Source organism: Promicromonospora aerolata, assembly GCF_042682255.1.
In the GTDB taxonomy this organism is placed as follows: Bacteria; Actinomycetota; Actinomycetes; order Actinomycetales; family Cellulomonadaceae; genus Promicromonospora; species Promicromonospora aerolata.
The window spans coordinates 2,565,195-3,485,474 of sequence record NZ_JBHUHF010000001.1 but is presented as its reverse complement, the minus strand read 5'-3'; the positions used below and the strand labels follow the sequence as shown (position 1 = coordinate 3,485,474).

Annotated in this window: 779 protein-coding genes, 7 tRNA genes, 5 pseudogenes and 3 riboswitches (2 of these 794 running past the window's edge); of the genes and pseudogenes, 525 read left to right on the top strand and 266 right to left on the bottom strand. The window is 71.3% G+C overall.

Annotation, left to right across the window (positions count from 1 at the left end; translation table 11 throughout):
* Both ACFSL2_RS15510 and ACFSL2_RS15505 read left to right on the top strand, forming a co-directional pair.
* A protein-coding gene (locus tag ACFSL2_RS15510; RefSeq protein ID WP_377198726.1) for an ABC transporter permease crosses the window boundary here: on the top strand, window positions 1–402 show its end. It extends 465 nt beyond the left edge of the window; 402 of the gene's 867 nt are visible here — the last part of the coding sequence; its start codon lies off the left edge, out of view; its stop codon occupies window positions 400–402.
* A 4-nt stretch (window positions 403–406) separates the two neighbouring features.
* A complete protein-coding gene (locus ACFSL2_RS15505; RefSeq protein ID WP_377198725.1) occupies window positions 407–640 on the top strand; it encodes a helix-turn-helix transcriptional regulator in 234 nt (77 codons plus the stop codon).
* Between the two features lie 41 nt (window positions 641–681).
* On the opposite strand, the gene ACFSL2_RS15500 is transcribed toward ACFSL2_RS15505, so the two are convergent.
* The 6 genes from ACFSL2_RS15500 to ACFSL2_RS15475 all read right to left on the bottom strand — a co-directional run bounded on the left by ACFSL2_RS15500 (window position 682) and on the right by ACFSL2_RS15475 (window position 9,729).
* Window positions 682–2,712: a CocE/NonD family hydrolase gene (locus tag ACFSL2_RS15500; protein WP_377198724.1), complete on the bottom strand. Its 2,031-nt coding sequence runs from the start codon at window positions 2,710–2,712 to the stop codon at window positions 682–684.
* A 154-nt stretch (window positions 2,713–2,866) separates the two neighbouring features.
* On the bottom strand, window positions 2,867–5,404 hold the full coding sequence (locus tag ACFSL2_RS15495) for a DEAD/DEAH box helicase (RefSeq protein WP_377198723.1): 2,538 nt from the start codon (window positions 5,402–5,404) through the stop codon (window positions 2,867–2,869).
* Between the two features lie 74 nt (window positions 5,405–5,478).
* The gene (locus tag ACFSL2_RS15490; protein WP_377198722.1) at window positions 5,479–7,041 is read right to left on the bottom strand and encodes a UDP-N-acetylglucosamine 1-carboxyvinyltransferase; all 1,563 of its coding nucleotides are present in this window, start codon (window positions 7,039–7,041) and stop codon (window positions 5,479–5,481) included.
* A 96-nt stretch (window positions 7,042–7,137) separates the two neighbouring features.
* Window positions 7,138–7,686: a methylated-DNA--[protein]-cysteine S-methyltransferase gene (locus tag ACFSL2_RS15485; protein WP_377198721.1), complete on the bottom strand. Its 549-nt coding sequence runs from the start codon at window positions 7,684–7,686 to the stop codon at window positions 7,138–7,140.
* A 50-nt stretch (window positions 7,687–7,736) separates the two neighbouring features.
* Window positions 7,737–8,600 carry an ATP-binding protein gene (locus ACFSL2_RS15480; RefSeq protein ID WP_377198720.1) on the bottom strand — a complete coding sequence of 288 codons (864 nt, stop codon included), beginning with the start codon at window positions 8,598–8,600 and terminating at the stop codon, window positions 7,737–7,739.
* A 319-nt stretch (window positions 8,601–8,919) separates the two neighbouring features.
* Window positions 8,920–9,729, bottom strand: coding sequence for a helix-turn-helix domain-containing protein (locus tag ACFSL2_RS15475; protein ID WP_377198719.1), 810 nt, complete (start codon window positions 9,727–9,729; stop codon window positions 8,920–8,922).
* Between the two features lie 145 nt (window positions 9,730–9,874).
* Between ACFSL2_RS15475 and ACFSL2_RS15470 the strand changes: the two genes are divergently transcribed.
* A complete protein-coding gene (locus ACFSL2_RS15470) occupies window positions 9,875–11,257 on the top strand; it encodes an MFS transporter (protein WP_377198718.1) in 1,383 nt (460 codons plus the stop codon).
* Here ACFSL2_RS15470 and ACFSL2_RS15465 read toward each other — a convergent pair.
* Genes ACFSL2_RS15465 through ACFSL2_RS15455 form a run of 3 tightly spaced genes read right to left on the bottom strand, consistent with a single transcriptional unit; the run spans window position 11,247 to window position 13,479 of the window.
* Window positions 11,247–11,507 (bottom strand): DUF6457 domain-containing protein, encoded by a 261-nt coding sequence (locus ACFSL2_RS15465; protein WP_377198717.1) that lies wholly within the window; start codon window positions 11,505–11,507, stop codon window positions 11,247–11,249. The two genes, ACFSL2_RS15470 and ACFSL2_RS15465, sit on opposite strands and share 11 nt — an antisense overlap.
* Entirely contained in the window at window positions 11,504–12,190 is a 687-nt protein-coding gene (mobA, locus tag ACFSL2_RS15460) for a molybdenum cofactor guanylyltransferase (protein WP_377198716.1), read from the bottom strand. The genes ACFSL2_RS15465 and mobA overlap by 4 nt, the downstream gene beginning before the upstream one ends.
* Entirely contained in the window at window positions 12,187–13,479 is a 1,293-nt protein-coding gene (locus ACFSL2_RS15455) for a molybdopterin molybdotransferase MoeA (protein WP_377198715.1), read from the bottom strand. The genes mobA and ACFSL2_RS15455 overlap by 4 nt, the downstream gene beginning before the upstream one ends.
* 89 nt (window positions 13,480–13,568) lie before the next feature.
* On the opposite strand from ACFSL2_RS15455, the gene ACFSL2_RS15450 reads away from it, so the two are divergent.
* From ACFSL2_RS15450 to ACFSL2_RS15420, 7 genes are all read left to right on the top strand, one after another.
* On the top strand, window positions 13,569–13,958 hold the full coding sequence (locus ACFSL2_RS15450) for a VOC family protein (RefSeq protein WP_377198714.1): 390 nt from the start codon (window positions 13,569–13,571) through the stop codon (window positions 13,956–13,958).
* 327 nt (window positions 13,959–14,285) lie between these two features.
* Window positions 14,286–15,620: an MFS transporter gene (locus tag ACFSL2_RS15445; protein WP_377198713.1), complete on the top strand. Its 1,335-nt coding sequence runs from the start codon at window positions 14,286–14,288 to the stop codon at window positions 15,618–15,620.
* 2 nt (window positions 15,621–15,622) lie between these two features.
* Window positions 15,623–17,944, top strand: a complete 2,322-nt coding sequence (locus ACFSL2_RS15440) for a molybdopterin oxidoreductase family protein (RefSeq protein WP_377198712.1) — start codon at window positions 15,623–15,625, stop codon at window positions 17,942–17,944.
* Complete coding sequence (locus tag ACFSL2_RS15435; protein ID WP_377198711.1) at window positions 17,941–19,596, top strand: FAD-dependent oxidoreductase; 1,656 nt, start codon at window positions 17,941–17,943, stop codon at window positions 19,594–19,596. The genes ACFSL2_RS15440 and ACFSL2_RS15435 overlap by 4 nt, the downstream gene beginning before the upstream one ends.
* Before the next feature lie 250 nt (window positions 19,597–19,846).
* A complete protein-coding gene (locus ACFSL2_RS15430) occupies window positions 19,847–20,926 on the top strand; it encodes a tyrosine-type recombinase/integrase (protein WP_377198710.1) in 1,080 nt (359 codons plus the stop codon).
* 3 nt (window positions 20,927–20,929) lie between these two features.
* Entirely contained in the window at window positions 20,930–21,256 is a 327-nt protein-coding gene (locus ACFSL2_RS15425; protein WP_377198709.1) for a helix-turn-helix domain-containing protein, read from the top strand.
* A gap of 397 nt (window positions 21,257–21,653) precedes the next feature.
* Window positions 21,654–23,009, top strand: a complete 1,356-nt coding sequence (locus ACFSL2_RS15420; RefSeq protein WP_377198708.1) for a hypothetical protein — start codon at window positions 21,654–21,656, stop codon at window positions 23,007–23,009.
* Window positions 23,010–23,244: 235 nt separating this feature from the next.
* On the opposite strand, the gene ACFSL2_RS15415 is transcribed toward ACFSL2_RS15420, so the two are convergent.
* The 4 genes from ACFSL2_RS15415 to ACFSL2_RS15400 all read right to left on the bottom strand — a co-directional run bounded on the left by ACFSL2_RS15415 (window position 23,245) and on the right by ACFSL2_RS15400 (window position 28,680).
* Window positions 23,245–24,900, bottom strand: coding sequence for a cation:proton antiporter (locus ACFSL2_RS15415; protein WP_377198707.1), 1,656 nt, complete (start codon window positions 24,898–24,900; stop codon window positions 23,245–23,247).
* Between the two features lie 52 nt (window positions 24,901–24,952).
* Window positions 24,953–25,600 carry a response regulator gene (locus tag ACFSL2_RS15410; RefSeq protein ID WP_377198706.1) on the bottom strand — a complete coding sequence of 216 codons (648 nt, stop codon included), beginning with the start codon at window positions 25,598–25,600 and terminating at the stop codon, window positions 24,953–24,955.
* Window positions 25,597–26,583, bottom strand: coding sequence for a HAMP domain-containing sensor histidine kinase (locus ACFSL2_RS15405; protein ID WP_377198705.1), 987 nt, complete (start codon window positions 26,581–26,583; stop codon window positions 25,597–25,599). Before ACFSL2_RS15405 ends, ACFSL2_RS15410 begins: the two co-directional genes overlap by 4 nt.
* A gap of 615 nt (window positions 26,584–27,198) precedes the next feature.
* The gene (locus ACFSL2_RS15400; protein ID WP_377198704.1) at window positions 27,199–28,680 is read right to left on the bottom strand and encodes a potassium/proton antiporter; all 1,482 of its coding nucleotides are present in this window, start codon (window positions 28,678–28,680) and stop codon (window positions 27,199–27,201) included.
* A 93-nt stretch (window positions 28,681–28,773) separates the two neighbouring features.
* Here ACFSL2_RS15400 and ACFSL2_RS15395 point away from each other — a divergent pair, with 93 nt between their 5' ends.
* From ACFSL2_RS15395 to ACFSL2_RS15355, 9 genes and pseudogenes are all read left to right on the top strand, one after another.
* On the top strand, window positions 28,774–29,565 hold the full coding sequence (locus tag ACFSL2_RS15395; protein ID WP_377198703.1) for a universal stress protein: 792 nt from the start codon (window positions 28,774–28,776) through the stop codon (window positions 29,563–29,565).
* A gap of 313 nt (window positions 29,566–29,878) precedes the next feature.
* Window positions 29,879–30,415 (top strand): annotated as a pseudogene (locus ACFSL2_RS15390) (SDR family oxidoreductase); the annotation flags it as partial.
* Complete coding sequence (locus tag ACFSL2_RS15385) at window positions 30,416–30,847, top strand: SDR family oxidoreductase (RefSeq protein WP_377200831.1); 432 nt, start codon at window positions 30,416–30,418, stop codon at window positions 30,845–30,847. It abuts the pseudogene before it with no gap.
* 39 nt (window positions 30,848–30,886) lie between these two features.
* Window positions 30,887–32,317 (top strand): ATP-binding protein, encoded by a 1,431-nt coding sequence (locus tag ACFSL2_RS15380; protein WP_377198702.1) that lies wholly within the window; start codon window positions 30,887–30,889, stop codon window positions 32,315–32,317.
* A gap of 302 nt (window positions 32,318–32,619) precedes the next feature.
* Window positions 32,620–34,005 (top strand): MFS transporter, encoded by a 1,386-nt coding sequence (locus ACFSL2_RS15375; RefSeq protein WP_377198701.1) that lies wholly within the window; start codon window positions 32,620–32,622, stop codon window positions 34,003–34,005.
* A 115-nt stretch (window positions 34,006–34,120) separates the two neighbouring features.
* On the top strand, window positions 34,121–36,715 hold the full coding sequence (nirB, locus tag ACFSL2_RS15370) for a nitrite reductase large subunit NirB (protein WP_377198700.1): 2,595 nt from the start codon (window positions 34,121–34,123) through the stop codon (window positions 36,713–36,715).
* Window positions 36,712–37,179, top strand: a complete 468-nt coding sequence (locus ACFSL2_RS15365) for a nitrite reductase (NAD(P)H) small subunit family protein (RefSeq protein WP_377198699.1) — start codon at window positions 36,712–36,714, stop codon at window positions 37,177–37,179. Before nirB ends, ACFSL2_RS15365 begins: the two co-directional genes overlap by 4 nt.
* A 26-nt stretch (window positions 37,180–37,205) precedes the next feature.
* On the top strand, window positions 37,206–38,039 hold the full coding sequence (gene cobA, locus ACFSL2_RS15360; protein ID WP_377198698.1) for a uroporphyrinogen-III C-methyltransferase: 834 nt from the start codon (window positions 37,206–37,208) through the stop codon (window positions 38,037–38,039).
* A 52-nt stretch (window positions 38,040–38,091) separates the two neighbouring features.
* A complete protein-coding gene (locus ACFSL2_RS15355; protein WP_377200830.1) occupies window positions 38,092–39,192 on the top strand; it encodes a uroporphyrinogen-III synthase in 1,101 nt (366 codons plus the stop codon).
* Here the strand turns inward: ACFSL2_RS15355 and ACFSL2_RS15350 are convergent.
* Window positions 39,176–39,319, bottom strand: a complete 144-nt coding sequence (locus ACFSL2_RS15350; RefSeq protein WP_377198697.1) for a hypothetical protein — start codon at window positions 39,317–39,319, stop codon at window positions 39,176–39,178. The two genes, ACFSL2_RS15355 and ACFSL2_RS15350, sit on opposite strands and share 17 nt — an antisense overlap.
* Window positions 39,320–39,342: 23 nt before the next feature.
* Here ACFSL2_RS15350 and ACFSL2_RS15345 point away from each other — a divergent pair, with 23 nt between their 5' ends.
* The 3 genes from ACFSL2_RS15345 (at window position 39,343) to ACFSL2_RS15335 (ending at window position 43,496) form a co-directional block, all read left to right on the top strand.
* Window positions 39,343–41,112, top strand: a complete 1,770-nt coding sequence (locus ACFSL2_RS15345) for an RNA polymerase sigma factor (RefSeq protein WP_377198696.1) — start codon at window positions 39,343–39,345, stop codon at window positions 41,110–41,112.
* Window positions 41,113–41,187: 75 nt separating this feature from the next.
* Entirely contained in the window at window positions 41,188–41,766 is a 579-nt protein-coding gene (locus ACFSL2_RS15340) for an RNA polymerase sigma factor (RefSeq protein ID WP_377198695.1), read from the top strand.
* Complete coding sequence (locus ACFSL2_RS15335; RefSeq protein ID WP_377198694.1) at window positions 41,763–43,496, top strand: hypothetical protein; 1,734 nt, start codon at window positions 41,763–41,765, stop codon at window positions 43,494–43,496. The genes ACFSL2_RS15340 and ACFSL2_RS15335 overlap by 4 nt, the downstream gene beginning before the upstream one ends.
* A gap of 46 nt (window positions 43,497–43,542) precedes the next feature.
* Here ACFSL2_RS15335 and ACFSL2_RS15330 read toward each other — a convergent pair whose 3' ends face one another.
* The gene (locus ACFSL2_RS15330) at window positions 43,543–45,180 is read right to left on the bottom strand and encodes an oxygenase MpaB family protein (RefSeq protein WP_377198693.1); all 1,638 of its coding nucleotides are present in this window, start codon (window positions 45,178–45,180) and stop codon (window positions 43,543–43,545) included.
* Between the two features lie 266 nt (window positions 45,181–45,446).
* On the opposite strand from ACFSL2_RS15330, the gene ACFSL2_RS15325 reads away from it, so the two are divergent.
* The 7 genes from ACFSL2_RS15325 to ACFSL2_RS15295 all read left to right on the top strand — a co-directional run bounded on the left by ACFSL2_RS15325 (window position 45,447) and on the right by ACFSL2_RS15295 (window position 55,643).
* Window positions 45,447–46,049 (top strand): sigma-70 family RNA polymerase sigma factor, encoded by a 603-nt coding sequence (locus tag ACFSL2_RS15325; protein ID WP_377198692.1) that lies wholly within the window; start codon window positions 45,447–45,449, stop codon window positions 46,047–46,049.
* Window positions 46,046–47,731, top strand: a complete 1,686-nt coding sequence (locus ACFSL2_RS15320) for a hypothetical protein (RefSeq protein ID WP_377198691.1) — start codon at window positions 46,046–46,048, stop codon at window positions 47,729–47,731. The genes ACFSL2_RS15325 and ACFSL2_RS15320 overlap by 4 nt, the downstream gene beginning before the upstream one ends.
* A gap of 199 nt (window positions 47,732–47,930) precedes the next feature.
* Window positions 47,931–49,052, top strand: a complete 1,122-nt coding sequence (locus ACFSL2_RS15315; protein WP_377198690.1) for a hypothetical protein — start codon at window positions 47,931–47,933, stop codon at window positions 49,050–49,052.
* A 67-nt stretch (window positions 49,053–49,119) separates the two neighbouring features.
* A complete protein-coding gene (locus ACFSL2_RS15310) occupies window positions 49,120–50,466 on the top strand; it encodes a M18 family aminopeptidase (protein WP_377198689.1) in 1,347 nt (448 codons plus the stop codon).
* A gap of 419 nt (window positions 50,467–50,885) precedes the next feature.
* Window positions 50,886–52,379, top strand: a complete 1,494-nt coding sequence (locus tag ACFSL2_RS15305) for a helix-turn-helix domain-containing protein (protein WP_377198688.1) — start codon at window positions 50,886–50,888, stop codon at window positions 52,377–52,379.
* On the top strand, window positions 52,376–53,128 hold the full coding sequence (locus ACFSL2_RS15300) for an HAD family hydrolase (RefSeq protein ID WP_377198687.1): 753 nt from the start codon (window positions 52,376–52,378) through the stop codon (window positions 53,126–53,128). Before ACFSL2_RS15305 ends, ACFSL2_RS15300 begins: the two co-directional genes overlap by 4 nt.
* 211 nt (window positions 53,129–53,339) lie before the next feature.
* The gene (locus ACFSL2_RS15295) at window positions 53,340–55,643 is read left to right on the top strand and encodes a sodium-translocating pyrophosphatase (RefSeq protein WP_377198686.1); all 2,304 of its coding nucleotides are present in this window, start codon (window positions 53,340–53,342) and stop codon (window positions 55,641–55,643) included.
* Window positions 55,644–55,716: 73 nt separating this feature from the next.
* Here the strand turns inward: ACFSL2_RS15295 and ACFSL2_RS15290 are convergent, their stop codons facing one another.
* Window positions 55,717–56,295 (bottom strand): DinB family protein, encoded by a 579-nt coding sequence (locus tag ACFSL2_RS15290; protein WP_377198685.1) that lies wholly within the window; start codon window positions 56,293–56,295, stop codon window positions 55,717–55,719.
* Between the two features lie 130 nt (window positions 56,296–56,425).
* On the opposite strand from ACFSL2_RS15290, the gene ACFSL2_RS15285 reads away from it, so the two are divergent.
* The 8 genes from ACFSL2_RS15285 to ACFSL2_RS15250 all read left to right on the top strand — a co-directional run bounded on the left by ACFSL2_RS15285 (window position 56,426) and on the right by ACFSL2_RS15250 (window position 68,252).
* The gene (locus ACFSL2_RS15285) at window positions 56,426–59,110 is read left to right on the top strand and encodes a M14 family zinc carboxypeptidase (protein WP_377198684.1); all 2,685 of its coding nucleotides are present in this window, start codon (window positions 56,426–56,428) and stop codon (window positions 59,108–59,110) included.
* A gap of 178 nt (window positions 59,111–59,288) precedes the next feature.
* Window positions 59,289–60,890: a M20/M25/M40 family metallo-hydrolase gene (locus ACFSL2_RS15280; RefSeq protein ID WP_377198683.1), complete on the top strand. Its 1,602-nt coding sequence runs from the start codon at window positions 59,289–59,291 to the stop codon at window positions 60,888–60,890.
* Between the two features lie 67 nt (window positions 60,891–60,957).
* The gene (locus tag ACFSL2_RS15275; protein WP_377198682.1) at window positions 60,958–61,290 is read left to right on the top strand and encodes a CD225/dispanin family protein; all 333 of its coding nucleotides are present in this window, start codon (window positions 60,958–60,960) and stop codon (window positions 61,288–61,290) included.
* A 79-nt stretch (window positions 61,291–61,369) separates the two neighbouring features.
* Complete coding sequence (locus tag ACFSL2_RS15270; protein WP_377198681.1) at window positions 61,370–62,593, top strand: hypothetical protein; 1,224 nt, start codon at window positions 61,370–61,372, stop codon at window positions 62,591–62,593.
* Between the two features lie 51 nt (window positions 62,594–62,644).
* Window positions 62,645–64,228, top strand: coding sequence for a DUF7059 domain-containing protein (locus ACFSL2_RS15265; RefSeq protein WP_377198680.1), 1,584 nt, complete (start codon window positions 62,645–62,647; stop codon window positions 64,226–64,228).
* Window positions 64,229–64,357: 129 nt separating this feature from the next.
* The gene (locus tag ACFSL2_RS15260; RefSeq protein WP_377198679.1) at window positions 64,358–65,299 is read left to right on the top strand and encodes a LysR family transcriptional regulator; all 942 of its coding nucleotides are present in this window, start codon (window positions 64,358–64,360) and stop codon (window positions 65,297–65,299) included.
* 200 nt (window positions 65,300–65,499) lie between these two features.
* Entirely contained in the window at window positions 65,500–66,624 is a 1,125-nt protein-coding gene (locus tag ACFSL2_RS15255) for a S1 family peptidase (RefSeq protein ID WP_377198678.1), read from the top strand.
* 173 nt (window positions 66,625–66,797) lie between these two features.
* Window positions 66,798–68,252 carry a S1 family peptidase gene (locus tag ACFSL2_RS15250; protein ID WP_377198677.1) on the top strand — a complete coding sequence of 485 codons (1,455 nt, stop codon included), beginning with the start codon at window positions 66,798–66,800 and terminating at the stop codon, window positions 68,250–68,252.
* Window positions 68,253–68,348: 96 nt separating this feature from the next.
* Here the strand turns inward: ACFSL2_RS15250 and ACFSL2_RS15245 are convergent, their stop codons facing one another.
* The gene (locus tag ACFSL2_RS15245) at window positions 68,349–69,281 is read right to left on the bottom strand and encodes a phosphatase PAP2 family protein (RefSeq protein ID WP_377198676.1); all 933 of its coding nucleotides are present in this window, start codon (window positions 69,279–69,281) and stop codon (window positions 68,349–68,351) included.
* A 220-nt stretch (window positions 69,282–69,501) separates the two neighbouring features.
* On the opposite strand from ACFSL2_RS15245, the gene topA reads away from it, so the two are divergent.
* Window positions 69,502–72,306, top strand: a complete 2,805-nt coding sequence (gene topA, locus ACFSL2_RS15240) for a type I DNA topoisomerase (protein WP_377198675.1) — start codon at window positions 69,502–69,504, stop codon at window positions 72,304–72,306.
* 64 nt (window positions 72,307–72,370) lie between these two features.
* On the opposite strand, the gene ACFSL2_RS15235 is transcribed toward topA, so the two are convergent.
* Window positions 72,371–72,772 (bottom strand): pyridoxamine 5'-phosphate oxidase family protein, encoded by a 402-nt coding sequence (locus ACFSL2_RS15235; protein ID WP_377198674.1) that lies wholly within the window; start codon window positions 72,770–72,772, stop codon window positions 72,371–72,373.
* Window positions 72,773–72,845: 73 nt separating this feature from the next.
* Here ACFSL2_RS15235 and tmk point away from each other — a divergent pair, with 73 nt between their 5' ends.
* The 6 genes from tmk (at window position 72,846) to ACFSL2_RS15205 (ending at window position 79,214) form a co-directional block, all read left to right on the top strand.
* On the top strand, window positions 72,846–73,556 hold the full coding sequence (tmk, locus tag ACFSL2_RS15230; protein ID WP_377198673.1) for a dTMP kinase: 711 nt from the start codon (window positions 72,846–72,848) through the stop codon (window positions 73,554–73,556).
* Window positions 73,553–74,689, top strand: a complete 1,137-nt coding sequence (locus ACFSL2_RS15225) for a DNA polymerase III subunit delta' (protein WP_377198672.1) — start codon at window positions 73,553–73,555, stop codon at window positions 74,687–74,689. Before tmk ends, ACFSL2_RS15225 begins: the two co-directional genes overlap by 4 nt.
* Window positions 74,690–74,853: 164 nt before the next feature.
* Window positions 74,854–76,524 (top strand): enoyl-CoA hydratase-related protein, encoded by a 1,671-nt coding sequence (locus ACFSL2_RS15220; protein WP_377198671.1) that lies wholly within the window; start codon window positions 74,854–74,856, stop codon window positions 76,522–76,524.
* Window positions 76,525–76,740: 216 nt separating this feature from the next.
* Window positions 76,741–77,412, top strand: a complete 672-nt coding sequence (locus ACFSL2_RS15215; protein WP_377198670.1) for a hypothetical protein — start codon at window positions 76,741–76,743, stop codon at window positions 77,410–77,412.
* Window positions 77,413–77,475: 63 nt separating this feature from the next.
* On the top strand, window positions 77,476–79,017 hold the full coding sequence (locus ACFSL2_RS15210; RefSeq protein WP_377198669.1) for an alpha/beta hydrolase: 1,542 nt from the start codon (window positions 77,476–77,478) through the stop codon (window positions 79,015–79,017).
* A gap of 124 nt (window positions 79,018–79,141) precedes the next feature.
* Window positions 79,142–79,214 (top strand) — tRNA-Thr (locus tag ACFSL2_RS15205).
* A 91-nt stretch (window positions 79,215–79,305) separates the two neighbouring features.
* Here the strand turns inward: ACFSL2_RS15205 and ACFSL2_RS15200 are convergent.
* Together ACFSL2_RS15200 and ACFSL2_RS15195 are read right to left on the bottom strand one after the other, a co-directional pair.
* Window positions 79,306–79,692, bottom strand: coding sequence for a DoxX family protein (locus ACFSL2_RS15200; protein ID WP_377198668.1), 387 nt, complete (start codon window positions 79,690–79,692; stop codon window positions 79,306–79,308).
* Between the two features lie 110 nt (window positions 79,693–79,802).
* Entirely contained in the window at window positions 79,803–80,648 is an 846-nt protein-coding gene (locus tag ACFSL2_RS15195; protein ID WP_377198667.1) for an SDR family NAD(P)-dependent oxidoreductase, read from the bottom strand.
* 112 nt (window positions 80,649–80,760) lie between these two features.
* On the opposite strand from ACFSL2_RS15195, the gene ACFSL2_RS15190 reads away from it, so the two are divergent.
* Entirely contained in the window at window positions 80,761–81,366 is a 606-nt protein-coding gene (locus ACFSL2_RS15190) for a TetR/AcrR family transcriptional regulator (protein WP_377198666.1), read from the top strand.
* Here the strand turns inward: ACFSL2_RS15190 and ACFSL2_RS15185 are convergent.
* Both ACFSL2_RS15185 and zapE read right to left on the bottom strand, forming a co-directional pair.
* Entirely contained in the window at window positions 81,363–81,797 is a 435-nt protein-coding gene (locus tag ACFSL2_RS15185) for a ribosomal maturation YjgA family protein (protein WP_377198665.1), read from the bottom strand. The two genes, ACFSL2_RS15190 and ACFSL2_RS15185, sit on opposite strands and share 4 nt — an antisense overlap.
* Window positions 81,787–82,854, bottom strand: coding sequence for a cell division protein ZapE (gene zapE / locus ACFSL2_RS15180; RefSeq protein ID WP_377198664.1), 1,068 nt, complete (start codon window positions 82,852–82,854; stop codon window positions 81,787–81,789). The genes ACFSL2_RS15185 and zapE overlap by 11 nt, the downstream gene beginning before the upstream one ends.
* 24 nt (window positions 82,855–82,878) lie before the next feature.
* Between zapE and def the strand changes: the two genes are divergently transcribed.
* Entirely contained in the window at window positions 82,879–83,568 is a 690-nt protein-coding gene (def, locus tag ACFSL2_RS15175) for a peptide deformylase (protein ID WP_377198663.1), read from the top strand.
* A 20-nt stretch (window positions 83,569–83,588) separates the two neighbouring features.
* Here def and ACFSL2_RS15170 read toward each other — a convergent pair whose 3' ends face one another.
* Genes ACFSL2_RS15170 through ACFSL2_RS15160 form a run of 3 tightly spaced genes read right to left on the bottom strand, consistent with a single transcriptional unit; the run spans window position 83,589 to window position 85,738 of the window.
* The gene (locus ACFSL2_RS15170) at window positions 83,589–84,167 is read right to left on the bottom strand and encodes an alpha/beta hydrolase family protein (RefSeq protein WP_377198662.1); all 579 of its coding nucleotides are present in this window, start codon (window positions 84,165–84,167) and stop codon (window positions 83,589–83,591) included.
* 56 nt (window positions 84,168–84,223) lie between these two features.
* The gene (locus ACFSL2_RS15165; RefSeq protein WP_377198661.1) at window positions 84,224–85,084 is read right to left on the bottom strand and encodes a hypothetical protein; all 861 of its coding nucleotides are present in this window, start codon (window positions 85,082–85,084) and stop codon (window positions 84,224–84,226) included.
* A gap of 33 nt (window positions 85,085–85,117) precedes the next feature.
* Complete coding sequence (locus ACFSL2_RS15160; protein WP_377198660.1) at window positions 85,118–85,738, bottom strand: hypothetical protein; 621 nt, start codon at window positions 85,736–85,738, stop codon at window positions 85,118–85,120.
* A 297-nt stretch (window positions 85,739–86,035) separates the two neighbouring features.
* On the opposite strand from ACFSL2_RS15160, the gene ACFSL2_RS15155 reads away from it, so the two are divergent.
* The 10 genes from ACFSL2_RS15155 to ACFSL2_RS15110 all read left to right on the top strand — a co-directional run bounded on the left by ACFSL2_RS15155 (window position 86,036) and on the right by ACFSL2_RS15110 (window position 97,143).
* Window positions 86,036–88,597, top strand: a complete 2,562-nt coding sequence (locus ACFSL2_RS15155) for an ATP-dependent Clp protease ATP-binding subunit (RefSeq protein ID WP_377198659.1) — start codon at window positions 86,036–86,038, stop codon at window positions 88,595–88,597.
* A gap of 306 nt (window positions 88,598–88,903) precedes the next feature.
* Window positions 88,904–89,950, top strand: coding sequence for a TRAP transporter substrate-binding protein (locus tag ACFSL2_RS15150; protein ID WP_377198658.1), 1,047 nt, complete (start codon window positions 88,904–88,906; stop codon window positions 89,948–89,950).
* 23 nt (window positions 89,951–89,973) lie between these two features.
* Window positions 89,974–90,477 carry a TRAP transporter small permease gene (locus tag ACFSL2_RS15145; RefSeq protein ID WP_377198657.1) on the top strand — a complete coding sequence of 168 codons (504 nt, stop codon included), beginning with the start codon at window positions 89,974–89,976 and terminating at the stop codon, window positions 90,475–90,477.
* 13 nt (window positions 90,478–90,490) lie between these two features.
* Window positions 90,491–91,795 (top strand): TRAP transporter large permease, encoded by a 1,305-nt coding sequence (locus ACFSL2_RS15140; RefSeq protein ID WP_377198656.1) that lies wholly within the window; start codon window positions 90,491–90,493, stop codon window positions 91,793–91,795.
* Between the two features lie 30 nt (window positions 91,796–91,825).
* Window positions 91,826–92,665: a 5-dehydro-4-deoxy-D-glucuronate isomerase gene (gene kduI, locus ACFSL2_RS15135; protein ID WP_377198655.1), complete on the top strand. Its 840-nt coding sequence runs from the start codon at window positions 91,826–91,828 to the stop codon at window positions 92,663–92,665.
* A gap of 16 nt (window positions 92,666–92,681) precedes the next feature.
* A complete protein-coding gene (locus tag ACFSL2_RS15130) occupies window positions 92,682–93,431 on the top strand; it encodes an IclR family transcriptional regulator (RefSeq protein ID WP_377198654.1) in 750 nt (249 codons plus the stop codon).
* A 104-nt stretch (window positions 93,432–93,535) separates the two neighbouring features.
* The gene (locus ACFSL2_RS15125; RefSeq protein WP_377200829.1) at window positions 93,536–94,285 is read left to right on the top strand and encodes an SDR family oxidoreductase; all 750 of its coding nucleotides are present in this window, start codon (window positions 93,536–93,538) and stop codon (window positions 94,283–94,285) included.
* Window positions 94,282–95,319 (top strand): C-terminal binding protein, encoded by a 1,038-nt coding sequence (locus tag ACFSL2_RS15120; RefSeq protein WP_377198653.1) that lies wholly within the window; start codon window positions 94,282–94,284, stop codon window positions 95,317–95,319. The genes ACFSL2_RS15125 and ACFSL2_RS15120 overlap by 4 nt, the downstream gene beginning before the upstream one ends.
* 1 nt (window position 95,320) lies before the next feature.
* Complete coding sequence (locus ACFSL2_RS15115) at window positions 95,321–96,361, top strand: zinc-dependent alcohol dehydrogenase (protein ID WP_377198652.1); 1,041 nt, start codon at window positions 95,321–95,323, stop codon at window positions 96,359–96,361.
* Entirely contained in the window at window positions 96,358–97,143 is a 786-nt protein-coding gene (locus ACFSL2_RS15110) for an SDR family oxidoreductase (RefSeq protein WP_377198651.1), read from the top strand. The genes ACFSL2_RS15115 and ACFSL2_RS15110 overlap by 4 nt, the downstream gene beginning before the upstream one ends.
* Before the next feature lie 142 nt (window positions 97,144–97,285).
* On the opposite strand, the gene ACFSL2_RS15105 is transcribed toward ACFSL2_RS15110, so the two are convergent.
* Entirely contained in the window at window positions 97,286–98,032 is a 747-nt protein-coding gene (locus ACFSL2_RS15105; RefSeq protein WP_377198650.1) for an IclR family transcriptional regulator, read from the bottom strand.
* A gap of 69 nt (window positions 98,033–98,101) precedes the next feature.
* On the opposite strand from ACFSL2_RS15105, the gene eda reads away from it, so the two are divergent.
* From eda to ACFSL2_RS15090, 3 genes are all read left to right on the top strand, one after another.
* Entirely contained in the window at window positions 98,102–98,815 is a 714-nt protein-coding gene (gene eda / locus ACFSL2_RS15100; protein WP_377198649.1) for a bifunctional 4-hydroxy-2-oxoglutarate aldolase/2-dehydro-3-deoxy-phosphogluconate aldolase, read from the top strand.
* Window positions 98,815–99,915, top strand: a complete 1,101-nt coding sequence (locus tag ACFSL2_RS15095; RefSeq protein WP_377198648.1) for a sugar kinase — start codon at window positions 98,815–98,817, stop codon at window positions 99,913–99,915. Before eda ends, ACFSL2_RS15095 begins: the two co-directional genes overlap by 1 nt.
* A 613-nt stretch (window positions 99,916–100,528) precedes the next feature.
* The gene (locus ACFSL2_RS15090) at window positions 100,529–101,524 is read left to right on the top strand and encodes an NAD-dependent epimerase/dehydratase family protein (protein WP_377198647.1); all 996 of its coding nucleotides are present in this window, start codon (window positions 100,529–100,531) and stop codon (window positions 101,522–101,524) included.
* A gap of 23 nt (window positions 101,525–101,547) precedes the next feature.
* Here ACFSL2_RS15090 and ACFSL2_RS15085 read toward each other — a convergent pair whose 3' ends face one another.
* Window positions 101,548–102,564: a LacI family DNA-binding transcriptional regulator gene (locus ACFSL2_RS15085; RefSeq protein ID WP_377198646.1), complete on the bottom strand. Its 1,017-nt coding sequence runs from the start codon at window positions 102,562–102,564 to the stop codon at window positions 101,548–101,550.
* 184 nt (window positions 102,565–102,748) lie between these two features.
* On the opposite strand from ACFSL2_RS15085, the gene ACFSL2_RS15080 reads away from it, so the two are divergent.
* The 12 genes from ACFSL2_RS15080 to ACFSL2_RS15025 all read left to right on the top strand — a co-directional run bounded on the left by ACFSL2_RS15080 (window position 102,749) and on the right by ACFSL2_RS15025 (window position 115,853).
* Complete coding sequence (locus ACFSL2_RS15080) at window positions 102,749–103,672, top strand: ABC transporter permease (RefSeq protein ID WP_377198645.1); 924 nt, start codon at window positions 102,749–102,751, stop codon at window positions 103,670–103,672.
* Window positions 103,666–104,619, top strand: coding sequence for a carbohydrate ABC transporter permease (locus ACFSL2_RS15075; RefSeq protein ID WP_377198644.1), 954 nt, complete (start codon window positions 103,666–103,668; stop codon window positions 104,617–104,619). Before ACFSL2_RS15080 ends, ACFSL2_RS15075 begins: the two co-directional genes overlap by 7 nt.
* Window positions 104,620–104,688: 69 nt before the next feature.
* Complete coding sequence (locus ACFSL2_RS15070) at window positions 104,689–106,338, top strand: ABC transporter substrate-binding protein (RefSeq protein ID WP_377198643.1); 1,650 nt, start codon at window positions 104,689–104,691, stop codon at window positions 106,336–106,338.
* Between the two features lie 89 nt (window positions 106,339–106,427).
* Window positions 106,428–108,014, top strand: coding sequence for a GH39 family glycosyl hydrolase (locus tag ACFSL2_RS15065; RefSeq protein ID WP_377198642.1), 1,587 nt, complete (start codon window positions 106,428–106,430; stop codon window positions 108,012–108,014).
* A gap of 70 nt (window positions 108,015–108,084) precedes the next feature.
* A complete protein-coding gene (locus ACFSL2_RS15060; RefSeq protein ID WP_377198641.1) occupies window positions 108,085–110,160 on the top strand; it encodes a beta-galactosidase in 2,076 nt (691 codons plus the stop codon).
* The gene (locus tag ACFSL2_RS15055; RefSeq protein WP_377198640.1) at window positions 110,157–110,876 is read left to right on the top strand and encodes a DUF624 domain-containing protein; all 720 of its coding nucleotides are present in this window, start codon (window positions 110,157–110,159) and stop codon (window positions 110,874–110,876) included. The genes ACFSL2_RS15060 and ACFSL2_RS15055 overlap by 4 nt, the downstream gene beginning before the upstream one ends.
* Window positions 110,877–110,980: 104 nt before the next feature.
* Window positions 110,981–112,657, top strand: a complete 1,677-nt coding sequence (locus tag ACFSL2_RS15050) for a metallophosphoesterase family protein (RefSeq protein WP_377198639.1) — start codon at window positions 110,981–110,983, stop codon at window positions 112,655–112,657.
* Window positions 112,658–112,712: 55 nt separating this feature from the next.
* Window positions 112,713–113,633, top strand: coding sequence for a hypothetical protein (locus ACFSL2_RS15045; protein WP_377198638.1), 921 nt, complete (start codon window positions 112,713–112,715; stop codon window positions 113,631–113,633).
* 132 nt (window positions 113,634–113,765) lie between these two features.
* Window positions 113,766–113,987 (top strand): hypothetical protein, encoded by a 222-nt coding sequence (locus ACFSL2_RS15040; RefSeq protein WP_377198637.1) that lies wholly within the window; start codon window positions 113,766–113,768, stop codon window positions 113,985–113,987.
* Between the two features lie 48 nt (window positions 113,988–114,035).
* Complete coding sequence (locus ACFSL2_RS15035; protein WP_377198636.1) at window positions 114,036–114,809, top strand: MerR family transcriptional regulator; 774 nt, start codon at window positions 114,036–114,038, stop codon at window positions 114,807–114,809.
* Complete coding sequence (locus ACFSL2_RS15030; RefSeq protein ID WP_377198635.1) at window positions 114,806–115,147, top strand: YnfA family protein; 342 nt, start codon at window positions 114,806–114,808, stop codon at window positions 115,145–115,147. Before ACFSL2_RS15035 ends, ACFSL2_RS15030 begins: the two co-directional genes overlap by 4 nt.
* Window positions 115,148–115,319: 172 nt before the next feature.
* Window positions 115,320–115,853 carry a pyridoxamine 5'-phosphate oxidase family protein gene (locus ACFSL2_RS15025; protein WP_377198634.1) on the top strand — a complete coding sequence of 178 codons (534 nt, stop codon included), beginning with the start codon at window positions 115,320–115,322 and terminating at the stop codon, window positions 115,851–115,853.
* Window positions 115,854–115,927: 74 nt separating this feature from the next.
* Here the strand turns inward: ACFSL2_RS15025 and ACFSL2_RS15020 are convergent, their stop codons facing one another.
* The gene (locus ACFSL2_RS15020) at window positions 115,928–118,054 is read right to left on the bottom strand and encodes an alpha-glucuronidase (RefSeq protein ID WP_377198633.1); all 2,127 of its coding nucleotides are present in this window, start codon (window positions 118,052–118,054) and stop codon (window positions 115,928–115,930) included.
* 164 nt (window positions 118,055–118,218) lie between these two features.
* Between ACFSL2_RS15020 and ACFSL2_RS15015 the strand changes: the two genes are divergently transcribed.
* The gene (locus ACFSL2_RS15015; RefSeq protein WP_377198632.1) at window positions 118,219–119,400 is read left to right on the top strand and encodes an SGNH/GDSL hydrolase family protein; all 1,182 of its coding nucleotides are present in this window, start codon (window positions 118,219–118,221) and stop codon (window positions 119,398–119,400) included.
* A 74-nt stretch (window positions 119,401–119,474) separates the two neighbouring features.
* Here the strand turns inward: ACFSL2_RS15015 and uxaC are convergent, their stop codons facing one another.
* Window positions 119,475–120,902, bottom strand: coding sequence for a glucuronate isomerase (uxaC, locus tag ACFSL2_RS15010; RefSeq protein ID WP_377198631.1), 1,428 nt, complete (start codon window positions 120,900–120,902; stop codon window positions 119,475–119,477).
* Window positions 120,903–121,036: 134 nt separating this feature from the next.
* Between uxaC and ACFSL2_RS15005 the strand changes: the two genes are divergently transcribed.
* The 13 genes from ACFSL2_RS15005 (at window position 121,037) to ACFSL2_RS14945 (ending at window position 136,103) form a co-directional block, all read left to right on the top strand.
* Window positions 121,037–122,047, top strand: a complete 1,011-nt coding sequence (locus ACFSL2_RS15005) for a LacI family DNA-binding transcriptional regulator (protein ID WP_377198630.1) — start codon at window positions 121,037–121,039, stop codon at window positions 122,045–122,047.
* 55 nt (window positions 122,048–122,102) lie between these two features.
* Window positions 122,103–123,329, top strand: a complete 1,227-nt coding sequence (locus ACFSL2_RS15000) for an extracellular solute-binding protein (protein WP_377198629.1) — start codon at window positions 122,103–122,105, stop codon at window positions 123,327–123,329.
* On the top strand, window positions 123,326–124,510 hold the full coding sequence (locus tag ACFSL2_RS14995; protein WP_377198628.1) for an ABC transporter ATP-binding protein: 1,185 nt from the start codon (window positions 123,326–123,328) through the stop codon (window positions 124,508–124,510). The genes ACFSL2_RS15000 and ACFSL2_RS14995 overlap by 4 nt, the downstream gene beginning before the upstream one ends.
* A gap of 37 nt (window positions 124,511–124,547) precedes the next feature.
* Window positions 124,548–125,474: an ABC transporter permease gene (locus tag ACFSL2_RS14990; RefSeq protein ID WP_377198627.1), complete on the top strand. Its 927-nt coding sequence runs from the start codon at window positions 124,548–124,550 to the stop codon at window positions 125,472–125,474.
* Window positions 125,474–126,328, top strand: a complete 855-nt coding sequence (locus ACFSL2_RS14985) for an ABC transporter permease (protein ID WP_377198626.1) — start codon at window positions 125,474–125,476, stop codon at window positions 126,326–126,328. The genes ACFSL2_RS14990 and ACFSL2_RS14985 overlap by 1 nt, the downstream gene beginning before the upstream one ends.
* On the top strand, window positions 126,321–127,811 hold the full coding sequence (locus ACFSL2_RS14980; protein ID WP_377198625.1) for a mannitol dehydrogenase family protein: 1,491 nt from the start codon (window positions 126,321–126,323) through the stop codon (window positions 127,809–127,811). Before ACFSL2_RS14985 ends, ACFSL2_RS14980 begins: the two co-directional genes overlap by 8 nt.
* A gap of 143 nt (window positions 127,812–127,954) precedes the next feature.
* Window positions 127,955–129,043, top strand: coding sequence for a Gfo/Idh/MocA family protein (locus ACFSL2_RS14975; protein WP_377198624.1), 1,089 nt, complete (start codon window positions 127,955–127,957; stop codon window positions 129,041–129,043).
* A 180-nt stretch (window positions 129,044–129,223) separates the two neighbouring features.
* The gene (locus ACFSL2_RS14970) at window positions 129,224–130,555 is read left to right on the top strand and encodes an ABC transporter substrate-binding protein (protein ID WP_377198623.1); all 1,332 of its coding nucleotides are present in this window, start codon (window positions 129,224–129,226) and stop codon (window positions 130,553–130,555) included.
* The gene (locus ACFSL2_RS14965) at window positions 130,552–131,547 is read left to right on the top strand and encodes a carbohydrate ABC transporter permease (RefSeq protein ID WP_377198622.1); all 996 of its coding nucleotides are present in this window, start codon (window positions 130,552–130,554) and stop codon (window positions 131,545–131,547) included. The genes ACFSL2_RS14970 and ACFSL2_RS14965 overlap by 4 nt, the downstream gene beginning before the upstream one ends.
* Window positions 131,544–132,473 carry a carbohydrate ABC transporter permease gene (locus ACFSL2_RS14960; protein ID WP_377198621.1) on the top strand — a complete coding sequence of 310 codons (930 nt, stop codon included), beginning with the start codon at window positions 131,544–131,546 and terminating at the stop codon, window positions 132,471–132,473. The genes ACFSL2_RS14965 and ACFSL2_RS14960 overlap by 4 nt, the downstream gene beginning before the upstream one ends.
* Before the next feature lie 5 nt (window positions 132,474–132,478).
* A complete protein-coding gene (locus ACFSL2_RS14955) occupies window positions 132,479–133,207 on the top strand; it encodes a Poxvirus protein I5 (RefSeq protein ID WP_377198620.1) in 729 nt (242 codons plus the stop codon).
* A gap of 127 nt (window positions 133,208–133,334) precedes the next feature.
* A complete protein-coding gene (locus tag ACFSL2_RS14950; protein ID WP_377198619.1) occupies window positions 133,335–135,701 on the top strand; it encodes a rhamnogalacturonan lyase in 2,367 nt (788 codons plus the stop codon).
* A 168-nt stretch (window positions 135,702–135,869) separates the two neighbouring features.
* Window positions 135,870–136,103 carry a hypothetical protein gene (locus tag ACFSL2_RS14945; RefSeq protein WP_377198618.1) on the top strand — a complete coding sequence of 78 codons (234 nt, stop codon included), beginning with the start codon at window positions 135,870–135,872 and terminating at the stop codon, window positions 136,101–136,103.
* 104 nt (window positions 136,104–136,207) lie between these two features.
* Here the strand turns inward: ACFSL2_RS14945 and ACFSL2_RS14940 are convergent, their stop codons facing one another.
* Complete coding sequence (locus ACFSL2_RS14940) at window positions 136,208–137,233, bottom strand: LacI family DNA-binding transcriptional regulator (RefSeq protein WP_377198617.1); 1,026 nt, start codon at window positions 137,231–137,233, stop codon at window positions 136,208–136,210.
* An 89-nt stretch (window positions 137,234–137,322) separates the two neighbouring features.
* Between ACFSL2_RS14940 and ACFSL2_RS14935 the strand changes: the two genes are divergently transcribed.
* Entirely contained in the window at window positions 137,323–137,685 is a 363-nt protein-coding gene (locus ACFSL2_RS14935; protein WP_377198616.1) for an L-rhamnose mutarotase, read from the top strand.
* Between the two features lie 186 nt (window positions 137,686–137,871).
* On the opposite strand, the gene ACFSL2_RS14930 is transcribed toward ACFSL2_RS14935, so the two are convergent.
* Window positions 137,872–139,311 (bottom strand): APC family permease, encoded by a 1,440-nt coding sequence (locus tag ACFSL2_RS14930; RefSeq protein WP_377198615.1) that lies wholly within the window; start codon window positions 139,309–139,311, stop codon window positions 137,872–137,874.
* A gap of 203 nt (window positions 139,312–139,514) precedes the next feature.
* On the opposite strand from ACFSL2_RS14930, the gene ACFSL2_RS14925 reads away from it, so the two are divergent.
* From ACFSL2_RS14925 to ACFSL2_RS14885, 9 genes are all read left to right on the top strand, one after another.
* The gene (locus ACFSL2_RS14925; protein ID WP_377198614.1) at window positions 139,515–141,182 is read left to right on the top strand and encodes a sugar ABC transporter ATP-binding protein; all 1,668 of its coding nucleotides are present in this window, start codon (window positions 139,515–139,517) and stop codon (window positions 141,180–141,182) included.
* Window positions 141,179–142,252, top strand: a complete 1,074-nt coding sequence (locus tag ACFSL2_RS14920) for an ABC transporter permease (protein WP_377198613.1) — start codon at window positions 141,179–141,181, stop codon at window positions 142,250–142,252. Before ACFSL2_RS14925 ends, ACFSL2_RS14920 begins: the two co-directional genes overlap by 4 nt.
* Window positions 142,249–143,310 carry an ABC transporter permease gene (locus ACFSL2_RS14915; RefSeq protein WP_377198612.1) on the top strand — a complete coding sequence of 354 codons (1,062 nt, stop codon included), beginning with the start codon at window positions 142,249–142,251 and terminating at the stop codon, window positions 143,308–143,310. The genes ACFSL2_RS14920 and ACFSL2_RS14915 overlap by 4 nt, the downstream gene beginning before the upstream one ends.
* A gap of 11 nt (window positions 143,311–143,321) precedes the next feature.
* Window positions 143,322–144,332 carry a rhamnose ABC transporter substrate-binding protein gene (rhaS, locus tag ACFSL2_RS14910; protein WP_377198611.1) on the top strand — a complete coding sequence of 337 codons (1,011 nt, stop codon included), beginning with the start codon at window positions 143,322–143,324 and terminating at the stop codon, window positions 144,330–144,332.
* Between the two features lie 223 nt (window positions 144,333–144,555).
* Entirely contained in the window at window positions 144,556–146,595 is a 2,040-nt protein-coding gene (locus ACFSL2_RS14905) for an N-acetylmuramoyl-L-alanine amidase (protein WP_377198610.1), read from the top strand.
* A 199-nt stretch (window positions 146,596–146,794) separates the two neighbouring features.
* On the top strand, window positions 146,795–147,970 hold the full coding sequence (gene rhaI / locus ACFSL2_RS14900) for an L-rhamnose isomerase (protein WP_377198609.1): 1,176 nt from the start codon (window positions 146,795–146,797) through the stop codon (window positions 147,968–147,970).
* Complete coding sequence (locus ACFSL2_RS14895; RefSeq protein WP_377198608.1) at window positions 147,958–148,833, top strand: alpha/beta hydrolase; 876 nt, start codon at window positions 147,958–147,960, stop codon at window positions 148,831–148,833. The genes rhaI and ACFSL2_RS14895 overlap by 13 nt, the downstream gene beginning before the upstream one ends.
* Window positions 148,830–150,926 carry a bifunctional aldolase/short-chain dehydrogenase gene (locus ACFSL2_RS14890; protein ID WP_377198607.1) on the top strand — a complete coding sequence of 699 codons (2,097 nt, stop codon included), beginning with the start codon at window positions 148,830–148,832 and terminating at the stop codon, window positions 150,924–150,926. The genes ACFSL2_RS14895 and ACFSL2_RS14890 overlap by 4 nt, the downstream gene beginning before the upstream one ends.
* Window positions 150,923–152,407: a rhamnulokinase gene (locus ACFSL2_RS14885; RefSeq protein WP_377198606.1), complete on the top strand. Its 1,485-nt coding sequence runs from the start codon at window positions 150,923–150,925 to the stop codon at window positions 152,405–152,407. Before ACFSL2_RS14890 ends, ACFSL2_RS14885 begins: the two co-directional genes overlap by 4 nt.
* A gap of 41 nt (window positions 152,408–152,448) precedes the next feature.
* Here the strand turns inward: ACFSL2_RS14885 and ACFSL2_RS14880 are convergent, their stop codons facing one another.
* Window positions 152,449–153,627, bottom strand: coding sequence for a substrate-binding domain-containing protein (locus ACFSL2_RS14880; RefSeq protein ID WP_377198605.1), 1,179 nt, complete (start codon window positions 153,625–153,627; stop codon window positions 152,449–152,451).
* Complete coding sequence (locus ACFSL2_RS14875) at window positions 153,624–155,540, bottom strand: heparinase II/III family protein (RefSeq protein WP_377198604.1); 1,917 nt, start codon at window positions 155,538–155,540, stop codon at window positions 153,624–153,626. The genes ACFSL2_RS14880 and ACFSL2_RS14875 overlap by 4 nt, the downstream gene beginning before the upstream one ends.
* A 187-nt stretch (window positions 155,541–155,727) precedes the next feature.
* Here ACFSL2_RS14875 and ACFSL2_RS14870 point away from each other — a divergent pair, with 187 nt between their 5' ends.
* The 6 genes from ACFSL2_RS14870 to ACFSL2_RS14845 all read left to right on the top strand — a co-directional run bounded on the left by ACFSL2_RS14870 (window position 155,728) and on the right by ACFSL2_RS14845 (window position 162,613).
* On the top strand, window positions 155,728–156,750 hold the full coding sequence (locus ACFSL2_RS14870) for a hydroxyacid dehydrogenase (RefSeq protein ID WP_377198603.1): 1,023 nt from the start codon (window positions 155,728–155,730) through the stop codon (window positions 156,748–156,750).
* The gene (locus tag ACFSL2_RS14865) at window positions 156,747–158,672 is read left to right on the top strand and encodes a DUF2264 domain-containing protein (RefSeq protein WP_377198602.1); all 1,926 of its coding nucleotides are present in this window, start codon (window positions 156,747–156,749) and stop codon (window positions 158,670–158,672) included. The genes ACFSL2_RS14870 and ACFSL2_RS14865 overlap by 4 nt, the downstream gene beginning before the upstream one ends.
* 69 nt (window positions 158,673–158,741) lie before the next feature.
* The gene (locus ACFSL2_RS14860; RefSeq protein ID WP_377198601.1) at window positions 158,742–160,037 is read left to right on the top strand and encodes an ABC transporter substrate-binding protein; all 1,296 of its coding nucleotides are present in this window, start codon (window positions 158,742–158,744) and stop codon (window positions 160,035–160,037) included.
* A gap of 97 nt (window positions 160,038–160,134) precedes the next feature.
* Window positions 160,135–161,088 carry a carbohydrate ABC transporter permease gene (locus ACFSL2_RS14855; protein ID WP_377198600.1) on the top strand — a complete coding sequence of 318 codons (954 nt, stop codon included), beginning with the start codon at window positions 160,135–160,137 and terminating at the stop codon, window positions 161,086–161,088.
* Window positions 161,088–161,927: a carbohydrate ABC transporter permease gene (locus ACFSL2_RS14850; RefSeq protein ID WP_377198599.1), complete on the top strand. Its 840-nt coding sequence runs from the start codon at window positions 161,088–161,090 to the stop codon at window positions 161,925–161,927. Before ACFSL2_RS14855 ends, ACFSL2_RS14850 begins: the two co-directional genes overlap by 1 nt.
* Window positions 161,924–162,613 (top strand): DUF624 domain-containing protein, encoded by a 690-nt coding sequence (locus tag ACFSL2_RS14845; protein WP_377198598.1) that lies wholly within the window; start codon window positions 161,924–161,926, stop codon window positions 162,611–162,613. Before ACFSL2_RS14850 ends, ACFSL2_RS14845 begins: the two co-directional genes overlap by 4 nt.
* A gap of 106 nt (window positions 162,614–162,719) precedes the next feature.
* On the opposite strand, the gene ACFSL2_RS14840 is transcribed toward ACFSL2_RS14845, so the two are convergent.
* The 7 genes from ACFSL2_RS14840 to ACFSL2_RS14810 form a co-directional block, all read right to left on the bottom strand.
* A complete protein-coding gene (locus ACFSL2_RS14840) occupies window positions 162,720–163,631 on the bottom strand; it encodes a sugar phosphate isomerase/epimerase family protein (RefSeq protein WP_377198597.1) in 912 nt (303 codons plus the stop codon).
* Window positions 163,628–164,857 carry a dihydrodipicolinate synthase family protein gene (locus ACFSL2_RS14835; RefSeq protein WP_377198596.1) on the bottom strand — a complete coding sequence of 410 codons (1,230 nt, stop codon included), beginning with the start codon at window positions 164,855–164,857 and terminating at the stop codon, window positions 163,628–163,630. Before ACFSL2_RS14835 ends, ACFSL2_RS14840 begins: the two co-directional genes overlap by 4 nt.
* Window positions 164,858–165,031: 174 nt before the next feature.
* Window positions 165,032–166,162 (bottom strand): Gfo/Idh/MocA family protein, encoded by a 1,131-nt coding sequence (locus tag ACFSL2_RS14830; RefSeq protein ID WP_377200828.1) that lies wholly within the window; start codon window positions 166,160–166,162, stop codon window positions 165,032–165,034.
* Window positions 166,163–166,981: 819 nt separating this feature from the next.
* On the bottom strand, window positions 166,982–168,271 hold the full coding sequence (locus tag ACFSL2_RS14825) for a LacI family DNA-binding transcriptional regulator (protein WP_377198595.1): 1,290 nt from the start codon (window positions 168,269–168,271) through the stop codon (window positions 166,982–166,984).
* Window positions 168,272–168,404: 133 nt separating this feature from the next.
* Window positions 168,405–169,643, bottom strand: a complete 1,239-nt coding sequence (locus ACFSL2_RS14820; protein WP_377198594.1) for a glycosyltransferase — start codon at window positions 169,641–169,643, stop codon at window positions 168,405–168,407.
* 36 nt (window positions 169,644–169,679) lie between these two features.
* The gene (locus ACFSL2_RS14815; RefSeq protein ID WP_377198593.1) at window positions 169,680–170,336 is read right to left on the bottom strand and encodes a uridine kinase family protein; all 657 of its coding nucleotides are present in this window, start codon (window positions 170,334–170,336) and stop codon (window positions 169,680–169,682) included.
* Window positions 170,337–170,546: 210 nt separating this feature from the next.
* Window positions 170,547–171,359 carry an AraC family transcriptional regulator gene (locus ACFSL2_RS14810; RefSeq protein ID WP_377198592.1) on the bottom strand — a complete coding sequence of 271 codons (813 nt, stop codon included), beginning with the start codon at window positions 171,357–171,359 and terminating at the stop codon, window positions 170,547–170,549.
* Between the two features lie 50 nt (window positions 171,360–171,409).
* Here ACFSL2_RS14810 and ACFSL2_RS14805 point away from each other — a divergent pair, with 50 nt between their 5' ends.
* On the top strand, window positions 171,410–171,823 hold the full coding sequence (locus tag ACFSL2_RS14805; protein ID WP_377198591.1) for a DUF2000 family protein: 414 nt from the start codon (window positions 171,410–171,412) through the stop codon (window positions 171,821–171,823).
* Between the two features lie 86 nt (window positions 171,824–171,909).
* On the opposite strand, the gene ACFSL2_RS14800 is transcribed toward ACFSL2_RS14805, so the two are convergent.
* The 3 genes from ACFSL2_RS14800 to ACFSL2_RS14790 are packed head-to-tail and all read right to left on the bottom strand — an operon-like array spanning window position 171,910 to window position 174,961.
* On the bottom strand, window positions 171,910–172,653 hold the full coding sequence (locus ACFSL2_RS14800; RefSeq protein ID WP_377198590.1) for a LutC/YkgG family protein: 744 nt from the start codon (window positions 172,651–172,653) through the stop codon (window positions 171,910–171,912).
* On the bottom strand, window positions 172,650–174,161 hold the full coding sequence (locus tag ACFSL2_RS14795) for a LutB/LldF family L-lactate oxidation iron-sulfur protein (protein WP_377198589.1): 1,512 nt from the start codon (window positions 174,159–174,161) through the stop codon (window positions 172,650–172,652). The genes ACFSL2_RS14800 and ACFSL2_RS14795 overlap by 4 nt, the downstream gene beginning before the upstream one ends.
* A complete protein-coding gene (locus ACFSL2_RS14790) occupies window positions 174,158–174,961 on the bottom strand; it encodes a (Fe-S)-binding protein (RefSeq protein ID WP_377198588.1) in 804 nt (267 codons plus the stop codon). The genes ACFSL2_RS14795 and ACFSL2_RS14790 overlap by 4 nt, the downstream gene beginning before the upstream one ends.
* Window positions 174,962–175,032: 71 nt before the next feature.
* Between ACFSL2_RS14790 and ACFSL2_RS14785 the strand changes: the two genes are divergently transcribed.
* Window positions 175,033–175,755, top strand: coding sequence for a FadR/GntR family transcriptional regulator (locus ACFSL2_RS14785; protein ID WP_377198587.1), 723 nt, complete (start codon window positions 175,033–175,035; stop codon window positions 175,753–175,755).
* Here the strand turns inward: ACFSL2_RS14785 and ACFSL2_RS14780 are convergent.
* Window positions 175,739–176,233: a MarR family winged helix-turn-helix transcriptional regulator gene (locus ACFSL2_RS14780; RefSeq protein WP_377198586.1), complete on the bottom strand. Its 495-nt coding sequence runs from the start codon at window positions 176,231–176,233 to the stop codon at window positions 175,739–175,741. The two genes, ACFSL2_RS14785 and ACFSL2_RS14780, sit on opposite strands and share 17 nt — an antisense overlap.
* 103 nt (window positions 176,234–176,336) lie before the next feature.
* On the opposite strand from ACFSL2_RS14780, the gene ACFSL2_RS14775 reads away from it, so the two are divergent.
* Window positions 176,337–178,628 (top strand): LLM class flavin-dependent oxidoreductase, encoded by a 2,292-nt coding sequence (locus ACFSL2_RS14775; RefSeq protein ID WP_377198585.1) that lies wholly within the window; start codon window positions 176,337–176,339, stop codon window positions 178,626–178,628.
* Between the two features lie 54 nt (window positions 178,629–178,682).
* On the opposite strand, the gene ACFSL2_RS14770 is transcribed toward ACFSL2_RS14775, so the two are convergent.
* On the bottom strand, window positions 178,683–179,555 hold the full coding sequence (locus ACFSL2_RS14770; RefSeq protein ID WP_377198584.1) for a DUF1963 domain-containing protein: 873 nt from the start codon (window positions 179,553–179,555) through the stop codon (window positions 178,683–178,685).
* A gap of 210 nt (window positions 179,556–179,765) precedes the next feature.
* Between ACFSL2_RS14770 and ACFSL2_RS14765 the strand changes: the two genes are divergently transcribed.
* From ACFSL2_RS14765 to ACFSL2_RS14755, 3 genes are all read left to right on the top strand, one after another.
* Complete coding sequence (locus ACFSL2_RS14765; RefSeq protein ID WP_377198583.1) at window positions 179,766–180,380, top strand: SprT-like domain-containing protein; 615 nt, start codon at window positions 179,766–179,768, stop codon at window positions 180,378–180,380.
* Between the two features lie 4 nt (window positions 180,381–180,384).
* Window positions 180,385–181,425, top strand: a complete 1,041-nt coding sequence (locus ACFSL2_RS14760) for a 3-oxoacyl-[acyl-carrier-protein] synthase III C-terminal domain-containing protein (protein ID WP_377198582.1) — start codon at window positions 180,385–180,387, stop codon at window positions 181,423–181,425.
* 144 nt (window positions 181,426–181,569) lie between these two features.
* Window positions 181,570–182,982: a Gfo/Idh/MocA family protein gene (locus ACFSL2_RS14755; RefSeq protein WP_377198581.1), complete on the top strand. Its 1,413-nt coding sequence runs from the start codon at window positions 181,570–181,572 to the stop codon at window positions 182,980–182,982.
* A gap of 120 nt (window positions 182,983–183,102) precedes the next feature.
* On the opposite strand, the gene ACFSL2_RS14750 is transcribed toward ACFSL2_RS14755, so the two are convergent.
* The 3 genes from ACFSL2_RS14750 to ACFSL2_RS14740 are packed head-to-tail and all read right to left on the bottom strand — an operon-like array spanning window position 183,103 to window position 187,430.
* Complete coding sequence (locus ACFSL2_RS14750; protein WP_377198580.1) at window positions 183,103–184,215, bottom strand: AEC family transporter; 1,113 nt, start codon at window positions 184,213–184,215, stop codon at window positions 183,103–183,105.
* A 27-nt stretch (window positions 184,216–184,242) separates the two neighbouring features.
* Window positions 184,243–185,424 carry a Gfo/Idh/MocA family protein gene (locus tag ACFSL2_RS14745; RefSeq protein WP_377198579.1) on the bottom strand — a complete coding sequence of 394 codons (1,182 nt, stop codon included), beginning with the start codon at window positions 185,422–185,424 and terminating at the stop codon, window positions 184,243–184,245.
* A complete protein-coding gene (locus ACFSL2_RS14740; RefSeq protein WP_377198578.1) occupies window positions 185,421–187,430 on the bottom strand; it encodes a DUF6807 family protein in 2,010 nt (669 codons plus the stop codon). Before ACFSL2_RS14740 ends, ACFSL2_RS14745 begins: the two co-directional genes overlap by 4 nt.
* Window positions 187,431–187,752: 322 nt before the next feature.
* Between ACFSL2_RS14740 and ACFSL2_RS14735 the strand changes: the two genes are divergently transcribed.
* From ACFSL2_RS14735 to ACFSL2_RS14715, 5 genes are all read left to right on the top strand, one after another.
* Window positions 187,753–188,676 (top strand): carbohydrate ABC transporter permease, encoded by a 924-nt coding sequence (locus ACFSL2_RS14735; protein ID WP_377198577.1) that lies wholly within the window; start codon window positions 187,753–187,755, stop codon window positions 188,674–188,676.
* Window positions 188,669–189,622 carry a carbohydrate ABC transporter permease gene (locus ACFSL2_RS14730; RefSeq protein WP_377198576.1) on the top strand — a complete coding sequence of 318 codons (954 nt, stop codon included), beginning with the start codon at window positions 188,669–188,671 and terminating at the stop codon, window positions 189,620–189,622. The genes ACFSL2_RS14735 and ACFSL2_RS14730 overlap by 8 nt, the downstream gene beginning before the upstream one ends.
* 48 nt (window positions 189,623–189,670) lie before the next feature.
* Complete coding sequence (locus tag ACFSL2_RS14725; protein WP_377198575.1) at window positions 189,671–191,020, top strand: ABC transporter substrate-binding protein; 1,350 nt, start codon at window positions 189,671–189,673, stop codon at window positions 191,018–191,020.
* Between the two features lie 147 nt (window positions 191,021–191,167).
* A complete protein-coding gene (locus ACFSL2_RS14720) occupies window positions 191,168–192,775 on the top strand; it encodes a UxaA family hydrolase (RefSeq protein ID WP_377198574.1) in 1,608 nt (535 codons plus the stop codon).
* Between the two features lie 47 nt (window positions 192,776–192,822).
* Complete coding sequence (locus tag ACFSL2_RS14715; RefSeq protein WP_377198573.1) at window positions 192,823–193,113, top strand: hypothetical protein; 291 nt, start codon at window positions 192,823–192,825, stop codon at window positions 193,111–193,113.
* A gap of 92 nt (window positions 193,114–193,205) precedes the next feature.
* On the opposite strand, the gene ACFSL2_RS14710 is transcribed toward ACFSL2_RS14715, so the two are convergent.
* From ACFSL2_RS14710 to ACFSL2_RS14700, 3 genes are read right to left on the bottom strand one after another with little or no spacing between them, the layout of a single operon-like run.
* Entirely contained in the window at window positions 193,206–195,464 is a 2,259-nt protein-coding gene (locus ACFSL2_RS14710) for a discoidin domain-containing protein (protein WP_377198572.1), read from the bottom strand.
* Window positions 195,461–196,846 (bottom strand): DUF1996 domain-containing protein, encoded by a 1,386-nt coding sequence (locus tag ACFSL2_RS14705; protein WP_377198571.1) that lies wholly within the window; start codon window positions 196,844–196,846, stop codon window positions 195,461–195,463. The genes ACFSL2_RS14710 and ACFSL2_RS14705 overlap by 4 nt, the downstream gene beginning before the upstream one ends.
* A gap of 37 nt (window positions 196,847–196,883) precedes the next feature.
* The gene (locus tag ACFSL2_RS14700; RefSeq protein WP_377198570.1) at window positions 196,884–199,136 is read right to left on the bottom strand and encodes a discoidin domain-containing protein; all 2,253 of its coding nucleotides are present in this window, start codon (window positions 199,134–199,136) and stop codon (window positions 196,884–196,886) included.
* A 308-nt stretch (window positions 199,137–199,444) separates the two neighbouring features.
* Here ACFSL2_RS14700 and ACFSL2_RS14695 point away from each other — a divergent pair, with 308 nt between their 5' ends.
* From ACFSL2_RS14695 to ACFSL2_RS14675, 5 genes and pseudogenes are all read left to right on the top strand, one after another.
* The gene (locus tag ACFSL2_RS14695; RefSeq protein WP_377198569.1) at window positions 199,445–200,491 is read left to right on the top strand and encodes a LacI family DNA-binding transcriptional regulator; all 1,047 of its coding nucleotides are present in this window, start codon (window positions 199,445–199,447) and stop codon (window positions 200,489–200,491) included.
* A 416-nt stretch (window positions 200,492–200,907) separates the two neighbouring features.
* Window positions 200,908–201,093, top strand: a pseudogene (locus ACFSL2_RS14690) (glycoside hydrolase family 18); the annotation flags it as partial.
* Window positions 201,094–201,332: 239 nt separating this feature from the next.
* Window positions 201,333–201,824, top strand: a complete 492-nt coding sequence (locus tag ACFSL2_RS14685) for a chitinase (protein WP_377198568.1) — start codon at window positions 201,333–201,335, stop codon at window positions 201,822–201,824.
* A gap of 173 nt (window positions 201,825–201,997) precedes the next feature.
* The gene (locus ACFSL2_RS14680; protein ID WP_377198567.1) at window positions 201,998–203,053 is read left to right on the top strand and encodes an aldo/keto reductase; all 1,056 of its coding nucleotides are present in this window, start codon (window positions 201,998–202,000) and stop codon (window positions 203,051–203,053) included.
* A gap of 176 nt (window positions 203,054–203,229) precedes the next feature.
* A complete protein-coding gene (locus tag ACFSL2_RS14675; RefSeq protein WP_377198566.1) occupies window positions 203,230–204,465 on the top strand; it encodes an NAD(P)/FAD-dependent oxidoreductase in 1,236 nt (411 codons plus the stop codon).
* A 7-nt stretch (window positions 204,466–204,472) separates the two neighbouring features.
* Here ACFSL2_RS14675 and ACFSL2_RS14670 read toward each other — a convergent pair whose 3' ends face one another.
* Window positions 204,473–205,225 (bottom strand): TetR/AcrR family transcriptional regulator, encoded by a 753-nt coding sequence (locus tag ACFSL2_RS14670; RefSeq protein ID WP_377198565.1) that lies wholly within the window; start codon window positions 205,223–205,225, stop codon window positions 204,473–204,475.
* A 104-nt stretch (window positions 205,226–205,329) separates the two neighbouring features.
* On the opposite strand from ACFSL2_RS14670, the gene ACFSL2_RS14665 reads away from it, so the two are divergent.
* The 6 genes from ACFSL2_RS14665 (at window position 205,330) to ACFSL2_RS14640 (ending at window position 208,674) form a co-directional block, all read left to right on the top strand.
* Window positions 205,330–205,827 (top strand): nitroreductase family deazaflavin-dependent oxidoreductase, encoded by a 498-nt coding sequence (locus ACFSL2_RS14665; protein WP_377198564.1) that lies wholly within the window; start codon window positions 205,330–205,332, stop codon window positions 205,825–205,827.
* A complete protein-coding gene (locus ACFSL2_RS14660) occupies window positions 205,824–206,795 on the top strand; it encodes an NAD(P)-dependent alcohol dehydrogenase (RefSeq protein WP_377198563.1) in 972 nt (323 codons plus the stop codon). Before ACFSL2_RS14665 ends, ACFSL2_RS14660 begins: the two co-directional genes overlap by 4 nt.
* 28 nt (window positions 206,796–206,823) lie before the next feature.
* The gene (locus ACFSL2_RS14655; RefSeq protein WP_377198562.1) at window positions 206,824–207,492 is read left to right on the top strand and encodes a ThuA domain-containing protein; all 669 of its coding nucleotides are present in this window, start codon (window positions 206,824–206,826) and stop codon (window positions 207,490–207,492) included.
* 101 nt (window positions 207,493–207,593) lie between these two features.
* On the top strand, window positions 207,594–207,827 hold the full coding sequence (locus ACFSL2_RS14650) for an antitoxin (RefSeq protein ID WP_377198561.1): 234 nt from the start codon (window positions 207,594–207,596) through the stop codon (window positions 207,825–207,827).
* Window positions 207,814–208,164, top strand: a complete 351-nt coding sequence (locus tag ACFSL2_RS14645; RefSeq protein ID WP_377198560.1) for a type II toxin-antitoxin system PemK/MazF family toxin — start codon at window positions 207,814–207,816, stop codon at window positions 208,162–208,164. Before ACFSL2_RS14650 ends, ACFSL2_RS14645 begins: the two co-directional genes overlap by 14 nt.
* A 51-nt stretch (window positions 208,165–208,215) precedes the next feature.
* The gene (locus ACFSL2_RS14640) at window positions 208,216–208,674 is read left to right on the top strand and encodes a VOC family protein (RefSeq protein ID WP_377198559.1); all 459 of its coding nucleotides are present in this window, start codon (window positions 208,216–208,218) and stop codon (window positions 208,672–208,674) included.
* A gap of 70 nt (window positions 208,675–208,744) precedes the next feature.
* Here the strand turns inward: ACFSL2_RS14640 and ACFSL2_RS14635 are convergent, their stop codons facing one another.
* A complete protein-coding gene (locus ACFSL2_RS14635) occupies window positions 208,745–208,918 on the bottom strand; it encodes a hypothetical protein (RefSeq protein ID WP_377198558.1) in 174 nt (57 codons plus the stop codon).
* A gap of 44 nt (window positions 208,919–208,962) precedes the next feature.
* Window positions 208,963–209,469 (bottom strand): tRNA (cytidine(34)-2'-O)-methyltransferase, encoded by a 507-nt coding sequence (locus tag ACFSL2_RS14630; protein ID WP_377198557.1) that lies wholly within the window; start codon window positions 209,467–209,469, stop codon window positions 208,963–208,965.
* Window positions 209,470–209,745: 276 nt separating this feature from the next.
* Between ACFSL2_RS14630 and trpS the strand changes: the two genes are divergently transcribed.
* Window positions 209,746–210,897, top strand: coding sequence for a tryptophan--tRNA ligase (trpS, locus tag ACFSL2_RS14625; protein WP_377198556.1), 1,152 nt, complete (start codon window positions 209,746–209,748; stop codon window positions 210,895–210,897).
* Window positions 210,898–211,103: 206 nt separating this feature from the next.
* Here the strand turns inward: trpS and ACFSL2_RS14620 are convergent, their stop codons facing one another.
* The gene (locus ACFSL2_RS14620) at window positions 211,104–213,017 is read right to left on the bottom strand and encodes a phosphoenolpyruvate carboxykinase (GTP) (protein WP_377198555.1); all 1,914 of its coding nucleotides are present in this window, start codon (window positions 213,015–213,017) and stop codon (window positions 211,104–211,106) included.
* A gap of 177 nt (window positions 213,018–213,194) precedes the next feature.
* Between ACFSL2_RS14620 and ACFSL2_RS14615 the strand changes: the two genes are divergently transcribed.
* Complete coding sequence (locus ACFSL2_RS14615; RefSeq protein ID WP_377198554.1) at window positions 213,195–214,664, top strand: helix-turn-helix domain-containing protein; 1,470 nt, start codon at window positions 213,195–213,197, stop codon at window positions 214,662–214,664.
* A gap of 54 nt (window positions 214,665–214,718) precedes the next feature.
* A complete protein-coding gene (locus tag ACFSL2_RS14610) occupies window positions 214,719–215,396 on the top strand; it encodes a hypothetical protein (protein WP_377198553.1) in 678 nt (225 codons plus the stop codon).
* 110 nt (window positions 215,397–215,506) lie between these two features.
* Here the strand turns inward: ACFSL2_RS14610 and ACFSL2_RS14605 are convergent, their stop codons facing one another.
* Window positions 215,507–216,805: an alpha/beta fold hydrolase gene (locus tag ACFSL2_RS14605; RefSeq protein WP_377198552.1), complete on the bottom strand. Its 1,299-nt coding sequence runs from the start codon at window positions 216,803–216,805 to the stop codon at window positions 215,507–215,509.
* A gap of 199 nt (window positions 216,806–217,004) precedes the next feature.
* Here ACFSL2_RS14605 and ACFSL2_RS14600 point away from each other — a divergent pair, with 199 nt between their 5' ends.
* From ACFSL2_RS14600 to ACFSL2_RS14590, 3 genes are read left to right on the top strand one after another with little or no spacing between them, the layout of a single operon-like run.
* Window positions 217,005–217,334 (top strand): HepT-like ribonuclease domain-containing protein, encoded by a 330-nt coding sequence (locus ACFSL2_RS14600; protein WP_377198551.1) that lies wholly within the window; start codon window positions 217,005–217,007, stop codon window positions 217,332–217,334.
* Window positions 217,335–217,361: 27 nt separating this feature from the next.
* Window positions 217,362–218,072 carry a YqeB family protein gene (locus ACFSL2_RS14595; RefSeq protein ID WP_377198550.1) on the top strand — a complete coding sequence of 237 codons (711 nt, stop codon included), beginning with the start codon at window positions 217,362–217,364 and terminating at the stop codon, window positions 218,070–218,072.
* Complete coding sequence (locus ACFSL2_RS14590) at window positions 218,056–218,649, top strand: TetR/AcrR family transcriptional regulator (RefSeq protein ID WP_377198549.1); 594 nt, start codon at window positions 218,056–218,058, stop codon at window positions 218,647–218,649. The genes ACFSL2_RS14595 and ACFSL2_RS14590 overlap by 17 nt, the downstream gene beginning before the upstream one ends.
* Window positions 218,650–218,712: 63 nt before the next feature.
* Here the strand turns inward: ACFSL2_RS14590 and glpK are convergent, their stop codons facing one another.
* The 3 genes from glpK to ACFSL2_RS14575 form a co-directional block, all read right to left on the bottom strand.
* Window positions 218,713–220,227 (bottom strand): glycerol kinase GlpK, encoded by a 1,515-nt coding sequence (gene glpK / locus ACFSL2_RS14585; protein ID WP_377198548.1) that lies wholly within the window; start codon window positions 220,225–220,227, stop codon window positions 218,713–218,715.
* A 98-nt stretch (window positions 220,228–220,325) separates the two neighbouring features.
* Entirely contained in the window at window positions 220,326–221,036 is a 711-nt protein-coding gene (locus ACFSL2_RS14580) for an MIP/aquaporin family protein (RefSeq protein ID WP_377200827.1), read from the bottom strand.
* 145 nt (window positions 221,037–221,181) lie between these two features.
* Window positions 221,182–222,927, bottom strand: a complete 1,746-nt coding sequence (locus ACFSL2_RS14575; RefSeq protein WP_377198547.1) for a glycerol-3-phosphate dehydrogenase/oxidase — start codon at window positions 222,925–222,927, stop codon at window positions 221,182–221,184.
* A 183-nt stretch (window positions 222,928–223,110) separates the two neighbouring features.
* On the opposite strand from ACFSL2_RS14575, the gene ACFSL2_RS14570 reads away from it, so the two are divergent.
* Window positions 223,111–223,644 carry an amino-acid N-acetyltransferase gene (locus tag ACFSL2_RS14570; RefSeq protein ID WP_377198546.1) on the top strand — a complete coding sequence of 178 codons (534 nt, stop codon included), beginning with the start codon at window positions 223,111–223,113 and terminating at the stop codon, window positions 223,642–223,644.
* 18 nt (window positions 223,645–223,662) lie between these two features.
* Here ACFSL2_RS14570 and ACFSL2_RS14565 read toward each other — a convergent pair whose 3' ends face one another.
* Window positions 223,663–224,559, bottom strand: a complete 897-nt coding sequence (locus tag ACFSL2_RS14565; RefSeq protein WP_377198545.1) for an HhH-GPD family protein — start codon at window positions 224,557–224,559, stop codon at window positions 223,663–223,665.
* Between the two features lie 251 nt (window positions 224,560–224,810).
* Here ACFSL2_RS14565 and ACFSL2_RS14560 point away from each other — a divergent pair, with 251 nt between their 5' ends.
* Complete coding sequence (locus ACFSL2_RS14560) at window positions 224,811–225,734, top strand: hypothetical protein (RefSeq protein ID WP_377198544.1); 924 nt, start codon at window positions 224,811–224,813, stop codon at window positions 225,732–225,734.
* 272 nt (window positions 225,735–226,006) lie between these two features.
* Here ACFSL2_RS14560 and disA read toward each other — a convergent pair whose 3' ends face one another.
* Together disA and radA are read right to left on the bottom strand one after the other, a co-directional pair.
* Window positions 226,007–227,089: a DNA integrity scanning diadenylate cyclase DisA gene (disA, locus tag ACFSL2_RS14555; RefSeq protein WP_377198543.1), complete on the bottom strand. Its 1,083-nt coding sequence runs from the start codon at window positions 227,087–227,089 to the stop codon at window positions 226,007–226,009.
* A 53-nt stretch (window positions 227,090–227,142) separates the two neighbouring features.
* A complete protein-coding gene (gene radA / locus ACFSL2_RS14550) occupies window positions 227,143–228,576 on the bottom strand; it encodes a DNA repair protein RadA (RefSeq protein ID WP_377198542.1) in 1,434 nt (477 codons plus the stop codon).
* A gap of 50 nt (window positions 228,577–228,626) precedes the next feature.
* Between radA and ACFSL2_RS14545 the strand changes: the two genes are divergently transcribed.
* The 18 genes from ACFSL2_RS14545 to ACFSL2_RS14460 all read left to right on the top strand — a co-directional run bounded on the left by ACFSL2_RS14545 (window position 228,627) and on the right by ACFSL2_RS14460 (window position 251,430).
* A complete protein-coding gene (locus ACFSL2_RS14545) occupies window positions 228,627–229,664 on the top strand; it encodes a phosphatase PAP2 family protein (RefSeq protein ID WP_377198541.1) in 1,038 nt (345 codons plus the stop codon).
* A 34-nt stretch (window positions 229,665–229,698) separates the two neighbouring features.
* Window positions 229,699–230,364 carry a hypothetical protein gene (locus ACFSL2_RS14540; protein ID WP_377198540.1) on the top strand — a complete coding sequence of 222 codons (666 nt, stop codon included), beginning with the start codon at window positions 229,699–229,701 and terminating at the stop codon, window positions 230,362–230,364.
* Between the two features lie 54 nt (window positions 230,365–230,418).
* On the top strand, window positions 230,419–231,222 hold the full coding sequence (proC, locus tag ACFSL2_RS14535; protein WP_377198539.1) for a pyrroline-5-carboxylate reductase: 804 nt from the start codon (window positions 230,419–230,421) through the stop codon (window positions 231,220–231,222).
* Window positions 231,223–231,269: 47 nt separating this feature from the next.
* Window positions 231,270–232,271, top strand: a complete 1,002-nt coding sequence (locus ACFSL2_RS14530; protein ID WP_377200826.1) for a LacI family DNA-binding transcriptional regulator — start codon at window positions 231,270–231,272, stop codon at window positions 232,269–232,271.
* Between the two features lie 356 nt (window positions 232,272–232,627).
* Complete coding sequence (locus tag ACFSL2_RS14525) at window positions 232,628–233,449, top strand: carbohydrate ABC transporter permease (RefSeq protein ID WP_377198538.1); 822 nt, start codon at window positions 232,628–232,630, stop codon at window positions 233,447–233,449.
* A complete protein-coding gene (locus tag ACFSL2_RS14520) occupies window positions 233,449–234,309 on the top strand; it encodes a carbohydrate ABC transporter permease (protein ID WP_377198537.1) in 861 nt (286 codons plus the stop codon). The genes ACFSL2_RS14525 and ACFSL2_RS14520 overlap by 1 nt, the downstream gene beginning before the upstream one ends.
* 38 nt (window positions 234,310–234,347) lie before the next feature.
* Window positions 234,348–235,694 carry an ABC transporter substrate-binding protein gene (locus ACFSL2_RS14515; protein WP_377198536.1) on the top strand — a complete coding sequence of 449 codons (1,347 nt, stop codon included), beginning with the start codon at window positions 234,348–234,350 and terminating at the stop codon, window positions 235,692–235,694.
* 165 nt (window positions 235,695–235,859) lie between these two features.
* Window positions 235,860–237,296 carry an RICIN domain-containing protein gene (locus tag ACFSL2_RS14510; RefSeq protein WP_377198535.1) on the top strand — a complete coding sequence of 479 codons (1,437 nt, stop codon included), beginning with the start codon at window positions 235,860–235,862 and terminating at the stop codon, window positions 237,294–237,296.
* 208 nt (window positions 237,297–237,504) lie between these two features.
* Window positions 237,505–239,172: a xylulokinase gene (locus tag ACFSL2_RS14505; RefSeq protein WP_377200825.1), complete on the top strand. Its 1,668-nt coding sequence runs from the start codon at window positions 237,505–237,507 to the stop codon at window positions 239,170–239,172.
* On the top strand, window positions 239,169–239,948 hold the full coding sequence (locus ACFSL2_RS14500) for an L-ribulose-5-phosphate 4-epimerase (protein WP_377198534.1): 780 nt from the start codon (window positions 239,169–239,171) through the stop codon (window positions 239,946–239,948). The genes ACFSL2_RS14505 and ACFSL2_RS14500 overlap by 4 nt, the downstream gene beginning before the upstream one ends.
* A complete protein-coding gene (gene araA / locus ACFSL2_RS14495) occupies window positions 239,945–241,459 on the top strand; it encodes an L-arabinose isomerase (RefSeq protein ID WP_377198533.1) in 1,515 nt (504 codons plus the stop codon). Before ACFSL2_RS14500 ends, araA begins: the two co-directional genes overlap by 4 nt.
* Window positions 241,460–241,598: 139 nt before the next feature.
* The gene (locus ACFSL2_RS14490; RefSeq protein WP_377198532.1) at window positions 241,599–241,874 is read left to right on the top strand and encodes an acylphosphatase; all 276 of its coding nucleotides are present in this window, start codon (window positions 241,599–241,601) and stop codon (window positions 241,872–241,874) included.
* Window positions 241,875–242,104: 230 nt separating this feature from the next.
* Window positions 242,105–243,112 carry an ABC transporter substrate-binding protein gene (locus tag ACFSL2_RS14485; protein WP_377198531.1) on the top strand — a complete coding sequence of 336 codons (1,008 nt, stop codon included), beginning with the start codon at window positions 242,105–242,107 and terminating at the stop codon, window positions 243,110–243,112.
* Window positions 243,113–243,228: 116 nt separating this feature from the next.
* Complete coding sequence (locus ACFSL2_RS14480) at window positions 243,229–244,755, top strand: sugar ABC transporter ATP-binding protein (RefSeq protein ID WP_377198530.1); 1,527 nt, start codon at window positions 243,229–243,231, stop codon at window positions 244,753–244,755.
* Entirely contained in the window at window positions 244,752–245,822 is a 1,071-nt protein-coding gene (locus tag ACFSL2_RS14475) for an ABC transporter permease (RefSeq protein WP_377198529.1), read from the top strand. Before ACFSL2_RS14480 ends, ACFSL2_RS14475 begins: the two co-directional genes overlap by 4 nt.
* Window positions 245,819–246,817, top strand: a complete 999-nt coding sequence (gene yjfF / locus ACFSL2_RS14470) for a galactofuranose ABC transporter, permease protein YjfF (protein WP_377198528.1) — start codon at window positions 245,819–245,821, stop codon at window positions 246,815–246,817. The genes ACFSL2_RS14475 and yjfF overlap by 4 nt, the downstream gene beginning before the upstream one ends.
* A gap of 106 nt (window positions 246,818–246,923) precedes the next feature.
* Window positions 246,924–250,541, top strand: coding sequence for an alpha-L-arabinofuranosidase C-terminal domain-containing protein (locus ACFSL2_RS14465; protein ID WP_377198527.1), 3,618 nt, complete (start codon window positions 246,924–246,926; stop codon window positions 250,539–250,541).
* A gap of 106 nt (window positions 250,542–250,647) precedes the next feature.
* Entirely contained in the window at window positions 250,648–251,430 is a 783-nt protein-coding gene (locus ACFSL2_RS14460; RefSeq protein WP_377198526.1) for a GTP pyrophosphokinase, read from the top strand.
* A 57-nt stretch (window positions 251,431–251,487) separates the two neighbouring features.
* Here the strand turns inward: ACFSL2_RS14460 and arfA are convergent, their stop codons facing one another.
* Complete coding sequence (arfA, locus tag ACFSL2_RS14455) at window positions 251,488–253,023, bottom strand: arabinosylfuranosidase ArfA (RefSeq protein ID WP_377198525.1); 1,536 nt, start codon at window positions 253,021–253,023, stop codon at window positions 251,488–251,490.
* Between the two features lie 116 nt (window positions 253,024–253,139).
* Here arfA and ACFSL2_RS14450 point away from each other — a divergent pair, with 116 nt between their 5' ends.
* The 10 genes from ACFSL2_RS14450 to ACFSL2_RS14405 all read left to right on the top strand — a co-directional run bounded on the left by ACFSL2_RS14450 (window position 253,140) and on the right by ACFSL2_RS14405 (window position 264,218).
* Window positions 253,140–254,228, top strand: a complete 1,089-nt coding sequence (locus ACFSL2_RS14450; RefSeq protein ID WP_377198524.1) for a LacI family DNA-binding transcriptional regulator — start codon at window positions 253,140–253,142, stop codon at window positions 254,226–254,228.
* Between the two features lie 250 nt (window positions 254,229–254,478).
* On the top strand, window positions 254,479–255,786 hold the full coding sequence (locus ACFSL2_RS14445) for an ABC transporter substrate-binding protein (RefSeq protein ID WP_377198523.1): 1,308 nt from the start codon (window positions 254,479–254,481) through the stop codon (window positions 255,784–255,786).
* Window positions 255,783–256,718, top strand: a complete 936-nt coding sequence (locus ACFSL2_RS14440) for a carbohydrate ABC transporter permease (protein ID WP_377198522.1) — start codon at window positions 255,783–255,785, stop codon at window positions 256,716–256,718. Before ACFSL2_RS14445 ends, ACFSL2_RS14440 begins: the two co-directional genes overlap by 4 nt.
* Window positions 256,718–257,635: a carbohydrate ABC transporter permease gene (locus ACFSL2_RS14435; protein ID WP_377198521.1), complete on the top strand. Its 918-nt coding sequence runs from the start codon at window positions 256,718–256,720 to the stop codon at window positions 257,633–257,635. Before ACFSL2_RS14440 ends, ACFSL2_RS14435 begins: the two co-directional genes overlap by 1 nt.
* A gap of 251 nt (window positions 257,636–257,886) precedes the next feature.
* Window positions 257,887–259,053, top strand: coding sequence for a multiple monosaccharide ABC transporter substrate-binding protein (chvE, locus tag ACFSL2_RS14430; RefSeq protein WP_377198520.1), 1,167 nt, complete (start codon window positions 257,887–257,889; stop codon window positions 259,051–259,053).
* Window positions 259,054–259,214: 161 nt separating this feature from the next.
* Entirely contained in the window at window positions 259,215–260,786 is a 1,572-nt protein-coding gene (gene mmsA, locus ACFSL2_RS14425) for a multiple monosaccharide ABC transporter ATP-binding protein (protein ID WP_377198519.1), read from the top strand.
* Window positions 260,783–261,964 (top strand): multiple monosaccharide ABC transporter permease, encoded by a 1,182-nt coding sequence (mmsB, locus tag ACFSL2_RS14420; RefSeq protein ID WP_377198518.1) that lies wholly within the window; start codon window positions 260,783–260,785, stop codon window positions 261,962–261,964. The genes mmsA and mmsB overlap by 4 nt, the downstream gene beginning before the upstream one ends.
* A 120-nt stretch (window positions 261,965–262,084) precedes the next feature.
* Entirely contained in the window at window positions 262,085–262,711 is a 627-nt protein-coding gene (locus tag ACFSL2_RS14415; protein WP_377198517.1) for a TetR/AcrR family transcriptional regulator, read from the top strand.
* Window positions 262,712–262,719: 8 nt separating this feature from the next.
* Complete coding sequence (locus ACFSL2_RS14410; RefSeq protein WP_377198516.1) at window positions 262,720–263,496, top strand: ABC transporter ATP-binding protein; 777 nt, start codon at window positions 262,720–262,722, stop codon at window positions 263,494–263,496.
* A complete protein-coding gene (locus tag ACFSL2_RS14405; protein WP_377198515.1) occupies window positions 263,493–264,218 on the top strand; it encodes an ABC transporter permease in 726 nt (241 codons plus the stop codon). Before ACFSL2_RS14410 ends, ACFSL2_RS14405 begins: the two co-directional genes overlap by 4 nt.
* A 115-nt stretch (window positions 264,219–264,333) precedes the next feature.
* Here ACFSL2_RS14405 and ACFSL2_RS14400 read toward each other — a convergent pair whose 3' ends face one another.
* Complete coding sequence (locus ACFSL2_RS14400; RefSeq protein ID WP_377198514.1) at window positions 264,334–265,638, bottom strand: phytase; 1,305 nt, start codon at window positions 265,636–265,638, stop codon at window positions 264,334–264,336.
* Window positions 265,639–265,788: 150 nt separating this feature from the next.
* Window positions 265,789–266,961 (bottom strand): acetoin utilization protein AcuC, encoded by a 1,173-nt coding sequence (locus ACFSL2_RS14395; RefSeq protein ID WP_377198513.1) that lies wholly within the window; start codon window positions 266,959–266,961, stop codon window positions 265,789–265,791.
* 111 nt (window positions 266,962–267,072) lie between these two features.
* Between ACFSL2_RS14395 and ACFSL2_RS14390 the strand changes: the two genes are divergently transcribed.
* From ACFSL2_RS14390 to ACFSL2_RS14380, 3 genes are all read left to right on the top strand, one after another.
* Complete coding sequence (locus ACFSL2_RS14390; RefSeq protein WP_377198512.1) at window positions 267,073–268,473, top strand: TrkH family potassium uptake protein; 1,401 nt, start codon at window positions 267,073–267,075, stop codon at window positions 268,471–268,473.
* Window positions 268,474–268,720: 247 nt separating this feature from the next.
* Window positions 268,721–269,389 carry a potassium channel family protein gene (locus ACFSL2_RS14385; protein ID WP_377198511.1) on the top strand — a complete coding sequence of 223 codons (669 nt, stop codon included), beginning with the start codon at window positions 268,721–268,723 and terminating at the stop codon, window positions 269,387–269,389.
* Between the two features lie 208 nt (window positions 269,390–269,597).
* Window positions 269,598–269,696, top strand: a complete 99-nt coding sequence (locus tag ACFSL2_RS14380) for a 30S ribosomal protein bS22 (protein WP_003792170.1) — start codon at window positions 269,598–269,600, stop codon at window positions 269,694–269,696.
* Between the two features lie 75 nt (window positions 269,697–269,771).
* On the opposite strand, the gene ACFSL2_RS14375 is transcribed toward ACFSL2_RS14380, so the two are convergent.
* A complete protein-coding gene (locus tag ACFSL2_RS14375) occupies window positions 269,772–270,566 on the bottom strand; it encodes an HAD family hydrolase (RefSeq protein WP_377198510.1) in 795 nt (264 codons plus the stop codon).
* A 77-nt stretch (window positions 270,567–270,643) separates the two neighbouring features.
* On the opposite strand from ACFSL2_RS14375, the gene ACFSL2_RS14370 reads away from it, so the two are divergent.
* The 3 genes from ACFSL2_RS14370 to ACFSL2_RS14360 are packed head-to-tail and all read left to right on the top strand — an operon-like array spanning window position 270,644 to window position 272,286.
* A complete protein-coding gene (locus ACFSL2_RS14370) occupies window positions 270,644–271,315 on the top strand; it encodes a Pr6Pr family membrane protein (protein WP_377198509.1) in 672 nt (223 codons plus the stop codon).
* Between the two features lie 14 nt (window positions 271,316–271,329).
* Entirely contained in the window at window positions 271,330–271,578 is a 249-nt protein-coding gene (locus ACFSL2_RS14365; protein ID WP_377198508.1) for a glutaredoxin family protein, read from the top strand.
* Window positions 271,579–271,638: 60 nt separating this feature from the next.
* Window positions 271,639–272,286: a redox-sensing transcriptional repressor Rex gene (locus tag ACFSL2_RS14360; protein WP_377198507.1), complete on the top strand. Its 648-nt coding sequence runs from the start codon at window positions 271,639–271,641 to the stop codon at window positions 272,284–272,286.
* Window positions 272,287–272,414: 128 nt separating this feature from the next.
* Here the strand turns inward: ACFSL2_RS14360 and ACFSL2_RS14355 are convergent, their stop codons facing one another.
* The gene (locus ACFSL2_RS14355) at window positions 272,415–272,966 is read right to left on the bottom strand and encodes a YceI family protein (protein ID WP_377198506.1); all 552 of its coding nucleotides are present in this window, start codon (window positions 272,964–272,966) and stop codon (window positions 272,415–272,417) included.
* Window positions 272,967–273,189: 223 nt separating this feature from the next.
* Here ACFSL2_RS14355 and ACFSL2_RS14350 point away from each other — a divergent pair, with 223 nt between their 5' ends.
* Window positions 273,190–273,702, top strand: coding sequence for a MarR family winged helix-turn-helix transcriptional regulator (locus ACFSL2_RS14350; protein ID WP_377198505.1), 513 nt, complete (start codon window positions 273,190–273,192; stop codon window positions 273,700–273,702).
* 72 nt (window positions 273,703–273,774) lie between these two features.
* Here ACFSL2_RS14350 and ACFSL2_RS14345 read toward each other — a convergent pair whose 3' ends face one another.
* Window positions 273,775–278,445, bottom strand: coding sequence for a family 78 glycoside hydrolase catalytic domain (locus ACFSL2_RS14345; protein WP_377198504.1), 4,671 nt, complete (start codon window positions 278,443–278,445; stop codon window positions 273,775–273,777).
* Between the two features lie 239 nt (window positions 278,446–278,684).
* Here ACFSL2_RS14345 and ACFSL2_RS14340 point away from each other — a divergent pair, with 239 nt between their 5' ends.
* From ACFSL2_RS14340 to ccsB, 5 genes are read left to right on the top strand one after another with little or no spacing between them, the layout of a single operon-like run.
* The gene (locus ACFSL2_RS14340; protein ID WP_377198503.1) at window positions 278,685–279,329 is read left to right on the top strand and encodes a histidine phosphatase family protein; all 645 of its coding nucleotides are present in this window, start codon (window positions 278,685–278,687) and stop codon (window positions 279,327–279,329) included.
* Window positions 279,329–279,925 carry a TlpA family protein disulfide reductase gene (locus ACFSL2_RS14335; protein ID WP_377198502.1) on the top strand — a complete coding sequence of 199 codons (597 nt, stop codon included), beginning with the start codon at window positions 279,329–279,331 and terminating at the stop codon, window positions 279,923–279,925. The genes ACFSL2_RS14340 and ACFSL2_RS14335 overlap by 1 nt, the downstream gene beginning before the upstream one ends.
* On the top strand, window positions 279,925–280,740 hold the full coding sequence (locus ACFSL2_RS14330) for a cytochrome c biogenesis CcdA family protein (protein ID WP_377198501.1): 816 nt from the start codon (window positions 279,925–279,927) through the stop codon (window positions 280,738–280,740). The genes ACFSL2_RS14335 and ACFSL2_RS14330 overlap by 1 nt, the downstream gene beginning before the upstream one ends.
* Window positions 280,740–282,581, top strand: a complete 1,842-nt coding sequence (resB, locus tag ACFSL2_RS14325; protein WP_377198500.1) for a cytochrome c biogenesis protein ResB — start codon at window positions 280,740–280,742, stop codon at window positions 282,579–282,581. Before ACFSL2_RS14330 ends, resB begins: the two co-directional genes overlap by 1 nt.
* 2 nt (window positions 282,582–282,583) lie before the next feature.
* Window positions 282,584–283,570 carry a c-type cytochrome biogenesis protein CcsB gene (gene ccsB, locus ACFSL2_RS14320; RefSeq protein ID WP_377198499.1) on the top strand — a complete coding sequence of 329 codons (987 nt, stop codon included), beginning with the start codon at window positions 282,584–282,586 and terminating at the stop codon, window positions 283,568–283,570.
* Window positions 283,571–283,630: 60 nt separating this feature from the next.
* Here the strand turns inward: ccsB and ACFSL2_RS14315 are convergent, their stop codons facing one another.
* The gene (locus tag ACFSL2_RS14315) at window positions 283,631–284,026 is read right to left on the bottom strand and encodes a PLDc N-terminal domain-containing protein (protein ID WP_377198498.1); all 396 of its coding nucleotides are present in this window, start codon (window positions 284,024–284,026) and stop codon (window positions 283,631–283,633) included.
* A gap of 33 nt (window positions 284,027–284,059) precedes the next feature.
* A complete protein-coding gene (locus tag ACFSL2_RS14310) occupies window positions 284,060–284,500 on the bottom strand; it encodes a PLD nuclease N-terminal domain-containing protein (protein WP_377198497.1) in 441 nt (146 codons plus the stop codon).
* A 94-nt stretch (window positions 284,501–284,594) separates the two neighbouring features.
* Here ACFSL2_RS14310 and ACFSL2_RS14305 point away from each other — a divergent pair, with 94 nt between their 5' ends.
* The gene (locus tag ACFSL2_RS14305; RefSeq protein ID WP_377198496.1) at window positions 284,595–284,879 is read left to right on the top strand and encodes a DUF4229 domain-containing protein; all 285 of its coding nucleotides are present in this window, start codon (window positions 284,595–284,597) and stop codon (window positions 284,877–284,879) included.
* Window positions 284,880–284,956: 77 nt separating this feature from the next.
* Here ACFSL2_RS14305 and ACFSL2_RS14300 read toward each other — a convergent pair whose 3' ends face one another.
* A complete protein-coding gene (locus tag ACFSL2_RS14300) occupies window positions 284,957–285,826 on the bottom strand; it encodes a 1,4-dihydroxy-2-naphthoate polyprenyltransferase (protein WP_377198495.1) in 870 nt (289 codons plus the stop codon).
* Window positions 285,827–285,911: 85 nt separating this feature from the next.
* A complete protein-coding gene (locus tag ACFSL2_RS14295; RefSeq protein ID WP_377198494.1) occupies window positions 285,912–287,168 on the bottom strand; it encodes an AMP-binding protein in 1,257 nt (418 codons plus the stop codon).
* Window positions 287,169–287,281: 113 nt separating this feature from the next.
* Between ACFSL2_RS14295 and ACFSL2_RS14290 the strand changes: the two genes are divergently transcribed.
* The 3 genes from ACFSL2_RS14290 to ACFSL2_RS14280 all read left to right on the top strand — a co-directional run bounded on the left by ACFSL2_RS14290 (window position 287,282) and on the right by ACFSL2_RS14280 (window position 291,465).
* Entirely contained in the window at window positions 287,282–288,361 is a 1,080-nt protein-coding gene (locus ACFSL2_RS14290; RefSeq protein ID WP_377198493.1) for a DUF3048 domain-containing protein, read from the top strand.
* Between the two features lie 109 nt (window positions 288,362–288,470).
* Entirely contained in the window at window positions 288,471–289,688 is a 1,218-nt protein-coding gene (locus tag ACFSL2_RS14285; RefSeq protein ID WP_377198492.1) for an ATP-binding protein, read from the top strand.
* Window positions 289,675–291,465, top strand: coding sequence for an ABC transporter ATP-binding protein (locus ACFSL2_RS14280; protein WP_377198491.1), 1,791 nt, complete (start codon window positions 289,675–289,677; stop codon window positions 291,463–291,465). Before ACFSL2_RS14285 ends, ACFSL2_RS14280 begins: the two co-directional genes overlap by 14 nt.
* A gap of 376 nt (window positions 291,466–291,841) precedes the next feature.
* Here ACFSL2_RS14280 and ACFSL2_RS14275 read toward each other — a convergent pair whose 3' ends face one another.
* Complete coding sequence (locus ACFSL2_RS14275) at window positions 291,842–292,795, bottom strand: 1,4-dihydroxy-2-naphthoyl-CoA synthase (protein ID WP_377198490.1); 954 nt, start codon at window positions 292,793–292,795, stop codon at window positions 291,842–291,844.
* A 230-nt stretch (window positions 292,796–293,025) separates the two neighbouring features.
* Here ACFSL2_RS14275 and ACFSL2_RS14270 point away from each other — a divergent pair, with 230 nt between their 5' ends.
* From ACFSL2_RS14270 to ACFSL2_RS14255, 4 genes are all read left to right on the top strand, one after another.
* Window positions 293,026–294,006, top strand: coding sequence for an o-succinylbenzoate synthase (locus tag ACFSL2_RS14270; RefSeq protein WP_377198489.1), 981 nt, complete (start codon window positions 293,026–293,028; stop codon window positions 294,004–294,006).
* Complete coding sequence (gene menD, locus ACFSL2_RS14265; protein WP_377198488.1) at window positions 294,003–295,865, top strand: 2-succinyl-5-enolpyruvyl-6-hydroxy-3-cyclohexene-1-carboxylate synthase; 1,863 nt, start codon at window positions 294,003–294,005, stop codon at window positions 295,863–295,865. Before ACFSL2_RS14270 ends, menD begins: the two co-directional genes overlap by 4 nt.
* A 99-nt stretch (window positions 295,866–295,964) precedes the next feature.
* A complete protein-coding gene (locus ACFSL2_RS14260) occupies window positions 295,965–297,575 on the top strand; it encodes a S1C family serine protease (protein ID WP_377198487.1) in 1,611 nt (536 codons plus the stop codon).
* A gap of 107 nt (window positions 297,576–297,682) precedes the next feature.
* Complete coding sequence (locus ACFSL2_RS14255) at window positions 297,683–298,222, top strand: GNAT family N-acetyltransferase (protein ID WP_377198486.1); 540 nt, start codon at window positions 297,683–297,685, stop codon at window positions 298,220–298,222.
* A 54-nt stretch (window positions 298,223–298,276) separates the two neighbouring features.
* On the opposite strand, the gene ACFSL2_RS14250 is transcribed toward ACFSL2_RS14255, so the two are convergent.
* Window positions 298,277–298,906 (bottom strand): TetR/AcrR family transcriptional regulator, encoded by a 630-nt coding sequence (locus tag ACFSL2_RS14250; protein ID WP_377198485.1) that lies wholly within the window; start codon window positions 298,904–298,906, stop codon window positions 298,277–298,279.
* A 129-nt stretch (window positions 298,907–299,035) separates the two neighbouring features.
* Here ACFSL2_RS14250 and ACFSL2_RS14245 point away from each other — a divergent pair, with 129 nt between their 5' ends.
* Together ACFSL2_RS14245 and ACFSL2_RS14240 are read left to right on the top strand one after the other, a co-directional pair.
* A complete protein-coding gene (locus ACFSL2_RS14245) occupies window positions 299,036–299,629 on the top strand; it encodes a DUF6230 family protein (RefSeq protein ID WP_377198484.1) in 594 nt (197 codons plus the stop codon).
* Window positions 299,620–301,368 (top strand): DUF6114 domain-containing protein, encoded by a 1,749-nt coding sequence (locus ACFSL2_RS14240; RefSeq protein ID WP_377198483.1) that lies wholly within the window; start codon window positions 299,620–299,622, stop codon window positions 301,366–301,368. Before ACFSL2_RS14245 ends, ACFSL2_RS14240 begins: the two co-directional genes overlap by 10 nt.
* A 79-nt stretch (window positions 301,369–301,447) precedes the next feature.
* On the opposite strand, the gene ACFSL2_RS14235 is transcribed toward ACFSL2_RS14240, so the two are convergent.
* Complete coding sequence (locus ACFSL2_RS14235; protein WP_377198482.1) at window positions 301,448–302,989, bottom strand: isochorismate synthase; 1,542 nt, start codon at window positions 302,987–302,989, stop codon at window positions 301,448–301,450.
* Window positions 302,990–303,230: 241 nt separating this feature from the next.
* On the opposite strand from ACFSL2_RS14235, the gene ACFSL2_RS14230 reads away from it, so the two are divergent.
* Entirely contained in the window at window positions 303,231–303,926 is a 696-nt protein-coding gene (locus ACFSL2_RS14230; protein ID WP_377198481.1) for a demethylmenaquinone methyltransferase, read from the top strand.
* A gap of 65 nt (window positions 303,927–303,991) precedes the next feature.
* Here ACFSL2_RS14230 and ACFSL2_RS14225 read toward each other — a convergent pair whose 3' ends face one another.
* Entirely contained in the window at window positions 303,992–305,692 is a 1,701-nt protein-coding gene (locus ACFSL2_RS14225) for a hypothetical protein (protein ID WP_377198480.1), read from the bottom strand.
* Window positions 305,677–306,486 carry an ABC transporter ATP-binding protein gene (locus ACFSL2_RS14220; RefSeq protein ID WP_377198479.1) on the bottom strand — a complete coding sequence of 270 codons (810 nt, stop codon included), beginning with the start codon at window positions 306,484–306,486 and terminating at the stop codon, window positions 305,677–305,679. The genes ACFSL2_RS14225 and ACFSL2_RS14220 overlap by 16 nt, the downstream gene beginning before the upstream one ends.
* A 132-nt stretch (window positions 306,487–306,618) precedes the next feature.
* Here ACFSL2_RS14220 and ACFSL2_RS14215 point away from each other — a divergent pair, with 132 nt between their 5' ends.
* The 35 genes and pseudogenes from ACFSL2_RS14215 to ACFSL2_RS14045 all read left to right on the top strand — a co-directional run bounded on the left by ACFSL2_RS14215 (window position 306,619) and on the right by ACFSL2_RS14045 (window position 366,160).
* Window positions 306,619–307,869 (top strand): sensor histidine kinase, encoded by a 1,251-nt coding sequence (locus tag ACFSL2_RS14215; protein ID WP_377198478.1) that lies wholly within the window; start codon window positions 306,619–306,621, stop codon window positions 307,867–307,869.
* Entirely contained in the window at window positions 307,866–308,663 is a 798-nt protein-coding gene (locus ACFSL2_RS14210; RefSeq protein ID WP_377198477.1) for a response regulator, read from the top strand. Before ACFSL2_RS14215 ends, ACFSL2_RS14210 begins: the two co-directional genes overlap by 4 nt.
* 146 nt (window positions 308,664–308,809) lie before the next feature.
* Window positions 308,810–310,114 (top strand): geranylgeranyl reductase family protein, encoded by a 1,305-nt coding sequence (locus ACFSL2_RS14205; protein WP_377198476.1) that lies wholly within the window; start codon window positions 308,810–308,812, stop codon window positions 310,112–310,114.
* Window positions 310,115–310,187: 73 nt separating this feature from the next.
* Window positions 310,188–310,547: an NADH-quinone oxidoreductase subunit A gene (locus tag ACFSL2_RS14200; RefSeq protein WP_253876038.1), complete on the top strand. Its 360-nt coding sequence runs from the start codon at window positions 310,188–310,190 to the stop codon at window positions 310,545–310,547.
* Between the two features lie 74 nt (window positions 310,548–310,621).
* Window positions 310,622–311,173 carry a NuoB/complex I 20 kDa subunit family protein gene (locus tag ACFSL2_RS14195; protein WP_357464969.1) on the top strand — a complete coding sequence of 184 codons (552 nt, stop codon included), beginning with the start codon at window positions 310,622–310,624 and terminating at the stop codon, window positions 311,171–311,173.
* Entirely contained in the window at window positions 311,170–311,931 is a 762-nt protein-coding gene (locus ACFSL2_RS14190) for an NADH-quinone oxidoreductase subunit C (RefSeq protein WP_377198475.1), read from the top strand. Before ACFSL2_RS14195 ends, ACFSL2_RS14190 begins: the two co-directional genes overlap by 4 nt.
* Entirely contained in the window at window positions 311,928–313,295 is a 1,368-nt protein-coding gene (locus ACFSL2_RS14185) for an NADH-quinone oxidoreductase subunit D (protein WP_377198474.1), read from the top strand. Before ACFSL2_RS14190 ends, ACFSL2_RS14185 begins: the two co-directional genes overlap by 4 nt.
* Window positions 313,292–314,104: an NADH-quinone oxidoreductase subunit NuoE gene (gene nuoE, locus ACFSL2_RS14180; protein WP_377198473.1), complete on the top strand. Its 813-nt coding sequence runs from the start codon at window positions 313,292–313,294 to the stop codon at window positions 314,102–314,104. The genes ACFSL2_RS14185 and nuoE overlap by 4 nt, the downstream gene beginning before the upstream one ends.
* Window positions 314,101–315,459, top strand: coding sequence for an NADH-quinone oxidoreductase subunit NuoF (gene nuoF, locus ACFSL2_RS14175; protein ID WP_377198472.1), 1,359 nt, complete (start codon window positions 314,101–314,103; stop codon window positions 315,457–315,459). The genes nuoE and nuoF overlap by 4 nt, the downstream gene beginning before the upstream one ends.
* Window positions 315,456–318,056, top strand: coding sequence for an NADH-quinone oxidoreductase subunit G (locus ACFSL2_RS14170; protein WP_377198471.1), 2,601 nt, complete (start codon window positions 315,456–315,458; stop codon window positions 318,054–318,056). Before nuoF ends, ACFSL2_RS14170 begins: the two co-directional genes overlap by 4 nt.
* Window positions 318,053–319,354 (top strand): NADH-quinone oxidoreductase subunit NuoH, encoded by a 1,302-nt coding sequence (gene nuoH, locus ACFSL2_RS14165; protein WP_377198470.1) that lies wholly within the window; start codon window positions 318,053–318,055, stop codon window positions 319,352–319,354. Before ACFSL2_RS14170 ends, nuoH begins: the two co-directional genes overlap by 4 nt.
* Window positions 319,355–319,403: 49 nt before the next feature.
* A complete protein-coding gene (nuoI, locus tag ACFSL2_RS14160) occupies window positions 319,404–320,267 on the top strand; it encodes an NADH-quinone oxidoreductase subunit NuoI (RefSeq protein WP_377200824.1) in 864 nt (287 codons plus the stop codon).
* Entirely contained in the window at window positions 320,264–321,085 is an 822-nt protein-coding gene (locus ACFSL2_RS14155; protein WP_377198469.1) for an NADH-quinone oxidoreductase subunit J, read from the top strand. Before nuoI ends, ACFSL2_RS14155 begins: the two co-directional genes overlap by 4 nt.
* Entirely contained in the window at window positions 321,085–321,384 is a 300-nt protein-coding gene (gene nuoK / locus ACFSL2_RS14150; RefSeq protein WP_129786640.1) for an NADH-quinone oxidoreductase subunit NuoK, read from the top strand. The genes ACFSL2_RS14155 and nuoK overlap by 1 nt, the downstream gene beginning before the upstream one ends.
* A gap of 19 nt (window positions 321,385–321,403) precedes the next feature.
* Window positions 321,404–323,371 (top strand): NADH-quinone oxidoreductase subunit L, encoded by a 1,968-nt coding sequence (nuoL, locus tag ACFSL2_RS14145; protein ID WP_377200823.1) that lies wholly within the window; start codon window positions 321,404–321,406, stop codon window positions 323,369–323,371.
* Window positions 323,372–323,382: 11 nt separating this feature from the next.
* Window positions 323,383–324,962, top strand: a pseudogene (locus ACFSL2_RS14140) (NADH-quinone oxidoreductase subunit M).
* Entirely contained in the window at window positions 324,959–326,746 is a 1,788-nt protein-coding gene (gene nuoN, locus ACFSL2_RS14135) for an NADH-quinone oxidoreductase subunit NuoN (protein WP_377198468.1), read from the top strand. Before ACFSL2_RS14140 ends, nuoN begins: the two are co-directional and overlap by 4 nt.
* Window positions 326,743–327,831 (top strand): polyprenyl synthetase family protein, encoded by a 1,089-nt coding sequence (locus ACFSL2_RS14130; RefSeq protein ID WP_377198467.1) that lies wholly within the window; start codon window positions 326,743–326,745, stop codon window positions 327,829–327,831. The genes nuoN and ACFSL2_RS14130 overlap by 4 nt, the downstream gene beginning before the upstream one ends.
* A gap of 129 nt (window positions 327,832–327,960) precedes the next feature.
* Complete coding sequence (locus tag ACFSL2_RS14125) at window positions 327,961–333,957, top strand: Ig-like domain-containing protein (RefSeq protein WP_377198466.1); 5,997 nt, start codon at window positions 327,961–327,963, stop codon at window positions 333,955–333,957.
* A 282-nt stretch (window positions 333,958–334,239) separates the two neighbouring features.
* Window positions 334,240–340,371 carry an Ig-like domain-containing protein gene (locus ACFSL2_RS14120; protein WP_377198465.1) on the top strand — a complete coding sequence of 2,044 codons (6,132 nt, stop codon included), beginning with the start codon at window positions 334,240–334,242 and terminating at the stop codon, window positions 340,369–340,371.
* Between the two features lie 206 nt (window positions 340,372–340,577).
* Window positions 340,578–346,661 (top strand): Ig-like domain-containing protein, encoded by a 6,084-nt coding sequence (locus ACFSL2_RS14115; RefSeq protein ID WP_377198464.1) that lies wholly within the window; start codon window positions 340,578–340,580, stop codon window positions 346,659–346,661.
* 103 nt (window positions 346,662–346,764) lie between these two features.
* Entirely contained in the window at window positions 346,765–347,739 is a 975-nt protein-coding gene (locus tag ACFSL2_RS14110) for an AAA family ATPase (RefSeq protein ID WP_377198463.1), read from the top strand.
* Window positions 347,736–349,079 (top strand): DUF58 domain-containing protein, encoded by a 1,344-nt coding sequence (locus ACFSL2_RS14105; RefSeq protein WP_377198462.1) that lies wholly within the window; start codon window positions 347,736–347,738, stop codon window positions 349,077–349,079. Before ACFSL2_RS14110 ends, ACFSL2_RS14105 begins: the two co-directional genes overlap by 4 nt.
* Window positions 349,076–351,550: a transglutaminase TgpA family protein gene (locus ACFSL2_RS14100; protein ID WP_377198461.1), complete on the top strand. Its 2,475-nt coding sequence runs from the start codon at window positions 349,076–349,078 to the stop codon at window positions 351,548–351,550. Before ACFSL2_RS14105 ends, ACFSL2_RS14100 begins: the two co-directional genes overlap by 4 nt.
* Entirely contained in the window at window positions 351,547–353,070 is a 1,524-nt protein-coding gene (locus tag ACFSL2_RS14095; RefSeq protein ID WP_377198460.1) for an RDD family protein, read from the top strand. Before ACFSL2_RS14100 ends, ACFSL2_RS14095 begins: the two co-directional genes overlap by 4 nt.
* Entirely contained in the window at window positions 353,067–353,873 is an 807-nt protein-coding gene (locus ACFSL2_RS14090; protein WP_377198459.1) for a PP2C family protein-serine/threonine phosphatase, read from the top strand. The genes ACFSL2_RS14095 and ACFSL2_RS14090 overlap by 4 nt, the downstream gene beginning before the upstream one ends.
* A 94-nt stretch (window positions 353,874–353,967) precedes the next feature.
* Window positions 353,968–355,791 carry an FHA domain-containing protein gene (locus ACFSL2_RS14085; protein ID WP_377198458.1) on the top strand — a complete coding sequence of 608 codons (1,824 nt, stop codon included), beginning with the start codon at window positions 353,968–353,970 and terminating at the stop codon, window positions 355,789–355,791.
* A 76-nt stretch (window positions 355,792–355,867) separates the two neighbouring features.
* Window positions 355,868–357,490 carry a serine/threonine protein kinase gene (locus tag ACFSL2_RS14080; protein WP_377198457.1) on the top strand — a complete coding sequence of 541 codons (1,623 nt, stop codon included), beginning with the start codon at window positions 355,868–355,870 and terminating at the stop codon, window positions 357,488–357,490.
* 65 nt (window positions 357,491–357,555) lie between these two features.
* On the top strand, window positions 357,556–358,272 hold the full coding sequence (locus ACFSL2_RS14075; protein WP_377198456.1) for a hypothetical protein: 717 nt from the start codon (window positions 357,556–357,558) through the stop codon (window positions 358,270–358,272).
* Window positions 358,269–358,523: a hypothetical protein gene (locus tag ACFSL2_RS14070; protein WP_377198455.1), complete on the top strand. Its 255-nt coding sequence runs from the start codon at window positions 358,269–358,271 to the stop codon at window positions 358,521–358,523. Before ACFSL2_RS14075 ends, ACFSL2_RS14070 begins: the two co-directional genes overlap by 4 nt.
* 12 nt (window positions 358,524–358,535) lie before the next feature.
* Window positions 358,536–363,014 (top strand): FtsK/SpoIIIE domain-containing protein, encoded by a 4,479-nt coding sequence (locus ACFSL2_RS14065; protein WP_377198454.1) that lies wholly within the window; start codon window positions 358,536–358,538, stop codon window positions 363,012–363,014.
* A gap of 158 nt (window positions 363,015–363,172) precedes the next feature.
* Entirely contained in the window at window positions 363,173–363,445 is a 273-nt protein-coding gene (locus ACFSL2_RS14060; protein WP_377198453.1) for a hypothetical protein, read from the top strand.
* Window positions 363,446–363,454: 9 nt separating this feature from the next.
* Entirely contained in the window at window positions 363,455–364,870 is a 1,416-nt protein-coding gene (locus tag ACFSL2_RS14055; protein WP_377198452.1) for a hypothetical protein, read from the top strand.
* 1 nt (window position 364,871) lies between these two features.
* A complete protein-coding gene (locus ACFSL2_RS14050) occupies window positions 364,872–365,483 on the top strand; it encodes a hypothetical protein (RefSeq protein ID WP_377198451.1) in 612 nt (203 codons plus the stop codon).
* On the top strand, window positions 365,480–366,160 hold the full coding sequence (locus tag ACFSL2_RS14045; protein ID WP_377198450.1) for a hypothetical protein: 681 nt from the start codon (window positions 365,480–365,482) through the stop codon (window positions 366,158–366,160). The genes ACFSL2_RS14050 and ACFSL2_RS14045 overlap by 4 nt, the downstream gene beginning before the upstream one ends.
* Window positions 366,161–366,164: 4 nt before the next feature.
* Here the strand turns inward: ACFSL2_RS14045 and ACFSL2_RS14040 are convergent, their stop codons facing one another.
* Complete coding sequence (locus ACFSL2_RS14040; RefSeq protein WP_377198449.1) at window positions 366,165–366,770, bottom strand: hypothetical protein; 606 nt, start codon at window positions 366,768–366,770, stop codon at window positions 366,165–366,167.
* A gap of 261 nt (window positions 366,771–367,031) precedes the next feature.
* On the opposite strand from ACFSL2_RS14040, the gene ACFSL2_RS14035 reads away from it, so the two are divergent.
* The 3 genes from ACFSL2_RS14035 to ACFSL2_RS14025 all read left to right on the top strand — a co-directional run bounded on the left by ACFSL2_RS14035 (window position 367,032) and on the right by ACFSL2_RS14025 (window position 368,938).
* Entirely contained in the window at window positions 367,032–367,682 is a 651-nt protein-coding gene (locus ACFSL2_RS14035; RefSeq protein WP_377198448.1) for a hypothetical protein, read from the top strand.
* 21 nt (window positions 367,683–367,703) lie between these two features.
* Window positions 367,704–368,513, top strand: coding sequence for a hypothetical protein (locus ACFSL2_RS14030; RefSeq protein ID WP_377198447.1), 810 nt, complete (start codon window positions 367,704–367,706; stop codon window positions 368,511–368,513).
* 134 nt (window positions 368,514–368,647) lie between these two features.
* Window positions 368,648–368,938, top strand: a complete 291-nt coding sequence (locus tag ACFSL2_RS14025; protein WP_357465031.1) for a WXG100 family type VII secretion target — start codon at window positions 368,648–368,650, stop codon at window positions 368,936–368,938.
* 143 nt (window positions 368,939–369,081) lie between these two features.
* Here the strand turns inward: ACFSL2_RS14025 and ACFSL2_RS14020 are convergent, their stop codons facing one another.
* Window positions 369,082–369,657, bottom strand: a complete 576-nt coding sequence (locus ACFSL2_RS14020; RefSeq protein WP_377198446.1) for a hypothetical protein — start codon at window positions 369,655–369,657, stop codon at window positions 369,082–369,084.
* Window positions 369,658–369,978: 321 nt separating this feature from the next.
* Here ACFSL2_RS14020 and ACFSL2_RS14015 point away from each other — a divergent pair, with 321 nt between their 5' ends.
* From ACFSL2_RS14015 to htpX, 9 genes are all read left to right on the top strand, one after another.
* A complete protein-coding gene (locus tag ACFSL2_RS14015) occupies window positions 369,979–370,269 on the top strand; it encodes a WXG100 family type VII secretion target (protein WP_357465031.1) in 291 nt (96 codons plus the stop codon).
* A 97-nt stretch (window positions 370,270–370,366) separates the two neighbouring features.
* Window positions 370,367–370,654, top strand: a complete 288-nt coding sequence (locus ACFSL2_RS14010; protein WP_377198445.1) for a hypothetical protein — start codon at window positions 370,367–370,369, stop codon at window positions 370,652–370,654.
* Window positions 370,655–370,658: 4 nt separating this feature from the next.
* On the top strand, window positions 370,659–371,972 hold the full coding sequence (locus ACFSL2_RS14005) for a hypothetical protein (RefSeq protein ID WP_377198444.1): 1,314 nt from the start codon (window positions 370,659–370,661) through the stop codon (window positions 371,970–371,972).
* A gap of 20 nt (window positions 371,973–371,992) precedes the next feature.
* Window positions 371,993–372,634, top strand: coding sequence for a hypothetical protein (locus tag ACFSL2_RS14000; RefSeq protein ID WP_377198443.1), 642 nt, complete (start codon window positions 371,993–371,995; stop codon window positions 372,632–372,634).
* On the top strand, window positions 372,631–373,308 hold the full coding sequence (locus ACFSL2_RS13995) for a hypothetical protein (RefSeq protein WP_377198442.1): 678 nt from the start codon (window positions 372,631–372,633) through the stop codon (window positions 373,306–373,308). Before ACFSL2_RS14000 ends, ACFSL2_RS13995 begins: the two co-directional genes overlap by 4 nt.
* A gap of 38 nt (window positions 373,309–373,346) precedes the next feature.
* Window positions 373,347–373,661: a hypothetical protein gene (locus ACFSL2_RS13990; protein WP_377198441.1), complete on the top strand. Its 315-nt coding sequence runs from the start codon at window positions 373,347–373,349 to the stop codon at window positions 373,659–373,661.
* Window positions 373,658–374,248, top strand: a complete 591-nt coding sequence (locus tag ACFSL2_RS13985; RefSeq protein ID WP_377198440.1) for a hypothetical protein — start codon at window positions 373,658–373,660, stop codon at window positions 374,246–374,248. The genes ACFSL2_RS13990 and ACFSL2_RS13985 overlap by 4 nt, the downstream gene beginning before the upstream one ends.
* 119 nt (window positions 374,249–374,367) lie before the next feature.
* Complete coding sequence (locus tag ACFSL2_RS13980; protein WP_377198439.1) at window positions 374,368–375,768, top strand: FAD-dependent oxidoreductase; 1,401 nt, start codon at window positions 374,368–374,370, stop codon at window positions 375,766–375,768.
* A 139-nt stretch (window positions 375,769–375,907) separates the two neighbouring features.
* Entirely contained in the window at window positions 375,908–376,846 is a 939-nt protein-coding gene (htpX, locus tag ACFSL2_RS13975) for a zinc metalloprotease HtpX (protein ID WP_377198438.1), read from the top strand.
* 7 nt (window positions 376,847–376,853) lie between these two features.
* On the opposite strand, the gene ACFSL2_RS13970 is transcribed toward htpX, so the two are convergent.
* Window positions 376,854–377,603 (bottom strand): potassium channel family protein, encoded by a 750-nt coding sequence (locus ACFSL2_RS13970; protein WP_377198437.1) that lies wholly within the window; start codon window positions 377,601–377,603, stop codon window positions 376,854–376,856.
* Window positions 377,604–377,732: 129 nt separating this feature from the next.
* Between ACFSL2_RS13970 and ACFSL2_RS13965 the strand changes: the two genes are divergently transcribed.
* Window positions 377,733–378,227: a YajQ family cyclic di-GMP-binding protein gene (locus ACFSL2_RS13965; protein WP_377198436.1), complete on the top strand. Its 495-nt coding sequence runs from the start codon at window positions 377,733–377,735 to the stop codon at window positions 378,225–378,227.
* A 115-nt stretch (window positions 378,228–378,342) separates the two neighbouring features.
* Here the strand turns inward: ACFSL2_RS13965 and ACFSL2_RS13960 are convergent, their stop codons facing one another.
* The gene (locus ACFSL2_RS13960; protein WP_377198435.1) at window positions 378,343–379,149 is read right to left on the bottom strand and encodes a tyrosine-type recombinase/integrase; all 807 of its coding nucleotides are present in this window, start codon (window positions 379,147–379,149) and stop codon (window positions 378,343–378,345) included.
* 305 nt (window positions 379,150–379,454) lie between these two features.
* A protein-coding gene (locus ACFSL2_RS13955; RefSeq protein WP_377198434.1) for an IS3 family transposase occupies window positions 379,455–380,629 on the bottom strand; the annotation gives its coding sequence in 2 pieces (ribosomal slippage) (window positions 379,455–380,356 and window positions 380,356–380,629; 1,176 coding nt in all).
* Window positions 380,630–380,753: 124 nt separating this feature from the next.
* Here ACFSL2_RS13955 and ACFSL2_RS13950 point away from each other — a divergent pair.
* The 5 genes from ACFSL2_RS13950 to ACFSL2_RS13930 all read left to right on the top strand — a co-directional run bounded on the left by ACFSL2_RS13950 (window position 380,754) and on the right by ACFSL2_RS13930 (window position 385,228).
* Window positions 380,754–381,356, top strand: coding sequence for an RHS repeat-associated core domain-containing protein (locus ACFSL2_RS13950; RefSeq protein ID WP_377198433.1), 603 nt, complete (start codon window positions 380,754–380,756; stop codon window positions 381,354–381,356).
* 1,282 nt (window positions 381,357–382,638) lie between these two features.
* Complete coding sequence (locus ACFSL2_RS13945) at window positions 382,639–383,061, top strand: hypothetical protein (protein ID WP_377198432.1); 423 nt, start codon at window positions 382,639–382,641, stop codon at window positions 383,059–383,061.
* Window positions 383,062–383,126: 65 nt separating this feature from the next.
* Window positions 383,127–384,092, top strand: coding sequence for an RHS repeat-associated core domain-containing protein (locus tag ACFSL2_RS13940; protein WP_377198431.1), 966 nt, complete (start codon window positions 383,127–383,129; stop codon window positions 384,090–384,092).
* Complete coding sequence (locus tag ACFSL2_RS13935; protein ID WP_377198430.1) at window positions 384,092–384,574, top strand: hypothetical protein; 483 nt, start codon at window positions 384,092–384,094, stop codon at window positions 384,572–384,574. The genes ACFSL2_RS13940 and ACFSL2_RS13935 overlap by 1 nt, the downstream gene beginning before the upstream one ends.
* 261 nt (window positions 384,575–384,835) lie before the next feature.
* A complete protein-coding gene (locus ACFSL2_RS13930) occupies window positions 384,836–385,228 on the top strand; it encodes an RHS repeat-associated core domain-containing protein (protein WP_377198429.1) in 393 nt (130 codons plus the stop codon).
* A 52-nt stretch (window positions 385,229–385,280) separates the two neighbouring features.
* On the opposite strand, the pseudogene ACFSL2_RS13925 reads toward ACFSL2_RS13930, so the two are convergent.
* From ACFSL2_RS13925 to ACFSL2_RS13915, 3 genes and pseudogenes are all read right to left on the bottom strand, one after another.
* Window positions 385,281–386,433: pseudogene (locus ACFSL2_RS13925) on the bottom strand (IS3 family transposase).
* A gap of 725 nt (window positions 386,434–387,158) precedes the next feature.
* Complete coding sequence (locus tag ACFSL2_RS13920; RefSeq protein ID WP_377198428.1) at window positions 387,159–388,136, bottom strand: MerR family transcriptional regulator; 978 nt, start codon at window positions 388,134–388,136, stop codon at window positions 387,159–387,161.
* Window positions 388,137–388,259: 123 nt separating this feature from the next.
* A complete protein-coding gene (locus ACFSL2_RS13915; RefSeq protein ID WP_377198427.1) occupies window positions 388,260–388,721 on the bottom strand; it encodes an Lrp/AsnC family transcriptional regulator in 462 nt (153 codons plus the stop codon).
* Window positions 388,722–388,814: 93 nt separating this feature from the next.
* On the opposite strand from ACFSL2_RS13915, the gene ACFSL2_RS13910 reads away from it, so the two are divergent.
* Together ACFSL2_RS13910 and ACFSL2_RS13905 are read left to right on the top strand one after the other, a co-directional pair.
* Window positions 388,815–389,306 carry an LLM class flavin-dependent oxidoreductase gene (locus ACFSL2_RS13910; RefSeq protein ID WP_377198426.1) on the top strand — a complete coding sequence of 164 codons (492 nt, stop codon included), beginning with the start codon at window positions 388,815–388,817 and terminating at the stop codon, window positions 389,304–389,306.
* On the top strand, window positions 389,303–389,761 hold the full coding sequence (locus ACFSL2_RS13905) for a nucleoside deaminase (RefSeq protein ID WP_377198425.1): 459 nt from the start codon (window positions 389,303–389,305) through the stop codon (window positions 389,759–389,761). Before ACFSL2_RS13910 ends, ACFSL2_RS13905 begins: the two co-directional genes overlap by 4 nt.
* An 8-nt stretch (window positions 389,762–389,769) precedes the next feature.
* Here ACFSL2_RS13905 and ACFSL2_RS13900 read toward each other — a convergent pair whose 3' ends face one another.
* Window positions 389,770–391,269 (bottom strand): MFS transporter, encoded by a 1,500-nt coding sequence (locus ACFSL2_RS13900; RefSeq protein ID WP_377198424.1) that lies wholly within the window; start codon window positions 391,267–391,269, stop codon window positions 389,770–389,772.
* Window positions 391,270–391,370: 101 nt separating this feature from the next.
* Here ACFSL2_RS13900 and ACFSL2_RS13895 point away from each other — a divergent pair, with 101 nt between their 5' ends.
* From ACFSL2_RS13895 to ACFSL2_RS13880, 4 genes are all read left to right on the top strand, one after another.
* Window positions 391,371–392,009 (top strand): TetR/AcrR family transcriptional regulator, encoded by a 639-nt coding sequence (locus ACFSL2_RS13895; RefSeq protein WP_377198423.1) that lies wholly within the window; start codon window positions 391,371–391,373, stop codon window positions 392,007–392,009.
* Window positions 392,010–392,013: 4 nt separating this feature from the next.
* Entirely contained in the window at window positions 392,014–392,757 is a 744-nt protein-coding gene (locus ACFSL2_RS13890) for a sulfite exporter TauE/SafE family protein (RefSeq protein WP_377198422.1), read from the top strand.
* A gap of 75 nt (window positions 392,758–392,832) precedes the next feature.
* The gene (locus ACFSL2_RS13885) at window positions 392,833–393,429 is read left to right on the top strand and encodes a TetR/AcrR family transcriptional regulator (RefSeq protein ID WP_377198421.1); all 597 of its coding nucleotides are present in this window, start codon (window positions 392,833–392,835) and stop codon (window positions 393,427–393,429) included.
* On the top strand, window positions 393,426–394,589 hold the full coding sequence (locus ACFSL2_RS13880) for an FAD-dependent monooxygenase (protein ID WP_377198420.1): 1,164 nt from the start codon (window positions 393,426–393,428) through the stop codon (window positions 394,587–394,589). Before ACFSL2_RS13885 ends, ACFSL2_RS13880 begins: the two co-directional genes overlap by 4 nt.
* An 18-nt stretch (window positions 394,590–394,607) precedes the next feature.
* On the opposite strand, the gene ACFSL2_RS13875 is transcribed toward ACFSL2_RS13880, so the two are convergent.
* Complete coding sequence (locus tag ACFSL2_RS13875; RefSeq protein WP_377198419.1) at window positions 394,608–395,789, bottom strand: DUF418 domain-containing protein; 1,182 nt, start codon at window positions 395,787–395,789, stop codon at window positions 394,608–394,610.
* A 4-nt stretch (window positions 395,790–395,793) separates the two neighbouring features.
* Window positions 395,794–396,078, bottom strand: a complete 285-nt coding sequence (locus ACFSL2_RS13870) for an AbrB/MazE/SpoVT family DNA-binding domain-containing protein (RefSeq protein ID WP_377198418.1) — start codon at window positions 396,076–396,078, stop codon at window positions 395,794–395,796.
* 138 nt (window positions 396,079–396,216) lie between these two features.
* On the opposite strand from ACFSL2_RS13870, the gene ACFSL2_RS13865 reads away from it, so the two are divergent.
* A complete protein-coding gene (locus ACFSL2_RS13865) occupies window positions 396,217–397,185 on the top strand; it encodes an HAD family hydrolase (protein ID WP_377198417.1) in 969 nt (322 codons plus the stop codon).
* Window positions 397,186–397,224: 39 nt separating this feature from the next.
* Here the strand turns inward: ACFSL2_RS13865 and ACFSL2_RS13860 are convergent, their stop codons facing one another.
* The gene (locus ACFSL2_RS13860; protein WP_377198416.1) at window positions 397,225–398,160 is read right to left on the bottom strand and encodes a sigma-70 family RNA polymerase sigma factor; all 936 of its coding nucleotides are present in this window, start codon (window positions 398,158–398,160) and stop codon (window positions 397,225–397,227) included.
* A 98-nt stretch (window positions 398,161–398,258) separates the two neighbouring features.
* On the opposite strand from ACFSL2_RS13860, the gene ACFSL2_RS13855 reads away from it, so the two are divergent.
* Window positions 398,259–398,777, top strand: coding sequence for a carboxymuconolactone decarboxylase family protein (locus ACFSL2_RS13855; RefSeq protein WP_377198415.1), 519 nt, complete (start codon window positions 398,259–398,261; stop codon window positions 398,775–398,777).
* 29 nt (window positions 398,778–398,806) lie between these two features.
* Here the strand turns inward: ACFSL2_RS13855 and ACFSL2_RS13850 are convergent, their stop codons facing one another.
* Genes ACFSL2_RS13850 through ACFSL2_RS13840 form a run of 3 tightly spaced genes read right to left on the bottom strand, consistent with a single transcriptional unit; the run spans window position 398,807 to window position 401,462 of the window.
* Complete coding sequence (locus ACFSL2_RS13850; RefSeq protein ID WP_377198414.1) at window positions 398,807–399,295, bottom strand: hypothetical protein; 489 nt, start codon at window positions 399,293–399,295, stop codon at window positions 398,807–398,809.
* Entirely contained in the window at window positions 399,292–400,773 is a 1,482-nt protein-coding gene (locus ACFSL2_RS13845; RefSeq protein WP_377198413.1) for an ATP-binding protein, read from the bottom strand. Before ACFSL2_RS13845 ends, ACFSL2_RS13850 begins: the two co-directional genes overlap by 4 nt.
* An 8-nt stretch (window positions 400,774–400,781) precedes the next feature.
* The gene (locus ACFSL2_RS13840; protein WP_377198412.1) at window positions 400,782–401,462 is read right to left on the bottom strand and encodes a response regulator; all 681 of its coding nucleotides are present in this window, start codon (window positions 401,460–401,462) and stop codon (window positions 400,782–400,784) included.
* 112 nt (window positions 401,463–401,574) lie between these two features.
* On the opposite strand from ACFSL2_RS13840, the gene ACFSL2_RS13835 reads away from it, so the two are divergent.
* Window positions 401,575–402,246: a polysaccharide deacetylase family protein gene (locus ACFSL2_RS13835; RefSeq protein ID WP_377198411.1), complete on the top strand. Its 672-nt coding sequence runs from the start codon at window positions 401,575–401,577 to the stop codon at window positions 402,244–402,246.
* An 85-nt stretch (window positions 402,247–402,331) separates the two neighbouring features.
* On the opposite strand, the gene rarD is transcribed toward ACFSL2_RS13835, so the two are convergent.
* The gene (rarD, locus tag ACFSL2_RS13830) at window positions 402,332–403,249 is read right to left on the bottom strand and encodes an EamA family transporter RarD (protein ID WP_377198410.1); all 918 of its coding nucleotides are present in this window, start codon (window positions 403,247–403,249) and stop codon (window positions 402,332–402,334) included.
* Window positions 403,250–403,375: 126 nt separating this feature from the next.
* Here rarD and ACFSL2_RS13825 point away from each other — a divergent pair.
* From ACFSL2_RS13825 to ACFSL2_RS13795, 7 genes are all read left to right on the top strand, one after another.
* Window positions 403,376–403,457 (top strand) — tRNA-Tyr (locus ACFSL2_RS13825).
* 548 nt (window positions 403,458–404,005) lie between these two features.
* Window positions 404,006–404,078, top strand: a tRNA-Thr gene (locus ACFSL2_RS13820).
* An 86-nt stretch (window positions 404,079–404,164) separates the two neighbouring features.
* Window positions 404,165–404,241 (top strand) — tRNA-Met (locus ACFSL2_RS13815).
* A gap of 85 nt (window positions 404,242–404,326) precedes the next feature.
* Window positions 404,327–404,497, top strand: a complete 171-nt coding sequence (gene rpmG / locus ACFSL2_RS13810) for a 50S ribosomal protein L33 (protein WP_013837798.1) — start codon at window positions 404,327–404,329, stop codon at window positions 404,495–404,497.
* 25 nt (window positions 404,498–404,522) lie between these two features.
* Window positions 404,523–405,008: an FAS1-like dehydratase domain-containing protein gene (locus ACFSL2_RS13805; RefSeq protein ID WP_377198409.1), complete on the top strand. Its 486-nt coding sequence runs from the start codon at window positions 404,523–404,525 to the stop codon at window positions 405,006–405,008.
* Window positions 405,005–405,427 carry a MaoC family dehydratase gene (locus ACFSL2_RS13800; protein ID WP_377198408.1) on the top strand — a complete coding sequence of 141 codons (423 nt, stop codon included), beginning with the start codon at window positions 405,005–405,007 and terminating at the stop codon, window positions 405,425–405,427. The genes ACFSL2_RS13805 and ACFSL2_RS13800 overlap by 4 nt, the downstream gene beginning before the upstream one ends.
* 106 nt (window positions 405,428–405,533) lie before the next feature.
* Window positions 405,534–407,786, top strand: a complete 2,253-nt coding sequence (locus ACFSL2_RS13795) for an N-acetylmuramoyl-L-alanine amidase (protein ID WP_377198407.1) — start codon at window positions 405,534–405,536, stop codon at window positions 407,784–407,786.
* An 85-nt stretch (window positions 407,787–407,871) separates the two neighbouring features.
* Here the strand turns inward: ACFSL2_RS13795 and ACFSL2_RS13790 are convergent, their stop codons facing one another.
* The 6 genes from ACFSL2_RS13790 to ACFSL2_RS13765 all read right to left on the bottom strand — a co-directional run bounded on the left by ACFSL2_RS13790 (window position 407,872) and on the right by ACFSL2_RS13765 (window position 413,677).
* Window positions 407,872–408,543, bottom strand: coding sequence for a response regulator transcription factor (locus tag ACFSL2_RS13790; RefSeq protein WP_377198406.1), 672 nt, complete (start codon window positions 408,541–408,543; stop codon window positions 407,872–407,874).
* A complete protein-coding gene (locus ACFSL2_RS13785) occupies window positions 408,536–409,774 on the bottom strand; it encodes a sensor histidine kinase (protein ID WP_377198405.1) in 1,239 nt (412 codons plus the stop codon). The genes ACFSL2_RS13790 and ACFSL2_RS13785 overlap by 8 nt, the downstream gene beginning before the upstream one ends.
* A gap of 63 nt (window positions 409,775–409,837) precedes the next feature.
* Complete coding sequence (locus ACFSL2_RS13780; protein ID WP_377198404.1) at window positions 409,838–410,632, bottom strand: hypothetical protein; 795 nt, start codon at window positions 410,630–410,632, stop codon at window positions 409,838–409,840.
* 28 nt (window positions 410,633–410,660) lie between these two features.
* On the bottom strand, window positions 410,661–411,404 hold the full coding sequence (locus ACFSL2_RS13775) for a hypothetical protein (protein WP_377198403.1): 744 nt from the start codon (window positions 411,402–411,404) through the stop codon (window positions 410,661–410,663).
* Window positions 411,401–412,156: an ABC transporter ATP-binding protein gene (locus tag ACFSL2_RS13770; protein ID WP_377198402.1), complete on the bottom strand. Its 756-nt coding sequence runs from the start codon at window positions 412,154–412,156 to the stop codon at window positions 411,401–411,403. Before ACFSL2_RS13770 ends, ACFSL2_RS13775 begins: the two co-directional genes overlap by 4 nt.
* 174 nt (window positions 412,157–412,330) lie before the next feature.
* The gene (locus tag ACFSL2_RS13765) at window positions 412,331–413,677 is read right to left on the bottom strand and encodes a C39 family peptidase (protein WP_377198401.1); all 1,347 of its coding nucleotides are present in this window, start codon (window positions 413,675–413,677) and stop codon (window positions 412,331–412,333) included.
* A 127-nt stretch (window positions 413,678–413,804) separates the two neighbouring features.
* A riboswitch (TPP riboswitch) is annotated at window positions 413,805–413,910 on the top strand.
* Here ACFSL2_RS13765 and thiC point away from each other — a divergent pair.
* Entirely contained in the window at window positions 413,905–415,704 is a 1,800-nt protein-coding gene (thiC, locus tag ACFSL2_RS13760; RefSeq protein WP_377198400.1) for a phosphomethylpyrimidine synthase ThiC, read from the top strand. It overlaps the preceding riboswitch by 6 nt.
* Before the next feature lie 77 nt (window positions 415,705–415,781).
* Here thiC and ACFSL2_RS13755 read toward each other — a convergent pair whose 3' ends face one another.
* Complete coding sequence (locus ACFSL2_RS13755; RefSeq protein ID WP_377198399.1) at window positions 415,782–416,924, bottom strand: LacI family DNA-binding transcriptional regulator; 1,143 nt, start codon at window positions 416,922–416,924, stop codon at window positions 415,782–415,784.
* Between the two features lie 111 nt (window positions 416,925–417,035).
* Here ACFSL2_RS13755 and ACFSL2_RS13750 point away from each other — a divergent pair, with 111 nt between their 5' ends.
* Both ACFSL2_RS13750 and ACFSL2_RS13745 read left to right on the top strand, forming a co-directional pair.
* The gene (locus tag ACFSL2_RS13750) at window positions 417,036–418,286 is read left to right on the top strand and encodes an MFS transporter (protein WP_377198398.1); all 1,251 of its coding nucleotides are present in this window, start codon (window positions 417,036–417,038) and stop codon (window positions 418,284–418,286) included.
* A gap of 178 nt (window positions 418,287–418,464) precedes the next feature.
* Window positions 418,465–419,658 carry a UDP-N-acetylmuramate dehydrogenase gene (locus tag ACFSL2_RS13745; protein WP_377198397.1) on the top strand — a complete coding sequence of 398 codons (1,194 nt, stop codon included), beginning with the start codon at window positions 418,465–418,467 and terminating at the stop codon, window positions 419,656–419,658.
* Between the two features lie 62 nt (window positions 419,659–419,720).
* On the opposite strand, the gene ACFSL2_RS13740 is transcribed toward ACFSL2_RS13745, so the two are convergent.
* Both ACFSL2_RS13740 and ACFSL2_RS13735 read right to left on the bottom strand, forming a co-directional pair.
* Window positions 419,721–420,764 carry a L,D-transpeptidase family protein gene (locus ACFSL2_RS13740; RefSeq protein WP_377198396.1) on the bottom strand — a complete coding sequence of 348 codons (1,044 nt, stop codon included), beginning with the start codon at window positions 420,762–420,764 and terminating at the stop codon, window positions 419,721–419,723.
* Window positions 420,765–420,904: 140 nt separating this feature from the next.
* Window positions 420,905–421,978, bottom strand: a complete 1,074-nt coding sequence (locus tag ACFSL2_RS13735; protein WP_377198395.1) for an adenosine deaminase — start codon at window positions 421,976–421,978, stop codon at window positions 420,905–420,907.
* 185 nt (window positions 421,979–422,163) lie between these two features.
* Here ACFSL2_RS13735 and ACFSL2_RS13730 point away from each other — a divergent pair, with 185 nt between their 5' ends.
* Complete coding sequence (locus ACFSL2_RS13730; RefSeq protein ID WP_377198394.1) at window positions 422,164–424,110, top strand: serine/threonine-protein kinase; 1,947 nt, start codon at window positions 422,164–422,166, stop codon at window positions 424,108–424,110.
* A 10-nt stretch (window positions 424,111–424,120) separates the two neighbouring features.
* Here ACFSL2_RS13730 and ACFSL2_RS13725 read toward each other — a convergent pair whose 3' ends face one another.
* From ACFSL2_RS13725 to ACFSL2_RS13710, 4 genes are read right to left on the bottom strand one after another with little or no spacing between them, the layout of a single operon-like run.
* Window positions 424,121–424,732: a response regulator gene (locus ACFSL2_RS13725; protein ID WP_377198393.1), complete on the bottom strand. Its 612-nt coding sequence runs from the start codon at window positions 424,730–424,732 to the stop codon at window positions 424,121–424,123.
* Window positions 424,729–426,045, bottom strand: coding sequence for a sensor histidine kinase (locus ACFSL2_RS13720; RefSeq protein WP_377198392.1), 1,317 nt, complete (start codon window positions 426,043–426,045; stop codon window positions 424,729–424,731). The genes ACFSL2_RS13725 and ACFSL2_RS13720 overlap by 4 nt, the downstream gene beginning before the upstream one ends.
* Complete coding sequence (locus tag ACFSL2_RS13715) at window positions 426,035–426,904, bottom strand: ABC transporter permease (RefSeq protein WP_377198391.1); 870 nt, start codon at window positions 426,902–426,904, stop codon at window positions 426,035–426,037. Before ACFSL2_RS13715 ends, ACFSL2_RS13720 begins: the two co-directional genes overlap by 11 nt.
* Window positions 426,904–427,836 (bottom strand): ABC transporter ATP-binding protein, encoded by a 933-nt coding sequence (locus ACFSL2_RS13710; RefSeq protein ID WP_377198390.1) that lies wholly within the window; start codon window positions 427,834–427,836, stop codon window positions 426,904–426,906. The genes ACFSL2_RS13715 and ACFSL2_RS13710 overlap by 1 nt, the downstream gene beginning before the upstream one ends.
* Window positions 427,837–428,087: 251 nt before the next feature.
* On the opposite strand from ACFSL2_RS13710, the gene ACFSL2_RS13705 reads away from it, so the two are divergent.
* From ACFSL2_RS13705 to rplQ, 50 genes are all read left to right on the top strand, one after another.
* Window positions 428,088–428,163: transfer RNA gene (locus ACFSL2_RS13705), tRNA-Trp, on the top strand.
* Window positions 428,164–428,265: 102 nt separating this feature from the next.
* The gene (secE, locus tag ACFSL2_RS13700) at window positions 428,266–428,511 is read left to right on the top strand and encodes a preprotein translocase subunit SecE (RefSeq protein WP_377198389.1); all 246 of its coding nucleotides are present in this window, start codon (window positions 428,266–428,268) and stop codon (window positions 428,509–428,511) included.
* Window positions 428,512–428,758: 247 nt separating this feature from the next.
* Window positions 428,759–429,580 carry a transcription termination/antitermination protein NusG gene (gene nusG / locus ACFSL2_RS13695; protein WP_377198388.1) on the top strand — a complete coding sequence of 274 codons (822 nt, stop codon included), beginning with the start codon at window positions 428,759–428,761 and terminating at the stop codon, window positions 429,578–429,580.
* Window positions 429,581–429,651: 71 nt separating this feature from the next.
* Window positions 429,652–430,083, top strand: a complete 432-nt coding sequence (gene rplK / locus ACFSL2_RS13690) for a 50S ribosomal protein L11 (protein WP_377198387.1) — start codon at window positions 429,652–429,654, stop codon at window positions 430,081–430,083.
* Window positions 430,084–430,189: 106 nt separating this feature from the next.
* Window positions 430,190–430,906 (top strand): 50S ribosomal protein L1, encoded by a 717-nt coding sequence (gene rplA / locus ACFSL2_RS13685; RefSeq protein WP_377198386.1) that lies wholly within the window; start codon window positions 430,190–430,192, stop codon window positions 430,904–430,906.
* A 272-nt stretch (window positions 430,907–431,178) separates the two neighbouring features.
* Window positions 431,179–431,811 (top strand): RNA polymerase sigma factor, encoded by a 633-nt coding sequence (locus ACFSL2_RS13680; RefSeq protein WP_377198385.1) that lies wholly within the window; start codon window positions 431,179–431,181, stop codon window positions 431,809–431,811.
* A complete protein-coding gene (locus tag ACFSL2_RS13675; protein ID WP_377198384.1) occupies window positions 431,802–432,362 on the top strand; it encodes a hypothetical protein in 561 nt (186 codons plus the stop codon). Before ACFSL2_RS13680 ends, ACFSL2_RS13675 begins: the two co-directional genes overlap by 10 nt.
* Before the next feature lie 96 nt (window positions 432,363–432,458).
* Window positions 432,459–433,916 (top strand): S8 family peptidase, encoded by a 1,458-nt coding sequence (locus tag ACFSL2_RS13670; RefSeq protein ID WP_377198383.1) that lies wholly within the window; start codon window positions 432,459–432,461, stop codon window positions 433,914–433,916.
* A gap of 16 nt (window positions 433,917–433,932) precedes the next feature.
* Complete coding sequence (locus ACFSL2_RS13665) at window positions 433,933–436,545, top strand: CHAT domain-containing protein (protein WP_377198382.1); 2,613 nt, start codon at window positions 433,933–433,935, stop codon at window positions 436,543–436,545.
* Between the two features lie 158 nt (window positions 436,546–436,703).
* Window positions 436,704–439,301, top strand: coding sequence for a CHAT domain-containing protein (locus tag ACFSL2_RS13660; RefSeq protein ID WP_377198381.1), 2,598 nt, complete (start codon window positions 436,704–436,706; stop codon window positions 439,299–439,301).
* 443 nt (window positions 439,302–439,744) lie between these two features.
* Complete coding sequence (rplJ, locus tag ACFSL2_RS13655) at window positions 439,745–440,275, top strand: 50S ribosomal protein L10 (RefSeq protein ID WP_377198380.1); 531 nt, start codon at window positions 439,745–439,747, stop codon at window positions 440,273–440,275.
* Between the two features lie 81 nt (window positions 440,276–440,356).
* Complete coding sequence (gene rplL, locus ACFSL2_RS13650) at window positions 440,357–440,743, top strand: 50S ribosomal protein L7/L12 (RefSeq protein WP_357465130.1); 387 nt, start codon at window positions 440,357–440,359, stop codon at window positions 440,741–440,743.
* 296 nt (window positions 440,744–441,039) lie between these two features.
* Window positions 441,040–442,887 (top strand): hypothetical protein, encoded by a 1,848-nt coding sequence (locus tag ACFSL2_RS13645; protein ID WP_377198379.1) that lies wholly within the window; start codon window positions 441,040–441,042, stop codon window positions 442,885–442,887.
* Entirely contained in the window at window positions 442,842–444,647 is a 1,806-nt protein-coding gene (gene rpoB / locus ACFSL2_RS13640; RefSeq protein WP_377198378.1) for a DNA-directed RNA polymerase subunit beta, read from the top strand. The genes ACFSL2_RS13645 and rpoB overlap by 46 nt, the downstream gene beginning before the upstream one ends.
* A gap of 77 nt (window positions 444,648–444,724) precedes the next feature.
* Entirely contained in the window at window positions 444,725–448,609 is a 3,885-nt protein-coding gene (locus ACFSL2_RS13635; RefSeq protein ID WP_377198377.1) for a DNA-directed RNA polymerase subunit beta', read from the top strand.
* A gap of 436 nt (window positions 448,610–449,045) precedes the next feature.
* The gene (rpsL, locus tag ACFSL2_RS13630) at window positions 449,046–449,420 is read left to right on the top strand and encodes a 30S ribosomal protein S12 (RefSeq protein ID WP_108492305.1); all 375 of its coding nucleotides are present in this window, start codon (window positions 449,046–449,048) and stop codon (window positions 449,418–449,420) included.
* The gene (gene rpsG, locus ACFSL2_RS13625; RefSeq protein ID WP_182620558.1) at window positions 449,420–449,890 is read left to right on the top strand and encodes a 30S ribosomal protein S7; all 471 of its coding nucleotides are present in this window, start codon (window positions 449,420–449,422) and stop codon (window positions 449,888–449,890) included. Before rpsL ends, rpsG begins: the two co-directional genes overlap by 1 nt.
* Before the next feature lie 93 nt (window positions 449,891–449,983).
* Window positions 449,984–452,086 carry an elongation factor G gene (gene fusA, locus ACFSL2_RS13620; RefSeq protein WP_377198376.1) on the top strand — a complete coding sequence of 701 codons (2,103 nt, stop codon included), beginning with the start codon at window positions 449,984–449,986 and terminating at the stop codon, window positions 452,084–452,086.
* Between the two features lie 122 nt (window positions 452,087–452,208).
* A complete protein-coding gene (gene tuf, locus ACFSL2_RS13615; protein ID WP_377198375.1) occupies window positions 452,209–453,405 on the top strand; it encodes an elongation factor Tu in 1,197 nt (398 codons plus the stop codon).
* 523 nt (window positions 453,406–453,928) lie between these two features.
* Window positions 453,929–454,237 carry a 30S ribosomal protein S10 gene (gene rpsJ, locus ACFSL2_RS13610; protein ID WP_019146773.1) on the top strand — a complete coding sequence of 103 codons (309 nt, stop codon included), beginning with the start codon at window positions 453,929–453,931 and terminating at the stop codon, window positions 454,235–454,237.
* 14 nt (window positions 454,238–454,251) lie between these two features.
* Window positions 454,252–454,905 (top strand): 50S ribosomal protein L3, encoded by a 654-nt coding sequence (rplC, locus tag ACFSL2_RS13605; protein WP_377198374.1) that lies wholly within the window; start codon window positions 454,252–454,254, stop codon window positions 454,903–454,905.
* Window positions 454,906–454,910: 5 nt separating this feature from the next.
* Complete coding sequence (gene rplD, locus ACFSL2_RS13600; RefSeq protein WP_377198373.1) at window positions 454,911–455,615, top strand: 50S ribosomal protein L4; 705 nt, start codon at window positions 454,911–454,913, stop codon at window positions 455,613–455,615.
* Window positions 455,612–455,914 (top strand): 50S ribosomal protein L23, encoded by a 303-nt coding sequence (gene rplW / locus ACFSL2_RS13595; protein ID WP_129788480.1) that lies wholly within the window; start codon window positions 455,612–455,614, stop codon window positions 455,912–455,914. Before rplD ends, rplW begins: the two co-directional genes overlap by 4 nt.
* Before the next feature lie 31 nt (window positions 455,915–455,945).
* On the top strand, window positions 455,946–456,782 hold the full coding sequence (rplB, locus tag ACFSL2_RS13590) for a 50S ribosomal protein L2 (protein WP_377198372.1): 837 nt from the start codon (window positions 455,946–455,948) through the stop codon (window positions 456,780–456,782).
* A gap of 14 nt (window positions 456,783–456,796) precedes the next feature.
* Window positions 456,797–457,078, top strand: a complete 282-nt coding sequence (gene rpsS, locus ACFSL2_RS13585) for a 30S ribosomal protein S19 (protein WP_357473565.1) — start codon at window positions 456,797–456,799, stop codon at window positions 457,076–457,078.
* A gap of 67 nt (window positions 457,079–457,145) precedes the next feature.
* Window positions 457,146–457,505: a 50S ribosomal protein L22 gene (rplV, locus tag ACFSL2_RS13580; protein ID WP_253869174.1), complete on the top strand. Its 360-nt coding sequence runs from the start codon at window positions 457,146–457,148 to the stop codon at window positions 457,503–457,505.
* Entirely contained in the window at window positions 457,505–458,353 is an 849-nt protein-coding gene (gene rpsC, locus ACFSL2_RS13575; RefSeq protein WP_377198371.1) for a 30S ribosomal protein S3, read from the top strand. Before rplV ends, rpsC begins: the two co-directional genes overlap by 1 nt.
* A gap of 2 nt (window positions 458,354–458,355) precedes the next feature.
* The gene (rplP, locus tag ACFSL2_RS13570; RefSeq protein WP_020016120.1) at window positions 458,356–458,772 is read left to right on the top strand and encodes a 50S ribosomal protein L16; all 417 of its coding nucleotides are present in this window, start codon (window positions 458,356–458,358) and stop codon (window positions 458,770–458,772) included.
* Window positions 458,772–459,011, top strand: coding sequence for a 50S ribosomal protein L29 (rpmC, locus tag ACFSL2_RS13565; protein WP_116673593.1), 240 nt, complete (start codon window positions 458,772–458,774; stop codon window positions 459,009–459,011). The genes rplP and rpmC overlap by 1 nt, the downstream gene beginning before the upstream one ends.
* 4 nt (window positions 459,012–459,015) lie before the next feature.
* Window positions 459,016–459,303: a 30S ribosomal protein S17 gene (gene rpsQ, locus ACFSL2_RS13560; protein WP_377198370.1), complete on the top strand. Its 288-nt coding sequence runs from the start codon at window positions 459,016–459,018 to the stop codon at window positions 459,301–459,303.
* A gap of 134 nt (window positions 459,304–459,437) precedes the next feature.
* Entirely contained in the window at window positions 459,438–459,806 is a 369-nt protein-coding gene (gene rplN, locus ACFSL2_RS13555) for a 50S ribosomal protein L14 (RefSeq protein ID WP_253869171.1), read from the top strand.
* 3 nt (window positions 459,807–459,809) lie between these two features.
* Entirely contained in the window at window positions 459,810–460,151 is a 342-nt protein-coding gene (rplX, locus tag ACFSL2_RS13550; RefSeq protein ID WP_253869170.1) for a 50S ribosomal protein L24, read from the top strand.
* Complete coding sequence (gene rplE, locus ACFSL2_RS13545) at window positions 460,151–460,723, top strand: 50S ribosomal protein L5 (RefSeq protein WP_377198369.1); 573 nt, start codon at window positions 460,151–460,153, stop codon at window positions 460,721–460,723. The genes rplX and rplE overlap by 1 nt, the downstream gene beginning before the upstream one ends.
* Before the next feature lies 1 nt (window position 460,724).
* Complete coding sequence (locus ACFSL2_RS13540; RefSeq protein ID WP_021480434.1) at window positions 460,725–460,910, top strand: type Z 30S ribosomal protein S14; 186 nt, start codon at window positions 460,725–460,727, stop codon at window positions 460,908–460,910.
* Between the two features lie 73 nt (window positions 460,911–460,983).
* Complete coding sequence (gene rpsH / locus ACFSL2_RS13535; RefSeq protein WP_377198368.1) at window positions 460,984–461,382, top strand: 30S ribosomal protein S8; 399 nt, start codon at window positions 460,984–460,986, stop codon at window positions 461,380–461,382.
* Between the two features lie 21 nt (window positions 461,383–461,403).
* Window positions 461,404–461,940, top strand: coding sequence for a 50S ribosomal protein L6 (gene rplF / locus ACFSL2_RS13530; protein ID WP_377198367.1), 537 nt, complete (start codon window positions 461,404–461,406; stop codon window positions 461,938–461,940).
* A 2-nt stretch (window positions 461,941–461,942) separates the two neighbouring features.
* The gene (rplR, locus tag ACFSL2_RS13525; protein WP_377198366.1) at window positions 461,943–462,314 is read left to right on the top strand and encodes a 50S ribosomal protein L18; all 372 of its coding nucleotides are present in this window, start codon (window positions 461,943–461,945) and stop codon (window positions 462,312–462,314) included.
* A 31-nt stretch (window positions 462,315–462,345) separates the two neighbouring features.
* Entirely contained in the window at window positions 462,346–462,999 is a 654-nt protein-coding gene (gene rpsE / locus ACFSL2_RS13520; protein ID WP_377198365.1) for a 30S ribosomal protein S5, read from the top strand.
* Complete coding sequence (gene rpmD / locus ACFSL2_RS13515; protein WP_020016131.1) at window positions 462,999–463,181, top strand: 50S ribosomal protein L30; 183 nt, start codon at window positions 462,999–463,001, stop codon at window positions 463,179–463,181. Before rpsE ends, rpmD begins: the two co-directional genes overlap by 1 nt.
* A 2-nt stretch (window positions 463,182–463,183) precedes the next feature.
* Window positions 463,184–463,636 (top strand): 50S ribosomal protein L15, encoded by a 453-nt coding sequence (rplO, locus tag ACFSL2_RS13510; RefSeq protein WP_377198364.1) that lies wholly within the window; start codon window positions 463,184–463,186, stop codon window positions 463,634–463,636.
* 213 nt (window positions 463,637–463,849) lie between these two features.
* Window positions 463,850–465,145, top strand: coding sequence for a preprotein translocase subunit SecY (gene secY / locus ACFSL2_RS13505; RefSeq protein ID WP_377198363.1), 1,296 nt, complete (start codon window positions 463,850–463,852; stop codon window positions 465,143–465,145).
* Between the two features lie 80 nt (window positions 465,146–465,225).
* Entirely contained in the window at window positions 465,226–465,783 is a 558-nt protein-coding gene (locus tag ACFSL2_RS13500; RefSeq protein ID WP_377200822.1) for an adenylate kinase, read from the top strand.
* A 3-nt stretch (window positions 465,784–465,786) separates the two neighbouring features.
* Window positions 465,787–466,674 (top strand): type I methionyl aminopeptidase, encoded by an 888-nt coding sequence (gene map, locus ACFSL2_RS13495; protein WP_377198362.1) that lies wholly within the window; start codon window positions 465,787–465,789, stop codon window positions 466,672–466,674.
* 69 nt (window positions 466,675–466,743) lie between these two features.
* Complete coding sequence (locus tag ACFSL2_RS13490) at window positions 466,744–467,091, top strand: hypothetical protein (RefSeq protein ID WP_377198361.1); 348 nt, start codon at window positions 466,744–466,746, stop codon at window positions 467,089–467,091.
* A 295-nt stretch (window positions 467,092–467,386) separates the two neighbouring features.
* Window positions 467,387–467,608 carry a translation initiation factor IF-1 gene (gene infA / locus ACFSL2_RS13485; RefSeq protein WP_020016137.1) on the top strand — a complete coding sequence of 74 codons (222 nt, stop codon included), beginning with the start codon at window positions 467,387–467,389 and terminating at the stop codon, window positions 467,606–467,608.
* Window positions 467,609–467,736: 128 nt separating this feature from the next.
* Window positions 467,737–467,850, top strand: a complete 114-nt coding sequence (rpmJ, locus tag ACFSL2_RS13480; protein ID WP_003956441.1) for a 50S ribosomal protein L36 — start codon at window positions 467,737–467,739, stop codon at window positions 467,848–467,850.
* A 184-nt stretch (window positions 467,851–468,034) separates the two neighbouring features.
* Window positions 468,035–468,409, top strand: coding sequence for a 30S ribosomal protein S13 (gene rpsM, locus ACFSL2_RS13475; RefSeq protein ID WP_253869160.1), 375 nt, complete (start codon window positions 468,035–468,037; stop codon window positions 468,407–468,409).
* Between the two features lie 75 nt (window positions 468,410–468,484).
* Window positions 468,485–468,889: a 30S ribosomal protein S11 gene (gene rpsK / locus ACFSL2_RS13470; protein WP_377198360.1), complete on the top strand. Its 405-nt coding sequence runs from the start codon at window positions 468,485–468,487 to the stop codon at window positions 468,887–468,889.
* Window positions 468,890–469,074: 185 nt separating this feature from the next.
* A complete protein-coding gene (locus ACFSL2_RS13465) occupies window positions 469,075–470,091 on the top strand; it encodes a DNA-directed RNA polymerase subunit alpha (RefSeq protein WP_129788496.1) in 1,017 nt (338 codons plus the stop codon).
* 55 nt (window positions 470,092–470,146) lie between these two features.
* Window positions 470,147–470,653, top strand: a complete 507-nt coding sequence (rplQ, locus tag ACFSL2_RS13460) for a 50S ribosomal protein L17 (RefSeq protein WP_377198359.1) — start codon at window positions 470,147–470,149, stop codon at window positions 470,651–470,653.
* Between the two features lie 149 nt (window positions 470,654–470,802).
* On the opposite strand, the gene ACFSL2_RS13455 is transcribed toward rplQ, so the two are convergent.
* Window positions 470,803–471,561, bottom strand: a complete 759-nt coding sequence (locus ACFSL2_RS13455; RefSeq protein ID WP_377198358.1) for an ROK family protein — start codon at window positions 471,559–471,561, stop codon at window positions 470,803–470,805.
* 39 nt (window positions 471,562–471,600) lie between these two features.
* Between ACFSL2_RS13455 and ACFSL2_RS13450 the strand changes: the two genes are divergently transcribed.
* Window positions 471,601–472,518, top strand: a complete 918-nt coding sequence (locus ACFSL2_RS13450) for a tRNA pseudouridine synthase A (protein WP_377198357.1) — start codon at window positions 471,601–471,603, stop codon at window positions 472,516–472,518.
* Between the two features lie 80 nt (window positions 472,519–472,598).
* Here ACFSL2_RS13450 and ACFSL2_RS13445 read toward each other — a convergent pair whose 3' ends face one another.
* The gene (locus tag ACFSL2_RS13445; protein ID WP_377198356.1) at window positions 472,599–473,024 is read right to left on the bottom strand and encodes a DUF5709 domain-containing protein; all 426 of its coding nucleotides are present in this window, start codon (window positions 473,022–473,024) and stop codon (window positions 472,599–472,601) included.
* A gap of 281 nt (window positions 473,025–473,305) precedes the next feature.
* On the opposite strand from ACFSL2_RS13445, the gene rplM reads away from it, so the two are divergent.
* The 4 genes from rplM (at window position 473,306) to ACFSL2_RS13425 (ending at window position 476,748) form a co-directional block, all read left to right on the top strand.
* On the top strand, window positions 473,306–473,755 hold the full coding sequence (rplM, locus tag ACFSL2_RS13440; protein WP_377198355.1) for a 50S ribosomal protein L13: 450 nt from the start codon (window positions 473,306–473,308) through the stop codon (window positions 473,753–473,755).
* 43 nt (window positions 473,756–473,798) lie between these two features.
* Window positions 473,799–474,284 carry a 30S ribosomal protein S9 gene (rpsI, locus tag ACFSL2_RS13435; RefSeq protein ID WP_377198354.1) on the top strand — a complete coding sequence of 162 codons (486 nt, stop codon included), beginning with the start codon at window positions 473,799–473,801 and terminating at the stop codon, window positions 474,282–474,284.
* Between the two features lie 215 nt (window positions 474,285–474,499).
* Window positions 474,500–475,864 (top strand): phosphoglucosamine mutase, encoded by a 1,365-nt coding sequence (glmM, locus tag ACFSL2_RS13430; RefSeq protein WP_377198353.1) that lies wholly within the window; start codon window positions 474,500–474,502, stop codon window positions 475,862–475,864.
* Window positions 475,865–476,058: 194 nt separating this feature from the next.
* The gene (locus ACFSL2_RS13425) at window positions 476,059–476,748 is read left to right on the top strand and encodes a DedA family protein (protein ID WP_377198352.1); all 690 of its coding nucleotides are present in this window, start codon (window positions 476,059–476,061) and stop codon (window positions 476,746–476,748) included.
* A 24-nt stretch (window positions 476,749–476,772) separates the two neighbouring features.
* On the opposite strand, the gene coaA is transcribed toward ACFSL2_RS13425, so the two are convergent.
* Window positions 476,773–477,768, bottom strand: a complete 996-nt coding sequence (gene coaA / locus ACFSL2_RS13420; RefSeq protein WP_377198351.1) for a type I pantothenate kinase — start codon at window positions 477,766–477,768, stop codon at window positions 476,773–476,775.
* A gap of 123 nt (window positions 477,769–477,891) precedes the next feature.
* On the opposite strand from coaA, the gene glmS reads away from it, so the two are divergent.
* The 4 genes from glmS (at window position 477,892) to ACFSL2_RS13400 (ending at window position 482,042) form a co-directional block, all read left to right on the top strand.
* Window positions 477,892–479,793, top strand: a complete 1,902-nt coding sequence (gene glmS, locus ACFSL2_RS13415) for a glutamine--fructose-6-phosphate transaminase (isomerizing) (protein ID WP_377198350.1) — start codon at window positions 477,892–477,894, stop codon at window positions 479,791–479,793.
* A gap of 356 nt (window positions 479,794–480,149) precedes the next feature.
* Complete coding sequence (locus ACFSL2_RS13410; protein WP_377198349.1) at window positions 480,150–480,518, top strand: nucleoside triphosphate pyrophosphohydrolase family protein; 369 nt, start codon at window positions 480,150–480,152, stop codon at window positions 480,516–480,518.
* A 14-nt stretch (window positions 480,519–480,532) separates the two neighbouring features.
* Window positions 480,533–481,375 (top strand): alpha/beta fold hydrolase, encoded by an 843-nt coding sequence (locus tag ACFSL2_RS13405; RefSeq protein ID WP_377198348.1) that lies wholly within the window; start codon window positions 480,533–480,535, stop codon window positions 481,373–481,375.
* Between the two features lie 316 nt (window positions 481,376–481,691).
* Window positions 481,692–482,042, top strand: a complete 351-nt coding sequence (locus tag ACFSL2_RS13400; protein WP_377190291.1) for a holo-ACP synthase — start codon at window positions 481,692–481,694, stop codon at window positions 482,040–482,042.
* 17 nt (window positions 482,043–482,059) lie between these two features.
* On the opposite strand, the gene ACFSL2_RS13395 is transcribed toward ACFSL2_RS13400, so the two are convergent.
* Complete coding sequence (locus ACFSL2_RS13395; protein ID WP_377198347.1) at window positions 482,060–483,109, bottom strand: TIGR03560 family F420-dependent LLM class oxidoreductase; 1,050 nt, start codon at window positions 483,107–483,109, stop codon at window positions 482,060–482,062.
* Between the two features lie 98 nt (window positions 483,110–483,207).
* Between ACFSL2_RS13395 and ACFSL2_RS13390 the strand changes: the two genes are divergently transcribed.
* The 5 genes from ACFSL2_RS13390 to ACFSL2_RS13370 all read left to right on the top strand — a co-directional run bounded on the left by ACFSL2_RS13390 (window position 483,208) and on the right by ACFSL2_RS13370 (window position 492,657).
* Window positions 483,208–484,956 (top strand): bifunctional ADP-dependent NAD(P)H-hydrate dehydratase/NAD(P)H-hydrate epimerase, encoded by a 1,749-nt coding sequence (locus ACFSL2_RS13390; RefSeq protein ID WP_377198346.1) that lies wholly within the window; start codon window positions 483,208–483,210, stop codon window positions 484,954–484,956.
* 48 nt (window positions 484,957–485,004) lie between these two features.
* Complete coding sequence (locus ACFSL2_RS13385) at window positions 485,005–485,469, top strand: hemerythrin domain-containing protein (protein WP_377198345.1); 465 nt, start codon at window positions 485,005–485,007, stop codon at window positions 485,467–485,469.
* Between the two features lie 281 nt (window positions 485,470–485,750).
* Window positions 485,751–488,090 (top strand): helix-turn-helix transcriptional regulator, encoded by a 2,340-nt coding sequence (locus ACFSL2_RS13380; protein WP_377198344.1) that lies wholly within the window; start codon window positions 485,751–485,753, stop codon window positions 488,088–488,090.
* 403 nt (window positions 488,091–488,493) lie between these two features.
* A complete protein-coding gene (locus ACFSL2_RS13375; RefSeq protein ID WP_377198343.1) occupies window positions 488,494–491,148 on the top strand; it encodes a choice-of-anchor G family protein in 2,655 nt (884 codons plus the stop codon).
* Between the two features lie 132 nt (window positions 491,149–491,280).
* The gene (locus tag ACFSL2_RS13370) at window positions 491,281–492,657 is read left to right on the top strand and encodes a copper amine oxidase (RefSeq protein ID WP_377198342.1); all 1,377 of its coding nucleotides are present in this window, start codon (window positions 491,281–491,283) and stop codon (window positions 492,655–492,657) included.
* Window positions 492,658–492,673: 16 nt separating this feature from the next.
* Here ACFSL2_RS13370 and ACFSL2_RS13365 read toward each other — a convergent pair whose 3' ends face one another.
* A complete protein-coding gene (locus ACFSL2_RS13365; protein ID WP_377198341.1) occupies window positions 492,674–493,435 on the bottom strand; it encodes a class I SAM-dependent methyltransferase in 762 nt (253 codons plus the stop codon).
* 125 nt (window positions 493,436–493,560) lie between these two features.
* Here ACFSL2_RS13365 and ACFSL2_RS13360 point away from each other — a divergent pair, with 125 nt between their 5' ends.
* The 3 genes from ACFSL2_RS13360 (at window position 493,561) to ACFSL2_RS13350 (ending at window position 496,660) form a co-directional block, all read left to right on the top strand.
* Window positions 493,561–494,676 carry a hypothetical protein gene (locus ACFSL2_RS13360; RefSeq protein WP_377198340.1) on the top strand — a complete coding sequence of 372 codons (1,116 nt, stop codon included), beginning with the start codon at window positions 493,561–493,563 and terminating at the stop codon, window positions 494,674–494,676.
* Window positions 494,677–494,739: 63 nt separating this feature from the next.
* Window positions 494,740–496,026 carry a sensor histidine kinase gene (locus tag ACFSL2_RS13355; protein ID WP_377198339.1) on the top strand — a complete coding sequence of 429 codons (1,287 nt, stop codon included), beginning with the start codon at window positions 494,740–494,742 and terminating at the stop codon, window positions 496,024–496,026.
* On the top strand, window positions 496,019–496,660 hold the full coding sequence (locus ACFSL2_RS13350) for a response regulator (RefSeq protein ID WP_377198338.1): 642 nt from the start codon (window positions 496,019–496,021) through the stop codon (window positions 496,658–496,660). The genes ACFSL2_RS13355 and ACFSL2_RS13350 overlap by 8 nt, the downstream gene beginning before the upstream one ends.
* On the opposite strand, the gene ACFSL2_RS13345 is transcribed toward ACFSL2_RS13350, so the two are convergent.
* Complete coding sequence (locus ACFSL2_RS13345) at window positions 496,661–497,146, bottom strand: GNAT family N-acetyltransferase (protein WP_377198337.1); 486 nt, start codon at window positions 497,144–497,146, stop codon at window positions 496,661–496,663.
* A gap of 166 nt (window positions 497,147–497,312) precedes the next feature.
* Here ACFSL2_RS13345 and ACFSL2_RS13340 point away from each other — a divergent pair, with 166 nt between their 5' ends.
* Window positions 497,313–497,588, top strand: coding sequence for a hypothetical protein (locus ACFSL2_RS13340; protein ID WP_377198336.1), 276 nt, complete (start codon window positions 497,313–497,315; stop codon window positions 497,586–497,588).
* Window positions 497,589–497,630: 42 nt separating this feature from the next.
* On the opposite strand, the gene ACFSL2_RS13335 is transcribed toward ACFSL2_RS13340, so the two are convergent.
* On the bottom strand, window positions 497,631–498,113 hold the full coding sequence (locus tag ACFSL2_RS13335; protein ID WP_377198335.1) for a glutathione peroxidase: 483 nt from the start codon (window positions 498,111–498,113) through the stop codon (window positions 497,631–497,633).
* 94 nt (window positions 498,114–498,207) lie between these two features.
* Here ACFSL2_RS13335 and ACFSL2_RS13330 point away from each other — a divergent pair, with 94 nt between their 5' ends.
* The 6 genes from ACFSL2_RS13330 to ACFSL2_RS13305 all read left to right on the top strand — a co-directional run bounded on the left by ACFSL2_RS13330 (window position 498,208) and on the right by ACFSL2_RS13305 (window position 503,439).
* A complete protein-coding gene (locus ACFSL2_RS13330; RefSeq protein WP_377198334.1) occupies window positions 498,208–499,221 on the top strand; it encodes a pseudouridine synthase in 1,014 nt (337 codons plus the stop codon).
* Between the two features lie 56 nt (window positions 499,222–499,277).
* Complete coding sequence (alr, locus tag ACFSL2_RS13325) at window positions 499,278–500,513, top strand: alanine racemase (protein ID WP_377198333.1); 1,236 nt, start codon at window positions 499,278–499,280, stop codon at window positions 500,511–500,513.
* Window positions 500,514–500,545: 32 nt separating this feature from the next.
* Window positions 500,546–501,082: a tRNA (adenosine(37)-N6)-threonylcarbamoyltransferase complex ATPase subunit type 1 TsaE gene (gene tsaE / locus ACFSL2_RS13320; RefSeq protein ID WP_377200821.1), complete on the top strand. Its 537-nt coding sequence runs from the start codon at window positions 500,546–500,548 to the stop codon at window positions 501,080–501,082.
* Window positions 501,083–501,107: 25 nt separating this feature from the next.
* On the top strand, window positions 501,108–501,878 hold the full coding sequence (gene tsaB, locus ACFSL2_RS13315) for a tRNA (adenosine(37)-N6)-threonylcarbamoyltransferase complex dimerization subunit type 1 TsaB (protein WP_377198332.1): 771 nt from the start codon (window positions 501,108–501,110) through the stop codon (window positions 501,876–501,878).
* Complete coding sequence (rimI, locus tag ACFSL2_RS13310; RefSeq protein ID WP_377198331.1) at window positions 501,875–502,432, top strand: ribosomal protein S18-alanine N-acetyltransferase; 558 nt, start codon at window positions 501,875–501,877, stop codon at window positions 502,430–502,432. The genes tsaB and rimI overlap by 4 nt, the downstream gene beginning before the upstream one ends.
* A 125-nt stretch (window positions 502,433–502,557) precedes the next feature.
* Window positions 502,558–503,439 carry a sulfurtransferase gene (locus ACFSL2_RS13305; RefSeq protein ID WP_377198330.1) on the top strand — a complete coding sequence of 294 codons (882 nt, stop codon included), beginning with the start codon at window positions 502,558–502,560 and terminating at the stop codon, window positions 503,437–503,439.
* A gap of 27 nt (window positions 503,440–503,466) precedes the next feature.
* Here ACFSL2_RS13305 and ACFSL2_RS13300 read toward each other — a convergent pair whose 3' ends face one another.
* Both ACFSL2_RS13300 and tsaD read right to left on the bottom strand, forming a co-directional pair.
* Window positions 503,467–504,177 carry a hypothetical protein gene (locus ACFSL2_RS13300; RefSeq protein WP_377198329.1) on the bottom strand — a complete coding sequence of 237 codons (711 nt, stop codon included), beginning with the start codon at window positions 504,175–504,177 and terminating at the stop codon, window positions 503,467–503,469.
* Between the two features lie 42 nt (window positions 504,178–504,219).
* Window positions 504,220–505,263, bottom strand: a complete 1,044-nt coding sequence (gene tsaD / locus ACFSL2_RS13295; protein ID WP_377198328.1) for a tRNA (adenosine(37)-N6)-threonylcarbamoyltransferase complex transferase subunit TsaD — start codon at window positions 505,261–505,263, stop codon at window positions 504,220–504,222.
* Window positions 505,264–505,372: 109 nt separating this feature from the next.
* Here tsaD and ACFSL2_RS13290 point away from each other — a divergent pair, with 109 nt between their 5' ends.
* On the top strand, window positions 505,373–505,987 hold the full coding sequence (locus ACFSL2_RS13290) for a malonic semialdehyde reductase (protein WP_377198327.1): 615 nt from the start codon (window positions 505,373–505,375) through the stop codon (window positions 505,985–505,987).
* A 5-nt stretch (window positions 505,988–505,992) separates the two neighbouring features.
* On the opposite strand, the gene ACFSL2_RS13285 is transcribed toward ACFSL2_RS13290, so the two are convergent.
* Together ACFSL2_RS13285 and ACFSL2_RS13280 are read right to left on the bottom strand one after the other, a co-directional pair.
* Window positions 505,993–507,171 (bottom strand): glutamate--cysteine ligase, encoded by a 1,179-nt coding sequence (locus ACFSL2_RS13285; protein WP_377198326.1) that lies wholly within the window; start codon window positions 507,169–507,171, stop codon window positions 505,993–505,995.
* Entirely contained in the window at window positions 507,168–508,436 is a 1,269-nt protein-coding gene (locus ACFSL2_RS13280; protein ID WP_377198325.1) for a class I SAM-dependent methyltransferase, read from the bottom strand. Before ACFSL2_RS13280 ends, ACFSL2_RS13285 begins: the two co-directional genes overlap by 4 nt.
* Window positions 508,437–508,768: 332 nt before the next feature.
* Between ACFSL2_RS13280 and groES the strand changes: the two genes are divergently transcribed.
* A complete protein-coding gene (gene groES, locus ACFSL2_RS13275; protein WP_253869104.1) occupies window positions 508,769–509,065 on the top strand; it encodes a co-chaperone GroES in 297 nt (98 codons plus the stop codon).
* Window positions 509,066–509,290: 225 nt separating this feature from the next.
* On the opposite strand, the gene ACFSL2_RS13270 is transcribed toward groES, so the two are convergent.
* Entirely contained in the window at window positions 509,291–509,578 is a 288-nt protein-coding gene (locus ACFSL2_RS13270) for a WhiB family transcriptional regulator (protein WP_274993201.1), read from the bottom strand.
* 189 nt (window positions 509,579–509,767) lie between these two features.
* Here ACFSL2_RS13270 and ACFSL2_RS13265 point away from each other — a divergent pair, with 189 nt between their 5' ends.
* Complete coding sequence (locus ACFSL2_RS13265) at window positions 509,768–510,994, top strand: MerR family transcriptional regulator (RefSeq protein WP_377198324.1); 1,227 nt, start codon at window positions 509,768–509,770, stop codon at window positions 510,992–510,994.
* A gap of 67 nt (window positions 510,995–511,061) precedes the next feature.
* Window positions 511,062–512,576 (top strand): IMP dehydrogenase, encoded by a 1,515-nt coding sequence (guaB, locus tag ACFSL2_RS13260; protein ID WP_377198323.1) that lies wholly within the window; start codon window positions 511,062–511,064, stop codon window positions 512,574–512,576.
* Between the two features lie 101 nt (window positions 512,577–512,677).
* Here guaB and ACFSL2_RS13255 read toward each other — a convergent pair whose 3' ends face one another.
* Window positions 512,678–513,400, bottom strand: coding sequence for an exonuclease domain-containing protein (locus tag ACFSL2_RS13255; protein WP_377198322.1), 723 nt, complete (start codon window positions 513,398–513,400; stop codon window positions 512,678–512,680).
* 173 nt (window positions 513,401–513,573) lie between these two features.
* On the opposite strand from ACFSL2_RS13255, the gene ACFSL2_RS13250 reads away from it, so the two are divergent.
* The 4 genes from ACFSL2_RS13250 to ACFSL2_RS13235 all read left to right on the top strand — a co-directional run bounded on the left by ACFSL2_RS13250 (window position 513,574) and on the right by ACFSL2_RS13235 (window position 517,501).
* Entirely contained in the window at window positions 513,574–514,698 is a 1,125-nt protein-coding gene (locus ACFSL2_RS13250; protein ID WP_377198321.1) for a GuaB3 family IMP dehydrogenase-related protein, read from the top strand.
* Complete coding sequence (locus ACFSL2_RS13245; protein ID WP_377198320.1) at window positions 514,695–515,174, top strand: GNAT family acetyltransferase; 480 nt, start codon at window positions 514,695–514,697, stop codon at window positions 515,172–515,174. Before ACFSL2_RS13250 ends, ACFSL2_RS13245 begins: the two co-directional genes overlap by 4 nt.
* Window positions 515,175–515,279: 105 nt before the next feature.
* The gene (locus ACFSL2_RS13240) at window positions 515,280–516,914 is read left to right on the top strand and encodes a succinic semialdehyde dehydrogenase (protein WP_377198319.1); all 1,635 of its coding nucleotides are present in this window, start codon (window positions 515,280–515,282) and stop codon (window positions 516,912–516,914) included.
* Between the two features lie 104 nt (window positions 516,915–517,018).
* Window positions 517,019–517,501, top strand: a complete 483-nt coding sequence (locus ACFSL2_RS13235; protein ID WP_377198318.1) for a hotdog fold domain-containing protein — start codon at window positions 517,019–517,021, stop codon at window positions 517,499–517,501.
* A gap of 4 nt (window positions 517,502–517,505) precedes the next feature.
* Here the strand turns inward: ACFSL2_RS13235 and ACFSL2_RS13230 are convergent, their stop codons facing one another.
* From ACFSL2_RS13230 to ACFSL2_RS13205, 6 genes are all read right to left on the bottom strand, one after another.
* Window positions 517,506–518,129 carry a SanA/YdcF family protein gene (locus ACFSL2_RS13230; protein ID WP_377198317.1) on the bottom strand — a complete coding sequence of 208 codons (624 nt, stop codon included), beginning with the start codon at window positions 518,127–518,129 and terminating at the stop codon, window positions 517,506–517,508.
* Between the two features lie 131 nt (window positions 518,130–518,260).
* Window positions 518,261–519,172 carry a DUF4031 domain-containing protein gene (locus ACFSL2_RS13225; RefSeq protein WP_377198316.1) on the bottom strand — a complete coding sequence of 304 codons (912 nt, stop codon included), beginning with the start codon at window positions 519,170–519,172 and terminating at the stop codon, window positions 518,261–518,263.
* Window positions 519,173–519,278: 106 nt separating this feature from the next.
* Complete coding sequence (locus ACFSL2_RS13220) at window positions 519,279–522,596, bottom strand: RICIN domain-containing protein (RefSeq protein ID WP_377198315.1); 3,318 nt, start codon at window positions 522,594–522,596, stop codon at window positions 519,279–519,281.
* A gap of 501 nt (window positions 522,597–523,097) precedes the next feature.
* Window positions 523,098–524,348: an acetate/propionate family kinase gene (locus ACFSL2_RS13215; RefSeq protein WP_377198314.1), complete on the bottom strand. Its 1,251-nt coding sequence runs from the start codon at window positions 524,346–524,348 to the stop codon at window positions 523,098–523,100.
* Window positions 524,349–524,440: 92 nt separating this feature from the next.
* Window positions 524,441–526,540: a phosphate acetyltransferase gene (gene pta, locus ACFSL2_RS13210; RefSeq protein ID WP_377198313.1), complete on the bottom strand. Its 2,100-nt coding sequence runs from the start codon at window positions 526,538–526,540 to the stop codon at window positions 524,441–524,443.
* A 34-nt stretch (window positions 526,541–526,574) separates the two neighbouring features.
* Window positions 526,575–529,067, bottom strand: coding sequence for a phosphoketolase family protein (locus tag ACFSL2_RS13205; protein WP_377198312.1), 2,493 nt, complete (start codon window positions 529,065–529,067; stop codon window positions 526,575–526,577).
* 160 nt (window positions 529,068–529,227) lie between these two features.
* Here ACFSL2_RS13205 and ACFSL2_RS13200 point away from each other — a divergent pair, with 160 nt between their 5' ends.
* The gene (locus ACFSL2_RS13200; RefSeq protein WP_377198311.1) at window positions 529,228–530,130 is read left to right on the top strand and encodes an SURF1 family protein; all 903 of its coding nucleotides are present in this window, start codon (window positions 529,228–529,230) and stop codon (window positions 530,128–530,130) included.
* 90 nt (window positions 530,131–530,220) lie between these two features.
* On the opposite strand, the gene ACFSL2_RS13195 is transcribed toward ACFSL2_RS13200, so the two are convergent.
* Entirely contained in the window at window positions 530,221–531,387 is a 1,167-nt protein-coding gene (locus ACFSL2_RS13195; RefSeq protein WP_377198310.1) for a MalY/PatB family protein, read from the bottom strand.
* A 126-nt stretch (window positions 531,388–531,513) separates the two neighbouring features.
* Between ACFSL2_RS13195 and ACFSL2_RS13190 the strand changes: the two genes are divergently transcribed.
* The gene (locus ACFSL2_RS13190) at window positions 531,514–532,332 is read left to right on the top strand and encodes a hypothetical protein (RefSeq protein ID WP_377198309.1); all 819 of its coding nucleotides are present in this window, start codon (window positions 531,514–531,516) and stop codon (window positions 532,330–532,332) included.
* Here ACFSL2_RS13190 and ACFSL2_RS13185 read toward each other — a convergent pair.
* Window positions 532,320–532,733, bottom strand: a complete 414-nt coding sequence (locus ACFSL2_RS13185) for a DUF3817 domain-containing protein (RefSeq protein ID WP_377198308.1) — start codon at window positions 532,731–532,733, stop codon at window positions 532,320–532,322. The genes ACFSL2_RS13190 and ACFSL2_RS13185 overlap by 13 nt on opposite strands.
* 74 nt (window positions 532,734–532,807) lie before the next feature.
* Here ACFSL2_RS13185 and ACFSL2_RS13180 point away from each other — a divergent pair, with 74 nt between their 5' ends.
* On the top strand, window positions 532,808–534,649 hold the full coding sequence (locus ACFSL2_RS13180) for an ABC transporter ATP-binding protein (RefSeq protein ID WP_377198307.1): 1,842 nt from the start codon (window positions 532,808–532,810) through the stop codon (window positions 534,647–534,649).
* Window positions 534,646–536,391, top strand: coding sequence for an ABC transporter ATP-binding protein (locus ACFSL2_RS13175; protein ID WP_377198306.1), 1,746 nt, complete (start codon window positions 534,646–534,648; stop codon window positions 536,389–536,391). Before ACFSL2_RS13180 ends, ACFSL2_RS13175 begins: the two co-directional genes overlap by 4 nt.
* Before the next feature lie 91 nt (window positions 536,392–536,482).
* Here the strand turns inward: ACFSL2_RS13175 and ACFSL2_RS13170 are convergent, their stop codons facing one another.
* Window positions 536,483–537,322 (bottom strand): IclR family transcriptional regulator, encoded by an 840-nt coding sequence (locus tag ACFSL2_RS13170; protein ID WP_377198305.1) that lies wholly within the window; start codon window positions 537,320–537,322, stop codon window positions 536,483–536,485.
* Window positions 537,323–537,392: 70 nt separating this feature from the next.
* On the opposite strand from ACFSL2_RS13170, the gene ACFSL2_RS13165 reads away from it, so the two are divergent.
* From ACFSL2_RS13165 to guaA, 4 genes are all read left to right on the top strand, one after another.
* A complete protein-coding gene (locus ACFSL2_RS13165) occupies window positions 537,393–538,427 on the top strand; it encodes a 2-dehydro-3-deoxygalactonokinase (protein ID WP_377198304.1) in 1,035 nt (344 codons plus the stop codon).
* Window positions 538,424–539,038, top strand: a complete 615-nt coding sequence (locus ACFSL2_RS13160) for a 2-dehydro-3-deoxy-6-phosphogalactonate aldolase (RefSeq protein ID WP_377198303.1) — start codon at window positions 538,424–538,426, stop codon at window positions 539,036–539,038. The genes ACFSL2_RS13165 and ACFSL2_RS13160 overlap by 4 nt, the downstream gene beginning before the upstream one ends.
* Window positions 539,039–539,115: 77 nt before the next feature.
* Window positions 539,116–540,249 carry a galactonate dehydratase gene (gene dgoD / locus ACFSL2_RS13155; RefSeq protein WP_465264537.1) on the top strand — a complete coding sequence of 378 codons (1,134 nt, stop codon included), beginning with the start codon at window positions 539,116–539,118 and terminating at the stop codon, window positions 540,247–540,249.
* Window positions 540,250–540,336: 87 nt separating this feature from the next.
* Window positions 540,337–541,929, top strand: coding sequence for a glutamine-hydrolyzing GMP synthase (guaA, locus tag ACFSL2_RS13150; RefSeq protein ID WP_377198301.1), 1,593 nt, complete (start codon window positions 540,337–540,339; stop codon window positions 541,927–541,929).
* Between the two features lie 71 nt (window positions 541,930–542,000).
* On the opposite strand, the gene ACFSL2_RS13145 is transcribed toward guaA, so the two are convergent.
* From ACFSL2_RS13145 to ACFSL2_RS13130, 4 genes are all read right to left on the bottom strand, one after another.
* Window positions 542,001–542,627 carry a prepilin peptidase gene (locus ACFSL2_RS13145; protein WP_377198300.1) on the bottom strand — a complete coding sequence of 209 codons (627 nt, stop codon included), beginning with the start codon at window positions 542,625–542,627 and terminating at the stop codon, window positions 542,001–542,003.
* Window positions 542,628–542,789: 162 nt separating this feature from the next.
* Window positions 542,790–543,992 (bottom strand): glycosyltransferase family 4 protein, encoded by a 1,203-nt coding sequence (locus tag ACFSL2_RS13140; protein ID WP_377198299.1) that lies wholly within the window; start codon window positions 543,990–543,992, stop codon window positions 542,790–542,792.
* Window positions 543,993–544,056: 64 nt separating this feature from the next.
* The gene (locus ACFSL2_RS13135) at window positions 544,057–544,740 is read right to left on the bottom strand and encodes a hypothetical protein (protein WP_377198298.1); all 684 of its coding nucleotides are present in this window, start codon (window positions 544,738–544,740) and stop codon (window positions 544,057–544,059) included.
* Window positions 544,737–546,455: a PspC domain-containing protein gene (locus ACFSL2_RS13130; protein ID WP_377198297.1), complete on the bottom strand. Its 1,719-nt coding sequence runs from the start codon at window positions 546,453–546,455 to the stop codon at window positions 544,737–544,739. Before ACFSL2_RS13130 ends, ACFSL2_RS13135 begins: the two co-directional genes overlap by 4 nt.
* Window positions 546,456–546,591: 136 nt before the next feature.
* On the opposite strand from ACFSL2_RS13130, the gene ACFSL2_RS13125 reads away from it, so the two are divergent.
* The 3 genes from ACFSL2_RS13125 to ACFSL2_RS13115 all read left to right on the top strand — a co-directional run bounded on the left by ACFSL2_RS13125 (window position 546,592) and on the right by ACFSL2_RS13115 (window position 549,499).
* The gene (locus tag ACFSL2_RS13125; RefSeq protein WP_377198296.1) at window positions 546,592–548,001 is read left to right on the top strand and encodes a PspC domain-containing protein; all 1,410 of its coding nucleotides are present in this window, start codon (window positions 546,592–546,594) and stop codon (window positions 547,999–548,001) included.
* On the top strand, window positions 547,998–548,696 hold the full coding sequence (locus tag ACFSL2_RS13120) for a LuxR C-terminal-related transcriptional regulator (protein WP_377198295.1): 699 nt from the start codon (window positions 547,998–548,000) through the stop codon (window positions 548,694–548,696). The genes ACFSL2_RS13125 and ACFSL2_RS13120 overlap by 4 nt, the downstream gene beginning before the upstream one ends.
* A gap of 206 nt (window positions 548,697–548,902) precedes the next feature.
* Window positions 548,903–549,499 carry a hypothetical protein gene (locus ACFSL2_RS13115; RefSeq protein ID WP_377198294.1) on the top strand — a complete coding sequence of 199 codons (597 nt, stop codon included), beginning with the start codon at window positions 548,903–548,905 and terminating at the stop codon, window positions 549,497–549,499.
* Window positions 549,500–549,606: 107 nt separating this feature from the next.
* Here ACFSL2_RS13115 and ACFSL2_RS13110 read toward each other — a convergent pair whose 3' ends face one another.
* From ACFSL2_RS13110 to ACFSL2_RS13095, 4 genes are all read right to left on the bottom strand, one after another.
* Complete coding sequence (locus ACFSL2_RS13110) at window positions 549,607–552,408, bottom strand: immune inhibitor A domain-containing protein (RefSeq protein WP_377198293.1); 2,802 nt, start codon at window positions 552,406–552,408, stop codon at window positions 549,607–549,609.
* Window positions 552,409–552,690: 282 nt separating this feature from the next.
* Window positions 552,691–553,956, bottom strand: coding sequence for a uroporphyrinogen-III C-methyltransferase (cobA, locus tag ACFSL2_RS13105; RefSeq protein WP_377198292.1), 1,266 nt, complete (start codon window positions 553,954–553,956; stop codon window positions 552,691–552,693).
* Window positions 553,949–554,809 (bottom strand): phosphoadenylyl-sulfate reductase, encoded by an 861-nt coding sequence (locus ACFSL2_RS13100; protein WP_377198291.1) that lies wholly within the window; start codon window positions 554,807–554,809, stop codon window positions 553,949–553,951. The genes cobA (ACFSL2_RS13105) and ACFSL2_RS13100 overlap by 8 nt, the downstream gene beginning before the upstream one ends.
* Window positions 554,806–556,521 (bottom strand): nitrite/sulfite reductase, encoded by a 1,716-nt coding sequence (locus ACFSL2_RS13095; RefSeq protein ID WP_377198290.1) that lies wholly within the window; start codon window positions 556,519–556,521, stop codon window positions 554,806–554,808. Before ACFSL2_RS13095 ends, ACFSL2_RS13100 begins: the two co-directional genes overlap by 4 nt.
* Window positions 556,522–557,246: 725 nt before the next feature.
* On the opposite strand from ACFSL2_RS13095, the gene ACFSL2_RS13090 reads away from it, so the two are divergent.
* The 5 genes from ACFSL2_RS13090 (at window position 557,247) to ACFSL2_RS13070 (ending at window position 568,986) form a co-directional block, all read left to right on the top strand.
* On the top strand, window positions 557,247–560,492 hold the full coding sequence (locus tag ACFSL2_RS13090; RefSeq protein ID WP_377198289.1) for a hypothetical protein: 3,246 nt from the start codon (window positions 557,247–557,249) through the stop codon (window positions 560,490–560,492).
* A gap of 175 nt (window positions 560,493–560,667) precedes the next feature.
* Window positions 560,668–567,300, top strand: coding sequence for an RHS repeat domain-containing protein (locus ACFSL2_RS13085; RefSeq protein ID WP_377198288.1), 6,633 nt, complete (start codon window positions 560,668–560,670; stop codon window positions 567,298–567,300).
* A gap of 137 nt (window positions 567,301–567,437) precedes the next feature.
* Window positions 567,438–567,797 carry a hypothetical protein gene (locus tag ACFSL2_RS13080; RefSeq protein ID WP_377198287.1) on the top strand — a complete coding sequence of 120 codons (360 nt, stop codon included), beginning with the start codon at window positions 567,438–567,440 and terminating at the stop codon, window positions 567,795–567,797.
* Between the two features lie 328 nt (window positions 567,798–568,125).
* A complete protein-coding gene (locus tag ACFSL2_RS13075) occupies window positions 568,126–568,479 on the top strand; it encodes a hypothetical protein (protein ID WP_377198286.1) in 354 nt (117 codons plus the stop codon).
* Window positions 568,480–568,503: 24 nt separating this feature from the next.
* The gene (locus ACFSL2_RS13070) at window positions 568,504–568,986 is read left to right on the top strand and encodes a DUF456 domain-containing protein (protein ID WP_377198285.1); all 483 of its coding nucleotides are present in this window, start codon (window positions 568,504–568,506) and stop codon (window positions 568,984–568,986) included.
* 103 nt (window positions 568,987–569,089) lie between these two features.
* Here the strand turns inward: ACFSL2_RS13070 and ACFSL2_RS13065 are convergent, their stop codons facing one another.
* On the bottom strand, window positions 569,090–569,638 hold the full coding sequence (locus ACFSL2_RS13065) for a PaaI family thioesterase (RefSeq protein WP_377198284.1): 549 nt from the start codon (window positions 569,636–569,638) through the stop codon (window positions 569,090–569,092).
* A gap of 24 nt (window positions 569,639–569,662) precedes the next feature.
* On the opposite strand from ACFSL2_RS13065, the gene ACFSL2_RS13060 reads away from it, so the two are divergent.
* The 3 genes from ACFSL2_RS13060 to ACFSL2_RS13050 all read left to right on the top strand — a co-directional run bounded on the left by ACFSL2_RS13060 (window position 569,663) and on the right by ACFSL2_RS13050 (window position 573,548).
* A complete protein-coding gene (locus ACFSL2_RS13060; RefSeq protein ID WP_377198283.1) occupies window positions 569,663–571,711 on the top strand; it encodes a S9 family peptidase in 2,049 nt (682 codons plus the stop codon).
* Between the two features lie 13 nt (window positions 571,712–571,724).
* Complete coding sequence (locus ACFSL2_RS13055; RefSeq protein WP_377198282.1) at window positions 571,725–572,198, top strand: GNAT family N-acetyltransferase; 474 nt, start codon at window positions 571,725–571,727, stop codon at window positions 572,196–572,198.
* Window positions 572,199–572,303: 105 nt separating this feature from the next.
* The gene (locus ACFSL2_RS13050) at window positions 572,304–573,548 is read left to right on the top strand and encodes an ATP-binding protein (RefSeq protein ID WP_377198281.1); all 1,245 of its coding nucleotides are present in this window, start codon (window positions 572,304–572,306) and stop codon (window positions 573,546–573,548) included.
* 32 nt (window positions 573,549–573,580) lie between these two features.
* On the opposite strand, the gene ACFSL2_RS13045 is transcribed toward ACFSL2_RS13050, so the two are convergent.
* Window positions 573,581–575,140 carry a sugar transferase gene (locus ACFSL2_RS13045; RefSeq protein WP_377198280.1) on the bottom strand — a complete coding sequence of 520 codons (1,560 nt, stop codon included), beginning with the start codon at window positions 575,138–575,140 and terminating at the stop codon, window positions 573,581–573,583.
* Between the two features lie 316 nt (window positions 575,141–575,456).
* On the opposite strand from ACFSL2_RS13045, the gene ACFSL2_RS13040 reads away from it, so the two are divergent.
* The 3 genes from ACFSL2_RS13040 to ACFSL2_RS13030 all read left to right on the top strand — a co-directional run bounded on the left by ACFSL2_RS13040 (window position 575,457) and on the right by ACFSL2_RS13030 (window position 578,911).
* Window positions 575,457–576,641, top strand: coding sequence for a glycosyltransferase family 4 protein (locus ACFSL2_RS13040; protein ID WP_377198279.1), 1,185 nt, complete (start codon window positions 575,457–575,459; stop codon window positions 576,639–576,641).
* 120 nt (window positions 576,642–576,761) lie between these two features.
* Window positions 576,762–577,964: a DUF1972 domain-containing protein gene (locus ACFSL2_RS13035; RefSeq protein ID WP_377198278.1), complete on the top strand. Its 1,203-nt coding sequence runs from the start codon at window positions 576,762–576,764 to the stop codon at window positions 577,962–577,964.
* Between the two features lie 5 nt (window positions 577,965–577,969).
* Complete coding sequence (locus ACFSL2_RS13030) at window positions 577,970–578,911, top strand: phosphotransferase (RefSeq protein WP_377198277.1); 942 nt, start codon at window positions 577,970–577,972, stop codon at window positions 578,909–578,911.
* Here ACFSL2_RS13030 and ACFSL2_RS13025 read toward each other — a convergent pair.
* Window positions 578,889–579,743, bottom strand: coding sequence for a sulfotransferase domain-containing protein (locus ACFSL2_RS13025; RefSeq protein ID WP_377198276.1), 855 nt, complete (start codon window positions 579,741–579,743; stop codon window positions 578,889–578,891). The two genes, ACFSL2_RS13030 and ACFSL2_RS13025, sit on opposite strands and share 23 nt — an antisense overlap.
* 134 nt (window positions 579,744–579,877) lie before the next feature.
* On the opposite strand from ACFSL2_RS13025, the gene ACFSL2_RS13020 reads away from it, so the two are divergent.
* Window positions 579,878–580,816 (top strand): glycosyltransferase, encoded by a 939-nt coding sequence (locus ACFSL2_RS13020; protein ID WP_377198275.1) that lies wholly within the window; start codon window positions 579,878–579,880, stop codon window positions 580,814–580,816.
* A 7-nt stretch (window positions 580,817–580,823) separates the two neighbouring features.
* Here ACFSL2_RS13020 and ACFSL2_RS13015 read toward each other — a convergent pair whose 3' ends face one another.
* Genes ACFSL2_RS13015 through ACFSL2_RS13005 form a run of 3 tightly spaced genes read right to left on the bottom strand, consistent with a single transcriptional unit; the run spans window position 580,824 to window position 584,240 of the window.
* On the bottom strand, window positions 580,824–581,843 hold the full coding sequence (locus ACFSL2_RS13015) for a glycosyltransferase family 4 protein (RefSeq protein WP_377198274.1): 1,020 nt from the start codon (window positions 581,841–581,843) through the stop codon (window positions 580,824–580,826).
* 55 nt (window positions 581,844–581,898) lie between these two features.
* Window positions 581,899–583,209 (bottom strand): lipopolysaccharide biosynthesis protein, encoded by a 1,311-nt coding sequence (locus ACFSL2_RS13010; protein WP_377198273.1) that lies wholly within the window; start codon window positions 583,207–583,209, stop codon window positions 581,899–581,901.
* Window positions 583,206–584,240 (bottom strand): glycosyltransferase, encoded by a 1,035-nt coding sequence (locus tag ACFSL2_RS13005; RefSeq protein WP_377198272.1) that lies wholly within the window; start codon window positions 584,238–584,240, stop codon window positions 583,206–583,208. Before ACFSL2_RS13005 ends, ACFSL2_RS13010 begins: the two co-directional genes overlap by 4 nt.
* 90 nt (window positions 584,241–584,330) lie before the next feature.
* Between ACFSL2_RS13005 and ACFSL2_RS13000 the strand changes: the two genes are divergently transcribed.
* From ACFSL2_RS13000 to ACFSL2_RS12985, 4 genes are all read left to right on the top strand, one after another.
* Window positions 584,331–585,275 carry a glycosyltransferase family 2 protein gene (locus ACFSL2_RS13000; protein ID WP_377198271.1) on the top strand — a complete coding sequence of 315 codons (945 nt, stop codon included), beginning with the start codon at window positions 584,331–584,333 and terminating at the stop codon, window positions 585,273–585,275.
* 59 nt (window positions 585,276–585,334) lie between these two features.
* Window positions 585,335–586,021, top strand: a complete 687-nt coding sequence (locus ACFSL2_RS12995; protein ID WP_377198270.1) for a hypothetical protein — start codon at window positions 585,335–585,337, stop codon at window positions 586,019–586,021.
* 142 nt (window positions 586,022–586,163) lie between these two features.
* Window positions 586,164–589,448, top strand: coding sequence for a PKD domain-containing protein (locus ACFSL2_RS12990; protein WP_377198269.1), 3,285 nt, complete (start codon window positions 586,164–586,166; stop codon window positions 589,446–589,448).
* A complete protein-coding gene (locus ACFSL2_RS12985; RefSeq protein WP_377198268.1) occupies window positions 589,445–590,710 on the top strand; it encodes a hypothetical protein in 1,266 nt (421 codons plus the stop codon). The genes ACFSL2_RS12990 and ACFSL2_RS12985 overlap by 4 nt, the downstream gene beginning before the upstream one ends.
* Here ACFSL2_RS12985 and ACFSL2_RS12980 read toward each other — a convergent pair.
* The 4 genes from ACFSL2_RS12980 to ACFSL2_RS12965 are packed head-to-tail and all read right to left on the bottom strand — an operon-like array spanning window position 590,707 to window position 594,933.
* The gene (locus tag ACFSL2_RS12980; protein WP_377198267.1) at window positions 590,707–591,354 is read right to left on the bottom strand and encodes a LysE family translocator; all 648 of its coding nucleotides are present in this window, start codon (window positions 591,352–591,354) and stop codon (window positions 590,707–590,709) included. The two genes, ACFSL2_RS12985 and ACFSL2_RS12980, sit on opposite strands and share 4 nt — an antisense overlap.
* Before the next feature lie 48 nt (window positions 591,355–591,402).
* The gene (locus ACFSL2_RS12975; RefSeq protein ID WP_377198266.1) at window positions 591,403–592,521 is read right to left on the bottom strand and encodes a glycosyltransferase family 4 protein; all 1,119 of its coding nucleotides are present in this window, start codon (window positions 592,519–592,521) and stop codon (window positions 591,403–591,405) included.
* Complete coding sequence (locus ACFSL2_RS12970) at window positions 592,505–594,238, bottom strand: tyrosine-protein kinase domain-containing protein (RefSeq protein WP_377198265.1); 1,734 nt, start codon at window positions 594,236–594,238, stop codon at window positions 592,505–592,507. The genes ACFSL2_RS12975 and ACFSL2_RS12970 overlap by 17 nt, the downstream gene beginning before the upstream one ends.
* A 56-nt stretch (window positions 594,239–594,294) precedes the next feature.
* Window positions 594,295–594,933: an arsenate reductase/protein-tyrosine-phosphatase family protein gene (locus ACFSL2_RS12965; protein ID WP_377198264.1), complete on the bottom strand. Its 639-nt coding sequence runs from the start codon at window positions 594,931–594,933 to the stop codon at window positions 594,295–594,297.
* Window positions 594,934–595,076: 143 nt separating this feature from the next.
* Between ACFSL2_RS12965 and ACFSL2_RS12960 the strand changes: the two genes are divergently transcribed.
* Window positions 595,077–595,862, top strand: a complete 786-nt coding sequence (locus ACFSL2_RS12960; protein WP_377198263.1) for a class I SAM-dependent DNA methyltransferase — start codon at window positions 595,077–595,079, stop codon at window positions 595,860–595,862.
* An 18-nt stretch (window positions 595,863–595,880) separates the two neighbouring features.
* On the opposite strand, the gene ACFSL2_RS12955 is transcribed toward ACFSL2_RS12960, so the two are convergent.
* From ACFSL2_RS12955 to ACFSL2_RS12940, 4 genes are read right to left on the bottom strand one after another with little or no spacing between them, the layout of a single operon-like run.
* Window positions 595,881–596,807 carry a hypothetical protein gene (locus tag ACFSL2_RS12955; RefSeq protein ID WP_377198262.1) on the bottom strand — a complete coding sequence of 309 codons (927 nt, stop codon included), beginning with the start codon at window positions 596,805–596,807 and terminating at the stop codon, window positions 595,881–595,883.
* Window positions 596,804–597,307, bottom strand: coding sequence for a hypothetical protein (locus ACFSL2_RS12950; RefSeq protein ID WP_377198261.1), 504 nt, complete (start codon window positions 597,305–597,307; stop codon window positions 596,804–596,806). Before ACFSL2_RS12950 ends, ACFSL2_RS12955 begins: the two co-directional genes overlap by 4 nt.
* Before the next feature lie 3 nt (window positions 597,308–597,310).
* A complete protein-coding gene (locus ACFSL2_RS12945; protein WP_377198260.1) occupies window positions 597,311–598,567 on the bottom strand; it encodes a macrolide family glycosyltransferase in 1,257 nt (418 codons plus the stop codon).
* Window positions 598,564–598,719 carry a hypothetical protein gene (locus tag ACFSL2_RS12940; protein ID WP_377198259.1) on the bottom strand — a complete coding sequence of 52 codons (156 nt, stop codon included), beginning with the start codon at window positions 598,717–598,719 and terminating at the stop codon, window positions 598,564–598,566. The genes ACFSL2_RS12945 and ACFSL2_RS12940 overlap by 4 nt, the downstream gene beginning before the upstream one ends.
* Before the next feature lie 135 nt (window positions 598,720–598,854).
* Between ACFSL2_RS12940 and ACFSL2_RS12935 the strand changes: the two genes are divergently transcribed.
* Window positions 598,855–601,572, top strand: coding sequence for a UvrD-helicase domain-containing protein (locus tag ACFSL2_RS12935; RefSeq protein ID WP_377198258.1), 2,718 nt, complete (start codon window positions 598,855–598,857; stop codon window positions 601,570–601,572).
* A gap of 86 nt (window positions 601,573–601,658) precedes the next feature.
* Complete coding sequence (locus ACFSL2_RS12930; protein WP_377198257.1) at window positions 601,659–603,029, top strand: hypothetical protein; 1,371 nt, start codon at window positions 601,659–601,661, stop codon at window positions 603,027–603,029.
* Here the strand turns inward: ACFSL2_RS12930 and ACFSL2_RS12925 are convergent.
* The 5 genes from ACFSL2_RS12925 to ACFSL2_RS12905 form a co-directional block, all read right to left on the bottom strand.
* Window positions 602,971–603,690 carry a hypothetical protein gene (locus tag ACFSL2_RS12925; protein ID WP_377198256.1) on the bottom strand — a complete coding sequence of 240 codons (720 nt, stop codon included), beginning with the start codon at window positions 603,688–603,690 and terminating at the stop codon, window positions 602,971–602,973. The genes ACFSL2_RS12930 and ACFSL2_RS12925 overlap by 59 nt on opposite strands.
* Complete coding sequence (locus tag ACFSL2_RS12920; protein ID WP_377198255.1) at window positions 603,687–604,307, bottom strand: hypothetical protein; 621 nt, start codon at window positions 604,305–604,307, stop codon at window positions 603,687–603,689. Before ACFSL2_RS12920 ends, ACFSL2_RS12925 begins: the two co-directional genes overlap by 4 nt.
* Window positions 604,304–605,110: a hypothetical protein gene (locus tag ACFSL2_RS12915; protein WP_377198254.1), complete on the bottom strand. Its 807-nt coding sequence runs from the start codon at window positions 605,108–605,110 to the stop codon at window positions 604,304–604,306. Before ACFSL2_RS12915 ends, ACFSL2_RS12920 begins: the two co-directional genes overlap by 4 nt.
* Before the next feature lie 206 nt (window positions 605,111–605,316).
* Window positions 605,317–605,859 carry a Clp protease N-terminal domain-containing protein gene (locus ACFSL2_RS12910; RefSeq protein WP_377198253.1) on the bottom strand — a complete coding sequence of 181 codons (543 nt, stop codon included), beginning with the start codon at window positions 605,857–605,859 and terminating at the stop codon, window positions 605,317–605,319.
* Complete coding sequence (locus tag ACFSL2_RS12905; protein WP_377198252.1) at window positions 605,859–606,068, bottom strand: helix-turn-helix domain-containing protein; 210 nt, start codon at window positions 606,066–606,068, stop codon at window positions 605,859–605,861. Before ACFSL2_RS12905 ends, ACFSL2_RS12910 begins: the two co-directional genes overlap by 1 nt.
* Window positions 606,069–606,376: 308 nt before the next feature.
* On the opposite strand from ACFSL2_RS12905, the gene sucC reads away from it, so the two are divergent.
* From sucC to ACFSL2_RS12880, 5 genes are all read left to right on the top strand, one after another.
* The gene (gene sucC, locus ACFSL2_RS12900; RefSeq protein ID WP_377198251.1) at window positions 606,377–607,543 is read left to right on the top strand and encodes an ADP-forming succinate--CoA ligase subunit beta; all 1,167 of its coding nucleotides are present in this window, start codon (window positions 606,377–606,379) and stop codon (window positions 607,541–607,543) included.
* Between the two features lie 39 nt (window positions 607,544–607,582).
* Complete coding sequence (gene sucD, locus ACFSL2_RS12895; protein WP_377198250.1) at window positions 607,583–608,479, top strand: succinate--CoA ligase subunit alpha; 897 nt, start codon at window positions 607,583–607,585, stop codon at window positions 608,477–608,479.
* A 200-nt stretch (window positions 608,480–608,679) separates the two neighbouring features.
* A complete protein-coding gene (locus tag ACFSL2_RS12890) occupies window positions 608,680–610,281 on the top strand; it encodes a cell division protein PerM (protein WP_377198249.1) in 1,602 nt (533 codons plus the stop codon).
* A 10-nt stretch (window positions 610,282–610,291) separates the two neighbouring features.
* The gene (gene purN / locus ACFSL2_RS12885; RefSeq protein ID WP_377198248.1) at window positions 610,292–610,936 is read left to right on the top strand and encodes a phosphoribosylglycinamide formyltransferase; all 645 of its coding nucleotides are present in this window, start codon (window positions 610,292–610,294) and stop codon (window positions 610,934–610,936) included.
* A gap of 148 nt (window positions 610,937–611,084) precedes the next feature.
* Window positions 611,085–612,746 (top strand): BCCT family transporter, encoded by a 1,662-nt coding sequence (locus ACFSL2_RS12880; RefSeq protein ID WP_377198247.1) that lies wholly within the window; start codon window positions 611,085–611,087, stop codon window positions 612,744–612,746.
* Here the strand turns inward: ACFSL2_RS12880 and ACFSL2_RS12875 are convergent.
* Complete coding sequence (locus ACFSL2_RS12875; RefSeq protein ID WP_377198246.1) at window positions 612,743–613,330, bottom strand: helix-turn-helix domain-containing protein; 588 nt, start codon at window positions 613,328–613,330, stop codon at window positions 612,743–612,745. The genes ACFSL2_RS12880 and ACFSL2_RS12875 overlap by 4 nt on opposite strands.
* Window positions 613,331–613,411: 81 nt before the next feature.
* Here ACFSL2_RS12875 and ACFSL2_RS12870 point away from each other — a divergent pair, with 81 nt between their 5' ends.
* Entirely contained in the window at window positions 613,412–614,797 is a 1,386-nt protein-coding gene (locus tag ACFSL2_RS12870) for an MFS transporter (RefSeq protein WP_377198245.1), read from the top strand.
* Window positions 614,798–614,881: 84 nt separating this feature from the next.
* Here ACFSL2_RS12870 and ACFSL2_RS12865 read toward each other — a convergent pair whose 3' ends face one another.
* The gene (locus tag ACFSL2_RS12865) at window positions 614,882–615,472 is read right to left on the bottom strand and encodes a TetR/AcrR family transcriptional regulator (protein WP_377198244.1); all 591 of its coding nucleotides are present in this window, start codon (window positions 615,470–615,472) and stop codon (window positions 614,882–614,884) included.
* A gap of 91 nt (window positions 615,473–615,563) precedes the next feature.
* On the opposite strand from ACFSL2_RS12865, the gene ACFSL2_RS12860 reads away from it, so the two are divergent.
* The 3 genes from ACFSL2_RS12860 (at window position 615,564) to purH (ending at window position 619,601) form a co-directional block, all read left to right on the top strand.
* Window positions 615,564–616,616: an NAD(P)-dependent alcohol dehydrogenase gene (locus tag ACFSL2_RS12860; RefSeq protein WP_377198243.1), complete on the top strand. Its 1,053-nt coding sequence runs from the start codon at window positions 615,564–615,566 to the stop codon at window positions 616,614–616,616.
* A 250-nt stretch (window positions 616,617–616,866) separates the two neighbouring features.
* A complete protein-coding gene (locus ACFSL2_RS12855; protein ID WP_377198242.1) occupies window positions 616,867–617,292 on the top strand; it encodes a pyridoxamine 5'-phosphate oxidase family protein in 426 nt (141 codons plus the stop codon).
* Between the two features lie 548 nt (window positions 617,293–617,840).
* Window positions 617,841–617,927: riboswitch (ZMP/ZTP riboswitch) on the top strand.
* A gap of 33 nt (window positions 617,928–617,960) precedes the next feature.
* On the top strand, window positions 617,961–619,601 hold the full coding sequence (purH, locus tag ACFSL2_RS12850; protein WP_377198241.1) for a bifunctional phosphoribosylaminoimidazolecarboxamide formyltransferase/IMP cyclohydrolase: 1,641 nt from the start codon (window positions 617,961–617,963) through the stop codon (window positions 619,599–619,601).
* A 72-nt stretch (window positions 619,602–619,673) separates the two neighbouring features.
* On the opposite strand, the gene ACFSL2_RS12845 is transcribed toward purH, so the two are convergent.
* Window positions 619,674–620,702 (bottom strand): hypothetical protein, encoded by a 1,029-nt coding sequence (locus tag ACFSL2_RS12845; protein WP_377198240.1) that lies wholly within the window; start codon window positions 620,700–620,702, stop codon window positions 619,674–619,676.
* Between the two features lie 172 nt (window positions 620,703–620,874).
* Window positions 620,875–622,269, bottom strand: coding sequence for an NAD(P)/FAD-dependent oxidoreductase (locus tag ACFSL2_RS12840; RefSeq protein ID WP_377198239.1), 1,395 nt, complete (start codon window positions 622,267–622,269; stop codon window positions 620,875–620,877).
* 109 nt (window positions 622,270–622,378) lie between these two features.
* On the opposite strand from ACFSL2_RS12840, the gene ACFSL2_RS12835 reads away from it, so the two are divergent.
* The gene (locus ACFSL2_RS12835) at window positions 622,379–622,825 is read left to right on the top strand and encodes a DUF3017 domain-containing protein (RefSeq protein ID WP_377198238.1); all 447 of its coding nucleotides are present in this window, start codon (window positions 622,379–622,381) and stop codon (window positions 622,823–622,825) included.
* 13 nt (window positions 622,826–622,838) lie between these two features.
* On the opposite strand, the gene ACFSL2_RS12830 is transcribed toward ACFSL2_RS12835, so the two are convergent.
* A complete protein-coding gene (locus tag ACFSL2_RS12830) occupies window positions 622,839–624,062 on the bottom strand; it encodes a septum formation family protein (protein ID WP_377198237.1) in 1,224 nt (407 codons plus the stop codon).
* A 179-nt stretch (window positions 624,063–624,241) separates the two neighbouring features.
* A complete protein-coding gene (locus ACFSL2_RS12825; protein ID WP_377198236.1) occupies window positions 624,242–625,213 on the bottom strand; it encodes an MIP/aquaporin family protein in 972 nt (323 codons plus the stop codon).
* A 244-nt stretch (window positions 625,214–625,457) separates the two neighbouring features.
* On the opposite strand from ACFSL2_RS12825, the gene ACFSL2_RS12820 reads away from it, so the two are divergent.
* The 3 genes from ACFSL2_RS12820 (at window position 625,458) to ACFSL2_RS12810 (ending at window position 632,684) form a co-directional block, all read left to right on the top strand.
* Complete coding sequence (locus ACFSL2_RS12820; RefSeq protein WP_377198235.1) at window positions 625,458–626,447, top strand: malate dehydrogenase; 990 nt, start codon at window positions 625,458–625,460, stop codon at window positions 626,445–626,447.
* A gap of 165 nt (window positions 626,448–626,612) precedes the next feature.
* Window positions 626,613–628,823, top strand: coding sequence for an NADP-dependent isocitrate dehydrogenase (locus ACFSL2_RS12815; RefSeq protein WP_377198234.1), 2,211 nt, complete (start codon window positions 626,613–626,615; stop codon window positions 628,821–628,823).
* A 195-nt stretch (window positions 628,824–629,018) separates the two neighbouring features.
* Entirely contained in the window at window positions 629,019–632,684 is a 3,666-nt protein-coding gene (locus ACFSL2_RS12810; RefSeq protein WP_377198233.1) for an ATP-binding cassette domain-containing protein, read from the top strand.
* 42 nt (window positions 632,685–632,726) lie between these two features.
* Here the strand turns inward: ACFSL2_RS12810 and ACFSL2_RS12805 are convergent, their stop codons facing one another.
* A complete protein-coding gene (locus ACFSL2_RS12805) occupies window positions 632,727–634,271 on the bottom strand; it encodes a glycosyltransferase family 39 protein (RefSeq protein ID WP_377198232.1) in 1,545 nt (514 codons plus the stop codon).
* Between the two features lie 78 nt (window positions 634,272–634,349).
* Window positions 634,350–635,825: an MFS transporter gene (locus ACFSL2_RS12800; protein WP_377198231.1), complete on the bottom strand. Its 1,476-nt coding sequence runs from the start codon at window positions 635,823–635,825 to the stop codon at window positions 634,350–634,352.
* Between the two features lie 116 nt (window positions 635,826–635,941).
* On the opposite strand from ACFSL2_RS12800, the gene ACFSL2_RS12795 reads away from it, so the two are divergent.
* The 5 genes from ACFSL2_RS12795 (at window position 635,942) to ACFSL2_RS12775 (ending at window position 645,376) form a co-directional block, all read left to right on the top strand.
* Window positions 635,942–636,388, top strand: coding sequence for a GNAT family N-acetyltransferase (locus tag ACFSL2_RS12795; protein ID WP_377198230.1), 447 nt, complete (start codon window positions 635,942–635,944; stop codon window positions 636,386–636,388).
* Between the two features lie 96 nt (window positions 636,389–636,484).
* Window positions 636,485–641,959, top strand: coding sequence for a pullulanase-type alpha-1,6-glucosidase (pulA, locus tag ACFSL2_RS12790; RefSeq protein WP_377198229.1), 5,475 nt, complete (start codon window positions 636,485–636,487; stop codon window positions 641,957–641,959).
* 298 nt (window positions 641,960–642,257) lie between these two features.
* Window positions 642,258–643,607 (top strand): extracellular solute-binding protein, encoded by a 1,350-nt coding sequence (locus ACFSL2_RS12785; protein WP_377198228.1) that lies wholly within the window; start codon window positions 642,258–642,260, stop codon window positions 643,605–643,607.
* 3 nt (window positions 643,608–643,610) lie between these two features.
* Window positions 643,611–644,486, top strand: a complete 876-nt coding sequence (locus ACFSL2_RS12780) for a carbohydrate ABC transporter permease (RefSeq protein ID WP_377198227.1) — start codon at window positions 643,611–643,613, stop codon at window positions 644,484–644,486.
* Window positions 644,486–645,376, top strand: coding sequence for a carbohydrate ABC transporter permease (locus ACFSL2_RS12775; protein WP_377198226.1), 891 nt, complete (start codon window positions 644,486–644,488; stop codon window positions 645,374–645,376). The genes ACFSL2_RS12780 and ACFSL2_RS12775 overlap by 1 nt, the downstream gene beginning before the upstream one ends.
* Before the next feature lie 94 nt (window positions 645,377–645,470).
* Here the strand turns inward: ACFSL2_RS12775 and purU are convergent, their stop codons facing one another.
* Window positions 645,471–646,331 (bottom strand): formyltetrahydrofolate deformylase, encoded by an 861-nt coding sequence (gene purU, locus ACFSL2_RS12770; RefSeq protein WP_377198225.1) that lies wholly within the window; start codon window positions 646,329–646,331, stop codon window positions 645,471–645,473.
* 9 nt (window positions 646,332–646,340) lie between these two features.
* Window positions 646,341–646,973: a GNAT family N-acetyltransferase gene (locus ACFSL2_RS12765; RefSeq protein ID WP_377198224.1), complete on the bottom strand. Its 633-nt coding sequence runs from the start codon at window positions 646,971–646,973 to the stop codon at window positions 646,341–646,343.
* Between the two features lie 88 nt (window positions 646,974–647,061).
* Here ACFSL2_RS12765 and ACFSL2_RS12760 point away from each other — a divergent pair, with 88 nt between their 5' ends.
* Entirely contained in the window at window positions 647,062–647,580 is a 519-nt protein-coding gene (locus tag ACFSL2_RS12760) for a GNAT family N-acetyltransferase (protein WP_377198223.1), read from the top strand.
* Window positions 647,581–647,582: 2 nt separating this feature from the next.
* On the opposite strand, the gene ACFSL2_RS12755 is transcribed toward ACFSL2_RS12760, so the two are convergent.
* The 3 genes from ACFSL2_RS12755 to ACFSL2_RS12745 form a co-directional block, all read right to left on the bottom strand.
* Window positions 647,583–647,975 carry a PPOX class F420-dependent oxidoreductase gene (locus ACFSL2_RS12755; protein ID WP_377198222.1) on the bottom strand — a complete coding sequence of 131 codons (393 nt, stop codon included), beginning with the start codon at window positions 647,973–647,975 and terminating at the stop codon, window positions 647,583–647,585.
* Between the two features lie 38 nt (window positions 647,976–648,013).
* Window positions 648,014–649,489 (bottom strand): NAD(P)/FAD-dependent oxidoreductase, encoded by a 1,476-nt coding sequence (locus ACFSL2_RS12750; protein WP_377198221.1) that lies wholly within the window; start codon window positions 649,487–649,489, stop codon window positions 648,014–648,016.
* Window positions 649,490–649,563: 74 nt separating this feature from the next.
* The gene (locus ACFSL2_RS12745; RefSeq protein WP_377198220.1) at window positions 649,564–650,391 is read right to left on the bottom strand and encodes a hypothetical protein; all 828 of its coding nucleotides are present in this window, start codon (window positions 650,389–650,391) and stop codon (window positions 649,564–649,566) included.
* A 134-nt stretch (window positions 650,392–650,525) separates the two neighbouring features.
* A riboswitch (ZMP/ZTP riboswitch) is annotated at window positions 650,526–650,612 on the top strand.
* A 97-nt stretch (window positions 650,613–650,709) separates the two neighbouring features.
* Here ACFSL2_RS12745 and glyA point away from each other — a divergent pair.
* From glyA to ACFSL2_RS12720, 5 genes are all read left to right on the top strand, one after another.
* A complete protein-coding gene (gene glyA, locus ACFSL2_RS12740) occupies window positions 650,710–651,990 on the top strand; it encodes a serine hydroxymethyltransferase (protein WP_377198219.1) in 1,281 nt (426 codons plus the stop codon).
* A gap of 81 nt (window positions 651,991–652,071) precedes the next feature.
* Window positions 652,072–652,956, top strand: a complete 885-nt coding sequence (locus ACFSL2_RS12735; RefSeq protein WP_377198218.1) for a bifunctional methylenetetrahydrofolate dehydrogenase/methenyltetrahydrofolate cyclohydrolase — start codon at window positions 652,072–652,074, stop codon at window positions 652,954–652,956.
* A 152-nt stretch (window positions 652,957–653,108) separates the two neighbouring features.
* On the top strand, window positions 653,109–653,744 hold the full coding sequence (locus ACFSL2_RS12730) for a flavin reductase family protein (RefSeq protein ID WP_377198217.1): 636 nt from the start codon (window positions 653,109–653,111) through the stop codon (window positions 653,742–653,744).
* Window positions 653,745–653,904: 160 nt separating this feature from the next.
* Window positions 653,905–654,387 (top strand): VOC family protein, encoded by a 483-nt coding sequence (locus ACFSL2_RS12725; RefSeq protein ID WP_377198216.1) that lies wholly within the window; start codon window positions 653,905–653,907, stop codon window positions 654,385–654,387.
* Between the two features lie 45 nt (window positions 654,388–654,432).
* Entirely contained in the window at window positions 654,433–655,251 is an 819-nt protein-coding gene (locus ACFSL2_RS12720) for an exodeoxyribonuclease III (protein WP_377200820.1), read from the top strand.
* Between the two features lie 167 nt (window positions 655,252–655,418).
* Here the strand turns inward: ACFSL2_RS12720 and ACFSL2_RS12715 are convergent, their stop codons facing one another.
* The 5 genes from ACFSL2_RS12715 to ACFSL2_RS12695 form a co-directional block, all read right to left on the bottom strand.
* A complete protein-coding gene (locus ACFSL2_RS12715; RefSeq protein WP_377198215.1) occupies window positions 655,419–656,609 on the bottom strand; it encodes an ABC transporter permease in 1,191 nt (396 codons plus the stop codon).
* Window positions 656,606–657,376 (bottom strand): ABC transporter ATP-binding protein, encoded by a 771-nt coding sequence (locus ACFSL2_RS12710; RefSeq protein ID WP_377198214.1) that lies wholly within the window; start codon window positions 657,374–657,376, stop codon window positions 656,606–656,608. Before ACFSL2_RS12710 ends, ACFSL2_RS12715 begins: the two co-directional genes overlap by 4 nt.
* A complete protein-coding gene (locus ACFSL2_RS12705) occupies window positions 657,373–658,452 on the bottom strand; it encodes a permuted SH3 domain-containing protein (RefSeq protein WP_377198213.1) in 1,080 nt (359 codons plus the stop codon). Before ACFSL2_RS12705 ends, ACFSL2_RS12710 begins: the two co-directional genes overlap by 4 nt.
* Window positions 658,453–658,720: 268 nt before the next feature.
* The gene (gene galK, locus ACFSL2_RS12700) at window positions 658,721–659,953 is read right to left on the bottom strand and encodes a galactokinase (protein WP_377198212.1); all 1,233 of its coding nucleotides are present in this window, start codon (window positions 659,951–659,953) and stop codon (window positions 658,721–658,723) included.
* 21 nt (window positions 659,954–659,974) lie between these two features.
* Window positions 659,975–662,053: a beta-galactosidase gene (locus tag ACFSL2_RS12695; protein ID WP_377198211.1), complete on the bottom strand. Its 2,079-nt coding sequence runs from the start codon at window positions 662,051–662,053 to the stop codon at window positions 659,975–659,977.
* A gap of 280 nt (window positions 662,054–662,333) precedes the next feature.
* Between ACFSL2_RS12695 and ACFSL2_RS12690 the strand changes: the two genes are divergently transcribed.
* Window positions 662,334–663,323: an NAD-dependent epimerase/dehydratase family protein gene (locus ACFSL2_RS12690; RefSeq protein ID WP_377198210.1), complete on the top strand. Its 990-nt coding sequence runs from the start codon at window positions 662,334–662,336 to the stop codon at window positions 663,321–663,323.
* Between the two features lie 116 nt (window positions 663,324–663,439).
* On the opposite strand, the gene ACFSL2_RS12685 is transcribed toward ACFSL2_RS12690, so the two are convergent.
* The 4 genes from ACFSL2_RS12685 to ACFSL2_RS12670 all read right to left on the bottom strand — a co-directional run bounded on the left by ACFSL2_RS12685 (window position 663,440) and on the right by ACFSL2_RS12670 (window position 669,982).
* A complete protein-coding gene (locus ACFSL2_RS12685; protein WP_377198209.1) occupies window positions 663,440–665,044 on the bottom strand; it encodes a GMC family oxidoreductase in 1,605 nt (534 codons plus the stop codon).
* Window positions 665,037–666,521, bottom strand: coding sequence for an aldehyde dehydrogenase family protein (locus ACFSL2_RS12680; protein ID WP_377198208.1), 1,485 nt, complete (start codon window positions 666,519–666,521; stop codon window positions 665,037–665,039). Before ACFSL2_RS12680 ends, ACFSL2_RS12685 begins: the two co-directional genes overlap by 8 nt.
* 38 nt (window positions 666,522–666,559) lie before the next feature.
* A complete protein-coding gene (betT, locus tag ACFSL2_RS12675; RefSeq protein WP_377198207.1) occupies window positions 666,560–668,653 on the bottom strand; it encodes a choline BCCT transporter BetT in 2,094 nt (697 codons plus the stop codon).
* Window positions 668,654–668,842: 189 nt separating this feature from the next.
* A complete protein-coding gene (locus ACFSL2_RS12670) occupies window positions 668,843–669,982 on the bottom strand; it encodes an Mrp/NBP35 family ATP-binding protein (protein WP_377198206.1) in 1,140 nt (379 codons plus the stop codon).
* A 118-nt stretch (window positions 669,983–670,100) separates the two neighbouring features.
* On the opposite strand from ACFSL2_RS12670, the gene ACFSL2_RS12665 reads away from it, so the two are divergent.
* Window positions 670,101–672,104, top strand: coding sequence for a hypothetical protein (locus tag ACFSL2_RS12665; RefSeq protein ID WP_377198205.1), 2,004 nt, complete (start codon window positions 670,101–670,103; stop codon window positions 672,102–672,104).
* Here the strand turns inward: ACFSL2_RS12665 and ACFSL2_RS12660 are convergent.
* Window positions 672,083–672,583: a DUF1003 domain-containing protein gene (locus ACFSL2_RS12660; RefSeq protein WP_377198204.1), complete on the bottom strand. Its 501-nt coding sequence runs from the start codon at window positions 672,581–672,583 to the stop codon at window positions 672,083–672,085. The genes ACFSL2_RS12665 and ACFSL2_RS12660 overlap by 22 nt on opposite strands.
* On the bottom strand, window positions 672,576–673,910 hold the full coding sequence (locus ACFSL2_RS12655; RefSeq protein ID WP_377198203.1) for a magnesium transporter MgtE N-terminal domain-containing protein: 1,335 nt from the start codon (window positions 673,908–673,910) through the stop codon (window positions 672,576–672,578). Before ACFSL2_RS12655 ends, ACFSL2_RS12660 begins: the two co-directional genes overlap by 8 nt.
* Before the next feature lie 72 nt (window positions 673,911–673,982).
* On the opposite strand from ACFSL2_RS12655, the gene ACFSL2_RS12650 reads away from it, so the two are divergent.
* Together ACFSL2_RS12650 and ACFSL2_RS12645 are read left to right on the top strand one after the other, a co-directional pair.
* A complete protein-coding gene (locus ACFSL2_RS12650) occupies window positions 673,983–675,011 on the top strand; it encodes a YflT domain-containing protein (protein ID WP_377198202.1) in 1,029 nt (342 codons plus the stop codon).
* Window positions 675,012–675,512: 501 nt separating this feature from the next.
* Complete coding sequence (locus ACFSL2_RS12645) at window positions 675,513–676,484, top strand: hypothetical protein (RefSeq protein WP_377198201.1); 972 nt, start codon at window positions 675,513–675,515, stop codon at window positions 676,482–676,484.
* Window positions 676,485–676,595: 111 nt separating this feature from the next.
* On the opposite strand, the gene ACFSL2_RS12640 is transcribed toward ACFSL2_RS12645, so the two are convergent.
* Both ACFSL2_RS12640 and ACFSL2_RS12635 read right to left on the bottom strand, forming a co-directional pair.
* Window positions 676,596–678,146: an aminopeptidase P family protein gene (locus tag ACFSL2_RS12640; RefSeq protein WP_377198200.1), complete on the bottom strand. Its 1,551-nt coding sequence runs from the start codon at window positions 678,144–678,146 to the stop codon at window positions 676,596–676,598.
* Window positions 678,147–678,158: 12 nt separating this feature from the next.
* Window positions 678,159–678,986 carry an alpha/beta fold hydrolase gene (locus ACFSL2_RS12635; RefSeq protein ID WP_377198199.1) on the bottom strand — a complete coding sequence of 276 codons (828 nt, stop codon included), beginning with the start codon at window positions 678,984–678,986 and terminating at the stop codon, window positions 678,159–678,161.
* 163 nt (window positions 678,987–679,149) lie between these two features.
* Between ACFSL2_RS12635 and ACFSL2_RS12630 the strand changes: the two genes are divergently transcribed.
* A complete protein-coding gene (locus ACFSL2_RS12630) occupies window positions 679,150–679,998 on the top strand; it encodes a PHP domain-containing protein (RefSeq protein WP_377198198.1) in 849 nt (282 codons plus the stop codon).
* 8 nt (window positions 679,999–680,006) lie between these two features.
* Here the strand turns inward: ACFSL2_RS12630 and ACFSL2_RS12625 are convergent, their stop codons facing one another.
* The 3 genes from ACFSL2_RS12625 to ACFSL2_RS12615 form a co-directional block, all read right to left on the bottom strand.
* Complete coding sequence (locus tag ACFSL2_RS12625) at window positions 680,007–680,303, bottom strand: DUF1905 domain-containing protein (protein ID WP_377198197.1); 297 nt, start codon at window positions 680,301–680,303, stop codon at window positions 680,007–680,009.
* Between the two features lie 168 nt (window positions 680,304–680,471).
* Window positions 680,472–682,121 (bottom strand): DEAD/DEAH box helicase, encoded by a 1,650-nt coding sequence (locus ACFSL2_RS12620; RefSeq protein ID WP_377198196.1) that lies wholly within the window; start codon window positions 682,119–682,121, stop codon window positions 680,472–680,474.
* Window positions 682,122–682,444: 323 nt separating this feature from the next.
* A complete protein-coding gene (locus ACFSL2_RS12615; protein WP_377198195.1) occupies window positions 682,445–682,666 on the bottom strand; it encodes a DUF3107 domain-containing protein in 222 nt (73 codons plus the stop codon).
* A 221-nt stretch (window positions 682,667–682,887) separates the two neighbouring features.
* Between ACFSL2_RS12615 and ACFSL2_RS12610 the strand changes: the two genes are divergently transcribed.
* The 3 genes from ACFSL2_RS12610 (at window position 682,888) to ACFSL2_RS12600 (ending at window position 690,972) form a co-directional block, all read left to right on the top strand.
* Complete coding sequence (locus ACFSL2_RS12610) at window positions 682,888–684,021, top strand: DUF3152 domain-containing protein (protein ID WP_377198194.1); 1,134 nt, start codon at window positions 682,888–682,890, stop codon at window positions 684,019–684,021.
* Window positions 684,022–684,178: 157 nt separating this feature from the next.
* Window positions 684,179–687,517: an ATP-dependent helicase gene (locus ACFSL2_RS12605; RefSeq protein WP_465264545.1), complete on the top strand. Its 3,339-nt coding sequence runs from the start codon at window positions 684,179–684,181 to the stop codon at window positions 687,515–687,517.
* Complete coding sequence (locus ACFSL2_RS12600; protein WP_377198192.1) at window positions 687,514–690,972, top strand: UvrD-helicase domain-containing protein; 3,459 nt, start codon at window positions 687,514–687,516, stop codon at window positions 690,970–690,972. The genes ACFSL2_RS12605 and ACFSL2_RS12600 overlap by 4 nt, the downstream gene beginning before the upstream one ends.
* A 30-nt stretch (window positions 690,973–691,002) precedes the next feature.
* Here ACFSL2_RS12600 and ACFSL2_RS12595 read toward each other — a convergent pair whose 3' ends face one another.
* Window positions 691,003–691,923 carry a macrolide 2'-phosphotransferase gene (locus ACFSL2_RS12595; protein WP_377198191.1) on the bottom strand — a complete coding sequence of 307 codons (921 nt, stop codon included), beginning with the start codon at window positions 691,921–691,923 and terminating at the stop codon, window positions 691,003–691,005.
* Window positions 691,924–692,038: 115 nt separating this feature from the next.
* Between ACFSL2_RS12595 and nudC the strand changes: the two genes are divergently transcribed.
* Window positions 692,039–692,932 carry an NAD(+) diphosphatase gene (gene nudC, locus ACFSL2_RS12590; protein WP_377198190.1) on the top strand — a complete coding sequence of 298 codons (894 nt, stop codon included), beginning with the start codon at window positions 692,039–692,041 and terminating at the stop codon, window positions 692,930–692,932.
* A 12-nt stretch (window positions 692,933–692,944) separates the two neighbouring features.
* Here the strand turns inward: nudC and ACFSL2_RS12585 are convergent, their stop codons facing one another.
* Window positions 692,945–693,214: a mycoredoxin gene (locus tag ACFSL2_RS12585; protein WP_377198189.1), complete on the bottom strand. Its 270-nt coding sequence runs from the start codon at window positions 693,212–693,214 to the stop codon at window positions 692,945–692,947.
* An 88-nt stretch (window positions 693,215–693,302) separates the two neighbouring features.
* Here ACFSL2_RS12585 and ACFSL2_RS12580 point away from each other — a divergent pair, with 88 nt between their 5' ends.
* A complete protein-coding gene (locus ACFSL2_RS12580) occupies window positions 693,303–695,336 on the top strand; it encodes an ATP-dependent helicase (RefSeq protein ID WP_377198188.1) in 2,034 nt (677 codons plus the stop codon).
* Between the two features lie 564 nt (window positions 695,337–695,900).
* A complete protein-coding gene (locus ACFSL2_RS12575) occupies window positions 695,901–696,266 on the top strand; it encodes a WhiB family transcriptional regulator (protein ID WP_377198187.1) in 366 nt (121 codons plus the stop codon).
* Between the two features lie 93 nt (window positions 696,267–696,359).
* Here the strand turns inward: ACFSL2_RS12575 and ACFSL2_RS12570 are convergent, their stop codons facing one another.
* Window positions 696,360–697,415, bottom strand: a complete 1,056-nt coding sequence (locus ACFSL2_RS12570; RefSeq protein WP_377198186.1) for a ThiF family adenylyltransferase — start codon at window positions 697,413–697,415, stop codon at window positions 696,360–696,362.
* A gap of 152 nt (window positions 697,416–697,567) precedes the next feature.
* On the opposite strand from ACFSL2_RS12570, the gene ACFSL2_RS12565 reads away from it, so the two are divergent.
* The gene (locus ACFSL2_RS12565) at window positions 697,568–699,031 is read left to right on the top strand and encodes a zinc-dependent metalloprotease (protein WP_377198185.1); all 1,464 of its coding nucleotides are present in this window, start codon (window positions 697,568–697,570) and stop codon (window positions 699,029–699,031) included.
* Window positions 699,032–699,056: 25 nt separating this feature from the next.
* Here ACFSL2_RS12565 and ACFSL2_RS12560 read toward each other — a convergent pair whose 3' ends face one another.
* Window positions 699,057–699,611, bottom strand: coding sequence for a SprT-like domain-containing protein (locus ACFSL2_RS12560; RefSeq protein WP_377198184.1), 555 nt, complete (start codon window positions 699,609–699,611; stop codon window positions 699,057–699,059).
* Between the two features lie 173 nt (window positions 699,612–699,784).
* Here ACFSL2_RS12560 and ACFSL2_RS12555 point away from each other — a divergent pair, with 173 nt between their 5' ends.
* Both ACFSL2_RS12555 and ACFSL2_RS12550 read left to right on the top strand, forming a co-directional pair.
* Window positions 699,785–700,885, top strand: a complete 1,101-nt coding sequence (locus tag ACFSL2_RS12555) for a YlbL family protein (protein WP_377200819.1) — start codon at window positions 699,785–699,787, stop codon at window positions 700,883–700,885.
* A gap of 133 nt (window positions 700,886–701,018) precedes the next feature.
* Entirely contained in the window at window positions 701,019–704,045 is a 3,027-nt protein-coding gene (locus tag ACFSL2_RS12550; protein ID WP_377198183.1) for a UPF0182 family membrane protein, read from the top strand.
* A gap of 109 nt (window positions 704,046–704,154) precedes the next feature.
* On the opposite strand, the gene ACFSL2_RS12545 is transcribed toward ACFSL2_RS12550, so the two are convergent.
* Window positions 704,155–704,970: a nicotianamine synthase family protein gene (locus tag ACFSL2_RS12545; RefSeq protein WP_377198182.1), complete on the bottom strand. Its 816-nt coding sequence runs from the start codon at window positions 704,968–704,970 to the stop codon at window positions 704,155–704,157.
* Between the two features lie 111 nt (window positions 704,971–705,081).
* On the opposite strand from ACFSL2_RS12545, the gene ACFSL2_RS12540 reads away from it, so the two are divergent.
* Window positions 705,082–705,155 (top strand) — tRNA-Met (locus tag ACFSL2_RS12540).
* Window positions 705,156–705,218: 63 nt separating this feature from the next.
* Here ACFSL2_RS12540 and ACFSL2_RS12535 read toward each other — a convergent pair.
* Window positions 705,219–706,418 carry an IS481 family transposase gene (locus ACFSL2_RS12535; RefSeq protein WP_377198181.1) on the bottom strand — a complete coding sequence of 400 codons (1,200 nt, stop codon included), beginning with the start codon at window positions 706,416–706,418 and terminating at the stop codon, window positions 705,219–705,221.
* 243 nt (window positions 706,419–706,661) lie between these two features.
* On the opposite strand from ACFSL2_RS12535, the gene ACFSL2_RS12530 reads away from it, so the two are divergent.
* Window positions 706,662–707,843: an oxygenase MpaB family protein gene (locus ACFSL2_RS12530; RefSeq protein ID WP_377198180.1), complete on the top strand. Its 1,182-nt coding sequence runs from the start codon at window positions 706,662–706,664 to the stop codon at window positions 707,841–707,843.
* A gap of 5 nt (window positions 707,844–707,848) precedes the next feature.
* Here ACFSL2_RS12530 and ACFSL2_RS12525 read toward each other — a convergent pair whose 3' ends face one another.
* Window positions 707,849–708,763, bottom strand: a complete 915-nt coding sequence (locus tag ACFSL2_RS12525) for an alpha/beta hydrolase (protein WP_377198179.1) — start codon at window positions 708,761–708,763, stop codon at window positions 707,849–707,851.
* A 109-nt stretch (window positions 708,764–708,872) separates the two neighbouring features.
* Between ACFSL2_RS12525 and ACFSL2_RS12520 the strand changes: the two genes are divergently transcribed.
* Window positions 708,873–709,301, top strand: a complete 429-nt coding sequence (locus ACFSL2_RS12520) for a MarR family winged helix-turn-helix transcriptional regulator (protein ID WP_377198178.1) — start codon at window positions 708,873–708,875, stop codon at window positions 709,299–709,301.
* 24 nt (window positions 709,302–709,325) lie between these two features.
* Here the strand turns inward: ACFSL2_RS12520 and ACFSL2_RS12515 are convergent, their stop codons facing one another.
* The 5 genes from ACFSL2_RS12515 to ACFSL2_RS12495 form a co-directional block, all read right to left on the bottom strand.
* Window positions 709,326–711,593, bottom strand: coding sequence for a xanthine dehydrogenase family protein molybdopterin-binding subunit (locus tag ACFSL2_RS12515; protein WP_377198177.1), 2,268 nt, complete (start codon window positions 711,591–711,593; stop codon window positions 709,326–709,328).
* A 28-nt stretch (window positions 711,594–711,621) separates the two neighbouring features.
* Entirely contained in the window at window positions 711,622–712,794 is a 1,173-nt protein-coding gene (locus ACFSL2_RS12510; protein ID WP_377198176.1) for an XdhC family protein, read from the bottom strand.
* Between the two features lie 54 nt (window positions 712,795–712,848).
* Window positions 712,849–713,826, bottom strand: coding sequence for an FAD binding domain-containing protein (locus tag ACFSL2_RS12505; protein ID WP_377198175.1), 978 nt, complete (start codon window positions 713,824–713,826; stop codon window positions 712,849–712,851).
* Entirely contained in the window at window positions 713,826–714,449 is a 624-nt protein-coding gene (locus ACFSL2_RS12500) for a (2Fe-2S)-binding protein (RefSeq protein ID WP_377198174.1), read from the bottom strand. Before ACFSL2_RS12500 ends, ACFSL2_RS12505 begins: the two co-directional genes overlap by 1 nt.
* 170 nt (window positions 714,450–714,619) lie before the next feature.
* Complete coding sequence (locus ACFSL2_RS12495; RefSeq protein WP_377198173.1) at window positions 714,620–715,552, bottom strand: carotenoid biosynthesis protein; 933 nt, start codon at window positions 715,550–715,552, stop codon at window positions 714,620–714,622.
* 568 nt (window positions 715,553–716,120) lie between these two features.
* On the opposite strand from ACFSL2_RS12495, the gene ACFSL2_RS12490 reads away from it, so the two are divergent.
* Together ACFSL2_RS12490 and ACFSL2_RS12485 are read left to right on the top strand one after the other, a co-directional pair.
* Window positions 716,121–716,555, top strand: a complete 435-nt coding sequence (locus ACFSL2_RS12490) for an MmyB family transcriptional regulator (RefSeq protein ID WP_377198172.1) — start codon at window positions 716,121–716,123, stop codon at window positions 716,553–716,555.
* Window positions 716,556–716,713: 158 nt separating this feature from the next.
* Entirely contained in the window at window positions 716,714–717,574 is an 861-nt protein-coding gene (locus ACFSL2_RS12485; protein ID WP_377198171.1) for an aldo/keto reductase, read from the top strand.
* A 66-nt stretch (window positions 717,575–717,640) separates the two neighbouring features.
* On the opposite strand, the gene ACFSL2_RS12480 is transcribed toward ACFSL2_RS12485, so the two are convergent.
* From ACFSL2_RS12480 to ACFSL2_RS12470, 3 genes are all read right to left on the bottom strand, one after another.
* Complete coding sequence (locus ACFSL2_RS12480; RefSeq protein WP_377198170.1) at window positions 717,641–718,468, bottom strand: helix-turn-helix transcriptional regulator; 828 nt, start codon at window positions 718,466–718,468, stop codon at window positions 717,641–717,643.
* Window positions 718,469–718,512: 44 nt separating this feature from the next.
* The gene (locus ACFSL2_RS12475) at window positions 718,513–718,971 is read right to left on the bottom strand and encodes a YybH family protein (protein WP_377198169.1); all 459 of its coding nucleotides are present in this window, start codon (window positions 718,969–718,971) and stop codon (window positions 718,513–718,515) included.
* 102 nt (window positions 718,972–719,073) lie between these two features.
* Window positions 719,074–719,913 (bottom strand): helix-turn-helix transcriptional regulator, encoded by an 840-nt coding sequence (locus ACFSL2_RS12470; protein ID WP_377198168.1) that lies wholly within the window; start codon window positions 719,911–719,913, stop codon window positions 719,074–719,076.
* Between the two features lie 59 nt (window positions 719,914–719,972).
* Here ACFSL2_RS12470 and ACFSL2_RS12465 point away from each other — a divergent pair, with 59 nt between their 5' ends.
* On the top strand, window positions 719,973–720,674 hold the full coding sequence (locus ACFSL2_RS12465) for a TetR/AcrR family transcriptional regulator (protein ID WP_377198167.1): 702 nt from the start codon (window positions 719,973–719,975) through the stop codon (window positions 720,672–720,674).
* A 42-nt stretch (window positions 720,675–720,716) separates the two neighbouring features.
* Here ACFSL2_RS12465 and ACFSL2_RS12460 read toward each other — a convergent pair whose 3' ends face one another.
* From ACFSL2_RS12460 to ACFSL2_RS12440, 5 genes are all read right to left on the bottom strand, one after another.
* On the bottom strand, window positions 720,717–721,799 hold the full coding sequence (locus tag ACFSL2_RS12460) for a Kelch repeat-containing protein (RefSeq protein ID WP_377198166.1): 1,083 nt from the start codon (window positions 721,797–721,799) through the stop codon (window positions 720,717–720,719).
* Between the two features lie 173 nt (window positions 721,800–721,972).
* On the bottom strand, window positions 721,973–722,914 hold the full coding sequence (locus ACFSL2_RS12455) for an SDR family oxidoreductase (RefSeq protein ID WP_377198165.1): 942 nt from the start codon (window positions 722,912–722,914) through the stop codon (window positions 721,973–721,975).
* Between the two features lie 102 nt (window positions 722,915–723,016).
* Window positions 723,017–724,528, bottom strand: coding sequence for an aldehyde dehydrogenase family protein (locus ACFSL2_RS12450; RefSeq protein WP_377198164.1), 1,512 nt, complete (start codon window positions 724,526–724,528; stop codon window positions 723,017–723,019).
* Window positions 724,528–725,874: an MFS transporter gene (locus ACFSL2_RS12445; RefSeq protein ID WP_377198163.1), complete on the bottom strand. Its 1,347-nt coding sequence runs from the start codon at window positions 725,872–725,874 to the stop codon at window positions 724,528–724,530. Before ACFSL2_RS12445 ends, ACFSL2_RS12450 begins: the two co-directional genes overlap by 1 nt.
* A 52-nt stretch (window positions 725,875–725,926) precedes the next feature.
* Complete coding sequence (locus ACFSL2_RS12440) at window positions 725,927–726,871, bottom strand: SDR family oxidoreductase (RefSeq protein ID WP_377198162.1); 945 nt, start codon at window positions 726,869–726,871, stop codon at window positions 725,927–725,929.
* A 214-nt stretch (window positions 726,872–727,085) separates the two neighbouring features.
* On the opposite strand from ACFSL2_RS12440, the gene ACFSL2_RS12435 reads away from it, so the two are divergent.
* The 3 genes from ACFSL2_RS12435 to ACFSL2_RS12425 are packed head-to-tail and all read left to right on the top strand — an operon-like array spanning window position 727,086 to window position 729,298.
* Window positions 727,086–727,925 carry a helix-turn-helix transcriptional regulator gene (locus ACFSL2_RS12435; protein WP_377198161.1) on the top strand — a complete coding sequence of 280 codons (840 nt, stop codon included), beginning with the start codon at window positions 727,086–727,088 and terminating at the stop codon, window positions 727,923–727,925.
* A 7-nt stretch (window positions 727,926–727,932) separates the two neighbouring features.
* Window positions 727,933–728,595 carry a nucleotidyltransferase family protein gene (locus ACFSL2_RS12430; RefSeq protein WP_377198160.1) on the top strand — a complete coding sequence of 221 codons (663 nt, stop codon included), beginning with the start codon at window positions 727,933–727,935 and terminating at the stop codon, window positions 728,593–728,595.
* Entirely contained in the window at window positions 728,543–729,298 is a 756-nt protein-coding gene (locus ACFSL2_RS12425) for an SDR family NAD(P)-dependent oxidoreductase (RefSeq protein WP_377198159.1), read from the top strand. The genes ACFSL2_RS12430 and ACFSL2_RS12425 overlap by 53 nt, the downstream gene beginning before the upstream one ends.
* Before the next feature lie 59 nt (window positions 729,299–729,357).
* Here the strand turns inward: ACFSL2_RS12425 and ACFSL2_RS12420 are convergent, their stop codons facing one another.
* Together ACFSL2_RS12420 and ACFSL2_RS12415 are read right to left on the bottom strand one after the other, a co-directional pair.
* A complete protein-coding gene (locus ACFSL2_RS12420) occupies window positions 729,358–729,981 on the bottom strand; it encodes a TetR/AcrR family transcriptional regulator (protein WP_377198158.1) in 624 nt (207 codons plus the stop codon).
* Between the two features lie 75 nt (window positions 729,982–730,056).
* Window positions 730,057–731,217 carry a PQQ-dependent sugar dehydrogenase gene (locus tag ACFSL2_RS12415; protein WP_377198157.1) on the bottom strand — a complete coding sequence of 387 codons (1,161 nt, stop codon included), beginning with the start codon at window positions 731,215–731,217 and terminating at the stop codon, window positions 730,057–730,059.
* 158 nt (window positions 731,218–731,375) lie between these two features.
* On the opposite strand from ACFSL2_RS12415, the gene ACFSL2_RS12410 reads away from it, so the two are divergent.
* The 8 genes from ACFSL2_RS12410 to ACFSL2_RS12375 all read left to right on the top strand — a co-directional run bounded on the left by ACFSL2_RS12410 (window position 731,376) and on the right by ACFSL2_RS12375 (window position 747,698).
* A complete protein-coding gene (locus ACFSL2_RS12410) occupies window positions 731,376–732,023 on the top strand; it encodes a (2Fe-2S)-binding protein (RefSeq protein ID WP_377198156.1) in 648 nt (215 codons plus the stop codon).
* 4 nt (window positions 732,024–732,027) lie between these two features.
* Window positions 732,028–733,008 (top strand): FAD binding domain-containing protein, encoded by a 981-nt coding sequence (locus ACFSL2_RS12405; RefSeq protein WP_377198155.1) that lies wholly within the window; start codon window positions 732,028–732,030, stop codon window positions 733,006–733,008.
* Window positions 733,005–735,251: a xanthine dehydrogenase family protein molybdopterin-binding subunit gene (locus tag ACFSL2_RS12400; RefSeq protein ID WP_377198154.1), complete on the top strand. Its 2,247-nt coding sequence runs from the start codon at window positions 733,005–733,007 to the stop codon at window positions 735,249–735,251. The genes ACFSL2_RS12405 and ACFSL2_RS12400 overlap by 4 nt, the downstream gene beginning before the upstream one ends.
* A gap of 145 nt (window positions 735,252–735,396) precedes the next feature.
* A complete protein-coding gene (locus tag ACFSL2_RS12395) occupies window positions 735,397–738,315 on the top strand; it encodes a helix-turn-helix transcriptional regulator (RefSeq protein ID WP_377198153.1) in 2,919 nt (972 codons plus the stop codon).
* A gap of 95 nt (window positions 738,316–738,410) precedes the next feature.
* The gene (locus ACFSL2_RS12390; protein WP_377198152.1) at window positions 738,411–744,611 is read left to right on the top strand and encodes a S8 family serine peptidase; all 6,201 of its coding nucleotides are present in this window, start codon (window positions 738,411–738,413) and stop codon (window positions 744,609–744,611) included.
* A 783-nt stretch (window positions 744,612–745,394) separates the two neighbouring features.
* Window positions 745,395–746,993 carry a peptidase inhibitor family I36 protein gene (locus ACFSL2_RS12385; protein ID WP_377198151.1) on the top strand — a complete coding sequence of 533 codons (1,599 nt, stop codon included), beginning with the start codon at window positions 745,395–745,397 and terminating at the stop codon, window positions 746,991–746,993.
* Between the two features lie 258 nt (window positions 746,994–747,251).
* A complete protein-coding gene (locus ACFSL2_RS12380) occupies window positions 747,252–747,404 on the top strand; it encodes a hypothetical protein (protein WP_377198150.1) in 153 nt (50 codons plus the stop codon).
* A gap of 6 nt (window positions 747,405–747,410) precedes the next feature.
* The gene (locus tag ACFSL2_RS12375) at window positions 747,411–747,698 is read left to right on the top strand and encodes a hypothetical protein (RefSeq protein WP_377198149.1); all 288 of its coding nucleotides are present in this window, start codon (window positions 747,411–747,413) and stop codon (window positions 747,696–747,698) included.
* On the opposite strand, the gene ACFSL2_RS12370 is transcribed toward ACFSL2_RS12375, so the two are convergent.
* From ACFSL2_RS12370 to ACFSL2_RS12360, 3 genes are all read right to left on the bottom strand, one after another.
* Complete coding sequence (locus tag ACFSL2_RS12370) at window positions 747,691–748,665, bottom strand: LuxR C-terminal-related transcriptional regulator (protein ID WP_377198148.1); 975 nt, start codon at window positions 748,663–748,665, stop codon at window positions 747,691–747,693. The genes ACFSL2_RS12375 and ACFSL2_RS12370 overlap by 8 nt on opposite strands.
* A 204-nt stretch (window positions 748,666–748,869) precedes the next feature.
* Entirely contained in the window at window positions 748,870–749,526 is a 657-nt protein-coding gene (locus ACFSL2_RS12365; RefSeq protein WP_377198147.1) for a response regulator, read from the bottom strand.
* Window positions 749,523–751,040: a sensor histidine kinase gene (locus ACFSL2_RS12360; RefSeq protein WP_377198146.1), complete on the bottom strand. Its 1,518-nt coding sequence runs from the start codon at window positions 751,038–751,040 to the stop codon at window positions 749,523–749,525. Before ACFSL2_RS12360 ends, ACFSL2_RS12365 begins: the two co-directional genes overlap by 4 nt.
* 174 nt (window positions 751,041–751,214) lie before the next feature.
* Between ACFSL2_RS12360 and pstC the strand changes: the two genes are divergently transcribed.
* The 19 genes from pstC (at window position 751,215) to ACFSL2_RS12265 (ending at window position 776,792) form a co-directional block, all read left to right on the top strand.
* The gene (pstC, locus tag ACFSL2_RS12355; protein WP_377198145.1) at window positions 751,215–752,336 is read left to right on the top strand and encodes a phosphate ABC transporter permease subunit PstC; all 1,122 of its coding nucleotides are present in this window, start codon (window positions 751,215–751,217) and stop codon (window positions 752,334–752,336) included.
* Between the two features lie 7 nt (window positions 752,337–752,343).
* The gene (gene pstA / locus ACFSL2_RS12350) at window positions 752,344–753,672 is read left to right on the top strand and encodes a phosphate ABC transporter permease PstA (protein WP_377198144.1); all 1,329 of its coding nucleotides are present in this window, start codon (window positions 752,344–752,346) and stop codon (window positions 753,670–753,672) included.
* Window positions 753,669–755,507, top strand: a complete 1,839-nt coding sequence (locus ACFSL2_RS12345; RefSeq protein WP_377198143.1) for a phosphate ABC transporter substrate-binding protein PstS — start codon at window positions 753,669–753,671, stop codon at window positions 755,505–755,507. Before pstA ends, ACFSL2_RS12345 begins: the two co-directional genes overlap by 4 nt.
* A gap of 436 nt (window positions 755,508–755,943) precedes the next feature.
* Window positions 755,944–758,676, top strand: a complete 2,733-nt coding sequence (locus ACFSL2_RS12340; RefSeq protein ID WP_377198142.1) for a hypothetical protein — start codon at window positions 755,944–755,946, stop codon at window positions 758,674–758,676.
* A 177-nt stretch (window positions 758,677–758,853) separates the two neighbouring features.
* On the top strand, window positions 758,854–760,044 hold the full coding sequence (locus ACFSL2_RS12335) for a substrate-binding domain-containing protein (RefSeq protein WP_377198141.1): 1,191 nt from the start codon (window positions 758,854–758,856) through the stop codon (window positions 760,042–760,044).
* 159 nt (window positions 760,045–760,203) lie between these two features.
* On the top strand, window positions 760,204–761,580 hold the full coding sequence (locus ACFSL2_RS12330) for an Ig-like domain-containing protein (RefSeq protein WP_377198140.1): 1,377 nt from the start codon (window positions 760,204–760,206) through the stop codon (window positions 761,578–761,580).
* A 223-nt stretch (window positions 761,581–761,803) separates the two neighbouring features.
* On the top strand, window positions 761,804–762,667 hold the full coding sequence (locus ACFSL2_RS12325; RefSeq protein WP_377198139.1) for an Ig-like domain-containing protein: 864 nt from the start codon (window positions 761,804–761,806) through the stop codon (window positions 762,665–762,667).
* Window positions 762,668–762,896: 229 nt separating this feature from the next.
* Window positions 762,897–763,121: a hypothetical protein gene (locus ACFSL2_RS12320; RefSeq protein ID WP_377198138.1), complete on the top strand. Its 225-nt coding sequence runs from the start codon at window positions 762,897–762,899 to the stop codon at window positions 763,119–763,121.
* Window positions 763,122–763,263: 142 nt separating this feature from the next.
* Window positions 763,264–763,533, top strand: a complete 270-nt coding sequence (locus ACFSL2_RS12315; RefSeq protein WP_377198137.1) for a DUF7660 family protein — start codon at window positions 763,264–763,266, stop codon at window positions 763,531–763,533.
* Between the two features lie 770 nt (window positions 763,534–764,303).
* Window positions 764,304–765,497, top strand: coding sequence for a hypothetical protein (locus ACFSL2_RS12310; RefSeq protein ID WP_377198136.1), 1,194 nt, complete (start codon window positions 764,304–764,306; stop codon window positions 765,495–765,497).
* Window positions 765,494–766,393, top strand: a complete 900-nt coding sequence (locus ACFSL2_RS12305) for a hypothetical protein (RefSeq protein ID WP_377198135.1) — start codon at window positions 765,494–765,496, stop codon at window positions 766,391–766,393. The genes ACFSL2_RS12310 and ACFSL2_RS12305 overlap by 4 nt, the downstream gene beginning before the upstream one ends.
* On the top strand, window positions 766,393–767,418 hold the full coding sequence (locus ACFSL2_RS12300) for a sortase (protein WP_377198134.1): 1,026 nt from the start codon (window positions 766,393–766,395) through the stop codon (window positions 767,416–767,418). The genes ACFSL2_RS12305 and ACFSL2_RS12300 overlap by 1 nt, the downstream gene beginning before the upstream one ends.
* Before the next feature lie 11 nt (window positions 767,419–767,429).
* Complete coding sequence (gene pstB / locus ACFSL2_RS12295; protein ID WP_377198133.1) at window positions 767,430–768,317, top strand: phosphate ABC transporter ATP-binding protein PstB; 888 nt, start codon at window positions 767,430–767,432, stop codon at window positions 768,315–768,317.
* Between the two features lie 16 nt (window positions 768,318–768,333).
* A complete protein-coding gene (locus tag ACFSL2_RS12290) occupies window positions 768,334–770,334 on the top strand; it encodes a serine/threonine protein kinase (protein ID WP_377198132.1) in 2,001 nt (666 codons plus the stop codon).
* A gap of 152 nt (window positions 770,335–770,486) precedes the next feature.
* The gene (locus tag ACFSL2_RS12285) at window positions 770,487–771,335 is read left to right on the top strand and encodes a phosphatidylinositol-specific phospholipase C/glycerophosphodiester phosphodiesterase family protein (RefSeq protein ID WP_377198131.1); all 849 of its coding nucleotides are present in this window, start codon (window positions 770,487–770,489) and stop codon (window positions 771,333–771,335) included.
* Window positions 771,336–771,390: 55 nt separating this feature from the next.
* Window positions 771,391–772,341, top strand: coding sequence for an RNA polymerase sigma factor SigJ (gene sigJ, locus ACFSL2_RS12280; RefSeq protein ID WP_377198130.1), 951 nt, complete (start codon window positions 771,391–771,393; stop codon window positions 772,339–772,341).
* Window positions 772,342–772,445: 104 nt separating this feature from the next.
* Entirely contained in the window at window positions 772,446–773,648 is a 1,203-nt protein-coding gene (locus ACFSL2_RS12275; protein ID WP_377198129.1) for an NAD(P)/FAD-dependent oxidoreductase, read from the top strand.
* 94 nt (window positions 773,649–773,742) lie between these two features.
* Window positions 773,743–774,540, top strand: a complete 798-nt coding sequence (locus tag ACFSL2_RS12270) for an ABC transporter ATP-binding protein (protein WP_377198128.1) — start codon at window positions 773,743–773,745, stop codon at window positions 774,538–774,540.
* Window positions 774,540–776,792, top strand: coding sequence for an ABC transporter permease (locus ACFSL2_RS12265; protein WP_377198127.1), 2,253 nt, complete (start codon window positions 774,540–774,542; stop codon window positions 776,790–776,792). The genes ACFSL2_RS12270 and ACFSL2_RS12265 overlap by 1 nt, the downstream gene beginning before the upstream one ends.
* Before the next feature lie 75 nt (window positions 776,793–776,867).
* Here ACFSL2_RS12265 and ACFSL2_RS12260 read toward each other — a convergent pair whose 3' ends face one another.
* Window positions 776,868–777,620 carry a FadR/GntR family transcriptional regulator gene (locus ACFSL2_RS12260; protein WP_377198126.1) on the bottom strand — a complete coding sequence of 251 codons (753 nt, stop codon included), beginning with the start codon at window positions 777,618–777,620 and terminating at the stop codon, window positions 776,868–776,870.
* Window positions 777,621–777,773: 153 nt separating this feature from the next.
* Here ACFSL2_RS12260 and ACFSL2_RS12255 point away from each other — a divergent pair, with 153 nt between their 5' ends.
* From ACFSL2_RS12255 to ACFSL2_RS12190, 14 genes are all read left to right on the top strand, one after another.
* The gene (locus ACFSL2_RS12255) at window positions 777,774–778,916 is read left to right on the top strand and encodes a mandelate racemase/muconate lactonizing enzyme family protein (protein ID WP_377198125.1); all 1,143 of its coding nucleotides are present in this window, start codon (window positions 777,774–777,776) and stop codon (window positions 778,914–778,916) included.
* 50 nt (window positions 778,917–778,966) lie between these two features.
* Window positions 778,967–780,013: a hydroxyacid dehydrogenase gene (locus ACFSL2_RS12250; protein ID WP_377198124.1), complete on the top strand. Its 1,047-nt coding sequence runs from the start codon at window positions 778,967–778,969 to the stop codon at window positions 780,011–780,013.
* Complete coding sequence (locus ACFSL2_RS12245; protein WP_377198123.1) at window positions 780,006–780,995, top strand: aldo/keto reductase; 990 nt, start codon at window positions 780,006–780,008, stop codon at window positions 780,993–780,995. Before ACFSL2_RS12250 ends, ACFSL2_RS12245 begins: the two co-directional genes overlap by 8 nt.
* A complete protein-coding gene (locus ACFSL2_RS12240; RefSeq protein ID WP_377198122.1) occupies window positions 780,992–782,443 on the top strand; it encodes a hypothetical protein in 1,452 nt (483 codons plus the stop codon). Before ACFSL2_RS12245 ends, ACFSL2_RS12240 begins: the two co-directional genes overlap by 4 nt.
* A 102-nt stretch (window positions 782,444–782,545) precedes the next feature.
* The gene (locus tag ACFSL2_RS12235; RefSeq protein ID WP_377198121.1) at window positions 782,546–783,820 is read left to right on the top strand and encodes an ABC transporter substrate-binding protein; all 1,275 of its coding nucleotides are present in this window, start codon (window positions 782,546–782,548) and stop codon (window positions 783,818–783,820) included.
* A gap of 1 nt (window position 783,821) precedes the next feature.
* Entirely contained in the window at window positions 783,822–784,766 is a 945-nt protein-coding gene (locus ACFSL2_RS12230) for a carbohydrate ABC transporter permease (protein ID WP_377198120.1), read from the top strand.
* A complete protein-coding gene (locus tag ACFSL2_RS12225) occupies window positions 784,763–785,602 on the top strand; it encodes a carbohydrate ABC transporter permease (RefSeq protein WP_377198119.1) in 840 nt (279 codons plus the stop codon). The genes ACFSL2_RS12230 and ACFSL2_RS12225 overlap by 4 nt, the downstream gene beginning before the upstream one ends.
* A gap of 58 nt (window positions 785,603–785,660) precedes the next feature.
* Window positions 785,661–786,365 (top strand): deoxyribose-phosphate aldolase, encoded by a 705-nt coding sequence (gene deoC, locus ACFSL2_RS12220; protein ID WP_377198118.1) that lies wholly within the window; start codon window positions 785,661–785,663, stop codon window positions 786,363–786,365.
* Window positions 786,355–787,332, top strand: a complete 978-nt coding sequence (locus ACFSL2_RS12215) for a ribokinase (protein ID WP_377198117.1) — start codon at window positions 786,355–786,357, stop codon at window positions 787,330–787,332. The genes deoC and ACFSL2_RS12215 overlap by 11 nt, the downstream gene beginning before the upstream one ends.
* Window positions 787,329–787,838: an RbsD/FucU domain-containing protein gene (locus ACFSL2_RS12210; RefSeq protein ID WP_377198116.1), complete on the top strand. Its 510-nt coding sequence runs from the start codon at window positions 787,329–787,331 to the stop codon at window positions 787,836–787,838. The genes ACFSL2_RS12215 and ACFSL2_RS12210 overlap by 4 nt, the downstream gene beginning before the upstream one ends.
* On the top strand, window positions 787,835–788,728 hold the full coding sequence (locus ACFSL2_RS12205) for a fumarylacetoacetate hydrolase family protein (RefSeq protein ID WP_377198115.1): 894 nt from the start codon (window positions 787,835–787,837) through the stop codon (window positions 788,726–788,728). Before ACFSL2_RS12210 ends, ACFSL2_RS12205 begins: the two co-directional genes overlap by 4 nt.
* Window positions 788,725–789,471, top strand: coding sequence for an SDR family NAD(P)-dependent oxidoreductase (locus ACFSL2_RS12200; RefSeq protein WP_377198114.1), 747 nt, complete (start codon window positions 788,725–788,727; stop codon window positions 789,469–789,471). Before ACFSL2_RS12205 ends, ACFSL2_RS12200 begins: the two co-directional genes overlap by 4 nt.
* Window positions 789,472–789,677: 206 nt before the next feature.
* A complete protein-coding gene (locus ACFSL2_RS12195; RefSeq protein ID WP_377198113.1) occupies window positions 789,678–790,172 on the top strand; it encodes a hypothetical protein in 495 nt (164 codons plus the stop codon).
* A 141-nt stretch (window positions 790,173–790,313) separates the two neighbouring features.
* On the top strand, window positions 790,314–790,964 hold the full coding sequence (locus tag ACFSL2_RS12190; RefSeq protein WP_377198112.1) for a hypothetical protein: 651 nt from the start codon (window positions 790,314–790,316) through the stop codon (window positions 790,962–790,964).
* 50 nt (window positions 790,965–791,014) lie between these two features.
* Here the strand turns inward: ACFSL2_RS12190 and map (ACFSL2_RS12185) are convergent, their stop codons facing one another.
* Window positions 791,015–791,791 (bottom strand): type I methionyl aminopeptidase, encoded by a 777-nt coding sequence (gene map, locus ACFSL2_RS12185; RefSeq protein WP_377198111.1) that lies wholly within the window; start codon window positions 791,789–791,791, stop codon window positions 791,015–791,017.
* Window positions 791,792–791,856: 65 nt separating this feature from the next.
* On the opposite strand from map (ACFSL2_RS12185), the gene ACFSL2_RS12180 reads away from it, so the two are divergent.
* A complete protein-coding gene (locus ACFSL2_RS12180; RefSeq protein WP_377198110.1) occupies window positions 791,857–792,150 on the top strand; it encodes a helix-turn-helix domain-containing protein in 294 nt (97 codons plus the stop codon).
* A 97-nt stretch (window positions 792,151–792,247) separates the two neighbouring features.
* Here the strand turns inward: ACFSL2_RS12180 and ACFSL2_RS12175 are convergent, their stop codons facing one another.
* Entirely contained in the window at window positions 792,248–792,958 is a 711-nt protein-coding gene (locus ACFSL2_RS12175) for a TetR/AcrR family transcriptional regulator (RefSeq protein WP_377198109.1), read from the bottom strand.
* Window positions 792,959–793,053: 95 nt separating this feature from the next.
* Between ACFSL2_RS12175 and ACFSL2_RS12170 the strand changes: the two genes are divergently transcribed.
* Window positions 793,054–794,214, top strand: coding sequence for a PQQ-dependent sugar dehydrogenase (locus ACFSL2_RS12170; protein WP_377198108.1), 1,161 nt, complete (start codon window positions 793,054–793,056; stop codon window positions 794,212–794,214).
* 40 nt (window positions 794,215–794,254) lie between these two features.
* A complete protein-coding gene (locus tag ACFSL2_RS12165; RefSeq protein WP_377198107.1) occupies window positions 794,255–794,998 on the top strand; it encodes an SDR family oxidoreductase in 744 nt (247 codons plus the stop codon).
* Between the two features lie 36 nt (window positions 794,999–795,034).
* Here the strand turns inward: ACFSL2_RS12165 and ACFSL2_RS12160 are convergent, their stop codons facing one another.
* Complete coding sequence (locus ACFSL2_RS12160) at window positions 795,035–795,787, bottom strand: SDR family oxidoreductase (protein WP_377198106.1); 753 nt, start codon at window positions 795,785–795,787, stop codon at window positions 795,035–795,037.
* Between the two features lie 100 nt (window positions 795,788–795,887).
* Between ACFSL2_RS12160 and ACFSL2_RS12155 the strand changes: the two genes are divergently transcribed.
* Both ACFSL2_RS12155 and nhaA (ACFSL2_RS12150) read left to right on the top strand, forming a co-directional pair.
* On the top strand, window positions 795,888–796,715 hold the full coding sequence (locus ACFSL2_RS12155) for a helix-turn-helix transcriptional regulator (protein ID WP_377198105.1): 828 nt from the start codon (window positions 795,888–795,890) through the stop codon (window positions 796,713–796,715).
* A gap of 28 nt (window positions 796,716–796,743) precedes the next feature.
* Entirely contained in the window at window positions 796,744–798,144 is a 1,401-nt protein-coding gene (gene nhaA, locus ACFSL2_RS12150; RefSeq protein WP_377198104.1) for a Na+/H+ antiporter NhaA, read from the top strand.
* 113 nt (window positions 798,145–798,257) lie between these two features.
* Here the strand turns inward: nhaA (ACFSL2_RS12150) and ACFSL2_RS12145 are convergent, their stop codons facing one another.
* On the bottom strand, window positions 798,258–800,279 hold the full coding sequence (locus ACFSL2_RS12145) for a BTAD domain-containing putative transcriptional regulator (protein WP_377198103.1): 2,022 nt from the start codon (window positions 800,277–800,279) through the stop codon (window positions 798,258–798,260).
* Between the two features lie 33 nt (window positions 800,280–800,312).
* On the opposite strand from ACFSL2_RS12145, the gene ACFSL2_RS12140 reads away from it, so the two are divergent.
* A complete protein-coding gene (locus ACFSL2_RS12140; RefSeq protein ID WP_377198102.1) occupies window positions 800,313–801,188 on the top strand; it encodes an alpha/beta fold hydrolase in 876 nt (291 codons plus the stop codon).
* A gap of 12 nt (window positions 801,189–801,200) precedes the next feature.
* Here ACFSL2_RS12140 and ACFSL2_RS12135 read toward each other — a convergent pair whose 3' ends face one another.
* Window positions 801,201–801,797, bottom strand: a complete 597-nt coding sequence (locus ACFSL2_RS12135) for a DsbA family protein (RefSeq protein WP_377198101.1) — start codon at window positions 801,795–801,797, stop codon at window positions 801,201–801,203.
* 120 nt (window positions 801,798–801,917) lie between these two features.
* Window positions 801,918–802,484: a TetR/AcrR family transcriptional regulator gene (locus ACFSL2_RS12130; protein WP_377198100.1), complete on the bottom strand. Its 567-nt coding sequence runs from the start codon at window positions 802,482–802,484 to the stop codon at window positions 801,918–801,920.
* A 124-nt stretch (window positions 802,485–802,608) separates the two neighbouring features.
* Between ACFSL2_RS12130 and ACFSL2_RS12125 the strand changes: the two genes are divergently transcribed.
* Window positions 802,609–803,451: an alpha/beta fold hydrolase gene (locus tag ACFSL2_RS12125; protein WP_377198099.1), complete on the top strand. Its 843-nt coding sequence runs from the start codon at window positions 802,609–802,611 to the stop codon at window positions 803,449–803,451.
* A 113-nt stretch (window positions 803,452–803,564) separates the two neighbouring features.
* Here the strand turns inward: ACFSL2_RS12125 and ACFSL2_RS12120 are convergent, their stop codons facing one another.
* Window positions 803,565–803,954: a winged helix-turn-helix transcriptional regulator gene (locus ACFSL2_RS12120; protein ID WP_377198098.1), complete on the bottom strand. Its 390-nt coding sequence runs from the start codon at window positions 803,952–803,954 to the stop codon at window positions 803,565–803,567.
* Window positions 803,955–804,073: 119 nt separating this feature from the next.
* On the opposite strand from ACFSL2_RS12120, the gene ACFSL2_RS12115 reads away from it, so the two are divergent.
* The 4 genes from ACFSL2_RS12115 to ACFSL2_RS12100 all read left to right on the top strand — a co-directional run bounded on the left by ACFSL2_RS12115 (window position 804,074) and on the right by ACFSL2_RS12100 (window position 807,936).
* Entirely contained in the window at window positions 804,074–804,916 is an 843-nt protein-coding gene (locus ACFSL2_RS12115; protein ID WP_377198097.1) for an NAD(P)H-binding protein, read from the top strand.
* Window positions 804,917–805,029: 113 nt separating this feature from the next.
* Window positions 805,030–805,599 (top strand): isochorismatase family protein, encoded by a 570-nt coding sequence (locus ACFSL2_RS12110; RefSeq protein WP_377198096.1) that lies wholly within the window; start codon window positions 805,030–805,032, stop codon window positions 805,597–805,599.
* Entirely contained in the window at window positions 805,596–806,540 is a 945-nt protein-coding gene (locus ACFSL2_RS12105) for a GlxA family transcriptional regulator (protein WP_377198095.1), read from the top strand. The genes ACFSL2_RS12110 and ACFSL2_RS12105 overlap by 4 nt, the downstream gene beginning before the upstream one ends.
* Before the next feature lie 403 nt (window positions 806,541–806,943).
* The gene (locus ACFSL2_RS12100) at window positions 806,944–807,936 is read left to right on the top strand and encodes a helix-turn-helix transcriptional regulator (protein ID WP_377198094.1); all 993 of its coding nucleotides are present in this window, start codon (window positions 806,944–806,946) and stop codon (window positions 807,934–807,936) included.
* Here ACFSL2_RS12100 and ACFSL2_RS12095 read toward each other — a convergent pair.
* The 3 genes from ACFSL2_RS12095 to ACFSL2_RS12085 all read right to left on the bottom strand — a co-directional run bounded on the left by ACFSL2_RS12095 (window position 807,835) and on the right by ACFSL2_RS12085 (window position 810,262).
* The gene (locus ACFSL2_RS12095) at window positions 807,835–809,040 is read right to left on the bottom strand and encodes an MFS transporter (RefSeq protein ID WP_377198093.1); all 1,206 of its coding nucleotides are present in this window, start codon (window positions 809,038–809,040) and stop codon (window positions 807,835–807,837) included. The genes ACFSL2_RS12100 and ACFSL2_RS12095 overlap by 102 nt on opposite strands.
* A gap of 75 nt (window positions 809,041–809,115) precedes the next feature.
* Window positions 809,116–809,751: a DedA family protein gene (locus ACFSL2_RS12090; protein WP_377198092.1), complete on the bottom strand. Its 636-nt coding sequence runs from the start codon at window positions 809,749–809,751 to the stop codon at window positions 809,116–809,118.
* A 73-nt stretch (window positions 809,752–809,824) separates the two neighbouring features.
* A complete protein-coding gene (locus ACFSL2_RS12085) occupies window positions 809,825–810,262 on the bottom strand; it encodes an Lrp/AsnC family transcriptional regulator (protein ID WP_116673850.1) in 438 nt (145 codons plus the stop codon).
* 102 nt (window positions 810,263–810,364) lie between these two features.
* Here ACFSL2_RS12085 and ddaH point away from each other — a divergent pair, with 102 nt between their 5' ends.
* Both ddaH and ACFSL2_RS12075 read left to right on the top strand, forming a co-directional pair.
* A complete protein-coding gene (gene ddaH, locus ACFSL2_RS12080) occupies window positions 810,365–811,285 on the top strand; it encodes a dimethylargininase (RefSeq protein WP_377198091.1) in 921 nt (306 codons plus the stop codon).
* Window positions 811,282–812,310, top strand: a complete 1,029-nt coding sequence (locus ACFSL2_RS12075) for an ornithine cyclodeaminase (protein ID WP_377198090.1) — start codon at window positions 811,282–811,284, stop codon at window positions 812,308–812,310. Before ddaH ends, ACFSL2_RS12075 begins: the two co-directional genes overlap by 4 nt.
* A 160-nt stretch (window positions 812,311–812,470) precedes the next feature.
* Here the strand turns inward: ACFSL2_RS12075 and ACFSL2_RS12070 are convergent, their stop codons facing one another.
* The 3 genes from ACFSL2_RS12070 to ACFSL2_RS12060 all read right to left on the bottom strand — a co-directional run bounded on the left by ACFSL2_RS12070 (window position 812,471) and on the right by ACFSL2_RS12060 (window position 815,530).
* Window positions 812,471–813,742 carry a family 16 glycosylhydrolase gene (locus tag ACFSL2_RS12070; protein WP_377198089.1) on the bottom strand — a complete coding sequence of 424 codons (1,272 nt, stop codon included), beginning with the start codon at window positions 813,740–813,742 and terminating at the stop codon, window positions 812,471–812,473.
* Between the two features lie 272 nt (window positions 813,743–814,014).
* The gene (locus ACFSL2_RS12065; RefSeq protein ID WP_377198088.1) at window positions 814,015–814,434 is read right to left on the bottom strand and encodes an Hsp20/alpha crystallin family protein; all 420 of its coding nucleotides are present in this window, start codon (window positions 814,432–814,434) and stop codon (window positions 814,015–814,017) included.
* A gap of 91 nt (window positions 814,435–814,525) precedes the next feature.
* Window positions 814,526–815,530 (bottom strand): S66 family peptidase, encoded by a 1,005-nt coding sequence (locus ACFSL2_RS12060; RefSeq protein ID WP_377198087.1) that lies wholly within the window; start codon window positions 815,528–815,530, stop codon window positions 814,526–814,528.
* A gap of 123 nt (window positions 815,531–815,653) precedes the next feature.
* On the opposite strand from ACFSL2_RS12060, the gene ACFSL2_RS12055 reads away from it, so the two are divergent.
* Window positions 815,654–816,160: a dsRBD fold-containing protein gene (locus tag ACFSL2_RS12055; RefSeq protein ID WP_377198086.1), complete on the top strand. Its 507-nt coding sequence runs from the start codon at window positions 815,654–815,656 to the stop codon at window positions 816,158–816,160.
* Between the two features lie 22 nt (window positions 816,161–816,182).
* On the opposite strand, the gene ACFSL2_RS12050 is transcribed toward ACFSL2_RS12055, so the two are convergent.
* On the bottom strand, window positions 816,183–816,821 hold the full coding sequence (locus ACFSL2_RS12050; protein WP_377198085.1) for a hypothetical protein: 639 nt from the start codon (window positions 816,819–816,821) through the stop codon (window positions 816,183–816,185).
* 96 nt (window positions 816,822–816,917) lie between these two features.
* Here ACFSL2_RS12050 and ACFSL2_RS12045 point away from each other — a divergent pair, with 96 nt between their 5' ends.
* Complete coding sequence (locus ACFSL2_RS12045) at window positions 816,918–818,150, top strand: molybdopterin molybdotransferase MoeA (protein WP_377198084.1); 1,233 nt, start codon at window positions 816,918–816,920, stop codon at window positions 818,148–818,150.
* Between the two features lie 77 nt (window positions 818,151–818,227).
* The gene (locus ACFSL2_RS12040; protein ID WP_377200818.1) at window positions 818,228–818,635 is read left to right on the top strand and encodes a molybdenum cofactor biosynthesis protein MoaE; all 408 of its coding nucleotides are present in this window, start codon (window positions 818,228–818,230) and stop codon (window positions 818,633–818,635) included.
* Window positions 818,636–818,653: 18 nt separating this feature from the next.
* On the opposite strand, the gene ACFSL2_RS12035 is transcribed toward ACFSL2_RS12040, so the two are convergent.
* Window positions 818,654–819,226, bottom strand: a complete 573-nt coding sequence (locus ACFSL2_RS12035) for a hypothetical protein (RefSeq protein WP_377198083.1) — start codon at window positions 819,224–819,226, stop codon at window positions 818,654–818,656.
* An 89-nt stretch (window positions 819,227–819,315) separates the two neighbouring features.
* Here ACFSL2_RS12035 and ACFSL2_RS12030 point away from each other — a divergent pair, with 89 nt between their 5' ends.
* Window positions 819,316–819,966, top strand: a complete 651-nt coding sequence (locus ACFSL2_RS12030; RefSeq protein ID WP_377198082.1) for a TetR/AcrR family transcriptional regulator — start codon at window positions 819,316–819,318, stop codon at window positions 819,964–819,966.
* 13 nt (window positions 819,967–819,979) lie between these two features.
* On the opposite strand, the gene moaA is transcribed toward ACFSL2_RS12030, so the two are convergent.
* Window positions 819,980–821,134 (bottom strand): GTP 3',8-cyclase MoaA, encoded by a 1,155-nt coding sequence (moaA, locus tag ACFSL2_RS12025; RefSeq protein ID WP_377198081.1) that lies wholly within the window; start codon window positions 821,132–821,134, stop codon window positions 819,980–819,982.
* Window positions 821,135–821,809: 675 nt separating this feature from the next.
* Here moaA and ACFSL2_RS12020 point away from each other — a divergent pair.
* Entirely contained in the window at window positions 821,810–822,718 is a 909-nt protein-coding gene (locus tag ACFSL2_RS12020; protein ID WP_377198080.1) for a ketopantoate reductase family protein, read from the top strand.
* Window positions 822,719–822,774: 56 nt separating this feature from the next.
* On the opposite strand, the gene ACFSL2_RS12015 is transcribed toward ACFSL2_RS12020, so the two are convergent.
* Entirely contained in the window at window positions 822,775–823,158 is a 384-nt protein-coding gene (locus ACFSL2_RS12015) for a universal stress protein (protein ID WP_377198079.1), read from the bottom strand.
* Window positions 823,159–823,368: 210 nt separating this feature from the next.
* Between ACFSL2_RS12015 and ACFSL2_RS12010 the strand changes: the two genes are divergently transcribed.
* The 11 genes from ACFSL2_RS12010 (at window position 823,369) to ACFSL2_RS11960 (ending at window position 834,894) form a co-directional block, all read left to right on the top strand.
* A complete protein-coding gene (locus ACFSL2_RS12010) occupies window positions 823,369–824,478 on the top strand; it encodes an SPFH domain-containing protein (RefSeq protein ID WP_377198078.1) in 1,110 nt (369 codons plus the stop codon).
* Window positions 824,479–824,480: 2 nt separating this feature from the next.
* Entirely contained in the window at window positions 824,481–825,674 is a 1,194-nt protein-coding gene (locus tag ACFSL2_RS12005; RefSeq protein ID WP_377198077.1) for a TFIIB-type zinc ribbon-containing protein, read from the top strand.
* Window positions 825,675–825,751: 77 nt separating this feature from the next.
* Window positions 825,752–826,159 carry a TFIIB-type zinc ribbon-containing protein gene (locus ACFSL2_RS12000; RefSeq protein WP_377198076.1) on the top strand — a complete coding sequence of 136 codons (408 nt, stop codon included), beginning with the start codon at window positions 825,752–825,754 and terminating at the stop codon, window positions 826,157–826,159.
* Between the two features lie 356 nt (window positions 826,160–826,515).
* The gene (locus tag ACFSL2_RS11995) at window positions 826,516–826,683 is read left to right on the top strand and encodes a hypothetical protein (protein ID WP_377198075.1); all 168 of its coding nucleotides are present in this window, start codon (window positions 826,516–826,518) and stop codon (window positions 826,681–826,683) included.
* Window positions 826,684–826,895: 212 nt separating this feature from the next.
* Window positions 826,896–827,033, top strand: a complete 138-nt coding sequence (locus tag ACFSL2_RS11990) for a hypothetical protein (RefSeq protein ID WP_377198074.1) — start codon at window positions 826,896–826,898, stop codon at window positions 827,031–827,033.
* Complete coding sequence (locus ACFSL2_RS11985; RefSeq protein ID WP_377198073.1) at window positions 827,030–827,122, top strand: potassium-transporting ATPase subunit F; 93 nt, start codon at window positions 827,030–827,032, stop codon at window positions 827,120–827,122. The genes ACFSL2_RS11990 and ACFSL2_RS11985 overlap by 4 nt, the downstream gene beginning before the upstream one ends.
* 5 nt (window positions 827,123–827,127) lie before the next feature.
* Window positions 827,128–828,792 carry a potassium-transporting ATPase subunit KdpA gene (gene kdpA / locus ACFSL2_RS11980; RefSeq protein WP_377198072.1) on the top strand — a complete coding sequence of 555 codons (1,665 nt, stop codon included), beginning with the start codon at window positions 827,128–827,130 and terminating at the stop codon, window positions 828,790–828,792.
* Window positions 828,789–830,978 carry a potassium-transporting ATPase subunit KdpB gene (gene kdpB / locus ACFSL2_RS11975; RefSeq protein WP_377198071.1) on the top strand — a complete coding sequence of 730 codons (2,190 nt, stop codon included), beginning with the start codon at window positions 828,789–828,791 and terminating at the stop codon, window positions 830,976–830,978. Before kdpA ends, kdpB begins: the two co-directional genes overlap by 4 nt.
* A gap of 22 nt (window positions 830,979–831,000) precedes the next feature.
* Window positions 831,001–831,621: a potassium-transporting ATPase subunit KdpC gene (gene kdpC / locus ACFSL2_RS11970; RefSeq protein WP_377198070.1), complete on the top strand. Its 621-nt coding sequence runs from the start codon at window positions 831,001–831,003 to the stop codon at window positions 831,619–831,621.
* A gap of 4 nt (window positions 831,622–831,625) precedes the next feature.
* Window positions 831,626–834,151 (top strand): DUF4118 domain-containing protein, encoded by a 2,526-nt coding sequence (locus ACFSL2_RS11965; RefSeq protein ID WP_377198069.1) that lies wholly within the window; start codon window positions 831,626–831,628, stop codon window positions 834,149–834,151.
* The gene (locus ACFSL2_RS11960) at window positions 834,148–834,894 is read left to right on the top strand and encodes a response regulator (protein WP_377198068.1); all 747 of its coding nucleotides are present in this window, start codon (window positions 834,148–834,150) and stop codon (window positions 834,892–834,894) included. The genes ACFSL2_RS11965 and ACFSL2_RS11960 overlap by 4 nt, the downstream gene beginning before the upstream one ends.
* On the opposite strand, the gene ACFSL2_RS11955 is transcribed toward ACFSL2_RS11960, so the two are convergent.
* The gene (locus tag ACFSL2_RS11955) at window positions 834,836–835,834 is read right to left on the bottom strand and encodes a DMT family transporter (RefSeq protein ID WP_377198067.1); all 999 of its coding nucleotides are present in this window, start codon (window positions 835,832–835,834) and stop codon (window positions 834,836–834,838) included. The genes ACFSL2_RS11960 and ACFSL2_RS11955 overlap by 59 nt on opposite strands.
* Before the next feature lie 68 nt (window positions 835,835–835,902).
* On the opposite strand from ACFSL2_RS11955, the gene pdxR reads away from it, so the two are divergent.
* On the top strand, window positions 835,903–837,339 hold the full coding sequence (gene pdxR / locus ACFSL2_RS11950; RefSeq protein WP_377198066.1) for a MocR-like pyridoxine biosynthesis transcription factor PdxR: 1,437 nt from the start codon (window positions 835,903–835,905) through the stop codon (window positions 837,337–837,339).
* A gap of 197 nt (window positions 837,340–837,536) precedes the next feature.
* Here the strand turns inward: pdxR and ACFSL2_RS11945 are convergent, their stop codons facing one another.
* The gene (locus ACFSL2_RS11945; protein ID WP_377198065.1) at window positions 837,537–838,196 is read right to left on the bottom strand and encodes a hypothetical protein; all 660 of its coding nucleotides are present in this window, start codon (window positions 838,194–838,196) and stop codon (window positions 837,537–837,539) included.
* 260 nt (window positions 838,197–838,456) lie between these two features.
* Window positions 838,457–839,614 (bottom strand): methyltransferase, encoded by a 1,158-nt coding sequence (locus ACFSL2_RS11940; protein ID WP_377198064.1) that lies wholly within the window; start codon window positions 839,612–839,614, stop codon window positions 838,457–838,459.
* A 159-nt stretch (window positions 839,615–839,773) separates the two neighbouring features.
* Here ACFSL2_RS11940 and ACFSL2_RS11935 point away from each other — a divergent pair, with 159 nt between their 5' ends.
* On the top strand, window positions 839,774–840,739 hold the full coding sequence (locus ACFSL2_RS11935) for a phosphotransferase family protein (RefSeq protein WP_377198063.1): 966 nt from the start codon (window positions 839,774–839,776) through the stop codon (window positions 840,737–840,739).
* On the opposite strand, the gene ACFSL2_RS11930 is transcribed toward ACFSL2_RS11935, so the two are convergent.
* Window positions 840,736–841,191, bottom strand: a complete 456-nt coding sequence (locus ACFSL2_RS11930) for a SufE family protein (RefSeq protein WP_377198062.1) — start codon at window positions 841,189–841,191, stop codon at window positions 840,736–840,738. The genes ACFSL2_RS11935 and ACFSL2_RS11930 overlap by 4 nt on opposite strands.
* A gap of 65 nt (window positions 841,192–841,256) precedes the next feature.
* On the opposite strand from ACFSL2_RS11930, the gene ACFSL2_RS11925 reads away from it, so the two are divergent.
* Window positions 841,257–841,556: a DUF3175 domain-containing protein gene (locus ACFSL2_RS11925; protein WP_377198061.1), complete on the top strand. Its 300-nt coding sequence runs from the start codon at window positions 841,257–841,259 to the stop codon at window positions 841,554–841,556.
* 18 nt (window positions 841,557–841,574) lie between these two features.
* Here ACFSL2_RS11925 and ACFSL2_RS11920 read toward each other — a convergent pair whose 3' ends face one another.
* Window positions 841,575–842,468 carry a sulfurtransferase gene (locus ACFSL2_RS11920; protein WP_377198060.1) on the bottom strand — a complete coding sequence of 298 codons (894 nt, stop codon included), beginning with the start codon at window positions 842,466–842,468 and terminating at the stop codon, window positions 841,575–841,577.
* Between the two features lie 78 nt (window positions 842,469–842,546).
* Window positions 842,547–843,845 carry a sigma-54-dependent transcriptional regulator family protein gene (locus tag ACFSL2_RS11915; protein WP_377198059.1) on the bottom strand — a complete coding sequence of 433 codons (1,299 nt, stop codon included), beginning with the start codon at window positions 843,843–843,845 and terminating at the stop codon, window positions 842,547–842,549.
* Between the two features lie 252 nt (window positions 843,846–844,097).
* On the opposite strand from ACFSL2_RS11915, the gene ACFSL2_RS11910 reads away from it, so the two are divergent.
* On the top strand, window positions 844,098–844,748 hold the full coding sequence (locus ACFSL2_RS11910; RefSeq protein WP_377198058.1) for a hypothetical protein: 651 nt from the start codon (window positions 844,098–844,100) through the stop codon (window positions 844,746–844,748).
* Between the two features lie 181 nt (window positions 844,749–844,929).
* Here ACFSL2_RS11910 and ACFSL2_RS11905 read toward each other — a convergent pair whose 3' ends face one another.
* A complete protein-coding gene (locus ACFSL2_RS11905) occupies window positions 844,930–846,558 on the bottom strand; it encodes a vWA domain-containing protein (RefSeq protein WP_377198057.1) in 1,629 nt (542 codons plus the stop codon).
* A 233-nt stretch (window positions 846,559–846,791) separates the two neighbouring features.
* On the opposite strand from ACFSL2_RS11905, the gene exaC reads away from it, so the two are divergent.
* Entirely contained in the window at window positions 846,792–848,315 is a 1,524-nt protein-coding gene (gene exaC, locus ACFSL2_RS11900; protein WP_377198056.1) for an acetaldehyde dehydrogenase ExaC, read from the top strand.
* An 84-nt stretch (window positions 848,316–848,399) separates the two neighbouring features.
* The gene (locus ACFSL2_RS11895) at window positions 848,400–848,819 is read left to right on the top strand and encodes a DUF779 domain-containing protein (RefSeq protein WP_377198055.1); all 420 of its coding nucleotides are present in this window, start codon (window positions 848,400–848,402) and stop codon (window positions 848,817–848,819) included.
* A 39-nt stretch (window positions 848,820–848,858) separates the two neighbouring features.
* Here the strand turns inward: ACFSL2_RS11895 and ACFSL2_RS11890 are convergent, their stop codons facing one another.
* The gene (locus ACFSL2_RS11890; protein WP_377198054.1) at window positions 848,859–849,272 is read right to left on the bottom strand and encodes a hypothetical protein; all 414 of its coding nucleotides are present in this window, start codon (window positions 849,270–849,272) and stop codon (window positions 848,859–848,861) included.
* Window positions 849,273–849,399: 127 nt separating this feature from the next.
* Here ACFSL2_RS11890 and ACFSL2_RS11885 point away from each other — a divergent pair, with 127 nt between their 5' ends.
* Window positions 849,400–850,185 carry a MerR family transcriptional regulator gene (locus ACFSL2_RS11885; protein ID WP_377198053.1) on the top strand — a complete coding sequence of 262 codons (786 nt, stop codon included), beginning with the start codon at window positions 849,400–849,402 and terminating at the stop codon, window positions 850,183–850,185.
* Here the strand turns inward: ACFSL2_RS11885 and ACFSL2_RS11880 are convergent.
* Window positions 850,164–850,766: a DinB family protein gene (locus ACFSL2_RS11880; RefSeq protein ID WP_377198052.1), complete on the bottom strand. Its 603-nt coding sequence runs from the start codon at window positions 850,764–850,766 to the stop codon at window positions 850,164–850,166. The two genes, ACFSL2_RS11885 and ACFSL2_RS11880, sit on opposite strands and share 22 nt — an antisense overlap.
* 55 nt (window positions 850,767–850,821) lie before the next feature.
* Between ACFSL2_RS11880 and ACFSL2_RS11875 the strand changes: the two genes are divergently transcribed.
* Together ACFSL2_RS11875 and ACFSL2_RS11870 are read left to right on the top strand one after the other, a co-directional pair.
* A complete protein-coding gene (locus ACFSL2_RS11875) occupies window positions 850,822–851,706 on the top strand; it encodes a PfkB family carbohydrate kinase (protein ID WP_377198051.1) in 885 nt (294 codons plus the stop codon).
* Window positions 851,697–852,335: a nucleoside/nucleotide kinase family protein gene (locus ACFSL2_RS11870; RefSeq protein ID WP_377198050.1), complete on the top strand. Its 639-nt coding sequence runs from the start codon at window positions 851,697–851,699 to the stop codon at window positions 852,333–852,335. Before ACFSL2_RS11875 ends, ACFSL2_RS11870 begins: the two co-directional genes overlap by 10 nt.
* 78 nt (window positions 852,336–852,413) lie before the next feature.
* Here the strand turns inward: ACFSL2_RS11870 and ACFSL2_RS11865 are convergent, their stop codons facing one another.
* Window positions 852,414–852,884 carry an Rv3235 family protein gene (locus ACFSL2_RS11865; RefSeq protein ID WP_377198049.1) on the bottom strand — a complete coding sequence of 157 codons (471 nt, stop codon included), beginning with the start codon at window positions 852,882–852,884 and terminating at the stop codon, window positions 852,414–852,416.
* Between the two features lie 384 nt (window positions 852,885–853,268).
* Window positions 853,269–854,159: a LysM peptidoglycan-binding domain-containing protein gene (locus ACFSL2_RS11860; protein ID WP_377198048.1), complete on the bottom strand. Its 891-nt coding sequence runs from the start codon at window positions 854,157–854,159 to the stop codon at window positions 853,269–853,271.
* Between the two features lie 153 nt (window positions 854,160–854,312).
* On the opposite strand from ACFSL2_RS11860, the gene ACFSL2_RS11855 reads away from it, so the two are divergent.
* Window positions 854,313–854,867 (top strand): hypothetical protein, encoded by a 555-nt coding sequence (locus tag ACFSL2_RS11855; protein WP_377198047.1) that lies wholly within the window; start codon window positions 854,313–854,315, stop codon window positions 854,865–854,867.
* A gap of 87 nt (window positions 854,868–854,954) precedes the next feature.
* Here the strand turns inward: ACFSL2_RS11855 and ACFSL2_RS11850 are convergent, their stop codons facing one another.
* A complete protein-coding gene (locus tag ACFSL2_RS11850) occupies window positions 854,955–855,173 on the bottom strand; it encodes a helix-turn-helix transcriptional regulator (protein WP_253868520.1) in 219 nt (72 codons plus the stop codon).
* A 206-nt stretch (window positions 855,174–855,379) separates the two neighbouring features.
* Between ACFSL2_RS11850 and ACFSL2_RS11845 the strand changes: the two genes are divergently transcribed.
* The 3 genes from ACFSL2_RS11845 to hisN all read left to right on the top strand — a co-directional run bounded on the left by ACFSL2_RS11845 (window position 855,380) and on the right by hisN (window position 858,230).
* The gene (locus ACFSL2_RS11845; protein ID WP_377198046.1) at window positions 855,380–856,078 is read left to right on the top strand and encodes a CpaB family protein; all 699 of its coding nucleotides are present in this window, start codon (window positions 855,380–855,382) and stop codon (window positions 856,076–856,078) included.
* A complete protein-coding gene (locus tag ACFSL2_RS11840) occupies window positions 856,075–857,373 on the top strand; it encodes an AAA family ATPase (protein ID WP_377198045.1) in 1,299 nt (432 codons plus the stop codon). Before ACFSL2_RS11845 ends, ACFSL2_RS11840 begins: the two co-directional genes overlap by 4 nt.
* A gap of 71 nt (window positions 857,374–857,444) precedes the next feature.
* Window positions 857,445–858,230 (top strand): histidinol-phosphatase, encoded by a 786-nt coding sequence (hisN, locus tag ACFSL2_RS11835; RefSeq protein WP_377200817.1) that lies wholly within the window; start codon window positions 857,445–857,447, stop codon window positions 858,228–858,230.
* 74 nt (window positions 858,231–858,304) lie between these two features.
* Here hisN and ACFSL2_RS11830 read toward each other — a convergent pair whose 3' ends face one another.
* A complete protein-coding gene (locus ACFSL2_RS11830; protein ID WP_377198044.1) occupies window positions 858,305–858,853 on the bottom strand; it encodes a DUF6912 family protein in 549 nt (182 codons plus the stop codon).
* 150 nt (window positions 858,854–859,003) lie between these two features.
* Here ACFSL2_RS11830 and ACFSL2_RS11825 point away from each other — a divergent pair, with 150 nt between their 5' ends.
* On the top strand, window positions 859,004–859,639 hold the full coding sequence (locus ACFSL2_RS11825; RefSeq protein ID WP_377198043.1) for a DUF6928 family protein: 636 nt from the start codon (window positions 859,004–859,006) through the stop codon (window positions 859,637–859,639).
* Between the two features lie 62 nt (window positions 859,640–859,701).
* Window positions 859,702–860,130 (top strand): VOC family protein, encoded by a 429-nt coding sequence (locus ACFSL2_RS11820; protein ID WP_377198042.1) that lies wholly within the window; start codon window positions 859,702–859,704, stop codon window positions 860,128–860,130.
* A gap of 27 nt (window positions 860,131–860,157) precedes the next feature.
* On the opposite strand, the gene ACFSL2_RS11815 is transcribed toward ACFSL2_RS11820, so the two are convergent.
* The 4 genes from ACFSL2_RS11815 to ACFSL2_RS11800 all read right to left on the bottom strand — a co-directional run bounded on the left by ACFSL2_RS11815 (window position 860,158) and on the right by ACFSL2_RS11800 (window position 864,514).
* Window positions 860,158–860,739: an endonuclease V gene (locus ACFSL2_RS11815; RefSeq protein WP_377198041.1), complete on the bottom strand. Its 582-nt coding sequence runs from the start codon at window positions 860,737–860,739 to the stop codon at window positions 860,158–860,160.
* Window positions 860,740–861,435: 696 nt separating this feature from the next.
* Window positions 861,436–862,626: a ribosome small subunit-dependent GTPase A gene (gene rsgA, locus ACFSL2_RS11810; RefSeq protein ID WP_377198040.1), complete on the bottom strand. Its 1,191-nt coding sequence runs from the start codon at window positions 862,624–862,626 to the stop codon at window positions 861,436–861,438.
* Window positions 862,627–862,653: 27 nt separating this feature from the next.
* Window positions 862,654–863,976: a 3-phosphoshikimate 1-carboxyvinyltransferase gene (gene aroA / locus ACFSL2_RS11805; RefSeq protein WP_377198039.1), complete on the bottom strand. Its 1,323-nt coding sequence runs from the start codon at window positions 863,974–863,976 to the stop codon at window positions 862,654–862,656.
* Between the two features lie 67 nt (window positions 863,977–864,043).
* A complete protein-coding gene (locus ACFSL2_RS11800; protein WP_377198038.1) occupies window positions 864,044–864,514 on the bottom strand; it encodes a DoxX family membrane protein in 471 nt (156 codons plus the stop codon).
* A 425-nt stretch (window positions 864,515–864,939) separates the two neighbouring features.
* Here ACFSL2_RS11800 and ACFSL2_RS11795 point away from each other — a divergent pair, with 425 nt between their 5' ends.
* Together ACFSL2_RS11795 and rsrA are read left to right on the top strand one after the other, a co-directional pair.
* Window positions 864,940–865,716, top strand: coding sequence for a sigma-70 family RNA polymerase sigma factor (locus tag ACFSL2_RS11795; RefSeq protein WP_377200816.1), 777 nt, complete (start codon window positions 864,940–864,942; stop codon window positions 865,714–865,716).
* The gene (gene rsrA / locus ACFSL2_RS11790) at window positions 865,713–865,988 is read left to right on the top strand and encodes a mycothiol system anti-sigma-R factor (protein ID WP_377198037.1); all 276 of its coding nucleotides are present in this window, start codon (window positions 865,713–865,715) and stop codon (window positions 865,986–865,988) included. Before ACFSL2_RS11795 ends, rsrA begins: the two co-directional genes overlap by 4 nt.
* Before the next feature lie 114 nt (window positions 865,989–866,102).
* Here rsrA and ACFSL2_RS11785 read toward each other — a convergent pair whose 3' ends face one another.
* The gene (locus tag ACFSL2_RS11785) at window positions 866,103–866,177 is read right to left on the bottom strand and encodes a 50S ribosomal protein bL37 (protein WP_369939587.1); all 75 of its coding nucleotides are present in this window, start codon (window positions 866,175–866,177) and stop codon (window positions 866,103–866,105) included.
* 191 nt (window positions 866,178–866,368) lie between these two features.
* Here ACFSL2_RS11785 and ACFSL2_RS11780 point away from each other — a divergent pair, with 191 nt between their 5' ends.
* From ACFSL2_RS11780 to ACFSL2_RS11770, 3 genes are all read left to right on the top strand, one after another.
* A complete protein-coding gene (locus ACFSL2_RS11780) occupies window positions 866,369–867,226 on the top strand; it encodes a DUF4097 family beta strand repeat-containing protein (RefSeq protein WP_377198036.1) in 858 nt (285 codons plus the stop codon).
* Window positions 867,226–867,924, top strand: a complete 699-nt coding sequence (locus ACFSL2_RS11775; RefSeq protein WP_377198035.1) for a PadR family transcriptional regulator — start codon at window positions 867,226–867,228, stop codon at window positions 867,922–867,924. Before ACFSL2_RS11780 ends, ACFSL2_RS11775 begins: the two co-directional genes overlap by 1 nt.
* 77 nt (window positions 867,925–868,001) lie before the next feature.
* A complete protein-coding gene (locus ACFSL2_RS11770) occupies window positions 868,002–868,799 on the top strand; it encodes a DUF4097 family beta strand repeat-containing protein (RefSeq protein ID WP_377198034.1) in 798 nt (265 codons plus the stop codon).
* A 205-nt stretch (window positions 868,800–869,004) separates the two neighbouring features.
* Here the strand turns inward: ACFSL2_RS11770 and ACFSL2_RS11765 are convergent, their stop codons facing one another.
* The gene (locus ACFSL2_RS11765) at window positions 869,005–869,598 is read right to left on the bottom strand and encodes a GDSL-type esterase/lipase family protein (RefSeq protein ID WP_377200815.1); all 594 of its coding nucleotides are present in this window, start codon (window positions 869,596–869,598) and stop codon (window positions 869,005–869,007) included.
* A 152-nt stretch (window positions 869,599–869,750) separates the two neighbouring features.
* Complete coding sequence (locus tag ACFSL2_RS11760; protein ID WP_377198033.1) at window positions 869,751–870,668, bottom strand: aldose 1-epimerase family protein; 918 nt, start codon at window positions 870,666–870,668, stop codon at window positions 869,751–869,753.
* A gap of 181 nt (window positions 870,669–870,849) precedes the next feature.
* Between ACFSL2_RS11760 and ACFSL2_RS11755 the strand changes: the two genes are divergently transcribed.
* Window positions 870,850–871,845: an aldo/keto reductase gene (locus ACFSL2_RS11755; RefSeq protein WP_377198032.1), complete on the top strand. Its 996-nt coding sequence runs from the start codon at window positions 870,850–870,852 to the stop codon at window positions 871,843–871,845.
* Window positions 871,846–871,975: 130 nt separating this feature from the next.
* On the opposite strand, the gene ACFSL2_RS11750 is transcribed toward ACFSL2_RS11755, so the two are convergent.
* The 3 genes from ACFSL2_RS11750 to ACFSL2_RS11740 all read right to left on the bottom strand — a co-directional run bounded on the left by ACFSL2_RS11750 (window position 871,976) and on the right by ACFSL2_RS11740 (window position 878,069).
* Entirely contained in the window at window positions 871,976–875,830 is a 3,855-nt protein-coding gene (locus tag ACFSL2_RS11750) for a multifunctional oxoglutarate decarboxylase/oxoglutarate dehydrogenase thiamine pyrophosphate-binding subunit/dihydrolipoyllysine-residue succinyltransferase subunit (protein ID WP_377198031.1), read from the bottom strand.
* 375 nt (window positions 875,831–876,205) lie between these two features.
* Complete coding sequence (locus tag ACFSL2_RS11745; protein ID WP_377198030.1) at window positions 876,206–877,372, bottom strand: sensor histidine kinase; 1,167 nt, start codon at window positions 877,370–877,372, stop codon at window positions 876,206–876,208.
* Between the two features lie 13 nt (window positions 877,373–877,385).
* On the bottom strand, window positions 877,386–878,069 hold the full coding sequence (locus tag ACFSL2_RS11740) for a response regulator transcription factor (protein WP_116673914.1): 684 nt from the start codon (window positions 878,067–878,069) through the stop codon (window positions 877,386–877,388).
* 308 nt (window positions 878,070–878,377) lie between these two features.
* On the opposite strand from ACFSL2_RS11740, the gene ACFSL2_RS11735 reads away from it, so the two are divergent.
* The 3 genes from ACFSL2_RS11735 (at window position 878,378) to ACFSL2_RS11725 (ending at window position 881,914) form a co-directional block, all read left to right on the top strand.
* Window positions 878,378–879,844 (top strand): hemolysin family protein, encoded by a 1,467-nt coding sequence (locus ACFSL2_RS11735; protein ID WP_377198029.1) that lies wholly within the window; start codon window positions 878,378–878,380, stop codon window positions 879,842–879,844.
* Window positions 879,841–880,887, top strand: coding sequence for a hemolysin family protein (locus ACFSL2_RS11730; RefSeq protein ID WP_377198028.1), 1,047 nt, complete (start codon window positions 879,841–879,843; stop codon window positions 880,885–880,887). The genes ACFSL2_RS11735 and ACFSL2_RS11730 overlap by 4 nt, the downstream gene beginning before the upstream one ends.
* A gap of 184 nt (window positions 880,888–881,071) precedes the next feature.
* Entirely contained in the window at window positions 881,072–881,914 is an 843-nt protein-coding gene (locus tag ACFSL2_RS11725; RefSeq protein ID WP_377198027.1) for a M15 family metallopeptidase, read from the top strand.
* 36 nt (window positions 881,915–881,950) lie between these two features.
* On the opposite strand, the gene ACFSL2_RS11720 is transcribed toward ACFSL2_RS11725, so the two are convergent.
* From ACFSL2_RS11720 to ACFSL2_RS11710, 3 genes are all read right to left on the bottom strand, one after another.
* Window positions 881,951–882,616 carry a CYTH domain-containing protein gene (locus ACFSL2_RS11720; RefSeq protein WP_377198026.1) on the bottom strand — a complete coding sequence of 222 codons (666 nt, stop codon included), beginning with the start codon at window positions 882,614–882,616 and terminating at the stop codon, window positions 881,951–881,953.
* Window positions 882,617–882,713: 97 nt separating this feature from the next.
* Window positions 882,714–883,700 (bottom strand): GNAT family N-acetyltransferase, encoded by a 987-nt coding sequence (locus tag ACFSL2_RS11715; RefSeq protein ID WP_377198025.1) that lies wholly within the window; start codon window positions 883,698–883,700, stop codon window positions 882,714–882,716.
* 42 nt (window positions 883,701–883,742) lie between these two features.
* Complete coding sequence (locus tag ACFSL2_RS11710; protein WP_377198024.1) at window positions 883,743–884,300, bottom strand: STM3941 family protein; 558 nt, start codon at window positions 884,298–884,300, stop codon at window positions 883,743–883,745.
* Between the two features lie 80 nt (window positions 884,301–884,380).
* Here ACFSL2_RS11710 and ACFSL2_RS11705 point away from each other — a divergent pair, with 80 nt between their 5' ends.
* Window positions 884,381–885,052: a TetR/AcrR family transcriptional regulator gene (locus tag ACFSL2_RS11705; RefSeq protein ID WP_377198023.1), complete on the top strand. Its 672-nt coding sequence runs from the start codon at window positions 884,381–884,383 to the stop codon at window positions 885,050–885,052.
* 4 nt (window positions 885,053–885,056) lie between these two features.
* The gene (locus ACFSL2_RS11700; protein WP_377198022.1) at window positions 885,057–887,381 is read left to right on the top strand and encodes an arylsulfatase; all 2,325 of its coding nucleotides are present in this window, start codon (window positions 885,057–885,059) and stop codon (window positions 887,379–887,381) included.
* A gap of 162 nt (window positions 887,382–887,543) precedes the next feature.
* Here the strand turns inward: ACFSL2_RS11700 and ACFSL2_RS11695 are convergent, their stop codons facing one another.
* Together ACFSL2_RS11695 and ACFSL2_RS11690 are read right to left on the bottom strand one after the other, a co-directional pair.
* Window positions 887,544–888,278, bottom strand: a complete 735-nt coding sequence (locus ACFSL2_RS11695; RefSeq protein ID WP_377198021.1) for a hypothetical protein — start codon at window positions 888,276–888,278, stop codon at window positions 887,544–887,546.
* A 233-nt stretch (window positions 888,279–888,511) separates the two neighbouring features.
* Window positions 888,512–888,584: transfer RNA gene (locus tag ACFSL2_RS11690), tRNA-Arg, on the bottom strand.
* A gap of 178 nt (window positions 888,585–888,762) precedes the next feature.
* On the opposite strand from ACFSL2_RS11690, the gene argS reads away from it, so the two are divergent.
* Window positions 888,763–890,424, top strand: coding sequence for an arginine--tRNA ligase (gene argS, locus ACFSL2_RS11685; protein WP_377198020.1), 1,662 nt, complete (start codon window positions 888,763–888,765; stop codon window positions 890,422–890,424).
* A complete protein-coding gene (gene lysA / locus ACFSL2_RS11680) occupies window positions 890,421–891,782 on the top strand; it encodes a diaminopimelate decarboxylase (RefSeq protein ID WP_377198019.1) in 1,362 nt (453 codons plus the stop codon). Before argS ends, lysA begins: the two co-directional genes overlap by 4 nt.
* A gap of 10 nt (window positions 891,783–891,792) precedes the next feature.
* Here the strand turns inward: lysA and ACFSL2_RS11675 are convergent, their stop codons facing one another.
* The gene (locus ACFSL2_RS11675) at window positions 891,793–893,454 is read right to left on the bottom strand and encodes a PHP domain-containing protein (protein ID WP_377198018.1); all 1,662 of its coding nucleotides are present in this window, start codon (window positions 893,452–893,454) and stop codon (window positions 891,793–891,795) included.
* A gap of 405 nt (window positions 893,455–893,859) precedes the next feature.
* Here ACFSL2_RS11675 and ACFSL2_RS11670 point away from each other — a divergent pair, with 405 nt between their 5' ends.
* Both ACFSL2_RS11670 and ACFSL2_RS11665 read left to right on the top strand, forming a co-directional pair.
* Window positions 893,860–895,341, top strand: a complete 1,482-nt coding sequence (locus tag ACFSL2_RS11670; protein ID WP_377198017.1) for an HNH endonuclease — start codon at window positions 893,860–893,862, stop codon at window positions 895,339–895,341.
* Between the two features lie 109 nt (window positions 895,342–895,450).
* Window positions 895,451–896,032 carry a GNAT family N-acetyltransferase gene (locus ACFSL2_RS11665; RefSeq protein WP_377198016.1) on the top strand — a complete coding sequence of 194 codons (582 nt, stop codon included), beginning with the start codon at window positions 895,451–895,453 and terminating at the stop codon, window positions 896,030–896,032.
* Between the two features lie 110 nt (window positions 896,033–896,142).
* Here the strand turns inward: ACFSL2_RS11665 and aceB are convergent, their stop codons facing one another.
* Both aceB and aceA read right to left on the bottom strand, forming a co-directional pair.
* Window positions 896,143–897,963: a malate synthase A gene (gene aceB, locus ACFSL2_RS11660; RefSeq protein ID WP_377198015.1), complete on the bottom strand. Its 1,821-nt coding sequence runs from the start codon at window positions 897,961–897,963 to the stop codon at window positions 896,143–896,145.
* On the bottom strand, window positions 897,963–899,309 hold the full coding sequence (aceA, locus tag ACFSL2_RS11655) for an isocitrate lyase (protein ID WP_377198014.1): 1,347 nt from the start codon (window positions 899,307–899,309) through the stop codon (window positions 897,963–897,965). The genes aceB and aceA overlap by 1 nt, the downstream gene beginning before the upstream one ends.
* A gap of 283 nt (window positions 899,310–899,592) precedes the next feature.
* Between aceA and ACFSL2_RS11650 the strand changes: the two genes are divergently transcribed.
* The gene (locus ACFSL2_RS11650) at window positions 899,593–901,068 is read left to right on the top strand and encodes a helix-turn-helix domain-containing protein (RefSeq protein ID WP_377198013.1); all 1,476 of its coding nucleotides are present in this window, start codon (window positions 899,593–899,595) and stop codon (window positions 901,066–901,068) included.
* 19 nt (window positions 901,069–901,087) lie between these two features.
* Here the strand turns inward: ACFSL2_RS11650 and ACFSL2_RS11645 are convergent, their stop codons facing one another.
* Window positions 901,088–902,017 (bottom strand): LysR family transcriptional regulator, encoded by a 930-nt coding sequence (locus ACFSL2_RS11645; RefSeq protein WP_377198012.1) that lies wholly within the window; start codon window positions 902,015–902,017, stop codon window positions 901,088–901,090.
* A gap of 163 nt (window positions 902,018–902,180) precedes the next feature.
* On the opposite strand from ACFSL2_RS11645, the gene ACFSL2_RS11640 reads away from it, so the two are divergent.
* From ACFSL2_RS11640 to ACFSL2_RS11615, 6 genes are read left to right on the top strand one after another with little or no spacing between them, the layout of a single operon-like run.
* Window positions 902,181–903,545, top strand: coding sequence for an MFS transporter (locus ACFSL2_RS11640; RefSeq protein WP_377198011.1), 1,365 nt, complete (start codon window positions 902,181–902,183; stop codon window positions 903,543–903,545).
* A gap of 56 nt (window positions 903,546–903,601) precedes the next feature.
* Entirely contained in the window at window positions 903,602–904,366 is a 765-nt protein-coding gene (locus tag ACFSL2_RS11635; RefSeq protein ID WP_377198010.1) for an SDR family NAD(P)-dependent oxidoreductase, read from the top strand.
* Complete coding sequence (locus ACFSL2_RS11630; protein ID WP_377198009.1) at window positions 904,363–905,766, top strand: short-chain fatty acid transporter; 1,404 nt, start codon at window positions 904,363–904,365, stop codon at window positions 905,764–905,766. Before ACFSL2_RS11635 ends, ACFSL2_RS11630 begins: the two co-directional genes overlap by 4 nt.
* A gap of 28 nt (window positions 905,767–905,794) precedes the next feature.
* Window positions 905,795–906,616 (top strand): CoA transferase subunit A, encoded by an 822-nt coding sequence (locus tag ACFSL2_RS11625; protein ID WP_377198008.1) that lies wholly within the window; start codon window positions 905,795–905,797, stop codon window positions 906,614–906,616.
* Between the two features lie 3 nt (window positions 906,617–906,619).
* Window positions 906,620–907,270, top strand: coding sequence for a CoA transferase subunit B (locus tag ACFSL2_RS11620; protein WP_377198007.1), 651 nt, complete (start codon window positions 906,620–906,622; stop codon window positions 907,268–907,270).
* Window positions 907,271–907,328: 58 nt separating this feature from the next.
* Entirely contained in the window at window positions 907,329–908,588 is a 1,260-nt protein-coding gene (locus ACFSL2_RS11615) for an acetyl-CoA C-acyltransferase (RefSeq protein ID WP_377198006.1), read from the top strand.
* Window positions 908,589–908,717: 129 nt separating this feature from the next.
* Here the strand turns inward: ACFSL2_RS11615 and nhaA (ACFSL2_RS11610) are convergent, their stop codons facing one another.
* Together nhaA (ACFSL2_RS11610) and ACFSL2_RS11605 are read right to left on the bottom strand one after the other, a co-directional pair.
* Entirely contained in the window at window positions 908,718–910,010 is a 1,293-nt protein-coding gene (nhaA, locus tag ACFSL2_RS11610) for a Na+/H+ antiporter NhaA (RefSeq protein WP_377198005.1), read from the bottom strand.
* 183 nt (window positions 910,011–910,193) lie between these two features.
* Complete coding sequence (locus ACFSL2_RS11605) at window positions 910,194–910,757, bottom strand: DUF1697 domain-containing protein (RefSeq protein WP_377198004.1); 564 nt, start codon at window positions 910,755–910,757, stop codon at window positions 910,194–910,196.
* 505 nt (window positions 910,758–911,262) lie between these two features.
* Here ACFSL2_RS11605 and ACFSL2_RS11600 point away from each other — a divergent pair.
* Together ACFSL2_RS11600 and ACFSL2_RS11595 are read left to right on the top strand one after the other, a co-directional pair.
* Window positions 911,263–912,522, top strand: a complete 1,260-nt coding sequence (locus ACFSL2_RS11600) for a PhoH family protein (protein ID WP_377200814.1) — start codon at window positions 911,263–911,265, stop codon at window positions 912,520–912,522.
* 259 nt (window positions 912,523–912,781) lie between these two features.
* Window positions 912,782–913,528 (top strand): GOLPH3/VPS74 family protein, encoded by a 747-nt coding sequence (locus ACFSL2_RS11595; RefSeq protein WP_377198003.1) that lies wholly within the window; start codon window positions 912,782–912,784, stop codon window positions 913,526–913,528.
* A 113-nt stretch (window positions 913,529–913,641) separates the two neighbouring features.
* On the opposite strand, the pseudogene ACFSL2_RS11590 reads toward ACFSL2_RS11595, so the two are convergent.
* From ACFSL2_RS11590 to ACFSL2_RS11575, 4 genes and pseudogenes are all read right to left on the bottom strand, one after another.
* Window positions 913,642–915,065, bottom strand: a pseudogene (locus tag ACFSL2_RS11590) (class II fumarate hydratase).
* 101 nt (window positions 915,066–915,166) lie between these two features.
* The gene (locus ACFSL2_RS11585; protein ID WP_377198002.1) at window positions 915,167–915,844 is read right to left on the bottom strand and encodes a carbonic anhydrase; all 678 of its coding nucleotides are present in this window, start codon (window positions 915,842–915,844) and stop codon (window positions 915,167–915,169) included.
* Window positions 915,841–916,797 (bottom strand): carbohydrate kinase family protein, encoded by a 957-nt coding sequence (locus ACFSL2_RS11580; RefSeq protein WP_377198001.1) that lies wholly within the window; start codon window positions 916,795–916,797, stop codon window positions 915,841–915,843. The genes ACFSL2_RS11585 and ACFSL2_RS11580 overlap by 4 nt, the downstream gene beginning before the upstream one ends.
* Window positions 916,794–917,063 (bottom strand): exodeoxyribonuclease VII small subunit, encoded by a 270-nt coding sequence (locus ACFSL2_RS11575; protein WP_377198000.1) that lies wholly within the window; start codon window positions 917,061–917,063, stop codon window positions 916,794–916,796. The genes ACFSL2_RS11580 and ACFSL2_RS11575 overlap by 4 nt, the downstream gene beginning before the upstream one ends.
* Before the next feature lie 141 nt (window positions 917,064–917,204).
* Between ACFSL2_RS11575 and ACFSL2_RS11570 the strand changes: the two genes are divergently transcribed.
* Window positions 917,205–918,824: an ABC-F family ATP-binding cassette domain-containing protein gene (locus ACFSL2_RS11570; protein WP_377197999.1), complete on the top strand. Its 1,620-nt coding sequence runs from the start codon at window positions 917,205–917,207 to the stop codon at window positions 918,822–918,824.
* Between the two features lie 132 nt (window positions 918,825–918,956).
* Window positions 918,957–919,700 (top strand): SDR family oxidoreductase, encoded by a 744-nt coding sequence (locus tag ACFSL2_RS11565; protein WP_377197998.1) that lies wholly within the window; start codon window positions 918,957–918,959, stop codon window positions 919,698–919,700.
* Between the two features lie 9 nt (window positions 919,701–919,709).
* On the opposite strand, the gene sigJ (ACFSL2_RS11560) is transcribed toward ACFSL2_RS11565, so the two are convergent.
* Window positions 919,710–920,280, bottom strand: the 3' portion of a protein-coding gene (sigJ, locus tag ACFSL2_RS11560; RefSeq protein ID WP_377197997.1) for an RNA polymerase sigma factor SigJ. Its footprint extends 344 nt past the window's final position; only the last 571 of its 915 coding nucleotides appear in the window; its start codon lies beyond the right edge, outside the window; its stop codon occupies window positions 919,710–919,712.

The window sequence follows — 920,280 nt, the reverse complement described above, 5'->3', positions numbered from 1 at the left end:
CTGGTGGGCATGGTCGCCACCGTGCCGATCAGTGTCGCGCTCGGCTCCCTGCTGAAGCGGGCCTCGCAGACCGGCCTGCTGTTCCTGGGGTCGATGCTGCTCATCGTGCCGTCGGGGATCTTCTACCCGATCACCGCGCTGCCCGAGTGGCTGCAGTGGGTGGGGCAGGTGTTCCCGTACTACTGGCTCGGGCTGGGTGCCCGGTCCGCGATGCTTCCCGACGCCATGGCCGCGGTGGAGATCGGCGAGTCGTGGCGCACGCTCGAGATGTTCGCGGTCCTCGGTGCCTGGGCGGTACTGGGTATGGTGCTCGCGCCGATCGTGCTCCGCAGGATGGCCAGGCGAGAGTCCGGTTCCACGGTGGCGGCGGCACGGGAGCGCTACATGAGCCAGGGGTACTGAGTTGGTGGCTGAGCAGTCGGACGTCGTCCACAACCGCATAGCGATGCTGCGTGCGGAGCGCGGTGTGTCGCGGCGCGAGCTCGCCGAGGCGCTCGGGGTGCACTACCAGACCGTGGGGTATCTCGAGCGTGGCGAGTACAGCCCGTCGTTGCACCTCGCGCTGCGCATCGCGGAGTACTTCGGCGTCGCCGTCGAGGTGGTGTTCTCGACGAGCCCGTTCAAGCGGCTGGGCGAGTAGCCCGCGGTTGTGGGTGCGATCGCACCCACAACCGCGGTGCGTCAGCGCGGGACGATCACCGACTGCTTCGGGAGCAGGGACTCCGGGCTCACCTCGTCCGCGGCGGGAACCAGGCTGCGGCCCGGCGCGAAGCCGGCCATCGGCCCGGCGACCGGGAGGTTCAGTGTGGTGCCGCCGAGATCGATCGAGTACTGCGTCGCATCCCGGTCCACGGTCACGGTGGCGCCCCGGTCCGTGCCCATGATCACGAGCCCCAGCTGGTGGCCTGCCGGCACCACCACGTCGTTGGTCTGCATCTCGACGGTCAGGGTGTGCGTCCCGGCACCGTCGAGCCGTGCCCAGCCGCGCCCCAGGACCTGCAGCTCGGTGGACCCGATGTTCCGGACGACGTCGCGGTAGCAGCCGTCGTCGATCCCGGCCGACTCGCCGTAGCACGACTCGGTGCCGAGCGTGACGGCCCCGTTGCCCGCGCCGAGCACCCGGTCCAGCACGCCGTAGTCGACGAGCCCCACGGTGATCTGCCCGGTCGGCGCCCCGTGCGTGACGGTGGTCGTCACCGACGCCGCACCCGACAGGCGCAGGTCCGACGTCAGCGTTCCGGTGCGGAACAGCAGCCGGTTCGGGTTGGCGTCCGCGGCCAGGGCGGCATTGAAGTTCTGCCGGGGGTCGTTCACCCAGCCGACGTCGGCCGCCCGGCCCCGCGCGCCGAGCGCGAGGCTGCCGTCACCGCCCGGCCGCAGGCGTGCGGTGCGGTCGATGACCGGCCAGGTGTCCGAGGTGACCACCTCGTTCGGCGCCACCTCGACGCGCACGGCGGGCTCGTCCGTGATCCCGTTGTCCACACCGAGCAGCTCATGGTCGAACCAGCGGTGCAGCGTGCCCACCCACTCGGCACGATCCGAGTCGAACGGGTCGACGTGCCCGAGCCGCGTGAGCCAGAGCTTGCGCTCCACGCCCTGCTCGCCCAGCGCCGTCCACCAGCGGGAGAAGTTCGGTGTGTCCACGTTGGTGTCCTGCGCGCCGTGCACGATGAACACGCTGGCCGTCACCTGCGACGTGCCGAAGACCGAGCCGGAGCGGTAGTCGCGCTCGTCCCAGAAGGCGTTGTGCGCGCCGGACGCGTCGTCGGCTGCTGCGTTCATCGCTTCGGTGACCGCCGCGCAGTCCGTGGGGACGTGCCGGTCCCGGGCCACGTAGCTCATCAGGAAGCGCGGGTAGTTGGTCGAGAACGGCAGTCCCTGGGCACGGTCGTAGTCGTACCAGGAGCTGATCGCGCCGATCGGCACGATCGTCTCCAGTCCCTCGGCCCCGGTAGCGGCCACGCCGTTGGCGAGGGTCCCGTCGTAGGACTTGCCGATCATGCCCGTCCTGCCGGTCGACCAGTCCGCGACCACCGGCTCACCGGTATCCGGGTCGACGGCGCTCGCGTTGCCGTTGAGCCAGTCCACCACCGCCTTCACCGACAGGACGTCGGAGCGTCCCCCGTGGTCGGTGCAACCCGTCGACCACCCGGTTCCCGCCATGTCGACCGCCACGTACGCGTACCCGCGGGGGACGAAGTAGTTGTCGTAGAACAGCGGGAAGAGCGTGGGGCTGCCCGACTCGTCGTACTGCTTGAGCTCGCTCTCGTTGCCGCGACCACAGCAGGCGTAGTACGGGCTGGCGTCCATCACGACGGGCACCTCGGCGACGCCGTCGAGCTCGGCCGGCCGGATGATGTCGGCTCGGATCCGTTCGAGGTCACCGTCGCCGTCGAGGTCCGGCGCGATCACGTTCACCGACTCCCGGATCGCGTCGGCGTAGTCGTAGACGGCCTCCGTGGTGCCGTCGTCGCCGAGCGTGTAGGCGGTGTCGGAGGTCTCAGCCGCCGAACGGTCCTCAGCCGCCGACTCGTCCACCGCGAGCGGTACCGAGCTCGCAGGGAGGTTCGCGGCTGCAGGGAGGCCCACGGTCGCGGCCGCACCGGCCGGGAGCGTGCCCGCCGCCAGCGTGAGCCCGGTGAGTGCCGAGACGGTGAGTGTCGAGACGGCGAGTGCGGCGATCCGCTTCGCCCGGACGTGGTGGACTCGCATGGGCGTGCTCCTTCGCGACGGGCGGCCTGGTCAGCCGCACCGTATCGGCTGAACGTCGCCAGGGGAATACTGTCCCGTTACCTCCCGGTAAGAACTTCTTGCCCGAGTGGTCGTGCAGCGGACGCGCCTCCGCGCCGTGTCGGCCTCGCGGCGGTCAGCGAGCGTCGGTGAGCGTGGCGGCCTGCGGGTCGTGCGAGAGCACGGCGTCGAGCAGTCGCACGGCTGCCGCCTTGTCGAGCGGCGCGTTGTACGAACCGCACTTCGGCGACTGCACGCACGCCGGGCAGCCGTCCGCGCAGGGGCACGCCGCTATCGCATCGCGCGTGGCCCGGAGCCACGTGGCGCCCAGGTCGTAGGCCCGCTCAGCGAAGCCCGCGCCGCCCGGATAGGCGTCGTAGACGAACACGGTGGCCTCGCCGGTGTCCGGGTGCAGCTCGGTCGACACCCCGCCGAGGTCCCAGCGGTCGCACGTCGCGAGCAGCGGTAGCAGGCCGATCGACGCGTGCTCCGCGGCGTGCAGAGCGCCCGGGGCCTGATCGGGGGAGATGTCGGCGGCCCGCAGCACGAACTCGGGCACGGACCACCAGACGGCGACGGTGCCGAGGGTGTGCTCGGGCAGCTCCAGCTGCTCGGTCCCCAGTACCTGCATGTCCGGGATCCGACGCCGCTGGAAGCTCACCACCTGCGACGTCACCTCGACCGGGCCGAGACCCCAGGTGATCGGCCCCCACTCGCGCGTGACCAGGTCATGGCCCGGGCCGTCCTCGTCCTGCGCGCCGGAGTCGGTCTCGGCGTCCTCGCCCCAGCCCTCGATGGCCACCGACATGACCGAGCGGGACCAGGTGCCGTAGTCGAGGCGGCGCCGCTGCACGACGGCGGTGTGGTCGGCCAGGTCCAGGTGTGCCACCACGTAGGTGGTGCCCTGGTGCACGTAGACGGCGCCGTCGTGCACCTGGCCGTCGGCCGATGCCGCGTCGACCGTGCCCAGCATGCGGCCGGTGCTCTGCTCCACCACACGGACCGGTGTTCCGCCGGCCCCGCGCAGGTCGGTGAGTGCGGCCGCGGCCTGATGGTGCGTCCAGTACCAGCCGGAGGCGCGCCGCCGGAGGGCGCCCCGGGCGACCAGCACCTGCAGGATCCCCCGGACGTGGTCGGGGTCGCCGAACGCCGCGAGATCCTCCGACCGGAGCGGTATCTCCTGGGCCGCCGCACAGAGGTGCGGCGCGAGCACGTGCGGGTTCGCGGGGTCGAACACCGTGGCTTCCAGCGGTGCGTCGAACACCGCCTCGGGGTGCGTCACGAGATAGGTGTCCAGCGGGTCCTCCCGTGCGACGAACGCGACCAGCCCGTCCGCACCCGCTCGCCCGGCGCGTCCCGCCTGCTGCCACAGCGACATCCGCGTGCCGGGCCACCCGGCGATGAGCACGGCGTCCAGTCCGGAGATGTCCACCCCGAGCTCGAGCGCGTTGGTCGTGGCCAGGCCGAGCAGGTCGCCGGTCCGGAGGGCCTGCTCCAGCTCGCGCCGTTCCTCCGGGAGATAGCCGCCGCGGTACGCCGCGATCCGGCGGCCGGCGTCGGGGGCGGCGTGCCGCAGGTGGTCGCGTGCCTGCTGCGCGACGGACTCCGCACCGCGCCGGGACCGGGTGAACGCGAGGCTCCGGGCGCCGGCCGCGGCGAGGTCGGCCAGCAGGTCGGCGACCTCTGCGGTAGCGGACCTGCGCGGGTGCTCCGGCGGGTCCTCGGACGCCACCGGTGCGGCCTCCGGGTCGGGCTCGGCCGGGGGCAGTGCCCACGGGTCCGGCTCGCCGTCGGTGGGCGGACGCCAGCCCATGATCTCCGGCGGCTGCCACAGCACCACGGTGCGGCGCCCCGAGGGCGAGGCGTCCTGGGTGACCGCGGTGACGTCGTCGGGCGGCACGCCGATGAGCCGCGCCGCGCTGACCGCCGGCTCCGCCGTCGTCGCCGAGGCGACGACGAAGGTGGGCGAGCCCTCCCCGTACCGCGCAGCGAGGCGCGCGAGCCGCCGCAGCACCAGGGAGACGTGTGCGCCGAAGACGCCGCGGTAGGCGTGCCCCTCGTCGACCACGACGTACCGCAGCCCTTTCAGGAGCCGGGACCAGCGGCGATGGTTCGGCAACAGGGAGTAGTGCAGGAAGTCGGGGTTGGTGAGCACGACGTCGGCGTGGTCCCGCACCCAGGAACGCTCCTCGCGCGAGGTGTCGCCGTCGCAGGTCGCGACGCGGACGTCACGGGTGCCCGCCGCGTCGAGGATGCGCTCGAGCGCGCTCAGCTGGTCGGCGGCCAGCGCCTTGGTGGGGCTGAGGTAGATCGTCGTGGGGCGGACGTGCGCCGACTCGATGTTGCCCGGGTCCAGCGTGGCCGCGGCCGCGGCGGTCCGGACGGCGGACAGGGCCGGCAGCCAGAACGCCAGGGACTTGCCCGAACCCGTCGACGTCGCGAGGGCGGTGTGCCGGCCCCGGTGGACGAGGTCGGCGGCTGCCGCCTGGTGCGTCCAGGGCCGGTCGACGCCCAGCCGCCGGTACCCCTGCACCACCGTCGCGTCCGCCCAGCGTGGCCAGTCCGCGTGCTCGGCGGTGCGCTCCGGGAACGTGCGCGACGCCGTCAGCCGCTCGGCGCGCGTGCCTCCGGCGAGGAGCACGTCGAGCAGGGGGTGGGTGGGGACGTCGGGCACGCTGGACAGTCTCCCACCCGCCGCCCCGGGACCGGAGCGACCGCACGGGTCGCTCCGGTCACCGGTCGGTGTCGTCAGTCGCGGAAGGTTTCGATCCGCGCGCCGAGCTCGATCAGCCGCTCGGCCAGCTGCTCGTAGCCGCGGGCGATGATGTCGACGTCGCGCAGCACCGACGTCCCCGTGGACGCCAGCATCCCGAGCAGGATCACCACCGCCGGGCGCAGGGCCGGCGGGCAGCTCACCTCGGCCCCGCGCCAGCGGGTGGGGCCCGTGACCTGGAGGCGGTGGGCGTCCATGAGCTGCACGTCCGCGCCGAGGCGGGTGAGGTCGGTGAGGTGGATCGCCCGGTTCTCGTAGACCCAGTCGTGGATCAGCGTGCTGCCGGTGGCCCGCGCCGCGATGACGGCGAAGAACGGCAGGTTGTCGATGTTGAGGCCCGGGAACGGCATCGAGTGGATCTTGTCGATCGGAGCGCGCAGCTCGCTCGGGTGGACCGTGACGTCGACCAGGCGGGTGCGGCCGTTGTACGCCACGTACTCCGGGCTGAGCGTGTACTGCTGGCCCATCTCGGCGAGGGTGGCGAGCTCGATCTCCATGAACTCGATCGGCACCCGGGACACGGTGATCTCGGACCCGGTCACGATCCCCGCGGTCAGCAGGCTCATCGCCTCCACAGGGTCCTCGGAGACGGTGTACTCGACGTCGGACTCGAACCGGGTGCGCCCGTGCACGCGCAGGGTGGTGGTGCCGATGCCCTCGATCCGCACCCCCAGGAGCTCCAGGTAGAAGCACAGGTCCTGGACCATGTAGTTGGGGCTCGCGTTGCGGATCGTGGTCACGCCGTCGCGGCCGGCGGCCGCCATCAGTGCGTTCTCGGTGACGGTGTCACCGCGCTCGGTGAGCACTATCGACAGGTCGCCCGTGCCGGGCGTGGCCGTCGCCTGGTAGTGGCCGGTGGTGGCGACGACGTCGAGCCCGAACGGGCGCAGCGCGATCATGTGCGGCTCGACGGTGCGCGTACCGAGATCGCAGCCACCGGCATAGGGCAGCTGGAAGTTCGGCTCGAGCCCGAGGAGCGGGCCGAAGAACATGATGATCGAGCGGGTCCGCACGGCGGCGTCGACGTCGATGGCCGCCAGGTCCAGCGACTCGGGGCGGATGATCTCCAGGTCGCGGCCGTTCGGCGCCCACGTGGCACGCACGCCGATCGAGCGCAGCACGTCGAGGATGCGGTCCACCTCGACGATCCGCGCGACGTTGCGCAGCACGGTGCGGCCGTGGTTGAGGAGCGACGCGCACAGCAGCGCCACGGCGCCGTTCTTGGAGGAGTTCACCTCGATGGTTCCCGAGAGCTGGTGGCCACCCTCGATGCGCAGGTGGGTTCGCCTGGCGGCTCCGGCTGTGATGAGCTCGGAGTCGAGGGCGGCACTGATCCGCCCGATCATCTCAAGGCTGAGATTCTGCGCACCCTGCTCGATTCGGTGCACGGCGCTCTGGCTCGTGCTCAGCCGTTCAGCGAGCTGTGCCTGGGTAAGACCACGGTGCTGGCGGGCACCGCGGACCAGGGAGCCTACCTGTGCGGCATCCACCACGGGGATCGATCCGGTGAGTGGGCGGTCGGGGCTAGCGATAGTCACGAGGACGACAGTAACTCATCTATGAGATATGGCCAGCCATGGTTGGGGACGTCACAGTGGCGGGCGCCGTCAACGTGCGGCGGCTCACAGGTCGACTCACAGGTCGAAGAGCGTGGGTTGCTCCAGGTGGACACCCTCCGTCGCCAGCATGCGCACCTTGGTACGCGGACCGCCGCGGGCCGAGAACCCGCCCACCTTGCGGCCCGCGGCCAGCACGCGGTGGCACGGCACGATGGGCGGGAACGGGTTGCGACCCATCGCCTGTCCGACGGCCTGGGCCGCTCCTGGCGCGCCGAGCTCGGTCGCGACCTCGCCGTACGTGCGGGTCTCGCCCGGCGGGATGGCGCGCACCACCTCGTACACCCGGCGGTCGAACTCCGGGACGGCGCTCATGTTCAGGGAGATCTCGGCGAGGTCCCCGACGCCGTCGCCGAGCAGTCGGGTCAGCGCCGCTACCGCCGTGGCCACCGGTGCGGGTGACGCCTCGACGGCGCCCGGGTACCAGCCGCGCACGGCGCTCCGGACCTGGTCGGCGCCGCCGTGGGGCAGTGCCGAGCCCACGATCGCGGCGTGCTCGTCCCAGACGAGCGCGCACTCACCGATCGCCGTCGGGATCACCGCGAACTCAAGGGCGTTCCGGTCCATGCGCCACACCCTAGGCGGCGCCTCCGACAACGGGCCCGTGCGGGTCTCGCTCAGTGCCAGATCGAGGCGATCGGCATGGCCCAGATGCGCTCTCCCAGCGGATAGGTCGAGTCGCCCGTGTGGAAGACGACCCCTCGCTTGAAGGTGCTGCCGAGGGAGTCTCTCAGCCATTCGAGATGGCGCGCTGCCGGGGGTTTCACTGCGTTCGCGGCCTTGATCTCGATGCCGACGACCGAGCCGCCCGGGCCCTCGAGGAGAAGGTCGACCTCGTGAGATCCGTTCGAGTCCCGGAGATGGAAGGCATCGACCCGAGGGTGGCTCAGTGCCACGAGCGGGAGAATCTGTGCGGCGACGAACGTGTCGATGATTCGGCCGAGAAGATCGCCGCTCGACAGAATCGCGTTCCTGTCGGCGCGGAGAAGGCTTGTCGCGAGACCGGTGTCGGCGACGTAGAGCTTCTGGCTTCTGACGAGTCGCTTGAGACGGTTGGAGCTCCATGCTGGGACTCGTTCGATGATGCGAAGGTCGTCGAGCAGGTCCAGGTAGGTGTGGGCGGTCCGGCCGTCGAGACCAGCCGCCTCCGTCAAGGTCTTGGCTTGTGGAACGCCGCCTGATGACAGCGCGACGGCGTGGAGTAACGCCGCGAGACGATCGGGCGAGCGCACCTCGGCGAGGGCTGAGACGTCCCGGTGTACGAGCTGGTCGACGTATCCGGGATACCAGGCGCCCCGCGCGCGTTCCGTGAGGTGGAGGGCTTCGGGGAAGCCGCCCTGGATCGCGTACTCGACGTAGTCGACAATGGTCGGCGCCGTCCGGAGGGTTGCTGGAACGGGGTCGTCGTCGGAGAAGAGTTGCCGCAGGAAGTCTGCTGCGTTCGCCGAGGCTTCGATCTCGCCGCGAGCGAGGCTGTGCATTCGGAACGGGACGACTCGTCCTGTCCCGGGCCAGACTGCTTCCGTCCGGCGTGCACGGACGCTGCCGGTGATGAGGAAGCTCCCACCTTCGGAGCCGGAGTCGATGGCACGTTTGATCGCGGCGAGCGACGTGGGGACTTCCTGCCACTCGTCGACCAGTGTCGGCAGGTCCTGTGCTGCAAGTAGCGCGTCGGGGGCAGCCGCGAAGGCTTGTGCGCGCTGCTCGTCATCCAGGCGCAGGATCTAGCAACGAGCCGATGGGCCCGACAAGAGATGCCGAGGCCACCCGACCGGGCCATGGTCCTCCATCGGCGGGTGGTCAGGCGGCGTGTGCGAACGCGCGGCGAACCCGGCCCGGCGTCGTGTCGAGCGTTGCCCGGACGGTCCGGGTGAGGTGCGCCTGGTCGGCGAAGCCCAGATCCCCGGCGAGCGCGGCCAGGTCGGCGTCCCCCGCCTCGAGCCGGTCGAGGGCCCGGCTCACGCGCACCCGGTTGCGGAACTGCGTGAGGCTGGTGCCGGTCTCGGCCTGGAACACCCGGCTGAGGTGGGCCGGCGACGCACCCAGCGCACGGGCCAGGCTCACCAGGTCGCCGGACATGGGCGCGGCGTCGAGGACGGCGGCCCGCGCCCGCGCGACCAGGCGGGCCCGGGAGGTGCGGGCGGCCGGTGTGCGGGCCGAGGCGGGGGCGCCGTCCGACGCCGCGGTGCGAGCCGCGGCGGCCACCGTCCGGACGAGGCGTTCTGCGGGGTCTGCCGCATCGTGCGCCGTGCGGAGCAGCAGCCGGTGGGCGAGCTCGGTGGCACCGTCGACCCGCACGACGGTGGGCGCGGGCCGGTCGCCGGCGATCTCCTGCCAGAGCGTCGGGCCGACCGAGACGAACGTGCACACGTCGCCACCCGACGGGTGTGCGAACCGCTGCTCCCGCCCCGGTACCTGGGCGTAGCCCCGCGTGACGTCCACCGACTGCTCGACGCCCGCGCTCGCCAGCCGGAAGTGTCCGCGCCGGGGCAGGACCAGCCCGAACGTGTCGGCCGGCTCGGCCGCGGACCACCCGGCGTGCTCGTCGGAGCACTCCACGACCCGCACCGAGTACTCGGGTGCGGTGAGGACCGGTGTGGAGCGGCGCACGAGCCCACCGTAGGCGTACCCACCGACACTCCCGCCGCGACGACGAAGACGGCCACGGCCACGGCAGTGCGCGGTCGCGCCGTCGCCGTCGCCGTCGGGCAAGGATGTTCAAGACCCGAGAGACCCGCCGCCGGACGCTGGGACCATGCGCAAGCCCCTGCTCCTCGTGGTGCTCCTCACCGCACAGACCATGGCCTCGATGGACGCTTCCATCGCCAACGTCGCCCTGCCGGCCATCCGACGGGACCTGGACGCGACGGGAGCGATGCAGCAGCTCGTGCTGTCGGGGTACCTGCTCGCCCTCGCGAGCCTCATCGTCACCGGGGCGCGGCTCGGCGACCTGTTCGGCCACCGCAGGCTGTTCCGATGGGGGTTGGCGGTCTTCACCGTGGCGTCGCTGGCCTGCGGCCTGGCTCCCACGCCCGGCGTCCTGGTCGCGGCGCGCGTCGTACAGGGGGCCGGGGCGGCGCTGCTGGTGCCTCAGGTCTTCTCCCTCATCCAGCACCACTTCGAGGGCGCTGCCCGTCGGCGCGCCGTCGGCGTCTACTCCATGGTGCTCGCGCTCGGGGTCGCGCTGGGCCAGGTGCTCGGCGGGCTCCTGGTGTCGGCGGACCTGGCCGGGCTGTCGTGGCGACCCGTGTTCCTGGTGAACGTGCCCGTGGGCGTGGTGCTGCTCGTCGCGGTCGGACGGGTGCTGACGTCGGCTGGCGGCGTCCGCCGGGCCGGGCCGGTGCGGGCGCGCGATCTCGACGTGCCGGGCGTCGTGGTCCTCGCCCTCGGTATGGGAGCGTTCACGGGATCGCTCACGCTGGGGCGCGAGGCGGGATGGCCGGGGTGGGCGGTGGGCGCGCTCGCTGGCTCGACGGTGCTGCTCGCGTGGTTCGTGCGGCACCAGGTACGGACGGCGCGGCCCCTGCTCGACCTTGCCGTGCTGCGTCCGCGCGGCATGCGACCCGGCCTGCTCGCGTGCGCCGTCGTGATGGGCTGCTACGCGGCCTTCCTGTTCGTCTTCACGCTGCACGTGCAGACCGGGCTGGGCTGGACGGCGCTCGCGGCCGGCCTCGCGTTCCTCCCGTATACGGTCGGGTTCGCGGGCCTGAGCCTGACCTGGGCGCGGATGCCGGAACGTGTGGTCCGCCGGCTGCCGACGGCCGGGCCGATCGTGCTCGCGGCCGTTGTCGCCGTCGTCGCGACCGGGGCCTCGCCGTGGCACCTCGCGCCGCTCCTGGTGCTGGCCGGCGCCGGCCACGCGGCCGGGTACAGCCCACTGATCGCCGGGCTGTCCGACCTGGTCCCGCCCGGCAGGGCGTCCGCGCTCTCGGCGCTCAACACCACCGGCCCGCTGGTGGCGCAGACCGTGGCGATCGCCGTGATCGGCGGGGTCTACCTGTCCTCGACCATGTCCTGGGCGCTGGTCACGACAGCGGCGGTACTCCTGACCGGGTCGGCCTGCGCGGCGGTCGCCGGCCGCGCGGACCGTCCGGCAGACGCCGGGACGGGCACCGGCGCCGAGTCCGTCAGTCGGTGACCCAGCGGGCCGCGAGCCTGCTGGCCTTCTCGGTCGCGTCGGGTCCGCTGCTCGCGGACGCCGCGATGCCGCCGGCCGCCGCCAGGCCCGCCGCGAAACCCACGGCGTAGGTGGTGACCGGTGCGGCGGGCCGGGCGACGGCGTGGGCGGCGTCGCGGGCCAGGTCGAGCACCGCCGGCACGTCGATGGTGCCCGGGGGAAGATCGAGCTCGGCCTCCAGGGCTTCCACCCAGCTGTCCAGATCTGTCATCTCGGGTCCTTCCGGTCGTCGTCGGTTCCCCGCGCAGGCCCGTCTGCCGTGGCGTCGAAGCGGGTCGCTTCCGCCGCGGCGCCGAGCCGGGCAGCATCCGCAGGGGTGTCGATGTCGTCGCTCCAGCCTGCCGGGTCCGGCACCTCCGTGCAGCGCAGCCCACCGACCAGCCGCCGCATGGCGGCGCCGTCCACCCGGATCCCGCCCAGGACGAGGTCGAGCGCCGCACGGCGGTACAGCCCGACCAGCCACTGGGGGCGGCCGTCGCGGACCACGTAGGCGCCGTCGACGGGTTCACGTGAAACGGCCCGCTCGAGGAACCCGATGGCCTCCGCGGCGTGCGGCACGTCGACCGCCAGCAGCAGCACCCACGGTGCGCTCGAGGCACGGACAGCGCGCAGCCCTGCCGCCACACCCGCGACCGGACCGCCGAACGGGGGGTCCTCCTGGGTGAGCACGAGACCCCGACCGGGCGCACCGGCAGCCGGGCCCGGCAGCGACTCCGCGAGCTCCGGCGGGCCCACCACCACGACGGCACGCGCCCGCGCGCTGGCCTCGAGCGCCCGGTCGAGCAGGCGTGCGCCGTCGACGACGAGGCCCGCCTTGGACGCACCGCCGAGCCGCGCGGCCCGGCCACCGGCCAGGACCACCGCGTCGTACGCGACACCGGCGACGTCCGTCATCGGAGCATCAGCACCTGGACGGGGTCGCCGGCGCACACCTTCTCCACGTCGGGCGGCACGAGCGCCAGGCCGTCGGCGGCGGCGAGCGCCGACAGCGCGTGATGGGACCCCGTCGGCACGACGCCGACGGCGCTCGCGGTGGTGCCGGCCCCCGCGCCGCCGTCGGGCAGCGGGACCAGACGGACCGGGACGACGCGCAACCGCCCGGGCGCGCCGGCCCAGCCGGCGGCGGCGGCAAGGGCCACCGGCCGCGGTCCCCCGGGAGCCTTCTCGCCGCGGAGCCGGTCGATCGCGGGGTGTGCGAACAGCTCGAACGAGGCGTACGCCCCTACCGGGTTGCCCGGCAGCGCCAGCCACGGCACGCCACGCCAGCGGGCCAGGGCCTGGGGCTTGCCGGGGGAGATCGCGACGGTGGCGACGTCGGCGTCGGTAACCCCGCGGTCGCCGTCCGGGCCAGGAGCCGGCGCGGCCAGGACCTCACGCACCACGTCCGCGGCGCCCGCGGAGACGCCACCCGCGGTCACGATCAGGTCGGCTCTCGAGTGCACGGCCTCGTCGAGCGCGGCGCGGAGGGCCATCAGGTCGTCGGGCACCGGCCCGAGCCGGACGACGTCGGCGCCGGCCGCCCGGGCCGCAGCCGCGAGCATCGGCCCGTTGGAGTCGGTGATCTGCCCCGGCCCGAGCGGTTCGTCGGCTGGTAGCAGCTCGGATCCGGTGGAGAGGACGGCGAGCAGCGGCCGGCGTCGGACCGCAACACGCACCGTCCCCGACGCCGTCAGGGCACCCACGAGCGCGGCCGTCACCTCCGTTCCTGCGTACGCGAGACGCTCGCCCTGCCGCACGTCCTCGCCCGCGCGCCGGACGTGCGGCCGGGGCCGCCGGGCGAGCGTGACCGACGACTCCGCCCGGGGCGCACCCGCGAGGAACCGGCCGGTGGAGGTGTGCTCGACGGGCACCACGGCGTCGGTGCCGGACGGGAGCGGGGCGCCGGTCATGATCCGCAGGGCCTGTCCGGGGCCGACCTCGGCCAGGTCGCTCTCGCCTGCCGCGACGTCGCCCGTCACCTGGAGCGCTACCGGGCTGCCGTCGGGCGGCAGGTCTGCCAGCCGCACGGCGTACCCGTCCATCGCCGCGCCGTCGAAGGGCGGAACGGAGGCCGCGGCGTACTGGTCCTCCGCGAGCACCGAGCCGAGCGCGTCCTCAGGCGTCCGTTCCACGGATCGCAGCGGCGTGACCAGGGCGAGCACGCGCTCGACATGCTCGGTCACGCTGCGCGCCTGTGGCTCCATGGACCGACCATAGGACAGCGGGGCGCGGCGGACGTTTCCGAGCGTGCACAGCCCACCGACGCGCACGGTGAGCAGCGATAATCTCGCGCATGCGCCTCCATCACATCCAGGTGACCTGCCCGCGCGACGGCGAGGACCTCGCCCGCCGCTTCTACAGGGACGGCCTCGGCCTGACCGAGGTCCCCAAGCCCGAGGCGCTCACCGGTCGTGGTGGCTGCTGGTTCCGGGACTTCGACGCGGAGGGCCGGACGACCGCCGAGATCCACGTCGGCGTCGAGGACCCGTTCACGCCCGCGCGCAACGCGCACCCGGCACTCGTGGCCGACGACGTCGCGCACCTCGAGTCGGTCGGCGCACGTCTGGTGCGCCTCGGGTTCGAGACCACGTGGAAGGACCGCCACACCTTCGACGGCTACGAGCGCTTCCACGCGTTCGACGGCGCGGGCAACCGCGTGGAGGTGCTGACGCCGGCCGGGTGAGGCTCAGGGCAGCCTCCCCGCAGATTCACTGACTTCGGTCTGTTGGTATGAGATCGGTCCATCAACCGACCGATCTCATACCAACCGACCGATCTCACTGGTCTGATCGTGGAAGGGACCGAACTCAGGGAGGCAACCCCTCACACGAGCAGCCGGCACCCTGTGCGTTCTTCCTTACGGTCGATTAACTGCTCTTTGTCGGGCGATGAAACACCGCCTCCCTAGGTTCATGGCGTCGGTCCGACGTCGGGCCGGTCCCGGATCCGGCACCCGTCGGTCCGAGCGCGCCCGGCGTCGTCGGGCATACGCCCATGCAGGGAGGACGACGTGTCCACTCCGACAACACGCGATGACACACGCGACGACCGGGCCTCGGCCACGAGCGCCCAGCACCGCACGGGACGCTGGATCGAGCACTGGGACCCCGAGGACAAGACCCTGTGGGAGGACGGCGGACGCCGTACCGCCCGCCGCAACCTCGTGCTCTCGATCTTCGCGGAGTTCCTCGGTTTCGGTGCCTGGGCCCTGTGGTCGATCGTCGTGCCGCAGCTGCCCGCTGCGGGCTTCGACCTGACGGTCGACCAGATGTTCTGGCTCATCTCGGTGCCCGCCCTCGTCGGCGCCACGCTTCGCATCCCTTACACGTTCGCGGTCCCCGTGTTCGGCGGCCGCAACTGGACGATCGTCTCGGTGCTGCTCCTCCTGCTGCCGATCGGCGCGCTGATCCTCACGGTCGGTGACCCGACCACGCCGTTCCCCGTGCTGCTCGGTGCGGCGGCGCTCGCGGGCCTGGGCGGCGGCAACTTCGCGTCCTCGATGGCGAACATCTCGTTCTTCTTCCCCGAGAAGGAGAAGGGCGCGGCCCTGGGCTGGAACGCCGCCGGCGGCAACATCGGCACGGCGGCCGTCCAGCTCGCGGTACCGCTCGTCGTCGTGACCGGAGCGGGCGTCGCGCTCGACCGGGCCGGGCTCGTCTTCATCCCGTTCGTCCTGCTCGCCGCGTTCCTCGCCTGGCGCTGGATGGACAACCTCAGCACAGCCAAGGCGGACCCACGCTCGTTCGGTGTGGCGGTCCACGACAAGCACACGTGGATCATCAGCTGCATCTATATCGGTACGTTCGGTTCGTTCATCGGGTACGCGGGAGCCTTCCCGACGCTGCTCAAGGGCGAGTTCCCGGACGTCGCGCTGCCGCTCGCCTTCCTGGGCGCCCTCGTCGGGTCGGTCGCCCGCCCGCTCGGCGGCATCCTCGCCGACCGGGTCGGCGGCATGATCATCACGATCGCCTCGTTCGGCGTGATGGCGCTCGGCGCGATGGGCGCGATCTGGGCCCTCGGGTCCGGCAGCTTCCCCGGGTTCTTCGGCTCCTTCCTCGTCCTGTTCGTGGCCACGGGCGTCGGCAACGGCTCGGTCTACCGGATGATCCCCGCGGTCTTCCGGGTGAGCGGCGGGACGGCGAAGGCGGCGGCCGGGTGCATCGGCATCGCCGGCGCGATCGGCGCGTTCGGCGGGTTCCTCATCCCCCGCGGGTTCGCGCTGTCCACCACCGTGGCCGGGTCGCTCGTCCCCGCGCTGTGGCTGTTCATCGGGGTGTACGCCGTGCTGGCCCTCGTGTGCTGGCTCGTCTACGGACGCGGTGCCATGGCAGAGGCGCGGGTCTGAACATGCTCGCCTCCCCGGGAACTGCCGTCGACTCGCACTGCCCCTATTGCGCACTGCAGTGCGGGATGTCGCTGACGCGGACCCGTGCGGACGGGGCGCCGCCGCTCGAGGTGCGGCCCCGCGACTTCCCCACCAACCGGGGCGGGCTGTGCCAGAAGGGGTGGACGTCGGCGGCGGTGCTCGGGGTCTCGGACCGGCTCGTCACCCCGCTGGTCCGGGGCACGTCCGGGGAACTGGAGCCGACGAGCTGGGACGTTGCGCTCGACCTGGTCGCGTCCCGGCTCGCGGCGCTGGCCGCCGAGCACGGACCGGAAGCGGTCGCCGTATTCGGCGGCGGCGGGCTGACCAACGAGAAGGCGTACGCGCTCGGCAAGTTCGCCCGCACCGTCCTGCGCACGCCCAACATCGACTACAACGGTCGGTTCTGCATGGCGTCCGCGGCGGCCGGGATGAACCGGTCCTTCGGGATCGACCGCGGCCTGCCCTTCCCGCTGTCCGACGTCGGCGGCGCCCAGGCCGTGCTGCTGCTCGGGTCGAACGTCGCGGAGACCATGCCACCGGCCGTGCAGCACCTCGCCGGGGCACGGGCGGCGGGCGGGCTCGTCGTCGTCGACCCCCGCCGGTCCGCGACGGCCCGCCTCGTCGGGGATCCTTCGACAGGCGCGGCAGAGCGCCCCGCCTCGGCCCAGCCCGGCGAGGGCGTGCACCTCGCGCCCGTACCCGGAACGGACCTCGCGGTGCTGCTCGGCCTGCTGCACGTGGTGCTCGCCGAAGGACTCGCCGACCGGACCTACCTCGACGAGCGCACCAGCGGCTTCGACGACGTCGCCCGGTCCGTCGCGGGCTGGTGGCCCGAGCGGGTCGAGGCCGTGTCCGGGGTGCCCATCGGTGAGCTGCGGCGGGTGGCCCGGCTGCTGGCCGCAGCCGCCCCGGTCCACGGCGGGGCCGGCGCCTACGTGCTGACCGGTCGCGGCGTCGAGCAGTCGACACAGGGCACGGCGACGGTCACGGCGGCGATCAACCTGGCGCTCGCCCTGGGCCTGCCGGGCCGCGTCGGGTCCGGGTACGGCGCCATCACGGGGCAGGGCAACGGGCAGGGCGGCCGCGAGCACGGGCAGAAGGCAGACCAGCTCCCCGGCTACCGCAAGATCGACGACCCGGCGGCGCGCGAGCACGTCGCCGGCGTCTGGGGCGTCGACCCGGAGACGCTCCCCGGACCAGGGATGCCTGCGGTGCAGCTCCTGAGGTCCCTCGGCGCCCCGACCGGTGAGCAGGCGCGTGCGGGTGGCCCCGTCCGGCCGCGGGCGCTCCTGGTGCACGGCTCCAACCTGGTGGTCAGTGCGCCCGACGCGAGCAAGGTGATCGGCCGGCTGAAGAGCCTCGACCTGCTGGTCGTGTGCGACTTCGTCCCCAGCGAGACGGCGCTCCTCGCCGACGTCGTGCTGCCCGTGACGCAGTGGGCAGAGGAGGAGGGCACCATGACGTCGCTCGAAGGGCGGGTCATCCGCCGTCGGGCCGTCGTGGCGCCGCCGGGCGAGGCGCGCTCCGAGCTGTGGGTCCTCGCCGAGCTGGCACGCCGGCTCGGTGCGCCCCAGTCCCTGGCCTTCCCGACCGACCCCGCCGCGGTGTTCGACGAGCTGGCCCGTGCCTCCGCCGGCGGTCCCGCCGACTACTCCGGTCTCTCCCACGCCCGGCTCGACGCCGACGAAGCGTCCAGCGGTCCTGGCCTGTTCTGGCCGGTCCCGGCAACCCCAGCTGACGGGTCAGGCACACAGGTCACCGGAGTGACCCGTACGTCTGACACGGCAGGGCATCCCGGGACGCCCCGGCTGTTCCTCGAACGGTTCGCCACGCCGGACGGGCGAGCCCGGATGGTCGCCGTCGACCACGTGGGGCCCAGCGACGACGTGCGTCCCGGCGCCCCGATCTACCTGGTCACGGGCCGGGTGCTGCAGCACTACCAGTCGGGAGCACAGACGCACCGCGTGGCGGAGCTGGAGCGTCTGGTGGCCGAGCCGTACATCGAGCTGCACCCGGTGCTGGGCTCCCGCATCGGTGTGGCCGACGGTGCCCGAGTACGCCTGACCAGCTCGCGCGGCCGGGTCGAGGCGACGGCCCGCTGGACCGACGCCGTGCGGCCCGACACCGTCTTCATGCCGTTCCACTGGAGCGGCATCGGATCCGTCAACCAGGCGACCACGGACGCCACCGACCCGATCTCCGGGATGCCGGAGTTCAAGGTCTGCGCCGTGGATCTCACGCCCGTCCCGGACAGCCCTGCAGTCCGGGGCGACGCCCGCCGAACGAAGGAGCTCTCGCCATGAACCTGCGTGTCCCCGTGAAGGTCGTCGTGGTGGGCTTCGGGATGGTCGGCTCACGGCTGGTCGACGAGCTGCTGCGCCGTGAGCCCGAGGCGTTCGACATCACCGTGCTCGGCGCGGAGCCGTACGAGCCGTACAACCGGGTGCTGCTGAGCGATGTCGTGGCCGGCCGCACCGACGTCGCCGCGATCACGATGCCGCTGCCCGACGGGGCCCGGGTCACCGTGCGCCGGGGCGTCACCGCGACGTCGATCGACCGGGAGTCCCGCGTGGTGACCGCCGACGACGGCACGGTGCACCCGTACGACCACGTCGTACTGGCGACCGGTGCGGCGGCCCGGGTCCCACCGATCTCCGGCCTGCGCACCGCCGACGGCGGGCTGCCGGCCGGCGTGCACGCGCTGCGCAGCCTCGACGACGCCCGTGAGATCGTCGCCGCCACCGTGAACTCGCCGCGGGCCGTGGTGGTCGGCGGCGGCGTGCTGGGGCTGGAGGCCGCCGTCGGCCTCGCGGACCGCGGCCTGAACGTGACGCTGATCCACAACGCGCGGTCCCTCATGGACCGACAACTCGATCCGGAGGCCGCCGACGTCGTCCGGGCCGGCCTCGAGGAGCAGGGCGTCACGGTGCTGGCGGGCTGTCGGTCCAGGGAGGTGCTGGTGGCGGGCGGTCGCGCGGTGGGCATCCGGGTCGAGCACGACACGGATCAGGCAGCCCCGGCGACCGGACGGCGGTCCTCGGGCACCTCCGGGCAGCGCGACGAGGTGGTCGCCGCCCGGCTGATCGTCTTCTCCGTGGGCACCATCCCGGAGACCGGGCTCGCCGTGGCATCGGGCCTGCCAACCGATCGTGGCGTCGTCGTCGGATACGACCTGGCCAGCCCCGACGACCCGCGCGTCCACGCGATCGGCGACTGCGCACAGCCGCCGGACGGCTCGCGCGGGCTCGTCGCCGAGGGCTGGGACCAGGCGCGTCGCCTGGCCGAGCAGCTGGTCTCGCTGGTCGAACCGGTCGCCCCGCCGGCCGCGTCCCACCTCCGCATACCGCGCGACGGTACCCGGCCCAGCATGGCCGTCCGCCTGGGCGCCCTGCTGGCCGGCGGTGCCACGACCCGCGCGCAGTCGGACCGGGGGATCGAGACGCGGGGGACCGACGTCGTGAAGGTCAAGGGCGGGCCGCTCAGCATCATCACGATGGGGGTCTGTGGCCCGTCGCGCCCGGACGGCGCCACCCAGCGCGCGGTGCGCCTGGCCGATCCAGCCGCCGGCCGGTACGTCGAGGTGGTGGTGGCGGACGGCCTGCTCGTCGGCGCGACGTGCGTGGGAGATCCGCGGGTCGCCGCCGACCTCACGGCCGCCTACACCCGCCGCACGCCCGTCCCGCCGGACCCCGCGTTCCTGCTGCTGACACCGGTGATGTCCGCGGCGGCTCCGGCGTCGTCCCCCGAGCACATGCCGGAGGACGCGGTGGTGTGCCGCTGCAACGGCGTGACCAAGGGCGACATCGCGCAGTCGTGCGGGTCGGGCGCACACACCGTCGAGGACGTCGCACGCGACACCCGGGCGACGACGGGCTGCGGCTCGTGCAAGGACGCGGTGTGCGGGTTGGTCGACTGGCTCCAGGAGAGCGAGGAGCCGGTCCCCGAGCCGGCGTGAACGTGCGCCTCCCCAGCGATCGGGCCCGAAACTCGCCCCCACAGTTTCGGGCCCGATCGCTGGGTAGCCGCGTAGTTGGGTAAATCTCCAGGCACTCAGGTTCGGTGGAGGCCACGGAGTGCTGATCGGCTGCGAACGGTTAGTTCCCGCTGCTGTATGCGTGGCGCTACGGATTCGATCGTTGGTCAGCGGGAGTGACGGTTTGCTCGTACAGTCGACGGATGGTCGACCTGGTTGAACCGAGCAGTCCGTGACGCTTGTCGCGCTGCGTGGTGGCAGCGGCGAGGACGAGGCGCTGCGCTATCCCCAGGATGTCGAGGACTTCGAGCAGGAGATCGTGGATCAGCATGCGCTGGCGATGAGCGCGGCGGGACTGAGTGATGATCACGTGGCGTCGTCACGGTCGGTCGTGGTGGAGTTCGCCCGGTCGTTGACCGTCCCCTTGTGGGCGGCCTCGTGCCAGGACGCTGACCGGTTCCTGGCCGAGCAGCGACGGCGGGGGCTGAGCGTGACTACGCGCGCGGGAAAAGCCGGGGTCCTGGCACGGTTCTACGAATTCGTCATTGGGCGCTATCAGGGGCAGATTCACCGGCTGACCGGGGCCTTGGTCGAGCAGCCGGTGGACGAGTTCAACCGGCAGTCCGGGGCTTCGCTGGCCAAGGTGCGGGTCCCGCCGTCGGAGGTCGAGGTCGACAAGCTGTTCGCTGGGTGGCGCACGTCGGTCGGCGAGGCACGGAAGTATCTGCCGGCGGCGAGGGACTACTTCGCAGCGTCGTTGTGGCGCAGGCTGGGGCTGCGGATCAACGAGACGGTGATGCTCGACATCCGTGACTGGCGTCCGGATCTTGGCGGGATGGGCAAGGTCCACGTCCGGTTCGGGAAGGGGTCGCGCGGCCGGGGACCGAAGCAGCGGCTGGTCCCGGCGATCAACGGCGCCGACGAGCTGATCGACTGGTGGCTGGCCGAGGTGCGCCACCAGTTCGGCGACGACTGGTCGAACCCGGACGCGCCGATGCTGCCGTCCGAGCGATTCGATGACGAGCTGGGCAGGTGCGGGCGGGTCGGGTCCAACGCGTTGCGTCGCGCGCTCGGCATCCAGACCGGGCTGTGGCTGCCGTCCTGGTCGGGCCGGTTGACCCCGCACGTGCTGCGGCACTACTGCGCATCGTCCCTGTACGGCGCTGGGATGGACCTCAAGGCCTTGCAGGAGCTGCTGGGCCACCAGTGGCTCGCGACGACGTCGGGCTACATCCACGTGCGCAGCGAGCACGTCGAGCAGGCGTGGAAGAACGCCAACCAGCGGGTCGCGGCCCGCTTCGGGGAGGTCTGAGGAATGAAGTGGAACCTGCGGCTGACCGCCGCCGAGCGCGGGATCTGGAAGTCCGCGCAGATGCGGCGCATGCTCGCCGAGGCCGGGCTGGAGATCAGCGCCGGGAAGATGTCCTCGTGGTGGGCGACCAGCCCGCCGGTGATCCGGCTGGAGGAGCTCGACGTGCTGTGCGCGGTGCTGGAGTGCGTGCCCGGTGACCTGCTCATCCCGGAGCCGGAGAAGGTCGCCGCACGGCGCCCGGCGCAGGCCGAGGCAGTCGGCGAGCAGCATCCGGGAGCCACGGTGGTGACCCCGCGGTTCGGCAAACCACGGTCAGAACCGCCGCTGTGAGGAGGACCCGGTGAGGCCAGGGCCGAACGCGCCGCTGCGCCCACCACCCAAGTGCAACGGGTGCCAGACGGCGAAGGTCGCCTGGTCCAAACCACGAGTCGACTACTGCTACGCGTGCCTGCCCGGGGGCCCGTTCAACCCGCCACCGTGCCGGACCTGCGGGTCAACGGCCTACTTCAGCCAGGGCCTGTGCGAGGCGTGCCATCCCGGCGGGCCACGGTTTCTGTCCTCTTGCACCAGCTGCCTGGCCTGGGGCGTTTTCCGGCAGCACAACTGGATGTGCTGGACCTGCCGATGGTGGGCCACCCACTTCCCGACCAGCGCGTGCGACTACTGCGGGCGCACGGCGCCAGTCGGGGACGCCGGCGCCTGCCGGCTGTGCCTGGAGCAGGCCCGCATGCTCCACGAACCCGGCCACGGCATCGACCTGGCCGGAGCGAACAAGCACGGCCAGCAGATGTTCCTCGCGAACATGCCCACACCCACGCGGGTGCTGCGCCCACCGCCGCCACCACGGCGACCCAAGCGCCGCCCCAGCGCCCCCACCAGGCCATTCACCCCGGTCGACGGCATCCAGGGTGCGCTGCTGACCATGACGCCCGACCCGCAGATCGTGACCGAGCGCGCCCGGTGGGAAGACGGGGAGCTGACCCGGCACTGCCACCAGGTCGTGCGCGAGCACGCGGACCAGCACGGCTGGTCGACCCGGCAGCGCAACGACGTGGTCCGCTCGCTGAGGCTGCTGCAGACCTACCGCAGCCGAGCCGAGGAGCGCATCCGCGTCACCGACGTGCTGACCCTGCCCACCTACGCCGGCAACATCGTCTCCACCATGGACGTCCTGGATGCGGCCGGTCTCCTGGTCGAGGACCGCATCCCACGCATCGAGACCTACTTCACGGCCAAGACGCGGCACCTGCCCCAGCCCATGCGAGGACAGCTCGAGACCTGGTTGGCCGTCATGATCGACGGGTCGGCTACCGCTCCCCGCCGCCGTCGGCGAGCACCGGTCAACATCCGCCAGCAGATCCACGCCCTCACGCCGATCCTGACCGACTGGGCCACCCAGGACACCACCTCCCTGGCCGCCGTCACTCCCGGGATGGTCACCGATGCCCTGCCACCCTCGGGACACCAACGCGCCACGACCGTGACCGGTATGCGGTCGCTCTTCTCCATCCTCAAATCCCGCAAGGTCACGTTCCAGAACCCCGCCCGCGCACTGGCCAACCCCGGCACCGGAGGCAGCACACCATTGCCTCTGGACACAGCGGCGGTCCGCGCCGCGCTGGCCTCGCCCGACCCTGCCGTGGCACTGGCGGTGGCCCTGGTGGCCTTCCACGCCCTGACCAACCTCCAGGTCCGACGCGTCCAGCTGACCGACATCACCGATGGCCGCCTCCAGGTCGGCGACCGCATCATCCCCCTGGCCGACCCGATCCGACCCCGACTACGCGCCTGGCTCGACCACCGGGCGAAGACGTGGCCGAATACGATCAACCCGTACCTGTTCGTCACCCAACGCAGCGCACCACGCCTGGTCCACCCCGGCACGCAGTTCCCCTGGAACAAGACCACCCTGCGCCCTCAAGCCCTGCGGGAGGACCGCATCCTGGCCGAGGCGCACGCCAGCGGCGGGGACGTGCGCCGCCTGTGCGACCTGTTCGGGATGAGCGTCGAGGGCGCCAGCCGATATATCACCACTCCAGGTCTGTCGGCTGGTTCCCCGACCCCAGCCACCGCACCGGTGTGAGACCGAGGCTTGGCCTTCGAACAGGCGCGAAGTCCTGCGCCACCCGGGCGGACAACGGGTCTCGCTTGTACAGGCAGCAGGCCCCAGGGCGGACTCAACGTCGGTGCCGAAGTCCCGCCGTAATTCACCAGCGGCTCCCACAGGCCGGCAACCTGGATGCGGTGGCTGGCTCACCATCACTGCCAGCGACTGGGGTCCGGGCAGCCAGTGCCGGTCGTCTCCCGACCGGTAGATCTCAGGCCTGGTCCCGGCCTCCGGTGCCGCCTTCGCCGACGTGGTCGGCGATGTGATCGAGCACCGCCTGGGTCGCCGTAGAGTACGGTTCGACCACGATGTCGGCATCGGTGCTCCGCAGACGCTGCGCGTCGCGGGCCGAGAGCGCGGTCAGGGCGATGCGCCCCTGGTAGTCGTGGTGGCGCAGGGCGTGCAGGAGGGCGAGGCTGACCTCGGCCGACGGGATCGTGCTGACCACCCAGCGTGCCTGGGCAAGCGGGAGCGACTCCAGGAAGTCGATGTCCTCGGCGCTGCCGAAGAACGCCGTGATCCCGTTGCGGTTCCAGCGATTGACGATGTCGGGGTCGAAGTCGACCGCGACGACGGACCGGCCGGCCGCGGTGAGGCGGTTCACGACCTGGCTGCCGAGGCGGCCCAGGCCGTAGATCAGCACGTCGGCCTCAAGTCCGTTGCGGGGAGCCTCCCGCTGGTGGGCGTTGCGGCGTTGGAAGACTCCCAGGAGCGGTCTGAGCTTCTCGAACAGTGGTTGGGAGTACAGGATCATGTAGGTGGAGGCGCCGATGGTGATCAGCCCGACGACGGTGATGAGGCTGACGGTGCCGGAGGTGATGTGGCCGAGGCTGAGCCCGAGGGCGGCGAGGATGAGGGAGAACTCGCTGATCTGGGCGACGGTGAGTCCGGCCTTGAACGACACGCGCACCGGGTAGCCCATCAGTCCCATGATGACCAGCACGATCAGCGGGTTGCCGAGGAGCACGAAAGCGGAGAACACCGCGGCTTCGCTCAGCTGACGGGTGGCGTCGGTGAATTCCAGCTGGGCACCGAGGGCGAGGAAGAAGAACAGCAGCAGGAAGTCGCGGAGGCTCACGAGCCGTGCGCCGATCGCTTCGCGGAACGGTGTCGAGGCCAGTGACATGCCCGCGAGGAACGCGCCGACCTCGGTGCTGAACCCGAGCCAGGCGCTGATCGCGGCGATCGAGACCGCCCAGGCGACGGCGAAGAGCACGAGCAGCTCCTGGGAGCGAGCCGCCAGGGGCAGCAGCCGGGGGATCAGGTAGCGCATGGCCAGGGCGACCCCGGCCAGCAGTGCGATGCCTTTGCCGATCACGAAGGCGATGTCGAGTCCGACATGGTCGCTGGTTTCCTGGCCGAAGGCGGTCAGGGCGATCATGACGACGACCACGGCGAGGTCCTGCACGATGAGGAAGCCGACGGCGATGCGCCCGTGCAGCTCGTCGATCTCTCGCTTGTCGGACAGCAGCTTGACGATGATGATCGTCGAGGAGAATGTCAAGGCTACGGCGACGTAGATGGCGGTGACATGGTCCATGCCCAGTGCCAGGCCGATGCCGTAGCCGATCGCGGCGGTGAACGCGATCTGCCCGAGGCCGGTGGCGAGTGCGACCGGTCCGGTCGTGCGGATCAGGTGGAGGTCGAGCCGCAGCCCGACCAGGAACAGCAGGATGGTGATGCCCAGGTGCGCCAGGAGCTCGATCTCTCCGATACCGCTGGCCCATCCGGTGCCGACCGGCCCGACCAGGATCCCCACCCCGATGAAGGCGACGATCAAGGGTTGACGCAGCCGGTTGGCGACCAACCCGGTGATGGCCGCGACCGCGAGGATCGCCGCGAGCATCCCGAAATCCTGTCCGCTCATCGGATGATCACGCCCCTTTCAGGCTCTCAGGTGCTGCCCGCCGGCGGCGATGTCACGGCTCGACGAGTCCCGCTCGGATCGCGTACCGGGTCATCTCGGTCCGGTCCCGCATCCCGAGCTTGGCCAGGATGTTGGAGCGATGGCGTTCCACGGTCTTGTGGCTGATCACGAGCTCGGCCGCGATCTGCAGGGAGGTGTGGCCCTCCGCGATGAGCTTGATCACCTCCTCCTCGCGCGGGGTGAGCACGCCGCGGGGCATGCGATCCCCCCGGCGCGTCCGCTCGAGGAAATCTCGCACGAGGGTCCTGGCGACTCCGGCGTACAGGAACGGCTCGCCGCGCATCGCGGCGTGGCAGGCCGCGACCAGATCCTCGTCCGCGGCAGACTTCAGCACGTACCCGCTGGCGCCCGCCTTGAGCGCGGCGAAGAAGTACTGCTCGTTGTCGTGCATGGACAGGATCAGCGTGCGCACCTCGGGAGCCCGCTGCGAGATCTCCCGCGCCGCCTGCAGCCCCGTCAGCCGAGGCATCGACACATCGAGCACGGCAAGGTCGGGACGGATCGAGCGCGAGAGCTCGACCGCCTCGGCGCCGTCGGCGGCCTCCGCGACGACTTCGAGGTCGGGTTCGGACTCCAGGATCCTGCGCACACCACTGCGCACGAGAGTGTGGTCGTCGGCCAACAGGACACGCACCGTCACGATCCGGCCCTCCCCAGGACGGGCGCAGGGACGGGCAACCTGAGCCGCACCTCGGTGCCGCCACCACCGCCGTGGGAGCGCACCGACAGGTCGCCGCCGACCATCCGTGCGCGCTCCAGCATCCCCTGGATCCCGGCACCCATCGCACCGGCACGGATGCCGACACCGTTGTCCGCGACCCGCAGGACGAGGGCGTCGTCCGACAGGCTGAGGTCGAGATCGACGGTCGTGGCCCGCGCGTGACGCACCACGTTCGTCAGGGCCTCCTGCACGACGCGGTAGATCACGAGCTCGGTCTCGGGCGGCAGGTCCGGCACCGATGAAGGCAGCCGACGTCGGACGTGCGGTCCGTTACGCGCAGAGGTGTCGCGGGCCAGGCCGGCCAGGGCGCTGACCAGCCCCAGGTCCGTCAGATCACCCGGCCGCAGGCGCTGGGAGATCCTGCGCACCTCCTCCAGGCTCGTGCGGGTCGTGTCCCGCAACGCGTCGAGCTCGGCGCGCACCGGCTCGGGTGCGGTGTCCATGAAGTACCGGAGCCCGAGCAGGACCGCCGTCAGGCTCTGCCCCACCTCATCGTGCAGCTCCTGGGCGATGCGCTGCCGTTCCGCCTCCTGCGCCTGCAGGGCCCGAGTGGTACTCGTCGAGCGTTCGACCTCCAGCCGCTCCAGCATCGCGTTGAACCCGCGCACCAGCTCACGCGCCGGGCCGGAGCCTGCCTCGTCCAGGCGCAGGCCTGGATACCGCAGGTCGATCCGTGCCATCACAGTCGTCAACCGGTCCAGCGGACGCAACACCGCCCGCAGCAGTGCGCCATTGACCAATACGATCACCGTTAGCCCGAGCAGCAGTACAACGAGCTCGGACAACAACGGCTGTGCCGACACCGTCGCCGGTGACAGGGCAAGGGCAAGCGTCCCGAGCAGGAACACCGCACCGTTGATCAGGCAGACACGCCAGAACAACGGCATCGACAGGTGGAACATGCCAACCACCCTCTCAGGTCACCGCGCGCAAAAGATGGGGGACAGAACCCATTGTTCGCCACCGCGCGGAAGAGAGACCGTGGGGAATGGACTGGGTAGGGCTGACGGTCACCGGGGTGCTCATCGTTCTGGCGGTGACCACGAGACATCTCGTGGACCGCATCGGACCGGGGAACGAGACTCGGCCGTATACGGTGCGCTCGCAGGGCTGGGCGAAGTCCACTCGGGTTGGCCACGTCTCAACTGCGGCAACCGATCAGAAACTGGACCGGTGCCGGTACCCCACCCAGATGCGCGGATCACCGCAGTCTGCAGCCATCAGGTACCGCGAACGGCGGGGTTATGCGGCCCGCCCAGCAGACTGCGGGAAGAGTCGTCATCACGAAACAGGTGACCTGTTCGTACCTCAGATGTCCCGCTCGAGCAGCGTGGTGGTCACCTCGCACTGGTGGCCCTGCTTGGTCGTGACGTTCACCGACACCGCCCACCGTCCGTCGGAACCTCAATAGCGGCACGGCCGTGGCGGTGCCGCTGATCTTGGCCGGGCTCATTGCCTGGGTCGAGCCCGACACGTTGGCATCGCGTAGACGAGTGTGGTCGCCTGGGGGCGGACCCCTATTCGGACGCGATGCCGCTTTCTCCCTTGGCCCATGCCGTGACGAGTCTGCTGGTGTCGGTGCGGCGAGGCATGGCGAGGATGATGAGATCGCCCTCGCGGATGGTGGTGCGTGGGGTGGGAATGAGGACGCGTGATCCTCGCACGATTGTGGTCACCAGACCGTGTGGGGGGTCCAGGTCGTCCAGGCGCTTGCCGACGATGTACAGCCCGCGCGTCGCCCGTACCTCGATGAGCTCGGTGTTGACGTCGCTGAGCGGCACGTCCGTCGCCACAGGGCTCAGGGTGGAGGCTTCGCTCTCCCGTGACAGCCCGAGCCAGCGCGCGGCCGTGCTGATGCTGACGCCCTGCACCGTGGCGGAGACCAGGACCACGAAGAAGACCACGTTGAAGATGAGCGCGCCGTCGGGGTAGCCGGCGACGAAGGGGAAGGTCGCCAGGACGATCGGTACCGCCCCTCGTAGTCCGACCCAGCTGATGAAGACGATCTCGCGCCAGCTGTAGCCGAACCAGACAAGACACGCCGTGACGGCCACCGGACGGGCCACCAGGACGAGGATCACCGTGATGGCCAGCCCGGGAACCACCACAGCGGGCAGTTCGGAGGGGAAGACCAGCATCCCCAGCATGAGGAAGAGCCCGACCTCGGCGGTGTTGGACAGTCCTTCGTGGAAGCTGCGGATGCCCCGGCGATGCAGGGGTGCGCGTGCGCCGACGAGCAGGCCGGTGATGTAGACGGCCAGGAACCCCGATGCGCCCAGCAGGGCCGCGCCACCATAGGACAGTCCCGCGATTCCCAGTGCCAGCACGGGATAGACCCCTGCAGGACCCAGGCTGACCCGGGTCAGCAGCCAGCTGCCTGCCAGACCGATCAGCGCGCCGACCACGATGCCTCCGCCGAGTTGCAGGATCGCGAACGTGATCCACTCACCAGTGGTGGGCGTGCCCTGCCAGGTGGCGATGAGCCCGATCGTGAGCATGATTGCGATGGGGTCGTTGGCTCCGGACTCCACCTCCAGCAGGGACGCGAGCTTGCGTGGCAGAGGTGCCCTGCGCAGCATCGCGAAGACGGCGGCCGCGTCGGTGGAGGCAACGACCGCGCCGATCAGCAGGGCCGTGAGCAGGTCGACGTCCAACAACAGGTAGGTCCCGACGCCCACCAGTGCAGCGGTGATGCCGACGGCCACCGTCGCGAGCACGATGCCCGGAGCTGCCGCTCGGCGGATGTCGCCGGGTTTGGTCGTCAGACCACCCTCGAAGAGGATGAGGAGCAGCGCGATGGAACCGCCGATCTGCGCGATGCGGGGGTCATCGAGAGTGATCAGCGCCAGGCCGTCGTCGGCGATGATCATGCCCAGTGCGAGGAAGAGCAGCAGGCCCGGCATACGGATCCGGTTCGCGAACCCGGCGGCTAGGATGGCCGCGATCAGCAGGAGTCCGCTCCCCAGAATCCATCCATCGGCAGGCAGTTGAACTGTCATTGCGTCCTGTCATCGGTGAATCGGTGAGTCGTGAGGAGTTTATTGGTGGTGGCTAGACCGAGCTGGTGGACACGGGGCGGGCGTGGTGCGGCCGTGCAGCCGACGACCATCACCCGGCTGCTGGTTCCGCTGGACGGTTCCGCGGAGGCTGCGGCGGCGATCGACCCCGCACTGCGGATCGCCCGGTCGCTGCAGATCCCGCTGGAGCTGCTGACTGTGCACGATCCGATCCATGGCAAGTGGGCCAAGGACATCGACGACATCGCGGACCGCCTGGCCTACGACCGCGTCGAGGTCGCTCTGGTGGGCGCCGGCTGGGCCGGTGATGTCATCTCCAGCGCCGTCAGCGAGCAGCCCGGCACCGTGGTTTGCATGGCCACCCACAACCGAGACCGGTTCTCCCGCCTGGTGGTGGGGAGCGTCACGGAGCACGTGCTGCACCACGTACCAGCCCCTGTAGTGATGATCGGCCCGCATTACCAGCCCGGCGAAACCGATGGTGGCTTTCAGCGGGCGCTGGTCTGCCAGGACGGCACACCACGCGACGCGAGCAGCCTCGCCACAGCCGAGAGCTGGGCTCGCCAGCTCAACCTGGAATTGGAACTGGTCCATGTCGCAGCCCCAGGCGAGGAGGCGCGAGCGGAACCACGGCTTCACGGCGCCGCTGAACACCTCCGGAAAGGAGGGTTGACGACAACGACCACCATCCTGACGAGTTCCGAGCCCGCCACCCGGATCACGGAAATCCTGACACAGCGACCAGGCGCGTTGGCTATCCTCAACGGTCACGCGCGCGTGGGCCTGACCAAGTTCGTCCTGGGCAGCATCAGTTCCAAGCTGCTGGAACACAGCCCAATCCCTCTTCTCATCACACGGTCCCCGTAGCTGTCGACACGTATTCATCCGCAACGTCGAAGATCGCGGTGAGCATCCCGAATGCTGCCCGTCATCGGATGACCACCTGCCTCGCAGGTATTGAGGTGCTGTTCGACGGCGGGAGGCAGTTGCTCTCACCGACAGAGCGGGCCGCCAAGGCACGCGATGCTGCCGAAACGGTGCGCCCTTGCTGGGTTCGCCAAACCTGAGTATGCGATCCGGTAGTCAGCGGGCTGAGTCCTCAAGTTCCCGGTGCAATGGTCAATAATCGCGGGAACTTCTAACTGTTGCCGCGCAGTCGCAGAGGGGTACCGCGCAGAAGACCCTCGGCGGAGTGGACATCCTGGTGCACAACGCGGGCGGAGCCCAGGCCAACGCTGACGCCAGCGCGCTCTCCATCACCAACGGGGACTGGCTCGACGCGCTGGACCTGAACCTGCGGGCGTCGGTGCGGCTGGACAAGATGCTGGTCCCGGCGATGCGGGAACAGGGCTCCGGGGCGATCGTGCACATCTCGACGGGGGCGCTCCTCCCGCCAGTGCCGGCCTTCGCGCACTACCAGGCGGCGAAGGCGGGCCTGGAGACGTACAGCCGGGCGCTCGCCGCAGAGCTGGCCCCGTCGGGAGTCCGGGTCAACGCGCTGGCCCCGGGCAGGACCGCCACGCCGGGTGGCGAGGCGACGCGGAAGCGGTGGGCGAGCGACGACGCCGGGTCGGGCGCGGCCGACACACCGCCGCTGGGGCGGGACGGCCGGCCCGACGACATCGCGAATGCGGTGCTGTTCCTGGTGTCCGACCGGGCGAGCTGGATCACCGGGACCCATTTCAACGTGGACGGCGGGGAATACCCGAGGAACTGAATCGGCAGCATTCCGGAACGCCCTCGTCCGAAACAAGGAACCACCACCAATCCCATGCGGCGCTTCGGCACGCCCGAGGAGATCGCCACGGCCGCCGCGTTCCTCGCTTTCGACGCCACGTACACCGCGGGCACCGAGCTCGCGGTCGATGGCGGCGCCACGCCCTCCTCGGCGACGGCCAGGGCGTACTCGTACTGGCGAAGGCTCATCGGTTCTCGTCCCGTTGGTGCGGCGGACGGCGTCCACCGAGTGGTCATCGTTGCGATAGCAACCGCTACAACACGGAAGGAGGCGTGCGTACTCCGTGGTATGCCTGCGGACGCACCAGCGTCGTCCCCGGGTACACGCCGGGGCCTGCGTGACCCGACCGACAGGGTGGACCACGTTCCCTCGCGCGTGGATTGCCGAAGACGGTACCCTGACTGTCAGTAACTTCAATGTTACTAACATCGATGTGAGTGAGGTGGGCGGATGTCGGGGTACGTCGAGCGGCAGCGGCAGACCGCTGAACTGCAGCACCTGTTCGCCCAGGTGACCGGAACGACCGATCGCCCGGGTCGGGCAGTCCTGATCAGAGGGCGGCGCCGCGTCGGCAAGTCGCGCCTCGTCGAGGAGTTCGTCGAATCGGCCGGGGTGCCCAGCGTGTTCTTCACGGCGTCCGGCCGGTCGATCAGGGACGATCTCTCGGCGTTCGCTGAGGACGTCGCGACATCGACGTTGCCTGGTGCGGACCTGTTCGCGGGGGACCCGCCATCGAGCTGGGACAACGCCCTTCGTCTGCTCATAGCGGCGCTACCGGCGGACGGACCATCGATCGTGGTTCTGGACGAGCTGCCCTACGTGACGTCCGCAGACGATGGCTTTGAGGGGGTGCTGCAACGGCACTTCGACCGTGAGCTCAGCAGGCGACCTGTGCTCTTGATCGGGATCGGCTCCGACCTGGCAATGATGGAGGCGCTCAACGACTACGACCGGCCCTTCCACCAGAGGGCGACCGAGATGGTGGTGCCGCCGCTGTCACCCTCCGAGGTCGGGCGGATGCTCTCTCTCGAAGCCGGTGATGCTCTGGACGCCTATCTCGTGACTGGTGGATTCCCCTTGATCTGTCGTGACTGGGGGAAGGGCAATGACCTGTGGTCATTTCTCGAGTCAGCCCTCACGCACGCGACGTCGTCGCTCCTGGTCAGTGCCGAGCGTTCGCTGGCTGCCGAGTTTCCGGGTGATGTTCAGGCCCGTCGTGTGCTGGAAGCGATCGGACAGGGTCAGAGACGCTTCGGCGAGATCGGCTCGAAGGCCGGGGAGATCAAGGGCACGCCGCTCACCAGATCATTGGGGCTGCTGAGGGCAAAACGTGTAGTCACGGCAGAACGCCCGCTCGCGCTCAAGATGTCGGCCGACACGAGATATCGGATCGACGACCCCTATCTGCTGTTCTGGCTGCGCTTCCTCGGGCCGCATCTCGCGGAGATCGAACGCGGACGCGGCGACAGGGTCCTCCAGCGGATCCGTGACGAGTGGACACGATGGCGCGGTCGTGCGATCGAGCCGGTCATCCGGGAGTCGATCGCGCGGATGTCTCACGAGGACTTGCAGGTACCTGTTGACGTATCGATGGCGGTCGGAGGTTTCTGGAATCGCACCAACACCGTCGAGGTCGACCTCGTTCTGGCGGACAAGGAACCGGTTGCGAAGAGCATCTTCGGCGTCGGCTCGGTCAAGTGGACCACCAAGCCGTTCGGTGCCAAGGAACTCGGGGAGTTGATAACTCACCGGAGCCAGGTTCCCGGCGTGTTTGACGATGGCACGCTAGTAGTGGTCAGCCGGAGCGGCGTCGATGATCGGGTCCGTGCTTCCGGGGCTGTTGTGCTCGGCCCTGATGAGCTGCTTGCCCAGTGGAAATGAGCTGTCGTGACGTGAACCCGCCGATTAAAAGTTCGCTGCCTGAGCGCGGCCGTCAGACAGGAGCTCGCGCGGACAGGGGCCACAGGCCTAGCATCTGCAGCATGTCAGCCGCTTCGTGCTCGGCCGCATGCGCGGCAGTGACCAGGACGTCCCGCTAGCGGCGGGACGTCCGGCTCACAGCAACACCTCACCTGGAACGTCCAGTCGCTTCGTGACTCATCCGGAGCGGCCCTTCGTGCTGCTCGCAACTCTTCAGAGCGACGGAGCAACAGATGCGTCCAGGCATTTCCTCTTCTACCCGCGTGCACGGTGCCACCCCTGTACGCGCATGGCTCGTGCTGTGCGCGATGTCCATGCTGCAGTTCTTCATCGCGGTCGACGTGACCGTGGTCAACATCGCGTTGCCCTCGATCGGCGCGGACTTCGGCGTCGAGGGCCACTCCCTGACCTGGGTCGTGGTCGGTTACACGATCGCCGGCGGCGGGCTGCTGATGCTCGGCGGTCGGCTCAGTGACCTTCTTGGCCGCCGCCGCACCCTTCTGGCCGGTACGACTCTCTTCGGCGCGGCTTCCCTGCTGGCGGGCCTGGCCCCGTCCTTCCCGGTCCTGGTCGCCGCGCGCCTGCTCCAGGGAGCTGGCGAGGCCGTCGCCCTGCCCGGGGCGATGGCGACCATCGTGCTGCTCTTCCCTGAGGGTCCACGCCGGTCGCGCGCCCTGAGCGTGTGGGCCGCCGTGGCCAGCTGCGGCCTGGTTCTCGGGTTCGCCGTGTCGGGGATCATCACCGCCCACCTGGGCTGGCGCTGGATCTTCCTGATCTCGGTGCCGTTCATCCTGGTCGTTGTCGTGGCCGCGCTCGTCCTGGTCCCGGCAGACCGGTCCGCGTCTCGGGAGCGGGTCCGACTGGACGTTCCGGGCTCGCTCCTGCTGACCGCGTGCCCGTTGTTGTTCGTCTACGCCGCGGTCGAGGCGGGTGAGCCCGCGACCAGTCCGTGGGTGAGCGTGGCCGTGCTGGTCGGCGCGGTGCTGGCCGCTGTCGGGTTCGTGCGGGTCGAGTCGAGGTCGCCGAACCCGCTGGTCCCGCTGACGTTCTTCGCGGACCGCGCACGGCTGCGGGCGAACCTGACGACGATGCTGCTCAGCGGTGCGTTGTCGACCTCGTTCCTGCTGTTCACCTTCTACCTGCAGGACAGGCTCGGTATCGGGCCTCTGGGGGCAGGCCTCACGATGCTGCCCCTGGCCGTGGCGCTGATCGCGGCATCCGTGCTCGTGCCCCGGCTGCTGGGGCGCTGGGGCGCACGCGCGTGCGTGCTGGTCGGGCTCGCGGCTGCTGCCGGCGCGATGGCTGTGGTCGCGCTCGTGGCCGTCCTGGGTGGCGGGGCGGCATGGCTGCTCCCGGCGATGCTGCTGATCGCAGCGGGCATGTGCTTCGGAATCGTGGGTCTGCAGTACATCGCGGTCAGCGGGACCACCGACGAGGACGCCGGGATCGCCTCCGGTGTCCAGCGAGCAGCGGACCAGCTCGGCGGAGCAGCCGGTGTGGCTGTCTACGTAGGTCTCGGGTTCGCCCCCGCCCTGCACGCCGGAGATCCGTTCGTGATCGCCGCGGTACTCGCCGTCATCGGGCTGATCGTCGGTGCCCTGGTCATCTCCCGCTCGCCGGCCACGATGCGTACTTCGCCCAGAGCCTGATCCGCGACTGACCCGAGCGCGCTCACCGGTCCTCGCGCAGGCCTGTGAGGAAGATGTTCGGCCCGGGTAACGACCGGCGCACCAGCGCGAAAAACCCGCGCCCTACGGTCAAGACATGGTCAATTCCGGCACATCTCAGCACCTTGTCGTGGTCGGCGGTGGCATGGTCGCGCAGCGGCTCGTCGAGGCGCTGCGCGCCCGGGACACCGCCGGCCGCTACCACGTCACCGTCTTCGCGGAAGAGCCCCGCGCGCCCTATGACCGGGTGGGGCTGACCCGCTGGTTCGAGGACGGCGCCGAGGGCATCACCCTGGGCGACCCCGCCCTCTGGGCCGACACGCACGTCACCCTGCACACCGACCGCAAGATCGAGTCCATCGACCGCGAGGCCAGGACGGTCACGGACCGGCTGGGCCAGGTCCACGCCTACGACGAGCTGGTGCTCGCCACCGGCTCCAGCGCCGCGATGCCGCCCATCCCGGGCAACGACCTGCCGGGCGTCTTCGTGTACCGCACTCTCGATGATGTTGCGGCGCTGCGCGGCTGGGTGGAGCAGAAGCGCAGGAGCTATCCGGAGGGCAAGCCGGTCCGCGGTGCCGTGATCGGCGGCGGCCTGCTCGGCCTCGAGGCAGCCGGTGCGCTCACCGCCCTGGACGCGCAGGCCACCGTCATCGAGTTCGGCACCCACCTCATGGGCGTGCAGGTCGACCTCGGCGGTGGCCAGGCGCTCAAACGCCTCATCAACGCCAAGGGCATCGGCGTGCGGGCCGAGACCGCGACCAGCCAGATGAAGCCGCACCGTCGCACCGGCCACGTGGGCCGGCTGGACTTCGCCGACGGCGGCCGGCTCGACGTCGACGTGGTCGTGGTGGCCACCGGCGTGCGGCCCCGGGACGAGCTCGCCCGTGCGGCCGGTCTGCCGGTCGGGGAGCGTGGCGGCGCCGTCGTCGACCTGTCCTGCCGTACCGAGGACCCGCACATCTGGGCGGTCGGTGAGGTGGCCTGCATCGAGGGCCGCTGCATCGGCCTGGTCGCGCCCGGCAACACCATGGCCGAGGTGGTCGTGGACCGGCTGCTGGGTGGCCTCGCGGAGTTTCCCGGTGCGGACACCGCGACCAAGCTCAAGCTCTCGGGCGTCGACGTCGCGTCGTTCGGCGACGCGCACGCCCGCACCGAGGACGCCGTCGAGGTGGTCTGGGCCGACCCCGTGGCCGGCGTCTACAAGAAGCTCGTCCTGTCCGACGACGCCCGCACGCTCCTCGGCGGCGTCTTCGTCGGCGACGCCGGACCGTACGCCAGCCTGCGCCCGATGCTCGGAGCGGAGCTGCCGGGCGACGACCCGAGCGCGTTCCTGCTCCCCGAGGGCGGTGGCGCTCCGGGGCTGGAGCTGCCCGACGACGCCAACGTCTGCTCCTGCAACAGCGTCTCGGCCGGGACCATCCGGGGCGCCGTCACCGAGCACGAGTGCACCGACGTGCCGGGGGTGAAGGCCTGCACCCGGGCCGGCACCACCTGCGGCGCGTGCCTGCCGCTGGTCAAGAAGCTCGTGGACACCGAGCTGGAGCGCGCGGGCATCGAGGTCAGCACCGCACTGTGCGAGCACTTCGACCTGTCCCGTGCCCAGTTGTTCGACGCCGTCCGGGTCGCCGACCTGCACTCCTTCAGCGACATCGCGGCCCGGTTCGGGACCCACACCGGCAGCCGCGGCTGCGACATCTGCAAGCCCGTCGTCGCGTCGATCCTGGCGTCGCTGGGCAACGGCCACATCCTGTCCGGCGAGCAGTCCACCCTGCAGGACACCAACGACCACATGCTCGCCAACCTGCAGAAGGACGGCACGTACTCGGTGGTGCCGCGGATGCCCGGCGGGGAGGTCACGCCGGAGGGGCTGATCGTCGTCGGACAGGTCGCCAAGGACTTCGGGCTGTACACGAAGATCACGGGCGGCCAGCGCATCGACATGTTCGGCGCCCGGGTGGAGCAGCTCCCGGACATCTGGCGCCGCCTGGTCGACGCCGGCTTCGAGTCGGGTCACGCGTACGGCAAGTCGCTGCGCACGGTGAAGTCGTGCGTCGGGTCCACATGGTGCCGCTACGGCGTACAGGACTCGGTGGGCATGGCCGTCGAGCTGGAGCTGCGGTACCGCGGCCTGCGCTCGCCGCACAAGCTCAAGATGGGCGTCTCCGGCTGCGCACGCGAGTGCGCCGAGGCGCGCGGCAAGGACGTGGGCGTCATCGCCACGGACAAGGGCTGGAACCTGTACGTGGGCGGGAACGGCGGGCAGACGCCGCGGCACGCGAAGCTGCTCGCCGAGGACCTCACGTCCGAGGAGCTCCTGCGCACCATCGACCGCTTCTTCATGTACTACGTCCGCACCGCCGACCGGCTGCAGCGCACCGCGCCGTGGGTCGAGGAGGTCGACGGCGGCCTGGACGGTGTCCGCGACGTGATCCTGGCGGACTCGCTGGGTATCTGCGCCGACCTGGACGCCGCCATGGCCCGCCACGTCGAGAACTACGAGGACGAGTGGAAGGCAGTGCTGGAGGACCCGGAGAAGCTGCGCCGGTTCTCGTCGTTCGTCAACGCCCCGAAGGACGCCGACCCGTCCCTCGCCTACGTGGAGGAGCGCGGCCAGCGCCGTCCCGCCACGTCGGAGGAGCGGGCCACCGCTGTCGTCATCGCGGGCCCGAAGCTGGAGGTACGAGCATGAGCGTCAACCACGTGTCAGAAGCACAGGTCACCTCAGAAGCACAGGCCACCGGAGTGACCTGGGAGTCCGACAGCCCCGGGGCGGCTCGGTGGGAGCGAGCCTGTCTGCTCGGCGACCTGTTTCCCGAGCGAGGGGCCGCTGCGCTGTTCGGGGACGTCCAGGTGGCGCTGTTCCGGCTGCCCGACAGTTCGGCGGGGAAAGGAGACGGCGCCCTCGGCGGGCCGGTGTACGCCGTCCAGAACCTCGACCCGTTCTCCGGGGTGCACGTCATGTCCCGGGGGATCGTCGGCACACGGGGCGGGGCGCCCACGGTGGCGGCACCGGTCTACAAGCAGGTGTTCTCCCTGGTCACGGGCGAATGTCTCGTGGTGGCCGACAAGAGCCCCCAGGGGGACCTGTCACCCGACCTCACGACCTATCCCGTCGTGATCCGGGACGGTGTGGTCCACGTGGGGCTGCCGTGACCGTGTCAGAAGCTCGGACCACTCCCGTGACCCGTGTGTCTGGCACGTCGGGTCGGGTGACGCTCGTAGGTGGCGGTCCCGGGGCCGTCGACCTGCTGACCGTGCGGGCCTGGCGCACGCTGCAGTCCGCCGACGTCGTGGTGGCCGACCGGCTGGGACCCGTCGAGGTCCTCGCCGAGCTCCCGCCGCACGTCCGCGTGGTCGACGTCGGCAAGGAGCCCGGACGGCACCCCGTACCCCAGGAGCGCATCAACGAGCTGCTCGTCGAGCACGCGCGAGCGGGGTCCCACGTGGTGCGGCTCAAGGGCGGCGACCCGTTCGTGCTCGGCAGGGGCGGCGAGGAGGTCGCCGCGTGCGTGGCGGCCGGCGTCCCCGTCGAGGTGGTGCCGGGGGTGACCTCCGCCGTCGCCGTACCGGGCCTGGCCGGGATCCCGCTCACCCACCGGGGCGTCACCACGGGTTTCCACGTGGTCTCCGGCCACTGCGCTCCCGACGTGTCGGACCCTCAGGCCACCGGGGTGACCCGGGCGTCGGACAGTGCGGGGCCGCTCGATGACGTGGCCCTCTCCTGCGTGCGCGACGGCGCGGCTACCCTTGTCGTACTGATGGGGGTGCGGTCCCTCGGCGCGATCGTGGCGCAGTCCCTGGCCGCCGGTGCCGATCCCGGAACCCCCGTGGCGATCGTGGAGAACGGGTCCACGGCGGAGCAGCGCGTCACCCGGGCGCGTCTCGAAGAGGCCGCCGACGTGGCAGCGGCCCGCGGTGTGCGGTCACCCGCGGTCGTCGTCATCGGCCGTGTAGCAGCGGCAGGACTCCTGGAGGGTACGAGTGAGCGACGACTGGCGGGTGCCGGTGTCTGATGTCGCTGCGCCCGCGCACGCCCGGGCGGCCCACCCGACGCTGGGCCAGGTCATGGCCGGCGCCACCGTGCTCGTCACGGCCGAGCGCCGGGCCGCGGAGCTCGCCGCCGCGCTGGAGCGGCGCGGTGCGGCGATCCGGCACTCACCCGCGCTGAGCATGATCCCGCACGTCGACGACGAGACGCTGATCGCGGCGACCCGAGCGATCGTCTCCGCCCCGCCCGACGTCGTCGTGGTCACCACCGGCATCGGCTTCCGGGCCTGGATCGAGGCCGCCGACGCGCACGGGCTGGCGGGGCCGCTCCTCGACCTGCTGGCCGAGACCCGGATCGTCGCTCGGGGCCCCAAGGCCCGGGGTGCGATCCAGGCCGTCGGCCTGCACGCCGACTGGGTCGCGGAGTCGGAGACCTCCGCCGAGGTGGCGGAAGTGCTGCTCAGCGAGGGCGTGCAGGGCCTGCGCATCGCCATCCAGCACCATGGCGCCGGTGCCGACGGGCTGGACGAGGTGTTCGAGAAGGCCGGCGCGCAGGTCGCGAGCCTCGTCGTCTACCGGTGGGGTCCGGCGCCCGACCCGGCGGCAGTCCGCGCCTCGGCGCACGCCGTGGCCGACGGCGAGATCGACGCCGTGGTCTTCACCTCCGCACCCGGCGCCGAGGCGTGGTTGCGAGCCGTCGAGGAGGAACGGCTGCTCGACCGCGTGCGCGCCCGGTTCGTCGACGGCGGCACGGTCGCCGCCGCCGTGGGGCCGGTGACCGCCAAGCCCTTGGAGCAGCGGGGGATCGTGCCCCTGCAGCCTGAGCGGGGCCGGCTCGGGGCGCTCGTCCGTGCCCTGGTGGGCCACTACGAGCACATCGACTCCGTGGCGCTGAGCACGGTGGCCGGGTCGCTGGTGATCCGGGCCCGTGTCGCGGTGCTGGACGGGCAGGTGCTGCCCCTGTCACCGACCGGCGTCGCGGTGCTCCGGCTGCTCGCCGCCGCCGAGGGCGACGTCGTGTCCCGGGAAGAGGTGCTGGCCGTGCTGCCGGGCGACTCGCAGGACACCCACGCCGCCGAGGTCGCGATCGCGCGGCTGCGCGAGGCGGCGGGCCGCCGGGACCTCATCCGCACCGTGGTCAAGCGGGGGTATCGCGTGGAGCTCAGTCCGCCAGCTTGAAGGCGAGCTCCGTGTCCCACCGGGACCGGTCGGGCTGGTCGTCCGGATTCGTGAGGAAGAACTCGAACCGGCCGGCCCACGCCTCGCCGGCGTCATCGTTTTGCCCTCCCCGCCCGTCAGGGAGCATGAGAGGGAGAGGGGGCGTCTGACATGGCGCACTGGGAATCGGAGCTCGAGGAGCTCATGGCGCGGCGCAGCCGCGCGCTGGTCGGATACGCGTACTCGTTGTGCAGGGACCGGGCACGTGCGGAGGACCTGGTGCAGGACGCGCTGGTCAAGGTGTTCTCGCGCCTGCGACATCCGCGGGACCTGGCCGACGGCGGCGGGCAGTCCGTGGACCTGCACCAGGACACGCCCAGGCTGACCAACGCCGAGGCCTATGTGCGTCGGGCGATCCTGACGATCTATCTGGACGCCTACCGGCGGCAGAACAGCTGGACGGGCATCAAGCACCTGCTGGCCGACGAGGACCGCGCACCGGCGGCGGAGCGTGTCGCGACGGCCAAGGTCGACGTCGGTGTGGCGCTCGCCCGCCTGTCGCCGCGACAGCGCGAGTCGGTGGTGCTGCGCTTCTTCGAGGACATGACCGTGCCGCAGATCGCACAGGTTCTCGGCACGAGCCCCGGCACGATCAAGCGTCACCTGTCGAACGCGATGGAGCTGCTCCGCGTATCGCTCGCGGAGATCACGGTGCCGGAGATGGACACCACGCTGGACGAGCGGGTCGGTGCCGTCTCGGGCGCGGTGCGCCGCCGGCGCGCGGTGAAGGTCGGTGCTGTCGGCGGCGCCTCGTTGGTGCTCGCGGGCGTGCTGGCCCTGGCGGCGCTGTGGGGGTCGGCGCGGCTGCGGTCGGAGCCGGTTCCTCCGGCCGACCCGAGCCCCACGACCTCGAACGTCGCGGCCGGTGCCGGCTGGACGCCCAGCGCCTGGCGCGAACAGGGCCCCCAGTTCCAGTGCGGCATGGAGGTGACGGAGCTGGCCTCGACCTCCGATGTCGTGCGGCTGGAGCTGACCGGCGACCTCGAGGCCAGGGAGCACGGGCTGACCGTGCCCGTGCGGATCACCCGCACCGACGCGTCGGGCCCCGCGCTCGACGGTGGATATCCCCGGCTCGTCTTCGCGCGGAACGGCCAGGTGGTCGACCTCGGCCGCGGCTGGCACGAGGGCGGGTACGTGCTGCCCGACGCCGGCGCGTCCACCACCGAGCTCGCGGAGGCGGATGCGGCCACCGCGTGCGGGAACTGGACCACCGGCATGATCGCCGAGACCTACCTCGACGCACGCCCGGCGGGCACCTACGACGTGTACGCCCTGCTGCCCTGGACCGATTTCTCGGCTGACGAGGGCGGGCACCACATGGCCGTCAGCGAGCCCGTCACCATGGTCGTCCCCGAGGTCGAGGTGCCCGAGGAGGTGCCCCTGACGGTCGACATCCGGGACGGCTTCCAGCCCGAGTGGCTCGCCGGGACGAGCCTGGCCTGCGGCGCCCACGCGTCGGACATCCCGGCGGGTCCGCGGACGCCCTGGGTGCGGTCGGGCCTGGAGCTCTCCGCCGCGTCCACCAGCGGCGGCGGAGACCCGGACGAGGAGGTGACCGTCACGTTCACCGAGACCGACGGGGAGGCCGTCGACACGACGCGTACGCCCTTCGCGACGGTGTGGCTGAGCGACGGCCGGGTCGTCGGCGTGGGCCGGGACGTCTGGTCCGAGCCGGTGGAACGGCTGCGGGTCGATGCGAACGGCACAGCCTCCGTCGTCGTGCCGATCGAGCCCGACACGACCTGCCTCGCCGACCCGGACGCGGGACTCCCGGACGGAACCTACGACGTGTACGCCGTCACCGAGCTCGACCCGGGAGCCGACGGCGAGCGCCAGTTCGTGGCCGTGGAGGCCTTGCTCGGCCACCTGCTCGGCGGCTGACCAACGAAACGCTCCCGGTGCGCGTCATGGTGGTTGTGGAGACGATGACAGCACACACGCATCCGGGAGGTGGCCATGGCGGGATGGGAGAACGAGCTCGATGAGCTCATGCGGGTGCGCGGCAGCGCGCTCGTCCGCTATGCCTACATGCTCTCGGGGGACCGCGCGCTCGCCGAGGACCTGGTCCAGGACGCCCTGGTGAAGGTCTACTCGCGGCTGCGCGGTCGCCCCGGTCGGTCCGGATCGGTGGGTGTGGCCGACGGAAGCACCGCCCACGACCTCGACTCCCCGTTCACGAACGCCGAGGGCTACGTGCGGCGCGCGGTCCTGACCATCTACCTGGACGGCTACCGGAAGCGGCAGCGCTGGTCCGGGATCAAGCACCTCCTGGCCGACGACGCCAGTACCCGGGGCGCCGACCAGGCCGCCTCCGCGCGCGTCGACGTGATGGCGGCGCTGGCGCAGCTCGGTGCCCGCGAGCGCGCCTGCGTGGTGCTCCGCTACTTCGAGGACATGACGGTGCCGCAGATCGCGGAGTCCCTGGGCACCGCCCAGGGCACGGTCAAGCGCTACCTGTCCGACGCCACCAAGCACATGCAGGAGTTCCTGCGCCCCGACGACTTCCGTCCTGCCGAAGGGAGGGCCGCCCGATGAGCAGCATCGATCGGAACGACAGCTGGAACAACGACAACGACTTCCTGAGCGGCGCACTCCATGGCGCAGCCGACCAGATGCCCGGTGGGGAGGTGGACGACCTGAACGTCTCGTTCGGAGTGGTCAGGGACCGCGTACGGCGCCGTCGGGCCGCCAAGATCGGTGGCCTCGCCGGTGCGAGCCTCGCCCTGGTGGGCGTGCTGGCCTTCGGCGTGACGCAAGGGCCGCTGCTGGACCGTGCCGGGCCGGTGCCCCCGGGACAGTCCGAGAGTGCTACTCCCTCCCCGAGCGGGTCGCCGAGCCAGGCCCCGGAGCCGGGTCCGACCGGGCCGCCCGCCACGAGCGTCATCCGGGACGGGCATGTGCCGTCCTGGCTCGACGGGATGGGCCTGACGTGCGGCATGCCCGCGGACGACCTGGGGACGACGGCGAGCGGCTGGTCGATCGCATCGTCCGGGGACATCTATGGCCGGACGTTCGACCAGGGTGAACCGTCGTGGGGCATGGCGGCGACCGTGGAGCCGGGAGACGGGTCGCTCGACGTGCCGCCGGTCCTGGTGTGGAGCCAGGACGGCGTGGTGGTGGACCTCGGGACGAACACCTTCGAGAGTCCGGAGCAGCGAGAGCCGCTCATCGGCGGCGGTCAAGAGGCCATCGAGGCTCAGGGCGGCGCGATGACGACGTGCGCGCCCACCGACGGTGAGGCCGGCGACCGCTACGAGACGCCGCTTCCCGAGGGGGAGTACCAGGTACGGGTCGTCGCCTTCCCGGAGACGCCCTCGGGCCAGTGGGACACGACGGTGGTCAGCCAGCCGGTGGCGGTTCGTCTCGACGCGGAGGGCGCACACACCGTGACGGGGACGCGGGGTGGCGAGGCCACCATCGAGCCCCCGGCGCCGGCCGACGGCGAGCTGACGCGAATGGTCCTCGACCGGACCACGGAGTGGGTCACCGCGGAGATGACGCAGCGGGACTACGACCTGGGGGGTGGTGCGCTGTCGGTCACCGCCCGGTGCGAGAGCGCGGACCCCGCGGACACCGTTCCGTTCGAGGTGGTGCTGCCCACCACCAGCGAGGTGCTCGACAGCGGCGAGATCACCTGCGACGGTGCCGAGACGGAGGTCTCCCTGGGCGACCTCGGCGGTAGCGAGGCGGCCCTGGACCTCCGGCTCGGAAGCGTGCCCGACGGTGTCGCCCGGCTCTGGGCGGTTCTCGCCCCGGGCGGTGGCGACGCTGGTGAGGCCGCGGGCGAGTGCTCCGCGAGCAGCCTCGACCTGGAGTACGACCCGGCGAGCACGCCGAGCGCGGCTGCCGGCGAGACGGCCCAGACCCTCGTGGCGGCGGCGAAGGCGTGCGACTCCGAACAGCTGATCGAGCTGGCGACCGAGCACGGCACGCAGCTCATGTTCACCACGGAGACGCCGGAGCAGGTCTTCGGCCTGCCAGAGGTCGACACGTTGCCGTACGAGAGGGTGGTCCGGCTCCTGGCCGGCACCGGCGGCGTCGTGAGCGGCGGGGATGCAGGGAACGGGACGATCGTCTGGCCACGGGTCTCGACCCCGGAGTTCCGCGACTCGGACGAGGCCTGGGCGGAGGTCGTGTCCGCGGGCCTGCTCACGCAGGCGGAGGCTGACACGCAGCGGGCGGACGAGATGTTCGGGTACACGGGGATGGTGATCGGCATCGACGGCTCCGGCATCTGGCGGTACTACGAACCCAGCGACGCCTGACGTGTCAGACGCTCGGGTCACCCTGGTGACCTGAGCGCCTGACACGTCAGCGGGGGTCTGACCGGTAGGTCGCGAGGATCGCGTCGCTCCGGCGTCGGCCCCACCGGTCGAGGCGCTCGCGGCCTCGCCGGCCGCGGCCGAGCACGTGGTACCGCCACACGTTGAGCGGCAGCAGGTACGCGTGCGCCCACGGCGGGCGCAGCGGCAGGCCGAGCTCGCGCATGCTCCGCACCCCGAGGAACGCGGTCAGCATCGACAGCAGCCGCTCCCGCTCGAACCGGGCCCGCCAGGGCTGCCACCAGGACGGTCCGCGGTAGGTCCGGTCGGCCTGCGCCGCGACCAGTGCCTGGGCGAGGCGCGGCCCTGCCTCCGAGATGCCGTCCTGCGCGAGCAGCACGTGGTAGTTGAGCCGGTGCCGTGCCCACTCGTCGTCGACCAGGAAGTCGGGGTGCACCCCCAGCAGGTGCCCCACCCACTTCCACAGGTGCATCAGGGCCCGGCTGTCCGACGGCGGGATGGGCACCCCGAGCGCCCGACAACCCAGGATCAGGGTGCCGTCGAACAGCCCGAGCGTCGCGGCCTGGTCCGCCTGGTTGATCGGCAGTCCCCAGTGCGCGATGTCCCAGCCGTCGGGAGGTGTGCGGTCGGGGCCGGTGCCGACAGGTTCCGTGGAGGCAGGATCTGCGCCGTCGGGTTTCGTGGAGCCACGTTTCGTGGAGCGAGGATCCGTGTCGTCAGCTTCCGTGCCGTCAGGTTCCCGACGGCCGAGGAGCGACGCGTTGACGAGGGCGTGCATCGCCCGGACGTGCGCGGTGGCCCGCCAGGCGGTGCCGTAGGGCCGGAGCGCTCCGGGCTCGGACAGCGCGATCGTCCACTCCTGGGTCTCCGCGAGCCGCCGCAGTGTGCTGCCGGTCAGTGCACCGGTCGCCGCGAGCACGTCCGTCGGGCCGCCGAACCGGTACCCGCCGACCAGTGAGAGCTGCAGCAGCACGTCGGCCTCGTTCTGACCCAGGCGGCGCTGCACGGCGGCGCCGGCCTCGACGAGGTCCCAGTCCACCCAGGCGGGCACGGTGGTGACCTCGTCGAGGAAGCGGCGCAGCGCGTCGGGGGCGCGCGGCCGCTCGGTCACGTGCTGGGGCTCCGCGCTGAGTTCGGTCGGTTGCTGAGGCTGCGCGCTGAGTTCGGTCGGTTGGTATGAGATCGGTCGGTTAATGGACCGATCTCGTCCCATCCGACCGAACTCATGCTCAGCCCCGTGCATCCGACCGAACTCATCCTCAGCATCGTGCAACTGGCCGAACTCACCCTCAGCACCGAACTCACTGTGCATCCGGCCGAACTCGCGCTCGGCGGGCCGCCCTCGCTCCCGCGTCCGCGTAGCCTCCCTGGCCGGACTCGCCAGCGCTTCCCGGAGCTGCCGGTGCGTCACCCGCCCCGGCGTCCCGGCCGGCAGCCGCATGGCAGCGGCGAGTGCGGCCCCGGCGTCGTCCTCCTCGAGGAAGGCGCGGCCGATCCGGTCCAGCAGCGCCTCGTCGATCTCCCGCTCCGTCCGCCCGAGCAGGCGCAGCGGCCGGCCGATCCGGACCCCGCGCGCCTCGGCGGCGCGGAACCGGCGGGGGTATGCCGCGGCGGGTCGCCCGATGTCGTCCGCCGCATCCGCGTCCCTGCCCACGATGCTTGCCATGTCCCCCTCCTGCCCCACCAAGATGCCGCCAAGTCCCCTAACCGCAGGCTCCCCGGGTGGGCTGACTTGTGTTCAGCAGGCTCTGCCGAGCCATAACCCACCCGATAACGGTCGCATGGCGCCTGCTGAACGGGGGTCAGCCCACGGCCACCGACACAGCCGTCCGGGCAAGGCCGCACTCCCGGAGACATTCAGTGCTGGTCGGCCCCCAACCTGGCGGCGGGTTGGTTCGTCGGTACGTTCAAGACAGCAGGAAGGAGCCGGCAATGGGCTGGCACGAAGACCTGGAGACGCTCGTCGCGCGGCGTGGCGGCGTGCTCGTCGGATACGCGTACACGCTGTGCGGCGACATCCGGCAGGCCGAGGACCTGGTGCAGGAGGCGTTGGTCAAGTACTGCTCCCGTCTGGTGCGGCCGGAGGGACGGCGGGACCGGGCGACGCCGGGCATGCGCGCCGTGCCGCTGGACGGCCCGGAGCGTCGGACCGACCGCTGGGTCGACGGCCGGGCCGTCGAGTTCGCGGAGGCCTACGTCCGGCGCACGGTGCTGAACCTGTACCTGGACGGTTGGCGCCGCAAGAAGAAGTGGGCCGTCATCGAGCCACGGGTCGCCACGGACGACCGGGTGCGCTTTCCCGACTCGGGCGTCACGGCCCGCGCGGACGTCGTCCAGGCTCTGGCCCGGCTCTCGCCCCGGCAGCGGGCGTGCGTGGTGCTGCGCTACTTCGAGGACATGACCATCGAGCAGGTGGCGGAGACGCTCGGGAACGCCCCGGGCACCGTCAAGCGCCACCTGCATGACGCGCTGCGGGTCCTGCGGGACGTGCTGGAACCGGCCGGAACGGCCACGGCAGAGGGAGTATTGCGATGAACCGGCACGACGACGGCACGGGTCAGGATCACGGCTGGGTGGATCCGGCGGAGGCCGGGCTCCTGAAGCAGACGTTCGGCGCGATGGCCGGCGGGATCGACCCCGCATCGCCCACCGGTCCGGCCGCGACCCTGACGGCGATGAGCAGGCGGGTGCGGCGGCGTCGGACGGCGAAGCTGGGCGGGATCGGCGGTGGCGCGTTCGCGCTGGCGGGCGCGCTGGTGCTCGGGGCGGGGCAGCTCGCGCCCCCGGAACAGGAAGTGCTGCTGCCGGGCGCGCCGGCGTCCACAGCGGAGTTCGAGCTGCGGGACGGCTACCAGCCGCCGTGGCTGGACTGGAGCGACCTGACGTGCGGCATGCCGGTGGCCGACCTGGAGTCGACGGCGCCCGGCTGGTCGGTGGAGGCGGCAGGCGACCTCTACGCCCGGACGGCCGACCTGGGGGGCGAACCGACGACGTCGTGGGGTATGGCGTCGACGCTCCACGAGGGTCAGGGCGCGCTCGACGCGGCCCCGGTGCTGGTGTGGAGCCGGGACGGCGTGGTGCTGGACCTGGGGCCCGACGTCTTCGAGGCGCCAGGCCGACTGTCCGCTCCGCTCCTGGGCGGTGGCCCCGACGCCGTCGCTGCCGCGGGGAGCTCGGGGTCGACGTGCGCGCCGACATCGAGCGGCGCCGAGGCGACCTACCGGGCACCGCTGCCCGAGGGGGACTACGAGGTGCGGGTGGTCGCGTTCCCGCAGGCAGCCTCGGGGGACCTGTCCACGGTGGTGAGCGAGCCGGTGCCGGTGCGGATCGACGCCGAGGGCGCGCACGGCCGGGGCGATCCGCGCGACGGCGGATCGGCCGTCGAGTTCCCTGAGCCGGTCAAGGGTGAGGTCTCGCGGTTCGAGCTGGACCGCGGCACGGAGTGGACTGCTGCGGAGCTGACCCAGCGCGGGTACTTGTCGGACACCCGGATGCTGATCACCGGCCAGTGTGCGGGCGGGGATCCGGAGGCCGCCTTCGAGGCGGAGCTGGTCCTGCCTTCCACGGGCGAGAAGATCGGGGGCACCACGATCAGCTGTGACGGGTTCGAGGCAGGGTCGGCCGTCGAAGTCCCGCAGAGTGGTGGTGAGGCCATCGACATCCGCCTGTCCGAGGTGCCCGACGGCGTCTCTCGGCTCTGGGTGTCCCTCCAGCCGGAAGCACCGGTCGGCGGGGAAGCCGCTGGCGAGTGCTCGGCGAGCGGCTTCGAGCCGGAGTTCGTCCCCGGCAGCTCGCTGACCGGGAGCACTGCGGCCACCGCCGGGTCCATCGTGCTCGCGGCGACGGACTGCGACACCGATGCCCTCGTCGCGTTCGCGGAGGACTACGGGACGGAGCTGATGTCCGGCGCCGAGACCCCGGAGCAGACCTTCGCCCTGCCCGAGGAGCCCGGCACGGAGCACTACCGGACGCTCGCCGCGCTGCTGACCGGCACCGCGGCAGCGATCGTCGACGAGGGCACCGCCGACGCGACCGTGGTCTGGCCCCGCGTCGCGACCGAGGAGTTCCGCGACTCGGACGAGGCCTGGGCCGAGGTGGTCGCCGCCGGACTGCTCTCGGCTGAGGAGGCCGACGCCCAGCGGGCGGACGGCTACCAGGGTCCGCAGGTCGGCATGAACCTGGCGGGTGACTGGCTGTACTACTCCGCCGGCGACTGATCCACGATGCCCGCGAGGTGGCGCGTCGCTCTGCAGCGGGAACGCAGCGTCGGCGCGCCACCTCGCGGACTTGTCGGGGAAGCGCGCCGGATCCGAGACGTTACCCAACGGTCCGGAGGCATCGGGCGTCCTAGGGGGTGAAAGCCAGGGCAACACTGGCGGACGCGATCGGCGGTGCCGGTCACACCAAGGAGGCCACATGAGCTACGACGACAACCACGGTCAGCACGACGGCAGGATGGGTCCGGCAGGTTCGACGACGACGGCGCCCGCTGCGGCACGCCGACTCCGGACGGTGCGGACAGCCGCCGTCGGCGGCGGTGTGCTGGCCGTGATCGTCGGATCCGTCCTGGGCACGACGCAGTTCGCGGCGGCCGGTCTGCCCGCGGCACTGCCTGCCTGGTCGGAGCAGCCGACGGCGGAGCGCCCGGCGTCCGGCGCGGACCAGCCGGAGCTGCTGGCCGGTACCGGTCTGGAGTGCGGGGCGAACATTGCCGACCTCGGCTTCGCCGAGGAGGTGCGACTGGCTGCAACCGGCGACCTGAGCACCGAGTCCGTGCACTACGAGGGCGCGTGGTCCACCTACTCCGCCCTGCCGTTGCGGGCGGCCGACGCCGCGGGCGCCGACGCGCCGGAAGACGACCTGAACTCGCCCACGTTCGTCTGGGTCGACCAGGACGGCACGGTCGTCGACCTCGGCGGCTGGGACGAGTACCCCATGGACCTCGCACACGAGGACAGCGGGCCGCAGGCCCATGAGGACAGGACGTCGTCCTGTGCGCCCGAAGGAGCCGAGCAGTGGCTCGCCGACGGCGCCTACGACGTCTACCCGATGACCGTCGAGTACTCGTCGGGCACGCTCGTGGCGGGCGACCCGCTGCCGGCGACGATCGTGGACGGCGAGCCGCGGTGGGCACCGGGCGGCCAGGAGGCGCCCGTGCCGTTCGACCTGCCGGGGAACCCCGACCAGACGCTGCTCTCCGAGCACGCGCTCGGCAGCGTGGTGGTCGACCGCACCGGCCAGTGGGAGCGGCGCGACACCTATCGGGTCGTCCGGCCCGCGGCCGACCTGGTGGAGGGTGAGCGGTACGAGCTCCAGGCGCGCTGCACGTCGTCCGACCCGGACGACAAGGTCGCGTACCGGCTGGTCGGCGCGTGGGGCGAGGTCACCGGCGAGATCCCGTGCGACGGGCACGACAGCACGGACGGGCCGTGGGGCTACACGCACCCGGCGGTCCTGGGCAGCCCCACCGGTGTCGAGCTCACGGACGTGCCCGGCGGCGTCGCGCTCGCCTACGTCCGCCTGGCTCTCGCCGGCTGAGCCTCCTGACCGGCTGAGCCTCTCGACCGGCTGAGGGGCTCAGCCGGCGGGGCGACATAATGGCTCGGTGACTGCCCAGACATCTCCCGCCCGGCCCGTCGACCCCGTCCAGCCCACTGTCGTCCCGGAGGCGGCCCGCGAGCACGCCGCTGACCTCGGCGCCTTCGTTGCGGCATCGCCGTCGTCCTACCATGCGGCAGAGGAGGCAGCCCGGCGCGCCGAAGCGGCAGGTTTCACCCGCCTCGCCGAGGACGCCGCCTGGCCCGTGACCCAGGGCGGGCGCTACGTGGTGGTCCGGGACGGCTCGGTCATCGCGTTCGTCGTGCCCGACGCAGCCGGCCCGACCACCGCGTTCACCATCGTGGGCGCCCACACCGACTCCACGGGCTTCAAGCTCAAGCCGAAGCCGACCACCCACGGCGCGGGGGGCTGGTGGCAGGCCGGCGTCGAGGTGTACGGCGGGCCGCTGCTCAACTCCTGGCTCGACCGCGAGCTGGAGCTGGCCGGGCGGATCGTCACGCACGACGGCACCGAGCACCTCGTCCGTACCGGCCCGATGCTGCGCATCCCGCAGCTCGCGATCCACCTGGACCGCGGCGTCAACGACAACGGGCTGACCCTGGACAAGCAGCGCCACACCCAGCCCGTCTGGGGGCTCGGGGACGCGGAGAGCGCCGACGTCCTCGCGGCGCTCGCGGCGGACGCCGGCGTCGACCCGGCCACGATCGGCGGGTACGACGTGGTGCTGGCCGACACGCAGCCCGCCCGCGCCTTCGGCGCCGGTCAGGCGCTGCTCGCGTCGGCGCGGCTGGACAACCTGCTCTCCACCCACGCGGGGCTGACGGCCCTCCTGCGGGCGCAGACGGCCCCGGCGGCGGGGACGGCGTCGATCCAGATGTTCGCGGCCTTCGACCACGAGGAGATCGGCAGCGCGTCCCGCTCGGGCGCGGCCGGCCCGTTCCTCGAGGAGGTGCTGGTGCGCGTCTCGACCGCCCTGGGGGCCACGGCGGACGAGCGGGCGCGCGCGTACGCCGCGTCGCTGCACGTGTCGTCCGACGTCGGGCACGCCGTGCACCCGAACTACGCCGAGCGGCACGACCCCGCCAACCACCCGGTGGCCGGCGGCGGCCCCATCCTCAAGATCAACGCGAACCAGCGCTATGCCACCGACGCGCACGGCGCGGCCGCGTGGAGCGTCGCCTGCGCGACGGCGGGGGTGCCGACCCAGGAGTTCGTCTCCAACAACGTGCTGCCCTGCGGTTCGACGATCGGACCGATCTCCGCGACCCGTCTGGGCATCCGCACCGTGGACGTCGGGGTGCCAATTTTGTCGATGCACTCGGCCCGCGAGCTCACCGCCGTCGTCGACCCGTGGTTCCTCGCCCGTGCCATGGCGGCCGTTCTCGCTCGCTGAATCGTCGAATCCTCCCGGAACCGGGTGGATGCGCCGCTAATCGGAGTGACCTGCGCTTATGCATGTTTCGTTGGTTGTGTCCTGGTCTAATATAGGTGCAATTCGGGCGCTAGTTGGACGTTTGTCCAAAAAAGATCAGGGCTGACCTGCGAAAACGTACGATCTAGGTTGTCCATCGGTCTGGAAGAAAATACCTAGTACCGTCCGGATGCATGGACCTCAGGGGGGTGATACCACTGTGGTCATCCGAGCCGTGAACTCGGCAAAAGAGAAATGCCGGACCTCAGGAGCCCCCGTTGCCTCGTGCCACCGTTCGCACTTGTGCCCGATGCGGTTGTGTACTCAGCCGTTACAACTCCGAAGCGCGGTGCGCCGCATGTCGGCGCACCGAGTCAGTTCCAGTTGTCTCCCTCCCCAGCGTGCCGACGCGGGTCTGGCAGGACGAAGCGGTCCGGTCTGCGCTCGCCGACTGGGACTTCGGTCAGGTCAGCCGCATGGTGCGCCAGCTCGTCCCCCTGCGTCAGGAGGACGTGGCGGCCCTGACCGGGCTCAGCCAGTCGTACCTGTCGATGCTCGAGTGCGGTGACCGCCGTCTGACCGACGTCTCCCGCGTGGTCCAGTTCCTCACCGGGCTGGGCACGCCACCGGACCTGGTCCGTCTCCCGCTCCCGGGCATCAGCCCGCTGCCCGACGCCGCTCCGGCGCGCGCCGCCACGTCCGGCCAGCAGGCGGCACCGGAGCCGGTGACGCCCACGGCCCCGGACCCCACGCTGCCGTGGACGGCGGACCGCATGCTGACCGCGCTCCGTCTGGCGCACGTCGCCGACAACACGGCCGACTGGCTGCCCACGGACGCCAACGGCCCCGTGTCGGCGACGGCGATGAGCGACGCGGCAGGGACCGACACCCCCCGTCCGGCATCCGGCATCGCGCTGAACTCGATGATCCAGCGCTGGGACGCCGAGCAGGCCGAGCCGTTGCGCCGCGCCACCGCGGGCACCCGCGTCTCGCACGAGCTCTGCGGGCACCTGCAGGGCACGCTGGACGAGCTGCGGGTCATGGACAAGGGATCGGGCAGCGGTGCGGTGGCGGATCTGGCCCGCGCCCACCTCGCCCTGGTGGTCCGGGTCCTGGAGCGCAGCACGTACGACGAGGTGACGGGCCGCCGACTGACCGCGGTCGCCGCCGACACCGCCACGCAGGCCGGCTGGTTCGCGTTCGACGCGGGCCGCGCGGACGCGGCCCGCGCCTACATGCTCGCCGGCCTGCGCGCCGCGCACGCGGCGGCGGACGACCGGCTCGGCGCCGGTGCGCTCTCGTACCTCGCCATCCACGGGTACTCCAGCGGCGACCCGCGGGATGCGGTCCGTGCCGCCGAGGCCGGTCGCCGTCGGATCGCGCGTCTCGACGCGCCGCACCTGTCGGCGACGCTGCTCACCCGCCAGGCGCGCGGCCACGCCGCCGCCGGCGAGGGCGAGGCGGCGCGCCGGGCCCTCGGCGAGGCCTCGGAGCTGTGTGCCCGGGGCCGGGGCGAGGACGACCCGCACTGGCTGTACTGGATGAACGAGGGCGAGATCCACGGGCAGTCCGGATCGGCGCACCTCGCGCTCGGCAACACGGCGCGAGCCGTCGAGAGCTTCGCGCACGCGATCCAGGCGGAGCGCGCGGGGGAGCGCCGGACGCACGGGCTGTTCCTGAGCCGGGCGGCGCAGGCGCACGCCAGGGCGGGAGACCTCGACGCGGCCTGCGCCACGGGCGACGAGGCCGTGAGCATCGCGGAGACCGTGCAGTCCGCACGGCTGCGGGAGCACCTGCGAGACCTGTCGGCCGATCTCCGGCGGGGCGGGTCGTCGCGACGGTCCGGGGTGGGCGCCCGGGTGCTGACCGAGCGGATCGCGGCACTGGCGTCGTGACCGCACCGGTCACCTCCCGCGGTGCCGCCAGGGCCCTCGTGCTCTGGGACATCGACCGGACGCTCGTCTACGTCGGGGAGGTGGACCGGACGGCATACCGGGAGGCGTTCGCCGAGGTCGTGGGTCGACCCGCCGAACGCCTCCCGGCGAAGGGCACCGGTGTGACCATGCCGCTGGCCATCCGGGGGCTGCTGGAGGACAACGGGGTGGGCGAGCGCGAGGCGGCCGAGCTGCTGCCGCGCATGCTCGAGGCGGTGCCGCTGCGCTTCGCGGCGCACGCCGAGAACGTACGGCGCCTCGGCTCCGTGCTTCCCGGCGCCATGCAGGCGCTCAAGGCCGTCGCGGCCGAGCCGGACCTGGTGCCGACCGTCGTGACGGGCAACCTCGAGGCGAACGCCCTGATCAAGCTCCGTGCCTTCGGCATGGACCGCTACGTGCACGCCGCGCTGGGCGGGTACTCGTCCGACGACGCGCACCGGCCGGCCCTCGTGGCGATCGCCCAGCGCCGGGCGGGCGACCGGTACGACAGCACGTTCGACGCGAGCAACACGGTCATCGTCGGCGACTCGCTGGAGGACGTGCGCACCGGGCTCCAGGGCGGTGCGCACGTGATCGCGGTCGCCTCGGGCACGACGCCCGCGGACCGGCTCGCCGCGGCGGGTGCGGACGTGGTGCTGCCCGACCTCACGGACGCCGCGCGGCTGCTCCAGGAGATCCGGGACCTCACGGACAGCGCCGGGCCGCAATAGATGCATTCGAATCGGTTTCTCTAGGCGCGACCAGATCCAAAGAGTGCGCGACCGGATCCAGATAGTGACTGTCGTCACATGTGGGTAGACTCTGGTCTCTTCCCGCCATCGACGTTGCCGGCGGGGTGCATAGGCCTTGCCCGGGTCAACCCCGTGCAGGGCAAGACACTTTCTGGGGGGGACCTTCCCCGGAGCTCGTCGAGGAGGACGAATGCTCGAAGACGGCATTGTTTTCGGCGCAGGCAGCTACACCACCGTGGCGGTGATCGCCGTCATCGCGGTTGCCGCACTCGGGTGTGCGTTCGTGCTGCGTCGCCAGGTGCTCGCGGCACCTGATGGAACCGCCAAGATGCAGGACATCGGCCAGGCAGTGCAGGAGGGCGCATCCGCCTACCTGAAACGACAGTTCCGCACGCTGGTGCTCTTCGCCCTCGTCGTGTTCGGACTGCTCTTCCTGCTGCCGGGCGAGAGCGGCGTGCGGATCGGACGCTCCATCGCGTTCGTGTTCGGTGCCGGCTTCTCCGCCGCGATCGGCTACCTGGGCATGTGGCTCGCGGTGCGGGCGAACGTCCGCGTCGCCGCGGCCGCCACCCGTCCCGGCGGGCGGGCCGAAGGCGCCCGGATCGCCTTCCGCACCGGCGGTGTCGTCGGCATGTCCGTGGTGGGTCTCGGTCTGCTCGGCGCCGCGCTCGTGGTTCTCGTGTACGACGTCGACGCGCCGGCCGTGCTCGAGGGCTTCGGCTTCGGCGCCGCGCTGCTCGCCATGTTCATGCGGGTCGGCGGCGGAATCTTCACCAAGGCCGCCGACGTCGGCGCCGACCTGGTCGGCAAGGTCGAGCAGGGCATCCCGGAGGACGACCCCCGCAACGCGGCCACCATCGCGGACAACGTGGGCGACAACGTGGGCGACTGCGCCGGTATGGCCGCCGACCTCTTCGAGTCCTACGCCGTGACCCTCGTGGCCGCCCTGATCCTCGGCAAGGCCGCGATGGGCGAGCAGGGTCTCGTCTTCCCGCTCATCGTCACGGCGGTCGGCGCGTTCGTCGCGCTGCTCGGGGTGTTCATCACCCGGGTCCGCGGGTCCGAGAGCGGCCTCACCGCGATCAACCGCGGGTTCTACGTCTCCGCCATCGTCGGCGCCGTGCTGGCCGGCATCGCGGCCTTCGCCTACCTGCCGTCGTCGTTCGACCAGCTGACGGGCACCGCGGACCTCTCCACCGTGACCGCCGACCCACGTGTCGTGTCCGCGCTCGCCGTCCTCATCGGCGTGGTGCTCGCCGGCGTGATCCTCTGGGTGACCGGCTACTTCACCGGCACGGACAAGAAGCCGACGCTGCACGTGGCCGCGACCTCCCGGACGGGGGCGGCGACCGTCGTCCTCTCCGGTATCGGCGTGGGCTTCGAGTCGGCCGTGTACACGGCGGGCATCATCGCCGCCGCGATCTGCGGCGTGTTCCTGCTGGCCGGCGGTTCCGTGCCCCTCGCACTGTTCCTCGTCGCCCTCGCGGGCTGCGGCCTTCTCACGACGGTCGGCGTCATCGTCGCGATGGACACGTTCGGTCCGGTCAGCGACAACGCCCAGGGGATCGCCGAGATGTCCGGCGACGTCGACGAGGAGGGCGCGCAGATCCTCACCGACCTGGACGCCGTCGGCAACACGACCAAGGCCATCACCAAGGGCATCGCGATCGCGACGGCCGTGCTCGCCGCCACGGCGCTGTTCGGCTCGTACGCCGACGCCGTCTCGCACGCCCTCGCCCAGGTCGGCGACGCCGGCACCGGGCTCGTGACCTCGATGCTCAGCTACGAGATCATCTCGCCGGTCACCCTGGTGGGCGTCATCCTCGGTGGTGCGACCGTGTTCCTGTTCTCCGGGCTCGCGATCGACGCCGTGACGCGCGCCGCGGGCGCCATCGTGTTCGAGGTGCGTCGCCAGTTCCGCGAGCACCCCGGCATCATGACGTACGACGAGCGCCCCGAGTACGGCAAGGTCGTCGACATCTGCACGAGGGACTCGCTGCGCGAGCTCATCACGCCGGGTCTGCTGGCGGCGTTCGCGCCCATCGCGGTCGGTTTCGGGCTCGGCGTCGGGCCGCTGGCCGGCTTCCTGGCCGGTGCCATCGGGGCCGGCGTGCTCATGGCGATCTTCCTGGCCAACTCGGGCGGGGCCTGGGACAACGCGAAGAAGATCGTCGAGGACGGGAAGTACGGCGGCAAGGGGTCTGACGCCCACGCCGCCACGGTCATCGGCGACACCGTCGGTGACCCGTTCAAGGACACGGCCGGTCCGGCGATCAACCCGCTCATCAAGGTCATGAACCTCGTGGCCCTGCTCATCGCACCCGCGGTGGTGGCGATGAGCGTGCCGGCCGACGCCAACCACGCGCTGCGCATCGGCATCGCCCTCCTGGCGGCGGCCGTGGCGTTCGGTGCCGTGATCTGGTCCCGCATGCGCGCCTCGCGCGTCGACGCGGAGCAGCAGGCGGAGCAGGACCGCGCGGAAGCGATCGTCTGACACCGAGGTAGCACCGTGGCGGGACGAAACGGGACCTCCCGTTCCGTCTCGCCACGGTGCTGTCGCGGCGGGTCTACTGGCCCACCCGCCCGTCCAGGCACTCGCGCAGCAGGTCGGCGTGCCCGACATGGCGGGCGTACTCCTCGATCAGGTGGACCAGGATGTCGCGGATCGGGATCTCGTCCGTGCCGCGCAGGACCGTCCGGCCCAGGTCCGCCTCGGGCAGCGCGGCCAACCACTGGTCGGCCGCCGCCACCTCGCGGCGCCAGGTCGCCCAGGCCTCCTCGACGACGGCGGGGTCGGCGACGACACCGTCGAAGTCGGCGTCCGGGTGCTCCTTCGACTTGCCGAACAGCCGGGGCGTGTCCGCCTGGCCCTGGAGGATGCGGCGGAACCAGCTCTGCTCGACGTGCGCGAGGTGTCGCACCAGCCCGAGCAGCGACATGGTCGACGGCGGGACGGACCGCCGGGCGAGCTGCTCGGCGTCGAGCCCTTCGCACTTCATCTCCAGCGTGATCCGGTACTGCTTGAGGTAGTTCCAGTACGTCTCCTTCTCCCCGACCGGCTTCGCCAGCGCCTGGCGCGGGTCGTCGTCCGGGTCCGTCCACATGTCGGGGTAGACGGTGGCGGAGGTCCAGCGTTCTGTCGTCATACGCTCAGTGCACCGCCGGGCGTCCGCCCGGTCAACGGTATTGCCGTCCGCCGGTGAGGTCGCCGTCCGGCGTTCCCCTCGGCCCGGATCGTGCGCCAGAATTGGCCGACTTGCCGCTGGGGAGAGACCTTTGCTCGTTCGTACTCGTTCGCTCGCCGCGCTGACCGGTGCGGCGCTGACCGGCGTCGCGCTCGCCGCGGCCTCGCTGACCGCGCCCGCCGCCGCGCAGCCCTCCGGCGCGCCCGTGGACGGGCGAACCGTCGCGGGGGTGGCGACGGCCGGCCTGGGCCGTGGTGTCGAGGCGGACGTGCTCGCCGACCCGGCGGCGGGCGAGCAGGACCAGCTCGTCGAGCCGCCGGGGCCCCTGACGCCGCGCGGGGGTGCCGACGTGCGCATGCCGGCGTCATACCCGCACCAGCCGAACCTGCGCGTCTTCCCCCGGAACGACGCGGACGCCACCGAGCGGAACGGGACGGTCGGCCACGCCGACCTCGCACCACGCCTGACGCGGCTGATGGAGCGGAGCGACCGCGTGTCGACACAGGTGGTGGGCCGGTCGACGGAGGGCCGCGATCTGTACCTGGTCACGGTGACCGCGCCGGAGCGACGGTCCGAGACCGCCCAGCAGGCGGCGTGGCGGGCGGAGATCAAGGAGCGGCCGCAGCGCGCCGCGCGCGACCGCGACCTCCGGTCGGGGTACAAGACGCCGATCTGGATGAGTGCGAACATCCACGGCGACGAGTGGGAGGGTACGGACGCCGCGCTGCGGGTCATCGAGCGCCTGGCCACCACGGACGACGACGTCACGAAGCACCTGCTGGAACGGCACCGGATCGCCTTCAGCCTGACGCTCAATCCTGACGGCCGCACCCACGCGACCCGCTCGACGTCCCTGGGCCTGGACGCGAACCGCGACATGGTCACGCTCGCCACGCCGGAGGCGCGCTCGTACGTGCGCACCTTGCGGGCGGTGCAGCCGCTGTTCACCGCTGACTTCCACGGCTACACGGACGTGCTGCAGATCGAGCCGGCCGGCCCGCCCCACGGCGAGAACTACGAGTACGACCTGTTCCTCCCGCACGCCTACGCGATCGCGCGCCAGGCGGAGGAGGACGTTGTCGCCGCCGAGATCGACGGGAACACCTATTACGACCGCGACACCGGCGCCGTGGTCGCGAGGAACACGCGGTCCGTCAAGATCCCGTACCGGGACACGCCGTCGGGCTGGGACGACTACCCGCCCGTCTTCACCGCGCAGTACGCGTCGCTCCACGGTGCCGTGGCCAGCACGGTCGAGCTGCCGCTCGGACCGACGGGCCGGACCACCACGCGGGCGGACGCCGGCGTGAACACCGAGGTGGCGGTCACGACGATGACGTCGATGATCGACTACGTCCACACCCACTCGGACGCGATGCTCGCCGACCAGGTCGAGCTGTTCCGCCGCGGCCTGGCCGGCGCCCCCAAGGTGCCGCTGACGACCGAGAACGTCGGAGAGGTCCCCGGCCCCGACGAGTGGAAGCCGCTCTGGGACGCGGCTCACGACCAGGGCGCAGTGCGTCTGCCGCGCGCGTACGTGGTCCCGGCCGGCTCACGCCAGCGGTCGTCGAGCGACGCCGAGGACCTGGTGGACGCGCTGATGTTCCACGGCATCGAGGTGGAGCGGCTGGTGGCGCCGGCCCGGGTCGACGGCGCGACGTACCCGGCGGGGTCGTACGTGGTGGACCTGCACCAGCCGTTGCGCGGGCTGGCGAGCTCGCTGCTCGCCCTCGGCGCGGACATCTCGGCCGAGGTGCCCGCCATGTACGACATCTCGGCGTGGTCGCCCGGCTACCTCTGGGGCGCGACGGTGGAGCGGGTGGGCTCCACCACGGACCGCGCGATCGGCCGCACGGCCCCGGTGGGCCGTGCCCCGCGCGGGAGCGTCCCGCCCGGAGCCCGCTACGCCGCCTTCGACGTGGCCGGACTCCGGGACCACCGCGCTCTGAACGACCTCCTGGGGCAGGACGTGCCGGTGCGGCTGACGGAGGACGGCCGCGGTGTCGTCGGGCCACGCGGACTGCGGGCGGCCCGGGAGGCCGCCGCCACGTACCGCATCGGCTTCACGACCGCCTCGCGTGCGGAGTACCGGCTCGCGGAGCCGGCCAAGGACCTGACCATCGCGTATGCGGGTAACCAGGACGACCGGTTGTCGCTGCTGGCGCTCGGGTTCGACGACCTGGTGCCGGTCTCCGCGCGGGGCATCGCTGCGGATGCCGCCGCCGGTAATGCCACGGGACTGGAGGGCGCCGACGTGCTGTGGGTGGGTTCGTCCCTCGACCTGCCACCGGGCTCGGCGGGCGACGCCCGCGTCCGCTCCTGGGTGCGCGACGGCGGCGCCATCGTCGGGCGGGGGGCCGGCGCGTTCGCGGCCGCGGAGGCGTACGGGCTGGTCAGCGGTACCGCGGTGACGGGCGATCCGGCGGGCAACGGCATCATCGCCACCGGGACCCCCGGCGACGTGCTGGACGACCACCCGCAGCGCCAGGGCTTCGTCTACCCGGCGGTCTGGTTCACGGACCTGGGGACGGGCACGGCGGCGGAGCTGACCTACGGCGCCTTCCTGGCCGGTCACTGGCCCCGGACGGGCTCCGAGCGCGGGGGTGCCCCGGTCACGGGTCCCGGGCGCCGCGCCGCCATCGGGCAGGCTGCTGCCGTATCCGGCAAAATGGGACAGGCGCGGGCGTTCGTGTTCGGCACGTCGGTCTTCTTCCGTACCCACCCTCGAGGTGGCCTGAGCCAGGCGGCGACGGCCATCCACTGGGCTGCTCGGTGACCTCCCCGGAGGGCTCCGCGCGGCGGTGACCAGCATGACCCGGGGTATGTGGAAATCCACGTGCGAGCGCTATCGTCTGCGGTGTTGTGCTCCCGAACGCTCCGCGGTCCGCGGGTGCCGACGAGAGCCCCGACGCAGGAGCCCCCCTCGTGGGAGACCCGGAGCAGGAGAAGGTCCCGTGAGTGCCGACACCGACCCGACCGAGGCCATCCCTCAGGTCACGGCCGAGATGATCGCGAAGGCCGCAGTCCAGCCCGCCGCGTCACCGACCGCCGAGCCAACACCCGCGCCGATTCCCGTGGCGGGAGCGGAGCGGAACAAGGACCGGCCGGTCTCCGAGCAGCCGGGTGCACCGGACGCCGTGCTCCGTGACCAACCGGACGGGTCCGCCTTCGCCCCCGCGGAACCGTACGGCGAGCGGCACGCCTCGGCGGGACACATCGCGGCCGGGCACCTGTCCTCGCTCGTGCAGATCCCCACGGTGTCGTCCTGGGATCCGCAGGGCCTCGACCACGAGGCGTTCGCCCGCCACCGGGCCGCGCTCGCTGCCTTCTACCCCCGCGTGCACGCCCTGCAGAGCGAGCCGGCGGGCGACCACGGGCTGCTCTACCGGTGGCCGGGCCGGGGGCGGCAGGACGTGCTGCACCCGTTCCCGGTCGTCCTCGTCGCGCACCAGGACGTGGCGCCCGTCCAGGTCGCCGCCTGGCCCGACGACCCGTTCTCGGGCGAGATCCGGAACGGGGCGGTGCACGGTCGGGGCACGCTCGACGACAAGGGCGGGCTCGTCGCGGTGCTCGACGCCGTCGAGACCCTGCTCGGTGACGGCTTCGTGCCGGAGCGCGACGTCTGGCTGTTCTTCGGCGCGGACGAGGAGACGGCGGGCGGGTCGGCCGAGATCGCCGTCCGGCGGTTGTACGAGCTGGGGGTGCGGCCCTGGCTGGTGCTCGACGAGGGCGGTGGTGTGGTGACCGACGCCTTCCCCGGAGTGGACCGGCAGGCCGCCATGGTCGGCGTCGCGGAGAAGGGCCTGCTCGGGGTGAACCTGTGCACCACCGGCGTGGGTGGCCACGCCACGACGCCGGGCGGGCGGTCCGCCACGGCTCGGCTCGCCCGCGCGGTGACCCGGGTGAGCCGGAGCCGCTCCGCGGCGAGGATCAACCCGCCCACGGTCGAGATGCTGGAGCGGATCGCGCCGAGCGCCGCCGGTGGCAAGGGCCTGGGCCTCCGGCTGGCGACGAGGCTCGCCTCCGGCCCGTTCCGCAAGCTCGCCGCCTGGATGCTGGCCAACGGTGGCCCGGAGGCCTCGGCGCTGGTCCGCACCACCGTCGCGGTCACCGAGCTCGAGGGCAGCGCCGGGGCGAACTCGGCGGCGTCGTCGGCCCGAGCCCGCCTGGACGTCCGGGTGGCGCTCGGGGAGACGGTGGACCGGACCGTGGCACGGCTGCGCCGCGACGTGCGCGACAAGAGGGTGGAGCTCGAGGTCGTGGAGCGCAGCGAGCCCAGCGAGGTATCGCCCACGGACAGCCAGCAGTTCGCGCTGATCGGCGAGGCGATCGGTGCGTCGTACCCCGATGCGGTGGTGGTCCCCTGCGTGCTGCCCGCGGCGACCGACGCACGGACCTTCACCCCCATCACCGACCACGTCTACCGGTTCAGCCCGTTTGCTTTGTCGCGCGCGCAACGGCAGTCGATCCATGGTGTCGGCGAGCATCTGAGCGTCGATTCCCTGGGCCGCGGAGTGCATTTCTACCGCGAGGTGCTCCGCAAGATCCCTGGCTGACCTGCGCATTCAACAAATTGCCGAAATTGGACTAAGTTCTCCCTTTACGTAGGTGAGGGAGACGTCCATGAGCAGCTCCGCCGTGCCGCCCGGCGTGCCGGGCGGCTCACGCTCGCCCGTCAGCGTGAACGTCCACACCTATCCGGCGCAGCTGCAGTACCCACCGCGGTCGTATCTCGGGTTCGCCGTTCTGGTGACCATCTTCTGCTTCTGGCCCACCGGAATCGTCGCCCTGGTGAACGCGCTGCGGGTCAATTACCTGTGGAAGGCGCAGGAGCACGACAAGGCGCGCAAAGCGTCACGGCGCGCGCGCAACTGGGGCCTGGCGTCGCTCGCCATCGGAATCGTCGCCGTCGTGCTCGTGGTGTTCTGGGCGAGCATCACCTACCTGAGCGGGTAGCAACTTCACCCGCAGTTCGCCACCTATCACACGATCGCCCCTCCTGTCCTCGTGGGATTTGCGGGTAAAGTTCGCGGCTATGAGTGCGACACGGCGCAAGGGCTCGCGGGGCGGTCGTGCTGCGTCTCGCGCTGGTGGTCCCCCCGCAACCAATGCGCTCACCTGGGCGGAGAGTCTCGCGGCCGGGGAGCAGGCGCCCAGCGCCAGCGCTCTCGAGTGGGCCGAGGGCCTGACGGAGAAGGAGCCGGCGCCCAGTCCCTGGGGCAGCGGCGCGACCGGCGCCTCCCCCGACCCGGCCCCGGCCGACGAGGCGGGCAGCTCCCCCTGGGGGCCGGTGCCGACGCCCGCCGTGGCGGACGGCGACGGCGACGCCAACCCGTGGGGTTCCGTGACGGGTGCGGAGCCGACCGTGCCCCGTGGCCGCGGCAAGAACACCGGCGGGAAGGGCGGCAGGTCCGGCAAGTCTGGCAGGTCCAGGTCGAAGGGCAGGGCAGCCAAGGCCGCCGCGTCGGCTGCGCCCAAGAGCGAGACCGCGCCGACTCCGGCAGGTGGATTCCCGCTGAACATCGGTCCGGTGGCCGACGCTGCCCCGTCCGCGCCGCTGCCCGCCGTCGTCCCGTCCGATCCGCTGCCGGACGGCACGCCGCCCGCGCTGCCCGACCTGACCGGCGAGCCCGAGCCGCCGGATCAGCCCGGCCCGGCCGGAGCCGACCTGCCGAGCGAGCCCGACGCGCCGAGCCGCCCCGAGTCCCGGACGGCCGGCCAGAAGCGCACCAGAAGCCGCATCTCCGCCCCCAGTACCGCACAGCAGAAGCGCATCAGGAAGACGCTCCGCCGCGGGCTGCCCAAGGTGCTCGACCGGCCCCTCGTGCTCGCGCTGGCCGGCGTGACCGCTGCGGTGCTGGGCCTCGGCACCGGCTGGGGGATGACCTTCTTCCAGGAGGACGGCGTGATCTCGGCGGCGGACGCGGCGTCGTGCGCACAGACGCAGATGGCGTGGACCCAGGCCGCCAACGCGCAGTCGGCGATGGTCGCGGACCAGCCCGAGACGCTGCGCCGGGGGTTCATCAACGCCCGCAACGCGATGGAGGGCGTGACTCCGCCGGAGCCCATCGCGAAGGACTGGGCGGTCGCCTTCACCTACTACTCGACGGTGGCCAACAACATCGAGAAGGTGAAGCCGAACGACGGGCCGGCCGTGAGCTCGGCCGTCGGCGGTGCGCAGGAAGGGCTCGATACCGAGGCGATGGTCGAGGCGTTCGAACGGGTGCAGGACTACGTGGCGTCCAACTGCCGCAGCTAGCCCGCCCGGCACGCGTGGTGAGGGTGCCGGTTCTGCGGGCAGGATAGGCCCGTGCAGCCTCCTGTGACCGACCCCGCCCTCGTCGACTCGCTCCGCGCCGACCTGGTCTCCGCCGCCTACGACGTCGACGGCGTCGAGGATCTGCTGGGCCCGCTCGCGGCGGCCGCGCTGCACCGGGAACAGTCGCTGCCGGCCCGCCGGGCGGTCGCCGCGGCAGGGTCCGGCCGGCCGCCGGCGAACCGGCACCCGGTGGCCACCCTCGTGAACCTGTTCCTCCTCGGCTCGACCGCGCCCCGTGCCGCGGTCGACCGCGCCCTGCCGGGGCTGGGGACGGACGGCGCCGCGCGGCTCGGCCTGGTGACGGCCCAGGGCACGGGGGCCGACGACGCGGTGCGTGCCGTCGTGGACCTGCGCCCCTATTCCTCCGTCGACGCGGTCGGCGACGCGCACTGGTGGCTCGCCTCCGACCTCGGCGAGCTGGCGACCGGCGGGCGGCTGGCCACCGACCACGTGCTCGGTGCGGGCGGTGCGTCGCTCACGCTGGCGCAGGTGACCGTGCGGCACCCGACCGGCCGGGTGCTCGACCTGGGCACTGGCTGCGGCATTCAGGCCCTGCACGCGGCGCGCCACGCGCAGCACGTGGTGGCGACGGACATCTCGCGGCGAGCCTTGTCGTTCGCCCGCTTCAACGCCGCGCTGAACACCGAGGCGGGGACGGAGCCGGAGCTGCGGCACGGATCCATGCTGGACCCGGTCGCGGGGGAGCAGTTCGACCTCGTGGTCTCCAACCCGCCGTTCGTGATCACCCCGCACGCCGGGGCTGCGGGGCGCGCGGTCGCCGACGCGCTGGGCGACTACGAGTACCGCGACGGTGGCCGCGCGGGCGATGACCTGGTGCGGGACCTGGTCCTCGGCGTCCGCGACGTGCTCGCGCCCGGCGGGACGGCCCAGCTCCTCGGCAACTGGGAGCACCGCAGGGGCGAACCATGGACCGAGCGGGTCGGCGCGTGGCTCGACGAGGCGGGCCTGGACGGCTGGATCATCCAGCGCGAGGTGCTCGATCCCGCCGAGTACGCCGAGACGTGGATCCGGGACGGTGGGACCACCCCCGACCGTGAGCCGGACGCCTGGGCCGCCGCCTACGGCGCGTGGCTCGACGACTTCGAGTCCCGGGACGTCGAGGGGGTCGGCCTCGGGCTCGTGACCCTCCGGCGTCCGGTGTCCGGCGCGCCCACGCTGCGGCGCCTCGAGGAGCACACCGGCTCGGTCCGTCAGCCGCTCGGTGCGCACATCGCCCGCAGCCTCGCGGGGCACGACTGGCTCGCGGCACGGGACGACGCGGCACTTGCCGCGGCGCACCTCGTCACGGCGGCGGACGTCACGGAGGAGCGCTACCTGACGCCGGGTGCCGCGGACCCGAACATCGTGATCCTGCGGCAGGGCGACGGGCTGGGGCGCGGCGTCCAGGCGTCGAGCCCTCTCGCGGCACTGGTGGGGGCGTGCGACGGCGAGCTGACGGTGGGACAGATCGTCGGGGCGCTCGCCGCGCTGTTCGACGTCGGGGCGGCCGATCTCGCGGCCGAGCTGCTCCCGGCGGTGCGCGGCCTGGTCCGGGACGGTTTTCTGGCGGAGTGAGCCGGCCCGGGCAGTGGGCTCGTACGGCATTTCGCGGACGTAACGGTCGTACCCCCGCACCGATAAATATTGTTCAGAACAGAGACATCTGCGGCTATGACAGATATTTTCCACCGTGTGGAACTCGACATGCGGCACTTGAGGATGGTTGTCGCCGTTGCCGAGTCGGGCAGCGTCACGAAGGCGGCCGCTGCCCTCGGCATCGCGCAGCCGGCGTTGACCGCGCAGCTGAACCGCATCGACCGGTCGCTGGGCGGGAACGTGTTCGTCCGCGACCGGTTCGGCGCACGCCCGACCGAGCTCGGTGACCTGATACTCCGGCACGCCCGCGTGCTGCTGCCGGCGATGGCGGCCCTGGCCGACGACGCCGAACGGCTGGTGAACGGCGACGTCGCCCACGGCGAGACGGTCCGCGTCGGTATCGCGGGCACGGCGCTGGGCGGTCTGTTCGTCAACCAACTGCACCTGGCCATCCCCGGTGCGCAGGTCACCACCGCCATGCCCCACCTGGCCGACGACGTCGCCACCCGGCTGGCCCGGGGCACCATCGACGTCGGCCTGGTCGGCATGTGCTCCGAGGTCTCACCGCCGGCGGCCGTGGAGGTCGCCTGGACCCGGGTCTGCGCCGACCCGATGTTCGTGCTCATCGACGAGCACCATCCCTATGCGGGCAAGCCGGAGGTCTCGCTCGCCGAGCTGGCCGAGGAGCAGTGGCTCTGCGTGCCGTCGTACGGCTGCCTCGAGGAGTGCTTCGTGTCGGCGTGCGTGCGCGCGGGCTTCGCGCCACGCGGTATGGGCGAGGCGGAGTGGACCACCGCCGTCGACCAGGTGCGGGCGGGGCGAGCGGTCGCGCTCGTGGAACCGGGGCAGCTGGACCCGCCGGGCGTCGTGACCGTTCCGCTCACGGGTGCGCCGCTCCGGCGTACCCACTACCTGGGCTGGCGGCACGACGCCGACCTCCGGGTCGACCTCGAGGCCGTCGAGGGTGCCGCCCACCGGGCGCACCGCGAGGCCGTCCGGCGCAGCCCTCAGTACGAGCAGTGGCTGGCGATGCACGGCATGCTCGGCTGATCACGGGGCCGTACCGCGCGCCCGCAGGCCGGCCGCACATCGCGGCGAAGGTCCGGTGCGGTTTGCCCCCCATACGAAATATGTATGACCTCAGTGTGATCTGGGCGAGAGGTCCAGCTCCTCCTAGCCTGTGCGGCGCGGGTGAAAAGTCGCCCGTGGGTGGAACTTCACCCGCTCTACGACACAAGGAGTCGCTGGAGATGAGACGCACTTCCCTCCGGGGCGTCGCCGTGGCAACCGCCACCGTGGGCCTCTTTGCCGGCACCATCAATGCCGTCGCCGCTGCCGGTCAGTCCGACGCCGAGACCGCAGCAGCGGACTACCCGCCCGGGCTGGTCGCCGCGATGGAGCGCGACCTGAACCTGAGCACCACCGAAGCCGTTGCGCGGCTCGAGGTCCAGGAAGGCCTGGCCGGTACGCAGCGCAGCCTGGAGAAGGCGCTCGGTGCCTCGTACGCGGGCGCCTGGGTCGAGGGCGCGGACGCGCTGCACGTCGCCGTGACGGACGCCGCCGAGGCCGCCGACGTCCGCGCGGCAGGAGCCACCCCCGTCACCGTCGACAACTCGCTCGAGGCGCTCGACGCCTGGACCGCCGACCTGGACGGTGCCCTGTCCGGGTCGGACGTGACGTCGTACCACGTGGACGTGGAGACCAACGAGATCGTCATCGACGTGGTCGAGGGTGCGAAGGCCGACGTCGAGGCCGCCGTGGCCGAGGCGGGCGTGCCCGCGGACGCCGTCGTCCTGGCCGAGGCGGCGGAGCGCCCCCGGACGTTCGCCGACGTGATCGGTGGTGAGGCCTACTTCATCGACGGCAGCTCGCGCTGCTCGGTCGGCTTCGCCGTCACGGGTGGCTTCGTCTCGGCGGGGCACTGCGGCTCGGTGGGCTCCTCCGCGAGCGAGCCGTCCGGCACGTTCGCGGTCTCGGAGTTCCCGGGCAGCGACTACAGCTACGTCTCGGTCGACTCGGACACGCCGGTCGGCGTGGTGGACGACTACGCGGGCGGCACCGTCGCGGTCGAGGGCTCCACGCCCGCCGCGGTCGGCGCGTCGGTCTGCCGGTCGGGCTCCACGACCGGGTGGCACTGCGGCACCATCGAGGCGCTCGACGCCACGGTGCACTACGCGGAGGGCAGCGTCTCCGGCCTCATCCAGACCGATGTCTGCGCGGAGCCGGGCGACTCGGGCGGCTCGCTCCTCGCCGGCTCGCAGGCCCAGGGCATGACCTCCGGTGGCTCGGGCAACTGCTCGTCCGGTGGCCAGACCTTCTTCCAGCCGGTCGGTGAGGCGCTGAGCGCCGCCGGGGTGTCCCTGCTGACCCGCTGATCGGTCCGCACGGCTCGTGCCGGGGGCGGGTAGGGGCATTCCCTACCCGCCTTCGGCATGCCCGCATATTGCTCCAATATGTCCTAATCGGTATCTGGGAGTTTCCTGGAAGCGACCCTACGCTTTGCCGCACTGGGTGAATTCATTGCCCCGACGACAAGGAGTCGCAGGACATGAGACGCACATCCTTCAGAGCGATCACGGTGGCCACAGCCGCTGCGACGCTCCTCGCCGCCAGCATCACCGCCGCTACCGCAGGCACTGCCGCCGGTTCCGACAGGCCGGACGTGACCGGCTACGCCCCCGGCATGGTCGCCGCAATGGAGCGCGACCTGGGCCTGACCACCTCCGAGGCGGTCGCCCGCCTCAAGACCGACGAAGCGCTGTCGGAGAAGCAGGTAGTCCTCGCCAAGACCCTGGACAAGGGCTACGCGGGCGCCTGGGTCGACGGCACCGAGCTGTTCGTCGCCGTCACCGACAAGGCGCACGCCGCCGAGGTCCGTGCCGCCGGTGCCACCGCCGTCACCGTCGACAGGTCGCTGAGCCAGCTGGACCGGCTCGCCACCAAGGCCCACCGGGCAGCGCCCGACGCCAAGATCGCCGCCACCTACGTGGACGTCGAGTCCAACTCGGTGGTCATGGAGGTCGCCAAGGGCGCGAAGGGTGCGGTCACGTCCGCCGTCAAGCGGGCCGGGATCGCGGCGGGCTCCGTCTCCGTCGTCGAGGTGGCAGAGATGCCGCGCACGTTCATCAACGTGATCGGCGGCAACGCCTACTACATCGGCGGGTCCCGCTGCTCGGTCGGCTTCTCGGCCACCGGTGGCTTCGTCACCGCCGGACACTGCGGTTCGCGTGGCGCCACCACGAGCCAGCCGAGCGGCACCTTCCAGGTGTCCTCGTTCCCGGGCAACGACTACGCCTACGTGAACGTCGGTTCGGACGACAACCCGGTGGGCGCGGTCAACAACTACAACGGTGGCACGGTCAACGTCACCGGTTCGTCCGCCGCCGCCGTCGGCTCGACCGTCTGCCGATCGGGCTCCACGACCGGCTGGCACTGCGGCACCATCCGGGCCTACAACGCGTCGGTCACCTATCCCCAGGGCACCGTCTCCGGCCTGATCCGTACCAACGTGTGCGCGGAGCCGGGCGACTCCGGCGGCTCGCTGCTCGCCGGCACGCAGGCCCAGGGTCTGACCTCCGGAGGCTCCGGCAACTGCTCCTCGGGCGGCACCACGTACTTCCAGCCGGTCAACGAGGCCCTCGGTGCCGCGAACGTCTCGCTGATCACCGATGGTGGCGGCACCACGCCGCCCACCGGCTGCACGAGCGAGCGGACTGCGTTCAGTGGCTCGCTGTGGTCCGGCGGTCAGGCCGCGGAGCCCGGAACCACCGGGTTCTCGGTGCTGTCCGGAACCATCACGGGCTGCCTCGACGGGCCCAGCGGGACCGACTTCGACCTCTACCTGCAGAAGGCGAGCGGCGGTTCCTGGACCACGGTGGCACGCGGGATCACCGCGGCACCCGACGAGAGCGTGCGCTACACCGGCACCTCCGGCACCTACCGCTGGGTCGTGCACGCGTACTCCGGCTCGGGTTCCTACACGGGCGGCTACACGACCCCGTGATCTCCCCGCCCGAGCAACCGCTCTGAGCTGTCAGACGCGGTTGTCAGACGCTCAGGTCACCCAGGTGGCCTGAGCGTCTGACACGGGGAGGGCAGGTCAGGGGGCGGGGCGCGCCGTGGACTGACGCACGAGCAGCAGCAGCGCGAACGAGCCGAGGGTCACCGCGACGACTCCGAGCATGCCGCCCATGTACGCGGTGAGATCGCCGCCCAGCGGCAGCCCCCAGCCGTCACCACGCACGCCGCCGAGCGCCCCCAGGGCGACGGCTCCGGTGCCGACCGCGCCGAGCAGCAGCAGGCCCGCCGCGCCGGACGTCCCGGGCTCCAGTCCGTCGCGCGGGCCGTCCAGTGACGACGGTGAGCTCAGCGCGCAGACTCCGGCACCCCAGGCGAGCACCACCAGGACGGCGGCGACGACGTCGGACGGCCGGTGCCACTGCCCGATCAGGGTCGAAACGCCGGTGGCCGCCGTGTACCCGGCGCCGGCCACCGCGACGACCGGCCGCCAGCGCCGCGGCACGGCGATGAGGAGGCCCGCCGCTACCGAGGCCGCGACCGTCGTGTGCCCGCTGGGCAAGGTGTTGATGTCGGCGCGTGCGACGTCGAGCAGGGCCGGCCGGTCGAGGACCAGGTGCTTGAGCACCTGCGTGGTGAGGTTCGAGCCGGCCACCAGGATCGCGACCTGTGCCGCGAGCCACCACCGCCCACGGGCCAGCGCGAGCACGACGGCGACCGCCAGGCCCAGGCCGACGAACGAGTTGGACACCACACCGAGCACCGGCTCGGCGAGCTCCCAGAGCAGACCCTGGCCCCGTGCGGCGCCGTCGAGCGCGAGCTGGTCGGCCCGCTGGCCGCCGGGCGACCGGACGAAGGTGTCCCAGGTGGCCCACACGCCCCACAGCGCGAGCACCGCGACGACGACGGCGGCGATGCGCGGCCGCAGGCGAGGCTGGGACCTCGGCGTTCGTGCCGGGGCGGGGTTACCGGCCGCGTTCCCGAGGGCGGGCAGCGGGAGGGTGCGGTCCGTCATGGGCACCACCGTAAGGGAGCAGCCTGAAGAGACCGTGTCGCTGGTGTGAGGCTCCACTGTCCATCCCGCCACGGGTGAAGTTCGCCACGGTCGGGTGAGACCACCGGGCGACCGGCTGTCGGCCCGGATAGGGTGCGATCCGTCGCGCCTGGCGTACCGTGAACTCTCCAGCGCCGCTCGGCGCCCACCCCCAGACCCCGCAGGAAGCAGGCAGGACCGGATGTCCCAGGCACGCAAGCTCGTGATCGTGGAGTCGCCCACGAAGGCTCGGAAGATCCAGAGCTACCTCGGCGACGATTACGAGGTCGAAGCCAGCGTCGGGCATATTCGCGACCTCCCGCAGCCCAAAGATCTGCCGGTGGAGATGAAGAAGGGCCCCTACGGCAAGTTCTCGGTCGACGTCGACAACGGGTTCGACCCGTACTACGTGGTCCACGCGGACAAGAAGAAGAAGGTCAGCGAGCTCAAGAAGGCGCTGAAGGATGCCGACGAGCTCTTCCTCGCGACCGATGAGGACCGCGAGGGCGAGGCCATCGCCTGGCACCTGATCCAGGAGCTCAAGCCCAAGGTCCCGGTCAAGCGCATGGTGTTCCACGAGATCACCCGCGAGGCGATCTTCCGGGCCCTCGAGAACACGCGCGAGCTGGACCAGGACCTCGTGGACGCGCAGGAGACCCGGCGCATCCTCGACCGCCTGTACGGTTACGAGGTCTCGCCCGTGCTGTGGCGCAAGGTGCGACAGGGGCTGTCCGCCGGCCGTGTGCAGTCGGTGGCGACGCGTCTCGTCGTCGAGCGGGAGCGCGAACGGATGGCGTTCGTCTCGGCGGACTACTGGGACGTCGCGGGCACCTTCGCGGTCTCGGACGACGGCGGGGCCGCCTCCGGCCAGCCCTCCTTCCGCGCCCGGCTCACCCAGCTGGCCGGCGACAAGGTCGCCTCGGGCCGCGACTTCGACGACCGGGGGCGGCTCAAGGTCCGCACCGGTGTGGTGCAGCTCGACGAGGCCACGGCGAACGCCGTCGTCTCCGGGCTGGCCGAGGCCGACTTCGCCGTCCGCAGCCTGGAGACCAAGCCGTACACGCGCCGGCCCGCCGCGCCGTTCACCACCTCCACGATGCAGCAGGAGGCGGGGCGCAAGCTGCGGATGTCGTCGCGCCAGGCGATGCGTACCGCGCAGGGCCTGTACGAGAACGGCTACATCACCTACATGCGTACCGACAGCCCGTCGCTGTCGGCCGAGGCCACCAACGCCGCGCGCGGCCAGGCCGCCGAGCTGTACGGCCCCGAGTACGTGCCGGGCGCCCCCCGGCTGTACCAGTCCAAGTCGAAGGGCGCGCAGGAGGCGCACGAGGCGATCCGTCCGGCGGGCGACTCCTTCCGTACCCCCGCGCAGGTCGCCGGCGAGCTGAGCGGCGACCAGTTCCGGCTGTACGAGCTGATCTGGAAGCGCACGGTGGCCTCCCAGATGGCCGACGCGAAGGGCTCGACGGCGTCCGTCCGGCTCGGCGCGGTCGTCGTGGGCGGTGACCAGGACGGCAACGAGGCGGTGTTCTCGGCGTCGGGCACGGTGATCTCGTTCCGTGGCTTCCTGGCGGCCTACGAGGAGAGTGCGGACGCGGACGCCGAGGCGGCGGAGAGCGCCGCGGCGGCGAAGGAGACGCGTCTGCCGACGATGGCCGAGGGCGACGCGCTGGTCGGTACCGATCTCGCGGCCGACGGCCACTCCACGTCCCCGCCGGCGCGGTACACCGAGGCGTCCCTGGTCAAGGCGCTGGAGGAGCGCGGCATCGGCCGCCCGTCCACCTACGCAGCGACCATCTCGACGGTCCAGGACCGCGGCTACGTGATCACGCGCGGCCAGGCGCTGGTGCCGACGTGGCTCGCGTTCGCGGTGATCCGCCTGCTGGAGGAGCACTTCGACCGGTTGGTCGACTACGACTTCACGGCGACGATGGAGGCGGACCTCGACCAGATCGCGGCCGGCTCACGGGAACGGGTCGCGTGGCTCCGGGAGTTCTACTTCGGCGAGACTCCGGGAAACCTCGGCACGTCCGACCCGCTCGGCGTGGACAGCGACGGTGGCGGTCTGCGCGCGCTCGTCGAGAACCTCGGCGAGATCGACGCCGCGGCCATCAACTCCGTCGAGATCGGCGAGGGCATCCGGGTGCGGGTGGGCCGGTACGGCCCGTACCTCGAGGACCTCGCGGCCGAGGTCGAGGAGGGCAAGAACCCGCCGCGTGCCTCGGTGCCCGACGACGTGGCGCCGGACGAGCTGACCGTCATCAAGGCCCGGGAGCTCCTCGCCGCCGGGGCCGACGACGGTCGCGTGCTCGGTGAGCACCCCGAGACCGGCAACCCGATCGTGGCGAAGAACGGCCGCTACGGTCCGTACGTCACGGAGCAGCTGCCCGAGCCGGACCTCGACCCCGGTCTGTCGGCCGCGGCCAAGAAGCGCGCGCTGGCCGCGCTGCCCAAGCCCAAGACCGCCTCGCTGCTCAAGACCCAAGCCCTCGACTCGGTGACGCTGGAGGACGCGCTGCAGCTCATGTCGCTGCCGCGGGTCGTGGGTGTGGACCCGGAGTCGGGCGACGAGATCACCGCCCAGAACGGCCGGTACGGCCCGTACCTGAAGAAGGGCACGGACTCGCGCACCCTGCCGTCCGAGGAGGCCCTGTTCACGGTCACCCTCGAGGAAGCGCTCGAGATCTACAAGCAGCCCAAGCGGGGCCGTGGGCGGACTGCGGCGCCGCCGCTGCGTGAGCTCGGCGACGACCCCAACAGCGGCAAGCCGATCCACGTCAAGGACGGCCGGTTCGGTCCGTACGTGACCGACGGTGAGACCAACCGCACGCTGCCGCGCGACGTCACCCCGGAGTCGGTCACCGCCGAGCGGGCCATCGAGCTGCTCGCGGACAAGCGCGCCCAGGGCCCTGCCAAGAAGCGCACGCCGGCCAAGAAGGCTCCGGCCAAGAAGGCGCCCGCGAAGAAGGCTCCGGCGAAGAAGAGCTCGTCCACGAAGAAGTAGTGCCGGCCGGACGTGGGGGTCGCCCTGGGTGACTCCCACGTCCGGCGGCCGGTCGGCACGGCGGTCAGCGCCGGAGGCGCCGGCCCGTCACCGCGTCGGGCGTGATCCGTACCCAGGTGTCCCGGGTGTCGTCCAGGTAGCTCACCAGGTCGGTGGACTCGGCGGCGGCGATATCGGCCTCGGTCTCCAGGATCTCCGCCGTGCCCTTCACGAGGACGCTGTAGGCGATCTCGGGGCCCCACTGGTCCACCTCGAACGCGACCCTCGCGTTCACCGCCACCTCCGCGACCTTGGTGCCGGGGATCGTGTGGAAGTAGATGGCCCGGTCCGCGACCGCGAAGTTCAGCGGGAAGATCTCGGGCTCTCCGGCGACGGCGGTGCCGAGCCGCCCGATGGGCTGCATCGACAGGAACTCCCAGCACTCGTCCTCGGTCATCGGCGTGATGCTCTGCGAGTTGTCGTCCATAGGCCCATCGTGCGCCGTGCGGGCGGGCAGCGCACGGCCGGTCGATGTCGGTGGGCGCGGTTAGGGTTGCGGCGTGAACGCACCGGGCTACTTCATCTCTTTCGAGGGCGGCGAGGGCGTCGGCAAGTCGACGCAGTCGCGCCTCCTCGGCGACTGGCTGGCCGGCCTGACCGGCCGCGAGGTCGTGCTCACGTTCGAGCCCGGCGGCACCGCCCTCGGCAAGGAACTGCGGGCGGCGGTCATGCACGGCCAGGACATGGGCCCGCGGGCCGAGGCCCTGATTTATGCGGCCGACCGCGCCCACCATGTCGAGACGGTGGTCCGGCCCGCGCTGGAGCGCGGCGCCGTGGTCATCACCGACCGCTATCTCGACTCGTCCGTCGCCTATCAGTCGGGCGGCCGCGACCTGCCCGGTCACGAGGTGGAGCACCTCTCCCTGTGGGCGACCAAGGGCCTGCGGCCGGACATCACGGTGCTGCTCGACCTCGAACCGCGCGTCGCCGCGGCCCGCCGCGCCGCGGCCGAGGACAAGGGGGCGCTGGACCGTCTGGAGCGTGCCGGCCTCGACTTCCACACCCGCGTCCGGGACACGTTCCTCCAGCGGGCCGCCGCGGAGCCCGGACGGTGGGTGGTCATCGACGCGGCCGCGCCGGTCGCCGACATCCAGGCGCAGATCCGGGTGGACCTCTCGGCCCGGCTGGGCCTCACGCCGGTCGTCGCCGAGGCGAGCAGCGCCGCCGAGCCTGCCGGCGGCACCCGGACCGCCGACGAGGACCCCGCATGACGGTGTGGGACGACGTCGTCGGGCAGGAGTCGGCGGTCGCCGCCCTCCAGAGCGCGGTGGCGAACCCCACGGCGATGACGCACGCGTGGCTGATCACCGGCCCGCCGGGCTCCGGCAGGTCGGTCGCCGCTCGCGCCTTCGCGGCGGCGCTGCAGTGCCCGCAGGGCGGCTGCGGCGTGTGCCAGGCCTGCACCACCACCATGGCGGGCACCCACCCGGACGTGACGCTGCTGGCCACGGAGAAGGTGGTCATCACGATCGACGAGGTGCGGGACCTGATCATGACGGCGTCCCGGTCGCCGTCGGGCGGCCGGTGGCGCGTGATCGTGATCGAGGACGCTGACCGCATGGCGGAACGCACCACGAACGTGCTGCTCAAGACCATCGAGGAGCCGCCGCCGCACACGGTGTGGGTGCTCTGCGCGCCGTCGGTCCAGGACGTGCTGCCCACCATCCGGTCGCGCTGCCGGGCCGTGGTGCTGCGGGTGCCGCCACCGCAGGCGGTCGCCGACCTGCTGGTGCGGCGCGACGGAGCCGACCCGGCGGTGGCGCTGAACGCCGCCCGTGCGGCGCAGAGCCACGTCGGTCTCGCGAAGCGGCTGGCGCGTGACGCAGGGGCCCGCGAGCGACGCAGCGCCGTGCTGAGCGTCGCCCGGCGCATCCGCGGGGTGGGAGACGCGGTGCTCGCCGCGGGCGAGCTCGTGGACGTGGCCAAGGCGGAGGCGGTGTCGGCCACGCAGGAGCGGGACGCCGCCGAGAAGGCCGAGCTGTTGCGGGGCCTGGGGGTGGCCGACGGCGAGACCCTGCCGCCCCGCCTGCGCTCCCAGCTCAAACAGCTGGAGGACGACCAGAAGCGGCGCGCCACGCGGCACCAGCGTGACGTGCTCGACCGCGCCATGGTGGACCTGCTCTCCCTGTACCGGGACGTGCTCGTGGTGCAGCTCGGGGCAGAGGTGGACCTGGTGAACGCGGAGCTCGCCGAGACGGTGCGCTCCCTGGCCGCCGACTCCACCCCGGAGCAGACGGTGCGGCGGATGGACTCGATCGGGGTGGCCCGCACCCGTCTGGGCGGCAACGTGGCACCGCTGCTGGCGCTCGAAGCGATGACCATCGCCCTGCGTCCGCAAGGGTGACCGTGCTCCGGCTGCGCGCCGGTCAGCACCCCGTACGGTCGGCTCCTGTGAAGATTTAGCACGGGTGCTGCCGAACCACTGAGGCACATTGTCCCGATTGCCGTCCCTGGCTAGGCTGCGGGACGCCCCCGAGCTTTTCCGTACGACAAGGAGTCCACCGCGCGATGAGGATCCTCCTGCTGGTTTCCGCCTTCAACGGTCTCACCCAGCGGGTCTGGTGTTCCCTGAGGGAACAGGGGCACGATGTCGGTATCGAGCTTGCCCCGACGTTCGAGTCGGGTGCCGCCATGACGCGGGCCGTCGAGCGCGTGGACCCCGACCTGATCCTGTGCCCGTTCCTCAAGCACCGGGTACCCGACACGATCTACGGCCGCTGGCCCACCGTCATCGTCCACCCGGGCCCCGTCGGCGACCGCGGTCCCTCCTCGCTCGACCACGCGATCCGCGACGGTCGGGAGCGGTGGGGTGTCACCGCCCTCTCCGCCGTCGAGGAGCTCGACGCGGGCCCGGTCTGGGCCACGGCCGTGTTCGACATGCCAGACCAGCCGATCGCCAAGAGCGCGCTCTACAACAGCCGCGTCGCGGACGCTGCGATGGCCTGCGTCGGCGAGGTGGTGCGCAAGGTGGCCGACGGCGAGCGGCCGATCCCGGCGGAGGCCTGCCTGCGGATCGTGCCCGTCGACGGTGAGCTGCCGCTGCTGCGGCGCGAGGACTTCCGCATCGACTGGAGCCGCCCCGCGAGCGAGCTGGAGCGGCTCGTCGCGGCGGCCGACGGCGCGCCCGGCGCCCCGGCCGGCGTGAACGGCCGGTCGGTCTGCGTGTTCGACGCCGTGGCGTCGCCGGAGCACACGGGGGCGGCGCCCGGCACCGTGGTGGGCCGCAACCTCGACGCGGTGGCGATCGCCTGCGGCGTCGGCACGCTCTGGGTCGGCTACGCCGCTGAGCTGAGCGGTCGCCGGGGCGCCAAGCTCCCCGCCGCTCAGGTGATCGACGCGAGCGGCGCACCGTTCCGCCGCGTCCCGGACGCCCTCGCGGAGACCACGTACGTGCGGGACGGTGCGGTCGGGTACCTGACGATCCGCTCCTACAGCGGCGCGATGTACACCGAGCAGTGCCGTCGCCTGACCAGTGCCGTCGAGAAGGCCCTCACCGAGGACACCCGCGTGCTCGTCATCAAGGGCACGGAGCACGCGTTCTCCAACGGGATCCACCTGGGCACCATCGACGCGTCGCCGGACCCGGCGGCGGAGGCCTGGGACAACATCTGCGCCATCGACGAGCTGTGCCTCGCGATCGCCACCGCCGACCAGCTCACCGTCGCGGCGTTCACCGCGAACGCCGGCGCGGGCGGCGTGATGGCCGGGCTGTGCGCCGACGTGACGCTCGCCCGTGAGGGCGTCGTCCTGAACCCGTACTACGACATGGGCATCTACGGGTCCGAGCTGCACTCCTGGAGCGTCCCGGCGCGCGTGGGCGAGCACCGGGCGTCGCTGCTCCTGAACCGCAAGCTGCCGATCTCGGTGGCCGAGGCGGCCCGCATCGGGCTCATCAGCGCCGTCGGGCCGCGGGAGTGGGGCGAGTTCACCACCTGGCTGTCGTCGGCCGCCCAGGGATACGAGGAGCCCGCCACGCTCGGCTGGATGCTCGCCGCCCGCGCGGAGCGCCGGGCGACGGACCGGCCGCTGTCGTACTACCAGACCATCGAGCTGGCCGAGATGGCGCGCGACTTCTTCGACGACCGCAACGCCTTCTCGGTGCACCGCCGGGCCTTCCTGCGCAAGACCCCCGCGGACGCCACCCCGGAGAAGCTGCGCTTCTCCACGGTGCGCGTCTGACGCGCGTCCGCCACCGCCGACGCGCGTGATCCGCCGGAAGCGCGGATGATCGGCAAGAGGTCAGGTGACCGGTAGCTCGGACTATCGGTCACCTTGCCTTTGACCGGTGTGCGGGGAGCGTGCAAGGCCGGCGGCGCCCGCCACATGACAAGGGTGGAGGCGTCGCAGACCTGCGACAACCACCCGGTGGTGTCAGGCGAGTGGAAGGATCTGGGTATGAAGATCAGGCGGATGAACCGACCCGGTGCGTCGGCGCGGCCGCTGGCCCGTGCCGGTGCGGCGGCCCTGGGCCTCGGCGTGACGGCGGCGCTCGCGCTGTCGGGGTGCGCGCAGTCCGACGTCGGCGGGTCCGAGGCGGGGGAGCCGACCGCCACCACGTCCACGCCACCGGAGGAGAGCGACATGGCCAGTCCCAGCCCTTCTGACAGCCCTGGCGCGGCGGACGGCGGCAAGGACGGCAAGCTGCCGCAGGCCGCCGAGATGGAGATCGAGGCCGGCAACTCAGGGCGGGGTCTGCCGCCCGGCCTGGAGGGCAGTACGAGCTCGACGGTCGGGGTCGCGTGGGCGCCCGTGGCGGGTCTGCTGTACGTGGTGACCAACGGGTCCAGCTCGTGTCCCATGTTCGCGGAGCCGGAGGCGACCATCGGTTCCGGGGGCAAGGCCTCGGGCGTCGACGCAGCGGACGGCGTGCTCACCGTGCAGCTCGTGCCGCCGAGCGACGGCATCTGCACCATGGACTTCGTGCCCACGACCACGGTGGTCGAGGTGCCGGCCGAGGCGGACACCGGCCAGCCGGTACCGGTCATGCTGGGTGACAAGGGCAAGGTCGAGCTCCAGCCCCGCGCCGCCGAGGGCGAGCCGGGACCGATGGCCTGGCTCGACTCGTGAGGGTCGCGTGTCGGTTCGCCAACGGGTAAGAAGTCTTCCCAGCACAACCGATAGGTTGTGCGGGTGATTCGCCCCGCCCGCCGTCGTCAGCCTGCGGCCGCCGTCGCCACGCTGCTCACCACCGTCCTCCTCCTCGCCGCCTGCGGTGCGCCGCCCAAGGTGCAGACGGCATTGGAGGACGTGGGCAAGTCGGACGGCTCGGCGACGGAGGGCGCGCCCAAGGGGTTCGAGGACTTCTACGGCCAGTCACTCGAATGGACCGACTGCGGCGAGGGCTTCCAGTGCGCCACGGCCTCCGCACCGCTCTCCTGGCACGATGCCGGGGCCGGCAGCATCGAGATCGCGCTCAAGCGCATCCCCGCCTCGGGGCAGAAGACGGGATCGCTGCTCGTCAACCCTGGTGGGCCTGGCGGGTCCGGTGTCGACTTCGTCGGTGACCCGGCACGGTTCGGGCAGTCGCTGCGCTCGTCGTTCGACATCGTGGGCTTCGACCCCCGCGGCGTGGGGCAGTCGACACCCGTCAAGTGTTTCGACGACGCAGGCAAGGACGAGTTCCTCAGCACCGACTACCCGTACACGCCGGTGGGTCTGGCGAACCGGCAGGACGCGGTTCGGGCCTGGGGGCAGGCCTGCGCCGAGAACACGGGGCCGCTCCTGGAGCACGTGGACACCCAGTCCGCCGCGCGAGACATGGACATGCTGCGGGGCGTGCTCGGCGACGACGAGCTGAACTTCCTCGGCTTCTCCTACGGAACCCAGCTCGGCGCCACCTATGCGGGCCTGTTCCCGGACCGGACCGGGCGGCTGGTGCTCGACGGTGCGCTCGATATCACGCTCGGCTCGGACGAGGTGGCGCTGCAGCAGGCGGAAGGCTTCGAGAGCGCGCTGCGCGCCTACGTGACGGACTGCCAGGCGAGCAGCTCCTGCCCGCTGACCGGTGACGTCACCAGCGGCCTGCAGCAGATCCAGTCGATGGTCGAGAACGCGGAGCCCAACCCGATCCCGACGTCCACCGAGCGGTCCGTGACCAAGAAGCTCGCGTTCTACGGCGTGGCCGTGACGATGTACGACGAAGGCTCCTGGCCGTTCCTCACGCAGGCTCTGCAGGAGGTCTTCGGGGAGGGCACGGGCGATGACCTGCTCTACCTGGCCGACGTCTACAACGACCGCAACCCGGACGGCACCTTCAAGTCCAACAGCGAGGAGGCGTTCCGCGCGATCAACTGCGCCGACGGCCGCGCCGAGGAGGACATGGCGAAGATGCGAGAGCTGGCTGCCGAGATCGAGGAGGCGGCGCCGACCCTCGGCGAGTCGTTCGGCTACTCCGGCATCGAGTGCACGGACTGGCCGTACCCGCCGGCGGAGCAGGAGTTCGACCCGGCTGCGAAGGGGGCACCGCCGATCGTCGTCATCGGTACCACCAACGACCCGGCCACGCCGTACCGCTGGGCCGAGTCGCTCGCGAACACGCTCTCCTCGGGCACCCTGGTGACGTACGAGGGTGAGGGGCACACGGCGTACGGACGGTCCAACACCTGCATCAGCACGGCCGTGGAGGACTACCTGGTCGAGGGCAAGGTCCCGGAGGAGGGCCTCACCTGCTGACCTGGGCGGGCCCGGTTCCAGCGGGTCGAGGACGTCACACGGTTTCGCTTTGAAACCTGGGCCTCTCATTGGGTACAGTGAGGGCCGCTCACCGATCCGGTTCGTACCGGCTCGCGGTGCGCACGCCGCCTTAGCTCAGTCGGTAGAGCGATTCACTCGTAATGAATAGGTCATCGGTTCGATTCCGATAGGCGGCTCGTCGCGCGAAGGGCCCGGAACCACAACGGTTCCGGGCCCTTTAGCATGCGTGCGGTGTGCGGCGCGCCGTCTCTTCGCGTCCACACGAGGTCAGGCGACGAACGCCTCCGGTCCGAAGCGGCCCCACGCCACGAAGGCGATCAGCACCAGGTAGGCCAGGTCCGCCAGCATGAACTTGTACTCGCGCCGGCTGATCCGCGTGATTGCCGCGCCGACCATGATCATCGCGAGGCCCAGGGCAGCCAAGGGCACCAGGTCGGGCGCGATGCCGAGCAGCGCCGGCAGCACGAGCCCGAGGCCACCCAGCAGCTCCAGCACTCCGATGGTCTTGATGGTGCGGGGCTTGAAGTCCTCGACCCAGCCCGCAGCGGCGCCCGTCGCGGCGATCCGCTCCTTGCTCGCGATGATCTTGAGCCCGCCGCTACCCACATAGACGATGGCGAGCAGGCCGGCGACTGTCCACAGCGCGATGTTCATACGGTTCTCCTCAAGCAGATGTGACTGTCTGTACCGCCGACGACAGGCGAGTCCCGTATGTGACACGGCCGGCCGCACCACGAGCGGTCGGAGCCGGCCGGCCGGTGTTCCTAGTGCTGCGGCGCGGGAACGGCCTCCTCCGCCGCGCGGCTCACGGATTCCCACTCCTGCCAGATCCGCCGCCGCTCGTCCGTGACCTGGAACGCGATGTCGTAGGCCGTGCCGCCGAGCAGCAGCCGCCGCGGCGGGCGAGGGCTGGCGGCCAGCTTCAGGATCGCCTCGGCGGCACGCCTCGGGTCGCTGTCCACGCTGTTCTCCGCGAACTGGGCCGCCAGCCGGTCCCGCAGCGGGTCGTAGTCCGGAAGCGGCGCGGCCAGGTCCATGGCGGTGTACAGGTCGGTCCAATAGCCGCCCGGCTGCACGATCGTGACGTCGACACCGAAGTCGGCGAGCTCGTGCGCCACCGCCTCGCTCAGGCCCTCCAGTGCGAACTTGCTCGCGCTGTAGAGGCCGGTGCCCGCGAACCCGGCGAGGCCGCCGATGCTGGAGATCTGGATGAGGTGGCCGGACCGTTGCCGGCGGAGCACCGGCGCCACGGCCTGGGTCACCCACACGGCTCCGAAGAAGTTGGTCTCCAGCTGGGCGCGTACCTGGGCCTCGCTGAACTCCTCCACGAACCCGTACGACATGGTTCCGGCGTTGTTTATCACGATGTCGAGCTGACCGAAGGCGTCGACGGCGCGCTCCACGGCGGCGCCCACCGACGCCGGATCCCGGACGTCCGTGACGATCTGGAGGAGCCCGTCGCGGGTGTCGTCCTCCCGGGTCGTCCTGGACACCGCCGCGACCTGGTCGCCCGCGGCCAGAGCCGCATCGGTGAAGGCGCGGCCGAGGCCGCGGCTCGCTCCCGTGATGAACCAGGTGCGCGGCTGTGCGGAGGTGGTCGGTTCGGTCATGGCGATATCCCCTCGAATATTGTCGAGACGGAGCGTCTCGCCAAGAACGATGACAAGGCTCGCTCGTTTTGTCAATACGGAACGTCTCGTCTCTGTGCGGTACCGTTCCCGCATGCCGAACGCACTGCAGCCGTCCACGGGGCGGCGCCGCAACCCCGCCACCCGCGCGGCGATCCTCGCCACGACCTTCGAGGTCGTCGCCGAGCTCGGCTACGCGCGGCTGACCATCGAGAAGGTGGCGGCACGCGCCGGCGTCGGCAAGCAGACGATCTACCGGTGGTGGCCGAACAAGGGCGCCCTGGTGCTGGACGCCGTGCTCGAGCGCTCGCTCGGACCGGGCGAGCCTGCGGACCTGCCTGACACCGGCGACCTCGAGGCCGATCTGACCGCCGTGCTGGTCGCCACGGTCGAGGAGTTCGCCGACCCCGCGTTCGACCGTGCGCTGCGCGGCCTCACGGCGGCAATCATCGAGGACCCGGCGCTCAGCCAGGATTATCGGGAGCGGCTGGACGAACCGATGCGGGAGCTCAAGCGGCGGCGGCTGCGCCGGGCGCAGATGATCGGTGATCTCGACCCGGACGTCGACCTCGATCTGGCCGTCGACCTGATCTTCGCGCCGGTCACCCGACGCTGGACGGAGCGGTCCGGCGATCTCACCCCGGACGGCGTGCGGGCGATCGTGCGGCACGCGTTGCGCGGGCTGTCGGGTCCCGCTTAGCGGGACCGTGGGGCGGGATGGCGCCGCTGCGCCGCCCGGATGCCTCGGGCGGTCCGGTACAGGGCCCACCCGGCCACCGCACCTACGGCGTAGAACGGAAGGTCCGGCGCGTTGAACGTGGTGCCGAGCACCAGCCGGGCGAGCGTGCTCCGCGCGCCGAGCCCCGCGGGGACCCCGGTGAGCTGGAAGAGCTCGACCGCCACGCTCACCCCGAACGCCACGGCAGCGGCCACCCAGGCCCGGCTGCGCGGCGCCACGACGAGCACGAGCCAGAAGATCAGCAGCGCGTAGAGCGCGTCGCCCGCGTACTTCGCGAGGTCGCCGCCCAGCACCGACCGTACGGACAGCCCGGCCGCGACGGTCACCACTGCGGCGGCAGCGGGTGCGGCCCGACGCCGGAGGCGGTCCCGGAGCGCCGCGTCACCCGTCACGCGCGCCACTCAGGTGCGCGGCCTGCCGCAGCTGCCGCAGACGGCTGGCCGCACGGACGAGGTCGGGCGGCGCGGGGCGGCCGGCCGGCACCGCGAGCACCTCGTCGAGCGGGTCCGGGGCCGTGAGCACCAGTGGTACGTCACGGTCGTACAGCACGTCCACGAGGCTCACGAACCGCTGCTGGGTGTTCACGTGGCAGTCGGCGAACGGCACGACGTCGGACACCACCCACCGCCCGAACCGTTCGGCGAGCGACAGCATGTCCAGCGCCGAAACCGGCGCGGCGCACAGGCCGGCGAAGTCGAACCACACCGCACCGGCCGAGGCCCGGAGCGCGCGCACGCTCCGGCCGCCACCGAGCGCGACGTCCACCGCCTCGCGAGGGCCGGGCGGGACCAGGCCGGCGTCGGCGAGCTGTCGGGCGGAGCCCGGGACCAGGGCGGTTCCGCCACGCCAGCCCGGTACGGCCGGGACGACGTCGGGCACGCGGAGCTCGCGGTAGTCCACCGGACCGTCGACGGGCAGGACGTCCAGCTGCGCCTCCAGGAGGTCGATGAGGGGTACGGCGAGCTCATGGAACAGCGGGTCCGGCAGCAGCCCCTGGGTCGGGTAGTTCGACGTCGCGACGAGCGTCACCCCGCGGTCCAGCAGCTTGCGCAGGGCCCGGGAGAGCAGCATGGCGTCGCCGGCGTCGTGCAGGTGGAGCTCGTCGAAGCAGAGCACGCGCGCGTCCCCGAGCAGCGCGTCCAGGGCTCGGTCCATCGCGTCCGCCCGCCCGGTGCGCGCCCATACCTCGGCGTGCAGTGCCCGGTAGAACTCGTGGAAGTGGAACCGCGGGCCACCTGCGAGGCCGTGGAAGCGGTCGAGGAGCCACGTCTTGCCGCGGCCCACCGGGCCCCAGAGGTAGACACCCCGCCGGTCGTCGCGGCCCCGGCGTCCGCGCCGGTCGGCCAAGCCGCTCAGCAGGTCGTCGAGGTGCTCCGCCGCGGCCAGCTGCGCCCCGTCGAGGACGTATCCCGCAGCACGCGCGGCGTCGCGGATCGGCGTGGACGGCATGGGTCGAAGGTACCCTCTGTGCCTATGGCATGGACCCGCGCCCGACGGCGCAAGCCCGTCACCTATCTGCTCGGCGAGCCGGTCGAGGAGTACCCGGCAACGGCCCCCGAGGTGGACCGCGGCCGGGTGCTGCGCATCACCGAGATCGGCGAGCCGGTGCTGCACGCCCCGGCCCGGACCGTCGAGAAGTTCTCGACCCCGGAGCTCGCCCGGCTGATCGACGACCTGTTCGCCACCATGGAGTCGGCGCAGGGTGTCGGCCTCGCCGCTCCGCAGGTGGGTGTGGACCTCCGGGTGTTCGTGTACGACCTCACGGACTCGTCGGGGGACCGGCACGTAGGGCACGTGGTGAACCCGGTGCTCGAGACGGACCTCGAGGTGGAGCCCGAGACCGAGGAGGAGGGCTGCCTCTCCGTGCCCGGCGCCTACGAGCCGCTCGAGCGCCCGGGCGGGGCCACCGTGCGGGGCGTGGACCAGCACGGTGGGCCGGTGCAGCTGTCGGGCACCGGGTACCTGGCCCGCTGCTTCATCCACGAGTCGCAGCACCTGGACGGCATCCTCTACTGGGACCATCTGGATGCGGACCTGCAGGCGGACGCCCTGGAGCAGCGCGACGAGGAGCGACCGCACATCGTCGCGGAGCGGCGCGGGATCGCCATCGAGCTGGACAAGGTCCCGCCGTCCTACCCGGAGAAGCCCGCGGGCGGTCGCTGAGCACTGGTCCCCCGCACCTGTCAGAGGCTCGCCACCCAGTCCGCCACCGCCTGCGCCACGGCCGCCTGCCGCGCGACGCCGCGCATGTCGTGGGCCCCGGACAGCGTCACGGTCGTGACCGGTCCGGGGATCGCCGCGACGTGCTCGGCGAGCTCGTCGGGGGTGCCGAACTGGTCCTTGTCCCCGGACACGAACAGCGTGGGCACCCCGATCTGCCCGAAGTGCTCCACGCGGAGCTTCTCCGGGCGGCCCGGCGGGTGCAACGGATAGCTGAGCAGCACCAGGCCGGCGGCGGGCAGGCCCTCCGCCACGGCCATCGAGCACATCCGCCCGCCGTACGACCGGCCGCCCAGGAGCAGCCGGTCGGTCGGGACGTCGAGCTCGTCCGCCCAGGTGCCGGCCTCGGCCCGCAGGTACGCGACGGCGACCGGCGCCCGGTCCGGCATACGCCGCCCCTCGAGGCGGTACGGGAAGTCTGCCCGGCGTACGGGGAGCGGTGGCGCGGCGTCGGCCAGGGCCTGCTCCACCGCGACGAGTGCAGGGCTGTCGCGGTTCGCGCCCGCGCCGGGGGTGAGGAGGAGGCCTGCGGGTGTGGTCACGCACCCAGTCTGCCTCGCCCGCTCGTCCGGGCACCGGACGGTGCGCTGCGGACCGGTCAGGTGAGGCGGCGCCAGAGCAGCAGCAGACCGCCGGTCGTCAGGAGCGCACCGCTGCCGAGCACGGCGACCCAGCCGAGCGGGGAGATGACCTCGCCCTCCTCCGCCGAGACCGCCCGCGCCTGCACGCCCTGCCGTTCGACCATGCCCTGGTCGAGCTCCTCCTCGGACGGCGTGGGCGAGGGGCTCGGTGAGCTCGACAGGGACGGGGAGGGCGTCGCGCTGGGCGTGGGGGACGGCGTCGGCGTCGCGGCCGGGGTGGGGACCGGCGCGGCAGAGGGCGTCGGCGGGACTGCCGTGGCCGTCGGCCGTGCGGGTTCCGGCCTGGGCCTCGGCTTCGGCGTCGCGACGGGCGCAGATGCCGGCTTGTCGGCCTTCGTGGCGGTGTGGGTCGGGGCGGGGGTCGGTGTGGGGGTCGACGCCGCGGTCGGCTGGTCCGCCGTGCACGCGCTGTTGCCTTGCGACTCGTGCCAGCTGCTCGCGTCCTCGACCTCCACCCACACCACGCAGTAGCCGTCCGGATACGCCTGCCGGGCCTCCCAGAACATGGTCCAGCCGTGGTTCTGCTCGTCCCGGGTGAGGTCGCGGGAGTACGCCTGCCCGCCTCGGCGCTCGCCGACGGGTCGGACGACGTAGGCGACCTCGTCGCTCTCGCTGCCCCGCTGGAACGCGACGCCGTCCGCGTTGACCCAGATGTCGTCGTGGGAGCGTTCGCCGGCCGCCGCAGGCTGCCCGAGGGTGCCGACGCCCACCAGGGCGAGTGCCGCCAGCAGGGGCGCGAGCCGCCGGGTCCGGCGCCGTGCCGGGACGTCTCGCACCGTCGGCCGCGGCGTTGCGGCGGAGCCAGTGACTGGTATCACGGCGGCGATCCTACCGCCGCACGTGCGAGCACGTCAGAAGCGGGGGCCTTCCTCGCCGTGCAGCAGGTTGCGGATCGGACGCGTGATGACGTCCACCCGGTCCACCAGGTCCACGGGGCCGGTCACCACCACGGCACGGTCGGCGGCCGGGGAATAGACGGCCGTCACGTCGCGCACGGTGACGCGCATGCAGCGCGTGCTCGCGCCGTCGATCTGGAACTGCCGGGTCTCGCACGGCACGTCGTCGACCTCGGCGACGATCGCCCGCATCGCGCTGCGGTAGTCCTGGTACGACTCGGCCAGCTCGGTCACGTCGGCGATCTCCGGTGGTGCGGACGGGTCCACGTCGGCGTGCAGGGGCGCGACGAGCGCGCCGCTGCAGGCGGCGCGGACGATGTCCTCGATCTGCGCCGGCGTCGCGGGTACGCGGAGGGTCTCGACCTCGACGGTCTCGCCGGAGAACGTGCGGTAGGAGCGCAGGAAGCGTTCCTCGGTGGGGTCCGTGCTGTCGGAAGCGCCGGTGACCTCTTCCTCGACGAGGTCGAGTCCCCAGGTCAGCGGGTCGTCCACCTCGCCGACGACGCCCGAGAACCGGGCGAAGCGCGCGACGATCTGTTCCCAGGACTCGGGGGTCGGGCTCGGTTCGTCCGCCATGTGGCCTCCCCGGGGTGGGTGCGGGTCTGACAACGAGACTGCCGGGTGCGAGGGGACCCGTCAACGACCTCCGCCAGAATCGGTTCGGAATCAGCCCGGACTCGCCAGCAAGAGGCGGTGCCCGGGCGTGTCGTCCCGGGTTGGGATGCTCCGCACCCCTCCGGTGCCCGACATCGTCACGCCCCTGGCGAACATGGGCATCAACCGGCCCATGGGCGCGTTGGGACCGCATAGAGTCGTTGCGGTCAGGCCTGGTACCGCCGGTGCAGGTGTACGCCGCTCGTGAGGGAGCAGCACATGTTCGAGAGATTTACGGATCGCGCCCGTCGGGTCGTCGTCCTCGCCCAAGAAGAGGCGCGGATGCTGAACCACAACTACATCGGCACGGAGCACATTCTGCTCGGCCTCATTCACGAGGGTGAGGGTGTAGCGGCCAAGGCGCTCGAGTCGCTGGGGATCTCGCTCGACGGCGTCCGCACCCAGGTCACCGAGATCATCGGTGAGGGTCAGCAGGCGCCGAGCGGGCACATCCCGTTCACGCCGCGTGCCAAGAAGGTGCTTGAGCTGTCGCTCCGCGAGGCGCTGCAGCTCGGCCACAACTACATCGGTACCGAGCACATCCTGCTCGGTCTCATCCGCGAGGGTGAGGGCGTCGCAGCACAGGTGCTCACCAAGATGGGTGCCGACCTGAACAAGGTGCGCCAGCAGGTCATCCAGCTGCTGAGCGGCTACCAGGGTAAGGAGCCCGTCTCCGCAGGCGGTCCCCAGGAGGGTCAGCCCGCGGGCTCGGCCGTGCTCGACCAGTTCGGCCGTAACCTCACCCAGGCCGCGCGCGAGGGCAAGCTGGACCCGGTCATCGGTCGTACGCAGGAGATCGAGCGGGTCATGCAGGTCCTGTCCCGTCGCACCAAGAACAACCCGGTGCTGATCGGCGAGCCCGGCGTCGGCAAGACGGCCGTCGTCGAGGGCCTGGCACAGGACATCGTCAAGGGCGATGTCCCGGAGACGCTCAAGGACAAGCAGCTGTACACGCTGGACCTCGGCGCGCTGGTCGCCGGTTCGCGCTACCGCGGTGACTTCGAGGAGCGCCTCAAGAAGGTGCTCAAGGAGATCCGCACGCGCGGCGACATCATCCTGTTCATCGACGAGATCCACACCCTGGTGGGTGCGGGTGCCGCCGAGGGTGCCATCGACGCCGCCTCCATCCTGAAGCCCATGCTGGCTCGGGGCGAGCTGCAGACCATCGGCGCCACCACGCTCGACGAGTACCGCAAGTACGTCGAGAAGGACCCGGCCCTGGAGCGTCGTTTCCAGCCGATCCAGGTCTCCGAGCCGTCGCTCGAGCACGCCATCGAGATCCTCAAGGGTCTGCGCGACCGCTACGAGGCACACCACCGCGTGTCCATCACGGACTCGGCGCTGGTCTCCGCGGCGACGCTCGCCGACCGGTACATCAACGACCGGTTCCTCCCGGACAAGGCGATCGACCTGATCGACGAGGCCGGTGCCCGCCTGCGCATCCGTCGCATGACGGCGCCGCCGGAGCTCAAGGAGCTCGACGAGAACATCGCCGAGGCGCGCCGCGAGAAGGAGTCGGCGATCGACGAGCAGGACTTCGAGAAGGCCGCCGGGCTGCGTGACAAGGAGAAGCAGCTCACGCAGGTCCGCGCGGACAAGGAGAAGGCCTGGAAGTCGGGCGACCTCGACACGGTCGCAGAGGTCGACGACGAGCTGATCGCCGAGGTGCTGGCGATGTCCACGGGCATCCCGGTCGTCAAGCTCACCGAGGAGGAGTCCAGCCGGCTGCTCCACATGGAGCAGGAGATCCACAAGCGGGTCGTCGGCCAGGAGGCGGCGATCAAGGCGCTGTCGCAGGCCATCCGCCGTACGCGCGCCGGGCTCAAGGACCCGAAGCGTCCCGGTGGCTCGTTCATCTTCGCCGGCCCCACGGGTGTCGGTAAGACCGAGCTCGCCAAGGCGCTCGCCGAGTTCCTGTTCGGTGACGACGACGCGCTCATCCAGCTCGACATGTCCGAGTTCTCGGAGAAGCACACGGTCTCGCGACTGTTCGGCTCCCCGCCCGGATACGTCGGCTACGACGAGGGTGGCCAGCTCACCGAGAAGGTGCGTCGCAAGCCGTTCTCCGTGGTCCTGTTCGACGAGGTGGAGAAGGCGCACGCCGACATCTTCAACTCGCTGCTGCAGGTGCTCGAGGACGGTCGACTCACCGACTCGCAGGGTCGAGTGGTGGACTTCAAGAACACCGTCATCATCATGACGACCAACCTGGGCACGCGGGACATCGCCAAGGGCGTCCAGACCGGCTTCAACGCCGGCGGCGACCTGGTGACCTCCTACGAGCGCATGAAGGCGAAGGTCAACGAGGAGCTCAAGCAGCACTTCCGGCCGGAGTTCCTCAACCGCGTCGACGACACGATCGTGTTCCCGCAGCTCTCGCAGGACGAGATCATCGAGATCGTCGACCTGGAGATCGCGAAGCTCGACCGTCGTATGCGTGACCGCGACATGGGCCTCGAGCTCACCCCGGCCGCCAAGCACCTGCTGGCGGAGAAGGGCTACGACCCGGTCCTCGGTGCCCGTCCGCTCAAGCGGGCGATCCAGCGGGAGATCGAGGACGCGCTGTCCGAGAAGATCCTGTTCGGTGAGCTCAGCTCCGGTCAGGTGGTCATCATCGACGGCGAGGGCGAGGGCATCCTCGGCGAGTTCACGTTCCGCGGTGTGGAGCGCGACGAGCGTCGTCGTCCGACCCCGGCCGAGCCGCAGTCGGTGCCCGCGGGCGCCGGACTGGTGCCGCGGGACCTGCCGCCGTCGGGCCAGATGGCGGCCGGCGGGGCGTGATCGTCCGGTAGTCAGACCGACCGCGAAGGCCCGGTCACCCCACCAGGGGTGGCCGGGCCTTCGCGCGTGGTCGCAGTACGTCGAAGCGTTCGGCAATACGTCAGGTGGTCGGCAGCCCGGGCTGCCGACCACCTGACGTATTGCCGAACGCGTGGGCGGCCGTGGGCGGGCGGCAGGCCGGGCGGCCGTGGGGGGCCGGTTTGACATGTTCACCGCGCGGATGGTTCCGTACGACAGAACTCAGTTCCGCTAGGCGGATCTTGCACCGATAGAACGTCCGCTCGATGTTGAGCAGAAGGAGAAGCGATGAGGCTCAAGAAGATGGCGGCCGCCGGCACGGCGGCGCTCGTGGCCGTGGCGCTCACGGCCTGTGGCGGCGGCTTCGAGGCCCCGGCCGAGGGAAGCGCCGAGAACACCGGTGGCGCCGGTGCGCCGGAGGCGGAGACGGTCTTCAAGGTCGCCTTCAACCAGAACGCGGACCAGCCCGAGGCCGTCGCCATGACGAACCTCGGCGAGCACCTCGCGGAGCGGACCGACGGACGCTACACGCTCGAGGTGTTCCCGAACGAGACGCTGGGTGCCCAGAAGGACACGGTGGAGCTGGTCCAGGCCGGCACCGTGGACTTCGCGCTCGTGGCCGGGTCGCTGCTGGAGAACTTCAACCCCGACTTCGTCGCGCTGAACCTGCCGTACGTGTACGACTCGCAGGAGCACCAGGAAGCGGTGCTCAACGACCCCGAGATCACCGGTGACCTGTACACCTCGATCGAGGACCAGAACATTCGCGTGCTCGGTGGCTTCTCCGCCGGTACCCGTAGCGTCTACAACTCCTCGCACCCGATCGAGAAGCCCGAGGACCTCTCCGGTCTCAAGATCCGGGTCATGGAGTCGGACACCAACACGCGGATGCTCGAGCTCATGGGCGGCACCGGTACGCCGATGGGGCAGGGCGAGGTCTACACCGCCATCCAGTCCGGTGTGCTCGACGGCGGCGAGAACAACGAGTCGATCTACTCGAACCTCAAGCACGACGAGGTGGCGCCGTACTACTCGTACACGAAGCACCTCATGATCCCGGACCTTCTGATCACGAGCCCCGAGATCTTCGACTCGATGTCCGAGGAGGACCGCGCGGTGTTCCTCGAGGAGCTGCAGGCGGCGTTCGAAGAGTCGAGCGAGCTCACGGCCACGGTCATGACCGAGAGCCAGGCGGCTGCCGAGGAAGCCGGCGCCGAGTTCAACGAGCCCGACATCGCGCCGTTCCGGGAGGCCGTCAAGCCGCTCCTGGACGAGAAGCTGACCACCGACACCGCCAAGGACCTGTACGACAAGGTCCGCGCGGCCGCCGAGTGACCCGGCGCTGAGGATCTCGAGCGATGACATACGTCAAGCAAGCTCTTGATGTCGCGCTGCGGTGGTTGTGCGTCGGGCTGTTCGCGGCCCTGGTGCTCGTCGTGGTGTGGCAGGTCTTCTCCCGGCAGGTGCTGAACTCGCCGAGCACCTGGTCCGAGGAGCTCGCCAAGTACGTCTTCATCTGGCTCGGGCTCTTCGGTGCCGCACTCGTCTTCGGCGAGCGGGGGCACATCGCGGTCGACGCGCTGGTTCGCAAGATGCCCGAGCGTTGGCAGCGGTGGAACGCCGTACTCGGCCAGATCGTGATCGCGGCCTTCGCCGTGCTCGTGCTGGTCTACGGCGGATGGCAGGTCTCCGAGCTCGCCTGGAACCAGAGCATGCCCGGGCTGCCGCTGAAGGTCGGCTGGCTGTACCTGGCGCTCCCGCTGTCGGGAGTCCTGGTGCTCTTCTACACCGTCTACCACCTGGTGGCCGTCGTGCGGGGCGTGGAGAACGCCACCGCCGACGGCGAGCCGGAAGCCATCTGAGGAGGTCGAACACATGGAGGTGGCCGCTCTTGCCGGGCTTGTCCTGGTGGTAGGTATCGTCGTGCTCCTGGTGCTGGGGGTCCCGGTCTCCGTGGCGGTGGGTATGTCTGCCGCTGCCGCGGCGATCACGGCCCTGGGCTTCGAGAACGGGCTGCTGACGTCCGCGCAGCAGATGTTCCGCGGGATCAACAACTTCTCTCTGCTGGCGATCCCGTTCTTCGTCCTGGCCGGCGTGATCATGAACAACGGCGGGATCGCGCTACGGCTCGTCAACTTCGCCAAGATGCTGGTCGGGCGTGCCCCCGGGTCGCTCGCCCAGACGAACGTCGCGGCGAACGCGATGTTCGGCGCGGTCTCCGGCTCCGCCGTGGCCTCGGTGGCCGCGGTGGGGTCGACGATGGGTCCGCTGCAGGCCCGCGACGGGTACCCGCGGGACTTCGCGGCTGCGACGAACATCGCGTCGGCGCCGTCCGGGATGATCATCCCGCCGAGCAATCTGATGATCGTCTACTCGCTCGTGTCGAGCACGTCGATCGCAGCGCTCTTCATGGCCGGCTACGTGCCGGGCATCCTCTGGGCCGTGATCTGCATGGTGATCGTGCACCTGTACGCCCGGAAGCGGCCCGAGCTGCGCGTCACGGAGCGGCTGTCGCTCTCCGCCGGCCTGCGCGTCGCGGTCGAGGCGCTCCCGGCGCTGATGCTCATCGTCGTCGTGATCGGCGGCATCCTGGCGGGCTTCTTCACCCCGACCGAGGCGTCCTGCATCGCGGTGGTCTACTCGCTCGTGCTCGCGTTCGTGTACCGGGCGATCAAGGTGCGTGACCTCGCCGGCATCCTGCTCGAGTCCGCTCGCACCACGTCGATCGTGATGTTCCTGGTGGGCGTCTCGGCCGCCATGTCGTGGGTGATGTCGTTCGCACAGATCCCGCAGCTCGTCACCGACGCGCTGCTGTCCGTGACCAGCAACCCGTACGCGCTGATCGTCCTGATCGTGGTGCTGCTGCTGTTCATCGGGTGCTTCATGGACCCGACCCCGGCCGTCCTGATCTTCGCGCCGATCTTTCTGCCCGTCGTCACGGCATTCGGGATGGACCCCGTCCACTTCGGCATCTTCATGGTGATGGCGCTGTCGATCGGCACGATCACGCCACCCGTCGGTCCGGTCCTGTTCGTCGGCGCACGAGTCGCGGACATGTCGATCGAGAGCATCGTGCGCCGCATGGTGCCGTTCTTCGTCGCGCTCGTGCTCCTGCTCCTCGTCGTCGCGATGACGCCCGCGCTGTCGATGTGGCTCCCCACTGTCCTCGGGCTCCTCTAGCCCTCTCTACTCTGCCCAGGAGGCATCCAGTTGGAACAGCGATACGCCACCGCCCCCGATCAGGTCCCCGGGATGAACACCGATGACCTGCGTCGTCGGTACCTCGTCCCCGAGCTCTTCGTCGACGACGAGATCCGCACGGTGTACACCCACCACGACCGGGTGGTCCTCGGCGGCATCAGCCCGGTCTCGGCCCCGCTGACCCTGCCGGGCTACCCCGAGATCCGCTCGGAGCAGTTCTTCGAGCACCGGGAGGCGGGCATCGTCAACGTGGGCGGCCCCGGCACCATCACGGTGGACGGGACCGAGCACCGGCTGGACCACGGTGCCTGCCTGTACGTGGGCCGGGGTGCCGCCGACGTGGTGCTCGCCTCGGACGAGCCGACGGCGGAGGCCGGACCCGCACGGTTCTACCTGTTCTCGGCGCCGGCGCACACCGCCTACCCGACCACTCTCGTGCCGCCCGGGCAGGGCACGGTGCGTGAGCTGGGCGACCCGCTCACCTCGAACCGCCGCACGCTCAACCAGTACATCCACGAGAACGGCGTGCAGTCGTGCCAGGTGGTCATGGGTGTCACCACCCTGCACCCCGGTTCCATGTGGAACACGATGCCCGCGCACACCCATGACCGGCGCACCGAGTGCTACCTCTACTTCGACCTGCCAGCCGAGGCCCGGGTCATCCACATCATGGGTGAGCCCACCGAGACCCGGCACCTCGTCATCGGCGACCGCGAAGCCGTGATCTCACCCAGCTGGTCCGTGCACTCCGGGGTGGGTACCGCCGCATACTCCTTCGTGTGGGCCATGGCCGGCGAGAACCAGGCGTTCGACGACATGGACGGCTTCGACGTGTCCACGATGCGGTGACGACGAGGAGGCAGTGATGAGCGAGGCGACGACGGCGAGCGAGAAGACGCTGATGGTGCTCGAGGCGGCGATGACGCACGAGCGGTTCAGCGAGATCGTGACCGCGGTGCACCTACCCAAGGCGACGGTCCACCGGATCCTCACCACGCTCGTCGACCGGGACTTCATCCGCGTCGCCGACGGCGGCACGCACGTGCCCGGTCCCAAGATCCTGTCGCTCGCCGGACTCGCCTACGACCGGGTGGACATCTCGCTGATCGTCCAGCCGTACGTCGACGACCTGGTGCGCCGCGTGCAGTGCACCGTGCACGTCGGCGTACGCAGCGGCGACGAGATCATCTACGTGGTCCGCACGGACTCCGACAAGCCCTACCGGATGCCGTCCCGCGTCGGCGCCGCGATCCCGCTGCACACCTCGGCGATCGGCAAGGCGATCCTGGCCCGGCTCGACGACGACGCGCTCGAACGCTTCGTCAACCGGGCCGGGCTCCCCCGGCGGACCGCCCGGAGCCTGACCACCCTGGACGACCTCCGTGCCGAGCTCGCCGACATCCGCGAGGACGGCTATGCGTTCGACCGCGAGGAGAACGTCCCGGGCGTCGTCTGCATCGGCACCGCCGTCCGCGACCACACGGGGCACTCCAACTACGGGCTGTCCATCTCCTCGCTCGCCCTCGAGCACACGGAGGGACAGCTCGCCGCGATGGCCGGCGACCTGCGCAAGACGGCCGCCGACATCACCCACGCACTCGGGGGCGACCGGTAGGGCACCCCGTGCCCGGCCGGGACCGACCCGGACCCTGACGAAAGAAACCACACGTGAGCACTACGAGCACCACCGCACCCGACACCGACCCGGTCCTGGCCCGCATGTTCAGCCTGACCGGCCGCACCGCCGCCGTGACGGGGGCGAGCAAGGGCATCGGGCTCGGCATCGCGACCCTCCTGGCGCAGGCGGGAGCCGATGTCGTCGGCATCAGCACGACCATGGCGGACGGCGACACCGACGCCCGCCGGGCCGTCGAGGCGGCCGGCCGCCGGTTCACACCGATCGCCACCGACCTCTCGGACCGGGCGGCCGTAGCCGACCTGGGTGAGCGGCTCGCCGGGCTGGAGGTGGACGTGCTCGTCAACAACGGCGGCACCATCCGCAGGGCACCGGCCGCCGAGCACCCCGACGCCGACTTCGACCACGTGGTCGAGGTGAACCTGCGGTCCGCCTGGACGCTCTCGCGTGAGGTCGGTCGCTCCATGCTCGCGCGGGGCTACGGCAAGATCATCAACACCGCCTCGATGCTGAGCTTCCAGGGCGGCGTCAACGTGCCCGGCTACACCTCGTCGAAGTCGGCGCTCGCCGGCCTCACCAAGGCGCTCGCGAACGAGTGGGCCGGCCGGGGCGTGAACGTCAACGCGGTGGCTCCGGGGTACGTCGCCACCGCCAACACCGACGCCCTGCGTGCGGACGCGCACCGCAACGCCGAGATCCTCGGGCGCATCCCGGCGGGCCGCTGGGCCACCCCGGAGGACATCGCCGGCGCGGTGCTCTACCTCGCCGCCCCCGCGTCGGACTACGTGCACGGCGCGATCCTCCCCGTCGACGGCGGATGGCTGGCCCGATGACCGCCTCGACGGCGCCAGCCACGGGTTCGGCCCCGACGCTGGTGGTCACCGAGTGCGACCACGACGCGTTCCTCCAGGAGGAGGAGGTCGCCCGCACGGCCGGGGCGACGTTCCGCGTGGAACAGGCCACCGACCGTGCGGCGCTGGAGAGCGCCTGCGCCGACGCCGACGGGATCCTCGTGCAGTACGCGACGATCGACGGCGCGCTCATGGACGCCCTCCCGCGCCTCCGCGTCATCGGCCGCTACGGCGTCGGCGTGGACTCGGTGGACGTCCAGGCGGCGACCGAGCGGGGCATCGCGGTCTGCAACGTGCCCGACTACGGCACCGAGGCGGTCTCGGACCACGCCATCGGCATGGCGCTCGCGGTGGTGCGTGGCATCCCGCTGCTCGACCGCGGGGTGCGCGCCGGCCGGGTCGACCTGCCCAGGGTGCGCCCGCTGCACCAGATCGCCGGTCGCACCTTCGGCGTCGTCGGGCTGGGCCGGATCGGGCGCGCCACGGCGCGCAAGGCGGCCGGGCTGGGCTACGACGTCGTGGGCTTCGACGTGCTCGCGACACCCGGGACCGACTACCGCGGCGTGCGGGCCGTCACGCTCGAGGAGCTGTGCGCGGCCTCCGACGTCGTGTCCGTGCACGTGCCACTGCACGAGGGCACGCGCGGCATGATCGGGCCGGAGCAGATCGCGCTGATGCGGCCCACGACCGTGATCGTGAACACCGCACGCGGCGGTGTCGTGGACACCGACGCGCTGGTCGCGGCGCTCGACCAGGACGTGATCGGCGGGGCCGCGATCGATACGCACGACGCCGAGCCGCTGCCGACGGACCACCCGCTGACCCGGTTCGACAACGTGGTGCTCACGCCGCACCTCGCCTGGTACACGGAGGAGTCCTACCGCGAGCTGAAGCGGCGCACGGCGCAGAACGTCGTCGACGTGCTGGCGGGCAGCCCGCCGCGCGAGGTGGTGAACCCCGAGGCCTGGGGGCGCGGACGCACCGCGCACCTGGCCACCCAGTCGATCGGAGCCTGAGATGCCGACCATCCCGACCACGATGACCGCCGCCGTGTGGGAGGCGGCAGACACGATGAGCGTGCGCGACCTCCCGGTCCCGCAGGTGCCGGAGGGCTGGGCGCTGGTGCGCGTGCTGTACAACGGCATCTGCGGCACCGACCTGGCGATCGTGCACGGCGCCCACCCGCGGGCCGAGGCCGGGCTCGTGCCCGGGCACGAGATCGTCGGGACCGTGGTCACTCCGGGTGACGGCGGGCCGGACGCCGGTGCGACGGTCGTCGTCGAACCGCTGATCTCCTGCGGGGAGTGTCGCGCCTGCCGGTCGGGTGCCACTCATGTGTGCCGCGACCTGCAGCTCTACGGTATCGACGCGCCGGGTGGTCTGGCGCAGTACGTGGCGCTGCCGCCGGCGGTGCTGCACCGGCTGCCCGACGGCGTGGACCCGCGCGTGGGTGCCCTCGTCGAGCCGCTCGCGGTCGCGGTGCACGCGGTCAGCACCGCGCGAGTCCGCCCCGGCGACGTCGTCGCGGTGGCCGGTGGCGGGCCGATCGGCGTGCTCACGGCGCTGGTCGCCCGGCACGCGGGTGCGGACCGGGTCATCGTGAGCGAGCCGTCGGCCTGGCGGCGCGGTGTCCTCGCCGATCTCGGGCTCACGGTCGTCCCCGCGGACCGGACCCTCACGGACGTGGTGCTCGAGCACACCGGCGCGGAAGGCGCCGACATCACGTTCGATGCGGCAGGGCATCCGGCGGTGACGCCGGAGCTGACCGCCGCGACGCGCGTGCTGGGTTCGGTCGTGGTGGTGGGCGTGCACAAGAAGCCCGCACCCGTCGACCTCCAGGCGGTCTGCTTCAAGGAGCTGTCCGTGCGCGGGGTGCGCGTCTACACACGGGCCGACGTCGTGCGCGCGATCGAGCTGGTCGCCGACGAGGCGCTCGGCCTGGACCGCGTGCCGGTCCAGGTCTTCCCGCTCGCGGAGGTGTCGGCGGCCGTGGCCGCGGCGGCCGACGGGGGAGCGGCGCTCAAGGTGCTGGTCGCCCCGGCGGGAGAGTCGGTATGACGGGCGGCGGGCGCGGTGCGACGTCGGCCGCCGGACCGTTCTCCATGGAGGGTGCGACAGCGGTCGTCACCGGCGGCGCGCGCGGGCTCGGTGAGGGCATCACGCGCTCCCTGCTCGACGCGGGCGCCGACGTGGTGGTCCTGGCGCGGTCCGGCCCGGGCGGGGAGCTGACCGAATACGCGGCCGCACGCGGGCGCGCCCTGCGGTTCGTGCCGGTGGACCTGGCCGATCTGGCGTCCGTCGAGGCGGCAGCGGCCCAGGTGCTGGCGGAGAGCGAGGTGGACATCCTCGTCAACAACGCGGGCACGCAGGACCGGTACCCGGCGGTGGACTTCCCGATCGACGCCTGGGACGCCGTGCTGCAGGTCAACCTGCGCGCGGTGTTCCGGCTGTGCCAGCTCTTCGGCCGGCCGATGCTCGAGCGCGGGCGCGGCAAGGTCGTCAACGTGGCGTCGCTGCTGAGCTTCCAGGGCGGGATCACCGTGCCCGCCTATGCGGCGAGCAAGGGTGCGGTGGCGCAGCTCACGAAGGCGCTCTGCAACGAGTGGGCCGGACAGGGCGTGAACGTGAACGCCGTCGCCCCGGGGTACATGGACACGGAGATGAACGAGGCCCTCCTGCGGGACCCCGTGCGGTCCGAGCAGATCTCCGCCCGGATCCCGGCCGGGCGCTGGGGCACGGCACAGGACATCGGTGGTGCCGTCGTGTTCCTGGCGTCCACCGCCGCCGACTACGTGCACGGCCAGGTCCTGGCGGTGGACGGCGGCTGGCTGGCCCGCTGAGTCGGCCAGCCGCGCCCGCTGGACCCGGCGGCTGACGTGGCGTACCGGGGAAACCCCCGGGTCGGTGGGGTTGCGTGGACCAGGGTACTGACTCGTCGTACCCGGTACGACGGGTCAGGACCCTGGTCCGTCCGCGAGGCCGTCAGGTCGCCGTCGGCACCGCGAGGCCGGCCGGGAGGAGGGCCGGGAGGACGTCGCGGAGCGCCGCCACCCGCTCGGCACGGGCGTCGCCCGTGAGCCGCTCGACCGGAGCGGTGATGCTGACGGCGGCGACGGCCCGCCCGGCCCGCAGCAGCGGCACGGCGATACAGGCGATACCCGCCTCGTTCTCCTCGGTCTCGTCGGCGATCCCGCTCGTGCGGGCGCCGTCGAGCGCGCCGCGGAGCTGCTGGGTGCTCGTGTCTGTGCCGGCGAACCGGACGAGCGCCGCCTCGTCGAGGTCCTGGACCGACAGCAGCGCACGGCCCAGTGCCGTCGTCGCGGCAGCTCGCCTCCGTCCGACGGCGGACCACACACGGACCGCACGCTGCGGCTCGACCTTGTCGAGATACACCACCTCACGCCCGGCGAGCACACCGAGGTGCACCAGCTCGTCGGTCTTCTCGCTGAGCGCGGTCAGGGCCGGGTGCAGCAGCGCGGGCAGGTTCTCCTCCGCCAGGTAGGTGCTCCCGAGGGCGACCGCGGCGGGACCGAGGCGGTAGGCCCCCTCCGGCGTCTGCTCGGCGTACCCGCGGTGCCGGAGCGCGGAGAGCGTGCGGTGCAGCGTGGGCTTGCTGACGCCGACCGTCTGGGCCAGGACCGCGAGCGGGGCGCCGGCGGCGCCGAAGCCGGCGAGCGTGTCGAGCGCCAGCAGCGCCTTGTCGACGCTCCCGAGCGGGCTGGCATCCATGGGGCTCCCTCACGTAGCATGCGTTTCGCAGTGAACAACAGACGTTCACCATAGCGAAACGGAGATCCGATGTCATCCCCGGACAGCACAGTCCTCGAGACCCTCGCCGCTCACCGGCTCGTGCCGGTCGTCGTGGTCGACGGCGCGGACGAGGGCGCCCGCCTGGCCGACGCCCTCGTCGCGGGCGGCCTGCCCGTCGCCGAGATCACGCTGCGCCTCGCGGGCGGCGTCGACGCGATCCGCGCGGTCGCGAAGAACCAGCCCGACGTCATCGTGGGTGCGGGCACCGTCACCACCGCGCAGCAGGTGGACGACGTCGTGGCCGCCGGCGCCCGCTACATCGTGTCCCCCGGGCTGTCGACCGCCGTCGTGCGGCGCGCCCAGGAGCACGGCATCCCCGTGCTGCCCGGTGTGGCCACCCCGTCGGAGATCATGACGGCGCTCGACCTGGGCATCGACGTCGTCAAGCTGTTCCCCGCGTCCGTCGTCGGCGGACCTGCCGCCATCAAGGCGTTCTCCGCGCCCTTCCCCGGCCTGCGGTTCGTGCCGACGGGCGGCGTCAGCGCCGCGAACCTCGCCGACTACCTGACGCTGAAGCCGGTGCTCGCCGTCGGCGGCTCGTGGATGGTCGACCGCAAGCTCGTCACCGCCGGCGACTGGGACGAGATCGTCCGCCGCACGCGTGACGCGGTGGCGCTCGCCGCCGAGATCGACGGGGGAGCGACCGGCTCCACCACCGCAGCCTCTACCACCGCAGGTTCGACCACCGAGGAGAAGAACTGATGACCTCGCTCAACGTCCGCCCCGCCGCAGACAGCGCCTACGACGTCGTCGCCCTCGGTGAGGTGATGCTCCGGCTCGATCCCGGCAACCGCCGGGTGCGCACCGCCCGCAACTTCGACGTGTGGGAGGGCGGCGGCGAGTACAACGTGGCGCGCGGCCTGCGCCGCTGCTTCGGCCTGCGCGGCGCGATCGTGACGGCACTCGCCGACAACGAGATCGGCCGCCTCGTCGAGGACTTCATGCTGACCGGCGGCCTCGACACCCAGTACGTGCAGTGGGTGCCGTACGACGGCATCGGCCGCGAGGTGCGCAACGGCCTCAACTTCACGGAGCGTGGCTTCGGCGCGCGCGGCGCCGTCGGCGTGAGCGACCGCGGCAACACCGCGATCTCGCAGCTGAAGCCGGACGACGTCGACTGGGACGCGCTGTTCTCCCGTGGCGTGCGCTGGCTCCACACCGGTGGCATCTTCGCGGCCCTGTCGGAGTCGTCGGCCGACGTGGCCGAGGCCGCGATGGCCGCCGCCCGCCGGCACGGGACCATCGTCTCCTACGACCTGAACTACCGGCCGTCGCTGTGGAAGGGCATCGGCGGCGAGGAGCGTGCGCGCGAGGTCAACCGGCGGCTCGCCCAGCACGTGGACGTGATGATCGGCAACGAGGAGGACTTCACCGCCTCGCTCGGGTTCGAGGTCGAGGGCGTCGACGAGAACCTCACCGACCTGGACACCGGCGCGTTCCGGGCCATGATCAAGACGGCGTCGGAGGCGTACCCGAACTTCCAGGTGATCGCGACCACGCTGCGCGGTGTGCGGTCGGCGTCGCGCAACGACTGGGGCGCCATCGCGTGGTCCCGCACGGAGGGCTTCGCCGAGGCCACCCACCGCGCGGACCTCGAGATCTTCGACCGCGTCGGCGGCGGGGACTCGTTCGCCTCCGGCCTGGCGTACGGGCTCATGGAGCTCGGCTCGCTGCAGGAGGCCGTCGAGTACGGCGCCGCGCACGGCGCCCTGGCGATGACGACCCCCGGGGACACGACCATGGTGACGCGCGCCGAGGTCGCCAAGCTGGCCGGCGGCGGGAGCGCGCGGGTCCAGCGCTGACGGGTGCTGGGCTGACGGGTGCTGGGCTGGCGGGTGTTGGGCTGGCGGGGACTGGGCTGGGCTGGCGGGTGTTGGGCTGGCGGGGACTGGGCTGGGCTGGCGGGTGTTGGGGGCCGAGCCGCACGCTGGTTGTCTTTGCGAGGACTGCTGGGGGCCGAGCCGCACGCTGGTTGTTGTTCTGGGTGCCCAACCGCACGTTGGTGGTCGCACGGAGCGCCGCTGGGCGTCGAGCCGCAGCGAACGCGTCGATCGAGGGCCTGGAGGACGTGCAGCATGCGGCTCGACCCATGGGTGGGTGGCTAACCTGCGGTTCGGCGTCTGCCGTGGTGGTTAACGTGCGGTTCGGCGCCGGCCTGGGCGGCTAGCTTGCGGTTCGATGCCCGCCACGGGGCCAACTTGGGGCTCGACGTCCAGAACAACGACCAACCTGCGGTTCGGCACTGCTCGATCGACAACTAACGTGCGGTTCGGCGCTGGCAGCGTTCCGCAGAGCCCTGCCGCCCGCCGGTCCCCGCCCCCGGTCCCCGCCGCCCGCACCACCCACCTCACCCCTTCCGCCGTTGATCACCGCCCGTTCGCCCCGGCGGGCGGCCCGGGTGCAAGGATTGGCGCCATGTCGTCCAAGAGCATCCTGTTCATCGGTGGAAGCGGAATCATCAGCCATGCCTCGGTAGCTCGGGCCGCACGGCTCGGGCACCGGGTGACGGTGCTCAACCGGGGGCTGTCCTCGACTCGTCGGTTGCCCGCGGACGTGGAGAACCTCGTCGCGGACGCGAGCGACGCCGGGGCGGTCGCCGAGGCACTGGGCGGCCGGGAGTTCGACGTCGTGGCGCAGTTCCGTGCGTTCGGCCCGGAGCACGTGGCCCGCGACGTCGCGCAGTTCGCGGGCCGCACGGGGCAGTACGTGTTCATCTCGTCGGCGTCGGCGTATCAGACACCGCCGTCGCGGCTGCCGGTCCGGGAGTCGACGCCGCTGCGCAACCCGTTCTGGCAGTACTCGCGCGACAAGATCGCGTGCGAGGACCTCCTGGTCCGGGAGTACCGGGACAACGGGTTCCCCGCGACGATCGTGCGGCCGTCGCACACGTACGACCGCACGCTGCTGCCGACGTCGGGCGGGTGGACCGACGTCGCGCGCATGCGCACGGGCAAGCCCGTCGTGGTGCACGGTGACGGCACGTCGCTGTGGACGCTGACGCACACCGAGGACTTCGCCGTCGGGTTCGTCGGGCTGCTCGGGCATCCGCTCGCCGTGGGGGACACGTTCCACATCACCGGTACGCACGCGCCGACGTGGGACCAGATCTACACCTGGCTGGCCGAGGCGGCGGGCGTGCCCAGCCCTGACCTGGTGCACGTCGCGTCCGAGACGATCGCGCGCGTGCTCCCCGAGATCGGCCCCGGCCTGGTGGGCGACAAGGCGCACTCGCTCGTCTTCGACATCTCGAAGGTACGTACCCTCGTGCCGGAGTTCGGCACCACCATCACCTACGACATCGGGGCGGCCGAGCAGATGTCCTGGTTCGACGCGCACCCGGAGGCGCAGGTGGTCGACGCCGGGCTGGACGCGGCCTTCGACCGGCTGGCAGGGCACGCCCGCGCGCTCTGAGCAGCCGGACCGCGGCCCGGAGATCAGCGGGGTCGGGCCGTCGACTCCCGGACGACCAGCTCGGTCGCGAGGTTCAGGCGCCGCACCTTCGGGGACCGGCCGCGGGCGGTGTCGATCAGGATCTGGGTGGCGGCCGCTCCCATCTCGGCGAGCGGCTGCCGCACGGTGGTGAGCGGCGGCCCGACCCACGACGCGAGCGGCAGGTCGTCGTAGCCCACGACCGACAGGTCCTCCGGTACGCGCAGGCCGAGCTGGTGCGCGGCGCGGAGCAGCCCGAGCGCCTGCATGTCGGAACCGGCGAACACCGCGGTCGGACGGTCCGGCAGGGACAGCAGCTCCATGCCCTGGTCGAACCCGGCCTCGACGTAGAAGTTGCCCTCCCGCACCAGCGCGGGGTCGACGGTGGCGCCGCGCTCCTCGTGCGCCGAGCGGAAACCGTCGACCCGCGCGCGGCTGCACAGCATGTCCCAGGGACCGGTGATCATCGCGATACGGCGGTGACCCAGTGCGAGCAGGTGCCGTGTGGCCTGCAGCCCGCCGTTCCAGTTGTCCGAGCCCACGGAGGCGACGTCGGCCGGCGGCTCGCCGTCGGTGTCGATGACCACGTAGGGGATGCCGCGCCGGTCGAGCTGCTGGTGCTGCGCCTCCGAGAGGTTCGCGGCCACGAGCAGCACGCCGAGGGGCGGCCGCGCGATGGTCGTGTCGAGCCACCTGGCGGGCGGGCGGTGCTCTCCGCCCAGCTCGGACAGGATCACGCTGGTCCGGGACTCGGCGGCCGCCGTCTCGACGCCGCGGATGATCTCCATGGACCAGCCCGACCCGAGCCGGTGGAAGACGAGATCGATCAGCCCGGTGCCCGCCGGGGCCGTGGCCGGCCGCCGTCGGCGGTACTGGTGCTTCTCCAGCGCCGCTTCGACGCGGTCCCGGGTGGCGGGCGCGACGTCGGCCCGGCCGTTGAGCACCTTCGAGACGGTGGGCACCGACAGGCCGAGCTCGGTCGCGATCGACGCGATGGTGGGGCCCGGGCGCACGCCGGTCATCGCAGCCGCCTTTCGGTAATGTTCGCGGAACTTTCGAACCGAAGGTACACCGTATCTAGATCGTGACCCACCAGGGTTTGGGACCGCCTTGACGATGTGACGCCTGCCACTCTACTGTCCCAGACGACAAGCACTATCGGTGACGACGCCGATAGTTTCGAAAACGTTCCACAACGAGGTGGGGATGGCAACTGAGCTGCGTGGCACCGAGACGTGGGGCCTTGCCCTGCGCAAGCACTGGCGCCTTTACACCTTCGCGATCCTGCCGATCCTGTGGTTCCTGGTGTTCCGCTACCTGCCGATGGCCGGCAACGTCATCGCGTTCCGCCGGTTCCGTCCCGGCGGCTCGATCTTCGGCGAGGAGTGGGTAGGGCTCTACTACATCGAGCGGTTCATCCAGGACCAGGCGTTCTGGCAGGCGTTCCAGAACACGGTGATCATCGGTGGGCTGACGCTCCTGATCGTGTTCCCGCTGCCGATCATCCTGGCCCTCCTGCTCAACGAGCTCCGTTCGCGGCTGTTCAAGCGGTTCGTGCAGACGGTCAGCTACCTGCCGCACTTCATGTCCATCGTGATCGTCGCGGGCTTCGTGTTCGAGCTCACGGCGCTGGACGGCACGGTGAACCGGCTCGTCCAGCTGTTCGGCGGGGACCCGATCTCGTTCATGCAGCAGGCGGACTGGTTCCGCACCATCTACATCTCGTCGGAGGTCTGGCAGACGGTCGGCTGGGGCACCATCCTCTACCTGGCCACGCTGACCACCATCGACGCGCAGCTCTACGAGGCAGCCCGCATCGACGGCGCCAATCGCTGGAAGCAGACGTGGCACGTCACGCTGCCCGGGATCCGGCCCACGATGGTGGTGCTGCTCATCCTGAACATCGGCCAGTTCATGCAGGTCGGGTTCGAGAAGATCTTCCTTCTCTACAACACGCTGACCCAGCCGACGGCGGACGTGCTCTCCACGTACATCTACCGCGTCGGCCTCACCTCCGGGCAGCTGAGCTACGCCACGGCGATCGGCCTGTTCGAGGCAGTGATCGGCCTGGTCCTCGTCTTCTCCGCCAACGCGATCTCACGCCGAGTCACCGGGAGCTCCCTGTGGTGAACACCGCCCCCGTCGTCGACCCCACCGTCAACCCGACGCCGAAGACGCCCGACCTGACCCGCCCGCGCCCGCAGACGACCACCATCAAGGACACGCCGGGCTACACGGTGTTCCGCTGGGTCAACGGGGTCGTGCTGGTGCTGGTCGCCGCCGTCACGCTGTACCCGTTCCTCAACCTGGCGGCGCGGGCGTTCAGCACCGAGGCCGCGATCAGCAGCGGCAACGTCACCGTGTGGCCCATCGGCTTCAACACGACGACGCTCATGTCGGTGCTCAGCCAGGACCTGTTCTGGCGCAACTACCTGAACACCGTGGTGTACACGGTGCTCGGTACCGCGATCGCCATGGCGCTGACCACCACGTTCGCGTACGTGCTGTCGAAGAAGTACCTGAAGGGCCGCATGCTGCTGATCGGCTTCGCGGTCTTCACCATGTTCTTCACCGGCGGCCTCATCCCGAACTACATCCTGATCAGCGAGCTCGGTTTCAAGAACACGCTCTGGGCCATCGTGATCCCGCAGGCGATCAACGTCTTCAACCTGCTCGTCATGAAGTCGTTCTTCGAGAACTTCCCGACCGAGCTCGAGGAGGCCGCCGCCATCGACGGCCTCACCACCTACGGGATCTTCTTCCGGGTGGTGCTACCGCTGAGCAAGGCGGTGCTCGCCACGATGGTCCTGTTCTACGCGGTCTGGTTCTGGAACTCCTGGTTCCCCGCGTTCCTGTACATGGACGACCCGCACCTGTACCCCGTGACGGTGTTCCTGCGGAACATCATCGCCGGCGCCACCGGCACCGGCGAGGGCCTGAGCGATATCGCGGTGCAGGTGGGCGCCAACGTCAAGGCAGTGACGATGCTGCTCACCGCGCTGCCCATCGTGTGTCTCTACCCGTTCGTGCAGAAGTACTTCGTGTCCGGCGTGATGCTCGGCTCCGTGAAGGGCTGAGCGCGCCGTACACCCGTCGAGACCCGTCCGCCGTCGAACGACGACGTTCACACCCCGGAGGAAACAACCATGAGGACCACGCGCAGAAAGGCTGTCGCGGCGACCGCGGTGGCCGCCCTCGGACTCACGCTCACCGCGTGCTCGTCCGGCAGCGGTGATGACGACGGCGGAGCCGTCGACATGGCCGACAAGATGGTCGGCGCCATGGAGGACTACGGCGTCGGTACCAGCTTCAAGGCGACCGAGCCGATCGAGCTCGGTCTGATGTACCGCGACCACCCGAACTACCCGCTCCAGGACGACTGGTCGATCCTCGAGCACCTCGAGCAGGACCGGAACGTCACCTTCGACATCCAGTCGGTGCCGCTCTCCGACTGGCAGCAGAAGCGCTCGCTCCTGATCAGCTCCGGCGACGCCGCCGACCTCATCCCGTCGACCTACGCGGCCGACGTCGAGACGCTCACCTCCGGTGGTGCGGTGCTGCCGGTGTCCGACTACCTCGACTACCTGCCGAACTTCATGGACAAGGTCGAGAAGTGGGGCCTGCAGGAGGAGCTGGACCGCCTGCGCCAGGCCGACGGGAAGTTCTACGTGCTGCCCGGGCTGCACGAGAACCCGAAGCCCTCCTACTCCGTCGCCATCCGCGGGGACTGGTGGGACGACGCGGGTCTGGAGAACCCCACGACCTGGGCGGAGTTCGCCGACCAGCTCGAGGTGATCAAGGAGGAGCACCCGGAGATCGACTACCCGTACACCGAGCGCTGGTCCATCAACGGACCGATGGAGGCCACCCTGCAGGCCGCCGCCGGCGGGTTCGGCACCGAGGCGGGCTGGGGCTTCGGCGACGGCGTGACCTGGAACGGCTCCGAGTACGAGTACACGGGGGCCTCAGAGGGCTACAAGGAGCTGATCGCCTACTTCGCCGACCTCGTCGACCGCGGCCTGCTGGACCCCGAGGGGATCACGCAGGACGACGACTCGGCCAAGGCGAAGTTCACCACCGGCAAGGCGGCCGCTCTCGGGTCGAACGACCAGGAGGCCGTCGTCTACCGCACGGGCTTCGAGGAGGCGGGCAACAAGGACGCCGAGGTGCGGCACATCGTGGTCCCGGCCGGTCCGGCGGGCAACCTCATGGACGCCACCACCGGAGGCCAGTTCGAGTCCGGGATCGCCCTCTCGTCGAGCGCCGCCGAGCGGGACGACTTCGTCGCGCTGCTGCAGTTCGTCGACTGGCTCTACTACTCCGACGAGGGCCTCGAGTTCGCCAAGTGGGGCGTCGAGGGCGAGACCTACACCAAGGACGCCGACGGTGCCCGCACCCTGGCGGAGGACGTCGACTGGGGCGGCCTGAACCCCGACGGTACCAAGCAGCTGAACACCGACTTCGGCTACTACAACGGTGTCTTCTCGCTGGCCCACGGGTCCACCGAGGACCTGGTGAAGTCGACCCTCTCGCCCGAGGTGCAGGAGTTCCTCGACGAGATGAACCAGAAGGACGTCGCCGAGAACGGCCCCGCCATCGCCATGGACGAGATGCAGCGCGAGGAGGCCTCGCTGCTGCAGACCAACCTGCAGGACATCGTCATGACGGCCAGCTCGCAGTTCATCCTGGGCGACCGGTCGATGGACGAGTGGGACGCCTACGTCGCCGAGCTCGAGGCGGCGGGCATGCCCACGTACGTGACCACGGTCAACGAAGCAGCAGGCGTCACCGAATAACCCCTCGTCGAGTGCGGGGTACTTGTTGGCTCAGCGCGGCTGAGCCGACAAATACCCCGCACTCAACGACGTGGCAGGAGAGGAGAGGCGTGGCTCGCACCATCGTTCCCGCACGGTCGGCCGGGGTGCTGGGGGAGGCCTGGCGTACGTGCGTCGGCACGGGGCGGTTCAGCCTCGCGCTGCGCCAGGACTACCAGGACGCCCTGGCCCTGGTGCAGCGCGAGATCGGCTTCCGGTACATCCGGGGCCACGGCCTGCTGCACGACGACGTCGGCGTCCACCGCCCGTACGACGTCGGCGGCCACCGCGGCACCGCCTACGTGTTCACCTACGTGGACCAGGTGGTGGACACGTACCTGAGGCTCGGGATCAAGCCCTTCCTCGAGCTCGGGTTCATGCCGAAGGGGCTCGCCTCCGGCGACCAGACGGTGTTCTGGTGGCTGGGCAACGTCACCCCGCCCCGCGACCACGCCGAGTGGGCGAAGCTGGTGCGGGCCCTGCTCCGCCACCTCATCGACCGGTACGGCCTCGACGAGGTGCGGACCTGGCCCGTCGAGGTGTGGAACGAGCCCAACCTCACCCACTTCTGGCAGGACGCCGACCAGGCGGCGTACTTCCGCCTCTACGAGGCGTCGGTCCGGGCCGTGAAGGACGTCGACGCCGGGCTCCAGGTCGGCGGCCCTGCCATCTCCCCGGGAGCCGACGACTGGTGGGAACCCTTCGCGGACTTCGTCACGGCGCGCGACCTGCCCGCCGACTTCCTGTCCGTGCACGCCTACAGCTCCGGCCCGGCACAGCACGTGCCCTTCGGTGTCTACCAGACGTTCCGCCGCCCCCAGGACCTGCTCGACCAGTTCGCCAGACCCCACAAGCTCCTCGCGGGGACGGCGCTCGCAGGCCGGCCCCTGCACGTCACCGAGTTCAACACGAGCTACCGCCCCGACAACCCCGTGCACGACACGGCGTACAACGCCGCCTACCTTGCACCGGTACTCGCCGGGGGCGGCGAGCACGCGGACTCCTTCGCGTACTGGACGTTCAGCGACGTGTTCGAGGAGGAGGGCGTGCCGGCGGCGTTCTTCCACGGCGGGTTCGGCATGGTGGCCCACCGGCAGGTGCGCAAGCCGACCTTCCACCTGTACGGGTTCCTGGCCCGGATGGGGCAGGACGTGCTGGCTCGCGGCGCCGACCACCTGGTCACCCGGCACGCCGCGACCGGTCAGGTGACGGTGCTCGCCTGGCAGCCGGTCGGCGGCACGGAGGACCCGGCCGAGGCGGACCGCCACGAGCTGCGGCTGAGCATCCCGGTCACCCCCCACGTGTCAGACCCACAGGTCACCGGAGCGACCCCTGCTTCCGACCCGTCGCGGGTGTTCGTCCTGCGGTACGACGTCGACGAGTCCGCCGGCAACGCGTGGGCCGCCTGGGGCGAGATGGGCCGGCCCGCGTCGCCGTCGGGCAGACAGCTGGACGCGCTGCACGAGGCGAGCGAGCCCGCCCGACGCGCGTACTCGCTGCCCGTGAGGCCGCCCGGACCGGCCGGCGAGGCGAGGGTCGACCTCGACCTGACGCTGGCCCGGCACGGCGTCACGCTGGTCACCCTGGACCCGGTCCGCGACGAGACCCCCGCGTGGCTGGACGACGCCCGCATCCTGGGCCGCCCGGAACCCCGTTGAGTGCTGGCTGTTTGTCGGCTCACAACGATTCGATCCCACAGATACCCAGCACTCAGCGGATGGAGCAGGCGTGACGAAGATCCTGTACGGCGGCGACTACAACCCGGAGCAGTGGCCGCGCGACGTCTGGGAGGAGGACTACGCGGCCTTCGACCTGGCCTCGATCGACACGCTCACGCTCAACGTCTTCTCCTGGGCCACCCTGCAGCCGGACGAGGACACCTACGACTTCGCGCAGCTCGACGAGATCGTGGCGCGCGCTGCGGCCGGTGACCGCAGCATCGTGCTGGCCACGTCGACCGGCGCGCTGCCGCCGTGGCTCGCCCACCGGTACCCGGAGGTCGAGCGCACCGACTTCCAGGGGCGGCGACACGTGTACGGGCAGCGGCACAACGCCTGCCCGAGCTCGCCCGTCTACCGGCGCCTGAGCGCCGAGCTCGCCGGGCGGATCGCCGAACGCTACGCCGGCACGCCCGGCCTCGTCGCCTGGCACGTCGGCAACGAGTACGGGGGTTTCGACGGCGGCTGCTGGTGCGACCTGTGCGCGGCGGGCTTCCGGGACTGGCTGCGCGGACGGTACGGCTCCCTCGAACGGCTCAACGAGGCCTGGAACGCGACGTTCTGGTCGCACACGTTCACCGACTGGGCACAGATCGTCCCGCCGAACATGCTCAGCGAGCACTGGCGTGGGCCCGACCACACGGCGTTCCAGGGCATCACCCTCGACTACCGGCGGTTCATGTCGGACGCGATGCTGCAGAACTACCGCGACGAGAAGGCCCGGATCCGGGAGCACGACGCGACGACCCCGGTGACGACCAACTTCATGGGCATGTTCCGGCCCATCGACTACCACCGCTGGGCCGACGACCTCGACCTCGCGTCCTGGGACAACTACCCGCCCGGACAGCGCGAGCAGACCCGGATGGCCCTGACCCACGACCTGATGCGCGGTCTCAAGGGCGGCGCGCCGTTCTGGGTCATGGAGCAGACCCCGACGATCACCGCCTCCCGCGACGTGAACCCCGTGAAACGGCCGGGCGTGCTGCGGCTCTGGTCCTGGCAGGCGGTCGCGCACGGCGCGGACGCCGTCCTCTACTTCCAGATGCGGCAGTCCAAGGGGGCCTGCGAGAAGTACCACGGCGCCGTCCTGGACCATGCCGGGCGCACGGACACCCGCTCCTTCCGGGAGATCGCGGCCCTGGGCGAGGAGCTCGCCGGGCTGGGCGACGCCGTGCTCGGCGCGCGGACGCCGGCCCGCGTGGCGCTGCTGTTCGACTGGGACAGCTGGTGGGCGGCCGAGATGACGGACGGCTTCAACCGGCACGTGAAGTATCCGGCCGTGGTGCTGGCCTACTACCGGGCGCTGTGGTCGGCGGGCGCGCAGGTCGACGTCGTCCCCGGCACGGCGGACCTGTCGTCGTACGACGTCGTCGTGGCGCCGCTGCTGCACGTGCTCAAGGGCGACGTCGCGGAGCGGCTGGAGACAGTGGTGGAGCGCGGCGGCTCGCTCCTGACGACGTTCTGGTCGGGCCGCGCGGACGAGGACGTCAACGCCTACCTCATGGACGCGCCCGGGCCGCTGGGCCGGGTGCTCGGTGTGCGCGTGGAGGAGACCGACTCGGCGGAGCCCGGGGTCGCCAACCCGGTGACGCTGCGCGATGGTCTCGACCAGCTCGACCAGCGGGGTGCGGACGACCTCGTCTCGCAGGCCGAGCTGGTCTTCGAGGTGCTGGTGCCCGAGGGCGCCGAGGTCGTCGGCACCTACGGCGCCGAGTTCTACGCGGGTACCCCTGCGGTGACACGGCACCGGCCCCACGGCGCCGACGGCGGCGGGGAGGCCTGGTACGTCGCGACGGGGCTGGACGACGCGGGCGTGGACTGGGTGGTCCGGCGCGTGCTCGACCGGCACGGGCTCGTGGGGCCGTACGCCGACGTGCCCGACGTGGAGCTCGCGGTACGGTCCAAGGACGGGGTGCGGTTCGCGTTCGTGCTGTCGCACGCCACCGAGCGGGTCGAGGTGGCGGCGCACGCCTCCGGCGTCGACCTGCTGACCGGCCGGACCGTACGACGAGGAGAGACCCTGGTGCTCGACCCGACCGACGTGCTGCTGCTGCGTGAGGACTCCCCGGAAGCCCCGGCGTGAGCTCCGGTGACGGGCTCCGCGAGGGCGAGCGCGGAGAGGGTGAACGCAGAGAGTTCGGGGAGGGAGTCCTCGGGCGCGCGACCGCCGTCGTCTACTGGTACCTGATCGTCGAGGCGCTGCTCGTGGTCGCCGTCCTGCCCGGGGCCCTCGGGTCGCTCCTGCTGGAGCGCACGACCGGCAACGCGCCACTGTTCGCGCTGTGCCTGGTGCCCCTGGGGCCCGCGGTGTCGGCGGCGCTCTTCGCGCTCCGCGACCGGACCAGGGCCGAGGGGCTCACCCCCGCGGCGTCGTTCTGGCGGGGGTACCGCCTGAACTGGGCGGACGCGCTGAAGGTCTGGGTGCCCGGGCTCCTGGTGGGCGTCGTGATCCTGCTGGGTCTCGCGAACGTCGGCGCGGGCGGCGTGCCCGGCTGGTACGCGGGCGTACTCGTGGTCGTCGGGGCGGGTCTCGTCCTGTGGTTGCTGAACGCCCTGGTGATCGTGTCGTTCTTCGGCTTCCGGACCCGGGACGTCATGCGGCTCGCCGCGCACTTCCTCGGCGCGCGGCCGCTCGTCACGCTGGGCTCGCTCTCGCTCCTGGTCCTCGCCGCCGGCGTGGTGGCCCTGACCACCGAGGCCCTGTTCGGCCTGGTGGGGGCGGTCTGGCTGGCGCTCGTGCTGCGCAACGCGCGCCCCCTGCTGGCCGACGTCGAGGAGCGGTTCACCGGCGGCTCGTGACGCGGCACCGTTCACCTGGGCGTCGACCGCGGGCCCGGCGTCGGACACCTCGCGACCGTAGCCTCGGCGCCGGAACGAACCAGGTCGACGAGAGGGCCCCGGACATGACCCCCACCCGCAGAGCCAGCGCACGGCGCACGGCAGCCCTGCTGCTGACCACGAGCCTGCTCGCCGCCGGCACCGTCGGCGCCGCCGCGGCAGGACCCGGCCGGTCCGGGCAGCCCGACACCCGCGGCACCGACGACGTGCTCCACCGGGAGGGCTTCGACTCCCTCGCGGACGACCTGCTGCCCCGCTCCGAGGACCCGGGCATCGAGCCCGGCGTGTCCGGCTGGACCCACGAGGCGCCCCAGGGCTGGTCCGTCGAGAACGGCCCCGGCATGGCGGACGGCGGTGTGGAGGAGTGGCGCGGCTGGTCGTTCACCACCCGTGACTTCTGGACCGACGCCGAGGACCAGATGCGCTACCGGTTCGCCCGCGCGCAGGACGTGATCGCCGTGGCCGACTCGGACGAGTTCGCCGACGGCCCCGGCACGCCGGACGCCTACGCGACGACGCTGGCGTCCACGCCGATCAAGGTCAAGGGCCGGGACGCGGTGGAGCTCACCTTCGACTCGCACTACCGCGGCTGGGCCGGCCAGACCGGCCGGGTCACCGTCGCGTTCGACGGCGGTGCGGAGACGGAGCTCGTCCGGTACGACAGCGACACCGTGACCGACGACTACGACGGCGCGCTGCTGAACGCGACCGAGACCGTGCCGGTCGACGTGCCGCACGGCGCGAAGCGGGCGGTCTTCCGCTGGCACTTCACGGCCGACGCGAACTCCTGGTACTGGGCCGTCGACTCGGTATCGGTCCGGACGCCCCTGGCTCCGGCCGACGGCGACCCGACGACGGCGTGGGTGCTCAGCGACATCCAGGGCGACCCCGACGACCTCGGCCACGCGCTGCGCGACCTCGACGCCGTCCGCCCGGACGCGGACGGGCTGCTCATGGTGGGCGACATCGTCGCCTCCGGCTCGCCGGACCAGTGGCAGGAGGTCGACGACGTCATGACCGGTGCCACCGACCTCCTTCCGGAGCAGGTCGTGGCGGCGATCGGTAACCACGAGAGCTACACCGGCGAGCCGTGGGAGACCCTGCGCGACCGGTTCCTCGACTTCGCCCAGCGGGACCGGGTGTGGGACGAGTACCTCCTGGAGGGCTCCGGCGGCGAGGTGCCGGTCCTGGTCCTCGGCCAGGAGGAGGCCCGCCCGCCGGAGGTGCCGATGTCCCGCGAGCAGGTCGAATGGCTGCGTGAGCGGCTCGCGTACTGGTCCGACCGCGACAAGCAGGTGCTGGTGATCTCGCACTTCCCGCTCGGTGACACCGTCTCGGCGTCGTGGATCCCCTGGTACAGCGACAGCTACCAGTACAACGACGAGCTGACCGAGCTGCTCGGCGCCCACCCCAACGCGATCCTGTTCAGCGGGCACACGCACTACCCGTTCGAGCTCGGCGACTGGGCGGTGCAGCGTCGCACGGCGGGCGGCCACCCGGACGGCTTCTGGACGGTGAACACCGGCGCGGTGCAGGTCGAGTGGGACGCGCGCGGCGAGAGCACCTCCGGCATCCGGGAGATCGTGACGCGGGACATCAACCGCGGGCTCACGGTGGACGTGTTCGACGACCGCGTCGTCGTGGAGGCGCGGGACTTCGGCACGGTGGACGCCCCGGCGTCCGACAACGACGTCAACGAGGTGGTCCGGTCGGTGACCATCCCCAACCCGCTGGCGGAGTAGCGGGCGGTATGGCGCAGCATTGTCCGATCTGCCGCAGTTGCGCCAGGGTGAGCGCATGGTGATCAAGCAGGGGGACCCGGTACGGCTGACGTACCGCTATCTACGGGTCGCGATCGTGGCGGTCGTGCTGGTGCTGTTCGTGTCGTTGACGATGCAGATCGTCGCCGACCACGGGAGGCTCGGCACCGGTGCGGAGTGGTGGCACGCGTCGATCAGCGCGTACTTCTACTCGCCGGTGCAGAGCATCTTCGTGGGCACGCTGGTGGGCATCGGGACGTGCCTCATCGCGATCAAGGGGCGGCACGGCGCCGAGGAGGTGCTGCTCAACTTCGCGGGGATGTTCGCGTTCGTCGTGGCGCTGGTGCCGACGCCGCTGGACGCCGCACTGTGCACCGACGAGCCGTACTGCCTCGACGTGCCCGAGCGGGTCGGCAACAACGTCGGGACGCTGCTGCTCGTCGGTGGCCTGGTCCTGCTGCTGGCGACCTGGCCGCGGCGGCGCGACCTGGGCGGACGCGTGGGCCTCGACCTGTGGCTCACCTGGGTGACCTGGTTGGCGACCGCCACGTGGCTGCTGGCGTGGCCCGAGAGCTTCCTGGCGGTCGCCCACTACGCCGCGGCGATCCTGCTGTTCGCCTGTCTCGTGGCCGTCGCCTGGATCAACGGCTCGGACCACGCCGTCACCGCGCAGGCCCTCGACCGGCTGCGTGGCATGTCGGCGGCCGCGTACCGGGTCTGGTACCGGTGGATCGCGGTGGTGATGGCGGTGGTGCTCGTGGTGGGCCTGACCGCCATGGTCGTCCTGGACCGGTTCCTGCCCGACCTGTTCCCCCAGACCCTGTTCGTGGTCGAGACCCTGATGATGCTGATCTTCGCGCTGTTCTGGCTGCTGCAGACCATCCAGTTCTGGGACGTCGGTCTGCCGGCGCGCGCTCTCGTCGCGGAAAGAAAGGCCTCGGGCGACACCCCGCTGTAAGCGGGTTCCGGGGCTTCGCCGATGCCTGGGGACTGGGTGCGAGCGGGGCGTGGCCGCCGTACGGTCGAGGGGCAGCGGCGTGGACGTCTCCACGGGCGCGCCGCCGCACCACCCGATCGGAGGGAGCTCAGCATGAGCGAGAGCGAGAACGAGAGGAACGAGGCGGTCCCGGGCCACGTGCCCAGCCCAGGGCCACCGATTCCCGGTGGTGACCGCGCGGACCCCGACGCCGAGGGCACGCCGACGGAGAACCCGGGACCGGCGGAGGAGGACGAGCGGTCGCAGGGGATCCCCGGCGAGGACCCGGAGGACAACCCGGACCTCGAGGGCGAGGAGCGGTTCGACGCCGGCTGAGCGCCGGGGCTTGACCTTCGAGGCGGCTCGAAGGTCTACCGTCGGGACATGGACGGGATGAAGATCTCCGAGCTGTCGGACCGTAGCGGCGTACCGACGTCGACCCTGCGGTACTACGAGGCGGAAGGCCTGCTGCCGGCGGGGCGCGCGCGGAACGGCTACCGCGTCTACGGCCCCGCCGCGGTGGACCGGCTGGCCTTCATCGCGCAGGCGAAGCACCTGGACCTGCCGCTGTCGTCGGTGCGCGAGCTCGTCGACGCGTGGGAGTCCGAGCCGTGCCAGAGCGTGCGGACGAAGTACCGGCCGCTGCTCGTCGAACGGGCGGCGCAGGTCGACGAGCGGAGGGTCGCGCTCGACGCGCTCCGTGCCACGCTGGCCACCGCCGTCGAGCGGCTCGACTCGCTGCCCGAGCGGGACGAACCGTGCGACGACGACTGCACCGGCCTGGCCACGGTGAGCTCGTCCCCGTCGGCGGCGGGGCCGAGGGGAACGCTTGTGCCGCCGACGGCGGTGACCGCCGAGCCGGCGCCGATCGCCTGCTCACTGGGGTCGGGCGACTACACGGCGCGCGTCACGGAGTGGCATGACCTGCTCGCCGACGCCCCGCGGGTCGACGTCGACGGGGGTGTGCGCGTGACCCTGCCGCTCTCCGCCCTCGAACGCACGGCGGCGCTCGCCGCGGCGGAGCAGGAGTGCTGTGCCTTCTACGCCCTGCGCATCGACCTGCACGGCCCGACGTTCGACCTGACGCTCACCGCGCCGCCCGAGGCCGCGGACCTGCTCGGCGACCTGCTGCCCGCGACGGGGAGCACCACCCGATGAACGTGACCCGGTCGATCGTGCTGTTCGTCGCCGCGGCCGTGTTCGAGATCGGCGGCGCCTGGCTCGTGTGGCAGGGCGTCCGCGAGCACCGGGGCTGGCTGTGGATCGGCGCCGGGGTGATCGCGCTCGGCCTGTACGGATTCTTCGCGACCCTTCAGCCCGACGCCCACTTCGGCCGCATCCTCGCGGCCTACGGGGGTGTCTTCGTGGCCGGGTCGCTCGTCTGGGGCATGGTCGTGGACGGGTTCCGTCCGGACCGCTGGGACGTCATCGGGGCGCTGATCTGCCTGGTCGGCGTGGCCGTGATCATGTACGCGCCGCGGGCGACGGCAGGCTAGACGCTGTTACCCGGTGTCCCGGCTACCCGGGGCTGACGTCGGTGAGCAGGAGACCGATGACTTTCCGGCCTGCTTCCCGTCGGCCTTGCACGGCGAAGAGCGCCGCGGGCACCCGCCGAGACCGACCGCCTCGTCGCCGAACCATGTCCGGACAATCCCGAGGGGCACGAACATGAACGACCCTGTCACCACGATCGACAGCCGGTTCAGCGACCCGGGCGCCGAGCCGACCAGCTGGCTGGCAGCCCAGGAGGTGCTCGAGAACGCCCAGATCACCTGGCTGAGCACGGTCCGTGCGGACGGCCGCCCGCACGTCACCCCGCTCGTCGCCGTCTGGCTGGACGGGGCGCTGCACTTCACGGTCGGCCCGGAGGAGCAGAAGGCCGTCAACCTCGCGGCCAACCCGAACGTCGTGCTGACCACGGGCCGCGCGGCCTGGGACGAGGGCCTGGACGTCATGGTCGAGGGCGCGGTGCGCCGGGTCACGGACCGGGAGTCGCTGGAGCGGCTCGCCGCAGCCTGGCGCACCAAGTGGGACGGCCAGTGGCAGTTCGAGGTGGGTGACGGAGTCTTCCGCAACGACGTCGGCGGGCCCGCGCTCGTGTTCGCCGTGGAACCGGCCAAGGTGCTGGCCTTCGGGCGAGGCACGAACACCCACACCCGCCACGTGCCCCGGCGGCCCTCGCCGTTCCCGAGTGATCGGTAGAACGTCAGGTGATCGGCAACTCGGGTTACCGATCACCTGACGTTCTACCGACTACTCGGCCCGGGCCCGGCTCGTTAGTAGATGCGGCGACCCTGCTGGTCCGGGATGCCCGACTTGCGGAAGAAGTAGGTGTTGATCTGGTCGCGCCACTCGGCGGCGCTGCGGAGCTGCTCCGCGAACCGCTCCGCCACCCGCTCGGAGAGCCGCGGGTCCACGAGCGTCGATGCGGCGGACCACGCGTCGATCATCGCCTCGACCCGCTCGACACCTTCGAAGTGGGTGTCGTAGATGTGCTGGATCACCGTCTTCCCGCTGTGCAGCACGTGCGTGTAGGGCACGTGGTGGAAGAACAGCAGCAGCTCGTCGGGGCAGGTCGACAGGGACTCGTAGGTGGCCGACCAGGGCGCCGGGTACTGCCCCGCGTACCCCGTACCGGTGCGGACCGTGCGGTCCACGCCGATCCCGTCCCGGTCCGCGAAGTGGTAGGTGCCCCAGGGCGTGTACTCGTAGCCGTCGACGTCCGGCCCGTAGTGGTGGCCCGGCCGCACCATGAAGCCGACGCCGAGGGGCGCCGTGTACTGCTCGTACGTCTCCCAGGACCGGTCCAGCACCGCGTGCGCCGCCTGCCGGACGGCGTCCGGCGTGCCCGGGAACGTGAGGCCCACCCACTCGTCGAGCACGGCGGTCGGGTCGAGCGTCGGGTCCCAGCACAGGCGCCCGTACGCGTAGAGGTTGGCCTGGGCGAACGGGTGCCCGGTCCAGAACTCGTCGTCGCCCACGTTGGAGACGGCGGCGAACCCGCCGGCGGGCTTGTGCCACGTGCCGGTGCCGGGGTCCGCGGCGGCCTTGCCGCGACCGGTCGCGAGGTCTGCCACGGTGGGCGAGCCGCCGTCGCGGTCGGCGGGCTCCCAGAAGCGGAACCCGAGGATCTGGCTCCATTGCGGGCCGAGGTAGACCGCGTGCCGCTGCTGGCCCGTGTACTCCTGGGTGACCTGCAGCTCCAGGGCGATCCGGGTGCGCGGCATCGCCGCCACGACCGGCGAGATCGGCTCACGGACCTGGAAGTCGAGCGGGCCGTACTTGACCTGGACGATGACGTTGTCGGAGAACGTGCCGTCCAGGGGCTGGAAGTGGTCGAAGGCGGCGCGGGCGCGGTCGGTCGACCGGTCGCGCCAGTCCTGCCGGTGGTCGTAGACGAAGGCACGCCAGTGGATGAGGCCGTCGTACGGTTCGACGGCCGCGGCGAGCATGTTCGCGCCGTCGGCGTGGGAGCGACCGTAGGCGAACGGCCCGGGCTGGCCCTCCGAGTCGGCCTTGACGACGAACCCGCCGAAGTCGGGGATCGCCTCCCACACCCGCGCCGCCGCGCGGACCCACCAGTGCGCGACGTCCTGGTCGAGGGGGTCGGAGGTGCTCAGCCCGCCGAGCGTGATCGGGGAGGCGAACGACACCGAGAGGTGTACCCGGATGCCCCACCGCCGGAAGACGGCGGCGATCCGGACGACGTCGCCCAGGTCGTCGGTCAGCAATTGCGCCTCGTGCTCGTGCACGTTGACGTTGTTGATGGCCACCCGGTTGATCCCGACCGCTGCCAGCAGCCGCGCGTACCGCTCGACGCGGGACAGGTCGGCACGGACGAAACCGTTGTCGTAAAAGATGGAGCCGCCCGAGTATCCCCGTTCGACCTGGCCCATCGTGGGGTGTGCGTCCACGTTGTCCCAGTGGTCGAGCATCCGCAGGTCCGTCGCCGGGGCGTGCGTCTCGTCGGTGTCGGGTCCCGCGAAGGCGGCCTCGCCCAGACGCACCACGTGGAACAGGCCGTGCAGCAGCCCGGCATCCGCACGCGCCTGCACGACGACGGCGCCCGACTCCCGGGTGAACCGGAAGCTCTCGTCGGCGTCGGCGTCGTCGGGAGGGGTGCCGGCCCCGGCGGGCGCGGCCGGAGCGGCCCCGGCGGGCGCGGCCTCGGCCGGCGCCAGCGTCAGCACCAGCTCGGCGTCGGCCACGCCGTCGCCCACCTCGAGGCGGGAGAAGGCCCCGCCGAACCGTGCGGTCGCGGCAGCCACCTCTTCCGCGACGGTTCCCGTGAGGGCGCCGTCGCCGGCGACCACCACGCGGCGGCTGCCGATCGCGGCGAACGCGTCATCGGGCAGCCAGGCCGCATGGGGAACGGAGGTAGAGCGCGGAGCATCACCGGTCATGATTGGTTGTCCCGTCCGTCTTGCGGTTGATAAGTAGGTTTGTGGGGGTGTGTTCGAACTGTGCCGCAGCGAATGGGTTCAGGTCCACTCCCGGTCGGGTACCACGTCCAGGATGCAACACCGGCAGCCGCCGGTCGCGTGCCGTCGCGTCTACGCTGGTCGGCATGACCGCCGGGCCGCAGCAGATCACCACACCCGTCACCGCCGAGCTGCTCCGGGGTGCGCCGGAGCTCGAGCGGACGTCCACCGGCGTGCGCGTGCACCGGTTGCCGGCCTGGGCCCGGACCCAGGCCGCGGACCCGCAGCTCGCCATGGCCGAGTCGCAGCCGTCGGGGGTGCGCCTGGCGTTCACCACCACCGCCACGAGCGTCGAGCTGCGGGCGCTGGCCGTCCGGTTCGGTTTTCGTGGCGCTCCTGCCCGCCCGCTCGGCGTCTTCGACCTGGTGGTCGACGGACGCCCGGCCGGACAGGCAAGCCTCGCCGAGGCCACCGTCGTGACCATCGACATGACCACCGGAACGCGCGAGACCGAGGAAGGGACGGCCGGCGCGGTCCGGTTCGACGGCCTGCCCGGCGGCGACAAGTCCGTGGAGCTCTGGCTGCCGCACAACGAGACCGTCGAGCTCGTGGAGCTGCGCACCGACGCGCCCGTGCACGCGGCGCCGGACGGGCGCCCCGTATGGCTGCACCACGGCAGCTCGATCAGCCAGGGATCCAACGCGCTGCGGCCCACGGGCATCTGGCCGGCGATCGCCGCGGCCCGCGGGGGCGTGGACCTCGTCAACCTGGGGTTCGGCGGCAGTGCCCTGCTGGACCCGTTCACCGCGCGAGCGATGCGCGACCTTCCCGCCGACCTGATCAGCCTGAAGCTCGGCATCAACATCGTCAACGCCGACCTGATGCGCCTGCGCGCCTTCGGCCCCGCCGTCCACGGTTTCCTCGACACGCTCCGCGACGGCCACCCGGACACGCCGCTGCTGGTGGTCTCACCCATCCTCTGCCCGATCCACGAGGACACGCCCGGACCGGGCACCTTCGACCAGGACGCGCTGGCCGAGGGACAGCTGCGGTTCCGGGCGACCGGCGACCCGGCCGAGCGTGCGGCCGGCAAGCTCACGCTGACGGTCATCCGCGACGAGCTCGCCCGCATCGTGCTGGAGCGCGCGGCCGACGACCCGAACCTGCACTACCTCGACGGGCTCGAGCTCTACGGCCATGCCGACGCCACCGAGCTGCCCCTGCCCGACCGGCTCCATCCCGACGCCGCCACGCACCACCGCATCGCGGAGCGGTTCGCGGCCCTGGCGTTCGGCCCGGGCGGACCGCTGGAGCCCCCGCGCGACTGAGCGCCGCTCGACCACCGGTGGGCGGGCTCGGCAAGCAGGGTCTCGGACACGCTCGACCACCGGTGGGCTCGGCGTCAGCGCGCCGCGTACGCCAGCTTCGGCAGGTGATAGGCGAGGTCGGCAGCGGTGTCCACGGCCTCGTCCAGGTCGAGCCGGTGCTCGGCGACCAGCCGGGCGAGGTAGCCGGCGTCGACACGCCGGGCCAGGTCGTGGCGGGCCGGGATCGAGCAGAACGCCCGGGTGTCGTCGACGAAGCCGGACATGTTCGAGAAGCCCGCCGTCTCCGTGGCGGACTCCCGGAACCGGCGCATCGCGTCCGGCGCGTCGAGGAACCACCACGGCGCCCCGAGCCGCAGCGCCGGGTACACGCCCGCCAGCGGCGCCAGCTCGCGTGAGTACACGTCCTCGTCCACGGTGAAGGCGATCATCCGGAAGCTCTCCGAGTTGCCGAACGCCTCCAGCACCGGCCGCAGCCCGTGCGCGAACTCGGTCACCACGGGGATGTCGTAGCCCTTGTCGGGACCGAACGTGGTGGCGACCGCCGGGTCGTGGTCGCGCAGCACGCCGGGGTGGAACTGCATCACCAGGCCGTCGTCGGCCGCCATCGCCGCCATCTGGAACAGCATGTGCGCGGAGAACGCCGCCTCCTCCGCCGCGGTGATCCCCGGACCGTCCGGCCCACCGGTCAGTGCCTTCTCGAAGAGGGCTCGCGCGACGTCGTCGGGCAGCGGGGTGGTGTCCGCGCTGAAGTGGCCGTGGTCGGTGGCCAGGCCGCCCGCCGCGACGAACGCGGCGCGGCGCTCGCGGAGCGCCTCCAGGAAGCCCGCGTACGTGGTGGTGGCGATGCCCGACGCAGTGGCGAGGCGCTCCAGGTCGCCCAGCCACGTCGGCCGGGCGGGGTGCAGCAGCGGGTCCGGGCGGAACGTCGGGAGCACGCGGCCCGGCAGGTCGGCGGCGAGTCGGGCGTGCTCCGCCAGGGTGCTCCAGGCGGGATCGGTGGTGCCGATGGTCTCGATGCCGAACCGGTCCAGCAGGGCACGGGGCCGGAACGACGGGTCGGCGATGCACTCGGCGACCTGGTCGTACACCTGGTCCGCGGTCTCGGCGGACGGCCGCACGGTCACGCCGAAGATCTCGACGAGCTCGTGCTCCATCCAGTACCGGGTGGGTGTGCCGCGGAAGTGCTTCCAGCCCGCGCAGAAGCGGCGGAAGATCTCCCGCGGGTCGGACTCGAAGCCGGGTCCGTCGGCCGGGCCGACACCCAGCTCCGGAAGCTGCGCCCCCTGCGACACGAGCATGCGGGTGAGGTAGTGGTCGGGGACCACGAGCAGCTGGGCGGGGTCGGGGAACGGCTCGTCGTCCGCGAAGGCGGTGACGTCGACGTGGCCGTGCATCGACACGATCGGGAGGTCCCGTACCGCCTGGTAGATCTCACGGGCGATCGGCCGCGTCACGGGATCGGCAGGAAGGGCTCGGTCCGGGTGCAGGGTCCATGCGGTCATTCGTGTGTGCTCCTGGCGTCATTGCCGGGCCGGTGCGTAGGCGGCCGGACGGAGGATGGATGCGAACGTTTGCACTCTAACCTAGTGTATGGTGCAAACGTTTGCAGTGCTGCAACCGGTCACGAGGAGGTGCCATGGTCACGGTGCATGATGTCGCTCGCGCCGCCGGAGTCTCGATCTCCACGGTGTCGCGTGCCCTCGCCGCGCCGGAACGGGTGGCGGCCGAGACCCGCGACCGCGTGACGCGCGTGGCCGCTGAGCTGGGCTACCGCCCCAACCACGCGGCGAGCGGCCTCCGGATGGGCCGTACCCAGGCCGTCGGCCTGCTGGTGCCCGATCTGGAGAATCCCTACTTCGCGACGGTGACCAAGGCGGTCCAGGCCCGGGCCCGCGCGGAGGGTTACGAGGTGTTCGTCGCCGACTCCGACGAGGACGCCGACGTCGAGGCCGAGCTGATCGGCGCGCTCGCCGCCCGGACGGACGGGGTGCTCGTGGCCTCGCCGCGGTCCGCCGACGCGGAGCTCCGCGCAGGGCTGGTGGGCGTCACCGCCGTGCTGGTCAGCCGCGAGCTGTCCACTCAGGACGACTCCGAGGCGTTGGAGATCCCCAGCGTCTCCGTGGACGACGCCGACGGCGTCGCCCAGGCGCTCGGGCACCTGTCGGCGCTCGGGCACCGCGCCGTGGGGATCGCGGCGGGCCCGCTCACGTCCTGGTCGGGCGAACGGCGCGTGGCCGGGCTGATCGCCGCAGCGGAGCACCGCGACGTCGAGCTGGTCGAGCTCGGCACCTTCCAGCCGTACTTCGCCGGCGGCGTCCAGGCCGCCGACCACGCGCTGGCGAGCGGCGTCACCGCCGTCGTCGCGTTCAACGACCTCATGGCGCTCGGCATCCTGGACCGGCTGCGGCACCGCGGCGTCGACGTACCGGGCGAGATGTCGGTGGTCGGGTTCGACGACGTCCAGCTCGCCACCCTCGTGTCGCCGGCCCTCACGACGGTGCACGCACCGCTCGCCCGCCTGGGCCGACGCGCCGTCGACCTGCTCATCGCCCGCCTGCGCGGCGGGACGCCGACCACCACCCAGCTCCCCGTGGAGCTCACGATTCGCGGGTCCACAGGACCCGTCCCCGCCGGGCCGGTCAGCTGACGCCCGACCCGGCAACACCCCCTGGGCGAAGAAGCCCGAGAGAGAGGAAGGCACCATGCGAACCTCCAAGAAGGCCGTGGCGCTCGTCGGCGTCGCGGCGCTGACCCTGCTGACCGCGTGCGCGCCGCCGGCATCCCAGGGCGGTGCGGGCGGCAGCGCCGTCACCGACCCCGCCGACGTCCCCGACACGCCCGCGGAGCCCGTCACCCTGAACATCCTCGACGTCGCGGGCAACCAGCGGCTCACCGAGGGCATGGTCGACGCGTTCGTGGAGAACAACCCGGACGTCATCGAGTCCGTCACCTGGGAGACGGGCGGTGCGCCCGACGTGACCGGCCTCGTCAAGCCGCAGGTCGACAGCGGCAACCTGTCCATCGACGTGGTGTTCACGGGCAACGACGGTCTCGCCGCCGGCATCAGCCAGGACCTGTGGCTCCCGGTGGTGGACGACTACGGCGACCGCGTGTCCAACCAGGAGAACTACCTGGAGCCCGCCGCCAAGATGCAGGAGCTCGCCCAGGGCTACGGCGTGGTGACGACGTACTACCCGTCCGGCCCGCTGCTGCAGTACAACCCCGACGTCGTCGACACGCCGCCGGGCTCGCCGGAGGAGCTGCTGGAGTGGGCGAAGGCGAACCCGGGCAAGTTCGGGTACGCCCGTCCCGCCAACTCGGGTCCGGGCCGTACGTTCCTCATGGGCCTGCCCTACGTGCTGGGCGACGAGGACCCGTCGGACCCCGAGAACGGCTGGGACAAGACCTGGGCGTACCTCCAGGAGCTCGGCCAGTACGTCGACACCTACCCCACGGGCACGGGCCAGGTGGTCTCCAACATGGCTGACGGCACCTGGGGCATGGTGCCCACCACGACCGGCTGGGAGATCGCGCCGCGCGCCGAGGGCCAGCTGCCGAACACGCTGGAGGCCGCCGCGTTCGACGACTTCACGTGGGTGACCGACGCGCACTACGCGGCCATCCCGAAGGGGCAGAGCGCGGACAAGATCAGCGCGATCATGCTGCTGCTGCAGGACATGCTCACCCCGGAGCAGAACGCCAAGGCGTACGACGCCGGCTACTTCTACCCCGGTCCTGCCGTCGAGGGCGCCACGCTCGACCTCGCACCGCAGGAGTCGCAGGACGTGATCGACGAGTTCGGTCGCCCCCTGTTCGACGAGCTCATCGAGTCCCAGGAATCGGTGGTGCCGCTCGACGCCGAGTCGATGGTCACCGCGTTCGACATCTGGGACCGCGAGGTCGGCGGCGGGAAGGTGGAGGAAGAGTGAGTGACTTCGAGTCGTTGGAGCTGCGGGGTGTCGGCCGCCGGTTCGGCGGCGTGGACGCGCTGGCCGATCTGGACCTGACGATCAAGGCGGGCGAGTTCGTCGCGCTGCTGGGCCCGTCGGGCTGCGGCAAGTCGACCGCGCTGAACTGCCTGGCCGGACTGCTTCCGCTGACCCACGGTGAGATCCGGCTGGACGGGAAGCGGATCGACACCCTGCCACCGGAGCGGCGCGGGTTCGGGATGGTGTTCCAGTCCTACGCGCTGTTCCCCCACCTGTCCGTCGAGAAGAACGTCGCGTTCGGCCTCCAGATGCAGGGCCGCCCGCGGGCCGAGATCGACTCTCGGGTCCGCGAGGCGATCTCGCTCGTCAAGCTCGACGACCACGCCAAGAAGCTGCCCGGTCAGCTCTCGGGCGGTCAGCAGCAGCGGGTCGCCATCGCGCGTGCGGTCGTGCTCGAACCGTCGCTCGTGCTCATGGACGAGCCCCTGTCGAACCTGGACGCGAAGCTGCGCCTCGACATGCGTACCGAGATCCGGCGGCTGCACCAGTCCCTCGGCCTCACCACCATCTATGTCACGCACGACCAGGAGGAGGCGCTCTCCCTGGCCGACCGCCTGGTGGTGCTGCGCGCCGGTCGCGTGCAGCAGGTCGGCACGCCCGACGAGCTCTACGAGAGCCCGACGAGCTGGTACGTCGCGGACTTCATGGGGTACCGCAACATCCTGCCGGCCACCGTGGTCTCGGCCTCCGGGGACGAGGCGGTCGTGGAGCTGCCGGGTACCGCGGACGGCGGCGTCCGGCTCACCGGGCGCGCCGTCGGCGCCCTGGCCGCGGGCGACCGGGTGCGCGTAGCGATCCGCCCCGACGACTTCTCGGTCACGACGACCTCGGACGGGGCCGGCTCGTCGAACGGGGCGAGCGCGACCAACGGCATGAGCTCGACCGGCGTCGGCTCGGTCGACGGCCTGCGCTCCGGGGGCATCCCGGGCGCCGTGTCGGTGGTGGAGTACCAGGGCCGCGAGCACGCGGTCGGGGTGCAGACCGGCGACACGATGCTGCACGCGCGCACGCCGACGGCGCCCCCGGTCGGCGGTGCGGTGTGGCTGACGGCACCGGTCGAGCGGGTGCTGGTGTTCCCCGAGTCGCTGGACGCCGCCGTTCCCGTCGAGGTGGCGGCGTGAGGCGGGCCATGAGCCGTCCCCTCCGGGGAGGTGCGTCGTGAGCGGCGTCCGGCAGCAGCCGCAGCGGTCGACGGCGAGCCTGCGGCACCGTCTCGCCGAGCGCGGTGTCGACCCCGCGCTGTTGCTGCTCGTGCCCGGTCTGGTCATGGCGGTCGCGCTGTTCGTCTACCCGTTCTCCTACGGCATCGGGCTGACGGTGCAGCCGACGGCCGCGATGCGGGAGCAGTGGGGCGGCGGGATCTTCGCCAACTACGTGGCGTTCTTCCGCGACCCGTTCGTGTTCGACTCGATCTGGCTCACCATGCGGCTCGCGCTGCCCGCGGCGCTGTTCAACGTGCTCGCGTCGATCCCGGTGGCGATGGTGCTGCGACACAAGTTCCGTGGGAAGCGGCTGCTCACCTCGCTGCTGGTGCTCCCGATCACGCTCGGTACGGTGCTCACCGCGCAGGGGCTGCTGATCTTCGCCGGACGGCAGGGCTGGATCAACCGGGCGCTGCTCGAGATCGGGCTGATCGACGAGCCGCTCCGCCTGGTGAACAACTACCTGGGCGTGATGTTCTCCCTGGTCATCACGGGCTTCCCGTTCGCCTTCCTGCTCATCTCCTCGTACCTGTCGGGCATCGACCCGTCCCTGGAGCGGGCGGCCAAGACGCTCGGCGCCGGCTGGTGGCAGCGGTTCCGGCGAATCGTCCTGCCCCTGCTGGCGCCGGGCCTCGCCACGACGTTCATCCTGACGTTCGTGCTCGCGTTCTCGGTGTTCCCGTCCGCGCGGCTCGTGGGTGACGCCATGGGCTCCACGCGGGTCATGTCGCTCATGGCGTTCCGGGCGTTCGGCGAACAGAACGACTACGCGATGGCATCCACGATCGCCCTGATGATGGGCGTGGTCGAGCTGCTCGTCGTGGCTGCCGTGCTGGGGCTGCGCTCGCTGTTGTACCGAGGTACCACCGGAGGGAAGGGCTGATGGCCGCATCAACGCTGGAGCGGCCGCTCGCCGCCCGGCCGTCCACGTGGTTCGTGTGGGCGGGCATGACCGCGTTCGGGGTGTTCCTGCTCGGGATCATCATCGCGGTGGTCGTCGACTCGTTCGGCCGCCAGTGGTTCGACACCTGGCTGCCCGACGGTCTGACCACCGGCCGCTACACCGAGGCCTGGGACCGGTTCGCGCTGGGCGAGGTGGTCGGCGTCACCGTCGGCGTGGCCTTGCTCGTCGTGATCATCTCCGTGCTGGTCGGAGTGCCTGCCGCCTATGTGCTGGCCCGGCGCGACTTCCCGGGCAAGCGCGCGATCATGCTGCTCTTCCTGCTGCCGGTGCTCATGCCGCCCATCACCTACGGCATCCCGCTCGCGACCGTCATGTACTCGTTCGGGCTGGGGCGCACGCTGACCGCCGTCGTGCTGGTCAACCTCGTCCCGTCCGTGCCGTTCGTGATCCTGACGATGACGCCGTTCATCGAGCAGATCAACCCGGCCATCGAGTCCGCCGCCCGGATGTGCGGGGCGCGGACCCGGCAGGTCTTCACGCGCGTCCTCGCGCCCCTGCTCGTGCCGGGTATCCTCGCGGCGGCGATCCTGGTTCTGGTCCGGACCGTCGGGCTGTTCGAGCTGACCTTCCTCGTGTCCGGTCCCGGATCGGACACACTGGTCGTGGCGATCTACCGTGGCATGACGTCCGCAGGTGGAGGCGAGGCGAGACAGCTCATCTCGGCCATGTCGGTGATCTACACCGCGACCATGCTGGTCATGCTCGTGGTGGCGCTGCGGTTCGTGAACCCGACGCAGCTCGTGGCACAGGTGAAGGAGACACGCGATGACTGAGGACCGCCTGCACCGGGACGACGTCCCCGTGGGCATCGACGCGCCCGTGGCGCCGACGGCGGTGGGCATCGTCCACCTGGGTATCGGGGCGTTCCACCGGGCTCATCAGGCCGTCTACACGGAACGGGCGGCGATCGCCACCGGCGACACCGCGTGGGGGATCCTCGGCGTGACGCAGCGGTCCGCGACGGTCCGGGACCAGCTCCGTCCCCAGGGCGGCGTGTACGCGGTGCTGACGGCGGGGGAGGAGGAGTCGTCGATCGAGCTGATCGGCTCGGTCGTCGACGTCGCCTATCCCGCCGAGGAGACCGAGCGGGTGCTGGCGGCCCTCGCGGCGCCGTCGACCCACGTGGTCACGCTGACGATCACGGAGAAGGGGTACGCCCGGAACCCGGACGGATCGCTCGACCTGGATGCGGTGGCGGGGGACCTCGAGGTGCTCCGGGCCGACACCCGCGGGGAGACCCCCGCGGGCCCGGCGAGCTCGGCGATCGGGCTCCTGGTGCGCGGGCTCGCCGCCCGTGCCGCCTCTGCGGCCCCGATCACGGTGCTGACCTGCGACAACATGGTGGACAACGGGCGGGTGCTGGAGCGCCTGGTGCGGCAGGCCGCCGACGCCGCCCTGCCCGGGGCCGAGGGCGACGCGCTGCGCGGGTTCCTCGACGCGCGGGTCACGTTCCCCTGCTCCATGGTGGACCGGATCGTGCCCGCGACGACGCCGGAGCAGCGCGACCACGTCAGCCGGGCGCTCGGCGCCCGGGACGAGGGTCTCGTGGTCGGCGAGCCGTTCGCCCAGTGGGTCATCGAGGACCGGTTCGCCGGGCCGCGGCCCGCATGGGAGGCCGCCGGTGCCACGCTGACCAAGGACGTGGCGCCGTTCGAGCAGGCCAAGCTGCGCCTGCTGAACGGGACGCACTCGCTCGTCGCGTACTCCGGGTGGCTCGCCGGGCACACGACGATCGCCGAGGCGGTGGCCGACCCGGTGATCGCCGAGCGCGCCCGGCAGTACCTGTTCGAGGACGCGCTGCCGACGCTCACGCCGCCGGACGGACTGGACCTGCGCCAGTACGGCGAGCAGATCCTCGCCCGGTTCGCCAACCCGCACACCGGCCACACCACCGCCCAGGTGGCGATGGACGGTACGCAGAAGATCCCGTTCCGGTGGGGCGGTGTCCTGGCGGACTCGCTGGCCGCCGGGCGGGAGCCGCTGGGGGTGGCGTTCGGCCTGGCGGCGTGGGCCGAGTTCGTCCGACGCCGGACACGCTCCGGCGAGGGCGTGGACGATCCGCGCTCCGAGGAGCTGGCGGCCGTGGTGAGCGCGTTCGAGGTACCCGGCGGGGCGGACGGCCTCGGCGACGTCGAGGGGTTCGCCGGCGCCGAGGAGGACGTCCGGGCCCTGCTCGGGCTGCCGGGGCTGCTGCCGGAGACCACGCCGGAGAGCTTCCTGGACGCGGTGGCCGCGGAGATCAGGGTTGACGGGTGAGTTCGGTCGGTTGGGATGAGATCGGTCAGTTGTTGGACCGATCTCATCCCAACCGACCGAACTCACCGCGGCGGGCGGTTGTGGGCTGGTACCTTCGAGATCATTTATGAATCGATTCATGCGTCAATGAGGACGGAGAAAGTGTGAGAGTCACGATCCTGGGTACCGGTGCCATCGCCGGGGCCCACGCGGCAGCGATCACCGGGCTGTCGGCCCACGGGGTGGACGCCGTCCTGGCGCACGCCGTCGACATCGATCCGGCCCGGGCGGAGGAGTTCGCCCGGAAGCACGGCGTCGCCGCGCACGGGACCGAGCTGGCCGACGTGCTCGCCGACACGGACGTGCTCCACGTGTGCACGCCGCCGGGCGCCCACGTGGACGCGGCGGTGGCGGCGCTCAAGGCCGGTGTGCACGTGGTGGTGGAGAAACCGGCCACCCTCTCCCTCGCGGAGATCGATCGCATCGCGGAGGCCGAGGCGGCCTCCACCGCGACGTTCACGCAGGTGGTGCAGCACCGGTTCGGGCACGGGCTGCAACAGCTCCGGCGTCTGCTCGACGACGGAGCGCTGGGCCGCCCCCTCGTCGCGACCTGCGACACCCTGTGGTTCCGTGCCCCCGAATACTTCGAGGTGCCCTGGCGCGGCCGGTGGGACACCGAGGGTGGCGGGCCCACGATGGGTCACGGCATCCACCAGTTCGACCTGCTGCTGGCGGTCCTCGGCCCGTGGTGGGAGGTGACGGCGATGGCGGGACGCCTCGCGCGGCACGTGGACACCGAGGACGTGTCGATGGCGATCGTCCGGTTCGCGAACGGGGCGATGGCCACGGTCACGAACTCGCTGCTGTCCCCGCGGGAGACCTCTGACCTGCGGTTCGACACGGAGGCGGCGACCATCGAGCTGTCGCACCTCTACGGCTACACCGATGCCGACTGGACGTTCACGCCCGCGAAGGGCCGGGACGACGTCGCGCAGCTGTGGCAGCCGGACCCGGCGGCCCTGCCCTCCGGACACCTCGCCCAGCTCGTGCCGACGTACCGGGCGCTCGCCGCGGGCGAGGTGCCGCCGGTCACGGTGGGCGACACGCGCAGCACGCTCGAGCTGGTGGCGGCGATCTACCGGTCGGCGTTCACCGGCGCCGTGGTCCGGGCGGGCGAGATCGGGCCGGGTGACCCCTTCCACGAGTCCATGCGCGGGACCGGGCCCGGCTGGGCGCCGGTCAAGGACCTTTGAGCCTGACCTGACCGGGACTGACCGGGACTGACCGGGCCCCGACCTCTATCGATGTACTTCGTTACTGATTCCTGACCACCTGACTCTGGACAACGCTTCCCGGACGGGTATTGTATCGATTCAGTCGGCCGTCGAGGATGCAGCCGGCGTGCCAACAGCAGTACGAGCAAGGAGGCTCACGTGGTTCGCACACGCACCACCACCAGGAAGGCCGCCGTCCACGCCACGGCGATCGCGGCGGCATCGGCCCTCACCCTCTCGGCGTGCGGAGGAGGCGGCACCGCCGCCTCGGCCGACGCCGCACCGGTGGCCACCGACCGGGACATCGAGATCTCGCTCGTCTGGTGGGGGGACGACGACCGTGCCTCCCGCTACGAGGAGGCGGTGACGCTGTTCGAGGAGAAGCACCCGAACATCGACGTCCAGACGCAGTTCCAGGCCTGGGACGACTACTGGACCGCCCGCAGCACCGAGGCGGCGGGCCAGACCCTGCCCGACGTCTTCCAGATGGATCTGGCCTACATCCACCAGTACGCGTCGAACAACCAGCTGCTGGACCTCTCGACCCAGCTGGGCGTCAACCTGGAGACCGACGGCTACGAGGAGTCGCTGCTGAGCTCCGGCACGGTCGACGGCGGGCAGTACGGCATCCCGACCAGCACCAACACGCTCGGCATGATCCGGCACGACGACCTGCTCGACGACCTCGGCATGGAGCCGCCGGAGCCGGGCCTGACCTGGGACGAGTACGACGCCTGGATCCGCGAGGTCACCGAGGCAGGTGCCGACCAGGACCCGCAGGTCTACGGCGGTACCGACTACACGGGCACGCTCTGGCTGTTCATCCAGTGGCTGCTCCAGCAGGGCAAGGTCCCGTTCGCGGAGGACGGCTCGCTGGCCTTCGAGAAGGCGGACCTCGTCGCCTGGGTCGAGCGCACCCAGCCGATGCGCGACGACGCCATGTTCTACCCGGTCGAGCGTGCCAAGCAGGTGGAGCCCCTCACGGGTCTGCAGGTGAACGAGGCAGCCACCGAGCTGACGTGGGACAACATGATGGCCGGGTACGCGGCCAGCGCCGGCACCGACAACGTCGACCTGATGCCGCTGCCCACGGGCGCCGAAGGCTCGGCGCAGTTCTGGAAGCCGTCGATGCTGCTCTCGTCGTCCGCGACCACGGAGGAGCCCGATGCGGCGGCCGCGCTCATCGACTTCCTCGTGAACGACCCGGAGGTGGGCGCGATCTTCGGTACCTCCAAGGGCGTGCCGGCCGTGGCGGCCCAGCGTGACGCGATGGAGGTGGCCGACGGCTCGGTCGACGACAAGATCGTCACGTACGAGGACGAGGTCGCCGAGCGTGTCACGTCGGACACGCCGCTCCCGGTCGACGGGTACGGCGTCGTCGAGGCCGAGTTCAAGCGGCTCGGCGAGGAACTCTCGTACGGCAACGTCACTGCCGAGGAGTTCGCCGACCGGTGGTTCAAGTACGCCGAATCGAACCTCGGCAGGGAATGACCATGTCAGCTACGACCACCGAGCGCGGCCGCCAGGCCGGGCGCGGCAGCGTGCGAGGGGCGGCGGCAGCGCCGCCCCCCGCACGGGGTGGCGCCGGCAAGCCGTCGCGCAGCCGGGCCGACACGCGCGCCGGCTACGCGTTCCTGTCCCCGTGGCTGCTGGGCTTCGTGCTGCTGACGGCCGGCCCCATGCTGATGTCGCTGTACCTCGCGTTCACGGACTACAACCTGTTCCGGGCGCCCCAGTTCGTGGGCATCGACAACTTCACCGCGCTGTTCGAGGACCCGCGGTTCCTCAAGTCGGCCCAGGTCACCGCCATCTACGTGTTCGTGGGAGTGCCGGTCAAGCTGGCCGCGGCACTGGCCGTGGCGATGCTGCTCAACGCCAAGCATCGCGGCCAGGGCGCGTACCGTTCGATGTTCTACGCGCCGTCCCTCATCGGGGCCAGCGTCTCCGTGGCGATCGTGTGGCGCGCCATGTTCATCGACGAGGGCATCGCCGACCAGGTGCAGCAGTTCTTCGGCCTGCCGGGTGGCGGCTGGGTGGGTAATCCCAGCATGACCATGCCGATGATGATCCTGCTGGCGGTGTGGCAGTTCGGCGCCCCGATGGTGATCTTCCTGGCCGGGCTCAAGCAGATCCCCGCCGAGCTTCACGAGGCGGCTTCGGTCGACGGCGCCGGCCCGATCCGGCGATTCGTGTCGGTGACGATCCCGATGCTGTCCCCGGTGCTGTTCTTCAACCTGCTGCTCGAGACCATCGGCGCGTTCCAGGTGTTCAGCTCGGCCTTCATCATCTCGGGCGGCACCGGCGGCCCGGCCGACTCGACGCTGTTCTACACGTTCTACCTCTACATCAAGGGCTTCACGGAGTTCCGTATGGGGTACGCCTCGGCCATGGCCTGGGTGCTCGTGCTCGTCGTCGGGATCATCACCGCCGTCCTGTTCCGCACCTCGCGTGCGTGGGTCCACTACACGGGAGACGTGCGATGAGCGAGACCAGCTACCCGAACCACACCGCGCTGGAAGCCGGGGCCACCCTGCTCGCCGAGCGGGGCGAGTCGCCGTCGAGCAAGGCCCGGCAGCGCCGACGCACCAACTCCGTCGTGTTCCACGTGCTCGTGCTCGCCGTCGCCGTGGTGATCCTGTACCCCGGCGTGTGGATGGTGATGAGCTCGTTCAAGCCGAGCGGCGACATCGTCGGCAACGTGAACCTGTGGCCGGAGACGTGGACGCTCGACAACTACGTCTCCGCGCTCGGCGGGATCGGCGGGGTCTCGTTCTGGACCTTCGTGCTCAACTCGCTGATCCTGGCCGTCGGATCGGTGGTCGGCATCGTCCTGTCCGCCACCGTGTCGGCCTACGCGTTCGCACGCATCAACTTTCCGGGCCGCGGGGTGTACTTCGCGGTCATGATCGGCACGATGCTGCTGCCGTTCCACGTGGTGATCATCCCGCAGTACATCCTGTTCAACTCCATGGGCATGGTGAACACCTTCCTGCCGCTGCTGGCGCCCAAGTTCCTGGCCACCGAGGCGTTCTTCGTGTTCCTCATGGTGCAGTTCCTGCGCGGGCTCCCACGTGAGCTCGACGAGGCGGCGCGCATCGACGGGTGCGGGCACTGGGGCATCTTCCGGCTCGTGCTGCTCCCCCTGATGCGGCCGGCGGTGATCACCAGCTCGATCTTCGCCTTCATCTGGTCGTGGAACGACTTCCTCGGGCCGCTGCTCTACCTCAAGCAGCCCGACACGTACCCGCTGCCGATCGCCCTGCGGCTGTACGTGGACCAGACGTCGGTGTCCGACTACGGCGCGCAGATGGCCATGGCCGTGCTCGCGCTGGTGCCCGTGCTGCTGTTCTTCGTGCTGTTCCAGCGCTACCTCGTCGACGGGGTCGCGACGCAGGGTCTGAAGGGCTGAGCGGCGTGAGCACCGAGGAGCCGACCGACGAGCCCGAGACCCCGCGCGCCCGTGGGCGCCGGGCCCGCGGTGAAGGGTTCGCCCTGCTCGGCGAGACGCTCCTGACCGGGGTGCTCGTCCTGGCCGGGAGCATCCCGGTGGTGACCCTCCCGGCGGCGCTCGCCGCCGGGGCGGCGCACCTGCGCCGGCACGTCGGCGGGTACGACACGTCCGTCCGCGGCTACGTGCACGACTGGCTCGCGGCGGTCCGGAGCCTCTGGGCCCTGGGCATGCTGCAGCTGGGCGTGGTGGCCGTGGTCGTCGTGAACACGGGGCTGACGGCGTCGGGCACCCTCCCGGGCGCTTCGGCGGTCCGGTGGGTGACCTGGCTGGCCGCGGCCTGCGCCGCCGTGGTGCTCGTGCGGGCCGCGACGGCGTGGTCCGACGACGAGGCGGGCGGCGTCGGGTCGGCACCGGGTTCCGGGCAGGCACCAGGTTCCGGGTCGTCGCCGAACTCCGGGTCGGCACCGGGCTCCGGGGCAGCGGCGCGCGATGCCGCCGGGCTGCGGCAGGTGCTGTCGCGCGGGGCCGCGCGGTCCCGCGACGACCTGACCGGTTCGGCGCTGCTGCTCGCCGCCCTCGTGATGTGCGCGGTGCTCGTCTGGATGCTCGTGCCGCTGGTGCTGGTGACCGGCGGCCTGCTGAGCCTGGCGGCGGTCGCCGTCGAGACCCGGCGTCTGGAGCGCAGCGTCTGACCGAACTCGTCGACTTCGGTCGGTTGGGATGAGATCGGTCGATCAACCGACCGATCTCATCCCATCTGACCGATCTCGGCTGTATCCGAGCAACCGTCCAGAGCAGAATTCAGAGAGGAATTCGACCATGATCTTGAGGAGAATCCGGGCGGGTGCTGTCCTGGCGACAGCGTTCTGCCTCGGTCTGAGCGGCGTCGGCGTCGGCGTCGCCTCGGCCGCGGCCCCGGCCCAGACCTTCGCGCCGGCTCTCGCGCCGACGTCCGCCCCCACCGCCGCCCAGGGTGGCCCGAGCGTCCCGGGCGGGCAGCCGGCGTCGGGCACCGAGCGGTTCGACCGCGCGCTCGTGGCCGCGGCGACCAGCGAGGGAGTGTTCCTGAGCTGGCGGCTGCTGGCCGCCGAGGTCACCGGTCATACCGACGCGGGTCTCGAGGGGCCCGGCTTCGCCGTCTACCGCGACGGGGAGCGGATCGCGCGGGTGACGGACTCGACCAGCTACCTCGACGCCGAGGGGTCGGCGGACGCGCGGTACCGCGTGGTGCCGCTCGGTGGACCGCACAAGGGCCGGTCGGCGTCGGCCGCCGTCTGGGGCGACGGGCATCTCGACATCCCGCTGAACAAGCCTGCCGACGGCGTCACGCCCGTGGGCGAGTCGTACACGTACCGGGCGAACGACGCGTCCGTCGCCGACCTCGACGGCGACGGAGACCACGAGATCGTCGTCAAGTGGGACCCGTCCAACTCCAAGGACGTCTCCCAGGTGGGGTACACGGGCAACGCGTACCTCGACGCCTACGAGCTCGACGGCACGCAGCTCTGGCGGATCGACCTGGGCGTCAACATCCGCGCGGGTGCGCACTACACGCAGTTCTCCGTCTTCGACTACGACGGCGACGGCCGCGCCGAGCTGATGGTCAAGACCGCACCCGGCACGCACGCGACCGCGTACCGCGACGGGCGGCCCACCGGGGAGCGTTACGTCAAGATCCCGCGCGACGACCGGACGGGGGGCGTGACCCACGCCGACGACTACCGGATGTCGGCCGACGACTACTACGAGCACCTGGTGGACATGTTCCGCGGCTGGTCGTCGCGGTCGGAGGTGACCAGCGGACAGTGGCCCGCCACGCTCGAAGAGGCGTGGGGCATCGACGCCCGGTGGTCGTACCCCCTGTCCGACGCCGACGCCCGTGCCGCCGCCGACCACTTCGTCGACGTCTACGCGCCGTCCCGCTCGAGCCGGAACCAGCTGCGTCGGTTCGAGGGCTTCGTGCTGACCGGTCCCGAGTACCTCACCGTCTTCGACGGGCGCTCGGGGCGCCCCATGGAGACCGTCGACTACGAGCCAGGACGCACGGACGACGGGCTGCTCTGGGGCGACTACGCGATGTCGCGCATCGAGCCCGGCAACCGGGTGGACCGGTTCCTTTCGGGTGTGGCGTACCTGTCCGAGGGCGGCCGGGCCAGTGCGATCTTCGCGCGCGGCTACTACACGCGCTCCACGGTCGCCGCCTACGACTGGGACGGGCGCGACCTGACCAAGCGCTGGCTCGCGGACTCGGGCTGGACCCCGATGTCCAACCCGTTCAACGACGGCCCGCACGGCGTGCCGGGTACGTCGCCCGAGTGGGGCAGCCTCACGACGCAGGGCTTCCACTCCCTGTCCGCCGCCGACGTCGACGCGGACGGCAAGCAGGAGATCGTCTACGGCTCGGCGACGCTCGACGACGACGGGTCGCTGCTGTACTCGTCCTTCGACACCCTGCCCGAGGGATCCGCGAACCCCGGGGCGAACGCGGGGCTGGGGCACGGGGATGCCATGCACGTGACGGACATCGACCCGGCGCGGCCGGGGCTCGAGATCTGGACCGCGCACGAGGGTGGCGCCTGGGCGCCGTACGGTTCCGCGCTGCGTTCGGCCGAGGACGGGGCAGTGCTGTTCGGGCAGTACTCCGGACGGGACACCGGCCGCTCCATGATCGGCGACGTCCTGCCGGACGTGCCGGGTGTGGAGGTGTGGGCGTCCATGCCGGACGGCACGCTCGGTTCGGGCACGCTGAGCGCCGCAGGGGAGCAGGTGGCGCCCGCGACGATGGGGACCAACCAGTCGGTGCGCTGGGCGGGGGACGGAACCACGCAGGTGATCGAAGGCTCGGGCGACGCCGTGCCGACCATCCGGGACTGGTCACGCGGCGTGGTCGCGACCCTCGACGGGACGTTGACGAACAACGGCACCAAGGGCAACCCGTCGCTCGTGGCCGACGTGCTCGGCGACTGGCGTGAGGAGGTGCTGGTGCGGACCACGGACTCGAGCGCGCTGCGGCTGTTCCTGTCGACGGAGCCGACCGACATCGCGATGTACACGCTCATGCAGGACCCGCAGTACCGGGTCGAGGTGGCACGCCAGCAGACGGCGTACAACCAGCCGTCGTACCCGGGCTTCTACCTGGCCTCGGACACCGACTGGTCCACGGTCCCGGTTCCGGGCCGCCCTTGATCTCCCGCCGAGGTAGAACTGCAGCGAGGTAGGGCCGGGCGACCCTGGTTCTGTCTCGCTGCAGTCCGTCCTCGCCCTGGTCCTACCTCGGTGGGGCGGGGTGCACAGGAGCGACCGAGAGCTGTGTACTAGCGTCGGCCAGGACCCGCTCGAACCCGAGGAGATGCGATGTTCGCGCTTTCGCCGTACGACCTGATCTGGTCGGTCGTCGCGCTGACGGTCCTCGTCCTGACGTTCGCCGCGCTCGTGGTCTGGTTCCGGACACGCTGGGACCGGCCGTGGGAAGCCGGCCTCACCCTGCTCGCGATCGTCGTCGTACCGATCCTCGGGCCTGCGGCTTTCCTGGTGTCCCGCGGCAGGCGCCCGGTGGACGCGCGCCCCGCCCCTGACGCCAGGTCGTAGGGGTCCGCGAGGCTGACCATGTAGTTGCTGCCAAGATCGGCGCGTAACTGGCAGCAGGTGCATGGTCAGTTTTGGCGTCCGGGCCGCCAAGTCGGCCCGGACGGCTACGTCGCCGAGGACGAGCTCGAGCCGCGGACCACCAGAGTCGGCTGGAACATGACGTGCTCCGCCTCCGCATCGGTCCCGCTGAGCAGGAGGTCCGCGGCTCGCACGCCGAGCTCGTGCGTCGGCTGGCGCACCGACGTCAGGGGCGTGGCCAGCTCGGCGGCGAACGCGACGTCGTCGTACCCCACCACTGCCACATCGGTGGGGACGGCGATGTTCTCCGTACGGAGCGTGCGCAGCACGCCCAACGCCACCAGGTCGTTCACGCAGAAGACGGCCGTGGGCCGGTCGCCCGATTCCAGCAGCCCGCGGATCGCCGCCTCGCCGCCCTCGGCGTTGAGGCTGGTCACCGTGACCTCCAGGAGCGCGGACGCCGGGTCCAGCCCCGCCGCGACGAGCGCCGTGACCACGCCCTCGTGCCGGTCGGCGCACTGCCTGATCGTGTGCGGCCCGTTGAGGAACACGATGCGCGTGTGGCCCTCCTCCAGCAGGTGGCTGGCGGCGAGCTCCCCGCCGCGGACGTCGTCGACGGCCACCGACGAGATGCTCGGGTCGGACGACGGGCGGTCCAGCAGCACGACGCCGGTGCCCCGCCGGCGGACGGCGAGCAGGTGCTCGATGTCGTTCGTGGCCGGGACGACCATGACGCCCTGCACGCCGTGCTCCTCGAACAGGCGGAGATAGCGCTGCTCACGGCCGGGATCGTCGTCGGACGACGCCACCATGAGCGTGAAGTCGTCCCGGTCCAGGCGCTCCTCGATCCCTCGCGCGACATCGGTGAAGAACGGGTTGGCGATGTCCAGGACGATCGCGCCGATGGTCGTGATGGTCCCGGCGCGGAGCTGCCGCGCGGACCCGTTGCGGACGAAGCTCAGGTCCTCGATGGCAGCCTCGACCCGTTCGCGGGTTCCGGGCAGCACGCGTTCGGGTCGGTTGAGCACGTTGGAGACCGTGCCGACGGAGACGCCGGCGGCACGGGCGACGTCGGCGATGGATGCTCGTCGGTGAGCGGCCGGCTGGGTCATGGAGCGCCTCCTTGCTTCGGGCTACATTATGAACCGATTCATGACACCGCGGTCGCCCTTCGGCGGGCGCGAGGACCGGAGGACCGGAGATGTCGAGCAATTCTGCGGGCGCACGCGTCTGTTTCACGTCCCGGGTGCGGGCCGACCGTATCCCGGAGTACCGGGCGGCACACACCGCCGTCTGGCCCGAGATGCTGGAGGCGCTGCGGGACACGGGGTGGCGGGACTACCACCTGTTCCTGCGCGACGATGGCCTGCTGGTCGGGGTCCTGGAGACCGACGACTACGCCGCGGCGCAGCGCGGGATGGCCGCGACCGAGGTCAACGCCCGGTGGCAGGCGGCGATGTCCGGATTCTTCGTGGACGAGGGCAACCCGGACGACGGGTTCGTGCTGCTGGACGAGGTGTTCCACCTGGAGGCCCAGCTGGCGGCCCTGGAGGACGCGGGCTGACCTGCCCCGATCGCCCGGTCCTCGTCCGCCCCTCGTCCGCTCCCCGTCCGCTCTCCTGGACGCGACGCGAGTCCTTTCGAGGCCAAGGTTGATTCGCTTTGGACGGTCTCAAAGCGAATCAACCTTGACCTCGAAGGTGGGGCTAGGGGGTGGGGTTAGGTGGGGTGGGGGAGGTGGGTGGGCGGGCTAGTTGACGCCGCCCTCGCGTTCGCTGAGTGCGTTCGGGTCCGTGATCTTCGTCGGGTCCGGGCGGTTGAACGCCCAGGTGACGAACCACAGCACGACACCGATGAGCAGCAGCCAGCCGGCGATCTGGTACTGGAGCGGGTCGCGCCCGGTCCACGGCCCGACGAAGAACGCGCAGAGCAGCGCACCGAGGATCGGCAGCACCGTCGGGGCCACGAAATGCCTCCGGTCGACGATGTTGCTCCGCAGCTTGAGCACCGCGACGTTGACGATGGTGAACACCGCGAGCAGCAAGAGCGACGTGGTGCCGCCGAGTGCGGCGATGACGCCCGACTCCTCCTGCAGCGTCACGAGCACGATGAGGCCGAGCGCGATGAACGTGGTGAACACGATCGCCGCGGTGGGCGTCCGCCGCTGCGGGGAGACCCGCCCGAGGAACGGCGGCAGCACCTTCTGCTTGGCCATGCCGTACAGGAGGCGTGACGCCATGAGCATGTTGATCAGGGCCGAGTTGGCGACGGCGAAGATCGTGATGAACGGGAAGATGGAGCCGATGGGGAAGCCGGGCAGGGCCCGCTCGACCACCAGCGTGAGCGGGGTGTCGCTCGCGCCGAGCTCGCCCACCGGCACGATCGCCACGGTGAAGATCGCGACCAGCACGTAGATGACGCCGGTGATGCCGATGCCGGTGATCATCATGCGCGGAAAGTTCTTCACCGGATCGTGCGTCTCCTCGGCCATGTTGACGGCGTCCTCGAAGCCGACCATCGCGAAGAACGCCAGCGCCGTCGCGGCGGTCACGGCGAGGAAGGCGTTCTTGTCGCCGGGGCTCTCGAACACCATCACGCGGCTGAAGTCCGCATTTCCGCCGAAGGCCGCGAAGATGCCGACCAGGATGATGAACAGCAGGCCGGAGAGCTCGACGATCGTGAGCACGATGTTGGCCTTCACGGACTCGCCGACACCGCGCAGGTTCACCGCCGCGACCAGGGCCATGAAGACCAGGGCGACGGCGACCACGGTCCAGGTGCTGGGTTCGTCGACGCCGAAACCGACGAGCAGGTTGGACCCGACGGCGCGGGCGGCGGTGGAGGCGGACGTGATGCCCGAGCACATCACGGCGAAGCACACGATGAACGTGAGGAAGTGGATGCCGAAGGCCTTGTGCGTGTACAGGGCGGCGCCGGCCGCCTGCGGGTACTTGGTCACCAGCTCCAGGTAGGAGAACGCGGTGATGAGCGCGATGGCGAAGGCGACGATGAACGGGGCCCATGCCGCACCGCCGACCTCGGCGGCCACCTGGCCGGTGAGTGCGTACACGCCGGTGCCGAGAATGTCGCCGACGATGAAGAGCAGGAGCAGCTTGGGCCCCATTACCCGCTTGAGCTCGGTGGGTTCCTCGCCGAGCTCGTCGAGCTTCTCCGCTGCTGGTTGGGTCATCTCCGGTCACCTCCAGGAAGCGCCTCGGGCAGAATTCGCCCCTGATCGACCAAGAGTTGCGTAAGCGGCAGGGCCCGGCAATGGACGCGCCGTAGGTTCTTGACGCTCTGACCTGGTGGGTCTATCTTCCGAGTAGTGGTTTGAACGATTCAAACCCGCCCTCGTGGTCACTGCCGACCACCCGCAGAGCTCGACGGAGAGATATGCCGAACGCCGCACCGACGCTGCGCCTCGAGAGGGTCGCCAAGTCCTTCGGGCCTGTTGCCGCGCTCCGTTCCGGCACCCTCGTGGTCCGGCCCGGCAGCATCCATGCGCTCGTCGGCGAGAACGGGGCGGGCAAGTCCACCCTGGTCAAGATCGTGGGCGGCGTGCACCGTCGCGACGCCGGCGTCGTCGAGCTCGACGGCCGACCCGTCGACTTCGCCGGACCCGCCGACGCCAAGGCCGCCGGTGTCGCAGTCATCCACCAGGAGCCCGCGAGCTTTCCGGACCTGACCGTCACCGAGAACATCTTTCTCGGCCGCGAGCCGGTCGGCCGCTTCCGCCGGATCGACCGGCGCGCCATGCGCGAGCGAGCCCGTGGTCTGTTCCGGGATCTCGGCGTGGACCTGGACCCGGACCGCCCCGCCGAGGGGCTGTCCATCGCGGACCAGCAGATCGTGGAGATCGCCAAGGCGATCTCCCTGGACGCGCGCCTCCTGGTCATGGACGAGCCGACGGCGGCGCTGAGTGCCGTCGAGGTACGCCGCCTGTTCGCCGTCGCCCGGGGGCTGCGCGACGCCGGCCGCGCCGTCGTCTTCATCTCGCACCGCCTCGACGAGGTGGCCGACCTCTGCGACACCGTCACCGTCATGCGCGACGGCGCGCACGTCTCGACGGATGCCGTCGCCGACGTCACGCCCGACGCGCTGGTGCGCCGCATGGTCGGCCGGGACGTGGCCGAGCTCTATCCCAAGGTGCAGAGCACTCCCGGCGAGGTGGTGCTGCGGGTCGAGGGACTGGAGTCGACCGGGACCTTCCACGGCGTGTCCTTCGAGGTCCGGGCGGGCGAGATCGTCGGCCTGGCCGGGCTCGTCGGTGCCGGACGCAGCGAGATCGCCCGCGCGGTGTTCGGCGTCGACCGGTACGACGCCGGGCGGGTCACCGTCGGTGGGCAGCCCCTGCGACCGGGCGACCCGGCGGCCGCCATTGCGGCGGGCCTCGCCCTCGTCCCGGAGGACCGGCGGCTGCAGGGTCTGGTCACCGAGTCGTCGGTGGTCCGCAACGTGAGCGCCGTCGCGCTTCGACGACGACGCGGCCCGAGGGACGAGGGCGGCGTACGAGGAGAAGCGCGCGAAGGCCCTGCCCGAAAGAGGCTCGCCCGCCTCGGCATCCTCCTGCCGGACGCCGAGGCGCGCCTCGCGCGCGACTGGTCCGCCCGCCTCGCGGTGAAGGCCGGTGCGCTGGACGCGCTGGCCACCACCATGAGCGGCGGCAACCAGCAGAAGGTGGTGCTGGCGAAGTGGCTGGCCACCGGGCCGAAGGTGCTCATCGTGGACGAGCCGACCCGCGGCATCGACGTCGGCACCAAGGCAGAGGTGCACCGGCTGCTGTCCACCCTGGCGGCCGACGGGCTGGCCGTTCTCATGATCTCGTCCGAGCTGCCGGAGGTACTGGGCATGGCCGACCGCGTACTCGTGGTGCGCGAGGGGCGCATCGCCACCGAGCTGAGCCGCGCGGAAGCGACGCCGGAGGCCGTGATGCGGGCGGCGACGCCCGGCGCCTCGGCGGACAGCACGGGCGCGGACCACCCGGGCGCGGACCACCCGGGCGCGGACCGCCCGGACGCCGACCGCACCGACACCCTGGCCGAGAACGGAGGCGTGGCATGAGAAGCCTGCTCCGCCGCCGCGAGGCGGGTATCGCGCTCGCCCTCCTGGCCGTGATCGGCGTGACGACCGTCGTGCAGCCCGGCTTCCTGCTCAGCGCCGTCGGCTGGCGCGACCTGCTGCTCACCCCCGCGATCCTCGTGGTGCTCGCCGTGGGGCAGGCGGTGGTGGTCATCACCCGCAACGTGGACCTGTCCGTCGGCTCGGTGCTGGGGCTCACCGCGTACCTGACGGGCCGGCTGTTCCTGGCCGCACCCGACCTGCCGATCATCGTGGTGACCCTCGTCGCCGTCGCGACCGGGGCCCTGCTCGGCCTGGTCAACGGCTCCATCGTGGCGTTCGCCCGTGTTCCGGCCCTCGTCATCACGCTCGGCACCCTGTACGTCTACCGCGGGGTGACCCTCACCTGGGCGGGCAGCGACCGGATCGACGCCGCCGACATGCCCGGGGCCTTCCTCGGGCTGGGCACGCAGCAGGTGCTGGGCGTGCCCGTGCTGACCATCGTGGCCGCGGTCGTGCTGGCGGCGGTCGCCTACTACCTGCACACCTCGCGGGGCGGCCGGCAGCTGTACGCCATCGGCTCCGACCCCGACGCCGCCGCCCTGCAGGGCCTGCCCGTCCGCCGTCGGCTGCTGGGGGCGTTCGCCCTGGGCGGCGCCCTCGCCGGGCTCGCCGGCGTCATGTTCGCGGCGCGGTACGGGACGGTGTCGTCAGGTGCCGGCACCGGCATGGAGCTGCAGGTGGTCGGCGCCGTCGTGGTGGGCGGCGTCGCGATCTTCGGAGGCAGCGGCACCGTGGTGGGCGCCGCGCTCGGCGCGATGCTCCTGCTGACCATCAACCGCGCGCTGCCCGTCGTGGGCATCCCCGACTTCTGGCAGCGGGCCGTGGTGGGCGCCCTCATCATCGGCGCCATAGCGCTCGACCGCGTGCTCGCCAACCGCCGGTCGCGCCGCCTGGCCGCCGCACGCGACGCCGACCCGCCGTCCGACGCCGACCCGCCGTCCGGCCCGGCCCCGCAGCCCGACGCCGACCCGCCGTCCGGCCCGAACGATCGTGCGGAGGCGACCACATGAGGACCCATGCCCGCCCGTGGTGGCAGCGCGCGCTGCTCACCCGCGAGATGCTGACCATCCTGATCCTGGTCGTCGCCTGGGTCGTCGCCGTCTCGGTGGTGCAGGGCTTCGACGGCCCGCTCACCATCACCTACCTGGTGCTCGACGTCGCACCCGTGCTGCTCATCGCCCTGCCCATGACGCTGATCATCGCCACGGGCGAGATCGACCTGTCGGTCGCGTCGGTGGTGGGCCTGTCCAGCGTGACCTTCGGGCTGCTCTACCAGGCAGGGCTGGGCCTCTGGCCGGCTCTGCTCGTGTCCGTGCTGGTCGGCGCGGTGTGCGGCGCGGTCAACGGGGCGCTCGTCGCCTACGGCGGCCTGCCGTCCCTGGCGGTCACCATCGGTTCGCTCGCGCTGTACCGCGGCCTCGCCGTGGGCCTGCTCGGCACGACGGCGGTCACCGGCTTTCCCGAGACCTGGACCGACGGTGCCACCGAGAACCTCGGGGAGACGCCCTACCCGGCGATCACCCTCGGGCTCCTCGCACTGGTCGCCGTGTTCGCGGTGCTGCTGCACGCGACACCGTTCGGCAGGAACGTGCTCGACATCGGCCGCAGCAAGGAGGCCGCACGGTTCTCCGGCGTCGACGTCCGGCGGACCCTGCTGATCCTCTTCGTGCTCTCGGGTGCCGTGTCGGCGCTCGCAGGCGTCTACTACACGCTCCGCTACGGCAGCGCGCGCGGCGACAACGCGACCGGCATGGAGCTCCAGGTGGTCGCCGCCGTGCTGCTGGGCGGGGTCTCCATCTTCGGCGGGCGTGGCGCCATCCACGGTGTGGTCGCGGGCGTCCTGCTCATCGGCGTGCTCGGCAGCGCGCTCCGTCTGGAGGGGGTCACCGTCAACGTCATCAACATCGTGATCGGCACCGCCCTGGTTGTTTCCGTGGTCGCCCCGCGCATCGCGGGCGGCCTGAGAGTACGGCGGCGGAACGCCGTCACCCCCGACGAGCCGCCCCGCCTCGCCGCGGGGCCTCCCGGGGACCCCGACGGCAGCCCCGCCGCCGGGCAACGAACGTAGGGAGACGGACGATGAAGTTCACAGCTGCGCTCGCGGCCGGCACGGCCGCCGTACTGGCTCTTGGTCTGACCGCATGCGGCTCGGGCGGGGACGACGGCGGTGGCGACGGTGACGTCACGATCACCATGCTGCCCAAGAACCTGGGCAACCCGTACTTCGAGGCCTCCACGGCGGGCGCCGAGGAGGCCGGTGAGGAGATGGGCGCCACCGTGGAGGAGGTCGGTCCGGACACCGCGTCGCCCGACGCCCAGGTGCCCTTCATCAATACCGCCGCCCAGCAGGGCGTCGGCGCGCTGGTGGTGTCGGCGAACGACCCGACGGCGATCGGCGACGCGCTGGAGGAAGCGCGGTCGGCGGGCACCAAGGTGGTCACCTTCGACTCGGACACCGAGCCGCAGTTCCGCGACCTGTTCGTCAACCAGGCGTCGCCTGAGGGCATCGCGGACAAGCAGCTCGAGCTGGTGGCGGACCAGATCGGGGGCGAGGGTGAGATCGCGATCCTGTCGGCGTCGGCGAACGCCACCAACCAGAACGCGTGGATCGCGCTCATGGAGGAGAAGCTCGCCGCCGACTATCCGGACATCGAGCTGGTCGAGATCGTCTACGGCGACGACGACGACCAGACCTCGTTCGACAAGACGGCCGCGCTGCTGCAGTCGCACCCGGACCTCAAGGGCATCGTCTCGCCCACCACGGTCGGCATCGCGGCGGCGGCGCGCTACGTGTCGACGTCGGAATACCAGGGCAAGGTGGCGGTCACGGGTCTCGGCACGCCCAACCAGATGCGCGAGTACGTCGAGGACGGCACCGTCGAGGCGTTCGCGCTCTGGAACCCGACCGACCTGGGCTACCTGGCGGCGCAGGCGGCCGCGGCCCTGGCGGCGGGCGACATCACGGGCGAGGAGGGGGACACCTTCGAGGCCGGCCGGCTGGGCGAGTTCACCGTCGGAGCCGACGGCGAGGTCCTGCTGGGCGAGCCGTACGTGTTCGACGAGAGCAACATCGCGGACTTCGACTTCTGACCGGCTTACTGTCCGGCATGGGAGCTTTGGTCTCACCGTTCTGTGGTGAAACAGGCTCCTATGTCGGACATGCGCGGGATGACGCCCTCGTCGGATACGCGTCTTCCGAAAATTCACCCCCGCGGGCGAGTGAAAGCCGCACCCATGCCTCGCTAGGGTCGGGTGACATGTGCGCCGGCCGCCTGAGGGCAGGCCAGGCGCGTCCCCGACGTGGAGGTCATCTGTGGCACGGCACGCAGCAGCGCCGAGATCAAGGTCCAAGAACGGTGCACGAGGTGGTGGCGGCGCGACGCCGGCGCGCGGCATGGTGGGACGGGCCCTCGTCCTCGGTGTGGCTCCAGCACTCATGCTCGGTGGCGCACTCGCCCCGGCGGCGACGGCGACGACGCTGGAGCCGTCCCTCGAGCCCGAGGGACTGTCCGGGCCGGTAGCGCCGGAGGACTCCGCGCTGCCGGACACGCGGACGACCCCGGCCAAGGTCGAGACCATCGCCGTCGCCGCGGCTCCCGCCGCCGCGACCGAGCGGGTCAAGGACGTCACCAAGGGGGCGCCCGCGGCGAACCCCCAGGGCCGCACCGTCGCCGACGGGGAGGTCGTGCTCGACACCGCCGACAACGCCGGGCGTATCGCCGGCGAGGTCGCAGCACCTGCCGGGTTCCAGACCGTCGGCGTGAAGTGGCCCGCGACGATCGACGCCGAGGTGCCCGAGCTGCAGGTCCGGGCGCAGGCCGAGGACGGTTCCTGGGGCGAGTGGACGCACCTGGAGAAGTCCAGCGACGTGCCCGACGGCGAGCAGGCCGAGTTCATGTCCGCACCGGTGCACGTGGGCGAGGCAGTGGCGGTCCAGGTCGCCACCGTCGACAAGGCAGCCTCGGTCCCGGACGGTGTCGAGCTGACGCTTGTGACGTCGGAGCAGGTCAATACTGTTGCCGCGACGACGTCGGGTGCGGTGGAAGCGTCGGCGGCCACCAACGGGCCCACGATCATCACGCGCGCCGAGTGGGGTGCTGCCCCGCCGCGGGCGATCCCCGAGTGCCCGCCGGACGGCGGAGAGGGCACGCCCGGCACGACGTGGGGAGCGGCGGACCGGCTCGACGGCGCCGTCGTGCACCACACGGTGAACCCGAACGACTACGCGACGGTCGCCGAGGCCATGCAGCTGATCCGGAACGATCAGGCGTACCACCAGAACGGGCACGGCTGGTGCGACATCGGCTACAACTTCTTGGTCGACAAGTGGGGCAACGTCTACGAGGGCGCCCAAGGGAGCATCGAGGACCCGATCATCGGCGCGCATGCGGGCGGCTTCAACACCCGCACCGTGGGCATCTCCATGGTCGGCACCTACACGAACGTGGCGCCGTCCTCGGCGCAGCAGGACGGCGTCGCCCAGATAGCGGGCTACCGGCTGTCGGAGTACGGCGTGGACCCGGCCGAGTCGGCCACGTTCACCTCCGCGGGGCTCACGTCCGGCGGCCGGTACGGCGCCGGTGAGCAGGTTGTGCTGCCGCGCGTCTTCGGCCACCGCGACACGCACCGGACGGAGTGCCCGGGGGACCTGGGCTACCCGCAGCTCGCGAGCATCCGGAACGCGGCAGCCGGCTACGCGGAGCAGTACACCGAGGTCGCGGAGAAGTACACGAACTTCGTCCAGGCGGTCTACATGGACAGCCTCGGCCGCGAGGCCACCGTCGCCGACATCGACAGCTGGGCGTACCGGGTATCGGTGGACGGCCAGAGTGTGCTGGCCGAAGGCATGGCGAGGTCGGACAACTACCGGGCCGCGCGGATCGTCTCCGCGTTCGAGGCCATCCTCGGCTACACCCCGTCGTCCAGCCAGGTGTCCTACCATGTGGCCCGCGTCAAGGACGGGACGCGGACCATCGACGAGTTCGAGCCCTACCTGCTGGCGAACCCGCAGTTCTACAACCGTGTGGGTGGCACCGACACCGCGTACGTCAAGGCCCTGTACCAGCACATCCTGCACCGCGCGCCGACCGCGAGCCAGCTGGACCACTGGGTGCCGCGGGTGTCCACCCTCGGCCGGGCCGGCGTGGCGGATGCCCTCTGGGGCAGCGGCGCGGGGGTGCGGGTGCGGGTGCTCGCTACGTACGACCACTACCTCGACGAGGTCCCGAGTGACAGCACCACCGCGTACTGGGTGGACCAGCTGAGGAACAACGCGGCCAAGGACGAGGCGACGCTCCGCCGCGCCATCCTGGTCACCTCGAGGTATCTGGCATACGCCGACTCGCGGTACTGAACACCCGGCCCGTCCTGGCCGCATGACCGGTGAGAAGTCAGGTGACCGGCAGCTCGAGCTGCCGGTCACCTGACTTCTTTTCTGCCGGTGGGCGCCGGACTGCTGCCGGGACGCCTTGACCGTCCGCCGTCCTCGGAATAGGCTGCGACTGAATCGTTTCAAGGTGCGCACGAGGACGTGCGCGGAGAGGGAGGACGCCATGGCGGCATCCGCACGGACCGAGGCGGCCAAGATCGCGCTCCGGCAGCAGACGATCGAGCTGCCGTCCTGGGCGTTCGGAAACTCGGGCACCAGGTTCAAGGTGTTCGGGCAGCCGGGTGTGCCGCGCGACCCGTTCGAGAAGCTGTCCGACGCTGCGCAGGTGCACCAGTACACCGGCGTCGCCCCGCGGGTGAGCCTGCACATCCCCTGGGACCTCGTCGACGACTTCGGCGCGCTCGCCCGGCACGCCGAGGACCTGGGCGTGCGGATCGGCATGATCAACTCGAACGTCTTCCAGGACGACGACTTCATGCTGGGCTCGCTCGCCCATCCCGACCCCCGGGTCCGCGCCAAGGCGGTGGACCACCACAAGCAGTGCATCGACGTGATGCGGACCACCGGTTCCAAGGACCTCAAGGTCTGGCTCTCCGACGGGCTCAACTACCCCGGCCAGGACTCGATCAGGGCCCGCCAGGACCGGATCGCCGAGTCCCTGGCCCAGATCTACGCGGCACTCGACGACGACCAGCACATGGTGCTCGAGTACAAGTTCTTCGAGCCCGCGTTCTACATCACGGACGTCCCGGACTGGGGCACGTCCCTGCTGCACGTCATGGCCCTCGGTGACCGGGCGAAGGTGGTGCTCGACACGGGCCACCACGCCCCCGGCACCAACATCGAGTTCATCGTGGCGCAGCTGCTGCGCCAGGGCCGCCTGGGCGCGTTCGACTTCAACAGCCGCTTCTACGCCGACGACGACCTCATGGTCGGTGCGGCGGACCCGTTCCAGCTGTTCCGGATCATGCACGAGATCGTCTCCGCCGGCGCCCACGCCCCGGACAGCGGGGTCAACTTCATGCTCGACCAGTGCCACAACATCGAGCCCAAGATCCCCGCGCAGATCCGGTCGGTCATGAACGTCCAGGAGGCGACGGCGAAGGCCCTGCTCGTCGACGTCGAGGCCCTCACGGCGGCCCAGCTGGCCGGTGACGTGCTCGGTGCGCACGCTGTTCTCATGGACGCGTACGACACCGACGTGCGCCCGCTCGTCGCACAGGTGCGCGAGGAGATGGGTCTCGACCCGAACCCGACCGCCGCGTTCGCCGCGTCCGGGTACGCCGAGAAGATCGCCGCCGAGCGGGTCGGAGGCGCCCAGGCCGGATGGGGCGCGTGAGCGTCGTCGGTGACCGCGTGCTGAGGGGCCCGCACGGCGACCTGCCGGTGCGGGTCTACGAACCGGCGGCGGGCGTGGAGCGTGTGGCCGGCCTGGTGTGGGCGCACGGGGGTGCCTTCATGCACGGTGACCTCGACATGCCCGAGTCCGACTGGGTGGCACGGAGCCTCGCCGCCGACGGAGTCGTGGTCGTGAGCGTCGACTACCAGCTCGCACCCGAGCTGGACTACCGCGAACCGGCCGCGCCGCAGGCGGCCGGCGGGGCGCGGTTCCCCGTCGCGTCCGAAGAGGTCACGTTCGCCTACGGGTGGGCGCGGGACGCCGGCCTCGGCGTCGGCCCGGAGCGCTGGTCGCTGGGCGGCGCGAGCGCCGGCGGCAACCTGGCGGCCGGCGCGTCGCTCCGCCTGCGGGACGCCGGCGGGCCGCGGCCGCGCTCGGTGGTGCTCGCCTACCCGGTGGCGCACTACGAGCTCCCGGCCGCCGGCCCGGAGCTCGCCGCCAAGATCGCGGCGTTGCCGCCCGAGCGCGACTTCCCGCCCGAGGCGATGCGCGCGATGGGCGCCAACTACCTCGGCCGGAGCGACCTCCCGATCTCCCCGTACGCGCACCCTGGAGGACAGGACCTGCGCGGGCTGCCGCCCACGTTCGTCGTCACGTCCGACCACGACGCCCTGCGGTCCTCCGGTGAGGCGTACTGCGCCGAGCTCGCCGCGGCCGGCGTCGACGTCGTGCTCGTCCGCGAGGACGGCACCTATCACGGCCACCTCAACGAACCCGAGACCGCCGGCGCGGCCCGCAGCATCGCGCGCATCGCCGACTGGCTCACCACCGACCGAACCGAGACGGAAGCAGCAGCCCGATGACGAACCAGACTGCCGACGCGACAGAGAACCCGACGGTCACCGCGCTCGTCGCCCGCTCGAACGGGCTGGGCGCCGACCCCAGGAACACCAACTACGCGGGCGGCAACACGTCCGCGAAGGGCAACGCCACCGACCCCGTGACGGGTGAGCCCGTCGAGCTGCTGTGGGTCAAGGGCTCCGGCGGCGACCTCGGCACGCTCCGGCCCCAGGGCCTGGCCGTGCTGCGGCTGGACCGGATGCGGGCGCTCGTCGACGTGTACCCGGGCCTGGACCGCGAGGACGAGATGGTCGCCGCGTTCGACTACTGCCTGCACGGCAAGGGCGGGGCGGCGCCGTCGATCGACACGGCCATGCACGGGCTGGTCGACGCCGCCCACGTGGACCACCTGCACCCCGACTCCGGCATCGCGGTGGCCGCCGCGGCCGACGGTGAGGCGCTGACCCGCGAGATCTTCGGCTCCGACGTGGTGTGGGTGCCGTGGCGCCGTCCCGGCTTCCAGCTCGGGCTGGACATCGCCGCCATCAAGGCCGAGAACCCACAGGCCATCGGGTGCATCCTGGGCGGCCACGGCATCACCGCCTGGGGCGACACGAGCGAGGAGTGCGAGGCCCGCTCGCTCGACATCATCCGCCGGGCCGAGGCGTTCATCGAGTCGCGGACGGCGGCCCTGGCCGCCGACGGCGCGCACCCGTTCGGTGCCGTGCGCCCCGGCTACGAGCCCTTGCCCGACGCCGAACGGCGGGCCCGTGCGGCAGCGCTCGCTCCGACGATCCGCGGCATCGCGTCCGCGGACGCGCCGCAGGTGGGCCACTTCACCGACTCCGACGTCGTGCTGGACCTCCTGGCGCGGGAGCGCCTGCTGCCGCTCGCGGAGCTCGGCACCTCGTGCCCCGACCACTTCCTGCGCACCAAGGTGAAGCCGCTGGTGGTCGACGTCCCGACGTCGGCGACGGTGGAGGAGACGGTCGCCGCCCTGCGTGAGGCGCACACCGCCTACCGTGCGGACTACGCCGCGTACTACGAGCGCGGTGCGGCGGCGGCGCGGGCGCGCGGTGAGGAGCCGCCGGCGATGCGCGGTGCGGACCCGGCGATCGTGCTGGTGCCCGGCGTGGGCATGTTCTCGTACGGGCGCAACAAGCAGACGGCGCGGGTGGCCGGCGAGTTCTACGTCAACGCGATCAACGTGATGCGCGGCGCGGAGACCATCTCCACCTACGCACCCATCGCCGAGGACGAGAAGTTCCGCATCGAGTACTGGGCGCTCGAGGAGGCGAAGCTGCAGCGCATGCCCGCACCGAAGCCCCTGGCGACGCGGGTCGCCCTGGTGACCGGGGCCGCGTCGGGTATCGGAAAGGCGATCGCCCAGCGGCTCGCCGCGGAGGGCGCGTGCGTGGTGGTCGCGGACCTGGACACCGCGAAGGCCACCGCGGCGGCGGCCGAGCTGGGCTCGGCGGACGTCGCCATCGGCATCGCCATGGACGTCTCGTCCGAGGTGGCCGTGCAGGCCGGGATCCGCGAGGCGGTGCTGGCGTTCGGCGGTGTCGACCTCGTGGTCAACAACGCGGGCCTGTCCCTGTCGCGGTCGCTGCTCGAGACCACCGAGGCCGACTGGGACCTGCAGCACAACGTCATGGCCAAGGGCTCGTTCCTGGTCTCCCGGGAGGCGGCACGGGTGCTGGTGGACCAGGGCCTGGGCGGCGACATCGTCTACATCTCCTCGAAGAACTCCGTGTTCGCGGGGCCGAACAACATCGCCTACTCCGCGACCAAGGCCGACCAGGCGCACCAGGTGCGCCTGCTCGCCGCAGAGCTGGGCGAGCACGGGGTCCGGGTGAACGGCGTGAACCCGGACGGCGTGGTGCGTGGGTCGGGCATCTTCGCGTCGGGCTGGGGTGCCAACCGGGCCGCCGTGTACGGGGTGCCGGAGGAGAAGCTCGGCGAGTTCTACGCCCAGCGCACCCTGCTCAAGCGGGAGGTGCTGCCCGAGAACGTGGCGTCCGCCGTGTTCGCGCTGTGCACCTCGGACTTCTCCCACACGACCGGTCTCCACGTGCCCGTCGACGCGGGCGTGGCGGCGGCGTTCCTGCGGTGAGCGCCTCGGGGTTCGTCGCGATCGACCTGGGGGCGTCCAGCGGCCGGGTCATGCTCGGCATGCTCGACGGCGGGCGGGTCGAGCTGGTCGAGTGCGGCCGGTTCTCCAACGGCCCGGTGGACTCCGGCGACGGCCTGCGCTGGGACGTCGAGGCCCTGTGGGCGGGGATCCTCGACGGGTTGCGCGCCGCGGGCACCCTGGCGGAGCGGACCGGGGTAGCGGTCCGTGGGATCGGGGTGGACTCGTGGGCGATCGACCACGGCCTCCTCGGTCCCGACGGCGGGCTGGTGGGGGATCCGTGGTGCTACCGGGACGACCGGACGGAGGGGGTGGCGGACGGGGTCTACGAGCGGATCTCCTTCGCCGGGCACTACGCCGTCAACGGCCTGCAGCACCTGCCGTTCACCACGGAGTTCCAGCTCGTCGCGGGAGCTGACGGCGGGCCGGGCTCGGCCGAGCTGGCCCGCGCCGCCCGGCTGCTGCTCGTGCCCGACCTGATCACGTACCGGCTGACGGGGCGGCAGGTCGCGGAGGTGACGAATGCCTCCACCACGGGGCTGTTGGACGCGAGGTCGCGGACCTGGGCAACCGGCCTGCTGGACCGGCTGGCCGCCGAGTACCCCGGGCTCGCCGGGCTGGGCGAGCTGCTTCCGGACCTCGTGGAACCGGGGACGGTGGTCGGTACCCTGACGGACGCCGTGCGCGAGACGACGGGCCTCGGCGCGGTACCGGTGTTCGCGGTGGCCTCCCACGACACCGCGTCAGCGGTGGTGGGGACGCCGCTGCCGGAGGACGGGGCCGCCGCCTACATCTCCTCCGGGACCTGGTCCCTGGTCGGGGTGGAGCTGCCGGCGCCCGTGCTCACCGACGCGAGCCGGGCGGCGAACTTCACCAACGAGCTCGGCGTCGACGGCACCGTCAGGTACCTGCGCAACGTCATGGGCCTGTGGGTCCTCGACGAGTGCGTCCGGGAGTGGTCGGTGGACGCTTCGCGGGGCGATGGCGCTCCGGTCGACCTCGGTGTGCTGCTGGCCGAGGCCGCGGCCGAGCCGGGCGGCCGGTGCCTCCTCGCCATGGACGGCGACGAGTTCCTGGCCCCCGGCGACATGTCGGCCCGGGTACGCGCAGCGATCCGGCGCGCCGGCGCCGAGGTGCCGGCGACCCGGGCGGCACTGGCCCGGGTGGTGCTGGACAGCCTCGCGGACGCGTATGCCCGGGTGGTCCGGCAGGCCGGCGAGCTGGCCAAGATCGAGATCCGGGCCGTGCACGTGGTGGGTGGCGGCTCGCAGAACGAGCTGCTCAACCGGCTCACGGCGGAGGCGACCGGCCTCCCCGTCGTCGCCGGACCGGCCGAGGCAACGGCACTCGGCAACATCCTGGTCCAGGCGCGTGCGTCCGGTGTCGGGCCGCGCACGCTCGCGGGCCTGCGGACCATGGTCCGCGACAGCACGGACCTGCAGCTGGCCGGACCGCGGCCCTGACTCGTCGTACCGAGTACACCGAGTCAGGGCCGCAGTCCTGCCTACCCTCCGGGGACGCGCGGAGCTGTCGACGCCCGGACGATGAGGTGCGGGCTCAGCTCGACGCGGTGCACCGGGCGGTCCGCGCCGCTCGCCGGGTCGCTCCCGCCACCGTTGCCGTTGCCGTCGCGCCCACCGTCGCCGTCCGCTCCTGTGATGCCCAGCCGCCGCGTGAGCAGCTCGACCGCGCTCGCCCCGATCGCCGCCCTGGGCGGCCGTACCGCGGTGAGCGGGGGGTCGGCCAGCGCCGCGACCTCGTCGTCGTAGGCGATCACCGCCAGGTCGGCGGGCACCCGTAGGCCGCGTTCCTGAGCCTGTTCCACCAGCGAGATCGCCTCCCGGTCGGAGTGCACCAGGAGCGCCGTCGCACCACCGGCCGTGCACCGGTCGAGCACGGAGGCGGCCTCGTCGGCCCAGCCGGTGTCCGAGAGCGGCACGGTCTGCAGGTCCAGCACGACGTCGAGACCCAGCTCCTCCGCCACCGCGAGGAACCCGCGCCGGACGGCGGCCGTGTGCGGGCTGGTGCGCGACGTCACGAGCCCCACCTGCCGGTGCCCGCGCTCCGCGAGGTGCCGCGCCGCCGTTCCCGAGCCGAGCGCGTGGTCGGTGGCCACCGACTCGAGCGGCTCGCGATACGGTCCCGCCGCCAGGCGCCGTTCCATCAGGACCACGGGCAGGTTGAGGCCGGCGAGCCATTCGCCGAGCTCGGTGGCCGCCGGCCCTTCGACGGGCGGTGCGACCAGCAGGCCGTCGACCCCTGGGCCGCCGTCCTCCCCGACGAGGGCCGTGACCTGGCGCCGTACCTGGTCCACGTCGTAGGACGCGCCGCGCAGGATCAGCCGCGCCGCCCCCTGGGCGGCATCCCGGGCGCCCCGGATCACCTCGGGCCAGTAGTAGTCGAGGGACGGCACGACCATGCCGATCGTCGGCCGGCCGGCGTCGCCCGTGTCCCCAGCCTCCGCGGCGCCCGTCGCGCGTGCCGTGCGGGCCGGGATCCGGGCACCGCCGTGCACCTTCTCCAGCGTGCCGTCCGCGACGAGCAGGGCGAGGTCGCGCCGCACGGTCACGGGAGTCACGCCCAGCACCCGGGACAGGTCGCTCACGCGTGCCGAGCCCGTCTCGCGTACCCGGGCGATGAGGCGCGCCCGGCGCTCGCTCGGTAGCGGCGCTTCCTCCGTCATACAACCTCCAGCGATCCGGACCCGGTGGGTCTCATGGTTACCAGGAATGTGCCCGACGGTGCCGTTGTGCGCGCCGTCAGCCGCAACCGGGTCAGGTGTTCACCCCAGACGGCGGTCAGCTCGGGGTCGTCCAGCTCCCGCACGTCGAGCTCGGCGTCGGCGGCCGCCGGGTCCCAGGTGATGGTCAGCTCGCGGGGCGACGTCGGGCCGCCCTGCGGGGCGAACCGGACCACCGCGCTGCCGGGCGTGAGCGTGACGTCACCGGCGAGGAGCCAGTGCCAGGCGGTGCGGCCGTCGGGCGGCGACGCGGCTGCGTCCCGCGCGTCCGACTCGCCCGAAGCGTGCGTGTCCGGCGCGTCCGCGAAGGACCACGTGTCCGCGACGGTGACCGCCGGGGCGGCCCGGTCCAGGACGACCTCGCGCCACCAGTGCTCGAGCCCGCCCACCGGATAGGCCCCCGCCAGGTCCAGCCGGACCCGCCAGGGACGGGAGTCCGCCGCCGGCGGCGCCTCGAAGGCGCGGGCACCGAACTGCCCGCCCGGCGCCTGCTCCACCCCGCGTACCCGCGGGACGTTGTGCCAGTCGCCGCGGACCACCCACAGCTCGTACCGGTCCGGTCCGAAGGTCCCGGCGCGGTAGGTGGGTTTGCCGGCGTCGACCACCACGGGCACCCCGTCGAGCGCCACGATGACGGAGCCGACGTCGACGTGGTTGTGGTTCTCGCCGTTGTGCCCGCCCTTCACCGAGACGGCGAGACCGCGCGTCTCGCCGGCGCCGGACCGCGCCACGGCCACGCCCGTCGACGGGAACACCGCGCTCGGCACGAGCGGCGGCGCGCCGTCCGAGGCGTCGGCCCAGGCCGGGTCCGACAGCATCCGGACCGCACGCGGGAGCGAGGCGCGCTCGTCGAACAACCCGCCCGGGAGCCCGCGGTACGACGCCGCGTGCTGTGCCGCGGCGGCGTCGCCCGTGCGCACCGCCCACGCGTGCACGACGTTCCAGGGCCAGGTCGCGAGCGGTCGCGCGGCGCCGTCGGCGACGTTGACGTACCAGTCGCCGCCGAGGTGCATCGAGTGCGGGAAGGCGACCGTCGCGCGGATGCGGTCCAGGCTCGCGGGATCCGGCTCGATCCCGGCGAACCCGAGCAGGTCCTGGGCCTCGAGCGCGCGGGCGGCGCCCTGCCACCAGTAGTGGTAGCCCTCGTCGACCCCGCCGTCGGCGGGCAGCGAGGTCCAGTAGGCGGCGATCCCCTCCGCGACGAGCGCGGAGACGGCCCGACGCCGGTCCGGGTCGTCCTCCAGCGCGAGGTTGGCGGCGAGCACGTTGCCCTGGATCCAGGGGCTCCAGTTCATGATGGGATGGTCGACGCCGAGCCACCACCAGTCGCGCCGCTCGGTGAACGGGCGCAGCACCCGGGTCCGCGTCTCCTGCCGGATGCGCCGGCGCACGCCGGGCGCACGCTCGTCGAGGGCAGGACCCAGCAGATGGTCGATCCAGGCGAGCTGCGCGGCGACCTCGCCGGCCCCGAGGTCGAGGTAGGGCTCGGTGATGGTGGGGGTGACCCGGCCGAAGCGGTCGAACGTGTCGTCGTGCGCCGCCCAGCACCAGGTCGACTGCTCGCACAGCAGCAGCACGCCGTCGACCACCTCGTCGACCCGGTCGGTGCGGGGGTCCAGCAGGGCGGCCAGGGTGGCGCGGGTGAGCCGGGCGTGCCGAGCGGCGACCCGCGACTCATAGGCGGTGCGGTCGCCGTCCCGGAAGAACCGGGCGTAGTGCGAGGCCAGGGGTTGCGGCCACGGCGTGCCACGTTCGGCGTCGGCCGTCGCGAGCGCGGACCGGCAGTCGGCGGCCACCCGGTCGGCGGTCCAGAAGTCCCGGTCGGCGACGTCCGGCGCAGGCAGCCGTGCCCACATGTGCTCTCCCGCGGTACTCGAAATGGAGTGATCGAAAATGATCGTATAGGAACTCTTCCAGAAGGGCCAGGGGGTTGCCAAGCGCCTACTACGTGGGATTCAATGGGCCCTCGTTCGATCGTAGTTGATCGGAACTGTTCGTCTAGGTGTCAAGCGAACGGGAAACTCGATGGAGAGGAGAGCGGTGGTGCGGCGACCTGAGGTCCTGCTCGTCATGGACGACCGAGCCCGGCGTATGCAGTTCGGTCCCGAGGAGGACACCCGGCTGCGCGAGCTCGCGCGGCTCGGCGAGCCGGTGCGCGTCACCGCCTACGACACGCCCGAGGCGAAGGAACGGCTGGCCGACGTCGAGGTGCTCCTCACGTCGTGGGGCGCTCCGCGGGTCACCTCCGACGTGCTCGACCTCGCACCGAACCTGCAGGCGGTGCTGCACTGCGCGGGAACGGTCCGCCCGCTCGTGTCCGACGCGGTCTGGGACCGTGGGCTGCTGGTCACCAACGCCGTGGCGGAGAACGCCCTGCCGGTCGCGGAGTTCACCGTGGCCGCGATCGTCATGGCCGGCAAGAAGGCACCGTTCCTCGCGAACATCGCCCGCACCCGGCGCGACGACTGGTCCTACCTGGGGGACCACGGTGTGCTCTCCAACCGCGACCGGGTCGTCGGGATCATCGGCTTCTCCCGGACCGGGCGGCAGGTGGTGGCTCGCCTCACCGTGCCCGGCTCCGGCCCGGAGACCCGCGAGATCCTCGTCGCCGACCCGTTCGCCGACCCTGCCGCCGTGGCCGCTGCCGGTGCGCGGCTGGTAGCGCTCGACGAGCTGCTGGCGACGTCGGACATCGTCTCCCTGCACGCCCCCGAGCTGCCCTCGACGCGCAAGCTGATCGGTGCCCGCGAGCTGGCCCTCATGCCCGACGGCGCCACCCTGATCAACACCGCCCGCGGCGCCGTCGTGGACACCACCGCACTGGAGCGCGAGTGCGCGGGCGGGCGCATCTTCGCGATGCTCGACGTCACCGAGCCGGAGCCGCTGCCGGCGTCGTCCGTCCTGTACGACCTGCCGAACGTCATGATCACGCCGCACATCGCGGGTTCGCTCGGTACCGAGACGCGGCGCATGACCGCCGCCGCGCTCGACGAGCTGGAGCGGTTCGCGCGGGGCAACGCCCCCCGGAGCGCCGTGACCCGCGCCGACATGGAGTTCGTCGCATGAGCCACCACCTCCCCCCGCACGGGTCAGCAGCACAGGTCGCTCCGGTGACCTCGGCGTCGGACAGGTCGGGTGCCACCGGGCCCGAGGCTCGCGCCTGGCTCGCCGGCTACGCCGACCGGCTCCTGGCCGGTGTGCGGCCGTACGCCTCGCCGAGCGGCTCGCTCATCACGCTGCCGGGCACGCCCGGCGGGTACGGCACCGCCGTCGACGGCCTCGAGGGCTTCGCGCGCACGTTCCTGCTGGCCGGCTTCCGGCTCGCGGGGGAGGACGGCGCGGACCCGACCGGCGTCGCCGAGCGGTACGCGGCCGGGCTGGCCGCCGGTACCGACTCCGCCCACCCCGAGCGCTGGACCCGGCCGGAGGAGCACGGCCAGGCCAAGGTCGAGGCCGCCTCGCTCGCGCTGATCCTCGACATGACACGGCCCTGGATCTGGGACCGGCTGACGTCCGACGTGCAGGAACGCACTGTCGAGTACCTCGGCTCCGTGGTGGGCGACCCGGACTACCCGGACAACAACTGGGTGTGGTTCCGGATCGTGGTGGAGACCTTCCTGCGGTCGGTCGGCGGCCCGTTCTCGGCCGACGACGTGGCGCGCGACCTCGCCGCCCACGACCGGTTCCGCCGCGCGGACGGCTGGTTCGCCGACGGGCCCGAGCGGAGCTTCGACCACTACGCGGGCTGGGCGCTGCACCTGTATCCGGCACTGTGGGAGCGGATGTCGGGCGCCGCGGAGGTCGCGCAGGCGGCGGGTGAGGACCTGGCCGCCCGGTCCGCGAGCGACCGCAGGCACCTGGAGCGCTACCTCGACGACGCGCTGGCCCTCGTCGGCTCCGACGGCGCCCCGCTGATCCAGGGCCGCAGCCTCACCTACCGGTTCGCGGCCGCCGCCCCCTTCTGGGCGGGTGCCTTCGCGGGCGTCGGCCGGCCCGGTCAGCTCCGCGAGGCGGCGACGCGCATCGTGCGGCACTTCGCCGACCACGAGGTGCCCGGCGCGGACGGCCTGCTCACCCTCGGCTGGCACCACCCGTGGCGCCCGATCGCGCAGCGGTACAGCGGACCCGGCTCGCCCTACTGGGCGAGCAAGGGCCTGCTCGGCCTCGCGCTCCCGGCAGCGCACGACGTGTGGACCGCCGCCCCCGAGCCGCTCCCGGTGGACGACGGCGACGTGCTCACCGCCGTCGCTGCGCCCGGTTGGGCCATCAGCGCCACGCGCGACGACGGTCTGGTGCGCGTGATCAACCACGGGACCGACCACGCCCTGCCCGGGTCCGACGGCGGCGACTCGCCCCTGTACGCCCGTTTCGGCTACTCGACGGCGACCTCGCCGCTGCTCGACGCGGAAGCGTGGACCTCGCCCCTGGACCAGTCGGTGGTGCTGCTCGACGCCGCCGGCCGGGCGACGCACCGGACGGGTTTCGCACCGCCGGTCGTCACCACCGGCTCCGCCGTCGTGCTCACCTCGACGGCGGACGCCCACTGGATCGACGCCGACCTCAGCGCCCCGGACCACGGCTCCGGCCGACCCGGTGAGTCGACGCCGGCGGGGCGGATCACCACCGTGTCGCTGGTGCGCGGCGCCTGGGAGGTACGTCTGGTGCGCGTGACCGCGAGCGCGGCCGACGCCGTCGCGCTCCGGATCGGTGGCTGGGCCGCCGGCCCCGGACTCGTCTCGACGCTGGTGCCGCTCCTGGGCGACATCGCCCCCGTGTGCGGCGAGACGACGTCCGACGATGCCACCCCGCTGGCCGGCCCGACGACCACCCCGTGGTCGCGGTACGCGCCGGTCCCCGACGGCTGGACCGCCGTCGGCGTCCACCTGGCGCGCACGCCCGCAACCGGGCACCCGCGTCTCGAGATCACCGCCGGACAGGCCGCCGTGACCTGGCCGGACGGGGAACGGACCACGGCAACCCTGCCCTGACCACCTGCGCGCACCCGATGGTCGCCATCGGAGCGTCGGAGGAACGCAGTCACTCGAAGGAGAGTAGAGATGAACCGCAAGATCATGAGCGTGGTCGGCGTAGCCGCCACCGCGTCGCTGGCCCTGACGGGGTGCGGCGGAGAGGCCGAGCCGGAGGCCGCCGAGGGCCCCGTCACCATCAGCCTGGCCGGCTGGGACTTCGCGTCCACGCCGGAGTTCGAGACCCTCGCCGAGGCCTACAGCGAGGCGAACCCGGACGTCACCGTGGAGCTCAAGGAGTACCCGGCGGGCGACGACTACGACACGGCCCTCACCGCGGACCTGTCCGCCGGCGCGGCACCGGACGTCTTCATCGTCAAGAACCTGAAGAACTACGTCACGTTCACGGAGGGCGGCACGCTGCTCGACATCTCGGACGTGGCGGCCGAGCTCGACCCGGCGACCGGCGGCCTGGAGCCCATGGCCGTCGACGGCGTCACCTACGCGGTGCCCTACCGCCAGGACTCCTGGCTGCTGTACTACAACAAGGAGCTGTTCGAGAAGGCCGGCGTCGACCTGCCGGACGGTTCCTGGACCTGGGACGACTACGCGGCCGCCGCGGAGGAGCTGACCCAGGGCATCGACGAGAAGCAGGTCACGGGTACCTACCTGCACAGCTGGCAGTCCACCGTGCAGGGCTTCGCGCTCGCACAGACGGAGGGTGCCGCGCTGGACGCCGGGGACTTCTCGTTCCTCGCGCCGTACTACGAGCGTGAGCTCGCCCTGCAGGAGAACGGCTCGCAGCCGTCCTACGCCACGGTCACCACGAACGAGCTGACCTACCAGGCGCAGTTCGGCACCCAGAAGGCGGCGATGATGCCCATGGGTTCCTGGTACATCGGCACGCTGGTCGCGGAGCAGGAGTCGGGCGCCGCGGAGAAGTTCGAGTGGGGCATCGCACCGATCCCGCAGCTCGACGCGTCGACGACCGGCACCGAGAGCACGCCGGTCACCTTCGGCGACCCGACGACGATGGGCATCAACGCCGGCATCGACGAGTCGAAGATCGAGACCGCCAAGGACTTCCTGCGGTTCGCCGCCGGCCCGGAGGGTGCAGCCGCGCTCGCCGAGATCGGCATCACGCCGGCCCTGATCGACGACGCCGTGGCCGACGCGATCTTCTCGCTGGAGGGTGTGCCGCAGGACGACGTCTCCCGGTTCGCCTACACCACGCACGAGACGCTGCCGGAGAACCCGGTGGGTCAGAACACGGCGTCCATCCAGACCATCCTGGGTGAGATGCACTCGGCGGTCATGTCGGAGTCCACCCCGGTGGACGAGGCGATCACCGAGGCCGAGGAACGCGTCGCCAACGAGGTCGGCTGACCGCTCTCCCGGTCGTGGGCGCGACGATCGCGCCCACGACCGAGGAGCCGGCCCGCGCGGGCCCGGACCCACACGCACTCAAGAGGAGAAACACCCCATGACGACACCGGTCGTCGGCAACCAGCGGACCCTCGGGTTCTCGCAGCCCGCGCCCCCGCCGCCGCTCAAGACCCCACGCACGTCGCTCAAGATGCGCAACGCGCTGATCGGCTGGACCTTCATCCTGCCGAACTTCCTCGGCTTCGCGGTACTCACCCTGACGCCGGTGTTCACGCTGTTCTACATGTCCCTGACGGACTGGAACATCTTCGGGACCGCCAAGTGGGTCGGCCTGGACAACTTCGCCAGGCTGGTGGGCGACAAGAGCTTCCACATAGCGCTCGGCAACACCTTCTACTACGCGGCGCTGCACATCCCGATCACCATCGCGGTGTCCCTCAGCCTCGCGCTGCTGCTCAACCAGAAGCTGCGCGGCGCCGCGTTCTTCCGCACCGTGGCGTTCTTCCCGTACATCACGTCGATCGTCGCGGTCGCCGTGGTGTGGAACATGCTGTTCAGCCCCGAGTTCGGGCCGATCAACCAGTTCCTGGGCCTGTTCACCAACGGCGAGGTGCCCGGCTGGACGGTCTCCAAGGACTGGGCCATGCCCGCCGTGATCATCGTGGGCACCTGGAAGGACATGGGCTACTACATGCTCCTGTTCCTGGCCGGGCTGCAGACCGTGCCGACCGAGCTGCACGAGGCCGCCCGGATCGACGGCGCCGGCGCGTGGCAGCGGTTCTGGAACGTCACCCTGCCCTGCCTGCGACCCACGATGTTCTTCGTGACCGTCATGGTCACGATCCAGAGCCTGAAGGTCTTCGACCTGATCCTCGTCATGACCGACGGCGGTCCGGGGCAGGCGACCCTCGTGCTCAGCCAGTACATCTTCCAGAAGGGCTTCGAGCAGTTCCAGTTCGGGTACGCCTCCGCGATCGCCGTCGTCCTGTTCCTCATCTGCATCCTCGTGACCGTGGTGCAGTTCCTGTACAACAAGCGGAGGGATGCGTGATGGCCGCCCGTACGTCCGCGCTCCGGAAGTCCGGCCGGGTCCTGCTCTACGCGACGATGATCGTCGCGGCGGCGGGCATCATGCTGCCGTTCGCCTGGATGGTGATCTCGTCACTGAAGCTCAACAACCAGGTGTTCACGGCACCGGTGCAGTGGATCCCGGATCCGGTGCAGTGGCGCAACTACATCGACATCTGGATCAAGGCCGACATGGTCACCTGGGTGCGCAACACCCTCGTCGTGTCCGTGGCCGTGACCTTTCTGCAGGTGCTGACCGGCAGCTTCGCCGCCTACGGCTTCGCCAAGATGCGGTTCCCCGGCCGGGACGTGCTGTTCCTGCTGTACATCGGGACCATCGCGGTGCCGTGGCAGTCCTACATGATCCCGCAGTTCCAGATGCTCTCGAGCTGGGGGCTCAACAACACCCTGTGGGCAATCATGCTGCTGCAGGCGTTCGGCGCTTTCGGTGTGTTCCTCATGAAGCAGTACTACGAGTCCATCCCGGACTCGCTGTCGGAGGCGGCGCGCATCGACGGGCTCTCCGAGTACGGGATCTGGTGGCGCATCATCATGCCGCTGTCGGTGCCGGCCCTGGCGTCCCTGACGATCATCACGTTCGTCCAGACCTGGAACGACTACCTCGGCCCCCTCATCTACCTGCGTGAGCGGCCGCTGTGGACCATCCAGCTCGGTCTGCAGTCGTTCATCGGGGAGTACAACGCCGAGCACGCGCTCATCATGACGGGATCCGTGCTGTCGGTGCTGCCCATCGCGCTGATCTTCCTCTTCGGCCAGCGCTACTTCATCCAGGGCATCGCGACGACGGGCGTCAAGGGATGACCACCGCGGACACCGCGGGGGCAGCCCCGCGCCGCCGGCCGCTGATCGGGCCGGAGACCTACGAGATGGTGTTCGGCACCGTCTACACCGGGCTGATGACGAACCTGCTCCTGGCAGTCGCGTGCCTGCCGCTCGTCGTGCTGCTCGCGGCGACGGACCCCGGGGCGACGTGGCCGTACCTCGCCGTGGCGGCGCCCCTGCTCGGGCCGGCCCTGGCGGCTGCGTTCGCGGTGTTCGCCGCCTTCAGCTCCGACGGGTCGACGGCGGTCGTGCGCACCTTCGTGCACGCATGGCGCAAGCACCTGCGTCGGGGCCTGGCGATCGGGGCGCTCGCGACGGGCGCCGTGGTCGTCGCAGCCGTCGACGTGGCGTTCTTCTGGGGCCGCACCGCGGGCGCGGTGGCCATCCCGGTGCTCGTGTCCCTCGCGGTCGGCGCGGTGCTGACGGCGGTGCTCGCGCTCGCGGCCGTGCCCGAGATGCCGGGGGCGCGCCTGCGTGCGGTGCTGCTCGCCGCGGTCGTGCTCGGGGCGCGGCGCTGGTACCTCTCGGCGGGGGCGGCGCTGGTGCTGGCGCTGCTGGTGTCGGTGCTGGCGGCCCGCCCGGTGGTGGGTCTCGGCTTCGCCGCCGCCCCGCTCCTGTACGCGATCTGGGGCATCTGCCGCTTCACCCTCCGCGTGCCCCGGTAGCCGGGTAGCCCGGGTAAGCCGCGCAGGGTGGTCGGTAGAACGTCAGGTGGTCGGTACCCCGGGGTACCGACCACCTGACGTTCTACCGACCACCCTGCGCGACGACCTACAGGTGCGGGGCCACGTGCTTCTCGTAGCGGGACAGCACCGTCGCGGCCGTCTCCGCCGTCGGGCGGGCCCAGATCTCCTCGTTGAAGATCTCCGTCTCGATATCGCCCACGTAGCCGGCGTCCCGCACCCAGCCGGTGATGGTGGCGAAGTCGATGTATCCGTCGCCCACGTGCCCGCGTGAGTTCAGGGGCTCGGCCGCGAGCGGCAGCACCCAGTCGCACACCTGGTACGACGCGATACGGTCCTCGCGCCCGGCCCGCGCGATCGACTTGCGCAGCGCCGGGTCCCACCACACGTGGTAGGTGTCGACCACCACGCCCACCTCGGACGCCGCGAACGGCGCCGCCAGGTCCAGCGCCTGCGCGAGCGTCGAGATCACCGCCCGGTCGGCGGCGAAGATGGGGTGCAACGGCTCGAGCACGATCCGCACGCCGTGCTCGGCGGCGAACGGCACGAGGTCGGCGATCCGGTCGGCCACGCGGCCTCGCGTCCCGACGAGGTCCCGGTCCACGTCCGACGCCGGTGCGCCGCCCGGCGTCGAACCCGGCAGCCCGCCGACGACGAAGACGAGCTCCGTGGTGCCGATCGTCGCGGCCTCCTCGATGGCCAGCTTGTTGTCGTCGAGCGCGGAGCGGATCCCGGCGTCGTCGGCCGCGGTGAGGAACCCGCCGCGGCACAGCGACGACGCGCGGAGTCCGGCGTCGGCGATGATGCGGGCGGCCCGCTCTGCCCCGACGTCCTGCACCACGTTGCGCCACGGCCCCACGGCGCCGAAGCCCGCGGTGGCCGCGGCCTCGCACGCCTCGGCGAGCGAGGCGTGCTTGACGGTGGCGGTGTTCAGCGCCGCGCGCCCGGACCTGTCAGACGTGTGGGTCACTCGGGTGGCCTGAGGCTCTGACACGTTCATGCGGTGACCCCGTTCGTCGTGAGGAAGGAGCGGAGGCGGGCGGCGGCCAGCGGCGGGTCGAGCAGCATGCCGCAGCCGTCGGCCAGGCGGGCCAGCTCGACCAGGTGCCGCAGCGACCGGCCCGAGTGCAGCCCGCCCACCAGCGAGAACCCCGGCTGGAAGCCGTTGAGCCAGGACAGGAACGCGATGCCGGTCTTGTAGTAGTAGGTCGGCGCCGCGAAGATGTGCCGTCCCAGGGCCTCGGTGGAGGCAAGGATCTTGTGCCCGCCCTCGGCGTCCCCGGCGTCGAACGCCTGGAGCGCCGTCGAGGCGGCCGGGTAGACCGCCGCGAAGATGCCGAGCAGCGCATCCGAGTGGCCCTGGTCGTCGCCGGCGATGAGCTCGGGGTAGTTGAAGTCGTCACCGGTGTAGAGCCGGGGCCTCGTCCCCGCGTCCGACGGCGGCAGCGAAGCGAGCGACCGGCGCAGGCCCACCTCGTGGGTGGCGTCGAGCAGCGACACCTTGACGCCGTCGATGCGGGGCTGGTGCGCGCGGATCAGGTCGAGGAACGTCGCCGTGGCGTCGTCCACCGAGTCCGATCCCCAGTATCCGGCCAGCGCCGGATCGAACATGGTGCCCAGCCAGTGCAGGATCACGGGCTGCTCGGCATCGGCCAGGACGGCGTCGTACACCCGGGCGTAGTCCTCGGGTCCGCGGGCCACCTTCGCCAGCGCGCGCGAGGCCATGACGATGACCTGCGCCCCGGCGTCCTGCACCAGGTGCACCTGCTCGCGGTACGCGTCGGCCACCGTGGCGAGGCCCGCGTCGCCGGGCTCCAGCGCGGCGACCACGTCGGGGGAGAGCTGGTCGGTGCCGGCGCCGCACGCGACGCGCGCGCCCACGGAGGCGGCCTCGGCCGCGGACCGGCGCACGAGCTCCTGGGTCGCAGCCCAGTCCAGCCCCATGCCGCGCTGCGCGGTGTCCATCGCGTCGGCGACGCCGAGCCCGTGCTCCCAGATGCGGTGACGGTAGGCGAGAGTGGCGTCCCAGTCGACGACGGCGGGCGCGCCCGGCACGTTCTCCGCACCGATCTGCGGCACCACGTGGGCCGCCGCGAAGGCGACGCGCGAGGTGATCGGCGCCGACGGCGTCGTCCAAGGGCCGGGGGCGCTCAGCTCGACGGTCTCGGACCCGGTGACCCGGCCGTCGCCGTCGAACACGGGAAACGTGACTGCTGCGGTGCTCACAGGTGCTCCTTTCCGTGCTGTTCCTTGTGTTCCGTTTCCGGCGTGTGCCTCGTTCCTCGGCCCGCACCGTCCACTGCACCCTTCGTCACAGCTGTTCCTTTCCGTGCTGTTCCTTGTGTTCCGTTTCCGGCGTGTGCCTCGTTCCTCGGCCCACACCGTCCACTGCACCCTTCGTCACAGCACGATCTCCGGGATGTCGAGACGGCGGCCCTCCGCCGACGACTGCAGCCCCAGCTCGGCGAGCTGCACGCCGCGGGCGGCCGACAGCAGGTCGTAGCGGTGCGGACGCCCGGCGACCGCGTCGGCCAGGAACTCCTCCCACTGCAGCTTGAAGCCGTTGTCGAGGTCGCCGTTCGCGGGGACGTCGAGCCACTGGTCGCGGAACGGCTCGGTGACGGGCAGGTCCGGGTTCCACACGGGCTTGGGGGTGTGCGACCGGTGCTGGGCGCGGCACTCACGCAGGCCGGCCACCGCCGACCCGTGGGTGCCGTCCACCTGGAACTCGACCAGCTCGTCGCGGAACACGCGCACGGCCCAGGACGAGTTGATCTGCGCGACGACGTCGTCCCCGCCCGGGGTGGTGACGTCGAAGATGCCGTACGCGGCGTCGTCGGCCGTGGCGGCGTACTCGGTGCCGCGCTCGTCCCACCGGGTCGGGATGTGGGTGACCGTCTTGGCCGTCACGGTCTTGACCTGCCCGAGGATGCCCTCCAGCACGTAGTTCCAGTGGCAGAACATGTCGGTGGTCATGCCACCGCCGTCCTCCTTGCGGTAGTTCCACGAGGGGCGCTGCGCGGGCTGCGAGTCGCCCTCGAACACCCAGTAGCCGAACTCGCCGCGCAGCGACAGGATGCGGCCGAAGAAGCCCTCGTCCACGAGCCGGCGCAGCTTCACCAGGCCGGGCAGGTACAGCTTGTCGTGCACCACGCCGACCGTCACGCCCGTCTCGGCCTGGAGCTGCGCGAGCTCGATCGCCTCGGTGAGCGTCTCTGCCGTCGGCTTCTCGGTGTAGACGTGCTTGCCCTGGCGCATCGCCTTGGCGAGCGTCGCGGGGCGCAGGTTGGTCATGGCGGCGTCGAACACGATGTCGGCGTCCGCGATGGCGGTGTCGAGGTCGGTGGTCCAGTGCTCGACGTCGTGCAGCGTGGCGAGCTCCTTGAGCTTGTCCGCGTTGCGGCCCACCAGCACGGGCTCGACCTGGACCCGGGAACCGTCGGGGAGCGTGACGCCGCCCTGGTCGCGGATCGGCAGGATCGAGCGCACGAGGTGCTGGCGGTAACCCATGCGGCCGGTGACGCCGTTCATGGCGATGCGAAGTGTGGTCACGGGCGGGACTCCATCGTCGTAACTTGGGAATGCGCTTTCCCGAAGAGCCTAGCGCACCGGACGGGCGAACGTACATGGGGGAGGCCCGGCGGCCCGGGACTGCGGTCCGGAGTGGGGTTGGGCGTCGTCGATCCGCGGGGGTTCTGGCCTCGGGTGTCGAGCCGCAAGTTGCCGGTGGTGGGTTGGGTGTCGAGCCGCAAGTTGCCGGTGATCCTCGTGGCCGAGCCGCAAGTCTGTGGTGCACCCGGCCGCCGAGCCGCACGGTGTTGGTGCACCCGGCCGCCGAGCCGCAACTTGTTGGTTCACCCGGACGCCGAGCCGCAGGTTGTTGGTGAATCGGACCGCTGAACCGCAACGACACGCCGATGTTTCGGATTGCACCAGCGTGTCGTTGCGGTTCGAGCACGACGAATACGGCCAAGTTGCGGTTCGAGCACGACGAATACGGCCAAGTTGCGGTTCGAGCAAGAGGACGACGGCCAAGTTGCGGTTCGGCGCGGGAACCGCAAAATCGGCAGGGTTGCCCGCACGACCCCGGGGATCCCCGGTCTGCTTCGAACCGTGTGGCACGTCTGCCCTGGACGGCCGACGGACCGACCGACTGGCCGAGGTTCTGACCGGCGGAGCGACCGACCGACGCCGTGGTCGAGGCCGCCGACCGACCGACCGATTTTCTGATCGATGTCCCTGTAGCTCCGACTGGCGTCCCGGAGCTCCGAAGTCCCGACGCCCCGGACGTCCCGACCGAAGTCCCGACCGAAGTCCCGACGCCCCCGACGTCCCGGAGCTCCGGCCGTCCTACCGGCTGCGCTCCGGCGTCGACTCTCGGAGCACCACCTCGCCGCGCACCTGCGCGCCCGCCTGGTTCGAACGCCCGAGCGCCAGGTCGGTGGCCAGCGCCCCGACCTCCGCGAGCGGGATCCGCACCGTCGTGAGCCCCGGTGAGACGTCGCGGAGCGTGTGGATGTCGTCGAAACCGGCCACGGCGACGTCGTCGGGCACGCTCAGACCCGCGTCGCGGACGGCGGCCATCGCGCCGACCGCCATGACGTCGTTGACGGCGAACACCAGCTCGGGCAGGTGCCCCGGGCTGCCCGACGGCGTCCCCGTGCCCGACCGCTCGATCAGGGTCGTCATGGCGGAGTACCCGCCGTCACGGGTGAAGGCGCAGGTGAGGACGTCTTCGGGCGGGGGAGCGCTACCGAGCTCGGACAGTGCTCCGGTGAAACCGTCGGTACGGTCGGCCGCGGTGCGGTGGCCTGTCGGGCCGGCCAGCACGGCGAACCGGCGATAGCCCAGGCCGTGCAGGGCGCGGGCGAGGTCGGCGGCGCCGTCGGCGTTCGCGACCTTGACGACCGGGAGGTCGTCCACCGGCTGGCCGATCAGCGCCACTCCGCCGCCCGCGTCCCGGAACGCCTTCAGCGCCGCCTCGAGCGCGTCCGAGGTCGGTGCGCCGCTCCCTGGCCGGTCCGCCGTCGAACCGGTCTCGATGTCGAGTGCCGACATCTCCGGGTCGGCCCCTTCGGAGCCACCGGCCCCTCCGGAGCCACCGGCCCCTCCGGCACTGCCTGCGCCGGCACCACCAGCACCACCAGCACCACCAGCACCACCAGCACCACCAGCACCACCAGCACCACCAGCACCACCAGCACCACCAGCACCACCAGCACCAGCGCCCCCATCGTCCGGCGCGAGCCGACCACCCGCGAGGATGATCGCGCGCGAACGCTGCCGCCGCGCGAGCTCGACGAAGGCGAGCTCCCGCTCGGGGCTGTGCTCCGTCGAGGCGAGGGTGACGATGAGGCCTGCGCGCTCGGCGGCGCGGGCCACACCGGCGGCGATCGTCGAGAAGTACGGGTCGGCGATGTCGTGCACCACGAGGCCGAGGGCCGACGTCCGGCCACGGGCCATCGCCTGGGCGCTCGGGTCCGGTGAGTAGTCGAGGCGGCGCGCCGTCTCCAGGACGCGTTCGCGCAGGTCCTCGCGGACGCTGCGCGTGGCGCTCCCGTTGATGGCGCGCGACGCCGTGGCGAGCGACACGCCTGCCTCGCGGGCGACCTGGCTCAGGGTGACGGGGGCGTCGGACATGAGGTCATCTTGCCGTGTCCGCGTGTCCGACGGGGGCCACACCGGGTGATCGGCAGAACGTCAGGTCATCGGCAGCTCGGAATGCCGACCTTCTGACGTTCTGCCGACCGCACGCGTCCGGCGGAGCCTGTTCTCACACCCGGGCCGGACGGAGGGCCGCCTCGCGGTGCGTGCGCTCGATGATGCTCGAGTAGCCGGCGATCATCCGGACGTGGCTGAACCGAGGCCGGACGGCGGTCCGCGCGGACTCCAGCTCCGCCCGCCGCGCCGCCGCCTCGATCCAGGTGGCCGCGATCTCGGCGGGCTCGAACGAGGTGACGAACCCGATCCGTTCCACGATCGACGGCGCGTCGCCCACCGGGGTGGTGACCGGTACGGCCCCGCACATCGAGCCCTCGATGAGGCACAGCGGCGCGGCCTCGCCGAACGTCGACGTGAGCGCTACGACGTCGGCCGTCGCGTAGACCAGCTCCATGTCGTGCCGCACACCCAGCAGGTCCAGGCGCTGCAACAGGTCCGGCCGGTCGCCGAAGATGCGGGCGAGGTCGTCCCGCAGCGCCGGGTTGGCGGCACTCATGCCCGCGCCGCACATCAGCACGTGCCCCTTCGGCTCCAGCGAGAGGAACGTGCGGGCCGACCGGAGCAAGAGCTCCGGGTTCTTCATCTCGTCGTAGCGCGCGGCGTAGACGACCACCGTCGCGTCGCTCGGCACGCCGGCCGCGCCCCGCAGCGCGAGCCGGCGCGCACCCTGGACCGGTCGGAAACGGGCGAGGTTGATGCCGTTCGGCACCACCCGCAGCAGGTCGGCGGGAACGCCCGCGGCGCGGTAGGCGTCCCGCGTGGACTCGGCGCAGCAGACGACGGCGGCGAGCCGGCCGCGGTCCGCCGCGGTCAGCAGGTCACCGAGGGCGTCACCCTGGTGCTCGGGGTCGGACCGGTGCAGGCACGCGATCACCGGGCGTCCGGGGAACGCGTCCTGGTTCACGAGCCGGAGCGGCTGCTCCTTGAGCGAGAGCACCACGTGCGTGCCGTCGGCCTGGCGCACCGCGGCCCGGAGCTCTGCCTCGGTGAAGGTGCGCGGGTCCTGCCCTGCCTCGGTACTCCGGCCGAGCGAGCCGATCCGGACGCCCGCGGCGCGCAGGGCGCGGTACCGGGGGTCGTCCTCCATGCGCTGGAGGGTGGCCTCACGCCGTACCTCGTGGTGCAGGCTCAGCACGGAATGCTGCTGACGGCCGCCCTGATGCAGACCGGCGACCACTGTCGAGTGCAGGACTCGAGCTCCGCCGCTGAAAAAGCCCTCGTACAGCGAGAGCACACGCAAGCCGTTGCGCTGGATCACAGACACCACCTCCGTGCCCAGGGTGAGCCCCACGCGTGTGGGCTACGTGGCAATCCGGTTACACGCGGATTACGTGTTCGAGGACTCTTGAACGAGCAGACCGCGGATGTCCTTCTCCGCCTGAGCGGGTGAGGTCTCGCGGCAGCCCAGCGCAACCCACCGCTCGATCATCGCAGGCTCCGCGCGCAGGAGCGAGGTGCCGCGGCGCAGCAGCGTGACGATCGGCTTGCGTGCCTCCGCGACGTCCCGGAGGAACCGGAACCAGAAGGTGACCAGCCGCGGACGGGACAGGCAGATCGCGTCGGCGAGCAGGCCCTCGGCGCGGCAGTCGTCGACCAGGTACGCCGCGAAGATGCCCTCGGCCAGGATGAGGGGCGAGTCCCCGATGTCGAGCCGACGCATCCCCGTCCGGCGCGACGTCGGGATGTCGTAGACGGGCACGTCGGCGCGGCCGTCCGTGGCCAGGTCGTGCAGTGCGGCGAGCGCGCCCTTGGCGTCCCAGGTGGCAGGGCTGTCCCAGTCCACGCTGCCGTAACGCTGCGGCAGGCCCGGGTGGTCGATGTCCAGGTAGAAGTCGTCGAGCTGCACCACCGGCAGACCGAGCCGCCGCGTGAGCGAGGTCTTGCCGGAGCCCGACGGGCCGGTCAGCAGCACGACCCGCGCCCGGGGACGCCGGGTACCCGGCGGGAGATCGAAGAGGGTGGGCTCGGGTTCGGCGTCGGTCACGAGAGGCCATTCTTCCGGAGCCGACGGCAGCACGCGTCCGGTCGACGGCCCGGGAGCGTGTGAGATCTGCCTTTCGAGGTCTACGCTTCTCGCTCTTGAATCGGTTCAGAGAGGAGAAAGTTGGGCCTCGAAGGAGCGGACGGCGGGCGGCCGGACGGCGGGCGTCGGACGGCGGGCGGCCGGTGGCGCGTGGCAGGCGGCCGGATCGCCTCAGTCCGCGCGAGCGCCGCGCTGGTACCGGCTCGGCGTCGTGCGCAGGAGCCTGCGGAAGTGCCGGGTCAGGTGCGCCTGGTCATGGAACCCGGTGGCGACCGCGACGTCGGCCGCTGGCTCGCCGGCCAGCAGCCGACGCCGCGCCAGGTCGAGCCGGCGCCCCACGAGGTACTTGTGGGGTGGGAGGCCGAGCTCGCCGGTGAAGGCGCGCACCAGGTGCGGCACGGTGACACCGAGCTCGCCGGCGACCTGGGCCAGCCGGATCGGCTGCGCGGGGTCGGTGTCGAGCAGGTCGCGGGCGCGCCGTGCGGTGGTGGCGGCGGCGGGCTCGCGCGGCGGCGTCGTGCGGCCGGAGAGATGCCAGGCCAGGCCTTCGGTGACCAGGGCGAGCAGGCTCTCGGCCGCGACGTCCTCGCGGACGGTGAGCGCCCGGTCGAGGCCGACGAAGCGGGCGCGGAGCGCGTCGTCGAGCACGAGCGGTGCGTCGACGGCGCGGCCGACCAGGCCGTCGTCGAGCACCGTGGGCTCCAGGTAGACGACGCGCTTGCGGAAGCCGGTGGCGGTCACCGACCGCCCGTCGTGCACCACGCCCGGTGGCAGCACGGTCACGCCGGAGTGCTGTGCGGCGTGCTCCTGGCCGTCCAGGCCGTACCCGATCAGGCCGTGGTCGACGACCAGCACCGTCCACGTGTCGTGCGTGTGGGCCGGGTAGGCGTGCTCGTGCCAGGCGGCGTGCAGCACCTCGGCGACACCGGGCACACCGGGCCGCCAGGCGCGCACGACGTCCGGGTTCGCAGCGAGCGGGGGCATGTCAAGAACGTACAAGAATTCCGCCCGCCGGCGGCCGCAGTGTGAGCGGTATGACTTTCGAACAAGCCAAGATCGTGATCGTGCTGCGCGACGACCTGCTGGGCTGGCAGGAGAACAATGTGACGGCCTTCCTGGCCAGCGCCGTGACCGCCGCCTACCCGGAGCTCGTCGGCGACACCTACCGCGACGCCGACGACCACGAGTACCTCCCGATGCTCGGCACCCCGGTGATGGTCATGGTGGCCGACGGCGACCGGCTCGCCACGATCCGTGAGCGCGCCGCCACCCGGGGCCTGCGCATCGGCGTCTACACGGCCGACCTGTTCGCCACCGGGAACGACGTCGACAACCGGGCGGCCGTCGCGAGCGTCGCCACCGAGAAGCTCGACCTGGTGGGCGTCGCGGTCGCCGGCGAGCGCCGAGTGGTGGACAAGGTGGTCAAGGGCGCAACTCTGCACCTCTGACGGGGGCCATGAACCGGCGAACGCCGTGCTGGTTGCGCTCTGGGCGCCCAATGCGCAACCAGCACGGCGTTCGACGGTTCGGGACGCTAAGCGAGCAGCACCACGTGGAGGGTGCGGGGGCCGTGGACGCCCTCTACTCGTTCGAGCTCGATGTCGCTCGTGGCGCTCGGGCCGCTGATCCAGGTGAGGGGACGTCCCGGGTCGGCGCCGAGCAGGCGGACCGCCTCCGGGACCGTCTGCACCACCTGGTCGGTGCGGACCACGCACACGTGCACGTCGGGCACCAGGGACACGGCGCGGCGGCCCTGGTCGGGCTCGCCGTCCAGCACGATCGTGCCCGTCTCGGCGACGGCCACCCGGGCGGCGGTCACGACGGCGTCGGTCTCGTCCAGCTCGGCCGCCGAGAGGGGCGAGTCGCGGGCGTCGGTCCGCACGTCGACGTCGGCGAGCCCGGTCAGCCACGCGGGCTCCAGCCCGGCAGGGACGACGACGGCGCCGCGCGACCTCGCCGGCGGTGTGGTCGGCAGGATGTCAGGTGATCGGTCGCCCGGGCTGCCGACCTCGTGACGTTCTGCCGACTGCTCCGCGATGAGGCGCGCGAGCAGGGCCGGGAGTTCGGCCGGGGTGGACCGGTGCACGTGCGCCTTGTAGTCCTCGAGCCGGTCGACCAGCAGGTCCAGCGCCGCGTCCGACCCCGGTGCATGCTCGCCCGCGGACCGGTACTCCCGGGGCACGGCGCCGGGCGCGGAGCCCGTCGCGTCCGCGGGATCGGCGTCGGTGCCCAGCGCGGTCCGGATGCGGGACAGGATCTCCGTCTTGGCGTCGCTCATCGTTGCCCCTCTCGCCCGGACCACCAGTCGCGGAACGTCTGCTTCGGTGGCTCCATCAGGTCCCGGGACCGGGTCCACAGCGATCCGGGGAACGGCAGCCTGCGGATCACGCCGTTGCGGGAGATCGCCCGCAGCAGCCGCGGTACCCGGGCGGCCCGGCGGAATCGCGCGCCGTCGGCCATCGCGAAGGACGCCGCCTTCATGGCTGCGCTCCAGACCCGGTCGGCGGTGTCCCCCGACGAGCCGGTGGTCAGGGACACCTCGCGCGCCCGCAGCTCCACCAGGATCGACGGGATGTCGATCTTGACGGGGCACACCTCGTAGCACGCGCCGCACAGTGTCGAGGCGTACGGCAGGTCCGACTGCTCGCCCGTGAGCTGCGGCGTAAGGATCGCGCCGATCGGCCCCGGGTAGACCGAGCCGTACGCGTGGCCGCCCACCCGCTCGTACACGGGGCAGACGTTGAGGCACGCGGAGCAGCGGATGCAGTGCAGCGCCGAGCGGCCCGCCTCGTCGGCGAGCACCTTGGTACGGCCGTTGTCCAGCAGCACGAGGTGGAACTCGGACGGCCCGTCACCGGGTGTCACGCCCGTCCACATCGAGGTGTACGGGTTCATCCGCTCGCCCGTCGAGGACCGCGGCAGCAGCTGCAGGAACACCTCGAGGTCGTCGAACGTGGGGACCAGCTTCTCGATCCCCATCACGGTGATCAGCGTCTCGGGCATCGTCAGGCACATGCGGCCGTTGCCCTCGGACTCCACCACCGCGAGGGTCCCGGTGTCCGCGACGGCGAAGTTCGCGCCGCTGATCGCGACCTTCGCCGAGAGGAACTTGCGCCGCAGGTGTGCGCGGGCCGCCATCGCGAGCTCGCGCGGCACGTCGGCCAGGTCGGGCGGGGCGTCGGCCATCCGCTCCAGGAAGATGTCGCGGATCTCCGTGCGGTTGCGGTGGATGGCAGGCACCAGGATGTGCGAGGGCATGTCGTCGGCGAGCTGCACGATGAGCTCGGCCAGGTCCGTCTCGACCGCCGCGATGCCCTCCTCGGCGAGCGCCTCGTTGAGCCCGATCTCCTGGGTTGCCATGGATTTGACCTTGACCACCTCGTCGGTGTCCTTGGCGCGCACGAGGTCGGCCACGATCCGGTTGGCCTCCGCGGCGTCGCGTGCCCAGTGCACCACGCCGCCGCGCGCCGTGACGTTGCGCTCCAGGGCTTCCAGCAGCTCGGGCAGGCGGGCCAGTACGTCCGTCTTCACGGCGGACCCGGCGTCGCGCAAGGCCTCCCAGTCCGGCACCTCGCCCACGACGTTCGCACGCTTGGTCCGGATGGTCGACGTCGCCCGGCCCAGGTTCTGGCGCAGCTGGTCGTTCTCGAGCGCCACCCGCGCGGCATCGGGGAACGACGCGCCCCAGTGCAGCGGGTCCTCCGGGCGGCCGATGCCGGCCAGGGTGTCGGGCGCGGCGGAGGGGCTCGGTCCGCGCGTGCCGGGCATGCCGAGGAACGTGCTCATCGGGCCACCTCCTGTCCGGCGCCGCCGTGCGCGCCGGCACCGGGCACCACGGGGGACTCGCGCGTCGAGGCGAGGATCTCGGCCAGGTGCATGGGCCGCACGCCGGTACCGCCGCGCGAGAGGCCGCCGCCGATGTGCATCAGGCACGACCAGTCGCCGGCGGTGAGGACCTCGGCCCCCGTGTCGACCACGGTGGCGACCTTGTCCTCGAGCATGGCCGCGGAGGTGTCCGCGTTCTTGAGGGAGAACGTGCCGCCGAACCCGCAGCAGCCCTCGGCCTCGGCGAGCGGTGCGAGCTCCAGCCCCTCGACCGCGCGCAGGAGCCGCTCCGGTTTGTCGCCCACCCCCAGCATCCGCAGCGAGTGGCACGTGGGGTGGTAGGTGACGCGGTGCGGGAACCAGGCGCCGACGTCGGTCATACCCAGCACGTCGACCAGCAGCTCGGAGAGCTCGTAGGTGCGCTCGGCGACGGCGGACGCGGCCCGGGCCTCGGAGTGCAGGCCGGCACGTTCGAGGACCATCGCCTGCTGGTGCCGGATGGATCCCGTGCACGATCCGGACGGCACCACGACGGCGTCCCACTCGCCGTCGGCCACCGGCGCGAACGTGCGCACATGGTTCTGGACCACGGGGACGGCGTCGGCGAGGTAGCCGGTGTTGACGTGCATCTGGCCGCAGCACGCCTGTCCGGCGGGGAAGATCACCTCGTGGCCGAGTCGCTCCAGCAGGACGACGACCGATCTCGGGGCCTGGGGGAACATGGCGTCGGCGATGCAGGTGGCAGCCAGGGCGATGCGCATGGGCACTCTCCTTCGAGGTCTCGCCACACCATAACCCACTGTGGTCAGACCACTGAAGTAGCATGGCGACGGTGAGAACCCACGAGCGCGTCCTGGCGCAGATCGAGGCCGGCCTGACCGCGGGCAAGTGGCCGATCGGGCAGCGGCTCCCCCCGGAGCGGGCGCTCGCGGAGGAGCTGGGCGTGTCCCGCCCGTCCGTGCGCGAGGCCATCCGCATCCTCGAGGCGATGGGCATCGTGCGCACCGCCGTCGGCTCCGGCCCCGGTGCGGGGGCCACCGTGGTCGACCGGCCGGCCGCCGGCCTGGGGGTCGCGGTCCGGCTGCACGTAGCGTCGGGCGCGCTCCCCGTGTCCGACGTCGTGGGCACGCGCGTGCTGCTGGAGACCGGCGCCGTGCGCGACGCCGCCGGCCGGCCGACCGATGATGCCGGGCTCGCCCGGGCGCGCGCCCACATCGAGGCGATGTCGGAGCCTGGCCTGGATGTCGCCGCGTTCGTGGCCCACGACCAGGACTTCCACCTGGAGCTGGTCCGGTGGGGTGGCAACCAGCTGGTCGAGGCGATCCTCAGCGGGCTGCGGTCCGCCGTCGCGTCCTACGTCATGACCGGGGCCGCCGCGCTCCCGGCGTGGCCGCGGACGGCGGCACGGCTGTGTGCCGAGCACCGTGCGATCGTCGACGCCGTCGCGGGGCACGACGGCGCGGCGGCCGAGCGGCTGATGCGCGAGCACATCGAGGGGTTCTACCGCGAGGCGGGACTGGGCGAGCGACGCGAGGTCGTCAACCCCGCCCCGTAGCCTCCACCACCGTGCGGCACCGGTCCTCGTCCGGGCCCGTGCCGGTCGCGGCCCGTTCCAGCAGCTCCCGCAGCACCGCTCGCTGTTCCGGGTGGAGGCTCGAGAGCAGCTCGTCCTCCGCCGCGGCGACCCGCGCCTCCATCGCGGCGAGCACCTCGAGTCCCCGGTCGGTCGCCACGATGCGCCGGGTCCGCCGGTCGGCCGGGTCCTGCTGCCGCTCGACGAGCCCGCAGCTCTCGAACGCGTCGAGCAGGTAGGTCATGACCGTGCGGTCGATGCCGAGGGTCGCGGCCAGAGCCGCCTGGCTCGGTGGGTTGCCGTGCACCACCGCCGTGAGCAGCTGGTAGCCACGTGTGCCCTGCGGCAGGTCGTCGGCGGCCGCGTCGACCCGGGCGCTCCACTCGCGCAGGAGTGCGGCGAGCGACCAGCCGAACAGGGAGTGCTGGCCGATGCGGGTCTCGGCGGGGGCGGTGCTCATGTGGTTCATCCTACGGGAATGCGCGGTAATCCAGAAGAGTTGTGGGTAATATCATCTGACCGACAGACGATTATCGGCGACTCCGGAACAGGACAGAAGGCACATGACTGACTACGGGCACGACCTGCTCTTCGGCACGTTCATCACCCCGACCAATGCCGATCCGCAGGGCCCGGTCCGGCTGGCCCAGCTCTCGGAGCAGCTGGGCCTCGACCTGGTCACGTTCCAGGACCACCCGTACCAGTCGTCGTTCCTCGACACCTGGACGCTCATGTCCTGGGTGGCCGCCCAGACCGAGCGCATCCACATCTCCGGGAACGTGGTCAACCTGGGCATGCGCCAGCCCGCAGTCGTGGCGCGCTCGGCCGCGAGCCTCGACCTCCTGAGCGGCGGCCGGTTCGAGATGGGCCTGGGTGCCGGCGGGTTCTGGGACGCGATCTCCGCCATGGGTGGCCCGCGCCGCACTCCCGGGGAGGCCGTCGGCGCCCTCGAGGAGGGCATCGAGATCATGCGCGGGATCTGGGACGCGGACAACCGGACGCCGCTGCGCGTGGCCGGAAAGTTCCACCAGGTCAACGGCGCCAAGCGTGGTCCGGCCCCGGCGCACGACATCCCGATCTGGCTCGGTGCGCTCAAGCCGCGCATGCTCCGCCTCATCGGTACGAAGGCTGACGGCTGGCTGCCTTCGCTGCCCTACCTGAAGGACGGCGACCTGGCCCGCGGCAACGCCACGATCGACGAGGCGGCACTGGCCGCCGGACGCTCGCCGAGCGAGATCCGTCGCCTGCTGAACGTGGGCGGGGCCATCACCGACCGCTCGTCGGGTCCGCTGCAGGGGCCCGCCGACCAGTGGGTCGAGGAGATCACGCGGATGGCGCTCGAGGACGGCGTCAGCACGTTCATCGCGATGGGTGACGACCCGGACCAGATCCAAGCGTTCGCGCAGGAGGTCGTCCCGGCCGTCCGAGAAGCGGTCGCCGCCGAACGGCGCAGCGCCGGCACGGCGCCGGCGTCGGCCCGCCGTGGTGCGACGGCGCTGGCCGCCCGGCGGCAAGGGATCGACTACGACTCGCTCCCGCCCGAGCTGGCCGCCCGGGCCGTGGAGCCCGGCGACCGCGAGTACGGGTCCGTGCGGCACAACTACCTGCGGTCAGGGGCTCCGGGCCTGGTGCTGCGGCCGCAGGGCGCCGACGAGGTCGCGTCCGGGCTGGCCTGGGTACAGAAGCAGGACGTGGAGTTCGCCGTCCGCTCGGCCGGGCACGGTATCTCCGGCCGGTCCACGAACGACGGCGGGGTGGTGCTCAGCATGAGCGGCATGCGGTCGGTCGAGGTGGTCGACGAGGCCACGCGGCGTGTGCGGATCGGCGCCGGGGCCACCTGGGGCGAGGTGGCGGAGATCCTCGCGCCGCGCGGCTGGGCCATCACGTCGGGCGACCACGGCGGCGTGGGTGTCGGCGGGCTCGGGACCACCGGCGGCATCGGGTTCCTGGGCCGGCTGCAGGGCCTGACGATCGACCATGTGGTGGCCGCCGAGGTGGTCACCGCCGACGGACGCGTGCTGCACGCCTCCCGCGACGAGCACCCGGACCTGTTCTGGGCGCTGCGCGGCGCCGGCGGGAACATGGGCGTGGTGACCTGGCTGGAGATCGAGGCCGCCGCGGTCGGCGACGTGGTCTTCTCCCAGATGACGCTCGACGCGACCGACATGGTGGGACTCCTGGAGAAATGGGGCGCCACCGTCGAGGCGGCGCCGCGCGGGCTCACGTCGTTCCTGATCCTGGGCCGCGGACGCGGCGGGCAGGGACCGATGGCGCAGCTCATGACGGTGATCGCGGCGGAGGGCGCTGACGCAGATCCGGATGAGGCCATCGCCCAGCTGGAGCTGCTGGCCGACGCCGGGCCGCTGCTCGGTCACCAGGCACAGCTGCTGCCCTACTCGGGTGTGGTGCGCAAGGAGGCACCTCACCACTCGGGTGGTGGCGACCCGTCCGCGCGGGGTGGGCTGCTGACCCACCTGGACCAGGGCACCAGCCGCGCGATCGAGCGGCTGCTGGGATCAGGCGAGTCCTACTTCACGCAGATCCGTGCGACGGGTGGCGCCGGGAACGACGTCGCGCCCGACGCGACCGCCTACGCGCACCGGCACCAGAACTTCGCGCTCACGGCGCTGGGGAGCGACCAGGACCGGATCAACCAGGCGTGGGACGCGGAGATCGGGCCCGTGATGGACGGCTCCTACCTCTCGTTCGACACCGACGACCGGCCCGAGCGCCTGCTGGAGGCGTTCCCGGAGCCGACGCTCGGCCGGCTGCGGACGGTCAAGGCGGCCTACGACCCGTCGAACGTGTTCCGGACGAACTTCCCGATCCCGCCGGCCGGGTCGCCCCTCGGGTGACGCAGCGGTGCTGGCAGCTCCCGGCGGGGGCGAGGCGGCGCTCCGTGAACTCTTCTACTCGGTGAAGTGGGTCATGGAGAGCATCCTGTCCAGACGGCCGGCGGCCAGGTCGTCGCGGTGGATCGACATACGACCGTAGTAGAACTCGGCAAACGGGAGAAAGCTGGCGAGCGACATCCACTCGTTCATCAGCTGGCGCTGTTCGTCCGCCATGCGGTCAAACCATTCCTCCTGCGGGATGGTGGTCCCCTCGGTCTTCTCGCGTTCCCGGAGGATCTGCTCCGCCAGCGTCTCGAGCAGCTCGTCGTCGGGGTACCCGCCGAGAAAGCCGCTTGAAAGCCCGTCGCTCGAAGGCCAGAGCTCGTCGGCCAGGGCCTCGAGCTCGTCCAGGTGCGGCATCGAGCTCCTGAGCTCACGTGCCAGCTGCTCGTGGAAGGGCAGCATCTCGCGCTCGTCCATGTCGAGACAGTCGGGCAGCCACGCGACGACCGCGGCGTCGACGTCGTACTGCTCGTCGGCGACCAGTTCGGGGTGCGGAGGTTCTGCTACCGCGGTCTCAACGCCTGCCGGTATGTGCATGACCCGCGCGTATCCCCGGTGCTCGGCGTGGCACTCCTCATGGTCGTACTGGTGGTCCAGGAAGAACAGGAGTGAGCCGTCCCGGGGCAGGTCGAATCCGTCGACCCGCGGCAGTGCCGCACAGTCGACGGAGAAGACGAACGGCAGGTCCCCTTGCCCGTTGTCCGGCCAGCTCGTCCCCACCGGCAGCCGGGGCGGCCCGCCGAACCGTCCGACGGGAATTCCGTCGGGGTCGGCGAGTCCGTCCAGTCTGATCGCCCACCGGAGGTGCCCGATGAACCTGCTGACCTCGTCCTCCGGAACGTCCAGGGCGAGCGCTGCACGACGAAACTGCTCCTGATGACCCATGGGCCGAAATGGTGCCACGATTTATGGCGACGCAGGTCAGACGCTCGGACGGCCCGCCGGCTCGCCGGCACGGGCCATGCCGTATGGAGGCGCCCCGGGCCTGCGGTACGGGCCTGTGGATAACCTTGCGCGGGTGTCAGTGGAGCCCCGTAGGTTCGACAGCGTCCGGAACGGCCGGACGCACTCACCACGATCACCGCAGGGGTACGCATGAACCTTGTCGCCGCCTCGCGCCTGGCGCGCGAGCTGATGGACCAGCACGGCCTGAAGGCCTGGACGTTCGAGTTCGACGACGCCGTGCGGCGCGCCGGGATGTGCAGCTACGGCAAGAGCCGGATCAGCCTGTCCGCGCCGCTCACCCGGATCCACGAGGAGCGCGAGGTGCGGGACACGATCCTGCACGAGGTGGCGCACGCGCTCGCGGGGCCGCGGGCCAAGCACGGTCCGGCCTGGCGCGAGGTGGCGGTACGGATCGGGTGCTCGGGCCGGCGGTGCGTAGACCCGTCGGCACCGTCGATCGACGGGCCATGGGTCGGGACGTGCTCGGCGGGTCACCGGACCACGCGGTTCCGGCGGCCGTCGGGCATCCTGTCCTGCCGCTCGTGCGGCCCGCGGTTCGCCCTGGCCAATCTCATCGCGTGGACGTACAAGGGTCGCAACGCGGCGATGGGGGAGCGGTACGACGCGCAGCTGCGCGGGGCGCTCCGGGAGGTGGGCGAGGTGCCGACCACCGGGCCGGGCGCGGAGGAGCGCATCGCGCGGGCGGCCAGGGAGCGGGTTCCCGGCCTCACCGTCGAGCCGTTCGACCTCGGCGCGCTACGTTGACCTCATGGCTACGACGCCCGCACTCGCACTCCCGTCCGGCGCTGCCGGGTCCCGCATCATCGGCCTGGGGCATCACCAGCCGCCGAGAACGCTCACCAACGAGGACATCGCCGACCTCGTCGAGACCAACGACGAGTGGATCCGGTCCCGCACCGGCATCGTCACCCGCCACGTAGCGGCCGACGACGTCACGGTGGCCGACATGGCGACCGCCGCGGCCCAGCACGCGCTCGCCGACGCCCGTGTCACAGAGGACGCCGTCGACCTGGTGATCGTCGCGACGGCCACCAACGACGACCGCTCGCCCAACACGGCGGGCCGGGTCGCGTACGCGCTGCGGACCGGTGTCCAGCCGGGTGCCTCGACGCCCGAGGGCGAGGAGGCACCCGACCTGCGCGACGTCGTGGGTCCCGCCGCGATGGACCTCAACGTGGCGTGCTCGGGATTCGCGCATGCGGTCGGGCTCGCCGACCAGGCGATCCGGACGGGTTCTGCGCGCACGGCCCTGGTGATCGGCGCGGAGAAGCTCACCGCGTACACGGACTGGACCGACCGCTCGACCTGTATCCTCACGGCCGACGGCGCGGGTGCGGCGGTGCTGCAGGCGGCGGACGCCCCCGCCGTCGGGCCCGTGGTGTGGGGCACGGAACCGGAGCTCACGCCGGCGGTGCGGATCGAGGTGCCCGAGGTGAAGTTCCAGCAGGACGGCCGGGCCGTGTTCAAGTGGGCCATCACGCGGGCCGCCGAGCGGGCGCGGGACGTCGTGGCGCGGGCCGGGCTGAGTGTGGACGACATCGAGGTGCTCGTCGCGCACCAGGCGAACCTGCGGATCATCGAGCCGCTCGCGAAGGCGCTCGGGCTCGAGGGCAAGGTGGTGGTCACGGACATCACGGAGTCGGGCAACACGTCGGCCGCGTCGATCCCCATGGGACTGTCCAAGTGGTGGCACGCCGGCAAGATCCCGGCGGGCGTGCCGGCGCTCCTGTTCGGGTTCGGTGGCGGGTTCGCCTGGGCCGGACAGGTGGTCATCACCCCCGAGCGGTGAACCGAGGGCGGCGCTCCCGGACCGGCACTCCCGGACCGGGACACCGCCCTCTTCCCCACTGACCATGGACAGCGCTTTCCGAGCGTCGTATCGTTTCAATCCCATCCACCCGACGTCGACGACGACCGAAGGAGCTCTCCACCGATGCCCGAGCCGACCAGCGAGCCCACCACCGAGCCGATCACCGGTCCGACACAGGAGCCCGCGCCGCCGTCGGGCCCGCTGCCCGAGGGGCGCCGCCGCTACGCGGTGGTCGGCACGGGCCACCGTGCCTCCATGTACATCAACGCCCTGATCGGCACGCACGCGCCGGACGGCGAGATCGTCGCCTGGGTGGAGCCCAACCCGGTGCGCGCGGCGGCGTACGAGGCGCGGGTCGCGGCCGCGCTCGGCGGCATCCGCCCCGTCTACGAGCCGGATGATCTGGAGAAGGCGATCGCGGAGCAGTCCGTGGACCGCGTGATCGTCACCTCGGTCGACCGCACGCACGGCGACCTGGTCGCTCGGGCGCTGCGCGCCGGCGCCGACGTCGTCGTGGAGAAGCCCATCGCCGCGCACGCCGACCAGGCCCGGGAGATCGTCGACGCCGTCGCGGAGACGGGGCGGGACCTGGTCACGACGTTCAACTACCGGTACTCGCCGCGCAACAGCGCGCTGCGCGAGGTGATCGCGAGCGGTGAGATCGGCCGCGTGCTCTCGGTCCATTTCGACTGGGCCCTCGACACGGTGCACGGCGCCGACTACTTCCGCAGGTGGCACCGCGAGAAGATCAACAACGGCGGCCTCCTGGTGCACAAGTCGAGCCACCACTTCGACCTGGTCAACTGGTGGATCGACGGCGTGCCGCGGCGCGTCTTCGCCACGGGCGGCCGGCGCTTCTACGGCGACGACGGTGCGCACGAGACCGGCTACGAGGCCACCGAGGCCGAGCGGGCGCTGAACGAGCGCGGCGTGGACCCGTGGCAGCTCTCCGTGGAGAAGAACGAGTGGCTGTCGACCCTGTACGGGCCCGAGGCCCAGGCGGTGGACGGGTACGTGCGCAACCGGTCGGTGTTCGACGCGGGCATCACCACCGAGGACACGCTCGGGCTCGTCGTCGAGTACGAGGGCGGCGCGCTGCTGACCTACTCGCTCACCGCGCACGCGCCGTGGGAGGGCTACCGGGTGGTGGTGAACGGCACGCGCGGCCGCGCGGAGCTGGAGGTCACCGAGCGTGGTTCCGTCGAGTTCGGCGAGAACGGCGCGGCGATCCTCGACCCGAGCGCCACCGAGGTCTACGAGCAGGACCCGGTGCGGCCCATCGGGGAACGGCTCGTGGTGCAGCGCCACTGGGAGCGCGCAGAGGAGCGGCCAATCGTGCGTGGTGGCGGCGGACACGGCGGTGGCGACGCGCTCTTGCTGGCCAGCGTCTTCGCACCGACGGGCGAGCAGGACCCGCTCGGCCGCGCGGCCGGCTACGTCGATGGTGTGCGCGCCTCCTCGGTCGGCTACGCGGGCAACCGCTCGCTGGAGACAGGGGATCCGGTCCGGATCGAGGACCTCGCCCTCGGTATCTGACCGAACTCATCGACTTCGGTCGGATGTCATGAGACCGGTCAATTAACTGACCGATCTCATGACATCCGACCGATCTCGCCTGCGGGCTGGGGGGCAGGGCAGAGGCAGGGGCGGGGGCGGTCAGCTCAGAAGCGCGCCGACCGCCACCAGGACGGGGACGCAGAGCGCGGTCGTCCAGACGGTGGCGCGCGCCGCGACGCCGTCGAACACGCCGTACCGGGTCGCGTACGTGGTCACGTTCACCGCGGTGGGCAGCGCCGCCATCGTGACGACAACGGCGAGCGCCGGCGCGTCGAGCCCCACGGCGGCCCCGACGCCCCATGCCGCCAGTGGGTGCAGCACGTTGCGCACCAGGACGGCGAGCGCGACCACCGCCCGCACGAGCAGCCGGTCGCGGCCCGCCCACCACGGCGTCGTCGCCCGTGCCGAGTCGCCGGACAGCCGGGTCCCGGGAGCCGGTGCGGAGACCGCGGGCATCGGCACCGCGAGGGTCATCCCGAACGTCAGCAGACCGAGCGGCGGGGCGGCGGCGCCGATCAGGTCGAAGGGCAGCAGGGCGACGTCGGGCAGCCGCAACCCCGTCAGCTCACCCAGCACCGCGACCAGCAGACCGGCCAGGGTGCCGACCGTGATCGGGTTCCGGACGGCCGCGAGCAGCACACGGACCACCGACGTCCAGCCCGACCGGGCGGCGGTCCGGGGAGCCCCGGACCCTGACGCCCCGGACACCCCCGCCCCGGACCGGTCGAGCACTGCGAGCGTCACCGGAGCCAGCACGAGCAGCTGGAAGAGCAGGGTCGGCACCACGGCGAGGGCGTCGTCGAACAGGTAGACGGCGAGCGGGATGCCGATGTTGCCGCCGTTGACGTAGACGGCGGCGAGGGTCGTCACGGCGACCGGGCCGGCCGGGAGCCGCAGCACCCACCGCGCCACCGCGGCGCTGACCAGGGCGAGCGCCGCGGTGGTGACCCAGGTGACCGCGGCGCCCCGCGAGACCACGTGCGCGAGGTCGGTCGACGCCAGTGTGCTGAACATCAGCGCGGGCGCACAGATCGTGAACGAGAGCGTGGCGAGGACCTGGCGGGCTCCGCCGCCGTCGGCACCGGACCCCGAGCCGCCCGGGGCGCCGCCGCGCGGGAGGGCGCGGCCGGTGAGCAGGCCGCGCCGCTGGACCACCCAGCCGAGAGCCACGATGCACGCCATCGACCCGATGGCAGTCAGTACGGACAGCACCGGAGCACCTTCCCACGGTCGGTCGGGCTACTTCTGGACCGTCCAGGGGGCGCCGAGCTCGGTGAACGTGCGCTGCTCGCGTGCGGCCCGCTCGCACCACTCGGTGACGTCGCGCACCACCGGGTGCCGGGCGTCGCCGTCCGGATTGCCCTGGGAGCCGCCGATCGTGCGCGGACCGCTGGCGGAGCTCGCGGCGACACCGTCCTGCCAGTCCACGAACGCGTCCCCGATCGGCGTCGGGTCGGCGGCCGTGCGCACGGCCTCGAGCACCTGCATGAACGCGCCGGTGTCCCGGACGTCGCACAGCAGCCGTTCTCCGGTGCGGGCCCGGAGCAGGTTCTCCAGGAGTCCCGTGCGTCCGTACTGCTTCTCCGCGACGACGCGCCCGGTGCGCAGCCGGACCAGGTCGTGCTCGTACTCGAGCTCGATCTCCCCGGAGGTGCCCTGCACGACGACCCGCGCCGGCGTGCGTTCCGCCGCGCACAGCGTGAGGCCGAACCCGTACCGCGTCCCGTCCGTGCCGACGGCCCGCAAGGACGAGGTGTCGTCGGCCTCGATCGGGTTGGCCCGCCACAGGTCGGTGTTCACGTACGCGAGGTCGGTGCCGGCCCGGGCCCCGCCGACCCACAGGGCGGTCGCCACCGCGTGCGCGAGCGGGTTGGTCACCACGCCGTCCACGACCGCGCGGTCGCCCATGCGCCGCCGCCCCGCCCAGGGCGAGCGAGCCCAGTACGCGGCGGTCCGGACCCAGGTCCCGACGGCCCCGATGCCGGTCACCTGTCCCACCTCGCCGCGGGCGATCGTGTCGACGACGGCGGGCAGCGCGTGCGACCCGAACGTCTGGAAGCCGACCTGGCACAGCCGCCCCGTCCGTTCGGCGACGGCGACGAGCTCGGCGTGCTCCGCGAGGGAAGCCGTGGTCGGCTTCTCGAGCAGCACGTCGATACCCGCCTCCATCGCGGCACGCGCGAGCGGCAGGTGCGTATGGATGGGCGTGGAGAGCACCACGACGTCGGGCAGCATGCCGGCGTCCGCCGACAGCAGGTCACCCAGGCTCGCGAACCACGCCGCGGGAGCGTCGTCGGGTTTCTGGGGGTCGACGACGGCGCTCAGCCGCGCGAGCCCCCTGGACTCGAGCTCGGCGACCGCCCGCAGGTGCGAGCCCCCGTGGCCGTGGATGCCCACCACCGCGATCTTCGGCGGCCTCACCGGTGGCCGCCGTCGGTGAGGTCCGCGGCGAGTGCGGCCGCGGTCGAGCTCGTGAGCGCGGTGTCGAGCAGCACGGCCACCAGGTCGAGCTGCACGGAGCCGCCCTCAGGCACGAGCAGCGGCGAGTCCCAGGCGAGCGCCGGGCAGGCACCCGGGTACTCGGCAGAACGCAGGAACCAGGGCCGGACCTGGCCGGGCTGCACCAGCAGCAGCGTCGTGGACCGACCGCCCTGCTGCTGCACGAACGCCACCCACGGCGACGAGCTGCCGTGCGCGCGGTTCTCGCCGGCGCCCGCCGCAGACAGCACCGACGTGCTCTCGGCGATCGGCAGGCGCCAGAACAGTCCGCCGTAGCCGGCACCCGGCCGACCGTTCGTGGCCGGTGACCGGATCTCCAGCGGACCGTGGTCGGCATGCAGCGTGGAACGCCAGTCGAGCACCCAGCCCGGCGCGGCGGCGGACCCGGGGGACTGGGGGAGCAGGCGCGCCGTCACGCGGCGCTCCTCACGGAGCTGCGGGTCACCGTGCTCGTCCGCCCACAGCACGTCCTCGACCAGCACCTCACCTGCCTGCGCACCGGCTCCGGCCGCGCGGGCCGTGGGCGCGGCCTCGACGCGGACGCCCTGCGACATCTGCCGGCCGTGGTTCTTCAGCAGCGTCGGGCCCACGTCCTCGATGAAGGTACGTCCGCCCCAGTGGCTGGTGCCGTTCACGTCGGGAACGGCGATGCCGACGCCGTAATGGTGCCGGTGGTCCACGGGGCTCACGTCCGTGAGCGGCACGCCCGCCAGGGTGTGCACCGGGTGCAGGTAGGGGCGCCGGGCGTGCACCTTCGGCATGCGGTCGCCCGCGTCGCGGCGCACCAGCTCCAGCCCGTCGCAGGTCAGCACGACGGCGTCCGAGTCGGGATCCACGGGTACGGACCAGGTGGGGGGCACGGTGGGCGGCACGGCCGGGACCTCCTCGCGCTGCACGGCCACGACGACGCCGTCGTCGTCCGTGACGTGCACGCGCTCCGTGCCCTGCGGTACCGGCCCGGTACTGCCGCGCACCTCCAGGCTCGGTGTGAATCGAGCAGAGCGTGCGGGGTGGGCGTCGTCGTCGATCACGGAGTGCAGCTCCCTCCAGGCATGGCGGCCGAGCTCGGCCTGCGGCACCGCGACCGTCGTCAGCGCGGGTGTGGCGTATCGGGACAGCTCGATGTCGTCGAAACCGGCCACCGAGATGTCGGCGGGCACGGCCACCCCGGCCTCGTTCAGGCCGGCGAGCAGACCGAAGGCGACCAGGTCGTTGAACGCCACCGCGGCGGTGGCGCGGGTCGCGAGGACGGCGGGCGCGGCGCTGTGCCCCGCCTGGATGTCCGGTCCCGCGGGCAGGTCGATGATCTCGAGGTCCGTATGCCGTTTCCGGGCGCGGTCGAGGCCGGCACGGCGCAGCTCGTCGGACGCGCTGCGCACCGGACCGCCGAGATACACCATGCGGCGGTGGCCGAGCGAGACGAGGTGCTCGACCACCTGGTGCGCGGCGTCCTCGTAGTCCACGACCAGGCTGGGCGCCGCGCCGCCGGTCTCCCGGTTCACCAGGACCACCGGCTCGACGTCGGCGATCAGCGCGCTCAGCTCGGCGTCCCCGATGCGTGGTGACACCAGCACCAGGGCGTCGCAGCGCATCCGCGCCTCGAGCGCGATGGCACCCTCCTGCTGGTCGTCCTCGACCGTGTCCGCCACGAGCACGCGGTAGCCGTCCTCCGCGGCGCCGTCCATGACGCCCCGCAGGATCTGCTGGAACACGGGATTGCCCAGGTCGGGGACCACGAGGGCCACGGTCTGGGTACGGCCGAGCGCCAGGCTCCGTGCGGCGTTGCTGGGCCGGTAGCTCAGCCCCGCCGCGGCCTCGCGCACCCGTTCCGCGATGGTCGCGTCGACGGTGCTCCGCCCGTTCATGACGCGGGAGACCGTCGCCCGCGACACGCCGGCCGCGGCCGCGACATCCCCGATCGTGGCCATGACACGGCGCTGACCTGTGCGCTGTCCTGCGCCCCGTGCGCTGCCGCTGACCATCTGCTCTCCGTCCGTCACCCTCGTCCGACCGGCGTACGGGGGCTCCGAGCCATCTTTGGCGCGGCCCCCTCGCTGCCGGTTTCCCGATGTGACGGTACACCATGGGAAACCGGTTGCTCATGTGGTACGTTCCTCCACCAGAGACCGGTTTCTCACCGATGCGACCGGGGATCGACGACGATCCGGAGGACAACGCGATGCGCCACCCGAACCGCGAGCCCGGACCTTGGCGGTCCGAGCCCCCGCCCGCCAGTGCGGGGGTGAACCCATGTCAGTGATCCAGGAGCTCTCCCGCAGCAAACGGAGCGCCAGCCCACGAAGAAAGGGCGACGGCCTCTGGGCGCTGTTCTTCCTCGCGCCCTGGTTCGTCGGGCTCGTGCTCATCACGGCCGGGCCCATGGGCGCCTCGCTGTACCTGTCCTTCACCGACTACGACCTGCTCTCGCCGCCGCAGTGGGTGGGCCTCGAGAACTTCACGCGGATGTTCGAGGACCCGCGGTTCCTCAACTCCCTGGGCGTCACGTTCCTGTACGTGTTCGTGTCGGTGCCGCTGCAGCTCGCCGCGGCCCTGGGCCTCGCGCTGCTGCTCGACCGGGGCATGCGCGGGCTCGCCCTGTACCGCTCCGTGTACTACCTGCCCTCGCTGCTCGGCGGGTCGGTGGCCATCGCCATCCTGTGGCGCCAGATCTTCGGCGCGGACGGTTTGGTCAACCAGGTGCTCGCACTCTTCGGGGTGCAGGGCCAGGGCTGGGTCTCGCACCCGGACTACGCCCTCGGCACGCTCATGGCGCTCAACGTCTGGACGTTCGGCGCTCCCATGGTGATCTTCCTGGCCGGCCTGCGGCAGATCCCGCAGATGTACTACGAGGCCGCCGCCATCGACGGCGCGAGCAAGTTCCGCCAGTTCCGGTCGGTCACGCTGCCGCTGCTGACGCCGATCATCTTCTTCAACCTCGTGCTGCAGCTCATCGAGGCCTTCCAGTCCTTCACCAGGGCGTTCGTCGTGAGCGGCGGCAACGGCGGTCCGTCCGACTCGACGCTGCTCTACACGCTGTACCTCTACCTCAAGGGATTCGGTTCCCTCGACATGGGCTACGCCTCGGCGATGGCCTGGTTCCTGCTGCTGATCATCGGCGGCATGACGGCAGTCAACTTCCTCGCCTCCAAGTACTGGGTCTTCTACGATGACTGACGCCTCCACGCCCACACAGACCGCTCCGGCGACGGCCGTGCTGCCGCCGTCCGACGGCGACCGGCCACCCGGTACCGAGGACCACCGTCCTACCGCACGGCCCCGCGGCCGGCAGCTGCGCGCCAAGGTGGGCAGCCTGCTCAAGCACGCCGGCCTGATCACCTTCGGCTTCGTGATGCTGTACCCGCTGCTCTGGATGCTGGCCAGCTCGTTCAAGCCGAACGCGCTCATCTTCCGCGAGCCGGGACTCATCCCCACCGACATCGACCTGTCCAACTACACGGACGGGTGGAACGCGCTGCTGCACCCGTTCAGCCACTACCTGATCAACTCGGCGATCGTCGTGCTCGGGTCGCTGCTCGGGAACCTGCTCTCCTGCTCGCTCGCGGCCTACGCGTTCGCGCGGCTCGAGTTCAAGGGAAAGCGGCTCTGGTTCGCGATCATGCTGATGTCGATCATGCTGCCGATCCACGTGGTGATCGTGCCCCAGTACGTGCTGTTCTCCCAGCTCGAATGGGTCAACACGTTCCTGCCCCTGATCGTGCCCAAGCTGCTTGCCACCGACGCGTTCTTCATCTTCCTCATGGTCCAGTTCTTCCGCGGGATCCCGCGGGAGCTGGACGAGGCCGCGACCCTCGACGGCGCCAACCACCTGCGCATCTACCTGCAGATCATGCTGCCGCTGTCGATGCCGGCCCTCGCGACCACCGCCATCTTCACGTTCATCTGGACGTGGAACGACTTCTTCAGCCAGCTCATCTTCCTCACCCGGCCGGAGATGTACACCGTGCCGATCGCGCTGCGCACGTTCGTCGACTCCACGGGCGAGAGCTCGTGGGGATCACTGTTCGCCATGTCGATCGTGTCCCTGATCCCCGTCTTCATCGCCTTCCTGTTCGGGCAGAAGTACCTCGTCAAGGGGATCGCGACCACCGGAATCAAATAGCTCCACCGCCCCGCGACAAAGACGTCAACGTCACCGAAGGAGAAACACATGAGCACCACCGGGAACGGACTACGAACCAGGCGCGGCAAGCGCCTCGCCGCCTCCGCCGCGAGCATCGCGGCAGTGGCGCTGACCCTCGCGGCCTGCGGAGGCGGCGACTCGGGCATCGGCGGGAGCGGCGGCGACGAGCCGGCCGGGCCTGAGGAGTGCCCCTGCGAGATCCGGTTCGCGTGGTGGGGCTCGGACACCCGCCACGAGTCCACGCAGCAGATCATCGAGGCGTTCGAGGCCGAGAACCCCGACATCACCGTGGTTCCGGACTTCACCGACTGGGACGGCTACTGGGACAAGCTCGCCACCTCGGTGGCCGCCGGCGACACCCCGGACGTCATCACCCAGGAGGAGCGGTACATCTCCGACTACGCCACCAAGAACGTGCTCGCCGACCTGAGCCAGCTCGAGATCGACACGTCGAAGGTGGACGACAGCGTCCTGGCCGGTGGTCAGATCGACGGTGCGCAGTACGGGCTCCCGACCGGCATCAACGCGTACGCGTTCGTCGCCGACCCGGAGCTCTTCGTCGAGGCGGGCGTGGAGATGCCCGACGACACCACCTGGACGTGGGAGGACTACGTCACCACGGCGAACGCCGTCTCGGAGGGCGCCGGTGAGGGCGTGTGGGGCACGCAGGACTACGGCTTCAACGAGGCCGGCCTCAACGTGCTGGCGCGCCAGCGCGGCGAGACCCTGTTCACGCAGGAGGGCGAGCTCGGGGTCTCCGAGCAGACCGTCGCGGACTTCTTCCAGGTCTCGCTCGACCTGATGGAGGGCGGTGGGCAGCCCGACGCCGCCCGCACCGTCGAGTACCAGGCGGCCGGCCCGGAGGGTGGTCTGCTCGGCACCAACCAGGGCGCCATGGGCGTCTGGTGGACCAACCAGCTGGGTGCGCTGACGGACTCGTCCGGTCATGAGCTCGAGCTGCTCCGCCTCCCCGGCGAGACCGAGGGCGAGCGCACCGGCATGTACTACAAGCCGGCGATGTTCTACTCGGTCTCCGCGGACACCGAGTACCCGGAGTCCTCCGCGAAGTTCGTCGACTTCCTGCTGAACTCGCAGGAGGCGGCGGACATCATGCTGACCGACCGCGGTCTGCCCGCCAACACCGAGGTCCGCGAGGGCATCCTCGGCGACCTGTCGCCCACCGACCAGAAGGTGGCCGACTTCATGGCGGACATCGAGGACGAGATCGTCGATACCCCGCCGGTTCCGCCGCACGGTTCCGCCGAGCTCGCCGACATCATGGAGCGGATCAACACCGAGGTGCTGTTCGATCGGATCACCCCGGAGGAGGCGGCCACCCAGTTCATCGAAGAGGTGAACGCGGCCATAGCCGACTGACAGGGGCAGCCAGAGCTCGGTCGGTAGAACGTCAGGTGATCGGTAGCCCGAGGAACCGATCACCTGACGTTCTGCCGACCAGGGCTCGAACAGCGGTGGAACGGCCCGCCGGTAGGATGAAACGGTTCACACAGAGGGGTGTCACAGGTGTCAGAGGTCGATCTGCTTGTCCTGCGCGAGGGTGACGACGTCGCCGTCGCGACTCGCGACCTGAGCCCGGGCGACGATGTCTCCGCGTCGGGGGCCGGCAGGGCCGGCCCGCTCGCCGTCGGGCAGCCGGTGCCGCGAGGGCACAAGATCGCGCTCCGGGCCGTGTCTGCAGGCGCCGAGGTACACAAGTACGGGCAGGTCATCGGGGTCGCGACCACCGACATCGCTGCCGGGGACCACGTGCACGCGCACAACCTCGGGTTCGAGGAGGGGGACCGCGAGGCACCGCTGGGCGGCACCCACACCGAGCTCCCCGTGCCCGACGGCGCCCGCCCGACCTTCCGCGGTTTCCGACGGTCCGACGGCCGGGTCGGGACCCGCAACTTCGTGGCGATCCTGACGAGCGTGAACTGCTCCGCGTCGACGGCGAAGATGATCGCGGACCAGTTCACCGGCGCGGCGCTGGACGAGTTCGAGAACGTCGACGGCGTCATCGCCCTCACGCACACGTCGGGCTGCGGCCTGGTGCCGGACTCGGAGGGCGGCCAGATCCTGCTGCGCACCCTGCGCGGGTACGCCGCCCACCCGAACGTCGCGGGCCTGCTGGTGCTGGGGCTGGGCTGCGAGATGGTGCCGGGCGCCGCGCTGTCCGCCCGGTCGGGCCAGGTCGCCGACCTGGGGATGCCGACGGTCGGGCCACCCGACGACGCGAAGCAGGGCCTGCTGGCCTCGATCCCCGACGACACCGTGGTGCGGTCGCTGACCATCCAGGAGGCCGGCGGCGTGCGGGCCTCGGTGCGGGCGGGCGTCGCCGCCGTCCGCGAGATGCTGCCGCTGGTCGACGCGCGCGAGCGCGTCGAGTGCGACGTCTCCGAGCTCGTGCTCGCGCTGAACTGCGGTGGATCGGACGGCTACTCCGGGATCACGGCCAATCCCGCGCTGGGCTGGGCCTCGGACCGCCTGGTCGCCTACGGAGCGACGTCGGTGCTCGCCGAGACCCCCGAGGTGTACGGCGCCGAGCACCTGCTGACCGCGCGGGCGGTGAAGCCCGAGGTGGCGCAGCGCCTGCTGGACCGCATCGACTGGTGGCGGGGCTACGTCGCGGCGGGCGGCGGCACGCTGGACAACAACCCGTCACCGGGCAACAAGGCCGGCGGTCTCACCACGATCCTGGAGAAGTCGCTCGGCGCGGTCGCCAAGGGCGGCCAGGCCGACCTCGGCGCGGTCTACGAGTACGCCGAACCGATCACCGAGCGCGGCTTCGCCTTCATGGACACGCCCGGCTACGACCCCGTGTCGGTCACGGGTCTGGTGGCGGGCGGCGCCAATGTCGTCGTGTTCACCACCGGCAGGGGGTCGGTCTTCGGCTGCCGTCCCACGCCGTCCATCAAGGTGGCGACCAACACGCCCATGTACTCGGTGATGTCGGAGGACATGGACCTCAACGCGGGCGTCGTCGTGGACGGCACCGCCACGGTCGCGGAGGTGGGGCGGCAGATCTTCGACCGGATCCTCGCCGTCGCGTCCGGCGAGCAGACGGTCAGCGAGGACCTCGGGATCGGCGCCGAGGAGTTCATCCCCTGGCACATGGGCGCCGTCACCTGACCCCTTGACACGGCGGCTGACACGTCGGCACCGCTAGGGTCGTGGCCATGGAGATATTGGTGATGCTGCTGGTCGTCATGCTGGTCCTGAACTGGATCTCCGCGAGCGGGCACCGAAGGTCGCAGCAGCGCGCGCTGGACAAGCTCCAGACCAAGCTCGACCTCGTCATGGCGCAGCTGGGCGTCGTCGTGCCGGAGCCGGAGGGAATCGCCGACGTCGACGCGCTGATCCGCGCCGACCGCAAGGTCGAGGCGGTCAAGCGCTACCGCGAGATCACGGGCGACGACCTGGTCGAGGCCAAGGCAGCCGTCGACCGTCGCGCCGCCACGCTCACCTGACGCCACGCCCTGACGCCACCGCTGGTCGAGCGGTCGGGACGCGCGTCCCGACAGCTCGACCAGCGAAGGGCAGGCCTGCCCCGCGAAAGGGCTCAGGGGTAGCTCACCACCGTGGCCGGGATGGTCTCCGTCCCGCTCGCGGACGGGCCGACGCCGTTGATGACGTGCTCGTACGTGCCCACTCCGCCGAGTGACACGGTGAGCAGCGAGTGCATCCGCACCCCCGGCGTCCGCGGCACCTCGAAGCCGTTGTCCGAGACGATCGACGCGTCCGAGGTGAACACACAGTACGACCCGAGCCCCCAGGCCTCGTGCTGCGTCACGTGGTCCGCGACCTTGTACGCGGCCCAGCCCCGGACGCCGTCGTGGTTCCAGGCCGCCTGGTCCGGCGGGTCGTACGGCAGCTCGTTCTGGTAGAAGATCGTGCGGCCGCGCTCCCCGTTCCACAGGGTGTTGTACTCCTGGTAGTGCTCCACGAAGAGCCCGTACGCGTCGACGTCGTCGCCGTTCACCACCAGGCCGTTGCGCGCGGTGTTCACGTCCCAGCCGATCCCCGCGCCGTGGTCGCCACGCCAGGACCAGACGTGGTCGACGATGGTGTCGTCGGCGTTCACGACGATCGCCTGGTCCACCCGGCCGGCGTGCGCCCCGCCGACCCGGACGAACACGTCGTGCAGCGAGATCGGGTCGTCCGCGTGATCGGCGGTCGACCCCTCCGTGCCGACGGTGAGCATCGACGGCGACTCCGTGGCGCCGGCGTCGAAGAGCACGCCGGCGACGCGCACGCCGTCGACGTCGGCCACCCGCATCGCCGTCTGCCCGGCCGTCGGCACGATCGTGACGTACCCGAGCCCGAGCACGACGGTGTCGGCGCGGTTCACCTCGACCGTCCCGTCGAGCTCGTAGATGCCGGGCGTGAGCAGCAGGTGCAGGCCTTGGTCCAGCGCCTGGTTGATCCGCGCCGCGGAGTCGCCCGGACGGGCCACGTAGAACTCGTCCAGCGGCACCGACGTGCCCGCCGTCGTTCCGCCGTCCCACGTCGCACCCCGCGTACCCGACCGGGCCGACGGCACGAACACCGCGTAGTCCTGGCCGTCGAGGTAGAGGTACGGCTTCTCACGGATGATCCCGGTGGTGTCCAGGGTGGTCACGGCCGGCTCGGGGAACGACGTCGGCGGGGCGTTCTCCACACCGGAGAACACCATGTTCCACAGCGTGCCCGCCCAGCCTCCCGTGAGGGTCGAGTCACGGGTGTACCACTGCTGCTGCGTCCAGGCGCGGACCTCGCCGTCGACCACGGAGTCGGCGATGTAGCCGCCCGACGCCCAGCCGTACCGTGACGAGTGCAGCATCAGGTTGCCGTTGACGTGGACGCGGCGCATGGGCGCAGCCTGCGAGACCGCCCAGCGCATGTCCCCACCGGTCGGCGTGACCGCGAGGTTCTCGACGGAACGCCAGAAGTTCTGCGTCGCGTTCCCCTCGAACCACTCGGCGTCGGCCCAGACGCCGCCCGTGATGTTCACGTCGTCGGGTTCGGCACCCAGGCCGGCGATCGACGTGTGGAACCCGGCGTTGACGTGCACCGGGTAGGTGCCTGGCTCGAAGAGGAACTGGTGGCGCCCGTCGCCGAACTGGTCCGCCTCCTGCTGGTCGTAGACCGCGTCCACCGCGGCCTGCACCTGGTCCGTCGGCGTGTCCGGGCCGAACACGTGCACGTTCGGTCCGAGGTCTCCGCCACCCGGGAGCGGGTCGCCGGGGGCGCCGCCGCCGTCTCCTGTGGACACCTTGAGCTCCCAGAGGGAGTAGCCGTAGCCGGTACCGCGCTCCGTGCCGGTGACTCGCACGTACCGGCCGGAACCGGCGACGTCGAGGACCTGGGTGCCGCCGCTCCCGTTCGTGACCGTCTTCAGGGTGCGCCAGGTGGTCCCGTCGTCGGACGCCTCGATCTCGAAGTCCTTGCCGTACGCGGTCTCCCAGACGAGCTCGACCCGGCACAGGTCCTGGACGGTGCCCAGGTCGACCCGGATCCACTGCGGGTCGGTGGGTTCGCTGCTCCAGCGGGTGCCGGGGTCGCCGTCGACGGCCAGGGCCGGGCCGAACGGCCCTTCCGTGGACGACGCCGTGGCGGGCCGGTCGAGCGCGGCGTTCCCCGTGCACGCGACCGCCGCGGCGTCGGACCGGGCCGGCTCGTTCGCGGGAGCCGACGCCGGCCGTGCGGTCGCCGTCAGTGATGTGGTCGCCGTCAGCGGCGCGGCGACACATGCTGCCGCGACGGCGACGGCGAGCCAGGCCCGCCGTGCGTGCCGTGGTGGGTGCTGCCGTGCGCCGTGCCGTGCGCTCAGTGCCGTCATGATGCTTCCGTCTCGCGCGCGGGTTCCGGGACCAGCTCGTAGTTCTCGTCGAGCACGGTGCCGCGGTGCGGCTTGTACTGGTCGTAGCCGCGGGGGTTGCACTGGAGCCCGCCGTTGATGCACTGCTCCACGAGGCGGCGGAGCACCTCGGGGTCCCAGGCGTTGACGAAGTCGTAGTGCCAGGACTGGTCGGAGCCGCTGACGAGCGCGACGTCGGACATGTCGCCGCTCACCGGCCAGGCGATCTTGAACTCCAGCATCGGGACGGCGACGGGGTGGCTCAGCGGGCACTGCCCGGCGACCGGGTAGGCCATGTGCGCGGACTCCTCGGGCGTCAGGTGGATCCCGTCCCAGCAGCTCGGGGCCTGGTACCGGATGTTCAGCTGTGTCCCTTCGGCGCAGTACGCCGGGATCTCCCAGCTCTTGGAGATGTCGCCGCACTCCCAGCCCTCGACGGCGCCCGGTGCGGTCCGGAAGTCGTCGACCGTCGCCATCATGTCGCCGGCCACGAACTGGATCCCGGCGGGGAACGGCACCACGTCGGTGTAGTCGTCGATGCCCGACTTGTAGTAGACGGTGAGGGGGATGTTCGGCTCGACCGCCACACCGCCCTTCGTCAGGGTGGGGAACCAGTAGGCCGACTGGTCCTGCGGCACCGTGCACGTCCCCGCCGGGTTCTCGAGCAAGCTGGCGGGGGTGGTGAAGGCGTCCGTCGACCGGTTGCCGATGAAGGTGTGCAGGTGCGATGCCCCGGGCTGGCCAGGGAAGACGATCGGGTCGTCGGGGAGGAAGTGCGAGAACGTGCAGTTCGCCTGGAACTCGTGGTGCGTCACCTCGTCACCGGGGAACGGTGGCGGGTCCTCCGGCGCGTCGGGCTCACCGTCGCCGAACACCTGGAACTCGAAGAGCGAGTAGCCGTACTGCGTGCCCCGGGCGGAGCCGACGAGCTGGACGTAGCGGCCGGTCGCCGCGACGTCGTACACCGCGGTCCCGCCGGTGCCGGCGGACTCGGTCACGACCGTGGTCCAGGTCTCGCCGTCGGGGGAGACCTGGAGCGTGAACGCCGCGGCGTACGCGGCCTCCCACTCCAGGGCGACGTGGTCGAGGTCGTAGGACCGGCCGAGGTCGATCCGGATCCACTCGTCGTCGGTCGGGGCACTGGCCCAGCGGGTCGCGCGGTCGCCGTCGACGGCGAAGCGCGGCCCGAGCCCTCCCGACTCCGAGCTCGAGGCCGCGGTGAGCGCGCCCTGCGAGAGCAGGGTGTTCGGTGCGGCGGCGGCCGGGCCGGCGCCGATGGCCGCGGCCGCGCTCAGGGTCGAGGCGAGCAGGGCCGTGGCGAGCGCACCCGCGAGGACGCGGGGCGTGCGGAGTGCTGTGCGCATGGTTCCTCCTTCTGTGGTGGTGCGGGCTGGTGACCTGTCACTGCTGGTAGATGCCGACCTCGTAGAGCGAGTAGCCCCACTCGGTGCCGCGCTCGGTGAGGTTCAGGCGCACGTAGCGGCCGGACCCCGAGACGTCGATGCTGTCGACGCCGCCGTCGCCGCCGGTGACCGACCGGACGGTGGTCCAGCTGCTGCCGTCGTTCGAGGTCTGCACCTCGTAGGACTTGCCGTAGGCCGTCTCCCAGACGAGCTGCAGGTGGTCGAACGACTGCACCGACCCGAGGTCCACCTGGTACCAGCCGGTCGGGCCCCACTCGCTCGCCCAGCGGGTCGTGGCGTCGCCGTCGACGGCCCGGCCCGGGGTCCAGTCGCCGTTCCACGGATCGAAGCTCGAGGCCGTCGCCGTCCTGCCGAGCGCGATGTTGGTCCCCTCGACCTCGGGCGCGACCACCCGGAACGACCGCGTCTCCACGCCCACGTTGCCGTTGCCGTCCTCGGCGAACACGTACACCTTCCAGACGCCGAGCATCTCCGGCGCCGTGACCTGGAAGGTGCCCGGTGCGGTCTGCGTGAACTCGGCCTGGGCTATGCCGCCGGCGTTGTTGATGTACTTGCTGTTCAGCATGACGTTGGACGTGATCGGGTCGCCGTCCGGGTCCGTCACGTCCAGGGAGACCGTGAACCGTTCGCCGGCCTCCACCGCCGTCGAGCCGGGAACGGTCATGGCGGAGATGCGCGGCGGTGTGTTCATGGCCGACGTGTCGACGCCCCAGGCCCGCGCGATCGAGTAGTAGCCGAGACGCTTGTTGTCACCGGGCAGGATGTTGAACCACACACCGCCGAAGTCGCCCTCGATGCCGTAGTGGAAGAACGTGGCGCCCAGTGCGACGCCGTCGTGCTCGCGCAGGCAGCGCCACGAGTCGACGTACGCCCGCTCCTTCTCCAGGTCGGTCGGCTCCTCGGGCACGCCGTTGGCGTCGTCGGGCACCTCCCACTCGCCGGCCGCACCACCCTCGGTCAGCAGGTAAGGGCGGTCGTAGCCGCCGGTCTCCCACGCCTCCCGGATGTTGCACACGTCGCCGTAGGCGTTGATCGACAGCAGGTCGAGGTCCGGGGCGCTCGCCTCGATGTAGGGCCAGGCGCCCGCCCAGGCGTCGGTGCTCGTGGTCGGGTGGTTCGGGTCGGCCTGGTGCACGGCGACGCTCACCTCGTTGACGAAGGCCGCGTAGGCGTGCCGGATCTCTTCCAGCTCGGTGCCCGAGTAGCAGTTCTGCAGACCCAGGATCGCCTCGTTGCCGATGTTCCACATGAGCACGCCGGGGTGGTTCTTGTACGTCTCTACCCAGTTGAGGATGTCGGCCTTGGTCTCGGCCTTGTAGCCCGCGTCGGTGCGGTAGTCGATGCAGCCGCCCGATCCCGGTCCGCCGCCCGGCAGGAGCCAGAACCCCATCACCACGCGGACGTCGTGCGCCGCCGCTGAGTCGAGGAGCTGCTCGGTGTCCGCCCCCGTGCCCCAGGTCCGGATCGTGTTGGCGCCCATCTCGACGAGTGGGGGCATGTAGTGGTCGGCGGCGCTGAACGCCGGACCCCAGGTGAAGCCGCGGACCGTGTACGGCTGCCCGTCGACCCGCAGGTCCCAGGATCCGTTGCCGCCCACGACCTCGACGGTGCTCGGGCCCGAGTCCGGAACCGGGACGGCGGGGTGGCCGGGATCGACGTAGCCCGGGTCGCCGGGGTCGCCGGGGCCGCCCGGGTCCGTGCTGCCGGCCTCGCCGAACACGCGCAGCTCCCACAGCGAGTTGCCGTAGCCGCCCGACCGGGCGGTGGACAGCAGCCGCACGTAGCGGGCCGTCCCCTCGACGGCGAAGGCGTCGGTGCCGCCGTCGCCCGCGCTGGTCGAGTACACGGTGGACCACGAGGACGCGTCCGCCGACACCTGGAACTGGTACGTGGTCGAGTAGGCCGACTCCCAGACGAGCTCGACCCGGTCGAGGTCGGCGGCCTGGCCCAGATCGACCTGGATCCACTGCGGGTCGCTGAACTCACTGGCCCAGCGCGTGCCCAGATCGCCGTCGACGGCGGCGCTCGCGGGTGTGTAGTCGGGGTTCTCCTCGGAGGATGCGGTGGCGGGCCGGTCCTGGGACAGCAGGACCGGTTCGGCCTGTGCCGGGGCGGCCGGCACGACGAGCGCCGTCGCGGCCAGCAGGCCGGTCGCCAGGGCCGCGGCTCCGGCGCGGACCCCGCGCTGGAGCCGGGCCGTATGGGCGTCGGGTGATCCGGTGGTGATCATGGTCTTCCTCTCCGTCCGCTCGCCGGCTCGTGCGGTGGCCGGTGGCGCGGTTCGTCGTTGAGCCTGCCTGCGCGTCGCTCCGGTGCGTCGCGATGTGGGAGAGCGCTCTTACGTCGCCAATCTTTGACCCGCTCTTGGTGAGGCGTCAAGGGTTCGGAGGTGCAACTTCTGATGCGCTTTTGAATGTTTATGGGATATTTGGTCCCTGATCGCTTCGACTGGTGTCTTGGTGTAGCGGCCCGAACCGGGTGTCATGTCGGCCGCAGCGGATCCGTGGGAGAGCGCTCTTACTCTGTTAACGTCAGCGTGTGAGCAAGGATCTGCGGCGTCCGGCGCCGACACTCGAAGACGTGGCGAAGGTCGCCGGCGTCTCCCGCGCGACCGTGTCCCGCGTCATCAACGGCAAGCGCAAGGTCGCGCCCGCGGTCCAGGAGGTGGTCCTCGAGGCCGTCGCAGAGACCGGTTACGTGCCCAACCGGGCCGCGCGGTCCCTGGTCACCCGCCGCACCGGCACCGTCGCCGTGGTGATCTCGGGCGCCGACGCCGACCCCGACATCGAGCTGGACCTCTCGGGCGTCTTCTCAGACCCGTTCTTCGGCCGGGTGGTCGGGTCCCTCGTACGAACGCTCCGGCCGCACGACGTGCACCCGGTGCTGATGTTCGCCGACAACGACCAGACGCGGGACCAGGTGGTCTCCTACCTGCGGTTCGGCAACGCCGACGGGGCCCTGCTCGTCTCGACGTACGCGGACGACCCGCTGCCGGAGGGCCTGCTGGGCACCGGCCGCCCCATCGTCCTGTTCGCCCGGCCGAGCCACGCGATCCCGGCGAGCTACGTCGACCTCGCCAACGCCGACGGCGCCCGCCTCGCGGCGAACCACCTGCTCGACCGGGGCTGCCGCCGGCTCGGCGTGATCTCCGGACCGGTGGACGTGCCGGCCGCGCGCGACCGCCTCGACGGCTTCCGGGACGCGGCGGCCCGGCGGGGGCATGCCTTTGTCCCGAGCGTCGAGGGATCCTTCACGTTCGAGAGCGGGGAGGCCGCGATGGCGGAGCTCCTCGCGGGCGCGCCGGACCTCGACGGGGTCTTCGTCTCGAACGACCTCATGGCCCAGGGTGCGGTCCACGTGCTGCAGACGAGCGGGCGGCGGGTGCCCGACGACGTCGCGATCGTCGGGTTCGACGACAGCCCGGTCGCGGCGCAGAGCCGCCCCCGGCTCACGACGGTGCGCCAGCCCGTGGAGAAGATGGCGGAGGAGATGGCGCGCATGCTGCTGGAGCAGATCGACGCCGACGAGCCGGCTGTGCGGTCGGCGATCTTCGAGCCGGTTCTGGTGGTGCGGGACTCGGCGTGACTTCGGTCGGTTGTCTGGCTGGGCGTTGTCGAGTTCGGTCGGTTGTCTGGCTGGCGCCGTCGACTTCGGTCACTTGGGATGAGATCGGTCAATCAACCGACCGATCTCATCCCAACCGACCGAACTGAGCCGAGCCGGCGGGGGATTGACCGAACTCGACGGTGCCCAGCCAGACAACCGACCGAACTGAGCCGAGCCGCCGGGGGATTGACCGAACTCAGCTTGGCTCCGGGGGATTGACCGAAGTCATCTGAACTCCCCGGGGAATGACCGATCTCAGCAGCGTCCCCTGGGCGCACGACCCGCGTCATCGTGTGGGAATCCCTCACTCCTGCCCACCACTCACCTTGCTAGGTTCCTGAACAAATCAGGTCGTCGACGGCGACGGCCCCGAACCGGAAGCGAGGTGGTTCCCCGTGAGTTCTCGTCGCGCACCGCTACTGATCGCGGCTCTCGTCGCTGCGCTCCTGACGACAGGTGCAGGCGCGGTCGCCGTACCGGCGGCCCAGGCTGCCGTGGCCGACTGCAGCGCGCCCGCCTGGAGCAGCAGTGCGGTCTATGTTGGCGGCAACCACGTCACCCACGCCGGTGCCGCGTGGCGGGCCAAGTGGTGGACCCAGGGCGAGACCCCTGGCACCACCGGAGAGTGGGGAGTCTGGGAACGCGTCGGCGCCTGCGGCGGCAGCGAGGACCCGACCGATCCGCCCGGCACCGAGGACTTCCCGGTCAGCCAGGCGCAGTTCGACCAGTTCTTCCCGAACCGGAACTCGTTCTACACCTACGCCGGGCTCGTCGACGCTCTCGGCGCGTACCCGGGTTCGCCAACACCGGCAGCGAGACCGTGCAGAAGCGCGAGGCCGCCGCGTTCCTCGCCAACGTCTCCCACGAGACCGGCGGCCTGGTCCACATCGTGGAGCAGAACACGGCGAACTACCCGCACTACTGCGACACGACGCAGCCCTTCGGCTGCCCGGCGGGCACCGACCAGTACTACGGGCGCGGCCCGGTGCAGCTGAGCTGGAACTACAACTACAAGGCAGCGGGCGACGCTCTCGGCATCGACCTCCTCAACAACCCGAGCCTGGTCCAGACGAACTCGGCCATCGCCTGGAAGACCGGGCTCTGGTACTGGAACACGCAGAACGGGCCGGGCACCATGACGGCGCACGCGGCGATGGTGAACGGCGCAGGGTTCGGTGAGACCATCCGCAGCATCAACGGCCGCATCGAGTGCGACGGCGGCAACCCGGCGCAGGTGCAGAGCCGCGTCGAAACCTATCTCCGCTTCACGAGTGCGCTGGGCGTGGACCCGGGCGGCAACCTCTACTGCTGATACTGCTGACCAAGCGCCCCCGCACCTGTCGGACGCTCAGGTCACCCACGTGACCTGAGCGTCTGACACCCACCCAGGGACCCGCCGCGGGCACCCAAGGGACCCGCCCGGGACCCGCCCGGACCCGCCCGGGCGCGTGTCGACCACAAGGCCACTCATGCCACGATGGCCGCATGCCACTCGCATCTCCGTATCTCGCCGGCGACGACCGGTACGACACCATGTCCTACCGCCGCACCGGCCGTTCCGGTCTGGACCTCCCCGCGCTCTCGCTGGGCCTCTGGCACAACTTCGGCGACACCAGCCCGTTCGACACCCAGCGCGCCATCCTGCGCCGCGCGCTCGACCTGGGCGTGACCCACTTCGACCTGGCGAACAACTACGGCCCGCCCTACGGCTCGGCGGAGCAGAACTTCGGGCGGCATTTCGCGGCCGACCTGAAGCCGTACCGCGACGAGCTGATCCTCTCGACCAAGGCCGGCTACGACATGTGGCCCGGCCCGTACGGGGACCACGGATCGCGCAAGTACCTGCTCGCCTCGCTGAACCAGTCGCTCACCCGGATGGGCGTCGACTACGTCGACGTCTTCTACCACCACCGGCCGGACCCCTCGACCCCGCTCGAGGAGACCATGGGGGCGCTCGCCTCGGCGGTGCAGCAGGGCAAGGCGCTGTACGTGGGCATCTCCAACTACTCGCCCGAGCGCACGCGCGAGGCGGCGCGCATCCTCGGCGACCTGGGCGTCCCGCTGCTCATCCACCAGCCGTCCTACTCGATGCTGAACCGGCACATCGAGGACCCGGCTCACGAGGACGCGTACGACGGCAGGCAGAGCGAGTCCCTGCTCGACGTCGTCGGCGAGCTCGGGGTCGGCACCATCGTGTTCTCCCCGCTGCAGCAGGGCCTGCTCACCGGCAAGTACCTCACCGGCGCCGCACCGGAGGGGTCCCGGGCGGCCCGCTCCGACTCCCCGTTCCTCTCGTCCGGCGCCCTCACCGACGACTACCTGCGCCGCGCCACGGCGCTCAACGAGATCGCCGCCGGACGCGGCCAGACCCTGGCACAGCTCGCGCTCGCCTGGGTGCTGCGCGACTCCCGGGTGACCTCGGCGCTGATCGGTGCGTCGTCGGTGGCGCAGCTCGAGGACAACGTGGCGGCGCTCGCGGCCGGGCCGCTGACCGCGGACGAGATCGCGGCGATCGAACCACTGGCGCAGCCACTGGGCTGAGCCCGAGACCGACCCCTCCCCGGTCCGGAGCCGGGCGGCGAATCCACACCACGCGTTCCACCGCACTTCACTGCGTCGTCGCGCTGAATCGATCCGGGGGGCGGACGATGGAGGTATCCGCCGCTCGACGGGGAGGGGTACTGCAAGGTTCTGCCCTGATCAGAAGGAGCACGAGCGTGCCCGAAACGAAGACCGCTACCGTCGTGGGTGCCGGCATGGTCGGCCTCGCCACCGCCTGGCACCTGCAAGAGCGTGGCGTGGAGGTGACAGTCCTCGACCGGCGCAGCGTGGCGTCCGGAGCATCGTGGGGCAATGCCGGCTGGCTCACGCCGGGCATGGCGATGCCGCTGGCTGACCCGTCGCTCTGGGCCTACGGCCCGAAGGCGATGCTCGACCCCGATGCCGCGCTCAGCGTCCCCTTCCGGTTCGACCGCGCCCTCTGGGGGTTCCTCGCCCGGTTCATGTCGCACGCGACTCCTGGCCAGTGGCGCCGTGCCATGGCTGCCCTCACACCGATCGACCGGATGGCGCTCGAGGCGTACGACGAGCTCGAGGCCGGCGGCGTGCACGCGACGTCGTACCCGAGCCGGTGGGTGGTCGGGTTCGAGCGGGAGCCGGAGTCCCGCCCGTTCGTGCACGAGCTGCGCGGTGTGGCGAAGGCGGGCCAGGAGATCCGGCTCGCCAGGGTGCCCGACGGCGTCCGCGTGCCGCACCTCTCCCGGGCCGTCCGGTCGACGTGGACGCTGGAGGGGCAGCGGTACATCGAGCCGGGCCCGTACACCCAGGCGCTCGCGACGTCGGTCAGTGCGCGAGGTGCGAAGGTGCTGACGGGTGCCGCCGTGGAGGACATCCGCCCGGTGCCCGGTGGCGTCGAGCTGGCCGTCTCCGGCCACGGCCGGATGCGGTCCGACACCGTCGTGATCGCCACGGGTGCGTGGCTCCCGGGGCTCGCCGAGCAGTTCGGCGTGCGTACCAAGGTCCAGGCCGGGCGCGGCTACTCGTTCAGCGTGCCGGTGGAGGGGCCGCCGATCGACCACCCGATCTACTTCCCGGCCCGGCGGGTGGCCTGCACCCCGTACCAGGGGCGGCTGCGCGTGGCCGGGACCATGGAGTTCCGGGGGCCGGACGAGCCCTTCCAGGAGGGTCGGGTGCGGGCGATGGTGAACTCGGTCCGCGCGCTCTTCGAGGGGGTCGACCTCGACTCCCGGGAGGACGAGTGGGTCGGTTCCCGGCCGGTGACCCCCGACGGGCTGCCGCTCGTGGGCCGAACCACCGCGCCCGGCGTCTACGTGGCCGGTGGGCACGGCATGTGGGGCATCGTGCTCGGTCCGGCGACGGGCCGGGCTCTGGCGACGATGATCACCACCGGGGGTACGCCCGAGGAGATCCGGCCGTTCGACCCGCTGCGGTAGCGGAGGGTCAGTGCTGCTCGCGCTCGGCCAGCCGGTCGAGCCCGTCGAGGATGAGGTCCAGGCCGAACTCGAACTCGGACTGGCCGTCGCACCAGCCCAGTGCGGAGCCGGCGTCCTCGTGCCCGACCTCGGCCAGCATCTCGACCATGTGGGGCACCTGGTCGGCCATCTGCACCAGCATCGCGGTGGCGGCGTCGTCGGCTCCCGCCGTGGCGCTGCCACCGGCCGCCGAGCCCGCCGCGGCGCCGTCCGGCTCGAAGAGCTCCTGCGAGAACCCGAGCGCCCGGCTGCCCAGGGCGTGCATGGCGTGGTGGATCAGGTCGTACGAGAAGCCGCCGCGCCGCATCAGCCCGAGCAGCGATTCGTAGTACCGCACGATGTGCAGGCTGAAGGAGGTGCGCGTCTCCAGCACCGTCGACGCCCAGGGATGGCGGAGCAGCACCGCCCGTGCCGTCAGGATCTGCCGACGCATCGCGGGCTTCCACGCGGACCCGGGCGCCTCGTCCGGCAGGGCGGCCAGCCCGCCGACGGCGTCCTGGATCTCCGCGGCGACGACGTCGACCACGCCGTCGAGCAGGTCCTCCTTGTTGGCGACGTGGTGGTAGAGCGACATCGCCTCGATCCCGAGCTCACGGGCCAGGCTGCGCATCGTGAGCGCTCCGAGGCCCTCGCGGTCGGCCAGGGCGACCGCCGACTCGAGCACCCGGGCACGGGTCAGAGCGTTTCGTGGTGCTGTGCCTGCCGTCCGGGGTGAAGTCATGATCCCGCGATCCTACGTCCGCGAAGTCTTGACGGGCAGCAGCCCACGGTCGTAACTTACGCCGTAAGGCTTACACCGTAAGTCTCCTCGGGAAGGTGGACGTCATGTGGGTCTGGATCCTCTGGGTGGTTGCCGGGCTGGTGGTGGTAGGGCTCTGCGGGTTCCTCGCGCTCGTGGTGACCATGCGGACCAAGAACCGGCGCGGGCTCCTGCTCGTCCGGCGCTTCGGCCGGCGGTTCGCCCGGCCCATGGAGATGCGGACCGCCGGTGAGCCCGGCGCGTCGGCCGCCGTCATCCGGCACGTCGGGCGGCGGTCCGGGGCGCAGTACGCGACACCGATCGGGGTGTACCCGATGGACGGGGACTTTCTCGTCTACCTCCCGTACGGGCTCGAGGTGGACTGGCTGCGCAACGCCCGCGCTGCCGGCGCCGCCGAGCTGCGGGTCGAGGGGCGCACCCACCAGGTGGTGCCGCGGATCATCGAGCCGGCCGAGGCGCTGCCGTACCTGTCCGCGGCGGACCGGCGGGTCGCGCGGCTCTTCGGTGTCACCGACTTCCTCATGCTGGAGCGGGCTCCGGTCGGCTCGAGCGGTACGCCATGAGGGCCGTGGTCCGGGACGCGTACGGCCCGGTCGACGTGCTGCGGCTCGCCACGGCCGAGGACCTGGCGCCGGAGCCGGACGAGGTCGTGGTCCGCGTCGCGGCCGCCTCGCTGAACATGGCGGACCTGGACCACCTGCTGGGCCGCCCGCGGCTCGCCCGTCTCGGCACCGGCCTGGTCCGGCCGTCGAGCCGCCGCGTGGGGGTCGACGTCGCCGGGACCGTCGCGGAGGTGGGGCAGGCGGTTCCGGGCCTCCGCGCCGGCGACCGCGTCTGGGCCGACCTGTTCTCGGTCGGGCACGGTGCGCTCGCCGACCGGGTCCGCGTCCCGGCGTCGGCCGTGTCGCCCCTGCCCGACGGCGTGACGTTCGACGACGCGGCCACCGTGCCGCACTCGGGGTCGCTGGCCCTGCAGGGGCTGCGCGCGGCCGGCCCGATCCGGCCGGGCGAACGCGTGCTGGTCAACGGAGCCGGCGGCTGTGTGGGGCCGTTCGCCGTGCAGATCGCGAAGGCTCGGGGTGCCGTGGTCACCGCCGTCGACCACGGCGACAAGCTCGACTTTCTCCGGGAGCTCGGCGCGGACGAGGTGATCGACCACACCCGCGAGGACTTCACCCGGGGGGACGGGCGGTTCGACGTCGTCCTCGACATCGCGGACACCCGGTCCGTTGCAGCGCTCCGCCGGGCGCTCGCGCCCGGCGGGCGATACGTGCTGATCGCCCGGCGGATCGGCTCCTTCGCGGAGAAGGCGTTGCTGGGCCCGGTCGTGGGCCGGCTGACCGGCACCCGGATCGGCGTCTTCGCCTGGCGCCCGAACCAGCGCGCCGACCTGGCCGAGCTGGCCGAACTTTTGGCCGCCGGCGACGTGGTGCCGCGGATCGACCGCCGGTACGGTCTCGACGAGCCGGTCGAGGCGTTCCGCCGGCTCGGATCCGGTCAGGCACGGGGCAAGGTGCTGGTGGTGCCGTAGCCCGGGCCCCTCGTGGCAGGATCGCACCGTGACGACGAAGCGCATCCTCATCCTGGCCGGCCGCGGACGTTACGAGGACCCCTGGCACGACCACGCGGCGACGTCGCACGTGGTCGCCGGCATCCTCGGTGACCTGGGCGCCGTCGAGGTGCGCGGGCTCTTCCGGGACGCGCTGGACGACCTCGACTCCGTGGACCTGCTGGTCGTGAACGGCGGCTCGGGCCGCCGCGACGCGGACTTCGACGGGTCCGACGACGACTGGCTCGGCTTCCACTCCCGGCTGGCGGGCTGGGCACGGGCCGGAGGCGCGGTGTTCGGGCTGCACCAGGCGGCCAACACGTTCTACGACGCGACCGACTGGGCGGCGGTACTCGGCGGTCGCTGGGTGCCCGGCGAGTCGATGCACCCCCCGATCGGCTCGGCCCGGTTCGAGCTGGCGCAGGGGCACCCCGTCACGGACGGCCTGGGTGCCGTCGAGGCGTTCGACGAGCGGTACTGCCACCTCCGCGTTGCCCCGGGCACGCGGGTCCTCGGCACGACCCTGGACGACGACGGTGCCGCGCAGCCCGTCCTCTGGGTCAACGAGACTCACGGTGGCCGCAGCGTGTACTCGGCGCTGGGTCACGACCCTCGCTCGTTCGCCTCGGCAGGTCACCAGGAGCTGCTGCGCCGGTCGGCGTCCTGGTTGCTGCCGTAGCACCGTGCCTGGACGAGTTCGGCGGTAGGTGTCACCGCGTTCGACGTCACGGTCTTGCTACCCCTGGTTCAGAAAAGGCCACTTCGGGTAGGATGGTGGGTATGAAGGTCAGTGTGAGCATCCCGGAACAGGACCTGCGGTTCCTGGACGAGTACGTGGAGGACAAGGGTCTCGGTTCACGGTCGGCCGCCGTCCACGAGGCGATCGTCGCGCTTCGACAGATGGTCCTCACGCTGGAGGCCGAGCAGGCGATCGCAGAATGGTACGAATCGGGCGAGGCTGAGGTCTGGGACGTGACGGTGGCCGACGGTCTGGAGTCCGATGTACCGCGGTGAGATCTGGTACGCGGACCTCGACCCGGTTCGGGGCTCCGAGGCGAACAAGGTTCGCCCGGTCGTGATCGTGTCGAACGATGCGTACAACGCGGCAGCTCGTCGGCTCGGGCGTGGCGTACTGACAGTCGTGCCTCTGACAAGCAACGTCAAGCGGATCCACTCGTTCCAGACGCTCGTCTCGAAGCCGGGCTCGGGGCTGCCCGTCGACTCCAAGGCGCAAGCGGAGCAGGTACGTGGCGTGGACATGGATCGCCTGGTCAACCGCGTCGGGAAGTTGTCCGCGGAAGAGGTGGCGGACCTCGACGACGCCTTGCTGGTGCACCTCGGCATCTCGTGATTCGCCGAGGCGCTTGACCTCTACCTAGGTTGAGGTTGTTGGCTGGGTCGCATGGAGATCATGAGCGTCGACACGGTGACCCGGTCGACGGCGGAGACCGCCGCGTACTACGAGGCCGTCCTCGGGCTCCCGGTGCGGAAAGAGATCGGTGCGGTGGAGGTCGCCGTCGGGCGCTCGGTCCTCCGGTTCCGGGAGGACCCGGACGCCCTGGGGGACCAGCACTACGCGTTCCTTATCGACGACGCCCGGTTCGACGCGGCCCGGTCCTTCCTCCGGGCAGCCCCGGCCTGCTGGGCGACGGTGACCACACCGAGTTCGAGGCACAGCCGGCCTGGAACGCGCGGTCGCTCTACTTCCCGGGCCCCGACCGGTCGGTGCTGGAAGTCATCGCGCGCCGTGATCTCCCCACAACGCTGGGTGCCGGGCCCGCGCCGGGTGCGAAGGCCTCGAGCCTGCCCGGGCCTGGCGCCCAGCCCGTCCCCTTCGGGCCCGGCGACCTGCTCTGCGTGAGCGAGGTGGGCATCGCCGTGCCCGATGTCGTCGGTACGGCCGACCGCCTCACCGAGGCCGGGGTCGGTCGCTATCCGGACGGGTCGGACACGTTCTCGCCGGCCGGGCACATCGACGGCATGCTCATCCTGGTTCGGCCGGGCCGCACCTGGTTCCCGACGTCGGACCGCGTGGTGGGCGAACCGCCCGCCACGGTGATCGCGCAGGCCGGGGTGGCGAGCTCCGGCGTCGTGCCCGGGAGCAACGACGTGCGAGGATCCCAATATCACTTCTGCGATCGATCGCCCCTCACGCGCCCTCCGCGAACCCCGCCTGGCGCCACACCTCGTACACCGCGATCGACGCCGCGTTCGTCAGGTTGAGCGACCGCCGCCCGGGCAGCATCGGGATCCGCAGCTCGTCGGTGACGCGGGAGTGGGAAAGCGCCTCGGGCGGCAGACCGGTGGGCTCCGGACCGAACAGCAGCACGTCACCCTGCCGGTACTCGACGTCGGTATAGCGGGTGGTCGCCCGGGTGGTGAACGCGAAGACGCGGGCCTCCGGCAGCGCGTCCAGCGTCGCGTCGAGCGACGGGTGCACGTCCATGACGGCCAGGTCGTGGTAATCGAGGCCCGCACGCTTCAGCTTGGCCTCCGACAGGTCGAAGCCCAGTGGCTCCACCAGGTGCAGCCGGGCGCCGGTGACGGCGGCGAGCCGGATCGCGGAGCCGGTGTTACCGGGGATGCGAGGCTCGAAGTAGACGACGTGGGCGAGCGGGGACTCGGGCAGCGCGGAGGCGTCAGGCTGGTGCGGCACGGGTCCATTCTCGCTGCCCGACGGCGGGTGGGTGACGGCGGACCGGTCTCGGCCACACTGACGGCCCGCTCCGCGGCGCCGGACCCTCGTTGCTCGGCACCGCGCCCGCGCCTACGCTGAGGCCATGACGCACGGGCTCAACTGGTGGCGGCTGCACTTGCAGCCGTGACCTGACGCGCCCACCCGCACAGAAGTCCCGAGCTGCTCACCCGCAGCCCGGGACTTTTCTGTGCCCGACGCCGTCCGTGGGCAGCTCCCTGACCGAGGAGAACCCCCATGCCCGTCAGCACCATGCCCGAGGCGACCATGCCGACGTCGGCCACCCCGCACGAACCGAGCAGCCCGACCACCCCGGGCAGCACTACCCGCTCCGCCGCTGCCGCGCGCGAGCGCACCGCCGTCCTGGAGAGCCAGATCGTCCAGAGGCCGGGGGACTACCGCGTCCTGACCGGGGACCGCCCGACCGGCGCGCTGCACCTCGGACACCTGCTCGGCACCGTCGCCAACCGGGTGCGCCTGCAGGACCTGGGTGTCGAGGTGTTCCTGATCGTCGCCGACTACCAGGTCATCACCGACCGGGACGACGCCGGAGACCTGCCGGCCACCGTCCGCGAGGTGCTGCTCGACTATCTCGCGGCCGGGCTCGACCCCGAGCGCAGCACGGTGTTCACGCACTCGGCGGTGCCCGCGCTGAACCAGCTGCTGCTCCCGTTCCTGTCCCTGGTCACCGTGGCCGAGCTTGAGCGCAACCCCACGGTCAAGGCAGAGGCGGCGGCCGCGGCGGAGCGGGGCGGTCGGGGGATGAGCGGCCTGCTGTTCACCTACCCGGTGCACCAGGCTGCCGACATCCTGTTCTGCCACGGCAACCTCGTGCCCGTCGGCGTGGACCAGCTGCCGCACCTCGAGATCACCCGCACCGTCGCCCGCCGCTTCAACCAGCGGTACGCGGCAGCGCAGCCGTACTTCCCTGAGCCGGACGCGCTCATCGCGCCGTCGACGACCATCCTCGGCGCCGACGGGCGGCGGATGTCCAAGTCCCGCGGCAACGCGCTGGAACTGCGGGCCTCCGACGACGAGACGGTGGCGTACTTCAAACGGGCCAGGACGGACTCCGACCGCGCGATCACCTACGAGCCGGAACGCCGTCCCGAGATCGCCAACCTGCTGCAGATCGGCGCGTACTTCACCGGCACGACGCCGCAGGCGCTCGCCGACGAGGTGGGGTCGGCAGGCGCGGGGCGGCTCAAGGCGGTGGTCACCGAGGCGGTGGTGGAGGGCCTACGTCCCCTCCGTGCCCGACGCGCGGAGCTCGCCTCCGCAGGCCCGCGCCACCTTGCCGAGGCGCTGGCCCGGGGCAATGCCCGAGCGAACGCCATAGCGGACCGCACCCTGGACGACGTCCGCGACCTGATGGGCATGCGCTACTGATGAGCCGCCGGCATCCAGCATCTTCGAGACCTATGCTGCTCCGCTTTGGACCGGCTCAAAGCGGAGCTGCTTAGGTCTCGAAGGAGGGGAGGCAAGAGAGATCCCCGGCCGGGATGCCTCAATAACCCGGCCGGGGAGCATTGCTCGGACGGCCGACGGTGCGACGGGTAGCCACCCGTGGGTGCCGCGTCGTCGGCCGTCCGAAGTCAGCGGGCCAGGCGCTCCTTGAGAGCGTCCAGCTGGGCGTGCAGCTCGGCCGGCGTGTGGTCGCCGAACCGTGCGAAGAACTCCGCGGTGAGCTCGGCCTCGGCCAGCCACGGCTGCGTGGGGACGTCGAAGAGGGCAGCCAGGTCGGCGTCGGACACGTCGATGCCGTCGAGGTTCAGCGTGCCCGGCGCGGGCAGGTTGCCCACCGGGGAGGCGACCGAGGTATCGGAGCGCAGGCCGCGGCCGGCCTCGACCTGACCGACGATCCACTCGATGACCCGCGAGTTCTCGCCGAAGCCCGGCCACAGGAAGCTGCCGTCGTCGCCCTTGCGGAACCAGTTGACCTGGAAGATCCGCGGGCGCTTCGACTCCTCGATGCTCGCACCGACCTCGAGCCAGTGCGACCAGTGGTCGGCCATGTTGTAGCCGCAGAACGGGAGCATCGCGAAGGGGTCCCTGCGGAGCTCGCCAAGCGCGCCCTCGGCCGCGGCCGTGCGCTCCGACGAGATCGTCGCGCCCATGAAGACGCCGTGCTCCCAGCCGAACGACTGCGCCACGAGCGGCACGTTCGTGGCACGGCGGCCGCCGAACACGATGGCGTCGACCGGAACGCCGGCCGGGTCCTCCCAGGTGTCCGCGATCGTGGGGCACTGGGCGGCGGACACGGTGAAGCGCGAGTTGGGGTGGGCCGCCGGCTTGTCGGAGGCCGGCGTCCAGTCGTTGCCCTGCCAGTCGATCAGGTGCTCCGGCGCCTCGGGCGTCAGACCTTCCCACCAGACGTCGCCGTCGTCCGTCAGGGCGACGTTCGTGAAGATGGTGTCGTGGTCGAACGTCGCCACTGCCGTGGGGTTGGTGTCGACGCCGGTGCCCGGCGCCACGCCGAAGAAGCCGGCCTCGGGGTTGATCGCGCGCAGGGTCCCGTCGGTGCCGGGCCGCATCCACACGATGTCGTCGCCGAGGGTCTCGACCTTCCAGCCCGGGATGGTGGGCTGCAGCATCGCGAGGTTCGTCTTGCCGCAGGCGCTGGGGAAGGCGGCGGCCAGGTGGTACTGGCGCTGCTCGGGAGACGTGATGCGGATCAGCAGCATGTGCTCGGCCAGCCAGCCCTCGTCGCGGGCCATCGCCGAGGCGATCCGCAGCGCGAAGCACTTCTTGCCGAGCAGGGCGTTGCCGCCGTAGCCGGAGCCGTACGACCAGATCTCGCGGGTCTCCGGGAAGTGCACGATGTACTTGGTGTCGTTGCAGGGCCAGGCGACGTCCTGCTGGCCCTCGTCCAGCGGAGCGCCCACGGAGTGCACGGCCGGCACCCACTGCTGCCCGGCGTCGATCAGCCGGAGGATCTCGTCCGAGACGCGCGTCATGACGTGCATCGAGACGACGACGTACGGCGAGTCGGTGATCTCGACACCCACCTGGGAGATCGGGCCGCCGACCGGTCCCATCGAGAACGGCACCACGTACATGGTGCGGCCCTTCATCGATCCCTCGAACACGCCGTCCAGCTCGGCGCGCATCTCGTCCGGAGCGGCCCAGTTGTTGGTGGGGCCGGCGTCCTCCTCGGCCTCCGAACAGATGAACGTGCGCGACTCGACGCGGGCGACGTCGGCGGGGTTCGAGCGGGCCAGGTAGGACCCCGGCCGCTTCTCCTGGTTCAGCTCCACGAGCGTGCCAGCTGCCAGCATCTGGTCGATGAGGCGCTGCTTCTCGTCGGCGGAACCGTCGCACCAGACGATCTCGTCCGGCTGTGTCAGCTCGGCGACACCGGCCACCCAGGCGCGCACGTCATGCTCTCCGGCGGACGGCGCGGCCTGTGCCGCCGTCGCGGGGGACGTGCTGGAGCCCTGGCCGCTCGTCAGGTCGGAGACGAGCTCGGCGACGAGCCGGGTACGGCGGGGGTTCGCGAGGACGGACATGTGCGCTCCGATCGTCATGCGGCGGGCCACGGTGGCGGGCTTGTTTCCACTCTGGGGGGTGGATCTGCCCGATTTCCAGCCCCCGGGCTGTCAAGAAACGCCGATCTTCACGTAGTGTGAAGTAGCGGGTTCCTGCTGCCCCGTCCCGGGCAGCGCCGTGACACGAGGGAGGGTGCCATGGGGATCGACGGGGAGACCGACCTGATCACCCTGGGCCGCCGCATCCGCCACCTGCGCACCGCGCAGGGGCTCACCCTCGACGCGCTCGGCGAGAAGGTGGGCTCGGCCCCGAGCCTCCTGTCCCTCGTGGAGAACGGGCGGCGGGAACCGCGCCTCGGCCTCCTGCGGTCGATCGCGGAGGCCCTCGGCGTGCCGATGAGCGAGCTGCTCAGCGCGGAGCCGCCGTCGCGTCGCGCCGCGCTGGAGATCGCGCTCGACCGGGCGCAGCGCGGGCCTCTCTTCACCACCCTGGGCGTGCCGGCCGTCAAACCCAGCCAGAAGCTGCCGATGCCCGTGCTCGAGCAGCTGGTCGGCCTGCACGAGGAGCTCGCACGCCGTGAGCAGCTGGCCATCGCCACGCCCGAGGAGGCGCGGCGCGCCAATACCGAGCTGCGCCTGGAGCGGGAGGCGCGCGACAACCACTACCCCCAGTTCGAGGCGGTGGCCGAGCAGCTGGTCCGGGCCGCCGGGTATACGGGCGGTGCCCTGACCCACCGCACCGTGGCGCGGATGGCCGAGCAGATGGGCTTCACACTGCTGCACGTGGACGACCTGCCCCGGTCCGCCCGGTCCGTGACAGATCTGCACAACGGCCGCATCTACCTGCCTCCGGCGTCCACCCCGGGTGGTCACGGACTGCGGTCGCTCGCGCTGCAGGCGCTGGCGCACCGGGTGCTCGAGCACGACCGGCCACGCTCCTACGGCGAGTTCCTGCGCCAGCGGGTGGAGATCACGTACTTCGCCGCCGCATGCCTCGCGCCGCAGTTCGTGGCCGTGCCGTTCCTGGAGGCGCGCAAGCGGGACCGCGACCTCGCGGTCGAGGACTTCCGCGACGCGTTCGGCATCACGCACGAGGCCGCCGCGATGCGGCTCACCAACCTCGCCACGCACCACCTCGGCATTCCCCTGCACTTCCTGCGGGTGGGGGCCGACGGCGCACTCTTCCGCGGCTACGCGAACGACGGCCTCCCGTTCCCGCAGGACGTCACGGGCGCCATCGAGGGGCAGCTGATCTGCCGGCGCTGGGCGGCACGCGAGGCGTTCGAGCGGCGCGACCGTGCCACGGAGTTCTACCAGTACACCGACACCCCGGCCGGGACCTTCTGGTGCTCCACCCAGACAGGGTCCATGTCGCCGTCGGGCGGGCCGGACGGCGGCTCGGGCGCGTTCTCCATCACCGTCGGTGTGCCCTACGCCCATGCCAAGTGGTTCCGGGGGCGGGACACCCAGGTGCGGCGGAGCTCCGGGTGCCCGGACCCGGCCTGCTGCCAGCGCCCGGCGCCGGAGCTCACGGAGCGTTGGTCGGGTGAGGCATGGCCGTCCGGGCGCATGCACCAGCAGATCCTCGCGGCCCTGCCGCGCGGCGCCTTTCCTGGTGTGGACGATGCCGAGGTGTACGCCTTCCTGGACAAGCACGCGCCGGAATGAGGGTTTACGCCGTATCGCGCGTTCCTGGCGGGTGCCGGGTTAGCGTAGGCAACCGTGGCATCGAATCTGGCATGTATCGGACTGGACGTCTGGCGACGTAGCGACTTTCGCGACATGGTGGCGGCGGCGCGCTCCGAGGCGGAGACGATCGCCAAGGACGGCGAGGTCGGCGTCCATATCTGGACCGACGTGTCCGGCGCGCGGCTCATCCTCACCACCGAGGGCGACCTGGTCCGAGTGGTCACGCCCACGTTCTACGCGGCGCCCGGTGCCGTCATCTCCGAGCCGCAGGCGGTCGACGGCGGGCTCGTGCTCGCCGAGCTCGTGAACGACGAGGACGAGGTCATCACCGAGATCGCCTGCCAGCTCGAGGAGCTCGCCTTGCTCGGTTCGGCGGCGCCGCCGGTCGAGGGCCCGGTGTCCATCGTGGTGCTGGGCAACTCCACCGAGGTGATCGGCCGGGCCGACGCCGCCGTGCCCGGCCTGGTCTTCGAGCCCACCGGGGCCTATGCCCTGTCGACCGACGCCGTGGCGCACCTGACCGGCGTCGTGCTCGCGATCGAGGAGCGCGCCGTCGGCCGCACGGGCCAGGCCTTCACCGCCGCTCGCCTGCAGACCGACGGCTTCCAGGTCACCCTCTGCGTCCCGGCCGGCAAGCCGGTGCTGGCCACCGGTGACGTGGTCGAGGTGGACGGCTATGTGGTGGCGTCCATCCCGGCCCTGCGTAACTAACCGCCGTCCGGCCGCCCGGCCGCCCGTCACCGCCCGTCGAACGTACGGGTGGTCGCTCCATGGGTGCTCGGAGTGCGACGACTCCTACGCTCGGGGGCGGCGACCGGGGTTTAGTCCCGCAGCGGGCCACCCCGGGCGTCCAGACGGTCCAACAGCTTGGGCAGGACGTCCCCGAGCCGCAGGCCGTCGTGCTCGAACTCGTTGGTGACCCACGGCGCGACGTTGCCCACGTGCGTCGCCGTCTCCAGCGAGAGCGAGGAGTCCACGAACATGTCGTCGAAGTACACCGCCGCCTCGACCGGCACCTCGTTCTCCGCGAGGCGGTGCAGGTCGTACAGGTCGCGCCAGTCCTGTCGCGCCGCGAGGGCATCGGCGGCGGCCTGGAACGGCCGCAGCGCGCCGATCTCGGCGAACATCCAGGGGTAGATCATCTCGCCGGTCAGCAGCAGCGGACGGGCGTCCTCGGCGAAGGCCGGGTCGGCATCCCGTACGGACTGAGCGGCCCACGCCGTCGGCCCCGTGTGGGACTGGGCGTAGATCGACTCGTGCAGCAGTGCGTAGAGCGGGTTGGTCGCGAAGGACGTCTCGGCCGCGACCGTGGCCAGGAACGTGTCGCTCAGCGGGCCGCCGTGCGGCGAGTCGAACGCCTCGTCGACGATCCAGTGCACCCGGTCGAAGCCGGGCTGCATGCCGAAGTCCTGGCCGAGCGTCTGGAACCGGCGGGTGGTCAGCGTGTCGCCACCCGGCTCGGTCACCCCGCCGGCGGAGAGCCTGTCCGCGATGCGCCCGAGCGTCTTCACCGCGTGCGGGTAGCGCGCGCGGAACTGCGCGTTCTTGGCGACCACGCGCGGCTGGGTGCGCTCGTACACCTCACGGGCCGACGCCGTCAGGCTGGGCAGGCCGCCGGTCACGAGGCTCGCGTTCAGCCCTTCCGGCGCGAACGACAGGTAGGTCATCGTGATGAACCCGCCGTACGACTGGCCCAGCGACGTCCAGCGCCGGCCGTCGAACAGCGTCTTCCGCACGTGTTCCGCGTCGCGAACGATGTTGTCCGCGCGGAAGTGGCTGAGGTACTCCGCCTGCTCCTCGGGCGTGCCGACCGCGTTGAGCGCGCCGGCCCGGATGGCGCTGGATCGCCCGGTGCCGCGCTGGTCCAGCAGCACCACCCGGAAGCGCTTCAGCGCGGTGCCGACCCAGCCGTCCGGGCCGGTCGGCCGCGGGCCCTTGCCGCCGGGGCCGCCCTGCAGGAACACGAGGAGCGGCAGGTCCTCGGTGCGCCGCGCTGGATCGACGAGCTCGCGGGCGAACACCGAGATGGTGGGTGAACCGTCCGGCTGGGTCCAGTCCAGCGGGACGTCGACGGAGTGGTCGGTGACGTGGACCCCGGGAAGGGTGTAGCTGATGGGCACGGGGCTCACGCTATCGGTGTGCGCGGATCCTTCAACAGCGCCGATCCTTCAACGAGGAGCGCTCTCCTTGAAGGATGGATCGTGCGCACGGACCTGCCGCCGCGCGTGCGTCGGCCGAGGCGGTGCCGTTATGACGGGCGAGGTCACACCGTCGGCCCCGGAGGGTGGTGCGGCCGATCGCGAGAAGGTGGCTCGGTACTTGACGGACCTGGCTCGCTTCGGGGAGCAGGCGCGTCAGCTGGTCGCGGAAGGGCGCGAGGCCTATCTGGCCCAGACGTTCGACGGTCAGCGGAGCAGGGGCTTCGGTGAGCACATCATCCTGAACATCGCGACGGTTGCCGAACGTCTCCCGGAGCAGTTCAAGGAACAGCATCCCGATGTCGGCTGGCCGGCTCTCAAGGGGATGCGCAACCTGATCGCGCACGTCCACGACGGCGTGGACGACAAGCTCGTGTGGCGCGCCCTGGAGCATCGCGTGCCCCGGATGCTCCAGCAGCTGGTCGGCGGCGACGACCCACCGTTGCATTAATAGAGTGGATGCTCTAATAATTGAACCATGACGACCACCGAGGTGCGCCAGCCGCCCGCGCTCCCTGCCCTGCTGGGTCTCGGCACCCTCGCCCTCGGCATCGTGCTGGGCTGGTTCGCGCCCGCGCTGGCCCGCGGCCTGGTCGGCCTGATCGAGGCGACGCCGCTGCCGTCGCCCGGCGTGGTCCGGCTGCTCGGGACGTTGCCGCCGGAGTGGTCGCTCGGGATCCTCGGCGGGCTCGGCCTGGTAGGCGGCACTTTCATCGCGTTCATGACGGTCGGTGAGGCGCCCGCCCTGACCGTCCTCGACGACCACCTGGAGTACCGGCAGGAGGAACGCGAGGCATGGATCGAGCGGTCCGACGTCGGCGCAGCGTTCCGGGACAAGAACGATCTCGTGCTCCTGCGGCCCGACGGCGGTCTCCGCGCCCGGCTCGACATCGACACCCTGCCCCAGGCCAAGATCCAGGGCGCACTGGACCGGCATCACTGGCCGTGGCGGGACGCGGACCCGTACGAGCAGGAGTTCGAACGCTGGGTCGACGGCCGGCCCGGCTTCACCGCCGACGAGCACGTGGCGCTCCGACGTCGGCTGGAGAAGCGCAAGGATGCCGCCGCGCGCCGCACGGCGGACGAGGACCTGGCCGCGCTGGGGCTGGTCGCGCGCATCCGGGACGACCGGGTCCAGGTGCGGCGCGCGGCGGCGGACGGCGAGCGAGCCCGTGGCACGAACGATTGACCCGGCGCGCCACGAGGCGCGCCGGCTCGTCATCATCGACGCGGCCCTGACGGTCTTCGCCGAGCGCGGGTATGACGGCGCCACCACCGCCGAGATCTGCCGGCGGGCGGGCATCGGTTCGGGCACGTTCTTCCACTACTTCCCGACCAAGCTCGCGGTGCTGCTCGCGATCCTGGAGCTCGGGACGCGGGAGATGGGCGAGCAGGCCGAGGCCTATGCGGGGCGCACCGACCCGCTCGGGGTCCTGCTCGACATCGTGGAGCGCGGAGCCGACGACGCGGCGGAGCCCCGGATGCCCGGCTTCGTGCGTGCGGTGGCGGGCGTGATGCACGTTCCCGAGGTCGCCACCGCCCTCGACGAGGACACGCGGGCACAGCGCGACATGATCCTGCCCTGGGTGGAGCAGGCGCAGCGGGCGGGGGAGATCCGGACCGACCTCACGCCTGGCCGGGTCACCTCGTGGCTCTACCTGCTGACCGACGGCTTCCTGGGTCGCATCGCGGCCGAGGAGAACTTCACGGCCCGGGGCGAGAAGGCGACGCTCGTGGAGACGGCGCGCCGCTTCCTGGCCCCCTGACGCACCTCGGTGTCAGACGTACAGGCCACCCGGGTGACCTGTACGTCTGACACGTGGCGGGGGTCAGCCGATGTCCGCGTCGACCCAGTCGAAGGTCTTGGTCACGGCCTTCTTCCAGCTCCGGTAGAGGCGCTCCCGCTCGTCCTGCTCCATGGACGGCTCCCACCGCCGGTCCTCCGCCCAGTTCGCGGTGACGTCGGACTCGCCCTTCCAGAAGCCCACGGCGATGCCCGCCGCGTAGGCGGCCCCGAGCGCCGTGGTCTCCGCGACGACCGGCCGGACGACGGGCACACCGAGCTGGTCGGCCTGGAACTGCATCAGCAGCTCGTTGGTGATCATGCCGCCGTCGACCTTGAGCTCGGTCAGCTCGACACCCGAGTCTGCCCGCATGGCGTCCATGACCTCGCGGGTCTGGTACGCCGTGGCCTCCAGCGCGGCCCGCGCGATGTGGTTCCGGTTGACGTACCGCGTCAGGCCGACGAGCGCGCCGCGGGCGTCGGGCCGCCAGTACGGGGCGAACAGACCGGAGAACGCGGGCACGAAGTAGGCCCCGCCGTTGTCCTCGACCTTGCGGGCGAGCCACTCGACGTCGGGCGCGTCGGTGAACAGGCCCAGGTTGTCCCGGAGCCACTGGACCAGGGACCCGGTGACCGCGATGGAGCCCTCGAGCGCGTAGATCGGTGCCGCGTCGCCGATCTTGTAGCAGACCGTCGTCAGCAGCCCGTTCTCGGACGGCACCTTCTCCGTGCCGGTGTTGAGCAGCATGAAGTTGCCGGTGCCGTACGTGTTCTTCGCGGTGCCGACCTCGAAGCACGCCTGTCCGAACGTGGCGGCCTGCTGGTCCCCGAGGATGCCCGCGATGGGCACGCCGGGCACCATGCCGCGGGGGCGGCCCTTGCCGTACACCTCGGAGGAGGAGCGGATCTCGGGCAGCATCGACAGCGGGATGCCCATGTCCGCGGCGATGTCCTCGCGCCAGGACAGCGTGTCGAGGTCCATCAGCATGGTGCGCGAGGCGTTCGTGACGTCGGTGACGTGGACGCCGCCGTCGACCCCGCCGGTCATGTTCCACAGCAGCCAGGCGTCCGTGTTGCCGAACAGCAGGTCGCCCCGGTCGGCCGCCTCACGCGCGCCCTCGACGTTGTCCAGGATCCACTTCACCTTCGGGCCGGAGAAGTAGGTGGCGAGCGGGAGACCCACGATCGCCTTGTACTTGTCCGGGCCCTCGGACCCGCCGAGCTCCTCGACGATGGCCTGGGTGCGCGTGTCCTGCCACACGATCGCGTTGTAGACCGGCTTACCGGTCGTCTTGTCCCACACCACGGTGGTCTCACGCTGGTTGGTGATGCCGACGGCGGCGAGGTCGCTGTGGTTGATGTTGGCCCGGGTCAGCGCAAGGCCCACCACCTGGCGGGTGTTGTCCCAGATCTGGTCCGGCTTGTGCTCCACCCATCCGGCCTTCGGGAAGATCTGGTCGTGCTCGATCTGGCCGCTGGACACGATGGTCCCGGCGTGGTTGAAGACGATCGACCGGGTGCTCGTCGTGCCCTGGTCGATCGCGAGTACGTAGTCAGCCATCGGTCTTGACTCCCTTGTCTGTGTCGAGGTCGGAGTTGAGGTGCGGGTCGGGCTCTGACGCCACCTGCCGGCGCCGGAGCCCGCGCCGCACCTCCGTCTCAGGCGACGGCGGCCGCCACCAGGCCGCCGATCGCACCGCCCACCAGCGGCCCGAGCACCGGCACCCACGAGTACGCCCAGTCGCTGGAGCCCTTGCCCGGGATGGGCAGGACGAAGTGTGCGACGCGCGGGCCGAAGTCACGAGCCGGGTTGATGGCGTACCCCGTGGGGCCACCGAGGCTCGCGCCGATACCGAGCACCAGGAGGGCGGCGGCGAGCGGGCCGATGTCGCCGGGCCAGTTGCCGAACGACAGGATCACGAAGACCAGCATGAACGTGGCGATGACCTCGGTGATGAAGTTCCACGTGTACGAGCGGATCTCGGGGCCCGTGGAGAAGACGCCGAGCTTGACGGCCGGTTCGGCGTCCTGGTCGAAGTGCCTCTTGTACGCGAGGTAGGTGACGATCGCGCCCACGAAGGCGCCTGCTACCTGGGCCACCCAGTACAGGAGCATGTTGCCGAAGTTGGCGGAGACGCCCGGGGCGAACTCCTGGGCCCCGCTGGAGAGGATGCCGAGCGTCACGGCGGGGTTGATGTGCCCGCCGGACTTGAACGCGACGTACACGCCGGCGAAGACGGCAAGACCCCAGCCGAAGTTGATCAGCAACCAACCACCGTTGAAGCCCTTGGTCTTCGGGAGGATGGCGTTGGCCACCACACCGGCACCACCGAGGATGAGGATCATGGTGCCCAGGAACTCCGGCACCATGATGTCCGTGAATGCGTTCACCGCTGACTCACTTTCTGCCGACCACACTGTCGGCGTACGGGGGTGTGCCCGGCGGCCCCTGGGCGGGGGCCCGTCGGCAGTTCAGTAGCTAGGTCCGTCGGCTTCGTCGGCTTCGTTGGCTTCCTTAGGTTCGGAGCGGTTGCATGGCCGCTACGTCTGGGGTGGTCAGGCGCGCCCGTTCGGCGGCCTCGTCGTCAGGCGCTTCCTCGGCCTGCCGCTCGGTCTCGATCCGCGACTGCCACGCGCGCACCTCGCGCTCCCGGTCGGACGCGTCCCAGCCGAGCAGGGGGCCGACGACCGACGCGACCTCCTCGGCCGCCTCGGTGCCGCGGTCCGCGACCTCGTAGACGAGCCGCGTGCGGTGCGCGAGCACGTCTTCGAGGTGGAGCGCGCCCTCGTGGCTCACGGCGTAGTACACCTCGGCGCGGAGGTAGGCGGGCGCATGCTCCAGCGGCCGGGCGAGCGAGGGGTCGGCGTCGCACAGCTCGACGATCTCGGCGAGGTTCGCGCCGTACCGGTGCAGCAGGTGGTCCAGCAGGGGCGGCGTCCAGCCGAACCGCTTGCCCCATGTGCGGGCCTGGCGTTGGACCGCGCGCAGCCCGACGGCGCCCGTGAGCGGGATCTGGTGGGTGATCGAGGGCAGTGCGGCGGACCGCTGCCCGATCGCGAAGTCGACGGCGTCCTTGGCCATGATCCGGTAGGTGGTCAGCTTGCCGCCCGCGATCACGGTGAGACCCGGCGTCGGCGAGGCGACGGTGTGCTCGCGGCTGACCTTCGCGCTGCTCGTGCCCGCCTTGGTGCCCGGCTGGAGCAGGGGGCGCAGGCCTGCGTAGGTGCCGATGATGTCCTCGCGGGTCAGGGGATGCGCCAGGACGGCGTTGGCGTGGTCCAGCACGTAGTCGATGTCGGCGCTCGTGGCGACCGGGTGCGTCGGGTCGAGGTCCCACGGGGTGTCGGTGGTCCCGATGATCCAGTACCGGCTCCACGGGATCACGAACAGCACCGACTTCTCCGTCTGGAGGATCAGCCCCGCATGACCACGGATGCGTTCCCGCGGGACAACGAGGTGCACGCCCTTGCTGGCGAGCACGTGGAGCCCGCCCTCCGAGCCGGCGAGTGCCTCGGTGTCCTCGGTCCACACGCCGGTGGCGTTGATGACCGAGCGGGCCCGGACGGTGATCTCCTTGCCGGTCTCCAGGTCCACGACCACCGCGCCGTTCACGGCACCCGTCGCGCCCTGCGTCAGGTCCACCACCTGGGTGCGGCTCGCGGCGTGCGCGCCGTAGCTCGCGGCGGTGCGGATGACGGTGGCGACCAGCCGTGCGTCGTCGACCGACGCGTCCCAGTACTGGACGGCGCCGACGGCGGCGTCGTGCGCCAGATCGGGGAACTTCGCCTCCATCTGGTTCTTGCTCAGGTGCCGGTGGAACGGCATCGGCCGGCGGCCCGGCGTGAGCGTCGCGAGCACGTCGTACATGGCGATGCCCGCACCCACGTAGGCGCGCTCCCACACCCGGTGCTCCAGCGGATACAAGAACGGGACCGGTCGCACCAGGTGCGGTGCGAGGTCCCGGAGCAGGAGGTCACGCTCGGTGAGCGCCTCGTGGACCAGCTCGAAGTCGAGCATCTGCAGGTAGCGCAGGCCACCGTGGACCAGCTTGCTGCTGCGGCTGGAGGTGCCTTGTGCCCAGTCCTGTGCCTCGACGACGGCGGTCGACAATCCTCGCGTCACCGCGTCCAGCGCTATGCCGGCGCCGGTGATGCCACCCCCTATCACCAGTACATCGAGCTCTGCCGAGGGGCTGACACTGGCCTCGAGTGCGGCCAGCGCTTGCGTCCTCGCGTCTGCGGTCAGGCGTGTGGATGCCATGCGCCAAACTCACCACGCATTCCTTGACTTGGCAAGACCTTTGCCCTGTGGGTCAGGGTGTGTTGGGAGGTTCTCTTGCTCACTTTCCGATTCACCATACGTTTCGTCTGGTGTTCCCGCCGGAGATGCCCGTCAGGTGTGGCGGCCGGGCGCCGCGCGGGGCGCCGGTCGTAGTGTGTCGCCGTGACGACACCCGAGGCGCCGATCGCGCCTGTGATCCGCCCAGCGCTCCCGGCCGACGTGCGCACGATCCGTGACCTCGTCGAGCCGCTCAGCCAGGAGCGGATCCTCCGGCCGTACGAGATGGTCGGCTACTTCGAGGCGGTCCAGGAGTTCCTGGTGGCGACCGACCCGGCTGGTGCGGCGGGCGACACCGCCGTCGGGTGCGGGGCGCTCCACGTGATGTGGGACGACCTCGCCGAGGTCCGCACGCTCGCCGTGCACCGCGACTGGCGTGGCCGCCGGGTGGGCCACGCGCTCCTCGAGGCGCTCGTCGAGCGGGCTCGCGCCCTCGGGCTGCGCCGGGTGTTCTGCCTGACCTTCGAGGTCGACTTCTTCGCCGCGCACGGGTTCCGGGAGATCGACGGCACGCCCGTGACCCACGAGGTGTACGCCGAGCTGCTGCGCTCCTACGACGAGGGTGTGGCCGAGTTCCTCGACCTGGCACGCGTGAAGCCCAACACCCTGGGCAACTCGCGGATGCTGCTCGAGCTCTGATCCCGCGGCCCCACGACGCTAGCGGGGGAGCCGGAGGCGGCCGGCGTCGTCCTGCTCGGCCAGGCCGTCCTCGACCAGTCCGGCGATCGCCCGGTCGAGCTGCCGGGAGTCGTGCCACAGGGACGTGAGCAGGGCACGGTCCACCGGATCGGTCGCCTGCCGCAGCTCGGCCATGACCCGGCCACGCGCCTGCCGGTCGGTGCCGGCCCAGGCCTGCGTGCGACGTCGGGCGGCGTGCGCGTCCGGCGGTGAGCCGGCCCGGCGCCACGCGCACAGCCCGGCCACGGGGCAGGCGCCGCACTTGGGGGCCTTCGCGGTGCAGACCAGCGCGCCCAGCTCCATGGAGGCGGCGGCCCAGCGCGCGGACTCGGCGTCCCCGTCCGGAGCGAGCGCCGTGGCGAGCGCACGTTCCGCCGCGGTGTACGACGGCGCGGGGAGCGCGGTGCCGTCCACCGCACGTGCCAGCACCCGCCGTACGTTGGTGTCGACCACCACGGACCGTTTGCCGTAGGCGAAGGCCAGCACCGCAGCCGCCGTGTACTCGCCGATGCCGGGCAGGGCGCGCAGCTCGGCCTCATTGTTCGGCACCACGCCGTCGTGCCGTTCGACGATTGCCCGGGCGCACTCCTGCAGCCGCAGCGCCCGGCGCGGGTACCCGAGCCGGCCCCAGGCCCGGAGCACGTCGGCGGTCGGTGCCTCGGCCAGGTCCGCGGGCGCCGGCCAGCGTTCCAGCCATGCGTGCCAGGCGGGCTCCACGCGGACGACGGGTGTCTGCTGCAGCATCACCTCGCTGACGAGCACGCCCCAGGCACTCCGGTCCGGTGCGCGCCACGGCAGGTCGCGCGCGGCGCCGTCGAACCACCGCACGACGCCGGAGCGCACCTCGGTGCGTCGTGTCGTCTCCCGTGCTGTCACGGGAACTCATCCTGCCCCACGGGCCCGGCCTGCTGCGACGCGGTACCGGGTAGGGATGAGCGGTGCGGCCTGGCCTCGACGCGCCGCGCGGGGACCGGCGTGACGCAAACCGGCGAAGTAGGACATGTGACCGACTCGGCGGCGCGGCTGCCACCGCGGCGGTCCGGAGCGTCGTATTTTGGTGCCGCGCGGTGTTACCGCACGTCAGACGGTGTCCAGCGGTCCAGCAGGGGGTTCAGCAGGTGGTCAGTGTGCCGGAGGGGCCCGAACGGTCCCAGGACCACGACGCGGAACGCGCGTCCGCCGGCCGGCGTCCGCGCCGGCTCGGTCGTGTGCTCGTGGTGCTGGCGGTCCTGGCCTTCGGCGGTATCGGGGTGGCCATGACGTGGCCCGAGGCTGACGCCCCCATCGCGTCGGACAAGGCGAACCCGCCGAAGCCCGTGGACCCGAACGCGGCCGCGGCGCCCTGCGAGCCCGACGACCTCGACGTCGTGCTGGCGGCCGACCGGCTCACCGCCACTCCCGGCGCCCCGGTCCGGTTCACCGTGTCGCTCCGGAACGAGGGGCGGGTGCAGTGCCTCGTCGAGGCGCCCCGGCACGGCCTCGCCGTGACCGTGTACGAGGGTGAGGTGGGCGAGCCGACGGCGGAGCGGGCCTGGTCGTCGGCGGACTGCGCCGACCAGGACGAGGAACGGTTGCTCCTGCTCGGTCCCGGCGACGTCGACACCACGAGCGTGAGCTGGTCCGACTCCCGGTCGGTGCCTGGGTGCGAACCGGACCAGCCCCGGCTGGTCGCCGGCACGTACACCGCACAGGTCACCCTCGACGGCGTCGAGGGCGTGTCCAGCGACGTGGTGCGCATGACGTACACGGTGCCGGAGCCGAGCCGGTCGCCGTCCCCGTCGGGGAGTCCGTCCGGGGATCCGTCCGCGAGTGCCGACCCGGATGCGTCGGGTGCGCCGGAGCCGGATGCGTCGGACCGGTCGGACGCGGAGCCGGGGCCGGATGGGTCGGCCGAGCCGGATGCGCCGGATGCGTCGGCCGAGCCGGATGGGTCGGATCAGCCGGATGAGCCGGATGGGTCGGATCAGCCGGATGAGTCGAGCGGGCAGGATCGGTCGGACGGGTCCGACGGGTCCGACGGGTCGAGTGGGGACTCCGGTAAGAAGCCCTGACGCTGCCGCCGGCCAGCGCCAAGACGCGAGTGCAGACTTGGTTGCGACCGCAGATGCCGACTGCAGACTCCGTTGCGGCGAGAGGCACTCAGACCGCAGTCAAGTCTGCACTCGGCAGCCGGGGGTGGGACCAAGTCTGCACTCGCCGGTTCCGCCCGGCCCGGGCAGCGTGCCCTGTCGGAGGTGCCGTGTCAGGCGTGCCGGGTCAGGCGTGCCCGTCGGGATGCCGTGTGCGGTGTGCGGTGTCCGGCGTGCCGCGTCCGGCTTTCGCGTCAGACGTAACGCTCCAGGATGCTGGACTCCGCCAGCCGGGACAGGCCCTCGCGGATGGTCCGGGCCCGCTGTTCGCCGACACCGTCCACGGACATGAGGTCGTCCACGCTCGCGGCGAGGAGCTTCTGCAGGCTGCTGAAGTGCCCCACGAGCTGTTCGATGGTGGTGTTCGGCAGGCGGGGGACCTTGGACAGGAGCCGGTAGCCGTGCGGCGCGACGGCGGCGTCGAGTGCGTCCCCGCCGCCGGGCAGGTCCAGGATCCGGCCGATCTGGCTCATGTCGAGCAGCTCCTGCGACGTGAGGGCGGAGAGCTCCGCCTGCACGTCGGCGAGCGTGCGGTCCTTGCGGCCCAGCACGTAGTCGCGGATGACGAACTCCCGGTCGGAGCCGACGTCGCCGATCAGCTCGTCCAGCTGGAGGGCCAGCAGCCGACCGTCCACGCCGAGCTCGATCACGTAGCCCGCGATCTCGTCGGAGATGCGACCGACCATCTCGAGGCGCTGGACCACCGAGCACACGTCGCGCACCGTGACCAGGTCCTCGATCTCCAGCGCGGACAGCGTGCCGGACACCTCGTCGAGGCGGGCGCGGTAGCGCTCGAGCGTCGCGAGGGCCTGGTTGGCACGGCCGAGGATCGTGTCCGAGTCCTCCAGCACGTGCCGCTGCCCGCCCACGTAGAGCGCGACGATCCGCATCGACTGGCTCACGGAGATGATGGGGAAGCCGGTCTGCTTGGCGACCCGCTCGGCCGTGCGGTGGCGGGTGCCCGACTCGGTGGTCTCTATCGTCGGGTCGGGCAGCAGCTGGACCGCGGCCTTCCGGATACGGGTGGCGGCCCGGTCGAGCACCACCGCACCGTCCATCTTCGACAGCTCGCGCAGGCGCGTCGCGGAGAAGTCGACGTCGAGGGAGAAGCCGCCGGAGCAGATCTGTTCCACCGTCGGGTCGAGGCCGAGCACGATGAGCGCGCCGGTACGGCCGCGCAGGATGCGTTCCAGCCCGTCGCGGAGCTCGGTTCCGGGCGCGACGGCGGCCAGGGTCTCCCGGAGCAGCTCGTCAGGGTGCGAGGAGGTCGTGGCCACGAAGAAATCCTACGCTGTGCGCTGGGTCACAAGCAGTTCGTTTCACGGACCGGTCACTCGCCGTCCATCTCGGGGGCCGTCCCGCGGCTTCCGGACTGGGCCCACTCCACGGCGTCGCGGATGTGGGCCGCCTCGACGAGCTGGAGCCCCGCGGGTGCCTTGACGCCGGTCCCGTGCGGTACGACCGCATGCACGAACCCCAGGCGTGCGGCCTCCCCCAGGCGGCGGTCCAGCCCCGCGACCGGGCGCAGGTCGCCGGCCAGGCCCACCTCGCCGACGGCGACGGTGGCCCCCGGCAGGGGCCTGCCCGTGCGTGCGGAGACGAGGGCCAGCGCGGCAGCGAGGTCGGACGCCGGTTCGGTGATCCGGGCGCCGCCGACGGTCGAGGCGTAGACGTCCTGGTCGGCGAGCCGGAGCCCGCCGTGCCGCTGCAGCACGGCCAGGATCATGGCGAGCCGGCTGGAGTCGACACCGCTGGTCGCGCGGCGGGGGTTGTTCAACGGGCTCGGCGCGACCAGTCCCTGCACCTCGACGGCGAGCGGTCGCCGGCCCTCCAGGGTGACGGTGATGCACGACCCGGCGACGCCGGCGCCCGCGTGCGAGAGGAACAGGCCCGACGGGTCCGGCAGCCCGACGATCCCGTCCTCTGACAGGTCGAAGCAGCCCACCTCGTCCGTGGGCCCGTAGCGGTTCTTCACCGCCCGGATCATGCGCAGGCGGGAGTGCCGGTCGCCCTCGAACTGGCAGACGACGTCCACCAGGTGCTCGAGCGTGCGCGGGCCGGCGACCGAGCCGTCCTTGGTCACGTGCCCCACCAGGATCGTGGGGATCTGCCGTTCCTTGGCCACGGCGATCAGTGCGCCGGCGACCTCACGGACCTGCGACACACCGCCCGGGGCGCCGTCCACCTGGGCGGAGGCGATGGTCTGCACGGAGTCCACGATGAGCATGTCCGGCTGGTTGGCCTCCAGGTGACCGAGCACCGTGCCCAGGTCGGTCTCCGCGGCGAGCAACAGGGTCGGCGAGAGCGCACCGATTCGCTCGGCGCGGAGCCGCACCTGGCCGGCCGACTCCTCACCGGTCACGTACAGCACGGTGCGCGGGGACTCGAACCCGTGGGGACCCAGGGCGCCGTCGGCGACATTGCTCGCGACGTCGAGCAGCAGGGTCGACTTGCCCACGCCCGGCTCTCCCGCGAGCAGGACCACGGCGCCGGGCACGAGCCCGCCGCCGAGCACCCGGTCGAGCTCGCCGACGCCCGTCGGGTTGGCACGCGCCGACTCCACATCGATGTCGCCGATGGGCCGGGCGGGCTCACGGGCGGTGTGCACCGTGGCCGTACGGGGCCCGGCCGGAGCCGGCCCGTCCTCGGACACGGTGCCCCACGCCTGGCACTCCCCGCAGCGGCCGACCCACTTGACGGTGGTCCAGCCGCACTCGGCGCAGCGATACGCGGGCCGGGCCTTCTTGGAGGTCGATGAGGTCACGGGCGCCACCGTACGTGCCACCACCCACACCGGCGGGGTACCTTGCGTCCATGCCGGTCTCCGACGGGCGCCGGGCGAGCCTCGCGGGCTCGCGCACCGGCCCGGACCCCACGGCGCCCCCGCGCCCCACGGTCCGTCGTACAACGCGGGCGGCAGGGTTCGTCGTCGCCCTGGGAGCGGCGGCGGGCACCTGGCTCGTCTGGTGGGCGATGGTGACCACATGGCCCGGGCAGCGTCTCGAGGAGCGCGTGTTCGACACCGCCGACAGGTTCCAGGACGTCGTCAATCCGCTGGTGGAGCCGGTCCTGCTGCTGGGTTCGCTGCCGTGGCTCCTGATGGGGCTCGGCCTGGTGTGCGGGATCGGGCTCCTGCGCCGGAGGTGGCGCGCCGCCGCCATGGCCGCCGTCGTGATCATCGGGTCGAACGTGACCACACAGGTGGTCAAGGACGGCGTGTTCGACCGCACGGGCCTCGTCGGCGAGTGGAACCGTGACGTCAACACCTTGCCGAGCGGGCACGTCACCGTGGTCGTGGCGGCCTGGGCCGCACTCCTCCTCGTCACACCGCGCGGCTGGCGCCCGCTCGCCGCGTTCGCCGGCGCCGTCGCCTCCGGGGCCATCGGCCTCGCGACGCTCGGCGACCGCTGGCACCGCCCGTCCGACGTCGTCGCCGCGGTCCTGGTGGTGGTGGCGTGCACGGCGCTGGTGTGCGCGGTGGCGCCGGCCCGCTGGGCGGACCGGCCCGGCGACGACCCGGCCGCCCGCGCGGCCGTCTCGACCAGGCTGGTGACGACGGCCCTCTGGGTCCTCGCGGTACCGACCGCCGGGCTCTCCGTCCTGGCTGCCGCGGCGACGGAGGGCCACACCTGGACGGGGCTGCCGTGGGCGGGAGGGCTCACCGCCTATACCGCCGGGCTGCTCGCCGCGTGCGCGATCTCCGCCACGGCGTTCGCGGTGCTGCTCCCGCTGTGCCAGGCGACGGCGCGGCCGTGGCCGTCCGGCCGCCGGGAGCCAGTCCCCGGCCCCGACGGGCGTGCCTCCCTGCCGATGTCGGTGCCGCGACATAAGGTGCCCACTGAGCCACCGTGAAGTACCCGGTGGCCGGAGTACGGGGGAGCCTGACATGACCGACCAGCGCGTGAACTCACCGCGCACCGGCGCAACGGCATCGGTTGCCGGGCCGGGCGCGAGGAAGGCTTCGCCCGCCGTCTACCGTCGCCGGCGCCTCGTGGCGGTCGCCGGCCTGCTCGTCATCGTGCTCGCCGTGGTGCTCGTCGGCGGCTTCGTGTGGCCGGGCTTCTGGCGCGCCGAGGCGGCGCCGCAGCCCGTCCCGACGGTGACGGTGACCGCGGCACCGCCGACCCCCACCGTCAAGGCGATGGACCGCAACGGCGACGAGACCGCCTTCCAGAAGGCGCTCCCGTCCACGGTGCTGCAGTTCGCGCTCGGTTCGTTCGCGGAGGCCAAGAAGGTCAAGGAGGAGCTGGGCGCGCTCGAGGTCTGGGACGCCGAGTACTCCGACGGCGGCTCCGGCGAGGTGGCACTCCGGGCGGGCCAGTGGGCGACGTCGGACGAGGCGGCCGACGCCGCCGCAGCGTGGACCACGGCCGCGGGCGAGCCGGACCGGGAGGGTGACGTGAAGGTCGGCAAGAAGGTGGTCGGCCAGTACGCCGTCGTGCCGGCCAAGAACGGGAGCGCCGTCGTCGTCTGGCAGAACGGGACCGCCGTGCTGCAGGCGACGGGCCCCGCCGACGCGATGGAGGACTTCTACGCGGCCTTCCCGCTGTGACGGGTCCCGACGGGACCGGCCGGCGGCCTGCGCGACGCGGGGGACAATAGCGCCGTGAACCAGCGACTTGCAGTCCTCGGGGCCGGGAACATGGGCGGGGCGGTGCTCGCCGGAGCGCTCTCCGCGGGATGGGCGGCGTCCGACGTCGTCGCCACCGTGCGGACCGAGGCCAAGGCCCAGCACCTGCGGGAGACCTACCAGGTGGCCACCACCGACGACAACGTGACAGCGGTCCGCGGCGCGGGCCTCGTCCTCGTGGGGGTGAAGCCGAAGGACGTCGGCGCCCTCCTCGACGAGATCGCGCCGGCGATCGACCCGGCCGCCGTGGTCGTCACCGTCGCGGCCGGCCATCCGGCGTCGTTCTACGAGGAGCGGCTGCCCGCCGGCGTCGCCGTCGTGCGGACCGTGCCCAACACGCCTGCGGCGATCGGGGCGGGCATCACCGCGATCGCGCCGGGCGCCGCCGCGACGGAGGCCCACCTCGAGGCGGTCGAGCACCTGTTCGCGGGCACGGGCGCCGTGGTCCGCGCCGCCGAGAAGGACCTGAACGCCGTCTCGGCGATCTCGGGATCCGGCCCGGCGTACGTCTTCTACGCCGCCGACGCGCTCGCCGAGGCCGGTGTCCTGCTCGGCCTGACGCGTGACGTCGCGCGCCGTCTCGCGGTCCAGACCCTGCTCGGTGCCTCCCGTCTCATGGACGAGTCGGGGGAGCACCCCGTCCTGCTGCGCGAGAAGGTGACGTCGCCCGGCGGCACCACGGCGGCCGCGCTGCGCGCGCTGGACGACGGTGGCGTGCGGGCGTCCTTCCTGGCCGCCGCGACCGCCGCGCGTGACCGCGCCCGCGAGCTGGGTGGATGATTCCTTCCGTGACCATCTCTCGACCCGCGACGGCGCGGCCGCCGGCCATGGCCGACGTCGCCGCGCTCGCCGGCGTGTCCCACCAGACCGTCTCCCGCGTTCTCAACGGGCACCGTAGCGTGCGCCCGGCGACCCGGGAGAAGGTGCTGCAGGCCATCGCCGAGCTCGGATACCGCCGCAACAGCGCGGCACGGGCCCTGGTCACGGCACGCTCGACCACCGTGGGCGTGGTGACCACCGGTTCACCGCTGTTCGGCCCGTCGAGCACTCTCATCGCCGTCGAGGAGGCCGCCCGGGAGCAGGGCTGGTACGTCAGCGTGGCGACGCTGCGCCGGTACGACGCCGAGACCATGCACAAGGCTCTCGAGCACTTCATGGACCAGGCGGTCGAGGGCATCGTGGTGATCGCGCCCCACACCGACGTGGCCGACGCCGTCGAGTCGTTCCAGGCTCCCGTGCCGGTGGTGATCATCGCGGCACGCGACCTGAAGCCCGACGTGCCGACCATCCCGCTGGCCGTGGACCAGCGCGCCGGGGCACGGCTCGCCGTCGAGCACCTGATCGAGCTGGGGCACCAGCGGATCCTGCACGTCGCGGGGCCGCCGGACTGGCTGGACGCCATCGAGCGCGAGGAGGCCTGGCGCGCGGTCGTCACCGAGCACGGCCTCCCGGTCCTCGAACCGGTGGTCGCCGGCTGGACCGCGGACCGCGGCTACATGGTGGGCCTGGACCTGGCGCAGCGGGTCAAGGCAGGTTCCGGCCCGACGGCGGTCTTCGCCGCCAACGACCAGCTCGCCCTCGGCCTGCTGCGGGCGTTCTGGGAGTGCGGCGTCTCGGTGCCCGACGACGTCTCGGTGGTCGGGTTCGACGACGTCGACGGGTCGGGCCACTTCATCCCGCCGCTGACGACCGTGCGCCAGCCGTTCGTCGACCTGGGCCGTCGAAGCGTTGCCCTCCTCCTGGCGGCGGTCGACGGGGGCAAGCCCGCGGCGGAGCTCATCGCACCCGAGCTGGTGGTGCGCCGGAGCGCTACGGCACCACGCCACTAGAGCGAGACCGCGCCACGCGAGCGAAGGGGAGCCACCGGCCGATGACCGTGCGACCACCGCCGAGCACCCCCGCCGCTCGGGTGACCGGCGGGGCGGCAGGGCCGCCGTCCGACGACCTGCCCACCCGGTGACCGAGGGCCGTTGACAGCCTTCAGCCGGGGTGGCAGAGTCACCGCGCACGAGGATGTTTACGTTCCCATTCCGTCGTCGGGCAGCGTTGCCCGGCGGGTTCCAGGACATCGAGGTCCAGGTGAGTCCGGACGACGTCGTCCGGGGAGAGGGGTGCGCCCGTGCCAGGCCGCCGCCCACCGAGTCTCCGCGTCTCCGCGGCAGGCTGGAGTTTCGTCGCACCGTTCATGGTGGCGTTCGCCTTTGCGTTCCTTGCTCCGGTGCTCTATTCGCTGTACCTCAGCCTGTTTCGCAACCAGCTCATGGGCGGTAACCAGTTCGTGGGGCTGGCGAACTACTCGGCAGCGTTCACCGACCCGAAGTTCTGGGACGGCGCCGGCCGGGTGCTGTTGTTCCTGGTCGTGCAGGTGCCGATCATGCTCGCCGTGGCCCTGGCCGCCGCCCTCGTGATCGACAGCGGGCGGCTCTTCGGGAAGCGCTTCACACGGATCGCGCTGTTCGTGCCCTACGCGGTGCCCGGCGTCGTCGCCGTCCTGATGTGGGGCTTCCTGTACGGCGACCGGATCGGGCTGGTCGGCTGGATCAACGAGGCCGCGGGCTCGCAGCTGCTCACACCCTTCTCCAAGGAATGGATGCTCGTCGCGATCGGCAACATCGTGACGTGGGAGTTCGTGGGCTACAACATGCTCATCCTGTACTCGGCGCTGCGCACCGTCCCCGGCGAGCTCTACGAGGCGGCGGCGATCGACGGCGCCGGGCAGTGGCGCGTGATCCGGGCGGTCAAGCTCCCGGCGCTGCGCGGAGCGTTCGTGATCGCGACCATCTTCTCGATCATCGGTAGCTTCCAGCTGTTCAACGAGCCGAACATCCTCAAGGTGCTCGCGCCCACGCTCATCTCCTCGTCCTACACGCCCAACATGTACGCCTACAACCTCAGCTTCCTGGGACAGCAGGTCAACTATGCGGCGACCGTCGCGATCATCATGGGTGTGCTGACCGCGGCGATCGCCTACGTCGTCCAGCTCCGGGGCACCAGGAGGGACAGCTGATGGCGCACTCCTTCTCGCGGCCGCGCAAGTCCGTGACCCTCACCCTCCTGATGGCGGGACTGGTCGTCTACTCGCTGGCACCGCTGTGGTGGCTGCTCGTCAGCTCCACCAAGACGCAGGAGGCTCTCGCGGACTCCTTCGGCCTCTGGCCGGCGGGACCGTTCGCGCTGTTCGACAACATCGCCGCGGTACTCACCTACCAGGACGGCGTCTTCGTGCGCTGGTTCGGTAACACGGTGGTCTACGTCGTGGCAGGTGCCGGCGGCGCCACGCTCCTGGCGACCCTCGGGGGCTACGGCCTGGCGAAGTACCGGTTCCGGGGACGTTCGGCGGTCTTCGCCACGGTCATCGGTGCCGTCGCCGTTCCCGGCGCGGCGCTCGCCGTGCCGACGTTCCTCATGTTCAGCGAGCTCGGGCTGACCAACACGATGTGGTCGGTCATCCTGCCCACCCTGGTCTCCCCGTTCGGGCTCTACCTGATGTGGGTGTTCGCCACGGAGGCGATCCCCACCGAGCTGCTCGAGGCGGCCCGGGTCGACGGCGCGGGCGAGTGGCGCACCTTCTTCACCATCTCGCTGCGGCTGCTCGCGCCCGGCATCGTGACGGTCGCGCTGTTCGCGATCGTCGCCACGTGGAACAACTACTTCCTGCCCCTGATCATGCTGTCCGACCGGAACCTGTTCCCCCTCGCGATCGGGCTCGCGAGCTGGAACGCCGATGCGACCGGGGTGGGCGCCACGCCGGTGTTCCACCTGGTCATCACTGGTGCGGTGCTGACCATCCTGCCGATCGTCGCAGCGTTCCTGCTGCTGCAGCGCTACTGGCAGTCCGGTCTGAGCGCCGGAGGCGTGAAGGGATGAGCAGCTTCAAGGACGAACTACCTCAAGGAGGAGGAATCATGAGCATCACACGCAACGGTCGGATCGCGGCGGGCGCCATGGCCGCGGTGCTGGCGGGGAGCCTCGCGGCCTGCTCCCCGGGCGGAGACGGCGGAGGAGACTCCGGCGACGGGGCGACCGCGGAGGAGATCGAGGCAGCTCTCGAAGAGGGCGGCACCATCGACTACTGGACGTGGACGCCGCAGGCCGAGAAGCAGATCGAGGCCTTCGAAGAGGCGTACCCGAACATGACCGTGAACCTCACGGACACCCAGGGCGCCGAGGAGCACAACACGGGGCTGCAGAACGCGATCGCCGCAGACAAGGGGATCCCCGACGTGGCCCAGCTGGAGTACCAGTCGGTGCCGCAGTTCCAGCTCCCGGGCCAGCTGACCGACCTGACCGGGTACGGCTTCGGCGAGCTGGAGGAGCTGTACACGCCGTCGACCTGGGGTTCCGTGGATCTCGGCGACGGACTGTGGGGCCTGCCGCAGGACTCCGGCCCGATGGCGCTGTTCTACAACGCCGAGGTCTTCGAGGAGAACGACCTCGTGGTCCCCACGACCTGGGACGAGTACGTCGAGCAGGCGCGGAAGCTGAAGAAGTCGGATCCCGAGAAGTTCCTCTTCAACGACGACGGGAACGGGCCGGGCACCGTCACCTCGATGATCTGGCAGGCCGGCGGCAAGCCGTTCCAGGCCGAGGGCGACACCGTCACGATCGACCTCGCCGACGAAGGTACGACGCGGTGGGCCACGACGTACCAGCAGCTGATCGACGAGGAGCTGATGTCGGACATCACCGGCTGGAGCGACGAGTGGTACCAGGCGCTCGGGGACGGCACGATCGCCTCGATGGTCGTGGGCGCCTGGATGCCCGGCATCTTCGAGGACGGTGTCCCGGGTGGTGACGGTGCGTGGCGGGTAGCCCCGATGCCGACCTACGACGGCACTCCGGTCAACGCCGAGAACGGTGGTTCGGCGGACGTGATCCCGGCCGGTGCCGACGACAAGGTGCTCGCCGCGGGCTTCCTCAAGTGGCTCAACAGCGACCCGGAGAGCATCCGCGTGTTCCTGGAGACGGGCGGGTTCCCGGCAACCGTCGCGGAGCTGAGCTCCGAGGAGTTCCTGAGCTACGAGTCCGAGTACTTCGGTGGTCAGAAGATCAACGAGGTGCTCGCGGCCGGTGCGGACGACGTCGTCGAAGGCTGGAGCTACCTGCCGTGGCAGTCGTACGCGAACAGCATCTTCTCGGACACGGTGGGCCAGGCCTACCTCGACAAGACGTCGCTGCTGGACGGTCTCGCTGAATGGCAGGCCGAGAACGTCCGGTACGGCGAGGAGCAAGGCTTCACCGTCGACGGCTGACGGTTCCTCGGTCCCCGTTGCGGGCGGGGCTCCGGACCACGGAGCCCCGCCCGCGCCGCTCTGCCCCGCACTATCCAGCGCCACCCAGCACCATCGCACCACCCCGCACCTGTACCGCCTGCGTTGTCCTCGAACCCTGCACCGCGATGAAGGAGTGTGGTCCCTGTGAGGCGTCTTCATGCTGCCCTCGCCGTCCTGGCCTGCGTACTGGCGACGACGGCCGGGGCGGTCTCCGCCCAGGCCTCGTCCGACACGGGCGGCTCCGCCGCCCAGGCTGCGCCCGAGACGGTGGTCAACGGCACCCAGTTCACCGACACGTCCGGAAACCCGCTCCACGCCCACGGCGGCGGGGTGGTCAAGGTGGGGCAGTACTACTACTGGTTCGGCGAGAACCGGAACGCGGACAACACGTTCCGGTACGTCTCCGCCTACCGGTCCACGGATCTCGTGCACTGGGAGTTCCGGAACCACGTGCTCACCGAGGCCAGCCACCCCGAGCTGGCCGTGGCGAACATCGAGCGCCCCAAGGTCATGTACAACGAGTCGACCGGCCAGTTCATCATGTGGATGCACAAGGAGAACGGCAGCGACTACTCCGAGGCCCGGGCCGCTGTGGCCGTGAGCGACACCGTGGACGGCGACTACACGTACCAGCGCAGCTTCCGGCCGCTCGGTCACATGTCCCGCGACATCGGCGTGTTCGTCGACACCGACGGGACGGGGTACATGTACTCGGCGGCCAACGAGAACTACGACCTGCACGTCTACCGGCTCACGAGCGACTACACGGACGTGGCCACCCTGGTCGCCAACCCGTGGCCGGGCGGCCACCGTGAGGCGCCCGCGCTGTTCAAGCGGGGCGGCACCTACTTCATGCTGACCTCAGGGTCCACGGGCTGGAGCCCGAACCAGCAGAAGTACGCGACCAGCAGCAGCCTGTCGTCCGGGTGGTCGGCCATGCGGAACGTGGGTGATGCCAGCGGGTACGGCTCGCAGACGACGTTCGTGCTGCCGGTGCAGGGCACCTCCGGAACGTCGTACCTGTACATGGGCGACCGCTGGGGCAACTCCATCGGTACCAACGTGAACGGATCGCGCTACGTGTGGGCGCCGGTCACGTTCCCCACCGCGACCTCGATGTCGTTCGACTACTTTCCCGAGCTCGCCATCGACACCGCGGCCGGCACCGTCGTGGGGCAGGGTGGGCCGTTCGAGTCGCTCACCGCGCGGCACTCCGGCAGGTGCGCCGACGTGACCAGCCAGTCCTATGCCACCGGTGCCCAGCTCAAGCAGTACGACTGCCACGGCGGTGGCAACCAGCGCTTCTGGTTCCGGAGCGCGGGCAGCGGCTACTACCACCTGGTGGCCCGGCACAGCGCGCTCTGTGTGCAGGAGAACGCCACGACGGTGACGCAGGAGAGCTGTGGTCCGGGCACGAACCAGCAGTGGTCGGTCGTGGCGTCCGCCGGCAGCTACGTGACCGTCCGGTCGCGGGCCACCGGCGAGTGCCTGGACGTCAGCGGCGGCGCGACCGGGAACGGGGCCGCCGTGATCACGTACGCCTGCAGCGGAGCGACCAACCAGCAGTGGTCGCGCGGCTGACCGACCCCCGTGTCAGACGCTCAGGTCACCCGGGTGACCTGAGCGTCTGACACGTCCGGACGCCGGGTTGGGTACCGGGTTGTCGCCAGGTATCGTGTGAGCGCTAACATCGCTGGTGTCGGTCAGCGCATCCGCTGACCGTGCTGGTCGACCGACGGTGACACGAACGACGCCTCGCGACGATGCGGGCAGGACGGAGCGGCCCACGATGGTGGAGCGGCAGGACGAAGGAGCGGGACGGCTCACCGGTCTCCGGGAGGCGATCGAGCAGGGGCGGACCGCTCTCGGCATCGAGCTCGGCTCCACCCGGATCAAGGCCTGTCTGATCGGCCCGGACAACGCGCCGCTCGCGAGCGGCAGCCACGACTGGGAGAACCAGCTCGTGGACGGGGTGTGGACCTACTCCCTGGACGCCGTCTGGTCCGGGCTGCAGGACTCGGTGACAGCGCTGTTGGCGGACGTCGAGCGGCAGTACGGCGTGCGGCCGACGACCGTCGGCGCGATCGGCGTCTCGGCGATGATGCACGGCTACCTGGCGTTCGACGAGGCCGGCGACCTGCTCGTGCCGTTCCGGACGTGGCGCAACACCACGACCGAACGTGCTGCCGCCGAGCTGACCGGCCTGTTCGGGCACAACATCCCGCTGCGCTGGTCGGTCGCCCACCTCTACCAGGCGATCCTCGACGAGGAGGCGCACGCGCCGCAGGTGCGGCACCTGACCACGCTCGCCGGGTACGTGCACTGGCGCCTGACCGGGCAGCAGGTGCTCGGGGTCGGCGACGCCTCCGGCGTGTTCCCCATCGACGCGGCGACCAGGGACTACGACCGGCGAATGCTCGCCCAGCTCGACGAGCTGGTGGCGGACCGCGGTCCGGGCCGGAGCGTCGGCGAGCTGCTGCCGCGCGTCCTGCCGGCCGGGGCCGACGCCGGCGCGCTGACCGAGGAGGGTGCGGCGCTGCTGGACCCGACCGGCACGCTCCGGCCGGGCATCCCGTTGTGCCCGCCCGAGGGCGACGCCGGGACCGGCATGGTCGCCACCAACTCCGTGGCGCCCCGCACCGGCAACGTCAGCGCCGGGACCAGCATCTTCGCGATGGTGGTGCTGGAGAAGCCGCTGGAGCGCGTGCACGAGGAGCTGGACCTCGTCACCACCCCGGCCGGTGACCTCGTCGCGATGGTGCACTGCAACAACGGCGCCAGCGAGCTCGGCGCCTGGGCCGAGCTGTTCGGCCAGTTCGCCGCCGCGCTGGGACAGCCCGCCGAGCCGGGCGCCGTCTTCGAGGCGCTCCTGCGCTCCGCGCTGGACGGTGACGCCGACGGCGGCGGCCTGCTCGCGTACAACTACCTGTCCGGCGAGCCCATCACCGGCCTGGAGGCCGGTCGCCCGCTCTTCACCCGCACCCCCGACAGCCGGCTCACCCTGGGCAACTTCGCGCGGACGCAGGTCTACAGCGCCTTCGGCACCCTGAGCCTCGGTATGCGCGTGCTCGCCGAGGAGCAGGTCGAGCTGGACGCGATGTTCGCGCACGGCGGCCTGTTCAAGACCGAGGGCGTGGCCCAGCGTCTGCTGGCCGCCGCACTCGGCGCACCGGTGGCCGTCGGCCGGACCGCCGGCGAGGGCGGGGCCTGGGGCATCGCGGTGCTGGCGGCGTACCGGGCGTCCGCTGCCGGTGCCGCTGCCCCCGGACAGGACCTGGGGGCCTACCTGGGCGCCGAGGTGTTCGCGGACGCCGCGCTCGACGTCGTCGAGCCCGACGCCGAGGACGTGGCGGGGTTCTCCGCCTTCCTGGAGCGGTACAGCGCGGGGCTCGCGATCGAGCGCGCCGCCGTCGAGACGCTCCGGACCCGAGACACGACGCAGGAGGCAGCAGGATGACCACGAAAGCCCTGACCGACTACTCGCAGGCAGTCCAGGACGAGGTGGCGCGCGTCCGCGTGGTCGTCTCGGACCTGCATGCCGAGCTGCCGCGCTGGGACCTGGTGGTCTGGACGGCGGGCAACGTCTCGCAGCGGGTGCCGAACCCCGACGTGCCGGACGGCAGCGCCGACCTCTTCGTCATCAAGCCGTCGGGCGTCTCGTACGACGACCTGACCCCCGAGGGCATGGTGGTGTGCGACCTGGACGGCACCCTCGTGGACGGGACCCGTGCTCCGTCGTCGGACACCGCGGCGGCCGCCTACGTGTACCGGCACATGCCCGAGGTGGGCGGCGTGGTGCACACGCACTCCACCTACGCGACGGCGTGGGCCGCGCGGGGCGAGGAGGTGCCGTGCGTGCTCACGATGATGGCCGACGAGTTCGGCGGACCGGTGCCCGTGGGCCCGTTCGCGATCATCGGCGACGACTCGATCGGCCGGGGCATCGTCGAGACGCTGAGCGGACACCGCAGCCCGGCCGTCCTGATGCGCAACCACGGGCCGTTCACGATCGGCAAGGACGCGCGCGCTGCCGTCAAGGCCGCCGTGATGGTCGAGGAGGTCGCCCGCACGGTGCACGTCAGCCGCCAGCTCGGTGCGCCCGTCCCGATCGAGCAGCAGCACATCGACTCTCTCTACGACCGCTATCAGAACGTCTACGGCCAGACAGCGACGACGCCGTCGGGCACCGCCGCAGCGAACCCGGCCGGACAGAACACGGAAGGACAGGCATGAGCACCAAGCCCTATGCGGACCGTGAGGTCTGGTTCCTCACCGGGAGCCAGGACCTCTACGGCGAGGAGACCCTTGCCCAGGTCGCGGAGCAGTCGCAGGAGGTGGCCCGTGCGCTGGACGCGTCGTCGGACGTGCCGGTCAAGGTCGTGTGGAAGCCCGTCCTGAAGGACTCGGTGTCTATCCGCCGCGCGATGCTGGACGCGAACGGCGACGACAAGGTGCTGGGCGTCATCACCTGGATGCACACCTTCAGCCCCGCGAAGATGTGGATCGCGGGCCTGGACGCGCTGCGCAAGCCGCTGCTGCACCTGCACACGCAGGCGAATGTCGAGCTCCCCTGGGACGACATCGACATGGACTTCATGAACCTCAACCAGGCCGCGCACGGCGACCGCGAGTACGCGTACATCGCGACGCGGCTCGGCGTCGCGCGGACCACCGTGGTGGGGCACGTCTCCAACCCCGCGGTCACGCGCCGGGTCGGCACCTGGGCGCGCGGTGCGGCCGGCTGGGCGGCGACGCACGAGCTCAAGCTGGTGCGCTTCGGCGACAACATGCGCAACGTCGCGGTCACCGAGGGTGACAAGACCGAGGCCGAGCTGCGGTTCGGCGTCTCCGTGAACACGTGGGGCGTGAACGACCTGGTCGCGGCGGTGGACGCCGTCGAGGAGTCCGCGATCGACGCCGTGGTGGCGGAGTACGAGGAGAAGTACGACGTCGTCCCCCAGCTCCGGGCCGGCGGCGAGCGGCACGACTCCCTGCGCTACGCCGCGCGTCAGGAGATCGCGATGGAGGGGTTCCTCACCGCGCTCGGCGCCAAGGCGTTCACCACCAACTTCGAGGACCTCGGCGCGCTGCGTCAGCTTCCCGGCCTGGCGGTCCAGCGCCTCATGGAGAAGGGCTACGGCTTCGGCGCAGAGGGCGACTGGAAGACGGCGGTCCTGGTGCGTGCGGCCAAGGTCATGGGCGAAGGCCTCCCCGGTGGCGCGAGCCTCATGGAGGACTACACCTACGACCTCACCCCGGGTGCCGAGCTGATCCTCGGCGCGCACATGCTCGAGGTCTGCCCGTCGCTGACCACCTCGAAGCCGCGGATCGAGATCCACCCGCTCGGCATCGGCGGCAAGGAGGACCCGGTCCGCATGGTCTTCTCGGCGGACGCCGTCGAGGGTGCCGTCGTGGTGTCGCTCGCCGATATGCGCGACCGGTTCCGCCTCACGGCCAACGTGGTCGACGTGGTCACCCCGCCGCGGGACCTGCCGAACCTGCCGGTCGCCCGCGCGATGTGGGCGCCGCGGCCGTCGTTCGAGATCTCGGCCGAGTCGTGGCTCACGGCGGGCGGTGCGCACCACACCGTCATGTCGACGGCGGCGGGCATCGAGGCGTTCGAGGTGTTCGCGAACATCGCGCGCACCGAGCTGCTGGTGATCGACGAGGACACGACCCGCCGCGGCTTCGCGGACCAGGTGCGCCACAACCAGGCCTACTACCGCCTGGCCCAGGGTTTCTGACCCGCCTCCCTCGCCGAGTGCGGGCCGTTTGTTGCCTCGGGTCCGTCTGAGCGACAGGTGCCCCGCACTCGACGAGGGCCCGATTCGTGGCCGACCAACGCAGCAGGACCGGCGGCAGCGGATCGGTGACGATGGGGTGATGGACACCTTGATCGCACGGCACGTGGTGGTCAGCGGCCGGGTACAGGGCGTCGGCTTCCGTTACCGCCTCGAGCAGGAGGCAGCGGCGGCCGGCCTGTCGGGCTGGGCCCGTAACACCAGCGAGGGGACGGTGGAGGCGGTGCTCGAGGGGCCGCCGTCGGCCGTCGGCGATGTTCTCGGGTGGATGCGGCACGGCCCGCGCGATGCCGTCGTCGCGTCGGTGGACGTGCGTGACGTCGCGCCGCGGGGGCACGCCGGCTTCGTGATCCGCTGAGGCCCGCGCGCGGGGCGTGAACGCCCGGCCAGGGGCCGCCGCACCGTCCACGCACGCCCGGTCTATGCCGCATTTCCGACTATTCCCCTCATGGGGGAATCAGTGCAGACTCGTTACTGGAATGTGACGTCGACAACTACCACCCCAGCGCATGTGAGCGCTAACATTCCACTCGGGCACACACGCCGCTAACGCCTGCACGTCGCCGTGCGGGATCTCAAGGAGGAGACATGGCACGCACTACCCTGACCCGTACCGTTCTGGCCGCGGTGTCGGCAGCCGCACTGTTCACGCTCGGTGCGTGCAGCTCGGACGCCGGTACTGCCGAGCCCGGAGGCAGCGGTGAGAACGCGGGCGCCGACGACGGCGTCATCACCCTCGGCTTCTCCCAGGTGGGGGCCGAGTCCGGGTGGCGCGCCGCCAACACCAAGTCCATCCAGGACACGCTCACGGAGGACAACGGCTTCGAGCTCAAGTTCTCCGACGCGCAGCAGAAGCAGGAGAACCAGATCCAGGCGATCCGCTCGTACATCACCCAGGGCGTGGACGTCATCGCGTTCTCCCCGGTGGTCGAGACCGGCTGGGACGCGGTGCTCCAGGAGGCCAAGTCGGCCGGGATCCCCGTGATCCTCACCGACCGCGCGGTCGACTCGAGCGACGACACCCTCTATGAGTCGTTCATCGGCTCCGACTTCGTCAAGGAGGGGGAGATGGCCGGCGAGTGGGTCGTCGAGCAGTACGACGGCGAGGGCTACCAGGCCGTCGAGCTGCAGGGCACCACGGGCGCCGCCCCGGCGATCGACCGCAAGGAAGGGTTCGCGTCGGCCATCGAGGGCTCGGACGTCGAGATCATCGACAGCCAGACGGGCAACTTCACGCGTGCCGAGGGCAAGACCGTCATGGAGGGCTTCCTCAACAAGCACGACGACATCGACCTCGTGTTCGCCCACAACGACGACATGGGGCTCGGCGCGATCGAGGCCATCGAGGCAGCCGGGATGAAGCCGGGCGAGGACATCAAGATCGTCACCATCGATGCCGTCAAGGACGGCATGCAGGCGCTGGTCGACGGCAAGATCAACTACATCGTCGAGTGCAACCCGCTGCTCGGGCCGGACCTGGCCGAGGTCGCCCAGAAGGTCGTCGCCGGCGAGGAGGTCGAGAAGCGCATCGTCGTCAAGGACGAGGCGTTCGACCAGGCCGCCGCAGAGGAAGCGCTCCCGACGCGCGAGTACTGACGGCCCAGCCGTAGCACCACCCCCTGCTGGCTGGTGGGCGTGATCGTCGCGACCGCGCGCTCGTGTGCGGCGCGACGGTCACGCCCGTAGCCACGGTTCGAGTTGGAAGGTCGAGGATGACCCAGCAGACACCATCGCCCGTCGTCGAGATGACGGGCATCAGCGTCGAGTTTCCCCCGGTGAAGGCCCTCGACGGGGTCGATCTTCGCCTACGGCCCGGCGAGATCCACGCCCTGATGGGCGAGAACGGCGCCGGCAAGTCCACCCTGATCAAGGCCCTCACGGGCATCCATTCCCCGACGGCGGGAACGATCCTGGTCGACGGGGTAGAGCGCCGGTTCACCGGCCCCGCCGACGCACGGACGCACGGCGTGAGCACCGTGTACCAGGAGGTCAACCTCTGCGAGAACCTCACGGTCGCCGAGAACATCATGCTGGGGGCGGAGCCGCGCCTGCTGGGCGGCCTGCACTGGCAGGCGATGCGGCGTCAGGCCGCGACCCATCTGCAGCGGATGGGTCTCAGCATCGACCCGGCCTCATCCCTCGGGTCGCACTCGCTGGCGGTGCAGCAGCTCGTCGCGATCTGCCGCGCCACCGTGGGCGACTGCAAGGTGCTCATCCTCGACGAGCCCACCTCCAGCCTGGACACCGACGAGGTGGCGCACCTGTTCACCGTCATGCGTGCGCTGCGCGACGACGGCGTGGCCATCCTGTTCGTGAGCCACTTCCTGGACCAGGTCTATGACATCTCCGACCGCATGACGGTGCTGCGCAACGGTCGCCTCGTGAACGAGTTCGTCACCGCGGACCTGCCGGCGGCCGAGCTGGTGCAGCACATGATCGGCCGTTCCATGGACGTGCTCGAGGCCGCAGAAGACGTGGCCGAGCACGTCAGCCGGCCGGCCGACGGCACACCGCTGCTGCAGGTCGTGGGTGTGGGCCGCAAGGGCTCCGTGCAGCCGTTCGACCTCGACCTCTACCAGGGCGAGGTGGTGGGCCTCGCCGGTCTGCTCGGTTCGGGCCGCACCGAGCTGGCCCGCCTGCTCACCGGCGCCGACCGGGCCGACGCCGGCCAGACCCGCCTGGCGGGAACACCGGTCCGCCTGCGGACACCGCGTGCGGCCATGGACCTCGGCATCGCGTACACGTCCGAGGACCGCAAGGGGGAGGGCGTCGTGGACGGCCTGACCGTGCGGGAGAACATCGTGCTCGGCCTGCAGGCGCGACGCGGCTGGATGCGGCCGCTACCGCGCAAGCAGGTGGACGAGCTGGTCGCCTCGTACATCCAGCAGCTCGGTATCCGGCCCGCCGACCCGGAGGCGCTGCTGCGCAACCTGTCCGGCGGCAACCAGCAGAAGGTGCTGCTCGCGCGGTGGCTCGCCACGGCACCGCGGCTGCTGGTCCTCGACGAGCCCACGCGCGGTATCGACGTCGGCGCCAAGGCCGAGATCCAGAAGCTCGTGGCCGACCTGGCGGCCGACGGCATGTCGGTCGTCTTCATCTCGGCGGAGCTCGAGGAAGTGCTCCGCATATCCCACCGCATCGCAGTGATGCGGGACCGCCGCAAGGTGGCGGAGATCGACGGAGGAGAAGCCACGATGGACCAGGTGGTCGACCTCATCGCCGGTGGCGGTGCGGCATGAGGAACCTGCTTCGCCATCATCTGTTCTGGCCGGTGGCCGCCCTGGTCGCCCTGCTGGTCGCCAACACGGTCGCCAGTCCCAGCTTTCTCGCGATCACCGTCCGGGACGGTCACCTCTTCGGTGCTCCGATCGACATCCTGCGGATGACGGCGCCGCTCCTGCTCGTCGCCCTCGGCATGACCCTGGTCATCGCCACGCGCGGCATCGACCTCTCGGTCGGCGCCGTGGTCGCGGTCTCGGGAGCGGTGGCGCTGTCGTACATCGCGTCGTCGTCCGACCCGGAGTCGCCGGTCACGGTGCTCACCGCGATCGCCCTGGCCCTGGTGCTGTGCCTCCTGCTCGGTGTGTGGAACGGGTTCCTGGTCTCGGTGCTCGGCATCCAGCCGATCATCGCCACGCTCATCCTGATGACGGCCGGCCGCGGCGTCGCCATGCTCATCACGGGCGGCATGATCACCACCGTCAACAGCGCACCCTTCAAGGTGCTCGGCTCCGGGTTCTGGCTCGGCCTGCCCGTCGCGGCGGTCATCGCGTTCGGCGTCTTCGCCGTGGTCGCGTTCGTGGTGCGGCGCACGGCGCTCGGCATGCTGCTGGAGGCGACCGGCATCAACCCGGCCGCGAGCCGCCTGTCCGGGGTGCGGTCCAAGACGCTGACCTGGACCGTCTACGCGGCGGCAGGCCTGTTCGCCGGCCTGGCCGGCCTGCTCATCAGCGCCGACACCATGGCCGCCGACGCCAACAACGCCGGCCTGTTCATCGAGCTCGACGCGATCCTCGCGGTGGTGATCGGTGGGACGGCGCTCTCGGGCGGCAAGTTCAACCTGTCCGGCACGCTGGTGGGCGCGCTCGTCATCGCGACCCTGGAGCGGACGGTGACCGTGGTCGGTATCTCGCCGCTGGTCACGCCCCTGTTCATGGCCCTGGTCGTCATCGCGGTGACGCTGCTGCAGTCGCCGAGGATGCGGGCGCGGCTCGCTGCCGCCACCCGCGGACCGGCCACCACCACGACGCCGCCCGAGCCGCAGTCCGCTGCGCGCCCCGACTCCACGGAGGTGAAGGCCCGATGACGACGTCGGCCCCCGCCCGCGCCTCGCGCGCCCTGAAGATCCCGACCCGGCTGGACCGCCGCTACCTGCCGGTGGTGGGTACGTTCGTGGTCCTGGCCCTGATGCTGGTCGTGGGCGGCAGCCGGTACGACAACTTCGTCTCGCCGGCCGTGATCTCCAACCTGTTCATCAACAACGCGCACCTCATCGTGCTCGCGGTGGGCATGACCTTCGTGATCCTCACGGGGGGCATCGACCTCTCGGTCGGCTCGGTGCTGGCGCTGTCCACGGTGGTCACAGCAGCCCTGCTCCAGGCGGGCTGGCCGCCCGCCGTGGTGATCCCGCTCGGCGTCGGCGCCGGCACCGTGATCGGCCTGGCGCACGGCGTGATGGTCCACTACTTCCAGGTGCAGCCGTTCGTGGCGACGCTCGCGGGCATGTTCTTCGCGCGGGGACTGTGCTTCGTCATCGCGCCCGAGTCCATCGCCATCGACAACGCCTCGTTCGTCTCGCTCGCGAGCTGGGTGCAGATCTTCGGCGGGTGGCGGATGTCCTCCGGTGTGCTCATCGCGCTGATCGTGGTGGGCATCGGGTTCCTGGTGCTGCACTTCACGCGGTTCGGCCGCACGGTGTACGCCGTCGGCGGCGGCGAGCAGTCCGCCCTGCTCATGGGCCTGCCCGTAGCGCGCACCAAGGTGCTCGCCTACGTGGTGAGCGGCACGTGCGCAGGGCTCGGTGGACTGCTGTTCGCCATGTACTCCCGGTCCGGCTACTCCCTGACCGGTGTCGCGATGGAGCTCGACGCCATCGCGGCGGTCGTCATCGGCGGAACGCTGCTGACGGGCGGCACCGGCTTCGTGCTCGGCTCCGTGCTGGGCGTGCTGGTCCTCGGTCTGATCCAGACCATCATCACGTTCGAGGGCACCCTCAGCTCCTGGTGGACCAAGATCGTGATCGGCGTGCTGCTCCTGATCTTCGTGGCACTGCAGCGCGTGCTCAGCCTCCGCAGGACCTAGCGGGGACTACGGCCCTGACTCGGCGTACCCGGTACGCCGAGTCAGGGCCGCTGTACCACCTACCCACCACCACCTACCCACAATGAAGTGAAGGGACAGACTCGACATGGTTCTACATCGATATAGAAGAGCTGCGCTCGCGACGGGCGCCGCCCTAGCGGTCGGCCTGGCCGGCCTGGTCGCGGCACCCGACGGCGGCCCGGTCGCCTCCGCGACAGAGCCACCCGCCTCGGCGTCGGCCGCCGACGGCGAGCACGCCGCGTACTTCTTCCCCTACTTCACCGGGGAGTCCACGCCGGACGGCGAGACCATCTCGTTCGCCGTCTCGAACGGCCCGGACCCGCTGGAGTGGACCACGCTGAACGGCGGCGAGCCGGTGCTCACCTCCACGCTCGGCACCGAGGGGCTGCGCGACCCGTTCCTGATCCGGGGCGGCGACGGCACGTACTACCTGCTCGCGACCGACCTGCAGATCCACGGCGGTGGCAACTTCGGTGACGCCCAGGAGACGGGCAGCCGTTCGCTCATGGTCTGGGAGTCCACCGACCTGGTGAACTGGGGCGAGCAGCGCGAGATCGAGCTCGCGCCCGAGAACGCGGGCAACCTGTGGGCGCCCGAGGCGTACTGGGACGAGGCGGCCGGCGAGTTCGTCGTGTACTGGGCCTCCGCCCTGTACCCGGCCGACGTGCCGCCCACGGAGCGCGACATCCGCACGTCGTACCAGCGCATGCTGTACGCCACCACCACGGACTTCGAGACGTTCTCGGAGCCCCAGGTGTGGATCGACGAACCGCAGGGCGACGGGCTCGGCATGATCGACTCCACGGTCCAGGAGGAGGACGGCGTCTACTACCGCCTCACCAAGGACGAGTCGTACATGGGGATGCGGCAGGAGTCGTCCACGGACCTGCGCCGCACGCAGGGCGTGACCGAGGGCGACGGCTGGGACCTCATCACCGAGCGCGTCGGCTTCGGCGAGCCCAACCCGTGGGGCGGCACGTTCACCGGCGGCGAGGGGCCCACGCTGTTCCCCTCGCTCACCGACGACCGCTGGTTCCTCCTGCAGGACCAGCCCAGCTACCACGGTGGCCAGGGCTACATGCTCTTCGAGTCCGACGACCTGAGCAGCGGCGAGTGGACGGCCAACCTGGACGCGATCCTGCCCGCCAGCCCCCGGCACGGGACGGTCCTGCCGATCACCGCCGAGGAGCAGGCGGCGCTCCTCGCGGCCTACCCGCCTGCGGAGGCGCCGGTGCAGGAGCACACGCTCGACGTCGACGCCGCGGCAGCGGGCACGGAGATGAGCGACGAGCTGTACGGCATCTTCTACGAGGACATCAACTACGCAGCCGACGGCGGCCTGTACGCCGAGCTGGTCCGTAACCGGTCCTTCGAGTTCGCGCCGACGGACAACCGCAGCTTCACCGGTATGACCGGCTGGGACGTGGTGCAGCGCGGTGGCGCAGGTACCGCTGCCGTCGAGTCCGAGCGGTCCGAGTGGCTCAACGATGCCAACCGGGCCTACCTGACGGTCGAGGCCGACGGTCCCGGCGTCGGCGTGCGCAACGCGAGCTACAACGAGGGCTTCGCGATCGAGCAGGGCAAGAAGTACGACTTCTCCGTGTTCGCGCGCGCCGAGCGCAAGCAGGCCCTCACGATCAGCCTCGAGTCGCCGGACGGCGGCACCACCTATGCCTCCACCACCGTGAACGTGAACGGCAGCGACCGCTGGAAGCAGAGCAACGCCAAGCTCACCGCGAACGGCACCGCCAACGACGCCCGGCTCGTGGTCACCGGTGGCGCAGCGGGCACGCTGCGGCTGGACATGGTCTCCCTGTTCCCGCGCGACACCTGGGACGGCCCGGTCAACGGGCGCTCGGTGCTGCGCAAGGACCTCGCGCAGAAGGTGGCCGAGCTCGAGCCGTCCTTCCTGCGGTTCCCCGGTGGCTGCGTCACCAACGTCGGCACGTTCGACACCTACCTGGAGTCGGACGGCGCGGACCGCCGTCGGACCTACCAGTGGAAGGAGACCATCGGGCCGGTCGAGGAGCGCCCGACCAACTGGAACTTCTGGGGCTACAACCAGACCTACGGCCTCGGCTACCTCGAGTACTTCGAGTTCGCCGAGGACCTGGGCGCCACGCCGCTGCCCGTGCTGTCGGTCGGCGCCAACGGCTGTGGCAGCAACATCCCCGAGATGACCGACGACGTACGCATCGACCGCTGGGTGCAGGACACCGTCGACCTCATCGAGTTCGCCAACGGGTCCGTGGACACGGAGTGGGGTGCGAAGCGTGCCGCGCTGGGCCACCCCGAGCCGTTCGGCATGAAGTACATCGGCCTGGGCAACGAGGAGAACACCCGCACGTTCGAGGCCAACTTCCCGCGGTTCCGGGACGCCGTCGAGGCGGCCCACCCGGACGTCACGGTGATCTCGAACACCGGGCCGGACGACTCGGGCGCACGCTTCGACGAGCTGTGGGACTACAACGTCGAGCAGGGCGTCGAGATGGTCGACGAGCACTACTACAACGACCCGTCGTGGTTCCTCAGCAACACCGAGCGGTACGACTCCTACGACCGCGAGGGGCCGCACGTCTTCCTCGGTGAGTACGCCTCGCGCGGTAACGCCTGGTCCAACGCGCTGTCCGAGGCCGCGTACATGACGGGCATCGAGCGCAACGCCGACCTGGTCGAGATGGCGTCCTACGCCCCGATGTTCGCCAACGAGGACTACGTCCAGTGGTCCCCGGACATGATGTGGTTCGACAACGACGAGTCCTGGGGCTCGACGTCGTACTACACGCAGCAGATGTTCATGACGAACACCGGCGACCAGGTGGTCCCGTCGACGCACGACGGTCCCGAGGAGGCGCCGGAGGACATCGGCGGCGGCGTCTTCCTGTCGACCTGGAACACCCAGGCCGCGTACGACGACGTGACGGTGACCGACAACGAGTCCGGTGAGGTGCTCTTCTCCGACTCGTTCGACGAGGGGTCCGGCTGGGAGCCGAAGTCCGGTTCCTGGGCGGTGACCGGCGGCGAGTACGTGCAGTCGGCCGGCGACGTGACCGACGCCCGCTCGATCATCACCGACGCCTACACCAAGGACTGGGACAACTACACCCTGGAGCTCGACGCCCGGAAGCTGGGCGGCAGCGAGGCGTTCCTCGTCGGGTTCGCCGCCGGGGGGCAGGACGACTTCTACTGGTGGAACCTCGGTGGGTGGAACAACTCGCGCCAGGCGCTGCAGCGGGCCGACGGCGGGCCGGCGGGCGAGGTCGCGGCCGTGGAGGGCCACCGGATGGAGACGGGCCGGGACTACCACGTGAAGGTGGTGGTGTCCGGGCGGAACATCGAGCTGTACCTCGACGGCGAGCTCCAGATGAAGTACTCGGAGCCCACCACCGAGTCGCTCTACCAGGTGGTCACCCGGGACGCCGACACCGGCGAGCTGGTGCTCAAGGTCGTCAACCCGTACGAGCCCGTGGCGCGTACCGCGGTCTCGGTCGACGGGTACGCGGTCGCCTCCGATGCGTCCGTGACCGAGATGTCGGGGGCGCCGTCGGCGATCAACACCAAGACCCAGCCGGAGCGGATCGTGCCGGAGGAGGGCACGCGGGCACTGGACGTGTCGCCGTCCGACGGCGGTTCGGCGTTCACGTACGACTTCCCCGCCCACTCGATCACGTTCCTCCGTCTGACGGAGGCGGGCACCAGCTGACCCTGCCCAGGTAGCACCTCGCCGAGGTAGGACCCCACCAGGGTTCTTCCTCGGCGAGGGGCGCTCCGAGCCCACGGCGCCGCCGCCAACCCGTACGGTGGACCCCGTGAGCAAGCTGCCCGAGGACGTCCGGGAACACCCGATACCAGACCCCGCCGAGCTTCGAACGCTGGTCGGCGAGCTGCGCCGACTGGTGCTGACCTACAAGTTCGGGATCGACGAGATCATGACCAAGGTCTCGATCCTGCGCGACGAGTTCCGGCACATGCAGAACTACAACCCCGTCGAGCACGTGGGTTCGCGACTCAAGTCGTTCGAGTCGATCGTCGCGAAGTGCCGCCGCAAGAACATCCCGCTGACGCCGGAGGGCGTCCGGGCGCAGATGTTCGACATCGCGGGGGTCCGGATCACTTGCAGCTTCGTCAACGACATCTACCTGGTGCGCGACATGCTCCTGAAGCAGTCGGACATCACGCTGCTGGAGGAACGGGACTACATCAAGCACCCGAAGGGCACCGGGTACAAGTCGCTGCACCTCATCGTGCAGATCCCGGTGTTCCTGTCGGACCGGGTCGAGCAGGTCATCGTCGAGATCCAGCTGCGCACCATCGCCATGGACTTCTGGGCGAGCCTGGAGCACAAGATCTACTACAAGTACGACGGCGACGTGCCCCGGCACCTCACCGACTCGCTCAAGCTGGCCGCGGACGTCGCGTGGTCGCTCGACACCTCGATGGAGCGCATCCACGACGAGGTCAAGTCCATCTCGGGGGACGAGGAGCCGGTGGCGAGCCGGCACAACCTCCACACGCCGGAGGAGATGCTGCGCGACTTCTGGCGAGCCGCCGAGGCCGACGGCGGGTTCGGCTTCGAGGGCAGCAGCAGCTGAGTCGGCCCCGTGTGTCAGGCGTACGGGTCACCCCGTGACCCGTACGCCTGACCGGTCCTAGGCGGGCGTGAGCGTGCCCGACAGCGCCGTCCAGGATTCCGGCGGGAGCGTCACGGTCGTCGTGGCGCTGCCGGCGGCACCGGAGACCCGGCCCGCGACGTCGAACGTGCCCCAGTGCCGCGCGGCCACCTTCTCGGCGTGCTCGGGGCCGGCGACGGCGGGCTCGTGGTCGGCGGTCATCGACCAGCCCACGGCGACCTCGAGCGCGGCACCGAGGTGTGCCAGCTCGACCTCGACCGGTTCGGGGGAGCGGTTGGTGAGGAACAGTGCGACGGCGCCGTCCGCCAGGGTGGCTGCCGCCGTCACCGCGGGCACCTCGCCGTGGGCCTTGGTCGTGAGCGTCGGCGTGGTCACGCGCAGGTCGAGCGCCGCACCCCGGGCGAGCCGCGCCGTCGTCGCGAAGGGGTGGAACGTCGGCTGGCGCCACGCTTCGCCGCCGGGCTCGGTCATGATCGGCGCGATCACGTTGACCAGCTGGGCGAGGCAGGCCACGGGGACCCGGTCGGCGTGGTTCAGCAGCGTGACGAGCAGGTCGCCCACCACCACGGCGTCGAGCCCGGAGTAGACGTCCTCGATGATGCGCGGGGCGTCCCGCTGGATCGGCAGGTTCTCCTCGCCGGGGAAGCGGGTCTGCAGGTACCAGACGTTCCACTCGTCGAACGAGATGGTGATGCGCTTGTCGGAGCGGCGCTGCGCGCCCACGGCGTCGGTGGACGCGACCACCCGCTCGATGAACCGGTGCATCGCCGTGCCCGAGCCGAGGAACGACGCGCGGTCGCCGTCGACCTCCTCGTAGTAGGCGTGCATCGAGATGTGGTCCACCAGGTCGTAGGTGTACTCGAGGACGGTGCGCTCCCACTCGCCGAACGTGTCCATCTGCATGGACGAGGACCCGCAGGCGACGAGCTCGATCGTCGGGTCCACGAGCTTCATCGCGGCGCCGGCGTTGCGGGCCAGCTTGCCGTACTCGTGCGCGTCCTTGTGCCCGATCTGCCAGGGGCCGTCCATCTCGTTGCCCAGGCACCAGAGCTTGACGCCGTACGGCTGCGCACGGCCGTTGGCGATGCGCAGATCGGCCCAGCGGGTGCCCGCGTCGCCGTTGCAGTACTCGAGCAGGGCCACGGCCTCCTCCACGCCGCGGGTGCCGAGGTTGACGGCCATCATCGGCTCGATGCCCTCGCGCTCGGCCCACTGCAGGAACTCGTCGGTGCCCACGAGGTTGGGCTCGACGGTGCGCCAGGCGAGGTCGAGGAACGGCTTGCGCTGCTCCACCGGGCCGACGGCGTCCTCCCACCGGTAGTTCGACACGAAGTTTCCGCCCGGGTAGCGGACGGTGGTGACGCCGAGCTCGCGCGTCAGGTCCGCGACGTCACGGCGGAAGCCGTGGTCGTCGGACGTCGGGTGGCCCGGTTCGTGGATGCCCGTGTACACCGCGCGCCCCAGGTGCTCCACGAAGGAGCCGAAGAGGCGGCGGTCCACGGCGCCGACGGTGAAGTCGGGGTGCAACAGGACGCGGGTGCGGGAGGTCGTCATTGTTCCTCGCTGATCGGTCGGCGGTTCTACAACGTTGCACACTAGCCGATGGACGACGCGCGGGCGACGGTCGTCCTCTACCCTGTGGGAAAACTTGTCGAGTGGAGGCTGGCAGCGTGGCCGTGACCATGCACGACGTGGCGCAGCGCGCCGGCGTGTCCATCAAGACCGTGTCGAACGTGGTGAACGGCTATCCGTACATCCGGGCACAGACGCGTGAGCGGGTCGAGGCGGCCATCGACGACCTGGGCTACCGGGTCAACATGTCGGCCCGGAACCTCCGTACGCGGCGTACCGGGCTGATCACGCTCGCGGTGCCGGAGCTGTCCCTCCCGTACTTCGCGGAGCTGGCCGACGCCGTCATCTCCGCTGCGGACGCCGCCGGGTGGACGGTGCTCATCGAGCAGACCAGCGCCAGCCGTGAGCGGGAGACCGAGGTGCTCTCGGGGCGGCGCCGGCACCTCACGGACGGGCTGATCTTCTCGCCGCTGGCGCTCGGCCCCGACGACCTCGGCCTGTTCACCGTCGACTTCCCGCTGGTGCTCCTCGGCGAGCGGGTCTTCGGGGCGCCCGCCGACCACGTGACGATGAACAACGTCGAGGCGGCCAAGGCGGTGACGCTGCACCTGGCGTCGCTCGGCCGCCGCCGGATCGCCGTCATCGGGGCGCACGAGGGCGAGCAGGTGGGCTCGGCCGCCCTGCGCACCGCGGGATACCGGGAAGGGCTCGCGGAGGCGGGGCTCCCGTACGACCCGGAGCTCGTCGGCGAGGCGGGTCTCTGGCACCGCTCCACCGGCGCGGAGGCGATGAGCCGCATGCTCGACGACGGGGTGGAGATCGATGCCGTCTTCGCGCTCAACGACGCGCTCGCTCTCGGCGCGCTGCACGCCCTCCACGCGCACCGCATGGACGTCCCGGGGGACGTGGCCCTCATCGGGTTCGACGACGTCGACGACGCCAAGTACTCGGTTCCCGCACTCTCCTCCGTGGACCCGGGGCGGGACCAGATCGCCCACACCGCGGTGGAGCTGCTGCTGGAGCGCATCGGTGCGACCGATGACCCGGCGCCGTTCCGCAAGGTGGTGCCCGACTCGCGCATCGTGGGCCGCGAGTCGACGGGCGACGTCGGCACGGGCGAACCGTGCCGGGTGGTGGGCACCCAGGCGGGCGGTACCGAGGTGGTACCGGTCCGGACCGCCGTGTGATCGGCAAGATGTCAGATGATCGGCAGCCCGGGTTGCCGATCATCTGACATTTTGCCGACCACTCGCGGCCGGGCTCTTGCCACAGCAGCAGGGTTGCCGGTAGAACGGTGCCCGGCGTTCCTACAACGTTGAAAGAAAACCCGGCGACGACGCTGGGCGCACCTCGGCCTCCCCGGTCGTGGGCACCGAATCAAGGAGGACTCGGATGCGTAGATCAGCCCGACGCCGAGGCGTGGCTGCCGCAGCCGCCATGGCCGTTTCCGCCGCAGGTCTCGCGGCCTGCTCCGGTGGCAGCGGAGGCGCCACGGAGGCGACCTGCACCAACGAGATCAAGCAGCCCGACGCGACCCAGGTGACGGTCTGGGCCTGGTACCCGTCGTTCGAGACGATCGTGGACCACTTCAACGAGACCCACTCGGACCTGCAGGTCTGCTGGACCAACGCCGGCCAGGGCGCCGACGAGTACAACAAGTTCCAGACCGCCATCGAGGCAGGCACCGGTGCGCCCGACGTGATCATGCTCGAGGCGGAGGTGCTGCCCACCTTCACGATCCTGGACTCGCTCGTGGACCTGTCCGAGTACGGCGCGGGCGACCTCGAGGCGGACTACACGTCGGGTTCCTGGTCCGACGTCTCCAACGGCGACTCCGTCTACGCGATCCCCGTCGACGGCGGCCCGATGGGCATGCTGTACCGCGCGGACATCTTCGAGGAGCACGGCGTCGAGGTGCCGACCACCTGGGACGAGTTCGCCCAGTCCGCGCAGGACCTGCGCGACGCCGGCTTCGAGGGCCACATCACCGACTTCCCGACCAACGGCAACGCGCTCAACTACGCGCTGTTCGCGCAGAACGGCTGGGAGCCGTTCCAGTACGACGCCGCGAAGCCGACGGAGATCGGCATCAACGTCGACAGCCCGGAGGCCGAGGAGGTCCTCGGCTACTGGAAGGGCCTGATCGACGACGACCTCGTGGCCACGGAGGACGCGTTCACCACCGACTACAACGCGGCGCTCGTCGACGGGACCTACGCCGTCTACCTGGCGGCCGCGTGGGGGCCCGGCTACCTGCAGGGCCTGTCCGAGGCCGACGCCGACGCCGAGTGGCGCGCCGCTCCGCTCCCGCAGTGGGACCCGGAGAACCCGGTCCAGGTGAACTGGGGCGGCTCCACGTTCGCCGTGACCACCCAGTCCGAGCAGCCCGAGGCGGCCGCGACCGTGGCCAAGGAGCTGTTCAACACCGAGGACGCGTGGCGGCTCGGGGTCGAGGAGGCGGCCCTCTGGCCGCAGTGGAAGCCGACGCTGGAGTCGGACTGGTTCACGGGGCTCGAGGCGCCGTTCTTCGGTGGCCAGAAGATCAACGAAGAGGTGTTCCTCGACGCGGCGACCGGGTACGAGGGCTTCTCGTTCAGCCCGTTCCAGGTCTACGCCTACGACCAGCAGACCCAGGCACTGTTCGACATGGTCGAGAACGACACCGACGCCGCGACCACGCTCGGCACCATCCAGGACGGTCTGGTGCAGTACGCCACCGAGCAGGGCTTCACGGTCTCCGAATGAGCGCGAGCAAGAGCGTCGGCACGCCGAGAACCAGCCGGCCCACCAGCAAGATCGCCAGCCGGCGGCAGCGCTGGGGATACGTGTACGTGGCACCGTTCGCCGCGGTGTTCGCCGTGTTCCTGGTGCTGCCCCTCGGCTACGCGCTGTGGATGAGCCTGCACAACAAGGGCATCGCCACGGCCGGCCGCAGCGTGTTCGTGGGCGCCGACAACTACGTCAAGGCGTTCACGGACCCCGTGTTCCTGGAGGGGCTGTGGCGGGTGCTCCGGTTCGTGCTGGTCATGGTGCCGGTGCAGATCCTCGTGGCGCTCGTGGCGGCGCTCCTGCTCGATACGCTCGCCACCCGGCTGAGCCAGATCTCGCGGCTGCTGATCTTCGTGCCGTACGCCATCCCGGCGGTGATCGGAGCCCTGATGTGGGGGTTCCTGTACAGCCCGCGGTTCGGCCCGGCGCAGGACCTGTTCGGCCTGGTGGGCCTCACGGCGCCGAACTTCCTCAGCTCCGCCAACATCTTCGGGTCGCTGGTCAACATCGTGACCTGGCAGTGGGTGGGCTACTACATGATCATCATCTACGCGGCGCTGCGGTCGATCGACCCGTCGATCTACGAGGCCGCCGTGCTCGACGGTGCCGACCGCCGGCAGATCGCGCTGCGGATCAAGGTGCCGATGATCTCGTCGTCGATGGTCATGATCGTGGTCTTCGCGCTCATCGGCACCCTGCAGTTCTTCACGGAGCCACAGGTGCTGCGGTCGTCCGCGATGGGCGCCATCCCGACCGACTACACCCCGAACATGTACGCGTTCGCCACGGCATTCAACTACAGCCAGTTCAACTACGCGTCGACGCTCGCGTTCTCGCTCGGCTTCCTGGTGTTCGTGGGCTCGTACGTCTTCCTGTTCCTGACGCGCAAGCAGAGCGGGCTGAAGTGATGGCGAACTCGACGGTACTTTCCAGGACCCGCGCGGAGCGGCACACGGCGGGGCGTGCCGCCGGCACGCCCGTGGGGCAGGGCCGCCGGCTCGGTTCCCACGTGGTGCTCGTGCTGTTCGCGCTCTACTTCGTGGTGCCGCTGTGGTGGCTGGTGGTGGCGTCCACCAAGACGAACGCCGGCCTGTTCGGCGGCGCACCGCTCTGGTTCGGCTCGGACTTCGCCCTGGCCGACAACATCGCCGGTCTCTTCAGCCACCAGGGCGGCATCTACTGGATCTGGTTCCGCAACTCGTTCGGGTACGCCCTCGCGGGGGGCGTGGGTGCGACCGTGCTCTCGGTGCTGGCCGGGTACGGCCTGGCCAAGTACCGGTTCCGCGGCCGGAGCGTCTTCTTCGCACTGCTGCTCGGCTCCGTGATGGTGCCGATGACGGCCCTGGTCATCCCCACGTTCGTGCTGCTCAGCGGAATGGGCCTGCTCAACACCATGTGGGCGGTGATCCTGCCGTCGCTGCTGAGCCCGGTGGGGGTGTACCTGGTGCGCGTCTACGCGCAGGACGCGGTGCCGGAGGAGGTGCTCGACGCCGGACGGGTCGACGGCGCGGGTGAACTCCGGCTCTTCTTCCAGGTGGTGCTGCCGCTGCTGCGGCCGGCGATCGTCACCGTGCTGCTGCTCACGACGGTGGCGACCTGGAACAACTTCTTTCTGCCGCTGGCGGTGCTGCGGGACCCTCAGCTGCTGCCGGTCACGGTCGGCATCTACAACTGGCAGGCGCTCTCGAACGCGGGCGCGGGGGGCGAACAGGTCTGGAATCTCATCGTCACCGGCTCGTTCATCTCGGTGGTTCCCCTGGTCGCAGCGTTCCTCTCCCTCCAGAAGTACTGGCAGGGCGGGCTGTCTCTCGGGAGCGTCCGGTGAGGCGGACTACCCAGGACGACGCTTCCCGGGTTCAAGAGTTGACTGTATCGATGTAGTAACCATCCAGTAAGTTCCCCTTACTTGCCCTCTACCACCGCTACGGTGATCACCGTCGCCGGTCGGTAGTAGTGATCTTCAGCCGACCCGGTTTTGACCAACGGACGTGTGAGCGTTCACAATCTGTTGCGTTCACAATGTGAAGTCGGCCGGGTCGCAGAGACGTCCCCGGGCAAACTCGAAGAGGAGATGTCATGGCAAGGAAGCTGTGGTCCAAGCGCGGTCTGGCCGCACTGGCAACGGGCACGATGGCTGTCTCGCTCGCCGCGTGCGGCGGTGGTGGCGCCGGCGCCGGTGGTGGCGGGGGTGCCGGGGACGGTGAAGAGGGCGGCCTCGTGGGCGTCGCCATGCCCACCCAGACCTACGAGCGGTGGATCGCGGACGGCGACGCCGTCAAGTCGGGCCTCGAGGAGGCCGGGTACGACGTCGACCTGCAGTTCGCGGGCGACGACATCCCGACCCAGCAGGCGCAGATCGACGCCATGATCAACAAGGGCGCCGAGGCTCTCATCATCGCCTCCATCGACGGCACCGCGCTGGGCACCCAGCTCGACGCCGCCGCTGCCGCGGACATCCCGGTGATCTCGTACGACCGCCTCATCCGGGACTCCGAGCACGTCGACTTCTACGTGACGTTCGACAACTACGAGGTCGGCGTGCAGCAGGGCACCTCGCTGCTGACCGGGCTCGGCATCCTGGACGAGAACGGCGAAGAGGCCGCCGACGCGCCCGAGGGCCCGCTCAACGTCGAGCTCTTCGCCGGTTCGCCGGACGACAACAACGCCGGGTTCTTCTACGAGGGCGCGATGTCCGTGCTGCAGCCGTACCTCGACGACGGCACGCTCGTCGTCCCCTCGGAGCAGGTCGACTTCGGCACCGTCGCCATCCAGCGCTGGGAGCAGGAGGGCGCGCAGAGCCGCATGGAGGACCTGCTGACCTCCTCGTACAGCAAGGGTGAGAAGACCGTGGACGGTGTGCTGGCGCCCGCCGACGTGCTGTCCCGCGGCGTCATCACCGCACTGAGCAACTCGGGCTACGGCAAGGGTGACCTCGACATGCCGATCATCACCGGCCAGGACGCCGAGGCGGCCTCCGCCAAGCTGATCGAAGAGGGCAAGCAGTACTCGACGATCTTCAAGGACACCCGGCTCCTGGCCGACCAGGCCGTCATCGCCGCCACGTCTTTCCTGGAGGGCGAGGAGCCCGAGGCGAACGACACCGAGACGTACGACAACGGCCAGCTCGTCGTGCCGTCGTACCTGCTCCCCACGGTGATCGTCACCGCGGACAACCTCGAGGCCGAGCTCATCGAGTCCGGCTACCTCACCGAGGAAGAGGTCGCTTCCGGCCAGACCGACTAGGTCTGACGGGCAGCAACCGATACCGCTCAGCCCCGGCCCCGTGCCGGACCGCCGGCTCACCGAGGTGAGTCGGCGGTCCGGCACGGGGCGCCGGGACGCTCGGCGCAACACCGGGCACCCGCAACACCACCACTGGCGACAAGTACGCGACAAGGACTGGCATGGCCGATTCGGCGCCGACCGACATCCTCGAGATGCGCGGCATCACCAAGACATTCCCCGGGGTCAAGGCACTCCAGGACGTCAACCTCACCGTCCGCCGAGGCGAGATCCACGCGATCTGCGGCGAGAACGGGGCGGGCAAGTCCACCCTGATGAAGGTGCTCTCGGGCGTGTACCCGTTCGGCACCTACGACGGCGACATCGTGCTCGACGGCGAGACCGCCCAGTTCGGCACGATCAACGACTCCGAGGCGCGCGGCGTGGTGATCATCCACCAGGAGCTCGCGCTCGTGCCGTACCTGTCGATCGCCGAGAACGTCTTTCTCGGCAACGAACGCCTTCGTGCGGGTGGCGCGATCGACTGGAACCGGACCAATGCGGAGGCCGCCACGCTGCTCGAGCAGGTGGGGCTGCAGGAGTCGCCCACCACCCTCGTGTCCGCGCTCGGCGTGGGCAAGCAGCAGCTCATCGAGATCGCCAAGGCGATCTCCAAGGACGTGCGCCTGCTCATCCTCGACGAGCCGACGGCGGCGCTGAACGACAACGACTCCGAGCATCTGCTGGGTCTGCTCCGACAGTTCAAGGAGCAGGGGATCACGTCGATCATGATCTCCCACAAGCTCGGTGAGATCGCCGAGATCGCCGACCGCACCACGATCATCCGGGACGGCCAGTCGATCGAGACGTTCGACATGGCCGACGCGGGCGGTTCGTCCGAGGCCATCCAGGACCGCATCATCCGCGGCATGGTGGGGCGCGACCTCGACAACCGCTATCCGAGCCGGGAGTCGCACCCCGGTGCGGAGGTGCTGCGCATCGAGGACTGGACGGTGCATCACCCGACCCAGCCGGGGCGGGTCGTCGTCGACAAGGCGAGCCTGAACGTCAAGGCCGGCGAAGTGGTCGGCATCGCTGGCCTGATGGGCGCCGGGCGCACCGAGCTCGCGATGTCGGTGTTCGGCCGCTCCTACGGCCGCGACGTCTCGGGGCAGGTCTACCTGGACGGCAAGCCGGTCACCGTCGGTACCGTGCCGGACGCGATCAAGGCGGGCATCGCGTACGTGTCCGAGGACCGTAAGCAGTACGGGCTGAACCTTATCGAGGACATCAAGCGCAACATCTCGGCGGCCGGCCTCGGCAAGCTGTCGAAGAACGGCTTCGTGAACGAGCACGAGGAGCTCAAGGTCGCGGGCGAGTTCCGCGAGTCCATGAACATCCGGACCCCCAACGTGCTCGTGGAGGTCGGCAAGCTCTCGGGCGGCAACCAGCAGAAGGTCGTGCTGTCCAAGTGGCTGTACACGGCGCCTGAGGTGCTGATCCTCGACGAGCCCACGCGCGGCATCGACGTCGGCGCGAAGTACGAGATCTACACCATCATCAACGAGCTGGTCGCGGCGGGGAAGGCCGTGCTGGTCATCTCGTCGGAGCTCCCCGAGCTCCTCGGGATCTGCGACCGCATCTACACCCTGGCCTTCGGCCGCATCACTGGCGAGGTCGACGTGGCCTCAGCCACCCAGGAAGGACTCATGGCCCTCATGACGCAGGAGACCACGCAGGAGACGAAGGCATGACCGGCATCGCGAACCTCAAAGAGCTGTTCACGCGCAACCTGCGCACGAGCGGGATCTACATCGCGTTCGTGCTGATCATCGCACTGTTCTCGGTGCTCACCGACGGGCTGCTGCTCAGCTCGCGGAACATGACCAGCCTCGTGCTGCAGTTCTCGTACATCCTCATCCTCGCCATCGGCATGGTCATCATCATCATCGGCGGGCACATCGACCTGTCGGTCGGGTCGGTGGTCGCACTGACCGGCGCGGTGGCGGCCGTCGTCGTCATCCGGGGTGGGCAGCCCTGGTGGGTGGGCGTCCTGGCGGCCCTCGGTACCGGACTCCTGGTAGGAGCCTGGCAAGGATTCTGGGTGGCCTACGTCGGCATCCCAGCGTTCATCGTGACGTTGGCGGGCATGCTGTTGTTCCGCGGCCTGACGCTCGAGGTGCTCAACAACGTCTCGCTCTCGCCGTTCCCGTCCGAGTACACCTCCATCGCCTCCGGCTTCCTCAACGGGCTGCTCGGCGGGTACGGGTACGACACCTTCACGCTCGTCATCTTCGCGATCGGCGTGCTGGGCTTCGCGTACAACGCCTGGCGCAACCGCCGTGCGCGCATCGCGTACAAGCAGACCGTCGAGGCGCCGGTGCTGTTCGGGCTGAAGCTGGCCGTGATCGCCGCCGTCGTCATGTGGTTCGCGTGGAACCTCGCCACGTACCGCGGCCTGCCGGCGGTGCTGATCATCCTCGCGGTGCTGGTCATGGTCTACACGCTCGTCACCAAGCACAGCGTGTTCGGCCGGCACGTCTACGCCATCGGCGGCAACCTGGCCGCGGCGCAGCTGTCCGGCGTCCGCGTCCGGCGCGTGAACTTCTGGATGTTCGTGAACATGGGCTTCCTCGCCGCGATCGCGGGCATCGTGTACTCCGCCCGGTCGAGCGCCGCCCAGCCGGCGGCGGGCAACATGTTCGAGCTCGACGCGATCGCGGCGTGCTTCATCGGTGGTGCCGCCGTGACCGGTGGTATCGGCACGGTGACCGGCGCGATGGTCGGTGGTCTGATCATGGCCGTCATGTCGAACGGCATGTCGCTCATGGGTGTCGACCAGTCGACGCAGCAGATCGTCAAGGGCGTCGTGCTGCTCCTGGCCGTCGCGTTCGACGTCTGGAACAAGAAGCGGGCCGCAGCCACCCGCTGACCCCAGCGCGGCGTTCGCGCCCACCCAGCGATCTGGCCTGGAACTCACGTGAGTTCCGGGCCAGATCGCTGGGTAGGCGCGGGACTCTGGAGTGGGGCGTGGGTGGGGGAGGATGGGCGGGTGGCCGAACCTGCTTCTCCCTCCCGCCGGGGGCGTCGTCCTGCCGGGCAGGACGCGCGTGCCGAGATCCTTGCCGCCGCACGCGTGGAGTTCGTCGAGCGCGGGTACGAGGCGGCCTCCCTGCGGTCGGTCGCGCGTCGCGCCGGCGTGGACCCGGGCACGGTGCGGCACTGGTTCCCCGACAAGGCCCAGCTGCTGACGGCGATGCTCGGCGTCGTCGGGATCGATCCCGGCGCGGCCGTGGAACAGGTCGCGAGCGGACCCGTGGAGAGCCTGGGGGAGCGGCTCGTCGAGGCCCTGCTCGGGCTCTGGGACGCGTACGGCGGCGACACGGTCCGGGTTGTCGTGCCGGCGGTCATGTCGGACGCCGCGCTCCGCGGGCTGTTGTCCCAGTTCATCGGCGCCGCGATCCTGGGCCCCGTGGTGCGGGCGCTCGACGTCGCCGACGCGCCGCTGCGCACCTCCCTGGTGGCGTCCCAGATGGCCGGTCTGATGATGACTCGCTACCTGGTGCCGGTGGAGCCGCTGGCCTCGATGCGTCCGGCCGACGTGGCCGCGCTCGTCGGCCCGAACCTGCAGTGGTACCTCACGGGAGACCTTGCGGTGCCGCCCGCCGAGCGCGCATAATTCCTCACATGAGGAAAAACGCGGTGGTGGTCCGCGAGCTGCGGGTGGTGCGCGGTGGCCGGCCGGTCATCGACGGGCTCGACCTCGACGTGCCGGCCGGATCCGTCGTCGGGCTGATGGGGCCGTCCGGCTCCGGCAAGACGACGCTCATGCGCGCCCTCGTGGGCGTGCAGGACCGGGTGACCGGAACGGTGGAGGTGCTCGGCAGCCCGGCGGGCAGCCCGGCCCTGCGTCGCAAGGTCGGCTACATGACGCAGGACGCCAGCGTCTACACCGACCTCACCGTCGTGCAGAACCTCAGGTACTTCGCGGCCCTGGCCGGCAGACGGGACGCGGCCGAGGCGGTCGCCACGGCGGTCGACACCGTCGACCTCGGCGGGCACCAGAAGCAGCGCGTCGGCACGCTGTCCGGTGGGGAGCGGTCCCGGGTCTCGCTCGCCGCGGCGCTGGTGGGCGGGCCGGAGCTGCTCGTCCTGGACGAGCCGACGGTGGGCCTCGACCCCGTGCTGCGCCGCGATCTGTGGGCGGTGTTCCGCCGGCTCGCCGCCGAGGGGCGCACGCTCCTGGTCTCCAGCCACGTCATGGACGAGGCGGTGCAGTGCGACCGGCTGGTCCTGATGCGCGACGGCGCCCTCGTCGCGGACACCACGCCCGACGAGCTGCTCGCCGACACCGGGGCGCCCGACGCCGAGCGTGCCTTCCTTGCCCTGATCGATGCCGCCGGGCCCACTCCCGGAGCCGGGCCCGCTCCCGGAGCCGGGCCCACGGAGAGGACGGCTCGATGAACCTGACCTTCGCCACCGCCGGGCGCGTGCTGTCGCAGCTGCGCGGCGACCACCGCACGGTCGCCCTGATCATCGTGCTGCCGTGCCTGCTGATCGGCCTCATCGCCTGGATGTTCGAGGACCGGCCCGAGGTGCTCGACCGGTTCGGCCCCATGCTGGTGGGCATCTTCCCGCTCATCGTGATGTTCCTGGTCACGAGCGTGGCGACCCTCCGCGAGCGGCAGTCGGGCACGCTGGAACGGCTCATGACCACGCCGATCCGCAAGGGCGACTTCGTGGCCGGCTACGGTCTTGCGTTCGCGACGCTGGCCCTGGTGCAGGCGCTCGTGGTGGTGGGCTTCGCGACGTGGGTGGGCATGGACGTGGACGGCCCGCTGTGGCTCGTGCTGGTCGTGGCGATGCTCGACGCGGTGCTCGGCTGCACGCTCGGCCTGGCCGCCTCGGCGCTGGCCCGCAGCGAGTTCCAGGCGGTCCAGATGATGCCGGCGATCCTGTTCCCGCAGCTCATCACCTGCGGCCTGCTGATGCCGCGCGACCAGATGCCCGAGGTCCTGGAGTGGCTGTCCCGCGTCTTCCCGCTCACCTATGCCGTCGAGGCGATGACGTCGCTCGCCGCGGGTGACGAGTGGGCGGGCGTCCGGGGCGCCGTCGGCGTGATCGCGCTGTTCATCGTGGGCGCGGTACTGCTGGGCGTGCTCACCCTCCGCCGCCGCACGGAGTGACGGAGCGGCCCGCTCGAAGTCAGCCCAGCGTGGTCGGTAGAACGTCAGGAGGTCGGCAGCCCGAGTTGCCGACCTCCTGACGTTCTACCGACCGAGGCTTCGTCAGCGCTGTTCGTCAGCGCAGGCGGAGCGCCTGCGTGACGTCGGACCAGTGCACGTAGGAGAAGCCCGTGGCGTCGCGCTCGCCGTCCGCGTCGGGGCCGGTCTCGGGCTCGTCGTGCGTGACCAGCAGCCCGGACCCGTACTCACCGACGGGTGCGTTGGACACCGCGATCCCGTCCGAACCGTTCACGTCGTCCACGCCGTCGCCGGCGACCCGGAAGCTGCCGAGCGAGCGGTTGCGGCCGGTCAGGGCGTAGACGCCGTAGGTGTCGTCGCCCTGGCTGGACACGAGCACGTAGCCCGTGCGGCCCGGCCCGTACCAGATGTCGACCCCCTCGGCGTCGGCGGTCAGGTTCTTGCCCCCGTACGACGGCGCCTCCGGGTCCACCGGGGCGCACTCGTCGGTCTCGGGGTCGTACGCGTCGTGGACACCGAAGTCCGTGACCTTGTCGATCAGGCGCGGTTCACCGGAGCCCAGGGGGAGCGGCACGCGCCACAGGCCGACGTCCTCCTGGGCCGCGTAGAGGGTCCCGGTGCGGTGGTCCACCGACACGCCCTCCAGCTGGGGGCCCACGCCCGGCTCCTCGCACGGGACCCAGGTGGTGCCGTCGGGCAGGGGGAACTCGCCGGGCATCGCCAGGTGCTGCACGTCGGTGTAGCCGATGCCGTCCGGACCCGTGGTGAGCCGGGCGGTCGCGATGGTCGTGCTGCCCTCCTGCGTGACCACCGCATACGTCTCGCCCTGGGCGCGGTAGACCGCCAGGCCGTAGGCCGTCTGCTCCGCGGCGACCGTCGCCCGGTCCGGGCTGAACAGGAACTCCAGCTCCGGTGCCGTGACCTCGGTGAGCGGCGTGGTGGCTCCGGCTCCGGCGGGGTCGATGGCGAAGAACCGGATCTGGTCGTTGTAGCGGTCCGAGACGACGGCGACGTCCGTCGGCCTGCCGTCCACGTCGAGTCCGTAGGCGATGTCCACGTTGTTGTACCGGCCGGGGACGCCGTCCGCGCGGGGTGCCGCCGTGGCCGCGACCGACTGCAGCTCGGTCGCGGCCACGGAGTAGACGCGCAGGCCGCCTTCCTTGGCCGTCGCGACGACGAGCGAGCGGTCCGAGTGCTCCGGGTGCACCCAGATCGCGGGGTCGTCGCCCGACGCGTTGCCGCCGGCCTCGTCGTCGTACAGCGCGGGCGTCTCCACCGAGGTGGTGACGGTCGCGGGGGCGGGCGCCGGGTGGTCGGGCCCGCCGCTCGCGGCCGCCGAGGCGGGGACCAGGGTGGACAGGAGCAGCAGGGCGGCCGGCGGAGCGGCGAGGCGACGTCGCATGACCAGAGGCTGCCCGGCGTGCATGGAAGCCGGACGACGCGCGTCTGAACACCACACGAACGGTTCGTCCGCCGTCGCCCCGATTACCTTCGAAGCCTAAGTTTCTTCGCTTTGCGGGCCCGCAAAGCGAAGAAACTTAGGCTTCGAAGGTCAGTCCAGGAGGGGGTCCAGGCCCCAGAGGGGGAAGACGGCGCGGCGGGTGGCCTGGACCGCGCGGTCGACGGCGTCGGCGGGGTCGAAGCCGTCGCGCCAGCTGCGGAAGGGGACCTCGGCGGAGCCGAGTGTGCGGGCCGCCTCCAGGTGCAGCGCCTCGACCGCCGTGCGCCAGGAGCCGGGCAGCTCGGAGCCGCGTTCCAGGGGTGCGTGCGCCGCCTCGGCGACGAGTGCGGCCCAGGCGAGCGGGACGACGTCGGACACGGCGTAGCCGCCACCGCCCAGCGCGAGCCAGCGGCCCTCGGCATGCTCGTGCGCGAGTGCGTGTGCCCACTGCTGCGCGGTGCACTGGGCGTCCACCGAGACGTTCAGGTTCGAGAGCGGGTCGCGCCCGTGGGCGTCGCAGCCGTGCTGGGACACGATCGCCTGCGGCCGGTGTTCCCGGACCAGGGCCGGCACCACCGCGTCGATCGCTCGCAGCCAGGCGGCGCCCGAGGTGCGCGCCGGGACGGGGATGTTGACGACGCTGCCCTCGGCTGGGCCGGAGCCGACGTCGCTGGAGGCGCCGGTGCCGGGGAACAGGGTGCGGCCGTCCTCGTGGATCGAGACGGTGAGCACGCGCGGGTCGTCCCAGAAGATCGCCTCGACACCGTCGCCGTGGTGGGCGTCGAAGTCCAGGTAGGCGACGCGTTCCGCACCCCGGTCGAGGAGGTGGCGGATGGCCGCCGCGGCGTCGTTGTAGACGCAGAAGCCCGACGCGGCCCCCGGCATCGCGTGGTGCATGCCGCCCGCCACGTTCACGCCGTGCGCGATCTCACCGGCCCAGAGCGCCTCGGCGAGGTCGACGGACCCGCCGAGCTGCCGTGCGGCGGCCTCGTGCATGCCGGCGAACAACGGGTCGTCGTCGGTGCCCAGCCCGCGCGCCAGGTCCGGTTCCAGCGTGCTCCCGGCATGCCGGACGGCGGCCACGTAGTCGGCGTCGTGCACCGTCTCGATGACGGCGTCGGACGCGGGCTCGGCGCCCACGATCTCGAGCGTGGGCCGGTCGGGCAGGCCGAGCGCCTCGATCAGCCGCATGGTGAGGTCGAGGCGGGCAGGCGACATGGGGTGCCCGGGTCCGAAGTCGTACTCGAGCAGTCGCGGACTCCAGACCAGCCGGGCGAGGTGCACCAGCCCACGGTAACGGACCGGTGGCCCCGTGCGGGTCTCTGCCCGGCACACGCCCCGGGACGTGGCAGAGTAAGGCGTCGATCATCGAGACACGGGAAGGGAGCTGTTCGGATGGCGCGGACCCTGCGGCACCGGCTGTTCACCTTCCGGGAATACATCGACGTGCTCGCGTTCCGCGCCCCGGCCCGGCTGGCCGTCACGGTCTTCGCCTGCGTGATCGGTGTGTTCACCCTGCTCCTGCTCCCCACCTTCGCGACGGCGGACGGCGGCGGAGCACGCCTGGTCGACGCCCTGTTCACCGCCGTCTCCGCGGTGTGCGTCACGGGTCTGGTCGTCCAGGACACGGGGACCTACTGGTCCCTCTACGGGCAGATCGTCATCCTCGCCGGCATCAAGGTGGGCGGGTTCGGCATCATGACCGTCGCCTCCCTGCTCGGCATGATCGTCTCGCGCCGGATCGGCCTGACGCAGAAGCTGCTCACGGCGTCGGAGACCAAGACGAGCAAGCTGGGCGACGTCGGCTCGCTGGTCAGGGTCATCATCGTGACCGCCACCACCCTCGAGCTGTCGATCGCGCTGCTGCTCTTTCCCCGGTTCCTGGTGATCGAGGGAAATGCGGGCACGGCGGCGTGGCACTCGCTGTTCTACGGCATCTCGGCGTTCAACAACGCGGGTTTCGTGCCCACGGCCGAGGGCATGACGCCGCACGTCGGGGACTGGACGCTCGTGCTGCCGATCGCGCTCGGCGTGTTCATCGGTGCGCTGGGGTTCCCGGTCATCCTCAACATCCAGCGGTCGCTGCCGCGTCCGGGTCAGCGGTGGCGCGGCTGGACCCAGCGGCTCTCGCTGCACACCAAGCTCACGCTCGTGACCAGCTTCGTGCTCTTCGTGGTGGGCGCGCTGCTGCTGCTGATCCTGGAGTGGGCCAACCCCGACACGTTCGGCCCGCTGGACCTCGGGGAGAAGCTGCTCGCCGCCGTCTTCGCCGGCATCATGCCGCGATCCGGCGGGTTCAACACCGTCGACGTGGGGGCCATGAGCCAGTCGAGCTGGCTCATCCAGGACGCGCTGATGTTCGTGGGCGGCGGGTCGGCGTCGACCGCCGGTGGCATCAAGGTGACGACCCTCGCCGTCATGCTGCTCGCGATCGTCGCCGAGGCCCGCGGTGACCGGGACATCGAGGCGTTCGGCCGGCGGATCCCGCTCGACGTGCTGCGGCTCTCCATCGCCGTGGTGTTCACCGGGGCGTCCATCGTGCTGGTCTCGTGCGTCGCGCTGCTGGAGCTCACCGACCACAGCCTGTCCAAGGTGCTGTTCGAGGTGCTGTCGGCGTTCGCGACCGTCGGCCTGTCCACCGGTATCACGCAGGGTCTGCCCGACGCCGCCAAGTACTGGTTGTCGGCGCTCATGTTCGTGGGACGTACCGGAGCGGTGACGGTCGTGGCGGTGCTGGCGCTGCGCGACCGGCGGCGCATCGTACGCTTCCCCGAGGAACGACCCATCATCGGGTGAGACCGTAGTGCAGCGCAGGGTGGGGGCCGAGGGACGAGGCACCCGCCCGGAGCGGAACGTAGGTCTCACCCGACAGACAACCTCGGGTGAGACCGTAGTGCAGCGCAGGGTGGGGGCCGAGGGACGAGGCACCCGCCCGGAGCGGAACGCAGGTCTCGACCGACAGACAACACCGGATGAGGACGTGGCAGACCCACAGGTCACTATCGTGGCCCGTACGTCTGACAAGTGGCCAGAGAGGAATACCGTGCCGGAGAAGAAGCCCGAGCGGGATGCGGGTGTGCTCGTGATCGGCCTGGGGCGGTTCGGGTCGGCGATCGGCGCGACCCTGGACCGGCTGGGCCAGGACGTGCTGGCCGTGGAGCAGGACCCGAGCCTGGTCGCGCAGTGGTCCGGGCGGCTGCCGCTCGTGGAGGCCGACGCATCCAACCCGGAGGCGCTGGAGCAGCTCGGTGCCAAGGACTTCGGCGTGGCCGTGGTCGGTGTCGGCTCCTCGCTCGAGGCGTCGGTGCTGATCACCGGCAACCTGGTCGACCTGGGTACGCCGCAGATCTGGGCCAAGGCGATCTCCGCCGAGCACGGCCGCATCCTGACCCGCATCGGCGCGCACCACGTGGTGTTCCCGGAGGCCGACGCCGGTTCGCGCGTGGCCCACCTCGTGAGCGGCAAGCTGCTCGACTACATCGAGGTCGAGGACGGGTTCACCATCGTGAAGATGCGCCCGCCCAAGGAGGCGCAGGGCTTCACGCTCGCGCAGTCGAACATCCGCAGGCGCTACGGCGTCACGGTGATCGGCGTCAAGTCGCCCGGCGTGGACTTCGTCTACGCGACGCCGGAGACCCGCGTCTCGGCCAACGACCTGCTGGTCTGCTCCGGCCACGCCGAGCTGCTGGACCGCTTCGCGGCACGCCCCTGAGCCCGTCGTCGGGCCCTGACCGGCGCACCTCACACCTTCGTCGATTACGGGGCGCGCGATAGACCAGGTAGCCTAGGCAACGGACTCCCTTTCGTGTTGGTCGGCCATCGTCACTCTCTGGCGTCACTGTCCCGGACCAACCGTGGACCATTTCGCTGAGCGGCCCGTCGTCGGGCTGCCGCCGACCGATCGAACATTGCGAGGACCTATGGGCTCCGTCATCAAGAAGCGCCGCAAGCGTATGGCGAAGAAGAAGCACCGCAAGCTGCTTCGTAAGACGCGTCACCAGCGCCGCAACAAGAAGTGACGCCCGCGCCCTCTGGCGCGTGACGAGCAGGCCCGGCCCCACTGTGGGCCGGGCCTTCTTCGTGCCTCGGGCGGGCTAGCGTCCCTGGAGGCGGCGCCGCGCCGCCCGGAGCACCAGGCCGAGCACCCAGGCGGCGCCGGCCCACGAGGCGGTCCGCACCCCGCGCCCGGCCGCGCGCTGCGACCGGCCACGGAACTCCCGGATGGGCCAGCCCACCTCCTGCGCGTGCCGGCGCAGCCGCAGGTCGGGATTGATGGGGCAGGGGTGGCCCACCACGCGCATCATCGGCAGGTCGTTCAGCGAGTCGCCGTAGGCGTAGCTCTCGTCGAGGTCGATCTCGTTGACGTCCGCGAGCTCGACGATGGCCTCCGCCTTGGCCTGGCCGTGCATGAGGTCACCGGTGAGCCGGCCCGTGTAGAACCCGTCCTTGTGCTCCGCGATGGTGCCGAGCGCACCCGTCGCGCCCAGCCGGCGGGCGATGAGCTGCGCGATCTCCACGGGCGTGGCGGTGATGAGCCAGACCTGGTGGCCCGCCGCGATGTGCTCGTCGAGCAGACGGCGTGTGCCGGGGTAGATGCGCAGGGACAGGACGGCGTCCCACACCTCCTCGCCGAGCGTGGCGATCTCCGCGACGCTGCGGCCCGCGATGAGCGACAGGGCGCGGTTGCGCACCTCGTCGATCTGCTCCTTGTTCTCGCCCCACACCAGGTAGCGGGCCTGGATCAGCGCGAACCTGAGGATATCCCGCGTGCCGAAGAACTTGCGCTGATACGCGGACTTGGCGAGGTGGAACGCGCTCGCCCCGCGGATGATCGTGTTGTCGACGTCGAAGAACGCCGCGGTGGCGGACGAGGGGTGCGTCGACGGCATGGAGGTCACTCTATCCGCGTGACAGGTGGTGCAAGTCCCGGCCGGGCACGCGGGGACGACCGTGATAAAACCGGGGAGTGACGCACGAGATCAGGACGCCGGAGCGGGCCACGCTGGCGCGATCCCTCCATCTGCTGGTCGCCGTGTTCGCCCTCGGGGGCTTCGGCATCGAGCTCGTCGTCGCGATCATCGAGGGCCCCGGCATCGCCCCGACGCACACCGAGCGCATCGTCCGGCTCTTCAGCTACTTCACCATCGAGTCGAACCTGCTGATCGGCGGGGTCTCGCTGGCGCTCGCGCTCGATCCGCGCCGGGACGGTCCGCTGTTCCGCGTGCTGCGGCTCGACGCGCTGGTGTGCATCGCCGTCACCGGCGTCGTCTACAACACCGTGCTGCGCGGCATCGTCGAGCTGACGGGGGCCGGGCTGGTCTCGAACACCATGCTGCACGTCCTGGCGCCGCTGTTCGCCGTCATCGTGTGGTTGTGGGCCGGGCCACGGCCGCGGGTGACCGCACGGACGGTGTGGTGGTCGACCGTCTACCCGATCGCATGGCTCGTCTACACGTTCCTGCGGGGTGCGGCCACGGACTGGTACCCGTACCCGTTCCTCGACGTGCACGTGCTCGGCTACGCCGGTGCGCTGACCAACGCGACGCTCGTCGCCGTCGTCTTCCTGGTGCTGGCGTGGGGTGCGCGGTGGGTCGACGGGCGACTGCCGGACACGGACCGTTCGCCCCCGCCTGCGTGACGTAACCTCGGGGCGTGACAAGTCCTGCCGAGGCCCGGGTAGTCCTGTACACACGCGAGGCGTGCCATCTGTGCGAAGAAGCACGCGCCGTCGTCGTGCAGGTGTGCGAGGGTGCCGGAGCTCAATGGCGCGAGGTCGACATCGACAGCGCGCCCGCACTGCGGGAGAGGTTCGGGGAGTATGTCCCCGTGGTCGAGGTGGACGGGGTCCAGCAAGGATTCTGGCGCGTGGACGGTGCGCGCCTGGCCCGCCTCCTGGCATGATCATCCCGGCAGTGTGTGCGTACGCCCGCGACACGGTGGTCGCGGGGAGGGGAGCAGCACGTGGTCGAACTCAGTGACGGCACAGTTCCGGCAGCAACCGTGGGGAGGCTGCCGTACTACTTGCGCGCCCTGCGCGATCTCGCGGCCGAGGGGGTAAACCTCACCTCCTCGACCGAGCTCGCCGAGCGTTCGGGCGTGAGTTCGGCACAGCTGCGCAAGGACCTGTCGTACCTGGGTTCGTTCGGCACCCGCGGCGTCGGCTACGACGTCGAGTCGCTCGCCTCGTACATCACGGTCGCCCTGGGGCTGGAGACCGAGCACCGGCTCGCGATCGTCGGTATCGGCAACCTCGGGCACGCGCTGGCGAACTACTCCGGGTATGCGACCCGCGGTTTCCAGGTGGTGGCCCTCCTCGACGCGTCGCCCGACGTCGTGGGTACGCGCGTGGCCGGTGTGACCGTCGAGCACGTCCGTTCCGTTGCCGAGGTCATCCACCGTGAGCGGGTCACCATGGTCGTGCTCGCGCTGCCGGGCCATGGGGCCCAGGACGTGGCCGACGCCGTGGTCGGCTCGGGCGTCCGCGAGATCCTGAACTTCGCCCCGATAGCGCTCCAGGTGCCGGACGACGTGGTGGTGCGGTCCGTCGACGTCGGTGGCGAGCTGCAGATCCTGGCGTTCCACGCGGCGACGCGCGCCGCTGCCCTCTGACACCGGTCGGTTCCACAAGGGGTTCCTGACAGCAGTTCAGCAGGCTCCAGGCGGCCGTAACCCCGGGGGTTATGGCCGTCTGCAGCCTGCTGAACGGGAGTCTGTCCGCGCTGGGGGCAGCGGGAGGGTCAGGACTTGGCGATCGCGCTGACGTCCAGGGTGATCTTGACCTTGTCGCCCACCAGGAAGCCGCCGGTCTCCAGCGAGGCGTTCCAGGTCAGGCCGAACTCCTTGCGGTTGATCTCGAGGTTGGCCTCGAAGCCGGCGCGGTCGTTGCCGAACGGGTCCTTGGCGGTGCCCGCGAACTCGGTCTCGAGCTCGACACCCTTGGTGACACCGTTGATGGTCAGGTCGCCCGAGATGATGTACGCGTCGCCCTCGGGGCGGATGCCCGTGGACGCGAAGGTCCAGGCCGGGTTCTCCTCGGCGTGCCAGAAGTCGGCGCTCTTCAGGTGGCCGTCGCGACCGGCGTCGCCCGTGTTGACCGACTCCGCGTCCAGCTCGGCGGTGACGCTCGACGACTCGAGGTCCTCACCGACCGTGATGGTGCCCGAGCTCACGGCGATGGTGCCGCGCACCTTCGCGATGCCCGCGTGGCGAACGGAGAAGGCGGCGGTGGTGTGGGACGGGTCGATCTCGTACGTGCCGGTGGTGAGACCGGCGGGGAGAGAGGTGGCCATGAGAGAGGACTCCTTGTTGGTGCGGCGATATGGGTGGATAGTTGAGAGATCAACTAGTCACGCTCAGATCTAACATAACCGGTCCCGTAACGTATTCCTAGAGGGTGCCCGAGTCGGTACGGACCGCAGGGAACTGGCCGGAGGAACTCACGCCCGGCCCGGCCGACGGCGTGACGACGGGCACCTTCCTGGCGGCTCGGCAAGCACGAAAGCGGTGGGCGAAATGGCAGCACAGACGATCGAACAGCGCGACATCTGGCTGACCGAGGAGCAGCAGGGCTCCTGGCGGCACTATCTCGAGGGCACGGCGCGCTTCGTCGAGGCGCTCGGCGCCGTCCACGACCGCACCCTCGACCTCTCCCTGGGGGAGTACAGCCTCCTCGTGCAGCTCTCGGAGGCGCCGGAGCGCACCATGCGGATGTCGGCGCTCGCCGACGGCCTGGTGCTGTCGCGCAGCCGCCTCACGCACACGGTCGCGCGCATGGAGTCGCGCGGGCTGGTCGAGCGGCGCGCGGCGGAGGGGGACCGACGCGGGGTGAACTGCACCATGACCGACGCCGGACACGCGGCTCTCGAGACGGCCGCCCCCGGCCATGTCGCCGCGGTGCGCCGCATCCTGGTGGACGCGCTGGAGCCGGAGGAGTTCGCCATGCTGGGCCGCATCATGGCCAAGGTCGCCGAGTCCTCGAAGGCCTCGGGCGGCACGGAGGAGGGCCTGACGGCCCTCTGCGACTAGCTGGCGCCTACCGAGCGATTCGGCCCGAATCTCCCGGGAGATTCGGGCCGAATCGCTCGGTAGGCGTTGTGGCTAGGCCCCCGGCGTACTGGTCCAGACGTCGGCTATCGACGGGTCGTAGTCGCCCGGCGTGTCCGCGAAACGGAGTCGCATCGTGCCGTCCGCCGTCGCCGCCGACGGGTCGACCTCCAGCCGGTACGTGACCGCACCCGCGCCGTCGTCCGTCTTGCGGTGGTCCCGGCTCAGCACGCGGACGCCGTCGGCGAGGACGTCGTAGGTCTTGCGCTGCGGGCCGTCGTACGTCTCGACGACCGTCAGCACGAACGCCTCGCCGGCGGGGACGTCGAGGTCGAGCTCGAAGTGTCCGTCGCCCGCGGTGACGCCCGTGTACCGGCGCGTGAGCCCGGCCTCGACGTTGGTCCCCGAACCGGGGGAGGCGGTCAGCCCGTGCGCGGCCTCCGACGCGGCGTCGCCGACGTCGACATGGTCGACGACCCCTGTGGGCGGCGTCGGCACCAGCACGTCCAGCGTCGCCTGCGCCGACTCGTCGTCATGAGTTCCGACGGCGACCCCGACCGGCGTCGTCCCGCCGGTGACCGAACCGGGGACCCGGATCTCCACCTCGTGCTCGACGACCGCCCCCGGCGCCAGGGTCAGTGACTCCGGCTCAGGCGCCGGCCAGCCCTCCGGGACGGTCACCGTCACCGTCCGTGGCTGCTCGACGGCGGACCGGTTCTCGATCGTGGCGTGCACGGTGACCGAGTCGCCCGGTCCGGCGGTGTCCGGTGTCGTCCCGGCAGAGCCGACCACGACGCCGGGGAGCACGTCGAGCCCTCCGGTCACCCAGAGCTCGGCCGTCGAGTCCCCATAGGTGTAGGACACCGTCCCGGCGAGCTCTGCACTGCCCGCCGTGCGGCCCGCCGGCAGCGACACGTCGAGATGCCGCACCGCCGTCGTCCCCGGCTCCACCCGGTCGGGGAGCTGCCCCACCGGCGTCGCCGTCCAGCCGTCCGGCAGCGCGAGCTCGGCCTCGGGCAGCAGGAGCGTCTGCGGTCCGGTGTTCGCCAGACGCAGCTCGACCGGGACCGTCGACCCCGGCAGCGCCGCCTCGTCGGCGACCACCAGGGTGGCCTGCGCCCCGAGGAGCGCGGCGGAGGCGTCCGCGAGCGTGGCCGCCACCGCGTCGGCGGCAGCGAGCAGCGCCTCGGCGACGTCCTCGGGCGCCCCGTTCCGCCGGGCGTCCTCGACATCGGTCCTGAGCTCCCCGACGTCGGCCAGGGCGGCGTGGACGTGCGCCGGCGCGTCGTCGTCGGAGCGGAGGTAGGCGGACCAGGCCAGCGAGGTCTCCCGGTCGCCGCCGTCGGCCAGCCGACCGAGGTGAGCGGCCTGCGACCGCGTCAGGTGACCGTCGTCGCGTGCGTCGTCGACGGCGTCCGCGAGCTCCGTCAGACCGTCCCGGGCGTCCCCGAGGTCGCCCAGGGCCTCGTCGACCAGGAACCGGTACGTCCCGGAGCCCACGCGGAAGGCGGCGGCGCCGTCGACCATGCGCTCGAACTCGATGCCCCGGACCCGGCCGACCGGCGTGCCGGACTCGAGCACGGCGTGCCGCGACGCGGTGGGCACCCGGATCTCCGCCGTGGTGTTGGCCGGGACCGTCACCGTCAGCTCCAGGTGGTCGCCCTCGACGTCCCAGCCGCTCTCGACCGCGCCGTACGGGGTGTCCAGGCGGTAGTCGACGTGCCCGACGCGTTCGTCGATCCGGGGTGCGACCAGCGACCTGCGGTAGCCCGGCTCCAGCGAGCGGACGCCGGCCATGGTCCCGTACATCCACCGGCCGACGGCGCCGTAGGCGTAGTGGTTGAACGAGTTCATCCCCGGGTCGTGGAACGAGCCGTCCGGCAGGATGGAGTTCCACCGCTCCCACACGGTCGTCGCGCCGTTCGCTATCTCGTAGCCCCACGACGGGTAGTCCTCGTGCTGGAGCATCTCGAAGGCGACGTCGTCCCGGCCGATCTGGGACAGGGCGGGCAGCAGCCCCTCGACGCCGAGGAACCCGACGGACAGGTGCAGGTCGCGCCGTTCGAGGCTCGCGAGGAACTTCGCCGCCACCTCGTCCTCGAGCTCGTCGGGCATCAGGCCGTGCGTGATCGTCAGGACGTACGACGTCTGGCTGTCGGAGGTCACGGTGCCGTCGGCGGCGACGAACTCCCGCTGGTAGGCGGCCCGGATCTCCGCGAAGGCGGCGTCGTACGCGTCGGCGTCCGCCGTCCGTCCGATGGCGCGGGCCATCTCGGCGAGCTCCTGCGTGCTCTTGGCCATGAACGCGGTGGAGACGACGCCGGCCTCGGTCGGGTCGTCGAGGTTGACCCAGTCCAGGTAGCCCCCCTCGTCGCGGATCCAGTTCTCGGAGTCGGCGTGCAGGTAGTCGACGTAGCGCCGCATCGCCGCGTAGTTCTCCTCGACCACGTCGGTGTCGCCGTAGGCGCGCCAGAGGGTCCAGGGCACGTGCACGCCCGCGTCGCCCCAGCCGGCGGTGCCCATGCCGCCGTCGGAGTGCCCGGGGATGACCGGCGCGAAGCCGGGGAAGGCGCCGTCGGCGCGCTGGCTGTCTCGCAGATCGCGCAGCCACTTGCGGAGGAACTCGCGCGAGTCGGCCGTGTACGCGGCGGTCTCGCCGAAGACGTTGATGTCACCGGTCCAGCCGAGCCGCTCGTCACGGGCCGGGGTGTCGGTGGGGATGGACAGGAAGTTTCCGCGCCGGCCCCACCGGATGTTGCTGTCGAGCTGGTCGACCATCGCCGAACCCGTCGACAGTTCGCTGGACTCCTCGGTGTCCGTCCCGACCACCACGCCGACGACGTCGCCGGCCGCCGGTGCGTCGGTGACCCCCGTGATCTCGACGAACCGGAACCCGTGCGACGTGAAGGTGGGCTCGACGACGCCGGTCCCGGACTCGTCGAACGTATACGTGTCGGTGACCTTGGCGGTGCGCAGGTTGTCGGTGTGCAGCGTCCCGTCGGGATTGAGGACCTCGCCGAACCGGAGGGTCGCCGTCGTGCCGGGAGCTCCGGTGAGCCGGGCACGGACGTGGCCCACCATGTTCTGCCCGAGGTCGTAGAGGTGGACACCCTCGGCAGGGGACGGCAGCGCCGTGGCGCTCAGCTCCTCGAGCACCCGCACCGGCTGGTCCTGCTGCGGCACGAGCTCGGCGGCCGGCGCCTCGATGACGTCGGCAGGCGCCCAGCCCGTCGCGTCGAAGCCGGGGGACGACCACCCGTCGGTGTCGTGCGCGGCGCGCGCGTCGAAGCCCTCGCCGTCCAGGAGGTCGGAGGTGCGGATCGGGCTGTCCCCGACCGACCAGTCCTCCCCGGTCGTGATGGTCCGGGTGGTCCCGTCGGCCAGCTCCACCCGGAGCTGGGCGAGCAGGCTCGGCGTCGTGCCGTAGCGCTCCGACCCGGCCTGGGCGATGCGGCCGGCGAACCAGCCCTTCGCGAGCTGCGCCCCGAGCACGTTGGTGCCGGGGTGGAGCAGGTCGGTGACGTCGTACGTCTGGTACTGGATGCGGTCCGCGTAGTCCGTCCACCCGGGCGCGAGCTGGTGGTCACCGACCTCGTTCCCGTCCAGCTCGAGCTCGTACAGCCCGCGCGCGGTCGCGTAGACGCGTGCGCTGGTCACCGGGACGTCCGGCAGGTCGAACTCGGTGCGCAGGAGCTGGACGTCGGTCGACTGCTCGGCCCACGCCTCGTCGCCCTCGCTCACGGCCAGCCCGTCGGCGGTGGCCCGTCCGTCGGACAGCTCGTGCTCGTCGCCGGGGAACGTGGCGTCCAGCAGGCTGTCGCCGTCCGGCGTCGTGACGCTGATGTCGTGCACGAGCGCGGACTCGCCCCCGCTCGTGCGCAGGCCCACGAGGCCCGGCGCCGTGTGCGTCGCGTCGGTCCGGGTGTCCACGACGTCGCCGTCGACGCGCGTGGTCAGGGTGTCGCCGACCACCTCGAGGGTGTACTCGTGCCGGTCGGCGAGGTCGAGGTCCGCGGAGAAGGGCGCCGCGTCGAGGACCGTGTATCCGTTGTTCACCTTCACGTGCGGACGCAGGGCGTGCTCGGCCTCGCTGAGCTGCCACATGTACGCATTGGCCCGGTCCGAGCCACGGACGTAGATCCCCAGCGCGCCCTCGATGTGCGACGCCGTCACCGTGACGGTGTAGTCCGTCCACTCCGTGCCGACCTGCGAGGTGTCCTTGCCGATCCACTGGCCGGTCCAGGCCGCGGCGTCGGCCAGCGCGGTCTCGAAGTGCGCGGGCGTGGTCCACCGGGAGGCGTTGTCGTCGTCGTCCCAGGCGCGGACCGACCAGGTGTACTCGCTCTCGGCGGTGAGGTCCGGCCCGTCGTACGGCACGTCGACCGACCGGTCCGACCGGACGCGTCCGGAGTCCCACATGGCGCGTCCGGAAGCGGTGTCGCCTGCCCAGACGCGCACCTGGTAGGCCCGCTGCTCGACGCCGCGCCGGTCGGCCTCGAGCTGCCACGAGAACTGGACGGGCTCGGTGGGGAGGAGCCCGGTCGGGTCGGTGCGGCGGTCCACGGTCGGCGCGGTCACCGCGAGGGCAGGGCTGGTGGTCTCGTAGGCGCTAGGGGACCCGGCAGCCGGTGGCGCGGCCGAGAGCGGGACGAGCAGAGTGAGGGCGACGAGCGGGCTGAACAGCCGGACGCTCCGGGATCGTGGAGCGCGAGGTGCGAGCGACATCGGGATCTCCTTGAATCGTTTCAGCGGCGGTGGTGAAACTGGCGGAGACGTTAAAGGGCTTAAACGTTAAAGGTCAAGAAGTTGCTGCTCGGAAGTTTTGTCCCGGTCCGCGGCGCGTCTCCCGTCCGGTCGGGACACCCGCACCACGACGGCCTGCTGACCCCGATCGGTGTGAGATACGGCAATCCATACCTGCTCGAGGTCACAGGCACCCAGGGTCGGGTGCGAGACTGGGCGCCATGGTTTCCACGACGGTTCACCTGCTGCGTCACGGCGAGGTGTACAACCCCGACGGTGTCCTGTACGGGCGGCTGCCCGGATACCGCCTCTCCGACCGTGGCCAGGCGATGGCGAAGATCGTTGCCGACCACCTCACCAGCACCGGCCGGGACGTGACCCGAGTGGTCGCCTCCCCGCTGCAGCGCGCGCAGGAGACCGCCGCGCCCCTCGTGCAGGGCTTCGGCCTGGAGCTCGCCACGGACGACCGCATCATCGAGGCCGAGAACCGGTTCGAGGGCCTGCCCGTCGGGAACGGCGGCGGGGCGCTCAGGAGCCCGCGGAACTGGCCGCACATGTGGAACCCCTTCCGCCCGTCGTGGGGGGAGCCGTACACCCACCAGGTCCAGCGCATGCGTGCCGCCGTCGACGACGCGCGCCGCGCGGCCGAGGGCCACGAGATCGTGCTCGTCAGCCACCAGCTCCCCGTGTGGCTCACCCGCCGGTCCTTCGAGGGCGGCCAGCTCTGGCACGACCCGCGCAACCGCCAGTGCAACCTCGCCTCCCTGACGTCCCTGCACTTCGAGGACGACCGGTTCGTGGGCCTGCACTACTCGGAGCCCGCCGCGGAGCTCTACCCCGGCGCGAGCAAGGTTGCCGGCGCGTGATGCGAGGCAAGACCTTCAAGGTCGTTCAGGTAGTGGTAGCGGTCGGCATCGTGATCGGCCTGGTCGCGGCGCTCGCGGCCTGCACGTCGGAGGACTCCGGCGCCGGCGACGTCGTCGGGCAGGGGTACGTCTCCGGGGACGGGTCGGTGCAGACCTACGATCTCGGCGAGCGCAAGGGCCCGGTCGCCATCACCGGCACGGCCTTCGAGGGCGACGACGTCGACACGGCGGACTGGGCGGGCGACGTGGTGGTCGTGAACACCTGGTACGCCTCGTGCGCACCGTGCCGCGCCGAGGCTCCCGACCTCGTGGACCTCGCGAACTCGAAGGACGGCGTGCAGTTCCTCGGCATCAACACGGAGGACGACGCCGGTGCGGCCCTGGCCTTCCAGCGCACCTTCGAGGTGCCGTACCCGAGCATCGAGGACCGCACCGGAGAGGTGATCGCCGGCCTGAACGGAGTCGTGCCGCTGCAGGCCGTGCCCACCACCGTGCTGCTGGACCAGGAGGGCAACGTCGCCGCACGCGTCATCGGGCAGGCGGAGCACTCCACCCTCGAGGCACTGATCGACGAGGTCCTGGCGGAGGCGGCCTGATGGTTCCCGGCAGCGTCACCGGTGCCGTCGCGGGCGCGGTCGGCGAGGGGCTCGCGAGCACCGTGTTCAGCGGCTCCCTCGTCCTGGCGGTGCCGGTGGCGATGCTGGCCGGCCTCGTCTCGTTCGCGTCGCCGTGCGTGCTGCCCCTGGTCCCCGGCTACATCGGCTACGTGAGCGGCATGGCGGCGGCCTCGATGGGCACCACGTCCGGGCCGGTCGGTACCCGCGCCAAGCCCGGCCGGGGGCGGGTCGTCGGCGGCGTGGCCCTGTTCGTGCTCGGCTTCACGGTCGTCTTCGTCTCGTTCGGCGCCGCCTTCGGCAGCCTCGGCACCTACCTGGTGCGCTGGGAGGACGTGCTCACCCGCGTGCTCGGTGCCGTCGTGATCCTGCTCGGCCTCGGCTTCCTCGGCGCCATCCCGTTCCTGCAGCGCGAGGCCCGGTTCCACGTGACCCCGCGCGCCGGCCTGTGGGGCGCACCGCTGCTCGGTGTCGTGTTCGGGCTGGGCTGGACACCCTGCATCGGCCCCACGCTCGGTGCCGTGCAGGTGCTCGCCATCGACGAGGCGTCGGCGGGCCGCGGCGCGCTGCTGGGCGTCGCCTACTGCGTGGGCCTGGGCGTGCCGTTCCTGCTGGTCGCGCTCGGGCTGCAGAGCTCGGAGCGGATGCTGGACTTCTTGCGCCGCCACCGCCTCGCGGCGCTGCGCATCGGTGGCGGGATGCTGGTACTTGTCGGGCTGCTGCTGGTCACCGGGCTGTGGTCGCGGATCACCGGGGCCATGCAGCTCTGGATCGGCGGATTCGAGACGGTGATCTGATGGCCACGCGAGACAGGTACGTCCCCGAGGGCATCGCGGACGAGTTCACGCAGGGTGAGCCGGCGCAGGACGCGCCGTCGTCCGGCGAGCAGGGGCAGCGGCCGAACCGGCCCAGCATGCCCGCGCTGGGCCTGGTGGGGACGCTGCGTTGGATGTGGCGACAGCTCACGTCGATGCGTGTGGCGCTCATGCTGCTCATGCTGCTCGCCGTGGCGGCCGTACCCGGGTCGGTGCTGCCGCAGCGCAACCAGGACGCGGCCGCGGTGATCGAGTACCTCGCCGACCACCCCACCGCCGGCGAGTGGCTCGACCGAGCCGGCTTCTTCGACGTCTACACGTCGGCGTGGTTCTCGGCGATCTACATCCTGCTCTTCGTGTCGCTGGTGGGCTGCATCCTGCCGCGGTCGATGGCCCACTACCGCGCGCTGCGCGGGCGCCCGCCGCGCGTGCCGTTCCGGTTCGACCGGTTCCCGGCCAAGGCGTCGGCGACCACGGAGGTCTCGCCCGAGCGGGCCGCCGACGCCGTCGCCACCCACCTGCGGGGCAAGATCTCGTGGCTGCCCACCTTCCGTGTGGACCGGGGCGAGGAGCCCAGCCGGGGTGCGCGTGGAGCGTCGGGCCGGAGCGAGCTCGCGAGCGCAGGGCCGAAGCGACGGTCGCGACCGCCGTCGGCGACCGTGAGCGCCGAGCGCGGCTACCTGAGGGAGACCGGGAACCTGGTGTTCCACCTGGCCCTGGTCGGTCTGCTCGTGTCGGTCGCGACCGGTCAGCTGCTGCACTACCGCGGCCAGGCGATCGTCACCGAGGGCCGCGGGTTCGCCAACGCCGTGGTGGACTACGACACGTTCGAGAAGGGCGCGTGGTTCCGCCCCGAGTCGCTGGTGCCGTTCTCCATGACCCTCGACACGTTCGTGTCCGAGTTCGCGAGCGACACCGTGGCCTTCGCGCAGGCGCGCGACTTCACGGCGCACGTGACCGTGACCGAGCCCTCCGGCGAGCAGCGGGCCGAGACCGTGAAGGTCAACCACCCGCTGGTCGTGGACGGCGCCAAGATCTACCTGCAGGGCAACGGGTTCGCCCCCGACATCACGGTGCGCGACGCCGAGGGGGAGGTCGCCTTCTCCGGCCGCGTGACGTTCATCCCGCAGGACACGATGTACACGTCCCGCGGTGTGGTGAAGGTGCCGGACGTGTCCCCGGGGCTCGACCAGATCGGGCTCGTCGGGTACTTCCTGCCGACGGCGGAGGTCGAACCCGACGGATCTGCCCGTTCGGCGTTCCCGCAGCCCGTCGACCCGCTGCTCGTGCTCGAGGTGTACACGGGCGACCTGGGGCTCGACGAGGGCACCCCGCAGAACGTGTACGAGCTCGACACGGCGTCGCTCACCCCCGCCCTCGAGGAATCGGGCGAGCGGGTCAAGGTGCTGGCCCGGCCCGGCGAGACCGTCGAGCTGCCGGACGGGCTCGGCACGCTGACGCTCGGCGACGAGCTGCCCCGCTACGTGGCGCTCGACCTGCGGCACGACCCCTCGCTCGGATTCGTGCTCGTCTTCTCGCTGCTCGCGCTCGGCGGACTCACCGTCTCATTGTTCACGCCCCGTCGGCGCGTCTGGGCGCGGGCGTACGTGGCGCAGGACGGGGCTACCGTGGTCGAGGTCGCGGGCCTCGCCCGCGGGGACGACGCCGGCCTGCAGGCCGAGGTCGACCGCGCCCTTGCGGCGGTGCCCGGCCGGGTACCCGCCGACCGGCAGGCTCAGGAAGCGCCTGCTGATATCCCGGTGGACGAGCCCGCTCCGGTGGACGAGCCCGTCGAGACCCCGACCAGATCGGAAAAGGACTGAACATGGACCTGGCAAACCTGAGTGTGCTGCTCGTCTGGGGCGCCGCGACCGCCCTCGCCGTCGCGCTCGTCGCGTTCGCGGTGGACCTGTCGCGCCTGTCCGGGGCGAAGGTCGACGCGCGGGACGCGGCCAGGAGTCAGGAGCGGGTGGCCGTCGGGGCCGGCGCCGCCGAACCGGGCTCGCCGTACGGCCCGGGCTCCGTTGCCGGGGCGACACCGCCCGGGGCCGTGAACCGCAGGCTCGCGGGGATCGGGATGTCGGTGACCTGGCTGGCCATCGTGCTGCTGCTCGTCGCCATTGTGCTGCGCGGCGTCGCGGCAGGGCGCACGCCGTGGGCCAACATGTACGAGTTCACGCTGGTCGGTACGTTCGTGGCCCTCGCGGTGTTCGTCGGCGTGAGTACACGGCGCGACGTCCGGTTCCTCGGCGCGTTCGTCACCGGGCTCTCCGTGCTGTTCCTCGTGCTGGCACAGCAGCAGTTCTTCGTCGAGGCCATGGGCGTGCAGCCCGCGCTGCAGAAGTACTGGCTCGTGATCCACGTGGGCGTCGCCATCTGCGCCACCGGCATCTTCACGGTCGCCTTCGTGACGTCGGTGCTGCAGCTCCTGCGGGACGGGCGGGACAACGGGTCGCCCCTGCTCGGCAGCAGGCACTGGGGCTGGCTCGACCACACGCCGACGCCGTCGGCGCTGGAGTCGCTCTCGTTCCGGCTGAACTCCGTCGCGTTCGTGCTGTGGACCTTCACGCTCATCGGCGGCGCCATCTGGGCCGAGGACGCCTGGGGTCGCTACTGGGGATGGGACCCCAAGGAGGTCTGGAGCTTCATCGTGTGGGTGGTCTACGCGGCCTACCTGCACGCCCGCACCACTCGGGGCTGGTCGGGCACGCGCGCGGCCTGGTTCGTCGTGGCCGGCTACGCGTGCGTGCTGTTCAACTTCACCGGCGTGAACCTGATCTTCAACGGGAAGCACTCCTACTCGGGCCTGTAAGCAGGTGACCATGCACCTGCTGCCAAGATGTTCGGCATCTTGGCACCAGGTGCATGGTCATCAGTTGTTCTCGGCGTCGTCGTCCGTGGCGTCCTGGTGGCTGCGGGCCTCGCGCTCGCGCTTGCGCTTCTCCTGCTCCAGCCGCCAGAGGAACTCGGGGTCGTCGTCGGGCGCGACCGGGCCGGACGGGCGCCGTGGGCCGGGCCGGGGCGAGCGCGGGGGCGGTGTCGGGCGGCTGCCGCCGCGGCCGGGGCCGGAGGGGCCGGCATTGTTGCGGCGGGCGGCGACACGCACGACGATCCACGAGATCGCGCCGAGCAGGGGCAGCAGCACGATCAGGAGCACCCAGAGCCAGCGCGGCAGCCCAGCGCGTTCGTCCTCGTCCGCGCCCCAGACGTCGGTGAGGGCATACGCCATGAGTCCGACGACGACCAGGATCAGGAGTATGCGTGCCATACCCCCAGCCTACGGCCGGATCGCGGGGATAGGTCAGCCCTCGACGTGACCTTCGCCGCGTCGCCGCCCGTTCTCCTCCGCGGGGCCGTCCTCGACGCGCTCGGTTCCCTCACGGGCCTCGCGCTCGCGCTTGCGTCGCGCCTGTTCCATCAGCCAGAGGAACTCGGGATCGTCCTCGGGCCCGGCGGGCGCGGGGTCCTGCTCCCAGGAGCGGACCCGCCGCGGGTACCGGGCGGGCGCCGGCTGGCCGGCCGGGAACCCGGTGACCTGCTCGCCGCCGCTCCTCCGGCGGCGTCGGGCGCCGTTGCTCACCACGATCCACGCGATGGAGCCCGCCAGCGGCAGGAACACGATGGCGAGGATCCAGAAGCCCTTCTGGATGCCGTGGAGGTCCTCCTCGTCCGCTTGGATCACGTCGACCAGTGCGTAGACGACGAGCGCGAGGTACAGGACGAAGAAGACGACCTTGGACATGCGCTGGATCCTAGCGGGGGACCCGCTGGACGTGGCGGGTCGTACGGGTGAACTCGTGGCCGGAGGTGTCCCGGGCCCGGCCTACCATGGGTAGGTGCCCCTCGTGATCTACTCCCTGCTCCGCCTCGCGCTGTTCGGCGCGGCCTTCGGGCTGCTCTATGTGGTCGGGCTGCGGGGTCTGCTGCTCGCGGTCGTGGCGGTGGTGGTCGCGTTCGCGCTGTCGTACCTGACGCTGCGCGGGCCCCGGGACGCCGCGACCCGGTGGATGGCCGGCCGCGCCGAGCGCCGGGCCGCCGAGCGGGCCGCCGCCCCGAAGGTCGATGCCGACGCGGTCCACGAGGACGCACGGCTCGACGACGAGCTCCGGGACCGCGGCTAGGCCGCTCCGGCGAACGCAGCCAGGTCGCTAGGGCTGGCGACGCCGCGGGCGCCCGACCGGTGTCGGGCGTGCTCGCGCTACAGCGACAGGCCGAACCACAGCAGCAGGCCGTAGCCCAGCTCGTACAGCCCCGTGCCGGCGAGGACCGGGATCAGCAGCTTTCCGCGCGCCCCGGCGAGGACCGGGATGGTCAGCAGCGCGGCCGGCCCGAGCAGCAGCAGGACGACGAGCGACCACGGCGCCCAGAACGCGCACACCGCGGCGAGCAGCACCGGGACCCACAGCATCGCGACGTAGGTCCGCCGTGCCCGGTGGTCGCCGAGCCGCACGGCGAGCGTGCGCTTGCCCGCCAGCACGTCGGTCGGGATATCGCGCAGGTTGTTCACCATGAGCAGCGCGCACGCGATGAGGCCCACGCCGACGGCGCCGAGCACGGCCGGCCAGGTGATCCGGTCGGCCTGGGTGTAGGTGGTGCCGAGCACCGCGACCAGGCCGAAGAACACGAACACCGCGATCTCGCCGAGCCCCCGGTACCCGTACGGTGTCTTGCCGCCCGTGTAGTACCAGGCAGCGGCCACGCAGACCGCGCCGACCGCGAGCAGCCACCAGTGGCCCGACACGGCGCACAGGGCCAGACCCAGCACCGCGGCGAGCCCGAAGGCGGCGAACGCCGCCCGCTTGACCGCACCGGGGACGGCGGCACCGGACGCGGTCAGCCGCATCGGGCCCACCCGGTCGAGGTCGGTACCGCGCACGCCGTCGGAGTAGTCGTTGGCGAAGTTGACACCGATCTGCAGCGCGAGGGCGACCCCCAGGGCGAGCAGCGCGGGCAGCCACGCTGCGGCCTCCACCTGGGCGGCCGCGCCGGTACCCACCATCACCGGGGCCGCTGCCGCCGGCAGCGTGCGGGGCCTGGCCCCGGAGATCCACTCGGCGGCAGTCGCCATCAGGGTGTCCTTCGTTCGTGGGGGTCTTCTGGTTCCTCGGGACGCGTGCGCCGGGACGGCGCATGGTCCTGGCGGAGGAACGAAGTCATGGTCGCACGGGTTCCCGGGCTGTCTCCCGCTCGGCCCGCACGACGGCGTCCCGCACCGCCCGGCGGTCGACCTTGCCCGGACCGCGGGTCGGCAGGGCGGCGGTGACGTAGACCCGGCGCGGTGCGGCCGGTGCACCGAGCCGCTGCCCGACGGCGGAGCGCAGCCCGGCGAGGAGCTCGCCACCGCCGTCGGCCAGGTCCGTGCTGCCCTCCGGGTGGTGGCCGGCCGGCGGGCGGCCGGTGGTGACGACGGCGACGACGGCTTCGCCCCACTCGGGGTCGGGTACCCCGACGACGCAGGCCTCGCCGGGTGTGCCGCGCGCGGCCAGGTGCTCGCTCACCGCGTCCTCGACGGCCGCGGGGGCGACGTTGATGCCGCCCGTGAGGATGACGTCGTCGGCCCGGCCGAGGATCGTGAGGCGGCCGTCGTCGAGGCTGCCCAGGTCGGCGGTGCGGAACCAACGGGTGCCGTCCGGATCGGTGCGGAAGGCGGCAGCGGTGCCGCCGGGGTCGCCCACGTAGCCCTCGGCGAGCATCGGACCGGACAGCTCGACGACACCCGCCCCGGCGCCGGGAACCGGGCCTGGCCCGGGCTCGGCGTCGGCCGCCCGGACGCGCACCCCGGCGAGCGGGACGCCGTCGTACACGCAGCCGCCGCACGTCTCGGACATGCCGTACGTCGTGACGGCCCGGACACCGGCGGCCCGGGCGCGGGCCAGCAGCGGGGCAGGCGTCGCCGCGCCGCCGACCAGCACGGCGTCGAACCGGGCGAGAGCGGAGAGGCCGGCGGCGTCGCCGTCGTCGGCCGCCGTGACCAGGCGGTGCAGCTGTGTGGGGACCAGCGAGACGTACGCCCGCGGGCCGTGCGCGAGGAGGTCGGTGAAGTCGGTGGCGACCGCGGCGAACCCCGCCGGGGTGAAGCGGTCCAGCGTGTCCGGGTACACGCCGCGTCCGGTCACGAGGGACCGCGTGATGACCTGGATGCCCGCGACATGGGTGGGTGGCAGCACCAGCAGCCAGCGGCCCGGGCCACCGAGCCGCTCATGGGTGGCCTCGGCGGAGGCGCGCAGCGCGGCGGCGCTCAGCGCCACCTCCCGGGGGTCACCCGTGGAACCGGACGTCCGCAGCACGAGCGCGGTGCCGGCCGGCGGGGCGACGTCGGACAGCCGGGGCTGCGGGGCGTACGCGGGCCCGCCGTCCAGGGCGTCCCGGACGGCGCGGACGACGTCGGTCAGGGGATCGGTCGAGGCCACCTCACGAGGGTAAGCGTGGCTCGGGGGTGCGGGGCTACCGTGTCGATAGGGTGTGCGCCACGCCGAACGGCCTCGGGGACCACTCGGGCGTCGGACGTCGCGGAGGAGGTCGGATGACAACGTCCTGGACGACTGCCGTACGGGCTACGGGCACCGCCCTGGTGATCGCTCTGGCGCTGGCGGGCTGCGGTCTCGGGGAGCCTGACGAACCGGTGTCCACGCCCACCACGACGGTCGACGCCCCCGTGCGGGGCGACCGGGAGGGGCCGCCGGACCCGGACGTACCCCTGGTGTGGCCTCTCACCGGCGTGGAGACGAAGAAGATCGCGCGGCGGCCGGCGGTGTCGGTCAAGGTCGAGAACTCGGTCGAGGCCCGGCCCCAGCGCGGCCTCCTCGAGGCCGATCTCGTCTGGGAAGAGGTGGTCGAGGGCGGCATCACCAGGTTCGTGGCGACCTACCACTCGAAGATCCCGGACGTGGTGGAGCCGGTGCGGTCCATCCGGCCGATGGACCCCGCGATCGTCGCTCCGCTCGACGGCATCCTGGCGTTCTCTGGCGGGCAGGGACCGTTCATCGCCGCGACGGAGCGGGAGGGTACCCAGACCGTCATCATGGACGACGGCGCCGCGGGGTTCACCCGCGACCCCGGTCGACGCGCACCGCACAACGTGATCGGGAGCGTCCCGGCGTTCCTCGCGCAGGCCGACGGCCGGCGGACGAGCCCGCCGCCGGCGCAGTTCGAGTACGCGCGCTCGGTGGGTGAAGGGTCGGCCTCGCAGACCGGGAAGCCTGCGCAGGAGGTGGATGTGCGGCTGTCTCCCGCGCAGCGCAGCGTCTGGAGCTGGGACCCGAAGCGCAAGGTGTACCTGCGCAGCGAGGGGTCGGCGGCCTCCGTCGCGGCGGACGGCCGGCGCCACTCCGCGCGGAACGTGCTCGTGCTGTCCACCTTCGTGTTCGACACCAAGTGGCGGGACGCGTCCGGCGCGCCGGTTCCCGAGCACCGGCTCGCGGGCAGCAGCGGCGCCGGCACGCTGGCCTCCATGGGCCACAGTGTCGCGGTGCGCTGGTCCAAGAAGGACCACCGGGCACCGATCGTGCTGAAGCTGCCCGGCGGCAAGGAGGCGCGGCTCGACCCGGGCAACACGTGGATCGAGCTGGTCCCGGAGCGGTCCGGGAGTTGGTCGCCCCGCTGAGGTCGCCCCGATGAGAGAGCTTTCATCCCGGTCTCATGACGGGTTCATACCGGCCTAGTTGAGTGACGGTGTCGCACCGAGCGTCCCTCGACCAGAAAGCGTGGCTGCCATGAGCCTTCTCGACACGTCCCCGGACCTGCGCGGCTACGCTCCGCGTCCCGTCGCCACCCCGCTCCGGGCGGCCGCCGCCGACGTCGCGGCGCGCACGCCCGACCCGCTCGTGCGCCGCCTGCTGCGGGCCAAGAAGGCCTACTCCACGCGGTTCGTCGCCGCGGCGATCGAGGCAGACCCGGCAGCCTTCGACCTGATCACCGACCCGGTAAGGGCGCCACGGCCCGGCGACGTCGTCCTGGCACGCGTCGTGACGATCGGGCAGCACCGGCGGCTGGAGTCCCCGGCCTCCCGCCGCCAGATCCTGTACGAGGGCGACGAGATCCTGGTGTCCTACGGGTCGCGGTACGCCGCGGACCAGTTCCACGCGGTCATCCCGGAGGACCTCGGACCGTGCCACCTGGCCGCGGCCGGCGGGCTCGCCTCGCGCGTCGTCGACCAGCACGCGGCGATCAAGGACGCCACGGTGATCGAGCCGGTCGGGCTGCTCTCGAACCCGTCCGGGGTGGTGAACCTCTCGGCCCTCGCGCCTCATCCGGTACGCCCGGCGTCGTCGGTCAGCGGGGCGGCGTCACGCGTGCCCGTCGTCGCCGTGGTCGGTACGTCGATGAACTCCGGCAAGTCGACCACACTGGCGTGCCTCGCCCGCGGGCTCGCTGCTGCCGGCCGCACCGTCCACGCCGGCAAGGCGACGGGGACGGGTGCGGGCAACGACGCCCACCACTACATCGACGCGGGTGCCCACCACGTCGTCGACTTCACCGACTTCGGCCTCCCCAGCACGTTCGGCCTCCCCTTCGAGGACGTCCGCGACGTCTTCGCGACGATGGCCGACGTGCTGACCTCCCCGGCCGGTCACGGCGCGCCCGACGTCGTGCTGATCGAGATCGCGGACGGGCTCTACCAGGGCGACACGAGCCGGCTCCTGACCGATGACGCCTTCCGCTCGGTGGTCGACCGCGTCGTGTTCGCCGCCGGTGACGCCCTCGGCGCGAGCGGGGGAGTGGCGGCGCTCCGTGCGCTCGGCTGCGAGCCGTCCGTCGTGTCGGGAGTGCTCACGGCGTCGCCCCTCGCCACCGCCGAGGCGCGCGCGGCGCTCGACGTGCACGTGGTGCCGACGTTCGACCTGTGCCTCGCGTCCGTCGCGCTGGGTGCTGCGGGGCTGGCTGCCGCCGGAGGGGCTGGGGAAGCCGGGGACGGGCATGCGGTCGCCTGAGCCGGGCGAGCTGCCGAAGGTCTTCGTCGGAGTGCGGCGGAGGTGGGTGCTCGGTCTGGTGGCGCTGGGTCTCGGCCAGGCTGCGCTCGGCGCGGTCGGCGCCTGGGCACTGACGCAGCTTCGGCCCGGCAGCCCGTGGCCGATCGCCGTCGCCGTCCTCAGTATCGTGGCGGCTGCCGTGGCGCTCGGCGGACTGCGGATCGAGGAACGCGTCACAGCGGAACGGCTCGGTCAGGACTACGTGCGGGAGGCCCGCCGCGACCTGGTGCGTGCGGAGCTCACCCCGGGCGGCCGGACCCACCTCGGCATCACCGTCGCCCGCACCACGAACGACCTCTCCAGCGTGCGCAACTGGGTGTCGCAGGGTGTCGGCCCGCTCGCGGCCGGCATCCCGCTGATCGTCGGCTCCGCCGCGGGGCTGACCGTCATCGACCCGTCCCTCGGTCTCGCATTCCTGCTACCGCTCGGTGTGCTCGCCGCGGTGCTGGTGCCCTGGGCGCGGACCGCCTACCTGAGGTCGCGCCGGCTGCGGCGTGCTCGCGGGCGCATGGCCACCCGGATCGCCGACACCGTCGGGGCCTCGCAAGGGATCATCGCGGCGCGGGGCACGGGGCGCGAGCTCGGCCGCATCGACTCCGCGTCGGACGTCGTCGTCGACCGCGCGGTCGACCGGTCGGTGATCGTCGGGACCATCCGGGCCGCCGGCACCGTGGCGGCGCTGCTGGCGACCTTGGCCGTCGCGGCGACCGGCGTCGTCCGGGGGCTCGACCCCGCCGTCACGATGGCTGCCATGGCGGTCGCGGGCATCGCCTCGACGCCGATCATCGATATCGGCCGGATCGTCGAGTACCGGCAGACCTACCTGGCTGCCCGCGCGGTCCTCGGCCCGGCGCTCGCCGACGCCGCCCGCCGGCGCGACGAGGAGATGCGCGCGCGGCACGCCGCGGCATCGACCACGGTGCCGGACGGCGCAGACGGGCCCGACCGGGTACACGTGGCGGTCCCGGGGCTCATCCCCCCGGAGGCACCGCTGCTGGGTGGGGGTGGCGTCCGGATACGCCTGGTCGGCGACGATCCGGAGGCGCCGCTGCGCCTGATGCGCCGCGTCGTGGGGCTCGACGCGGCACCGAGTGGTGTTGCGGAGGCTGGTGCTGCCGAGGCTGATGTCGTCGAGGCTGGTGCTGCGGAGGCTGGTGCTGCGGAGGCTGGTGTTGCGGAGGCTGGGGTCGCCGAGCTTGGGGTCGCCGAGCCTGGTGCTGTCGAGCCTGGTGCTGCCGACGAGGTCTGGGTGGCCGGCCAGAACCTGCGGGCCGCCGCGCCGTCGCGCACTCGTGCGCTGGTGGGACTCGCGACCAGGGGAGCCGTGTTCGAACGTGGCACGCTGCGCCGGGCGCTGCGCTACCGGCGTCCCGACCTGGACGACGAGACGGCCGCTGCAATCTTCGAGGCCGTCGGCCTCTCCGCCGACCGGTTCCCGGACGGGTTCCGTACCGAGCTCCGCGCCGGCGGGGAGCCGCTGACCACCGACGAGCGCGCCCGCCTCGCGCTCGCCCGCGCGATCTACGGCGAACCGCCGCTGCTCCTGGTCGCCGACCTGGACCGGGACCTGAACGAGGAGGGGCGCGCTCGGTTGGGGCGGATCCTGGCGAGCTACCCGGGAGTCGTGGTGTTCACGGGGCCGGACGAGCTGGCGGCGGCACTGGGAGCCGAGGAGTTCCGGGTCATGGCGGACCAGGCCCCGGTGACTCCGGACGGTCGTGCGCCGGACGACGACTGACGAGCCGTCGTGGTGCGGCAGCCGTGCCGGGTGCCGAGCCGCAGGTCGGACGTGGTGTCGGCGGGCCGGAGCCGCAGGTTGGATCTGCTGTCGGCGGGCCGAACCGCAAGGTACGTGTCATGTCGGCTGCCGAGCCGCAAGGTAGACGTCGATCCGAGGGCTGGCAGACATGCATCTTGCGGATCGGCGCCGGTCATGGCGTGCAGCGTGCGGTTCGGCACTGGTTATGACGTGCAGCGTGCGGTTCGGCGCCGGTCATGACGTGAGACTTGCGGTTCGGCACCGGGTGACCGGGCCTCCCACACGCGCAGGTTGCGGTTGGGCGGCCCACCGTCGTCAGAAGCAGCCCACCGTCGTCAGAAGTAGGACCCAGGCCTCAGTAGTAGTACGGGAACCCTGACCAGTCCGGCTCGCGGCGCTCCAGGAACGCCTCCTTGCCCTCGACCGCCTCGTCCGTCATGTACGCCAGCCGCGTCGCCTCGCCGGCGAACACCTGCTGGCCGGCGATGCCGTCGTCGGCGGCGTTGAACGCGAACTTCAGCATGCGGATGGCCTGCGGTGACTTTCCGGCGATGATGCGGGCGTACTCGAGCGCCAGCCCCTCCAGGTCCTCGTGGGCGGCGACCTCGTTGACGGAGCCCCAGCGCTCGGCGTCGTCGGCGGAGTACTCGCGGGCGAGGAAGAAGACCTCGCGGGCACGCTTCTGCCCGATCTGGCGGGCGAAGTACGCGGAGCCGTACCCGGCGTCGAACGAGCCGACGTCGGCGTCGGTCTGCTTGAACTTGCCGTGCTCGCGGCAGGCGACCGTGAGGTCGGCGACCACGTGCAGGGAGTGCCCGCCACCCGCGGCCCAGCCGTCCACCACCGCGACCACCACCTTCGGCATGGTCCGGATCAGGCGCTGCACCTCCAGGATGTGCAGGCGGCCGGCCTTGGCCGGGTCGATGGAGTCGGCGTTCTCGCCCTCCGCGTAGCGGTAGCCGTCGCGGCCCCGGATGCGCTGGTCCCCACCGCTGCAGAAGGCCCAGCCGCCGTCCTTGGGAGAGGGGCCGTTCCCGGTGAGCAGCACCGTGCCGACGTCCGACGTCATGCGCGCGTGGTCCAGCACCCGGTACAGCTCGTCCACCGTGTGCGGGCGGAAGGCGTTGCGGACCTCCGGCCGGTCGAACGCGATACGGACCACTGGCAGGTCGCGCGGCTCGTCGCCGCTGCGGTCGACGCCCCGGTGGTACGTGAGGTCGGTCAGGTTCTCGAAGCCTGCGACCGCGCGCCAGCGCTGGGGGTCGAACGTCTCGGAGACCTGCGGGGGCAGTTCGGTGCTCGTGCTCACGCGGGCAAGCGTAGTTCGAACAGCGCGGTGTGCCGGAGGGCCGGAGCCGGCGGGGTGAGTTCGGTCTGTTGCTGAGCTGCGCAGCTGAGTTCGGTCCGTTGGGATGAGATCGGTCAGTTAACCGACCGATCTCATCCCAACGGACCGAACTCACGCAGGCCGCTGTGCAGTGGACCGAACTCACGCCGGTCGCAGCCCGTGCGGTGCCACCAGGTCGATAACCTGAGCCTGTGCTGCTGATCGGTGAACCCGTCGTCTGGTCCACACCCCTGCGGACCCGCTTTCGCGGGATCGACGTGCGCGACGGCGTCCTCCTGCACGGCGACGCCGGCTGGGGCGAGCTGTCGCCGTTCTGGGACTACGACGACGAGGAGTCCTCGACCTGGCTGCGCGCGGCACACGAGGCCGCCCACGTCGGCTGGCCCGAACCGGTCCGGCGGAGCGTGCCGGTGAACGTCACGGTCCCCGCCGTCGGGCCGGAGCGGGCCCGCGCCATCGTGCTCGCGTCCGGCGGGTGCCGCACCGCCAAGGTCAAGGTCGCCCAGCGTGGCCCCGACGGCACGCTCGAACCCGTGGCTGCCGAGGTGGAAAGAGTCGCCGCGGTTCGTGACGCCCTGGGCCCCGACGGCGCGATCCGGGTGGACGCCAACGCCGCCTGGACCCCGTCCGAGGCCCTGGCCCACCTGGCTGAGATCGACCGTGCGGCCGGTGGGCTCGAATACGTGGAGCAGCCCTGCGCCAGCGTCGAGGAGCTCGCGATCGTGCGCCGCAAGCAGCACGTCCCCGTCGCGGCCGACGAGTCGATCCGCCGGGCGTCCGACCCGATGCGCGTGGTCCGCCAGGAGGCCGCCGACATCGTGGTGCTCAAGGTCCAGCCCCTCGGCGGCGTCCGCGCCTGCCTCGACCTCGCCGAACAGGTGGGGCTGCCCGTCGTCGTGTCGTCCGCGCTCGAGAGCTCGGTAGGGCTCGCCGCCGGCGTCGCCCTCGCCGCGGCCCTCCCTGAGCTCCCGTATGCCTGCGGGCTCGCGACCTCCCAGCTGCTGGCGCACGACGTCGTCACGGAGCCGCTGCTCCCCGTCGACGGCGCGCTCCCGGTCCGCCGCCCGGAGCCCTCGCCCGAGGCGCTCGCGGCTGCCGAGGCCGACGCCCCCACGACCGAGCGCTGGCTCGCGCGGTACCACCGACTGACCCGCATCCTGGAGGACGCATGACGATCCCGCCCGCCGTCACCGTCGCCCGCGCCCTGGTCGCCGACCTGATCACCCGGGGCGTGCAGGACGTGGTGCTCGCCCCCGGCTCGCGCAGCGCGCCCCTCGCCTACGCGGTCGCGGAGGCGGCCGACGTCGGTCGCGTCACCCTGCACGTGCGGATCGACGAGCGGGCGGCGGGGTTCCTGGCGCTGGGACTCTCGAAGGGCGCGGAGGGTGCGCCGGTCGCCGTGGTCACGACGTCGGGGACCGCCGTCGCCAACCTGCACCCAGCGGTGCTGGAGGCGAGCCACACCGGGCTCCCCCTGATCCTGCTCACCGCCGACCGGCCGCACGAGCTGCGGGGAACCGGGGCGTCACAGACCACCGACCAGGTGGGGATCTTCGGCACCGCGGTGCGGTTCGCCGTGGACGTGCCTGCGCCGTCGGACGCCGGGACACCGGCAGCGCCGCCCGGCACCGCACCCGGCACCGCACCCGGCACCGCACCCGGCACCGCACCCGGCACCCCACCCAGCACCGAGCCCGAGCCCGGCACGGCGAGCGCGCAGCAACTCCGGGACCTGAGGAGCGTGACGGGCCGTGCGGTGAGCGCGGCGCTCGGCTTCCGGTCGGGACATCCGGGGCCGGTACACCTCAACCTGGCGTTCCGCGACCCGCTGGCGCCGTCGGCCCCGCTGCCAGGACCGACGGCCGACACCGCGCAGGACGGTTGTCCGAAGCCGGATCCGCCGCTCGTGGTCCCCGCCGTGCTGCAGCACTTCGCCTCGCCCGCGCTGCCGGGCGACCCCGCACGCACCGTCGTCGTCGCGGGCGACGGCGCGGGGCCGGAGGCTCGGCAGCTCGCCGAGGCGCAGGGCTGGCCGCTGTTCGCCGAGCCGTCGTCGGGCGCCACGGGCGGGCCCAACGCCATAGCGGCCTACCGGGCCCTGCTCGGCTCGGAAGAGCTCGCCGAGAGCATCGAGCAGGTGGTGGTCCTCGGGCGGCCCACCCTCTCGCGTCCCGTGCAGCGGCTCCTCGGCCGGCCCTCCGTCGCCGTCACCGTCATCGCACCGGGTGCGGGGCCGTGGCCTGACGCCGCCCGCAACGCCGCCGTGGTGCTGCCCGGTGTCGCACCGGTGTGGTTCGAGGCCGCCGCGCCCGAGCCCACGGGATTCCTCGAGCAGTGGCGGGCGGCCGGGGTGCGGGCGTCCCTAGTCCTCGACGAGGTCACCTGCGACGAGGCCGTCATCGGCGGGCCGACCGCGCTCTCCGTCGCCCGCGCCGTGGCCGGCGTGCTCGGCCCGGAAGACCTGCTGGTGGTCGGCTCGTCCAACCCGGTGCGGGACCTCGAGCTGGTGCTCGGCCTCGACGGGCCCGGCCCGGCCGTCCTCGCGAACCGTGGGCTCGCCGGCATCGACGGCACGGTGTCCACGGCGGTCGGTGTCGCGCTCGCCGCCGCACGGCGCGGTCTGCGCACGCGCGCCCTGCTGGGCGACCTGACGTTCCTGCACGACGTCGGCGGACTGCTCCGTGGGCCCGACGAACCCTCCGTGGACCTCGAGGTCGTCGTGGTGAACGACGACGGCGGTTCCATCTTCGCGACGCTGGAGCACGGCGCGCTCGCTGCGACGGGCAGCGGGGCGAGCGCCACGTTCGAGCGGGTCTTCGGCACGCCGCACGGGTCGAACCTGGCACAGCTGTGCGCCGGATACGGCGTGGACCACCAGCTGGTGAAGGACGTGCCGACCCTGCGTCACGCGCTGCAGGCGCCGAGCCACGGTATCCAGGTCATCGAGGTGCGGGTACCCCGCGCCGACCGGCTGACGGAGTCCCGCGACCTGGTCGGTCGTATCGTGGAAGGTGGCGCCCCTCCGCGTTGAGCGCTGGAACGGTCAGGGCATGCAGCGAACTCACAGACTTGTCCAAGGCTGGGACAAGGAAGGGGGTGTCAACTGGTTCTGACTTCAAGGAGGGTCACGATGACCGACGAGAACAGCACCACTCCGCAGCCGGATCAGCAGTCGCCCGCAGTGCAGCCCACCGAGCAGCTGCCGCCCGTGACGGAGCCCACCCAGCAGCTGCCGGTCACCGGCCCGGCGCCCGCGCAGGCCGCGGCACCTGAGCAGTCCCCCCACAACGCGCAGTCCCCGAACGCCGCACAGTCTCCGGACGCCGCACAGTCTCCGGACGCCGCGCAGGCCCAGGCCCCCGCGTCCGTGCCGGTGGGGGCGCCGGCCCAGTACCCGGCGCCCGCGCAGAACGCGGCCCCGGCTCCGAGCCCGACGTCGGGGTACGTCAACCCGTACGCGGCCCCGGCCGCCGCGTCGACGTCGGAGGAGCCGAAGACGAAGAACCGCGCCTGGGTCCCCGTGGTCGGTGCGGCCGCGGCCGCCGCGCTGCTCGCCAGCCTGGGTACCGCGGGGGCCATCTCGCTCGCGGACGACTCCGACCGTGCCGCCTCGCTGGCCGACGTCGGACGGTCGGGCGGCGAGAGCGTGCCCGTGAACAGCTCGAGCGTCGAGAACCCGGACTGGACGTCGGTCACGTCGGCCGTGCAGGAGTCCGTCGTGGCGATCCAGGTGGCGAGCCAGGGCGGTGGCGGCGAGGGCTCCGGCGTCGTGCTGGACTCCGAGGGCCGCATCCTGACCAACAACCACGTGGTCGCCGACGCGGCGAAGGTCCAGGTCACGCTGAGCGACGGCCGCGTGTACGAGGCCGACATCGTCGGCACCGACCCCGCCACCGACCTCGCCGTCGTGCAGCTGTCCGACCCGCCGTCGGACCTCAGCCCGGCGACGTTCGCGGACTCGTCCGACGTCGTGGTGGGCGAGCCCGTGATGGCGCTCGGCAACCCGCTGGGCCTGGCCAACACCGCCACGACGGGCATCGTGTCCGCACTGGACCGCCCGGTCACGGCCAGCGCCGAGGACGGGTCGGACCAGGTGGTCACCAACGCCATCCAGATCGACGCCGCGGTGAACCCGGGCAACTCGGGTGGGCCGCTGTTCAACGCGTCGGGCGAGGTCATCGGCATCACCTCGTCGATCGCGACCCTGTCGGGCGGGATGTCGGCAGGTGGCTCCGGGTCGATCGGCCTGGGCTTCGCGATCCCGTCGAACCTGGCCACCCAGATCGGTGACCAGCTCAAGGACGACGGCACGGCCGAGCACGCGTTCCTCGGGGTCTCGCTCCAGGACGCCACCGCGACGGCCGACGACGTCACCCGCAGGGGAGCCGGCGTCGTCGAGGTCGTGCCGGACTCGCCGGCCGGGAACGCCGACATCCAGGAGGGCGACGTCATCGTCGAGATCGACGGCGACCCGGTCAACGGCGCGGCGTCGCTCACGGCGTTCGTCCGCGAGAAGGAGGCCGGCGACGAGTCGGTGCTGACCGTGGTCCGCGACGGCAGCACCCAGGAGGTCACCGTGACCCTCGCGGTCCGGGAGGAGTCGGCGGCGCAGACCCCGCAGGACCAGCAGGGTCAGGAGGGCCAGCAGGGTCAGAGCGGCGAGCCGGACTCGGGGTCGGACCAGAGCGCACCGAACAACATCCCCGACTGGATGCAGGAGTTCTTCGGCGACCAGGGCTGAGCCCCGGACCGACGTGCCGGACCCCCAGATCGCTCGCTGACCTGGGGGTCCGGCACATATTCGCGTTCAGCGGGTGAACCTGGCCCGTCCGGTCTAAGTTAGGCCGCGTGTCTGGGACGTTTACCGTGGTCAGGACCCTCGGCCGATCGGATGCCGCGCACGACATCCTCGAGGAGCTGCCGGAGTGGTTCGGCATCGACCGGTTCACGCACGAGTATGTCGAGGCGGCGGCCAAGTTCCCCAACTATGTGGCGGTCGCCGCGCCGGAGGTCCTGCCGGTGGGGGCCGGGCCGGGCGGCCCGATGCCGGCGGTCGGGGCCGACGGCGGTGAGATCGCCCTCCGGGACGTGCTCGGCGTGCTGCTCCTCGACCAGCGCTATCCGACGTCGGCCGAGGTGCACCTGCTCGCCGTCCGGCGCAAGCATCACCGGGTGGGCATCGGGCGGACCCTCCTGGAGCGCGTCGAGGCGGACCTCCGCGGCCAGGGCGTGCGGCTGCTCAGCGTCAAGACGCTCGGCCCGTCGGCGTCCGACCCCGGGTTCGACCAGACCCGCGCCTTCTACGCGGCGTGCGGGTTCCACCCGGTGGAGGAGTTTCCCGACCTCTGGGCCGACGATCCCTGTCTGTTGATGGTCAAGGCGCTCTGACCCCGAAGCCGGCCGCCTGCCGGTTCGCCCGCACCGCCGGCAGCGGAGCCTGGCTCAGAGCGCGGACGGAACCCCGAACAGCGCCTCCGAGGCGCCCGGCACGACGGCGCCGACGACCCCGCCCAGGCTGCGCTCGAGGTAACCGACCAGCTCGTCGTCCGTGAGGTCCGAGTTGATGCCGCCGTCGACCAGGGCCTGCTCGGCGAGCGCCACCCACGAGCGCACCGCGACCCGCAGGAGCTCGCTCTCGGGCACGCCGAGCTCCAGCAGCACGGCGAGGGCGCGCTCCGTCTGCTGGCGCCGCGCGTCCTCGATGACGGCGCGCACCTCCTCGTCGCCGCTGGCCGCACCGCGGACGAGCGAGTAGAACGTCGGACCGTGCTCCTTGACGTACGCGACGAGCCTGGTCAGCGTGCTGACCAGGCGGTCGGCCGGCGGGAGCTCCGGCTGCGGCTCGGAGGCGTGCAGCATCGAGTCGCGCGCGCGGCGCACGATCTCGTGGTGCAGCCCGTTCTTGGAGCCGAAGTAGTAGTAGACGAGACCCGTCGAGACACCGGCTTCGGCGGCGATCTCCTCGACGGTCACCTCGGCCAGCGGTCGGTCCGCGAGAGTGGCGACTCCCAGCGCCACGAGCTGGTTGCGGCGTTCCTCCGGGCGAAGTCGCGTGCGACGGGCTGTTGCCATGGTTCGAGCATATCCGTCATGCTTTGCGGCGCTCTCAGCGGGTTAATTGACGCTCACTCAGTAATCGCGCTAACGTCGCGGCGGAACGACGGCGTAGTCGTTCTCACATTGGCATCGAGGGGAACACCAATGAAGCTCAGCAAGCTCACGGGGTCGCGCAAGGGTCGCGTGGCTCTCGCAGTCATTCCGGTCACGATCGCCGCCAGCGTTCTGCTTGGTGGGGTTGCACAGGGCGCCGTGCCCGTCTCGTTCGCCATCTCCGGCAGCCAGTTCAAGATCGGCGCCGACCAGCTCGAGGGCACCGGCTTCTCGCAGTACGCGGGGGTGGCCACCGCCTCCGACGGCACGCAGCACCCCGCGGCCATCGCGAACATCAAGGACGCGAAGCTCTACAACCTGTGCCAGTCGGTCGTCGAGGAGACCCCGCTCGGCAAGGTGGGCATCCTCATCTCCGCCGGCACCGGCAAGGAGCCCGCGAAGGCGACCGACCTGCAGATCGGCATGAACGACCTGTCGGGTACCGCGATCTTCAAGAACATCCGTATCGGCGTCGACGCCTCGACCGTGAACACGGCCAAGAAGGGCGACGCGGGCGACTTCGCCATGGACTCCGACTCGATCGACATCTCGAACCTCGAGCAGGTCTCCTGGAGCACGCAGGCCGCCGTCTTCCAGCTGACGGACCTCAGCCTCAAGATCACGGACGGCACTGAGTGCTTCTGAATCCGGGTGACGGCCCGGCGCAGGCCGGCCGCCCCGGACTTCGCACGAGGCTCGCCGGCTGGCGCAGGGACTTCCGCCCCTGGCGCGCGCAGCGGCCGTTCGTCGGGGGTGTGCTGGTAGCGCTCGCTGGCCTGGAGATGCTCCTGTCCGGCCCGATCAAGCTGGACCAGCTCGGCATGAACGTCGTGCTGCAGTTCGGGGTGGAGGGGGCGCAGGCGACGATCCTGCCGATCGCGCTGGTCCTGCTCGGCATCCTGTCGATCACCCAGCCCGTGCACCGGATCTTCTACGGCGTGATCGCTCTCGCGATCTCCGTGTACTCCATCGCGGGAGTGAACCTCGGGGGCTGGGTCGTCGGGTTCCTGCTCGGGGTGATCGGCGGCATCGTCGTCGTCTCCTGGGCGCCGCCGGCCGAGGCGACGGAGGAGGAGGGCGCGGAGCCGTCGGCCGAGGCCGGCGACGCCGAGGCGCCCGGGCACACGGACGGCACCGCGGGCGAGACGTCCGCCGCCGATGACGTGCCGAGCGCCGACGGTGACCCCGCCCACGCGGCGGACGAGGCCCCGGAGCGGGGCGACGCCGCGACGACCTCGCCGGCCGCGGAGGCGGACGACGTCGGACCGGGCGACCGGCGCGAGCCCGCTGCGGAGACGGAGGCGATCCCCCAGGTCGAGACGCTCAGCACCGCGCTGCGTGCGCTGTCCCAGAAGTCCGCGGCGGTGGTCGTGGCGAGCGCGATGACGCTCGCCGGCCTGAGCATGCCGGCCGCGTCGGACGCCGGGACGCAGCAGGACGACTCGTTCTGGTGCGTGGTCTTCGGCGCGTGCGACGACGACGGGAGCGCTGCGGACCCGTCCGCGTCGCCCTCGCCGAGCACGTCGGACCCCGCGACGTCGGACCCGGGCACCGGTGCGGGTGAGGACCCGGTCGGGGACGCGGTCGACGACGTCACCGACGGCCTGACCGGGCCGGCCGACGACGAGAACGGCGACGAGGCCGGGTCCGGGGACTCCGGCGACGGAGCCGGAGCCGGCAAGGACGACGACCCGCCGGAGTGCGAGGAGCCGACCCAGGACGGCGAGGTGCCGCCCGAGGCGGAGGACAGCGCGCCGTCCGACCCCTGTGGGGAGATCGACCCGCAGGAGACGCTCGAGGAGGCGCTGCACACGGAGCTCGGCACCTGCGTCAAGATCAGCTTCGGTGGCCGGTACGACCTCAACATCGACCTGCCCGGCCAGTGCGGAGCCCGGGAGGACGGCTCGGTCTTCTCGCTCCCGGCGGACCTCGAGAGCCGGGACCTGACGATCCCCCTCACCGGCATCAACGGCATCGGCCTGGCGAACGTGCCGGTCAAGAACAACGGGGACCGTCGGGACGCCATCAAGATCTCGGCCGACAAGGTCGTCGTCGACGGCTTCTGGCTCAAGTCGTACGCCTACGACGACGGCACGACGGCGGGCACGGACACCCGGGCCAACTTCGTGTCGCTCGAGGGCAACGCGCACATGTACGTGTCGTCGATCCACGCGAACCTGCCCGACGGGCAGGACCTCCTGGAGGTGGCCACCAAGGTCCTCGAGGGCGCCTCGCTCATCGAGATCCTGCTGACCGCCACGGACGCGCGGATGGGCTTCATCGGCGCGACGTCCGACGTCCAGGTGTGGGACGGCTTCCGCGAGCAGGTCTGGGGCGACCCGACCGACCCGATCGGCAAGGGCCCTACGGCCGGCACCCCCTGATCGAACACGTTGAGTGCGGGGTATTTGTTGGTCAGGAGCGGCTGATCCAACAAATACCCCGCACTCAACGCGTCGGGGGTCAGGTGGTGGCGCCCAGGGCGTAGCGCATCGGTTCCAGCTTGGCCTCCGACTCCGCCAGCTCCGCCTGGGGATCGGACGCGGCGACGATGCCGCAGCCCGCGAACAGCCGGATGTGCCGGCTGTCCGTCGGTGAGATCTCGGCCGAGCGCAGCGCGATGCCCCACTCGCCGTCCCCGTCGGCGCCGACCCAGCCCACGGGCCCGGCGTACCGGCCGCGGTCCAGGCCCTCGATCTCGCGGATGAGGCTGCGGGCGGCCGTGGTCGGGGTACCGCAGACGGCGGCGCTCGGGTGCAGGGCCGCGGCCAGCGAGAGCGACGACGGCGGCCGCGGGCCCGACGCCGGGTTCTGGTCCGTCAGCACGCCGGTCACGTCGGTCGCCAGGTGCATCACGTTCGGCAGGTGCAGCACGAACGGCGCCTCGGGCACGTTCATCGACGAGCAGAACGGCTCCAGGGCCGCGGCCACGGAGCGCACCGCGAACTCGTGCTCCTCCAGGTCCTTCGAGGAGCGGGCGAGCTGGGCGGCGTGCAGCAGGTCGGCGTCGTCCCCGTCCCGCACCGAGCGCTCGCCGGGCCGCGCGCCGTCGCGGGGGCGCTCGGGATCCGGGTCGGCCTGCGGGCCCCTGCCGTGCTCACGGCGGATCGTCCCCGCCAGCACGCGCGAGGCGACCAGCCCCTTCTCGCTGCGGACCAGCAGCTCCGGCGTCGCGCCGACCATGCCGTCCACGCTGAAGGCCCAGCAGGCGTCGTAGGCGGAGGCGAGGCGGCCGAGCAGGTGACGGGTGTCAACCGGGTGCTCGGCGGTGGCGACGACGTCGCGTGCGAGCACCACCTTCTCCAGCTCGCCGGTCTGGATCCGGGTGACCCCTTCCGCGACCACGGCCGGCCAGTCCGCCGCGCCCACGGCGCCGTCGGCCAGCGCCACCCGGCCCGGCTCGGTGACGGGCTGGTGCGGGTACGCGGACAGCAGGTCCTCGCCGACCGGGGCGGACCGGTCGCCCACCAGCGAGATCGTCGTCATCCAGGCACGGTCTCCCCGCCGCCCGACGACGACCCGCGGCACGATCAGCACGCCGCTCGCCCGCGCGGGGTCCTCCGACTCGTCGCCGGGCGACACATCGTCGAAAGCGAAGCTGCCGAACGCGACCAGTCCGCTACCCGGCAGCACCACGTCGTCATGCACCACGGCGCGGTCGAGCACCTGCCGCCAGGCGTCGTCGGCGTCGGCGAAGCGGCCCGGACCGAACGTCTCGAAGCGCAGCGCCTCGCCCCAGCCGACGAGCCCGTCGCCGTGCCGGACCCAGGCGAGGGCATGCGTGTCGGGGAGGCGGTCGACCAGTGCGGTCGGCGTGTCCGGCAGGTCGTCGACCGCGACGGTGCGGACCACGAGCTGCGGGCCCTCGGGCGCGCCCCGCGGCGTGTCCTCGGACGGAGGCGGGGCCTCGGCCACCCAGGTGTCGTACACGGTGGTACCGGTGGGTATGCCGGGGACGCCGGTGCCCGGAGTGCCGGGCGTCCCGCCGGCAGGTGAAGCGATCATCGTCCTCAGGATAAGCGCGGCGGCGGCCGTCGGACGCGGCCCGTAGCGGAGGTCACAGTGCCGCGGCCGCCGGTGCTCGCACCGCCGCCTGCGCTCGCCGCCTGCGCTCGCCGCCTGCGCTCGCTGTGGTCGGCAATCCGTCAGGTGATCGGCAGCCCGGGCTACCGATTACCTGACGGATTGCCGACCATGTACCTCGTATGCCAAGGGTGCGCGGGCCGGGGCGTGAAACGATGGCCGTATGTCCCGCGCAAGCCTGGAAAAGAAGCCGGCCGAGGTCGCGTCGATGTTCGACGGGATCGCCGCTCGCTACGACCTGACGAACGACCTCATCTCCCTGGGCCAGGACCGGCGCTGGCGCCGGCTCACGGTCGAGGCGGTCGCCGCGATGCCGGGCGAGCGCGTGCTCGACCTCGCAGCGGGTACCGGAACCAGCAGCGAACCCTTCGCCGCTGACGGCGCGTTCGTGGTCCCGTCCGACTTCTCGACCGGCATGCTGCAGGTCGGCAAGGAACGCCGGCCGGACCTGCCGTTCGTGGCGGGAGACGCCATGCGCCTGCCGTTCGCCGACGCCTCGTTCGACGCCGTGACCATCAGCTTCGGCCTGCGGAACGTCGCGGACACGAGCGTGGCGCTGCGCGAGATGCGGCGGGTCGTCCGCCCCGGCGGGCGCGTGGTGATCTGCGAGTTCTCCACCCCCACGTGGGCGCCGTTCCGCACGGTCTACCAGGAGTACCTGATGCGCGCGCTGCCGCTGGTGGCGAACGCGGTGACCCGCGAGAAGGGCTCCTACGACTACCTCGCCGAGTCCATCCGGACCTGGCACACCCAGGTCGAGCTCGCTCGCCTGCTGCTCGACGCCGGATGGGAGCACGCTGCCTATCGCAACGTCTCCGGCGGCATCGTGGCGCTGCACCGGGCGGTCCGGGGGGCCTGAGGCCGGCCGGACACCGGGCGCGCTCCCGCCCGGCGGCGCGTCCGCGGGCGGCTCGGGGCCGGGCCCTACCGGGACGAGCTCTTGGCGATCCGGTCCGCGCGCTCCTTCTGCTGCCGTGCCTTGGCCTCCTGCTCACCCTTGAGCGTCGTCGACTCGAGCCAGTCGAGCGTGCCCGCCGTGGAAGGCTCGCGGAACACCTGGCCGTACCGGATGCGGCTGAACAGGTCGGGCAGCCGATCGGTCAGGTAGCCGATCGTGATCCGGCCGAGCAGCCACGCGGCGCCGAAGCCGTTGGCGAGCCCGACGACGACCGTGAGCGCCGCCAGCCATGCCGACGGTGCCGCCGCCAGGATGCCGATCATCCCCGCGGTGGGCGCCACCGCGACCGAGATCAGCAGCATCACCACCCAGACGTGCAGGCTGATGTTGCCGACCGCGTCGTTGGGGCCTACGCGCTGGCGCGGGTCGACACCTGGGGACACGCCCACGGCGGCCACGAGCACGGCGGCGCCCGAAGCGGCCCCGAACAACGCCGGGGTCGCGGCCAGCAGGACCGGGACGGCCCACCAGGCCTGGCTGAGCACCACGAACACCGCGGTCACCACCAGCACCTTGGGCAGGAAGGTCAGTACCGCACCCCATTGCCGGCCGCGCACGTCCGCCCGGATCGACGTCGTGTCCTGCCCGACGACGTCGAGCCACACCGCGCTGCCGTCCTGGCCGTACATGGTGCAGGCGGCGATACCGAGCATGAAGGCCACGAAGAGGCCGACGAACGCCGCGATGACCCTGAGATCGTCGCTGGTCAGTGCCAGCGCCCCGATCAGCACGCCACCCCAGACGGCCGACTGCACCTCGACCAGCCGCCAGCCGTCGCGGCTCCACTGCCGCAGCTCCTTGGCGATCACCGCGCCCGTCTGCGTGCGGGGCAGCAACCCGCCGCCCGCGACCAGGCCGGTGGAGCGGCGCCGCCCACCGCGCCGCTGGGCGCGCGGGCGGGTAGAGGGCACCAGGAGGGGGATGGCGGCTGCCACGACCACGCCGGCGCACAGCGCGAGCGCGCCCAGCAGGAGGAAGGCGCCGGCCCAGTCCCCGCGTGCGGCGCGTTCGACCGCGAGCACCGACCACGACGTGGGGCTCATGTCGAGGCCGCGGGTCACCGCATTGTCGGTGATGCCGGTCGCCAGCAGGTCCGGCGTGCGCTCGATGGCGATGGTCACCGGGATCCAGCCGGCGAACATCCCCGCGAACATCAGACCGAACTGGATCGACGCGATCTCGATGCCGACGCGCGAGCCCATCGCGGCCCCGAGCAGGCCGTAGACCAGGCGGGACAGCGCGATCACGAGCACCCAGGTCAGGGCTGCACCAGGGACCGCGACGACGAGCGTCACCGGATCCAGCAGCGCGGCGTGCAGCCCGACCGCGAGGAGGGCGGCGAGCACCACCGCGGCGGCGATGCTCACGTAGACGCTGACGAGGAGTCCCCGGCCGAGCGTCCGCCGGGGGATCGGTAGCAGCGCGAACCAGCCGGGACGCAGGGTGCCGGCACCACTCATCAGGACCGGGCCGATCGCGGCACCGATGCCCCAGAACAGGAATGCGAGCGTGAGGATCGAGTGCCGGGCGCCGTCCCCGCCGGCGACGAGTGCGGCGGTCCAGGTGGCCGCGGCGAGCAGCCCGCCGATCACCCACCCGGCCGGTCGCAGGCCGGCGGCGGTGTGCCGCAGCGTCGTCAGCTTGAGCGAGATCAGCTCCCGATCCACGTCAGGTCCTCCTCTGCCAGGTCGGTGGTGCCGACCAGCTCGACGAACCGGTCCTCCAGGGTGCCCGCGCCGCGGACCTCGTCGAGGGTCCCGTCGGCGAGCACCTGGCCGCGGGCGATGATCGCCACCCGGTCGCAGAGCTGCTCGACCAGGCTCATCACATGGCTGGAGACGATGACGGAGCCACCGGAGTCCGTGAAGCGGCGCAGGATGGCCGTGAGCACGCGGGCCGAGACGGGGTCCACCGCCTCGTACGGCTCGTCGAGGACCAGGAGTCGCGGCGAGTGCAGCAGCGCGGTCGCCAGCCCGATCTTCTTGCGCATGCCTGTCGAGTACTCGCCGACGAGCGTGCCGAGCTGTTCCGCCTCGTCCAGCTCGAGGACCCGCAGGAGCTCCGCGGTGCGGTCCGCGACCGTCTGCGCGGGGAGCTGACGGAACCGCCCCCAGTAGGTGAGCAGCTCGCCGCCCGTCAGCCGTTCGGGCAGGGCGAGCCCGTCGGGTAGCACCCCGAGCAGGCGCTTGGCCGCGATCGGATCGGCCCAGACGTCCACGCCGTGCACGAGCGCTCGGCCCGCGCTCGGCCGCAGCAGGCCGACCGCCATCGAGAGGGCCGTCGTCTTGCCGGCACCGTTGGGGCCGACGAGGCCGAAGAACGAACCGGGCGGCACGCGGAGGTCGATGCTGTCCACCGCCACCTTGTCGGCGAACTCCCGGCGGAGCCCGACGAGCTCGAACGCGGGGACCGCACCGGACCGTGGTGGTGCGCCGTCCAGGGCCGAGGGGTCTGAGGTCATGGCTCCAGCCTGGTGCGGGCACGCCCGGTCCGCATCGGCCGATCGGCCAGTCCGTGGCGGAGGCTCCGGCCGATCGGCCAGACCTGCGCCGATCCGTGGCCGTACCGCGACACCGGTACCTATCCTCGACGCATGGTCACCGCGGCACTCCCGGTCGAGGGCGGACGCACGTCCGTCCGCGCAGGGCTGAGCCCGCTGCGGGCGCCGCGGACCGGTGTGCAGTGGGTGGTGGACTGCCTGCTCTTCGTCTTCGCGCTCCTCGTGTGGGCTTCGTACCTGGACCCGGCGCGGGACGTGACACCGGGGATCCCCGACTGGTTCCTGCCCTGGGACTACGCCATGGGCATCCTGTCCTGCTGTGCGCTCTGGTGGACCCGCAGCCACCCGCTGGCGGTCGGTCTGGTGATCTTCGTGCCGGCGGCGCTGTCCGCGAGCGCGGCGTTCGCCGTCGTCGTCGTCATCTACCGGATGGCGGCCTACCTGCGTCCCCAGGTCTCGGTACCGCTCGTCGCCGGCTACCTCGCGGCGGCGATGCCGTACCACGCGCTGTTCCCCATCCCAGGGGTGGACTGGCCGTCGTACCTGATCGTGATCTCGCTCCTGCACCTCCTGGCACTCAGCTTCGGGCTGCTCGCGCGGTCGCGGCGGCTCCTGCTGGAGGGTCTGCGCGCCGACGCCGCGCGGGAGCGGGTGGTGGCGGCGGCACGGCTCGAGGGAGCGCGCCGGGCGGAGCGTGAACGCATCGCCCGCGAGATGCACGACGTGCTGGCGCACCGCGTCTCGCTGCTCTCGGTGCACGCCGGTGCGCTGGAGTACCGCACCGCCGGGGAGGTGCCGCCCACGCTGGACGAGGTGCGCGCCGCGGCGGCGGTGATCCGGCAGAACGCGCACCTGGCCGTCGAGGAGCTGCGGCAGGTGCTGGTCGTGCTGCGGGACCCGGTGGCCGGCACCGCCCCCGAGGGCCCGCCCGGCGCCCTCCCCGAGCGTCCGCAGCCGCTGCTCCGGGACGTGTCACGCCTGGTGGACGAGGCACAGGGCGCGGGCCAGCGGGTCACGGCGCGGCTGGACCTCGACCCGCTCCACGACCTGCCGGACAACGTGCAGCGCACGGTCTACCGGACGGTGCAGGAGGGGCTGACCAACGCGCGCAAGCACGCCGCAGGTGCGGTCGTCACCGTGTCGGTGGAGGTGTCGGACGGGGAGCTGCACGTCGGGGTGGCCAACCGGCTGCCCGTCGGGGTGACGGCCAGCGAGATCCCGGGCGCGGGTGCCGGCCTGACCGGGCTGGCCGAACGCGTGCGGCTCGACGGCGGCCGCTTCGAGCACGGCGTCCGCGACGGCGAGTTCCGCCTGGCCGCGTACCTGCCCCGGGAGCGAGCGTGACGCCGGTCCGCGTGGTCCTGGTCGACGACGACCCGCTGGTCCTCCAGGGACTGCGCCTGATGCTCACCGGAGCACCGGGCGTCGACGTGGTCGGGGACGCGGAGGACGGCGACCGGCTGGTCGGCGTGGTGCGGGAGGCGACGCCGGACGTCGTGCTGCTGGACCTCCGTATGCCGCGGCTGGACGGTGTCGCCGCGCTGCGGGCGCTCCGGTCGACGCCGGACGTCGCCCAGCCCGTGGTGATCGTGCTGACCACGTTCGACACCGAACCCGTGGTGCTCGACGCGCTGCGTGCCGGGGCCTCGGGCTTCCTGCTCAAGCACACGCCGCCGCCCGAGATCGTCCGCGCGATCCGTGCGGCGGCCGACGGCGAGCCGACGGTCTCGCCCACCGTCCTGCAGCGCCTGATCGACCATGTCGCGGACGCACCACGGGGCACCGGGCCTGGCCCGGCTACCCCGCCGAGCCAAGCCTCCCCGGCCCCGGCCCCGCCGAGCCAAGCCCTGCCGAGCCAAGCCCCGCCGAGTCACGCCCCGCCGAACCCGGCATGCTCCGACGAGGTGGACGGCCTGGCCCCGCTCACCGACCGCGAGCGACAGGTCGCGGTGGCCGTGGCGGAGGGCCTGGGCAATGCCGAGATCGCGCGCCGCCTGTACCTGTCGCACGGTTCGGTCAAGGCGCACATCTCGAGCGCGCTGGCCAAGCTCGGCCTGGAGAACCGCACCCAGCTCGCCATCGCGGCGCACACGGCGGGAATCGTGGCCGTGCGACCCTCGGCGCACCCTCCCAAGTAAGGGGAACCTTCCTACACAATCCCCCCTAAGTGTGGCTAGGGTGTCGGTGTTGTGACAGGGTTCACAAGGGCATGTCAGGAAGCCCGATCCAACCCCGCACATCAAGGTCAGCAGCGACCGACAGCGGGTTCCCAACGGGGGTGAACGTGCGAACAGCAAGACGCGACGACGCGGACGTCATCGTGGTGGGCGCCGGTCCGGCCGGCTCGTCCACCGCGCACTGGTGCGCGGCCGCGGGTCTTGACGTGCTGCTCCTGGAGAAGGGCGAGTTCCCGCGCGACAAGATCTGCGGCGACGGCCTGACGCCTCGTGCCGTGGCCGAGCTGGTGCGTATGGGCGTACCCACCCGCGAGGAGGACGGCTGGATCCGCAACCGCGGTCTGCGCGTCCACGGCGGCGGCCGTTCCTACGAGCTGGACTGGCCGAGCCTGACCACGTACCCGGGCTACGGCATGGCCCGTGCGCGCATGACGCTGGACCAGACCCTGGCCCAGCACGCGCAGGCGAGCGGCGCCAAGCTGCTGCAGCGCACCAAGGTCACCGGACCGCTCCGCGACGACGACGGCCGCGTGGTCGGTGTCACCGCCCAGCCGCTCGACGCCCGCGGCCGCCCGGAGGGCCCGCTGCAGGAGTTGCGTGCCCCGGTGGTCGTGGCGGCCGACGGCGTCAGCTCGCGCCTCGGGCTCGCCATCGGGCGGGAACGCCGTGACGACCGGCCCATGGGGACCGCCGTGCGGGCCTACTACCGCACCCCGCGCCACGAGGACCCGTTCATGGAGTCCCACCTGGAGCTGTGGGACGGCGAACCGGGCAAGAGCGCCCTGCTGCCCGGCTACGGCTGGATCTTCCCGCTCGGGGACGGCACGGTGAACGTCGGCCTCGGCAGCGTGCACTCGACGCCCGCCCGCCAGTCCAAGGCGGGTATCGACTACCGGCGTCTCATGGAGACGTGGCTGTCCAAGAGCGCGCCCGAGGGCTGGGACCTGGTGCACGAGCCGGAGCGCGGCCCGATCCGTGGCGCGGCCCTGCCCATGGGCTACAACCGTGGCCCGCTGTACGCGGACGGCGTGCTCCTGGCCGGCGACTCCGCCGGCATGGTGAGCCCGTTCAACGGCGAGGGCATCGCCTACGGGCTGCAGGCAGGCCGGGTCGCCGCGGAGGCGATCAGCCAGGCCCGCCACAAGCGCACCGACACCGCCCGCGAGGCCACGCTCGGCACCTATGCCGACCGCATGCGTGCGGACCTCGGGGGCTACTACACCCTGGGCCGCTGGTTCGTGCGGCTCATCGAGCACCCCGAGATCATGCGGATCTGCGTCAAGCACGGCCTGCCGCGCAAGGTCGTCATGCAGTTCACGCTCAAGCTCCTGTCCGACTGCTACGAGCCCCAGGGCGGCGACTGGGCCGACCGCGTCATCGCGGGCCTGACCAGGGTGGTCCCGAGCTCATGAGCAGTACTCCCACGAGCAGTATCTCCACGCTGCGCAGCACGTATCCGAAGGGCACGTCCATGAAGGGCACAGCATGAACCCCTACGTACCCATCCTGATCCTCATGGCGATCGGGGCAGTCCTGGCGCTCGGTGGCGTCGCCGCGAGCGCCGTGATCGGTCCCAAGCGGTACAACCGCGCCAAGCTCGACTCGTACGAGTGCGGCATCGAGCCGACGCCGCACGCGGTGGGCGGTGGGCGCCTGCCGATCAAGTACTACCTGGTGGCGATGACATTCATCGTGTTCGACATCGAGGTCGTCTTTCTCTACCCGTGGGCCGTGGACTTCACGACGCTCGCGACGTTCGGGCTGGTGGCGATGCTGGCGTTCCTGGCGTTGATCACCGTGCCGTTCGTCTACGAGTGGCGCCGCGGCGGATTCGACTGGGTCTGACCGACGACTTCATGTGCGGCGCCGCCAGGTGCCGTGCAGCGACGCCGGGCGGGTCCCGGCAGCAAGGAGGAGACATGGGTGTCGAGGAAGCGCCGTCAGGTTTCCTGCTGACGACGATCGAGGATCTCGCCGGATACCTGCGCAAGGCTTCGGTGTGGCCGGTCACGTTCGGCCTGGCCTGCTGCGCCATCGAGATGATGGCGGCGGGTGCGTCGCGGTTCGACCTCTCGCGGTTCGGCATGGAGGTGTTCCGGGCGTCGCCGCGGCAGGCGGACCTGATGATCGTGGCGGGCCGGGTGAGCCAGAAGATGGCTCCGGTGGTGCGCCAGGTGTACGACCAGATGAGCGAGCCCAAGTGGGTGCTCTCGATGGGTGTGTGCGCGTCGTCGGGCGGGATGTTCAACAACTACGCGATCGTGCAGGGCGTGGACCACGTGATCCCGGTCGACATCTACCTGCCCGGCTGCCCGCCGCGTCCGGAGATGCTGATCAACGCGATCCTCGGGCTGCACGACCAGATCCAGAGCGCGCCCCTGGGCGTGAACCGGGTCGAGGCGGCGCGTGCGGCCGAGGCCGCCGCGATGGAGGCAACACCCACCTTCGAGATGAAGGGGCTGCTGCGATGAGCGACGTCACGCCGGGCGGGGACCAGAAGAACGTCGCGGCCCAGCCGCCGGAGGGCGCCGCCACCCTCGAGCTCGTCGAGGTCAAGCGCGGCATGTTCGGTGCGGACGGTTCGGGCGACACGTCCGGCTATGGCGGTCTCGTCACCCCGGTAGCGATGCCCGCCGCGTCGGCGCGCCCGTACGGGAGCTGGTTCGACCAGGTGGTCGACGTCCTGACCGAGGTGCTGACCGAGGCGGGCGTGCCGCCTCAGGAGGCGATCGAGAAGGTCGTCGTGGACCTGCACGGCGCCGACTCCGCGGACTCGCAGCAGCGGGCGGAGCTGACCATCGACGTCGCCCGCGAGCACCTCGTCGCGGTCTGCCAGGCGCTGCGCGACGACCAGGACCTGCGGTTCGAGCTGTCGCTCGGGGTGAGCGGCGTGCACTACCCGCAGGACACCGGCCGGGAGCTGCACGCCGTCTACCACCTGGCCTCGATCACGCACTCACGCCGGCTGCGGCTGGAGGTCACGGCGTCCGACGACGACCCGCACATCCCGTCGACCACGTCCGTGTACCCGTCCAACGACTGGCACGAGCGCGAGACGTTCGACTTCTTCGGGATCGTCTTCGACGGTCACCCCGCCCTGACCCGCATCGAGATGCCGGACGACTGGGTGGGGCACCCACAGCGCAAGGACTACCCGCTCGGCGGCATCCCCGTCGAGTACAAGGGGGCCACGGTGCCCCCGCCGGACACGAGGAGGAGCTACTCATGAGCGCTCCGACAGACCACCGGTCGCACGCCCCGCATGCGACCAGGCCCGCCGGGAACGAGGACATGTCGTCCACGGTGCGTGCGTTCGAGGCGTACGGCGACGGCGACTGGGACGACATCGCGCGCGAGGCGATCGGCGAGGAGCGGATCGTCGTCAACATGGGTCCGCAGCACCCGTCCACGCACGGTGTGCTGCGGCTGATGCTGGAGATCGACGGCGAGACCGTCACCGAGGCCCGCGCCGGCATCGGCTACCTGCACACGGGCATCGAGAAGAACATGGAGTTCCGGACGTGGACGCAGGGCACCACGTTCTGCACCCGCATGGACTACGTGGCGCCCCTGTTCCAGGAGGCGGCGTACTGCCTGGCGGTGGAGAAGCTCCTCGGCATCACCGACGACGTGCCGGAGCGGGCCTCCGTGATCCGGGTCCTCATGATGGAGCTCAACCGGATCGCCTCGCACCTGGTCTGCCTCGGCACCGGCGGCAACGAGATGGGCGCCACCACCGTGATGACCGTCGGGTTCACCGCCCGCGAGGAGATCCTGCGCCTCTTCGAGGCCGTCACCGGCCTGCGCATGAACCACGCGTACATCCGCCCCGGCGGTGTCGCCGTCGACGTGCCCGAGGGCTTCACCACCCAGGCGCGCGCGGCCCTGAAGAACGTGCGCGGCTACCTCAAGCAGCTCATCGACCTCATGCTCGCCAACCCCATCTTCAAGGGACGGCTGACCGACGTCGGGGTGCTCAACCTCTCCGGGTGCATGGCGCTCGCGATCACCGGCCCGGTGCTGCGCTCCACGGGCCTGCCGTACGACGTGCGCAAGGACAACCCGTACTGCGGGTACGAGACGTACGACTTCGACGTCCCCACCGCGAAGGGCGCCGACTGCTACGACCGCGTCGTGCTCCGCATCGAGGAGTGCTACCAGTCCCTCAAGATCGTCGAGCAGGCCATGGAGCGGCTCGACCGCACGGAGGGCGAGCCGGTCATGGTGGCCGACAAGAAGATCGCCTGGCCCGCCCAGCTCGCGGTCGGCGGCGACGGCCAGGGCAACTCGCTGGAGCACATCAAGAAGATCATGGGCACCTCCATGGAGGCCCTGATCCACCACTTCAAGCTGGTCACCGAGGGCTTCCGCGTCCCCGTCGGCCAGGCATGGCAGACCGTGGAGCACCCGCGCGGCGAGCTGGGCGTGCACGTCGTCTCCGACGGCGGCACCCGGCCCTACCGCGCGCACTTCCGCGACCCCTCGTTCAACAACCTCCAGGGCGTGTCCGTGATGTGCGAGGGCGGCCAGGTGGCCGACGTCGTCGTCGCCGTCGCGTCCCTGGACCCCGTGCTGGGAGGTGTGGACCGATGACGGCAGAACCCGTGCAGACCAGGACCCGTTACGACGGGGAGACCCTGGCGGCACTCACCACGGACGCCACGGCGATCATGGCGCGCTACCCGGACCCACGCTCCGGACTGCTGCCCATGCTGCACCTCGTGCAGTCCGTCGACGGGTACGTGAGCAGGGACGGCATCCTGTTCTGCGCGGAGATGCTCGGCATCACCGCGGCAGAGGTCTCGGCGGTCGCCACCTTCTACACCCAGTACAAGCGGCACCCCAACGGCACCTACACCGTCGGCGTCTGCACCAACACGCTCTGCGCGGTCATGGGCGGCGACGCCATCTTCGACGAGCTCAGCGAGCATCTCGGCGTCGGGCACGACGAGACCACCGACGACGGTGCGATCACCCTCGAACGCGTCGAGTGCAACGCGGCCTGCGACTACGCGCCCGTCGTGATGGTCAACTGGGAGTTCTTCGACAACCAGACCCCCGAGACGGCGACGGCGCTCGCGGACGAGCTGCGCCTCGGCGCGGACGTCGCGCCCACCCGTGGCGCCACGTCCGTGTGCTCGTTCAAGCAGATGAGCCGCGTCCTGGCCGGGTTCTCCGACGGACGCGCGGACGAGGACGCCGGCACCGGCGAGCCGACGCTCGCGGGCCTGCGGATCGCGCGCGAGCGCGGCTGGACGGCGCCGGACGCGCCGTCGCCGTCGCCCGACAAGCCGGGCGAGACGATCACGGGGGAGCCCGGGTCGAGCGCTGACCGCAAGCCCACGACGCCGTCGGACACGCAGGTCGGCAAGGACAAGAAGCCCGGAGAGGACGCGAAGTGACTCTCACACCGGTACTGACCGACACCTGGGACAAGGACCGCTCGTGGCGGCTGGCCACCTATGAGCGGGCCGGCGGCTATGCCGGCCTGAAGAAGGCCCTGAAGACGGAGCCTGCCCACCTCGTGCAGGCCGTCAAGGACTCCGGCCTGCGCGGCCGCGGCGGTGCGGGCTTCCCCACCGGGATGAAGTGGGGCTTCCTGCCCCCGCCCGACGGCGGTCCGCGCTACCTCGTCGTCAACGCGGACGAGTCGGAGCCGGGCACCTGCAAGGACATCCCCCTCATGCTCGCCAGCCCGCAGCACCTGATCGAGGGCGTGGCGATCACGAGCTACGCGATCGGCTGCGACCACGCGTTCATCTACGTGCGCGGCGAGGTGCTGCACGTCTACCGCCGGCTGCTGAACGCCGTCGAGGAGGCGTACCGGGCCGGCTACCTGGGCAAGAACATCCAGGGCTCGGGGTACGACCTCGACGTCACCGTGCACGCCGGGGCGGGCGCCTACATCTGCGGTGAGGAGACGGCGCTGCTCGACTCGCTCGAGGGTCTGCGCGGCCAGCCGCGGCTCAAGCCGCCGTTCCCCGCCGTCGCGGGCCTGTACGCGCGGCCCACCGTGGTGAACAACGTGGAGTCCATCGCGTCGGTCCCGGCGATCGTGGCCAAGGGCGCCGACTGGTTCTCCTCGATGGGCACGGAGAAGTCACAGGGCCATGGCCTGTTCTCCCTGTCGGGGCACGTCACCAAGCCCGGCCAGTACGAGGCGCCGCTCGGCATCACGCTGCGCGAGCTGCTCGACCTGGCCGGAGGCGTCCGCGCGGGCCACGAGCTGAAGTTCTGGACCCCTGGCGGCTCCTCCACGCCGATCTTCACGGCCGACCACCTCGACGTCCCGCTCGACTACGAGTCCGTGGGCGCCGCCGGGTCGATGCTCGGCACGCGGGCGCTGCAGATCTTCGACGAGACGGTGTGCGTGGTCCGGGCGACGGCCCGGTGGACAGACTTCTACGCGCACGAGTCGTGCGGCAAGTGCACGCCGTGCCGCGAGGGGACGTACTGGCTCAAGCAGGTGCTGCACCGCATCGAAAGCGGAGACGGCGGCGACGCCGATATTGAGTTGCTGCTCGACCTGTGCGACAACATCCTGGGCCGCGCGTTCTGCGCGCTGGGTGACGGCGCCGTCTCGCCGATCACCTCCAGCATCAACCTGTTCCGCGAGGAGTACCAGGCGCACATCGACGGGCACGGCTGCCCGTTCGACCCGAGCGCGTCGGCACTCTTCCCGTACACCCCCAAAACAACGTCACCGGGAGCTGCACTGGTCGGAGCAGCGGGCGCCGGCGCGGGAGGTCACCGATGACCGTCACCACGAACGACTCCACCAGCGAGACCGCACCGGTCGAGCTGGTCACCTTCACCATCGACGGCACGGAGGTCAGCGTTCCCAAGGGCACGCTGATCATCCGCGCCGCCGAGCAGGCCGGGATCCAGATCCCGCGGTTCTGCGACCACCCGCTCCTGGCGCCCGCCGGTGCCTGCCGGCAGTGCCTCGTCGAGGTCTCCATGCCGGACCGGGAGGGCAACGTCCGGCCGATGCCGAAGCCGCAGGCGTCCTGCACCATGACGGTCGCCCCCGGCATGATCGTCAAGACGCAGCACACCTCCGCCGTCGCGGACAAGGCGCAGCAGGGGGTCATGGAGCTGCTGCTCATGAACCACCCGCTGGACTGCCCGGTGTGCGACAAGGGCGGCGAGTGCCCCCTGCAGAACCAGGCGATGTCGAACGGCCGCGCCGACTCGCGGTTCACCGACGTCAAGCGGACGTTCCCCAAGCCGATCGCGCTGTCCACGCAGATCCTGCTCGACCGTGAGCGCTGCGTGCTCTGCCAGCGCTGCACCCGGTTCAGCGAGGAGATCGCCGGAGACGCGTTCATCGCGCTCCAGGACCGCGGCGCGCACCAGCAGATCGGCCGGTTCGACGAGGGGATCCTCGGGTTCGCGGGCGAGCCCGTCGGCCCCGTCGACCGCCCGGTCGGCGAGGCCACCAACGACACCTCGGGCCGGCCGTTCTCCTCCTACTACTCCGGCAACACCGTGCAGATCTGCCCGGTGGGCGCGCTCACCGGCGCGGGCTACCGGTTCCGGTCGCGGCCGTTCGACCTGGTCAGCACGGAGAGCATCGCCGAGCACGACTCCTGCGGTTCCGCGATCCGCATCGACCACCGTCGTGGCCAGGTGCTGCGCCGGCTGTCGGGCGAGGACCCGGTGGTCAACGAGGAGTGGATCACCGACAAGGACCGCTTCGCGTTCACCTGGCAGGACGCGGCCGACCGCATCACCACGCCGCTGGTCCGGGAGGGCGGGACGCTGCGCCCCGCGTCCTGGGTCGAGGCCCTGGAGATCGCCGCGGCCGGGCTGACGAAGGCCCGGCAGACCGGCGGCGTCGGCGTGCTGCCGGGTGGCCGGCTCACCGTCGAGGACGCCTTCGCGTGGTCGCGCTTCGCCCGCACCGCGCTGGCCACCAACGACGTCGACCAGCGGGTCCGCGTGCACTCCGCCGAGGAGGCCGCGTTCCTGGCCCACGTCGTGGCCGGATCCGGCATCGGCGTCACGTTCGGTGACCTCGAGCAGGCCCCCGCCGTGCTCCTCGTCGGCCTGGAGGCCGAGGAGGAGGCGGGCATCACGTTCCTGCGGCTGCGCAAGGGCGCCATGGGGTCGGCGAAGACGAAGGTCTTCTCGATCGCGCCCTACGCGACGCGTGGCCTGACCCGGATGGAGGGCACGCTGCTGCCGGCCGCGCCCGGTACCGAGGCGGAGTGGCTGACCAGCCTGACCAGCAGCCTGGCACCGGAGGGGTCGGACATCGACACCGGCGCCCTGGCCCAGCCGGGTGCCGTGATCCTCGTGGGCGAGCGCCTCGCGGGCTCGCCCGGTGCCTACGCGGCGGCCGTCGGCCTCGCGGAGGCGACCGGTGCCCGGCTCGCCTGGATCCCGCGCCGAGCGGGTGAGCGTGGCGGCGTCGAGGCAGGTCTGCTGCCCGAGCTGCTGCCGGGCGGCCGCCCGGTCGCGGACGCCGCTGCCCGTGCCGAGGTCGCCGAGGCCTGGGGCGGGGAGCTCCCGGACACCCCGGGCCGCGACACCGCGGGCATCCTCGCCGCCCTGACGGACGGCGCGCTGGGCGGTGCGGTCGTCGGTGGCGTCGAGCTCGCCGACCTGCCGGACCCGGCCGCGGCACGCGCGGCGCTCGACGCCGCCGGGTTCGTGGTGAGCCTGGAGGTGCGGGCCTCGGAGGTGACCGACCGGGCCGACGTCGTGCTGCCCGTCGCGACGCCCGTCGAGCGCGCCGGCTCCTACTGGAACTGGGAGGGCCGGGTGCGGTCCTTCGGCGCGGCCCTCGAGTCGAGCGCGCTGCCGGACCACCGCGTGCTCCACGCGCTGGCGCAGCACCTCGGCGTGGACCTGCAGGCGGCGTCGCCGACCGAAGCCCACCTCTCCATCGCGCTGACCCAGCGCGGCGCCTGGACCGGGGACCGGCTGCGCGTCCAGGGCGGCGCACCGGCCGGTCCGCCGTCGATCGGACAGGGGCAGGCGGTGCTCGCCACCTGGCGGCTCCAGCTCGACGTGGGACGCGGCCAGGACGGCGAGCAGTTCCTTGCCGGCACGGCCAAGCGGGCCGTCGCGCGCCTGTCCGCCGCCACGGCGGCCGGCTTCGGCGTGGCCGACGGCGACCAGGTCACCGTCAGCACGTCGCGAGGTGCCATCGAGGTGCCCGCCGTCGTGACCGACGCGATGGTCGACGGCGTGGTGTGGCTGCCGCTCAACAGCGCGGGCTGCCGCGTGCACGACACGCTCGGTGCGGCGGCCGGCGACCTCGTCACCGTCACGCCCCACGTGTCAGACACACAGGTCACCCGGGTGGCCCGCACGTCTGACAACTCGGAAGGGAACGCTCTGTGAATCCCCTGTCTCTGGTTGCCGCCGCGCCCGGGGTGACCGCCGACTTCTCGCAGGAGACCATCTGGGCCTCCATCGTGAAGGCCGTGCTGATCGTGGTGTTCCTGCTGACCAGCGTGCTCTTCGCCATCTGGTTCGAGCGCAAGGTCGTCGCACGCATGCAGGTGCGTCCCGGGCCCAACTGGCACGGGCCCCTCGGCCTGCTCCAGTCGCTGGGCGACGCCATGAAGCTCCTGCTCAAGGAGGACCTGACGGTCACGCGGGCCGACCGGTTCGTGTACCTGCTGGCGCCGATGATCTCGGTGTTCTGCTCGCTGCTGGTGTTCGCGGTGATCCCGTTCGGGCCGAGCCTGTCGTTCCCCTGGACCGACTGGACCACACCGGCGCAGCTCACCGACTTCCCGGTGGCGGTGCTGTACGTGCTGGCCGCGGCGTCGCTCGGCGTCTACGGCATCGTCCTGGGCGGCTGGGCCTCCGGCTCCACGTACCCGCTGCTCGGCGCGGTCCGTTCGACGGCGCAGGTCATCAGCTACGAGCTCGCCATGGGGCTCTCGCTGGTGAGCGTGTTCATCATGGCGGGGTCGATGTCGACGTCGCAGATCGTGGACAGCCAGACGCAGATCTGGTGGTTCATCCCGCTGGCTCCCGCGTTCGTGATCTACGTGATCTCGATGATCGGTGAGACCAACCGCCTGCCGTTCGACCTGCCCGAGGCCGAGGGTGAGCTCGTCTCCGGTTACATGACCGAGTACTCGTCGATGAAGTTCGCCTGGTTCTTCCTCGCGGAGTACATCAACATGCTCAACGTCTCGGCCGTCGCGGTCACGCTCTTCCTCGGCGGCTGGCGGGCACCGTTCCCGCTGTCGACCATCGCCGACGGCGCCCTGAACGAGGGCTGGTGGCCGATCCTCTGGTTCCTCGTGAAGCTCTGGGCGGTCATGTTCGTCTTCGTGTGGGTGCGCGGCACGCTGCTGCGTCTGCGCTACGACCAGTTCATGGTGTTCGGCTGGAAGGTCCTCATCCCGGTCGCGCTCGGCTGGGTCGTCGTGCTCTCCGTGGTGCAGTGGCTGCAGCGCGTGCAGGGCGTGACCTACCAGCAGTTCATCCCGGTGATCATCGGGGCCGCCGTCGTCTTCATCGCGATCATGTGGTTCTGGCCGGAGAAGAAGGAGGCGCCACCGGGCGCGGACGAGGACAAGGAGCCGGTCGACGCCTTCGCCGGCGGGTTCCCCGTGCCGCCGCTGCCCGGCGAGAAGCTGCCCCCGTCCAAGCGGTTCGGAAAGGAGGTCCACGGTGAGTAAGCAACAGGAGTATGAGCCCCTGCGGCCCCAGCCGGGGCCCATCGGGGAGATGTTCGCCCCCGTCGCGGGCTTCGGCGTGACGCTGTCGTCGATGTTCAAGCCCACGGTCACGGAGCAGTACCCGCGCGAGAAGGTCCCGCCCCAGCGCCGGTTCCATGGCCGCCACCAGCTCAACCGGTACGCCGACGGGCTGGAGAAGTGCATCGGCTGCGAGCTGTGCGCCTGGGCGTGCCCGGCGGACGCGATCTACGTGGAGGGCGCGTCCAACGCGGCCCTGCCGCAGAACGCGGGCCTCGAGGTGAACGCGGACGACTCCAAGGGTGCTCACATGAGCCCCGGCGAGCGGTACGGCTCCGTCTACCAGATCAACTACCTGCGGTGCATCTTCTGCGGGCTGTGCATCGAGGCCTGCCCCACGCGCGCGCTGACCATGACCAACGACTTCGAGCTGGCCGGCAAGACGCGCGCCGGCATGATCTACGAGAAGCAGGACCTGCTGGCCCCGCTCTCGGAGGGCATGCTGGCCGCGCCGCACCCCATGGTCGAGGGCACCACGGACACCGACTACTACAGCGGTGACGTCCTGGGCCCGACGGCGGCGCAGGTCGACTGGGTCCGGGAGCAGCGGCCCGACGACCCGACGCTGGACGCGGCCGACGCCGTCGTGTCGGGCAAGGCGCCGGCACCCACGCAGCGGCAGCACGAGATGCGCCCGGACGAAGGTCCCGGCGCGGCCGAGAAGTCGGCCGGTGCGGCATCGGTCGGCTCGGTGCGCGTGCTCGCCGACGGTTCGCAGGTCGACGCCGTCGAGACCGGTGCGCGCGAGACCAGCGAGCCTGGCTCGACGTCCGCGGCAGATCTCACGGGCGGGGCCTCGACGGGCCCGCGCACCGGCACGGAGGTGAAGGCATGACCCCCGCCGAGGCTGTCGTGTCGGGCGGCGAGACCGTCCTGTTCTGGGCGATCGCGCCGCTCATGGTGCTGGCCGCGCTGGGTCTGCTGTTCGTCAAGCGGGCGGTGCACGCGGCGATGTGCCTGGTGTTCGTCATGGTCAGCATGGCCATCCTGTACATCGCGCAGGAGGCGCCGTTCCTCGGCGTCGTCCAGGTCGTGGTGTACACGGGCGCCGTGATGATGCTGTTCCTGTTCGTGCTGATGCTCGTCGGTGTCGACGCGTCCGACTCGCTCACGGAGACCATCCGCGGGCAGCGCTGGATCGGCCTGCTCATCGGCATCGGCCTCGCGGCGATCCTCGGTGGCGTGGTGGCGAACACGGCGTTCCCGCCCGCCGTCGGGCTGAACGGTGGCGACCCGGGCGGCGTGGCCAACCCGCAGGCCCTGGCGCGCGTGCTGTTCGGCGACTACGTGCTGGCCATGGAGGCCGTGGGCGTGCTGCTCGTGACCGCCGCGGTCGGCGCGCTGGTGCTCACGCACCGCCGTCGGCTCACGCCGAGGCAGACCCAGGAGTCGGTGGCCGAGACGCGCATCAAGGCGCTGCCCGACGGCGTGGTGCTCACCCCGCTGCCGCCGCCCGGCGTGTACGCCCGGTCCAACGCGATGGACACCCCGGCGCTCGGCCCCGACGGCGAGCAGGTGCCGCAGTCGGTGTCGCGTGTGCTGCGCATCCGGGGGCAGGAACGGCCCGCGCCACAGGGCCCGGCGGTCGTGGTCACGACAAGCTCGACCCGTGGGGCGACCGGCTCGACCCCCGAGTCGGAGAGGGACGCCTGATGGACATCACCAACTACGTGGTCCTGGCCGCCGTGCTCTTCGCCATCGGGGCGACGACCGTGCTGCTGCGCCGCAACGCGATAGTCGTGTTCATGGGCGTGGAACTCATGCTCAACGCGACCAACCTCGCCTTCGTCACCTTCGCCAGGATGCACGGCGACGTGACGGGCCAGGTGCTCGCCTTCTTCGTCATGGTCGTCGCCGCCGCCGAGGTCGTCGTCGGCCTGGCCATCATCGTGACGATCTTCCGTACCCGCCGCTCGGCCTCGGTCGACGACGTCAACCTGCTCAAGGGCTGAGGGGGAGACAGTGAACGACGTGATCGGGCTCGCCCCCTGGCTGGTCGGCCTTCCGCTGATCGGCGCAGCGATCCTGCTGCTGGGTGGCAAGGCCACCGACCGCTGGGGCCACTGGCTCGGGGTGCTGGCCTCGGCCGCCTCCGCAGTCATCGGCTTCATCCTGATGTTCCGCATGATCGGCACGCCGGCCGGGGAGCGTTCCGTCGACCACCACCTGTGGACCTGGTTGTCCGCCGGTGGCCTGGACGTGGACCTCGGCATCCGGCTGGACCCGTTGTCCCTGACGTTCGTGATGCTCGTGACCTTCGTGGGCACGCTCATCCACGTGTACTCGGTGGCCTACATGGACCACGATCCGCACCGGCGTCGGTTCTTCGGTTACCTGAACCTGTTCGTCGCGGCCATGCTGACGCTGGTCCTCGCCGACTCCTACCTCCTGCTCTTCGTGGGCTGGGAGGGTGTGGGTCTCGCGTCCTACCTGCTGATCGGGTTCTGGGACACGGGACGGCCCTCCGCCCGCGAGAACGCGGTGGCGGCGAAGAAGGCGTTCGTCATGAACCGCATCGGCGACATGGGCCTCATCGCGGCGATGGCGCTGCTGTTCGCCGGTACGGGCGCCCTGGACTTCGGGACGCTCTTCGGGACCGTCGCCCATGACGAGGCGACCGGCGGGATGATCGGCGTGACCCCCGCGATCGAGGGGCTCTCCCAGGGCACCGCCACCGCCATCGGCCTGTGCCTGCTGCTCGCCGCGTGCGGCAAGTCGGCCCAGTTCCCGCTGCAGGCCTGGCTGGGCGACGCGATGGCCGGCCCGACGCCGGTGTCGGCGCTGATCCACGCCGCCACAATGGTCACCGCCGGCGTCTACCTCATGGTGCGCTCCGGGCCGATCCTCGAGGCCGCCCCGACGGCGCAGCTCGTCGTGGTGATCGTGGGGGCCGTGACCCTGCTGTTCGGTGCCGTGGTCGGTACCGCGAAGGATGACATCAAGAAGGCGCTGGCCGCCTCCACGATGTCCCAGATCGGCTACATGATGCTCGCCGCGGGTCTCGGCCCGGCCGGGTACGCGTTCGCGATCTTCCACCTGCTGACGCACGGCTTCTTCAAGGCGGGGCTGTTCCTCGGCGCCGGCTCGGTGATGCACGCGATGGACGACCAGACCGACATGCGGCGCTTCGGCGGCCTGTCGCGGTTCCTGCCCATCACGTGGATCACCATGGGGCTCGGCTGGCTGGCGATCCTCGGGATCCCGCCGTTCTCCGGCTTCTGGTCGAAGGACGGGATCATCGAGGCGGCCTTCATGCCCGTGGAGGGCCAGCCGTGGCGCGCCTGGGTGTTCGGCTCGGTCGCGGTGCTCGGCGCCGCGATCACCGCCTTCTACATGACCCGCCTGTTCTTCATGACGTTCGGCGGACGTCGTCCGCGCTGGACGGAGAACCAGCACCCGCACGAGGGCTCGCCGCTGATGTGGTGGCCCCTGGTGTTCCTTGGCGTCGGCTCGGCGGCACTGGGCCTGGTGCTCGGCATCGGCGGCACGTTCGTCACCTGGCTGGAGCCGGTGGTCGGCCACGCCGAGCACCACGAGCCGGTGCTCCCGGTGCCGGTGATCATCGGGGCCACCCTGACGGTCGTGGTGCTCGGAGCCCTGCTGGCGTTCCGGATGTACGCGGTCAACCTCGTGCCGGAGGAGGCGCCGCGCGGCTCCGTCCTGACCCGGGCGGCCCGCAAGGACCTGTACCAGGACGCTGCGAACGAGACGCTCGTGATGAAGCCCGGCTTCGGGGTGGCCCGTCTGGTCCAGGTGGGCGACCGTGACGTCGTCGACCGTGGCTGGAGCAGCCTGCCCCAGGCCCTGTCGTGGTTCGGCGCGGTATTCCGGAAGGCACAGAGCGGCTACGTCCGCTCGTACGCGGCCGGTATGGCGGGCGGCGTCCTCGTGATCGCCCTCGTCGCCTGGCTCGTCGTCGGCCTCGGTGGTGCCCAGTGATCGGAGGAGAGATGTTTCCCTGGCTGACCGTGCTCATCGCATGGCCGCTGGTCGGCGCGGCCGTGGTGGGGCTGAGCGCGCTCGTCCGGTCCCGCACGGGCCCGGCGAGCGCGGGGGTGGGCCTGGCCCGCCCCCTGGCGCTCGTGTTCTCGCTGGTCGAGGTGGCTCTGCTCGTCGGCGCCTTCACGGCCTTTGACACGGGCGCCGCCGCCGAGCACCAGCTCGGCGCCGTCTACCCGTGGATCCCGCAGATCGGCGTCTCGTACGCGGTGGGGGTCGACGGCGTCGGCCTGCTGCTGGTGGCGCTGTCCGTGGTGCTCGTACCCCTGGTGCTGCTGGCCGCCTGGAAGGAGCAGGGCCGGGACGAGGTGCGGCTGCGCAAGTTCGTCGGCCTCGTGCTCCTGCTCGAGGCGTTCATGGTCGCGGTGTTCTGTGCCCGTGACGTGTTCCTGTTCTACGTGCTGTTCGAGGCCATGCTGATCCCGGCCTACTTCCTGATCGGGGGGTTCGGCCAGGGTGCGGGCCGGCGCAAGGCCGCCGTGAAGTTCCTGATGTTCAGCCTGGGCGGCGGGCTGATCATGCTCGCGGCCGTGATCGCGCTGTACTTCCTCGGTATCGGTGCGGGCATCGACCCGAGCCGTGCGTTCCTCGTGGACGAGCTGGTCGCGGTCGACCTGGGCACCACCGCCGAGCGCCTGATGTTCGTCGGGTTCTTCATCGCCTTCGCGATCAAGGCACCCATGGTGCCGGTGCACAGCTGGCTGCCCGACGTCGCGGGGAACGCGACCCCTGGCACGTCCACCCTGCTGATCTGCGTGCTCGACAAGGTCGGCACGTTCGGCATGCTGACCCTGTGCCTGCCGCTGTTCCCGGAGGCGTCCCGTTGGGCCGCACCCCTGGTGATCGCGCTCGCCGTGATCTCCGTGCTGTACGGCGCGATCATGGCGATCATGCAGTCCGACCTGCTGCGGCTGGTGGGCTGGACGTCGGTGAGCCACTTCGGCTTCATCATCCTGGGCATCTTCACCTTCACGCCGCTGGGGACCGCCGGGTCGAGCTTCATGATGCTCAACCACGGGCTGGCGACCGGTGCGCTGTTCCTGGTGGCCGGGTTCCTGATCTCCCGGCACCCGGACCGGTCGCAGAAGATCGCCGACTACAGCGGTCTGCGGTCGGTCACGCCGGTGCTCGCCGGACGTTCCTCGTGGCCGGTCTCGCGACGCTGTCGCTGCCGGGCCTGGCCACGTTCGTCAGCGAGATCATGGTGCTGGTCGGCGCGTTCGGTGGCGCACCCGCCGGATCGGCCGGCTGGGCGATCGCCGCGATCCCCGGTGTGGTCCTCGCTGCGATCTACGTGCTGCTGACCTACCAGAAGATCTTCACGGGAGCGCCGGCAGCGGGGCTCGAGGCCCTGCCCGACCTGAGGGTGCGTGAGCGCATCGTCGCGGCGCCGCTCGTGGTCGGTCTCCTGGTGCTCGGGCTGGTGCCGGGCCTGGCCCTGACCTACGTGAACGCGCCGGCCGAGCAGTCGGCAGCCGTGACAGCGGTGGACGAGCCGGCGGATGCCGAGCAGATGGGGAGCGACAAGTGACCGAGTTCGTGGCACCCGAGATCGACTGGCTCGCCCTCGCACCGCTGATCGTGGTGCTGGGTACGGGTGTTGTCGGCGTGCTCATCGAGGCGTTCGTGCCCGCGAGGGCACGCCGCCTGACCCAGATCGTGCTGACCCTGGCCGCGCTGGCCGGTGCGTTCGCGTTCATCGCGGTCCTGTGGCCGCAGATCGTGGTGCAGCCCGTGCAGGTGGTGGGCGGCAGCCTGACCCTCACGCCGTTCGCGCTCGGCGCCCAGGGCATCATCGCCGTGCTGGCCTTCCTCGGTGTGCTCGTCGTGGCCGACCGCACGACCACGGGTCAGGACGCTTTCGCGCCCGCGGCGTCGGCCGTGCCCGGCACGCCGTACGAGGACCTGGCCCGGCGCTCGGGCCTGGAGCAGACCGAGATCTACCCGCTGCTGCTGTTCGCGGCCGGCGGCATGATGCTGTTCGCCTCCACCGACGACCTCATCGTCATGTTCATCGCGCTGGAGGTGCTGTCGCTCCCGCTGTACGTGCTGTGCGCGACGGCGCGCCGGCGCCGGCTCCTGTCGCAGGAGGCCGCTGCGAAGTACTTCCTGCTCGGGGCGTTCGCCTCGGCGCTGTTCATCTTCGGCGTCGCGCTGATCTACGGGTTCGCCGGTACGGTCCGGCTGCTGGAGATCGCCCAGCGGGTGCAGCAGGGTGGTCTGCCGCTGGAGGGGCTGAGCGTGCTGCTCGTAGCCGGCGTGCTGCTGGTCGTGGTCGGACTGCTGTTCAAGGTGGGTGCGGTGCCGTTCCACGCCTGGACGCCCGACGTCTACACCGGCGCGCCGACGCCGATCACCGGTTTCATGGCGGCGTGCACCAAGGTCGCGGCCGTCGCGGCCCTGGTCGAGGTGCTGTACCGCATCACGATCGGCGTGGGCGGCATCAACCCCGAGATCATGCGGCAGCTGCAGATCGTCGTCGTGGTGGTGGCGGTCCTGACGATGGTCGTCGGCACGGTCGTGGGAATCGTCCAGACCGACGTGAAGCGTCTGCTGGCCTACTCGTCGATCGCCCACGCGGGCTTCCTGCTCGTCGGCATCGCGGGATTCAACGCACCGGTGCAGGCGTCGACGCTCTTCTACCTGATCGCCTACGGCATCGCCACGATCGGCGCGTTCGGCGTGGTCACGCTCGTGCGCGAGCGCCGGGTCACCTCGGGGACGGGCGAGGACAACGGCCCGGTGGGCGAGGACGGCGTGGTGCTCGGCGAGGCGACGGAGATCGCGCAGTGGGCAGGGCTGGGCCGCAAGGCTCCGTGGCTCACCGCCGCGTTCGCGCTGTTCCTGCTGTCGATGGCCGGCATCCCGCTCACGGCCGGGTTCATCGCCAAGTTCGGTGCGTTCACCGGTGCCACGGCGGGCGGCCTGTGGTGGCTCGCTGTCCTCGGTGTGCTGGCGTCGGTGGTCGCGGTCGCGTTCTACGTGCGGCTCCTGGTCGTCATGGTGTTCCAGCGGGCGCAGGACGAGCCGGAGGTGGAGCCGGTCGCGCAGGCCGGGACCACGCCCGAGCCGGTGCCAGCCGGCTCCGCCGTGTCGGCCGGCTCCACCAGTGGTGGGGTGGTCCCGGCCGGTGGCTCGGCCACCCTGGCCACGGTGCAGGTCACGAGTGCGCAGCGGGTGGTGGTGACCGTCGTGCGGTCCCGCGGGCCGGCCGCCGTGGCCATCGCGGTGTGCGCGATCGCCACAGTGATTCTCGGCGTGTTCCCGTCTCCGGTTCTCGGTCTGGTGGAACAGGCAAGTAAGTTCGTGCCGTGACCTCCGTACCGCTGCCGCACCAGACGCCGACGGGTACGTCGGCGTCGGCTTCCCCGGCCGCTCCGACCGACCCGACCGACCCCCCCACGCTCGGCCTGCCGATCGCCGACCCGGAGCTGGCCTCTCTCCTGGCGGAGCGGCTGACGGGGGTCGACGAGGTGCTCCTGGAGGCCGTCGCCAGCACCGACAAGCTGGCCGACGGCGCCTCCCGGCACCTCATCGACGCGGGTGGCAAGCGGTTCCGTCCGTTGCTCACCCTGCTGACGGGCGAGCTCGGCGACGGCGCGGCCCCCGCGGTGGTCGACGCCGCCGTCGTGGTGGAGCTGACGCAGGTCGCCTCGCTGTACCACGACGACGTGATGGACTCCGCGCCGATGCGGCGCGGTGCACCGGCGGCCCACATGGTGTGGGGCAACTCGGTGGCGATCCTCGTGGGCGACATGCTGTTCGCGCGCGCGTCCGCCCTGGTGGCCGAGCTGGGGCCCGAGGCGGTGATCCTGCAGTCCCGGACGTTCGAGCGGATGTGCCTCGGACAGCTGCACGAGACGATGGGCCCGGACGACGGCGAGGACCCGGTGGACCACTACCTGCAGGTGCTGTCCGACAAGACGGCGTCGCTGCTGTCGACGTCGGCCCGCCTGGGCGCGATGCTCGCCGGGGCGCCGCAGGACCAGATCGAGGCCGTGGGCGCGTACGGCGAGAAGGTGGGCGTCGCGTTCCAGCTCGCCGACGACGTGCTGGACGTCGCGTCGTCCGGCGAGACGTCGGGCAAGACGCCGGGGACGGACCTGCGTGAGCACGTCCCGACCATGCCGGTGCTGCTGCTTCGGCAGCACGTCGCCTCGGGTGCCGCCACCTCCGACGACCGGGACCTGCTCGCGACCCTCGACGGCGACCTGTCCGCCGACGAGGCGCTGACCTCCGCCGTGGAGCGGCTGCGCGCGCACGCGGTGCTCGCGGAGACGCGGGAGCAGGCCGTGCGGTGGGCGAGGGCGGCCTCGGCAGAGCTGGAGCCGCTTCCGGAGGGGCCGGTCAAGGAGTCGCTGGAGCAGTTCGCCCAGGCCCTGGCGGACCGGGCAGTCTGACCGTCGGCTTCGACGAGTTCGGTCGGATGGGATGAGATCGGCCGGTTGTTGGACCGATCTCATCCCATCCGACCGAACTCATCGATCCTCGTCGGATGGCTAGGATGCAGCCTGTCGAGGGGGCGGTTCGTGGCAGACGCAGTCGAGGTCAAGTCCAGGTCAAGTAGCGGGTTCGTCGTGTCCTGGGCTCTGGTGGCCCTGTTCACCGGTGCCCTGGTCGCGTTGGCGTTCCTGCAGGACGGTGAGGCCACCGCGGAGCTGGAGCTCAACGACTCCGGTGTCTGGGTCACGCAGACGGCGTCGGGCAAGCTGGGGCGGTTCAACGACGAGGCCCGGGCGCTGGACGGCACGCTCCTCGCCGGGTCGTCGACGTTCGACGTGCAGCAGGACGAGGGCCGGGTGCTCCTGACGGACGACGGCGCCTCGTCGGCCAGCCCGGTGGACCCCGCCCACCTGGTGCTCGCGGGCCCCGTCCAGGCGCCGCGGGGCGCACACGTCGTGTCCGGTGGCCCGGTCACCGCGATCCTGGACCCCGAGGACGGCGACCTGTGGGTGCTGCCTTTCGACGGTGTGACGGCTTTCGACGAGGCGGAGCTCGAGCCCACGGCGGAGGTCGGCCGTGGCGGGCTGCTCACCGTCGCGACGGACGGGACGGTGTTCGTCGCGGTCCCCTCGGACGGGACGCTGTACCGGGTGGACACGGGGGCCCGGGGCACGCCGGGCGAGGTGACCGAGAGCGAGCTCCCCGTCGCGCCCGACGCCGAGGTGGAGCTCACCGCCGTGGGCGACGAGCCGGTGGTGCTGGACCGGACCGCGTCCGCACTGGTGCTGCCCGACGGCGAGGTCGTCGACCTGTCCGGCGGCGCGGAGGCACGGCTCCAGCAGCCGTCGGACGAGAAGCGGTCCGTGGTGGTCGGCACGCCCACCGGGCTGGTCACACAGCCGCTGGGCGGCGGCGCGGCGACGACGCGCGTGGCCGACGGCGTCCCGGCGGCCCCTGTCCAGGTGGGTGCGTGCATCTTCGGCGCGTGGTCGGGCACCGGTCAGGTGGTGCGCGACTGCCCCGGCACGGACCAGGACGTGGACGAGAACCTCGAGGGTGCGGCAGGCGAGCTCGCCTACCGGGTCAACCGCGACGTCGTCGTACTGAACGACGTCGCCGACGGCACCCTGTGGATGGCTGCTGACGAGTTCGAGAAGGTCGACGACTGGGACCTCACGATGCCGGAGGAGGCCGAGGGGGAGCAGACCGAGACCGAGACCGAGACGCCAGAGCTGGTGGACCAGTTCGTCGCCGAGCGGGACAAGCCCAACCGGGCGCCGACGCCGGAGGACGACGACCTCGGAGTGCGACCCGGCCGCACGACAGTGCTGAACGTGCTGGGCAACGACACCGACCCCGACGGTGACGTGATGACCGTGTCGGTGGCTGACCCGCCCGAGGACGCGAAGGGCATCACCGTGCACCGCGTGCTGGACGGGCTGGCGCTCCAGGCGGACGTCCCGGCGGACATGTCCGGCTCGGCCACTCTCACGTACACGGTCGACGACGGCCGCGGCGGTACGGCCGACGCGAAGGTGCGGGTCCGCGTGGTGCAGCCCGGCTCGAACGAGGCGCCGGTGGCCGAGGGCGAGCCCGTGCTCCGGGTGGCGCAGGGCGGGCGGGCGACGATCAAGGTGCTGCCCTACTGGAGCGACCCGGACGGTGACGACCTCGTGCTGTCGAGTGCCGCCACCGGTGACGCCGCCGACGAGATCCGGTTCCGCCCGGACGGTGTCCTGGAGTTCCGCGACGGCGGTGGGGCGACCGGGCGCAAGATCGTGGACCTCACGATCAGCGACAGCGGCGGCATGGTGGGCGAGGGCAGGCTCCTGGTCGATGTCGTCGCGGCGGAGGAGCCGCCGGTCGCCGTCGGGGACCACGTGGCCGTCCCCGCCGGGCAGCCGGTGACGGTCTACCCGCTGACGAACGACACCGACCCGAACGGCGACCGCCTCCGGCTGGCCGACGTCGGCGAGCAGGCTCCCGCGACGATCACGCCGAACTTCGCGGCCGGGTCGTTCCAGTTCGTGAGCCAGGAGCCGGGCAGCTATGACCTGACGTATCAGGTGAGCGACGGCCCGGAGGCGACGTTGGGGCTGGTACGCGTGGACGTGCTGCCGCCGGCGGAGGAGGACGGCGCCCCGGTCACGGTGACGGACACCGTGCTCCTGCCGGCCGGCGGGTCCGCGTTGGTGGACGTGCTGGCGAACGACACGGACCCGGCCGGCGGCGTGCTGGTGGTGCAGTCGGTGACCGTGGACGACGGCGCTCCGGTGACCGCCGCGGTGCTGGACCACCATGTGTTGCGGATCAGTGAGGTCAAGCGCCCCGAGGGCCCCGTCACCATCGAGTACACGGCAGCGAACGGCACGGGGACCGCCGTCGGGCAGGTGCGGGTGGTTCCGGTGCCCGCCGCGACGAAGCTGCGCCCGCCGGAGGCGTCCGCCGACGAGGCGACGGTGCACGCCGGCGACGTCGTGACCATCCCGGTGCTGACCAACGACGCCCACCCGGACGGGCTCGAGCTCACGCTCGGCGAGGAGCTGGTGGAGGATCCGGAGGCGGGCGAGGCGTTCGTGTCGCAGGATGCCGTGCGGTTCAAGGCGGGCCCCGACCAGGGCGGCACCGTCCACCTCGTCTACGAGGTCACCGACCCCAACGGCCAGAAGGACTCCGCCCAGGTCACCGTGACGGTGGTGGACGACGACGAGAACGCCGCCCCGCAGCCGCCCGACGTCACCGCGCGCGTCCTGGCCGGGGCCAGCACCCGGATAGCCCTTCCGCTGGAAGGCAGTGACCCCGACGGCGACCACGTGCAGCTCGAGGCGATCACGTCGGCGCCGACGGCGGGCACCGTCGACATCGTGGACGGCTATCTGGAGTACACGGCCTCGCCGAACGCCGCGGGCGAGGACCAGCTCACCTACTCCGCCACGGACACGCGTGGCGCGACCGCCACCGGCACGGTCCGCGTCGGGGTGGCGACGCCGCCGCAGGTGAACCAGCCGCCGCTCGCCGTGGACGACGAGGTGTCGGTGCGCCCTGGCCGGACGATCGGCATCGACGCGCTGGAGAACGACTCCGACCCGAACGGCGACCAGGTGGGTCTGGTGCCGAGGTCGTTCGACGGCGCCGGCGAGCTGGAGCCGGTGGTCACGGACGACCTGGTGGTCATCACCGCGCCCGACGACGAGGGCGCGCACACGTTCTACTACGGCATCGAGGACTCGTTCGCCGCACGTGCGACCGGCGCGATCACCGTGGCTGTGGCCGGGGACGCGCCGCTGCTCCGTCCCGTCGCACGGGACGACGCCGTCGCACCGGAGGACGTCACGTCCTCCACCGTGACCGTGGACGTCACGGGTAACGACCTCGACCCCGACGGGCTCTCCGCGGACCTGGAGGTCACGGTGCCCGGCCAGGGGCCGGACGGCGCCACCGTCACGGACGACGGGGAGATCGTCGTACCGCTGACGGGGGAGGCGCAGGTCATCACCTACGAGGTGACCGACCTCGACGGGCTGACCGGCAAGGCGTTCCTGCGGGTTCCGCGGGACGGCACGCTGCCGCGGCTCCGCGACGGCCTGGCGCCGGTCGAGGTGGTCGCCGGCGAACCCACCCCGCTGGACCTCACCGAGTACGTCGTGGTCGCCGAGGGGCGTGCGCCGCGGATCACCGACGAGGCGAAGGTCGCTGCCACCGAGGGGGACCACGAGGTCACTGGGCCCGTGGCGGTCACGTACACCGCCTACCGGGACTACTCCGGCCCGGCCGCCCTGACGTTCGAGGTGACCGACGGCTCGGGCATCGACGACCCCGACGGCCGTACCGCCCTGCTCACGCTGCCGCTCACCGTCCTGCCGGGCGAGAACCAGCCGCCGGAGATCGCCGGCACGCCGGCGCTGGAGGCCGCCGCGGGCGAGGAGACCGCGCTCGACCTGTCGCGCTTCGTCACGGACCCCGACGACGACCCGCTGACCGTGACGGTCGACGGCGACACCGACGGGCTCAGCCTCGCGACCGAGGGCACGACGGTGCTGGCCACCGCGGCGCCGGACGTGCCGAAGGGCACCAGAACCACCGTCGGCTTCACGGTGTCCGACGGCGGCCATCCGCCGGTTGCCGGGCAGCTCACCGTCACCGTCGTGGCCTCGACGCGCCCGCTCGTGCGGGCTACCACCGACGAGGTACCGGACGCGCACCAGGGCGAACCGGTCACGGTGGACGTACTGGAGAACGACGTCAACCCGTTCCCGGAGGACCCCCTGCGGCTCGTCTCGGCCCGACTGGAGTCCGGCCGGGGCACTGTCGAGAGCGCCGGGGACAGCGTGACGGTCACCCCGCCCGCCGACTTTCACGGGGTGGCGGTGGTGCGCTACCGCGTGGCCGACGCGACCGACGATCCGAGCCGTGAGGTCGAGGGGACCGCCCGCGTGACCGTGCTCGGTGCGCCGGAGACACCGCGCCCGCCGGCCGTCGAGGAGGTGCGGTCCGAGACGGTGGTGCTGAGCTGGGACCCACCGTCGGACAACGGCGCGGAGATCACCGAGTACCGGGTGCGGCCCAGCCAGGGCCCCACCACCACCTGCCCCACCACCACCTGCACGATCACCGGCCTGACGAACAACAGGACCTACACGTTCACGGTGACGGCGACGAACGAGGTGGGCACCTCGGAGGAGTCGCGGGCGTCGGAGGAGGCACGGCCGGACGAGAAGCCGGACCCGCCTGCTGCACCACAGCTCGTGTTCGGCGACGAGCTGCTGACGGTGACGTGGCAGAACCGGTCGTACACGGACCGTTCGCCGATCGAGTGCGTGAATCTGGAGATCAGCCCGGCCCCGCCGTCGGGCGCGATCCAGAAGACCTGCCTCGACGGCACCCGGACGGTGTGGGAAGGACTGCGCAACGGCACCGCCTACACGGTGCGCGTACAGGCACGGAACGCGGCTCCGGACCCCTCCGAGTGGTCGGACCCGTCGGCGCCCGAGACACCCGCGGCACCGCCCGCCCAGCCCGCCGCCCCGTCGGCGTCGCGCCTGGACACCGCGGTGGGCGGGCAGATCACCGTGCGGTGGACGGCGCCGGCCACCAACGGCGCCGCGATCAAGACATATCACCTGACCGTGCTCCGGAACGGGAACAAGGAACGTACGGTGGCGGTGACCGGCACGTCCAAGGCGCTCCAGAACCTGGACCAACGGTCCGCGTACCAGTTCACGGTGGTCGCGGAGAACAAGGCCGGCACGTCCCCCGCGAGCCCTCGGTCGAAGGCGCTGGAGCCCTACGGCACGCCGGTGGTGCCCGGTGCCCCGAAGGCGGCACTGATCGCGAGGGACACGAACGGCAAGGCGCGGGTGTCGTGGCGCGAGATCGACGACTTCCGCGGTAACGGGCCGTACTACCAGGTGCGGGCGGACGGGTCGACGGAGAAGCGGACGGCGGGTTCCCCGTACGACTTCACCGGCCTGGCCAACGGCCGTGACCACACCTTCGACGTGCGGGCGTGCAACGCCTACGCCTGCTCGGCCTGGACGGCGCGCTCGAACGCGGTCAACCCGTACACCGTGCCTGGTGCGCCACCGGTCGACTGGTTCAAGGACCTCGGGGACGACGGAAACTTCAGGATCTGGGCTCCCGACAACAACGGTGGGCGCTCGGTGGACCGGATCGAGTGGAAGTTGAGCGGTGACGACACGCGAGAGGGTTCGCGCTCGGACCCGGGGGCCGGCTGGCAGTCGGGTCAGCATCCGTTCCAGGTCAACGTGCCGACCGGTCCGGGCCAGAGCTTCACGGTGCGGGCGCGGCTGTGCAACGCCGCCGGGTGCGGTGCGTGGGCCCAGGAGTCGGGCAGCACGGGCAACGTCGACAGCGACCGGACGCTCACGACCTACAAGGGCGGAAACGCGGTGGGGTTTCACCAACGACGACGGGTCGACGTGTACGAGCTCCTCGTGCCGGTACCTCGGCCTGCGACTGCGCAACGCGACGCCCAACTTCGCGTTCGGAGCCGCCTGCTACACCGGAGACCGAAAGTTCGCACCGACGGAGGACGGCAACCGCTTCTTCGAGCAGACCCCTGACGGACGGACGTTCAGGACGGACGCGAACGGTGACTTCACGGGCGAGCTCCCGTGCGCCTGGGGCACACCGGGCGCTCGAGTGCACGTGGGGACGTACAACTGGGGCCCGGCCACGGCCCTGACGTGGTGAGCCGTCGGACCGAGCCCGTTCGGACGGGGCGCGTCCTCGGCCGATTTCACCCTGCGCCGGCCTCCGGCCGCGCCACGGGCGTCGGAGGCCGCCGCTAGGCTGCGGCCACCGCCGTCGCTGGAGAGTTTGGGGAACGTGTGTCTGGACCGAGGATGTCGCCGCGCTCGATCGTCTCGAGCGGTGTCGTGGCTCTCTTCGCCGGGGCGCTGGTGCTGCTCATGCTGCTCCACGACGGTGAGGCCACCGCGGAGGTCGACCTCGACGACTCCGGCGTCTGGGTCACCAAGACCTCGGCCGGCCTGCTCGGCAGGTTCAACAGTGAGGCGCAGGCGCTGGACGGGACCCTGCTCTCCGGCTCTTCGACGTTCGACGTGCAGCAGGCCGAGTACCGCGTCCTCATGACGGACCCGGGCACCGCCACCGCGAGCCCGGTCGACCCGGCGCACCTGGCCCTGCAGGGCACCATGACGATGCCCGCCGGAGCGGTCGTCGCCTCCGGTGGTCCGACAACTGCCGTCCTGGACCCGGAGGACGGCCGCCTGTGGGTGCTCCCGTTCGACGGCGCCGCCCAGTTCAGCGAGGCCGACCTGGAGCCGACGGTGGAGCTCGCCCCGGGCGCTCGCATCGCCGTCGGGACGGACGGCACGGTGTTCGCGGCGGATCCGGCGCAGGGCCGGCTCGTCACCGTGGCGACGGGGAGCAGGGGTGCAGCCGGCGAGGTGTCGGAGTCGGACCTGCGCGTCGGAGAGCGTGCCGAGGTCGAGGTCACCGCCGTGGGCGCCCGCCCGGTCGTGCTGGACCGGACTGCCTCGACCCTGGTGCTGCCCGGCGGCGACGTCGTGGACCTGGCGGACGGGGCGGAGGCGCGGCTGCAACAGCCGTCAGCAGAGTCACCGGCCGTGGTCGTGGCCACACCGACGGGCCTGGTCACACAGCCCCTCGGCGGCGGGGACGCCACCACCCGCGTGGGGCAGGGCACGCCGGCGGCGCCGGTCCAGCTCGCGGGCTGTACGTACGGGGCCTGGTCGGGCACGGGCCAGGTGCTCCGGGACTGCACCGGTACCGACCGCGACATCGACGAGCGCCTGGAGGGCGCCGAGGGTGAGCTCGTCTACCGGGTGAACCGCTCGGTGATCGTGCTGAACGACGTCGCTGCGGGCACCCTGTGGATGGCCGCGGAGGACTTCGAGAAGGTCGATGACTGGGACCTGACGATGCCCGAGGACGCGGAGGGGGAGAAGACGGAGTCGGAGAGCACCACGCCGGAGATGGTGGACCGCTTCATCGCTCAGCGGGACAAGCCGAACCGCCCCCCGAAGGCCGAGGACGACGACCTGGGGGTGCGGCCCGGCCGCACCACGGTGCTCGACGTGCTGGGCAACGACCTGGATCCGGACGGCGACGTGCTGACGGCGTCGGTCGCGCCGTCTGCCGACGGTGGCGACCCTGCCGTGGCTGCCGGAGGGCCGTCCGAGGTGTCGGTGGACCGCGTGCTCGACGGCGCGGCGCTCCAGGCCGACGTGCCCGAGACGGCGTCGGGCAGCACGACCTTCGCCTACACGGTCGACGACGGGCGGGGCGGCACCGCGGAGGCAAAGGTCCAGGTGCGCGTGGTGCCGCTCAGCGAGAACGCGGCGCCCGCGCCGAAGGGTGAGCCGGTGCTGCGGGTGGCGCAGGGCGGCGACGCGACGATCAAGGTGCTGCCGTTCTGGCGCGACCCCGACGGGGACGATCTCGTCCTGTCGAGCGCGACCACCGCCGACCCGATGGACGAGGTGCGGTTCCGCCCGGACGGGACCGTGGAGTTCCGGGACGGTGGCACGGCCACCGGCCGCAAGATCGTCGACCTCACGGTGTCGGACGGGCTGGACCAGGTGGGTGAGGGCAAGCTGCTCGTCGACGTCGTCGCGACGCAGGAGCCGCCCGTCGCGGTGGCCGACCACGTGTCGGTCCTGGCGGGCGACCCGGTCACGGTGCGGCCGTTGCGCAACGACACCGACCCGAACGGTGACCGCCTCCGCCTGGTCAGCGTCTCGGAGCAGGCGCCGGCCACCATCACGGAGAACTACCCGGCGGGCAGCTTCCGGTTCGTCAGCAAGGAGCCGGGCAGCTACGACATCACCTACCAGGTCAGCGACGGCCCGGAGTCCACGATGGGGCTGGTGCGGGTCGACGTGCACCCGCCGCCCGACGCGGCCGGTCCGCCGGTCGTGGTGTCCGACACCGTGCTGCTCCCCGCGGGCGGGTCCGCGCTCGTCGACGTGCTGGCGAACGACACCGACCCCGCCGGTGGCGTGCTCGTCGCCTCGTCGGTCGACGCCGATCCTGGCGTGACCGCCGTCGTGCTGGACCACCACGTGCTGCGCGTGGCCGAGACGGAGCGGCTCGACCGGCCCGTGACCCTGCGGTACACGGCGTCGAACGGTACGCAGACCGCTGTCGGCCAGGTGCGGGTGGTGCCGATCGCGGCGCCCACCACGCCGCGCCCGCCGGAGGCGACGGCGGACGAGGCGACGGTGCACACCGGTGACATCGTCACGGTGCCCGTGCTCAAGAACGACTCCCACCCGGACGGGCTGGAGCTCGCGCTCTCGCCCGACCTGGTCGAGGAGCCGGAGCTCGGCGAGGCATTCGTCTCGGAGGACACGGTGCGGTTCAGGGCGGGATCGGCCGCCGGCACCGTGCACCTCGTCTACGAGGTGCGGGACAGCAACGGCCAGAAGGACTCCGCGCAGGTCACCATCAACGTGACGGACACCCTGGAGAACGCGGCACCCCAGCCGCCCGACGTCACGGCACGAGTGCTCGCCGGTGCGGTCACCCGCATCGCCCTGCCGCTGGGTGGCAGCGACCCGGACGGCGACCACGTGACGCTCGACGGGCTGTCGGCGCCGCCGACGCAGGGCACCGCGCGCATGGTCGACGGCTTCCTCGAGTACGAGGCGGCGCAGGACGCGGCGGGCGCCGACGAGTTCCGGTACACGGTGACGGACACCCGCGGTGCCACCGCCGAGGGCACCGTCGCCGTCGGTGTGGCACGGCCGCCGGGCATCAACCAGCCCCCCACCGCGGGCGGCGACGAGTCGCTCGTGCGCCCGGGCCGGGAGGTCGCAGTGGACGCGCTGGCCAACGACTCGGACCCGGACGGTGACCAGGTGGGTCTGGTGCCGAGGTCGTTCGAGGGGGCCGACGATCTGGACCCGCGGGTCGTCGACGACCTGGTCGTGGTCACCACCCCCGACGACGAGGGCACCTCCACCTTCTACTACGGCGTCGAGGACACGTACGCGGCGCGGGCCACCGGTTCGATCACGGTCGAGGTCGCCGAGGACGCGCCGCTGCTGCGCCCGATCGCCCGCGACGACGTGGTTCCGCCCGCCGACGTCACCTCCGACACGGTGACCGTCGACCTGCTGCGCAACGACGCCGACCCGGACGGGGTCGGGGCCGACCTGGAGGTCGCGGTGGTCGACGAGCGCGGCGAGCTGCCCCCCGGCGTCACACCGGGTGCGGACGGCGAGGTGACCGTGGCCCTCACCGAGGAACCGCGGGTGCTCACCTACACGGTGACCGACCTGGACGGCCTGACCGCGAAGGCGTTCCTGCGGGTGCCGCGCGACGGTTCGCTGCCGCACCTGCGGCAGCCGGTCGAGGCGCTGGAGACGTTCGCCGGCGAGACGCTCGAGATCGACATCACCGACCACGTCGTGGTCGCCGACGGCCACGAGCCGCGGTTCACCGTCGAGGAGAAGGTCACGGCCGTGGAGGGCACGCGTGAGGTCACGGGCCCCACCGCGCTGACCTTCACCTCGGACGAGGACTACGTGGGACCTGCCTCGGTCACGTTCGAGGTCACCGACGGCGACGGTCCCGACGACCCGGAGGGCCGTACGGCCGTGCTCACCCTCCCGATCGACGTCCGGGCGAGCCGCAACCAGCCGCCGGAGATCAAGGGCACCGCCCTGCTCGAGGTGGCGGCGGGCGAGGAGGCAGCGCTCGACCTGTCGCGCGTGGCGGTCGACCCGGAGGGCGACCCGCTGACCGTCGAGGTCACGGGCACCGCCGAGGGCGTCACGTTCGGTACCGAGGGCTCCACGGTCCTGGCGCAGGCACAGCCGTCGGTACCGAGGGGCACTCGCGCGATCGTCCCGTTCACCGTGTCCGACGGCGGGCATCCGCCGGTCGCCGGCGAGCTGGCGGTCACCGTCGTGGCCTCCACCCGTCCACTGGCCCGCGCCAACCCCGACGAGGTGACCGACGCCCACCAGGGTGAGCCGGTCCAGGTCGACGTGCTGGCCAACGACGCCAACCCGTTCCCCGAGGAGCCCCTGACGGTGGTGGGCGCCGTCGTCGAGACGGGCCGGGGCGAAGCGGTGCCGTCGGATGGCGGGGTGACTGTCACGCCGTCGGACAGCTTCGTCGGCGCCCTGGTGGTGCGGTACCGCGTGGCGGACGCGACCGCCGACCCCGGCCGGGAGGTCGAGGGCACCATCCGGCTGACGGTGCTGGGCAGGCCGGAGGCGCCGCGTGCGCCGCGGGTCGAGGAGGTCCGGTCCGGGACGGTGGTGCTCGCGTGGGACCCGCCGGCGGACAACGGCGCGGAGATCACCGGGTACACCGCACGGTCCGGCAAGGGCGACTCCACCGAGTGCCCGTCCACGACCTGCACCGTCGGCGGTCTGAAGAACGACGTGATCTACAACTTCACGGTGACCGCCGCCAACGCGGTGGGGGAGTCCGAACCGTCCGCGCCGTCGGAGGACGCGCGGCCGGACGAGAGGCCCGACAAGCCGGAGCCCCCGTCGCTGACGTTCGGCGACTCGTCGCTGACCGTCACCTGGCGGAACCGGACGTACGACGACCGGTCGCCGATCGAGTGCGTCAACCTGGAGATCAGTCCGGCACCGGCCGACGGCGTGCTGCAGAAGTCCTGCGTCACCGGCACCTCGACGGTCTGGGACGGGCTGTCGAACGGCACCGCGTACACGGTGCGGGTGCAGGCCGTGAATGCCGCCCCGGACCCGTCCGACTGGAGCGACGCCTCGGCGCCGGAGATCCCGGCCGCACCGCCCGCCAAGCCGGCCGCTCCGACCGCCACGCGCAAGAGCACCGCACTGGGCGGGCAGATCGTCGTCGCCTGGGACGCTCCTGCGAACAACGGTGACCCGGTCGAGACGTACCACCTGGACGTGTACCAGGACGGCACCAAGGACCGCACGCTGGCCGTGACCGGCACATCGCAGACGATCCAGGACCTGTCGACCGAGGCGTCGTACACCTTCGCGGTCACCGCGGAGAACAAGGCGGGCAGATCACCCGTCAGCGACCGCTCGGCCGCAGTGGTCCCGTACGGCACACCGACCGTGCCGGGCACGCCCACGGCGTCCAACGGCAGCCCGACGAGCGGACGGGCGGACGTGCGCTGGAGCGGTATCGGGTCCGGGGACTTCCGGGGCCCGGGGCATCGCTACGAGGTGCGGGCCAACAGCACGGGTTACGAGAACGCCGGTGCGGCCACGTCGTACACGTTCACCGGCCTGAGCAACGGCACGCCGTACACGTTCCAGGCGCGGGCGTGCAACCAGTACGCGTGCTCGAGATGGACCGAGAGCTCCAATGCGGTGACCCCGTACACGACCCCTGGTGCGCCGAGCGTCTCCAGCGAGCGCACCGACTCCCGCACCATCCGGTTCACCGTGCGCCCGGGCGGCACCGGGGGCAGCCCCATCGACCAGCTGCGCTACCGCGTCAACGGCGGGGCCTGGAAGACGATGGCCTCGGGCGGCGGCAGCGTGAACGCCGGCGGTTCGTACAACACGGCCTACACGGTCGAGGCCCAGGCGCACAACCGGGCCGGCTGGGGCACCACGGGCTCCGGGAGCGCCACGACCTTGCCCAACCCGGCGAACGCGTCGGTGTCGATCAGCGTGGGGGGCGTGTTCGGCGGCGGTGCGGCCGAGGGCTGCCACCAGAGTCCCAATACCTGGTGCAAGTGGCTCAACCTTCGGGTCAGCGGCTGGGAGCCCAACACGGTCTTCCACTACCGCTGCTTGTCCACGGAGCACGACTCGGGCGGCCAGGTGTACTTCCCCCGGTGGGAGATGGGGGAGTGGTGGGGCGAGGTCGCCGGCGTGCCCACCCGGACCGACGCGAACGGCAACTGGTCGGGCCGTACCGACTGCATGCACCAGTACCAGAACGAGGACACCTGGCTGGAGACGCGGGAGAGCAACCTCGCGAACTCGAACCGGATCAACTGGAACCGCGCGAACGTGAACCCGTGACCTCCGGTGCCGGATCGGCGCCTATGTGCGACCGTTTCGATGACGACGACCAGGCAGACTCGTACAATCCGGGCGGGTGCCATGGGTAGTCCTGCCCACCGAAAGTCCAGGACGATTCACCCCTCCTCCCGGTAAGGTGCTCCCGTTGCGCCCGTGTGTGCGGTCCGGGTGAACAGACTTCGCTGGAGTAATGAAGAGGAGGACGCATGAGCTTTGCCTCGCGCGTGTACGAGAATCGCCGGTCGGCGGCATCGGTCGGTGCGGTGACCCTCTTCGGCGCAGGGCTCCTGGGCTTCGCCCTTCTCTACGAGGGTGAGGCGACGGCGGACGTCGACCTGAACGACTCCGGCGTCTGGGTGACGCAGACGGCGTCGGGCAAGCTCGGGCGCTTCAACTACGAGGCCAAGGCCCTTGACGGCACGCTGCTCGCCAACTCGACGAGCTTCGACGTGGAGCAGGACGCGCAGCGGGTGCTGCTGGACAGTGTGGGCGACTCGTCCGCCAGCCCGGTCGACCCGGCGCTGCTGGCGCTGGACGGCACCATGAAGTTCCCCACGGGTGCGAAGGTCGCCGCGGGTGGTGCCACGACCGCCGTGTACGACGGTGAGACCGGCCGTACCTGGGTCATCCCGTTCGACGGCGCCGTGTCGTTCGACGAGAAGGAGATGAAGCCGGTCCTCAAGGCCGGCCCCGGCGGCGCGATCACGGTGAGCAACGACGGCACCGTCTTTCTGGCCGTCCCGGCCGACCGCAAGCTCTACACGATCCCCACCGGCGCCCAGGGCGTCGCGGAGGAGCCGGAGGAGTCCGAGCTGCCGGTCAAGACCGACGCCGAGGTGCAGGCTTCCGCCGTGGGCGACGAGCCCGTCGTGCTCGACCAGTCGACCGGGACGCTGGTACTCCCCGGTGGCGACACGGTCGAGGTGGACGAGGGCGCCGGGGGCAAGCTCCAGCAGCCCTCCGACGACTCGGACGTCGTGGTGCTCGCCACGCCCAAGGGCCTGGTCTCCCAGCCGCTGGACGGCGGCGAGTCGACCACCCGCACGGCGTCCGGCAACCCGTCCGCGCCCGTGCAGCTCGGAGGGTGCACCTACGGCGCGTGGTCCGGCTCCGGGCAGGTCGTGCGGGACTGCGCCGGGCCGGACAACGACGTCGACCAGGTGCTGGAGGGTGTCGATGCGGCCGCGGCCCTCGTCTACCGGGTGAACCGGGATGTCATCGTGCTGAACGACGTCGCGGACGGCTCCCTGTGGATGGCCGCCGACGAGTTCGAGAAGGTCGACGACTGGGACCTGACGATGCCCGAGGATGCCGAGGGCGAGAAGACCGAGTCCGAGGACACCACCCCGGAGCACGTCGACCAGTTCGTGGCCGACCGCGACAAGACGAACCGCCCGCCCGAGCCCAAGGACGACACGTTCGGCGTCCGGCCTGGGCGCACCACGGTGCTCAACGTGCTGGGCAACGACTTCGACCGGGACGGCGACGTGATGACGGTGTCCGTCAAGGGTGAGACGAAGGGCGACATCGGCGTCGACCGCGTGCTCACCGGTGCGGCGCTGCAGGCGGACGTGCCGGCGGACGCGACCGGCAGCACCAGCTTCGACTACGAGGTGGACGACGGCCGCGAGAACGGCACGGCCATCGCGTCGGTGGACGTCAAGGTGGTCCCGCCCGAGGAGAACAACCCGCCCGAGCAGACGGGCAAGCCGGTGCTGCGGGTCGGACAGGACGGCCTGGGGGACATCAAGGTCCTGCCGTACTTCAAGGATCCGGACGGCGACGACCTGTTCCTGTCGAACGCCAGCACCGCCGACAAGCGCGACGAGGTGCGGTTCCGCCCGGACGGCACCATCGAGTTCCGGGACGGCGGCACCGCGACGGGCCACAAGATCGTGGACGTCACGGTGTCGGACGCGATGGGCCTGCCCGTCGAGGGCACGCTGATCGTCGACGTCGTGGCGAGCAACGTGGAGCCGGTGCCGGTGCAGGACCACGTCACCGTGCTCGCCGGCGAGTCGGTCACGGTGGACCCGCTGCAGAACGACTTCGACCCGAACGGCGACAAGATCCGGCTGACGAGCGTCGCGGAAGCGCCCTCCGCGACCATCGAGCAGAACCAGACCGCCGGGACGTTCAAGTTCCTGAGCGACAAGGTGGGCTCGTACGACGTCACCTACCAGATCACCGACGGTACCCACCCGATGATGGGCCTGGTGCGGGTGGACGTCACCGACCCGTCCGACGAGGCGCGCTCCCCGGTGGCGGTCTCGGACCAGGTGCTGCTCCCGACCGGCGGCACGGCGCTGGTGGACGTCCTCGCGAACGACACCGACCCCACCGGCGGCGTGCTCGTGGTGCAGGGTGCGGACGTGCCGTCGGACGCCCCGGTGAGCGTCTCCGTGCTCAACCACCAGATCCTGAAGATCTCCGAGATCAAGCGCCTGGACGAGCCGGTGGTCCTGGACTACAAGGTGGCGAACGGCTCGGGCACCGCCACGGGCCAGGTGCGGGTGGTACCCATCCCGGCGCCCGCTCAGCTCCGTCCCCCGGAGGCGGGGCCGGACGAGGCCACCGTCCACGTGGGCGACGTCGTGACCATTCCGGTGCTGAAGAACGACACCCACCCGGACGGTCTGGAGATGACGGTCACCGACGAGCTGCAGGAGTCGCCCCCCGCGGAGGCGGGCGAGGCGTTCGTCTCCGAGGACACCGTGCGGTTCCGTGCCGCCCAGGAGGCCGGGACGTATCACGCGGTCTACGAGGTGGAGGACGGGAACGGGCAGAAGGACTCCGCTCAGCTCACCATCCACGTCGTGGACGACCCGCAGAACAGCGCCCCGCAGCTGCCCGACATCGAGGCCCGGGTGCTCAGCGGCGGCATCGTCCGCATCCCGCTCCCGCTGGACGGTATCGACCCGGACGGCGATTACGTGACGCTGAGCTCGATCTCGGGTGCGCCGAGCCAGGGCACCGCCACGATCGTGGACGGCTTCATCGACTACCAGGCGGCGGAGGACGCCAGCGGCCTGGACACGTTCACCTACCAGGTGATGGACACCCGGGGCGCGCCGGCTGAGGGCACGGTCCGCGTGGGTGTCGCCACACCGCCCGCGAGCAACCAGGAGCCGCAGGCGATCGACGACGAGACGACGGTCCGACCGGGCCGTACGGTGGCGGTCGCGGCGCTCGAGAACGACTCCGACCCCGACGGTGACCAGATCGGTCTGGTGGCCGAGGGCTTCGAGGGTTCGGACGACGTGGACCCCCGGGCCGTGGACGACGACGTGGTCGTCGAGGCCCCGGGTGACGAGGGGGCCTACTCCTTCTACTACGGCATCCAGGACACCTTCAAGGCGCGCGCCAGCGGCGCCGTCACCGTGAACGTCGACCAGGACGCGCCGCTGCTGCGCCCCATCGCGCACGACGACGTGGTGACGGCCGACGACGTGGAGGGCTCCTCCAGCGTGTCGGTCACGGTGCTCGCCAACGACGTGGATCCCGACGGCGTGGCGGCCGATCTCGAGGTGGCCGTGGACGAGTCCCTGGATGGTGTGCGGGTCACGGAGGAGAACCAGCTCGAGGTGCAGCTCACCGAGAGCGCGCGGGTGATCACCTACACCGTGACCGACATGGACGGTCTGGAGGCCAAGGCGTTCGTGCGCGTGCCGGGCGACCAGTCGCGGCCGCACGTGAAGCCGGGACAGGGTCCGCTCAAGGCCACGAGCGGCGAACCGCTCACCATCGACCTCGCCGAGTACGTGGTGGTGCGGGAGGACCGCAAGCCGCGGATCACCGAGGAGAACACGGTCAAGGCGGTCGAGGGCACGGTCTCCGTCACTGACCACGACACCGTGGTGTACACCTCGACCGAGGACTACGCGGGTGCGGCCTCCGTCAGCTTCGAGGTCACGGACGGCAGCGGGCCGGACGACGACGAGGGTCTCACCTCCGTGCTGACCCTGCCGATCGACGTGACCCCCGCCAAGAACCTGCCGCCCAAGGTCAGCGGCACGCCCGTGCTGCAGGTCGCGGCCGGCGAGGAGGCCACGGTCGACCTGTCGCGGTACGTCAAGGACCCGGACAAGGACCCGCTGACGTTCGACGTCACGGGCGGCGAGGGCATCACGACATCGCTCTCGGGCGCCACCGTGACCGGCCAGGTGGAGCCGTCGGTGACGAAGGGCACGTTCCGGGAGCTGCCCATGACGGTGTCCGACGGCCAGAACCCGCCGGTCGAGGCCACGCTGAGCGTCGAGGTGGTGGCGTCCACCCGGCCGCTGGTGCAGACCACCGAGGACGTCGTGCGCGACGCGCACCAGGGCGAGGCGACGACCATGTCGGTGCTCGACAACGACACCAACCCGTTCCCCGAGGACGAGCTCACGCTCTCGGGCTCCCCGACGATCGACACCGGCCGGGGCACCGCGTCGTACAGCGGTGACCAGCTCGTGGTGACCCCCGACGAGGACTTCACCGGCGCGATGCTCGTGCGCTACCGCGTGCAGGACGCCACACAGGACCCGGACCGCGAGGTGGACGGCATCGCGAAGCTCACCGTGCTCGGCAAGCCGGAGGCGCCCCGCGCCCCGCGCGTCGAGGAGGTGCGTTCCGAGACGGTGGTCCTGACCTGGGACCAGCCCAACAACAACGGCTCGGACATCACGGGGTACACCCTCAGGACGAACACCGGCCAGGAGAAGGCGTGCTCCACGACCACGTGCACGTTCAGCGGGCTGACGAACAACGTGAAGTACACCTTCACGGTGACGGCCACCAACGACGTGGGCGAGTCGGAGCCGTCGCCCGCGTCGCGTGAGGCGCGACCGGACGAGAAGCCCGACAAGCCCGAGCCGCCGTCGCTGAAGTTCGGCGACAGCGAGCTCACCGTGACGTGGAAGAACCGGACCTATACCGACCGGTCGGCCATCGAGTGCGTCAACCTGGAGATCAGCCCGCCCCCGGCCAACGGCGTGACCCAGCAGAACTGCAAGCCGGGCGGGCAGACGATGTGGACCGGGCTGGACAACGGCACGGCCTACACCGTGCGGGTACAGGCGAAGAACGACGCCCCGGACCCCTCGGACTGGAGCGACCCGTCGGCGCCCGAGACGCCCGCGGCACCGCCCGCGGCACCGGACGCGCCGACCGCCACCCGGGTGAACACCGCCGTCGGGGGACAGATCACGGTGAGGTGGAACGCGCCGGCGAACAACGGCGACGCGATCGACAAGTACTCGCTGGGCGTCTACAAGGACGGACAGCTCGACCGGACCATCGACACGACCCAGACGCAGCAGACGGTGCAGGACCTCTCGACCGGTTCCTCGTACACGTTCCGCGTGCGGGCCACGAACAAGGCCGGTGACGGGCCCGCGAGCCCGTTCTCGAACGAGGTGGTGCCCTACGGCACGCCGGACACCCCGGGTCAGCCGACGGCCAGGCTGGGATCCAACACGAGCGGCCAGGCCATCGTGCAGTGGAGCGCCATCGGCGAGTTCCGGGGCACCGGCCCGCGGTACGAGGTGCGGGCCAGCGGCATGACGTGGAAGAACGCGGCGAATGCGACGTCGTACACCTACACGGGCCTGAACAACGGGACCTCGTACACGTTCCAGGTACGGGCTTGCAATTCCTACGTCTGCTCTGACCCGTCCACCTCGTCGAACGCGGTGACCCCGTACACCGTGCCGGGCAGCCCGGGGATCACTTACCACAAGTCCGACGCCCAGAACGGGTACTTCACCGTGCGCGGGCCGGGCAGCAGCGGCGGCCGCAGAGTGGACAAGATCGAGTTCAAGGTATCGGGGCCGTGCGGTAACTCGTGCTCCGGTACGCGGACGTCGTGGCCGTTCAATGTCAACGTGGGTGGCGGCTACGACCGCAGCTTCACGTTGCAGGCCCGGGCGCACAATGCCGCAGGCTGGAGCGACTGGTCCAGTGCGAAGGGCACGACGGACGCACCGCCGGACCCGCAGGCGTGGGTGACCCGGGGCAGCTCGGTCAACGACCCCGACTGCAGCAGCAGCGCCTGTGCCTACTTCAAGCTCAACTACAGGGACTTCCCGAGCGGCAGCCACCAGATCGAGTGCTGGTCGGGCACCAACCAGGCGACCTCGGGTGACCACAACATCCTCGAGCCGTCGCGGAGGACGTGGGGCGGGGCGAAGGAGGGCACCCGGACCTTCTCCGGTGACGGCTCGGTCCAGCTCCGCTGCTTCTACGGCTACGGGGGAACCCAGGTATTCGTCTATATCGACGGAAAGCGGTACGCGACGAGGACCTGGTAGAACGACCGCGTGCCCGGCCGCGCCACCAGCGGCCGTTCCCGCCATCATCGACACACGACTTCACCCGACGGACGAGCAGTAACGAGCAGTAGGGAAACACGAGATGACCACGATGACCCCCGAGCAGGCGGCCTGGTTCGCCCAGACCTTCGACCGGCTCGTCGGCAACGTCGGCCAGGCGGTCCTGGGCAAGGCACCGGTGATCCGCCTCGCTCTGACCTGCATGCTCGCCGAGGGCCACCTGCTGCTGGAGGACGCTCCCGGCACCGGTAAGACGATGCTCGCGCGCTCGATCGCGGCGTCGGTCCAGGGCACGCACAACCGCATCCAGTTCACGCCGGACCTGCTGCCGTCCGACGTCACCGGCGTGACGATCTACGACCAGAACTCGGGCAAGTTCGACTTCCACCCCGGCCCGATCTTCAACTCGATCGTGCTGGCGGACGAGATCAACCGCGCCTCGCCGAAGACCCAGTCCGCCCTCCTGGAGGTCATGGAGGAAGGGCGGGTCACCGTCGACGGCATCGCGCACGAGACCGGCCGCCCGTTCATGGTGCTCGCCACCCAGAACCCGATCGAGCAGGCCGGTACCTACCGCCTGCCCGAGGCGCAGCTCGACCGCTTCCTCATGAAGACGTCGGTGGGCTACCCGGACCACGCCTCCACGGTGGAGATCCTCTCGGGCGCCTCGGTGAAGGACCGCAGCCTCGCGCTCCAGCCGATCATCACCACCAAGGCCGTCACGGAGATGGCCGACCTGGCCATGACCGTGCACACCGACACCGCCGTGCTGGAGTACGTCAGCCGGCTCAGCGAGGAGACCCGCAACGCCGCCGAGGTGCGGGTCGGCGTCTCGGTCCGTGGTGCGCTGGCCCTGGTCCGCTGCGCGAAGGTGTGGGCGGCCGCGCACGGCCGCAACTACGTGCTGCCCGACGACATCAAGGAGCTGGCCCAGCCCGTCTGGGGCCACCGCTTCGTGCTGGACCCCGAGGCCGAGTTCGCCGGCTCCCGCCCCGACGTCATCCTGGCCCGGATCATGGCCGACGTCGCGGCTCCGCAGGAGCGGGCCTCGGCATGACGGCGACGGGCATCTCGTCCGGCGGAGTGCCGGGCACCGCGTACGGAAAACGGCAGGAGAAGCCACGCGGCCTCGGCGGTGCCGTGGCGGCTGGCCGCGCACAGGTGCTGCGCGGCCGGCGTGGCTGGGTGACGCTCACCGCCGCCGCCCGAGCTCGGGCAGCGGCGGTCGGCCGCGTGCTCGCTCCGGTCCGGCGCACCTTCAGCACGTTCGGCATAGCGGTCACCCTGGTGGCGGCCGCCGCCTGGGTGGCCGGGCTGATGCTCGGCTGGCTCGAGGTGCTCGTCGCCGCGATCGTGCTCACCGTGACGCTCGTGTGCGCCATCGTGTTCGTGCTGGGCCGGTTCAAGTACGACGTGGTGCTCGACCTGGCCCAGGCGCGCGTGACGGTCGGCGACCGCGCCGTCGGCCGCCTCGACGTGCGCAACGCGTCGAGCCGCGCCCTGCTCCCCTCGGTGATGGAGCTGCCCGTCGGTAGCGGCACCGCCGCCTTCCCGGTGCCCCGCCTGCCCGGCGGCGGGTCGCACGAGGAGATCTTCACGATCCCGACCCGGCGCCGCAGCGTGATCACCGTGGGGCCGGTCAAGTCCGTCCGCGCCGACCCGCTGGGCCTGCTCCGGCGCGAGATGACCTGGACCAACGAGCAGGAGGTCTTCGTGCACCCGCGCGTCAAGAACCTCACGGGCTCCTCGACCGGCTTTCTCAAGGACCTCGAGGGCCGGGTCACGAACGACATCACGAGCTCGGACGTGAACTTCCACGCCCTGCGCGACTACGTGCCCGGCGACGACCGGCGGCACATCCACTGGAAGACCACGGCGCGCACGGGCCAGCTCATGGTGCGCCAGTTCGAGGAGACCCGGCGCTCGCACCTCGCGGTGCTGCTGTCCACGCGCGCCGAGGACTACGCGAACGACGAGGAGTTCGAGCTCGCGGTGAGCGTGTGCGGCTCCCTGGGCCTGCAGGCGATCAAGGAGGACCGCGGCGTCACGGTGCTCGTCAACGAGGCCGCGCTGCGCGGTGACCACCGCACGCGCCTCATGGACGACCTGTCGCGGATCGAGCTCGAGTCGCGCAAGTCGAAGCTCGTGGACCTGGCCCGTTCGGCCGCGATGGCCGCCGCCGACTTCTCGGTCATCGCCTTCGTCGTCGGCAGCAGGGTGACGCCCACCGAGCTGCGCTCGGCGTCGGCCCGTGTCCCCGCCGGGGTGCAGGTCATGGCCATCCAGTGCGTGCCGGGCGCGTCCCTCGGCCGGCACGCCATCGCCGAGCTGGGCGTGCTGACCCTGGGCCGCCTCGCGGACCTGCCCCTTGCCCTGAAGAAGATGAGCGACGGATGAGCGACGAGAACACCCGCGGGAACATCTCGGTCGGGGCGGGCGGGCCGGACCAGGGCCGGCCCTCGTCCCGCACCCGGGGCACCCGCACCGGCTACGGCACGGGCACGGGCCGCGGTACCACGCGCCGCAAGGAGGCCGAGCGGCCACGGGCGCTGACCTGGTTCGCCCTGGTCGACGTCGCGGCCCTGAGCGTGATGCTCGCCGCCGTCGCGGTCGGCTTCGGGCCCGTCTGGGGCTCGCTCGGGTACGTGCTCCCGGCGGTCGGCGGCGCCGTCGTCGGGCTGCTGGTGGCCTGGGTCGGCGCCTGGCGCCGGTTCCCCGCCGTGACCGTGACCGCGCTCGCGGTGCTGGGCTACCTGCTCTTCGGTGGCGCGCTCGCCCTGCCGCACACGACCGTCGCCGCGGTGGTGCCGACCCTGGACACGCTTCGCGAGCTGCTGCTCGGCTCCGTCGAGGGCTGGAAGCAGTTCGTCACCACCGTGCCGCCCATGCGGTCCTTCCCGGACCTGGCGGTGGTCCCGTACCTGCTGATGCTGCTCGTCGCGCTGGTCGCCGGCACCATCTCGTGGCGCGCGAAGCACGCGGTGTGGGCGGTGCTCCCGGTCGTCGCCGGCCTGGTCGGCGTGATCCTCCTGGGCACGCTCGACGAGGCGCTGCCCGTGGCGCAGGGTCTCGTGGTCGCCATCGTGGCCCTCCTCTGGGGCGCCGTGCGCGTCATGGAAGCGCGCGTGGGCACGCACTCCATCAGTACCGAGTCCAGCCGTGAGGCCACGCGCCGCCTGCGCTGGTACCGCATCCGCACCGGCGCCACGATCCTGGGCGTCGCGGCGCTGGCCGCAGGCTTCACCGCGCCGATCCTGATGCCCGACCAGCCGCGCACCGTGCTGCGCGAGACGATCGTGCCGCCGCTGAACCTCCACCAGTTCACCAGCCCGCTCGTCGCCTTCCGGCACTACGCGAAGGACGCCCGCGAGGACGAGCTGTTCACCGTCAGCCACCTGCCCGAGGACGGCCGCATCCGGCTCGCCACGCTCGACCGGTACGACGGCGTGGTCTACGACGCGTCCGGCGACGGCGGCGACACCGGGTTCTACACGCGCGTCGGCGAGCAGATCGCGACGTCGCAGGAGGGCACCCCGACGCCGATCGACGTCACCGTGACGGGATACAGCGGCGTCTGGGTCCCGGAGATCGGTGACCTCACCGGCGTGGAGTGGACGGGTCCGAACGCCGAGGCGCAGACGGACGGCACGTACTACAACTCGACCACGAACACCGCCATCACCACGGCGGGCATCAAGCAGGGCGACACGTACCGGCTGAGCACCCTGATCCCGGACGATCCGGACGAGGAGACCCTCAAGAAGGGCACGATCCTCGACGCCGACCTGCCGGAGACCGAGTCGAGCGCGATGCCGCCGGGCCTGCCCGCCAAGTCGACCCAGTTCACGGGCGAGGAGACCGACGCGGCCACCAAGCTGTTCCTGATCCGGGACGCCCTGCAGGCGTCGGGAGTGCTGTCCAGCGGGCTGGACGGCGAGGTGCCGTCCCGCCCGGGGCACTCGGCCGAGCGCATCGACACGCTCGTCGAGGAGGAGAAGATGGTCGGCGACGACGAGCAGTTCGCCGTCGCCCTCGCCCTCATGGCGCGTCAGTCGGGCATCCCGGCCCGGGTCGTCATGGGCTTCTACCCGGACAAGGACAGCGCATACGAGGAGGGCGAGCCCTGGACGGTGCTCGGCAGCGACGTGCACGCCTGGATCGAGGTGCCGTTCGAGGGCTACGGCTGGGTGCCGGTCGACGCCGTCCCGGAGGAGAAGCCGCAGATCCAGCCGGAGCCCAAGAGCGAGACGGTGCCGAAGCCACCGGTGCTGCAGGACCCGGAGCCGCCGGAGGAACCGGACAAGGCGAAGGCCGGCAGCGTCGAGGACGACGAGAAGGACGAGGCCGAGAACGACCTGTTCGACTGGGGCCTGCTCGGCGTGATCCTGCTCGCCGTCGGCATCCCGCTCCTGCTGATCGTCGGCCCGATCGTGGCGATCCTGGCCTACAAGGCCCGGCGCCGGGCGCTGCGGCGTAGCGCGGAGCAGCTGGCCGACCGGGTCAGCGGCGGCTGGCACGAGGTCGTCGACGTCGTGACCGACCTCGGGACGGTCGTGCCCCGCGGGGCGACGCGGCGCGAGAGCGCCGGCGTCATCGCCGGGGTGCACCAGGTCCCGTCGACGCTCATGCTCGCGCACCGCGCGGACGCGACGGTCTTCGGACGGGACCAGCCCACGCCGGCGGACGTCGAGGCGTTCTGGACTGAGGTGGACGAGCTCGTCGGCGGGCTACGCTCCACCGTGAGCACCCGACGGAGAGTGCGGGCGGCGTTGTCGCTCCGCTCCGTCTGGGCACGAATCGGTGGTCGCCGTGGCATCCTCGCGGCACTCGGGGGACTCGGGTCCCGTCGGACGAAGGAGAGTCGATGACGGACGTGGTCTGCGCTGGATGCGGGTCGACACAGGACGGGAGCGTCCCGTACTGCGGTGTGTGCGGACGCCCGTTCCCACGGGCCCAGACGGGTGATGTCGGGACCACGGTGCCGGAGTCGCTGTCGCACACGCGGGTGGGTGTCTCGGCGGTGCAGCCGGCACCGGTCGCGTACGCGGGAACGGGGCGGCGGTTCCTCGCCGCGCTCCTGGACGCCGCGGTGGTCGGGGTCGTGGCCTGGGTGATCCTCATGATCGGGCTCGCCAGTGCCGGCGGCACTGGCGCACTGCTCATGTCACCCGAGGCCATCGCCGCGGCGATGACGGTGCCGCAGCTCATCAGCGGCGTGCTCGTGCTGGGCTACTGGCTCGGCGTCTCCGCCTGGGAGGGCAAGACCGGCAAGACGGTCGGCAACCTCGTGTGCAAGATCCGTACGGTCGACGCGGTGGCGCACGACCCGATCGGGTTCGGCCGCGCGTTCCTGCGGTGGCTCATCGTGGGCCTCGGCTCCATCGTGTGCCTGGTCGGCCAGATCCTGGTGCTGGTGTCCCCGGCGTTCGACGGTCAGGGCAAGCGGCAGGGCTGGCACGACAAGCTCGGCCGTGCGGTGGTGCTCATGGCGTCCGACGTCGTGGCTCCGCCGGCCGGCGCTGCCCCGGTCGCCCCGGCCACGAAGTCGGCGCCGGGGGCCGCCGCGAAGGCACCCGCCGGTACCTCTCAGGTGTGGACCGGCGCGGGCAACGGCGCGCAGGCACCCGCCCAGCAGGCCGCGGCGCAGCAGCCCGAGCCCGCCGCGGCGGCCCCGGCGAGCGATCCGTGGGCCTTCCCCGACGCGGCCCCGACCGGCGGCGGAGGCGGCGTGATCACCGGTATTCCCGGGCAGACGCCCGCTGCCCCGACGACGGCGCTGCCCGCGCAGGACGAGCCCGTGACGGTGCGCAGGCCCCATCCGGGCTCCGGGGGCACGCCCCATCCGGGCGGGCCCGTGCAGCAGCCGGTCGAGCAGACGCCGCCGGTCCAGCAGCCGGTCCAGCCGCCCGTCCAGCAGACACCCCCGGTGGCACCGGCCGCTCCCGTGCAGCAGCCGCAGCCGGTGCAGCCGCCCGAGCAGGAGCAGCGCGACTCGGCGCCGATCGACATGACGCGCACCCACATGAGCCGCCCGCTCACACCGGCGCCGGTGACGACCGTGGTGCTGGAGATCGAGAGCGGCGAACGCCACGTCGTCGACACCAAGGCGCTCGTGGGGCGCAACCCGCAGGCCCCCGACGCGTCGGGCTGGATCCTGATCAAGGTCGAGGACCCGACCCGCTCGGTGTCCAAGACACATGCCGAGCTGGGCGTGGACACCGCCGGCCTGTGGCTGACGGACCGCGGTTCGACGAACGGCACGGTGGTGTCGGCCCCGGGCCTGCCACCGCGCGTGGCCGAGCCCGGTGCCCGGGTCCGCGTGCCGGTCGGCTCCACGATCCACGTGGGCGACCGGCGCGTCGTCGTGCACCCGCAGGCGTCCGCATGAGCGAGGAGGCGCTGACGCTCGCGTGGGGCGCTGCTTCCGACCGCGGGCTCCGCAGGCAGCTCAACGAGGACGGCTACTTCGCCGGTGGCGGTGCCTTCTTCGTGGCCGACGGCATGGGCGGGCACGCGGCCGGTGAGGTGGCGAGCGCGACGGCGCTCGACGCCTTGCGCCCGCTGTCGGACATCGAGCGGGTGGAGCCGCACCACGTGGAGGTGCTGCTCGGGACGGCACAGGAGCGGGTCCGGGCCATCGACACCTCCGGCCTGGGCCGCGGTGCGGGCACGACGCTGACCGGTGCCGTGGTGGCGTACCTCGACGACGCGCCCTACTGGCTGTTCGTCAACGTGGGCGACTCCCGTACCTACCTGCTCTCCAGCGGGGTGCTCGACCAGGTGAGCGTGGACCACTCCGAGGTCCAGGAGATGGTCGACGCCGGTACCCTGACCGCGGAGGAAGCGCGGGACCATCCGCGCCGGCACGTGATCACGCGTGCGCTGGGCGGGCGGGACGAGGCACGAGCGGACTTCCGCTACATCCCGATCGGCGCGCACGACCGGATCCTGGTCTGCTCGGACGGGCTGACCGGCGAGCTCGACGACGCACGCATCACCGAGATCCTGCTGGGCCACCCTGATCCGCAGGTGGCCGCCGGACGGCTGGTCGAGGCGGCGATCGGTGCGGGCGGCCGGGACAACATCACGGTCATCGTGGTGGACGCGACGGGTGTGGCGCACGAGACGGCGGGGACCAGCACCGCGCCGCGGGGTGGGTTCGCGGACGAGGACACCGTGCCGCGGGACTGATCCCGAGGTGGGGCGCGAGAGCGGACGACAGGATCTGACGCAGGGCTGCGGGCAGGGGCGGGACACGAGCAGAGCAACGACTTAGGAGGCGACCATGGGCACCTCGGACGCTGGACAGCGCACCGGGATCCGGTACACGACGGGAAAGGCGCGCGTCATCGTGCGCGGCGACGCGGTCGTCGTCCTGCCCGGCGAAGGGACCGGGGCGGACGAGGCAGACCCGGCCGCCGGGCTCTGGGCCGACCTGGCGACGCCCGGCGCGGGCGTCGCGGAGGTCCTCGGCACGCTGACGACGTCGGCGGTGGGTGGCCTCAAGGGCGTGCCGCCGTTCGCGGTGGTGGTGCTCACGGGCGCGGGCGCCGGTGAGCCCGCGAGCGCGCACGTGGTGGCGCGCGGCGACGGCCTGACCGTCACCATCGAGACCGGTGACGAGTCCCAGACGGTGTCGGGCGCCGGCGTGATCTCGTGGACCGAGCGCGTGGTCGAGGGCGTCACCGCGGTCGAGGTGGCCACGGGGGTGTCGGGCTTCGGCAGCTTCGCGGACGGCCTGCCCGTCGAGTCGGGTGTGGTCCTCGCCGGCGTGGTGCGCCACCAGGTGGTGGAGCCCGTGGAGCGGTCGGCCGAGCCGGACCTCGCGCCCGCGGCGCCGGCGCCGCTGGTCGGGTCCTCACCGCTGGTCGATTCCGCCCCGCTGGTCGATTCCGCGCCGGTCCAGCCGGTCGCGACCCCGGCTCCGGAGAGCTCTGTCCCGGGGCCGCCGGCCGCGCCCGCCGTGCCACCGGCGGACTCCGTCGACACCCAGGGGGCGACCTCCGACGAACCGGTGGGGACGGGCGGGTCGGCCGCCGACGCGTCCGTCGAGCCCGGCTCCGAGACCGTCGCGCCGATGGGCACCGTCACCATGGTCCCGGCCTCCGAGGAGACCTTCGCGCCCGACGAGGACAACGGTGGCGAGGCACCCTCGCCCGCGACCGAGGCGCCGGACGACGGACCGGACGAGGACGACTACATGCACCTGTGGGGCGCCACGGTCGCCCACGGTGTCGAGGCCGCTGCCGTGCGGCCGGAGAGCGCGGAGGAGGAGGACGAGCAGCCCGCTGCGTCAGCGGCTGTTCCTTCGGCCCCGCCGCCTCCGCCGGCCCCCGCACCGCCGGCCCCAGCACCTGCGCTGCCCGACCCGGCGGACGCCGGACCGGACGGCATGATCTCCGGCGTGCCGATCTCCGGCGTGCCCGGCTGGTCCGGCGCCACGCCTGCCGCCGCGCACCGTGCGGCGGCCGTCGGTGCGGAGGCGGGAGCCGAGGCGGAGGCGGCCGACGACGACCACGACGGTCACACCGTGATGTCGTCAGCGATCGCCGACCTCAAGGCCGCCGCGTCGGGGCCGTCGGCCCCGAAGTTCTCCGTCCCGGCCAACCCGAACGCACCGAAGATCCTTGCTGTGACGTGCGAGAACGGTCACCCCAACCCGACGGCCCGCGAGAACTGCCGGGAGTGCGGCAGCGCGCTGTCGGCCGAGGCAGAGCTGGCCGCCCGCCCGTCGCTGGGCCGCATGGTCGTGAGCTCCGGCGCCGCGACCGGCGGCGCGTCAGGGGTGCGTGGCGGCCAGGTCGTCGAGCTGGACCGGCCGGTCATCGTGGGCCGCCGGCCCCGCACGAACAACACGTCGGCCGACCAGATGCCGCGCCTCGTCACGGTCTCCAGCCCGCAGCAGGACATCTCGCGGTCCCACACCGAGATCTCGCTCGAGGACTGGCACGTGCTCGTGACGGACCTGGCCACCACGAACGGAACGACGCTGCTGCGGCCGGGCCAGCCCCCGCGGCGGCTGCACCCGAACGAGAAGGAGCTCGTCTCCGACGGCGACGTCGTCGACCTGGGTGACGGCGTGACCCTCACGTTCGAGGACATCTGGTGACGGCCTCGGCCGCCTCGATGACGCAGGAGACGGGCTCGACCACCGGCACGGGCACGACCACCGACGAAGGAGCAGCGTGAGCAGCAAGAGGAAGCCGTCCCCGCCACCCGAGATCGAGGGCTTCGAGTATCGCAAGCTCATCGGCTCGGGTGGTTTCTCGGACGTGTTCCTGTACGAGCAGCAGCGGCCCCGTCGGCAGGTCGCCGTGAAGGTTCTGCTCAAGGAGTGGTCGAGCGAGACGCAGCGGGCGGCGTTCGACGCCGAGGCGGACCTGATGGCGACACTGGGCAACCACCCGTCGATCGTCACGATGTACGAGGCGGGCGTGGCGAACGACGGCCGGCCGTACCTGGCCATGGAGTACTGCTCCCGGCCGAACCTGGGTGCGCGGTACCGGTCGGAGCGGTTCTCGGTGGCCGAGGCCCTGCGCATCACCATCCAGATCGCGGGCGCCGTCGAGACGGCGCACCGGCTGGGCATCCTGCACCGCGACCTGAAGCCGTCGAACATCCTGGTGACGCAGTTCGGGCACCCCGCGCTGACGGACTTCGGCATCTCGTCGACGGTCGACGAGGCCTCGGCGGCCGAGGGCATGTCGATCCCGTGGTCGCCCCCGGAGTCGTTCGGCGACCCGCCGATGTCGGGTATCGCGACGGACGTGTGGGCGCTGGCCGCCACCTGCTACACGCTGCTGGCCGGACGTACCCCGTTCGAGACCCCGGGCGGGTCGAACACGTCGGCGGACCTCGTGCGCCGGATCGAGCAGGACGAGCTGCCGCCGGTGAGCCGCAGCGACGTCACACCGTCGCTGGAGCGCGTGCTGCGCATCGCGATGTCCAAGCTGTCGTCCTCGCGGTACCCCACGGTGCTGGCCTTCGCGCGCGAGCTGCAGAAGGTCCAGGTCGAGCTGTCCCGCGACGTCACCCCCATCGACCTGCTCGACGAGTCGGGCGCGATGCAGGAGGACGAGGCGGAGGCCGACGGCACCCGGCTGCGCCAGGTGGTCACCATCGACCCGGCGGGCGCCGCGGGCCCGAGCGCGTTCGGGCCGGGTGCGACCGGCCACCGTCCCGGCGGTCCGGGCGGCGCCCTGCAGGCCGCCGCGACCGGCACCTACACCCCGGCCGCACCGGCGTCGACGCCCGCACCGTCGGACGACACCGTCTACCGCAGCTCCGCGGACCCGGCGACGCAGGGCACGCGGGCGAGCTCTGGCGCCGTCGGCCAGCTCGCGCCGGAGGCGCCGGCGCCCCCGCAGGACGCCGAGGCCGAGGAACCGCCGCGCCGGGGGATCTGGGCGATGGTCGTCGGCGTGGTCGTCGTCGTGGTGGTCGGGGTGTCCGCCTGGGCGCTCACCGGCAACGGTGGCGGCGAGCCCGAGGAGAAGCAGACGGCCTCGACCTCCGCCGTCGTGCCGCCGGCACCGGCCGGTGGCTACGTACCGCCCGTGAGCGAGGTGAAGGGCACCGTCCAGGGCAAGGACGCGGTGTTCACCTGGACGCCGCCCAACTCCCTGGAGGAGGGTGACACCTACGCCTACCGGGTGCTGGAGCTGACGGGCGAACCGGTGTACAAGGAGGTCCCGGAGGGCACGTCGGTGACGGTGCCGCTCAAGGGCGAGACCTGCGTCGAGGTCGTCGTGGTGCGCTCCAGCAAGCCGTCGAGCGCGGCGTCCGGCTGTGTGAGCGCAGAGGGCTGAAGGACTGAGCAGTCAACGGTAGCTCCGAGCGCACCCGCTCGGACCGCACACGGGGAGGTGAGTGGATGAACGGCCTAGCGATCGAGTTCGCCGGAGAATGGTTTCGGCCGTCCGAGGAGGACGCGACCTTCGACATCGGCCGCGAGGGCGACCTCGCGATCGACGACAACCCTTACCTGCACCGACGCTTCCTGCGCATCGCGCACGAGGACGGCATCTGGTGGCTGTCCAACGTCGGCTCGCTCATCTCCGCGACGGTGTGCGACGCCGGGGGCGGCGTGCAGTCCTGGCTCCCGCCGGGCAACCGCCTGCCCATGGTGTTCCCCACGACGTCGATAGTGTTCACGGCCGGGCCCACGACGTACGAGATCACCGCGCAGCTCGACAACGCGCCGTACCACGAGATCCGGTCCGAGGACGATGACGACTCCGGCGCCACGACGATCGGCGCGATCAGCTTCACCAAGAGCCAGAAGCAGCTCATCGTGGCGCTCGCCGAGCCCATGCTGCGCCGGGAGGGCACCGGGCTGAGCGAGATCCCCTCGTCGGCGTCGGCCGCCCGGCGGCTCGGCTGGGCGAGCACCCGGTTCAACCGCAAGCTCGACAACGTGTGCGAGAAGCTCGACCGGATCGGGGTGAAGGGACTGCGCGGCGGTCCCGGCGCCCTGGCGACCAACCGGCGTGCCCGGCTCGTCGAGTACGCGGTGGCCTCCCGCCTGGTGACCCAGTCGGACCTGCCGCTCCTGGACGAGCCGGAGCACGAGAAGGGGGCGACCGCATGAGCAAGCCCGTACGGAGCCGGCCGGAGCTCGTCGTGGCGGGAGCCATCGGCGGCGGACTGATCGTCTGGGTAGTAGTGGTTTTCGGGACGGTGCTGTTCACGGGCGCCGGGACCGGTGACTTCCTGGACCCCTACCGTGCGCTCGGGCGCGTGCTCACGACGGGGTCGACGTGGCTGATCGCGGCCGGTGGCGCCGTGGTCGGTGGGGTGGTGGGCGCCGTCGTCGGCGGCCCCCAGAACAAGCAGAAGTGACGGGGAGGATTCATGCGCGTCAAGGTGACGCTCGTACGTTCGGACGGTAGCCACGACGACGTCGTGGTCACCGCGGACGCCGGTGCTCGGATCGGCGAGATCGCCGACACGATCGCCAGGGTGGACCCGGCGGCGCCCGGCGCCGCGGGTCGGTCCCGCACGCTGGAGGCGCAGCTGCCGGGCCAGGACCGGCCGGTCCGGCTGCCCGCCGACGCCGCGCTCGGTGAGGCGTGGATCGGCTCCGGCGCCTTCGTGGCGTCGGTGGAGCAGGCCATGCCCGGCTTCGACTACCCGGGGTCCGACGCCGTCCGCGCGGCCGTCCGCATCGAGGGCGGTGGCACCGTCGAGCTCACGGAGGGCTCGTGGGTGCTGGGGCGCTCGCAGGAGTGCGACGTCGTGGTCGACGACCCGATGGTCTCGAAGAAGCACCTCCGGCTCGACGTGTCCGACGACGTCGAGGTCGTCGACCTGGGTTCGGCGAACGGCATCCTGGTGGACGGCGAGCACGTGCAGCGCCTGCGCATCGAGGGCTCCCAGCGGGTGGTGCTCGGTGACACGGCCGTCACGATCGAGGCGCGCAAGCCTGCCACGATCACCGGTGTGACGCCCAAGGCGGGCCCGGTCTCGTTCACCCGTTCGCCGCGCGTCGAGGCGCGGTACAACGGTGAGGAGTTCGACTCTCCCGAGGCTCCCAAGGAGACCGAGCCCCGGGAGTTCCCGTTCCTCGCCCTGCTGGCGCCCGTCCTCATGGGCGGCGCGATGTTCATGATCACCGAACGCCCCGCGTCCCTGCTGTTCGTGGCGATGGCGCCGATCATGATGATCGGCAACTACGTCACCCAGGGCAGGCAGGCGAAGAAGCGCCTGGAGCGCGACGTCGCCCGGTTCGACGAGAAGCTCGCCTCGCTGCGCGAGGTCCTCAAGGACGAGAAGGAGACCGAGCGTTCGGTCCGCCTCCGGGAGGCGCCGGCCACCCAGCACGTCTACGTGGAGGCGATGCGGCACGGCCCGCTGCTGTGGACGCGCCGGCCGGAGCACTGGAGCTTCCTCAACGTCCGCTTCGGGCTCGGCACCATGCCGTCCCGCAACACGGTGAAGACCGCCGGCAAGGGCCACCTGATCAAGGAGTACCAGGAGCTGCTCGACACCCTGGTCGACCAGTACAAGGACGTCGACGGCGTGCCCGTCGTGGAGAACCTGTACGACGCGGGTGCGCTCGGTTTCGCGGGCCCGCCCTCGCGCGTGATCGGTTCGCTCAACGCCGTGCTGCTGCAGCTCACCGGCCTGCACTCGCCGTCAGAGCTGGTCGTGACCAGCATCGTCAGCCCGGTCTGGACGCAGCACCTCCAGTGGCTCACCTGGATCCCGCACACGTCGTCGGCCCACAGCCCGGTCGAGGGCCACCACCTCGCGGACTCCGCCTCGGGCGCGCAGCGTCTGCTGGCCCAGCTCGAAGAGCTGATCTCTACCCGCCTGAAGGCGGCACGGGGCGGCCAGCGCCGTGGCGCGATCGGCGAGGACAAGGCAGCGCTGGAGCGTGGCGGCGACGTCGGCGACAAGAGCGGCGGGGACTCCGGGACCAAGTCGCCGGTCCCCGCGGTGGTCGTCGTGATCTCCGACGACATCGACGTGGACCGCGCCCGGCTGATCCAGCTCGCCGAGATGGGGGCCGACGCCGGCGTCTACCCCCTGTGGATCTCGGCCGACACGTCGGGCCTGCCCGCGGCGTGCCGCACCTTCGTCGAGGTGGGCCAGCAGGGCCCGCGCGTCGGCATGGTGCGGCTCGGCCGCTGGGTCGACGACATCGTGCTCGAGGAGGTGGACGGCAAGACCGCGCTGGAGTACGGGCGCCGGCTGGCCCCGGTGTTCGACGCGGGCGCCATCGTGGAGGACGCCTCCGACCTGCCGCGCTCCATCACGATGCCGGCGCTGCTGGGCCATGACCTGTTCGAGAGCCCCGACGCGGTCATGGAGCGCTGGCGCCAGAACCTGTCGGTCTACGACCGCACGGGCCAGGGAGCGCAGCGCAAGCGTCCCGGGACCCTGCGTGCGATCGTCGGCTCCGCCGGTGTGGACGCCCAGCACCTCGACCTGCGGACCCAGGGCCCGCACGCCCTGGTGGGTGGCACCACGGGTGCCGGCAAGTCGGAGTTCCTCCAGGCGTGGGTGCTCGCCATGGCCGCCGAGTACAGCCCGGACCGCGTCACGTTCCTGTTCGTCGACTACAAGGGCGGTTCGGCGTTCGCCGACTGCGTCCAGCTGCCGCACTGCGTGGGTCTCGTGACCGACCTGTCGCCCCACCTGGTGCTGCGGGCCATCACCAGCCTCCGGGCCGAGCTGCACTGGCGCGAGCACCTCTTCAACCGCAAGAAGGCGAAGGACCTCCTCGAGCTGGAGAAGCGCAGCGACCCGGAGACCCCGCCGGCCCTGGTCATCGTGATCGACGAGTTCGCGGCCCTGGTGGGCGACGTGCCCGAGTTCGTGGACGGCGTCGTCGACGTCGCCCAGCGTGGCCGTTCGCTCGGCATCCACCTGATCATGGCCACCCAGCGCCCGGCCGGTGTCATCAAGGACAACCTGCGGGCCAACACGAACATGCGCGTGGCCCTCCGCATGGCTGACGAGTCGGACTCCTCCGACGTCGTCGACGTGAAGGACGCCGCGTTCATCGACCCGTCGATCCCCGGCCGCGGGCTCGTCAAGACCGGGCCGGGCCGCGTGCAGGCCTTCCAGTCCGGCTACGCCGGTGCCTGGAGCACGCGGGCCCCGGAGCGGGCCAAGGTGGAGGTCGCGCGCCTGCACTTCGGCCGGGAGGAGAGGTGGGAGGAGCCCGTCGTCGAGTCGGACGTCTCGGTCGACGAGGCGGACCTCGGCCCGAACGACCAGCAGCGCCTGGTCGCCCGGGTCCAGGAAGCGTTCGAGCGCGGCCGGCTGCCCGTCCCGCGGCGTCCGTGGCTCGACTCGCTCGCCGACGTCTACGACCTCACCCGCCTGTACCAGCGCACCGACTCGGAGCTCCTCATCGGCGTCGCCGACATCCCGGAGCACCAGGCGCAGGCACCGCAGTACTTCCACCCGGACCAGGACGGCCACCTCGGCGTCTACGGCACCGGCGGTTCCGGCAAGTCGACGGCGCTGCGCACGCTCGCCGCGGTGGCCGGCATCACGCCGCGCGGCGGCCCCGTGCACGTGTACGGCCTGGACTTCGCGGCCGGCGCGCTGCGCATGCTGGAGGCGCTGCCGCACGTGGGCACGATCGCCAAGGGCGACGACACCGAGCGCGTGGTCGGCGTGATGCGGATGCTGCGTGACGAGCTGCTGCGCCGCGGTGACGCGTTCGCGGCGGTGAACGCCGCGAGCGTCACGGAGTACCGGCAGGTCACCGGCCGCCAGGACGTGCCGCGCATCCTGCTGCTGGTGGACGGCTTCGCGAACTTCCGCGACGAGTACGAGGTGGGTGCCGGCCGCGCCGAGTGGTTCGAGGCGTTCCGCGACATCCTGAACGACGGCCGTGGGCTCGGCATCCACGTCGTCTTCACGGCCGACCGGTCGGGCGCGGTGCCGACCTACGTGCGGTCGCTCGTGCAGCGCAACATCCTGCTGCGCATGACCGACGACGGCTACCTCGCCTTCAACGCGCCGCGGGACATCGTCACGGCGACGTCGCCCGCAGGCCGCGCCGTGGTCGACTCCCTGGAGGTCCAGGTCGCGGTGGTCGGCGGTACGAAGTCGGTGCAGGAGCAGGCGGCCGCGACCGACCGGCTCGCGGAGTCGATGCGTCGGGCCGGCGTGCGCCCAGCACCCTCGGTCCGGGTGCTGCCCGGCGAGTACTCCTCGCGGGAGCTGCCCCCCTCGGTCGAGGGCCAGCCGGTGCTCGGCCTGGACAACATCGCCCTGCAGCCGCTGCCGTTCGACCCGACGGGCACGCTGCTGGTGGGTGGCCCTCCGGGGTCCGGCCGCTCGAACGCCCTGGTGCACATCGCGCAGTCGGTCCAGCGTGCGAACCCGCACGCCCGGCTCTACCTGTTCGCGCAGCCGCGTTCGCCGATCGCGGGCGAGGTCACGTGGGAGGACGTCGCCGTCGGGGCGGACAAGGTCGCCGACATGGCGAAGGACCTGCTCGCGGCGGTGCAGGACGAGGACACCGCCCCCGGCGTCGTCGTCATCATCGAGGGCATCAACGACTACCTGCAGACGCCCGCCGACAAGGCGATCCAGGACCTCACCAAGGCGATCAAGAAGTCGGACCACCTGCTGGTGGCCGAGGCCGAGACAGGTTCCTGGGGTGCCACCTGGCCGCTGCTGTCGGAGGTCAAGAGCGGTCGGCGCGGGCTGCTGCTGCAGCCGGAGAACATGGACGGCGACATGATCCTCAAGACCGGGCTCCCGCGGGCCGCGAAGGGTGAGTTCCCGCCCGGACGCGGCGCCTGGATCGCGCGCGGCAAGAACGTCCGGGTGCAGGTACCGTTCGTGCTCGGAGCCGAGGACTGATCGGCCGGTCGTCCTGCTGAGGGCCCACCACGGGGCGGTCATGGGGAGTGCTCCCCATGGCCGCCCCGCGGTGGGCGCCGGTACGGTTCTGCTCAGATGAGAACCTGACCCGAGGAAGCAGGGGGTGGACGATGGCTGGCTACGATCTCTCGATCGACATGAATCAGCTGCTGACGCTGAGTGAGGACCTCAAGTCGATCACCAGCGAGCTCGAGAACGCCGACGGGAATGCGCAGGGCGCCGCCGACGCGACCGGCCACGACGAGCTCCGCGACCGGGTGAACGAGTTCGCCGACAAGTGGGAGATCAAGCGCGGCGAGATGCTCGAGAACGTCAAGAAGCTGTCCGGGATCATCACGCAGATCGCGGAAGCGTTCGACGAGGTCGACACCGGGCTGGCGAAGGCCCTCGAAGACGCGGCTGCGAAGTAGGGGAGAGCGATGAGCGACACACAGTGGCAGGAGCTCGACGGTGAGCCCAACACCGTAGAGGCCAAGGGCCGTAAGTACACCGAGCTGGCCGAGGCGATCGCCCGGTCCGTCTCCTCCCTGCAGCAGATCGTCGACGACACCAACACGACGGCGAAGTCGATGGAGAAGACGCGCACGCTGGCCGGCGAGGTGCGCGAGGACATCGAGAAGGCGCGCGAGCGCTACTCCTACACGGGTGAGGCGCTGACGACGTACGGCGCATCCCTGCGTGGGGCCAAGAACGAGGCCGACCCCGCCGCCGCCAAGCTCCGGACGCTCCGCGCCGACCTCGAGGCGGCACAGGCCACGGCGTCGAGCGCCGAGAGCGGTGTGGACGACCTGCCGAAGGACGCGAGCGACGCGGACAAGGCTGACGCGCAGCGTGCGCAGACGAACGCGAACAACGCCGTCACCTCCCTCCAGAGCCAGATCACCCAGGCCGAGGCCGAGTGGAACAGCGGTCACGGCGACAAGAACGCGGCGGCGAGCACCGCGATCTCCAAGATCGAGGAGGTCGTGTCGGGCAACAAGGTCAACGGTCTCGAGGACGGGTTCTGGGACCACGCGGGCAAGGCGTGGGACAGCTTCTACAAGATCGCCAAGATCATCTGCGACGTGGCTGGCATTCTGGCTATCTTCTTGTCCTGGGTGCCTATTCTCGGTCAGGTCCTTGTCGCACTTGCAGCCATTGGTGCGATCCTCGCGATCATTGACTCAGTGGTGAAATATGCCAAGGGCGAGATCGGCGTCCGCGGGTTGGTCGTCGGCGTCGGGCTCGGTGTCCTGTCGCTCGCGGGCGGAAAGATCGCGACCCACCTGACGAAGGTCGCCAAGCTCCGTACGGTCACGCAGTCCACGTCCACGTACAACGCGATCGCCTCGGCGCGGGGTGGCGCGAAGTACATCGACGACGTCATGACGTCGCGGATTCCCACCTCGACCTCGCAGAAGCTCCTGTCGCCGTTCGTGCGCTCGGACTCACAGGCCAAGGTGCTGCAGGCGTTCAAGAGCGGTGACGTCGGCTGGGCCGGGGCCATCGGGCGGAGCACCAAGAATGCCTTCCCGCTCCCGTTCAAGGACGGAATGGGCGGCGTCCTGTTCCGCGACGCGAACGACCTGCACCAGCTCTCCAAGATCCTGCCGGAGGGCGCATCCCTTGTGGGACCTGCCAATGCGGCGATGGCGGTCAGTGCGGCGACCGTGCTGAGCGACGTGGGCAAGGGGATGAACTCGATGTACGACGCGTTCAACGGCAGCGGGAAGCACGGTGGAGATGAGGCCAGCGCCTCGGTGGGGCTGGGCAGCTCGCACGCGGGTGGATCGTGGAACACGGCCATCCAGGCGCCGAACACGCTCTTCAACGACTTCAAGAGCTTGGTGGGCTGACGTGGAAGCTGTCGCGGAGTACAGGTTCCACCTGCCGGAGCTCTGGCATCAGATCCCGGTCGGCGCCACGGACGATGCTTGGGCCGTTGAGCTCGCCGGCGGGCTGCTCGGCGACGGCGAGCCGCCTGTCCCGGATGCGGTGACCCTCCTGGCTCAGCAGTTTCTCGATGTGAGCCGAGCTGTCGCCGGGATGGGTGTGTCCACTGTCCAGGCGGCCGTCCTGGTGGCGGACCCGGCCTCGGTGCTGGTCGACGCCATGCTGACGCTTTCCTTCCAGCGTGGCGTCCCGGTGGAGACCTACCAGGCGCGCCTGAATTCCGTGGTGGACGAGATCGAGCAGGCGCAGATCATGGGGAAGCAGGACATCCAGTCGGAGGTCCCCAGCGGGCAGGTGCACGGCGCGCACCTGCTGATCGGGCATCTTCCGGTGGAGGAGTTCACGGCAGGGTCACTTCTTGAGGAACGCGTGCAGCTCGGGCTGTTTCCACACGGGACGGGCGACGTCGTCGATCTCGTGGTCGTGGCCGCGAACACCGCGTTCTTCGAGGACCTGCCGACGACGGCGCTCGACCTGCTCGGACGCGTCGAGATCGAGACGGAGACGGTGGCGTGACGGTTGACGCGAAGCAGGTCCAGATAGCCGACGGACAGCTGCGTCTCATCCTGCCGGGGACCTGGGTGCAGATTCCCCTTCGTGACGAGGCGGAGACGACGGCGTTCGTCAAGCGCCTCGTCAAGCGGCAGGTCGGGAGCGGGGACCGGCTGGCGCGTGTGCGTCGGCAGATGCTCGAGGAGACGGTCACTGTCGCACGCGAGGCGGTCAAGGCCGGCATCCATACCTACCTGATGTCGCTGGAGATCCTTCCGGGTGTGCCGTTCCCGGCGGCGATCCTCATGGCCGACCGAGACTGGCCGGACGGTGCGCTCGAGGTGCGTCGTGAGCACGGGACGGAGGAAGCTCTGACCAAGGGCTTCCCGGGTGCCGAGGTCGCGAGCGGTAGCTACGGCGGGGAGATCGCACGGCGATACGAGATGGCCCGACAGAAAGCAGGGGAGGACGGCGAGGAGTTTCTCACGATGCGCCTCGAGTACTTCGTGCCGTATCCCTACGAGGGCGTCGACAAGATCCTTGCCATCCGCGCCAATGTCCCGCAGATCCCGCAGGCAGAGCCGTTCGCGCTGTTGTTCAACGAGATCGTCGACTCGATCACGTTCCCGGAGGTGCCTCCGACGCGCGAGCCCGTGCTCCAGGAGGCACAGGTGTCGGCAGAGGCTCGCGCGGCGGAGTGATCCGTCAGAGCCCGTTGTCCTTGCGGACCTGGGCGAGCTTGGCCTCGAGCTCCTCGTCGGCGGTCTTCTGCCGAGAGGCAGTCTCGGGAGCGACACGTGCGGTGAGGGCATCCAGGTCCGCCCGTGCGGCGTGGCCGTCCGCCGTGTCGGGGAGGGCGCTGCGCCACAGGAGGTCATGGACCTGGCTCTCGAGGCGAGCGTCGGCCCCGATGACCGCCGCAGCAGTTTCCTCCGCGCGAGCAGGGGCAGTGCGCGCGATGGCAGCCAGTTCCTGAACGGTGGCGTGCGCCTTCGCACGTATCGTTCTGCGCGCCTGATAGTTGCCGATGGATCCCAGAACCGCACTGCTGACGAAGCCGAGCCCGAGGCCGACCGTCAGCCCGATCGCAATGCGTTGGCCCACCCCTCCTGAACCGACCAGGAGAACGATCGGCAGGGCGATGGCAACGCAGATGAGGAACCACCAGTACCCCGTCTTCTTGACGGCACGGAACCAACCAGGTGCCTCGTCCTCGGGATGGAGAAGCTTTTCGTTGAGGCGCAGGTTGGCGTCCAGCTGGTCGGCCGCCTCCGCCGCTCGTGCCTCGGCTCCTGGCGCGGTGATGAGCACCTTCGCCGACCGTTTCCCTGTCACCAGCCAGCTCACCTGGTTCACATCTGTCTCCATCGTCGGTCCGTCCATCACGTGAGTACCGTACGTGTCCGGCAGCCCACGTGAAAGGCATCTTCGGTGGGGCGTCCCGAGGGCTGGGCAGCTAGTCTCACGCCCACAAGTGCTGACGACCACGAGGGAAGAGTGATGGACGACGTTGTTGCGGACGGCACTGCCTCCTCCTCCGAGCATGCGGTTCGACCGAGTACGCGGATGCTGGTGCTCCGACCATGGGGCTATCTGGCCATCGGACTGGTGTGGCTCGCCCTCTGGGCCGTTGTCGTCGCGCTGACCTGGTCCCTTCCCGTGTACGCGATGATCCGGGGCGACATGACGCTGGGGGACCTTGCCCAGAACCAGTCGACGAGCTCGTGGATCGTCGCCGGCATCCTCGTGCTGCCCATCCTCGCCGTGATCTGGGGGCCGGTGCTGACCTGGTACCTGCCGTGCGCGACGTGGCCGCTGGCGGTGCTCTCCTTCCTGTACGCGGTGCGGGCACTGAGCCCTGCGTACTCGGCGGAGAGGCTCTCCCACTCAGAGGTGGTGCCTCCGGGCACCACCCTCGGGCCGCCCACGCTCTTCGGTACCTCGTTGTCCCTGCAGCCCGTTCGTCGTAACCGGTTCACCGACCTGCTGATGGCGTTCTACATGTCCGGGTGGAACATCGATGGCCGTGCCGGGCTGGCGGCCATTCCCTCTGGGGTGGCGTTCATCCTCGTGGTGCCGGCGCTCGCGATCGACGTTCCCATGGGCGTGAGAGCGGTGTGCGGCGCAGCGGCAGCTGCGCTCTGGATCTGGTCGGCGGTGTGGATCGCGCGAACGTTCTACCGGAGGTTCTGGGGCTCCACAGCGGGTTCGGCCGGGATCTGAGATCGAGCAAGGAGAGAGCCAATGCCAGAGCTGGTTGCCGGAGACCCTGCGCGGTCGACGAACGACGGAGAGCGGCCGAGCTCCGCGGGTGTGGTCCTGCGCCCGTTCGGCTATCTGCTGATCGGGCTCGTGTGGTTGTCGATCTGGCTGGTCGCCGTCGCGCTCCTGATGGGGTCCGCCGGATTCCTCGCGTACGACGACCCGGAGTCGCTCCTGACCGGCGGGCAGGGTGGTGACACCGTTCCGGTCGGACAGGCGATCACGCTCTTCGTCAGCGCGGTCTTCCTTGCCGCCATCATCGGACCGGGTGGCTGGCACGTGCTGACCGCGTCCTGGCCGTTGGCCGTGCTCTCGTTCGTGTACGTCGTCCGGTCGCTGCGGCCGTCCTTCGCGGGCGAGAAGTTGTCGTTCACCGCCTACGGGTTCCGCGGGAGCACGTTCGGGCCGCCGACCGCCGGCGACATCGCGCTCTCGCTCCAGCCGGTGCGCCCCACTCGATTTACGGACGGGGTGATGCGGTTCTACATGGCGGGCTGGGGATGGAACGGCCGCCTGCTCCTCGCCATGCTGCCGGCAGGGCTCGCCTGGTCGACGACGATCGCCGCACTCATGCCAGGGATCCCCGACGTCGCCCACGTGATCTTCTGGGTGCTCACGGGAGCGCTGCTCCTGACCTCGCTCGTGCTGGGCGTCCGCGCGTTCCGGGCCGGTCCCTCGTCGCAGGACAGTGACGGGGCCGATGACGTCGGTGTCATGGAACTGTCGGCCGAGGACCGCGCGAAGCGCCTGAAGCACCTCAAGAAGCAGCGCGCGAAGCGCAACCGCCAGTGATGGTGTCTCGGGCGCTGGTCCCGCCCGGCTGATGGGTACCGCTCCCCATCGACGCCCCATACACGTCTCCGTACTGTCATGGGCAGTCGGATCGGCCGTGGGGGCCGGCCGGGATCTGAAGAAGGAGAGTTCTCATGGCGAACATGAACGTGACCTACGAGGAGCTTCGGGGTACCGCGGGTCAGCTGCGTAACGGTCAGCAGCAGATCATGGACACGCTGCAGAACCTGTCCTCGCAGGTGAACAACCTGGTGGCTTCTGGTTTCCAGACGGACCAGGCCTCGGGCAAGTTCCAGCAGTCCTACGAGGAGTTCACCACGGGTGCCAAGCAGGCCATCGAGGGTATCGAGGGTATGGCCTCGTTCCTCGAGCAGGCCGCTCAGACGCTGCAGGACACCGACCAGCAGCTCGCCTCGGGCATCTGAGACCCAGCGCGAACAGCCGGCACGGAGGGGCGGTTCCGGACTACGGTCCGGGACCGCCCTTCCTGTTCGACCAGGGCGAATGCCGATCGCTGCCCAAGAGGCGCGGTCCTGTCCCTGTCAGCTGTCCCTGTCAGCTGTCCCTGTCAGCTGGCCCTGACCTGCCGTTCGAGGTCCAGAAGCCGGTCGGCCGCCGAGGAGGCGTCGGCATCGGCCCGCACGTCGTCGACGGCGGCTATCCGCCAGACCAGACGGTGCACCGTCTCCTCCTGCGTCGGAGCGGCGTCGAGGACGGCTGTCGCCGAGACCCAGTAGCGCTCCGGGAGGACGCGGACGGTGCGGTTCTTGTCGGCCCTGGCGATCGTCGCTGCGTGGGTGTTGGCAGCCTTCCTGGCCCGCCTCTCGGCGATACCCGTGACCACGAGGGCGATCAGGTTGGCGGCGAAGAAACCGATCACGACGGCGTAGATGATCCTCTGTACGGTCGCCAGGTCGGAGCGTGCGAGCACGAGGTACACGATGACCATCGGCGGCACGTACGTCAGGTACCAGTGCTTCGCGACCCACGTGAACCACTTCGGCTTCTCGGGGGCCGCGGCCGCGGCGTACGCCTGCTCGAACCGCGTCATCGCGGGCCGGATGGCTTCGGGAGTGGCTAGGGGGTCCGAGACGAAGACGCGCTGCGACGTTCGCCGATACTTCATCCAGACCACGTCGCTCATCGAAATCCTCCGATCCCCGGCTCCCGGCGTCCCCGTCCGGGCCAGCCCGACGGTAACAAGATCCGTCCGGTTCGGCTCGGAAAGGGCCCTGGACGTCACGTCAGCCGTGGCGCGTGCGTGCGCCGGCCCGGCCGGAGGACTTTGCGGGCGTTGCGGGAAACGGGCCCCTACGCTCTGTTCAGCGACACCGTGAGCACGTCGTTCATCAACCTGCTGATGGGTACCGCTCCCCATCGACGGGTTCGTGCGGCGTCGCTAGTGTGTGGGCAGTCGGACCGGCCGTGGGGGTCGGCCGGATTCAGATCGAGAAGGGGATTACTCATGGCGAACATGAACGTGACCTACGAGGAGCTTCGGGGTACCGCGGGTCAGCTGCGTAACGGTCAGCAGCAGATCATGGACACGCTGCAGAACCTGTCCTCGCAGGTGAACAACCTGGTGGCTTCTGGTTTCCAGACGGACCAGGCCTCGGGCAAGTTCCAGCAGTCCTACGAGGAGTTCACCACGGGTGCCAAGCAGGCCATCGAGGGTATCGAGGGTATGGCCTCGTTCCTCGAGCAGGCCGCTCAGACGCTGCAGGACACCGACCAGCAGCTCGCCTCGGGCATCTGAGACCGACCTCAGCCAGTTCGTAGCAGGGCGGTTCCGGGCAACGGCCTGGAGCCGCCCTGCTACGTGTCCGCAGGTCAAACACACCGAGAGGCACATCGTGGGGGACCAACTTGTTGTCGATGTCAGGCTGCTGACCGACACCGGAGACCAGCTGACGTCGATCGTCAACGAGTTCGAGGGCGCGGACGCCTACGCCGAGTCCGTCGCTGACGCGGTCGGCGACGACAAGCTCGCGGGCGCCGTCCGGGACTTCTCCACGAAGTGGAAGGGGCGCCGCGAGAAGATGCGCGAGAGCATCGCGAACCTTGCGGAGCTGACCACGGCCGTGGGTGACCAGTTTCAGGATGTCGACAAGACGCTCGGCAACAGCCTCGAGGAGGGGTAGAAGCGTGAGCTGGGAACCATTGGCACCGTCCAACCCCATTCCGGGTGAGCCGCAGGTGTCGCAGTCGGCGGGCACGTACTACGGCGAGATCGCGAACGCGATGGCGAGCGCCTACCGCTCGCTCGGGATCATGGAGGACATGGAGGGCTTCGAGTCCGACGCGGTCGACAAGCTGCGCGAGCGGGCGGAGGACGTCCGGAGCGAGGTCAACAAGGCCGAGGCCCGCTATCGCGCGGCGTCCTCCGCACTGACCCAGTACGCGGTGGACCATCAGGACGCCCAGGACGCGGCGTCGGCCCTGCTCGACCGCGCGCGGATCGCGCAGGACGCGGTCGAGGAGGACGAGCGGACCGCCGGCACGGCGCAGGGCAACCTCGACGACGCCGTCTCGGCGTCGCGGACCTCGGGCGAGGAGCTCGATCCGGCGACCCGTTCGGCACTGAGCACCGCGAACTCCAACCTCGAGACCTCACGAGGTGTGCTCACCGGGATCATCAACGAGCTGCCCGGCGTCGTCAGCAGCTGGCACACCAAGGCTGGCACGGCTGCCGACGCGATCACCGACGCGGTCGAGGCGGACGATCTCAACGACGGCTGGTGGGAGAAGTGGGGCTCGAAGGTCGCCAGCTTCGTCTCCAAGTGGGCGGGCAAGATCGCCATGTGGGCGGGTATCGCGGCGCTGTTCCTCGGCTGGGTGCCGATCCTCGGCCAGATCCTGACGGCCATCGCCATCATCGCGACGGTCGCCGCGCTCGTCGCCGACATCGCGCTGGTGGCACATGGCGAGGGTGACTGGGTGAACGTGCTGCTCGGCGTGATCGGTGTCGCGTCGTTCGGTGTCGGGCGGTTTGTCGGGGCGTTCGGTAAGGCCGCTGCAGCCAAGGGGATGGCTCAGGGTGCTGCGCGTCAAACCCGTTTGGTGCGGAACACCTCGAAGTTCGGCAGCCCGCTCAATCGGGCCGCGGTGCGGAACGCGATGTCCAGCGCCACCAAGGCTTTCAAGACGGTCCCATACAGCAAGCTGAACCCATTGAGCTGGTTCAGGTCCGGCGCCGCGTCTTTCGTGGGCCTCACCGGCAAGGCACGGTTCATGAACTTCATGGGTCACGGCGAGGCGGCGCGCGCCTATCAGACGTTGCGCAACGTCGACGACATCGCGCAGTTCTCGAAGAACGCGACGGGCTATGTCGGCACCATGGGGCGCCTCGGCTCGCTCAACCCGGCGAAGGTCGGCAGCTTTGGGTCGGCTCTTGTACCGTACGCGACGGACGTCGCCGCCAACTCGACCCTGTTGTATCGGGACGTGCGTACCTGGTGAGAAACGAGGGGGAGCAAGCGATGGAGCAGCAGGGGGAGTCGTGGCGTCCGTGGGACGAGGATCAGGTCTTCACCTTTCCGGAACGCGAGGACTGGATCTTCTGGGTCACGGGTATGGGTAGCGAGGGCGCGGAGGAGATCGCAGCTACCCGGGAGTGGGGCGTTGGCAATGCCGCCGTGATCGGCGCCATTCGTGCCATGGACCAGGACGCTGTCGAGGACAGGGACGGCAACGCGTGGGGCGCAGGCGTCTGGCTCCCTGCCGAGCACGACCACGAGGCCCGCGCCGGTGTACTGATCAGGACGTTCCCTGACCGTGGGAACGGGACGAAGGCGTACCGAAAGTTCCGCAAGCAGGCGGCACGGGTACCGCAGGTGCCTGGCGTGACGATCAGTTCCTATGACGTTGACGAGGGTGAGGTGGACTTCGGCCCCTTCATCGTGCAGGCAATCGACACGGTCAACGCTGCGGGCGAGGTGCAGATCTACTGGATCGTCACCTTCTTCAGCGAGGGCAAGGACGAGGTGGTTCGGCTTGAGTTCCAGAGCGTGTATGCACACCTGGTCGACGACATCGAGGTCGAGCTCGGCGATCTGATCTCGCATGCCTACTACGGAGTCAAGCCTGGGTCTGCGCTGTCGAAGGAGCTGGGGCTGGAGTGAGTACGGAGACGGAGGCCACGGGGCCGGAGGTCGGGACCGAGCCTGACGACGGTCCTGCCGATCTCCAGGCTGCTGCTGCCGCTGCGTTCCGCGCGGCGGCCACCTCGTGGGCGTTCGTGTATCCGCGCGGCTGGTGGACCGTCCCGCTGACGGACCCCGCGCAGATCGACGGCGCGGTGCGGAAGATCGTCGTCGGCCGGCTCGGCCGACGGGACGACCGGGCCCGCGCCCGGCGAGAGGCACGCGAGCACCTCGCCCAGGCCGCTCACGGCGCGGCCGAGGAGGGCGGGCTCAGCCTGGCCGTCTTCAGCATGGACGTCGGTGACGTCGCGATCACCGGCACCATGGGCGTGTTCCCCTATCAGGTGACCGATTCCAGCAAGGACGAGCTGATCGCGAGCATCACCGGCTCGCTGTCCGGCGCCGACGTCGAGCAGCAGAAGCTCGACGACGGGTGGGTGCTGCGGGCAGTGCGGCAGAGCGAGATCGAACGGACCGATGCAGAGGGCAATCCGATGCTGCCCGAGCTCAGGGCCGACTATTGGACAGAGCGTCGTGGCCTCGACAAGATTCTCCAGGTGTCATTCACCACGCCGTTCGTCCCGCTTCGCGAAGCGATGCTCGAGCTCTTCGATTCGATAGTTCTCTCCCTGCACCCCGTGGTGCGCGGATGATCTCCGCGGCGCCGCCGCTCCCGTCGGACGATCCGAGCGTGCTGACCACCATCCTGGCGATAGTTCTGGTTCTGGTTGTCTGCTTCTTCGCGTTCTGGGTGCTGGGTGGCTACCGCTTTTTCATCGGCGACCTGGGGAACTACACCAGGCTCTGGGAGCCGTTGCGCCCCACGCTTCTCATCGTGCTCGCCATGGTCGTCGCGACGGGACTGTTCCTCGGTGCCGTCTGGCTGGACGATCGTCATCGCGAGGCCGCCCAGGACCGCTACGACGAGTGGTCCCAGCAGCAGTGGCTCGAGGAACAGCAGAGCCTCGAGCCCACCCCGACCGCTACACCATCGGAGCAGACATGAACGCCAACGCCCGCAAGAAGCTCTGGATCGGCGCCCTCGTCGTCTTCGCCCTGGTCTCGGTCGTGCGGCTCGTCCTTACCATCCAGCGTGACGGCATCGGCGACAGCAGCCTGTGGATCGCGCTCCTGATCGTCCTCGTGATCTGTGGCATCACGGTCGCCGTGATGCTCGGTCGCTCCAAGGGCGTGGCGACGAACGCCCGGCAGGGCCGTCAGGACGTCGTGGTCATCCCGGCGTACTCGACCGCGGAGTCCGTCGAGGAGGCCGGGGCGTACGCCAACAGGGTGCCCGGCCTGATGGGCGTCGGGGGCAGCCCCATGGCGCTGGTCGTCGCGGCCGGCCAGATCGAGGTCTGGGCCGGGCGCCGCAGCACGGCGCCTGCCTGGACCGTGCGTCGCCCGGCACAGGCCGGTGTGGTGCAGGCCGTCTACGGGACGCGAACGATCGATGCCCTCAAGGTGTCCGACGGTGCGACGTCCGCCACCGTCATCCCTGCGTACAGCCCCCTTCGTGCCATGGGCGGCAGCGGCGCGGAGGCCCTGCGGCGCGCGGTCGCGGAGGTCGGCACCGGACAGCCCAGCAGGTGAGGATCCGGCACGCGGGGCGTGAAAGGTGAGACGCCCGGTGAGGCGATCCTTACCCTGTCGGTAGAATCAGGACCGGCCTTCGCTTCCCTCCTGACCTCGACCCGGAAGGCGCCCCTTTCGTGAGCACCACCCGACCCCTGCGCGTCGCCGTCGTCGGCGCCGGCCCTGCCGGCATCTACGCGAGCGACATCCTGTCCAAGACCGACCTCGACGTCAGCATCGACCTGTTCGAGCGCCTTCCCGCGCCGTTCGGCCTGGTGCGGTACGGCGTGGCCCCGGACCACCCGCGCATCAAGCAGATCATCGTCGCGCTCCACCGGGTACTGAGCCGCGGAGACATCCGTCTGCTCGCCAACGTGGACTACGGCGTGGACGTGAAGCTCGAGGACCTGCGCCAGTTCTACGACGCGGTGATCTTCTCCACCGGCTCCATCAAGGACGCCGAGCTGAACATCCCGGGCATCGACCTGGACGGCTCCTACGGTGCCGCGGACTTCGTGTCCTGGTACGACGGCCACCCGGACGTACCGCGCACCTGGCCGCTGGAGGCGGAGCAGGTAGCCGTGATCGGTGCCGGCAACGTCGCCCTCGACGTGGCCCGCATCCTCGCCAAGCACGCGGACGACCTGCTGCCCACCGAGGTCCCGGCCAACGTGTACGAGATCCTGAAGTCCTCCCCGGTCACCGACGTGCACGTGTTCGCGCGCCGCGGTCCGGCCCAGGTGAAGTTCTCGCCGCTGGAGCTCCGCGAGCTGGGCCACGTGCCCGACGTCGACATCGTCGTGTACCCGGAGGACTTCGACTTCGACGAGGGCTCCGAGGCGGCCATCAACTCGTCGAACCAGACCAAGCAGGTCGTCAAGACCCTGGTGGACTGGACGCTGAAGGACCCGGCGCAGAACACGGCGTCGCGCCGGCTGCACCTGCACTTCCTGAACGCCCCGGCCGAGGTGCTCGGCGAGAACGGCAAGGTGGTCGGGTTCCGTACCGAGCGCACCGCGCTGCAGGGCGACGGCACCAGCAAGGGCACCGGCGAGTTCACCGACTGGCCGGTCCAGGCCGTCTACCGTGCCGTGGGCTACTTCGGCTCGGCCCTTCCGGAGATCCCGTACGACGACGTCAAGGGCGTCATCACCAACCGCGAGGGCCGGGTCATCGACATCGACGGCAACCAGGTTCCGGGCGTGTACGCGACAGGCTGGATCAAGCGCGGCCCGGTGGGGCTCATCGGCCACACCAAGTCCGACGCGTCCGAGACGGTCCGCCACCTCGTCGAGGACGTCACGGGGGTCGCCGACGGCGAGGCGCCCGGTGACCTGGACGGCGGCCGTACCGCGTCGCACGGCGCACCGGAGGCCATCACCGAGTTCCTCACCGGCAAGGGCGTCGAGTACGTCGAGTGGTCCGGCTGGGAGCTCCTGGACGCCCACGAGCGTGCGCTCGGCGAGCCGGAGGGCCGCGAGCGGATCAAGGTCGTCTCCCGCGAGGAGATGATCGCGATCAGCAGGCCGCAGGCCTGAACCACCCGCCCCGACGTGTCAGACGCACAGGTCACTCCGGTGATCTGTGCGTCTGACACGTCGGGGGCCGGCTGCGGGATCATTGCTCCTGGGAACCGCCGACCGGCGCGGCGCGTTCGGCTGGGAGGAAAGGAGTGCGATGCACAGGCACTACAACGGGCTGAAGACCGCCGCGCTGTTCGGTGGCATGTGGGCCGTGATCCTGGGGCTCTGGGTACTTTTCGGAGCCAAGTCCGGCATGCTGTGGATCTTTGTGCTCATCGGGCTGGGCACCACGGCCTACGGGTACTGGAACTCCGACAAGCTCGCGATCCGGGCGATGCACGCCTACCCGGTGACGGAGCTGCAGGCACCGGAGATGCACCGCATCGTGCGGGAGCTGTCCACCGCGGCGCGCCAGCCGATGCCGCGGCTGTACATCTCCCCCACCAAGGCGCCGAACGCGTTCGCCACGGGTCGCAACCCGAAGAACGCGGCGGTCTGCTGCACCGAGGGCATTCTCGAGCTGCTGAACGAGCGCGAGCTGCGCGGCGTCCTGGGGCACGAGCTCATGCACGTCTACAACCGGGACATCCTCACGTCGTCGGTGGCCTCCGCGCTGGCGGGAGTCATCACGGCGCTGGCGCAGTTCCTGCTCTTCTTCGGCGGCGGTGACCGCCGTGAGGGCGGTAACCCGCTCGCCGCGCTCGCCATGGCGCTCCTCGCCCCGGTCGCCGCGATGCTGATCCAGATGGCGATCTCCCGCACGCGGGAGTACGACGCCGACGAGGACGGCGCCCGCCTGACGGGTGACCCCCTGGCGCTGGCGGCGGCGCTGAAGAAGCTGGAGCAGGGCACGCAACGTGCGCCGCTGCCGCAGGACCGTGACCTGACCAACGTGTCGCACCTGATGATCGCCAACCCGTTCCGGGGCGCCGGGATCGGGCGGTTGTTCGCCACGCACCCGCCGATGCCGGACCGGATCCGCCGCCTCGAGGCGATGGCCGGCGGCCCGTCGGACGGCTACGGTCCCGGCTGGTCCGGTGGTCCGACGCCGGGTCCCGACGCACCGCCCTGGGGCACCCCGCCGCGGTACTGAGCCGCGGCTAGCGTGGGTCGCTGTCGGCCCGGGCCCGTTCGACGTCGCGGGTCCGGGCGAGCTCGTCGCGCAGCGCCCGGACTTCCGCGGCCAGGCCCTCGACCTGGGCACGGGTGGCCGTCGCCTCGTCCTCGGCCGCCTCCTCGACGGTCTGCACCATCCAGGACGCCAGGGTCGCGGTGACCACACCGAGCAGGGCGATTCCACCGACCATGAGACCGGCCGCGATGAACCGGCCGGCCGTCGTCACAGGGAACTGGTCGCCGTAGCCCACGGTGGTCATCGTGGTGATGGCCCACCAGAAGCCGTCGCCGAGGCTCTCGATGGTGGCGCCGGGCTCGCCCCGCTCGGTGTCCGTGATGGCCAGGGCGCTGGTGAGGATCAGCAGAGCCGTCCCGCCCGTGGCGTACGTGACCACACGGCCGCGCAGGCGCTGGACGCCCGTCCGGCTGAACCGCTGCAGCACCTTGACCAGGAGCAGCAGCCGCAGCGGACGCAGCAGCGGGAGGGCGACGACCAGCAGGTCGAGCCAGTAGCGCCGGACGAACTGCCACTTGTCGTCGGCGAGGCTGAGCCGCACCACGTAGTCGATGGCGAAGACGAACCAGGCGACCGTCATCAGGGTGCCGGAGAGTACGTCGACCCAGCGCGGCAGATCGGGGAGCGCGATGGGTAGCCCGTAGGCGATGAGGAAGATCACGGCCACCCCGATCAGCGGCCACTCGGTGCGATGTCTCCAGAGATCGAGTCGCGACATGGTCCAGCAGCCTATCGGTTCGGGGGCGGGTGCCATCCGTTCGTCCCCTGACCTCCGCGCCGGATACGGTGGTGCCGAATCCCACTGGACGTGCAGGGGCGTCCGGGTGTCACGCAGAAGGAGCACGACATGGCCGACTCGTCGTTCGACATCGTCAGCAAGGTCGACCGCCAGGAGGTCGACAACGCGCTGAACCAGTCCGCGAAGGAGATCTCGCAGCGGTACGACTTCAAGAACGTCGGTGCCTCGATCACCTGGAGCGGCGAGAGCATCGTGATCGTCGCCAACTCGGCCGAGCGTGTGCTTGCAGCACTCGACGTCTTCGAGACCAAGCTGATCAAGCGCGGCATCTCCCTCAAGGCGATCGACGTCGGCGAGCGGGAGCCCAAGGCTTTCGGCAAGGAGTACCGTCTCGCGGCCACCCTCAAGGAGGGCCTGGCGGGGGAGTCCGCGAAGAAGGTCACCAAGATCATTCGCGAAGAGGGTCCCAAGGGCGTGAAGACGCAGATCACCGGCGACGAAGTGCGCGTGACCAGCAAGTCGCGCGACCAGCTCCAGGAGGTCATGGCGCTGCTGAAGGGCTCCGACCTGGACTTCGCGCTGCAGTTCACGAACTACCGGTGAACATGCAGGTCAGCAGCCTTTTAGGCGGCTAGTCCGCACACAGTCCGCAGGAGCAGACGTTGAGCACGGGCTGACGGGCGGTTGCCGGGATACCGGTGGCCGCCCGTTCGGTCTATCAGGAGGGCTTCGCGGCCTTGTCCACGGGCTTTGCGGACAGCACGGTTTCCATGAGCGACGTTGCCGCCGCCCGAGTCTTGTCCTCTGCGCTCGGCCAGAGGTGCGCGTACGTGCCGAGCGTGATGGTCGGGCTGGAGTGACCCAGAGCCCGCTGGACGGTGACGACGTCGCAGTTGTCGGCGATCAGGCCTGACGCGTAGAAGTGCCGCAGGTCGTGCAGCGTGTAGGCGTCCAGCCCCACCTGACGGCGCGTCGTCCGCCACACCTGAGACGCGCTGTTGCGGTTCCAGAGGCCCCGCTCGTCTCCGTTGGGGTTCCAGAAGATCCACTGCTCGTCACCACGCGGAGCGAACTTCTCGATGTGGCTGGAGATCATCGTCAGCAGATCACGCGGCACGTGGATGGTCCGCTCTGATCCGTACTTCGGCGGTTCGATCGTTGACGTCGCGGCGGTGGAGCCCTGAATCTGCCTGTTGATCGTGATCGTGCGACCCAGGAAGTTGATGTCACTGACCTGGAGCCCGGCCGCCTCTCCGAGCCGCAGTCCCGCGAAGGCGCAAACAGCGATGAACCCCGAGAAGTACTTCGGGGCGACTTCCAGCGCCTTCCGTACGCCGAGCGGTTCGGGAATTGTCATCGCCGCTTCGGCACGCCTGCGCCGAGGAAGCTTGACGTTCGTCGCCGGGTCGATCCCGATCACGCGATCACGAGTGGCAGCCGCGAAGGCTGCTCGGACGTAGTTGAACCGCGTCGTGATCGTGGACGGCTCCAGGCCCTTCTTCCGGGTCTTGGTGGGCTGAGACATCGCCTTGACCCACTTCTCCAGATGCGAAGGCCTGATATCCCGCATCCGAACTGATCCGAACGTGACCGACTCGAACGCGGTGGTTGCTGCTTCGGTGGTGCCGGTGGCCCAGACCTGGCGCTCAGACCAGACGCCCCACCACTGGTCGAACGTGAGTGCCCCACGCTTGGGATCGGCGTACGTACCTGTCACAACCGTGGCAGTGACTTCGTCTAGCCAGTCCTGAGCGTCGGTCTTGCGATCGAAGTGGCGTGAGTGTTCCTTGGGACTGCCCCAGGAACGGTTGACACGTCTTCTTTGATGAGTCAGGCCGCGAGGGCCAGGGTCTGGTCAGCGTAGACGGTTTCGAACTCGATCGGTGTCATGCGGCCCAGACGACGTTGCCGGCGACGGCGGTGGTAGGTCCGCTCGATCCACGTCACGATCGCCAACCGGAGTTGCTCGCGGGTGGCCCAGGGGCGCCTGTTCAGGACGTTCTTCTGCAGCAGGGAGAAGAACGACTCCATCGCGGCGTTGTCCCCGCAGGCCCCGACCCGGCCCATCGACCCCGTGATCTGGTGCCCTTTCAGGGCACGGCGCAGCTTCTTGGATCGGAACTGCGACCCGCGGTCCGAGTGCAGCACGGTGCTAACGGTTTCCCCGTCTGCGGGGATGACGTCGCGCCTGCTCACGGCGTGGTTCAGCGCGTCGACGGCCAGGCGGGCCTTCATCCTGGAGTCGATCGAGTAGCCCACGATCCTCCCGGAGAACACGTCCTTGATCGCGCACAGGTAGAGCTTGCCCTCGCTGGTGGCGTGCCCGGTGATATCCGTGAGCCACAACCGGTTCGGCTCGGCCGCGGTGAAGTCGCGTTGGACGAGGTCGTCGTGCACGGGCGGTCCGGCCTTGCGCCCGGTGCCCTTCGTGCGGTGGATCACCGAGACGATCCCGACCTGCCGGCACAACGCGTGCACGGTGTTCTCGCTCACGACGTGCCCGGCGTCTTTCAGATCGTCAGCGATGAGCCGGTAGCCGAACTCCGGATCATCCGCGTAGATGTCGTGGGCGGCGTTGATCAGGTGGGCCTGACGCCACTGGGCGTCGGTGACCGGGCACGCGCGCCACTTGTAGTAGCCCTGACGGGAGAAACCCAGCACCCGGCAGGTCACCGCGACGGGCAGACCGTCAGCGGCAAGCTCTTGGACCAGCAGGTAGGTCATTTTGGGGAGATCTCCTTGGCGAAGTACGCCGCCGCACGACGCAGGATCTCGTTCTCCTGCTCCAACAGCCGAGTGCGCTTACGCAGCTCACGCAACTCTTCGGACTCCCTGGCCGTGACACCGGGACGAGCCCCGTCCTCGACCTCGGCGGCCTTCAACCAGCGACGCAGACACGACTCAGTGATCCCGAAGTCCTTGGCGACCTGCGCGATCGGTATCTGCCCCTGACGGGCGACCGCGATCACGTCACGACGAAACTCAGGTGGGTAAGCCTTGGGCACAACAACATCCTTCCAGCACCGACCTCAGGCCGATACAGATCAGATGTCAACCGTTCCTGGGGCAGTCCCCTACACGTTCGCAGGCAAGACCGTGGCGGTGCGGACGGGGAACCTCGGATCACACGTGACGTCGTTGATCTCGGATGTGCAGAACACAGCGGTGTTCCAGATCTCGAACGTGGCCAACGTGGTGACGCGTCGGTACCTGGATCCGTTCGGAGCTGACCGGAGTTCGGCGGCCGGAGTGGCGCCGGACGATGCTGGTGGGTCGGGCTGGGTCGGGGACCATGGGTTCCTGGACAAGCCGACTGATGCCACAGGGCTGACAGCTGTGGGTGCGCGGATGTATGACGCTGTCTCGGGGCGGTTCATCTCGGTGGACCCGATCATGGACCTGACTGATCCGCAGCAGTGGAATGCGTACTCGTACGGGAACAACAATCCGGTGACATGGTCGGACCCGACTGGGCTTGAGCCACGTCCGTGGCATGAGGAAGGAAAAAGTTTCGACGACTTTGACCAGGAGACCATCGATGCGTATTCCAGCAGTGATGGATGGCGCATTGGTTGGGGAAATCTCTGGCAGACAAAGACCGTCGTGCCGGTTACCCAAGGGAATGGACTCGGGAACGACACTCTAGATTGGGGGGCATTGGCGCAAAGAACAGGGCCCTCCAGGAACAGCGTGCGCGTGACGCGGCTCGCGCCGAACAAGAACGCCAATTAGAACTTGCCCACGCGAATGCATGGCTGAAACATCAGTTCACAACTGAAGGCGTCGAGGCCTGGAGCGGATCGGGGGCGACGATCGCTGGCTATGTGAGTCTCGTTGGGCTTGGTGTCCAGGGAATTGGCTCATTTGTGGCCGCAACGTGTGTGCCTACTGCGGGGGTAGGATGCGCTGTCGGCGGAATAATGGTCGCTGTGGGCGCCGCGGCACCGCGTTATGGGCTGGGTGGACGTCAACAGCCCTTTCGGTTGTCAACGCGGCGGCGAATGTTCGCCTTGGTAGACGTGATGAAGCCATCGGATCGGCAATGGCTGCTGGAATCGGTGTGGCCACAGCTGGCGTCGGTGCTGGTGCCGGTGTGTTGGTGAAAGAGATGGGACGCGACAGTATGCCGTACATTACAGACTTCGTCCTGGGGACCGGTGGGTGGGTAGCTGGCACTGGCGCGACCAAGGAAAAGTAGTAGGCAATCGCTGACTTACCGAAAGGTTCAATGTGGATAAGAGTGATCACGACGATTATATGCGTCGAATCAATCGCCGTGTGCAACGGACTCGAGAGACGGGGTGGGTCGTATCTTTTGCGATTTCGCTCGTGGCGATATGCGTCGGCGCAATAGCCGGGTTCGCGTTTCTTGTGGCCGTGATGGCAATCGCTGGAATTCCTGGCGGAATATTTTCGTTTAGCAGAATCAACCGCCGGTTGGGCTGGTCCCCAATCCGTAGTCCGCGACGCGGTCGGAGGATTGCTGCGTGGACGGCATTACTTGTTCTGGCGGTCTGTGCCGTGTGCTCCGCGGCATGGTTCTTCGCAGCGCCTGCTGCTGCGGCTGCTAGCTTGGTCGTGTTTGCGGCCGAGTTCTTGATCGCTCGCGAGATCGTGAGCGTGACGGAGGCTCCGGGTTCTGGAACGGGCAAGGATTGATTGCTCCTAGACTTTCTGTGCAGCCGGGCCGTGTTTGCCCTTTGGTGGCGCGTACGGGCGAACTTTTCTACGGTCTAGCAGGGGCTGGGCTTGGTGCAGCAGGCGCTTCCGGGCTCGGGTCGCTGCTTGGGACCCTGGGCGCGCCGGTTATCGGCACTGTGGTTGGAGGAGCAGGTGGACTTGCGGTCGGAGGCGTGGTCGGTGGGGTCCTCGGCCCAGGTCTCGGGGTTAGCGCAGCGCGAACTCAAAATGCGAACCTCGAGATCGCCTGGCGGCGGAGGGGGTGGCTCTGATGTGGCTCTTTACGTGGCCATTCCGGATCGTTGCTATCGCCGCGAGCCTCGTAGGAATCGGCGTGACACTGTATCTGATCGGTCTGATCATCTGGCGATCACTCGGGTATGGAAAACCTATTAACTTAAGCGTGGAGGCGAAGAAGTTTTGGGGAGATATGGATGAGGCCGCGGCATCCGTCCGGGCTGGAATCTATCTCGCTCTTGGTGGGCTCAACCTTTCCGTGGGTGCCTTACTGGTCGGTATTTTTGGGCGTTCCATTTTGCAGCGCGGCGGGTTCTTTGAATATTTTATATTCTCTTTTCTCGGGCTGATCCTATTGGCGTGGTCGGAGCGCCAGTTCGCATGGCCGGGGTTTCTCGTTCCGGCAGACGCCCGAGGCACTCGTGGACTTTTCCGTGCGCGCAGAGAAGAACGGCGTCGTGCACGCCGTGGCAATGGCGCGAACGGAGAATCAAGCCAGGGTGCACGACCAGATTCCTGAGTCCTGACCTGTATTCTTCAGGTGGCGGATAGCCCGGCTTATCGGGTTCGTCTGATTTGTTTGTTGTGGCCAACGTGGTGACGCGTCGGTACCTGGATCCGTTCGGGGCGGAGCGGGGTTCGGCGGCCGGGGTGGCGCCGGACGATGCTGGTGGGTCGGGCTGGGTCGGGGACCATGGGTTCCTGGACAAGCCGACTGATGCCACAGGGCTGACAGCTGTGGGTGCGAGGATGTATGACGCGGTCCTGGGGCGGTTCATCTCGGTGGACCCGATCATGGACCTGACTGATCCGCAGCAATGGAATGCGTACTCCTACTCGGGTAACAATCCGACCACGTACAGCGACCCCACGGGCTTGCGAGAGATATGCGAGACCGGCTGGACCTGCGACTACGGGGGCGATGGCGAAATTGTCGAGGCTGACCCTGTAAAAGAGCGCAAGAAGCCAATTGCGCCTCCAGTCGGTGGTCGGGACGAGGGATTCGAACCGTCGACTGAGCTTGAAGCACCTGGCATTCCCGAAGCTCAGGACGCTGTCGAAGAGGCAAAGGAACTGGCCGATGAGTATATCCCTGAAGACGTTAAACAGCAGACGGGTTGGCGTTGGGCCATTTGGGATGCGTGGCAGAATGCATCCAAGGACGCTGGACGGGGGCTCATGGCATTGAACATAGTCGGAGCCGCCATGGCATGGACCGAATACTGTGGCGAAGGCCTCGAGTGTCTCAGTTCGGAGCGGGGGTTCTGGCTCGCCACAGTGCAGGCTGGAAACGAGACAGCCATGGCGTACATCTACGGGTTTGCGGGCGCAGGATTAGGTGCGGGAACTGCAGCATTGGCAGGAGCGGCGCTCGGCTCTCTAGGATTTCCAGGACCTGGCACGATAGTTGGCGGAGCTGGGGGGCTTGCCTTCGGCGGTGCAATTGGTGGCGCTATCGGATCCGGCGTCGGAGTTTCTGCTGCGCGTATCCAGAACAAAAACTTGGAAGACGTCTGGTATGGCGGGCGATACAGGAAGGCGGCCAAGTAATGTGGGCGTTTACGTGGCCGTTCCGCATCGTCGTGATTGCGGTCAGTCTCGTTGGGATGGGCACGATGTTGTTCGCCCTGGGGGCGATGTCTTGGCGCGTGCTTGGGCATGGTCGCAGAATAGACATTAATGAAGAGGCGAAGAAATTCTGGGGAGACGTGGACGAGGCTGCCGCTTTTATTCGCTCCGCCCTTTATGTATTTCTTGGAGGACTGAACATCTCAGTAGGGGGACTGCTGGTAGGCATTTATGGCAGAGCCGGATTGTCGGAGATCGACTGGTATGTTGAATTTTTTCTATTCTCCACCCTCGCCTTGATAGTGCTGTGGTGGCTTGAGCGTGAACTCGCATGGCCCGGTCTGTTGGTTGTTCCCGAAATAAGAGGAACGCGGGGCCTATTCTTTGTGCGTCGAGAAAGACGCCGTCGTGCGCGAGGTGAAGACCGAGCGAGCGGTGAGCGAGACCCCGGAGCAGAGGCCTGAGGCCGATCGTGCGTGATCTTTGAGGCCGCCTAATGCCTAGTTTGTTTTGAGGACCAGAATGAGAAAGTCCTATTCGTGCGATGCGTTGGGCAACTGCAACTTTGTTGTGCTGCACCGACACCCAGCAGGTGCCGATGGTCGTGAAATAAGCAGTGCGTACAGCTATCCGCATCAGATGCTAGTTCAGGTGTGGGCACACGCGGTTTCGACGTGTGACGACGCCCTGCGGTGCGTCGCAGGCGCCGACGTTCATGTATTGCAATGTCGTTGATCTCGGATGTGCAGAACACAGCGGTGTTCCAGATCTCGAACGTGGCCAACGTGGTGACGCGTCGCTATCTGGATCCGTTCGGGGCGGAGCGGGGTTCGGCGGCCGGGGTGGCGCCGGACGATGCTGGTGGGTCGGGCTGGGTCGGGGACCATGGGTTCCTGGACAAGCCGACTGATGCCACAGGGCTGACAGCTGTGGGTGCGAGGATGTATGACGCGGTCCTGGGGCGGTTCATCTCGGTGGACCCGATCACGGACCTGACTGATCCGCAGCAATGGAATGCGTACTCCTACTCGGGTAACAATCCGACCACGTACAGCGACCCTACGGGCTTGCGAGAGATATGCGAGACGGGTTGGACCTGGGGACTGCTGCACGGATAGGTGACAGTGTGACCTGCCCTACGGTCTGGTTTCCACTGCCGGTGGTGAGTCGTCAGGCGGTAGCGGGTTGTGCTGGTGAGGCTAGCTCGTATTCGATGGGAGTCTTGTAGCCCAGGGCGGAGTGGCGGCGTTGGCGGTTGTGGAAGATTTCGACGTACTCGAAGATGGCGTTCGCGAGCTCGACTCGGGTCTTCCACTTGCGCCGGTTGAGCAACTCGATCTGCATCGAGGACCAGAAGCTCTCCATCATGGCGTTGTCGAGGCCGTCGCCCACGGTGCCGAACGAGGGTAGGAGTCCAGCGGTGCGGATCCGTTCACCGAAGGCCCAGGACGTGAACTGGACGCCGTGATCGGCATGGACCACGCCACCGGGCTCGGGCCGGCGGTTGCGAATGGCCATGTCGAGGGCGTTGACGACCAGCGTCGAGTCCTGCCGGGAGTCGATCGACCAGCCCACGATCCGGCGGCTGAAGGCGTCCAGAACAGCGGCGCAGTAGACCTTTCCTTCTCGGGTGGGGTGTTCGGTGATGTCGGTGACCCACAGCTCGTTGGGCCGCATCCGATGGAACTTGCGATTGACCAGGTCCTCGCTGTCGCGACGCCCTTGAGCCGTTTGACCCTCGCCGGCCCAGGAAGCCCGTAGATCCCGGCCTGCGTCATCAGCACGGACACGAGCCGGGAGCTGACCTGGATGGTCATCGCCATCGTCAGTTCGGCATGAACGCGGCGGTATCCGTAGGTGCCGCGGGAGGCGACGTGGATCTCACGGATGAGGCCGGTCAGCCACTGCCGACGCAGTTGCGTAGCCGACAGCGGGCGGCGCTTGTAGCGGTAGTAGCCCTGCCGAGAAACCCCCAGGGTCCGGCAGGCGACATCCACGGGCATCCCGGCATCGGCCAGTCGGTCGATCACCGGGTGAATCCTTTTGGGTGCGGCTTGTCCTGATCGAGGAACGTCGCTGCTTGCCGGACGATCGCCAGCTCGGTCTCCAGCTCGCGGATGCGTCTGCGAGCGGCACGGAGCTGGGGCGATTCCGACGTCGTGATCCCGGGCCGCTCCCCGCCGTCGATCCGATCCTGACGGACCCAGTTGTGAAGACAGCCGGCACTGATGCCGAGCATGTAGGCCGTCTGCTTGATCTGCTTGCCCGAACGGATCAGAGCGACAGCACGCGCCCGGAACTCGGGCGGGTAGGGACGAGGCATCCTCGAAGCCTTTCAGTCAGGCCTCGACACATCACCGAAACTGGAAACCAACCCGTAGGGCAGGTCAGTGTCACCTATCCGTGCAGCAGTCCCGTCAACCGTGGGTATGGCTCGTGGTGGTGTGGAGCGACGGGACGAAGGAGCGCTCGGTCGAGGACTACGCGCCGTGGACCTACGTGGCGGAGATGCGTGCGGGCTACTTCGAGTGGACGGATGGCTTCGGGAGGGTGAGGGACCGTAAGTACAGCCGTGCCGGCCGCTATGAGATCGAATGGCTTCCGCGAGACCGCGCCCTGGCGGAGGGAGAACGACTCGGAGTCAGCCTCAAAGATTTCTAGGTCGGCGGGGCGCGGCGGAGATGCGCAGCTTTCGGAGCGCGCGGCCCCCGTCGCGGGCACCCGGCGGCCGCGCCACGAAGCGGGCGCGCTTGATCTGGTAGAGGTCAACTCCACAATGGCTGCCTCATCGTCAGGCCGGATCGCGGAATGTGGCCTTGCCAGTCAGCGCAGGGGTAGCCGACCGGAGATCCGCGTGAGCCCTAGGAGCCATGGGTTGACGACGTGATAGCAGTCCGCAGATAGTCCGCAAGAGGTCCGTACCAGACTGTCCGGCCCCAACGCGGCCAACGGCCGGGAGCGTTGGAATTCCAACGCTCCCGGCCGTTGTCGCCCCTGCCAACCCACGTCATATGTCCGGACTGCGATCCACGAACTACCGCTGACGTCTCACCCGTTCGACGGGCGGTTGCCGGGAACACCGGTAACCGCCCCTTCGGCCTCCCAGGAGGCCGTCGAGAGCTCCCCGGCCAGCTGTATACAGCGCAGGCGGGCCGGGGAGAAGTCGTAGGGCATCTTTCCGGTGGCCTCGAATGCGCTCATTGTTCCTTGCTCCCTACCGGAGCTTCGGCCGGCCTCGTCCGCACCCTCATCAGCGGTAACGGGGTGCAAGGCGTCCCAGGAGTCGAAGAGTGCATCGTCCTCCTGCGCCAGGCCGGATTCCTCGATGACGGCTTCGAGCGTCTTCTCGAAGGCGTGCCGTTGGGCAGCCACCTGGGCCACGCGGGGGTCGTCCACCGCGACCGTGTCATCGAGTGCCTCCTCGGCGGCATCAACACGGTCGGACTGCTCCCGCAGATCCGGGTGGGTGGCCAGGGCGATGTAGCGAGTGGCGTTGACGGCCGCGCCGAGCGGGCCGAAGATCCGCTCGATGACCAGCATGTTGTCCAGGTCTGCCTGGCGGAGGGAACCCTCGGGCAGGCCCTTGAGGCGGCTCGTGACGAAGTCGGACAGCAGGCCCATCCTGCTGCCCTCGGTACGCATGCGCTGCACGGCAGTCCGCTGTCGCCGCAGCTCTGCTTCCTGGGCGACGAGGGTTTCCTCCACCCGTTCCAGGATGCCCGCGATGTCGTGGTCGCCGTCGGCACAGACAGAAGCCGTGTCGGCGAAGGCGGCACGGATATCGTCCAGGGCGATCCCGGCGTCGGCCATCTTGCGGATCCACAGCAGCCGGATCATGTCTTCGTAGCCGTAGCGGCGGCGGTCGTCACCGCCTCGCTCGGGCTCGGGCAGCAGACCGATCGCGTGGTAGTGCCGGATCGCCCGCGGTGTCGTGCCGACGAAGGCCGCCGCGTCACCGATCTTGACCTGGCGCGGCGGGATGAAGGACGAATACATGAGCGAGCCTTCCTCAGTGGGGCCGGACATGAGTCCACGGGATCACATGCCGCTACGGAAGATGCAACTCCAGGCACTCCGCCCGGCATCCATGCCAGGGGGGCCGCACAGCCTTCTCCGTGACGATCGACGCTCGATCCGTCTGTCCGGGCGCTACCTGGCCGGTGTGCTCGGCCGGGCAGGCCCACGGTAGGGCAGGGCCTGGCTGTAGACGACGCTCGTGGTGGTGCTGCCGAGGTCGGCAAGCTCGTCCATGAGCGACTCCAGATGTTCCATGGAGGCGGCTGCCACCTTGAGGGTGTAGCAGTCGTCGCCGGTGGTACGGAGGCACTCCAGGATCTCCTGCCGCTCGGCGAGCAGCGTGCGCAACGGCTGGTGGCGGTTGCCCGGGTACTTGAGCCGGACGACAGCGAGAACGGGGTACCCGACCATCGTCAGGTCGACTGCGGCGTGGTAACCGGTGATCACGCCCGACGACTCCAGGGTGCGCACCCGTTCTGTGGTTGCCGACGAGCTGAGGTTCACGCGCCGGCCCAGCTCGCTGAGCGAGATGCGAGCCTCGCGCTGGAGCTGCCCGATGATCGCCCAGTCGACGTCGTCAAGATTCATGGCCATATGGCAAATCTACCGGCAGAACGACGGTGAAAGACCGGATGTGCCCGGAGAATCTGCTTCAGACGGCCAGGGTTGCCGGACTAATCTCAACGCATGCAACTTGGCGTCAACGTACCGAATTTCGGGCCCGGGACCGACCCCGGTGTCCTGCGCGAATGGGCGCGGGTCACGGAGGGGCTCGGTTTCGACCTCCTGATGGTGTCCGACCACGTGGCGGTGACCCCCGACGTGGCCCAGCGGTACCCGGAACCGTTCTACGAGCCGTTCACCACGCTGTCCTGGCTGGCCGGACTCACCACACGGCTGCGCCTCGGCACGACCGTGCTGATCGTGCCCTACCGGCCTCCGCTGCTGGCGGCTCGGATGGCCACCAACCTCAACCAGCTCAGCGGTGGACGGCTGGTTCTCGGGGCGGGTGTCGGTACCGTCGAACAGGTGCTCGGCGATCTCGACGAGCTCCGGCAGCTCGGCGCGGAGACCGTCGTGCTCGACCCCTACCACGGAGACCCGGAGGAGACCCGGAGGCCGCAGACGGCCTGGCGGGCTCTCACCGCCGTAGCCACACTCTGGAGGAACCGATTGTGATCACACCCGCTGACGAGATCCTGCTGCGGCGCGCCATCGCCGTCGCGGCCCATGCGGTCGCCGTGGGCGACGCCCCGTACGGTTCCCTGCTGGCCGACTCCGACGGCACGGTCCTGGTGGAGGCCCACAACACGGTGCGGCGCGACAACGACATCGCCGCCCACCCGGAACTGAAGCTTGCCCGCTGGGCAGCCCGCGAGCTGGACCCCGACACCGCATCTCGTACCACCATGTACACGAGCTGCCAGCCCTGCACCATGTGTGCGGGCGGCCTGGTCCGGTCCGGCATCGGCCGCGTGGTCTACGCACTCGCCACCGAACAGCTCGTCGAGCTCAACCCGCAGTCGGGCGACTGGCCGGCGGTCGCCCATGACGGCCCAGCCCTGTTCGACGAGGCGAGCGAACCGGTCCTCGCCTACTACCGACCGGCTGCGGGCAGCGGCGCCGACGGCTGATCTGCGCCTCAGCCCACCGGCACCGGCTCCGCCGTGCGCTCGGAGGGCGCCGCCGGCGCGTGCGCGAGCGACAGGCCGTCGCCGCGCCGGCGGAACAGCAGTGCAGACAGCACCGCTCCGAGCGCGTAGAGCCCGGCGCCCCACCAGTACGCCGTCGAGTAGCCCGCGATCGCGGCCTCGGCGCCGACCGCCTCGGTCACGGGCGCGCTGGTCACGAGGTAGTCGGCCGCGGCGGTGGCGGCAAGGGTGTTGAGCAGCGCTGTGCCGATCGAGCCGCCGACCTGCTGGCTCGTGTTCACCATCGCCGAGGCGACACCGGCGAACTGCCGGTCGACGCCGAGCGTTGCGGTCTGCATCGACGCGGGCATGATCGTGCCCATCGCGAGGCCGATGACCATCAGCGGCAGCAGCACGTCCGGGGCGAACGAGCTGGAGGCGTCCAGGAACGTCAGGCCCACCATGCCGGAGGCACCGAGCGTCATGCCCACCGGCACCATGAGCTTGGGTCCGAACCGCGGCACGAACAGGTTGGTGCCCAGCTGGGCCGCGAGCACGAGCATCCCGATCATGGGCAGGAACGCGAGCCCCGTCTGGATCGGCGAGTACCCGAGCGTGAGCTGCAGGTAGTAGGTGACGAAGAGGAAGACGCCGAACATCCCGGCCCCTGCGATCAGCACCGAGACGTAGGCGGCGCCGCGGTTGCGGTCGAGGACTATCGAGAGCGGCAGCAGCGGGTGCGCGGCCCGCGTCTGCCAGGCGACGAACGCGGCCAGCAGCACGACGGCGCCGGTCAGCATGCCCCAGGTCTGGGGCGCGTCCCAGCCGCCGGTCTCGGCGTTCGAGAAGCCGTACACGAGGCCGAAGAGCGCGCCGGACACGAGCACGGTGCCCGGGACGTCCAGCTTCGGCCGGGGGCCGGTCTGCTGGGTGCGCGGGATGAGGACGAGGGCGCCAACGAGGGCCACCGCTGCGATGAAGACGTTGATGTAGAGGTTCCAGCGCCAGTCGAGCGACTCCGTCAGGACCCCGCCGAGGAGGAGGCCCACGGCGCCGCCCGCACCGGCGATCGCACCGAAGACGCCGAAGGCGCGGGCGCGCTCCTTCGGGATGGTGAAGGTCGTGGTCAGCACGGCGAGTGCGGTGGGGGCGAGCAGGGCACCGAACACGCCCTGCAGCGCGCGGGCGGCCACGAGCAGCTCGAACGAGCCGGCGGCGCCACCGAGGGCCGAGGCGATGGCGAACCCGACGAGGCCGATGACGAAGGTGCGCTTGCGGCCGATGAGGTCGGAGAGGCGCCCGCCGAGCAGCAGCAGGCTCGCGAAGGCCAGGGAGTAGGCGGTGATGACCCACTGGCGCTGCCCGTCCGAGAAGGCGAGGTCGGCCTGTGCCGACGGGAGCGCGATGTTCACCACGGTCGCGTCGAGCACGACCATGAGCTGGGCGAGCCCGACCACGACGAGCGTGATCCAGCGACGGCGGTCGGTCGCGGGCGTTGCGGTATCGGACATGCGCCCACCATATGCGGAACTGAGCAGTTCCGGATATGGCTGGTTCAATAATTAACCCGACGGTAAGGTCAGGGATGGACAGAGGGAGGAGAGCGACTGCGATGACGCAGACCGAGCAGACCGGGCAGGCCGAGCAGGCCGAGTCGAGACCGCGGCTCGGGCGTAAGCGGGACCACACCCGCGATCCCGAGATCCTGGACGCCGCGCTCGACGTGCTGGCGGAGACCGGCTACGACGGGATGACCATCGACCTCGTCGCGGCGCGCGCCAAGGCGGGCAAGGCGACCCTGTACCGCCGGTGGTCGTCCAAGGCGGACCTGGTGCTCGACGCCGTCGCGTGCATGAAGGGCAGCGACCTGGACCTCGACAGCCTGCCGGACACGGGGACGCTGCGCGGGGACCTGGTCGCCATGGTCAGGCCGCCGAGCATCCGCGACAGCGAGCGCAAGCTCAAGGTGATGACAGGGATCGTCTCCATGATCGCTCGCAACCCCGAGCTGGCCGCCGCCGCGCACGAGGCGCTGGTCGAGCCGCGTGCGGCCGTCAACCGCGTCTTCTTCCAGCGGGCGATCGACCGCGGAGAGGTCCGCGCGGACCTCGACGTCGAGAAGCTCTGCATGGTCGGCCCCGCGATGGTCGCGTACCGCTCGCTCATGCTGCGCATCCCTGTCGACCGCGAGTTCCTGATCGCCAACATCGACGAGATCATCCTGCCCGCCGCCGGGCTCCGCGCCGCCTGAGCCGATGGCTCTCGACGGCGGGCTCCTCCTCGCCGCCCTCTTCGGTCTGATCTTCGTCAGCGCCGTCCTGCAGTCCCTGTCCGGGTTCGGGTTCGCGCTGCTGAGCGCTCCCGTGCTCGCAGCGACCATCGGCGGGGCGGAGGCGGTGTCGACGATCATCATCACCGGCACCGTCTGTGACGTGGCGATCCTCGCGATGCGCCGCAGTGTGCCGCGCCCCGTCGCACGCGAGGTGTGGGCGCTTGCCGGGTGGTCGGTGCCGGGCATGCTGGTCGGCGCGTGGCTGCTGGCCGCGCTGCCCGCGACCGGCCTGCAGGTTTTCGTCGCCTGCGTGGTCATCGGCGCGGTGGTCCTGCGGCTGCGCTCGCGCGAACGTGGCGTCGTCGTGCGGCCTGCCTGGGCCGTGCCCGCCGGACTGCTCTCGGGGGCGTTGAGCACCTCGACGTCCCTGGGCGGCCCGCCGAGCGTCTACTACCTGGTGCACCGCGACCTGAAGCCGCAGGCCATGCGCGACACGCTCGTCACCGTCTCGCTGGTGCGGCTGCCGCTGAGCGTCGGGGCGCTGGTGGTCGCGGGGGCGTGGGAGACGTACGAGCACTGGCTTCCCCTCGTCGGCGCGGCACTGCTCGGGCAGCTCGCCGGCGCCCGGGCGTTCCACGCGTTCGGCAGCGCGCGGTACGAGCACGTGGTGCTCGGCCTGCTCGTCGTGTCAGCGCTCGTCTCGGTGGGCGCCCTGGTGGTCGGCTGACGGACGGCCTGTACATCGCCGCACGTCGGCGTTATATTTGGTCAGTCGTACAAGACGACTGACCAAGGAGTGTGGATGGCCGGCAGGACCAATGCTGAGCGGGGCCGGGACGTGCGCGCCCGTCTGCTGCAGGCCGCTCGGGACCTCATCAGCGAGGTCGGCTGGGGCGGGGTGAGCACCCGGGTGCTGGCCGAGCGTGCCGGCGTGCGCTACGGGCTGGTGCACTACCACTTCGAGTCGCTCCAGGCGCTGCTGCGCCAGGCCACGCTCGAGGCGATGGGTGCCATGCTCGACGGCACGGCGGCGCTCCTCACCGACGCCGCCGACCCGGCCGACGGCGTCGAGGCGATGTTGATGGAGCTCGACCGGTACGACGGCACTGACCCGGCGTCCCTCCTCTTCATCGAGGGCTACCTCGCCGCGACCCGGGACGCCGAGCTGCGCGAGCACATGGGCGCGATCATGATCCGCTTCCGGACCACCCTGGCGACCGCCCTGGCCGACGCGGGCCATCCCTCGGCGGACGAGGCCGCGAGCGTGGTCCTCGCCGTCTTCGACGGGTTCATCCTCCACAAGGGCCTCGACCCGGAGCTGTCGGGGGCACGGATCGCGCCGGTCCTGCGCGCGCTCACCGCCACCAGAACCACCGAACCGAACGGAGCGCAGCGATGAGAGCAGTGATCAGCGGCGCCGGCATCGCCGGCCTGGCCCTGGCCAACCGACTGCACCACCACGACTGGGACGTGCACGTCGTCGACCGGGCGCCCGGGCCGCGTGCCCAGGGCTACATGATCGACTTCTTCGGACCGGGGTTCGAGGCGGCGACCGCGATGGGTCTGCAGCCGCGGCTGCGCGAGCTCGCCAGCCCGGTCCAGGAGTTCAGCTACATCGACGGCCGTGGGCGCAAGACCGTGAGCGTCGACTACTCCCTCTTCGCGAAGGCGGTCGACGGCCAGATCGTCAGCATCATGCGGCCCGAGCTCGAGCGCCTGCTGCGCGAGTCGGTCGACGGTGCGGTCGATCTGCGCTACGGCACCACCGTCGACCGGGTCACCGACGACGTCGTCGAGCTCTCCGACGGCACGGTGCTCGACGCCGACCTCGTCGTGGGGGCCGACGGGGTCCACTCCGGTATCCGCTCGCTGGTCTTCGGTCCGGAGCGTGACGACCTGCGCTACCTCGGTATGCAGACTGCCGCGTTCGTGTTCACGGACCCCGAGGTGTTCGAGCAGGTCCATGGTTCGTTCGTGCTCACCGAGACGCTCAACCGCCAGATCGGCTTCTACGGGCTCGACGGCGGTCGCGTCGCGATCTTCACCGTGTTCCGTACCGACGATCCGGCGCTGCCCGAGGACCCGCGGGCGACCCTGCGCCGGACGTTCGCGGGCATGGGTGAACTGGCCGAACGCGCCCTGGCACAGTGCCCGCCGTCCGACGAGATCTACTACGACCAGGTCGCCCAGATCGACACGCCCCGCTGGACCGACGGGCGGGTGGCCCTGGTGGGCGACGCTGCCCACGCGGTCTCGCTCATCGCCGGCCAGGGCGCCTCGCTCGGCGTCGCGGGCGCGTACCTGCTGGCCGAGCGGCTCCAGGCGGCGTCGTCGGTGCCCGAGGGCCTTGCCGACTACGAGCAGCGCTGGCGGCCGGTCGTCGCCGGGGTCCAGCGGGCGGCACGCGACCGGGTCACCGAGTGGTTCGTGCCGACCAGGATGACCACGCTCATGCTGCGGCGGTGGGGGTTCCAGGTGATGAAGCTGCCCGGGCTCGACCGGATCCTGGTCGGCTCCCTCTTTCCCAAGGGGCGGTCCGTGGCCGAGCTGGGTGCGTGACGGACCCGAGACCCCTGCTCAGGGTGCGGCGGTGCTCGCGCGCGGGTACGACAGCCGGCGCAGCAGGATCTCCGCCGGGCCGCGGTACCCGGCCCTGCGCATCAGGTCCGCGATGAGCACCGAGACCACCCAGGTGGCGATGGCGACGGCCGTGGCGCCCGCGAGTCCCGTCCGGTCCTCCAGACCCAGGCCGAAGGGTGTGAAGACCGCTACCCACACCACGGTCTGGAACAGGTACATGCTCATCGAGCGCTGGCCGAGCGCCTGGACGGCGGACGTGATCCGGCCAGGGCGATCGGTCACGGCGACCGCGATCAGTGCGATGAGCCCGGCCAGTGCGATCCCGCCCGCGTAGCCGGTCAGCGGCTGGGCGACCGAGGCGACCAGCACGGCGGCCGCGTTGTCGTTCGACCACGTGCCCAGCTCGACCAGCACCGCCGGGAGCGCGCCGAGGACCGACACCACCGTGGCGCCGACCGAGAACCGCCAGAGCAGCGCGCGGTGGTTCTCCGGTTCGTCCAGGACCCGGCGCCGCGCCACCCACATCCCGAGCACCACGCCGGGAAGGACGAGCAGGATGCCGATGACCAGCCCGTACGGCCAGCTCGTCGCCCGGTCGACGAACGCCTCCGTCCAGGTCCGGTCGCCGATGGCCACGCTGCCGACGGTGTAGCTCGAGACCCCCTGGGACAACGGCAGCCACATGCCGACGGCGCCCGCCGCCGTCGCCGGGATCAGAGTCAGCCCCGCCACCCGGAGCAGGGTGGAGTCCTTGGCGCGCAGCAGCCCGACGAGCAGCAGCCCGGCGATCCCGTACGGCGCCAGGATGTCGAGCGGCGTGAAGAGGAGCACGTGGACGAAGCCGATGACGACGAGCCACCAGCCTCGCCGCCGCACCAGCCTGCGGACGTCGGTCCAGCTCGCCCCACGGCTCTGTCGCCGGTTCATCATCTGCACCAGCGCGTAGCCGAAGAGGAAGGCGAACAGCGGCCGCGCGTGGTTGTGCACGAAGAGCAGGTGGAAGACCTTGGTGATCTCGTTGACCACCGTCGGCCCGCGGTCGATCGCGGACACGAACAGCGGGGCGTGCGCGAACGCGATGAACAGCAGCATCCCGCCGCGCGCCAGGTCGGGTGCGAGCGCTCTGCGGGTCGTCGGTGCGATCGCGGCCGACGTCGGTGCGGTGTCGGAGGCGCCCATGCTGCTACTCCGCCTCGCCGGTGTCGTCCGCGCCGTCCTTGGCGTGCTGCTGGATCATCTCGAGCAGCGTGGAAGAGCCCTGCAGGTTGCGCATCAGCGTGTCGATCGTCATCAGGGCGAGGCCCTGCTCGGGGTCGGCGAGGACCAGCAGCTTGTCGCCCGCCTCGATCTTCAGGTCGCGCCGGGCCTGGGCCGGGATCGCGATCTGCCCCCGCTCGCTCACCGTCACGGAACCGTAGAAGCCGCGGCCTCCCGGACCGTACTTGGCAGAGTTCTTGTCGCCGCTCATCGCATGCCTCCGGGTGACTGGTGCGTTGTCTGCAATACACGTTACAACATGTAAATCATGTATGCGACGACTCCGCCTGTACGTCCTGCGGTGCGCCGCCTAAGGTGTGGGCACGCAACTACACCGGGGGTGGCCGAGATGAGCGACGCAGGTGCACGGTCGGATGCTCCTGACGCGGGACCTGGCGGCCTTCGAGCCGACGACCGTCCGGTCCGCGCACCCCTGGACCCGGCGACGACCGGCCTGCCGCGCGTCGTCGCCACCGACCTGGACGGCACGCTGCTCGACGGCCAGGGCCAGGTCTCGGACCGCACCCGGGCCGTGCTCGCCGACCTCGACGCGGCAGGCGTCGAGGTGGTCTTCGTGACCGCCCGCCCACCGCGCTGGCTGACCCGGTTCACGGACGCCGTCGGCGGCCACGGCCGGGTCATCTGCATCGGCGGCGCCTGCGTGCTCGACCTCGCCTCCGGCGAGACGCTCGACACCTGCGGGTTCGACGACGACGCTGCACGCGCCGTCGTGACCGGGATCCGTACCGCGCTCCCGCACGCCGCGCTCGCCTTCGAACGGGCCGACGGCGTCGTGTTCGACCCGACCTATCCGAACCGGGAGCCTGCGCTGGACCCCGGACTCTGGTCGGTGCCGGTCGAGGAGACCCTCGGACTGGTCGGCGCTCGCGGCCCGGTGTCGAAGATCCTCGCGCTCGACCCGGAGCGCATCCCGCCCCCAGGTGTGTTCGTCGACCCGCCGGAGGAGATCCGGCTCGCGCAGGAGCAGTTCTTCACCGCGGTACGCGCCGCCGTGGGGCAGCATGCCCAGCTCGCGTACTCGGGCGCCGTCGGCCTGGCCGAGCTCATGCCGCCCGGCGTCGACAAGGCCGCCGCCCTGGCCCGCTGGTGCGCCCGGCTCGGCGTCGACGCCGCCGACGTCTGGGCCTTCGGCGACATGCCCAACGACCTCCCCATGCTGACCTGGGCAGGCCGGGGCGTCGCCGTGGCGAATGCCCACCGCGACGTGCTCGCCTGCGCGGACGCGGTCGTCGGGCATCACGATGCCGACGGCGTGGCCGAGGAGCTGGCTGCGGCGCTGGCCGGCGCGCGGGCGTAGCCGGACGTTACCGGTCCGGGTCGGCCCGTCGGGTGCGGCTCAGAGGAGCACCACCCGCAGCCCCGCGATGGTGCTCGGCTCGTGCACCATGTCGATGGCCGCGATCCGCCCGTCGTGGACCACCACGGCGAACACGGCGCGCGGCGTGCCGCCGGGAGCCCACGTGAACCCGACGGATCCGTCGATCAGCGCGGGCACGGCGCCCCCCGCCCGGCCACGGAACGACTCGGCCACCGCTGCCGCACCGCGGACCTCACGGGCCAGCAGGGGTGCGCCCCGGTCGGCGGACGCGGCCGCCGCGTCGACCGCCGTCTGGTCGGCGCGCAGCACCACCTCCGGTGCGAGCAGGGCCAGCAGACCCGCGAGGTCACCCGTGCGGGACGCCTCCAGGAACGCCTCGACCACCTGCCGGTCGGTCCGGGCCTGGGCGGCGGACCGGGGACTCCCGTCGGTGCCGTCGGCGGCGGGCCTGGCCCCGGACTGCACCCGCCGTCGGCCACGGCTCGCGAGCTGGCGGGCCGCGGCGACCGAGCGGCCCAGTACCGGCGCGATCTGCTCGTAGGGGACGGCGAACAGGTCGTGCAGCACGAACGCCAGGCGCTCGGCCGGGTCGAGGCTCTGCAGGACGACCTGCATGGCCACCCCGACGACGTCGGCCAGCTCCGCCTCCTGCGCAGGGTCCGGGCTGTGCTCGTCGAGGAGCTCCGGCAGGGCGTCGTCGGCCGGACCGGCCGGCAACGGCGTCTCCCGTCGCGTCGACCGGGAGCGGAGCATGTCCAGGCAGATGCGACCGGTGACCGTGGTGAGCCAGGCGGCGAGGCTCTCGATCTCCGCGTCGCCGGTGCGGTTCAGCCGCAGCCAGGCCTCCTGCAGGGCATCGTCCGCGTCGTCGGGGTTGCCGAGCATCCGGTACGCCACCCCACGCAGGCGGGGGCGGTGCTGCTCGAAGGCGGTGGCGAGCTCGTCGGGGTTCATCCGTCACATCCTCGTTCTCGGGAGCGTCTAGGAGGGTGACGGCGCGCAGGGCGCCGATGTGACCGGCCGGGAGCTCCGGCCCGACGAGAGGACCGACGATGACCACCGAGACCACCCACCACGACTTCGCCCCCGAGGCGTCGACCACCCCGCACCTGCGGACCGTGACGCCGCGGATGAAGAACCCCGCGCTGCTCGTGCCCGGTGCGGTGAAAGCCCTGGGCGAGCTGGGCCAGATGGTCCAGGGGCAGGGCGTACCGCCTGCCACGCTCGAGCTCGTGCACCTCCGCGCCAGCCAGATCAACGGCTGCGGCTGGTGCATCGACTACGGGATGCGTGCGGCGCGCAAGGCCGGCGAGTCGGAGGACCGCCTCGCGTCGGTCTCCGCCTGGCGCGAGTCGCCCTTCCTCTCCGAGGCCGAGTGCGCGGCCCTCGAGCTCGCGGAGTCGATCACCCGGCTCGCCGACAGCTCCGACCCGGTGCCCGACGCCGTCTGGTCGCGCGTGTCCGAGCACTACGACGAGCAGGGGCTCGCCGCCCTGGTCCTGTTCATCGGCGTCACGAACCTCTACAACCGGCTCAACGTGACGACCCGTCAGGTGCCCGGCACCTGGTGAACCCGCCGCCGCGGCCTACGGCGCGGGCTTCAGCCCAGAGCCGGGCAGGGCCGGGTGACGACGTCGCCGTGGGTCGGCCGTACGGAGATCGCGACGTCGCCGACGTCCCGGCCCGAGGCGGCGACCACGGCGGCAGCCGTGCAGATGATCTGGTCGACGCCGGCGGGGCTGATCTCGCCGCTGCGCAGCGGCAGGTAGATCGTCACGTGGTCCCAGGCGTCCTCGACCACCGTCCGGGTGCTGGTCGGCGGGATCTCGCTGTGCAGGTCGTCCGCGGTGGGGTGCGCGTCGGCCATCAGCAGCTGGACGGCCCCGTGCACGGTCCCGAGGCGGCCGGTCTCTCGGGCGTCGGGCCTGAGCCCGCCGTCGGCGTCGACGAAGAAGAGCGTGGGGCCCTCCGCCACGCCGGTGGGCGCCTCGCCGCCGTCCTCGACACCGCTTGGGCCCAGGCCGCAGGCGCCGGTCAGGAGCGCGGCGGCCAGGACCGCGGCCGCCGCGGCGGTCCTCCGGGCGCTCATGCTCCGGCCCGCCGCTCGTCGTCCCCGCCGTGCGGCCCGGGCTCCGCGTCGACACGCCGCGGCAGCCGGAGGACGAACCGGGCGCCGGCCTCCTCGCCGGCGCCGGCGGAGACGCTCCCGCCGTGCAGCTGGGCGTTGACCAGCGTGATCGACAGACCCAGCCCGCTGCCGTCCGACGCGCCCCGGGCCGAGCCGGCCTTGACGAAGCGCGCGAAGAGCCGTTCGGCGTCGACGCCGTCGGGCAGCCCGGGGCCATGGTCGGTCACGATCACGAGCACGTCGTCCCCCTCGGTCCGTACCTCGACGACGACCGGTGGGCGGCCGTGCCGCAGCGCGTTGCCCACGAGGTTGGCCACCGAGATGTCCAGGCGGCGCACATCGACCCGGGCGAGCACCGGTTCCGCCGGCACGAGGTCGACGTCGTCGGCCCAGCCCCGGGTCCGGACGGTGTCGGCGACGACGTGGACGACGTCGACCAGCTCCAGGCGAAGGCCCACGGCACCCGCGTCGAGGCGGGAGAGCTCCAGCAGGTCCTCGGCGAGCCGGGCCAGCTTGCGGGTCCGGTCGACGGCCATGGTCGCCATCTCCCGTTCGTCCGGCGACCGGTCCCGCGCGTCGGCCTCGACCATCTCCATGATGGAGGTCAGCGCCATGATCGGGGTCCGAAGCTCGTGGGAGACGTCGGCGACGAAACGCCGGGCGCCGGCCTCCCGGTGCCGCAGCTCGCCGACGGAGCGTTCCAGAGCCGCGGCCGTGTCGTTGAAGGTGGCGGCCAGGTCGGCCAGCTCGTCCCTCCCGGTCGGCGTGAGCCGGGTGCTGAGGTTGCCCGCCGCCAGCTCGTTCGCACTGTCCGCGAGCCGCTGGATCGGGCGCAGCACGCTGCGGGAGACCAGGAGCGCGAGGACGACGGCGAGCGGTAGCGCTCCGGCGATCGTGAGCACGACGATCCTGGTCCACCGGTCGAGCTGGGCCTGGGTGGGAGCAAGGTCCTGCACCACGTAGGCCTCGATGCCGGAGTCCCGCTGCCGGCCGTCGATCTCCGTGCGCAGGATCGGCGTGGCCAGCACCAGGTGGGGACCCGAGCCGTCGACCACCCGCTGCACCGTGAGCCGGTCACCCTCCGCGACGGCGGTCCGCATCTCGTCGCTGATCAGTCCCAGGGCGTTCCCGGACGCCGCGGTGCGGCTCCCGAAGGTGACCATCGAGTCCTCGCCGAGCGAGGTGCGCAGCCGCTCCAGGGCCTGCTGGTCCGGCGGGTACTCCACCTCGGGTGCCAGACGGCTGATCTGGTCGCGGACGGAATCGGCGGCCCGGCGCTGGGTCTCGTCGACGAGCGAGGCCCGCGCGGCGGCGTACCCGGCGGCGGACGCAGCGGCAGCCGCCACCATCGCCACCACCACGAACGCCAGGATCACCCGCGCGCGCAGGCTCCGCGGCCACCAGCCGCGGAGCCCCGCGGAGAGGTCTCTGCCGTGCATCACGTCGCCTACACCGGGCCGAACCGGTAGCCGAAGCCCCGGACGGTCTGGATGAACACGGGAGCGGCCGGGTCTGGCTCGATCTTGGCGCGCAGCCGCTGCACGCCGTTGTCCACCAGCCGCGAGTCGCCGAGGTAGCTGTGCTCCCACACGGACTCCAGGAGCTGCTGACGGCTCAGTACCTGCCCGGGGGAGCCGGAGAGCTCCAGCAGCAACCGCAGCTCCGTCGGCGTCATCGCCACGTGCTGCCCGGCCCGGGTCACGGTCATCGAGAGCCGGTCGACGACCAGGTCGCCATAGGTCGTCGCCGACCGCCCGGCCCGGTCCGGAGCCCCGCGACGGAGCACCGCCCGGATGCGGGCGTCGACGACCCGCGGCTCGACGGGTTTGACCACGTAGTCGTCGGCCCCGGCCTCCAGGCCGCTGACCACGTCGATGTCGTCACCACGGGCGGTCAGCATGACGATCGGAACGGTCCCGGCGGCGCGGATCCGGCGGCACACCTCGAAACCGTCCATCGTCGGCAGCATCAGGTCGAGCACGACGAGCTCGGTCGAGTGCTCGACGAACAGCCGGAGCCCCTCCTCGCCGGTCGGAGCGGACGCGACGTCGTGCCCGTACCTGCCGAGCGCCTTGGCGAGGCTGATACGGACTGAGTGGTCGTCCTCGATCAGCAGGATGCGGGGCATGGCTCAAGTATCGAGGAGGCCCTGCGCCCCAGCCATGCCTGCGGACGGTCTGCGACACGGTTGCGACATGCCGACGACCGGGCCGGGACACCGCGCCGGGAACGTCGGAGGCATGAACAGAACCCGACGACTCCTGACCGCCGGCGCCGTCCTGGCCCTGGCCACCGCGGGCTGCACCGCCTACAGCGTGCTCGGCGCGGCCTCCGGCAGCGGCGAGACCGGCGTCAGCGACAAGGTGCTCTACCTGACGTTCGACGACGGCCCCGGCGACGAGACCGCCGAGATCCTGGAGGTGCTGCGCGAGCACGACGCCAAGGCCGTCTTCTTCGCGGTGGGCAAGAACCTGGCGCAGCAGACCGACCTGGGGCGTCGCATCGTGGCCGAGGGACACGCCCTTGCCAACCACACCTGGAGCCACGAGGACCTCACCGGTCTGGATCAGAGCGGCCGCGAGCACGAGCTCGGGTCCACCGCCGAGCTGCTCGAACGCCTGGGATCCGACAGCCCGTGCGTGCGCCCGCCGTACGGATCCACCGACGCCGACGTGACGCGCGACCTGGCCGCCCACGACATGCCACAGGTGCGGTGGAACCTCGACACCGAGGACTGGACCCGCCCCGGGTCCGCGACCATCGTCAGCAGCCTGCTCCAGGCCGAGAGCGGTGACGTGGTGCTCCTGCACGACGGCGGGAGCGACCGGACCCAGACCGTCGAGGCGCTGCGGCGGGCGCTGCCCCGGCTGGCCGCGGCGGGCTACGCCTTCGACGTCGTCCCGGGGTGCTGAGGTGGAGTGGAGGACGGATCGCGTGGGGTGGGTGGCGTGGGGCTGGGGGCTTGTGGGGAGGGTGCCCGTGGGTCGGGCGCCCGGTTCACGGGGTGGTGAGACGGTCCCGGCGGACCCGGGGCAGCTTCCTGGACTGGTGGACACCGTCGGTGGTGAGCAGCACGAGCGCCACCCAGATCAGGATGAACCCGATCCAGCGCGCGGGCGGCATGTGCTCCCCGAAGACGAGCAGCCCCACCAGGAACTGCAGGGCAGGCGTGAGGTACTGCAGCATGCCGACCACGGACAGGGGCAGTCGTCGCGCCGCGGCGCCGAACAGCAGCAGCGGCAGGGCGGTCACGATCCCCGACGACATCAGCAGGAGCGAGTGCCCCACACCGTGCCCGGTGAACGTCCCGGAGCTGCCGAGCCAGACGAGATAGGCGATGGCGAACGGGGTGGCGACCACCGTCTCGACCGCGAGGCCGGGCAGCGCGGGAACGGTACGGCCCACGCGGTTCTTCACGAGCCCGTACATGCCGAAGGAGAGGGCGAGGCACAGCGAGATCCAGGGCAGTCCGCCGAGACCGGTGGACAGCACCACCACCGACGCGACACCGAAGGCCACCGCCAGCCACTGCACGGGGCGTAGCCGTTCGCGCAGGATGAGCACGCCGAGCAGCACCGTGATGACCGGGTTGATGAAGTAGCCCAGCGCGGCGTCGAGCACCCGGTCGGTGAGCACGGCGTACACGTACACCACCCAGTTGACGACGATCAGGACGGCCGCGGTGGCGAGCGTGCCCAGGACGCGCGGCGAGCGCAGGGCATCGCGGAAAGCACCCAGCTGCCGCATGACGGTGAGTGCGATGAGGCAGAACGCGAGGCTCCACACCACCCGGTTGGCCACGATCTCGATGGCACCCGCCGGCTCGAGGAGCGGGAAGAACAGGGGCATCGCGCCCCAGAGGGTGAAGGCGCTGATCCCGAGCGGCAGCCCCCAGCGATCGTGGTGTTGTGTCACGGCGTCACGATAGGACTCGCAGGGTTGCGCAGACCGCGGTGAGGCCTGTGGGACTCGTCACCAGGCCGCGCCATCCTTTCGATTTCTCGCGGGGGCCTGGAGGGCGCTATGGTTGGGCACGTTCACGGCTGGTTGCCCGAGCGGCCAAAGGGATCTGACTGTAAATCAGACGGCTCAGCCTACGTGGGTTCGAATCCCTCACCAGCCACGTGAGTGAAACTAGGGCGTGACCAGCGGAAACGTCGGTCACGCCCTAGTGCGTTGTCGTCCTAGTTCGTCGTCGGGCGGGCCGGCGATGGTCCTCGGCTGAACCGCAACCTGATCGCCTCCTCGCTCGCCGATCCGCAACGGCCCGCCGGTGCCAGTGCCGAACCGCAATGTGATCGCCGGTTGCCGCTGTCGAACCGCAAGTTCCGCGTCGATGGGTGCGCCGAACCGCAAGCTTCGTGTCGATGCGGGCGCCGAACGGCAAGTTCCGTGTCGATCTGACCACTCGGCGACGTGTCTGCTGCGGTTCGGCGCTCTGGTCCACGAGCAACTTGCGGTTCGGCCGACCTCGGCCGGTTGTTGGACGGGTAGCTTGCGGCTCGGCCGACCTCGGCCGACCTCGGCCGTCCTGTACCCGTCCGACCACGTCCGGGCCGTGTCTCTCGCCGCCTCCTGGCGGGTCGCCGAGGGGCCGGTCACCGACGCGGCACACCTCACACCCGATTCGATTTCACGCCAGGCCGGAGGGCATGTAGAGTCTTCCTCGCCGCCCCGATAGCTCAGTCGGCAGAGCGTCTCCATGGTAAGGAGAAGGTCAAGGGTTCGATTCCCTTTCGGGGCTCTGTGATCGACGCGGGGTCGTCCGTCCTCCTCATCGGCTCGCTGGTGAGACAATAGCGGCGGACGGTCTCGCGTTCAGTCACGCGCGGCGGGGTAGCTCAGCTGGTCAGAGCGCACGACTCATAATCGTGAGGTCGCGGGTTCGAGCCCCGCCCTCGCTACCAAAAGCAAGTACATCCGTCCGGCGTCCACTGCCGGACGACGTGAAGACACATGGCGCCTCTCCCTCGAGGCGCGGAGGTGAGAGCCATGGCAAGCAAGAGTGCGGATGTCCGCCCGAAGATCACGCTCGCATGCGTGGACTGCAAGGAGCGGAACTACATCACCAAGAAGAACCGTCGTAACGACCCCGACCGCCTGGAGCTGGCGAAGTTCTGCCCGCGCTGTGGCAAGCACACGTCGCACCGCGAGACTCGCTGAGTCTCGGTAGCAAGCTCACACCGACGTGGCGAACGCTGACTTCGAGGGCCGGGTCTACCCGGCCAACGCCCCCTACTCCGTAGGCCGCGAGAAGATCCGTGAGTTCGCCAGTGCCGTCGGTGCCACGCACCCCGCGCACCACGATCTCGTGGCAGCGCGGGGTTCTGGCTATCCGGACCTGGTCGCTCCGCCCACGTTCGCCGTGGTCGTGGCGCAGCGCGCCGAGTCGCAGTACATCAGCGACCCGGCGGCCGACATCGACTTCTCGCGCGTGGTCCACGCGGACGAGCGCTTCACCCACCACCGCCCCATCGTCGCCGGCGACGAGCTGACGACGGTGCTGCACGTGGACCGCATCGTCACCCGGGGGGCCATCAGCATGGTGACCACGCGGTGCGAGATCTACGCGATGCCCGAGAGCGTCGAGGTGCCGTCCCCCGAGGCCGATGCCCTCGGTGAGCCCGTCGCCACCGTCACGTCCACGCTCGCGATCCGAGGTGAGGACGCATGAGCCGGCCCGATATCGCCACCCTCGCCGTCGGCGACGTGATCGGCACGCGCACCGTCACCTTCGACCGCGCGGACCTCGTCCGCTACGCGGGCGCGAGCGGCGACTTCAACCCGATCCACTGGAACGACAAGGTCGCCGAGAGCGCGGGTCTGCCCGGCGTCATCGCGCACGGGATGCTCACCATGGGCACCGTCGTGGGGCTGGCGGCCGACTGGGCGGGCGACCCGGGCGCCGTCGTCGACTATCAGACCCGGTTCACCAAGCCCGTCGAGGTGCCCAACCCGGGTGCGGCGTCGATCGAGGTCACCGGCACGATCGGCGTGATCGACACCGCCGCCGGCACAGTGCGCGTGGACCTCGCCGTCACGGTCGACGGTGCCAAGGTCCTCGGCCGTACCCAGGTGCTCGTCCGCCTCTGATCGTCGCTGGTTTCGGGTATCTGGCCCGTAGCCCTTCTCATGTGCACCCGGATCGGGTGTGATGCTCTCGTCCGTGTTTGTACGGAGTCGACGAGAGGATCCCCGCGTGACGTCACGACGACGCAGCACAGCACTGGCCGCAGCGGCCGGGTTGCTCCTTCCACTCATTCCCCTCTCAGCCGCCGCCGCGGCGCCGACGGCGGTGCCCGACGACAGAGCGGTCGTCTGCGCCCCCGTCCTGGCCGCCGGCTCGCTCGACGAGGCGTTCTCCGTGGCCGCCGAGGCCACCGGGGTGCCGGCAGACCTGCTCAAGGCCGTGTCGTACATGGAGTCCCGCTGGGACCAGCACGCCGGCCAGGTCAGCGCCGACGGCGGCTACGGGGTGTTCAACCTCGAGGGCGGTGCCGGCCTCGGACACGCGCACGGCGACGGCCTCCCGCTGTCCGCGGTGAACGACAAGGCCGGTCCGGCGCGCGAGGGTACGTCGGAGCTGAACCGGGCGGCCCGGCTCACCGGTCTCGACGAGGCCGTCCTGAAGTCCGACTCCCAGGCCAACGTGTGCGGTGGGGCAGCGCTGCTCGCCGCGTACCAGGCCCAGGCGATCCGCGACGGTGCGGTCGATGTCGAGGCGACCACGGCGGCGTCCGAAGACCTGGCCACGTGGGAGAACGCCGTGTCCCGCATGAGCGACGTCGAGGGCTTCACGACGCGCGTCTACACGACCCTTCGTGAGGGCGCCGGCACGACCACCCCGGCCGACGGTGCGGTGATCCTCACCGGTAACCGGGACGTCGCGGTGCCGCGGGTCGCGAGCACGAGCGACCCCGAGACGGACTGCCCCGAGGACCTCGGCTGCGAGTGGCTGCCCGCCCCGTACGAGAAGGGGTCGCCGGACCTCCCGGACGGTACGGGGGACTACGGCAACCATGACCAGGCCGACCGCACCGGCGCGGGCGGACCGTCGCTCGACTACATCCTGATCCATGACACGGAGACGGCCTACCAGCCCACCGTCAACCTGGTGCAGGACCCGAACTACCTGGCCTGGAACTACACCCTGCGGTCCTCGGACGGGCACGTGGCGAACCACCTCGATCCGGCCGACGTCGGCTGGCACGCGGGCAACTGGTTCCTGAACATGCACTCGATCGGGCTGGAGCACGAGGGCTGGGCCGGGACGGGCGCCTGGTACACGGAAGCGATGTACCAGTCGTCGGCGGCGCTGGTTCGCCACCTCGCGGCGGAGCACGACATCGCGCTGGACCGGGCGCACGTCATCGGGCACGACCAGGTGCCGGGCATCCTGCCCGGGTACACCAAGAACGTGCACTGGGACCCGGGACCGTACTGGGACTGGGACCACTACTTCGAGCTGCTCGGCGCCCCCATCGGCGGTGACCTGGACGCGACGACGAACGTCGCCCCGGGCGATGTCGTCGAGGTGCGCACCGGGTACGCCGACAACCCGAACCTCGTGACGGGCTGTGCGCAGGCGTCGCCGGGGTCGGGGGAGTGCGTCGAGGGAGCCGGCACGAACTTCCGGTACCTGCACCAGGCGCCGTCGGCCGACGCCCCGCTGGCCAAGGACCCGGGCTGGAAGCCGGACGGGTCAGACGGCAGCACGTACGCGAGCGACGTGAGCGCGCGCGTGCAGTCCGGGCACAAGCTGGTCGTCGACCGGGTCGAGGGCGACTGGCTGGGCGTGTGGTGGGCCGGATCCCTGGCCTGGTTGCACAACCCCGCCGACCGGCCGGTGGTCGTGCCGGCGACGGCGAAGACCGTCACCGTCGCCGGGGACGGCCCGGCGCCGGTGTTCGGCAGGGCCTATCCGGAGGCGGCGGCCTACGAGGAGCACCCGGGTGTCCCGGTGCAGGCCGTCACACCCATCGAGTACCAGGTCGGCGCGGACCAGACCTACGCGGTGGCCGACGACCACGTGCCGTCCGACTACTACCGGGCCACCACGTTCGACGGCTCGGGGCCGGGCGACCGCACGGTGGTCCGCGGCGAGGACGTGTACTACCAGCTCTGGCTGGCGCACCGGCACGTGTTCGTCAACGCGGCCGACGTCGAGCTGCACGACCCGGTGGTGGCGGACGTGACCGGGCCGAGCATCGAGGGCCGGGCCATGCCGGGCCGGCTCCTCACCGCCGACGCCGGGACGTACCTCCCGGACGACGTCGACGTCAGCTATCAGTGGCTGCGCGACGGCGAACCGGTGCGCTGGGCGACCGGCAGCCGGTATCTGGTGACGGGGCGTGACCGGGGCGCCCAGCTCACGCTCGAGGTGACGGTCTCGGCGGAGGGTTACACGACGGCGTCGTACACCTCGGAAGGTCAGCTGGTGAAGCGGAGGTAGGCCACCACCACCGTTGGTCGAGCCTGTCGAGACCGGTCCCGACAGGCTCGACCAGCGCAGGCTCGACCAACACGGCTTGCGCCGCTCAGCCGGTCTGGGCGATGCCGTGCTGGTAGGCCAGGATCACGAGGTGCACCCGGTCGCGGGCCCCGAGCTTGGCCAGGATGCGGTTGACGTGGGTCTTGATCGTCGGCAGCGCGAGAAAGAGCTCGGCGGCGATCTCGGGGTTGGAGAGTCCCCGTGCGATACCGAGGAAGACGTCGTACTCGCGCGGGGAGAGCAGGGACCGTAGCTGGCGACCGGCGTCGGCGCGGCCCAGAGATGCGACGTGGGCCTCGATGAGGCGCCCGGTGACACGAGGCGCAAGGACGGCGTCCCCGGCCGCAACGGTACGGATCGCGTCGGTGAGCGCGACGGATGTGGCGCTCTTCAGGAGGAAGGCGCTGGCACCGGCGCGCAGGCTCTCGAAGGCGTACGCGTCGAGGTCGAACGTGGTCAGCACGACGACCTTCGTCCCGGGAACTGCCCCGGTGATGCGACGGGTGGCCTCGATGCCGCCCATCCCGGGCATCCGCACGTCCATGAGCACCACATCCGGCCGGAGGGTGTCCGCGAGCACGACGGCTTCCTCCCCGGTACCCGCCTCTCCGACGACGGCAATGTCATCGGTCGCGGCAAGCACCAGCGAGTTACCGGTGCGAATCAGGGCGTGGTCGTCGACGAGGAGCACTCGGATCCGGGGGCTGAGCTCAGACATCCGTGGGGTCGTTCCGCTCGGTGCTCGTCCCTCCGGAGCCCGGGCCGGCGCTCGTCCCGCGAGTACCCAGGATGACCCGGGTGCGCCAGCCACCGCCGGGACGCGGCCCGGACTCGGCGTCGCCGGCGTGGGCGGCGGCACGCTCGCGGATGCCGACCAGCCCGTGTCCGGGCGGGCCTTGCCGGGTGACCGGCGCGCCGTCGTCCGTGATGGTGAGGACGACGGCGCCGTCGGCGTGGTGGACTGCCACCGTCGCCCCGGTGGGGCCGTGCGCGTGGCGGAGCGTATTGGTCAGTGACTCCTGCGTGATGCGGTAGACGGCCTGCCGGAGAGCTGAGTCGGCCGGCAGCGCGGGCCCCGTGCGGGTCAGCGTGACAGGGAGGCCCGCGACCCGGAAACCCTCGGCCAGCTCCTCCAGGGTCGGGAGGTTGTCGCCGGAGTGGTGGAGGTTTGCGTCCAGCCTGGCGTCGGCGTCGCGGAGCAGGGCCAGGGTGCGGTGCATGTCGCCGAGCGCGTCGCGGCCGACCGCGGCGATCTGCTCGACGGCCGCCCGTGACTGCTCGGGGTGCTTCCGCGCTGCGCTGGTCGCGCCGTTGGCGAGGGTGACGATGACGGTGAGCGAGTGGGCCACGAGATCATGCATCTCGGCGGCGATTCGGCCGCGTTCGGTCAGGGCGGCGTTCTCGATCCGCTGGTTCACGGTCTCGGTGAGCCAGCGGGTGTGATCGCGCCGGCCCTTGACCAGTAACCCGGCGGCGAGGGCGATCAGCGCCACCGGGTGCATCAGCGAGCCGAGCTCCGGGCGGATCCCGTTCAAGGAGTAGGGGACGGTGGCGAGCATGGCCACCGCCATCGCCGTGCCGTAGCCGACCAGCGTGCGGGTCGTCGTCTGGCGGGAGGCGACGGTGTACAGGGCGATGGCGAACGGGATGGTCGGAAAACCGAACCCCGGCTGCGTGAGCGAGCTGAGCGCGCCGGCCAGAGCTGCGACGACCAGCACCGTGAGCGGCCATCGGCGGCGCGCGAGCAGGACCCCGGTGGCGACCGCGAGGAGCAGATACCCCCACCACGCGGTGTCGGCGCGAAGACTCAGCGCGAGCAGGTGCGGAAGTCCCGCGGCGGCCGTCACAGCGACGTCCACGGCACCTGGATGCCGGCGCAGCCGGACGGCGAGGGGCGACGGCGGACGGGTCAGGTCAGCCGCCTCGACCCGCAGGCTCTCGGTCGTCATCGTCCCCGTCCTCGCGCTGGGTTCTCGGCTCATGTCCGGGTCCATTCTGCGCGCTGCCACAGGTCAGGCGTCACGCGAGTGGAGCAGGACACCCGCGGTGAGCAGCGCGACGACTGCCCACAGAGCGAGGACGCCGAACCCCACCCAGGGTTCGAACTGCGCGGCGGAGGGGAGGTCGGAGATGAGCCTGCGCCCTGCGTAGGTCGGGGTGTAGTCGGCGGCCCTCCGGACTCCCGGGATCGACGAGAGCAGCGGCGGTGCCACGATCAGGAGCCCGAGGACGGCGGTGAGCGCGCCGGTGACGTGGCGTAGCGCGGCCGCCAGACCAGTGGCGAGGACCGCAATGGCCGCGAGGTACGTCCCCGAACGGAGCGCGAGTACGGCGGCCTCTCCGGGATCGGGCGCGTACACGACGCCGGACCCCGGCAGGATCAGCATCGAGAGGCCGAGGCTGCACGCCGCGCCGATCACGCCGATCAGGAATCCGAGAGCGGCCAGCACGACGGCCTTGGCGGCGAGCCATGGTGACCGCGTCGGCAGCGCCAGCAGCGAGAGCCGAGCCTGTCCCGAGGTGTACTCGCCGGTGACCGAGAGCACGGCGAGCACGGCGACGATGATCTGTGCCCACAGCACGCTGTCCACGAACTGCGTCGGATCGGCGGTGATCGTCTGCCCGGCGAACCGAGGGTCGGCGAGCCGGGACCGCATGCTGAACGAGAGCAGCGCACCCGTGCCGATGATCACGAGCAGCGCGACGGCGGCGAGCACGCGGTGCGAGAGCAGCGTCCACAGCTTCACGGCCTCGGCGGCGACTGCGCCGATGAAGAGGGGACGGGCCGGGGTGCTTCGGCGGGTCACCGGGTTACCTCCAAGGTGCGTGTAGTGGTCAGACATCTCGGCCTCGCAGCGTGACGACGGCACCGGCGAGTGCGGCTGTCGTCCAGGCGAGCAGGATGGCGTAGCCGCCCCAGGGCGTGAGCTCGGTGGCGGCGCCGTCGGGCGCGAGGAGCAGAACGCCCGCCGACGCCGGTAGGTAGACCGAGAGCTCCCGCACCTCCGGCACCGGGATCATGGCGGCGACGAACGGCATGACCCACAGGAACCCGACCACCGCGAGGATCGAGCCCGCGAGGTCACGGACGATCGCCCCGATCGCGAGCGCGAGCACAGCGATGGTGCCCAGGTACAGCCCTGCGCCGGCGACCAGCCGGACCGTGAGGGTGAGTTCCACGCCCAGGTCGGTTCCCGAGGCAGAGGCCAGGGCGAAGGCCGTCGCGCCGCCGGTGGCGCCGGCGACGAGTCCGACCGTGCCGACGACCGTGGCCTTCCCGGCCAGCACCGGCCACCGGGTCGGCACGGCCAGGAACGTGACCTTGCTCGTGCCTGATGCCCACTCCGAGCAGATCATCACGACGGCGAGCACCGCCAGCACGAACTGCGCCCACGGCACTCCGGCCAGCAGCTCGGTCGGCGTCGGCGCGGGGACCGCGCCGTCGCGGTCCTGGGCCGACAGCAGCATCGCGGCAAGCCCGATGATCATGGCGAACGCGACGGCTACGGTCACCGGGTGCGACGGGAGCGAACGGAACTTCACCCATTCGGCGTGTACTGCCCGTGTCGCGACCGTCACGACCGGACTCCGTCCGCGCCGCCGGCGTGGTCCTTGCCCGCCTTGCCGCCGTGGTATTCGACGGCGTCCCGGGTGAGGTCGATGTAAGCCTCCTCGAGCGTCCGACCGGCGTGGGAGGTCAGCTCCGCGATCGACGCGTCCGCGATCAGCTCGCCTCGCCCGATCACCACCACGTGGTCGGCGACCAGTGCCAGCTCGCTCAGCAGGTGGGAGGACAGGAACACCGTGCGGCCCTCGGCGGCGAGCGATCCCAGCAGTCCGCGGATCCACGTCACCCCCTCCGGGTCCAGCCCGTTGACGGGCTCGTCCAGGATCAACGTGTGCGGGTCACCGAGCAGTGCGACGGCGATGCCGAGGCGCTGGCTCATCCCGAGGGAGAACTTCCCCGCCTTGAGCCGGGCGGCACTCTCGAGCCCGGTCAGCTCGAGCACCTCGTCGATTCTTGCCCGGGAGAAACCGTGCGTCGCGGCAACCGTGCGCAGATGGTCGACGGCGCGGCGGGACCGGTGCGCGGACGTCGCGTCGAGCAGGGTCCCGACCTCGCGCAGCGGAGCACTCAGCTTGGCGTACCGCGTTCCGTCGATCAGTGCCCCGCCGCGGGTGGGCCGGTCGAGGCCCACGATCGAGCGCATGGTCGTGGACTTGCCCGCCCCGTTCGGCCCGAGGAACCCGGTCACCTTGCCCGGCCGTACCTCGAACGACAGGTCACGCACCGCCCAGGTGCGCCCGTACCGCTTTCCCAGTGACTGCACCTGAATACCCATCGACGACCTCCGGTCTGCGAACGACTTGCGTCGACGCTACGGAGCCGTCCTGGTGCGGCGATGCCACCCCTGGGTTGAACTCGTGCTCTCGTCGGGGTCGAGCTTGTCGAGGCCAGGCCTCGGCAAGCTCGACCAACGGAAGTACGACCGGCGCCTACGCCATCACCAGTTCGCGGTGACCCCCGGGAGGTTGCGCGGCAGCTTGACGTCCCTCGGGTGGTAGACGTACGTGATGCCGTCGGTCGAGGTCTGCCAGACACGTTCGAAGTTCTCCCGCGTGTACACCGAACGCACCGCCTCGTTGCTCGCCTTGTTCGGGTCGTTGATGACGGGGTCGCCGTCAGCGGTGAACCCGACCAGCGTGACGATGTGCCCGTTGGTGCCGTATCCGGCCTCCGGCATCTCTGCCTCCTCGAAGTTGATCGAGAGGATGAGCGGGATCCCGGCCTCGATGAACTTCTCGGCCTCCGCGAGGGAGCGCAGCCGGGTCACGAACGACTCCAGGCCGAACGTGCTCGCGTACGCCGCGTTGAAGGGCCAGTTGCCGGCGCCCTCGTACGCGTAGTCCCAGGTGTGCATGGCGGCGTAGTCGACCTGCGGGTCACCGTTCGGCGCCTCGATGCCCTCCAGCTCCTCGGCCGGGACCTCGAGTCCGTAGGAGTAGAGCACCATCGTGGACGACGTCGGCGAGCACCACACCTGACCGCCACCGCCGAACTCGGGGTACTCGCCGCGGTGGATGTTCTGGCTGTACCGCGGCACGTCGAGCTCGACCGCGCGCCCGAGCGTGAAGTCGGTCGTGCCCGAGTAGTGCGAGTCGGGCAGGTACTCGTTGGTCATCGTGCTCACCGTGTCCAGCCGCGGGGAGACCCGGGTGCCCTCCGGCCGGTACAGCGTGGCCCGGGTCTGGAACGCGTTCGGCTCGTGGCCGGACTTCGCGACGTAGGTGTCCGTGAAGAGGTACGCGTCGGCGTCGGTCTGGCCGTTCACGGACGTGCGGTGGATGTCGCCGACGCTGCCGTCGGCGGGTGCGAACTCGTCGCCCGACGCCCAGCGGCTCATCACGAACCACTTGGTCCACGTGCCGTCGGCCTTGCGGCCGCGGAACTCGATCTCCACCCAGGTGCCCGTGGGCGTGACGGCGTTCCACGAGCTCACGGACTCGTCGATCGGGTACTCCGTCTCGACCACCGGCGACGTCCACCTGCCCGTCTCGTAGGTGACGGGGGTGCCGTCACCGAACGGGTCGGTGTACTCCACGGTGTCGCCCGCGCTCCGCAGCACGAGCCCGCCCTTGGCACCCGGCCGCAGGTTCACGGAGCTGCCCGCGCGCAGCTCGCCATACCCGTCCCAGGTGGTCAGCGTGATCTGGTTGTCCGACGCCGTCGTGCCTGCCTCGGGCGCGCCCGTCGCCGGCACCGCACTCGCCACGATTCCTGCTTGCACCACGAGCGCTCCTGTCGCTGCCAGCGCGAACGCCCTCGTTCGCAGCTCTCTTCGGTTCGACATGCCTGCCTCCATGTCCCGGGCCCACTACTGGGTGGAGCGAGCCGTTGACCTTCCTTACCAGAACCGCGGCCGGGACAGAAGGGTTTACCCGCAGGTGATCGAGCCGCCGTCGGGTGCTAACGTCGTCGCGATCCCACGGGTGCCTCGCGCAGGGGCTGAGATCGGGCTGGACGGCCCGGGACCGTTGAACCTGTCCGGTTAACACCGGCGTAGGAAGCAGGAGTCTCATGATGGAGAACACCCAGTCCCGCATGCTCGCGTACGAGTACGACACCGCGCGGGACACGGCGCACGACGCCGAGCACCACCCGCAGCACGACGACGCCGGCCTGCGGGTGCCGGTCACCGAGATCACGCTGGCGCCGTCGCCCGACGGCACCCCGAACGAGCCAGTGCGGGTCTACCGCACGCAGGGACCGGGCTCCGACCCGGTGCGCGGGCTGCGGCCGGCCCGAGAACCCTGGGTCGTGGCCCGGGGGGACACGAAGGAGTACGACGGTCGCCGTCGTGACCTGACGGACGACGGCCGCGGCGCCGTCCGCCGGGGTGCCGCCTCTCAGGAATGGCAGGGCGAACGACGTCGGCCGCGCCGGGCCGTCCCCGGCCGGACCGTCACCCAGATGCACTACGCGCGCCAGGGCGTGATCACGCCGGAGATGCGGTTCGTCGCGGTGCGCGAGGGCTGCGACGTCGAGCTGGTGCGCAGCGAGGTGGCCGCCGGCCGGGCGATCATCCCGAACAACGTGAACCACCCGGAGTCGGAGCCGATGATCATCGGCCGGGCGTTCCTGGTGAAGGTCAACGCGAACATCGGCAACTCCGCCGTCCACAGCTCTATCGCGGAGGAGGTGGAAAAGCTCGAGTGGGCCACCAAGTGGGGCGCCGACACCGTCATGGACCTGTCCACCGGTGACGACATCCACACCACCCGGGAATGGCTCCTGCGGAACTCGCCGGTGCCGATCGGCACGGTGCCGATCTACCAGGCCCTGGAGAAGGTGAACGGCGACGCGAGCGCGCTGACCTGGGAGGTCTACCGGGACACCGTGATCGAGCAGTGCGAGCAGGGCGTCGACTACATGACCGTGCATGCCGGCGTGCTGCTGCGGTACGTGCCCCTCACCGCGGACCGCGTCACCGGCATCGTCTCGCGCGGCGGGTCGATCCTCGCCGGCTGGTGCCTGGCCCACCACCAGGAGAACTTCCTCTACACCCACTTCGACGAGCTCTGCGAGATCTTCGCGGCCTACGACGTCGCGTTCTCCCTGGGCGACGGGCTGCGCCCGGGATCGCTCGCCGACGCGAACGACGAGGCCCAGTTCGCCGAGCTCGACACGCTCGCCGAGCTGACGAAGCGCGCCTGGGAGCACGACGTCCAGGTCATGGTCGAAGGACCCGGACACGTCCCCTTCCACCTGGTGCGCGAGAACGTGGAGCGGCAGCAGGAGCTCTGCGACGGGGCGCCGTTCTACACGCTCGGCCCGCTCGTGACCGACATCGCGCCCGGGTACGACCACATCACCTCGGCCATCGGCGCCACCGAGATCGCCCGGTACGGCACCGCGATGCTCTGCTACGTCACGCCCAAGGAGCACCTGGGCCTGCCGGACCGGGACGACGTGCGCACCGGCGTGGTCACCTACAAGATCGCGGCGCACGCAGCCGACGTCGCCAAGGGGCACCCCGGTGCCCGTGACCGCGACGACGCCCTGTCCAAGGCCCGCTTCGAGTTCCGCTGGCGGGACCAGTTCAACCTCTCGCTCGACCCCGAGCTCGCCGAGGCATACCACGACGAGACGCTGCCCGCCGAGGCCGCGAAGACCGCGCACTTCTGCTCGATGTGCGGGCCCAAGTTCTGCTCGATGCGGATCTCGCAGGACATCCGCGATGAGTTCGGCGGGGCACAGAACCAGGCGGCGCTCGCGGACGCGGCGGCAGCTCAGGCGGAGGGCATGGCCAAGAAGTCGGCGGAGTTCCGCGCCGCGGGCGCCGAGGTCTACCTCCCGGCCCCCACTCTCCGCCCCTGACCACGCCACCACCGACCCTGCGTTGAGTGCGGGCTGTCTGCGGGATCAGCAGGCGCAGATCCGCAGATGGCCCGCACTCAACGCAGGGGGTCAGGGAGAGCGCTCAGGTCCGGGACCGGGCCCGTCGTCGTTCCTTCCACCAGGCTCACGGGGAGCACCACCGACTCCGGCTCCTCACCGGCGAGCAGGGCGATGACGGCCAGGCCGAGCGCCCGCCCCTTCTCGACGAGCGGCTGGTGCACGCTGGTGAGCAGATCGGGGGAGAGCCAGGGCAGGTCCAGCCCGTCGAACCCGGCCACGGACACGTCCTCGGGCACGCGGAGGCCGAGCTCCCGGGCCGCGATCACGGCGCCCGCGGCGAGCAGGTCGGAGTGCGCGATGATCGCCGTCGGACGGTCCCGGGCGGGAGCCCACTCGGACAGGATCTCGGTGGCGGCGTCGCGCCCGTGCTCCACGAGCGAGGCGGGCGTCTCCCAGGACATGACCGGCTCGATGACGTCCCGCACGCCGGCCAGCCGGTTGCGGGTGGGCGTGCGCTCCACGGAGGCGAGCCGGTCGGCGTCGACGAGACCCGCGCGCTCGTCCCGGCCGAACGGCAGCGCGATCTCGGCGATCCGCGTGTGGCCGAGCTCCACCAGGTGCTGGACGGCCTCGGCGGCACCCCGGCGGTCGTCGACGCTGACCACGGGGACGCCCGGCACGTGCTGGCCCTCGCCGATCACGACCGGGACGCCACGGCGCTGCAGGGCGGTGAGGGTCGGGTCGTCCTCCAGGGTGCCCCACACGAGCACCGCGACGTCCATCGCGGCGGCCTCCACGAGGGGGTCGACGGCGGGCGGCAGCCCGGCCTCGGCGGCGAGCCCCACGGAGTGCGCCGTGGTGCCCTGCGGCATACCGGGCACGAGCAGCACGCCGAGCCCTTGCTCGCCGATCGCGGAGACCAGCCCGTGCAGCACCTGGGTAGAGACCGGGTCTCGGAACGACCGGCCCAGCTGGTCCCCGATCACCACGCCGACGATCCCGGAGCGTCCCGACCGCAGCTGCCGGCCCAGCGGGTTGGGGCCGGAGTACTCGAGCTCGCGGGCCGCGGCCAGCACCTTCTCCCGGGTCTCCGGGGTGATGGGGCCCGCACCGGAGAACGCGAGCGACGCGGTGGAGACCGAGACACCCGCCAGCTCGGCGACCTTCGCGAGGGTCGGTCGTACGGTCTGGCGGTTCATCGCGGGTTCCTTCTCTCGATCGGCGCCGGCGGTGCAGTACCTGCGGAATCTGCTGGGCTGTTCCCAGGTTGTGGCTTACGGTCGGGAGATTCAATCGCACCAAGGAGTTCCGTGCCTACTGCACACGCCGCCGCTCGCGCGGTCTTCGTCGTCTTCGCTGCCAGTGGGTTCGCGTTCGCGAGCTGGGCGTCGCGTCTTCCGGCGGTCCGGGACGGCCTGTCCTTCTCCGAGCAGGAGATGGGTCTGCTGCTCCTGACCGGATCCCTCGGCTCGGTCGCCGCGATCCCGCTCTCGGGGCTGGTCGCCGAGCGGTTCGGTACCGCACGGACGGTGGTCGCCTTCGCGGGCGTCCTCGTGATCGGACTGGCTGTCGCAGGGTACGGCGTCGTCACGGACGAGCACCTCGCCGTGCGGCTCGGCCTGATCCTGTTCGGTGTGGGTGCCGGAGTCTGGGACGCCGCGATGAACCTCGAGGGCGCAGCCGTGGAACAGCGGCTCGGCCGCGCGGTGATGCCGGTGTTCCACGCCGGGTTCTCGTTCGGCACGGTGCTCGGCGCCGGCCTCGGTGCTCTGGTGGCCACCCTCGGGGTGGAGGTGGTCTGGCACATCGTGGCGGCGGGCGGCCTGGCCCTCGTGTCGGTGCTGATCGCCGTGCGCTACTTCTCGCCGAGCGTCGTCTCCGCGGCCGTGCCCCATGGCGTCCCCGTCGCGGAGGCGGGCAGCGCGGACGGCGCCGACCCGGGAGCAGTGACGCCGCCGACGTCGGGCATCGCGGGGCTGATCGCCGCCTGGCGGGAACCGCGCACGCTCGCCATCGGGCTGGTCGTGCTCGCCGCGGCCCTCACCGAGGGTGTCGCCAACGACTGGGTGAGCCTTGCCGTCGTGGACGGCTTCGGCACGTCCGACGGGATGGGTGCGGTGGGCCTGGCGGTCTTCCTCACCGCCATGACGACGGCCCGGCTCGCCGGGACCCGCGCCATCGACCGGTTCGGGCGCGTGCCGGTGCTGGTGCTGTCGGCGCTGCTGGCGTTCGTCGGCGTGCTGACGTTCTCGCTGGTGCCCGTCCTGTGGCTGGCCCTGGTCGGGGTGGGCCTGTGGGGCCTCGGCGCGGCGATGGGCTTCCCGATGGGGATGAGCGCGGCGTCGGACGAGCCGCGGCGTGCCGCGATGCGGGTGGCGGCCGTCTCGACGATCGCCTACACGGCGTTCTTCGTCGGCCCGCCGCTGATCGGGTTCGTCGCGCAGGCGACCGGCTACCGCCTGGCGGTGCTCGTGCTGCTGGTGCCGATGGCGCTGGGGCTGATCGTGGCGCGGTCCCTGCGGCCGTTGCCGACCGCCGCCGGGGTGCAGCAGCCGCGGTGACGAGTGGGTGTGAAGAGGTGGTGCAGGCGGCGGCATCGGCGGGGACCAGCGCCCGGGCCGAGAGGTCGAGCAGTGCACACGTTCGTGGGCACCGAAAGGTTCCACAAATGGCAGACATCACCCACGTCATGTCGAAGATGTGCACAAATCCCACGCGACAGGTAGATAGGCTTGCACGGTGAGCCCATACCCGGCAGACACCGTCCAGGCGCAAGCGGTGGCCCCCAGCCTCGCCGACCTCACCACACTCCGCGTGGGTGGCCCGGCAGCCTCATTCGTCGAGGCCGAGGACGAGGCTGCCCTGATCGAGGCGGTGAGCGCGGCCGACGACGGCGGTGTGCCGCTGCTCGTCGTGGGCGGCGGTTCCAACCTGCTGGTGGCTGACGAAGGTTTCGACGGCGTGGTCGTGCGGGACAGCCGCAGCGGGATCACCGTCGAGTCGAACGACTCCTGCGGTGGCGCCGTCGTGAGCGCCCCGGCCGGGCAGAACTGGGACGAGCTGGTCGAGCGCGCCGTCTCCGAGGGCTGGGTCGGTGTCGAGTCGTTGTCCGGCATCCCCGGCACGGTCGGTGCCGCGCCGGTGCAGAACATCGGCGCATACGGGCAGGAGCTCTCCGGAGTGGTCTCGCTCGTCCGTACGTGGGACCGGGCGCAGCGGCGGGTGCGCACCTTCTCCGTCGGACAGCTGGACTTCGGGTACCGCACGTCGCTGCTGAAGCGTTCCATGCACAGCGAGGGCCGCGAGGGCGACTCGCTGGCCCCCTGGTACCCGTCGCCGCGCTACGTGGTGCTGAACGTCCAGTTCCAGTTCCGGCTCGGCACCCTGTCGGCGCCCGTCGGCTACGGGGAGCTGGCACGCCGCCTCGGCGTCGACGTGGGGCAGCGTGCTCCGATGAAGGACGTCCGCGAGACCGTCCTGGGACTGCGCGGTGGCAAGGGCATGCTGCTCGACCGTCCGATCTTCGGCACCGACCCGGACCACGACCGCTGGAACTCGGGCTCGTTCTTCACCAATCCCGTGATCCCGGTGGAGCACCTGGCGCACCTGCCGGAGGACGCCCCCCGCTACCCGGTCCGTTCCTCGACGCCGGAGACGACCACGGGCCCGAGCCTCGGCACCGTCGATCCGGCCCTGGTGAAGACCAGTGCGGCCTGGCTCATCGAGCGCGCCGGTTTCGGCAAGGGATTCGGCCTGGCGGGGGAGCACAGCCCGGCGCGGCTGTCGACCAAGCACACGCTGGCGATGACCAACCGCGGCGGCGCCCGTGCCGAGGACGTCGTGGCGCTCGCCCGCGCGGTGCGGGACGGTGTGCGCGACCGGTTCGGCGTGACCCTGGTCCCCGAGACCGTCCTGGTGGGCGTCTCCCTCTGACCGGTCCACCGAGGTAGAACTCTGACGAGGTTCCACCTCGGCGGGCCGGGTGTGGTCAGGGGTCAGTAGACGACTACCGGGGTACCCGACGGGGCGCCCCAGGTGTCCCAGATCCAGTTCATCGCGCTGTTGGACACGCGCACGCACCCGTGCGACGCCGGGAACGCGGGGACCGACGCCGAGCCGTGCACCGCGATGCCGCCCGTGAAGAACTTGGGCCGCCACATGTCGCCCAGCTCGAGCGTCGACGAGTGCATCTGGTTCACCTCGCGGTACACGGCGAACGACCCTCGTGGCGTGTACGCCGTGTACGTGTTGCCCTTCGCGTCGTACGTCTCTCCGTTGCCGGACGACGCGTTGATGATCTTCACGACGGTGCCGTTCTCGACCGCCAGCACCAGCTGCCGGTCGATGTCGATCTCGAGCACCTTGCCCGACGACGTCTGCGCCCGCGGCACCACACCGTCGCTCGCCGCCTTCTGCGTGGCGTCGCCGACCACCCCGTCGCGGTACAGGCCACCGGCCTTCTGCAGTGCGAAGATCGCCTGCTGCGTCTCGCCGCCGTACGCGTCGTCGACCGAGGTCACGAAGTACCCGAGGTCCTTCAGACGCTGCTGCAGCGTGCCCACCCGGTCGCTGACCTCGCCGTACTCGATGTAGTCGGGCTGCTCCTGCTCCTTCTCCTTGCTGCCCTGGTCGCCGTCCTTGCCCTCCGGCTTCTGGTCGGCCCCCGCCGCCCCGTCGCCCTCGTCCGACGGCTCGGCGTCGTTCTCGCTGTCGCCGTTCTCGCCCTCGGCGTCGTCGGGCGCCGGCGTACTGCCGTCGGCCTCGTCCTCCGCGCCGTCGTCAGAGGTGGCGTCGGAGCTGCTCTCGTCCGACGGTTCACCCGCCCCTGGCTCCGCGGACGCCGACTCCTCGGCGTCGGACTCCGGGCTCGGAGAGTTCTCGTCCGGGGTGGGCGAGCTGGTGGCTGCCGCGCTCCCCGGGGGTTCCTGGTCGTCGCCGCAAGCGGTCAGCAGGCCCGCAGTCAGCGCTACCGCGCCCAGCGTTCCCATGACCCGCTTACCGACGACCTTGCCCACACCGTGGGTCGGCCTACCGTGCATTGCCCGCATCGTGACTCCTCCTCGGCCGCACCTTCTGGGGTGGTGCGGCGCCGCGCACACGAGACGACGTCGTCCCCTCGCGAGTGTCCTGTATCTCTAACTGACGCGCGGGCGCCCAGGATGGTTGGGTCGGCCTATCGTCACCCAATCGTGACAGTGCCACCTGCGGGGACGTGATCGGACTGCTCCGCCGGACCCGGCGCGAGCAGCCACGCGTCCACGCCGGCCAGGAGGCGTGCCTGGGTGCTCGACGACGCCCGGCTCGCCCGGATCGACGACGCCGCCAGCCCGGCGAGCTCCGCGTCCGTGAACCCGTGGGCGCTCCGCGCGATCTCGTACTGGTCGACGAGCCGCGTCCCGAACAGCAGAGGGTCGTCGGCGCCGAGCGCCACGAGGGCACCCGCGTCCACCAGGGTGCGCAGCGGTACCTCGTGCGCCTCGCTGTAGACGCCGAGGCCGATGTTCGAGCCCGGGTTCACCTCGAGGGCGACGCCGCGCTCGACGATGCCGGCGAGCACCCGCTCGTCCTCGACGGCGCGCACACCGTGCCCGATCCGGTCCGGGACCAGCTCGCGCATGACCTCGCTGATGTGGTCCGGCCCGAGCAGCTCGCCACCGTGGGGCACGGCGGCCAGCCCGGCCCGCCGGGCGATGTCGAACGCATGCCCGAACTGGGCAGTGTCCCCGCGCCGCTCGTCGTTCGACAGCCCGAAGCCCACGACCTCACCGACACCGTCGCCCGCGTACCGGGCGGCCAGGCGGGCGAGGGTGCGCGCGTCGAGCGGATGCTTCATCCGAGACGCCGCGATGATCACGCCCACCTCGACCCCGTGCGCGGCGCTCGCGGTCCGGGCCGCGTCGATGACGATCTCGACGGCCGGGGTGATGCCGCCGACGAACGGTGCGTAGGAGGTCGGGTCGACCTGGATCTCGAGCCGGCCGGAGCCCTCGGCGGCGTCGTCGGCCGCCGCCTCGTCGACCAGGCGGCGCATGTCGGCCTCCGACCGCACGCACGCCCGGGCGGCGTCGTACAGGCGCTGGAAGCGGAACCAGCCACGCTCGGTGGCAGGGAGGCGCAGGGGATCGTTGTCGACGAGGGCCTCGGGCAGCCGTACACCGTGCGCCGCCGCCATGTCGACGAGGGTCGGTACCCGCATGGATCCCGTGAAGTGGAGGTGGAGGTGCGCCTTGGGCAGGAGTGCGAGGTCGCGCATCTGCGTAGTCTGGCAAAGCAGTGGTGCCCTGGCAGCCGCGGGTCGTGATACTCCGCACTACTCACACATCCTGTCGCCCCATCTTTGGTGCGCTCGCGATCCGCTCAGTATCCTGAAATGAACATGCCCCAGATAGCCGAAATGACTGATTTGCTCGTCCTGCGACCACATACACCGGTGAACCAGTGAACGAAGAGACCACGGGGGAGGACAACGCCGCAGACCTTCCGGTGCACGTTGTGCTCGGCGGCAGGTACGAGCTGGTCGACGTCCTGGGCACTGGGGCGACGTTCACCGTCTACGAGGCGCAACGGGTAGCAGCCCCGCCCGCGCCGGAGCCCACGGCGGACGAGGCCGGTGACTCGGCCGACGCCGGCACGGGCGCCGACGAGCCCGGCGCCGACACGGCTGCCGCGACCGATGTGGCGGACGCCGCGGGCGCGACCGCACCCGACGACGCCGAGACCGCGGCCGACGCCGAGGCAGAGACCGGCGCGGAGCCGGCCGGTGCGGACACGACGGCAGAGATCCCCACGCCGGAGGAAGCGCCGGAACCGGAGGTCGACCTCGACCAGCCGCTCGTCGTCAAGGTCCTGCACCCCCACCTGGTCGACGACCAGAACGCGCGCGAGTCGCTGCGCCGCGAGGTCGACGCGTCGGCGCTGGTGGATCACCCCGGCGTCGTCAAGGTCCTGGATTCGGGCGAGGAGGACGTCGCCGGCGCGAACGTGCCGTGGACGGTCATGAACCGCATGCCGGGCGTGTCCCTGTCCGACCTCGCGGGAGACAACGGCCTGCCGTGGCGGGACGCGCTCGCGATCCTCGACGGCCTGCTGGAGGCGCTCGCCGCCGTGCACGCGGCAGGTCTGGTGCACCGGGACGTGGCGCCGCGCAACGTGATGGTCGACAAGCAGGCCGACGGCACGTTCGTCGTGGGACTGCTGGACCTGGGACTCACCCGGCCCGCGGGCGGCGACGGTGACGGTGCGACCGTGGCCGGGTCGGTCATCGGGATGTCGCCGGAGCAGGCACGTGGCAAGCCCCTCGACGCGCGCAGCGACATCTACGCCGCCGGGGCCCTCGCCTACTACACGCTGACCGGGCACGCGCCGTACGAGCGGGCGCTGCCCGAGGACGTCCTGCGGGCGCACGTGAACGCACCCGTTCCCGCGGCTTCCGCGCGCCGCGCGGCGGTCCCGGCGTCGGTGGACCGGCTCGTCTCGCGGGCGATGGCCAAGGACCCGGGCCGGCGGTTCCCGACCGCCGAGGCGATGCGCGGGACCGTGACGATCCTGCTCGGCGGCCCGGCCGGCCGCCTGGGGACCAGCGGCGAGACCATGCAGCTCGGTGTGGGCGCGGGCGGTACCCAGGTGATCGACCCGGTCACCGGTGCGGCCGGCTCGGGCACGATGAAGCTGGGGCAGGTTGGCGAGGGCACCGACCGCACCATGATGGTCGGCGCCGTGGGCGCCGGCGCGGTCGGAGCCGCAGCCGCCGGTGCGGCCGCCGGCGACCCCGACGCGTCCGGTGCGGAGACCGTGGCGGTCACCGGTCCGGTGCCCGTCGGGACGCCTCCCGGGGGCACGCCTCCGGTCGCGCCGCCCCCGGTGGCGCCGCCCGAGGAGGAGCGCAGGTGGTGGCACGCCTTCACGACCGGCCGCGGCCGTGTGGCCACGATCATCGTGTTCGCGCTGCTCGTGTTCGGGGGCGCAGGTCTGGTGATCGCGAACATCCTCGACGACCAGGGCACGCCGGTGGTCACGCCGAGCGTCAGCCCGGAGCCGGAGGAGCCGTCGCGTTCGCCCACGTCGTCGCCCACCCCGACCGAGACCGAGGACGAGTACGTGCCGCCGCCGGCGCCCGAGCCGGAGCCGACACCGACCGTGACGGTCACCGAGGAGCCGTCGCCCGAGCCGACCACCGAGCCGACGCCGACCGACGAGCCGACGCCGACCACGGAGCCGACGCCGACCGAGGAGCCGACACCGACCACGGAGCCGACCCCGACCGAGGAGCCGACGGTCGACCCGACGCCGCCGGTCGAGGAACCGACCACCGAGCCGACCGGCGGCACCCCCGGGGGCGGTGAGGCGGGCGGCGACGCCGAGGCCGACCCCGTCGACGGCCGGTAGGCAGAACCGCTCAGGTGATCCAGCCGCGCGCCCGGGCCACGGTCACCGCGCCCGTACGGTCGGTGACACCGAGCTTGGCGAACGCCCGGATGAGGTGCGTCTTGACCGTCGCCTCGGTGATGGAGAGCTCCCGCCCGACCTCGGCGTTCGACCGCCCGAGCGCCACGAGCGTGAGCACCTCGGCCTCCCGTGCGGACGGTCGCTCCGCCGCCGTCCGCACCGAGCTGACCAGGCGGGTCGCCACGCTCGGGGCAAGCACCGTCTCGCCACGGGCCGCGGCCCGGACGCCGGCGACGAGCTCCGCGCGCGGGGTGTCCTTCAGCAGGTAGCCGGTCGCTCCCGCCTCCACGGCCCGCAGGATGTCGGCGTCCGTGTCGTACGTCGTCAGCACGACGACGCGCGGCCCGGTGCCCACGATCCCGACGGTCGCCGCGACGCCGTCGAGCACCGGCATACGCAGGTCCATGAGCACCACGTCGGGCCGCAGCGACGTCGCCAGCGCCACGGCCTCGCGCCCGTCGGCAGCCTCACCCACGACCTCGAGGTCGTCCTCCACGGTCAGCATGCCCACCAGTCCGGACCGCACCACCGGATGGTCGTCCACCACCAGTACCCGGATCATCCAGCCGTCCCCCGTTCCCTCTCGCGAACCCCGGCCCCGGCCGTGGCGTCGGCCTCGGCCGGGGCGGCCGGCGACCCGTCGACCTGTCCGTCGACCGGCACCCGGGCGCACAGCGTGGTGCCGCCGCCGTCGCCGGACCCGACGGCCAGTGTGCCGCCCGCGGACCGTACCCGATCCCGCATCCCCGCCAGCCCGAAACCGTCGGCGGCGTCCGCGCCGATCCCGCGCCCGTCGTCGGACACCGTGAGCGCCACCTCTCCCTCGGCCTGCCCCAGCCGCACGACGACGGACCGTGCGTGCGCGTGCCGTCGCACGTTCGCGAACGCCTCCTGGGCGGCCCGGAGCAGGACCACCTCGACCGTGGGCGAGAGCGCCCCGACCCGGTCGGTCTCGACCGTCACGGCCAGGCCGGTCTCCTCCTCGAACCGGCTGCCGAGCCGGCCCAGCGCCTGGGGGAGCGAGGCGTCCTGCAGCGCGACCGGCGCGAACGCCGCCACCAGGGCGCGGGCCTCGGCGAGGTTGTCCCGGGCGGTGTCCTCGACGACGTGCAGCCGTTCGCGCGCGGCGTCCTCGTTTCCGACGTCGAGGGCCGCGGTCGCGGCCTGCGCCTGCATGACCACGCTCGTGAACCCCTGGGCGAGCGTGTCGTGGATCTCGCGCGCGAGCCGCTCGCGCTCCGCGCGGACGCCGGCCTCGTGGTTGGTCAGGGCCAGCTGGGCCTGCGCCGCGTGCAGCTTGCCGAGCAGTCGGACGTGCTCCTCCGCACGCCGCATCGCCACGTGGAACCAGAGCCCGAGCCCGATCGCGAACACCAGGGTGACCAGCATCTGCGGCACCACCTCGCCCATGATCGCGAGGTCGAAGTCGTATTGCGACGCGATACCGACCGACACCGAGACCGCGAGTGCGACACAGCCGACGATGCCGTGCCGGATCGACTCCAGCAGCATCCACACCTGCGCGAACGCGATGAACAGCAGGAGCGACGCCACCCCGCCCTGGGACACGGTCACGCCGGTGCCGACGACCACCACCGCGAGGTACAGCACGGCCAACCGCTGGTCTCGCGTGCGGGCCGCCCGCGCGCCCCACAGCAGATAGGCCACGACGATCGCGGCCATCGCCGCGTAGGCGACGGCGAGCTGCGTGCCCCGCGTGCCCGCCAGCGCCAGCGCGACGGCGGTCAGCGCGATGATCACGCCGAACGCGGCATCCCACCACCGCACCTGCTGGTCCCACCCGGCGTAGAGGCGCTCCAGGTCGTAGTCGCGGCTCGTGCCGCCCTCGTCCGCCGCGTTCTGGTCAGCCGTCATCGTGCCGACGCCACCGGAACGTGCGAGCGCCGACCACGAGTGCGACGACCAGCCATGCCGCCAGTACAGCAGCCGTGGTGCCGTGCTGCCAGGCCCCGGACGGCTCGGCGGCCGCGAAGGCGTCCGGCAGGAACACCGAACGCATGCCTTGCGCGATCCACTTGAGCGGGAAGATCGACGACAGGTCCAGCATCCAGCCCGGCAGCTGGCTCACCGGGAAGAAGACCCCGGACGTGAACTGCAGCACCAGGACCGGCGTGACCACGACGGCGCTCGCGGACCGGCCGGAGCTCGGCACCGACGAGTACGCGACGCCGCACACGGCCCCGGCAGCCGTGCCGAGCACGAACACCCAGGCGAACGTGGCCCAGCGTCCGGCATCGTCGGGCAGGGAGACGTCGAAGACGAGTGCGGCGACCGCCAGCAGCAGCGCTGTCTGTAGCAGAACGGTGACCAGCGACAAGAACACCTTGCCCAGGAAGTACGACGTCGCGGGCAGCGGCGTGGCACGGAGGCGCTTGAGGGTGCCGTCGTCCCGCTCGACGGCGATCGAGATGGCCAGCGTCTGGTAGGTGGACAGCATGATGCCGGTCGCCACCATGCCGGGCAGGAAGTACTGCGCGAAGCTGACCGTCACACCGTTCGCGCCAATGGGCTCGTCGTCGCCGAAGACCGTCGCGAAGATCGCGAGCATGAGAATCGGGTAGGCAAACCCGAAGATCACGGAGTCGCGCTCGCGGACGAACTGGAGCAGCTCGACGCCGCCGCGTACCAGCCCCTGGCGGAGCACGCCGGGCAGTCGCCGTGCCGCGGGTTCGGTCGAGGCGGCCCGGGCCGCCGGGGTCGTCGTCGCGCTCATCACGCCACCTCCACGCTGTCGTCGTCGGTCCGGGCCTCGGCGGTCGGCGTGTGGTCCGCCGGGTGCTCACCGATCAGGGACAGGTAGACGTCCTCGAGGGTCGGGCGAGTGATCGACAGGCCGGGCACCTCGCCGTCGGGCCCGGCCGTCGCGATGAGCCGGGCCACGATAGCCGTGGGCCGGTCCGTCCGTTCGGTGCGCCGTACGCCGCCGTCGTCCCAGGCGACCACGGGCGTGCGGGCCTCGGGCCCGCCCAGCGTCTCGGGCGTGCCGGTGGCGACCACGACACCGTCGCGCACGACGACGACCCGGTCGGCCAGCTGGGCTGCCTCGTCGAGGTAGTGGGTGGTGAGCAGGATGGTGGTGCCGTCGTCCCGCAGGCTCGTGACGAGGTCCCAGAAGGACCGGCGGGCCTGCGGGTCGAACCCGGTGGTGGGCTCGTCCAGGAACAGCAGCTCCGGCCTGCCGACGATGCCGAGCGCCACGTCGAGCCGGCGCCGCTGCCCGCCGGACAGCCCGCGGGTCCGTGCCCGGGCCTTCTCCGCGAGCCCGACGGAGGCGATGACCTCGGCCGGGTCGCGCGGGTCCGGGTACGAGGCGGCGGTGGCCCGCACCTTCTCCAGGACGGTGAGCTCGTTCATGTCCCGCGAGTCCTGCATGACGACGCCGATCCGCGCCCGCCAGGCGCGGCCGGCCAGTCGTGGGTCCTCGCCGAGTACCCGCACCTCGCCGTCGTCCCGGTCGCGGAAGCCCTCGAGGACCTCGACGGTGGTGGTCTTGCCCGCCCCGTTGGGGCCGAGCACCGCCACGATCTCGCCGCGGGAGACGTCGAGGTCGAGGCCTGCGACCGCGTCCTTGAAACCGGCGCGTGCGCTGCCGTAACGCTTACGGAGGCCGCGTACCTGCACGGCCAGTGGGTCGGATGTCTGCATGCCGTCGAGCATGCTCCGGTCAGCACCTCCGGCGGGACGCCCGTTCGGCTGCATCTGCTGTCCACCGTTCGGTGGACACGCGTTCCGGCGCCGGGCGGCCGAGCCGGCCGAGACCCGTCGCGGGCCGTCCGGGACGAGTTCGACCTACGGCCGTGGGTACCGTACAGTTGTGCCTCGGTGATTGATGCTCACGTGATGTGGCGTGCCTCTTCAGGGTGCGGCACAACGGGTGGCAACGGCATCGAACACAAAGGGTAGTGGCGCAATTGGTAGCGCAGCGGTCTCCAAAACCGCAGGTTGCAGGTTCGAGTCCTGTCTACCCTGCCAGCGTGAACCCCAGCGGGGCCGCGCGCAGCGGGCCCACGTGATGTGGACCTGGCAAGGCAGTCCGCGCCGCCCGGCGCGCCGGGCCACAGGAGTGGGGTAGCAGTGAGCGACACCGAGGTGATCCAGAGCGCCGCGGAGCGTCCGAGCAGGGGCGGCGGCAACATCTTCGCCCGAATCGCGCTCTTCGTGCGCCAAGTGGTGGCCGAGCTCAAGAAGGTCGTCGCACCGACGCGTTCCGAGCTCATGACGTACACGAGCGTGGTGCTGGTCTTCCTGATCGTCGTCATGATCTTCGTGGTGGTGCTGGACTACGGGTTCGGCATGCTCGCCGGCTGGGTCTTCGGCTGATTCGGCGCTTCCGCGACGACACGTTGACGCAGCCCTAGACGGCCCCGACCGCAGGTCGGCGCCGGTCCGGGTGCGCCGGACAAGCAGATGGGGCACGCTGCGCAGTACTTCGCTGTGATCGTTCTCGCCTGTTGCTGATTGTTCCTTCGCGGCATTTTCGCGCGACAATGGGCGAACACAGCTCGTAGAGGTACGCACACCCGTGCCGGGCGCAGCCCGGCGCACGAAGAGAAAGCAGGTTCGTTTCGTGTCCCAGGACTCTCTGGACCAGACGGAGAACGTCTCGCCGTCCGACGACTCCGATGCGGCCGTCGACGCGCCCCTGGACGCCGAGAACGCTGACGTGCCTGCGGACGTAGAGACTCCGGCCGACACCGAGGCCGAGACCACGGATGACACCGAGGCCGACGCCGACGAGGAGCGCACCGTCGACGCCGACGGCGACGTCATCGTGGACGAGGTCGAGGAGTTCAAGCGCACCCTCCGCTCCCAGCTGGGCGACTGGTACGTCATCCACTCGTACGCGGGCTACGAGAAGCGCGTGAAGACCAACCTCGAGAACCGCATCCAGAGCCTCAACATGGAGGACTACATCTTCCAGGTCGAGGTGCCGATGGAAGAGGTTGCCGAGATCAAGAACGCGCAGAAGAAGATCGTGAGCCGGGTCCGCATCCCGGGTTACGTCCTCGTGCGCATGGAGCTGACCGACGAGTCGTGGGGCGCCGTGCGGCACACGCCGGGCGTCACGGGCTTCGTCGGGCACACGCACCAGCCGGTGCCGCTGAGCTTCGACGAGATCTACTCGATGCTCGCCCCGTCGATGCTGCCGCAGCCGTCGCAGGCCGGTCAGCCGGCCGCCGCGGGCGGCGCGTCGACCGGTGGCAAGGCCCCGGTCCACGTGGACTTCGAGGTCGGCGAGTCGGTGACCGTGACCGACGGTCCGTTCGACACGCTGCCCGCCTCGATCTCCGAGATCAACGTCGAGGCCCAGAAGCTCAAGGTCCTCGTTTCCATCTTCGGCCGGGAGACCCCGGTCGAGCTGGGGTTCAACCAGGTCGCCAAGATCTGAGCCCGTTCCCCGGCATTGCAACCGGGTCATCGCCCACGGCGTCGGCCCAACCGAACAGAAGGTAGACAAGCATGCCCCCGAAGAAGAAGGTCTCCGGCCTCATCAAGCTGCAGATCCAGGCCGGCGCCGCGACGCCGGCTCCGCCGATCGGCCCCGCACTGGGTCAGCACGGCGTGAACATCATGGAGTTCTGCAAGGCGTACAACGCGGCGACCGAGTCGCAGCGCGGCAACGTCATCCCGGTCGAGATCACGGTGTACGAGGACCGCTCGTTCACCTTCATCACCAAGACCCCGCCGGCCGCCGAGCTGATCAAGAAGGCCGCCGGTGTGCCGAAGGGTTCGCCCACGCCGCACACGGTCAAGGTCGCCTCGATCACTAAGGACCAGGTCCGCGAGATCGCGACGACCAAGATGCCGGACCTCAACGCGAACGACCTCGAGGCCGCTTCGCTGATCATCGCGGGCACCGCCCGTTCGATGGGCATCACCGTCTCGGAGTGATTCCATCCGAGGCTTCGGCCTCGGACCGCACGAGGTGACCGGCGGACGTCGTCGGTCACCGCAGTGGCAGGGCCACAGGGCCCGCTACGACCACAAGGAGAGAAACATGGCAAAGCGCAGCAAGGCGTACCTCGCCGCCGCAGAGAAGATCGACACCGACTCGGTGTACGCACCGCTCGACGCGATCCGTCTCGCCAAGGAGACCGCCACCGTCAAGTACGACGCGACCGTCGAGGTCGCGTTCCGGCTGAGCGTCGACCCGCGCAAGGCGGACCAGATGGTCCGTGGCACGGTCAACCTGCCGAACGGCACGGGTAAGACCGCCAAGGTCATCGTGTTCGCCAACGCCGCCAAGGCGGAGGAGGCCCGCGCGGCCGGTGCCGACGAGGTCGGTGGCGACGAGCTCATCGAGAAGGTGGCCGCCGGCTACACCGACTTCGACTCGGCTGTCGCCACGCCCGACCTCATGGGCAAGGTCGGTCGTCTCGGTAAGGTCCTGGGCCCCCGCGGCCTCATGCCGAACCCCAAGACCGGCACCGTGACGATGGACGTGGCCAAGGCCGTCACCGACATCAAGGGCGGCAAGATCGAGTTCCGCGTCGACAAGCACGCGAACCTGCACTTCATCATCGGCAAGGCCTCCTTCTCGGAGACCCAGCTGCTGGAGAACTACGCGGCCGCGCTCGACGAGGTCCTGCGCCTCAAGCCGTCGTCCTCGAAGGGTCGCTACATCAGCAAGGCGACCATGACCACGACGATGGGCCCCGGCATCCCGCTGGACCAGAGCAAGACGACCAAGCTCCTGGAAGACGTCTCGGCCTGAACCGAGCGCTCCTGAGCGCGAGAAGGCCCGCATCCCTCACGGATGCGGGCCTTCTTGTTTCTTCTCAACACTATGTATCGAACCGGGCAGTAGCCCCTCTTGTCTGATGAGCGGCACCGTGCCGACGTGCATCGAGGAGGGGGGAGTGCCTGATGGGCACAGTCTTCTACCTCCCCGGATCCGCAGTCTCGGCCGTAGACTCGGCTGGTCCAAGTGGTCCCCGTCCGGTATCGGACAGGGCAACATCCGCCAGCAGAGAATCCCGTGGTGCAATGACAGGATCAAGGGAGGCCCTGCCCGACGTCGACGGGTCCGGGCTCACGCTCGGCGATCGCGCTGCGATCGCCCTGACCGAGTACCGCGAGGGTAACCACCAGGCACTCGGCGAACTGGTCCGCGAGGCGACGCCGCTGCTGTGGCACACGGTCCGCGCGCAGGGCGTCGAGCCCGACGCCGCGGAGGACGTGGTGCAGAGCACGTGGGTCGCCCTCGTGCGGCACGCCGATTCGATCGCCGAACCCAAGGCCGTGCTGAAGTGGCTCCTCGTCACGGCGAAGCGCGCTGCCTGGGAGGCCGTGCGCAAGCACCGGGACGACGAGAAGCGCCGCACCGAGCTCCCGGACGACAGCCCGGAGCACCCGACGGCCCTCCCCTCGAAGGACCCGCTGCCGGACGCCGAGGTGCTGCGCGACGAGCGCGATCGCATCCTGTGGATGTCGCTCCAGAAACTTCCCGGACGCTGCCAAGAGCTGCTGCGTCTGGTTTCGCTCGCCGACCGGCCGGACTACCGGTACATCTCGGCGGCGATCGGAATGCCGATGGGTTCCATCGGCTCGACTCGTGGGCGCTGCTTGGCAAAGCTGCGGACCATCCTCGACGAGCAGGGGGACTTCTCGTGGGCCTGACGCCGGAACCGAACAAGGACGAAGGTGCCGTGGGGGACCTCTCGTTCGACCCGAAGGGCCGGCTCGACGCCGACGACGGGGCAGTGCTGACCCGTCTTGCCCATCTTGTCGAGGCGGTTGACCCGGTGCCGAGCGACCTCGTGGAGCGCTCGCTCTTCGCGATCACGCTGGCCGGCCTGGAGGCCGACCTGATGGAGGCGGTCTACCTCGACGTGCCCCTCGCGGGCGTGCGCGGGGCTGCGGCGGCAGCACGTGCCGACGACACCGCCCCCGCCGAGGCGAAGACCATCACCTTCACGCACGACTCGCTGACCGTGATGATCAGCCTGTCCCCGTCCGCCGGTGGCCGGGTACGGATCGACGGCTGGGCCGCACCCGCGGCCGGGCTCGACGTGGAGCTGCACCGACCGGGAGTCGACGTCATCACCGTCGCCTCCGACGAGGACGGCCGGTTCTCGTTCGACTCCGTCGAGCGCGGGCGAGCAAGCCTGGTGGTGCGCCGGACCGACGGCGGTGGCGGCGCTGTGAGCACGCCGGTGATCGAACTCTGAACTTCTGACCTGTTGGATCTCTGACCTGGCCGAGGGGGCGCGGCGGGGGCAGCCGAGTGCGCCTATCGATGGAGAGGTACTGCTGTGAGTGAGCCCATGCCCGAGTCCGAGTTGCGCGTCCGTGACCATGCCGGAGGATGGCGGCCGGTCCGGGAGCTAGACCCGGCAGAGGCACCGTGTCGACGCGATGTCCGGCTGGCTCCTACGCGGTACGTCGCTGACCGGCTGATCGTGCGTGGCCTTCCGGGGGAGGACGACGAGACGCTGGCATTGATCCGCGAACAGTCAGCCGCCCGCGGGCTCGTCCTGGTCGAGGAAGAACTGGAGCTAGCCCCCATGCGCCGTGAGGTGCCTCGGCGTGGGGTCGTGCTGCACCTGACTCAGCCTGACGGGGATGCTGCCGATGTCTGGGACCTCCTTGACGAAGTTGCGGATCGCGCCGGAGACGAGGCTCGCAAGCGGGTCGGGCTGGACCACGTGCTGATGGGCCACCGTCCGAAGCCAGGTCTTGCAGTGCTCAGCGACCGAGAACCGTCTCATCACGTGGGCCCAGCGCCGCGCCGTGAGCTCGGGGCTGGCCCTGCGCCGTGGCTGTCAGCTGACGGCGCGCTACGTCCGGTTGTTGCTGTCGTGGACTCAGGTATCGGTGCGCACCCGTGGTTCGATGGATCACCTGTGGTCATCCGGGATGCGGAGGTCGATGGTCGCCCGATCGGCACGTACACGGAAGATGAGCCGGTGACCGGGCACGAGCCGCAGACGGAACTCGCACCATACTTCGGGCACGGTACGTTCATTGCGGGTGTGGTGCACCAGGTCTGCCCTGACGCTGCAATTCTCCCGGTGCGAGTTATGTCGACGGATGGCAGCGTTCGCGAGTGGGATCTCGCGCGTTCGTTGGAACGCCTACTCGAGTACCACCTGCGAGGCGTCGACGGCATGGAGGGTTATGCCCCGGTCGACGTGGTGGTGCTGGCGCTTGGCTTTCAGCCAGAACTCCTCGAGGATGACGACTACGAGGGGGTGCTTCGCGGAATCCTGCGCGATCTCCGTCGTCAGGGTGTCCTGGTCGTTGCGTCAGCCGGCAATGACGGCCGTGAACAGCCGGTGTTCCCGGCCGGATGGGCTCCGCACGTCCACAGGGTCGGCAACCGAGCGGAGCCGTTGGACCATGGCGATCTGCGTGCGGACTACACGCCACTCCTTGTTGTCACAGCGGCCAATCCGAACGGTACGCTTGCGGACTTCGCGAACGACGGGCCCTGGGTCACCTGCCTGCGCCCTGGTACAAACGTGCTGAGCACGATGCCGACGACCGCCGATGGAGCACTGCTGCCACAGGAAATCGGTGATGGCGGTCGTGAGTCAGTGGACCCCGACGACTACACAGGTGGGTTTGCTACCTGGAGTGGAACGTCGTTCGCGGCACCTGTACTTGCGGGAGAGCTCGCAAGGTCGCTGATGGGTGAGAGGATTCCCGGGCCGATTGATGGCCGCGTCGCAGCGGCATGGAGCGCTGTAAGGGATACGACGGGCCTGCCGATACCTGGCTGATGACGATGAGGTGACTGTGACGACGCGCGTCTCGCGAAGAGGCTGGGAGCAGCTTTATGAGCGGTTGGACGTCGCCCGTGATTTCAATGCACGGGCTCAGTGGTTGTCGTCGCAGAAGGAGCTAGAAAGCCTCCTCAATGACCTCCTCAATCTGGACCCTGACAAAGAAGGTCCGGACGGCAGGGCACTGTGGATCGAACTCATGGTGCGTACTTATGTAGGGCTGTCGAACCCAGTGCATGCGCTCACTGGGTCGCTTGAGGAAGCGTTGGAGCTCTGTGACGAGGCGGCGCGGTTCGCGCGCGAGGCCAGTGACGTAGCGGTACTCAAGTTGGTGGACGGCCAGCGCGGTGTGCTTTGCTCGCGTTCTGGCCAGTCAGGCAGAGCGCTCGCGAACCTTACGTCGGCGCTGCAGTCGCCAGGGCTGACCGATCGTCGGGACCTAGTGACGGTGTACCTCAACCGAGGGAGTGTGCACAGCGAGCTCGGGAACTTCCACGAGGCGCTGACTGACTACGAGACTGCTTACGACCAGGCAGTGGCACTTGGAAACCCGCGTGTCGTTTCCTGGGCGCTGCAAGGACTCGGCTACGCGAGGTACACCCTGGGCAACCTGCCCGGTGCATTGGAGTCGATGGAACAAGCTGTGGCCGCGGCTCCGGATTGGGATGACGGTATTCCGGAGCTGGGCCGGGCGGAAGTGCTCTTCGAAAGCGGGCTCCTGGATGACGCCGAGCAGTTGCTGTCCACGGCCGCCGAACGACTGGCGCGAGCTGCGCTCAGAAACGACCATGCCGAAGCGGAGTGGTTTCGTGCTCGTGCGCTGATGGGTCTTCATCGCTTCGACGAGGCCCGACTGCAGGCTGCCCAAGCACGCCGTCGATTCGAGCGTGGTGGTCAGCGCCCGATGGCCGCATTGGCGGGAGTCCTTGAACTCGAAGCGTCGCTCACTGAGGCTGCCCGGTCGTCGAGCGGCCCGACACCAGCATTGGCGCGGCGGCGGGCACAGCAATCGATGAATGCCGCCGAAGCTGGGGACGCGGCAGGACCGATGCTCGGGTATCACCCGGGACATGCCGCGCGGTTCGTCGCTGCACGCTGGCTGATCCTCGCAGGCGACCTGGATGCTGCCCGCGAGGTACTCGCTCAGGTTCCTCGTACGTTGACAAGCGCACCACTGACCATGCGAATCCAGCACTACACCGCGCAAGCAGAGCTGGCGTTCGCAACGGGCGACCGTGCTAGAGGGCTCCGAGCAGTGCGGTCCGGCTTGGGGCTGCTCGCCGACCACCGCAGCCGGCTGGGCTCTGTCGAGTCGGTCACGGCCGCAGCCGCGCATGGTGTCGGCCTGAACCGTGTCGATGTCGAGGCAGCTGTGCGTACAGGGCGCTCGACTGCACTATTTGATGCCTTGGAGCGTGGTCGTGCCACATTCGCCGGAACTGGCCGCGTTACTCCGCCAGATGATCCTGACGCAGCCGCACTCCTTACCGAGGCGCGCGGTCTGCTAGCAAGGGCCCGCGATGTCGGCGCGACCGGTTCGAAGGAGCGGGAGAAGCTCACGCGCCGTGCGCGCCGTATCCAGGACGAGGTGCGAGAAAGGTCTTGGCGGCATGTGGGGAATGCGGGTGCTGTTCAGCGACCGGTTTCGGCAGGGGAACTGCGGCGTGTCCTCAGTGAGCGAGGCGTCGACACTGCGGTCGTCGCGAACTTCCTGGTGATCAGCGGAGCTTTGTACTGCGTCCGGGTCGATGCCCGAGGGGCAACCACGGTTAGTCTCGGGGCGGCGGAGGACGTCACCGAACGGATTCGTCGTCTCAGCGCCGACTTCACCATGGCCGCCAACGACCTGATCCCAGCGCCTCTCCGCGCCGCCGCCCATGCGTCGCTGGAGCGCAACCTCAAGGTCCTCGACGACATCCTGCTCACCCCGCTCCGCGCCGCCGGTGACCTCTATGTCGTCGCCCGCGAGCCCTTGCTTCGCGTCCCCTGGACTGCCCTGCCCTCCCGCAGCGGCCTGCGCACCGCCGTCAACTCGTACGTAGCCCGCGGCCGCACCCACGCCCGCCCGAGCGGCAAGCGCCGGCTCCTCGCCGCCGCAGGCCCCGGCGTGAAGCACGGCACCGAAGAGGTCCACGCCGTCGGACGCCAGTGGGCAGGTGCAACCGTCCTGACGGGCGAGCACGCCGTCACCGAACACGTCCGCACGGCCCTAGCCACCCATGACGTCGTCCATCTAGCCACCCACGGCCAGCACGACGCCGACAACCCCCTCTTCGCGAGCATCGATCTCGCGGACGGTCCCTTGTTCGCCCACGAACTCGACGGGACACCGCTGCCCGGGTCGGTGGTCATCCTGTCGTCCTGCGAGGTCGGTGGTTCCACCCAGGTGCTCGGCGGTGAGGTCCTCGGCCTGACATCGGTACTCCTGCGCCTGGGCGCCCGCGCCGTCATCGCCTCGGTCGCCAAGCTCTCGGACGAGCTCGCTGCGCGCGTCATGCCCCGTCTGCACGCCCACCTGCGTGAGTCCGACGATCCGGAGGCGGCGCTCGCGGCGGCCCTCAAGGATGTGGCCGAACCGGTTCCGCTGGTCTGTTTCAGCTCGGTCGAGGGACTCGCCGTCGGCTGACGGCCGGAGGGACGAATCGCCGTCCGGTCAGTCATCTTCACCCGGCGCGAGCCCCTGACCTGCGGCGTCGTACAGGCCGGTGACAGGGCCCACCGCACCCCGCTAGCGTGTGCGGCCTGACGCTTGCGAGGGCGTGGAAAAGGGCAATCGGGGGCGAGATGTGGCCGGAACTTGAGGCCGAGCTGCTGGTCGCGCGGGAGCTCAACTCCCGGTCGCGGCCCGGCGACGCGCTGCCCCGGTTCCGGGACGTGCTCGACCGGCTCCGGATGATCGACCCGGGAAGTCTCGGCGCCGCGGACCACGAGCGGTGGGCCGAGGGCATGGTGCGTTCCCTGGCGGGAGAGGCGGTCGCCGTCCAGGCGGTCGAGGACGCGCTCGACAAGCCGCTCGCGCTCCTCGAGGACGCAGACGCTCGTGCGGTGACCGCGCCGTCGTCGTCCAGGTCGCGACTCGCCGCCGTCGTCGAGGGGACGCGCGGCCTCCTGCTCCAGCGTGCAGGCCGACAGACCGACGCCATGGCGGCTTTCGATCGTGTGCTCGCTGATCCCGCACTGCTGCCCGAACGGGATCTCGCAGCAGCACTGCTCAACCGCGGCGCGACGGCCATCGAGCTCGGCCGGCTGGATGCGGCGCTCCGCGACTTCGAGGCCTGCCACGAGCGGGCGAACAGAGCCGACCTCACCGGCGTGGCGGCTCTCGCGCTCCAGAACACCGGCTTCGTGCGGTACGCGCTCGGCGACATCCCCGGCGCGTTGCAGGCCATGGGCGCCGCCCGCGCCGTCGACCCCGAGCGGTCCGACGGCGTGCTCGACATCGGCCGCGGCGCCGTGCTCTACGAGGCCGGCCTGCTCGAGGATGCCGAGCGCGTCCTGACCCAGGCGATCTCACGCATGGTCGTTCCCGGCCGGGCCCAGTACCGAGCCGATGCCGAGTACTTCCGCGCGCGCTGCCTCATGGCGCTGCACCGGTGGGACGAGGCCCGCACCGGCGCAGCCTTCGCCCGGCGGTACTACGCCGGCGTCGGCCACCCGCAGCGGGCAGCGGTTGCGCACGTCGCGGAGCTGGAGGCCATCCTCCTGCCGGTCCGACGTGGCGAGGCGCCCGTGCCGCACGATGCCCGCCACCGCGCCGAGCAGGCCCTCGAAGCGGTGCAGGCCGGCGACGAGGTGGACCCTCTCCTCGGTCAGCACCCAGGTCTGACTGCCCGGTTCGTCGCCGCGCAGTGGTACCTCCTGGCCGACGACGTCGCTGCGGCCCGCGCCGTGCTCGACGACCTGCCGGACGGCATGGCCGACGCGCCCTTGAGCACCCGGATCCAGCGACAGTCGGTGCTCGCGCACATCGCCTTCGCCTCAGGGGACCGGGACACGGGCATCGCCGCCGTGCGCCAGGGTCTCGGGCTGCTCGCCGACCATCGCGTCGGTCTCGGCTCGGTGGAGTCCGTGACCGCCGCCGCCGTCCACGGCGTCGACCTGCAACGCACCGACGTCGAGGCCGCCGCACGCACCGGACGGCCCGACGCGCTGTTCGAGGCCCTCGAACGGGGGAGGGCCACCTTCGCGGGGGTGGGCGGAGCCGCCGCGCCCGACGATCCCGCCGTGCGCGCGCTCGTCACCGAGGCCCGGGGGCTCGTCGTCCGGGCACGCATGCTCACGAGCCAGGAGGCCGCGCCCGAGCGCGCCTACCTGTTCGACCGCTCCGGCAGGCTCCTGGCGGCCGCCCGCGAACAGGCCTGGCACCGCACGGGCGACGACGACGCCGCCATCGAAGAGCGCCCCGCCACCGTGGCGGACGTCCGCGACCTGCTGTCCGGCCGCGACGACGGTGCGGTGGTCGCCAACTTCCTGGTGCTCGACGGCGTCCTGCGCTGTGTGCGCCTGGACGCGCACGGCACCCGCCTGGTGGACCTTGGCCCGGGGGCCGACGTCGCCGAGCGGGTGCTGCGCGCCCGGGCCGACCTCGGGGTGTGCGCCAACGATCTCGTACCCCCGGCACTGCGCGACGTCGCCCGCCGCTCGCTGACCCGCAACCTCCATGCGCTCGACCGGCTGCTCGCCCTGCCCCTGGAGGCAGAGGGTCCCCTGTACGTCGTGGGCAGGGAGCCGCTGGTCGGCGTGCCGTGGACCGCGCTGCCGTCCCGGCAGGGCAAGCGCACCACCATGCGTTCGTACGTGGCGCGCGGACGCGCATACCCGAGGCCGGGGGAGGGGCACCGGCTTCTCGCTGCCCACGGCCCAGGGGTGACCCTCGGCGCCAGCGAGGTGCGGGCGGTCGGCAAGATGTGGCCCGGCGCCACGGTCCTCACCGGTGCGGCCGCCACCACGACGGCGGTGCGCGAGGCGCTCGCGACGCACGACATCGTGCACCTCGCGACCCATGGCCGGCACGACGCCGACAACCCCCTCTTCGCCTCCGTCGACCTGGCCGACGGACCGCTGTTCGCGCACGAGCTCGACGGCAGCCGGCTGCCGGGATCGGTCGTGATCCTGTCGGCATGCGAGGTCGGCGGCTCCTCCCAGGTGGTCGGCGGCGAGGTCCTGGGCCTGACTGCGGTCCTCCTGCGCCTCGGCGCCCGCGCGGTCGTCGCGGCCGTCGCCCCGCTGTCCGACGCCGTCGCCGCGCGCGTGATGCCACGGTTCCACGCCCACCTGCGCGCCACCGACGACCCGGAGGCGGCGCTGGCGGCGGCGCTCGCGGACGAGCCCGAGCCGGCACCGCTGGTGTGCTTCGGCTCCCTTGAGGGCCTGCCCCGCTGACAGCGCCCCGCTGGCCCGCGTCGCCCGCGTAGGCTCCGTCGAACGTAGGACCAGTCGCCGCAAGGGCGCTGTTGAGGCGACCGACCCTACGTTCGGCTGCGTCGGAGCGACCGACCCTACGTTCGGCTGGTCAGGGCGACGGAGCCTACGTTCGGCGGGGTGTGGCGGGTGCCACCGCTCGTCGGTACGGCACCATCCCGGGGATCGTGTAATCTACTCAGGTAACCCAAGACCGCCGGTTGTTGGACGCTGCCCTCTCGTAGAGCAGCAGAAGACCGAAGTCCCGCTGAGAGCGGGGGCCTGCGTAGGTGACGAAACTCCGGTGCGGCTCTGCCGCACATGAAGAGCTCCGTGCGCCTGCGCCGGGGCTCTTTCTCATTTTCCGGGGCCCGCCCGGGGCGTACGCCTCAGGGAACGGTGGTACCACCACCGGAAGGACTGCCATGGCGACGCCGGAGAAGGCAGCCGCTGTCGCGGAGCTCGCGGACAAGTTCCGTGACTCCAGCGCAGCTGTGCTGACCGAGTACCGCGGGCTCACCGTTGCGCAGCTCAAGGAGCTGCGTCGGTCGCTCAGCGGCAACGCAACCTACGCCGTGGTGAAGAACACGCTCACGGAGATCGCGGCCAAGGAGGCCGGTGTCGAGGGTCTCGACGCCAACCTCAAGGGCCCGTCCGCCATCGCATTCGTGACCGGTGACCCGGTCGAGGCTGCGAAGGGACTGCGTGACTTCGCCAAGGCGAACCCCGCTCTGGTCATCAAGGGGGGCGTGCTCGACGGCGCCTCCATGACGGCCGCAGAGATCACGAAGCTCGCGGACCTCGAGTCCCGCGAGGTTCTGCTGGCCAAGGCGGCCGGCGCCATGAAGGCGAAGATCAGCCAGGCTGCTTTCGCCTTCAACGCCAAGCCGACCCAGGTCGCCCGCGTCATCGATGCCCTGCGTCAGAAGCAGGAATCGGAGGGTGCTGCCGCCTGATCGGGTGGCAGCACAGCAACAAACCCCCTGCTTCTGGCGGGCTGACCGGCCCGCGAAGCGATTACCGAAAGGAACGCCAACATGGCGAAGCTCAGCACCGAAGAGCTCCTGTCCACCTTCGAGGAGCTCACCCTTCTCGAGCTCTCGGAGTTCGTCAAGGCCTTCGAGGAGAAGTTCGACGTCACCGCTGCGGCCCCGGCCGCCGTGGCCGTTGCCGGCCCCGCCGGTGGCGCCCCCGCCGAGGCCGCTGAGGAGAAGACGGAGTTCGACGTCATCCTCGAGGCTGCCGGTGACAAGAAGATCCAGGTCATCAAGGAGGTGCGCGCGCTCACGTCCCTCGGTCTCAAGGAGGCCAAGGACCTGGTCGACGGTGCACCGAAGCCGGTTCTCGAGGCTGCCGACAAGGACGCCGCCGAGAAGGCCAAGGCTGCTCTCGAGGGCGCCGGCGCCACGGTCACCCTCAAGTGATCTGACGGCTCTACCGCCTTCGGGCTGGTGACGGCGGCCCGGGCTCGTCCCGGGCGCCGTCTGCCGACTGCAGAGGCTCGCACCCCTCGGGGTGCGGGCCTCTCGTGTTGCCCCAGGTCAGCGCAGCGCTGCGCCAGTGCGGATACGCAACGATCCGAAGAGTATTGCGTTCTCGACGTGCAGGGACTAGGGCGACTGGACATACTTAAGGGAGATAGGTATGCTAGCGCTTTGCGCCCGCGTGTGCCCTCGACGCCTCCCCCTGCTTCCCGAAAGTCCTGGTTGCATCCCCGCTTGTGGGATGCCCTCCGGCGACCGGTGAAGTCCGGCAGAGCTTCCTGCAGCACCGCAGAGCGTACAGCGTTCACTCGAACTGCAGGGAAGGACCCCTCTTGGCTGCCTCGCGCACCCCTTCAGCTCCGTCCGCCGAAGCCATTGCGAACCGTACCGCTTCCCGTCGCGTTTCTTTCGCAAAGATCTATGAGCCTCTCGAGGTCCCCGACCTGCTTGGGCTTCAGACCGAGAGCTTCGACTGGCTTCTTGGTAACCCAGCCTGGCAGGCCCGGGTAGAAACTGCCAAGGCGGCTGGCCGTAATGATGTCCCGGAAACCTCGGGCCTCGAGGAGATCTTCGAGGAGATCTCCCCGATCGAGGACTTCGGCTCCTCGATGTCCCTCTCCTTCTCGAACCACCGCTTCGAGCCGCCGAAGTACACGGCGGACGAGTGCAAGGAGAAGGACTTCACCTACGCGGCCCCGCTGTTCGTCACCGCGGAGTTCGTCAACTACACCACCGGCGAGATCAAGAGCCAGACCGTCTTCATGGGTGACTTCCCGCTCATGACGGCTCGTGGCACCTTCATCATCAACGGCACCGAGCGCGTCGTCGTCTCCCAGCTGGTGCGTTCCCCGGGCGTCTACTTCGAGCGCACCCCGGACAAGACCAGCGACAAGGACGTCTTCTCCGCGAAGATCATCCCGTCGCGCGGTGCCTGGCTGGAGTTCGAGATCGACAAGCGCGACGCCGTCGGCGTCCGCGTCGACCGCAAGCGCAAGCAGTCCGTCACCGTGCTGCTCAAGGCTCTCGGCATGAGCGAGGCGGAGATCCGCGAGGAGTTCGCCGAGTTCCCGTCGGTGCTCGACACCCTCGAGAAGGACCACGTCCACACCGAGGACGAGGCCCTGGTCGACCTGTACCGCAAGATCCGCCCGGGTGAGCCGCCGACGGTCGAGGCCGGTCGCGCGCTGCTCGAGAACTTCTACTTCAACCCGAAGCGGTACGACCTCGCGAAGGTCGGCCGGTACAAGGCGAACAAGAAGCTCGGTGTCGACGCGGAGCTGGCGGAGTCCACGCTGTCGCTGACCGACGTCGTGGCTACGATCAAGTACCTCGCGGCGCTGCACGCCGACAAGCAGGCCCTGTCGGGCATGCGCAACGGCCAGCAGGTCGAGGTGCGCGTCGAGGTCGACGACATCGACCACTTCGGCAACCGTCGTATCCGCGCCGTGGGTGAGCTCATCCAGAACCAGGTGCGCACGGGTCTGTCCCGCATGGAGCGCGTCGTTCGCGAGCGCATGACCACGCAGGACGTCGAGGCCATCACGCCGCAGACGCTGATCAACATCCGTCCGGTCGTCGCGTCGATCCGTGAGTTCTTCGGCACCTCGCAGCTGTCGCAGTTCATGGACCAGAACAACCCGCTCGCCGGCCTGACGCACAAGCGCCGGCTGAACGCGCTGGGCCCGGGTGGTCTGTCCCGTGACCGCGCCGGCATGGAGGTCCGTGACGTCCACCCGTCGCACTACGGCCGCATGTGCCCGATCGAGACCCCTGAGGGTCCGAACATCGGTCTGATCGGTTCGCTCGCGTCGTTCGGTCGCATCAACCCGTTCGGCTTCATCGAGACGCCGTACCGCAAGGTCGAGAACGGCAAGGTCACCGACAACATCGAGTACCTGACGGCCGATGACGAGGATCGCTACATCATCGCGCAGGCGAACACGCCGCTGCTCGCGGACGGCACGTTCGTCCTCGACCGCGTGCTCGTCCGCACCAAGGGTGGCGAGACCAACGACATCCGGGTGCCGAGGTCGACTACATGGACATCTCGCCGCGCCAGATGGTGTCGGTCGCGACTGCCCTGATCCCGTTCCTCGAGCACGACGACGCGAACCGCGCCCTCATGGGTGCGAACATGCAGCGCCAGGCCGTGCCGCTGGTCCGGTCCGAGGCCCCCGTGGTCGGTACCGGCATGGAGCGCCGTGCGGCGGTCGACGCCGGCGACGTCATCGTGGCGACCAAGCCCGGTGTGGTCACCGAGGTCTCGGCCGACCTGGTGCTCGTGGCGAACGACGACGGCACGACGGGTTCGTACCGCGTGCACAAGTTCGTGCGCTCGAACCAGGGCACCAGCTACAACCAGCGCGTGCTGGTCGACGAGGGTGCGCGGGTCGAGAACGGCTCCGTGCTCGCGGACGGCCCGGCCACGGACGAGGGCGAGCTCGCGCTCGGCCGCAACCTGCTGGTCGCGTTCATGTCGTGGGAGGGCCACAACTACGAGGACGCGATCATCCTGTCGCAGCGCCTCGTGGAGGACGACGTCCTCTCCTCGATCCACATCGAGGAGCACGAGGTCGACGCGCGCGACACCAAGCTGGGCCCCGAGGAGATCACGCGGGACATCCCGAACGTCTCCGAGGAGGTCCTCGCGGACCTCGACGAGCGCGGCGTGATCCGCATCGGTGCCGAGGTCGGCGCGGGCGACATCCTGGTCGGCAAGGTCACCCCCAAGGGTGAGACCGAGCTGACCCCGGAGGAGCGCCTGCTGCGCGCGATCTTCGGCGAGAAGGCGCGCGAGGTGCGCGACACCTCGCTCAAGGTTCCCCACGGCGAGCAGGGCACGGTCATCGCGGTGCGCGAGTTCAACCGGGAGGACGGCGACGAGCTGCCCGCCGGCGTGAACCAGCTGGTGCGCGTCTACATCGCGCAGCGCCGCAAGATCACGGTCGGTGACAAGCTGGCCGGCCGCCACGGCAACAAGGGCGTCATCTCGAAGATCCTCCCGCAGGAGGACATGCCGTTCCTCGAGGACGGCACGCCGGTCGACGTCATCCTGAACCCGCTGGGTGTGCCGGGCCGCATGAACGTGGGCCAGGTGCTGGAGACCCACCTCGGGTGGATCGCCAAGCAGGGCTGGGACGTCTCGCTGGCGGAGGACAAGGGCGGGGAGTGGCTGGAGAGCGTCCCCGAGGTCGCGCACACGAGCGAGCCGGGCCGCCCTGTGGCCACGCCGGTCTTCGACGGTCTGGAGGAGGTCGCGCTCCGCGGTCTTTTCGGTGCGACCCTGCCCAACCGTGACGGCGAGCGGATGGTCAACCCGGACGGCAAGGCGCACCTCTTCGACGGCCGCTCCGGCGAGCCGTTCCCGGAGGCCGTCTCCACCGGCTACATGTACATCCTGAAGCTGCACCACCTGGTCGACGACAAGATCCACGCGCGCTCGACCGGTCCGTACTCGATGATCACGCAGCAGCCGCTGGGTGGTAAGGCGCAGTTCGGTGGTCAGCGGTTCGGTGAGATGGAGGTCTGGGCACTCGAGGCGTACGGCGCCGCGTACACGCTCCAGGAGCTCCTCACCATCAAGTCCGACGACGTCCCGGGCCGTGTCAAGGTCTACGAGGCGATCGTCAAGGGCGAGAACATCCCCGACTCGGGGATCCCTGAGTCCTTCAAGGTGCTCCTGAAGGAGATGCAGTCGCTGTGCCTGAACGTCGAGGTGCTCTCGAGCGACGGTGTCTCCATCGAGATGAAGGAGTCCGACGACGAGGTGTACCGCGCCGCTGAGGAGCTCGGTATCGACCTCTCGCGGCGGCCCAACGCCGCCTCCAGCGTCGACGAGATCTGACACTGGTCCGCGCCCGGTCACCGGGCGCGGACCTGGACACCACGAGGGTTTTCGAGAACTTCAGGAAGTAGGACATCTTGCTCGACGTCAACGTCTTCGACGAGCTGCGTATCGGCCTCGCCACGGCCGAGGACATCCGTGCCTGGTCGCACGGTGAGGTCAAGAAGCCAGAGACCATCAACTACCGCACCCTCAAGCCGGAGAAGGACGGGCTCTTCTGCGAGAAGATCTTCGGTCCCACCCGCGACTGGGAGTGCTACTGCGGCAAGTACAAGCGCGTGCGCTTCAAGGGCATCATCTGCGAGCGGTGTGGTGTAGAGGTCACGCGCTCCAAGGTGCGCCGTGAGCGCATGGGCCACATCGAGCTCGCCGCGCCCGTCACGCACATCTGGTTCTTCAAGGGTGTGCCGTCCCGCCTGGGCTACCTGCTGGACCTGGCGCCGAAGGACCTCGAGAAGGTCATCTACTTCGCGGCCTACATGATCACGTCGGTCGACGACGAGGCCCGCCAGGAGGACCTGCCGAACCTGCAGAACGAGATCGATCTCGAGAAGAAGGAGATCTCCGACCGCCGGGACAACGACATCAACACCCGCGCCCAGAAGCTCGAGGCCGACCTGGCCGAGCTCGAGGCCGAGGGTGCCAAGGCTGACGCGCGCCGCAAGGTGCGCGACTCCGCCGAGCGCGAGATGGCTCAGCTGCGCAAGCGCGCGGACCAGGAGCTCGACCGCCTCGAGCAGGTCTGGGACCGGTTCAAGAACCTCAAGGTCGCGGACCTCGAGGGCGACGAGATGCTGTACCGCCAGCTGCAGGACCGCTACGGCACCTACTTCGAGGGCGCGATGGGCGCGAACGCGATCCAGCAGCGCCTCCAGAACTTCGACCTGGACGCCGAGGCCGAGTCGCTGCGCGAGACGATCCGTTCGGGCAAGGGCCAGCGCAAGACCCGTGCCCTCAAGCGGCTCAAGGTCGTGAACGCATTCCTCACGACCACCAACTCGCCCACCGCGATGGTGCTCGACGCCGTCCCGGTCATCCCGCCGGACCTGCGCCCGATGGTGCAGCTCGACGGTGGCCGGTTCGCGACGTCGGACCTGAACGACCTGTACCGCCGCGTCATCAACCGGAACAACCGCCTCAAGCGGCTTCTGGACCTGGGCGCGCCGGAGATCATCGTGAACAACGAGAAGCGGATGCTCCAGGAGGCCGTGGACTCGCTGTTCGACAACGGCCGTCGTGGCCGCCCGGTGACGGGCCCCGGCAACCGTCCGCTGAAGTCGATCTCCGACATGCTCAAGGGCAAGCAGGGCCGGTTCCGCCAGAACCTGCTCGGTAAGCGCGTCGACTACTCGGGCCGTTCGGTCATCGTGGTCGGCCCGCAGCTCAAGCTGCACCAGTGCGGCCTGCCCAAGCAGATGGCGCTCGAGCTGTTCAAGCCGTTCGTCATGAAGCGGCTCGTCGAGCTCAACCACGCGCAGAACATCAAGAGCGCCAAGCGCATGGTCGAGCGCACCCGCCCCGTGGTCTGGGACGTGCTCGAAGAGGTCATCACGGAGCACCCGGTGCTCCTGAACCGTGCGCCGACGCTGCACCGTCTGGGCATCCAGGCCTTCGAGCCGCAGCTCGTCGAGGGCAAGGCCATCCACCTGCACCCGCTCGTGTGCGGCGCGTTCAACGCCGACTTCGACGGTGACCAGATGGCCGTGCACCTGCCCCTGAGCGCCGAGGCGCAGGCCGAGGCCCGCATCCTCATGCTCTCGAGCAACAACATCCTCAAGCCGTCGGACGGCCGTCCGGTGACCATGCCCTCGCAGGACATGATCATCGGTCTGCACCACCTCACGAGCGACCGTCCGGACGCCGTGGGCGAGGGCCGTGCGTTCGGTTCCGTGGCCGAGGCCATCATGGCGTTCGACCGCAACGAGCTGGACATCAACGCCAAGATCAAGTTGCGCATGTCGGACCTGGTGCCGCCGCTGAAGGACTTCGAGGCGCCCGAGGGCTGGGAGCAGGGGCAGCAGCTCCTGTTCGACACCACCCTCGGCCGGTACCTGTTCAACGAGGCGCTGCCCGTCGACTACCCGTACGAGAACGGCGTGGCCGACAAGAAGCGGTTGTCGACGATCGTCAACGACCTCGCCGAGCGCTACCCGAAGGTCGAGGTGGCCGCGGCGCTGGACGCGCTCAAGGACGCCGGCTACCGCTGGGCCACGCGTTCCGGTGTCACGATCGCCATCTCCGACGTCGCCGCACCGACCGCCAAGGCGGAGATCCTCGACGAGCACGAGGCTCGGGCCCTCAAGGTCCAGCAGCAGTTCGAGAGGGGTCTGATCACCGACGACGAGCGCCGTCAGGAGCTCATCGAGATCTGGACGCAGGCCACCGACAAGGTCGCACAGGCCATGCGGGTCAACCTCGAGAGCGACGCGCGGAACACCGTCATGCGCATGGTGGGTTCGGGTGCCCGTGGTAACTGGATGCAGGTCCGTCAGATCGCCGGTATGCGTGGTCTCGTGGCGAACCCGAAGGGTGAGATCATCCCTCGCCCGATCAAGTCCAACTACCGTGAGGGCCTGTCCGTCCTCGAGTACTTCATCGCGACGCACGGTGCCCGTAAGGGTCTGGCCGACACGGCCCTCCGTACGGCGGACTCGGGTTACCTGACCCGTCGTCTGGTGGACGTCTCGCAGGACGTCATCATCCGCGAGGAGGACTGCGGTACCGAGCGTGGCCTCACGCTGCCGGTCGCCGAGAAGCTCCCGGACGGCTCGCTCGTCCCGGACGACCGCGTCGAGACCAGCATCTACTCGCGGACCTTCGCGACCGACGTGGCGGACGCCGACGGCAACGTCATCGCGACCGCCGGTTCGGACGCGGGCGACGTCATCATCGACCAGGTGATCGCCGCAGGCATCGAGAGCGTCAAGGTCCGTTCGGTCCTGACGTGCGAGTCCCGCGTGGGTACCTGCGCGAAGTGCTACGGCCGCTCCCTGGCCACGGGTCTGCTCGTGGACATCGGCGAGGCCGTCGGCATCATCGCGGCGCAGTCGATCGGTGAGCCGGGCACGCAGCTGACGATGCGTACCTTCCACACCGGTGGTGTGGCTGCCGCCGAGGACATCACGCAGGGTCTGCCGCGTGTCACCGAGCTCTTCGAGGCCCGCACCCCGAAGGGTGAGGCGCCGATCGCGGAGTACACGGGTCGCGTGACGATCGAGGACACCGAGCGGACGCGTCACCTCGTGCTGACGCCGGACGACGGTGGCGAGGAGATCAAGTACCCGGTCACGAAGCGTGCGCGCCTCAAGATCGCGGACGGCGACCACGTCACCGTGGGTACGCAGCTCGTCCAGGGTGCTGTCGACCCGAAGAAGGTGCTGCGGATCCTCGGCCCGCGGGCCACGCAGACGCACCTGGTGGACCAGGTCCAGGAGACCTACCGCAGCCAGGGCGTGGACATCCACGACAAGCACATCGAGGTCATCGTGCGGCAGATGCTGCGTCGCGTGACCGTGCTCGACTCGGGTGACTCGCACCTGCTGCCCGGTGAGCTCGCGGAGCGCATGCGCTTCGAGGACGCGAACCGCAAGGCCGTGTCGGAGGGTGGCCAGCCGGCCGCCGGCCGTCCGGAGCTGATGGGTATCACGAAGGCCTCGCTCGCCACCGACTCGTGGCTCTCGGCGGCCTCCTTCCAGGAGACCACCCGAGTGCTCACCGAGGCGTCGATGAGCGGCCGCCGTGACCCGCTGCTGGGTCTCAAGGAGAACGTCATCATCGGTAAGCTCATCCCGGCCGGTACGGGGCTGCCCCGCTACCGCAACGTCGAGGTCGAGCCCACCGAGCAGGCCAAGGCCGAGCTCTACCCGAGCTTCGGCTACGACGAGATCGACTTCCCGACGCTCGGTATGGGCTCGGGCGAGGCGATCCCGCTGGAGGACCTGGACCTCGGCGACTTCCGCTGATCCGATCCTCTGCGAACCAGGTAGTGCGCGCCTGCCCGGTCCTGACCAGCTCGACCCTCGTCGGTCGGGCCGGGTCGGGGCCGGGCAGGCGCTCTACGTGGGGGTTTCGGGCCCATCTCACACCCGATTCGTTTTGACCCCCCGTAAACACGTGAGTATTCTTAGAATTCGTGCCCGCGCCGTCGGGCCGCACCTCCTGAAGGCCGCCGCAGGGCAGCTTCGGAAGCGGCCGATGTGAGTGCGTGGGCATCCTGGTGTAATCCTCCGGGGCACGTCGTGCCCTGATGGTGGAGCCAGGCCATCGAGCCGGTGGTACGTGGCGTAGCAGTCCCCGTGGGGGCTGTGGGTGCCGCATGCGATCGGCACGCACAAGCCAAACCATCGACGGGGACGCCGGCAGGGCGTCGCCGAAGCTCAAGAAGACGACGGAGACGTAGTGCCTACGATCCAGCAGCTCGTCCGCAAGGGGCGTACCTCGAAGGTCACGGCGTCCAAGACGCCGGCCCTTCATGCCTCCCCTCAGCGGCGCGGTGTGTGCACTCGCGTGTACACCACCACCCCCAAGAAGCCGAACTCGGCGCTCCGCAAGGTCGCGCGTGTGAAGCTCTCCTCCGGTACCGAAGTCACCGCGTACATTCCCGGTGTCGGCCACAACCTGCAGGAGCACTCGATCGTGCTCGTGCGTGGCGGCCGTGTGAAGGACCTTCCCGGCGTCCGTTACAAGATCGTCCGTGGCGCGCTTGACACCCAGGGTGTCAAGGGGCGCAAGCAGGGTCGGAGCAAGTACGGCGCCAAGAAGGAGAAGAGCTGATGCCCCGCAAGGGTCCGGCCCCGAAGCGGCCGCTCATCGTTGACCCGGTGTACGGGTCCCCGGTCGTCACGCAGCTGATCAACAAGGTCCTGCTCGACGGCAAGAAGTCGACCGCCGAGGCGATCGTCTACGGCGCCCTCGAGGGCGTCCGCTCCAAGACTGACGGCGACCCGGTCGTGGTGCTCAAGCGCGCGCTGGACAACGTCCGTCCCGCGCTCGAGGTGCGCAGCCGCCGCGTCGGTGGTGCCACGTACCAGGTGCCGGTCGACGTTCGCCCCACGCGTGCCACCACGCTCGCGCTGCGCTGGCTCACCGACTTCTCCCGCGCTCGTCGCGAGAAGACGATGACCGAGCGTCTCATGAACGAGATCCTCGACGCGTCGAACGGTCTCGGTGCTGCGGTCAAGCGCCGCGAGGACATGCACAAGATGGCCGACTCCAACAAGGCCTTCGCGCACTACCGCTGGTAGTAGCCATCGAGCGGCCCCGGGTTACCCCGGGGCCGTCGGTGGATGCTTGACCGCCGGCCCCCAGCCCACCTTCAGACCAAGGGGTAAGACACCGTGGCACTCGACGTGCTGACCGACCTGAACAAGGTCCGCAACATCGGCATCATGGCCCATATCGATGCCGGCAAGACCACGACGACCGAGCGCATCCTGTTCTACACGGGTGTGAACTACAAGATCGGTGAGACGCACGACGGTGCGTCGACGATGGACTGGATGGAGCAGGAGCAGGAGCGCGGCATCACGATCACGTCCGCCGCGACGACCTGCTACTGGAAGAACAACCAGATCAACATCATCGATACGCCGGGTCACGTCGACTTCACGGTCGAGGTGGAGCGTTCGCTCCGCGTGCTCGACGGTGCCGTTGCCGTGTTCGACGGCAAGGAGGGCGTCGAGCCCCAGTCGGAGACGGTCTGGCGCCAGGCGGACAAGTACGACGTCCCGCGCATCTGCTTCGTCAACAAGATGGACAAGCTGGGTGCGGACTTCTACTTCACCGTTGACACCATCGTCAACCGCCTGAAGGCGAAGCCGCTCGTCATCCAGCTGCCGATCGGGTCGGAGAACGACTTCATCGGTGTCGTCGACCTGATCGAGCAGAAGGCTCTGGTCTGGCGCGGCGAGACCAAGCTCGGTGAGTCCTACGAGACCGAGGAGATCCCGGCCGACCTCGTCGAGAAGGCCGCGCAGTACCGCGCCGAGCTCGTCGAGGCCGTCGCGGAGGCGGACGACGAGCTGCTCGAGAAGTTCCTCGGTGGCGAAGAGCTGACGATCCCGGAGATCAAGGCCGGTATCCGTAAGCTCGTCATCAGCTCGTCGGCCTTCCCGGTCCTGTGCGGCTCGGCGTTCAAGAACAAGGGCGTGCAGCCCATGCTCGACGCCGTGATCGACTACCTGCCCACTCCGCTCGACGTGCCGGCCGTTCAGGGCCACGACGTCAAGGACCCGGAGAAGATCGTCGAGCGTCGTCCGGACGAGACGGAGCCGTTCTCGGCTCTCGCCTTCAAGGTCGCCACGCACCCGTTCTTCGGCAAGCTGACCTACGTCCGCGTCTACTCCGGCAAGGTCGCGCAGGGCGCGCAGGTGCAGAACTCGACGAAGGGCAAGAAGGAGCGCATCGGGAAGCTCTTCCAGATGCACTCCAACAAGGAGAACCCGGTCGAGGAAGCGCACGCCGGCCACATCTACGCGTTCATCGGGCTCAAGGACGTCACCACCGGTGACACCCTCTCCGACCCGGGGAACCAGGTGATCCTGGAGTCGATGAGCTTCCCGGAGCCCGTCATCGACGTGGCGATCGAGCCGAAGACGAAGGCCGACCAGGAGAAGCTGTCGACCGCGATCCAGAAGCTCGCGCAGGAGGACCCGACGTTCCGGGTGCGCCTGGACGAGGAGACCGGCCAGACCGTCATCGGCGGTATGGGCGAGCTTCACCTCGACATCCTCGTCGACCGTATGCGTCGCGAGTTCAAGGTCGAGGCCAACGTCGGTAAGCCGCAGGTCGCCTACCGCGAGACCATTCGCCGCGTTGCGGAGAAGGTCGACTACACGCACAAGAAGCAGACCGGTGGTTCCGGCCAGTTCGCCAAGGTCCAGGTGACCTTCGCACCGCTGGAGACGACGGAGGGCGAGCTCTACGAGTTCGAGAACGCCGTCACCGGTGGCCGCATCCCCCGTGAGTACATCCCGTCCGTGGACGCTGGTATCCAGTCGGCCATGCAGCAGGGTGTCCTGGCAGGCTTCCCGGTCGTCGGCGTCAAGGCGTCGCTGATCGATGGTGCGTACCACGACGTCGACTCCTCGGAGATGGCGTTCAAGATTGCCGGTTCGATGGTCTTCAAGGAAGGCGTCAGGCGCGCCGACCCGGTCCTGCTCGAGCCGGTCATGGCCGTCGAGGTGCGTACGCCCGAGGAGTACATGGGCGACGTGATCGGCGACATCAACTCCCGACGTGGCATGATCCAGTCCATGGAGGACGCGACCGGTGTCAAGGTCGTTCGCGCCCAGGTGCCGCTGAGCGAGATGTTCGGTTACATCGGCGACCTCCGGTCGAAGACCCAGGGTCGCGCGGTGTACTCGATGCAGTTCGACAGCTACGCCGAGGTTCCCAAGGCAGTTGCCGAAGAGATCATCAAGAAGACCCGGGGCGAGTGAGTCCCCACAGGTCGACCCGCACAACCAACCTGTAGGAAGAACCGCACGCCCCGCAGTTGTAGGCTTCTTGGCCGAGCATCTGCAACGTTCGGAACATCTACCCAAGTCCCAGGAGGACCCCAGTGGCTAAGGCCAAGTTCGAGCGGACCAAGCCGCACGTCAACATCGGCACGATCGGTCACGTCGACCACGGTAAGACGACGCTGACCGCCGCGATCTCGAAGACGCTTGCGGACAAGTACCCGGACCTTCCGGCGAACACGGCGCAGGCGTTCGACACGATCGACGCCGCGCCGGAGGAGAAGCAGCGCGGTATCACGATCAACATCGCGCACATCGAGTACGAGACGCCGGCGCGCCACTACGCGCACGTCGACGCCCCGGGTCACGCCGACTACATCAAGAACATGATCACCGGTGCCGCGCAGATGGACGGCGCGATCCTGGTGGTCGCCGCGACCGACGGTCCGATGGCCCAGACGCGTGAGCACGTGCTGCTCGCCCGCCAGGTCGGCGTGCCCTACCTGCTCGTGGCGCTCAACAAGGCCGACATGGTCGACGACGAGGAGATCCTCGAGCTCGTCGAGATGGAGGTCCGTGAGCTCCTCTCCTCGCAGGAGTTCGACGGCGACAACGCGCCCGTCGTTCGTGTCTCGGGCCTGAAGGCTCTCGAGGGCGACGCCGAGTGGGTCGAGAAGGTCGTCGAGCTGATGAACGCTGTCGACGAGAACGTGCCGGAGCCGGTGCGCGACCTCGACAAGCCCTTCCTCATGCCGATCGAGGACGTCTTCACGATCACCGGTCGTGGCACCGTCGTCACCGGTAAGGTCGAGCGCGGCAAGCTGGACATCAACTCCGACGTCGAGATCGTCGGTATCCGCGAGCCGCAGAAGACCACGGTCACGGGCATCGAGACGTTCCACAAGCAGATGGACCAGGCTCAGGCCGGCGACAACACCGGTCTGCTCCTGCGTGGCATCAAGCGCGAGGACGTCGAGCGCGGGCAGGTCATCGTGAAGCCGGGTTCGATCACCCCGCACACGAACTTCGAGGCTCAGGTCTACATCCTGGGCAAGGACGAGGGTGGCCGTCACAACCCGTTCTACTCGAACTACCGCCCGCAGTTCTACTTCCGTACCACGGACGTCACCGGCGTCATCACGCTGCCCGAGGGCACCGAGATGGTCATGCCCGGCGACAACACCGAGATGTCGGTCGAGCTCATCCAGCCGATCGCCATGGAGGAGGGTCTGGGCTTCGCCATCCGCGAGGGTGGCCGCACGGTCGGTTCAGGCCGTGTCACCAAGATCATCAAGTGATCTTGTAGCACAGATCATCTGACGGAAGTCAGCTGAACGATGGGGCCCGGGTGCTTCGGCGCTCGGGCCCCATCGTGCAAGTCGTCAGCGTCACAGTGTCTCCGTTTGGTACATGCGGAGACGTGTGGCAAGATTGCATAGTTGCCTGTCACAGGCGCGCTCTTTCAAGTGTCGAACAGTGTGCAGAACCGCAGTCCTTGGTCCCGGTCCTCCGGGGTCAACAGAGGCTGGAGCGGTCACCCTCCCGGGGAAAACCGGGTGTGGGGTCGCGGGGTTTATCGCCTGCTATTCGATGCGTATGAGGCGCCCCGCGGAGCACACGTCCTCCGGTCTTCCGGAGGGACTGTTCCGAGCAGGCTCGGCAAACGTCGTGGTCGGTCCCGGCTGTACAGCCAGGGCAGATCACTTCCCAACGGCCCCGCACCAGTAGCGGTGTTCTGCGCCCGGCTGTGCCGCTTTAAGCGACACGCCCGAGTGCGTGGGTCGGACAGTAGCGGTTCGAGAGAGAGAGTCAGACGACGCCATGGCGGGACAGAAGATCCGCATCCGGCTCAAGTCCTACGACCACGAGGTGATCGACAGTTCGGCGCGCAAGATCGTCGACACGGTCACTCGCGCTGGTGCGACGGTCGTGGGTCCGGTGCCGCTGCCGACGGAGAAGAACGTCTTCGTTGTGATCCGGTCGCCTCACAAGTACAAGGACAGCCGTGAGCACTTCGAGATGCGTACGCACAAGCGGCTCATCGACATCATCGATCCCACTCCCAAGGCCGTCGACTCGCTCATGCGACTCGACCTGCCGGCGGACGTGAACATCGAGATCAAGCTCTGAGGCTGGAGGACATCATGACCAACCAGCAGAAGAACGTGACCGCGTTGCTCGGGACCAAGCTTGGTATGACCCAGCTCTGGGACGAGGCAGGACGCCTCGTGCCGGTGACCGTGGTCTCCGTGGGCACCAATGTGGTGACCCAGGTCCGCACGGTGGACGCCGACGGTTATGCGGCTGTTCAGCTCGCGACCGGCCAGGTCGACCCGCGCAAGGTCACCAAGCCCCTGAAGGGCCACTTCGAGAAGGCCGGCGTCACGCCGCGCCGCCACGTGGCCGAGATCCGCACCGAGAACGCCTCCGAGTTCACCCTCGGCCAGGAGATCACCGCTGAGGCCTTCGAGGCCGGCGCACTGGTCGACGTGGTGGGCACGACCAAGGGCAAGGGCACCGCCGGTGTGATGAAGCGTCACGGCTTCTCCGGCGTCGGCGCCTCGCACGGTGCGCACCGTAACCACCGCAAGCCCGGCTCGATCGGTGGCGCTTCGACGCCGTCGCGAGTCTTCAAGGGCATGCGGATGGCAGGTCGGATGGGTAATGACCGTCAGACCACCCAGAACCTGACCGTTCACGCGGTCGACGCAGAGAAGGGCCTGCTGCTCGTCAAGGGCGCAGTTCCGGGCCCCAAGGGTGGCGTCGTCCTCGTGCGTAACGCCGCGAAGGGAGCGTGAACCCGATGTCCGCTCTGACTGTCGACGTCCTGGACGCCCAGGGCAAGAAGTCCGGCACCGCCGAGCTCCCCTCCGAGGTGTTCGACGTCGCCGTGAACATCCCGCTGATCCACCAGGTGGTCGTTGCGCAGCGCGCAGCCGCCCGCCAGGGCACAGCGTCCACGAAGACTCGTGGCGAGGTCCGCGGTGGTGGCCGCAAGCCGTACAAGCAGAAGGGCACCGGTCGCGCCCGCCAGGGTTCGACGCGTGCTCCGCAGTTCGCCGGCGGTGGCACCGTCCACGGCCCGCAGCCGCGCAAGTACGACCAGCGCACCCCGAAGAAGATGAAGGCCGCCGCCCTGCGCGGTGCGCTCTCTGACCGCGCTCGTGCCGGTCGCGTGCACGTCGTTGCCGGCTTCGGCATCGACGGTGTCCCGTCGACCAAGACGGCGCTCGCCACGATCACGAGGCTCACGACGCGCGGCAACGTGCTCGTCGTGACGCAGCGCGACGACGAGGCCACGGTCAAGTCCCTGCGCAACGTGCCCGAGGTGCACCTCCTGGTCGCTGACCAGCTGAACACCTACGACGTGCTCATCTCCGACGACGTCATCTTCACCGAGGGTGCTCTTGCAGCGTTCCTCGAGGGCCCGACCAAGGGCGCGAAGGCTGTCGCCACTGAGTCGGAGATCGGGTCCGAGGCTGATATCACCGAGGAGACTGCCAAGTGACTGTCACCGTGAAGGACCCGCGCGACATCCTGCTCGCGCCGGTCGTCTCTGAGAAGAGCTACAACCTCCTCGACGAGGGCAAGTACACCTTCATCGTGGACCCGAGCGCGAACAAGACCGAGATCAAGATTGCTATCGAGAAGGTCTTCAGCGTCAAGGTCGCTTCGGTGAACACCATGAACCGCAAGGGCAAGACGCGTCGCACGCGTTTCGGCCTCGGCAAGCGCAAGGACACGAAGCGTGCGATCGTCACCCTCCGCGAGGGCACGATCGACATCTTCGGTGGTCCGGTCGGCTGAGCTGACGAGAGACGATTGAGGACAGGTTTCCATGGGAATCCGTAAGTACAAGCCGACAACGCCCGGCCGTCGCGGCTCCAGCGTCGCCGACTTCGTCGAGGTCACGCGCTCACAGCCGGAGAAGTCGCTGATCCGTCCGCTGAGCAAGACCGGTGGTCGTAACAACACCGGTCGCATCACGACGCGTCACAAGGGCGGTGGCCACAAGCGTGCCTACCGCGTCATCGACTTCCGTCGTCACGACAAGGACGGCGTGCCTGCGAAGGTCGCTCACATCGAGTACGACCCCAACCGCACGGCGCGCATCGCGCTCCTGCACTACGCGGACGGCGAGAAGCGCTACATCATCGCGCCGAACAAGCTGTCGCAGGGCGACCGCATCGAAGCTGGTGCGGGTGCCGACATCAAGCCCGGCAACAACCTGCCGCTGCGCAACATCCCGACCGGTACGGTCCTCCACGCCATCGAGCTTCGGCCCGGCGGCGGTGCGAAGATCGCTCGTTCGGCTGGTGCGTCGGTGCAGCTCGTTGCCAAGGACGGCCCTCACGCGCAGCTGCGCATGCCGTCCGGCGAGATCCGCTACGTCGACCTGCGCTGCCGCGCCACGGTCGGCGAGGTCGGCAACGCCGAGCAGTCGAACATCAGCTGGGGCAAGGCCGGCCGCATGCGCTGGAAGGGCAAGCGCCCGACCGTGCGTGGCGTCGCCATGAACCCGGTGGACCACCCCCACGGTGGTGGTGAAGGCAAGACGTCCGGTGGACGCCACCCGGTGAGCCCTTGGGGCCAGCCGGAGGGTCGTACCCGCCGTCCGAACAAGTCGAGCGACCGGATGATCGTCCGTCGCCGTCGTACCGGCAAGAAGCGCTGATAGGAGCCTGAAACATGCCTCGTAGCCTGAAGAAGGGCCCCTTCGTAGACGACCACCTCCAGAAGAAGGTGGACGTCCAGAACGAGAAGGGGACCAAGACAGTTATCAAGACCTGGTCCCGTCGGTCGGTCGTTACGCCCGACTTTCTCGGTCACACTTTTGCCGTGCACGACGGTCGCAAGCACGTCCCGGTCTTCGTGACCGAGTCGATGGTCGGCCACAAGCTCGGCGAGTTCGCTCCCACGCGGACCTTCCGCGGCCACGTGAAGGACGACAGGAAGGGTCGTCGCCGCTGACGCGTGGGGTTCTCCCCACCACAGCAGTGATGACCTGGACTGTCTGAGAAAAGGAAGCAGGACAGCAATGGAAGCCAAGGCGCAGGCGCGGTTCGTCCGTGTCACGCCCCAGAAGGCCCGGCGCGTCGTGGACCTCATCCGTGGCAAGCAGGCCTCTGAGGCCGTCGCGGTGCTGAAGTTCGCACCGCAGGCCGCCAGTGAGCCGATCCGCAAGGTTGTGGAGAGCGCGATCGCCAATGCTCGGGTGAAGGCCGACCGCGCGAGCGAGCGCTTCGACGAGGGCGACCTGGTCGTCTCCGTCGCGTTCGTGGACGAGGGGCCGACGCTCAAGCGTTTCCGCCCGCGGGCTCAGGGACGTGCTACGCGCATTCTTAAGCGCACCAGCCACATCACCGTGGTGCTCGCCGACAAGGAAGGGGCCCGATAGTGGGACAGAAGGTTCACCCGCACGGGTACCGCCTGGGTATTACGACTGACCACCGGTCGCGTTGGTTCGCCGACAGCACCAAGCCCGGTCAGCGGTACCGCGACTACGTCCGTGAGGACGTTCAGATCCGCAAGCTCATGAGCACTGGTCTCGAGCGTGCCGGTATCTCCAAGGTTGAGATCGAGCGCACCCGCGACCGTGTCCGCGTGGACATCCACACGGCACGTCCGGGCATCGTGATCGGCCGTCGAGGTGCTGAGGCCGACCGCATCCGCGGTGAGCTCGAGAAGCTCACGGGCAAGCAGGTTCAGCTCAACATCCTCGAGGTCAAGAACGCGGAGATCGACGCGCAGCTCGTTGCTCAGGGCATTGCCGAGCAGCTGGCCAGCCGTGTCTCCTTCCGTCGTGCGATGCGCAAGGGCATGCAGTCCGCCCAGCGTGCCGGCGCGAAGGGTATCCGCGTGCAGGTCGCCGGCCGCCTCGGCGGCGCCGAGATGAGCCGTTCGGAGTTCTACCGCGAGGGCCGCGTGCCCCTGCACACGCTCCGTGCGTACATCGACTACGGCTTCTACGAGGCCCGCACGACCTTCGGCCGCATCGGCGTGAAGGTCTGGATCTACAAGGGCGAGACCACCGAGAAGGAGTTCGCCGCTCAGCAGGCTGCTGCCGCTCCCCGTCAGGGCCGTGGCCGTGGCGAGCGCGGTGAGCGTGGCGAGCGTGGCGGCGAGCGTCGCGGTGGCGGTCGTCGTAACGAGCGTCCGGCCGAGCGCAGTGCTGAGGCAGCCACTGGTACGCCAGCGGCTGAGGCTCCTGCTGCACCGGCCGCAGAGACCGGAACGGAGGCCTGACCATGCTGATCCCCCGCAGGGTCAAGCACCGCAAGCAGCACCACCCCTCGCGCTCCGGCGCGGCCAAGGGTGGCACGCAGATCGCGTTCGGCGACTTCGGCATCCAGGCTCTGGAGCCGGCGTACGTCACCAACCGCCAGATCGAGGCGGCGCGTATCGCAATGACTCGCCACATCAAGCGTGGCGGCAAGGTGTGGATCAACATCTACCCGGACCGTCCGCTGACGAAGAAGCCTGCCGAGACCCGCATGGGTTCCGGTAAGGGTTCGCCGGAGTGGTGGGTCGCCAACGTCAAGCCGGGCCGCATCGTTTTCGAGCTGGCCGGTGTCGACGAGTCCCTTGCACGTGAGGCCATGCGCCGCGCGATGCACAAGCTCCCGATGAAGTGCCGTTTCGTGGTGCGCGAGGGTGGTGTCTGATGGCTATCGGTACGCAGGGGCTTGCCCCCATCGATCTGGATGGCATGGATGACGAGACTCTCGTCGCCAAGCTGAAGGAAGCCAAGGAGGAGCTCTTCAACCTCCGCTTCCAGTCGGCGACCGGCCAGCTCGAGAGCCACGGTCGTCTCAAGGCCGTGCGTCGCGACATCGCTCGGATCTACACGATCCTGCGTGAGCGCGAGCTCGGCATCCGTACGGCTCCGAGCGTGAGTGAGTGAGGCAATGAGCGAGAACACGACTGCTGCGGCCCCCGAGGCCCAGCGCGCGACGCGTAAGGTGCGCCGTGGCTACGTGGTCAGCGACAAGATGGACAAGACCATCGTGATCGAGGTCGAGGACCGGGTGAAGCACCCGCTCTACGCCAAGGTCATCCGTCGCACCACGAAGGTCAAGGCGCACGACGAGCAGAACACCGCCGGCATCGGCGACCTGGTCGTCATCATGGAGACCCGCCCGCTTTCCGCCACCAAGCGGTTCCGCCTGGTGGAGATCCTCGAGAAGGCCAAGTAAGGACTTCTCTCAGCGCTGGGGGCGGTGCGTGACACACGTACGCGTGTCGCCCCCAGCACAAAAACTATCCGTTCGGCCAGGCTCGCCGGATCCGTTCCGCGCGAGAACCAGTTCGACGACAGGAGTTCATTCAAATGATCCAGCAGGAGTCGCGACTTCGGGTCGCCGACAACACGGGTGCCAAGGAGATTCTCTGCATCCGCGTTCTCGGTGGCTCCGGCCGTCGCTACGCCGGAATCGGCGACACCATCGTCGCCACCGTCAAGGACGCGATCCCGGGCGGCAACGTGAAGAAGGGCGACGTCATCAAGGCCGTCGTCGTCCGGACCGCCAAGGAGCGCCGCCGTCCCGACGGTTCCTACATCAAGTTCGACGAGAATGCCGCCGTCATCCTGAAGAGCGACGGCGAGCCTCGCGGCACCCGCATCTTCGGCCCGGTGGGTCGTGAGCTGCGCGACAAGCGGTTCATGAAGATCATCTCGCTGGCACCGGAGGTGCTCTGACCCATGGCGAAGATCAAGAAGGGCGACCAGGTCATCGTGATCTCGGGTCGTGACAAGGGCAAGACCGGCCGGGTGCTCGAAGTCTTCAAGGACTCCGACCGCCTCGTGGTCGAGGGCGTTCAGCGCGTCACGAAGCACACCAAGGTGGGCCAGTCGCAGCGCGGCGCCCGTACCGGTGGCATCGAGACGGTCGAAGCGCCGATCCACGTGAGCAACGTGATGATCGTCGACCCGGAGTCCAAGAAGGGCACCCGTGTCGGGTACCGCGAGGAGCAGGTGGAGCGGGACGGTCGTACCAAGACCGTCCGGATCCGCGTTGCGAAGCGCTCCGGGAAGGACATCTGATGACCGAGACGACCATCGAGGCCCCGGCCCTGCCGCGCCTCAAGCAGAAGTACCGCGACGAGATCCTCCCGGCGCTGATCGAGGAGTTCGGCCACAAGAACCTGCACCAGGCCGGCGGTCTCACGAAGATCGTCGTGAACATGGGTGTGGGCGACGCGGCCAAGGACTCGAAGCTCATCGAGGGCGCTATCCGCGACCTCTCGGCGATCACCGGTCAGAAGCCGCAGGTCACCAAGGCTCGGAAGTCCATCGCGCAGTTCAAGCTGCGCGAGGGCATGCCGATCGGTGCGCACGTGACTCTTCGCGGTGACCGCATGTGGGAGTTCCTGGACCGTCTGCTGGCAACCGCGCTGCCGCGTATTCGCGACTTCCGCGGTCTGTCGCCCAAGCAGTTCGACGGCCACGGCAACTACACCTTCGGTCTCACGGAGCAGTCGATGTTCCACGAGATCGACCAGGACAAGATCGACCGGGTCCGCGGTATGGACATCACGGTCGTGACGACGGCGACGACCGACGACGAGGGCCGCTCTCTGCTGCGCCGTCTCGGCTTCCCCTTCAAGGAGAACTGACATGGCGAAGAAGGCCCTGATCAACAAGGCGGCCGCCAAGCCGAAGTTCGCGGTTCGCGCCTACACCCGGTGCCAGAAGTGCGGGCGACCGCACTCCGTTTACCGCAAGTTCGGCCTGTGCCGTATCTGCGTGCGGGAGATGGCCCACCGCGGCGAGCTTCCCGGCGTCACCAAGAGCAGCTGGTAACACAACTACGCCGTAGGTCTGTTCGGCCTTTGACGGCCGTTCGGATACCCCGGCGAGGAAGGGCAAGAGCCCGATGACTATGACCGACCCGATCGCAGACATGCTGACCCGTCTGCGTAACGCGAACTCGGCTCACCACGACACGGTCACCATGCCGTCGTCGAAGCTGAAGACGCACATTGCTGAGATCCTGCAGGCCGAGGGCTACATCGTCGGCTGGTCCGTGGAGGACGCCCAGGTGGGCAAGTCCCTCACGCTCGAGCTGAAGTACGGCCAGAACCGGGAGCGCGCCCTGGCGGGTGTGCGCCGCGTTTCCAAGCCCGGTCTGCGTGTCTACCGCAAGTCCACCGATCTGCCCAAGGTGCTCGGCGGCCTGGGCGTGGCCATCATGTCCACGTCCTCCGGCCTCCTCACCGACCGGCAGGCACAGGCCAAGGGCGTCGGCGGCGAAGTCCTCGCCTACGTCTGGTAATCCGGAAAGGAGAAAACGCCAATGTCTCGAATCGGCAAGCTTCCCGTTCCGGTCCCAGCCGGCGTGGACATCACTGTCAGCGGCGCGCTCGTGACCGTGAAGGGCCCCAAGGGTTCTCTCGAGCACAATGTGCCCGCCCCCATCAATGTCGCCCAGGAGGACGCCCAGCTCGTGGTGTCCCGTCCGGACGACGAGCGGAACTCCCGTGCGCTGCACGGCCTGACCCGCACCCTGATCTCCAACATGATCGTCGGTGTGACGCAGGGCTACGAGAAGAAGCTCGAGATCGTCGGTACTGGTTACCGCGTCGTGGCGAAGGGCTCCGGCCTCGAGTTCGCGCTCGGCTTCAGCCACCCTGTCGTCGTCGAGGCGCCTGAGGGCGTCACGTTCGCTGTCGAGAGCCCCACCAAGTTCTCGGTCTCGGGCATCGACAAGCAGCGCGTCGGCGAGGTCGCAGCGAACATTCGCAAGATCCGCAAGCCTGAGCCCTACAAGGGCAAGGGCGTGCGTTACGCCGGCGAGAACGTCCGCCGCAAGGTCGGAAAGGCTGGTAAGTGACGATGACTATCAAGATCCTGGGTAAGGGCAAGTCCGTCGCTCGTCAGCGCCGTCACCTGCGCCTGCGCAAGAAGATCACTGGCACCGCCGTTCGTCCGCGTCTGGTCGTCACCCGCTCCTCGCGTCACATGGTGGCGCAGGTCGTGGACGACAACGTGGGCAAGACCGTCGCGTCGGCGTCGACCCTTGAGGCCGACCTGCGTGCGTTCGACGGCGACAAGACGGCCAAGGCCCGCAAGATCGGCGAGCTCGTCGCCGAGCGTGCCAAGGCTGTCGGCGTCGACACCGTCGTGTTCGACCGCGGCGGCAACAAGTACCACGGTCGCGTCGCTGCAGTGGCTGACGGCGCCCGCGAGGGCGGTCTGGCCCTGTGATGATCAACGCACGGAAGAAGAGGACTCTCTGATGGCTGCAGGGCAGCGCAGCGGCGCCCCCCAGGGTGCCGCCACCGAGAACAAGGACCGTAACGACCGCCGTGGTGGCGGCCGCCGGGACGACCGTCGCGGGGGTCGCGAGGAGAAGAGCGCCTTCGTCGAGAAGGTCGTCTCCATCAACCGCGTCTCCAAGGTCGTCAAGGGCGGACGCCGCTTCAGCTTCACCGCGCTCGTCGTGGTGGGTGACGGCGACGGTACCGTCGGCGTCGGCTACGGCAAGGCCAAGGAGGTGCCCGCGGCGATCGCCAAGGGTGTTGAGGAGGCGAAGAAGAACTTCTTCCGCGTCCCGCGCATCCAGGGCACCATTCCCCACCCCATCCAGGGCGAGAAGGCCGCCGGTGTCGTGTTCCTGCGTCCGGCGTCGCCGGGTACCGGTGTGATCGCCGGTGGTCCGGTGCGCGCCGTGCTGGAGTGCGCCGGCATTCACGACGTGCTGAGCAAGTCGCTCGGTTCGTCGAACGCGATCAACATCGTGCACGCCACGGTGGCGGCCCTGCAGGGCCTCGAGGAGCCGGCTGCTGTTGCCGCTCGTCGTGGCCTCCCGCTCGAGGACGTGGCCCCGGCCGCGCTCCTGCGCGCGCAGGCCGCTGGTCGTGCCGAGTCGACTGCAAAGGCGGGTGCGTGATGGCTCGACTCAAGGTGACTCAGACCAAGTCCGCCATCGGCGGCAAGCAGAACCAGCGTGACACGCTGCGAACCCTCGGCCTCAAGCGGATCGGCGACACCGCCGTGAAGGAGGACCGTGCGGAGATTCGTGGCATGGTCAAGACGGTGGCGCACCTCGTCGCCGTCGAGGAGGTCGAGTGATCATGGCGGAGAACAAGCCGCTGAAGATGCACCACCTCCGTCCGGCCCCCGGCGCCAAGACCGCGAAGACCCGTGTGGGTCGTGGTGAGGCGTCGAAGGGCAAGACGGCAGGTCGTGGTACCAAGGGTACGAAGGCTCGTTACCAGGTTCCCGCCGGCTTCGAGGGTGGGCAGATGCCTCTGCACATGCGCCTCCCGAAGCTGCGTGGGTTCAAGAACCCGTTCCGCGTGGAGTTCCAGGTCGTGAACCTGGACAAGCTCTCCGCGCTGTTCCCCGAGGGTGGCTCCGTCACCGTCGAGGACCTCGTCGCCAAGGGGGCGGTCCGCAAGGGCCAGCCCGTGAAGGTGCTCGGCAACGGTGAGATCACCGTCAAGCTCGAGATCGCGGTCGACCGCGTCTCGGCGTCCGCCAAGGACAAGATCCTGGCGGCCGGCGGTACGGTTTCGGAGGCCTGAGACAGCTCCAGGGCCGGCGGCGCATGATGCGCGGCCGGCCCTGTGTGCTCTCTTGAGAAAATTCAGGGGCTCTCGTGGTCAGAGAGACCCCGTGAGCAACGTAGAATCCGACACGGTCCGGCTGCACCGTTGTGGTCTGGCCCACGTTCGACACACCTCGCCGGTGTCCTGCCGGCGACACGATATCCCGCAACGGCGGGCCAGGAGGATAGGGTGCTCAGCGCTTTCGGCCGGGCTTTCCGGACGCCAGACCTGCGGCGCAAGCTGCTGTTCACGATCGCGATCATGGCGATCTTCCGGCTCGGGTCGTTCATCCCGACTCCCGGCGTGGACTACGCGAACGTGCAGCAATGTATCGCTGGGCAGGGTGACAACACACTGCTCGGCCTGATCAACGTGTTCAGCGGCGGAGCTCTGCTCCAGCTGTCGATCTTCGCCCTCGGGATCATGCCGTACATCACGGCGAGCATCATCGTGCAGCTGCTTCGCGTGGTGATCCCACGCTTCGAGGCGCTGCAGAAGGAGGGCCAGTCGGGTCAGACCAAGCTGACCCAGTACACGCGTTACCTGACCATCGGTCTCGCGATCCTGCAGTCCACCACCGTCATCACGACGGCGCGTCAGGGCCTGCTGTTCCAGGGCTGTCAAGTCCCCGTCATCCCGGACGACAGCGTGCTGACCTCGATCTACATGGTCATCACCATGACCGCCGGTACCGGCCTCGTCATGTGGCTCGGTGAGCTGATCACCGAGCGCGGCGTCGGCAACGGCATGTCGCTCCTGATCTTCACGTCGATCGCGGCGAGCTTCCCGACGTCGCTCTGGTCGATCGCCGGTGGCGCCAACGGCGTCGTCAACTTCACGGTCATGATCCTCGTGATCATCCTGGTGATCGGTCTCGTGGTCTTCGTCGAGCAGTCGCAGCGGCGCATCCCCGTGCAGTACGCGAAGCGCATGGTCGGCCGCCGGATGTACGGTGGCACCAGCACGTACATCCCGATCAAGATCAACATGTCGGGCGTCATCCCCGTGATCTTCGCCGCGTCGATCCTCGCGGTGCCGGGCCTCCTCGCCCAGTTCGGGGACCAGGGATCCGATTGGGTCGTCTGGATCAGCAACAACCTGGTCGAGCAGTCGTCGCCGCTGTACATCGCGGTGTACACGCTGATGATCATCTTCTTCTGCTTCTTCTACACGTCGATCACGTTCAACCCGGACGAGGTCGCGGACAACATGAAGAAGTACGGCGGCTTCATCCCTGGCATCCGCGCCGGCCGCCCCACGGCGGAGTACCTCGACTTCGTGATCACCCGGATCACCTCCGCCGGTTCCCTGTACCTCGCGCTGGTCGCGCTGATCCCGACGCTGGTGCTCGTCTTCCTCGGAGTCAGCACGAGCCTGCCCTTCGGCGGTGCCTCGATCCTCATCGTGGTCGGTGTCGGGCTGGATACGGTCAAGCAGATCGATTCGCAGCTGCAGCAGCGCCACTACGAAGGATTCCTCCGTTGAGCCAGACCCCCACCACCACCTCTCGCCGCGAGCTGCACGCTCGTCCGGACCAGGAGGGCCAGGTCACCCGCCTGGTCATCATGGGCCCGCAGGGCGCGGGAAAGGGCACGCAGGCCGCCCGGCTCGCCGACGTCTTCGGGATCGTCCCGATCTCGACGGGCGACATCTTCCGCGCGAACATCGCGGGGGAGACCGAGCTGGGCAAGCTTGCGCAGGAGTACACGAACAAGGGCGACCTGGTCCCGGACGAGGTCACCAACGCGATGGTCAAGGACCGTCTCGCGGAGCCGGACGTCAAGCAGGGCTTCATCCTCGACGGGTACCCGCGCAACGCGGCCCAGGTCACGGAGCTCGACCAGATCCTGGCTGGCCTCGGCTGGGAGCTGGACGGCGTCATCGAGCTGACGGCGGACCGTGCGGAGCTCCTGTCGCGCATCGCGAAGCGTGCCGAGGAAGAGGGGCGTGACGACGACACCGAGGAGGCGATCGCGCGCCGCCTCGACATCTACGCGGAGCAGACCGCACCGCTGACGGCTGCGTACGCCGAGCGCAACCTGCTGGTCCAGGTCGACGGGCTCGGCGAGATCGCCGAGGTCACCGACCGCATCGTCGCCGCACTCGCGGCCCAGCTGGGCTGAGGCGTGGTCTTCGGGCGAGAGCGGATCGAGTACAAGACGCCGGACCAGGTGCGCCTCATGCGGCGCGCCGGTCTGGTGGTCGCGGAGACTCTCGCCGCGGTGCGGGCCGCGGCCCGGCCCGGTCTGACGACCGCGGACCTGGACGCGGTGGCCGCCCGGGCGATCGACGACGCCGGTGCGGCGCCGTCGTTCCTCGGTTACCACGGGTTCACGGGCGTGATCTGCACGTCGGTCAACGACGAGGTCATCCACGGGATCCCGGGCAGCCGGGTGCTCGAGGCGGGTGACCTCGTCTCGATCGACTGCGGGGCGATCGTCGAGGGATGGCACGGCGACTCGGCCATCTCCTTCGTCCTGGGCCGCGACGGCGCGCTGGACCACAAGCTGCCCGACGACGACCTGGTCGCCGCGGGTGCCGACCTCGCCGACATCGCGCTGGTCCGGACGACGGAGGCCGCCATGTGGGCGGGTATCGCCGCCCTGGCGTCCGCGAAGCGGCTGAACGCCGTCGGTGAGGCGGTCGAGGCCGCCGTCGAGATGGCGGGTGAGTTCGGCGGGGTCGAGTACGGCATCGTCGAGGACTACGTGGGGCACGGCATCGGCAGTGCGATGCACCAGCCGCCGGACGTGCACAACTACAAGACCTCGGCCTCCGGACCGCGCCTGCGCACCGGGATGTGCCTCGCGATCGAGCCGATGATCGCTCGCGGTGGTGCCGAGACCAGCGTCCTGGAGGACGACTGGACGGTCGTGACCGTCGACGGGTCGCGTGCGGCCCACTGGGAACACTCCACGGCGATCATGGAGGACGGCATCGTCGTCCTCACCGCCATCGACGGGGGAGCGGAGCGCCTCGGCGTGTTCGGGGTGGAGCCGGTCGTGCTCGGCTGAGCCGGCCGGTCCGGTGCGACTTTCACCCGGAGCCTATTTAAGTTGTGTTCAGTTGGCTACGATCGGCTCGTGACCGATGACGCGCACACCTCGCGAACCCTCTCCGCCCTGCGACCGGGCGTCCGGCGGCTCGGCCGCTGGTTCGCCATCTGGGGCGGCCGCCTCGCTCGGAGCCCTTTCCTGTGGGTCGGCATCGTGCTCGGGTTCGGTACGTCGCTCCTGGTGTGGGAGTCGGTGCTCCTGCTGGGCGTGGTGGTGTGGCTGTCCGGCGTCTGGCTCTGGAAGGCACGCGCCACGCCGGTGCTCGTCGCGCTCGGTCTGGGCATCGTGCTCGGCTGGCTCCCGATGCTCTTCTTCTTCGTGGGCAGCCTGCCGCACACCATGGTCGGCCTGCCCGGGGTCGAGTACGACCTCTGAACGAGAGCCGCGTGGCGAGCCTCACGCCCGCCGGCGACCCGCGCCGTCGTCCTGCGCTTTGAATGCTTTCCGAAGTGACGTAGGCTGGACCGCTGGGTGTAGTCCGTTCAACGCCTCCAGTTCTTGACAGGGTGCCACGGCGCCTGCCGGTCCCCGCGCGAGCGGGGCGCAGGCCGAGGCACACGAGGTAGGCGGCATACGGACACACACGACATCCACACCCGACTGTCGGCTCCGCAGGGATACTGCGGTGCCGTGGGCGTGGAAGCAGTCACGACGAGAGTTAGCGGAGGATATGGCAAAGAAGGACGGTGTCATCGAGATCGAGGGCAGCGTGATCGAGGCTCTGCCGAACGCGATGTTCCGCGTGGAGCTGTCGAACGGTCACAAGGTTCTCGCGCACATCTCGGGCAAGATGCGTCAGCACTACATCCGGATCCTTCCCGAGGACCGCGTGGTGGTGGAGCTCAGCCCGTACGACCTGTCCCGCGGCCGGATCGTCTACCGCTACAAGTAGTCAGTCCCCGATCCGGGGCTACGTCGTCCACGGCCTGGCCGGAGGTGACGTCGCCGCAAGATCGACCACCCACGACACTGCTGCGTGCGCGCCGGGAGACCGGACGTTCGTTGCGGAGGAAAAATCCGATGAAGGTCAAGCCGAGCGTCAAGAAGATCTGCGACAAGTGCAAGGTGATTCGCCGGCACGGTCGCGTCATGGTGATCTGCGACAACCTGCGCCACAAGCAGCGCCAGGGCTGATCACACCCCGGGCAACCGCCCGGGTCGGTGGCTGAGGCCACCACCAGCGCACCACCTCGAACCTCACCCCGCGGGCAACCGTGCAGGGAGAGGGGAACCCTCGGTCCGGAGGCCGGGGCCCGCGTGATTCGCGGGATGGCGGTGCGGCAGACCTCCGACGAGCAGTACAGGAGCCGGAAGGCACATGGCACGTCTTATCGGCGTCGACCTCCCCCGCGACAAGCGGCTTGAGGTTGCGCTCACTTACATCTTCGGTGTGGGTCGTACCCGCGCGAAGGAGACCCTGGCCGCCACGGGCATCAGCCCGGACGTCCGCGTGAAGGACCTCGGCGACGCCGAGCTCGTTGCGCTCCGTGACCACCTCGAGGGCAACTTCAAGCTCGAGGGTGACCTCCGCCGTGAGGTCGCGGCCGATATCCGCCGCAAGGTCGAGATCGGCACCTACCAGGGCATCCGCCACCGTCGCGGACTGCCGGTGCGTGGTCAGCGCACCAAGACCAACGCGCGTACCCGCAAGGGTCCCAAGCGCACCGTCGCGGGCAAGAAGAAGGCCCGCTGATAGCAGTCCGTGGAGCGGTCGGCTCATCGAGCTGAGACCGCCCCGGTCCGATCAGACCAGGAGATTTCAGAACACATGCCTCCCAAGACTCGCGCCGCCGCCGGCCGCAAGCCCCGCCGCAAGGACAAGAAGAACGTCCCGCTCGGCCAGGCGCACATCAAGTCCACCTTCAACAACACGATCATCTCGATCACCGACCCGACCGGTGCTGTGGTGTCGTGGGCGTCCGCCGGCCACGTCGGCTTCAAGGGCTCCCGCAAGTCCACCCCGTACGCCGCGCAGATGGCCGCCGAGTCGGCTGCGCGCCGCGCACAGGAGCACGGCGTCAAGAAGGTCGACGTGTTCGTGAAGGGCCCGGGTTCCGGTCGCGAGACCGCCATCCGTTCGCTCCAGGCGACCGGCCTCGAGGTCGGCTCGATCCAGGACGTGACGCCCCAGGCTCACAACGGCTGCCGCCCCCCGAAGCGTCGCCGCGTCTGATATCCGTCGCGCCGCGGTGCGGCCACGCAGCCCCAGGGTTGCGGAGCCGCACCGCGACCGCGACGTTCGCTCACCGTTCGCGGTGAGCACCTTCGCCCGGACGGTGACAGAGATCCGCCTGGGCTGCGAGAGATCGCATGCCGTGATGCGTCATATAGCGGACGCACACTGAAAGGACACCCACAGTGCTCATCGCACAGCGCCCCACGCTGACCGAAGAGGTCATCTCGGAGAGCCGTTCCCGCTTCTCCATCGAGCCGCTCGAGCCTGGCTTCGGCTACACGCTCGGCAACTCGATGCGTCGCACCCTGCTGTCGTCCATCCCGGGCGCGGCCGTCACGTCCATCCGTATCGACGGTGTGCTGCACGAGTTCAGCACCGTGTCGGGCGTGAAGGAAGACGTCACCGAGATCATCCTCAACATCAAGAACCTCGTCGTCTCCTCGGAGAACGACGAGCCCGTCGTGATGTACCTGCGCAAGCAGGGCGCCGGCATCGTGACCGCCGCGGACATCGTTCCGCCGGCGGGGGTCGAGGTCCACAACCCCGACCTGCACATCGCCACCCTCAACGACAAGGGCAAGCTCGAGATCGAGCTGACCGTCGAGCGGGGTCGTGGGTACGTGTCCGCCGCGCAGAACAAGCAGTTCGACGCGGAGATCGGGCGCATCCCGGTTGACTCGATCTACTCGCCGGTCCTCAAGGTCACGTACAAGGTCGAGGCCACCCGAGTCGAGCAGCGCACCGACTTCGACAAGCTCATTGTCGACGTCGAGACGAAGCAGGCAATCACGCCTCGCGACGCGCTCGCCTCGGCTGGCAAGACCCTGGTCGAGCTGTTCGGCCTGGCACGTGAGCTGAACGTCGAGGCCGAGGGCATCGAGATCGGCCCGTCGCCGACGGACACCGCGCTGGCCGCGGACCTGGCGCTGCCGATCGAGGAGCTCAACCTCACCATCCGTTCGTACAACTGCCTCAAGCGCGAGGGCATCCACCAGGTGGGCGAGCTCGTGGCTCGCAGCGAGGCGGACCTGCTCGACATCCGCAACTTCGGTGCCAAGTCGATCACCGAGGTCAAGGAGAAGCTGGCCGAGCTCGGCCTCAGCCTCAAGGACTCGCCGCTGGACTTCGATCCGGCCGGCGCTTCGTACTTCGAGGGTGGCGACTCCGCGGCCTACAGCGGCGACGAGCAGTCGTACTGACGTCCCGCGTCCGGTCTAGGCCGGACGCGCGGAACCACTTCCAAGGAGACAAGTAATGCCTACCCCCACCAAGGGTCCGCGGCTCGGCGGTAGCCCGGCTCACGAGCGCCTGATTCTCGCGAACCTGTCGACCTCCCTCTTCGAGCACGGCCGCATCACCACCACGGAGACCAAGGCCAAGCGCCTGCGTCCCCTGGCTGAGCGCCTGATCACGTTCGCGAAGAAGGGCGACCTGTCCGCGCGTCGTCGCGTGCTGACCGTCGTGCGTGACAAGGGCGTGGTGCACACGCTCTTCACCGAGATCGCCCCGGCCATGGCCGAGCGCAACGGTGGCTACACGCGCATCACCAAGATCGGCACCCGCAAGGGCGACAACGCGCCGATGGCGGTCATCGAGCTCATCACCGAGCCCGTGAGCCCCAAGCAGGCCGTCGTCAAGGAGGCCACCAAGGCCGCCGAGAAGTCCGCGCCCGTCGAGGACGCCCCGGCTGAGGACGTCCAGGACGCCCCGGTCGAGGACGCTCCGGCTGAGGAGACCACGGAGGAGAAGAAGGAGGCCTGAGTCTCTTTCTTCCCTGCACGACGCCGGGCCGCACCTTCCGTACGGAGGGTGCGGCCCGGCGTCGTCCGGCGAGCTCGGTCCGGCGCGCTACCCAGCGATTGTGACCAGAACCCACGTAAATTCCGGGCACAATCGCTGGCTGGGCGGAGCTAGGACGCCGGGAGGTCCCAGGCTCGTGCGCCGCCGATCAGCGCGGCCGAGTTGGGCACGATGACGACGTCGTCGCCGAGCCGGGCGAGGGCCGACGGCGTGATGCACCGGGCGTTCCCGCCACCGATGTAGAGCCGGTCCCAGAGGAAGACGGGGCGCAGGCCGTCGACGACGGAGACGACGCGGCGCGACCACAGCCCGTCACCGAGCCGACGGCGTTCCGGCTCGCCGATGTACTGGTCGTAGGTCAGGCTGCGGCGCACGGGGGCGTGGGACCACTCCAGGTGCGGCGCGATGCGCCCGCCGTGGAACATGGCCGTCCCGAGACCGGTGCCCAGGGTGACGACGAGCTCGAGCCCCGAGGCCGCGACGACGCCGGCGCCGTGCACCTCGGCGTCGTTCAGGACGAGCGCAGGCAGGCCGAGCCGCTGCGTGACCGCCGCTCGCATGTCGAAGTTGCGCCAGGCCTCCAGCAGCGGGGGCAGCACGCGGGAGCGTGGCCCCGACCGGGTGATGTAGTGCGGCGTGTGCACCACGACGCCGCTGCGGATCATGCCCGGCAGGCCGACCGTGACCCGCGCGGCTGCCGGCAGGTCGGTGGCGATCTTCGCGATCGTGTCGACGAGCAGCTCGGGTGGGAGCGGGTACGGGGTCGGCACGCGAACCGGCGTTGCGTGCGCGGTGCCGGACGTGTCGAGGACCGCCGCCTTGATCCCGCCGCCGCCGCAGTCGACCGCCAGCGTGAGGATGTCTGCCATGACGTCACTGTACGAAGCCCGGAGCCGAGATCGGGGAGGATGGCCTACGTGAACGAGTTCATCAGGGCCCGCCTCGACCTCGCCTACGACGGAACGGACTTCGCCGGCTGGGCACGTCAGCCAGGTCTGCGCACCGTGGAAGGAGCCCTCGAGGAAGGGCTCGCGCGGGTCCTGCGCAGCGAGCAGCTCGGCCGGCCGACACCCCGGTTCACCGTTGCCGGCCGCACCGACTCGGGCGTCCACGCGCGGGGCCAGGTGGCGCACGTCGACATCGAGGCGAGTGCCTGGGCCGCTCTCCCCGGGCGCTCCGGACGCTCCAGCAGGACCCCGGCGGAGGCGTTGGTGTCCCGGCTGACCGGCGTGCTCCCGACCGACGTCGTCGTGCGCGCGGCGGTGCCGGCCCCGCCGGGGTTCGACGCACGCTTCTCGGCCCTGCGGCGCCGCTACACCTACCGGATCGCCGATGCGCCCGAGCTGCGGGACCCGCTGCGCGGAAGGCACGTCCTGTGGTCCCGCAAGCCGCTCGACGTCGCCGCGATGGACCACGCGGTGCGGCCGCTCACCGGGGTGCGCGACTTCGCCTCGTACTGCAAGCCGCGGCCCGGGGCGACGACCATCCGCGAGCTGCAGCGCATCGCCTGGGAGCGGCCCACCGACGGGCCGGACGCCGGGCTCGCAGTCGCGCACGTGGTCGCCGACGCGTTCTGCCACAACATGGTGCGCGCGCTGGTCGGCGCATCGATCGCGGTGGGGGAGGGGCGCCGCCCCGAGAGCTGGCCGGCGGACCTCCTGGCCAGCCGCCGCCGGGACGCGGGGGTCTTCGTCGTGCCGCCGGAAGGGCTGTGCCTCGAGGAGATCACGTTCCCGCCGGACGAGGAGCTCGCGGCGCGCGCCGACGCCGTCCGGGCGAAGCGGATGGACGAGGACGTCTGGGAAGAGACGGCCGGCGTGAAATAGAGCTCTGGCGAGGCGGGACCGCCGGTGCGCTGCGGTGCTGCCTCGCCAGAGCCCTACCTCGGCACGGTGCTATCTCGTGGTCACGGCTCGTCGACCCAGTGGACCGCTGCCTCCTCGGCGCTGGCTCCCGCGCCGTCGATGCCCGCATCCGTGCCGTACACGTCGTTCTCGCGGCGGCCGTCCTCGCCGGCGTAGTTGCCGGGGTCCGCCTCGGGGTCGGACACGAGCCGGCCCGCGCGTGAGGTGTCGGTCCGGTCGAGGGGGTCAGCCTGCCAGACGTCCGGCTCCTCCTCGCGCAGGCGCTGGTCCATCGGCTCGCCGTGCCGCTCCTCCCACGAGGTCTCGCCCCAGTGGTTGCTGCGCGGACGCTCCGGCGGGGAGTAGCCCTCGTCGAGCACGTCCTTGGGGCCTCGGTCCATGAGGGTGTCCTCGAACGGAAGCTGGTCGGTGTCGCCGTCGGCCGGAGTCTCCGGACCTGGTGTCGTTGCTGGAGTCTCGCCACTCATCTTCCTACGGTGACACCAGATCGTCGTGGCCGCCACAGGCGACGTGTCGAACCTCATGGTCATCGGGGTGGATCGGCACCCGCTTCGCTTTGACCCCCGGGGAAGCAGCCAGGTACTCTGATGAGTCGTTGTGCTTTGTCACGACGTTCCTGCGTCAGCATCGAGCCCACTCGTGTGCCGACGAACGGCCCGGACGTCAATCTGACCCCCGCGCACAACGACCTGACTCATCGGGCGCTGCTTCTCGCCCGACGACACCGAAAACGAAAAGGTTACGAACCGTGCGTACGTACACCCCCAAGCCCGGCGACGTCCAGCGCGACTGGTACGTCGTCGACGCGACCGACGTCGTCCTGGGCCGCCTGGCAAGCCAGGTCGCCACACTGCTGCGCGGGAAGCACAAGCCGACTTTCGCCCCGCACGTCGACGGTGGTGACTTCGTCATCATCATCAACGCGGACAAGGTCGCGCTGAGCGGCAACAAGCGCGAGACCAAGATGGCTTACCGCCACTCGGGTTACCCGGGCGGCCTCACTGCCACCCCGTACGGCGAGTTCCTGGACACCAAGCCGGAACGCGCCATCGAGAAGGCTGTGCGCGGCATGATCCCCAAGACCTCGCTCGGTCGGGAGCAGATGACCCACCTGAAGGTCTATGCAGGTTCTGAGCACCCGCACACGGCGCAGCAGGCCAAGCCGTTCGAGATCACCCAGGTTTCGCAGCAGGCCTGAGGCCGCTGCCGGATCGCAACGCGAAGGACGCGAGGACACCACAGTGGCCGAGACCACCGTCGACATCGAGCAGGGCGCCGAGACGCCCAGCAACTACACCACCGAGACTGCCGCACCCGCAACGCGCGGCTCGTCCATCACCGCCCCGGCTCAGGCCCTCGGGCGCCGCAAGGAGGCCGTGGCGCGCGTGCGCCTCGTCCCCGGCACCGGCACCTGGAAGATCAACGGCCGCACCCTCGAGGAGTACTTCCCGAACAAGGTGCACCAGCAGCTGGTCAACAGCCCGCTGAACCTGGTCGAGGTCGAGGGCCGGTTCGACGTCATCGCCCGTATCACGGGTGGCGGCACGTCGGGCCAGGCCGGCGCTCTGCGCCTGGGCATCGCCCGTGCGCTGAACGAGATCGACGAGGACGCGAACCGCGCCGAGCTCAAGAAGGCCGGCTTCCTTCGGCGTGACGACCGCAAGGTCGAGCGCAAGAAGGCCGGCCTCAAGAAGGCCCGTAAGGCTCCGCAGTACTCGAAGCGCTGACCGACGCCGAGATCGCAGGCCCGGACCGAGGTACGAGGTCCGGCCCTGCGGCCCGGCAGAGCAGGCGCGGCATGCACAGCGTGCGCTGATTCCGGCGCGCTGCTGTCGATGGCTCCGCTGAACAGTGTCGACACTGTTCAGGGGGGCCATCTGCATTTCCGGCAAGTGCCGGAGGCCCACTACGGTGGGATCCGAACGATCTGAGGAGAACCGGCATGGGCAGGCTGTTCGGCACCGACGGAGTTCGGGGTCTCGCCAACAAGGACATCACGGCGGAGCTGGCGCTGGAGCTGGGCGCCGCCGCCGCGCGGGTGCTGACCGCGCAGGGCGAGCTGCTGGGGCCGCGTCCGCGCGCGGTCGTCGGGCGAGATACACGCGCCTCCGGGGAGTTCCTCGCGGGTGCCGTCGCCGCGGGCCTCGCGTCGGCGGGGGTGGACGTGGTGATGCTCAACGTGCTGCCCACGCCCGCCCTGGCCTACCTCGTCACGGAGCTGGAGGCCGACCTGGGTGTCATGGTCTCCGCCTCGCACAACCCGATGCCCGACAACGGGATCAAGTTCTTCGCGCGCGGTGGGCTCAAGCTCGACGACGCCGTCGAGGACGCCATCCAGGCCACGCTCGGCGACGAGTGGGAGCGTCCGACGGGCGCGGACGTCGGACGGATCCGTACCGACGGTCAGGCCGCCGCCGAACGCTACGTGCGGCACCTGACCGACAGTGTCGGGACCACTCCCGACCACCGGCCGCTCGAGGGCCTGCGCATCGCTCTGGACTGCGCCAACGGCGCCGCGAGCGAGGTGGGCCCGGACGCGCTGCGCGCCGCGGGGGCCGACGTCGTGGTGATGAACGCCAGCCCGGACGGCCGGAACATCAACGAGAAGTGCGGTTCCACCCACCCGGAGCAGCTCCAGGCCGTCGTCGTGGCCTCGGAGGCCGACTTCGGTGTCGCGTTCGACGGCGACGCCGACCGCTGTCTCGCCGTCGACCACACCGGTGCCATCGTGGACGGCGACCAGATCCTCGGGATTCTCGCCGGCGCGCTCCAGGAGGAGGGTCGCCTGCCCGGCGACACCCTCGTCGTGACCGTGATGAGCAACCTCGGGCTGATCCTGGCGATGCGGGAGCGCGGCATCAGGACCGTGCAGACCGCCGTCGGTGACCGGTACGTGCTGGAGGAGATGCGCGCCAAGGGCTTCGGGCTCGGCGGCGAGCAGTCCGGCCACATCATCCTGGCCGACCACGCCACCACGGGCGACGGCGTCCTCTCGGCCCTGCACCTCGCCGCACGGGTCAAGGCGTCGGGCAAGCGGCTGGCCGACCTCGCGGGCGACATCGAACGCCTCCCGCAGACCCTCGTCAACGTGCGCGGGGTGGACAAGTCCCGGGCCGGTACCGACGAAGGCGTGCAGGCCGCCGTGGCCGACGCGACGGCGCGTCTCGGCGACACCGGGCGGGTGCTCCTGCGCCAGTCCGGCACCGAACCGCTGGTGCGGGTCATGGTCGAGGCTCCGGCACAGGACGAGGCGGACAAGGTGGCCGAGGACCTGGCCGCCGTCGTGCGGGAGCGGCTCACGCTGTAGGCCCGCGTGCCGGACCGGCGCACGTGGTGACCGGCAGGCAGGCGTGAACGCTCCGTGAATCCTTGGGAAGCGGGGTTCTACCAGGGGGACCCCTGATGCCATTCAGGGGTCCCCCTTGCGTAGGCTGACCGCAGGCGCTAAGAGGTGCCGTCATCCGCCCCCGGGTAGTGCCCGGCCGAGACTTTCGAGGTCCCGTGCTCGAACTCATTTCCACAGTCCTGAGCGCCACCGAGGCTTGGATCCTCGCGATGGCAGCCTCGCCGTGGATCTACCCGGCGATGTTCGCGTTCGCGACGATCGACGGATTCTTCCCGCCGCTGCCGAGCGAGTCCGTCGTGATCACGCTGGCCGTGTCGGCACACACCACCGGCACACCCTGGATGTGGCTGGTCCTGCTGACGGCAGCGGCAGGGGCGTGGGTGGGCGACCAGATCGCCTACCAGATCGGGCACCTGATCGGAACCGAGCGAGTGCCGTTCCTGCGCGGCCCGCGCGGACGTCGGGCGGTGGCCTGGGCGGAGCGTGCACTGACCCGCCGTGGGGCGTCCTTCATCCTGGCGGCGCGCTACGTGCCGATCGGCCGGGTCGCCGTGAACATGACGGCGGGCGCCGTCAGCTACCCCCGTCGTCGGTTCATGGTCATCGCGGCGATCGCCGCGGTCATGTGGGCGCTCTACTCGGCCGGTATCGGGCTGGTCGCCGCACAGTGGCTCGGCCACGACCCGCTGCTGGCGATCAGCATCGGCGTGGTGCTGGGGGTCGCGATGGGCTTCGTCGTGGACAAGGTGGTCGGCTGGTTCTCGCGCCGTGAGCACGACGAGGAACCGGACGACGCCGAGGCCGACACCACCAGGGTGACCGTTCCGCCGTCGGAAGCCGGCTGAGCCCGACGGTCGCGGGACGGTCGGTCAGAGCTTGCGGAGGCGGACCCGCTGCACCGCGTGGTCCGATCCCTTGGTGAGCACCAGCGTCGCGCGGCCCCGCGTGGGGATGATGTTCTTCTCGAGGTTCGGCGCGTTGATGGACTCCCAGATCTTCAGGGCCCGCTCCGTCGCCTCCTGGTCGGAGAGTGACGCGTACCGCCGGAAGTAGGAGTCGGGCTTGGTGAACGCGGTCCGGCGCAGCTCGAGGAACCTGTCCACGTACCACTGCCTGATGTTTCGCGTCCGGGCATCCACGTAGATCGAGAAGTCGAAGAAGTCGCTCACCGCGACGGTCGACTCGTCGACGGCGGACGGACGCGCCGGCTGCAGCACGTTGAGACCCTCGACGATGAGCACGTCGGGCTTGCGCACCACCACTTCCTTGCCGGGCACGATGTCGTACGTGACGTGCGAGTACACGGGCGCGCGGACCTCGGCCTGGCCTGCCTTGATCCGGGAGAGGAAGCGGATCAGCGCGCGCCGGTCGTACGACTCGGGAAAGCCCTTGTGCTCCATCAGGCCACGCTTCTCGAGCTCGGCGTTCGGGTACAGGAACCCGTCCGTCGTGATGAGCTCGACGCGCGGTGTCTCGGGCCAGCGGGCGAGCATCTCGCGCAGCACCCGCGCCGTCGTCGACTTGCCGACGGCGACCGAGCCTGCCACCCCGATGACGTATGGCGTGCGCGGGGGGTCCTCGTGCAGAAAGGTGGACGTCGCGTCGTGCAGGCCACCCGTGGCCATCACGTACAGGTTGAGCAGGCGTGACAGGGGGCGGTAGATCGCGTCGACCTCGGCCAGGTCGATGGGATCGCCGAGACCCCGCAGGCGCTCGACGTCCTCGTCGGTCAGCGGCAGCGGTGTAGAGGCCGACAGGCGGCTCCAGGCCGCACGGTCGAGATCCACGTAGGGCGAGGACGGGGCGAGGGCCAGCAGGTGCTCGCCATGGTCCGTCGTCGGGAACTGGGAAACCACCTGCAGCATTGTGCCCCAACCGGACGCTGGAATCGCTACCGCCCCTCGGGAGGGCGCCACGCGGTGTGTGCGGAAGGTGGCGTGTGAGCCCGGTCATGGGGGCAGGTCAGGACCATCGCTAGACTCGCCCGCATGTGTGGGATTGTGGGTTACACGGGAACTGCTGCGACTACGGGAGACGGCAACGCCTCAGGTGCCGCCACGGCGTCGGGCATGCCCCTTGCCGTGGCCATCGAAGGGCTGCGCAGACTGGAGTATCGCGGCTACGACTCGGCCGGCGTCGCGCTCGTCGCGCCGGGGCTGGACGGTGTCGCCTGGGCCAAGAAGTCGGGCAAGCTCGCCAACCTGATCGAGGCGCTCGACCAGGATCCGCTGCCCGAGGCCACCGCCGCGATCGGCCACACCCGCTGGGCCACGCACGGCGGTCCCACCGACGCCAACGCGCACCCGCACCTGGCCGACGGCGACCGGCTCGCCGTGATCCACAACGGCATCGTCGAGAACTTCGCCCAGCTCAAGGCCGAGCTCCTGGCCGACGGCGTGACGTTCCGCTCGGAAACCGACACCGAGGTGGCCGCGCACCTCGTGGCCAAGGCGTACCGCGAGACGGGGAACCTGACCGAGGCCATGACGGCCGTGGCCGGCCGACTGCACGGCACGTTCACGCTGCTCGCGGTCCACGCGGACGCCCCCGAGACCGTGGTGGGCGCGCGGCACGACTCCCCGCTCGTGGTGGGCCTCGGCGACGGGGAGAACTTCCTCGGGTCCGACGTCGCCGCGTTCATCGCGCACACCAAGGAGGCCCTCGAGCTGGGCCAGGACCAGGTGGTGACGATCACGCCGACGTCGGTGGCCGTGACCGACTTCGACGGCAAGCCCGCCGAGGCCAAGCGCTACACCGTGGACTGGGACGCCGCCGCCGCGGAGAAGGGTGGCTTCGCGTCCTTCATGGACAAGGAGATCCACGACCAGCCGCAGGCCGTCGCCGACACGCTGCTCGGCCGTACCGACGCCACCGGCGCACTCGTGCTGGACGACCTGCGCATCGACGAGTCGGTGCTGCGCGCGGTGAACAAGATCATCGTCGTGGCCTGTGGCACCGCCGCCTACTCCGGGCACGTGGCCAAGTACGCGATCGAGCACTGGTGCCGCATCCCGGTCGAGGTCGAGCTGGCGCACGAGTTCCGCTACCGCGACCCGATCGTCGACGAGCGCACCCTGGTCGTCGCCGTGACGCAGTCCGGCGAGACCATGGACACGCTCATGGCCGTGCGCCACGCGCGCGAGCAGGGCGCCAAGGTCATCTCCATCGTCAACACCCACGGCTCGACGATCCCGCGTGAGTCCGACGCCGTGCTCTACACCCACGCCGGTCCCGAGATCGCCGTCGCCTCCACCAAGGCGTTCCTCGCCCAGATCACCGCCGCCTACTTGCTGGGCCTGTACCTGGCGCAGCTGCGCGGCAACAAGTTCCCCGACGAGATCGTGGCCCTGCTCGACGAGCTGCGCGACATGCCGCGCAAGATCCAGACGGTCATCGAGCGCGGCGAGTACGTACGCGCGACCGCCCGGTCCATGGAGAAGTCCGACAAGGTGCTGTTCCTCGGTCGCCACGTCGGGTTCCCGGTGGCGCTGGAGGGTGCACTCAAGCTCAAGGAGCTCGCGTACATCCACGCGGAGGGCTTCGCCGCGGGCGAGCTCAAGCACGGCCCGATCGCCCTGATCGACGAGGGCCAGCCCGTGTTCGTCGTGGTGCCCTCGCCGCGCGGACGTGACTCCCTGCACTCCAAGGTGGTCTCCAACATCCAGGAGATCCGCGCCCGTGGCGCGCGCACCCTCGTGATCGCCGAGGACGGCGACGACGAGGTCCGCAAGTACGCCGACGAGGTGTTCTGGATCCCGCAGGCCCCCACGCTGCTCCAGCCGCTGCTGGCCGTGGTGCCGCTGCAGATCTTCGCGATGGCGCTCGCGACCGCGAAGGGCCTGGACGTGGACCAGCCGCGCAACCTCGCCAAGTCCGTGACCGTGGAGTAGCGGACGGGGCGGGTCCCTGCACCGAGGTGCTGGGGTGGGGCTCGGGTGTGTCGGGCCGCAGGTTGGTCGTGGGTCCGGGTGTCGAGCCGCAGGTTGGTCGTGGGTCCGGGTGCCGAGCCGCAAGTTGGTCGTGAATCTGGTGTCGAGCCGCAGGAAGATCGTCGATCTGGGCTCGGATGGACGCGTGGGTTGCGGTTGGGCGCCGGGTTTCACGTCCAGGTTGCGGTTCGGCGCGGGTGACGGTCGTGGATGGACGCGCGACTTGCGGTTCGGTCCGTGGACAGTCGTGGGTGGACGCGTGACTTGCGGTTCGGCCCCGGCGCGGCGAGTGGAGCGGCTGTGGGACGCTCGGCGGCGTGGACCTCAAGAATCTCTCCGACGAAGTCGAGATCATCAGCCGCGTCTACGCGCGCGTGCACGGGGTGGAGCGCACCGACGACTGGCTCATGCTGAAGCTCCACGAGGAGGTCGGCGAGCTCACGCAGGCGTTTCTCAACCTCTCGGGTCGCTCGCGGGATCGCGGCTCGTCCGAGGAGGAGATCCGCGACGCCTTCCGCGGGGAGGTCGCCGACGCGCTGGCGCAGCTGCTGCTCGTGGCCCGGCGGTTCGACGTGGACCTGCCTGAGGAGCTGGACCGCAAGTGGTTCCGCTGGCGGCACCTGGTCCGGCCGGAGGACACCGCTGGTATCCGGGATGTCGGAGGTGCCGTCTACCCTCTGGGCTGACGAGAGGAGCACACGTGGCGTACGTGGAGGTCGACGGGGTTCGGGTGCACTACGTGGAGCACGGGCCGAGCGGGCCCGGAGTGATCACGGTGGTGCTGGTCCACGGGTTCTCGGTGGACCACCGGATCATGACCGGCGGGTTCGAGCCGGTCTTCGCGGAGCGACCCGGCTGGCGGCGCGTCTACGTCGACCTGCCGGGCATGGGGCGTACGTCGGCGTCCGACGTCGCGAGCACCGACGACGTCTTCCGGATCCTGCGCGGTGCCGTCGAGGCGTTGGTGCCCGATGGCCCGTACGTCGTCGTCGGCCAGTCGTACGGCGGCTACCTGGTGCGGGGGCTCGCCGCCGCCGACGGCGGACGGGTGATCGGGCTGGCCGCCGTGGTTCCCGTGGTGGAACCGCGCCATGAGCTGCGGCAGCTTCCGGGGCGCCAGGTGCTGGTGCGGGATCCGGCGCTGGCCGAACGGGTCGGTACCGAGGTGCTCGAGGCGGACGAGATCCTCGTGGTGCAGACGGAGGAGACCTGGCAGGCGACCCAGCGGCAGGTGGAGCCCGGACTGGCAGCGGCCGACCCGGCGGCGATCCTGCGGATCGAGGCGAGCTACGCGGGGACCTTCTCCGTCGAACCGGCGCCGTTCGAGCATCCGGTGCTCCTCGTGGTCGGCCGGCAGGACTCGATCACCGGCTACCGCGACGTGTGGGAGCTGGTCGAGCACTACCCGCGGGCGACCTTCGCGGTCCTCGACCGCGCGGGCCACGCGCTGAGCATCGAGCAGCATGAGGTGTTCGAGGCGTTGGTGGGCGAGTGGCTGGACCGCGTCGAGGCGGAGGCCGACGCTTTGCCCACGAGCAGGTAGCCCGCCTCCGACGAGCCCAGCAGGCAGCGGGCGGCGTCAGCCGGACACGGCGACGAACACGAGCAGGCTGATGATGGCCGCGATCACGACGCCGAAGACCACGACCATGACCACGGGGAAGGGGAGCTTGTCGTCGTCCTCGGGCACGGTGCCTCCTACGCATGAAAGGTGGCGCTCTGCCGGTACGATGCAGGCGCCACCTTTACCTCTACATTACTGGAACAGAGTGCCTGAAAACGGGCATCACGCGCAAGGCGAAAGCGCACGGGACGCGGATGAAATCAGCGGTGGTCGCCGGCGACCTTAGGCTGAGCCAATGATCATCGGGACGGGCATCGACGTGGTCGACGTGAACCGGTTCATGGAGACCCTCGACCGCACGCCCCGGCTGCGCGAGAAGCTCTTCACCGAGGTCGAGCGCGAGCTGCCGCCGAGCTCCCTGGCCGCTCGGTTCGCGGCCAAGGAAGCCATCGCGAAGTCGCTCGGCGCCCCGGGGAACCTCCGCTGGCACGACGTCACCGTGCACCGCACGGTGGGCGGCCCCCCTCGCATCGACGCGAGCGGCACCGTCGCCGCCCGCGCCGCCGAGCTCGGTGTGCGCACCTGGCACATCACGATCTCGCACGATGCGGGAATCGCGTCGGCGATGGTGATCGCGGAGGGCTGACGCCCGAGCTCCCGGCCCTACTGGAGCTCCGGGATGACCTGCTTCTCGAAGAGCTCGAGGCCGGACTGGTCGTAGGCCGCCTCCTGGAAGTAGGTGATCGCGTACTCCAGACCACGGCCCCGCATGTCCCGCAGCCGCTCGACGATCTGCTCCGGGGTGCCGACCAGTAGCCCATCGCGCCAGGTGTTGATCTCCAGGTCCGCCTTCTCGGGGGCCCACGTGCGCAGGTGCGCCTCGATCCAGGCCAAGCGCTCGGCGACGTCGGCCTCGGTCTCGCCGATCACCACGTTGTAGTCGGCGGACCGGGTGATCTCGCCGAAGTCCCGGCCGACGTCCTTGCAGTGCCCCTCCAGCACGCGCGACTTGTGCGCGAAGCCCTCCGGCGAGCCGTCGAAGTTCGTGTACTGGGCGTGCTGCGCGGCGATGCGCAGCGTCTTCTTCTCACCGCCACCGGCGATCCACAGGGGGACGGAGGGCACCTCGGCGCCACCGTCGCCCACCGGGAGCTGCTGGAGGGGCTGCGGATAGCAGAGGGCGCCGTCCACCTGGTAGCGCTTGCCCTCGAAGGTGCCGGAGGAGCCGGTGCGCCACATGTTCGCCATGATCTGCACGCCCTCGTCGAGCGCCCGGAGCCGCTCGCCGGCGGACGGGAAGCCGTGGCCGTAGGCGCGCCACTCGTGCTCGTACCACCCTGCGCCGATACCCATCTCGACGCGTCCGCCGGAGACGGTGTCGACGGTCGAGGCGATCTTCGCCAGGTGGGCCGGGTTGCGGTACGCCATGCACGTACACATCTGCCCCAGGCGGATGCGCTGCGTGGCTGCCGCGAACGCGGCCATGAGCGTCCAGGCCTCGTGCGTGGCCTCGCTCGTCACCTGCGGCACGGTGTGGAAGTGGTCGTAGACCCACACCGACTCCCAGGCGAACTCGCCGCCGGGAACGGCCTCACCGGCCGCCTGGTTCTCCGCGCGGTGCACGAGGGACAGCATGGAAGCCCATTGGTCGGCGGGCGCGATGTCGACCAGGTCGAGGCGCCAGCCCTGCGGGATGAAGAGTCCGAATCGCATGGCCCGACCTTATGCCGACCAGGTTCCGGAGGGGAGGGCTCGTCCACAATGCCGGGGTTTGGTACCTCGGAGGGCGGCGGAAGCGGCACTATAGGACTGTGAAAGACGCATGGAGTTCCGACGAGGTACGAAAGGCCGAAGAGCCACTGATCGCAGCCGGCGAGCCGCTCATGGCCAGAGCGGCGTATGCGCTGGCGCAGACGGTGCTCCGGGAGGTAGGGGCCCGTCCTGCCGACGGACGGGCCCCTGGCTACCGGCCCGGACGCCCGAGTGGCACGCGCTTGCGCGGCAGCCTCGGTTCCGACGGCCTCCCCGGCAGGGCCAGGGCTCGAGCCCGCCGGATGGCGGGCTCCAGAGGTGACGTGCGCGGTGCGCAGGCACTCCTGCTCGTCGGCCCGGGCAACAACGGCGGCGACACCCTGTTCGCCGGCGCCCACCTCGCGCGTCGCGGCATGAGGGTCACCGCCGTCCTGGCATCGACGCGCGCGCACGAGGACGGGCTCGCCGCATTCCGGGTGGCCGGCGGCAAGGTGCTCACGCTCGCCGACATCCGGGTCCCCTCCGTGGTCCGGTCCGCCCTCGAGTCCGACGTGATCCTCGACGGCCTCGTCGGCGTCGGCGCGCGGGGCGCACTGCGCCCGCCCGCCGGCGGTCTCGTGCGGACGCTCGCCGAAGCGCGCGAGACCGCGGGCGAGCGCTGGCCGTACACCGTCGCCGTCGACATCCCGAGCGGGATCGGCGTGGACGACGGCGTGGTGCTGGGCCCCGTCCTGCCCGCCGACCGTACGGTCACGTTCGGCGCCCTCAAGCCCGGCCTGCTCCTGCCGCCGGCGGCGCACCTCGCCGGCGAGGTCGAGCTCATCGACGTCGGATTTCCTCCCGTCTCGGGCAGCGAGGGATGGGGCGCGATCTGGGGCGTGACGACCGGGCGGCACGCCATGGCCGGTACCGACCCGGCAGCCGGCCGCGTGCGGCGGGTGGAGCCGGCCGACGTGGCCGCCCTGTGGCCGACGCCGAGCCCGCACGACCACAAGTACACGCGAGGCGTCGTCGGCGTGATCGCCGGGACGACCACCTACCCGGGGGCAGCGGTCCTCGCGACGTCGGGCGCCGTGCTGGCCGGACCCGGCATGGTGCGCTACCTGGGCCCCGAGGCGGTCGGCAGCCGCGTGCTGCTCGAGCGCCCCGAGGTCGTCGTGACGGGCGGACGCGTCCAGTCCTGGGTGCTCGGACCCGGTGTCCCCGCGGTCGACCCGGAGGCCGGACCGGACGGCGACGGCCAGGCCCGCCGGATCTTCGGGGCGCTCGCGGCCGTGACGGGGGTGCTGTCCGAGGATGTCACCGGCGGCAAGATGCCCGCCGTCATCGACGCGGGTGCGCTCACCATGCTGGAGCACCGACTCCCGGCGTGGGCGGTGCTGACCCCGCACGCCGGGGAGCTGGCGGAGCTGCTCCAGGGGCTCGGACACGACGTGGACCGGGCGGCGGTCGAGGCCCAGCCGTTGCACTGGGTGCGCACGGCGCACCAGGCAACCGGGGCGACGGTGCTGCTCAAGGGTGCGATCACCGTGGTGGCGGGGCCCGGCGACGCCTACGCCCAGGCCGACGCGCCGGCCTGGACGGCTACTGCAGGGGCCGGCGACGTGCTCGCCGGGATCCTGGGCACGCTGCTGGCCGGCCGCTCCGCCGACGTCGTCGAGGACGAGACCCTCGCCGCCCGGCTCGCGGCGGTCGCGGTGCTGGTGCACGGCCGTGCGGCAGCGCGAGCGTCCGCCGGGGGCCCTGTGGCGGCGCTGGAGATCGCGCGGGCCGTCCCGGCCGTGGTCGCCGAGCTGCTGCGCGACTGACGCCGGCGGCCCGGACCGACCCGGCAGGCCGGGCGTTAGGGTGGCCCGATGAGTCAACGCGTCGTCGCCTGGGGACAGGAGCTCCGTGAGGTGCACCGGCGGTTGCGAGAGGCCCTCGAGGTGGCCCGGTCCGCGGTCGAGGACGGCGCGGCCGGGCCGACGGCGGCGCGGGATCTCCAGCTCTACTGCGTCGGCTTCTGCGCTGCGCTGACCGGCCACCACCGCAGCGAGGACGCGACTCTGTTCGACGTCGTGCTGGCGGCCGAACCCGGCCTGGCCCCGGTGGTCGCCGACCTGAAGCGGGACCACTCCATGCTCGACCAGCTGCTGGGCGAGCTGGAGCGCGCCGCGATGTCGGGTGCGGGCCGGGACGAGCTGCTGCAGCACCTCGACGGTGTCGAGGCAGTGATGGAGACACATTTCCGGTACGAGGAGAAGAAGCTCGTCGACGTGCTCGACGCCTCGGACCGGCCCGAGGCGGACCGGCGGGAATTGCTCGGCCCGCTGGCGTGATGCCCGATTCCTGGAAATGGACATTCCACCATCTATTTCCGGGCGCGCAAGTTTCGCGTACCTGCCGGAGACGCGCCAGCGAGAGCCGTAATTTTCCGTACCACAGCCACGCGCTGCACGATTCATCTCCTGTCATAGACTCCTGAGGCGCTACTGATAAATGTTCATGTAAGTGGCGAATTGGGGTGTGCGTGCCATCAAGTTACGGGCCTTCCGTGGCAGTGCCTTCGGCAGTGCCGACGGCATGGGCGAGCCAGGCAGGCAGCAGGGGGAGGGACCGCATGGTCCACGGGCGTGATCGTGAGCTGCGGGTCATCGGGCACTTCGCGACCGACCTCGACCCGACGGTCCTCGTCGTGCGCGGACTGAGCGGGATCGGCAAGACGGCGACGGTGCTCCACGCGCTGAAGCAGGTCGGTGCGGGAGCGTCCGCGGTGCGGGTCGTCCGACCGTGCTCGCCACGGCCCTCGGCGCACGACCTGGACAACAGCCGGCGCATCGACCTGTCCGCCTGGTCGGTTCCCGACCACGAGGAGCACGACTCCGCCTTCGACGCGGCAGGCTTTCTCCGCGCGGTCTCGGTCTGGGCCGGCGACGGCGGACCGGGGCCGCGCGTGCTCTTCATCGACGACGTGGGAGTGCTCACCGCCGAGCGCGCACGGTGGCTCCAGCACCTGGCGGACGAGGCCTACGGACAGGACTGGCGGGTGATCGCCGCGGTGCGGAGCATCGCCGTGGACCAGCTGTCCGACGACGTCGAGGTGCTCGAGCTCGGCCCGCTCGACCGGCTGCCCCTGCGGCGGGTGCTCGACATGGAGCTGAGCGTCCCCGTGGCGACCGACGTCGTGGAGCACCTGCGCTGGTGGAGCGCCGGCAACCCCCGACTCGCCCTCGAGCTCGCCGGTTCGTTGAGCGCGGCGGAGCTGTGCGGTGACGTCGCCTGGTCGGGGCCCGAGAGCGTCAGCTCGGGTGCCCGGCGCGCGTATCGCGCGATGCTGGCCGGCCTCGACCCGGCGACGATGACCGCACTCGCGACCGCGCCCCTGGGCGGCGCTTCGGTCGCGCGCCGCGACGGTCGCGCGACGGTGCGGCACCCGCTGCTGGCACTGCTGTGCCGGGAGGCGCGCGGGACCGACGGTCACGTCGACGGCCGTGAGACCCAGCCGGTGGACCGCGTGGGGACGGGCCCGGGCCAGGTGGCGAGCGTCCTCGACGGGCTGCACCTGGACGACCTGCCGACGCGGGCGTGGGCGGCCGTCGCGGCGGCACCCGGCCCACGCCTGGCCGCGCGTGCCGTGGGGGTCTCGCTGATGGCCGGCCGTACCTGGCGGGACCACGGCGGAGGCCCGCTGGTACCGGACGGCGTGGGGCCGGAGTGGACCGACCACCTCTGGTGGCGCGAGCCGGCGGCCGTGGGCGACACCGCGGCCCGTGCCGCGGGAGCGCGGGTCGCCGAGGCCTTGCTGGGTCTCGAGGACACCGGCGAGCTGCCCGACCCCGCCGCGCTCCGGGCCGACCTGCGACTGCTCGGACCCACCCCGGGCCAGGACTGGGTGGGGGTGGACCTCCAGGTGCGTGCTCTCCTGGCCCTTGGTGACGTGGTGGGTGCACGTGGCCTGCTCGCCGACCATTCCGGCGCGACACCAGGACGAACGGTGGCGGAGATCGTGGCGCGTGACCTCGCCGCGGCCCGGGTGGCCGCGTTCGACGGGCGAGCTGTCGACGTTCGCGCGCACCTCGCGCGGGCGGCAGAGCTGCGCCCGTCGGTCGACGGGTGGCTGCCGGTCCGCGGGATGCGCGCCGCCGCGGACGCCGTCGCCGACGGCACCGTCCCCGCGAGCACGGTGCCCGCCCAGGCGGGTAGCTGGTCGCCCCGGGTGCTCGGCGAGTACGCCGCGGACCTGGGTGCCGCGCACCTCGTCGTCGGACAGGCGGAAGGGGCCGTCGCGCTGCTGACCATCGCGCTCGAGCACTGCGCCTGGCCCTACCGGGGGCGCGTACAGGTGCGCTGCGACCTCGTGGAGGCCGTGATGGCATCGACGCCGCCGGGCAAGGTCGGGCCCCGGACCCAGCGGCTGCTCGACCCGCCTCTCGCGCCGGAGGAGCGGTCGGCCCCGGACGTCGCGGCCGCCTACACCCGGCTCTGCGCCCTCCTGGCCGACGACGGGACGCCGTCGGCCGCGTTCGAGGCCGCGCTGCAGGCGTCGACGGCGCCCATGTCGCCCTGGCAGCGTGCGCGCATGCTGGTCGCGTACGGGCGGTACGCCGTGACCCGTGGTGGTCGCTCGACGGGCGACGCGATGCTCGACGAGGCGAGGACGCTCGTGCGCCTCGCCGGGATGTCCGGCTGGCTGCGGGGCATCGATGCGTTCCTCGCCGAGGCCGACGCGAGCGGTGGCACCGGACCCGAGTGGGAGGTGCTCGGCGGGCACGAGCGGGAGATGGTGCGGCTCGCGGTGCACGGAGCGACCAACTCACAGATCGCCCAGGCGACCTTCGTGTCCGAGCGGACCGTCGTGAACCGGCTGCGCCGGGCGTACGCGACGCTCGGCATCCGGGACCGGAGGGACCTGGTGCGCCTTGCCGAGACCCGTCCGCCTGCTTGGCTCGCCGGCAGCTGACGCGCAACTCGAGCGCAGATTTTTCACCCGCTATTGCTGGCGTTTTTCACCCGGCATTTCGGACTACCTTCACTTCTTTCCGCCGATGTGCGCGCGGATGCCTTTGTTGCGCCTCTGCTCGCGTAGAACGCACGACCCGTTGCGTTGGGTTGCGTCAGCGCACGATTGCCGCCCTGCCTGGCAGGTCCCTGGGAACCACTGTTCGCTAAAGCCCGGGCACCGGTGTGTCATACGCCCCGCCCCGACCGATCCGGACGTGATCACGTACCGATCCGGACGCTTTTCTTGAAGCGTGTATATGGAGGAGTGAGTTCTCTTGAACCGAACGCAAGTACCGTCCCGACGCCGGAGGGGAAGCGTCCCGTGGCGCCGGTCCCTGGCGACGGCCGCGGCAACCGCAGTCGTGGTCACAGCCACCGGACTGCCCGCGGTCGCAGTGGACAACTACCCGGAGGAGCCGTCCGAGGCCGCAGCGAGCGTCCTCGACTCGACGCTCTTCCAGGAGGCGCTGCTCGCAGCCGCCTACTCGGATGCCGGCTCTGAGTCGAACCCCGGGCCGAACGAGGGCAACCTCAACGTCGAGCTGCTCGGATCCGAGCTCGTTCGCATTGGTGACATCGAGGTTCCCCTCGACGAGATCCTGGACTTCGGTCAGCTCGGTGCGCTGGCCAGCAAGAGCGAGGCGTCCTCCCCAGTCGACGCGCACGCTGTCTCCGGCCTGCTCGGCGCGGACGGCGGTGTCACGCTGGACGGCGAGACCGAGGACTTCGGCAAGGCGTCCGTGGACGTCCTGTCGGTCGCACGCCTGCTGGGCGTCGACAGCCTGACGGACGAGATCGTCGACCAGCTGCTGCTCCAGGTCGGTGCCGGCGCGGCCGAGGTGCGCGCCGAGGACGGCGTGATCCTGGACCAGGACGGCGTGGGTGGCCTCGGCCAGTACCGCGTGGCCGACCTGGACCTGTTCCTGCACTCGCCGATCGTCGAGGACGCTGCCGCGTCCATCCACGACATCGGTGGCTCGATCGACACGGCCGTCGAGGACCTCGTCGGCACGAACCTGGACGACAGCGCCCTGACCGGCCTGTTCGACACGGTCCCGGGCGTTCCGACGCCCTCGATCACCGTGGACAGCAACATGCAGGACACGCTGTTCGAGTCCGTGGTGGCCGAGCCGATCACGTCGGCGAACCAGCTCCTCACGATCGACCTGTCGACCGGTGAGCTCCAGGTGCACCTCGACCAGCTCATCGACAACCCGGACGGGAGCGAGCAGGGCCTCAACGCTCTGCCGCCGAACACGGAGCTCATCGACGACACGACCTACCCGCTCATCGCGGAGACCGTGCACGAGCTCATGGAGGAAGTCACCAACGTCCTCCTGGGCGCGATCGAGGACTCCCTCGACGCCGTCACGGTCAACGTCGCCTTCTACGAGGAGGGCGCGCTGGGCACGGGCACGCTGGACGTCTCGTGGGCCATCCCGCTGACGTCGGTGGTGGACGGCAACTTCCCCGAGGCCGTCGACAACAGCACGGGCACCATGGCGCCGGTCGCCGCGGTTCTCGTCACCACCATCAACACGCTGGGCCCGGCAGTCTCCGACCTTCTCGCTCCGGTGTACGACCTGGTGATCAGCGACGAGGGCGACGAGATCTTCGAGCTGCTGATCAACGACCTCAAGACGGGCGCCATCACGGAGCCGATCCGCGAGCTGCTCTCGCCGGTCTTCGAGGTCCTGGCCGAGGTCATCTCGATCACGATCAACCGCCAGGTGTCGGAGAGCTCCGAGGTCACCCTGACCTCGACGGAGGCGGCCGAGGTCGTCACGTCGTTCGACCTGAACGCGCTCAGCATCGCGCTGCTGCCGGCGGACGAGATCGCCCGGATCAACCTGGGCAACGCCGCGGTCCGCATCTCGCCCGACGGCGACGGTGGCACCCCGCCCGGTGAGATCGACCCGTCCCTGACGCTCAACCCCGTCACGGTCGCTCCCGGCCAGTCGACCATCGCGACCGGCGAGGGCTACACGCCTGACTCGACCGCGACCGTCCAGCTGACCGACCCCGACGGCGAGCCCGTTGGTGACGCCATCCCGGTCGACACCGACTCGGACGGTTCGTTCACTGTTCCGGTCCCGGTTCCGGCTGACGCCGAGCTCGGCGTCTACCCGGTCGTGGGTACGGACGACACCACCGGTCAGGCCGCTGAGGCCCCGCTGGCAGTGGTCGCGGGCTCCGACATCTGCGCCATGGACCCGACCCTGACCGTCGAGCCGGGTGCTGCCTACCCGGGTGACACCGTCCACGTCGTGGGCCAGGGCTTCCCGGCCGGCGTCCCGGTCGTCGTGCAGCTGCGCGACGCCGAGGGCAACGCGGTCGGCGACCCGATCACGGTCGTCCCGGACGAGGCCTGTGGCTTCATCACGGACCTGACGGTTCCTGAGGACGCAGAGCCCGGCGACCACGTCGTCGAGGCCGAGCCCGAGGACGACAGCCCGGGTGCCGAGGCACCGCTCGAGATCCTGCCGCCGGGCACGAACCCCCCGGGTGACGAGTGCACGGACCCGAGCATCGTCGTCAACCCGGCCGCGGTCGAGGCCGGCGCCGAGGTCACGGTCACGGGCACCGGCTTCCCGGCCGGCGCCACCGTCATCGTCCAGCTCAAGGACACCCAGGGCAACGACATCGGTGACCCGGTCACCGTGACGGTTGACGACGACTGTGGCTTCACGACCCCGATCACGGTTCCCGAGGGGACCCCGCCGGGTGTCATCATCGTCGACGCTCGGCCGGACGACGGCCGGGAGGGCGCTCAGGCGCCGATCATCGTCATCGGCGGTTCGACCGGTGGCTCGGGTGACGGCGACGACTCCGGCGCCAGCGGTGCCGGTGCCGGTGACGGCGACCTCGCCGCGACCGGTGCGAACGTGACGGCGCTCATCGCTGCCACGGTGCTGCTCCTCGGCGCCGGTGCGGTCATGATCAAGCGTCGCCGCGAGATCAGCCAGGCCTTCGCTACCGCGATGGGCCGGATGTCGGACGACAAGCGTTCCGTCTGACGCACTGAGTCCATGACTCGGTGAGCAAGTGTCTGAAGCAGTAAGACCGGCCCGGTGCGACGTCGTCGCACCGGGCCGGTCCTGTACGGAAGAGCCCGTACGCGGGCCGCGCACGAGACCGAAGGGGGAGACGTGCCCGAGCTGTCGCCGAGACGTGGAGTGATTCCGGCGGTCGTCGCAGCGGCGGCCATCGTCGCACTCGTGGTCGCCGCGATCCTGGTGGTGGAGCAGGCCCTGCCCGCCGCCCCGGTCCAGCGAGGAGAAGAGACGCCGGTGCCGGGCGCCGTGGACGTGACGTGCCCGGAGAACGAGCCGATCGCGGAGGGCCTGCCCAGCGGTTCCACGTGGACCATGTGCTGGCGAGTCGACTCCGACCGGGGACTGGTGCTCGAGGACGTGCACTTCGCCCCCGCCGGCCACGCGGCGGTGCAGGTGCTCGCCGAGCTGTCCATCGGGCAGCTGGAGGTGCCGTACGACACCGGTCTGCGTAACACCGAGGACATCACCACGCAGGGTTTCGGCGGCCCCCAGATGATGACCCTGACCGAGACCGAGTGTCTCGGCGAGCGGATCGAGACGTTCGTGCCGAAGATCGGCGACGGAACGATGGGTGGTGGCGGTGAGCGGCGTCCGGTCCTCTGCCAGGAGGTCGTCGACGGCGGGATCGCCTACCGCAGCAGTGACAGCGCCGGGACCGAGGTGGCGCGGCGTGCCGACCTCCGGCTCGCGACGATCTCGAAGGTGGGCTGGTACGAGTACGTCAGCCAGTACACGTTCGGCAGTGACGGCAGCATCCGGTCCGACCTCGGCGCGACCGGCGACCTGTCCCCGGAGGACTACGGGGACGACCCAGCCCACGGCTGGCCGGTGGGCCCCGGGGACACGGACTACGCCACCAGCCACTCGCACAACGCGGTGTGGCGGGTGCACTGGGCGCTCGGCGGCCGGGGCGGTCAGGTCGTGGAGCAGTACGACGCCGCACCGACCGGCGAGCTAGGGCCGCGGTCGCCGCTCGTCGAGGGCGGCCTCACCCGGATCCCGCGCGAGGGCACCGCGACGGCTGCGGACCGGCGCTGGTGGCGCGTGGTGAACCCTGACGTGGTCAACGACGACGGGCACGAGATCTCCTACCAGGTCGAGCTGGGCGCGACGACGCCGTTCGAGCTCACCCAGGACCACCGGCACGAGAGCCGTGCGGGCGACGGCGCCGGCGCCGGCTACGCCATCGCGTTCACCGAGGCGAACGACTGCCAGCTCTTCGCCACCGCCAACAAGGAGGGCACCTGCGGTGCGGGTGTACTCGACTTCGCACAGGACGAGGCGCAGCTCTCCGACGTCGTCACCTGGGTCGCCGTCGGGTTCCACCACGTCGCTCGCGACGAGGACCAGAGCCCCATGGAGATGCACTGGCAGGGCTTCACCCTCACGCCGCGTGACCTGACGGCGCAGCGCGGGGACGTACCGGCTGCCCGCGAGGACGTGAACGGGAAGCCGCCCGGGCTGCCCTGACCCGGCCCGGGACCGGTCAGGCCCGCCGCGCCTCGACCAGCGTGCGGCGGCTGTGGCAGACGAACGACCCGTGCTCCGCGATGTGCTCCCGCAGCGCCCGCAACCGGTCCCCGTACTGCTCGACCGAGAAGTCGGGCACCGTCCACAGGACCTTGCGCAGGAAGTGCACCACCGCCGCCAGGTCGAAGAACTCGACCCGCGTCAACGCGTCCTGCAACCGGACCAGGTCGAGTCCGACGTCGGCGACCTGCGCGCGTACGTCGTCCAGGTACTCGGCGTCGTGGTTCACCTGCGGCCCCATCAAGAACTCGTACAGGGCACGGTTCGAACCCGCTCCGACCTCCTGGACCAGCAGCGTGCCGCCCGGAGCCAGCACCCGCGCGGCCTCGGCGTACGGGAACGAGACCGGGTGGCGGCTCGCCACCAGCCCGAACGACCCGTCGTCGAAGGGCAGGGGAGCGGTCGGGCCGTCGACCAGGGACACCACACCGCCGAACGGCGCCAGCGCCGCCGAGGCGAGCTCGTAGTTGGGCGCCCAGCTCTCCGTGGCCCGCACGGTGCCCGGCACCCGTTCCGCCAGTCCCAGTGCCTCCGCGAGCACCTCACCGCCGCCGGTGTCGACGTCGAGCACCGAGTCGACCTGACCCAGCCGCTCGCCGCAGAGCTGCACGTAACCCCAACCGGGGCGCTCCTCGGTGGCCCGGCCCGCGAACCAGGAGAAGTCCCAGCCGTCGGTCGGGACGGCCAGCCCCTCGGCAATCTCCTCGTCGAACGTCATGAACGGGAAACTATCCCCGCGGATCCCCCGGTCACCAGCCGATATCCCCCGGCCGGGGGAGGGGGCGAGCACCCGCCGGGCGGGAGTGTGAGGGCATACCGACCGATCGACCGGAAGGAACCGTCATGGAACGCCTCGCTCGCGCCACTCTCCTCGGCGCCACCCTCGCGAGCGGCGCCGTCGCGCTGCTCGGGCTCGCCTGGATGTTCGGCCTCTGGCCCAACCCGTACACCGAGCTCGCCACGGCGCTCCTGGCAGGACTCGCCGGGCCGGAGGTCGCCATCACCGTCCATGTCGTCACCGCGCTGGCCGGCGTCGCGGCCGGGATCGCCGGCCTCGCCGGCGCCCTGGGCACACGGGGCCGCGTCGGCGCCGGTGTGCTGCAGCTCCTCGTGTTCGGGGTGCTGCTGCAGGGCACCGGCCCGCTCTCCACGGTGGGCTACCTCGTCGCGCTCCTCATGCCGGTCGCCGTGGTGGTCATGCTCGTCCAGCTGGTCCGGCGGTACCGGGTGGCCCGCTGGGTGGTCGGGATTCCCGGCCTGGTGGCTCTCGTGGTCGGCATCATCGCGGGACGCGACGCCATCGCCGGCATCTTCACCGGGCTCGTCGCGGGCTTCGCGGGCCAGGGCGCGACCATCCTCGTCACGCTGCTCATCCTGGTGCTCGGCACGCTGTGGGCCATGGTCGGAGCCCAGGCCCTGTCCGGCATGTCGGCGATGAACCGCGCCACCGCCTGGGTGGTCAGGCACCGCCGCGCCATCACGATCGTGGCTGCCACCGGACCGCTCCCCTACGCCCTGATCCGGCTCACGTGGCTCACGCCGTGGCCCCAGCTCGGGTTCGACGGCATGGACATGTCCACGCGGATCTGGGGGCTCGCGCTGTCCAGCGGTGCCTGGCTCGGCTTCTTCCTCACTCTCGGCCTGATCCGCCCCTGGGGCGAGGTGTTCCCCCGGTGGATGCCGGGCCTGGCCGGCCGCCGCGTGCCGATCGCGGCTGCCGCCGTGCCTGGGGGCCTGATCGCCGTGACCCTCAGCTTCTCGGCCCTCCCCATGCTCCTGCTGGGCCGCGAGCACAGCATCGGCGACCAGATCATCGGCGCCATCGCCTTCCCCTGCTGGTACTGGGGCCCGGCCCTGGCACTCGCGGTCTGGGGCTACGTCGCCCACCGGCTCCAGTCCGAGCGAGCGGCCGCGCTCGACGCCGACGAGCGGTCGCTGAACCAGCTCCCGGCCGTGTGACCGGCCATGTGACCGACCGTTTTGACCTGGCAGGCGACCCCCACGACCGGAGAGGATGACGGCATGCAGGCGACGAAGCGGTATCTGACGCGGTACCTCGCCCGGCGGTTCGCCTGGCACATGCTGGGCGGGGCGATCGGGCTCGCCCTGCTGCTGCTGGTCTACAGCCTGCTGAACATCTCGGCGGGACTGGTGCCCACCTGGGCGTTGGCGGTCGCGACCCTCGCGGCCGCCATCGGCCTCGGGCTGGTGCCGGGTGCGCGGGAGCTGGAGGTCACGGCGGCCCGCGCACTGCTCGACGTGGACGACGAGCTCGTGGTGCCGGCCGAGCCCCGGCCCGCACACCGGATCCGGACCGCCGTGTGGGTGGCCGGGCACCTGGCCTCGGGCCTGCTCGTCGCGGCCGGGCTGTTCGCGGGCATCCCGATGGCGGTACTGATCGGTGTCGAGGCGCTCGCGGGGGAGTCGTTCCGGTCCCAGGACTCGTTCTACACCGGGCTACCGCTGCCGACCGGCCCGGTGTCGCTCGTCCTGCGGCTGATCGCGTGCACCCTTTTTGCCCTGCTGGCCCTCGTGGCGACCTGGCCGCTCGGGGCAGCTGCCTCGGCGCTCGCGGGGCGGGTGCTCGGTCCCACCGCGCACGACCGGATGGAGACGGTTCTCGCCAGGGCCCGCCGCGAGGCCGAGCACACGCGCCTGGCGCGCGAGCTGCACGACGGGATCGGTCATGCGCTCACCGTCGTCAGCGTCCAGGCGGCGGCCGGACGGCGGGTCGTCGCCGCCAACCCGGACACGGCAGCCGAGGCCCTGGCCGCGATCGAGGACACCGCCCGGTCGGCGCTCACCGAGCTCGACCAGCTCCTCGCCGTTCTCCGGGACGACGCCGACGACGAGGCGCCCGTCGCCCTGGCGCCGGCCCTCGGCGACGTCGTCTCCGCTCATCGCAGGGCCGGGCTGGACCTGAGCGCTCAGATCGATCTCCCGGCCGGGCTGCCGGCGCTGCTCAGCCGGACCGTGCAGCGGATCGTCACCGAGGCACTGACCAATGCGCACCGGCACGGTGCGCCCGGGCCGGTCGAGCTCACCGTGGGGTACGACGGCGACGGGGTGTGGATCGAGGTGGTCAACGCGGTCCGCGACGGCGTGCGACCCGGTCGGCGCCGGTCCGGCGGGCGCGGGCTGTCCGGCATCCGGGAGCGCGTCGCGCTGTTCGGCGGCACGGCCGAGGCGGGTCGTGCGGGCGAACGCTGGGTACTTCGTGCGACCCTGCCCTGCGCGCCCCTGCCGGCAGCAGGACGGACCGGTGAGCGTGCCCCTGGCAGAACCAACCGGAAGGACCCTGATGTCTGACACCCCGGTCCGGGTGCTCGTCGCCGACGACGAGCCGCTCGTCCGCAGCGGTCTGCGTCTCATCCTGGACGCCGAGCCCGACCTCCAGGTGGTCGGCGAGGCCGGTGACGGCGCCCAGGCGGTCGAGCTGGCCCGCACCCTGCGGCCCGACGTCGTCTGCATGGACGTGCGGATGCCCGGCGTGGACGGCCTGCGCGCGACCGAGCTCGTGCTGCGCCTGCCGGAGCCGCCGCGGGTACTCGTGGTGACGACCTTCGAGCACGACGGCTACGTGCTCGACGCGCTGACGGTCGGGGCGTCCGGGTTCCTGCTCAAGCGCGCCGGGGCCGACGAGATGGTGCAGGCGGTCCGCACGGTCGCCGTCGGGCAGAGCCTGCTGTACCCGGAGGCGCTGCGGGACCTGATCCGGTCGCGGCCGCGCGCGACGAGCGGGGCGCCGGTGCTGACGCCGCGCGAGCGGGAGGTGCTGGGTCTGGTGGCGCAGGGGATGACGAACGCCGAGATCGCCACGTCGCTCGTGGTCGGGGTGGAGACGGTGCGTACGCACGTGGCGTCCGTCCTCGCGAAGCTGCAGGCCCGGGACCGGACCCAGGCCGTGGTGCTGGGGTACCGGGCAGGTCTGGTCGACCTGTAGTCAGACGCCCTGGGAAGGGCGGGGGAGGGCCATCTCCACCTGGTCCGGGAACGGCGGGAACTCCGACACCTGGCTGCGCCCGGTGCGGCGCCAGCCGAGGTGCTCGTAGAAGCCGATCGCCTGGTCGTTGTCGGAGAGGCACCACAGGCGCGGGTCGTCCATCTCGGCGACGGCCGCGTTCATCGCCGCACGCGCGAGGCCGGCTCCCCAGCGGGACGGGTGCACGGCCAGGTGCCGCAGCAGCCGCTCGTCGTGGGCGACGAAGCAGGCGAGCCGCGAGTCGTCGCCCTCGTCGTCGAGCACGAGGACCCGGACGCCCGGCTCGACGAGGGCGGCCTCCCACTTCGCCCGGACCTCGTCGGACGGGAACGGGTACATGCCCGGCGGGAAGATGTGGCCGAGAGCCGCCACCCCGGCGGCGCGCTCGACGTCGAGGAGCGCCTGCGCGTCCTCGGGCGTGGCCTGCCGAAAGTGGTGGGGGTCCATGCTTCCCAGAGTAGGGCCGGCGCGTGGCGGGGGCACCACCACTGAGATTTGCCGACGGGGACCAGGAGCCCGGAAAAAACTGGGTGCAACATTTCCGAGAAGTGCTGTGACCTCCGAGCGGTCCGAGCGTCAAGGCTGCATGACAGATACAGCATTCAGTGCAGTGATGTCCCGCCTCTCAGCACTCGACACGCTTTCGCTGCGAGTGAGTCAGGACTGGCTCGCGTTCGGCCTCGATCGGGTGGACGTGCTGGTCATCGACATTCTGACCGTCAGCGAGCTCACGGCCCTGCCGCTCGTGAGCAAGCACAACCTCATCGCGGAGGAGCCGGATCCCGGCCGGGAGCTGGGCCTGACCAGGGTCTGGATCGGCTGGCTCGGGGACGCCTCGGACGTGGTGCCGGTCGCGATGCGGCTCACCCTGGCAGCGGGGGACTGCTGAGCCTGCCGCCGCCGGGTGGCCTCGACCTCGGTGGCCTCGACCTCAGCGGGGGAGGTGCGCCTCGATCTCGCCGACGATCGCCGGGTCGTCCGGCAGGGTCTTCGGTGAGTACCTGCGTACGTCGCCGCCGGGCAGGACCAGGAACTTCTCGAAGTTCCAGCGGATCTTGCCCGAGTGGCCTCCGGCGTCCTCCGTCTTCTTGAGCTCTTCGTAGAGCGGGTGAGCGTGCCGGCCGTTCAGCCTGATCTTGTCGAGCACGGGGAACGTGACGCCGTACGTCATGGAGCAGAACTCGGCGATCTTCTCGTTCGAGCTCAGCTCCTGCAGGAACTGGTTGCTGGGGAAGCCCAGCACCGTGAAGCCCCGGTCCTGGTACTTCTTCTGCAGCTTCTCCAGGGTCTCGTACTGCGGTGCCAGGCCGCACCGCGAGGCCACGTTCACCACGAGCACGACGTCGTCCTGGTGCTCGGCCAGCGAGATCTCGGTGCCGTCCATCGTGTGGAAGGGAATGTCGTAGAGGGTCACCCGCCCATCCTCCACCCGTTGCCCGGACCAACGGAACCCTCTCTTGACCGGTAGCGCGGTCCGGTAGCGCGCCCCGTCGGGTTAGGTTGACGACGTGCGTACGCCCGGACCCGCCAAGCACCGACCGCCACTGCCCGTGCGGGACGGACTCAACCCCACCCGGCTGGTGCTCCCGCACGACCCCGACGTGATCGCGCGGTTCCCGCTCGCGCTCGACTACCTCCTGCACCGCTTCCACGACGACGAGGCACGCCTGCTCGAGAAGCTGGCGCTCGGGGAGATCGTCACGGGCCGCGGGGAGCCCCTCACCCCGACGACGCCGTACGAACCGCGCGGGTTCCTCTACCTGTACCGCGACCCGCCCACCCATGAGGAGCGGATCCCCTTCGAGCCCGAGGTGCTCCACCACGACCAGGACCTGCTGGTCGTGGACAAGCCGCACTTCCTCGCGACGATGCCGCGCGGGCGCTGGGTGCGGGAGACCGCGCTGGTGCGCCTCCGGATCGCCCTCGACCTGCCGGAGCTCTCGCCGGCGCACCGGCTCGACCGCGGAACGGCCGGCGTGCTGGTCCTCACCGTGCGGCCGGAGGTGCGGGGCCCGTACCAGGAGGCGTTCGCGCGCCGCGCGGTACGCAAGGTCTACGAGGCGGTGGCGCCGCTGACGCCGTCGGGCCCCGTGTCGCCCGACGCCGCCCGGGTCGCCACGGGCGAGCCCGTCACCCTGCGCAGCCGCATCGTGAAGCGGCGCGGCGTCACCCGGGCCGAGGAGGTCCCCGGTGAGCCGAACGCCGAGTCCCTGATCACCCTCGCCGCCGTCGACGAGGCGCGCGGCCTGGGGCTCTACCGGCTGGAGCCCCACACCGGCAAGACCCACCAGCTGCGCCTGCACATGGCGTCCCTCGGACTCCCGATCCTGCACGACCCGTTCTGGCCCGAGCTCCGGGACACCGACCCCGACGACTTCGACCGTCCCCTGCAGCTCCTGTCCCGATCGCTCGAGCTCACCGACCCGCTGTCCGGGCGCCCGCGCCGCTTCGAGTCGCGCCGCACCCTCAGTGAATGGGCCCGTCCGACGCCCCTGGAGCTGTCAGACGCGCAGGTCACCTGAGCGACCTGGGCGTCTGACCGGTCCGCCGTGGTCGGACAGGTGCAAGAATCGGTGCGATGAGCACCACGCCCGACCAATCCGCCCGCGCGGTCGTCGATCTGGACGCGATCCGCGACAACGTGCGCGCCCTGCGGGCGGCTGCCCCGACCGCGCAGGTCATGGCTGTCGTCAAGGCTGACGCGTACGGCCACGGGCTGGCACCCGCGGCCCGGGCGGCGCTCGCGGGCGGTGCCACCTGGCTCGGCGCGGCACACGGCACCGAGGCGCTGGCCATCCGCGCCGCCGTCGGCCCTGCACCCCGCGTCCTGTCCTGGCTCTACGCACCCGGAGCACCGTTCGCCGAGCTGGTCCGGCAGGATGTCGACATCGCGGTCGCCGCACCCTGGGCCCTCGACGAGGTGGCCGACGGCGCCCGCGCGGCCGGCCGCACCGCCCGCGTGCACCTCAAGGTCGACACCGGGCTCGGCCGCAACGGGGTCACCCCGGAGGACCTGCCCGCCGTGCTCGACCGGGCCGCGGCGCTGCAGGCGGACGGTGCGCTCACGGTCATCGGGCTCATGTCGCACTTCGCCCTCGCGGACGAGCCCGACGACCCGTCGGTGAAGATGCAGACCCACGCCTTCGAGGACGCGATCCGCACCGTCGAGGCGGCGGGCATGCCGCTCGAGGTGCGGCACATCGCGAACTCCGCCGCGACCCTCACCAACCCGGCGGCACACTACGACCTGGTCCGCCCGGGAATCGCCGTCTACGGGCTGTCTCCCGTCCCGCACCTCGGTGCACCGGGCGACTACGGGCTGCGCCCCGCGATGACGCTGGAAGCGCGGCTCGCCACCGTCAAGCGGGTGCCGGCCGGCCGCGGCGTCTCGTACGGCCACTTCTACACCACGACGCAGGACACCGTGCTCGGCGTGATCCCGCTCGGGTACGGGGACGGGATCCCGCGGCACGCCTCGGGCGGCTCGCTCGGCCCCGGCGGCCCCGTCCTGGTGGGCGGCGGCGTGGGCGACGTCGCAGCACCCGATGCCGGCCTCGGCACCGCCCGCGTGCTGCGGATCGCCGGTCGTGTGTGCATGGACCAGGTGATGCTCGACCTCGGCCCGTACGCTCCGGAGCAGGCCGGTGACGTGGTCACGCTGTTCGGCGCGTCCGACGGGCTGGCCCGCGCCGGCGCGCCCAACGCGGAGGACTGGGCACAGGCCGCCGGCACCATCAGCTACGAGATCGTGACGCGCCTCGGCGCGCGCGTCCCGCGCGTGTACGCGGGCACGGCAGGAAAGGAGACCGCGTGAGCGGGGCAGCAGGAGAACAGGGCGACACCGCGATGTCGGAGGTGGTGACGCTGGAGCTGCGCGACGCCGAGACGACGCGCGCACTGGGCGCAGCTCTCGCCGAGGAGCTGCACGCGGGGGACCTGGTGATCCTCACGGGCGACCTCGGCGCCGGGAAGACCACCCTCACCCAGGGGATCGGCGCGTCGCTCAACGTACGCGGCCAGGTCGCGTCGCCCACGTTCATCGTGGCGCGCGAGCACCCGGCGCTGCCCCGCGCCGACGGGACGCACGGGCCCGGGCTGGTACACGTCGACGCCTACCGGCTCGGCGGTCTGAGCGAGCTCGACGCGCTCGACCTCGACTCGTCCCTCGAGGACTCCGTGACCGTCGTCGAGTGGGGGCGCGGCCTGGCCGAGGCGCTCGCGGACGACCGCCTGGAGATCGACCTGGAGCGCCCGCGCGGGGCGCCGTCGTTCGACCCGGGTGTGGCCGCGGAGGAGGACCCGGAGGCGGGGACCCGCAAGGCGACGATCCGCGCCGTCGGGCAGCGCTGGGCCGGCGTGGACCTGGCTGCGCTGCTGGACTGAGCGGCCGGCGTAATACCCTGGTCATGTGGCCGTTCTTGCTCTCGATACCTCAGCAGCCGTCGCCGTCTCGCTCGTCTCCGATGACGGCGCGCGCCTCGCGTCCCGGACCTCGGACGAGCGCCGCCGGCACGCCGAGTCGCTCGCGCCCCTGATCGAGGAGGTCCTCGCCGAGGCGGGCGTCGAGCCCAGCGATCTGACCGCCGTCGTCGCAGGTACGGGGCCCGCCCCGTTCACCGGCCTGCGCGTCGGACTGGTCACGGCGCGCACGCTCGCGCTCACGCTCGGCATCCCCGTGCTGGGGGTGCCCAGCCTCGATGCACTGGCCGTGCAGGCCGTCAGCGACCTCGGGCTCAGGCCCGGCACGGAGATCCTCGCGACCTCCGACGCGCGCCGCAAGGAGGTCTACTGGGCGCGCTACCGCGTGGTCGCGCTCGAAGGCCCGCACGGCTTTCCGGTCGCCGAACGGCTCGCGGGACCTGACGTCGACCGGGCCGGGTTCGTCGCCCAGGCGCAGCTCGCGCCGCCCGAGACCGAGGACGGGCAGCTGCCCGTCGTGATCGGTGAGGGAGCGATGCTCTACCCGGAGTTCCTGCCGGTGGCCGACGATGCGCCGCTCGTGCCCGACGCGACGGTCCTGGCCCGGCTGGCGCTCGTGCGCCGCGCCGCGGGCGAGGAACAGCCGTCCGAGCCCCTGTACCTCCGGCGGCCGGACGTGCACGAACCGGCACGTGCCGCGACCGGCCCGGCCACCGGCGCCGGCTCGGCCGCCGCTGCTTCCACCGGGGGTGTCGCATGATCACGGAGGTGCGGCTCCGCCCGCTGCGCAACGCGGACTTCGATCGGGTGCTGGAGCTGGAGCGTCAGCTGTTCGGCCGCGGCGCCTGGACCTACGGGATGCTCGCCGACGAGCTCGCCGGGCTCGGCCGCTGGTACATCGTGGCGGAGCCGGAGCGGCTCGACCGCGCGGGTGACCAGCCCATCGTCGGCTACGCGGGCCTGTGGTTCGACGGGGACGTCACGCAGGTCATGACCATCGGCGTCGACCCGGCCGCCCAGCGGCACGGCGTGGGCAGGCAGCTCCTGGCGGCCCTGATCGAGCGGTCGCGCAAGGTCAAGGCCGAGGCCGTGCTGCTGGAGGTGCGCGTCGACAACGCCCCGGCCATCGCGATGTACCGGGAGTTCGGGTTCGAGGTCCTCGGCGTGCGCAAGCGCTACTACCAGCCGGAGAACATGGACGCGTTCACGATGCGTCTCGACCTGGCGGCCGCCGCCGACCCCGTGGCGGACGCTCCGGTCGACGCCCCGGACACACCGGATGCCCCGGACGACGAGGCGGGGGACGCGGCGTAGCGTTGCCGAAACGTCCTACCCGAGCACATACATGCTGCGTGCAGAGGGCGTCGTGAACGTCGACGGCACCGGGCGTAACGCCGCCTGGAACCGGGTCGGCAGCCAACGATGAGAGGTGCCACACGATGAGAGAACGAGTACTGGTCGACGCGACGACGCTGGCGGCGGACCTGCAGGTCGGTGGCGGGCCGGACCCGGTCGAGGGGCGCCCCGTCGTCCTCGACGTCCGCTGGGCGCTCGGCATGACCGACGGTCGCGACCAGTACCGCGCCGGCCATGTCCCTGGCGCGGTGTACGTGGACCTCGAGACCGAGCTCGCCGCGCATGCGTCGCCTGCCGCCGGGCGGCACCCGTTACCGTCGACGTCGGCGTTCCAGCAGGCCGCACGCCGTTGGGGCGTCTCGGGGGACTCGCACGTCGTGGTCTACGACTCCGTCGGCGGCACCTCCGCGGCCCGCGCCTGGTGGCTGCTGCGGTACTTCGGTGTGCGGGCGGTGCGCATCCTCGACGGCGGCCTCGCCGCCTGGTCCGCGGAAGGGCTCGTCCTCGAACCGGGTGACGTGACGCCCGAGCCGGGCGACGTCGTCGCGCAGCCGGGCGGTATGCCCGTGCTCGACGCCGACGAGGCGGCCGCCCTGGCCGACGGCGACGGGGTGCTCCTCGACGCACGGGCCGCCGAGCGCTACCGCGGCGAGGTGGAGCCCGTCGACCCGCAGGCCGGGCACATCCCCGGGGCGGCGAGCGCGCCGACCACCGAGAACCTGGGCACGGACGGTCGGTTCCTGTCGACCGCTGACCTGAGGCGGCGCTTCGGTGAGCTGGGGGTGTCGACGGGTTCGACCGGCTCGGGGCACGCCCGCTCGACCGGCGTGTACTGCGGTTCGGGAGTCACGGCGTCGCACGAGGTGGCCGCGCTCGCGGTGGTGGGTGTCGACGCGGCCCTGTACCCGGGTTCGTGGTCGCAGTGGTCGAACGACCCGGCACGCGAGGTCGCCATCGGGGCGTGAGCCCGACCGGCGGTCGTGCCGGGGACCTCAGGTCGTGGTGCGCTGTTCGCTGAGCACGGTGATCTTCTGCCAGACCTTGCGGGACATGCCCATGGTGAGGGTCTCGATCGTCGACACCGTGTTCAGCACGACATCGTCCTGCGACTCCTCCGCGCACAGCGCCGCGGCCTTGGCCACGAGCGACAGCAGCTCGGTGCAGTACTCCAGGTAGTACTCGACCTGCTCGGGCGTGAGGTCGCCGTCGGCGTCCTCGAACGCGTCCCGCAGGCTCTCCGGCTCCTTGGTGAGCTGGTGCATGTCGATGATGTGGGCCAGCGACCGCAGCCGGTGGAGCTTGGCCAGAAGGTCGGTGCGCTGGACGCGCTCGGGTACGGAGTGCAGCACCACGACCGCTATCGCGACGAAGACCAGGTCGTTGACGGCACTCTCGATGAGCGGGAGCCAGTCCAGCCCGTTGTCCGGTGCCTCGGTGAACGCCGCCTCGACGGCGAACCCGAACGCCACCAGCGCGACCAGCACCACGACGGCGATCAGGCCTCGTGACCCGGCCCGGACGAGACGGCTGCGCCGTCGCGTGTCGGCCGAGGTATCCGCCACCTGCTCCGTCAGGGCAGCGAGCTCCTGCGCCACCCGCTGGATGCCGCGGCCGGGGAACCGGGCGCCGACCCGGTCGCGCAGTCGGCGGGCTGTTTCGATGACGGGGGCCGGCTCGAGCTTCTCCAGCGTTCTGACAGGCACGGGAGGCAGCGTAGAGCCCAGGGTCCCTACGCGGGAACGTCGTCAGACCGTGATGGTGGTCAGCGGCATCGACGAGTCCACCGGGATGTCCAGGTTGCTGGGGGCGACCCCGGCGCGCACGACGGCGGAGCCCAGCGCAGCGATCATCGCGCCGTTGTCGGTGCAGTACCGGATCGGCGGGATGCGCAGGTCGATCCCGGCCTCGGCGCACCGCTTGGCCGCCATCTCGCGCAGCTGGCTGTTGGCCGAGAAGCCCCCGCCGATCACGAGCGTGTCGACGTCGTGCTTGTGGCAGGCGGCGATCGTCTTGGTGGTGAGGACGTCGGCGACCGCCTCGGCGAACGACGCGGCGACGTCGTGCACCGGGATGGCCTGTCCGGCGTCGGTGCGTGCCTCGACCCAGCGGGCGACCGCCGTCTTGAGGCCGGAGAACGAGAAGTCGTACGCGTGCTTCGCCTGGTCCTTCGCCGCGGTGAGGCCACGCGGGAACCGGATGGCGGAGGGATCGCCCTCGCGGGCGAGCCGGTCGATGTGCGGGCCGCCGGGGTAGGGGAGCCCGAGCAGGCGGCCGACCTTGTCGAAGGCCTCGCCCGCGGCGTCGTCCAGCGTGGAGCCGAGCTCGGTGACGTCGGTGGCGATGTCGTCCACCATCAGGAGCGAGCTGTGGCCACCGCTCACCACGAGCGCCATCGCGCGTTCTGGTAGGGGGCCGTCCACGAGCTGGTCCACGCACGCGTGGCCGATCACGTGGTTCACGCCGTACAGCGGCTTGTTCAGCCCGATCGACAGAGCCTTCGCCGCCGACGCCCCGATGGTGAGCGGTCCCACGAGGCCAGGACCGGCGGTGACGGCCACCGCGTCGACCTCGGACAGGTCGACGTCGGCCTCGCCGAGCGCCTTCTGGATGGTGGGGATCATCGCCTCGAGGTGGGCGCGGCTGGCGACCTCGGGAATGATGCCGCCGTAGCGGGCATGCTCTTCCATCGAGCTGGCGACGGCGTCGACCAGCAGCTCGTTTCCGCGGACCAGCGCGACACCGGTCTCGTCGCAGGAGGTCTCGATGCCGAGGACCAGGGGTTCTGCCATGTGCTCCAGCCTAATTGGTCGCGGCGGTGCGGTGGGTGACGCCCCGCCTGTGGTGGGCGTCATAGTTGAATCTGGAACGATCGCCCGGGGCTATCGTGTTGACGCGGGCATGACTGAGACGCTTGAGGCCACTGGCCTCGCCATCGACGACGTGACCGCCGACCGGCTCTTCCGCACGGCGCGCACCGTGACGTCGTTCGCCGAGTCCGACGTGACCGACCAGCAGCTCGCCGCCGTCTACGACCTCATCAAGTGGGGGCCCACGGCGATGAACGTCAGCCCGCTGCGCGTGCTCGTCGTCCGTACGCCGGAGGCGCGGCAGCGGCTCGTGGCGACCATGCCCGAGGGCAACCAGGAGCGCGTCGCGAACGCACCCGTCACCCTGGTGCTCGCCTATGACCCCGAGTTCCACGAGCGTCTCGACGTCCTGGTTCCGCACCTGCCGGGCGCACGCGAGATCTTTGCCGGCGACGACGCGGCCCGCGCCGACGCCGCACGCACCAACGCCCTGCTGCAGGCCGGCTACCTCGTGGTGGGCCTGCGGGCGGCGGGCCTGGCCGCCGGCCCGATGCACGGGCTCTACGACGGGATCGACGCCGAGTTCTTCGCCGAGAGCGGCTGGAAGGGCTTCCTCGTCGTGAACGTCAGTGCGGTCGAGGGCGCCGACACCAGCCGCCCGCGCGCCCCGCGTCTCGAGTTCGACGAGGTCGCACAGGTCGTCTGAGCGGGTCAGGTGGGCAGCGGCCGGCCGGTGTGCATCTCCTCGACCATCGCGCGGACGACGGACACCAGGTCGCCGTCGTGGGCCGCGGCCACCGCCTGCTGCCGCCGGTAGGACGGTCCGGAGCGGACGATGTCCCGCACGCCCGCGAGCTCCGTCGCGCACCCGAGCCGGTGCGCGACGGGCTCGAGCTCGACCAGCAGCTTGCCGACGGCGTCGACGAGCGGCCCCTGGTTGCCCTCGGCGTCGAGAATGACCGTGGCGTCGAGGCCGTAGCGCGCGGAACGGAACTTGTTCTCCTGCACGAACCAGGTCGGCAGCACCGGCAGGGCCCGCCCCTGGTCGAGCTGGGTGGACAGGTGCTCCACGAGGCAGTGCACCAGGGCTGCGAGCGTGAGGGCTTCGGACAGGTTGGTCGGCCCGTCGCAGACCCGTACCTCGAGCGTGCCGAACGTCGGCGACGGGCGCACGTCCCAGTGGACCTCGTTGAACGCCTCGACCGCGCCGACGTGCAGCATGTCGCCCGCGTACGCCTCCAGCTCCTGCCAGGTCTCGAACGGGACCGGCAGCCCCGAGCTGGGAATCTGCTGGAACAGCAGGGACCGGTTGGAGGCGTATCCCGTGTGCTCGCCGGCCCAGTACGGTGACCCGGCCGACAGTGCCTGCAGGTGCGGAAAATAGGTGAGCATCGCGCGCATCAGCGGGAGCGCCTTGTCGCGGTGCTCGACCCCGACGTGGACGTGGAGCCCCCAGATGATCAGGTGCGTGCCCCAGACCCCGCTGCGCTCCATGATGCGGCTGTAGCGCTCCTTGTCGCCCACCTGCTGGTCCGCGCCCCGCGCGAACGGGTGCGTCCCGCCGCCCATGAGGTCCAGGCCCAGCCGGTCGGTCGCCGTCCGGACCTGGTCGAGGCTGCGGGTCAGGTCCGTCCCGGCGTCGGCCACCGTGCGGCAGACGCCGGTGACCAGCTCGACGGTGTTCTTCATGAACTCACCGGTCACGTGCGGCGCGTAGCCGCCGGTGGGGCTCTGCCGGGGCGCGCCGACGTCGCGTGCGACCGCGGCGAGCACCTCCGGCCCGGCCTGGGACAGGTCGGCGGTGCGGGAGTCGACCAGCCCGATCTCCCATTCGAGGCCCACCGTCGAGCGGGGGGATTCACCGAAGCCGAGACGGGCCGGCGAGCTCATACCGGTCCCAGTGGTTCGACGAGCAGTATCCGTTGGTTGCCTGCCACGCGTGTGAGCACGATCGTCGCCTCCTCGGTCCCGGTGAGCACGAGCTGCTTGCGAAGTTGTTCAGGCACCACCGCGGTGCCCCGCTTCTTGATCGTGATGCGGCCGACGTTGCGGTCACGCAGGTAAGACTTGAGCCGCTTCAGGCCGAACGGCATGGTGTCGAGCACCCGGTAACCGGTGGCGATCGGCGCCTGCGCCCCGGCCGACTCGGTGGGGCGGACCGGCGGCAGCTCGGCCGGGCGGTCCGTGGTGACGTACGCGATGGTCGGGTCGACGAGGCGCCCGCCCAGCTCGGCGGCCGCCTGGCCCACGAGACCGGCACGGATGACCGCGCCGTCGGGTTCGTAGAGGTACTGGCCCACGTCCCCGACGTCCGGCACGACGTCGGACCCCCGCACGGTGCGGCTCAGCGTGTGTTCCTTCCCGTCGTCGTCGGTGAACGTGCGCAGCACGAGCGCCGTGCGGCCGGGGCCGTCGGGCGCGAGCGGGCCGAACCAGATCCCGGCCTCGACCACGTCGCCGTTGACGGAGACCCACTGCGTCTCCGCGTCGTCAGGGAGTCCCTCGTGCGGGATGCCCGGACCGACCTTGATGCCGACCGCCGCGACGGTGTCGCGCAGCGCCCACACGGAATCCAGCGGCGGCTCGTAGGCACGCGGGTCGAAGATCCGGCGGCTCCGCCCGCCCGAGCCGCCACTCGAGCGGCGGGCCGGATCGGCGTAGACGCCCTCGACGCCCTCGGCGCGCAGGTCGAGGGCCAGTCCGTCCGCGTGGCGCACGTCCGCCTCGGGGAAGTGGCGCAGGTTCCACTGCGCGATGGCGGCGGTGCACTCGTCCAGGTCCGTCGCCACGACACGGAGGCCGGTACCGGCGAAGGCGAGAGAGTCGGCGCCGATGCCGCACGTCAGGTCGGCGAGCATCGTGACGCCGGCGTCGAGGTAGCGCCGGGCGTGCAGCGCGGCGACGAGGAGCCGGGTGGCCTGCTCCAGCCCGTCCGCGGTGAAGAGCATGCCGTCCGCGAAGTCGCCGAACTTGCTCCGCGCCCGGGCGCGGAGCCTGGACTGGGTGACCACGGCGGCCGCGAGGTCCGGCGCGATGCCCTGGGCACGCAGCGTGGTCACGGTCTTCATCGCGTGTCGTTCGTCGTAGGGCGGAAGGGCGCCCAGCAGGGCCCAGCCGTCGGGGCTGAGCAGTTTGCTCAGAATCGCCGCATCCATGGGAAGATCTTTCCACGTCTGGCCTGGTGGTGACGAGCGACCGGGTGCAACCTTTTCACCGGGATGGTGAGTTTTCGGTGTGGCGACGGCGAGTCGGCTCCGCAGGGTGTGAGCAGGTCCACGCGATTGGCACTCGCCTTGACCGAGTGCTAGCACCGACCTAGATTTGGGGTGTTCACCGCTGCGGCATCCCGTTCACGGGCCCGCGGGGGAGAACCCAGACGTTCGTGCCCGCCGGCACCCGCGACGACGGCGGACGGTCGAACGTTCGAGCCACTTACGTCCATCACGCAGCTGATCTCTCGATCCGCTCACGAAAGAGGAGGTCCGACGTGTCGGTCCCCATCAAGCCGCTCGAGGACCGGATCGTCGTCAAGGCTCTCGAAGCCGAGACCACGACCGCTTCCGGCCTGGTCATCCCGGACACCGCCAAGGAGAAGCCCCAGGAGGGCGAGGTTCTGGCCGTTGGCCAGGGCCGCATCGACGACAACGGCAACCGTGTGCCGCTGGACGTCGCCGTCGGTGACAAGGTGATCTACTCCAAGTACGGCGGCACCGAGGTCAAGTACGCGGGTGAGGAGTACCTCGTGCTCTCCGCCCGCGACGTCCTCGCCGTGGTCGTGAGCTGACACCAGCTCACGCCAGGTAGAAGACGAGAGCCCCGCACCGTTCGGTGCGGGGCTCTTGCCGCGCCCGGAGAAGTTGTTCGTCGAAGTTGGTCGCGCGGAATCTTGGTCGCGCGGAGCAGTTGGTCGCGCGAGGAGCTGGTCACGCGAGGGGTTGGTCGCCCGGCGGGACCTGCGGCGGCGATGCCGCAGGACTGACCCGTCGACGGGCGCCGGTGCGAAAGTGGTTCAGGCGGAGACGGACTTGCCGGCGAGGATGGCCGACCGCTCGTCCTCGCTGAGCCCGCCCCACACGCCGTACGGCTCACGGACGCGGAGCGACTGCTCGCGGCACTGCATCATCACGGGGCAGGAGCGGCAGATCGCCTTGGCGGCCTCGGCGCGCCTGCGGCGCGTCGACCCGCGCTCGCCCTCGGGGTGGAAGAACAGGGTGTCGTCCGCGTCGCGGCAGGAACCCTGGTACTGCCATTCCCACAGTTCCATTACCGGACCGGGAAGCCTCGAGATCTCCGTCATGCCGAACAACCTACAAGTTGTGCAGAAGTTGTTCAAGGGGCAATTTCTCCGATTGTGCGGCGAATCGGGGCAGGCAAGCGCGTCAGGCCTGACCGGTTTTGTTCCGTTCTGAGTTGGATTCCACCGAGATCGGCGGCACGCCGGGTTTCGCAGTGGCGCAGAGAGGTCCAGGTCGGCAGAATCGAGTCCATGACTTCTTCGCGGCCTGCCCAGAGCTCGGGCGGGTCACGTACATCCAGCCCCGGATTGGCCGTCGCCGCCGTAGCCAGACGCCTCGGGGTCGCGCCAGCCACCCTCCGTACGTGGGACCGCCGGTACGGGCTCGGCCCGTCGGGCCGCACCGCCGGTTCGCACCGCCGCTACACCCCGGACGACGTCGCCCGGCTCCTCGTGATGCGCCGCCTGACGCTCGAGGGCGTGGCGCCGGTGGACGCGGCACGGGCCGCGGTCGAGGCCGGGGACGCCGAGCTGGAGGTGGCCACCCGGACGGCGCCCGCGCTGCCCACGGTGCGGGTCGAGGGCGACCCGGAGTCCCTGGAGCCGGAGTTCGCCGAGACGTTCCTCGGCACCGTGGAGGCGCCGACCGCGACCAGCGACGACCAGGACGGGGACGAGCCGGACGCACCGGGTCCGCCGCCGGGCGACGAGCAGCCGGAGGAGCCCCGCGGCCGGGCACGGCTGCGGGCCCTGCCCGGTGGGGCGACCGGCGGTGACGCCCCGGTCGCTGCCGGACCGCGTGCGGCCTCGTCGCCGGCGCCGACGTCGGGCCGGGTCTCCGCACTCGTCGATGCGGCACTGGCCTACAGTCGCACCGCCTGCGACAACCTGCTCGTGCTGGGCCCCGAGGGGGACCCGGCGACGTGGTGGACCGACCTGGTCGAGCCGGCGTGGCTGCGGCTGTCGGAACGCACGGTCCTCGCCGGCCCGGGCGAGATGCCGGAGGTGGTGCTCGCGACCTCGGCGCTGCGCGCCCTGCGCAACTACACCGAGGAGTTCGAGCGTGCGATGGTCGAGGCGGGCGGCCCCCCGGCCAACCACCCGAGCCGGATGCGCAAGATCGTCCTCGTGTTCGCCGCACCCGACGAGGTGGTGCCGCTGTCGGCGCACGCGCTCGCCGCGGCACTGGCCGCGCAGGGTTCGATGGCCCGGATCGTCACCGGCCCCGCGAGCACCCACCGATCGGTCGAGCTGGTGACCATGGTCCGTCCGACGGCGGTCGTGCTGGCCACCACGCAGACCAAGCCGGACCTCGACGTCGTGCACGCGGTGAACGAGAGCTACCCGGACCTGCCGATCTTCGTCGGGCTGCGGGCCGACGCCGCTGCGACGGACCTGCCGTTCGGGCCCACGGTGCAGCGGGTCCGGTCGTTCACCGGGCTGCTGCACGAGGTGCTGGCCGTCATCAAGGCGAGGTGACGCACGCCTCGGGCACGTCCGTTCGCCCGGCCAGGATCTGTGGCCGCTCGGGTCGTAGACTTGCTGCATGACGGACCAGACCGCGCCGGCCGACCCGTTCGGATTCCTCGGGCTCACCTATGACGACGTCCTGCTGCAGCCGGGTTACTCCGACCTGGCACCGTCGGACATCGACACGACGTCGCGCCTGACGCGCGAGATCTCGCTCAAGATCCCGCTGCTCTCCGCGGCGATGGACACGGTCACCGAGTCGGCCATGGCCATCGCCATGGCCCGGCAGGGTGGCCTCGGTGTGCTGCACCGCAACCTCTCGATCGAGGACCAGGCCTACCAGGTCGACCTCGTGAAGCGGACCCAGACCGGCATCATCACCAACCCCGTCACCATCGGCCCGGACGCCACGCTCGAGGAGCTCGACACCCTCGCGGGCCAGTTCCGGATCTCCGGTTTCCCCGTGGTCGACGCCGACAACAGGCTGATCGGCATGGTCACCAACCGCGACCTGCGCTTCACGCCGGTCGCCGAGTGGGGCACCACCAAGGTGGACGAGGTGATGACGCCCCAGCCGCTGATCACCGGCCCGTCGACCATCTCGCGGGACGACGCGACGCTGCTGCTGCGCAAGCACAAGCTCGAGCGCCTCCCGCTGATCGACCCCGACGGCCGCATCACCGGGCTGATCACCGTCAAGGACTTCGTGAAGTCCGAGCAGTTCCCGGACTCGTCCAAGGACAGCCAGGGCCGCCTCATGGTCGGTGCGGCGATCGGCTACTTCGGCGATGCCTGGCAGCGCGCCACCGACCTGATCGAGGCCGGCGTGGACGTGCTGGTCGCCGACACCGCGCACGGCAACGTCCGCATGCTGATCGACATGGTCAAGCGCCTCAAGACCGACCCGGCCACGAGGGACGTCCAGGTGATCGGCGGCAACGTCGCCACCCGGCAGGGCGCCCAGGCGTTCGTCGACGCGGGCGCGGACGCCGTGAAGGTGGGCGTCGGACCTGGCTCGATCTGCACCACGCGCGTCGTGACCGGCGTGGGCGTACCGCAGATCACCGCCGTCTACGAGGCGTCACTGGCCTGCAAGCCGGCGGGCGTGCCCGTCATCGCCGACGGCGGTCTCAAGCACTCCGGCGAGATCGGCAAGGCCATCGTGGCCGGCGCCGACTCCGTGATGCTGGGCTCGCTGTTCGCGGGCTGCGAGGAGACACCGGGCGACCTGGTGCTCGTCAACGGCAAGCAGTTCAAGACGTACCGCGGCATGGGCTCGATGGGCGCCATGTCCTCGCGGGGCAAGAAGTCCTACTCCAAGGACCGCTACTTCCAGGCCGAGGTCACGAGCGACGACAAGATCGTGCCCGAGGGCATCGAGGGACAGGTGGCCTACAAGGGTCCGCTGTCGACCGTGGCGCACCAGCTCATCGGCGGGCTGCACCAGACGATGTTCTACACCGGTGCGCGGACCGTTCCGGAGCTCCAGGCCAACGGTAAGTTCATCCGGATCACCTCGGCGTCGCTCAAGGAGAGCCACCCGCACGACGTGCAGATGACCGTCGAGTCACCGAACTACAGCGGCTTCTGAGCCCTCTGCGTGTGAGCCCTCTGGTGGTCGAGCTTGTCGAGACGCCGGTCTCGGCAGGCTCGACCAACCGCTGAACAAGTTCCGGTCGGTGCGCTGTCCAGTCAGAGTGCGGCCGAGTACTGCACCGGCCACACGCCCGACGCACCGGGTCCGTCCAGCCCCTGCTCGCGGCGCCACTCGTTGAAGCTCACGGCCCATTGGCGGTGCGCGCCGATCTGCTGCTGATGCAGGTCGGTGAGCGGCATCCGCTCGAGCTGCGGGAACCGGCGTGCCAGTGCCTCCAGCACGTCGAGCGTGGCCAGCACGTCCACCTCTGCGGTGTGGAGGTCGCCGTCCGACGTGACGCCGTACCACTGGGACAGGTCACCGAGGCGGCGCTTGCCGGCGCGGTACCGGTCCAGCCACCGGTCGATGACCAGCGGGTCCACCACCGGCTCGACCGGGTGGCCCAGGCGCTGCGGGAGGGTCTTGAGCCCGTGACGCAACAGCTCCGAGTCGAGCAGCGAGAGATCGAAGGCCGCGTTGTAGGCGACGACGGGCACGCCGTCGGCCAGGTGGGTGGCGAGCTCGGTCGCGATCTCCTCGAGGGCCTCCCGGGGGTGGACCCCATGAGCGCGGGCGTGCTCCGTGGAGATGCCGTGGATGGCAGCGGCCTCCGCCGGGATCTCGACGCCCGGGTCCATCAGCCAGGTACGGACCTCCGTGCCCACCCGGGGAGTGCGCAGCACGAGGGCTGCCGTGACGATGCGGTCGCCCGCGACATCCACCCCGGTGGTCTCGGTGTCGAAGCCCAGCAGCGGCCCGTTGATCCAGGTCTCGTTCATGGTGTCCTCCCTGCTCGTCCGGGTTTTCTGGGTCGTGCGCGCCGCGCGCGGCACGGCCGCCCGGTGCGGCCATGGAGAACCTTGCCACCGCTCACTGACAGTGTGGTTCGCCCCACCCGCGCACATCACCGGAACCGGCGTGCTTCGTCTGGTCCGGTGGGTAGGCTTGGCGGGTGAGCAACGAGATCGAGATCGGACGTGGCAAGCGCGGGCGGCGCGCCTATTCCTTCGACGACATCGCGGTGGTGCCCTCGCGGCGCACGCGCGACCCGAAGGACGTCTCGGTCGGCTGGCAGATCGACGCCTATCACTTCGACCTGCCGATCGTCGCGGCCCCGATGGACTCGGTGATGAGCCCGAGCAGCGCCGTGGCGCTGGGCCGGTTCGGCGGTCTCGGTGTGCTCGATCTCGAAGGTCTGTGGACGCGCTACGAGTCGCCCGAGCCGCTGCTCGAGGAGATCGCGGCGCTGCCGGGCGACGAGGCGACGCGGCGGATGCAGGCGATCTACTCCGAGCCCATCAAGCCGGAGCTCATCACGCAGCGGCTCAAGGAGATCCGGGCCGCCGGCGTCACGGTGGCAGGTGCCCTCACCCCGCAGCGCACGCAGGAGTTCTACAAGACGGTGGTCGACGCCGGCGTCGACCTGTTCGTCATCCGCGGCACCACGGTCTCCGCGGAGCACGTGTCGGGCAACGCGGAGCCGCTCAACCTCAAGCGGTTCATCTACGAGCTGGACGTCCCGGTCGTCGTCGGCGGAGCCTCGACGTACACCGCGGCGCTGCACCTGATGCGCACGGGAGCGGCGGGCGTGCTGGTCGGCTTCGGTGGCGGCGCCGCCCACACGACGCGCGTCAGCCTCGGCATCCACGCGCCCATGGCGACCTCGATGGCCGACGTCGCGGCGGCGCGCCGCGACTACCTCGACGAGTCCGGCGGCCGCTACGTGCACGTCATCGCCGACGGCGGCGTCGGCCACTCCGGCGACATCGTCAAGGCCGTGGCCTGCGGCGCCGACGCCGTGATGCTCGGTGCCGCGCTCGCGCGTGCCGCAGAGGCGCCCGGCCAGGGCTTCCACTGGGGGCCCGAGGCGCACCACCCGCAGCTGCCGCGTGGTGAGCGGGTCGAGGTGGGCACCGTGGGCACGCTCGAGGAGATCCTCTTCGGTCCGGGCAAGCAGGCGGACGGCACCCTGAACCTCGTGGGCGCGCTCCGGCGTGCCATGGCGACCACCGGCTACTCCGACCTCAAGGAGTTCCAGCGGGTCGAGGTCGTCGTGTCGCCGTACCAGCCGCGATGAGCACGCTGCCCGACGGCGAGCCGCTCGCCCCGGTCCTCGCGGCGGCACCCGTGGCCGACGGCGAGTTCGTGGAGATCACCGACGCCGACGTCGAGCAGGTCGTCGAGCTGTGGAAGACGTGCGAGCTGACCCGTCCCTGGAACGACCCGTACGTCGACATCGCCGAGGCGCGAGCGGGGGACGGTTCGACCGTCCTGGTGGCGCGGGCCGACGGCCGTGTGGCCGCGACGGCGATGGCGGGCCACGACGGGCACCGGGGCTGGCTCTACTACGTGGCCGTCGCGCCCGAGCTGCGGAGCACGGGTCTGGGCCGGGCGGCGGTGGTCGCGGCCGAGGCCTGGCTCGTGGCACGCGGTGCGCGCAAGATCCAGCTCATGGTGCGAACCGGTAACGCCGACGTGCTCGGCTTCTACGGCCGGCTGGGCTACGCAGACCAGGAGTGCACGGTTCTGGGCCGCTGGATCCCGTCCGACTGAGGTCGTGTCGAGCGAGGTGAAGGCGCTGCGACATCGGCGGCGTGAAAGTTAGTTTCACACACCTGTCAATACGTGGCGCAGGGTTTTGCGCGTAGGGTGGCCGCCATGATCGACGACGCAGCAGCCGACGCAGCGGCTAGTGGTGCGGTCGGCGGTGTGCTCGACCCGGAGCACCCGCAGGGCACCTTTGTCCTCGAGCCGGGGGTGATGGCTCCGCTCGTGGCCCGGATCGCGACCTCCGAGGGATCGGGCACGCACAGGACCATGTGCCCGTTCACGGGCGCTCCGCTCGTGACGTTCCCGGTGTCTTCCACGGAGGACGTCGCCGCGTGCGTCGTCCGGGCGCGGGTGGCGCAGCGAAGTTGGGCGCGCCTGTCGGTGCGCGACCGTGCAGGAGTCCTCCAGCGGCTCGGCCGCATCGTGCTGGAGCGGCAGTCCGAGGCGCTCGACCTGGTGCAGCTCGAGACCGGCAAGTCGCGCCGCGCCGCCTTCGAGGAGATCGCGGACATCGCCCAGGTGGCCAGGCACTACGCCGTGCGCGGCGAGCGCTACCTGTCATCCCGCCGCGCGCTCGGCATGGTCCCCCTGCTCGCGGGCGTGCAGGTGCACCGCAGGCCGGTCGGCGTGGTGGGAGCGATCTCGCCGTGGAACTATCCGCTGGTGCTCGCGCTCTCCGAGGCGTTGCCCGCTCTCCTGGCCGGCAACGCCGTGGTGCTCAAGCCCGACCCCCAGACCACCCTCACCGCGCTGTGGGCCGCCGAGGCGCTCGACGACGCCGGCCTGCCCGCCGGCCTGTTCCAGGTGGTCGCGGGCGGGCCCGAGGTCGGCGAGGCGCTGATCGAGCACGTGGACCACATCGCGTTCACCGGCTCCACCGCGACGGGGCGCAAGGTCGCGGCGCGCGCGGGGGAGCGCCTCATCGGCGCCACGCTCGAGCTGGGCGGCAAGAACGCGCTGTACGTGACCGAGGACGTCGACGTCGATGCGGTGGTTCCGGGCATCGTGCGCGCCTGCTTCTCCAACGCTGGGCAGCTCTGCGTGTCCATCGAGCGCCTGGTCGTGCACGAGGCGGTCGCCGAGGAGTTCGTCGCGAAGTTCGTGCGTGCCGTCCGGAGCCTGCGCCTCGGCCCGGCCCTGGACTACTCGGCGGACGTGGGCTCACTGACCTCCGCCGCACAGCTCGACAAGGTGACGGCGCACGTCGACGACGCACTGGCTCGCGGCGCCCGCGTGCTCGCCGGCGGGGTGCACCGTGCCGACGTCGGCCCGTACTTCTACGCCCCGACCGTGCTCGACGATGTCCCGGCGCAGGCCGTGGTCACGCGCGAGGAGACCTTCGGCCCGGTCGTCACGATCACGCGTGTCGACTGCGACGAGGACGCCGTCGCCGTCATGAACGACACCGAGTACGGGCTGCACTCCGCCGTCTGGTCCCGGGACGTGGGCCGGGCGCGCCGGGTGGCGGCGCGGATCGAGACGGGCTCGGTGGCGATCAACGACGGGTACACGATGACGTGGGGTTCCGTCTCGGCGCCGCTCGGCGGCTGGAAGGCTTCCGGCCTGGGCGGCCGGCACGGGGCGGCGTCGATCGACGGGCTCACGCGCCAGCAGACGGTCGTGACCGCGCGTGGTGCCCGGTTCGGTGCCTCGCTCGACAGCCTCTACGGGCTGGGCGGCGACACCCCGAGTCGCGTGCTCACCACGGCACTGGAGGCGATGCGCAAGCTGCGCATGGCGTGAGTCGCGGGCGCGGCGCACGGTGGCGTCACGACGGTGGCGTCACGACGGTGGCGTGAACGACGGTGGCGTGAACGGTCGTCACCGGCGCGGGTACGCTCGCCCGCATGACGACGCAGCTCCACGCCTTCTGGAAGTCCGCGAACAGCCTGCCGGTGATCGGCGGGCTGCTCGGCAAGCGGATCTTCAGCGCGGTGTACTCCTTCAAGGCGCCGTACTTCGGCACCATGGCTCCGCGCGTGGTCGACATGCGGCCGAACTACGGCGAGGTAGTGGTGCCGCACCGCTGGCGCAACCGCAACCACATCGGCACGGTGCACGCGATCGCCGTCTGCAACGGGCTCGAGATGGCCATGGGCACGCTCGCCGAGGCCACCGTGCCCGACGACAAGCGCTGGCTGCCGAAGGGCATGGAGGTCGCCTACCTCGCCAGGTCGACCGGCGACGTCACGTGCGTGGCCGAGACCGACCAGGCCCAGTGGGACGGCGACGACCGCGACCTGCCCGTGCGGGTGCGCGGGGTGCTGGCCGACGGGACCGTGGTGGTCGAGGGCACGATCCATCTCTGGGTCACGCCGAAGAAGAGGTGACGGGTCAGCGGGGGCGGCGGCGGGCCAGCGAGCGGACCGCGGCCTTCCAGCTCGCCGGCAGCTCCCGCACGTGCCACCACGCCGCTTGCACGGGTACCGAGCTCGCGGCGCTCACGCCCACGCCGACGGCGTCGAGCCCGGCTTCCACGCACGAGTAGAGGGTGCGGCGCAGGTGGTAGTCCTGCGTCACGACGACGGCGGTGCGTGCCCCGTACAGGTCGTAGGCGCGCCGGCAGGTGGCGGTCGTGTTGAAGCCCTCGCGGTCCAGCACGATCGCGTCGTCCGGGACGCCGAGATCGTTGTCCCGGAGCCAGCCGCGCATCGAACCGGGCTCGTCGTACCGGGTGCCGTCGGCGTTGTCGTGCGCGTCGCCGCTCAGGATGACCGTCGGCGCGATCCCGGCGCGGTAGAGCTCCGCGCCCGCCTCGACGCGCCGCCGCAGGTACGTCGACGGTGTCCCGTCGGTGCGCAGCCCGGCACCGAGCACGATGACGGCGTCGGCCTTCTCGATCTCGCTCGCGCCGTGCCGCACGCGGGTGTGGCCGGTGCCCTGCACGACGGCGACGGGAACGGTGAAGGCGACGGCAAGCACACCCGCGACGATGGCGGCGACCTTGAGGGGAGTCACGCCCGGAACCGTACCCCGTCCGTGCCGCGGCAGTGGCAGCGGCCGCGGCGCGGGCGGGTGGTCGGTAGAAGGTCACATGATCGGCAGCCCGGAATGCCGATCCCCTGACATCTTGCCGACCACGTGGCTTCTCACGCCGCCAGGGTCGCGAGCTCGGCGCGGAGGTTCGCGTCCGCGGCCGGCTGCCAGCGTGCGGCGCCCGGACCGGTGCGGAACAGCGGGCCACCGTCGAGGAGCGTGCGGAGCACCTGGGACCGGCCGGAGCGGAACAGCGCGTCCGGTACGTCGCAGTACTCGGCGCGGACCTGGCGGGTGTACCGGGTGTAGACGGCGGGGGTGCCACCCAGCACCGCCAGGTCGGCGTCGCTGACCAGGGCGCCGACGACGTCGTCCGGCGCGGGGGCGTGGTCCGCAGTGACCAGGACGAGGCGGGCGATCTCGTCGACGTCCTGGTTCGTGACCTCCGCCCCGGCCAGCGGGCCGAGCAGCTCGCCCACCAGGGCCGCGGAACGTTCCTCGTCCTGCTGGGCGACGCCGTCGTGTACCGCGTCGTGGAACCACAGGGCGAGGCAGGCCCGCCAGATGGCGCGCTCGGAGAGCTGGACGCCGGGAGCGATGGAGTCCAGCGCGTCGAGGGCGACGGCCAGGTGCAAGGTGGAGTGGTAGACCCGGTGCGGCTCGCGCCAGCGGTCCACCAGCTCCTCGCCCGCGGTGCGCGCCAGGCTCGGGTCGGCCCACAGACCGTCCCAGCGGGTCAGCAGGGCCGCCCGCTTGGCGCGGTTCCGCTCGCCGCCCGAGACCCGCAGGCCGGAGGTTGCCAGACGTCGGGCCAGGTCGCCGCCGTCGACGGGCACCGCACCCGCCGCGACCAGGGCGTCGTATCGCTCTGCCGGCACGTCGTAGTGGTCGAGGTCGAACGCCCGGTCGTGCACGCCCGCCGCCCGGGCGAAGAGGCGGAGCTCTCGCAGCGACCCGTCCGAGACCAGGTGGGAGAACAGGGTCCCGTGGGCGGGCCAGGCCGGCGGATCGATGAAGAGGGTCACGGAGCGAGCCTACGCGCGGGCCGAGCGGCCCCGGACGCACGACAGAACGGCCCCGCCGGGCCGGCGGGGCCGTTCTGTCCGGGCTATCCGGTCGCGCGGGTCAGGGTCAGGACCCGACGGCCTGCCATGCCTCGTGCCGCTCCCCGGGCTCCGCGCCGCGAGAGATCCGCGTCGCCCGGTACCGCTCGCCGTCGTGCACCACGACGTCGCCCGTCGCGAAGGCCCGCGACGTCGTCCAGACCGCGGTGCCGTCCCCGGACCGGACGATCTCCTGCCACGGTCCGCGGGCCGAGGCGCCCGGTTCCTGGTGCGCGGGCCGGGCCGCACGGTAGAAGGCCCCGTCGTGGAAGACCTCGGCCCCGGCGCGGTACTTCACCGACGCGTCCCAGACCGGCGAGGGGTCACCGGGAACCTTCGCCAGCACCTCGATCTCGCTGACGATCATGTGCGTGTTCTCCTGGGCGGTCATGACCACCCGCACGGCATCGGTCCGCAGACCGGCCGGGAGCTCGACGACCGGCGCCGCGCCGTCCGACGTGACGGGAACCGGGGTCCCGACGGCCTGCCACGCGCCGTCGACCCGGGCTTCGAGCGCCACCTCGCTCGCCCAGCTCAGGTGCGAGCCGTCCCGGAAGAAGTGGGTGACGACGCGGGTGACGTCCCGCTCGGCGGGCAGGTTCACGGTCAGCGTGTCCTCCGGGTTCTTGGTGCCGGAGCGCCAGTTGGACCAGCCCTTGTCGCCCAGGTCACCGTTGACGACCCGTTCGGCCGGGTAGCCCGGCTCGGTGTAGGTGGCCGACGCCGTGGTGCCGTCCGTGCGGGCTGCGTTCCCCTCGCCCGGCTCGGCGACCAGCACCCGCACGGTCGCGGGCAGCGTCGTACCGTCCCCGGCGTCGGCGGCTCCGGTCAGCTCGACCACCCCGATGTCGGAGAACGCGCCGTCCGGTGCCTCGTCCCAGGTCACGGGGCGCTCGACGTGCGGTCCGCCGGCGGCGACCGCGGTGACCTGAGCGGGCAGCTCGGCCGTGCCGCCCACGTACGCGGCGCCCTGGGCGGGCAACGTCCGGACCAGGGTGTCGACGACCACGGTCGCGGTGGCCTCGACGGTGCCGCCCGCCGGCACGGTCACGGTGCCGGTCACCTCGACGACGCCGGCCTGTGCCCACGTGTCGTTCCCGGGCAGGTCCCAGGTCACGGACAACGCGCCGCGCGACCCGCTCGGGTAAACGGGCGTGACGGTCTCCGGCAGCTCCGGTGCGGTTCCCGGGAGGGTGAACGCGTCGACCGGCTTCGTGCCGAGCACGGTCTCGTCGACGACCGCCCAGCGCTGGTTCGAGTTCGAGTTGGCGAGATAGGTGCCGACGGGCGACCCGTCGGCCCTGGCCTCTCCGCCCACCTCCAGCAGGGTGCGGGATACCGTGTTGACCAGCGTGTACGTGCCGTCACCCGTGGTGGAGAGTACCCAGCGCGCGGCGTCGGGCGTATCGGCGCCGTCGGCCGGCGCGTCGGTCAGCACCGCGGACGTGTCCGCACCGACCGCGAGCAGTTCCCCGGTGCCCACGTTGGTCACCGCGTACCGCGTGCGGTGGGTACCGGAGCCCTCGGGAGCGCCGAGGGCGTCCAGCGTCCACAGCTGCGAGGCAGCAGCGGGGTCGTCGGTCGAGATCTGCACGCCGCCGTCGCCGTCGGGCGCCAGGGAGAGGCCCGACTGGACGCCGTCGAGCCGGAACACGTGGCCCTCCTGCGCCAGCGCGGCGGCGGCCGCGACGCCGGACACGCCGTCCACCACGAAGGTCGTGACCGACTCCGCGGGCACGGTGAGCGTGGCGGCGGCGTCCTGCACGGGCACCGGCTCGCCCTCGACGAGGTAACCGTCGACGTCGGTCACGACGGGAGTGACCGTCGCGCCGGCGGCGACGTCCGCGAAGCCGGAGAGGTCGAGGGTGACGTCCCGGTCCGCCGTGCTGTCGTTGACGTGCACGACGGTCGCACCGGAACCCGAGGCGGACACGGCAGCGGTGCTGTCGGTGTCGTCCACGCCGATCAGCCGGTCACCCGGGGTGATGTAGTGCGTGAAGTTCTGGGTGACCCAGTACTTGGTGTTCGTGTAGATGGGGCAGGTCTCGAGCGTGTCCTGTGCAGTGCAGGAGAACGGGATCTGGATCTCGCCCCAGTTGCCGCCCTCGGGGCTCTCGCCGCCGGGCGCCATGTTGTCGTAGTCCTCGACGGGCTGCCAGAACACCCACGCGGACGGTTCGAGCTCGCGCAGGTCGTCCACGATCTGGTGGGCGCTGCCCAGGCCCGACTCCATGGACTCGAAGTCCTGACCGGTGGTGGACCAGGAGCCGCCGACCTCGCTCATCCACAGGGGCTTGTCCTCGCCCTTGGCGATGTCGCGCACGGTGGTGCGCTGGCCGGTGCCGTAGGTGTGCACGTTGAGCTGGGCCACCTGGTCGCGCACCGCGTCCGGGTAGGCGTTCCAGTTGGTGGCGAACCGGCCCGGGTTGGTCTCGTCCATCGCGGAGATGACGGCATCCGTCGTCGAGCCGCCGATGGCGTCCGCGAGGGCCGGGATCACCTGCTGCTGCAGGCCGGGTCCCATGTGGGCGCCCTCCTGGCGGCCGCCCGTGGGGTTGCCGTCGGCGCCGAGCTGGGTGCCCCAGTAGTTCGTGTTCGGTTCGTTGAACGGGTCGATGGTGTCGACGTCGATGCCGTGCGCGTCCTCGAGGCGCTCGGTGGCGCCGACGACGTAGGCGGCGAAGTCGTCGATGCTGCCCGGCTTGAGCTGGTCGGCGTTGGAGTCGAACCCACCGGAGACGTAGCCGCTGACGGTCTGGAACCAGGGCGGGGAGTTGCTGAACGTCTCCCAGTGGGTGATGTCGTCCTTGATGCGGTCGACCCACCAGCGCTGGGTCGCGTCGGCGTCCGGGTTCCAGTGCTCGGGATTCTCGGGGTCCCACCAGTCGACGTCCTCGCGGGTGGTGCCGTCGGGTGCCTTCCACCAGCCCTCGACGTCGGCGCCCGCTCGCAGGTAGTCGGGCACGTCGGGGGCGTTGCCGCCGCCGATGTTGTAGCGGGCGATGTTGAGGTTCATCCCGTCGTCGCCGAACAGCATGTCGGCGAGCTCGTTCCGGACCTCGTCCGGGTAGTCGCCGGTTGCGTTGGCGAACCACACGAGGCTCGTGCCCCAGCCCTCGAACGGTTGGCCCGCGTACGACGGGTCCGGACGCACGGTCACCCCCGGTGCGTCCGGGGTGGATGCGCCGGAGGTCGTGGTGGTCGTGGGGGTCGTGGCGGGTTTGGCGGTTTCGGGTAGGGCGGCAGTGGCGGCGGTCGCCGGTGGCATACCGGCCGCCAGCAGCGCGCTCGCCGCCAGGACGACGCCTGCGCGCCGTCGTCCTGTGTTCCTTCTGATCGAGCTCATCGTTGAGCCCTCCTCTCGCGTCAGTGCGACGGGTCGGTATGTGCAGTGCGGATGTTGACGTCAACAGCGGCGCGTACGCGGACGAATGTTGACGTCATCATGGATGAGGGTGATCCTCCACGGCGATGCCGTGGACGTCAACCCTTCGCGGCCGTCGACTCCTCGGCCGGCATGGGCCATCGACCGGCATTCGCGCGCCGAACCGCAAGGTGCGGGTGGTTGTCCGACGTCGAACCGCAAGGTGTGCGTGTTGTCCTCCGTCGAACCGCAACTCACACGTGCTGGCGGTCGTCCAACCGAAGGCTGCACGTCCATCAAGGGTCGGATCGACCAGCAGCCTTCGGTTCGGCGCCCGGGATGGCACGTGACTTGCGGTTCGGCCGCAGCCGGCGCCGCAGCCGCGGCAACCGCCGCGACAACCGCCTCGGCAGCCGCAGCCGCAGCCGTAGCCGCAGCCGCGACAACCGCCGCGACAGCCGCAGCCGCCGCACCGGAGCGCCGTTAGCCCTCGGCCAGCTCCATCGCCTGGCGGGCGATCGCCAGCTCCTCGTTGGTCGGGACGACCATGACCAGCGGCAGCGCGGCGGCCGTCGATCCCGGCGCGGCCTGCTCCCGGACCGACACCACGCGGGCCTCGTCGGACCGCGCCTCGTTCGCCGCCGGGTCGATCGTCAGGCCGAGGAACTTCAGGTCCCGCACCACACCCGAGCGGATCCGGTGGTCGTTCTCGCCCACGCCCGCCGTGAACGTCAGCACGTCGATGCCGCCCAGCACCGCCGCGTACGCGCCCACGTACTTGCGCAGCCGGTGCAGGTACACCTCCAGCGCGAGGCGCGCGTCGGCATCGCCCGTGTCGGCCAGCTTGCGCACCTCGCGCATGTCGTTCGCCCCGGCCATGCCCAGCAGGCCGGACCGCTTGTTCAGCAGCGTGTCGACGTCGGACGGGGAGAGGCCCGCACGTATCAGGTGGAACACGATGCCCGGGTCCAGGTCGCCCGGCCGGGTGCCCATGACGAGGCCCTCGAGGGGCGTGAACCCCATCGAGGTGTCGACCGGGCGCCCACCGAGCACCGCCGACGCCGACGCGCCGTTGCCCAGGTGCAGCACCACCTGGCGCAGCGACTCCGGCCGGCGGCCCTCGGCGGTCAGGTTGGCGACCACGGCGGGGTGCGCGGTCACGGCGGACGACACGAACTCGTGCGAGGTGCCGTGGAAGCCGTACCGGCGGATGCCGTGCTCCGCGGTCACCTCGCGGTCCAGGGCGTAGGTCGCGGCAGCCGCCGGCAACGGCGCGAAGAAGGCGGTGTCGAACACGGCGACGTGCGGCAGGTGCGCCAGCAGCTCGCGTGCCACCTCGATCCCCTCGACGGCCGCGGGGTTGTGCAGCGGGGCGAGCGGGATGAGGTCGCGCACGGCGGCCACGACGTCGTCGTCGACCAGCGTGGGCTCGGTGAACACCGCACCGCCGTGCACCACCCGGTGCCCGACGGCGGTGATGCCGGCGTCCGCGAGCGACGGCCCCGCCTCGTCGAACAGGTCGAGCACGAGACGCAGCGCCGCCCCGTGGTCCGGCACCCGGGCGTCGCGGACCGTCTCGCCCGTCTCGGACTCACCGGACTGGTGCGTGGCCGACCCGGTGGGTTCGCCGATCCGCTCGACGATGCCTCCCGCGACGGACCGGCCGGACGCCGGGTCGACGAGCTGGTACTTCAACGACGACGAGCCGGAGTTGAGAACGAGAACGGTAGCCACGGATGCGAGCCTTTCAGAAGTCCGGTTGTCGTGGGCGCGATCTCTGCCACCTCGCGCCGGTACGGAGGCGCGTGCTGCGCGCCACCATGGGGTCAGGGGGTGGGGGACTGCGCCTGGATCGCCGTGATGGCCACCGTGTTCACGATGTCCTGCACCAACGCACCACGGGACAGGTCGTTCACCGGCTTGTTCAGGCCCTGCAGCACCGGACCGACGGCGACGGCGCCCGCCGACCGCTGCACTGCCTTGTACGTGTTGTTGCCCGTGTTCAGGTCGGGGAACACGAACACGGTGGCCCGCCCGGCGACGTCGGACCCGGGCAGCTTGGACGCGGCGACCGAGGCGTCCACGGCGGCGTCGTACTGGATGGGGCCCTCGACGTCGAGCTCGGGGGTGCGTTCGCGGACGAGCTCCGTGGCGGTGCGGACCTTGTCCACGTCGGCGCCCGTGCCGGATGTGCCCGTCGAGTAGGACAGCATCGCGATGCGCGGCTCCACGCCGAACTGTGCGGCGGTGGCGGCGGAGGAGACGGCGATGTCGGCGAGCTCGTCCGACGTCGGGTCCGGGATGACGGCGCAGTCGCCGTACACGAGCACACGGTCCTCCAGGCACATGAGGAACACGGAGGACACCGACGACGTGCCCGGCTTGGTCTTGATGATCTCGAACGACGGCCGGATGGTGTGGGCCGTCGAGTGGGCGGCGCCGGAGACCATGCCGTCCGCGAGGCCGAGGTGCACCATCATGGTGCCGAAGTAGGAGACGTCGGTCACGACCTCCCGTGCCCGCTCGACGGTCATGCCCTTGTGCGCCCGCAACCGGGTGTACTCGGCCGCGAACCTCTCGACGTGCTCGGGATCGTGCGGCGACAGCACGCGGGCGGCCTCGATGTCGAGGCCCAGCTCGGCGGCGCGGGCGCGGACCGGTTCCTCGGACCCCAGGATCGTGAGGTCCGCGATGTGGCGGGCGAGCACCGTCGACGCGGCGCGCAGGATCCGGTCGTCGGAGCCCTCGGGCAGGACGATGTGGCGGCGGTCGTTCCGCGCCCGCTCGATGAGCTGGTACTCGAACATGAGCGGCGTGACCACCTGCGGCCGGGGCAGATCCAGCCGGGCGGCGAGGGCCGCGGCGTCGACGTTGCGCTCGAACAGGGCGCGCGCGGTCTCGACCTTGCGCACCGAGCCCTTGTCGACCCGGCCGCGGGTCGTGGCGGCCGCGCGGGCCGCGCGGTAGGTGTCGAGCCCGGTCGTGATGATCGGCAGCTTGGGGCGCATCGCCTCCAGCAGCTCCGCCGGGCGGCCCTGCGGGTAGAAGCCGCCGTTGAGGACGATCCCGGCCAGCGAGGGGAACGACGGCGTCAGGTGCGTGGCGAGCAGGCCGATCAGCAGGTCGGTGCGGTCGCCCGGGGTGATGACGACGGCGCCGTCGGTCAGCCGCTCCAGCAGGTGCTCGAAGCTCATCGCGCCCACCTGCAGGTCGAGCGCCTCGCGGCCCAGCAGCTCCGGGTCGCCGAGAACCAGCGTGCCGTCCACGGCGTCCAGGAGCTGGCCCACCGTCGGGGCCTGCAGGAACGGCTCCTCGGGGATGGTCCACACGGGCAGGTCGGGCTGGGCCTGGGCCAGCAGGGTCCGCACGTCGAGCGCGCTGCGGGTGTCCGCGCGGTTGACCACCAGCCCGATCGCCTGGGCGTGGTGCGCCGCCAGCTCGGCGAGGCTCACGTCGGCCAGGGCACGGATGCCCTCGGGGGTGCGCTCGCGGCCGGAGACCACGAGCAGCACCGGCGCGCCGAGGTTGGCCGCGATCCGCGCGTTGAACGAGAGCTCGGTAGGGCCGGCGACGTCGGTGTAGTCGGTGCCGAGCACCACCACCGAGTCGCAGCGCGCGGCGAGGTCGTGGAACCGGGACACGATGCGGCTCAGCGCGGCCTCGGGGTCGGTGTGCAGGTCGGCGTAGGTCACGCCGATGGCGTCGGCGTACCCGACGTCGACGCCGTCGTGCTCCAGGAGGAGCTCCAGGACGTGGTCGCGTCGGCCGCTCGTGTCCTCGGCCTCGGTGGCGCGCGACACGGGCCGGAAGACCCCGACCCGCTGGCCCTTGCGGACCAGCAGGTCGAGGACGCCCAGGGCGACCGTCGACTTTCCGCTCTCGCCCTCGGGGGATGCAATGACGATGCTGCGGGTCGCGCCGGTCACATGTCGCTCCGTGTTCACTGTGTGGTATTTGCTGCTACTCGTTGTCTCCACCAGTGCCGAGCGTAGCGTCTACCTGGTCGCCGTCCGCCAGGTCCTGGGCGTCCGGCCAGACCCAGTCGCGCACCTCGGGGATGTCGTCGCCGTGCTCGCGGGTCCAGGCACGCGCACGGAGCCGGGCGTCCTGCATGCGCTGGCGCAGCACGGCCTGGGCGCTGCCGAGCGAGGGCACCCGGTCGATGACGTCGATCACCAGGTGGTACCGGTCGAGGTCGTTGAGCATGACCATGTCGAACGGCGTGGTCGTGGTGCCCTCCTCCTTGTACCCGCGCACGTGGATGTTCGGGTGGCCCGCGCGACGGTAGGTGAGGCGGTGGATGAGCCACGGGTAGCCGTGGTAGGCGAAGATGATCGGCCGGTCGTCCGTGAACAGCCCGTCGAACTGCGAGTCGGTGAGTCCGTGCGGGTGCTCCGTGGCGTCCTGCAGCCGCATCAGGTCCACCACGTTCACCACGCGCACCTTGAGCTCCGGCAGCTCGTGGCGCAGGATGTCCGCCGCGGCGAGCACCTCGAGGGTCGGCACGTCACCGGCACAGCCCAGGACGACGTCCGGTTTCTCGCCCGGCTTCTCGCTGCCCGCCCAGTCCCAGATGCCGAGGCCGCGGGTGCAGTGTGCGATGGCGGCCTGCATATCGAGAAAGTTGGGTGTCGGCTGCTTTCCCGCCACCACCACGTTCACGTACTGGCGGCTGCGCAGGCAGTGGTCGTAGGTGCTGAGCAGGGTGTTGGCGTCCGGCGGGAGGTAGACCCGCACGATCTCCGCCTTCTTGTTCACGACGTGGTCGATGAATCCCGGGTCCTGGTGGCTGAAGCCGTTGTGGTCCTGCCGCCACACGTGGCTGGACAGCAGGTAGTTCAGGGAGGCGATGGGGCGGCGCCACGGGATGTCGTTGGTGACCTTGAGCCACTTGGCGTGCTGGTTGAACATCGAGTCGACGATGTGGATGAACGCCTCGTAGCTGGTCAGCAGCCCGTGCCGGCCCGTGAGGAGGTAGCCCTCCAGCCAGCCCTGCACCTGGTGCTCGCTCAGCACCTCCATGACGCGGCCCGCGCGCGCCATGTGCTCGTCTACCTCCGGCCCGATGTACTCGGCGTTCCACTGCTTGTTCGTCGCGTCGTACACGGCCTGCAGGCGGTTCGACGCGACCTCGTCCGGCCCGAAGATCCGGAAGTTGTCCGGGTTCACCCGGATCACGTCGGTGAGCCACTGGCCGAGCACGCGCGGCGCCTCCGACTTCGTCGCTCCCGGTGCCTGGACGTCCACCGCGTACTTGCGGAAGTCCGGCAACCGCAGGTCCTTGAGCAGCAGCCCGCCGTTCGCGTGCGGGGTGGCGCTCATCCGCAGCGAGCCCTTCGGCGCCAGCTCGGTGATCTCGGGCAGCACGCGGCCGTCGTCGTCGAACAGCTCCTCCGGCCGATACGACCGCAACCAGGCCTCGAGCACCTTCAGGTGCTCGTCGGTGTCGCGGGCGCTCGCGAGCGGTACCTGGTGGGCACGCCACGATCCGGTCGTCTTCTTGCCGTCGATCTCGGCCGGGCCGCTCCACCCCTTGGGAGTGCGGAACACGATCATGGGCCACGTCGGCCGGGCGAGGTCGCCCTTTGCCGCCCGCGCCTTGATCGTGGCGATCTCGTCGAGCACCTCGTCCAGCAGGGCCGCGAACCGGCGGTGCGTCTCGAGCGGCGGCTCGTCCTGGTCGTACCCGCCCTCGAAGAAGTACGGCTTGTGGCCGTAGCCGACCATGAGGTCCCGGAGCTCCTGCTCCGGGATGCGCGCCAGCACGGTTGGGTTGGCGATCTTGTAGCCGTTGAGGTGCAGGATCGGCAGCACCACGCCGTCCTGCGCCGGGTTGAGGAACTTGTTCGAGTGCCAGGAGGTGGCGAGCGGCCCGGTCTCGGCCTCGCCGTCGCCCACCACCGCTGCGACGAGCAGATCGGGGTTGTCGAAGACGGCACCGTAGGCATGGCTGAGGGCGTAGCCGAGCTCGCCCCCCTCGTGGATCGACCCGGGTGTCTCTGGAGCGACGTGGCTGGGGATGCCGCCGGGGAAGGAGAACTGCCGGAACAGGCGCTGCACCCCCTCGGCATCCTCGGTGATGTCGCTGTAGATCTCGGAGTAGGTGCCGTCGAGGTAGGCCGACGCGACCAGTCCCGGCCCGCCGTGCCCGGGACCCGTGACGTAGACCGTCTGCTGCTGCCGCTCCTTGATGGCCCGGTTCAGGTGCGCGTACAGGAAGTTCAGGCCCGGTGTGGTGCCCCAGTGGCCCAGCAGTCGCGGCTTCACGTGGTCGGGCACGAGCGGTTCGCGCAGGAGCGGGTTGTCGAGCAGGTAGATCTGGCCGACCGACAGGTAGTTGGCGGCCCGCCACCATGCGTCGAGGCGTTCCAGGTCGGCCGTCTCCAGCTGGGCGACGCCGGTGGCGCGCCATCCTCCGGTGGTCGGGGAGTCGGGGACTGCGGTCGTAGTCATCGCTCACGCTCCTACCTGCGAGTTACGGGCGGGTTCTGTGCCGGGTTGGCTCCGTGTTCATTCGAACGCAGAACGGCTGGGCACGCGAGACGTGTCAGACGCACGGATCACCGGGGTGACCGTGCGTCCGACACGTGCCGGGGCGGTTACCGTTGATGCCATGCCTGTCAGTGCCCCCAGCACACCCACGCAGACGGCGCCCGACGCCGATGCACGCCCCGAGCGCCGCACCTTCGTCCAGGTCGCCCGGCAGCCCCGCATGATCGGGCTGCTGCTCGTCTTCGTCCTGGCAGCGCTCGTGTGCGGCAGGCTGGGCGCGTGGCAGCTGGACCGGGCGTACGAACGCGCGGAGCTGGCCGCACAGCAGGAGGCCGCCGAGGCCGCCGCCGAGGGGCCGTCCTGGCTGGGCGAGGTGCTCGCGCCGCAGGAGAGCTTTCCCGGGGAGCTCGTGGGCCGCGAGGTCCAGGTGTCCGGCGAGTTCGAGCCCTCCGGCTCGCTGCTGGTACCCGGCCGCGCCCTGGAGGGGCACACCGGCTACCTCGTCCTGGCACCCTTCCGGGTGTCCGACGACGGGGCGGGCGGCGACTCCTGGGCCGACCTCTCCGGCGCGCCCGTGCTCGCGGTGGTCCAGGGCTGGGTCGCGGCACCGGCTGACGCCGCGGCGCTCACTCTCCCGAAGGGTGAGGTCACGCTGACGGGCTGGCTGCAGGCGGGCGAGGCGACGTCGGGCAGCGCGGCGGTGGTGGACGGGCGAACCGACCAGATCGCCCTCAGCGCGCTCGTCAACGAGTGGGGCGGGCCAATCTACGCGGGCTACCTCGTCGCCACCGAGGGCCCTGGCTCACCCGAGAGCGGGGGCGTCGCGGCCCTGCCGCGCCCCACGATCGACGGCGGATCGGGTGCCAACCTGCAGAACGTCTTCTACGCCCTGCAGTGGTGGGTGTTCGGCGGTTTCGCCGTGCTGCTGTGGATCCGGCTGGTGCGCGACGAGATGGCCGGCGGACGCCGGGGCGGCGCACCCACCTCCGCGGACACGGGCATCGCGGGCCTGCCGTCCGCCTGACCGCGACGGAACGCCGACCCCTACGCGACGCACGGGATCAGCGGCGTGTCGCGTGCACGACGTAGGGGTCGTGCGTCCGGGTCCTGCGGCTCAGCGGCCGAGCGTCTCCAGCATGCTGCCGACGGCCTGTTCCAGGACCGGACGCGGCATCGCGGCGTTGAACCGGACGAAACCGTGGCCCGCCTCGCCGCACAGCCCACCGTCGGTGAGGGCCACGCCCGCGTGCTCGCGGAAATGGTCCGCGACACCGGTGCTCCCGTCCGGGAGGTCCAGCCCCCGGCAGTCCAGCCAGGCCAGGTAGGTCCCCTCGGGGGCGCGATAGCCGATTCCGGTCCCGTCGAGCAGCTCGCCGAGCCGGGACAGGTTGCCGTGCAGATAGGCGACCGTGTCGTCGAGCCAGTCCCGGCCCTCGGCGTACGCGGCCTGGTTCGCCAGGACGCCCGGTGTCGACGCCCCGCCCTCGGCGCGCCGGCCCACCCGGTTCCAGTGCCGCACGTCCGCGTCGTTGGACAGGACGATCTGGGCGCACTTGAGACCCGGCAGGTTCCACGCCTTCGAGGCGGAGGTCGCGGTCAGGGTGTGGCCCGCCGTCGTCTCGTCCAGCGACGCGTACGGGACGTGCCGGTGTCCCGGGAACGTGAGCGGGGCGTGGATCTCGTCGGAGAACACCCTGCCGCCGTGGCGGTCCACCACCTCGGCGACCGCCAGCATCTCGTCGGGCTCGAGCACCCGGCCGATCGGGTTGTGCGGGTTGCAGAGCACCAGCAGGTGGCCGCCCGCGCGGAACGCCGCGTCGAGCGCGTCGAGGTCGTAGCCGTACCGGCCGTCGGCATCGCGCAGCATGGGGACCTGGATGACCTCGCGGCCCAGCCCGCCGGGCAGCGTGAGGAACGGCATGTAGGCCGGTGTCGGCAGGATGATGGGAGAACCAGGACGCGAGAAGTGCGTGATGGTCAGCTCGAGCGCGGTCAGCACGTCCGACACGGGACGTACCCGGTCCGGGTCCACCTTCCAGGAGTACCGGTCGTCGGCGAACGAGACGTAGGCATCGACCATCTCGCTCACGAGGGCAGGCGGGAGGTAGCCGAGCAGGCCGCGGTCCACGGCGTCGTGCAGCGCGGCGGCGACGGGCGGTGCGGGCGGGAAGTCCATCTCGGCGACCCAGGCCCCGATGGTACCGGGGAAGGCGGTCCACTTGAGGCTGCCGTTGTCGCGGAGGCGGTCAGCGGTGAGGGCGTCGAAGGCGTGAGCGGTCACGCTTGCATTGAACCAGGTACGGCACGTCTCCGGGAGAGACGCCCAGGGGGATGCGGGAGGATGGTCAGCAGTGACCGAACGGGCCGTTCGCCGGCCGCCGACGAGCGCTGGACCGAGAGGACGACGATGACTGACACCGGACCCTGGACCGGATCCGCGCGGTGGGAGCACCTGGTCCGCGCAGTGCCGCTCGCCGGGGAGGTCGCCGTGGGTGAGGTACGGGCCGGGCTCGACGCGGGTCTCGACGCCGGGCTGATGACGGACGGGTTCGTGATGGAGCTCGTCTCCGCGGAGCTGATGGACCGGGTACGAGCCGGCGACCAGGCCGCGCGGGCCGCGATGATCGCGCTCGGCGCCGAGCTGGAGGCCGGCCCGCCGCTCGTCGGCGAGGACGTGGTCAGTGCCTATCTGATCCACGTGCCGTCCCCCGGACAGCAGGGCGGGGAGATCGCCGACGCCCTGGGCCCGCGGGTGCGTGCCGCACTCGACCAGGACCGCGACCACCGCAACGAGCCGGCGGTCGCCGCCTTCCTGGACCGGCTGCTCCAGGCGGTACCCGCCCTGCGGCCCCTCGCCTCCGTCGAACGCTACGGGTACCACGACGAGGTGCTGGCTCGCCCGTTCCTCAGCGACGTGGCCGAGCGCGAGCTCGCCCTGCTCACGGGCGGAGCAAGCCTCGAGATCGACGACGACTGGACCGACGAGGAGCGGACCGCGGTGCTGCGCCTGTTCACCTCCGCGGACCCGGACCCCGCGGCGGAGGTGCGCGCCGTGCTCGGTGTCCTGGAGGCCGAGCTGGGGTCGGACGCCGACGTCGACGACCTCATCGCCGTGGCGTTCGTCGAGATGCTGCCCCACGACGACGAGCCGGGCGCCGAGATCCTCGGCATGCTCGGCGTCGGCCTGCGGGCCGAGGTCGAGGCGCGGGACCGTCAGCCGAGGTAGCGCGACTCCAGGGCGGCGAGCTTCGCCTCGGCCTCCGTGTGGATCTTCTTCTCCAGCACGAACGACATCACCGGGACCACGCCGGCGATCACCATCGTGACCAGGCGGCCGAAGCCCCAGCGCATCTTCGACCACAGGTCGGCGACGGTGACCAGGTACAGGACGTAGATCCAGCCGTGCGCGAACGGCACCCAGGCGATGAACGGCATGATGCCGCCGACGTCGGTCAGTGCGCCCACGCCGTACTTGATGCCCAGCTCGACGCAGAGGATCAGGAGCATGACACCGGTGACGAGCGCCATGAAGCGGTAGCGGGCCATGGCGGCGCGGGCCTTGCGGATCGCGACGGTGGCGGCCTCGGCGGAGATCTCGGGAGCGGTCTGAGGGGTACTCACAACCATCGAGGATATGCCTTCCGCGGCGCACGACCTGCCGCACGGGCCCCCGATCTGCCGCGCGGATAAAGCGTGGATCGATGTCAGTGGTCCTCCGTACCGTGTTGCTCGTGCGCTCCCTCCCCTTCGCCGATCCCGGCACCCCGCCGTTGCGCGGCCCGCTCACGCTGCTCCTCTGGCTCGCCCAGAAGCAGGCACGTGTGGTGCTCGTCGCGATGGCCTTCGGCGTGCTCGGGTTCACGTGCAGCGCCTTCCAGCCGTTCCTGCTCGGCCGCATCATCGACAGCGCGAGCGAGTCCGGGCTCAGCCGCACCACCTGGACCTGGGCCGGTGTGATGCTGGGCGTGGGCCTGGTCTGGATCGCCTCCAACGCGATCGGGCACCGATGGGACATCGCGGCCTGGATGCACGCGGCGTTCCGCACGTCCCAGCTCGTGACGCGCACCGTCTCCCGTTCGGGACACAACATCACCAAGGAGCTGCCGACCGGCGAGGTGGTGTCGTCGGTGGCGAACGACACCATGCGCATCGGCGAGGTCTTCGCCATCGCCGGTCAGGCCATCGGCAGCGTCGCCACCTACGGCATCGTGGTGGTGCTCATGCTGTCGCAGTCGGTCACGCTCGGCGTCGTCATAGCGCTCGGCCTGCCGGTCGTGGCCGCGATCCTCGCCCTGCTGGTCAAGCCGTTGCAGAAGCGCCAGAAGCACCAGCGGGACGCGCAGGGCCGGCTCACCACGCTCGGGGCCGACACCGTCTCCGGGCTCCGCATCCTGCGCGGCATCGGCGGCGAGAAGGTCTTCACCGGCCGGTACCGCACGCAGTCGCAGAAGGTCCGGGAGGCGGGCGTCGAGGTGGCGGCCACGCAGTCGGTGCTGGACGCGCTGCAGATCCTGCTGCCCGGGCTCTTCATCGCGCTGGTCGTGTACCTCGGCGCCGTGGAGGCCATCGCCGGGCGTATCACCACGGGCCAGCTCGTCTCGTTCTACGGGTACGCCGCGTTCCTGTCGTGGCCCGTGCACCTCCTCGTGCAGTCGGTCAACGTCGTCACCAAGGCGCACGTCGCGGCCGGCAAGGTGGTCAAGGTGCTGCAGGTCGTGCCGGCGACCGGTGCGGCGGGCTCGACCGCGGCCATGCCGCCCGCCGACGTCCCGCTGGTGGACGAGACGACCGGCGTCACGCTCCAGCCCGGGCGGGTCGTCGCCCTGGTCAGTGCCGACCCGGACGAGTCGGCACAGGTCGCGGTCCGGATGGGCCGGTTCGACGACGACGGGGAGACCGGCACGCCGGTGACGCTCGGCGGCGTCCGGCTGGCCGACCTCGACAAGCACGAGCTGCGCGAACGCATAGTGGTCGCCGACGCGACGCCGTCGCTGTTCTCCGGCCGCCTCGCGGGCGAGCTCGACGTGCGCGACTCCGCGAACCGGGAGGCGCTGCTGCGGGCCATGCACATCGCCGACGCCCACGACGTGCTGGACTCCCTGCCCGACGGGATCGAGGGAGAGATCCCGGAGAAGGGGCGCTCGTTGTCGGGCGGCCAGCGGCAGCGGGTCGCCCTGGCGCGTGCGCTGCTCACCGATCCCGAGATCCTGGTGCTGGTCGAGCCCACGTCGGCGGTCGACGCGCACACCGAGGCGCGGATCGCGGAGCGGCTCACCGCATGGCGGCGCGGTCGCACGACCCTGATCGTCACCGCGAGCCCGCTGGTGCTCGACCACGTGGACGACGTGATCTTCCTGGACTCCGGGCAGGTCGTCACGCACGGGACGCACCGCGAGCTGCTGGACCTGCCCACCACGGCCGAGGGCGGGCGCGAGGCCGCCCGCTACCGCCGGGTGGTCGGCCGGTCGCTGGACGAGGACCTCGACGCCGAGCTCGACGAGCTGTTGGGCGTGACCAACGCACCGGAAGGAGGCGGAGCATGACCACGGAGAAGATCCTGCCGATCGCCGACGCCGCGGACACCTGGCAGTACACACGCAAGATGCTCGGGCGGCACCGGGCGCCGCTGATCGTCATCACGGTGGCCAACACGGTGGCGGCGACGGCCGGTCTGGCCGGCCCGTTCGTGCTCGGCCGGCTCGTCGACGCCGTCGCGACGGGTACCACCCTCGAGGTGGCGCGGAACCTGGTGCTCGTGGCCGTCGCCGCGGTGGTGGTGCAGGCCCTGATCACGCGGTTCGCGCAGCGGCGCGCCATGGTCTTCGGCGAGACGGTGTTCGCCGACATGCGCGAGGAGTTCGTCGAGACGGTCACGTCGCTGCCACTCTCCACGGTGGAGGCCGCGGGCACCGGTGACCTGATCGCCCGCACCACCCGCGACGTCAACCGCATCCAGAACGCGGTGCGCTTCGGCGTGCCGCGACTGGTTATCGCGGTGGTGACTCTGGCGCTCACGATCGTGTTCAGCCTGATCGTCTCGCCGCTCGTGGCGCTCGGGATGTTCGTGGGCGTGCCGGTGCTCGTCGCGGTCGCGCGCTGGTACCTGAAGCGGGCCACCCCGGCCTACCAGCGGGAGTCCGCGGCCTACGCGCGGCTCGACGGCACCGTCACCGAGTCGGTCGAGGGCGCGCGCACCATCGACGCGCTCAAGATCGGCCGACGTCGGACGACGCGCGGTGACGACGACCTGCACGAGGCGTTCGAGGCGGAGATCGGCACGCTCAACCTGCGGACCGTGCTGTTCCCCGGGGTGGACTTCGCCTTCATGCTCGCGCCGATCTCGGTGCTCGTCTGGGGCGGGTTCCTCGCCTCGGAGGGCACCGTGACCATCGGTGCGGTCGCGACGATCGTCATGTACACGTACCAGCTGCAGGGTCCGGTCTGGGAGCTCATCTTCTGGCTCGACGAGATCCAGGTGGCCGCGACGTCCCTGTCCCGCATCATCGGTGTGCGCCTGGTCCCGATGGACCGCACCGCGGGCGACGCCGTGCCCGTCGACGAGGAGGTGCGGGGCACCGACGTCCGGTACGCCTACCGGGCCGGTACCGACGTGCTCCACGGCATCGACCTCGACCTCAAGGTGGGGGAGCGGCTGGCGATCGTCGGCCCGTCGGGATCCGGCAAGTCGACCCTCGGCCGCATGCTGGCCGGCATCCACCCGCCCACCGGTGGCACGGTGAAGGTCGGCGGCGTACCGCTGGTGGACCTGCCCCTGGAGGACCTGCGCAAGCACGTGGCGCTCGTGACCCAGGAGCACCACGTGTTCGTGGGCTCGCTGGCCGAGAACCTGCGGCTCGCCAAGATCGACGCCGACGACGCCGAGCTGATGGACGCGCTGCGTGCCGTGGACGCGCACGGCTGGGTCGAGACGCTCGACGACGGGCTGGCCACGGAGGTCGGCTCGGGCGGGTACAAGCTCACGCCGGCGCAGGCGCAGCAGATCGCGCTCGCGCGGCTGGTGCTGCTCGACCCGCACACGCTGGTGCTCGACGAGGCGACGTCGCTGCTGGACCCGCGTGCCGCCCGGCACCTGGAGCGGTCGCTCAACGCGGTGCTCGACGGGCGCACGGTCGTCGCCATCGCGCACCGTCTGCACACGGCGCACGACGCCGACCGGGTGGCGGTGCTCGACGGCGGCCGCATCACCGAGATCGGGCCGCACGACGAGCTGGTCGCGGCGGGCGGCGAGTACGCGAAGCTCTGGCGCAGCTGGCAGCACGAGTAGTCCTCGGCCGCTGGTCCTCAGCGGCGCTACCCAGGGATCGGGCCCGAACTCGGGCGATTTCCGGGCCCGATCCCTGGGTAGGCGCGGGCCTTCAGCTCGGCCGCCAGCCCAGGCCCGCCGAGATCCGGGTCGCAGCGTCATGCACGACGGGTGCGAGCGTCTCGAGCCGTTCCGGCGGCATGTAGGGCCGGGTCGCCGTGATGCTGATGGCCGCGATGATCGAGCCGGACGTGTCCCGGACCGGCGCCGCGACGCAGAGGATGCCGGGCTCGTTCTCCTCCAGGTCGAACGCCACGCCCCGAGCGGCCGAGGCCTCCATGACCTGCACGAACGCCTCGGCGGTGAGCACGTCGTGGTCCAGGCCGTGCCCGGTGCCCACCGGCCGCTCGGCGACGAAGCGCTCGCTCCAGCGGCCCGGGCTGTCCAGGAGCAGCGCCTTGCCGATGCCGGTCCGGGTCAACGGCATGCGGTGCCCGATCTGCGAGCGCATGACCGCCCCGCGGGTGCCAGGGGTCTTGTCCAGGTAGAGCACCTGTCCCCGGTCCTCGATGGCGAGGTGGACGGTGTCGTGGACCCGCTCGGCCAGCGTGCGCAGCACGGGCGCCGCGATGGAGGTGACTGGGTTCTCCTGCAGCGCCTGGTAGCCGAGCTCGATCAGGGCGGGCCCGAGCGCGTACGCGCCGTCGTCGAGCTGGCGGAGGTAGCCCGTGGCGAGCAGCAGCTGCAGCAGGCGATGCGTGGTGCTGCGGCCGACTCCGGTCTCCTCCGCGATCTCGCGCAGCCGGGTCCTGCCGCGGGCCACCGCGCTCACGACGGCGATGCCGCGGGCGAGCGTCTGGGTGCCGGGGGGAGCCGCAGCGATCTCGTCGTGGGCACGCGGGTCCGGCGCGTCGAGCGCGGACGGCGCGGGGACGCCTGCTGGGCCGGTCACCTGGTCACCGTATCCCGATAATAGGGACGAGGTTCGCATAGTCGGGACGTTGCTCCTACCGTCCAGAACTATGGCTGACGACGGACCGAGGCGCGACGCCGCGCTGGTCGCACTCGACTGGGGAACCACCACGTTCCGCGCCTGGCTCCTGGACGGCACGGGTTCGGTGCTCGACAGTGTCCGGACGGCGGACGGCGCCCTCACGATCTCCGAGCGGTCCGACTCGGCCCGGGTGCGAGCCCTCGCGTTCGAGGACACGTTCCGGCGGCTGTGCCGGTCCTGGCTCGACGAGCATCCCGGGGTGCCCGCGCTGTGCGCGGGGATGGCGGGGTCGAACCACGGCTGGGCCGAGGCCGGCTATCTCGACGTCCCGGCGGAGCTCGGCTACCTGGCCGAGCACCTGACGGTCGTGCCCGCCGGGGAGTCCCCGGTCCACCTGGTCCCCGGCCTGCGGGTCGACCGGCCCGACCCGGACGTGATGCGGGGCGAGGAGGTACAGCTCGTCGGAGCGCTCGCCGAGGTCGCGGAGCCTCCGGCGACGGTGGTCCTTCCGGGCACGCACTCCAAGTGGGTGCGCCTCGACGGCACCCGCGTCACGGGCTTCACCACAGCGATGACCGGCGAGCTCTACAGCCTGCTGATGCGGGACAGCATCCTCGCGCGGCTCGCGACGGGGGAACCGGGTACCGAGGTCACCAAAGCGTTCACTCGCGGGCTCGATGCCGAGGACGCCCGCGGTGACGAGCGCGGTCTGGCCGCCCTGCTCTTCACGACGCGGCCGCTCGCCCTCGCCGGCCGGCTCGAACCCACCGAGATCGCCGACTACGTCTCCGGCCTGCTGGTCGGCTCCGAGGTGCGGCACCTGCTGCGCGGCACCCCGGGTGACGTCGTCGCGCTGTGCGGGCCGCCGGCGACCGAGCACCGCTACCGCTTCGCGCTGGAGCGGGGCGGGGCGTCCGTCCGCACCGTCCGGGAGGACGCCGCGGCACGCGGGCTGTGGGGCATCGCCCTCGAAGCCGGTCTTGCCGTGCGCCCTCCGACGACGTCGGCCACCACGGCAAGCGCCCCACCAGGCGACCTGACGAGGAAGGACCAGTTCACATGACCTCCCAGCACACGGGCCTCGTGGCCATTCTGCGCGGGGTGACGCCCGGCGAGGCAGTCGCCGTGGCGGAGGCGGTCTTCGCCGCGGGGTTCGACGCCGTCGAGGTGCCGTACAACTCCCCGGACCCGCTGGAGTCGATCCGCCGGATCCGGGCGGCAGGTCCAGCCGACCGCCGGGTCGGAGCCGGCACGGTGCTCGCCCCGGACGACGTCCGCCGTGCCGCCGACGCCGGGGCATCCCTCATCGTCTCGCCGAACACCCGGCCCGACGTCGTCGCGGAGACGGTCCGGCTCGGCCTCGAGAGCTACCCCGGGGCGGCGACGCCTACCGAGGCGTTCACCGCGCTCGATGCGGGGGCGCGCGCCATCAAGCTCTTCCCCAGCTCGGCGGTAGGCATCGCGGGCATGCGCGCGTGGGCGAGCGTCCTGCCGGTAGGCACCGAGCTCCTACCCGTCGGTGGTGTCGGCCCCGGGAACCTGAGTGGCTGGGCGCACGCGGGCGCGGGGGGCGCAGGCATCGGCACGTCCCTCTACCGCCCGGGCGACACGCCGGACGCGGTCGGCACGCGGGCGGCCGAGCTGGTCCGGATCTGGTCCGCCGCGACCGCCTAGCTCCCGCTGGAGGAACCCGCAGCGCAACCGACAACACAAGCAACGAAGTGGAGAGGCACGCCGTGAAGATCACGTCGATGACGACCTATGCCGTCCCGCCCCGGTGGCTCTTTCTCAAGATCGAGACCGACGCGGGGATCGTGGGCTGGGGCGAACCGGTGCTCGAGGGGCGGGCGGCCAGTGTCGCCGCGGCCGTCGAGGAGCTGTCCGACTACCTGATCGGCAAGGACCCCCGCCGGATCGAGGACCACTGGACCGTCCTGTACCGCTCCGGGTTCTACCGGGGCGGCGGTATCCACATGAGCGCGCTGGCCGGGATCGACCAGGCGCTCTGGGACATCAAGGGGCGCGCGCTCGGCGTGCCGGTGCACGAGCTCCTGGGTGGGCGGGTGCGCGACCGCATCAAGGTCTACTCGTGGATCGGCGGCGATCGCCCGGCCGAGACGGCCGCGCACGCGAAGGACGCCGTCGAGCGGGGCTTCTCCGCGGTCAAGATGAACGGACCGGAGGAACTGCAGTACGTCGACTCGCACGACAAGGTCGAGAAGGTGGTCGCCAACGTCGCCGCGGTGCGCGACGCCGTCGGGCCGAACATCGGCATCGGCGTGGACTTCCACGGCCGCGTGCACCGGCCCATGGCCCGGGTCCTCCTGGACGCACTGCGGCCCTACCACCTGATGTTCGTCGAGGAGCCCGTGCTGTCCGAGCACGTCGACGGTATCGCGGACGTGCTGCGCGGCTCCGCCACCCCGATCGCGCTCGGCGAGCGCCTCTACTCCAGGTGGGACTTCAAGGACGTCATCACCTCGGGCGTCGTCGACATCATCCAGCCCGACCTCTCCCACGCGGGCGGCATCACCGAGGTCCGCAAGATCGCCGCGATGGCCGAGGCCTACGACATCGCCGTCGCGCCGCACTGCCCGCTCGGCCCCGTCGCGCTGGCCGCGTGCCTGCAGCTCGACGCCGTCGCCTACAACGCCGTGATCCAGGAGCAGAGCCTCGGGATCCACTACAACACCTCGAACGACCTGCTCGACTACATCGTCGACCCGACGGTCTTCGCCTACTCCGGCGGTTCCGTCGCGATCCCGGACGGTCCCGGCCTCGGGATCGAGGTCGACGAGGACTACGTCCGCGAGCGCGCGGCCGAGGGACACCGCTGGCGCAACCCGGTGTGGCGGCACGACGACGGCTCGTTCGCCGAGTGGTGAGCGAGCGGGCACGAGCTCGGCAGCGGGGTGCGGGACGTTACACGGGCGTGGAGCGCCCGGCCGCCGTCGGGCACTTAGACTTGCCGGGTGTCGTCCACTGCCCCTGAGAGCCAGCCACCGACCCCCCGACCGGTCATCGTCGTCGACTTCGGCGCGCAGTACGCCCAGCTGATCGCGCGCCGCGTGCGCGAGGCCAGGGTGTACTCGGAGATCGTGCCGCACACGTGGACCGTCGAGCAGATGCTCGCCAAGGACCCTGCGGCCATCATCCTGTCCGGCGGGCCGTCCTCCGTGTACGCGACGGGCGCCCCGTTCGTGGACCCGAAGCTGTTCGAGGCCGGCGTCCCCGTCCTGGGCATCTGCTACGGGTTCCAGGCCATGGCCCAGGCACTGGGTGGTGAGGTGGCACAGACGGGGCTGAGCGAGTACGGCGGCACCGAGGTCGAGGTGTGTGCCTCCGGCATGCTGCTCGCCGACACCCCCGAGTACCAGACCGCCTGGATGAGCCACGGCGACGCCGTGCACAAGGCCCCGGTCGGGTTCGAGGTGCTCGCCACGTCCGACGGCTCGCCCGTCGCCGCGTTCGAGGACACCCACCGCCGGCTGTACGGCGTGCAGTGGCACCCCGAGGTGCGGCACTCCGCCCACGGCCAGCAGGTGCTCGAGCACTTCCTGTACGAGGGCGCCGGCCTGGCCCCCGACTGGACACCCGACAACGTCATCGCCGACCAGGTCGCCGCCATCAAGGCGCAGGTCGGCAGCTCCCGCGTCATCTGCGCGCTCTCCGGCGGCGTCGACTCCGCGGTCGCCGCGGCGCTCGTGCAGCGGGCAGTGGGCGACCAGCTGACCTGCGTGCACGTCGACCACGGCCTCATGCGGGCCGGCGAGGTCGAGCAGATCGAGAACGACTTCGTCGCCTCGACCGGCGTGAACCTGATCATCCGCAACGAGAAGGAGCGCTTCCTGACGGCGCTCGCGGGCGTCAGCGACCCGGAGACCAAGCGCAAGATCATCGGCCGCGAGTTCATCCGGGTCTTCGAGGACGCGCAGCGGGAGATCGTCGCCGAAGCGGGTGAGCACGGCGAGGAGGTCAAGTTCCTCGTGCAGGGCACCCTGTACCCCGACGTCGTCGAGTCCGGCGGTGGCGAGGGCGCGGCGAACATCAAGAGCCACCACAACGTGGGTGGCCTGCCCGACGACCTGGACTTCTCCCTGGTCGAGCCGCTGCGCACCCTGTTCAAGGACGAGGTCCGTGCGGTGGGCCGCGAGCTGGGCGTGCCCGAGGAGATCGTCTCGCGCCAGCCGTTCCCCGGGCCGGGCCTCGGCATCCGGATCGTCGGTGAGATCACCGAGGAGCGCCTCGAGATCCTGCGCCGCGCCGACGCCATCGCGCGCGAGGAGCTGACCAGGGCCGGACTGGACCACGAGATCTGGCAGTGCCCCGTGGTGCTGCTCGCCGACGTCCGCTCGGTGGGCGTCCAGGGCGACGGCCGCACCTACGGGCACCCGATCGTGCTGCGCCCGGTCTCGTCCGAGGATGCGATGACCGCGGACTGGACCCGCCTGCCGTACGACGTGCTGTCGACCATCTCGACCCGCATCACCAACGAGGTCCGCGAGGTCAACCGCGTGGTGCTCGACGTGACGAGCAAGCCGCCGGGCACCATCGAGTGGGAGTGACCTCCTGCGGCCCTGCCCCTCGTCCGGGGCGGGGCCGCAGTGGTGTGCGCCCGGTGCTCACCAGCTGCTGTTCACCAGCCGCTGAGGCGGGCCCACGTGAGCCCGACGACGGTGCCGATCAGCATGTACGGGCCGAAGGCGATACCGGTCTTCCAGCCCGCGCGGCGCCCGAGCAGCAGGACTATCGCGACCACCCCGGCGACGAGGTGCGCGGCGAAGACGCCGACCAGCAGGATCGTCCACGAGTGCCACGTCAGCAGCGCGCCGAGGCTCAGGGCGAGCTTGACGTCGCCGTACCCGATGCCGCCGCTCGGCGCGATGAGGTAGAGCACCTGGTAGAGGGCGAAGAACGCCAGCGCGCCCAGCGCAGCCCGGCCCAGCGCCGGCCAGTCGCCGGTGCCGAGGGCCGCCACCGCGAGCAGCACCGCCGTCGCCCAGGTGAGTGGAAACACCAGCGCGTTCGGCAGCCGGTGGGTGCGCGCGTCGATCACGGCGAGCGCCGCGCCCACGACGGCCAGCACCAGGTAGGCCGGTGTGAGCCAGCCCGGACCGCTCGCCCAGAGGGCCCATCCGGCGGCCGGCACCGCGGCGATGCCGGCGGCCCGCGCGTACGGCCTGACCTCGGCCCGCGCGCGCACGTACAGGCGCACGACGAACGGTTCGGCGGGGCTCGTCGCAGCCGGTTCGGAGGAACTCACCGCCCGAGGCTACCCCCGCCCCCCACCCGCCGCCCCCCCCCGCCCCCCACCGGCAGCCGTTCGACAGCAGACTTGGTCGCGGTCGAACATGACGACTGCAGACTTGGGTGCGGTTGGGGGCACTCAACCCGCACCCAAGTCTGCAGTCGTCGATCGGGGGGCTTAGCCACCCGCCAGCGTTCTCGCCTCCTCGTACACCCGCTCCGACGCCGTCAGTACCTCCGGCCAGGCCACGCCCGACGGCGGCGTCGCTGCTCGCTCCAGCAGCCCGTCGAGCAGGCCTGGCTCGGTCACGAGTCGCACGATCGCGGCGGCCAGCGCGTCGTCGCCGGGCACCACGAGGCCCGTGGCGCCGTCGACCACCCGCTCGGCCACCCCCGATTCGGCGTGGGTGATCACGGTGAGCCCAGCGGCCTGCGCCTCGAGCGCGGCGATGCCAAAGGCTTCGGCGGGGGACGGCGCGGCAAAGACGTCGGCCCGCGCGTAGAGCCGCTTGAGCTCGGTCTCGGTGAGCCGTCCGGGCAGCGAGACGACGTCACGCAGCCCGTGTTCCGCGACGAACCGCACCGCCGCCGCGCGTTGTGGCCCGTCGCCGGCGACCGTCACGAACAGCGCCCCGTCGGGGAGCCGGGATGCGGCGTCGGCGACCGCGGCGAGCAGCGGCAGCAGTCGCTTGCGAGGCGCGAACCGCGCTGCGGCCACGACGTGCACGGCAGAGCCCTCTGGCCGCGCGTCCCGCTCGGTACGCGGTACCCGCCAGGCGTCCAGGTCAAGGCCGTTGGGCAGGATCGCCACTCCGCCCGTTCCTGCCCCGGTCGTCGCCCCTCCGCTGGTCCCCGCTCCGGTCTTCACGGGGGGCAGGAGCCGCCGCAACGGCGCCGCCGTCAGCTCGCTCACTGCCGACCACCGCACGGGCCAGCGCGTCCAGCCGAGCACGGCGTCGGCGGCGGCGAAGAGGCGCCAGGCGCTGCCCCACACGCTGTGCACGGTCAGCACGGTCGGCAGCCCCAGCCGGGTCACGGGCCGCAGGGCGGCCTGCGCGGTGGGAGCCAGCACCCCCATGTGCAGGTGCACGACGTCGGGTCGCTCGCCCTGGTTGACCGCCTCACGCAGGCGCGCGGTCACGTGGGCGGTGGAGCGGGGGTGGACGGGCCAGCCGCCCGGTACCCGCGCAGCGATGCGGTGCACGGTGACACCGTCCCGGACGGTGGTGCTGATCCCGTGTCTGCCAGGGGCCGCCGGTGTGGTGGTGATGACCTCGACGTCGTGGCCGGCCGCCGCCTGCTGACGGGCGAGGCGGCTCACCTGGGCCTCGATGCCGCCGAGGAGCGGGAGGTAGGTGTCCGACACGTGAGTGATGCGCACGGTGGTCATCCTCGCACCGGTGGGTCGACCTCGGCGGCTGGACCGAGGCCGCCCGGCCGGCCGCCTAGCGCCGCCGGAGGCTGGAGACCACCGATCCGACGACGAGGATCACGCCGGCCGCACCCAGCAGCACGATCAGCGCGACGCCCAGGTCGAACATCACGCCCGCGGAGACCGCGAGGATCCCCAGCCCGACCGCGATCACGATCAGGCCCCACACCGCCGTCCCGACGCGGGGGCCGCGCCGTGCGGAGGCCGGGTCCGCCTGCTGCACGGCCTGCACCTGCTGGACGGGCTGCGCCGGAGCCGGCTGGTGCGCCGGCGCCTGCTGCGCCGGCCCGGTCCCCGTGCCTACCGGAGCGGTCGGACCGGACGCGGTCGGACCGGACGCGGTGGTCCCGGACGCGGCCGGCACCTCGGGTGCCGGGTCGCGCAGCGGGGCGAGGGGGTCGGAGTCGTCGTGCGCCGGGGCGTCCTGGACGTCGGCGGACGACGCTTCCTGCTCCTGCACCCGTGCCGCGGCGATGCCGTAGGCCGGGTGCACCTCTCCCTCGGGCGCGGAGGTCTGGGGGAGCTGCTGGGTGGCCTGGGTGATCTCCTGCGTCGGCGGGTTCTGCGCCGCCGGCAGCACCTCTGTCGTGTCCGGGTCCTGCGTGGTCTGGTTGTCCATGGTTTCGCTCGTGTCCCGGCCCTCGGGCCGACTGGAGTTGTCGCTCTGGTTCTCGCGGTCGTTCGGCTGCTCGGTCACTGTGTGCTCCCTGACTTGATCTCGCTCACGATGACCTCGCCCGCGCCCACCTCGATGTCGAGGCTGAGCACGGCGCCGTCGTCACCCACCTCGTCGCTGGCGAAGTAGTTGTCGGAGGCGACGCCGCTCGCGGCCCGGTCCTGGTCGTCGACGTTCCACTGCAGCGCACCCGCGGCGACGTAGGCGTTCGCCTCGACCGCCGTGTCGGCCGGGACCATCACCACGGTCTGGCCGGCTCCGAGCTGGATGGGCACCACCACGGGATCGCCCGGCTCGACCGTCGACAGGTCGAGCTCGGACAGGTCGATGACGGGGTCGCCCCAGCGGACGTAGAAGCCGTTCTCGGCCTCCCGTGCCGTCTGCACGGTGACGGTGCCCTCGGTGATGGTCGCCGCGCCGGGGTAGTTGGGCTCGTTCATGAGCTCTTCGATCTCGCGGCCGCTCGTCACGGCGTCGTCCACCCAGCGCGGACCCGCCGCACCGGCGACCGCGACGTACGTGAGACCGAACAGCATCGCCACGATCGCGAAGAACCCGAGCAGACCGCTGGACCGGCCGCGCATGGCCGAGAAGAAGATCGCGATACCGAGCACCACCGTGCCGATGCCCAGCCAGGCCGAGGCGAACCCGGCGCCGCCGGGAAGATCCGTGCCGTTCAGGCGGTACATGGCCAGCAGCAGGGCACCGGCCAGGAGGATCACACCCATCGTGATCCCGACGGTGGTGCCGCCCGGACCCCGGTGGGCGCGGGCCGGGGGCGGGGTGTAGGCGGGCGAGCCGACCGGGGCGGGCCCGGACCGGTAGGGCGCCTGCGTCTGCCGGTAGGGGGCAGGCCCGGCACCGGTCGCGTAGACCAGACCGTCGGACCGGCGGTAGTCGACCGACGGTGCGGGCGTGAACGGCGCGGGTGCGCCCGGCTCACCGGGACGCTGCGGGGCGTCGAAGCCGCTGGCCGTCGGATGGCCCGGGCCGGCGGCGCGGGGCGCACCGGGTGCGTCCGGCGTGCCGGGTGCGGGCGTACCAGGTGCGGGTGTGCCCGGTGCGGGGACACCCGGAGCGGGCACGCCGCCGGTACCCGGGCCGGCGCCCGTGCGCCGCGCGGCGTTGTTGTCGCGCTGCCGCTGCACGCCCTGGACGATCAGGTACACGACGGCACCTGCCACGGCGAACCAGAAGAGGAAGCTCAGCAGCTGCAGTTCGGCGCCGCCCCACGAGCCCAGCGGGCCGCCCCAGGCGAAGCCCATGAGGAACACGGCCACCGAGCCGAGCATCGCGACGTCGAAGTTGCCGCGTGCCGCCTCCTGGAGGTGGATCCGGCCGTCCCGCTCCGGCAGCAGGGCCCAACCGACGCCGTACAGGATCAGGCCGAGGCCCCCGAGGAAGAAGCTCACGATCAGCAGGCCACGCACCAGCAGCGGGTCCCAGCCGATCCGCTCGGCGACGCCGCCCGCGACGCCACCCACCCAGCGCTGCTCGGAGCGGGGGAACAGGCCGCGCCGGATCGACGCGAAGAACCCGGATTCCGGGTAGGGCCGCTGTCCGGCCGCGACGGGTGCAGGCTCGACCGCCGGGTCGGCCGCTGGATCGGCCGGCTCGAATGCCGGGCCGGCGTGGTTGGCGTCCGGGCCGGCCGGCCCGGCGCTGGCGGGCTCGGCGTCGGCCGAGCCGCCCGGCTCACTCGTGGCGCCCTCTGGACGCGTCTCGTCGGTGCTCATGGTCACCATGCTGGTCGACCGGCGCCCGATCCGGCATCGGGACCTGCCCTGAACCAACCCTGGTTAGCCCTGCGCGGGACCCTGAGATCGGGGCTCAAGCGTGTTCAGGGGGCCCCGGGCATGTGACGATCGAGGTGTGGACCAGAGACTCACGTTCCGCCGGCCCGCCGAGGCGGGGCCGGGATACAGCCGCCGCTGGGTGGCCGGTGTCGCCGCCGGCCTGGCGGCGCACGTCGGCGTGCCCGTGTGGCTGATCCGGGTCGGCTTCCTGGTCCTGGTGTGGTTCGCGGGCGCCGGCCTGGTGGCCTACGTCTTCTGGTGGGTGACCGTCCCCGCCGGCGTCCCCACCGTGGCCGCCGCCGCCGTGCCCACCGACCGCCGCCGGCTCGCCCCGCGCCTGACGACCGACGCCGCGGCCGACGCCGGCGCCGCGGACCGGGCCGGGTCGCTCGCCGACCGGGTGCGGCTCTCCGGGCCGGTCTCCCGGCTCGCGGTCCGCGACATCTGGATCGGCGTGGTCCTGCTGTCCAGCGCCGCCCTCATGCTCGCGTTCCGCGCGGACTGGGACCCGGTCGCATCCTGGGTGCTGCCCGCCCTGATCGGCCTCGGCGGCGTGGCCCTCGCCTGGAGCCAGATCGACGCCACCGAGCGGGACCGGTGGGTGGACGGCACCGGTACCGGACTCCGCTCCCGCACCGCGCTGCTCCGCCTCGCCGGCGGCGTCGTGCTCACCATGCTCGGCGTGCTGATGCTGGTGGGGCAGGACACCCCCGTGAGCGTGCTGATGCAGGCCACCATCGCCTCCGTGGCGATGGTCGCGGGCATCGCGCTCGTCTCGCTGCCGTGGTGGTTCCGGCTGGTGCGCCAGCTCGGCGACGAGCGGGCCGCGCACGCCCGGGAGTCCGAGCGCGCCGACATCGCCGCCCACCTCCACGACTCGGTGCTGCAGACCCTCGCCCTGATCCGCGCGCAGGCGTCCGACCCCGAGGCGGTGTCCCGCATGGCCCGCGCGCAGGAGCGCGAGCTGCGCGGCTGGCTCTACGACGACCGGCAGGAACCCGGCACCTCGATGGCCGCGGAGCTCAAGGAGCTGGTCGCCGAGATCGAGGACGCCGTCGCGCCGCTCACCGTCGAGACCGTCGTCGTGGGCGACTGCCCGCCCACCGAATGGACGGCCGCACTGCTCCAGGCGGCGCGGGAAGCACTGCTCAACGCGTTCAAGCACGGCGCACCGCCCGTGTCCGTATACCTTGAGGTCACCGACGCCGTGGCCGAGGTGTTCGTGCGGGACCGCGGGGACGGCTTCGACCTCGACGAGATCGCGCAGGACCGGTTCGGCGTCCGGGAGTCGATCCTCGGCCGGGTCCGTCGCCGCGGCGGCACCGCCGAGGTCGTGAGCCGGCCCGGCTGGGGTACCGAGGTGCGGCTCCGCATGCCGCTGGAGAAGCCGGCGAACGGCGACAAGAAGACCGAGAAGAACGGCAGGGCGCGGGCCACGACGGCCCCCAGCACTGCGCCCACCACTGTGGAAGGTGCGACGAGATGACAACCCACGCGACGCCGTCGGGCAGCACGCAGGGCTCCGTGACCATCCCGGTGCCCGTGGTGCTCGTGGACGACCACCACCTGTTCCGCACGGGCGTGCGGGCCTCCCTGGACAACCGGGTCACCGTCCTGGGCGAGGCGTCCGACGTCGACTCCGCCGTGGCCCAGGTGCACCAGCACCGCCCGCCCGTCGTGCTGCTCGACGTGCACCTGCCCGGCGGCAACGGTGGTGGCGGTGCGGAGGTGGTGCAGCGGTGCGCCGACCTGCTCGCCGACGTACGGTTCCTGGCCCTCTCCGTGTCCGACGCCGCGGAGGACGTCGTCTCCGTCATCCGGGCCGGCGCTCGCGGCTACGTCACGAAGAACATCGCGCCCGCCGACCTGTCGTCGGCGGTCGTGCAGGTCGCGGGCGGCGACGCCGTCTTCTCGCCCCGGCTCGCCGGGTTCGTGCTGGACGCCTTCGGCGCGTCCGCGAACGACATCGCCGTGGCCGACGACGAGCTCGACCGCCTCTCGAAGCGCGAGCAGGAGGTCATGCGCCTCATCGCGCGTGGCTACTCCTACCGCGAGGTCGCGAGCGAGCTGTTCATCTCGATCAAGACCGTGGAGACCCACGTGAGCGCGGTGCTCCGCAAGCTGCAGCTCTCGTCCCGCTACGAGCTGACGCGCTGGGCGGTGGCGCGCCGGCTGCTCTGACCGGCTGCCGACGTCCGCGCCGGGCAGGATGAAGAAGTCGGAAACGTCTCCGACCTGCGGGTCCGCATTGGTACGCTCTGTGCCCCCAGCGGGGGCACTCGTCGTGGAGGGGCTCGGCGGGGTGGTGCTGCTGACGCCGAGCAGACGACGGCGACTCCGACCGACCGAGACGAAGATAACCAACCTCCATGCGGACCAGTCGACTTGTGAGCCTCATGATTGCGCTGGTCGCCGCCATCATCTGGATGGTCAGCACCTACGCGAACCCGTCGAACTCCTGGGACCCCGTGAACTTCGTGCTGCGCATCGCAGCGGGTGCCGTGACGATCGCCGCCGGGGCGGAGTGGCTCGTGCAGAGCGTCCGTGAGGCTCCGGCCAAGCCTCGGCGCGGGTCGCACCTCGCGTCGGCCGTGCGGCGCAGCGTGGGTTCCAGGACGGTGCTGGACCACTTGCTGGACCACTTGGGCCCGGCCGCCGGCCGCCGGCCGTCCCCGGCTCAGGACCTGGCGACCGTCACGGGCGGCGGCGCCGTGGTGGTGGTCGGGTACCTGATGGAGCGCAAGGTGCGCCGGGTCTCGCTGCGAGTCGGGCTGGACGAGGCGTCCGCGGCGTCCCTGGAGTCGGTGCTCGGCGCGGCGCCGCACCGGGTCTTCGGGACACAGCCGCCCACGCGTGGTCTGTTCGACCGGTCCGCGTACACCCAGCTCGAGGGCGCCTCCCGGTCCGGGGCCTGGAGCATCGCGGTGCCGACGGTCGACGTCGACCTGCTCCGCTACGTCCTGGGGCGGGGCGAGGACCGCTGAGGGCGGGACCACCTGGCTGGTGGTCCCGCCCTCAGTGCTACTGCACGGCGTCGACTGCCGTGCCTACTGCTGTCCGGGCAGCCGTGCTGCCTGTCCGGCGGTGTGGATCACTGCCCGGAGAGGGGCGGGGTGATCTGGAGCAGGGCCGAGGTGTTGCCCTGGAACGCCTTCTTGAGGTGGACCACGGTGCCGTAGCCGACGCCGTCGTCCGCCGGGTCACCGGTGCCGGTGATGGCGCCGATGCCGTAGTCGTGCCCGAACTCCTCGGGCAGGAGCTCCCCGTTCTCGTCGACCATCCGCACCGTGTAGGGCGAGTTGTCGACGGACGGCACCACGGTCGACGCGTCGTTGTCCCGGTAGAACAGGCCCCCGTTGTTGAGCTCGATCCCGGGGTACCAGCCGGCGTCGTCCGTGAACGTGCGGACCGGGTCCTGTGCCCCGAAGTCCGTGCAGAACTCCGTGGTGGTGTCGTCACCCGTGATGCACTCGGTGAACGGGTAGGTCGGCTGGAGGCCGAACGCCACGTTCGAGGACTGCGCACGGGACGGGACGTTCTTCAGCACCGACGTGTCCGGCGTGGCCGACGCGTCGCGGCGCAGCGGGTCGAAGTGGCTGTCCACGAGCAGCAGACCACCCTTGGCCCCGGTGCTCGGCAGCTCGCCTAGGTTGTTCAGGACGTGGTTCTGGCGACCGAAGGTCGTGTCCCGGTACCAGACGAGCATGCCCGGCGCGTTGTAGGCGATCTTCTCGACCTTCCACGCGTCGCTCTGCGGAGCCGCGTACGTGGAGTCGTACGCGTACTTCAGCCCCTCGTCGAACCCGTCCAGGTTGCGCCACTCCACCAGGTAGAAGTGCTCCTGGACGGACGAACCGGAGTAGGTGTGCCAGCCGTTGCCCGTGGTGTCCGTGAAGGTCGAGGCCTCGGGGGTCCAGCCCGCCTCGCCCGACTCCACGTCATCGCTCCACACGACCTCGCTCCCGCTCGTGAGCTCGAAGTCGTCGGAGAACCAGCCACGGTCCTCGAACGCCGCGTCGGTGGCGTACCGCAGACGCAGCTGGACGGTCTGCCCGGCGAACGCGGACAGGTCCACGTTCAGGTGCGCCCAGCCCTCGGTGGCGCCGGTCAGGCCGTACTTCTTGCCGCCGTAGTCGGCCATGCGCCCGTTCGGGTCGGCATACCCGTCCGGTGTGGTGACCTCGGCGCCGGCGTCGTCGACGACCTTCTGCTCGGCCCAGGTGGTGCCGCCGTCGGTGGAGATCTCGACGAACCCGTAGTCCCAGTCCGCCTCGATCGAGTAGTCGGCCCAGAACGAGAACGTGGCGTCCGCCGGGACGTCGAGCGTGCGGTTCAGCCGGATGTCGGCCCAGCTCTGGTCCGATCCGGTGTACCACATGGACTCACCGCTGTGCGGCTCGCCGAGCTCGATGTGCTTGTCCGGCAGGTTGATCTTGACGCCGTCCTGAGTGCCCTTCATCGGGCGGGAGGCCTGGCCCACCTTGACGGCGAGCTCCTCGTCGCCCGGGTTCACCTCGACCGGGTCCACCCAGCCGAGCACCCACTTGTCCCAGATGCCCATGTGCGTGGGCATCGACTGGAAGATCGGACCGGAGTGCGAGCCGGAGCTCATCAGGTCCCAGAAGTCGACGTCGGAGTCGCCGCCGCTGGCCGTGTCGTACAGGTCGGGCAGGCCGAGGTCGTGGCCGTACTCGTGGGCGAACACGCCCACGCCGGAGTCCTCCGGCTGCACGATGTAGTTGGACAGCCTCAGGTCGGTGCCCGGGATCGGCGCGCCGCCGGGGACGTCCGAGGAGTGCGCCCAGATGGCGTACGTGCCCTGCTCGCCGCCACCGCCGGACTTGTCCTCACCCGCGTGCACGAGGACCACGTGGTCGATCACGCCGTCCGGCTCGTGGACGTTGCCGTCACCGTCCCGGTCGGACTGGTCCTCGATGTCGTAGTCCGCCCAGGGGAAGTCGGGCTGCATCTCGGCGAGCTTCGCCACGGCGTCGATCGGGAGCTGCCCCGGACCGATGGGGTTGTCCGGGTGGCCGTTCATGGTCTGGTAGGCACCGGCCTCCCACTCGCCCTCGTCGTTGAGGAAGCAGCGCTGCGCGCCGTACCAGGCTTCGGAGTGCGGCACCTTCACCCAGGGGGTCGCCGAACCGCTCACGGTGTAGGCGTCGCGCGACATCTCCTCGTACATGTTCTTCATGGTGTAGCCGGAGATGTCGATGCCCGGCCGGCCGTCAGGGCCGGTGAGGTCGGGGCGGACCCGCTCGGTGATGCCCTCGTCCGTGAAGAGCATCTTGTTGAAGTGCTCGGACGAGAAGTCCTCGACCCACATCGTGTTGTTGTCCGGCTGCGAGGCCTCGGCGGGGTTCGGGATGTTGTTGTGCAGCGGGCCGTTCTGGACGTTGCCCGGCATGCACTCCGACGAGCCCCAGAAGGTCGGCACCATCTGGTCGGTGAAGTCGTCGTTGGCGTTCTCGTCGAACTCGACGAGGATCGTCAGGAGCCGAGCCTCCTGGGTCTCGGGCGCACTCTTGTAGCGGGACTGCTTGATCTCCTTGGGGCTCTTGCCCGTGCGGATGGCCTCGCTCTCGAGCTTGGCCAGCTGTTCCGCCGCGGCCGGGTTGCCGCTGGAGAACTTCTTCTCGAGCTCGTCCGAGGCGACCTGGACGGACTCGTCGACGCCGACGCCCGTCTCTCCTTCGGCCTTGTGGACGATGGTCCGGCCGTCGGCCGTGATCTCGACGTCGTTGCCGATCTCGGGCTGGGCGACGACATCGGCGTAGTTGATGTAGTGCTCGGAGTTCTCGATGGCCGGTGTACCGCTCCCGGTGGCCGACGCCGTCGTCGCTCCTCCGGTCGCGGCGAGTCCCGCGACGGTGAGCGCGATGACAGGCATCGCGGCCACCGTGCACCGAACCGCACGTCGTGTGTGTGTTCTCATGCGTTCTCCCAGATCAGGCCGTCAACAGTGGTCGGGTGGCGGCAGGGGTAGAAGGCCGCGGAAATGTGGCGGCGTTTGCATGCATACCGGAACTTGACCTACGACGAAAGGGGAGGGCGGGCTTTTTCCCACATTGGCAGTCGAATTCACCCGCGCAGTTCTTCCGGCGGGGAGAGATCCGTTGAGCGCTGGGTATCCGTCGGGTTGATGGCCTTCGCGCCGACGGATACCCAGCACTCAACGAGCTTGTGTCGCCCAGGCGGGCGAGAGGCGGACCACGTTGCCCACCACGATCACCGCGGGCGGGCGGACGCCGACCTCCGCCGAGCGGTCGGCGATGCTCGCCAGCGTGCCGACGGTGACGCGCTGCCCGGGGCCGTAGCCGTCCTCGACCACGGCGACCGGCGTGCCGGCGGGGCGGTCGGCGGTTACGAGCGCCGCGGCCGTGTCGGCCAGGCGGGTGACGCCCATGAGCAGCACGAGCGTGTGGTCGGCACCGCCGGGTACCTGGCCGGCGCCGTCATGCCCCGTCAGCACGCTGAAGCCGCGCGCGACGCCGCGGTGCGTGACCGGGATGCCCGCCGCCGCCGGAACCGACACCGCCGACGTCACGCCGGGCACCACCTCGACCTCGATGCCTGCCGCACGGCACGCCGCGAGCTCCTCGCCGCCGCGGCCCAGCACGTACGGGTCGCCGCCCTTGAGGCGTACGACGTCGCTGCCTGCCTGGGCGTGCTGGATCAGCAGGGCGTTGATCTCGTGCTGCGGTACCGGGTGGTTGCCGCTGGTCTTGCCGACGTCGATGATCTCGACGTCCGGGGAGAGCTCGTCCAGCACGGCGCGCGGACCGAGCCGGTCGACGATCACGACGTCGGCCTGCGCCAGGACCGAGCGCCCGCGCGCCGTGATGAGGCCCGTGTCTCCGGGGCCACCGCCGACGAGCCAGACGCGGCCGAGGCCGCCGCTCGGTGCCGCGGGCCGCTGTCGGCGCAGGGGGAGCCCGCCCGACTGGAGCTGGGCCGCCACCCCGTCCCGGATGGCCTGTGCACGCCGCGGGTCGCGGCCGGCGGTCACCGAGACGGTCACCTCGGCGTCGTCGGCCAGCGTGGTGCGGGCTACCGCCGGGACCCACGCGCTGCCCACGGAGGCGTCACCGGCGGTGACGCAGAAGATCCGGGCGCGCTCGGCGTCGTCGGACACCTGGCGGTCGACCACGGCCGAACCCGTGGCCGTGTGCACGAGCCACGCCTCGTCGAGGTCCCCGGTGCGGTAGTCCCGCCGGACCCATTCCACCTCGCCCGGACCGGGGCCGTTCGTGGGCTCGTGGGCCTCGGCCGCGACAGGGATCCCCGACTCGGCGAGCGCGCTGTGCGGCGCGACGAGGCGCACGCGTGCCCCCGCCTCGACGAGCGAGCGGACGCGACGGGCCGCGACGGGCCCGCCGCCGACCACGACGACGAGCCGGCCGGCGACCTTCAGCCCCAGCGGGTAGATGTCAGACATGGAGACCGCACTCGTCCTTGTCCCGCCCGGCCCACCGGCCCGAGCGCGCGTCCTGGCCCGGCAGCGGCCGAGCGGTGCAGGGCTCGCAACCGACCGACGGGTAGCCGTCGGCGAGCAGCGGGTTCACGACCAGCCCGTGCCGGTCGGCGTAGTCCGAGACCTGCTCGTCGGTCCACGCGGCGATCGGGTTGATCTTCACCACGCCGTTGCGCTCGTCCCAGCTCACGAGCGGCGCGTTGGCGCGAGCCGCCGTCTCGCTGCGGCGCACGCCCGTGGCCCACGCCTCGTAGCCCGCCAGCGCCTTCTGCATCGGCGCCACCTTGCGCATGGCGCAGCAGGCCTCGGGGTCGCGCTCGTGCAGGCGCGGCCCGTAGGCGGCGTCCTGCTCCGCCACGGTCAGGTCGGGGCGCACGTCCACCACGTTCACGTCGAGCTCGATCTCCACCGCACCGCGCGTGCCCAGCGTCTCGGCGAAGTGGTAGCCCGTGTCGCCGAACAGCACGTCCACGAACGGGAACTGCTCCGCCACGAGGTGCGACAGCACCGTGTCCTGCATCGACGAGGCGACCGCCATGTACGGCCCGAACTCCCGCACGGCCCAGGCGATGACCGCCTGGGCGTTCGCCTCGGGCGTGTCCCCGCACGCGTTGAGCTGGGCCTGGCCGCGCTCCACCACGGCCCGCAGCTCCTCCGCGGTCCGACGGCGGCGCTTGGCCCGCGCGGCCGGCCGCATGGCCCGGATGCTCTCGCGGGCGGCGGCGCGGGCGCGCACCCGCGCCAGGCGCGGGTTCACGACGGCGCCGTGCCCGGAGAGCGGGAGAGAGGATGTCGCTGCCGCTTCCACGGTGGTCATCGCAAGGCCTCCTCGTCGGCGCGGTGCGCCCACTGCGCGAATGTCTCGCTACCGTCGTGGTCGGCGTCGTACCGGCGCACCACGCGCTCCACGTAGTCGCCGATCCCGTCGGCCGTCACCTTGAGGCCGCGCACCGTGCGACCCAGCCCGGCGTCGTCCCGGTCCACCGACTCCAGGCCGCCACCGAGGTGCACCTGGAAGCCGGGCACCTGGTTGCCGTCGTCGTCCATCACGAGCTGGCCCTTGAGGCCGATGTCGGCCGTCTGGATGCGCGCGCAGGAGTTGGGGCAGCCGTTGACGTGCAGGGTCAGCGGCTTGAGGTCCTTGAGGTCCCCGAGCCGCTCCTCGAGCTGTGTGATCGCCTCGGCCGACGTGGCCTTGGTCTCCACGATCGCGAGCTTGCAGTACTCGATGCCGGTGCAGGCGATCGTGTTGCGGCGGAACAGGCTCGGCCGGGCGTGCAGGCCCAGCTCGTCGAGGTCGGTGATGAGCGGCTCGACCTCGTTCTCCGCGACGTCCAGGACGAGCAGCTTCTGCTGCGGCGTCAGCCGGACCCTGCGGCTGCCGTGCGCCTCGGCGACGTCGGCGAGCCGCGCCAGGTTCTCGCCGGACACCCGGCCGACGGTCGGCGCGGCGCCCACGTAGAACCGGCCGTCGTGCTGCTCGTGGACGCCGACGTGGTCACCACGCTCGGCCAGGCCGAGCTCGGCGGGGCTGGGCGGCGCGTCGCCGTCGGTCATCCGGTAGCCCAGGTACTCCGTCTCCAGGACCTCGCGGAACTTCTCCACGCCCCAGTCGGCGAGCAGGAACTTCAGGCGCGCCTTGTTGCGCAGCCGGCGGTAGCCGTAGTCGCGGAAGATGCGGACCACACCGTGCCAGACCTCCGGTGCCTCCTGGGCCGAGACGAAGGCGCCGAGGCGCTCCGCGAACCGCGGCGTCGTCGACAGGGCGCCGCCCACCCACACGTCGTAGCCGATGCCGCGCTCGGGGTGCTCGACGCCGACGAACGACACATCGTTGATCTCGTGCACGACGTCGTGGCTCGGGTGGCCCGTGATCGCCGTCTTGAACTTGCGGGGCAGGTTCGCCAGTGCGGGGTCCCCGATGAAGCGCTGCTGGATCTCCTCGATCACCGGCGTCGGGTCGATGAGCTCGTCCTTCGCGACGCCCGCCACCGGGCTGCCGAGGATGACGCGCGGTACGTCGCCGCAGGCCTCCGTCGTGCTCAGTCCCACGGCTTCCAGACGCCGCCAGATCTCGGGCATCGCCTCGACCTCGATCCAGTGGAGCTGGATGTTCTGCCGGTCGGTGATGTCCGCGGAGCCGCGGCCGAACTCGGTGCTGATGCCCGCGATGACCCGCAGCTGCTCGGTGCTCAGTGCCCCGCCGTCGATCCGGACGCGCAGCATGAAGTACTTGTCCTCGAGCTCGTGCGGTTCGAGGGTGGCGGTCTTACCGCCGTCGATCCCGGGCTTGCGCTGCGTGTAGAGGCCCCACCAGCGGAAACGCCCGTGCAGGTCGTCGCCGGGGATGGAGTCGAAACCCTCCTTGGCGTAGATCCGTTCGATGCGGTCGCGGACCTCGAGCGGGTCCGACTCCGCCTTGAACTCCTCGTTGTGGTTCAGCGGTGCGGTGCCGTCGACCTTCCACTGACCGTTCGGGCGGGCAGGACGCTTGGCGGTCTTGGTCGGGGCAGGGGCGGTGTTGACCATATGTGTGGGGTCCTGTTCGTGCGGGGCGCGCGGGAGTCGAGCGAGAGCTGGGGGAGTTGTGCGCGTCGGGCGGGCACAGGCAGCCGACTCCTGGGGATGACCAGGGACTCGGTGCTGCGGGACGACGGCGGGTGGCGACCTTGCGGGGCGAGCTTGCAGGGGCGAGGGAGCGCGTCAGAGCTGACAGCTGCGACAGCAGTCGCAGGCACCGGTCGGCATGGCACACATGGGCATCTCGTGACGGGTGGTCACGAGGAAGATGCGCGCTGCCTTGGTCATGGCGATGACGTTAACCCCGGTTCGGGAGGGGCGGAAGGGCACGTCCACATAGTGGATGCCTATTGCTCGCATCGATTCCACCTATGTGTATCCCGACTTGTTCGGTGGGGTACCGGGGTGGGTGATCGCTGGCGGGGTCTTGGTGGAACGTCACGGTTGCGTAACGGCTTTGTTAATGATTTCCACAGGGTGGGCGAGGGTTGGCAAGCGCGCATCGGCACTCTCGGGCGGTTGATGGTTTCACCCTGTGGATGATTCGGGTGAAATTTCGGAGCCTCGGGCCGTTGATCGAACAATTCCACGATCTCCCAAGTCTTGACGTTTCTTTTGCTTGCCTGTCAGTCTCGATCCCCGTCGGGGCGGGCAAAGCGTGGCCAAGTAGGTCGAAATGGTCATGACATCCACCGTGTCGACGCGTTCTGTCGCCGTGGGTGGGGAGTCGTCTGATGCAGGTTCGTGCGCGAACGTCGGGTGCAGTTCGAAGGCGGTTCGCGCGCTTCGCGGTGGCGATGCCGATGGCGGTGCTGCTGGCCGCGAGTACGGCTGCGGGTCCCGGTGCGGCTCAGCCAGAAGTGCCGGCGGCGCTCAAGGTCGAACCTGCTGCGGTGCCGGAGTGTCCTGAGCAGGTGCGGTCCGTCGACGAGGCGGTCGCGGCCGCCGTCGACTGCGGTGACGAGACTCGTGTGGGCGAGACGATGTCGGAGTTCGCGACCGGGTTCGCCACCGCCACCGGCAACGTCCGCATGGAGTACACGACGTCGGCGGTCCGCCAGGACAGCGATCGCGATGGTCGCTGGGCCCCGGTCGACGTGCAGGTCCAGCCCGAGCCGGAACTGCACGGCGAGCTCGCCGGGATGATCCCGGTCACCGGCGGGGTCGAGCCGGTCTGGCTGAATCCTGGTGGTGTCGCGGGCGAAGGTCTGCCGCTCGTGGTGCTCGGCGCACCCGAAAAGAGGGTGAGCATGTTCTCCGCTTCGCTGCCGCCGTCGGACGCCGCTGTCGGTGTCGTCGACGAGGACGGGCGCCGCGTGACCTACTCCTTCGGGCAGGGCGTCGACCTGGTCGTGTCGGTGAACGTCGACGGAACGACCGCGACGCCGGTCGTGCGGGTCGCCGACCGGGCCGCGCTGAAGCACCTCGCGGAGGATCTGCTGGCTGGGTCGCAGGACCTTGCGCTGACCTTCCCGCTGCAGACGGCAAGGGGCCTACAGGTGCGGGACGCCGCCACCGGACAGGGCTTCGAGGTCTCCGACTCCGACGGGGACACCGTGTGGGAGTCGGGAACCCCGCTGATGTGGGACTCGACGGGCTCCACCGACTGGGACCGGGCGGCGGGCGTCGATGACGCCGCACCGGCGCGGGCGGGTTCGGCGACCGTGCAGGACGCGATGGACCGAGGCAAGGTCCGCCTGGAGAATCCGGTGGCCGGGGACGCGGTCGCGATGATGGACGTAGCCGTGCGCGAGACGCCGCGCGGCGGGGCCGTGACAGTGACTCCGGACGCGGAGATGCTCGCCGACCCCGACCTCACCATGCCGCTTCTGCTGGACCCGAAGATCGGCGCCCCCGATCCGGCGGGGTGGGCGATGGTGCAGAACTACTCGGCCTGGAAGGACACGCCGAGCTGGAAGTTCTCCGGGTCGGAAGGTGTCGGCCTGTGCGATCCGAATGCGCACACCGACTGCACCCGGCGCAACGTACAGCGCCTCCTGTGGCGGTTCAGCGCGTTGCGCCAAGGTTCTGCGGGTGTGTGGCTGGGCAACCTGAAGGGCACCGAGGTCATCCGGGCGGAGTTCGCCGTCAACGGGACGCACAGCTTCGACTGCCATGCCCGGTCCGTGGACGTCTACGGGGTCGGGACGTACGTGGGCTCGGGCACGGTGTGGGACGACGTGAACTGGAACGGGAAGCAGGACCGGTGGACGGGTACGCACCGGGACGGGTGTTCCGCTCGAACCACCCGAGCCGAGTTCAACGTGACCGCACGGGTCAGGACCGCGGCCAACAGCGGGGAGTCGTGGATCGCGCTGGGCATGCGCGCTGCTGACGAAGGCTCGATGAACTGGTGGAAGCGGTACAACGGCTCCTCCGGCACGCTGTCGATCCTGTTCGACCGGCCGCCGCTGCCCCCGACGAAGGAGCAGACCGAGATCGTGCCCGCGCCCGGTGCGGAGCCGGTCGACTGCGCGGACTGGGCCAATCGCGTGCAGGTGCGCGACGCCACTCCGCAGCTCAAGTCCAGGGCGCGTGAGCCTGACGGCACCACCGGGGTGAAGATCCGGTTCCGCGTGGAGTCGCAGGCCACCCGTTCTCCGATCTGGTACTCGAACTGGTCCTCACCGGCGGGGGCGGGAACGTGGCGTTCCGTGACCGTGCCGGGTAGCGCGGGCCTGCAGTCCGGCAAGACCTACCGGTGGCGTGTCCAGGTGACCTCGACCGATCCTGTCTCGGAGCATCGATCGACCACGGCGTGGAGCGATTCGCCGTTGTGCTTCTTCGCCGTCGACACGGACCAACCGAATCCACCGAAGGTAACGAGCTCGAACTACCCGGAGCGGCAGGTCGCCGGCGGGGTGGGAACGCCGATATCGGTGACGTTCTCGGCGAACGGATCGGGCGACGTGGCCCGGTACTGGTACTCGCTGAACTCCCAGACCTACGAGAGGCGCAAGACCCCGGGGTACCTGGGAGGGCCGGGGACGACCGGTATCTCGATCACCCGACCCGGGTTGAACTACGTCGCTGTCTACTCCGAGGACGACGCCGGCCTGGTCTCGGATCCCACGATCTACGAGTTCTACGTAGGGTTCCCGTTCACGACAGGCCATTGGCAGTTCAACGACGCCGGTTGGACCGACGGTGCAGTCGCGGGGACCGCGACGAACCGCGACGACGCGTCGATCGCCGGGGACCTGACCGCTACGGGCGGTGTCACCTGGACGCCCGGCGCTGAACCGCAGGGGCTGTGGCCGCCGGACCCGTCGGGCAACCCGGACGGCCGGGTCCCGGACGGGGCGTGGCTGTTCAACGCCGACCCGGCCACCCAGGACGACGTAGCGGTGAGCGTGGAGCCTGTTGTCAACGGCACCGAGTCGTTCACGGTCTCGGCCTTCCTGCGCGCGGACGCCATCACCCGGTCCGGCGCGGCGGTCACGCAAGTACCCACGCCTGCCGAGACGGTGGACGGGGACTACCGGTCCAGCTTCCATCTGGGCGTGTCGAAGTCTCAGGACTGCCCGACCGAAGCGGACCCCACGCGCGAGGGGAAAGTGCTGCCGTGCTGGGCGTTCTGGCACGTGCGGAACAATGATCCCAACTCGCCGAACGTTGCCTCACGGACCCCGGTCCCGGTCGGGATCGGGGAATGGACGCACGTCGTCGGCGTATACGACGCGAACACCGAATCCCTGCAGGCATGGGCGTGTCCGATGTTCGCCTTCCCCGCCGAGCGGCCCGCAGCGGGTGCCGTGGCTCCGTTCGAGGTCGATGAGGACCGCGACGGGAGCATTGGGGCCGATGAGTCGTGGAACGCATGGAACGTAGCCGGGCACCTGCGTCTGGGGTCCGGAATGCGTGACGGGAATCCCGTCTGGCCGTTCCACGGTGCGGTCGACGAGGTTCGGGTGGCGGCCGGACATATCTACGACGAGACCGCCCTGGACGACATCTGCAAGGGAGCGGACGTCCCATGATCCGCACCCTGGACGGCTCCACGATCACGACGATCACGACGAACGCACTCACGACGAGCGGGAACCGCAGGATGACGGGCGAGGGGGCACTGCAATGACGGGAAGATGGGCCATCGGCCACAGGGTGGCGCGTAGCCGGTGGAGCGGTCGCGGTGCAGGCATGGTGGCTGGGGCGTTGGCCTTGGTCCTGGCCTCCCCACTGGCGGCGCCGGCGGACGCGGTGGGGGTCGACCTCAACGAGGCCCAGGGCATGTCGCTGGAGGAGTGGCGCGAGTACACCGACTCGCTCGGGTTCGACGCGCAGGACGCGCGCATCACCCACACCGAGGCCCTTGGTGCCGACGACGTGGACCCTGCCCCGAAGCTCAGCCCGATGCCCGATGCTCCTGCACAGTCGGTAGAGCGTCCGCCGGCCGGAGCCACCAACCTCGCACCTCAGGGGTCGTCTTGGTCCGGCATGGACTCGGCAGGTGAGGGTGCGCGGAGCGGCGACCGGCGGATCGCGGGGAAGGCGGGTGGCCTGGCGGTCGGCCTGCGCCCTGCCGACGGGGCCGAGGGCACATTGGGTGCGTTCAAGGTCACCCATCTCGGCCGCGACGAGGCCGAGCGGGTTGGTGCTGCGGGGCCCGTCATCACGCTCGATGCCACGGACCGAGCACACCAGGGCGATGCTCGGTCCGTGGCGGAGGGCCGGGCGAAGGAGTCGGGCGTGCGGGTCGACGTGGACGTTTCACACCTGGTGCCTGCCGGCGGCGACCTCGTGCATCGGTTGCGTCTGGTGCAGCTGCCCGCCTGTGCGCTCACGTCACCTGACTCGGCGTCGTGCCAGGTGCAGCGGCCCGTGGCGGACGCGGATCTGGAGGTCGACGCACAGGCTGGAACCGCGACCGTCTCTGGGATCGCCAAGATTCCGACCGGGTCTTCGGGCGCTTCCCCCAGCGCAGCCCAGGAGGCGTCGTCGGACATGGTGGTGCTGGCGGTGATGGCCGGCACGGCCGGTGGTGCGGGGGACTGGGGTGCGACATCGCTGTCGTCGTCGGCGTCGTGGAACGTGGCCACGCAGACGGGCGCGTTCTCATGGTCCTACCCCCTGCGGACCGCGCCGACTGCGGGTGGCCTGTCCCCGGATCTGTCGCTGTCGTACTCCTCCGCGAGTCATGACGGGCGGGTGGTGTCGGCGAACGCGCAGGCGTCCCAGGTGGGTGATGGCTGGGAGGCGAACCTTTCCGGTTACGTGGAACGAAAGTACGTGCCCTGTAGCGAGGACCGAGGCGTCGTCGACGGGAAGACGCCGAACAACGCCTCCAGGGCCACCGGGGACCTCTGCTGGAAGTCGAACAACGCGACGCTGGTCTTCAACGGGTCGGCCACCGAGCTGGTCCGGGACGGCGCCACGAACACGTGGCGGCCCAAGAACGATGACAACACCAGGGTGGTCCGTGCCACCGGCGGGTCGGGTGAGGGGCCGGACGGCGAGCACTGGGTCGTGACCACTGCCGACGGCACCAGTTACACCTTTGGCGGCGGGGTCACCAGCGGCGGCGCCGCGTCGAACTCGGTGCAGCACGTGCGTGTGTATGGGAACCACGCCGACGAGCCGTGCCACGACGCGTCGTTCGGGTCGTCCTCGTGCGCGCAGATGCCGTACCGGTGGAACCTGGACCTGGTCCAGGACGTGTCTGGGAACACGATGTCGTACGTGTACCAGCGGGCGACCAACCGGTACGGGCACAACCTGAATGCCGGCACCACGGAGTACGTGCGGGCTGCACGCCTCAACCGAATCGACTATGGCACCCGTACCGGATCGACCGCCGCGGCACCCGCCCGAGTGACATTCAACTACGCCGAACGGTGCATCCCTGGTGACGGCTTCACCTGCGCGGCCGGGGACCTGAACGAAGCCAACGCATCCCACTGGCCCGACGTGCCCCGCGACCTCATATGCACCTCGACCTCGTCGTGTGCGCAGACGTCGGCGGGATTCTTCGACCGGTGGCGCCTGACCGGTATCACCACTCAGGTCCGCGAGGGCACCGGCTACGTTCCGGTCGATACCTGGACGCTCGCCCAGTCATTCCCCGACCCGGGTGACGGGTCCGATCCGGCGCTGTGGCTCGACTCGATCCAGCACACCGGGAAGGGCGGTACCACCAGCACGTCGGACGATGTGAAGCTGCCGGCGGTGACGTTCCACGGGGCACAGAAGGACAACCGGGTCGACACCACCGGCGATCTGGGCCCGGCGATGACGCGGTACCGGATCGACCAGATCCGGTCGGAGTCCGGCGGGATCACCACGATCGCGTACTCGGGCATGGAGTGCACCACGGCCAACACCGCTGACCTGGACCCTGCGTCGAACGACAAGCGGTGCATGCCGGTGTACTGGACGCCAGAAGGCGCCGCTGAGCGGGTGCTGGAGTACTTCCACCACTACCGCGTGGCCTCGGTGACGCAGGACCCCAGGATTCACGGCACCGTCCCGATCGACACCACCTACGACTACGTCGGCTCGCCGGCGTGGCACTACGACGACAACGAGCTGACCAAGCCGAAGTACCGCACCTGGGGGCAGCTGCGCGGCTACTCGAGGGTCGATGTCTACACCGGCGCGACCAGCCAGGACGGCCAGCCGCGTCTGCGCACCGGATACCGGTACTTCCGCGGCCAGCACGGTGACCGCACCGGCTCGGGCGGCACCCGGGACGTGGCGGTCGACGGCATCGCTGATCTGGACCAGTTCTCCGGGATGCTGCGTGAGGAGATCACCTATAACGGGGCCTCCGTCGTCGGGCGGGCTCGGAGTACCCCGTGGCGGTCCGCGGCGACGGCCATCGACCCGGACGACGCTTCGAAGAAGGCTTACCGCACCGGTACGTCCGAGACCGAGACCGTCACCCCGGTCGCCGGTGGCGGAACGCGCACGCTGCGGACGGAGACCACGTTCGACGGGTTCGGCATGCCCACGGCGGTGACCGAGCGCGGTGACACCTCGGTCTCGGGGGACGAGCTCTGCACGCGTACCACCTACAACCGGAACATGAGCAAGAACATCCTGACCACCGTCCAGCGGGTCGAGACGGTCGACGTGCGCTGCGACCAGACTGCCGCCCGGCCGGCGGACGTGATCAAGGACGTGCGCTACGGGTACGACTCCCAGTCGATCGGAGTCGCCCCGACCAAGGGGCGGGTCACCCTCACCCAGGAGGCCGGCCGCTACGACGGGTCCACGCCGGTCTACGAAGACGTGAACGAGACCCGGTACAACAGCTACGGGCAGCCGATCAGCTCGACCGATGCCCTGGGGAACGTGACCAGGACGGCGTACGACAACACCGCCGGCGGCGGAGGGCTCACGAAGTCCTCCACCGTCACCACTGCTGACCCTGACGACGGCGGGGAGCTGACCCCGCACAGCGCGACCACGGAGGTGGATCCGGCCTGGGGCGTGCCGGTCAAGTCGACCGACGCGAACGGGAAGGCCACGCACGGTGCATATGATGCTCTGGGGCGTCTCGTACGGGTGTGGGAGCCGGGAAGGGTGCCCAACGAGGACGACCCCACATCGAAGTTCACGTACGGGGTGAACGCCTCGGGCCTGAACAGCGTGGTCACCCAGACGCTCAACTGGGACGCGTCGGGGTACGTGACCTCGAGCGTGATCTATGACGGGCTGTTGCGGCAGCGGCAGGCGCAGAGCCCTTCCGCCTCCGCGGCAGTGGCCGGCAAGGTCATCTCGGAGTCGTTCTACGACACCCGCGGTCTGAGCTGGGTCACTCGCGACGGGTGGGCCACGACGGGCACGGCGTCGGGCCAGCTCGTGACGTCGGCGTCGGCTGTCGACTCCCGGGTCGTGCACGCCTACGACGGGGCGGGACGGCCCGTGTCGGAGACGTTCCAGGTGGGTGAGGGTGAGGCACCTGACAACGACGAGTCGTACCTCGACACGTGGACCACCACCACGTCGTACCAGGGCGACCGGGTACACACGAACCCGCCCGCGGGTGGGACACCGACCACGACGGTGATCGACGCCCGGGGTCGCACCAAGGAGCTGTGGCAGTACGAGGGTGCGTCCCCGACGGGTACCCACCACACGACGTCCTACGAGTACGACGGCGCAGACCGTCTGGTCGGCGCGACCGACTCGGCGGGCAACGAGTGGACCTACGGGTTCGACCTGCGCGGCCGGCAGGTCTCGACGTCGGACCCGGACAAGGGTGAGGCGACCACGAAGTACGACGCGGCGGGGAACGTCGTCAGCACCACCGACGCGCGCGACGAGCTGCTGGCGTACACGTACGACCACCTGAACCGTCCCACCACGTTGCGTGAGGCCGGTCCCGACGGGCCCGTCCGGTCGAGCTGGTCCTACGACCTGCTGGGCGACGGCACGACAATGAAGGGTCAGCAGACTTCCTCGACCCGCCATGATGGGGGTGTGGAGTACACCACGAGCATCGGCGGATTCACCGACCGGTACCTGCCCACCTCGACGACGGTGAGTGTTCCGGAGTCGGAGACGACGCCGGCCGGGCTGGCCGGTGAGTACACGTACGAGTTCACGTACACCGACGATGGCCGGGTACGCACCCAGACCGTGCCCGGGGTCGGAGGGATCGCGGACGAGGGCCTGACCACGTACTACTCCGACACGAACGGTGGTGTGGCTGATGGCCTGACCGGCGGGTACGGGTGGGGCAACTACGTGGGTCGGGCCGACTTCCTGCCCACCGGCGAGCTGTCCTACCTGCGGACGGGGAACACGTACGCGTATCAGGAGTCGTTGTACTACGGCTTCGGCACGCGACGGCTGGACGCGGTGACCACGACGCAGCAGACGGGACGCGAGGACGACCAGCTCCACGAGTTGCGCCATGCGACCTACTCGTATGACGACGCGGGGAACGTGCTCGGCATCTCGGACACCCCTGACCCCGCACTGGGCAGTCAGCCGGCCGACCAGCAGTGCTTCAGCTACGACTGGGCCCGTCGGCTGACAGGGGCGTGGACACCTGGCTCGGGTGACTGTGCCGCGGCCCCGTCCACGGCCGCTCTGGGCGGCGTGGAGCCGTACTGGAAGTCCTACGGGTACGACGACGCGACCGGGAACCGCACCTCGACGGTGCTGCACCGGGCGAGCGCGGACGGCGGGAACGTGACGTCTGCGTATGCGTACCCGCAGGCGGGCGGCGATCGTCCGCACGCGGCCTCAAGCGTGACCGCCACTGCGTCGGGTGGCGCGGTGTTGGGTGAGTCCGCCTATACGTGGGACGCGTCGGGAAACCTGACAGGGCGCGACCTGGCGGGGAAGCCGGCCCAGGAGCTGTCCTGGGACGTCGAGGGCGAGCTGGCGGCGGTGGCCGAGGACGCCGACGGTGATGGAACGGTCGAGGACGCGGAGCGGGCGGAGCAGGACGGGTACGTGTACTCCGCCGACGGGGACCGGCTCCTCCGCACCCAGGACGGGGACACCACCCTGTACCTGCCAGGTCAGGAGGTCACCCTGGACGGTGAGACGGGTGCGGTTTCGGCGCAGCGGTACTACTCGTTCGCGGGCGAGACCGTCGCGGTACGCACGGGCTCGAGGTTCTCGGACGTCACGACGATCTTCGCCGACCACCACGGCACCGGGATGATCCAGGTCGCGAACACGACCAACCAGGTCACGCGGCGGTACACGGACCCGTTCGGTGCCCCGCGGGACGAGACCGTCGGTGTGGACCCCGCGCTGGACGCGGCCGGTGGGGAGCCGGTGCACGAGGTAGGGAACCCGTCTGACTGGGTGGGGGACCATGGGTTCCTCGACAAACCCCAGGACTCGACGGGGCTCACAGCGGTCGGGGCGCGGATGTTCGACGCGGCCTTGGGCAGCTTTGTCAGTGTTGATCCGATCATGGATCTGACGGACCCGGGCCAGTGGAATGCGTACGCGTACTCGAACCAGAACCCGACCACCTGGTCCGACCCCACCGGCATGTTGTTCTCGGAGTGCCACGACGGATCACATTCCTGCACGGTGGGCAAGGGCGGGAACATCTCGGCGAAGCGGAACTGGGACAAGTGCGAGCGTGGTGCCATCAGCTGCGTGAAGCGCACCTTCATCAACGGGTCCATTCCCGTATTGCAGCGTGAGTGCTACACGGCTTACGCCTGCAACTTCTACCGCACACATACCGACGGGTTCAACACTGCTACCGCGTCCAGAGGCGGAAGTCCGGTGGCGCTGGTCGACAGGGCAGTGTCGTCGGCCGAGCGGGCTCGCCAGGTCGCTCAGGCACAAAGGGCCGCGAAGATCGCGGAGGAACGCGAGGCCACGGCGGCGCGCGAGGCCGCACAGGCGAAGCGTGAAGAAAAGAATGGATGGCTCAACGCTGGGACAGTAACGAATGCGTTGAGCGGTAGTGCTACGGTCCTTGCGCTGCTTACCCCTATATGCCCAATATGTGGTGCTGCCGGTGCTGTCATATCATTGGGTCTCGCCATCTATGACTTTTATCAGGGTGATTATGATGGTGCTGCTCTCAACCTATTCTCTGCGGCAACGTTTGGAGCGGGGTCTGCCTTGTTGGCGACGTCAAGGGCGGCGCTGAATGCTGGAAGGGCCGGATGGGCCGCAAGGAACGCGGCAAAGGCTGCGGGGGAGGCTTACGCGCCCGCCGCGCAAGCGACTGCGAACTGGCGTCGATGGGAGAAGATGTCTGTTGTCAGCCGGCGGTGGGCAAATCAGGGTGCATTTGGCCCCTACTCGCACGTTGCAGCAGGCCACGCAACGGCCTCTGCCACTGAGGCCGTGATGGATTGATGTTGGTACGGCTGGCTTCTGCGCTAAATTACTCCCGAACTGCGATTCTCATCGGGCTGCTTCTGCTGAGAACGGTGTCTTGGGCAGTTTCAAGGCAATCTGTCGCTGGTGATGCGCGGTCTGAGGGGCTGCCAAAGGTGCCAGCATTTCAGGATGCAAGGCAGGGGTTCTCCCTCTACTCAGGGGTTTCCATCTTCGGGTTCACGGTATTGAGTATTATTGCCGTCGCCATTTTCTTTGGTGCGTCGAGGCCTTTAGGTTTCCCTCCGATCCTCATGGTGTCCGGGTTTGCGATCATCCTCTCCCTCTTTTTCTCATACATTGCTACGTTCATCGAGGGTAGATTCAGGTCCCGATCCGCCCGCGGCTCCGGCGTCGACATCTACGACGAGCCGTTTCTTTACATGTACTCGTCCGTCTGCGGCGCGCTGGCCGGATCTTTGGTTGCGGTTCTGGTATCGCTCGTGCTTCCGCCGTGGCGGGAGATTCTCGGCTAGTACGGGCGTTCGGCGCTGGTGGAGGAGCGCAGTTCGGCTTCGTACCTGAATTGTTGTACGGCTTCGGGCTTTGCCGATACGGATCCGACGTTTCGCCGTCGGCAGCGCCGGCAGCAGCCTTATCAGGCAGGGCGGTTCACGGCCCGACGAAAATGGCCGGTGTGGGGCATGAGATGGCGGTGCGTAGCAGGTTCGGTACTGTTCACGGAGACACGTCAGAGTGACCGTCCCAGCCGCCGTCGGTCCCCGCACGGTGGCTCTCGTCACTGCCGCGAGCTGCCTGCGGTTCCGTGCCTCGCCGGCCTCCGCCACGGATAGGCTGACGGCCATGGAGTTCCTCTACAACGTCTTCGTGTTCCTGCACTTCGCGAGCTGGGCCCTCGTGTTCGGCGGCTCGATCGCGTCGCTGCGCACCAAGGCTCTCTACAAGGGCGTCTCGCACGGTGCCATGGGTGCTGCCGCCGCCGGCATCATCATGGTCGGCATCGCGGAGATGGGCGGTCTCTGGGACGACGGCGGCCCGTCGATGGCGAAGATCGGCGTCAAGCTGGTCGTCGCGCTCGCCGTCGCCGTGCTGGCCGTGCTCGCCGTGCGCAAGGGCGAGGACGTCTCCCCGGGGCTCAAGCGCTCCGTGCTCGGCCTCACCTTGGTAAACATCCTGGTCGCAGTGTTCTGGAACTGATCGCCCGACCGCTAGGGTGCGGCCGTGAGCGTTCTGGGAGAAGTACTCGTCGGCGTGGCCATCCTGGTGGGACTGATCGGCATCGTCATCCAGGTGTTGCCCGGCTCCGTGCTCGTGCTGGGCGGCATCCTCGTCTGGGCGATCATGACGGGCGGCGTCGAGGCGTGGGTCGTCTTCAGCATCGCCGCCGTGGCGATCGTCGTTGCCGAGATCGCCCAGTGGGTGATCGCGGGAAAGCACATGCGCAAGGCCAAGGTGCCCTGGCTGACCCTCGCGGTCGGCGGTATCGCCGGCATCATCGGCTTCTTCGTGGTGCCGGTGATCGGGCTGTTCCTGTTCTTCGTCGGCGCGATCTTCCTGCTGGAGTGGGCCCGGCACAAGGACGTGCCGGCGGCCTGGCGGTCCACCAAGACCGCCGTCCAGGCCACCCTGATCACCATCGGCGTGCAGCTGGTGGGCGCGCTGCTGGCGTCGGGCGCCTGGGTGGTCGGCCTCCTCATCACCTGACGCGGGATGGTGCGCGGGTACCCAGCGATTGCGCCCGAACCCGTCCAGTTTTCGGGCGGGATCGCTGGGTAGCAGCCCCGGGCTCAGCGGCCCGGGCTGCCGGTCACGCTTTTGGGAGGTCGAAGAGCAGGAGCGTGCTCGATGCCGTCGCGACGACCGCACCCGCCGCGTCCCGCACGACGCCCTCGGTGAAGCCGACACGTGAACCGGCCTTGACCACGGTGCCCTCCGCGGTGAGCGGGCCCCCGCCGCCGCGTACGGCCTTGACGTAGCTGACCTTGATCTCCACCGACGTGTACCCCTTGCCCTGCGGCAGCACGGACTGCATCGCGCAGCCGCACACCGTGTCCAGGAGCGTGCACACGACACCGCCGTGCACGGTGCCGATCGGGTTGTAGCCGGACTCGTCCGGGGTGCACGTGAAGGTCACCCGCCCGGGCTCCACGACGTCGATGTCGAGCCCGAAGTGCGCGGCGATCGGCGGCGGCGGGATGACGCCGTCCCGCATCCGGCCCAGGAACTCGATGCCGGACATCCGCGGCACCTGGGCCGCGATCTGCAGAGGGTCGTACCAGGTCAGCTCGCGGGTACGCGGCTCGCCCCAGGCCTCGGGCGTGGCGGCCGGGGCGTCGGGCTGCTGTGTTTCGGACATGCTCGCAAGGGTAATGTCCGGCTCATGCAGGCCACCGACCTCCCCCTGATCCGTGCCGTCTCCCGGCCCGCCGTCCACCCGGGCGGAACCTGGGCGGTCGTCTCGGTGACCCGCCCCGATCTCGACGCCGACGCCACCGTGGGCCAGCTCTGGCGGGTGCCGCTGGATTCCACGGAGCCGGCCGGCGAGGCCAAGAACCCTGGCGCACCAAAGACCTCCGGCAAGCCCCGCCGACTGACCCGCGGACACCGCGACACCGCCCCGCGCATCTCGCCCGACGGCGCCCTCGTCGCCTTCCTGCGCGCACAGCCGCAGGCCGCGCCGCAGCTCTGGGTGCTCCCGCTCGCCGGCGGCGAGGCCGTGCAGGTCACGGACCGCACGCTGGGTGTGAGCGACTTCCGCTGGTCGCCGGACAGCACCCGTCTCGCGTTCCTGAGCCGCGAGCCCGAGCCGGGCCGGTACGGCTCGGTCGAGGGCATCGCGCCGGGCGCCGAGGCGCCGCGCCGCATCACGGAGTGGAGCTGGACGCGCAACGGACTGGGATACCACCGTGACCGCCCGCAGCACCTGTTCGTGATCGACGTGCCCGACGTCGCCGGGGAGCCGGTGGTGCAGCCCGCGCCGACCGCGCAGGGCGAGTGCCAGCCCCGGCCCACGGTGCCGGAGCCGCGCCGGGTGACCACCGACGACGTCGACCACAGTGCGATCGCCTTCACGCCCGACGGCGGCTCCATCGGCATCATCGCCGAGCGTGAGCAGGGTCCGGGACAGGTGGCGCTCGGGATCGTGCGGGTGCTGCCGCTCGCCGTCCCGGCCGGTGGCGGCTCCGAGGTGGACCTCGGCACCCTCGCCCCGCAGACGATCGCGTTCGGCCCGGGTGGCGAGCTGTACGTGGTCGCGCAGGACCTCGGCCCCGAGGGCAAGGACTTCGTGGCGCGCAACGCAGCGCTCTACGTCCTGTCGGCGTGGGCCGACCCGGAGCCTCGCCGCCTCACCGACCCGGAGACGCAGGAGGTGGGCGGGGAGCCCCTGCCCCTGGCGGACGGCGGCGTGCTGCTCACCCGTGCGCACCGCGGCACCCAGCACGTGGTCCGGGTGTCCGACGACGGGGTCACAACCCAGCTGACCAGCGGCGACGTTGTCGTCTCGGAGTTCGATGCCGCCGGCGGAACGCTCGCCGTGTCGTACCGGGACCCGCGCAGCTACGGCGACCTCGGTGTCGTCGACCTGACGGCGGGCGGCGGCCTGCACCGCCGCACCGACTTCTCCGCGCCGCTGCGCGCGACGGGCCTCGTGACCCCGACCGAGCTCACCGTCGCGGGGCGTGACGGGTATCCCGTGCACGGCTGGGTCGCCGTCCCGGACCCGGACAAGCACGGCACCGGCGCCCACCCGACGCTGCTCATGATCCACGGTGGTCCCTATGCGTCCTACGGCGTGGACCTGTTCGACGAGACGCAGGTGCTGGCCGACGCCGGGTACGCCGTCGTGTACTGCAACCCGCGCGGCTCGGCGGGCTACGGACAGGCGCACGGCCGCGCGATCCGCCAGGCCATGGGTACCGCGGACCTGCACGACGTCCTGGACTTCCTGGACGGCGCCGTGGCGGCGGACGAGCGCCTGGACGGGTCCCGCGTGGGCGTGCTGGGCGGCTCGTACGGCGGGTACCTGACGGCATGGACGGTCGCCCACGACCACCGCTTCGCCGGCGCGATCGTGGAGCGCGGCTTCCTCGACCCGGACGGGTTCTTCGGGACCAGCGACATCGGCTCGTTCTTCGGCCTCGAGTACGTGGGGGAGACCCCCGAGCAGCTGGTCGCGCAGTCACCCCAGGCCGTTGCCGGACAGGTGCGCACCCCCACGCTGGTCATGCACTCCGAGCTGGACCTGCGCTGCCCGTTGTCCCAGGCGGAGCGCTACTACTCGACGCTCAAGCGGCACGGCGTGGAGACGGAGCTGGTGGTCTTCCCCGGGGAGAACCACGAGCTGTCCCGCGCCGGACGGCCCCGGCACCGGCAGCAGCGCTTCGACGTGATCCTGGACTGGTGGAAGCGCTACCTGCCGGTGGGATGAGAGCATCGACCCCGTGCAGATCATCACCACCCCGCTCGCTCAGCTCGACGTGACCATTGCCTACGGGGTCTGGAAGCTGCGCCAGGACGTGTTCGTCGTCGAGCAGGACTGCCCGTACGACGATCTCGACGGACGAGACCTCGAGCCGACGACCGTGCAGGTCGTCGGGCTCGGTGAGGCTGCGCCCGACTCCGTGTCCGACGGCGGGACCCGCGTGCTCGGCACGGCCCGCGTGCTCGACGACGGCGGGGTCTGGCGCATCGGCCGCGTCGCCCTGGTCAAGGGCGCGCGCGGCAAGGGGCACTCCGACGAGATCATGCGCGCGGCGCTGAAGTACATCGACGACGCCGGCGACGACCGCGACGTCGTGCTGGATGCCCAGTCCCCGCTGACGCGCTGGTACGGCAAGCACGGGTTCGAGCCCGACGGTGACGAGTTCCTGGAGGACGGCATCCCGCACACGCCGATGCGGCTGGTGCGGGGCTGACCCGAGCGGCTGGTTTCCGGCGATCGGCTCACCAGGCAGGGCTCTCCGGGTCAGTATAAAATCCTGAGCCAGATGAGTAAAATATACTCATCGGACGGGATGATCGTGACCGACTACCTTCCGCGCACTGTAGACGCGGAGCTCACGGTTCGCCTCCGGTCGGCGGGTGCTGTTCTGCTCGAAGGGCCGAAGGCGTGCGGAAAGACCTGGGCTGCGCAGCGACAGGCTCGCAGTGCGCTCCACCTGGACCGAAACCCGCAGGCCCGCCGTACTGGCGCGACTGACGTCGACCTGCTCCTCGAGGGTGCGGCCCCACGTCTCATCGACGAGTGGCAACTGGTCCCGGAGACATGGAACGCAGTTCGGGCTGCGGTGGACGACCGCAACGCGGACGGCCAGTTCATCCTCACCGGATCGGCGACACCTGCCGACGACGTGACTCGGCACTCTGGTGCGATGCGGATCGCACGGATACGCGTACACCCGATGTCCTTGGCAGAGAGTGGGGACAGCACGAACGAGGTGTCATTTGCTGCGCTGCTCGCCGGGGAGGTGCCCCGGACCCTCGGCCCCGACCTGGGCCTGAAGCATGTCGCAGAACTCGTCTGTCGTGGTGGCTGGCCGTCGAACGTCCGCCGCGACCTCGACTCCGCGCAGACGGCGAACGCCGACTACCTGCGGACGGTGGCATCGGCCGACATCCAGACCGTGGACGGAGTGCGTAGGGACCCGAATCGCGTCGCTGCCCTCATCTTCGCGCTTGCGCGTAGCTCGGCCTCCTATGTCTCCAAGAAGACCTTGCAAGCTGACACCGTCGGCTACGGCGGGCCGCTGTCTCCCAATGCCCTGGACAGTTATCTGGATGCATTGGTCCGGCTCTGGGTCGCTGTGCCACAACCCGCATGGGGCGAGCACCTGCGATCGGCGGCTCAGGTGCGAAAGACCCCCAAGTGGCACCTTGCCGATCCGTCCCTCGCGGCCGCGGCGCTGGGGGCAACACCCCGCTCGCTGGTTGAAGATCCCGAGGCCTTCGGGCAGGTTTTCGAGACGCTCGCGTTCCGGGACCTTCAGGTTTACGCGCAGGCGGCAGGCTGGCAGGTCCGCGCATACCAGGACAGCAAGGGGGACGAGATAGATATCGTCGCGGTCAGCGGAGGTCGGTGGGCGGGGTTCGAAGTGAAACTTTCGTCGAGCCCGCGCGTTGTCGACGATGCGGCGGCCAAGCTGATGCGCATCGCCTCCAATATGCGGACCGCCCCGGAATCGCTGACGATCCTTACCGCGACGGGTCCGTCATACCGACGCGAGGACGGTGTGAATGTGGTCTCGACCCTCACACTCGGGCCGTGATGTGGGCGCCGCCGGTTGTTGCCAGTGGCGCTTCAGTACGCCCCGCGGCCCGAGACGACCGCTCGGGCGGTCTGGGCGAGGATCAGCAGGTCGAGGAACGGTGTCCAGTTCTCGGCGTAGTAGACGTCGAGCCGCACCGACTCCTCCCAGGACAGGTCCGAGCGCCCCGTGACCTGCCAGAGGCCCGTCATGCCTGGCTTGACCAGCAGCCTGCGGCGCATCCGTTCCTCGTAGGCCGCCACCTCGTGGGGCAGCGGCGGGCGCGGGCCCACGAGGCTCATGTGCCCGCACAGCACGTTGAAGAGCTGCGGCAGCTCGTCGAGCGAGTACCGGCGCAGGACGCGGCCGACCCGCGTGACCCGTGGGTCGGCGCGCATCTTGAACAGCGGGCCGGCCGCCTCGTTGGTGGCGGCCAGCGCCACGACGTCCCGGTCGGCGCCCACGTACATGGTGCGGAACTTGACCATCGGGAAGAGGCGTCCGCCCCGGCCCACCCGGTGCGACAGGTAGAACACCGGACCCCGGCTGGTCAGCGCCACGGCCAGCGTGATGGCCAGCAGCACGGGCGCGACCAGCATCGTCAGCAGGGCGGTCAGGCCCCAGTCCATGACCTGCTTCACGGAGAACTTGGGGCCCTCGAACCGGGGTGTGTCCACGTGCAGCAGGGACATGCCCGGGGCCGGGGACACGGTGATCCGGGGCACCGCGACGTCGGCCAGCTCGGCGGTGAGCATCAGGTCCACGCCGTGGCGCTCGAGCTCCCAGCCCAGCCGCCGGACGACGTCGGCGGTGACCTCGTGCGAGCTGCACACCGCGACCGCGCCCGCGCCCACCGCGTGCGCCGTCTGCCCCACGTCGTCGAGGTCGCCGAGGACGGGCACACCGCTCACCCGCTCGCCCGGGTGCATGCCGCCGGTCGGAACGCAGGCTCCCACGACGACGAACTCCTGCTCGGGCGCGCCGTTCAGGAGCCGGATCAGGCGCGCGGCCTGTTCGCGGCCACCCACCGCGAGGACGATCGTCAGGCCGCCTTCGCCGCGCCGGCGCTGGCGCAGCAGGTGCTGCCGCCAGGCGTACCGGGACGCGACGAGTCCGACCATGCCGAGCGGGGCGGCGACCAGCAGGAGGGTGCGCGCCTCGGCGTAGGCGGTGACCCAGGCGAGCAGGACGATCAGGCTGAACGACTTCCACGTCGCGTCCAGGACCCGCTGGTACTCGGACATGCCACGGCCGAAGAAGCGCACGTCGTACGCGCGGTTGGTGTTCAGCGCCGCGAGCCACACGATCGCGAGCAGCAGGGCGGGGCCGGTGTGCATCATCAGCTCGGTGGTCGACCAGCCCGTGGGTGCGGCGAGCGCGAGCTGCACGCCGTACGCGGCAGCCAGGGTCGTCCCGATCACGGCGGAGTCCGTGAGCCGGAGCCGTGTCCGGTACCCGGTCTGCCAGCCGGTCCGGGCGCGCGGCGCCGAGACGACTCGGAGCGACCGGACGTTGCCGTCCTCGGCCGTTCGCGAAGCACCATGGTTCGCCGAAAAGCCGTCACGCACCGGAAAGAGGAGCGGCGGCTCGCCGTCAACCGAGTGTGTGGTCACGCTCGATCCCTTCGATTCCTGCTGAAGTGGCTGAGTGTCCGGACGCATGCCGTTGTGAGGCGCCCAAGGCGTCGTCGGTGGGGTGCAACACGGTGCTCGCCGATCGGCATGGCGTCGGTGGCTGGTGAACAACGTACGGTGAAGTCGCGGACAACGCGGCGTGAACCAACAGAAGTCACCCACTAGGGCGCAAGTTTCACCCTTGGGACAGGTGATTTCGCAGCAAGAGCGGATATTTCACCCCGGAGTTCGACTGCGCGGAGTTCACCCGGCCCGATATCTCCTGTGTGATGCATCGCTGGCACAGTTGGCGCTCATGACAACGGTTCTGCTGGCGCACGCCTCCGTGGAGCTCTACGGCTCCGACCTTCAGCTGGTCGAGACCGCGGTCGGCTGCCTCGACGCTGGTGCGGACGTCGTCGTGCTGCTGCCGGGTGACGGGCCGCTCGCCGACCGGATGCGCGGCATCGGCGCGCGCGTGGAGACGTTCGACGTGCCGGTGCTGCGCAAGGCGCACCTGACGCCGCGCGGCATCGCGGCGCTCGGTGCCAGCACGCTGCGTGCCCTCGGCCCCATGAGACGGCTGATCCGGCGCCTGCGACCCGATGCCGTGCTGGTCAACACCCTCACGATCCCCGCGTGGCTCGTCGCCGCCCGGCTCGCCGGCGTGGCGCCCGTGTGCCACGTGCACGAGGCGGAGGCCGACGCACGCTGGGTGGTCCGGGTCGGGCTGGCGGCCCCGTTGCTGCTCGCGCGCGACGTCGTGGTGAACTCCGCGGCGGCCCGCGACGTCGTCGTGTCGGCGGTCCCGGCGCTGGCGCAGCGCACGCGCGTGATCTACAACGGCGTACCCGGCCCGCCGGAGTCCATGGAGCCCTCGGAGTGCTCGGGGGTGCCGGAGGCTGCCGAGGCCTTCGAGCCGGCGCACGTCGTGCTGGTCGGGCGCCTGTCGCCGCGCAAGGGGTCCGACGTCGCGCTCGAGGCCGTGGCGCTCCTGCGGCGGGCCGGCCGGGACGTGCGCGTGACGCTGTGCGGCTCCGCCTTCACCGGCTACGAGTGGTTCGAGGACCAGCTTCGGGCCCGGGCCGGCGAGGACGACCTGGCCGGGGCGGTCGACCTCGTGGGATACGCGGACCCCTGGCAGTGGTTCGCACGGGGTGACGTCGTCGTGGTGCCGTCGCGGGTCGAACCGTTCGGGAACGTGGCGGTCCAGGCGATGCTCGCCGGCCGCCCCGTGGTCGCGAGCCGCACGCAGGGACTCGCGGAGATCGTCCGCGACGGCGAGACGGGCGTGCTCGTACCTCCCGAAGACCCGGTGGCGCTGGCCCAGGCGATCGGGCAGCTCCTCGACGACCCCCTGCGCGCGGCCGCCGTGGCGGACGCGGGGCGGCAGGACGCGGGCGAGCGGTTCGGGGCGCAGCGGTACCGGGCACAGCTGGGGCGGCTCCTGGTGAGCCGGCGGCGCGTCGTCCGCGCGATGCCGGACGGCACCGCGGGTTAAAAAAGGAAAAACAGGCCTGATCAGCCCAGGGGTGGTGAAAACTGGACCAGGAAGGTGAAATGCCATGTTCACCCCCTGGCCGGGGTGTTCCACCCCTCCAGGGCGACCTACGCTCCCCGCATGCCTCCGAGTACCCTGCACGTCGCGATGGTCGGCACCCGTGGTGTGCCCGCGCGCTACGGGGGGTTCGAGACGGCCGTCGAGGAGATCGGGTCCCGCCTCGCCGCACGCGGGCACCGGATCCGGACCTACTGCCGCCGCGGGCCTGCCGCCGAGCGCGCCGCCGCCCCGCTCACCCGGCACCTGGGCATGGAGCTCGTCACGCTGCCCGCCATGCGGCGCCGCTCCCTGGAGACGCTGAGCCACACGGCGCTGTCGGTGGCCCACCTGACGACGCACCGCACCGACGTGGCGTTCGTGTTCAACACGGCCAACGCACCACTGCTGCCGGTCCTGCGCGCCGCTCGCATCCCGGTCGCCACCCACGTCGACGGTCTGGAGTGGCGGCGCGCCAAGTGGGGTACCGGGGGCCAGCGGTACTACCGCGCCGCCGAGACCGCGGCCGTGCGGCTCTCCGACGCCCTGATCGCGGACGCCCAGGGCATCGCCGACTACTACCGTGACGAGTACGACGCGGACAGCCACCTCATCACCTACGGCGCACCCGACCTGACCGGCGTCGGGCACGAACGCCTCGCCGAGCTCGACCTGACCCCGAACGGCTACCACCTCGTCGTCGCGCGCTTCGAACCGGAGAACCACGTCGACGTCATCGTCGAGGGATACGTCGCCGGCGACGCCGTCCGCCCGCTCGTCGTCGTGGGCTCGGCGCCCTACGCGCACGAGTACACCGAACGGATCACCGCGCTCGCGGCCGGCGACTCCCGGGTCCGCCTGCTGGGCGGCGTCTGGGACCAGGAGCTGCTCGACCAGCTCTACGCCGGTGCGCTCACCTACCTGCACGGACACTCCGTGGGCGGCACCAACCCCTCGCTGCTCCGGGCGATCGGCGGTGGCACGGCCACCATCGCCTACGACGTCACGTTCAACCGGGAGGTGCTCGGCGACGCGGGGCGGTACTTCCGCACCCCGGCCGACGTCGGCGCCCGGGTCGCCGAGGCGGAGGACGACGTCCCGGCGTGCGCCGACCGGGGCAAGGCGCTCGCCGAACGGGCCACCGCGTACGACTGGGACGCCGTGACCGACGGGTACGAACGACTCGCCCACGAGCTCGCCGCCCGTACGACCCCGGGGCCGCGGCCGTTCGCGCGGCGGCGGCACGCGGCGCGCTGGACCGCCGATACCGAGCCGGGGAGAAGCTGAGCACAGTGGACCTGCACGAGGGGTCGTCGGCCCCCGGGAGCGGCTATCGCCTGATCCGGCCCGCGATGGGAACCCGCAACGTCCTCGTCCCGGCCCGGTCGCGCCAGGCGGCGCTCGCCGGCATCTCGTTGATCACGCGGTCCAAGGCGGTGGCGCTCCTGGCGCAATGGGGCCTGTACTACGCCGTGGCGATGCTCGGACCGCGGTTCCTGCCGGGGGAGCGGGTGACCTGGGAGCCGCCCGGCGGTGCGGCGCGCTGGTCCGCCCTCGCCGGGCGGCTCGGGAAGTTCGACGCGCTCGCGCTCTACGAGCGGCCCCAGGCGTCCCGCACGGGGCTGGCCGCCGTCCTGCTCCACCGGGGGAGGCCGGTCGGCTTCCTCAAGCTGCGCGAGGAGCCGGGGGAGCTGGACCGCGAGCACCGGGCCATGGTCGCGCTCGCGGGGGCGCGGCCCGAGACGTTCCGGCTCCCGCGGGTGCTCGGCCGCGGGGAGGCGGAGGGCTGGCACTGGATGGTCATGGAACCGATGCCGCCTCGCCCTGCCGCTCCGGCGCGGCGCATCGTGCTCCCCCGGCTGGTGGCCGACATCCAGCGCTGCCTGGAGCCGCTGCTCCCGCGGCCGCACGACGCGCCCGCGCACTGGCGCCCGATGCACGGCGACCTGACCCCGTGGAACCTACGACGCTGCGGCCCCGGCCTGCCCTGGCTGATCGACTGGGAGGACGCCGCCTGGGCACCGCCGGGTGCGGATCAGGTCTACTACGCGGTGACGAGTGCGGCCGCCCTCGGCCGCCGGTCCGTCTCGCCGCCCGAACCGGGGCACGTCGAGGCAGCGCGGTTCTGGCTGGAGCGCCTGGCCGCGAGGTCCGGCGACGACCACGATGCGCCGCTCACGGCCCGCCTGGTCGCCGAGCTCCGGGCGAGGATCAGCCCAGCTCTGTCCCGCTGACATGTCCGGCGAGACCGGGCCGGGTCCAGGGGAGCTCGCGGTCCAGCAGTGCCTCGAGGTCCGCGTTGAAAGGCGCGTAGTGCTCAGCGAGGCTCCGTCGCGTGCCATCGGCCAGCTTGCTGCTCGGGGCCGCGTTCCACGGTTCGGCCACCGACGGCGGCAGCGGTGCCGGCCGCAGCCCGAGGAACCGGGCCACGTCGTCGCACGCGGACTGCGGGTCGGCGTAGAAGTCCTCCGCGGCGAGCACGTGGAACTGCTCCGCCGGAAAGTGGTCCATCCAGCGCCGCAGGTGTGGGGCGTACTCACCCTGTGCCCGGTAGGACTGCTGCTCGTGGGCGTAGCTCAGGTAGCCGGGCTCCGCGATGATGCGGTCGTGCTCGCCCGCGAGCCGCTCGTCCTCGGCAGCCAGCGCCGCCTCGAAGGTGTCGAGCTCTTCGGCGTCCTGCCGCCGCCGCTCGCGATAGTGCGAGAACGCCCGCTCGATCGGGTCACGCAGGACCAGCAGGATCTTCACGTCCGGCACGTCGCGCCGGGCACGCTCCGCCGCCAGCGGATGAAAGAGGTAGTACGGCGATCCTTCGCCGACGACCTTTCCGGCGCGCCGCGCGGTGGCCGGGAAGTGCGAGCGATACCAGACATCTCCCATCGAGTAGTGGGAGTCGAAGTAGTGGACACCCTTAGTGTGGTTGTCCTTGGGCAGCAGCCGGGCGCTCGGGAACAGTGGCAGCACCTGCGGATGCTCCAGCAGGGCGAAGTACAGCGACGTGGAACCCCCGCGCTTGGCGCCGATGAGCAGAAAGTCTGGGCCGGCGCGGAACGGCGCCGTGAGCATGCCATAGCCGCGAATCAGTCCCCGTCCAGCCGATACGACCGTCGAAGGCAGTGCTGATTTGTCCACAGAAAAGAACGCTACGGCTTGCATGAACGCATTCCCAGGCGGAAGACCGAAGTTCGAGGGTGATTCCGATGGCTGACGGCAGGGCAGGCCGCCGGTCGGTGGGCGGGCTCGACGACGTCGCGGTGGTCGTCGTCAACTACGGCTCGTCCGGCCTGCTCGCGACCAACCTGCCCCGGACGGTCGGCGAGAGCGGCGTGCGGGTGGTGGTCGTGGACAGCTTCAGCGGCGCAGGGGAGCGGACAGCCCTGACGCGGCTGGCCGCCGAGCACGGCTGGAAGCTCCTGACGCCCGCGACGAACGTCGGGTTCGGCGGCGGATCGAACCTCGGTGCGGCACACGCGTTCGCGACCGGCTCGCGCATCGTGGTGCTCCTCAACCCCGACGCCTGGACGGACCCGTCGGGCCTCGCGTTGCTCGCGTCGTCGGCCCGGTCGCGGGACAGGGCGCTCGTCGCGCCGCAGATCCTCCGGCCGGACGGCAGCGTCTACTCGCGTGGCCTGACCTACCTCCACCTCGTCGACGGAACCATGAGCGGTCGGCGCACGTCGCCCGACGACGTCCCGTGGCTCAGCGGTGCGTGCCTGGCTGTCGGGGTAGAGCTCTGGGAGCAGCTCGGCGGTTTCGACGAGGACTACTTCCTCTACTGGGAGGACGTTGACCTGTCGTGGCGGGCCACGGCGCTCGGCGCGCGCCTCGAGGTGGTCGACGGCGCCCACGTGGTGCACGACGAGGGCGGGACCCAGGAGTCCACCGGCCGGGCCAAGAGCGAGACGTACTACCGGTACGACATCCGTAACCGGATGTTGTTCGCGCACAAGAATCTCGGTCCGGCAGGCGTGCGGCGATGGCGGCGCTCCCTGCCCCGGGCGGCGTGGGCCGTGGCGCTGCGCGGCGGGCGTCGCCAGTTCGTCGAGGGTGTCGGGCCGTGGCGCGGGGTGGCGCGGGGCGTGGTAGAGGCCCTGCACGTGCGCGGAGCGGGTGGCGGGCGCGCCGGTCGGCGGGCTTGACGACGCGTCAGCCCAGCGCGATGGCCCGGAGCGCCGCGCACATGACGCTCGTCGAGTGGTTCGCGACCACGTGCTCCCGCGCGGACCGGCCCAGACGCTCCGCCCGCGCACGGTCGTCGAGCAGTCCGACGACGGCCGCCGCCATGGCCTCCGGATCCTGCGGGGGCACGAGCTCGCCGGTCTCGCTCGGCACCACGTAGTCGTCCATCCCCGGGGTCGCGCACGTGACGACAGGCCGGGCGCAGGCGCCCGCCTCCAGGGCCACGGTCATGCCGGAGACGTGCCAGTTGGGGCGCGTCGCGACGGCCACGACGGACGCGCGGCCGAACAGCCGGCGCACCTCGTCGTGGGGGATGAACTCGTGGCGCTCCACGCCCGCGGGGACCGGGAGCGGGCTCTTGGAGCCGACGACGACCCTCGTGTCGGGCCGGGCTCGCAGCACGAGCTCCAGCGCTGCGTACAGCGTCTCGGGGTCGCGGTCGCGGTCACCGCCGATGCTTGCTACCAGCGGCTGTCGGGGATAGGCGGACGGCGCGTAGAACTCGGTGTCCACGCCGAACGGCAGGTGGTGGACGGGCGGGTGCCCGTCGCCCAGCCAGGACTGGACCCGCTCGACCTGCGGGCGGGCAAGGGTCCAGAGCGCGTCCATCTCGCGCAGCGCTGTCCGCGCAGCGTGCATCGCCGGCGTGGCCGCACCCGCCGCGACGGCGTCGGTCGCCCAGATCACGCCGCAGGCGTGGCGGCGTGCCCGCACCTGGGAGCGCAGGGCGACCGCCAGCGACTCCTCCCACGTGAGTGCGACGTCCAGCCGTGGCCCGCTGAACGTCGGCAGCGGCAGCCCGCGAGCGTAGGCCTGGGTGGCGAGTCGCGATGCCGGTCGGACCTCGCGGTCCGTCAGCGCCAGGCCCGGCGACACGAGCCCGTCGAGGCCGTACGGCCAGCGACCGGGCACCGGACTCTCGGCATCGCGCTCCGCCCAGCGGGCCACGCCCCGTCCCGCGGGGAAGACGACTCCGACATCGACCATCAGCTCTCCTCCTGTCTGTCGGGCCCGGGCTCCCGGTCGTGCCGAGGCTCTCGGGTCATGCCTGCCGGGCCATGGACCGGCGCACCCACAGCGCGTTGGGGACCACCTGGCACACCAGCACGGACACCGACGTCGCCCACACCGGCCCGGCTGCACCGAGGTGGGGGATCGACCACCAGGTCAGGCCGAGGTTCAGGGGAATCATCAGCACGATCGGGAGCACCTGGGCGCGCAGGCCGGGGCCGTCGGTCATGTACATGCCGACCGGGTACTTGGCCGCCTGCAGCACCGTGAACACGACGAACGCGGCGACGAGCGACAGGCTGAGGCCGAACTCGCCGTCGGTCACCAGCGGGACCACGACCGGCAGCAGCGCGGTCAGGACCAGGGCCAGCACGATGCCGGCCACGACGAAGACCACCGAGGCTCGGAACGGCGAGGCCTTGACCGACTGGCTCCGGGCCCGCGCGAAGTAGGGCCACAGCGCGACTCCCGCCGTCGCGACCGCGGCGAGGACGACGCCGAAGAGCTGGGACGCGAGGTTGTACCGCGCGAGGTCGAGAGGTGTGCCCTGATGGCTCAGCAGGATCCGGCCGGTCTGCATCGCGATCGGCAGGGAGATCATCTGCACGAGCATGGGCCAGGCGAGGTCGAACACCCGGACCCCGGGGACGGCCCGGAGACGGGGGACGTCCCGGAGCGCGGCACCGACCTGGGGCCGGACCAGGCGGGACGCGGTGACCAGGAGCACCACCGCCACGACCGCGGCCGCGGCATACGGCGCGACGGCGAGAAAGGTGCCCGAACCGTTGCCGGCCAGCATGATCAGGAGCACGCCGGCCATGACCAGCGGCGCGGTGAGCCCGGTGAGCGCGATCTGCAGGGCGTTGCGGCCGAGACCCACGAGGATGCGGGCTCCGACTCCGCACGGCAGCGCGAGGCCGAGAACCATGACGCACACCGTCGCGGTCGCGGCGCCGCCGTCGAGCAGGCCGGGGCCGAGGAGGGCCGGCCACCAGCCGAGCAGGCCCAGGACGGCGCCGATGGTCGCGATCGCGAGACCCGAGCAGAGCATCACCCGGAACGCGCTGGTCAGCGTCCGGCGCACGGTGGGATCGGTGCCGACGCGGTCTGTCGAGGCCATCGCGTTCACGACCACGGCGGCCATGCCCAGGTCCGCGAACGGGATCAGGGCGGGCAGCGACGCGAGGAGCCCGTACTGGGCGTACTGGGCCACGCCGAACTGCTCGATGATCAGGCGAGCGGTCACCATGCCGAGCAGGCCCGACAGGCCGGTGACGACCACCTGGACGATCGCGCTGTTCCCGACCGAGCGCCAGGGAGCGCCTGCCTCGGCCCTGGTCACGTGGGCGTTCCGGCGGCGCGTGCGGCGGATCGCTCGCGGGACAGCGCCGCGCGGTAGACGGCGAGGTGTGCCTGCCCGGCGTGGTCCCACTCGCGGGCGCTCAGGTCGGGGGACGCTGCGCGGGGCTCTCGGGCGGTCGCCAGCGCGGCCTCGATCGCCTCGCTCGTCAGGTCGCCGGCGAAGGTGTGGATCCAACCCGGCCCGACCTCCGCCGCCAGGTCGGCGTTGACCGCCGTGTCCGGGGCGAGGACCGGCCGGTCGAGCGAGAGCGCGGCCAGCACGGTGCCCGAGTTGTGCATGAACCGGTAGGGCAGCACCACGAGCTCCGCTGCCGTCACGGCGGCGACCAGGTCGTCGTCGGGGAGGAACCCGAGACGCACGGTGATCCGCGCGTCGCCGTCGGCCAGCGTGGTGATCGTGTCCGCGAGCTCTGACGTGGACGCCGCCCCCGCGATCCCGAGCGTCAGCGACTCGTCCGCGACGGACCGGAATGCCTCGACCAGGCCTTCGACCCCTTTGTACCGCCGGACGAGACCGACGTACTGGAGCCGACCGGGGATCGCCGGGGAGCGCGGGCCGGTGTACCAGTCGCGGTAGTGACCGTGCCGGATGGTCGTGACCGGACCTGGGCACTCCGTGCGGTCGTTGAGCACTATGCGATGCGTGGTGAGGCGGTCGAACCAGAGCAGCAGCAGCCGCTGGGCGCCGCTCACGTCGGCCGGGAGCTCGACGTTGTGCATCGTGCGGACCACCGGCGTGCGGGTGATCGTCAGCCGGACCAGCAGGAGCGCGGTGAGCCCCCACCGCACCAGGCGGCCCGACCGGCGTCGGCCGCCCTGCCCGAGGATCGTCTCCGGCCAGTGCAGGTGCACGACGTCGTACCTGCCGAACAGGGCGGCCGGGTAGGAGAAGGTGACGACCTCGACACCCGGCGTCCGGCGCAGCGCCGTGGTCAGCATCGTGATGTACGGGTTGGTGGTGCTGCGCGGCTCCCGGTTCGAGACCAGGATGCGCGGGTGAACCTGCTGCACGAGTCTCGGCTCTCCGAAGGATCTGGGGGCGGGCCACGCTACGGTAACTGCCGGATCAGCCGTCGTGGGGCGCTGGAAGGGGTGATTGTGGTGGGTGAAGTCAGGTCGGAGCGGTTGGTCGTCGCCGTGCTCACCTACCGTCGCCCGGACCGGATAGCGGCCCTCGTCCCGGTGCTCGTCGAGCAGGCGGCAGAGCTGGCGCGCCGGATCGAGGGCGTCGAGACGAGCGTGCTCGTGGTCGACAACGACCCGGACGGCACGGGCGCCGCCGCCGTCGCGGGACTCGGCGCGGCGACCGTCATCGAGCCTGAGCCGGGCATCTCGGCCGCCCGCAACCGCGCCCTGCGAGCCTCGGAGGACCACGACCTGCTCGTGTTCGTGGATGACGACGAGGTGCCGTACGAGGGCTGGTTGAGCGCCCTGTACGCGACCTATGTGGGGACGGGGGCCGACGCTGTCTCGGGGCCCGTCGTGTCCCGGTACCTGGCCGAGCCCGAACCGTGGGTCCGGGCCGGGGGGTTCTACGACCGGGCCCACCGCCGTGGGCTCGCGACGGGGACCACCATCTCGGTCGCCGCGACCAACAACCTGCTGCTCGACCTGCGCGTCGTCCGTCGGGCGGGGCTGGAGTTCGACCCGGCCCTCGGCTTGTCGGGCGGTGAGGACACCCATTTCACGAGCGCCCTCACGGCGGCCGGCGGGCGCATCGTCTGGTGCGCCGAGGCGGTCGTGTCCGACGTGGTGCCTGCCGACCGGCTCACCCGGCGCTATCTGCTCGCCCGCAGCGCGGGGCTCGCGAACGCGTCGGCGCGCGTGGCGCTCAAGCTCGCGCCGGACCGCGGCCGCCGTGCCGCCCTGCGGGCGCGCACCCTGGCGGTCGGGATCGTACGCGGCCTGCTCGGGTCGCTGCAGGTCGGGTGGGCAGCGGTGCGGCGCGACGTGGCTCGGGACGCACGCGGTCGCCGGGCCCTCGCACGGTCGCGCGGGGAGCTCCTCGCGGCCTGTGGACGGGTTCTGCTTCCGTATGCCCGGTAGGGGTGAACTCCGCCGCAACGCAGGCGGTGCGACACACCGCGCGGTTACGCTCCGGGATCATGCCTGCCTCCCCTCTCGTCACCCGGCGTCGGCTCGTGGTGGCCCTCGTCGTCCTCGCTCTGGCGGTCGCTGCCGTCGTGGCGGTGGTGACCCTGCGGTCGAACGCCGAACCGGCGGCCGGCGCCCTGTCGTCCGCGAGCCCGACCACGTCGGGTGCTGACGCGGAGGACGAGCGCGCCGGAGGCGAACCGGGGACCGGCACGCCGAGCCCGGTCGGCTCCGAACCGGCGGGCCCCTCGTCGTCGGACGAGGCGGAGCCCGGTTCCGACAAGGTCGCGGCCCCCGAACCGCGCGAGACCCTCGATCCGGCGCCGTTCGATGCCGTCGCGACGCCCGAGCCGGGGGTCACCGTGCGGGTGGACGCCGTCGAAGAGGTGACCGGCGAGGCGAACGTTCCGGGTGAGGTGGGTGGCCCGGCTCTCCGGTTCGCCGTGGAGCTCGCCAACGGCACGGGCAAGGTGCTCGATCTGCGCACGGTCGTGGTGAACGCCTACTACGGCCCCGACCGCACCCCGGCCACGCCCCTGCTCAAGCCGGGTGGAAAAGCCTTCGAGGCGGAGGTCGCGGCCGGCGGGTCGGCCGGCGCGGCCTTCGTCTTCGGCGTGCCGACCGAGTTCCAGGACGAGGTGGAGCTGGAGGTCGACGCCGGCGTGGGCAAGGCGATCGCGATCTTCACCGGCGCCTGACTGAGATCACCCGGAGTTCACCCGGTTTGACCGCGCCGACCATCCTGTCCGCTATTAGCGTGTTAACCGGTCGTTTCTACAGGTCCGTATCGTCCGGCGGCTCAGCGGTCCGGCGGGTCCATGTCTCCCCAGTGAGGTTCTCGTGTCCCATCGCACTCTGTCCGGGCGTCAGGTCTCCGCCGTCCTCGCGAGCATCACTCTCGTGGTCACGTCGTTCGTCGCCAGCCCGTCGGCTGCGGCCGCCGAGGTCGCCCAGGTGGCCGCCGACGTCGCGGAGGCGACTGCGGACCCGGCCACCGTGTCCGCCGACGGACTACCCACCGTGCAGGTCGACGGGATCGTGTGGAAGCAGGTCATCGTCGGCAACACTGTGTACGTGGGTGGCGAGTTCGCGAACGCCCGGCCCGCCGGCGCCGCCCCCGGCACCAACCTGGTGCCGCGTACCAACCTGCTCGCGTACAACCTGACGACGGGCGCGCTGATCACGTCGTTCAACCACACGCTCAACGGCAACGTCACGGACCTGGCCGCCTCACCGGACGGGACCCGGTTGTACGCGGTCGGCAACTTCACCACCGTCAACGGCACCGCCCGGAGCCGGATCGCCGCCTTCAACCTGCCGACCGGAACGCTGAACACGTCGTTCGCCCCGCGCATGAACGGCAACACGAAGTCGGTGGCCGCTACGAACACCACGGTCTACGCGGGCGGCTACTTCACCGGGGTCAACAACACCACGCGTTACCGGTTGGCGGCCATGAACGCGTCGAACGGCGCCCTCCGACCCGGATTCGTGCCGGTCGTCGACGACCGGCAGGTCCAGTCGATCGTGGTGGCACCGGACGAGCAGTCGGTCATGGTCTCGGGCACCTTCACGTCGGTGAACTCGGATACCGGCAACTCCTACGGCATTGCCTGGCTCGACGCCGCCACCGGCGCCGTTCGCCCGCTGCCGGTCAACGCACGGGTGCGGAACGCGGGCGACAGCTCCAGCGTGCTGCGGCTCGCGAGCGACGGTGCGGCGGGCTGGTACGGCGTGGGCTGGCACTACGGCAAGGGCGGCACGACCGAGGGCACGTTCAAGGTCAGCTGGGCCGACGGCACGCTCGTCTGGATCGAGGACTGCCACGGAGACACCTATGACGTCGCGCCGGTCGGCGACGTCGTGTACACCGCCAGCCACAAGCACTACTGCGGCAACAGCGGCGGTTTCCCGGAGACCAACCCCCGGTCGTACTACCACTCGACCGCGTGGACCGACGAGGTGCGCGGCACCAACACCAGGGACATCTACGGCTACCCCGACCACCCCGGCACGCCGCGTCCCGACCTCCTGACCTGGTACCCGCGTACCGAGGTCGGCACGTACAGCGGCCAGAACCAGGCCACCTGGACCGTGACCGGCAACGAGGACTACGTGCTGTACGGCGGAGAGTTCCCGCGGGTGAACGGCGTCGGGCAGCAGGGCCTGGTCCGGTTCGCCAAGCGCAGCACCGCGCCGAACGACTCCGGCCCCATGGAGTCCGGGGCGGACCTCAACCCGACGACGGCGTCCGTCGCGGCGGGCACGGTGCGGATCAACCTGACCACCACGTGGGACCGCGACGACGAGCCGCTCACCTACCGGGTCTACCGTGACTCCGAGGCCACGGAGCCCGTCTTCGAGGAGACGATCGCGGCCAAGTTCTGGAAGCCCGTGCGGCGGACCGCCCAGGACACCGGCCTCGCGGCCGGCTCGGAGCACCGCTACCGCCTCACCGTCACCGACCCCTGGGGCAACGTGCAGCGGTCGGAGTGGGTCGACGCCACGGTCTCCGACGCCCCGCGCAGCGACTACGCCGACACCGTGGTGCGGGACGGGGCCGCGCACCTGTGGCGCCTCGGCGAGGCGGCCGGCTCCACCCGCACCCACGACTGGGCCGGTGGCGAGGACCTGACCGTGCCGACCAGCGTGCAGCTCGGGACCACCGGCGCCATCACGGACGACCCGAACACCGCCGCGACCTTCCGGAACTCGTCGTCCAGCCGGCTCGCCGCGACCCAGAGCGTCGCCGGACCCGACACGTTCTCCGTCGAGGCCTGGATCCGGGGCACCGGCGACGGCCGCATCGTCGGATTCGGTAACAACAACAGCGCCACAGGCACCTCCAGCTCCACCGACCGGCTGCTCTACGTCGACTCCGGTGGCCGGGTCACGTTCGGCGTGCACGACGGCGACGAGGAGACGCTCCGGTCCCCGGGCCGGGTGGACGACGGCGGCTGGCACCACGTGGTCGCCACGCTCGGGTCCGGCGGCATGCAGCTCTTCGTCGACGGGTCCCGGGTCGCGAACCGGACCGACGTCACGCAGGGCCAGGCCTACAACGGCTACTGGCGCATCGGCGCCGACACGCTGAGCGGCTGGCCCAACCGCTCCTGGCTCAGCAGCGACCGGTACACGGGGGCGATCGACGACGTCGCGGTCTACCCGACGGTGCTGGCCGCCGCCAAGGTGCTGGACCACTACACCGTCGCCACGAACGGTGGCCGCCCCAACGAGGCACCCGTCGCCGACGCGGCGGCCACCATCCATGGCTTCGACCTCGCTGCCGACGGCAGCGGCTCCGCCGACCTGGACGGCACCATCGCGTCCTGGGCCTGGAGCTTCGGCGACGGCACGACGGGCACGGGCGAGGAGGTGACCCACACCTACGCGGCACCTGGCACGTACACCGTCACCCTCACGGTGACCGACGATGAGGGCGCCACTGCGCAGGACACGGTCCAGGTCGAGGCCTCCGCGCCCACCGAGTTCGCCACCGACGACTTCTCTCGCTCCGTGACCGGCGGCTGGGGCACGGCCACCATCGGCGGCCCGTGGACCCACTACGGCTCGGCGTCCAGCTACGCCGTGGCGGACGGCACCGGTGTGATGACCCTGAGCGGGCCGGGTGCGAACACGAAGGCGCAGCTGCGGGACGTGTCGGTGACGGACGTCGAGCTCACCGGAGTGCTCGAGCTCGACGAGATCTCGGACGGCAGCGGCACGTTCGTCTCCCTGGTCGGACGCACCGGTGGATTCTCCAGCGAGTACCGCGCCAAGGTCTGGGTCAAGGGGAGCGGTGCGGTCCAGCTGCAGCTCGTCGCGCTCCAGTCCTCGGAGACCACCCTGGCCGCGGCGAACATCGCCGGCCTCGCCGTCGCGGCGGGCGAACGGCTCGCCGTGCGCCTGCAGCTGACGGGCTCGTCGCCGACCACGCTGCAGGGCAAGGTGTGGAAGGCCGGCTCTACGGAACCGGCCGACTGGCAGCTCACGGCCACCGACTCGACCCCCGAGCTGCAGGACGCCGGCGGTGTCGGTTACGCGCTGACCCTGGCGGGCAGCGTCACCACCGGCGAGAACGTCGTCCGGCTGGACGACCTGTGGGCGGGGCCGCCCACGCCGTGACGTCCAGCCTTCCCGCGCCGGCCCCGGCCCTTCCGTCCCCCGAGGGGCGGGAGGGCTGGGCCGTCGTCACGGTAGGGCTGGCCGGGCTCGGGATCCTGCTCGCCGGCCTCGACCTCGACGTCTACCTCGGCCTGACCGCGGGGGCGATGCTCGCCGGTGCCTTTCTCCCGCTGTGGCTGGGCAGCGTCCGCGGCTCGCGGTGGACCGTGGCCCTCTTCCTGCTGGTCGTGGCGTGCCTCGTCGCCGACGCGGCCCTGTCCGCGTGGATGGCCGGGAGCCGGGTCTTCTCCCGGGTCGCGTTCTTCGAGTCGGTGTTCCTGCTGATCGCTCTCGCGTTCGGGATCGGTTGGATCCTCTGGGCACGCAAGCTGCTGCCCGACTGGGGGATCGGCGCACTGTTCGGCGTCGGGCTGCTGCTCTCGGTCAACCCGGGCTCCGAGCTGTTCCCCGTCAGCCCGTGGAAGTTCGGGTTCGCGCTGCCGGTCACGGTGCTCGTCCTCGCCTTCGCGATGCGGGCCCGGTCCCGCTGGGTCGAGATCGTCGCGCTCCTGGCGCTCGCCGCGGTGTCCGCGGTCAGCAGTGCGCGGTCGGGCGCCGCGGTGCTGGTCCTGGTCCTGGTCCTGGTCGTCTGGCAGTCGATGAAGCGGCCGACGACGTCCCGGGGCGCCGCCCTGCGCACCGTGTTGTTCGTGGGCGCACTGGCGGTCGGCACCTACTTCGCCCTGCAGGCGGCGATCCTCGACGGCGCCATGGGCGACGAGGTCCGGGAACGCACGCTCGTGCAGCTCGACACCTCCGGCACGCTGATCGCCGGTGGCCGGCCCGAGCTCGGCGCGACGGCGGCGCTCATGGGTGCCCAGCCGGCCGGGTTCGGTGGCGGGACCATGCCGTCGATGCACGACCTGCAGATCGCCAAGTCCGGCATGGCAGGGCTCGGGTACGACCCGAACAACGGCTACGTCGAGAACTACCTCTTCGGTGCCGGCATCGAGCTGCACTCCGTGGTCGGCGACCTGTGGGCCTGGTACGGGCTGGCGGGTCTCGCCCTCGGGGTCGTGCTGGCCGTGTTCTTCGTGAGCCGCGTCGCGATGCTCGCAACGTCGCGCTCCGCGTCCGCGCTCGTGCTGTTCCTCGGCATCAAGGGGATGTGGGACCTGCTGTTCTCCCCGGCCGAGAGCGCGCTGACGACACTCGTGCTGGGGGTGGCGCTGCTGGCCCCGGCGGCCGCACGCGTACCTCGACCGACGGTGCCGTTCGTCTAGGCCTTGATGACCGTGCCCTCGAGCGCGAGTCCGGTGCCCAGCCCCACCATGGCGACGCCGCCTGTGGCGCCCAGGTGGTCGAGCCGCTTCGGGTCGCGGGAGAACCACGTGCGGGCGTGACCGGCCAGCAGGGCGACGACCGAGTCCTGGCAGAGGGCCAGCACGCCGAACAGCAGCCCGAGGAGGAGCAGCTGCGGCGTCGCGGGGGCGGCGTCGTTCATGAACTGGGGGAGGAACGCCGCGAAGAACACGATGGTCTTCGGGTTGGTCCCACCGACGACGAACCCGGCCCAGATCGCGCGCCAGGGGCTCGCCGGACGAATCTTGTCGGGTGCGGCCAGGGCGAGCCGGGCGTCGGCACGGTGCCGGATCGCCTGGACACCCAGGTAGATCACGTACCCGGCGCCGACGAGCTTGAGCACGGTGTAGGCGGTGGCGGACGCCTCGACCAGCGCACCCAGCCCGACGGCCACGAACGCCACCTGGACGAGCAGACCCAGCGCGTTCCCGGTGACCGAGAGCAGCGCGTCCCGGCGGCCGACCGTCAGGGCGCGTCCGATCGCGAAGAGGACGCTCGGCCCGGGCAGCGCGATGAAGACGACGGACGCCGCGACGAAGGCGACGAGCTGGGCGGTCGTGGGCATGGCGTCACCGTAGCGACCGGCTCAGGGACGGTCCAGGCCTTTGGCGCGCTACGCCCGCGCCGCGACGACCTCGCGCGCGAACAGCCACGCGTCCGCCTCGAGCCGGGAGTCCCGGTGCGGCAGCGAGGCACGGACGGCGCCCGCGTCGAGCGGCCGGGTCGCCGCCTCGGCGAGCACGGGCGCGAGCAGCTCCGCCACGGAGCCGGCGGGCACCACACCGTGCCCGTTGCGGGACAGCCAGTCCGCGATACCGGTCTCGTCGGTGGTCACGACGGTGCAGCCGTGCGCGAGGCCCTCCACGATCGGCAGGCCCACCTGCTCGCGCCACGCGTCCTGGCGCCGGGAGGGGAGCACCACGACGGAGGCCCGGCGCAGCTCCGCGTGCACGACGTCGCGCGGCGGGTCGGCGATCACCCGGACCCGGTCGTCCGCGCGGGCGGCGGCGTAGGCGTCGTCGAGCAGCGCACCGCGGCCCACCACGGTGAGGAGCGCCTCGGGGACCCGGCGGCGGACCGCGGACCATGCGGTCAGAACGGAGTCGAAGCCCTTGCGCTGCGAGAGGTCGCCGAGGAACAGCAGCCGGCCCGGTGCCTTCCCGCCGTCAGCCGGGCAGTCGCACACGGCGGGGAGCGCCTCGATGGTGATCCAGTGCAGCCTCCGTCGCTCGGCGATGCCGAAGACCGTCCCGTAGACCTGCCGCGCCGTCTGCGTACCGAAGACGACGCGGTCGACGCGCTGCCAGACCCAGCGGGCCAGGACCAGGTCCAGCCGCCTGCCGAGCCGGGGCCACCAGGAAGCTGGCTTCGGCAGGGCGTGCGGGTCGATGTTGCCGATCGCGTAGGTGACGACCCTGGTGCGGCGGCGTCGGACCAGGTCGCCGACGAGCAGTGCGGCCAGCACGGCGGCGGACCGCCGCACGCAGTCGACGGCGGCGGGCTCGTTGATCTCGACCGTCTCGTACCCACGCCGGGCGACCAGCCACGCGCACCGCAGGTCGCCCACCTGCTGAGGCCGGACCTGCGCGACCAGCCCTGCGTCGAAGTCGTAGCGGGTCTGCCGGTACAGGATGTCGGCAGGGGGCAGCTCCAGCGCCCGTTCGAGATGGGCGGTGCGGAGCGTCTGGTAGATGCGGACGGCACGCGTCCGGGCATTACCCGGTTCGTTCATCGGCCTGGCCGAGCTCCGAGCCGACGGCGACGCCCGGCCGAGGTACGGGGCCCGAGGCCGTGCCGGGGCCGGGAAGACCGGTCGGGCGCTGGCCGGCCGGGCCGGGACCGCCCAGCGGGGAAGGACCGCTCGGCGGGGCAGGATCGCTCGGCGGGGCAGGATCGCTCCCGGGGTCGCGCGGCTCCCGGGACACGGGGACCGCGTCGGGCCGGGGTCCGCTGCTCAGCCCGGGGATGCCGGCAGGGCCTGGCGTGACGCCGGACCGCAGCGTGGTGCCGGAGCCGGGGACGACGCTGATGGCGCCGGTGGTCGACGGCAGGTCGAGCGGGTCGTTCCGGCTGTTGCCCGAGATCAGGCCGGGCCAGCGGCGTCGTGTCGTGCGGTAGCCGTAGTAGGTGCCGCCCGGACCGGACCGGGGTGCGAACGTCAGGATGAGGCCGAGCACCGGGGCCTCGACCCCGGCGAGCGTGCGCAGTGCCTGCGACAGCTGCTGGCGGCGCACCCGACGGGCACCCACGACGACGACCACGCCGTCGGCCATGGTGGACAGGACCGCGGCGTCCGAGACGGGCAGCAGTGGGGGCGCGTCGACGATGACGACGTCGTAGGCCGCGCGCGCCGCACCGAGCAGGTCACGGGTGGCGTCCGAGGCGATGAGCTGGTGCGGGTTGGGCGGGATCGGGCCGAGCGGGAGGACGTCGAGCGGTCCGGGGCCGTACCGCTGCACCAGGTTCGCCATCGTGGCCCGGCCGACCAGGGCGGTGGTGAGCCCCGCGGCGCCCTCCAGCCCCAGGGTGGGCGCGACCGACGGCCGCCGCATGTCGCCGTCGATCAGCAGGACCCGGCTCCCGCTCTCGGCGAAGGTCGAGGCGAGGTTGATGGCCGTCGTCGACTTGCCCTCGGCGGGCACGCTCGAGGTCACGACGAGGACCCGTGCGGGCGTGGTCGCATCGACGAACGAGAGGTTCGTCTCGACGCGGCGATAGGCCTCCGCACGGGTACTCAGCGGGTCGTGGGTGGCCGGGATCCGGGCGACCTTGCGCTTGACGACCGGGATCGCGCCGAGCAGGGCGGTGCCCTCCGACACCAGCTCCAGGTCCCTGGCCGAGCGGATCCGCGTGTCGAGGACGGCCCAGAGCAGGACGATCGCGATGCTGAGCGCCAGGCCGGCGGCGCCACCGGCCGCGGTCAGGAGCCGGGTCCTGGGCGCGGACGGGTACACGGGCACCTCTGCGGGAGACACCACGGTCACGGCGATTGCCTGGTCCCCGGTCGGGGTGGCCGGGGACAGGTCGACGACGGTGGTCGAGAGCTGCTGCGCGACGGCGTTGGCGATCTCCGCCGCACGTTCCGGCGCGCCGTCGACGACCTTGATCTCGATGATCGAGGTGTTGAGCGGCGAGTCGGCGGTGACCGCCCTGGCGAGCTCGCGACCGTCCATGCCGGCGCCGAGCTCCTGGGCGACAGGATCGAGCACCACCGGCATGTCGGTGAGCGCCGCGTAGGACTCGATGAGGTTCTTGACGTACGTCGAGCCCTGCAGGAGGTCGCTCGTGGACTCGCCCGTGTTCAGGGACACGTAGACCTTGGCCGTCGCGGTGTAGGACGGCGGCGTGGTCCAGGCCCAGCCGAAGACGGCGAGTGCCGCGAGCAGCGCCGAGCAGACGATCACCGCCCAGCGGCGTCGCAGCACGTTCGCGTATTCGACGAGTTCCACGCCCTGCCTCCCTGTTCTCGTGTGGCCCGGTTGTCGTGCGGCGCCGTCCGGGTGGCTCAGGGCCGGCCCGGTTGCGACGAGTGCCGCGGCTGGGGGAGCGCCACGCCGGGGCGCGGGCCCGGGCTGCCCAGCAGCCAGGGCTGCCGGCCGGTGCCCAGCACGCCGCAGATCGTGTCGGTGGCGGTACTGATCCGTTCGAACACCCGGCGGAACACCTTGTCGCTCCGCCCCCAGGGGTCCTCGATGTCCAGCTCGCGGTGCCACGCCGAGTGGTTCAGGCGCTCCAGGCTGACCAGCTCCGGCACCTTGGCCCAGCGGCTCGCGTCGTCCGTCGCCGTCCGCGGACCGGGCGACGTGCTGAGCACGTGTGCGAGCTCCAGCAGCGTGAACGTGCTCCGCACCGCCTCGGGTACCGCCCGTACCACCGCCGACCGCTGGCCGCGTGACATCGTGACGATGACAGTGGCCGAGCGGATCATCGCGGGGGTGAGCTGCCGCGCGGAGAACGGACTGCCGTCGAGCCCGCGCGCCTGCAGCAGGGCCGCCATGCGAGGCGCGATCGGCTCGCCCGCGCGCGCTCGGACGCCGGCGCTGTCGACCTCGACGGTGCCGTCGGTGCGAGCCGTGAGCAGGCGTGCGAGGGCGGGGGAACGACAGATGTTCCCCGTGCACACCGCAAGGATGGTCGTGGCCATGGCGAACCAAGCATGCCGTGGTGTATGTCGTGGTAGTAGCCGATCGGCGCCTTTTCACCCGAACGTCACCCTTCGGGGGCGCCCCGGCCGGGTCCCCGGATATCAGGGTGAGCCGCCACCGCCGTCGGGCATAACGTCGGACCGTGACCGAGACGGCGAGCAACGACGCGAGCAGCACTCCCATCGACGACCCGAGCGACGGTTGGTTCCCTGAGAGCGTGGCCGCCACCTACGACGACCCGGAGGGCGCGAACACGCCCGAGGTGGTGAACCCGGCGGTCGACCTGCTGGCCGACCTGGCCGGGAGCGGTCCGGCGCTGGAGCTGGCGATCGGGACCGGACGGATCGCCGTACCCCTGGCCGCACGGGGTGTAGCGGTGAGCGGCATCGAGCTGAGCAGGGCCATGGCCGCGCGCATCGGGGAGAAGCCGGGTGGCGAGCACATCGACGTCGCCATCGGCGACATGACCTCCACCCGGGTACCTGGCGAGTTCTCGCTCGTCTACCTGGTGTTCAACACGATCGCGAACGTCACCACCCAGGACGGGCAGGTCGACGTCTTCCGCAACGCCGCGGCGCACCTGCGGCCCGGCGGGCTGTTCCTGATCGAGGTGGGCATCCCGGACCTGCGGCGCATTCCGCCGGGGCAGGACACCGTGCCGTTCACGGTGGCGCCGGACGCCGGTGGCGGGTACGTGGGCTTCGACCGGTACGACACGGCGACGCAGCGTTTCACGTCGAACCACGTGACGGTGACCGCGGACGGCGGGCGGTTCCGGACCATCCCGTTCCGGTACGCGTGGCCCGCGGAGATGGATCTCATGGCGCGCATCGCCGGGATGCGGCTCAAGCACCGGTGGGCGGATTGGGACCGGTCTCCGTTCGAGCACGAGAGCACCAAGCAGGTCTCGGTCTGGGAGAAGGTCTGACGGCGGCGGCCGGCTGGCTCAAGCCGTGTCCCGTGCGGTGTACGCCGCACAGTCGCGCCGGATGAGCTGGATCACCGTCTCGGTGGTGCGTTCGAGGTGGCTGCGCCCGTCGGCGAGCTGCGCCGTCGGGCTGATGTAGCTCCCCGGCCCGATGTGATCGGCCGGGTCCAGCGCGTGCACGGTCACCTTTCCCGCGCGGACGGCCCGGTTCCAGGCGCTGCGGCGAAACAGCCGCCAGCGTTCGGGGAAGAGCCGCGTGCTGACCCGCTCGATCCAGTCGTTCGAGCTGGTGAGCCGGTGCAGGTGCAGCGCATGGGCCAGGTCGTTCGCTCCGTTGTGGAAGCCGCCCAGCGTGATCAGCCAGAGCGGGGCCCGCAGCTCGGTGAAGAGCTCGTCGACCGCACCGGTCGCCACCTGGGCCCCGCCGCTGTAGCTGAGCAGCACCACCGGTATGCCGCTGTCCGCAGCATAGCCGGCGAGCCGGAGCTGGGCGCCCACCGCGCGGTTGTACAGGGGGCGGTACCGGTGGTCCGCGGCGACGAAGATCTGCATCACGTTGTGCAGGAAGAGCACGATGCCGGCGTGGTGCCGCAGCCAGTCCCACACGGGGCGCCCGACGAGGGGGTCGGCGAGCGGGGAGTAGGGCTGCACCTGGCCGAGCACGCGGAGCTCCGGCGCGCCGTCGATGACGGCCTTGACGAGCTGCCCGCCGTCGCGGGTGTCGGTGAACCGGCGCTTGCCGATGCCGTCGAGGTAGACGACGTAGGCGGCCGGCGGCCGGTCGGGAGCGGCGCCCCGGGCGTACGGCAGGTCCACGGGAAGCTTCGTCGCCGGCGCCCGCCAGCCGGCGGCATAGATCAGCAGCTCGTAGCGCGCGAGGAGGCCCTCGGCGAGCAGTATCGGGCCGAGCGCCAGGAGCACCGTGAGCAGGAGGAACTCGCTCATATCACCGGCACCCCCGGCTCGACGGGCTCGCGGAACCCGGCAAGGGCCCTGCCGATCAGCCGGCGCACGACGTCGACCGTGGCGCCCAGCCCGATCCCCGCTATGGCGACGCACCCGGCGGCGACCCACCAGCCGAGACCGGTCGTCGCCGTGAGCAGGTCGGCCAGTCCCCAACCGACCCCCACGATGAGCAGGAAGTGCAGCAGCGGTCCGAGCAGCGGGAACGCGAGGACGGCGGCCAGCAGGAGCGGGGCGACCAGCGCAGGGGTCCAGGCCGGCTCGCTCGTGCTGGACAGCGCCGGGTGCGCCAGGCCGGCGACGGTCCAGGCGGCCAGCGGCCAGAGCGCGATCACCGTGCCCTCGACCGCGGTACCCGTCACCACCAGCCCCGCCGCGAGTCGCCGGGAGACCTGCGGCCGGCGCGCCATGATGGGCAGCACCCGGCCGACGGTCTCGGAGAACCCTGCGAGGACGAGCAGGGCCACGACGGTCGTCGACATCGGTCAGTGCTCCACGTCCTGGTCCTCGGCCGGGCCTGCCGGCCGGTCCGCCGCTGGGCCTGCGCGCCGCGCCGGAGCACCGCCGACGCGCTCGAGGTACCGCTCGAGCTCGTCGGCAGCGCGTCGGTAGCCACCGGCCTCCCGCTGGGCGGCCTGCTCGACGTCGGCCGCCTCGCGGAAGTGCGGCTCGTCCAGCAGGCGGCGGGCGAGCGCGTTGACCCGCTCGGCGGTGGCGCCCTCCGTGGTGACCGTGAGGCCGGCGCCGAGCTCGGTCACACGCCGGGCCACCAGTGGCTGGTCGGCGCCCTGGGGGACGACGAGCATCGGTACGCCCGCCTGCATCGCCTCGTTGACGCTGTTCATGCCGCCATGGGTGATGAAGAGCGCAGCCCGGGACAGCACCTGCAGCTGCGGCACGGACCGTCGCGCGACGACGTGGCCGGGCAGGGGGCCGAGCACCGCCGGATCGGTCTGCCCCGTGGCGAGCACGACCGTGCGGCCCAGGGGCGCGAGTGCGGTGACGAAGGAGCCCAGCAGCGTGGGTTTCGCGTCGAACACGGTGCCGAGGGACGCGTACAGCACCGGGCCGGCCAGCCGGTCCGGCGCGAAGTCCGGGTCGGACGGGCGCGCGCCGATGCTCGCCCCCACGAACCGGTAGGACGGGCCGAGGGCGTCGGCGCCCGGCTGGAAGGAGCGGGACGTGAAGACGAGGTTCAACGGCTCCCGCGCGTTCATGAGGTCGATCAGGGGGAGCCCGCTGGTGTCGTACCGACGGCGCAGGGCTCGCCGTGCCCGGAGGTAGCCCCTGGCGAGGTGGGGACGCGCCGCGGCGGCGGTCCCGAGCTCCCGCGAGGCGCGGCAAGGGCTGGGGACCTGCCGGTTGAACGCGAACGTGGTGAACGTCGAGGCAGCCGGCACCCCGAGCTCGCGCGCGGCGACCGCGCCCCACGGGCAGGCCGCACCGTGGACCACCAGGTCCGGCCGGGCGGCACGGAGGTCCGCCAGCACCGAGGGCAGCAGGTCGACGGCGGTCCGTGCGAGGCCGCCGAGCATCGCCAGCGGGATCGGCGGGTCCAGCGCGGGCTGGTCCGGGCCGGAGTAGAGGTGGACCTGCGCTCCCGCGGCCTCGAGCTGTCCCGCGAACGCGGGGGACGAGTGGTAGATCACCGTGTGCCCGCGTCGGACGAGCTCCGCGACGACCGGGAGCGTCGGGTTGACGTACCCGTCCATGCCGATGTTGAGGAAGGCGATGGTGCTCATCGACGGCTCCCCGGGCAGGGTGCCGTCGACTCGTCGGCGACGCCGGGGCGCCGCGGCCGCCCCTCCCGGACCAGGGCCAGGACCCCTGACGGCGTGGGGAGCACGCGGCCGGAGGCCGGCGAGGGCCCACCCTTGGTGTCTGCGAACCTCATGTCCCGTTCCCCTTCCGATCCGACGAACAGGTCAGTACCGACCTCGACCGGGCAGCCCTCGGTTCTGTGACCGCTCGCAGGTCGGACCGCGCGGCCCGTCGGCAGTGTCGGTGAGCCCGCCTAGGCTTAGGGACGATGACTTCCCTCTTCGACAGCCTCTCCCTGCCCGGCCTCGACCCCGCGTCGCCCGGACCGATCTCGCGCCTGCCCAGCACGGCGCCGCAGTGGGACGACGGGGCGGGCGCCGGCGACCCGGGGGAGGCGGCCCTGCCCGCGGAGCCGGACTGGCTGGCAGGCCTGCCGCACGAGTCGGAGGCGCCGCGTGCCCGGGGGGCCTACGGGCACCTCGACCCGGACGAGCTGCTGGACGGCCTCAACCCGCAGCAGCGGGCCGCAGTGGTGCACGAGGGCGGGCAGCTCCTCATCGTGGCGGGCGCAGGCTCCGGCAAGACACGCGTGCTGACCCACCGCATCGCCTACCTCCTGGCCACCGGACGGGCCCGTGCGGGCGAGATCCTCGCCATCACGTTCACCAACAAGGCGGCTGCCGAGATGCGGGAGCGGGTCCAGGGCCTCGTGGGCCCGGCCGCGGGTCGTATGTGGGTGTCCACGTTCCACTCGGCCTGCGTGCGCATCCTGCGCCGCGAGGCGACGACGCTCGGACTGAAGTCGAGCTTCAGCATCTACGACGCCGCGGACAGCCAGCGCCTCATCACGCTGGTGACGCGCGAGCTCAACCTCGACCCCAAGAAGTACCCGGCACGGGGGCTGTCCAACAAGATCAGCGACCTGAAGAACGAGCTGGTCGACCCCGAGACCTACGCGCGCCAGACCGGCGCCAACGCGACGGAGGAGGCGCTCGCGGAAGCCGCGGCGGCGGAGTCCGGCGCCATCCGCCGGCCGTGGGGCGGGCAGTCGGCCGAGGAGCGCAACACGACGGCGCCCAAGTTCGACCAGGTCCTTGCCGACGTCTACACCCGTTACCAGGCACGCCTCGCGCAGGCGAACGCCCTCGACTTCGACGACATCATCATGACCACCGTGAACCTGCTGCAGGCGTTCCCGAACGTCGCCGAGCACTACCGCCGCCGGTTCCGCCACATCATGGTCGACGAGTACCAGGACACCAACCACGCGCAGTACACGCTGGTGCGTGAGCTGGCGGGCGTCGGCACCGACGACGACGCTGGTCTGGACCCCGCCGAGCTCACCGTCGTGGGCGACTCCGACCAGTCCATCTACGCGTTCCGCGGTGCGACGATCCGCAACATCCTGGAATTCGAGAAGGACTACCCGGACGCGACGACGATCCTGCTGGAGCAGAACTACCGCTCGACGCAGAACATCCTTGGCGCCGCCAACGCGGTGATCTCCCGCAACGCCGGCCGCACGCCCAAGCGCCTGTGGACCGACTCGGGGACCGGGGCCAAGATCGTGGGCTACGTGGCGGACGACGAGCACCAGGAGGCCCGGTTCGTCGCCGACGAGATCGACAGGCTGGGCGACTCCGACGGCGTCCGGCCCGGCGACGTCGCGATCTTCTACCGCACCAACGCCCAGTCGCGTGCGCTCGAGGAGGTGCTGGTCCGCGTCGGCCTGCCGTACAAGGTGGTGGGCGGCACCCGGTTCTACGAGCGCCGTGAGGTCAAGGACGCCGTCGCGTACCTGCGGGCGCTCGCGAACGAGGACGACGACGTGAACCTGCGCCGCATCCTCAACGTGCCCAAGCGTGGGCTCGGCGACCGTGCGGAGTCGCTCGTCGCGTCGTTCGCGGAGCGTGAGCGCACGTCGTTCGGTGCCGCCCTGGAACGTGCCGACGAGATCCCCGGCATGACCAACCGCTCGCTCAAGCCGCTGCTGGTCTTCCGCGACATGATGCGGGAGCTGCGGGCCCTGGTCGATCAGGGCGCCCCGCCCGCCGAGGTGCTGGGCGCAGTGCTCGACCGCACGGGCTACCTCGCGGAGCTGCGGGCGAGCGACGACCCGCAGGACGAGGGACGGGTCGAGAACCTGGCCGAGCTCCACGCGGTCGCCGTCGACTTCGGGGAGACCGACCCGGAGGGTTCGCTGGCGGACTTCCTGGAGCGGGTCTCGCTCGTCGCCGACAGCGACCAGATCCCCGACGAGGACGTGGCGGACGGCGCCGCGGAGGAAGCACCCAAGGAGAACCAGGGCGTCGTCACGCTGATGACCCTGCACACGGCGAAGGGCCTGGAGTTCCCGGTCGTGTTCCTGACGGGCATGGAGGACGGGACCTTCCCCCACATGCGCTCCCTGCACGACGACTCGGAGCTCGCCGAGGAGCGTCGCCTCGCCTACGTGGGCATCACCCGGGCGCGTGAACGGCTGTACATCACGCGGTCGTCGGTGCGGGCCGCCTTCGGCATGGCCAACGAGTTCCCGGAGAGCCGGTTCCTGCAGGAGATCCCCGAGGAGCTGTGGGACTGGCGGCGCCGGGAGTCGTCGACGGCGGCGATCCGCGCCGGCCGCGGGGGCTGGAGCGGCGGCTACGGCTCGGGTGGTTACGGGTCCGGTGGGCGCGGCTCCGGTACGGGGTCGACGTGGTCCTCCGGCCGGTCCGGGGCCTCTCGCACCGGCGCGGCGACGTCGTCGGACAGCGGGGGGAGCAAGCCGTTCGCGCCGGAGAAGAAGGCGGGCGCGAAGGGCGGGTTCGGCGGGATCAACGTCCAGAAGGCCATCCCGAACCTGGAGATCGGCGACCGGGTCACGCACGACTCCTACGGGCTCGGCACCGTGGTGGACGTCGAGGCCAACGCCGTGGTCAAGATCGACTTCGGGACCGACGGCACGAAGCGCATCGCCCTGAAGTACACGGCGGTCACCAAGCTCTGACGGGTCTGAGCGCGTCCGGCTAGCTCCGGGAGCAGGTATGACCCGTCTTGGTGCATGTCTCCTGCTTTAGGCCACTATGTGTCGCCATGAGGATCCTGGTCTCCGCCGGCCGACTGTTCGTCGGGCACTGGCCCGCGCTCCTGACGCTGGGGCTGCTCGGCGTCGCCGTGCGGAACGGGGCGATGTGGGGCGCCGTCGAGCTGAGCCAGTGGAACTCGTTCGTGGCGCAGCTCCTGCTGATCGTCAGTCCGCTCGGGTACCTGATGCCGGTCATCGGGATGCTGTGGGTCTGCCGCCAGTCCCTGCCGCACCTGAGTCCGCAGCCCGGCCCGGCCCCAACCCCCGGAACCGCCCCGGACCCCGGCTACACATCGGCCCCCGTTCCCGGAACGGCCGGCACCGTCCCGGGCCTGCTCCCCGCCCACGGCGCCCCGATGATGCCGTCGGAACGGCGCGAACGGCGCCTCATCGACGTCGCCCTGTCCGTGCTGGTGCCGTTTCTCCTGGTCTACGAGGTCGAGGGTCTGATGGACGCCGACCAGGACCGGTTCATCAACGAGGCCTCCGCCGACGAGCTGTTCAACGACCTGTTCAGCCCGGGCGGCCTCGACTGGACCTCCCGGCTCGGCATGTGGTCGGGCTGGACGCTCATCGCCATCGTGGTCGGCGCGTTCCTGCTGCGGTGGTTGCTCGGCAGGCTCGAGGGCCGGCTGCACTTTCTCGGCTTCGCGGTGCTCGGCGGGTGCCTCGAGATCTACTGGACCAGCCAGGTCGCGGGCCAGATCGAGGCCATCGAGCTCGGCCTGTGGGACGTCGCGACGGATCGCCAGCTCGTGGCCGCCGCGGTCGGCACCGTCGGCGCCGCGCGGGAGACCGTGGGGGAAGAGGGCAGCGAGGCCGTCGTCCTCGCCACCGAAGGGCTCGTGACGATCGTCGAGTCGCTCGACGTCGTGCTCGTCGCGCCGCTGGCGTGGCTCGCGATCGGCGCCGTCGTGCTGGGGCACCGGCTGATGGAGCCGCCGTCGACCGAGCATCGCTGGCTCGACCGCATGACCTGGCTCCCCAGCGGGTTGCGCTCGACCCTGGAGTCGCTCACCGACGACCTCCGTGCCCGCTTCTCCGCCCTGTGGAACGGCGTGAGGATGATCGTGGAGGGTGGGCTCGGCCCCATGCTCGTCTTCTGCCTCGGCTACCTCGTCGTGATGCGGGCGCCACAGGGTGTCGGCTGGCTCGTGCGCGCCGTGACCGGACCGGTCGAGACCAACACCTGGCTCGCCTTCAGCACCATGGAGGCGGCCGCCGGCCTCGCGCTCTCCCTCGCGCTGGCCGCCGCGCTGATCGCCGCGACCGTCGAGGTGCTGGTCGAGCGAGGCCTCGTCGTACGCGAGGAGGAGGCCGCTACGGCAGGTCGACCGTCACGTACTCGGGACCGCCGAACCCCAGTCGCACCTGGGTGATCTCCGCGTCGGGGTCGGCGAGCACGAACGACGACACGTCCCACTCGGGCTGCTCGCTGACGAAGCCCTCCGCATCCGGCGTGGAGCAGCGGTTGGAACTGCCCAGCACGTCCGTCGTCGACTCCCCGTACCGCGTGCCGTCCGCCGCCACGAGGATGATCTGGCACAGCGAGACGTCGGTCTGCGGTTCGGCGGCGAAGCGAACCTGCACCTCGTAGGCGACGGACCCGTCGGGAATCAGGACGGGGTCGCCGTATTCGGGCGCCGGCAGCTGCTCCACCCGTTCGATGCCCGTCACCGTCGCGTCGATCTCCCGCAGCACGGTGGTGTTCGCCCGTTCCGGCACGTCGAAACCGAGGTCGTAGTACTCCCCGGCCAGGTGCGCGGGCTCGCCGACGGCGACGCGGTCCACCTCGTGGTGCAGACCGACGGGCCACCAGTACGCCCAGACCCGGAACGACGACGCCCCCGCGGCGACCACGACCGCGACCGGCAGCAGCACCAGCCAGACGGCGTTGCGCCGCCACCAGCCCGTGCGGGGTGCGGGGGCCGGGAGGTCGGGCGGGACGCTCCCGGGGAGCATCCCGGGGCGCAGGCTCGGTGCCGCACCGGGCGGTGTGCCATGGCCGGATTCCGGCGCGGGGGTCACCAGGGTCGTCATTGCTCGTCACCCCCCGTGGTCGCCACCGCGTAGCCCGGTGCCTCCGGCGAGACGGTCTCGGTCGCGTCCCACAGCTGGTTCGCCCTGCCGGGCGTGATGCCGAGATCGACCACGGCGACGGCGTCGCGCCGCTGACCGCCGTGCTCCTCGGTCTGGTCGCCCCGGGCGAGGCGCACCGTCGCCCCCTCCAGCGCGTCGCGCGGCACGTCGAAGCAGTACGTGGCGCGCCACGCGTAGCCCGGCTGGGCACTGGCCGACGTCGAGCAACCGCCTCGCGTGCTCGGCCAGAACCTGCGCCCCTGCTCGTCGGTGACCTCGGCACCGCTGAACGTCGTCTCCCCCTGCGTGGCGCGCCACGTGGCGTCGACCACGAGGAAGGTGCCTGCGGCCGCTGCCGCTTCGGCGGGACTCGTCAGGACGTCGGCGACCCGGACCTCGGTCACGGTGAGCTCCGCGTACGTGAGGTCGAGGGTCTCGCCCACCTCGCCCTCGACGAGGAACGGTGCGTCCACGCTCTCGCCCTGCGGCACGTACGTCACGAGCGCACAGCCCGCCGTCACCGCGCCGACGACGAGCGCCGTGCCCTTCCAGGTGATCCGACGCCGTCCGTGCCTCACTGCTGCTCCGCCTCGGTGCTCGCACCCTCGTCGTCGTCCGCCTGCCGCGCCGGCTGGACCGGGACCTGCCCCTGGAACGCGACCTCGTTCGCGAACCAGTGCCCGTCGTCCAGGCCCAACGGGTCCTCCTCGACCCACTCCAGCTCCACCACCTCGAGCGGCAGCTCCGTACCCGACCACGTGCCGCTCTGTTCCCAGATCAGCGCGACCCGGTGCGTGACCCCCGGGTTGAGGATGCTCATGCTGGTGCCGTCCTCGATATTGACGATCGTGGCGGACGGGAGCTTGAGGTCCTCGGGCTCCCCGGGGGGATGGCTCGCCGACGGTTCCGCCGAGGAGCTGGCATCGCCGCCGGGCACCGCTGGATCGCCGGTCACGGTGCCGGCGTCGGCGCCAAGGTCCTCGAGCGGTTCCTCCGGCACTATCCCGGCGTTCTGCGGGGCCGGTATCGCCTTGCTGAGCGTGACGCCGTACTCGGGCACGTCCCCGGTGTTGGTGACGTTCGCGACGACGGCGAGCATGTGGTTGCCCGGCTGCGGCACGAGGTGGCCGAGCTCATCGGCGGTGGCGGCCTTCTCGACGGTCACCTCGAAGGGCCCCACCTCGACGGGCGTCCCGGCGGCGAGCGGGTCGGCCTGCGCCTCGACCTCGCTCCATGCCCCGAACGGCGAGATGGCGACCAGCGCGGCGACCACGCCGGCTCCGACGCGCTGCGTCGTCGACATGTCGTCAGCGACGGCCGTGACGACGCGGCGACCGAGCCGGAACGCGAGGTCGGGGCCGGCATTGCGGGCATGCTTCATGGCGCATGATCGTAGCGGTGCATTACGGACCATCGGGGCGAAAGGTCGCCGGTCGAATCCGAATTGCTCTCGTCCCCGGCCGTGCCCCCCGCCCCGCCCCGCGCAACCCAGCGATTCGGCCCGAATCTCGCGGCTTTTCGGGCCCAATCCCTGGGCTGCGCGGGGCGCCGGCCGCTGCGCTGCGCTGCGCTGCGCGGGCGACAGCGTCACGCCGCCTCGGTCGTGCCCTCCGCGTGGCGCCGGACGCTGTCGAGGTCCGCTCCGGCGTCCGACAGGACGGTCCTGGCCGGGGACTCGGCGCGCGTGAGGCCCAGCAGCAGGTGCCCGCCGTGGATCTCCTTCGAGCCCAGGCGGATCGCCTCGCGGAGCGCGAGCTCCAGCGACTTCTTCGCGTCCGGGGTGAACGGGACGTGCTTGCGGCGTCCACGGAGCATGCGGCCGGCGCGGGCCAGTGCGCCCTCGCCGAAGGTGGCCTCGGTGCGGCGCGTGACCTCGTCGAGGTCGATGCCGACGGCGGCCAGGGCGCCGGGGTCGAGCGCGTCGCCCGCCGCGATGTCCGCGCGGGCGCGCTCGACGAGGGCGGCGACGTCGAGGCCGCCCTCGGCCAGGGCGGAACGGGCGGGTCCCTCGTGCTCGGCGAGGGCGACGAGCAGGTGACGGCTGTCGATCTGGTCGCTGTGCGCGGTACGGGCGACCTGCTGGGCGTCGACGACGGCGGAGCGGGCGTCCTTCGTGAACCTCTCGAACATCAGATCCTCCTGTTGTGCTTCTTGTGGACCGCCTGCCGGGAGACGCCGAGTGCGGCGGCGATCTCCTGCCAGGACCAGCCGAGGCGCCGTGCCCGCTCCACCTGGAGCGTCTCAAGGCGTTCGGCCAGGTCGCGCAGGGCCCGGACGGCGCGTAGCCCGTCGGCGGGATCGTCCCCGGCGGCGGAGGTGACGAGTGCTTGCTGATCCATGCGTCAACTATGGTTGACAGCGGCACGATCTGTCAACCAATGTTGACGCCATGCACGCGCAGCGCCGAGGCGTCAGAGGCACGGGCTACCCGGCTGACCTGTGCTTCTGACACGTCATTGCCGAGACGTACGCCACAGCTTGCGAGCGGACCCGTGTCGAGCCGCGGAATACCGCCGCTTCGTTCGGAAGCACGAGCGATCCAGGGCTACCCTGTACCGGGATGTCTTGACGTCGAGACATCGCTTCAGCCGGGCTCCGGGCGCCTACGACGTCCGAGGGCCGCATCCCGATGGAAGGACGCAGCAGGGTGGACCTGTTCGAATACCAGGCGCGCGACATCTTCGAGAAGCACGGCGTGCCCGTGCTGGGTGGGGTTGTCGCGACGACCCCCGAAGAGGCTCGCGAAGGCGCCGAGAAGCTGGGCGGCGGAACTGTCGTCGTGAAGGCCCAGGTCAAGACCGGTGGTCGTGGCAAGGCGGGCGGCGTCAAGCTGGCCCACTCGCCGGAAGAGACCGCCGAGAAGGCCGGCGAGATCCTCGGCATGGACATCAAGGGCCACACCGTGCACCGGGTGATGGTCGCGCAGGGTGCCAAGATCGCCGAGGAGTTCTACTTCTCCGTGCTCCTGGACCGGTCGAACCGCAACTACCTCGCCATGTGCTCCGTCGAGGGCGGCGTGGAGATCGAGCAGCTCGCCGTCGAGCGTCCTGAGGCGCTGGCTCGCATCGCGGTCGACCCGGCTGTCGGCATCGACGAGGCCAAGGCTGCGGAGATCGTGGACGCCGCCGGCTTCGCCGACGACATCAAGGACAAGGTGGCCGAGGTCATCCGCGGTCTGTGGACCGTGTTCAAGGCCGAGGACGCCACGCTGGTCGAGGTGAACCCGCTGGTCAAGACCGAGGACGGCACGATCGTCGCCCTCGACGGCAAGGTCACGCTCGACGAGAACGCCGGGTTCCGCCACGCGGACCACGCGGAGCTCGAGGACTCGGCCGCGGCCGACCCGCTCGAGGCCAAGGCCAAGGAGAACGACCTCAACTACGTCAAGCTCGACGGTGCGGTCGGCATCATCGGCAACGGTGCGGGCCTGGTCATGTCCACGCTCGACGTCGTCGCGTACGCGGGCGAGCGGCACGGCGGCGTCAAGCCCGCCAACTTCCTCGACATCGGCGGCGGCGCGAACGCCAAGGTCATGGCGAACGGCCTCGACGTCATTCTCGGCGACGAGCAGGTCAAGGCAGTGTTCGTCAACGTCTTCGGCGGCATCACCGCCTGCGACGAGGTGGCCAACGGCATCGTGGGTGCGCTCGACCTGCTGGGCGACGCCGCGACCAAGCCGCTGGTCGTCCGTCTCGACGGCAACAACGTCGAGCTGGGTCGCCAGATCCTGACCGAGCGCAACCACCCGCTGGTCACCCTTGCCGACACGATGGACGGCGGCGCCGACAAGGCTGCCCAGCTGGCCAACGCCTGACCGCCCGCTGAAGACGTCGAAAGCAGAGACAACGAGACAATGTCTATCTACCTGAACCAGGACTCGAAGATCATCGTCCAGGGCATCACGGGCGGCATGGGTGCCAAGCACACCGCCCTCATGCTCGACTCCGGCGCCACGATCGTCGGCGGCGTGAACGCCCGCAAGGCCGGCACCACGGTGCAGCACAAGGACGCGTCGGGCGCCGACGTCGAGCTGCCCGTCTTCGGCACCGTCAAGGAGGCCATGGCCGAGACCGGCGCGGACGTCTCCGTCGTGTTCGTGCCGCCGGCCTTCACCAAGGACGCCGCCATCGAGGCCATCGACGCGGGCATCGGCCTGCTCGTGGTCATCACCGAGGGCGTGCCGGTGCAGGACACCGCCGAGGTGTGGTCGTACCTGCAGGGCAAGGAGACCCGGATGATCGGGCCGAACTGCCCCGGCATCATCACCCCCGGCGAGTCGCTGGCCGGCATCACCCCGCACACCATCACGGGCAAGGGCCCGATCGGTCTCGTGTCGAAGTCGGGCACCCTGACCTACCAGATGATGTACGAGCTGAAGGACTTCGGCTTCTCGACCGCCATCGGCATCGGCGGCGACCCGATCGTCGGCACCACGCACATCGACGCGCTCGAGGCCTTCGAGAACGACCCGGAGACCAAGGCCATCGTCATGATCGGCGAGATCGGCGGCGACGCCGAGGAGCGTGCGGCGGCCTACATCAAGGAGCACGTCACCAAGCCGGTCGTCGGCTACGTCGCGGGCTTCACGGCCCCCGAGGGCAAGACGATGGGCCACGCCGGTGCGATCGTGTCCGGCTCGTCCGGTACCGCCGCGGCGAAGAAGGAAGCCCTCGAGGCCGTCGGCGTCAAGGTCGGCAAGACACCTTCGGAGACGGCAGACCTCATGCGCGAGATCCTGCAGTCCCTCTGAGGTTTCCGCCGCGTTGAGTGCGGGGTATCTGTTGGTTCACGCCGCTGAGCCAACAGATACCCCGCACTCAGCGAAACGGACCATCTACACCAGGGTGCTGTGCCAGATCCATGCTTTGGTGTGATTTTCGTCCAACTTCACCCGGGCCACGCCGAGGCGGGTCCCCCGTGTGACAGCACCCTGCGGGTGAAGATTGGCGCGTGAGCGCACCACCCCGCCCCAGCGCGGCCTCCCGTACTCCCGGCGCTCGGACGAGCCGTCCGGCCAGCAGGCCGACCGCCCGCCGCAGCCGACTGGTCGAGGAGCGGACCCCTGCGGAGCAGGGACCGGCACCGCTGTCCCACGTCGTCGCCGGCATCCTCTCGGCCGGCCAGGCCCTGGTCCTGTCGCTCGCCGTGGTGGTCCTTCCCGCGGTGGTCGCCTACCTCGTCGCCACGGCCGCGCTGGCCGCGCCCGCGGACGCCCCGGACGACGCCGCCCAGGTGGGCTCGGCCACCGACGTCGCGATGGGGATCTGGCTGCTGGGCCACGGTGTCCCGCTCGCGGCCGACGGTGTGACCGTCTCCCTCGCGCCGCTCGGTGTCGCGACGCTCGCCCTGTTCGCCACGTACGTGTCGGCCAAGCGTTTCGCCACCACGACGGTGCGCGCCTGGGTGGCAGGGGCCGTCACCTACGCCCTGTGCACGACGGCGGTGGCGGCCATCGCGGGCACCGCCCCCGGCTGGTCGCTCCTGATCGCGGCCCTGGCGGGCCTGGTCATGGGTGGGCTCGGCATGCTGCTCGGCATCCTGGCCCGCCCGGACGCCCCGACCGCCGCCGAGCTCGGTGAGCGGGCCGAGGCGCTGTCCCGCCGGCTCACCGGCGTGGACCTGGTGCCCGAGACGCTCCGGCTCGGGCTGCGGGGCGGGGCCGTGGCCGTCACGCTGCTGATCGGCGCGGCGGCGCTCCTGGTGGCCGGGTGGGCGCTGGCGGGACGCGCCACCTCGTCGGACATCATCACCGCGCTCGAGCCGGGCTGGACCGGAGGCATCGTGTTCGCGGTCGCGCAGCTCGCTCTCCTGCCCAACCTCGTGCTGTGGGCGGCCGCGTGGCTCGCGGGTTCCGGCTTCGCCGTGGGCGAGGGAACCAGCTTCACGCCGTTCGGCACCATCTCGGGACCGCTGCCCGCGGTGCCCCTCCTCGGCGCCCTGCCCGGGGACGACTGGGCCAACCCGGTCAGTGCCTGGGCACCCGTGCTCGTCGTGGCGTGCGGCGTGGTGGCGGGCGTCTTCGTGTGGCGCCGGCTGGAACCGACGCTGGTCCGCTGGTCCGACGTCGGCTGGGTGCTCGCCGGGATCGTCGTCGCGCCGGGCGCCGTCATGCTGCTGGGCCAGTGGGCCGCGGCGGGAGCGGGCGGCCCGGACCGGCTCGCCGACGTCGGCGCGAACCCCCTGGCCGCCGCCGGGCTGGTGGCCGCGGAGATCGGCGGGGGAGCGGCTGCCGTGCTGCTCGGTGCCAAGCTCGACGCAGTGTCCGGGCACGGTGGGATCAGGGGCGAGCTGGCATCGTGGCTCCGCCGTCCGGAGCGGGAGGCCGGCGCTGGTGAACCCGCGGCCGGCGCCCGGCGGGGCCCGGCCCCGGACGTGCCGGACCTGGCGGTAGAGCTCGGGCTGGACGAGGCCGCGGACGCTCCTGCCGATGAGCCGTCGGACGACGGGACCGCGCCGTCGGACGAGCGGCACGAAACGTCGGACGACGGGACGGGTCCGGGACCGGCGCACGGACCGGCGGGCGAGGCGCGTGGGCCCGGCCCGGGAAAGTAGGCTGAGCACCGTGCAGACGCCCTCCGGTCATTCCGTCGAGTCCACGTCCAGCCAGCGAGTCGTCGTGCTGGTCTCCGGGTTCGGGTCCAACCTCGCCGCCCTGCTCGCCGCCCACGAGCAAGCGTCCTACGGCGCACGCGTGGTGGGGGTGGTGACGGACAACCCGGCCGCCGGCGCCCTCGACCTCGCGCGGGACGCCGGTGTCGCGTCGGTCGTCGTCTCCACGAAGGACTTCGAGGACCGGGCCGCGTGGAACGTCGGCCTGGCGGAGGCCGTGGCCGTGTTCCAGCCGGACCTCGTGGTGCTGGCCGGCTTCATGCGGATCCTCGCGCCGACGTTCGTGCGCAAGTTCGAGGGCCGGATCATCAACACCCACCCTGCCCTGCTGCCCGCCTTCCCCGGCGCGCACGGGGTGCGCGACGCGCTCGCCCACGGGGTCAAGGTCACCGGCTGCACGGTCCACGTCGTGGACGACGGCGTGGACACCGGCCCGATCATCGCCCAGGCCGCCGTACCGGTCCTGGAGCACGACGACGAGCCGACGCTGCACGAGCGCGTCAAGGTCGCCGAGCGCGCACTGCTGGTCGAGACGGTGGGCCGCATCGCTCGCGAAGGGCTCTACGTGGCGGGCCGCAAGGTGTCGATCGGCCGCTGAGCCGGCACGCAGCCGCTCCTGGCGACGCCGTGGCGTTCAGGAAGCACGAGGCCAGGAGCCTCGATACGGTAGATGGGCATCCCTCTGGACTCTCGCAAGTCGGTAATGGCCCAGTTACTGAAGAAATATCCACGGCGGAAGGCAGCACATGTCTGAGCAGAAGACAGGCAGGACGGACGCTCCCCCCGGGACCGACGGCAGGCGCAAGCTGATCCCCGCGCCGCGGGTCTTCTACCCGGCGGCAGGGCTGCTGGTGGCATTCGTGGTCATCACCGCGCTCATCCCGAAGCAGATGGGTGACCTGATCGCCGCCGCGAACTCGACGGTCGTACAGGACCTCGGCTGGTACTACATCGGCTTGGTCGCGGCCTGCGTGTTCTTCTCCATCTGGCTGGCGCTCTCGCCGATGGGCAGCATCGTGCTCGGCAAGGACCCCAACGACGAGCCGGAGTTCAAGCTCGGGTCGTGGTTCGCCATGCTGTTCGCGGCGGGCATGGGGATCGGCCTCGTCTTCTGGGGCGTGGCGGAGCCGCTCAACCACTACGCCGTGACGCCGCCGGGGGCCAGTGCCGGTACACCGGCCGCCGCGGCACGCTCGGCCATGGACGTCACGTTCCTGCACTGGGGCCTGCACGCCTGGGCCATCTACGTGGTGGTGGGCCTCGCGATCGCGTACTCCGTGCACCGCAGGGGCAACCCCGTCTCGATCCGCTGGGCGCTCAGGCCGCTCCTCGGTAACCGGATCAACGGCTTCTGGGGCGACGTCATCGACGTGATCGCCGTGCTGGGCACGCTGTTCGGTGTCGCGACGTCCCTGGGTCTCGGCGTGACGCAGGTCGGGGCGGGCCTCGCCTATCTCGAGGTCATCGACGAGCCGTCCACCTGGCTGCTCGTCATGCTCATCATCGTCATCACGGCGCTCGCCGTGACCTCGGTGGTCACGGGCGTCGACAAGGGCATCAAGTGGCTGTCGAACATCAACATGGGTATCGCCACGGCGATCATGGTGTTCGTGCTGATCGCCGGGCCCACGGTGTTCATCCTGAGTGACTTCATCACCCAGATCGGCTCCTACCTGCAGAACTTCTTCAACCTCACGTTCAACGCCCGTCCGTTCCAGGCGGAGGGCGCCGAGTGGCTCGGGGGCTGGACCACGTTCTACTGGGGCTGGTGGATGAGCTGGGCACCGTTCGTCGGTGTCTTCATCGCCCGGATCTCGAAGGGCCGCACGATCCGCGAGTTCGTGATGGGCGTGCTCCTGGTCCCCACGCTGGTGACGTTCCTGTGGTTCTCGGTGCTGGGCGGCTCGGCCCTGTACCAGGAGATCTTCGGCGGCGGCGGGATGATCGCGGAGGACGGCACGGTCAGTACCGACACGGCGCTCTTCCAGCTGTTCGACACGCTTCCGGGGTCCGAGATCTTGAGCGTTCTCGGGATCATCCTGATCGTCATCTTCTTCATCACCAGCTCCGACTCGGCGTCGTTCGTCGTGGACATGCTGTCTTCGGGTGGTGACCCGAACCCGCCCAAGTGGAGCCGCGCATTCTGGGGTGTCGTCGAGGGCGCCGTCGCGGCGGTCCTGCTCGTCGTGGGCGCAGCGGCCGCAGCCGCCAACCCGGACGCGGGCATCGATCCACTAGCCGCCTTGCAGACGATGGCGATCCTGCTGGCCCTGCCCTTCAGCGTCGTGCTCGTGCTGCTGGCCATCGCCACGGCCAAGGCCCTCCTGCGTGAGCAGAAGGTGCGGCAGCAGAAGCAGCGGGAATGGTTCGCGGAGCGGGTGGCGGAGCACATCGACAACCGCCCCTAGGCCGGTTCGTCGTCCGCTGTCGGACCGCCTGCCAGGTCACGCGGTCCGACAGCGTAGAGGACCTGGTAGAACTTCCGCTCCGGGTCGTCCGGGTCGGCGCGCTTGGCCGCGCTGGTCTTGTCCCACCAGCGCTCCATGACGGCGAAGACCTCCGCCGTCATCTCCTCCGCCTCGGCGCGGGTGAGGAACGCGCCGGCGGTCGTGCCCTCGTGGAAGTCGCTCTGGACCTCCGGGGCGGTCCGGTCGCGCAGGAACATGTCGCGCAGCCAGCGCAGGTAGGGATCGAGCGCACGCTCGGCCCCCGCGAGCGTCCGGTCGACGACGAACCGCTCGACGACGGGCCGCCACACGCGGTCCCGCTTGTCCCGGGCCAGCTCCGGGGCCTCCTCGATGAAGCGGTGCTTCGCGAGCACCCGCAGGTGGAAGCTGATTGTGTTCGCCGGCACACCGAGCGCCTTCGCGAGGTCGGCGGCCCGTGCGTGCTCGCGCACGTTGATCTCGACCATGATCCGCTGCCGCAGGGGATGCGCCATGGCCCGCAGCGTCTCCGGGTCGGTGACGTGAAAGGGCTCCTTCGATGCCATCGCCTCAGGCTAGCAAGAAACCGCAACAGATCATGCGCAAGAACCATTGCGCAATATTTGTTGCGGATCTACCGTGAGGTCATGACGACGGAACGGACGACCAGCGACGCTCGCGCCACGGAGGGTGTGGCGGGCGAGCCGGGGGCACCCGTGGCGGAGGCGGGCCTCTGGCGGAACCGCTCGTACCGCCTGCTCCTGACGGGTGCGACGGCCGAGGACGTGGGGGACGCGATCGGGTTGCTCGCGGTGCCGCTGCTCGCCTACGCGGTCACCGAGTCCCTGGTGGCGGCAGGCGTCATCGCGTTCGTCGGCCGGCTCGGCTCGGTGGTCATGGCCCTGCCGGCCGGTGTGATCGTGGACCGGGTGGACCGGCGTCGGCTCATCATGGCCGGCGCGGCCGTGGCGGCTGCTGCCTGGCTCAGCGTGGTGGTCGCCGGGCTGGTGGACGGCCTGTCGGTCACGGCCCCGCATCTCGCCGGGGCGTTCTTCGTGTCGTCGATGGTCGGCTCGCTCATGGAGCCGGCCGGGACTGCTGCCCTGCATGCCGTGGTGCCCAAGAGTCAGCTCGGCCAGGCGATGGCCGTGGCGCAAGGTCGTGATGCTGCCGCCACCCTGCTGGCCGGACCGCTGTCCGGCCTGCTCTACGGCATCGGTGCGGTGCTGCCGTTCGTGGCGTCGGCGGTCGGTCGCCTGGTGGAGGTCGTGACCGTCTCGATGGTGCGCCGGCCGCTCAACGGGGACCTCGCCGCGGCCCGGGCGGAGCGCCCGACGGCAGCCCTGGCCGAGGGGCTGCGGTTCGTGTTCGGAGTGCCGCTGTTCCGCAGTGTGCTGGGGCTGTTCATCCTGGTCAACGTCGTGGTCAACGGCATGATGGTCGCGGTCAACCTGTACCTGGTGAGCGTCGGTACGCGGCCGGTCCTCATCGGGCTCGTGTACACGGCGGTCGGTGTCGGGGTGCTGGCGGGCTCGGTGCTGGCGGGCGTGCTCGTGCGCCGGGTGCGGGTGAGCGTCCTGACGGCCATGTCGCTCGGGGTGTCCGGGGTGGCTGTCGCGGCCATGGCGCTCTTTCCGACGTACTGGGGGTTTCTGGCGGCACTCGTGGGGATGATGCTGTTCGCCCCGGCGCTCAACGCCGGGATGCTCTCCTACGTCACGGCGATCACGCCGGGCCACATGCAGGGCCGCATGTCCGCGACCCTCGGCCTCACCGGGCTGTTCGCCGGTCCGGCCGCACCGCTCGTGGGCAGCCTGCTACTCGCGCAGGCCGGCGTCGTAGCGGCGATGTGGATGTTCGCCGCGTCGTTGGGCGTCCTGTTCCTCGCGCTGTTCCTCGTGCGGCCCTTGTGGCGCATCGGGCTCCCGGACACGTGGGCGGCCGACGTGATCGAGTGGCCGACGCCGGACGCGTCGTCGGCCACCGGGCGCCGCGGTGTCGGACCGCGGACCAGTCGTCGTCCGCGGCGATGATCGCCCCGTTCGGGTTTGCCGAGTCCCGAGTCCCGGGGAAACGTGGTCGAGGCGCGGCTTCTCGCGGCGGTCGGACGGCTCCGGCTACTGCGGCGTGACTGCGCGGCGGACCGCCTCGCGCAGGAAGTCCCGCCGGCGCCGGTGCTCCGCCGGATCCTCGTCCGCGTGGGCCGCGTACACGTTGCTGACGGGCGACCATGTCATCGACATGCTGATCACCATGGCCATCACGTCGAACGGGTCGCCGGCCACCACCGTCCCGGCCGCCTGGGCAGCGGCGATCGCCGACAGCTTCTCCTGGTCCTGGCGCTCGGCCTCGGCCACGAGATGCCCCGTGGGGCTTCGCTCGAGCCGTGACCACGTGGCCAGGCGAACGATGTCGGGATGCGCCAGGTACTCGTCGTAGAGCCGCACCGCCCAGCCGGGCAGATCGTTCGCGTCGATGGTGGCCAGGTCGATGATCTGGCGGAACGACGCGGCCAGGACGGCGTCAAAGAGCTCGTCCTTGGTGCCGAAGTAGCCGTAGAGCTGCGCCTTGTTCGTCCTGGCGGTGCTCGTGATGCGCTCGACCCGGGCGCCCGAGAATCCGTACCGGGCGAACTCGGCGGTCGCTGCCTCCAGGATCCGGTCCCACGTCGCCGCACCGCGGGCGGTGGGGGGCTTCCTGTCTGCCACGTGGCGACCATACCGTCCGCTCCCTTGCTGGACCTGCGCGAGTGCCGTACTGTCAAACAGACCGAACAGTCTGTTTGTTAAGGAGTGGCACATGCGGAGCACCACCGGCTACGGGGCGCGGCGTCCCGAGGAGCAGCTCACGCTCCGGACCATCGAGCGCAGGGACCTGCGTCCGGACGACCTCGCGGTGCGCGTCACGTACTGCGGCGTCTGCTTCACCGACCTCTCCGCCCTGCGCGCGCTGCCGGACCAGGGCGGGGACGACCTGCTGGTCCCTGGCCACGAGTTCGTGGGCGAGGTGGTCGCCACCGGGGCCGCCGTCACGCGGTTCCGGGTGGGCGACCAGGTGGCGGTCGGCAACATCGTGGACTCGTGCGGAGCGTGCGCCATGTGCCGGGCGGGCCAGGAGAACTTCTGCACCCAGTTCCCGACGCTCACCTACGGCGGTCGCGACCGGCACGACGGCACGACGACGCTCGGCGGGTTCTCCGGCGAGTACGTGGTGCGGGAGGACTTCGCCTACCACCGTCCGGACAACCTCGACCCGGCCGCCGTCGCGCCGTTGCTGTGCGCCGGTGTGACGGTCTGGGAGCCGCTGCGTCGCTGGCACGCCGGACCGGGAATGACAGTGGGCGTGGCGGGGCTTGGCGGGCTCGGACACCTCGCGGTGCGCCTCGCCAAGGCGCTCGGCGCACGGGTGGTGGTGCTGACCCGGACGCCCGGCAAGTCCGCCGACGCGAGGAAGCTCGGGGCCGACGACGTGGTGGTCACCACGGACGAGCACGACCTGGCGCGAGCCGCGAGCAGCATCGACCTGCTGATCGACACGATCTCCGCGCCGCACGACCTCGGCGGGCTGCTGCGCCTCGTCGCGCTCGACGGCACGCTCTGCTCGCTGGGCTATCTGGGGCCGATCTCGCTCGAGACGATGGACCTGCTCGTGGGGCGCAAGAGTCTGGCGTCGGCCGGGAGCGGCGGCCGGCAGGGTACGCAGGACCTGCTCGACTTCTGCGGCGAGCACGGGATCACGGCAGACGTCGAGGTGCTCCCCTCCGCGGAGGTGTCGACGGCGATGCGGCGGCTCGCGGCGAACGACGTGCGCTACCGGTTCGTCCTGGATCTGTCGGACCTGCCGGGGTGGTAGGAGGGTGTTGGGGTTGTTGGGTTGCCTGATGGGGCTGGTCTGGTCTGGTGAGGCCGGGTCTGCTGGGGTGGTAGGGCCTGACGGGCCTGCTGGAGTGGTCCTGGCCCGTCGGGTCTTGCGGGTCGGCTCGGGTCGTGCGGGCGGGCATACCGGGAGCCCGGGGGCCGGCGCGCTGCTGGTGGACGATCACAAAGGCATGCCGGACCTCTGCCTATGGCTTCGTCCGTCTCGGCGTCGTTGACTGGGTGTCATGAGCAACAACAGCAGCCTGACCGCCGAAGACCTCGAGTTCCTGGGCCGCCCTCTGCACGGGTTCCTGTCCGTCGCCGGCGGGACGCAGCCGCCGCAGCCTCGGCCCCTGTGGTTCGAGGCGACCACGGCGGGGACCGTCCAGTTCTTCACGGAGCCCGGATCCCTCAAGATGCGACGCCTGGAGCGCGACCCCCGGGCCTCCCTGGTCGTGGCGGCGCCGGTGGGGGAGCGCGAACGCTGGGTTTCGGTCGCCGGTCCCACGACGGTGGAGACCGATGGCGCGCATGATCTGACCTCCCGGCTCGCCGCACGCTACTGGGACCTCGACGACCAGACCCGGGCGCGCGACCTCGCGGAGATCCACGCCAGCGAACAGGTCCGCGTGGTCATTCACCCGGAGGCCGTGTACCGCTACACGTACTGACCCGACCCGGGTGCGTGGGTGCGTGGGTGGCCGGCTCGGGGCGGGCTCTGGGTTGTCGAGCCGGGGGTCGGTCGTGGTTGGGGCGCCGAGCCGCAACATAGTCGTGGACTGGAGCGCCGAGCCGCAAGTTGGTCGCGGGCTGTCGTGGGATCGGGCGCCGAACCGCAACTTGATCGCCGGCCCGGCGCCCAACCGCAAGCTAACGGTCCATGAGGGCCCCGATCGACGTGTTCGTATCGGCTCGGCGTTCCGGGTGACGATCAAGTTGCGGTTCGGCCCCGTCGGCGCGGCCACAACGTGCGGTTCGGCCCCAGCCGCACCAGCAACGTGCGGTTCGGCGTCCGAACTCACAGCCAACCTGCGGTTCGGCACTCGAACACCACGACGGCACTCGAACTCCACGATTAACGTGCGGTTCGGCGCGCGAACCCACGACCAACGTGCGGTTCGGCCGCCGCCAACGCGCCACCAACCTGCGGTTCGGCGCCAACACCGTCAACATCGTCAACACCGCCCCAGTTCGCCGCCCGACACGGCACCGCTAGACTGCCGGTGGCCGTGACTGGCGAGGGTGGGTCACCACCGGGGAGCGGCCGAGTGACCCGTGATGCGCGCCGCCCGCCTGGGTGCCAGGGTTTTCCGCGAAGCTACCTCCGAGGAGAACCGCCATGTCCGGCGTCCCGTCCACACCTGCCGTCCAGCTCACCGACGACTCACAGCGCCCCGTACGGCGTGCCCTGCTGAGCGTCTACGACAAGACCGGCCTGCTCGAGCTCGCCACGGCGCTGCACGCCGCCGGCGTCGAGCTGGTCTCCACCGGCTCCACCGCGTCGCGGATCGCCGACGCCGGCATTCCCGTCACGCCGGTCGAGGAGCTCACCGGATTTCCCGAGTGCCTCGAGGGTCGGGTCAAGACCCTGCACCCGCGCGTGCACGCCGGCATCCTCGCCGACACCCGCAAGCAGGATCACCTGGACCAGCTCGAAGGCCTGGACATCCAGCCGTTCGAGCTCGTCGTCGTGAACCTCTACCCGTTCGCGGCCACCGTCGCGTCGGGTGCCGAGCCGGACGCCGTCGTCGAGCAGATCGACATCGGCGGCCCGTCCATGGTGCGCGCCGCGGCGAAGAACCACCCGTCGGTCGCCGTGGTCGTCGACCCGGCGCGATACGACGACGTCGTCGCGGCCGTCCAGGCCGGCGGATTCACCTACGCCCAGCGCAAGGCGCTCGCGGCCGCGGCGTTCGCGCACACCGCGACCTATGACGTCGCGGTGGCCTCCTGGATGGGCTCGGTGCTCGCCCCGACCGACGTGGTCGACGGCGCGGAAGGGCCCGTCTCGTCGGGGTTCCCGTCCTGGGCCGGCGCCACCTGGGAGCGCGCCGACGTGCTCCGCTACGGCGAGAACCCGCACCAGCGCGCGGCCCTGTACACCCGCCGTGACGGGGGCACGGGTCTGGCCCAGGCCGAGCAGCTGCACGGCAAGGCGATGAGCTACAACAACTACGTCGACGCCGACGCCGCGTGGCGGGCCGCCTGGGACCACGACGGTCCCGCTGTGGCGATCATCAAGCACGCCAACCCGTGTGGCATCGCCGTGGGTGCCGACATCGCCACGGCGCACGCGAAGGCGCACGCGACCGACCCGGTCAGCGCGTTCGGCGGCGTGATCGCGGCCAACGGGGTGATCACGGCGGCCGCGGCGCAGCAGATCGCCCCGGTGTTCACCGAGGTCGTCGTGGCTCCCGGCTTCGAGCCGGAGGCGCTCGAGATCCTGCGGGCCAAGAAGAACATCCGGCTGCTGGTCGTCCCGGAGGCGCCGTCCGCCGCCGTCGAGACCCGGCCGATCTCGGGCGGGCTGCTCATGCAGGCCACCGACCGGTTCCAGGCGGACGGCGACGCCCCGGCGGGCTGGACCCTGGCGACCGGCGCGGCCGCGTCGTCCGAGGTGCTCGCCGACCTCGCCTTCGCGTGGAAGGCGGTGCGGGCCGCCAAGTCGAACGCGATCCTCCTGGCCAAGGGCGGGGCGGCGGTCGGTATCGGCATGGGCCAGGTGAACCGCGTGGACTCGTGCCGGCTCTCGGTCGAGCGTGCCAACACCCTGGCCGACGGCGCGGAGCGGGCTCGGGGTGCCGTCGCAGCCTCGGACGCCTTCTTCCCGTTCGCGGACGGTCTGCAGGTGCTGCTCGACGCCGGCGTGACCGCCGTCGTGCAGCCGGGCGGTTCGATCCGCGACGAGGAGGTCGTCAAGGCCGCCGAGGCGGCGGGCATCACGATGTACCTCACGGGCACCCGCCACTTCGCGCACTGAGCTGCCTGGCCTGGTTCGCTTCCCAACGAGGTCTAAGTTTCTTCGCTTTGAGGGCCCTCAAAGCGAAGAAACTTAGACCTCGTTGAGGTTGAGGAGGCGGGCACCGAGCGTCACGGGCTGACCGTCGTCGTCATGGTGCCCCGGGGACCAGCCGGCCTCGTGCAGGACCGGGGCCAGTGTCGCGACCATCCGGCTCCGGATGTCCCTGGCCGTGAACCGGAGCACGCGGGCTCCACCTGCGGACATCAGGTCGTTCTGGCGGCCCCGGTCCCGGAACACGGCCTCCGGGGTGCTGTGCACGTCGGCGCCGTCGATCTCGACGAGCAGCCACGTGCCGTCCGGTAGCAGCCACGCGAGGTCGACCCGGCCGAGGTGCTTGCCCGCCGGATCCCGGACGACCAGCTGCAGGGCATCCGGCGGAATTCCGGCATCGAGGCATGCCATTCGCGCGGCGGACTCGAGCGGCGACTCCGCTCGACCGTTCGCCATCCGCCACCAGGGATGCGTCGTGTCGACGCCCCGGTGCCCACGTGCCAGGTCGTGCGCACGGGCGAGGTCGTCAACCGTGGCGGTCCGAGTGTGGAGCAGATCGTCCATCACGGCGACGGCGTCGTCCCGGCCCATCTGCGCGACGCCGAGCGCTAGGGCATCGGTGACGCTCGCGATCCGGAAGTCGCCACTGAACCGCCCGGTCACCATGCCGCCGACCTTGCGGAACACGATGCCGTCCCGGGCCGGCCGCCATCTGCCACCGGGCGCCACCACTTCAGGGCGGATGGTGCGTGGCAGGCCCTTGACCCTGTACAGCGCGAGGGCGCACAGGCCGACCGCTGTCGAACCAGGGCCGCCCGCGAGCAGGCCGACCCACGCCGGTCGGCGGCGCAGATGGTCCAGGAGGTCGGCGCGTGACCGCTGGTCCGGAGGAACGGGATCGATGTCATACACACCGTGCGTGACCCGGATCAGACGGCACTGGCGGACGAGGCGGTGCCGCCAGGCGGCGCCGACCCCCATCTCGTCGAGCTGGACGGAGGACACCAGGCCCTCTTGCCGGGACGTGACGATGGCGAGCTGCGGAGGCAGTGGTTTCAGCGGTCGCATGAGCGCAATGTCAGCACGCAAGCAACACCAACACTGATGAAATGGCATGCTCGTGTGGATAACGCCAGCTGCCAGGTTCTTTCGAGGTCTAAGTTTCTTCGCTTTGAGGGCCCTCAAAGCGAAGAAACTTAGACCTCGTTGACGAGAGGGGACTGGCCCCGAGACGAGGGGCTCAGACGGCGGCGTCCTTGAGCTTGATCGCCGGGTCCAGGGCGCGGTCGAGGTCGACCGTGAGCGGGACGCCGCGGTTCATCAGCTTGCGTGCCTGCCCCACCTCGCGGGGCGAGTCGACCAGCAGCACCGCCCGGACGGTCGCCACCCGGTGGCCGTCCGGGGTGCGGCGGGGATGCCGGTCCAGCGCGTTCTCGAGATAGAGCGCTGCCCAGCCGCCTGCCGCCGTGGGATCGCCCCGCAGCACCACCTCGTCGAACGGGGACGGCACGCCGAACAGGGCCAGGTCGTGCCCCAGCTGCTGGGAGAAGACGTACGGGGCGTGCACCGGGATCGGGGCGAGCCCGAGCCGCGCTCGTACGTGCTCCGGTTCCGCCGCACGCTCGTCGAGACCGAGCAGCGCCCGCACGGTGACATCTGGGTCGTGCAGCGCCGCCGACCAGTGGCCGCCGGGAACCGGCCCGAACACGGGGTGCTCCCGCGTCGCCAGGTCACCCACCACCCAGACGCGCCGGAGCGCGTCGAGGTGCAGCCGGCCCGCGGGGTCGGTGGGGGAGTGCATTCCCATGAACCGGCCCGCGCGGTTGACCCGCAGCCCGCCGTTCGCCTCGCGCGGGAGGGAGCCGGTGAGCCAGCCCGACGCGGGCCGCGCGCCCACGGCGGCCAGCACCAGGTCGGCCTCCAGCACCCTGCCGTCGGCGAGGGTCACGCGGGCGCCGTCCTGCGCGTCCTCCTGCGAGCCGGGCAGCACCTGGTCCACGGCGACGTCGGTGACGAGGGTGACGCCGGCGGCGTCGTACCAGGGGGCGAGGTGACCGCCGACCCGGCGGCCGAGCTGTCGTTCCAGCGGGACCGGGCCTGCTTCGACCACCGTGACCCGCGCACCCGCGCCCGCGGCGACTCCCGCGACCTCCGCGCCGATCCAGCCGGCTCCGACCACGACGAGCCGCATGCCCGGTACGAGAGCGGCGCGCAGCCGCTCCGCGTCGGCGGCGGAGTGCAGCGTGACTGCGGCATCCCAGCCCGCCGGCCGTACCGGCTCGCTACCGGAGGCGAGCACCACGGCGTCGGCGACGACGTCGTCCCCCGACGTCGTGCGCACCACGACGTGCTCCCGCTCCACCTCGAGGCGGACCGCCGGGTCGGCGAGCCGCAGGTCGTCGGCGAGCGACGGCAGATCGATCCCCAGGTCGTCGGCGAGCCACACCGGCTCCGTGCGCTTGAGCAGCTCCTTGGACAGCGGCGGGCGGTCGTACGGGGGCAGCCCTTCCGCGCCGAGCACCGTCACCCGGCCCTCGAAACCGTGCTTCCGCAAGGCCGCGGCGGTCTGTGCTCCCGCCAGTCCCGCCCCCACGACGACGACGCTGCTGAGGACCTGTGCTGAAGGCGTGGGCATGGACCTCACGGTAACTCGCAGGCCGCCAACCTGGGAACGCGCTGTTATTCAGGTTGCAAGCAGGTCACGGCCCTGCAGAATCGCGACGTTTCGGTTGTACCCTCGTCCCGTGGATCTCAGTGAGACTCGGACTGCCCCCGGCGCACCGGGCGGCGCTACGACGCTCCTCGAGCCGGGCTCGGCCGGAACGACTACGCTCGAACGCACCAGAGAGGCACGTCTGAGCACGGCCACCACGACGACCAGCCAGGAGCTCGACCGCAGTGAGCCATCCAGCGGCGAGGGCGCCGACATGATGCCAGAGCTGCAGCGCGGCAACCTTGCCATCTGGCTCGTCCTCGTCGGTGTCGCTCTCTCGGTACTGCTCGGCATGACGGCGGGCGCACGCGCCGGCGCCATCGGTATCGGCGTGGTGCTGGTCGTCTGCGCGATCTTCCGGGCGGTGCTCGACAACCCGGTGGGCCTGGTCATCCGTACCCGGACCGTGGACATCGTGCTCTACGGCGCGACGGCGGTGCTGATCGGCGTGCTCGCCGTGGCGACGCCGAGCATCTGACGGCCGGCCGCCGTCAGCGCTCGGCGCCCTCGAGGGTGCCCGTCACCGGCTGCTCCGACTCGACGACGCACAGGATGCGGCGGTCACCCTCGGCCCAGCTCTGCTCCGACGGTGCGATCGGCCAGTACCGCAGCTCGGACTGTGCCCACCGCATGCCGACGAACTTCGTGAACTCCGGGTAGCAGTACGCGTCCGCCGCGTCCCACAGTGCCTGCTGGCTGGGCGTCGCGCCGTCCTTCGCGAGGCTGTCGGGCGCCGTCGTCTCGGCATAGATCTCGCCGCCGTGCGCCGTGGTGCACGCCACGACCGGGATCCGGTACAGCGTGGTCTGGCCCGACGTCGCCGCGGTGTCGAAGCAGTCACCCACCGCGAGGTCGGGGATCTCCGCCCCGGCCGTCGCCGCGGAGTCGGTCTGCGGGGTCGGTTCGTCGGTCGCCCCGGCCGGGCCGCCGGCGCCGGGCGTCGGCAGCGCGACCGGGCCGTCCCCCGGGGACTGGCTGCCCGGTTCCGGGGCGTAGGGGTCGGCGGTCGCGTACGGGTCCTCGCTCGGGGTGGGGGACGACGACGGAGCGGCGAGCTCGGCGCCGGCGTCAGGCTGCGCGATGCCGAGGGGGCCGGCCAGGGCCGGTGGTACGAACGACCTGGCGGTGGAGACGAACCCCGCCGGGAGCGACGACGCGTAGGTCGGCGCGGCCGCGATGCCGACGGCCAGCCCCACGATGCCGAGCGCGCCGATGACGACCGCGCCCAGCGCGAAGTCGAGGGCACGTACCGAGGACTTCCGCGCGCGGCGGGCGTTCCCGATGCCGTTGGCCTCCGCGGTGCGCATCGACAGCACGAGGGCAGGGATCGCGAGCGGCCAGAAGAACAGGAAGGCCGCGACCACCCAGCCCAGGCGGGTCGAGGAAGGGCCGGCCGGCTGGTCGTCGGGCGCGTCCGGTTCGGCGTCCGGCTCATTGTCGGGCTCAGCGTCCGGTTCGGCGTCGGGCTCGCTGTCCGGACCGCTGTCCGGCTCGTTGTCCGGCTCTGCGGGGAGCACCTCGTCGTCGGTCGCGTCCCCGGCGTCCGCTTCCCCGCCGTCCGCGTCTCCGCCGTCCGCTTCCCCACCGTCCGCGTCCTGCGCGGGCGTCTCGGTCGCCTGCGCGGCGGCCTTCTCTGGTGCTGTTTCGGTGGCCGGCTCCGCTGCTGTCGCGACGGCTTCCGGTTCCTCTCCGGGCGTCTGCTTCGTGTCGGCCATGATGCGGGGATCGTAGCGCTGTGGGGCTGCCCTTCGGCAATCGACGGCTGATCGGCGCACGGTCTACGCAATCGGGACACAACGCCCGCACGGCGTCGGGACCCACGCCCGCACGACGTCGGGGCCGCACCTCCCGTGCGGAAGATGCGGCCCCGGCCGTCGTGCGGGTGGTGCGGTGATCAGGCCTTGTCGTCGGTCTTCTTCGTGGCGGCGGGCTCCGTCTCGGTCGTCTCCTCCGTGGCCTCGACCTCGGCCTCGGGGGTGGACTCGGGAGCGGAGTCGGAGTCGGCGGAGACAACCGCCTCGTCCTCGTCCTCGTCGTCCTCGTCGTCCTCGTCGAGGACGAGCTCCTCGTTCTCGCCCGAGGCGAACGCGCGGTAGAACAGTGCGGCGAGGGCGGCACCGACGAGCGGGGCGAGCCAGAACAGCCAGAGCTGGCGGCCGGAGCCGTCGCCGCCCCAGTCGTTCGCGAAGAGCGCTGCCGCGGTCGAGCGGGCCGGGTTCATGCCGGCGTTGGTGACGAACCACGAGATGATCGTCAGCGCGGCGATGGCGCTACCGACGGCGACGGGGCCGTAGCCGAGCTTGCCGCGCCGGTCGTAGGCGCCCAGGTACACGCCCACGAGCACGGCGGAGATGATGACCTCGACGAGCAGCGCCGGCAGCCAGTCGAACTGGGCCCCGCCCTGCGTCTGGAGGTAGAGCGGGGAGTGCTCCGAGAAGCCGTTCACCGCCGAGTCGAAGACGTCCGAGGTGCTCTGCTTGCCGAGCAGCTCGACGAGCGGCTGGGGGAGCGTCGCGAACAGCACGGCGGCGGCCAGGACGGCGCCGACGAGCTGCGCACCCCAGTAGCTGAACATGCTGCGGATCGAGATGCGTCCGCCGAGCCATGCGCCCAGCGAGATGGCCGGGTTGAAGTGCGCGCCGGAGACACGACCGACGGCCGCGGCACCCGCGATGTAGGCGAAGGCGCCACCGAGTGCGATGCCGAGCCCACCGACGGTGTTCAGCGGGCTGTAGACAAGCACACCCACGATCACGAGCGTCAGCAGGAACGTGCCGAAGGTCTCGGCGAGCAGGCGGGAGAGCAGGCTCGAAGACCGCTCCTCGACCTCGGTGACGCCGCGGGTCGCGGCGAGGTCCTGGGACATGAAGTCAGATCCTTTCAGTGGCGCACCGTGCGGTGCGCGTCATGGCAGCGTGCGTGCGATGTCGCGGACATCCTGCCATTACCTGCCTGAGCAAATGCTGGACGCACGCAGGTATTTTCTTCACCGTACTCTTGCGGGCCCCGGCGGCATTCTCTGGGTCGGGTCGTCGGCAGTCCTGGGCCGAGGCGGGCCGATGTCGCGTGGGGGCTGGGCGAGGCAGGCCGGTCGGTGCAAGAGTGGTGCCATGACTGAACCCGTGAACGTCACCGTCACCGGAGCCGCTGGCCAGATCGGGTACGCGCTGCTCTTCCGCATAGCCGCGGGCGAGATGCTCGGCGCGGACACGCCAGTACGGCTCCGCCTCCTCGAGATCCCGCAGGCCGTCGCCGCCGCCGAAGGCACCGCGATGGAGCTCGACGACTGCGCCTTTCCCACACTGGCCGGCGTCGAGATCTTCGACGACCCGGTCAAGGCCTTCGACGGGGTCGACGTGGCGCTCCTCGTCGGCGCCCGCCCCCGTGGCGCGGGCATGGAGCGCGCCGACCTCCTGGAGGCCAACGGCGGCATCTTCGGACCGCAGGGCCGCGCCATCAACGAGGGCGCGGCGTCCGGCGTCCGGGTCCTCGTGGTCGGCAACCCCGCCAACACCAACGCCCTCATCGCGGCGTCGAACGCGCCGGACGTGCCGGCCACGCGGTTCACCGCGATGACCCGCCTGGACCACAACCGCGCCCTGTCGCAGGTCGCGGCCAAGAGCGGGACCGCCGTCGCGAACATCAAGAAGCTCACCATCTGGGGCAACCACTCCGCCTCGCAGTACCCGGATCTGTTCCACGCGGAGGTCGGGAGCCGCCCGGGTGCCGAGCTCGCGGCGGACAGGGCCTGGCTCACCGACGACTTCATCCCGACCGTGGCCAAGCGCGGAGCGGCGATCATCCAGGCGCGCGGAGCCTCGTCGGCGGCGTCGGCGGCGAACGCGGCGATCGCGCACGTGCGCGACTGGACGCTCGGCACGCCCGAAGGGGACTGGACGTCCGCGGGGCTGTGGTCGTCGGGCGAGTACGGGGTCCCGGAGGGCCTGGTCTCCTCGTTCCCCGTGACGTCGGACGGTAGCGGCGAGTGGAAGATCGTCGAGGGCCTCGAGATCGACGAGTTCTCGCGGGGCCGGATCGACGCGAGCGTCGCGGAGCTGTCGGAGGAGCGTGACGCGGTCCGCTCGCTGGGCCTGATCTGACCGCCCGCCCCCGACGTGTCGGTCGCTCAGGTCACCGGGGTGACCTGGGCGACCGACACGTCGGGCGTGAGGTGCGTCTCGCGATTCTGGAGGGTGCGGGGGACTCAGGTATCTTGATATCGAGAGATCGGCACATTTCCAACACCCGGGGAGTCAGCCACACCCATGTCCAAGATCATCTACACGCACACGGACGAAGCCCCGCTTCTCGCGACGTACTCGTTCCTGCCGATCGTCTCGGCGTACGCCGCCAAGGCCGGTGTGGACGTCGAGACCCGCGACATCTCGCTCGCCGGCCGCATCATCGCGCAGTTCCCGGAGCGGCTCACGGACGAGCAGCGCCAGCCCGACGCCCTCGCCGAGCTGGGCAAGCTGGCGCACGACCCGTCGGCCAACATCATCAAGCTGCCCAACGTCTCGGCGTCCGTGCCGCAGCTGAAGGCCGCCGTCGCCGAGCTGCGGAGCCTCGGCTACGACCTCCCGGACTTCCCGGAGAACCCCGAGACCGACGCGGAGAAGGACGCACGCGAGCGGTACGGCCGTGTCATGGGCTCCGCCGTGAACCCGGTGCTGCGCCAGGGCAACTCCGACCGCCGTGCCCCGGCGTCGGTCAAGAACTACGCGAAGGCGCACCCGCACCGCATGGGCGCCTGGTCGCCGGAGTCGAGGACGAACGTCGCGACCATGGGCCACGACGACTTCTTCTCCAACGAGAAGTCCGTGGTGCTGGAGGCCGACGACACCCTGCGCATCGAGCACGTCGCCGCTGACGGCACCGTGACCGTGCTCAAGGAGTCGGTGCCCGTCCTCGCCGGCGAGGTGGTGGACGGCTCGTTCCTCGACGCCGCGGCGCTGGACGCGTTCCTCCTCGAGTCGATCGAGCGGGCCAAGGCCGAGGGCGTGCTGTTCTCGGTGCACCTCAAGGCGACGATGATGAAGGTCTCCGACCCGATCATCTTCGGCCACGTCGTGCGGGCCTTCTTCAAGCCCGTCTTCGAGAAGTACGGTCAGGACCTCGCCGCTGCCGGGCTGTCGGCGAACGACGGTCTCGGCGGCATCTTCGCCGGGCTCGAGTCCCTGCCGAACGGTGCCGAGATCCGCGCCGCGTTCGACGCCGCGCTGGCCGACGGCCCGAAGATGGCCATGGTGAACTCCGACAAGGGCATCACCAACCTGCACGTGCCGTCCGACGTCATCGTCGACGCCTCGATGCCCGCCATGATCCGCATCGGTGGCCACATGTGGGGCCCCGAGGGCGAAGAGGCCGACACCCTCGCGGTGATCCCGGACTCGTCCTACGCCGGCATCTACCAGACCGTCATCGACGACTGCCGCGCCAACGGCGCCCTCGACCCGGCCACGATGGGCTCCGTCCCGAACGTGGGTCTCATGGCGCAGGCCGCCGAGGAGTACGGCTCCCACGACAAGACGTTCGAGATCTCCGCCGACGGCGCCGTCCGCATCGTCGACGGCGCGGGCGCAGTCGTCATGGAGCACGGGGTCCGCGCCGGCGACGTCTGGCGCGCGTGCCAGACCAAGGACGCCCCGATCCGCGACTGGATCAAGCTGGCCGTCACCCGTGCCCGCGCGTCCGCCACGCCCGCGGTGTTCTGGCTGAACTCGCGCCGCGCGCACGACGCCAACCTGATCAAGAAGATCGAGCAGTACCTGCCGGAGCACGACACCGAGGGCCTCGAGATCCTGATCATGGACCCGGCGGAGGCGACCGCGTACTCGCTGGCCCGTATCCGCCAGGGGCTGGACACCATCTCGGTGACCGGCAACGTGCTCCGCGACTACAACACCGACCTGTTCCCGATCCTCGAGGTCGGTACGTCGGCCAAGATGCTGTCGATCGTGCCGCTGATGAACGGCGGCGGCCTGTTCGAGACGGGTGCCGGCGGCTCCGCGCCGAAGCACGTGCAGCAGCTCGTCGAGGAGGACTACCTGCGCTGGGACTCGCTCGGTGAGTTCTTCGCGCTGGCCGCGTCCTTCGAGCACCTCGCCACGAGCGAGGGCAACGCCAGGGCCCAGGTCCTCGCCGACACGCTCGATCGCGCCACCGGGACGTTCCTCGCCGAGGACCGCTCCCCGGGCCGCAAGCTCGGCACCATCGACAACCGCGGCTCGCACTTCTACCTCGCCCTGTACTGGGCACGCGAGCTGGCAGCGCAGTCCGACGACGCCGAGCTGGCCGCCACGTTCAAGCCCCTCGCCGAGGCGCTGACGACGGGTGAGCAGGCGATCGTGGACGAGCTGCTCGCCGTCCAGGGCAAGCCGGCCGAGATCGGCGGGTACTACCGCCCGGACGACGCCAAGGCCGCTGCGGTGATGCGCCCGAGCAAGACGTTCAACGAGGCGCTCGCCTCCCTCTGACCCCTGGCCTCTGGCCTCTGACGAGGTGGGGGCGGGTCCGGCTCCAGCGAGGTGGGACCGCAGCGACCGCTGCGGTCCCACCTCGCCGTCGTTCGACGCCCTGCACCCGCCCCGCCTCGCGGGGGGTGTGACGCTGGTCGCGCCGTGGAAAAAGAGGCGGGCAGTGTCGGTGTCTGGACGTAGCCTCAGAAAACGATGATCGACGCGCCGCACCCCCCAGAGACCACGCCCGTGCCCGAGGCGTCGCCCCGCCCTGCAGCGGTCCTGACGGACGACCCTGCGCGGCGGCTCGACTGGCGGCGCCTGCGTGGTGCGGCCGCCGTCGTTGCCCTCCTCGCCCTCACCGCGGGAGCCGTGGGCCAGGCCCTCGGGACGGTCGCCGCCGGGCAGCTGGCCGCGGACGCCACGGCCGTCGGGCTGGCGCTGCTCGCCCTGTGCGTGGTGGGTGGCGCGCTGTTCGACGGTGTCGGCCAGGTGGTCTGGGCCAGCGTGGTCGACCGCGCCGAGGGCAAGCTGCGGAGCGACCTGCTCAGCGCGGCCCTGCGTCAGCCGCTCGCGACGCTGTCCGAGCAGGCGGTCGGCGAGGTGCTCGACCGGGTCGACGACGACACGCACGCCGTCGGCACCCTGGTGCGCCGCCAGCTGTGGGGCGCTGGACGCACGGTCGTCGGCGTCGTTCCCATGTGGATCATCGCGGGCGTCACCTGGTGGCCGGCCTGGTTCCTGTTCCCCGTCCTCGGCGGGATCGTCGCCCTGCTCACCCGGCCCCTGCTCGGCGAGATCGCACGCCGCAAGGTGATCGAGGAGGCCGCGTGGACCGACCACGCCGCCGCCTTCGAGGAGGCCGTCGCCGCCCGGAACGACCTGCGCACCAGCCTGGGGCAGGCGTTCGCCGTGCGCCGGGTCGCACAGCTGTCGGCGCTCGTGCACGAGAAGTTCCGTGCGGTGGTGCGGGTCGAGGAACGCCTGCTGCGGCGCGCGGGTCTCGTGATGTACGCCCTGCTGGCCGGGACCGCCGTCGTCTGCGCGGTGGTGGCCGTCGACGGCGGCCTGTCGGTCGAGCAGCTCGTCACGCTGTTCCTCGTCACCGCGATGTTCGTGGGCCAGATGGACAACCTGGTGCACCACCTGCCGGACATCCAGGAAGGTCTCGGCGCCGTGCTGCGCATCCGGCAGATGCTGGCTGTCGCGCCCGAGCCGGACGGCGGCGACGACCTGCCGGAGGGGCCGCTCGGGCTCGAGCTGCGCCACCTGACCTTCGCCTACGCGGAGGGTACGTTCGCGCTGACCGACGTGGACCTCACGGTCCCCGCCGGCGAGACGATCGCGCTGGTCGGGCGTACCGGTTCGGGCAAGTCCACGCTCGCCGCCCTGCTGTCGCGTGCGGTCGAGCCCGAGCGGGGGTCGGTGTTCCTCGGCGGATCCGACGTACGGGACCTGGACCTGCAGAAGCTGCGCGGCGCCGTCGGCGTGGTCACGCAGCGCACCGAGATCATCGCGGGGACGCTGGCCGAGAACATCGCGCTGTTCTCCGACGTGCCGCGGTCGGACATCGAGGCCGCCGTGCGCGAGCTCGGGCTGACCGACTGGGCGGCCGGCATGCCCGACGGCCTCGACACGCTCCTGGGCCCCGGCGGCACCACGCTGTCGGCGGGTGAGGAGCAGCTCGTCGCCTTCGCGCGGCTCCTCGTGCGGCACGTACAGCTCGTGGTCCTCGACGAGGCGACCGCCCGGATGGACCCGCTCACCGAGGCGCGCGTCGTGGCCGCGTCGGACCGTCTGCTCAGCGGGCGCACCGGCGTGCTGATCGCGCACCGGCTCGGCACCATCGAGCGGGCCGACCTCGTCGCGGTCCTCGACCACGGCCGCGTGGTGCAGCAGGGTTCGCGTGCCGTCCTCGCCCGCACGCCGGGCCCGTTCCGCTCGCTGCTGGAGGCCGGCGCGAGCGACGGGACGCTGGACGACGTGGCGGCCGGTCAAGGGACCGACGCCGCGGTCGACGCACCGGCCCGGTCCGCGGTGGCGCCCGTTCCGGCCGTCGGCCAGGACCGCGGCTCCGCGGAGGATGCCGGCTCGGATCAGGCCGCCGCACCGGGCGCCGATCGGTCCACCGCCGAGCCCGATGCGGTCGGTGGACGGCGTCGCGCCGGGACCCCGCCCGACCTGACTCCGCCCGGGGACGGGCCGAGTCTTGCGCGCGGGGTGCTGCACGCGCTGTTCGTCCGCCCGAAGTGGGGCCTGTTCGGTGCGCTCCTGTTCCTCCTGGCGAGCCTCGTCGCCGCCCAGGGTGCGGTGAGCGGGTTCCTCTGGGGCCGCACGGTGGAAGCGGTGGGCACGGGCGAGCTGCCCGTGGGCCTGCTCGTTGCGCTCGCGGTGCTGCTGCTGATGCAGCCGCTCTTCATCTCCCGCGCGCTGGGCGTGTATCCGCGCTGGTGGGTCGAGGTGCTGCTGCGGATCCGGATGTCGGTCATGCACGGGCAGACCCGGCAGTACCGGCTGCCCGCGACGCCGCCCGGTGAGGTGGTGGCCCGGTCGATGGACGCGGACCGGTTCGTCCGGTACGCGGACCGCTGGGTCGACTTCGTCAACGGACTCGCGATCGTGGCGGTCACGGCCCTGATCAGCGGTACCTGGACCGCGGGTGCGGTCCTGCTCGCCGTCATGGTGGTGTCGGCGGCGGCCTCCGCCATCGGCCGGCCGATCGCCGGCCGCTCGGCGGCCGGCTCCTCGGCAGCACGGGCCCGGTTCGGGCGCGCCCTGGTCTCGGCGCTCGACTCGGCCCGCACGGTGAAGCTGGCCGCGCGCACGCCCGACGTACGCAGGCACCTCGGCGTGGTCGACTCGGGCCGCGTCAAGGCGGCCATCTTCGAGCACCGGGTGCAGGCGGTGCTCGACTCGGTGCCGCTCGTGACCCTGTACGTGGGTGTGGTGGCCGCCTGGGCGTTCTTCCTGACCGAGCGGTGGGACCTGGCCACGACGCTGCTGGTCTCGAGCGCCGTGATGGGCTTCGCCTGGTTCGGTGTCGTCGCGGGCGCCGTGGTCACCGAGGCACCGGGAACGCGGGCCTGGCAGGTGGCGACGGCCCGCTTCGCGGGCGGTGTGGACCTCGTCTCGCGGGAGGCCGGTGTGGACCTGGTGGCGGGCACCGCGCCCACCCCGGAGTCGGCCCGACGTGAGTCGCTGGACCGCCTGGAGCTGCGCAAGCTCACCGCCGTGCACGACGACGGGACGATCGGCGTCTCGGACGTCGACCTCGAGATCCGCCGGGGCGAGCTGGTGCTGCTGCTCGGGCAGGTCGGTTCGGGCAAGTCGTCCCTGCTGTCCGCGCTGGCCGGGCTCATGGAGCACACCGGGGAGGTCCGCTGGAACGGTACCGAGGTGACGGACGCCCAGGTTTTCCTGCGCCCCGGTCAGGTGGCGCACGTGGCCCAGGTGCCGCGCGTCCTGTCCGGCACGTTCTCGGACAACGTGCGGCTCGACCACCCGCGCGACATCGTCGGCCCGGTACAGGGCGCCCGCCTCGCGCAGGACATGGAAGAGGCAGGTGGTCCGCACGCGCTCGTGGGGCACCGCGGCGTCCGCCTGTCCGGCGGTCAGGTGCAGCGGCTCGCGCTCGCCCGGGCGCTCGCCGCGGACACCGAGCTCCTGCTGGCGGACGACGTCTCCAGTGCGCTCGACGCCTCGACCGAGATCGAGCTGTGGGCAGCCCTGCGCGAGCGGGGCACCACGGTGGTGGGTGCGACGTCGAAGCGTGCGGCGCTCGCCCGCGCGGACCGCGTCGTCGTCCTGATGGACGGCAAGGTGGTCGACGTCGGGCCGTGGGCAGGCCTCGCGGCGCGGTGGAGCCACCTCGCGGGCTGACGACCTCAGCCGCTGACGGCCCCGTGACCCGGCAGCACGGGGTCAGTCCAGGTGGCGCAGCTCCGGCCAGATCGCGTCCCAGCCGCCCGTCGGCTCGCGGCACACGAGGATCGACACGCCCTGCTCCTCGTTGTCGACGCCGACGCCGTTGTCGAGCTGCCCCTGGACCGCGCACTCCGCGAAGCGGTCGCCCCAGGCGCCGGGAGCCTCGGTCACGACCAGCGCTACGGTCGCCGAGGCCGGGGGCGGCCCGTACTCCCAGAGCTGGTTGTGCCCCGAGTGCGCGGGCGGCAGCCCGTGGTCGGGCCCGAACCGGTCGACGGCTCCCGCCTCGCCGTAGTTCTGGGTGAGGACCACCGCCCGGTTCCGGTCGGCCTCCGGGAGAGCGGCGTGCACCTCGGCGATCTGCCGCACGTACGCGGGCCAGCCGACGGCGTCCTGCGCCGAGGAGTTGATGTCGGCGATCGGCGTCTCGCCCAGCCGCTCGACCGGTACCAGCGGCAGGCTGATGGCCAGGCAGGCCACCGCGTTGAGCACGACGACCACGACGAGCGCCCACGTCCGGGCCCAGGTGGCGACAGGTACGCACCCGGCGGCGAAGAGCACGGCGAGCAGACCGGTCGCGTAGTACGTCTGGGAGCCCGCCGCGTAGGTGAACGCGAGCAGCACCGGATAGGCGACCACCAGGAACCGCAGCGTCGGGTGGCGCCGCCACAGCCACACCGCCCCGGTGATCCACACCAGTGCCAGCGGTGGCCCGAGCATGAGCAGCTGGAACAGCCACATCTCGGCGCGCACGTCGGCAGCGTTGTTCTCGCCGAGCGCCGCACCCATCGCGAGCTGCGGCCAGCCGTTCGTGGCCTGATAGAGCACGTTCGGCAGTCCGGCCAGCAGCGCGACGACGGCACCGGCCCAGGGCCAGGGCGTCGCGAGCGGCCAGCGGGGCCGGCCTTCCGATCCCCGGGGCCTCCACCACGGCCAGGCGACGAGGAGTCCGAGCACCACCCCGCCCAGCAGCGCCACCACCAGCAGCTTGTTGTACAGCGCGACGCCGGTCACCAGCCCGGCGGCGAGCCACCAGCGCGGGTCCTGCCGCACGGCCCGGATCATGCACAGCAGCACCGCCGGCCAGACCACCAGGTCGAGGCTCGCGGTGAGGAACGTGTGCCCGAACGCCAGCGGGATCGCCGCCGTCCCGTAGCCCCAGGCGGCCAGCGCCTGCGCGCCTGTGCGCCCGCCCAGCTCGCGGGCGACCAGCGCGACCACCACGATCGCGCCGAGGTGCGCCAATGTCGCCGGGACCCGCATGACCAGCAGGGTGTCGCCGAACAGCTCCGCGAACGTCCGGGCCAGCCACGGGGTGAGGGGCGGCTGGTCCACGTAGCCCCAGGCGGGTTCGAGCATGCGGAAGTACAGCTCGTCCCGGTGGTAGCCGTACCGGGTGCTCGTGGCGGTCAGCAGCACGCCCAGGAACAGCACCGCCGCACCCACCGGCAGCCACGCGAACGCGGGCCGGGCATCAGCGGGGCGAGAGCGCCCCGCACCGGGTTCGGTGCCAGGGCCGGGTGGTGCGGACGTGACCGCCATGGTGGGAACGTAGCGGCAGTCCCGGCGGAGCGCCAGAGACTGCCCGGGTGGGTTCTGCGCGCGGCGGCGGCTCCCGGGCTACGCCGGCGGCACGGGGCGGTCCGCCCGCCGCGGGAGCGCGAAGACCAGCAGGAACGCCGCGACGGAGAGCGCGGCGCTGGTGCCCATCGCCATGGTCGCGGCGTGGGCGAAGGATTCGGCGACCGCCTCCGGCGTCGGGCGGCCGGGTGGCAACGAGAGCGACCCGAAGAGCACCGAGCCGATGACGGCGATCCCTGCCGCCGACCCGATCCGCTGCATGGTGCCGATCACGCCGGAGGCCGCTCCGGCGTCGGCTCGGTCGACGGTGGCCACGATGAACTGGGCGTTCGGGGCGATGAACAGGCCGCTGCCGACGCCACCGACCAGGAGCGGGGCCGCCAGGGTCCAGTGGGTCAGGTCGCCGACGGGCACGAGCCAGAGCACGAGCCACAGCGACACCAGGCCGATGGCGACCATGCCGGTGCCGATCACGAGCACGAGGCGGCCCAGGCGGTGTGCCAGGCGCTCGCTCTGCGACGCGCCGACGATCGACCCGAGGGCGAACGGCACCGACACGATCCCGGCCGCCAGCGCCGAGTGGCCGAGCCCGGACTGCCAGAAGATGGAGACGGTGAAGAAGATGCTGGTGAAGGCGGCGAAGTACACCAGGGCGAGGATGACGCCGCCGGTGAAGGCAGGATGCGAGAACAGGCGGGGCGGGACGAGCGGGTTGCCGCCCCGGGCCACGAACCGGCGTTCCCAGGCCGCGAAGGCGACGAGGAGCAGCAGACCGCCCACGAGAGACGTCCAGGTCCACCACGGCCAGCCGGCGTCCTCGCCCTCGATCAGGGGCACCAGGACCGCGACCAGCGCGACCGTGACCAGCAGCAGGCCCACGCCGTCGACCCCGCGTGCGGTGCCACCGACGACGATCCGCGGCAGCAGCGCCGCCGCGGCGACCACCGCGAGCACCCCGAACGGGAGGTTGACGAAGAAGATCGAGCGCCAGCCCTCCGCCTCGCCGAACGCCTCGATGAGCAGGCCGCCGACGATCGGTCCGAGCGCCGTGGAGAACCCGATGGCCGCACCCATCACGGCGAACGCCTTGCCCCGCGTACGGCCCGCGAACATCAGCTGGATCAGCGCGGTCACGGCCGGGAAGAAGATGCCGCCGCACAGGCCCTGGACCACGCGGGCCACGACCAGCTCGGTGGAGCCCGACGCGAGCCCGCACCAGAGGCTGGCGAGCGTGAACCCCGCGAGGCCCACCACGAAGACCCACTTGTGGCCCACCCGGTCACCGACCCGCCCGGCGGGGATGAGGGCCAGGCCGTAGGCGAGCGCATATCCCGAGATGATCCAGGACAGGGTGCCCTCGGACGCGTCGAGGGACGTGCGGATCGTCGGTAGCGCGACGTTCACGATGGTCGTGTCGAGCAGGGCCATCGACACGCCGAGGATGAGCACCGCGAGCGCGATCCACGAGCTGCGGGGGGTCGCGTCCGGGGTCGTGGGCGCGGGGGAGCTGGTCACTGGAGGAGCGCCTCTCGGGGAACGGGCAACCCCACGATCGTACGTGTCAGCAGTACGGGTCACCCGGGTGGTCCGAGCGTCCGACACCTGCGCGGGGGCGTGCCTAGGGTGGGCGCATGGAACTGGTCTTTCGGGAGGCGAAGCGTGACGACCTCCAACGGGTCGTCGAGCTCATCGCCGACGACGCCGTGGCGGCCCGCCGTACCGGTAGCTACGGCGAACCGCATGTCCGGGCCTTCGAGGCCATCGCCGCGAGCCCGGACAACGAGCTGGTCGTGGCGGAGGCGGAGGGCGTGGTGATCGGCGTCATGCAGCTGACGTTCATTCCCGGCATCTCGCGCAACGGTGCCGCCAGGCTGCTGGTCGAGGCCGTGCGGGTGAGCCGCGAGCTGCGCGGCCAGGGCATCGGCCGGCTCCTGATGGAGCACGCCCACGAGCGGGGCCGGGAACGGGGCTGCGCCTTGGCCCAGCTGACGTCGGACAAGCAGCGGCCCGAGGCGCACCGGTTCTACCGGAACCTCGGCTACGAGCAGTCGCACGAAGGGTTCAAGCTCCCGCTCTGAGGCAGACCGTGCCCTGAGACTCTTGCTGCAAAGTTCTGCAAGCATTACAGTCGTCGTCGTTCCACACCGGGGTTCCGGACGACGAAGGGGTCATCCATGTCTCGCACCGCGCGCCTGCGCCCAACACAGCTCGGCGCTGCTGCCGTCGCGGTCGCCCTGGTGGCGTCGCTCGGGCTTGCCACGTCGGCGTCGGCCACCGCGTCGATGTCGGCCACCGCAGATGGGGACCGCACGGCCGCCCTCGTCGGGAGCCTGCAGGACGAGCTCGGCTGCGCCGCCGACTGGGATCCGGCGTGCGCGGAGACGGAGCTCGTGCCCCAGGGCGACGGCACGTTCGTCGCCGAGCTGGAGGTCCCTGCCGGCACCTACGAGTACAAGGTCGCGCTCAACGACACGTGGGACGAGGCCTACGGACGTGACGGCGGCCAGGACAACGTCCCGCTGCACCTGGAGGGCCCGGCCACCGTCCGCGTCACGTACGACGACACGACCCACCGCACGGCCCTGACGCCACTCACCCTCGCGGGCTCCTACACGGAGACGGACGATGCTCTGGTGCACGAGCCCGTGCGCCAGCCCGGCAGCGACGAGCGCTTCTACTTCGTGATGACCGACCGGTTCGCCAACGGCGACCCCTCGAACGACGAAGGGGGCCTGACGGGCGACCGCCTCGACACCGGCTTCGACCCGACGGACAAGGGCTTCTACCAGGGCGGGGACCTGGCCGGCCTGCACGAGAACCTCGACTACATCGAGGGCCTCGGCACGACGGCGATCTGGCTCACCCCGAGCTTCCTCAACCGGCCGGTGCAGGGCTCCGGCGACGACGTGAGCGCCGGCTACCACGGCTACTGGATCACCGACTTCACGCAGATCGACCCGCACCTGGGCACCAACGCGGAGCTCGAGGCGCTGATCGACGACGCCCACGCGCGCGGCCTCAAGGTCTACTTCGACATCATCACCAACCACACGGCCGACGTCGTCGACTACGCCGAAGGCACCTACGACTACGTGGACCAGGCCACCGCCCCGTACACGGATGCCGACGGCACCCCGTTCGACCCGGCCGACCACGCGGGGACGGGCAGCTTCCCCGAGCTCGACGCCGCCACCAGCTTCCCGTACACGCCGGTCATCGACCCGGCCGACGAGGACGTGAAGGTCCCGGCCTGGCTCAACGACCCCACGCTGTACCACAACCGGGGCAACTCGACGTGGGCCGGTGAGTCGGTGACCTACGGCGACTTCAGCGGCCTCGACGACCTGATGACCGAGCACCCCACGGTGGTCGACGGCTTCGAGGAGATCTACCAGGCGTGGATCGACCTCGGCATCGACGGGTTCCGCATCGACACGGTCAAGCACGTGAACTTCGAGTTCTGGGAGGAGTGGTCGGCCGAGATCGAGGAGTACGCCCACGCCCAGGGCAAGGACGAGTTCTTCACGTTCGGCGAGGTGTACGACGCCGACGCCGCCAAGACCTCCCCGTACGTGCGGCGCACCGCCATGAGCTCCGTGCTCGACTTCTCGTTCCAGGCGGCCGCCACGAGCTACGCGAGCGGCAACAGCGCGCAGCGGCTCGCGGACCTGTACGCCTCCGACGACCTGTACACCACACCGCGCAGCAGCGGTTCGGCCCTGCCGACGTTCCTCGGCAACCACGACATGGGCCGTGTGGGCTACATGCTGGCGGGTACCGACGACCCGCTCGAGCGCGACGAGCTCGCGCACGAGCTCATGTACCTCACCCGCGGCCAGCCGGTGGTCTACTACGGCGACGAGCAGGGTTTCGCGGGCACCGGTGGGGACAAGGACGCCCGGCAGACCCTCTTCGCGACCGAGGTCGACGAGTACGCGAACCAGCCCCTGGTGACCGGCGAACAGGCCGGGAGCGTCGACCGGTACGGCACCGACGCCCCGCTCTACGAGCACATCGCGGCGCTCGCCGACCTGCGCGAGGAGCACCCCGCACTCGCCACGGGGGCCCAGATCGAGCGCTACGCCGAGGACGGCGCCGGCGTCTACGCCTTCTCGCGCGTGCACCGCGACGAGCAGGTGGAGCACCTGGTCGCCGCGAACAATGCGGCCCAGGAGCGCACGGTCACCTTCGACGCGCTCACCCCCGGTGCCACGTTCGCCCCGCTGTACGGCACCGACAGCCCCGTGCCGGCCGACGCCGACGGCGCCGTGACGCTGACCGTCCCGGCGCGCTCCGCCGTCGTGCTCGTCGCGGACCGCACCGTGGGCGCCGACTCTGCGGGCACCGTCACGGTGGTCCCCGGCACGACCGCGCGCCCGGGCGCCGCGCTGTCCGGCGTCGCGCCGGTGGCCGCGGGCATCGACGACGCCTGGGCGGAGACCTCCTTCGCCTGGCGCGCGGTCGGCACGGACGAGTGGCACCACCTCGGCACCGCCGAGGACACGACCCCCCGCGTGTTCCACGACGTGAGCGCCGACGGCGCCGCACTGCCCGACGGCACCCTGGTCGAGTACCGCGCCGTGACCCAGGACGCCGACGGCGACCGCGCCGCCGCCAGCTCGTACGCGTCGGTGGGCGTGGACGTCAGCGCAGAGACCTCCGACGGCCCCGACCCCGGCATCGACATGGTCGCCGTGGCCGGCTCGCACAACAGCGAGATGGGCTGCGCGGGCGACTGGACCCCCGACTGCGAGGCCGCGCGCCTCACCCTCGCCGACGACGGCACCTACACCGGCACCTTCGAGCTCCCGGCCGGATCGTACGAGTTCAAGGTCGCCCTCAACGGCTCCTGGGCCGAGAACTACGGGGCCGACGGCGAACGCGACGGCGCCAACATCCCGTACACCACCGGCGGCGGCCCCGTGACGTTCACCTGGGACCCGGAGACCAAGGTGCCCGCGGTCCGGACCGGCACGCCGGGCACACCGGGGGAGGGGCAGCAGGCCGCGCACTGGGTCCGCGAGAACCTGGTCCTGGTGCCGTCCGACGGCTTCGGCACGGGCGAGAGCTGGGCCCTGGAGACGGGTAGCCCGGAGGATCCGACGTCGTACACCCTGGTGCCCGGTGACCTGCCCGCCGAGGTGGCCGAGGACTTCCCGCACCTGGCCGGCCACCTCACCCTGGAGGTCGAGGGCCTGGACCGCGCCGCGGGGGCGTCCGCCCTCCAGGGGAGGCTCCGCGTCACCCGGCACGACGGTGAGACGCTGACCGCCGCCACCGGCGTGCAGATCCCCGGCGTGCTGGACGACCTGTTCGCCACCGACCGGCCGCTCGGTGTGACCTGGCAGGGCAGCAAGCGCGCGTCGTTCGCGCTGTGGGCACCCACCGCCCGGTCGGTGACGCTGCAGGCCTGGCCGGCCGGCGCGTCGCTGGAGGACGAGCCGCACACGTTCGCGATGGCCCGGCAGGACGACGGGGCCTGGACGCTCGACGGCGGCAGGGCCGCCAAGAAGTTCGGCGGCCCCGCGGTGGGCTGGCAGGGCGCCGCCTACCGGTACGCCGTCGAGGTGTACGTGCCGAGCACGGGCCAGGTCGAGACCAACGTGGTCACCGACCCCTACTCCGTGGGCCTCACGCTCGACTCGACCCACTCGGTGGCCGTGGACCTGGACGCCGCAGCCTGGCGGCCCAAGGTCTGGCGCACCACCCCGGCACCCGTCGTCGAGGACGCCGTGGACCAGACCATCTACGAGCTGCACGTGCGGGACTTCTCGATCTCCGACGAGACCGTCCCCGAGCGGCTGCGGGGCACCTACGGCGCCTTCGGCGTCCAGGGCTCCGACGGCATGACCCACCTGCGCTCGCTGGCCGAGGCAGGGCTCACCACCGTGCACCTGCTGCCCACGTTCGACATCGCCACGATCCCGGAGGACCGAGCGGGCCAGGCCACGACCGGTGACCTGTCCGGGTTCGCGCCCGACGGCACCGAGCAGCAGGCCGCCGTCGCGGAGGTGCAGGGACAGGACGGCTTCAACTGGGGCTACGACCCGTACCACTTCATGGCGCCGGAGGGTTCGTACGCCGTCGAGGCCGACGGCGGCCCGCGCGTCGCCGAGTTCCGGTCGATGGTCGGCAACCTGCACCGGGCCGGGCTCCAGGTGGTGCTCGACCAGGTGTTCAACCACACCGCGGCGTCGGGCCAGGACCCGAAGTCGGTGCTGGACCGCGTGGTGCCGGGCTACTACCACCGGCAGCACCCGGTCAGCGGCGCCGTCGAGACCAGCACCTGCTGCCAGAACGTGGCCACGGAGCACGCCATGGCGCAGCAGCTGATGGTGGACTCGGTGGTCACCTGGGCACGTGACTACCGCGTGGACGGGTTCCGGTTCGACCTGATGGGGCACCACTCCCGGGAGAACATGGAGGCCGTGCGGGCGGCTCTCGACGAGCTCACGCTGGAGGAGCACGGCGTCGACGGGGCCGGGGTCTACCTGTACGGCGAGGGCTGGGACTTCGGTGAGGTGGCAGGCAACGCCCGTTTCGAGCAGGCCACGCAGGGCCAGCTCGGCGGCACGGGCATCGGCACGTTCAGCGACCGGCTGCGCGACGCCGTCCACGGCGGCTCGCCGGTCGACGGCGCGTCGCTGTTCACCCAGGGCTTCGGGACCGGCCTGTTCACCGACCCGAACGGGAACGAGGCGCGGCTCGGCGACCCGGCGTCGGTCAACGACGGCGGCGACGACGAGGCAGCCGACCTGGCCCACCAGAGCGACCTCGTGAAGCTCGGGCTGGCCGGCAACCTGCGGTCCTACGAGGTGACCACCGCATCAGGGGAGCAGGTCCGGGGCGAGGACCTGGACTACCGGGGCTCGCCCGCCGGCTACGCGGACTCGCCCGAGGAGGTCGTGACCTACGTCGACGCGCACGACAACGAGACGCTGTTCGACCTGCTCGCGCTCAAGCTGCCCGCGGACACCCCGATGACGGACCGGGTACGGATGAACACCGTGTCGCTCGCGACCGCCGCACTCTCGCAGTCGCCGTCGTTCTGGCACGCGGGCACGGACCTGCTGCGCTCCAAGTCGCTGGACCGCAACTCGTACGACTCGGGCGACTGGTTCAACGCCATCGACTGGTCCGGACAGGACAACGGGTTCGGGCGGGGCCTGCCGATGGCGGCCGACAACGAGGACAAGTGGCCGCTCCAGCGTCCGTTGCTGGCCGACCCGGCGCTCAAGCCGACCCCCGACGACATCGCGTTCGCCTCCGCCCAGGCGGCCGAGCTGCTGGAGCTGCGGCACTCGACCGAGCTGTTCCGTCTCGGGTCGGCCGAGCTGATCCGGCAGAAGGTGACGTTCCCCGGCTCCGGGCCGGACGCCGTCCCCGGCGTCATCACGATGTCGGTGGACGACCTCGCTGGCTCGTCCGACGTCGACCCCGCTCTGGACGGCCTGCTCGTGGTGTTCAACGCCTCGCCGACGGCGGCGTCGGTGGAGGTGCCGGAGCTGGCCGGCCGCGACTACGTGCTCTCGCCGGTGCAGGACGGCGGGTCGGACGCCGTCGTGCAGGAGACGGAGTGGGACACGGAGAACGGGACGGTGACGGTCCCGGCGCGGACCGTGGCGGCCCTGGCTGAACCCCAGGACTGACGAGGCTGCCCGCCGACTGCAGAGCTGGTCGCTGCCCGATCCGCCGAGTGCAGAGTTGGACATGGTGAGGAGGTCTCTTTCCGCGACCATGTCTGCACTCGGCGGATCGGGCAGCGACCAAGTCTGCAGTCCCGCCGGACAGCCTTCCGGCGCCTGTCGACGCCCAGCGGGTGCCGACGACCTGACAGCGCTGACAATTGCTCCGGAGAGTCTCTTGACTACGGGTCGCGCGGGGTGAATCGTGTGCCTCAGCTTGTCCGGCAAGGTTGCCGGACTTCGCACGACGCAAGGGAGCTTCATGCGCACGGCACGATTCTTCATCGCACCCGTCACGGCAGCGGCACTCGCCCTCTCGCTCGGTGCCTGCGGCTCCGGCGGGGGTGGGTCCGACGATGCCACGATCAAGGTGGCCTACCAGAAGTTCGGCAACTTCACGCAGGCCGACGAGCTGTTCAAGGACGTCAAGGCCGACTTCGAAGAGGCGAACCCCGGCGTCACCGTCGAGCTGGTGCCCATCGAGGCGCAGCAGAACGACTACTTCACCAAGCTGGCGCTCATGAACCGGTCGCCCAGCACCGCGCCGGACGTCATGTACGAGGACACGTACATGATCAAGTCGGACGTCGAGGCCGGCTACCTGCAGCCGCTCGACGACTACCTCGCGGAGTGGGACGAGTGGGACCAGTTCGTCGACAGCGCCAAGCAGGCCGGTGCGGGCGACGACGGCAAGACCTACGGCGTCTCCATGGGCACCGACACCCGCGGGCTCTGGTTCAACAAGGACGTGCTCGCCAAGGCGGGCCTGCCCGAGGACTGGGCGCCGTCGTCGTGGGACGACCTGCTCGAAGCGGCGCGGGCGATCAAGAAGTCCGACCCCGACGTGGTCCCGTTCAACATGTACTCCGGTAAGCCGCAGGGTGAGGCGGCGGTGATGCAGGGCTTCGAGATGCTGCTCTACGGCACCGGCGACACCCTCTACGAGGACAGCAAGTGGGTGCTCGGCTCGCAGGGCTTCGTCGAGTCCCTCGAGTTCATCGAGACCGTCTTCACCGAGGGGCTCGCGCCGACCCCGCAGCAGGCGCTCGACACCAACATCGGCAACACGGTGCAGGCCGAATGGCTGCCGGAGGGCAAGGTCGGCATCGCGCTGGACGGCTCGTGGGTGGCGGGCAACTGGCTCGAGTCCGGCGTCGCGCCGTGGCCCGAGTGGTCCGAGAAGATGGGCACGGCGCCCATGCCCACCCAGGAGGGCCAGGAGCCGGGTGCCGTGAGCATGTCGGGTGGCTGGACTCTCGCCATGGGCGCGGGCTCCGAGAACCCGGACGCCGCGTTCGAGTTCATCTCCATGGCACTGAACCGGGAGAACTCCCTCTGGTTCGACGTCGCGAACAGCCAGATCGCCGTGCGGACCGACGTCGCGGAGGACCCGGAGTACACGAAGTCGAACCCGACCACCGAGTTCTTCACGGGCCTGGTGGACGTGACCCACTTCCGGCCCGCCACCTCCGACTACCCGAAGGTCTCCAACGAGATCATGGTCGCGATGGAGTCCGTCATGACCGGGCAGCAGACGCCGGAGGAGGCCGCCGCGGTCTACGACGAGGCCGTCATCGGCATCGTCGGCGAAGAGAACACGACCCAGGGCTGACCTGTGGCCGTCACGTCCCGCGGCGCGGCGCGGGTGGTTCCACTCGCGCCCGCCGTCGTTCTTCTCGCGCTCTTCATGCTGGGCCCCGTGGTGTGGTCGTTCTACGGCTCGTTCACGAACGCTGCGCTCACGGGGCCGGCCGCCCTGAACCCGGAATGGATAGGGCTCGACAACTACACGGCGCTGCTCGGCGACCCCGACTTCCCGAAGTCGCTCTGGCTCACGGTCGTCTTCGTGTTCCTGTCCGCCGTCGTGGGGCAGAACGTGATGGGCATCCTGCTGGCCGGGCTGCTGCGCTCGGCCGTCAAGCCCGTGCGGTCCATCGCCTCGACCGTCGTGGTCGCCGCGTGGGTACTGCCCGAGATCGTCGCCGCGTTCGCCGCGTACGCGTTCTTCCACTCCGAGGGCACGCTCAACACCATGCTCGGCGGGATCGGCATCGCGGGACCCGACTGGCTCTACTCGATGCCGATGCTCGCGGTGATCCTCGCCAACATCTGGCGCGGCACGGCCTTCTCGATGATGGTCTACTCGGCGGCGCTCGCCGAGGTGCCGCCGGAGCTCACCGAGGCCGCGCAGCTCGACGGTGCGAACGGTCTGCAACGGATGGCGTGGGTGACGCTGCCGGTCATCCGGCGCAGCATCTCGACCAATCTGATGCTGACCACGCTGCAGACCCTCTCGGTCTTCACGCTGATCTACGTCATGACCGGTGGCGGACCGGGTACGGACAGCTCGACGCTGCCCATCCTGGCCTACCAGGAGGCGTTCAAGTTCGCGCAGGTCGGCTACGGCACGGCCATCGCGACGGTGATGATCATCGTGGGTGCGGTCTTCTCCGTGATCTACATCCGCGCGCTCCGACCGGAGGTGGACTGATGGCCGGCCAGATGACGGCGCCCGCCGTGCAGACGAGACGTGCCGGGACGACCAGCCAGCTGGCGGGACCGCGCATCAGGGCGACCAGGGTCGCGGCGAACGCGGTGCTGCTCGCCATCGCGGTGCTGTTCGTGCTCCCGATGGCGTGGGTGCTCGTCGCGTCGTTCGACGCGCAGGCGACCCTCTCCTTCGGGGTGCCGGACGCCCTGACCACGGACAACTTCGCCGCGATCATGACGCCGGAGCTGACGTGGCTGCCGCTGTGGAACGCGTTCGTGCTGTCCTTCGGGGCGGGAGCGATCACGGTGGTGGTCGCCGTGCTCGCCGCGTACCCGCTGTCGCGGTACCGCATGCGGTTCGGCAAGTACTTCCTCTACTCGGTGCTGTTCGGGACCTGCCTGCCGATCACCGCGATCATGGTTCCGGTCTACGCGCTGTTCGTGCAGCTCAACCTGCTGGACTCGCTGCCGGGGACCATCTTCTTCATGGCGGCGGCCTCGCTGCCCATGGCGATCTGGATGACGAAGAACTTCATGGACTCCGTGCCGATCTCGCTGGAGGAGGCGGCCTGGACCGAGGGCGCGTCGGCCATGCAGGCGCTGCGGCAGGTGGTGCTGCCGCTCATGCGGCCGGGCATCGCGGTCGTGTTCATCTTCGTGTTCGTGCAGGCGTGGGGAAACTTCTTCGTGCCGTTCGTGCTGCTGCTCTCCCCGGAGAAGCAGCCGGCGGCCGTGAGCATCTTCGCGTTCTTCGGGCAGTACGGGTCGGTCGCCTATGGGCAGCTCGCCGCGTACTCCTTGCTCTACGCGGCACCGGTCCTCGGGCTGTACGTGCTGGTCACGAGAATCTCGGGCTCGGCGTTCGCGCTGGCAGGGGCGGTGAAGGGCTGACCCCCAGCGGGGGTGGGGCCGGCCGAGCCGCAACCTGATGGTGGGCGATGGCACCGAGCCGCAGCCTGCGGCCCACCCGCCCGCCAGCGGCAGGTCAGCGGAAGACGACGGTGCGGCGACCGTCCAGGAGCACCCGGCGCTCCGCGTGCCACCGGACGGCACGGGCGAGCGTGCGTCGCTCGACGTCCTCGCCGATGCCCACCAGGTCCTCGACCGTGCGGGAGTGGTCGACCCGCTCGACGTCCTGCTCGATGATCGGGCCCTCGTCGAGGTCTCCGGTCACGTAGTGGGAGGTGGCGCCGATGATCTTGACGCCGCGGTCGTGGGCCTGCCGGTACGGGCCCGCACCCTTGAACGACGGCAGGAACGAGTGGTGGATGTTGATGATCCGCCCGCTGAGGTCGCGGCACAGCTCGTCGGACAGGATCTGCATGTACCGGGCCAGCACCACCACCTCGACGTCCAGGTCGGTGACCAGGCCGCGGAGCGTGGCCTCCGCCTCCGCCTTGGTGTCCTTGGTGACCGGGACGTGGTGGAACGGCTTGCCGTAGAACGTGGCGATGTCCTCCAGGTCCCGGTGGTTGCCCACCACGCCGACGACCTCGATCGGCATGCGCTGTGACCGCTCGCGGTACAGCAGGTCGACGAGGCAGTGCGCCGCCTTGGACACCATGACCAGCGTGCGGATGCGCCGGCCGACCACGTCGAGCGTCCAGGTCATCTCGAACCGCTCCGCCACCTGGGTCATCGCGGCGGTGAGATCGTCACGGGACGCCGTCGACTCGACCTGCACGCGCATGAAGAACAGGCCCGACGCCGGATCGCCGAACTGCTGCGACTCCGTGATGTTGCCGCCATGCTCCGCGAGCATGCCCGCGACCGCGTGCACGATTCCCGGCTGGTCCGGGCAGGACATGGTGAGGATCCAGTGCGTGGCTGCGGTCTCGTCGTTCACGCGGTCAGGCTAACCCGCCGCGCCGGGCGGCTCCTCCTCCGGTGCGAGCTCGCGCCGCATCACCCAGCGCCGCCGCCCGCCGCTCACCCCGCCGGTCTCCGCGGCACGGTGGAAGCCTGCTGCCTCGAACATGCGCACCGTCCCGACGTACCCGCTGGTCGTGTCGACGCGTTCGTGGCCGACGTCAGCCGGGTAGCCCTCGACCACCTCGGCGCCGTGCGCCCGGGCGTGCTCCACGGCCCCGGCGAGCAGGTGATGCATGAGGCCGCGCTTGCGATAGCCGGCTCGGATCACGAAGCACACCGCGACCCACGGATCCCGGTCGTCCACGAACGGGATGGTGCGGGTGTTCATGAGCCGGCGGTAGGTGGACCGGGGCGCTATCGAGCACCAGCCCGCCACGACGTCGTCCACATAGACGAGTACTCCGGGCCCGGGATCGGTCTTGCAGAGGTCCTGCATGTAGCCGGGACGTTCCTCCACCGGGACACGGCTGTCCCGGTAGCTCATGCACCAGCAGCCCTTGCCGCCGGGCTTCTTGACGCCCACCACCTCGTAGAAGTCGTCGTACCGGCCGACGGCGGGCCGCACGTCGATCCGCTCACCGGGTTCCGCCCGCTGCTGGGCTCCGTGGTTCCCCATGGCAGCAACCTACGCGGCGCCACTGACGCGACCGTCTGCACCACGAACGCCGTCGACCTGGGCGCGCCACCTCTGACACGATGGCCTCATGAGCAACTCCACCACGACGATCGCGCTGGTCGAGGACGACCATGCGGGCGAGCTTCTCACGCTGCGGCGCGCCGCGTTCGTGACCGAGGCCCAGCTGTACGACGACCCGCACATCCCGCCCCTGACCCAGACGCTCGCCGAGCTGCGGGACGACCTGGCACGGGACGACGTCGTGACGATCGGCGCCTGGGAGGGTCACCGGATGATCGGCTCCGTGCGCGTCGAGATCGAGGACGAGAAGGCGACGCTCGGCCGGCTCGCCGTGGCGCCGGACAAGCAGGCCCGCGGTATCGGCACCGAGATGCTCTTCGCGGTGCTCCCGTACCTGCCGGAGCAGACCAAGGAGATATGGGTCTTCACCGGCAAGGACTCCAAGCAGAACCTCGCGATGTACACGAAGCACGGCTACGAGGAGCAGTACGACAAGGCGGCCGGCGATCTGACGTACACCTACCTGCGGCGCGTGCTGGGCGCGGCGGGCGCGCAGAGCGTGCAGGACGCGCCGCGCGACGCCTGAGGTCAGTACCCCCAGGAGTGGAAGGACTCGATCTCCATCCACGCGTCGAACCGTGAGCCCTCCCGGTCCGGGTACGGCTTGCCCGTGTAGTGGGTGGAGAGCCGGTCGATGCCGGCGAGGTCCTCGTCGGGCGTGATCGTCACGCGGCCCCGGAGGCTGATGTGGCGGTACCAGCTGTCGCCGTCGAGCACCGTGAGGGAGACCCGCGGGTCCGCCCGGAGGTGGTCCAGCCGCTTACGGGTGCCGGCGAGGTTCAGCAGCACGCGTCCGTCGTCGTACAGGTACCAGGTGGCCACCGAGACGGGTGCGCCGTCGGGTCGGACGGTCGCCATGACGGCGGGGTTCGGCTGCGCGAGGATCTGCGCGATGTTCTCGGGTACCGGGGGAGTGGCCACTGTGTGCTCCTTCGACGTCGGACTGTCCGAGCAGCCAATCAGGTATCGAGGCCCAGGCCAAGAGCGTCGAGCGACCGCAGCAGCGCGTTGCGGCGACCGCCCTGGTGATCGGCCTGGTCCAGCGCCCGGCGTGTGGCCCGGACGGCGGCCGCCGCCACGGGCTCCGGCGGGAACGGCACGGAGGCGTGCCGCACCGTCGCCGCCATGCGCTCGGTGGCGGGCGCACCGTCCAGGGTGTCGAGCCGGTCGAGCATGACCTGCGCGGCGAAATGGCTGCCGGAGACGCCACGGCCCGCGAGGCCGGCAGCGTGCTGCACCCGCCCACCGGCCGCCTGGCCGAAGAACGCCCCGGAGCCGGTGGACACGTCCTCGGCCCCGGACCACCGGTGCGTCAGCCGGATCCCCTCGAGCTGCGGGAAGGTCGTCAGCAGGTGCTCGGCGAGCCGCCGGAACGTCGCCGGCCGGTCCTCGTACGTCCTGCTCACCTGCCCGCCGTAGGGGTGGACGGCGTCATGACCGCCGAACACGATCCGGTGGTCGGCGGTCAGCCGGTAGTGGTGGGACCGGTGGGCCACGTCGGCGAGGCCCTGGCGTCCGCGCCAGCCGATCGCGCCCAGCAGCGCGGTGGACAGCGGCTCGGTGGCGATCGCGTAGCGGTACACGGGCAGGGCATGCCGGTGGTAGCGGCGCAGCAGGGACGGGAACGCGCTGGTCGCCAGCAGCACGCGGTCCGCCAGCAGGGTCGCCTCGCCGGCAGGCGTCGTCGTGCGCAGGACGACGGCGCCGCGCGCGCCGCCCTCCGCGCGGGCCAGGCCGGTCACCCGGGTCTGCTCGAAGACCTCGACGCCGAGGTCGCTCGCGACGCGTGCGAGCTCGGCGGCCAGACGGGCGGGATGTACCAGCGCGGCGGCGTCGGGACGGACGAGGCCCGCCTCGTACGTCGGGCTCGCGATCTCGGCGCGCACCTTCGCCCGGTCGAGGAAGGTGTGCGGGGCCCCGGCCCGGGCGGCCCGCGCGGCGGCGTCCAGCAGCCGGTCGATCTGGTGCGGCTCGATCGCGAGGTCGACCACGCCCGTGCGCTCCCACTGGCAGTCCAGGCCCAGGTCCACCACCGCCGCACCGATGGCCGCGAGGTTCTCCTGGCCGAGCCGGGTCAGAGGATCGGACTCATCGGGCGGGCGGCCGCGGCCGTAGTCGTCGTCGCGCGCGAGGCGCGCGCCGCAGAACCCGCCGTTGCGGCCCGACGCCGCCCATCCCACCGACCGTCCCTCCACCAGCACGACCCGCGCGCCGGGGTGCCGCTGCTTCGCGTGCAACGCCGACCACAGGCCGGTGTACCCGCCGCCGACCACGGCGATGTCGGCGCTGGTCGAGGCCGTCAGGGCAGGGAAGCCCGCCCGCTCGCCCAGGTCGTCCAGCCAGAGCACCGCCTGGCGTGCGGTGCCGAGGGCGTGGTCGACGACAGCCCGGGCCGGTACGTTGCGCTCGAAGACGGTCTGCTGAGGACGGGGCATGCCAGGAACCTAGCGAAGGTGCGGTGACCGCTGGTTTCGGCCCGGTGAGCGGCAGATGACGCCGCAGGTCAGAATCACTTGGCGAGACAGACCGTCTCGTAGCCGCGCTGTGCGTCGAAGCCGAGCTCGATCCGGTCGGCGGTCCCCTGGGGGCACTTGCTGCCACCGACCGTGAGCCCGGACACCGTGCGCGTGCCGTCCGACGAGCACTTCGCCTCTCGGCCGTCCTCGGTCACGCAGTCGCCGGTCACGAGCTGGCCGCCGCCCATCCCGGGATCGCCCGGGTGGTCGTCCGACAGGTTGCGGGCGCACACCACCTGGGTCACGCCGCCGGCCTGGCCGTCCTTCTGAAAGACGAGGTCGGTACCCGTGGGGCAGTGTGCCTGCCCCACGGACACCGCGTCCTGGATGTCGAGCACCGTGACGGTGGCCTCGGCGTCGTCGCAGGGCAGGGGGCGGTGCGTGTCCGAAGGGGCCCCGGCCTCCGCGGCCGTCGGGTCGGGTCCGGCACACGCGTCGATCGCCCAGGTCGCCGTGCTCTCCTCGGCGGCGTCGGGCCCGAAGAAGTGGAAGCCGACGGCTCCGATGACGCCGGCGGCGATCAGGAAGGCGACGGCCGACCAGATCCAGTCCCGACGGCTCGTGTTCCTGCGACCGCCGTTGCCGCCGCCGGAGGCGCGGGTGGTCTCCGCCGGGGGCCGGCCGGGACCCGGCGGCAGCGGACGGGGCCCGGGACCGGTGGCGAGCTGGCCGGACCGTGGTCGGCCGGATCCAGCCTGCCCGGGCTGGCTGGTGCGGAAGGGGCCGGACTGGGGCTGTCCGGTGGGTTGGAACTGGCCGGAGCGGTGACGGTCCGGCTGGTGTTCCGGGACACCTGCGTCCGGTGACACGGGGTAGGGCATGGGCGGCACCATAGCGACGTACGGGTGAATCGCGAAAGGGTCTCAGGTACTTTCGTTGCGATCACGGGCCTCGGGTTCGACGGCGGTGTCGTCGGACGGTCGCCTGGCACGGGTTCCGACGGCCGCTGCTACGATCTTCGAGTCGCGACTGGCGTCAGGTGGATCACCACCGGGGAGCGACGAGTCATGCTGACGACGGGTCGTTCGCCTGGGCCCTGGGTCACCTCGTGAAAGGTGTGCGCCCGGGCAGGTATGTCGCGGCGCGTGTGCCCTCCACCGCCGTCCGACTAATCCCCGTCCCGCATGAATCGAGGAGCTATGAGCGCATCGACTCCCGACCCGCTCGCCACCCCGCTCGCTGAGCTCGACCCCGAGATCGCCGCCGTCCTGGACGGAGAGCTGGCCCGACAGCGTGACACGCTCGAGATGATCGCATCCGAGAACTTCGTGCCGCGTGCCGTCCTGGAGGCCCAGGGTTCGGTCCTGACCAACAAGTACGCCGAGGGCTACCCCGGGCGCCGCTACTACGGTGGCTGTGAGCAGGTGGACATCGCGGAGAACCTCGCGATCGCCCGCGCCAAGGACCTGTTCGGCGCCGAGCACGCCAACGTCCAGCCCCACTCCGGCGCCCAGGCCAACGCGGCAGTGCTGCACGCCCTGATCAACGCCGGGGACAAGATCCTCGGTCTCGAGCTGGCCCACGGCGGCCACCTCACGCACGGCATGAAGATCAACTTCAGCGGCAAGCTGTACGACGTCGGCTCGTACGGTGTGGACCCGCAGACCTACCGCATCGAGATGGACGAGGTCCGCAAGAAGGCGCTCGAGCACCGCCCTGACGTCATCATCGCCGGCTGGTCCGCCTACCCGCGTCAGCTCGACTTCGCCGCGTTCCGTGAGGTCGCCGACGAGGTGGGCGCCAAGCTGTGGGTCGACATGGCGCACTTCGCCGGGCTCGTCGCGGCGGGGCTGCACCCCTCCCCGGTGCCGCACGCCGACGTCGTGTCCTCGACCGTGCACAAGACGATCGGCGGGCCGCGCTCCGGCTTCATCCTCTCCAAGGAGGAGTACGCCAAGAAGATCAACTCCGCGGTGTTCCCGGGCCAGCAGGGCGGGCCCCTCATGCACGTGATCGCCGCCAAGGCGGTGTCGTTCAAGGTCGCCGGGACCGACGCGTTCAAGGACCGTCAGGAGCGCACGCTGCGGGGCGCCTCGATCATCGCGGAGCGCCTCTCCCAGCCGGACGTGGCGGCGGCCGGTGCCTCCGTGCTGACCGGCGGCACCGACGTGCACCTGGTGCTGGTGGACCTGCGGAACTCGAACCTCGACGGCCAGCAGGCCGAGGACCTCCTGCACGACGCCGGGATCACCGTGAACCGCAACGCCGTCCCGTTCGACCCGCGCCCGCCGCGCGTCACCTCGGGCCTGCGCATCGGTACGCCGGCGCTCGCCACGCGCGGGTTCGGCGACGCCGAGTTCGCGGAGGTCGCCGACATCATCGCGACGGCCCTGAAGGACGGCGCGACGACGGACGTGGACGCCCTCTCCGCCCGCGTGGCGACCCTGACGGCCAAGTTCCCGCTCTACCCGGGTCTCTGACAATTCCGCTGAGTGCTGGGTACTTGTTGATCTGAACGGTTTCAGAGCGCAGATACCCGGCACTCACCGAGGGAGGTACGCATGAGTGCACAGATACTCGACGGGAAAGCGACCGCCGGCGCCATCAAGGCGGAGCTGAAGGAGCGGGTGACCGTGCTGCGCGAGCGGGGCGTCGTGCCGGGCCTCGGCACACTCCTGGTCGGTGAGGACCCCGGGTCGCAGTGGTACGTCGCGGGCAAGCACCGCGACTGCGCCGAGGTCGGCATCGCGTCCATCCGGGAGGACCTCCCGGCCGACGCCACGCAGGACGACATCGAGGCAGCGGTGCGCAGGCTGAACGACGACCCGGCCTGTACCGGTTACATCGTCCAGCTGCCGCTGCCGAAGGGCATCGACACCAACCGCGTGCTCGAGCTCGTCGACCCCGACAAGGATGCCGACGGCCTGCACCCCACCAACCTGGGACGCCTCGTGCTGCGGGTCAACGAGGAGGTCACCTCCTCGCTGCCCTGCACCCCGCGCGGCATCATCGAGCTGGTGGAGCGGCACGGGATCAAGCTCGCGGGCAAGGAGATCGTGGTCCTGGGCCGGGGTGTCACCGTGGGCCGCCCGATCGGTCTGCTGCTCACGCGGCGCGCCGTGAACGCCACCGTCACCCTGACGCACACGGGCACCACCGACCTGCCCGGCCTGGTCAAGCGGGCCGACGTCGTCGTGGCCGCCGCGGGCGTCAAGGGCATCGTGACCGGCGACATGGTGAAGCCGGGCGCCGTGCTGATCGACGTCGGCGTGTCCCGCGAGACCGACCCCGAGACGGGCAAGTCGCGCGTCGTGGGCGACGTCTCGCCCGAGGCAGCCGAGGTCGCGGGCTGGGTATCGCCCAACCCGGGCGGCGTCGGCCCCATGACGCGCGCGATGCTGCTGGCCAACGTCGTGGAGTCGGCAGAACGCGCACTCGAGGGCTGACGTGGTCGCTCTCTCCGCCGAACGTAGGAGTAGTCGCCGCATGCGCCCTCATCAAGCGACTGAGCCTACGTTCGGCGGACAGAGCGGTCGGTAGGGCACGCGACGGCCGAATCCCGCCAGACCCTCTGCCGCCGTCGGGGCAGGCTGACGGCATGCACAGGACCATCGACCTCAAGGTCATGTACTTCGGCACGCCCGTCGTGCTCATCTCGACACGGAATCCGGACGGGACGGCGAATCTCGCGCCGATGTCGTCCGCCTGGTGGCTCAACGACCGCTGCGTGCTGGGCCTCGGCAACTCCGCACAGACGGCGGCGAACCTTCGCCGTGAGCGCGAGTGCGTGCTGAACCTGGTGCCCTCGACCATGGTCGACGTCGTGGACCGGCTGGCGCTCACCACCGGGAAGCCCGAGGTGTCGCCCAAGAAGGCGGCGATGGGATACGAGTTCGTGCCGGACAAGTTCGCTCTGGCCGGCCTGACGGAACAGGCGTCCACCCTGGTCGGGGCACCGAGAGTCGCTGAGTGCCCGGTGCAGCTCGAGTGCACCCTCGAAGAGGAGGGTCCGCTCGGTGCGGCCGGCTCCGGAGCCACCGTGTTCCACGTCCGGGTGCAGCGCAGCCACGTTGCCGACGAGCTGGTCATCCCGGGGACGCACTACGTGGACCCCGTGGGCTGGGACCCGCTGATCATGAAGTTCTGCGAGTTCTTCGGCGAGGGCTCCGCGATCCGGCCGTCGCGCCTGGCCGAGGCGTGGGAGATGCCGCACGACGGGGTGCTCACGAGCTGACAGTCCGATCACCATGCGGTTGCTGCCAGAACCTGGGCAGATTTGGCAGTAACCGCATGGTGAACCGCGCCTGGCCGATGAGTTTTCGGCAGGAGTCGGGTCGGGTAGGTGACGGGGCGGTCGGCGCCCTGCGCAGCCGAGGACAACCCAGGAGGACCCCATGGTTACCGTTCGACCGCACCTCTGGTTCGGGAACAACAAGGCGGCCGAGGCGGCCGCGTTCTACGCCGAGCACGTCCCTGGCTCCTCCGTCGAGAGCGTGCTCAAGGCGCCGGAAGGCGTCCCGGGCGTCGAGCCGGGTACGGACTTCGTCGTGGAGTGCACGGTGGCGGGCATGCCCGTGATCGGGCTGAACGCCGGTCCGGAGCTCCAGCTCGACGAGGCGTTCTCGTTCTACCTGCTCGTCGAGGGCCAGGACGAGGTCGACCACTACTGGAACCTGCTCACCGCGGACGGTGGCTCACCGGGACCCTGTGGCTGGTGCAAGGACAAGTTCGGCGTCTCGTGGCAGGTCATTCCCAAGGAGCTCGAGCAGCTCTGCGGTACGTACTCGACCCCCGCGGAGATCGCGGCGATGAACGCGATGCTGAAGATGGGCAAGATCGACGTCGCGGGGCTGCGGGCCGCCTACGACGGGGCGTGACCGGGGCCGGCTGTCAGAGGTGGCAGCTAGGCTCGTCCGGTGCCTATGATCGTCGCCACTGCCAACGTCAACGGGATCCGCGCGGCCGTCCGCCGCGGGATGGACTCCTGGATCGCCACCCGCACGCCGGACGTGCTCCTCCTGCAGGAGGTGCGGGCCCCCGACAAGGTCGCCCGCGAGCTGCTCGACGGCTGGCACGTGGCGCACGGGGAGAGCGAGGTGAAGGGGCGCGCCGGAGTACTCGTCGCGTCCCGGCTGCCCCTCGGCGAGGTGCGCACCGGTCTCGTGGACTGCGGGCCGGACGGCGCGGCCGAGTCGGGTCCCGACACGGGCCGCTGGATCGAGGCGGACGTCCAGCTGCCGGAGGGCGGCACGCTCACCGCCGTCTCCGCCTACCTGCACTCCGGGTCCACCAACCCGGGGCAGGAGCACACGATGGTGGCCAAGTACGCCTACCTGGAGAAGGTGACGGCGCGGCTCGCCGAGCTCTCCGTCGCGCAGGCGCGGGCGGTCGTGGCCGGCGACCTCAACATCGCCCACCAGAACGTTGACATCAAGAACTGGAAGGGCAACGTCAAGAGCGCCGGCTTCCTCCCCGAGGAACGCGCCTACGTGACGCGGTGGCTCGACGAGCTGGGCTGGACCGATCTCGGACGCGCCCACGCGGGCGACGGGCCCGGTCCGTACACCTGGTGGTCGTGGCGCGGGAAGGCGTACGACAACGACTCCGGCTGGCGCATCGACTACCAGCTTGCCAACCCGGCGCTCGCCGACGCGTGCCGCAAGATCGAGGTCGACCGCGCACCCACCTATGCCGAGCGCTGGAGCGACCACGCCCCGCTGGTAGCCACCTACGAGCTCTGACCCGTCGCGCCTCGCGCTGGTCGGCCCCGGACGGTGGCCCTGACGGACTGCGGCCCTGACTCGGCGTACCAGGTACGCCTTGTCAGGGCCGCAGTCCGTTGGTCGAGATCCGGCTCGACCAGCAGGCGGGTCTCGACAAGCTCGACCAGCGGGGGCCGGATCAGCCGTCAGTAGCGGATGGCGTCGATGACCTTGACGCGGACCGCGTAGATCGCCGGGATCAGCCCGGCCAGGGCGCCGATGCCGACGGCGCACGCCATGCCCACCAGCGCGGCGTCGAACGGGAAGCCGGGCAGGTCGTCGATCGGGCGGCCGAAGATGCGGTCGATCGGGATGTTCTTGATGATCGCCACGGCGACGACCACCCCGACCACGCCGGCCACGGTGGTGGCGACCACCGACTCCATGAGCACGCCGAAGAACACGCGGCCGCTCGTGGCCCCGAACGACCGGCGGATGCCGATCTCCCGGATCCGGTAGCGCACCGTGACCAGCGCGATGTTGAGCAGCCCGAGCCCGCCGAGCAGCAGCGCGAACCCGCCGACGCCGAGCACCAGGTACTGCAGCACGCGGTCGATCACCAACGGGTCCTCCTGCGGCGGCTCCACGCTGAACGGCACGCCGGCCGCGGCGAGGTCACGGGGGAGCACCTCGGCGAACTCGCCCGCCAGCTCCGGCGGAACCCAGAACCGGTACCGGTCGCCCATGATCTGCTCCGGGAACCAGTGCACGGCCTGGTCGAACAGCATGAGGGCACGCGGTCCCTCGTCGTTCCACTGCACGGGCACCTCACCGATCACGGTGGCGGCGACCGGCGTCTCGCCCTCGATGACCACGCCGGGGTGCGTCGCCGCGGGGGCGCCGTCGGCGTACGTGTCCAGGAACGCCTGGTTCACCACGAGCACGGGAGCCAGCCGCTCGGTGTCGGAGTTACTGAACCAGCGCCCGTCCTCCAGGGCCTGGCGGGTGATGGTCCCGTGGTCGACGTCGACGGCCGACCACTCGATGTAGTCGCCGCTCTGGCCGCCACGGATCCGCAGGTCCACGGTCGCCTGCACGGAGTGGTACGAGATCTTGTGCCGCTCGGCGACCGTGTCGACGAGCGCGTCGGTCTCGGCCGCAGACATCTGCCCGCCGCCCATCCCGCCGCCCATGGACCAGGCCTGGAGGGTGGTGTCCCGGCCGGTCATGCGCTCGGTCTCCTCCTGCATGGCCTGGCCCACCATCGTCACCGCCGCCGTGATACCCGTGATGGCCGTGACGGCGCAGGCCACGCCGATCAGGGCCAGGAGCACCCGCACCCGGTGGATCCGCAGCTCGTCCCAGGCCTCGAGGATCGCGCCCACGACGCCGGTCATGCGGTCAGCCCCGCGGCCTCGGCGACGGCGATGGTCGCCCCGGCCGAGCTCTCGGCCACCGCGGCGGGCGCGTCGAGGTGGATCGGGACCAGGACGCCGTCACCGAGCCGGAACTGGCGGTCGGCGCGGGCTGCGATCGCGAGGTCGTGGGTGATGGTGACGAGGGCCGAGCCGGTCTCGTTCGCCGCGTCGTCCAGGAGCGTCATGATGGCCTGGCCGGTCTCGACGTCGAGGGCTCCGGTGGGCTCGTCGGCGAGGATGACCCGCGGCCCGCGCACCAGGGCGCGGGCGATCGCCACGCGCTGCTGCTCACCGCCGGAGAGCTTCTCCGGCCGGGTGTCGAGCCGTTCGCCCAGACCGACCCGTTCGAGGGACCGCGTGGCGAGCTTCGTCCGGTTCCAGAACTGCTTGCCGCGGGCGTACAGCAGCGGTGCGGCGACGTTCTCGAGGGCCGTACGGCCCTGCAGCAGGTTGAACTGCTGGAACACGAAGCCGAAGTCGTCGCCGCGCCGGCGGGCCAGAGCCCGGCTGCGCAGCCGGCCGACCGGCTCTCCCTCCAGGAGGTATTCGCCGGAGGTGGGGGAGTCGAGCAGGCCGAGGATGTTCAGCAGCGTGGACTTGCCGGTGCCGGAGCGGCCGACGATCGCCACGTGCTCACCGGGGCCGACCGTCAGGTCCACTCCGCGGAGGATCTCGAGGGTGCTGCCGTTCGGCAGCTCGACGTGCCGGGTGACGCCCTGCAGGTCGACGAGCGGGGTGGCCGTCATCCGAAGCACTCCTCCTCGAACGCCTGCATGGTCTCCATGTCGCCCTCCATCGATGCCTGCTCGTAGGCGGTCATGTCGTCGCAGTCGACGCCGCCCTCGGTGCCGTCGTCGACGGGCGTGAACTCGAGGATCTGCTCGCCCGGCTTCAGGCCCTTGGTGACCTCCACCTGGAGACCGTCGGTGAGGCCGAGCCGCACCTCACGTGCCTCGGCCTCCGCGCCCTCCTCAGCCACCGTCCACACCTTGCCGGTCTGCGAGGTGCCGAGCACCGCGCTGATCGGCACGACCACGACGTCCTTCGCGTTGCCGTTGGTGATCTCGATCTCGCCGCCGAGGCCCGAGAAGGCCTTGACCTTGGGCGGGATGGAGCAGCGCACGGCGCCGGTGGCTTCAGCGGGCGGTTCGCCCATCGACACGTCGCCGCCTCCGCCACCCGCGCCGGCGGGCGCCTCGCCGATGGTGAGCCCGGTGCAGGTGAACGGTGCGGGCCCGCCCTTGAGCGTCACCTCGGCCTTGCCCGTCGCCCCGACGAGCCGGTACTGCTGGTCGGCCGTGAGCGTGCCCGAGATGGACAGCGTGCCGGGGGAGACGGTGCCGATGGTCTCGCCCACGGCGACGGCCTGGTCCTTGAGCACCGTGATGTCGACGGTGCCGTCGACCGGTGCGAGGGCGGAGGTCCAGGTGACCTTCGGGTCCTGCTCGGTGACCGTCTCCTCGCCGGTTTCCTCGTCCACCTCGACGACGGGCTCGACGGGCTCTTCGCTCTTGATCCACAGGACGCGGGTGTCCTTGTCGACCTCCGCGTCGTCGACCTGGATCTCGGCGATGACGCCGTCGGCGGTGGCCTTGATCTCGACGGGCGGGTCGGAGACCACGGAGGCCGGCACCGTCACCGCGTTGGTGACGGAGCCCTTCTCGACGGCGATGACCGACTCGCTGATCTCGCCCGTGGGCTGGAGCGCGTCCGGTGGGTCGAGCTCCGCCCCCTTCAGGGCGAGCGCGACGAGCGCTGCGGCGATCACGGCCCAGAGGATGATCCGGGCGGTGGGGAAGACGTACTGGCGGACGACACCCATGTGGGCTCCTCGCGGCGGGGACTGGGGGTTCGGCGGACTGGCAGCCCGGCGGACATTAGCGCAGGCCCGGTCCGGGAGGGGATGAAAGTGCGGGGTGAAGCCAAGACTTTGCGCGCAGCGGGTGCGTCGGTGGGACACGGCCCGTGCGGTGCTGTGCGATACACGCTACTATGTTATGCGCTATAGCGGCCACGGACGTCGCCGGGTACGCGTGTCGAGGTCTCGACACGCGCGCCCGGCATCGTCGCGCCCGGCCGGGCGCCCGCCGTCAGGCCGCCGGCGCGGAGGGCGGGGCCAGCAGGAACGCCGGCGCGGTCAGCCCGGCGTCGGCGAAGGCGCCGGCGACCGCCTGGGCGACCGTGTCGACGTCGGACAGGCGGACCAGCGCGATGGCGCTACCGCCGAACCCGCCCCCCGTCATGCGGGCGCCGAGGGCGCCGGCTGCCATGGCGGAGTCGACGACGAGGTCGAGCTCCCGGCAGGAGACCTCGTAGTCGTCCCGCAGCGAGGCGTGCGAGGCCAGCATGAACGGGCCGACGTCGGCGGCGCGCCCCTCCCGCACGAGGTCGGCGAACCGCGCGGTGCGGTCGATCTCGGACACGACGTGCCGGACGCGGCGGCGCAGCACGCCGTCGGGGTCGTGCGGCTCGAGCTCGGTCAGTGCCCGGTCGATGCCGATCCCGCCCAGGGTCGGGGCGATCTCGCGGAGGGAGCCCAGCCCGAGGAGCTGCGCGGCCTGCTCGCACGCGGCGCGGCGCGCGCCGTACTCGCCGGAGACGTGCGAGTGCTCCGCCTTGGTGTCGACGACCAGGAGCGTCAGATCGGCCGTGGCCAGGTCGAACGGCACGGGCACGCCGGACTCCAGCGGCTTCAGTCCGGGCCGGAAGTCCAGCAGGAGCGCGTGGCCCTCGCGGCAGCGCAGCGACGCCGACTGGTCGAGGCCACCGGTGGGGGCACCGGCGATCTCGTTCTCGGCGCGTCGGCTGGCCTCGACGAGCTCGGCGCGTCCGGCGTCGGACGCGGCGAGGCCGAGACCCGCCACCGCGTCCAGCGCGACCGCCGCGGCGGCCTCCAGCGCCGCGGACGAGCTCAGCCCCGCGCCGAACGGCACGCACGAGTCGACGGCGGCGTCGAAGCCGCCGACCTTGTGGCCCGCCTCGGCCAGGGCCCAGGCGACGCCCGCGACATAGGCGCCCCAGCCCTGCACCGCGCCGGGCGCGATGTCGGACAGCCGCGCCTCCCACACGCCCTCTGCCTGGGCGGACACCAGGCGGACCTGGTCGTCCTCGCGGGGGCGCAGGGCGATGAAGGTGCGGTGCGGCAGGGCGGTGGGGAGGCAGAGCCCGGCGTTGTAGTCGGTGTGCTCGCCGATGAGGTTGACGCGTCCGGGGGCGGACCAGACGCCCTCGGGGGAGCCGTCGAACGAACGGGTGAAGAGCTCGTCGACCCGGCGCGCGCCGTCCTCGGCGGTCCAGGCTTCGAGCCACTGCGGTTCAGTCATGAGGAACATTGTCTCTCGACGTCAGGCAGTAGTGGTGCGCAGCACCCGGACGGCGCCGGCCGAGACCTCGGCGTCGCCCGTGACGGCGTCGCCGGTGAGCAGGTCGGTGGCCGGCGCGGGCAGCGGGAGCTTCGCCGGCCCGTCCGTGTGGTTGATCGCGACCGTGTACGTGCCGCCGTCGCCCGTGCGGCGCACCACCTCCAGCCCTGCCACGGTGCCCGACGGCGCCAGGCCCGCCGCCGCGTACACGTCGGCCATGACAGTGGCGAGGGCGTCGACGTCCAGGCTCGTCGAGACGTACCAGCCGGTGCCTGCGCCGTGGCGGTGGCGCGTGATCGCGGCGCCGCCCGGCTTGGGTCCGTCGGCGTAGGTGCCGACGGGCTCGGCGCCCGCGAGCACGAGGTCGTCGGCCCAGACGGTGCCCGTGAGCGGGACCGCGTCGGTGCTCGCCGCCCCGGCCCCCGCCGCCCCCGCCCGGTAGGTGACGGTGAGCGCGTCGTCCGCGCGCAGCGGCAGGAACTCCTCGACCCGCACGCCGAGCGCATCGCGCAGCGGCGCCAGGAATCCGCCCGGGTGCACGGCGTCGTGCTCGTCGACGATGCCGCTGAAGTAGCTGACCAGGAGCGTGCCGCCGGCTTCGACGTACGCGGTGAGGTTCGCTGCGGCATCGGCCGTGAGCAGGTACGACGCCGGAGCGACGACCAGCTTGTAGCCGGACAGGTCCTGGGTCGGCCGCGCCAGGTCGACGGTGTGGCCGTCGCGCCAGAGGCGGTCGTAGTAGGTGTCGACCCGCTCCCGGTGGCGTGCGCCCTGGCTCGGCCGGAACTCCAGGTCCTGTGCCCAGAACGACTCGTAGTCCCACAGCAGCGCCACGTCCGCGTGCACCCGGGAGCCGGTCAGCTCGGTCAGGCGACCGAGGTTCGCGCCCAGCTCGGTCACCTCGCGCCACACGCGCGAATCGGTCCCCGCGTGCGGCAGCATCGCCGAGTGGAACTTCTCCGCACCGGAACGGGAGGCCCGCCACTGGAAGAACATGATCGCGTCCGCGCCGCGGCCCAGGTGTGCGAACGAGTTGCGGGCCAGCTCCCCCGGGCGCTTCGCGACGTTCCGGGGCTGCCAGTTGACCGCGGACGTCGAGTGCTCCAGCAGCAGCCACGGCTTGCCGCCCGCGACCGACCGGGTCAGGTCGGCGGCCAGCGCGAGGCCCACGTAGCCGCGCGGGTTCGCGGCCTGCAGGTAGTGGTCGTTCGAGACGAGGTCTACCTCCTTACCCCACGCGAACAGGTCGGTGGCCGGGCAGCTGGCCGCCATGAAGTTGGTGGTGACGGGTGCGCTGGAGTGCTCGCGCACGGCGTCGCGCTCGGCGACGAAGCAGGCGCGCAGGGCGGCGTCGGAGAACCGCGCGAAGTCGAGCTGCTGGGCGGGGTTCACGGCCTCGGGCGCCACGGCGGGGACCTGGACGTGCTCCCAGTCCTCGTAGTGCTGGCCCCAGAAGGCAGTGCCCCAGGCGGCGTTCAGGGCGTCCAGCGAGTCGTACCGGTCGCGCAGCCACTCGCGGAACGCCCGCTGGGCGTGGACCGAGTAGTCGAGCGCCACGGGAGCGCCGTACTCGTTGTGCACGTGCCAGCCCACCACCGCCGGGTGCTTGCCGTACCGCTGGGCCAGCTCGGTGGTGATGCGCAGGGCCGCGGACCGGTATGCCGGGGCGGTCGGGGCCATGAGGCCGCGCCCGCCGGGGCCCATCGGAGTACCTGTCCGGTCAACCACCCGGGCGTCCGGGTGGGCCGCGTACAGCCAGGCCGGCGGGGCAGCCGTGGGCGTGGCGAGCAGCACCCGCACACCGCCGTCGTGCAACAGCTCGATCACCCGGTCCAGCCAGCCGAAGTCGAACTCGCCTTCGCGCGGCTCCAGCAGCGCCCAGCTGAAGATGCCGAGGCTGACCAGGTTCACGCCCGCCTCGTTCATCAGCCGGACGTCCTCGGCCCAGACCTCCTCCGGCCACTGCTCCGGGTTGTAGTCGCCGCCGTAGCCGATCTGCTCGACGCCGGTCAGCCACCCGTCGTACTGCGGTCCGGGGACGAAGGTCGGGGTCTCAGGCATGGAGGTTCCTTTCGCGCAGGCGGACTTCGACGTCCGGGTGAGGGCACGTCCGTGCCGTCCGGGCTCCACCGTAAGGGCTGGGCGGGCATATCGGAATACGCTTCCCGGTGCTCGGGCGGCCCGAGCGGCCCGACGACTCGGGCCGGCCCGAACACCGGGCTCCGGGCTCCGACGGGGCACCCGGAGCGAGGAGTCACACCCACCGGTGGTACGCCGCACGAAGATTCGCCACGGGCAGATTCACCTGGTCCTCGCCGTGCCGATGCGGTTCCGTGGAACCATGCGAATCCTGGTTCTCGGTGGAACGGTCTTCCTCTCCCGCGCCGTCGCGGAGGCGGCGGTGGCACGCGGGCACGACGTGACGTGTGCGGCACGCGGCGTGAGCGGCACGGTGCCCGACGGCGCCACGCTCGTCCCGTGGGACCGCGCCGAGGCGGTGCCGTCGGAGCTCACCGGCGCGCCGTTCGACGCCGTCGTCGACGTCTCGCGCCTCCCGTCGCACGTGCGCCGTGCGGTCGAGGCGTTCCCGGACGCGCACTGGACGTTCGTGTCGACCGTCAACGTCTACGCGGACACCGCCACGCCGGGCGGCACTCCCGCGACGCTGCCCCTCCTCGACCCCGTGGAGACCGACGAGGACCCGAAGTCCAGCCCGGAGACGTACGGCGCCATGAAGGTGGCCTGCGAGAACCTGGTCCGGTCCGGCGCCGCGGCGGCCCTCGTGATCCGGCCCGGCCTGATCGTCGGACCGGGCGACCCGAGCGGGCGGTTCGCCTACTGGCCGGCCCGGTTCGCGCAGGCGGCACAGGACGGGCTGCCGGTGCTGGTCCCGGAGCCCGTCGACGCCCCGGTGCAGCTCGTCGACGTCCGCGACCTCGCGGAGTGGATCGTGACGGGGGCCGAGGCGGGCACCACCGGCGACTTCGACGCGGTCTGCCCGCCGCTGCCGCGTTCGGAGCTGCTCGCCCAGGTGGCCGACGGCGCCGGGGCCGATCCCGAGCTCGTCGCCGTGTCCCCGGAGGTCCTCGCCGAGCACGAGGTCGTTCCGTGGTCGGGCCCGCGGTCGATACCATTCTGGGCCGCCGACCTGGTCGACGCCGGCTTCATGGCCCACGACGTCACGTCCTCGCTGGCGGCGGGACTGACGATCCGGCCGTTCTCCGAGACTGCCCGCGACACGCTCGCGTGGCTCAGCGCCACGCCGGACGCCAAGGCCACGGGCCTGACCCGAGCCGAGGAGCAGCAAATCCTGACAACACTCGGCACTTAAATCTGCGGTGTCCCCCGGTCGAACGCCGTGCGGGTTGCGGATAGCGGCCGCATTCCGCAACCCACACGGCGCTCGACTCCCGGGCAGCCCCGGGGCAGCCCCGGGCAGCCGGGGGGTCAGGCTGGGGGGCGGTCCTGCTTGAGGAAGTCCGCGCAGCGCTCACCGATCATCATCACCGTGATGTTCGGGTTGACCGAGGTGATCTCCGGCATCACCGACGCGTCGGCGACGCGCAGGCCCGTGACGCCCTTGACCCGCAACCGTGGGTCGAGCGGGGAGCCGTCGTCGTCCGGTGCACCCATCCGCACCGATCCCGTGGGGTGGTAGACGGTGTTGTGCGTGCGGGAGATGTAGTCCGCGATCTCCTCGTCGGTCTGCACGTCCGGACCCGGGTACAGCTCCGGTCCCGCCCACTCGGCCATCGCGGGCTGCGCCACGATCTTCCGGGCCAGCTTGATGCCCTCGACCATGACGGTCATGTCGTACGGGTCCGTGAAGTAGCGGGGGTCCACCATCGGCTTGTCCCGGAAGTCGCGCGACCGCAGCCGGACGGTGCCGCGAGAGCGCGCGTGCGTCACGTTCGGCGTGAGGCAGAACCCGTTCTCCGTGGTCGGGTACCCCTGCCGCGCCGTGTGCATGTCGAACGGCACCGAGCCGTAGTGCATCATCAGGTCCGGCCGGTCCAGGCCCGGCTCGGTGGCCGCGAAGATGCCGATCTCCCACCACTGCGTCGAGGAGGTGACCATCGGCTGCTTCGCCTCCCACTGGATCACCCCTTCGGGGTGGTCCTGCATGTGCGAGCCGACGCCGGGAGCGTCCACCAGGACGTCGATCCCCACCTCCGCGAGGTGCTCCGCCGGGCCGATCCCGGACAGCATGAGCAGCTTGGGGGAGTCGATCGCACCCGCCGACAGGATCACCTCGTGGTGGGCGGTGAACGTCCGGTGGTGGATCAGGTCCGGGTCGAGCACCTCGACCCCCGTGCACCGGGTGCCGTCGAAGACCAGCCGCTTGGCGCGGTGCTCCGTGAGGATCGTCAGGTTCGGCCGGTCGAGGATCGGGTGCAGATAGCTCACCGACGACGACGAGCGGACGCCGTCCTCGCGGGCGTTGATCTGGAAGAAGTTCGCACCGGTCACGACGGTGGTGCCGTCGTTGAACTGCACGCGGGGGATGCCCGCCTGCTCGCACGCGTCCAGCACGGCCACGCCGCACGGGTCGGCCGCCGGGACCTGCCGGATCCGCACGGGACCGTCGTGCCCGTGGTGGGCGCCCGGCTGGTCGTTGTTCTCGAGCTTCGTGTAGTACGGGCGGGACTCCTGGGCACGCCAGCCGGTGGCGCCCAGCGCCTCCCACTCGTCCAGGTCCTCCGCGGGGGCCCAGAACGCGATGCACGAGTTGTGCGAGGAGCACCCGCCGAGCACCTTGGCGCGTGCCTGCCGCATGAACGAGTTGCCCGCCGTCTGCGGCTCGACCTGGTAGTCCCAGTCGTAGCCCGACTCCAGCAGCCCCATCCAGCGGTCGAGGCGCAGGATCGCGTCGTCGCCGACGTCGGACGGGCCTGCCTCCAGCAGGGCGACGGAGACCGCCGGGTCCTCGCTGAGCCGCGCCGCGACGGCGGCGCCGGCCGAGCCGCCGCCGATCACCACGTAGTCGAAGGCGCGCTCACCGGTCCGTGCGGTGGACTGCTCGGTCGGTCGCTTCGCGGGCAGCTCAGTCATCGGTGCCTCCGAACCACCCGGTCACCGCCGGGCGCAGGTTCTGGTAGATGTGCTTGGACTCCTGGTACTCGGCCAGGCCGGCCAGGCCGAGCTCCCGGCCGAAGCCCGACTGCCCGTAGCCGCCCCACTCCGCCTGCGGCAGGTAGGGGTGGTAGTCGTTGATCCAGATCGTGCCGTGCCGCAGCCGGTTCGCCACCCGCTGCGCCTTGCCCGCGTCCTGCGACCAGACGGCGCCGGCCAGGCCGTAGAACGTGTCGTTGGCGATCTCGACCGCCTCGTCCTCGCTGCTGAACGTCTCCACGGTGACGACGGGACCGAACGCCTCCTCGATCACCGCGGAGCTGCCGCGCCGCACGCCGTCGAGCACCGTGGGCAGGTAGTAGAACCCGGCCTCGAGCTCACCGGTGCCCCACTTGCCGCCGCACCGCACGACAGCACCCTCCTCGACGGCCTGCTCCACGTAGGCCGTGACCTTGTCCCGGTGCGCGGCCGAGATGAGCGGACCGGTCTCCGCGGCCTCGTCCCACGGCCCGCCGAGCCGGATCTGCTGGGCACGGCGCACCAGCTCGTCGACGAAACGGTCGTGGACGGACTCCTCGACGACCAGCCGTGCCCCGGCGGAGCACACCTGTCCCGAGTGGACGAACGCCCCGTTGAGCGCGTTGTCCACGGCGGCGTCGAAGTCCGCGTCCGCGAAGACGACGTTCGGGTTCTTGCCGCCCAGCTCCAGCGCCACCTTCTTGACCGTGGCCGCGGCGCTCGCCGCGATGATGCGGCCGGTGGCGAGGCCCCCGGTGAACGACACCATGTCGACGTCCGGGTGCGACGACAGCGGAGCCCCTGCCTCCGGACCCGCACCGAGCACCAGGTTGGCGACGCCCGCCGGGACGCCGGCGTCGGTGAGGACCTCCATCAGGAGGACAGCGGTGTGCGGGGTGAGCTCGCTCGGCTTGAGCACGAACGTGTTGCCGGCGGCGAGGCAGGGCGCCACCTTCCACACGGCCTGCAGCAGCGGGTAGTTCCACGGGGAGATGAGGCCGCAGACCCCGACGGGCTCGTGCACCACGCGGCTGAGCACGTCCGGGCTGCCCGCGTCGACGACCCGCCCGGCGTCGACGCCCGCCACCTTGGCGTACCAGCGGAAGCAGGCGATGCAGTCGTCCATGTCGATGCGGCTCTCGACCAGGCGCTTGCCCGTGTCGCGGGACTCGGCGAGGGCGAAGTCCTCGGCCCGCTCGGTGAGCAGCTCGGCCACGCGGTGCAGCAGCTCACCGCGCTCGGGCGCGGTGGTCGCGCGCCACGGGCCGGTGTCGAACGCTCGCCGCGCCGCGGCGATCGCCCGTTCGGTGTCGGCGGCGGTCGCCTCGGACACCTCCGCGACGAGCGAGCCGTCGGCCGGGCAGCGGATCTCGCGGGTACCCCCCGCGGCTGCTGCCTCCCAGAGGCCGTCGATGTACAGGGTGGTCGGTGTGCTCATGGTGGTGCTCCGGTCGGGACGTGCGGGGCGTGCGGTGGTCAGCCGTCGATCTGTTCGGTGTCGTGGGTCGGTGAGCTGCTCGCGTGCAGGAAGAGCAGGTGCCGCTCGTACTGGTCCAGGACGTCGGCGATGAGCTGTTCCTTGGCGTAGTCCGTCACGTCGTAGCCCTGCGTGCCCTCGGCGAGCAGGACCTCGATGCGGAAGTACGTCTCGTCCTGGTCCGAGGTGTTCATGCGGAACGTCGGCGTGGGGTGCGCCTGCGGCCACAGCGTGTACGTGAACGGGTCCTCGTCACCGTGCTCGACCGTGAGGGTGATGGCGGGCAGCCCGGTCTCGCCCACGGGCGCCTCGGTGCAGGAGGTCGTGATGCCCTGCTCCTCCAGCGCGGCGGAGACCTCGGTCAGCGCGGGGCGCACGGTCTTGTCGATGAAGCGCAGCGCGTGCCGCCGGTCGGGGAAGCTGACGAGCCGTGTGAGCCGCTGCCGCCACCCGGGTGCACCGGCGGTGCCGGCGTGCCCGATGCGTCCGGACAGGCTGGAGGGCAGCGCGGCGCGCAGGGTGTCGAACTTCTGCCCCTCGGTGCGCAGCACCTTGTAGAGCGCGATCATCACGCCGAACATCACCAGCGAGAACGGCAGGCCCATGATGATGGTGCCGGACTGCAGCGTCGAGATGCCGCCCGCCAGCAGCATGCCCATGGTGAGCAGGCCGGTGGCCGCCGCCCAGAAGATCCGCAGCCAGATCGGCCCGTCGTCGCCCGCCCGGTGGAGCTTGGAGGTCAGGTTGGACAGCACGAGGGCGCCGGAGTCGGCCGACGTCACGTAGAACAGCAGGCCGATGAAGATGGCGAGGCCGATGGTCGCCGGCGCTGCGGGGAACTGTTCGAGCAGCGCGTAGATGCCCGATGCCGGGTCGTTCATCGCCGCATCGCCGAACGCCGCGCCCTCGGCGCCGCCGTTGCGCATGTAGTCCAGCGCGCTGTTGCCGAAGATGGACACCCACAGCAGCACGAAGACGAACGGGATGGTGAGCGTGCCGACCACGAACTGGCGGATGGTCCGGCCGCGCGAGATGCGGGCGAGGAACAGGCCGACGAACGGCGCCCAGGCCACCCACCACGCCCAGAAGAACAGCGTCCACGCGTTCATCCAGTCGGTCGGCGCGTCGAACGCGTAGGTGTTCAGCGTCATGCCCGGCAGGCGGGACACGTAGTCGCCGACGTTCATCACCAGGCCGTTGAGCAGGAACGTCGTCTTGCCGGTGACGACCAGGAACAGCAGCAGCGCGAGGGCGAGCACCACGTTGAGCTCGGACAGGCGCCGCACACCACGCTGCACGCCGGAGACCACCGACAGCGTCGCCATCACGACGGCGAGCGCGAGCAGCGCCACCTGGGCGCCGACGCCGATCGGAATCCCGACCAGGTCGGAGAGCCCGCGGTTGAGCATCTCGACGCCGATCCCGAGGGTGGTGGCGAGGCCGAAGATGGTGCCGAGCACGGCGGCGACGTCGACGGCGTCGCCGAGCTTGCCCCAGACCCGGTCGCCGAACAGCGGGTGCAGCACGGAGCGGATGCTCAGCGGCATGTTCCGCCGGTAGGCGAAGTAGGCGATGGCCATGCCCATGAGGGCGTACATGCCCCAGCCGATGATGCCGTAGTGGAACAGCGTCCAGGTGATGGCCATCCGGGCGGCCTCGACGGTGCCGCCGTCACCGACGGGCGGGGCCAGGTACTGGCTGGCGGGCTCGGCCACCGAGAAGAACATCAGGTCGGTGCCGATACCGGCGGCGAACAGCATCGCCGACCAGGTGAAGAGCCCGAACTGGGGCTTGGACTGTTCGGGGCCGAGCTTGATGCGCCCTGCCCTGGACAGGGCGACGCCGATGACGAAGACCAGGAACGCGGCGGCGGCGATGAAGTAGTAGGCGCCGAACCAGTCGGAGATCCAGGTGACGACGACGCCGATGTACTGCTCGGTCCGGGCCGGCCAGATGATCGCGGCCAGGCCGACGACGAGGATCAGCGTCGCGGAGCCGAAGAACACCGGCGGGTTGATGCTGCTGTGCCGTCGTGTCTCTGGTGGGGTCTCGGCTGGTGCGGTCGGGTTGTCGGTCTTCGCCGGGGTGCTCATGTGTTCCTTTGTCGAGGGCTTTGGGGCGGTGCCCACCGTACAACTACATGAATTTTCACCTGCTGCCGACCGGTGGTCGTGCCGCTCTGCCCGAGGTTACGCCCGGCGTCGGAGGGCCGCGCGCTGCCCGGGGAGCGGTGCGTGCGCTGCCCCGGGTCCGGCGCGTCCCGTTCCGTCGTGCGCGCCCGGTCAGACCGGGGCGAGCCCCAGGCTGCGGCCGGCGAGGCCGCGGCGGCGGCGTGCGAGCCCGCGCGCGACCTCGCCCAGCACCCGGGCGCCGGGCGAGTCGGGCGCGGTCAGGACCACCGGCATACCGCTGTCCCCGCCCTCGCGGACGGCGACGTCGAGCGGCACCTGGCCGAGCAGGGGCACGTCCGTGCCGACGATCTCGGTGAGCCGCTCGGACACCCGCGCGCCACCGCCCTCGCCGAAGATCTCCAGCCGCGTGCCGTCGGGCTGCTCCAGCCACGACATGTTCTCGATCACGCCGACCACGCCCTGCTGCGTCTGGGTGGCCACCGACCCGGCGCGCTCGGCGACCTCGGCCGCGGCGGCCTGCGGCGTCGTGACCACGAGGATCTCGGACGACGGCAGCAGTTGCGCCACGGAGATGGCGATGTCGCCGGTGCCGGGCGGCAGGTCGAGGAGCAGCACGTCCAGGTCGCCCCAGAACACGTCGGCCAGGAACTGCTCCAGTGCACGGTGCAGCATGGGGCCGCGCCAGACCACGGGCTGGCCCGCCGGCACGAACATGCCGATGGAGACCACCTTGACGCCGTGCGCGATGGGCGGCAGCAGCATGTTGTCCACGCGGGTGGGCTGCCGGTCGACGCCGAGCATGCGGGGGATGGAGAAACCGTAGATGTCGGCATCGATGACGCCGACCGACAGGCCGTCCGCCGCCAGCGCCACCGCGAGGTTCGCCGTGACCGACGACTTGCCGACGCCGCCCTTGCCGGACGCCACGGCGTACACCTTGGTCATCGAGCCCGGCTGCGAGAACGGGATCACGGGGTCGCCCGCGCCGCCGCGCAGCATCGACCGCAGGGAGGAACGCTGCTCCGGCGTCATGACGCCCAGCTCGACGTCGACGCCCGCCACGCCCTCGACGGCCGTCGCGGCGGCCGTCACGTCCTTGATCAGGGTCGACTTCATGGGACACCCGGCGACGGTCAGGTCGATGCCGACGGCGACGTGCCCGCCGTCGGCCACGTCGACCGACCGGACCATGCCAAGGTCGGTGATGGGGCGCCGGATCTCGGGGTCGAGCACACCGGTCAGCGCGTCGCGCACCCGATCCTCGAGTGTGGGGGAGTCGACTGAGCTCATGAATCGATCCTATGGGCGAGGTCCAGGGGCACTGGAATCAGCGTGGTCTTTCATGACTTTGCAATGAAGGTCCGATGAAAACGGTACGCTGCGTCACCACCAAGGGTGAGGAGGCCCCATGACCGAGCCACGCGTTCCCACGCGAGTTCGGCGTGTCGCCTCGGAGGACCAGGCCCGCGAGCTCGCCGCGGCGCTGCAGCGGCCGCGCCGCGACCACCCGGTGGTGGTCATCTCGACCCCAGCGGGCCACGATGCCCCTTTCGTGGACCCGCAGCGCGTGCTCGACGACGTCGCCGGGCTCGCCGAGGTGGTCGTGATCCCCACGGGCGACGTGTCGTGGGCGTTCTCGTCGGGCATGCCGCCGGACACCCAGGTCTACGGCGGGGCGTCCCGGGTCTACGGAACGGACCTGGAGTGGGTGCACCACCCGCGCCGTTCGCCGCTGCACTTCGCGTACTCCGCGGACGAGGACGCGCGGGTGCGTGACCGCCTCGTCGGCGACGTCATGCGGTTCGCGGTGCGAGCCGGCATCGTCGGCGCGGCGCGGTCCATGCCGGACGCGGCGGCCACCGAGGGCAAGGTGCTGGGGGTGCTCGGCACGCGGGCCCTCATCAGCACCGCCGACGGCGGCCAGGCCACGATCGCGGAGGAGCTCGTGTTCTCCGACGTGCCGCTGGCACGGGTGCTCGCGCCGGGGATGCGGGTCACCGGTGTGCTGGACCCGGCGCGCCGCCTCCTCGACATCCGCTGCATGCTGCCCGACGTGGCCGCGCTGCGCCGGGCGGTGAACGCGGCCTACCGCGTGGGCCAGGTCGTGCTCGGCCGGGTCGAGGCCGTCGAGCACGACGCGGTGCGCATCGCCCTCGCGCCCGGCGTCGCCGTGCGGGTGCGCCGTGCCGAGATCACCGGCAACGACCTGGACCTGCTCAGCGACCTCTTCACCGCGGGCGAGGTGGTGGCCGCCCGCCGGGTGCCGGCACCGCTCGACGGCCTGGCGCTGCGGCTGGACGACGTCGACGAGTCCGAGGACGAGCCGGTCCCCGCGATCGCGCTGCTGGACGGTGGGCCGCCGTGGCTCAAGCCCTCGGAGGTCGAGCACACGCCGGCCGAGCACGCGCAGGTCGGATCTCCACTGGTCGGGCCCGCGCTGGTCGCTCCGGTGCCGGGTGGGCCGGTGCCGGGTGGGCCGACGTCCCGCCGGCCGGTTCCGGAGCCATCCGGAGGCGCCGTTCCGCCCACCCCCGCCGACCTGTACGGCGTGCGCCCGAGCGATCCGCCACGCCCCGAGGGCCCTGGACCGACGGACGGCGCCGGCGCCGTGCCCACCCCTCCCGGCGGTCAGCGGGCGCCGACCCCCGGCGACGTCGCCGCCTGGCACGCCGGTGGGCACGACGCCCTGCCGTCACCCGCCGCGACCGAGACCCCGGCGGAGCCGGCCGGCAAGGCGACGCGTGACCTGAGCCTCTCCCTGGACGCCGCCAAGTCCCAGGTGGCGGCACTCTCCAAGGAGCTGGTGGACGACAAGGTCAAGCGGCACCAGGTCGAGCTCGAGGTCGACCGGCTGCTCGGCCGCGTCGGCGAGCTCACCGAACGGCTCGAACGGAGCGAGCGGCGTGCCGAGCAGCAGGCGACAGCCCTGCGCAAGGCACGGCAGGAGGCGGCACGCCTGCGCCGACGACTGGGCGACGCGGGGGTGGAGGAGCCCGAGGAACGCTACTTCGTCGACGACGAGGAGCAGCTCCGGTTCGAGGTCCTCGCCGAGTGGGCCCGTGCCATCCCGGCCGCCGAGAAGTCCGGCCGCCCGCTGGCGGAGTACACGCTCGGACCACGGTTCCTCGACTCCCTGACCGGCGTCGAGGGTGTGAGCCGGGACCGCGTGGTCTGGACCCTCGTCATGGTGCTCACCGGGCTGGCGCCCGAGATGAACGGACTACAGGTCCACCGGCTACGGACCGGCTCCGGCGGTGACGACCCGATACGCCAGCGAGACGACGGCGCGGCGTGCTGGCGGGTGTCGCTGCAGGTCAACACTCCGTCGGCCCGCAGGCTGCACTACTGGAAGCTGCCGGGCGGTACCTACGAGCTGTCGCGCGTGGTGGTTCACGACGACGTGGAGCCCTGACCGTGGTCCTTCTCCTCCAGCTCCTCCAGGAGGTTGCGGATCTCCGACCGCACGAAGTCGCGCGTGGCGACCTCTGACAGGGCGATCCGGAGCGCCGCCATCTCGCGCGCCAGGTACTCGGTGTCTGCGAGGTTGCGTTCACCCCGCTGCCGGTCCTGCTCGGCCGTGACGCGGTCGCGGTCGTCCTGCCGGTTCTGCGCCAGCAGGATCAGCGGGGCAGCATAGCTGGCCTGCAGGGACAGCATCAGGGTGAGTGCGGTGAAGCCGTTGGCGGCGCTGTCGAACCGCAGGTTCTCCGGGCCCCAGGCGTTCCACACGAGCCAGAGGACGCAGAACACCGTGAGGTAGATCAGGAACCGCGGCGTACCGAGGAACCGGGCGATCCCCTCGGTGGCCTTCCCGACGGCGTCCTGCTCCATCCGGAACCGCGGTACCAGGCTGCGGCGCTGCGCGAGCGGGGTGTCCAGGCGGTCAGCCACGGGTCGCCTCCCGTCGCTCCGGCTCCCGTCGCTCCGCTTCCCCGCGCCCGGCGGGCACGGACTGCGGGCCGATCGACTCCAGGTGCTCGTCGTCGCTGCCCCGCCAGTCGTCCGGGAGGATGTGGTCCAGCACGTCGTCGACGGTGACCACGCCCAGGAGCCGGCGCTGGGCGTCGAGCACCGGCAGGGCGAGCAGGTCGTAGGCCGCCAGCAGGCGGGTCACCTGGCCCACCGATGCGTCGTGGGTGAGCCACTCCGTCTCGGCGTCCAGCACCGACGCGACCGCGGCGTGCGGCGGCTCGCGCAGCAGCCGCTGGAAGTGCGCCACGCCGAGGAACCGGCCGGTCGGTGTCTCCTGCGGGGGACGCACCACGAACACCATCGACGCCAGCGCCGGCGGCAGCTCGGCCCGCCTGATCTGGGCCAGCGCCGTGGCGATGGTGTCGTCCGCGCCGAGGATCACCGGCTCCGTCGTCATCAGGCCGCCCGCCGTGTCCTCGGCGTACTCCAGCAGCCGCCGGACGTCGGCCGCCTCCTCCGGCTCCATGAGGTTCAGGAGCTGGGTCGCCTGCTCGTCGGGCAGCTCGTTCAGCAGGTCCGCGGCGTCGTCGGGCTCCATGGCCTCCAGCACGTCGGCCGCACGATCCCGGTCCAGACCCGAGAGGATCGCGACCTGAGCGTCCTCCGGGAGCTCCTCCAGCACGTCGGCGAGGCGCTCGTCGTTCAGCGCGCCGGCTATCTCCAGCCGGCGCGCGGTCCCGAGCTCGTGGATGACGTCCGCGAGGTCGGCGGCCCGCATGTCCTCGTACGCTTCCAGCAGACGAGCGGCACCCTGCTCGACCGAACGCCGGGTGAGGTCCTGCACGGCGTCGACCGGCACGGTCAGGGTGGAGCCCCGGCGGAACCGCGTCGACCCCCGGGTGGACCGGCGCCGCACGAACAGCTGGTCCACCAGCCAGTCGCCCGTCCGCTGCTGCGCGATCGACACGTCCTCGATGGTGACCTCTCCCGAACCGTCCTTGAGCTGAACGCGACGATCCAGCAGCTCGCCCAGCACCACCGACTCCATGGCACGCTGCTCGAACCGCCGCATGTTGACGAGACCGGTACTGATCACCTGGCCCGCGTCGATACTGGTCACCCGGGTCAGCGGAAGGAACACGCGGCGCCGGCCCGGAACCTCGACCACCAGGCCCACCGCACGCGGAGCGCCCTTGGCCCGGACCAGCACCACGACATCACGAACCCGGCCCACCTGGTCACCGATCGGGTCGAAGACCACCGTGCCTGCCAGGCGTGCGACAAAAACCCTCGTGCTGGCGCTCACGCTGGTCAGCCTACGGCCCGCTCCTGTGGCACGCTCCTCGCCACTGGCGACAAGGTAGGAGAGACTAGGGGCATGAGCATGTCTCGCCCGGGTGCCGTCCCGAAGGTCCCGACCCTGCCGGCAGGCGACGAGGTCGCTGCGTATTCCACCTACCTGGAGGCGCAGAAAGCAGTCGACTACCTTTCCGACAACAAGTTCCCCGTCGAGAACGTCACCATCGTGGGCACCGACCTGCGCATGGTGGAGCGCGTCACGGGGCGTCTCACGTACGGCCGGGTGGCGCTCGCGGGCGCCCTCTCCGGTGCCTGGTTCGGTTTCTTCGTGGGCCTGTTGATCACACTGTTCGCGGGCGAGGCGGGCTTCCAGGTGATGTTCGCCGGTATCGCGCTCGGTGCCGGTTTCGGCCTGCTGTTCTCGATCCTGTCGTACACGTTCACCCGCGGTCGACGGGACTTCACGTCGTCGTCGCAGATCGTGGCCGCCACGTACGCGATCCTCTGTGGCCATGACCACGCGAGCGACGCGCGGGCGCTCCTGATGCGCTCGCCGAGCGGGCTGGGCAAGTCCCGCGGCAACGCGACCGTCGGGGTGCCGGCTCCCGTGGCGCCGACCCCTCAGGCGCCCGGCGCCGAGCCCGCGCAGCCCGCCGCTCCGCCGGCCCGCCCGACCGACCCCCGCTGGGTCACGCCGACGGGTGAGCCCCGGTACGGCGCGATGCGGCCGGGTGCTGATGCGGGTGCTGGAGCCGCTCCCGTCGACGCCCCGTCGGGTGCTCCCTCGGATGCGCCTGCGGATGCGCCTGCGGATGCGCCTGCGGATGCGCCGGGTGCTGGTGCTTCGGGGGCTGGTGCGTCGGGTGCTGGCTCGGCGGGTGCTGGTACTGCTGGTGCCTCGGGCGCGCCTGCGGATGTGCCGCAGTCGGGCACGCAGTCTCCGGACGCTCCGGCCGAGCCGCAGCAGGCCGCCCCGACCCCGCCCGACCAGGCAGCGGAGGCCCCCGACGGCCAGCGCCAGGACGCGGCGAGCAGCCCGGACGACTCGCCCACGTCGCGCACCCGCTACACGAACCCCTACGCCCCGCCGCGCGACGACCAGAAGTAAGCACCTCTGCCAGCTCCGCCGGGCAAGGCCCGGAAGAACCAGCACTGGCCGCTCCCCGGGGAGGACGGGAAGAAGGGCCTCTGGTCGCTCCCGGGGAGGTCCTGAAGGAGCAGCGCTGTTTGCACCGTGCCGAGTTCGGTCACTTGCACGATTCGCGGCGTGACTTCGGTCGGATGGGATGAGATCGGTCAGTCAACCGACCGATCTCATCCCATCCGACCGAACTCACTCCCGAGCAGGGTGCATTCGACCGAAGTCGCGCTTTCGGGCGGGGTGCGTCCGACCGAAGTCATTGCGCGGTGGAGCGAGTGAGACCGATGTGGCTTCCCGGTGGAGCGCAGCGGAGCCACGTCCCGGGTATGGAAAGTTCGTGTCGCGCAGAGACGCCCGCAGCGACGTCGCAATGAGCGGAGCACGACCACAGGCCCTGTGGATTGGCTCTTGTGCACAGGGCCGGGCTGTGCGGGCAGCGGCGCGCCGTGGATCGTGCACCGTCGGAACATGGTCCAGGTAGAGATTCCCGCCGTCGCGCTCGCGCTCGAACAGAGCCGCAACAAGCTGTCCGCCGCCGCTCGCACCGGCGTCGTCCTCCGTGTCCGACGTGGTGCGTACTGCGCTCCGGGCGATCTCCGCGTGGACGGACGACCCAGCCCACCGCGCGAAGAGCGCATGAAAGCTCTGGCCCGCGCCGCTGCTCTCCACGTCCAGCTTCGGGCCGAGCATGTGTTCAGCCACAGCACGGCCGCACTTCTGCACGGGTGTCTCGTCTGGGCGACCCCGAAGAAGACGCACCTCTACCAGCGGTATCGCCCGTCGGGCCATGCCGCGGACGACGTCGCGCGACACTCCTGGACCCTTGCACCCGAGGAGGTCGACGTCGCAGCGGGTCTGCCGGTCACCTCTCTCGCCCGTACGGTCGTCGACTGCGCGCGCACCATGCACCCGCTGGAGGCGCTGGTCATCGCCGACTCTGCGCTGGCCCTCGGTCTCGATCGAGCCGTCCTGACCGAGATTCTCGATGCCCGGGCCGGACACCGGGGCAAGCAGCGAGCGCGTCTGGTGATCGAGCTGGCCGAGTCGGGATCCCAGTCGGCATGGGAGACCTGGGTCCGCTACGAGCTCCTCCGGGCCGGCCTGCCCCGGCCGACCACCCAGCTGCCCGTCCGGACCGACCTCGGGACCTTTCACACCGACCTCGGGTACGAGCGGTGGGCGCTCGGCATCGAGTTCGACGGCCGCGTCAAGTATCGGCCCGACGGCGTCCGCCCCGGTCACGATCCTGCTCGGGAGTACATGGCCGAGAAGAACCGCGCTGACGCCATTCGGAGGGCCGGGATCACCGTCGAGCGTGCCAGCGCGGCTGACAAGAGCGACGTCGCGGCGATGATCGCGAGGTTCGCCCGGCATCTGCCGCCAGAGATCGTGGCGGCGGCGAGGAACGACCCCCGCCTCCCGCCGGTCTGGCGCCGGTGAGTTCGGTCCGATGCACCAGGACAGAGATGACTTCGGTCGGATGGGATGAGATCGGTCAGTCAACCGACCGATCTCATCCCATCCGACCGAAGTCATCGTCGTGGCTGGTCCTCAGCGCAGCGACGCCATCCACGCCTCGACGTCCTCCGGGCGACGCGGCAGCGCCGCCGAGAGGTTCTCGTTGCCGTCCACGGTGACCAGCACGTCGTCCTCGATGCGCACGCCGATGCCGCGGAACTCCTCGGGCACGGCAAGGTCGTCGGCCTTGAAGTAGAGGCCGGGCTCGATGGTGAACACCATGCCCGGCTCCAGGACGCCGTCGAGGTAGAGCTCACGGCGGGCCTGCGCGCAGTCGTGCACGTCGAGGCCCAGGTGGTGCGAGGTGCCGTGCACCATCCAGCGACGGTGCTGCTGGCCGTCGTCCGCGAGGGCGTCGGCGGCGGTGACGCCCTCGGGCAGGAGGCCCCACTCCTCCAGGCGGGCGGCGATGACCTCCATCGCCGCCGCGTGGACGTCGCGGAACTTGGCGCCGGGCCTGGCCGCGTCGAACGCCGCGTCGGCCGCGTCGAGCACCGCCTGGTAGATCTTGCGCTGCACGTCGGTGTACTCGCCGTCGACGGGCAGGGAGCGTGTGACGTCGGCGGTGTAGAGGGAGTCGACCTCCACGCCGCCGTCGAGCAGCAGGACGTCTCCGTCGTGGATCACGCCGTCGTTCCGGATCCAGTGCAGGGTCGTGGCGTGCTCGCCGGAGGCCGCGATGGTCTCGTAGCCGACCGCGTTGCCCTCGAGCCGGGCGTGCCCGTCGAAGGTGGTCTCCACGACGCGCTCTCCGCGCCGGTGCTCCTTCGCGGCGGGCAGCGCGCGGACGACGGCCTCGAAGCCCTCGATGGTGCGGGCAACGGCCTCGCGCATCCGCTCGATCTCGTACTCGTCCTTGACGAGCCGCAGCTCGGAGGTTGCCTCGACGAGGGCCTCGTCGGTCAGGGCGCCCTCGTCCTCGCCGGCCTCGAGGCGCAGCTCCTCGACGAGCGACTCCACGGCATCGTCCGCTCCGGTCACCACGAGAAGGCGCACACCGCCGTCGCCGACGTCCTTGGCCAGGGCGTCACCGAGCTCGTCGATGTGGCGGGCCTCGATGCCCGTGAGCGCCTCGACGTCGGCCAGCGACGGGCGGGCGCCGACCCAGAACTCGCCGTAGCGCGCGTCGGCGTAGAACTCCTCGTTGTCGCGCGGCGCGAGCGGGCGCACGTACAGCACCGCGTGGTGGCCGCCGTCGACACCGTCCGGGCCGGCGTCACCGGAGCCGTCCTCGACCGGGTGCAGCACCAGGACGGCGTCCGGCTGGTGGTCGGTGCCCAGTCCGGTGAGGTGCGCGAACGCCGAGTGCGGCCGGAACCGGTAGTCGGTGTCGTTGGAGCGGGTCTTGAGCGAACCCGCGGGGATCACCAGACGCACACCCGGCAGGCGCTCGGAGAGCGCAGCACGCCGCGCGACCGTGTACGGCGCGGCGGGGGACGCCGTGAGGCCCAGCTCGGTGCGCGGGGACCACTGCGACATCACGAAGTTCTTGAAGGCGGTGGAGGCGGGGCGGTGCGAACGGTTGGACCCGCGGTCCGCGGTTCCCTGCTCGTCGGGCTGCGAAGAGGTGGTGGGCTCGCTCATGCGCCCAGTGTTTCACGCACGCCGGGCGAAGTCTCCGAGCGCCCTGGTGAGCACCCGGTTGAAGGTCGACGGAGCCTCCATGTTGACGTCGTGGCCCGCGCCGGGGATCACGACGAGCGACCCGTCGCGCGCCGCTGCCAGGTGGCGCTGCTCCTCGATCCGCATGGCGTCACGGGCGCCGTTGACGAACCAGAGCGGGACCCGCGCGGCACGCACGTTGGCGATCGAGGAGCGTCCGGCCAGATGGGTCAGCGCGTCGGTGACGACGTCCCAGGTGGGGCGATACATCTCGGCGGTCTGGTCGGGCGTGATCTTGACGCTGCTCAGGTCCGCGCCGCCAGGCGCGGTGCGCAGCGGCCGCAGGGTCGGCACCGAGAGGCGTGCGCGATGCACGCTCGGGTGCACCACCCGGCCGGTCACGCGGCGGGCGAGGTAGGCGGCGTTCGCCACGCTCTTCGCGATGTCCCGGTAGAGCCGGACGGGCTTGCCCTTCGGGTCCGACGTGCAGCCGGCCGCGAGCACGCCCACGAGGCGGTCGGTGGTGGCGGGCCGGGCAGCCCAGGCGAGCGACGTGTAACCGCCGAGGGACAGCCCCACCAACGCCACCGGTCCGGACGGCAGGGTCGCGACGGCGTCGTCGAGCGCTTCGAACGCGCCGTCCATGGTGAACCGGGCGTGACGCCGGGAGCCGTGCGCCGGCAGGTCCACCGCGACGGCCTCGTGGCCGGCGTCGCGCACGTGCGCGAGCTGGTTCTCCCAGATCGCGCCCGAGCTGCGCACGCCGTGCACGAAGACGACGCTCGTGCGGGCGCCGGACGGGTGCTGGTTGCTGCTCATCATCCCTTCGATGATGCGCGATCCGCGAGGGCAGGCGGCGTACGCCGACGGAACGGCCCGTGAACGTGCTGTGAGGGCTTGATGCGGCACACCGCCACGGGCGGAGGTGCCGCACCTCACGGGCGCCGGCAGCACGGCCGGGCCGGCGGCTCTCTACGCTGGGGGAGTGATCGACCTCCATACGCACTCCACCGCGTCAGACGGCACCGACTCGCCAGCGCGCCTGGTCGAGGTCGCCGCGCGGGCCGGCATCACCACGCTGGCCATCACGGACCACGACACGACGTCGGGCTGGCCGGAGGCCGCCGAGTCGGCCGGCCGCCACCAGATCGGGCTGGTGCGCGGCGCGGAGATCTCTGCGCTCGCCCGCACCCCCGGATGGGGCACCGGCGTGCACCTGCTCGCCTACCTGCACGACCCGACGCATCCCGACCTGCTCGCGGAGACCCAGCGCACCCGCGACGACCGGACGTCCAGGGCTCGGCGCATGGTGGACCTGCTCGGTGAGGACTACCCGATCACGTGGGACGACCTGCTCGCCCAGACGAAGTCCGGTACGACCATCGGGCGACCGCACATCGCGGACGCCCTGGCAGCGGCGGGGGTCGTCAGCGACCGCGACGAGGCGTTCGCCACGATGCTCCGCCCTGGCACGCGCTACTACGTGGGCCACTACGCGCCCGACGCCGTCGACGCCGTCCGGGCGGTCCGCGCCGCGGGCGGCGTGCCGGTCTTCGCCCACCCCGGGGCGGACGCGCGCGGGCGGATCGTGCCTGACTCGACGATCGAGGAGCTCGCTGCGGCGGGTCTCGCTGGTCTCGAGGTGGACCACCGCGACCACACCCCGGACCGGCGCCGCCGACTGCGCGAGGTCGCGGAGTCGCTGGACCTCCTGGTCACGGGTTCGAGCGACTTTCACGGCGCGGGCAAGACGAACCGGCTGGGCGAGAACACGACCGAGCCCGAGGTGCTCGAGGCGATCGCCGAGCAGGGGGTGCTCGAGGTGCTCCGGTGACGTAGCGGTCACACGTCGATGGTCTCCAGGACCACGGTCACCGGCCGCTCGGGGCTCAGGTCCTCCGCCTGCCGCACCTTCTTCTTCATGGGCAGCACGTAGCCACCGTCCCGGTCGCTCGGGAAGACCGACGTGGTCCAGGTGGTCTGCCCGACCGTCACGCGCACCCGGATCGACCCGAACCCGCGCGGGGGCAGCGGGAGGTCGGCCAGCTCGTCGGAGTGCTCGGGCGGCACCGTCACGAACCACCAGGAGTCGGTACGTACCTGCCACTGCCACAGGGCAGCCGTGAACTCGATCTGCACGGAAAGCAACCTACGCCCCTCTGCGGAAAGAGAGCCCCACCGCCCACGAGTTCGGTCGGATGGGATGAGATCGGTCAATCAACCGACCGATCTCATCCCATCCGACCGAACTCATGGCCGCCTCTGTTCAGGCGACCGAACTCATACCGCCAGCTGGTCAGCCGTGCGTCAGTCCTGGGCCTGGCCGCCACGCGTGCGGCGACGGTTACGGCTCCGACGGCGACGCTGGCCACCCTCGTCCTCACCGCTCGCCGCCGGGCGCTCGCCCGACGTGGTGCTGCCGGCGCCGCCGTCGGGCCGAGAGGTGGCGCGGGACTCGCCGTGCGAGCCGCCCCGCCCGCCGGAGCGGGACTCGCCGTGCGAGCCGCCCTGGCGCCCGCCCGAGCGGGGAGCGCCGGAGCGTCCGCCGCTGGAGCGCGCGCTGCTGTTTCGCTTGCCCGTCTCGCCCAGGTCCTCGAGGTCCTCGGCGTCGAGCCCCGCGAGCCGCTGCGCGGACCGCGGCAGACGGCCCTTGGTGCCCTCGGGGATGCTCAGGTCGGCGAACAGGTGCGGTGACGTGGAGTAGGTCTCGACCGGCTCGGGGAAGCCGACCTCGAGCGCCTTGTCGATGAGCGACCAGCGCGGCACGTCGTCCCAGTCCACGAAGGTGACGGCGGTACCCGTGTTGCCCGCGCGGCCGGTGCGGCCCACCCGGTGCAGGTAGATGCGCTCGTCCTCGGGGCACTGGTAGTTGACCACGTGCGTGACGTCGTCGACGTCGATGCCACGGGCGGCGACGTCGGTGGCGACCAGCACGTCGATCTTGCTGTTGCGGAACGCTCGCAGCGCCTGCTCCCGGGCGCCCTGGCCCAGGTCGCCGTGGATGGCGCCGGCCGCGAACCCGCGGGTCTGCAGCTCGTCCGCGACCTTGGCGGCCGTGCGCTTCGTACGCGCGAAGACGATGGAGCGGCCGCGCCCGTCGGCCTGGAGCAGACGTGCCAGCACCTCGATCTTGTCCAGGGCGTGCGCCCGGTACACGACCTGCTTGATGTTCTTGACGGTCGCGCCCTGGTCGTCCGGCTCGGCGGCCCGGATGTGCGTGGGCTGCTTCATGTAGCGGCGAGCCATCGAGACGACCGCGCCCGGCATGGTCGCGCTGAACAGCATGGTGTGTCGCTGCGCGGGGGTGCGGGCGAGGATCTTCTCGACGTCGGGCAGGAATCCGAGGTCGAGCATCTCGTCCGCCTCGTCGAGCACCACCGTCGCCGCACGGAGCAGCGTGAGGTGGCCCTGGTTGAGCAGGTCGATCATGCGGCCGGGCGTACCCACGACCACGTCGACGCCCGACTTCATGGCGTCGATCTGCGGCTCGTAGGCGCGGCCACCGTAGACCTGCACGATCCGGACGTTGCGCTTGGATGACGCGGTGCTCAGGTCGTTCGCGACCTGCACCGCGAGCTCGCGCGTGGGGACCACGACGACGGCCTGCGGCTTGCCGGGGGCGACGAGCTCGTCGTAGCCGGGCTCACCGGGGGCGACGACGCGGTGCAGCAGCGGAACGCCGAAGCCGAGCGTCTTGCCGGTACCGGTCTTCGCCTGGCCGATGATGTCGTGCCCGCTCATGGCGACGGGCAGGGTCATCGCCTGGATGGGGAACGGGTGCGTGATACCCGAGTCATTGAGTGCCGCGACGATCTCGGGGCGGACACCGAAGTCCGCGAACGTCACGTTCTGCGCCTGGATGGCGGACGGGCTGGAGTAGTCGGGTCCCGAACCGGTGGTCGGCTCGGGGTTCGTCACAATGGCCGCACTTGCGGCCGGGGTGTCTGTGGTAGTCACTGGCGCCTTCATCTCTCGCGGCGCGGTGGGCCCTCATGGCCCGGCGATCGCGCCTTCGTGCGGCAGCCGATCGTGAAAATCATCGCGCGCCGGGATTGACCCAGGCTGCGCGTCCTGTCGGGGCGGCCTCCTGGGAGACCGAAGCACAGGCTCGGGGGTCGGAACGTGACGACCGGGCAACCGATGTACGTCATTCATGGTACGCGCACGATGTTTCCGCGTGGTTAGCGAAACACGTCAACTACCCCGTTAGTAATGAACGCCACGTGGCGGACGGCCCGTGCGGGCGTGCCGTCCGCCACCTGGCGTCGGGGACAACTCGCTCAGACCGCGCCGAAGCCGACCTTGCGCTGCTCCTCGGTGCCGATCTCGACGTAGCCGATCGCTGCACCGGGAATGATCACTTGGCGGCCACGGGAGTCGGTGAGCTCGAGGGTGCCACCGGTCAGGGCCTTCTTGACGGCAGTCGCGACGGCTTCCGCGCTCTCTTCCGTCTCGACCACGACCTCGCGCGGCAGGTGCTGCACACCGATGGTGACGTCCACGTTTACTCCAGTTCGGTCGGGGGGTTGCGCCAGGTGCCCGGTGTTCCGGGGACCCGGCCTGACGATCCTAGTCACGCTCCGGCGCGGTCGGCCCGCGGTTTCGCCGTGAGCCGACAGGACGGGGGCGTCCCGTCCTGTCGGGCGCCGGGGGCGGCGGCACGCGAGGCTCCCTGTGGACGGGTGCCTGGGCTGCCGGGCGCGTGCGTGGCACCATGGTCGGCGTGAGTAGTCCGTCCTCCCCCCGGCGTGCCGGCAGGCACGCCTCTGGAGGCGCGTCCGCCGGGCGTGGCCCGGACGGCGTCGACGCCGGTCGCTCCGCCCGTCGCCCCGCCGCTCGACAGGGCAGGCGGCGCGCCGCGCAGAACCCCCGGCGTTCGGTCGTCGCGCTCAGCCTGTGCCTCGCGGCCGGGCTGGGTGGAGGCATGGCGGCGACCATGAGCACCGAGCCGGACGCGTCCGCTGCCGTGGTGGCCGGGGCGGTCGAGGACAGCCTGGGCGTGGAGGCGGCCGACGCGGTGCGGAACGCGTACGAGGCTGCCCGCTCCGGCAACCGCACGTCGCCCCCCGGGCAGACGCTCCCGTCGGGCGCTGCCGCGCAGGCCGACTCCGCCTCGGGCACGGGTGCCGGGGTAGGGGCCGGCGGCCCGGGAGCCCTGCCGGACACGCTCGCCTCCGAGCTGCCCGCACCCTTGACCTCCGCGTCGCCGGATACCGCTCCCGAGAAGTCGCCGCCGCCATCGCCCAGCCCCAGCCCGAGCGCGAGCCCGAGCCCCGCTCCGGAGCCGGGTTCCGGTCTCCTCGGTGCGAAGATCGCCGTGAAGCAGCAGCTGTCGGGCGAGCTCGTCGTGGCTAACGGGTCCCGTCCGGCGCCCGCGGACGGAGCCGACGGAAAGGTCTGGCGGGTGCAGATCGCGGTCGAGAAGGGGCTGCCGGTGGATCCGGAGGCGTTCGCCGAGGCGGTACTGGCGACCCTGAACGACCCGCGCGGCTGGAACGCCGCTGACGGTTCCACCTTCGCCTGGACCGACACCGAGCGCTACGACGCCCGGGTGGTGCTCGCGAGCCCTGGCACCACCGACGAGCTCTGCCTCCCGCTGGACACGATCAGCGAGCTGTCGTGCGGCATCGAGGAGACGGCGGTGCTCAACTTCAAGCGCTGGGCCACAGGGTCGCAGGCGTGGGAGAACACCGCCCGCTACCGGCAGTACCTCGTGAACCACGAGGTGGGGCACGTCATCGGGTACCGCCACGACCTGTGTGCGGGCGAGGGCGAGCACGCGACGGTCATGGTGCAGCAGACCACCACCACGAGTGGCTGCATCCCGGAGCCCTGGCCCGTCCCCGACGCCGGTTGAGCACCCTCCTACCGGACGAACCAGGCATTCGTGACCCCTCCGCGCGGGGCGTCGGGGAGTGTCAGTGGCTCGTGGTTCGATCGTCCGCGTGACACCGACCCTCGCTCTCGCACCTCGGCTGACGCCGCCAGGGACTCATCCCGAGGCTGCTGCCGCCGTGCCGCTCGACGACACCCAGGCTGCCGCCGCCGAGGCTGCGCTGAGCCACCACGCGACGCTGGTCCTCGGTGCACCCGGCTCGGGCAAGACCACGGTCACCTGCGAGGTCGCTGTCCGGGCACTGGCCTCGGGTCTGCGTCCGGAGCGTGTCCTGGTGCTGGCGTCCTCCCGGCGTGCGGCGGCGCGCCTGCGGGACGAGGTGGCGGCGCGCGCCGGGCGGACGGTCGGTGCGCCGATGGTGCGTACTGCGTCGTCGGCGGCATTCGCGGTGCTCCACAAGCGGGCCGCGGCGCTCGAGCAGCCCACGCCCACCCTCGTCTCGGGTCCCGAGCAGGACCTGGTGCTGGCCGAGCTGCTCGCGGGTCACGTGGCCGGCGAGGGGCGGCCGCTCGCGCTGCCGGCCGGCCTGCCGGAGGAGTCGCTCGGTTTGCGTGGGTTGCGCCAGGAGCTGCGCGACCTGCTCATGCGTGCTGCCGAGCGCGGCCTCGGGCCGGTCGAGCTCGACGAGATGGGGCGTGCGAACGACCGTCCCGAGTGGGTCATGGCCGCGCAGCTCTACGAGGAGTACCTCGACACCATGGCGTTGCGGCTCGCCACACCCGACGCCGGGCCGCGTTACGACCCGGCGGTGGTGATCGACGAGGCCGCCGAGTCACTGCGCTCGTGGGACGACGAGGTGCCGGGAACTGCCCGTCCCACGTGGGACCTGGTGGTGGTGGACGACTACCAGGAGGCCACGGCCGCGACGGTCCGTCTCCTGCGGGTCCTGCACGACGACGGTGCGCGCCTGGTCCTGTTCTCCGACCCCGACTCCGCGGTCCAGACCTTCCGTGGGGCGGCGCCGGGTCTCACCGGCCGGGCCGCCGCGCCGGCTGGTCCGGGTCGTGAGTTCGGCGCCTTCGACGCCGAGACGTTGGTACTGGGGACGGTCTGGCGGCAGTCGTCGGAGCTGCGTGCCGTCACGCGCGCGGTGACGAACCGGATCCCGGTGTCGGCGAGCGCGCTGCACCGTCGCGCGACGGCGTACGCGCCGGATCCTGCTGCGGCGGGCGAGGCCGAGGCGGCCGCCGCCGACTCCAGCAACTCCAGCAACTCCCGAAACGATGCCGATGAGCCGGCCGCGGAGACTCCCGCGAAGACACCCGCGGAACCGCTCGCGAAGACACCTGCGGAGACGCCCACGGAGACGACGCCGTCCGTGCAGGTGGCGGTGCTCTCCGGAGCGGCCCAGGAGGCCGCCTGGGTCGCGCGCGAGCTCCGGGCCGAGCACCTGCTGCGGGGCACGCCCTGGGAGCGGATGGCGGTCATCGCACGCAGCGGTACCCGGTTGGCGGCGCTGCGGCGTGAGCTGGTGTCGGCGTCGGTACCCGTCGCGTTGCTCGGGTCGGACCTGCCGCTGCGTGACGAGCCCGCCGTGGCGCCGCTGCTCGCTGCCGTCAAGACGTGTGCGGGCGCACCGCGCGGGAGCCTGGAGGCGTTGATCGCCGAGGAGCTCGACGGCGCGGATCCGGTGCTCGACCCCGAGACGGCGGCGCTCCTGCTCATCTCGCCGATCGGCGGCCTGGACGCCGTGGCGCTCCGGCGGCTGCGGCGTGCGCTGCGGGCGGACGAGCTGTCGGCCGGCGGCGGTCGCACGTCGGACGCGCTGCTGGTGGAGGTGCTGGGCGATCCGGCCCGCGCGGCCCTGCTGCCGGCGCAGGTGCGGCGCGGCCCGCTCGCCGTGGCCCGGGTGCTCGCCGCCGGGCGGGAGGCCGCGGGCGAGCCTGGTGCCACCGCACAGACGGTGCTCTGGGCCGTCTGGGCGGCGACCGGCCTGGCCGAGCGGTGGAGCGCCGCGGCCCTCACCGGTGGCCCGGCGGGTCTGCGGGCCGACCGCGACCTCGACGCGGTGCTGGCCCTGTTCCGTGCCGCGGAGACCTTCGTGGACCGGATGCCCGGTGCCCCGGTCGCGGCGTTCGTCGACTACCTGGCGTCGCAGGACCTTCCGGCCGACTCACTGGCGGCGTCGGCCCAGGGTGCGGGCGCCGTGGAGGCACTCACGCCCCCGGGGGCCGCGGGGCGGGAGTGGGACGTGGTGGTCGTCGCCGGTGTGCAGGACGGCGTCTGGCCCGATCTGCGCCTGCGCGACTCCCTCCTCGGCTCGCAGGCGCTCGTCGAGCTCATCGCCGGTCGCTCGGAGGACGGGCGGGTCGTCGGCGCGGAGGCACGGCGTCAGGTCCTCACCGACGAGCTGCGCGCCTTCGCGGTGGCGGTCTCCCGTGCCCGACGGCGCCTCCTGGTCACCGCGGTGGAAGACACGGAGGAGGCGCCCAGCGTGTTCTGCGACCTCGTGTCCCCCCGGGACGACGGCGGCGAGGGGCCCGACCCGCGGCGGGTGCCGGTCGGGCCCCCGCTCGACCTGCGCGGCGTGGTGGCCGCCGCCCGTTCCGAGCTGGTCCGGGCGGCCGCGCTGTCGGCGTCGGGCGACCAGCCCGCTGCCGGACTCCTCGCGGACCTCTCTGCGGCGGGGGTCGCCGAGGCCGACCCGAGCACCTGGTACGGCGTGGCCGGGGTGTCGAGCGAGGTGCCGCTGTGGGGCGCGCAGGACACGGTGACGGTATCGCCGTCGAAGGTCGAGACGGTGACCACGTGCGCCCTGCGCTGGGCGTTCGAGGCGGCGGGCGGCACCAAGCCGGACGCCACGCACCAGACCCTCGGCACGCTGCTGCACTCGATAGCGCAGAGCCACCCGAAGGGTTCGCTCACCGACCTGCGGAAGGAGCTGGACCGCCGCTGGCCGGAGCTCGCGCTGCCCGACGGGTGGCCGTCGCTGCAGCTCCGCAAGCGCGCCGAGCGCATGGTGGAGCGGCTCGCGGACTATCTGGCCGACTCGGGAGAGCCGCTGCTCGTCGAGGCCGACTTCGACCTCCAGGTGGGCCGTGCCCGGCTGCGTGGCCAGGTCGACCGTGTCGAGGACGCGGGCGACGGCAGCGTGACCGTGGTGGACCTCAAGACGGGAAAGTCCGCGGCCAGCAAGGACAAGGCGGCGGAGAACCCCCAGCTCGGCGCGTACCAGCTCGCGGTGCAGCAGAGAGCGCTCGACCTGCCGGACGGCGCCGTCAGCAAGGGCGCGAGCCTCGTCTACGTCGGCACCGAGACGGTGTCGGCCAGCGTGCGGAACCAGCCGGGCCTCATCGCGGACCCCGACGGCAACAGCTGGGCGCGTGACACCGTCGAGGGCGCCGCCGACACGATGGCCGCGGCCCGGTTCGCCGCGAAGAACAACGACCTCTGCGAGATGTGCGGCGTGCGGCGCTCCTGCCCGCTGCAGCCCGAGGGACGAAAGGTGGTCGAGTGACCGAGCCGGAGATCCGCCTGTCCGCACGTGCGATCGCACGGCTGCTCGGTCGGCACGAACCCACCGACGAGCAGGTCCGCGTCATCGAGTCGCCCCTGGAGCCCGCGCTCGTCGTGGCGGGCGCGGGGTCGGGCAAGACCGAGACCATGGCCGCGCGCGTCGTGTGGCTCATCGCCAACAAGCTCGTGCAGCCGGAACAGGTGCTCGGCCTCACGTTCACGCGCAAGGCTGCGGGCGAGCTCACCCAGCGCGTCCAGACCCGGCTGGCGCAGCTCAACCGGGCGCTCGGCGAGGAGTCGGGCGAAGCGCTCGCCGGGCTGGACCTCGACCGGCCCACCGTCGCCACCTACAACGCCTACGCCGCCTCGCTGGTCGCCGACCACGGCCTTCGGCTCGGCGTCGAGCCGAGCGCCCGCCTGCTCGGCCAGGCCGAGCAGTGGCAGCTCGCCTCCCAGGTGGTGGAGTCCTGGGACGAGGACCTCGGCACCGACAAGGCCGTCAGCACCGTCACCGGCGCCGTCGTGGCCCTGTCGGGCGCGCTGGGCGAGCACCTCGTCGACCCCGCCGAGGCCCGCGACCGCCTGACCGAGATGGCCGAGCACCTCGAGTCCGTCCCCCTCGCCCCGCGGCAGAAGAAGCGCACGAAGGACGTCGACAAGCTCATCGGCTCCGTCGCCGAACGGGCACGGTTCGTCGACCTCGTCGTCGAGTACCGGCGCCGGAAGCGGATCGCCGAGGCCCTCGACTTCGGCGACCAGGTCGCGTTCGCGGCCCAGCTCGCCCGCGAGGTGCCGCTCGTGGGCGCCGCCGAGCGCGCACGGTTCGAGGTGGTGCTGCTCGACGAGTACCAGGACACGTCCTATGCCCAGGTCGAGCTGCTGTCCGGCCTGTTCGGCGGCGGGCACCCGGTGACAGCCGTCGGCGACCCGCACCAGTCCATCTACGGCTGGCGCGGCGCCTCCGCGGCGGGCCTCGCCCGCTTCCCTGGCCGCTTCCAGCGTGACGACGGTGTCCCCGCCGCCGTCCACTACCTCTCGACGTCCTGGCGCAACGACGCCGCGGTGCTGTCCGCCGCCAACGTCGTGTCCGGACCGCTGCGCTCGCGGACCGGGGCCGGCACGCACGTCGGCGGCGACATGAACGTCATGGTGCCCCCGCTGGACCTGCGGCCGGGAGCGGGTGAGGGCCTGGTGTCCGCGCACGTGGCCGCCACCCTGGAGGAGGAGGCCGACGCCGTCGCCGAGTGGGTCGCGGCCCGCTGGCGGTCCGGCGCGCACCCGGACGGGCGGTCCACGGCGGCCGTGCTGTGCCGGGCCCGGGCCCAGTTCGCCACCATCGAGGTGGCCCTGCGCCGCCGCGGCCTCCCCGTGGAGGTCGTGGGCCTCGGCGGTCTGCTGTCCACGCCGGAGGTGGTCGATGTCGTCGCACTGCTCCAGGCCGCGCACGACCCGTCCCGCGGTGACTCCCTGCTGCGGCTGCTCACCGGCCCACGCCTCAACCTCGGCGCCGCCGACCTGCACGCCCTGGGCTCCTGGGCGGCGGACCTGGCGCGGATGGACGACCCGCGGCGGGCAGCGGCGACCACCACCGACGGCACCGCCGAGGACGCCGCCGACGGCGACGCGGACGACGATCCCCGGGTCGTCGAGGGCGACGTCTCCGACCATCGCTCGATCATCGACGCGCTCGACGACCTGCCCGGCGTGGGCAAGCCGGCCCGGGACGGCCGGGCGCTGTCCGAGGACGCGCACCGCAGGCTGGCCGCGCTGGCCAGGCTGCTGCGCGACCTGCGCGGCCTCACGTACCTCTCGCTCCCCGAGCTGGTGGTCCAGGCCGAGCGCGCGCTCGGGCTCGACGTGGAGGCGGCCACGGCGCTCGCGCTGGCGGGTGCCGGAGTCGGCGGCGCGGTGAGCGAACGCGGCCGCGAACATCTCGACGCGTTCCGGGACGTGGCCGCGTCGTTCGCCCAGTCGTCGGACACGGCGACGCTCGGTGCGTTCCTGGCCTGGCTCGGTGTCGCGGGCGAGAAGGAGCGCGGGCTCGACATGCCGGTGCGGGAACCCGATCCGGACGCCGTCCAGGTGATCACCGCGCACGCTGCCAAGGGTCTGGAATGGGACGCGGTGGCCGTCGCCGGTCTGGCCGACGGGGCGTTCCCCACCTGGGACCGGGGCTCGCGGTCGGGGGAGTCGTCGTCGGGCTGGTTGTCCGACCTCGGCGAGCTGCCCTATCACCTGCGGGGTGACGCGGCCGACCTGCCGAGCTTCGCGTGGCAGCATGCCTCCGACACCAAGGACCTCGTCGCGCTGCGGGACGAGTTCAAGCTCGAGTGCGGCGAGCACCGCCTCGCCGAGGAACGCCGGCTCGCCTACGTCGCGTTCACGCGCGCCCGGAGAGAGCTGTTCCTCACGGCCTCGTGGTGGGGCACGGCGAGCCGCCCGCGCGGTGTCTCCCCGTTCCTCGCCGAGCTGGCCGAGGCAGGTCTGGTCGCGACCGACCTCTGGGCCCCCATGCCCGACCCGGACGCCGAGAACCCGCGCAACGCGGAGGAGCTCACGGCGGTCTGGCCCACACCGGACGCCCGGCCCGACGACACCGGGCCCGACGACGCCCAACAGGAGCGGGCCGCGGCCGACGGCCGGCCTCGTACCGCGCGCGATGTCCTGCGTGCCACGGCCGCACTGGTGGACGAGGCGGCGGAGGAACGCCTGGTCGCGCTCGCGGCGCTGCGGCTCCCGGCCGACGCGCTCACCGCGCCGCGAGGCACCCTCACGGATGCGGCCGGCCACGATCTCGTCGACCTCGCGCGGATGCTCCTCGCGGAGCGCGACCGGCACGCGGACCGGGAGGTCGCGTTCCCTGCGCACGTGTCGGCGTCCGGCCTGGTGCGGCTCGCCGCCGACCGCGAGGCGTTCGCCCTCCAGCTCCGCCGCCCCGTGCCGGTGCAGCCCACCGTGCACGCCCGGCGCGGCACGCGGTTCCACGAGTGGGTGGAGCAGTTCTTCACGTCGGCCACGCTGCTCGACGTCGACGACCTGCCCAGTGCCGAGGACGACGACCTGCCCGAGGACACCGACCTCGACAAGCTGCGCGACACGTTCCTGGGCTCCGAGTGGTCGGCCCGCACGCCGGTCGCGGTCGAGGCCGACGTCGAGACGCCGGTGGCCGGCGTCATGCTGCGCTGCCGCATGGACGCCGTCTTCCGGGATCCGGCGACGGGTCCGGACGCCGTGGTGGTGGTCGACTGGAAGACCGGCCGCGAGCCGCTCGATGCCGCGGCCCGAGCCGCCCGCGAGGTGCAGCTCGCCGTGTACCGGCTGGCGTGGTCACGCTGGACCGGGCTGCCGCTGGAGCAGGTCAGCGCTGCCTTCTACTACGTGGGCTCGGACACCACGGTCCGGCCGGAGCGGCTGCTCGACGAGGCGGAGCTGGAGGCGCTCATCCAGGGCGAGTAGCGCGCGCCGTCGGCCACGCGGGGGCGACCGCTACGCGCCCTCGGCGAGGGTCGCCTCGTCCAGGTCCTCCAGCATCGATGTCGCGTCCTCGACCACCTCGGGCAGCCGGTGCCGCACGCCGTGCAGCAACCATCGTGCAAGCGCCAGCTCGCCCACGAGCATCGCGCGCTCCGCGAGGCGTGCGTCGCTCAGCTCGGTGCGGCGCAGCTGGTAGGCCTCCATGATCGAGTCGACCGCCTCGATCGGGGCCGCGGCGAGGAGCCAGGCGAGGTCGTCGGCGGGGTCGGCGACGCGGGCCTCCGACCAGCCCGAGACCGCCACGACACGCTGCCGGTCCACGAGCAGCTGGTCCGGCGCCAGGTCGCCGTGGGCGACGACGGGCTTGAACTTCCACAGGGACACGTCCTCGAGTGCCGTCTCCCAGCGGCGCAGCAGGGTGGGTGGCACCCGGCCGGTCCGCGCGGCCTCGTCCACCTCGGTGAGCCGCCGCTCGCGGTACTCGGTGGCCGTGTAGCTGGGCAGGCCGCAGGTCTCGACGACGGAGATCGGCAGCTCGTGGATGGCGGCGATGGCCCGGCCCAGGTCGGCGGCCAGGCCCGGACCCGGCTCCAGCGCCTCGACGTCCAGGTTGCTGCCGATGATCCGCCGGTGCACCACCGCCCGGCCGCCCTCCGGCAGCAGGGCGTACCCGGCGACCTGCGGTACGACGAACGGGAGAACGCCCGTGTCGATGTACAGCCGGAGCGCGTCGAGCAGCTCGATCTCGGCCTCCAGGGCCGCGCCGGCCACCGTGGTACGTGGCGCGCGCACCACCCATTCCTGGTCGTCCTGGCCCGTGACGACGGCGACGTCGTAGTCGCCGGCGAGGTCGCCGACGCGCACCGACTGGGCGTCGAGACCAGGCACGGCGGCGGTCGAGAGGGCGGCGAGGGCGAGGGGCGTGCGGGACACGTGCTCACCGTATTGCAGTGTTCGTGGTGCCATGGCACAGCGCGGTGGTGTGTCCCCGCTCCTGCACGGACGAGGTGAGGCCCGTCACGCCGCGCTCGCGACTACTGTCGGTCCTGTGCCAGTCGTCGATCTCCCGTTCGCCCGTGCCGCCCACTACCGCGCCGCGCACCGACGCGCCGAGCCCGGACTCGTCGACGACCTCCTGAAGGAGCCCGGCACCCGCGTGCTGGTGGTGCGGGGGAACCGAGCGGCGATGGCCGGACAGGAGGCGGCCCTGTTCGCGCCCGACGACGTCGCGCACCTCGCCGTCGGCACGCACCTCTTTCTCGGGGAGGCCGACGGTGTCGCCTACCTCGCGGCAGTCCTCGCCGACGCCGAGGCGGAGCCCGGCCTCGACGTCGACTGGGCGGGGCTGCGCACCCTCGACGCGCCCGACCTGGCGCACGGGCTGGTCGTCGAGGCCATCGCCCTGTCGCAGTGGCACGCCGTGCACACCCACTGCCCGCGATGCGGCACGAGGACGGCGGTGACGCAGGGCGGCTGGGTACGGCACTGCCCGGCGGACGGCACGAACCAGTTCCCGCGGACCGATCCCGCGGTGATCATGGCGGTCACCGATCCCGACGACCGCCTGCTCCTGGCCCGCGGGGCGCAGTGGGCCCCGGGTCGTCGCTCGGTGCTGGCTGGTTTCGTCGAGCCGGGGGAAGGGCTCGAGCAGGCAGTGGTGCGCGAGACCATGGAGGAGGTCGCCGTCGTCGTCGACCCCGACTCGGTCGAGTACCGCGGCAGCCAGCCCTGGCCGCTGCCCGCGTCGCTCATGGTCGGGTTTCGCGCCCGCGCGACCACCACCCGGCTGGTGCGGCAGGAGGACGAGATCGCCGAGGCGGACTGGTTCACCCGCGACGAGGTGGCCACGGCGGTGGCCGATGGCGACCTCGGCCTACCGGGCCGCTCCTCGATCGCCCGCTCGCTGATCGAGGACTGGTTCGGCGGCCGTCTGGAGGACTGACGGCGCCGTCGGTCAGTTCGCCAGCGCGAGCCGCACGGCGGCGAGGCTCGGGTTGGTGGTCGCCGAGCCGTCCGGGAAGACCACGGTGGGTACCGTCTGGTTGCCCCCGTTGACCTGCTCCACGTAGGCGGCCGCCTCGGAATCCTGCTCGATGTCGATCACCGTGTAGCCGATGCCCGCCGAGTCGAGCTGCGTGCCCAGCCGGCGGCAGTACCCGCACCAGGTCGTCGAGTACATCAGGACGGTGCCGTCCTCGGGGATCGGTGCGGTCGTCTCGGACATCTGTACTCCTTGTCAGTGGTTGCTGCGAGAATCGCAGACGATGCTCACCCAGACCAACTCCGCCGCCGGTTCGAATCATCCTGGACCGATGAGCCCCGACGCGATCCTCGCCGCACTCGACCCGGAGCAGCGCGAGGTGGCCCTCGCGCTCAACGGACCGGTGGTGGTCCTGGCGGGAGCGGGTACGGGCAAGACACGCGCGATCACGCACCGCATCGCGTACGGCGTCCGCATCGGTGCCTACCAGCCCACCAGCGTGCTGGCCGTGACGTTCACGGCGCGCGCGGCGGGGGAGATGCGCACCCGCCTGCGGGAGCTCGGCGTCCAGGGCGTACAGGCACGCACGTTCCACGCCGCGGCGCTGCGCCAGCTCGGGTACTTCTGGCCGCGCGTCGTGGGCGGCGCCCCGCCCCGGCTGCTGGAGCACAAGGCGCCGATCATCGCGGAGGCGGCTCGGCGGCTCGGCCTCAGCGTCGACCGCGTGGCCGTCCGCGACCTGAGCAGCGAGGTCGAGTGGGCCAAGGTCTCGCTGATCACGGCGGACGACTACGAGAAGGCGGCGCTCGCGACCGGGCGGGAGGGGCCATCGGGCTACGACCCCCAGACGGTGTCGCGCCTCATCACGGCGTACGAGGACGTGAAGACTGAGCGCGAGGTCATCGACTTCGAGGACGTGCTCCTCATGCTCGGGGACATGCTGAACAGCCACAAGAACGTGGCGGACGAGGTCCGTTCGCAGTACCGGCGCTTCGTCGTGGACGAGTACCAGGACGTCTCCCCGCTGCAGCAGTTCCTGCTCGACCAGTGGGTCGGCGGGCGCAAGGAGCTGTGCGTCGTGGGCGACCCGTCGCAGACCATCTACTCCTTCACGGGTGCTTCGCCGCGTCACCTCCTCGAGTTCCGGCTCACCTACCCGGAGGCGCAGGAGATCCGTCTGGTGCGTGACTACCGCTCGACACCCCAGGTGGTGAACCTTGCCAACGAGGTGCTCAAACGCGCGGGCCGCGCCGGCGGCGCACACCAGGCGCTGGAGCTCGTCGCGCAGCGGGAACCCGGGCCGCCGGCCGCCTTCACGGCCTACGACGACGACGAGGCCGAGGCGAAGGGCGTCGCCACCCGGGCCGCGCGGCTCATCCAGTCGGGCGTGAAGCCGAGCGAGATCGCGGTGCTGTACCGCACCAACTCCCAGTCGGAGGCCTTCGAGGCAGCGTTCGCCGACGCCGGTGTGGGCTACCTCGTGCGCGGCGGGCAGCGGTTCTTCCAGCGCAAGGAGGTGCGCGACGCGATAGTGCTGCTGCGTGGCGCCGCCCGTTCGGCCGATCCCGCGCTGTCGATGCCCGATCAGGTGCGCGACGTGCTCGCGGCCGCCGGCTGGGCCGACCGGGCGCCCGCGGCACGTGGTGCCGCCCGGGAGCGCTGGGACGCCATGCAGGCGCTCGTCTCGCTCGCCGACGACCTGGCTGCCGCGGCGCCGCCGGAGAACCCGGCGACGATCGCCGGCCTCGTGGCCGAGCTCGACGAGCGCGCCGCCGCACAGCACGCGCCGACGGTCGAGGGCGTCACGCTCGCCTCGCTGCACGCCGCGAAGGGGCTGGAGTGGGACGCCGTCTTCCTCGCCGGCATGAGCGAGGGGCTCATGCCCATCTCGCTGGCCGAGAGCGACGCGGCCGTGCACGAGGAGCGCCGGCTGCTCTACGTGGGGATCACGCGTGCCCGGGTGCACCTGGAGGTGTCCTTCGGGCGGGCGCGCAACCCGGGCGGCCGCGCGACGCGCAAGCGCACCCGCTTCCTCGACGGGCTCTGGCCGGACGAGACGCGTGCGCCGCGCGCGCCGCGCACCCGCGGCGCGCCCAAGGGCAGCGCTCGCGAGCACCTGACCGGTGTGCACGACGCGGCGCTCTTCGACGCCCTGCGTGAGTGGCGTCTCGAGGTCGCCCGGGAGACGGACAAGCCGGCCTACACGGTGCTCACCGACGCCACGCTGGCGGCCATCGCGGAGATCCGACCTTCGGCCATCGCCGAACTCGCTCGCGTGGACGGGATCGGACCGGCGAAGATCGACAGGTACGGCGCCACGATCCTCGCGATCGTGGCGAGCGCACCCACCGCACCGGGCTCCTGAACGGTCCGGTGGGCGGGCGCGCGAGGGAACTTTCGGGCGTTCCGAGCCGCCCGGGGACGGCCGTTCGACGGGTCGTCCCCGGCGGTCCGAAAAACTTCTCAAGAAAGTTTGGAAAAAGAGTTGGCCTGCCCCGGCAGCCCGGCATAGTGTTCACATGTCCCTGACGGCAGTGGGCAAGACCGAAAGGTCTGGCCCGGATTCGAGTGAGGAGGTGGGTGTCTTGGAGATGAACCAGATTTCGCAGACGGATCTGCAGGTGTGCACGTACGTGCTCGGCAACAAGCACGTCCCGGCAACCTGCGCAGCTCTGTCCTTCCGCGCGCGCACTCACCGCGGAGGCAGCAAGCCGTCCGCTCTCGCACCCGACTCCGCATCTCCAGGAGACTCGCCGGTCTAACGACCGAGTCATCCAGGCCGCGGAGTCCATCTAGGACCCGCGGCCTTCATTTTTGCCCGGAGAGATCCGGCCCTACCGGGCCGGCCGGCAGAGATCTAGCCCGGGGTCCTGTTCCCCCAGACGTTCACCGACGAAACGTTCATCCTTACAGGACACAGGAGACAACCGTGCGCCTCACTGCGCTCCTCGACACACTCCCCCAGGGCGGCTCGGGCCCCTGGGACCCGCCTCAACACCCCGCCACGAGCGGGACCGGTTCGGACTCGGCGGAGTTCAACCGGCTGATGGACACACTGCTCCCGTGCCGTACCAACGACCCGGAGCTGTGGTTCGCCGAGCACAGCACGCAGGTGGAGCAGGCCAAGGCCCTGTGCCGCACCTGCCCCCTGCAGCAGGGCTGCCTCGCCGGTGCCCTCGAGCGCAACGAGCCCTGGGGCGTCTGGGGCGGCGAGGTCTTCGTCGACGGCGCCGTGGTTGCTCGCAAGCGTGGCCGCGGTCGGCCGCGCAAGTCGGAGAACGTCGCTGCGGCCTGACCCCGGCACCCGCCGGAACCGGTCGACGTGCCAGACGCTCGGGTCACCAGAGTGACCTGAGCGTCTGACAGCACCCGGCATATCCGGCGTGGGTCAGGCTGGTAGGACCACGCACCCGCAGCGCGGGTGCGGTTCCGCCGGCCGAGCTCGGGGGAGCCCCGCCGGGAGAGAGATCTCCAGGCAAGCACCGACGGCCGCCGGCCGGTGCCCGTCCAGCTGGGCGAGCACCTGGCCGGCGGCCGTCGCCGCTGCGACCGCGGCGAGCGTCGCCTCGTGCGTCGGCTCCGCCGTCTTGCGCAGCTGGGTGGCCAGAGCCGGCCACTCGCGGTCCGCATCGGCATGGGCCAGGTCCACGCAGGTCACGCATGCCGACCGCCCGGGCCGGACGAACGGCCCCACGACCACGTCCGCCTCGCGCACCACCACCGGCAGGTGCGGCACCCCGAGGCCGAGCAGCCGCCGGTACCGCGCCGGGTGCGCGGCATGCGGCTCGGTGACCACCACGGCGTCGAGGGCCGTCGGGTCCAGTCCCATGCCGCCCGCCCCGCTGTCGTCCACCCGCACGACCACGCGCGGCGCGCGCTCCGTGAGCAGCGATCGCACCGCCTCGTCCCGCGCCTGCCCCACGTCCGCGGTGCGCAGCCCGCCCAGCCCGACGTCGGTGACCTGTACCGGCAGCGGGTCGTGAAGCAGCAGCCCGCCGACGCCCGCCGTCGCCAGGTGCAGCGCGACGGTGGTCCCCAGCCGACCGAGACCGACCACCCCGACCAGCCGTCGCGCGCGGTCAGCCAGCGTCGCGAGGCCCGCGCCGTCGCTCCGCAGCATGCCGAGCACCGTCGCGTCCGCCGCTCCGTCGGCCGGCGCGGTCACCGCTCCGACGGCCCCGGGCACCGGCACCAGTACGCCCGCCCGGAACAGAGCGGTCATGATCTCGTCCCGTCGCTCGGCGGGCACCCCGCACCGGGCGGCCGACTGCTCGACCGTCACGTGCCGGCGGGCCGCGATCTCTTCGAGCCACGCCTCCTCGGCGGGTGCGAGCCCCGACAGCACGAACGACCAGCGCGGGTCGGACCCGCACTGGATCTGGCCGCCGCCGCGGCTGAGCACCGGCGTGCCCGGCCGGAGCCGCAGGAGGGGAGGGGGCTTCATGCCCCCAACGATGCCCGACGGCGCCGGTCGCCCCCGGGGGTCGTCCACAGTTCCAGAGGTATATCCAAAGCATCGAAAGAGCCGGAAGTTCCCGTGTGCGCCCAGAGCCAAATGGACGGCGTAGATCTTGCCGATCCGGTTACGGTGACTCTATGAGCGACCAGCACCAGCCCGGCGATACTCCCCAGTCGTGGGAGGAGATGCTGCGCTCCATGCTCGGCGACGGCGCAGACGAAGTGATGGCCGAGATGCGAGAGCGCGGCATCGACCCGACCGCTCTCGGCGGACCGCCCGACCCGGTGATGATGCAGTACGCGCTGGCCCAGGTGCAGAAGATGCTCTCGGCCGAGGGCACCGGACCGGTCAACGCGGACGTCGCGCACGACGTCGCGCGGCAGGTGGCCGTGAGCGAGGGCGACCCGTCCCTGACCGGCAAGCAGGCCAAGGAGGCCACCGACGCGCTGGCCGTGGCTGAGCTCTGGCTCGACGCGGTCACCGACCTCCCGCCCGCGGGCGGGACCAGGCGGGCCTGGAACCGGTCCGAGTGGGTCGAGGCCACCCTGCCGGTGTGGAACGAGCTGGCGGCGCCCGTGGCTTCCTCCGTCTCGGAGGCGTTGGCCACCGTGCTGCGCGACCAGCTACCCGAGGGTGTCGACGACGGGGAGGCGATCCCCGGGATGCCGGCGGGCGTGCTGCACGGGCTCGGCGGCTCGATCGACCCGGCGCAGATGATGCGCCGGCTCGGTTCCGCGGTGTTCGGCATGCAGGTCGGCCAGGCCGCGGGCACGCTCTCGCACGAGGTGTTCGGCGCCACCGACGTCGGCCTGCCGCTGCTGGACAGCCCCGACACCGTGCTGCTGCCCACCAACGTGGCCGCCTTCGCGGAAGGCCTGGACGCGCCCATCGAGGAGGTCCGGCAGTTCCTCGCGGTCCGCGAGTCCGCGCACGCCCGGCTGTTCACCCACGTCCCGTGGCTGCGGTCGCACCTGCTGTCGATCGTCGAGCGCTACGCGCGCGGCATCACCATCGACCTGGACGCGCTCGAGTCACAGGTGCGCGACATCGACCTCGCCGACTCCGACGCGCTGCGCAGCGCCCTGTCGGGTGGCGTGTTCGGGCTCCAGAACACGGACGAGCAGAAGTCCGTGCTGCTCAACCTGGAGACCACGCTCGCCCTGGTGGAGGGCTGGGTCGACGAGGTCAGTGCCGTCGCCACCCTCCCGCACCTGCCGCACGCCGTCCCGCTGCGGGAGATGATCCGGCGCCGGCGCGCTGCCGGCGGGCCGGCCGAGCAGACGTTCTCGACGCTGGTCGGGCTGGAGCTGCGGCCCCGGCGGTCGCGCGACGCGGCGAGCCTGTTCTCGATCGTGGCGCGCGCACAGGGTTCCGAGGGCCGCGACGCCGTGTGGGACCACCCCGACCTGCTGCCGGGCACCCAGGATCTCGACGACCCGTCGGGTTACCTGGTACGCCGCGAGGCCGCGGAGAACGAGCACGCCGACGTCGACGCGGCGCTCAAGGAGATCTTCGGCGAGGACGAGACCGACAGCGACGCGTCCACCGGCGACGAGCCGACGGACGAGCGGCCCACGGACGGTCCCGGCGAGTCCAGGTAACCTCCCGCCTCAGGCGTCGCCTGCCTCAGCCTCCGTCGTCATCGTCGCCGTCGTCGGAGGTGATCTGGCCGGGGTCGTCCTGGGCGAAGGAAGCACCCTCCAGGAAGCCACGTGCCCGGTCGGTCCTGGGGTAGACCTCGAGGATCTTCCAGAACTCCGGGCCGTGCCCCGCGTGGAGCAGGTGCGCGAGCTCGTGCAGCAGCACGTAGTCGAGCACCCAGGACGGCATGCCCTGGACCCGGGTCGAGATCCGGATGGAACCGTCGAGGAGAGTGCACGAGCCCCAGCGCCGTCCCTGGTTCGACGACCAGCGCACGCTGGACGGCTTGGCTCGCCCGTCGAGGTATTTGACCGAGAGCTCGAGGGCCCGGTCCATCAGCTCTTGGTCGGACGGGCGGCGGCGCCGCTCCTTGTCCTCGAGCCGCGCGACCATCTTCGCCACCCACTCTCGTTCCTGAGCCCGAGAGAAGCGCGCGGGAATCGCGACGATGGTTCGTCCACCGTCGCGATATGCGCTCACCGTGGCGGTGCGACGGCGGCTCCGGCGCACCTCCACGGACGTCAGGGCGTCGTGGGCCACGGAATGACCGTAGCGTGTTATCGGCGTCACGTGGGCTCTAACACACCGTTCAAGTGGAAATTCTTTGCCCGACGGCGTACTGCTTGGCCTGGTACGAGCAGGCACCCACGTCGTCGTCGGGCTGCTCACACGGAACCTCCAGCCAAGTGAGGAATGATGGGCCGGTGACCGATATGCGCGACCACCAGCACGCCCCGCAGCCCGAGCCCTCGCCCTTCGGCGATGCGCCGGCCGCGGTCGCACCGATTACGCGCCGCACCGTGACGCTGGGCGTCTCCCTGCTGGCGACGGCCGTGCTCGCCGCCGTGGCGCTGGTGGTGCCCACGCCCTACGCGATGCGCTCGCCCGGACCCACCGAGGACACGCTGCAGCGCAACCTGATCCAGATCGACGGGGCCCGGACCTACGAGTCGACGGGCGAGCTCCGCCTGACCACGGTGTCCGTGCTGGGCGGGCCCGGCTACCCGATGCTGTCCGGGCAGGTGATCCAGGGCTGGCTCGACCCGCAGCGCTCCGTGCTCCCGGTGGAGGCGATCTTCCCCGAGGCGGTCACGAAGGAGCAGCAGCAGGAGGTGAGCCAGGCCGAGATGGTGTCGTCGCAGGAGTCGGCCACGGCGGCGGCACTGACCGAGCTCGGCTACGACGTGCCGGCCGTGCTGGACGTCGCCGGCACGGAACCGGGCTCCGGCGCCGACGGCAAGCTCGACGAGGGCGACGTCATCACGGAGTTCCAGGGCGGTCCCGTCGGCACCTACGCGGACCTCATCGACGGGCTCGCGGACACGAGCCCTGGTGACGACGTGACGCTGGGCGTACGGCGCGGTGACCGCACGATGGACGTCGACATCACCACCACGGGCAACGGGGAGCGCGCCGTGCTGGGCGTCTTCATCGACCCGCACTACGACTTCCCCGTGGACGTGTCGATCGAGATCGAGAACATCGGCGGACCGAGCGCCGGCACCATGTTCGCGCTCGGCATCATCGACAAGCTGACGCCGGAGGACGAGGCGAACGGCGAGGTCGTCGCGGGCACGGGGACCATGAGCCCCGAGGGCACGGTGGGCCCCATCGGCGGCATCGAGCAGAAGCTGTACGGGGCCGTGCGGGACGAGGCCGACTGGTTCCTGGCCCCGGCGGACAACTGTCCGCAGGTGGTCGGCAACGTGCCCGACGGTCTGAACGTGGTGCGGGTGGCGACGCTGGCCGAGGCCCGCGACGCCGTCGAGCAGATCGGGCGCGGCGAGGGCGGCGACCTCCCGACCTGCTCCTGACCGCCCGGCGTGCCATTGACCGTGTGTTGCACATCTGGAGGATGTGGGAACCTTGTGCTGGGAACCTTGAGCAGAGCCTGGCCGTTCCCTCTTGGTACGGCCCAACCATTTGATGACGTGAGGTAACGCAGTCGTGTCCTTCGCCGCAGCACCTCGTCGCCCTTCCGGCGGCGGCGCCCCTCGAGCCCGACGACGCAGTCCGCTGGGGGTGGCGGTAGTCGCGGTCGCCATCGTGATCGCAGCACTGCTTCTCCTAGCCCAGTTCTGGACCGAGGTGATGTGGTTCAGTCAGCTCGGGTTCTCCCGAGTGATCTGGACGGAGTGGGGCACGCGTGCCGCACTGTTCACCGCCGGCTTCCTGATCATGGCCGGAGCCGTGTTCTGGTCGTTCACCGCTGCCTACCGGTCTCGGCCCGTGTACGCGCCGAGCACGCCGGAACAGGCGACGCTCGACCAGTACCGCGAGGCGGTCGAGCCGCTGCGCCGGGTCGTGATGATCGCCGCACCGCTGCTCGTCGGCTTCTTCGCGGGCGTCGCGGCGTCGGCGCAGTGGCGCACCGTGCTGCTCGCGATCAACGGTGAGTCCTTCGGCCAGACCGATCCCGAGTTCAACATGGACCTCGGGTTCTTCGTCTTCACGCTGCCCATGCTGCGGTTCACGGTCGGCTTCCTCATCTCGGTCGTCGTGATCGCCGGCATCGCCGGGCTCGTCACGCACTACCTGTACGGCGGTCTCCGGGTCGGCCCCGCGGCAGCGGGCGGGCCGCGCACCACCCCCGCCGCGCGCATCCACCTGGCCGTCGTCGGCGCGGTGGGCCTGCTGCTGATCGCCGCGAACTATTGGCTGGACCGGTACTCGCTCCTGACGAACACCGGCGACCGGTTCGACGGCGCCTCCTACGCCGACGTCCACGCCGTGATCCCCGCCAAGGGCATCCTCACGGTCGTCGCGATCTTCGTCGCCGCGCTGTTCATCGTCACGGCCTTCCGTGGCGACTGGCGGCTGCCGGCCATCGGCGTCGGGCTCATGGTCGTCTCCGCCATCGCGATCGGCGGCATCTACCCCGCGGTCGTGCAGCGCTTCCAGGTGAACCCGAACGCGCAGGAGCTGGAGAGCGAGTTCATCCAGCGCAACATCGACGCGACCTTGTCGGCGTTCGGCATCGACGACGTCGAGAAGGAACAGTACGACGCCACGACCGAGGCGCAGGAAGGCGCTCTGCGGTCGGACGCCGAGACCGCCGCGTCGATCCGCCTGCTGGACCCGCAGATCGTGTCGCCGTCGTTCCGCCAGCTGCAGCAGAACAAGCAGTACTACAACTTCGACGACTCGCTGTCGGTCGACCGCTACGAGATCGACGGCGAGTCCCGCGACACCGTGATCGCGGTGCGCGAGCTGAACCTCGACGGTCTGGGCCAGGACCAGCGCAACTGGGTCAACGACCACACCGTGTACACGCACGGCTACGGGGTCGTTGCCGCGTTCGGTGAGCAGACGGGTCCGGACGGACGCCCGGCGTTCTTCGAGGGTGGCATCCCGTCCGAGGGCGCCATCAGCGAGCTCGAGGACGGGTACGAGCCGCGCATCTACTTCAGCCCGAGCACGCAGACGTACTCGATCGTGGGGGCGCCCGAGGGCACCAGGGCGTGGGAGCTCGACTACCAGGCCGACGACCAGGAGAACGGTGGCCAGGTCAACACGACCTTCACCGGTGACGCCGGGCCGAGCGTCGGTACGTTCGGGAGCAAGCTCCTGTACGCGCTGAAGTTCGGTGAGGAGCAGCTCCTGTTCTCCGACCGCGTGACGAGCGAGTCGCAGATCCTGTACGACCGGGACCCGCAGCAGCGCGTCAGCAAGGTCGCACCGTGGCTGACGCTGGACAACAAGGTCTACCCGGCGGTCGTGGACGGTCGCGTGAAGTGGATCGTCGACGCGTACACGACGACGGACGCCTACCCGTACTCGGCATCGACGCCGCTCGACGAGGCGGTGGCGGACACGCTGACCCAGCAGGCGGGTGCACCCATCGAGCTGCCCGAAGAGGTCAACTACATCCGCAACTCGGTGAAGGCCACCGTCGACGCCTACGACGGTTCGGTCGACCTGTACGCGTGGGACGCCGAGGACCCGATCCTCAAGGCCTGGACCAACGTCTTCCCGACGTCGGTCAAGCCGATGGAGGAGATCTCGGGCGACCTGATGAGCCACGTGCGCTACCCGGAGGACCTGTTCAAGGTCCAGCGCACCCTGCTCAGCCAGTACCACGTGACGGACTCCTCCGAGTTCTTCTCGGGCCAGGACTTCTGGAACAACCCGACCGACCCCACCTCGGACCAGGCGCCGCCGCCGCTGCAGCCGCCGTACTACCTGACGCTGCAGATGCCGGGGCAGGAGGATTCGGCGTTCTCGTTGACGTCCACCTTCATCCCGGGCGGTAACACGGACCGTGAGGTGCTCACCGGCTTCCTCGCCGCGGACGCGGATGCCGGCGACAAGGACGGCGAGGTGGCCGAGGACTACGGCAAGCTACGCCTGCTGGAGCTGCCACGAGATACGACGGTGCCCGGCCCTGGCCAGGTGCAGAACAACTTCGACTCCAACCCGACGATCTCCGAGCAGCTGAACATCCTGCAGATCGGCGCATCCACGGTGCGGCGCGGCAACCAGCTCACCCTGCCGATCGGTGGCGGTCTGCTGTACGTGCAGCCGGTGTACATCCAGTCGACCGGTGGCACGCAGTTCCCGCTCCTGCGCAAGGTGCTGGTGGCCTTCGGTGACAACATCGGCTTCGCCGACACGCTCGACGAGGCGCTGGACCAGGTGTTCGAAGGTGACTCGGGGGTCGAGGCCAGCGACGCGGGCACGGCCGAGGACGAAGCGCCGATCGCCCCGCCCACCGGCGAACCGGGTGCTGAGCCGACGGCCGAACCGACCGGTGAGCCGTCCGGTCAGCCCACCGACGAGGCGACCGAGGAGCCGGGCACGGGCTCCACGGCGCTGGACGCCGCGCTGCAGGAGGCGGCCACCGCCATGGAGGACGCCAACGCCGCCCAGCGTGAGGGCGACTGGGCCGCCTACGGTGAGGCGCAGGACCGCCTCCAGCAGGCGCTGGAGGACGCGATAGCGGCCGAGCAGGCGCAGGGCGGCTCGGCGGGGTAGTTCTCCCGCCGCGCGCCGAGCGTGCGGCGCGCCGCTGACGAAGGGCTCCCCGGTGGATACGCACCGGGGAGCCCTTCGTCGTTCCGCGCTTCGGTGGACCGCCGCTCGCTCAGCCGTGCCTGCGGGCCACCACCACCGAGTTGATGACGTCGTCGGTGGGGTGCACCACCTCCAGGACCTCGAAACCTGGCATCGAGGCCAGGTCCACCGGCGGGTACAGGAGGGTGCGCAGGCCGCGGGCACTGCGGGCGAGCAGCACCGCGCCAGGGCGCATGGCGCCGGCCACCTGACGCAGGATCGCGGCCTTCGCCGACGGCGTCTCACCCACCAGTGCCGCGAGGACCACCACGCCGTATCCCGTGAGGTCGGCGTCGGCGGCGTCGGCCTGCTCGAACCGGACCGTGGTGGGCCCCACCCGCTCGGTGACGCGTCGGGCGAGGGTGACCGCCATCGGGTCCCGGTCCAGGCCGACGACGGCACAGCCGAGCGTGCTGGCGTATCCCAGGGCGGTCAGCGGCAGCGGTCCGCAGCCGACCACGGCGACCGACGTCGGCGTACCGCCGGCGTGGACCAGGAGACGTGCCTCCAGGGCCGTGAGCCGGTCGTAGTTGTCGAGGTAGGGAAAGGAAGCCAGCGCGGCGCCGGAGTCGGATGCCGTGGCGATGTGCTCGGCCCAGTCGTGCTCGAGCGCGGTCTCGCCACGCGCGGAGAGGTCGCGGATGGTGCTCCTGCGCCCGTCGACCTCGGGGTGCGCCAGGATCTCGCGAGCCTGGCGGTCGGGTGCCGAGAGGACCGCCTGCACCAGCTCGCCGAAGAGTGCGTCGGTGCGGGGGCCGGGCCGCAGGTGGGGCAGTGCGGCAAGCCGATCGGTGAGGTGGACGATCCGGTCGGCGGTCAGGGTGGTATCGCTCAGCTCCGTCGTCATGGAGATGATCGTTCCACGGCCGGATCGGTTCGATCGCTTGTGACCTGCGTCTCTACCGCCCGACCTGGTTTGCGCTCGGCCACGGGGCGTGCGTAAAGTAGTGGTTACCGCCGCGGGGTGGAGCAGTTCGGTAGCTCGCTGGGCTCATAACCCAGAGGTCGTAGGTTCAAATCCTACCCCCGCTACAATGTGATGTCGCAGGACATCGGAATGGCCTGAACCTACGAATCGTAGGTTCAGGCCATTCGTCATTTCCGGGTAGGGCCGGGTGGTCGGCCGGTGCCCTGGTAGATCCGGGTCGGGTCGAGTGTGAGGTCGCGGAGGATTTCACCGGTGGCTGCGTTGATGATCCGGATGTCGAGGTCCTGGACCAAGGCCAGGACGTAGGTTCGGGCGTAGGTCTTGCCGATCCCGATCCGGTAGAGCGTGCCGTTGTGGCGCAGGGTGATGGTTCCGGCGGTCGAGACGCGGTCGTGGCGGACGCGGTCGTGGGTATCGGTGGTGCGGTCGGTGTTCGGGGTCGCCTTCGGGCGGGCCTGGTAGGCGGTGGCCGGGGTCTGGCGGTGCGGCAGTGACCGGTGTGGGCGCCGGTGGTTGTACTCGTCGACGAAGGTGTCGATCAGTGTTTGCAGCTCTGTGGTCGTCGTCGGCTGGATCGGCTGGGCGCGGAGCCATTTCTTCATCGTCTGCTGGAAGCGTTCGACCTTGCCCTGGGTGGTGGGGTGGTTCGGGCGGCCGTTCTTCTGGACGATGTTCAGGCGGCGTAGCTCGTGCTGGAGGTGGTTGCGTCCACCGCGGCCGCCGGCGTAGCGGACGGTGTAGACCATGCCGTTGTCGGTCAGCACCGAAGCGGGGTGTCCGTGCTGCTCACAGGCCTTGCGGAACGTGTGCAGCACGACGGGTGCGGTGACGCGCTGGTGAGCGCTGGCGTGCAGCACGTAGCGGGAGTGGTCGTCCAGCCAGGTGATGATCTCGGCGTCGGTGCCGGGAGTGCCGTCGGGTCGGGTGAGCCGGTAGTGGGTGAAGTCGGACTGCCAGGTCTCGTTCGGCTGGTCGGCCTGGAATCGGAGGTAGGAGGACCGGGGGCGTTTCCTGGGTTCGGGGGTGATGGTGCCTTCGCGGGTCAGGATCCGGTGGACGGTGGCCCGGGAGACGGTGGTCTGGTGGTGGTGGGTCAGGTGCCACACGATCGTGTCGGCGCCGGCGTCCAGGCCCTGCTCGGTCAGACGCTTGCGTAGTCGCAGGATCTCGTCGACGACAGCGGGCGGGGTCGCGCTGGGTGTGGTGTGCGGTCGGCGCGACCGGGTCTCGAAGGCGGCGTCACCCTCGGCCGCGTAGCGGGCCATGAGTCGTGAGACCCAGCCCTGCGAGACGCCGTAGCGGCGGGCGGTCTCGGACTGCGACGAACCGGCCAGCACGGCCGTGATCACGAGCTTCCTGATGGACATGACCGGGGTGTACCGGCCGCGGGATGCCGATGTCTTGAGACAGGCCTATTCCGATGACCCGAGACACCCCATTCCGATGTCCTGAGATCACACACTACCCCCGCTACAAAACGAAGGCCCGGAACCATTTGGTTCCGGGCCTTCGCCTTTCCCGGAGGGCTCCGCCGCCCCGAGCGTCCCATGGTCTGAGAGGGGGATCAGGAGGCCGTGGATGGCCTCCTCCGAGGCGGCTTGGATTGCATCATGACCGCTTCGAAGAATGTGTCGTCAGTGCCCGAGCGGGCCGTCAATCTCGCGGCTGCCCGAGACCGCCACGGCGTCCGCGTCGACGCCATGCTGCAGGCGCTCCACGAGGGGGACCCTCTCGCCGACACCGTCATCGTCGAGTTCGACGAGCTCGGCCGGTCCGCCCGCGCCGCGCTCCAACGGGGTCTCGCCGAGGGGCGGGCGAGGGTTCCGGACGTCCCGCCGGGCATCGACGCGCTGCTCGCCCAGGTCGAGGCCGTGCCTGGCTGGTTCTCGCCCGAGCTGCTGGACGACGGGGACCGGACGTCGCTCGCCGTGCCGCCGCACTGGCGCGGCCTGGCCTTTGCGGGAGGGTCGCTCGCCCACACCTACAGGTCGCCGGCGATCGCGAGGCTGCTCGTCGGTACCGGCCGGCTGACCTCGACGGCGCCACGCCGACTGGCCGAGACCGGGCTGTGGAACGCCTCGGCCGTCCTGCCCGGCGGTCTGCGGCGCGGCGCTCCGGGGTATGTGCAGACCGTGCAGGTCCGGCTGCTGCACGCGCGCGTGCGGGCGTCGGCCATGGCGCACGGCTGGGACGCCGACACGTGGGGCGTACCGATCAACCAGGCCGACGTCGCGCGCACCTGGCTGGACTTCACCGTGGTGCCGTTCAGGTTCCTGGAGGGCGTCGGCTACCGGCTGACCGCGGACGAACAGTCCCGCCTGTACCGCTACTGGTGGTACGTGGGTCACCTGCTGGGCCTGGACGAGAAGTTCTTCCTCGGCATCGAGGACCACGAGCAGGCCGGCGAGCTCCTCGATCTGCTCGACTCGACGTCCGCCGCGCCGGACGAGAACAGCAGGGCGCTCGTCGGTGCGCTGTTCGACGCGGCAACCACCAACCTCGCCGCTGTGCCGCAGTCGCCGTTGAACGCGTCGGGCTGGCGCGACCTGCTGAACGCCCTGGCCGGCCGATACCACGGCGAGGCCGCCCCTGCGCTCGGCATCGAGGAGTCGCCCGTCTCGGCCGTGCTACCGCTGCTCGCGGTGGGGGAGGCGAAGGCACGTCGCTACCAGCTGCAGGTTCCCGGGGCCGTGCAGGAGGCCGTCGAGGACGGCACCCGTGCGTTCCACGGCGTCATCGCAGCCCTCGGCGGCGCCAGTGCCGCCTACCAGGACGACGTCGCGGCCTCGTGAGTCGCCTACAGGCGCTCTGAGTAGAAGGCGGCCAGCCGTTCGACGGCGGCGTCGACGTACTCGGGCTCGTCGTACATCTCGTAGTGGCCGGCGCCCTCGATCACCATGAGGTCGACCGGGTCGGGTGCCAGCTTCCAGAGCCGCAAGCCGGACTCGTAGGAGCCGGTGCTGCCGATGCGTCCGGCCAGGATGACCTGCAGGGGCTGGGTCATGAGCTGGTCGACCAGGTGGTACGCGTCGTAGCCGAGGAGCAGCGGGTCGCCGCGAGAGAGGCGGCGGTTCGTCGAGTGCTCGCTGCGGCCACGCTCGGTCCGGTAGTACGTGACGGCCTGGATCGTGTCGATGTCGGTGATGCCGGCAGCGGCCGCCTCCTCCAGCGTGTCGGGCAGCCAGTTCTCGCGGGTCAGCTCCCCGGTGCGGGTCTCGTCGGTCCGGGCGTCGGTCATGGCGTCGAGCGCGGCCGCCGGGCCGTCCGGCTGGAAGGCGCGGAAGGCGGTGCCGATGTCGCTCGGGACGACCGTGCCGACCGCCTTGATGCGGTGGTCGGTGCGGGCCGTGTGTACCGCGTAGCTCCCACCGGCGCAGATGCCGAGAACGCCGATGCGGTCCGGGTCGATGCCGGGGACCGTGCTGAGCGCGTCGATCGCGACGGAGATGTCCTCGCCGCGGCGGTACGGGTCCTCGAGGTCGCGCGGTTCGCCGCCGCTCCGGCCCTGGTGGGCGGGGTCGAACACGAGCGCGGCGATGCCCCTTGCCGCGAGGCGGGAGGCGTAGTTCCCGCCGATCTGCTCCTTCACGCTGCTGCCCGGCGTCGAGAGCACCACGGCGCGCAGCGGCGCTGCCTCGCCCCCGACGTCGGGCAGGTGGAGGTCCGCCGCGAGCTCGATCGGCCCGCGCGGGATGGTGAGGTGTTGAAGCATCTGTGGCGCCCTTCACGTAGGATTCGTTCGGTAGTCAGCAAGTTCGAAATGGATACTAGTTCAGCGCTGAACTAGTACAGAACCGTACCATCCTGAGGAAGGGGCTCGTGTGTCCGTTGACGCCGCACAGCTGTGGACGCTGAACCATCGCCTGCTGACCGTCGTGCTGGACGCCTGCAGCGCCGAGCTGGCTGACCTCGGTCTGGAGACGAAGGAGTTCTTCGTGCTCGCCGAGGTAGCGGCCTCGCCGTACCCGGCGGAGCTGGCGACGGCGCTCGTGATCCCGAAGGCCAGCGTGACCGTCTATGTGCGCAACCTCGTCGCCAAGGGATTCATGCGACGCGAGATCGACGACGCCGATCTGCGGCGGCACCGCCTCGTGCTGACCTCCGACGGCGCGGCGGCGCGGGACCGCGCGCTCGCCGCTCTCGCGGAGGAGTTCGACCGGAGGCTGGCGCTGATCGCTCCTCGCGACCGCACCGAGCTCCAGCGGATCCTGCTGGCCTTGCTCGAACCCGCGCCGCAGCCGGCGTCGTGACCGACGGGTCCTGCGCGTCGCCGTCTACAGGTGCTCGAACAACTTGTCGGGAGTGATGGGGGTGTCGTGCACCCGGATGCCGGTGGCGTTGTGGACGGCGTTGCCGACCGCGGCCGCCGAGCCGACGGTGCCGATCTCGCCCAGTCCTCGGGCACCGAGGCTCTGCGTGCCGACGTCCTCGCTGCCGTCGCCGAGCGGCCCGGTGAGCAGGGGGTCGGGCCGGTCGAGCATGTGGATGTCGATGTCGGGGATGTCGGCGTGCACGGGCACGAGGTAGTCGGCCAGCGTGCTGTTCGCCAGGCGTCCGGTGGCGAGCTCCAGGTGGTTCTCCTCCAGGAGGGCGTGCCCGATGCCGAAGATGACACCGCCGACGAGCTGGCTTCGGGCGGCCTTGGCGTTGATGACGCGGCCGACGTCGGCGACGGTGGTGAACCGGGTGACCCGGGCCTCGCCGGTGAACCGGTTGACCCGGACCTCGCAGAAGTGCGCACCGAAGCTGTGGTGTACGTATCCCGGGATGGGGGCGCCCATCGGTGACGACCGCATGGTGATGCCCGGCGACCCGACGGCGGCCAGCAGGCGGCCGAAGGTCATCGACCGGCCGAGCCCGTGCAGGATGCCGCGCTCGTAGCGCAGGTCCGAGGCGTCCGCCCCCTGCCAGGGGGACCCGTTCTCCGTGACGGCGACCCGCTTGAGCTCGGCGATGACATTCCGGGCGGCGTCCACGACCAGCGGTACGGTCGCGTGCGTGTTGCTGGAGCCCACCGCGGGGGCGCCCGGGGGCAGGTACGTGTCACCGATCTTCGGGGTGATCCGCTTCATGGGGATGCCCAGGGCGTCGGCGCCGGAGATGGCCACCACGGTCCGCCCTCCGGTGCCGAGGTCCGACGCGCCGGTGGACACCACCGCGGTGTCGTCGTCGCGCAGTTGGACCTCGACGGCGAACCCCTCCCGGCGGGCGGCCGGGTAGATGGCGGTGGCCATGCCTGTGCCGTAGAGCCACTGCCCGTCGACCCGGGAGCGGGGCGTGGCGCTGCGGCCTGACCAGCCGAAGCGTTCCGCCCCGACGCGGTAGCACTCGTCCAGGTGCTTGCTCGACCAGGGCAGGTTCGTGGACGGGCTGGTGGTGGCGTAGTTGCGCAGCCGCAGCTCCACGGGGTCGACGCCGGTGGCGATGGCCAGCTCGTCCATCGCAGTCTCCAGGGCGAAACCCCCGGGGGCCTCGTTGGGGCCGCGCATCGCCCGGCTCCCGGGGATGTCGAGGACGGCCAGCTGCGCGTCGACGTGCAGGTTCGGCGTGCGGTAGAGCGCGTCCGACATCGAGTGGGCGGGAGTCATCGTGAACGACATGGTGGTCGGCCGCTCGGCGACGCTCCGGTGACTGACCGCGTTGAGGACCCCGTCCCGGGAGGCGCCCAGCCGGACCGACTGCGTCAGGTGCGAACGGTGGCCCGTCAGGGTGAACATCTGCTCCCGGGTGAGGACCAGCCGAACCGGCCGGCCGAGCTCGCGGGCCGCCGCGGCGGCGAGCGGGGCGTCGCTCCACAGGACCACGCGGGCGCCGAACCCGCCGCCCACGTGCTTGGTGATCAGCCGGACGTTGGGGGCCGGTATGCCGAGCCGCTGCGCCATGCCGAGCGCGTACGCCGCGGGGATCTGCGCGCCGGCGTGGACGGTCACCCGGTCGTCGCCCTCCCAGTCGGCGAGGACCGCGTGCGGCTCCATCGCGGCGTGGTGCTGCACGTTCTGGCGGAACTCCGCCTCCACGACGACGTCGCTGGCGGCGAGCGCTGCGTCGATGGTCTCGACGCCGGGGGCCAGGACGGTGAGGCTGCTCGGGGCGCCGCTGATGGCGGGGCCGGCCGGCACGCGCGGCTCGTCCGTGACGGACGTGCGGGGCTGCTGCACGTCGTAGGTGGCGGTGACGAGCGCGGCGGCGTCGCGTGCCTGCTCGGGGGTCTCGGCGACCACCATCGCGATGGCCTGGCCGTGAAAGTGGACCGCCTCGCTCTTCAGCGGGATGTAGTTCTCAGCGAAGGCGGCGGCCTGGCCGGTGGTCTCGTACAGCCTCAGCGGGTTGTCCGGCGCGGTGTGCACGCGCAGCACGCCCGGTGAGGCGAACGCGGCCGCCGTGTCGAAGCCGGTGACCTTGCCCCGGGCGATGGTGCTGGTGACGAGGTGCGCGTGCGCCAGGCGGGGGGCCCGGTAGTCACCGGAGTACTCAGCGGCGCCGGTGACCTTCAGTCTGCCGTCGATGCGGTCGGTCTCGCGTCCTACGGGGGAACGGGGCATCGTGACTCCTCTAGCTGCTGGAAGTGAGTTAGTTGCTGTGCGTGAGTGGGCGCGGTGCCGGGACGTTCTGGTGGACGCGCTGGTGGACGACACCGCGGTGGATGGGTACCCCGGTGCTCAACGGCACACCGGTGCCGCCGTGCCGGTCGCCGACGATCTCCGCGGCGATCGACAGGGCCGTCTCCTGCGGGGTGCGGGCCCCGAGGTCGAGCCCGATCGGTGAGCGCAGCCGCCCCAGCTCGTGGTCGCCCAGGCCCGCCTCGCGGAGCCGGGTCAACCGATCCTGGTGGGTGCGGCGTGACCCCATGGCCCCGACGTACGCGACGGGCATGCGGAGGGCGGCGGTCAGGAGCGGCAGGTCGAACTTGGGGTCGTGGGTGAGCACGCAGACGACGGCGCGGCCATCGAGTAGCCCGGCGTCGGCCTGGGCCTGGAGGTAGCGGTGCGGCCAGTCGACGACCACTTCGGCGTCCGGGAACCGCTCCGGGGTGGCGAACGTGGACCGGGCGTCGCATACGGTGACCCGGTAGCCGAGGAACGCGCCGACGCTTGCCAGCGCGGCAGCGTGGTCGATGGCGCCGAAGACGAGCATCCGCGGGGCCGGGACGTTGCACTCCACCAGCAGGGTCATGGGCTCCGTGCAGTAGCTGTCGGCCACCCCGATCTCGACGGTGCCGGTCCGCCCGGCGTGCAGGAGGTCCGCCGCGTGCGCCCCGGCCACCCGGTCCAGCAGCGAGTCCCCGAGGGTCCCTGTACCCGGCAGGCCGGGCCGCACGACGATCGTCCGGCCCAGGTGGGTGCTCGGGCCGCGCACGATCGTGGCCACGGCCACCGCCTCACCCTCCGTTGCGTCGACGAGAGCCGGTTCGAGCTCCGGCTCGACGGCCGGGTCGTGGTGGCGCAGCAGCAGCTCGATCGTGCCGCCGCAGGTCAGGCCAACGCCGATCGCGTCGGCGTCCGTGTACCCGAACCGCAGGGACTGGGGCTCGGGGTCCCCGGCCAGCATCTGCTGGCAGGCCTCGTGCACGGCGGAGTCGACGCAGCCGCCGGACACGTTGCCCAGCACCGCCCCGTCGGCGTCGACGACGAGCGACGAGCCCGGCTGCCGGGGAGCGCTGCCGTGCACTCCCGTGACGGTGGCGGCCACGAACGGGGTCCCGGCACGGGCGCGTTCGAGCAGCTGGTCCGCAAGCTCAAGCATGGTCGTCGGCCGCTCTCGCTTCGCCGGCCGCTCTCTCGCCGTCAGACCGGTCGCTCATCGGCTCTCCTGCAGCTCGGTCAGGGCGCGGACCAGGGTGCGGCGCAGCAGGGCGGGCTTGAACGCGTTGTGCTCCCGGGTCCGGGCGCCGTCCGCGGCACGAGTGACGGCAGCCTCGAACGTGGCGGAAGTGGCACGCCGTCCGACCAGGGTCCGTTCGACCGCGGGCAGCCGCCAAGGACGCGTACCGACGCCGCCCGCGGCGATCCGGGCCGCGACGATGGTGCCACCGCGCAGCTGCAGGGCGACAGCGGCCGAGGTGAGCGCGAACTCGTAGGACTGCCGGTCGCGGACCTTCACGTAGCGGGAGTGCGCGGCGACGGGGGAGCGGGGCACGGTGATACCCGTGATGAGCTCGTTCGGGCGCAGCACGTTCTCGATCTCGGGCGTGTCGCCGGGCAGGGTGTAGAAGGTCTCCAGCGGCACGTCGCGGGTGCCGCGGGCGGAGGCCACGTGCACCACCGTCTCCAGGGCGACCAGGGCCACGGCCAGGTCGCTGGCGTGGGTCGCGATGCAGGAGTCGCTCGTGCCCAGGACCGCGTGGCCGCGGTTGATGCCCTCCAGCGCGGAGCAGCCGCTGCCGGGCTCGCGCTTGTTGCACGGTGTGGTGACATCGCGGAAGTACCCGCAGCGCGAGCGCTGCAGCAGGTTGCCGCCGATGCTGGCCATATTGCGCAGCTGCCCCGAGGCGCTGAGCTCCAGCGCCTGCGCGACGACCGGGTAGTGCTCGCATACGACGGGATGGGCGGCGACGTCGCTCATCCGCTCGACCGCGCCGATGTGCAGGCCCTCGCGGTCCAGGGTGATGCCGTCCAGCGGGAGCCGGTTGATGTCCACGACGCGCTCGGGGGTCATCACCTCGAGCTTCATGAGGTCGACCAGGGTGGTGCCGCCGGCCAGGAACGCCGTCTCCGGTCCGGCGCCCCGCAGGGCCTCGCGCACGGAGCGGGCCTGGGCGTAGGTGTAGGGCCGCATCAGCGCATCACCTGCTGCGCGTCCGCGATCGCGTCGACGATGCGGGGGTAGGCGCTGCACCGGCAGATGTTCCCCGACATGCGCTCGCGGATCTCGTCGTCCGAGTCCGCGCCGCCCTCGTCGTTGACCAGGGCTACCGCGGACATGATCTGGCCCGGGGTGCAGAAGCCGCACTGCAGGCCGTCGTGCTCGACGAACGCCTGCTGCATCGGGTGCAGCCGGTCGCCGTCGGCGAGGCCCTCGATCGTGGTGACCTCGTGGCCGGTCGTGGTGGCCGCCAGCGTCAGGCAGGACAGCACGCGGCGCCCGTCGACGTGCACGGTGCAGGCGCCGCACTGGCCGCGGTCGCAGCCCTTCTTGGTGCCCTTGAGGTCCAGTGGCTCACGGAGCGTGTCCAGCAGGGTGGCCCGCGGGTCCACCTGGAGCGAGACCGGGGTGCCGTTGACGGCGGCCCGCACCGTCACCGGGGTCACACCGTCCATGGTGGGGGCCGCCGCGGCCGCCGCGGCCTCGGCCTGTCCGGTCAGGATGGGGGCGACGGCGGCGGCGACCAGGCTGCCGCCCAGGAAGTTCCGCCGGGACACACCCGAACGGCCGTGTCCCGCACTGTGTTCTTGGTTCATCGAGTCTCTCCTGGCTGTTCGCACGTTCGGGCAGGGAAGAGCGGCGCCGCGGCCGCCCCCGGGGGTCCTCGGGATCGGTGCTGTCCCAGCGTGGGCCCACCGGCGGGTGTCAACCAGGACCTGTTGATCCGAGGTTGAGGTCGCGCGGCTACCTGGTTCTCAGGCGGGCGTCAGCCACGGCGCAGGTCGCCGCGGGCGATCTTGGTGATCGCGAAGAGCGAGACCGGGACGATGCTGAAGAGGTTGACGACCATGAGCGTCTCGAAGATCGCCGGCGTGCTCCACGTCATGCCGGTCATGTCGACGACGGTCTCGGCGTCGGTGAATCCGAGGAAGGCAGTGATCGAGCTGACGCCGAACATCAGATACAGCAGCACGGGCTGCAGGTGCGAGATCGGGGGCAGACCCACGGCCTGCCCCGTGGCCCGCCGTGTCTGGCGAACGGCCAGGACCAGCGCGAAGAGCTGGAAGAAGCTCCACGTGACGAACCACCAGCCCAGATAGTTCGTGAAGGGCACGCCGAAGACACCGCCGCCCTCCTCCCAGACCCAGGCGTTGCGGACGGTCGAGGAGATCGGGTCGATGCCGACGTCGAACATCGTCATGACGGCGCCCGCGAGCAGCGGGAGGGCGAAGGCGTTGATCCGGCCGGCACGCGTACGCAGGTCCAGCTGTTCGTCCGCACGGTCGAGGATCGTGTTGGCGGTCATCCAGCTGACGAAGCCGATACCGAAGTAGGCGAAGCCGATGAACACCGGCACGTAGAACAGCTGTGGCGTGAGGGTGTAGTGGTAGTTCCCGAACGGGAAGCCCGTCATGACGCTCAGGTTTTCCCAGATGCTGCTGACGACGTAGCTGATCACGAAGAAGGCGATCAGCGTGCCCCAGCCGTAGCGCCGCGTGCCCTGCACGAGGGCCAGTGCGACGCCGAGCAGCGAGATGGTCTGTGCTGCCGCGGGTGCTCCGGTCAGGGGCACGATCACGGCGGTGGCCGCGGCCCCGGCCACCACGATCCAGCCGAGGACGCGTCGGACCGGGGTCTCGGACCGCCGAGCCGGGTCGTGCGTCGGGACCGTGATGGCGGGGTTGAATGTGTCGGACATGATTTCCTTCCGCGAGGGGACCCTCCACACGGTGAAGGAACGCGGCGCCGTTATGCAGGACCTGTCGATCCGCCCTTTCCGCTGCTGACGGCAGGGGCGCGGCGTAGGTACGTGTCGTCGTCGACCTGGGCCGCGGTGTCGGACATCTCACCGATGACGACTCGAACCCGGTCACCCCAGATGGACGGGATCTTCGCCGTGTTGCGGGCGTAGGTGGTGCTCGTCCTTGCCGGCCGGATCGAGCCGACAGCCTCGGGGACAGCATGCGCCCGACGACGCGCAGCAGGGACCGGAACTCGGCACGGTTGGGGCGGACACCCAGGCGGGCGTACATCATGACGTTGCCGTACTCGGCCATGCGCACGATCTTGCCGTCGGCGACGTCGAACCGGGTCAGGTAGGTGGTGCGATAGGGCGCGCCGGTGCGCGCGACGACCATGTCGCCGGTGCCGACCCGGAGCGTGCCCACTTGTTCCGGTTGGGCGGCGAGTCTCCGCCCGAGCTTCCCGCCCCCGAGTCAGTCGTCCGGCCCGGGCTGCTGCGGATGCTCCGGGGCTAGGACGACACCATGCCGGTCACCGTGCACGACGGCCGGCTCGACATCCTGGCCCGGAACAAGCTCGCGGCCGAGCTGCTGCCGCCTGTTGACAGGACCGGCCCCTTCGCCCGCAACCTCGCCTACCAGGCCTTCGCGACCCCCGCCCTCACGGACCTGCTCGGTCACGCTGCCGAGCAGTTCCTGCGCGTCGCGGCCGCTGAGCTGCGTACCGCGCTGGGCCGATATCCCGAGGACGGCTACCTCCGCGGCCTGCGCGCGGAGCTCGCCGCGAACAGCGCGACGTTCCGCGACTACTGGGATCGCGGCGAGGTCATCACGTCGCGGTCAGCGACCAAGCAGCTGCACCACCCCACCTACGGCCGGGTCGGCTTCGACATCGAGCTCCTGCACGACCCGGAGCGGGACCACTGGGTCATGCTCTACACGCCCCGCGACGAGGCCTGATCGCCCGGCACGCCGGGTGTTTCCCCGGTGTAGCGGGGGATCGGCAGGCCGTGGCTATCTCGGTGTGCGGCCGATAGAAAAGAGTACCCCGGAGCAGCCGCCGACGGCGTACCCGCACCGGGAGCCGCCCATCACACGCATCTGAAGAGGGGTCCCGCGTGGAGACTTTCAGGCTGAACGACGGCAACCAGATCCCGAAGCTCGGCATCGGCGTCAACCAGGTGCGGTCCGCCGACGTCGGGCCGGCGCTGGCCCATGCGTTCGAGGCGGGCTACCGCTCGGTCGACACCGCCAACACGTACCTGAACGAGGTGGCCGTCGGCCGGGCGGTCCGCGACAGCGGCCTGCCCCGAGAGGAGATCTACCTGGCCACGAAAGTCTGGTCGACCGACTCCACGTACCGGAGGATGGCGGTCGCGATCGACCGCACCCTCGAGCGGCTGGGCGCCGACTACGTGGACCTCCTTCTGGTGCACCAGCAGTACGGCGACTACAACGGGGCATGGACGGCGATGGAGGAAGCCGTCGCGGCGGGCAAGGTGCGCTCGATCGGTATCAGCAACTTCAACCACCGGCGCTTGACCGACCTGGTCAGCAGAGCCACGGTGCTGCCCGCCGTTGCGCAGATCGAACGCCACCCCTACTTCCAGCAGCGCGAGCAGAAGGAGTTCCTCGAGCGGCTCGGCACAGTCGTGACGGGCTGGTTCCCGCTCGGCCGGGGTGACCGGGAGCTGCTCGCGGAGCCGCTCTTCGCGGAGCTGGGGCAGAAGTACGGCAAGTCGCCGGTGCAGGTGATCCTGCGCTGGCACCTCCAGGACGGCACGGTCGTCATCCCCGGGTCCACCGACCCGGCCCACATCCGGTCCAACAGCGAGCTGTTCGACTTCGCCCTGACGACGCAGGAGATGGACCGCATCGCCGCCATGGACAGGAACAAGCGGTTTCACAACCTGCCGGAGCTCGTCGAGCGGGTCATCTTCCAGTCCATGCGGACGGACTACGACAAGCGGCAGCGGTGAGTGGTCGGTCGGCCGGGCCCGCCTGTGGCGCCGAAGGCGGTGACGTTCAGGCTGGTCTGTTCTTCCTCAGGGGTCTTCCCGTATGGCGCGGTCGAGGAGGTGCTCGTCGCGCGGTCCAACGGGGGCGTAGACGACGAGCCCCGCTCCGGGGAGCGCGTCGACGGACATCGACTCGTAGTGCAGGGACACGGACTCCTCTTCGGAGGGACCGACCCGAAGGCGCTTGATGCCCTGACCGAGATGGCCCACCTCGTTCAGGTCCCAGATGGCGGCGAACTCAGGAGACTCGTCCCGGAGCGTGCGCACCAGGTCGTCGACGGAGGCCGAGGAGACGTTCCATCGGGCTTGCTCCAGACGGAAGGTGGCGACGGTGAGCTTCGCCTCCTCGTGCCAGTCCTCGATGCGCTCCCGCGTGGTCCGGTCGGTGAACAGGATGCGCAGGACGTTGCGGTCGGATGCCGGGATGCTGGGGTAGTCGGTGAGGAACCGCCGGCTTGCTGGGTTCCACGCGAGAATGTCCCAGGTCGGGGACTTCAGATACGCCGGCCACGGCATGAGGTTGTCGAGCACGCGCTGCGTCCGCTCGAGCTGTGACCCACCGCCGAACGGGTCCGCGGTAGCGGGGGTGCCGAACGCAAGGACGAAGGCGTGCTCGCGTTCGTCCTCGCGCAGCTCCAGCGCCGTGCCGATCGCGTCGAGGACCTGGCGAGAGGGGCGCCCTCCGCGACCCTGCTCGATCCGGGTGTACCACTCGACGCTGATGCTGGCGCGTGCGGCAACCTCCGCGCGACGCAGTCCGGCGGTGCGGCGTCGCCCGGTGTCGTTGACCGGGCGCAGCTGCTCGCGCCGGGAACGCAGGAAGGCCCCGAGCTGATTGGTCGCGGGATCGGGCATGGCACCGTCCATCTTCGTGGCCGCCCGATCCCGCGACAAGCCGGCTACCCAGCGTCCGGCACGAGAGCCATGAGCGACTGACCCGTCGCGAAGTCGGTGGGCCATGACACGTGGTCATGGATCATCAGCCATTCTCCGTCGACGAGCCGGAAGCAGTTCGTCTGGCGAACCCAGGTGTCCAAGTCGTCTCCGTACATGACGCCGCGCAGCCGGACGAACGCCCGCATGAACGCGAGGTCGCCGCCGGTGTGGATCTCCAGGCCGGACAGGTCGAGCTGGATGGGCCCGTCGAACGCGGTGAAGAAGCTCGCCCAGTTCTCCCGCCACATCGGCCCGCCGCTGAACTCGAGCGGCGGCATCAGGTCGAACGCGGTGAACCCGTCTGGCGCGTAGAACGTCATCATCGCGTCGACGTCCTTGGCCTCGAAGCTCGTCTTCCAGCGGCGCACCGCATCCCGCACGTCTGCCTCGGCGGTAGTAGCGGTCGTGGTGGTGTCTGTCATCTGCGCATCCCTTCTTTCTGTCGCCGCCAGCCTGCGGGGGCCGTGCTGCGGCAACCATCCCGTGCCTATGCCGGTATGACCTGTACCCCCTGCGGGTCGAGGTCATGCTGCAGGCGTCGCGAGGGCGGAGAGCTGCCGCAGCTTCTCGTGGCTCTCCGAGCTGGGGGCGGCGGCGAAGACGAGCAGGCGGTGGGACTGGTCCGGGTCGAGCAGGGACTGGCAGGTCAGTTCCAGGGCGCCGACCTCTGGATGCACGAAGCGTTTGACGGCGATCTGGGGTGCGCCCACGTCGTGTGCGTTCCACGCCGTCCGGAACTCTTCACTGCGTGCGAGGAGGGCGTCCGCGAGCCGCGCCGCTCGGGAGCCGGACCCGCGGAGTGCGACGACCTGGCGCAGGCTGGCAGCGAATCTCCGGGTGAGGAGCGGGTGGTCGTCGGGGTGATAGAGCCGTCGGGTGGCTGGGGCGGTGAACCACCGGTAGCCGATGCTGCGGGCGGGTCCGGTGTACCGGGTGCGGTCGCCGGTGAGCGCGGTTCCCAGCGGGCTTTGCCGGAGAGTTTCTCCGAGCTCGGTGACGATCTCCGCTGGGGTGTGGTCCAGGCAGTCGAGGATGCGGAGCAGACCAGGGCTGATCTGTTCGCCGGCTGCTGCGCGTGCGGGTGGGTTGTGCCCGGAGAGGTGGAGCAGGTGGTCGCGCTCGTCGGGGGAGAGACGTAGCCCTTGTGCGATCGAGGTGATCATCTGCGGGGACGGCTGTGGTCCGCGGGCGCGTTCGAGGCGCGCGTAGTAGTCGGCGGACATGTGGCACAGGGCGGCGACCTCTTCTCGTCGCAGTCCGCTGGTCCGTCGGCGCTGTCCGCGGGGGACGCCGACGTCCTCTGGCTGCAGCGACTCGCGGCGCCGTCGGAGGAACTCGGCGAGCCCGGCCCGGTCGATTGCCATGTGCTCCCTCTCTCCCTGCTTCGTCGGACGTGGTTGCAGCCCGCCTCACCATGGTTGCCGTGACGGGGAAGTTAGACCACCCGGCGCGGGGGATCGGCAGTGCCGACGCCGAGGCGGCGTCGGGGGTGCATAGGATGCCGGTGATGGACGGTCACGCGGAGCACGGGCAGGCGGAAGCGCCGGTCCAGCGCGGGCGCGGTCGGACCAGGGACGCCGCGACGACCGCTGCGATCCTCGACGCGGCGATGGAACAGCTGACCGAGAAGGGTCTGGCCGGGTTCACCATCGAGGGGCTCGCCGCCCGGGCGGGCGTGGGCAAGACGACCATCTACCGGTGGTGGCCGTCGCGGGGAGCTGTGGCGCTGGACGCGTTCCTCTCGGCGGTGGAGCCGCAGGTCCCGTACCCCGACACCGACGACTTCGCGACGGCGCTCCAGGGTCAGGTCCTGGCGTTGGTGCGGGCTTTTCGCGACACCCCGGCCGGCCGTGTGGTGCGGGCGATCCTGGCCGAGGCGCAGGCGGATCGAGACCTGGCTGAGGCGTTCCGTGCCCGCTGGCTGGAGTCCCGGCGCGCGACCGGCCGGGCGGTCTTCCGCAAGGCGCAGGAGTCCGGCCAGCTGCGGCAGGACCTGGAGATCGAGACAGCGATCGATCTCGTCTACGGTGCGGTGTACTTCCGGCTGATGACGGATCATCAGCCGTTGAGCGACGAGTTCGTCGTGAACCTCACGGACTACGCGGTCCGCGGCCTGCGCGCCTGAGAGGGTTGCGGCGTCCGGCAGCACCCTCCAAGGCCGGCCGAGTCAGTGCAGCCGGGGCCGGAACGCGTCGTTCACGTCCATCGGAGAGCCGCCGCCGTGGTCGCCGCCGCCCGGGATGTAGATGGTGCCGCCGATGCTGGTCGCGGCGGTTCCGTGCCGGGGGACCGGCATGGGAGCCAGCGCAGACCACCTGTTGCGGCTGGTGTCGTAGGCCTCGACCTGGTCGAAGATCGACGTGGAGCCGTCGGTGTTCCCCTCGCCGCCGAACGCGTAGATCGTGTCGCCCACCACGGCGGTGGCGATGCCGCCACGGGCGGTCGGCATCGGGGCTCGGGCGGACCAGCGGTGGGTGGACAGGTTGAGCGCGTACACGCTGTCGCGGACGTTCACCTGGCCGCGGTCGCGCCCGCCGACGACGTAGAGCGTGTTCCCGACCACGGCGCCCCCGACGTGATCACGAGCCTGCGGCAGGGAGGGCAGCGCGCGCCACCGGCCGGTGACGGCGTCGTACGACTGCACGAGGTCCACCGTGTCCTGGAGGCCGCCTGGGCCCGGGGTCAGGGTGCGCATGCCGCCGGCCAGGTACACGGTGGTGCCGCGGACACCGATCGCGCTGCTGCCCCGCTCCGTCCCTTCCGGCATCGGGGGCAGCTCGCGCCAGCTGTCGGTGCCGGGGCTGTAGACGAAGCTGTCGCCGAGTGCTTCCCACGACGCCCCGCCGGACAGGCCGCCGAGCACATGGAGCCGTCCGCCGACGACGGCCAGGTTGGGGTGGTTCATCGCCACCGGCAGCGGGGCGGCGTGCTCCCACGTGTCACGGGCCGGGTCGTACACCTCGACGTCCGCGACGGTGGTCAGCTCTCCTGACCCGTCCGGGCGGATGCCGCCCACCACGTAGACCTTCCCGTTCAGCGCCGCCACGCCGTGCTCCTGCCGCGGACCGCCTGCGATCGGCGCGAGCTTCTCCCAGCCGCGGCCGTACTGCGCCTCGTCGGGATCGGTCGGTGTCCCGGTCACGGGCGGATGACCGGGGTGGGCCTGTGCCGCCGTGGCCGGAACGGCCAGGGCGAGGCCGAGGGCCACGGCGGCTGCGGAAAATACTCGGAGTACTGGCTTCTTCGACATGTTCACGACCATCTCCAGGGTCTGGGGAACCGACGGTCTATTTGTAATACGCAACGTAGCGTTAATGTGAAAGACGAGGGGACGGGGTTGTGGAGAAGTCAGGTGGGCCGGTGCAGCACGTGAACCGCATGGCCACCGGAAGCGTCAGCTACTGGCGGCCATCGCGTGGGACGTCAGGCCGCGATGGCCGTCCGGGTGAGCTGCTCCGAGACGTCCCAGACGCGTGCGGCCTCGTCAGCGCTGCGCAGCGGCGGGTACATCCGCTGCTCGGCCGGCGCTCCGCTGGTATTGCCGAACCCGCGGGGGCTGTACAGGGCGCCCGGCTCGGCCTGCGGGTCGGTGGCCGCCATGAGCGCGGGCAGCGCCGCGCTCTCGACCGTTCCGGCCAGGATGCCGCGGGCGGAGAGCCAGCCGATCATCCTTCGCCCGGCGGTCTCCTGCGCGCGGCCCAGCTCGGGGCGGGCGGCGAGCAGGTTGGTCGGCGCGACGCCGGGGTGGGAGAGGTTGCTGGTGATGCCCCACCCGTTGGCCTTGCTGCGCCGCTCCAGCTCCAGGCCGAAGAGCCCGAAGGCGATCTTGGACTGGCCGTAGGCGCGCATCCCGTCGTAGCCGCGCTCCCAGTTCAGGTCGTCCCAGTTGATGGCGCCACTGCGGGCGGCGACGCTGACCTGTGAGGTCACCCGCGCGCCGCCGGCGCGCAGGAGCGGCATCAGGTGCGCGACGAGAGCGAAGTGGCCCAGGTGGTTGGTGCCGAACTGGAGCTCGAACCCGTCGGCGGTCGTCTGGTGGTCGGGCGGGGTCATGACGCCCGCGTTGTTGATCAGGAGATGGATCGGCGCGCCCTCGGCGCGCAGGGTGTCGCCGAGGGCGGCGACGGAGGCGAGGGACGACAGCTCGAGGCTGCGCAGCGAGATGTTGGCGTTCGGGACGTCCCGCTTGATCTTCGCGACGGCGGCCTCACCCTTGGTCGGGTTCCGGACGGGGATGACGACCTCGGCCCCGGCAGCGGCAAGACGCCGGGCTATGACGAGGCCCATGCCGTCGCTGGCCCCGGTGACCACGGCGCGCTTGCCGGAGAGCCCGGGGACGGTGATGTCGATCGGTGTGCGTGCCATTTCCGTGCTCCTTGATGGTGACAGTGTTCTTGCTTTGTTGTTTCCAACTGTCGGGTGTCTCCGGCCGGTTATTCAGGGCCTGTCGATCCCCCTTTGTGGCCGTCAGCCGCCGGCCGGGGCCCGCCTCGCGCCGCCGTCGTCGAACACCAGTCCCTTGATCTGCTGGAACTCCTCCAGGCCATAACGCCCGTACTCCCGGCCCACCCCGGATCGCTTGTACCCGCCGAACGGGACCTCAGGGTTGAACCCGGCACCGTTGATGAAGACCTGGCCGGCCTGGATCTGCCCGGCCACCTCCACGGCTTCGGAGCGGGTGGCGCCCCACACCCCGGCGCACAGCCCGTAGGGCGTCCGGTTCGCCAGGTCGACGGCGTCCTGGACCGACTCGTACGCCTGGATCACCAGCACGGGGCCGAAGATCTCCTCGGTCACGAGGGCCGAGTGGTGCGGGACGTCGGAGAAGACCGTCAGCGGCAGGTAGTAGCCACGACCCGGAGCGGGCGGGCGATCCGGGCCGCCGGTCAGGAGCCGCAGGCCCTCCTGCTGTCCTCTGCGGACGTAGGCCTGCACGCTCTCCTGCTGGGCCCTCGACACGAGCGGCCCGTACTGGGTGTCTCCGGCGAACGGATCGCCCACGACGAACCCAGCCACCGTCTCACGGACGATCGCCTCGGCCTCGGTCAGGCGGGCACGGTCCACCAGGATCCGGGTCAGGGCCATGCAGGTCTGGCCCGAGTTCAGGAAGCCTGAGCGCAGCGCCTGCGGCACCGCCGCCTCCAGAGCGGCGCCCGGCAGGATGACGGCGGGCCCCTTTCCGCCCAGCTCGAGGGAGACCTTCTTGGCTCTGGCCGCGGCCGCCGTCGCGACCTGGATGCCGGCGCGGGTGGAGCCGGTGAACGACACCAGGTCCACGTCCGGATGACCGGCGATGCGCGCGCCGACGGTCGCCCCGTCGCCCATGACCATGTTGAACACCCCGGGCGGCAGACCCACCGCGTCGATCGCCTCGGCCAGTGCGTAGGCGCCCAGCGGAGTGACCTCGCTGGGTTTGTGGACGACGGTGTTCCCGGCGGCCAGCGCGGGCGCGATCTTGGCCGCGCTCTGGTGCAGCGGGTAGTTCCACGGGGTGATCGCGCCGACCACCCCGTACGGCTCGCGCAGGACCGTCGCACCCGGGATGGTCCGGTCCGGCTCGGCCTGCTCGATCAGGTGGGCGGCCGAGCCGAAGAAGTAGATCGGGCTGCCGGCGTGCGCCCGGCGGGACAGACCGATCGGAGAGCCGATCTCCGCGGTCTCCAGCCGGGCGATCTCGTCATGCCGAACGGTCAGCTCGGCGGCGACGGCACGCAGCAGCGCCGCGCGTTCGGGCACGGGGGTCCGAGCCCAGCCAGGTGCCGCCCGACGGGCGGCGTCGACCGCCGCCTCGACGTCGGTGACGTCACCCAGCGTCACGTACCCGAGGTGCTCCTCGGTGGCCGGGTTGGTCACCACCACCTGTCGCGTACCGTGCGACGGCGCCCAGCGCCCGTTCACGTAGAACGCGTCCCTGTGGACCGTCTTCTTGTGGAGCGTGTCCTGGTGGTCGGGGCTCGTGCCGTGTTCGTTCCCGTGCATCAGGTTCTCGCTACGGACGGGGCGCGGGTGTCGTCGCCCTCTGCGATGTCGCTCAGCACCTCGGCGGCGGCGAGCTCGTCCCGGGCGGCGAGCCGGTCGAAGCCCTCGACGGCCGGATAGACGTAGCGACCGAGCGTCGCGATGAGGGCGGCGCCGACCACGAGGACGCCCATCAGGACCGGGATCACCGGGTCGTAGGAGCCCAGCTGGTCGTAGCCCAGCCCGAGGAGCAGCGGACCGACTGCGCTGCCGAGGATGAACATGGCCTGGACCGGTCCGATGATCTGGCCGAAGCTGCGCATGCCGAGATAGCGGGTGATGAGGAGGGCGAGCAGGTCACCCTCGATACCGAAGGCGACGCCGATGAAGGCGACCGCGAGAGCGGCGGTGGAGAAGGGCGGTTCGAGGAAGAACATGCCCGCGATGGGGGCGAGCATGACGATGGGGCCGACGATCGCGCCGTGCACGCGGTCGATGATGACGCCGCCGACGACACGGCCCACGAGGGAAGCCAGGCCGAAGACGACGAGTAGCTGGCCCGCCTGGTCGTTGCTCAGACCGCGGTCGGTCATCATCGGCACGAGGTGGACCTGGAGCCCGATGATCACGACGCCGACCATGCCCAGGCCGAGCGCGATGCCCCAGAACTGGCGGGTGCGCAGCGCCTCGCCGAAGGTCAGGCCAGGGAGCTCCAGGCTGACGTCGCGGTCCCCGACGTGGGTCTCCTGGACGAGGCGCCCGCGCACGTGCCGCTCGGCGCGGCCCCGCACGAACAGGCTGATCATCGTGACGGACACGAGGACGGCGATCAGCGCCAGGTAGCCGTAGGTCTGCCGCCAGCCGACCCTCTCGATGAGCTCGCCGGCCAGCAAGGGGCCGAGGGCGGCGCCGAGGCCGATGATGCCCGTGACGATGCCGACGGCGAGCGCGCGGTTGTTGTCGAACCAGCTCACGACGGCGCGGGTGGCGGGGACCGCCGTCCCGCCCCCGAAGAACCCGACGAAGAAGCACGGGATGAAGTAGATGGCCTCGACGGGCGGCACCAGGCCGATCGTGGCCATCGAGGCGGCGAACAGCACGAAAGCGGGGACGAGGATGTAGCGCGCGGCGTACCGGTCCACGAGCCGGCTGGCGATGATCAGCCCGATGACCATCCCGACCGCGGCGACCGAGTACGCGCCGGTGACCGTCGTGCGGCTGAACCCGGTGTCCTCGACGATCGGCAGGACGAAGAGACCGGTCGTGGCCATGTACATCTGGGGGCCGACGGCGTTCGCCGTACCGGCACCGATGACCACCCACCAGGGGCTTCGGCGTCGGGGGTCGGGCTGGGTGACGGAACTCATGGGGTCTCTCCTGCGGCTCGGCTCGTGGGGCATGCGGTCGTCGGCTGAGTGGTCATGCGCTCGGGAAGGAGGTCTTGGTCAGCTCCTCGGACACCTGCCAGACGCGTGCGGCCTCCGTGAGGCTGCGCAGGGGCCGGTGCATCTGCTGCTCCGCCGGCGCACCGCCCAGGGTGCCCGGGCCGCTGGGGCCGTAGAGGGCGGCGGGCTTGGCGGCCGGGTCGGTCGCAGCCATGAGGGCCGGTAGCCCCGCGGTCTCCGCGGTGCCCACGAGGATGCCGCGGGCCGAGAGCCTCCGGGTCAGCCGGATGTTGGGTGTGTCCTGGCTGCGGCCGATCTCCGGACGGGCGGCCATGAGGCTGGTGGGGGCGATGCCGGGATGGGCGACGTTGCTGGTGATGCCCCACCCGTGAGCCTTGCTGCGTCGATCCAGCTCCAGCCCGAACAGCCCGAACGCGATCTTCGACTGGATGTACGCACGCATCCCGGAGTAGCTGCGCTCCCAGTTCAGGTCGGCCCAGTTGATGGAGCCGCGGGACGACGCGATGCTGAGCTGAGAGGTCACGCGGGCCTTACCGGCGCGCAGCAGCGGCAGCAGGTGGGCGACCAGGGCGAAGTGGCCCAGGTGGTTGGTGCCGAGCTGCATCTCGAACCCGTCGACCGTGGTCAGCCGCTGCGGCGGGCGCATGACGCCGGCGTTGTTGATCACGAGGTGGATCGGGCGCCCTTCCTCTCGCAGGGTGTCGCCGAGAGCCTCCACCGACGCCAGCGAGGCCAGGTCGAGGCTGCGCAGCGAGACCTTCGCACCGGGTGCGGCCCGGTTGATCCTCTTGAGTGCGGCGTCACCCTTGGCCGGGTTGCGTACGGGCATGAGGACCTCGGCGCCCGCAGCGGCCAGGCGTCCGGCGATGCCGAGTCCCATGCCGTCGCTGGCGCCGGTGACCAGCGCGCGCTTTCCGGACAGGTCGGGGAGGGGGATGTCGATCGGTGTACGTGGCATCGTGCTGCTCCTTGTGTGCGTCAGGGGTTCGGCCGGGGCCGGGTGCTCGGCCATGGCACCGATCCTTGGCGGACGCCGGAGACCTATCCAGGACCTCCCGATCACAGGCTCGCCGGGTCAGGCACGCGGTCCGCAAGGGGGGATCGACAGGTCGTGGCTAGTTCGACCCGCACGGGATAAAAACGAGGCAGTACTGAAGGAAAGGGGGAGCGTCATGATCGACCGCACGGGGCTGGCCGGGTTTCTGCGCAACCGGCGGGAGGCACTGCAGCCGGAAGACGTCGGCATGCCCCGCGGGCAACGCCGCAGGACCAGCGGGCTGCGGCGTGAGGAGGTCGCGACCCTGTGCAACATGTCGGCCGACTACTACTCCCGCCTGGAGCGCGAGCGCGGGCCCCAGCCGTCGCAGCAGATGCTCGCGTCGATCGCGCAGGGGTTGCACCTGTCGATCGACGAGCGCGACCACCTGTTCCGCCTCGCGGGCCACAACCCGCCACCGCGCGGAACGTCCAGCGAGCACATCAGCCCCGGGCTGCTGCGCATCCTGGACCGGCTGGAGGACACGCCCGCCGAGATCGTCACCGAGCTCGGCGAGACGCTGCGGCAGACGCCGATGGGTGTCGCGCTCACCGGCGACACGACCCGGTTCACGGGACCTGCTCGAAGCATGGGCTACCGGTGGTTCACCGACCCGGCCGTACGGAACCTCTACGCTCCGGAGGAGCACGCGTTCCTGACCAGGATGTACGCGGCAGGGCTGCGCGGGCTGGTCACCCTCCGGGGCCCGGAGTCCCGGGCCGCGTACCTGGCGGGTCTGTTGCTGGACAGCAGCGAGGAGTTCCGGCGGGTGTGGGACGACCACGAGATCGGGATCCACCCGCACGAGGTCAAGCACTTCGTCCACCCGGAGGTCGGTGCGCTGGAGCTCAACTGCCAGCGGCTGGTCGACCCGGGCCAGGCCCACTCGCTGATGGTCTACACCGCGGTGCCCGGCACCGAGAGCTACGAGAAGCTGCAGGTCCTGTCCGTCATCGGCGCGCAGGCACTGCGCTGAGCCGTCGATGAGCGGCACGAGGGCGGTCGGGCTGGTGCTCGCGGCCGGCGCCGGCACCCGTTACGGCATGCCCAAGGCGCTGGCCAGAACCGACGCCGGAACCTCGTGGCTCGAGCTGGCCTGCCAGGCGCTCGTCGGCGGCGGCTGCGGAGAGGTCGTCGTCGTGCTCGGTGCTCGGGCGGACGAGGCCGCGGAACTGGTCCCCGCCGACGCCCGGCGGGTGGTCGCCCCGGGGTGGCGCAGCGGTATCGCGGCGTCGCTGCGCACCGGCCTCGCGGCCGCCGCCCGGACCGGAGCGGAGGTCGCCGTCGTCTCCCTCGTGGACCTTCCCGATCTGCGGCCCGATGCCGCACGCCGGGTCCTGGACTCCGTACCGCAGCAGGGCGCCCACGCCCTCGCCCGCGCCACCTACGACGGCACGCCCGGGCATCCCGTGCTGGTGGGCCGCGCGCACTGGCAGCCCCTGGGCGCCGCGGTGCGCCAGGACACCGGCGCGGGGCCCTACCTGCGTACGCACGGTGCCCTCGCCGTCGACTGCACGGACCTGGGCGGCGGGGACGACGTCGACCAGCCGGACGGCCGCCACAGCCCACAACAGACAATCAAGGAGGGGCATCATGCCCACGAACCGCATCGCACTCGTCACCGGAGCCAACCAGGGAATGGGTAAGCAGGTCGCGAAGGAACTGGTCGCCGACGGTCTCACCGTGTTCGTCGGGTCCCGCGACCTCGCACGTGGTGAGCGGGCGGCCGCCGAGATCGGCGACGGCGCCATCGCGCTCCAACTGGACGTGACGGACGCGTCCTCCATCACCGGGGCCGCCGAACGCATCGGCGCGGAGGTGGGCAGGCTCGACCTGCTGGTCAACAATGCCGCGATCTCCAACACTCGCACCGACATCCGCGACATGGGTGAGCTGCGCGCACTGGCACAGCCCAGTGTCGTCTCGCTCGACGAGGTACGGACCGTGTGGGAGGTGAACGTCCTCGGCGTCGTGGCGGTGTACCAGGCGATGCTGCCGCTGCTGCGCCGGTCGTCGGACGCGCGCATCGTGAACGTCACGAGCGCGCAGGGCTCGTTGACGACCATGGCCGATCCGGCGTTCCCGTTCCACAAGACGTTCGAGCCGGTCTACTCCGCGTCGAAGACCGCGCTCAACGCCGTCACGCTGTCCATGATGATCGAGCTGGAGGCGACCGACATCAAGGTCAACCTCGTCTCACCGGGGTTCGCGAACACCGCCCTGGTCAACTTCGAGGGCACGGAGTCGGTCGAGGACGCGTGCCGCGAGGTGGTGCGCGTCGCCCGCCTCGGCCCGGACGGCCCCACCGGAACGTTCACGCTCTGGGACGGTGTGGACCTGCCGTGGTGACCGGCACCTGACCGCAGGTCGACCCACCAGCCCGGAACGCGCCCCTGCGTGCGGTGACCTCAGGCTTCCGACGAGGCCGGGAGGAGGATCGTGACGAAACCGCGAATGCGGTCCACGTCGACGTCGGTGTAGAGGGAGTCCTCGTCGGAGCCCTCCGGGAGCGGCTTCTCGACGCCGAACAAGGCCTGGAAGAAACGAGGGTGGAGCGAGCGGCCGAGCAGGTTGGTCGCGAGCTCGCCGGAGGCGGGCTCCTGGATCTTGAACCGCTCGGTGACGAACGTCGCGAGGCGGTCCTGGGAGGTGCGGAAGATGGCGTCGTAGTACTGGCTCGACGCGTCGGGGAGGCGTTCGGCCTCCGCGATCCCCATCCGGCAGGTGCGCAGCGCCGGCTCGCGGAGGAGGAGCTGGAGAAAACGCGCACAGTAGACCGCTACGGCCTCGGTGGAGTCCTCGCTGTACGTGTCAGGAGTCTTGAGGCGGTTGAGGTACATCGTGCGAGCCAGCTCGAACACCGCGCGGAACAGCGCGTCCTTGCTCGGGAAGCGCGTGTACAGGGACCTCTTGGACGTGGAGGCGCGCGCGGCGACCACGTCCATGGAGGTGCGCTCGAAGCCCAGCTCAAGGAACACGTCCTTGGCGGACCACAGGATGTGCTGCTTGAGCTCTTCCCCGCGGCGTGCCACCGGCCTGCCTCCGTCATGATCGAGATTCGGTACGGCGGAGTTTACTCGGCGGATCGTTCCGTGAACGGCGGCCGTTCACTCCTCGAGCTCGACATGCAGGATGCGGTCGTCGCCCTCCTCGGGGCTGGCCCCGCCCCAGGACGCGCCGTCGGTCTCCGAGGTGGTGACCCAGAGCGCCCCGTCCGGGGCGACCTGGACGGTCCGCAGGCGCCCGTACTCTCCTTCGAGGTGGGGGATCGGGTCGCCGACCGCCTCGCCGCCGTCAACGGGCAGCTGCCACAGCCGCTGGCCCCGGAGTCCCGCCATCCAGAGCGATCCGGCGGTATAGGCGATACCGGAAGGGGAGGCCTCGTCGGTGGCGAACGTGAAGAGGGGCCGCGTCCCCGTCGAGCCGAGGGAGCCTTCGCTGTTCGGCCAGCCGTAGTCGTTTCCCGGCATGATCACGTTGACCTCGTCCTGCTCCTGGTCGCCGAACTCCGAGGAGTACACGGTCCCGTCCGGTCCGAAAGCGATGCCCTGGACGTTGCGGTGTCCGGTGCTGTAGACGGGGCCGTCGACGGGGTTGTCCGACGGGATGGTCCCGTCGGGGTTGATCCGCAGGACCTTTCCGTTCAGGCTGCCCGGGTCGGGGGCGAGCGCCGGTTCGTTCGCGTCGCCCGTGGTGATCCACAGCGCCCCGGCCCTGTCGAAGGCGAGCCGGCCGCCCTGGTGCTGGTCGGTGCCCACGCGGATCCCGTCGAGCACCACCCTGACCTGGGTGAACGTCTCGAACTCGGGGTCGAACTCAAGTGCGACGACACGGTTGTCCGAGGCGGTGGAGACGAAGGCGTAGACGGTGCGGTCCCGGGCGACGTCCGGGGACGCCGCGAGACCGAGCAGACCGCTGTCGGGGGCCGCGACCGCGCCGTCGACCCGTCCCACCGAGCGGTGGTTGCCGCTCCCGGGATCGACCCGGCGGATCTCGAAGGTGTCCCTGGAGGACACGAGAGCCGACCCGTCCGGGAGGAACGTGAGGCCCCACGGGGTGTCCAGACCGGTGACGATCTCGGTGACCCGTCCTGGCGACGCGAGGTCGCCGGGCGCGGCGTGCGTGGGTGCTGCCGCACCGGACGGCGCCGTGGCATCGGCGCCGGAGCGTGTGGTCCCAGGCGGCGGAGAGCCGGCGCACGATGTCAGGGCAGCGGCGAGCGACAACGTGGCGGCGAGTACGGCGGTGGTGGACCGGGTGGTGAACATGGGCGGCGCTCCGAGTACGACGGTGGATGGGACCGAACCGTCTACCGGGGTGACGTGTGCTCCCCTCCTGGACCTCGTGGCCTGGACCTTGTGGCACCCATAAGTAAACGGTACGGTTGAGTTTACCACCCGCCACGACAAGATCGAGTGAGGTCGACATGTCTACCGATGCACCGGGGCCCGCGCTCCAGCCAGGGGAAGGACCCACCTCCCACCTGAGCAGACGCACCTTCATCGCCGCTACGGGTACCGCGACGGGCGCCGCCGTCGCCGCCGGGGGGGCCGGCTCCCGTCCGGTCGCCGCCACCGAGGACGAGGTGGGTGAGCCGGAGGGTGGCGCGACGAGCCGGGTCTCCTTCCTTCTCAACGGCCGGCGTCAGTCCCTGGTCGTCGACAACCGGACCTCCCTGCTCGACCTGCTGCGTGAGCGGCTCGACCTGACCGGAACCAAGAAGGGCTGCGACGCCGGTGCCTGCGGGGCCTGCACGGTCCATGTGGACGGCCGCCGCGTCAACGCCTGCCTCACCTTGGCGGCCAGGCTCGACGGCGCGCAGGTCACGACCATCGAGGGCCTCGCGCCCGAGGGTGACCTGCACCCGCTGCAGCGAGCGTTCATCGAGCAGGACGCCCTCCAGTGCGGGTTCTGCACGCCCGGCCAGATCATGTCCGGCGTGGCTTGCCTCCGCGAGGGGCACACTGGATCCCCGGCGGAGATCCGGGAGTGGATGAGCGGCAACATCTGCCGGTGCGGCTGCTACGTCAAGATTGTCCGTGCGGTCGAGCAGGCCGCGACAGGCGGGCGGTAACGCCATGTTCCCCTTCACCTACACCAGGGCAACCTCCGTCCACGACGCGATCGAGGCCGGCGGGCGCGGAGGCCGGTACATCGCCGGTGGCACCACGCTCGTCGACCTCATGCGCGAGACGGTCGAGCGCCCGCGCGCCCTCGTCGACATCGCAGGCCTTCCCCTGTCCGATGTCAGCGCCACGCCACGAGGCGGCCTCCGTCTCGGTGCGCTCGCCCGGATGGCGGACGTCGCCGCGCACCCCGTGGTGCGCCTGACCTACCCCGCTGTCGCGCAGGCGCTGGAGCTGAGTGCCTCGGCGCAGTTGCGCAACATGGCCACCATCGGCGGCAACATCATGCAGCGCCCGCGATGCGCGTACTTCCGCGACATCTCGGCGCCCTGCAACCGGCGCGAGCCCGGCTCCGGCTGCTCGGCCCTGGAGGGCTACAACCGCACCCATGCCATCCTCGGGACCTCCGTGCACTGCGTCGCCACGCACCCGTCCGACCTGGCTGTGGTCCTGACGGCGCTCGAGGCCATCGTGCACCTGATCGGTCCGGAGGGCCGGCGGGCGACGCCGATCGGCGACTTCCTGCTGCCGCCCGGCGACACACCCGACCGGGAGCAGGACCTCCGGCCCGGTGAACTGATCGTCGCCCTTGAGATCCCGCCGTTCCCGCGGCCGCTGCGGTCCGGGTACCTGAAGGTGCGCGACCGGGAGAGCTACGAGTTTGCGCTCACGTCCGCGGCCGTCGTGCTGCACATCAGGGGCGGCGTGATCCACACCGCCAAGGTCGCCGCCGGCGGGGTGGGCACCGTCCCCTGGAGGCTCCCGGCCGTCGAGCAGCACCTCGTCGGCAGACGCCCGTCGTCCGAACTCTGGACACAGGCCGCCGAACGAGCGGCTGACGGGGCGAGACCCTTGGCCCACAACGACTTCAAGACGGAGCTGTTGCGCCGCACCGTCGAACGTCAGCTCCGCATCGTAGGAGGCCGCGCATGACCCCGCAGCCTGCTCAGCAGCCCCAGACCGCGGTCGGTTCGCCGCGGTCCCGCGTCGACGGACGCCTCAAGGTGACCGGCCAGGCCCGGTTCGCCGCGGACCACGGTCGGGCGGACGGGCTCGAGGGCACCGCGCACGCGGTGCTCGTGGACGCCACCGTCGGCCGGGGAACGATCACCGGTATCGACGCCCGCGCCGCCCTGGCCGTCCCCGACGTCCTCGCCGTGATCCACCACGGCAACGCACCGCGACTGCCCTACCGGGACAACACGTTCCCGGACTCGATCCACCCGCCCGGCGAGCGGCTGCGCGCGTTCCAGGACGACCAGGTCCGGTTCTTCGGGCAACCGGTAGCCGTCGCCGTCGCCACGACACCGGAGGCGGCGCGGCACGCCGCGCGCCTCGTCGAGGTCGCCTACGACGCCCAGCCCCCGCGGCTCGACCTCGCGACGGCACCCGCCCATGAGCCCGACGTCTACGAACGCGGCGACGCCGCCACCGCGCTCTCCTCCGCTCCGGTGCGACTCGAGATGACCTACCGAATGGCGCGCAACCACCACAACGCGATGGAACCGCACGCGATCGTGGCGCGCTGGGACGGCAACCGCCTCACGGTCTGGGAGAAGACCCAGTGGGTCGCCGACCCGAGGAACGAGCTCGCAGCTGTCTTCGGGATTCCTCAGGCCGCCGTACGGTGCTACTCGCGCTTCGTCGGGGGAGCGTTCGGCAACTCCGGGCGCACCTGGGTCCACTCCGTGGCGGCGGCGCTCGCGGCCCGGGAGGTCGGACGTCCGGTCAAGCTCGTCCTGAGCAGGAGGCAGGTCTACTTCGGCGTCGGGTTCCGCCCGGCCTACGAGTACGGCGTACGCCTGGGCAGCGAGCGGGACGGCCGGCTGACCGCCGTCGTCCACGACGTGCGGGGCGAGACGTCCCGCTATGAGCGCCACTCGGACGACCTCGCACTGGGCAGGATGCTCTACGACACGCCGAACTTCCGGCAGGAGGTCCGGCTCGTACCCCTGGACGTCAACACGCCAACGTGGATGCGTGGCCCAGGATGGTCCACCACGGCGACCGCCCTGGAGACCTCGCTGGACGAGCTGGCGCACGAGCTCGGCATCGACCCGATCGAGCTGCGGATCCGCAACGAGCCCGCCGACGACCCCGCAACCGGTCAGCCGTTCTCCACACGACGGCTCCACGAGTGCTACGCGACCGGCATGCGCGAGTTCGGCTGGCATCGGCGCAGCCCCCGGCCGCGGGCGGTGCGCGAGGGCGACTGGCTAATCGGTATGGGTATGGCGGCCGGGGCATACCCGGCCGAGAGCGCCCCCGCGCAGGCGCACGCCCGGCTCGACGCGGACGGGACCGCGGTCGTCCGTTCGGCGAGCAGCGACATGGGCCCGGGCACGACGACGTCGATGGCCCAGGTGGCAGCGGACGCGCTCGGACTGCCCATGTGGGGCGTGGAGTTCCAGCTCGGTGACTCCACGATGCCCCCGGCCCCCGTGCACGCGCTCGCCTGGACCATGGCGAGCGTGGGATCCGCCGTCCAGGCGACCTGCGACAGGTTGCGGCGCAAGGCGATCGCCCTGGCGGTAAGCGACGCGCGGTCACCCTTGCACGGTGTACCCGTGGACGGCGTCGTCGTGCGTCGCGGATGGCTGCACATCCGGGAGGACCCGCGTCGTGGGGAGACCTACCAGCAGCTCCTGGCGCGCAACGGCCGAACCCATCTCGAGGCCATCGGCGGCTACGAGCCGCCCGGGGAGATGCGGTACTCGATGTACGCCTACAGCGCCATCTTCGCCGAGGTCGCCGTGGACGCCCGGCTCGGGATCGTGCGGGTGCGGCGGATGCTCGGCGTCTTCGACGCCGGACGCATCGTCAACCCGAAGCTCGCCGACAGCCAGGCCCTCGGCGGCATGATCGGCGGGCTCGGCCAGGCGCTGCTGGAGCATACGGTCACGGACTCGGTGGACGGCCGGATCATGAACGCCAACCTCGCGGACTACCTCGTACCGACCAACGCCGACGTCACCGACATCCGCGCGATCTACGTGGACGGCGTCGACAACGAGGCCGCCCCGATCGGCGTCAAGGGGCTCGGTGAGGTCGTGCAGGTCGGCGTGGCGCCCGCGATCGCCAACGCCGTCTTCAACGCGACGGGACGCCGCGTCCGCGACCTGCCCATCACCCCCGAGGCGCTGCTCCCGCGGTCGCGAGCAGCACGACCGCGTTGACCACCTGCCCGTGCTCCCTACCGGGGAAACCTCAGCCCGCGGTCGGCGTCCGCCCGAGAAGACGATGCTTGCGCCCGGGCCGACGACAGCGAGACCATCACCCATGCCCCACCGCGCGCCACCCGACGACGGATCTTCTCCGACGGTGTCCGCGCCGCAGCTCGTGGGGCGCGATCGGGAGCTGGCGGCCCTCGGCGCCGCCTTGCACCGGCCACCGGCGATCGTGCTGCTGGAGGGGGAAGCGGGCCTCGGCAAGAGCCGTCTGCTGCAGGAGTGGCTCGCCACGGCTCCCCAGCGCGCGGGCAAGACCCTGTTCTCCGTGTGTCCGCCGCTCCGGGAGCCGCTGACCCTCGGCCCGGTCGTCGATGCGTTCCGCGGGATCGATGTGCCGGTCGCGGACCTCGGGCTCACGGACCTCGCCGGCGCGCTGCGCCCGTTGTTCCCGGAGTGGTCGGCGGACCTGCCGCCTGCTCCGGAGCCGCTGTCCGACGCGCGGTCAGCGCGGCACCGGCTGTTCCGCGCCCTGGACGAGGTGATCCGGGCGCTCGGCGTGGACGTCCTCGTCGTGGAGGACGCCCACTGGGCCGACGACGTGACCCTGCAGTTCCTCCTGTTCGTCACTGCCCGTCAGCAGCAGCTCGGACCGAGCCTCGTGCTCTCCTACCGGCCCGACGAGGTGGGCACGGAATCGCACCTGCTGCGCCTGACGTCGCGGACGGCCGCCGGTGTGGCCAAGGCGCGGATCGTCGTGTCGCCGCTGCGCCGGGAGGACACGGCCGCGATGGTGTCGTCGATGCTCGGCGGACATCCGGTATCGGCCGAGCTCAGCACCTTTCTGCACGAGTGGACCGACGGGATCCCGGTCGCGCTGGAGGAGTCGGTGCGGCTCATGGACGACCGCGCGGACCTCGTCGTCCGCGACGGGCAGTGGGGCAGGCAGACGTTCGGTGAGCTGCCGATGCCGCCGACGGTGCGCGACTGCACGCGGGAGCGGGTGGGACGGCTCTCGCCGCCGGCGCAACAAGTGCTCCGGGCCGCGGCGACGCTGGCGGAGCCGTCGTCCGAGGCGACGATCGCGGCCATCGCCGACCTGGCTCCGGACGTGGCCCGAGCCGGACTGGCGGAGGCTGCCGACGCCGCGGTGCTCGACAGTGACGCCCGCGGCCGCTGGCGGTACCGGCACCGGCTGGCCGCCACGGCCGTCTACGAGGCGATCCCGCGCGCCGTCCGGCAGCCTCTGCACCTGCGAGCCGGTCGGGTGCTGGAGGACGTCCTCCCGATGCCCGCCGCGCGCCTCGCGCACCATTTTCACCAGGCCGGCGAGGCCGAGCCGTGGCTCCGGTACTCCGAGCGGGCCGCGGAGCAGGCCGTGGCCTCGGGCGACCACACCACGGCGGCCGTCCTGCTCGACGAGGTCCTGTCGGCCGCGGAGCTGCCACCGCACGACCTGGCCCGCGTCGCACGAGCCGCCGCGACCGCCGCGCTGAGCCGACGCGAGCCGGTGGACGAGGTCTACCACCGCGTGATCCGCACCCTGCGCGCCGTGCTCGGCTCCCCGGGGCTGTCCGACCGGGAGAAGGCCGGGATCCGCAACCCGCTCGGCAGGCTCCTGATCCTCGGCGGCGAGGCGACCGCGGCACTGGCCCAGCTCGAGCAGGCGGTGGCCGGCCTCGACCACGAGCCGGTCGAGGCCGCCCGTGCCATGACGTACCTGGGCTGGGCCTACGCGGGGCCGTGGCCGGCGCAGACCCACCTGCGATGGTTGCAGCGCGCTGCCGAGATGACGGCCCACGTCGCGTCCCCACCCGACCGGCTGAACCTCGCGGGCAACCGCGCGGCCGCGCTCCTCATGCTCGGCGAGGAGAGCGCCTGGGACGCCATCGCCGAGCTGCCGCTCGACGCGGCCGACTCGGCCGAGCGCCTCGATCTGGCCCGCATCCACGCGAACATCGGCACCGGAGCCCTGATCTGGGGCCGGTACGCCGACGCGGAGCAGCATCTGGACGTCGCCCTGCGGCTCGCCGACACCGAGCAGGCGGCCCGCCTGCGGTACAACGTCGAGATCGAACAGGCCAACCTGGACTGGCACACCGGCCGGTGGGAAGGGCTGGCAGAACGTGGTGCCGCTCTCGCGGACGCCGACCGGGACCGGCCCACCATCTATCTGGCCAGCGTCCGGCTGGCCGCCCGGCTGGCAGCCGCGGCCGGGCGCCCGCGTGCCGCGGAAGAGCAGTTCCGGCTGGTTCTCGAGGAGGCCGTCCGGCTCGGCGCCGTCGACGACACCATGGAGCCCGCCGCGGCGCTGGCCCGGCTGTGGCTGGCGGACGGCGACTCCGGCCGGGCGCTGCGAGTGACGGACCGACCGATGGACGCCCTGGAGAGCAAGGGCGTGTGGGTGTGGGCGACCGATATCGTGCCCGCGCGGGTCGAGGCGCAGCTCGCCGTCGGGGAGCACACGGCGGCGCGACGGCTGACCGCTCAGCTCGCGAGAGGCCTGCGCGGCCGCTCGGCGCCGGGGCCGCGCGCAGCTCTCGCGCTCTGTCGCGCCCACCTTGCCGCTACGGCCGGGGACCACGACCGGGCGGCGGCCGCGTACGCGCGAGCGGCCCGGGCCTGGGCCGCGCTGCCGCGACCGTACGACGCGCTGCGGGCCCGTGAGCAGCAGTCCGAGGCGCTCCTCGCGGCGGGCAGAGCACCCGAGGGCCAGCAGCTGATGGCGCGCCAGTACGAAGACCTCTTCCGGCTCGGTGCGCGAGGCGACGCCGACCGGGTGGCGCGCCGCCTGCGTGACCTCGGCGCGGACGTCCCGCGGCTGTGGCGCGGTGGCCGACGAGGCTACGGCGACAGCCTCTCGCCCCGTGAGCTCGAGGTCGTCCGCCTGGTGGTGGAGGGCCACACCAACCGGGAGATCGGGAAGATCCTGGCGAAGTCGCCGGCCACCGTGGACCAGCAGCTGCGCGCGGCGATGCGCAAGCTGAAGGTCACCTCCCGGACCGTGCTCGCCGTCGTGGCGGTCGAGACCGGTGTGCTCTCGCAGGAGCGTTCCGTCGCAGACGCGTCGTGAACAGTGCGCCGACGTTGTGTGAACAATGACGTATCCGCAGGATAGCGACGGCGCGCACGACCACCGGAGCATGAGGCCCCATGATCCATGCCCCAGTGAGACTGACTGCCGTCACGGCAGCGTTGACCTTGGTGGCGGGCCTCAGCCTGAGTGCCGCGCCACCCACGTGGGCGGCCACGCCGCCACCCGAGCCGACGGCCGACGCCGTCGAGCCCGCCGACAAGATCCAGCCGGAGCTGCGGGCGTCGCTCCGGAACGACCAGACCACGGAGATGTGGCTCCGATTCGAGGAGCGTGCCGACCTGGCGCCCGCCGAGCGCATCGCGGACTGGACCGAACGCGGTCAGTTCGTCTACGACGCGCTGACCGAGACCGCAGAGGAGTCGCTGGCGACGGTCGCTGCCGAGCTGGACGCGGCCGGCGTCGGCTACGAGTCGTTCCCGATCGCCAACGCGGTGCTGGTCAAGGACGCGACCGAGAGCCTCGCGCTGGACCTGGCCGCGAACCAGGCGGTCGCGGAGGTCCACGACACCCCGGACGTCGGGCTCGTCGAACCGGTGCAGCCGGAACCCACCGCACCTGCCGCGCGCACCGCGGAGTCCGAGGTCGAGTGGGGACTCGACTACATCAACGCACCCGCCGCCTGGGAGATGGGGGCCACGGGAGCCGGCATCACGGTGTCCAACCTCGACTCCGGGGTCCAGTTCGACCACCCGGCACTGGTGGGCACGTACCGCGGCACCGCCGCCGACGGCACGTTCGAGCACGACTACAACTGGTTCAGCACCCGGGGCACCTGCGGGGACGCACCCTGCGACGACAACGGTCACGGCACGCACACCATGGGCACCATGGTGGGCGACGACGAGGCGGGCAACCAGGTGGGCGTCGCCCCGGACGCGCAGTGGATCGCGACGGACGGCTGCTGCGAGGCCACCGGGTTCGAGACGCTGCTCGAGTCGGGCTGGTGGCTGCTCGCCCCCACCGACCTGGACGGCGAGAACCCGGACGTGTCGAAGCGACCGCACGTGGTGAACAACTCCTGGGGCTCGTCGGCGGAGCACGCCTACTCCGACTTCTTCACGGCGATCGACGAGGCGTGGTCGGCGGCCGGCATCTTCAGCGTCTGGTCGGCCGGCAACACCTCACCGGGCGCGGCGTGCGACACGGTCTCCTCACCCGGTGCGCACCCGGACGCCTACTCCGTGGGCGCGTTCGCCTCGAACGGCGTGCTCGGCGCGTTCTCCCGCAAGGGCGAGGGTGAGGACGGGGTGATCAAGCCCGAGATCTCCGCACCCGGCGTCGGCATCCGGTCGTCGTGGCCGGGCAACGGCTACAACACGATCAGCGGCACGTCGATGGCGGCTCCGCACGTCGCGGGAGCCGTCGCGGCGCTGTGGAGCTACGACCCGACGCTCGTCGGGCAGATCGAGCAGACCCGCCGGCTGCTCGCGGAATCGGCCCACGACGTCGACGACACGTCGTGCGGCGGCACCGCGGAGCTCAACAACAAGTACGGCGAAGGGCGCCTGGACCTGGTCCGGCTGCTCCAGCTCGCGCCGCAGGAAGGCGGCACGCTGAGCGGCGTCGTCACCGCAGGAGGCGAGCCGGTCGGCGGCGCCGAGCTGACGATCAGCGGCCCGTTCGACCGCACGGTCGGCACGGACCAGGACGGCGCGTTCTCGCTGCACCTGCCCGCGGGCGACTACGACATCACCACGACGGCCTTCGGGCACGTACCGGCGACGACGAGCGCCACCGTCACGATCGGCGAGCACACCACGGTCGACGTCGCGCTCCGGACGGCGCCCACCCACGAGGTCAGCGGTGTGGTGCTCGGCGCGGAGGAGCAGCCCGTGCCGGGGGCGGAGGTCTCCGTCGAGGGCACACCGCTCGACGCCGTCCGTACGGACGGCGACGGCACGTTCACGATCCCCGACGTCCCCGAGGGCGAGTACCTGCTGCAGGTGCTGCCGAACGCGTGCTTCTCGCCGACGACGGTTCCCCTGGCCGTCGGGCCCGACACGGGGCCGGTCGAGATCGCCGTCGACCTCGTCGTGGACGACGGCGGCTACACCTGTGCCGTCTCGGAGGGCGACTTCCGGCGCGGCACCGACAAGGTCGAGTTCCCGAGCGGGGTGTGGACCCAGGTTTCGCTGCCGTCCCCGATCGCGCTCTACAACGGGACCCACGACACCCTCAACATCGGCAGGCGCGGCGTCATCTCCGTGGACGGCTCCATCTCGGGGCCCGGCGTGGGCGGGGCGGGTGTGTTCCCCTTCTACGTGGCAAGCCCGTTGCGGGCGGACAGCGGCGGCGTCTACACGGCGTCCACCACGGTGGACGGTGAGGACGCGTTCGTCGTCGAGTACCGGGACATGACCGTCTGGGGCGGCTCCGCATGGCCGCGCGAGTCGGAAGGGACCGTCAGCTTCTCCACCACGTTCACCCGGTCCGGAAAGGTGATCGTCGCCTACGGCGACGGTGTCGGCGGCAGCGACCCGCTGACGGCCGGCCTCGTCGCGACGACGGGCATCCAGGGCTGGGAAGGCGTCGACGGCATCCGGTTCTCGGAGCGGTCACCGGTGCTCCACGACGGGCTCGTCGTCACCTACGACCTGCCTGACTTCGGGTACCTCGACCTGACCGTCGCCGACCGCAACGACGGCCTGCCGGTCGACGGGGCGAACGTCACGATCTCCGACGAGGACGGCCTGGTCGAGAGCCTGACGACGAGCTCCACCGGTGTCATGCGCCGACAGCTGCCCGTGGGCGACTACACGGTGACCGTCTCGGCGCCCGACTACGTGACCGAGTCCCACGAGTTCTCGCTCGACGAGCTCTACGCCGAGACCGAGATCGAGGCCCGCCTCGCCACCGGCGTCACCGACCTGACGACGGACGGGCTGGACGCCGTGCTCGGCACCGACCAGAACGGCGTCGGGTCGCTGACCCTGACCAACTCCGGCTCCGCCCCCCTCACGTACGACCTGGGGGAGGCGGCGCGCCACCCGGAGCTCGACACCGGAGCGGCCACGGCGCGCACGGGCACGGGAGCCGACAGCACGATCGACCTGTCGGCCTGGAACGAGGCGGCGGCCAAGGCCGCCGCCGGCGACCACGAGCCGTCGCAGGCCGACGGTGCGAGCGCGAAGGCGGAGGCCGTCCTCGCTGAGGCGGCTGACCAGGTCGGCACCCACTCGGGCGGCGACGTCATCACTCGCATCGAGCTCGAGGGCGACCTCGACGAGAAGGAGCCCACCGGGCTCGGCTACGACGGCGACGTGTGGATCCACGACTACACCGCACGGACCAACACCGCCTACACGGTGACCGGTCGCAAGACCGGCAAGCAGTTCGCGGCGGAGTGGAACCCCGACTACCGGGCCTTCGACCTGGCGTTCGACACGCTGACCGGCGAGATGTGCCAGATGGAGGACAGCCCGGCGAGCCTCATCCACTGCTTCGACCCGGACACCGGGGACAAGACCCGGGAGATCGAGGGCGCCTGGTCGAACACGCAGCTGACCGGGCTGGCCTACAACGCGAACCTGGACGTCTTCTACGTGGGCGGCCGCGGAATCGGCGCGATCGGGACCGTCGCGGGCACGTCGCACGAGACACCGGGGGAGTTCCTCTCCTACTGCTCCCCGCCGCTGCCCGAGGTGATGGGCCTGGCGTACAACGAGGCGTCGGACACCATCTGGTACACCGACCGCGCCGTCGGCCGGCCCAGCAGGCTGCTGCAGGTCGACCCCGTCGACTGCTCGCTCGTCAACGCCTGGTGGTTCCCCGGTCAGCAGCAGCGGCAGGGCGGCGGCCTCGCGACCGACGCCACCGGCGCCCTGTGGGCGACCGACCAGCTCACAGACGAGGTTCTGCTCGTCGACGTCGAGGACGACCTGATCACGGACCTGCCCTGGCTGTCGCTCTCGTCGTCCGGCGGCACGCTCGCCCCGGGCGAGTCGACGACGGTCGAGGTCGACCTCTCGGCCGAGGACCTGGATCCGGGAGTACTCGGCGCCAACATCGTGGTGACGTCCGACTCCGGCCGGCAGTCCAAGGAGTACGTCCCCGTCACCCTCACGACGACCGAGTACCAGGTCGGCGTCAACGCCGGCGGCAAGGCGTTCACGGACGGCACCGGGTTCGACTGGTCGGCCGACCAGGCGTCCCACCGCGGCCCGTGGGGGTACGAGGGCAGGACGAAGGAGATCTCCACGCAGGGCGCGGTGGACGGCACCACGGACGACACCCTGTTCCAGGCCCAGCGCACCGCCCGGCACGAGCACCTGTCCTACACGTTCGACGACGTCCCGGAGGGTACCTACGCGATCGATCTGGGCTTCGCCGAGATCGAGGGCGCAGCTCCCGGCCGGCGCGTGTTCGACGTGCTCGTGAACGACGCGCTCACGCTGTACTCCTACGACCCGGCCGGCACGGCCGGCCGGCAGACCGCCGACTGGCACACGGCCGCCGTCGAGCACACCGGTGGTCCGCTGACCGTGGAGCTCAGGGGCGCCAAGGGGCTGCGGTCCCCGGCGCTCGCGGCGCTCCGGGTGACGCTCGACCCACGTGGTGCCGAGACGCCGGGCCCGGAGCCGGAGCAGCCGGAGCCGGGCGAGGTGCCGGTCGCTCCGGTCGACCAGCCGTACGAGGTGACGGAGACCTCCGGCGTGTACCGGCAGGGCACCACGGAGACCGGCTGGTCCGGTACCCGCGGCTGCGGCGTGCTGTGGTTCGGCTTCGACTTCCCGTTCTACGACACGACGTGGGACGGGGTCTGCGTGGCGAACAACGGCATGCTGACCTTCGACCGCAGGCGGTCCGACTCGCCCAACACCGAGCTGCCCTCACGGCGGCCCGCCGATGCGATCTACCCGTTCTGGGACGAGCTGCTCGTGGACGACGAGGCAGGGATCCACATCGGCACGACGGAGGTTGACGGACTCGACGCCCAGGTGATCGAGTACCGCGACGTCACCTTCGACGACCAGCGGACCGAGCGCGTGAGCTTCTCGGTCACGCTCGTCGAGGACGGCCGCATCCAGGTCGGCTACGGCGACGGCGTCGGCGGGGAGGACCCCCGGACCCGGGGCGCGTCGGCGACCGTGGGCATCGAGAGCCTGGACGGGACCCGGGTGACCCAGTACTCCTACGACGAGCCCGTGCTGACCGCCGGGGCGGGGCTGGAGTATGTCCTGCTGGAGTCGGGCACGATCGAGGGGGAGGTCACCGACGCGAACGACGACGAGCCGGTCGCCGGTGCCGTCGTCACCCTGACCGCGCCCGACAGCGGCACCCGGACGATCATCGCCGACGAGCTGGGACGCTGGAAGGCCCGCGCGCTGGTCGGTGAGCACACGGTGGACGTCCGGTCGGCGAACTACGCCCCGACCAGCGACACAGTGACGGTCTCCGAGAAGGGGCAGGCCGAGGCGTTCGACGCGGCACTGGCCACCGGCATCGCCGAGATCTCCGGGGACGACCTCGAGTGGTTCTTCGGCCCGGACCAGAGGGCGACGGCCGAGCTGACCGTTACCAACACCGGGACGGCCCCGCTGGAGGTCCAGCTGGCCGAACAGGGCCGGGACGGGGACGGGGAGCACGAGCCCGTCGACCTGCCCTGGCTCTCGATGGCCGGGGACGCCGCGGCGGGTGCGGTCGAGCTCGGCGTGGGCGAGTCCACCACGGCCACCGTGTCGGCAGACAACGCGGGCATCGAACCCGGGCTGCTCGTCGGTGACGTGCTGGTGTCCTCGACCGCGGGCCGGGACGCCGAGCAGTACGAGCGGGCGCGGATGGCGACGTCGGCGTACTGGCTGGGTGTCGACGTCGGCGGGCCCGGGACGGTCGGTACCGACGGCCTCGTCTGGTCGGCGGACCAGGCGCTCCACTCCGACCGGGAGTGGGGACATGTCGACGGACGGGTCCGGGCGACCCGCGCCGACATCGAGAACACCGAGGACGACGCGCTGTTCCGCACCCAGCGGACCGGCCGGACGTTCAGCTACGTGTTCGAGGACGTCCCGGCAGGCGGCTACCAGATCGACCTCGGACTCGCCGAGATCGACCACGTCGCCGTCGGCCGGCGGACGTTCGACGTGCTGGCGAACGGAGAGGTTCTGCTCCACGACCACGACGTCCAGGCCGAGGTCGGTCGGTTGACCGCCGACCAGCAGAGCGCCACGATCGAGCACCCGGGCGGTGACCTGACCGTCGAGCTGGTCGGCGAGACGGGCAAGCACCACCCGGTCCTCAGCGCGCTGGCGGTTCGGGAGGACCCGCGGCTCTGACCAGGCCGTACTGCGACGCCCTCGGCCGGGTGTTCGTGCGGGAGAGCCTCCCCGGTGAGTTCACCGGGGAGGCTCTCCCGTGGGGTGTGCGGGGAGATGTGGTCCCGGTGCTCGTCCGCTGGTGAGCCGCAGGTTGGGAGCCACTGGGGGTGCCGAGCCGCACGTTACGAGTCGCCGACGGTGCCGAGCCGCACGTTACGAGTCGCCGACGGTGCCGAGCCGCACGTTACGGGTCGCTGACGGTGCCGAGCCGCACGGAACACGTGTATCGGAGCGTGTGTGGACTCGTATCTTTCGGTTGGTGTCCGGTGTGGACGGACAGGTTGCGGTTCGGCACGGCGGGTGAGGACCACTGAGCGGTCGAACCGCAGGTTACGGGTCGCTGGTGCTGCCGAGCCGCACGTTACGAGTCATCGCGAGTGCCGAGCCGCATGGAGCATGTGTATCGGAGCGTGTGTGGACTCGTAAATTTCGGTTGGTGCTCGCTGTGTACGGACAGGTTGCGGTTCGGCGCCGGTGCACCGGCACACCGGCCTACGTCCCGCACCGCCGTACGCCCCGCATCGCCGCACCTCCGGGTGGGTGGCCCACTGGTGCCAGGGGTGCGCGCGGCAGTGTGCGGCCACTTTCCGGCGGTCTGTCCCGGGCCAACGCGTCGGACTCGTGGCATCTTTTTCCCACTTCCCGACGCTTTCGGCTATTGCCAACATCTCCTTGTGCGGTTCGGAGCTCCGGACCGGAAAACCTTGGGTCGCCCGGCGACCCTGTGGAAGGAGAATGGTGATGAGAAGAGCGTCTGCGCTTCTCGCAGTGTTCGCGTTGATGGCCTCGATGCTGGGGGCCGTGGTCGGTGTGGCGGTACCTGCGTCCGCCGCCGCGCGTGACGGGAACTGTGACAGCGGCGAATTCTGTTATTACTACAACAGCGGCAATGCGGGGTCCGTGTCGGACTTCACCGGGTCGGTCTCCGACTACGGCACCACGCAGCCGTCGTGCTACGACTTCAAGAGCTCCGGCTCGGGCCAGGGCGACTGCATCAAGAACAATGCGGCCTCGGTCTGGAACCGGTCCGGCGAGACGGTTCGCGTCTATTTCAACACCGGCTACGGCGGCATTTATCAGAACATCGGCCCGGGATACAAGGGCCAGCTCAGCGCCGAGCTCTACAACAACAATGCCTCGCACCAGTTCGTCGGCACGGCGGGCACCGACACCGGGGCGCGCAGCGGCACCTGCGAGGGTGGCGAGTTCTGCTACTACTACAACAGCGGTAATGCGGGTTCCATCTCGGACTTCACCGAGTCTGCCGGCAGCTACGGCGACGCACAGCCCACGTGCTACGACTTCAAGGGCGCGGGGGCCGGTCAGGGCCAGTGCATCAAGAACAATGCCGCGTCCGTCTGGAACCGGTCCTCGATGACCGTGCGCGTCTACTTCAACAGCTACTACGGGGGCTCGTACCAGGACGTCGCCCCGGGCTTCAAGGGCCAGCTCAACAGCACGGTCTACAACAACAACGCCTCGCACCAGTTCGTCGGCGCCTCGACGCCCGGCGGCGGTTCCCGCAGCGGTACCTGCGAGAGCGGTGAGCTCTGCTACTACTACAACAGCGGGAACGCGGGGTCCATCTCGGACTTCACCGACTCGGTCGGTGACTACGGCACCACCCAGCCGTCGTGCTACGACTTCAAGGGCGCCGGCTCCGGTCAGGGCGAGTGCATCAAGAACAACGCCGCGTCCGTGTGGAACCGGTCCAGCAAGACGGTCTGCGTCTATTTCAACAGCTACTACGGTGGCTCCTCGCAGGAAGTGGCACCGGGCTTCAAGGGACAGCTGAACGGCACGCTGTACAACAACAACGCCTCCCACAAGTTCATCACCACCGCCGACTGCCCGGTCGCCAGCGGTGGCGGCGACCCGGGCGACGGCGGCGGCGGCGACACCAGCGGTGACTACGCGGAGAAGGTCGAGCGGGTCATCCAGGCAGCGCTGTCGCAGACCGGTCAGGGCCTGAGCTACTCCTGGGACGGCGGCGACAGGCACGGCCCGGGCTACGGCGTCTGCTGCAGCCCCAGCGGGTACGACGACCGCAACCGGTACGGATTCGACTGCTCCGAATACATGAACTACGCATTCTGGCAGGGCGCGGGCATCTACCTCGGCACCTACACCGGTGCGCAGGTCAGCAAGGGGACGCGCGTCTCGATGAGCAACCTGCAGCGCGGGGACCTGATCTTCTGGGGCGGCTACTCGAGCACTTACCATGTCGCGCTCTATCTGGGCAACGGAAAGATGCTGGAGGCGGCGCCACCTCGCACCTCGAACAGCGTGCACGTCACCAATGTGTACGGCGGTGATTTCGGGATCCGCGTGAACATGTGATCCTCCTGCCCGCCTGAGCAAGGTGCACGACTGGGCAAGGTGCCCGACTGAGCAAGGTGCACAACTGAGCAGGCATGGTCCTGCCACCGAATGCGGTGGCAGGACCGTGCCATTTCTCGTAGCGGCGGCAATCATCGCTCAGGCACCTCCGTGACAAGGCGATTCCCTTGTTGTGCGGCGGTGGGCGGGAAAGGATCGAGCCAGAACGAGAGGCCAGAACCCAGAAGCCGGAAAGCCCGCATCGAATGGAGAATCATCGTGCAGCTCAAGCCCGTGCGGCGTATCGCCGCCGTCGTCCTGACCGCCGTCCTGCTCGTCGGCGCGGGTCAGGGGGTGGCCAGCGCGTCGGACCCCCAGTGGGAGTCGGACCCCCAGTGGGAATCGACACCGCTGTCCGCCGCTCGCCCCTGACGTTCGATGCGCGTCGTCAGGATCACCGTCGAGGCGCCACCCGCCGCGGCCTGGATCACGCCGGCGCAGGTGGTCGAGGCCGTCCGGGCCGTGGCCGTACCGCAGGACGAGCTGATGCACGTCTATGTGGGCCCGCTGCCCGCCGGTCTGGGTGTGGTGCTCTTCCTCCTGGTCCCGGTGGAGCGCGCGGCCGCGACCGGGTGCCGTCTCGTCCTCGCCGCTGCCGACTCCCTCGGCCTGCCGGGCTGGACGCTGGGGACGGTCAGGGTGGGCGACCCGGAGGGGCTCAGCTGAGGTCCGCCGGGTCCAGCCAGCCGCAGTCCAGCGCTCGGGCTCCGGCCTGAAACCGGCTGCTGGCGTCCAGGCGCTCCATGAGGTTGCTGCTCAGGCGTCGTACCGTCCGGAGGGACACACCGAGCCGGCGCCCCGCGGCCTCGTCCGTCGCCCCCTTGGCCCACAGACGGAGCAGCTCGTGCTCCTGCACCGACAGGCCGTCGTCGTCCTGCCGCCGGTCCGCGCCGAGCGGGGTCGCCGAACGCCAGGTCTGCGTGAACAGGGCCATGAGGGCGGCGACGACGCCGGGCGAGGTCATCACGACCGCACCGGAGCCCGACTCGGTGTCCGTCAGGGGAACCATCGCGTGGTCCTGGTCGATGATCTGGAGGCGCACGGGCACGGTCGCGGCCAGCCGCACCTCGGCGCCGTTGTTGCGCAGCCAGGTCGCGTGGTCCCAGGTCGCCTGGTCGTTCCGGATGCTCTCCAGGTAGACGGTGCGCATCCGTACGCCCCGGTCCAGCAGCGTCTGGCTCAGCGCACGGCTCGACCCGAGCGCGCGGGACGATGTCGCCCGGGTCGGCACGAACGTGCACAGCTCCTGCGTGCACTGCCCGGTGAGCGTGACCAGGCGGTCCCGCGCTTCCTCCGCGGTCTCGAGCACCTCGACGTCCGGCCCCTTGCGCACGTTCTGCAGCTCGGAGACGAGGCGGGCGAGCGCGACCCGGCCTTCCTCGATCTCCTGGTTGCGCCGTGCGACGTGCGCCTGCTCGCGGGCCAGCAGGGCGGCGAGCCCGACCTCCGGGCTCACGGGACGCACGCCGTCGTCACCTGCCCACGAGTCCTCGACGAGCATCAGCCGGGACAGCTCGTCGAGCGCGGTGCGGACGTCCGCCCCGCTGATGCCGAGCGTGCACGCGATCTGGTCCGGACCCGCGTCGCGATCCCGCAGCATCTGCAGGTAGACCGACTCGGCCGTGCCGGACATTCCCAGGCCTTGCAGCATCCTCTGCCTCCCGATCGAACGGACGAACGGGACCCCGGGTGACCGCCCCGGTGTCGCATGTTTGCACAGGGTGCCGGGCCGGGCCAGGGAATCGCCCGGAATTCATCCACTGCCCGCTTTATGGTCCTGACCTGCGCGTTCTCCGTCCAAACCGGGAAGAGCAGGCCTGAGGTCCCCGGCGTCAGGTCAGGGGTTGAGCCCGTGCTGGTAGGCCCAGATGGCGAGCTGGGTGCGGTCGCGGGTACCGGTCTTGTCGAGCATGTTGCCGATGTGCCACTTCACGGTGTTCTCGCCGAGGTTGAGCTGCACCGCGATCTGCTTGTTGCTGAGCCCTTCCGCCAGGGCGGCGACCACCTCGAGCTCGCGGTCCGTGAGGAGCGTGGCGAGGCTCTCCGACGGCGCCGCGCCCGCCGGGCCGCTGCTCCGCGCGTACTCGGCGATGAGCCGCTCCCGCACCGCGGGCGACTGCAGGGCGCTGGCGTTGACCGCCGCGCGGACCGCGGCAGGGATGTCGCCGGGGTTCTTCTTCAGCAGGTAGCCGACGGCGCCGCGCTCGAACGCGCCGTAGATGTACTCGTCCAGGTGGAACGTGGTGAACACGAGCACGGGGACGGGGTCGTCGACGCCGGGGCCGCTCAGCGCCGCGATGGCGTCGAGGCCGCTCCCGCCGGGCATGCGGAGGTCCATGAGCACCACGTCCGGCTTCAGCGCCCTGGCCAGCCGGACGGCGTCGACCCCGTTGCTCGCCTCGCCGGCCACGCGGATGTCGGGGGTGGTCGCGAGGAGGAGGCGCAGGGACCGTCGGACGCTCCCTGCGTCGTCGACGACGAGTGTCGTGATCACGTGGTCGCGCCTCCCTGGCGACGGGTCTGACCCTCGCCGACGTCGGTCCGGTGCGGCGGATGGGGCAGCAGTGCCTGCACCGCCCATCCTCCGCTGTGCCGAGGTCCGGTGCGCAGGCTCCCGCCGACGGCGGCCAGCCGGTCGCGCATGCCCTCGATCCCGTACCCGAGGCTATGGGGTGGGACCTCGGGACCACCACGGTCCCGCGGGCGGCCAGCGGGTGAACTCTCGTTCTCCACGCGCAGCAACAGGCTCGTTCCGTCGTCCGCGAGCGTCACCGTGACCTCCGTGCCCGGTGCGTGCTTGCGCGCGTTGCTCAACGCCTCCTGGACCACGCGGTAGGCGATGTGTCCTCGCATCGGGCCGAGCCGCTGGTCGATCTCCGCCAGACCGGGATCGTGCTCGAGCGTGACGGTCACCTCGGCGGCGTCGTGGTGCTCGGCGACCAGGTCGGCGACCTGGGTGACGGTGTGCTGGCCGGAACCGTGCCCCGGTTGGGGCGACCCGGCCTGCGTGCGGTCCTCCTGCCGCATCTGCGAGACCATCCGTTCGAAGCCCTGGTAGAGCTTCTGGCCCTCGTCGCGGATCTGCGCCATCAGGTGCGGGTCCGCCGGGACGCCGGCCGCCGCACTCGCCTCGGCGGCAGTGCTGAGCGTGAGGAGCGCGGCGAGGTGGGCCGACGAGGTGTCGTGGAGCTCCTGCGCCACGGTGCGCCGGGCGGCCGCGACGGCGTCGGCCGTCCGGTGCGCCTCGCGGCCGGCGATCTCGTGGGCGAGGGCGGCGATGTGCTCGGCCCGGTCGCGCAGCTGGGCGTACCAGGCGCCGAGGAGGGCGGGCACGCCGACGAGGCCGACGGCGGTGAGCGCGCACGCCACGACCACCGCGGGCGTCCGCCACCCCGGCGCGCCCAAGGCCGGGTAGAGCGCCTCCACGGCCAGCAGCACCCCGGACAGCAGCAGGACGAGCACCGCGACGAACGCGCCGCGTCGTCGTCCGGAGCGCTCGGCGGCGTAGCTGAACACGGCCAGCAGCACCCCGGGCTGGAGCAGGAGGGCGTCGGCCCCGCCGATCAGCAGCGTGGTGGACCACAGCACGAGCGAGGCGACCAGCGTCCCGAGCGCCTGCCGGCGGAGCCAGTGCAGCCACGCCGCCTGGAACGCGACGATCAGCACGACGGTGGTGACCCGCCAGTCCTCGGTCTGCGCGCTGTGTACTGTGCCGGTCTGGCCGAGCAGCGTGAGTGCCCCGAGGTAGGCGGCGATGTTGGCGACCAGGAGCACGGCGACGACGTTCCGCCCCACCCACCGGGTCAGCCCGAGCAGCGCGGCGGGACGGGGGGCGGTGCCCCCTCCGATCGGGTGGTCCCTGCCCCCTCCTTTCGGGTGGTCCCTGCGTACCCGGTCGGCGCGCCGAGACCTGCGGACGGCACGCCGTACCACGGCCGGTGACGCCGAGAACCGCGACATCTCGCCGACCTCCGGACGCCCTTCCGGCGCCGTCCACCTGGTGTCCATCTTGACCCCGCCGTCCGTCAACCTGTTCGCCGCATTCACGTTGTTTGCCCGCCGGGTTGGCCCGTGATGATGATGCCATCGTCCGAACCGGCGCCGAGCTGAGCGTTCCGTCCGATGGCGCAGGGCACCACATCCCGCGGCGCAGAGCCGCGGTCCGGTCAGGAGATCCTCACCATGAGCCCCGACCCCGACGACCCCGTGCGTGAGCCACGGGAGAGTTCCACCGCCAACCCGAGAGACGCCGCCGTCGCCGAGCTGGAGCGGCAGCGCACCGAGCTGCGTGAGCTCGGCCTGGAGACGTCGCCTGCCCCGCGTGACGCCCTGGTGGACCCCACCCGTCCGCTGGTGAGCCGCAGCGGCTGGCAGGACACGACCTTCCGGGTCGCCGCCCACTCCGGCGGCACGCTGGTGCTGCTGATCATGACGCTCGTCGGCGTCTTCCTGCTGTGGCGCGGCGCCCAGGCGATCGACGTCGCCGGCTGGGACTTCATCACGGAGCAGGACTGGGAGCCCAACTCGGGCAGGTTCGGGATCGCGGCGGTGCTGTTCGGGACCGTCGTGATCGGCCTGACCGCGATCAGCGTGGCAGTGCCGCTGGCACTCGTCACCGCCACGTACATCACCGAGTACGCACCGGGGGCGATCAAGCGGTTCCTCATCGGCGTCATCGACCTGATGGCCGCGATCCCGAGCGTCGTGTACGGGCTCTGGGGCGCGTACTGGCTCGAGGGCAACCTACTGCCGGTCGCGGAGTGGGTCTCCACGTACTTGGGCTGGATCCCGATCTTCGCCGTGTCCCAGTTCGACCCGGACGACCCGCTGGCGACCCCCACGGTGTTCACCGCCTCGGCGGTCCTCGCGGGGCTGATCGTCGCGATGATGGTCGCGCCCATCTCGGCGGCGATCATGCGCGAGGTCTTCGACCAGGCCCCGGTGGGGGAGCGGGAGGGCGCACTGGCCCTCGGCGCCAGCAAGTGGGGCGTGATCCGCAACGTGGTCTACCCGTTCGGGCAGGGCGGGATCATCGGCGGCACCATGCTCGGCCTCGGCCGGGCGCTCGGCGAGACCATCGCCGTCTACCTCGTGATCAGCCCGCTGTTCGTCATCAACTGGCAGGTGCTCAGCACCGGCACCAACTCGATCAGCTCGCTCATCGCCCTCAAGAACGGCGAGGCGAACGACTTCGAGGTGTCCGCCCTCATGGCCGCGGGGCTGGTGCTGTTCCTCATCACCATGCTGATCAACTTCGTCGCCGGATTCATCATTCAGCGTTCCCGATCGGGCGCTGCGAGCTGAGGGCACCATGACCGTCACCGAGACATCCCAGGGCGCCCGCCGCGCCGACCGGCCCGGCCGGTACACCCGCACCCACCTGCCCGGACGGGACGGGCGCATCACGCCCGCCCGGCCAGAGGCCCAGCGCGAGCTGTCCGGCCTGCGCCGCGAGGACGTGCTCCGTGTGGTCGGTGCCGCCGCGGCCGGCGTCGCCACCACCGCCTGGCTGTTCACCCAGGTGCTGCCGTTCCAGGGCGCACTGCCGTTCGTGCTGATCGCCTACCTGTTCTTCCTCGGCTTCTTCGTGGTGCTGATCAGCTTCGACGACGACCGGATCACCATCAAGGACCGGGTCGCGGGCGTGCTCATCCACTCCGGCGCCATCGTGCTGCTGCTGGCCCTCGTGGTGGTCGTGGTCTTCGCGCTCACGGAGGGCCGGCCGGCGTTCATGCAGGCCAACTTCTGGACCCAGGACCTGTCGCTGGCCGGTCCGCTGGACCCGCTGGACGTGGGCGGCATGGCGCACGCCGCCGTCGGCACGCTGATCATGATCTCGCTGGCCCTGGTGATCTCGATCCCGCTGGGCCTGCTGACCGCGGTGTGCCTGGCGGAGTTCCCGAGCCCGTTCACGCGGATCGTGCGCACGGTCACCGAGGCGATGACCGCCCTGCCGTCGATCCTGTGCGGCCTGTTCGTCCTGGCCACCTACATCCTCATGTTCGGCGCGCCCAAGTCGGGCTTCGCCGCGTCACTGGCCATCACGATCATGATCCTGCCCATCATCATCCGGTCGGCCGACGTGGTGCTGCGCCTGGTGCCGCAGACGCTCAAGGAGGCGTCGTTCGCCATGGGCGCCAGCCACTGGAGCACCATCTGGAACGTGGTGCTGCCCACCAGCAAGTCGGGCCTCATGACGGCGGTGGTGCTGGGGACGGCGCGCGGGATCGGCGAGACCAGTCCCATCCTGCTCGTCGCCGGGTACACGACCTACTACAACTGGAACCCGTTCGACGGCCCCATGGTCTCCCTGCCGCTGGCCACGTTCACGCTGGTCAAGAGCCCGGAGCCCTCGCAGATCGCGCGCGGGTTCGGCGCGGCGGCGGTGCTCATGGTGCTCGTCTTCCTGCTGTTCGCGCTCGCCCGCCTCATCGGTGGCAAGGGCGCCGGTGTGCTCAGCCCGGGTGGCGCTCGCCGGGCACAGCGCGCCTCCGCGCGCTTCGCGGCGCGCTTCCGGAGCAGCGGTCCGACGGCGGTGGTGGAGCCGGCTCTGGGTGCTCCGCCCTCCAGCGCGCCGCCATCCGCCGCACCGCCGTCGGACGAAGAAACTCCCACCGATGACAAGGAGGACGGACGATGACCGCCACCACCACGCGCCGCGCTCTGCGCGTGCGTGCACTGATCGCCGGGCTCGGCGTGCTGCTCGTGATCGGGGGCGCCGTCGTGCCGGCGGGTGCCGCCTCGGGCGCCACGCCACAACAGGTGGCCGCACGGCAGGCCGGGCAGCAGGTCGTCGCACCCGCCGCCGTCGGCAAGGTCCACGCACCGATCAACGGCGCCGGGTCCACCTGGTCGGCCAACGCGCTGCAGCAGTGGATCCGCAACGTCTGGTCCAACTACCAGTGGAAGATCACCTACTCCGAGTCGGGCTCCACGCAGGGCCGCAACAGCTTCGCCAACGGCACGGCGGACTTCGGCGTCAGCGAGATCCCGTACGCGATCGCCAACTCCAACGAGGGCGACGTACGGCCGGAGCGCGACTTCGCGTACATGCCGATCGTCGCGGGTGGCACCGCCTTCATGTACAACCTCCAGGTCGGCGGCAAGCGGGTGACGAACCTGCGGCTCTCCGGCGAGACGATCGCCGAGATCTTCACGGGTGAGATCACCCGCTGGGACGACCCGAAGATCAAGGAGGACAACCCGCAGCTCGCGCTGCCGGGCATCCCGATCGTGCCCGTGGTGCGCTCCGACGGTTCGGGAGCCACCGCCCAGTTCTCCATCTGGATGCGTCAGGAGCAGACCAGGGTCTGGGACGCGTACTGCGGCAAGGTGGACCGTCCGCTGGTCAACGGGCACTGCGGCGTGACGTCGAACTACCCGGTGGCGCCGGGCTCCGGATTCGTCTCGCGGGCCGGGTCGAACGGTGTGGCCGGATACGTGGCGCAGTCCCACGCGGTCGGGGCGATCACGTTCGTGGAGTACTCCTACGCGCTCAACAGCGGCTTCCCGGTGGCCAAGATGCTGAACAACTCGGGCTACTACACGGAGCCGACGGCGGCCAACGTGGCCGTCGCCCTGCTGCGGGCCAAGATCAACGAGAACAAGTCGTCCCCCGACTACCTCACGCAGAACCTGGAGGACGTCTACACGTTCAACGACCGGCGCGTGTACCCGCTGTCCAGCTACTCGTACATCATCCTGCCGACCTCGCAGGACGCCGGGTTCTCCCCGGACAAGGGTCTGACGCTCGCCGACTTCGGCGCCTACTTCCTGTGCGAGGGGCAGCAGCAGGCAGACACGCTGGGCTACTCGCCGCTCCCGATCAACCTCGTCAGAGCGGGTCAGACTCAGATCCAGAAGATCCCGGGCGGTGACCCGGTGATCAAGGGGATCAACGACTGCAACAACCCGACCTTCTCGCCCGACGGCACCAACCGGCTGGCCAACGAGGCCCCCTACCCACCGGCCTGCGACAAGAAGGGGCCGACGCAGTGCACCACGGGCACGGGCGGGTCCAAGGACACACCGACGACGCCGTCCGGGGGCAACACTGCCGGGGGTGCTGAGGGCGGCGACGGGTCGGATGGACCCGACGACGGCGGTTCGGGCACCACGGGGTCGGACGACAACGGGCCAGATGGTGGGTCCGACGCCGGCCCGGGCGGAGGTGGCGGGTCCGACGGCGGTCAGGGGGAGGCCGCGGAGGGCGGTGGCCCGGGCGGTGGGGCGGACGGCGGCGGTGACGCCGAGGTGGTGGAGGAGAACGCGGAGCCGGTGCTGGTGGCCGCGACGCCGCAGTCCTTGCCGGTGGCCGGGGGCGGGCTCGTCTCGCAGCTCGGGATGGTCGGCCTGGGTCTCGTGATGATCCTTGCCGCGGTGCTGCCGCCGGTGGTCGGCAAGCGTGCGCGGACGGCGCTGCCGGTGTCAGACCGGCGCGGGATCCGTACGCCCGCGGGAGGTGCGTTCACGTGATTTCTACGGGTATTTCGACGGGACTGTTCGGTCCGGATAAAAGTGCGATCAGTCAGGGTCGCAAGAAGGCACGCGCGAAAAATGCCGGAGAGGGTGAAATGCGTTCTGGGTCGCGACGGAATCTCTGTTTCGCGGCCGGCGAGGGCGTTTCGACCGAGTCGGCTAGCCCCCTCCTTTCGGGTGGTGTCCTGGGCGGACGCCCGGCTCACCTGGCGTGTCGACGTACGGCAGACGGTCGCACCGCGGCGCGTCATCCTGCCGTTCTGGGGGCGGCCGAACCGTGTTGTTCATATTCCGTCCGCCATGGTGTCGCCATTCATCAACGGCCTGTGCACCCGTCGAATGGTTGTCATTCACGACTGCCGGCAGCAATGCTTTCCCCGTCCGGTCCGGTGCGAGCCGGAGACACCGCGAACGAGTCGAACGGAGAACCCCGATGAAGCTCCGCAGCCGCGCGATCAGCGTGCTCAGTGCGGTCGTCACACTGGCCTCGGCCGGTGGGCTCGTGGCGCTGTACGTGCCGTCGGAGGCACGGGCGGCCGGCGAGACGGAGTCCGCGGTGACGGTGGAGTGGGCCGGAGGCAACGGTGACCTGCAGCGCTTTCAGCCGGACCGCTCCGGCATGGTCGACGACGCGGACGGGTCGGGGCACTGGGACGACTTCAAGGACCTCGAGGTCACGGTGTCGCAGACGGAGGGCCTGATCGATCAGGCGATCACGGTGTCGGCCGCCGGCATGCCACCGACCGAGCGAGACTTCGGGGCCGGTGGAGTCCGCAACTTCCTGCAGGTCATGCAGTGCTGGGGTGCTGACCCGAACGACGCCGACTTTGCCGAGACCTGCCAGTGGGGCGGGTTCCACCCCGAGGAGGTCGGAGGGGCCGAGGCGCTGACATCGGTGACCAGCGTGTTCACGGGGAACGCGTTCAGTGTGGTGAACCGCGGTGATCGCCTGTTCCGGTCGGTCGCCGGTCAGGAGAACGAGCCGACCGACGTTCCCGTCCCCGGTGGTGGTGTCCAGACCAACACGGGTCTTGGCGCCTTCTTCAACGCGTCGAGCTCGAACGAGCTCCCGTTCGTGCCGATCGCCGCCGATGGCACCGCGGAGGTCGGCTTCAACGTCCAGTCGGGTGCGAGCCAGCCGTACCTGGGATGCGGCGACCCGGAGGCCGCAGGAGAACGGTGCTGGCTCGTCGTCGTGCCGAGGGGTGTCCACTCGGGCTCCTTGGCCGACGGCACGAACTGCGGCGCCGCGAACGCCGCGAACAACGAGTTCGGTGGTACGCCCGCCGTCCAGATCGGGTCACCGCTGTCCGAGGCGTGCAGCTACTGGGACGACCGCGTGGTGGTGCCGCTCGACTTCCTCGACCCGTTCCAGGCCTGCCCGCCCGGCTCGGAAGAACGTCGGCTGGCGGGCAGCGAGGCGCTGGCCGAGGCCATGAGCTCCTGGCAGTCGTCCCTCTGCGCGGGCGACGGCGCCACCTACAGCCTGAACACCAATTCGGGCAACCTGGTCCGGTCTCAGCTCCTGACCGGGCAGGTCGATCTCGCGGCCGTCTCGGTGCCGCTCCGTCCGGGCACCATCGGGCAGGCTGACCCAGGACTCCTGGACGAGGCCGACCTGGGCTACGCCCCCCTGGTCAACACGGCGCTGACCATAGGGTTCATCGCCGACGGTGACGACGGGACGGTCTACGACGAGCTACGGCTCACGCCCCGGCTGATCGCCAAGATGCTCACGCAGTCCTACAAGTACGACCTGCCCCGGCAGTCGAGCGCCAACACCGTCCCCAACAGCAAGTCGTTCGAGGCCCTGACGTCCGAGACGGTCGTCGAGGACGAGGAGTGGGTCGCGCTGGGCAATCCTTCGATCTTCAGCAACGCGGCTCGCGCCTCGTGGGTGGTCTCGGGTCCGCGGGGTGACGATGCGATCAGTCTCCTGTGGGCGTACGTGCAGGCGGATGCCGACGCGGTCGCGTACCTGCGCGGCAAAGCGGACCCGTGGGGCAACGTGATCAATCCCTCTTACCTTCCGGCCGGTCACCCGCGAGCCGTGGGGGGAGGCTACTCGGCGGATCTGTCTCGTGAGGCGATCGACATGTTCCCCAAGGCCGACCAGTCGTTGTATCCGGACGAGCCGACCGCGGCCGCCCAGCACCGGAGCCTGCAGATCGACTCGACCAGCTATTCGCCCTACTCCGAGACCCTCGAGGCCAACGCCCAGCGGATCGCCAGGGCCGACCGGAAGATGACCAACACCTGGGACCCGACCAAGTTCGCCGGAATGGAGCAGGGAGTCTGGACCGACGGCGGCGGACCCGACCTGCCCGGGTCCCCTGTTGGCCGGCTGATCCTCGGACCTGCCCTCGCCCCGTCGTCCGAGCTCTACCAGCTGCGCACGGCGAGCCTGGCGCTCCCGACGGACGAGCCGACCACTGCGGAGACGGTGGGGTCGGAACGGGAGTTCGTCGCCTACGGCGAGCAGTCGGTCTCACGTGCGCTGGAGGCGGCAACCCTCGACGAGCGCGGTCTGACGACCATCGATATGACGTCGTTGCCGGACGGTGCCTACCCGCTGACCACGACGATCAACGCCGCCGTCGACCTGGCCTGGGAGCGCGTGCTGCCGACGGCCTACCCGGCGGAGCAGCAGGCGCGGACGGACTACGCGGCCCTGCTCGAGTACGCGGCAACGGACGGCAACGTGGTGACGGGCGAGCGGGGCGGCCTCCCTGAGGGGTACGTGCCGCTCACGGCTGAGCAGCAAGAGGCTGCGCTCGACCTGTCCGGTCGCCTGCTTGCACCGCCCCCGGAGCCCGGGTCAGGCGGCGGCGGGCCGGACGGCGACGGTGCGGACGGCGGCGACGGATCCGGCAGCGGGAAGGGCGCACCTGGGAACGATGGGGGACCGGGGGACGATCCAGCGGACACCGCCGCTACGGTGCCGGTGCCGGAGGACGGCGTCGACCCAGCGGGTGGAACACCGTCGCCCGAGCCGGACGGCGCCGGTGGACCGAACAGCGCCTCCACCACGCAGAACGAGGCCGCCGTGACCGAGGCCACCGCACCCCTGGGCGCGTCGGTCGCGCTGGGCGGCACGCTCGTCGCGGGGCTGGCCGGCATGGTCGGCGCCCCGTTCCTCCTGCGGCGACGCGACGTGAGCGGCTGATCCCGCAGTCGAGCTGCACGCACAACTCCACACAGGTTTCCCGTCCGGGCAACACCCCCGCCCGGACGTGGAAGGCCCCTCACCCGGGGCGCGAAACCAAGGGTGAGGGGCCGTGTCCGCAAGGACACCGGGTCGCACGCGACCTTTGGGGGGACACCCTAGATGGAAAGGCAAGCCATGTCTATGCATCACCTGCGCGGAGCCCGTGTGCTCCTCGCCGGCGCCGCGACAGCTGCGCTTCTCCTGGGCGGGGCGCTCGGCGCCTCGGCTGACCCGATCGACCCGAACACCGGCCTGGTCGACCTCGCACGCCCGGTCGACGGCGTCGGCTCCGACACGACGCAGGACCTCAACAACGGCCTGGCAGCCGTGGTCGTCGACGGCTCGGGCCAGTCGGTCCTCGGCTCGTGGGACGCCACGGGTTCCTCGATGATCCAGACCCGGACCGGCGGGGCGAACTTTGCCCGGCCGAACGGCTCGGGCAGCGGCGTCAACGCGCTCAAGGCGGCCAAGACCGGCGGCGTGTGGCAGGGCGTCACGCTGAGCCCCGAGGACATCATCTTCGCGCGCTCGTCCAGCGCACCGTCGTCGCCGGTGGCCAACGGGGCGTACTCGTACATCCCCCTCGCCGTCGACGCGGTCACCTATGCCTCCGCCACCGCGGGCGTCCCGGACGGTCTGACCCGGGCCGACCTGACGGCCATCTACCGCGCCTCGAACGACCAGGACGTCACGCTCAGCGACGGCCAGACCTACACGATCGGCACCGAGTCGAACGCCGACGCCGACATCGTGCCGTTCCTGCCGCAGACCGGCTCGGGTACCCGTTCCTTCTTCGTCGGCGCGCTCGGCCTGAGCGAGTCCACGATCGGTTCGGCCGTGGCGTGGAACTACTCCGGCGGCTCCGTCCAGGAGCACGACGGTGCCGCGCTCGCGGCCGTGGACGGCTCGATCGCGCCGTTCTCGATCGCGCAGCACATCGCCCAGGGCAACGCGGGCACGCTGTCCGGCCTCTACGGCGTCGACGTGCAGGACCGCCGCCACGGCGCGGTGCTGCACACCGTCACCGCCAACGGTTCGGCGGTCTCGCCGACCAACCCCAACGGGTCGCTGAACACCGCGTTCCCGATCGCCCGCCCGGTGTTCACCGTGGTGCAGCACGCCGAGATCGCCACGAACGCGAACCTCGAGTCCGCGTTCGTCGGCGCCGCCGGTGACGTCTACACCGCCACCTCGGACGCCGGCACCTTCACGATCGAGGACTTCGGCTTCGGTTCGATCATCAACCGTGACACCGAGGTCAACGGCGTCACGATCAACGGCACGACCTACCGCGCCGGCGACGCCGAGTCCCTGCGCAGCAACTGACGGAACACGTCAGCTTCGGCTGATCGGGTCGGTGCGCCCTCTGGGTGGGCACACCTGACCGTTCCACGCGTCGCCCCGGCGGGACCACCCGTCGGGGCGACGCCCCGGTCGCGCTGTGCGCGCCGGTCCCGCCAGCCCGACCGACGACAAGGAATGACAATGCGAAAGTTCACGGCCCGCCGCACGGGCCTTGCCCTGGCCACCGCTCTGGCGGTGGCGCTCCCCGGCCTCACGGCGACGACGGCGGAGGCGCTGGCCCCCGGCCTCGACCCTGCCGACCGCCTCGGCGCGATCACCTTCGACGTGACCGAGGGCGCAATCTCCTCGGCGGGTGCACCACAGCAGCTGACCACGGTTGCCGGGTGCCCCGAGGGGTTCCGGCGTTCCTCCCGCGTCCTGTTCGTCTGGTCGGACGGCACGTGGGACCGGTTCTCGAACCACTCTCCCGCACTGACGCATGTCTCTGCCGCCGAAGGGTCCGGCCTGGACGGCGCGGCGATCGATCGTCGAAACCCCGCCGATACGACCGACTTCTCCCTGCGCTACGCCTCGCGGTGGAACACGACGGGCTTCACCGGTCAGAACTTCGACGGGCACAGCGGAGCCGCGACCTACGTCATCACGTGCGACCCGGGACAGGAACCGGACGGCACCTCCCCGGCCTATACGGATGGTGTGGGCGACTCGAAGTACTTCTCCACCGATGTGCGCATCACGTGGAACGACGGCGGCTACGGCGGCACCGGTACCTGGGAGGTCATCCCCGACGCCCCGGTCGAGAAGGCGGACACCACCACCACGCTCACCCCGACCGCCGGCAACGACGGGTCCGTGACGCTCACGGCCGCGGTCGCCCCGGCCGCCGCGACCGGTGACGTGACGTTCACGAACGTCGGTACGGGTGCCACGGTCGGCACCGGCGCCGTCGAGGGCGGCAAGGCGTCGCTGAACGTGGCCGACCTGGAGGCGGACACGCAGTACACCTTCCGCGCGCAGTACGCGGGCGACGCCCTGCACAACGCCTCGACGTCGAACGACGCGATCGTCACCACGGTGGGCGAGCCGATCCCGCCGCAGGACACCCAGGTCACGGTGACCATCCCGGCGTCGGCCCAGGGGCTGCGGTTCACGGTCAGCCCCGACGGGGTCGCGCTGTCTGCGGCCGAGCTGGAGGGCGAGGAGTTCGTCGCCACCGGCACGCTCAAGGAGGTGCGGGTCACCGACACGCGGTCCGAGCGCAAGCAGTGGACCCTCAACGGGCGGTCCTCCGACTTCGCCGGTCCGGGCGAGGCGACCATCGACGGCTCGGCCCTGGGCTGGAAGCCCGCGCTGGTCGGTGCAGGCAACGCGGGTACGGCGGGCGCCGAGGTCGTGCCGGGCACGGGCGGCGGGCTCTCGTCCGACAAGCCGCTCGCGCAGGCGCCGGACGGGGTCACGCAGACCGAGACCCGGGTCCAGGCCGGGATCACGCTGAACGCGCCCGCCGACACCCCCGCCGGTGACTATGCATCGACCCTCACCCTGACCCTCATCTGAACCTGTTCCGCACCTGGTCCGACGCTGATCTGGCCACCTCCGGCCGTCGGCTCCCGCAGCCGGCGGCCGGCGCTGCTGTCCCACGTTCTTCCGTGCGGGTACCGTCCCCAGCCCGCATGCGAAGGCCCCCCACCCGAGGCTCGAACCAGGGTGAGGGGCCGTGCCCACCGGGCACAGGTCGCTCGTGACCTATGGGGTGAATTCTACGACAAAGGTAGGACTCATGTCGCACATCACTGTCAGCCGGGTGGCCGGAAGTCTCGCGGCCGCTCTGACCTTCGTGCTCGGGGCCGCCGTGGCCGCCCCGGCCGCGCAGGCCGTCAACCCGGTGCTCGACACCGACAACCGTCTGGGTGGCATCACCCTCGACGAGACCGTCGGGGAGATCTCCAGCTCCGGCGGCCCGCAGTCCCTGACGACGCAGGCCGGGTGCCCCGAGGGCTACCGAGGCTCGTCCCGGGTGCTCTTCATCTGGCCGGACGGCACCTGGCCCACGCAGCTCAGCTCGACCAACACCGGTCTCCCCGCCCTGGTGAAGGTGGCCGGCTCGCCGATCGAGGGCTCCGGTCTCGACGGCAACCCGGTCGTCCGGACCGGCACGTCCGCCTCTCGCTGGGCCGCGTTCGGCTTTCCCGCCGACCGGTTCGACGGCCACAGCGGCGTCGCCACCTACGTGATCACCTGCGACCCGGGTGACGCGCCGGCCGACACCTATCCGCCCGCCGGTGACGGCGTGGGGGCCTCGAAGTACTTCTCCGTGGACGTCCGCCTCGCGTGGAACGACGCCACGAACACCGGCACGTGGGAGATGGTCAAGGAGGCCACCACCACGACGCTGACGGCGAAGGCGCACTGGAAGGCGGCCACGCTGACCGCCGAGGTCGGCCCGGAGTCGGCCACCGGCACGGTCACGTTCACGGACGTCGCCACCGGCAAGACCGTCGGTACCGGCACCGTGACCGACGGCGTCGCGTCGCTGCACGTGACGGGTCTGAAGCCGTGGAGGACGTACACCTTCCGCGCGCAGTACTCGGGTGACGCCCAGCACGACGGTTCCACGTCCAACCGGGTCCGTGTGAGCTACTGACGGCCTGACCGCCAGCTGATCCTCTCGGGGTGGTCCTGGTCCGCACCCAGCGGGCCGGGGCCGCTCCATATGGTCTGTTCTTCGCACGTATGATCCGGCGGCAATTCTTCGACAGATCGGAGCGAGCCCACCACGATGAGTTCGTCAAACTATTCCGCCCCTGACTCTGCTGCCCGCTCCGAGATGGTAGGTGGCGTTTCATCGCTGATCGACCTGCTTGGTCGGTACGATGAACGTGCCGCTGTCGAATGGCGTGAAGATCGACTCGGGCCTGAAGTTCGGCATGATATTTCTTGGGATGGGAGGGTTGATGGACAAGAACCTGGTTGATCCATCGCCTGAGGCTGCGCAGCGAGCAAATGCCGAGCTCTTCGCACTGGCGGACCGTCTTTACCAAATAACAGATCCGGCAGATCCTTCAGCCTGCTATCAGCTCGTCTTGGAAGGCTTCTGAGGGCTGCCTGCCAGGGCCGGTTGGCTCTCGGGGGGTGAGATGCGTTCTTGACCGAGCTGTTGGTGTTCGAGCGCGCTCTAGATGATCTGATGCCAGAATTGACGCTCTCGAAACTGAGTTGCATAGATTGAGGTGGTCGGCGGTGGGCGCTGATGATGGCGAAATCTATTCGCGAGTTGACTCGATCGAGAGTCGTGAAGACCTACGGCAGTTTGTTGCTGCCCTGAATGAGGATCTCAAAGACCACCCCGGGTCATGGGAGAACGTCACTCTCGAAGCGCACCTAGAAGTCCTTGCAGAACTCCTTGAATCGGCTGATGTCGTCTACGAGAACCTCGGCAGAGAAATCCCGGTCCAACCGACCTGGAGACTCTTCGGGGAGCCGCTTCTAGCGTCGAAGTATTACGAGTAGCCAGATATGGGCCGTGCTGCGGTCGACCGCGCCCGCGTGGGCACAGGTGTCCAACTGCTCGAAATCGCTCGGCATCCTTGCGTGTCCAGCGACCGTTTTACGTCGAAGAGGGCCCGTGTGAGCTGCTAGCGCGCTAGTTGTCTGTCGCCCCTCCAGAGGAAGCCTCGGTCTGCGTCGAGCGGCCGGGACATCTCGCCATCTTCCGTCCTCGGGCGGCTCGCTGGGGTTGCCCCGTCGCGGACGGACCGGTCGGCCGGTTGCCTCGAAGTCAGCGCCTGGGATGGGCTGTTCGGCGGCGAGTGTCAGGAGGCTGCCGACCTCGGTGCCTGCGACTTCGGTCGCTTGTCCTGCAGGTCTCGTGACTTCGGTCCCTTGCTCTGAGATCGGTCAATCAAACGACCGATCTGAGAGCAAGAGACCGAATCCAGTGTGTGGTGTGGTGCAAGGGCGGGGAATCACCCCCTCCATTCGGGTGGTCCCTCGGCGCGCGACCGGGCCCGCCGCCCGCCGTCGGACACCACGCGGCCAGATCAGCAGAGGGTAAAAGCCCAGGTCAGCGCGGTCACGTGCTGGGTACGCGGCCGTCGTCCATGTGCCGTCCACCTGGGCGTCGCCCAGCGGCAACGTGCCCTCCGCCTCCCCGATGTTTGCCCGCCGCACGGCCCGTCACGATGATTCGAAGGGTCCAGACCGGTGCTGCCCAGAACAGCGGCGCCGGCATACATCCCGCGGTCCGGCACGGGCCGCGACCGGGTCTGGAGAACCTCACGATGATCGTCCGAAGGGCCCTCACGGGCAGCGTGCTCGCCGCCGGGGTGCTCGCCGTCATGTACGGCACGGTCGCCCCCGCACAGGCCGAGCTCGCGCACGCCGCGCCCCCGACCGCAGCCGCCGCCGACGACCGCGAGGTCACCTGGAGCGTCCAGCCCGGCGGCCCCGAGGGCCCGGACGGACGCACGGAGCTCACCTACGACGTCGCGCCCGGCACCACCGTCAGCGACCGGGTGTCGGTGTCCAACTTCTCGGACCGCACCGCGTCGTTCCGCGTCTACGGGTCCGACGCGACCACCGACTACGACACCGGGGCCTTCACCCTGGTCGGCGCCGACCAGGCCTCCACCGGTCTGGGGTCGTGGACGTCCGTGGACTCCGGGGCAGCCGTCTGCCCCGACACGAACGACGACGCCGAGGCGTCCTGCGCCGCCGATCTGGGTGTCCTCGTGAAGCTGAAGCCCGGAGCGACCGCCAGCCTCCCGTTCACCATCACCGTGCCGCACGACGCGACGCCCGGCGACCACGCGGCGGGCATCGTGGCCTCCTTCCGCTCGGCTGCCGCGGACGGCGACGGGTCGGCCGTGCAGGTGGAGCAGCGGGTGGGTACCCGCATCTACCTGCGGGTCGACGGCGAGACGCAGCCCGCGCTCGATGTCACCGGCGTCGTCGCCGGGTTCGACGGCGTGGCCGACCCGTTCGGAGCCGGCACCGCGACCGTCGGGTTCGACCTGACCAACACCGGCAACACCCGCATCTCCGGCGAGCCGGCGGTCCGGATCACCGGGCCGTTCGGGATGGACCTCGGCGCGGCCGACGTCGACCCGGTCGAGAACCTGGTGCCCGGCGGCACCGCGCACGTCGTCGCCGAGGTGGCAGGGGTGCCGCCCGTGCTGCTGCTGTTCGCCGACCTCACCGTCACCCCGGCCGCTGCCGAACGTCCCGGCAAGGGGGCGGACGACGACACGCTGCCCGCCCCGGTGACGGCGTCGGCGCAGGCCTGGGCCGTGCCCTGGCCGCTGGCCGGGGTCGTGCTGGTGCTCGCCGGCGCGATCTGGGCCCTCGTGGCGTGGCGTCGGCGGTCGCGGCGCCTGCTGGGCGAGGAGCTGGCCGCCTACACCGAACGCGTCCGCGCCGAGGCCCTGGCCGAGGCCGGCACGCATGCCGAGACCGAGAGAGAGGTTCTCCGATGAGCCTGGGACACCTGCGGCGGCGCGTCGGCGGGCTGCTCTGCGCAGCGTCGCTGACGGCGGCTGCCGCGACGGGAACGCTGACGCTGTCCGCCGGGGTGGCGCACGCCGCTGACGACGAGGGCACGGGGGTGAGCGTGACCATCCCGGAGGGCGCACCCACCGACGACCCGACGGACGAGCCGACGGACGGCCCCGCCGACGAGCCCACGGGACCGGGAACCGGACCGACCTCAGGCGGAGGCGACGGCCGCGGGGGGTCCGGTGGGTCCGGTGGGTCCGGCGGCGCGTCGGGCGACGCCCCCGGCACGTCCGGGCCCGGCGGATCGGGCGGACCAGGCACCGGCGGTGGAGGCACCGGCGGTGGCAACGGAACCGGGGCCGCCACGGGATCGGACGGCGGCGCGGCCGACGCGACACCGTCGGGCACCCAGAAGTGCGTGCCGGAGAGGCCGCCCGTGCCGGCCGAACCCGCGACGGAGGGCGACATCGCGGCCCTGGACAAGGACGTGTACCTGCCCGGTCACAAGGTCACCGCGATGGCCGACGGATTCGGCAAGGGCGAGAAGGTGCAGCTGGTGCTGTTCGCCGAGCCACAGGTCGTCAGCACGCTCGAGGCGGACCGGAAGGGCACGGTCGAGGCCGTCTTCACCGTCTCTGGGAAGACCACGGCCGGCCCGCACACCCTGCAGCTCACGGGCTGGTGCGGCGACGTCGCGCTCGCGGAGCTCCTCGTGGGCTCGGCCGGCGGCGACGCGGCGGCCACCGGCGTGCCGGCGTGGGCCTGGTGGGCCGGCGGTGGCCTCGGCGTGGTCGGCGTCGGCGCGGGCGGCTGGTACGTGTTCCGCCTGATGCGCGCACCGGGCCTGTCTGCCGCCGGCGCGGAGGTGGCGGCCTGATGAGCAACCCACCGGCCAACACGTCAGGCACGACGGTCAAGGACCTCCCGGACAACCCGAGCCCGGCCGACGACGCACCGGCCAACCCGTACGCCGTGCGCAACACGTTCGGCGCCCGGTACAAGAACGCGCGCCTGGCAGCGGCGGCCGCCGCCGCGTCCACGCGGCAGCTCGCCCCGCGCGACGGGCGCTGGTGGGCCGGCGCAGCGATCATGACGATCTCGATGCTGCTGCTCGCGTTCGTGGCGCACACCGCGCTGTTCTCGACGGCGCAGCACCACCGCACGCAGCTCCTCGCCTACGACGAGCTGCGGACCACGCTGGCCAAGGCCGAGACGCCGGTGGGTCAGCTCGACCTGAACGGGGACCTGGTCGAGGCCGGCACGCCGATCGCGCTGCTGGAGATCCCGGCGCTGGGCGTCTCGGAGGTCGTGGCCGAGAGCTCGACCTCGCGGGTGCTGCGCTCCGGGCCGGGGCACCGGCGGGACTCCGTGCTGCCGGGCCAGGCCGGGACGTCGGTGATCCTGGGCCGCCAGGTCACCTACGGCGGGCCGTTCGGCGGCCTGGACCGGCTGGCGCCCGGCGACGAGATCCACGTGACCACGGGCCAGGGCGAGCACACCTTCCGGGTGTTCGGACTGCGGCACGCGGGCGACCCGCTCCCCGAGCCGCTCGCCCCCGGACAGGGCCGCCTGGAGCTGATGACCGCCGACGGGCTGGAACTGTTCCCGTCCGGCGTGCTGCACGTGGACGCCCAGCTCGTCTCGGACCTGCAGGAGACCCCCACCAAGGTGCTGGCCGAGCCGGCGCTCCCGGACGAGGAACGCGAGATGGCCGGCGACGACGGCGCCTGGTACATCGCCTTCTTCGTGCTCGTGTTCTTCGTGGCCGCCGGCGTCGGGCTGTGGTGGCTGTGGACCTCGTGGGGGCGGTGGCACGCCTGGCTGATCGGCGTGCCTGTGCTGCTTGCCCTCGGCGTGACCTGCGCCGACATCGTCATGGACGCGCTGCCGAACCTGCTGTGAAAGGACCTGGGATGACCATCGAGGAACAGTCCACCGGCACCGCCACGGCGGTGGCCCCCGAGCCCGCGGCCGACTGGCCGACGACGCCGGGCGCGGTGCAGGGACCCCCGCCGTCGAGCAAGGAGCTGTCCGTGCTGGACGCGCGGAACGTCTCCGCGTGGTTCGGCTCGCACAAGGTGCTCGAGCGCGTGTCGCTGACCATGCCCGCCGGCCAGGTGACGGCGCTGATCGGGCCGTCCGGCTGTGGCAAGTCGACGTTCCTGCGCATCCTCAACCGGATGCACGAGCTCGTGCCCATCGCTGCGCTGGCCGGTGAGGTGCGGCTCGACGGCGACGACATCTACGACCGGCGCAAGAAGATCCAGGACGCCCGCAAGGACATCGGCATGGTGTTCCAGAAGCCGAACCCGTTCCCGGCGATGTCGATCTACGACAACGTCGTGGCGGGGCTCAAGCTCACCGGCATCCGGGCGTCGCGCGACGAGAAGGACGCGCTCGTCGAGCGGTCCCTTGCCTCCGCAGGCCTCTGGAAGGAGGTCAAGGACCGGCTCGCGCAGCCCGGTGGCGGGCTCTCCGGCGGTCAGCAGCAGCGGCTCTGCATCGCGCGGTCCCTGGCCGTGCGGCCCAAGGTGCTGCTGATGGACGAGCCCTGCTCCGCCCTCGACCCGACGTCCACCCGGGTCATCGAGGAGACCATGGTGGAGCTGCAGAAGGAGGTGACGATCGTGATCGTCACCCACAACATGCAGCAGGCGCAGCGCGTCTCCCAGCAGTGCGCGTTCTTCCTCGCCTCGCAGGGCACGCCGGGCGCCATCGTGGAGCACGGGGACACCGAGGCGATGTTCTCCGAGCCGCAGGACGAGCGCACCTACGACTACGTCAACGGCCGGTTCGGGTGACCACGACCGCCGCGCGATGAGCGACAGCGGGGAGACGCCGCCCGGACCGGGCGAGAACGCGCCGGACGAGTCCACGTTCGGCGGGCGGTACGTGCTCGGGGACCTGCTCGGTGTGGGCGGGACGGCTTCCGTGTTCGCCGCGGAGGACACGGGCGCGGCGGGGGAGGACTCTGCGGCGTCCGGCCGGCCGGTCGCACTGAAGATCCTGCACCCCCACCTGAGCGCCGACGCCGCGTCCCGCGACGCGTTCCTCGCTGAGGCGCGCGCCGCCCAGGAGCTGCGCCACCCCAACATCGCGGCCGTGCACGACGCCGGCGTCGAGGAGACGGCAGGGGTCGCGCTCGCGTGGATCGCCCTCGACCTCATCGACGGCGGCAGCGTCGGCGAGCGGGTCGACGCCGACGGTCCGCTTCCTCCGGCCGAGGCCGCTGCCGTGCTCGACGGCGTGCTCGCGGCGCTCGCCGTCGCGCACGAGGTGCGGCTGGTGCACCGCGACGTGTCCCCGGCGAACGTGCTGCTGCACGGTGTGGGGCCCGGCGACGCGGTGCACGCCGAGCACGTGCGGCTCGTCGACTTCGGCCTGGCGGACGCCGCGGGCCGTTCCGCCGTCGGCCGTGGGGTGCTGCGGGCCGACGGCGACACGCTGCGCGCCGGACCGGGAGCCGACGGGTCCGCCGTGACCGTGGTGCTCGGCGTGGCGCCGGGCCGGACCACCGCCCCGGGACGGACCGCCGCCGTCGGGCCGGCAGCCGGCGCCGGGGCCGGGAACCAGGGCGGGGCCGGGGTGGCCCGGACGCGGGTCGCGGGTGGCGGTGACACCCGCACCGTGGTGGGCAACCCACAGTTCATGTCGCCCGAGCAGGCCCAGGGCCGCCCGGTGCGGCTCGCGGGTGACCTCTACCAGGCTGGCGCCCTGCTGTACTACCTGCTCACCGGCAGCCCGCCCTTCCCGCGCGACACCGACGCCCAGGTGCTCGACGCGCACGTGTCCGCGCCGCCGCCGGTGCCGTCGTCCCTGGTCCCGGGGGCGCGCGCGTTCGACCGGGTGGTCACGCGCGCCATGCACAAGACGCCGGTGCGGCGGTTCCGCGACGCGGAGGAGATGCGCGCCGCCCTGGTGCGGGCGACGGACGACCTGTACGACGCCACGCACGTACCTGCCGAAGCACCGCTGAGTGCGGGGGATCCGTCCGATCAACCGGCAGCAACCGGACAAATATCCAGCACTCAACGGTCGGGGGAGATGGAGTACCTCGCGCCGGTCGAAGAGGTGGGGGAGCCGGCGCCGGCCGCCAGGGGTGGAGCTGCGGGGGTCGGCGTCGTGGTGATCGGGCTGCTCGTGGCCGCGCTGGCCGTCTGGGCCGCCGTCGCGGCGCCAGGTCTCGCCGGGAGCGACCCGTCCCCGTCGCCCAGCGCCACCTTCTCGGCGTCGGCGGACCCGGCGCCGTCGCGCTCGGCCGACCCGTCGCCCTCGGCATCGCGCGACCCGTCCCCGACAGCGACGCCGAACCGGACCGCCACCCCGTCGCCGTCCGCCCCGCCGACGCCCACGGCGACCGCGACCGACGCGCCGCCGCCGGGTACGGAGCGGGTACGGGTGCCGGTACTGACCGGCACGCTCGCCGAGGCGCAGGCGGCGCTGGACGACGTCGGCCTGGTGCTCGGCGAGGTCACGCGCGCGGACGCGCCCGCACCCGCCGACTCCCTGCTCGGGCAGCGGCCCGGCGCGGGCCGCACCATCCGTGCGGGCGCTGCCGTGGACGTCACCGTCGCGAGCGGCCGCAATGCCGTACCGGCGGTCGAGGGTATGACGCTGGGCGCTGCGACGGCCGAGCTCGAATCGGCAGGCTTCGAGCCGGTGCTGGAGGACCCGAACGCGCCGCCCACCCTGCCCTCCTCCGGTACGACGCCCACGGCGGGCACGGTGCTGCGGCTCGGCGTGCGCGTGACCGTGCTGCTCGGGGAGCCGGAGCCCGAGCCGGAGCCGACGTCGACGCCGTCGGGCTCACCGTCCTGACGCCCGGAGCGCCCCGCCACGTGCTGCGCCGGAGCGGTTCGGCTCGCCGACGGGTCCCCGTAGCGCGCAGTTCACCTGCCCGTCAGTGCCCGACGCTTGCATGGGCACACCAGTCAGCCGGTGCTCAGCCGGCGGGTATGAAGGAGACGAGCATGCGCGCACGGACCATCGTCGGAGCGGCCCTCGCGGCCGCGACCCTGCTCTCGGGGCTGGCCGCGCCGGCGTCGGCCATACCGCCAGGGGCCGGTGTCGACCTGGGCACACCGCACGACGCCGCGCACGCCCACAACGACTACGAGCACGAGCGGCCGCTGCGCGACGCGCTGTCCCACGGCTTCACCAGCGTCGAGGCGGACGTCTGGCTCGTCGACGGTGAGCTGCTCGTCGCGCACGACCTCGTCGACGTGGACCCCGCGCGCACCCTGGAGAGCCTCTACCTGGACCCGCTGCAGGACCTCGCGCGCGGCCGCGGCCGGAGCGTCTACCCCGGCTGGGACGGCAGCGTCCAGCTCCTCATCGACATCAAGTCGGACGGCGAGCCCACCTACGCCGCGATCCACGAGGCGCTCGCCGAGCACGGGTCGATCATGACCCGCACCGTGCACGGCCGGGTCCAGGAGGGCCCGGTGACGGCCGTCATCAGCGGCAACCGGCCCCTGGAGACCATGCGGTCGCAGGCGGTGCGGTACGCCTTCTACGACGGACGGTCCGGCGACCTCGGCTCCGGGCTGCCGGCGAGCCTGATGCCGCTGGTCAGCGACAACTGGACCAGGCTGTTCACCTGGCAGGGCCACGGCGAGATGCCCGCCGCGGAGCGGGAGCGCCTGCACGCGTTCGTGGACGAGGCGCACGCGGCGGGCCACCGGGTCCGGTTCTGGGCCACGCCCGACCAGCCCGGCGCCGCGCGCGACGCGATGTGGACCGAGCTCGCCGACGCCGGCGTGGACCACATCAACACCGACGACCTGGCCGGTCTCGACGAGTTCCTGTCCGGCCGCTAGACCCGGCACCGTCCGGCACTGCCGGACCGTCGGGCCGGCATCGTAGGGTCGCACCATGACCAAGGAGCCGCTCCGGCAGGACGAGGTGGGGGCCTTCGAGAGCTTCCGGCCCCGCCTCGAAGCCATCGCGTACCGTCTCCTGGGCTCCGCGGCGGAAGCGGAGGACGCCGCCCAGGAGACGTTCCTGCGTTGGTCGGCCGCCGACCGGGAGCAGATCAGGGTGCCGGAGGCGTGGCTGACCCGCGTCCTGACCAACCTGTGCCTCACCCAGCTCGGTTCGGCGCGGGCCCGCCGCGAGGTGTACGTGGGCCAGTGGTTGCCCGAGCCGGTGCTCGGCGGCGACCCGATGCTCGGACCGGCCGACACCGCCGAGCAGCGGGAGTCCGTGTCGACAGCGATGCTCGTCCTGATGGAGCGCCTCACACCCAACGAGCGTGCGGTCTACGTGCTGCGGGAGGCGTTCGCCGTCGCGCACGCGGAGATCGCCGAGACGCTCGGTATCACCGAGGTCGCCAGCCAGCAGATCCTCCACCGCGCCAAGCAGCACCTGGCCACCGAGCGGCCCCGCGTCGCCGTCGACCGGACGGCCGCCCGGCAGGTCGTCGAGGAGTTCCTGGCGGCGGCCACGAGCGGCCGGACCGAACCACTGGTGCGGATGCTGACCTCCGACGCGATGGGCACGGGTGACGGCGGCGGCAAGATCCCGGCGCGCCGCAAGCCGTTCTTCGGCGCGGTGACCGTCGCCAAGTTCCTGCGCGGACTGTTCCGGCCGGCTCCGGCCAAGTGGGCGCTCCTGGGGGGTCGCCCCGACCTCTACGCCTGGACGGCCAACGGCCACCCCGCGCTGGTCGCCGTCGTGCGCGGCGAGCTGGTCGGCGTCATGACGCTCGAGGCGACCACCGAGGGCATCTCCGCGGTGCTCAGCCAGGTCAATCCGGACAAGCTGGGGCGCGCGGCCAGGCAGTGGGCGGCGTCGGACCCGGGAGACCCTCTCGAGGTCTGGTGAGGCCGGGGCAAGGGTGACCGCCATCACACGCCGGGGGTGTCAGGGACCGGGCGGCTGCTCGGTTCAGGGGGCACGGTCCCCCCACGGCAGGAGCTGATGAACGCATGAAGCACCGCATGGTCATTCTCGGAGCCGGATATGCCGGCGCCTCGGTCGCCGGTCGGCTGGCGCGACGGCTGCACCGCGACGATGTGGACGTCACCCTGGTCAACGCCGAGCCGGACTTCGTCGAACGGGTCCGCATGCATCAGGTGGCCACCGGGCAGGAGCTCCGGCACCGGCCGCTGCGCGACCTGCTGGCCTGCACGGGCGTCACCCTCCGGGTCGCCCGGGTCACCGCCGTCGACGTCGACCGCCGGACGGTAGCGCTCGCGGCGGCCGACGGCGGCCAGGACGGTGGCGGCGAGCTGTCGTACGACACGCTCGTCTACGCCCTGGGCAGCTCGCTGGACCAGCGCGGTGTGCCCGGTGTCGCCGAGCACGCCCACGAGGTCGCGAGCCGGCCCGGCGCGCTCCAGTTGCGGGACCGGCTCACGGAGCTGGCCCCCGGAGCCCGCGTCGTGGTGGTCGGGGGCGGCCTGACCGGTGTCGAGACGGCCAGCGAGCTCGCCGAGGCCCGCGGGGACCTGGCGGTCGCCCTCGCGGTGCGGGGCGGCCTGGGCGACTGGCTCTCGTCCGCGGGGCGGCGGCACCTGCGGGGTACGTTCGACCGCCTCGGCGTGACGGTCCACGAGCACACCGAGGTCGAGCGGGTCGGTGCCACCGAGGTGCTGACCGCCGACAGTGCCGTGCTCCCGGCGGACGTGACCGTGTGGTCGGCCGGCTTCGCCGTGCATCCCGTCGCCGCCGCCACGGCGCTGGAGGTCTCGGAGCGTGGGCAGATCGTCGTCGACGGCACCATGCGGTCCGTCTCCCACCCGGACGTCTACGCCGTGGGCGACGCCGCGCTGGCGGACGGCCCGCTCGGTACGCCCCTGCGGATGTCGTGCGCCTCGGGCATCCCGATGGCGTGGCAGGCCGCTGACTCCATCGCCGCGCGGCTAACCGGGGGAAAGCTCCCGAGCATGCCGCTCGGCTACGTGCACCAGTGCATCAGCCTGGGCCGGCGCGACGCCGTGATCCAGCTGGTCACCGCCGACGACCGGGCACGGCCCGCCGCGCCCGCCGGTCGCCTCGCCGCCGCCTACAAGGAGCTGGTCTGCACCGGCGCGGCGTTCATGGTCGCCCACCCGATCCCGTACCCGGTGCGCCGCCGCCGGCTGGTACGGCGCCCGGTCGAGCACACGAGGGTTTTCCCTACCGTGTGACCGGGCTGGCCCCATACCCCCTGCGTCGCGCGCTTCGTAGCGTCGTCACCGTGCTCGTGCAATCCGGCGCGGCACAGGGGGAACGGTGCAAGGAATGTTCACAGACAGTGGTGGTGCCACCGACGCGGTCCAGCTCACGGACGTCCGCAAGGTGTACGGCAAGCGCGGCAACACGGTGGTCGCGCTCGACGACGTGTCGACGCGGTTCGGCCGGGGCACGTTCACGGCGATCATGGGGCCGTCCGGCTCCGGCAAGAGCACGCTGCTGCAGGCCGCGGCAGGGCTCGACCAGCCGACGTCGGGCTCGGTGGTCCTCGAGGACCGCGAGCTCAGCACCATGGACGAGACCGAGCTGACGGAGCTGCGGCGGGACCGGGTCGGCTTCATCTTCCAGGCGTTCAACCTGCTCCCGGTGCTGACCGTGGAGCAGAACGTGACGCTGCCGCTGCGGCTCGCCGGCCGTAGCCCGGCCAAGGGCAGGGTGCTGACCGTGCTGGAGCAGGTCGGTCTGGCCGATCGGCGCAAGCATCGCCCGGCGGAGCTGTCCGGCGGGCAGCAGCAGCGGGTCGCCATCGCGCGAGCGCTGATCACCGAGCCCGCCGTCATCTTCGCCGACGAGCCGACCGGTGCGCTGGACACGAGGACCGCGCGGGACGTGCTCGGGCTGCTGCGGAGCTCGGTGCGGTCGGCCGGCCAGACGATCGTGATGGTGACGCACGACCCGGTCGCGGCGTCCTACGCCGACCGGGTGCTGTTCCTCGCCGACGGGCGGGTGGTGGGCGAGCTGCACTCGCCGACCGCTGACGCCGTCGCCGAGCGCATGACCCGCCTGGGTGCCTACGCGGACGAAGCATCCCAGCCGCCGTCGGCGGCCGTGGGAGGGCAGCACTGATGATGCAGCTCGCACTCCGCACCCTGCGGTACCGCACGGGCACGTTCGTGGCCGCGTTCCTCGCCATGTTCTTCGCCGCCGTCATCCTGATGGCCTGCGGCGGCCTGATCGAGACCGGCATCCGCGCGGCGGCGCCCCCGCAGCAGCTGGCCTCCGCCGACATCGTCGTCTCCGGCGACCAGGCGCACCACGCGCCGGGCGGGGACGAGGACGAGCCGGCGATCCTGCCCGAACGGGTCCGCGTCGACGCCGGGCTGGAGGGCACCGTCGCGGCGCTCCCGGGCGTCCAGGAGACCGAGACCTACGTCTTCGAAGGGGTGGCACCGGCGGGGACGGTCGACGCGATCGGCGTGGTCGCCGCACCAGGGACCGACGTGGACGAGCTCCGCGCGCGGATCGACGCCGAGCTGGGCGACACGGTGCTGACCCTCACCGGCGACGAACGCGGCCGGGCCGAGCTGCGCGAGGCCACGGCGACCAGCGTGAACGTCGTGTCGCTCGCCGGTGTCTTCAGCGCCTTCGCGCTCCTCGTGTCGGTCTTCGGGGTGTCCTCGATGCTCGGCCTCTCGATCTCCCAGCGGCAGAAGGAGCTGGCACTGCTGCGGGCCATCGGGTCCACGCCCCGCCAGGTCCGCCGGCTGGTGCTCCGCGAGACGCTGGTGCTGGCCCTGATCGCCACGGCCGCGGCCCTCGTCCCCGGCCAGTTCCTGGGCAAGCTCGTGTTCGACCTGCTCGCCGACCTGGGTATCGCCACGGCGGGCGTGGCCTTCCACCAGGGCTGGATACCGTCGGTGTCCGCGATGGTGATCGCGATCCTCGCGGCACTGGGCGGTGCCCTGGGAGCCGGCAGGAGGGCCGCCGGCGTCAAGCCGAGCCAGGCGCTCGCGGAGGCGTCGACCGAGGGCAGGCTGATCAGCGGGTGGCGAGTGCTCGCCGGACTGCTCTTCATCGCCGCCGGCGTCGGGCTGACCATCGTGACCGTCGCGGTGCTGAGCGGACCGCTCGCACCGGCCACGGCCGCGCCGGCAGTCATCGTGTTCACCATCGGGTTCGCGTTGCTGGCGCCCGTGCTGGCCAAGGTCATGATCCTCCTGCTCCGGTGGCCGGTGCGTGCGCTGGGCGGGCTGACAGGCGACCTCGCGGTGCTGAACGCGCAGGGCCGGACCGGGCGGCTGGCCGCCGTGATGGGGCCGGTCATCCTGCTGACCGGGGTGTCGACCGGCATGCTGTACCTGCAGACGACCAACGACACCGCCGACCGGGAGGCCTTCGCCGAGGGCATCGTCGCCGACGCGGTGGTGACCGCGCCGAGCGGGTTCGACCAGGGGCTGGTCGAGCAGATCAACCGGCTCCCGAGCGTCGCCGACGCGTCGGAGCACGTCAGCAGCGTCGGGTTCGTCGAGAGCCCGCAGGACGTCTCGCCGATGGGTGAGGGCTGGAGCCTCCAGGGGGTCACGGCCGAGAACGCGGCCGCCAGTACGCCGGCCGAGGCGACGACGGGAGCGCTCACCGACCTGCACGGCGACACGGTAGCGGTCGAGGACGAGCACGCCGGCCGGCTCGGCGTGGGCGTCGGCGACGTGATCACGCTCCGGATGGGGGACAACACCATGCTCGACGTGCGGGTGGTCGCCCTGTTCTCCGCGCCGGACGGCTACGACACGCTGCTGCTCCCGGCAGAGACGCTCGCCGCCCGCACCACCGAGGGGTTCGCGACGCGCATCCTGGTCAGCGCCCAGCAGGGCACCGCACCCGAGCAGCTGGTCACGGACCTGACCGAGCTGACCGCCGGCCGGGACGGGTTGACGGTCGCCGACCGGGAGGTGCTGTTCGACGAGTACGAGGAACAGACGAAGACGGCGTCCTACGCCATCTACATCATGGTGCTCATGCTCGTCGGGTACGCGGCGATCACGATGATCAACACCCTCGTGTCCAGCACGTCGGCGAGACGGCGAGAGTTCGGGCTGCAGCGGCTCGTGGGCTCGACCCGTCGGCAGGTGATGCAGATGGTCGGGATGGAGTCCGCCATCGTTGCGGTCACCGGTGTCGGCCTGGGTACCGCCGCCGCGATGGCGATCCTGGTCCCGGTCAGCCTCAAGCGCCTCGGCTCGGTGATCCCCGCCGGGTCCCCGCTGGTCTACGCGGCCATCGTGGGCCTGGTCGTGCTGCTGACCCTCGGTGCCGCGCTGCTCCCCGCGTGGCAGGCGACGCGTGGCCGACCGGCCGAGTCGGCCGTCGCCGTCGAGTAGCCGCTCACCGGCCGGCCACGTTGAGTGCTGGGGATTTGTTGGATCTCGTGCGCTGATCCAACAAATACCCAGCACTCAACGGGTGGGCGGGTGGGGGTCGGGGCGTCGGCGCGCCCATGAGCTCGTGATGTGCTCCCGCATGGCGTCCGCTGCGCCGTCGGCGTCCGCGGCGAGCAGGGCGGTCACGATCCGCTGGTGGCCGGCGTGCGTGTGCTCGATGTCCTCACGCGTCGGCTGCCCGCTGTACTGCGGGGTGTGCAGGGCCTTGCCCTGGATGTTCGACACGATCGCGCGGCCGAACGCGTCCTGCGAGGCGCGGTGGATCAGCTCGTGCAGCTCGACGTCGGTGGCCGCGTAGGCGGTCGGGTCGTCCATCTTCCCGGCGAGCTCGTCGAGCTTGGCCGACAGCGCCGTCCGGTCCGCGGCGTCGAGCCGGGCGGCGGCCCGTGCCGCCATGGCGCACTCGAGGGTGGCCCGGACCTCGACGAGGTTGTCGAGGTAGACGAGGCGGTCCGCGCGCTGGAAGAGCGCGTCCAGGACGAGGGGGTCGAGCAGGTTCCACTGCTCCTGGTCGAGCACCACGGTGCCCCAGCCCTGCCGGGTGGCGACGAGTCCCTTCTCGGCCAGCGTCGTGGTGGCCTCGCGGATGACCGTGCGGCTCACCTCGTACTGCTCGCAGAGCACACCGGCGGGCGGCAGGGCGGAGCCCGGCGCGTAGTCGCCGACGACGATCGCCGTGACCAGGCTCTTGATGACGGCCGCGGCGAGCGGGGGCCGGTGCCGTTGGGGCCGGGGCACGGCGGCACCGGCCGCCGGTGTCGAGTTCATGTCGTCGGTGACTCCATCGTGGGCGAGCCCGGCGGGGTGCCGCCGGACAACCCGAGGGTAGCCGAGTGTTGTACTATCGTCACTCGTATCATAAGTTATGACTGATATGCTGGCGGAACCCGCGAGCGTGCTGTCTCGACGATGCGGAGCACGATGCGAATCACCGGCTACCGGAGCCTGACCACGGTTCACCGCTGGGGCCGGCCAGTGGGCGACGTCAACGGCATCGTCGCCGGTGGCGTCACGGAGGTCCCGATCGTGCTGGTCGAGACGGACGCCGGCCTGACCGGCGTCGGCCTGGGCGCGCACACCGACGTCGAGCGGGTCTTTCCCGCGCTCGACGGCCAGGACCCGCGGGCCGTGACCGCGCTCTACGACCGGATGCTCGCGTTCGTGTTCAAGTCCGGGCACAACGGCGCGACCTTCGGCACCATCGGGGCCCTGGACATGGCCCTGTGGGACCTCAAGGCGAAGCTGGCCGAGGAGCCCCTGTGGCGCACGCTGGGCGCGACCGACCGGTTCGTGCCCGGCTATGCCTCGGGGCTGGAGTACGGGCTGGCCGACGACGAGCTCGCCGGCCTCTACGAGCCGTGGGCCGAACGGGGCTACACGGGTGCGAAGGTGAAGGGCGGTCTGGACGTCGACCGCGACGTGAAGCGGCTCGCCGCGGTGCGGGACGTGCTGCGCGTCAACAGCGACCAGCCCGCCATCATGTACGACGTGAACGAGGCGTGGGGCCGCCACCAGGCGGTACGGCTGGCACGCCGGGTCGAGGAGCAGGTCGACCTCACCTGGATCGAGGAGCCCGTGCGCCGCTGGGACGTGGCGGGGCACCGCGCCGTCGTCGCGGGCATCCACGGGGCGGTGGCCACGGGCGAGAACCTCACCGGGCTCGAGCAGTACCGGCAGCTGCTCGACGCCGACGCCGTCGGCGTGGTACAGGCCGGGAGCGTCTGGGGCATCACCCACTTCCTGCGGGTGTCGGTCCTCGCGCTCGGCCGGGACCTGCCCGTCAGCCCCGTGGCCTACGACGTCAACCCGCTCGCGCACGCCTCGGCCGCGGTGCCCAACCACCTCGTCACCGAGGTCCAGGACCTCGAGCTCCCCGTCGGCCTGCGGGCCGACCAGGAGATCGCCGACGGCGGGATCGTCCTCGGGGACGCGCCCGGCCTGGGGATCGAGGTCGACGAGGAGGTCATCGGCGCCCTCCGGGAGTCGGGGGAGTGGACCACCGTCGCCGGCCCACACGTGCGCCCGGCCGACGCCGGCCTCCGGCTCGCGCCCCGTCGGCCATGAGCGTGGGACCGACCACGGGCGCACCGGCGCCGCACAGGAGGATGACCAGCATGACGACCCAGCACCCCCGCGCAGTCCTGGCGTTCGGGCCGCCGTCCCTCGTGGACCGGATCTTCGGCCGCGAGGCGGCCGGGCGGCTCGCGGCAGTGCTCGACGTCGACGTCGGCCAGGTGCTCACCGAGGTCGCGTCCGACCGCGCGCGCCGGCTGCTCGCCGATGCCGAGGTGCTGGTCGCGGGCTGGGGCGCCCCAGAGGTCCCGGTGGAGCTCACGCCGCGGCTCCGCGCCGTCCTGTACGCGGGGGGCGTCGCGCGTACGTGCCTCGCGGACCCGGCGGCGCACGCCGCGCGCGGCGTGGTCGCGTCGAACGCACGGGCCGCCAACGCCGTACCGGTCGCCGAGTACACGCTCGCCACGATCCTGCTGGCGAACAAGGGCGCTCGGGCCGCGGAGCGCGAGTTCCGCGCGCACCGGCGCCTGCCGGACCGCGAGCGCGAGCCCTCCCGCCGCGGCAACTACCGGCGCACCGTCGGGATCGTCGGGGCATCGCAGGTGGGGCGTCGCGTGATCGAGCTGTTGCGTCCCTTCGACCTCGACGTCGTGGTGCACAGCCCGGAGCTGACGCCGCGGAGCGCGGCCGCGCTGGGCGTGCGCTGCGCGACGCTGGAGGAGGTCGCGGCGCAGAGCGACGTGCTGTCGCTGCACCAGCCGCTGCTGCCCGAGACGGTGGGCCAGGTCGACGCGCACGTCCTCGCGCAGCTGCCCGACGGCGCGACCTTGATCAACACGGCGCGTGGCGGGGTGGTGGACGAGGAGGCGCTCCTCGCCGAGCTGCGCACCGGCCGGATCGACGCCGTCCTTGACGTCACCGCGCCGGAGCCCCCGGCTGCGGACAGCGAGCTGTGGGACCTGCCGAACGTGGTGCTCACCCCGCACATCGCCGGGTCGACGGGGAGCGAGCTCCACCGGCTGGGCGACCTGGTGGCGGCGGAGGCCGAACGCTTCGTGCGCGGCCGTCCGTTCGCGCACCCGGAGGAGCTCGCGCCCGGTACGGCACCCGCGGCGGCGCCGACGAGGACGGAGCGCGGCCATGCGTGAGCGCCGCCTCCGGACCGGCACGCGGCTGACGGAGCTCGGCTTCGGCGCCGCCCAGCTCGGCAACCTCTACCGCCGCACCACGGATCAGGAGGCGCGCGACGCCGTCGACGCCGCCTGGGACGCCGGGATCCGGTACTTCGACACGGCTCCGCACTACGGGCTCGGGCTCTCCGAGCGCCGGCTGGGTGCGGCGCTCGCCGGGCGGCCGCGGGACGAGTACGTGCTCTCGACCAAGGTGGGCCGCGCCCTGGTGCCGACGCCGGAGCGGGCGCACCTGCGGGACGACGACGGGTTCGACGTGCCGGCGGCGTTCCGTCGGGAGTGGGACTTCACGCGGGACGGGGTGCTGCGGTCGCTGGAGGGCAGCCTCGACCGGCTCGGGGTGGACCGGGTCGACGTCGTCTACCTGCACGACCCGGACGCGCACTGGGCGCAGGCAGCCACCAGCGGGATGGCGGCGCTGGTGGAGCTGCGCGACCAGGGCGTCGTCTCCGCGGTGGGCGCCGGCATGAACCAGTCGGCGATGCTCGCCCGGTTCGTCCGCGAGACCGACGTGGACGTGGTGATGTGCGCGGGCCGGTACACCCTCGTGGACCGTGCGGCGCTGGCCGACCTGCTGCCCGCCGCACTCGACCGCGGTGTGGCGGTCGTGGCGGCCGCGGTCTACAACTCGGGGCTCCTGGCCGGTCCGCGGCCGCGGCCGGACGCCCGCTACGACTACGAGCGGGCGCCCGCCGACGTGCTCGACCGGGTGCACCGGATCGCCGACGTCGCCGAGTCCTTCGGGGTCACGGTCCCGGAGCTCGCGGCGCAGTACCCCCTGCGGCACGACGCCGTGGCGTCGGTGGTGCTCGGCATGCGGACGGCCGGGCACGTCACGACCAACGCCGCTCGGATGGCGGGTGCGGTACCGGACGAGCTCTGGGACGAGCTCGACCGGCACGGCCTCGTGCCACGCGACACAGGACGGAGCAACCGATGACTGAACGCACGGACGTCGACGTACCGGCGCTCGCCCGCTGGATGCGCACCTGGGTGGGGGCCCAGGGGCAGATCAGGGGGTTCCACAACCACAGCGTGTGGGGCACCAACCCCGCCACCTTCCTCGACTTCACGAGCGGGCACCAGGCCTTCTCGGCCCCGGCGACGGCGGCGTTCGCCGAGGCGCTGGCCCGCCGGCACGACGAGCGCGGGCTGGCCATGTGGCGCCGGATGATGCTCTTCCAGGCGCGGACCGTCCAGGCGGACGGCCAGTTCCGGCACATCGGCTTCCAGGTGGGGGAGTCGGCCACGGCGGGTCTGATCCACAACATGGTGGGCTGCGTCGGCCTGCTCGAAGGCCTCCGGCATGCCGGGCACCTGCTGGAGCCGGCCGAACGGGCCGAGGTGCTGGCAGCGGTCCGGACCGACCTCGACGCGTGCCGGGTGTACGGCGGGGGGCGGCCCACCGCGGAGGGCACCGTGAACCAGGAGTACGCCCGGGTCTGGGCCAAGCTGCGGTACGCGGAGCTGTCCGGCGACGACCGGTACGACGGCGAGCTGGCTGACGACCTCGACGATCTCGTGCGTCTCAGCCGGGTCCCGGGGGTGCCGGACCCCGAGAGCGCGGGCGCGTACCGCCAGCCGACGGACCGCGCGGGTGGCGGCATCCTGGAGCCGGCGGAGTACTACGGGCTGATGATCGTGCCCCTCGTGCTCGGCGCGCGGCGGTTCGGGCGGCCCGACCTGCTGGCCGAGGCGGTCCGGCTGAGCCTGCACGTGGCGCGGTCCGCCTGGGTGGACGAGCGGGGCTGCACCCGCTACCACCGCTACTGGTACGTGCGGGGGTCGACGGTGCTGCGGACCACCACGCCGATGCTCGTCGCCGGGATGGGGCTGAGCCTCTACGGCATCGACGAGGTCCTGGCCGACGTCGACCACCCGGAGCTCGCGGGCTTCGTGGACCGGTGCCTGGCGACGTACGCCGCGTACCAGGCCCCCGCCGGGTACTTCGCCTCCGCCACGGGCTGGCACAACGAGGCGGACGTGGCCCCGAGCACCGCGTGGCACGCGCACGACCTGCTGTTCCTCGTGCGGCACACGGAGACCCCGCCGTCGTTCTGGGACACGGTGTTCGCCGAGCACGACCGGCGGTCGGTGCTGCTGTCGGACCGTGCGTACTGGGTCGAGGACGGCGTCCACTGGGCGATCCTCAGCCCGGCGACCGCCGGCGACCTCAGCATCTACGGCCGCAAGGACCGCGACACGTTCGGACGGTCGTTCTTCGCGTGGACGGACAAGGAGCCGCTGCCCGCGGAGCTCGAGCTCCCGGACGCCCCGCAGTTCTTCGTCGCCGACGACGGGATCTACCGCCTCGACGGCTCCGAGCGGGCGGTCGACGTGTCGGTGCTCGGCGCGCTCCCGTACCGCGGGCACGTCCACGACGCGTGATCCTCCGGGACTCTTGCGTCAAACTTTGCACATGTAGTATGTATTACAAGTAGTCGTGCGCCGCTTCGGGACGCGACTCGGACCCAAGGCAGGGAGACAAAGATGTCAACTTCGTTCCGACGCCGGGCGCGCGGAGCCGTGGCCCTCGGCTTCGTCCCCGTGCTCGCGCTCGCGGCCTGCAGCTCGGGCGACGCCAGCGCGGAGACCGATGGTGACTCCGTGCGCATGCTCGTGAACATCACGGACAACCTCACGCAGGCCAAGTGGGAGGAGCTCGTCAAGCCCTTCGAGGAGGAGAGCGGGATCGACGTCACGATCGAGGGGCCCAGCGGCCAGTCGGTCGCCGAGTCGTTCCCCGCCCAGCTCGCTGCGGGCACGGCCCCCGACGTCATCCAGTCGATCGTGCCGGGTCCGGACACGGCACCGGAGCTCCTCGACCTCACCGAGTACGACTGGGCGTCCGGCACGCCGATGGCCGACCTGTACTCGACGGACGGCGCGATCAACGTCGTCGGCGTCGGGATGCAGGCCCAGTCGCTCATGTACTACAACGCGGACCTCTTCGAGGAGGCCGGGATCACCGAGCCGCCGACCACCTGGGACGAGCTCGACGCCGCGCTCGCCGCGCTCGACGCCGCCGGCGTGGCCACCCCCATCGCGTTCGCCTCCGACTGGGCGACCGGCGTGCAGGTGCAGGAGATCTGGCACCCGCAGCAGAACCTCACCACCCCGGGCTGGCAGCAGAGCGTGGCGGACGGTTCCTCGACGCTCGGCGACCAGTTCGAGCCCGTGTTCGAGCACGTCGCGGACTGGATCGAGGCCGGGTACACGACGGCCGACGACGTCGCGACGGACAGCGGGACGCAGGAGGCCAACTTCATCGCCGGCGAGGTCGGCATGTACCCGATGGGCTCGTGGTTCAGCACCACGCTCGCCGCGTCGCCGCCCGACTTCGAGGTGGGCGTCTTCGCGCCGCCGGTCGACGACGCCGCGGACGCGCCGGGACCCATGGGCGCGACCATCGCGTTCCCGTACATGGTCTGGAAGGGCGCGGCGAACCCGGACGCCGCGACCGCGCTCGTGGAGTACCTCGTGACCTCCGAGGAGGCGATCGCGACGCAGGCCGAGATGGACAGCTTCAGCCGCGAGGGCCTGGAGCCCAGCGACAACGAGTACGCCGAGCAGGTGCAGGCGCTGACCGACGGCGCGCCGTCGTTCGTGGTGCCGGGCAACCAGACCGTCGGGGACTACGCCCTGCCGGTGGCCGGGTTCAACCCCAAGTTCACCGAGCTCGTCCAGGGGCTGTGGCAGGGCCGGACGCCGGCGGACGTCGCGGCCGACCTGACGGCCTGGTACGAGGCGGAGAAGCTCGGCTGACATGCCTCGCACCACTACCTACCGACCGCCGGTCCCCCCGCCCACCAGGTCCCGGCGAGGGTTCGCCAGCAGCCTCGTGAACGGGCTGATGACGGTCCCGGCGGCCGCCGTCTACACCGGGCTGACGGTCGTGCCGGTCGGGTTCGCCGTCTACTACTCCTTCACGCAGTACAACGGGATACCCAGCCAGCCGCCGACCTGGGTCGGGCTCGAGAACTACGCGCGGATCATCCAGGACCCGATCGGCGACCTGCGGCCGGCGGTCTGGGTCACCACCCTGATCGCCGTGGTCGGCGCGTTCCTGGTGAACGCCGCCGCGCTCGGGCTGGCGCTGCTGCTGCGGCGGACCACACCGTTCAACACGTTCGCGCGGGTCGTGATGTTCTACCCGCACGTGCTGTCCGCGCTGATCGTGGGCTTCCTGTGGCAGGCGATCCTCGGACCGCAGGGGGCGGTGAACAACCTGCTCGAGAGCACGGGACAGTCCTCGCTGCCGTTCCTGGCGGACCCGGACTGGGCGCTCGCGACCCTGATCGCGGTCATCGTCTGGGCACAGTTCGGTGTCCAGCTCGTGCTCTACCTCGCGGGTCTGCAGGCGGTGTCGCCGGAGCTCCAGGAGGCCGCGCGGCTCGACGGCGCGGGCGGCATCCAGGTGTTCCGCCACGTCACGTGGCCGGCGCTCGCGCCGACCGTGACGGTCACGATCGTGACGTCGGTGCTCTCGCTGCTCAAGGTCTACGACGTCGTGCTCGGCCTCACCAACGGCGGGCCGGGCGACGCCACCCAGACGTGGGCGTACGAGGTCCTCGCGGTCTCGTTCGCGAACAACAAGGTGGGCCTGGCGTGCGCGCAGGCGGTGCTGCTCGTCCTGGTCGCCGGGATCCTGTCGTTCACCATCATCGCGCTGCGCAGGCGTGCCGAAGAAGGAGCGGAGGCCGTCGGATGACCAGGACCGCAGTGCGCTCGGCGACCCGCGTCGCCGTCGTGGCCGTGCTCTCGATCGCGATGCTCGTGCCGATGTACATCATGGTGGTCAACGCGTTCAAGCCGCAGCAGGAGATCCTGCTGGCGCCGCTGGGGCTCGACCTGGCGACCGCGACCACCGACCACCTCGCGGCCGCGTGGCAGAACACCAGCTTCCCCGTGGTCGAGGGCTACGCGGTCACCCTGTTCCTGGTGCTCGCGTGCAACGTCGTGGCGATCGGCACGTCCGTCCCCGCCGCGTACGTGATCGCCCGCACGCCGGGACCGCTGTTCCGGTTCCTGCTGTTCTTCTTCGTCGCGGGGATGTTCGTCCCGGCGCAGATCATCCTGGTGCCGGCGATCTTCGTGCTCAAGGCGACCGGGCTCATGGGGACGCTGCCCGGCCTGGTGCTCTTCATGGCCTCGACGATGATCCCGTTCACCCTGTTCATCTTCAGCGGCTACATCAGGATGCTTCCCCGGTCCCTGGACGAGGCCGCGTCGATCGACGGCGCGAGCAGACAGCGCATCCTGTGGACCATCGTCTTCCCGCTCATGCGGCCGATCGTGGCCACCGCGTTCATCCTCAACGCCCTGAGCGCCTGGAACGACTTCGTCAGCCCGCAGCTCATCCTGGGGCCCGGCTCGGAGTTCAAGACGATCACGACCGGGGTGTACGCCGCCGTGTCCACCTACACGACCAACTACGAGATCGTCTTCCCCACCCTGCTCCTCGCCGTCGTGCCGATCCTGGTGATCTTCGTGGTCATGCAGCGGCACATCATGGGCGGCCTCTCGACGGGTGCCGTGAAGGGCTGACCAGCGAGCTGCCCGTACCCGCCCCGACCTCACCAGCCCTCGCACCAAGGAGACCCCGATGACCGTCGACCTCACCGACCCCAAGCAGGTCGCCCAGGCGATCCAGTACACGAACGTCAACCCCGACCTGACCAGGGCGGGCGTCGTGCGGCACCTCGAGACGTGCGTCGAGTACGGGTTCGACGCCGCGATGATCGCGCCCTACTGGGTGTCGCTCGCCAAGGACGTGCTGGCCGGCACGGAGGTGCGGGTCGCGTCGACCCTCAACTTCCCGATGGCCAACGACACCCTGTCGATGCGGCTCGCCGCCCTCCGCGCGCTCGTCGCGGAAGGCGTGGACGAGTTCGACTTCCCGCCGCACCCCGGTCTGCTGCTGGGCGGCGACGAGGAGCTGTACGCGCGGGACGTGCGCGAGATCGTCCAGGTGGCCCACGCCGAGGGGGTGCGGGTCAAGGCGATGCTGGAGTTCGGCTTCCTGGAGACCGACGAGCTCAAGGTGCGGGCCACGCGCATCGCGTACGAGGCCGGCGTCGACTGGGTCAAGCAGTCCTCCGGCTGGGGCAAGGGCGGCCTCGCCGCGACCGAGCACGACGTACGGCTGCTCGCCGAGAACATCGAGCCGCCCTGCCGCGTGAAGGTGTCCGGCAAGGTCAACACCCTGGAGAAGATGGCGGCGCTCTTCGCGGCCGGCGCCGAGCTGGTCGGCACGAGCTCCGGCCCGGCGATCGTCGACGGCCTCGCGGGAGACCCCGATGCCTACTGAGCACCCCGCCGTCGCCGTCGTCGGCAGCTACGCGAAGGCCCTCGTGATGACGGCCGACCGGATCCCCGCACCCGGCGAGACCCTGATCGGCCGCGACTTCCGCGGCACCTTCGGCGGCAAGGGCTCCGACATGGCGGTCCAGGCCGCCCGGCTCGGGGCCGCCGTGACGTATCTCGGCGTGGTGGGCGACGACGCCTACGGCGCCGAGCTCCGCGACCTCCTGGAGCACGAGGGCGTCGACCTGCGCGGGCTGCGGGTCGCGCCCGGCGAGACCACCGGTGTCGGGTTCATCGTCAAGGACACGGCGGGCCGCAACGTCATCGTCGTCGACCCGGGGGCCAACGCCGCCTTCTCCCCGGCCGACGTCGACGCCGCCGCCGCGACGGTGCGGACCGCCGACGTCGCGCTCGCCCAGCTGGAGATCCCGCTCGGGACCGCGCTGCACGCGCTCTCCCTGGCGCACGCGCACGGCGTCACCACCATCCTGAACCCCGCACCGGCGGTCGACCTGCGACAGACCGACCTGAGCTCCGTGGACGTGCTGACGCCGAACGAGCACGAGGCGAAGGTCGCGCTCGGCCTGGGGCCCGACGACGTGGTCCCCGCCGCCGAGCTCGGTGCCCGGCTCCTCGCGCTCGGCGCACGGGCGGTGATCGTCACGCTCGGCGGGTCCGGCTCCCTGGTGGTCACGGCCGACCAGGTCACGGAGGTGGACCCGGTCCGCGTCGCCGTGGTCGACTCCAACGGCGCCGGCGACAGCTTCAACGCGGCCCTCGCCGTAGCGCTCGGGGAGGGCCGCGACCTGCCCGACGCGGCGCGGTTCGCCGGCACGGTCGCCGCGCTGAGCTGCGAGCACTGGGAGACCGTCCCGTCCTACCAGGACCGGACGACCGTCGAGGCGTACCTCGCCGCGAACCCGAACCCGACCGCGATCCCGACCCCGACGAGCACGGAGGCACGACGATGAGAGCCGGACGGATCCTGCACCCCGAGCTGGCCCGCGGGCTGGCCACCCTCGGCCACACCGACGTGGTGCTGGTCACCGACGCCGGGTTCCCGATCCCCGCCGGGGCCAACCGCGTGGACCTCGGGCTGACCCCCGGGCACATCGACGTCCGGACGGTGCTGCGGACGCTCCTCGACGAGATCTTCGTCGAGGAGGTGCACCTCGCCCGCGAGCTGAAGACGCACCACCCGCGCCTCTACGGCGAGACCCAGGAGATCTTCACCGGCTCCGGGGCCACCTTCCACGGGACCACGCACGAGACGCTCGTCGGGGAGTGGGCCCCGCGTGCCAAGGTGGTCGTGCGGTCGGGCTCGTTCGAGCCCTGGGCGAACTTCGCCCTCGTCGCGTCGACGGCGCCCTTCGACTGGTTCACCGACGACGACGTGACGATCCTGCCCGCCTACGTGGAACGGCGCCGGCTGATCACCGAAGCGGTCCGCCCCGACCTCCCTGAGGAGCAACGATGAAGTTCGCCCGGATCGGAACCCCCGGCCACGAGCGCCCCGTGGTGCAGGACGGCGCCGCGTGGCGCGACCTGAGCCCCCTCACCGCCGACGTCGACGGCGCGTTCCTGGCGTCCGACGGCGCCGCGCGCACCCGGGAGGCGCTCGCGGCCGGGACCCTGGCCCCGGTCGAGGCCGCCGGTGTGCGGTTCGGGGCCCCGGTGGCCCGGCCGTCCGCGATCTTGTGCGTCGGCATGAACTACGCGGCGCACGCCGCGGAGTCCGGCTCCGCCCCGCCCGAGGCGCCGGTCGTCTTCCTCAAGACGCCCCACACGATCGCGGGGCCGGACGACACCGTCACGATCCCGCGGGGGAGCCGTAAGACGGACTGGGAGGTCGAGCTCGCGGTGGTGATCGGCCGGCGCGCCCTCTACCTCGACTCGCCCGAGCAGGCGCGCGCGGCGATCGCCGGGTACACCGTGGCCAACGACCTGTCCGAGCGGGCGTGGCAGCTCGAGGAGTCCGGTGGCCAGTGGTCCAAGGGCAAGTGCGCGCCCGGGTTCACCCCGCTGGGGCCGTGGCTGGTCACCCCGGACGAGGTCGACGGCGCCGACCCCGCCGGCCTCCGGCTGCGGTCGTGGGTGAACGGTGAGCCACGCCAGGACTCCACGACGGCCGACCTGATCTTCGGCGTCGACGTGCTGGTGCACACGCTGAGCCAGTACCTGGCGCTCGAGCCGGGCGACGTGCTGCTCACCGGCACGCCGGAGGGCGTAGCCCTGTCGGGCCGCTTCCCGTACCTACGGCCGGGCGACGTCGTGGAGACCGAGATCGACGGGCTGGGCCGGCAGCGTCAGGAGTACGTGGCCTGGGCGCCCGAACCGGCCGGACCGGCCGCGGAGTCACCGGCATGACCGCCTTCGACGGCCTCGTCGCGGTGGTCACGGGCGGATCCTCCGGGATCGGCGCGGCCGTCGTCCGGCGGCTGCGGTCGGCCGGAGCGCGGGTGGCGGTCTTCGACGTCGACCCCGGGGCGGCCGACGCCGATCTCGCGCTCCGCGTCGACGTGGCGGACGCCGCGTCGGTCGACGCCGCCGTCGCCGCCGTCGAGACCCGGCTCGGGCGGTTGGACGTGCTGGTCAACAACGCGGGCATCGGTGCGCAGGGCACCGTGGCCGACAACGCCGACGACGAGTGGCTGCGGGTCCTGGACCTGAACGTGGTGGGCATCGCCCGCACGAGCCGGGCCGCGCTGTCGCTCCTGCGGCGCTCGCCGGCCGCCGCGATCGTCAACACGTGCTCGATCGCCGCGACCGCGGGCCTGCCCCAGCGCGCGCTGTACAGCGCCAGCAAGGGTGCGGTGCTGGCGCTGACGCAGGCGATGGCCGCCGACCACGTCGCCGAGGGCATCCGGGTCAACGCAGTGAACCCGGGCACCGTCGACACCCCCTGGGTGGGGCGGCTCCTGGCGCACGCCGCCGACCCGGCGGCCGAACGCGCGGCCCTCGAGTCCCGTCAGCCGCACGGCAGGCTCGTCTCCCCGGACGAGGTCGCCGAGGCGGTCGCCTACCTCGCGAGCCCGCTCGCGGGCTCGACGACCGGAACCAGCCTCGCGGTCGACGGCGGCATGCAGGCCCTCCGCGTGCGCCGGGGCTGACCCGTGGCCCCGAGGTGTGCGCGCTCGGACACAATGTCGCAACGGTCCGGAGCGGCCCGACGACCCTGACGGACGGCACGGGACACGCCGATCGAGGCGTGCACGCCGTTGGAGTCGGATCCGGTGCGGCCGGGATGCGGCCGGGCCGGGGCCGGCGCCCCCTTGGGTGGCACCGAGCACCCTCTGACATGCGGAAAGATGCCCGCATGAGGTTCGAGTATTTTGCAGTTCCGGACGACGAGACCGCAGCCCAGACCATCGATGGTGGCGAGATCGACGGCAGCGTGGGATCCCACGTCGTGGACCCTGCCTCGGTGCTGGGTCAGCTGGAGCGGCTGCTCGGTGGCCCGGTCGGCGACGACGGGCTGCGCAGCGCGCAGCTCGTGGCCGAGAGCGCCGACGGCGCCCGGCTCGTGATCCGGCTGTCCAACCACCTGGTGTCGCTGTTCGGCATGGTGCGACCGACGACACTGGACGACGTGGTCAGGCACTGGTCGCTGTCCCGCCGGTTCCGTCGCGCCGAACCGGAGGATCTGAACGCCTTCGCCGCCGGGCTGAACGAGCTGTGCAAGGGCACCGGCAAGCGCGTCTACTGCCGGGCGACGGCGGACGAGGCCGAGCTCGCCGTGGCCCTCGCCCCGGCCGGGGTCGGCGCGGGAGCCGACCCGGACGAGGACCGCCCCCTGCCCCGCCGGCGCTGAGCCACTGTCACCCTCCTGACAACGGTTCAGCAGGCTGACAACGGTTCAGCAGGCCAGGGGCGACCATAACCCCCGGGGTTACGGTCGCCCGCGGCCTGCTGAACCGCCCTCAGGACCGGGGCCGGCGACTAGGGTGGGCGGGTGATCTGGTTCGATGCCCTGGGGCAGCTGCCGCACCGCGAGGCCGCAGGGCGCCTGCTCGCCGACGGCTGGAACGTGTGCGGCGTCGGGGACTGGGCGACGGTCTGGCGTTCGCCCGACGGGACGCAGGTCGCCAGGGTCAGTCCGTTCGAGCCCGCCTACGAGGTCTTCGTAGAGCTGTGCCGCGGCCTCGAAGGACATCCGCTGCTGCCGCGCATCGACTTCGACGCCCCGCTGCCGGGCGGCGGCCGCCTCACGGTGCTGGAGTTCCTGCTGCCGGCCGACCCGGCCGAGGCAGAGGGCGTCGTCGAGCGCTGGGCCGCTGCCCTCCCGGACGACCCGGTCAGCGAGGTTCGCCGGAGGGCCGAACGGCTCGACGCCGAGGCGGCGGCGTCGATCCCGTTCTGGGGCGGGCTCGACCACAACCCGGGCAACGTCATGCGGAACGCCTCCGGCGAGCTCAAGCTCGTCGACCTGTTCTACGCCGCCGGCCTGGAGATCTACCGGGTCCTGCGGGAGGACCCGGCGAAGATCGCCGACGCCTTCCCGGCCGACCGGCGCGAGTACATCTGCGACATCGCCGCCGTGGTCCGGATGTCGGGCCCCGACGAGCTGGCGGCGCTCCGGACGGCGGCGCGGAGCATCGCCTGAGGACCGGGCGGGCAGGTACCCGCCGTCCGGTCACGCTCGTGCCGTCTCGGTCACGCCGGTCGCGGCAGGGTGAGGATCTCGGCCCCGTCGTCGGTGATGGCGATCGTGTGCTCGCTGTGCGCGGTCCGGCTGCCGGTCGCGCTCCGCAGGGTCCAGCCGTCCGCGTCCGTGACGAGCTCGGCGGTGCCCACCATGACCCACGGTTCCAGCGCGAGCAGGAGCCCGGGGCGCAGGCGGTAGCCACGGCCGGGCCGCCCCGTGTTCGTGATGTGGGGGTCCTGGTGCATCGTCGACCCGATGCCGTGGCCGCCGAACTCGGTGTTGATCGGGTACCCCGCGGCATCGAGGACCGAGCCGATGGCGTGGGAGATGTCGCCGATGCGCGCACCGGGCCCGGCGGCGGCGATCCCCGCGGCGAGCGCGCGCTCGGTCGTGGCGATCAGCGCGACACTCTCGGCGGGCCGGGCGTCGCCCACGATGAAGCTGATGGCGGCGTCCGCGGCGACTCCCTCCAGGGAGACGGCCAGGTCGAGGGTCAGCAGGTCACCGTCGGCGAGCTGGTAGTCGTGCGGCATCCCGTGGAGCACCGCGTCGTTGACGGCCGTGCAGATGTAGTGGCCGAACGGCCCGCGGCCGAAGGACGGTGCGTAGTCGACGTAGCACGACTGGGCGCCGGCCCCGGTGATCATGGCCTTGGCCCACCGGTCGATGTCGAGGAGGTTCGTGCCGACCGCGCTGCGGCCTCTCAGGGTCTGCAGGATGTGCCCGACCAGGGCGCCCGTGTCCTTGGCTCGGGCCAGCTCGGTGGGGCTCAGGATCTCGATCATGCGGGACTTCTCTCGGTTGACCAATAACTATCCCGGTAATGTTATCCCGGGATTACCATGGGGTCATGGTCAGGTTGCCCCTCACCCCCGCGGAGGTCGAGCGCGGACAGCGCCTCGGTGCCCTGCTACGCCGCGCACGGGGCGCGCGCTCCATGCTCGAGATCGCGCTCGACGCACGGGTCTCGCCGGAGACGCTCCGCAAGATCGAGTCGGGCCGCGTGGCGACCCCGGCCTTCTCCACCATCGCGGCGATCGCCGACGTCCTCGGCCTCTCGCTCGACGAGGTCTGGACCGAGATCAGCCGGCCCGACGGCGAGGTCGAACCGGCCGGGCCGGCCCGGGAGCGGTTGGTCTCGTAGGGCTCGGGCTCAGCCTCGGCCTTGGCTCGGCCTCGGTCTCAGGGCCGCGCCGGCGGCCGCCGCGGGAGGCTGGGTCCCCTCGCGGGCGAGGCTCCGGTCAGGCCGGCCGACGGTCGCCCCGGGAGTTGCCGAGCCGGTCGAGGAGCTCGCCGAGCAGCGCCTGCTCCCCGGCGGTCAGCAGCCCGCCGGTCTGCCCGAGTGCGGCCTTGAGCGCCGTGGCGTGCTGCGGATACTCGGGGGCACTGGGCGGTGCGTCGCCCGTGACCGCGTTGAGGACGGCCTCGCGCAGCCGACCGGGCAGCTCGGGGTCACGTTCGCCGGGCGCGATCCCGATGAGGTGGAACGTGAGACCGCTGCCCGCTGAGTGGATCATCGCGGCGGCTGTCTCGACGGTGACCGCCAGGCGGCCCGCCGCGGCGACCCGCTCGACGAGCAGGTGCAGCCGGTCGGCCGAGCGCTGGGCCGCTGCCGAGATCTCGCCCGGAGTGTGCCTGCCGTACATGAGCAGGTAGTGGGCCGGGTGGGTGAGGCCGAACTCGATGTGCAGGTCCCAGCCGTTGCGCAGGTCCTGGACCGGGTCGTCGGTGAGGCCGAGGTCGTGCTTCTGGGCGAGGTACGTGTCGAAGCCGTGCGCCGCTACGGCCTCCAGCAGGCCGTTCATGTCGGTGAACTGCCGGTAGATGGTCGGCGGCTGGACCCCGGCGGCGTGGCTCACCGCGCGCGTGGTGACGCCGTCGCGCCCGTGCTCCTCCAGCAGGCGTGCCGCCGCGTCGAGGATCCGTTGCCGGGTGCTGGTGGGCTCGCTCATGTATCAACGATAACGCAGATCCGATATCGGCAGTTGCGTATACACGATAGCGCGGTTAGTGTTACCGGCGATAACAGTCGACGGAAGGAACGCCAGTGTTCAACGCAACGCGCACCGCCTGGGTGGCGGCGGCCGCCACGGCGTCCTTGACGGTTCTGGTGACCGCTGGGTGCAGTGGACCGACGTCCGCCCCGGGTGGCGAGGCCGGTCCGGCAGCCGAGGCGCGAACGCCGGGCCCGGCGGGCGATGCGGCGTCTGCCTCCGGACCCGGCGAGCTGACGGAGCTCACGACGGGCCTGGAAGCGCCCTGGGGGCTGACCTTCCTCCCCGACGGTTCGGCCCTGCTGACCGAGCGGCTGACAGCCCGGGTGCTGCGTGTCCCCGCCGACGGCGGTCCGCCCGAGGAGGTCGGGGTGGTCCCCGACGTGGAGACCAGCTCGGAGGGTGGCTTGCTCGGCCTGGTCGCCTCGCCGGACTTCGCGACCGACCGCACGGTGTTCGTCTACGCCTCCGGCTCGCCGACCAACCGGGTGGTCGCCCTGGAGATCGGGCGTGACTTCGACTCGCTGGACGTCTCACGGGTGCTGCTCGACGGCATCGAGACCGCGGACCGCCACCACGGCGGCCGCCTGCGGATAGGTCCGGACGGGCACCTCTGGATCGGCACCGGCGACGCGTTCCTGCCCGAGAACGCCGCGGACGACCGGTCGCTGAACGGCAAGATCCTGCGGATCGCGCTCGACGGCTCGGTCCCGGAGGACAACCCGTCCGGGACCGCCGTCTACTCCTCGGGCCACCGCAACGTCCAGGGCATCACCTTCGGCCCGGACGGGACGGCGTACGCCTCAGAGCTCGGGCACCGCACCTGGGACGAGGTCAACGTGCTGCGTCCCGGTGCGGACTACGGCTGGCCGGAGACCGAGGGCGTCGCCGGCGGCACCGGCGAGCCGCCCCTGTTCACCATCCACCCCGACGACGCGTCGCCGTCCGGCATCGCCTATGCCGACGGATCCCTGTGGATGGGCGCTCTGGGCGGGCAACGCCTGTGGCAGCTGCCGGTGGACGGCCCGGACGCGACCGGGGACCCGGTCGAGCACTACACCGGCGAGTACGGCCGCATCCGCACCGTCGAGGTCGCGCCCGACGGCGCGCTCTGGCTCGTCACCTCCAACACCGACGGCGCGACCTGGGGCGGCACGGAGGCCCGGCCGGGTGACGACCGGATCCTCCGGCTCGAGCTCGACCCCACCGACTGACCGGCAGCACCACACCAATCCTCGGATCAAGGAGCACACCATGAGCATCACCAGCACCACGCCCCGCGTCGCCGTCGTCACCGGAGGGTCGCGTGGCATCGGCCGCGCCATCACGCGTCGCCTGGCCGCCGACGGGTACGACGTCGCCATCGTCTACACCTCCAACGAGTCCGAGGCTGCTGCTGCGGTCGAGGAGATCGAGGCCGCGGGCCGTACCGGTCTGGCGTACCAGGCGGACATCGCCGACGGGCCCGCGGTCGAGCGGGTCTTCGCGGCGGTCGAGGACCGGCTCGGTGGCGTCGACGTCGTGGTCAACTCCGCCGGGATCATGCCGCTGGCCCCCGTGGCCGAGCTCGACCTCGACGTCCTGGACCGCCTGCTGCGCACCAACGTCCGCGGGGCGTTCGTCGTCGCCCAGCAGGCCGCCCGGACGGTGCGCGACGGCGGCGCGATCATCGCGTTCTCGACCACGGTGACCCGCACGCACCTGCCGACGTACGGCGCCTACGCGGCGAGCAAGGGTGCGGTCGAGGCGCTGGTCCCGATCCTCGCCAAGGAGCTGGCGGGCCGCGACGTCACGGTCAACGCGGTCGCTCCCGGCCCCACCGCCACCGAGCTGTTCTTCGAGGGCAAGCCCCAGGAGGTGGTCGACCGCATCGCCGGCGCCAACCCGATGGGCCGGCTCGGCACGCCGGAGGACGTCGCGGAGGTGGTGCTGGCGCTCGCCGGACCGGCCCGGTGGATCAACGGGCAGACGGTCTTCGCCAACGGCGGGCTCGCCTGAGCCCGCCGCGGAGCAGCCGACGGCGGGCCCGAGCGTTCACCGCTGGGCGGCGGGGCGGACGATGATCTCGTTCACGTCGACGTCGGCGGGCTGGCCGAGGGCGAACGAGACCGCCCGGGCGATCGCGTCGGCCGGGATGAGGTTGCGGCGGAAGTCGCGCATGTAGCCCTGCGCGCCGGGGTCCGAGATGTGGTCGGCGAGCTCGCTCTCGACCGTGCCGGGTGTGATCGTGGTGGTCCGGAGGCTCGGGTCCGACTCCATGCGCAGGCCCTCGGTGATCGCCCAGGCCGCGAACTTCGTGCCCGAGTAGACCGCCGACGTCGGGTACACCTCGTGCGCACCGACCGACGCGACCGTGACGACGTGCCCGCCGCCCTGTCGCCGGAAGTGGGGCAGCACCGCGGCGATGCCGTGGAGCAGCCCCCTGACGTTGACGTCGATCATCTGGTCCCACTCGTCCACGAGGAGCGCGTCGAGGCGGGACAGCGGCATGACCCCCGCGTTGTTCACGATGACGTCGATGCGCCCGTGCCCCTCGACGACGCGGTCCACGACGGCGCGCACGTCGTCGCGGACGGTCACGTCGAGCCGGTGGGCGCTCGCCCGGCCGCCGTCCGCCCGGATCTTCTCCACGACAGCCTGGAGGCGGTCCGTCCGGCGGGCGCCGAGCGCCACGTGGTGGCCCTCCGCCGCGAGCCGGACCGCCGTGGCCTCGCCGATGCCGCTGCTCGCACCGGTCACGAGGACGATCTTGGCGGTGCTGTTCTGGGTGTTCGTCTCTGTGGTCATGGAACCAGGCTGCGGAGCCGCGGCGGGCCCAGGAAGGGCGCCGTCCTCCTGGGTGCAGCGCACCCTGGACAGGCGCGGTGGGGCGGGTAGCGTCGACGACATGACCGGATCCCCGCTCGGCGACTACCTGCGCGGCAGGCGCGCCCAGCTGACGCCGGAGGCGCTCGGCCTGCCCGTGTACGGCAGGCGCCGCGTCGTCGGCCTGCGGCGTGAAGAGGTGGCCATGCTGACCGGCGTCAGCGTCGACTACTACGTCCGGCTGGAGCAGGGTCGCGAGGTGCGCCCGTCGCCGCAGGTGCTGGACTCGCTCGGCGAGGTGCTGCGCCTGGACGACGACGGCCGGCAGCACCTCTACCGCCTGGCCGGTCTCAGCCCGCGGCCGGCGGCCCCCGCGGCGGCCGAGGAGGCGGACAGCGCGCTGCTGGAGCTCATGCTCTCCTGGCGGGACAGCCCGGCGCTCGTGCTCGGCCGGGCGTTCGACGTCCTCGCGAGCAACCCGCTCGGTGAGGCGCTGTTCGGCGGGTTCTCGTTCTCGCGGAACCTGACCCGCACGGTCTTTCTCGACCCGGGCGCCCGGACCTTCTACCCCGACTGGCACCTCGTCGCCGAGAACACGGTCGCCGGGCTCCGCCTGGCCGACGGGCTCACCCCGGGCGACCAGGTCGTCCGCGCGGTCGTGGACGAGCTGTACGTCAAGAGCCCCGACTTCGCGCGGATGTGGGCGCAGCACGACGCCCGCGGCAAGCGCCTGACCAGCAAACGGTTCCTGCACCCGGAGGTCGGCCACCTGGAGCTGCGCGTGCACGTGTTCGACGTCCGGGGAGCGCCCGGCCAGGAGCTCGTCGTCTACCACGCACCCGCGGGCTCGCCGGCCGCTGAGTCGCTGGCTCTGCTCGGCACGATCGCCGCGACGAGAGCGGTCGGCTGATGGCGCCCGACTCTGTCATTCTTGACCGGTGACAGATCGGATCCCCACCGGTGTGCCTACCCGGCCGGGGCCCAGGCCCCGGGTCGCTGTCCCGTACCCGCGGCTGTCGCCCGGACTGCGCAGCTACTTCGCGACCGAGGGCGGCGGAGCGACCCTCCTGCTCGCGGCATCGGCGATCGCCCTGGTCTGGGCGAACGTGGCGGGCGGCTCGTACCACGACGTGTGGGAGACGCCAGTCAGCCTCACGGTCGGCACCTGGGAGCTGCACCTCTCGCTGCACCACTGGGTGAACGACTTCCTCATGGCCGTCTTCTTCTTCGTGGTCGGTGTCGAGGTCAACCGCGAGCTCACCGTCGGTGAGCTGCGCACGTTCCGCGCGGCGTCCGTGCCGCTCTTCGGGGCGATCGGCGGCCTCGCCGTCCCGATCGGGCTGTACCTGCTGCTCAACCCGTCCGGTCCGGACATGTCCGGCTGGGGCCTGCCGATGTCCACGGACACGGCGTTCGTCATCGGTGTGCTCGCGCTGGCCGGTCCGCGCTGCCCCGACCAGCTCCGGGTCTTCCTGCTGACGCTGGCGATCTTCGACGACATCGGGGCCATCGTCCTGCTCGGCATCTTCTATTCCGACGCGATCTCCGTGGGTGCCCTGGTGCTCGCGGCACTGCTCACGGTGGTGCTGTTCGCGATGCGCTGGATCGGTGTCTGGCAGATTCCCCCGTACCTGCTGGTGGGCCTGATCCTGTGGGTGACGGTGCTCGAGTCCGGGCTGCACCCGACTCTCGCGGGCGTCGTCGTCGGCCTCTCGGTCCCGACCGTCCGGCGCGGGCACGACGAGGAGGCGCGGCGACATCTCGGGTTCTACGGGCGTGCGCTCATGGAGGAGCTCGATCCCACCCGCTCGCGTCTCGCCGTCAGCGCCGCACGGTCGGCGGTCCCGACGAGCGACCGCATCCTCGACGCGCTCCACCCGGTGAGCTCGTACTTCGTCGTGCCGGTGTTCGGGCTGGCCAACGCGGGCGTGGTGCTGTCCGGGGAGTCGATCGGCGCGGCCATGACGAGCCCGGTCACGCTCGGCGTGCTGATCGGCCTGGTGCTCGGCAAGGGGATCGGAGTCTTCGCCGGGGCGATGATCGCCCTCGTGACCGGCCTGGGCACCCTGCCCGGCCAGGTGCGCTACGGGCACCTCGCCGGCGGTGCGTTCCTGTGCGGTATCGGCTTCACCATCGCGCTGTTCGTCAGCGAGCTCGCCTTCGACGACGACGCCCTGATCAACGAGGCCAAGGTGGGCATCATCGTGGGGTCGATCCTGTCCGGGGTCATCGGCGTGGTGATCCTCCGGTACTTCGGTGAGCGCCTGCCGCTGTGCTCGCCGAACGAGGCCGCGGGTCCGCCGCCGCTGCCCGAGGGAGCCTGGCGCCAGCCGGTGTGACGGTTGGTGGGCGTCCGCTGGGAGTGAGTTCGGTCGGTTGGGATGAGTTCGGTCAGTCAACCGACCGATCTCATCCCAACAGACCGAAGTCAGTGAGTTCGGTTCAAGCCCTCTCACCTCGCGAGGAACTGCGTCAGGGCCCGCAGATGTTCTCCCACCGGGCCGGCAGTCAGTACGCCGCTGCCCGCTGAAACCTCGTCCGCTGCCGGGGTGAGCGCCGCGACGGCCCGCTCGGCGACCCGCCGGCCGCCCACCTCGACGGCGGCCCGTCCGGCCAGGATCCAGAGCACCTCGGTGAGCAGGTCCGGCGGAGGGTCAGGGATGCGCCGGACCGCGGCCGCGGCGTCGGCATCCGCCCCGCGGGCCAGGAGCAGGTGCGGGCGCGCCCAGGGTTCGTACGGTCCCCAGCTCCCGCCACCGGCCACCCCGGCCTGGCTGCCTCCGCCGTCGGACGCACCCTCGGCCGGTACCCCGCGCCACACCCGCAGCGCGAGCAGCGCCAGCGGCAGCAGTCCGTCCGCGAGCCCCGGCATGCCGGAACCATCGAGTGTCTTCGTCGCCTCGCGGTACGCCCGCTCGGCGATGTCGGCCTCCGCGCCCGACGCCGCCGTCCGCATCGCCGCGAACCACCTGGTGAACACGTCGACCAGGGGCCGTTCGTGGCGTCGGCCGAGCGCGGCGGCGGCGTCCGCGTGCCGGTGTGCCGCGTCCCACTGGCCGAGGGCCGACAGCGCCTGCATCCGCACCAGGTGACCCAGCACCTCGAAGGTCGACAGCCCGTGCCGGACGGCCAGGTCCACCAGCTCCGTGCCGATCGCGTCCCGTTCCCGGGCCAGCCCCGCCCGGCCGAAGCTCGTCAGGTAACGGCCGGCCAGGGCGAAGGCGAGGACCGCCGGGTCGCCGGACCTCCGGGCGAGCGCCTCGGCCTGGCGAGCGGCCTCTGGCCCTCGCGGGCCGGGGCGGCCACGAGACTCACCGGCGACGGTCGCAAGGAGCCGGGAGCGGACGGCGTCGGGCGCACTCGCGGGCAGGGCCGCCAGCGTGCGCTCCGCCGTGGCGACCAGCTCGGCGGCCAGACCGGGGTCGTCGGACCGGGTCCACGCGCCCGGCACGTCGAACGCCCCGATCACCCGTGCGGTGAGCTCCAGGTCGCTGAGCTGCTCCGCCGCGCGGACGGCGGCCACTCGCTGGGACCGGGCCGCGGCCAGGCCCGCGCCGCCGGCCAGTGCCAGGGCGCGCAGGAGGGTCGCGGTGGACTCCAGCCGGGACGGCGCGCCGGCCGCGACCACGCGTTCGTAGGCGGAGGCGGTGTCCCGCCAGACGTCGTCGGGTGCGGGGGCCGAGCCCGCCTCCTGTCGTAGCACCTGGGTCTCCAGCTCCCTGAGCCGTTGCCCGGGGTCGACCCCGAGCTCGCCGGTGAGCATCGCGCGCGCCCGCCGGAGCACGGCGAGCGATTCCGCCTGCCTACCGGACCGGTACAGCGCGAGCGCGAGCAGGCGCCACGACTCTTCCCGCCACGGGTGCTCGGCCACGTGCGCGTCGAGGTCGGGCACCACGTCGGCCGGGGCACCGAGCGCGATCCGCGCCTCGGCGTGCCGCTCTGTCGCGACCAGGTGGAGCTCCGTCAGCCGGGCGCGTTCGGCGGCCGCCCACGGCTGGTCGAGCGCGGCGTAGGGCGTGCCGCGCCAGCTGTCGAGCGCCCGCTCGAGAGCGGCACGTGCAGCGGCGGGGACCAGATCGCGTGCGTCGGACACCGCGGCCTCGAACGACCAGGCGTCCACCGCGACGTCGCGCAGCGCGTACCCGGGGCCGTCGGTTACGAGCAGCCGCGCCGGGGTGCGCGCCGTCCGCCCTGGTTCGAGGCCCCGCCGCAGCGCCGCGACGAACGTGCGCAGCGTGACGAGTGCGTTCCGCGGTGGTCGCTCCCACAGGTCGTCGACCAGCTGGTCGGTGGTCACGACGCGTCCGCGGGCGGCGACCAGCCGCGCGAGGACCGCTCGTTGCCGTGGGCCGCCCAGAGGGGCCTCCGCTCCGTCGACCCAGGCGGTGACGGGTCCGAGCACGCCGATGCGCACCTGGGTGGGCGCGCCGGCCACTTCGTCGGCGGACGGGGCGCCGTTGGACGGGTCGCTCATCGCCTGCTCATTGACGTGCTGGAGATTCGGGGCATGACACCGACAATTCCTCAGTTCGAGTATCAGCGCGTCGCCGCGGGCGACGTCGTCCTCAACGTAGCCGTCGGCGGCGCGGGCAGCCCTGTCGTGCTGCTGCACGGCTTTCCGCAGACGCACCTGATGTGGCGGCACGTCGCGGCAGACCTTGCCGCCGACCACACCGTGATCGTTCCCGACCTGCGCGGGTACGGCGCGAGCAGCAAGCCCACCGAGCGCGACCGCTCCACCTACGCCAAGCGGACCATGGCACAGGACGTGGTGGCTCTCGCGCGGGAGCTGGGCCACGAGAGGTTCGCGCTCGCCGGGCACGACCGGGGCGCGCTCGTGGCGGTCCGCACCGGGCTGGACCATCCCGACCGGGTCACCCACCTGGCCGTGCTCGACGCGCTGCCCACGCTCGACATGTGGGACGTGCTCCGCGGTGCCGACGCCGCCGTCGCGTTCCACCTGTACCTGATGGCGCAGCCGCCGGGTCTGCCCGAGCGCATGATCGTGGCCTCCGCCGACGAATTCTTCGGGTTCTTCCTCGACGCCTGGGGCGCGGGCGCGTACGCGATCCCGCCGGAGGTGCGCGCCGAGTACCTGCGCGCCTCGCGGGAGGCTGTGCCGTCGATCGTGGCGGACTACCGCGCGTCGGCCGGCATCGACGTGGAGCACGACCGGGCGGACCGTGCGGCCGGGCGACGGCTGACCATGCCGGTCACGGTGCTCCAGCAGGACTGGGGCGCAGCTCTCGGCTACGACGCGGCGGGGCTGTGGTCGGCGTGGGCCGCCGACCTCGACCACCGCACCCTGGACGCGGGGCACTTCATGGCCGAGCAGTCACCGCGCGAGGTGGTCGCCGTGCTGCAGGCCCTGCTCGCGCGGTAGCCCCGTCCGGCGCTAGCGGCGGAAGCGGGACGGGCGCTTGCGCGACAGCCCCATCGTGTCCCGCAGGTCCGTGACCGTGACGCCGTCGGTGTACGGCACGCCGTTGACGAACAGCGTGGGTGTGCCGTGCACACCGGCGTCGACGCCGTCCTGGTAGTCGGTGCGGACGGCGTCGGCGAACCGCTGGGCGGGGTCGCCGACCAGGGCGGTGGTGTCGAGGCCGAGCTGCTCCCCGTACCGGACGATCGACGCGTCGTCGAGGCTGGCCTGGTTCTTGAAGAGCAGACCGGCCATGGGCCAGAACGCTCCCTGGTGCCCCGCCGCCTCGGCCGCGAGGGCCGCCGTCAGCGCGTACGGGTGCGGCTCGAACAGGGGGAAGTGGCGCCACACCAGGCGTACCTGGCCCTCCGATCCGTTGACGAGCTCGGCCAGCACGGGCTTGGCCGCGCCGCAGTACGGGCACTCGAAGTCGCCGAACTCCACGATCGTGAACGGCGCCTCGGGGTTGCCGTAGGCCCAGCGGAACGCGAAGTCGCCCTCGTGCGGGCCGCTCTGCAGGCTGAGCGGGGTCGCCTCGCGCGTGCCGCCGTCGGATTCGTCGTTCGTCATGGACCCATCGTCGCACCGCCGACCCCGCTGCCGCCCGGCTCGGTCGCCCGGCTCGGTCGACCATGCACCTGCTGCCAGGATCGAGCCCGGTTCGGCAGCAGGTGCATGGTCGTTCGAGCCTCAGCGGCGGCCGGTGGCGACGTCGAGCAGCGTCTCCGCGGCGGCCCGGGCCTGGTGCGCGGCCTCCGGGCTGCCGGAGATGGCGGCGGTGGTCTGCGCCCCCTCCGCCAGGATGGCGAGCTGCGGGGCGAGGGCGGGCGGCGCGCCGGCGTCGGCCACCAGACGGGCCACGTACTCCTGGAAGGTGCGCTTCTGCTCGCGGACGGCGTCTGCCACCGCCGACGACGAGGCGCCGAGCTCCCCGTGCGCGTTGATGAACGCGCACCCGCGGAAGTCCGGCTCCCGGAACCAGGCGTCGAGGAAGTCGAAGACGGCGAGGATGCGCTCCCGGGCCGACGTCGCCCGCTCGGACGTGCTCGCCAGCCCGGCGTCCCAGACCGCGGTGCGGTGGTGCAGCACGGCGACGACGAGCTCGTCCTTGGAGGCGAAGAGCGAGTAGATGCGCTTGAGCGACACGCCGGCCGCCGTCCGCACGGCGTCCATGCCCACGGCCTGGACACCGCGCGTGTAGAAGAGCTCGTCCGCGGCCCGGACCACGGCCTCCCGTGCGGTCTTGTCGTCGATCATCTGGTCTCACCCCATCTTCTGCTCCGCACGACTTGCGCGGAGAACGTTCGTTCTCTACTGTAACGGATATCGGCAGAGAACGATCGTTCTCGACCGCGGCGCAAGATCACGAAGGGAACAGATCATGGGTTACATCAAGGTCGACACCGAGAACAGCACCGCCACGGAGCTCTACTACGAGGACCACGGCACGGGGCAGCCGGTCGTTCTCATCCACGGCTACCCGCTGGACGGCAACAGCTGGGAGCGTCAGTCCCGCGAGCTGATCGCCGCGGGCTACCGGGTCATCACCTACGACCGCCGGGGGTTCGGGAAGTCGAGCAAGGTCGGCGCCGGCTACGACTACGACACCTTCGCAGCCGACCTGGACACGGTGCTCAGCACCCTCGACCTGCGCGACGTCATCCTGGTCGGCTTCTCGATGGGCACCGGCGAGCTGGCTCGCTACGTGAAGAACCACGGCCACGAGCGGGTCGCCAAGCTGGCCTTCCTCGCCTCGCTGGAGCCGTTCCTCGTCGCGGCGGACGACAACCCGACCGGGGTGCCGCAGTCCGTCTTCGACGGCATCGAAGAGGCGGCCCGCGCCGACCGCTTCGCCTGGTTCACCCAGTTCTACCAGGACTTCTACAACCTGGACGAGAACCTGGGCAGCCGCATCAGCCAGGAGGTCGTCACGGCCAGCTGGAACACGGCGACGGGGAGCGCCCCGGTCGCGGCCTACGCCGTCGTCTCGGCCTGGATCGAGGACTTCCGGGCCGACGTCGAGGCAGTCCGCGCCGCCGGCAAGCCCTCCCTGATCCTGCACGGGACCAAGGACAACATCCTCCCGATCGACGCGACGGCCCGCCCGTTCCACGAGGCGTTCCCGGAGGCGGAATACGTCGAGATCGAGGGCGCGCCGCACGGACTGCTCTGGACGCACGCGGCCGAGGTCAACGAGGCACTCCTGGCCTTCGTCAGGGCCTGACCGCCCCGCCCGGTGGGCGCCGGGGCGGGTGGTCGGTAAAAGGTCAGGTGATCGGTAACCCGAGTAGCCGATCACCTGACTTTTTGCCGATCACCCGCTTCGATCGCGCCGCGTCAGCGCGGGAGAGGGCCCGCGTAGCCGGCGCGCGCCGCTTCGACGTCGGCCATGTGCTGGCCGGACCACTGGCTCAGCGCGGCGAACACCGGCCGAAAGCTGCTGCCGAGCTCCGTGATCCGGTACTCGACGCGGGGCGGCACCTCCGCGAAGATCTCGCGCTGGACCAGGCCGTCCCGCTCGAGCTGGCGCAGGCGCTGCGTGAGCACCTTGGGCGTGACGCCGATCCGTCGCTCCAGCTCGACGAAGCGCTGGGTGCCGTGCTCCTGCAGCGTCCACAGGATCGGGGTGGTCCACCGGCTGAAGATGAGGTCGACGACCGGCGTGATGGGGCAGGCGTCGGCAGGGTCGTCGGCAGCGCCGGGCCGCCACGTGGTCGGGCTGGTCATGGCCTCCTCCAATACTTTCCTGGGGGAACCTACTGTACTGGCGCTCGTAACGTCGACGACGGCGGCCGCACCGGCTGTCCGGCCCGCTCACCGGGCCGTCGTGCGAACGAGGAGCACCCATGATCGTTGTCACCGGAGCCACTGGAAACATCGGCCGGCCGCTGGTCGCCGAGCTGGCCCGCCTGGGGCAGGACGTCACCGCCGTGTCCCGCGCGGGCACCGCACCGCTCGAGGATCCGCGGGTGCGCGGGATCGGCGCCGACCTGGCGGACCCGGACAGCCTCCGCGCCGCCGTCGACGGCGCGAGCGACATGTTTCTTCTCGTGCCGGGTTCAGGCGGCCAGCTCGACGGCGAGCGGATCATCGGTGTCGCTGCGGACGCCGGCGTGCGCCGCCTGGTCCTGGTGTCGTCCCTCGGCGCGGGCACGCGGCCGGAGTCCGCCTCGCACGGCCCGTTCGGCGAGCTCGAGAAGCTCGTGCGGGGGTCGGGGCTCGCCTGGACGGTGCTACGGCCCGGAGACTTCGCCAGCAACGCCCTGGCGTGGGCCCCGTCGATCCGCGCCGAGCGCACCGTCTACGCACCGTTCGGGGACGTCGCACTCCCCAGTGTCGATCCGCTCGACCTCGCCGCCGTGGCGGCCGCGGTGCTGACCGAGGACGGTCACGACGGCAGGACCTACGAGCTCACCGGTCCAGTCCCCGTCTCGCCGCGGGACAAGACCGAGGCGCTCGCCGCGGCGCTCGGCACACCGCTCACGTTCGTCGAGCTGACCCGGGAGCAGGCGCGCACCGGCATGCTCGACGTCATGCCGGAGCCGATAGTCGATGGCACGCTCGCGATCCTTGGCGACCCGACGCCACAGGAGCGTGCCGTGAGCCCGGACGTCCAGACGGTCCTGGGGCGGCCGGGACACACGTTCGCCGACTGGGCCCGTCGACACACGCCGGCATTCGGCGCCTGAGCGAAACCAGGGCTCGGGGCGGCAACCGGTATCGGCATCCGGTGACCAGATCCGTCCGCCCCGCGACCCGATCCGGCCTCCCGCCCGCGCGCCGTCGGACAGAGACTGGGGTCATGAACCGAGCCCTGATAGTCGTCGATGTCCAGGAATCCTTCCGCGTGCGGCCCCTGTGGGCCGAAACGCTCAACCCGACGGTGGCCGAGTCCGTCAACCGTCTGGTCGATCTCGCCCGCGCGTCGGGTGACCTGATCGTGTGGTTGCTGCACACGGAGCCCGGCACCGGCCACGCGTTCGACCCGGCCCTGGGGCACGTCCGCTTCTTCGAGGAGCTGAGCGAGCCCCGGCCCGACGAGCCCGTCCTGCGCAAGACCTCGCACAATGCCTTCACCACGACCAACCTCCAGCAGATCCTCACCACCCACGGCGTGGGCGAGCTGCGGATCTGCGGCATCCGCGCCGAGCAGTGCGTGGAGACCACCACGCGGGTCGGCTCGGACCTGGGGTACGACATGACGTTCGTCAGCGACGCCACCACCACCGAACCGCTCGGCCGGTTCAGCGCCGCCGACATCCTCGAGCGCACCGAGACGGTGCTCCGCGGCCGGTTCGCGCGCATCGCGACCGTCGCCGAGCTCGAGTCGGAGGCCGCATCCCCGGCGGAGGTGGCAGCATCGGCGGTGTGACCACCGTCGTCTTCGTGCTCCTGCCCGGGGTCCACCTGCTCGATCTGGCGGGCCCCGCGCAGGCGTTCTTCACGGCAGGGGACTTCGGCCGGCCCTACGCCCTGCGGTACGTCTCCGGCACGCCGGCCGGCGACCTCCCCGGGTCCGACGCCGGTGTGGTCCCCTCCGCGCAAGGCCTCCCGCTGGTCGCGGGTACCGACTGGCCGACCCTGGGCCCGGACGACCTGGTGGTCGTACCCGGCTGGCGGGTGGGCGGGGATCCGGGCGCCTGGCCGCTGGTGAGCGATCCGGTGCGGGAGCGGCTCCGGCAGCACCATGCGGCGGGCGGCACCGTCGCCAGCGTGTGCGCCGGCTCGGACGCGCTCGGCCAGGCAGGGCTGCTGGACGGCCGGCGCTGCACCACGCACCACGCGGTCCAGGACCAGCTCGCCGCCAGGCACCCGCGGGCGCACGTGGTGCGGGACGTCCTGTTCACCACGGACGGCGGCGTGGTCACCTCCGCGGGCATCGCCAGCGGGATCGACCTCTCGCTGCACCTGCTCGCCATGCGCCACGGTCCGGCGTTCGCGGCTCGCGTGGCCAGGGAGATGGTGGTGTATGCCCGCCGGAACGGGACGGAACCGCAGGCCAGCGCCATGCTGCGGCACCGGTCCCACGTCGATGACACGGTCCACCGCGTCCAGGACCACATCGACGCGCACTTCGCCGGCCCGCTGCCGCTCGCCGACCTGGCCGCGCACGGCGGCGTTGCCGAGCGCACGCTGACCAGGCTGTTCACCCGAGCCGCCGGCGTCACGCCGCTGCGCTACCAGCAGCTGCTGCGGCTCGAGCGGGCCGAGCACCTCATCGGCCACGGCGCGACCGTCGAGTCGGCGGCCCACACGGTCGGTTTTCAGGACGCGCGCATGCTGCGGAGGCTCCGCAACTCTGGCCAGGGCTGACTTTGGCCAGGCCTGACGCGTCAGGTTCGAGCTGCTCGGGTCGAACCGCAGCTTGTGCTTGCGGGTGAGTGTTGGGGGCGGCTCCGGTCCGGTGCCGAACCGCGGGTTGCAGGTCAGGCGGTGCGCTGAACCTCACGTTGTGTGTCTGGTGGTGCGCCGAACCGCGGGTTGCAGGTCTGACGGTGCGCCGAGCCGCACGTTGTGTGTCTGGTGGTGCGCCGAACCGCATGTTGCAGGTCAGATGGTGCGCCGAACCGCAACGACACGCCGGTGCAACGGCGAGTTGTCGGCGTGTCTTGCGCTTCGGCGGCCCCGAGACGTGCAACGTGCGGTTCGGCGACCGGGACGGCTGCCGGGTTCGCACTGCACGGACGGATCGTCCGGGAATAGGCAGCGTGTCTTCGTGGCTCCGGTTCGTATGGACTGGGAGATGACGGCGCTGCGGCGCGAGCGGGTTGCTGCCGGTGAGACACGGTCGAGGCCGGGCGGGCTGTGGGCGCTCGTCCTGGCCGGTGCCATGACCCTGGAGACGGTGGGCAGCCGCAGGCGGGTCCTGCCGGGCGACGCCGTGCTCGTCGACGGCCGGACGGCGCACCGGCTCACGGCCGACGTCGGGGCGGACCTGGTGCACGGTGACCTGCGACGGGCCGTCCCGTCCTCGCTTCTGCCGAGCCCGCTGGTCGTGCGCGGGTTCAGTACGCGGCAGCGCGGCGTCGTTGCGCTCGTGACCACCTGCCCGCTCGAGGCGAAGTGCGACCCGGACCTGTTCGCGACCAGCTACGCGGGCCTCATCGGAGCGGCGATGACTGCGTTGTGGCGTGACGCCGAGCGTTCGGCAGGCCGTGCGGGCGACGCCGACGCCCACGGGGCGGCGGACCGGCACGGGGTGGCCGACGCCGAGGTGGCCTCCGTCGTGGCGGCGCTGGCGGACGATCCGGGCGAGTCGTGGACGCTCGACCGGATGGCGGCCCTGGTGCACCTGTCGCGCTCCGCCCTCACCGAGCGTTTCCGGCGCGCGACCGGGCACAGCCCCATGCGGATGCTTCGCGAGGTGCGGATGCACCGGGCCCGAACGTTGCTCGCCGAGGGCTGGCTGCCGGTCACCCGGGTCGCCTTCGAGGTGGGGTACGGCTCCGTGGCCGCGTTCAGCCGCGCGTTCACGGCGGAGCACGGCGTGTCACCGCTCGGTTGGCGGGCCACCAGGATGCCGCTCGTCCTGTCGTCCGGCACGGCGTCGGAAGCGTTCTCGGCGCGACCGGTCAGGCCCTGGGTGCCGTCGGTCGCGCCGGGAGCGTCAGGTGCGAGGTACGCGCAGGAACGCCCAGCCGAGACCCGCCGCGACCGCGGCACCCGCGCCGACCAGCAGCAGCGAACGGACGCCGTGCCCGTCCAGTAGGGCACCGCCCAGCGCCGCGCCGGCGGTTATCGCGACTTGGAATGCGGTGACCTGCAGGGACATCGCGGATTCGGCCCGTTCGGGCTCGACGCGGGTGACCCAGAGCTGCGTGATCACCGGCATCATGCTCATCGAGAGACCCCACAGCACCACAGCGGCAGCCAGTACCGGCACGGAGGTGGCCACCGCGGTGAGCACGAGGGCGCCGGCGAGGGCCAGGGGTGCGATCGCGGCCAGCGGCCGCAGCCATCGGGCGAGCACCCCGGCCAGCACGGTGCCCACCAGGCCGCCGATGCCCCAGCCCAGGAGCATGCCGGTGGTGGCGACCGGGTCCACCCGCTCGATGGCGATGCGGATGTACGGGTAGGCGGCGAAGTTGCCGAGCGCGACCAGCACCACGCAGGCGATGCCCGCCATCAGGCGGCCGTTGCGCAGGGCCGCGCGCAGCATCTGGAGACCCGCTGCAGGGTGGGGAGGCACGGACGGCAGGGCGGCGGCGAGCGCGACGGCGCCGACGGCGGTGAGCACCGCGGTGCCCGCGAACGTCGTGCGCCAGCCCACGGCGTCACCCACGACGGAGGCGACCGGGATGCCGACCACCGTGGCGATGCTTGTCCCGAACGCCAGGGCGGACGAAACCACCGGGGCCTTGCCGGGGACGGCATGGGTGCCGGCGCCGAAGGCGAACGACCAGTAGCCGGCGAGCGCGACCCCGAGCAGGAGCCGGCCGACCAGGAGCAGGGCGAAGCTGGGCGCGACGGCCACCGCGAGGTTCGACAGCGCGGCTACCGCGAGGAGGGCGACGAGCACCGTACGCCGGTCGGCCCGGGGGAGGAGCACCGCGATGCTCGGCGCGGTGAAGGCCCCGGCGATCGCCGTGGCAGCCACTGCGAGACCCGCGGTGCCTTCGCTGACGCCGACGTCCGCCGCGAGGGCGGGCAGCACGGCGGCCGGGAGGAACTCGCTCAGGACGACCATCGCGATGCCGAACGAGAGGGCGGCGACGGGCGTCCAGGTGCTCCGGGGTGTGGGCGCGGGCGTGCTGGACGAGGAACTGCGCGGGGGGCTGGGCGGTGTGCTCAGCGCGGTGCTCTGGGTGGGCATGCGCTCAGCCTGGGCTCCGCACGCGCGGACCGGTTGATCCTGCGGCGGACTCTGTTGATCGACCGGCCGCGCCGGTCACGCTCGGGGAGCCGCCGCCCGCTCCTGGCGCCAGGCGCGGATGCCCGCGACCACCGACGCCGCGATGACCACGCCCGCCACGACGTACGCGATCGGTCGCACCGACGGGTCCGACGCCGCGAAGTACCCGAGCACGGTGATCAGCACAGCCCAGCTCAGCGCCCCGAAGACGTTCGCGGAGAGGAACTTCGCGTACGGCATGCGGGTCACGCCCGCGATGACCGGGACGAACACGCGCGCCCACGGCATGTACCGGCCGATCACGACGGACCACCACCCGAACAGGTCGTAGAACTTCTGGGTCCGGGCCACGGCGGCCTGCACCCACCGGCCCTTCCGCGACTCGAGGTACGGGCGCCCGTACGTGCGGCCCAGCACGAACGCGACCTGGTCACCCGCCACGGCAGCGACCCCGACGCCGATCGCGAGCACCCAGATGTCGATGCGGTCGGTGGAGCCGGCCACGATCCCCGCGCCGAACAGCAGGCCGTCGCCGGTGAGGAACGGGATGAAGACGCCGACGAAGAACGCCGTCCCGACGAACACCAGGCCCCAGACGACCAGGTAGAACGTGAGGGGCCCCAGCACGTCGAGCCAGCCGGCGACGTCGTCGGACACCGTGGTTCTGATCATCGTGGGCGCCCTCCGGTCCTGACAGGAATATCCTGTTAGGACACCCTAAGCCGTCGGGTGCGCGTGGCCGCCATCAGGCGCCCGGACGGTCCACCACCCGCGACATCACCAGCGCCGTGCGCGTCTTGACCACGTGCGTGACCGTCCGGATGCGCTCCACGACGTGCTCGATCTGCTCCATGTTCGCGGCCATGACGTGCACCATCGCGTCGGCGTCGCCCGTCACGGTCGAGACCCGCACGACCTCGGGGATGGGGGCGAAGTCACGTTCGAGCACGGCGGGCGAGACGATGCCGGAGCAGAAGATCTCGACGTAGCCCTCCAAGGTCCAGCCCATCGCCTGCGGGTCCACGCGTACGGTGAACCCTGCGATCTCGCCGCGGGCGATCATGAGGTCCACCCTCCGCTTCACGGCAGGGGCGGAGAGCCCGACGACGCTGCCCACCTCCTGATAGGTGGCTCGTCCGTCGCGCAGCAGTTCGCCGACGATGGCGCGGTTCACGGCATCCATGAACGAATCGTTCAATACATCGCGCGATCGCGCAAGAAACCGTGGCTGAATACGCAACGGATGCGTGCCTGTTGTGAATCGGTGCGGCCGTAGCCTCGCACCATGACGCAGACCACCGCGATGCCGCAGACCACCCCGCAGCGGACCGCCACGCCGCGGCACTACCTCATGTGCCCGCCCACGTACTTCGACGTCGTCTACGCCATCAACCCCTGGATGGACCCGTCGTCGCCCGTCGACACCGCCAAGGCGCTCGCCCAGTGGGAGGCGCTCCGCGCCGCCTACGAGGCTCGCGGCCACCGGGTCGACGTGATCGAGCCCGAGCCGGGCCTGCCCGACATGGTCTACGCCGCCAACGGCGGCATCGTCGTCGGCGGTCGTGCGCTCGCCGCCCGGTTCACCCACCCCGAGCGTGCCGCCGAGGGTCCCGCGTACGACCGCTGGTTCGACACTCCCGCCGCGGAAGGCTACCGCCGGCTCGGCGAGGCCGTCGAGACCATGGAGGGCGAGGGCGACCTCCTCCTGATCGGCAAGCTGCTGCTCGCCGGCACCGGCTTCCGCACCACGCCCGCCGGGCACGCGGAGGTCGCCGAGCGCCTCGAGCTCGCCGAGCAGGGCATCGAGCTGATCCCGCTCGAGCTGGTCGACCCCCGCTACTACCACCTCGACACGGCGCTCTCCGTGCTCGACGACGGCGCCGTCTCCGGCGAGACCGTCGTGGCCTACCACCCCGAGGCGTTCAGCCCGGCCGCCCAGGAGACCCTGCGCCGCCTGTTCCCCGACGCGATCCTGGTGGGCGCCGACGACGCCGCCGTGCTCGGCCTGAACGTCGTCTCCGACGGGCTGCACGTGTTCCTCAGCGAGCGTGCCCACGACTACGCCGACGCGCTCAAGGAGCGCGGCTTCGTGCCCGTCGGCATCGACCTGTCCGAGGTCTTCAAGGGCGGCGGGTCGGTCAAGTGCTGCACGCTCGAGCTGCGTCCCGACGCCACAGCCACCACCACCGAGGAGACCTCGCGATGACCACTGTTCCCTACCTCGACGTCGCCGCCACCGCCCGCTGGGTCGCTCGTCGCGGTCCCGAGGCCGCCATCGCGGCGCTCACCGACGCCCTGGAGCGTGACTTCGCCCGCTGGCCCGAGCTGGACAAGCGGCCGCGCATCGCGTCGCACTCGAAGGAGGGCGTGATCGAGCTCATGCCCACCTCGGACGAGGAGACCTACGGGTTCAAGCTCGTCAACGGGCACCCGCTCAACCCGGTCAACGGCTTCCAGACCGTGACCGCGATCGGCATGCTCGCCTCCGTCCGCAACGGCTACCCGACGTTCCTCGCCGAGATGACGCTGCTCACCGCGCTGCGCACCGCCGCGACCTCGGCGCTGGCGGCCCGTTACCTCGCACCGGCAGGGTCGCGCACCCTCGCCCTGATCGGCTGCGGTTCGCAGGCCGAGTTCCAGGCCCTCGGCATGCGCGCCGAGCTGGGGATCGAGACGCTGCGCATCTTCGACGTCGACCCGCTGGCCATGGAGAAGCTGGCCAAGCACGCCAAGGCGCTCGGTTTCGACGTCGTCCTGGCCGACGACGCCGCCGACGCGGCCCGCGGCGCCGACGTCATCACGACCTGTACCGCCGACAAGCAGAACGCGACGGTGCTGCACGATGCCGACGTCACCGGCGGGGTGTTCATCAACGCGATCGGCGGCGACTGCCCGGGCAAGACGGAGCTGGACCCGGCGATCGTCGCCCGTGCGTCCGTCTTCGTGGAGCTGCCGGAGCAGACCCGCATCGAGGGCGAGATCCAGCGCCAGGCTGCGGACTTCCCGGTCACCGAGCTCTGGCAGGTCATCACCGGTGCCGCCGAGGGCCGCCGGAGCCAGGACGAGCTGGTCGTGTTCGACTCGGTCGGGTTCGCCGTGGAGGACTGGACGGCGCTGAAGTTCGTGCTCGAGGACGTGACGGCGAACGCGCCGGAGCTGCTCCAGCACCTCGACCTCATCGCGGAGCCCGAGGACCCGAAGGACCTGTACTCCCTGGTCGCCGAGGTCTGATCCGGGACGGCTCCGGGGTGAACCCACGCCTGCGGGGTGTGTTGCTCTGCGTAGACAAGTTCTACGCGGAGCAACACACCCCGGTCTCATAGGCCTACTCCGCGCCGCGACACGCCGCGTACGCAGTCACCCGCGCGTCCGACACGTCAGCGGGACGGTGCTACGGCAGGGTCCAGCGCTGGACGGCGCTCCCGTCGCAGTTGGCGATCTCCGTGCGGGTGCCGTCGTTCTGCACCCGGCCGACCGGTTGCAGGCAGCGTCCGGACTGCGGGTTGCGGAGCGCCTGGCTGCCGCTGGTGTGGGTCCACTGCTGGGCGCCCGTCCCGTTGCACTCCCAGAGCTGGACGGCGGTGCCCGCCGCGGTGCCGCCGCCCGCGACGTCGAGGCACTTGCCGAGCGCACGGACGGTGCCGTCCGAGCCGACCGTCCACTGCTGGGCCTGGCCGCCGTTGCAGTGGGCGAGCTGGATGGGCGTGCCGTTGGCCGTGGCGGCCCCGGCGACGTCGAGACAGATCCCGTTGCTCGCGGTGACCGTACCGGTGCTGGAGCCACCACCACCGCCGCTCGTCGAGTCGTAGACGCGGACGTAGTCGACGACCATCTGCTGCGGGAACTGGGTGGTGCCGTCGGGGTAGCCGGGCCAGTTGCCGCCCACGGCCACGTTCAGGATGAAGAAGAACGGCTGGTCGAACACCCAGGGATTGCTGCCGGTGTCGGCGGTGGTGCGGGTCTGGTAGACGTTGCCGTCCACCGACCAGCTGATCCGGCCGGGCTCCCAGTCGATGGCGAAGGTGTGGAAGTCGTCGGCGAACGACCAGCCCTGCGGGTGCATGTACTGCCCCGTGATCGGGTTGGCGCCGGAGTAGCCGGGGCCGTGCAGGGTGCCGTGCACGATGTGGGGCTCGTAGCCGACGTTCTCCATGATGTCGATCTCGCCGGAGTGGGGCCACGGGGTGCCGGGGAACTGTCCGCCGAGCATCCAGAACGCCGGCCAGATGCCCTGCCCGCGGGGGATCTTGATGCGGGCCTCGAGGTGTCCGTACTGCGGCTGGACCTTGCCCTGGGTCGTGATGCGCGCGGAGGTGTAGCCGCCGTTGCCGTCCTGGCGTGCGGTGATGACGAGGTTGCCGTTCCCGTCCAGGGCGGAGTTCTGCCGGGAGCTGGTGTAGTTCTGCAGCTCGTTGTTGCCCCAGCCGCCGGCTCCGGTCTCGTGGTTCCAGTTGGCGGCGTTGGGCGCGGCGCCCGCCGGTCCGTCGAACTCGTCGGACCAGGTGAGGGCGGCGGCGGCTTGCGTGTCCGGTGCCGGTGCCGGTCCGGGGTCGGGGGCCTGGGCCGTCGCCGCCGAGGCGGCGAGCGAGGCCGACAGGACGAGGGCCAGGGCGGCGGCCGCCGTCAGGGCCGTGCGGGTCGTGCGGTGTCTCGTGCTACGCATCGGACGCTCCTTCGCGAACGTGTCTCTCCGGCCGCACGAACCCGCGCGGCAGGCATGACTGCGGCAGTCGCGCGGGCACTCCGGTGTGCCAGGCGGTGCATGAGGGTTGTCGAGAAACAGTGCTCACAGAAGTATCGGGGCGCCGGAACAGCCGCACAACGGCCTGATCAGCAGTTACGGGTTTTCCCCGAGGGCCTCCCACGGCGGCGGGAGCACGGACGGCGCCCGGCCGCAGGAGCGGTCGGGCGCCGTCGGGGAGCCGGCTGACGTGGTCAGGCGGCGGTGGTGACCTCGATGCGCTGCGGCGTCGTGCCGGCGAAGACGCCGGGCACGGTGACCGTCAGCACGCCGGCGTCGTAGGACGCGCGGACGGCGTCGCCGTCCACGGTCTTCGGCAGCGTGACCGTACGCCGGAAGGAGCCGAAGCGGACCTCCGAGATGCGGCGGCCCTCGGACTCCTCCGAGCGCTGGTCCTTGCGCTCGCCGCGGACGACGAGCTTGCGGCCCTCGACCTCGACGGTGATGTCGGCGGCGGGGTCGACGCCCGGCAGGTCGAGACGGGCGACGAGGTCCTCGCCCTCCCGGTAGACGTCCGCCGCGGGTACGGGGCCCTCGGCGACGGCTGCCTGCGGGCTCCACGGGTCACGGAGCCAGGTGTGGGCGAACGGTGAACGGGTCAGGACAGTGGTCATGTTGCTCTCCTCCGGATGCGGTTGATGTTCGGTTCAACCTGAGTCGACCCGACTCAATTTCCGGGTTCGCCGACGGCGGACGGCGGGGGAGTCAGTGGCGGGTGATGGTCAGGGTCGAGACGTCGTCCGGACCGACCGTGAGCTCCGCCTCGCCCCCGATCGGGAGCGTGAGCAGCGGGCTCGTGTGGCCGAAGTCCACGCCCGCGAGCACCGGCTTGCCGCGCAGCGCGGGCTGGCGCGCGACGATCTCGTCGAGGGCTTCGCGCGTCACTCCGGAGCTGTCCTGGAACCGGCCGATCACCAGCCCGGTGACGCCGTCGGCGTCGGGCAGCTGGAGCAGGGAGGTGAGCCGGCGCGCGACGTGCGCGGGGTCTGACTCGAAGTCGTCCTCGAGGAAGAGGAGCGCGCCGTCGAGCGCCGGCATGTACGGCGTGCCCTGCAGCAGGCTGAGCGTGCCGAGGTTGGCCCCGACGATCCGGCCCGACGCCTGCCCGGGTCGCAGCGCCCACCAGCCCGCGTTCGCTACGGGGGAGCGGTTGTCCTGGTCGGCGAACCACAGGTCGTCGGTCCAGGCCTGGGAGGGTTCGACGACGATCGCGGCGTCGCTCATGACCGCGGCCCGGAACCAGTCGCCGGTCGGCTCGAAGTGGTCGCGCATGCCCCAGCTCGACCAGTGCGGCCCCGAGTAGGTGACCAGCCCGGTACGAGCCAGGATCGCGTTCTGCAGCGCCGTGATGTCCGAGTACCCGCAGAAGACCTTCGGGTTGGCCGCGATGAGGTCGAAGTCCAGGTGGGGGAGCAGCTCGTTGCTGTTGAAACCGCCGATCACGGTGAGGATCCCGGCGACGGCGGGGTCGGCGAACGCGGCGTGCAGGTCCGCCACCCGGTGCTCGATCGAGCCGCTGCGGAACTGGTCGTCGTCGTCGACGTGCGCACCGAACGTGAGGGTGAGGCCCATGGCGGCGAACCGCTCGTCGATCCACCGGGTGTTGTCGTGCTCCATGATCATCGCCCGCGACATCGCCGGCGCGACCACCCGGAGGGTGTCGCCGGCCCGGAGCCGGGGCGGCAGGACGGTCTCTACGTGCTCTGGCATGCGCGCAGCCTACGGCGGCCGTGCCGGTCGTGGGTCCCGACCCGGTCGCGCGCGCCTTCGTCCGACACGTGAGCGCGTGCGGGGCGATGATGGAAGGGTCCGCAACGACGCGAGGAGGACTCCATGAAGGCAGCAGTGGGCGACCGGATCGTCACGGCCTCGGGTGTGGTCGGCGGCGCGGTCCGCGACGGCGTGGTGACCGAGTGCCCGCACGAGGACGGATCGCCGCCCTACCGGGTGCGGTGGTCCGACACCGGCGAGGAGACGCTGGTGTATCCCGGTGCCGACACGGTCGTGGACCCGGAGGCCCGGGCGGCGCTCGGTGTGCCGGGCGAGCCGGGAGAGGCGGAAGAACCCCGGCAGGGACGCGCGCTCACCTGGGACATCCGGGTCACGGTGGTCGAGTCGGGCGGCAGCACGACGGCGGAGGCCACGGTGATGAACGGCCCGCCGGACGCCTTGCGCGCCGTCGGGCACGCGCGCAAGGCGCCGGAGGATCCCGAGGTGCCCCTGATCGGCGACGAGCTCGCCGCCGGTCGTGCGCTGCGGCGGCTGGCCGACCGGCTGATCGCGGTGGCGGAGCAGGACGTCTCGGCGGCCGTCGGGCACCGGGCGCACGTGCACAAGTAGGCCGGCCCCGGCGCGGCGGGCTCTACGCGAGGATGCCGGACGCGTCCAGCGCGTGCCGCACCTCGGTGTCGAGCCACGGCTCGACGCCTTCCCAGGTGGTGCGCCACGAGACGCCGGTGACCTGGCTGCCGTCCGGGAACGTCTCGATGAAGTCGGCCTGGAGCACGCCGAAGTTGTCGCACCAGAAGGCGTTGGCGGGGCTGCCGTCGAGGAGCTGGTCGATGCGCATCGCCGACGTCGAGAGGCCGTCGGGGAGCACGAGCGGCTGGGTGTCGGTGCGGACCAGCAGGGCGTGCCGCGTGCGCGTGGGGTCGGCGTCGTCGAGCTGGGTGTACTCCACCCACGCACCCGCCGTCGCGAGCTCCAGGACCAGGAGGTACCGCGCGAACGACGGCACGCCGTCGCCGATCCCGGGCGGCAGCTCGGCACGCTCGAACGCGACGTCCACGCCGCCCGGTTCGCGCTGGAGCGAGTAGCGCACCCAGCGGCGTACGTCACCATCGAACTCGACCCGCTGCCGGGCCCGCAGCACCACGTCGGGCGTGGGGCGCATGGCGAGCACGGAGTCGAGCACCCGCAGACCCTCGTGCGTCCGTGTCTCCCGGCGCACGAGCGCACCGTCGGGCGTCGTCCCGTTGTTGCTCAGTGCGTGGATGTGCATGGTCGATTCTCCCGTCAGGCACGGTCCGGGCGCCAGAGCGCCGGGTGTGCCGGGCCCGGTGTGCTTTGCCCCGGGTGGGCCGGGTAGGTTGCGGACATGAGCGAGCGCGTTGACGTGGAACAGCATCGGGCCGCCGTCGCGGAGCTCCTCGCGGAGCTCGCAGACCGGCCCACGGAAGAGGTATCCATCCACCGGGGGGTGCTGGGGCGGGTCCTGGCGCGCGACGTCGTCGCGCCGGTGCCGCTGCCCCGCTTCCGCAACTCGCAGATGGACGGGTTCGCGGTGCGCGCGGTCGACGTCGGCTCGGCCGGCCCCGACGCGCCCGTCACCCTGCCCGTCGCGGGGGACGTGGCGGCGGCGCCGGGTGAGCCGGAACCGCTGGAGCCGGGCACCGCGGTCCGCATCATGACCGGTGCCCCCGTGCCCGAAGGAGCGGACGCGGTGGTCCCCGTCGAGGACACCGACCAGGTGACCTTCAACGGGGTCCACGACGACTCGGTGACCAAGGTCGAGGTGATGCGCCGGCGCGAAGCCGGGGAGTTCGTCCGGGAGCCCGGGTCCGACGTCGCGGAGGGCGCCGTCGTGCTGCGCGCCGGGACAGTGCTGGCGCCGCACCACGTGGCGGCCGCCGCCGCGTGCGGGATCGCCCGGCTGACGGTTCGCGTGCCGGTGTCCGTGGCCATCGTGTCCACGGGGAGCGAGCTGGTCCCGCCGGACGGCGAGCCCGGCGCCGGCCAGATCTGGGACGCGAACGGCCCGGCCCTCGCGGCCGCCGTGCGCGCCGCCGGCGGACGGGTCGGCCTGCGCCTGACGGTCCCCGACGAGCCCGAGCTCGTCCGGATGGGCCTGGAGCGTGCCGCGGCGCTGTGCGACGTCGTGGTGACGACCGGCGGAGTCAGCCAGGGAGCGTACGAGGTGGTCAAGGAGGCGCTGCCGGAGGTCACCTTCCGTTCGGTGGCCATGCAGCCCGGTGGCCCGCAGGGTCTCGGGCGGGTCGCGGGCAAGCCGGTGCTGACCTTCCCCGGCAACCCGGTCAGCGCGCAGGTCTCGTTCGTCGTGTTCCTGCGCGACATCCTGCGGCAGGCGGCCAGCCTGCCGCCGGTGGAGCCGGTTGCGGCGGTGCTCGACGCCGCCGTCGGCTCCCCGGAGGGGAAGCGGCAGCTGCTGCGGGGACGCTGGGTCGATGCCGCCGCCGCGCGGGTCACCGTGGTCGGGGGCCCGGGTTCGCACCTCGTGGCGTCGATGGCGGCCGCGGACGTGCTGATCGACGTCCCCGCCGCCGTGACGTCCCTCGAGGAGGGCGCGGAGGTGACCGTGTGGCCGCTGTGACGCCGGGCGACGGCGTCGCGGGCCGCGGCGACGGCGCCGCGGCCCGCACGGCCGCGGGTGCGTCGACGAGCGAGGTCGTGCGGGTGACGCAGGACGTGCTCGACGATGCCGTCGGACGGGCCGTCGAGGCCGCGGTGCTGGCGCCCGAGTGCGGCGCCGTGGTCACGTTCCGCGGCGTGGTCCGCGACGACGACGGCGGCCGCGCCGTCACGAGCCTCGACTACGAGGCGCACCCGGATGCGACAGGTGTTCTACGAAAAGTGTGCCAGGCGGTGGCGGCCGAGACGGGGCTCCGGGTGGCCGCCGCCCACCGGTACGGGCACCTCGAGGTCGGGGACGTGGCGCTCGTGGCGTCGGCGTCGGCCGGGCACCGCAGGGAGGCGTTCGAGGCCTGCTCCCTGCTGGTGGAGCGCATCAAGGCCGAGGTGCCGATCTGGAAGCGGCAGCAGTTCACCGACGGCGAGTCGGAGTGGGTCGGGCTGTAGCCGTCCGACGGGTGGCGCTCAGGGTGCGGTCCGGCCCGGGGCGAACGCCCAGAGGCCGAAGGCGAGCAGCGTCAATCCGCTGAGCACGCCGCTGACGACCGCGATCGGTTCGACGTGTCCGAGCGCCCGGAGCCCGAACCCGGCGACCCCGAACACGGTGATGATCGCACCGAGCACGTTGAACCGCGCCAGCCGGAAGATCCGGGCGAGCGCGAAGAAGTGCGTGCCCACCACGAACGCGACCCAGGCGACCCCGAGCTCCGGGTGGCCGAGGCTGGTGAGGGCCCGGCTGCCACCGAACAGGGCGACGGCCTCGATGCCGACGACCAGCCAGTACGCCCGGCCGAACGGCGAGCCGCCGGGCGGGCTGCTCGCTGCCCGCGCCTGTGTCCGGTAGCTACGGATGCTGAGCAGCACGATGGTGGCCAGGCCGATTCCGGCGGCGACCAGCAGCGGTATCCGCACCGGTGGGGCGAGCGCCGTCGAGTTGACCGCTACGAACACCATCCCGAACGCTCCAGCGATCTGGGCGCCGACCTCTCGTCCGCGGACGGGCGTGGGCCGGGACGTCTTCGTGATCGGCGACTCCATGTGCTTGCCTTCCCGGTCGTGGCGTCCTGAATTGACTGTAGTCAACTACATTCAATAAAGTCTGGTCAACACAACCTGGGGGTGACGCATTGTCCGAGCGATCGTCGACACGCCGTTACCGGTCGACCCTGCGAGAAGCCCACGCAGCCCGGACCCGTGCCGACATCACCGCGGCTGCACGCGAGCTCTTCGAGTCACGGGGATTCGCCGGCACCACGGTCGCCGAGATCGCCGCGCGGGCCGGTGTCTCGCCCCAGACGGTCTACGGCGCCTTCGGCTCGAAGGCGAAGCTCGCACGCGCGGTCGTCGAGCAGATGGAGGAGTCGGCCGATGCCGCGCAGTGGCGACAGCGGATCGCCGTCGAGCGCGACCCGCGGAAGATCCTCCAGGCGTTCGCGGAGTGGACCAGCGCGTTCTTCACCGCGAGCAGGCCACAGCTGTCCATCGCACGTGACGTGACCGCCGAGATGGAGGAGATGGCCGCAGAGGGCGACGTGCGCCGTCGGGCGGCCCTGACCGCGCTGGTCGGTCGGCTCGTCGACGACGGCGCCGTGCGCCGCGACCTGACCCTGGACGCGGCCGTCGACCGGGCCTGGCTCCTCACCGGCCTGGAGACGTACCTCAATGCGACCACGGGCTGTGGGTGGTCACCGGACGACCATGCGGCATGGCTGGGCGAGACGCTGGCACAGCAGCTCCTCGAGCCGGTCGATGCCACCGGAGAACCGCGCGTGCCGTGAGGCGCGGGGCGGCTCAGCCGCCGATGGCGCCCATGCTGCGCGTGGTGTCGGCGAAGGCGTCCGCAGCCAGCTCGACCGCGTCGCTGCCGTGCGCGCGGGGCTTCGCCCACATGGCGGCCCGCCACGCGTCACCCACCTCGTCGTCCGTCGCACCGTTGCGCAGCAGGGCCTTCAGGTCCGTCTCCTCGTTGCCGAAGAGGCAGGACCGGACGGTGCCCTCCGCGGTCAGCCGGGTGCGGTCGCAGGCCCCGCAGAAGGAGCGGGTCACCGACGCGATGATCCCGACCGTGGCCGGACCGTCGTCCACCAGCCACTCCTCGGCCGGAGCGGACGGGTCCTCGCGCCCGGCAGGCGTGAGAGTGAACCGTTCGCCGAGCCGGTTCAGCAGGTCAGCGGCGCTCACGACGTCGTCGCGCGTCCACTGCCCGTCCGCGTCGAGCGGCATCTCCTCGATGAAGCGCAGGTTGCAGCCGTGCTCGACGGCCCAGGCGAGCAGGTCCGCGGCGCCCGCGAGGGTCTCGGGCAGCAGCACGGCGTTGATCTTGACCGGCGCCAGCCCTGCGGCGAGCGCGGCGCGGACTCCCGTGAGCACGTCGTCCAGGCGGTCCCGGCGGGTCAGGGCCGCGAACGCCTCGCGGTCCACCGTGTCGAGCGAGACGTTGATCCGGTCGAGCCCTGCCGCGACCAGCGCGTCCACCCGCTTGTCGAGGCCCAGCGCGTTCGAGGTCATGGCGATGCGGACGCGCTCGGCAGCCGGCCGGGAGGCCGTGGGCACGTCCGTCGTGTCCGCCGCGACGGAGGCCGTCGCGTCGTCGGCGGCGCTCCGGGCAGCGCCGATGATCTGCTCCAGGTCCCGCCGCATGAGCGGCTCGCCGCCGGTGAACCGGATGTCGCGGATGCCGAGGTCGCGCACGCCGATGCCGACGAGCCGGCCGATCTCCTCGGGCGTCATCAGCTCGTCCCGCGGCACCAGCGGCAGACCCTCGGCGGGCATGCAGTAGGTGCAGCGCAGGGAGCACGCCGTCGTGATGGAGACACGCAGGTCGCGCGCGACGCGCCCGTACCGGTCGACGAGCAGCGGGGTCTCGGGGCGGGGCTTGCCGGCCGGCGTGGCAGCCCGCCGCGGCACACCGCGCACGGACGGGATCCCGAGCGTGACAGCAGTCATGCCTCGAGACTAGACCAGTGCCGCCGGCGGCTCGGGTGTGTTCCGCGGGACGATTTCGGGCGGGGTTGGTGGTGGGGGGTTGGTGGTGTGGGGTTGGTGGGTGGGGCTGGGCGCGGTCGGGGTGGTTCAGTGGTAGCCGAGCCGCACGTGAGGGGTGTACGGCGGCTGTCGGACGGGGCCGATCCGAAAGTTGCGTGTGGTGCTCGGCGTCGAGCCGCAACATTCGTGTGGTGCTGAGTGCCGAGCCGCAACATTCGTGCCGTTCAGGGCGGCGATGGACCAGCTGCGTGCGGTTGGGCGACTGGTGCTCTGGCTAACGTGCGGTTCGGCGTCGAGCCGCAGGTTAGCTAGGACGTCGATTGTCGAGCCGCAGGTTAGCTAGGACGTCGATTGTCGAGCCGCAGGTTAGCTAGGACGTCGATTGTCGAGCCGCAGGTTAGCTAGGACGTCGATTGTCGAGCCGCACGTTAGCTGGGACATCGGTCGTCGAGCCGCAAGATGTGTGTCGCCCGGAGCCGGAATGGACCAACGACTTGCGGTTCGGCGGCCGAGGTCCGGACTATCCGGCGGTTCGGCGGTTCGGATGCCGACACCGATGCCGTCGCCGCAGGTCCCGGCGTCTCGTGCAGTCGGCCCGCGACCGGACCCGGCCGGCGCCCGCCTACGATGGGGCCCATGGCTGACAACCTCATCGCGATCATCGGTCCCGGCGCGATCGGCGGCCTGGTCGCCGCCATGCTCCAGCGGGCGGGGCACGACGTCGTCGTGGTCGCCCGGGAGAAGACCGCCCGGCAGATCACGGAGCACGGTCTGGACGTCCGGACCGACGAGTACGGGACGTGGCACGCTCCGCTGGTCGCGACGACGGAGGTGCCGCCCGGCGCGCGGGTCGTCGTGGCGGTCAAGGCCGAGGGCGTGGACGACGCCGCCGCACTGCTGACCGGTACCGCGCCCACCGAGGTGCTGTCGCTGCTCAACGGTCTGGACCACCTGGAGGTGCTGCGGTCGGCGCTGCCCGGGGTGCGGGTCGTCGGCGCCACCATCGCGGGGGAGACGCTGCGCACCGGTGCGGGCGGTTTCGGGCCGGCCCTGGTGCGGCACCGTGGCACCCTGCTGCGGACGGTCGTGCCCGACGACGCCGCCAGGATCGGCGTCGTGGCCGCCCTGCGGGACACGCCCATCGAGGTGACCACCGGCGGGACCGACGCCGAGGTGCTGTGGAAGAAGCTGCGGTTCCTGGCGCCGCTCGCCCTGCTGACGTCGGCCGGGTCGACCGGAATCGGTGACGCGCTGACCCGCGACCCCCAGCTGACCTCTGATCTCCTGGCCGAGATCGCGGCGACCGCTACCGCCGACGGCGTGCCGACCACCGGCGAGGACCTGCACGGCATCCTGAGCGGTTTTCCGGCGCCGATGCGTTCGTCGCTGCAGGCGGACGTCGAGGCCGGGCGGGAGGGTGAGCTCGATGCCATCGGTGGTGCCGTGCGTCGTCGGGCAGCCGCCCATGGCATCGCCACCCCGGTCCTGGACGACGTCATCGCCCGGATCGGCACCCTGGTCGCGGACGGCGACCGCCCGTCCTGACCGGCCAGCCCCCCGCACTCACGCGAACCGCACCACGCGGGTAGACCAGAGCAGGGTCAGGCGTAGCCGGCCTTGACCACCAGGACCGGGGCCGGGGAGTCGAGCAGCACCCGCTGCGTCGTCGACCCGACGAGGAACTTGCCGACGGTCGAGTGCTTGCGCGACCCGATGACCACGAGGTCCGCCGCGATGGCCTCGGCCTGGTCGACGATCGCGTCCGCGACGTCGGCCTGCTCGGAGCGAAAGACGATCGGCGCGACCGAGACGGTACCGGGGACGGTGTCGAGCAGGTGCGCCAGCGCGGCGGGGACGGCCGCGCCCACCTGCGGTGTGAGCACGAGAACGGCGAGCTCCTGCCGGCGCCGCACCGCCTCGGTGACGGCGGCACGCATCGCGGCCTCACCCTGGGGTGACTCGTTGTACGCCACGAGGACGGTCATCGGTCCTTGCACCTCCGGACAGGTTCGCCGGGTGTCACCCCTGCTGGTGAAACTCTCTCACATGTCAGGGGTCGTGGCAGTCGTCCGCTGCCACGTGATACGCCGTCGGGCACCGCTTTTCGTTTCGCCGGCAGCGCCGGACTTGTAGGGTCCCAGTGCTTGCGGCGTCCGAGCGAGCGGCCGGGTAGGTAGAGAACGAGGGAGCACGGCATGGGCCTGCTGGACAAGATCAAGGGCGAGCTGGTCGACATCGTCGAATGGCTCGACGACACGCGGGACACCATCGTGTGGCGGTTCCCCCGCTACGAGAACGAGATCAAGATGGGCGCACGGCTCGTCGTGCGCGAGTCGCAGACCGCGGTCTTCGTCAACGAGGGCCTGATCGCCGACGTGTTCGAGCCCGGGACGTACACGCTCGAGACCCAGAACCTGCCGGTCCTGTCGACGCTGAAAGGCTGGAAGCACGGCTTCCACTCGCCCTTCAAGGCCGAGGTGTACTTCGTCAGCACCCGCCAGTTCACGGACCTGAAGTGGGGCACCAAGAACCCCGTGATGATGCGGGACCCAGAGCTGGGCATGGTGCGCCTGCGTGCCTTCGGCGCGTTCGCCGCCCGCGTCACCGACCCGCAGCGGCTGCTGCGCGAGCTGGTCGGCACCGACCCGCAGTTCCGCACGGACGAGGTGCACGAGTACCTGCGCCAGAACGTCGTGAGCCACCTGGCGAGCGCGCTCGCGTCCGCGGGCATCCCCGTCATCGACCTCGCGGCCCACCACGCGGCCCTCGGCGACCAGCTCGCCGCCAAGCTGACCGAGGAGCTCGCGGAGCTGGGCATCTCGGTGCCCAACTTCGTCATCGAGAACATCTCCCTGCCGCCCGAGGTCGAGGAGGCGCTCGACAAGCGCACGTCCATGGGCATCGTCTCCTCCGGGACCGTCGGCAGCATGGCCTCCTTCCAGCAGTTCCAGGCGGGCCAGGCGATGGAGGCGGCGGCCGACGGCGGCGGGAGCGCCGGCGCCGTGATCGGCATGGGACTCGGGCAGTCCGTCGGCAACGCGATAGTGCCGCCCGCCCAGCCTGCCCCCGCGGCTGCTCCGGCGGCGGGGCCGCCGCCGCTGCCCGGCTGGTACCTCGGCAACGGCGGCGCACAGACCGGCCCGTTCGACGACGCCGCGCTGGCCGCCCAGGCCGCGGCCGGCACCCTGACGCCGGGCACGCTGATCTGGCGCGCCGGGATGGCCGGCTGGGAGCCGGCCTCGTCGGTACCCGACGTCGCGAAGCACCTCGGCGCCACCCCGCCGCCCCTCCCGCCCCGGACCTGAGGATGGCGGAGCTCACCGAGGGCGGCACGACCGCGCACCACTCCTACCCGTGCGAGCAGTGCGGGGCCAGCGTCAAGTTCGCCGCCGGGACCGGAACACTGATCTGTCCCTACTGCGGGCACGCACAGCGGGTCACGGCCGAAGGCGAGGTGCGCGAGCACGACTTCGCGAGCCTCGCCGCGACGCCGCGCCCGGCCGCCCCGGCCGCGCACGAGTACCGCTGCGACACGTGCGGCGCCATGACGACCAGCGACCACCTGTCGCAGAACTGTGGGTTCTGCGGATCGCCGATGGTCGCGGAGGTCGAGGCGCTCGGCCTGGTCGAACCGGAGGCGGTGCTCCCGTTCGCGGTCGACCGGCCGACCATGCAGGGCGCGCTGCGGAAGTGGGTGCGCTCGCGGTGGTTCGCGCCGTCGGCCCTCAAGAAGGTCGTGTCGGCGGAGCAGGCGCACGGCGTCTACCTGCCGCACTGGACCTTCGACGCGCAGACCCGGTCCAGCTATACGGGGCAGCGTGGTGAGCACTACTGGGTCACCGAGACCTACACGACCACCGACTCGGAGGGACGGAGCCAGACTCGGACGCGCCAGGTGCAGAAGACCCGCTGGTACCCGGCGGCGGGCACGGTGGCGCGCGCCTTCGACGACGTGCTCGTCGCGGGGACCGGCCGCGTCATGCCGGAGCACCTGGCCAAGCTCAGTCCGTGGCCGCTGGACCAGGCCGCGCAGTACCAGCCCGACTACCTGGCCGGCTACGAGACGCTGCGGTACGACGTCGAGCCGGAGGCCGGTCTGGACGTGGCCAAGCAGAAGATGGCGCCGGTGATCGAGAACGACTGCGAGCGGGACATCGGCGGCGACGTCCAGCGCGTGCACCACGTGGATACCGGCTACTCCGACGTCACGTACAAGCTCCTGCTCCTGCCGGCGTGGATCGCCACGTACCTGTACGGCGGCAAGGCGTTCCAGGTGCTGGTCAACGCGCGCACCGCCGAGGTGGTGGGCCAGCGCCCGTGGTCGGCCTGGAAGATCACGTTCGCTGTACTCGCCGGCCTCGCCCTGATCGCGGCGATCGTCTGGGCGGTCGTGGCGGCCCAGGACGGCGGCGCGACGACCACCGTCTACTCGGGACTCGCGCTGTTGGGCGATCCAGGGTCTCGTGAGAGCGTGGGGCTCGACGCGGATCCGGGCGCCTGATCCGGGCGCTTCGGAACCGTACGACCGGCCCGTCCGTTGGGTGACCGGCAGACGACGACCGCAAGGAGACCACTACGATGCTGTGCCCCATCGACCAGACCACGCTCGTCATGTCCGAGCGCAAGGGGATCGAGATCGACTACTGCCCCACGTGCCGTGGCGTGTGGCTGGACCGTGGTGAGCTCGACAAGGTCATCGATCGCTCGGTCGAGACCGAGATCGCCGCGGAGAACCGGCCGGCGGCGCCCGCTCCTGCCGCGCCCGCCGCACCGCCCGTGCCGAACCCCGTGCAGGCAGGTCCCTACGGCTCCCCGCAGCCCGGGTACGACCCCCGCTACGACGACCGCCGCCGCGACGACGACCGTCGCTACGACCGGGACCGCCGGTACGACGGCGACCGCCGGTACGACGGTGACCGCCGCTACGACCCGCGCTACAAGAAGAAGCGCAAGGAGTCCTTCCTGGAGGACCTCTTCGACTTCTGAGCCATCCGGCCCCGATCGGTCGGACGACCCCAACACCGTGCACGCGACACGCCGAGGATTGCGTGCATGGTGTTGGGGTCGTCTGCTGCCCCGCCCCGGCCACCGACTCTCATCCCGTCCGGATGGTTGACCTCAGGTTTGGTTGAGGTATTAGCGCGACGGAGAAGGCGTCGGTCGCCCCGGGGATCATCCCGCTGGACCTGCACGGAGTCGCGGATGTCGCCCACCTCGTCGACCTCCTGGACGACGGCGAGGCGGCGCGGTTCGTCGCCGGCTTCGGTGCTTCCCAGCGAAAGGCTCGGCCGCTGGCCGGGCTGCGCGCGTTCCTCGACGAGCTGGACGCGACAGGCGTGCCGGTGCCTGCCGGTCGCCGGCTCGTCGCGGCGCTCGGACCGCGCAAGCTGGAGCTCGCCCGCGAGCGGGCGGCGGGTGCCATCATGATGCTGGTGACGCCGGGCTACACCGCATGGGCCCGGGAGGTCCTCGGGCCGGACGCGACGCTGGTGGTGCACCAGCCGGTCTGATCACGTGGCCCTTTCGGCGCTCTCCGACGGCAGTCAGCCCGGCGCGATCGAGGTGGCCCGCAAGGTGTCTGCGGCGAGTCCGGTCCTGGCGCGGTAGGCACTGCCTCCAGCGCCTCTCGGGCCGTCAGAGGGGTGTCAGGGTCGCCGGAGCCGGCGTCAACGTTCCGTCAAAGAGCCCCGCCACCGGGCGCCGTCGGGCATAGACCGGAGTCATGACCGATCTGGCCTTCATCCTCCTGACCGTGGCGTTCTTCGCCGCGGTGGCCCTGGTGGCGCGTCGCGCCGCCGCGCACGAGCCCGCCGCGCACGAGCCCGCACCCGCCGTCGACCCCCTGGGGAGGCGGAAGTGAACCCGTTCGACCTCGTGGGCCTGGTGCTCACCCTCGCGGGCCTCGCGTACCTCTTCGTGGCGCTGATCCGCGCCGACCGGACGCGGTGACCGCCGTGACCCCGATTCTTTCGGCGGTGGCCCAGGTCCTCGTGCTGGTCGCCGCCCTCGCCGCCGTGCACGTACCGCTGGGTGCGTACCTGGCGCGCACGTACACGAGCCCGAACCACCTTCGGGTCGAGCGCCTCTGGTACCGCGCGGTGCGCGTGGACCCGGACGCCGAGCAGCGCTGGACCACGTGCCTGATGTCGCTGCTGGGCTTCTCGCTCGTCTCCGTGCTCCTCCTGTACGGCCTGGAGCGGCTCCAGGCGTACCTGCCGTGGAACCTGGGCTTCTCCGGGATCGACCCGGCCGGCGCCTGGAACACCGCCGTCAGCTTCGCCACCAACACCAACTGGCAGTGGTACTCGGGCGAGGCCGCGGCGGGACACCTGCTGCAGATGACCGGCTTCGCCGTCCAGAACTTCGTCTCGGCTGCTGTCGGCATCGCGGTGGCCATCGCGCTGGTGCGCGGCTTCGCCCGCTCCGGCACCGACGCCCGCGTCGGCAACTTCTGGTCCGACCTGACCCGCGGCGTGGTCCGCGTGCTCCTGCCCCTCTCCGTCGTCGCCGGGACGGTGCTGATGGCGTGCGGCGCCATCCAGAACCTGGACCCGCACACGGCGGTCGCCACGGTGGAAGGGGCCACCCAGCACATGCTGGGCGGCCCCGCCGCCTCCCAGGAGGCGATCAAGAACCTCGGCACCAACGGCGGAGGCTTCTTCAACGCGAACTCGGCGCACCCCTGGGAGAACCCGACGCCGGTCACGAACCTCGTCGAGATCTTCCTGCTGCTCGTCATCCCGTTCACCCTGCCCCGGACCTTCGGCCTCATGGTCGGCGACCGGCGCCAGGGCTGGGCGATCCTCGGTGTAATGGCCGGCCTGTGGGCGGTGTCGCTGGCGCTGACCACCTGGGCCGAGATGTCCGGGCCCGGTGCCGCGCCCCAGGCCGCGGGCGGCGCCATGGAGGGCAAGGAGACCCGGTTCGGCCCTGCCGGGAGCGCCCTGTTCGCGGTGTCGACGACGGCGACGTCGACGGGGTCGGTGAACTCGATGCACGACTCGTTCACGGCGCCGGGCGGCGGCATGCTGCTGTTCAACATGCTGCTGGGCGAGGTGGCGCCGGGCGGGGTGGGTGCCGGTCTGTACGGGATGCTCCTGCTGGCGGTGGTCGCGGTGTTCGTCGCCGGCCTGATGGTGGGTCGCACACCGGAGTACCTGGGCAAGAAGATCGGTCGTCCGGAGATGACCATCGTCGCGCTGTCCGTGCTGACGGTGCCCGCGCTGGTCCTGGTCGGCACGGCGGTGTCCGTCGTCGTCGAGCCGGGGCTGGCGGGCGTCCAGGACCCGGGTCCGCACGGCCTGTCCGAGGTGCTGTACGCGTTCGCGTCGGCGGCGAACAACAACGGGTCGGCGTTCGCCGGCCTGAGCACGGGCACCCCCTTCTACGAGGTGGCGCAGGGCCTGGCCATGCTGGCCGGGCGCTTCGTCCCCATCGCTCTGGTGCTGGCGCTGGCCGGCCGGCTGGCGAGCCAGACGACGGTCCCGGCGACGTCGGGCACGCTGCCGACGCACCGCCCGCTGTTCGCGGGTCTGCTGGCCGCGGTGGCGGTCGTCGTCGTGGGGCTCACCTTCATCCCTGTCCTGTCCCTCGGTCCCGTTGTGGAGTCTCTGTCATGACCATCGACACCCGGAGCATGCCTGCCGCTCCTCCCCAGGAACCCGCCGGAACCCGGCACCGCTCCACGCGGTCGGCTCCGCGCACCCTGACGTGGGCGCAGCTGCGCGCGGCGCTCCCGGGCGCCCTGCGCAAGCTGGACCCGCGCGTGCTGTCCGCGTCCCCGGTGATGTTCGTGGTCGAGGTGGGCGCGCTGGTGACGACGGTCCTCGCGGTCGTCGAGCCGGGCGTGTTCGCCGCGTGGGTCGCGGTGTGGCTGTGGGCGACGGTGTTCTTCGCGACGCTCGCCGAGTCGGTGGCGGAGTCGCGCGGCAAGGCACAGGCGTCGACCCTGCGTGCCACGCAGCGGCAGACGACGGCGCGCAAGGTCACGGCACCGCAGGACACGCTGGTGTCGGGCTCGCGGCTGGACCTGCTGCCGACGGTGGAGGTGCCGTCGTCGGCGTTGCGGGTGGGGGACGTCGTGGTGGTCGTGGCGGGGGAGACCCTGCCGGGTGACGGGGACGTCATCGAGGGCGTCGCGTCGGTGGACGAGTCGGCGGTGACGGGTGAGTCGGCACCGGTGATCAGGGAGTCGGGCGGTGACCGGTCGGCGGTCACGGGTGGCACCGTGGTGCTGTCCGACCAGATCGTCGTGCGCATCACGGCGCCCGCCGGCTCCACGTTCGTGGACCGGATGATCGCCCTGGTGGAGGGCAGCGAGCGCCAGAAGACGCCGAACGAGGTGGCGCTGAACATCCTGCTCACGTCGCTGACCATCGTCTTTCTCCTGGCGGTCGCGACGCTGCAGCCGTTCGCCGTGTACTCGGGTTCGCGGCAGTCCTTGCTGGTCCTGGTGGCGCTGCTGGTCTGCCTGATCCCGACGACGATCGGTGCGCTGCTGAGCGCCATCGGGATCGCGGGGATGGACCGGCTGGTCCAGCGCAACGTGCTCGCGATGTCGGGCCGTGCGGTCGAGGCGGCCGGTGACGTCGACGTGCTGCTGCTCGACAAGACCGGCACCATCACGTACGGCAACCGGCGTGCCACGGAGGTGCTGCCGGTGGGCGGGGTGACGCGGGGCGAGCTGGCCGCGGCGGCGCGGCTCGCGTCGTTGGCGGACGAGACGCCGGAGGGTCGCAGCATCGTCGACCTGGTCGACTCGTGGGACCCGACGGGTGGGGCGGGCCTGCCTGCCGGAGCCGAGCTGGTGTCGTTCACGGCGCAGACCCGGATGTCGGGTGTGGACCTCCCCGCCCCCGCGCCAGAAGCTCAGGTCACTCGGGGCTCTGACACGTCGGGGGTGCGGATCCGGAAGGGGGCCGGCAGCGCCGTGCAGGCCTGGGTGCGGAGCACGGGGACGCGGGTCTCCGCCGAGGCCGCCCAGGAGCTGGCGGCGCACGTGGACGCCGTGTCCCGGGCGGGCGGCACGCCGCTCGTCGTCGCCGAGCAGGTGGGCGAGGCGCCGGCTCGGGTGCTCGGTGTGGTCCGGCTCAAGGACGTCGTCAAGGAGGGCATGCGTGCGCGGTTCGACCAGCTGCGCGCCATGGGCATCCGGTCGGTGATGGTCACCGGCGACAACCAGGTGACCGCGCGGGCCATCGCCGCCGAGGCGGGGGTGGACGACGTGCTGGCGGAGGCCACACCGGAGGACAAGCTCGACCTGATCCGCCGTGAGCAGGAGGGCGGCAGGCTCGTCGCCATGGCCGGGGACGGCACCAACGACGCCCCGGCGCTGGCCCAGTCCGACGTCGGGGTCGCGATGAACACCGGCACGTCCGCCGCCAAGGAGGCGGGCAACATGGTGGACCTCGACTCGGACCCCACCAAGCTCATCGAGATCGTGGAGATCGGCAAGCAGCTGCTCATCACCCGCGGCGCGCTGACGACGTTCTCGGTGGCGAACGACGTCGCCAAGTACTTCGCGATCCTGCCCGCCATGTTCATCCCGGTGTTCCCGCAGCTCGAGGTGCTCAACGTCATGCGGCTGGCCAGCCCTGGTTCGGCGATCCTCTCGGCCGTCGTCTTCAACGCGCTGATCATCCTCGCGCTCATCCCGCTGTCGCTGCGCGGTGTGCGGTACCGGCCGGCGTCGGCGTCGTCCCTGCTGCGGCGCAACCTGCTCGTCTACGGCCTGGGCGGCCTGGTCGCCCCGTTCGTCGGGATCAAGCTCATCGACCTCGTCGTCTCGCTGCTCCCGGGCCTGTAGCCCGGAGATGAAAGGAACTGACATGGCAACGACCACAGTGGCGAGCGACCTCGCGACGCTGACCCGCCACGCGATGGCCGGGCTGCGCATGCTGCTCGCCCTCACCCTCGTGACGGGGCTGGCCTACCCGCTCGCGATGACCGCCGTCGGCCAGGCGGTCTTCCCCTGGCAGGCCAACGGGTCGCTCGTCCGGTCCGACGGCGCCCCCACCACCTCGCGCGACGAGGCCGTGGGCTCCGCGCTCGTCGCCCAGGGCTTCACGGGTGCGGAGTACTTCCACCCACGGCCGTCGGCCGGGGAGTACGACACCCTCGCGTCCGGCGGGTCGAACCTCGGCCCGCTCAACCCGGACCTGGTCGCCTCCATCGAGGAGCGCAGGGCCGCGGTCGCCGCGGCCAACGGCGTGGACCCGGCCGACGTGCCCGCGGACGCCGTCACCGCGTCGGCCTCGGGCGCCGACCCGCACATCAGCCCCGCGTACGCCGCGATCCAGGTCGCCCGGGTGGCGCGGACCCGCGGCGTGCCCGACGCCGAGGTGGCCGACCTGGTGGCGCAGCACACCGCCGGACGCGACCTCGGTGTGCTCGGTGAGCCGCGGGTGAACGTGCTGGAGCTCAACCTCGCCCTCGATGTCGCACACTGAAGCCATGACCACCGGACGCCGGGGCCGCCTCACCGTCTACCTGGGGGCGGCCCCGGGCGTGGGCAAGACCTACGCCATGCTCGACGAGGCGTGCCGGCGCCGCGCGCGGGGCACCGACGTCGTGATCGGTCTCGTCGAGACCCACGGCCGTGCCGCGACGACGGACCGCATCCAGGACCTGGAGACGGTCCCGCGGCGGCTCGTCGAGCACCGCGGGACCACGCTCACGGAGCTCGACGTGCCGGCGGTGCTGGACCGGGCGCCCCAGGTGGTGCTCGTGGACGAGCTCGCGCACACCAACGCCCCGGGGTCGAGGCACGCCAAGCGCTGGCAGGACGTGCACGACCTGCTCGACGCCGGCATCGACGTGGTCACCACGGTCAACGTGCAGCACCTCGCGTCGCTGACCGACGACGTCGAGGCCATCACCGGCGTGCGGCAGCGGGAGACCGTACCGGACCAGGTGGTGCGGGACGCCGACCAGATCCAGCTCGTGGACCTCTCGCCCCAGCAGCTGCGGCGCCGGCTCGCCCACGGCAACGTGTACCGGGCGGAGCAGATCGACGCCTCGATGTCGTCGTTCTTCCGCGTCGGCAACCTGACGGCGCTGCGCGAGCTCGCCCTGCTGTGGCTCGCCGACCGGGTGGACGACGCCTTGACCAGGTACCGCGCCGACCACGCGATCGACGGCACCTGGCCGGCCCGCGAGCGCATCGTCGTGGCCGTCACCGGCGGCCCGGAGACGGAGACGCTGCTGCGCCGGGGTGCGCGTATCGCCCAGCGGGCCGCCGGCACGGAGCTGTTGGCCGTGCACGTGCTGCCGACGGACGGGCTGCCGACGACGCCGTCGGCCACGATCGGGGCGCACCGGGCGCTGGTCGAGTCGCTCGGTGGGACGTTCCACACGGTCGTGGGGGAGCACGTGCCGTCAGCGGTCGTGGACTTCGCGCGCGGCGTCAACGCGACCATGATCGTGGTGGGCGTGTCCCGGCACAGCGTGTGGCGGCAGGCGCTGCTCGGGTCCTCGGGCGCGGAGATCGCGCGTCTGTCGGGCGCCATCGACGTGCACCTCGTGACGCACGAGCGGGCGCGTGTGGGCACCGGGGTGGGGTCGCGCTACTCGTCGCTGTCGCCGGGGCGCAGGGCAGCGGGGTGGGGTTCGGCCCTCGCGCTGCCGGGGATACTGACGGCGGTCCTGCTGCTGATCGGCCGGGACGAGGTGGCCCTCGCGACCGAGGCCATGCTGCTGGTGGCCGGCGTGGTCGGGGTGGCGCTGATCGGCGGCCTGTGGCCCGCCGTCGTGGCCGCGATCGTCTCGAACCTGTGTCTGAACTGGTTCTTCACGCCACCGGTCGGCCTGTGGACGATCGCCGAGGCGGAGAACGTGCTCGCCCTGGCGGTGTTCGTGGTGGTCGCCATCGCCGTGGCGTCCGTGGTCGACCTCGCGGCGCGGCGCACCACCCAGGCCTACCGGGCCCGCGCCGAGGCGTCCACGCTGGCCGCGTTGTCGCGCTCGGTGCTCTCCGGGCAGGACACGGCGCAGGCGATCGTGCAGCGCCTGGCGCAGACCTTCGCGATGGCCGACGTGCGGCTGGAGGAACGTGCCGGGGGCCGCGCACCCTGGACGGTCGTGGCGCACGAGGTGCGGGGCTCCGAGCCTGCCCCGGACGCACCGGTGACCGAGGTGGCGATCGACGACCGGCACCGGCTGCGCCTGGCCGGACGGGTGCTGCCGGCGAGCGACCGGCAGGTGGTCGAGGCGTTCGGGGCGCAGGCGGGGATCGTCCTGGAGCACCGGCGGCTGCGCGAGCAGGCGGCCCAGGCGGAGGTGCTGGAGCAGACGGAGCGCACCCGCACGGCGCTGCTCGCCGCCGTCTCGCACGACCTGCGCACGCCGCTCGCGGTGATCCGCACGGCCGTGGACGGGCTCGCCTCGCCCGACGTCGAGCTGGGCCGGGAGGACCGCGACACGCTGACAGCGACGATCGCCGACTCGACCCATCGCCTCGAGCGGCTCATCGGCAACCTCCTGGACCTGTCCCGCCTGCAGACCGGTGCGGTGCGGCCCGTGCTGCGGGCCGCGTCGCTGGAGGAGGTGGTGCCGATCGCCGTCGAGCCGTGGCTGTCGCAGCTCGCGCTCGACGTGCCCGAGGACCTTCCGCTCGTGCGCACCGACCCCGGCCTGTTCGAGCGGGTGGTGGCGAACGTCGTCTCGAACGCGGTGCGGCACTCGCCGGCCGGTGCGCAGGTACTGGTCACGGCGTCCGCGGCGCACGACTCGGTGCAGCTGCGGGTCGCCGACGCCGGTCCCGGCGTGCCCGACGACCGCAAGGCCACGATGTTCGAACCGTTCCAGCGCCTCGACGACACCAGCGTGGACGGGCTGGGCCTCGGGCTGGCCGTCGCCTCGGGCCTCGCGGCCGCCGTCGGCGCCCGGATCGCCGCCGAGGACACTCCCGGCGGCGGCCTGACGATGGTGCTGACGCTGCCGCGTGCCCGGCACGCCGAGCGTGATGGGATGAGCCCGTGACGGATGAGTCGGATGGTGGGGCGGAGCGGGCGTCGGCAGCGTCGGGCAACCGGGTGCTGGTGGTGGACGACGACACGGCGCTGGCCCGCGCCCTGGCCATCAACCTGCGGGCGCACGGCTGGGACGTGACCACGGCACCGACGGGTGGGGCGGCCCTGGACGCCGTGGCGTCAGCCAGGCCGGACGTGGTGCTGCTCGACCTCGGCCTGCCCGACATGGCGGGGCTCGACGTGATCGAGGGCATCCGGGGCTGGACGCGGGTACCGATCGTGGTGCTGTCGGCGCGCCAGCTCGGTGATGACAAGGTCGACGCCCTGGACGCGGGTGCCGATGACTACGTGACCAAGCCGTTCGCGATGAACGAGCTGCTCGCCCGGCTGCGCGCCGCCGTGCGCCGGGCGGAACCGGTCCGGCCGGAGGAGCCCGTGGTGACGGCCGGCGAGCTGCGGATCGACCTGGCCCGTCGGCAGGTCTCGCGGGCCGGTGCCGACGTGCGGCTCAGCCCCACCGAGTGGGCGCTGCTGGAGGTGCTGGTGCGCAACCGGGGCCGGCTCGTGGACCGCAAGCTGCTGCTGCACGAGGTCTGGGGCCCCGCGTACTCCACCGAGACCAACTACCTGCGGGTCTACACGGCGCAGCTGCGGCGCAAGCTGGAGCGGGACCCGTCCCACCCGCGCCACATCCTCACCCACCCGGGAGCTGGATACCGGTTCGAGGCGGAGCCGGCTGCCCCAGGTTCGTAGTGGCCAAGGCATCCGGTCCGGACCTCGTCCGCATCCCCAGCACCACGCCCAGCACCACGACGGCGACACCCGCCCACACGACCGGTCCCGGTACCGGCCCGCCGAGCAGTACGCCGCCCACCGCCGACGCCACCGGGACCACGCCGGTGAACAGCCCGGCCCGTCCGGGGCCGATCCGGCCGACCGCCGTGTACCAGAGCAGGAACGCCACCACCGTGACCCCGAGCGCGAGGTGCGCGACGGCGGGCAGGTGCTCCGGTCGGAGGGTCAGGACGGCGCCCGGGCCCTCCGTCGTCAGGCTCAGCACCCAGAGAGCCGCCGCCGCGATCCAGACCGCGTGGAGCGACACACCGTGCGGTCCGAGGCGGCGCAGCACCGGCACCGCCAGCAGCGTGAACCCGGCCTCGCAGAGCAGCGTCAGCAGCGCGTAGCCGAGCCCGGCGGCATCGGTACGCCCACCGCCGGTCACCAGGGCGGCACCCAGGGTCACCACCACCGCCGCGACCACCACGAGCGGCGCCGGCCGGGTCCCGCCGAGCAGCGGGCCCAGGAGGGCCAGCAGGATCGGGACGGCAGCGACCGCTACACCGATCACCGCCGGTTCGGCGTGCGCGACGCCGCGCACCACACCCACGTTGAACAGCACCAGCCCGCTCAGGGCCACCCCCACGAGCCAGGCCCACTCCCGGCCGCGGGGCCGGGGAACGGTCTGGCGGGTCAGCCGCAGGACCAGCACCAGGGTGGCGGCCGCCAGCGTGTACCGGAGGGCCTGCACCGCGAAGAGCGGAGCATCGGCGAGCAGGCCCGACACCGCCACCTGGCTGCCCACCAGTGCCATCCCGAGGCCTGCGTACCAGGGCCCGGTCCATGGCCGCGCGCTCCGTGCCGGCGTCGCAGCGGGCCGGCCACTATCCGTCGCCCACGGTGTTCTCGTCGTCATGAGGGCGAGCCTGGCCGCAACTTGGTATATCTGACAGAGCCAAGTTCACGTCGATCGAGGAGACCAAGATGGTCGGGGCCGACTTTCTTCAGCTCGACCCCACGCACGCCGGACGCGGGAGCCTGACCGCCTGGCTGGCCGAGGCGGTGCGGAGCGCGGTGGCCGACGGCCGCCTGTCGCCGGGCGACCGGCTGCCGGCGACGCGCGTCCTCGCAGGTCAGCTGGGTTGTTCCCGCGGCGTGGTGGTCGACGCCTACCGGCGCCTCACGGACGAGGGCCTGCTGTCCGGTCACCACGGCGGAGGCACCACGGTCCGCGCGGCGTGGGCTCCGGCAGCAGCCCCGCCGGGTGTCGTCGGGTCCGGGGAACGCCTGCCCTCCGGCCCGGCGGGGGTGGAGCCGACCGCCTCGCTCATCGATCTGTCACCGGGCCTGCCCGACCTGTCGGCGTTCCCGCGCGCCGCCTGGGCCCGTGCCGAACGGTCCGCCCTGGCCGGGCTGGCATCCGACGAGCTCGGCTACGGCGACCCGCGCGGCCTGCCCGCACTGCGCGAGGCCCTCGCCGGCTGGCTCGCGCGCACCCGAGGGCTGCGTGCCCGTCCGGACGACATCCTCGTGGTCAACGGTGTCTCCCAGGGCCTCATGCTGCTCGCCCGCGCGCTCGGAGCCCGCGGCACCCGCTGCATCGGGTTCGAGGACCCGGGCTCGTTCGGCGCACGCGAGCACCTGCGGCGGTGGGACCTCGAGCCCGTCCCGGTCCCGGTGGACGAGCACGGCATCGACGTGGCCGCGCTCGGCCGGGCGGGCGTCGACGCCGTCGTGGTCACCCCGGCGCACCAGTTCCCGACGGGGGTGGTGCTCGCCCCGGACCGACGCCGCGAGCTGGTCGCCTGGGCACGCGCCGCACCGCCGTCGGGCCACGGCCCCGGACCGGGGCGACTGGTCATCGAGGACGACTACGACGCGGAGCACCGCTACGACCGGCCGCCCGTCCCGGCGCTGCGCGCGCTCGCGCCCGACCACGTGGTCCACCTCGGCAGCGTGTCCAAGTCGCTGGCCCCGGCCATCCGCATCGGCTGGCTGCTCGCGCCCGCCGCGCTGCGGGCTGAGCTGGTCGAGGCGCGGTACTGGACCGACCTCGGAAGCCCGGCGCTGCCGCAGCTCGCCCTGGCGCACTTCATCGGTTCGGGCGGTTTCGAGCGGCACCTGCGCCAGGTCCGACGGCGCCACCGGGCTCGGCGCGACGCTCTCCTGTCGGCGCTCGCCGTCCACCTGCCCGCGAGCACCGCCCACGGGGTGGCCGCCGGGCTGCACCTCCTGGTCACGGTGCCCGGCATCGACGACACCGCCGTGGTCCGACGTGCCGCTGAGGAAGGGGTCCGGGTGCAGCCGCTCTCGGCGCACCGGGTCGGCGCCGGACCGTCGGGCCTCGTGATCGGTTACGCCGCCAACACGCCGGACCGGCTGCACGAGGCGGTACGGCGCATCAAGCGGAGTATCGACTGATTGGCGGAGCCGTTCACCGGGCGCCGAGGAAATGATTCATGCGACGTCCGCGCAACAGTGCGGCCCTTTCCCGGAATTCCGAGAAAGGGCCGCACCGGTAGCCTTTGTCACCAGCCCCACCGTTCGCGAACGGCTGGCGGAAAAGGCGTCAGATACCGGCCGTGCTGGCGACGTCCGGCGAGTTGATGGGTGGCTGGTCAGACACCGGGGACGGGGACGGGGAGTCCGCCACCGAGCAGGCCGAGCACGGCGGCGAGCAGGCCGTCGACCGCGCCGAGCACGGTGTCCAGCAGGCCGTCGGTCGGGACGGGGAGCGGCACCGGAAGGTCCGGGACCGGGACGTCCGGCACGGGGTTGTCCACGGGGACGTCGGGCAGGCCGTCCACCGGGACGTCGGGTACCGGGTTGTCGGTGACCGTCTCGGTGGCGGAGGTGATACCGGCTTCGGCCTCGGTCGTGGTCGCGACGTCGGTCGCGGCCTCCGTCTCCGTCGCGACGTCGGCGTCTGCCTCGGTCGCGACGTCGGCGTCTGCCTCGGTGGTGACGTCGGCATCTGCCTCTGCCGACACGTCGGCCTCGGCTTCCGCCTCCGCTGCTGCGTCGGCCTCGGCCTCGGCGGCTGCTGCGGCCTCTGCCTCCGCCTCGGCTGCGGCTGCTGCCTCTGCCTCGGCTGCTGCCTCGGCGGCGGCCTCGGCTTCGGCGTCCACCGCGACGTCTGCCTCGGCGTCGGTCTCGGCCGCGACGTCCGGCACGGGGTCGGTGGCGGTGACTGCGGCCGCCGGCCCCTCACCCTCGGCCATCACCAGGGCGCTCGCACCTGTTGTGGCTGCGCAGACCATGCCCGCCGAGACGGCCATGGTGACGACAGCACGACTGATTGCACGGAATCCTCGGATCATGGTGTTTCCCCTCGAATAGCTCCGTCGAAACAGTGGTGGAGCACACGCATGTGTTCACCACGAAGAAGAGTCAGACGTGCTTTTCACCCTGTCAATCGGAACGCATCGAAGTGTGCGGGGAAGGAAATAAGACATTCCAGGATCGAACTCTGTGGCAGAGCGAGAGGAATACCCGTAACCCAGACATCACAGTGGTGATACAGGACGATCGTCCAACTTCAGGCCGTCCGTGCCAGCCGCCACAACGACGTGGTCTCGCGCCGCCGTGCCTCGTGCAGGGCGTCGGCGGCGTCCGTGGCCCGGGGATGCTGCGGTGCGGTGTCGTGCCGCCCGACCACCCGCAGCCCGGCGCCGGAGATGCGGGCGCGCAGGTCGTCACTTGACCGCAGCCCGAGGTGCTCGGCGAGGTCCGACAGGACCAGCCAGCCCTCGCCGGCCGGGGTGAGGTGCTCGGCGAGCCCGTCGACGAACCGGTGGAGCACGTCGGAGCCCGCGTCGTAGATGCCGAGTTCCAGGGCGGACGTCGGACGGGCCGGCAGCCAGGGCGGGTTGCACACGACCAGGTCCGCTCGGCCGGCCGGCCACAGGTCGGCCTCGACGACCCGCACGTGCTCCGCGAGCCCGAGCCGCTGCAGGTTGTCGCGGGCGCAGGCCACCGCGCGAGGGTTGATGTCCGTGGCGACGATCCGCCGGGCTCCGCGGCGGGCCAGGACGGCGGCGAGCACCCCCGTCCCGGTGCCCAGGTCGAAGACGACGGACGGCGCGTCGCTGCCGGCGAAAGGCGCCTGGGCCACGAGGTCGACGTACTCGCCGCGCACGGGGGAGAACACTCCGTACGCGGGATGGACGCGCGCGTCGAGTGCGCGGATCTCGACACCCTGCTGGTGCCACTGGAACGCGCTGAGCACCCCGACGAGCTCGGTCAGCGCGATGCACGTCCGGCCGGTGTCGCCGCGAGCGCCGGCCGGCCCGTACGCGTGGTCGCAGGCTGCACGGACGTCGGGTGCCCGGCCCAGTCGCAGGGTGTGGTCGGCCTCGAGCACCACGAGCAGGCTGCCGAGCAGCCGAGCGCGTGCCGTGCGTCCTGCGCGGTGCTCGTGGAAGAGTGTCGCGGTGCCCTCGCGGGTCGGTGCGCCGCCGGCCGATGTGGTGCGCGAGCGGCCGTGCAGCCGGTCCACGGCGCGCAGGAGCTGGCGGGCGTTGTGGAAGTCGCCCTGCCACAGCAGGCCCGCGCCGCTGCGTGCCATGCGATAGGCGGCCTTGGCGGTGGCGCGGTCGTCGACGACGATGACGCGCGCCGGTGCGGGGGTGTGGTTCTCGGAGTGCCAGCGCGCGGTGCGGGGCGTTCCGTTCTCGGGCCAGCGGACCTCGGACATGACGTACTCCTGAGAAGGATGGAAGTTGCCGGACCATGCCCGTGGTCACGGCGGATCTTCCCGTCATGCGTGCCCATATCTTCTCACGCTGCCCACAGCCGCCGGTGCGGTGCGAATTTCCCCTCGTCGGGCAGGACGCTCGGTTGGCATGATCGCCGCATGACTCGCGTGCGACCCACCTGGCCCGACCTCCCGGCGCACGTCCGCGACGCCGTCGTCGCCGAGCTGGGTGGTCCGGTCACGGGCTGGACGTCGCACGACGGTGGTTACTCGCCCGGCTGGGCGCTCACGCTGGAGACGGCGGACGGGAACGTGTTCGTCAAGGTGGCCTCGACCGAGCACGAGGTCGCCGCGCGGCTGCACCGCCGGGAGGCGCAGCGCGCGGCGGCGCTGCCGGGCGGGGTTCCCGCGCCGGCCTTCCGCTGGATCCTGGAGCTGCCCGAACCCGGGGGAGCGGAGCCCGCGTGGGTGGTCATCGCCTCCGACGCAGTCAGGGGACGCGCGCCCCGGACCGAACCGTGGGACCTCGAGGACCTCGACCGTCTGCAGCACCTGGCGCGCCGCATCGCCCGGTACGAGGCGCCGGACGGCGGTACGTTCCCCGCCTTCGCCGACCACACCTGGCCGGAGGCGGCCCTGCTAGCTGCCGAACGTCCGGCGGGTCTGGCGACCTACGACCCCTGGCTGGCCGAGAATCTCGGTCGGATCGCGGGGATCGCCGCGCCCGAGCGGCAGTTCGAAGCGTTCGCCGGACCGCATCTGGTGCACGGTGACCTGCGCGCCGACAACGCGCTCGTCGTCCGGCATGCCGACGGGGTGGAGGAGGCGGTGGCCGTGGACTGGCCGCACGCCGTGCGCGGTGCGGAGTTCCTGGACCAGACCGGCATGCTGGCGGGGGTGCACGCGGGCGGCGGGCCGGCTCCGGAGGAGGTCCTGGAGCGGACGCCGCTCGCCGTGGGTGTCGACCCCGAGGCGGTCACGGTGTGGGTGGCGGTGCTGACCGCCTACTTCGCGCGCAGCTCCCTGCTGGAGCCGCCGCCCGGCATCCCGCACCTGCGCGCGTTCCAGCGCGTCCAGGCGGAGGCGTGCATCCCGTGGCTCCGGTACCGGATCCGCGAGAGCTAGACCTGCGCGGCGGCGAGCTGCTCCCGCACCTGGCGCTTGGCGCGGGTCAGCATGCCCGCCATGCCGTTGAGCCGCAGCAGGCTGACCACCTTGGTGAGGCCGAGCTGGAGCGGGTAGTCCTCGGGCACGTCCAGCACCTGCTGTGCGGTGAGCCCGGTCAGGCCCTGCGCGAGGATCGACGCGAAGCCGCGCGTGGTGGGCGCCTCCTCCGGTGCGCTGGCGTGGAAGGCGACCACGCCGGCGTCGTCCACCTCGGCGAAGGCGTAGACGGGCGACTGGCACTCCTGCACCCGTTCCAGCCGTTCGGGTGCGTCCGCGTACCTGGCGGGCAGCGGCGGAAGCTCGCGCGACACCTCGAGCAGGAGCTGCAGCCGGTCTCGTTCGGGCGTCTCCAGGAAGGCGTCCCGCAGCTCGGCGAGGGCCTCGGGCAGGTCGACGTCGTTGGTGCTCATCGGTCCATCCTTCCATCGGGTGCCAGGTCCGGGCGAGCGGCCCGGCGTCGTCGTACGGTTGATGCATGGCCGAGAAGAAGCGGTCTGGGGAGGACCGCGAACGCTGGTCCCAGGACGTCACCGAAGGCAGTGACGCCCTGGACCTGGAAGAGGGTGTCTTCACGTGGGACGACCCCGCGCGGATCGCCCGGTCGCTCAGACGGTCCGCGGAGTCGAGCGACCGGCGCAAGAGCTCCCCGTACCGCTCGGCGATGTCGATGCTCACGTTCTACGTGAACCGTGCCGGCAAGGAGCTCGACGCGGACCAGCGCGAGGTGCTCGAGCGCGCCAAGGACGAGCTGCGCAAGGAGTTCGGCCGCGCCTGAGCCGGCGTCTGACCGGCGTCAGACGGCGCCGGGCTCGCTGCCGGTCGCGACCGGAACGCGCACGGCGTTGCCCCACTCGGTCCACGAGCCGTCGTAGTTGCGCACGTCGGAGTACCCGAGCAGGTAGGTGAGCGCGAACCAGGTGTGGCTGGAGCGCTCGCCGATGCGGCAGTACGTGATCACGGCGTCGTCGGGGTTCATGCCGAGGTCGGTCGTGTAGATCGCCTCGAGCTCCTCGCGGGTCTTGTACGTGCCGTCCTCCGCGACCGCCGTCGCCCACGGGACGTTGCGCGCGGTGGGGATGTGGCCGCCGCGCAGCACGCCCTCCTCCGGGTAGTCCGGGATGGCGATGCGTTCGCCGGTGTACTCCTGCGGGGAGCGGATGTCGACGAGCGGACCCGTGCCGAGGTGCTGCAGGACGTCCTCGCGGAAGGCGCGGATCGCGCTGTCGTCGCGGACGACGGTGGGGTACTCGACCGGGGCGGGCGCCGGGACGTCGGTGGTGAGCTCGCGGCCCTCCGCGCTCCACAGTCCGCGGCCGCCGTCGAGCAGGCGCACGTCCGTGTGCCCGAACAGGGTGAACACCCAGGCCGTGTACGCGGCCCACCAGTTGTTCTTGTCCCCGTAGAGCACGATCGTCGTGTCGCGGGTGATGCCCTTGCTCCTCATGAGCTCGGCGAACGCCGCGCCGTCCAGGTAGTCCCGCATCTCGGGGTGCTGCAGCTCGGTGTGCCAGTCGACCTTCACGGCGCCCGGGATGTGCCCTGTCTCGTAGAGCAGGACGTCCTCGTCGGACTCGACCACGACGACCCCCGGGTCCTTCAGGTGGTCGGCGAGCCAGGTGGTGCTCACGAGTCGTTCCGGGTGGGCGTACTGCGCGATCTTGTCCGACGGGTCGATGGGCGCGGGCATGGGGCCTCCTCGTAGAGCACGTGCACTGACGAGAATAGAACACACGGGTGTGCCGAAAAGATCCCGGGTGGGGCACGTTCAGGCCAACCGCCGCTCCAGCACACCCAGCCGTGCCCACGCCCGCGCCGCCTGTGGCCCGCCCGCCGGCGCCAGCCGGGCCAGGCGCGTCCAGGCCGCGTGGTCGTCGGCACCCTCGCTCCGCGCGGTCCACTGCTCGACGGCGGCCGCGTCGCTGCAGCCGTGCACCGCCTCGCGGACCTCGGCCTCGAGCTCCTCGCGCAGTCGTTCGACCCCGGGGGCGACCGACCGGCGCAGCAGCGGCTCGGGGTAGGCCGCGAGCGCGCCCCGGACATCGGCGTGGCGGAGCCGGGTACGCACCGTGTCGACGTCGGACCGCAGCGGGCGCGCGAGGCGGTAGGGGCGGGACCCGGCGAGCAGCGGGCCGTTCAGGACGCTGTCGGCGACCCGGCGCAGGCGTGAGATCTCGGCGCGCACCGCGACGAGGGACAGGTCGCCGGGGTGGAGCAGGACGGCGAGCTCCTCCGCGCCGAGACCCCGGGGGTGTTCGGCGAGCAGGAGCAGGATCTCGGCGTGCCGCAGCGAGAGCCGCCGCCCGCGGAGCGCGGGGGCGCCGAGCAGCCGGAGGTCGGGGGCCGGGGGAGAGGCGGCGCCCGCTGCGCCGGGGTCCGGGTCGGGGCCGCCTGCCCAGGCCGGGCGATCGCCGTCGGACCTCCGTAGCTGGGCGGCGCGGGCGGCGAGCTCGCGCTCGACCATCGCGACCGTGGCCCGGACCAGGGCGAGGGCCACGTGCGACCCGGCGGCGCTGCCGCCGGTGAGGTCGAGCACGCCGACGATGCCGCCGGCCGGGTCGTGCACCGGTGCCGCGGTACAGCTGAGCTGCTGGACCGGGCGCACGTAGTGCTCGGCCCCGAGCACCTGGACGGGGCGACGTGTGGCCAGGGCGGTGCCGGGCGCGTTGGTGCCGACGGACTCCTCGCGCCACACCGCGCCCTCGACGAACCCGACGTGGTCCACCGCGGAGCGTACGGGGCCGCGGCCCTCGACCCAGAGCAGCCGTCCGACGTCGTCGGACACCGCCACCACCAGGTCGTCGCCTGTGGCCCCACCCACCAGGTCCCGCACGAGGGGCATCGCGACGGCCAGGGGATGGTCGCGGCGGTAGTCGTCGAGCTCGTCCGACGCTGCGACGGCGACCGTGCCCGGATGGTCCGGGTCCACACCGTTGCGCAGGCTCCGCCGCCACGAGGCCGCGACGACGGGGTCGATCCCCGCGGGCTCCTGCGAGCCTGCGGAACCGACGAAGTTCTCGTATGCCGCGCGCACCCACTGCGCGTCCCGGTGTGGCACCTGCGTCATGCTGCCCCTGACCTGGTTCCGACGTCGTCGTCGAACCACCCAAGTGTAGGCACCACGCCAAGGCCATCAACAGGTTGTCCACCGTGGCCGCCAAGTTATCCACCGCAGTGAGTGCGTTTTCCACAGATCACGGGTGTATTACGGTCTCGCCGCGCGAGACGCTAGAAGTAGTCCTAGCGTCCATCACATCGGTTGTTAAAGGGCCACGAGCCCGACACCTTGTTTTCATGGGATCTCTCTTTGGGGGAAGAGTTGAACACCATCGCTTTGGCCAAGCCGGAACCTGCCCTATCGGGAACTGACGAACAGCCGGGTGACAGACCCGTCCGGCTCGTCGAGCTCGACCCGGTCCAGCTACCTCCGCTCGACGTGGCAGAGCCGCCGCTCGCGGATCTCGCGGGCGCCCGCGGCCGGCGTCGGTGGACGTTCGGCGCAGCGATCATCACCGGTGTCATCGTCGCGATCGCCCTCTGGTCGGGCTCGGTCCGTGCTGACGAGAACAGCCACCTCACGACCCTCACCACCCAGATCGACAGCCAGGTCAGTGCCACCTCGGCTCGTTCGCAGGACCTCGCCGCCGTCGTGGACAGGGCCGAGCGGGTCTACCAGCACTCGAACGGCCAGGTCGCGGACCCGGCCACGCGTGATCTTCTCGCGGAGGCGCTCGCCGACGCGCGTTCGGCCGTGGCGCAGCGCGTGACCGACGCCCCGCCGTCCTCCGTGACGCAGGCTCGCACCCTCCTCGCCCAGGCGGCGCACATGGAGAACTCGCTGGACTGGGCCACCGAGGACCTCCGTGTCGCCGTCGACCTGGTCCAGCAGTCCCAGGGTGCGCAGCGTGTGCTGGACACCCGGGACCCGGTCGGTGACCGCACGGTCCTCACGTCCAACGAGGATTCCTGACACCTCTGTGTCGACGGGTGATGACGGCCTAAAGTTCCGTTGCCCTTCACGCGCCGAAAGCCCTTTTCCTCGAAATGGCGCACTTTCGGGTGCCTCGCCGGTTCTTCCGATCCAAGTTTCCGACGAGAGCAATTCCCTGAGCAATTCTTTCCGCGCTGCGCCATTTCCTGCCGAGTAAAGTTCAGGCCAGTGCCCGGTAGGTCGCTACGAGGTCCAAGAACTCCGCCCGCAGGCCGTACGGGTCGTGCCCCAGGGCGCCGGCTGCGCGCTCCCGCACCGCGTCGAGGCTCGCGCCGGCCCGGTACTCCGACCCGGTGGCGATGAGCCCGAGCTCCGCGACCGCGGACGCGAACGCGAAGTCCGTCGTCGGCGTGGTCGTGAACGCGTCCGCGCCGACCGGGAACTCGACCTCGGTGCTCGACGCCGGTTCGGCGCCGCTCGGCATCTTGTAGCGCACGTGCACCGTCATGAAGTCGTCGCTGGTGCCGACCTCGCGGTCGGAGTACTTCAGGTCGGCGCCGTCCGGGCCACCGGCGCCGTCGGCGGCGGGTACGAGCTCGTAGAACGCCGTGACCGAGTGGCCGGCGCCGACGTCGCCCGCGTCCTTGGTGTCGTCATCGAAGTCCTCGTCCTCCAGGCGCCGGTTGTCGTACCCGATCAGCCGGTACGAGCCGACCGTGGCGGGGTTGAGCTCCACCTGGAGCTTCAGGTCCTTGGCCACCACGAACATGGTGGAGCCGAACTCGTCCACCAGGACCTTGCGCGCCTCGGCCAGGGTGTCGATGTAGGCGTAGTTGCCGTTCCCGTGGTCGGCGATGGCCTCCATCGTGTCGTCCTTCAGGTTGTGCATGCCGAAGCCGAGGACCGAGACGTAGACGCCGGACTCCCGCTCGGCCTCGATCATGTCCGTGAGCTCCTCCGGGCTGGACGGGCCGACGTTGAAGTCCCCGTCGGTGGCAAGGACCACCCGGTTGTTGCCGCCCTCGACGAAGTTCCGCTCGGCGAGCTCGTACGCCGTCCGCAAGCCGTCCGCGCCACCCGTGGAGCCCCCGGCCCGCAGCGACCGCAGGTGGTCCACCAGCACGCCGTGCTCGGACCCGGGCACGGAGTCGGCGACCACCTGGTTGTCGCCCGCGTACGTCACGATCGACACCCGGTCGTCCTCGTCGAGCTGTTCCACGAGCAGCGTGAACGACTCGGCGAGCAGCGGCAGCTTGTTCGGCTCGTCCATCGACTCGGACACGTCGAGCAGGAACACGATGTTGTTGCCCTCCGACGACGGCAGAGCCTCCGTCGCCTGCACCCCGACCATCGCGAGCTGGTGCTCCGGGTTCCACGGCGCCGCCGCCACCTCGGTCGACACCGAGAACGGGTGCTCTGCGCCGGGCTCGGGCGCCGGATAGTCGTAGTCGAAGTAGTTGACGAGCTCCTCGATCCGCACGCCCTCCGGCACGACGCCCTGATTCACCTGGCGCCGCAGGTTCGAGTACGACGCCGTGTCGACGTCCGCCGAGAACGTGGACAACGGGCTCGTGGCGACGTCCCGGAACGGGGTCTCGGGGGAGTCGTCGTACTCCTCGTTCGAACCCGGCGGCACGGGGCCGGGGCCGGGCAGCACAGGGACCGGCAGATCGCCCAGCTCGGGCGCGGGGACCGTGAGGTTCGCCCCGTCGGCGGCGGTCTCCGTCGCGCCGCCGTGAGCGGTGCAGCCGGCGAGCGCCAGCGTCACCGTCACGAGGGCCGCGAACGGCGCCGCGAGCCGTCGCGCCGGGTGTACGGCAGGGCTGGTCCGGTGGGTCGTGGATGTCATGGGGTGGCCTCTCGTCGGCTTCGGAGTGCTTCCTGGGTCCGCGTCCGGTCCTCTGCAGGCCATGTGTTCCGTGGCCGACCCTGCTTGCCGCGCCGAGGTCACGGTCCGGTTGCAACCCCGATGCAACGCCCGGCTGCCTAACCTCGCCCCAGCCGGGTGCGCCGTCGCACCCGGGTGTGGCTCCGCCGTCGGACAGCCGGCGGCGGGCACGAGAACCTGCGAGGAGGCAGACCATGACCGTGTACGCAGCCCCAGGTACCGAAGGTGCCATCGCCAGCTTTCGGCCCCGGTACGACCACTGGATCGGGGGCGAGTACGTACCGCCCGCGAACGGCCAGTACTTCGAGAACCCCAGCCCCGTGAACGGGCGCACCTTCACCGAGGTCGCACGCGGCGACGCCGACGACATCGACCGGGCCCTCGACGCCGCCCACGGCGCCGCACCCGCCTGGGGCCGCACCTCGGTGACGGAGCGCGCCAGGATCCTGAACAAGATCGCCGACCGCATGGAGGAGCACCTCGAGGAGCTGGCCGTCGCCGAGACCTGGGAGAACGGCAAGCCGGTACGCGAGACGCTCGCCGCGGACCTCCCGCTCGCGATCGACCATTTCCGCTACTTCGCGGGCGCGATCCGGGCGCAGGAGGGGTCGATCAGCGAGATCGACGGCGACACCATCGCCTACCACTTCCACGAGCCGCTGGGCGTGGTCGGGCAGATCATCCCCTGGAACTTCCCGATCCTCATGGCCGTGTGGAAGCTGGCGCCGGCGCTCGCGGCGGGCAACGCGGTGGTGCTCAAGCCGGCCGAGCAGACGCCGACGTCGATCCTCTACCTCATGGAGCTCATCGCGGACCTGATCCCGCCGGGCGTCCTGAACGTCGTCAACGGGTTCGGTGCGGAGGCCGGCAAGCCGCTGGCCAGCTCGCCGCGGATCCGCAAGATCGCGTTCACGGGTGAGACCACGACGGGGCGCCTGATCATGCAGTACGCGTCGCAGAACATCATCCCGGTGACGCTGGAGCTGGGCGGCAAGTCGCCGAACATCTTCTTCAGCGACGTCGCGGACGCGAACGACGAGTTCTACGACAAGGCGCTGGAGGGCTTCACGATGTTCGCCCTCAACCAGGGCGAGGTGTGCACGTGCCCGTCGCGTGCGCTCATCCAGGCGGACATCTACCAGTCCTTCCTGGCCGACGCCGTCGCGCGCACCGAGGCGGTCAAGCAGGGCAACCCCCTGGACACCGACACGATGATCGGCGCGCAGGCGAGCAACGACCAGCTCGAGAAGATCCTCAGCTACTTCGACATCGGCAAGGCGGAGGGCGCCAAGGTGCTCACCGGCGGGTACCGGGCCGAGATGGAGGGCGACCTCGCGGGCGGCTACTACGTGACGCCCACGATCTTCGAGGGGAAGAACTCCATGCGGATCTTCCAGGAGGAGATCTTCGGGCCCGTGGTCGCGGTGACCGAGTTCGCCGACTTCGACGACGCCATCAAGGTCGCCAACGACACCCTGTACGGGCTGGGCGCCGGCGTCTGGACCCGGTCGGGTGCGGACGCCTACCGGGCCGGGCGTGCGATCGAGGCCGGCCGCGTGTGGACCAACTGCTACCACGCGTACCCGGCGGCCGCGGCGTTCGGCGGCTACAAGGGTTCCGGCGTCGGCCGCGAGAACCACAAGATGATGCTCGACCACTACCAGCAGACCAAGAACCTGCTGGTGAGCTACGCCCAGGGGAAGCAGGGCTTCTTCTAGGAGCCCGCCGCCCCCGGTGTCAGACGTACAGGTCATCCCGGTGACCTGTACGTCCGACACCGCAACCGACACGAGGAGGTCTCCATGTCCGACGACGTCCGCTCGCCCGAGGTGTCCGACGCACCACCCGCACGGGTCGCCGTGACCGACGCCGCGGCGGCGCTGCTCGTCCGGCTGCGGGACAAGCACGGCGACCTGATGTTCCACCAGTCCGGCGGCTGCTGCGACGGCTCGTCGCCCATGTGCTACCCGGACGGCGACTTCATCACCGGGGACGCCGACATCCACCTCGGTGACCTCGCCGTCGGGGCCGACGGCACCGCGTTCACCGTCCCGGTCTGGATGAGCCGCAGCCAGTTCGAGTACTGGAAGCACACGCATCTCACCATCGACGTGGTCCCCGGCCGTGGCGCCGGGTTCAGCGTGGAGGCGCCCGAGGGAGTGCGCTTCCTCATCCGGTCCCGGCTGTTCACCGACGCGGAGTGGGAGCTGCTCCGCAGCTGAGCACGGCCCGCAGCTGAGCACGGCCCAGGACGGCACGGCCTACTCGGGACGCAGCGGGACGACGCCGTCCGCCGTCGCGAGGAAGAACCCGGCGAGCGGGATGCCGTGCTCCGCCGCGGCCGAACGAAGCGCCGCGCGCCAGGCGCGGTCGCCGGACGAGCCCGCCGCCGGGCCGGGCCGCTCGAGCATCAGCAGGACCGCTGCTCCGGGCTCGTCCTGCACGATCTCGTGCCAGGCCCGACCGAGGTTGCTCACCAGGTGCCCGTCGGGCTCGTCCGGCACATGGTCGATCGGCACGATCACGGGCAGCGGCCGGCGCCCGCCGTCCAGCATCACGAACCACAGCGTGCGGCGGCGCGGAGTGACGCCGTCATGCAGGAACGTCACGAACGCGAGCAAGGCCGCGTCATCGGTAAGCGGATGATCCGGGATGATGTCACTTGATGAGGCCATGGCTTCAGTTCTACCGCGGAATGTGCGCACCGGACGGTTATCCACAGGTCGGTGTCGGGGGGAGCTTGCACACTGCTTCGCGCCAGGACTTGAAGTTGACGCGACGTCAACCTCTACCGTGAGGGACATGCACTGGTCCATCCAAGAGATCGCGCGGCTCACCGGCGTCACCAGCCGGACGTTGCGGCACTACGACGCGGTGGGGCTCCTGCCCGCCACCCGGACGACGGCGAGCGGCCCTCGCCGCTACGACCGCACCGCACTGGTGCGGCTGCAGCGGATCCTGCTGCTGCGCGATCTCGGGCTCGGCCTCGGCGACATCGCCGAGGTGCTCGACAGCGACCGGGACGAGGCGAAGGCGTTACGTCGTCACCTCGTCTCGCTGCGGGCCGAGCAGGGCCGGCTGACGCGGCAGATCGCGTCGGTCGAACGGACGGTCACTGCACTCGAGAAGGACCCCGGAGCGAAGGAGAACATCATGGCGCAGGACATGCTCGACGGATTCGACCACACCCAGTACGAGCAGGAGGTGACCGAGCGCTGGGGCCGCGACGCGTACGTGAAGAGCGACGCGTGGTGGCGCGGTCTCGGCAAGGACCGCCAGGACGAGTTCAAGGCGCAGGTGCTGGCGTTGAACACCGCCTGGATCGAGGCCGCGGAAGCCGGTCTGGACCCGGCGTCAGAGGGGGCACAGGCGATCGCCGCCCGGCACGCCGCGTGGCTCGTCGCCGTACCAGGTACGCCCGGTCACGAGCAGGGCCGACCCGACAAGGGCTACCTGCTCGGCCTGGCCGACATGTACGTGGCCGACGAGCGGTTCGCCGCGAACTACGGCGGTACCGAGGGGGCCACGTTCGTGCGTGGCGTGCTCCGTGTCTACGCGGAGCGGGCCTACCCGGAGGGGAGGGCCTGAGCGCGGTACAGATCACGCAGCAGGCAGATCTCGCCGCCGTGGGCCATGGCCTCGCGGCTGAGGTGCGTCACGAGCGCGGCCATCGGGAACTCGGCGTACGCCAGGCCCTTGGGGCCGATCGGGCGCATCAAGGACTCGTCGTCCAGGGCGGCGATACCGGCCTGCCAGGACCGGTAGCCCTCCTCGAGCATCGCAAGGCCGCCCTCTGCGGTGACCGGTGCCTGGGGCCAGTGCCGCGCATCGAACATGTCGGCATCGGCCGGCGCGTCGGTGGGTCCGAACAGGGCCCTGGCGCGCCGGCCGAACACGTCCCGGCCGACATGGACCATGCGCCATGCAATGGTGGTGACCGGCGGTATCTCCGGCTCGGGCACCTCGTGCTCGAGCCGTGGCTCACCGTCAGGCCCGGGGCGCACGCTCCAGGCCGGCGAGGCAGGCTCCCAGAGATACTCCGCGTCCGTGAGGCCCTCCAGGCGTGGCCAGAGATGGAAGTCCCAGTAGAAGCCGAGCTGGTCGAGGAGGAGGTCACGCCATGTCGTCGACGGCTCTGTCGGGGGCGTCGTCGGCCCGGAAGTGGTCATGCCCGAACGGTACGCAGGGTCACTGACACGCGGTTTCACAGGTTAGCCTCTGCATATGCCCGAAGCGCCCGCCGAAACCTCTCAAAAACTGCCTGTGACCTGCTGGTTTGCCGGTCTGACGACGCTCGATGTGATCCATCGCAGTGCCGTGCGACCGGGGCCGAACCAGAAGATCACCGCCGTCCGTCAGGACGTCTCCGCGGGCGGCCCCGCCGCCAATGCGGCGGTCACCGCCGCGACGCTCGGGGCGCGGGCACTACTGATCAGTGCCATGGGCTCCGGCCCGGTGGGTTCGGCGGCACGCGGCGACCTGGAGCGTCACGGCGTCGAGATCTACGACACGGCGGAGGGACGCGAGATCCCCCTGGCGGTCTCGGCCGTGCTCGTCGACGACGCGACGGGTGACCGCTCCGTCGTCTCGCCCGACGCGACGCTCGCCGCCGGGTTCGACGTCACGCCCGCCGAGCTCGACACCCTGCCACGGCCGGACGTGGTCCTGCTCGACGGGCACCACCCCGACCTGGCGCGGAGTGTCCTCGCGTACGCGCGGACGCTGGAGCCCCGCCCGCTGATCGTCCTCGACGCCGGCCGCTGGCGTCCCGTCTTCGCCGATCTCATGGGGGAGGCCGACGTCACCGCGCGATCCGCGGACTTCCGGGCGCCCGCCGACGTCCCCTGCTCCCGTGCCACGGTCGCCACGCACGGTGCCGACCAGGTGACCTGGTGCGACCAGGACGGGACGGCCGGGACCAGCGACGTGCCGGCCGTCGACGTGCGTGACACGCTGGGCGCCGGGGACGCGTTTCACGGCGCGCTGGCCGTGGCGCTCGCGCAGGGTGCGGGGCTCGAGGCCGCCGTCGAGGAGGCCGTGCGGGTGGCGTCCCTCCGCGTCCAGTACGTCGGCCCTCGATCCTGGCTGGAGAACCTCTCGTGCGCCTGACCACCCCCGAGCTCGTCGAACGGGCCGCCGCGCACGCCGCCGAGGCCCGCCGGACGGGCCGGGTCCGCGTCCTCGGACTCACCGGTCCGCCCGGCGCGGGCAAGTCGACGCTGGCCACCGCGCTCGTCGAGGGCCTGGCCCTCGGTACGGCGGTGGTGGTCGGCATGGACGGTTTCCACCTGTCCAACGCCGTGCTCGAGGCGCGCGGCAGCCGCGACCGCAAGGGCGCCATCGACACGTTCGACGACGCCGGGTACGCGGCCCTGATCGACCGGCTCGCGGACCGCGACCTGGAGGGTCCGCCGGTCTACGCGCCGGAGTTCCACCGCGAGATCGAGGAGCCGGTCGCCGCCGGAACCGTCGTGACGGACGAGCCCCTGGTGATCACGGAGGGCAACTACCTCCTGGCGCCGAGCGGTGCCTGGCCCGCGGCCCGCGCACGCATGGTGGAGGTCTGGTACGTCGATCTGCCGGAGGAGGAGCGGCTGCGGCGCCTCGTCGCCCGGCACCAGACGTTCGGCAAGCCCCGGTCCGACGCCGAGGCGTGGGCTGGCGGGACCGACCAGCGCAACGCGGACCTCATCGCGGCCACCCGGGACCAGGCGGACCTGCTCGTCGAGTGGGTCTGACCCGCGCAGGCGGGGACGGGCCGGGCCGGGGGGCCGGGACGGATGACGCCGGCCGGGACGGGTGGCGTCGACCACAGCTCAGCCGATCTCGAGGACGGCCACGCGCCAGACGCCGCGTCGAGCCTCTAACCGCACGGCGGCGGCTCGCACCCGGCCCTCGTCGTGCAGGATCACCGTGGCCTCGGCCGACGAGGCGCCCAGCCGGACCATCCGCACGCGTCGGACGGTCGCTGCGTGCGCCCTGGGCCGTGGCGCCCGGCTCTGTCGCACCTCGCGCATCAGCCGGCCTCGCTCCAGGAGCTGGTCGTAGACCTGTGGCGTGACCCAGCGCGCGAGCTGGGCCGCCGGCCGCTCGCCGCGGAGCACCTCGACCGCCGCGCGGACCACCCGGCAGACCTGCGCGGTGGGGTCGGGCAGTGTGGGGTCCGGTTCGGGGGTCGGACGTCCGCCCACTGCCTCGAGGGCGGCTGCCGCGTTCTGGAGCTCCGGGTAGGGCGTGCCGCCGATCCGCATCCGGCGCAGGCGACGACCGATCCCGGGTCCCGTCACCGGTCCCACCCGCGGTGTGGCGGGCCGCCGCGGTGGTGCGGGCGGGCCGAGGGCGGCGGCTCGCACCGGCGGGTTCCCGGTGGCCGGAGGGGTGGCCGGAGGGGAAGGCTGCCTCGGCGGGGTGGTCGTGCGGGTCGGTGTCGGCGCTGGGCCCGGTGCCGGGGCCGCAGCCGGTGCTGGGGCCCCGGCTGGGCTCGATGAGCGCTGTGCCGGTGCCGGTGCTGTCGTCGTGGTCGTCGCTGGCGGGCTGTGCGGGCGTGGGCCGTCGGGCGGCGCGTCGGGCGAGACGTCGAGCGTGGTCATGGGAGCTCTCCTGGAGGGCCGTGCGGTGCGGTCGCTGGTTCGGGGTGCTGCGGGGGTGCTTCAGGTCGTGGCCGTTTTCGGTCACGGCCGGTGCAGGACCGTGCCAGGGCGGATCAGGTCGGGGTTCGTCCCCAGCGCCTCTCGGTTGGCGTCGTGCCACCGTGTGACGGCGGCGGCGACCTCGGCGTCGGACGGGTCGGCACCGGCCTGCTCGTCGGCGAGGTGGTGGGCGGCGATACCCCAGAGTGTGTCGCCCGGTTCGACCACGACCAGCGGCTCGCGCACCGTTCCTGCGCGCAGGCCCCGGTTGACCAGCGCGGACCGTTCAGGTGCCGGTCGGGGGCGGGATGCCGCCGACCCGGGCGCTCCGTCGCGGGCCGAGTCCTGGGCTGACGCCACGTCGGTCGGCTGCCAGCCCAGATCGAGCACGACGGCCGGCCCGCCGTCGGCGGAGGCGATCACCCCGGGGCCTCGGTCCGGCAGGGCCATCGCCGTCGGGGCCGCGAGGGCGAGGCCCAGCCCCGCTCCGGCCGCCGCGCGTGCGAGCCGCCGCACGACCGCCGGTGCGTGCCGCGCGACGGCCCGTTCGCCTGCTGCCCAGCGCCGTCCGCGCCGGCCCGCGACCACGCAGGCCAGTGCGATGAGGGCGTGCAGCCCTGTCCAGCCCGCCACGAGCGTGCCGCCGGCCACGGCCGCGAGCTCGACGATGTCCTCGATCGGGAAGAGCGCTGTACCGAGCCCCGTGCCGACCTGCCACGTGCGCGCAGCGAGCACCCCGGTGGCGCCGACGAGCGTGGCGGCGAGAACAAGGAGACCGGTGAGGCCACCACGGGCGGCCCCCGCGCGGACGGCATGCTCGCTGCTTCCGCGAGGGCTCGTTGGTTCCGTCGCCGGCGCGGTGCCCCTGCGATCTGGCTGACGGTTCTTGGTGGCGTACGCCGACGGTGCATGGGTGAGGGCGTGGTTCGACATGGTTCCCCCTGCGGTGGTCGAATTCCGGTGACAACGGACTCATTCACACATTTTGATGATTGTTGATGCCGTCCGGTGCTGGATATTCAACATCGGTGCCGCCGAGGTGTCCACCGGAGGGCGAGATGGCTGTGGATGGCGCAGGGTGACCCCATGGCACTCATGTACCCACCCGGCCCGACCCGCTGGGAAGCGTTGTTCGGAGACCTCGAGGCCCAGGCGGGCGCGCAGGCGGCGGCCGAGGCTGACGCGCTCGTGTCCGAGATGACACGGGCCGAGCACGCGACGATGACGCTCGCGGACCGGTTCCGCGCCGCGGTCGGGTCGGTGGTCACGCTGGAGCTGCTCTCCGGCGCGCCGCTGCGCGGCGTCGTGCGGGAGGCGGCGGACGAGTGGGCCCTGGTGCAGGGTGTCCGGCCCGAACCGGCGAGCCAGCACCTCGTGCCGCTGGCCGCGATCGCCGGTGCCCACGGGCTGGGCCGTCAGGCGGCGCAGGCCACCTCGCGGCGGGACGCGCTCGGTCTCGGGCCGGTGCTACGAGCGCTGCAGCGGGACCGTGCACGCGTCACAGTGCGCACGTTGCACGGCACGGTGGGGGGCCGGATCGCGCGCGTCGGCAGGGATCACCTGGACATCGACGGACTCGATGATCGGGGAACTCGGCTGGTTCCGTTCTCTGCCTTGCTGGCTGTGAGCGAGGCACCCTGAAACGGTCGAGAATGCCGTAAAAAGAGAGCGGGACCGGTGCCACTCTGCATGGAGTGCTCCGGTCCCGTCAGTGTGTTGCGAGGGCTTTCAGGCGTCCGTCGTCGCCGAACCCTTGAGCCGCTCACGGCTCTTTGCGTACATGCGCTCGATGTACGACTCGAGCTCCGCGGCCTCGACGCGCCAGACCTTCTTGGGGCCCACCTGGATGGCGGGAAGGTCGCCGGTCCGAACCAGGGCATAGCCCTGAGCCATCGAGATGTTCAGGGTCTCGACCACATCGGCCAGAGAGAGAAAGCGCTTTTCCATGGGGACAGTGTGGCACGAGACACCGACATGAGGGGGTTATCCACAAGAAGTGTTTATCTGATGCCGGATCGGCGGCGTTCGATCACTATGGTTCCGGCGCTCTGCCTAGGCTGCGCCCATTCTGTCCGGATCAGCACGTCGACTTGTACGCGAAGTTGTACGCGAAGGTCTACCCAAAGTCCACCAAAGTACGCGGAAGGACCGACATGACGTATGCCCCGGCCGCCCCGGCACCACCCGACCTGGGTCAGGGCCTCCCGGAGCCGGTGGCCGCCCGGTTGCGTCGGCCGCGCTGGCGGGATCCGCGGCTCCTGGTGGGTGTCGTCATCGTCGCGCTGTCGGTGGCCCTCGGCTCCTGGGTGGTCTCGGCGGCGAGCCGTACCGTGCCGGTGTTCGTAGCGGACGGTGCGCTGACGCCCGGCACGCCGCTTGCTCCCGAGGCGCTCCGCACCGTCGACGTGCGGCTCGGCGCCGGCGCGGGCGGCTACCTGCCGGCCGACGAGCCGCTGCCCGAGGGCCTGGTGGCGCTCCGGGTGGTGGACGACGGCGAGCTGGTCCCCCTCACCGCGCTCGGCGCCGACGCCGACGTCCGGTCCGTGGCCGTCCCTGTCGGATCAGGGCTCTCGGATCGCATCCGTCCGGGCGCAGTGGTGGACCTGTGGTTCGTGCCCGACGCGCCGGTCGCGACGGGTGCGGCCGGGGGCAAGCCGGCCAGGCCCGAGCCGAGCACGCTCGCACAGAGCGTGGTCGTCGAGCAGGTCGACGCCGAGGACGGCGCGATCGTCGTGGACGGCACCGTCACGCTCCACGTGCTCGTGCCGACCGACTCGCTCCCGAAGGTGCTCACCGCGCTCTCGGGGGCGGGCACGGTCGCCGTCGTGCCGGTGGCAGGTGACGTCCGATGACCGACGAGCGGATGGTCACCGTGCTGGTGGCAGTGCGGGCGCCGGACGAGGAGGCAGCGGTCGTCACGGTGCTCGGTGCGCAGCCGCGCGTGAAGGTGGCCCGCCGGTGCGCCGAGCTGACCGAGCTGCTGGCCGCGGCCGAGGCCGGCGCCGGGACCGCCGCCGTCGTCTCGGGTGACCTGCCCGGCCTGGACCGGGACGCGGTGGCACGGCTGCGCGGTGCCGGTCTGCGGGTGGTCGCGCTCGAGGACCCGGCGACGTCCGCCGAACGGCTCGCCGGGCTGGGGTGCGACGTGGTGGTGACCGAGGGGGACGCGGAGAACCTGGTCGCGGCCGTCCGGGGGGACGCGCCGGAGGCGGCGCCGCCGCCGGCCCCGGCGCCCGAGCTCGAGGGCAGGCCCGGCACGATCGTCGCCGTCTGGGGACCCGCCGGTTCGCCCGGCCGGACGACCACCGCGATCGAGCTCGCCGCGGCCCTCGCCGGGGTGGGGGCCGCCGGGCCGCGCCGTCCGGGCCTGCGGCGTCGCGCACGACCCGCGGTGCCGCCGCACGGCGCCGGCACGGTCCTCCTGGCCGACGCCGACACCTACGCGTCGTCCGTGACCTCCCGTCTCGGCCTGCTCGACGACGCGCCCGGACTCGCCGCCGCCGCGCGGGCTGCCGGGCAGGGCGTGCTGGACGTCGTGACGCTGGCCGGCCACAGCCCTGTGGTGCTGCCCGGGGTACGGGTGCTCACGGGCATCACGCGTGCGTCGCGCTGGCCGGAGCTGTCCGCCACCTCGCTCGACGTGGTGTTCCAGCGCTGCCGCAGTCTCGCGTCGTGGACCGTGGTCGACTGCGGGCCGGTCCTCGAGGCCGACGAGCTCCTCATGTACGACACGCGTGCCCCGCAGCGCAACGGCGCGACCCTGAGCGCGCTGCAGGCCGCGGACATCGTGGTCGTGGTCGGCGGAGCGGATCCCGTGGGCCTCCAGCGCCTGGTGCGCGGCCTGGAAGACCTGCGCGACGCCGCGGTGCCGGTGCCGGCGGCACGCCTGGTGGTGGTCAACCGGGTACGCGAGTCCGCCGTCGGTCGGCGGGCCGGAAGCCAGATACGTGACGCGCTCGCGCGGTACGCGGGGGTCGACGACGTGCACCTCGTCCCCGACGACCCCGCCGGCCTCGACGCAGCGCTGCTGGCCGGCCGGGTGCTCGCCGAGTGCGCGCCCACCTCGCCCGCCCGGGCGGGATTCAGCGGGCTCGCCGACCGGGTCAGGGAGCTCGTGCCCTCGGGCGTGGTCGGGGCTTCTGGGTAACAATCTGCCCGATCGGCGCGGCTCGACGGCGCACGAGCGGCATCCGGCACTAGGTTGTGCGCGTGGCCGCCATGACGAAGGACAACTACGCCGACGACCTACGCCTGGCGCACGTGATCGCCGACCAGGTCGATTCCATCACCATGTCGAGGTACAAGGCGCTGGATCTCAAGGTCGAGACCAAGCCTGACCTGACGCCGGTCTCCGACGCCGACCGCGCTGCCGAGGACTTCATCCGGGGCCAGCTCGCCCGGGCGCGCACGCGGGACGCGATCGTCGGCGAGGAGTACGGCTCGGCGGGCAGCGGCGCACGCCGCTGGATCGTCGACCCGATCGACGGCACCAAGAACTTCGTGCGCGGGGTGCCCGTTTGGGCCACGCTGATCGCCCTCGCCGACGGCGACGAGGTGGTCGTCGGGCTGGTCAGCGCGCCGGCTCTCGGCCGACGATGGTGGGCGGCAAAGGGGTCGGGCGCCTGGACGGGCAAGTCGCTCGCCGCCGCTGCGCGCATGTCCGTGTCCGGGGTGTCCCGGGTCGCGGACGCGTCGTTCAGCTACGCGTCGCTCGGCGGCTGGGAGGAGCGTGGTTCGCTCGACGGCTTCCTCAACCTGACCCGAGCCTGCGCGCGCACCCGCGGGTACGGCGACTTCTGGTCGTACATGCTGGTGGCGGACGGCGCCGTCGACATCGCCGCCGAGCCCGAGCTCGAGGTGTACGACATGGCGGCCCTCGTGCCGATCGTCACCGAGGCAGGCGGAACGTTCACCTCGCTCGACGGCGCGCCGGGTCCCTGGGGCGGCAACGCGGTCGCGACGAACGGGAAGCTGCACAAGGAAGCGCTCGACTACCTGGCCTGACCTGGCCCGCGGTCGTGCCGGCCCGGCGTCGTGCCGGCCCGCTGTCGTGCCGGCCCGCTGTCGTGCCGGAGCGGTCAGCTCCGCGGGATGTCCTTGATCTCGCTCCAGTCGTACCAGAGCAGGTCCCGGTCGGTGACCCGCTGCAGCGCCGCGTCGAGCGCGGTCTCCGACTCCTCGCCGACCGTCGCCGTCGACTCGGCGTCGCTCTCCTCGTCGGCGGCCGTGAGCACGTCGTCGATGTCGGTGGCGGCCTCGGTCTCGTCGACGTGCACGCACACGATCGCGACGTCCTCGACCGTGCTGGTGACCTGGACCTCCGAGGAGACCGTCTCGTCGCCGGCGTCACCGTTCGCTGGGCCCACGGCGGCGTCGGGCACCTCCACCGTGATGATCACGCGCTGGTGCGGGGCGTCGGGACCGCCGGCGATCAGTGCGAGAGAGTCGTCCGCGGCGTTCAGCGCGGCGATGTACTCGAGCGCCTCGGCGTCGTCGTCGGGGAGGGCTGCCTCGAGGTCCTTCGTGACGGCGTGCGCACGGCGCGGGGCGACGGTCCAGCGGGCGGCGTCGGAGGTGTGGGTGACGGCGTCGAGCTCGTCGAGCGTGGCGGGCACGTAGATGCGCATGTGCTCAGTCTGCCGTGTGCGGGCCTCGCGTGAACCCGCAGCCTGCGCTCGCGCGCGTCCGGTGGCGGTGTCGGTGGGTGCCCGTACTCTCGTGTGCGGCGTCGGGGCGGGCGTCGAGGGCATGGGTAGCAGCCGAGGGCGGGAGACGAGATGGGCGCCAAGACCGCGATGCTGGTGTACGCGGACGGGGACGTGGCCGCAGGGCTGACGGAGGCGGCGGAGTTCGCGGACGAGGCGGGCGCGGCCGAACTGCTCGGCCTGCTGTGGCCGCCGGCGCGGATCAGCCCGGACGGGGAGGAGCCGTGGGAGCTCGGGGACGCGGTGTTCCCGCCGCCGGGAAGGGCGTGCGCGTTGTCGACGCCCGAGGTGGACGTCCTGTGCGACCAGGCGCTGATGCTCGACCGGCCCTCGCAGCTGCCCGCACACCTGGTCGGCGCCAGCATGGGCCGCACGCTGTACCTGCACGCGATGCACAGCGCGGTCGACTGGTTCGCCTTCGCGGTGTGGCGGGACGGGGCGTTGGTGCGTTCGCTGAGTCTGTCGCCCGACGACGGCGTCCTGGAGGACACCGGGGAGCGGCTCGCCTTCGAGGAGCCGTTCTGGGCAGGCAAGCATCCGGCGCCTGCCGGTGACGGCTACCCGTTCCCGTTCCATCCGCTGGTGCTGGGGGAGCAGGCGCTGCAGGAGTTCTTCGGGTTCAGCGGCGAGGGTGCGGACGACGGCGGCCCGTCCGCCGGGCGGCTGGACCCCTGGGGCGTGGAGCTCTTCGGGTTTCAGATCGCCTAGGGCCGCCGCTCGACAGATCTTCGAAAGGCTCGTACATTTGTTCGAGAACGAGGAGGTCTGTCATGCCGGAACCCACAGTTGTTCCTGAACCCGCAGTGATCCCCATGCTGTCCTACCAGAATGGCGTCACCGCCATGGACTGGCTCATCGAAGCCTTCGGCTTCACCGAGGCGGAGCGCTGGCTGGACGACGACGGCCACCTCTCCCATGGTGAGCTCGATGCCGGGGCTGGGCGCTTGATGCTCTCCGAGCTGGCGTCGTACGAGGGCCCTACGGCGCACCGCAAGCACTGCACCGCGGCGGACGCCTGGTTGTCGACGCCCTGGGTGATCGACGGCGTGCTGGTCCATGTCACGGACGTCGACGCCCATTTCGCCCGGGCCCAGGCGGCCGGTGCCGGTCTGCTCTCCGGGATCGAGGAAGCGCCGTACGGCCGGTTCTATCGTGCGGAGGACGTCGAGGGGCACCGCTGGATGTTCCTCCAGGCGTGAGCTGGGCGACCGGGCGGGCGGTGCGGCTCAGCCCGGCGGGGGTGTGCCGGGCGCCGCGCCACGCGCCAGCCGGTCCACCCGGCGCAGTGCGTCCGGGATCCGGCCGTCGCCGGCCATGCCGCGCACCAGGCGAGCGGCGGCGTCGAGTGCCATGCCTGACGCGGTGACGTACAGCGGACGGGCGGACCGCCCGCGGAATACCTCGGCGGCATGGGTCGCGGCGCAGAAGCGGGTCTTCGCGACGCCGACCACGACCGGCGCGAGCCCGGCGCCGACGACATGGGCGCCCAGGCCGGGCCGCCCGGACGGGTCAAGGTCCACGTATCCGTCGACGATCAGCAGGTCCACGGGTGCGGTGTCGCACAGGACCCGCTCCAGGGCCGGAAGCTCGCGTTCATAGAACCTGCCCGGCTGATACTCCGCGACGTGGCCGACGAGTACCGTGCGCTCCTCAACAGATCCCGCGAACGTGATGTCGTCGGCGACGACCAACGCGGCACGTGCTCCGCCGTCGGCCAGATACTGCACGTCGACCGCGCCGTAGCGGGAGATGCTGGCTGCCGCCATCCGAGGAGTTCGGGCCTGCATCCTGTTGAGCTCGGAAGTCACGTGCACAGTCTGGCGTGGGCGCGGCTGGGCGCGGGCCGGTGACCTGAGCATCAGGTCGCCAGTGCAACACGCTGCCAGTGCACCGAGTCAGCCGCCCGTGCCGAACCGCAGGTTGCACGTCCATCTGTCCGGGCAGGCCGGCCCCGAACCGCAACCTCATCGTCCGGCCGCCGCCGAACCGCAAGGTAGACGTCCCGCCGACGTCGAGTCGCGAGGTCGAACCGCAAGGTAGGTGTCCATCCGGCGCCGAGCCGCAAGGTAGACGTCCGGCCGACGCCGAGCCGCGAGGTAGGTGTCCATCCGGCGCCGAGCCGCAAGTCGGTGGTCCATATCTGGCTCGATGGACCTGCATGTTGCGGCTCGGCGCCGGATGGACGTCTACCTTGCGGTTCGGCGCGGGCTGCCCAGCCAGATGGACGCGCAACCTGCGGTTCGGCGCGGGCGGGGACCGAATGGACACTCGACGTGCGGTTCGGCACCGACTGGGTCAGCCAGCTGGACGGGCAGCTTGCGGTTCGGCGCGCGCAGTGACCGGAAGGATGGACAACTTGCGGTTCGGCGCAGCGCGGTCCGCCGGGGTGGACCTGTTACTTGCGGCTCGGCGCTTGCCAGCGCTCCGGTCGACCGCTCCGTTCGGTGTCCCGTTCAACTGCCCCGGTCAACCGCTCCGTTCTGCCGCCCCGGTCAGCGGTCGTGTCAGGCGTCCGAACCTGTGCGCGACGAGAGCAGGCGGCGGAACGAGGTGAGCCGGGCGGAGCGGGCGGGTCGTTCGTCGTCCGGGGAAGCGTCGATCCAGTCGTCGAGGGCGCAGTCGGGGGCGTCGGCGAGATGGGTGCAGCCGCGGGGGCACTCCTGCGCCACCTCGTCGAGGTCCTCGAACGCGTGGAGCAGATGGGCCACCTCGACATGTGCCAGACCGAAGGATCGAACGCCCGGGGTGTCGATCACCCAGCCGTCAAAGGTGTCGGCGGGCTCGCCCTCCGACACTGCGACCGGCAGGGGGAGCGCCACCGCGGAGGTCGACGTGTGGCGGCCCCGACCCGTCACGTCGTTCACCACTCCGGTCGCGCGCTGCGCGGCCGGCGCCAGGGCGTTGATCAACGTGGACTTGCCGACCCCGGAGTGTCCCACCAGCACGGATACCAGGCCGCGCAGGCGGTCGCGGACCTCTTCGACGGAGTCGGACGCCAGCACGAGAGCGCCCTCGCCACCAGCCACCCCGCCACCAGCCACCCCGCCATCAGCCACCTCGCCGTCGGACGCCGCCCGCCGCGTCACCACCACCTCGACACCGAGCGGCTCGTAGAGCGCCCGCAGCTCGTCCGGGGAGGCCAGGTCCGCCTTCGTCAGGCAGAGCAGCACCGACATGCCGGCGTCGTAGGCGGCGACGACGCAGCGGTCGATCATGCCGGTCCGGGGCTCGGGCTGGGCGAGCGCCGTGACGATGACGAGCTGGTCGGCGTTGGCGACGACGATCCGCTCGTACGGGTCGGTGTCGTCGGCGGTGCGGCGCAGCGTCGAGGTGCGTTCCTGGATGCGCACGATGCGCGCGAGCGAGCCCTCCCCGCCCGAGACGTCGCCCACGACGTCCACCCGGTCGCCCACGACCACACGGGTTCGCGTCAGCTCGCGCGCCTTCATGGCGGTCACGATCTTCTCGCCGCCGCCGACGTCAGCCCCGCCGTCACCGCCGACGCCGCCAGCCTCACCGACGCCGTCAGCCCCACCCACGTCCTTGACCAGGAGCGTGTACCGGCCGCGGTCGACCCCGGTGACCAGGCCCGTCACGGCGTCGGAGTGCTCAGGACGCTGCTTGGTGCGAGGGCGCGACCCGCGCTTGGAGGGCCGGGAGCGGAAGTCCGACTCGTCGATGTCACGCCGGCCCATCAGGCACGCCCCATCAGCAGACGCCCATCAGGCGGCCGAACCCAGCATGCTCAGCCACATGCCGGTGAAGTCGGGCAGCGTCTTGGCCGTGGTGCCGACGTTCTCCACCCGCACATCCGGCACGCGGAGGCCGAGCAGCGCGGCGGAGGTCGCCATGCGGTGGTCGTCGTAGGTGCGCACGACGTCGCCGCGCAGCGGTCGCGGCGTGATGACCAGGCCGTCGCGGGTCTCCTCCGCCTGTCCGCCGAGCCGCGTGATCTCGCGGGCCAGGGCGGCCAGGCGGTCCGTCTCGTGGCCCCGCAGGTGCGCGATCCCGCGCAGCCGGGACGGGGAGTCCGCCAGCGCGGCCAGCGCGGCGAACGTGGGCGCGAGCTCGCCGCCGGCGTGCAGGTCGACGTCGATCCCGTGCACCGCACCCGTCCCCGTCACGGAGAGGACGCCGTCGTTCAGGGTGTACGAGCCGCCCATGCGCTCCAGCAGCTCGGGGACCATCGCGCCGGGCTGGGTGGTCAGCGTGGGCCAGCCGGACACCCGGACGGTGCCACCCGCCACCAGGGCGGAGGCGAGGAACGGTGCCGCGTTGGACAGGTCGGGCTCGACGCGGACGTCACGTGCGGTGATCGGCCCGGGGGAGACGTCCCACATGCCGTCGCGGGAGTCGTCGACCACCACGCCCACGTCGCGCAGCGTGGCGACCGTCATCTCGATGTGGGGCAGGCTCGGCAGCGTGGCGCCGATGTGCCGCAGGGTGAGGCCGCGCTCGAAGCGGGCCGCGGCGAGCAGGAGCCCGGAGACGAACTGCGAGGACTCGGAGGCGTCGACGTCGACGGCGCCGCCCGGCACACTTCCCCGCCCCTCCACCGTGAACGGGAGGTGGGTCGGCAGCGCGGTGGGGTCGCCGGCCGAGGGGTCGTGCACGGTGATCCCCAGGGCCCGCAGCGCGGCGAGGACGGGGAGCATCGGCCGGACGCGGGCAGCGGGGTCGCCGTCGAACCGCACGGGGCCGTCGGCGAGCGCCGCGAAGGGGGGAAGAAACCGCATCACCGTTCCGGCGAGGCCGGTGTCCACCTCGGTGCCGCCGGTGACGGGGCCCGGTGTCACGTGGAGCGTGCTGGCGTGGTCGCCCTCGTCGATGCGGGTGCCCATGGTGCGCAGCGCACGGATCATGAGGTCGGCGTCGCGGCTGCGCAGTGCGCCGCGCAGCGTGCCGGGGCCGTCGGCGAGGGCGGCGAGCACCAGGAGCCGGTTGGTGAGCGACTTGCTGCCGGGTACCTCGACCGTCGCGTCCAGTGGAGCACCGGCGAGCGGCGCCTCCCAAGTCGGTGCGGGCGCGGTGGTGGAGGAAGTCATGTGCCGAGATTATCGCGGACCGTGCCCGAGCAGCGGCTCCGTGTCAGACCCGGGCCCGGGGCGGGCGTCACGACTCGGCGGCAGCCTTCGCTTCCGCGCGGGCCGCGCGCGCCTGCTGGACGCGCCACGACAGGCCGGGCCGGCCCTCGAGGTCGGCTCCGGCGATGAGAGCCGCGCCGACGGACGCGAGGTTGCGCAGGAACCGCTCGGTGCGCGGTCCGCGCTCCTCCTTGGGCGCCGTGAAGGGCTGGTTCACCACGGCGAGCGGCAGGGTGAGCAGCGCCAGCGCCATGGCGGACGCGCGTGGTGCCTTGCCGAGGGCGAGCAGCGTGCCCGCGGCGGCCGTGGCGATGCCGTGGGCCCGCACGAGCGTGGTGACCTGCTTCTCGCTGAGCGGTTCCGCGCCCAGCGCCTGGGTGGCCAGGGCGGACCCGGTCTTGGCCGTGGCGACGTGCTCGCTCGGGTTCCGGGCAGCCTGCACTCCGTCGTAGATGAACGATGAGGCCAGCAGGGGTCGCGCGATGTGTCGAAGCAGCATGTCTCCACCTTGGCAGATGAGGGCGGCAAATGCAGCAGGATGGCGGCGCCGAGCGGTGTGTCGCCGCCGTCGGGGCGGCAGATGAGGATGGTCCCCGCCACACCGGGAATTCGACGCCGGGGGCACAGGTTGAACCCGTCGTGGAGCGATGCCTCGAGAAGGATCCGGTGAAGAACAGGGTGATCGACACGGTGACACATACGGCGACCAGCACGGTGACCAGCGCGGCCGCGGGCGGGATGGCGGATGCCGCCACCGGTCCGGCCCCGAGCGCCCAGGGTGCGCCCCTGATGTTCGGCGCGGTTCCGGCGCACCTGCTCGACCCCGGCGCGGACGGGGTCCGGTCCACGGCGAAGGGCACGTCGGACGCGTTGCCGACGGTCGTGTCGGACACGGGGTGGCCGACGCGGCTAGGCTCAAGTGCGATGACTGACAATTCCCGCGAGCAGAACCAGGGTGCCGACGCGGTCGGCGCCGATGCCGGGGCGCGCCCCGACTCGAACGCGAGCGAGGGTGTTGTCGGGACCACGGAACCGTCCGCGGCCGAGAGCACCACCGAGACCAGCACCGAGACCACCGGCCAGGGCGACGAGGGTACGGAACGTTCCCCGCAGGAAGAGGACGCCGCGGCCCGTGCCGTGCGGTTCGAGCGGGACGCGCTCCAGTACCTCGACCAGCTGTACTCCGCGGCGCTGCGCATGACGCGCAACCCGGCGGATGCCGAGGACCTGGTGCAGGAGACGTTCGCCAAGGCGTTCGCCGCGTTCCACCAGTACCGCCCGGGTACGAACCTGAAGGCCTGGCTGTACCGGATCCTCACGAACACGTTCATCAACAGCTACCGGAAGAAGCAGCGCGAGCCGCAGCAGTCCCAGACCGAGGACGTCGAGGACTGGCAGATCGCACGCGCGGCGTCGCACACGTCGCGCGGTCTGCGCTCGGCGGAGGCCGAGGCGCTGGACCGGCTCCCCGACAGCGATGTGAAGCGGGCGCTCGCCGAGCTCCCGGAGGACCGTCGGATGGTCGTGTACTACGCCGACGTCGAAGGCTTCCCTTACAAGGAGATCGCGGAGATCATGGGAACTCCGATCGGGACAGTGATGTCCCGGCTCCACCGCGGACGCCGGCAGCTGCGTGAGCTCCTCGCCGACTATGCCGCTCAGCGAGGACTCGTCAGCCAGGCGCCCGGAGGTGCGCAGTGAACAACATCAAACCTATCCCGCACGACACGGCGGGGGAGTCCGAGTGCGAGCACGCACTGAAGCACCTCTACGAGTACCTGGACTCCGAGATGACGCCGGAGGACGAGCAGCGCATGCGAGCGCACGTCGCCCACTGCTCGCCGTGCCTGGCGGAGCTGAGCGTCGAGGACCTCGTGAAGCAGCTCGTGAAGCGGTCGTGCAGCGAGCGCGCGCCGGACACGCTGCGGGTGCGCATCCATGAACAGCTGACGGTGATGACCGTCGCCGAGTGACCGCGTCCGGCTGACCGCCGGCGGGCATGACGAAGGGCCGGGACCCCAGAGGGTTCCGGCCCTTTCGTGTGCCCGACCGGGCGGCTCGCGGTCCTGACGGACGCTGGAGCCAGCTCAGGTGTTGGGGCGCTTGCCGTGGTTCGCTGCCTTGCCGGCACGACTACGGCGCTTGCGACCGCGCTTGCTCATCTGTGTCTCCTGACAGGTGACGGACTGAATGTTCCCATGATCCCACAGATCGACGGGCCGTCAGGCCGGTAAAAGGGGTTGCCCGGTCTGAGGACGCGATATATCGTGTCTTGGGTCAACGCGATATATCGTGTTTCCGCGAACGTCCGAGCCAGCAACGTCCGAGCCAGACCTGAGCACCGGAGGAACCCATGAGCGCAGACAGCTGGACCGTCACCGGTCCGCAGACCATCGAGCTCGATGGGGTGACCACCGTCGACGCGCACGTCGTCGACGGCCGTCTCGACATCGTGGCCCACGACGAGCCGGTGGTCCGGGTGGAGGTGCACTCCGTGGAGGGCCGTTCCCTCGAGGTTCGCCTGGACGGCGGACACCTGGTGATCGGCCACGAGAGCGGCCTGTCGGGCTGGGGCACCTTCATGAAGCGGTTCGCCGACTTCGGCGGAAAGGCCCGCGCCGACATCCACGTCGCGGTGCCGGCCGGTACCACGGTGCGGCTCGGCACGGTCCGCGGCGAAGGGCTCCTCGCCGGCACGACGGCGGGCGCGTCGGCGTCCACGGTCTCCGGGTCCCTGCTGGTCTCCCGCACGGCCGGTGACCTCAGGCTGAACACCGTGTCCGGCGAGGTGACGGTCCGCGACCACGTGGGTGACGTCACCAGCAACACGGTGTCCGCCGACGTCGTGGTGAGCGCCTCGGCCGATTCCGTGACGTCGTCGTCGGTCTCCGGCGACGTGACGTTCGACCTGGTGAACCAGCCCCGCGCCGTCCGGGTCAACACGGTGTCCGGCAACATGCTGCTGCGGGTGCCGGACGAACGGGCCGTCGAGGTGTCGGTGCAGAGCGTCAGCGGCCGCGTGACACTGGGTGGCCTGCAGTTCACCGGAGGCGGCGGCGCGAAGGTCACGGGCGGCGAGCGGTCGGCGCGCCCCGGCGTCATGCACCTGCGGGTGACGGGCGTCTCCGGCGACGTCACCGTGATCGGCGGGCCGCAGGACGCCGCCCCGGCCGACGCCGTGCCCGCGGACGCGGAACCCGTGGAGCTGTAATGCCACCTGTGTTCGCCCACGGGGAGCTGCGCCTGTACCTGCTGGTGCTGCTCCTGGACGGTCCCCGGCACGGGTACGAGCTCATCACGGAGCTCACCCGGCGCTTCGGCGGGACCTACCGCCCCAGTGCCGGGACCATCTACCCCCGCCTGGCGCGACTCGAGGAGGAGGGCCTGGTGCGGCGCTCGGTCCCGGGCGCGCCGGCCGCGTCCGAGCCGGCGGGCTCGCCGGCCACCGGCCGCAAGGCCACGTACGAGCTCACCCCGGCCGGCCGGGCGGAGCTCGACGCCCGCCTCGACGACGTCCGGCGGCTGGAGCGCAGCGTCGCCGAGACGGTGCGCAGCCTGGCCGACGAGGTGCGGGCGGACGTCCGCGACACGATGCGCGGCCTGCGGGCCGAGCTCGCCGCCGCAGCGCAGGAGGCGCGCTCCCGGCCGCGGCCCGGTCCGGACGTCGCGCCCGACCCGCGGCGCACGCAGTCCAACTCGCTGCGGCACGACGCCGAGGCGATGCTCCAGCGGTTCCGCAACGACGTGCTGGCCGATCTGCGCGAGGCCGACGTCGCCGGTACGGTGTCGGCGCTGACCGTGGAGACGCTGCGTACCGTCCTCGACTCGGCACGTTCCGCGATCCGTGGGACGCTGCCGAACAGCACGGCATCTCCGCCGCACCGTGCAGACCGTACCGAACCCGAATGATGCGCACTCCTCCTGAGCGCACCCTCGTACCCATCCATGAACCACACCGCAACGTCCCCAATGAACGGAGCACAGCGATGACCACCGAGTCCTGGAGCGTGGCCGCCCCGCAGACCATCGAGGTAGGCGGCGCCTCGACCCTGATCGTCCGACTGACGAACGGCCGCGCCGAGATCGTGGCCGACCCGAACCGTACGTCCGGAGCCCTCGTCGAGGTGCTCGAGGTGTCGGCGCGGCCGCTGCAGATCCTGGCCGAGCACGGAAACCTCCGGGTCGCCTACGACTTCCCGGGCCTCGAGGGCTTCGTGGACCGGTTCCGCGGCCTCAAGGACCAGGACAGCGCGGTGGTCCGGGTGACCGTACCGGTCACGTCCGTGGTCGACGTCGCCACCGTCGGCGCCGAGGCGGTGGTGACCGGCTCGCAGGCGGGCGTCAACGTCAAGACCGCCGGGGGTGCCATCACCGTCACCGGCACCACCGGTTCCGTGACCACGAAGTCGGGCACGGGAGCCGTCACCGTCGCCGAGCACGCGGGCGACGTGGCGGTCTCGACCGTGTCGGGCGCGGTGTCCGTGGTCGGCGCGCTGGGCCGGGTCTCGATCCAGACCGTCTCCGGCGCGGTGGACGTCACCGCCATCGGCACCACTCCGCTCGTCAACGCCAAGACCGTCTCGGGACCCGCTGCGGTGCAGCTCGACGCCGGTTCTCCGGTCAACCTCCGCGCGCGCAGCGTGACGGGCAAGGTCGTGATCGACGGCGCGCAGGCGACGTCCAGCGCGCAGCGCACCGTCGTCGTCGACCACGCGGAGCCGGGTGCTGCCGCGTACATCTCGACCAACACCGTCTCGGGGACGGCGACGATCACCCGCGGCTGAGAGACCCGCGGCTGAGCGGTCGCAGGCTCAGGCTCTGCTTGTTTCGCCTGAGCCTGCGGTTCCGCTCCGGGCGCGTGCCTCGTTCCTCGGCCCGCACCCTGCGCTGCACCTCCGGCTCAGGCTCTGCTTGTCTCGCCTGAGCCTGCGGTTCCGCTCCGGGCGCGTGCCTCGTTCCTCGGCCCGCACCCTGCGCTGCACCTCCGGCTCAGGCGACCTCGTCCTGGGGGAGGCCCAGCCACGCGTGCCAGCCCGTGTGCAGCACGAGCCACGCCATCAGCCCGTAGCCGGCCTGGCCGGGGTAGACGCCGCCGCCCTGCGCGAGGTCGGCCAGCCACTGCTCGTGCTGGGCCAGCGGCGTGTATGTGTCGACGTACGGCACCCGGCGCCGGCTGGCGACGTCGGCGAAGGCGTCGGACAGCTCGGCGATCCGGTCGCCCTCGGCGGGTGCTCCCGGCGGCGGACCGACCACGAACGCCGCGGTCCGGTTCGCGTCCGCGACGTCGAGGATGTTCGCCAGGTTCAGACGCGAGCGCGCGACGGTGAGCCCCGCCGCGACGTCGTGCCGCCCCAGGGCTACGACCAGGCGGTTCTCGATCTCCGAGTCCGGGCCGAACCGCGCTGCCGTCTCCGCCTCCCAGCGCGCACCGAGCTGTGTGCTGGTCTCACCCGGGACGGCGAGGGTGAAGAGCATGGCGGGCCGGGAGAAATGGGTGCGCGCGACGACGCGACCGGTCCAGCCGAGCGCACGAGCGTCTCCGACACCCGTGGCCAGCTCGTCGCCGACGACGCAGATGCGCACCTCGCGATCCTGCAACGGACTCTCCTTGCCTGTTCCCGGCAGCCTGGCGGACGGCCGGTTCCCCATTGTGGTGCACGGACCGTAGCCGATCGGTGACAACGCGCCGACGCCCGTGCGCCGACGTCAGAACCAGAGACGTCGGTGCAGGGTCGTCAGAGCAGTGTGAGCCCCCAGCGGACACCGTGCCGCTCGCCCGGGGCGAGGTGCACGAGCCGCTCCCGCGTGCGGAACGCGTCGGCCACGCAGGTCATCGGCTCGGCGGCCAGACCCATGCGGCGTCGGCCAGGGGCGATGTGGTCCCCGGTGCAGACCTGCCAGACGTCCTGCGACTCGTCCATCCAGACCGCGGACGTGCGGCCGTCGGGAGCGGTCAGGTGCGCCCAGGAGAGGCCGTCGGCGTCGCGGACGACGTCGACGTACGCGTCGTCGAGGTCCAGGCCGGCGGCGCTGCGCGGCTCGCGCAGGTCATAGGTGCCCGACGCCGGCTCGGTGCCGGTGGGCAGCAGACGCTCGTCGGTCGTGACGCGGGTGCCTGCGTCCAGCCGCACCGTGCACTCGTCCAGGTTCGCACCGCCCGTGGACAGCCAGGGGTGGAACCCGCAGCCGTAGGGGGCCGTGCTCGCCCCCACGTTGGTGACGTCGAGCGTGACCTCGAGCCCGGCGTCGGACAGGGCGTAGCGGATCTGCGCCACCAGCTGGAACGGATAGCCCGGCCGGGCGACCAGCTCGAGCTCGAGCGCCACGGCCGAACCGGAGTGCTCGATCACCGACCAGCGTTCCCACGCCGCGAGCCCGTGCAGCGCGGTGTTGCGCGCGGGCTCGGTCACAGGGAGCTGGTGGGTCTCGCCCCCGTACTCGTAGGAGCCGTCCCGGAGCCGGTTCGGCCAGGGGATGAGCACGGCGGCGTTGAACACCGGGCTGATCTCGTCGGCGCCGAACGGGACCACGACGTCACGCCCGTCCACCGAGTACTCTCTCAGCGCCGCACCCACCTGGGTGACTGTCGCGCGGTGACCCTGGTGGCTGATCCGGAACTGGTCCCCGGAAGGATGCGGCCTGGCCTCAGCCACGGGAGGAATTTCTGTCGTCACACTCACACCGTAACCGTAGGGCAAATTTCGCCTGCGCCACGTAGCGTGAGACAGCAGACTGGGGGGTCGAGTTGTGTCGTCTGCAAACGACCCCGCTACGAACAGGATCTGAGGACGGGTCCGCGCGGGCACGTCGCCCGCCCCAGCAGTAGGAGGAACGATGGAACAGCAGGTACTCGGACGGACCGGTCGGCTCGTATCGGCTGTGGGCCTGGGCACCTGGCAGCTCGGTGCTGACTGGGGAGAGGTCAGCGAGGGTGACGCCCGCGCCGTCCTCGAGGCCTCGCTCGAGGCCGGGGTGACCTTCTTCGACACGGCAGACGTCTATGGCGACGGCCGCAGCGAGCAAGCGATCGGTTCCTTCCTCAAGGACCACTCCGACACCGGGATCACCGTCGCCACGAAGATGGGGCGGCGCATGGACCAGGTGCCGGAGAACTACGTGCTGGAGCACTTCCGCGAGTGGACCGACCGCTCCCGCCGGAACCTCGGCGTCGACCGGCTGGACCTGGTGCAGCTCCACTGCCCGCCCACGCCCGTCTACTCGTCGGACGCCGTCTACGACGCGCTCGACCAGCTCGTGTCCGACGGCGCCATCGCGGCGTACGGCGTGAGCGTCGAGAAGACGTCGGAGGCCCTCGAGGCCATCGCCCGGCCCAACGTCGCGACCGTGCAGATCATCCTCAACGCGTTCCGGCTCAAGCCGCTCGAAGAGGTGCTCCCCGCCGCCTCGTCGGCCGGCGTCGGCATCATCGCGCGGGTCCCGCTGGCGTCCGGCCTGCTGTCGGGCCGGTACACGAAGGAAACGGTGTTCGCCGAGAACGACCACCGCAGCTTCAACCGCGACGGCGCGGCGTTCGACGTCGGCGAGACGTTCTCCGGTGTGCCCTACGAGGTGGGCCTCGAAGCCGCAGGGCGGTTCACCGAGCTGGCCAAGGACCGCGTCGGTGACTCCCTCACCCCGGCCCAGGCAGCGATCGCCTGGGCGTGGCAGCGACCGGGGGTCTCCTCGGTGATCCCGGGCGCCCGCAACGTCGACCAGGCCCGGGCGAACGCGGCGGCGGGCGACGCGGCGACGCTCGGCCCGCTGTTCATGTCCGGCGTGCGGGAGATCTACGAAGAGCTGATCAAGGAGCACGTCCACGACAAGTGGTGAGCTGCCGCGGGTAGCGCGTCAGGGGTGAGCCGGTACGACCGGCTCACCCCTTCGTGCGTCACGGCGCGGATCGGGGACGACGAAGGGCGGGTGTCCGGCTCGGACACCCGCCCTTCGTCGTCAGCGCACGTCAGCCGCGCGTGAAGGCCTCCTCCAGCAGCGTCTGCTGCTGGGCGGCGTGCAGCTTCGCGGTACCGGCGGCCGTCGATGCCGACGCCGGGCGCGAGACCACCTTGACGTAGGGCACGTCCATCGGCAGAGCCAGGTGGATGAAGCCCCACGCACCCTGGTTCTGCGGCTCGTCCTGGACCCAGACCACCTCGGCGTCGCCGTACTTGGCGATCTCCGCGCGGACCTGCGCCTCGGGGAACGGGTAGAGCTGCTCGAGGCGCACGATGGCCACGCCCTCGTCACCGCGCTTGGTGCGCTCGGCGAGGAGGTCGTAGTACACCCGCCCCGTGCACAGCAGCACCCGGTCGACCTTCTCGGGGACCGCCGTCGGGTCGGTGATGACCTCCTGGAAGGTGCCGGAGGTGAAGTCCTCGACCGAGGACGCCGCCGCCTTGAGCCGGAGCAGCTGCTTCGGCGTGAACACCACCATCGGGCGGCGCGGACGGGCGTACGCCTGGCGGCGCAGCAGGTGGAAGTACGACGCCGGCGTGGACGGCTGCGCGACCGTGATGTTGTCCTCGGCGCACAGCTGCAGGAACCGCTCGATGCGAGCCGACGAGTGGTCCGGGCCCTGGCCCTCGTACCCGTGGGGCAGCAGCATGACGACCGAGGACGACTGTCCCCACTTCTGCTCGGCGGACGAGATGAACTCGTCGATCACCGTCTGGGCGCCGTTGACGAAGTCGCCGAACTGGGCCTCCCAGAGCACCAGGGCGTCCGGGCGCTCCACCGAGTAGCCGTACTCGAAGCCGAGGGCGGCGTACTCCGACAGCGAGGAGTCGTAGATCCAGAACTTGGCCTGCTCGCCCGACAGGTACAGCAGGGGCGTCCACTCCGCGCCGGTCTCCCGGTCGTGGAGCACCGCGTGCCGCTGGACGAACGTGCCGCGACGCGAGTCCTGGCCGGCGAGGCGGACGGGCGTGCCCTCCGCCAGCAGCGAGCCGAAGGCCACGAGCTCGCCGAAGCCCCAGTCGATCGCGCCCTCCTGCGCCATGAGGCGACGCTTCTCGAGCATCTGGGCGAGCTTCGTGTGGATCGAGAAGCCCTCCGGCGGCGTGGTGTGCACGTCGCCGACGCGCTGCAGCATCTCCGGCGAGATCGCCGTCTGCCAGCCGACCATCGTGCCGGCGTCCTCGCGCTGGGACTCCGGACGCTCCAGGCCGGCGATCTGCTCCGTCTGCGGGGCGGGCGTGAAGCCGGACTTGGTCTCGGTGAAGACCCGCTCGAGCTGGGACTGGTAGTCCTGCAGCGCGCCCTCTGCCTCCTCGACGGTGATGTCACCACGGGCGACCAGGTTCTCGGTGTAGAGCTTGCGCACCGAGCGCTTGGAGTCGATGAGGTTGTACATGAGCGGCTGCGTCATCGACGGGTCGTCGCCCTCGTTGTGCCCGCGACGGCGGTAGCAGATGAGGTCGATGATGACGTCCTGGCCGAACTGCTCGCGGAACGCGAAGGCGAGCTCCGCGGTCCGCACGACGGCCTCGGGGTCGTCACCGTTCACGTGCAGCACCGGGACCTGGTAGCCCTTGGCGACGTCGGTCGCGTACATGGTCGAGCGGGACGCTGTGGGGCCCGTGGTGAAGCCCACCTGGTTGTTCACGACCACGTGGATGGTGCCGCCCGTGCGGTACCCGCGCAGCTGCGACAGGTTCAGCACCTCGGGAACCACGCCCTGGCCCGCGAACGCCGCGTCGCCGTGCACCAGGATCGGCAGCACGGAGAAACCGTCACCACCGAGGTCGATGCGGTCCTGCTTGGCGCGGACGATGCCCTCGAGCACCGGGTCGACGGCCTCGAGGTGGGACGGGTTGGCCGCGAGGTAGACGCGCGTGGTGGCGCCCGACTCCGACGTGAAGGTGCCCTCGGTGCCGAGGTGGTACTTCACGTCGCCGGAGCCCTGGACGCTCTTCGGGTCGAGCTGACCCTCGAACTCCTTGAAGATCTGGCCGTAGCTCTTGCCCGCGATGTTCGCCAGCACGTTCAGGCGGCCGCGGTGGGCCATGCCGATGCCGACCTCGTCGAGCCCGCCTTCCGCCGCGCGCGACAGGATCGCGTCGAGCAGCGGGATCAGGGACTCGCCACCCTCCAGCGAGAAGCGCTTCTGCCCGACGAACTTGGTCTGCAGGAACGTCTCGAACGCCTCGGCGGAGTTCAGGCGGCGCAGGATGCGGAGCTGGTCCTCCCGCGGCGTCTTGGCGTAGCCCGCCTCCAGGCGCTCTTGGAGCCACTTGCGCTGGGCCGGGTCGGCGATGTGCATGTACTCGATGCCGATGGTGCGGCAGTACGAGTCGCGCAGCAGACCGAGCACGTCGCGCAGCGTCGCCTTCGGCTTGGGGCCGAAGCCCGCCGTCGGGAACGTGCGGTCCAGGTCCCAGAGCGTGAGGCCGTGGTTCTGGATGTCCAGGTCGGGGTGCTTGCGCTGGCGGTAGGCGAGCGGGTCGGTGTCCGCCATGAGGTGCCCGCGCGAGCGGTACGACTGGATGACCTCGGCGATCCTGGCCGGCTTGGCGGCCTCGACGTCGGCGTCGACCGTGTTGTCACGAACCCAGCGGACGGGCTCGTACGGGACGCGCAGCGCCGCGAAGACGCGGTCGTAGAAACCGTCCAGGCCGAGCAGCTTCTCCGAGATGATCTTGAGGAACTCGCCGGACTGGGCGCCCTGGATGATGCGGTGGTCGTAGGTCGACGTGATCGTCATGACCTTCGAGATGCCCATCCGGGCGAGCTGCTCCTCGGACGCGCCGGCGAACTCCGCCGGGTAGTCCATGGCGCCGACGCCGACGATGGTGCCCTGACCCTGCATGAGCCGCGGCACCGAGTGCACGGTGCCGATACCGCCCGGGTTGGTCAGCGAGATCGTGGTGCCCTGGAAGTCGGGCACGCCGAGCTTGCCGCCGCGCGCCTTGCGCACCAGCTCCTCGTAGGCCGCCCAGAACTCGGCGAAGTCGAGCTCCTCGGCCTTCTTGATGCTCGGCACGAGCAGCTGGCGCGAGCCGTCCGGCTTGGCGAGGTCGATCGCGAGACCGAAGCCCACGTGCGCCGGCTGGTTCACGCCCGGCTTGCCGTCGATCGGCTCGTAGTGGGCGTTCATGACGGGCATGTCGGCCAGCGCCTCGACCAGCGCGAAGCCGATGAGGTGCGTGAACGAGATCTTGCCGCCGCGTCCGCGCTTCAGGTGGTTGTTGATGACGATGCGGTTGTCGACCATCAGCTTGGCGGGCACGGCGCGCACCGAGGTGGCGGTGGGGACCTCGAGGGAGGCCTCCATGTTCGTGACCACCCGCGCGGCCGGGCCGCGCAGCTTCTGGATGTCGTCGACGGCGTCCGGGTGCGCCACCGGGCGCTCGAACGTGTCCGCGTAGTGCGTGGTGGGTGGGGTGGCGATCGGGTTGGCCGGGTTGACCGTCGGGTCGGCCGGCAGGACCTTCTCACGTACCGGCTGCACGGCCTCCGAGGCGGCGGTGCCACCCGTCACGGGTGTGGCCGTCTGCCGGGTGGGTGCCGCTGGTGCGGGTGCCGCCGGGGCGGCGGCCGGGGTCGCCGTGGCCTTGCCCGCGTCGGCCGGAGCCGTGTCGGCCGAGGCCTTGTCGGCCGGAGCCGTGTCGGACGAGGCCTTGGGGGCAGCCTCGGCAGTGCCGTCCTTGGTGGAGCCGTTCTCGCCCGGGGTGTAGTCGGCGAAGAAGTCCCACCACGCGGGGTCTACCGCGTTCTTGTCCTTCAGGTACTGCTGGTAGAGCTCGTCCACAAGCCATTCGTTGGCTCCGAATGACGAGCTCGCCACGCTGATCGACTCTGAACCAGCCTTAGGGGACACGCGCGGATCGCCCACCTTCACCACAGTTGCGTTCGTAGCGCGCCACCCTTGGTCGCAGCGCGCGCAGCCCGAATGTTTTCGGACCCTCCAAGGGTAGGCCCTCCAGGCCCCTCGGTGGGTGTGGCGGCGCGGCCCCTGTGGCGCGTCCTCGCGCCAAAGAAGTCGGTTCGTCATGTTTCTCGCACCCAGAGCAAAACCCGGGCAACGTTGGGCCTGGAAGTGGCCAACGTGGCGTTACGGGGTTTTGTTGTCGGGCCGACAACCTTTGGCGCGTGTGACAGAAATCACGGGACTCCGTCTCACGTTCTGACCGCCGGCGCCCCTAGGCTTCTCGGTTCTCACGGGTCTGTTCGGTGCAAGCAGTGCGACGGACGCTCAGTCCGTGTGGGTCGTCGAGACACCCGGTGCCGGGTGCGCCCGCGCGGGGAGCGTGACCCGCATCGTCGCGCCACGGTCGGAGTCAACCACCTGCACGTACCCGCCGTGCAGCTCGACCGCCCAGCGGACGATCGCGAGCCCGATCCCGGTGCCGCCGCTCGACCCGACGGTGCCACCGGTGGTGCCGCCCGTCGCGCCGGGGAAGGTGTCGCTCGCGCTGCCGCCGCGCCCTCGGCCGTCGCCGGTGCGGTCGGCCGTCGACCCGGTGCCCCGCACGAAGCGCTGGAAGATCCGCTCGCGGTCCGCGGCCGCGATGCCGGGCCCCTCGTCGCTGACCTCGAGCACGACGTCGGCGCCTTCCGTGCCGTCCACCGGGTAGGCGTCCAGGCGCACGACACCGCCCTGCGGAGAGTGCCGGATCGCGTTCTGCAGCAGGTTGATGACCACCTGGTGCAGGCGTTCGGCGTCGCCCTCGATGGACAGGTCCTCCGGCGTGACGTCGACGACGTAGTGGAGGTCCTTCGCGGCGTCGACCATCGAGAGGTCCTCGGCGCAGTCCTCGAGGAAGTCGCCCACGGCGATGGTGCCGACGTTCAGTGCGGACGCACCCGCCTCGATGCGCGAGAGGTCCAGCAGGTAGGTGACGAGCCGCGTGAGGCGTTCGGTCTGTGCGTGCGCCTGCTCGAGCGCACCCGGGGTGGGCTCCACGACGCCGTCGACCATGTTCTCCAGCTGCGCCTTGAGCGCGGCGACGGGCGTGCGCAGCTCGTGGGACACGTTGGCGATCAGGTCTCGGCGCGTCTGCTCCACGGACGCCAGGTCCTCGGCCATCCGGTTGAACGCGTGCGCGAGCTGTCCCACCTCGTCGCTGCTCGTCGCCCGCACACGCCGCGTGTAGTCCCCGTCGGCCATCGCCTGGACGGCCTCGGTGATCTCCCGCAGCGGTGACGTCATGCCGCGGGCCAGGACCTGCGTGACCAGCAGCGACAGGATGATCGCCAGCGGAAAGGTGCGGCTCGGACCCAGCGAGGCCTGCAGGCCCAGCCAGGTGATCAGCACCGCGGCGGTCACGGTGGCCGCGACCAGCACACCGAGCTTGATCTTCAGGGAGCGCAGCGGATCGAGCGGCCGCACGTCGGGGACGCGGGGCACGTGCGGTCTCATCGGCACCCCGGAGCTACTGGTTCGCGGGCGGCTCGAACGCGTAGCCCACGCCGTGCACCGTGCGGATGAGGTCCGGGCCGAGCTTGCGGCGCAGTGCCTTGATGTGGGAGTCCACCGTGCGCGTGCCGCTGGCGTCGGCCCAGTCCCAGACCTCGGCGAGCAGCCGTTCGCGCGTCAGCACGGTCTTGGGCGAGCCGGCGAGCATGACGAGCAGCTCGAACTCCGTGGGGGTGAGGTGGACCTCCTCGCCACCGCGGTAGACGCGGCGCTGGGCCCGGTCGACGGTGACGTCGCCCATCATCATGGGCGGGTCGGCCGGAGTGGTGGCCGCGGCCTGCGCCGCACGGTCCACCCGGCGCAGCAGCGCCTTGATCCGGGCGACGAGCTCGCGCATCGAGAACGGCTTGGTCATGTAGTCGTCCGCGCCGACGCCGAGGCCGACGAGCATGTCGGTCTCGTCGTCGCGTGCGGTGAGCATGAGGATCGGCGTCGGGTGCTCGGCCTGGATGCGCCGCGTGACCTCGAGCCCGTCGATGCCGGGCAGCATCACGTCGAGCACCACGAGGTCGGGGCGTAGCCGGGAGGCCGCGTCGACGCCGGACAAACCGTCGCGTGCGACCTCGACCCGCCAGCCTTCGGCGGACAGCCGCTGGGCGATTGCTGTCGCGATCGTGGGCTCGTCCTCCACTACGAGCACCGTCGCGCTCTGCTGACCGGTCGAGGCTGCGGCCGACGCCGTACCGGGCTGCTGCGGGGCCCCAGACGGCTGGGGGATACCAGATGACATAGGTCAATCATGCCTGCACCTACCTGATAAGACACTGAGGCCAGCCTGAGAGTCGGACCAAGAGCGGCTCCGCGTCGCGTTCGGCACGGTGCCCGGATGCGCTCCCGCAGCAAGGGGCGCGCCGTTCCCGCTACGATCTAACGCACGATGACCGAGCGATATCCCGACCGAATTCCCTGGCATACACCGGACTCCCCCAGTGCCCCCCGGAGCACGAGATGACCGGCGACTGGATCATGGTCGCCGTCGGCGTGCTCCTCACAGCGGGAACTGCTGTTTTCGTGGCGGGGGAGTTCTCCCTCGTCACCATCGACCCCGCCGTGATCGGCGACTCCGACGACTCGGAGGGAGACAGACCCGGCCGGACCAGGTCTGACTCTCGCACCGCTCCCGGCGCCGCTGCCCGGCCCGGCCTCGGCCAGGGCGTGCGCGACCGCAGCGTACGCACCGCGCTGCGGCACCTCTCCACGGAGCTGAGCTCCGCCCAGGTCGGCATCACGCTGACCACGATCCTGCTGGGCTACACGGCCCAGCCGGCGCTGAACTCCCTGATCTCGGCGGGTTTCGGCGCCGCATCCGTGCCCACCGCCGTCTCCGCGGCGCTCGCGGGTGTCCTCGCCATCATCCTGGTGAACGCCTTCTCCATGGTGTTCGGCGAGCTGATCCCCAAGAACTTCGCGCTCTCGACGCCCCTGGCCACCGCGCGCCTGGTGGTGCCGGTCCAACGGGCGTTCACCATCACGTTCAAGCCGCTCATCGGGGTGCTCAACGGATCGGCCAACGCGTTGCTGCGCCGGATGGGCGTGGAACCGCGGGAGGAGCTCTCCGGAGCCCGGTCGGCGACCGAGCTCGCCTCCCTCGTCCGCCGGTCGGCCGAGGAGGGCACGCTCGAGGAGGGCGTCGCGACCCTGCTGACGAACTCGATCGAGCTCGACACGCTCAGCGCCCGGGACGTCATGACCGACCGGCTGCGCATGTCCGTGGTGGACCGGGCCGCGACGGCGGACGACGTCGTCGCGCTCGCCCGGCGCACGGGGCACTCGCGGTTCCCGGTGATCGGCGAGGACCGGGACGACATCGTCGGCCTCGTCCACCTGCGCCGGGCCGTCGGTGTGCCGCACGACCGCCGGGCCGAGGTGCCCGCGGCGGCCCTCATGGTGGACGCACCCCGGGTGCCCGAGACGGTGCGCCTGGGCCCCCTCCTCGTGGAGCTGCGCGGGTTCGGCCTGCAGATGGCCGTGGTCGTCGACGAGTACGGCGGCACCTCCGGCGTCGTGACGCTGGAGGACGTGGTCGAGGAGCTCGTGGGCGACGTCGCGGACGAGCACGACCCCCGCCGCGCCGGCGCCGCCCGCGCGGCGGACGGCTCCTGGATCGTGCCGGGCGTGCTGCGTCCCGACGAGCTCGACGAGTACACGGGCATCGAGGTGCCGGAGGGTGCCGCGTACGAGACGCTCGGCGGCCTCGTCATGGCCGAGCTGGGCCGCATGCCCGCCGTCGGCGACGAGGTGACCGTGGGGCACGCCCTCGCCCGGGTGACGCTGCGCGTCGAAGCCATGGACGGGCGTCGCGTCGAGCGGGTACGCGTCCGTCCCCTGCCCGACGACGACGGGGGCGGTGTCCTGGCCGACGACGACCGGCCCCGGGCCGACCGGGCGCGCAGCGAGAAGGGCGCGAACCGATGAACACCACCACCGCACTGGTGATCGGGCTCGTCCTGCTCGCCGGCAACGCGTTCTTCGTCGGCGCGGAGTTCGCCGTCATCTCGGCCCGGCGAAGTGCCATCGAGCCGCTCGCCGCTGCCGGGGACCGGCGGGCCGTGACCGTCCTGTGGGCGATGGAGCACGTGTCGCTCATGCTGGCCTGTGCGCAGCTGGGCGTGACCGTCTGCTCCACCGGCCTGGGCATCGTCGCGGAGCCGGCACTGGCCCACCTGCTCGAGGGGCCGCTGCACAGCATGGGGGTGAGCGACAGCCTCACCCACCCGATCGCGCTCGTCATCGCGCTCTCGCTCGTCGTCTACCTGCACGTGGTGCTCGGCGAGATGGTGCCGAAGAACCTGGCCGTCTCCGGCCCGGACAAGGCGGTCATGTGGTTCGGGCCGCCGCTGGTGCTCCTCGCCCGGGTGCTGCGCCCGGTGATCGGCGGCCTGAACTGGGTCGCGAACCACGCGGTGCGGCTGGCCGGTGTGGAGCCCAAGGACGAGGTCGCCTCGGCCTTCACCGCCGAGGAGGTCCAGTCCATCGTGGAGCACAGCCAGGCCGAAGGTGTGCTGCGTGACGAGCAGGGCCTCCTGGCCGGGGCCATCGAGTTCTCCAACCGCACCGCGAGCGAGGTCATGGTGCCGGTCGACGGTCTGGTGGCCGTGGACGAGACCAGCACGCCGGACGACGTCGAGCGACTGGTGTCGAAGCACGGCTTCAGCCGCTTCCCCGTGGTGACCCACGGCGCGGAGGGCGACGAGCTGGTCGGGTACCTGCACCTCAAGGACGTGCTGTACGCGACGGGGCCGGCCCGGTTCGAGCCGGTGGCCGTCTGGCGCGTGCGCGCGCTGGCCGCCGTCGCGCCGGACGACGAGGTCGAGGACGCGCTCCGGGTGATGCAGCGCTCCGGCTCGCACCTCGCGCGGGTGGAGGGCACCGGGGGCGAGCTGCTCGGTGTCGTCTTCCTCGAGGACATCCTCGAGGAGCTCGTCGGCGAGGTGCGGGACGCCATGCAACGGCGTTGAGCAGGGGTTGACCAGGTACGGGGCGCGTCCTGTGCAGGTCCCGTCCTCCACAGGGCGGGGCTTGGCAGGTGGGCCGACCCCGGTTAGTGTCTCGTCCGACATCTACACCGCGAGGGGCCGCGGGACACATGACGACGGAGGACCAGTGGAGTCCACTGCTGTGACGAGCATGCAGCCTGCCCTCATGACGCGTCGGGCCCGGCGCGAGGCGGAGCAGCGCACGCACGCGACGCGGACCCGGTCCACGCGGGCGACGACGTCGTTCGACCAGCTGGTCACCGGATCGGTCCCGAGGCCCGCCCGGCCTACGTCGTCGATACCGGCCGGGCAGCGCTTCATCTCCCGGGCCACGGTCATCGGCACGCTCGCCGCCGCGACCATCGCGGCACCGCTCACCCAGGCCGCGAACCAGACCGGTGAGTCGCCGTTCGAGGTCGAGGCGCCCCACACCGGGCCCAGCACGCTGGACCTCGTGACGCAGCCGGTGGAACGCCCCGAGACCTCCGGGTCGGTGGTGCGTGCCGAGGCGATCACGCGGCCGGAGTCGGCCGCCAGCCGATCGCTGGACCGCAGCCCCCTGCCCGAGTGCGACGTCGACGCGCCCGTCGACGGGACCAACGGGGCGCTCGCGGACCACTCGCTGTGCGAGCTGTGGCAGCCGGGGGAGTACCTGCGGCCCGACGCGGCGCTGTCGCTCAGTGCGCTCAACGAGGCGTTCCGCGCATCCTTCGGGCGGGAGATGTGCCTCGTGGCGAGCTACCGCAACCTGGACACCCAGTACGAGCTCAAGGCCTCCCGTGGGTGGTACGCCGCGTCGCCGGGTACCTCGATGCACGGCTGGGGCCTCGCGATCGACCTCTGCTCCAAGGAGACCGGGAACAGCGAGGTCTTCTCGTGGCTCTGGGCCAACGCGCCGTCCTACGGCTGGCAGAACCCCTCGTGGGCGCAGCTCGGCGGCAGCAAGTACGAGCCCTGGCACTGGGAGTTCGTGTCCGGCGTCGTCGAGAAGGGCGAGTGGCGGGGCTAGTTTCCCGGCCGGAGCGCGGGCCGGGCCCGCGAGCCGTCAGAGGCGCAGGTGGGTGTTCGGCCCGAAGTCCTGGCGGAACACCGGTCCGTCGGCCGCGAGCTCGGCGGTGAACGACGGCGCCCACGCGCTGTAGGGCTCCATGGCGAGCGACTCGTTCGAGAACCGCCGGTCGTCGGTGATCTCGGTGACGCAGAAGTCCGGGATCTGGAGACCGGTGACGGGGCCGGCGCGTTCGCACTCGGCCACCACGAGCGGGTGGTTGGCGCCACCGAACACGTCGATCGACCAGCCGTCTGCCCCGAGCCACACGGCGTAGCGCACCTTGACGATGGGCGCCCCGCCCCGGCGGACCAGCTCGACACCGATGTTCGGGTCCAGCTCACGTTCCGCCTCGTAGCGGGTGCCACCGATCGCCGGCCCCTTCACCGTGACGGCGGCGAAGTCGATGTCCGCCGTGTGCGCCCGGAGGATCTCCGCGGGATCGGTGTCCTCGGCGAGGTCCACGTCGGTGTCGCCGGCCTGGACGCGGACCCGGAGGGCGTAGCCGTCGTCGGCCAGGAAGTAGGACTGGACGATGAGGGCCGGCGCGTCCCGGAGCTCAGCGGGGAGCTCGCGCACGAAGAACCGGCGCTCGAACTCGAAGTCGGCATAGCCGCGGTCGGGATCGGCCGGGCCGGGTTCGTCGAAGCGATCGTCGCTCATGGGGTCCCCAGGTGCCTGTCGTCGGCTGATCCGGGTAGTTTACCCAGCCGGCTGCCGCGCCTCCTGCCGGCCGAACCTGCCGGCCGCGCGCTGGACGTCAGCTCCCCGGCGCGTCGTCCTCCCAGGCGGCAGCGCTGATCCGCCAGCCGGCGGCGGTACGCACGAGCTGCATCGACTTCATGCCGCCCCCCTCGAACTGTGCGCCGCCCAGCACGCCGCCCTTCGAGTAGCGCCCGAACCAGTGGGCGATGCCGCCGAACACCTCCAGGCGTCCGGACTGTGCCTCCTCGTGGAAGTCGACGAGCGTGCCGTCGGTCAGCATCTTCTGCCGTGGGGCGATGAACGTGTCGACGTCGTAGACGGCGAGCCCGTTCTCGGAGCTGCTGATGATGACGGCCTCCGGCAGCATCATGTCGCGCAGGGCCGTCATGCGGTCCTCGACGCCGGGCCCCGAGGTGAAGGCGGCGAAGAAGCCCTCGACGATCGACCGGATCTCGTCCTGTCCGCCGTCGCCGACCGGAGCCTGCCACCGCTCCGCGGTCAGACCGAAGACGAGCTTGCCGGCCCATGCGCCCTCGAACCAGGCGTTGTCGACGAACCGCGCCTCCTGGGTGAAGCCGAGACGCCTGAGCAAGCGAGCCGAGGCCTGGTTGTCGTCGAGGCACGTCGCCTCGACGCGGTGCAGGTCGAGCTGTTCGAACCCGAGGCGCAGCATCGCCGTGGCCGCCTCGGCCGCGTAACCCTTGCCGTGGAACGCGCGCCCGAACGCGAAGCCCAGCTCGCCCTGCCGGTGCTCGGCACTTGTCCACTTGAGCAGGACCTCGCCGATCACCGTCCCCGTCTCGCGCAGCTCCACCGCGAGCACGAGCCACTGGCCGGGTTCGGTCAGGACCGCCTGGTCGAGCTTCCGGGCGAGCGCGGCTTCCGTCGCCGCCCGGTCCCGGACCGGCCAGGGCAGGAAGCGCACCACCTCGGGATCGCTGTGGAAGGCGAGCAGGTCCTCCAGGTCCGTCGGGCGATGGGGGCGCAGCGTCAGCCGCGACGTCTCGATCGGGTAGTCGGGCCGGAACGGTTCATGCAGCATCTGGCGTCCTCTCGTCGGTCCGGAAAGATCGTCGATCGTCGATCACCGCTCGCGGTCGTCGAGGAGCTGCGTCCGGGTGAAATGTTCGAACGCCACCTCGAGGTCGGCCATCGAGCACTTGATGCTCCCCGGCTTGAGCACGACGGGCGTGCCGACCAGGCGCGCGTTGACCGCGGCGACCACACGCCGCAGCACGGTTCGCTGGCGGACGACCACCGCCGCCGGATCGACGACGTCGACGGCAAGCACCTGCCGGAAGCCCTGCCGTATCTCGCGGACGCCGGTGACCTCGGACCAGAGCACCTGCTCGACGCCGAGGTTGGGCAGCCAGTCGGTGAGGCCGTCGTCGTCGAGCGTGAGCACGGGCCAGGTGGGGAGCAGCAGGCGGCGCACCACGATGAGGCCCAGGCCGGTGAAGACCAGGACCCCGATCGCACTCACCGACACGATGACCAGTGCGGCCGGTGAGCCGCTGGTCTGGGCGACGTCGAAGCCCAGGCGGGCGGCCACCGCGCACAGCACCACGAGGGCGAGCGTGGTCAGGGTGAGCGTGAGGACGTGCGCACGGGACGGATAGAAGTCCACGGACTCGTCGGGCATACCGGGACAGTAGTGGCAGTTGAGGACGAACCGGTAGCCGGACCGGTTTCGATACGCGACGGACGCGTATCGTTTCTCGGGTGAACGAACACAGCCGTGCACCGGGCAGGCCGCGCAACGCCGAAGCGGACAATGCGGTGCTCAACGCGGCGCTCGACCTGATCGCCGAGTCGGGGGTCGACGGCGTGAGCATCGAGCAGGTGGCGAAGCGTGCAGGCGTCGCCCGCACGACCGTCTACCGTCGGTACGCGGCGCGTGACGACCTCGTGATCGCGGCACTCGTGGCGAACGAGGCCGCGGTGCTCGCATCCTTCCGGGTCCCCGACCAGCCGGGACCGGCCGACCTCGTCGCCACCTGGTCGGCCGGGCTCAGCGTTCCCAGGGCGCGAAAGCTGCTGCGCCGCATGATGTCGGTGCCGCGCGACCATCCGAGACTGTGGGCAGCCTTTCGCCAGGCGAGCGTCGACGCACGCGACCAGAGCGTGCACGACCTGGTGGTCCGCGCCCAGAAGCATGGCCAGCTGGCCGTGGACGCCGACCTCGAGATGATCCAGGCGCTGCTCACGGGCGCCGTGGCGGTCCACCTCACCAACTACTCCGACGACACGCCCGCCGAGGAGGTCGCCGGCTATCTCTGGCGTGTGCTGCGCACGGTCGGGTTCCGGGTCGAGGCGGGTGACCAGGGCCGACCGTCCGGAGGGCGAGGTGCAGTGGGCGAGGTCCGGGGGGCGAGCCGAAGCATGATCACATGAGGAGATGATCGACCGAACGCGCCTGCCCATCGATATCCCGACACCGACCAGCGGGGCGGTGCCGCCGGGGACCCCCGTGCAGCCCGTCCGCCCACCCTCGGGTGCCCCGCACGTCCTGCTGATCCTGGTCGACGACATGGGATTCGGGGCGCCCAGCCCCTTCGGCGGGCCGTGCCGCATGCCCAACGCCGAGCGGCTCGCCGGTCGGGGGCTGCGGTACAACCAGTTCCACGTCACGTCGCTGTGCTCGCCGAGCCGGCAGGCGCTGCTGACCGGCCGCAACCACCACTCCGTCGGCATGGGCGTGACCACCGAGATGGCGACCAGCCAGCCCGGGTACAGCGGGTTCCGCCCGGCCAGCGCCGCGACCATCGCGCAGACGCTGTCCGGCAACGGGTACAGCACCGCCGCGTTCGGCAAGTGGCACCAGACCCCGCCCGCCGAGGTGAGCCCCTCCGGGCCGTTCGACCGCTGGCCCACGGGCGAGGGGTTCGACCACTTCTACGGGTTCATGGGCGCCGAGATGAACCACTGGTACCCGCAGCTCTACACCGACACCACGCCGATCGAGCCCGAGCAGCGGCCGGAGGACGGGTACCACCTCTCCGAGGACCTCGTCGACCGCGCAGCCGAGTGGATCCGCCGCCAGCACGAGGTCACGCCGGACAAGCCGACGTTCACCTACCTCGCCTTCGGCGCCACGCACGGCCCCTTCCACGTCTCCGAGGAGTACCGCGAGCGCTACGCGGGCCAGTTCGACGACGGCTGGGACGTCCAGCGCGAGAAGACCCTCGCCGAGCAGAAGCGCCTGGGCATCGTCCCGCCCGAGACCGAGCTCGCCCCGTGGGTCGACGGCGTGCCGCACTGGGACGAGCTCGACGAACGCGAGCGCCGGGTCAGCGCGCGGTTCATGGAGACGTACGCCGGGTTCGCCGAGCACACCGACGCGCAGATCGGGCGGCTGCTCGACGAGCTGGACGACACCGGCGTGCTCGACGACACCGTCGTCGTCCTCATCCTCGGTGACAACGGCGCCACGGGTGAGGGTGGCATCGAGGGCACGATGCGCGAGCACCTCGTCGGGCACGGTTTCGCGGACGACGTCGCCTGGATGGACGAGCACCTCGACGAGCTGGGCGGACCGCGCAGCTACGGGATCTACCCCGTCGGCTGGGCGCTCGCGATGAACACCCCGTACCAGTGGACCAAGCAGGTGGCCTCGCACTACGGCGGCACCCGCGACGGGATGGTCGTGTCGTGGCCGAACGGGATCGAGGCCCAGGGCGAGATCCGCTCCCAGTGGCACCACCTGATCGACATCCTGCCCACGCTGCTGGACGTGGCCCGGGTGCCCGAGCCGGAGACCGTGAACGGCGTTCCGCAGCAGCCCATCGAGGGCGTGAGCATGCGATACAGCTTCGATGACGCCGAGGCCGCAGACCGCCGTCGCACCCAGTACTTCGAGATGGTCGGCAACCGCGGCATCTATCACGAGGGCTGGACGGCCGTCGCCCAGCACGGGATCCCGTGGCAGATGGTCGGCGGGCACGGGCCGTTCGAGGACGACAAGTGGGAGCTGTACGACACGCGGGTCGACCCGAGCCAGGCCCACGACGTCGCCGATGCCGAGCCCGAGCGGCTCGCCGAGCTGCAACGGCTGTTCCAGTCCGAGGCCGAGCGCTACCAGGTGCTGCCGCTCGACGACCGGGTGACCGAGCGGGAGAACCCGCAGATCGCCGGCCGGCTGGACCTGCACGGCGACCGGACGGAGATGACGTTCGGCCCGGCGACGGCGCGGCTGGGGGAGGAGGCGGCGCCGAACGTCAAGAACCGCAGCCACACCGTCACCGCGGACCTCACGTGCGCCACGGCCGCCGACGACGGCGTGATCGTCGCGCAGGGCGGCCGGTTCGGCGGCTGGTCCCTGTACTGCACCGGTGGCCGTGTCGGCTACGCCTACAACTGTTACGGGGCGGACCTCACGACCGTCGAGGGCGAGACCGTGCTGGCGCCCGGTGACCACCGGGTGGTCGTCGAGTTCGACTACCTGGGTGCCGACGAGGAGCCCGGCGGCCCGGCGGAGGTGCGGCTCCTGGTCGACGGCGCGCCCGTCGGCACCGGGCGGATCGGCCGCACGACCGCGTACTACTTCGCGTTCGACGAGACGTTCAACGTGGGGGTCGACCGTGGCACGCCCGTCACGGACGCGTACGAGGCCATCGACAACCGGTTCGGCGGGAAGGTCTCACGGGTGCACTTCACTCTCGGCTCGGAGAGCGAGCAGGCCGAGACGCGGCGGCGGCAGGCGCTGAAGCTGGCGGACGACTGAGGCTGGTAAGCGCTCGGTAGCGGGCGGCGGCGACCCACGAGAGTCAGTGTGGCCGCCGCCGAGCCGCACGATGATCGTGCTCCCGCCCGCCGAGCCGCACGAAACACGTCGCTCAGGGCCCGGATCGACACGTGGCGTGCGGTTCGGCCACGGCACGGACGACTACCTTGCGGTTCGACGCCGAGCCGTGCCGGGTGCCGCGGCGTTCTCACCACGATCGGCTGGGAGGAGGGCCGCGAATGGCCAGGGGACGACGTCGAGGTAGTGGCGGTGGACCAGCGCGCGGGCGTGTGCTTCGTCGGGCGGAAGCGCGTACCGGTTGGCGGAGAGCCCGTCCACAACGGCCTGCACGACACCGCTGGCCTCTGGCCGGCTCTCGTCGGGAAGTGGTCGTCCCTGCAGGGGGTGCACGAACCCGAGCCGTCGCATCACGGTGAGGGTCTCCAGGGTTCGTCTGCGGACGCCATGTGCCTGGGTGATCGGTCGGTGGTCCTGAAGCGCCATGTCATGCAGGAACTGGGTGGTCCGGGTGGGGTTCGCCAGCTGCGGGCGCCAGTCGGGTCGACGAGCGAGGACGCGGCAGAGCACGTCAAGGGCGGAGCGGTCGGCGTCGGTCCGGCCGCTGACGACACCGGCCGCATCGAGCGGCGCATCCTTGGGGCTGTTGCCGAGGCGGCTGACGATGCTCGTCCAGGTGCGGCGGCTCGTGTACAGCTGAGCGATGGGAGCGGCGTAGCGCCCGGCACCTAGCACCGCAATCCCGATCGGAGCACCGCCACGAGTCGCGACCCATCCGGTGATCGCCCACTGATCGAGATCGGGCGCCGCGTAGTGCTCGTAGGGCAGGTCCACCACGACCTCGTCGGCACTGATCCGCATGCCTGCGGGGGTGAGCATGATGTCGCACGCACGGCCCCGACGGCGTCCAGGCACGATCAATCCGCCATCAACGGGCCGGGCAGCCTGCATCCATGCGCTCACATTCACCGACACAGCATGGAGCACGCGCACGGCCTGCGGCGACCAGTACGGGACGTTGACCTGTGGTGGGGAGACTGGTGGGGAACAGCGCCTGGCCCGGGACAGCAAAAAGGCCCCTCATCAGGTGTCATACCTGGTGAGGGGCAATGTGCGCCTGAAGGGATTCGAACCCCCGACCTTCTGCTCCGGAGGCAGATGCTCTATCCACTGAGCTACAGGCGCGTGGCGTGCCGAACGGCCCGTAGGTTCACGCTCGACGCACGGAGCAGACTACCAGCACTGGCCGGGTGGGCGGGCATCGATATCGACGAGCGAGCCGCACGGGGGAACGTGGGCCGCCGTCGGGCACCCCTGTGGAAAGGCGAGGCGGCGAACTTGGCCCGGCCGATAGAATCGGTCCGTGACACCCACTGAGCTCTCTGAAGCGCTGAGCGCTGCCCTCGCCGCGGCCGTAGCCGACGGCACACTCGCCCTGCCCGCCGACGCCCTCCCGGCGTCGGTCCACGTGGAGCGACCCCGGCAGCGTGAGCACGGAGACTGGGCCACGAACGTGGCCCTGCAGCTCGCGAAGAAGGCGGGCACCACGCCGCGCGCGCTGGCCGAGGACCTGGCCGCACGCCTGGGCGAGACGCCGGGCATCAAGTCGGTCGGCGTCGCCGGCCCCGGGTTCCTCAACATCACCCTCGATGTCGGGGCGGCCGGCGAGCTGGCCCGCACGATCGTGGAGACGGGTGCGACCTACGGCCGGGGCGAGGCCCTGGCCGGCCAGGTGATCAACCTGGAGTACATCAGCGCCAACCCGACAGGCCCGCTGCACATCGGGCACACCCGCTGGGCGGCGCTGGGCGACTCGCTCGGACGCATCCTCCGTGCGGCCGGGGCCAAGGTGGCCGCCGAGTACTACATCAACGACGCCGGCGCGCAGATGGACCGCTTCGGCGAGTCCATCCTGGCCCGCGCCACGGGCGGTGAGGTGCCCGAGGGCGGCTACCGCGGCGAATACGTCAAGGAGCTCGCGGCCAAGGTGCTCGCGGACCACCCGGACCTGCCGGAGCTGCCGCGTGCGGAAGCCATCACCGTCGCCCGCGAGTCGGGCTACGAGCACCAGCTCGCCGAGATCCGCGAGGTGCTGGCGAACTTCGACGTCCACTTCGACGTCTGGTTCTCGGAGCGTGACCTGCACGACTCGGGTGCCGTCGAGAAGGCGGTGTCCCGCCTGCGCGAGCAGGGGCACGTGTTCGACAAGGAGGGCGCGGTCTGGCTGCGCACCACGGACTTCACGGACGACAAGGACCGCGTGATGATCCGGGCGAACGGCGAGCCCACGTACTTCGCCGCCGACGCCGCGTACTACCTGTCCAAGAAGGACCGCGGGTTCCCGGGCAAGATCTACCTGCTCGGCGCCGACCACCACGGGTACGTCAACCGGCTCAAGGCCATCGCGGCCTGCGCGGGGGACGACCCGGAGTCGAACATCGAGGTGCTGATCGGGCAGCTCGTCAACGTCGGCGGTGCCAAGCTGTCCAAGCGGGCCGGCAACATCATCGAGCTGCGCGACCTGGTCGACTGGATCGGCAAGGACGCCGTGCGCTACTCCCTGGCCCGCTACCCCGCGGACTCGCCGCTGGAGCTGCAGGGCGAGGACATGATCAAGCAGTCCAACGACAACCCCGTGTTCTACGTGCAGTACGCGCACAGCCGTACGGTCCAGATCGGGACCAAGGCCGTCGAGCGCGGCGTGCGCCGCGTGGACGGGTTCGATCCGGCGCAGCTGTCGCACGCCTCGGAGACGGCGCTGATCGGACGGCTCACCGAGTTCCCGCGGATCGTGGCGCAGGCCGCCGAGCTGCGCGAGCCGCACCGGGTGGCCCGCTATCTCGAGGCGCTCGCCGGCGACTTCCACTCCTGGTACAACGACGACGAGAAGCTGCGCGTCACCCCGTACCAGGACGAGGAGGTCACGGACGCCCACCGGGCACGTCTGTGGCTGAACGACGCCGTGCGCACGGTGCTCGCCAACGGCCTGGACCTGCTGGGCGTGAGCGCTCCGGAGCGGATGTGACGGGCGCACCCTGGTCGACCGGCGTCGGGCGGCTGCCGGACGGCGCGCTGGCGGTCGCGGGCGTCGACGTCCGCGACCTGGCCGCCGAGCACGGAACGCCCGCGTACGTGCTGGACGAGGCCGACTTCCGGCTGCGGGCCCACGCGTACCGCACGGCGTTCGAGACGGCGTTCGGCGCGGTCGGGGCCGGTGTGGACGTGTACTACGCCGGCAAGGCGCTGCTCACCGTGGCCGTCGCGCGCTGGGCGCGCGAGGAGGGGCTGCGGGTCGACACGGCGTCGGGCGGCGAGCTCGCCGTCGCGCTCCGTGCGGAGGTACCGGGCGCGGAGATCGGCCTGCACGGCAACAACAAGTCCGACGCCGAGATCCTGCGGGCGCTCGACGCGGGCGTGGGCCGCATCATCGTGGACTCGCTTGTCGAGATCGAGCGCGTCGCCCACCTCGCCGCGGAGCGCGGGGTCGTCGCACCGGTGATGGTCCGCGTGACCACGGGCGTGCACGCGGGCGGGCACGAGTACATCGCGACCGCCCACGAGGACCAGAAGTTCGGTCTCTCGGTGAACCCGGCGGGGGGCTCCGAGAGCCCCGCGATGAACGCCCTGCTGGCGGTGCTGAAGCATCCCGAGCTGAAGCTGCTCGGTATCCACTCGCACATCGGCTCGCAAATCCTCGACCCCGACGGTTTCGAGGCCGCTGCTCGCGTGGTGCTGCGCCTGCGGGCCGACCTGGCCGAACGGTCGGGCGTGCTGGTCGACGAGGTCGACCTCGGTGGTGGCTACGGCATCGCCTACCTGCCCGGCGAGGTCGCGCTCGACCCGGAACGGGTGGCCAAGGACATCGCGCAGTCCGTCGCCGGTGTGTGCCAGGACCTGGGCACGAGCCTGCCGCGGTTCTCCATCGAGCCCGGCCGCGCGATCGTCGGCCCTGCGGGCCTCACGCTCTACACCGTCGGCACGGTCAAGCCGGTCACCGTCTCGGACGACGACGGCGCGGACTTCACGCGGACCTACGTGTCCGTCGACGGCGGCATGAGCGACAACATCCGCCCGGCCCTGTACGGGGCGGCGTATCACGCGGACGTCGTGAGCCGGTCGTCCACGGCCGAGCCGGTGCTGGCCCGTGTGGTGGGCAAGCACTGCGAGTCGGGCGACATCGTGGTGCACGAGGTCCGGCTCCCCGCCGACGTGCGGGCGGGCGACCTGCTCGCGGTCGCCGCGACGGGCGCCTACGGGCGGTCCATGGCGTCGAACTACAACATGCTGCCGCGACCGCCCGTCGTCGCCGTGTCCGACGGCGGCTCGCGCGTGCTGGTGCGCCGCGAGACCGAGGACGACCTGCTGGGGCTCGACCTGGGCTGATGCCGGCCGGCTACCGCACGTCGACGTAGATCGGGTTGGTGTAGAGCCAGGTGTCCGCCCACGGGTCGCCGTCGTTGTCGGCGTGCTGCAGCGGGCCGGCGGGGTCGATCGACGCGCCGAGGAACCCGGCGCCGTGGCGGTTGCCGTCGCTGCCACGCAGGCGGATGTAGCAGGACTCCGTGATGCGGCCGAGCGGGATGCGCAGCTGGTAGGTGCCGGACCTGGTGCTCGTGTCGATCTGCTCGACCACGCGCGTCTCGGGCGCCCGCCAGCTGTCCCGGTTCGTCGAGGGCCCGGTGACGGTGCCCCGGATCACGTCGAGGTGGGCGAGCCGCGGGAGCACCCCGTGCGGGTTGGGCCGGTGGGCGCTGCGCACCTTGACCACCAGCTCGACCGAGGTCCCGCGCTCCACGGTGAGCCGCCCGCCGAGCGTCGTGCCGTTGCCACGACCACCGCGGTCGCCGACGAGGCGGACGTCGAGCGCGTCCACGAGGTGCCCGTGGTCCACCCAGGCCCGGCCGCGGCGCAGGCCGTCCATGACGTCGAGATAGCCGTGCCGGGTCACGCCCACGTGAGTGCGGCTGAACTCACCCGGCCAGAAGTCGCTTCCCGGCTGCGGCGTCCCGGTGTCGACGGGGGACGGCTTCCAGCCCAGGGAGTCGAAGTTCTGCCCGGGTGGCATGTCGCCGTCGCGCCAGGTGTCCCAGATGGTGCGGTGGTTGTCGGAGTTGGACGTGATCGAGAACAGCGTGCCCTCGGCCAGCATCGCGTCCCACATGCCCCCGACGGTGGCGGTCATCCAGTCGAAGCCGCCGAAGGTCCGGTACGACTCGATCGGGTAGCCGGCGAAGGAGTCGGGCCGGGGCGCGTTGTTGTACTCGCCCCGCTGGGCCCCCGTGCTGCCGCGGTAGGCCACCCAGGCGGGATCGGCATCGCCCTGGGCGCCCGGTGCGCCCTCCATGCCGATGACGACGCCGCGCGCGGCGTCGCGCCATGCCCGGAGCTCGTGCGGTGAGTCGATGCCGAGCCGGGACGGGTGGTTGGCCAGCACGAGGAGGTCGTCGACGTAGCCGTTCGACCTCTGGGCGGCGAGCCACCGCAGTGCCTGCACCGCGCGCTGCTCGTTCTCGGGCAGGTCGGCGTCCCAGCCGTTGAGCTTGGCGTCCCACCGGCGCTCGAACTCGCGCAGCAGCTCGACCTCGTACGGGCCGGGCGCGGCGAACACGGTGCCGTGCTCGGCGGCGGGGATGTACCACTCCAGACCCTGGAAGATCAGCTGGCGCGGGTTGCGTGCCCGCGCGGCCATGATCTCCGCGTGCTCGGCAGCGGCTCCCTTGTCGCGGTGCCCGTGGTTGCTGTGCTCGGTGAAGACCATCCAGTCCAGGCCGAGCTCCGCGCCCTTGGCGGCGAGCTGGTCGAAGTCGTACTTGGCGTCGTGGCTGTAGCGGGTGTGCACATGGTGGTCGCCGACGAGCCACGCGAGCTGCGGGTCTCCGGGGCGGCCGGAGGCGGCGGCGGTCGCGGCGTGCGCACCGGTGGCGAGCGCCAGCCCGCCCGCCATGCCGAGGCGCAGGAACGTGCGGCGCGAGGCACCCTGGGGGTCCAGGGACGAGGCCGGCACGGACGGATCGGCCCAGGTGGGCAGATCAGTGGCACGGAACGGGTAGGACATGGTTCCTCCTGCGGCAGAGCGTGGTGACGCCACAGGGTCGCGCTGCTTGACGGCGCACGCGTGAATCTGGGGTGTCTGGCACCTGTCGGTCGGCCGTCGGATCTCGGCTCCTGCTCGCCGGGCCAGCCCATCGACGCCCCGGGTCGATGAGCGCCCCAGGAGGCGAATCGAACGGGTGTGCGATACGATGGTGGCATGTTCAGAGAGAGTGCATCAGAAGGGCCAGTGGTCGGCGGCATGCTGCCCACCGCTTCACTCGCTGACGCTCGAAGCGAGGTCTGGGCCAGCCTGGCATCCGTCTCTGACATCGACAGCGATGCCGGCGATTGTCCTTCCGGTGCCGTCACTGCCGCCAACGGTGCTGCCGCCGACATTCCCGGCTCGTACGGTGCTGACCCTGGTGAGGTGACCGCGGAGGCGGTCGCGGGCGTGCATGCGTGGCTGCTGTCCGGCTTCGGCCCCGCCGACGCCGCGTCACGGGTCGCGACACTGCGGGCGTTGGAGGCCCTTGCTGCGGGTGTGGTGGCCGTGCAGGCGCAGGTGCTGGTCGACCTACGCGACGAGGAAGTCCGAGCCGCGAAGGAAGCCGTGATCGCGTCGGGCGGAACCGTCCACGACAAGCGCGGTCGGCAGGTCCCGGTCACCGCCCGGTCCGCTACCCGTGACGCGGAGCGGGACGTGGCTCAGCAGGCAGGCCTCGCCCTGCGGGTCTCGCCGCATCGGGCCCGGTCCCTGCTCGCGGTCGCGACGGTCTGGCACACCGAGATGCCCTACACCCTGAGCGCCCTGCGGGAGGGACGGCTGTCCCAGGAACGCGCGACGCTGCTGGTCAAGGAGACCGCCTGCCTGACCCTGGCAGACCGCCAGACCATCGACGCGGACCTGTGTGCCGACCCGGCCGTGCTGGAGGGTGTGGGTACCCGGCGGCTGGTCGCGCTGATCACCGAGCACGCGGGCCGGCTCGACCCCGCCGCGCTGACCAAGCGGGCCGCGAAGGCCGTCTCCGACCGGTGCGTGACCCTGCGCCCGGCGCCGGACACGATGACGTACCTGACGGCGCTGCTCCCGGTCGCCGAGGGCGTGCAGGCCTACGCGGCGCTGAAGCTCGCCGCGGAGACCGCCCGGCACACGGGAGGGGACCAGCGACCGGCTGGGCAGATCATGGCCGACACCCTGGTCGAACGGATCACGGGCCAGGAGAACGCCGGGGACGTCCCGGTCACCGTGCACCTGGTCGTCTCGGACGAGGCGCTGCTCGCCGGCGGGCACGAACCTGCCGTCGTGCTGGACGGTACCGGCACGGGACACGGCGCCATCCCCGCACAGGTGGCGCGCAACCTCGTCGCCAACGGCCTGGACCTGAACGCTGCGTGGCTGCGCGCCGTCTACACCACCAGCACGGGCGACTTGGTGGGCACCAGCAGCAAGCAACGGTTCTTCACCGACGGGCTCGCCGACCTGCTCCGCGTGCGCGACCAGGGCATCTGCCGCACCGCCTGGTGCGACGCACCGATCCGCCACCTCGACCACATCACCCCGGCAGGCCGCGGCGGGGACACCACCCTCGCGAACGGCCAAGGACTCTGTGCTGCCTGCAACCAGGCCAAGGAAACCCCCGGCTGGACCGCCGCCGCGGAGATCGACCCCGAGACAGGCAGACACACCGTCACCACCACCACACCGACCGGACAGCAGTACCGGTCGGTCGCACCCCAGCCCCCACGACCGGTACGAAGCAAACCGCCGCTCGACGGGCAGCCGCCGGGCGGGACGACGGTCGCGCGGCCGGACACGCAGTCGGGCCGAGCGACCGGCCCGGTCACCCTGTCGTGCCGGGTGCGCCAGCCGGCACGCCACCACCTACGACCGGCAGCCCGCGCAACCTGAGACGCCCGGCCACCTCCGGGTCCGCGCCGGCACGCGGCGCCCAGCCGCATCGGCGTCGTCAGGCCGGGACCGAGTATTCGATGTCCGCCGCACCCCGTCATGGCGCACGATGGCACGCATGTCCTTGGTAGCCCCCCACCTGCACACCGCACGCCTGCGTCTGCGGCCCTTCACGGATGCCGACGCCGCCCCTCTCTTCGCGCTGCACAGCAGCGCCCTCGTGATGCGCTACTGGGACTCTCCACCGTGGACCGAACAGACTCGTGCGGAGCGCTTCATCGCAATGTGCCGGAAGATGGCCGACGAAGGGACCGGGGCACGAGTGGCCATCGACCGTGCTTCTGACGGAGCCTTCGTCGGCTGGTGCGGTCTGACCGGGTGGAACCCGGATTACCGCAGCGCGTCGCTGGGCTACTGCCTCGACGACGCGATGTGGGGCCACGGCTACGCGACAGAAGCCGCGCACGCCCTGCTGCAGTGGGCGTTCGACACGCTGGACCTCAACCGAGTTCAGTCCGAGACCGACACGCGCAACGTGGCGTCTGCCCGGGTCCTGGAGAAGGCTGGATTCGTCCGTGAGGGGACGCTGCGGGAAGAGTGCGTCGTGAACGGCGAGGTTTCGGACACGTGGGTGTTCGGGTTGATCAGGCGAGAGTGGCGGCCGCCGATCACGCTGAGCGCAGCCCGCTAAGGGCCAGTGGCCACACCCGACGCCGGGCCGGTCAGACCCCCAGGGGTGGTGGGGCCGGAGAGAGAACGGCGACCGGCGCGGCGTCGGGCAGCTTGTGGAGGGGGCGAACCTCAGACCTGGTCGGCGGCCGAGCCCACCAGGTGTCCCTGGTAAGCGGCGTTCGTCAGGAACGGCGGGAAGGCGTCCTTGAGCGCGACCTCGCGGAAGATCGCCGCGGCCTCCTCGATGCGGTTGCCGTGGTCCGGTGACAGCGAGGCGACGACGTCGAGCAGGATCGCCTCGACCCGCTCGCGCGTGACCGGTAGCTGATCGTCGTCGGTCACGGTGCCCGAGGCGATCCACTGCCACACCTGGGACCGCGAGATCTCGGCGGTGGCAGCGTCCTCCATGAGGTTGTCGAGCGCCGCGGCTCCCGTACCGCGGAGCCAGGCGTCGAGGTAGCGGATGGCCACCGAGACGTTCGACCGCAGGCCGGCCGAGGTCACGGTCGCCCCGGCGCGGCGCGCGGACGCGATGTCGAGCAGGTCGTGCTGACCCACCTCGACGTCGTCGCGGAGGCGCGAGACCTGGTTCGGTGCGTCGCCGAGCACGGCATCGAACTCCCGCGCGGCCACGGGGATCAGGTCGGGGTGGGCCACCCAGGTGCCGTCGAAGCCGTCGCGGGCCTCGCGCTTCTTGTCCGCGGCGACCTGGTGGAACGCCCGCTCGGTGACCTCGGGGCTGCGGCGGTCCGGGATGAACGCGCTCATGCCGCCGATGGCGTGCGCACCTCGCTTGTGGCAGGTGGCGACGAGCAGCTCGGTGTACGCCCGCATGAACGGTGCGGTCATGGTCACCTGCGCGCGGTCGGGCAGCACGTACGAGTCACCGCGGGTGCGGAAGCACTTGATCACGGAGAACAGGTAGTCCCAGCGGCCGGCGTTGAGCCCCGCGCAGTGGTCCCGCAGCTCGTAGAGGATCTCCTCCATCTCGAACGCCGCGGGCAGCGTCTCGATGAGCACCGTGGCGCGGATGGTCCCGCGGGGGATGCCGAGCGCGTCCTGCGCCACCTCGAACACCTCGTTCCAGAGCCGCGCCTCCTTGTAGCCCTCGAGCTTGGGCAGGTAGAAGTACGGGCCGCGGCCCCGGGCGATCAGCTCGGCGGCGTTGTGGAAGAAGTAGAGCCCGAAGTCGACGAGGCTGCCCAGGGCGCTGCTCGTGATGCCGTTCGCGTCCGTGTAGCGCAGGTGGGTCTCGTCGAGGTGCCAGCCGCGCGGGCGGAACACGATGGTCGGGAGGTCGGCGATGGTGGACGACCGCAGCGCGTACTCCTTGCCCGCCTCGTTCGTGAAGCTGAGCGTGCCGCGGATCGCGTCGTGCAGCGCGAGCTGTCCCTCCACCACGTTGGGCCACGTCGGGCTCGACGCGTCCTCCGCATCCGCCAGCCAGCACCGGGCGCCGGAGTTGAGCGCATTGATCGTCATCTTCGGGTCGGTGGGGCCCGTGATCTCGACGCGGCGGTCCTCCAGGCCGGGCGCACGACGCGAGCCGGCCACCCGCCAGTGCGGGTCGTCCCGGACCGGCCGGGTGGACGCCCGGAAGTCGGGGTCGCTGCCGTCCGCGATGTCCTGCCGGCGCAGCTGGCGCCGCGCGATCAGCTCGTCGCGGGCGGCGTCGAACCGGTCGTGGAGCAGGGCCAGGAACTGGAGTGCGTCGGTGCTCAGGATCTCGCCGTAGCGCGGGCCCACGGGACCGGTCACGGTGATGACGCCTCGGCGGGCGCCGGTCCGCGAGGCGCCCACCCCACCGTTCGGCAGGAAGCTCGGGGCCGAGCTCCTGGGAGCCGAGGAGGAGCTGTTGCGTGCGGCCGGCGGGGTGCCGATCCCGGCGAGGCCGGCATCGGGATCGAAGGGGTTGGCGCCCTGCGGGCGGGTGTCGATGGTCGCGGTCATCAGAACTGCGCCGCCTCGGTCGAGCCGGCCAGGGCGGTGGTGGCGGAGCTCGGGTTCAGCGCCGTGGCCACCCGGTCGAAGTAACCGGTGCCGACCTCGCGCTGGTGCTTGGTGGCCGTGTAGCCGCGCGCCTCGGCGGCGAACTCCTTCTCCTGCAGCTCCACGTACGCGGTCATCTGCTCGCGGGCGTAGCCGTGGGCCAGGTCGAACATCGAGTAGTTCAGCGCGTGGAAGCCGGCCAGGGTGATGAACTGGAACTTGAAGCCCATGGCGCCCAGCTCGCGCTGGAACTTCGCGATCGTGTCGTCGTCCAGGTGCTTCTTCCAGTTGAACGACGGCGAGCAGTTGTAGCTCAGCATCTGGTCGGGGAAGTCCGCCTTGACGGCCTCGGCGAACTTGCGGGCGAGCTCGAGGTCGGGCGTGCCGGTCTCCATCCAGATCAGGTCGGAGTACGGCGCGTAGGCCTTCGCGCGTGCGATGCACGGCTCGATGCCGTTCGTCACCTTGTAGAAGCCCTCGTTGGTGCGCTCGCCGGTGATGAACGGGCGGTCGCGCTCGTCCACGTCGGACGTGATCAGCGTCGCGGCCTCGGCGTCGGTCCGGGCGATCACGATGGACGGAACGTCGGCGACGTCGGCCGCGAGGCGGGCCGCGTTCAGCGTGCGCACGTGCTGCTGCGTCGGGATGAGCACCTTGCCGCCCAGGTGGCCGCACTTCTTCTCCGAGGCGAGCTGGTCCTCCCAGTGCACGCCCGCGGCGCCGGACTGGATCATGGACTTCATCAGCTCGTACGCGTTGAGCGGGCCGCCGAAGCCGGCCTCGGCGTCGGCCACGATCGGGGCGAGCCAGTCGCGGGTGGGGGTGCCGTTCTCCGACACGTCGATCTGGTCGGCGCGCAGGAGCGCGTTGTTGATGCGCCGGACCACCGCGGGCACGGAGTTGGCCGGGTAGAGCGACTGGTCGGGGTAGGTCTGGCCCGAGAGGTTCGCGTCCCCGGCGACCTGCCAGCCGGACAGGTAGATGGCCTGCAGGCCCGCCTTGACCTGCTGCACGGCCTGGTTTCCGGTCAGCGCGCCGAGAGCATTGATGTAGTCCTCCTCGTGCAGCTGGCGCCAGAGGCGCTCGGCGCCACGGCGGGCGAGCGTGCTCTCCTCGCCGACCGAGCCGCGCAGGGCGACGACGTCCTCGGCGGTGTAGCTGCGCTCGATGCCGGCCCAGCGGGGGTCGGAGTCCCAGGACTGCTGCAGCTCGGCGGCCGTCTGCACCTGGTCGCCGGTGCGCACGGGCGTCGCGACCGTGGCGGACGCGGTGGCCTCGGACGTGGAATCGATCGTGGGTGCGCTCATGGCGGGTCTCCTTCTCGGGATGGAACGTCGTCACCGCGTCTTCCGGGTGACGTGTTACGACCTTCTGCCCTGCGCAACCCGCTTCTCAAGCAGATCTGAGTAGAAGAAACGAGGTTCTTCTGTTGAACGGAAGCCTTCCCGTATGTCACCCTCGGGCATGGCAGGAACCACCGGGAATGGCAGAACCGCGCGAAACGTGACTTCTGCGCGTCCTACGCAGAACGGCGCAGGACGGGCAACCGGCCGGCCGCACGGTCGGGTGCCGGGTCAGGCGCTCGGTCGGGTGCCCGGCCAGGCGTCGGAGGCGGGGGCCGGCCGGGCCGAGACCGAGCCGGACGCACTCACGATCGGCCGCCGCATCCGGCACCTGCGGACCAGCAAGGGGATGACCCTCGACGACCTCGCGGCGGCGATCGACCGGGCACCGTCGCAGGTCAGCACGCTGGAGAACGGCAAGCGCGAGCCCAAGTTCTCGCAGCTGCAGGCCATTGCCCGGGCGCTCGGCACCGGCGTGGACGACCTGCTCTCGGCCGAGCCGCCATCGGAGCGCGACGCGCTGGAGATCGAGCTCGAGCGGGTGCAGCGCGGCCCGCTGTTCGCGTCGCTCGGGATCGAGGGCGTCCGCATCGGCAAGTCGCTGCCGCACGACGCGCTCTCGACCATCCTGGCGCTGCACCGTGAGCTGGAGCGGCTGCACACCGAGCGCGCGGCCACGCCGGAGGAGGCGCGACGGGCCAACGGTGAGCTCCGCGGCGACATGCGGGCCAAGGACAACTACCTGCCCGAGCTGGAGCAGGTCGCCAAGGAGCTGCTCGCCGACGTCGGGCACACCTCCGGTCCGCTGCCGCAACGCATGGCGGCCGAGATCGCCGCGCACCTCGGCTTCACGCTGCACTACGTCAGCGACCTGCCGCACTCGACGCGGTCCGTCATCGACACCCGCAACCGGCGCCTCTACCTGCCGTCCAAGGGCTTCCGCGGCCGCTCGAACACGCGCTCCGCGCTGCTCCAGGCGCTCGCCTCCCACGTGCTCGACCACACGGAGCCCGGCGACTACGGCGAGTTCCTGCGCCAGCGCGTCGAGGCGAACTACCTGGCGGCGGCGCTCATGGTGCCCGAGAAACCAGGCGTGAAGTTCCTGCGTGACGCCAAGGACGAACGAGCCATCGCCATCGAGGACCTCCGCGACGCCTTCGGGGTGTCGTTCGAGACCGCGGCGCACCGGTTCACCAACCTCGCGACCCGGCACCTCGGCATCCCGGTGCACTTCATGAAGGTCCACGAGTCGGGAATCCTGCACAAGGCGTACGAGAACGACGGCGTGCGGTTCCCCTCGGACGCCCTCGGCGCCGTCGAGGGCCAGCACGTGTGCAAGCAGTGGACAGCGCGGCGCGTGTTCGACGTCGAGGACCGGTTCAACCCGTACGCGCAGTACACCGACACACCGTCCGGTACCTACTGGTGCACGTCACGCGTGGAGAACACGTCGGACGGCGCGTTCTCCGTGTCGGTCGGCGTGCCGTTCGCGGACGTCAAGTGGTTCGAGGGGCGTGAGACGACCGAGCGCAACACGTCGCTGTGCCCGGACGAGTCGTGCTGCCGGCGTCCGCCCGAGGAACTGTCGGCCAAGTGGGGCGACTTCGCCTGGCCCTCGGCGCGTCCCCACGCGTCGATGCTGGCGGCGATGCCCTCGGGCGCGTACCCCGGTGTGGAGACCACGGAGGTCTACCGATTCCTGGACCAACACGCCCCGGACTGAGGTCCGGCCCGCGACCCCGTCAGACCGGCCCGTCCAGTCCTAGCATGCGGGGTCGGCGGGTGCGCATCTCCGCCAGCAGGGCCTGCACGACGGCGGCCACGGCCGGCCGGCGCCAGGACTCGCTGCGGATCACCGCCCAGTAGGGCAGCCGCTCGGTGACCTCGTCGGGCAGGAGCCGTACGAGGTCGTCGTGCCGGTCGGCCATGAAGCAGGGCAGGAACCCGAGGCCCGCACCGGCACGGGTGGCCTCCACGTGCACGAACACGTTCGTCGAGGCCAGCGCGTCGCGCATGCCCGGCACGAGGCGGCGCGGTGCGTCGAGGTCGTTGACCTGGAGCATGGAGTCGACGAAGTAGACCAGCCCGTGCTCGGACATCTCGGCGACCGTGGTCGGTGTGCCGTGCCGAGCCAGGTAGTCGCGCGAGCCGTACATGCCGAGCACGTACTCGCCCAGGCGCACGGCCTTGGCCCGCTGCACGCTCGGCTGCCCGACGACGACGTCGATGTCGACCCCGGAGCGGTGGTGGGTCGCCACGCGGGTGACCGTGACGAGCTCGACGGACAGCTCCGGGTGCTCACCGCGCAGCCGCGCGATGGCCGGCGACGCGACGTACGCGCTGAACCCGTCGGTCGCCGTCATCCGCACGACGCCGGTCACGGGGTCGGCCTCGGTGTCGCCGGCCACGAGCCGGTCCACGGCGTCCGACACGGACTCGCCGGCCCGCGCCGCGCGGCGGCCGAGCGAGGTGAGCTCCCAGCCGTCGGCGCCGCGCACCAGGAGGCGGCCACCCAGGGCGCGCTCCAGCGCGGTGATGTTGCGGGCGACGGTGGTGTGGTTGACGCCGAGTGCCCGCGCCGCCGTCGTGTACCGGCCGGTGCGAGCCACCTGGAGCAGCACCAGGAGCTGGTCGGCGACCTGGCCGGCCGGCGGGTCGTTGCGGGCTGGCATGCGGCGACGGTACCAAGTGTGCATTTCTGCACACCGCGTCTGCCTACTTCGTCATTGCTCCGCACAGTGCTTGGCGGGAACACTCTGGCGAGTCATCGTGGCGGGACGTGCGGATCGCACCGGCCCGCCACTCCCCGTGTCAGAGTCGACACCAAGGAGCAGCATGTCTGCACAGCAGAGCACCGAAGCGCCGGGCGACCGGTCGCTGATCCGGCGCATCGTCGCCGCCTCGATGGCCGGCACCGTCGTCGAGTGGTACGACTTCTTCCTCTACGCGACCGCCGCGGCGCTCGTGTTCAACAAGGTCCTGATGCCCGAGACGGGCAACGAGTACGACGCGATCATCGCGGCGTTCGCGACCTACGCGGTGGGCTTCCTCGCCCGACCGCTGGGCGGCGTCATCTTCGGCCACATCGGCGACAAGGTGGGGCGCAAGCACACCCTGCAGCTCACGATCCTGCTGATCGGCGTCGCCACCGTGCTGATGGGCTGCCTGCCCACCTTCCAGCAGGTCGGCTTCCTCGCCCCGGCGCTCCTCGTGGTGCTCCGGTTCGTGCAGGGCGTCGCGCTCGGCGGCGAGTGGGGCGGTGCCGTGCTGCTCGTGGCCGAGCACAGCAAGGACGACGAGCGGGCCCGCTGGACGGCGTGGCCGCAGGCCGGCGTGCCGGCCGGGAACCTGCTCGCGACCGTCGTGCTGTACACGATGTCCGGCGTCCTGAGCGAGGCGGAGTTCCTCGCCTGGGGCTGGCGCGTCGCCTTCTGGCTGTCGGCCGTCGTGATCGTCGTCGGCTACTACGTCCGTACCCGGGTCTCCGACGCCCCGATCTACGAGGAGACGAAGGCCGAGATCGACCAGGGTGCCAAGAGCTACGGTGTCCTCGAGGTGATCAAGCGCTACCCACGGGGCGTGCTGACCGGCATGGGCCTGCGGTTCGCGGAGAACATCCTCTACTACCTCGTCGTGAGCTTCTCGATCGTCTACCTCGGTACGGCGCTCGGCATGGACACCACGCGCATCCTCGGTGTCGTCGCGGCGGCGCACGCGTTCCACTTCGTGGTGATCCTGGTGGTCGGACGCCTTGCCGACAGCATCGGCCGCAGGCCGCTGTACGTGGCCGGCGCCGTGCTCGGCGCGACCTGGTGCTGGTTCGCCTTCCCGGCGATGAACAGCCGCAACTCGCTGGTGATCCTCGCCGTCCTCATGGCCGGACTGCTGTTCCACGCCATGATGTACGCGGTGCAGCCGGCGATCATGGCCGAGATGTTCCCGACCCGGATGCGCTACTCCGGCGTCTCGATCAGCTACCAGGTCACGTCCATCGTCGCCGGCTCCCTCGCACCGATCCTGGCCACCACCTGGCTCAAGAACACCGGCTCCTGGTGGCCCACCGCGATCTACATGCTGGTCGCGTCCGCCATCACCCTGGTCGCGGCGCTCGCACTGCGCGAGACTCGGGGTGCCTCGCTGCACGACCTCGACGCCGAGGACCAGGCCCGCGAGCGGGCCCTCGCGGCGCGGACCGACTGAGTCGACGACGACCGACCGCGAACCAGCGGCCGCAGGACCACGAAGGAGGATCGACGATGAACCCGACCCCTGAGGGTGGCCGGCTCGAGGGCCGGCGGGCGCTCGTGACCGGCGGGGCGAGCGGCATCGGCGCCGCGTGCGCCCGGGAGCTCGCGGCGCGTGGCGCGTACGTCACCGTCGCGGACGTGGACGGCGACGACGCCAAGGCCGTCGCCGAGGAGGTCGGCGGCGAGGCCTGGGTGGTGGACCTGTCCGACACCCGGGCGCTCGACGGCCTCGAACTGGACACGGACGTGCTGGTGAACAACGCGGGCATCCAGCGGGTCAGCGCCATCCAGGACTTCGTGCCGGACGACTTCCGGCTGGTCCACCGGATCATGCTGGAGGCACCGTTCCTGCTGGTCCGTGCGGCGCTGCCCCGCATGTACGAGCGGGGCTGGGGCCGGGTCGTCAACATCTCCTCGGTCCACGGGCTGGTGGCCTCGCCGTTCAAGTCGGCCTACGTGTCGGCGAAGCACGGGCTGGAGGGGCTGTCGAAGGTGACGGCCCTGGAGGGCGGCGAGCGCGGCGTCACGAGCGTCTGCGTCAACCCCGGCTATGTACGCACGCCGCTGGTGGAGCAGCAGGTGGCCGAGCAGGCCAGGGCGTACGGGATCGCGGAGTCCGAGGTCCTGGCACAGGTGATGCTCGGCCAGGCCGCGGTGAAGCGGCTGGTGGAACCCTACGAGGTGGCCGCCCTGGTCGGGTGGCTGACGGGTCCGGAGGCCGCGATGGTCTCGGGGGCCTCGTGGACGATCGACGGCGGATGGAGCGCGCGATGAGCAAGACACCCACACCGACACCAGCACCGGCCCCGGTGCCGCCGTCGGCCAAGAACCGGAACCCGTTCGCCGTGGCCATGCGCCCGGTGAACGCCGTGGTGGAGCGGTTCATCCCGAGCGCGCTCGTGTTCGCCGTGCTGCTGACCTTCGTGGTGGCGGCGCTCGCGCTCCTGCTGACCGACGCCGGACCCACGGCCGTGCTGACGGGGTGGGGCGACGGGCTGTCCGGGCTGCTCGCGTTCATGACCCAGATGGCGCTCGTCCTGCTGCTGGGGCACATGCTCGCCAACACCCGGCTGGTGCGGCGTGGGCTGGCCCGGGTCGCCTCGCTGCCGCGAGGGCCGGTGCAGGCGTACGTGTTCGTGGCCGTGCTCGCCTCGGCGCTCTCGCTGGTGCAGTGGGGGCTCGGTCTGGTGGCGGGCGGCCTGCTGGCCCGCGAGGTGGCGGCCCAGATGCGGGCCAAGGGCGTGCGGGTGCACTTCCCGCTGCTGGTCGCCGCGGGGTTCTCCGGCTTCGTCGTCTGGCACATGGGCTACACGGGGTCCGGTCCGCTGACGGCGGCGACCGCCGACTCGTTCGTCGTCGAGCAGCTGGGGCAGACCGTCCCGGTCTCGCAGACCACGTTCGCGCCGTGGAACCTGGTCGCGGCGGTCGTCACGGTGCTGGTGGTCGCCGGGGCGCTGGCCCTCGTGGCCCCGCGCGGGACCGACCGCGTGGTGGAGCTCGAGGTCGACGCGCGCGCGGCCGAGGTACAGATCGAGCGGCCCGTGACCCCGGCCGACCGCCTCGACGCGAGCCGGGTCCTGACCACGCTGACGGGGCTGAGCCTCGTCGCCTACCTGGTGGTCTACTTCGCCGACGGCGGCACGCCGACCCTCGACATCGTCAACTGGACGTTCCTCGCGCTCGTGCTCCTGCTGGTGCGCAGCCCGTTCGAGGTGGCGGCCCTGGTGAAGAACGCGGCCGCCAACGTGGGCGAGATCCTGCTGCAGTTCCCGCTGTATGCGGGCATCCTCGGGATCATGACGGCGACCGGCCTCATCCAGATCTTCAGCGACGCGATCGTCAGCATCTCGACGCCGCAGACGTTCGGCGTGCTGGCGTTCGTCGCCGCGGGCGTCGTGAACTTCTTCGTACCCTCGGGTGGCGGGCAGTTCGCCGTCCAGGCGCCGGTCCTGCTCGACGCCGCCACGCAGCTCGGTGTCGACCCGGCGGTCGCGATCATGGCCGTGGCGTACGGCGACCAGTGGACCAACATGATCCAGCCGTTCTGGGCACTGCCCCTGCTGGCCATCGCCGGCCTGAAGGTGCGGGACATCCTGGGATACACCACCGTGACACTGCTGGCCTCGGGGATCGTCTTCGCGGCGACCCTGCTGATCGTCGGGCCCGGGGCCTGACCTGATCCCGATCGGAATGGAGTCAACGATGACCGAAGCGATAAGCAGCGGATTCGACAAGGTGGTCGCGAGCGCGGCCGAGGCGGTGGCCGACATACCGGACGGCGCGTCACTGGCCGTCGGTGGGTTCGGCCTCTGCGGCAACCCCATAGCGCTGATCGAGGCCCTGCTGGCGCAGGGCACGGCGGGCCTGTCCGTGGTGAGCAACAACTGCGGCGTCGACGACTGGGGGCTCGGCGTGCTGCTGAACGCCCAGCGCATCCGCAAGATGACCAGCTCGTACGTGGGTGAGAACAAGGAGTTCGAGCGGCAGTTCCTCTCGGGCGAGCTGGAGCTGGAGCTCACGCCGCAGGGGACCCTCGCGGAGAAGCTCCGCGCCGGTGGCGCGGGCATCGCCGCGTTCTTCACGCGCACCGGGGTCGGCACGCAGGTGGCCGACGGCGGTCTCCCGCGCAAGTACGACGGCGCCGGTGGCATAGCCATCGCGTCGCCCGCCAAGGAGGTGCGCACGTTCGGCACCGGCGACGACGCGGCCGAGTACGTCCTGGAGGACGCGATCAGCACCGATTTCGCGCTGGTGCACGCCCTGCGCGGCGACCGGCACGGGAACCTCGTGTTCAACAAGTCGGCCCGCAACTTCTCGCCGCTCGCGGCTATGGCGGGGCGGGTGTGCATCGTCCAGGTCGAGGAGCTGGTCGAACCGGGTGAGATCGACCCGGACACCGTGCACCTGCCGGGCGTCTACGTGCACCGCATCGTGCACGTCGGCACCGACATCGAGAAGCGGATCGAGCGGCGCACGGTCGCCGCACCGTCGTCCGCCACCACACCGGACACGAAGGGGGCCTGAACCATGGCGCTGACGCGACAGGAGATGGCGGCGCGCGCCGCGCGCGAGCTGACCGACGGTATGTACGTGAACCTGGGCATCGGCCTGCCGACGCTCGTGCCGAACTACGTGCCGCCGGGCCGGCACCTGGTGCTGCAGTCGGAGAACGGGATTCTCGGCGTGGGGCCGTACCCGGCCGAGGACGCCGTGGACCCCGACCTGATCAATGCGGGCAAGGAGACGGTGACGCTGCTGCCCGGCTCGTCGATCTTCGACTCCGCGACGTCGTTCGGCATGATCCGCGGCGGCAAGATCGACGCCGCGATCCTCGGCGGTATGCAGGTGTCGGCCACGGGCGACCTGGCCAACTGGATGATCCCCGGCAAGATGGTCAAGGGCATGGGCGGTGCCATGGACCTGGTGCACGGCGCCCGACACGTGATCATCCTGATGGAGCACGTGGCGCGCGACGGGTCGCCGAAGATCCTGCGCACCTGCTCGCTGCCGCTGACCGGCAAGGGCGTGGTGGACCGGATCATCACGGACCTGGCGGTGCTGGACGTGACGCCGTCCGGGCTGGTCCTGCGCGAGCTCGCGCCCGGCGTCACCGCCGACGAGGTCATCGAGAGGACGGAACCCGAGCTGACGGTGGAGCTCGTCGAGCCGATGGTGTGAGGGCTGTGGAGCCACGACGCCGCGGGATACGCTGAGAACGACGGCCAAAGGAGGTCTCATGACTGACCCGAGCACCACTCCGGGAGGCGCCACAAGCGCAGCACCGGGTGCGGAGAACGGCGCTGACAAGAACGGCGCTGACGATGTAGTGATCGTCTCGGCGGCACGAACGCCGCAGGGACGACTGAAGGGATCGCTGTCCACGCTGAGCGCCGTAGAGCTGGGCGCCGTGGCGGCGCGCCGTGCCCTGGAGGGCGCGGGGGCGTTGGCCGCGGACGTCGACAAGGTGGTCTTCGGCCAGGTGATCCAGGCGGGCGCGGGGCAGAACCCGGCCCGGCAGGCGGCGGTGGCCGCCGGCGTCTCCTGGGACGTGCAGGCGGTCACCGTGAACAAGGTCTGCCTCTCCGGGCTGACGGCGATCATCGACGGCGCACGACTGCTGCGCACGGGCGAGGCCGCCGTGGTGCTCGTGGGCGGGCAGGAGTCGATGACGAACGCGCCGCACCTCCTGCCGGGCTCCCGGTTCGGGTTCGGCTACGGCCCCGCGGAGCTGCTGGACGCCACGGCGCACGACGCCCTGACCGACGCGTTCGACGGCGTGTCCATGGGTATCTCGACGGAGGACCACAACGCCGGCTCGGTGTTCGTGTCCCGCGAGGAGCAGGACGCGATCGCCGCGGCCTCGCACCAGCGGGCCGCGACGGCGGCGAAGGACGGCGTGTTCGAGGCGGAGCTCGCGCCCGTGTCGGTGCCGCAGCGCCGCGGGGACCCGGTCGAGGTGCGCACCGACGAGGGAGTCCGGCCCGACACGACCCCCGAGTCGCTGGCGAAGCTGCGCCCGGCGTTCGCGGGCGAGGGCACGCTCACGGCGGGCAACTCGTCACAGATCTCCGACGGCGCCGCCGCGCTCGTGCTCACGACGCGTGGCCGGGCGGAGGCAGCAGGGGTGCCCGTGCTCGCGACGGTGCGCGCGCACGGTCAGGTGGCGGGGCCGGACAACTCTCTGCACTCCCAGCCGGCCCGGGCGATCGCCCAGGCCCTGGAGCGGCAGGGGTGGACGGCGGACGACCTCGACGTCGTGGAGATCAACGAGGCGTTCGCCGTGGTGGTCGGGGTGTCCGCGCAGGCGCTGGGCGTCCCGCTGGACCGCGTCAACGTGCACGGCGGCGGCATCGCGCTGGGCCACCCCGTCGGGGCGTCCGGGGCCCGGATCGCCGTGCACGCGGCGCACGAGCTGGCTCGCCGCGGGGGCGGCCGGGCCGCCGTCGGCCTGTGCGGTGGCGGAGGCCAGGGCGAGGCGCTCCTCCTGGAGTTCTGAGCCCGGCGTTCTGAGCCCGGAGTTCTGAGCCCGGCGTTCTGGCCCCGCACCGCCGAAGGAGAACTGCAGCGCACCCGACGGGTGCGCTGCAGTTCTGCTTGGTCCTGGTCCTGCCTCGGCAAGGTGGGGTCAGTTGGACTGGCGGTCCTCGGCGTCGCCGATGTAGCCGTGGATCTGGTCGGCTCGGCCGTCGAGGTTCATGTCCGACGTGCGGGCACTGCGGGCGTCCCAGCGCAGCGAGATGGCGCCGAGGACCGCGGCGAGCACCGAGGCGCCGAGAATCGCGATCTTGGCCCCGTCGGTGTGCTCCGAGTCGCCGAAGGACAGCTCGCTGATCAGCAGCGACACGGTGAACCCGATACCGGCCAGGAACCCGACGGGCAGCAGGTCGCGCACACCGATGCCGTCGGGCAGCCGCAGGGGAGTGATGCGGGTGATCAGCGCCGTGGTGCCGAGCACACCGATGAGCTTGCCCAGGATGAGACCGGCCGTGATCGCCGCGACGACCGGCTGGCCGATGACGGCCGCCGGGCCGTCGCCGCCGACCAGCGTGACGCCCGCGGCGAAGAACGCGAACACGGGCAGCGCGATGCCGGACGACAGCGGCTTGATCCGGTGCTCGTACTGGTGGGTGCGGGACGAGGACTCGCCGTGCACGGCCAGGGCGGGGACGGTGAAGCCGAGCAGCACACCCGCGATGGTCGCGTGCACCCCGGACTCGTGCATCAGGATCCAGGCGATGAGCGCGAGGGGCAGCAGGAGGAACCAGTGGGGCTTGCGCGACCGCACGTGCCAGGCGAACAGGGCGACGGCGACGAGCGTGCCGAGCAGCGACAACCAGTTGATCTCGCTGGTGTAGAAGATCGCGATGACGATGATCGCCAGCAGGTCGTCGACCACGGCGAGCGTGAGCAGGAAGGTCCGGATCGCGATCGGCAGCCCGCGACCGAAGATCGCGAGGACGCCCACCGCGAACGCGATGTCGGTGGCACTGGGGATCGCCCAGCCGTGCAGCGCGCCGGGGTCACCGAGGGCCAGGACGACGCCGACGTAGACCAGGGCCGGTATCGCCATGCCGCCGACCGCCGCGATCATCGGGACGCCGGCCTCCTTGGGATTGCGGAGGCTGCCGGCGACGAACTCCTGCTTGAGCTCGACACCCACCACGAAGAAGAAGATCGCGAGCAGCCCGTCGGCGGCCCAGGTGCTGAGGGACAGGTCGAGGTGGATGGGCAGCGGACCGAGCGAGGTCGGCCCGACGACCGTCTGGGACAGGGCTTGATAAGCCTCTCGCCAGGGAGAGTTCGCCCAGAGCAGGGCGAGGAACGCGGCCCCGATGAGGAGCGCACCCCCGGTGGTCTCTCGGGCGGCCCAGTTCCGCAGACGCTGGGCTCGGGTGGGGGCAACGGCGTTAGGGCTCAACGCTTGTCCTCTCGGGTTTGCGGGTCGTCTCGGACGGACCGGACTGTGCCGGTCCACGCCGACCAGACTTCCCGGCACACCCTGGGCTTTACCCTACCCGCCAGGTTGTCGTGCCACGGCCTTGCCTGACGGGTTCCAGCGCCTGTCGCAGGTGAGACCTGGGTCACGATCTGCCCCACGACGCTACGTGGACTCCAGCGCCGCGCAGGCCGTGCGCAGCTTGGTGATGGTGTTCCAGTTCCGGGCCGTGGTCGCCGCGCCGGCGGCCTTGTCGATCACCTTCGGCGTGAGCTTCGACCGGCCGACCCCGTCCACGTAGTGCACGTACAGCACTCCCGCGCCGGTCGCGAGCATCTCGCGGCCGGGGTGGCCCAGGTCGAGCCGGGCGATACCGGCCTCGTCCAGCTCGCCGAACGGCACGTGCACCTGGAGCCGGGAGGGGTCGTCCCGCGCGGCACCGGTGAAGGGGTTGGCCCGGGCGATCGCGTCCAGCTGCGCACCACTCAGCCCGACGGCGGGTACGTCCTGACCGATGCGCTCGTGGAGCCGGTCCCGCACGAGGCCCGCGACGTCGGCGGGGCCGGTGGCGCCCGAGGCGCCGGGCGTGGCCACGAGGTTCCCACTGTTCATGAGGGTGCGGGCGGCTCCCAGCCCGGCGGCGTCGGCGGCACCGAGCAGGTCGGCGGACGTGACGCGCAGGCCGGGCCCGACGTTGACGGCGCGGAGGAGGACAGCAAAGGAAGCCATGCGTCCCATCCTGCCGCGTCGGCGCGTCTTCCTGCGAGTTTTGCCGTTTCTTGGTGTCAGGGTCAAGCCATTGCCGGTGTGTGAACAGTTCGTGACAACTTGCGACCCGCCGGGGTGTGGGCCTGGTCACGAGATGGCAGGGCGCGTAGTTTCCATTTCAGGGACGGCACCCAGTCGCCCCTTCGGGAGGCCAACCTATGGAGTGCTCGCTCCGTGGAGAAGGGCCGGTCCCGGCTCTGCGCCACGCCGCGGCGCACCGAGCCGGTCTTCCGGCCCATCCACCAGCCCCGGTTCGTCCGGGTCGGTTCCGCCGACAGGCGGTGCCCGACAGGTAGCGACGAGACTGTCACGGCGCTTCGGCGCCGGAGGGAGAACCGCAGTGAGCCATTCCGCAAGCACCACCCGTCCGACCGACCAGAGTGCCGACGCCGCTCCCGGCGCGGCCGGTGACGAACGTAGGACCTTCGTCATCGACACGTCTGTGCTGTTGAGTGATCCCAAGGCGATGTTGCGGTTCGCGGAGCACGATGTCGTCCTCCCGATCGTCGTGATCACGGAGCTGGAGGCAAAGCGTCACCACGCCGAGCTCGGGTACTTCGCCCGCAGCGCCCTGCGGATGCTGGACGAGCTGCGGGTGCAGCACGGCCGCCTCGACTCACCGGTTCCCGTGGGGAACGCGGACGGAACTCTGCGGGTGGAGCTCAACCATGTGGACCCGACGGTCCTGCCCGCCGGGTTCCGGCTGGGGGACAACGACACCCGGATCCTCGCCGTGGCCGCCAACCTGGCGGCCGAGGGCAGCACCGTCACGGTGGTCTCCAAGGACCTCCCCATGCGGGTGAAGGCGTCCGCCGTCGGCCTGCAGGCCGAGGAGTACCGGGCCGAGCTCGCCGTCGACTCGGGCTGGACCGGGATGCGGGAGATCGACCTCTCGGACGAGCAGATGGGGTCCCTCTGGGAGAACGACTCGGTCGAGATCGCGAGCCTGGACCCGGTCACCGTCGAGGCGGCGTCGCCGCTCCTCGTGCACACGGGCATGGTGGTGCACTCGCCGGGCGGTTCCGCGCTCGGCCGGGTGACGGCGGACAAGCGGGTGCAGCTGGTCCGGGGCGACCAGGACGTGTTCGGGGTCCACGGCCGCTCCGCGGAGCAGCGGGTGGCGATCGACCTGCTGCTCGACCAGGAGATCGGGATCGTCTCGCTCGGTGGCCGCGCCGGCACCGGTAAGTCGGCGCTGGCCCTGTGCGCCGGGCTGGAGTCGGTCCTGGAGCGTCAGCAGCACCGCAAGGTGGTCGTGTTCCGGCCGCTGTACGCGGTGGGCGGGCAGGAGCTGGGCTATCTGCCCGGTTCGGAGTCCGAGAAGATGAACCCCTGGTCGCAGGCGGTCTACGACACGCTGGGTGCGCTGGTCTCGCCCGCCGTGGTCGAGGAGGTCATCGAGCGCGACATGCTCGAGGTGCTGCCCCTCACCCACATCCGCGGACGGTCGCTGCACGACTCGTTCGTCATCGTGGACGAGGCCCAGTCGCTCGAGCGGAACGTGCTGCTGACGGTGCTGTCGCGGATCGGCCAGAGCTCGCGGGTCGTGCTCACCCACGACGTCGCGCAGCGGGACAACCTCCGGGTCGGGCGGCACGACGGCGTCGCCGCGGTCATCGAGGCGCTCAAGGGGCACCCGCTCTTCGCGCACATCACCCTGACCCGGTCCGAGCGGTCGCCGGTCGCGGCGCTGGTGACCGACATGCTGGAGCACCTGGAGGTCTGACCGCCGCCTCCTGACATGTCAGACGCTCAGGTCACCGTGGTGACCTGAGCGTCTGACGTGCTCGTGAACCTCAACGCCCCGGCGGACGGAAACCCCCCAGCCCCGCAGTCCGGCGGCGCGCTTTCTCCGAGTGCATGAGCGACAGTAGCAGAATTAGGTAAGGCTAACCAAAGGGTGTTCGCCAGCGCTCGGGACGTTCCGCGCGGCGAGTGGTCACCGAATTGGGATCTGTCGCCCTTGTCGGATATAGCATCGGGGCATGCTGATTGCCGAAGACTTCCTGCTGCTCGCCGTCGACGACGAGACGGGCAAGACCGCCAACGTCGACAACCTGGGTGTTCGCCTCGCCGGCGCACTCCTGGCCGACCTCGCCGCCGCGAACAAGACCCTCATGCGGGGCGCGCCGGAGGCCGGCGCGACCAAGGAGGAGCGCGAGAAGGCCGGGGACACCACCATCCTCGTCACCGACAACGCGCCCACCGGCCACGTGGCCCTCGACGCGGCCCTGCAGGCCGTGCTCGACACGCCCGAGGCGCCGGCGCGGAAGATCGTCGAGGCCATCTCCGACGCGGCGGAGGACAACCTGCTGGCGGCCCTCGCCGAGCGCGGGATCCTCGAGAAGGAGGAGACCAAGCTCTTCCGGATGCTCCCGATCACCCGCTGGCCCGCCGCTGACTCGAGCCACGAGGTGGCGCTGCGCGCCAACCTCACGAAGGTGCTGCTGGAGGGCGCGGAGCCCGACGAGCGCACCGCCACCCTGATCTCCCTGCTGCACGGCTCCGGCCTGATCTCCGGCCTGGTCGGCAAGGAGCAGCGCAAGGCCGCCGAGGAGCGCGCCGAGGAGATCGCCGGCAGCGAGTGGGGCGTGGCCACCGTCGCGACGCAGGTCGCGATCGCGGCGACGGTCGCCACCGTCGCGACGGTCGGTGTCGCCGCGGCGGCGTTCATCCTGCTGTCGAGCGACGCCGACAAGCCTGCCGACGCGGCCGAGGCTCCCGTCTCCTGACCTGATCCGTTCGGCACCTGCCGACAGCAGTCCACGAGGGCCGCTCCCCATGGGGGGGCGGCCCTCGTGGCTGTCCGCTTCCGTGCGCTCAGGCCGGTGGCGTGGAGTTCAGTTCAGGCCTGCGGCGGGCGGGTCATCGACAGCACGTCGAGCGCGGTGTCGAGCTGCTCCTCGGTGAGCTCGCCACGCTCGACGAAACCGAGGTCGAGCACGGCCTGACGCACCGTGATGCCTTCCTTGACGGCCGTCTTGGCGACCTTGGCGGCGGCCTCGTAGCCGATCACGCGGTTCAGCGGCGTCACGATCGACGGCGACGACTCGGCCAGGGCGCGAGCACGCTCGACGTTCGCGGTGATGCCCGTGATCGTCTTGTCCGCCAGCACCCGCGACGAGTTGGACAGCAGACGGATCGACTCGAGCACACCCTGCGCGATCACCGGGATCTGCACGTTGAGCTCGAACGTGCCCGTCGCGCCGGCCCACGCCACGGTGGCGTCGTTACCGATGACCCGGGCGCACACCATCAGTACCGCCTCGGGGATGACGGGGTTGACCTTGCCCGGCATGATCGAGGATCCCGGCTGCAGGTCGGGCAGGGCGATCTCGCCGAGGCCGGTGTTGGGGCCGGAGCCCATCCAGCGCAGGTCGTTGCAGATCTTCGTCACGGAGACCGCGATGGTGCGCAGCGCACCCGACAGCTCGACCAGGCCGTCCCGCGCCGACTGCGCCTCGAAGTGGTCGCGCGCCTCGGTCAGCGGCAGACCGGTGTCCTCGGCGAGCAGGGCGATGACCCGCTGCGGGAATCCGGCCGGGTGTTGATGCCGGTGCCGACGGCGGTGCCGCCCAGCGGAACCTCTGCCGCGCGCGGCAGGGCGGCCTGCAGACGCTCCACGCCGTAGCGGATCGCGGCGGCGTACCCGCCGAACTCCTGGCCGAGCGTGACGGGGGTCGCGTCCATGAGGTGCGTGCGGCCGGACTTCACGACCTCCGCGTACTCCTCGGACTTTGCCTGGAGCGCGTCGGCCAGGTGGGAGAGCGCCGGGATCAGGTCGTTCACGACGCCGGAGGTCGCGGCGACGTGCACCGACGTGGGGAACACGTCGTTCGACGACTGCGAGGCGTTGACGTGGTCGTTCGGGTGCACGTCGCGGCCGAGCGTCGCGGTGGCGAGCGTCGCGAGGACCTCGTTGGTGTTCATGTTCGACGACGTGCCCGAGCCGGTCTGGAAGACGTCGATCGGGAAGTGGCTGTCGTGCTTGCCCGAGGCGACCTCGTCCGCGGCGGCGACGATGGCGGCGGCGATGTCCCGGTCGAGCACGCCCAGCTCGGCGTTCGCGGTGGCGGCGGCCTTCTTCACGCGAGCCAGGGCCTCGATGTGCGCACGTTCGAGCGGGGTGCCGGAGATCGGGAAGTTCTCGACGGCCCGCTGCGTCTGCGCGCGGTAGAGCGCGTTCTTCGGGACGCGCACCTCACCCATGGTGTCGTGCTCGATACGGAACTCGGTGTCGCCGGACGGGACGACGGTGTCAGCAGTCATGGTTCTATCGTGCCGCAGCCTCGCCCCGCCGACGTACCTGAGCGCGTGACTCGCGTCACCCGGGCCGCACGAGGCGGCCCGGGCGACGCGAGCGCGCCCGGTCACTCCGCGTGCGGAGGCGCTTCCGGCAGCTCGCCGATGTCACCGATCACGTTGACCAGCCGCGCGCTGCCGACGGCGAGGTCGTACTCGAGGCCGACGACGGCGCACCGGCCCTCCTCGACCGCCCGGGCCAGACCCGCCGAGTAGCTGTGCAGCATGCCGACGGTGTGCTTCACGTGCTCACGCCGCAGCACGTCCTGGTCGGCCAGCGCGGCCGTCACCTTGGCCGGATCGCCCGAGGTGATGCTCACGATCGAGGGGATCACCCGGTCCACCACCGCGCGCACGAACCCGCCGGGCTGCTCGCCCGTGGCGAGCGTGGCGGCGGCGGCGGCCACCGCGCCGCAGGAGTCGTGACCCAGCACCACGACGAGGGACGCGCCGAGCAGGTCGACCCCGTACTCGATGGAGCCGATCACCGTGGTGTCCACGACGTGCCCGGCGGTGCGGACGACGAACACGTCACCCAGGCCCTGGTCGAAGATGATCTCCGCCGCGACCCGCGAGTCCGAGCAGCCGAAGATCACCGTGTGGGGGTGCTGAGCGGCCTGCAGCTCCCGGCGTCGGGCCGCGTTCTGCGACGGGTGGACAGGGGCGTCCGCAACGAAACGGTCGTTGCCCGAGCGCAGCAGCGCCCAGGCGTCGCGGGGGCTGAGGTGCTCCGGTACCGGGTTCATCGGCCGACCTCCTCGCGGCGCGGAGGATTGGCGCCCGCACGGGACACCGTGATGGCCGCGACGGTGCAGCAGCGGTCCAGGACCTGCTGCACGGTCACCGGGTCGACGCCCGTGAGCGCGTCCCGCCGGTCGGCCCCCAGCAGGTCGTGCTCCCACAGCCCGTCGATCAGCGCGCCCATGAACGAGTCGCCTGCCCCGACGGTGTCGACCACCTCGACCCGAGGAGCCACCGCCTCGACCTCCCCGGCGTCGGACACGGCCACCGCGCCCTTGCCACCGAAGGTCACCACGACCAGCGCGGGGGTGCCGCGCTGCCAGTCGCGTGCCACGGCCACGGGGTCGGACCCCGGGTACAGCCAGGCCAGGTCCTCGTCGCTCACCTTGACCACGTCGGAGAGGTCCACGAGCGCCTCGACGCGCGGACGCACGTCCGCGGCGGACCCCATGATCGCCGGCCGCGCGTTCGGGTCGTACGTGGTGGTCGAGGTGGTCCGCGCGGCCTCGAGAACCTCCCGCACCTGACCCGCACCCGGTTCGAGGAGGGCCGCGATCGACCCGGTGTGGACGGCGACCGCGTCGCTGCCACCCACCTGGGCGCTCGGCTCGGCACTGGTGTCCAGGCCCGGCATCGCCTGGGCGGGCACCTGCCAGGTCAGGTCGAAGTCGTAGGTGGCTGAGCCGCTGCCGTCCAGCGTGGCCACGGCGACGCTGGTGCGCTCCGCGCCGTCGCTGCCCTGCACGAGCGCGACGTCGGACTCGGCGAGCCAGCCACGCACCAGGTCGCCCCGCGCGTCGGCGCCGAGCCACGTCGCCAGCCGGACGTCCCGGCCCAGCCGGCCCAGCGTGAGCGCCACGTTGGCGATGCTGCCACCGGGATGCTCGGCGGCGGACCCGTCCGGACGTCGCACCTCGTCCACCAGCGCCTCGCCCACGGCGAGGACGTACGCGCTCACTCGGCATCCTCCGGCGACTCGAGCGACCCGTTCTGCGCGGCCGCGAGGCGCTCGCGGGCGCCGTCGAGCCACTCCTGGCAGCGGGCAGCCAGGGCCTCGCCACGCTCCCAGAGCGCGAGCGACGCCTCGAGCGGTTCCCCGCCGGTCTCCAGGCGGCCGACGACCTGCACGAGCTCGTCACGTGCCTGCTCGTAGCTGAGGGTCGCTACGTCAGGGGCGTCCTTCGCCGGATCCGTGCCGGCATCAGTCACAGCATCTGTACTCACGAGACCAGTCAACAGCACGCCGCCGACATCCGTGGAGTCCGTCCACAGGTTCGACGTCGCCGGGCCCGGCGACGGCCGCGTCGTCCGCGGTGCGGTGAAACAGTTTGGTCCTGCCGGTCCGACGTCGGACCATGGTGACCCATGGGCCATCTCGAAGTCGCGCACGCCGAATACCACCTGCCGGATGGCCGGACCCTGCTCGGGGACGTGTCGTTCCGGGTGGGGGAGGGCAGTGCGACGGCGATCGTCGGCCCGAACGGTGCGGGCAAGACCACCCTGCTGCGCATCATCACCGGCGAGCTCACACCGCACGGGGGTTCCGTCGCGGTGAGCGGCGGCCTCGGCGTCATGCGCCAGTTCGTCGGTTCGGTGCGCGACGAGACCACCGTGCGCGACCTCCTGGTATCGGTGTCCGCACCCCGCCTGCGCGAGGTGGCGCGCGCCGTCGACGAGGCCGAGCACGCGATGCTGACGGTCGACGACGAGGCCGCGCAGATGGCGTACGCGCAGGCGCTGTCGGACTGGGCGGAGGTGCGCGGGTACGAGGCGGAGACGCTGTGGGACGTCTGCACCATGGCCGCGCTCGGCGTGCCGTACGACCGGGCGCAGTTCCGTGAGGTGCGGACCATGTCGGGCGGTGAGCAGAAGCGGCTCGTGCTGGAGGCGCTGCTGCGGGGCACCGACGAGGTGCTGCTGCTCGACGAGCCGGACAACTACCTCGACGTGCCGGGCAAGCGCTGGCTCGAGGGGCAGCTCAAGGCCACCAAGAAGACGATCCTCTTCGTGTCCCACGACCGGGAGCTGCTCTCGCGCGCGGCGGACCGGATCGTCTCCTTGGAGCCGGGCCCGGCCGGCGCGGACGCCTGGGTGCACGGCGGCGGGTTCGCCACGTTCCACGACGCGCGCCGCGAGCGGTTCGCGCGGTTCGAGGAGCTGCGCCGCCGCTGGGACGAGAAGCACGCTCAGCTGAAGAAGCTGGTCCTGACCCTGCGGAACCAGGCGGCGAGCAGCCCCGACATGGCCTCGCGGTACCGGGCGGCGCAGACGCGGCTGCGCAAGTACGAGGAGGCCGGGCCGCCGCCGGAGCCACCGCGCGAGCAGGACATCTCCATGAAGCTGCGTGGTGGGCGCACCGGCCTGCGCGCCGTCACGTGCGTGGGCCTGGAGCTCACCGGGCTCATGAAGCCGTTCGACCTCGAGGTCTTCTACGGCGAGCGCGTGGCGGTGCTCGGCTCGAACGGCTCCGGCAAGTCCCACTTCTTGCGCCTGCTCGCGGGCGGGGACGTCGCGCACACCGGCTCGTGGAAGCTCGGGGCCCGCGTGGTCGCCGGGCACTTCGCGCAGACGCACGCCCACCCGGAGCTCTTCGGCCGCGCACTGCTCGACATCCTGTGGGAGGACCACGCGCAGGACAAGGGCAAGGCGATGGCGCGGCTGCGGCGCTACGAGCTCACCGAAGCGGCGGACCGGCCCTTCGACCGGCTGTCCGGGGGCCAGCAGGCGCGGTTCCAGATCCTGCTGCTCGAGCTCGCCGGCTCCACCGCGCTGCTGCTCGACGAGCCCACCGACAACCTCGACCTCGAGTCGGCCGAGGCGCTGCAGGAAGGCCTGGAGTCGTTCGACGGGACGGTGCTGGCCGTGACGCACGACCGCTGGTTCGCGCGGTCGTTCGACCGGTACCTCGTCTTCGGGTCCGACGGTGTGGTGCGCGAGACGGCCGAGCCCGTGTGGGACGAGCGGCGGGTCGAGCGCGAGCGGTAGGCAGCTGCGGGACGGCGCGCGCGGCGCCGTCCGGCACGGTGCCCGTCACAGATCCAGGGTGCTCCCGGTCGAACTCCTGACGGGCCGTCCGGCCCGCCGGGACGACGTCCCGAGAACGAAGGGGAGCACACCATGAAGATCGTGGTCATCGGCGGTACCGGCCTCGTAGGCAGCCAGGTCGTGGACAACTTGCGGGAGCACGGGCACGAAGCGGTAGCCGCCGCACCGCAGACCGGCGTGAACACCCTGACCGGCGAGGGCCTGCCCGAGGTGCTCGAGGACGCGCAGGTGGTGGTCGACCTCAGCAACTCGCCCTCGTTCGCGGAGGAGGACGTCACCGAGTTCTTCCGGACCTCGACGACCAACCTGCTCACGGCCGAGGCGAAGGCAGGGGTGCAGCACCATGTGATCCTCTCGATCGTCGGCGCCGACGGCATCGACTCGGGTTACATGCGCGCCAAGATCGTGCAGGAGGACCTCGTCAAGGGCTCCAGCTCTGGCTGGTCGATCGTGCGGTCCACGCAGTTCCTCGAGTTCCTCGGCCCGATCGCCGACACGGCGACGGTCGACGGCGTCGTCCACATCGCACCGGTCCGGTTCCAGCCGATCGCCTCGGCCGACGTCGCCCGCTTCGTGGCCAGGACGGCGGCCGGTGCACCGCTGGACGCGACCATCGAGATCGCCGGACCCGAGACCTTCGGCTTCGACGAGATCGTGCGCACCTACCTCGCCTCGAAGGACGACCCGCGCGAGGTGCGCGCCGACCCGAGCGCCACCTACTTCGGCGCGCCGCTGCAGGACCGTGAGCTCGTGCCCCACGGAGACGCCCAGCTGGGCGAGGTCGGCTACGAGCAGTGGCGGAAGGCCCAGGCGTAACCGACCGTCTCACCCCTCCGGCGTGGCCCGACCAGCTCGAGCCCGCCGGAAGGGGTCGAGCTTCTCCGGGTTGAGCTGCCACATGAGCTCGTGCAGGCCCTCGTCCGAGGCCGTGACGGCCAGCATGCCGATCAGCTCGCCGTCCCGCTCCATCGCCATGCCCTCCTCGCCGTTGAGCTCTATCGGCCGTGTGGTGATGCCGGCCCAGAAGATCTCCGCGAACGAGGCCAGGACGCGCGCCACCTTGTGCCGGCCCCTGACCGCGACGCGCGCGACATGCTTCGCCGTCCCGTTGCTGTCGGCCCGGCTGACGACGTTCTCGGCGAACAGCCGCTCCAGCCGTTCCACGTCGCCCACCCGAGCGGCAGCCAGGAAGGCCTCCAGGAGCGCACGGCGCTCCGTGCCGGTCACGGCGTTCCGCGGCTCCGCGGCGAGATGCTTGCGTGCCCGGCTCACGAGCTGACGTGTGGCGGTGGGCGACACCCCGACGATCCTCGCGATCTCCGGATACGGATAGTCGAACGCCTCGCGCAGCACGTAGGCGGCCCGCTCGGTCGGAGACAGGCGCTCCAGCAGCATC

What these genes read in the sequence shown, in the direction of transcription:
- ACFSL2_RS15500 (WP_377198724.1), bottom strand. Translation starts at nt 2,712, where the DNA reads ATGCGAGTCCACCACGTCCGGGCGAAGCGGATCGCCGCACTCGCCGTC.
- ACFSL2_RS15485 (WP_377198721.1), bottom strand. Translation starts at nt 7,686, where the DNA reads ATGGACCGGAACGCCCTTGAGTTCGCGGTGATCCCGACGGCGATCGGT.
- ACFSL2_RS15480 (WP_377198720.1), bottom strand. Translation starts at nt 8,600, where the DNA reads ATGCACAGCCTCGCTCGCGGCGAGATCGAAGCCTCGGCGAACGCAGCA.
- ACFSL2_RS15470 (WP_377198718.1), top strand. Translation starts at nt 9,875, where the DNA reads ATGCGCAAGCCCCTGCTCCTCGTGGTGCTCCTCACCGCACAGACCATG.
- ACFSL2_RS15465 (WP_377198717.1), bottom strand. Translation starts at nt 11,507, where the DNA reads ATGACAGATCTGGACAGCTGGGTGGAAGCCCTGGAGGCCGAGCTCGAT.
- mobA (WP_377198716.1), bottom strand. Translation starts at nt 12,190, where the DNA reads ATGACGGACGTCGCCGGTGTCGCGTACGACGCGGTGGTCCTGGCCGGT.
- ACFSL2_RS15455 (WP_377198715.1), bottom strand. Translation starts at nt 13,479, where the DNA reads ATGGAGCCACAGGCGCGCAGCGTGACCGAGCATGTCGAGCGCGTGCTC.
- ACFSL2_RS15450 (WP_377198714.1), top strand. Translation starts at nt 13,569, where the DNA reads ATGCGCCTCCATCACATCCAGGTGACCTGCCCGCGCGACGGCGAGGAC.
- ACFSL2_RS15440 (WP_377198712.1), top strand. Translation starts at nt 15,623, where the DNA reads ATGCTCGCCTCCCCGGGAACTGCCGTCGACTCGCACTGCCCCTATTGC.
- ACFSL2_RS15435 (WP_377198711.1), top strand. Translation starts at nt 17,941, where the DNA reads ATGAACCTGCGTGTCCCCGTGAAGGTCGTCGTGGTGGGCTTCGGGATG.
- ACFSL2_RS15425 (WP_377198709.1), top strand. Translation starts at nt 20,930, where the DNA reads ATGAAGTGGAACCTGCGGCTGACCGCCGCCGAGCGCGGGATCTGGAAG.
- ACFSL2_RS15420 (WP_377198708.1), top strand. Translation starts at nt 21,654, where the DNA reads ATGCTCCACGAACCCGGCCACGGCATCGACCTGGCCGGAGCGAACAAG.
- ACFSL2_RS15415 (WP_377198707.1), bottom strand. Translation starts at nt 24,900, where the DNA reads ATGAGCGGACAGGATTTCGGGATGCTCGCGGCGATCCTCGCGGTCGCG.
- ACFSL2_RS15405 (WP_377198705.1), bottom strand. Translation starts at nt 26,583, where the DNA reads ATGTTCCACCTGTCGATGCCGTTGTTCTGGCGTGTCTGCCTGATCAAC.
- ACFSL2_RS15400 (WP_377198704.1), bottom strand. Translation starts at nt 28,680, where the DNA reads ATGACAGTTCAACTGCCTGCCGATGGATGGATTCTGGGGAGCGGACTC.
- ACFSL2_RS15380 (WP_377198702.1), top strand. Translation starts at nt 30,887, where the DNA reads ATGTCGGGGTACGTCGAGCGGCAGCGGCAGACCGCTGAACTGCAGCAC.
- nirB (WP_377198700.1), top strand. Translation starts at nt 34,121, where the DNA reads ATGGTCAATTCCGGCACATCTCAGCACCTTGTCGTGGTCGGCGGTGGC.
- ACFSL2_RS15365 (WP_377198699.1), top strand. Translation starts at nt 36,712, where the DNA reads ATGAGCGTCAACCACGTGTCAGAAGCACAGGTCACCTCAGAAGCACAG.
- ACFSL2_RS15355 (WP_377200830.1), top strand. Translation starts at nt 38,092, where the DNA reads ATGGCCGGCGCCACCGTGCTCGTCACGGCCGAGCGCCGGGCCGCGGAG.
- ACFSL2_RS15350 (WP_377198697.1), bottom strand. Translation starts at nt 39,319, where the DNA reads ATGCTCCCTGACGGGCGGGGAGGGCAAAACGATGACGCCGGCGAGGCG.
- ACFSL2_RS15345 (WP_377198696.1), top strand. Translation starts at nt 39,343, where the DNA reads ATGGCGCACTGGGAATCGGAGCTCGAGGAGCTCATGGCGCGGCGCAGC.
- ACFSL2_RS15340 (WP_377198695.1), top strand. Translation starts at nt 41,188, where the DNA reads ATGGCGGGATGGGAGAACGAGCTCGATGAGCTCATGCGGGTGCGCGGC.
- ACFSL2_RS15335 (WP_377198694.1), top strand. Translation starts at nt 41,763, where the DNA reads ATGAGCAGCATCGATCGGAACGACAGCTGGAACAACGACAACGACTTC.
- ACFSL2_RS15330 (WP_377198693.1), bottom strand. Translation starts at nt 45,180, where the DNA reads ATGGCAAGCATCGTGGGCAGGGACGCGGATGCGGCGGACGACATCGGG.
- ACFSL2_RS15325 (WP_377198692.1), top strand. Translation starts at nt 45,447, where the DNA reads ATGGGCTGGCACGAAGACCTGGAGACGCTCGTCGCGCGGCGTGGCGGC.
- ACFSL2_RS15320 (WP_377198691.1), top strand. Translation starts at nt 46,046, where the DNA reads ATGAACCGGCACGACGACGGCACGGGTCAGGATCACGGCTGGGTGGAT.
- ACFSL2_RS15315 (WP_377198690.1), top strand. Translation starts at nt 47,931, where the DNA reads ATGAGCTACGACGACAACCACGGTCAGCACGACGGCAGGATGGGTCCG.
- ACFSL2_RS15295 (WP_377198686.1), top strand. Translation starts at nt 53,340, where the DNA reads ATGCTCGAAGACGGCATTGTTTTCGGCGCAGGCAGCTACACCACCGTG.
- ACFSL2_RS15290 (WP_377198685.1), bottom strand. Translation starts at nt 56,295, where the DNA reads ATGACGACAGAACGCTGGACCTCCGCCACCGTCTACCCCGACATGTGG.
- ACFSL2_RS15275 (WP_377198682.1), top strand. Translation starts at nt 60,958, where the DNA reads ATGAGCAGCTCCGCCGTGCCGCCCGGCGTGCCGGGCGGCTCACGCTCG.
- ACFSL2_RS15270 (WP_377198681.1), top strand. Translation starts at nt 61,370, where the DNA reads ATGAGTGCGACACGGCGCAAGGGCTCGCGGGGCGGTCGTGCTGCGTCT.
- ACFSL2_RS15260 (WP_377198679.1), top strand. Translation starts at nt 64,358, where the DNA reads ATGCGGCACTTGAGGATGGTTGTCGCCGTTGCCGAGTCGGGCAGCGTC.
- ACFSL2_RS15255 (WP_377198678.1), top strand. Translation starts at nt 65,500, where the DNA reads ATGAGACGCACTTCCCTCCGGGGCGTCGCCGTGGCAACCGCCACCGTG.
- ACFSL2_RS15250 (WP_377198677.1), top strand. Translation starts at nt 66,798, where the DNA reads ATGAGACGCACATCCTTCAGAGCGATCACGGTGGCCACAGCCGCTGCG.
- ACFSL2_RS15245 (WP_377198676.1), bottom strand. Translation starts at nt 69,281, where the DNA reads ATGACGGACCGCACCCTCCCGCTGCCCGCCCTCGGGAACGCGGCCGGT.
- topA (WP_377198675.1), top strand. Translation starts at nt 69,502, where the DNA reads ATGTCCCAGGCACGCAAGCTCGTGATCGTGGAGTCGCCCACGAAGGCT.
- ACFSL2_RS15235 (WP_377198674.1), bottom strand. Translation starts at nt 72,772, where the DNA reads ATGGACGACAACTCGCAGAGCATCACGCCGATGACCGAGGACGAGTGC.
- ACFSL2_RS15225 (WP_377198672.1), top strand. Translation starts at nt 73,553, where the DNA reads ATGACGGTGTGGGACGACGTCGTCGGGCAGGAGTCGGCGGTCGCCGCC.
- ACFSL2_RS15220 (WP_377198671.1), top strand. Translation starts at nt 74,854, where the DNA reads ATGAGGATCCTCCTGCTGGTTTCCGCCTTCAACGGTCTCACCCAGCGG.
- ACFSL2_RS15215 (WP_377198670.1), top strand. Translation starts at nt 76,741, where the DNA reads ATGAAGATCAGGCGGATGAACCGACCCGGTGCGTCGGCGCGGCCGCTG.
- ACFSL2_RS15200 (WP_377198668.1), bottom strand. Translation starts at nt 79,692, where the DNA reads ATGAACATCGCGCTGTGGACAGTCGCCGGCCTGCTCGCCATCGTCTAT.
- ACFSL2_RS15195 (WP_377198667.1), bottom strand. Translation starts at nt 80,648, where the DNA reads ATGACCGAACCGACCACCTCCGCACAGCCGCGCACCTGGTTCATCACG.
- ACFSL2_RS15190 (WP_377198666.1), top strand. Translation starts at nt 80,761, where the DNA reads ATGCCGAACGCACTGCAGCCGTCCACGGGGCGGCGCCGCAACCCCGCC.
- zapE (WP_377198664.1), bottom strand. Translation starts at nt 82,854, where the DNA reads ATGCCGTCCACGCCGATCCGCGACGCCGCGCGTGCTGCGGGATACGTC.
- def (WP_377198663.1), top strand. Translation starts at nt 82,879, where the DNA reads ATGGCATGGACCCGCGCCCGACGGCGCAAGCCCGTCACCTATCTGCTC.
- ACFSL2_RS15160 (WP_377198660.1), bottom strand. Translation starts at nt 85,738, where the DNA reads ATGGCGGACGAACCGAGCCCGACCCCCGAGTCCTGGGAACAGATCGTC.
- ACFSL2_RS15155 (WP_377198659.1), top strand. Translation starts at nt 86,036, where the DNA reads ATGTTCGAGAGATTTACGGATCGCGCCCGTCGGGTCGTCGTCCTCGCC.
- ACFSL2_RS15150 (WP_377198658.1), top strand. Translation starts at nt 88,904, where the DNA reads ATGAGGCTCAAGAAGATGGCGGCCGCCGGCACGGCGGCGCTCGTGGCC.
- ACFSL2_RS15145 (WP_377198657.1), top strand. Translation starts at nt 89,974, where the DNA reads ATGACATACGTCAAGCAAGCTCTTGATGTCGCGCTGCGGTGGTTGTGC.
- ACFSL2_RS15140 (WP_377198656.1), top strand. Translation starts at nt 90,491, where the DNA reads ATGGAGGTGGCCGCTCTTGCCGGGCTTGTCCTGGTGGTAGGTATCGTC.
- ACFSL2_RS15130 (WP_377198654.1), top strand. Translation starts at nt 92,682, where the DNA reads ATGAGCGAGGCGACGACGGCGAGCGAGAAGACGCTGATGGTGCTCGAG.
- ACFSL2_RS15125 (WP_377200829.1), top strand. Translation starts at nt 93,536, where the DNA reads ATGTTCAGCCTGACCGGCCGCACCGCCGCCGTGACGGGGGCGAGCAAG.
- ACFSL2_RS15120 (WP_377198653.1), top strand. Translation starts at nt 94,282, where the DNA reads ATGACCGCCTCGACGGCGCCAGCCACGGGTTCGGCCCCGACGCTGGTG.
- ACFSL2_RS15115 (WP_377198652.1), top strand. Translation starts at nt 95,321, where the DNA reads ATGCCGACCATCCCGACCACGATGACCGCCGCCGTGTGGGAGGCGGCA.
- ACFSL2_RS15110 (WP_377198651.1), top strand. Translation starts at nt 96,358, where the DNA reads ATGACGGGCGGCGGGCGCGGTGCGACGTCGGCCGCCGGACCGTTCTCC.
- ACFSL2_RS15105 (WP_377198650.1), bottom strand. Translation starts at nt 98,032, where the DNA reads ATGGATGCCAGCCCGCTCGGGAGCGTCGACAAGGCGCTGCTGGCGCTC.
- eda (WP_377198649.1), top strand. Translation starts at nt 98,102, where the DNA reads ATGTCATCCCCGGACAGCACAGTCCTCGAGACCCTCGCCGCTCACCGG.
- ACFSL2_RS15095 (WP_377198648.1), top strand. Translation starts at nt 98,815, where the DNA reads ATGACCTCGCTCAACGTCCGCCCCGCCGCAGACAGCGCCTACGACGTC.
- ACFSL2_RS15090 (WP_377198647.1), top strand. Translation starts at nt 100,529, where the DNA reads ATGTCGTCCAAGAGCATCCTGTTCATCGGTGGAAGCGGAATCATCAGC.
- ACFSL2_RS15085 (WP_377198646.1), bottom strand. Translation starts at nt 102,564, where the DNA reads ATGACCGGCGTGCGCCCGGGCCCCACCATCGCGTCGATCGCGACCGAG.
- ACFSL2_RS15080 (WP_377198645.1), top strand. Translation starts at nt 102,749, where the DNA reads ATGGCAACTGAGCTGCGTGGCACCGAGACGTGGGGCCTTGCCCTGCGC.
- ACFSL2_RS15070 (WP_377198643.1), top strand. Translation starts at nt 104,689, where the DNA reads ATGAGGACCACGCGCAGAAAGGCTGTCGCGGCGACCGCGGTGGCCGCC.
- ACFSL2_RS15050 (WP_377198639.1), top strand. Translation starts at nt 110,981, where the DNA reads ATGACCCCCACCCGCAGAGCCAGCGCACGGCGCACGGCAGCCCTGCTG.
- ACFSL2_RS15045 (WP_377198638.1), top strand. Translation starts at nt 112,713, where the DNA reads ATGGTGATCAAGCAGGGGGACCCGGTACGGCTGACGTACCGCTATCTA.
- ACFSL2_RS15040 (WP_377198637.1), top strand. Translation starts at nt 113,766, where the DNA reads ATGAGCGAGAGCGAGAACGAGAGGAACGAGGCGGTCCCGGGCCACGTG.
- ACFSL2_RS15035 (WP_377198636.1), top strand. Translation starts at nt 114,036, where the DNA reads ATGGACGGGATGAAGATCTCCGAGCTGTCGGACCGTAGCGGCGTACCG.
- ACFSL2_RS15030 (WP_377198635.1), top strand. Translation starts at nt 114,806, where the DNA reads ATGAACGTGACCCGGTCGATCGTGCTGTTCGTCGCCGCGGCCGTGTTC.
- ACFSL2_RS15025 (WP_377198634.1), top strand. Translation starts at nt 115,320, where the DNA reads ATGAACGACCCTGTCACCACGATCGACAGCCGGTTCAGCGACCCGGGC.
- ACFSL2_RS15020 (WP_377198633.1), bottom strand. Translation starts at nt 118,054, where the DNA reads ATGACCGGTGATGCTCCGCGCTCTACCTCCGTTCCCCATGCGGCCTGG.
- ACFSL2_RS15015 (WP_377198632.1), top strand. Translation starts at nt 118,219, where the DNA reads ATGACCGCCGGGCCGCAGCAGATCACCACACCCGTCACCGCCGAGCTG.
- uxaC (WP_377198631.1), bottom strand. Translation starts at nt 120,902, where the DNA reads ATGACCGCATGGACCCTGCACCCGGACCGAGCCCTTCCTGCCGATCCC.
- ACFSL2_RS15005 (WP_377198630.1), top strand. Translation starts at nt 121,037, where the DNA reads ATGGTCACGGTGCATGATGTCGCTCGCGCCGCCGGAGTCTCGATCTCC.
- ACFSL2_RS15000 (WP_377198629.1), top strand. Translation starts at nt 122,103, where the DNA reads ATGCGAACCTCCAAGAAGGCCGTGGCGCTCGTCGGCGTCGCGGCGCTG.
- ACFSL2_RS14985 (WP_377198626.1), top strand. Translation starts at nt 125,474, where the DNA reads ATGGCCGCATCAACGCTGGAGCGGCCGCTCGCCGCCCGGCCGTCCACG.
- ACFSL2_RS14980 (WP_377198625.1), top strand. Translation starts at nt 126,321, where the DNA reads ATGACTGAGGACCGCCTGCACCGGGACGACGTCCCCGTGGGCATCGAC.
- ACFSL2_RS14965 (WP_377198622.1), top strand. Translation starts at nt 130,552, where the DNA reads ATGACCATGTCAGCTACGACCACCGAGCGCGGCCGCCAGGCCGGGCGC.
- ACFSL2_RS14960 (WP_377198621.1), top strand. Translation starts at nt 131,544, where the DNA reads ATGAGCGAGACCAGCTACCCGAACCACACCGCGCTGGAAGCCGGGGCC.
- ACFSL2_RS14950 (WP_377198619.1), top strand. Translation starts at nt 133,335, where the DNA reads ATGATCTTGAGGAGAATCCGGGCGGGTGCTGTCCTGGCGACAGCGTTC.
- ACFSL2_RS14945 (WP_377198618.1), top strand. Translation starts at nt 135,870, where the DNA reads ATGTTCGCGCTTTCGCCGTACGACCTGATCTGGTCGGTCGTCGCGCTG.
- ACFSL2_RS14940 (WP_377198617.1), bottom strand. Translation starts at nt 137,233, where the DNA reads ATGACCCAGCCGGCCGCTCACCGACGAGCATCCATCGCCGACGTCGCC.
- ACFSL2_RS14935 (WP_377198616.1), top strand. Translation starts at nt 137,323, where the DNA reads ATGTCGAGCAATTCTGCGGGCGCACGCGTCTGTTTCACGTCCCGGGTG.
- ACFSL2_RS14930 (WP_377198615.1), bottom strand. Translation starts at nt 139,311, where the DNA reads ATGACCCAACCAGCAGCGGAGAAGCTCGACGAGCTCGGCGAGGAACCC.
- ACFSL2_RS14925 (WP_377198614.1), top strand. Translation starts at nt 139,515, where the DNA reads ATGCCGAACGCCGCACCGACGCTGCGCCTCGAGAGGGTCGCCAAGTCC.
- ACFSL2_RS14920 (WP_377198613.1), top strand. Translation starts at nt 141,179, where the DNA reads ATGAGAAGCCTGCTCCGCCGCCGCGAGGCGGGTATCGCGCTCGCCCTC.
- ACFSL2_RS14915 (WP_377198612.1), top strand. Translation starts at nt 142,249, where the DNA reads ATGAGGACCCATGCCCGCCCGTGGTGGCAGCGCGCGCTGCTCACCCGC.
- rhaS (WP_377198611.1), top strand. Translation starts at nt 143,322, where the DNA reads ATGAAGTTCACAGCTGCGCTCGCGGCCGGCACGGCCGCCGTACTGGCT.
- rhaI (WP_377198609.1), top strand. Translation starts at nt 146,795, where the DNA reads ATGGCGGCATCCGCACGGACCGAGGCGGCCAAGATCGCGCTCCGGCAG.
- ACFSL2_RS14895 (WP_377198608.1), top strand. Translation starts at nt 147,958, where the DNA reads ATGGGGCGCGTGAGCGTCGTCGGTGACCGCGTGCTGAGGGGCCCGCAC.
- ACFSL2_RS14890 (WP_377198607.1), top strand. Translation starts at nt 148,830, where the DNA reads ATGACGAACCAGACTGCCGACGCGACAGAGAACCCGACGGTCACCGCG.
- ACFSL2_RS14880 (WP_377198605.1), bottom strand. Translation starts at nt 153,627, where the DNA reads ATGACGGAGGAAGCGCCGCTACCGAGCGAGCGCCGGGCGCGCCTCATC.
- ACFSL2_RS14875 (WP_377198604.1), bottom strand. Translation starts at nt 155,540, where the DNA reads ATGTGGGCACGGCTGCCTGCGCCGGACGTCGCCGACCGGGACTTCTGG.
- ACFSL2_RS14865 (WP_377198602.1), top strand. Translation starts at nt 156,747, where the DNA reads ATGAGCCACCACCTCCCCCCGCACGGGTCAGCAGCACAGGTCGCTCCG.
- ACFSL2_RS14860 (WP_377198601.1), top strand. Translation starts at nt 158,742, where the DNA reads ATGAACCGCAAGATCATGAGCGTGGTCGGCGTAGCCGCCACCGCGTCG.
- ACFSL2_RS14855 (WP_377198600.1), top strand. Translation starts at nt 160,135, where the DNA reads ATGACGACACCGGTCGTCGGCAACCAGCGGACCCTCGGGTTCTCGCAG.
- ACFSL2_RS14850 (WP_377198599.1), top strand. Translation starts at nt 161,088, where the DNA reads ATGGCCGCCCGTACGTCCGCGCTCCGGAAGTCCGGCCGGGTCCTGCTC.
- ACFSL2_RS14845 (WP_377198598.1), top strand. Translation starts at nt 161,924, where the DNA reads ATGACCACCGCGGACACCGCGGGGGCAGCCCCGCGCCGCCGGCCGCTG.
- ACFSL2_RS14840 (WP_377198597.1), bottom strand. Translation starts at nt 163,631, where the DNA reads ATGAACGTGTCAGAGCCTCAGGCCACCCGAGTGACCCACACGTCTGAC.
- ACFSL2_RS14830 (WP_377200828.1), bottom strand. Translation starts at nt 166,162, where the DNA reads ATGAACGGCGTCACCGGCCGCATGGGTTACCGCCAGCACCTCGTGCGC.
- ACFSL2_RS14825 (WP_377198595.1), bottom strand. Translation starts at nt 168,271, where the DNA reads ATGTCCGACGCCCCCGTCACCCTGAGCCAGGTCGCCCGCGAGGCAGGC.
- ACFSL2_RS14810 (WP_377198592.1), bottom strand. Translation starts at nt 171,359, where the DNA reads ATGCCCCCGCTCGCTGCGAACCCGGACGTCGTGCGCGCCTGGCGGCCC.
- ACFSL2_RS14805 (WP_377198591.1), top strand. Translation starts at nt 171,410, where the DNA reads ATGACTTTCGAACAAGCCAAGATCGTGATCGTGCTGCGCGACGACCTG.
- ACFSL2_RS14800 (WP_377198590.1), bottom strand. Translation starts at nt 172,653, where the DNA reads ATGAGCGACGCCAAGACGGAGATCCTGTCCCGCATCCGGACCGCGCTG.
- ACFSL2_RS14795 (WP_377198589.1), bottom strand. Translation starts at nt 174,161, where the DNA reads ATGAGCACGTTCCTCGGCATGCCCGGCACGCGCGGACCGAGCCCCTCC.
- ACFSL2_RS14790 (WP_377198588.1), bottom strand. Translation starts at nt 174,961, where the DNA reads ATGCGCATCGCCCTGGCTGCCACCTGCATCGCCGACGCCATGTTCCCC.
- ACFSL2_RS14780 (WP_377198586.1), bottom strand. Translation starts at nt 176,233, where the DNA reads ATGAGCACCGCCCCCGCCGAGACCCGCATCGGCCAGCACTCCCTGTTC.
- ACFSL2_RS14775 (WP_377198585.1), top strand. Translation starts at nt 176,337, where the DNA reads ATGACTGACTACGGGCACGACCTGCTCTTCGGCACGTTCATCACCCCG.
- ACFSL2_RS14770 (WP_377198584.1), bottom strand. Translation starts at nt 179,555, where the DNA reads ATGGGTCATCAGGAGCAGTTTCGTCGTGCAGCGCTCGCCCTGGACGTT.
- ACFSL2_RS14765 (WP_377198583.1), top strand. Translation starts at nt 179,766, where the DNA reads ATGAACCTTGTCGCCGCCTCGCGCCTGGCGCGCGAGCTGATGGACCAG.
- ACFSL2_RS14760 (WP_377198582.1), top strand. Translation starts at nt 180,385, where the DNA reads ATGGCTACGACGCCCGCACTCGCACTCCCGTCCGGCGCTGCCGGGTCC.
- ACFSL2_RS14755 (WP_377198581.1), top strand. Translation starts at nt 181,570, where the DNA reads ATGCCCGAGCCGACCAGCGAGCCCACCACCGAGCCGATCACCGGTCCG.
- ACFSL2_RS14740 (WP_377198578.1), bottom strand. Translation starts at nt 187,430, where the DNA reads ATGGCCACGATCGGGGATGTCGCGGCCGCGGCCGGCGTGTCGCGGGCG.
- ACFSL2_RS14735 (WP_377198577.1), top strand. Translation starts at nt 187,753, where the DNA reads ATGTCAGTGATCCAGGAGCTCTCCCGCAGCAAACGGAGCGCCAGCCCA.
- ACFSL2_RS14730 (WP_377198576.1), top strand. Translation starts at nt 188,669, where the DNA reads ATGACTGACGCCTCCACGCCCACACAGACCGCTCCGGCGACGGCCGTG.
- ACFSL2_RS14725 (WP_377198575.1), top strand. Translation starts at nt 189,671, where the DNA reads ATGAGCACCACCGGGAACGGACTACGAACCAGGCGCGGCAAGCGCCTC.
- ACFSL2_RS14715 (WP_377198573.1), top strand. Translation starts at nt 192,823, where the DNA reads ATGGAGATATTGGTGATGCTGCTGGTCGTCATGCTGGTCCTGAACTGG.
- ACFSL2_RS14710 (WP_377198572.1), bottom strand. Translation starts at nt 195,464, where the DNA reads ATGACGGCACTGAGCGCACGGCACGGCGCACGGCAGCACCCACCACGG.
- ACFSL2_RS14705 (WP_377198571.1), bottom strand. Translation starts at nt 196,846, where the DNA reads ATGCGCACAGCACTCCGCACGCCCCGCGTCCTCGCGGGTGCGCTCGCC.
- ACFSL2_RS14700 (WP_377198570.1), bottom strand. Translation starts at nt 199,136, where the DNA reads ATGATCACCACCGGATCACCCGACGCCCATACGGCCCGGCTCCAGCGC.
- ACFSL2_RS14680 (WP_377198567.1), top strand. Translation starts at nt 201,998, where the DNA reads ATGCCACTCGCATCTCCGTATCTCGCCGGCGACGACCGGTACGACACC.
- ACFSL2_RS14670 (WP_377198565.1), bottom strand. Translation starts at nt 205,225, where the DNA reads ATGACTTCACCCCGGACGGCAGGCACAGCACCACGAAACGCTCTGACC.
- ACFSL2_RS14665 (WP_377198564.1), top strand. Translation starts at nt 205,330, where the DNA reads ATGTGGGTCTGGATCCTCTGGGTGGTTGCCGGGCTGGTGGTGGTAGGG.
- ACFSL2_RS14660 (WP_377198563.1), top strand. Translation starts at nt 205,824, where the DNA reads ATGAGGGCCGTGGTCCGGGACGCGTACGGCCCGGTCGACGTGCTGCGG.
- ACFSL2_RS14650 (WP_377198561.1), top strand. Translation starts at nt 207,594, where the DNA reads ATGAAGGTCAGTGTGAGCATCCCGGAACAGGACCTGCGGTTCCTGGAC.
- ACFSL2_RS14645 (WP_377198560.1), top strand. Translation starts at nt 207,814, where the DNA reads ATGTACCGCGGTGAGATCTGGTACGCGGACCTCGACCCGGTTCGGGGC.
- ACFSL2_RS14640 (WP_377198559.1), top strand. Translation starts at nt 208,216, where the DNA reads ATGGAGATCATGAGCGTCGACACGGTGACCCGGTCGACGGCGGAGACC.
- trpS (WP_377198556.1), top strand. Translation starts at nt 209,746, where the DNA reads ATGCCCGTCAGCACCATGCCCGAGGCGACCATGCCGACGTCGGCCACC.
- ACFSL2_RS14620 (WP_377198555.1), bottom strand. Translation starts at nt 213,017, where the DNA reads ATGTCCGTCCTCGCGAACCCCCGCCGTACCCGGCTCGTCGCCGAGCTC.
- ACFSL2_RS14615 (WP_377198554.1), top strand. Translation starts at nt 213,195, where the DNA reads ATGGGGATCGACGGGGAGACCGACCTGATCACCCTGGGCCGCCGCATC.
- ACFSL2_RS14595 (WP_377198550.1), top strand. Translation starts at nt 217,362, where the DNA reads ATGACGACCACCGAGGTGCGCCAGCCGCCCGCGCTCCCTGCCCTGCTG.
- glpK (WP_377198548.1), bottom strand. Translation starts at nt 220,227, where the DNA reads ATGGCTGACTACGTACTCGCGATCGACCAGGGCACGACGAGCACCCGG.
- ACFSL2_RS14580 (WP_377200827.1), bottom strand. Translation starts at nt 221,036, where the DNA reads ATGGTGCCGGAGTTCCTGGGCACCATGATCCTCATCCTCGGTGGTGCC.
- ACFSL2_RS14575 (WP_377198547.1), bottom strand. Translation starts at nt 222,927, where the DNA reads ATGGCATCCACACGCCTGACCGCAGACGCGAGGACGCAAGCGCTGGCC.
- ACFSL2_RS14545 (WP_377198541.1), top strand. Translation starts at nt 228,627, where the DNA reads ATGCCGGTCTCCGACGGGCGCCGGGCGAGCCTCGCGGGCTCGCGCACC.
- ACFSL2_RS14540 (WP_377198540.1), top strand. Translation starts at nt 229,699, where the DNA reads ATGACCGACCAGCGCGTGAACTCACCGCGCACCGGCGCAACGGCATCG.
- ACFSL2_RS14530 (WP_377200826.1), top strand. Translation starts at nt 231,270, where the DNA reads ATGGCCGACGTCGCCGCGCTCGCCGGCGTGTCCCACCAGACCGTCTCC.
- ACFSL2_RS14525 (WP_377198538.1), top strand. Translation starts at nt 232,628, where the DNA reads ATGGTGGCGTTCGCCTTTGCGTTCCTTGCTCCGGTGCTCTATTCGCTG.
- ACFSL2_RS14520 (WP_377198537.1), top strand. Translation starts at nt 233,449, where the DNA reads ATGGCGCACTCCTTCTCGCGGCCGCGCAAGTCCGTGACCCTCACCCTC.
- ACFSL2_RS14515 (WP_377198536.1), top strand. Translation starts at nt 234,348, where the DNA reads ATGAGCATCACACGCAACGGTCGGATCGCGGCGGGCGCCATGGCCGCG.
- ACFSL2_RS14505 (WP_377200825.1), top strand. Translation starts at nt 237,505, where the DNA reads ATGGTGGAGCGGCAGGACGAAGGAGCGGGACGGCTCACCGGTCTCCGG.
- ACFSL2_RS14500 (WP_377198534.1), top strand. Translation starts at nt 239,169, where the DNA reads ATGACCACGAAAGCCCTGACCGACTACTCGCAGGCAGTCCAGGACGAG.
- araA (WP_377198533.1), top strand. Translation starts at nt 239,945, where the DNA reads ATGAGCACCAAGCCCTATGCGGACCGTGAGGTCTGGTTCCTCACCGGG.
- ACFSL2_RS14490 (WP_377198532.1), top strand. Translation starts at nt 241,599, where the DNA reads ATGGACACCTTGATCGCACGGCACGTGGTGGTCAGCGGCCGGGTACAG.
- ACFSL2_RS14485 (WP_377198531.1), top strand. Translation starts at nt 242,105, where the DNA reads ATGGCACGCACTACCCTGACCCGTACCGTTCTGGCCGCGGTGTCGGCA.
- ACFSL2_RS14480 (WP_377198530.1), top strand. Translation starts at nt 243,229, where the DNA reads ATGACCCAGCAGACACCATCGCCCGTCGTCGAGATGACGGGCATCAGC.
- ACFSL2_RS14475 (WP_377198529.1), top strand. Translation starts at nt 244,752, where the DNA reads ATGAGGAACCTGCTTCGCCATCATCTGTTCTGGCCGGTGGCCGCCCTG.
- yjfF (WP_377198528.1), top strand. Translation starts at nt 245,819, where the DNA reads ATGACGACGTCGGCCCCCGCCCGCGCCTCGCGCGCCCTGAAGATCCCG.
- ACFSL2_RS14465 (WP_377198527.1), top strand. Translation starts at nt 246,924, where the DNA reads ATGGTTCTACATCGATATAGAAGAGCTGCGCTCGCGACGGGCGCCGCC.
- arfA (WP_377198525.1), bottom strand. Translation starts at nt 253,023, where the DNA reads ATGACGACCTCCCGCACCCGCGTCCTGTTGCACCCCGACTTCACCGTC.
- ACFSL2_RS14445 (WP_377198523.1), top strand. Translation starts at nt 254,479, where the DNA reads ATGGCCGTTTCCGCCGCAGGTCTCGCGGCCTGCTCCGGTGGCAGCGGA.
- ACFSL2_RS14440 (WP_377198522.1), top strand. Translation starts at nt 255,783, where the DNA reads ATGAGCGCGAGCAAGAGCGTCGGCACGCCGAGAACCAGCCGGCCCACC.
- ACFSL2_RS14435 (WP_377198521.1), top strand. Translation starts at nt 256,718, where the DNA reads ATGGCGAACTCGACGGTACTTTCCAGGACCCGCGCGGAGCGGCACACG.
- chvE (WP_377198520.1), top strand. Translation starts at nt 257,887, where the DNA reads ATGGCAAGGAAGCTGTGGTCCAAGCGCGGTCTGGCCGCACTGGCAACG.
- mmsA (WP_377198519.1), top strand. Translation starts at nt 259,215, where the DNA reads ATGGCCGATTCGGCGCCGACCGACATCCTCGAGATGCGCGGCATCACC.
- mmsB (WP_377198518.1), top strand. Translation starts at nt 260,783, where the DNA reads ATGACCGGCATCGCGAACCTCAAAGAGCTGTTCACGCGCAACCTGCGC.
- ACFSL2_RS14410 (WP_377198516.1), top strand. Translation starts at nt 262,720, where the DNA reads ATGAGGAAAAACGCGGTGGTGGTCCGCGAGCTGCGGGTGGTGCGCGGT.
- ACFSL2_RS14405 (WP_377198515.1), top strand. Translation starts at nt 263,493, where the DNA reads ATGAACCTGACCTTCGCCACCGCCGGGCGCGTGCTGTCGCAGCTGCGC.
- ACFSL2_RS14400 (WP_377198514.1), bottom strand. Translation starts at nt 265,638, where the DNA reads ATGCGACGTCGCCTCGCCGCTCCGCCGGCCGCCCTGCTGCTCCTGTCC.
- ACFSL2_RS14390 (WP_377198512.1), top strand. Translation starts at nt 267,073, where the DNA reads ATGGCGCGGACCCTGCGGCACCGGCTGTTCACCTTCCGGGAATACATC.
- ACFSL2_RS14380 (WP_003792170.1), top strand. Translation starts at nt 269,598, where the DNA reads ATGGGCTCCGTCATCAAGAAGCGCCGCAAGCGTATGGCGAAGAAGAAG.
- ACFSL2_RS14375 (WP_377198510.1), bottom strand. Translation starts at nt 270,566, where the DNA reads ATGCCGTCGACGCACCCCTCGTCCGCCACCGCGGCGTTCTTCGACGTC.
- ACFSL2_RS14355 (WP_377198506.1), bottom strand. Translation starts at nt 272,966, where the DNA reads ATGGCCACCTCTCTCCCCGCCGGTCTCACCACCGGCACGTACGAGATC.
- ACFSL2_RS14350 (WP_377198505.1), top strand. Translation starts at nt 273,190, where the DNA reads ATGGCAGCACAGACGATCGAACAGCGCGACATCTGGCTGACCGAGGAG.
- ACFSL2_RS14345 (WP_377198504.1), bottom strand. Translation starts at nt 278,445, where the DNA reads ATGTCGCTCGCACCTCGCGCTCCACGATCCCGGAGCGTCCGGCTGTTC.
- ACFSL2_RS14340 (WP_377198503.1), top strand. Translation starts at nt 278,685, where the DNA reads ATGGTTTCCACGACGGTTCACCTGCTGCGTCACGGCGAGGTGTACAAC.
- ACFSL2_RS14335 (WP_377198502.1), top strand. Translation starts at nt 279,329, where the DNA reads ATGCGAGGCAAGACCTTCAAGGTCGTTCAGGTAGTGGTAGCGGTCGGC.
- ACFSL2_RS14330 (WP_377198501.1), top strand. Translation starts at nt 279,925, where the DNA reads ATGGTTCCCGGCAGCGTCACCGGTGCCGTCGCGGGCGCGGTCGGCGAG.
- resB (WP_377198500.1), top strand. Translation starts at nt 280,740, where the DNA reads ATGGCCACGCGAGACAGGTACGTCCCCGAGGGCATCGCGGACGAGTTC.
- ccsB (WP_377198499.1), top strand. Translation starts at nt 282,584, where the DNA reads ATGGACCTGGCAAACCTGAGTGTGCTGCTCGTCTGGGGCGCCGCGACC.
- ACFSL2_RS14315 (WP_377198498.1), bottom strand. Translation starts at nt 284,026, where the DNA reads ATGGCACGCATACTCCTGATCCTGGTCGTCGTCGGACTCATGGCGTAT.
- ACFSL2_RS14310 (WP_377198497.1), bottom strand. Translation starts at nt 284,500, where the DNA reads ATGTCCAAGGTCGTCTTCTTCGTCCTGTACCTCGCGCTCGTCGTCTAC.
- ACFSL2_RS14300 (WP_377198495.1), bottom strand. Translation starts at nt 285,826, where the DNA reads ATGGCGACTGCCGCCGAGTGGATCTCCGGGGCCAGGCCCCGCACGCTG.
- ACFSL2_RS14290 (WP_377198493.1), top strand. Translation starts at nt 287,282, where the DNA reads ATGACAACGTCCTGGACGACTGCCGTACGGGCTACGGGCACCGCCCTG.
- ACFSL2_RS14285 (WP_377198492.1), top strand. Translation starts at nt 288,471, where the DNA reads ATGAGCCTTCTCGACACGTCCCCGGACCTGCGCGGCTACGCTCCGCGT.
- ACFSL2_RS14280 (WP_377198491.1), top strand. Translation starts at nt 289,675, where the DNA reads ATGCGGTCGCCTGAGCCGGGCGAGCTGCCGAAGGTCTTCGTCGGAGTG.
- menD (WP_377198488.1), top strand. Translation starts at nt 294,003, where the DNA reads ATGACGATCCCGCCCGCCGTCACCGTCGCCCGCGCCCTGGTCGCCGAC.
- ACFSL2_RS14260 (WP_377198487.1), top strand. Translation starts at nt 295,965, where the DNA reads ATGACCGACGAGAACAGCACCACTCCGCAGCCGGATCAGCAGTCGCCC.
- ACFSL2_RS14250 (WP_377198485.1), bottom strand. Translation starts at nt 298,906, where the DNA reads ATGGCAACAGCCCGTCGCACGCGACTTCGCCCGGAGGAACGCCGCAAC.
- ACFSL2_RS14245 (WP_377198484.1), top strand. Translation starts at nt 299,036, where the DNA reads ATGAAGCTCAGCAAGCTCACGGGGTCGCGCAAGGGTCGCGTGGCTCTC.
- ACFSL2_RS14235 (WP_377198482.1), bottom strand. Translation starts at nt 302,989, where the DNA reads ATGATCGCTTCACCTGCCGGCGGGACGCCCGGCACTCCGGGCACCGGC.
- ACFSL2_RS14230 (WP_377198481.1), top strand. Translation starts at nt 303,231, where the DNA reads ATGTCCCGCGCAAGCCTGGAAAAGAAGCCGGCCGAGGTCGCGTCGATG.
- ACFSL2_RS14220 (WP_377198479.1), bottom strand. Translation starts at nt 306,486, where the DNA reads ATGACCTCAGACCCCTCGGCCCTGGACGGCGCACCACCACGGTCCGGT.
- ACFSL2_RS14215 (WP_377198478.1), top strand. Translation starts at nt 306,619, where the DNA reads ATGGTCACCGCGGCACTCCCGGTCGAGGGCGGACGCACGTCCGTCCGC.
- ACFSL2_RS14200 (WP_253876038.1), top strand. Translation starts at nt 310,188, where the DNA reads ATGAACCCCTACGTACCCATCCTGATCCTCATGGCGATCGGGGCAGTC.
- ACFSL2_RS14195 (WP_357464969.1), top strand. Translation starts at nt 310,622, where the DNA reads ATGGGTGTCGAGGAAGCGCCGTCAGGTTTCCTGCTGACGACGATCGAG.
- ACFSL2_RS14190 (WP_377198475.1), top strand. Translation starts at nt 311,170, where the DNA reads ATGAGCGACGTCACGCCGGGCGGGGACCAGAAGAACGTCGCGGCCCAG.
- ACFSL2_RS14185 (WP_377198474.1), top strand. Translation starts at nt 311,928, where the DNA reads ATGAGCGCTCCGACAGACCACCGGTCGCACGCCCCGCATGCGACCAGG.
- nuoE (WP_377198473.1), top strand. Translation starts at nt 313,292, where the DNA reads ATGACGGCAGAACCCGTGCAGACCAGGACCCGTTACGACGGGGAGACC.
- ACFSL2_RS14170 (WP_377198471.1), top strand. Translation starts at nt 315,456, where the DNA reads ATGACCGTCACCACGAACGACTCCACCAGCGAGACCGCACCGGTCGAG.
- nuoI (WP_377200824.1), top strand. Translation starts at nt 319,404, where the DNA reads ATGTTCGCCCCCGTCGCGGGCTTCGGCGTGACGCTGTCGTCGATGTTC.
- ACFSL2_RS14155 (WP_377198469.1), top strand. Translation starts at nt 320,264, where the DNA reads ATGACCCCCGCCGAGGCTGTCGTGTCGGGCGGCGAGACCGTCCTGTTC.
- nuoK (WP_129786640.1), top strand. Translation starts at nt 321,085, where the DNA reads ATGGACATCACCAACTACGTGGTCCTGGCCGCCGTGCTCTTCGCCATC.
- ACFSL2_RS14120 (WP_377198465.1), top strand. Translation starts at nt 334,240, where the DNA reads ATGTCGCCGCGCTCGATCGTCTCGAGCGGTGTCGTGGCTCTCTTCGCC.
- ACFSL2_RS14115 (WP_377198464.1), top strand. Translation starts at nt 340,578, where the DNA reads ATGAGCTTTGCCTCGCGCGTGTACGAGAATCGCCGGTCGGCGGCATCG.
- ACFSL2_RS14110 (WP_377198463.1), top strand. Translation starts at nt 346,765, where the DNA reads ATGACCACGATGACCCCCGAGCAGGCGGCCTGGTTCGCCCAGACCTTC.
- ACFSL2_RS14105 (WP_377198462.1), top strand. Translation starts at nt 347,736, where the DNA reads ATGACGGCGACGGGCATCTCGTCCGGCGGAGTGCCGGGCACCGCGTAC.
- ACFSL2_RS14100 (WP_377198461.1), top strand. Translation starts at nt 349,076, where the DNA reads ATGAGCGACGAGAACACCCGCGGGAACATCTCGGTCGGGGCGGGCGGG.
- ACFSL2_RS14095 (WP_377198460.1), top strand. Translation starts at nt 351,547, where the DNA reads ATGACGGACGTGGTCTGCGCTGGATGCGGGTCGACACAGGACGGGAGC.
- ACFSL2_RS14090 (WP_377198459.1), top strand. Translation starts at nt 353,067, where the DNA reads ATGAGCGAGGAGGCGCTGACGCTCGCGTGGGGCGCTGCTTCCGACCGC.
- ACFSL2_RS14085 (WP_377198458.1), top strand. Translation starts at nt 353,968, where the DNA reads ATGGGCACCTCGGACGCTGGACAGCGCACCGGGATCCGGTACACGACG.
- ACFSL2_RS14075 (WP_377198456.1), top strand. Translation starts at nt 357,556, where the DNA reads ATGAACGGCCTAGCGATCGAGTTCGCCGGAGAATGGTTTCGGCCGTCC.
- ACFSL2_RS14070 (WP_377198455.1), top strand. Translation starts at nt 358,269, where the DNA reads ATGAGCAAGCCCGTACGGAGCCGGCCGGAGCTCGTCGTGGCGGGAGCC.
- ACFSL2_RS14065 (WP_377198454.1), top strand. Translation starts at nt 358,536, where the DNA reads ATGCGCGTCAAGGTGACGCTCGTACGTTCGGACGGTAGCCACGACGAC.
- ACFSL2_RS14060 (WP_377198453.1), top strand. Translation starts at nt 363,173, where the DNA reads ATGAATCAGCTGCTGACGCTGAGTGAGGACCTCAAGTCGATCACCAGC.
- ACFSL2_RS14055 (WP_377198452.1), top strand. Translation starts at nt 363,455, where the DNA reads ATGAGCGACACACAGTGGCAGGAGCTCGACGGTGAGCCCAACACCGTA.
- ACFSL2_RS14030 (WP_377198447.1), top strand. Translation starts at nt 367,704, where the DNA reads ATGCCAGAGCTGGTTGCCGGAGACCCTGCGCGGTCGACGAACGACGGA.
- ACFSL2_RS14025 (WP_357465031.1), top strand. Translation starts at nt 368,648, where the DNA reads ATGGCGAACATGAACGTGACCTACGAGGAGCTTCGGGGTACCGCGGGT.
- ACFSL2_RS14020 (WP_377198446.1), bottom strand. Translation starts at nt 369,657, where the DNA reads ATGAGCGACGTGGTCTGGATGAAGTATCGGCGAACGTCGCAGCGCGTC.
- ACFSL2_RS14015 (WP_357465031.1), top strand. Translation starts at nt 369,979, where the DNA reads ATGGCGAACATGAACGTGACCTACGAGGAGCTTCGGGGTACCGCGGGT.
- ACFSL2_RS14000 (WP_377198443.1), top strand. Translation starts at nt 371,993, where the DNA reads ATGGAGCAGCAGGGGGAGTCGTGGCGTCCGTGGGACGAGGATCAGGTC.
- ACFSL2_RS13985 (WP_377198440.1), top strand. Translation starts at nt 373,658, where the DNA reads ATGAACGCCAACGCCCGCAAGAAGCTCTGGATCGGCGCCCTCGTCGTC.
- htpX (WP_377198438.1), top strand. Translation starts at nt 375,908, where the DNA reads ATGCACAGGCACTACAACGGGCTGAAGACCGCCGCGCTGTTCGGTGGC.
- ACFSL2_RS13970 (WP_377198437.1), bottom strand. Translation starts at nt 377,603, where the DNA reads ATGTCGCGACTCGATCTCTGGAGACATCGCACCGAGTGGCCGCTGATC.
- ACFSL2_RS13965 (WP_377198436.1), top strand. Translation starts at nt 377,733, where the DNA reads ATGGCCGACTCGTCGTTCGACATCGTCAGCAAGGTCGACCGCCAGGAG.
- ACFSL2_RS13960 (WP_377198435.1), bottom strand. Translation starts at nt 379,149, where the DNA reads ATGTCTCAGCCCACCAAGACCCGGAAGAAGGGCCTGGAGCCGTCCACG.
- ACFSL2_RS13935 (WP_377198430.1), top strand. Translation starts at nt 384,092, where the DNA reads ATGTGGGCGTTTACGTGGCCGTTCCGCATCGTCGTGATTGCGGTCAGT.
- ACFSL2_RS13930 (WP_377198429.1), top strand. Translation starts at nt 384,836, where the DNA reads ATGTCGTTGATCTCGGATGTGCAGAACACAGCGGTGTTCCAGATCTCG.
- ACFSL2_RS13920 (WP_377198428.1), bottom strand. Translation starts at nt 388,136, where the DNA reads ATGTCCGGCCCCACTGAGGAAGGCTCGCTCATGTATTCGTCCTTCATC.
- ACFSL2_RS13915 (WP_377198427.1), bottom strand. Translation starts at nt 388,721, where the DNA reads ATGGCCATGAATCTTGACGACGTCGACTGGGCGATCATCGGGCAGCTC.
- ACFSL2_RS13910 (WP_377198426.1), top strand. Translation starts at nt 388,815, where the DNA reads ATGCAACTTGGCGTCAACGTACCGAATTTCGGGCCCGGGACCGACCCC.
- ACFSL2_RS13900 (WP_377198424.1), bottom strand. Translation starts at nt 391,269, where the DNA reads ATGTCCGATACCGCAACGCCCGCGACCGACCGCCGTCGCTGGATCACG.
- ACFSL2_RS13895 (WP_377198423.1), top strand. Translation starts at nt 391,371, where the DNA reads ATGACGCAGACCGAGCAGACCGGGCAGGCCGAGCAGGCCGAGTCGAGA.
- ACFSL2_RS13890 (WP_377198422.1), top strand. Translation starts at nt 392,014, where the DNA reads ATGGCTCTCGACGGCGGGCTCCTCCTCGCCGCCCTCTTCGGTCTGATC.
- ACFSL2_RS13885 (WP_377198421.1), top strand. Translation starts at nt 392,833, where the DNA reads ATGGCCGGCAGGACCAATGCTGAGCGGGGCCGGGACGTGCGCGCCCGT.
- ACFSL2_RS13880 (WP_377198420.1), top strand. Translation starts at nt 393,426, where the DNA reads ATGAGAGCAGTGATCAGCGGCGCCGGCATCGCCGGCCTGGCCCTGGCC.
- ACFSL2_RS13875 (WP_377198419.1), bottom strand. Translation starts at nt 395,789, where the DNA reads ATGGGCGCCTCCGACACCGCACCGACGTCGGCCGCGATCGCACCGACG.
- ACFSL2_RS13870 (WP_377198418.1), bottom strand. Translation starts at nt 396,078, where the DNA reads ATGAGCGGCGACAAGAACTCTGCCAAGTACGGTCCGGGAGGCCGCGGC.
- ACFSL2_RS13865 (WP_377198417.1), top strand. Translation starts at nt 396,217, where the DNA reads ATGAGCGACGCAGGTGCACGGTCGGATGCTCCTGACGCGGGACCTGGC.
- ACFSL2_RS13860 (WP_377198416.1), bottom strand. Translation starts at nt 398,160, where the DNA reads ATGAACCCCGACGAGCTCGCCACCGCCTTCGAGCAGCACCGCCCCCGC.
- ACFSL2_RS13855 (WP_377198415.1), top strand. Translation starts at nt 398,259, where the DNA reads ATGACCACCGAGACCACCCACCACGACTTCGCCCCCGAGGCGTCGACC.
- ACFSL2_RS13850 (WP_377198414.1), bottom strand. Translation starts at nt 399,295, where the DNA reads ATGAGCGCCCGGAGGACCGCCGCGGCGGCCGCGGTCCTGGCCGCCGCG.
- ACFSL2_RS13845 (WP_377198413.1), bottom strand. Translation starts at nt 400,773, where the DNA reads ATGCACGGCAGAGACCTCTCCGCGGGGCTCCGCGGCTGGTGGCCGCGG.
- ACFSL2_RS13840 (WP_377198412.1), bottom strand. Translation starts at nt 401,462, where the DNA reads ATGCCCCGCATCCTGCTGATCGAGGACGACCACTCAGTCCGTATCAGC.
- ACFSL2_RS13835 (WP_377198411.1), top strand. Translation starts at nt 401,575, where the DNA reads ATGAACAGAACCCGACGACTCCTGACCGCCGGCGCCGTCCTGGCCCTG.
- rpmG (WP_013837798.1), top strand. Translation starts at nt 404,327, where the DNA reads ATGGCAAGCAAGAGTGCGGATGTCCGCCCGAAGATCACGCTCGCATGC.
- ACFSL2_RS13800 (WP_377198408.1), top strand. Translation starts at nt 405,005, where the DNA reads ATGAGCCGGCCCGATATCGCCACCCTCGCCGTCGGCGACGTGATCGGC.
- ACFSL2_RS13790 (WP_377198406.1), bottom strand. Translation starts at nt 408,543, where the DNA reads ATGTCTGAGCTCAGCCCCCGGATCCGAGTGCTCCTCGTCGACGACCAC.
- ACFSL2_RS13785 (WP_377198405.1), bottom strand. Translation starts at nt 409,774, where the DNA reads ATGACGACCGAGAGCCTGCGGGTCGAGGCGGCTGACCTGACCCGTCCG.
- ACFSL2_RS13765 (WP_377198401.1), bottom strand. Translation starts at nt 413,677, where the DNA reads ATGTCGAACCGAAGAGAGCTGCGAACGAGGGCGTTCGCGCTGGCAGCG.
- thiC (WP_377198400.1), top strand. Translation starts at nt 413,905, where the DNA reads ATGATGGAGAACACCCAGTCCCGCATGCTCGCGTACGAGTACGACACC.
- ACFSL2_RS13755 (WP_377198399.1), bottom strand. Translation starts at nt 416,924, where the DNA reads ATGAACCGCCAGACCGTACGACCGACCCTCGCGAAGGTCGCCGAGCTG.
- ACFSL2_RS13740 (WP_377198396.1), bottom strand. Translation starts at nt 420,764, where the DNA reads ATGCACGGTAGGCCGACCCACGGTGTGGGCAAGGTCGTCGGTAAGCGG.
- ACFSL2_RS13735 (WP_377198395.1), bottom strand. Translation starts at nt 421,978, where the DNA reads ATGCGCGACCTCGCACTCCTGCCCAAGGCGCACCTCCACCTCCACTTC.
- ACFSL2_RS13725 (WP_377198393.1), bottom strand. Translation starts at nt 424,732, where the DNA reads ATGATCCGGGTACTGGTGGTGGACGACCATCCGGTGGTGCGGTCCGGA.
- ACFSL2_RS13720 (WP_377198392.1), bottom strand. Translation starts at nt 426,045, where the DNA reads ATGACGGCTGACCAGAACGCGGCGGACGAGGGCGGCACGAGCCGCGAC.
- ACFSL2_RS13715 (WP_377198391.1), bottom strand. Translation starts at nt 426,904, where the DNA reads ATGAGCGCGACGACGACCCCGGCGGCCCGGGCCGCCTCGACCGAACCC.
- ACFSL2_RS13710 (WP_377198390.1), bottom strand. Translation starts at nt 427,836, where the DNA reads ATGCAGACATCCGACCCACTGGCCGTGCAGGTACGCGGCCTCCGTAAG.
- rplK (WP_377198387.1), top strand. Translation starts at nt 429,652, where the DNA reads ATGCCCCCGAAGAAGAAGGTCTCCGGCCTCATCAAGCTGCAGATCCAG.
- rplA (WP_377198386.1), top strand. Translation starts at nt 430,190, where the DNA reads ATGGCAAAGCGCAGCAAGGCGTACCTCGCCGCCGCAGAGAAGATCGAC.
- ACFSL2_RS13680 (WP_377198385.1), top strand. Translation starts at nt 431,179, where the DNA reads ATGACAGGATCAAGGGAGGCCCTGCCCGACGTCGACGGGTCCGGGCTC.
- ACFSL2_RS13670 (WP_377198383.1), top strand. Translation starts at nt 432,459, where the DNA reads ATGCCCGAGTCCGAGTTGCGCGTCCGTGACCATGCCGGAGGATGGCGG.
- ACFSL2_RS13660 (WP_377198381.1), top strand. Translation starts at nt 436,704, where the DNA reads ATGTGGCCGGAACTTGAGGCCGAGCTGCTGGTCGCGCGGGAGCTCAAC.
- rplJ (WP_377198380.1), top strand. Translation starts at nt 439,745, where the DNA reads ATGGCGACGCCGGAGAAGGCAGCCGCTGTCGCGGAGCTCGCGGACAAG.
- rplL (WP_357465130.1), top strand. Translation starts at nt 440,357, where the DNA reads ATGGCGAAGCTCAGCACCGAAGAGCTCCTGTCCACCTTCGAGGAGCTC.
- rpoB (WP_377198378.1), top strand. Translation starts at nt 442,842, where the DNA reads ATGGACATCTCGCCGCGCCAGATGGTGTCGGTCGCGACTGCCCTGATC.
- rpsG (WP_182620558.1), top strand. Translation starts at nt 449,420, where the DNA reads ATGCCCCGCAAGGGTCCGGCCCCGAAGCGGCCGCTCATCGTTGACCCG.
- rpsJ (WP_019146773.1), top strand. Translation starts at nt 453,929, where the DNA reads ATGGCGGGACAGAAGATCCGCATCCGGCTCAAGTCCTACGACCACGAG.
- rplC (WP_377198374.1), top strand. Translation starts at nt 454,252, where the DNA reads ATGACCAACCAGCAGAAGAACGTGACCGCGTTGCTCGGGACCAAGCTT.
- rplD (WP_377198373.1), top strand. Translation starts at nt 454,911, where the DNA reads ATGTCCGCTCTGACTGTCGACGTCCTGGACGCCCAGGGCAAGAAGTCC.
- rplB (WP_377198372.1), top strand. Translation starts at nt 455,946, where the DNA reads ATGGGAATCCGTAAGTACAAGCCGACAACGCCCGGCCGTCGCGGCTCC.
- rpsS (WP_357473565.1), top strand. Translation starts at nt 456,797, where the DNA reads ATGCCTCGTAGCCTGAAGAAGGGCCCCTTCGTAGACGACCACCTCCAG.
- rplV (WP_253869174.1), top strand. Translation starts at nt 457,146, where the DNA reads ATGGAAGCCAAGGCGCAGGCGCGGTTCGTCCGTGTCACGCCCCAGAAG.
- rplP (WP_020016120.1), top strand. Translation starts at nt 458,356, where the DNA reads ATGCTGATCCCCCGCAGGGTCAAGCACCGCAAGCAGCACCACCCCTCG.
- rpmC (WP_116673593.1), top strand. Translation starts at nt 458,772, where the DNA reads ATGGCTATCGGTACGCAGGGGCTTGCCCCCATCGATCTGGATGGCATG.
- rpsQ (WP_377198370.1), top strand. Translation starts at nt 459,016, where the DNA reads ATGAGCGAGAACACGACTGCTGCGGCCCCCGAGGCCCAGCGCGCGACG.
- rplN (WP_253869171.1), top strand. Translation starts at nt 459,438, where the DNA reads ATGATCCAGCAGGAGTCGCGACTTCGGGTCGCCGACAACACGGGTGCC.
- rplX (WP_253869170.1), top strand. Translation starts at nt 459,810, where the DNA reads ATGGCGAAGATCAAGAAGGGCGACCAGGTCATCGTGATCTCGGGTCGT.
- rplE (WP_377198369.1), top strand. Translation starts at nt 460,151, where the DNA reads ATGACCGAGACGACCATCGAGGCCCCGGCCCTGCCGCGCCTCAAGCAG.
- ACFSL2_RS13540 (WP_021480434.1), top strand. Translation starts at nt 460,725, where the DNA reads ATGGCGAAGAAGGCCCTGATCAACAAGGCGGCCGCCAAGCCGAAGTTC.
- rpsH (WP_377198368.1), top strand. Translation starts at nt 460,984, where the DNA reads ATGACTATGACCGACCCGATCGCAGACATGCTGACCCGTCTGCGTAAC.
- rplF (WP_377198367.1), top strand. Translation starts at nt 461,404, where the DNA reads ATGTCTCGAATCGGCAAGCTTCCCGTTCCGGTCCCAGCCGGCGTGGAC.
- rplR (WP_377198366.1), top strand. Translation starts at nt 461,943, where the DNA reads ATGACTATCAAGATCCTGGGTAAGGGCAAGTCCGTCGCTCGTCAGCGC.
- rpsE (WP_377198365.1), top strand. Translation starts at nt 462,346, where the DNA reads ATGGCTGCAGGGCAGCGCAGCGGCGCCCCCCAGGGTGCCGCCACCGAG.
- rpmD (WP_020016131.1), top strand. Translation starts at nt 462,999, where the DNA reads ATGGCTCGACTCAAGGTGACTCAGACCAAGTCCGCCATCGGCGGCAAG.
- rplO (WP_377198364.1), top strand. Translation starts at nt 463,184, where the DNA reads ATGGCGGAGAACAAGCCGCTGAAGATGCACCACCTCCGTCCGGCCCCC.
- ACFSL2_RS13500 (WP_377200822.1), top strand. Translation starts at nt 465,226, where the DNA reads ATGGGCCCGCAGGGCGCGGGAAAGGGCACGCAGGCCGCCCGGCTCGCC.
- infA (WP_020016137.1), top strand. Translation starts at nt 467,387, where the DNA reads ATGGCAAAGAAGGACGGTGTCATCGAGATCGAGGGCAGCGTGATCGAG.
- rpmJ (WP_003956441.1), top strand. Translation starts at nt 467,737, where the DNA reads ATGAAGGTCAAGCCGAGCGTCAAGAAGATCTGCGACAAGTGCAAGGTG.
- rpsM (WP_253869160.1), top strand. Translation starts at nt 468,035, where the DNA reads ATGGCACGTCTTATCGGCGTCGACCTCCCCCGCGACAAGCGGCTTGAG.
- rpsK (WP_377198360.1), top strand. Translation starts at nt 468,485, where the DNA reads ATGCCTCCCAAGACTCGCGCCGCCGCCGGCCGCAAGCCCCGCCGCAAG.
- rplQ (WP_377198359.1), top strand. Translation starts at nt 470,147, where the DNA reads ATGCCTACCCCCACCAAGGGTCCGCGGCTCGGCGGTAGCCCGGCTCAC.
- ACFSL2_RS13455 (WP_377198358.1), bottom strand. Translation starts at nt 471,561, where the DNA reads ATGGCAGACATCCTCACGCTGGCGGTCGACTGCGGCGGCGGCGGGATC.
- ACFSL2_RS13450 (WP_377198357.1), top strand. Translation starts at nt 471,601, where the DNA reads ATGGCCTACGTGAACGAGTTCATCAGGGCCCGCCTCGACCTCGCCTAC.
- ACFSL2_RS13445 (WP_377198356.1), bottom strand. Translation starts at nt 473,024, where the DNA reads ATGAGTGGCGAGACTCCAGCAACGACACCAGGTCCGGAGACTCCGGCC.
- glmM (WP_377198353.1), top strand. Translation starts at nt 474,500, where the DNA reads ATGGGCAGGCTGTTCGGCACCGACGGAGTTCGGGGTCTCGCCAACAAG.
- coaA (WP_377198351.1), bottom strand. Translation starts at nt 477,768, where the DNA reads ATGCTGCAGGTGGTTTCCCAGTTCCCGACGACGGACCATGGCGAGCAC.
- glmS (WP_377198350.1), top strand. Translation starts at nt 477,892, where the DNA reads ATGTGTGGGATTGTGGGTTACACGGGAACTGCTGCGACTACGGGAGAC.
- ACFSL2_RS13400 (WP_377190291.1), top strand. Translation starts at nt 481,692, where the DNA reads ATGATCATCGGGACGGGCATCGACGTGGTCGACGTGAACCGGTTCATG.
- ACFSL2_RS13395 (WP_377198347.1), bottom strand. Translation starts at nt 483,109, where the DNA reads ATGCGATTCGGACTCTTCATCCCGCAGGGCTGGCGCCTCGACCTGGTC.
- ACFSL2_RS13385 (WP_377198345.1), top strand. Translation starts at nt 485,005, where the DNA reads ATGAGTCAACGCGTCGTCGCCTGGGGACAGGAGCTCCGTGAGGTGCAC.
- ACFSL2_RS13380 (WP_377198344.1), top strand. Translation starts at nt 485,751, where the DNA reads ATGGTCCACGGGCGTGATCGTGAGCTGCGGGTCATCGGGCACTTCGCG.
- ACFSL2_RS13365 (WP_377198341.1), bottom strand. Translation starts at nt 493,435, where the DNA reads ATGACGTTCGACGAGGAGATTGCCGAGGGGCTGGCCGTCCCGACCGAC.
- ACFSL2_RS13360 (WP_377198340.1), top strand. Translation starts at nt 493,561, where the DNA reads ATGGAACGCCTCGCTCGCGCCACTCTCCTCGGCGCCACCCTCGCGAGC.
- ACFSL2_RS13355 (WP_377198339.1), top strand. Translation starts at nt 494,740, where the DNA reads ATGCAGGCGACGAAGCGGTATCTGACGCGGTACCTCGCCCGGCGGTTC.
- ACFSL2_RS13350 (WP_377198338.1), top strand. Translation starts at nt 496,019, where the DNA reads ATGTCTGACACCCCGGTCCGGGTGCTCGTCGCCGACGACGAGCCGCTC.
- ACFSL2_RS13345 (WP_377198337.1), bottom strand. Translation starts at nt 497,146, where the DNA reads ATGGACCCCCACCACTTTCGGCAGGCCACGCCCGAGGACGCGCAGGCG.
- ACFSL2_RS13340 (WP_377198336.1), top strand. Translation starts at nt 497,313, where the DNA reads ATGTCCCGCCTCTCAGCACTCGACACGCTTTCGCTGCGAGTGAGTCAG.
- alr (WP_377198333.1), top strand. Translation starts at nt 499,278, where the DNA reads ATGAGCACCACGCCCGACCAATCCGCCCGCGCGGTCGTCGATCTGGAC.
- tsaE (WP_377200821.1), top strand. Translation starts at nt 500,546, where the DNA reads ATGTCGGAGGTGGTGACGCTGGAGCTGCGCGACGCCGAGACGACGCGC.
- rimI (WP_377198331.1), top strand. Translation starts at nt 501,875, where the DNA reads ATGATCACGGAGGTGCGGCTCCGCCCGCTGCGCAACGCGGACTTCGAT.
- ACFSL2_RS13305 (WP_377198330.1), top strand. Translation starts at nt 502,558, where the DNA reads ATGAGAGAACGAGTACTGGTCGACGCGACGACGCTGGCGGCGGACCTG.
- tsaD (WP_377198328.1), bottom strand. Translation starts at nt 505,263, where the DNA reads ATGGCAGAACCCCTGGTCCTCGGCATCGAGACCTCCTGCGACGAGACC.
- ACFSL2_RS13290 (WP_377198327.1), top strand. Translation starts at nt 505,373, where the DNA reads ATGACTGAGACGCTTGAGGCCACTGGCCTCGCCATCGACGACGTGACC.
- ACFSL2_RS13285 (WP_377198326.1), bottom strand. Translation starts at nt 507,171, where the DNA reads ATGAGCTCGCCGGCCCGTCTCGGCTTCGGTGAATCCCCCCGCTCGACG.
- ACFSL2_RS13280 (WP_377198325.1), bottom strand. Translation starts at nt 508,436, where the DNA reads ATGGATGCGGCGATTCTGAGCAAACTGCTCAGCCCCGACGGCTGGGCC.
- ACFSL2_RS13270 (WP_274993201.1), bottom strand. Translation starts at nt 509,578, where the DNA reads ATGACGGAGATCTCGAGGCTTCCCGGTCCGGTAATGGAACTGTGGGAA.
- ACFSL2_RS13265 (WP_377198324.1), top strand. Translation starts at nt 509,768, where the DNA reads ATGACTTCTTCGCGGCCTGCCCAGAGCTCGGGCGGGTCACGTACATCC.
- guaB (WP_377198323.1), top strand. Translation starts at nt 511,062, where the DNA reads ATGACGGACCAGACCGCGCCGGCCGACCCGTTCGGATTCCTCGGGCTC.
- ACFSL2_RS13255 (WP_377198322.1), bottom strand. Translation starts at nt 513,400, where the DNA reads ATGAACGAGACCTGGATCAACGGGCCGCTGCTGGGCTTCGACACCGAG.
- ACFSL2_RS13245 (WP_377198320.1), top strand. Translation starts at nt 514,695, where the DNA reads ATGAGCACGCTGCCCGACGGCGAGCCGCTCGCCCCGGTCCTCGCGGCG.
- ACFSL2_RS13240 (WP_377198319.1), top strand. Translation starts at nt 515,280, where the DNA reads ATGATCGACGACGCAGCAGCCGACGCAGCGGCTAGTGGTGCGGTCGGC.
- ACFSL2_RS13235 (WP_377198318.1), top strand. Translation starts at nt 517,019, where the DNA reads ATGACGACGCAGCTCCACGCCTTCTGGAAGTCCGCGAACAGCCTGCCG.
- ACFSL2_RS13220 (WP_377198315.1), bottom strand. Translation starts at nt 522,596, where the DNA reads ATGAGCTCGATCAGAAGGAACACAGGACGACGGCGCGCAGGCGTCGTC.
- ACFSL2_RS13205 (WP_377198312.1), bottom strand. Translation starts at nt 529,067, where the DNA reads ATGACTACGACCGCAGTCCCCGACTCCCCGACCACCGGAGGATGGCGC.
- ACFSL2_RS13200 (WP_377198311.1), top strand. Translation starts at nt 529,228, where the DNA reads ATGCCTGTCAGTGCCCCCAGCACACCCACGCAGACGGCGCCCGACGCC.
- ACFSL2_RS13190 (WP_377198309.1), top strand. Translation starts at nt 531,514, where the DNA reads ATGACTGACACCGGACCCTGGACCGGATCCGCGCGGTGGGAGCACCTG.
- ACFSL2_RS13185 (WP_377198308.1), bottom strand. Translation starts at nt 532,733, where the DNA reads ATGGTTGTGAGTACCCCTCAGACCGCTCCCGAGATCTCCGCCGAGGCC.
- ACFSL2_RS13180 (WP_377198307.1), top strand. Translation starts at nt 532,808, where the DNA reads ATGTCAGTGGTCCTCCGTACCGTGTTGCTCGTGCGCTCCCTCCCCTTC.
- ACFSL2_RS13175 (WP_377198306.1), top strand. Translation starts at nt 534,646, where the DNA reads ATGACCACGGAGAAGATCCTGCCGATCGCCGACGCCGCGGACACCTGG.
- ACFSL2_RS13165 (WP_377198304.1), top strand. Translation starts at nt 537,393, where the DNA reads ATGGCTGACGACGGACCGAGGCGCGACGCCGCGCTGGTCGCACTCGAC.
- ACFSL2_RS13160 (WP_377198303.1), top strand. Translation starts at nt 538,424, where the DNA reads ATGACCTCCCAGCACACGGGCCTCGTGGCCATTCTGCGCGGGGTGACG.
- dgoD (WP_465264537.1), top strand. Translation starts at nt 539,116, where the DNA reads ATGACGACCTATGCCGTCCCGCCCCGGTGGCTCTTTCTCAAGATCGAG.
- ACFSL2_RS13130 (WP_377198297.1), bottom strand. Translation starts at nt 546,455, where the DNA reads ATGAGCACCGACGAGACGCGTCCAGAGGGCGCCACGAGTGAGCCGGGC.
- ACFSL2_RS13120 (WP_377198295.1), top strand. Translation starts at nt 547,998, where the DNA reads ATGACAACCCACGCGACGCCGTCGGGCAGCACGCAGGGCTCCGTGACC.
- ACFSL2_RS13110 (WP_377198293.1), bottom strand. Translation starts at nt 552,408, where the DNA reads ATGCCTGTCATCGCGCTCACCGTCGCGGGACTCGCCGCGACCGGAGGA.
- cobA (WP_377198292.1), bottom strand. Translation starts at nt 553,956, where the DNA reads ATGTCTGACATCTACCCGCTGGGGCTGAAGGTCGCCGGCCGGCTCGTC.
- ACFSL2_RS13100 (WP_377198291.1), bottom strand. Translation starts at nt 554,809, where the DNA reads ATGACCACCGTGGAAGCGGCAGCGACATCCTCTCTCCCGCTCTCCGGG.
- ACFSL2_RS13095 (WP_377198290.1), bottom strand. Translation starts at nt 556,521, where the DNA reads ATGGTCAACACCGCCCCTGCCCCGACCAAGACCGCCAAGCGTCCTGCC.
- ACFSL2_RS13090 (WP_377198289.1), top strand. Translation starts at nt 557,247, where the DNA reads ATGCAGGTTCGTGCGCGAACGTCGGGTGCAGTTCGAAGGCGGTTCGCG.
- ACFSL2_RS13075 (WP_377198286.1), top strand. Translation starts at nt 568,126, where the DNA reads ATGGAGTTCCTCTACAACGTCTTCGTGTTCCTGCACTTCGCGAGCTGG.
- ACFSL2_RS13065 (WP_377198284.1), bottom strand. Translation starts at nt 569,638, where the DNA reads ATGTCCGAAACACAGCAGCCCGACGCCCCGGCCGCCACGCCCGAGGCC.
- ACFSL2_RS13060 (WP_377198283.1), top strand. Translation starts at nt 569,663, where the DNA reads ATGCAGGCCACCGACCTCCCCCTGATCCGTGCCGTCTCCCGGCCCGCC.
- ACFSL2_RS13040 (WP_377198279.1), top strand. Translation starts at nt 575,457, where the DNA reads ATGACAACGGTTCTGCTGGCGCACGCCTCCGTGGAGCTCTACGGCTCC.
- ACFSL2_RS13035 (WP_377198278.1), top strand. Translation starts at nt 576,762, where the DNA reads ATGCCTCCGAGTACCCTGCACGTCGCGATGGTCGGCACCCGTGGTGTG.
- ACFSL2_RS13025 (WP_377198276.1), bottom strand. Translation starts at nt 579,743, where the DNA reads ATGCTCACGGCGCCGTTCCGCGCCGGCCCAGACTTTCTGCTCATCGGC.
- ACFSL2_RS13020 (WP_377198275.1), top strand. Translation starts at nt 579,878, where the DNA reads ATGGCTGACGGCAGGGCAGGCCGCCGGTCGGTGGGCGGGCTCGACGAC.
- ACFSL2_RS13015 (WP_377198274.1), bottom strand. Translation starts at nt 581,843, where the DNA reads ATGGTCGATGTCGGAGTCGTCTTCCCCGCGGGACGGGGCGTGGCCCGC.
- ACFSL2_RS12995 (WP_377198270.1), top strand. Translation starts at nt 585,335, where the DNA reads ATGCCTGCCTCCCCTCTCGTCACCCGGCGTCGGCTCGTGGTGGCCCTC.
- ACFSL2_RS12980 (WP_377198267.1), bottom strand. Translation starts at nt 591,354, where the DNA reads ATGCCCACGACCGCCCAGCTCGTCGCCTTCGTCGCGGCGTCCGTCGTC.
- ACFSL2_RS12975 (WP_377198266.1), bottom strand. Translation starts at nt 592,521, where the DNA reads ATGAACGAACCGGGTAATGCCCGGACGCGTGCCGTCCGCATCTACCAG.
- ACFSL2_RS12965 (WP_377198264.1), bottom strand. Translation starts at nt 594,933, where the DNA reads ATGGCCACGACCATCCTTGCGGTGTGCACGGGGAACATCTGTCGTTCC.
- ACFSL2_RS12955 (WP_377198262.1), bottom strand. Translation starts at nt 596,807, where the DNA reads ATGAGCGAGTTCCTCCTGCTCACGGTGCTCCTGGCGCTCGGCCCGATA.
- ACFSL2_RS12950 (WP_377198261.1), bottom strand. Translation starts at nt 597,307, where the DNA reads ATGTCGACGACCGTCGTGGCCCTGCTCGTCCTCGCAGGGTTCTCCGAG.
- ACFSL2_RS12945 (WP_377198260.1), bottom strand. Translation starts at nt 598,567, where the DNA reads ATGAGCACCATCGCCTTCCTCAACATCGGCATGGACGGGTACGTCAAC.
- ACFSL2_RS12940 (WP_377198259.1), bottom strand. Translation starts at nt 598,719, where the DNA reads ATGAGGTTCGCAGACACCAAGGGTGGGCCCTCGCCGGCCTCCGGCCGC.
- ACFSL2_RS12935 (WP_377198258.1), top strand. Translation starts at nt 598,855, where the DNA reads ATGACTTCCCTCTTCGACAGCCTCTCCCTGCCCGGCCTCGACCCCGCG.
- ACFSL2_RS12930 (WP_377198257.1), top strand. Translation starts at nt 601,659, where the DNA reads ATGAGGATCCTGGTCTCCGCCGGCCGACTGTTCGTCGGGCACTGGCCC.
- ACFSL2_RS12925 (WP_377198256.1), bottom strand. Translation starts at nt 603,690, where the DNA reads ATGACGACCCTGGTGACCCCCGCGCCGGAATCCGGCCATGGCACACCG.
- ACFSL2_RS12915 (WP_377198254.1), bottom strand. Translation starts at nt 605,110, where the DNA reads ATGAAGCATGCCCGCAATGCCGGCCCCGACCTCGCGTTCCGGCTCGGT.
- ACFSL2_RS12910 (WP_377198253.1), bottom strand. Translation starts at nt 605,859, where the DNA reads ATGTTCGAGAGGTTCACGAAGGACGCCCGCTCCGCCGTCGTCGACGCC.
- ACFSL2_RS12905 (WP_377198252.1), bottom strand. Translation starts at nt 606,068, where the DNA reads ATGGATCAGCAAGCACTCGTCACCTCCGCCGCCGGGGACGATCCCGCC.
- sucD (WP_377198250.1), top strand. Translation starts at nt 607,583, where the DNA reads ATGTCTATCTACCTGAACCAGGACTCGAAGATCATCGTCCAGGGCATC.
- ACFSL2_RS12880 (WP_377198247.1), top strand. Translation starts at nt 611,085, where the DNA reads ATGTCTGAGCAGAAGACAGGCAGGACGGACGCTCCCCCCGGGACCGAC.
- ACFSL2_RS12875 (WP_377198246.1), bottom strand. Translation starts at nt 613,330, where the DNA reads ATGGCATCGAAGGAGCCCTTTCACGTCACCGACCCGGAGACGCTGCGG.
- ACFSL2_RS12870 (WP_377198245.1), top strand. Translation starts at nt 613,412, where the DNA reads ATGACGACGGAACGGACGACCAGCGACGCTCGCGCCACGGAGGGTGTG.
- ACFSL2_RS12860 (WP_377198243.1), top strand. Translation starts at nt 615,564, where the DNA reads ATGCGGAGCACCACCGGCTACGGGGCGCGGCGTCCCGAGGAGCAGCTC.
- ACFSL2_RS12855 (WP_377198242.1), top strand. Translation starts at nt 616,867, where the DNA reads ATGAGCAACAACAGCAGCCTGACCGCCGAAGACCTCGAGTTCCTGGGC.
- purH (WP_377198241.1), top strand. Translation starts at nt 617,961, where the DNA reads ATGTCCGGCGTCCCGTCCACACCTGCCGTCCAGCTCACCGACGACTCA.
- ACFSL2_RS12845 (WP_377198240.1), bottom strand. Translation starts at nt 620,702, where the DNA reads ATGCGACCGCTGAAACCACTGCCTCCGCAGCTCGCCATCGTCACGTCC.
- ACFSL2_RS12840 (WP_377198239.1), bottom strand. Translation starts at nt 622,269, where the DNA reads ATGCCCACGCCTTCAGCACAGGTCCTCAGCAGCGTCGTCGTCGTGGGG.
- ACFSL2_RS12830 (WP_377198237.1), bottom strand. Translation starts at nt 624,062, where the DNA reads ATGGCCGACACGAAGCAGACGCCCGGAGAGGAACCGGAAGCCGTCGCG.
- ACFSL2_RS12825 (WP_377198236.1), bottom strand. Translation starts at nt 625,213, where the DNA reads ATGTCCCAGGACCTCGCCGCGACCCGCGGCGTCACCGAGGTCGAGGAG.
- ACFSL2_RS12820 (WP_377198235.1), top strand. Translation starts at nt 625,458, where the DNA reads ATGACTGAACCCGTGAACGTCACCGTCACCGGAGCCGCTGGCCAGATC.
- ACFSL2_RS12815 (WP_377198234.1), top strand. Translation starts at nt 626,613, where the DNA reads ATGTCCAAGATCATCTACACGCACACGGACGAAGCCCCGCTTCTCGCG.
- ACFSL2_RS12810 (WP_377198233.1), top strand. Translation starts at nt 629,019, where the DNA reads ATGATCGACGCGCCGCACCCCCCAGAGACCACGCCCGTGCCCGAGGCG.
- ACFSL2_RS12805 (WP_377198232.1), bottom strand. Translation starts at nt 634,271, where the DNA reads ATGGCGGTCACGTCCGCACCACCCGGCCCTGGCACCGAACCCGGTGCG.
- ACFSL2_RS12795 (WP_377198230.1), top strand. Translation starts at nt 635,942, where the DNA reads ATGGAACTGGTCTTTCGGGAGGCGAAGCGTGACGACCTCCAACGGGTC.
- pulA (WP_377198229.1), top strand. Translation starts at nt 636,485, where the DNA reads ATGTCTCGCACCGCGCGCCTGCGCCCAACACAGCTCGGCGCTGCTGCC.
- ACFSL2_RS12785 (WP_377198228.1), top strand. Translation starts at nt 642,258, where the DNA reads ATGCGCACGGCACGATTCTTCATCGCACCCGTCACGGCAGCGGCACTC.
- ACFSL2_RS12775 (WP_377198226.1), top strand. Translation starts at nt 644,486, where the DNA reads ATGGCCGGCCAGATGACGGCGCCCGCCGTGCAGACGAGACGTGCCGGG.
- ACFSL2_RS12765 (WP_377198224.1), bottom strand. Translation starts at nt 646,973, where the DNA reads ATGGGGAACCACGGAGCCCAGCAGCGGGCGGAACCCGGTGAGCGGATC.
- ACFSL2_RS12760 (WP_377198223.1), top strand. Translation starts at nt 647,062, where the DNA reads ATGAGCAACTCCACCACGACGATCGCGCTGGTCGAGGACGACCATGCG.
- ACFSL2_RS12750 (WP_377198221.1), bottom strand. Translation starts at nt 649,489, where the DNA reads ATGCCCCGTCCTCAGCAGACCGTCTTCGAGCGCAACGTACCGGCCCGG.
- ACFSL2_RS12745 (WP_377198220.1), bottom strand. Translation starts at nt 650,391, where the DNA reads ATGCCCTACCCCGTGTCACCGGACGCAGGTGTCCCGGAACACCAGCCG.
- glyA (WP_377198219.1), top strand. Translation starts at nt 650,710, where the DNA reads ATGAGCGCATCGACTCCCGACCCGCTCGCCACCCCGCTCGCTGAGCTC.
- ACFSL2_RS12735 (WP_377198218.1), top strand. Translation starts at nt 652,072, where the DNA reads ATGAGTGCACAGATACTCGACGGGAAAGCGACCGCCGGCGCCATCAAG.
- ACFSL2_RS12730 (WP_377198217.1), top strand. Translation starts at nt 653,109, where the DNA reads ATGCACAGGACCATCGACCTCAAGGTCATGTACTTCGGCACGCCCGTC.
- ACFSL2_RS12725 (WP_377198216.1), top strand. Translation starts at nt 653,905, where the DNA reads ATGGTTACCGTTCGACCGCACCTCTGGTTCGGGAACAACAAGGCGGCC.
- ACFSL2_RS12720 (WP_377200820.1), top strand. Translation starts at nt 654,433, where the DNA reads ATGATCGTCGCCACTGCCAACGTCAACGGGATCCGCGCGGCCGTCCGC.
- ACFSL2_RS12715 (WP_377198215.1), bottom strand. Translation starts at nt 656,609, where the DNA reads ATGACCGGCGTCGTGGGCGCGATCCTCGAGGCCTGGGACGAGCTGCGG.
- ACFSL2_RS12710 (WP_377198214.1), bottom strand. Translation starts at nt 657,376, where the DNA reads ATGACGGCCACCCCGCTCGTCGACCTGCAGGGCGTCACCCGGCACGTC.
- ACFSL2_RS12705 (WP_377198213.1), bottom strand. Translation starts at nt 658,452, where the DNA reads ATGGGTGTCGTCCGCCAGTACGTCTTCCCCACCGCCCGGATCATCCTC.
- galK (WP_377198212.1), bottom strand. Translation starts at nt 659,953, where the DNA reads ATGACTGAACCGCAGTGGCTCGAAGCCTGGACCGCCGAGGACGGCGCG.
- ACFSL2_RS12695 (WP_377198211.1), bottom strand. Translation starts at nt 662,053, where the DNA reads ATGCCTGAGACCCCGACCTTCGTCCCCGGACCGCAGTACGACGGGTGG.
- ACFSL2_RS12690 (WP_377198210.1), top strand. Translation starts at nt 662,334, where the DNA reads ATGCGAATCCTGGTTCTCGGTGGAACGGTCTTCCTCTCCCGCGCCGTC.
- ACFSL2_RS12685 (WP_377198209.1), bottom strand. Translation starts at nt 665,044, where the DNA reads ATGACTGAGCTGCCCGCGAAGCGACCGACCGAGCAGTCCACCGCACGG.
- ACFSL2_RS12680 (WP_377198208.1), bottom strand. Translation starts at nt 666,521, where the DNA reads ATGAGCACACCGACCACCCTGTACATCGACGGCCTCTGGGAGGCAGCA.
- betT (WP_377198207.1), bottom strand. Translation starts at nt 668,653, where the DNA reads ATGAGCACCCCGGCGAAGACCGACAACCCGACCGCACCAGCCGAGACC.
- ACFSL2_RS12670 (WP_377198206.1), bottom strand. Translation starts at nt 669,982, where the DNA reads ATGAGCTCAGTCGACTCCCCCACACTCGAGGATCGGGTGCGCGACGCG.
- ACFSL2_RS12665 (WP_377198205.1), top strand. Translation starts at nt 670,101, where the DNA reads ATGACCGAGCCACGCGTTCCCACGCGAGTTCGGCGTGTCGCCTCGGAG.
- ACFSL2_RS12650 (WP_377198202.1), top strand. Translation starts at nt 673,983, where the DNA reads ATGAGCATGTCTCGCCCGGGTGCCGTCCCGAAGGTCCCGACCCTGCCG.
- ACFSL2_RS12645 (WP_377198201.1), top strand. Translation starts at nt 675,513, where the DNA reads ATGGTCCAGGTAGAGATTCCCGCCGTCGCGCTCGCGCTCGAACAGAGC.
- ACFSL2_RS12640 (WP_377198200.1), bottom strand. Translation starts at nt 678,146, where the DNA reads ATGAGCGAGCCCACCACCTCTTCGCAGCCCGACGAGCAGGGAACCGCG.
- ACFSL2_RS12635 (WP_377198199.1), bottom strand. Translation starts at nt 678,986, where the DNA reads ATGATGAGCAGCAACCAGCACCCGTCCGGCGCCCGCACGAGCGTCGTC.
- ACFSL2_RS12585 (WP_377198189.1), bottom strand. Translation starts at nt 693,214, where the DNA reads ATGTCCGAGACGACCGCACCGATCCCCGAGGACGGCACCGTCCTGATG.
- ACFSL2_RS12580 (WP_377198188.1), top strand. Translation starts at nt 693,303, where the DNA reads ATGAGCCCCGACGCGATCCTCGCCGCACTCGACCCGGAGCAGCGCGAG.
- ACFSL2_RS12570 (WP_377198186.1), bottom strand. Translation starts at nt 697,415, where the DNA reads ATGAAGCCCCCTCCCCTCCTGCGGCTCCGGCCGGGCACGCCGGTGCTC.
- ACFSL2_RS12565 (WP_377198185.1), top strand. Translation starts at nt 697,568, where the DNA reads ATGAGCGACCAGCACCAGCCCGGCGATACTCCCCAGTCGTGGGAGGAG.
- ACFSL2_RS12555 (WP_377200819.1), top strand. Translation starts at nt 699,785, where the DNA reads ATGCGCGACCACCAGCACGCCCCGCAGCCCGAGCCCTCGCCCTTCGGC.
- ACFSL2_RS12545 (WP_377198182.1), bottom strand. Translation starts at nt 704,970, where the DNA reads ATGACGACGGAGCTGAGCGATACCACCCTGACCGCCGACCGGATCGTC.
- ACFSL2_RS12535 (WP_377198181.1), bottom strand. Translation starts at nt 706,418, where the DNA reads ATGTCCATCAGGAAGCTCGTGATCACGGCCGTGCTGGCCGGTTCGTCG.
- ACFSL2_RS12530 (WP_377198180.1), top strand. Translation starts at nt 706,662, where the DNA reads ATGACCGCTTCGAAGAATGTGTCGTCAGTGCCCGAGCGGGCCGTCAAT.
- ACFSL2_RS12525 (WP_377198179.1), bottom strand. Translation starts at nt 708,763, where the DNA reads ATGCTTCAACACCTCACCATCCCGCGCGGGCCGATCGAGCTCGCGGCG.
- ACFSL2_RS12515 (WP_377198177.1), bottom strand. Translation starts at nt 711,593, where the DNA reads ATGCCCCGTTCCCCCGTAGGACGCGAGACCGACCGCATCGACGGCAGA.
- ACFSL2_RS12510 (WP_377198176.1), bottom strand. Translation starts at nt 712,794, where the DNA reads ATGCTTGAGCTTGCGGACCAGCTGCTCGAACGCGCCCGTGCCGGGACC.
- ACFSL2_RS12505 (WP_377198175.1), bottom strand. Translation starts at nt 713,826, where the DNA reads ATGCGGCCCTACACCTACGCCCAGGCCCGCTCCGTGCGCGAGGCCCTG.
- ACFSL2_RS12500 (WP_377198174.1), bottom strand. Translation starts at nt 714,449, where the DNA reads ATGAACCAAGAACACAGTGCGGGACACGGCCGTTCGGGTGTGTCCCGG.
- ACFSL2_RS12495 (WP_377198173.1), bottom strand. Translation starts at nt 715,552, where the DNA reads ATGTCCGACACATTCAACCCCGCCATCACGGTCCCGACGCACGACCCG.
- ACFSL2_RS12490 (WP_377198172.1), top strand. Translation starts at nt 716,121, where the DNA reads ATGCCGGTCACCGTGCACGACGGCCGGCTCGACATCCTGGCCCGGAAC.
- ACFSL2_RS12480 (WP_377198170.1), bottom strand. Translation starts at nt 718,468, where the DNA reads ATGCCCGATCCCGCGACCAATCAGCTCGGGGCCTTCCTGCGTTCCCGG.
- ACFSL2_RS12475 (WP_377198169.1), bottom strand. Translation starts at nt 718,971, where the DNA reads ATGACAGACACCACCACGACCGCTACTACCGCCGAGGCAGACGTGCGG.
- ACFSL2_RS12470 (WP_377198168.1), bottom strand. Translation starts at nt 719,913, where the DNA reads ATGGCAATCGACCGGGCCGGGCTCGCCGAGTTCCTCCGACGGCGCCGC.
- ACFSL2_RS12460 (WP_377198166.1), bottom strand. Translation starts at nt 721,799, where the DNA reads ATGTCGAAGAAGCCAGTACTCCGAGTATTTTCCGCAGCCGCCGTGGCC.
- ACFSL2_RS12455 (WP_377198165.1), bottom strand. Translation starts at nt 722,914, where the DNA reads ATGGCACGCACACCGATCGACATCACCGTCCCCGGGCTCTCCGGCAAG.
- ACFSL2_RS12450 (WP_377198164.1), bottom strand. Translation starts at nt 724,528, where the DNA reads ATGCACGGGAACGAACACGGCACGAGCCCCGACCACCAGGACACGCTC.
- ACFSL2_RS12445 (WP_377198163.1), bottom strand. Translation starts at nt 725,874, where the DNA reads ATGAGTTCCGTCACCCAGCCCGACCCCCGACGCCGAAGCCCCTGGTGG.
- ACFSL2_RS12440 (WP_377198162.1), bottom strand. Translation starts at nt 726,871, where the DNA reads ATGCCACGTACACCGATCGACATCCCCCTCCCCGACCTGTCCGGAAAG.
- ACFSL2_RS12435 (WP_377198161.1), top strand. Translation starts at nt 727,086, where the DNA reads ATGATCGACCGCACGGGGCTGGCCGGGTTTCTGCGCAACCGGCGGGAG.
- ACFSL2_RS12430 (WP_377198160.1), top strand. Translation starts at nt 727,933, where the DNA reads ATGAGCGGCACGAGGGCGGTCGGGCTGGTGCTCGCGGCCGGCGCCGGC.
- ACFSL2_RS12425 (WP_377198159.1), top strand. Translation starts at nt 728,543, where the DNA reads ATGCCCACGAACCGCATCGCACTCGTCACCGGAGCCAACCAGGGAATG.
- ACFSL2_RS12415 (WP_377198157.1), bottom strand. Translation starts at nt 731,217, where the DNA reads ATGTTCACCACCCGGTCCACCACCGCCGTACTCGCCGCCACGTTGTCG.
- ACFSL2_RS12410 (WP_377198156.1), top strand. Translation starts at nt 731,376, where the DNA reads ATGTCTACCGATGCACCGGGGCCCGCGCTCCAGCCAGGGGAAGGACCC.
- ACFSL2_RS12405 (WP_377198155.1), top strand. Translation starts at nt 732,028, where the DNA reads ATGTTCCCCTTCACCTACACCAGGGCAACCTCCGTCCACGACGCGATC.
- ACFSL2_RS12400 (WP_377198154.1), top strand. Translation starts at nt 733,005, where the DNA reads ATGACCCCGCAGCCTGCTCAGCAGCCCCAGACCGCGGTCGGTTCGCCG.
- ACFSL2_RS12385 (WP_377198151.1), top strand. Translation starts at nt 745,395, where the DNA reads ATGAGAAGAGCGTCTGCGCTTCTCGCAGTGTTCGCGTTGATGGCCTCG.
- ACFSL2_RS12375 (WP_377198149.1), top strand. Translation starts at nt 747,411, where the DNA reads ATGCGCGTCGTCAGGATCACCGTCGAGGCGCCACCCGCCGCGGCCTGG.
- ACFSL2_RS12370 (WP_377198148.1), bottom strand. Translation starts at nt 748,665, where the DNA reads ATGTCCGGCACGGCCGAGTCGGTCTACCTGCAGATGCTGCGGGATCGC.
- ACFSL2_RS12360 (WP_377198146.1), bottom strand. Translation starts at nt 751,040, where the DNA reads ATGGACACCAGGTGGACGGCGCCGGAAGGGCGTCCGGAGGTCGGCGAG.
- pstC (WP_377198145.1), top strand. Translation starts at nt 751,215, where the DNA reads ATGAGCCCCGACCCCGACGACCCCGTGCGTGAGCCACGGGAGAGTTCC.
- pstA (WP_377198144.1), top strand. Translation starts at nt 752,344, where the DNA reads ATGACCGTCACCGAGACATCCCAGGGCGCCCGCCGCGCCGACCGGCCC.
- ACFSL2_RS12345 (WP_377198143.1), top strand. Translation starts at nt 753,669, where the DNA reads ATGACCGCCACCACCACGCGCCGCGCTCTGCGCGTGCGTGCACTGATC.
- ACFSL2_RS12340 (WP_377198142.1), top strand. Translation starts at nt 755,944, where the DNA reads ATGAAGCTCCGCAGCCGCGCGATCAGCGTGCTCAGTGCGGTCGTCACA.
- ACFSL2_RS12335 (WP_377198141.1), top strand. Translation starts at nt 758,854, where the DNA reads ATGTCTATGCATCACCTGCGCGGAGCCCGTGTGCTCCTCGCCGGCGCC.
- ACFSL2_RS12330 (WP_377198140.1), top strand. Translation starts at nt 760,204, where the DNA reads ATGCGAAAGTTCACGGCCCGCCGCACGGGCCTTGCCCTGGCCACCGCT.
- ACFSL2_RS12325 (WP_377198139.1), top strand. Translation starts at nt 761,804, where the DNA reads ATGTCGCACATCACTGTCAGCCGGGTGGCCGGAAGTCTCGCGGCCGCT.
- ACFSL2_RS12320 (WP_377198138.1), top strand. Translation starts at nt 762,897, where the DNA reads ATGAACGTGCCGCTGTCGAATGGCGTGAAGATCGACTCGGGCCTGAAG.
- ACFSL2_RS12310 (WP_377198136.1), top strand. Translation starts at nt 764,304, where the DNA reads ATGATCGTCCGAAGGGCCCTCACGGGCAGCGTGCTCGCCGCCGGGGTG.
- ACFSL2_RS12305 (WP_377198135.1), top strand. Translation starts at nt 765,494, where the DNA reads ATGAGCCTGGGACACCTGCGGCGGCGCGTCGGCGGGCTGCTCTGCGCA.
- ACFSL2_RS12300 (WP_377198134.1), top strand. Translation starts at nt 766,393, where the DNA reads ATGAGCAACCCACCGGCCAACACGTCAGGCACGACGGTCAAGGACCTC.
- pstB (WP_377198133.1), top strand. Translation starts at nt 767,430, where the DNA reads ATGACCATCGAGGAACAGTCCACCGGCACCGCCACGGCGGTGGCCCCC.
- ACFSL2_RS12290 (WP_377198132.1), top strand. Translation starts at nt 768,334, where the DNA reads ATGAGCGACAGCGGGGAGACGCCGCCCGGACCGGGCGAGAACGCGCCG.
- ACFSL2_RS12285 (WP_377198131.1), top strand. Translation starts at nt 770,487, where the DNA reads ATGCGCGCACGGACCATCGTCGGAGCGGCCCTCGCGGCCGCGACCCTG.
- sigJ (WP_377198130.1), top strand. Translation starts at nt 771,391, where the DNA reads ATGACCAAGGAGCCGCTCCGGCAGGACGAGGTGGGGGCCTTCGAGAGC.
- ACFSL2_RS12275 (WP_377198129.1), top strand. Translation starts at nt 772,446, where the DNA reads ATGAAGCACCGCATGGTCATTCTCGGAGCCGGATATGCCGGCGCCTCG.
- ACFSL2_RS12270 (WP_377198128.1), top strand. Translation starts at nt 773,743, where the DNA reads ATGTTCACAGACAGTGGTGGTGCCACCGACGCGGTCCAGCTCACGGAC.
- ACFSL2_RS12265 (WP_377198127.1), top strand. Translation starts at nt 774,540, where the DNA reads ATGATGCAGCTCGCACTCCGCACCCTGCGGTACCGCACGGGCACGTTC.
- ACFSL2_RS12260 (WP_377198126.1), bottom strand. Translation starts at nt 777,620, where the DNA reads ATGAACTCGACACCGGCGGCCGGTGCCGCCGTGCCCCGGCCCCAACGG.
- ACFSL2_RS12255 (WP_377198125.1), top strand. Translation starts at nt 777,774, where the DNA reads ATGCGAATCACCGGCTACCGGAGCCTGACCACGGTTCACCGCTGGGGC.
- ACFSL2_RS12250 (WP_377198124.1), top strand. Translation starts at nt 778,967, where the DNA reads ATGACGACCCAGCACCCCCGCGCAGTCCTGGCGTTCGGGCCGCCGTCC.
- ACFSL2_RS12245 (WP_377198123.1), top strand. Translation starts at nt 780,006, where the DNA reads ATGCGTGAGCGCCGCCTCCGGACCGGCACGCGGCTGACGGAGCTCGGC.
- ACFSL2_RS12240 (WP_377198122.1), top strand. Translation starts at nt 780,992, where the DNA reads ATGACTGAACGCACGGACGTCGACGTACCGGCGCTCGCCCGCTGGATG.
- ACFSL2_RS12235 (WP_377198121.1), top strand. Translation starts at nt 782,546, where the DNA reads ATGTCAACTTCGTTCCGACGCCGGGCGCGCGGAGCCGTGGCCCTCGGC.
- ACFSL2_RS12230 (WP_377198120.1), top strand. Translation starts at nt 783,822, where the DNA reads ATGCCTCGCACCACTACCTACCGACCGCCGGTCCCCCCGCCCACCAGG.
- ACFSL2_RS12225 (WP_377198119.1), top strand. Translation starts at nt 784,763, where the DNA reads ATGACCAGGACCGCAGTGCGCTCGGCGACCCGCGTCGCCGTCGTGGCC.
- deoC (WP_377198118.1), top strand. Translation starts at nt 785,661, where the DNA reads ATGACCGTCGACCTCACCGACCCCAAGCAGGTCGCCCAGGCGATCCAG.
- ACFSL2_RS12215 (WP_377198117.1), top strand. Translation starts at nt 786,355, where the DNA reads ATGCCTACTGAGCACCCCGCCGTCGCCGTCGTCGGCAGCTACGCGAAG.
- ACFSL2_RS12210 (WP_377198116.1), top strand. Translation starts at nt 787,329, where the DNA reads ATGAGAGCCGGACGGATCCTGCACCCCGAGCTGGCCCGCGGGCTGGCC.
- ACFSL2_RS12205 (WP_377198115.1), top strand. Translation starts at nt 787,835, where the DNA reads ATGAAGTTCGCCCGGATCGGAACCCCCGGCCACGAGCGCCCCGTGGTG.
- ACFSL2_RS12200 (WP_377198114.1), top strand. Translation starts at nt 788,725, where the DNA reads ATGACCGCCTTCGACGGCCTCGTCGCGGTGGTCACGGGCGGATCCTCC.
- ACFSL2_RS12195 (WP_377198113.1), top strand. Translation starts at nt 789,678, where the DNA reads ATGAGGTTCGAGTATTTTGCAGTTCCGGACGACGAGACCGCAGCCCAG.
- map (WP_377198111.1), bottom strand. Translation starts at nt 791,791, where the DNA reads ATGATCGAGATCCTGAGCCCCACCGAGCTGGCCCGAGCCAAGGACACG.
- ACFSL2_RS12180 (WP_377198110.1), top strand. Translation starts at nt 791,857, where the DNA reads ATGGTCAGGTTGCCCCTCACCCCCGCGGAGGTCGAGCGCGGACAGCGC.
- ACFSL2_RS12175 (WP_377198109.1), bottom strand. Translation starts at nt 792,958, where the DNA reads ATGAGCGAGCCCACCAGCACCCGGCAACGGATCCTCGACGCGGCGGCA.
- ACFSL2_RS12165 (WP_377198107.1), top strand. Translation starts at nt 794,255, where the DNA reads ATGAGCATCACCAGCACCACGCCCCGCGTCGCCGTCGTCACCGGAGGG.
- ACFSL2_RS12160 (WP_377198106.1), bottom strand. Translation starts at nt 795,787, where the DNA reads ATGACCACAGAGACGAACACCCAGAACAGCACCGCCAAGATCGTCCTC.
- ACFSL2_RS12155 (WP_377198105.1), top strand. Translation starts at nt 795,888, where the DNA reads ATGACCGGATCCCCGCTCGGCGACTACCTGCGCGGCAGGCGCGCCCAG.
- ACFSL2_RS12145 (WP_377198103.1), bottom strand. Translation starts at nt 800,279, where the DNA reads ATGAGCGACCCGTCCAACGGCGCCCCGTCCGCCGACGAAGTGGCCGGC.
- ACFSL2_RS12140 (WP_377198102.1), top strand. Translation starts at nt 800,313, where the DNA reads ATGACACCGACAATTCCTCAGTTCGAGTATCAGCGCGTCGCCGCGGGC.
- ACFSL2_RS12135 (WP_377198101.1), bottom strand. Translation starts at nt 801,797, where the DNA reads ATGACGAACGACGAATCCGACGGCGGCACGCGCGAGGCGACCCCGCTC.
- ACFSL2_RS12130 (WP_377198100.1), bottom strand. Translation starts at nt 802,484, where the DNA reads ATGATCGACGACAAGACCGCACGGGAGGCCGTGGTCCGGGCCGCGGAC.
- ACFSL2_RS12125 (WP_377198099.1), top strand. Translation starts at nt 802,609, where the DNA reads ATGGGTTACATCAAGGTCGACACCGAGAACAGCACCGCCACGGAGCTC.
- ACFSL2_RS12120 (WP_377198098.1), bottom strand. Translation starts at nt 803,954, where the DNA reads ATGACCAGCCCGACCACGTGGCGGCCCGGCGCTGCCGACGACCCTGCC.
- ACFSL2_RS12115 (WP_377198097.1), top strand. Translation starts at nt 804,074, where the DNA reads ATGATCGTTGTCACCGGAGCCACTGGAAACATCGGCCGGCCGCTGGTC.
- ACFSL2_RS12110 (WP_377198096.1), top strand. Translation starts at nt 805,030, where the DNA reads ATGAACCGAGCCCTGATAGTCGTCGATGTCCAGGAATCCTTCCGCGTG.
- ACFSL2_RS12095 (WP_377198093.1), bottom strand. Translation starts at nt 809,040, where the DNA reads ATGCCCACCCAGAGCACCGCGCTGAGCACACCGCCCAGCCCCCCGCGC.
- ACFSL2_RS12090 (WP_377198092.1), bottom strand. Translation starts at nt 809,751, where the DNA reads ATGATCAGAACCACGGTGTCCGACGACGTCGCCGGCTGGCTCGACGTG.
- ACFSL2_RS12085 (WP_116673850.1), bottom strand. Translation starts at nt 810,262, where the DNA reads ATGGATGCCGTGAACCGCGCCATCGTCGGCGAACTGCTGCGCGACGGA.
- ddaH (WP_377198091.1), top strand. Translation starts at nt 810,365, where the DNA reads ATGACGCAGACCACCGCGATGCCGCAGACCACCCCGCAGCGGACCGCC.
- ACFSL2_RS12075 (WP_377198090.1), top strand. Translation starts at nt 811,282, where the DNA reads ATGACCACTGTTCCCTACCTCGACGTCGCCGCCACCGCCCGCTGGGTC.
- ACFSL2_RS12070 (WP_377198089.1), bottom strand. Translation starts at nt 813,742, where the DNA reads ATGCGTAGCACGAGACACCGCACGACCCGCACGGCCCTGACGGCGGCC.
- ACFSL2_RS12065 (WP_377198088.1), bottom strand. Translation starts at nt 814,434, where the DNA reads ATGACCACTGTCCTGACCCGTTCACCGTTCGCCCACACCTGGCTCCGT.
- ACFSL2_RS12060 (WP_377198087.1), bottom strand. Translation starts at nt 815,530, where the DNA reads ATGCCAGAGCACGTAGAGACCGTCCTGCCGCCCCGGCTCCGGGCCGGC.
- ACFSL2_RS12055 (WP_377198086.1), top strand. Translation starts at nt 815,654, where the DNA reads ATGAAGGCAGCAGTGGGCGACCGGATCGTCACGGCCTCGGGTGTGGTC.
- ACFSL2_RS12050 (WP_377198085.1), bottom strand. Translation starts at nt 816,821, where the DNA reads ATGCACATCCACGCACTGAGCAACAACGGGACGACGCCCGACGGTGCG.
- ACFSL2_RS12045 (WP_377198084.1), top strand. Translation starts at nt 816,918, where the DNA reads ATGAGCGAGCGCGTTGACGTGGAACAGCATCGGGCCGCCGTCGCGGAG.
- ACFSL2_RS12035 (WP_377198083.1), bottom strand. Translation starts at nt 819,226, where the DNA reads ATGGAGTCGCCGATCACGAAGACGTCCCGGCCCACGCCCGTCCGCGGA.
- moaA (WP_377198081.1), bottom strand. Translation starts at nt 821,134, where the DNA reads ATGACTGCTGTCACGCTCGGGATCCCGTCCGTGCGCGGTGTGCCGCGG.
- ACFSL2_RS12020 (WP_377198080.1), top strand. Translation starts at nt 821,810, where the DNA reads ATGGCTGACAACCTCATCGCGATCATCGGTCCCGGCGCGATCGGCGGC.
- ACFSL2_RS12015 (WP_377198079.1), bottom strand. Translation starts at nt 823,158, where the DNA reads ATGACCGTCCTCGTGGCGTACAACGAGTCACCCCAGGGTGAGGCCGCG.
- ACFSL2_RS12010 (WP_377198078.1), top strand. Translation starts at nt 823,369, where the DNA reads ATGGGCCTGCTGGACAAGATCAAGGGCGAGCTGGTCGACATCGTCGAA.
- ACFSL2_RS12005 (WP_377198077.1), top strand. Translation starts at nt 824,481, where the DNA reads ATGGCGGAGCTCACCGAGGGCGGCACGACCGCGCACCACTCCTACCCG.
- ACFSL2_RS12000 (WP_377198076.1), top strand. Translation starts at nt 825,752, where the DNA reads ATGCTGTGCCCCATCGACCAGACCACGCTCGTCATGTCCGAGCGCAAG.
- ACFSL2_RS11990 (WP_377198074.1), top strand. Translation starts at nt 826,896, where the DNA reads ATGACCGATCTGGCCTTCATCCTCCTGACCGTGGCGTTCTTCGCCGCG.
- kdpB (WP_377198071.1), top strand. Translation starts at nt 828,789, where the DNA reads ATGACCATCGACACCCGGAGCATGCCTGCCGCTCCTCCCCAGGAACCC.
- kdpC (WP_377198070.1), top strand. Translation starts at nt 831,001, where the DNA reads ATGGCAACGACCACAGTGGCGAGCGACCTCGCGACGCTGACCCGCCAC.
- ACFSL2_RS11965 (WP_377198069.1), top strand. Translation starts at nt 831,626, where the DNA reads ATGACCACCGGACGCCGGGGCCGCCTCACCGTCTACCTGGGGGCGGCC.
- ACFSL2_RS11955 (WP_377198067.1), bottom strand. Translation starts at nt 835,834, where the DNA reads ATGACGACGAGAACACCGTGGGCGACGGATAGTGGCCGGCCCGCTGCG.
- pdxR (WP_377198066.1), top strand. Translation starts at nt 835,903, where the DNA reads ATGGTCGGGGCCGACTTTCTTCAGCTCGACCCCACGCACGCCGGACGC.
- ACFSL2_RS11945 (WP_377198065.1), bottom strand. Translation starts at nt 838,196, where the DNA reads ATGGCCGTCTCGGCGGGCATGGTCTGCGCAGCCACAACAGGTGCGAGC.
- ACFSL2_RS11940 (WP_377198064.1), bottom strand. Translation starts at nt 839,614, where the DNA reads ATGTCCGAGGTCCGCTGGCCCGAGAACGGAACGCCCCGCACCGCGCGC.
- ACFSL2_RS11935 (WP_377198063.1), top strand. Translation starts at nt 839,774, where the DNA reads ATGACTCGCGTGCGACCCACCTGGCCCGACCTCCCGGCGCACGTCCGC.
- ACFSL2_RS11930 (WP_377198062.1), bottom strand. Translation starts at nt 841,191, where the DNA reads ATGAGCACCAACGACGTCGACCTGCCCGAGGCCCTCGCCGAGCTGCGG.
- ACFSL2_RS11925 (WP_377198061.1), top strand. Translation starts at nt 841,257, where the DNA reads ATGGCCGAGAAGAAGCGGTCTGGGGAGGACCGCGAACGCTGGTCCCAG.
- ACFSL2_RS11920 (WP_377198060.1), bottom strand. Translation starts at nt 842,468, where the DNA reads ATGCCCGCGCCCATCGACCCGTCGGACAAGATCGCGCAGTACGCCCAC.
- ACFSL2_RS11915 (WP_377198059.1), bottom strand. Translation starts at nt 843,845, where the DNA reads ATGACGCAGGTGCCACACCGGGACGCGCAGTGGGTGCGCGCGGCATAC.
- ACFSL2_RS11905 (WP_377198057.1), bottom strand. Translation starts at nt 846,558, where the DNA reads ATGACATCCACGACCCACCGGACCAGCCCTGCCGTACACCCGGCGCGA.
- exaC (WP_377198056.1), top strand. Translation starts at nt 846,792, where the DNA reads ATGACCGTGTACGCAGCCCCAGGTACCGAAGGTGCCATCGCCAGCTTT.
- ACFSL2_RS11895 (WP_377198055.1), top strand. Translation starts at nt 848,400, where the DNA reads ATGTCCGACGACGTCCGCTCGCCCGAGGTGTCCGACGCACCACCCGCA.
- ACFSL2_RS11890 (WP_377198054.1), bottom strand. Translation starts at nt 849,272, where the DNA reads ATGGCCTCATCAAGTGACATCATCCCGGATCATCCGCTTACCGATGAC.
- ACFSL2_RS11885 (WP_377198053.1), top strand. Translation starts at nt 849,400, where the DNA reads ATGCACTGGTCCATCCAAGAGATCGCGCGGCTCACCGGCGTCACCAGC.
- ACFSL2_RS11880 (WP_377198052.1), bottom strand. Translation starts at nt 850,766, where the DNA reads ATGACCACTTCCGGGCCGACGACGCCCCCGACAGAGCCGTCGACGACA.
- ACFSL2_RS11875 (WP_377198051.1), top strand. Translation starts at nt 850,822, where the DNA reads ATGCCCGAAGCGCCCGCCGAAACCTCTCAAAAACTGCCTGTGACCTGC.
- ACFSL2_RS11860 (WP_377198048.1), bottom strand. Translation starts at nt 854,159, where the DNA reads ATGTCGAACCACGCCCTCACCCATGCACCGTCGGCGTACGCCACCAAG.
- ACFSL2_RS11855 (WP_377198047.1), top strand. Translation starts at nt 854,313, where the DNA reads ATGGCACTCATGTACCCACCCGGCCCGACCCGCTGGGAAGCGTTGTTC.
- ACFSL2_RS11850 (WP_253868520.1), bottom strand. Translation starts at nt 855,173, where the DNA reads ATGGAAAAGCGCTTTCTCTCTCTGGCCGATGTGGTCGAGACCCTGAAC.
- ACFSL2_RS11845 (WP_377198046.1), top strand. Translation starts at nt 855,380, where the DNA reads ATGACGTATGCCCCGGCCGCCCCGGCACCACCCGACCTGGGTCAGGGC.
- ACFSL2_RS11840 (WP_377198045.1), top strand. Translation starts at nt 856,075, where the DNA reads ATGACCGACGAGCGGATGGTCACCGTGCTGGTGGCAGTGCGGGCGCCG.
- hisN (WP_377200817.1), top strand. Translation starts at nt 857,445, where the DNA reads ATGACGAAGGACAACTACGCCGACGACCTACGCCTGGCGCACGTGATC.
- ACFSL2_RS11830 (WP_377198044.1), bottom strand. Translation starts at nt 858,853, where the DNA reads ATGCGCATCTACGTGCCCGCCACGCTCGACGAGCTCGACGCCGTCACC.
- ACFSL2_RS11825 (WP_377198043.1), top strand. Translation starts at nt 859,004, where the DNA reads ATGGGCGCCAAGACCGCGATGCTGGTGTACGCGGACGGGGACGTGGCC.
- ACFSL2_RS11820 (WP_377198042.1), top strand. Translation starts at nt 859,702, where the DNA reads ATGCCGGAACCCACAGTTGTTCCTGAACCCGCAGTGATCCCCATGCTG.
- rsgA (WP_377198040.1), bottom strand. Translation starts at nt 862,626, where the DNA reads ATGGGCCGGCGTGACATCGACGAGTCGGACTTCCGCTCCCGGCCCTCC.
- aroA (WP_377198039.1), bottom strand. Translation starts at nt 863,976, where the DNA reads ATGACTTCCTCCACCACCGCGCCCGCACCGACTTGGGAGGCGCCGCTC.
- ACFSL2_RS11800 (WP_377198038.1), bottom strand. Translation starts at nt 864,514, where the DNA reads ATGCTGCTTCGACACATCGCGCGACCCCTGCTGGCCTCATCGTTCATC.
- ACFSL2_RS11795 (WP_377200816.1), top strand. Translation starts at nt 864,940, where the DNA reads ATGACTGACAATTCCCGCGAGCAGAACCAGGGTGCCGACGCGGTCGGC.
- ACFSL2_RS11780 (WP_377198036.1), top strand. Translation starts at nt 866,369, where the DNA reads ATGAGCGCAGACAGCTGGACCGTCACCGGTCCGCAGACCATCGAGCTC.
- ACFSL2_RS11775 (WP_377198035.1), top strand. Translation starts at nt 867,226, where the DNA reads ATGCCACCTGTGTTCGCCCACGGGGAGCTGCGCCTGTACCTGCTGGTG.
- ACFSL2_RS11770 (WP_377198034.1), top strand. Translation starts at nt 868,002, where the DNA reads ATGACCACCGAGTCCTGGAGCGTGGCCGCCCCGCAGACCATCGAGGTA.
- ACFSL2_RS11755 (WP_377198032.1), top strand. Translation starts at nt 870,850, where the DNA reads ATGGAACAGCAGGTACTCGGACGGACCGGTCGGCTCGTATCGGCTGTG.
- ACFSL2_RS11745 (WP_377198030.1), bottom strand. Translation starts at nt 877,372, where the DNA reads ATGAGACCGCACGTGCCCCGCGTCCCCGACGTGCGGCCGCTCGATCCG.
- ACFSL2_RS11735 (WP_377198029.1), top strand. Translation starts at nt 878,378, where the DNA reads ATGACCGGCGACTGGATCATGGTCGCCGTCGGCGTGCTCCTCACAGCG.
- ACFSL2_RS11730 (WP_377198028.1), top strand. Translation starts at nt 879,841, where the DNA reads ATGAACACCACCACCGCACTGGTGATCGGGCTCGTCCTGCTCGCCGGC.
- ACFSL2_RS11725 (WP_377198027.1), top strand. Translation starts at nt 881,072, where the DNA reads ATGACGCGTCGGGCCCGGCGCGAGGCGGAGCAGCGCACGCACGCGACG.
- ACFSL2_RS11720 (WP_377198026.1), bottom strand. Translation starts at nt 882,616, where the DNA reads ATGAGCGACGATCGCTTCGACGAACCCGGCCCGGCCGATCCCGACCGC.
- ACFSL2_RS11715 (WP_377198025.1), bottom strand. Translation starts at nt 883,700, where the DNA reads ATGCTGCATGAACCGTTCCGGCCCGACTACCCGATCGAGACGTCGCGG.
- ACFSL2_RS11710 (WP_377198024.1), bottom strand. Translation starts at nt 884,300, where the DNA reads ATGCCCGACGAGTCCGTGGACTTCTATCCGTCCCGTGCGCACGTCCTC.
- ACFSL2_RS11700 (WP_377198022.1), top strand. Translation starts at nt 885,057, where the DNA reads ATGATCGACCGAACGCGCCTGCCCATCGATATCCCGACACCGACCAGC.
- ACFSL2_RS11695 (WP_377198021.1), bottom strand. Translation starts at nt 888,278, where the DNA reads ATGCTCACCCCCGCAGGCATGCGGATCAGTGCCGACGAGGTCGTGGTG.
- ACFSL2_RS11675 (WP_377198018.1), bottom strand. Translation starts at nt 893,454, where the DNA reads ATGTCCTACCCGTTCCGTGCCACTGATCTGCCCACCTGGGCCGATCCG.
- ACFSL2_RS11665 (WP_377198016.1), top strand. Translation starts at nt 895,451, where the DNA reads ATGGCACGCATGTCCTTGGTAGCCCCCCACCTGCACACCGCACGCCTG.
- aceB (WP_377198015.1), bottom strand. Translation starts at nt 897,963, where the DNA reads ATGACCGCGACCATCGACACCCGCCCGCAGGGCGCCAACCCCTTCGAT.
- aceA (WP_377198014.1), bottom strand. Translation starts at nt 899,309, where the DNA reads ATGAGCGCACCCACGATCGATTCCACGTCCGAGGCCACCGCGTCCGCC.
- ACFSL2_RS11645 (WP_377198012.1), bottom strand. Translation starts at nt 902,017, where the DNA reads ATGCCAGCCCGCAACGACCCGCCGGCCGGCCAGGTCGCCGACCAGCTC.
- ACFSL2_RS11640 (WP_377198011.1), top strand. Translation starts at nt 902,181, where the DNA reads ATGTCTGCACAGCAGAGCACCGAAGCGCCGGGCGACCGGTCGCTGATC.
- ACFSL2_RS11635 (WP_377198010.1), top strand. Translation starts at nt 903,602, where the DNA reads ATGAACCCGACCCCTGAGGGTGGCCGGCTCGAGGGCCGGCGGGCGCTC.
- ACFSL2_RS11630 (WP_377198009.1), top strand. Translation starts at nt 904,363, where the DNA reads ATGAGCAAGACACCCACACCGACACCAGCACCGGCCCCGGTGCCGCCG.
- ACFSL2_RS11625 (WP_377198008.1), top strand. Translation starts at nt 905,795, where the DNA reads ATGACCGAAGCGATAAGCAGCGGATTCGACAAGGTGGTCGCGAGCGCG.
- ACFSL2_RS11620 (WP_377198007.1), top strand. Translation starts at nt 906,620, where the DNA reads ATGGCGCTGACGCGACAGGAGATGGCGGCGCGCGCCGCGCGCGAGCTG.
- ACFSL2_RS11615 (WP_377198006.1), top strand. Translation starts at nt 907,329, where the DNA reads ATGACTGACCCGAGCACCACTCCGGGAGGCGCCACAAGCGCAGCACCG.
- ACFSL2_RS11605 (WP_377198004.1), bottom strand. Translation starts at nt 910,757, where the DNA reads ATGGCTTCCTTTGCTGTCCTCCTCCGCGCCGTCAACGTCGGGCCCGGC.
- ACFSL2_RS11600 (WP_377200814.1), top strand. Translation starts at nt 911,263, where the DNA reads ATGTTGCGGTTCGCGGAGCACGATGTCGTCCTCCCGATCGTCGTGATC.
- ACFSL2_RS11595 (WP_377198003.1), top strand. Translation starts at nt 912,782, where the DNA reads ATGCTGATTGCCGAAGACTTCCTGCTGCTCGCCGTCGACGACGAGACG.
- ACFSL2_RS11585 (WP_377198002.1), bottom strand. Translation starts at nt 915,844, where the DNA reads ATGAACCCGGTACCGGAGCACCTCAGCCCCCGCGACGCCTGGGCGCTG.
- ACFSL2_RS11570 (WP_377197999.1), top strand. Translation starts at nt 917,205, where the DNA reads ATGGGCCATCTCGAAGTCGCGCACGCCGAATACCACCTGCCGGATGGC.
- ACFSL2_RS11565 (WP_377197998.1), top strand. Translation starts at nt 918,957, where the DNA reads ATGAAGATCGTGGTCATCGGCGGTACCGGCCTCGTAGGCAGCCAGGTC.